The organism is Clavibacter quasicaliforniensis, assembly GCF_051201715.1.
In the GTDB taxonomy this organism is placed as follows: Bacteria; Actinomycetota; Actinomycetes; order Actinomycetales; family Microbacteriaceae; genus Clavibacter; species Clavibacter seminis.
The window spans coordinates 1-904668 of the sequence record NZ_CP139624.1 but is presented as its reverse complement, the minus strand read 5'-3'; the positions used below and the strand labels follow the sequence as shown (position 1 = coordinate 904668).

Annotated in this window: 874 protein-coding genes, 9 tRNA genes and 3 pseudogenes (1 of these 886 only partly in view); 418 read left to right on the top strand and 468 right to left on the bottom strand. The window is 73.6% G+C overall.

Features of this window, described 5'->3' with window-relative positions; genetic code table 11:
• The 19 genes from rplJ to tilS all read right to left on the bottom strand — a co-directional run.
• A protein-coding gene (rplJ, locus tag NL142_RS04430) for a 50S ribosomal protein L10 (RefSeq protein ID WP_012037545.1) crosses the window boundary here: on the bottom strand, positions 1–510 show its 5' portion. Its footprint begins 6 nt before the window's first position; the window shows 510 of its 516 coding nt (coding positions 1–510); it begins with the start codon at positions 508–510; its stop codon lies beyond the left edge, outside the window.
• Positions 511–810: 300 nt separating this feature from the next.
• Positions 811–1788 carry an aldo/keto reductase gene (locus NL142_RS04425; protein ID WP_435081126.1) on the bottom strand — a complete coding sequence of 326 codons (978 nt, stop codon included), beginning with the start codon at positions 1786–1788 and terminating at the stop codon, positions 811–813.
• The gene (locus tag NL142_RS04420) at positions 1785–2672 is read right to left on the bottom strand and encodes an NAD-dependent epimerase/dehydratase family protein (RefSeq protein WP_435081125.1); all 888 of its coding nucleotides are present in this window, start codon (positions 2670–2672) and stop codon (positions 1785–1787) included. Before NL142_RS04420 ends, NL142_RS04425 begins: the two co-directional genes overlap by 4 nt.
• 180 nt (positions 2673–2852) lie before the next feature.
• Positions 2853–5363 (bottom strand): ATP-dependent Clp protease ATP-binding subunit, encoded by a 2511-nt coding sequence (locus NL142_RS04415; RefSeq protein WP_012037542.1) that lies wholly within the window; start codon positions 5361–5363, stop codon positions 2853–2855.
• A gap of 141 nt (positions 5364–5504) precedes the next feature.
• Positions 5505–5687 carry a hypothetical protein gene (locus tag NL142_RS04410; RefSeq protein ID WP_012037541.1) on the bottom strand — a complete coding sequence of 61 codons (183 nt, stop codon included), beginning with the start codon at positions 5685–5687 and terminating at the stop codon, positions 5505–5507.
• A gap of 21 nt (positions 5688–5708) precedes the next feature.
• Entirely contained in the window at positions 5709–5834 is a 126-nt protein-coding gene (locus NL142_RS04405) for a hypothetical protein (protein WP_012037540.1), read from the bottom strand.
• 6 nt (positions 5835–5840) lie between these two features.
• The gene (lysS, locus tag NL142_RS04400; protein WP_435081124.1) at positions 5841–7382 is read right to left on the bottom strand and encodes a lysine--tRNA ligase; all 1542 of its coding nucleotides are present in this window, start codon (positions 7380–7382) and stop codon (positions 5841–5843) included.
• 112 nt (positions 7383–7494) lie between these two features.
• Complete coding sequence (gene panC, locus NL142_RS04395; RefSeq protein WP_435081123.1) at positions 7495–8373, bottom strand: pantoate--beta-alanine ligase; 879 nt, start codon at positions 8371–8373, stop codon at positions 7495–7497.
• Between the two features lie 42 nt (positions 8374–8415).
• Complete coding sequence (locus NL142_RS04390) at positions 8416–9177, bottom strand: Rossmann-like and DUF2520 domain-containing protein (RefSeq protein WP_194683177.1); 762 nt, start codon at positions 9175–9177, stop codon at positions 8416–8418.
• Complete coding sequence (locus NL142_RS04385) at positions 9174–10991, bottom strand: PH domain-containing protein (RefSeq protein ID WP_435081122.1); 1818 nt, start codon at positions 10989–10991, stop codon at positions 9174–9176. The genes NL142_RS04390 and NL142_RS04385 overlap by 4 nt, the downstream gene beginning before the upstream one ends.
• Positions 10988–11476, bottom strand: a complete 489-nt coding sequence (locus NL142_RS04380) for a PH domain-containing protein (RefSeq protein ID WP_012037535.1) — start codon at positions 11474–11476, stop codon at positions 10988–10990. The genes NL142_RS04385 and NL142_RS04380 overlap by 4 nt, the downstream gene beginning before the upstream one ends.
• Before the next feature lie 26 nt (positions 11477–11502).
• Positions 11503–11985 carry a DUF3180 domain-containing protein gene (locus NL142_RS04375; RefSeq protein ID WP_435081121.1) on the bottom strand — a complete coding sequence of 161 codons (483 nt, stop codon included), beginning with the start codon at positions 11983–11985 and terminating at the stop codon, positions 11503–11505.
• Positions 11982–12902: a 2-amino-4-hydroxy-6-hydroxymethyldihydropteridine diphosphokinase gene (gene folK, locus NL142_RS04370; RefSeq protein ID WP_435081120.1), complete on the bottom strand. Its 921-nt coding sequence runs from the start codon at positions 12900–12902 to the stop codon at positions 11982–11984. Before folK ends, NL142_RS04375 begins: the two co-directional genes overlap by 4 nt.
• Positions 12896–13606, bottom strand: a complete 711-nt coding sequence (locus NL142_RS04365; RefSeq protein WP_435081119.1) for a DUF3592 domain-containing protein — start codon at positions 13604–13606, stop codon at positions 12896–12898. Before NL142_RS04365 ends, folK begins: the two co-directional genes overlap by 7 nt.
• A gap of 4 nt (positions 13607–13610) precedes the next feature.
• The gene (folP, locus tag NL142_RS04360; protein ID WP_435081118.1) at positions 13611–14483 is read right to left on the bottom strand and encodes a dihydropteroate synthase; all 873 of its coding nucleotides are present in this window, start codon (positions 14481–14483) and stop codon (positions 13611–13613) included.
• Positions 14480–15064: a GTP cyclohydrolase I gene (gene folE / locus NL142_RS04355; RefSeq protein ID WP_435081117.1), complete on the bottom strand. Its 585-nt coding sequence runs from the start codon at positions 15062–15064 to the stop codon at positions 14480–14482. Before folE ends, folP begins: the two co-directional genes overlap by 4 nt.
• A 4-nt stretch (positions 15065–15068) precedes the next feature.
• A complete protein-coding gene (gene ftsH / locus NL142_RS04350; RefSeq protein ID WP_012037529.1) occupies positions 15069–17069 on the bottom strand; it encodes an ATP-dependent zinc metalloprotease FtsH in 2001 nt (666 codons plus the stop codon).
• Positions 17070–17226: 157 nt separating this feature from the next.
• Positions 17227–17778, bottom strand: a complete 552-nt coding sequence (gene hpt / locus NL142_RS04345; RefSeq protein WP_043588313.1) for a hypoxanthine phosphoribosyltransferase — start codon at positions 17776–17778, stop codon at positions 17227–17229.
• A 1-nt stretch (position 17779) separates the two neighbouring features.
• A complete protein-coding gene (tilS, locus tag NL142_RS04340) occupies positions 17780–18805 on the bottom strand; it encodes a tRNA lysidine(34) synthetase TilS (RefSeq protein WP_435081116.1) in 1026 nt (341 codons plus the stop codon).
• A 54-nt stretch (positions 18806–18859) separates the two neighbouring features.
• Between tilS and NL142_RS04335 the strand changes: the two genes are divergently transcribed.
• Positions 18860–19387 (top strand): inorganic diphosphatase, encoded by a 528-nt coding sequence (locus tag NL142_RS04335; protein WP_194683184.1) that lies wholly within the window; start codon positions 18860–18862, stop codon positions 19385–19387.
• Between the two features lie 123 nt (positions 19388–19510).
• Here the strand turns inward: NL142_RS04335 and NL142_RS04330 are convergent, their stop codons facing one another.
• Complete coding sequence (locus tag NL142_RS04330; protein WP_435081115.1) at positions 19511–20860, bottom strand: C40 family peptidase; 1350 nt, start codon at positions 20858–20860, stop codon at positions 19511–19513.
• Positions 20861–20873: 13 nt separating this feature from the next.
• Complete coding sequence (locus tag NL142_RS04325) at positions 20874–22172, bottom strand: murein hydrolase activator EnvC family protein (RefSeq protein ID WP_435081114.1); 1299 nt, start codon at positions 22170–22172, stop codon at positions 20874–20876.
• 425 nt (positions 22173–22597) lie between these two features.
• Between NL142_RS04325 and NL142_RS04320 the strand changes: the two genes are divergently transcribed.
• The 3 genes from NL142_RS04320 to NL142_RS04310 all read left to right on the top strand — a co-directional run bounded on the left by NL142_RS04320 (position 22598) and on the right by NL142_RS04310 (position 22916).
• Positions 22598–22673: transfer RNA gene (locus NL142_RS04320), tRNA-Glu, on the top strand.
• Positions 22674–22694: 21 nt separating this feature from the next.
• A tRNA-Asp gene (locus NL142_RS04315) sits at positions 22695–22771 on the top strand.
• A gap of 69 nt (positions 22772–22840) precedes the next feature.
• A tRNA-Phe gene (locus NL142_RS04310) sits at positions 22841–22916 on the top strand.
• Positions 22917–22980: 64 nt separating this feature from the next.
• Here NL142_RS04310 and NL142_RS04305 read toward each other — a convergent pair.
• Positions 22981–23514, bottom strand: a complete 534-nt coding sequence (locus NL142_RS04305) for an O-acetyl-ADP-ribose deacetylase (RefSeq protein WP_435081113.1) — start codon at positions 23512–23514, stop codon at positions 22981–22983.
• 238 nt (positions 23515–23752) lie between these two features.
• Between NL142_RS04305 and NL142_RS04300 the strand changes: the two genes are divergently transcribed.
• On the top strand, positions 23753–25588 hold the full coding sequence (locus NL142_RS04300; protein WP_435081111.1) for a glycoside hydrolase family 15 protein: 1836 nt from the start codon (positions 23753–23755) through the stop codon (positions 25586–25588).
• Positions 25589–25619: 31 nt separating this feature from the next.
• On the opposite strand, the gene NL142_RS04295 is transcribed toward NL142_RS04300, so the two are convergent.
• Positions 25620–26360 (bottom strand): YqjF family protein, encoded by a 741-nt coding sequence (locus NL142_RS04295; RefSeq protein ID WP_435081110.1) that lies wholly within the window; start codon positions 26358–26360, stop codon positions 25620–25622.
• Positions 26357–26863 carry a MarR family winged helix-turn-helix transcriptional regulator gene (locus NL142_RS04290; protein WP_435081109.1) on the bottom strand — a complete coding sequence of 169 codons (507 nt, stop codon included), beginning with the start codon at positions 26861–26863 and terminating at the stop codon, positions 26357–26359. The genes NL142_RS04295 and NL142_RS04290 overlap by 4 nt, the downstream gene beginning before the upstream one ends.
• Positions 26864–26943: 80 nt before the next feature.
• Here NL142_RS04290 and NL142_RS04285 point away from each other — a divergent pair, with 80 nt between their 5' ends.
• Positions 26944–27765, top strand: coding sequence for a TspO/MBR family protein (locus NL142_RS04285; protein WP_435081108.1), 822 nt, complete (start codon positions 26944–26946; stop codon positions 27763–27765).
• A 39-nt stretch (positions 27766–27804) separates the two neighbouring features.
• On the opposite strand, the gene NL142_RS04280 is transcribed toward NL142_RS04285, so the two are convergent.
• The 3 genes from NL142_RS04280 to NL142_RS04270 form a co-directional block, all read right to left on the bottom strand.
• Entirely contained in the window at positions 27805–28848 is a 1044-nt protein-coding gene (locus NL142_RS04280) for an NAD-dependent epimerase/dehydratase family protein (protein ID WP_435081107.1), read from the bottom strand.
• A gap of 164 nt (positions 28849–29012) precedes the next feature.
• Entirely contained in the window at positions 29013–30632 is a 1620-nt protein-coding gene (locus NL142_RS04275; RefSeq protein WP_435081106.1) for a lipopolysaccharide biosynthesis protein, read from the bottom strand.
• Between the two features lie 170 nt (positions 30633–30802).
• Complete coding sequence (locus NL142_RS04270; RefSeq protein ID WP_435081105.1) at positions 30803–31852, bottom strand: glycosyltransferase family protein; 1050 nt, start codon at positions 31850–31852, stop codon at positions 30803–30805.
• A gap of 161 nt (positions 31853–32013) precedes the next feature.
• Here NL142_RS04270 and NL142_RS04265 point away from each other — a divergent pair, with 161 nt between their 5' ends.
• The 5 genes from NL142_RS04265 to NL142_RS04245 all read left to right on the top strand — a co-directional run bounded on the left by NL142_RS04265 (position 32014) and on the right by NL142_RS04245 (position 36675).
• Complete coding sequence (locus tag NL142_RS04265) at positions 32014–33945, top strand: glycosyltransferase family 2 protein (RefSeq protein ID WP_435081104.1); 1932 nt, start codon at positions 32014–32016, stop codon at positions 33943–33945.
• A gap of 199 nt (positions 33946–34144) precedes the next feature.
• Positions 34145–34789 carry a hypothetical protein gene (locus tag NL142_RS04260; RefSeq protein WP_435081103.1) on the top strand — a complete coding sequence of 215 codons (645 nt, stop codon included), beginning with the start codon at positions 34145–34147 and terminating at the stop codon, positions 34787–34789.
• A gap of 39 nt (positions 34790–34828) precedes the next feature.
• Entirely contained in the window at positions 34829–35284 is a 456-nt protein-coding gene (locus NL142_RS04255) for a VOC family protein (protein ID WP_435081102.1), read from the top strand.
• Between the two features lie 195 nt (positions 35285–35479).
• Positions 35480–35695: a hypothetical protein gene (locus tag NL142_RS04250; protein ID WP_435081101.1), complete on the top strand. Its 216-nt coding sequence runs from the start codon at positions 35480–35482 to the stop codon at positions 35693–35695.
• A 455-nt stretch (positions 35696–36150) separates the two neighbouring features.
• The gene (locus tag NL142_RS04245; RefSeq protein ID WP_435081100.1) at positions 36151–36675 is read left to right on the top strand and encodes a P-loop nucleotide/nucleoside kinase family protein; all 525 of its coding nucleotides are present in this window, start codon (positions 36151–36153) and stop codon (positions 36673–36675) included.
• Positions 36676–36747: 72 nt separating this feature from the next.
• On the opposite strand, the gene NL142_RS04240 is transcribed toward NL142_RS04245, so the two are convergent.
• Positions 36748–36993, bottom strand: coding sequence for a hypothetical protein (locus NL142_RS04240; RefSeq protein WP_435081099.1), 246 nt, complete (start codon positions 36991–36993; stop codon positions 36748–36750).
• 175 nt (positions 36994–37168) lie between these two features.
• Here NL142_RS04240 and NL142_RS04235 point away from each other — a divergent pair, with 175 nt between their 5' ends.
• Together NL142_RS04235 and NL142_RS04230 are read left to right on the top strand one after the other, a co-directional pair.
• Positions 37169–37564, top strand: coding sequence for a cupin domain-containing protein (locus NL142_RS04235; protein WP_435081098.1), 396 nt, complete (start codon positions 37169–37171; stop codon positions 37562–37564).
• 54 nt (positions 37565–37618) lie between these two features.
• The gene (locus NL142_RS04230) at positions 37619–38167 is read left to right on the top strand and encodes a gamma carbonic anhydrase family protein (RefSeq protein WP_258059353.1); all 549 of its coding nucleotides are present in this window, start codon (positions 37619–37621) and stop codon (positions 38165–38167) included.
• Positions 38168–38217: 50 nt separating this feature from the next.
• On the opposite strand, the gene NL142_RS04225 is transcribed toward NL142_RS04230, so the two are convergent.
• The 5 genes from NL142_RS04225 to NL142_RS04205 form a co-directional block, all read right to left on the bottom strand.
• Positions 38218–38586 (bottom strand): nuclear transport factor 2 family protein, encoded by a 369-nt coding sequence (locus NL142_RS04225; RefSeq protein WP_435081097.1) that lies wholly within the window; start codon positions 38584–38586, stop codon positions 38218–38220.
• 125 nt (positions 38587–38711) lie between these two features.
• Positions 38712–39401 carry an ArsR/SmtB family transcription factor gene (locus NL142_RS04220; RefSeq protein WP_435081096.1) on the bottom strand — a complete coding sequence of 230 codons (690 nt, stop codon included), beginning with the start codon at positions 39399–39401 and terminating at the stop codon, positions 38712–38714.
• Positions 39398–39772, bottom strand: a complete 375-nt coding sequence (locus tag NL142_RS04215; RefSeq protein ID WP_435081095.1) for a hypothetical protein — start codon at positions 39770–39772, stop codon at positions 39398–39400. The genes NL142_RS04220 and NL142_RS04215 overlap by 4 nt, the downstream gene beginning before the upstream one ends.
• Positions 39772–40218, bottom strand: a complete 447-nt coding sequence (locus NL142_RS04210; protein ID WP_435081094.1) for an OsmC family protein — start codon at positions 40216–40218, stop codon at positions 39772–39774. Before NL142_RS04210 ends, NL142_RS04215 begins: the two co-directional genes overlap by 1 nt.
• Positions 40219–40318: 100 nt before the next feature.
• Positions 40319–41161 (bottom strand): NAD-dependent epimerase/dehydratase family protein, encoded by an 843-nt coding sequence (locus tag NL142_RS04205; protein ID WP_435081093.1) that lies wholly within the window; start codon positions 41159–41161, stop codon positions 40319–40321.
• Positions 41162–41372: 211 nt separating this feature from the next.
• On the opposite strand from NL142_RS04205, the gene NL142_RS04200 reads away from it, so the two are divergent.
• The 8 genes from NL142_RS04200 to eno all read left to right on the top strand — a co-directional run bounded on the left by NL142_RS04200 (position 41373) and on the right by eno (position 47105).
• Positions 41373–42308, top strand: a complete 936-nt coding sequence (locus tag NL142_RS04200) for a hypothetical protein (protein WP_119372504.1) — start codon at positions 41373–41375, stop codon at positions 42306–42308.
• Complete coding sequence (locus NL142_RS04195) at positions 42286–42687, top strand: GntR family transcriptional regulator (RefSeq protein WP_435081092.1); 402 nt, start codon at positions 42286–42288, stop codon at positions 42685–42687. Before NL142_RS04200 ends, NL142_RS04195 begins: the two co-directional genes overlap by 23 nt.
• A gap of 310 nt (positions 42688–42997) precedes the next feature.
• Positions 42998–43504 carry a universal stress protein gene (locus NL142_RS04190; RefSeq protein ID WP_435081091.1) on the top strand — a complete coding sequence of 169 codons (507 nt, stop codon included), beginning with the start codon at positions 42998–43000 and terminating at the stop codon, positions 43502–43504.
• On the top strand, positions 43501–44244 hold the full coding sequence (locus NL142_RS04185) for a 2,3-bisphosphoglycerate-dependent phosphoglycerate mutase (protein WP_055950238.1): 744 nt from the start codon (positions 43501–43503) through the stop codon (positions 44242–44244). The genes NL142_RS04190 and NL142_RS04185 overlap by 4 nt, the downstream gene beginning before the upstream one ends.
• Positions 44241–44744, top strand: coding sequence for a fluoride efflux transporter FluC (locus NL142_RS04180; RefSeq protein WP_435081090.1), 504 nt, complete (start codon positions 44241–44243; stop codon positions 44742–44744). The genes NL142_RS04185 and NL142_RS04180 overlap by 4 nt, the downstream gene beginning before the upstream one ends.
• Positions 44741–45112: a fluoride efflux transporter FluC gene (locus NL142_RS04175; protein WP_435081089.1), complete on the top strand. Its 372-nt coding sequence runs from the start codon at positions 44741–44743 to the stop codon at positions 45110–45112. Before NL142_RS04180 ends, NL142_RS04175 begins: the two co-directional genes overlap by 4 nt.
• Positions 45109–45624, top strand: a complete 516-nt coding sequence (locus tag NL142_RS04170) for an inorganic diphosphatase (RefSeq protein WP_435081088.1) — start codon at positions 45109–45111, stop codon at positions 45622–45624. The genes NL142_RS04175 and NL142_RS04170 overlap by 4 nt, the downstream gene beginning before the upstream one ends.
• A gap of 146 nt (positions 45625–45770) precedes the next feature.
• The gene (gene eno, locus NL142_RS04165) at positions 45771–47105 is read left to right on the top strand and encodes a phosphopyruvate hydratase (RefSeq protein ID WP_082473849.1); all 1335 of its coding nucleotides are present in this window, start codon (positions 45771–45773) and stop codon (positions 47103–47105) included.
• On the opposite strand, the gene NL142_RS04160 is transcribed toward eno, so the two are convergent.
• Complete coding sequence (locus NL142_RS04160; protein ID WP_194606735.1) at positions 47090–48016, bottom strand: LysR family transcriptional regulator; 927 nt, start codon at positions 48014–48016, stop codon at positions 47090–47092. The genes eno and NL142_RS04160 overlap by 16 nt on opposite strands.
• A gap of 171 nt (positions 48017–48187) precedes the next feature.
• On the opposite strand from NL142_RS04160, the gene NL142_RS04155 reads away from it, so the two are divergent.
• Both NL142_RS04155 and NL142_RS04150 read left to right on the top strand, forming a co-directional pair.
• On the top strand, positions 48188–49252 hold the full coding sequence (locus NL142_RS04155; RefSeq protein WP_435081087.1) for a TDT family transporter: 1065 nt from the start codon (positions 48188–48190) through the stop codon (positions 49250–49252).
• A gap of 18 nt (positions 49253–49270) precedes the next feature.
• Positions 49271–49840 (top strand): uracil-DNA glycosylase family protein, encoded by a 570-nt coding sequence (locus tag NL142_RS04150; protein WP_243575065.1) that lies wholly within the window; start codon positions 49271–49273, stop codon positions 49838–49840.
• 65 nt (positions 49841–49905) lie between these two features.
• On the opposite strand, the gene NL142_RS04145 is transcribed toward NL142_RS04150, so the two are convergent.
• From NL142_RS04145 to NL142_RS04125, 5 genes are all read right to left on the bottom strand, one after another.
• Positions 49906–50364: an OsmC family protein gene (locus NL142_RS04145; protein ID WP_435081086.1), complete on the bottom strand. Its 459-nt coding sequence runs from the start codon at positions 50362–50364 to the stop codon at positions 49906–49908.
• 70 nt (positions 50365–50434) lie between these two features.
• Complete coding sequence (locus tag NL142_RS04140; RefSeq protein ID WP_435081085.1) at positions 50435–51145, bottom strand: anti-sigma factor family protein; 711 nt, start codon at positions 51143–51145, stop codon at positions 50435–50437.
• The gene (locus NL142_RS04135; RefSeq protein ID WP_435081630.1) at positions 51142–51651 is read right to left on the bottom strand and encodes a sigma-70 family RNA polymerase sigma factor; all 510 of its coding nucleotides are present in this window, start codon (positions 51649–51651) and stop codon (positions 51142–51144) included. The genes NL142_RS04140 and NL142_RS04135 overlap by 4 nt, the downstream gene beginning before the upstream one ends.
• Positions 51652–51794: 143 nt before the next feature.
• Positions 51795–52322, bottom strand: a complete 528-nt coding sequence (locus NL142_RS04130) for a COG4315 family predicted lipoprotein (RefSeq protein ID WP_435081084.1) — start codon at positions 52320–52322, stop codon at positions 51795–51797.
• A 756-nt stretch (positions 52323–53078) separates the two neighbouring features.
• Positions 53079–53429, bottom strand: a complete 351-nt coding sequence (locus NL142_RS04125; protein WP_435081083.1) for a metalloregulator ArsR/SmtB family transcription factor — start codon at positions 53427–53429, stop codon at positions 53079–53081.
• Positions 53430–53532: 103 nt separating this feature from the next.
• Between NL142_RS04125 and arsB the strand changes: the two genes are divergently transcribed.
• The 7 genes from arsB to NL142_RS04090 all read left to right on the top strand — a co-directional run bounded on the left by arsB (position 53533) and on the right by NL142_RS04090 (position 60775).
• On the top strand, positions 53533–54651 hold the full coding sequence (arsB, locus tag NL142_RS04120) for an ACR3 family arsenite efflux transporter (protein WP_435081629.1): 1119 nt from the start codon (positions 53533–53535) through the stop codon (positions 54649–54651).
• Positions 54652–54680: 29 nt separating this feature from the next.
• On the top strand, positions 54681–55100 hold the full coding sequence (locus NL142_RS04115) for an arsenate reductase ArsC (RefSeq protein WP_435081082.1): 420 nt from the start codon (positions 54681–54683) through the stop codon (positions 55098–55100).
• Between the two features lie 28 nt (positions 55101–55128).
• A complete protein-coding gene (locus tag NL142_RS04110) occupies positions 55129–56454 on the top strand; it encodes an FAD-dependent oxidoreductase (RefSeq protein ID WP_435081081.1) in 1326 nt (441 codons plus the stop codon).
• Positions 56451–56966, top strand: a complete 516-nt coding sequence (locus NL142_RS04105; RefSeq protein ID WP_435081080.1) for a GNAT family N-acetyltransferase — start codon at positions 56451–56453, stop codon at positions 56964–56966. Before NL142_RS04110 ends, NL142_RS04105 begins: the two co-directional genes overlap by 4 nt.
• A gap of 1018 nt (positions 56967–57984) precedes the next feature.
• Positions 57985–58578 (top strand): recombinase family protein, encoded by a 594-nt coding sequence (locus NL142_RS04100; protein WP_053775870.1) that lies wholly within the window; start codon positions 57985–57987, stop codon positions 58576–58578.
• Positions 58515–59972: a TnsB C-terminal domain-containing protein gene (locus NL142_RS04095; RefSeq protein ID WP_435081079.1), complete on the top strand. Its 1458-nt coding sequence runs from the start codon at positions 58515–58517 to the stop codon at positions 59970–59972. The genes NL142_RS04100 and NL142_RS04095 overlap by 64 nt, the downstream gene beginning before the upstream one ends.
• On the top strand, positions 59972–60775 hold the full coding sequence (locus NL142_RS04090; RefSeq protein WP_435081078.1) for an AAA family ATPase: 804 nt from the start codon (positions 59972–59974) through the stop codon (positions 60773–60775). The genes NL142_RS04095 and NL142_RS04090 overlap by 1 nt, the downstream gene beginning before the upstream one ends.
• Positions 60776–61118: 343 nt before the next feature.
• Here the strand turns inward: NL142_RS04090 and NL142_RS04085 are convergent, their stop codons facing one another.
• From NL142_RS04085 to NL142_RS04045, 9 genes are all read right to left on the bottom strand, one after another.
• Positions 61119–62507, bottom strand: a complete 1389-nt coding sequence (locus NL142_RS04085; protein ID WP_435081077.1) for a tyrosine-protein kinase domain-containing protein — start codon at positions 62505–62507, stop codon at positions 61119–61121.
• Positions 62504–63874: a hypothetical protein gene (locus tag NL142_RS04080; protein ID WP_435081076.1), complete on the bottom strand. Its 1371-nt coding sequence runs from the start codon at positions 63872–63874 to the stop codon at positions 62504–62506. Before NL142_RS04080 ends, NL142_RS04085 begins: the two co-directional genes overlap by 4 nt.
• Positions 63875–64035: 161 nt before the next feature.
• Entirely contained in the window at positions 64036–69933 is a 5898-nt protein-coding gene (locus NL142_RS04075; RefSeq protein WP_435081075.1) for a LamG domain-containing protein, read from the bottom strand.
• Between the two features lie 49 nt (positions 69934–69982).
• On the bottom strand, positions 69983–71224 hold the full coding sequence (locus NL142_RS04070) for a glycosyltransferase (RefSeq protein ID WP_435081074.1): 1242 nt from the start codon (positions 71222–71224) through the stop codon (positions 69983–69985).
• Entirely contained in the window at positions 71221–72024 is an 804-nt protein-coding gene (locus tag NL142_RS04065) for a CDP-alcohol phosphatidyltransferase family protein (RefSeq protein WP_435081073.1), read from the bottom strand. The genes NL142_RS04070 and NL142_RS04065 overlap by 4 nt, the downstream gene beginning before the upstream one ends.
• On the bottom strand, positions 72021–73253 hold the full coding sequence (locus NL142_RS04060; protein WP_435081072.1) for a DUF1972 domain-containing protein: 1233 nt from the start codon (positions 73251–73253) through the stop codon (positions 72021–72023). The genes NL142_RS04065 and NL142_RS04060 overlap by 4 nt, the downstream gene beginning before the upstream one ends.
• A 1-nt stretch (position 73254) precedes the next feature.
• Positions 73255–74808, bottom strand: coding sequence for a sugar transferase (locus tag NL142_RS04055; protein WP_435081071.1), 1554 nt, complete (start codon positions 74806–74808; stop codon positions 73255–73257).
• Between the two features lie 473 nt (positions 74809–75281).
• Complete coding sequence (locus NL142_RS04050) at positions 75282–77873, bottom strand: right-handed parallel beta-helix repeat-containing protein (protein ID WP_435081070.1); 2592 nt, start codon at positions 77871–77873, stop codon at positions 75282–75284.
• Positions 77874–78165: 292 nt separating this feature from the next.
• Positions 78166–80802, bottom strand: a complete 2637-nt coding sequence (locus NL142_RS04045) for a right-handed parallel beta-helix repeat-containing protein (protein ID WP_435081069.1) — start codon at positions 80800–80802, stop codon at positions 78166–78168.
• Between the two features lie 377 nt (positions 80803–81179).
• Between NL142_RS04045 and NL142_RS04040 the strand changes: the two genes are divergently transcribed.
• On the top strand, positions 81180–81677 hold the full coding sequence (locus NL142_RS04040; protein ID WP_194683209.1) for an FAD synthase family protein: 498 nt from the start codon (positions 81180–81182) through the stop codon (positions 81675–81677).
• Between the two features lie 19 nt (positions 81678–81696).
• Here the strand turns inward: NL142_RS04040 and pip are convergent, their stop codons facing one another.
• A complete protein-coding gene (gene pip / locus NL142_RS04035) occupies positions 81697–82665 on the bottom strand; it encodes a prolyl aminopeptidase (protein WP_435081068.1) in 969 nt (322 codons plus the stop codon).
• 157 nt (positions 82666–82822) lie between these two features.
• Between pip and NL142_RS04030 the strand changes: the two genes are divergently transcribed.
• The 3 genes from NL142_RS04030 (at position 82823) to NL142_RS04020 (ending at position 84270) form a co-directional block, all read left to right on the top strand.
• Positions 82823–83605, top strand: a complete 783-nt coding sequence (locus NL142_RS04030) for a GDSL-type esterase/lipase family protein (protein WP_194683211.1) — start codon at positions 82823–82825, stop codon at positions 83603–83605.
• 72 nt (positions 83606–83677) lie between these two features.
• The gene (locus tag NL142_RS04025) at positions 83678–83929 is read left to right on the top strand and encodes a CopG family transcriptional regulator (RefSeq protein WP_435081067.1); all 252 of its coding nucleotides are present in this window, start codon (positions 83678–83680) and stop codon (positions 83927–83929) included.
• Positions 83923–84270 (top strand): type II toxin-antitoxin system PemK/MazF family toxin, encoded by a 348-nt coding sequence (locus NL142_RS04020; protein WP_435081066.1) that lies wholly within the window; start codon positions 83923–83925, stop codon positions 84268–84270. The genes NL142_RS04025 and NL142_RS04020 overlap by 7 nt, the downstream gene beginning before the upstream one ends.
• A gap of 70 nt (positions 84271–84340) precedes the next feature.
• Here NL142_RS04020 and NL142_RS04015 read toward each other — a convergent pair whose 3' ends face one another.
• From NL142_RS04015 to NL142_RS03925, 19 genes are all read right to left on the bottom strand, one after another.
• Positions 84341–86587, bottom strand: a complete 2247-nt coding sequence (locus NL142_RS04015; protein WP_435081065.1) for an acyl-CoA dehydrogenase family protein — start codon at positions 86585–86587, stop codon at positions 84341–84343.
• Positions 86588–86769: 182 nt separating this feature from the next.
• Positions 86770–88281 (bottom strand): aldehyde dehydrogenase family protein, encoded by a 1512-nt coding sequence (locus tag NL142_RS04010; protein WP_435081064.1) that lies wholly within the window; start codon positions 88279–88281, stop codon positions 86770–86772.
• Between the two features lie 25 nt (positions 88282–88306).
• The gene (locus NL142_RS04005) at positions 88307–89308 is read right to left on the bottom strand and encodes a proline racemase family protein (RefSeq protein WP_194683214.1); all 1002 of its coding nucleotides are present in this window, start codon (positions 89306–89308) and stop codon (positions 88307–88309) included.
• Between the two features lie 7 nt (positions 89309–89315).
• Complete coding sequence (locus tag NL142_RS04000) at positions 89316–90233, bottom strand: dihydrodipicolinate synthase family protein (protein WP_435081063.1); 918 nt, start codon at positions 90231–90233, stop codon at positions 89316–89318.
• Positions 90230–91903 (bottom strand): FAD-dependent oxidoreductase, encoded by a 1674-nt coding sequence (locus tag NL142_RS03995; protein WP_435081062.1) that lies wholly within the window; start codon positions 91901–91903, stop codon positions 90230–90232. Before NL142_RS03995 ends, NL142_RS04000 begins: the two co-directional genes overlap by 4 nt.
• Positions 91900–92238, bottom strand: a complete 339-nt coding sequence (locus tag NL142_RS03990; RefSeq protein WP_012037493.1) for a (2Fe-2S)-binding protein — start codon at positions 92236–92238, stop codon at positions 91900–91902. The genes NL142_RS03995 and NL142_RS03990 overlap by 4 nt, the downstream gene beginning before the upstream one ends.
• On the bottom strand, positions 92235–93449 hold the full coding sequence (locus NL142_RS03985; protein WP_435081061.1) for an NAD(P)/FAD-dependent oxidoreductase: 1215 nt from the start codon (positions 93447–93449) through the stop codon (positions 92235–92237). The genes NL142_RS03990 and NL142_RS03985 overlap by 4 nt, the downstream gene beginning before the upstream one ends.
• Positions 93450–93563: 114 nt before the next feature.
• Positions 93564–94277, bottom strand: a complete 714-nt coding sequence (locus tag NL142_RS03980; RefSeq protein WP_194683219.1) for a GntR family transcriptional regulator — start codon at positions 94275–94277, stop codon at positions 93564–93566.
• Between the two features lie 17 nt (positions 94278–94294).
• On the bottom strand, positions 94295–95767 hold the full coding sequence (locus NL142_RS03975) for an aminopeptidase P family protein (protein ID WP_435081060.1): 1473 nt from the start codon (positions 95765–95767) through the stop codon (positions 94295–94297).
• Positions 95764–97071: an alpha/beta fold hydrolase gene (locus NL142_RS03970; RefSeq protein WP_435081059.1), complete on the bottom strand. Its 1308-nt coding sequence runs from the start codon at positions 97069–97071 to the stop codon at positions 95764–95766. The genes NL142_RS03975 and NL142_RS03970 overlap by 4 nt, the downstream gene beginning before the upstream one ends.
• A complete protein-coding gene (locus tag NL142_RS03965) occupies positions 97068–98006 on the bottom strand; it encodes an ATP-binding cassette domain-containing protein (protein ID WP_435081058.1) in 939 nt (312 codons plus the stop codon). Before NL142_RS03965 ends, NL142_RS03970 begins: the two co-directional genes overlap by 4 nt.
• Positions 98003–98869, bottom strand: a complete 867-nt coding sequence (locus NL142_RS03960) for an ABC transporter ATP-binding protein (protein WP_435081057.1) — start codon at positions 98867–98869, stop codon at positions 98003–98005. The genes NL142_RS03965 and NL142_RS03960 overlap by 4 nt, the downstream gene beginning before the upstream one ends.
• Positions 98866–99858, bottom strand: a complete 993-nt coding sequence (locus NL142_RS03955) for an ABC transporter permease (RefSeq protein ID WP_435081056.1) — start codon at positions 99856–99858, stop codon at positions 98866–98868. The genes NL142_RS03960 and NL142_RS03955 overlap by 4 nt, the downstream gene beginning before the upstream one ends.
• Entirely contained in the window at positions 99855–100817 is a 963-nt protein-coding gene (locus tag NL142_RS03950) for an ABC transporter permease (RefSeq protein ID WP_435081055.1), read from the bottom strand. Before NL142_RS03950 ends, NL142_RS03955 begins: the two co-directional genes overlap by 4 nt.
• Before the next feature lie 3 nt (positions 100818–100820).
• A complete protein-coding gene (locus NL142_RS03945) occupies positions 100821–102503 on the bottom strand; it encodes an ABC transporter substrate-binding protein (protein WP_435081054.1) in 1683 nt (560 codons plus the stop codon).
• Positions 102504–102652: 149 nt separating this feature from the next.
• Positions 102653–104623, bottom strand: a complete 1971-nt coding sequence (locus NL142_RS03940; protein WP_435081053.1) for a glycoside hydrolase family 127 protein — start codon at positions 104621–104623, stop codon at positions 102653–102655.
• Positions 104624–105060: 437 nt separating this feature from the next.
• Entirely contained in the window at positions 105061–106944 is a 1884-nt protein-coding gene (recQ, locus tag NL142_RS03935) for a DNA helicase RecQ (protein ID WP_435081052.1), read from the bottom strand.
• A gap of 111 nt (positions 106945–107055) precedes the next feature.
• Positions 107056–107457, bottom strand: a complete 402-nt coding sequence (trxA, locus tag NL142_RS03930) for a thioredoxin (protein ID WP_012037481.1) — start codon at positions 107455–107457, stop codon at positions 107056–107058.
• Between the two features lie 85 nt (positions 107458–107542).
• Positions 107543–109678: an ExeM/NucH family extracellular endonuclease gene (locus NL142_RS03925; protein WP_435081051.1), complete on the bottom strand. Its 2136-nt coding sequence runs from the start codon at positions 109676–109678 to the stop codon at positions 107543–107545.
• A 306-nt stretch (positions 109679–109984) separates the two neighbouring features.
• On the opposite strand from NL142_RS03925, the gene NL142_RS03920 reads away from it, so the two are divergent.
• From NL142_RS03920 to NL142_RS03875, 10 genes are all read left to right on the top strand, one after another.
• Positions 109985–110902, top strand: a complete 918-nt coding sequence (locus tag NL142_RS03920) for a sugar phosphate isomerase/epimerase family protein (RefSeq protein WP_194683226.1) — start codon at positions 109985–109987, stop codon at positions 110900–110902.
• A 59-nt stretch (positions 110903–110961) separates the two neighbouring features.
• Complete coding sequence (gene iolG / locus NL142_RS03915) at positions 110962–111969, top strand: inositol 2-dehydrogenase (protein WP_435081050.1); 1008 nt, start codon at positions 110962–110964, stop codon at positions 111967–111969.
• A gap of 254 nt (positions 111970–112223) precedes the next feature.
• Positions 112224–113204 carry a sugar ABC transporter substrate-binding protein gene (locus NL142_RS03910; RefSeq protein WP_435081049.1) on the top strand — a complete coding sequence of 327 codons (981 nt, stop codon included), beginning with the start codon at positions 112224–112226 and terminating at the stop codon, positions 113202–113204.
• A 100-nt stretch (positions 113205–113304) separates the two neighbouring features.
• Positions 113305–114348, top strand: coding sequence for an ABC transporter permease (locus tag NL142_RS03905; protein WP_043584937.1), 1044 nt, complete (start codon positions 113305–113307; stop codon positions 114346–114348).
• Positions 114345–115274 carry an ATP-binding cassette domain-containing protein gene (locus NL142_RS03900; RefSeq protein ID WP_435081048.1) on the top strand — a complete coding sequence of 310 codons (930 nt, stop codon included), beginning with the start codon at positions 114345–114347 and terminating at the stop codon, positions 115272–115274. Before NL142_RS03905 ends, NL142_RS03900 begins: the two co-directional genes overlap by 4 nt.
• 53 nt (positions 115275–115327) lie before the next feature.
• The gene (locus NL142_RS03895) at positions 115328–116089 is read left to right on the top strand and encodes a GntR family transcriptional regulator (protein ID WP_435081047.1); all 762 of its coding nucleotides are present in this window, start codon (positions 115328–115330) and stop codon (positions 116087–116089) included.
• Between the two features lie 80 nt (positions 116090–116169).
• Positions 116170–117906 carry a dihydroxyacetone kinase family protein gene (locus NL142_RS03890; RefSeq protein ID WP_435081046.1) on the top strand — a complete coding sequence of 579 codons (1737 nt, stop codon included), beginning with the start codon at positions 116170–116172 and terminating at the stop codon, positions 117904–117906.
• A gap of 59 nt (positions 117907–117965) precedes the next feature.
• Positions 117966–118427, top strand: a complete 462-nt coding sequence (locus NL142_RS03885; RefSeq protein ID WP_435081045.1) for a ribose-5-phosphate isomerase — start codon at positions 117966–117968, stop codon at positions 118425–118427.
• Between the two features lie 4 nt (positions 118428–118431).
• Positions 118432–119241 carry a triose-phosphate isomerase family protein gene (locus NL142_RS03880; protein WP_435081044.1) on the top strand — a complete coding sequence of 270 codons (810 nt, stop codon included), beginning with the start codon at positions 118432–118434 and terminating at the stop codon, positions 119239–119241.
• Between the two features lie 15 nt (positions 119242–119256).
• Positions 119257–119985: a GntR family transcriptional regulator gene (locus NL142_RS03875; protein ID WP_435081043.1), complete on the top strand. Its 729-nt coding sequence runs from the start codon at positions 119257–119259 to the stop codon at positions 119983–119985.
• Positions 119986–119994: 9 nt separating this feature from the next.
• On the opposite strand, the gene NL142_RS03870 is transcribed toward NL142_RS03875, so the two are convergent.
• Positions 119995–120837, bottom strand: coding sequence for a helix-turn-helix transcriptional regulator (locus NL142_RS03870; protein WP_435081042.1), 843 nt, complete (start codon positions 120835–120837; stop codon positions 119995–119997).
• Between the two features lie 133 nt (positions 120838–120970).
• Between NL142_RS03870 and NL142_RS03865 the strand changes: the two genes are divergently transcribed.
• On the top strand, positions 120971–121720 hold the full coding sequence (locus NL142_RS03865) for an SDR family oxidoreductase (protein WP_435081041.1): 750 nt from the start codon (positions 120971–120973) through the stop codon (positions 121718–121720).
• A gap of 35 nt (positions 121721–121755) precedes the next feature.
• Here the strand turns inward: NL142_RS03865 and NL142_RS03860 are convergent, their stop codons facing one another.
• The 9 genes from NL142_RS03860 to NL142_RS03820 all read right to left on the bottom strand — a co-directional run bounded on the left by NL142_RS03860 (position 121756) and on the right by NL142_RS03820 (position 131449).
• Positions 121756–122724: a 3-hydroxyacyl-CoA dehydrogenase family protein gene (locus tag NL142_RS03860; protein ID WP_435081040.1), complete on the bottom strand. Its 969-nt coding sequence runs from the start codon at positions 122722–122724 to the stop codon at positions 121756–121758.
• A 12-nt stretch (positions 122725–122736) separates the two neighbouring features.
• Positions 122737–123699: a sugar phosphate isomerase/epimerase family protein gene (locus NL142_RS03855; protein WP_435081039.1), complete on the bottom strand. Its 963-nt coding sequence runs from the start codon at positions 123697–123699 to the stop codon at positions 122737–122739.
• Positions 123700–123798: 99 nt separating this feature from the next.
• Positions 123799–125715, bottom strand: a complete 1917-nt coding sequence (gene iolD / locus NL142_RS03850) for a 3D-(3,5/4)-trihydroxycyclohexane-1,2-dione acylhydrolase (decyclizing) (RefSeq protein WP_435081038.1) — start codon at positions 125713–125715, stop codon at positions 123799–123801.
• On the bottom strand, positions 125712–126638 hold the full coding sequence (gene iolB, locus NL142_RS03845) for a 5-deoxy-glucuronate isomerase (protein ID WP_435081037.1): 927 nt from the start codon (positions 126636–126638) through the stop codon (positions 125712–125714). The genes iolD and iolB overlap by 4 nt, the downstream gene beginning before the upstream one ends.
• Positions 126639–126700: 62 nt before the next feature.
• The gene (locus NL142_RS03840; protein WP_435081036.1) at positions 126701–128206 is read right to left on the bottom strand and encodes a CoA-acylating methylmalonate-semialdehyde dehydrogenase; all 1506 of its coding nucleotides are present in this window, start codon (positions 128204–128206) and stop codon (positions 126701–126703) included.
• A 52-nt stretch (positions 128207–128258) separates the two neighbouring features.
• Entirely contained in the window at positions 128259–129161 is a 903-nt protein-coding gene (locus NL142_RS03835; protein WP_435081628.1) for a class I fructose-bisphosphate aldolase, read from the bottom strand.
• Between the two features lie 35 nt (positions 129162–129196).
• Positions 129197–130210, bottom strand: coding sequence for a 5-dehydro-2-deoxygluconokinase (iolC, locus tag NL142_RS03830; RefSeq protein WP_435081035.1), 1014 nt, complete (start codon positions 130208–130210; stop codon positions 129197–129199).
• Positions 130211–130320: 110 nt separating this feature from the next.
• Positions 130321–130812, bottom strand: a complete 492-nt coding sequence (locus tag NL142_RS03825; RefSeq protein WP_435081034.1) for a GNAT family N-acetyltransferase — start codon at positions 130810–130812, stop codon at positions 130321–130323.
• 10 nt (positions 130813–130822) lie between these two features.
• Positions 130823–131449: a TetR/AcrR family transcriptional regulator gene (locus NL142_RS03820; RefSeq protein ID WP_435081033.1), complete on the bottom strand. Its 627-nt coding sequence runs from the start codon at positions 131447–131449 to the stop codon at positions 130823–130825.
• A gap of 90 nt (positions 131450–131539) precedes the next feature.
• Here NL142_RS03820 and NL142_RS03815 point away from each other — a divergent pair, with 90 nt between their 5' ends.
• A complete protein-coding gene (locus NL142_RS03815) occupies positions 131540–132262 on the top strand; it encodes an SDR family oxidoreductase (RefSeq protein WP_435081032.1) in 723 nt (240 codons plus the stop codon).
• A 6-nt stretch (positions 132263–132268) separates the two neighbouring features.
• On the opposite strand, the gene NL142_RS03810 is transcribed toward NL142_RS03815, so the two are convergent.
• The 3 genes from NL142_RS03810 to NL142_RS03800 form a co-directional block, all read right to left on the bottom strand.
• The gene (locus tag NL142_RS03810) at positions 132269–132799 is read right to left on the bottom strand and encodes a GNAT family N-acetyltransferase (protein ID WP_435081031.1); all 531 of its coding nucleotides are present in this window, start codon (positions 132797–132799) and stop codon (positions 132269–132271) included.
• Between the two features lie 95 nt (positions 132800–132894).
• Complete coding sequence (locus NL142_RS03805; protein ID WP_435081030.1) at positions 132895–135114, bottom strand: DEAD/DEAH box helicase; 2220 nt, start codon at positions 135112–135114, stop codon at positions 132895–132897.
• A 318-nt stretch (positions 135115–135432) separates the two neighbouring features.
• Complete coding sequence (locus NL142_RS03800) at positions 135433–138699, bottom strand: efflux RND transporter permease subunit (protein ID WP_435081627.1); 3267 nt, start codon at positions 138697–138699, stop codon at positions 135433–135435.
• 188 nt (positions 138700–138887) lie between these two features.
• On the opposite strand from NL142_RS03800, the gene NL142_RS03795 reads away from it, so the two are divergent.
• From NL142_RS03795 to NL142_RS03785, 3 genes are read left to right on the top strand one after another with little or no spacing between them, the layout of a single operon-like run.
• Positions 138888–139286, top strand: coding sequence for a DUF3253 domain-containing protein (locus NL142_RS03795; RefSeq protein ID WP_435081029.1), 399 nt, complete (start codon positions 138888–138890; stop codon positions 139284–139286).
• 17 nt (positions 139287–139303) lie between these two features.
• Positions 139304–139702: a hypothetical protein gene (locus NL142_RS03790; RefSeq protein WP_435081028.1), complete on the top strand. Its 399-nt coding sequence runs from the start codon at positions 139304–139306 to the stop codon at positions 139700–139702.
• 12 nt (positions 139703–139714) lie between these two features.
• On the top strand, positions 139715–140008 hold the full coding sequence (locus tag NL142_RS03785; protein WP_435081027.1) for a hypothetical protein: 294 nt from the start codon (positions 139715–139717) through the stop codon (positions 140006–140008).
• Here the strand turns inward: NL142_RS03785 and NL142_RS03780 are convergent.
• The 4 genes from NL142_RS03780 to NL142_RS03765 form a co-directional block, all read right to left on the bottom strand.
• On the bottom strand, positions 139981–141042 hold the full coding sequence (locus NL142_RS03780) for an FUSC family protein (RefSeq protein WP_435081026.1): 1062 nt from the start codon (positions 141040–141042) through the stop codon (positions 139981–139983). The genes NL142_RS03785 and NL142_RS03780 overlap by 28 nt on opposite strands.
• Before the next feature lie 126 nt (positions 141043–141168).
• Positions 141169–143250, bottom strand: coding sequence for a glycogen debranching protein GlgX (gene glgX / locus NL142_RS03775; RefSeq protein WP_435081025.1), 2082 nt, complete (start codon positions 143248–143250; stop codon positions 141169–141171).
• 112 nt (positions 143251–143362) lie between these two features.
• The gene (locus NL142_RS03770; RefSeq protein ID WP_435081024.1) at positions 143363–144346 is read right to left on the bottom strand and encodes a trypsin-like serine peptidase; all 984 of its coding nucleotides are present in this window, start codon (positions 144344–144346) and stop codon (positions 143363–143365) included.
• Positions 144347–144506: 160 nt separating this feature from the next.
• The gene (locus NL142_RS03765; protein ID WP_435081023.1) at positions 144507–145970 is read right to left on the bottom strand and encodes a MocR-like transcription factor YczR; all 1464 of its coding nucleotides are present in this window, start codon (positions 145968–145970) and stop codon (positions 144507–144509) included.
• 63 nt (positions 145971–146033) lie between these two features.
• On the opposite strand from NL142_RS03765, the gene NL142_RS03760 reads away from it, so the two are divergent.
• The gene (locus NL142_RS03760) at positions 146034–146699 is read left to right on the top strand and encodes a membrane protein YczE (RefSeq protein WP_435081022.1); all 666 of its coding nucleotides are present in this window, start codon (positions 146034–146036) and stop codon (positions 146697–146699) included.
• An 88-nt stretch (positions 146700–146787) separates the two neighbouring features.
• Positions 146788–148848: an APC family permease gene (locus NL142_RS03755; RefSeq protein ID WP_194683255.1), complete on the top strand. Its 2061-nt coding sequence runs from the start codon at positions 146788–146790 to the stop codon at positions 148846–148848.
• Between the two features lie 267 nt (positions 148849–149115).
• On the opposite strand, the gene NL142_RS03750 is transcribed toward NL142_RS03755, so the two are convergent.
• On the bottom strand, positions 149116–150246 hold the full coding sequence (locus NL142_RS03750; protein WP_435081021.1) for an FAD-dependent oxidoreductase: 1131 nt from the start codon (positions 150244–150246) through the stop codon (positions 149116–149118).
• A 209-nt stretch (positions 150247–150455) separates the two neighbouring features.
• Here NL142_RS03750 and NL142_RS03745 point away from each other — a divergent pair, with 209 nt between their 5' ends.
• Complete coding sequence (locus NL142_RS03745; protein WP_012037444.1) at positions 150456–150665, top strand: DUF3073 domain-containing protein; 210 nt, start codon at positions 150456–150458, stop codon at positions 150663–150665.
• A gap of 136 nt (positions 150666–150801) precedes the next feature.
• Here NL142_RS03745 and purM read toward each other — a convergent pair whose 3' ends face one another.
• A complete protein-coding gene (gene purM / locus NL142_RS03740) occupies positions 150802–151911 on the bottom strand; it encodes a phosphoribosylformylglycinamidine cyclo-ligase (RefSeq protein WP_435081020.1) in 1110 nt (369 codons plus the stop codon).
• An 89-nt stretch (positions 151912–152000) separates the two neighbouring features.
• Between purM and purF the strand changes: the two genes are divergently transcribed.
• Positions 152001–153461, top strand: coding sequence for an amidophosphoribosyltransferase (gene purF / locus NL142_RS03735; protein ID WP_435081019.1), 1461 nt, complete (start codon positions 152001–152003; stop codon positions 153459–153461).
• A gap of 24 nt (positions 153462–153485) precedes the next feature.
• On the opposite strand, the gene NL142_RS03730 is transcribed toward purF, so the two are convergent.
• Positions 153486–153794 (bottom strand): hypothetical protein, encoded by a 309-nt coding sequence (locus NL142_RS03730; RefSeq protein WP_086527553.1) that lies wholly within the window; start codon positions 153792–153794, stop codon positions 153486–153488.
• A 59-nt stretch (positions 153795–153853) separates the two neighbouring features.
• A complete protein-coding gene (locus tag NL142_RS03725) occupies positions 153854–154234 on the bottom strand; it encodes a sterol carrier family protein (protein ID WP_435081018.1) in 381 nt (126 codons plus the stop codon).
• Between the two features lie 375 nt (positions 154235–154609).
• Here NL142_RS03725 and purD point away from each other — a divergent pair, with 375 nt between their 5' ends.
• Both purD and NL142_RS03715 read left to right on the top strand, forming a co-directional pair.
• Positions 154610–155860 (top strand): phosphoribosylamine--glycine ligase, encoded by a 1251-nt coding sequence (gene purD, locus NL142_RS03720; RefSeq protein WP_435081017.1) that lies wholly within the window; start codon positions 154610–154612, stop codon positions 155858–155860.
• Complete coding sequence (locus NL142_RS03715) at positions 155857–156777, top strand: phosphoribosylaminoimidazolesuccinocarboxamide synthase (RefSeq protein ID WP_435081016.1); 921 nt, start codon at positions 155857–155859, stop codon at positions 156775–156777. Before purD ends, NL142_RS03715 begins: the two co-directional genes overlap by 4 nt.
• 81 nt (positions 156778–156858) lie before the next feature.
• Here the strand turns inward: NL142_RS03715 and NL142_RS03710 are convergent, their stop codons facing one another.
• Positions 156859–157077, bottom strand: a complete 219-nt coding sequence (locus NL142_RS03710) for a hypothetical protein (RefSeq protein ID WP_435081015.1) — start codon at positions 157075–157077, stop codon at positions 156859–156861.
• Between the two features lie 216 nt (positions 157078–157293).
• Between NL142_RS03710 and NL142_RS03705 the strand changes: the two genes are divergently transcribed.
• Positions 157294–159903 carry a PIG-L family deacetylase gene (locus NL142_RS03705; RefSeq protein WP_435081014.1) on the top strand — a complete coding sequence of 870 codons (2610 nt, stop codon included), beginning with the start codon at positions 157294–157296 and terminating at the stop codon, positions 159901–159903.
• A complete protein-coding gene (locus tag NL142_RS03700) occupies positions 159900–160697 on the top strand; it encodes a glycosyltransferase family 2 protein (protein ID WP_435081013.1) in 798 nt (265 codons plus the stop codon). Before NL142_RS03705 ends, NL142_RS03700 begins: the two co-directional genes overlap by 4 nt.
• Before the next feature lie 15 nt (positions 160698–160712).
• Here the strand turns inward: NL142_RS03700 and NL142_RS03695 are convergent, their stop codons facing one another.
• Positions 160713–161207, bottom strand: a complete 495-nt coding sequence (locus tag NL142_RS03695; RefSeq protein WP_435081012.1) for a MarR family winged helix-turn-helix transcriptional regulator — start codon at positions 161205–161207, stop codon at positions 160713–160715.
• Between the two features lie 109 nt (positions 161208–161316).
• Here NL142_RS03695 and NL142_RS03690 point away from each other — a divergent pair, with 109 nt between their 5' ends.
• The 5 genes from NL142_RS03690 (at position 161317) to NL142_RS03670 (ending at position 167657) form a co-directional block, all read left to right on the top strand.
• Positions 161317–162546: an FAD-dependent monooxygenase gene (locus NL142_RS03690; protein WP_194683264.1), complete on the top strand. Its 1230-nt coding sequence runs from the start codon at positions 161317–161319 to the stop codon at positions 162544–162546.
• Positions 162547–162702: 156 nt separating this feature from the next.
• On the top strand, positions 162703–163644 hold the full coding sequence (locus NL142_RS03685) for a dioxygenase family protein (RefSeq protein WP_435081011.1): 942 nt from the start codon (positions 162703–162705) through the stop codon (positions 163642–163644).
• Positions 163645–163822: 178 nt separating this feature from the next.
• Complete coding sequence (locus NL142_RS03680) at positions 163823–164473, top strand: hypothetical protein (RefSeq protein ID WP_435081010.1); 651 nt, start codon at positions 163823–163825, stop codon at positions 164471–164473.
• A 159-nt stretch (positions 164474–164632) separates the two neighbouring features.
• Positions 164633–166738 (top strand): bifunctional copper resistance protein CopD/cytochrome c oxidase assembly protein, encoded by a 2106-nt coding sequence (locus tag NL142_RS03675; protein ID WP_435081009.1) that lies wholly within the window; start codon positions 164633–164635, stop codon positions 166736–166738.
• 112 nt (positions 166739–166850) lie between these two features.
• Positions 166851–167657 (top strand): DsbA family protein, encoded by an 807-nt coding sequence (locus NL142_RS03670; protein ID WP_435081008.1) that lies wholly within the window; start codon positions 166851–166853, stop codon positions 167655–167657.
• Positions 167658–167681: 24 nt separating this feature from the next.
• Here the strand turns inward: NL142_RS03670 and NL142_RS03665 are convergent, their stop codons facing one another.
• Complete coding sequence (locus NL142_RS03665; RefSeq protein ID WP_435081007.1) at positions 167682–168116, bottom strand: hypothetical protein; 435 nt, start codon at positions 168114–168116, stop codon at positions 167682–167684.
• A 215-nt stretch (positions 168117–168331) separates the two neighbouring features.
• On the opposite strand from NL142_RS03665, the gene NL142_RS03660 reads away from it, so the two are divergent.
• The gene (locus tag NL142_RS03660) at positions 168332–169645 is read left to right on the top strand and encodes a hemolysin family protein (RefSeq protein WP_194683269.1); all 1314 of its coding nucleotides are present in this window, start codon (positions 168332–168334) and stop codon (positions 169643–169645) included.
• Between the two features lie 27 nt (positions 169646–169672).
• On the opposite strand, the gene NL142_RS03655 is transcribed toward NL142_RS03660, so the two are convergent.
• From NL142_RS03655 to NL142_RS03645, 3 genes are read right to left on the bottom strand one after another with little or no spacing between them, the layout of a single operon-like run.
• Positions 169673–170404: a PhzF family phenazine biosynthesis protein gene (locus NL142_RS03655; RefSeq protein ID WP_435081006.1), complete on the bottom strand. Its 732-nt coding sequence runs from the start codon at positions 170402–170404 to the stop codon at positions 169673–169675.
• Entirely contained in the window at positions 170404–171204 is an 801-nt protein-coding gene (locus tag NL142_RS03650) for a DUF1206 domain-containing protein (protein ID WP_435081005.1), read from the bottom strand. Before NL142_RS03650 ends, NL142_RS03655 begins: the two co-directional genes overlap by 1 nt.
• The gene (locus NL142_RS03645) at positions 171201–172355 is read right to left on the bottom strand and encodes an AI-2E family transporter (protein ID WP_435081004.1); all 1155 of its coding nucleotides are present in this window, start codon (positions 172353–172355) and stop codon (positions 171201–171203) included. Before NL142_RS03645 ends, NL142_RS03650 begins: the two co-directional genes overlap by 4 nt.
• Before the next feature lie 98 nt (positions 172356–172453).
• Between NL142_RS03645 and NL142_RS03640 the strand changes: the two genes are divergently transcribed.
• Together NL142_RS03640 and NL142_RS03635 are read left to right on the top strand one after the other, a co-directional pair.
• Complete coding sequence (locus tag NL142_RS03640; RefSeq protein ID WP_435081003.1) at positions 172454–173029, top strand: GNAT family N-acetyltransferase; 576 nt, start codon at positions 172454–172456, stop codon at positions 173027–173029.
• Between the two features lie 5 nt (positions 173030–173034).
• Entirely contained in the window at positions 173035–173547 is a 513-nt protein-coding gene (locus tag NL142_RS03635) for a GNAT family N-acetyltransferase (RefSeq protein WP_234424537.1), read from the top strand.
• Between the two features lie 7 nt (positions 173548–173554).
• On the opposite strand, the gene NL142_RS03630 is transcribed toward NL142_RS03635, so the two are convergent.
• From NL142_RS03630 to NL142_RS03620, 3 genes are all read right to left on the bottom strand, one after another.
• A complete protein-coding gene (locus NL142_RS03630) occupies positions 173555–174187 on the bottom strand; it encodes a hypothetical protein (RefSeq protein WP_435081002.1) in 633 nt (210 codons plus the stop codon).
• A 172-nt stretch (positions 174188–174359) separates the two neighbouring features.
• Positions 174360–175889: a catalase gene (locus tag NL142_RS03625; protein ID WP_435081001.1), complete on the bottom strand. Its 1530-nt coding sequence runs from the start codon at positions 175887–175889 to the stop codon at positions 174360–174362.
• A 77-nt stretch (positions 175890–175966) separates the two neighbouring features.
• Complete coding sequence (locus NL142_RS03620; RefSeq protein WP_435081000.1) at positions 175967–176452, bottom strand: Fur family transcriptional regulator; 486 nt, start codon at positions 176450–176452, stop codon at positions 175967–175969.
• 125 nt (positions 176453–176577) lie between these two features.
• Here NL142_RS03620 and NL142_RS03615 point away from each other — a divergent pair, with 125 nt between their 5' ends.
• Positions 176578–177567, top strand: coding sequence for an aldo/keto reductase (locus tag NL142_RS03615; RefSeq protein WP_435080999.1), 990 nt, complete (start codon positions 176578–176580; stop codon positions 177565–177567).
• Positions 177568–177638: 71 nt separating this feature from the next.
• Here NL142_RS03615 and NL142_RS03610 read toward each other — a convergent pair whose 3' ends face one another.
• Positions 177639–178478, bottom strand: a complete 840-nt coding sequence (locus tag NL142_RS03610) for a carbon-nitrogen hydrolase family protein (RefSeq protein ID WP_194683277.1) — start codon at positions 178476–178478, stop codon at positions 177639–177641.
• Positions 178479–178506: 28 nt separating this feature from the next.
• Here NL142_RS03610 and NL142_RS03605 point away from each other — a divergent pair, with 28 nt between their 5' ends.
• Both NL142_RS03605 and NL142_RS03600 read left to right on the top strand, forming a co-directional pair.
• Entirely contained in the window at positions 178507–179181 is a 675-nt protein-coding gene (locus NL142_RS03605; RefSeq protein ID WP_194683278.1) for a GntR family transcriptional regulator, read from the top strand.
• A 116-nt stretch (positions 179182–179297) separates the two neighbouring features.
• Entirely contained in the window at positions 179298–179507 is a 210-nt protein-coding gene (locus NL142_RS03600; protein WP_435080998.1) for a three-helix bundle dimerization domain-containing protein, read from the top strand.
• A 147-nt stretch (positions 179508–179654) separates the two neighbouring features.
• Here the strand turns inward: NL142_RS03600 and NL142_RS03595 are convergent, their stop codons facing one another.
• Positions 179655–181052, bottom strand: coding sequence for an MFS transporter (locus NL142_RS03595; protein WP_435080997.1), 1398 nt, complete (start codon positions 181050–181052; stop codon positions 179655–179657).
• A gap of 163 nt (positions 181053–181215) precedes the next feature.
• On the opposite strand from NL142_RS03595, the gene NL142_RS03590 reads away from it, so the two are divergent.
• From NL142_RS03590 to NL142_RS03555, 8 genes and pseudogenes are all read left to right on the top strand, one after another.
• Complete coding sequence (locus tag NL142_RS03590; protein ID WP_435080996.1) at positions 181216–181899, top strand: DUF2848 domain-containing protein; 684 nt, start codon at positions 181216–181218, stop codon at positions 181897–181899.
• A gap of 107 nt (positions 181900–182006) precedes the next feature.
• Positions 182007–182246: pseudogene (gene purS, locus NL142_RS03585) on the top strand (phosphoribosylformylglycinamidine synthase subunit PurS); the annotation flags it as partial.
• A gap of 152 nt (positions 182247–182398) precedes the next feature.
• Positions 182399–183094 carry a phosphoribosylformylglycinamidine synthase subunit PurQ gene (gene purQ / locus NL142_RS03580; RefSeq protein ID WP_015489433.1) on the top strand — a complete coding sequence of 232 codons (696 nt, stop codon included), beginning with the start codon at positions 182399–182401 and terminating at the stop codon, positions 183092–183094.
• Complete coding sequence (purL, locus tag NL142_RS03575; RefSeq protein ID WP_435080995.1) at positions 183091–185454, top strand: phosphoribosylformylglycinamidine synthase subunit PurL; 2364 nt, start codon at positions 183091–183093, stop codon at positions 185452–185454. The genes purQ and purL overlap by 4 nt, the downstream gene beginning before the upstream one ends.
• A gap of 2 nt (positions 185455–185456) precedes the next feature.
• Entirely contained in the window at positions 185457–186254 is a 798-nt protein-coding gene (locus tag NL142_RS03570; protein ID WP_435080994.1) for a dienelactone hydrolase family protein, read from the top strand.
• A gap of 250 nt (positions 186255–186504) precedes the next feature.
• Complete coding sequence (locus NL142_RS03565; protein WP_435080993.1) at positions 186505–187557, top strand: endonuclease/exonuclease/phosphatase family protein; 1053 nt, start codon at positions 186505–186507, stop codon at positions 187555–187557.
• Positions 187558–187757: 200 nt separating this feature from the next.
• A complete protein-coding gene (locus tag NL142_RS03560; RefSeq protein ID WP_194683290.1) occupies positions 187758–188468 on the top strand; it encodes an SGNH/GDSL hydrolase family protein in 711 nt (236 codons plus the stop codon).
• A gap of 91 nt (positions 188469–188559) precedes the next feature.
• A complete protein-coding gene (locus tag NL142_RS03555) occupies positions 188560–189597 on the top strand; it encodes an acyltransferase family protein (RefSeq protein WP_194683291.1) in 1038 nt (345 codons plus the stop codon).
• A 305-nt stretch (positions 189598–189902) separates the two neighbouring features.
• Here NL142_RS03555 and NL142_RS03550 read toward each other — a convergent pair whose 3' ends face one another.
• Positions 189903–192185: an acyltransferase family protein gene (locus NL142_RS03550; protein WP_435080992.1), complete on the bottom strand. Its 2283-nt coding sequence runs from the start codon at positions 192183–192185 to the stop codon at positions 189903–189905.
• Positions 192186–192441: 256 nt separating this feature from the next.
• Here NL142_RS03550 and NL142_RS03545 point away from each other — a divergent pair, with 256 nt between their 5' ends.
• The 12 genes from NL142_RS03545 to NL142_RS03490 all read left to right on the top strand — a co-directional run bounded on the left by NL142_RS03545 (position 192442) and on the right by NL142_RS03490 (position 206766).
• Positions 192442–193812: a tyrosine-protein kinase domain-containing protein gene (locus NL142_RS03545; protein ID WP_237583767.1), complete on the top strand. Its 1371-nt coding sequence runs from the start codon at positions 192442–192444 to the stop codon at positions 193810–193812.
• Between the two features lie 9 nt (positions 193813–193821).
• Complete coding sequence (locus NL142_RS03540; RefSeq protein ID WP_194683293.1) at positions 193822–194541, top strand: arsenate reductase/protein-tyrosine-phosphatase family protein; 720 nt, start codon at positions 193822–193824, stop codon at positions 194539–194541.
• Between the two features lie 90 nt (positions 194542–194631).
• Positions 194632–196107 (top strand): sugar transferase, encoded by a 1476-nt coding sequence (locus NL142_RS03535; protein WP_435080991.1) that lies wholly within the window; start codon positions 194632–194634, stop codon positions 196105–196107.
• Positions 196107–197237: a glycosyltransferase gene (locus tag NL142_RS03530; RefSeq protein WP_012037404.1), complete on the top strand. Its 1131-nt coding sequence runs from the start codon at positions 196107–196109 to the stop codon at positions 197235–197237. The genes NL142_RS03535 and NL142_RS03530 overlap by 1 nt, the downstream gene beginning before the upstream one ends.
• Positions 197237–198283: a glycosyltransferase family 4 protein gene (locus NL142_RS03525; RefSeq protein ID WP_435081626.1), complete on the top strand. Its 1047-nt coding sequence runs from the start codon at positions 197237–197239 to the stop codon at positions 198281–198283. The genes NL142_RS03530 and NL142_RS03525 overlap by 1 nt, the downstream gene beginning before the upstream one ends.
• On the top strand, positions 198280–199470 hold the full coding sequence (locus NL142_RS03520) for a polysaccharide transporter (RefSeq protein WP_435080990.1): 1191 nt from the start codon (positions 198280–198282) through the stop codon (positions 199468–199470). The genes NL142_RS03525 and NL142_RS03520 overlap by 4 nt, the downstream gene beginning before the upstream one ends.
• Complete coding sequence (locus NL142_RS03515; protein ID WP_435080989.1) at positions 199467–200516, top strand: polysaccharide pyruvyl transferase family protein; 1050 nt, start codon at positions 199467–199469, stop codon at positions 200514–200516. The genes NL142_RS03520 and NL142_RS03515 overlap by 4 nt, the downstream gene beginning before the upstream one ends.
• The gene (locus NL142_RS03510) at positions 200495–202207 is read left to right on the top strand and encodes an O-antigen polymerase (protein WP_435080988.1); all 1713 of its coding nucleotides are present in this window, start codon (positions 200495–200497) and stop codon (positions 202205–202207) included. Before NL142_RS03515 ends, NL142_RS03510 begins: the two co-directional genes overlap by 22 nt.
• Entirely contained in the window at positions 202204–204078 is a 1875-nt protein-coding gene (locus NL142_RS03505; protein ID WP_435080987.1) for a DUF4012 domain-containing protein, read from the top strand. The genes NL142_RS03510 and NL142_RS03505 overlap by 4 nt, the downstream gene beginning before the upstream one ends.
• A gap of 217 nt (positions 204079–204295) precedes the next feature.
• The gene (locus tag NL142_RS03500; RefSeq protein ID WP_435080986.1) at positions 204296–204823 is read left to right on the top strand and encodes a YdcF family protein; all 528 of its coding nucleotides are present in this window, start codon (positions 204296–204298) and stop codon (positions 204821–204823) included.
• A gap of 67 nt (positions 204824–204890) precedes the next feature.
• Complete coding sequence (locus NL142_RS03495; protein WP_435080985.1) at positions 204891–205712, top strand: endonuclease/exonuclease/phosphatase family protein; 822 nt, start codon at positions 204891–204893, stop codon at positions 205710–205712.
• Between the two features lie 70 nt (positions 205713–205782).
• The gene (locus NL142_RS03490) at positions 205783–206766 is read left to right on the top strand and encodes an ATP-grasp domain-containing protein (RefSeq protein ID WP_435080984.1); all 984 of its coding nucleotides are present in this window, start codon (positions 205783–205785) and stop codon (positions 206764–206766) included.
• 43 nt (positions 206767–206809) lie between these two features.
• On the opposite strand, the gene NL142_RS03485 is transcribed toward NL142_RS03490, so the two are convergent.
• From NL142_RS03485 to NL142_RS03455, 7 genes are all read right to left on the bottom strand, one after another.
• Complete coding sequence (locus NL142_RS03485) at positions 206810–207193, bottom strand: chorismate mutase (RefSeq protein ID WP_435080983.1); 384 nt, start codon at positions 207191–207193, stop codon at positions 206810–206812.
• An 83-nt stretch (positions 207194–207276) separates the two neighbouring features.
• The gene (locus NL142_RS03480; protein WP_011931929.1) at positions 207277–207696 is read right to left on the bottom strand and encodes an organic hydroperoxide resistance protein; all 420 of its coding nucleotides are present in this window, start codon (positions 207694–207696) and stop codon (positions 207277–207279) included.
• Positions 207697–207894: 198 nt separating this feature from the next.
• The gene (locus NL142_RS03475) at positions 207895–208575 is read right to left on the bottom strand and encodes a response regulator transcription factor (protein ID WP_435080982.1); all 681 of its coding nucleotides are present in this window, start codon (positions 208573–208575) and stop codon (positions 207895–207897) included.
• Complete coding sequence (locus NL142_RS03470) at positions 208572–209978, bottom strand: sensor histidine kinase (RefSeq protein WP_435080981.1); 1407 nt, start codon at positions 209976–209978, stop codon at positions 208572–208574. The genes NL142_RS03475 and NL142_RS03470 overlap by 4 nt, the downstream gene beginning before the upstream one ends.
• A gap of 53 nt (positions 209979–210031) precedes the next feature.
• Positions 210032–212095: a serine hydrolase domain-containing protein gene (locus NL142_RS03465; RefSeq protein WP_435080980.1), complete on the bottom strand. Its 2064-nt coding sequence runs from the start codon at positions 212093–212095 to the stop codon at positions 210032–210034.
• A 108-nt stretch (positions 212096–212203) separates the two neighbouring features.
• Complete coding sequence (locus tag NL142_RS03460) at positions 212204–212596, bottom strand: VOC family protein (RefSeq protein ID WP_435080979.1); 393 nt, start codon at positions 212594–212596, stop codon at positions 212204–212206.
• On the bottom strand, positions 212593–212916 hold the full coding sequence (locus tag NL142_RS03455) for a hypothetical protein (RefSeq protein ID WP_435080978.1): 324 nt from the start codon (positions 212914–212916) through the stop codon (positions 212593–212595). Before NL142_RS03455 ends, NL142_RS03460 begins: the two co-directional genes overlap by 4 nt.
• A gap of 273 nt (positions 212917–213189) precedes the next feature.
• Between NL142_RS03455 and NL142_RS03450 the strand changes: the two genes are divergently transcribed.
• Both NL142_RS03450 and NL142_RS03445 read left to right on the top strand, forming a co-directional pair.
• On the top strand, positions 213190–213672 hold the full coding sequence (locus NL142_RS03450; RefSeq protein ID WP_435080977.1) for a hypothetical protein: 483 nt from the start codon (positions 213190–213192) through the stop codon (positions 213670–213672).
• Positions 213673–214038: 366 nt separating this feature from the next.
• Entirely contained in the window at positions 214039–214404 is a 366-nt protein-coding gene (locus tag NL142_RS03445) for a hypothetical protein (protein ID WP_435080976.1), read from the top strand.
• Between the two features lie 24 nt (positions 214405–214428).
• On the opposite strand, the gene NL142_RS03440 is transcribed toward NL142_RS03445, so the two are convergent.
• Positions 214429–215070, bottom strand: coding sequence for a GNAT family N-acetyltransferase (locus NL142_RS03440; protein ID WP_435080975.1), 642 nt, complete (start codon positions 215068–215070; stop codon positions 214429–214431).
• A gap of 71 nt (positions 215071–215141) precedes the next feature.
• On the bottom strand, positions 215142–215831 hold the full coding sequence (locus NL142_RS03435) for a hypothetical protein (protein WP_435080974.1): 690 nt from the start codon (positions 215829–215831) through the stop codon (positions 215142–215144).
• Positions 215832–215978: 147 nt separating this feature from the next.
• Here NL142_RS03435 and NL142_RS03430 point away from each other — a divergent pair, with 147 nt between their 5' ends.
• The 5 genes from NL142_RS03430 to NL142_RS03410 all read left to right on the top strand — a co-directional run bounded on the left by NL142_RS03430 (position 215979) and on the right by NL142_RS03410 (position 220069).
• A complete protein-coding gene (locus tag NL142_RS03430; protein WP_119373824.1) occupies positions 215979–216647 on the top strand; it encodes a response regulator transcription factor in 669 nt (222 codons plus the stop codon).
• A complete protein-coding gene (locus tag NL142_RS03425) occupies positions 216644–218119 on the top strand; it encodes a sensor histidine kinase (protein ID WP_435080973.1) in 1476 nt (491 codons plus the stop codon). The genes NL142_RS03430 and NL142_RS03425 overlap by 4 nt, the downstream gene beginning before the upstream one ends.
• Before the next feature lie 66 nt (positions 218120–218185).
• Positions 218186–218875 carry a hypothetical protein gene (locus NL142_RS03420; protein WP_435080972.1) on the top strand — a complete coding sequence of 230 codons (690 nt, stop codon included), beginning with the start codon at positions 218186–218188 and terminating at the stop codon, positions 218873–218875.
• The gene (locus NL142_RS03415; RefSeq protein WP_435080971.1) at positions 218862–219089 is read left to right on the top strand and encodes a helix-turn-helix domain-containing protein; all 228 of its coding nucleotides are present in this window, start codon (positions 218862–218864) and stop codon (positions 219087–219089) included. The genes NL142_RS03420 and NL142_RS03415 overlap by 14 nt, the downstream gene beginning before the upstream one ends.
• 41 nt (positions 219090–219130) lie before the next feature.
• A complete protein-coding gene (locus tag NL142_RS03410) occupies positions 219131–220069 on the top strand; it encodes an alpha/beta fold hydrolase (RefSeq protein ID WP_435080970.1) in 939 nt (312 codons plus the stop codon).
• Positions 220070–220106: 37 nt separating this feature from the next.
• On the opposite strand, the gene NL142_RS03405 is transcribed toward NL142_RS03410, so the two are convergent.
• Complete coding sequence (locus tag NL142_RS03405) at positions 220107–220691, bottom strand: BLUF domain-containing protein (RefSeq protein WP_435080969.1); 585 nt, start codon at positions 220689–220691, stop codon at positions 220107–220109.
• On the opposite strand from NL142_RS03405, the gene NL142_RS03400 reads away from it, so the two are divergent.
• The gene (locus NL142_RS03400) at positions 220690–221226 is read left to right on the top strand and encodes a P-loop nucleotide/nucleoside kinase family protein (RefSeq protein WP_435080968.1); all 537 of its coding nucleotides are present in this window, start codon (positions 220690–220692) and stop codon (positions 221224–221226) included. The genes NL142_RS03405 and NL142_RS03400 overlap by 2 nt on opposite strands.
• Before the next feature lie 6 nt (positions 221227–221232).
• Here NL142_RS03400 and NL142_RS03395 read toward each other — a convergent pair whose 3' ends face one another.
• Positions 221233–221601, bottom strand: a complete 369-nt coding sequence (locus tag NL142_RS03395; RefSeq protein WP_435080967.1) for a VOC family protein — start codon at positions 221599–221601, stop codon at positions 221233–221235.
• A gap of 61 nt (positions 221602–221662) precedes the next feature.
• Between NL142_RS03395 and NL142_RS03390 the strand changes: the two genes are divergently transcribed.
• The 3 genes and pseudogenes from NL142_RS03390 to NL142_RS03380 all read left to right on the top strand — a co-directional run bounded on the left by NL142_RS03390 (position 221663) and on the right by NL142_RS03380 (position 223000).
• Entirely contained in the window at positions 221663–222109 is a 447-nt protein-coding gene (locus NL142_RS03390) for a MarR family winged helix-turn-helix transcriptional regulator (RefSeq protein ID WP_435080966.1), read from the top strand.
• A gap of 86 nt (positions 222110–222195) precedes the next feature.
• On the top strand, positions 222196–222558 hold the full coding sequence (locus NL142_RS03385) for a hypothetical protein (protein ID WP_194683380.1): 363 nt from the start codon (positions 222196–222198) through the stop codon (positions 222556–222558).
• A pseudogene (locus NL142_RS03380) lies at positions 222524–223000 on the top strand (MarR family winged helix-turn-helix transcriptional regulator). Before NL142_RS03385 ends, NL142_RS03380 begins: the two are co-directional and overlap by 35 nt.
• Before the next feature lie 4 nt (positions 223001–223004).
• On the opposite strand, the gene NL142_RS03375 reads toward NL142_RS03380, so the two are convergent.
• The 5 genes from NL142_RS03375 to NL142_RS03355 form a co-directional block, all read right to left on the bottom strand.
• Positions 223005–223406, bottom strand: coding sequence for a hypothetical protein (locus NL142_RS03375; protein WP_194683381.1), 402 nt, complete (start codon positions 223404–223406; stop codon positions 223005–223007).
• Positions 223403–224017, bottom strand: coding sequence for a hypothetical protein (locus tag NL142_RS03370; RefSeq protein WP_435080965.1), 615 nt, complete (start codon positions 224015–224017; stop codon positions 223403–223405). Before NL142_RS03370 ends, NL142_RS03375 begins: the two co-directional genes overlap by 4 nt.
• Positions 224018–224099: 82 nt before the next feature.
• Positions 224100–224228 carry a hypothetical protein gene (locus NL142_RS03365; RefSeq protein WP_255522714.1) on the bottom strand — a complete coding sequence of 43 codons (129 nt, stop codon included), beginning with the start codon at positions 224226–224228 and terminating at the stop codon, positions 224100–224102.
• A gap of 92 nt (positions 224229–224320) precedes the next feature.
• On the bottom strand, positions 224321–225610 hold the full coding sequence (locus NL142_RS03360) for an adenylosuccinate synthase (protein WP_435080964.1): 1290 nt from the start codon (positions 225608–225610) through the stop codon (positions 224321–224323).
• Positions 225611–225691: 81 nt separating this feature from the next.
• Positions 225692–226168: a DUF3151 domain-containing protein gene (locus tag NL142_RS03355; RefSeq protein WP_435080963.1), complete on the bottom strand. Its 477-nt coding sequence runs from the start codon at positions 226166–226168 to the stop codon at positions 225692–225694.
• 282 nt (positions 226169–226450) lie between these two features.
• Between NL142_RS03355 and NL142_RS03350 the strand changes: the two genes are divergently transcribed.
• The 4 genes from NL142_RS03350 (at position 226451) to NL142_RS03335 (ending at position 235551) form a co-directional block, all read left to right on the top strand.
• Positions 226451–230440 carry a hypothetical protein gene (locus NL142_RS03350; protein ID WP_435080962.1) on the top strand — a complete coding sequence of 1330 codons (3990 nt, stop codon included), beginning with the start codon at positions 226451–226453 and terminating at the stop codon, positions 230438–230440.
• Between the two features lie 343 nt (positions 230441–230783).
• Entirely contained in the window at positions 230784–231269 is a 486-nt protein-coding gene (locus NL142_RS03345; protein WP_156032191.1) for a hypothetical protein, read from the top strand.
• Between the two features lie 68 nt (positions 231270–231337).
• Positions 231338–232504: an exonuclease SbcCD subunit D gene (locus NL142_RS03340; RefSeq protein WP_435080961.1), complete on the top strand. Its 1167-nt coding sequence runs from the start codon at positions 231338–231340 to the stop codon at positions 232502–232504.
• Positions 232504–235551, top strand: a complete 3048-nt coding sequence (locus NL142_RS03335; RefSeq protein WP_435080960.1) for an AAA family ATPase — start codon at positions 232504–232506, stop codon at positions 235549–235551. Before NL142_RS03340 ends, NL142_RS03335 begins: the two co-directional genes overlap by 1 nt.
• Before the next feature lie 42 nt (positions 235552–235593).
• Here the strand turns inward: NL142_RS03335 and NL142_RS03330 are convergent, their stop codons facing one another.
• Positions 235594–235797 (bottom strand): hypothetical protein, encoded by a 204-nt coding sequence (locus NL142_RS03330; protein ID WP_011931895.1) that lies wholly within the window; start codon positions 235795–235797, stop codon positions 235594–235596.
• A 351-nt stretch (positions 235798–236148) separates the two neighbouring features.
• Between NL142_RS03330 and NL142_RS03325 the strand changes: the two genes are divergently transcribed.
• The 5 genes from NL142_RS03325 (at position 236149) to NL142_RS03305 (ending at position 241781) form a co-directional block, all read left to right on the top strand.
• Complete coding sequence (locus NL142_RS03325) at positions 236149–237468, top strand: AraC family transcriptional regulator (RefSeq protein WP_435080959.1); 1320 nt, start codon at positions 236149–236151, stop codon at positions 237466–237468.
• 93 nt (positions 237469–237561) lie between these two features.
• Complete coding sequence (locus NL142_RS03320) at positions 237562–238245, top strand: TetR/AcrR family transcriptional regulator (protein ID WP_435080958.1); 684 nt, start codon at positions 237562–237564, stop codon at positions 238243–238245.
• Positions 238242–238910, top strand: a complete 669-nt coding sequence (locus tag NL142_RS03315) for a hypothetical protein (RefSeq protein ID WP_435080957.1) — start codon at positions 238242–238244, stop codon at positions 238908–238910. The genes NL142_RS03320 and NL142_RS03315 overlap by 4 nt, the downstream gene beginning before the upstream one ends.
• Entirely contained in the window at positions 238907–241012 is a 2106-nt protein-coding gene (locus NL142_RS03310) for a YhgE/Pip family protein (RefSeq protein ID WP_435080956.1), read from the top strand. Before NL142_RS03315 ends, NL142_RS03310 begins: the two co-directional genes overlap by 4 nt.
• 94 nt (positions 241013–241106) lie before the next feature.
• On the top strand, positions 241107–241781 hold the full coding sequence (locus NL142_RS03305; RefSeq protein WP_435080955.1) for a hypothetical protein: 675 nt from the start codon (positions 241107–241109) through the stop codon (positions 241779–241781).
• Here the strand turns inward: NL142_RS03305 and NL142_RS03300 are convergent.
• Complete coding sequence (locus NL142_RS03300; protein ID WP_435080954.1) at positions 241778–242053, bottom strand: hypothetical protein; 276 nt, start codon at positions 242051–242053, stop codon at positions 241778–241780. The genes NL142_RS03305 and NL142_RS03300 overlap by 4 nt on opposite strands.
• Positions 242050–242670, bottom strand: coding sequence for an HD domain-containing protein (locus NL142_RS03295; RefSeq protein ID WP_435080953.1), 621 nt, complete (start codon positions 242668–242670; stop codon positions 242050–242052). Before NL142_RS03295 ends, NL142_RS03300 begins: the two co-directional genes overlap by 4 nt.
• Positions 242671–242728: 58 nt before the next feature.
• Between NL142_RS03295 and NL142_RS03290 the strand changes: the two genes are divergently transcribed.
• A complete protein-coding gene (locus tag NL142_RS03290) occupies positions 242729–243040 on the top strand; it encodes a hypothetical protein (protein ID WP_194683394.1) in 312 nt (103 codons plus the stop codon).
• Positions 243041–243273: 233 nt separating this feature from the next.
• Entirely contained in the window at positions 243274–245199 is a 1926-nt protein-coding gene (locus NL142_RS03285; RefSeq protein WP_435080952.1) for a LamG-like jellyroll fold domain-containing protein, read from the top strand.
• 37 nt (positions 245200–245236) lie between these two features.
• Here the strand turns inward: NL142_RS03285 and NL142_RS03280 are convergent, their stop codons facing one another.
• Positions 245237–245731 (bottom strand): flavin reductase family protein, encoded by a 495-nt coding sequence (locus NL142_RS03280; protein ID WP_194683396.1) that lies wholly within the window; start codon positions 245729–245731, stop codon positions 245237–245239.
• Positions 245728–246054 carry a ferredoxin gene (fdxA, locus tag NL142_RS03275; RefSeq protein WP_011931885.1) on the bottom strand — a complete coding sequence of 109 codons (327 nt, stop codon included), beginning with the start codon at positions 246052–246054 and terminating at the stop codon, positions 245728–245730. The genes NL142_RS03280 and fdxA overlap by 4 nt, the downstream gene beginning before the upstream one ends.
• A 127-nt stretch (positions 246055–246181) precedes the next feature.
• On the opposite strand from fdxA, the gene soxR reads away from it, so the two are divergent.
• Positions 246182–246649 (top strand): redox-sensitive transcriptional activator SoxR, encoded by a 468-nt coding sequence (gene soxR, locus NL142_RS03270; protein WP_435081625.1) that lies wholly within the window; start codon positions 246182–246184, stop codon positions 246647–246649.
• Positions 246650–246679: 30 nt separating this feature from the next.
• Here soxR and NL142_RS03265 read toward each other — a convergent pair whose 3' ends face one another.
• The gene (locus NL142_RS03265) at positions 246680–248065 is read right to left on the bottom strand and encodes a carboxylesterase family protein (protein WP_435080951.1); all 1386 of its coding nucleotides are present in this window, start codon (positions 248063–248065) and stop codon (positions 246680–246682) included.
• 153 nt (positions 248066–248218) lie between these two features.
• Here NL142_RS03265 and NL142_RS03260 point away from each other — a divergent pair, with 153 nt between their 5' ends.
• Positions 248219–249265, top strand: a complete 1047-nt coding sequence (locus tag NL142_RS03260) for an NAD(P)-dependent alcohol dehydrogenase (protein ID WP_435080950.1) — start codon at positions 248219–248221, stop codon at positions 249263–249265.
• A 153-nt stretch (positions 249266–249418) separates the two neighbouring features.
• Here the strand turns inward: NL142_RS03260 and NL142_RS03255 are convergent, their stop codons facing one another.
• The 3 genes and pseudogenes from NL142_RS03255 to NL142_RS03245 all read right to left on the bottom strand — a co-directional run bounded on the left by NL142_RS03255 (position 249419) and on the right by NL142_RS03245 (position 252221).
• Positions 249419–251032: an MFS transporter gene (locus NL142_RS03255; protein ID WP_435080949.1), complete on the bottom strand. Its 1614-nt coding sequence runs from the start codon at positions 251030–251032 to the stop codon at positions 249419–249421.
• Positions 251033–251105: 73 nt separating this feature from the next.
• Positions 251106–251237, bottom strand: a pseudogene (locus NL142_RS03250) (IS256 family transposase); the annotation flags it as partial.
• Between the two features lie 105 nt (positions 251238–251342).
• Complete coding sequence (locus NL142_RS03245; RefSeq protein ID WP_435080948.1) at positions 251343–252221, bottom strand: ATP-grasp domain-containing protein; 879 nt, start codon at positions 252219–252221, stop codon at positions 251343–251345.
• A gap of 139 nt (positions 252222–252360) precedes the next feature.
• Between NL142_RS03245 and NL142_RS03240 the strand changes: the two genes are divergently transcribed.
• Complete coding sequence (locus tag NL142_RS03240) at positions 252361–253197, top strand: alpha/beta hydrolase (RefSeq protein WP_435080947.1); 837 nt, start codon at positions 252361–252363, stop codon at positions 253195–253197.
• Between the two features lie 16 nt (positions 253198–253213).
• Here the strand turns inward: NL142_RS03240 and rraA are convergent, their stop codons facing one another.
• From rraA to NL142_RS03220, 4 genes are read right to left on the bottom strand one after another with little or no spacing between them, the layout of a single operon-like run.
• Positions 253214–253675: a ribonuclease E activity regulator RraA gene (gene rraA / locus NL142_RS03235; RefSeq protein WP_435080946.1), complete on the bottom strand. Its 462-nt coding sequence runs from the start codon at positions 253673–253675 to the stop codon at positions 253214–253216.
• Complete coding sequence (locus tag NL142_RS03230; RefSeq protein ID WP_435080945.1) at positions 253662–255206, bottom strand: tripartite tricarboxylate transporter permease; 1545 nt, start codon at positions 255204–255206, stop codon at positions 253662–253664. The genes rraA and NL142_RS03230 overlap by 14 nt, the downstream gene beginning before the upstream one ends.
• On the bottom strand, positions 255206–255709 hold the full coding sequence (locus tag NL142_RS03225) for a tripartite tricarboxylate transporter TctB family protein (RefSeq protein ID WP_258059331.1): 504 nt from the start codon (positions 255707–255709) through the stop codon (positions 255206–255208). Before NL142_RS03225 ends, NL142_RS03230 begins: the two co-directional genes overlap by 1 nt.
• On the bottom strand, positions 255706–256722 hold the full coding sequence (locus NL142_RS03220; RefSeq protein ID WP_435080944.1) for a Bug family tripartite tricarboxylate transporter substrate binding protein: 1017 nt from the start codon (positions 256720–256722) through the stop codon (positions 255706–255708). Before NL142_RS03220 ends, NL142_RS03225 begins: the two co-directional genes overlap by 4 nt.
• A gap of 188 nt (positions 256723–256910) precedes the next feature.
• Here NL142_RS03220 and NL142_RS03215 point away from each other — a divergent pair, with 188 nt between their 5' ends.
• Both NL142_RS03215 and NL142_RS03210 read left to right on the top strand, forming a co-directional pair.
• Complete coding sequence (locus NL142_RS03215) at positions 256911–258551, top strand: sensor histidine kinase (protein WP_435080943.1); 1641 nt, start codon at positions 256911–256913, stop codon at positions 258549–258551.
• Positions 258548–259303, top strand: coding sequence for a response regulator (locus tag NL142_RS03210; protein WP_435080942.1), 756 nt, complete (start codon positions 258548–258550; stop codon positions 259301–259303). Before NL142_RS03215 ends, NL142_RS03210 begins: the two co-directional genes overlap by 4 nt.
• A gap of 41 nt (positions 259304–259344) precedes the next feature.
• Here the strand turns inward: NL142_RS03210 and NL142_RS03205 are convergent, their stop codons facing one another.
• The gene (locus tag NL142_RS03205) at positions 259345–260547 is read right to left on the bottom strand and encodes an MFS transporter (protein WP_435080941.1); all 1203 of its coding nucleotides are present in this window, start codon (positions 260545–260547) and stop codon (positions 259345–259347) included.
• Between the two features lie 128 nt (positions 260548–260675).
• Here NL142_RS03205 and NL142_RS03200 point away from each other — a divergent pair, with 128 nt between their 5' ends.
• Together NL142_RS03200 and NL142_RS03195 are read left to right on the top strand one after the other, a co-directional pair.
• The gene (locus tag NL142_RS03200) at positions 260676–260816 is read left to right on the top strand and encodes a hypothetical protein (RefSeq protein ID WP_435080940.1); all 141 of its coding nucleotides are present in this window, start codon (positions 260676–260678) and stop codon (positions 260814–260816) included.
• Positions 260813–261157, top strand: a complete 345-nt coding sequence (locus tag NL142_RS03195; protein WP_435080939.1) for a hypothetical protein — start codon at positions 260813–260815, stop codon at positions 261155–261157. The genes NL142_RS03200 and NL142_RS03195 overlap by 4 nt, the downstream gene beginning before the upstream one ends.
• A 21-nt stretch (positions 261158–261178) precedes the next feature.
• Here the strand turns inward: NL142_RS03195 and NL142_RS03190 are convergent, their stop codons facing one another.
• The gene (locus NL142_RS03190; RefSeq protein WP_435080938.1) at positions 261179–262969 is read right to left on the bottom strand and encodes a vWA domain-containing protein; all 1791 of its coding nucleotides are present in this window, start codon (positions 262967–262969) and stop codon (positions 261179–261181) included.
• Positions 262966–264045, bottom strand: a complete 1080-nt coding sequence (locus tag NL142_RS03185; RefSeq protein ID WP_435080937.1) for an ATP-binding protein — start codon at positions 264043–264045, stop codon at positions 262966–262968. The genes NL142_RS03190 and NL142_RS03185 overlap by 4 nt, the downstream gene beginning before the upstream one ends.
• A 71-nt stretch (positions 264046–264116) precedes the next feature.
• On the opposite strand from NL142_RS03185, the gene NL142_RS03180 reads away from it, so the two are divergent.
• Positions 264117–264767 carry a histidine phosphatase family protein gene (locus tag NL142_RS03180; RefSeq protein WP_435080935.1) on the top strand — a complete coding sequence of 217 codons (651 nt, stop codon included), beginning with the start codon at positions 264117–264119 and terminating at the stop codon, positions 264765–264767.
• Here NL142_RS03180 and NL142_RS03175 read toward each other — a convergent pair.
• Both NL142_RS03175 and NL142_RS03170 read right to left on the bottom strand, forming a co-directional pair.
• The gene (locus NL142_RS03175) at positions 264764–265204 is read right to left on the bottom strand and encodes a bleomycin resistance protein (RefSeq protein ID WP_435080934.1); all 441 of its coding nucleotides are present in this window, start codon (positions 265202–265204) and stop codon (positions 264764–264766) included. The two genes, NL142_RS03180 and NL142_RS03175, sit on opposite strands and share 4 nt — an antisense overlap.
• A 47-nt stretch (positions 265205–265251) precedes the next feature.
• Positions 265252–265530, bottom strand: coding sequence for a hypothetical protein (locus NL142_RS03170; RefSeq protein ID WP_435080933.1), 279 nt, complete (start codon positions 265528–265530; stop codon positions 265252–265254).
• A gap of 76 nt (positions 265531–265606) precedes the next feature.
• Here NL142_RS03170 and NL142_RS03165 point away from each other — a divergent pair, with 76 nt between their 5' ends.
• Entirely contained in the window at positions 265607–266608 is a 1002-nt protein-coding gene (locus tag NL142_RS03165) for an adenosine deaminase (protein WP_435080932.1), read from the top strand.
• Positions 266609–266626: 18 nt separating this feature from the next.
• Here NL142_RS03165 and NL142_RS03160 read toward each other — a convergent pair whose 3' ends face one another.
• Positions 266627–267031, bottom strand: coding sequence for a RidA family protein (locus NL142_RS03160; protein WP_435080931.1), 405 nt, complete (start codon positions 267029–267031; stop codon positions 266627–266629).
• A 167-nt stretch (positions 267032–267198) separates the two neighbouring features.
• Here NL142_RS03160 and NL142_RS03155 point away from each other — a divergent pair, with 167 nt between their 5' ends.
• Positions 267199–267600 (top strand): hypothetical protein, encoded by a 402-nt coding sequence (locus NL142_RS03155; protein WP_435080930.1) that lies wholly within the window; start codon positions 267199–267201, stop codon positions 267598–267600.
• Here NL142_RS03155 and NL142_RS03150 read toward each other — a convergent pair.
• The 4 genes from NL142_RS03150 to cysK are packed head-to-tail and all read right to left on the bottom strand — an operon-like array spanning position 267597 to position 270373.
• On the bottom strand, positions 267597–268154 hold the full coding sequence (locus tag NL142_RS03150) for a GrpB family protein (protein ID WP_435081624.1): 558 nt from the start codon (positions 268152–268154) through the stop codon (positions 267597–267599). The genes NL142_RS03155 and NL142_RS03150 overlap by 4 nt on opposite strands.
• Before the next feature lie 34 nt (positions 268155–268188).
• Positions 268189–268848, bottom strand: a complete 660-nt coding sequence (locus tag NL142_RS03145; protein WP_435080929.1) for a TrmH family RNA methyltransferase — start codon at positions 268846–268848, stop codon at positions 268189–268191.
• Positions 268848–269432 carry a serine O-acetyltransferase EpsC gene (gene epsC / locus NL142_RS03140; RefSeq protein WP_079531673.1) on the bottom strand — a complete coding sequence of 195 codons (585 nt, stop codon included), beginning with the start codon at positions 269430–269432 and terminating at the stop codon, positions 268848–268850. Before epsC ends, NL142_RS03145 begins: the two co-directional genes overlap by 1 nt.
• 2 nt (positions 269433–269434) lie before the next feature.
• Entirely contained in the window at positions 269435–270373 is a 939-nt protein-coding gene (gene cysK / locus NL142_RS03135) for a cysteine synthase A (RefSeq protein ID WP_435080928.1), read from the bottom strand.
• 121 nt (positions 270374–270494) lie between these two features.
• On the opposite strand from cysK, the gene NL142_RS03130 reads away from it, so the two are divergent.
• The 3 genes from NL142_RS03130 to NL142_RS03120 all read left to right on the top strand — a co-directional run bounded on the left by NL142_RS03130 (position 270495) and on the right by NL142_RS03120 (position 273655).
• Complete coding sequence (locus tag NL142_RS03130; RefSeq protein WP_435080927.1) at positions 270495–271460, top strand: quinone oxidoreductase family protein; 966 nt, start codon at positions 270495–270497, stop codon at positions 271458–271460.
• A 34-nt stretch (positions 271461–271494) separates the two neighbouring features.
• Positions 271495–272550: an LLM class flavin-dependent oxidoreductase gene (locus tag NL142_RS03125; protein WP_435080926.1), complete on the top strand. Its 1056-nt coding sequence runs from the start codon at positions 271495–271497 to the stop codon at positions 272548–272550.
• A gap of 85 nt (positions 272551–272635) precedes the next feature.
• Positions 272636–273655 (top strand): LLM class flavin-dependent oxidoreductase, encoded by a 1020-nt coding sequence (locus NL142_RS03120; RefSeq protein ID WP_435080925.1) that lies wholly within the window; start codon positions 272636–272638, stop codon positions 273653–273655.
• A gap of 82 nt (positions 273656–273737) precedes the next feature.
• On the opposite strand, the gene NL142_RS03115 is transcribed toward NL142_RS03120, so the two are convergent.
• Positions 273738–275321: an MFS transporter gene (locus tag NL142_RS03115; RefSeq protein ID WP_435080924.1), complete on the bottom strand. Its 1584-nt coding sequence runs from the start codon at positions 275319–275321 to the stop codon at positions 273738–273740.
• 60 nt (positions 275322–275381) lie between these two features.
• Between NL142_RS03115 and NL142_RS03110 the strand changes: the two genes are divergently transcribed.
• From NL142_RS03110 to NL142_RS03095, 4 genes are all read left to right on the top strand, one after another.
• Positions 275382–275981, top strand: a complete 600-nt coding sequence (locus NL142_RS03110; RefSeq protein ID WP_194683418.1) for a TetR/AcrR family transcriptional regulator — start codon at positions 275382–275384, stop codon at positions 275979–275981.
• Positions 275982–276085: 104 nt separating this feature from the next.
• A complete protein-coding gene (locus NL142_RS03105; protein ID WP_435080923.1) occupies positions 276086–276442 on the top strand; it encodes a TIGR02611 family protein in 357 nt (118 codons plus the stop codon).
• Between the two features lie 63 nt (positions 276443–276505).
• Positions 276506–277711 (top strand): sensor histidine kinase, encoded by a 1206-nt coding sequence (locus NL142_RS03100; RefSeq protein ID WP_435080922.1) that lies wholly within the window; start codon positions 276506–276508, stop codon positions 277709–277711.
• The gene (locus NL142_RS03095; protein WP_435080921.1) at positions 277708–278430 is read left to right on the top strand and encodes a response regulator; all 723 of its coding nucleotides are present in this window, start codon (positions 277708–277710) and stop codon (positions 278428–278430) included. The genes NL142_RS03100 and NL142_RS03095 overlap by 4 nt, the downstream gene beginning before the upstream one ends.
• Before the next feature lie 46 nt (positions 278431–278476).
• Here NL142_RS03095 and NL142_RS03090 read toward each other — a convergent pair whose 3' ends face one another.
• The 6 genes from NL142_RS03090 to NL142_RS03065 form a co-directional block, all read right to left on the bottom strand.
• The gene (locus NL142_RS03090; RefSeq protein ID WP_435080920.1) at positions 278477–279550 is read right to left on the bottom strand and encodes an alkene reductase; all 1074 of its coding nucleotides are present in this window, start codon (positions 279548–279550) and stop codon (positions 278477–278479) included.
• 193 nt (positions 279551–279743) lie between these two features.
• Positions 279744–280526 (bottom strand): RDD family protein, encoded by a 783-nt coding sequence (locus NL142_RS03085; RefSeq protein WP_435080919.1) that lies wholly within the window; start codon positions 280524–280526, stop codon positions 279744–279746.
• Positions 280527–280657: 131 nt separating this feature from the next.
• Complete coding sequence (locus NL142_RS03080) at positions 280658–280894, bottom strand: hypothetical protein (RefSeq protein ID WP_011931861.1); 237 nt, start codon at positions 280892–280894, stop codon at positions 280658–280660.
• Positions 280895–280896: 2 nt separating this feature from the next.
• The gene (locus NL142_RS03075) at positions 280897–281352 is read right to left on the bottom strand and encodes an SRPBCC family protein (protein ID WP_011931860.1); all 456 of its coding nucleotides are present in this window, start codon (positions 281350–281352) and stop codon (positions 280897–280899) included.
• Between the two features lie 163 nt (positions 281353–281515).
• Complete coding sequence (locus NL142_RS03070) at positions 281516–282250, bottom strand: SGNH/GDSL hydrolase family protein (RefSeq protein WP_435080918.1); 735 nt, start codon at positions 282248–282250, stop codon at positions 281516–281518.
• 45 nt (positions 282251–282295) lie between these two features.
• Positions 282296–283564, bottom strand: a complete 1269-nt coding sequence (locus tag NL142_RS03065; RefSeq protein ID WP_435080917.1) for a peptidoglycan DD-metalloendopeptidase family protein — start codon at positions 283562–283564, stop codon at positions 282296–282298.
• A 251-nt stretch (positions 283565–283815) separates the two neighbouring features.
• On the opposite strand from NL142_RS03065, the gene NL142_RS03060 reads away from it, so the two are divergent.
• The 5 genes from NL142_RS03060 to NL142_RS03040 all read left to right on the top strand — a co-directional run bounded on the left by NL142_RS03060 (position 283816) and on the right by NL142_RS03040 (position 287937).
• Entirely contained in the window at positions 283816–285051 is a 1236-nt protein-coding gene (locus NL142_RS03060) for a benzoate/H(+) symporter BenE family transporter (RefSeq protein WP_435080916.1), read from the top strand.
• Positions 285048–285464: a hypothetical protein gene (locus NL142_RS03055; protein ID WP_435080915.1), complete on the top strand. Its 417-nt coding sequence runs from the start codon at positions 285048–285050 to the stop codon at positions 285462–285464. Before NL142_RS03060 ends, NL142_RS03055 begins: the two co-directional genes overlap by 4 nt.
• Positions 285461–286345: an NAD-dependent epimerase/dehydratase family protein gene (locus NL142_RS03050; protein ID WP_435080914.1), complete on the top strand. Its 885-nt coding sequence runs from the start codon at positions 285461–285463 to the stop codon at positions 286343–286345. The genes NL142_RS03055 and NL142_RS03050 overlap by 4 nt, the downstream gene beginning before the upstream one ends.
• A gap of 17 nt (positions 286346–286362) precedes the next feature.
• Positions 286363–286863 carry a DUF6226 family protein gene (locus tag NL142_RS03045; protein WP_435080913.1) on the top strand — a complete coding sequence of 167 codons (501 nt, stop codon included), beginning with the start codon at positions 286363–286365 and terminating at the stop codon, positions 286861–286863.
• A 63-nt stretch (positions 286864–286926) separates the two neighbouring features.
• Positions 286927–287937, top strand: a complete 1011-nt coding sequence (locus tag NL142_RS03040) for an EamA family transporter (protein ID WP_435080912.1) — start codon at positions 286927–286929, stop codon at positions 287935–287937.
• 38 nt (positions 287938–287975) lie between these two features.
• On the opposite strand, the gene rocD is transcribed toward NL142_RS03040, so the two are convergent.
• Together rocD and ddaH are read right to left on the bottom strand one after the other, a co-directional pair.
• Positions 287976–289220, bottom strand: coding sequence for an ornithine--oxo-acid transaminase (rocD, locus tag NL142_RS03035; protein ID WP_435080911.1), 1245 nt, complete (start codon positions 289218–289220; stop codon positions 287976–287978).
• A 7-nt stretch (positions 289221–289227) separates the two neighbouring features.
• Positions 289228–290070, bottom strand: coding sequence for a dimethylargininase (gene ddaH / locus NL142_RS03030; protein WP_435080910.1), 843 nt, complete (start codon positions 290068–290070; stop codon positions 289228–289230).
• Positions 290071–290253: 183 nt separating this feature from the next.
• On the opposite strand from ddaH, the gene NL142_RS03025 reads away from it, so the two are divergent.
• On the top strand, positions 290254–290691 hold the full coding sequence (locus NL142_RS03025; protein WP_011931848.1) for an Lrp/AsnC family transcriptional regulator: 438 nt from the start codon (positions 290254–290256) through the stop codon (positions 290689–290691).
• Positions 290692–290700: 9 nt separating this feature from the next.
• Here the strand turns inward: NL142_RS03025 and NL142_RS03020 are convergent, their stop codons facing one another.
• Positions 290701–291072, bottom strand: a complete 372-nt coding sequence (locus tag NL142_RS03020) for a hypothetical protein (protein WP_194683431.1) — start codon at positions 291070–291072, stop codon at positions 290701–290703.
• A 123-nt stretch (positions 291073–291195) separates the two neighbouring features.
• On the opposite strand from NL142_RS03020, the gene NL142_RS03015 reads away from it, so the two are divergent.
• The 3 genes from NL142_RS03015 to NL142_RS03005 all read left to right on the top strand — a co-directional run bounded on the left by NL142_RS03015 (position 291196) and on the right by NL142_RS03005 (position 297142).
• Positions 291196–291564, top strand: a complete 369-nt coding sequence (locus tag NL142_RS03015; RefSeq protein ID WP_435080908.1) for a GntR family transcriptional regulator — start codon at positions 291196–291198, stop codon at positions 291562–291564.
• A gap of 104 nt (positions 291565–291668) precedes the next feature.
• On the top strand, positions 291669–295832 hold the full coding sequence (locus NL142_RS03010) for a Pls/PosA family non-ribosomal peptide synthetase (RefSeq protein ID WP_435080907.1): 4164 nt from the start codon (positions 291669–291671) through the stop codon (positions 295830–295832).
• Entirely contained in the window at positions 295829–297142 is a 1314-nt protein-coding gene (locus tag NL142_RS03005; protein ID WP_194683434.1) for a M1 family metallopeptidase, read from the top strand. Before NL142_RS03010 ends, NL142_RS03005 begins: the two co-directional genes overlap by 4 nt.
• A gap of 4 nt (positions 297143–297146) precedes the next feature.
• Here NL142_RS03005 and NL142_RS03000 read toward each other — a convergent pair whose 3' ends face one another.
• From NL142_RS03000 to NL142_RS02985, 4 genes are all read right to left on the bottom strand, one after another.
• Positions 297147–297728 (bottom strand): 4'-phosphopantetheinyl transferase family protein, encoded by a 582-nt coding sequence (locus NL142_RS03000; protein WP_435080906.1) that lies wholly within the window; start codon positions 297726–297728, stop codon positions 297147–297149.
• A 20-nt stretch (positions 297729–297748) separates the two neighbouring features.
• Positions 297749–298411: a hypothetical protein gene (locus NL142_RS02995; RefSeq protein ID WP_435080905.1), complete on the bottom strand. Its 663-nt coding sequence runs from the start codon at positions 298409–298411 to the stop codon at positions 297749–297751.
• Between the two features lie 90 nt (positions 298412–298501).
• On the bottom strand, positions 298502–299170 hold the full coding sequence (locus NL142_RS02990) for a hypothetical protein (protein ID WP_435080904.1): 669 nt from the start codon (positions 299168–299170) through the stop codon (positions 298502–298504).
• Between the two features lie 186 nt (positions 299171–299356).
• Entirely contained in the window at positions 299357–303025 is a 3669-nt protein-coding gene (locus NL142_RS02985) for a proline dehydrogenase family protein (protein WP_435080903.1), read from the bottom strand.
• 172 nt (positions 303026–303197) lie between these two features.
• On the opposite strand from NL142_RS02985, the gene NL142_RS02980 reads away from it, so the two are divergent.
• Positions 303198–304100 carry a LysR substrate-binding domain-containing protein gene (locus tag NL142_RS02980; protein ID WP_435080902.1) on the top strand — a complete coding sequence of 301 codons (903 nt, stop codon included), beginning with the start codon at positions 303198–303200 and terminating at the stop codon, positions 304098–304100.
• Positions 304101–304174: 74 nt separating this feature from the next.
• On the opposite strand, the gene NL142_RS02975 is transcribed toward NL142_RS02980, so the two are convergent.
• The 4 genes from NL142_RS02975 to NL142_RS02960 form a co-directional block, all read right to left on the bottom strand.
• Complete coding sequence (locus tag NL142_RS02975; RefSeq protein ID WP_435080901.1) at positions 304175–305002, bottom strand: copper resistance CopC family protein; 828 nt, start codon at positions 305000–305002, stop codon at positions 304175–304177.
• Positions 304999–305763: a YcnI family copper-binding membrane protein gene (locus NL142_RS02970; RefSeq protein ID WP_435080900.1), complete on the bottom strand. Its 765-nt coding sequence runs from the start codon at positions 305761–305763 to the stop codon at positions 304999–305001. The genes NL142_RS02975 and NL142_RS02970 overlap by 4 nt, the downstream gene beginning before the upstream one ends.
• 169 nt (positions 305764–305932) lie before the next feature.
• Complete coding sequence (locus NL142_RS02965; RefSeq protein ID WP_435080899.1) at positions 305933–306586, bottom strand: hypothetical protein; 654 nt, start codon at positions 306584–306586, stop codon at positions 305933–305935.
• 73 nt (positions 306587–306659) lie between these two features.
• Positions 306660–308225: a glycoside hydrolase family 68 protein gene (locus tag NL142_RS02960; RefSeq protein WP_435080898.1), complete on the bottom strand. Its 1566-nt coding sequence runs from the start codon at positions 308223–308225 to the stop codon at positions 306660–306662.
• Between the two features lie 267 nt (positions 308226–308492).
• Between NL142_RS02960 and NL142_RS02955 the strand changes: the two genes are divergently transcribed.
• Entirely contained in the window at positions 308493–310133 is a 1641-nt protein-coding gene (locus NL142_RS02955) for a glycoside hydrolase family 32 protein (protein ID WP_435080897.1), read from the top strand.
• 92 nt (positions 310134–310225) lie between these two features.
• Positions 310226–310969, top strand: coding sequence for an alpha-lytic protease prodomain-containing protein (locus NL142_RS02950; RefSeq protein WP_435080896.1), 744 nt, complete (start codon positions 310226–310228; stop codon positions 310967–310969).
• Between the two features lie 21 nt (positions 310970–310990).
• Here the strand turns inward: NL142_RS02950 and NL142_RS02945 are convergent, their stop codons facing one another.
• From NL142_RS02945 to NL142_RS02935, 3 genes are all read right to left on the bottom strand, one after another.
• On the bottom strand, positions 310991–311449 hold the full coding sequence (locus tag NL142_RS02945) for a MarR family winged helix-turn-helix transcriptional regulator (RefSeq protein ID WP_435080895.1): 459 nt from the start codon (positions 311447–311449) through the stop codon (positions 310991–310993).
• A gap of 106 nt (positions 311450–311555) precedes the next feature.
• Entirely contained in the window at positions 311556–312023 is a 468-nt protein-coding gene (locus NL142_RS02940; RefSeq protein ID WP_011931830.1) for a VOC family protein, read from the bottom strand.
• Positions 312024–312120: 97 nt separating this feature from the next.
• Positions 312121–313074, bottom strand: a complete 954-nt coding sequence (locus tag NL142_RS02935; protein WP_435080894.1) for an aldose 1-epimerase family protein — start codon at positions 313072–313074, stop codon at positions 312121–312123.
• A gap of 75 nt (positions 313075–313149) precedes the next feature.
• Between NL142_RS02935 and NL142_RS02930 the strand changes: the two genes are divergently transcribed.
• The gene (locus NL142_RS02930; protein ID WP_435080893.1) at positions 313150–313950 is read left to right on the top strand and encodes a DsbA family protein; all 801 of its coding nucleotides are present in this window, start codon (positions 313150–313152) and stop codon (positions 313948–313950) included.
• A gap of 27 nt (positions 313951–313977) precedes the next feature.
• Here the strand turns inward: NL142_RS02930 and NL142_RS02925 are convergent, their stop codons facing one another.
• Entirely contained in the window at positions 313978–314943 is a 966-nt protein-coding gene (locus NL142_RS02925) for a DNA-3-methyladenine glycosylase family protein (protein WP_435080892.1), read from the bottom strand.
• A gap of 65 nt (positions 314944–315008) precedes the next feature.
• Here NL142_RS02925 and NL142_RS02920 point away from each other — a divergent pair, with 65 nt between their 5' ends.
• On the top strand, positions 315009–315509 hold the full coding sequence (locus NL142_RS02920; protein WP_435080891.1) for a pyridoxamine 5'-phosphate oxidase family protein: 501 nt from the start codon (positions 315009–315011) through the stop codon (positions 315507–315509).
• Between the two features lie 10 nt (positions 315510–315519).
• Here the strand turns inward: NL142_RS02920 and NL142_RS02915 are convergent, their stop codons facing one another.
• On the bottom strand, positions 315520–316227 hold the full coding sequence (locus NL142_RS02915; protein ID WP_435080890.1) for a nucleoside/nucleotide kinase family protein: 708 nt from the start codon (positions 316225–316227) through the stop codon (positions 315520–315522).
• A 38-nt stretch (positions 316228–316265) separates the two neighbouring features.
• Between NL142_RS02915 and NL142_RS02910 the strand changes: the two genes are divergently transcribed.
• From NL142_RS02910 to NL142_RS02890, 5 genes are all read left to right on the top strand, one after another.
• Positions 316266–317291, top strand: a complete 1026-nt coding sequence (locus NL142_RS02910) for a 6-phosphofructokinase (RefSeq protein WP_015489331.1) — start codon at positions 316266–316268, stop codon at positions 317289–317291.
• Positions 317292–317323: 32 nt separating this feature from the next.
• Complete coding sequence (locus tag NL142_RS02905) at positions 317324–318349, top strand: MDR family oxidoreductase (RefSeq protein ID WP_435080889.1); 1026 nt, start codon at positions 317324–317326, stop codon at positions 318347–318349.
• Between the two features lie 84 nt (positions 318350–318433).
• Entirely contained in the window at positions 318434–318826 is a 393-nt protein-coding gene (locus NL142_RS02900) for a DUF1304 domain-containing protein (protein WP_043585237.1), read from the top strand.
• Between the two features lie 93 nt (positions 318827–318919).
• Positions 318920–319579, top strand: a complete 660-nt coding sequence (locus NL142_RS02895) for a biliverdin-producing heme oxygenase (protein ID WP_435080888.1) — start codon at positions 318920–318922, stop codon at positions 319577–319579.
• Positions 319580–319662: 83 nt separating this feature from the next.
• Positions 319663–320484: a DNA/RNA non-specific endonuclease gene (locus NL142_RS02890; RefSeq protein WP_435080886.1), complete on the top strand. Its 822-nt coding sequence runs from the start codon at positions 319663–319665 to the stop codon at positions 320482–320484.
• A gap of 69 nt (positions 320485–320553) precedes the next feature.
• On the opposite strand, the gene hemL is transcribed toward NL142_RS02890, so the two are convergent.
• From hemL to hemE, 13 genes are all read right to left on the bottom strand, one after another.
• The gene (gene hemL / locus NL142_RS02885; protein WP_194683454.1) at positions 320554–321921 is read right to left on the bottom strand and encodes a glutamate-1-semialdehyde 2,1-aminomutase; all 1368 of its coding nucleotides are present in this window, start codon (positions 321919–321921) and stop codon (positions 320554–320556) included.
• Between the two features lie 83 nt (positions 321922–322004).
• Entirely contained in the window at positions 322005–322985 is a 981-nt protein-coding gene (gene hemB, locus NL142_RS02880; RefSeq protein WP_194683455.1) for a porphobilinogen synthase, read from the bottom strand.
• A complete protein-coding gene (locus NL142_RS02875) occupies positions 322982–323821 on the bottom strand; it encodes a uroporphyrinogen-III synthase (RefSeq protein ID WP_435080885.1) in 840 nt (279 codons plus the stop codon). The genes hemB and NL142_RS02875 overlap by 4 nt, the downstream gene beginning before the upstream one ends.
• Complete coding sequence (hemC, locus tag NL142_RS02870) at positions 323818–324804, bottom strand: hydroxymethylbilane synthase (RefSeq protein WP_435080884.1); 987 nt, start codon at positions 324802–324804, stop codon at positions 323818–323820. Before hemC ends, NL142_RS02875 begins: the two co-directional genes overlap by 4 nt.
• Positions 324801–326051 (bottom strand): ferrochelatase, encoded by a 1251-nt coding sequence (locus tag NL142_RS02865; RefSeq protein ID WP_194683458.1) that lies wholly within the window; start codon positions 326049–326051, stop codon positions 324801–324803. Before NL142_RS02865 ends, hemC begins: the two co-directional genes overlap by 4 nt.
• A complete protein-coding gene (hemQ, locus tag NL142_RS02860) occupies positions 326051–326821 on the bottom strand; it encodes a hydrogen peroxide-dependent heme synthase (protein WP_237609854.1) in 771 nt (256 codons plus the stop codon). The genes NL142_RS02865 and hemQ overlap by 1 nt, the downstream gene beginning before the upstream one ends.
• Before the next feature lie 70 nt (positions 326822–326891).
• Positions 326892–327455: a TIGR03086 family metal-binding protein gene (locus tag NL142_RS02855; RefSeq protein ID WP_435080883.1), complete on the bottom strand. Its 564-nt coding sequence runs from the start codon at positions 327453–327455 to the stop codon at positions 326892–326894.
• Between the two features lie 86 nt (positions 327456–327541).
• Entirely contained in the window at positions 327542–329161 is a 1620-nt protein-coding gene (gene mptB, locus NL142_RS02850) for a polyprenol phosphomannose-dependent alpha 1,6 mannosyltransferase MptB (protein WP_435080882.1), read from the bottom strand.
• Positions 329162–329200: 39 nt separating this feature from the next.
• On the bottom strand, positions 329201–329476 hold the full coding sequence (locus NL142_RS02845; protein WP_194683462.1) for a DUF3618 domain-containing protein: 276 nt from the start codon (positions 329474–329476) through the stop codon (positions 329201–329203).
• Entirely contained in the window at positions 329466–329882 is a 417-nt protein-coding gene (locus tag NL142_RS02840; protein ID WP_011931810.1) for a phage holin family protein, read from the bottom strand. Before NL142_RS02840 ends, NL142_RS02845 begins: the two co-directional genes overlap by 11 nt.
• Before the next feature lie 32 nt (positions 329883–329914).
• A complete protein-coding gene (locus NL142_RS02835) occupies positions 329915–330256 on the bottom strand; it encodes a hypothetical protein (protein ID WP_012300075.1) in 342 nt (113 codons plus the stop codon).
• 127 nt (positions 330257–330383) lie between these two features.
• Entirely contained in the window at positions 330384–331823 is a 1440-nt protein-coding gene (hemG, locus tag NL142_RS02830; protein WP_435080881.1) for a protoporphyrinogen oxidase, read from the bottom strand.
• The gene (gene hemE / locus NL142_RS02825) at positions 331816–332943 is read right to left on the bottom strand and encodes a uroporphyrinogen decarboxylase (RefSeq protein WP_194683464.1); all 1128 of its coding nucleotides are present in this window, start codon (positions 332941–332943) and stop codon (positions 331816–331818) included. Before hemE ends, hemG begins: the two co-directional genes overlap by 8 nt.
• A 104-nt stretch (positions 332944–333047) precedes the next feature.
• Between hemE and NL142_RS02820 the strand changes: the two genes are divergently transcribed.
• The 4 genes from NL142_RS02820 to NL142_RS02805 are packed head-to-tail and all read left to right on the top strand — an operon-like array spanning position 333048 to position 336176.
• A complete protein-coding gene (locus NL142_RS02820) occupies positions 333048–334367 on the top strand; it encodes a glutamyl-tRNA reductase (RefSeq protein WP_194683465.1) in 1320 nt (439 codons plus the stop codon).
• Positions 334364–335002: a GNAT family N-acetyltransferase gene (locus NL142_RS02815; protein WP_308726700.1), complete on the top strand. Its 639-nt coding sequence runs from the start codon at positions 334364–334366 to the stop codon at positions 335000–335002. The genes NL142_RS02820 and NL142_RS02815 overlap by 4 nt, the downstream gene beginning before the upstream one ends.
• 13 nt (positions 335003–335015) lie before the next feature.
• Positions 335016–335621, top strand: a complete 606-nt coding sequence (locus NL142_RS02810) for a GNAT family N-acetyltransferase (RefSeq protein ID WP_435080880.1) — start codon at positions 335016–335018, stop codon at positions 335619–335621.
• 9 nt (positions 335622–335630) lie between these two features.
• Entirely contained in the window at positions 335631–336176 is a 546-nt protein-coding gene (locus NL142_RS02805; protein ID WP_308726701.1) for an NUDIX hydrolase, read from the top strand.
• On the opposite strand, the gene NL142_RS02800 is transcribed toward NL142_RS02805, so the two are convergent.
• On the bottom strand, positions 336166–336486 hold the full coding sequence (locus tag NL142_RS02800) for a hypothetical protein (protein ID WP_435080879.1): 321 nt from the start codon (positions 336484–336486) through the stop codon (positions 336166–336168). The genes NL142_RS02805 and NL142_RS02800 overlap by 11 nt on opposite strands.
• Before the next feature lie 132 nt (positions 336487–336618).
• Here NL142_RS02800 and NL142_RS02795 point away from each other — a divergent pair, with 132 nt between their 5' ends.
• Positions 336619–336792, top strand: coding sequence for a CsbD family protein (locus tag NL142_RS02795; protein WP_194683468.1), 174 nt, complete (start codon positions 336619–336621; stop codon positions 336790–336792).
• A 96-nt stretch (positions 336793–336888) separates the two neighbouring features.
• On the opposite strand, the gene NL142_RS02790 is transcribed toward NL142_RS02795, so the two are convergent.
• Both NL142_RS02790 and NL142_RS02785 read right to left on the bottom strand, forming a co-directional pair.
• Positions 336889–338073 (bottom strand): AMP-binding protein, encoded by a 1185-nt coding sequence (locus NL142_RS02790; RefSeq protein WP_435080878.1) that lies wholly within the window; start codon positions 338071–338073, stop codon positions 336889–336891.
• Between the two features lie 19 nt (positions 338074–338092).
• A complete protein-coding gene (locus NL142_RS02785) occupies positions 338093–339004 on the bottom strand; it encodes a 1,4-dihydroxy-2-naphthoyl-CoA synthase (RefSeq protein WP_043585277.1) in 912 nt (303 codons plus the stop codon).
• Between the two features lie 54 nt (positions 339005–339058).
• Here NL142_RS02785 and NL142_RS02780 point away from each other — a divergent pair, with 54 nt between their 5' ends.
• Positions 339059–340042 carry an o-succinylbenzoate synthase gene (locus NL142_RS02780; protein ID WP_435080877.1) on the top strand — a complete coding sequence of 328 codons (984 nt, stop codon included), beginning with the start codon at positions 339059–339061 and terminating at the stop codon, positions 340040–340042.
• A 30-nt stretch (positions 340043–340072) separates the two neighbouring features.
• On the opposite strand, the gene ccsB is transcribed toward NL142_RS02780, so the two are convergent.
• From ccsB to NL142_RS02755, 5 genes are read right to left on the bottom strand one after another with little or no spacing between them, the layout of a single operon-like run.
• Positions 340073–341098, bottom strand: a complete 1026-nt coding sequence (ccsB, locus tag NL142_RS02775; protein WP_435080876.1) for a c-type cytochrome biogenesis protein CcsB — start codon at positions 341096–341098, stop codon at positions 340073–340075.
• Positions 341095–342741 carry a cytochrome c biogenesis protein ResB gene (resB, locus tag NL142_RS02770; protein ID WP_194683471.1) on the bottom strand — a complete coding sequence of 549 codons (1647 nt, stop codon included), beginning with the start codon at positions 342739–342741 and terminating at the stop codon, positions 341095–341097. Before resB ends, ccsB begins: the two co-directional genes overlap by 4 nt.
• Positions 342725–343465 carry a cytochrome c biogenesis CcdA family protein gene (locus NL142_RS02765; RefSeq protein WP_160478296.1) on the bottom strand — a complete coding sequence of 247 codons (741 nt, stop codon included), beginning with the start codon at positions 343463–343465 and terminating at the stop codon, positions 342725–342727. Before NL142_RS02765 ends, resB begins: the two co-directional genes overlap by 17 nt.
• A complete protein-coding gene (locus NL142_RS02760) occupies positions 343466–344074 on the bottom strand; it encodes a TlpA family protein disulfide reductase (protein WP_435080875.1) in 609 nt (202 codons plus the stop codon). It lies immediately after the preceding gene.
• Positions 344074–344718, bottom strand: a complete 645-nt coding sequence (locus NL142_RS02755; RefSeq protein ID WP_435080874.1) for a histidine phosphatase family protein — start codon at positions 344716–344718, stop codon at positions 344074–344076. The genes NL142_RS02760 and NL142_RS02755 overlap by 1 nt, the downstream gene beginning before the upstream one ends.
• A gap of 315 nt (positions 344719–345033) precedes the next feature.
• On the opposite strand from NL142_RS02755, the gene NL142_RS02750 reads away from it, so the two are divergent.
• From NL142_RS02750 to NL142_RS02735, 4 genes are all read left to right on the top strand, one after another.
• The gene (locus NL142_RS02750; protein WP_435080873.1) at positions 345034–346077 is read left to right on the top strand and encodes a sigma-70 family RNA polymerase sigma factor; all 1044 of its coding nucleotides are present in this window, start codon (positions 345034–345036) and stop codon (positions 346075–346077) included.
• Between the two features lie 232 nt (positions 346078–346309).
• Positions 346310–346522, top strand: a complete 213-nt coding sequence (locus NL142_RS02745; protein WP_435080872.1) for a hypothetical protein — start codon at positions 346310–346312, stop codon at positions 346520–346522.
• Between the two features lie 109 nt (positions 346523–346631).
• Positions 346632–349121: an excinuclease ABC subunit UvrA gene (locus NL142_RS02740; RefSeq protein ID WP_435080871.1), complete on the top strand. Its 2490-nt coding sequence runs from the start codon at positions 346632–346634 to the stop codon at positions 349119–349121.
• A gap of 118 nt (positions 349122–349239) precedes the next feature.
• Positions 349240–350109, top strand: a complete 870-nt coding sequence (locus NL142_RS02735; protein WP_435080870.1) for a DUF2510 domain-containing protein — start codon at positions 349240–349242, stop codon at positions 350107–350109.
• Positions 350110–350161: 52 nt separating this feature from the next.
• On the opposite strand, the gene NL142_RS02730 is transcribed toward NL142_RS02735, so the two are convergent.
• From NL142_RS02730 to NL142_RS02720, 3 genes are read right to left on the bottom strand one after another with little or no spacing between them, the layout of a single operon-like run.
• Positions 350162–351079, bottom strand: coding sequence for a 5-oxoprolinase subunit C family protein (locus tag NL142_RS02730; protein ID WP_435080869.1), 918 nt, complete (start codon positions 351077–351079; stop codon positions 350162–350164).
• The gene (locus NL142_RS02725) at positions 351076–351696 is read right to left on the bottom strand and encodes a 5-oxoprolinase subunit B family protein (RefSeq protein WP_435080868.1); all 621 of its coding nucleotides are present in this window, start codon (positions 351694–351696) and stop codon (positions 351076–351078) included. Before NL142_RS02725 ends, NL142_RS02730 begins: the two co-directional genes overlap by 4 nt.
• A complete protein-coding gene (locus NL142_RS02720; protein ID WP_435080867.1) occupies positions 351693–352505 on the bottom strand; it encodes a LamB/YcsF family protein in 813 nt (270 codons plus the stop codon). Before NL142_RS02720 ends, NL142_RS02725 begins: the two co-directional genes overlap by 4 nt.
• A 112-nt stretch (positions 352506–352617) precedes the next feature.
• On the opposite strand from NL142_RS02720, the gene aspS reads away from it, so the two are divergent.
• The 6 genes from aspS (at position 352618) to NL142_RS02690 (ending at position 357310) form a co-directional block, all read left to right on the top strand.
• Entirely contained in the window at positions 352618–353928 is a 1311-nt protein-coding gene (gene aspS / locus NL142_RS02715) for an aspartate--tRNA(Asn) ligase (RefSeq protein ID WP_435080866.1), read from the top strand.
• Between the two features lie 183 nt (positions 353929–354111).
• Complete coding sequence (locus NL142_RS02710; protein ID WP_435080865.1) at positions 354112–355332, top strand: LCP family protein; 1221 nt, start codon at positions 354112–354114, stop codon at positions 355330–355332.
• Positions 355325–355864: an AAA family ATPase gene (locus NL142_RS02705; protein ID WP_435080864.1), complete on the top strand. Its 540-nt coding sequence runs from the start codon at positions 355325–355327 to the stop codon at positions 355862–355864. The genes NL142_RS02710 and NL142_RS02705 overlap by 8 nt, the downstream gene beginning before the upstream one ends.
• A 177-nt stretch (positions 355865–356041) precedes the next feature.
• Complete coding sequence (locus NL142_RS02700; protein ID WP_194683484.1) at positions 356042–356374, top strand: DUF7882 family protein; 333 nt, start codon at positions 356042–356044, stop codon at positions 356372–356374.
• Between the two features lie 73 nt (positions 356375–356447).
• Entirely contained in the window at positions 356448–356663 is a 216-nt protein-coding gene (locus NL142_RS02695) for a hypothetical protein (RefSeq protein ID WP_043585313.1), read from the top strand.
• Positions 356664–356743: 80 nt separating this feature from the next.
• A complete protein-coding gene (locus NL142_RS02690) occupies positions 356744–357310 on the top strand; it encodes a DUF6518 family protein (protein ID WP_435080863.1) in 567 nt (188 codons plus the stop codon).
• Here the strand turns inward: NL142_RS02690 and NL142_RS02685 are convergent.
• The 8 genes from NL142_RS02685 to NL142_RS02650 form a co-directional block, all read right to left on the bottom strand.
• Positions 357307–358833: a hypothetical protein gene (locus tag NL142_RS02685; RefSeq protein ID WP_435080862.1), complete on the bottom strand. Its 1527-nt coding sequence runs from the start codon at positions 358831–358833 to the stop codon at positions 357307–357309. The two genes, NL142_RS02690 and NL142_RS02685, sit on opposite strands and share 4 nt — an antisense overlap.
• Entirely contained in the window at positions 358830–359471 is a 642-nt protein-coding gene (locus NL142_RS02680) for an ABC transporter ATP-binding protein (RefSeq protein ID WP_435080861.1), read from the bottom strand. Before NL142_RS02680 ends, NL142_RS02685 begins: the two co-directional genes overlap by 4 nt.
• A gap of 80 nt (positions 359472–359551) precedes the next feature.
• A complete protein-coding gene (locus NL142_RS02675) occupies positions 359552–360775 on the bottom strand; it encodes a GDSL-type esterase/lipase family protein (RefSeq protein ID WP_435080860.1) in 1224 nt (407 codons plus the stop codon).
• Positions 360772–361617: an alpha/beta hydrolase gene (locus NL142_RS02670; protein ID WP_435080859.1), complete on the bottom strand. Its 846-nt coding sequence runs from the start codon at positions 361615–361617 to the stop codon at positions 360772–360774. Before NL142_RS02670 ends, NL142_RS02675 begins: the two co-directional genes overlap by 4 nt.
• Complete coding sequence (locus NL142_RS02665) at positions 361614–362927, bottom strand: MFS transporter (RefSeq protein WP_435080858.1); 1314 nt, start codon at positions 362925–362927, stop codon at positions 361614–361616. Before NL142_RS02665 ends, NL142_RS02670 begins: the two co-directional genes overlap by 4 nt.
• Positions 362928–363039: 112 nt before the next feature.
• Complete coding sequence (locus tag NL142_RS02660; protein WP_435080857.1) at positions 363040–364071, bottom strand: LacI family DNA-binding transcriptional regulator; 1032 nt, start codon at positions 364069–364071, stop codon at positions 363040–363042.
• A gap of 55 nt (positions 364072–364126) precedes the next feature.
• On the bottom strand, positions 364127–364429 hold the full coding sequence (locus tag NL142_RS02655) for a Dabb family protein (protein ID WP_104235652.1): 303 nt from the start codon (positions 364427–364429) through the stop codon (positions 364127–364129).
• 37 nt (positions 364430–364466) lie between these two features.
• Complete coding sequence (locus NL142_RS02650) at positions 364467–364730, bottom strand: glutaredoxin family protein (RefSeq protein WP_011931770.1); 264 nt, start codon at positions 364728–364730, stop codon at positions 364467–364469.
• Positions 364731–364806: 76 nt separating this feature from the next.
• On the opposite strand from NL142_RS02650, the gene NL142_RS02645 reads away from it, so the two are divergent.
• Entirely contained in the window at positions 364807–365559 is a 753-nt protein-coding gene (locus NL142_RS02645; protein WP_435080856.1) for an HAD family hydrolase, read from the top strand.
• 127 nt (positions 365560–365686) lie between these two features.
• On the opposite strand, the gene NL142_RS02640 is transcribed toward NL142_RS02645, so the two are convergent.
• From NL142_RS02640 to NL142_RS02630, 3 genes are all read right to left on the bottom strand, one after another.
• Entirely contained in the window at positions 365687–365785 is a 99-nt protein-coding gene (locus tag NL142_RS02640; RefSeq protein ID WP_003792170.1) for a 30S ribosomal protein bS22, read from the bottom strand.
• A gap of 72 nt (positions 365786–365857) precedes the next feature.
• The gene (locus NL142_RS02635) at positions 365858–366097 is read right to left on the bottom strand and encodes a helix-turn-helix domain-containing protein (protein ID WP_011931768.1); all 240 of its coding nucleotides are present in this window, start codon (positions 366095–366097) and stop codon (positions 365858–365860) included.
• A 122-nt stretch (positions 366098–366219) separates the two neighbouring features.
• Positions 366220–366765: an ArsR/SmtB family transcription factor gene (locus tag NL142_RS02630; protein ID WP_435080855.1), complete on the bottom strand. Its 546-nt coding sequence runs from the start codon at positions 366763–366765 to the stop codon at positions 366220–366222.
• Between the two features lie 77 nt (positions 366766–366842).
• Between NL142_RS02630 and NL142_RS02625 the strand changes: the two genes are divergently transcribed.
• Both NL142_RS02625 and NL142_RS02620 read left to right on the top strand, forming a co-directional pair.
• Positions 366843–368267 (top strand): TrkH family potassium uptake protein, encoded by a 1425-nt coding sequence (locus NL142_RS02625; protein WP_435080854.1) that lies wholly within the window; start codon positions 366843–366845, stop codon positions 368265–368267.
• Between the two features lie 53 nt (positions 368268–368320).
• Positions 368321–368989, top strand: a complete 669-nt coding sequence (locus NL142_RS02620; RefSeq protein ID WP_011931765.1) for a potassium channel family protein — start codon at positions 368321–368323, stop codon at positions 368987–368989.
• Between the two features lie 40 nt (positions 368990–369029).
• Here NL142_RS02620 and proC read toward each other — a convergent pair whose 3' ends face one another.
• Entirely contained in the window at positions 369030–369905 is an 876-nt protein-coding gene (proC, locus tag NL142_RS02615; RefSeq protein WP_435080853.1) for a pyrroline-5-carboxylate reductase, read from the bottom strand.
• A gap of 131 nt (positions 369906–370036) precedes the next feature.
• On the opposite strand from proC, the gene NL142_RS02610 reads away from it, so the two are divergent.
• Positions 370037–370954, top strand: a complete 918-nt coding sequence (locus tag NL142_RS02610) for a cation diffusion facilitator family transporter (protein WP_435080852.1) — start codon at positions 370037–370039, stop codon at positions 370952–370954.
• A 410-nt stretch (positions 370955–371364) separates the two neighbouring features.
• On the opposite strand, the gene NL142_RS02605 is transcribed toward NL142_RS02610, so the two are convergent.
• On the bottom strand, positions 371365–371805 hold the full coding sequence (locus tag NL142_RS02605; protein WP_435081623.1) for a nucleoside deaminase: 441 nt from the start codon (positions 371803–371805) through the stop codon (positions 371365–371367).
• Between the two features lie 68 nt (positions 371806–371873).
• Here NL142_RS02605 and upp point away from each other — a divergent pair, with 68 nt between their 5' ends.
• The 3 genes from upp (at position 371874) to NL142_RS02590 (ending at position 374464) form a co-directional block, all read left to right on the top strand.
• On the top strand, positions 371874–372512 hold the full coding sequence (upp, locus tag NL142_RS02600) for a uracil phosphoribosyltransferase (protein WP_119381825.1): 639 nt from the start codon (positions 371874–371876) through the stop codon (positions 372510–372512).
• Positions 372513–372904: 392 nt separating this feature from the next.
• Positions 372905–373699, top strand: a complete 795-nt coding sequence (locus tag NL142_RS02595; RefSeq protein WP_435080851.1) for a winged helix-turn-helix domain-containing protein — start codon at positions 372905–372907, stop codon at positions 373697–373699.
• A 297-nt stretch (positions 373700–373996) separates the two neighbouring features.
• On the top strand, positions 373997–374464 hold the full coding sequence (locus NL142_RS02590) for a MarR family winged helix-turn-helix transcriptional regulator (protein ID WP_194683500.1): 468 nt from the start codon (positions 373997–373999) through the stop codon (positions 374462–374464).
• On the opposite strand, the gene NL142_RS02585 is transcribed toward NL142_RS02590, so the two are convergent.
• Positions 374461–375846, bottom strand: coding sequence for a glycosyltransferase (locus NL142_RS02585; protein ID WP_435080850.1), 1386 nt, complete (start codon positions 375844–375846; stop codon positions 374461–374463). The two genes, NL142_RS02590 and NL142_RS02585, sit on opposite strands and share 4 nt — an antisense overlap.
• A gap of 146 nt (positions 375847–375992) precedes the next feature.
• On the opposite strand from NL142_RS02585, the gene NL142_RS02580 reads away from it, so the two are divergent.
• Positions 375993–377519: a cryptochrome/photolyase family protein gene (locus tag NL142_RS02580; RefSeq protein ID WP_435080849.1), complete on the top strand. Its 1527-nt coding sequence runs from the start codon at positions 375993–375995 to the stop codon at positions 377517–377519.
• Between the two features lie 42 nt (positions 377520–377561).
• Here NL142_RS02580 and NL142_RS02575 read toward each other — a convergent pair whose 3' ends face one another.
• On the bottom strand, positions 377562–378650 hold the full coding sequence (locus NL142_RS02575) for a YihY/virulence factor BrkB family protein (RefSeq protein ID WP_435080848.1): 1089 nt from the start codon (positions 378648–378650) through the stop codon (positions 377562–377564).
• A gap of 230 nt (positions 378651–378880) precedes the next feature.
• On the opposite strand from NL142_RS02575, the gene panD reads away from it, so the two are divergent.
• Positions 378881–379297, top strand: a complete 417-nt coding sequence (gene panD / locus NL142_RS02570) for an aspartate 1-decarboxylase (protein ID WP_079533642.1) — start codon at positions 378881–378883, stop codon at positions 379295–379297.
• A gap of 309 nt (positions 379298–379606) precedes the next feature.
• Here panD and NL142_RS02565 read toward each other — a convergent pair whose 3' ends face one another.
• From NL142_RS02565 to NL142_RS02540, 6 genes are all read right to left on the bottom strand, one after another.
• Positions 379607–380374 (bottom strand): lysophospholipid acyltransferase family protein, encoded by a 768-nt coding sequence (locus tag NL142_RS02565; protein ID WP_435080847.1) that lies wholly within the window; start codon positions 380372–380374, stop codon positions 379607–379609.
• Between the two features lie 88 nt (positions 380375–380462).
• Positions 380463–381497, bottom strand: coding sequence for an aldo/keto reductase (locus NL142_RS02560; protein ID WP_435080846.1), 1035 nt, complete (start codon positions 381495–381497; stop codon positions 380463–380465).
• Positions 381498–381514: 17 nt separating this feature from the next.
• Positions 381515–382045: a hydophilic protein gene (locus NL142_RS02555; protein WP_308726706.1), complete on the bottom strand. Its 531-nt coding sequence runs from the start codon at positions 382043–382045 to the stop codon at positions 381515–381517.
• Positions 382046–382169: 124 nt separating this feature from the next.
• Positions 382170–383048 carry a metal-dependent hydrolase gene (locus tag NL142_RS02550; RefSeq protein ID WP_435080845.1) on the bottom strand — a complete coding sequence of 293 codons (879 nt, stop codon included), beginning with the start codon at positions 383046–383048 and terminating at the stop codon, positions 382170–382172.
• 64 nt (positions 383049–383112) lie between these two features.
• Positions 383113–383880, bottom strand: a complete 768-nt coding sequence (locus NL142_RS02545; RefSeq protein WP_435080844.1) for a YidC/Oxa1 family membrane protein insertase — start codon at positions 383878–383880, stop codon at positions 383113–383115.
• Positions 383881–383986: 106 nt separating this feature from the next.
• Positions 383987–384307 carry a DUF6412 domain-containing protein gene (locus NL142_RS02540; protein WP_435080843.1) on the bottom strand — a complete coding sequence of 107 codons (321 nt, stop codon included), beginning with the start codon at positions 384305–384307 and terminating at the stop codon, positions 383987–383989.
• Positions 384308–384450: 143 nt separating this feature from the next.
• Between NL142_RS02540 and NL142_RS02535 the strand changes: the two genes are divergently transcribed.
• Genes NL142_RS02535 through NL142_RS02525 form a run of 3 tightly spaced genes read left to right on the top strand, consistent with a single transcriptional unit; the run spans position 384451 to position 386212 of the window.
• Positions 384451–384867, top strand: a complete 417-nt coding sequence (locus tag NL142_RS02535) for a PadR family transcriptional regulator (protein WP_194683510.1) — start codon at positions 384451–384453, stop codon at positions 384865–384867.
• A complete protein-coding gene (locus NL142_RS02530) occupies positions 384864–385949 on the top strand; it encodes a hypothetical protein (protein ID WP_435080842.1) in 1086 nt (361 codons plus the stop codon). The genes NL142_RS02535 and NL142_RS02530 overlap by 4 nt, the downstream gene beginning before the upstream one ends.
• The gene (locus NL142_RS02525) at positions 385946–386212 is read left to right on the top strand and encodes a response regulator transcription factor (RefSeq protein ID WP_374978585.1); all 267 of its coding nucleotides are present in this window, start codon (positions 385946–385948) and stop codon (positions 386210–386212) included. The genes NL142_RS02530 and NL142_RS02525 overlap by 4 nt, the downstream gene beginning before the upstream one ends.
• 101 nt (positions 386213–386313) lie before the next feature.
• Here NL142_RS02525 and NL142_RS02520 read toward each other — a convergent pair.
• A tRNA-Arg gene (locus tag NL142_RS02520) sits at positions 386314–386386 on the bottom strand.
• A 190-nt stretch (positions 386387–386576) separates the two neighbouring features.
• On the opposite strand from NL142_RS02520, the gene NL142_RS02515 reads away from it, so the two are divergent.
• Positions 386577–387932: an alpha-amylase family protein gene (locus tag NL142_RS02515; protein WP_435080841.1), complete on the top strand. Its 1356-nt coding sequence runs from the start codon at positions 386577–386579 to the stop codon at positions 387930–387932.
• Between the two features lie 39 nt (positions 387933–387971).
• Here the strand turns inward: NL142_RS02515 and NL142_RS02510 are convergent, their stop codons facing one another.
• The 11 genes from NL142_RS02510 to pheA all read right to left on the bottom strand — a co-directional run bounded on the left by NL142_RS02510 (position 387972) and on the right by pheA (position 397305).
• Positions 387972–388337 carry a hypothetical protein gene (locus tag NL142_RS02510; RefSeq protein WP_435080840.1) on the bottom strand — a complete coding sequence of 122 codons (366 nt, stop codon included), beginning with the start codon at positions 388335–388337 and terminating at the stop codon, positions 387972–387974.
• 91 nt (positions 388338–388428) lie between these two features.
• Positions 388429–389505: a Gfo/Idh/MocA family protein gene (locus NL142_RS02505; protein ID WP_435080839.1), complete on the bottom strand. Its 1077-nt coding sequence runs from the start codon at positions 389503–389505 to the stop codon at positions 388429–388431.
• A 17-nt stretch (positions 389506–389522) separates the two neighbouring features.
• A complete protein-coding gene (locus NL142_RS02500) occupies positions 389523–390221 on the bottom strand; it encodes a ThuA domain-containing protein (RefSeq protein WP_043585371.1) in 699 nt (232 codons plus the stop codon).
• Between the two features lie 169 nt (positions 390222–390390).
• Entirely contained in the window at positions 390391–391461 is a 1071-nt protein-coding gene (locus NL142_RS02495; protein ID WP_435080838.1) for a LacI family DNA-binding transcriptional regulator, read from the bottom strand.
• A gap of 61 nt (positions 391462–391522) precedes the next feature.
• The gene (locus tag NL142_RS02490) at positions 391523–392068 is read right to left on the bottom strand and encodes a hypothetical protein (protein ID WP_435080837.1); all 546 of its coding nucleotides are present in this window, start codon (positions 392066–392068) and stop codon (positions 391523–391525) included.
• Positions 392069–392128: 60 nt separating this feature from the next.
• Positions 392129–392220: transfer RNA gene (locus NL142_RS02485), tRNA-Ser, on the bottom strand.
• Between the two features lie 421 nt (positions 392221–392641).
• The gene (locus NL142_RS02480) at positions 392642–393901 is read right to left on the bottom strand and encodes an LCP family protein (protein WP_435080836.1); all 1260 of its coding nucleotides are present in this window, start codon (positions 393899–393901) and stop codon (positions 392642–392644) included.
• Between the two features lie 16 nt (positions 393902–393917).
• Positions 393918–394002 (bottom strand) — tRNA-Ser (locus NL142_RS02475).
• Between the two features lie 171 nt (positions 394003–394173).
• On the bottom strand, positions 394174–394995 hold the full coding sequence (locus tag NL142_RS02470) for an HAD family hydrolase (RefSeq protein WP_435080835.1): 822 nt from the start codon (positions 394993–394995) through the stop codon (positions 394174–394176).
• Complete coding sequence (gene serS / locus NL142_RS02465; RefSeq protein WP_435080834.1) at positions 394992–396272, bottom strand: serine--tRNA ligase; 1281 nt, start codon at positions 396270–396272, stop codon at positions 394992–394994. The genes NL142_RS02470 and serS overlap by 4 nt, the downstream gene beginning before the upstream one ends.
• A gap of 76 nt (positions 396273–396348) precedes the next feature.
• Positions 396349–397305 (bottom strand): prephenate dehydratase, encoded by a 957-nt coding sequence (pheA, locus tag NL142_RS02460; protein ID WP_435080833.1) that lies wholly within the window; start codon positions 397303–397305, stop codon positions 396349–396351.
• A 49-nt stretch (positions 397306–397354) separates the two neighbouring features.
• On the opposite strand from pheA, the gene pgm reads away from it, so the two are divergent.
• Both pgm and NL142_RS02450 read left to right on the top strand, forming a co-directional pair.
• On the top strand, positions 397355–398995 hold the full coding sequence (gene pgm / locus NL142_RS02455) for a phosphoglucomutase (alpha-D-glucose-1,6-bisphosphate-dependent) (RefSeq protein WP_435080832.1): 1641 nt from the start codon (positions 397355–397357) through the stop codon (positions 398993–398995).
• Between the two features lie 64 nt (positions 398996–399059).
• Positions 399060–399557: a ribosomal maturation YjgA family protein gene (locus NL142_RS02450; RefSeq protein WP_435080831.1), complete on the top strand. Its 498-nt coding sequence runs from the start codon at positions 399060–399062 to the stop codon at positions 399555–399557.
• Here the strand turns inward: NL142_RS02450 and NL142_RS02445 are convergent.
• The gene (locus NL142_RS02445) at positions 399554–400450 is read right to left on the bottom strand and encodes an amidase domain-containing protein (protein ID WP_435080830.1); all 897 of its coding nucleotides are present in this window, start codon (positions 400448–400450) and stop codon (positions 399554–399556) included. The genes NL142_RS02450 and NL142_RS02445 overlap by 4 nt on opposite strands.
• A gap of 199 nt (positions 400451–400649) precedes the next feature.
• Between NL142_RS02445 and NL142_RS02440 the strand changes: the two genes are divergently transcribed.
• Positions 400650–401267 (top strand): hypothetical protein, encoded by a 618-nt coding sequence (locus tag NL142_RS02440; RefSeq protein ID WP_194683521.1) that lies wholly within the window; start codon positions 400650–400652, stop codon positions 401265–401267.
• Between the two features lie 65 nt (positions 401268–401332).
• Positions 401333–401617 carry a GNAT family N-acetyltransferase gene (locus NL142_RS02435; protein ID WP_011931728.1) on the top strand — a complete coding sequence of 95 codons (285 nt, stop codon included), beginning with the start codon at positions 401333–401335 and terminating at the stop codon, positions 401615–401617.
• Between the two features lie 257 nt (positions 401618–401874).
• On the opposite strand, the gene NL142_RS02430 is transcribed toward NL142_RS02435, so the two are convergent.
• The gene (locus NL142_RS02430; RefSeq protein WP_435080829.1) at positions 401875–402924 is read right to left on the bottom strand and encodes a lipoate-protein ligase LplAB; all 1050 of its coding nucleotides are present in this window, start codon (positions 402922–402924) and stop codon (positions 401875–401877) included.
• 78 nt (positions 402925–403002) lie between these two features.
• Between NL142_RS02430 and NL142_RS02425 the strand changes: the two genes are divergently transcribed.
• The 4 genes from NL142_RS02425 to NL142_RS02410 all read left to right on the top strand — a co-directional run bounded on the left by NL142_RS02425 (position 403003) and on the right by NL142_RS02410 (position 409329).
• Complete coding sequence (locus NL142_RS02425; protein WP_435080828.1) at positions 403003–403683, top strand: Pr6Pr family membrane protein; 681 nt, start codon at positions 403003–403005, stop codon at positions 403681–403683.
• A gap of 64 nt (positions 403684–403747) precedes the next feature.
• Positions 403748–404380, top strand: a complete 633-nt coding sequence (locus NL142_RS02420; RefSeq protein WP_435080827.1) for an alpha-ketoglutarate-dependent dioxygenase AlkB — start codon at positions 403748–403750, stop codon at positions 404378–404380.
• Between the two features lie 278 nt (positions 404381–404658).
• Positions 404659–406830 carry a phosphocholine-specific phospholipase C gene (locus NL142_RS02415; protein ID WP_435080826.1) on the top strand — a complete coding sequence of 724 codons (2172 nt, stop codon included), beginning with the start codon at positions 404659–404661 and terminating at the stop codon, positions 406828–406830.
• Positions 406831–407154: 324 nt separating this feature from the next.
• Positions 407155–409329 carry a phosphocholine-specific phospholipase C gene (locus NL142_RS02410; RefSeq protein WP_435080825.1) on the top strand — a complete coding sequence of 725 codons (2175 nt, stop codon included), beginning with the start codon at positions 407155–407157 and terminating at the stop codon, positions 409327–409329.
• 70 nt (positions 409330–409399) lie between these two features.
• Here the strand turns inward: NL142_RS02410 and NL142_RS02405 are convergent, their stop codons facing one another.
• Positions 409400–410140, bottom strand: a complete 741-nt coding sequence (locus NL142_RS02405) for a TetR family transcriptional regulator (RefSeq protein ID WP_435080824.1) — start codon at positions 410138–410140, stop codon at positions 409400–409402.
• A 219-nt stretch (positions 410141–410359) separates the two neighbouring features.
• Between NL142_RS02405 and NL142_RS02400 the strand changes: the two genes are divergently transcribed.
• Positions 410360–412387, top strand: coding sequence for a S53 family peptidase (locus NL142_RS02400; protein ID WP_435080823.1), 2028 nt, complete (start codon positions 410360–410362; stop codon positions 412385–412387).
• An 8-nt stretch (positions 412388–412395) separates the two neighbouring features.
• Positions 412396–415167 (top strand): LPXTG cell wall anchor domain-containing protein, encoded by a 2772-nt coding sequence (locus NL142_RS02395; protein WP_435080822.1) that lies wholly within the window; start codon positions 412396–412398, stop codon positions 415165–415167.
• 71 nt (positions 415168–415238) lie between these two features.
• Here NL142_RS02395 and NL142_RS02390 read toward each other — a convergent pair whose 3' ends face one another.
• From NL142_RS02390 to NL142_RS02355, 8 genes are all read right to left on the bottom strand, one after another.
• Entirely contained in the window at positions 415239–415733 is a 495-nt protein-coding gene (locus NL142_RS02390) for a GNAT family N-acetyltransferase (RefSeq protein WP_194683527.1), read from the bottom strand.
• Entirely contained in the window at positions 415730–416647 is a 918-nt protein-coding gene (locus tag NL142_RS02385) for an alpha/beta fold hydrolase (protein WP_435080821.1), read from the bottom strand. The genes NL142_RS02390 and NL142_RS02385 overlap by 4 nt, the downstream gene beginning before the upstream one ends.
• A 55-nt stretch (positions 416648–416702) precedes the next feature.
• Positions 416703–417548: a transglutaminase family protein gene (locus tag NL142_RS02380; RefSeq protein ID WP_435080820.1), complete on the bottom strand. Its 846-nt coding sequence runs from the start codon at positions 417546–417548 to the stop codon at positions 416703–416705.
• Positions 417545–418474 carry an alpha-E domain-containing protein gene (locus NL142_RS02375; protein ID WP_041464281.1) on the bottom strand — a complete coding sequence of 310 codons (930 nt, stop codon included), beginning with the start codon at positions 418472–418474 and terminating at the stop codon, positions 417545–417547. The genes NL142_RS02380 and NL142_RS02375 overlap by 4 nt, the downstream gene beginning before the upstream one ends.
• Positions 418475–418479: 5 nt before the next feature.
• Positions 418480–420171, bottom strand: coding sequence for a circularly permuted type 2 ATP-grasp protein (locus tag NL142_RS02370; RefSeq protein WP_435080819.1), 1692 nt, complete (start codon positions 420169–420171; stop codon positions 418480–418482).
• 66 nt (positions 420172–420237) lie between these two features.
• The gene (locus tag NL142_RS02365) at positions 420238–420411 is read right to left on the bottom strand and encodes a hypothetical protein (RefSeq protein ID WP_012297729.1); all 174 of its coding nucleotides are present in this window, start codon (positions 420409–420411) and stop codon (positions 420238–420240) included.
• A gap of 128 nt (positions 420412–420539) precedes the next feature.
• Positions 420540–421865, bottom strand: coding sequence for a nucleotide disphospho-sugar-binding domain-containing protein (locus tag NL142_RS02360; RefSeq protein WP_435080818.1), 1326 nt, complete (start codon positions 421863–421865; stop codon positions 420540–420542).
• Complete coding sequence (locus NL142_RS02355) at positions 421862–424096, bottom strand: glycosyltransferase (RefSeq protein ID WP_435080817.1); 2235 nt, start codon at positions 424094–424096, stop codon at positions 421862–421864. The genes NL142_RS02360 and NL142_RS02355 overlap by 4 nt, the downstream gene beginning before the upstream one ends.
• Positions 424097–424296: 200 nt before the next feature.
• On the opposite strand from NL142_RS02355, the gene NL142_RS02350 reads away from it, so the two are divergent.
• Positions 424297–425391 carry a Gfo/Idh/MocA family oxidoreductase gene (locus NL142_RS02350; RefSeq protein WP_435080816.1) on the top strand — a complete coding sequence of 365 codons (1095 nt, stop codon included), beginning with the start codon at positions 424297–424299 and terminating at the stop codon, positions 425389–425391.
• A gap of 33 nt (positions 425392–425424) precedes the next feature.
• Here NL142_RS02350 and NL142_RS02345 read toward each other — a convergent pair whose 3' ends face one another.
• The 3 genes from NL142_RS02345 to NL142_RS02335 form a co-directional block, all read right to left on the bottom strand.
• A complete protein-coding gene (locus tag NL142_RS02345; RefSeq protein ID WP_435080815.1) occupies positions 425425–426669 on the bottom strand; it encodes a kynureninase in 1245 nt (414 codons plus the stop codon).
• Positions 426670–426747: 78 nt separating this feature from the next.
• Positions 426748–427647, bottom strand: coding sequence for a DUF4190 domain-containing protein (locus NL142_RS02340; protein WP_435080814.1), 900 nt, complete (start codon positions 427645–427647; stop codon positions 426748–426750).
• A gap of 158 nt (positions 427648–427805) precedes the next feature.
• Positions 427806–429065: a DUF4190 domain-containing protein gene (locus NL142_RS02335; protein WP_435080813.1), complete on the bottom strand. Its 1260-nt coding sequence runs from the start codon at positions 429063–429065 to the stop codon at positions 427806–427808.
• 157 nt (positions 429066–429222) lie between these two features.
• Between NL142_RS02335 and NL142_RS02330 the strand changes: the two genes are divergently transcribed.
• A complete protein-coding gene (locus tag NL142_RS02330; RefSeq protein ID WP_435080812.1) occupies positions 429223–430365 on the top strand; it encodes a DNA-methyltransferase in 1143 nt (380 codons plus the stop codon).
• A gap of 19 nt (positions 430366–430384) precedes the next feature.
• On the opposite strand, the gene NL142_RS02325 is transcribed toward NL142_RS02330, so the two are convergent.
• Together NL142_RS02325 and NL142_RS02320 are read right to left on the bottom strand one after the other, a co-directional pair.
• Entirely contained in the window at positions 430385–432574 is a 2190-nt protein-coding gene (locus NL142_RS02325; protein WP_435080811.1) for a RecQ family ATP-dependent DNA helicase, read from the bottom strand.
• 88 nt (positions 432575–432662) lie between these two features.
• Positions 432663–433082 carry a PLD nuclease N-terminal domain-containing protein gene (locus NL142_RS02320; protein ID WP_435080810.1) on the bottom strand — a complete coding sequence of 140 codons (420 nt, stop codon included), beginning with the start codon at positions 433080–433082 and terminating at the stop codon, positions 432663–432665.
• A gap of 184 nt (positions 433083–433266) precedes the next feature.
• On the opposite strand from NL142_RS02320, the gene NL142_RS02315 reads away from it, so the two are divergent.
• Positions 433267–433437 (top strand): CsbD family protein, encoded by a 171-nt coding sequence (locus NL142_RS02315; RefSeq protein ID WP_043585457.1) that lies wholly within the window; start codon positions 433267–433269, stop codon positions 433435–433437.
• A gap of 118 nt (positions 433438–433555) precedes the next feature.
• On the opposite strand, the gene NL142_RS02310 is transcribed toward NL142_RS02315, so the two are convergent.
• Positions 433556–434461: a metallophosphoesterase gene (locus tag NL142_RS02310; RefSeq protein ID WP_435080809.1), complete on the bottom strand. Its 906-nt coding sequence runs from the start codon at positions 434459–434461 to the stop codon at positions 433556–433558.
• A 129-nt stretch (positions 434462–434590) separates the two neighbouring features.
• Between NL142_RS02310 and NL142_RS02305 the strand changes: the two genes are divergently transcribed.
• Positions 434591–435388 (top strand): HAD-IIA family hydrolase, encoded by a 798-nt coding sequence (locus NL142_RS02305; RefSeq protein ID WP_011931704.1) that lies wholly within the window; start codon positions 434591–434593, stop codon positions 435386–435388.
• On the opposite strand, the gene NL142_RS02300 is transcribed toward NL142_RS02305, so the two are convergent.
• The 5 genes from NL142_RS02300 to NL142_RS02280 all read right to left on the bottom strand — a co-directional run bounded on the left by NL142_RS02300 (position 435389) and on the right by NL142_RS02280 (position 441036).
• On the bottom strand, positions 435389–436657 hold the full coding sequence (locus NL142_RS02300; RefSeq protein WP_435080808.1) for an MFS transporter: 1269 nt from the start codon (positions 436655–436657) through the stop codon (positions 435389–435391). It abuts the gene before it with no gap.
• A 107-nt stretch (positions 436658–436764) separates the two neighbouring features.
• On the bottom strand, positions 436765–438891 hold the full coding sequence (locus NL142_RS02295) for a septum formation family protein (RefSeq protein WP_435080807.1): 2127 nt from the start codon (positions 438889–438891) through the stop codon (positions 436765–436767).
• Positions 438891–439445, bottom strand: coding sequence for an orotate phosphoribosyltransferase (pyrE, locus tag NL142_RS02290; protein ID WP_086505898.1), 555 nt, complete (start codon positions 439443–439445; stop codon positions 438891–438893). The genes NL142_RS02295 and pyrE overlap by 1 nt, the downstream gene beginning before the upstream one ends.
• A gap of 66 nt (positions 439446–439511) precedes the next feature.
• Positions 439512–440447: an NAD(P)-dependent oxidoreductase gene (locus NL142_RS02285; protein WP_435080806.1), complete on the bottom strand. Its 936-nt coding sequence runs from the start codon at positions 440445–440447 to the stop codon at positions 439512–439514.
• A gap of 112 nt (positions 440448–440559) precedes the next feature.
• The gene (locus NL142_RS02280; RefSeq protein ID WP_435080805.1) at positions 440560–441036 is read right to left on the bottom strand and encodes an Asp23/Gls24 family envelope stress response protein; all 477 of its coding nucleotides are present in this window, start codon (positions 441034–441036) and stop codon (positions 440560–440562) included.
• Between the two features lie 133 nt (positions 441037–441169).
• On the opposite strand from NL142_RS02280, the gene NL142_RS02275 reads away from it, so the two are divergent.
• The 6 genes from NL142_RS02275 to NL142_RS02250 all read left to right on the top strand — a co-directional run bounded on the left by NL142_RS02275 (position 441170) and on the right by NL142_RS02250 (position 445354).
• Positions 441170–441724, top strand: a complete 555-nt coding sequence (locus tag NL142_RS02275) for an RNA polymerase sigma factor (RefSeq protein WP_194683540.1) — start codon at positions 441170–441172, stop codon at positions 441722–441724.
• The gene (locus NL142_RS02270) at positions 441721–442371 is read left to right on the top strand and encodes an Asp23/Gls24 family envelope stress response protein (RefSeq protein WP_435080804.1); all 651 of its coding nucleotides are present in this window, start codon (positions 441721–441723) and stop codon (positions 442369–442371) included. Before NL142_RS02275 ends, NL142_RS02270 begins: the two co-directional genes overlap by 4 nt.
• Complete coding sequence (locus NL142_RS02265; protein ID WP_194683542.1) at positions 442355–442747, top strand: hypothetical protein; 393 nt, start codon at positions 442355–442357, stop codon at positions 442745–442747. The genes NL142_RS02270 and NL142_RS02265 overlap by 17 nt, the downstream gene beginning before the upstream one ends.
• 59 nt (positions 442748–442806) lie before the next feature.
• Positions 442807–443643, top strand: coding sequence for an exodeoxyribonuclease III (locus NL142_RS02260; protein ID WP_435080803.1), 837 nt, complete (start codon positions 442807–442809; stop codon positions 443641–443643).
• A gap of 88 nt (positions 443644–443731) precedes the next feature.
• Entirely contained in the window at positions 443732–444367 is a 636-nt protein-coding gene (locus NL142_RS02255) for a hypothetical protein (protein ID WP_194683544.1), read from the top strand.
• A 129-nt stretch (positions 444368–444496) separates the two neighbouring features.
• Entirely contained in the window at positions 444497–445354 is an 858-nt protein-coding gene (locus NL142_RS02250) for a response regulator transcription factor (protein ID WP_435080802.1), read from the top strand.
• 189 nt (positions 445355–445543) lie between these two features.
• Here NL142_RS02250 and NL142_RS02245 read toward each other — a convergent pair whose 3' ends face one another.
• Both NL142_RS02245 and NL142_RS02240 read right to left on the bottom strand, forming a co-directional pair.
• The gene (locus tag NL142_RS02245) at positions 445544–446227 is read right to left on the bottom strand and encodes an Hpt domain-containing protein (RefSeq protein WP_435080801.1); all 684 of its coding nucleotides are present in this window, start codon (positions 446225–446227) and stop codon (positions 445544–445546) included.
• Between the two features lie 233 nt (positions 446228–446460).
• Positions 446461–448122 carry a sensor histidine kinase gene (locus tag NL142_RS02240; RefSeq protein ID WP_435080800.1) on the bottom strand — a complete coding sequence of 554 codons (1662 nt, stop codon included), beginning with the start codon at positions 448120–448122 and terminating at the stop codon, positions 446461–446463.
• 147 nt (positions 448123–448269) lie between these two features.
• On the opposite strand from NL142_RS02240, the gene NL142_RS02235 reads away from it, so the two are divergent.
• Positions 448270–448845, top strand: coding sequence for an MOSC domain-containing protein (locus NL142_RS02235; RefSeq protein WP_435080799.1), 576 nt, complete (start codon positions 448270–448272; stop codon positions 448843–448845).
• 39 nt (positions 448846–448884) lie between these two features.
• Here the strand turns inward: NL142_RS02235 and NL142_RS02230 are convergent, their stop codons facing one another.
• Complete coding sequence (locus tag NL142_RS02230; RefSeq protein WP_435080798.1) at positions 448885–449793, bottom strand: SDR family oxidoreductase; 909 nt, start codon at positions 449791–449793, stop codon at positions 448885–448887.
• A gap of 99 nt (positions 449794–449892) precedes the next feature.
• Here NL142_RS02230 and NL142_RS02225 point away from each other — a divergent pair, with 99 nt between their 5' ends.
• Genes NL142_RS02225 through NL142_RS02215 form a run of 3 tightly spaced genes read left to right on the top strand, consistent with a single transcriptional unit; the run spans position 449893 to position 451983 of the window.
• Positions 449893–450330, top strand: a complete 438-nt coding sequence (locus tag NL142_RS02225; RefSeq protein WP_435080797.1) for an ASCH domain-containing protein — start codon at positions 449893–449895, stop codon at positions 450328–450330.
• 9 nt (positions 450331–450339) lie between these two features.
• A complete protein-coding gene (locus NL142_RS02220) occupies positions 450340–451224 on the top strand; it encodes an endo alpha-1,4 polygalactosaminidase (protein ID WP_435081622.1) in 885 nt (294 codons plus the stop codon).
• Between the two features lie 33 nt (positions 451225–451257).
• On the top strand, positions 451258–451983 hold the full coding sequence (locus tag NL142_RS02215; protein ID WP_435080796.1) for a hypothetical protein: 726 nt from the start codon (positions 451258–451260) through the stop codon (positions 451981–451983).
• A 198-nt stretch (positions 451984–452181) separates the two neighbouring features.
• Here the strand turns inward: NL142_RS02215 and NL142_RS02210 are convergent, their stop codons facing one another.
• Entirely contained in the window at positions 452182–452574 is a 393-nt protein-coding gene (locus tag NL142_RS02210) for a cytidine/deoxycytidylate deaminase family protein (protein ID WP_194683551.1), read from the bottom strand.
• 60 nt (positions 452575–452634) lie between these two features.
• Between NL142_RS02210 and NL142_RS02205 the strand changes: the two genes are divergently transcribed.
• The 3 genes from NL142_RS02205 to NL142_RS02195 all read left to right on the top strand — a co-directional run bounded on the left by NL142_RS02205 (position 452635) and on the right by NL142_RS02195 (position 454458).
• Positions 452635–453594, top strand: coding sequence for an NAD-dependent epimerase/dehydratase family protein (locus tag NL142_RS02205; RefSeq protein WP_435080795.1), 960 nt, complete (start codon positions 452635–452637; stop codon positions 453592–453594).
• A gap of 90 nt (positions 453595–453684) precedes the next feature.
• Positions 453685–454161: a GNAT family N-acetyltransferase gene (locus NL142_RS02200; protein ID WP_435080794.1), complete on the top strand. Its 477-nt coding sequence runs from the start codon at positions 453685–453687 to the stop codon at positions 454159–454161.
• A gap of 138 nt (positions 454162–454299) precedes the next feature.
• The gene (locus tag NL142_RS02195) at positions 454300–454458 is read left to right on the top strand and encodes a hypothetical protein (protein ID WP_167332595.1); all 159 of its coding nucleotides are present in this window, start codon (positions 454300–454302) and stop codon (positions 454456–454458) included.
• 27 nt (positions 454459–454485) lie between these two features.
• Here the strand turns inward: NL142_RS02195 and NL142_RS02190 are convergent, their stop codons facing one another.
• Positions 454486–455415 (bottom strand): AEC family transporter, encoded by a 930-nt coding sequence (locus tag NL142_RS02190; RefSeq protein WP_435080793.1) that lies wholly within the window; start codon positions 455413–455415, stop codon positions 454486–454488.
• 197 nt (positions 455416–455612) lie between these two features.
• On the opposite strand from NL142_RS02190, the gene NL142_RS02185 reads away from it, so the two are divergent.
• On the top strand, positions 455613–457271 hold the full coding sequence (locus NL142_RS02185; protein ID WP_435080792.1) for a histidine-type phosphatase: 1659 nt from the start codon (positions 455613–455615) through the stop codon (positions 457269–457271).
• Here the strand turns inward: NL142_RS02185 and NL142_RS02180 are convergent.
• From NL142_RS02180 to NL142_RS02155, 6 genes are all read right to left on the bottom strand, one after another.
• On the bottom strand, positions 457268–457711 hold the full coding sequence (locus NL142_RS02180; RefSeq protein ID WP_435080791.1) for an SRPBCC family protein: 444 nt from the start codon (positions 457709–457711) through the stop codon (positions 457268–457270). The genes NL142_RS02185 and NL142_RS02180 overlap by 4 nt on opposite strands.
• 150 nt (positions 457712–457861) lie before the next feature.
• Entirely contained in the window at positions 457862–459553 is a 1692-nt protein-coding gene (locus NL142_RS02175; RefSeq protein ID WP_435080790.1) for an MDR family MFS transporter, read from the bottom strand.
• Positions 459550–460167, bottom strand: a complete 618-nt coding sequence (locus NL142_RS02170) for a TetR/AcrR family transcriptional regulator (protein ID WP_435080789.1) — start codon at positions 460165–460167, stop codon at positions 459550–459552. Before NL142_RS02170 ends, NL142_RS02175 begins: the two co-directional genes overlap by 4 nt.
• A 95-nt stretch (positions 460168–460262) precedes the next feature.
• On the bottom strand, positions 460263–460973 hold the full coding sequence (locus NL142_RS02165) for a DUF3349 domain-containing protein (RefSeq protein WP_194683558.1): 711 nt from the start codon (positions 460971–460973) through the stop codon (positions 460263–460265).
• A 2-nt stretch (positions 460974–460975) separates the two neighbouring features.
• Positions 460976–461287 (bottom strand): hypothetical protein, encoded by a 312-nt coding sequence (locus NL142_RS02160; RefSeq protein ID WP_435080788.1) that lies wholly within the window; start codon positions 461285–461287, stop codon positions 460976–460978.
• Between the two features lie 11 nt (positions 461288–461298).
• Positions 461299–462516, bottom strand: a complete 1218-nt coding sequence (locus tag NL142_RS02155) for an inorganic phosphate transporter (RefSeq protein ID WP_435080787.1) — start codon at positions 462514–462516, stop codon at positions 461299–461301.
• 128 nt (positions 462517–462644) lie between these two features.
• Here NL142_RS02155 and NL142_RS02150 point away from each other — a divergent pair, with 128 nt between their 5' ends.
• The 6 genes from NL142_RS02150 (at position 462645) to NL142_RS02125 (ending at position 467240) form a co-directional block, all read left to right on the top strand.
• Positions 462645–463211 (top strand): GNAT family N-acetyltransferase, encoded by a 567-nt coding sequence (locus tag NL142_RS02150; protein WP_435080786.1) that lies wholly within the window; start codon positions 462645–462647, stop codon positions 463209–463211.
• A 137-nt stretch (positions 463212–463348) separates the two neighbouring features.
• On the top strand, positions 463349–464770 hold the full coding sequence (locus NL142_RS02145; RefSeq protein ID WP_435080785.1) for a DUF6421 family protein: 1422 nt from the start codon (positions 463349–463351) through the stop codon (positions 464768–464770).
• Entirely contained in the window at positions 464767–465396 is a 630-nt protein-coding gene (locus tag NL142_RS02140; protein WP_435080784.1) for an SDR family oxidoreductase, read from the top strand. Before NL142_RS02145 ends, NL142_RS02140 begins: the two co-directional genes overlap by 4 nt.
• A gap of 90 nt (positions 465397–465486) precedes the next feature.
• Entirely contained in the window at positions 465487–466389 is a 903-nt protein-coding gene (locus NL142_RS02135) for a phospholipase D-like domain-containing protein (protein ID WP_435080783.1), read from the top strand.
• An 18-nt stretch (positions 466390–466407) separates the two neighbouring features.
• The gene (locus NL142_RS02130) at positions 466408–466914 is read left to right on the top strand and encodes an ATP-binding protein (RefSeq protein WP_435080782.1); all 507 of its coding nucleotides are present in this window, start codon (positions 466408–466410) and stop codon (positions 466912–466914) included.
• A gap of 20 nt (positions 466915–466934) precedes the next feature.
• Positions 466935–467240, top strand: a complete 306-nt coding sequence (locus NL142_RS02125; RefSeq protein WP_194683566.1) for a DUF1905 domain-containing protein — start codon at positions 466935–466937, stop codon at positions 467238–467240.
• Positions 467241–467256: 16 nt separating this feature from the next.
• Here NL142_RS02125 and NL142_RS02120 read toward each other — a convergent pair whose 3' ends face one another.
• Positions 467257–467616, bottom strand: coding sequence for a VOC family protein (locus NL142_RS02120; RefSeq protein WP_194683567.1), 360 nt, complete (start codon positions 467614–467616; stop codon positions 467257–467259).
• Between the two features lie 168 nt (positions 467617–467784).
• Between NL142_RS02120 and NL142_RS02115 the strand changes: the two genes are divergently transcribed.
• Both NL142_RS02115 and NL142_RS02110 read left to right on the top strand, forming a co-directional pair.
• A complete protein-coding gene (locus NL142_RS02115) occupies positions 467785–469542 on the top strand; it encodes a DHA2 family efflux MFS transporter permease subunit (protein WP_435080781.1) in 1758 nt (585 codons plus the stop codon).
• Positions 469539–470141, top strand: coding sequence for a MarR family winged helix-turn-helix transcriptional regulator (locus tag NL142_RS02110; protein WP_435080780.1), 603 nt, complete (start codon positions 469539–469541; stop codon positions 470139–470141). Before NL142_RS02115 ends, NL142_RS02110 begins: the two co-directional genes overlap by 4 nt.
• 104 nt (positions 470142–470245) lie before the next feature.
• Here the strand turns inward: NL142_RS02110 and NL142_RS02105 are convergent, their stop codons facing one another.
• The 3 genes from NL142_RS02105 to NL142_RS02095 form a co-directional block, all read right to left on the bottom strand.
• Positions 470246–470851, bottom strand: coding sequence for a hypothetical protein (locus tag NL142_RS02105; RefSeq protein WP_146079881.1), 606 nt, complete (start codon positions 470849–470851; stop codon positions 470246–470248).
• Between the two features lie 64 nt (positions 470852–470915).
• Complete coding sequence (locus tag NL142_RS02100) at positions 470916–471494, bottom strand: hypothetical protein (protein ID WP_435080779.1); 579 nt, start codon at positions 471492–471494, stop codon at positions 470916–470918.
• Positions 471495–471625: 131 nt separating this feature from the next.
• Positions 471626–472126, bottom strand: a complete 501-nt coding sequence (locus tag NL142_RS02095) for a MarR family winged helix-turn-helix transcriptional regulator (protein WP_435080778.1) — start codon at positions 472124–472126, stop codon at positions 471626–471628.
• Between the two features lie 62 nt (positions 472127–472188).
• Here NL142_RS02095 and NL142_RS02090 point away from each other — a divergent pair, with 62 nt between their 5' ends.
• From NL142_RS02090 to NL142_RS02080, 3 genes are read left to right on the top strand one after another with little or no spacing between them, the layout of a single operon-like run.
• Positions 472189–472719, top strand: a complete 531-nt coding sequence (locus NL142_RS02090) for a phenolic acid decarboxylase (protein ID WP_435080777.1) — start codon at positions 472189–472191, stop codon at positions 472717–472719.
• Positions 472719–473510, top strand: a complete 792-nt coding sequence (locus NL142_RS02085; protein WP_435080776.1) for an alpha/beta hydrolase — start codon at positions 472719–472721, stop codon at positions 473508–473510. The genes NL142_RS02090 and NL142_RS02085 overlap by 1 nt, the downstream gene beginning before the upstream one ends.
• Positions 473511–473542: 32 nt before the next feature.
• Complete coding sequence (locus tag NL142_RS02080; protein ID WP_435080775.1) at positions 473543–474061, top strand: GNAT family N-acetyltransferase; 519 nt, start codon at positions 473543–473545, stop codon at positions 474059–474061.
• A 9-nt stretch (positions 474062–474070) separates the two neighbouring features.
• Here the strand turns inward: NL142_RS02080 and NL142_RS02075 are convergent, their stop codons facing one another.
• The gene (locus NL142_RS02075; protein WP_435080774.1) at positions 474071–475153 is read right to left on the bottom strand and encodes an ABC transporter substrate-binding protein; all 1083 of its coding nucleotides are present in this window, start codon (positions 475151–475153) and stop codon (positions 474071–474073) included.
• A 30-nt stretch (positions 475154–475183) separates the two neighbouring features.
• Here NL142_RS02075 and NL142_RS02070 point away from each other — a divergent pair, with 30 nt between their 5' ends.
• Both NL142_RS02070 and NL142_RS02065 read left to right on the top strand, forming a co-directional pair.
• Complete coding sequence (locus NL142_RS02070; RefSeq protein ID WP_435080773.1) at positions 475184–476191, top strand: FecCD family ABC transporter permease; 1008 nt, start codon at positions 475184–475186, stop codon at positions 476189–476191.
• Positions 476188–477219 (top strand): FecCD family ABC transporter permease, encoded by a 1032-nt coding sequence (locus NL142_RS02065; protein ID WP_435080772.1) that lies wholly within the window; start codon positions 476188–476190, stop codon positions 477217–477219. Before NL142_RS02070 ends, NL142_RS02065 begins: the two co-directional genes overlap by 4 nt.
• Positions 477220–477232: 13 nt before the next feature.
• On the opposite strand, the gene NL142_RS02060 is transcribed toward NL142_RS02065, so the two are convergent.
• A complete protein-coding gene (locus NL142_RS02060; protein ID WP_086505226.1) occupies positions 477233–477895 on the bottom strand; it encodes a pentapeptide repeat-containing protein in 663 nt (220 codons plus the stop codon).
• 185 nt (positions 477896–478080) lie between these two features.
• Between NL142_RS02060 and NL142_RS02055 the strand changes: the two genes are divergently transcribed.
• The 3 genes from NL142_RS02055 (at position 478081) to NL142_RS02045 (ending at position 483153) form a co-directional block, all read left to right on the top strand.
• On the top strand, positions 478081–480342 hold the full coding sequence (locus NL142_RS02055) for a carboxypeptidase regulatory-like domain-containing protein (protein WP_435080771.1): 2262 nt from the start codon (positions 478081–478083) through the stop codon (positions 480340–480342).
• Between the two features lie 166 nt (positions 480343–480508).
• A complete protein-coding gene (locus tag NL142_RS02050; RefSeq protein ID WP_435080770.1) occupies positions 480509–482311 on the top strand; it encodes a carboxypeptidase regulatory-like domain-containing protein in 1803 nt (600 codons plus the stop codon).
• 92 nt (positions 482312–482403) lie between these two features.
• A complete protein-coding gene (locus NL142_RS02045; protein WP_435080769.1) occupies positions 482404–483153 on the top strand; it encodes a carboxypeptidase-like regulatory domain-containing protein in 750 nt (249 codons plus the stop codon).
• Positions 483154–483203: 50 nt separating this feature from the next.
• Here the strand turns inward: NL142_RS02045 and NL142_RS02040 are convergent, their stop codons facing one another.
• Positions 483204–485642, bottom strand: coding sequence for a phosphoketolase family protein (locus tag NL142_RS02040; RefSeq protein ID WP_435080768.1), 2439 nt, complete (start codon positions 485640–485642; stop codon positions 483204–483206).
• Between the two features lie 431 nt (positions 485643–486073).
• On the opposite strand from NL142_RS02040, the gene NL142_RS02035 reads away from it, so the two are divergent.
• Positions 486074–488881: a hypothetical protein gene (locus tag NL142_RS02035; RefSeq protein WP_435080767.1), complete on the top strand. Its 2808-nt coding sequence runs from the start codon at positions 486074–486076 to the stop codon at positions 488879–488881.
• Positions 488882–488936: 55 nt separating this feature from the next.
• Positions 488937–489905 (top strand): hypothetical protein, encoded by a 969-nt coding sequence (locus NL142_RS02030; protein ID WP_435080766.1) that lies wholly within the window; start codon positions 488937–488939, stop codon positions 489903–489905.
• 91 nt (positions 489906–489996) lie between these two features.
• On the opposite strand, the gene NL142_RS02025 is transcribed toward NL142_RS02030, so the two are convergent.
• Positions 489997–490953 (bottom strand): manganese catalase family protein, encoded by a 957-nt coding sequence (locus tag NL142_RS02025; RefSeq protein ID WP_104293501.1) that lies wholly within the window; start codon positions 490951–490953, stop codon positions 489997–489999.
• Positions 490954–491212: 259 nt separating this feature from the next.
• Between NL142_RS02025 and NL142_RS02020 the strand changes: the two genes are divergently transcribed.
• The 7 genes from NL142_RS02020 (at position 491213) to NL142_RS01990 (ending at position 500222) form a co-directional block, all read left to right on the top strand.
• Positions 491213–492235 (top strand): LacI family DNA-binding transcriptional regulator, encoded by a 1023-nt coding sequence (locus tag NL142_RS02020; protein WP_435080765.1) that lies wholly within the window; start codon positions 491213–491215, stop codon positions 492233–492235.
• Between the two features lie 246 nt (positions 492236–492481).
• Positions 492482–494032, top strand: coding sequence for a sugar ABC transporter ATP-binding protein (locus NL142_RS02015; RefSeq protein ID WP_435080764.1), 1551 nt, complete (start codon positions 492482–492484; stop codon positions 494030–494032).
• 152 nt (positions 494033–494184) lie between these two features.
• On the top strand, positions 494185–495189 hold the full coding sequence (locus tag NL142_RS02010) for an ABC transporter substrate-binding protein (RefSeq protein WP_435080763.1): 1005 nt from the start codon (positions 494185–494187) through the stop codon (positions 495187–495189).
• 95 nt (positions 495190–495284) lie between these two features.
• Positions 495285–496895, top strand: a complete 1611-nt coding sequence (locus tag NL142_RS02005) for a sugar ABC transporter ATP-binding protein (RefSeq protein WP_435080762.1) — start codon at positions 495285–495287, stop codon at positions 496893–496895.
• Positions 496892–497977 (top strand): ABC transporter permease, encoded by a 1086-nt coding sequence (locus NL142_RS02000; protein WP_435080761.1) that lies wholly within the window; start codon positions 496892–496894, stop codon positions 497975–497977. The genes NL142_RS02005 and NL142_RS02000 overlap by 4 nt, the downstream gene beginning before the upstream one ends.
• On the top strand, positions 497974–499032 hold the full coding sequence (locus NL142_RS01995) for an ABC transporter permease (protein WP_194683593.1): 1059 nt from the start codon (positions 497974–497976) through the stop codon (positions 499030–499032). Before NL142_RS02000 ends, NL142_RS01995 begins: the two co-directional genes overlap by 4 nt.
• 65 nt (positions 499033–499097) lie before the next feature.
• Positions 499098–500222 carry an epoxide hydrolase family protein gene (locus NL142_RS01990; RefSeq protein WP_435080760.1) on the top strand — a complete coding sequence of 375 codons (1125 nt, stop codon included), beginning with the start codon at positions 499098–499100 and terminating at the stop codon, positions 500220–500222.
• A 15-nt stretch (positions 500223–500237) separates the two neighbouring features.
• Here NL142_RS01990 and NL142_RS01985 read toward each other — a convergent pair whose 3' ends face one another.
• The 4 genes from NL142_RS01985 to NL142_RS01970 form a co-directional block, all read right to left on the bottom strand.
• Positions 500238–500666, bottom strand: coding sequence for a VOC family protein (locus tag NL142_RS01985; RefSeq protein ID WP_435080759.1), 429 nt, complete (start codon positions 500664–500666; stop codon positions 500238–500240).
• Positions 500667–500802: 136 nt separating this feature from the next.
• On the bottom strand, positions 500803–501210 hold the full coding sequence (locus NL142_RS01980) for a DoxX family protein (RefSeq protein WP_194635164.1): 408 nt from the start codon (positions 501208–501210) through the stop codon (positions 500803–500805).
• Positions 501210–501632 carry an organic hydroperoxide resistance protein gene (locus NL142_RS01975; protein WP_119372287.1) on the bottom strand — a complete coding sequence of 141 codons (423 nt, stop codon included), beginning with the start codon at positions 501630–501632 and terminating at the stop codon, positions 501210–501212. The genes NL142_RS01980 and NL142_RS01975 overlap by 1 nt, the downstream gene beginning before the upstream one ends.
• Before the next feature lie 75 nt (positions 501633–501707).
• Positions 501708–502244: a MarR family winged helix-turn-helix transcriptional regulator gene (locus NL142_RS01970; RefSeq protein ID WP_435080758.1), complete on the bottom strand. Its 537-nt coding sequence runs from the start codon at positions 502242–502244 to the stop codon at positions 501708–501710.
• Between the two features lie 89 nt (positions 502245–502333).
• Between NL142_RS01970 and NL142_RS01965 the strand changes: the two genes are divergently transcribed.
• The gene (locus tag NL142_RS01965) at positions 502334–502696 is read left to right on the top strand and encodes a hypothetical protein (protein ID WP_063070407.1); all 363 of its coding nucleotides are present in this window, start codon (positions 502334–502336) and stop codon (positions 502694–502696) included.
• A 59-nt stretch (positions 502697–502755) separates the two neighbouring features.
• Here NL142_RS01965 and NL142_RS01960 read toward each other — a convergent pair whose 3' ends face one another.
• Positions 502756–503787 carry an NAD(P)H-dependent flavin oxidoreductase gene (locus NL142_RS01960; protein WP_435080757.1) on the bottom strand — a complete coding sequence of 344 codons (1032 nt, stop codon included), beginning with the start codon at positions 503785–503787 and terminating at the stop codon, positions 502756–502758.
• Between the two features lie 91 nt (positions 503788–503878).
• Positions 503879–504292: a MerR family transcriptional regulator gene (locus NL142_RS01955; protein ID WP_435080755.1), complete on the bottom strand. Its 414-nt coding sequence runs from the start codon at positions 504290–504292 to the stop codon at positions 503879–503881.
• Between the two features lie 131 nt (positions 504293–504423).
• On the opposite strand from NL142_RS01955, the gene NL142_RS01950 reads away from it, so the two are divergent.
• A complete protein-coding gene (locus NL142_RS01950) occupies positions 504424–505137 on the top strand; it encodes an SDR family oxidoreductase (RefSeq protein ID WP_435080754.1) in 714 nt (237 codons plus the stop codon).
• Positions 505138–505150: 13 nt separating this feature from the next.
• On the opposite strand, the gene NL142_RS01945 is transcribed toward NL142_RS01950, so the two are convergent.
• Positions 505151–505858: a hypothetical protein gene (locus NL142_RS01945; protein ID WP_435080753.1), complete on the bottom strand. Its 708-nt coding sequence runs from the start codon at positions 505856–505858 to the stop codon at positions 505151–505153.
• 87 nt (positions 505859–505945) lie between these two features.
• Between NL142_RS01945 and NL142_RS01940 the strand changes: the two genes are divergently transcribed.
• Positions 505946–506794 (top strand): alpha/beta fold hydrolase, encoded by an 849-nt coding sequence (locus tag NL142_RS01940; RefSeq protein ID WP_435080752.1) that lies wholly within the window; start codon positions 505946–505948, stop codon positions 506792–506794.
• Between the two features lie 85 nt (positions 506795–506879).
• On the opposite strand, the gene NL142_RS01935 is transcribed toward NL142_RS01940, so the two are convergent.
• On the bottom strand, positions 506880–508469 hold the full coding sequence (locus tag NL142_RS01935) for an MFS transporter (RefSeq protein WP_435080751.1): 1590 nt from the start codon (positions 508467–508469) through the stop codon (positions 506880–506882).
• Positions 508470–508777: 308 nt separating this feature from the next.
• On the opposite strand from NL142_RS01935, the gene NL142_RS01930 reads away from it, so the two are divergent.
• From NL142_RS01930 to NL142_RS01920, 3 genes are all read left to right on the top strand, one after another.
• The gene (locus NL142_RS01930; RefSeq protein ID WP_435080750.1) at positions 508778–510202 is read left to right on the top strand and encodes a sensor histidine kinase; all 1425 of its coding nucleotides are present in this window, start codon (positions 508778–508780) and stop codon (positions 510200–510202) included.
• Positions 510199–510930 (top strand): response regulator, encoded by a 732-nt coding sequence (locus tag NL142_RS01925; protein ID WP_435080749.1) that lies wholly within the window; start codon positions 510199–510201, stop codon positions 510928–510930. Before NL142_RS01930 ends, NL142_RS01925 begins: the two co-directional genes overlap by 4 nt.
• Before the next feature lie 62 nt (positions 510931–510992).
• Complete coding sequence (locus NL142_RS01920) at positions 510993–511295, top strand: hypothetical protein (RefSeq protein WP_435080748.1); 303 nt, start codon at positions 510993–510995, stop codon at positions 511293–511295.
• A 30-nt stretch (positions 511296–511325) separates the two neighbouring features.
• On the opposite strand, the gene NL142_RS01915 is transcribed toward NL142_RS01920, so the two are convergent.
• Positions 511326–512108: an SDR family oxidoreductase gene (locus tag NL142_RS01915; RefSeq protein ID WP_435080747.1), complete on the bottom strand. Its 783-nt coding sequence runs from the start codon at positions 512106–512108 to the stop codon at positions 511326–511328.
• 52 nt (positions 512109–512160) lie between these two features.
• Here NL142_RS01915 and NL142_RS01910 point away from each other — a divergent pair, with 52 nt between their 5' ends.
• Both NL142_RS01910 and NL142_RS01905 read left to right on the top strand, forming a co-directional pair.
• Entirely contained in the window at positions 512161–512955 is a 795-nt protein-coding gene (locus tag NL142_RS01910; RefSeq protein WP_435080746.1) for an SDR family NAD(P)-dependent oxidoreductase, read from the top strand.
• Positions 512952–513857, top strand: coding sequence for an SMP-30/gluconolactonase/LRE family protein (locus tag NL142_RS01905; protein ID WP_435080745.1), 906 nt, complete (start codon positions 512952–512954; stop codon positions 513855–513857). Before NL142_RS01910 ends, NL142_RS01905 begins: the two co-directional genes overlap by 4 nt.
• On the opposite strand, the gene NL142_RS01900 is transcribed toward NL142_RS01905, so the two are convergent.
• Positions 513848–514297, bottom strand: a complete 450-nt coding sequence (locus NL142_RS01900; protein ID WP_194683612.1) for a hypothetical protein — start codon at positions 514295–514297, stop codon at positions 513848–513850. The two genes, NL142_RS01905 and NL142_RS01900, sit on opposite strands and share 10 nt — an antisense overlap.
• 202 nt (positions 514298–514499) lie before the next feature.
• Between NL142_RS01900 and NL142_RS01895 the strand changes: the two genes are divergently transcribed.
• From NL142_RS01895 to NL142_RS01875, 5 genes are all read left to right on the top strand, one after another.
• Positions 514500–515381 carry an ABC transporter ATP-binding protein gene (locus tag NL142_RS01895; protein WP_435080744.1) on the top strand — a complete coding sequence of 294 codons (882 nt, stop codon included), beginning with the start codon at positions 514500–514502 and terminating at the stop codon, positions 515379–515381.
• Entirely contained in the window at positions 515378–516511 is a 1134-nt protein-coding gene (locus tag NL142_RS01890) for an ABC transporter permease (RefSeq protein WP_435080743.1), read from the top strand. Before NL142_RS01895 ends, NL142_RS01890 begins: the two co-directional genes overlap by 4 nt.
• Complete coding sequence (locus tag NL142_RS01885; protein ID WP_435080742.1) at positions 516508–516975, top strand: hypothetical protein; 468 nt, start codon at positions 516508–516510, stop codon at positions 516973–516975. The genes NL142_RS01890 and NL142_RS01885 overlap by 4 nt, the downstream gene beginning before the upstream one ends.
• Before the next feature lie 82 nt (positions 516976–517057).
• Positions 517058–517510, top strand: a complete 453-nt coding sequence (locus NL142_RS01880) for a DUF805 domain-containing protein (RefSeq protein WP_194683616.1) — start codon at positions 517058–517060, stop codon at positions 517508–517510.
• A gap of 103 nt (positions 517511–517613) precedes the next feature.
• Positions 517614–518183, top strand: a complete 570-nt coding sequence (locus tag NL142_RS01875; protein ID WP_435080741.1) for a septum formation family protein — start codon at positions 517614–517616, stop codon at positions 518181–518183.
• A gap of 24 nt (positions 518184–518207) precedes the next feature.
• On the opposite strand, the gene NL142_RS01870 is transcribed toward NL142_RS01875, so the two are convergent.
• The 3 genes from NL142_RS01870 to NL142_RS01860 form a co-directional block, all read right to left on the bottom strand.
• Positions 518208–519203, bottom strand: a complete 996-nt coding sequence (locus NL142_RS01870; RefSeq protein ID WP_435080740.1) for an Asp23/Gls24 family envelope stress response protein — start codon at positions 519201–519203, stop codon at positions 518208–518210.
• Positions 519204–519297: 94 nt separating this feature from the next.
• A complete protein-coding gene (gene aqpZ / locus NL142_RS01865; RefSeq protein ID WP_435080739.1) occupies positions 519298–520116 on the bottom strand; it encodes an aquaporin Z in 819 nt (272 codons plus the stop codon).
• 227 nt (positions 520117–520343) lie between these two features.
• Positions 520344–520790, bottom strand: coding sequence for an Asp23/Gls24 family envelope stress response protein (locus NL142_RS01860; protein WP_194683620.1), 447 nt, complete (start codon positions 520788–520790; stop codon positions 520344–520346).
• 324 nt (positions 520791–521114) lie between these two features.
• Here NL142_RS01860 and NL142_RS01855 point away from each other — a divergent pair, with 324 nt between their 5' ends.
• Entirely contained in the window at positions 521115–522383 is a 1269-nt protein-coding gene (locus tag NL142_RS01855; protein WP_435080738.1) for an NAD(P)/FAD-dependent oxidoreductase, read from the top strand.
• Positions 522384–522456: 73 nt separating this feature from the next.
• Positions 522457–523113 carry an NUDIX domain-containing protein gene (locus NL142_RS01850; protein ID WP_435080737.1) on the top strand — a complete coding sequence of 219 codons (657 nt, stop codon included), beginning with the start codon at positions 522457–522459 and terminating at the stop codon, positions 523111–523113.
• A gap of 32 nt (positions 523114–523145) precedes the next feature.
• Here NL142_RS01850 and NL142_RS01845 read toward each other — a convergent pair whose 3' ends face one another.
• On the bottom strand, positions 523146–524474 hold the full coding sequence (locus NL142_RS01845; protein ID WP_435080736.1) for a DUF2254 domain-containing protein: 1329 nt from the start codon (positions 524472–524474) through the stop codon (positions 523146–523148).
• Between the two features lie 57 nt (positions 524475–524531).
• Here NL142_RS01845 and NL142_RS01840 point away from each other — a divergent pair, with 57 nt between their 5' ends.
• Positions 524532–525626 (top strand): threonine aldolase family protein, encoded by a 1095-nt coding sequence (locus NL142_RS01840; protein WP_435080735.1) that lies wholly within the window; start codon positions 524532–524534, stop codon positions 525624–525626.
• A 79-nt stretch (positions 525627–525705) separates the two neighbouring features.
• Here the strand turns inward: NL142_RS01840 and NL142_RS01835 are convergent, their stop codons facing one another.
• Positions 525706–525888 (bottom strand): hypothetical protein, encoded by a 183-nt coding sequence (locus NL142_RS01835; protein WP_194683624.1) that lies wholly within the window; start codon positions 525886–525888, stop codon positions 525706–525708.
• Positions 525889–526046: 158 nt separating this feature from the next.
• Here NL142_RS01835 and NL142_RS01830 point away from each other — a divergent pair, with 158 nt between their 5' ends.
• On the top strand, positions 526047–526271 hold the full coding sequence (locus NL142_RS01830) for a hypothetical protein (RefSeq protein WP_435080734.1): 225 nt from the start codon (positions 526047–526049) through the stop codon (positions 526269–526271).
• Between the two features lie 235 nt (positions 526272–526506).
• Here NL142_RS01830 and NL142_RS01825 read toward each other — a convergent pair whose 3' ends face one another.
• Positions 526507–527556 (bottom strand): amidohydrolase family protein, encoded by a 1050-nt coding sequence (locus tag NL142_RS01825; RefSeq protein WP_081840929.1) that lies wholly within the window; start codon positions 527554–527556, stop codon positions 526507–526509.
• Positions 527557–527661: 105 nt separating this feature from the next.
• Complete coding sequence (locus tag NL142_RS01820) at positions 527662–528852, bottom strand: hypothetical protein (protein WP_194683627.1); 1191 nt, start codon at positions 528850–528852, stop codon at positions 527662–527664.
• Positions 528853–528930: 78 nt separating this feature from the next.
• Between NL142_RS01820 and NL142_RS01815 the strand changes: the two genes are divergently transcribed.
• Complete coding sequence (locus NL142_RS01815; RefSeq protein ID WP_435080733.1) at positions 528931–529557, top strand: TetR/AcrR family transcriptional regulator; 627 nt, start codon at positions 528931–528933, stop codon at positions 529555–529557.
• Between the two features lie 72 nt (positions 529558–529629).
• On the opposite strand, the gene NL142_RS01810 is transcribed toward NL142_RS01815, so the two are convergent.
• Complete coding sequence (locus NL142_RS01810; RefSeq protein ID WP_435080732.1) at positions 529630–530295, bottom strand: SDR family NAD(P)-dependent oxidoreductase; 666 nt, start codon at positions 530293–530295, stop codon at positions 529630–529632.
• A 118-nt stretch (positions 530296–530413) separates the two neighbouring features.
• On the opposite strand from NL142_RS01810, the gene NL142_RS01805 reads away from it, so the two are divergent.
• Positions 530414–530983: a TetR/AcrR family transcriptional regulator gene (locus NL142_RS01805; protein WP_194683629.1), complete on the top strand. Its 570-nt coding sequence runs from the start codon at positions 530414–530416 to the stop codon at positions 530981–530983.
• 201 nt (positions 530984–531184) lie between these two features.
• Here NL142_RS01805 and NL142_RS01800 read toward each other — a convergent pair whose 3' ends face one another.
• The 3 genes from NL142_RS01800 to phnF all read right to left on the bottom strand — a co-directional run bounded on the left by NL142_RS01800 (position 531185) and on the right by phnF (position 536073).
• On the bottom strand, positions 531185–533917 hold the full coding sequence (locus tag NL142_RS01800) for a phosphoenolpyruvate carboxylase (protein WP_435080731.1): 2733 nt from the start codon (positions 533915–533917) through the stop codon (positions 531185–531187).
• 104 nt (positions 533918–534021) lie between these two features.
• A complete protein-coding gene (locus NL142_RS01795) occupies positions 534022–535296 on the bottom strand; it encodes an MFS transporter (protein ID WP_435080730.1) in 1275 nt (424 codons plus the stop codon).
• A gap of 39 nt (positions 535297–535335) precedes the next feature.
• Positions 535336–536073 (bottom strand): phosphonate metabolism transcriptional regulator PhnF, encoded by a 738-nt coding sequence (gene phnF / locus NL142_RS01790; RefSeq protein WP_435080729.1) that lies wholly within the window; start codon positions 536071–536073, stop codon positions 535336–535338.
• Positions 536074–536279: 206 nt separating this feature from the next.
• Between phnF and phnG the strand changes: the two genes are divergently transcribed.
• From phnG to NL142_RS01740, 10 genes are read left to right on the top strand one after another with little or no spacing between them, the layout of a single operon-like run.
• Entirely contained in the window at positions 536280–536771 is a 492-nt protein-coding gene (phnG, locus tag NL142_RS01785; RefSeq protein ID WP_435080728.1) for a phosphonate C-P lyase system protein PhnG, read from the top strand.
• Positions 536768–537406: a phosphonate C-P lyase system protein PhnH gene (gene phnH, locus NL142_RS01780; RefSeq protein WP_435080727.1), complete on the top strand. Its 639-nt coding sequence runs from the start codon at positions 536768–536770 to the stop codon at positions 537404–537406. The genes phnG and phnH overlap by 4 nt, the downstream gene beginning before the upstream one ends.
• A gap of 8 nt (positions 537407–537414) precedes the next feature.
• Positions 537415–538557 carry a carbon-phosphorus lyase complex subunit gene (locus NL142_RS01775; RefSeq protein ID WP_435080726.1) on the top strand — a complete coding sequence of 381 codons (1143 nt, stop codon included), beginning with the start codon at positions 537415–537417 and terminating at the stop codon, positions 538555–538557.
• Positions 538554–539423, top strand: a complete 870-nt coding sequence (locus NL142_RS01770; protein ID WP_435080725.1) for an alpha-D-ribose 1-methylphosphonate 5-phosphate C-P-lyase PhnJ — start codon at positions 538554–538556, stop codon at positions 539421–539423. The genes NL142_RS01775 and NL142_RS01770 overlap by 4 nt, the downstream gene beginning before the upstream one ends.
• A complete protein-coding gene (gene phnK, locus NL142_RS01765; protein ID WP_086505832.1) occupies positions 539420–540199 on the top strand; it encodes a phosphonate C-P lyase system protein PhnK in 780 nt (259 codons plus the stop codon). The genes NL142_RS01770 and phnK overlap by 4 nt, the downstream gene beginning before the upstream one ends.
• Positions 540200–540207: 8 nt before the next feature.
• Positions 540208–540954: a phosphonate C-P lyase system protein PhnL gene (gene phnL / locus NL142_RS01760; RefSeq protein ID WP_435080724.1), complete on the top strand. Its 747-nt coding sequence runs from the start codon at positions 540208–540210 to the stop codon at positions 540952–540954.
• Positions 540951–541697 carry a DUF1045 domain-containing protein gene (locus NL142_RS01755; protein ID WP_435080723.1) on the top strand — a complete coding sequence of 249 codons (747 nt, stop codon included), beginning with the start codon at positions 540951–540953 and terminating at the stop codon, positions 541695–541697. The genes phnL and NL142_RS01755 overlap by 4 nt, the downstream gene beginning before the upstream one ends.
• Positions 541694–542875 carry an alpha-D-ribose 1-methylphosphonate 5-triphosphate diphosphatase gene (locus tag NL142_RS01750; RefSeq protein ID WP_435080722.1) on the top strand — a complete coding sequence of 394 codons (1182 nt, stop codon included), beginning with the start codon at positions 541694–541696 and terminating at the stop codon, positions 542873–542875. The genes NL142_RS01755 and NL142_RS01750 overlap by 4 nt, the downstream gene beginning before the upstream one ends.
• Positions 542872–543540, top strand: coding sequence for a phosphonate metabolism protein/1,5-bisphosphokinase (PRPP-forming) PhnN (phnN, locus tag NL142_RS01745; protein ID WP_435080721.1), 669 nt, complete (start codon positions 542872–542874; stop codon positions 543538–543540). The genes NL142_RS01750 and phnN overlap by 4 nt, the downstream gene beginning before the upstream one ends.
• Positions 543537–544154 carry a DapH/DapD/GlmU-related protein gene (locus NL142_RS01740; RefSeq protein WP_435080720.1) on the top strand — a complete coding sequence of 206 codons (618 nt, stop codon included), beginning with the start codon at positions 543537–543539 and terminating at the stop codon, positions 544152–544154. Before phnN ends, NL142_RS01740 begins: the two co-directional genes overlap by 4 nt.
• Before the next feature lie 21 nt (positions 544155–544175).
• Here NL142_RS01740 and NL142_RS01735 read toward each other — a convergent pair whose 3' ends face one another.
• The 8 genes from NL142_RS01735 to NL142_RS01700 form a co-directional block, all read right to left on the bottom strand.
• Positions 544176–545069 carry an oxidoreductase gene (locus NL142_RS01735; RefSeq protein WP_435080719.1) on the bottom strand — a complete coding sequence of 298 codons (894 nt, stop codon included), beginning with the start codon at positions 545067–545069 and terminating at the stop codon, positions 544176–544178.
• The gene (locus tag NL142_RS01730) at positions 545066–546814 is read right to left on the bottom strand and encodes a PhnE/PtxC family ABC transporter permease (RefSeq protein ID WP_435080718.1); all 1749 of its coding nucleotides are present in this window, start codon (positions 546812–546814) and stop codon (positions 545066–545068) included. The genes NL142_RS01735 and NL142_RS01730 overlap by 4 nt, the downstream gene beginning before the upstream one ends.
• Complete coding sequence (gene phnC, locus NL142_RS01725; protein WP_435080717.1) at positions 546811–547710, bottom strand: phosphonate ABC transporter ATP-binding protein; 900 nt, start codon at positions 547708–547710, stop codon at positions 546811–546813. Before phnC ends, NL142_RS01730 begins: the two co-directional genes overlap by 4 nt.
• A 21-nt stretch (positions 547711–547731) precedes the next feature.
• The gene (locus tag NL142_RS01720; protein WP_435080716.1) at positions 547732–548703 is read right to left on the bottom strand and encodes a phosphate/phosphite/phosphonate ABC transporter substrate-binding protein; all 972 of its coding nucleotides are present in this window, start codon (positions 548701–548703) and stop codon (positions 547732–547734) included.
• A 155-nt stretch (positions 548704–548858) separates the two neighbouring features.
• Complete coding sequence (locus NL142_RS01715; RefSeq protein WP_435080715.1) at positions 548859–549659, bottom strand: NAD-dependent epimerase/dehydratase family protein; 801 nt, start codon at positions 549657–549659, stop codon at positions 548859–548861.
• 100 nt (positions 549660–549759) lie between these two features.
• Positions 549760–551139, bottom strand: coding sequence for an ABC transporter substrate-binding protein (locus tag NL142_RS01710; RefSeq protein ID WP_435080714.1), 1380 nt, complete (start codon positions 551137–551139; stop codon positions 549760–549762).
• A gap of 11 nt (positions 551140–551150) precedes the next feature.
• Positions 551151–552116: a carbohydrate ABC transporter permease gene (locus NL142_RS01705; RefSeq protein ID WP_435080713.1), complete on the bottom strand. Its 966-nt coding sequence runs from the start codon at positions 552114–552116 to the stop codon at positions 551151–551153.
• Positions 552117–552124: 8 nt separating this feature from the next.
• Entirely contained in the window at positions 552125–553099 is a 975-nt protein-coding gene (locus tag NL142_RS01700; RefSeq protein ID WP_194683651.1) for a carbohydrate ABC transporter permease, read from the bottom strand.
• 202 nt (positions 553100–553301) lie between these two features.
• Between NL142_RS01700 and NL142_RS01695 the strand changes: the two genes are divergently transcribed.
• Positions 553302–555536 (top strand): glycoside hydrolase family 36 protein, encoded by a 2235-nt coding sequence (locus NL142_RS01695; RefSeq protein ID WP_435080712.1) that lies wholly within the window; start codon positions 553302–553304, stop codon positions 555534–555536.
• A gap of 31 nt (positions 555537–555567) precedes the next feature.
• Here NL142_RS01695 and NL142_RS01690 read toward each other — a convergent pair whose 3' ends face one another.
• Complete coding sequence (locus NL142_RS01690) at positions 555568–556584, bottom strand: LacI family DNA-binding transcriptional regulator (protein WP_435080711.1); 1017 nt, start codon at positions 556582–556584, stop codon at positions 555568–555570.
• A gap of 109 nt (positions 556585–556693) precedes the next feature.
• Between NL142_RS01690 and NL142_RS01685 the strand changes: the two genes are divergently transcribed.
• From NL142_RS01685 to NL142_RS01675, 3 genes are all read left to right on the top strand, one after another.
• Entirely contained in the window at positions 556694–557962 is a 1269-nt protein-coding gene (locus NL142_RS01685) for a glycoside hydrolase family 27 protein (RefSeq protein ID WP_435080710.1), read from the top strand.
• A 207-nt stretch (positions 557963–558169) separates the two neighbouring features.
• On the top strand, positions 558170–559399 hold the full coding sequence (locus NL142_RS01680; RefSeq protein ID WP_435080709.1) for a Gfo/Idh/MocA family protein: 1230 nt from the start codon (positions 558170–558172) through the stop codon (positions 559397–559399).
• Positions 559400–559572: 173 nt separating this feature from the next.
• Complete coding sequence (locus NL142_RS01675; RefSeq protein WP_435080708.1) at positions 559573–560622, top strand: LacI family DNA-binding transcriptional regulator; 1050 nt, start codon at positions 559573–559575, stop codon at positions 560620–560622.
• Here NL142_RS01675 and NL142_RS01670 read toward each other — a convergent pair.
• From NL142_RS01670 to NL142_RS01635, 8 genes are all read right to left on the bottom strand, one after another.
• Entirely contained in the window at positions 560619–561389 is a 771-nt protein-coding gene (locus tag NL142_RS01670; RefSeq protein ID WP_194683656.1) for an ABC transporter ATP-binding protein, read from the bottom strand. The two genes, NL142_RS01675 and NL142_RS01670, sit on opposite strands and share 4 nt — an antisense overlap.
• Complete coding sequence (locus NL142_RS01665; RefSeq protein ID WP_435080707.1) at positions 561386–562411, bottom strand: FecCD family ABC transporter permease; 1026 nt, start codon at positions 562409–562411, stop codon at positions 561386–561388. The genes NL142_RS01670 and NL142_RS01665 overlap by 4 nt, the downstream gene beginning before the upstream one ends.
• A gap of 65 nt (positions 562412–562476) precedes the next feature.
• The gene (locus NL142_RS01660; RefSeq protein WP_435080706.1) at positions 562477–563526 is read right to left on the bottom strand and encodes an ABC transporter substrate-binding protein; all 1050 of its coding nucleotides are present in this window, start codon (positions 563524–563526) and stop codon (positions 562477–562479) included.
• A 109-nt stretch (positions 563527–563635) separates the two neighbouring features.
• A complete protein-coding gene (locus NL142_RS01655; protein ID WP_435080705.1) occupies positions 563636–563803 on the bottom strand; it encodes a hypothetical protein in 168 nt (55 codons plus the stop codon).
• A 67-nt stretch (positions 563804–563870) separates the two neighbouring features.
• Positions 563871–564878 (bottom strand): LacI family DNA-binding transcriptional regulator, encoded by a 1008-nt coding sequence (locus tag NL142_RS01650; protein WP_435080704.1) that lies wholly within the window; start codon positions 564876–564878, stop codon positions 563871–563873.
• Between the two features lie 108 nt (positions 564879–564986).
• The gene (locus tag NL142_RS01645) at positions 564987–565892 is read right to left on the bottom strand and encodes a carbohydrate ABC transporter permease (RefSeq protein ID WP_435080703.1); all 906 of its coding nucleotides are present in this window, start codon (positions 565890–565892) and stop codon (positions 564987–564989) included.
• The gene (locus tag NL142_RS01640) at positions 565889–566839 is read right to left on the bottom strand and encodes a carbohydrate ABC transporter permease (RefSeq protein WP_435080702.1); all 951 of its coding nucleotides are present in this window, start codon (positions 566837–566839) and stop codon (positions 565889–565891) included. Before NL142_RS01640 ends, NL142_RS01645 begins: the two co-directional genes overlap by 4 nt.
• Positions 566836–568122: an ABC transporter substrate-binding protein gene (locus NL142_RS01635; RefSeq protein ID WP_435080701.1), complete on the bottom strand. Its 1287-nt coding sequence runs from the start codon at positions 568120–568122 to the stop codon at positions 566836–566838. Before NL142_RS01635 ends, NL142_RS01640 begins: the two co-directional genes overlap by 4 nt.
• Before the next feature lie 183 nt (positions 568123–568305).
• Here NL142_RS01635 and NL142_RS01630 point away from each other — a divergent pair, with 183 nt between their 5' ends.
• A complete protein-coding gene (locus NL142_RS01630) occupies positions 568306–570627 on the top strand; it encodes a beta-L-arabinofuranosidase domain-containing protein (protein ID WP_435080700.1) in 2322 nt (773 codons plus the stop codon).
• A gap of 61 nt (positions 570628–570688) precedes the next feature.
• Here NL142_RS01630 and NL142_RS01625 read toward each other — a convergent pair whose 3' ends face one another.
• Positions 570689–571261, bottom strand: coding sequence for an NADPH-dependent FMN reductase (locus NL142_RS01625; RefSeq protein WP_435080699.1), 573 nt, complete (start codon positions 571259–571261; stop codon positions 570689–570691).
• A gap of 255 nt (positions 571262–571516) precedes the next feature.
• On the opposite strand from NL142_RS01625, the gene NL142_RS01620 reads away from it, so the two are divergent.
• Positions 571517–572032 (top strand): thioesterase family protein, encoded by a 516-nt coding sequence (locus tag NL142_RS01620; RefSeq protein ID WP_435080698.1) that lies wholly within the window; start codon positions 571517–571519, stop codon positions 572030–572032.
• 67 nt (positions 572033–572099) lie between these two features.
• Here the strand turns inward: NL142_RS01620 and NL142_RS01615 are convergent, their stop codons facing one another.
• From NL142_RS01615 to NL142_RS01590, 6 genes are all read right to left on the bottom strand, one after another.
• Positions 572100–575090 (bottom strand): glycoside hydrolase family 2 TIM barrel-domain containing protein, encoded by a 2991-nt coding sequence (locus NL142_RS01615; protein ID WP_435080697.1) that lies wholly within the window; start codon positions 575088–575090, stop codon positions 572100–572102.
• Positions 575091–575182: 92 nt separating this feature from the next.
• Positions 575183–575947, bottom strand: a complete 765-nt coding sequence (locus NL142_RS01610; protein ID WP_435080696.1) for a glucosamine-6-phosphate deaminase — start codon at positions 575945–575947, stop codon at positions 575183–575185.
• Entirely contained in the window at positions 575944–576867 is a 924-nt protein-coding gene (locus tag NL142_RS01605) for a carbohydrate ABC transporter permease (protein WP_043585709.1), read from the bottom strand. Before NL142_RS01605 ends, NL142_RS01610 begins: the two co-directional genes overlap by 4 nt.
• Positions 576864–577862, bottom strand: a complete 999-nt coding sequence (locus NL142_RS01600) for a carbohydrate ABC transporter permease (RefSeq protein WP_043585711.1) — start codon at positions 577860–577862, stop codon at positions 576864–576866. Before NL142_RS01600 ends, NL142_RS01605 begins: the two co-directional genes overlap by 4 nt.
• Complete coding sequence (locus tag NL142_RS01595; RefSeq protein ID WP_435080695.1) at positions 577859–579145, bottom strand: ABC transporter substrate-binding protein; 1287 nt, start codon at positions 579143–579145, stop codon at positions 577859–577861. The genes NL142_RS01600 and NL142_RS01595 overlap by 4 nt, the downstream gene beginning before the upstream one ends.
• Before the next feature lie 76 nt (positions 579146–579221).
• Entirely contained in the window at positions 579222–580244 is a 1023-nt protein-coding gene (locus NL142_RS01590; protein WP_435080694.1) for a carbohydrate kinase family protein, read from the bottom strand.
• A 206-nt stretch (positions 580245–580450) separates the two neighbouring features.
• On the opposite strand from NL142_RS01590, the gene NL142_RS01585 reads away from it, so the two are divergent.
• The 16 genes from NL142_RS01585 to NL142_RS01510 all read left to right on the top strand — a co-directional run bounded on the left by NL142_RS01585 (position 580451) and on the right by NL142_RS01510 (position 597248).
• Positions 580451–581197, top strand: a complete 747-nt coding sequence (locus tag NL142_RS01585; protein WP_435080693.1) for a DeoR/GlpR family DNA-binding transcription regulator — start codon at positions 580451–580453, stop codon at positions 581195–581197.
• Positions 581194–582537 carry a 6-phospho-beta-glucosidase gene (locus NL142_RS01580; protein ID WP_435080692.1) on the top strand — a complete coding sequence of 448 codons (1344 nt, stop codon included), beginning with the start codon at positions 581194–581196 and terminating at the stop codon, positions 582535–582537. The genes NL142_RS01585 and NL142_RS01580 overlap by 4 nt, the downstream gene beginning before the upstream one ends.
• Before the next feature lie 67 nt (positions 582538–582604).
• Positions 582605–585802 (top strand): alpha-mannosidase, encoded by a 3198-nt coding sequence (locus NL142_RS01575; protein ID WP_435080691.1) that lies wholly within the window; start codon positions 582605–582607, stop codon positions 585800–585802.
• 220 nt (positions 585803–586022) lie between these two features.
• Positions 586023–586565: a hypothetical protein gene (locus NL142_RS01570; protein WP_194683669.1), complete on the top strand. Its 543-nt coding sequence runs from the start codon at positions 586023–586025 to the stop codon at positions 586563–586565.
• Positions 586566–586791: 226 nt separating this feature from the next.
• The gene (locus NL142_RS01565; protein WP_194683670.1) at positions 586792–587733 is read left to right on the top strand and encodes a ferritin-like domain-containing protein; all 942 of its coding nucleotides are present in this window, start codon (positions 586792–586794) and stop codon (positions 587731–587733) included.
• A gap of 161 nt (positions 587734–587894) precedes the next feature.
• Positions 587895–589088 carry a helix-turn-helix transcriptional regulator gene (locus NL142_RS01560; RefSeq protein WP_435080690.1) on the top strand — a complete coding sequence of 398 codons (1194 nt, stop codon included), beginning with the start codon at positions 587895–587897 and terminating at the stop codon, positions 589086–589088.
• A 208-nt stretch (positions 589089–589296) separates the two neighbouring features.
• Positions 589297–589734, top strand: coding sequence for an Asp23/Gls24 family envelope stress response protein (locus NL142_RS01555; RefSeq protein WP_011931563.1), 438 nt, complete (start codon positions 589297–589299; stop codon positions 589732–589734).
• Entirely contained in the window at positions 589731–589919 is a 189-nt protein-coding gene (locus tag NL142_RS01550) for a DUF2273 domain-containing protein (RefSeq protein ID WP_015489105.1), read from the top strand. The genes NL142_RS01555 and NL142_RS01550 overlap by 4 nt, the downstream gene beginning before the upstream one ends.
• Positions 589916–590290, top strand: a complete 375-nt coding sequence (locus NL142_RS01545) for a hypothetical protein (protein ID WP_194683672.1) — start codon at positions 589916–589918, stop codon at positions 590288–590290. Before NL142_RS01550 ends, NL142_RS01545 begins: the two co-directional genes overlap by 4 nt.
• Entirely contained in the window at positions 590287–590865 is a 579-nt protein-coding gene (locus NL142_RS01540; protein ID WP_435080689.1) for a hypothetical protein, read from the top strand. The genes NL142_RS01545 and NL142_RS01540 overlap by 4 nt, the downstream gene beginning before the upstream one ends.
• Positions 590862–591467, top strand: a complete 606-nt coding sequence (locus NL142_RS01535; protein ID WP_204576505.1) for a hypothetical protein — start codon at positions 590862–590864, stop codon at positions 591465–591467. Before NL142_RS01540 ends, NL142_RS01535 begins: the two co-directional genes overlap by 4 nt.
• Before the next feature lie 89 nt (positions 591468–591556).
• Entirely contained in the window at positions 591557–592018 is a 462-nt protein-coding gene (locus NL142_RS01530; protein WP_435080688.1) for a phage holin family protein, read from the top strand.
• 228 nt (positions 592019–592246) lie between these two features.
• Entirely contained in the window at positions 592247–593491 is a 1245-nt protein-coding gene (locus NL142_RS01525) for a glycoside hydrolase domain-containing protein (protein WP_435080687.1), read from the top strand.
• A gap of 93 nt (positions 593492–593584) precedes the next feature.
• Complete coding sequence (locus NL142_RS01520; protein WP_435080686.1) at positions 593585–595003, top strand: serine hydrolase; 1419 nt, start codon at positions 593585–593587, stop codon at positions 595001–595003.
• A gap of 36 nt (positions 595004–595039) precedes the next feature.
• Positions 595040–595441: a hypothetical protein gene (locus NL142_RS01515; protein ID WP_435080685.1), complete on the top strand. Its 402-nt coding sequence runs from the start codon at positions 595040–595042 to the stop codon at positions 595439–595441.
• A complete protein-coding gene (locus tag NL142_RS01510; RefSeq protein WP_435080684.1) occupies positions 595434–597248 on the top strand; it encodes a DUF2207 domain-containing protein in 1815 nt (604 codons plus the stop codon). The genes NL142_RS01515 and NL142_RS01510 overlap by 8 nt, the downstream gene beginning before the upstream one ends.
• Positions 597249–597260: 12 nt before the next feature.
• On the opposite strand, the gene NL142_RS01505 is transcribed toward NL142_RS01510, so the two are convergent.
• Genes NL142_RS01505 through NL142_RS01495 form a run of 3 tightly spaced genes read right to left on the bottom strand, consistent with a single transcriptional unit; the run spans position 597261 to position 601168 of the window.
• Positions 597261–598727, bottom strand: coding sequence for a salicylate synthase (locus NL142_RS01505; protein ID WP_435080683.1), 1467 nt, complete (start codon positions 598725–598727; stop codon positions 597261–597263).
• A 10-nt stretch (positions 598728–598737) separates the two neighbouring features.
• Positions 598738–599457 carry a 4'-phosphopantetheinyl transferase family protein gene (locus NL142_RS01500; protein WP_435080682.1) on the bottom strand — a complete coding sequence of 240 codons (720 nt, stop codon included), beginning with the start codon at positions 599455–599457 and terminating at the stop codon, positions 598738–598740.
• Positions 599450–601168: a (2,3-dihydroxybenzoyl)adenylate synthase gene (locus NL142_RS01495; protein WP_435080681.1), complete on the bottom strand. Its 1719-nt coding sequence runs from the start codon at positions 601166–601168 to the stop codon at positions 599450–599452. Before NL142_RS01495 ends, NL142_RS01500 begins: the two co-directional genes overlap by 8 nt.
• Positions 601169–601268: 100 nt before the next feature.
• On the opposite strand from NL142_RS01495, the gene NL142_RS01490 reads away from it, so the two are divergent.
• The 8 genes from NL142_RS01490 (at position 601269) to NL142_RS01455 (ending at position 622135) form a co-directional block, all read left to right on the top strand.
• A complete protein-coding gene (locus NL142_RS01490; protein WP_435080680.1) occupies positions 601269–608123 on the top strand; it encodes an amino acid adenylation domain-containing protein in 6855 nt (2284 codons plus the stop codon).
• A complete protein-coding gene (locus NL142_RS01485; protein ID WP_435080679.1) occupies positions 608120–613696 on the top strand; it encodes a non-ribosomal peptide synthetase in 5577 nt (1858 codons plus the stop codon). Before NL142_RS01490 ends, NL142_RS01485 begins: the two co-directional genes overlap by 4 nt.
• Before the next feature lie 102 nt (positions 613697–613798).
• Positions 613799–614944, top strand: a complete 1146-nt coding sequence (locus tag NL142_RS01480; RefSeq protein WP_435080678.1) for a saccharopine dehydrogenase NADP-binding domain-containing protein — start codon at positions 613799–613801, stop codon at positions 614942–614944.
• Complete coding sequence (locus NL142_RS01475) at positions 614941–616881, top strand: Gfo/Idh/MocA family oxidoreductase (RefSeq protein WP_435080677.1); 1941 nt, start codon at positions 614941–614943, stop codon at positions 616879–616881. The genes NL142_RS01480 and NL142_RS01475 overlap by 4 nt, the downstream gene beginning before the upstream one ends.
• Positions 616882–616978: 97 nt before the next feature.
• Positions 616979–617821, top strand: a complete 843-nt coding sequence (locus tag NL142_RS01470; protein ID WP_435080676.1) for a thioesterase II family protein — start codon at positions 616979–616981, stop codon at positions 617819–617821.
• On the top strand, positions 617818–618594 hold the full coding sequence (locus NL142_RS01465) for a class I SAM-dependent methyltransferase (RefSeq protein ID WP_435080675.1): 777 nt from the start codon (positions 617818–617820) through the stop codon (positions 618592–618594). Before NL142_RS01470 ends, NL142_RS01465 begins: the two co-directional genes overlap by 4 nt.
• Positions 618591–620393 carry an ABC transporter ATP-binding protein gene (locus tag NL142_RS01460; RefSeq protein WP_435080674.1) on the top strand — a complete coding sequence of 601 codons (1803 nt, stop codon included), beginning with the start codon at positions 618591–618593 and terminating at the stop codon, positions 620391–620393. Before NL142_RS01465 ends, NL142_RS01460 begins: the two co-directional genes overlap by 4 nt.
• Positions 620393–622135, top strand: a complete 1743-nt coding sequence (locus tag NL142_RS01455; RefSeq protein WP_435080673.1) for an ABC transporter ATP-binding protein — start codon at positions 620393–620395, stop codon at positions 622133–622135. The genes NL142_RS01460 and NL142_RS01455 overlap by 1 nt, the downstream gene beginning before the upstream one ends.
• Here NL142_RS01455 and NL142_RS01450 read toward each other — a convergent pair.
• The 3 genes from NL142_RS01450 to NL142_RS01440 are packed head-to-tail and all read right to left on the bottom strand — an operon-like array spanning position 622069 to position 625155.
• Positions 622069–622938: a GNAT family N-acetyltransferase gene (locus NL142_RS01450; RefSeq protein WP_435080672.1), complete on the bottom strand. Its 870-nt coding sequence runs from the start codon at positions 622936–622938 to the stop codon at positions 622069–622071. The two genes, NL142_RS01455 and NL142_RS01450, sit on opposite strands and share 67 nt — an antisense overlap.
• Complete coding sequence (locus NL142_RS01445) at positions 622935–624143, bottom strand: dipeptidase (RefSeq protein ID WP_435080671.1); 1209 nt, start codon at positions 624141–624143, stop codon at positions 622935–622937. The genes NL142_RS01450 and NL142_RS01445 overlap by 4 nt, the downstream gene beginning before the upstream one ends.
• Before the next feature lie 7 nt (positions 624144–624150).
• On the bottom strand, positions 624151–625155 hold the full coding sequence (locus NL142_RS01440; RefSeq protein WP_435080670.1) for an aldo/keto reductase: 1005 nt from the start codon (positions 625153–625155) through the stop codon (positions 624151–624153).
• Between the two features lie 116 nt (positions 625156–625271).
• Here NL142_RS01440 and NL142_RS01435 point away from each other — a divergent pair, with 116 nt between their 5' ends.
• Positions 625272–625622, top strand: coding sequence for a hypothetical protein (locus NL142_RS01435; protein WP_435080669.1), 351 nt, complete (start codon positions 625272–625274; stop codon positions 625620–625622).
• A gap of 87 nt (positions 625623–625709) precedes the next feature.
• Complete coding sequence (locus NL142_RS01430) at positions 625710–627893, top strand: alpha-galactosidase (protein ID WP_435080668.1); 2184 nt, start codon at positions 625710–625712, stop codon at positions 627891–627893.
• A gap of 69 nt (positions 627894–627962) precedes the next feature.
• Here NL142_RS01430 and NL142_RS01425 read toward each other — a convergent pair whose 3' ends face one another.
• From NL142_RS01425 to NL142_RS01410, 4 genes are all read right to left on the bottom strand, one after another.
• Positions 627963–630155, bottom strand: a complete 2193-nt coding sequence (locus tag NL142_RS01425; protein ID WP_435080666.1) for an ATP-dependent Clp protease ATP-binding subunit — start codon at positions 630153–630155, stop codon at positions 627963–627965.
• A gap of 64 nt (positions 630156–630219) precedes the next feature.
• Positions 630220–631224: an NAD(P)/FAD-dependent oxidoreductase gene (locus tag NL142_RS01420; RefSeq protein WP_435080665.1), complete on the bottom strand. Its 1005-nt coding sequence runs from the start codon at positions 631222–631224 to the stop codon at positions 630220–630222.
• An 86-nt stretch (positions 631225–631310) separates the two neighbouring features.
• On the bottom strand, positions 631311–632498 hold the full coding sequence (locus NL142_RS01415; protein WP_435080664.1) for a glycosyltransferase: 1188 nt from the start codon (positions 632496–632498) through the stop codon (positions 631311–631313).
• Between the two features lie 160 nt (positions 632499–632658).
• Positions 632659–633732 (bottom strand): GTP-binding protein, encoded by a 1074-nt coding sequence (locus NL142_RS01410; RefSeq protein WP_435080663.1) that lies wholly within the window; start codon positions 633730–633732, stop codon positions 632659–632661.
• 101 nt (positions 633733–633833) lie between these two features.
• Between NL142_RS01410 and NL142_RS01405 the strand changes: the two genes are divergently transcribed.
• A complete protein-coding gene (locus NL142_RS01405; RefSeq protein ID WP_194683697.1) occupies positions 633834–634199 on the top strand; it encodes an Lsr2 dimerization domain-containing protein in 366 nt (121 codons plus the stop codon).
• A 68-nt stretch (positions 634200–634267) separates the two neighbouring features.
• Here the strand turns inward: NL142_RS01405 and NL142_RS01400 are convergent, their stop codons facing one another.
• The gene (locus NL142_RS01400; protein ID WP_435080662.1) at positions 634268–635791 is read right to left on the bottom strand and encodes an arabinosylfuranosidase ArfA; all 1524 of its coding nucleotides are present in this window, start codon (positions 635789–635791) and stop codon (positions 634268–634270) included.
• Between the two features lie 172 nt (positions 635792–635963).
• Here NL142_RS01400 and NL142_RS01395 point away from each other — a divergent pair, with 172 nt between their 5' ends.
• Positions 635964–636506 (top strand): DEAD/DEAH box helicase family protein, encoded by a 543-nt coding sequence (locus tag NL142_RS01395; RefSeq protein WP_435080661.1) that lies wholly within the window; start codon positions 635964–635966, stop codon positions 636504–636506.
• Positions 636507–636587: 81 nt separating this feature from the next.
• Here the strand turns inward: NL142_RS01395 and NL142_RS01390 are convergent, their stop codons facing one another.
• Positions 636588–637046 (bottom strand): Lrp/AsnC family transcriptional regulator, encoded by a 459-nt coding sequence (locus tag NL142_RS01390; protein ID WP_435080660.1) that lies wholly within the window; start codon positions 637044–637046, stop codon positions 636588–636590.
• A 94-nt stretch (positions 637047–637140) separates the two neighbouring features.
• On the opposite strand from NL142_RS01390, the gene NL142_RS01385 reads away from it, so the two are divergent.
• Complete coding sequence (locus NL142_RS01385) at positions 637141–637560, top strand: rhodanese-like domain-containing protein (protein ID WP_435080659.1); 420 nt, start codon at positions 637141–637143, stop codon at positions 637558–637560.
• Between the two features lie 22 nt (positions 637561–637582).
• Here the strand turns inward: NL142_RS01385 and NL142_RS01380 are convergent, their stop codons facing one another.
• Positions 637583–638482, bottom strand: coding sequence for a serine hydrolase domain-containing protein (locus NL142_RS01380; RefSeq protein ID WP_435080658.1), 900 nt, complete (start codon positions 638480–638482; stop codon positions 637583–637585).
• Positions 638483–638578: 96 nt separating this feature from the next.
• Between NL142_RS01380 and NL142_RS01375 the strand changes: the two genes are divergently transcribed.
• The gene (locus NL142_RS01375; RefSeq protein WP_435080657.1) at positions 638579–638875 is read left to right on the top strand and encodes a hypothetical protein; all 297 of its coding nucleotides are present in this window, start codon (positions 638579–638581) and stop codon (positions 638873–638875) included.
• On the opposite strand, the gene NL142_RS01370 is transcribed toward NL142_RS01375, so the two are convergent.
• The 3 genes from NL142_RS01370 to NL142_RS01360 all read right to left on the bottom strand — a co-directional run bounded on the left by NL142_RS01370 (position 638841) and on the right by NL142_RS01360 (position 640324).
• The gene (locus NL142_RS01370) at positions 638841–639413 is read right to left on the bottom strand and encodes a GNAT family N-acetyltransferase (protein ID WP_435080656.1); all 573 of its coding nucleotides are present in this window, start codon (positions 639411–639413) and stop codon (positions 638841–638843) included. The genes NL142_RS01375 and NL142_RS01370 overlap by 35 nt on opposite strands.
• A 25-nt stretch (positions 639414–639438) precedes the next feature.
• Entirely contained in the window at positions 639439–639837 is a 399-nt protein-coding gene (locus NL142_RS01365) for an SRPBCC family protein (RefSeq protein WP_435080655.1), read from the bottom strand.
• Positions 639838–639916: 79 nt separating this feature from the next.
• Positions 639917–640324, bottom strand: a complete 408-nt coding sequence (locus tag NL142_RS01360; protein WP_435080654.1) for a winged helix-turn-helix transcriptional regulator — start codon at positions 640322–640324, stop codon at positions 639917–639919.
• 93 nt (positions 640325–640417) lie between these two features.
• On the opposite strand from NL142_RS01360, the gene NL142_RS01355 reads away from it, so the two are divergent.
• On the top strand, positions 640418–640828 hold the full coding sequence (locus NL142_RS01355) for a RidA family protein (RefSeq protein ID WP_435080653.1): 411 nt from the start codon (positions 640418–640420) through the stop codon (positions 640826–640828).
• A 9-nt stretch (positions 640829–640837) separates the two neighbouring features.
• On the opposite strand, the gene NL142_RS01350 is transcribed toward NL142_RS01355, so the two are convergent.
• From NL142_RS01350 to NL142_RS01325, 6 genes are read right to left on the bottom strand one after another with little or no spacing between them, the layout of a single operon-like run.
• The gene (locus NL142_RS01350; RefSeq protein ID WP_435080652.1) at positions 640838–642292 is read right to left on the bottom strand and encodes an AMP-binding protein; all 1455 of its coding nucleotides are present in this window, start codon (positions 642290–642292) and stop codon (positions 640838–640840) included.
• Entirely contained in the window at positions 642249–643415 is a 1167-nt protein-coding gene (locus tag NL142_RS01345) for an MSMEG_0565 family glycosyltransferase (RefSeq protein WP_435080651.1), read from the bottom strand. The genes NL142_RS01350 and NL142_RS01345 overlap by 44 nt, the downstream gene beginning before the upstream one ends.
• Before the next feature lie 55 nt (positions 643416–643470).
• Complete coding sequence (locus NL142_RS01340) at positions 643471–644331, bottom strand: carbon-nitrogen hydrolase family protein (RefSeq protein WP_435080650.1); 861 nt, start codon at positions 644329–644331, stop codon at positions 643471–643473.
• A gap of 9 nt (positions 644332–644340) precedes the next feature.
• The gene (locus NL142_RS01335; RefSeq protein WP_435080649.1) at positions 644341–645633 is read right to left on the bottom strand and encodes an MSMEG_0569 family flavin-dependent oxidoreductase; all 1293 of its coding nucleotides are present in this window, start codon (positions 645631–645633) and stop codon (positions 644341–644343) included.
• Positions 645630–645944 (bottom strand): MSMEG_0570 family nitrogen starvation response protein, encoded by a 315-nt coding sequence (locus NL142_RS01330; protein ID WP_435081621.1) that lies wholly within the window; start codon positions 645942–645944, stop codon positions 645630–645632. The genes NL142_RS01335 and NL142_RS01330 overlap by 4 nt, the downstream gene beginning before the upstream one ends.
• 1 nt (position 645945) lies before the next feature.
• Positions 645946–646833: a carbon-nitrogen hydrolase family protein gene (locus NL142_RS01325; RefSeq protein WP_435080648.1), complete on the bottom strand. Its 888-nt coding sequence runs from the start codon at positions 646831–646833 to the stop codon at positions 645946–645948.
• Positions 646834–647109: 276 nt separating this feature from the next.
• Here NL142_RS01325 and NL142_RS01320 point away from each other — a divergent pair, with 276 nt between their 5' ends.
• The 3 genes from NL142_RS01320 to NL142_RS01310 are packed head-to-tail and all read left to right on the top strand — an operon-like array spanning position 647110 to position 650168.
• Entirely contained in the window at positions 647110–647640 is a 531-nt protein-coding gene (locus NL142_RS01320; protein ID WP_435080647.1) for an MSMEG_0572/Sll0783 family nitrogen starvation response protein, read from the top strand.
• 11 nt (positions 647641–647651) lie between these two features.
• Positions 647652–648767: an MSMEG_0568 family radical SAM protein gene (locus NL142_RS01315; RefSeq protein ID WP_435080645.1), complete on the top strand. Its 1116-nt coding sequence runs from the start codon at positions 647652–647654 to the stop codon at positions 648765–648767.
• A 3-nt stretch (positions 648768–648770) separates the two neighbouring features.
• Positions 648771–650168 (top strand): MSMEG_0567/sll0787 family protein, encoded by a 1398-nt coding sequence (locus tag NL142_RS01310; protein ID WP_435080644.1) that lies wholly within the window; start codon positions 648771–648773, stop codon positions 650166–650168.
• Positions 650169–650187: 19 nt separating this feature from the next.
• Here NL142_RS01310 and NL142_RS01305 read toward each other — a convergent pair whose 3' ends face one another.
• Positions 650188–650868: an SDR family NAD(P)-dependent oxidoreductase gene (locus NL142_RS01305; protein WP_435080643.1), complete on the bottom strand. Its 681-nt coding sequence runs from the start codon at positions 650866–650868 to the stop codon at positions 650188–650190.
• Positions 650869–650969: 101 nt separating this feature from the next.
• On the opposite strand from NL142_RS01305, the gene NL142_RS01300 reads away from it, so the two are divergent.
• Positions 650970–651827: a helix-turn-helix transcriptional regulator gene (locus NL142_RS01300; protein ID WP_435080642.1), complete on the top strand. Its 858-nt coding sequence runs from the start codon at positions 650970–650972 to the stop codon at positions 651825–651827.
• 24 nt (positions 651828–651851) lie between these two features.
• Here the strand turns inward: NL142_RS01300 and NL142_RS01295 are convergent, their stop codons facing one another.
• Positions 651852–652589, bottom strand: a complete 738-nt coding sequence (locus tag NL142_RS01295) for a TetR/AcrR family transcriptional regulator (protein ID WP_435080641.1) — start codon at positions 652587–652589, stop codon at positions 651852–651854.
• A gap of 86 nt (positions 652590–652675) precedes the next feature.
• Here NL142_RS01295 and NL142_RS01290 point away from each other — a divergent pair, with 86 nt between their 5' ends.
• The gene (locus tag NL142_RS01290; protein ID WP_435080640.1) at positions 652676–653524 is read left to right on the top strand and encodes an SDR family oxidoreductase; all 849 of its coding nucleotides are present in this window, start codon (positions 652676–652678) and stop codon (positions 653522–653524) included.
• A gap of 79 nt (positions 653525–653603) precedes the next feature.
• Here the strand turns inward: NL142_RS01290 and NL142_RS01285 are convergent, their stop codons facing one another.
• From NL142_RS01285 to NL142_RS01270, 4 genes are read right to left on the bottom strand one after another with little or no spacing between them, the layout of a single operon-like run.
• Positions 653604–655961 carry a beta-xylosidase/alpha-l-arabinosidase gene (locus tag NL142_RS01285; RefSeq protein WP_435080639.1) on the bottom strand — a complete coding sequence of 786 codons (2358 nt, stop codon included), beginning with the start codon at positions 655959–655961 and terminating at the stop codon, positions 653604–653606.
• Positions 655958–656863 carry a carbohydrate ABC transporter permease gene (locus tag NL142_RS01280; protein ID WP_435080638.1) on the bottom strand — a complete coding sequence of 302 codons (906 nt, stop codon included), beginning with the start codon at positions 656861–656863 and terminating at the stop codon, positions 655958–655960. The genes NL142_RS01285 and NL142_RS01280 overlap by 4 nt, the downstream gene beginning before the upstream one ends.
• Positions 656860–657885 carry a carbohydrate ABC transporter permease gene (locus tag NL142_RS01275; RefSeq protein ID WP_435080637.1) on the bottom strand — a complete coding sequence of 342 codons (1026 nt, stop codon included), beginning with the start codon at positions 657883–657885 and terminating at the stop codon, positions 656860–656862. The genes NL142_RS01280 and NL142_RS01275 overlap by 4 nt, the downstream gene beginning before the upstream one ends.
• A gap of 10 nt (positions 657886–657895) precedes the next feature.
• A complete protein-coding gene (locus NL142_RS01270; RefSeq protein ID WP_435080636.1) occupies positions 657896–659188 on the bottom strand; it encodes an extracellular solute-binding protein in 1293 nt (430 codons plus the stop codon).
• Between the two features lie 229 nt (positions 659189–659417).
• On the opposite strand from NL142_RS01270, the gene NL142_RS01265 reads away from it, so the two are divergent.
• Together NL142_RS01265 and NL142_RS01260 are read left to right on the top strand one after the other, a co-directional pair.
• Entirely contained in the window at positions 659418–660428 is a 1011-nt protein-coding gene (locus NL142_RS01265) for a LacI family DNA-binding transcriptional regulator (protein WP_435080635.1), read from the top strand.
• Between the two features lie 28 nt (positions 660429–660456).
• A complete protein-coding gene (locus tag NL142_RS01260; RefSeq protein ID WP_435080634.1) occupies positions 660457–660960 on the top strand; it encodes a tetratricopeptide repeat protein in 504 nt (167 codons plus the stop codon).
• Here the strand turns inward: NL142_RS01260 and NL142_RS01255 are convergent.
• The 3 genes from NL142_RS01255 to NL142_RS01245 all read right to left on the bottom strand — a co-directional run bounded on the left by NL142_RS01255 (position 660957) and on the right by NL142_RS01245 (position 663694).
• Entirely contained in the window at positions 660957–662324 is a 1368-nt protein-coding gene (locus NL142_RS01255; protein WP_435080633.1) for an MFS transporter, read from the bottom strand. The two genes, NL142_RS01260 and NL142_RS01255, sit on opposite strands and share 4 nt — an antisense overlap.
• 87 nt (positions 662325–662411) lie before the next feature.
• A complete protein-coding gene (locus tag NL142_RS01250) occupies positions 662412–663191 on the bottom strand; it encodes an anti-sigma factor family protein (protein WP_435080632.1) in 780 nt (259 codons plus the stop codon).
• Entirely contained in the window at positions 663188–663694 is a 507-nt protein-coding gene (locus NL142_RS01245) for a sigma-70 family RNA polymerase sigma factor (RefSeq protein ID WP_119382025.1), read from the bottom strand. The genes NL142_RS01250 and NL142_RS01245 overlap by 4 nt, the downstream gene beginning before the upstream one ends.
• 192 nt (positions 663695–663886) lie before the next feature.
• Here NL142_RS01245 and NL142_RS01240 point away from each other — a divergent pair, with 192 nt between their 5' ends.
• Positions 663887–664579 (top strand): YceI family protein, encoded by a 693-nt coding sequence (locus tag NL142_RS01240; RefSeq protein ID WP_194683719.1) that lies wholly within the window; start codon positions 663887–663889, stop codon positions 664577–664579.
• A gap of 85 nt (positions 664580–664664) precedes the next feature.
• Here NL142_RS01240 and NL142_RS01235 read toward each other — a convergent pair whose 3' ends face one another.
• The 4 genes from NL142_RS01235 to NL142_RS01220 all read right to left on the bottom strand — a co-directional run bounded on the left by NL142_RS01235 (position 664665) and on the right by NL142_RS01220 (position 666972).
• Entirely contained in the window at positions 664665–665039 is a 375-nt protein-coding gene (locus NL142_RS01235; protein WP_043583103.1) for a PH domain-containing protein, read from the bottom strand.
• A gap of 71 nt (positions 665040–665110) precedes the next feature.
• Positions 665111–665779: an SDR family NAD(P)-dependent oxidoreductase gene (locus NL142_RS01230; RefSeq protein ID WP_435080631.1), complete on the bottom strand. Its 669-nt coding sequence runs from the start codon at positions 665777–665779 to the stop codon at positions 665111–665113.
• 72 nt (positions 665780–665851) lie between these two features.
• Positions 665852–666349, bottom strand: coding sequence for an HIT family protein (locus NL142_RS01225; RefSeq protein WP_435080630.1), 498 nt, complete (start codon positions 666347–666349; stop codon positions 665852–665854).
• Entirely contained in the window at positions 666346–666972 is a 627-nt protein-coding gene (locus NL142_RS01220) for a TetR/AcrR family transcriptional regulator (protein ID WP_435080629.1), read from the bottom strand. The genes NL142_RS01225 and NL142_RS01220 overlap by 4 nt, the downstream gene beginning before the upstream one ends.
• A gap of 33 nt (positions 666973–667005) precedes the next feature.
• On the opposite strand from NL142_RS01220, the gene NL142_RS01215 reads away from it, so the two are divergent.
• On the top strand, positions 667006–667995 hold the full coding sequence (locus NL142_RS01215; protein ID WP_435080628.1) for a DMT family transporter: 990 nt from the start codon (positions 667006–667008) through the stop codon (positions 667993–667995).
• Between the two features lie 17 nt (positions 667996–668012).
• Positions 668013–668600: a hypothetical protein gene (locus tag NL142_RS01210; RefSeq protein ID WP_094114146.1), complete on the top strand. Its 588-nt coding sequence runs from the start codon at positions 668013–668015 to the stop codon at positions 668598–668600.
• Here the strand turns inward: NL142_RS01210 and NL142_RS01205 are convergent.
• Positions 668567–669157, bottom strand: a complete 591-nt coding sequence (locus tag NL142_RS01205; RefSeq protein WP_435080627.1) for a P-loop NTPase family protein — start codon at positions 669155–669157, stop codon at positions 668567–668569. The two genes, NL142_RS01210 and NL142_RS01205, sit on opposite strands and share 34 nt — an antisense overlap.
• A gap of 38 nt (positions 669158–669195) precedes the next feature.
• On the opposite strand from NL142_RS01205, the gene NL142_RS01200 reads away from it, so the two are divergent.
• The 4 genes from NL142_RS01200 to NL142_RS01185 all read left to right on the top strand — a co-directional run bounded on the left by NL142_RS01200 (position 669196) and on the right by NL142_RS01185 (position 673718).
• Positions 669196–671772: a glycosyl hydrolase family 95 catalytic domain-containing protein gene (locus NL142_RS01200; protein WP_435081620.1), complete on the top strand. Its 2577-nt coding sequence runs from the start codon at positions 669196–669198 to the stop codon at positions 671770–671772.
• A gap of 5 nt (positions 671773–671777) precedes the next feature.
• Positions 671778–672578, top strand: a complete 801-nt coding sequence (locus NL142_RS01195) for a GNAT family N-acetyltransferase (protein WP_435080626.1) — start codon at positions 671778–671780, stop codon at positions 672576–672578.
• Positions 672579–672837: 259 nt separating this feature from the next.
• Positions 672838–673329, top strand: coding sequence for an FBP domain-containing protein (locus tag NL142_RS01190; protein ID WP_435080625.1), 492 nt, complete (start codon positions 672838–672840; stop codon positions 673327–673329).
• Positions 673330–673379: 50 nt separating this feature from the next.
• Positions 673380–673718, top strand: a complete 339-nt coding sequence (locus NL142_RS01185) for a YnfA family protein (RefSeq protein ID WP_435080624.1) — start codon at positions 673380–673382, stop codon at positions 673716–673718.
• Positions 673719–673830: 112 nt separating this feature from the next.
• Here NL142_RS01185 and aroQ read toward each other — a convergent pair whose 3' ends face one another.
• Positions 673831–674421 (bottom strand): gamma subclass chorismate mutase AroQ, encoded by a 591-nt coding sequence (aroQ, locus tag NL142_RS01180; RefSeq protein ID WP_079531058.1) that lies wholly within the window; start codon positions 674419–674421, stop codon positions 673831–673833.
• Between the two features lie 183 nt (positions 674422–674604).
• On the opposite strand from aroQ, the gene NL142_RS01175 reads away from it, so the two are divergent.
• On the top strand, positions 674605–675609 hold the full coding sequence (locus NL142_RS01175; RefSeq protein WP_194683730.1) for a hypothetical protein: 1005 nt from the start codon (positions 674605–674607) through the stop codon (positions 675607–675609).
• Here NL142_RS01175 and NL142_RS01170 read toward each other — a convergent pair.
• From NL142_RS01170 to NL142_RS01115, 12 genes are all read right to left on the bottom strand, one after another.
• Positions 675596–675886, bottom strand: a complete 291-nt coding sequence (locus NL142_RS01170) for a hypothetical protein (protein ID WP_435080623.1) — start codon at positions 675884–675886, stop codon at positions 675596–675598. The genes NL142_RS01175 and NL142_RS01170 overlap by 14 nt on opposite strands.
• On the bottom strand, positions 675883–676143 hold the full coding sequence (locus tag NL142_RS01165; RefSeq protein ID WP_435080622.1) for a hypothetical protein: 261 nt from the start codon (positions 676141–676143) through the stop codon (positions 675883–675885). Before NL142_RS01165 ends, NL142_RS01170 begins: the two co-directional genes overlap by 4 nt.
• Before the next feature lie 114 nt (positions 676144–676257).
• Positions 676258–677571 carry an ROK family protein gene (locus NL142_RS01160; protein ID WP_435080621.1) on the bottom strand — a complete coding sequence of 438 codons (1314 nt, stop codon included), beginning with the start codon at positions 677569–677571 and terminating at the stop codon, positions 676258–676260.
• Between the two features lie 20 nt (positions 677572–677591).
• Positions 677592–678821 carry a Gfo/Idh/MocA family protein gene (locus NL142_RS01155; RefSeq protein WP_435080620.1) on the bottom strand — a complete coding sequence of 410 codons (1230 nt, stop codon included), beginning with the start codon at positions 678819–678821 and terminating at the stop codon, positions 677592–677594.
• Positions 678818–679588: a ThuA domain-containing protein gene (locus NL142_RS01150; protein WP_435080619.1), complete on the bottom strand. Its 771-nt coding sequence runs from the start codon at positions 679586–679588 to the stop codon at positions 678818–678820. Before NL142_RS01150 ends, NL142_RS01155 begins: the two co-directional genes overlap by 4 nt.
• A 79-nt stretch (positions 679589–679667) precedes the next feature.
• Positions 679668–680549 carry a carbohydrate ABC transporter permease gene (locus tag NL142_RS01145; protein ID WP_435080618.1) on the bottom strand — a complete coding sequence of 294 codons (882 nt, stop codon included), beginning with the start codon at positions 680547–680549 and terminating at the stop codon, positions 679668–679670.
• Positions 680542–681531, bottom strand: coding sequence for a carbohydrate ABC transporter permease (locus tag NL142_RS01140; RefSeq protein WP_435080617.1), 990 nt, complete (start codon positions 681529–681531; stop codon positions 680542–680544). The genes NL142_RS01145 and NL142_RS01140 overlap by 8 nt, the downstream gene beginning before the upstream one ends.
• Positions 681531–682769: a sugar ABC transporter substrate-binding protein gene (locus NL142_RS01135; protein ID WP_435080616.1), complete on the bottom strand. Its 1239-nt coding sequence runs from the start codon at positions 682767–682769 to the stop codon at positions 681531–681533. The genes NL142_RS01140 and NL142_RS01135 overlap by 1 nt, the downstream gene beginning before the upstream one ends.
• A gap of 213 nt (positions 682770–682982) precedes the next feature.
• Positions 682983–684563: an aldehyde dehydrogenase family protein gene (locus tag NL142_RS01130; RefSeq protein ID WP_435080615.1), complete on the bottom strand. Its 1581-nt coding sequence runs from the start codon at positions 684561–684563 to the stop codon at positions 682983–682985.
• On the bottom strand, positions 684560–685504 hold the full coding sequence (locus NL142_RS01125) for an NAD(P)-dependent oxidoreductase (protein WP_435080614.1): 945 nt from the start codon (positions 685502–685504) through the stop codon (positions 684560–684562). Before NL142_RS01125 ends, NL142_RS01130 begins: the two co-directional genes overlap by 4 nt.
• 60 nt (positions 685505–685564) lie before the next feature.
• The gene (locus tag NL142_RS01120; RefSeq protein WP_435080613.1) at positions 685565–686422 is read right to left on the bottom strand and encodes a MurR/RpiR family transcriptional regulator; all 858 of its coding nucleotides are present in this window, start codon (positions 686420–686422) and stop codon (positions 685565–685567) included.
• Positions 686419–687762: a DUF3100 domain-containing protein gene (locus NL142_RS01115; protein WP_435080612.1), complete on the bottom strand. Its 1344-nt coding sequence runs from the start codon at positions 687760–687762 to the stop codon at positions 686419–686421. The genes NL142_RS01120 and NL142_RS01115 overlap by 4 nt, the downstream gene beginning before the upstream one ends.
• 262 nt (positions 687763–688024) lie before the next feature.
• Between NL142_RS01115 and NL142_RS01110 the strand changes: the two genes are divergently transcribed.
• The 3 genes from NL142_RS01110 to NL142_RS01100 are packed head-to-tail and all read left to right on the top strand — an operon-like array spanning position 688025 to position 690346.
• Complete coding sequence (locus NL142_RS01110) at positions 688025–688579, top strand: dihydrofolate reductase family protein (protein ID WP_435081619.1); 555 nt, start codon at positions 688025–688027, stop codon at positions 688577–688579.
• A gap of 2 nt (positions 688580–688581) precedes the next feature.
• Positions 688582–689292, top strand: a complete 711-nt coding sequence (locus tag NL142_RS01105) for an alpha/beta hydrolase (protein ID WP_435080611.1) — start codon at positions 688582–688584, stop codon at positions 689290–689292.
• A 46-nt stretch (positions 689293–689338) separates the two neighbouring features.
• Positions 689339–690346: a D-alanine--D-alanine ligase family protein gene (locus NL142_RS01100; RefSeq protein ID WP_435080610.1), complete on the top strand. Its 1008-nt coding sequence runs from the start codon at positions 689339–689341 to the stop codon at positions 690344–690346.
• 9 nt (positions 690347–690355) lie between these two features.
• On the opposite strand, the gene NL142_RS01095 is transcribed toward NL142_RS01100, so the two are convergent.
• From NL142_RS01095 to NL142_RS01075, 5 genes are read right to left on the bottom strand one after another with little or no spacing between them, the layout of a single operon-like run.
• Complete coding sequence (locus NL142_RS01095; RefSeq protein ID WP_435080609.1) at positions 690356–690943, bottom strand: NUDIX hydrolase; 588 nt, start codon at positions 690941–690943, stop codon at positions 690356–690358.
• A 9-nt stretch (positions 690944–690952) separates the two neighbouring features.
• Complete coding sequence (locus NL142_RS01090) at positions 690953–691564, bottom strand: class I SAM-dependent methyltransferase (RefSeq protein WP_435080608.1); 612 nt, start codon at positions 691562–691564, stop codon at positions 690953–690955.
• Complete coding sequence (locus NL142_RS01085) at positions 691561–692043, bottom strand: GNAT family N-acetyltransferase (RefSeq protein WP_435080607.1); 483 nt, start codon at positions 692041–692043, stop codon at positions 691561–691563. The genes NL142_RS01090 and NL142_RS01085 overlap by 4 nt, the downstream gene beginning before the upstream one ends.
• On the bottom strand, positions 692040–692420 hold the full coding sequence (locus NL142_RS01080) for a fluoride efflux transporter FluC (protein WP_079531030.1): 381 nt from the start codon (positions 692418–692420) through the stop codon (positions 692040–692042). The genes NL142_RS01085 and NL142_RS01080 overlap by 4 nt, the downstream gene beginning before the upstream one ends.
• Positions 692417–692941, bottom strand: a complete 525-nt coding sequence (locus NL142_RS01075; protein WP_435080606.1) for a fluoride efflux transporter FluC — start codon at positions 692939–692941, stop codon at positions 692417–692419. The genes NL142_RS01080 and NL142_RS01075 overlap by 4 nt, the downstream gene beginning before the upstream one ends.
• A gap of 178 nt (positions 692942–693119) precedes the next feature.
• Between NL142_RS01075 and NL142_RS01070 the strand changes: the two genes are divergently transcribed.
• The 4 genes from NL142_RS01070 (at position 693120) to NL142_RS01055 (ending at position 695201) form a co-directional block, all read left to right on the top strand.
• On the top strand, positions 693120–693713 hold the full coding sequence (locus NL142_RS01070; protein WP_435080605.1) for a YdcF family protein: 594 nt from the start codon (positions 693120–693122) through the stop codon (positions 693711–693713).
• Between the two features lie 195 nt (positions 693714–693908).
• Complete coding sequence (locus NL142_RS01065) at positions 693909–694556, top strand: MerR family transcriptional regulator (protein WP_435080604.1); 648 nt, start codon at positions 693909–693911, stop codon at positions 694554–694556.
• 10 nt (positions 694557–694566) lie between these two features.
• A complete protein-coding gene (locus NL142_RS01060; RefSeq protein WP_087197184.1) occupies positions 694567–694908 on the top strand; it encodes a hypothetical protein in 342 nt (113 codons plus the stop codon).
• A 128-nt stretch (positions 694909–695036) separates the two neighbouring features.
• Entirely contained in the window at positions 695037–695201 is a 165-nt protein-coding gene (locus NL142_RS01055) for a hypothetical protein (RefSeq protein ID WP_160444565.1), read from the top strand.
• 67 nt (positions 695202–695268) lie between these two features.
• Here NL142_RS01055 and NL142_RS01050 read toward each other — a convergent pair whose 3' ends face one another.
• Together NL142_RS01050 and NL142_RS01045 are read right to left on the bottom strand one after the other, a co-directional pair.
• Positions 695269–695682 carry a hypothetical protein gene (locus NL142_RS01050; protein ID WP_234424819.1) on the bottom strand — a complete coding sequence of 138 codons (414 nt, stop codon included), beginning with the start codon at positions 695680–695682 and terminating at the stop codon, positions 695269–695271.
• A 13-nt stretch (positions 695683–695695) separates the two neighbouring features.
• Positions 695696–697165, bottom strand: coding sequence for a DHA2 family efflux MFS transporter permease subunit (locus tag NL142_RS01045; RefSeq protein WP_435080603.1), 1470 nt, complete (start codon positions 697163–697165; stop codon positions 695696–695698).
• 147 nt (positions 697166–697312) lie between these two features.
• On the opposite strand from NL142_RS01045, the gene NL142_RS01040 reads away from it, so the two are divergent.
• Entirely contained in the window at positions 697313–697564 is a 252-nt protein-coding gene (locus NL142_RS01040) for a DUF4287 domain-containing protein (protein WP_435080602.1), read from the top strand.
• Between the two features lie 17 nt (positions 697565–697581).
• Here NL142_RS01040 and NL142_RS01035 read toward each other — a convergent pair whose 3' ends face one another.
• The 5 genes from NL142_RS01035 to NL142_RS01015 all read right to left on the bottom strand — a co-directional run bounded on the left by NL142_RS01035 (position 697582) and on the right by NL142_RS01015 (position 701545).
• Complete coding sequence (locus NL142_RS01035; protein WP_435080601.1) at positions 697582–698367, bottom strand: NAD(P)-dependent oxidoreductase; 786 nt, start codon at positions 698365–698367, stop codon at positions 697582–697584.
• Positions 698368–698410: 43 nt separating this feature from the next.
• Entirely contained in the window at positions 698411–699190 is a 780-nt protein-coding gene (locus NL142_RS01030; protein ID WP_435080600.1) for an IclR family transcriptional regulator, read from the bottom strand.
• A gap of 27 nt (positions 699191–699217) precedes the next feature.
• Positions 699218–699802: an RraA family protein gene (locus tag NL142_RS01025; protein ID WP_435080599.1), complete on the bottom strand. Its 585-nt coding sequence runs from the start codon at positions 699800–699802 to the stop codon at positions 699218–699220.
• 44 nt (positions 699803–699846) lie between these two features.
• Positions 699847–700125 (bottom strand): hypothetical protein, encoded by a 279-nt coding sequence (locus tag NL142_RS01020; protein WP_119382563.1) that lies wholly within the window; start codon positions 700123–700125, stop codon positions 699847–699849.
• 73 nt (positions 700126–700198) lie between these two features.
• On the bottom strand, positions 700199–701545 hold the full coding sequence (locus NL142_RS01015) for a TRAP transporter large permease subunit (protein ID WP_435080598.1): 1347 nt from the start codon (positions 701543–701545) through the stop codon (positions 700199–700201).
• A gap of 208 nt (positions 701546–701753) precedes the next feature.
• Between NL142_RS01015 and NL142_RS01010 the strand changes: the two genes are divergently transcribed.
• The 3 genes from NL142_RS01010 (at position 701754) to NL142_RS01000 (ending at position 704802) form a co-directional block, all read left to right on the top strand.
• Positions 701754–702953 carry a glycosyltransferase family 4 protein gene (locus tag NL142_RS01010; RefSeq protein WP_435080597.1) on the top strand — a complete coding sequence of 400 codons (1200 nt, stop codon included), beginning with the start codon at positions 701754–701756 and terminating at the stop codon, positions 702951–702953.
• Positions 702950–703726 carry a Pr6Pr family membrane protein gene (locus tag NL142_RS01005; RefSeq protein ID WP_435080596.1) on the top strand — a complete coding sequence of 259 codons (777 nt, stop codon included), beginning with the start codon at positions 702950–702952 and terminating at the stop codon, positions 703724–703726. The genes NL142_RS01010 and NL142_RS01005 overlap by 4 nt, the downstream gene beginning before the upstream one ends.
• A gap of 62 nt (positions 703727–703788) precedes the next feature.
• Positions 703789–704802: a LacI family DNA-binding transcriptional regulator gene (locus tag NL142_RS01000; RefSeq protein ID WP_435080595.1), complete on the top strand. Its 1014-nt coding sequence runs from the start codon at positions 703789–703791 to the stop codon at positions 704800–704802.
• Between the two features lie 27 nt (positions 704803–704829).
• Here the strand turns inward: NL142_RS01000 and NL142_RS00995 are convergent, their stop codons facing one another.
• The 9 genes from NL142_RS00995 to NL142_RS00955 all read right to left on the bottom strand — a co-directional run bounded on the left by NL142_RS00995 (position 704830) and on the right by NL142_RS00955 (position 713880).
• The gene (locus NL142_RS00995; protein WP_435080594.1) at positions 704830–706314 is read right to left on the bottom strand and encodes a PepSY-associated TM helix domain-containing protein; all 1485 of its coding nucleotides are present in this window, start codon (positions 706312–706314) and stop codon (positions 704830–704832) included.
• Positions 706311–707006 (bottom strand): YcnI family protein, encoded by a 696-nt coding sequence (locus NL142_RS00990; protein ID WP_435080593.1) that lies wholly within the window; start codon positions 707004–707006, stop codon positions 706311–706313. The genes NL142_RS00995 and NL142_RS00990 overlap by 4 nt, the downstream gene beginning before the upstream one ends.
• A gap of 180 nt (positions 707007–707186) precedes the next feature.
• Positions 707187–707885 (bottom strand): hypothetical protein, encoded by a 699-nt coding sequence (locus NL142_RS00985; protein WP_435080592.1) that lies wholly within the window; start codon positions 707883–707885, stop codon positions 707187–707189.
• 75 nt (positions 707886–707960) lie between these two features.
• Complete coding sequence (locus NL142_RS00980; RefSeq protein ID WP_435080591.1) at positions 707961–708653, bottom strand: hypothetical protein; 693 nt, start codon at positions 708651–708653, stop codon at positions 707961–707963.
• A gap of 11 nt (positions 708654–708664) precedes the next feature.
• Positions 708665–709228 carry a matrixin family metalloprotease gene (locus tag NL142_RS00975; protein WP_435080590.1) on the bottom strand — a complete coding sequence of 188 codons (564 nt, stop codon included), beginning with the start codon at positions 709226–709228 and terminating at the stop codon, positions 708665–708667.
• A gap of 162 nt (positions 709229–709390) precedes the next feature.
• A complete protein-coding gene (locus tag NL142_RS00970) occupies positions 709391–710605 on the bottom strand; it encodes a Gfo/Idh/MocA family protein (RefSeq protein WP_194683766.1) in 1215 nt (404 codons plus the stop codon).
• 61 nt (positions 710606–710666) lie between these two features.
• Positions 710667–711980, bottom strand: a complete 1314-nt coding sequence (locus tag NL142_RS00965; protein WP_435080589.1) for a metal-dependent hydrolase family protein — start codon at positions 711978–711980, stop codon at positions 710667–710669.
• Positions 711977–712486, bottom strand: a complete 510-nt coding sequence (locus tag NL142_RS00960; RefSeq protein WP_435080588.1) for a GAF domain-containing protein — start codon at positions 712484–712486, stop codon at positions 711977–711979. Before NL142_RS00960 ends, NL142_RS00965 begins: the two co-directional genes overlap by 4 nt.
• Positions 712483–713880 carry an MFS transporter gene (locus NL142_RS00955; RefSeq protein ID WP_194683768.1) on the bottom strand — a complete coding sequence of 466 codons (1398 nt, stop codon included), beginning with the start codon at positions 713878–713880 and terminating at the stop codon, positions 712483–712485. The genes NL142_RS00960 and NL142_RS00955 overlap by 4 nt, the downstream gene beginning before the upstream one ends.
• A gap of 117 nt (positions 713881–713997) precedes the next feature.
• On the opposite strand from NL142_RS00955, the gene NL142_RS00950 reads away from it, so the two are divergent.
• Entirely contained in the window at positions 713998–714873 is an 876-nt protein-coding gene (locus NL142_RS00950) for a MurR/RpiR family transcriptional regulator (RefSeq protein WP_194683769.1), read from the top strand.
• A gap of 103 nt (positions 714874–714976) precedes the next feature.
• Complete coding sequence (locus tag NL142_RS00945; protein ID WP_435080587.1) at positions 714977–715159, top strand: hypothetical protein; 183 nt, start codon at positions 714977–714979, stop codon at positions 715157–715159.
• An 87-nt stretch (positions 715160–715246) separates the two neighbouring features.
• On the opposite strand, the gene NL142_RS00940 is transcribed toward NL142_RS00945, so the two are convergent.
• Both NL142_RS00940 and NL142_RS00935 read right to left on the bottom strand, forming a co-directional pair.
• Positions 715247–716509, bottom strand: a complete 1263-nt coding sequence (locus NL142_RS00940; protein WP_435080586.1) for an LPXTG cell wall anchor domain-containing protein — start codon at positions 716507–716509, stop codon at positions 715247–715249.
• Positions 716510–716783: 274 nt separating this feature from the next.
• Positions 716784–717521: a response regulator transcription factor gene (locus NL142_RS00935; protein ID WP_435080585.1), complete on the bottom strand. Its 738-nt coding sequence runs from the start codon at positions 717519–717521 to the stop codon at positions 716784–716786.
• Positions 717522–717846: 325 nt separating this feature from the next.
• Here NL142_RS00935 and NL142_RS00930 point away from each other — a divergent pair, with 325 nt between their 5' ends.
• From NL142_RS00930 to NL142_RS00915, 4 genes are all read left to right on the top strand, one after another.
• Positions 717847–718389, top strand: coding sequence for an RNA polymerase sigma factor (locus tag NL142_RS00930; protein WP_435081618.1), 543 nt, complete (start codon positions 717847–717849; stop codon positions 718387–718389).
• Entirely contained in the window at positions 718386–719012 is a 627-nt protein-coding gene (locus tag NL142_RS00925) for a methylated-DNA--[protein]-cysteine S-methyltransferase (RefSeq protein WP_194683774.1), read from the top strand. Before NL142_RS00930 ends, NL142_RS00925 begins: the two co-directional genes overlap by 4 nt.
• 56 nt (positions 719013–719068) lie before the next feature.
• Positions 719069–719287: a hypothetical protein gene (locus tag NL142_RS00920; RefSeq protein WP_435080584.1), complete on the top strand. Its 219-nt coding sequence runs from the start codon at positions 719069–719071 to the stop codon at positions 719285–719287.
• Between the two features lie 69 nt (positions 719288–719356).
• Entirely contained in the window at positions 719357–719629 is a 273-nt protein-coding gene (locus NL142_RS00915) for a hypothetical protein (RefSeq protein ID WP_435080582.1), read from the top strand.
• Between the two features lie 32 nt (positions 719630–719661).
• Here the strand turns inward: NL142_RS00915 and NL142_RS00910 are convergent, their stop codons facing one another.
• The gene (locus tag NL142_RS00910; protein WP_435080581.1) at positions 719662–720492 is read right to left on the bottom strand and encodes an oxidoreductase; all 831 of its coding nucleotides are present in this window, start codon (positions 720490–720492) and stop codon (positions 719662–719664) included.
• Positions 720493–720674: 182 nt separating this feature from the next.
• On the bottom strand, positions 720675–720896 hold the full coding sequence (locus NL142_RS00905; RefSeq protein ID WP_435080580.1) for a hypothetical protein: 222 nt from the start codon (positions 720894–720896) through the stop codon (positions 720675–720677).
• Between the two features lie 200 nt (positions 720897–721096).
• On the opposite strand from NL142_RS00905, the gene NL142_RS00900 reads away from it, so the two are divergent.
• The 15 genes from NL142_RS00900 to NL142_RS00830 all read left to right on the top strand — a co-directional run bounded on the left by NL142_RS00900 (position 721097) and on the right by NL142_RS00830 (position 739262).
• The gene (locus NL142_RS00900) at positions 721097–722332 is read left to right on the top strand and encodes a multidrug effflux MFS transporter (RefSeq protein WP_435080579.1); all 1236 of its coding nucleotides are present in this window, start codon (positions 721097–721099) and stop codon (positions 722330–722332) included.
• 110 nt (positions 722333–722442) lie between these two features.
• Positions 722443–723006 carry a uridine kinase family protein gene (locus NL142_RS00895; RefSeq protein WP_435080578.1) on the top strand — a complete coding sequence of 188 codons (564 nt, stop codon included), beginning with the start codon at positions 722443–722445 and terminating at the stop codon, positions 723004–723006.
• A gap of 48 nt (positions 723007–723054) precedes the next feature.
• The gene (locus NL142_RS00890) at positions 723055–724167 is read left to right on the top strand and encodes a LacI family DNA-binding transcriptional regulator (RefSeq protein ID WP_435080577.1); all 1113 of its coding nucleotides are present in this window, start codon (positions 723055–723057) and stop codon (positions 724165–724167) included.
• Between the two features lie 67 nt (positions 724168–724234).
• Complete coding sequence (locus NL142_RS00885; protein ID WP_435080576.1) at positions 724235–725533, top strand: MFS transporter; 1299 nt, start codon at positions 724235–724237, stop codon at positions 725531–725533.
• Positions 725534–725718: 185 nt separating this feature from the next.
• Entirely contained in the window at positions 725719–727707 is a 1989-nt protein-coding gene (locus tag NL142_RS00880; RefSeq protein ID WP_435081617.1) for an APC family permease, read from the top strand.
• Between the two features lie 99 nt (positions 727708–727806).
• On the top strand, positions 727807–728706 hold the full coding sequence (locus tag NL142_RS00875; protein WP_435080575.1) for a hypothetical protein: 900 nt from the start codon (positions 727807–727809) through the stop codon (positions 728704–728706).
• Positions 728703–729302: a hypothetical protein gene (locus tag NL142_RS00870; RefSeq protein WP_234424822.1), complete on the top strand. Its 600-nt coding sequence runs from the start codon at positions 728703–728705 to the stop codon at positions 729300–729302. The genes NL142_RS00875 and NL142_RS00870 overlap by 4 nt, the downstream gene beginning before the upstream one ends.
• Positions 729303–729402: 100 nt before the next feature.
• On the top strand, positions 729403–731058 hold the full coding sequence (locus tag NL142_RS00865) for an ABC transporter substrate-binding protein (RefSeq protein ID WP_435080574.1): 1656 nt from the start codon (positions 729403–729405) through the stop codon (positions 731056–731058).
• On the top strand, positions 731055–732074 hold the full coding sequence (locus NL142_RS00860) for an ABC transporter permease (RefSeq protein ID WP_435080573.1): 1020 nt from the start codon (positions 731055–731057) through the stop codon (positions 732072–732074). Before NL142_RS00865 ends, NL142_RS00860 begins: the two co-directional genes overlap by 4 nt.
• Positions 732071–732952: an ABC transporter permease gene (locus NL142_RS00855; RefSeq protein WP_435080572.1), complete on the top strand. Its 882-nt coding sequence runs from the start codon at positions 732071–732073 to the stop codon at positions 732950–732952. Before NL142_RS00860 ends, NL142_RS00855 begins: the two co-directional genes overlap by 4 nt.
• On the top strand, positions 732949–734682 hold the full coding sequence (locus NL142_RS00850; protein WP_435080571.1) for a dipeptide ABC transporter ATP-binding protein: 1734 nt from the start codon (positions 732949–732951) through the stop codon (positions 734680–734682). Before NL142_RS00855 ends, NL142_RS00850 begins: the two co-directional genes overlap by 4 nt.
• Positions 734679–736745: a CocE/NonD family hydrolase gene (locus tag NL142_RS00845; RefSeq protein WP_435080570.1), complete on the top strand. Its 2067-nt coding sequence runs from the start codon at positions 734679–734681 to the stop codon at positions 736743–736745. Before NL142_RS00850 ends, NL142_RS00845 begins: the two co-directional genes overlap by 4 nt.
• Positions 736742–737410, top strand: a complete 669-nt coding sequence (locus NL142_RS00840) for a TetR/AcrR family transcriptional regulator (RefSeq protein WP_435080569.1) — start codon at positions 736742–736744, stop codon at positions 737408–737410. Before NL142_RS00845 ends, NL142_RS00840 begins: the two co-directional genes overlap by 4 nt.
• Before the next feature lie 80 nt (positions 737411–737490).
• A complete protein-coding gene (locus NL142_RS00835) occupies positions 737491–738450 on the top strand; it encodes an acetylxylan esterase (RefSeq protein ID WP_435080568.1) in 960 nt (319 codons plus the stop codon).
• Between the two features lie 134 nt (positions 738451–738584).
• Positions 738585–739262 carry a coiled-coil domain-containing protein gene (locus tag NL142_RS00830; RefSeq protein WP_435080567.1) on the top strand — a complete coding sequence of 226 codons (678 nt, stop codon included), beginning with the start codon at positions 738585–738587 and terminating at the stop codon, positions 739260–739262.
• Between the two features lie 37 nt (positions 739263–739299).
• Here the strand turns inward: NL142_RS00830 and NL142_RS00825 are convergent, their stop codons facing one another.
• Complete coding sequence (locus NL142_RS00825; protein WP_435080566.1) at positions 739300–740445, bottom strand: FAD-dependent oxidoreductase; 1146 nt, start codon at positions 740443–740445, stop codon at positions 739300–739302.
• Positions 740446–740536: 91 nt separating this feature from the next.
• Complete coding sequence (locus tag NL142_RS00820; RefSeq protein ID WP_104293425.1) at positions 740537–740731, bottom strand: hypothetical protein; 195 nt, start codon at positions 740729–740731, stop codon at positions 740537–740539.
• Positions 740732–740828: 97 nt separating this feature from the next.
• On the opposite strand from NL142_RS00820, the gene NL142_RS00815 reads away from it, so the two are divergent.
• The 4 genes from NL142_RS00815 (at position 740829) to NL142_RS00800 (ending at position 742966) form a co-directional block, all read left to right on the top strand.
• Positions 740829–741488 carry an HAD-IA family hydrolase gene (locus tag NL142_RS00815; RefSeq protein WP_435080565.1) on the top strand — a complete coding sequence of 220 codons (660 nt, stop codon included), beginning with the start codon at positions 740829–740831 and terminating at the stop codon, positions 741486–741488.
• A 138-nt stretch (positions 741489–741626) separates the two neighbouring features.
• Entirely contained in the window at positions 741627–742034 is a 408-nt protein-coding gene (locus NL142_RS00810; RefSeq protein WP_435080564.1) for a DMT family transporter, read from the top strand.
• Complete coding sequence (locus NL142_RS00805) at positions 742034–742348, top strand: DMT family transporter (RefSeq protein ID WP_435080563.1); 315 nt, start codon at positions 742034–742036, stop codon at positions 742346–742348. The genes NL142_RS00810 and NL142_RS00805 overlap by 1 nt, the downstream gene beginning before the upstream one ends.
• A 33-nt stretch (positions 742349–742381) precedes the next feature.
• The gene (locus tag NL142_RS00800; protein ID WP_435080562.1) at positions 742382–742966 is read left to right on the top strand and encodes a GNAT family N-acetyltransferase; all 585 of its coding nucleotides are present in this window, start codon (positions 742382–742384) and stop codon (positions 742964–742966) included.
• A gap of 13 nt (positions 742967–742979) precedes the next feature.
• On the opposite strand, the gene NL142_RS00795 is transcribed toward NL142_RS00800, so the two are convergent.
• From NL142_RS00795 to NL142_RS00780, 4 genes are all read right to left on the bottom strand, one after another.
• Positions 742980–743564, bottom strand: coding sequence for a YdeI/OmpD-associated family protein (locus tag NL142_RS00795; protein WP_435080561.1), 585 nt, complete (start codon positions 743562–743564; stop codon positions 742980–742982).
• 30 nt (positions 743565–743594) lie between these two features.
• Positions 743595–744875: a zinc metalloprotease gene (locus NL142_RS00790; RefSeq protein WP_435080560.1), complete on the bottom strand. Its 1281-nt coding sequence runs from the start codon at positions 744873–744875 to the stop codon at positions 743595–743597.
• 63 nt (positions 744876–744938) lie between these two features.
• Entirely contained in the window at positions 744939–745133 is a 195-nt protein-coding gene (locus NL142_RS00785) for a YdeI/OmpD-associated family protein (RefSeq protein WP_435080559.1), read from the bottom strand.
• Complete coding sequence (locus tag NL142_RS00780) at positions 745130–745822, bottom strand: response regulator (RefSeq protein WP_194683799.1); 693 nt, start codon at positions 745820–745822, stop codon at positions 745130–745132. The genes NL142_RS00785 and NL142_RS00780 overlap by 4 nt, the downstream gene beginning before the upstream one ends.
• Before the next feature lie 286 nt (positions 745823–746108).
• Here NL142_RS00780 and NL142_RS00775 point away from each other — a divergent pair, with 286 nt between their 5' ends.
• Positions 746109–747266, top strand: coding sequence for a sensor histidine kinase (locus NL142_RS00775; protein ID WP_435080558.1), 1158 nt, complete (start codon positions 746109–746111; stop codon positions 747264–747266).
• Positions 747267–747312: 46 nt separating this feature from the next.
• On the opposite strand, the gene NL142_RS00770 is transcribed toward NL142_RS00775, so the two are convergent.
• A complete protein-coding gene (locus tag NL142_RS00770; RefSeq protein WP_435080557.1) occupies positions 747313–748428 on the bottom strand; it encodes a zinc-binding alcohol dehydrogenase family protein in 1116 nt (371 codons plus the stop codon).
• Between the two features lie 98 nt (positions 748429–748526).
• On the opposite strand from NL142_RS00770, the gene NL142_RS00765 reads away from it, so the two are divergent.
• The 4 genes from NL142_RS00765 to NL142_RS00750 all read left to right on the top strand — a co-directional run bounded on the left by NL142_RS00765 (position 748527) and on the right by NL142_RS00750 (position 749909).
• Positions 748527–749102, top strand: a complete 576-nt coding sequence (locus NL142_RS00765) for a TetR/AcrR family transcriptional regulator (protein ID WP_435080556.1) — start codon at positions 748527–748529, stop codon at positions 749100–749102.
• The gene (locus NL142_RS00760; protein ID WP_435081616.1) at positions 749102–749329 is read left to right on the top strand and encodes a DUF2283 domain-containing protein; all 228 of its coding nucleotides are present in this window, start codon (positions 749102–749104) and stop codon (positions 749327–749329) included. The genes NL142_RS00765 and NL142_RS00760 overlap by 1 nt, the downstream gene beginning before the upstream one ends.
• A 71-nt stretch (positions 749330–749400) precedes the next feature.
• On the top strand, positions 749401–749652 hold the full coding sequence (locus NL142_RS00755) for a type II toxin-antitoxin system Phd/YefM family antitoxin (protein WP_435080555.1): 252 nt from the start codon (positions 749401–749403) through the stop codon (positions 749650–749652).
• Positions 749649–749909, top strand: coding sequence for a Txe/YoeB family addiction module toxin (locus NL142_RS00750; RefSeq protein ID WP_435080554.1), 261 nt, complete (start codon positions 749649–749651; stop codon positions 749907–749909). Before NL142_RS00755 ends, NL142_RS00750 begins: the two co-directional genes overlap by 4 nt.
• Positions 749910–749925: 16 nt before the next feature.
• Here NL142_RS00750 and NL142_RS00745 read toward each other — a convergent pair whose 3' ends face one another.
• Positions 749926–750267, bottom strand: coding sequence for a DUF2200 domain-containing protein (locus NL142_RS00745; protein WP_435080553.1), 342 nt, complete (start codon positions 750265–750267; stop codon positions 749926–749928).
• 1038 nt (positions 750268–751305) lie between these two features.
• Positions 751306–752409 (bottom strand): GmrSD restriction endonuclease domain-containing protein, encoded by a 1104-nt coding sequence (locus NL142_RS00740; RefSeq protein WP_435080552.1) that lies wholly within the window; start codon positions 752407–752409, stop codon positions 751306–751308.
• Between the two features lie 215 nt (positions 752410–752624).
• Between NL142_RS00740 and NL142_RS00735 the strand changes: the two genes are divergently transcribed.
• Entirely contained in the window at positions 752625–753674 is a 1050-nt protein-coding gene (locus NL142_RS00735; RefSeq protein ID WP_435080551.1) for an LLM class flavin-dependent oxidoreductase, read from the top strand.
• A 29-nt stretch (positions 753675–753703) separates the two neighbouring features.
• On the opposite strand, the gene arfB is transcribed toward NL142_RS00735, so the two are convergent.
• From arfB to NL142_RS00720, 3 genes are read right to left on the bottom strand one after another with little or no spacing between them, the layout of a single operon-like run.
• Positions 753704–754126, bottom strand: coding sequence for an alternative ribosome rescue aminoacyl-tRNA hydrolase ArfB (gene arfB, locus NL142_RS00730; protein WP_435080550.1), 423 nt, complete (start codon positions 754124–754126; stop codon positions 753704–753706).
• Positions 754127–754165: 39 nt separating this feature from the next.
• Positions 754166–754405, bottom strand: a complete 240-nt coding sequence (locus NL142_RS00725) for a hypothetical protein (protein ID WP_194683808.1) — start codon at positions 754403–754405, stop codon at positions 754166–754168.
• 28 nt (positions 754406–754433) lie between these two features.
• Positions 754434–755291, bottom strand: a complete 858-nt coding sequence (locus NL142_RS00720) for a phosphatase PAP2 family protein (RefSeq protein WP_435080549.1) — start codon at positions 755289–755291, stop codon at positions 754434–754436.
• Positions 755292–755500: 209 nt separating this feature from the next.
• On the opposite strand from NL142_RS00720, the gene NL142_RS00715 reads away from it, so the two are divergent.
• Both NL142_RS00715 and NL142_RS00710 read left to right on the top strand, forming a co-directional pair.
• Positions 755501–756358, top strand: a complete 858-nt coding sequence (locus NL142_RS00715) for a 3-hydroxyacyl-CoA dehydrogenase (protein WP_435080548.1) — start codon at positions 755501–755503, stop codon at positions 756356–756358.
• A 113-nt stretch (positions 756359–756471) separates the two neighbouring features.
• Complete coding sequence (locus tag NL142_RS00710; RefSeq protein WP_435080547.1) at positions 756472–758277, top strand: lipase family protein; 1806 nt, start codon at positions 756472–756474, stop codon at positions 758275–758277.
• Positions 758278–758293: 16 nt separating this feature from the next.
• Here the strand turns inward: NL142_RS00710 and NL142_RS00705 are convergent, their stop codons facing one another.
• Positions 758294–758878, bottom strand: coding sequence for a TetR/AcrR family transcriptional regulator (locus NL142_RS00705; protein ID WP_435080546.1), 585 nt, complete (start codon positions 758876–758878; stop codon positions 758294–758296).
• Between the two features lie 67 nt (positions 758879–758945).
• On the opposite strand from NL142_RS00705, the gene NL142_RS00700 reads away from it, so the two are divergent.
• The 3 genes from NL142_RS00700 to NL142_RS00690 all read left to right on the top strand — a co-directional run bounded on the left by NL142_RS00700 (position 758946) and on the right by NL142_RS00690 (position 764793).
• Positions 758946–761567 carry an MMPL family transporter gene (locus tag NL142_RS00700; protein WP_435080545.1) on the top strand — a complete coding sequence of 874 codons (2622 nt, stop codon included), beginning with the start codon at positions 758946–758948 and terminating at the stop codon, positions 761565–761567.
• Between the two features lie 56 nt (positions 761568–761623).
• A complete protein-coding gene (locus NL142_RS00695) occupies positions 761624–762811 on the top strand; it encodes a Gfo/Idh/MocA family protein (RefSeq protein WP_435080544.1) in 1188 nt (395 codons plus the stop codon).
• A gap of 98 nt (positions 762812–762909) precedes the next feature.
• Positions 762910–764793: a glycoside hydrolase family 2 protein gene (locus NL142_RS00690; RefSeq protein ID WP_435080543.1), complete on the top strand. Its 1884-nt coding sequence runs from the start codon at positions 762910–762912 to the stop codon at positions 764791–764793.
• A gap of 18 nt (positions 764794–764811) precedes the next feature.
• Here the strand turns inward: NL142_RS00690 and NL142_RS00685 are convergent, their stop codons facing one another.
• From NL142_RS00685 to NL142_RS00660, 6 genes are all read right to left on the bottom strand, one after another.
• Positions 764812–765693, bottom strand: a complete 882-nt coding sequence (locus NL142_RS00685) for an O-fucosyltransferase family protein (RefSeq protein ID WP_435080542.1) — start codon at positions 765691–765693, stop codon at positions 764812–764814.
• Between the two features lie 584 nt (positions 765694–766277).
• Complete coding sequence (locus NL142_RS00680) at positions 766278–767159, bottom strand: carbohydrate ABC transporter permease (protein ID WP_194683818.1); 882 nt, start codon at positions 767157–767159, stop codon at positions 766278–766280.
• Entirely contained in the window at positions 767156–768151 is a 996-nt protein-coding gene (locus tag NL142_RS00675; protein ID WP_194683819.1) for a carbohydrate ABC transporter permease, read from the bottom strand. The genes NL142_RS00680 and NL142_RS00675 overlap by 4 nt, the downstream gene beginning before the upstream one ends.
• 42 nt (positions 768152–768193) lie before the next feature.
• The gene (locus NL142_RS00670) at positions 768194–769516 is read right to left on the bottom strand and encodes an ABC transporter substrate-binding protein (protein WP_194683820.1); all 1323 of its coding nucleotides are present in this window, start codon (positions 769514–769516) and stop codon (positions 768194–768196) included.
• 54 nt (positions 769517–769570) lie between these two features.
• Positions 769571–770383 carry a hypothetical protein gene (locus tag NL142_RS00665; RefSeq protein WP_435080541.1) on the bottom strand — a complete coding sequence of 271 codons (813 nt, stop codon included), beginning with the start codon at positions 770381–770383 and terminating at the stop codon, positions 769571–769573.
• Positions 770380–771468: a Gfo/Idh/MocA family protein gene (locus NL142_RS00660; protein WP_435081615.1), complete on the bottom strand. Its 1089-nt coding sequence runs from the start codon at positions 771466–771468 to the stop codon at positions 770380–770382. The genes NL142_RS00665 and NL142_RS00660 overlap by 4 nt, the downstream gene beginning before the upstream one ends.
• 276 nt (positions 771469–771744) lie before the next feature.
• Between NL142_RS00660 and NL142_RS00655 the strand changes: the two genes are divergently transcribed.
• The gene (locus NL142_RS00655; protein WP_435081614.1) at positions 771745–772329 is read left to right on the top strand and encodes a TetR/AcrR family transcriptional regulator; all 585 of its coding nucleotides are present in this window, start codon (positions 771745–771747) and stop codon (positions 772327–772329) included.
• A gap of 10 nt (positions 772330–772339) precedes the next feature.
• Positions 772340–772735: a hypothetical protein gene (locus NL142_RS00650; RefSeq protein ID WP_011931412.1), complete on the top strand. Its 396-nt coding sequence runs from the start codon at positions 772340–772342 to the stop codon at positions 772733–772735.
• Here the strand turns inward: NL142_RS00650 and NL142_RS00645 are convergent.
• The 4 genes from NL142_RS00645 to NL142_RS00630 form a co-directional block, all read right to left on the bottom strand.
• Positions 772732–773139 carry a hypothetical protein gene (locus tag NL142_RS00645; RefSeq protein WP_435080539.1) on the bottom strand — a complete coding sequence of 136 codons (408 nt, stop codon included), beginning with the start codon at positions 773137–773139 and terminating at the stop codon, positions 772732–772734. The two genes, NL142_RS00650 and NL142_RS00645, sit on opposite strands and share 4 nt — an antisense overlap.
• The gene (locus NL142_RS00640; RefSeq protein ID WP_435080538.1) at positions 773136–773720 is read right to left on the bottom strand and encodes a TetR/AcrR family transcriptional regulator; all 585 of its coding nucleotides are present in this window, start codon (positions 773718–773720) and stop codon (positions 773136–773138) included. The genes NL142_RS00645 and NL142_RS00640 overlap by 4 nt, the downstream gene beginning before the upstream one ends.
• Entirely contained in the window at positions 773713–774567 is an 855-nt protein-coding gene (locus NL142_RS00635) for an alpha/beta fold hydrolase (protein ID WP_435080537.1), read from the bottom strand. Before NL142_RS00635 ends, NL142_RS00640 begins: the two co-directional genes overlap by 8 nt.
• Positions 774568–774663: 96 nt before the next feature.
• A complete protein-coding gene (locus tag NL142_RS00630; protein ID WP_435080536.1) occupies positions 774664–776205 on the bottom strand; it encodes a DHA2 family efflux MFS transporter permease subunit in 1542 nt (513 codons plus the stop codon).
• Positions 776206–776348: 143 nt separating this feature from the next.
• Between NL142_RS00630 and NL142_RS00625 the strand changes: the two genes are divergently transcribed.
• Entirely contained in the window at positions 776349–777032 is a 684-nt protein-coding gene (locus tag NL142_RS00625) for a TetR/AcrR family transcriptional regulator (protein ID WP_435080535.1), read from the top strand.
• A 28-nt stretch (positions 777033–777060) separates the two neighbouring features.
• Here NL142_RS00625 and NL142_RS00620 read toward each other — a convergent pair whose 3' ends face one another.
• From NL142_RS00620 to NL142_RS00600, 5 genes are all read right to left on the bottom strand, one after another.
• Positions 777061–778347: a Fic family protein gene (locus NL142_RS00620; RefSeq protein WP_435080534.1), complete on the bottom strand. Its 1287-nt coding sequence runs from the start codon at positions 778345–778347 to the stop codon at positions 777061–777063.
• A gap of 91 nt (positions 778348–778438) precedes the next feature.
• On the bottom strand, positions 778439–779746 hold the full coding sequence (locus NL142_RS00615) for an LLM class flavin-dependent oxidoreductase (protein WP_435081613.1): 1308 nt from the start codon (positions 779744–779746) through the stop codon (positions 778439–778441).
• A gap of 2 nt (positions 779747–779748) precedes the next feature.
• On the bottom strand, positions 779749–781017 hold the full coding sequence (locus NL142_RS00610) for an O-acetylhomoserine aminocarboxypropyltransferase/cysteine synthase family protein (protein ID WP_435081612.1): 1269 nt from the start codon (positions 781015–781017) through the stop codon (positions 779749–779751).
• Positions 781018–781112: 95 nt separating this feature from the next.
• On the bottom strand, positions 781113–782300 hold the full coding sequence (locus NL142_RS00605; protein ID WP_435080533.1) for a cobalamin-independent methionine synthase II family protein: 1188 nt from the start codon (positions 782298–782300) through the stop codon (positions 781113–781115).
• Positions 782297–783502, bottom strand: a complete 1206-nt coding sequence (locus NL142_RS00600; protein WP_435080532.1) for a MalY/PatB family protein — start codon at positions 783500–783502, stop codon at positions 782297–782299. The genes NL142_RS00605 and NL142_RS00600 overlap by 4 nt, the downstream gene beginning before the upstream one ends.
• Positions 783503–783699: 197 nt before the next feature.
• Between NL142_RS00600 and NL142_RS00595 the strand changes: the two genes are divergently transcribed.
• Positions 783700–783876 (top strand): hypothetical protein, encoded by a 177-nt coding sequence (locus tag NL142_RS00595; protein ID WP_435080531.1) that lies wholly within the window; start codon positions 783700–783702, stop codon positions 783874–783876.
• 94 nt (positions 783877–783970) lie between these two features.
• Entirely contained in the window at positions 783971–785311 is a 1341-nt protein-coding gene (locus tag NL142_RS00590) for a glycosyltransferase (protein WP_435080530.1), read from the top strand.
• A gap of 53 nt (positions 785312–785364) precedes the next feature.
• Here NL142_RS00590 and NL142_RS00585 read toward each other — a convergent pair whose 3' ends face one another.
• Both NL142_RS00585 and NL142_RS00580 read right to left on the bottom strand, forming a co-directional pair.
• Positions 785365–785694: a hypothetical protein gene (locus NL142_RS00585; RefSeq protein WP_435080529.1), complete on the bottom strand. Its 330-nt coding sequence runs from the start codon at positions 785692–785694 to the stop codon at positions 785365–785367.
• An 81-nt stretch (positions 785695–785775) separates the two neighbouring features.
• Positions 785776–787155, bottom strand: a complete 1380-nt coding sequence (locus tag NL142_RS00580) for an NAD-dependent succinate-semialdehyde dehydrogenase (protein ID WP_435080528.1) — start codon at positions 787153–787155, stop codon at positions 785776–785778.
• A gap of 113 nt (positions 787156–787268) precedes the next feature.
• On the opposite strand from NL142_RS00580, the gene NL142_RS00575 reads away from it, so the two are divergent.
• From NL142_RS00575 to NL142_RS00565, 3 genes are all read left to right on the top strand, one after another.
• The gene (locus NL142_RS00575) at positions 787269–787460 is read left to right on the top strand and encodes an antitoxin VbhA family protein (RefSeq protein ID WP_435080527.1); all 192 of its coding nucleotides are present in this window, start codon (positions 787269–787271) and stop codon (positions 787458–787460) included.
• A gap of 10 nt (positions 787461–787470) precedes the next feature.
• On the top strand, positions 787471–787635 hold the full coding sequence (locus NL142_RS00570; protein WP_435080526.1) for a hypothetical protein: 165 nt from the start codon (positions 787471–787473) through the stop codon (positions 787633–787635).
• Between the two features lie 122 nt (positions 787636–787757).
• The gene (locus tag NL142_RS00565; RefSeq protein WP_194683834.1) at positions 787758–788630 is read left to right on the top strand and encodes a helix-turn-helix transcriptional regulator; all 873 of its coding nucleotides are present in this window, start codon (positions 787758–787760) and stop codon (positions 788628–788630) included.
• Positions 788631–788663: 33 nt separating this feature from the next.
• Here the strand turns inward: NL142_RS00565 and NL142_RS00560 are convergent, their stop codons facing one another.
• Together NL142_RS00560 and NL142_RS00555 are read right to left on the bottom strand one after the other, a co-directional pair.
• On the bottom strand, positions 788664–789164 hold the full coding sequence (locus NL142_RS00560) for a hypothetical protein (protein ID WP_043582879.1): 501 nt from the start codon (positions 789162–789164) through the stop codon (positions 788664–788666).
• A 179-nt stretch (positions 789165–789343) separates the two neighbouring features.
• Positions 789344–790876 carry a SulP family inorganic anion transporter gene (locus NL142_RS00555; protein ID WP_435080525.1) on the bottom strand — a complete coding sequence of 511 codons (1533 nt, stop codon included), beginning with the start codon at positions 790874–790876 and terminating at the stop codon, positions 789344–789346.
• A 497-nt stretch (positions 790877–791373) separates the two neighbouring features.
• Between NL142_RS00555 and NL142_RS00550 the strand changes: the two genes are divergently transcribed.
• Together NL142_RS00550 and NL142_RS00545 are read left to right on the top strand one after the other, a co-directional pair.
• Complete coding sequence (locus NL142_RS00550; RefSeq protein WP_011931392.1) at positions 791374–793068, top strand: ribonuclease J; 1695 nt, start codon at positions 791374–791376, stop codon at positions 793066–793068.
• Positions 793069–793139: 71 nt separating this feature from the next.
• Positions 793140–793655 (top strand): GNAT family N-acetyltransferase, encoded by a 516-nt coding sequence (locus NL142_RS00545; RefSeq protein WP_435080524.1) that lies wholly within the window; start codon positions 793140–793142, stop codon positions 793653–793655.
• Positions 793656–793669: 14 nt separating this feature from the next.
• Here the strand turns inward: NL142_RS00545 and NL142_RS00540 are convergent, their stop codons facing one another.
• Positions 793670–793900 carry a hypothetical protein gene (locus NL142_RS00540; protein ID WP_435080523.1) on the bottom strand — a complete coding sequence of 77 codons (231 nt, stop codon included), beginning with the start codon at positions 793898–793900 and terminating at the stop codon, positions 793670–793672.
• A gap of 164 nt (positions 793901–794064) precedes the next feature.
• Here NL142_RS00540 and NL142_RS00535 point away from each other — a divergent pair, with 164 nt between their 5' ends.
• From NL142_RS00535 to NL142_RS00525, 3 genes are read left to right on the top strand one after another with little or no spacing between them, the layout of a single operon-like run.
• Positions 794065–794745: a response regulator transcription factor gene (locus NL142_RS00535; RefSeq protein ID WP_435080522.1), complete on the top strand. Its 681-nt coding sequence runs from the start codon at positions 794065–794067 to the stop codon at positions 794743–794745.
• Positions 794742–795899: a sensor histidine kinase gene (locus NL142_RS00530; RefSeq protein ID WP_435080521.1), complete on the top strand. Its 1158-nt coding sequence runs from the start codon at positions 794742–794744 to the stop codon at positions 795897–795899. Before NL142_RS00535 ends, NL142_RS00530 begins: the two co-directional genes overlap by 4 nt.
• The gene (locus NL142_RS00525) at positions 795896–796522 is read left to right on the top strand and encodes a DedA family protein (RefSeq protein ID WP_435080520.1); all 627 of its coding nucleotides are present in this window, start codon (positions 795896–795898) and stop codon (positions 796520–796522) included. Before NL142_RS00530 ends, NL142_RS00525 begins: the two co-directional genes overlap by 4 nt.
• Here the strand turns inward: NL142_RS00525 and NL142_RS00520 are convergent.
• Positions 796479–797282 (bottom strand): COG4705 family protein, encoded by an 804-nt coding sequence (locus NL142_RS00520; protein ID WP_435080519.1) that lies wholly within the window; start codon positions 797280–797282, stop codon positions 796479–796481. The genes NL142_RS00525 and NL142_RS00520 overlap by 44 nt on opposite strands.
• 245 nt (positions 797283–797527) lie before the next feature.
• Here NL142_RS00520 and NL142_RS00515 point away from each other — a divergent pair, with 245 nt between their 5' ends.
• Genes NL142_RS00515 through NL142_RS00505 form a run of 3 tightly spaced genes read left to right on the top strand, consistent with a single transcriptional unit; the run spans position 797528 to position 800210 of the window.
• Positions 797528–798949, top strand: coding sequence for a ferredoxin reductase family protein (locus NL142_RS00515; protein WP_435080518.1), 1422 nt, complete (start codon positions 797528–797530; stop codon positions 798947–798949).
• Entirely contained in the window at positions 798946–799464 is a 519-nt protein-coding gene (locus NL142_RS00510; RefSeq protein WP_435080517.1) for an FMN-binding protein, read from the top strand. Before NL142_RS00515 ends, NL142_RS00510 begins: the two co-directional genes overlap by 4 nt.
• A complete protein-coding gene (locus NL142_RS00505; protein ID WP_435080516.1) occupies positions 799461–800210 on the top strand; it encodes an FAD:protein FMN transferase in 750 nt (249 codons plus the stop codon). The genes NL142_RS00510 and NL142_RS00505 overlap by 4 nt, the downstream gene beginning before the upstream one ends.
• A 13-nt stretch (positions 800211–800223) precedes the next feature.
• Here the strand turns inward: NL142_RS00505 and NL142_RS00500 are convergent, their stop codons facing one another.
• The 9 genes from NL142_RS00500 to NL142_RS00460 form a co-directional block, all read right to left on the bottom strand.
• The gene (locus NL142_RS00500; RefSeq protein ID WP_435080515.1) at positions 800224–800628 is read right to left on the bottom strand and encodes a tautomerase family protein; all 405 of its coding nucleotides are present in this window, start codon (positions 800626–800628) and stop codon (positions 800224–800226) included.
• A 34-nt stretch (positions 800629–800662) separates the two neighbouring features.
• Positions 800663–801394 carry a VIT1/CCC1 transporter family protein gene (locus tag NL142_RS00495; protein ID WP_435080514.1) on the bottom strand — a complete coding sequence of 244 codons (732 nt, stop codon included), beginning with the start codon at positions 801392–801394 and terminating at the stop codon, positions 800663–800665.
• On the bottom strand, positions 801391–801945 hold the full coding sequence (locus NL142_RS00490) for a DUF2231 domain-containing protein (protein ID WP_435080513.1): 555 nt from the start codon (positions 801943–801945) through the stop codon (positions 801391–801393). Before NL142_RS00490 ends, NL142_RS00495 begins: the two co-directional genes overlap by 4 nt.
• Before the next feature lie 199 nt (positions 801946–802144).
• Positions 802145–802807: a response regulator transcription factor gene (locus tag NL142_RS00485; protein WP_435080512.1), complete on the bottom strand. Its 663-nt coding sequence runs from the start codon at positions 802805–802807 to the stop codon at positions 802145–802147.
• A gap of 26 nt (positions 802808–802833) precedes the next feature.
• Positions 802834–804423, bottom strand: a complete 1590-nt coding sequence (locus NL142_RS00480; RefSeq protein ID WP_435080511.1) for a sensor histidine kinase — start codon at positions 804421–804423, stop codon at positions 802834–802836.
• Positions 804424–804513: 90 nt separating this feature from the next.
• A complete protein-coding gene (locus NL142_RS00475) occupies positions 804514–806670 on the bottom strand; it encodes an iron ABC transporter permease (RefSeq protein ID WP_435080510.1) in 2157 nt (718 codons plus the stop codon).
• A gap of 34 nt (positions 806671–806704) precedes the next feature.
• Positions 806705–807694: an iron-siderophore ABC transporter substrate-binding protein gene (locus tag NL142_RS00470; RefSeq protein ID WP_435080509.1), complete on the bottom strand. Its 990-nt coding sequence runs from the start codon at positions 807692–807694 to the stop codon at positions 806705–806707.
• Positions 807691–808611 carry an ABC transporter ATP-binding protein gene (locus NL142_RS00465; RefSeq protein WP_435080508.1) on the bottom strand — a complete coding sequence of 307 codons (921 nt, stop codon included), beginning with the start codon at positions 808609–808611 and terminating at the stop codon, positions 807691–807693. Before NL142_RS00465 ends, NL142_RS00470 begins: the two co-directional genes overlap by 4 nt.
• Before the next feature lie 70 nt (positions 808612–808681).
• Positions 808682–809719 (bottom strand): hydrolase, encoded by a 1038-nt coding sequence (locus NL142_RS00460; protein WP_435080507.1) that lies wholly within the window; start codon positions 809717–809719, stop codon positions 808682–808684.
• 657 nt (positions 809720–810376) lie between these two features.
• On the opposite strand from NL142_RS00460, the gene NL142_RS00455 reads away from it, so the two are divergent.
• From NL142_RS00455 to NL142_RS00435, 5 genes are all read left to right on the top strand, one after another.
• A complete protein-coding gene (locus tag NL142_RS00455) occupies positions 810377–811405 on the top strand; it encodes a LacI family DNA-binding transcriptional regulator (protein ID WP_435080506.1) in 1029 nt (342 codons plus the stop codon).
• Positions 811406–811569: 164 nt separating this feature from the next.
• Positions 811570–812298, top strand: coding sequence for a 2'-5' RNA ligase family protein (locus NL142_RS00450; protein WP_435080505.1), 729 nt, complete (start codon positions 811570–811572; stop codon positions 812296–812298).
• A gap of 416 nt (positions 812299–812714) precedes the next feature.
• Complete coding sequence (locus tag NL142_RS00445; protein ID WP_194683890.1) at positions 812715–813134, top strand: BLUF domain-containing protein; 420 nt, start codon at positions 812715–812717, stop codon at positions 813132–813134.
• An 80-nt stretch (positions 813135–813214) separates the two neighbouring features.
• Positions 813215–813853, top strand: coding sequence for a hypothetical protein (locus NL142_RS00440; RefSeq protein ID WP_435080504.1), 639 nt, complete (start codon positions 813215–813217; stop codon positions 813851–813853).
• Positions 813853–814089, top strand: a complete 237-nt coding sequence (locus NL142_RS00435; protein WP_194683893.1) for a helix-turn-helix domain-containing protein — start codon at positions 813853–813855, stop codon at positions 814087–814089. The genes NL142_RS00440 and NL142_RS00435 overlap by 1 nt, the downstream gene beginning before the upstream one ends.
• Positions 814090–814117: 28 nt before the next feature.
• On the opposite strand, the gene NL142_RS00430 is transcribed toward NL142_RS00435, so the two are convergent.
• The 6 genes from NL142_RS00430 to dnaK all read right to left on the bottom strand — a co-directional run bounded on the left by NL142_RS00430 (position 814118) and on the right by dnaK (position 819982).
• Positions 814118–814558: a DUF1905 domain-containing protein gene (locus tag NL142_RS00430; protein WP_435080503.1), complete on the bottom strand. Its 441-nt coding sequence runs from the start codon at positions 814556–814558 to the stop codon at positions 814118–814120.
• Positions 814559–814610: 52 nt separating this feature from the next.
• Complete coding sequence (locus NL142_RS00425) at positions 814611–815852, bottom strand: class I SAM-dependent methyltransferase (RefSeq protein WP_435080502.1); 1242 nt, start codon at positions 815850–815852, stop codon at positions 814611–814613.
• Positions 815849–816304: a heat shock protein transcriptional repressor HspR gene (locus NL142_RS00420; protein ID WP_435081611.1), complete on the bottom strand. Its 456-nt coding sequence runs from the start codon at positions 816302–816304 to the stop codon at positions 815849–815851. The genes NL142_RS00425 and NL142_RS00420 overlap by 4 nt, the downstream gene beginning before the upstream one ends.
• Positions 816305–816323: 19 nt before the next feature.
• On the bottom strand, positions 816324–817340 hold the full coding sequence (locus NL142_RS00415; protein WP_435080501.1) for a DnaJ C-terminal domain-containing protein: 1017 nt from the start codon (positions 817338–817340) through the stop codon (positions 816324–816326).
• Positions 817341–817460: 120 nt separating this feature from the next.
• Positions 817461–818114 (bottom strand): nucleotide exchange factor GrpE, encoded by a 654-nt coding sequence (locus tag NL142_RS00410; RefSeq protein WP_435080500.1) that lies wholly within the window; start codon positions 818112–818114, stop codon positions 817461–817463.
• Entirely contained in the window at positions 818111–819982 is a 1872-nt protein-coding gene (gene dnaK, locus NL142_RS00405) for a molecular chaperone DnaK (RefSeq protein ID WP_043585963.1), read from the bottom strand. Before dnaK ends, NL142_RS00410 begins: the two co-directional genes overlap by 4 nt.
• Before the next feature lie 405 nt (positions 819983–820387).
• Between dnaK and NL142_RS00400 the strand changes: the two genes are divergently transcribed.
• The 7 genes from NL142_RS00400 (at position 820388) to NL142_RS00370 (ending at position 829015) form a co-directional block, all read left to right on the top strand.
• Positions 820388–823792: a DUF7507 domain-containing protein gene (locus NL142_RS00400; RefSeq protein WP_435080499.1), complete on the top strand. Its 3405-nt coding sequence runs from the start codon at positions 820388–820390 to the stop codon at positions 823790–823792.
• Between the two features lie 146 nt (positions 823793–823938).
• Entirely contained in the window at positions 823939–824637 is a 699-nt protein-coding gene (locus NL142_RS00395) for a TasA family protein (protein ID WP_435080498.1), read from the top strand.
• Positions 824638–824753: 116 nt separating this feature from the next.
• Positions 824754–825557: a sortase gene (locus NL142_RS00390; protein WP_435080497.1), complete on the top strand. Its 804-nt coding sequence runs from the start codon at positions 824754–824756 to the stop codon at positions 825555–825557.
• Positions 825554–826201 (top strand): signal peptidase I, encoded by a 648-nt coding sequence (locus NL142_RS00385; RefSeq protein ID WP_435080496.1) that lies wholly within the window; start codon positions 825554–825556, stop codon positions 826199–826201. The genes NL142_RS00390 and NL142_RS00385 overlap by 4 nt, the downstream gene beginning before the upstream one ends.
• The gene (locus NL142_RS00380) at positions 826201–826845 is read left to right on the top strand and encodes a TasA family protein (protein WP_435080495.1); all 645 of its coding nucleotides are present in this window, start codon (positions 826201–826203) and stop codon (positions 826843–826845) included. Before NL142_RS00385 ends, NL142_RS00380 begins: the two co-directional genes overlap by 1 nt.
• A 125-nt stretch (positions 826846–826970) precedes the next feature.
• Positions 826971–827663: a hypothetical protein gene (locus NL142_RS00375; protein WP_435079809.1), complete on the top strand. Its 693-nt coding sequence runs from the start codon at positions 826971–826973 to the stop codon at positions 827661–827663.
• A 368-nt stretch (positions 827664–828031) separates the two neighbouring features.
• On the top strand, positions 828032–829015 hold the full coding sequence (locus tag NL142_RS00370) for a nuclear transport factor 2 family protein (protein WP_435080494.1): 984 nt from the start codon (positions 828032–828034) through the stop codon (positions 829013–829015).
• Positions 829016–829067: 52 nt separating this feature from the next.
• On the opposite strand, the gene NL142_RS00365 is transcribed toward NL142_RS00370, so the two are convergent.
• The 3 genes from NL142_RS00365 to NL142_RS00355 all read right to left on the bottom strand — a co-directional run bounded on the left by NL142_RS00365 (position 829068) and on the right by NL142_RS00355 (position 831754).
• Positions 829068–829910 carry a LamG domain-containing protein gene (locus tag NL142_RS00365; RefSeq protein ID WP_435080493.1) on the bottom strand — a complete coding sequence of 281 codons (843 nt, stop codon included), beginning with the start codon at positions 829908–829910 and terminating at the stop codon, positions 829068–829070.
• On the bottom strand, positions 829907–831004 hold the full coding sequence (locus tag NL142_RS00360; protein WP_435080492.1) for a S26 family signal peptidase: 1098 nt from the start codon (positions 831002–831004) through the stop codon (positions 829907–829909). The genes NL142_RS00365 and NL142_RS00360 overlap by 4 nt, the downstream gene beginning before the upstream one ends.
• A gap of 81 nt (positions 831005–831085) precedes the next feature.
• Positions 831086–831754: a COG1361 family protein gene (locus NL142_RS00355; protein WP_043583560.1), complete on the bottom strand. Its 669-nt coding sequence runs from the start codon at positions 831752–831754 to the stop codon at positions 831086–831088.
• A 230-nt stretch (positions 831755–831984) separates the two neighbouring features.
• Between NL142_RS00355 and NL142_RS00350 the strand changes: the two genes are divergently transcribed.
• Positions 831985–832479, top strand: a complete 495-nt coding sequence (locus tag NL142_RS00350; RefSeq protein WP_435080491.1) for a MarR family winged helix-turn-helix transcriptional regulator — start codon at positions 831985–831987, stop codon at positions 832477–832479.
• The gene (locus NL142_RS00345; RefSeq protein WP_194683910.1) at positions 832476–832877 is read left to right on the top strand and encodes an NUDIX hydrolase; all 402 of its coding nucleotides are present in this window, start codon (positions 832476–832478) and stop codon (positions 832875–832877) included. The genes NL142_RS00350 and NL142_RS00345 overlap by 4 nt, the downstream gene beginning before the upstream one ends.
• 4 nt (positions 832878–832881) lie before the next feature.
• Here the strand turns inward: NL142_RS00345 and NL142_RS00340 are convergent, their stop codons facing one another.
• A complete protein-coding gene (locus tag NL142_RS00340) occupies positions 832882–833634 on the bottom strand; it encodes a phosphotransferase (protein ID WP_435080490.1) in 753 nt (250 codons plus the stop codon).
• Positions 833635–833706: 72 nt separating this feature from the next.
• Here NL142_RS00340 and NL142_RS00335 point away from each other — a divergent pair, with 72 nt between their 5' ends.
• On the top strand, positions 833707–835095 hold the full coding sequence (locus tag NL142_RS00335; RefSeq protein WP_435080489.1) for an MFS transporter: 1389 nt from the start codon (positions 833707–833709) through the stop codon (positions 835093–835095).
• A gap of 13 nt (positions 835096–835108) precedes the next feature.
• Here NL142_RS00335 and NL142_RS00330 read toward each other — a convergent pair whose 3' ends face one another.
• Positions 835109–836290, bottom strand: coding sequence for an FAD-dependent oxidoreductase (locus NL142_RS00330; protein WP_435080488.1), 1182 nt, complete (start codon positions 836288–836290; stop codon positions 835109–835111).
• Between the two features lie 246 nt (positions 836291–836536).
• Positions 836537–837178: a pyroglutamyl-peptidase I gene (pcp, locus tag NL142_RS00325; protein WP_435080487.1), complete on the bottom strand. Its 642-nt coding sequence runs from the start codon at positions 837176–837178 to the stop codon at positions 836537–836539.
• A 173-nt stretch (positions 837179–837351) separates the two neighbouring features.
• Here pcp and NL142_RS00320 point away from each other — a divergent pair, with 173 nt between their 5' ends.
• From NL142_RS00320 to NL142_RS00305, 4 genes are all read left to right on the top strand, one after another.
• Positions 837352–838608, top strand: coding sequence for a hypothetical protein (locus NL142_RS00320; protein ID WP_435080486.1), 1257 nt, complete (start codon positions 837352–837354; stop codon positions 838606–838608).
• Between the two features lie 107 nt (positions 838609–838715).
• Positions 838716–839984 carry a hypothetical protein gene (locus NL142_RS00315; RefSeq protein WP_435080485.1) on the top strand — a complete coding sequence of 423 codons (1269 nt, stop codon included), beginning with the start codon at positions 838716–838718 and terminating at the stop codon, positions 839982–839984.
• A gap of 117 nt (positions 839985–840101) precedes the next feature.
• Positions 840102–840365 (top strand): hypothetical protein, encoded by a 264-nt coding sequence (locus NL142_RS00310; RefSeq protein ID WP_194683923.1) that lies wholly within the window; start codon positions 840102–840104, stop codon positions 840363–840365.
• Positions 840366–840367: 2 nt separating this feature from the next.
• Positions 840368–840634 (top strand): hypothetical protein, encoded by a 267-nt coding sequence (locus NL142_RS00305; RefSeq protein WP_308726728.1) that lies wholly within the window; start codon positions 840368–840370, stop codon positions 840632–840634.
• Between the two features lie 21 nt (positions 840635–840655).
• Here NL142_RS00305 and NL142_RS00300 read toward each other — a convergent pair whose 3' ends face one another.
• On the bottom strand, positions 840656–841324 hold the full coding sequence (locus tag NL142_RS00300; RefSeq protein WP_435080484.1) for a class F sortase: 669 nt from the start codon (positions 841322–841324) through the stop codon (positions 840656–840658).
• Positions 841325–841329: 5 nt separating this feature from the next.
• The gene (locus NL142_RS00295) at positions 841330–842040 is read right to left on the bottom strand and encodes a CHRD domain-containing protein (protein ID WP_435080483.1); all 711 of its coding nucleotides are present in this window, start codon (positions 842038–842040) and stop codon (positions 841330–841332) included.
• Positions 842041–842307: 267 nt separating this feature from the next.
• On the opposite strand from NL142_RS00295, the gene NL142_RS00290 reads away from it, so the two are divergent.
• From NL142_RS00290 to NL142_RS00240, 11 genes are all read left to right on the top strand, one after another.
• Complete coding sequence (locus NL142_RS00290) at positions 842308–842811, top strand: sigma-70 family RNA polymerase sigma factor (RefSeq protein WP_435080482.1); 504 nt, start codon at positions 842308–842310, stop codon at positions 842809–842811.
• Positions 842808–843596, top strand: coding sequence for a hypothetical protein (locus NL142_RS00285; RefSeq protein ID WP_435080481.1), 789 nt, complete (start codon positions 842808–842810; stop codon positions 843594–843596). The genes NL142_RS00290 and NL142_RS00285 overlap by 4 nt, the downstream gene beginning before the upstream one ends.
• Positions 843597–843846: 250 nt before the next feature.
• Positions 843847–845163 carry an AAA family ATPase gene (locus NL142_RS00280; RefSeq protein ID WP_435080480.1) on the top strand — a complete coding sequence of 439 codons (1317 nt, stop codon included), beginning with the start codon at positions 843847–843849 and terminating at the stop codon, positions 845161–845163.
• Positions 845160–845990 (top strand): DUF4435 domain-containing protein, encoded by an 831-nt coding sequence (locus tag NL142_RS00275; RefSeq protein WP_435080479.1) that lies wholly within the window; start codon positions 845160–845162, stop codon positions 845988–845990. The genes NL142_RS00280 and NL142_RS00275 overlap by 4 nt, the downstream gene beginning before the upstream one ends.
• Positions 845991–846609: 619 nt before the next feature.
• Positions 846610–847215, top strand: a complete 606-nt coding sequence (locus NL142_RS00270) for a 4-phosphopantetheinyl transferase (RefSeq protein ID WP_435080478.1) — start codon at positions 846610–846612, stop codon at positions 847213–847215.
• A gap of 64 nt (positions 847216–847279) precedes the next feature.
• Positions 847280–850690 carry a thioester reductase domain-containing protein gene (locus NL142_RS00265; RefSeq protein ID WP_435080477.1) on the top strand — a complete coding sequence of 1137 codons (3411 nt, stop codon included), beginning with the start codon at positions 847280–847282 and terminating at the stop codon, positions 850688–850690.
• A gap of 255 nt (positions 850691–850945) precedes the next feature.
• A complete protein-coding gene (locus tag NL142_RS00260) occupies positions 850946–852541 on the top strand; it encodes an APC family permease (protein ID WP_435080476.1) in 1596 nt (531 codons plus the stop codon).
• The gene (locus tag NL142_RS00255; RefSeq protein ID WP_435080475.1) at positions 852538–853380 is read left to right on the top strand and encodes an urea amidolyase associated protein UAAP1; all 843 of its coding nucleotides are present in this window, start codon (positions 852538–852540) and stop codon (positions 853378–853380) included. The genes NL142_RS00260 and NL142_RS00255 overlap by 4 nt, the downstream gene beginning before the upstream one ends.
• Positions 853377–854069: an urea amidolyase associated protein UAAP2 gene (locus NL142_RS00250; RefSeq protein ID WP_435080474.1), complete on the top strand. Its 693-nt coding sequence runs from the start codon at positions 853377–853379 to the stop codon at positions 854067–854069. The genes NL142_RS00255 and NL142_RS00250 overlap by 4 nt, the downstream gene beginning before the upstream one ends.
• Complete coding sequence (gene uca, locus NL142_RS00245) at positions 854066–857731, top strand: urea carboxylase (protein ID WP_435080473.1); 3666 nt, start codon at positions 854066–854068, stop codon at positions 857729–857731. The genes NL142_RS00250 and uca overlap by 4 nt, the downstream gene beginning before the upstream one ends.
• Before the next feature lie 23 nt (positions 857732–857754).
• Positions 857755–858450: a TetR/AcrR family transcriptional regulator gene (locus tag NL142_RS00240; protein WP_435080472.1), complete on the top strand. Its 696-nt coding sequence runs from the start codon at positions 857755–857757 to the stop codon at positions 858448–858450.
• Positions 858451–858487: 37 nt separating this feature from the next.
• On the opposite strand, the gene NL142_RS00235 is transcribed toward NL142_RS00240, so the two are convergent.
• Complete coding sequence (locus NL142_RS00235) at positions 858488–859231, bottom strand: TetR/AcrR family transcriptional regulator (RefSeq protein ID WP_435080471.1); 744 nt, start codon at positions 859229–859231, stop codon at positions 858488–858490.
• Between the two features lie 82 nt (positions 859232–859313).
• On the opposite strand from NL142_RS00235, the gene NL142_RS00230 reads away from it, so the two are divergent.
• Entirely contained in the window at positions 859314–860867 is a 1554-nt protein-coding gene (locus NL142_RS00230) for an MFS transporter (protein ID WP_435080470.1), read from the top strand.
• Here NL142_RS00230 and NL142_RS00225 read toward each other — a convergent pair.
• Complete coding sequence (locus NL142_RS00225) at positions 860839–861594, bottom strand: DeoR/GlpR family DNA-binding transcription regulator (protein ID WP_435080469.1); 756 nt, start codon at positions 861592–861594, stop codon at positions 860839–860841. The two genes, NL142_RS00230 and NL142_RS00225, sit on opposite strands and share 29 nt — an antisense overlap.
• A gap of 54 nt (positions 861595–861648) precedes the next feature.
• Here NL142_RS00225 and NL142_RS00220 point away from each other — a divergent pair, with 54 nt between their 5' ends.
• Positions 861649–862017: a DUF4406 domain-containing protein gene (locus tag NL142_RS00220; RefSeq protein WP_435080468.1), complete on the top strand. Its 369-nt coding sequence runs from the start codon at positions 861649–861651 to the stop codon at positions 862015–862017.
• A 31-nt stretch (positions 862018–862048) separates the two neighbouring features.
• A complete protein-coding gene (locus NL142_RS00215; RefSeq protein ID WP_435080467.1) occupies positions 862049–862993 on the top strand; it encodes an alpha/beta fold hydrolase in 945 nt (314 codons plus the stop codon).
• A gap of 25 nt (positions 862994–863018) precedes the next feature.
• On the opposite strand, the gene NL142_RS00210 is transcribed toward NL142_RS00215, so the two are convergent.
• The 6 genes from NL142_RS00210 to NL142_RS00185 all read right to left on the bottom strand — a co-directional run bounded on the left by NL142_RS00210 (position 863019) and on the right by NL142_RS00185 (position 868235).
• On the bottom strand, positions 863019–863609 hold the full coding sequence (locus tag NL142_RS00210) for a dienelactone hydrolase family protein (RefSeq protein ID WP_435080466.1): 591 nt from the start codon (positions 863607–863609) through the stop codon (positions 863019–863021).
• Positions 863610–863742: 133 nt separating this feature from the next.
• Positions 863743–864747, bottom strand: coding sequence for a MerR family transcriptional regulator (locus NL142_RS00205; RefSeq protein ID WP_435080465.1), 1005 nt, complete (start codon positions 864745–864747; stop codon positions 863743–863745).
• Positions 864748–864769: 22 nt separating this feature from the next.
• Positions 864770–865501, bottom strand: a complete 732-nt coding sequence (locus NL142_RS00200; protein ID WP_435080464.1) for a HEAT repeat domain-containing protein — start codon at positions 865499–865501, stop codon at positions 864770–864772.
• Complete coding sequence (locus NL142_RS00195; protein WP_435080463.1) at positions 865498–866229, bottom strand: alpha/beta fold hydrolase; 732 nt, start codon at positions 866227–866229, stop codon at positions 865498–865500. Before NL142_RS00195 ends, NL142_RS00200 begins: the two co-directional genes overlap by 4 nt.
• Before the next feature lie 93 nt (positions 866230–866322).
• Positions 866323–867432, bottom strand: a complete 1110-nt coding sequence (locus tag NL142_RS00190; protein WP_435080462.1) for a Gfo/Idh/MocA family protein — start codon at positions 867430–867432, stop codon at positions 866323–866325.
• Entirely contained in the window at positions 867429–868235 is an 807-nt protein-coding gene (locus NL142_RS00185; RefSeq protein ID WP_435080461.1) for a sugar phosphate isomerase/epimerase family protein, read from the bottom strand. The genes NL142_RS00190 and NL142_RS00185 overlap by 4 nt, the downstream gene beginning before the upstream one ends.
• Positions 868236–868471: 236 nt before the next feature.
• Here NL142_RS00185 and NL142_RS00180 point away from each other — a divergent pair, with 236 nt between their 5' ends.
• Both NL142_RS00180 and NL142_RS00175 read left to right on the top strand, forming a co-directional pair.
• Positions 868472–868861, top strand: a complete 390-nt coding sequence (locus NL142_RS00180; RefSeq protein ID WP_435080460.1) for a VOC family protein — start codon at positions 868472–868474, stop codon at positions 868859–868861.
• A gap of 100 nt (positions 868862–868961) precedes the next feature.
• Positions 868962–869987: an alpha/beta fold hydrolase gene (locus NL142_RS00175; RefSeq protein ID WP_435080459.1), complete on the top strand. Its 1026-nt coding sequence runs from the start codon at positions 868962–868964 to the stop codon at positions 869985–869987.
• Here the strand turns inward: NL142_RS00175 and NL142_RS00170 are convergent.
• The 4 genes from NL142_RS00170 to NL142_RS00155 all read right to left on the bottom strand — a co-directional run bounded on the left by NL142_RS00170 (position 869984) and on the right by NL142_RS00155 (position 873866).
• The gene (locus tag NL142_RS00170) at positions 869984–870391 is read right to left on the bottom strand and encodes a hypothetical protein (protein ID WP_435080458.1); all 408 of its coding nucleotides are present in this window, start codon (positions 870389–870391) and stop codon (positions 869984–869986) included. The two genes, NL142_RS00175 and NL142_RS00170, sit on opposite strands and share 4 nt — an antisense overlap.
• Positions 870392–870595: 204 nt before the next feature.
• On the bottom strand, positions 870596–870811 hold the full coding sequence (locus NL142_RS00165) for a hypothetical protein (protein WP_435080457.1): 216 nt from the start codon (positions 870809–870811) through the stop codon (positions 870596–870598).
• Positions 870812–870837: 26 nt separating this feature from the next.
• Entirely contained in the window at positions 870838–872652 is a 1815-nt protein-coding gene (locus tag NL142_RS00160; protein ID WP_435080456.1) for a RecQ family ATP-dependent DNA helicase, read from the bottom strand.
• A gap of 140 nt (positions 872653–872792) precedes the next feature.
• Positions 872793–873866 carry a GTP-binding protein gene (locus NL142_RS00155; RefSeq protein ID WP_435080455.1) on the bottom strand — a complete coding sequence of 358 codons (1074 nt, stop codon included), beginning with the start codon at positions 873864–873866 and terminating at the stop codon, positions 872793–872795.
• A 44-nt stretch (positions 873867–873910) separates the two neighbouring features.
• Between NL142_RS00155 and ykgO the strand changes: the two genes are divergently transcribed.
• Together ykgO and NL142_RS00145 are read left to right on the top strand one after the other, a co-directional pair.
• Positions 873911–874033 carry a type B 50S ribosomal protein L36 gene (gene ykgO, locus NL142_RS00150; RefSeq protein WP_011931244.1) on the top strand — a complete coding sequence of 41 codons (123 nt, stop codon included), beginning with the start codon at positions 873911–873913 and terminating at the stop codon, positions 874031–874033.
• 94 nt (positions 874034–874127) lie between these two features.
• Complete coding sequence (locus NL142_RS00145; RefSeq protein ID WP_435080454.1) at positions 874128–874709, top strand: hypothetical protein; 582 nt, start codon at positions 874128–874130, stop codon at positions 874707–874709.
• A 30-nt stretch (positions 874710–874739) separates the two neighbouring features.
• Here the strand turns inward: NL142_RS00145 and NL142_RS00140 are convergent, their stop codons facing one another.
• The 4 genes from NL142_RS00140 to NL142_RS00125 form a co-directional block, all read right to left on the bottom strand.
• The gene (locus NL142_RS00140) at positions 874740–875858 is read right to left on the bottom strand and encodes a sensor histidine kinase (protein WP_435080453.1); all 1119 of its coding nucleotides are present in this window, start codon (positions 875856–875858) and stop codon (positions 874740–874742) included.
• A gap of 7 nt (positions 875859–875865) precedes the next feature.
• Positions 875866–876552 (bottom strand): response regulator, encoded by a 687-nt coding sequence (locus NL142_RS00135; RefSeq protein ID WP_435080452.1) that lies wholly within the window; start codon positions 876550–876552, stop codon positions 875866–875868.
• A complete protein-coding gene (locus NL142_RS00130) occupies positions 876549–878807 on the bottom strand; it encodes a bifunctional lysylphosphatidylglycerol flippase/synthetase MprF (protein ID WP_435080451.1) in 2259 nt (752 codons plus the stop codon). The genes NL142_RS00135 and NL142_RS00130 overlap by 4 nt, the downstream gene beginning before the upstream one ends.
• Before the next feature lie 170 nt (positions 878808–878977).
• Positions 878978–879064, bottom strand: a tRNA-Leu gene (locus NL142_RS00125).
• 199 nt (positions 879065–879263) lie between these two features.
• On the opposite strand from NL142_RS00125, the gene NL142_RS00120 reads away from it, so the two are divergent.
• From NL142_RS00120 to pknB, 7 genes are all read left to right on the top strand, one after another.
• On the top strand, positions 879264–879995 hold the full coding sequence (locus NL142_RS00120) for an FHA domain-containing protein (protein WP_011931240.1): 732 nt from the start codon (positions 879264–879266) through the stop codon (positions 879993–879995).
• Positions 879992–880576, top strand: a complete 585-nt coding sequence (locus NL142_RS00115; protein ID WP_043583617.1) for an FHA domain-containing protein FhaB/FipA — start codon at positions 879992–879994, stop codon at positions 880574–880576. Before NL142_RS00120 ends, NL142_RS00115 begins: the two co-directional genes overlap by 4 nt.
• Before the next feature lie 4 nt (positions 880577–880580).
• Entirely contained in the window at positions 880581–881843 is a 1263-nt protein-coding gene (locus NL142_RS00110) for a PP2C family protein-serine/threonine phosphatase (protein ID WP_104235744.1), read from the top strand.
• A gap of 64 nt (positions 881844–881907) precedes the next feature.
• The gene (locus tag NL142_RS00105) at positions 881908–883233 is read left to right on the top strand and encodes an FtsW/RodA/SpoVE family cell cycle protein (protein WP_435080450.1); all 1326 of its coding nucleotides are present in this window, start codon (positions 881908–881910) and stop codon (positions 883231–883233) included.
• A complete protein-coding gene (locus NL142_RS00100; protein WP_194683994.1) occupies positions 883230–884681 on the top strand; it encodes a peptidoglycan D,D-transpeptidase FtsI family protein in 1452 nt (483 codons plus the stop codon). Before NL142_RS00105 ends, NL142_RS00100 begins: the two co-directional genes overlap by 4 nt.
• Complete coding sequence (locus tag NL142_RS00095; RefSeq protein ID WP_435080449.1) at positions 884678–886591, top strand: protein kinase domain-containing protein; 1914 nt, start codon at positions 884678–884680, stop codon at positions 886589–886591. Before NL142_RS00100 ends, NL142_RS00095 begins: the two co-directional genes overlap by 4 nt.
• Positions 886592–886724: 133 nt before the next feature.
• Positions 886725–888473 carry a Stk1 family PASTA domain-containing Ser/Thr kinase gene (gene pknB, locus NL142_RS00090; protein WP_435080448.1) on the top strand — a complete coding sequence of 583 codons (1749 nt, stop codon included), beginning with the start codon at positions 886725–886727 and terminating at the stop codon, positions 888471–888473.
• 130 nt (positions 888474–888603) lie between these two features.
• Here pknB and NL142_RS00085 read toward each other — a convergent pair whose 3' ends face one another.
• From NL142_RS00085 to NL142_RS00075, 3 genes are read right to left on the bottom strand one after another with little or no spacing between them, the layout of a single operon-like run.
• Positions 888604–889242, bottom strand: coding sequence for an anthranilate synthase component II (locus tag NL142_RS00085; RefSeq protein WP_435080447.1), 639 nt, complete (start codon positions 889240–889242; stop codon positions 888604–888606).
• Positions 889239–889397 (bottom strand): hypothetical protein, encoded by a 159-nt coding sequence (locus NL142_RS00080; RefSeq protein WP_043560276.1) that lies wholly within the window; start codon positions 889395–889397, stop codon positions 889239–889241. The genes NL142_RS00085 and NL142_RS00080 overlap by 4 nt, the downstream gene beginning before the upstream one ends.
• A gap of 2 nt (positions 889398–889399) precedes the next feature.
• A complete protein-coding gene (locus tag NL142_RS00075; RefSeq protein WP_435080446.1) occupies positions 889400–890200 on the bottom strand; it encodes a class E sortase in 801 nt (266 codons plus the stop codon).
• Between the two features lie 105 nt (positions 890201–890305).
• Here NL142_RS00075 and NL142_RS00070 point away from each other — a divergent pair, with 105 nt between their 5' ends.
• Complete coding sequence (locus NL142_RS00070) at positions 890306–890545, top strand: cell division protein CrgA (RefSeq protein ID WP_015488825.1); 240 nt, start codon at positions 890306–890308, stop codon at positions 890543–890545.
• Between the two features lie 391 nt (positions 890546–890936).
• Here the strand turns inward: NL142_RS00070 and NL142_RS00065 are convergent, their stop codons facing one another.
• On the bottom strand, positions 890937–891800 hold the full coding sequence (locus tag NL142_RS00065) for a rhomboid family intramembrane serine protease (protein ID WP_435080445.1): 864 nt from the start codon (positions 891798–891800) through the stop codon (positions 890937–890939).
• Positions 891800–892339, bottom strand: a complete 540-nt coding sequence (locus NL142_RS00060) for a peptidylprolyl isomerase (RefSeq protein WP_015488823.1) — start codon at positions 892337–892339, stop codon at positions 891800–891802. The genes NL142_RS00065 and NL142_RS00060 overlap by 1 nt, the downstream gene beginning before the upstream one ends.
• 121 nt (positions 892340–892460) lie before the next feature.
• Between NL142_RS00060 and NL142_RS00055 the strand changes: the two genes are divergently transcribed.
• Positions 892461–893087, top strand: a complete 627-nt coding sequence (locus NL142_RS00055; protein ID WP_234424836.1) for a hypothetical protein — start codon at positions 892461–892463, stop codon at positions 893085–893087.
• A 128-nt stretch (positions 893088–893215) separates the two neighbouring features.
• Here the strand turns inward: NL142_RS00055 and NL142_RS00050 are convergent.
• The 10 genes from NL142_RS00050 to dnaA form a co-directional block, all read right to left on the bottom strand.
• Positions 893216–893288 (bottom strand) — tRNA-Ala (locus NL142_RS00050).
• Positions 893289–893368: 80 nt separating this feature from the next.
• Positions 893369–893445: transfer RNA gene (locus tag NL142_RS00045), tRNA-Ile, on the bottom strand.
• Positions 893446–893493: 48 nt separating this feature from the next.
• Positions 893494–893901 carry a DUF3566 domain-containing protein gene (locus tag NL142_RS00040; protein WP_011931227.1) on the bottom strand — a complete coding sequence of 136 codons (408 nt, stop codon included), beginning with the start codon at positions 893899–893901 and terminating at the stop codon, positions 893494–893496.
• Positions 893894–896581, bottom strand: coding sequence for a DNA gyrase subunit A (gene gyrA, locus NL142_RS00035; protein WP_435080444.1), 2688 nt, complete (start codon positions 896579–896581; stop codon positions 893894–893896). Before gyrA ends, NL142_RS00040 begins: the two co-directional genes overlap by 8 nt.
• 82 nt (positions 896582–896663) lie before the next feature.
• Positions 896664–898709: a DNA topoisomerase (ATP-hydrolyzing) subunit B gene (gene gyrB / locus NL142_RS00030; protein WP_435080443.1), complete on the bottom strand. Its 2046-nt coding sequence runs from the start codon at positions 898707–898709 to the stop codon at positions 896664–896666.
• A 189-nt stretch (positions 898710–898898) separates the two neighbouring features.
• Positions 898899–899411, bottom strand: coding sequence for a DciA family protein (locus NL142_RS00025; protein WP_435080442.1), 513 nt, complete (start codon positions 899409–899411; stop codon positions 898899–898901).
• Positions 899408–900622 carry a DNA replication/repair protein RecF gene (gene recF / locus NL142_RS00020; RefSeq protein ID WP_435080441.1) on the bottom strand — a complete coding sequence of 405 codons (1215 nt, stop codon included), beginning with the start codon at positions 900620–900622 and terminating at the stop codon, positions 899408–899410. Before recF ends, NL142_RS00025 begins: the two co-directional genes overlap by 4 nt.
• Positions 900623–900629: 7 nt before the next feature.
• A complete protein-coding gene (gene gnd / locus NL142_RS00015; RefSeq protein WP_086518419.1) occupies positions 900630–901517 on the bottom strand; it encodes a phosphogluconate dehydrogenase (NAD(+)-dependent, decarboxylating) in 888 nt (295 codons plus the stop codon).
• Positions 901518–901537: 20 nt separating this feature from the next.
• Positions 901538–902689, bottom strand: a complete 1152-nt coding sequence (dnaN, locus tag NL142_RS00010) for a DNA polymerase III subunit beta (RefSeq protein WP_435080440.1) — start codon at positions 902687–902689, stop codon at positions 901538–901540.
• A 545-nt stretch (positions 902690–903234) separates the two neighbouring features.
• Positions 903235–904668 carry a chromosomal replication initiator protein DnaA gene (gene dnaA / locus NL142_RS00005; RefSeq protein ID WP_011931220.1) on the bottom strand — a complete coding sequence of 478 codons (1434 nt, stop codon included), beginning with the start codon at positions 904666–904668 and terminating at the stop codon, positions 903235–903237.

Below are 904668 nucleotides of genomic sequence, written 5' to 3'. Positions count from 1 at the left end.
AGCCGATTCCTGCTTCTCGCGCAGCGCCTCGACGGTGCGTACGGCCTGCGAGAGCGGTGCGTTGAACAGGTACGCCGCGCCGAAGAGCGAGGCCTTGAAGGCGCCGGCGAGCTTGCCCAGCAGCACCTCCCGCGACTCGAGGTCGGCGAGCTTGTTCACCTCGTCCGCCGTCAGGGGGTTGCCGTCGAAGTAACCGCCCTTCACGACGAGAAGAGGGTTGGCCTTGGTGAAGGTGCGCAGCGCCTTCGCGACGGCGACGGTGTCGCCGTGCACGAACGCGATCGCGGACGGGCCGACGAGCTCGTCGTCGAACGACGAGATCCCCGCCTGGTTCGCCGCGATCTTGGTCAGCGTGTTCTTCACCACGGCGTAGGTCGCGTCTGCACTGATGCTCTTCCGCAGCTGCTTGAGCTGGGCAACGGTGAGACCGCGGTACTCGGTGAGCAGTACGGCGTTCGAGCTGCGGAACTTCTCCGCGAGCTCGGCGACCGAGGCTTCCTTGTTCGCCATGGCACTCCTTATCACGTGGTTCCCCGACACCGCGGAAGCGGTGCGAGGTGCTGGCAGCCCCCGGCTCCGCACATGAGAAACGCTCCGGCACAGGAGGCCGGAGCGGGAGTGTCGCGCAGGCCCTCAGGGCATGCGCTGCATCGTGCTTCGATCACCTGCGCGGGCCTTCACATGAGTGAACCTTCGTCCGGCGCATCCCCTCGCGGAGGCACGCCGACGACCAGCGGTCTGTGGCTCCGCTCAGAGTAGGCGACGGAGGACCGCCCGCGCAAGTCGAGGGCGCGGGCGGTCCCGGCGCGACTAGTAGCCGACGACCGCGTGCGGCACGTAGTGCTCCTCGAGCAGGGACACCTCGTCGGCCGTGAGCTCGAGATCCAGCGATGCGACCGCGTCCTCGATGTGCGCGACCTTCGTCCCGCCCACGATGGGCGCGGTGACGACGGGGTTCCGCGACACCCAGGCCAGCGCGACCTGCGCGCGCGGCACCCCGCGGGCCCCGGCCACCTCGGCGACCGCGGCCGCGAGCCGGCGATCCGAGTCCTCCTGGGCCGCGTAGAGCGTCTTCCCGAACTCGTCCGTCTCGCTCCGGTCGGTCGTCGCGTCCCAGTCGCGAGTGAGGCGGCCGCGGGCGAGCGGGCTCCAGGGCAGGGATCCCACGCCCTCGTCGGCGCAGAGGGGCAGCATCTCGCGCTCCTCCTCGCGGTTCACGAGGTTGTAGTGGTCCTGCATCGTGACGAAGCGCGCCCAGCCGTTCGCCCGCTGCAGGTGCAGCGCCTTCGAGAACCGCCACGCGTCCATCGACGAGGCCCCGAGGTAGCGCACCTTGCCGGCGCGCACGAGGTCGTCGAGCGCCTCGAGCGTCTCCTCGAGCGGCGTCGCCGGGTCGAAGCGGTGGATCTGGTACAGGTCCACGTAATCGGTCCCGAGCCGCCGGAGGCTCTCGTCGATCTGCCACATGATGTGCTTCCGCGACAGCCCGCGCGAGTTCGGTCCCTCCCCCATGGCGCCGTGCACCTTGGTGGCGATCACGATCTCCTCGCGCTTCGTCATGGCCTCCAGCGCGCGGCCCGTGATCTCCTCGCTCGAGCCGTCGGAGTACACGTTCGCCGTGTCGAAGAACGTGATCCCGAGCTCGACCGCGCGGCGGATGAGCGGGATCGAGTCATCCTCCGAGAGCGTCCACGCGTGGTTGCCGCGCGTCGGCTCGCCGTAGCTCATGCAGCCGAGCGCGATGGCCGAGACCTCGGTGCCCGTGCTGCCCAGCTTCACGTACCTCACGACGGGTGCCCCGCGACCGGGTCGTCGCCGGTGGTGGCCGGGGCGTGGTCGCGCCAGGTGTGCTCGGGCTCGTAGCCGAGGATCCGGCGGGCCTTCTCGATGGACAGCAGCGTCTCGTGCTCGCCCAGCTCCTTGGTGACCTCGACGCCGGGGAAGACCTCGGCCGCGAGCCCTGCGCTGGAGCGGCTCATCACGGTGTCGGCGTTCGCGACGATGAAGCGGTCGAATCCGGTCCCGTCGTGCTCGAGCGCCTTGCGGACCGCCTGCGCGCCGTCGCGGCCGTCGATGTAGCCCCACAGGTTCCACTTGCGCGCGAGCGCGTCGTCGTCGAAGCCCGGGAACGCCTCGTAGTCGTCGACGTCCATGACGTTGGAGAAGCGGAGCGCGGTGACCTGGAGCTCGGGATCCCACCGGCACAGCTCGATCGCCATCTGCTCCTCGAGGTGCTTGACGAGCGAGTAGGTGCTGTTCGGCTGGGCCGGGTACTCCTCGTCGACCGGGATGTACGGCGGCGGCACGTCGAACGGGAGGCCGAGCACGGTCTCGCTGGACGCGTAGACGATCTTCTTGATGCCCGCCCGCTGCGCGGCCTGGAAGACGTTGAAGCTCGTGAGCATGTTGTTGTGGAACGTGGCCACGTCGCTCAGGATCGCGGGGGCCGGGATCGCGGCGAGGTGCACGACGGCGTCGAACCCGTCGTGCAGGTCCTGGACGCCGAAGAGGGCGTCGATCACCTGCCCGTAGTCGGTGGTGTCGACGCGGACGTAGCCGGATCCGCGCTCCCCCACCTGGTCGACGTTGGTGACTTCGTGTCCGTGGGCGCGCAGGTCGGCCACGACGTGGCGGCCGAGCTTCCCCGAGCCTCCGGTGACGGCAATTCTCATCAGCGAGCATCTCCTTCGTGGGCGGTTCCGCCCGCGTCCCATCCTGGCCCGCAGCCGGGGGAGGCGACAGCCGCATGGAGGACACCCGCAGCCCGCTGGCACGGCGACGGCCCGCCGCCCCCTCTCGGGGACGACGGGCCGTCGTGGTGGTGCTGGCTGCGCGCTACCCGCTCGTACGCGCTACTCGCTCGTGATGGCGAGGTCGGGCGTGCCGGTCCCGGTGCCGATGCCGGCCGCGACCGAGATGCCCTCGCGCTGCGTCGTGACGAACGTGAACTGGCCGTCCACGTAGTCGACGTGCACGTGGTCACCCGCGTTGAGCTCGCCCTGCAGGATCCGCTCGGAGAGGCGGTCCTCGATCTCGTGCTGCACCGCGCGGCGCAGGGGCCGGGCGCCGAGCGACGGGTCGAAGCCGACCTCGATGAGGCGCTCCTTCGCGGCGGTCTCGAGCGTGATCGTGAGGTCGCGGTCCATCATGCGATCCGACAGGCGCTTCACGAACAGGTCGACGATCTGGAGCAGCTCGGGCTTCGACAGCTGCGGGAAGACGATGGTGTCGTCCACGCGGTTGAGGAACTCGGGCTTGAAGTTCTTCTTCAGCTCCTCGCTGACCTTGCCCTTCATGCGCTCGTAGGAGTTCGCGGCGTTGTTCTCGACCTGGAACCCGACCGGGGCACCCGTGATGTCCTTGGTGCCGAGGTTGGTGGTCATGATGATGACCGTGTTCTTGAAGTCGACCACGCGGCCCTGGCCATCCGTCAAGCGTCCCTCCTCCAGGATCTGGAGCAGCGAGTTGAAGATGTCCGGGTGGGCCTTCTCGATCTCGTCGAAGAGCACCACGGAGAACGGCTTGCGGCGCACCTTCTCGGTGAGCTGGCCACCCTCCTCGAAGCCGACGAATCCGGGAGGGGCGCCGAAGAGGCGGCTCACGGTGTGCTTCTCGCCGTACTCGCTCATGTCGAGCGAGATGAGCGCGTCCTCGTCGTCGAAGAGGAACTCCGCCAGGGCCTTCGCGAGCTCCGTCTTGCCGACACCCGTGGGGCCGGCGAAGATGAACGATCCCGAGGGACGACGCGGGTCCTTGAGCCCGGCGCGCGTGCGGCGGATGGTCTTGGACAGGGCCGAGATGGCCTCCTCCTGGCCGATGACCCGCTGGTGCAGGGCCTTCTCCATGAAGACGAGGCGCGAGGACTCCTCCTCCGTGAGCTTGAACACCGGGATGCCCGTGGCCTGCGCCAGCACCTCGGCGATCAGGCCCTCGTCGACCTCTGCGGTGGTGCGGACGTCGCCCGAGCGCCACTGCTTCTCGAGCCGGAGGCGCTCGCCGAGGAGGTTCTTCTCCTCGTCGCGCAGGCTCGCGGCCTTCTCGAAGTCCTGGTCCTCGATGGCGGTCTCCTTGGCCACGCGGACCGTGGAGATGCGCTCGTCGAACTCGCGCAGCTCCGGCGGCGCCGACAGGATCGAGAGGCGCAGGCGGGCGCCGGCCTCGTCGATCAGGTCGATGGCCTTGTCCGGGAGGAACCGGTCGGCGATGTAGCGGTCGGCCAGGTTCGCCGCGGACACGATGGCGCCGTCGGTGATGGACACCTTGTGGAACGCCTCGTAGCGGTCGCGCAGGCCCTTGAGGATGTTGATGGTGTGGGGCAGCGAGGGCTCCTGCACCTGGATGGGCTGGAAGCGGCGCTCGAGGGCCGCGTCCTTCTCGAAGTGCTTGCGGTACTCGTCGAGCGTAGTGGCGCCGATGGTCTGCAGCTCGCCGCGCGCGAGGAGCGGCTTGAGGATGCTCGCCGCGTCGATCGCGCCCTCGGCGGCACCCGCGCCGACGAGCGTGTGGATCTCGTCGATGAAGGTGATGATGTCGCCGCGCGTGCGGATCTCCTTGGTGACCTTCTTGAGGCGCTCCTCGAAGTCGCCGCGGTAGCGGGATCCGGCGATGAGCGAGCCGAGGTCGAGCGTGTAGAGCTGCTTGTCCTTCAGCGTCTCCGGGACGTCGCCCTTGACGATGGCCTGCGCCAGGCCCTCGACGACGGCGGTCTTGCCGACGCCGGGCTCGCCGATGAGGACGGGGTTGTTCTTGGAGCGGCGCGACAGGATCTGCATCACGCGCTCGATCTCCTTCTCGCGCCCGATGACGGGGTCGAGCTTGCCGTCGCGCGCGGCCTGCGTGAGGTTGCGCCCGAACTGGTCGAGGACCGTGGAGCCCGCCTGCTGGCTCTGCTGCGCCTCGCCGCCGACGGCGACCGCCTCCTTGCCCTGGTAGCCGGACAGGAGCTGGATGACCTGCTGGCGCACGCGGTTGAGGTCGGCGCCGAGCTTGACGAGCACCTGCGCGGCGACGCCCTCGCCCTCGCGGATCAGGCCGAGGAGGATGTGCTCGGTGCCGATGTAGTTGTGGCCGAGCTGGAGGGCCTCGCGGAGCGACAGCTCCAGGACCTTCTTCGCGCGCGGCGTGAACGGGATGTGCCCCGTGGGCTGCTGCTGGCCCTGGCCGATGATGTCCTGGACCTGTTCGCGGACGGCATCGAGGGAGATGCCGAGCGACTCCAGGGCCTTGGCGGCCACGCCTTCGCCCTCGTGGATGAGGCCGAGCAGGATGTGCTCGGTCCCGATGTAGTTGTGGTTGAGCATCTTGGCCTCTTCTTGGGCCAGGACGACGACGCGACGAGCGCGGTCGGTGAATCTCTCGAACATCTGTATCTCCCTGGGCACCGGGGCAGGGGGCCGGCGCCGATATGTAGAGAGTAACTACGGGTTCGAGGAGTGCATGCCCCTGTTCGCCGTGGGCGTGACGCGATGCGTAGGGCGGAGGATCCCGGTCGGGAGAGGCGGGCGCTAGCGGTCCGCGTCGGGCGCGGGGACGCCCATGCGGGCGCGCTCCTTCGCCTCGATGGCGGCGTAGGCCTTGCGCTCCTGCTTGTCCGCCTGGATGACCGCTCGCATGATGAACCAGAAGATCAGGCCCACGCCGAGGGTGGGGAGGATCGACCAGATCGCGCTCGCCCAGAAATCATCCATGCGGCAAGGATACGCCGCGCTCTAGGTGAGGATGCCGTAGACGCCCTGGCCGATCATGACGACGGCGATGCCGCCCACGATGATCCAGAGGGCGTAGCGCGCGGTGGTGGGCTTCTTCGGGTTCGAGCCGTCGGGGCCTAATGGCATGGTCGCCTACTTCACTAGGGGGAACAGGATGGTCTCGCGGATGCCGAGACCGGTGATGGCCATGAGGAGCCGGTCGACCCCCATGCCCATGCCGCCCGAGGGCGGCATGCCGTGCTCGAGGGCACGGAGGAACTCCTCGTCGAGCGGCATGGCCTCGTCGTCGCCGCGCGCCGACTGGCGCGCCTGGTCGACGAAGCGCTCGCGCTGCACGACGGGATCCACGAGCTCGGAGTAGCCGGTGGCCAGCTCGAAGCCGCGGATGTAGAGGTCCCACTTCTCGACGACGCCCTCGATGGAGCGGTGCGCGCGCGTGAGCGGGGAGGTCTCGACGGGGAAGTCGAGGACGAAGGTGGGGCGCTCGAGGCCGCCCTTGACGAAGTGCTCCCAGAGCTCCTCGACGAGCTTGCCGTGCGTGCTCAGCGGCACGACGACGCCCTCGCGGTCGGCGATCGCCTGGAGCTCGTCCACGGTGGTGGCGGGCGTGACCTCGACGCCGGCGGCCTCGCTCAGCGAGCCGTACATGGAGATGCGGTCCCACTCGCCGCCGAGGTCGTACTCGGTGCCGTCGGCCCACGTGACCACGTGGCTGCCGGCGACGGCCATCGCCGCGTCCTGCACGAGCGTCTGCGTGAGCTCGGCGATGGACGTGTAGTCGCCGTACGCCTCGTAGGCCTCGAGCATCGCGAACTCGGGGCTGTGCGTGGAGTCGGCGCCCTCGTTGCGGAAGTTGCGGTTGATCTCGAAGACGCGGTCGATGCCGCCGACGACCGCGCGCTTGAGGTACAGCTCGGGCGCGATGCGGAGGTACATCTCGGTGTCGAAGGCGTTGGAGTGCGTGACGAAGGGGCGGGCGGAGGCGCCGCCGTGCATCACCTGCAGCATGGGCGTCTCGACCTCGACGTAGCCGCGCTTCCGGAACGTCTCGCGCATGGAGGCGTTGACCTTCGCGCGGTCGAGGACGTTCTTCCTGGCCTGGTCGCGCACGATGAGGTCGAGGTAGCGGCTGCGGACGCGGGTCTCGTCGGAGAGCTCGGAGTGGAGGTTCGGCAGGGGCAGCAGGGCCTTCGAGGCGATGCGCCACTCGGTGGCCATGATCGACAGCTCGCCCTTGCGGCTCGCGATGACGCGGCCGGCGACGAAGACGTGGTCGCCGAGGTCGACGAGCTCCTTCCACGCGGCCAGCGCCTCCTCGCCGACCTCGGCCAGCGAGATCATGGCCTGGATGCGCGTGCCGTCGCCCGCCTGGAGCGTGGCGAAGCAGAGCTTGCCGGTGTTGCGGAAGTGGACGACGCGGCCGGCGATGCCGACCACGTGGTCGGTCTCCTCGCCGGGCTCGAGGTGGCCGAACTCCGCGCGGACCGCGGGGATCGTCGTCGTGACGGGCACCTGCACGGGATACGCGCCCTCGCCGGGGCCGCCCTGGGCGTTGAGGCGGGCGCGCTTGGCGAGGCGCACGGCCTTCTGCTCGGCGACGTCCTCCGCGGATCCCTCCACGGCGGGAGCGGGGGCGGTCTCGGGCGTCGCGGACGTTCCGGGGCTGTCGGTCATGAGCGGGCGGATCCTCGCGGGTCGTGGGTTCTCGGCGGCCGAGCGGCCTCCCGTCGATTCTCGCAGGTGCGGGCGGGGCCCGGGCACGCCCGCGGATCGGACGCCCGCGGGGTCAGGCGATGACGACGGTCTCGTTGTCGATGAGGCGCGTGCTGCCGACGCGAGCCGCGATGACGGCGAGCGCGACGCCCGTGAAGCCGTCGTCCACGGACTCGAAGGTGGTCGGATCCACGACCTGGAAGTGGTCGAGGGCCACCGCGGGCTCCCCCATCACCACGGACTGGGCGGCGGCGATGACGGCGTCGATCCCGCGGTCCCCGGCGCTCTGCGCGGCCTCGAGCGCGGCGGGGATGACGCGGGCGGCGCGGCGCTCGCGGTCGTCGAGGTAGCGGTTGCGGCTGGAGAGGGCGAGGCCGTCGGGCTCGCGCACCGTCTCGAGGTCCTCGATGCGGACGGGCAGGTCGAGGTCGCGCACCATGCGGCGGACGAGGTGCAGCTGCTGCGCGTCCTTGCGGCCGAAGGTGGCGACGTCGGGCATCACGATGTGGAGGAGCTTCGCCACGACGGTGAGCATGCCGTCGAAGTGGCCGGGGCGGGAGCGGCCCTCGAGCGTGAGGGCGACGGATCCGCCGGTGACGCGCACGCGCGCCGGCCCGTCCGGGTACATCTCGGCCGCGGACGGCGCGAAGACCAGGTCGACGCCGGTCTCCGTGAGCGCGGCCACGTCGGCGTCGAGCGTGCGCGGGTAGGCGTCGAGGTCCTCGCCCGCGCCGAACTGCAGCGGGTTGACGAAGATCGACACGACCACGAGAGATCCGAGCTCGCGGGCGCGGCGGGCGTGCGCCAGGTGGCCCTCGTGCAGCGCGCCCATGGTGGGGACGAGCACGACGACGGGCGCCTCCCCCGCCGCGGTGCGCGCGGCCCGGTGGTCGCGGACGCGGGCGCGCAGCTCGGCGATGCCGGTGACGACGGTGGGCGCGGGGATCGTCATGGCTTCGGGCTCCTCGGTGCTGCGGGACGCGGACGCACAAGGTTAGTGCGCGTCGGGGCCCTCGTCCGTCGGCAGCGGCACGTCACCGGATGTGAGGCGCGCGCCGCCCGCCGGGGAGGAGCGGCGGAGCGCGTCGTCGACGGCCGAGCGGATCAGCGGCCCGAGCACACGGCCGGGCTCCTCCACGCCGATGCCCGCGAGGAGGCCGGCGGCCTGGTCGACGATCGCGGTGGAGAACGTGGTCGCGGTGGCGATGGCCTCGGCGTACGCCGGGCGGTCGCGCTCCTCCACGACGACGGGCTCGCCGCCCATCTCCACGACGAGCACCTGCGCGATGGGGAGGACGGGCGCGGGCGCGGTGACGGCGAACCAGCTGTCGACCATGCGGCTCAGGTCCATGCTCGTGCCGGTGAACGACATCGCCGGGTGGATGGCGAGCGGGATGATGCCGGACGCGAAGGCGGGCGCGAGCACCTGGATGCCGTGCGCCGCCGACGTGTGCACGACGAGCTGGCCGGCCTGCCACGCGCCCGTGGCGGCGAGACCCGCGACGAGGCCGGGGAGCTCGGCGTCGGGGACGGCGAGGATCACGAGCTCGCTCCGCTCGATCAGGTCGGGGATCTCGAGGACCGGGACACCGGGCAGCATCGCCTCCGCGCGCTCGCGGCTGGCGGCCGAGACCGCGGAGATGCCGGTGATCGCGTGGCCGGCGCCCGCGAGGGCGGCGCCGATGACCGGGCCGACGCGACCCGCGCCGACGATGCCGACGCCGAGGCGGCCGGAGCGCTGGGACGGGACGGTCATGCGGGGTCCTCGGGGGCGGAGCGGTGGCGGGGGGCATCGGCGGCCGGCGGCGGCCAGGCGGCGTCGGGGGTGGGGTCGGGTTCGGGCAGCGCGGGTGCTGCGGGTGCGGCGGGGTCGGGGTCGGCGGGTCCGGCGACCGCCGGTGCGGCGGCGGGCGCGGGCGCGGATCCCGGCGCCGGCCAGCTCGCGGCCTCGGCGCCCCAGTGCGCGGACGTGTCCGACCGGGCGGATGCGACGGCCGCCGCGACCAGCCGGGTCGACAGCTCCATGCCCGTGGCGCGGTCGATGGCGCCGAGCCGCGTGTCCACGGGTCCGGCGACGGTGGCGGCGCGCACCGAGACGAGGTCGAGCCGGCGGTCGATCGGGCCCTGCCTGAGGTCGACCCCCTGCGTCCGGGCGTGCGGCACGATCACGAGGCGGCGCCAGATCACGCCGCGGCGGACGAGGAACGCCGACGCGTCGACCGCGAAGCCGGTGCGGCGCCAGGAGAAGGGCTTGAGGATCCAGGCCCGGCGCGGCGACGTGGTGAAGCCGTCGTCGACGCCACCGCGGCCGGTCATGCCCACGGCGACGAGGGCGAGCGCCTGGTCGCCGACGAGGTCGGGCAGGACGAGGCCGAGGACGCGGTCGACGTCCCTGCGGTCGCCCACGGGGAGGATCGACGTGTTCTGCTGTCCGGCGGCGCCCGGCGACGAGGAGTGCGAGGCGCGCGTGATGCGGATCTCCCACCAGCCGGCCGCGCGCCAGAGCAGCGGCTGCACGACCTCGACCGCGTGGATCCGGCCGGGCGGGATGGTGTCGTTGCTCGTGGACAGCAGGCCGAACCCGACGCGGACGCCGTCCGGCGTGCCGGCGACGCTGTAGCGGAGCGAGCGCGTGATCCGGCGCACGAAGAAGCCGGCGGATCCGAGGAGCGTCGGCAGCAGCGGCACGAGCAGGTACCAGGCCTCGAACCGGACGATGAGCGGGATCCCGACCGCGACGAACAGCACCAGCACGACCGTGGGCGCCGACAGCAGCACGGCGCCGACGAGGCGCGGGATGGGGATGCGGACGACCGACTGCGGCGGGGCCGCGTCCGGGTCGAGCTCGGGCGCGAGGAAGTCGTCGACCCGCGAGCCGACGAAGCCGCGCGGGGCGCCTGCGGGAGCGGACGCCGGGGCGGCACCCGCCGCCTCCGCCCGGGCGCCGGAGGCGAGCCGCAGCACGCGCAGGCGGAACGCGTCGGCGTCGCGCGATCGGAGGTACTGCAGCGGCAGGTTGGCGTCGTTGCCGGCGACCTGGATCTCGAGCTTGGCCGCGCCGATGAGCCGCGCGATGAGCGGGCGCACGATGTTGACGCCCTGGATCCGGTCGAGCCGCGCCCGCCGGTTCGTGCGGGAGAGGATGCCGCTGCGCACCTCGACGGTCTCCTCCGTGACGCGGAACGTGTGCATGCGCCACGAGAGGTAGGAGATGCCGACCGCGAGGAGGGTGAACGCGAGGAGGGCGAGGATCACCCAGATGAGGCTGCCGCTCTCCACGAGCATCGGGATGAGGTCCTGCTCGCCGTCCCGCCGCTGGCCGGGCACGAACTGCTCCACGAGCTGCTCGCGCAGGGACGAGACGAGGAAGCCGATCGCGACGATGAAGAGGACCCCGCCGCGGAGCACGGGGGTGGCCGGGTGGAGGCGGTGCCAGTCGCCGTCGGTGAGCTCCTCCGCGATGCGGGCCTCGGCGGCGGGGACGGGCCCGGCTGCCGTCGCGGGCGACGCGCCGTCGGTCGCGGAGTCGCGCGGGCCGGCCGCCGGATCCTCGGGTGTCGGGTCGCTCACAGCCCGGCCCGGCGCGTCTCGGCGAGGGCGACCAGGCGGTCGCGGAGCTCCTCGGCGTCGGCGTTCGTGAGCCCGGGGATCTGGATGCTCGCCGCGGCCGCCGCGGTCACGAGCTTGAGGTCGGCGAGGCCGAGCACGCGTCCGACGGGCCCGCGCGTGATGTCGACGAGCTGCATCCGGCCGTACGGCACGGCGACGACGCGCGTCCACATGATGCCGCGGCGGAAGACGAGGTCGTCCTCGCGCAGCTGGTACCCCATGGCGCGGACGCGGCGCGGGACGATCACGAGCGTGACCACGAGCTCCACGAGCGCGGCGGCGCCCAGCACGATCGGCAGCCAGCCGGGCGCGTCGACCGCGAAGAGGAACGCCGCGATCCCGCCGAGCACGAGGGCGGTGATCACCCCGCCCACCAGCTCGACGCCGACGAGGCGAGGGGAGACGCGGCGCCACGAGACGCCGTGCGGGTCGACGTTCGGGGTCACGGTGCTCCTCCGGGTGGTGTGGGGTCCTACGAGGGCTCGCGCGCCGGATCCCCGGGGCGCGAGTCGTCCCGGTCGTCGGGCGGGACCGTGCACCAGTGCTCGGCGACCAGCCCGGCGACGAGGAGGACGACGGCTCCCACCGTACCGGCCACCGCGAGCCCGACGGAGGACGCGCCGGGCAGCACCGGCCGGGCCAGCACGAAGGCCAGCACCCCGCCGGTGATCCCGGTGAGCAGCGCGCCCGCGAGCGCCGACGCCTTCGCGAGCAGCACGACGCGCGTGGCGCGGAACGGATCGACGCGTCCCGGGGTGCGCCCGAGCGTCGAGCGTCGGATGGGGCGGGCCAGCGCGAGCAGCACGATCCCCACGATCAGGAGGGTCGCGCCGAGCGTGAGCGGCGGGATCAGGAGCGCGCGTCCGCTCATGACGAGCGCGTTCTCGGCGAACCAGCCGACGGCCGCGCCCGCGATGAGCAGGGCGATGAGGGTGGTGGAGCGCGTGCGGGTCATGCGCGGGCCTCCGCGGCAGCGGGTGCGGGCGCGGGTGCGGGCGCGGGTGCGGGTGCGGGCTCGAGCGCGGCGAGCAGCGCGTCGACGCGGCCCAGGCCGGGCAGCTCCGCGTCGGGATCCGCCCGCAGCCAGGGCCCGAGCACGAAGGCGCGCTCGGCGGCGCGCGGGTGGGGCAGCGTGAGGCGCTCGTCGTGGATCCGCGCGTCGCCGTACGCGATGACGTCGAGGTCGATCGTGCGGTCGCCCCAGCGCTCGGCGCGCACGCGGCCGAGGTCGCGCTCGATCCCGGCCAGCGCGTCGAGCAGCGCGTGCGGACCGAGCGCGGAGTCGACCAGCGCGACGCCGTTGAGGTAGCCGGGCTTCGTCGGGTCCTCCCCCTCGGGCGTCACGGCGACGGACTCCACGAGATCCGAGGAGCGCACGACGCGGAGGCCGGGCACCTCGTCGACCAGGGCCAGCGCGCGCTCGATGGTCGCGCGCCGGTCGCCCAGGTTGGATCCCACGGCCACGACCGCGCGCACGGTCTCGCCCGGCGCGGGCCGCGTGGACGCCCGATCGATGACGACGGCCACGTCGTCGAACGGCACCGCGATCGGCGCGTCCGGCTTGTGCACGGTGACGCGCACCCACCGGGCGACGGGATGCGCGAGCACAACGCCCGCGACGCGCTCGGCGAGCGTCTCGATGAGGTCGACGGGATCGCGCTCGGCCGCCGCGGCGACCTCGTCGGCCAGCTCGCCGTAGTGCAGCGTGCGGCCGAGCTCGTCGCTGCCGCCGGCCGGCGCCAGGTCGAGAGCGACCTCGAGGTCGATCACGAACGGCTGGCCGTCGCGGCGCTCCTCGGCGAAGACGCCGTGGTGGGCGTGCACGCGGAGGCCGGTGAGGAGGATGCGGTCGGTCGGGAGCCCGGTCACCATGAGCGGCCCACGACGATGGACGGGAGGTCGCCCGGGGCGGCCGGGTCGTACCAGAGCGGGAGCTTGCCGCCGACGGCCGGGAGCAGGCGGTCGGCCGTGGTGACGGTGCGCGTGACGTGGTGGTCGCGGCCGTCGCCGTCGGTGAACGCGACCGTGAGACGCGCGCGGACGGCGTCGCCGGATCCGTCGAGGCGCTGGACGGCCGTGACGATCGCGGAGGTGCGGCGGCCGGTCTCGGTCACGCGGCGGGCGTTGGCGGCGAGGCGCGCGACACGGCGCTGGACGACGGCGCAGGCGATCGCGGCGGCGATCCCGAGGACCGCGAGCACGGCGGCGACCAGCGCGAGGACGGGGTTCGACGCGTCGCCCTCGGGGGCGACCGGCGCGAAGGCGAGGGCGCACACGATGCCGAGCGGCGTGCCGAGCAGCACCACGGCGGTCGGCCAGAGCAGGGCGCCCACGGTGGTGAGCACGGGAGACATCAGCACGACGGACGCGTAGGCGCTGCCGAGCGAGCCGATCAGCCCCAGCACGATGGCCACGACCTTCGCCACGACGATCGCGGCGCCCGAGTCGGCGGCGACGTCGGCCGGGACGGTCAGGCCGACGCCCAGGATCACGGACGCGACGAGCGCGGCGACCGCGGTGCGGACGAGCACCGCCTGCGGGGCGACGACGACACGGTCCTGGCTCACGGCGCTCATGCTCCTACTCTGACAGACCGGCGACGGCGGACGGCCCGGCGGATCCGGCGTCGAGCGCCTCGGCACGGCCGCGCGACCACGCGGCCTCGACCGCGAGCGCGGCGCGGGTGGACGCGACGTCGTGCACGCGCACGGCCCACGCCCCGGAGCGCGCGGACAGGGCGCTGACGACCGCGGTCGGCACGTCGCGCTCCTCGACGCCCGCGCCCTCCGGGAGCAGCCGGCCGAGGAAGCGCTTGCGGGAGGCGCCCACGAGCACGCGGTGGCCGAGGCCGGTGAACGCGTCGAGGGATCCGAGCAGCTGCCAGTCGTGCGCCGCGTCCTTGGCGAAGCCGAGGCCCGGATCGAGGACGATGCGGGCGGGATCCAGCCCCGCGGCGACGAGAGCGGCGACCCGCGCGTGCAGCTCGTCGCGCACCTCGGAGACCGTGTCGGCGTAGGCCGCGCGCGCGGCCATCGTGTCGCTGTGGCCCCGCCAGTGCATGGCGACGTAGTCGACGTCGACGCCGGCGACGACGACGGCCATCCGCGGATCCGCGAGGCCCCCGGAGACGTCGTTGACGACACGCGCCCCCGCGCCGATGCAGGCCTCCGCGGTCGCGGCGCGCATGGTGTCGACGCTCACGGCGATCCCCTCCGCGGCGAGCTCCCGCACGACGGGCAGCACACGCCGGAGCTCCTCGTCGGCGTCCACGCGGAGGGCGCCCGGGCGGGTGGACTCCCCGCCCACGTCCACGAGGTCGGCGCCCGCGGCGACCATCCGCCGCGCGTGCGCGAGCGCGTCGTCGAGGGCGAGGTGGCGGCCGCCGTCGCTGAAGGAGTCGGGGGTCGCGTTGAGGATCCCCATGACGAGCGTGCGCGGCGCGGCCACGATCACGCCCGGCCGGCCGCGGTGGGGAGCAGCGCGAGGACCTCGGCGCGTGCCGCGGGCTCGGCGAGGGATCCGCGCGCCGCGATGGTGATCGTCGTGCTGCCGGCCTGCCGGGTGCCCCGCGCGGTGACGCAGCCGTGCGTCGCGTCGAGGATCACGGCCACGCCGCGCGCCCCGAGGCCGCGCTCCAGCGCCTCGGCGATCTGCTCGCCCAGCCGCTCCTGCATCTGCGGCCGCGACGCGAGGTCGTCGACCACGCGCGGCAGCCGGCCGAGGCCGACGATCCGCTCCCCCGGCACGTAGGCCAGGTGCGCGACGCCGGTGAACGGCAGCAGGTGGTGCTCGCAGATGGAGCGGAACGCCACCCCGGTCACGATCACGGGCTGCGGCGCCGCGTCCGTCTCCGGCAGCGGGAACGTCTCGCGCAGGTGCCGGAGCGGATCCGTGCCGACCCCCGAGAAGAACTCCGCGTACGCCTCGGCCACCCGCGCCGGGGTGGTCGCGAGGCCCTCCCGGCCCGGATCCTCGCCGATGGCCAGGATCAGCTCGGCCACGGCCGCCTCGATGCGCGCCCGGTCGACGCTCACCGGATCAGGCCGTCGCGGGGCGCGGGAAGGGCGAGCGCTTCGGCTTGCCGGCCGGCGGCTCCGAGTCGACCGCGCCGTCGACGACGCCCTGGTCGATGGGAGCCTTCTGCGGCATGGCCACGGGCGGCAGGTCGGAGAGCGGGCGCTTGTCGCTCGAGAGCCACTGTGGGCGCGGCGGCAGCTTCTTGACGTCCGCGAAGATCGCCGCGAGCTGGTCGTGGTCGAGCGTCTCCTTCTCGAGGAGCTCGGTGGCCAGGCGGTCGAGCACGTCGCGGTTGTCGTTGATGACCTGCCACGCCTCGTCGTGCGCGCCGTCGAGGAGCGCGCGCACCTCGGCGTCGACCGTGAGGGCCATGTCCTCCGAGTAGTCGCGGCTGCCGCCGAGGTCGCGCCCGAGGAACGGCTCACCGGAGCTGGAGCCGAGCTTCACGGATCCGACCTTGGCGCTCATGCCGTACTCGGTGACCATGCGACGCGCGGTCGACGTGGCCTTCTCGATGTCGTTCGACGCGCCAGTGGTCGGGTCGTGGAACACGATCTCCTCCGCGACGCGGCCGCCCATGGCATACGCGAGCTGGTCGAGGAGCTCGTTGCGGGTGACGGAGTACTTGTCCTCGAGCGGGAGCACCATCGTGTAGCCGAGGGCGCGGCCGCGCGGCAGGATCGTGACCTTGGTCACGGGATCCGTGTTGTTCATGGCCGCCGCCGCGAGCGCGTGGCCGCCCTCGTGGTACGCGGTGATGAGCTTCTCGTGGTCGCGCATGATGCGGCTGCGGCGCTGGGGCCCGGCCATGACGCGGTCCACGGCCTCGTCGAGCGCACGGTCGTCGATGAGCTGCGCGTTCGAGCGCGCCGTCAGGAGAGCGGCCTCGTTGAGGACGTTCGCGAGGTCGGCGCCCGTGAACCCCGGGGTCTTCCGCGCGAGGACCTCGAGGTCGACGCCCGCGGCGAGCGGCTTGCCGCGCCCGTGCACCTCGAGGATCTGCTTGCGGCCCTGCAGGTCGGGGGCGTCGACGCCGATCTGGCGGTCGAAGCGGCCCGGGCGCAGCAGCGCGGGGTCGAGCACGTCGGGCCGGTTGGTGGCCGCGATGAGGATGACGTTGGTCTTGACGTCGAAGCCGTCCATCTCCACCAGGAGCTGGTTGAGGGTCTGCTCGCGCTCGTCGTTGCCGCCGCCGACGCCGGCGCCGCGGTGGCGGCCGACCGCATCGATCTCGTCGACGAAGATGATGGCCGGCGCGTTCTGCTTCGCCTGCTCGAACAGGTCGCGCACGCGGCTCGCGCCGACGCCCACGAACATCTCGACGAAGTCGGATCCGGAGATCGAGTAGAAGGGCACGCCGGCCTCGCCCGCGACGGCGCGCGCGAGCAGGGTCTTGCCGGTGCCGGGAGGGCCGTAGAGCAGCACGCCCTTGGGGATGCGGGCGCCGACGGCCTGGAACTTGGCGGGCTCCTTGAGGAAGTCCTTGATCTCCTCGAGCTCCTCGATGGCCTCGTCCGACCCGGCGACGTCCGCGAACGTGACCTTGGGCGAGTCCTTGGAGGCGAGCTTCGCCTTCGACTTGCCGAACTGCATGACGCGGTTCCCGCCGCCCTGCATGCCGGAGAACATGATCCAGATGAAGAAGCCGATGAGCAGCAGCGGCAGCAGGATGCTGAACGCCGACAGCAGCCAGCTCGGCTGCGGCACCTGGTCGTCGAAGCCCTCGGCGGGGTTCGCGGTCGTGATGGCGGAGACGATCTCGCCGCCGCGCTGCGCGACGTAGTTGAACTGCACCATGGTGCCGTTGTCGCCGTCTGCGCTTGCGAGCGTGAGGTCGACCCGCTGCTCGCCGTCGATGATCTTGGCGGAGGCGACCTTGCCGTCCTGGATCAGCTCGAGGCCGTGCTGCGTGGTGATGGTCTTGTAGCCGGATCCGGTGATGAGGCTGAAGCCCACGGACACCACGACGATGGCGAGGACGACGATCAGGATCGGGCTGCGGAGGAGTTTCTTGAAGTTCATGAGCGTAGGGGCGCGGGCCCGACACCTTTCTGCCCGTGCCGCGCCGTACGGCGACGAGATGTCTCGAGGATACAAGCGGCCGTCTGAGCATGGCCGCGGTGTTCGCCGCCAGCCGAACGTGCGCCGGCATGGAGGCGGGTAAGAGGGGCGGAGCGCCTCAGCTGTAGACGTGCGGCGCGAGGATCGCCACGTCGCGGAGGTTGCGGTAGCGCTCGGCGAAGTCGAGGCCGTAGCCGACCACGAAGTCGTCCGGGATCTCGAAGCCCACGTACTTCACGTCGACCGCGATCTTCGCCGCCTCGGGCTTGCGCAGCAGGGCGCACACCTCGACGCTCGCCGCGCCGCGCGAGCGCAGGTTGGCGAGCAGCCAGGAGAGCGTGAGCCCGGAGTCGATGATGTCCTCGACGATGAGCACGCGCCGGCCGGTGAGGTCGGCGTCGAGGTCCTTGAGGATGCGGACGACACCGCTCGACTTGGTGCCGGAGCCGTAGGAGCTGACGGCCATCCAGTCCATGTGGATCGGCAGCTCGAGCTCGCGCGCGAGGTCGGCCATGACCATGACCGCGCCCTTCAGCACGCCCACGAGGAGCAGCTCCTCCCCGGGGTTGTCGCGCTCGATCTCGCGGCACATCTCGGCGATGCGGCCGTGGATCTCCTCCTCGGTGTGGAGGACCTCGGTCAGGTCGTCGGCGATGTCGGTGGATCTCATGTCACTCTTCCGTCGTCCTGGCGCTGAGGACGATGAGCCCGTCCTTGCGTACGACCCTAACGCCCGGCAGGTCGACGGGCCCCTGCCCGTGCCAGTCGGTGACGAGCCGCGCGACCTCCAGGACGTGCGTCCGCGAGAGGTGCGCCGCGAACTCCTCCCGCGCGGCGAGGCGGATCAGCCGGTGCCGCAGCGCGGGCGGCGCAGCCAGGAGCGAGGCCACCTCGAGGGAGATGCCGGCCTCGGCGTGGTCGGCGATCTCCTCGATCATCTCGGCGGCGAAGTGCTCGAGCGCGTCGTCGTCCTCGCGCAGCTGGTCGGCTGTGCGGGCGAGGGCCTCCGCGATCCCGGGGCCGAGCTCGCGCTCGAGCACCGGCAGCACCTCGTGGCGGACGCGCACCCGGGCGTAGGCGGGATCCGCGTTCTGCGGGTCCTGCCAGGGGTCGAGGCCCTGGTCGGCGCACGCGGCGCGGGTGACGGCCGCGCGGATCCCGAGCAGCGGCCGCAGGTACACGGCGTCGGCCGCGCGCGCGGGGGTCGACGCGGCCATGCCGTGCAGGCTCGCGGCGCCGGAGCCGCGGGCGAGCCCGAGCAGGACGGTCTCCGCCTGGTCGTCGAGGGTGTGGGCGAGGAGCAGCGCGCGGGATCCGGTCTCCCGGAGCGCGTCGTCGAACGCGGCGTAGCGGGCGGCCCGGGCGGCGGCCTCGGGGCCGGACGCGCTCCTGTCCACCCGCACGCGCATCACGACGACCGGCGCGAGGCCGATGGCGCGCGCGGCGTCGGCGGCCCGCTCGGCGACCGCCGCGGATCCGTCCTGCAGCCCGTGGTCGACGACGACGGCACCCGCGGCGACGCCCGCGCGGGGACCCTCGAAGGCGGCGGCCGCGGCGAGGGCGAGCGAGTCGGCGCCGCCGGAGAGGGCGACGAGGACGGGTCGGGACGAGGACGGGTCGAGCCGGGCGAGCGCCTCGCGGACCGCCCGCCTGAGGTCCGCGACGGCGGGGGTGAGACGGGGGCGCTCGGAGGGCATCCACTAACGTTATGGCAGCAATCCGCCCACGTCAGAACCACGAGGAGCACGCGCATGGCCAGCTACGACGTCGTCGTCGAAATCCCCAAGGGGTCCCGCAACAAGTACGAGGTCGACCACGAGACGGGTCGCGTGTACCTGGACCGGGTGCTCTTCACGTCGTTCGTCTACCCCACCGACTACGGCTACTTCGAGAACACGCTGGGCCTCGACGGCGACCCCGTCGACGTGCTCGTGCTCCTCGAGTACCCGGTCTTCCCCGGCGTCGGCGTCTCCATCCGCCCGGTCGGCGTGTTCAACATGAGCGACGAGGCCGGCATCGACTCCAAGGTCATCGGCGTGCCCGCCAAGGACCCGCGCTGGGCGCACATCCAGGACATCGACGACGTGCCGCAGCAGACGCGCAACGAGATCGAGCACTTCTTCGAGCACTACAAGGACCTCGAGCCCGGCAAGTGGGTCAAGACGGAGGGGTGGGGCGACGCGGCCGAGGCCGAGCGCATCGTGCAGGCCGGCTTCGAGAAGCTCCAGGCCGAGGGCCACGGCCACGGCCACGGCGGCGAGCCGGACGAGGACGCCTGATCCCCGTCATCCCCTGAGCCCGCGCCGCTGACACGACGACGCCCGCCCCCGCAGCAGATGCGGTGAGGCGGGCGTCGTCGCGTCCGGGCCGGATGAGCCGGGCCGGGATCGGCCGGGCGGGGATCAGCCGGGTCGGCCGACGTACGGCATGATGTCGCTGCCACCCCAGAGGCTCTGGATCTTCACCACGTCGCCGGGCTTCGGCGCCGCGATGATGGTGTTCCCGCCCATCGAGAGGGCGTCGTGGTAGAACCCGCTCCCGTCGTTCCAGAAGATGATGTCGCCGGGCTGACGTTGCGAGAACGGCACGAGACGACCCCGGGCCTGCATGGTGTTGTACTGGCTGCTCACCGAGTGGCTGCCGACGTCGATGCCCGCTGCGCGGTACGCCATCATCACGAGGCCCGAGCAATCCCACACGTTGGGGCCCGCGCCGCCGAGCACGTACGCCTCGCCGAGCTGGGCCTTCGCGAACGCGAGGGCGACCTGCGCGGCGTTGCCCGAGGGCGCGGGGGCAGGAGCGGGAGCCGGGGCGGGCGCGGGCGCCGGGCCGGGCGCGGGACGCGACGGCTGCTGGGTCACGGGGGCGGGAGCGCTGGATCCGCCGCCGGAGGAAGAGCCGCCACCGGACGACGAGCCGCCGCCGCCGGACGAGGATCCGCCGCCCGAGCCGGATCCGCCGGACGACGGCGCGGGCGCTGCCACGGCCGCGGGGATGGGCGGCTGCGTGATGCCCTGGATGTACTGCGCCTCGATCTCCGAGGTGGAGTCCTTGAGGAGCGCCAGCTGCGCGATGAGCTGGTCGCTGTTGCGCGTCTGCTCGGTGACGGCGGCCTGCGCGGTCGCGGCGGCGCTGTTCGCGTCGTCGAGCGCCTTCTGGGCCTCGTCCGCGAGCGAGGCGAGATCGTCCTTGGCCACCTGCGCCTGCTGGCTCAGCGACGCGGCGCTGTTGCGGTCGGCGAGCGCCTGCTGGTACACGGACTGCGTGCTCTCGGACAGCTTCGACATCGTGCCGAGCGAGCGCAGCAGCTCCTCCGCGTCGTCGCCGTCTGAGGCGAAGAGGCTCGCCGTGATGTCCTGGCCGCCCGCCCGCGCGAGGTGGCTCGCGAGGAGCCCGGCGCGCATCCGGCTGGTGAGGGCCGTGGCCTGCGCCTCGTCGGCCTTCTTCTGCAGGCGCGCGAGCTCGTCGGCCTTGGCGTCGCGCGCGGCCTGCGCCTCGGCGTACTTCTCGCCCGCGATCAGCGCGGCCTTGTTCGACTGGTCGGCGGACACCTGCAGCCCCGTCACCAGCTCGGTCACGCGGTCGATGGCCGCCTGGGTGTCGGCCTGGTTCGCCTTCGCCGCCTGGACGTCGGCCCACGAGGGGTAGTCGGTCGCGGCGAACGCCGTCTGGGCGGCGACGCCGCTGGACACCGCGATCACCCCCACGGCGATCGTGGAGATGACGACCGTGGTCGGGCGGAGGTGGTTCATGTCGTTCCTCATGTCAATGCGTGCTGCTGATGGAGACGCCCTGGCCGTGCATGAACGCCACCGGGTCGGTGGGATTCCCGTTGATGCGGATCTCGAAGTGCTCGTGGCAGCCCGTCGAGCCGCCGGTGGTGCCGGTGATCGCGACGGGCTGGCCCGCGACGACGTGCTGGCCGACGTGCACGAGCGTGCCGCCGTTGGTGATGTGGCCGTAGGCGGAGGAGATGCCTCCGCCGTAGTCGATCCGGAGGTAGTTGCCGTAGCCGCCGTTCCAGAACGCCGCCGCCACCGTCCCGTCGTGCACGGCATACTGCGTGGCGCCGCAGGTGTTGGCGCCCAGGACGAGGTCCTCTCCGGCGTGGAAGAGCATGCGGTGCTGGATGGGGTGGAAGCGCGGGCCGTAGAAGCCGCTCGTGTGCGCCCCCGGGAGGGGAGCCGTCCAGCCGGATGCACTGATCGGGGCGGGCGACATGCCGCCGGCGGCGCTGCCCTGGCTGGCGGCCAACGCATCGGCGTCGGCCTGGCGCCTGCGCACGCCGGCCTGGTAGTCGTCCTCCGTCGCCTCGCGGTTCTCCGACATGACCTGGAGCTTCGCGTCGGCGTCGGCCTTCTGCGCGCTCTGGTCCTCGAGCGCCTGCTCCAGGTCGGCCTGCGCCTGCGCGGCGTCGGCGAGGAGCTGCTCGGCCTTGGCCTTCAGCGCGTCGAGCTCGGTGAGGGCGACCTGCGCCTGGTCGCTGAGCGACTTCGCGGCGTTGCGGTCCTGGAGCGCGATCGTGTAGATCTGGTCGGACTTCTCGGCGACCTTGCTCATGGTGCCGAGCTTGTCGAGGAGGTCGTCGGTTCCGTCGCCCTCGCTGAGGAGGAGCGTGCCGGAGAGGTTCTGCCCCCCGGAGCGCATGAGCTGCTTGGCGAGACCCGCCGCCTGCTCCTGCGACTTCGTGGCCTTCGCGTCCGCCGCGTCGACCTTCTGCTGCAGCTCGACGGTCTCCTGGTACTTGTCGTCGGCGTCCTGCTGCGCCTTGTCGTGCTCCTCGCCGCGCTTCGTCACGAGGTCCTGCGCGTCGCTCACGCGCTGCTGGAGCGACGCGATCTCGTCGTCGATGCGCTGCACGAGCGCCTGCTGCGCCTGCTCGTCGCCGCGCGCCTTCTGCACGTCGTCCCACGAGGCGAAGGTGTCGGCGTGGGCGGGAGCGGCGATCGACCCGGTCAGGAGCACGGCGGCGATGGCGACGACGGCCTGGAGGCTGCGGCGGCCGCGCGGGCGCGGTCGACGCGCGCCCGCGGTGCGCGAGCTCCGGAGGAGGTCATGGTGCATGGTGGTCCAAATCATCGTGTCGCCCGGCTGGCCGGCTGTGCCTCCCTGCAGGGCCGGCGGGGAGCGCGGATCACATCCGTCACGCCATCACCGGCTCTCACAGTAGCAACGGGGGTGCGCGGCGCACATCGCGCCGTTGCGGGGATCCACGCAGGGATCCCCTCCCCGGGAGGGTCGACCGAAGGCTAGCCCCGCGGCAGGGTGCCGCCGGGGCAGCGCGCCGGCCGTGTCGCGAACCTGGCAGGAGGCCGTGGAGCGCCCGGACGACGCGGTCGCGGAGCCTCCGAGCGTGGAGCCGACACGCCGCCCGATCCGCATGCCCGCGCGGTCGGGGCCCGTGCGGGCCCGGCCGATTTGAGTCCTCGCCCGGAGTGCGGTTATGCTGACGTGTCGGTTGCTGCGAGACCTGGTCCGCCAGGGCGAGCGGCCCCATCGTTTAGTGGCCTAGGACGGCGCCCTTTCACGGCGTTAACACGGGTTCGAATCCCGTTGGGGTCACCAGGCAATGTGATCGACATGCAAGGCCCTGTAGCGCAGCTGGTTAGCGTGCCGCCCTGTCACGGCGGAGGTCGCGGGTTCAAGTCCCGTCAGGGTCGCCACGGATATGAGCCCTCTCTCACGAGAGGGCTTCTGTCCGATGTGGGCGTCTTCTCGCAAGCCGCCCGCTCGCCTGGGTAGCTCAGTTGGTAGAGCGTTCGACTGAAAATCGAAAGGTCCGCGGATCGACGCCGCGTCCAGGCACCATCCGCCGGTCCCCGTCACAGACGGCAGGGCCGGCGTTCCTCTTCTCTCCCGGCCCAGTCCGGCGTCAGGCGTCGGAGGCGATCGCCGCCACGAAGGCCGCGAGCACCTCGTCGGAGAACAGGACGAAGCGCACCAGCTCGATCCCGTCGCCCGCGCCGTCGGCGAGCGCACCCCGCACAGCGGACACCGCCACGCGCGCCGCGTCGTCGACCGGCCAGCCGTAGACGCCGGCCGAGACCGCGGGGAAGGCGACGCTGCGGATCCCGAGGGTGGCAGCCACCTCGATCGACCGGCGGTAGGCGCTCGCGAGCACCGCGGTGCGGTCGTCGGATGCCGACCAGACCGGGCCGACGGTGTGGATGACCTGGCGCGCGGGCAGGCGGAAGCCGGGCGTCGCGATGGCGTCGCCCGCCGGCAGGCCGTCGGGCAGCTCGTCGGCGCGGATGCGGCGGCAGGCGGCGAGCAGCTCGGGCCCGGCCGCGCGGTGGATCGCGCCGTCCACTCCCCCGCCGCCGAGGAGCGACGAGTTCGCGGCGTTGACGATCGCGTCCACGTCCTGCCGGGTGATGTCGCCGCGCACGGCCTCGAGGAGCGTCATGGATCCAGCCTGGCCCGCATCAGGGCGGGGAGGAGACCCGCGCGGACGACGCTGTCCGACGGGCCGCGACCGGAACCGTTCGGGTGGGCTCCGGGCACATCGGCGGTATTCGGAGCCCGGGGAAGAAGGGATTGGCCGGCCCGCCGTGTCCGCGTCCGGTCGGCGGCCCGGTCGCGCGGAGGCGTCCCGGGGATACTGGAGGGGTCGGTGCCCTCCTGCCGGCGTCGACAGGAGTCTCATGGCCACGTCCGCATCCCGCCCCGCACCCGAGCGCATCGACGGCTACGTCGCGCTCCGCAGCTACGCCGCCATCGGGGACGGGCGCACCGTCGCGCTCATCGCCGAGGACGGGGACATCGACTGGCTGCCGCTGCCGAACCTGCACACGCCGCCCGCGTTCGCCGCGATCCTCGACGCCCCGCACGGCGGCCGGATCACGCTGCGGCCCGACGAGGCGTTCGAGGTGACCCGCGCCTACGTGCCCGGCACCAACGTGCTCACCACCACGTTCACCACGGCGTCCGGCAGCGTGCGCGTGACCGACGCGCTGGTCACGGGCGTCGCCGGTCGGCTGCCGTGGTCGGAGCTCGGGCGGCGGATCGAGGGACTCACGGGCGAGGTGGCCATGAGCTGGCTCGTCGCGCCCGGGACGGCGCTCGGCACGTCGTCGCCGTGGGTGCAGTCGACGCACAACGGGCCCGTCATCCGGGTGGACGGCGTGACGCTCGCGGTCGTCGGCCTCGACCACGGGCCCGCCGAGCCCGGGACGCAGTCGCTGTCCGGCGCGTTCACCGCGAAGGAGGGATCGCGCCACGTCCTCACGATGGTCGGGACCGAGCGGGAGCCCGTGCGGATCCCGAACCCCGAGATCGTGGACGAGGGCATCGACCGCACCATCCGCAACTGGGAGGGCTGGAGCGCCGAGTTCCGCTACGAGGGCGAGTGGGCCGAGGCCGTGCAGCGCAGCGCCCTCGCGCTCAAGCTGCTCGTGCACGCGCCCACCGGATCCATCGCCGCGGCCGCGACGACCTCGCTGCCCGAGCGCATGGGCGGCGGCAAGAACTGGGACTACCGCTTCGCCTGGGTGCGCGACCTCGCGTACACGGTGAACGCGCTCGTGAAGTTCGGGCTCCGGGAGGAGACGCACGCGGCGGTCTCCTGGATGCTCCGCACCATCCGCGACAACGGCCCGGACCTCCACGTCTTCTACTCGCTCGAGGGCGGCGTGCCCGAGGGCAGCTCGAACCCGGAGGTGCCGGGTTGGCGCGGCGTCGGGCCCGTCGTCGACGGCAACGACGCGCAGTCCCAGCTGCAGCTGGGCGTGTTCGGCGACCTGTTCGACGTGGTGCGCACCTACGTCCGCGACGGCAACGTGCTCGACGCCGACACCGGCCGCCTCCTCGCGACCTTCGCCGACCGCACCTGCGACATGTGGCAGAAGCGCGACGCCGGCATGTGGGAGCTCGAGGACGAGCAGCACTACACGACCTCGAAGCTCGGCTGCTGGCAGGCGCTCGACTGCGCCGTCGAGCTCGCCGAGCTCGGCCAGATCCCCGGCGTGCCGGACCGGTGGCGGGCCGAGCGCGACCGGATCCGCACGTGGGTCGAGGAGGAGTGCTGGGACGAGGGTCGCGGCGCCTACGTGATGCACCCGGGCAGCCAGCGGCTCGACGCGAGCATCCTGCTGCACTCGATCTCCGGCTTCGACCGCGGCGAGCGCATGTCCTCCACGCTCGACGCGCTGCGCTCGGAGCTCGGCCGCGGGCCGCTGCTGTACCGCTACTCCGGCATGCCCGAGGAGGAGGGCACGTTCACGGCGTGCGCCTTCTGGCTGGCGGGCGCCTACGCGTGCGTCGGGCGGATGGACGAGGCGCGCGAGCTCATGGACGAGCTGGTCGAGCTCGGCAACGACGTGGGGCTGTACTCCGAGATGATCGACGCCGACGACCACGCGTTCCTCGGGAACCTGCCGCAGGGGCTCAGCCACCTCGCGCTCGTGAGCGCCGCGCTCACGATCGACGAGCTGTCGCACGGGCGGACGCGGTCGACGCGGACGCCGCGCGCGAAGCGGTAGCGCGGGCCGCCCGCGCCGCCCGCGCCGCGGGCTACGCGCGCGGGCGGAGAGGGCCGGCGAACTCCGTGCGGACGCCGCGGGAGAAGAGCACCGAGTCGGGCGCGCGGTCGACGATGCCGGGGAGGCCCGCCGCCGCGACCAGCTCGTCGTCGAGGCCGACCAGCTCGGCGCGCTCCAGGGTCCACGCGTCGTGCGTGTTCGGCCAGTACCGCGTGACGCCGCCGCGGGCCACGTGCATGCCCCAGCGCGCGGTGAGGAAGTCGGCGAGGGGATCCCCCTCCACCTCCTCGCTGAGCGGGCGCACCGAGATGCGCGACGACGGGCGGGTGCCCGTGTGCCGGCGGGACGTGTAGGTGACGACGCCGTCGTGCTCCTCGTGCGTCATCGACGCCCACATGTAGGGCAGGCCGAGGCCCACGCGCGCGCCGATCGTCGGCAGGAGCTTCGCGGCCTCGAGCGAGCGGAAGACCACGCCGCGGCGGCCGTCGTCGCCCACGCTGTAGAGGCGCACGTTGAGCTCGGCGAAGGTCCCGGCCCACGGCACGGCGGGCAGGGGAGGGAAGGCGCTGCGGGACAGGACGAATGGGATGAGGCCGACCCAGCTGGATCCGTCGTGCACGTCGGGGCGCGTGCCCGGCGGGAGGAGCGGGGCGACGAGCGCGGGATCCACGCGCCAGTGCACGAAGGCGAGGTCGCTCCAGACCTGGCGGATGACGGCGCGGCCGGGGAGGTCGGGGGCGGCGGCGGAGACGGGATCCGCGGGGCGGGTCATCGTGCGTGCCCCGGGGTGGAGGCGGGCGCGGCGGTGTCGGCAGGCGACGCGGGCGATGCGTCGGCGGCGGGCGCCGGGCGGCCGGCCGCACGGATCACGTCGATGAGGCCGCGGCGCATCTCCTCCGAGCGGGCGAGCTCGGGGACGACATCCTGCTCGAGCGCCTGCGCGCGCTCCCACGCCTCGGCGCCGGCCTCGGTGCGCGCGACGACGTGGCGGCGGCGGTCGGCGGGATCCGGCGCGCGCGACACGAGCCCCTCCCGCTCCAGCCGCTCCAGCGTGCGCGACATGGTCTGCGTCTCGACGTGCGCGGAGCGGGCGAGCTGGATCTGGCTGAGCGGCCCGTCGCGCAGCAGGTGCAGCGCGATGAGGCCCGCGTGCGTGACCCCGAGGGTCGCGAGCGCCTCCGACCAGGCGTGCTCGACCGCGCGCGCGGCCGTGGACAGCAGCCGACCCGTCGGCCAGCTCGCCAGCTCGTCCTGGGCGGACATCCCTGCTGCCATGCGCGCACCTCCTGCTACAGTGATCGTCAGCAGGCTTACTATCCGCCTGCTGACAATCCCATCGTAGAGGAGCAGGCCGCATGGGCACCGTGAAGGACATCGTCCGGCAGATCGTCGTCATCTCGAGCATGGCGTTCGCCGTCATCGGCTCCGCCTTCGGGTCGGGCGCGTTCAGCGACCAGAGCATCCAGAACGCGTCGAGCGGCGCCCTGAGCGCGAGCTACACGCCCGTCGCGCCGGCCGGTCCCGCGTTCTCGATCTGGAGCGTGATCTACCTCGGCCTCGTCGCGTACACGATCTGGCAGGCGCTCCCCGCGCAGCGCGCCGACGAGCGGCAGCGCCGCGTCGGCTACCCCGTGGCCGTGACCCTCGTGCTCAACGCCGTGTGGATCCTCACGGCGCAGGCCGGGTTCCTCGTGCTCAGCGGCGTCGTGATCGTGGCGCTGCTCGTGACGCTGATGTGGGTCTTCCGCGCGCTCATGGCGACGCGGCCACGGAACGCGGTCGAGGGCGTCGTGCTCGACGGCACGATGGGCCTCTACCTCGGGTGGGTGAGCGTCGCCTCGATCGCGAACATCGCCTCGATCCTCACGGCGTCGGGCTTCCAGCCGGGCACCACCGGGCGCGACGCCTGGGCCATCGTGCTGCTGGCGGTCGCCGGCCTCGTCGGCGCGGTGCTCGCGCTCCGCGACGGCGGGCGGCTCGCGCCCTCCGCGGCGATCGCGTGGGGCCTCGCGTGGGTCGCCGTCGGACGCCTCACGGGCGAGCTGCTGTCGACGCCCGCCGCCGTGGCCGCTGTCGTGGCGGCCGCCGCGGTCGTGGTCGTGACGCTGGTCGCCCGCGCACGTGCCGGGTGGAGCGGGCGGGCCGCCGCTCGTCCCGCGGTCGCCGCCACCCGCTAGCGCCGCGCGCCGGCCGGCCGCGGGTCGGCCGGCGCCCGATCAGCCCGCCGCGGCTGCGCGGTAGGCGGCGTCGGCCGCGTGCTTCGCGTCGACGAGGCGCTGGATCCTGCGGTCGGTGTCCGCGTCCGGCCGCGTGAGCTCGGGGTGCGCGGTCCGCCACGCGACGATGCCGCGGACGGCGAGGTGGAACGGTATGCGCGGCTGGAACGCCGGCACGAGACGGCGGATGCGGGTGGTGTCGAAGACGGCGCTGTGCGACAGGTCGCCGACGACGAGCTCCGACCAGCCCCAGTCTGGCTCGACGACCGGGAACTGCTCGACGGGCACGTGCACCAGCCGCGCCTCGACGCCGAGCGCGTCGGCGACGAGGTGGTGGATCCGGTCCCACGTCATCACGTCGTCGCTCGTGATGTGCAGCGCCTCGCCGACCGCGCGCTCGTCGCCGAGGATGCCGACGAGGCCGACCGCGAAGTCGTCCGCGTGCGTGAGCGTCCAGAGCGACGCGCCGTCGCCGGGGACCACGACCTCGTCGCCGCGCGCGATGCGGTCGACGACCGTCCAGTCGCCCGCGAGCGGCGGGCTCGCCTCGTCGTAGGTGTGCGACGGGCGCACGATCACGACGGGGAAGCCGCTCTCCGCGTGGTGGCGGAGGAAGGCATCCTCCATCGCGATCTTGTCGCGCGCATAGGAGAGGAACGGGTTGGCGCGCAGCGTCGACTCGGTGATGGGCGTCTGGAGCGCGGGCTTGCGGTAGATCGACGCCGAGCTGATGGCGACGAACTGGCGGGTGCGGCCGGCGAAGAGCTCGACGCGGCGGTCGGCGCCCGCGGCGTCGAAGGACAGGAAGTCGACGACCGCGTCGAACGTGCGGTTGCCGATCGCGGCGAGCAGCGCGGCCGGATCCGTCACGTCCGCGACGCGGCTCGTCACCCCCTCGGGCGTGCCGCGGCCCCGGGAGTCGGCGCCGCGGTTGACGACCATGACGTCCATCCCGGCGGCGACGGAGGCCCGGACGCAGGCGGAGCTGATGGTGCCCGTCCCGCCGAGGTAGAGCACGGACAGGGTGGCGGCGCCTGGGGTCACAAGGGTCCTCGTCATCGAAGGGGGCGCCGGTCGGATCCGCGCCCTGCGTGCACGCTACGCCCGCGCCGGGCCCTCCCCACCCGTCGCGGAGGGGGAAAGGTTGCGGGCATCCGGGGCGCGGGTACCGCGACGGGGCGGGGCGGGGCCGCGGCGGCCCTCGGCGGCTAGGAGGGGACGCGGGCGTCGGCGGGCGCCGCGGGCGACTCGGCCGCGAGATCCACGACGGGCGCGGACGCGGGCGCAGCGGGCGCACCAGCGCCCCGGCGGGCCTTCGGCAGCACGCGCGCCAGGTCGAGCACCCCGCGCACGTCGCGGCGCACGGCCGGGACGAGCGCGACCGCGAGCGCGTAGAGCACCGCGGTCGTGCCGACGCCCGCGAGGAGCTGCAGCACGTCGGATCCGGTGTCGACCATGGCGAGGAGCGCGCCGGTCGCGACGCTCACCGAACCCACGACGCCGATGATCCGGAGGGCGCCCATGTAGAGCCGGCGCGTCGGGATCGGGGCCTTGCGCGACAGCCACCACAGCGAGATCGGCCAGCAGATCGCGGGCGCGGCCGCGTACCCGGCGGCGATGCCCACGATGCCGAACGAGGATCCGACGAGGATGCAGCTGACCTTGATCACCGCGCTCAGCAGCGAGAAGCGGAACAGGTCGCCCGTGAGGCCGCGCGACACGTAGACCCAGTAGCCGACGAAGGCGAGGGTGTCGAAGATGCCCGCGATGGCGAGGAGCCGGAGGATCGGCGCGACGCTGTCCCACTGCGGCCCGAGGAAGACCGCGGTGATCGGCACGGCCGTGGCCGCGACGAGGCCGAGGCCCGCGCCGAGCGTGTAGCCGAGGGCGAGCTGGCCGCGCGCGACGTAGTCGGCGAAGCGGCGCTGCTCGTCGGCGAGGCGGGAGAGCACGGGGATGGCGACCGTGGTGAGGGGGCTGCGGATCTGCGCGAGCGGCGTCATCAGCAGCTGGAACGCGCGGTTGTAGATGCCGAGCGACCCGGCGCCGAAGCGGAGGCCGACCAGGAAGGTGTCGATGTTGTTGCTTACGTAGCCGACCATCTGACTTGAGACCATGTTCCAGCCGAAGCGCAGCAGCGGGCCCATCGGCTCCCCGCGGCGCGGGAGGCGCGGGATCCACCGGGCGAAGCCGACCGCGAGCGCCAGCAGCACGAGCGTCTGCGTGAGCTGCTGCGCGACGAGCGCCCAGTAGCCCCAGCCGAGGAGCGCGCCGCCGATCGCGACGAGGAGCGCGACCGCGGGCGCCGTGACGTCGGCCGTCGCGAGCGCGCGGAAGCGGAGGCTGCGGGTGAGGCTCGCGCGGTACTGGGTCGCGAGTCCGTTGAAGACGAAAGTGAGGCTGAGGGCGTGCGCGATGGGGATCAGCTCGTCGTGGCCGAAGACCGCCGCGAGCGGCCAGGCCGCGCAGAAGACGAGGGCGGCGAGCACGAGGCCGATGCCGGCGTTGATCCACCAGAGGTTGTCGCGCTGGGTGCGGCTGAGGTCGCGCGCCTGGATGGCCGCGTTGGAGAGGCCGAAGTCGCGGAAGATCTCGCCGACGCCGATTATCGCGAGCACCATCGCGAGCAGGCCGTAGTCGGTGGGCGTGAGCAGCCGCGCGAGGACGACGACGGACGCGACCTGGATGAGGATCCGCACGAGCTGCGCGCCGATCGTGACGATCGCGCCGCGGGCCGCGCGGGCGCCGAGGCCCTGCGTGGCGGCGGGCGCCGTCTCGGGCGCGGGAGCGGCGGCGGACGCGGGGTCGCCGGGCAGGGCGGAATGCATGGGGCTCCGTCGTCGGGTCGAGGAGGGGTGGCGATCGGGTCGGCCGCGGGTGACGGCCGGATCACCGCGAGCTCGGGTGTCGGGTGGTGGGGTCCGCCGGGTATGCGGGCCCTCGTCGATGTTATCCGCGTGGCCGCGCGGATCCAGCCCCCGAACGCGGGTGGGCCGGCTCAGCCCCGCTCGACGCCGCGGCGGATGCGGAGCGCGCGCCGGTACGCGGACGCGTGCGCCGTGCCCGCCCGGTCCCAGTCGCGGGCGGCGAGGTCGGGCGACGCCGCGCGCGCTCCCGTGCGGACGGCCTCGGTGGCGCGGAGCAGCTCCTCGGGGGTGAGGTCGCCGTCGAACAGGTGGATCCAGCCCGGGCCGACCTCCTCGGCGAGCGCGCGGTTCACGGCGTTGTCGGGGACGAGCACCGGGCGGTCGAGCGAGAGGGCCGCGAGCGCGCCGCCGGAGTTGTGCATGAACCGGTACGGGAGCACGACGAGCTCGGAGGAGGTGACGATGTCGACGAGCTCGGCGTCGGACTGGAAGCGGAGGTCGAGGCGGATCCGGTCGTCGCCGGCGGCGAGCGCGCGGATCGTGCCGGCGAGCTCGTCCGTGGACGGGTTGCCGCCGATGCGCAGCGACAGGTCGGCGCCCGCGTCGCCCGCGCCCCGGAAGGCCGCGACGAGCTGCTCGACGCCCTTGTACCGGCGGACGAGGCCCACGTAGCCGAGGCGGCCGGGCACCGCGTCGGCCCGCGGCTCGTCGCGGAACCAGTCGCGGTAGTGGCCGTGCAGGATCGTGGCGTGCGGCTGGTCCGCGGGGATCTCCGTGATGGGGTTCACGCGCACGCGCAGCGTCGTCATCCGCTCCATGAGCGCGAGCAGCAGCGACTCGCGGCGGCCGATGCCCTGCGGCCGCTCGAGGTTGTGCACGGTGCGGACGATCGGGATCCGCCCGAGCGTCAGCTTCGCGAGGAGCGCGACCGTGAGCGCCTGGCGCACGGCCTTCTTCAGCGGGCTGTGCCCGTCGACGAGGATCTCGGGCCAGTGCACGTGGAACACGTCGTAGCGGCCGAGGAGAGCGGTGCGCCAGCTGAAGTGCAGCGGGCGGACGCCGGGGGTCGCCGCGAGCGCGCGGCCGAGCATCACGATGTACGGGTTCGTCGTGGGGCGCGGCGCCGGCGACGACTGGAGGACGACGAGGTCGCGGCCGGGCGGACGGGAGGGGACGGTCATGGCGCTCCTGGCGGGATGACCGGCGGCGGGACGTCGGGCACGGCCACGGGGTCATCGGTCGAGGAAATAGACTATGCCACCACCCGCCCGCACCCGAGGGCGGCCCCGCCTGCGCTACCCCGCTGGCGCTCCCCGCCGCACGGCCGACCGATGGGACCCGCATGCCCCGCCCCGCCCTCCTCGCCGTCGTGGTCGTCAACTACGGATCCGCCGACCTCGTGCGCGAGAACGTGCTGCCGCTCGTCGAGCGCCTCGACGACGCGGTGCTCGTGGTCGTCGACAACCGCACGACCGACGCGGAGCGGGAGCGCGTGCGGGAGCTCGCGGCGCACCCGTCGACGCGCGTGCACGGCGTCTACCCCGACGGCAACACGGGCTTCGGCACCGGCATGAACATCGGCGTGGACGCGGCCCGCGCGCTCGGCGCGCGCGAGTTCCTGCTGCTCAACCCCGATGCGACCATCGCGCCCGACCAGCTCGTCGTGCTGCGGGGCGTCGTGGCGGCGGATCCGCTCACGCTCGCGGCCCCGACCATCCTCCGGCCGGACGGCAGCACGTGGTTCCGCGGATCCGACCTGTACCTCGCCGACGGCCGGATCCGCTCCGCCGCCCGCCGCGCTCAGCACCCCGGCCAGGCCACCGAGCCGTGGCTCACCGGCGCGTGCCTGCTCGTGACCGACGAGCTGTGGACCCGGGTCGGCGGCTTCTCCGACGACTACTTCCTGTACTGGGAGGACGTGGACCTGTCGCGCAAGGTCGTGGCGGCGGGCGGACGCTTGCGCGTCGTGGAGGAGGCCGTCGCCGTGCACGCGGAGGGCGGCACGCAGAGCGCCGGCCACGAGAGCGCGGGCCAGGCGAAGTCGGGCACGTACTACTACCACAACATCCGGAACCGGCTCCTCTACGGGGCCCGGCACCTCGACGCGGCGGCGCTCCGCCGGTGGCGGCTGCTCACGCCCGTGATCGCGTACGAGGTGCTGCTGCAGGGCGGGCGGCGGCAGTTCGCGCACCCGGTGGCGCCCGTGTCGGCGGCAGTGCGCGGGATCCGCGACGGCTACCGGCTCTCCGGCGGCTGGCGCGCGGTGCCCTCCCCCGCGCCGACGACCGCGACCGCCCGCCCGGTCGCGCCCGCCTCCTCGCTCGTCGTCGCGATCCTCACGTACCGGCGGCCCGACGACATCCGCGCCGTGCTCCCGCTCGTCGCCGCGCAGGCCGCGGAGCTGCGGGAGGCCGCCGCGGCCGACCCCGCGCTCCCCCGAGCCGTGCGGATCGTCGTGGTCGACAACGACCCGGACGGCGGCGCCGGCGCGGCCGTGGAGGACGCGGCCGCGGACTCCCCCGTCCCGATCGCCTACGTGCACGAGCCGACGCCCGGCATCTCCGCCGCCCGCAACCGCGCGCTCGACGCCTCGGCCGACGACGACCTCCTCGTCTTCCTCGACGACGACGAGCGGCCGGATCCGGGCTGGCTCGCGGCCCTGGTCCGCGCCCGGCAGTCCACGGGCAGCGCGGGTGTCGCGGGTCCGGTGCGCAGCGAGTACGAGGTCGAGCCCGACGCATGGGTGCGCGCGGGCGGCTTCTTCGTGCGCCGCCGCCCCGCCACGGGCACGCGCCTCGAGGTCGCCGCGACGAACAACCTCCTGCTCGACCTCCACGCCGTGCGGGCGGCGGACCTGCGCTTCGACGTGGACCTCGGCACGCAGGGCGGCGAGGACACGCTCTTCACCCGGCAGCTCGTCGCGTCCGGCGGGCTCCTCACCTGGTGCGCCGAGGCGGGCGTCGTCGACGTCGTGCCGCGCGCCCGCACCACGCGCCGCTGGGTCGTGCTCCGCGCCTTCAGCAGCGGGAACTCGTGGAGCCTGACCTCGGTCGCGCTCGCGCCCTCCTCCCCGGTCGCGCGCACGCGGATCCGCGCCGGGGCCACCGCGCGCGGGCTCGTGCGGACGCTCGGCGGCACCGGGCGGATCGCCGTGGGCGCCGTCACGGGCAGCGTCGCGCACCGCGCGAAGGGCACCCGCACGCTGGCGCGCGGCGCCGGCATGGTCGCGGGCGCGTTCGGCTGGTCGTACCAGGAGTACGCGCGGCGCGACTGAGCGGATCCGCGCGGCCCGGCCGCCAGCGGCCTCCCCTGGACGGGGGTCTCGTCGGCGCGCGATGCCGGACGTACGATGCGAGGGCAGAAGACCCGGAATCCTGCGTCGGTCGACCACCCATCGCCCGCCCGCCCCGCGCCGCCGACCCGCCCTGGTCGTCGGGCCCGTCTTCCGCCGTACCCGACGAGCGAAGAAGGCCATGCCCGCACCCGAGAGCACCCCGTCCGACCTGCGTCCGCGGCGCGACCGTCGCCGCAGCCGCCGCACCACCGTCGTCGTGATCGGCGCCGCCTCCGTCCTCGCCGTCGCCGCCGTGGTCGGCACGGTCGTCGTGAACGGATCCGGATCCGACGCCCCCGCGGCCGCCGCCGACACGAAGGACTGGTCGGAGGTCGCCCCCACCGCGGGCGCCACCGAGGCCCCGGCCCCGCTCCCCGACGGCGACACCCGGGCGCTCGGCCAGGAGGTGGCGACCACGGTCGGCCTCGACGAGACCGCGACGTTCCCCGGCTCGATCCAGGCCCGCATCGTCTCCGTCACGCCCACGAGCACCGACGGCGGCCGCGTGGGCGAGCTGAGCGGCGACGCGGTCGACGTGCGGCTCGAGCTCGTGAACGTCACGGGCGAGGCGGTCGCGGTCGACTCCGTGGCCGTCAACGTCTTCTACGGCGCCGACCGCACGCCCGCGACGCCCGCCGACTCGGACACCGTGATCCGCGGCTCGCTCGAGCCCGGCGCCTCCACGACCGGGGACTACGTGTTCAGCGTGCCCGCCGCGTCGGCCGACGCGATCAGCGTGGTCGTGGCGCGCGACGCCGGGTCGCCGGTGGTCGTGTTCCAGTAGCGGCGACGCGGCGACGTGTCGGAGCTCGATACTGATGCCATGGCATCACCGCTCGTCTCCGGCATCGCCCACTCCGGTCTCACCGTGGCCGACCTCGACGATGCGTTGGAGCTGTGGTGCTCGGGTCTCGGGTTCGTGCTCGAGCGCACCTTCGCGCTCGACGTGGAGGTCACGGCGGCGACCACCGGCGTCCGTGGCGCCGTGATCCGCGCAGCGACGGTGACGCTCGGCCCCCACCGGGTGGAGCTGCTGCAGTACGACCCGCCCCGGCTGCCCGAGTCCGCCGGCTCGCCCGCGCAGGTCGGCGTGGTGCACATCGCGCTCACGGTCTCCGACCTCGATCGTGTGCTCGAGCTCTGCGCTGGACACGGCTGGCGACCAGTCGGGACACCTCACCGGATGACCGGTGGCGCCCGAGCCGGCACACGCATCATCTACCTCGAAGGTGCCCTCGGTGGATTCCTCGAGCTGATCGCGCCCCCACAGCTCCCGTAGTCCGCGTCGGCCATCGGATCTCGTCTGGTTCTCGATGTCTCGACGACCGATTGCTGCCCGGACGCGTGCCACAGGGGCCCGTACGACGCTCGCTCGCAGCGTCCGGCAAGGGATCCCCCACCGGATGACCGAGGTAGCTCTTGCGCGCGCCACTCTCCATTCAGGGCTTCCGCGAGCCAGCGCTACTGGCAGGGCATGCGACGCGACCAGCCAGATGCCGAATTGCCCTACGGGCTCTTCCTGATCGGAGGGGCCCTCATCGTCCTCCTGTCTCCGTTCATGCTGCTCTCGCAGCACTGGCCGTCGTTCTTCACGGCACCATGGCAGCTCGCGCTGCTGCTCTTCGCCGTCGGAGCGCTACTCGTCGCGTTGGGGCTCGACCTGCGCCACCGAAACGGGCCACCCTTCTAGTCGCCGCCGGACAAGCGTTCGGGGAGGGACCCCCTACCGGTCAGCGCTCACCGGCCGGGCTTCGCGGCCTCGCCGAGCGCCACGGCTCTTCCGAGGAAGCGCTCGGGCTGGTCGGCGTCGGCGTCGGCGTCGGCGTCGGCGAAGCGCACAGGCATCTGGTCAGCAACAGGGATGGAACCCGAGATGCCACGGTCCGTTCGGAACCACACCACGGCCGCTCGCGATCGACCCGCCCCGACGGTGTGCACGGCGACCGCAGCCCGGGCAGGCCACTCAGCCTCTTGGACGGCAGAGACTTCCATCGAAACGCGGGACGAACGCAGCACTGGCATGCCTCATCATGAGCCACGGAGAACAGCGGCCACGTTCCGTTTGAGATGCCTCCCCGGGCACCCTTCGGGCGCGGGCGGTGACCGAGGCGCGGTGCGCCGCTAGGCGTGCACGAGACTGAAGGCATGCTCATCGCGATGGCCGGTCTACCCGGCGCCGGGAAGAGTGCCCTGTCCGGCGAGCTCGCGCGAGTCCTCAGATGTGCGCTGCTGTCCGTCGATCCCGTGGAGGCCGCGATGTGGCGCGCGGGAGTGTCTCGTGAGCAGCCCACCGGGCTCGCTGCGTACGTAGTGGTGGAGGACCTCGCCCGAGAGCAGATGGCGGTCGGGAACGACGTCATCGTCGACGCGGTCAACGACGTGCAGCCAGCACGGCAGCAGTGGCGATCGCTCGCCGATCGACTCGACGTGCCCCTCGCCTTCGTGGAGGTCCTCTGCAGCGACGAGCAAGAACACGAGCGGCGGCTTGCCGCACGCCGACGCGACATCCCCGGCTTCCCCGAGCCCAGCTGGGCCTCCGTCCGCGCGCGCCGTGCCTCATTCGAGGACTGGGAGGAAGCGCGCCTCCGCGTGGATTCCATGCAACCGCGGGCGATCAACCTCGCGATGACGCTCGAGTACCTGACCGACCGTGGTGTGCGCATGCCGTGACCGGCCCGATGTCTTGACCTCGAGCCGCGCATCCATGCGGTGGTCCGGGAAGAGATCCCTCCCCGGAACAGGTCACCCGACTCGCGTAGCGGTCGTGTTCGACTGACCCTTCTGCGACCGCCTGCGTCGTAGAGCGACGGCGACTATCGCGAACAGCGGCGCCATGAGCACGCCGGTCATCATGCCGGCCCACCCATTGAGCGTGGTCGTGTAGTCGATGATCGCGAACACGCCTGCGAGCACCACCCAGACGACAGCCCCGATCGCGAACACTCGGACCTGCTGCGCACGTAAGCGATCGCGATCCTCTGGAGCCATGCTCGACCTTCTCATGAGGACGCAGACAGCCGGAGCGGTCCGGTAGGGCATCCCCCTAGTGGACACGCAGCCAAGGCCATCGTGCGCCTCTCTGCGACCGTGACCACGTCCCCTCACGGCCTCATGAGCCCGGGGTTGTCGTTGCCACGGAACGTGGGATGGTTACGGTGAGCCCATGAGTAACGATGTCCACAACGTACTGGCGGCGTTGTCCACCATCTCGGCTCCATGGCAGCCTCACCGCCTGACGAGCGTCAAGGATTACGACGTGAAGGTCGTCAAGCTCCACGGCGAGTTCGTGTGGCATACGCACCCGGACACGGACGAGCTCTTCCTCGTCCTCAGCGGTGAGCTGACGATTCAGCTCCGCGACCGCGATGTCGTTCTCGGGCCTCAGGACACCTTCGTCGTCCCCAGGGGCGTCGAGCACTGCCCCAAGGCCGTGAACGAGGTCGAGGCGCTGCTGTTCGAGCCGCAGGGAACGGTCAACACCGGCGACGTCGGAGGGGACATGACCTCGGCTCTTCGCGAACTGAGCGGCGATGGCGATGTCGCACGTGCCCGGGCCTGACGGATGCTGATTCGACACCGCGACGAAGAACCGTCGGTTGACCCGGATGCATACGTGGCACCGTCCGCGGTGCTCGTCGGCGACGTCCGGGTATCCGCGGGTGCTCGCGTGCTCCACGGCGCCGTGCTAAGCGGTGAGGACGGCTTCGTGTCCATCGGCGAAGACACCGTGATCATGGAGAACGCCGTCGTGCGCGGTAGAGCCGCTCATCCCGCGGTGGTGGGAACGGCCGTGATGGTTGGACCCCATGCGCACATCAACGGAAGCACCGTCGAGGACGAGGCGTTCATCGCCACTGGCGCATCGCTGTTCCCGGGAAGCTTGATCGGGGCCGGGGCCGAGGTTCGCATCAATGGCGTCGTCCAGGTGAACACCACCGTCGGTCCGGGCATGATCGTTCCGATCGGCTGGGTCGCCGTTGGCTCTCCCGCCCACATCCTGCCGGCGGAACGCCATGACGAGATCTGGGCGATCCAACGGGACCTGGACTTCGGCGGCACCGTGTACGGGGTCGGCAAGGACGTGTCGATGCGTGACCTCATGCGGGGCCAGTCGCGGTTCTACGGGCACCATCGCGAAGACGTCGAGCTCGAGGAGGGCTGAGGGTCACACTCAGCGACGCGCCCGTGGTCCACGCGCATCGAGGTCGACCGTCAGACCTCGTGCCAGGTCTTGGCGACGATCCGGAAGACGCCGTCGACCTTCGCGAGCGTGAGGTGATCCACGAACGTGTGCTCGTGGATCCGCAGCCGCACCTTCGACACCGCCATGTCCGGGGACAGGAAGTCGAGGGAGATCATGCTGTCGTCCCGCGGCTGCCCCACGGATGCAGGCGACTGACGGACGCGGATGACCTCGCGGTACTCGCCCACGGGCATCACGGTCAGAGCTGCGTCCGTGGCGTCGAAGAGGCTCGCCGCCGGGTGGAAGACGCGGTCGAACTTGTCGAGGTCGCATTCGTGCAGCGCCTCGAAGTAGAGCTCCACGGCAGCGGCCACGGCCGGAACGGATGCGAGCGACATCGGGCCTCCTCAATGGACATGGAACGCCCACCCTATCGAGCGGGATGCCCACCCCAGCCAAGGAGCAACGACCACGGAGCCGCAGAGCGGAAACAGTCCGGGAGGGGATCCCTCCCCGGACGGGTTCAGATCCCCTCGACCTCGAGGAGCGCGAGTGCGTCCGCCCCCGTGGACGTGAGCTGGACTGCCCTTCCGGTCGACGGTCGCAGGATCCAGCCCTGTGCCTCCATCGAGCGGAGAACCTGCGTGCCGAGCTGACCGGCGACATGCGCACGGCGACCGGTCCAGTCGAGGCAGCCGCGGACCCAGGGTCGCCGTCCCGATGGCGGGACGATGCCCAACGCCGCGACGACCGGCCCCTGCGGGAACGGGTCCAGGGGGTCAGCCGGCTCACCGATCCGCACGATATCCACGACTCCCGCCCCGACGAGCAGGTCCGTCACCCGCAAGCCGAGATCGCCTGCGAGGTGGTCGTAGCAGGTGCGGCCTGCGCGGAGCTCCCGGGAGACTCGATGCGCGCGGAGCGACTGGATTTCCGTACTCGGCGCGATGCCCTGCAGGGCTTCGACCGCCCGCGACACCTCGCTGCCCGCGAGCCGGTAGAGACGGTTCCGCCCGCGGTGCTCCACATCGACGAGGCGCGCGTCGAGCAGGGTGCGCAGGTGCTCGCTTGCGGTGGACGCCGACACTCCTGCCTCTCGGGCGAGGTCCCCGGCGGGCATGGCCCGGTCCCCGAGCAGAGCCGCGACCATGCGCGCCCGGGCAGGATCGCCGAGCGCCCGCGCGGGTACGGAGATGTCGGGCTCGCCGCTCATGCTCGGGATCCGTCCTCCAGCGCCCTCCGCGCCTTCGCGACGTCGTCGACGACGAGGACCTTGCGGTTGTCGTGGTCACTGTACTGACCGAGGAGCAGCACCCCGGCCTCCGCAAGCAGGTGCATCATCCGCCCGAGCGCGCCCGGCACGTCGGCGCCGAGCTCCGCGACGACCACCTCGCGCACGACGACCGCGTCGACGCCGGCCGCGCCCAGCGCGCTCCGCGCGGCCTCAGCATCCGCCACCAGGTAGTGGGCCACGCCCGACCACATCCCGCCGCCCTCGAGGCCGACACCCGCGTCTCCCAGAACACTCCCGATGAAGGCCAGGGAGGCCGCACCACCAGGTGCGGGCGCCTCGACGTCGAACATCAGACCACCTCGATCACCGGCTCGAGCGTGATCGAGGTGGTCAAGCTGTTCGCGACGTAGCACTGCTCGTGCGCCTTGCGCAGCAGGCGCACGACGCGCGCCGGCGTCGCGCCCGTCACCACGATCCGCGGACGCAGGACGATCGCGGTCAGCCGCATCGGACGCGCGGTGTCGTCCATGACACCGATGGCGTCGTCGCGGTACTCCCGCACCTCCACGCCCCCGAGGGCGGCGACCGCGAGAAACGACAGCAGCTGACACGAGCTCGCCGCCGCGACCAGCAGCTGCTCCGGATTGGGCAGCGCCCCATCGCCATGGAACGCTGCGTCCGCGCTCAATGCGAGGGAGGTCGGGCCCAACGTCATGTCGTGCCGCCGACCGTAGCTGTCGTATCCGGTCGTGCGTCCGGCCCACGTCAGGCCCGTCGCGTACTCGTGTGAGGTCATGCGCCCACGCTAGGAGGGACTCGTTTCGGCCACGGTCGAAGGGTCCTCGGCACAGAGGCAGACTGAGCGTCTCGACAGGGGATCCGTCACCGAATGGCGGCTACAGGGAAGGGAAGCCTGTACGCCAGCTCGGGTAGCGAGGTGTGAAGCCTTGCCGCCGGGCGCGGTCGTTCATGACAGGCCGCCCGGCGTCGCCCGACTGCTGCACAGCGGGTACTGGCGCACCGACAGCGTCAGCGAATACCGGCACCCACTCGGTGCCGGGAGCGGGCTCGTCGTCCACGATGTTCCACACTCCTGCCGGCCAGCCGAGCGCCTCGACTACAGCTGCAGCCGCGTCGTCGACGTGCACGAAGGACGTCACGGTCTCCGTAGCGGGGAGTGCACCAGCTCGAGCAGCTTCAGCGAGCCGGCCCTCTCGCGAGTACCAGGTGCCCGCACCGTAGAGCTGCCCGAAGCGCAGCACCACGCTCTGCGTGATCTCGCGGACGGCGGCTTCGAGTTCCCGCACGGCCTGAACAGTCGCACGACGAGGCCCGGACGCGCCGAGGTCGAGCGGATCGGTCTCGGCCGCCGGGATCCTTGCGGACGGGTAGACCCACGAGATGCTCTGCCCGATAATTCGGGTCACGCCAGCCGCATGCGCCGCGTCGACCAAGTTCCGGGTTCCCTTCGACCGGAGCCGCGCGTTACTCGCTGAGTCTCCCGTGCCGAGGTCGGTCATGAGATGAAGGATCGCCTCGGGCGCAGCGCTCACGACGGCCGCGACCGTCGAGTCACGGTCAAGGGCATCCAGAACTAGGCCTGCTGCTCCAAGCTCCTTAAACAGTCGCGCTTTCTCCGCCGATCGCGAAGTTGCGATGACGTCATGCCCCAGACCGATCAACTTTGGGATGACCGCTCGGCCGAGGACACCAGACCCACCAGCAACCAACACACGCATGGATTCGATCCTCCCAGAACCAACACCCCGCGTCGGCCCACCCCAGCAGAGCCAAGAGGACGCGCCGCGCCCCGCATCCCTGTCCTCTCCAGCAGTCCCGATAGGCGATCCCTACCCGGACGCACCCTCACGGTATCGGCAGGTCTTGTACTACGCACTTGACACACAGATTCTCACCCTTGTACCGTCCAGGTGACACAGGAGGTGGGTCATGGTGGACCTGATAGCACTCGACTTACCGCTGCTCGCGGTCACTCTCATTCTCACGTGCGCGATCGCGGTTTTTGCTGCGTCGGCAAGACGACGGGCGGTGATTGCAGACGTAAATATTGACGCCATGCACATGTCGGCATTACGTAGAGCTCGCCAGAGAGCGGTCGCCGCGATCGGTGCCTCAGTCGTGGTCTTGGTCGTGATGTCGGCGCTGGGCTTGAGCGTCGCCCCGCTCCTGGGCCTTCCGCTCCTGTTAGCAGCACCGGTGTCTGCATCTGTCGGGCTACTGCTTTACAGCCTCATCCCTGCCGTGCGTCATGCCGTCTCGCCTTCCGCGGCGCGAAGCGCCTCACTCACCCCGCGAACTGTGGCGTCGTACCTCAGCGGCTCGCTGTCCCTGCCACCGATCATTGCCCTGATCTGTCTCGTGGCCTTCGTGATCGTCACGGGAGTCACGTCCTCGCCCGATGACCTCGGCCTGTCACGGGCGATCGCGTTCACCTCGCCGGACATCGTGTCTGCGTCCAGCCCGTACGCCGGATGGTTCTACGGTCTGCCCCTTCTGGGTACCTGCGTCGTGCTGATCGTCGTCACGATCTCGACCATGGCTCGCATCAGCGCGACTCCTGCGTTCCCCGACCCCGCTCTCGTGAGTCTGGATACGGCCTGGCGGCGCGAGTCCATGCGCATCGTCTCGGCGATCGCGGTCTTCTCTCTCACGCTGCCCTTCGGCGGCGCCGCAGCCGTTTCGGGACGGGCCCTGCTCTCCGCGGTCCTCCCGACCTCCCACCCAGGATGGACCGCGCTGGGCATCATGTTCGTGGCCATGGGACTAGTCAGCGTCGTTCTCTCTGGCGTCAGTCTCGCCTTCGCGACCCGTCAGGCTCTCGCACTCCCCCGCGCCAGCCTCCGTGCAGCCGGGCCGACTCGATGACGCGCACCACGGAAGGCCGACTGTGATCCGCATCGACCCGAGCAGCGCCCTGCCTCCTTACGAACAGATTCGTGTGCAGATCGCGGACCGCGTTCGGGCGGGCAAGTTACCTGCAAACCAGCGCCTGCCAACCGTCCGTCAGCTCGCAGCGGACCTGCAAGTCGCCCCCGGGACAGTCGGCAAGGCATACGCGCTCCTTGAGTCAGAAGGGCTCCTTGTCACCAACCGCTCGAAAGGCACGCGCGTGGCCGCTGGCCACCACCACGCCGCCACGGTCCAGGAAGCAGCGCAGCGATACGTCGCGACGGTCGCGGGAGTCGATCTAGAGCAAGCGCTCGGCGCGATCCGAGCCGCATGGGCAACACGATCAGATCCATGACCGCGCAAAGGCCTAAGCGCGAGAGACGTCCGACCCGTACTTCCTGTTTCAACAGGGGACCCCTACCCGGACACCCGTTCGGTCACGCCGCTTGGTGTGGGCAGCTTCGCTCCGTGTCGTCGGAATCGCTTCCTTCGGTGTCGGGACGTCGCGGGTGCGCGAGACGGCCCGCGTGACTTGGGGTTCGGGTGCATACTGGTGGTGTCTTCGGACCCGGTAGTGGGGCTTGCCGGACCCAACCTCGACAGTTGTCGACAACAGTCCCTATCTCAGCTGGTCGCGCTTCTGCGCGCCTGAGGTAGGGAGTGTCATGACAGCACCAATCGGTAGCGGACCGGTCGTCGTCGGCGTCCTGCCCGGCCTCGCTCCGGGGGTCATCGAGGTTGCGTCGTCCATCGCGCGCCGCTTCGGTACGACGCTGGTGTGCGTCAGCGTGGATGCATCGCTCATCGATGCCGGTACGCGCTCGGACGGGTCGGTGATGGTGGAACCGATCGACCCTGACACCGCTGACGCGACACCGCAGGGCTTGTCGGACAGTGACGAGGCGGCAGTACGTGCTGCCGCAACGACCTACGGCGTCGACGTCACGTTCGTCCCGGGTGTCGGGGATCCGAGCCGGGCACTGTCGCAGGTGGCCGAAGACCGCGACGCGGCGATGCTGGTCGTCGGGGCCAGGACGGGAGCGGGTCGAATCGCGGAGTTCTTCACGGGGTCGGTCGCGGCACGGCTGACCCATCAGCAGCACCGTTCAGTGCTCGTAGTGCCCGTTGATCCGGTCGGGTTCGATGCCCCACTGCCATGGGACACCCCGTGACCGGCCAGCTTGTTCTGCTCCGCCACGGACAGAGCACTGCGAACGCTGCCGGCACCTTCACCGGCTTGCGAGACGTCGCGCTGACCGAACAGGGCACCGCCGAAGCGAATCGGGCTGGGTTGCTACTTCTGCATGCGGGCATCCGACCGGACCTCGTGCTCACGTCGACGCTCGAGCGGGCGCTCCATACGGCGGAGCTCGTCACCGACGTCCTCGGACGTGATGCGCCGATCGAGTCGACGTGGCGGTTGAACGAGCGGAACTACGGCGCCCTCACCGGCATGTCCAAGCAGAATGCGCAAGCGGCGTTGGGGGCGGAGCAGTTCTTCGCTGTTCGCCGGACCCGCACGGGTCGGCCGCCACGCATGTCGATCCGCGCGTGGCTGGCGCTCCGGCGGACGACGGCGCTTCGTGGACTGCCGTGGGCGGCAGTTCGTCGAACCGAGACACTCTCCGACGTCATCCGCCGGGTCCAACCCGTCCTGTCGGACCGCATCACCCCGGCACTCCGCGACGGGCAGACAGTGCTCGTCGTCGCGCACGGCAACTCACTGCGGGCACTGTGTGCCTGCATGGACGGCCTGACTGACGGTGAGCTCGCGGACCTGAACCTCCCCACGGGCGAACCCCTGATCTACCGGTTCGACGGCGACGGCGGGTTCTGTCCGCGGGGTGGGAAGTACCTGCACCCGGCAGCACGAGCAGCAGCGGCAGCGGTCGCTGCGGAAGGTGGAACATGACCTCCCGAACGGACACGGACCTGCCCGATGGGCAGCTCCCGCCCGACCCGGACATCGACGCCAACGACCCGGAACGTATCGCCCGGCCAGTGCATCTGCGGTGGCGGTACCTCGGTGTCGTCGCACTCGGCGGCGCCATCGGTACCGCCGCACGCGACGGACTCAGCACCGCGTTCCCCGCTCAGCACGGAGTGTCCTGGGCGATCTTCTGGATCAACATCGCCGGCGCGCTCCTACTCGGTGTGCTGCTGGAACACCTCGCGCATCGCGGACCTGACGAGGGTCGCCGCCGGACACTGCGCCTGCTTCTGGGGACTGGTGTCCTCGGCGGGTTCACCACCTACAGCACCCTCGCGACCAGCACCGCGGTGTTATTCCTCGACGGCCGAGGGTTGGCCGGCACCGGGTACGGGCTCCTGACGGTCCTCGCCGGCGCGATCGCCACCGGTAGCGGCCTCGCGATCGCGGGCTTGGTCCGACCGAACGGAGCCACATCATGAGCGCCCTGGCCTTCCTCAGCGTCGCTGTCGCTGGCGGTGTCGGCGCGGCCGCACGGTTCTTCCTGGATGGTGCGATCAACCGGGGTCGGCAGTTCCGGCTCCCGGTCGGGACGCTGACGATCAACATCACCGGCTCGTTCCTGCTGGGCTTGATCACCGGCGCCGCCGGTCACCTCGGCGCTACCCCCGTCGCAGTGGTCGGAACAGGGCTCATGGGTGGCTACACCACGTTCAGCACCGCCAGCTTCGAGACCGTCCGCCTCGCACGCACCGGCCGCACCACCGCGGCTGCCGTGAACGGGCTCGGGATGCTTGTCGTCTCCGTCGCCGCAGCCGCCGGGGGCGTCACCCTCGGCACCCTCACTTGACCATCCGACTCGGAGAAGAACAGCTCATGCACTTCGACATCACGATCGAGATCCCCCGCGGCAGCGGCAACAAGTACGAGGTCGACCACACCACCGGACGGATCCGCCTGGACCGGGCGGTGTTCACCAGCATGGTGTTCCCGCAGGACTACGGCTCGATCGACGACACTCTCGGCGATGACGGCGACCCCCTCGACGCGCTCGTGCTGCTGCCCCGGCCCACGTTCCCCGGCGTCGTCATCGACGTCCGCCCGGTCGGGATGCTCCGCATGGTCGACGAGAACGGCGGCGATGACAAGATCCTCACCGTCCCCGCCGGAGACGTCCGCTTCGACCACGTCCAGGACATCACCGACGTCGCCGAGCCGGTCCTGGTGGAAATCGAGCACTTCTTCGCCCACTACAAGGAGATCGAGCACGGCAAGCACGTCACCACCAACGGGTGGGCGAACCGTGTCGACGCCGAAGCCATCATCCGCGCCGCACAGGAACGGTTCACCCCGCACCCCTGACCGGCACCCGCGCACCCGCGCACCATCCAGTGCGCGCCCTGAACCGCCGCGGGGAGGCAACTGGCGCCCAGTGATCGCCAGGAGGTCGTCCCTCCGCCTCCCCGCGGCCCACACCCGCACGACGAACCCGAAAGGCGACAACCGCCATGAACGACTACATCAGCAACGTCCACCACACCACCCACCATCAGGGCGAGTACGTGACCCACACCAGCCGCCCCGTCACCATCAGCAGCCTGCACGGCTCCCGGATCCTCGACTCCCGCGGCTACCCAACGATCCAGGTGCATCTCGAGCTCGAGGACGGCACCGTCGTCACCGGCGACGCCCCCGCAGGCGCATCCACTGGCGCGCATGAGGCTGTCGAGCTTCGCGACGGCGGCAGCAGCTACGGCGGCCGCGACGTGAGCCAGGCACTGCACCTCATCACGGCGGACGTCGCACCGATGATCACCGGCCAGTCGTGGACCTCAATCGGGCAGGTCGACGCCGCCCTCGCTGCCCTCGACAGCACCCCGAATTACCGCCGGCTCGGCGCGAACAGTGTCGTCGCGACCTCGATCGCGATGGCACGCGCTCTCGCCGCCGCAGCGGAGCTGCCGCTCTGGCGTTGGATCGCAGACGTCACCGGCAGCACGCCTCGCTTGCCCGTCCCGCACTTCAACGTCCTCAACGGCGGAGCGCACGCAGCGAACGCGCTCGACTTCCAGGAGTTCATGATCGCCCCGGTGAACGCCGACACCATGACCGACGCGGTTCGGATCGGGTCAGACGTCTACCACGCACTGGCGGCACTGGTCCGGGAACGGTTCGGCAGTCTCGGTCTCGGCGACGAAGGTGGCTTCGCGCCATCGATCGCCGCGCCCGAGGAGGCCCTCGACCTCCTCGTCGCCGCGATCAGTGCCGCTGGCTACGAGCCCGGCGTCGACACCGTCGCGATCGCACTCGACCCGGCGGCGAACGAGTTCGCGCTCGGTGACGGTAGCTACCGGGTCGTGGACCGCCGGCTCGACCGCGCAGGCATGGTCGACTACTACCGCGACCTCATCAGCCGGTATCCGATCCGGAGCATCGAAGACGGCTTCTCCGAAGATGACCACGGCGGCTGGAAGGCGATGTCGTCCGCGCTCGGCGGCATGCTCCAGATCGTCGGCGATGATCTCTACGTCACCGATCCGCAGCGCATCCGCGACGGCGGGAAGGACGGGCTCTCGAATGCAGCGCTCATCAAGCCGAACCAGATCGGCACCGTCTCCCAGACCCTCGACGCGATCGGCGTCGCACGCTCGCTCGGGATGCGGAGCATGGTGTCGCACCGGTCCGGGGAAACCACCGACACGTTCATCGCGGACCTCGTCGTCGGCAGCGGAACCGGACAGATCAAGTCCGGCGCCCCCGCCCGCGGAGAACGCGTCGCGAAGTACAACCGGCTCACCGAGATCGCGGAGAACAATCCGGAGCTGCCCTACGGGCTGCGCTGACCCCGACCGGCCACCTCGTGGGCGACGCGCAGGAAAGCAGAACCAGCTGGCTGGGGCTCTCCCGACCAGATCGCCCGCAACGGCCGGGCAAGTGGCGGCCCGGCGAGCGGGACCCGCACCAGCGACCCGTCGTTGATGTCGGCGGCGACCGTGCGAAGGCTCATCACCGCCGGTGCGATTCCGGCCTGTGCGTTCGCCCGGATGATGCTCGTGGTCTCCAGCACCGCGGCCGGAACCGACATGCTCAAACCGGCCTCCCTGAGCCATGCGGCGAGGGTCGCGCGAGTCCCGGAACCTTCTTCCCGCAGGAGCAGAGCCGTCGCCGCCAGGACCTCCGCAGTGATCCCGGTCGACCGAGCCCAGGGATGGTCCGGCGCAACGACGACCGCGAGCTCATCGTCCGCGATCACCTGCGCGGACACACCTGCCGCCACCACCGGGGTCTCCGTGAACCCGAGGTCCGCGCCACCCGACTGCACGAGATCCGCCACCGCGGCGGAGTTGCCCGCGATCAGACGCACCCGCATGTCGGGTTCACGGCGGCGGAATTCGAGCAGCCAGCCCGGCAGCAGCAGCTCCGCGATGGTCTGTGACGCCGCGACGACGAGCGAACCCGTCGGAGCCCGCAGCACAGCCACTCCTGCCTCGAGGTGGCGAGACGCGTCGAGGACCGGTCCGGCCAGCCCGACGACGAGCCGGCCGGTCTCGGTCAGCACCGACCCCGTGGTCGAGCGGTGCACCAACAAGTGACCGACCATGCGCTCGGCGACCCGGATCCGAGCAGACACTGCCTGTTGCGTGACGCCGAGCGCTCCAGCGGCAGCGGAGAGCGAGCCGGTCTCGGCGACGCGTGCGAGCACGTCGAGTGTGTCGAGGTCGAGCGTTCGGTCCGTGAGTCGCCGTAGTGTCACAATCAACGATTGTGCCCCGCCAAGAGGTTCCCGGTACCGCCAGAGGCAGGATTCGCGCAGGCTTGGCCCATGACAACGCTCCGCACCGACCCTGCACCCGCGAACGGTAGCCAGCTGCCCCAACGGCCGCAGACGGCGTTGTTCCGCGATCTGGAGCGGCCGGGCCTGATCGTGTCGAATCTCACACCGAACTGGTTCGCGTCGATCATGGGCACGGGCATCGTCGCCGTCGCAGCTGCGTCACTCCCACTGCAGTTCCCGGGACTCCGGTTCGCGGCGACGGTCGTGTGGGCGATCGCCGCGGTGCTCCTCGTCGCCCTCACGATCGCGACGGTGCTGCACTGGATCCGCTACCGGAGCACCGCAGCCGGGCACCACCTCAACCCGGTCATCTCCCACTTCTACGGCGCACCACCGATGGCGTTCCTCACCGTCGGCGCCGGGACACTCCTGCTCGGCAAGGACTGGATCGGCCTGCCCGCCGCCGTGACCATCGACTGGGTCCTGTGGACCATCGGCACCATCGGAGGACTGCTCACAGCAGTCCTCGTGCCGTACCTGGCGTTCACCCGCCACGAGAACAAGCCCGACTCCGCGTTCGGCGGCTGGCTGATGCCCATCGTCCCGCCGATGGTGTCCGCCTCCACCGGCGCCCTGCTGCTGCCGTACACGCCCGCCGGACAGGCGCGGGAGACGCTCCTGTGGTCCTGCTACGGCTTCTTCGGCCTCAGCCTGATCACGTCACTGGTGGTGATCACCCTGATCTGGAACCGGCTCGCGCAGCACAAGGTCGGAGCAGCGGGGATGGTGCCGACGCTGTGGATCGTCCTCGGTCCGGTCGGACAGTCGATCACGGCGGTGAACCTCCTCGCATCGAACGCGCCCACCGTCGTCGACGCCGGCACGGCGCGTGCGCTGGTGGTCGTGGCGCTGGTGTACGGGTTCGCGATGCTCGGCTTCGCGCTGCTCTGGACCGTCATCGCCCTCGCCATCACCGTCCGCACCGCCCGCGAGCACCTGCCGTTCAGCCTGACCTGGTGGTCGTTCACGTTCCCCGTCGGCACCTGCGTCACCGGACTCAACGGGCTCGCCCTGCACTCCGGTCTCACGGTCGTCGCCGGCCTCGCCGTGCTCTACTACGTCGGCCTGGTCGCCGCGTGGATCGTCGTCGCCGCCCGCACCTTCCACGGTTCCGTGATCCGCGGCACCCTGCTCGCACCACCGCGAGCGGCCTGACCGGGATCGACGACCATCGTGGATGTCCGGACCCTGAACGCCCTCGCCGAGACCTGGCGGAGTACCGCGGACGCGACCGGACGCTTCGTTCCGGGCTTCGATCCCCGCTCCGGCGGCACCGCCAGTCGCGTCCTGGTGCTGATGCAGTCGCCCGGCCCTCGGACGATCGCCGCGGGATCCGCTGCCGTCTGCAGCGAGGACAACCTCGGGCCCACCGCCGCCGCGTTCCGGGCGGCCCGCATCGAGTCCGGACTCTCCCGCGACCACTACCTCCGATGGAACCTCATCCCGTGGGAGATCCCTGCTGGCCGCGTCCGCCCCACGGACATCGAGCAGGGCCGGCTCGCGCTCGGTGAGCTGCTGGATCTGCTGCCCGCGCTCGAAGCCGTCGTCACCTACGGGACCGTGGCGCTCGACGGGGTCATGCGCTACCTGACCCTGCACGATGATCCCCGCGTCGTCCCCGTCCTCGGGGCACCGCATCCCTCGCCGGCCAACGGACGTCACCGCGCCGACCAGCATCTCCGCTCCGTGAACGCGCTCCGCCTGGCGGATCGTCTCGGTTCCGGTCGGCGCGTCGCAGACTGACGGCACGGGAGGCGACGTCCGCGGCTCGGCCGGCACCGGTCGTCGTGACCGATGAGGCGCTGATCTCAGACGGTCCCCGTCCTCGGACCGCTGATGGGAACGGCCTGGTCGTCCACGACGTCGACGGTGTACGCCGCGCCGTGCTCGAGCGTGTGGCCGACGGTGCACTGGCGGTCGATGGCCCGGTGGGTGCGTTCGGACAGTGAGGCGATCCGCTCGGGATCGAGCGCCGACAGGTCGGCGCGGATCACGGCGGTGATCGAGTCGTAGCGGTCCTCATCATCGGGCTTGGTCGCGGTGATGTCGGTGGTCGCTTCGAAGTCGGCTCCGAGCCGGCTGGCGAGGATGTGGTCCGAGGAGAGCATGCCGCAGGCGGCGAGGGCGAGGTGCAGCAGCTCGCCGGGCGAGAACACGCCGTCGGCGTCCGACCCGCCGATGCGGACCTCGGCTCCTCGCGCGTTGCGGCCGATGAAGCTCCTCGGGCCCTCGCGAGTGATGTGCAGCGGCGTGGGTTCGGTGCTCATGGTCTGCTCCTGTCCGATGTCCGCGCGGCAGCGCGGACAGTGTCGCTGTCCTCTGAGGGCGGGCGGTGTCTCAGGTGTCGGTGCGGACGAGGGGGGAGTCCGTGCCGCGGACCCTGATGTCGACCCCGGTGATCTCCGACCGGGCGATGCCCGTGGATGCCGCGAGGTCGATGGCGCGCTCCCCGGCCGCCGTCCAGGTGGCGACGGCGGTCGTGCTGCCGTCCGTGCGCGTGATGACAAGTTCGTACTCGGTGCCGGCGGGCGCGTCACCACTGTAGGTGCAGCTCCACTCCAGCCGGGTGCCCCACGGCTTCCCCTCGACCTGGATGTCTGCGGTGAGAGCGGGATCGGCCGCGATCGGGTCCATCGGTTCCAGGGTCGCCTCGCTCGCCACGGGAGCGTCCGCGATGCCCGTGCCGAGCACGACCCCTCCGAAGACGGAGGCGGTCACGGCGGCTGTGACGGCGAGGGACATGACCAGCCGGCGCTGACGTCGGCGCGTCCGGACACGGTGAGCGATGCCGGGCAGCGTCACCAGGGTCGGCGGCGTGTCCTCGCCGTCGTCCGATGCGGTGATGGCGAGAGCGTCCTCGAGGGAGAGGCGACCGACGATGCCGGGCAGTCCTGCCAGCTCTGCCACGGCTGCGCGGCAGGCCGCGCAGCCGCTGAGGTGCTGCTCGTACTCGAGTCGCTGATCCGCGGGGAGAGCGCCGAGGACGTAGGACGCGTCCCAGTCGCGGTACTCGTCCTCCGTCGCGGAGCTTCCGTGGTGGTCGTTCATCGGGTGACGCCCCTTTCCTGCAGAGCCAGTCGCAGTCCGCGCAGTCCGTAGTGCAATCGAGATCTCGCTGTCCCCTCGGGGATGGAGTGCCGGCGGGCGATCTCGGGGGTGGTGTGCCCGAGGAAGTACGCGTCCACCACGATCTGGCGATGCTCCACCGACAGCGATGCGAGAGCGTCCGCGATCAGGATGCTGTCCAGGACCGCGTCGGTGCGATCGGGGGCGGCGCCGCCGCCGTCCTCGTCCTCCGCCGGGACTTCTCGTCGGCTCCGAGCGGAGCGGGCGTCGTCGATGACGAGGTTGCGGGCGACGGTGAACAGCCACGCGCGAGCAGCGTCGGCGTCGCGTTCGAGGATCTGCGGGCGCTGCCAGGCCCGCACCATCGTCTCCTGCACGACGTCCTCCGTCAGCGCCGCGTTCCGAGTGAGGTTCTGCACGAATCGCCGCAACGCCGGGCCGTGACTCTCGTACAACGCCGCCAGGAGCTCATCGACAGGGCGGGGCACAGCACTCACCGCCTCGAAGCGCCACGGTGCGCTCCCTCATCCCTTGCTGCGATCACTGCCGGTCATCCCTTCCGTCCTTGCCTGTCGAGGACCGGCGACCCGTCCGGGCGCTTCGCTGCGCGCGGGGACGGGTCGCCGTCGCATCAGGGCGCCGGGGTGGCGGTGCTCATGGCCGCGGCTTCCTTGTTCATCGTGCCGTCAGGGAGGAGGACGTACCAGGCGTCCTTCACACCCTGTCCATTGACCTGGCCCGGCGCGGTGTCCTTCGCGAACCGGTAGACCGGCCATCCGTCGACGGTCAGCTGGGCCGTCCCGTCGGTGCGCGTGATCGAGCCGACCTCTCCGGTGATCCCGTCCGCGGCGGACGTGCTGGTCGCCGATACCGCCGGCCACAGCGTGGCGCACTCGTCGTAGCAGCTGCTGCTGCCCGAGTCCTGCGTGTCCATCATGAAGGTGTAGACGGTGTAACCGGCCTCGTCCGTGATGATGTCGCCCAGCGGCGAGGACGCCGTCGTGAGAGCCGCCGCCTCAGCCGAGGGGGTTGCGGTAGCGGAGGGGCTGTCGACCGGCGCTTCCGACGAGCCAGCCGAGCCGGCTGCCGTCGAGCATCCGGCGAGAAGGACGGCGGCGAACGCCGCAGTCGTCACAGTGGTCGCGATTCGCTTGAGCATGATGCCTCCTGTAGTGCGGGGACCGAGGTGGTCCCACCGAGGACACGACACAGCAGTCGCGAACGTTCAACGAGGCGAAAAATTTGCTGGCAGAGCATCTGCACGGCAGGCGGCGTCAGCGAGAGCGATGATCCGTTGCGCGCACCTTCGCGTGAGGGCCCGAGACAGCGCGCTGCTCGCCGGCATCCCCGCGCAGACCGAGGCGAACGAGCACACAGACCGCCAGGTAACGGCGCCCGCGGCCGTACTGCTGAGGATCCGGGCCACGTTGTCGAGTGGGATCGTGCATCGCTGCATCGCCACCAGACGGACGCCACTCGGCGCGCACCTGCTAGCGAGCAGCCAGCCTCCCAGTAGAGGCTCGTCCTCTGGCCGACCCACCGCCTCGGCGGCAGGCACCACGAGCAAATGAAATGGACGCCGACCTCGGTCGGCGTTGTGGTGCGCGCTGGGCGCATTTGCCTGGAAGCCTTCGGCAGCGTACGGGCCTCCGGTGTCCACGCAAGCCGCTGCGCGGCCAGCTCCTCCGAGGTGCTCGGCACGCGGTCGCTGCGCTCTAGGTTGTGGGCCGCCCTGACTCTGGCTCGGAAGGTGCCGGCCTGACCTGCAGTGCGTCTCAAGTCATGGGTTGCGAGACGTCTCACGAGCCAAGCTCGGGGCGCTGCTACTTCATAGCGGGGGAGTGTGGTCCACGGCGTTCCGTGGCGGCCGATTTGCGCCGCTCTGTGGCGGCGTCCGGGGTGCTCGAGCGGGGGGTCAGACGGTGGCGATGAGGCCCGCGAGGGAGTCCAGGGCACCCGGCACCAGCCGGTAGTACGCCCAGCTGCCGCGCTTGTCGCGGCTGAGGATGCCGGCATCGACGAGGACCTTGAGGTGGTGCGACACGGTCGACTGGCCGAGACCGAGGGGCTCAGTCAGGTCGCAGACGCAGGCCTCCTGGCCGTCGTGCGCGGCGACCATCGAGATGAGGCGGAGCCGGGCGGGGTCGGCGATGGCGCGCAGTGATCGGGCGAGCTTGTCGGCGTTCTCGGCGCTCATCGCCTCCCGGGTGAGCGGCGCGCAGCACGCGGTCACGTCGGTGAGGGGGAGCATGTCGAGGACGGCCATGGGCTCGATCCTCCCACACATTGACAGCCGTCGATGGGTTGCGTCATGCTCGGGTCATCGACGCACGTCGATGCCCGCTGACCGGAAGACGCGACACCCCTCGATGCCTCCTGCTGCTCCTGCTCCCGCCCGCCTCGGCACCACCGACCGGCTGCTGCCGGTGTGGATCCTCGCCGCGATGGGCGCCGGCCTCCTGCTGGCGGTCTTCGCACCGGCGGTCGGAGAGACGCTGCACGCGTTCAGCGTCGGGTCGGTGAGCGTCCCGATCGCGGTCGGGCTGCTGGTGATGATGTACCCGGTGCTCGCGAAGGTCCGCTACTCCGACGCCCGCCAGGTGGCCGGCGACCGGCGGCTGCTGATCTCCTCGCTCGCCATGAACTGGCTCCTCGGCCCGGCCCTCATGTTCGGCCTCGCCTGGCTGCTGCTGCCGGACCTGCCGGAGTACCGGACGGGCCTCATCATCGTGGGACTCGCGCGCTGCATCGCGATGGTGCTGATCTGGAACGACCTCGCGTGCGGTGACCGGGAGGCGGCGGCATTCCTCGTCGCGGTCAACAGCGTCTTCCAGGTGCTCGCGTTCGGCGCGCTCGGCTGGTTCTACCTGCAGCTCCTGCCGTCCTGGCTGGGACTTCCGACCACGAGCGCGGAGTTCTCGTTCTGGGCCATCACCGCATCCGTGCTGGTGTTCCTGGGGATCCCGCTGCTCGCCGGGTACCTGTCCCGCCGCATCGGCGAGAAGGCCCGCGGTCGCACCTGGTACGAGGACCGGTTCCTGCCGAAGGTGGGGCCGTTCGCCCTCTACGGACTGCTCTTCACGATCGTCATGCTGTTCGCCCTCCAGGGTCAGCAGGTCATCGACCGGCCGCTGGACGTGGTCCGCATCGCGATCCCGCTGGTCATCTACTTCGCCGTCACGTTCCTCGCGGGCTTCCTGCTCGGGAAGGCCGTGCGCCTCGGCTACGAGCGCACCACGACCCTCGCCTTCACCGCCGCAGGCAACAACTTCGAGCTCGCCATCGCCGTCGCGATCGGCACCTTCGGCGCGACCTCCGGGCAGGCCCTCGCCGGCATCGTCGGCCCGCTGATCGAGGTCCCCGCGCTGCTCGCGCTCGTCTACGCCGCGCTGTGGCTCCGACCCCGGCTGTTCGCGGCCCGCACCACGGACACCTCGGCCGGTTCCCCGGCCGCCTCTGCCCTCGACCCGGTCACCGACCGGGCCTGACCCTCACCTCACCCGTCAAGGAGTCATCGATGACCGACACCACCGCTGCCCCGACCGTCCTGTTCGTCTGCATCCACAACGCCGGCCGATCACAGATGGCCGCCGGGTACATGCGCGAGCTCTCCGGCGGCGCCGTCCAGGTCCGCTCCGGCGGATCCGAGCCCGGGGATCAGATCAACCCCGTCGCCATCCAGGCCATGGCCGAGGAGGGCATCGACATCTCCCAGGCCGTCCCGCAGCTCATGACCACCGAGCAGGTCAAGGACTCCGACGTCGTCATCACCATGGGCTGCGGCGACGTCTGCCCGATCTTCCCCGGCAAGCGCTACGAGGACTGGGACCTCACCGACCCCAAGGGCAAGAGCCTCGACGAGGTCCGCCCCATCCGCGACGACATCAAGAACCGCGTGCAGCAGCTCCTCGCTGAACTCCTGCCCGCCACCCGCTGACCGACCCGCCACCCCTGAGGAGCACACGATGTCGATGACCCTGACCGTCCCACCCCGCACCGACGAGCGCCGCCTCACCGGCCTGCCCGTCGCGATCATCGGCGCCGGCCCCGTCGGCCTCGCCGCGGCCGCGCAGCTGCTCGAGCGCAGCATCGACGTCATCGTCTACGAAGCAGGCGACACCGCCGGCGCCGCCGTCCGGCAGTGGGGCCATACCCGCCTGTTCTCCCCATGGGAGTACCTCGTCGACGACGCCGCCGGACGACTCCTGGACGCCGCCGGCTGGGACGCGCCGGCGGCGAAGCGCCTCCCGACCGGACACGACCTCATCGACGCCTACCTCGCCCCGCTGGCCGCGACCCCGGAGCTCGCGCCGCGGATCCGATACGGGACCCGGGTGCAGGCGGTGACCCGGCAGGGCATGGACCGCACCCGCTCCACGAAGCGCGGATCCGCCCCGTTCCTCCTCCGCCTCGACACCACGGCAGGCACCGAGGAGGTCCTCGCCCGGGCCGTCATCGACACCTCCGGCACCTACGCCTCCCCGAACCCCCTCACCTCCAACGGGCTCGCACCCGCAGTCCCGGCCGAGGTCGCGGACAAGATCAGCCACGCCCTGCCCGACGTCCAGGGCGCCGACCGGGCCCGGTTCGCCGGCCGGCACGTGGTCGTGGTCGGTGCCGGCCACTCGGCCGCGAACACCCTCATCAAGCTCGCCGCCCTCGCCCGCGAAGAACCCGGCACCACCATCACCTGGGCCATCCGCTCCACCAGCCCCGTCCGCGTCTACGGATCCGCAGAGGACGAGCTGCCCGAGCGCGGCGCGCTCGGCGGGGTCGTCCACGACCACGTCCGCCAGGGCGCCATCACCCTCATCGACCGGTTCGAGATCGACCAGGTCACCGCCGCCGACGAGGACCGCGTCGCGCTCATCGGGCGACGCCGGAGCGACCCGTACCGGATTGAGGCCGACGTCGTCGTCAACGCGACCGGGTTCCGCCCGAACCTCGACATGCTGCGCGAGATCCGCCTGTCGCTGGACGAGATCGTCGAAGCACCGCGACTGCTCGCACCGCTCATCGACCCGAACCTGCACTCCTGCGGCAGCGTCCCCGCCCACGGGGTCGCCGAGCTCGCCCACCCCGAGCCCGGGTTCTTCATCGCTGGCATGAAGAGCTACGGCCGAGCACCCACGTTCCTGCTCGCCACCGGCTACGAGCAGGTCCGCTCCATCGCCGACGAGCTCACCGGCCGCCACGACGCCGCCCGCCGCGTGCAGCTCGTCCTCCCCGAGACCGGGGTGTGCTCGACCGACATCGGCACAGGCTCCGACGGGTCGAGCTGCTGCGCGTGATCCGCCCCCTCGTCCCGACCGACTGGCAGGCCGTCCGGGACATCCACCAGGAGGGCATCGACACCGGCCACGCCACCTTCCAAGCCGCACCGCCGGCGTCCTGGGACGAGTTCGACGCCGGCAAGCTCGACGTCGGCCGCCTGGCCGCCGTCGACGGCGACCAGGTCCTCGGCTGGGTCGCCATCTCCCCGACTTCCACCCGAGAGGCCTACCGGGGCGTCGTGGAGCACTCCGTCTACGTCGCCGCCGCTGCGCGTGGCCGCGGCATCGGCCGTGCGCTCCTGGATGCGCTCACCGAGGCGACCGACGCCGCAGACATCTGGACGATCCAAGCGAGCCTGTTCCCGGAGAACACCGCGACCCTGGCCCTCCACACGGCGGCCGGCTTCCGACAGGTCGGCACCCGGGAACGCATCGCCCGCATGACATACGGGCCGCTCGCGGGCATCTGGCGCGACACCGTCCTCATCGAACGGCGCCGTGCGCACAACCCTGGCGCCCGTCGCAGTTGACACGGCCACGATGTCACCCCACAACTAGAAGGTAGGGGTCATTGCGGCAGGGCCAGATTGAGCGGCTTCCCCCCTTAGGTTAAGGATGTCGCCGGTTGCAGCGGCCCGACGCAGCACCGCCTTCTTTCTCAGTCACCAGTGCGCCTGGTCCTCTCGCACTGGCCGCCATGGCGCGAAAGCCGTAGAGTGAGCACGTCGGTGGACGAGTGTGTCCGCATCCAAGGCCAGCTTTGTGCTGGCTTTCGTCGTTTCTGGCGCCTCTTCACCTGCTGCTGCTTTGGGAGTGCAGGCCTTGAACACTCTTGTGCACCCGTGACAAACTGGCGCCATAGCATCGGGGTACGTCGTGTGGGCGCTTCAGCCCCCGACGTGCGCGAACGTCAGACTGATCCAGCCAGCCCACGGGCTGGCTTTTTTCATGCGCTCGGCACGCCCAGAGATCAAACTTTTCGGCCGCTCCCACGTCGAGCGGCGTAGTGCTCACAGAGCGAGCAGGTCCATGTCCTGTGGCGCTCTCCTCTCCAGTCGCCGCAGCACGCCTTGCTGCGACCCCCAACTCATCGCGCCATCCGGTGCGATGTCAGATGAGAGCGCTCACGCTCTCAGCCCAGTGGAGGTACGAATGCCGGACCTGCTTCTCGGGTGGCTCATGCAGGATCTCCCCATCGCGGGAGGGCTCCTCTTCGTCGTAACTCGCCTATGGACTCGTGTTGTCGAGACCATCGCGGTGTTCAGCAAGAGCGATAAGCCCAACCAGCGCCTGGTGGATCTGCAGAAGGCGCGCGCCAAGAGCGCCCGCCGACGCCGCTAGCCCGAAAAACGCACATCTCCTCTGGGTAGGGAGAGCTCTGTCTACTGCCGTCTCGGAAATCAATAGCTTTCCGAGACACTGCGGACTGCCCATCGAAGCCGACTCGAGCGAGCCTGTTCGCTGGGCTTCTATCGTCTCGTCAAGTCGTCTCACCGTGAAGTGTCTCGGAGGGCTCCGTCGCGGGTGTTTCTGAGGCAGACTGCTCGGGTGAGGCTTCTGGGATACACGCGGGTGAGCACGACGAGTCAGGATGCGCAGCTCCAGCTCGACGCGCTGGTGAAGGATGGCGTGCAGAAGCGGGACGTGTTCGCCGACGTCACCTCCGGCAGCAGGGCCGCGATCGAGCGGCCGGGGATGAAGAAGCTGCTCGAATACGCCGAGGACGGCGACACCATCGTCGTCTGGCGCATCGACCGCCTGGGCCGCTCCATGCTCGACGTCCTCAGCACCGTCAAGCTCCTGCGCGAGCGTGGCGTGCAGATCCGCTCGATCTCCGACGGCATCGATCCGGCGACCACCTCGGGCCGGCTGATGCTGGGCATGCTCGCGAGCCTGGCCGAGTACGAGCGCGAGCTCATCGTCGAGCGCGTCAACGCCGGCATCGCCGTCGCCCGCGACAACGGGACCCGCTTCGGCCGCCCCCTGTCGGATCCAGCCGTCATCGCCGACAAGCTCCAGATCGCCACCGACGCACGAGCCCGCGGCCGAACCGCGGAGGACGCGGCACGGCTCGTCGGGTGGAGCCGGGCGACGTTGTACCGGCACCAGTCGAACGCTGCGCGCGAGAGCGCCGCGATGTAGGTGACGGTGTGGACGGGCTCGAGCGGTGGCGGATTCTTCGGCTGCATGTCGAAGACCAGATCCCGCTCGCAGCTCTCGCCCGCACCACCGGGATCAGCGCGCGGACCCTGCAACGCTGGCACCACCTCTACCGCAACGGCGGCATCGCCGCCCTCGACCCCCACGCACGAGTCGACGCGGGGCGGCGGCGGACGGCGGCAGCGACGGTCGCGTTCGTCGAGCGGCTCGCGCTGACCAAGCCCCGGCCGAGCATCGCGACGCTGCACCGGCTCGCGGCCACGGACGCGTTGCAGCGCGGGGACCCGGTCCCGAGCTACTCCACGGTGAGGGAGATCGTGCGGGCGCTCGATCCCGCGTTGGTGACGCTGGCCCTGGAGGGGCCGGCGTCGTATCGGGATCGGCACGAGCTCGTGTACCGGCGCCGGGCGGAGCGCCCGAACCAGACGTGGCAGGCCGACCACACCGAGCTCGATGTCCTCATCGTCGGCGCCGGCGGGAAGCCTGACCGGCCTTGGCTGACCGTGATCATGGATGACTACTCCCGCGCGATCTGCGGGTACACCGTCTTCACCGGCGCCCCTTCGGCGATGAACACCGCACTGGCGCTCCGGCAAGCGATCTGGCGCAAGCCCGATCCCAGCTGGGCGATGTGCGGGATCCCCGACATCCTCCACGTCGACCACGGCACCGACTTCACCAGCCGACACCTCGAGCACACGGCCGCGGAGCTGCGGATCCGGATCATCCACTCCACGATCGGCCGGCCCCAGGGGCGCGGGAAGATCGAGCGGTTCTTCGGGACCATCAGCACAGAGCTGCTCCCGCTCCTGCCGGGCCACCTCGGACCCAGGAATCGGCGCCCGGATCCGGTGCTCGACCTGGCCGGCCTCGACGCGGCCATCGGGTCGTTCATCGCCACCTACAACGACCGCCCGCACAAGGAGCTCGGCGTCACACCTCGCGCCGCGTGGGTCGGCGACGGGTGGCTACCGCGGATGCCGGAGAGCCTCGTGGAGCTCGATGGGCTCCTGCTCACTGTGCCGAAGAGCCGCACCGTGCAGCGCGACGGGATCCACTTCCAGGGCCAGCGGTACCTCGCCCCAACGCTTGCCCCGTTCGTCGGCCGAAGCGTGATCATCCGGTACGACCCGCGCGACATCTCCGAGATCCGCGTATACGACCACAACACCTTCATCTGCGTCGCCGTCGACGAAGCCCACCCGAACCTCCGGATGAGTCTCCGCGACGTCGAGACCGCACGCCGGGCCCGCCGCCGGCAGCTGCGCCGAGACCTCAACGACCGCATCCCCACCCCCGCGAGCCGCGCTGAGCTGCCGACGACTCCGGCACCCCCGCGACGGCCGCGGCTGCGTACCTACGAAGAGGACGGATGATGCCCGACGCGTTCATCACCACGAAAGAGCACCGGCGATTCGTCGAGTTCGCGAACGCCGTCCGGAAGGAGCAGACCATCGGGATCTGCCACGGCGACGCCGGAGTCGGGAAGACCAACTCCGCCCGCCGCTACGCGCACTGGGATGCGCTCGAGCCCTACGTCCACGAGTGGGGTCGGCGCGGCGCTGACGACCCCAAGCTCGACGCCGCCGCGAACCGGTCGCGGGCCGTGTTCTACACGCCCGAAGTCCTGCCCCGGCCGAAGGACCTCATGCGCGAGCTCGACCGCTGGACGGTCGACCTCGGCATCAGGATCGAGGACCACCAGCGCACCATCGGGAAGATAACCGGTACCGGCGGCGACGCCCGCCGCTGGGTCGAGCTGCTGATCATCGACGAAGCCGAACGCCTCACACCCACCGCGCTCGAGCTCCTCCGCGATCGGCACGACCGCGAGCACCTCGCGATCATCCTCATCGGCATGCCCGGCATCGACCAGCGCTTCCGCCACTACCCCCAGCTCTACAGCCGCCTCGGCTTCGCCCACCGATACCGCGCTCTCGGGCAGGACGAGCTCCTCTTCGTCCCCGATCGCCACTGGAAGCGACTCGGCCACACACTCAACACCGAGGACTTCACCGACGCTCAGGCCATCGCCGCGATCGAGCGCATCACCCGCGGCAACTTTCGCCTCCTCGAACGGCTCTTCCCGCAGATCCAACGCGTCCTCAAGATCAACCAGCTGGAGATCATCACCGACGACGTCATCGAAGCCGCCGCCAGCATCCTCGTCACCGGGTGACGACACGGAGCGGCGACAGATCACCGTCAGGAAGCGGCGTGATCCACACCGCTTGGAGCCGAAAAGGGGCAGGCGCCCATGCTCACAAGCCAACGGACGCAGAGATGTGCTGGTCAGAAGCCCGTGTCTCAACAGGCTGGTCCGGTGAACATTCCGGCGAAGGGGGGCTACATGAGACACCCTCCGTGTCCTTCCAGCCCCATCGGGACGAACCGCGGTCATGACCTGCCCTTCGGCGCTGGCTCGAAGCCATTCGGGCGACCACTCCCCCGGGACCACGACGCCTGTGACGGTTCGCGTGTCCGGCGACGTTCGCCCCAGGGCTACTGGACGGGGGCGCGCCTCACCCCGCGACGGGCGCCTTCCCCGCCGCGCGCGCCGCACGCCCCGTCTGCTCCGTCTCCGCGCGGTAGTACGCGCGCTTGTCCTTCGTGGGCCGCACCTTGTTGAGCACGACGCCGAGGACGGATCCGCCCGACTTCTCGACCGCGTCGAGCGCCTCGGAGAGCTGGGCGCGGTGCACGCGCGTCTGGTCGGCGACGACGATCGCGCCGTCCGTGATGCGCGCCACGAACGCGGCGTCGGCCACGGCGATGAGCGGCGCGGTGTCGATCACGATGACGTCGTAGGACGCCTTGGCCAGGCCGACCAGGTCCTCCATGCGGGACGACGCGAGCAGCTCGCTCGGGTTCGGCGGGATCTCGCCGCTGGTCAGCACGTGGAGCGTGCCGTCGCCCCAGGGCTGCACGACGTCCTCGAGGAGCGCCTGGCCGACGAGCACGGTCGTGAGGCCCGCGTCGCCCTCGAGCCCGAGGTACTGCGCGACGACCGGACGGCGGAGGTCGGCGTCGACGAGCAGCACCCGGCGCCCGCCCTCGCTGAGCGACATCGCGAGGTTCGCGGCGACCGTGGACTTGCCCTCGCCGGGGATCGACGAGGTCACGACGATGCTCGACGACCGGTCGCCGAGGAGCACGAACCGCAGGTTCGCCTTCAGCTGGCGGAAGCCCTCGGCCGCGGTCGACAGCGGACGGACCGCCATCGCGAGGCCCGTGACGCCGCGCTCGCGCTCGAGCGCCCCGAGCAGGGGCGCGGTCGTGAGATGCGCCACGGCCTCGGCGGAGCGGACGCGCGTGTCGAGCAGGCGCACGAGCGCGAGGCCGAGGAGGCCCGCCAGGAGGCCGAGGAGCAGGCCGGCGAGCGTGTTGGTGCGGCCGTTCGGGGCGGACTGGTTCTCGGGCTCGGGGGCCTCCTGGATCACCCGGACGGAGACGGTCGGCGAGCCCTCGGCGCCCGTCGGCGCGTACGCCTCGGCCGTGTCGCGGAGGCTGGTCGCGACCGCGTTGGCGATCTCCGCCGCGTCGGACGGCGACGGCTCGGTGACGCTGATCTCCATGATCACGGTGTTCTGCGGCGTCGTGACGGTCACGGCCCGCGCGAGCTCCTGCGGCGTCTGGTCGAGGCCGAGGCGCGTGATCACGGGCTCGAGCACCGCGGGCGACTCGGCGAGCTCGCCGAAGGACAGCATCTGGCTCTGCGTGTAGGTGGCGCCCTGGTTGAGGTCGCTCGCGCTGGATCCGCTGCTCAGCGAGAAGTACAGCCGCGACTGCGCGGTGAACACGGGCGTCGCGAGCTGGGACAGGCCGAACGCGACCACCCCGCCCGCGAGCGTCGCGGCGACCACGACGTACCAGAGTCGGCGGAGCAGGGCGGTGAACTCGTGGAGCGTCATCGTGAGGGGGTTCTTCCGGGTAGGAGCGGCGGGGCGGTGGTGCGGGCGGGATCGGGGTGGCCTGCGGCGTCGGCGACGGCAGGTGCGTCGTCGGGGTCGGGCGGTGGCTCTGGCAGGGGCACGGCGTCGCGGCGGAGGATCTGGCTGGTCGCCGCGACCCCCGCGAGGAACCACACGAGCGTCGCGTACTGCGTGATGAGCGCCACCGACGCGAGCGCCGGGATCTGCGCGACGAGCGCGATGGTCGCCGCCGTCGCGTGCCCGCGCAGCACGAGCCAGACGCCGACCGCGAGGGCGACGAGCACGGCGCCCGCGACGAGCAGGCCGAAGGTGAGGCCCGTGAGCACGAGCTGGCTGTCGATGGAGCGGAACGGGCCGTAGAAGACGCGGCCGTCGCTGCCGCGGTGGGCCTCGGGGGTCGTGCCGAGGATCCCCATGCCGGGCACGAGGCTGTAGAGGTCGCCGCGGTAGTCGGAGCTGGCGCTCGCCTCCGTGCCGGCGTCGTCGAACACCGACTGCACGAAGGGGGCGACCGCGGCCGCGACGATCACCACGCCCGCGGTGACGGTCGCGCGCACGCGGAGCGAGATGGCGTCGCGGAGGAACACGATCGAGAGCGCGAGGCCGAGGACGGCCCCGAGCATGCCGACGCGGCTGAAGGTGAGGACCGCCGCGAGCATCATCAGGGCCGTCATGCCGAGGCGCGCCGGGAGGCCGAAGCGGGAGGCGAGCGTGAGCGGGATCGCGATGGCGAGCGCCGAGCCGAGCGCGATCGAGTGCCCGTACGCGCCCTCCGCCCGGACGATCCCGCCGCGCCCCTGCAGCGTCGCCCACGTCTCGCGGAGGCCCGCGTTGCCGGGCAGGAGCACGAACGGGTTCCAGCCGGTGACGAACTCGACGATGGCGAGCGCGGCGACCACCGTGAAGACCACGGCCACGATCCGCTCCAGCGACGCCATGCCGATCCGGTGCGCCGCCATGCGCCCGAGGAGGTACCCCGGCAGCGCGTAGGTGAGGAACGTCACGAGCGTGGACATGCCGATGCCCGCGCCGCCGCCCACGACCACGCCGGCGAACCCGGCCGCGGTCATCAGCACCACGAGCACGTCGAGCGGCGAGACGCGGAAGCCCGGCACGGGCACGATCGCGAGGATCACGAGGACGGCGACCACCGTCGACGGCGGCAGGTAGTAGCCGCCGAGCGGGACCCCCGACCAGACCGGGACGAAGGAGAGCACGACGAGCCAGAGGGCGACGGCCGTGCGCGGCAGGCGCCGCAGGACGAGCAGCAGGAGGGCGCCACCCGCGAGCGCGATGCCGAGGAGGAGCAGGGTCTGGAGGCCGGATCCGGCGAGCAGCCCGCTCATCGCGCGGCCGCCCCGGGGAGCGCGCGCAGGCGTGGACGACGCATGGCTCCCCCTCTCATTCCCCCGGCCGCCGAACGGCCCTGTCGATCATCTCAGTGCGACGCCCCGGCGGGCGGGTCCGCGGGGACCCGCCCGTCGGGGCGTCGTCATCGGCCGTCAGGTCATCGAGCCGTGCCGTCCGTGACCACGAGGTCGTCGAGCGTGAACGCGACGGGCCCGGCGGCCGAGCTCGACAGGTACGTCTGGATCCCGAACGTGCCCGCGGTCTGCAGGGCCGCCAGGGTCCCGGTCGTCGTCGACTGCCACGCGGTCGGCTCGGCCTGGCCGACGGGCCAGACCTTCGCGTTCATCGTGGTGGGCGACGTGCCCGTGACCTGCACGTGGACCCGCAGCTGCTGCCCGGCCGTGTACGTGACGTTCGGGACGACGACCGACTTCAGGTTGGTGCCGTTCTCGGACTGCACGATCATGACCTGGCCGGTCGACCGCACCCAGACCTGCGTCTGGTAGTACGACGTGCCGACCTGGCGCGAGTTGATCCGCACGTACGCGCCGCCGCCCGTGGGCACCTTGTCGAGCGCGAAGGAGACCTGCGCGTCCGATGCGGTGGCGCTCACGGCGTCGAGGCTCGCGGTGCGGGTCTCGCCGGCGGGGCTCGTGACCTGCGCCTTCCCGTCCTGCACCTTGAGGATCGACGCGTTGCCGGTGATGCGCCAGGCGCCGCCGGTCTCCGCCGTGCCCCAGCCGTTCGCGGCGGTGCGGGTGAAGGTGTCCTGCGCGAGGATCCCGGCGGCGGGCGGCGTGACGACCGGCGCGGTCACCGTGACCGTGCCGTCCTTCTTCGCCGACGCGAGGCCCTTGTCGTCCGTCACCGTGAGCGACACCGCGTAGGTGCCGGCCGCGGCGTAGGCGTGGTCGACGGTCTTCCCGGTGCCCGTCGTGCCGTCCCCGAACGCCCAGGCGTAGGAGGCGACCGTGCCGTCGGCGTCGGTCGACGTGGATCCGTCGAACGAGGCCGTCAGGTCCTTGGCCGTCGACGTGAACGCCGCGGTCGGGGCCTGGTTCACCGGCGGGGCGACGACCGGTGCGGTCACCGTGACCGTGCCGTCCTTCTTCGCCGAGGCCAGGCCCTTGTCGTCCGTCACCGTGAGCGACACCGTGTACGTGCCGGCCTTGGCGTAGGCGTGGTCGACCGTCTTGCCCGTGCCCGTCGTGCCGTCCCCGAACGCCCAGGCGTACGAGGCGACCGTGCCGTCGGCGTCGGCGGAGGTGGATCCGTCGAACGACGCCGTCAGGTCCTTGGCCGTCGACGTGAACGCCGCCGTCGGGGCCTGGTTGGCCGGGACCGGCGCGGGCGCCTGGCCGTCGCGGGCGACGACCAGGTCGTCGATCCGCGTGGTGACGGGAGCCGTCGCCGACCCCGAGAGGTAGGTCTGGATCCCGACGGTGCCGGCCGCCTGCAGCGCGGCGGTCGAGCTGGTGACGCTCGTCTGCCACGCGGCGGGCTCGGACTGGCCGGCGACCCACACCTTCGCCTTGACGGTGGTCGGCGAGGTGCCGGTCGTCAGGACGCGGACGCGGAGCTGCTGGCCGGCCTGGTAGGTCGTGCCGGGGAGGATGTACGACCCTACGGTCGTCGCCCCCTCCGACTGCACCAGCTGGATCTGCCCGGTCGCCTTGATCCAGACCTGCGTCTGGTAGAACGCCGAGCCCACCTGCCGGGAGTTGACCCGGGTGTAGGAGCCGCCGCCGGTCGGGACCGCGTCGAGCGAGAAGGTCGCGCTGACGTCCGACGACGTGGTGGAGACCGCGTCGAGGGTCATCGTGCGGGTCTCGCCCTTCGGCGAGACGACCTGGCCGGTTCCGTCCTGCACCTTGACGATGTTGGTGCCGCCCGTGACGCGCCAGGCGCCGCCGAGGTCGGCCGTGCCCCAGCCCGTCGCGACCGTGCGGCCGAACGAGTCCTGCGCGAGCACGTTCGACGCGGGCGCCTGGACGGTCACCGGCGAGGTGGTCGTCGTGGCGAGTCCCTTGTCGTCCGTGACCGTCAGCGACACCGCGAAGGTGCCGGCGGCCGCGTAGGCGTGGGTCGTGGTGCGGCCCGTGCCGGTGGTCCCGTCGCCGAAGGCCCAGGCGTAGGACGCCACGGTGCCGTCGGGGTCGCTCGACGTGGAGGCGTCGAGCGAGGCGACGAGGTTCGCCGCGGTGCTCGTGAACCGGGCGACGGGCGCCTGGTTCACGGGCGGGGCGGTGACCGTGACGCTCGCGGTCGTCCGACCGGTCGCGCCCTTGTCGTCCGTCACCGTGAGCGCGACCTGGTACGTCCCGGCCTTCGCGTACGGGTGGGCGATGGACGCCCCGGTGCCGGTCGTGCCGTCGCCGAACTCCCACGCCCAGGACGCGATGGTGCCGTCCGGGTCGCTGGATGCGCGTCCGTCGAGGTTCGCGACGAAGTCCGCGGTGGTCGACGCGATGACCGCGGTGGGCTCCCGGTTGACCGGGGGCGCCACCACCGTCACCTGCGTGGACGCGGTGCCCGTGAGGCCCTTGTCGTCCGTGACCGTCAGCGCCACCGTGTAGGTGCCGGCCGCGGCGTAGGCGTGCGTCGGGGTCGGGCCGGTGCCCGTGCCGCCGTCGCCGAAGTCCCACGCATAGGAGGCGACGGTGCCGTCGGCGTCCGTGGACGCGGATCCGTCGAGCTTCGCGGTGAGATCGGTCGCGGTGGCCGTCACGACGGCGGTCGGCGCGATGTTGACGGGAGCCGCCTTCACCGTGACGTCCTGCTGCGTGCGGTTCGTCGCGCCGCGGTCGTCCGTCACCGTGAGCGTCACCGGGTAGGTACCGGCCGCCGCGTACGTGTGCGACTGCTGCGCGCCGGACGCCTGGACGCCGTCGCCGAAGTCCCAGGCGTAGCCCGTGATCGTGCCGTCGGCGTCGGTGGATCCGGTCGCGTCGAACGACGCCGTCAGGAAGTCGGCGGTCTGCGCGAACGCGGCCTTCGGGGCCTGGTTCGGCAGGCGACCGCTGGTCCCGAGGGAGTAGTGGGTCGCGACGGTCGAGGGCGTGAGGACGGTCGGGTACACCGCGACCTCGTCCATGCGGCCCTCGAAGGTGCCGCTGGAGGAGTTCCAGGTGTTGTCGCCGCCGATGCGCCAGTAGCCGTCGTAGCCCTGCGCCTGCGTCTGGCCGTTCTGGCCGACGAGGTCGCCGTCCACGTACAGCTTCAGGCCGTCGGATCCCTGCGACGCGACCATGTGGTGCCACTGGCCGTCGTTGTACGCGCGCTCGGATCCCGCCAGGTTGGTCTGGCCGGTCCACGTGCCGAACTGCAGGCGTCCGTCGTCCTGCATGTAGACGTGGCGGTCGTAGCTGCCGGAGAAGTTGAACGGATCCGCGTTGTCGCCGAAGCCGATCAGCTTGCCGCCGCGCGTGGTGGTCGTCTGGAACCACATCTCGAGCGAGTAGGAGGTCGGGTTCGAGACCCGCTGCTGGCTCACCGCGATGCTGTCGGAGAACGCCGCCGCCTGGCCGACCGGACCCGTGAGGGCGCCCGCCTGGCCGAAGCGCACGTTGCGTCCGACGTTCGCACCGACGTCGTTCTGGCCCGCGTCCTTGAGCGTCAACGAGCCGTCGGCGTCGTCGAGGCGCCAGTAGGACGACGGGTCGGCCGCGTACACGGCCTTGCCGTAGGCGTCCGCGGGCGCAGGCGGGATGGGCGAGGTGCGGCCGGACGCGACCAGGTGGTCGACGACGTCGGCGCGCGTGAGGGCGGTCGGGTAGATCGACACCTGCGCGATGTCCCCGGCGAGGTAGGCGCTCCGGGGCTGGTTGGGCCAGCCGCCGAGGTTGTCGCCTCCGACGCGCCAGAAGCCCTTGTAGTCCTGGCCCTGGGTCGTGTCCGCGCGCTGGCCGGCGAGCTTGCCGTCGACGAACAGCTTCATGCCCTCGGCGCCCATGGTGGCGACGATCTGGTGCCACTTCCCGTCGTTGAACCCGGGGGCCGAGGCGAGGGTCTGGGTGGCGCCGGTGTAGACGCCGAAGAGGACCCGGCCGTCGTTGTCGAGGTAGACCATGCGGTCGTAGTTGTTCGACGTGCCCGTGCTGCTGCCGCCGAAGCCGACGACCTTGCCGCCCGAGGTCGAGGTCGTCTTGACCCACGACTCCACGCTGAACGTGTTCGGCGCCTGCACCGCCTGGGGCGTGACCGCGAAGGACCCGTCCTGGCCGGAGAAGGTGGTGGCGGTGGATCCGTCGATCGGGCCCGCTGCGCCGCGCGTGGCGTTGTCGACGCGGAGGTCCTCGAACGCGACGTGGTCGAGGCCGGCGGTGCCGTCCCTCTCGTCGAGCGGGTAGTACGCGGTCGCGCCGTCGTCCTTCACGCTCGTGGCGTAGGCGTCGCTGCCGGACTGGTCGGTGATGGTGACGGGCGCGGCACCGTTGCGGTCGGTGGAGTTCCCGGCCGAGTCGGTCACGACGACCTTGTAGGTGTGCGAGCTGCCGGGTGCGAGGCCCTTGTCGATGAAGCCCATCGACGGACGCTGCCAGAAGGTCGAGTCCTGCGTGACCTGGTAGACGGGCGTCGCGGTCTTGCCGTCGCGGATCACCTTGTAGGTGAGGCGGGAGTTGTCGCGGTCGAAGGTGGCCTGCCAGGAGACGCGGGCCTCGCCCTTCGTGTAGGAGATCGCCTTGGGGACGAGCTGGTCGTTGCCGTTCGGGCCGACCTTGTTCGGGGCGTCCTTCGCCATCGCGTAGCGGACGAGGCCCTGCTGCGCGGTGGTGTTCACGAACGGGAACTCGCCGCCGACGACGATGTAGTCCTCGTTGCCGTTGACGCTCCAGGCCGCCTGGCCCTGGCCGGTGAAGGATCCCGTGACGTACTTCGGGAACCAGTTGAGCAGCGACGGGGAGGGGGTGCCCGCCCAGTTGTGGTAGCCGTACGGGTCGGCCGTGGCCGTGCCCGTCGCGGTCTTGGAGAACGCGAGGCTGTGCTGGAAGGTCCACGGCTCGGTCTGCGGGAAGCCGCCGATGTTGCCGCAGTAGTGCGGGTGGCCCGCGACGTACGCGACCTTGCTCGTGGCGAAGACCGAGTAGGTGTCGCCGTGGCAGTCCTCGACCCAGGTGACGACGCCCGTGTTCGGGTCGGCCGAGAACGCGCCCTCGAGGTTGCCGCCGGCGCCGAACGTGTAGCCGGATCCGTAGACCCGATCGTCGGTCGCGTACAGGCTCGTGATGGAGGACTCCGCGCCGGCGTTCTTGACCTGCTGGTTCGCGGCCCACGGGAGCGTGGCGCCCGAGGCCGGATCCACCGCGCCGAGCCCGTAGGTCGGGGTGCCGCTGAGCTGCGTGAAGCGGCCGCCGACGATGAGCTTGGACGCGTCCTTCGTGAGGGTGAGCGCGTCCACGACGGTGTCCGCATCCGCGACGAAGGCCGTGTTCTGGCCGTTCGTCGCGGACACCGCGGCGAGGTACTTCCGAGCGGCGCCGTTGACGCTCTGGAAGGTGCCGCCGAGGTACACGGTGTCGTTCGAGGCGCTCACCGTGCGGGTCTGGCTGCCCATGATGGGGCGGAAGGTCGGGATGATCTTGCCGGTCGCGGTGCTGAACGCCGCGGCGCGGTAGAAGCCCTGGCCGTCGATGTCGGTGAAGTCGCCGACCACGTAGATCCTGGATCCGTCGGGCGACGCGGTGACCGAGAGCGCCTGCGCGTTGAGCTTCGGCGCGAAGGACGTGATGAGCGCGCCGGTGCGGATGTCGTACGCGAGCAGGTTGCTGCGGGGCGTGAGGTTCGTGCCGGCCGCGGCGCCCGCGGGGCGCGCGTTCTGGAACTTGCCGGCCACGTAGACCGTGTTGCCGACGACGACCTGCGACCAGGCGACGCCGTCGATCTGGGTCGTGGGCAGCGGGTCGGCGGTGACCGTGACGGGCGTCTTCGGGTCGGTCGGGTCGACCGGCGCGGAGTCCGCCATCGCGGGCTGCGCGACGACGACCGCGGACAGGATGACCGCGGCGGCCGCGGTCATCGCGGCCAGGCGACGTCCCGCGGAGGAGAGGATGCTCATTTCGTCCTTGCTTCGGGTGGGTGGAGCGGGTGAGGGAGGGTGCCGGTGGTCAGCGGTCGCTGGCCGGTCGGGGGCTGCCGACGCGCGTCGTGGCGCTGAGCATCGTGCCCACCGACCGCGCGATGCGCTGCCGGTAGAGCTCGGGTCCGTGCCGGTGCTCGGCGCGGAAGCGGTCGCGCGCGGCCCGGGCGCGGTACGCGTCCCAGTCCGTCGCGATGGACTGGAGGGCGTCGGCGAGGGCGGCCGGATCCGCGGGCGGCACCAGCTGCGCCGACTCGTATCCGCCCGCGGCCTCGCGGAGGCCGGAGGTGTCGCTGACCACCACGGGCCGCGCGGCCAGCAGCGCCTCGACGGCGGTGTTGCCGAACGGCTCGTCCACCCGCGAGGGGACGACGCACGCGTCGGCGGCGGCCACGAACGGGGTGACGTCGGCGTGGAAGCCGTGCAGCGTGACGCGGTCCTCGAGGCCCAGCACGCGGATCGTCGTGCGCAGCTGCTCCTCGTAGGACTCGTAGCCGGGGAAGACGGCGCCCACGATGTCGAGCGATGCGTCGGCGCCGCGGTCGCGGAGCTCGACGATCGCGTCGACGGCGACGTCCACGCCCTTGCGGTCGGAGAGACGGCCGACGTAGAGGACCCGGAGGCCCCCGTCGAGCGCGGCGCGCGCGGGCCGGACCGCGGCGGGGCCGGGGACGCCGTTGTATACGACCTGGGCGCGGCGCGCGACCCGCGGCAGGGCGCGGGCGAGCACGTCGACGCTGTAGCGGCTGTTCGCGACCACGCTCGTGGCGAGCGCGAGCGGCAGGGCGAGCGCGGTGCCGACGGCGCGCGACGCGGATCCCTCCGCCTCGTGCACGTGCGCGAGGACGGGGCGGCCGGCGAGGCGGCCGACGAGGATCCAGAGCGGGATCGTGACGGTGTTGACGTACACGACGTCGGGGCGCTCGCGCCGCACGAGGCCGAGACCCGCGGACAGGCCGCGGACGGACTGGCCGACGAGGGTCGCGAAGCCGCGCGGACGGAGCATGCTCTTGCGGAGCACGGGCGTGGGCGCGTGCTGCACGCTGGCGCCGACGCCCGTGAGCGCGGCGACGAGCGGGCCGTCCGACGGCAGGGTCACGACGGTGCGGGCGCCCGCGGCCACGAGGCCCGCGACGCTCTCGAGCAGCACACGGTCGGAGCCGTAGAGCTCGGCGCTCGGGTGCGCGACGAGGATCGTGCGGCCGCGGAGGTCGGCCCCGTCCGCGTCGCCCTGCGCGAGCGCGTGCTCGACGCCGGCGAATGCGGTCACGCGGGCACCCGCGCGGATGCGGCGGACGACGCGGCGGACTCGGCACGGCGCGCGTCGAGCGCTCCCATGTCGCGGAACCACTTCACCGACGCGAGGGCGAGGTGCCCGGCGTTGGCCAGCATCATCAGCGCGTAGACCGCGAGGAAGACGACCGGGGCCCCGAGCAGCGCGAACACGATGCAGAGGAAGCCGTAGTCGGTGGGGATCACGAGCAGCGAGCGCAGGAGCGTCGAGCGGCCGGCGTCGGGGGCCGTGGCGCCCGAGACCTGGTGCACGCGCTTGAGCTGGTCGTTGAGGATCATCGCGAAGAAGCTCGCGGCGGCCACGATCGCGTAGACGACGGGGACGAGGAGCCACGCGTCGGAGTCCGTGGCGGGCCAGCGGAACATCGACACGAGCACCGCGAGGTGCAGGGACGAGATCTTGATGCAGTCGACGACGTGGTCGAGCCACTCGCCCGAGAGCGAGCCGCCGCCGCGGAGGCGCGCGACCTGGCCGTCGGCGGAGTCGAACGCGTAGCCGACGGCCAGCAGCAGCCACACGGCGATGCCGAGCCAGGCGGCGGGCTCCACGAGCGCGACGAGCGCGATCCCCGTGAACGTGAAGGCCGCGCTGATCGCGGTCACCTGGTTCGGGGTCAGCCCGGCACGGAACGCCCACGCGGCGAGCAGACGGCCGGCCGGGCGGTTGACGCGGATCGAGTACGCGGGCGCGCCGCGGGCCGCCTTCTTCTGCGCGGAGGCCAGGCGGCGGACGACGTCGAGGTAGGACTCGGCGCGCGGATCGGCGGCGGCGGTCATCGGCTCTCCTCGAGGAGGAAGGAGGTGCGGCCGGCGTCGCTCGCGCGCAGCTCCGGCTCCCAGCGGGTGGCCGAGCGGATCCCGCGGCTCATGCCGTGCGTCGAGTAGCCGCGGGTCATGCGTGCCGCGAGCTCCTCGTAGCCGTCGGCGATGGCGTCCCAGTCGTACGTCTCCTCGGCGCGCTCCTGCAGGCGGCGGCCGATCGCGACGGCCTCGTCGGCCGCGGCCTCTGCGCCCTCGACGAGCGCGGCGACGCCGGCGGCGTCCGACCAGAAGCGGCCGTCCTCGCCGAGCACGTCGCGGTTGAACACGTTGTCGTTCGCGAGCGTCGCGGTCGCGGCGCCCATGGCGCGCAGCAGGGACGGGTTGGTGCCGCCGACCGAGTGGCCGTGGATGTAGGTGAGCGCGTGGGCGTAGAGCTGGTCGAGCTGCTCCTGGTCCCACACCCCGCCGAGGCGCTGGATGCGCGGGTCGGCGCTGGCGACCTGCTCGATGCGGTCGGTGTACGCGGCGGAGTACGGCGCGGATCCGACGACCACGAGCGGCAGGGTCGCGCCCGACGCCGTGTACCCGTCGACGATGACGTCGACGTGGTTCTCCGGCTCGAAGCGCGCGACGACGAGGTGGTACTGGCCGGGCTCGAGGCCGAGCTCGGCGAGGCGGTCGCTGGCGGGGTCGCGCAGGATGTTGGCGCCGTAGGTGAGCAGCTCCGTGGGGATCCCGAACTCGTGGTCGTAGTAGTCGGCGATGCCCTGGGCGTCCGAGATCAGCGCGTCCGCGTTCTTCACGGCCATCTGCTCGGCCACGCGGTAGTACCTCTTGCCCATGCGGCCCCACTTGCCGCGCTTCCACTCGAGGCCGTCCACGTGCACGGCCGTGGCCGTGCCGCGCGAGCGGATGAGGGGGACGAACGGCGCGTTGGCGGCGTTGAACACGAAGGCCGCGTCCTGGCGCGTGCCGAGGGCCAGGTGGATCGCGGACAGCGCGGTGTGGCTGAGCGTCTCGATCGACTTGGTCTTGAGCGCGGGCAGGTGCACGAGCGTCATGCCGAGGTGGGTGCGCGGGCGCGCGCGGTTGGCGGAACGGCAGTAGACGGTGACGTCGTGGCCGCGGGCGGCGAGGCGCTGCCCGATCTCCTCGATGGCGGTCTCGAATCCGCCGTACGCGGCGGGGACCCCCCGGGTGCCGACCATGGCGATGCGGAGACGACGCGGTTCGATGACAGACATTTCAGTAAGCCCCTACGGGTCGGGTGAGCACCCGGAAGGTGCGCCACATGATCATGACGTCGCCGGTCAGGGACCAGTTCTCGACGTAGTACAGGTCGAGCCGGACGCTCTCGTCCCAGCTCAGGTCGCTCCGGCCGTTCACCTGCCACATGCCCGTGAGGCCGGGCTTGATGAACAGACGGCGGTGCACGTGGCTCTCGTAGCCCTGCACCTCGCGGCGCAGCGGCGGGCGCGGGCCCACCAGGCTCATGTCGCCGACGAGGATGTTCCACAGCTGCGGCAGCTCGTCGAGCGAGTAGCGGCGGAGCACGGTGCCGACGCGGGTCACGCGCGGGTCGCTGCGCATCTTGAACAGCGGCCCGGATCCCTCGTTCGCGGCGGCGAGCGCCTCGAGCTCGGCCTCGGCGGTGACCCGCATCGAGCGGAACTTCAGCATGTGGAACTCGAGGCCGCTCTTGCCGACGCGCTCCTGGCGGAAGATGGCGCCGCCGGGGCTGTCGATGCGGACGACGGCGGCGATGAGGAGCATCACGGGCGCGAGCACGACGAGCGCGAGGCCGGCCACCGCGATGTCGAGGGCCCGCTTCATCACGTGCTTCCCGCCCTCGAACTGCGGGATCTCCACGTGGATGAGCGGGAGGCCCTCGACCGGGCGGAAGTGGATCCTCGGGCCGGCGACGTCCGTGAGGCGCGACGCGAGCACGAGCTCGATCGACGAGCCCTCGAGCTCCCAGCCGAGCGTGCGGACGGCGTTGCTGCCGGCGCGCGGCTGGCTGGCGACGATGACGGCGTCGGCGGCGGTGCGGGCGGCGGCCGCGGCGACGGATCCGAGGTCCGAGACGACGGGGATCGTGCGCCCGGCGACCTCGAGGCCGTCGAGGTGGTCGTCGATCGCGACGCCCACGACCGTGTAGCCGGAGGCGGGACGCAGCAGGATCTGCGCGGCCACGTCCTCGACGTCGGCCCGGGCGCCCACGACCACCACGCGGGAGAGGTGCGCTCCCTGGTCGCGGCGGCGGATGAGCCACTGGCGCCAGGTCCACCGGCTCACCAGCAGCGCGACGACGCCGAGCGGGAACGCGAGCACGACGTAGCCGCGGGCGATGTCGACCTTGAGGAGCAGGAAGCCCACCGCGAGCGCGCCGAACGTGATGGCCGACGCGTTGACGACCCGCTTGTACTCGGAGACCCCCACGCCGACGATGCGGGCGTCGCGGGTGCGGAAGGCGCCGAGCACGGCGATCCAGGCGGCCACGACGATCACCGAGACGATGCCGTAGTCGAGCTGCATCGAGCCGGCGTCGACGGCCGCGTCCCCCGTACCGAAGCGCGTGAGCTGGGCGACGAGGACGGTGGCGACGATGATCGCCCAGTCGCTCGCCATGAGCCGGGTGCGGTAGTCGCGGGCCCAGCGGCGGCCCGAGGGGACGACGGGCACGGCGGGCGCGGCGGTCACGACGCCGGATCCGATGATCGGGCGGTGCGCCGAGCGGCGCTCGGTGCGCAGGCGGGTGCGCTCGCCCCGGGTCGCGGGGCGGTTCCTCGTGGTGCTCATCGCGTGCCGGGCAGCGCGTCGAGCGGTCGGAGGGTGTCGTGGTGTCGGGTGGATGCGGGGAGGCGCGGCCGACGGGCTCGGTCCAGCGCCGATGACGGGTTCATCGGGTGTGTGCCTGCGTTTCGGGTTACAGGTGGGTGATGCGGGGTGCGTCGAGGTCCGGGAAGACCTCGTCATGTCCACGGCTCCGGGATGGACTGGCTGGGTGGGCCTCGTCCGAGAGCGTCCATCGCGGGTACGACGGGTGAACAGCGGGTGGTGACGGTGGCAATGCTAAACGCACCCTGTGCCCCGTCGCCCGTCCCCCTTCGGGGGACGGATGTCCCCCGGACCCGTCGGGTGGCCTCCACGGCTGCGCGCGGCGACGGCGGGACGGACCCCGTCCGCCCCGCCGCCCGCTCCCCCGGGACCCGGTCCCCGACCGTGTCCCCCGTCGCCGGTCCCGCGGTCCCCCGACCGCGGTCCGGCCGTCCTCAGCCGGCCGCCGCGCCGATCACGCGGGCGCCGGTGTCCACCCCGCGCAGCGTCGCGACCGCGGCGGGCACCGCGACGGCGACCGTCGCCTGCTGCGCCTGAATCTCGCTCGCGAGCCGCCAGCCGGATCCGAGCGCCTTCCGCCCCACGACGTCGAGGCTCGTGCGGTCGTTCCCCGTGGCCCCGGTGAACGCCCCGACCGTGTCGTGGACGGCCGGGTCGCCGGGGCCGCGGGCCCACACGATCGCCCACCGCGGGCTCGAGGCGGCGTCGCGCTGGTAGACGTTGCCCGCGGTCGTGATCCCCATCTGCGTGGCGGAGCGCTCGTGCGAGTGGTCCTCCACGGCGAGCAGCGCGTTGCCGGTGCTGCCCTGCATCACGTTGTCCGCGACCTGGATGTCGGTGACGATCCACGTGACCGTGGGGTCCGGCAGCTGCTGCCGCGGGTCGTGGCCCGCCTCCCCGAGGTTCGCCGCGCGCCGGGTGCCCTGCGCGATGTCGACGTCGCGCTTGTTCGCGGAGAAGGTGTTGGCCCAGACCTGCGCGTGGCCGGAGTCGTCGATCCAGAGGCCCGCGGCTCCGTTGCCCGCCGCGACGTTGTCGACGAACGCGAGCTGCGCGGAGAGCTCGAACACGACGCCGTTGCCCGTGTTCGCCAGCACGTCGTTCCCCGCGACCGTCGCGTCGTAGACCGACTCGTCGAACCAGAGGCCGTTGCCGGCGCTGCGGAGGAACGCGCTGTCGACCACGTCCACGTCGCGGCTGCGGGTGATCTTGAACCCGCCCGAGACGGGGGCCCGGTTGAAGCCCTCGGTGTTGTCGTCCGCGACCAGCAGCTGCGAGGCGCGGAGCCGGTCGGCGTAGTTGGCGTGGATCCCGAGCATGCCGTTGCGCGCCGAGGTCACCGCCCGCAGGGTCACGTCCGTGGACTGGACCGAGAGGCCCGTGGTCGCGTTGTCGGTGATCGCGACGTCCGCCAGGGTCACGTTCCGTCCCGTGACGACGACCGCGCCCATGTCGGGCACCGACGGCGCGTAGCGGCGGACGCCGATGCCGCGCACGGTGCTCCCGTCGCCGCGGACGGCGAGGGCGCTGACGCGGTCGCTGGCGCGCACGGTCTGGCTCCCCGGATCCGAGCCGAGGTAGAGGCGGTCGGCGGCCGTGTCGACGAAGAACGTGCCCGCGGTCACCTGCGCGAGCGACGCGACCTGCCGCTGGGCGGCCTGGCCGATCCAGACCTGGTCGGGGTGCGCCGCCATCGGGAAGGCGGGGTCCACGAACGCCCAGCCCTCCCGAGTGCCGTCGGGGGCGCCGCGCGTGTAGGTGGGGCTCGCGTCGAACGTGACGTCCCAGCCGGCGGCGTAGCGGGTGGATCCGGATGCGGTCCACGAGGTGAGCGTGCGGCTCCCGTCGAGCCAGACCGCCTCGCCCGGGTACGACTGCAGCGTGAGCGCCTTGCCGGCGGGCATCACGACGGTCTCGCGGTAGGTGCCGGCGCGGACGACGATCGTGCGCCCCGACGGAGCGGCATCGACGGCCTTCTGGATGCTCGCGTACGGCGACGCCTTCGTGCCCGCGCCCGTGTTCGAGCCGGACGGCGACACGTAGACGCCGTCGGCGGGCGCCGGGTAGGTCGTGGTGCCGACCGCGGCGGCGCCCGATCCGGTCCCGGGGCGCGCGTCGCCGCGCGGCACCGCCTGCTCCGGGTCCGACGAGGTCGGCGCGGGGGCGGTCGGGGTCGGCGTCGGGGTCGGGGTCGGGGTCGGGGTGGGCGTCGGCGTCGGCGTCGGCGTCGGCGATGCCGCCTTCGTCAGCGGACGGACCGTGACGTCGTCGAACGCGACGGCCTGCGTGGGCGACGACGAGGAGAGGTACGACCAGACGCGGGTCGCGGATCCGGAGACGAGACGGGCGGCGCTCGAGTCGACCGCGGCCGCCTGCCAGGCGGGCACGGCGGCGCCCTGCGGCCAGACCCGGGCGTCCACGGCGACCGCGGACGAGCCCGAGACGCGCGACTGGACGTTGAGCACCTTCCCCGGCAGCACGCCGCGCGCCACCACGACGTCGCCCACCACGGTGGTCTGCGCGGCCGTGGATCCGTTCACCCGCACGACGGACAGCCGCGCGTCCCCCGCCGGGTCCACGCGGACGCTCGTCTGGTAGTACGACGAGCCCGTCACCCGCTGCTGCAGCCCGGCGTAGACGCCGCCGCCCGCGGCCGGGATCCGCGGCAGCATCACCTTCATCGTCGCCTCGGCGTCGGCGGAGACCTCGGCCGGCAGCGTGACGGAGACGGAGGCACCGGAACGCGGCAGGTCGACGACGCCCTGCGTGCCGTTGACGCGGAAGGCCGACGGCAGGTCGTACGCGTACGCCGCGGCGCCGGGGGCCGTGCCCCAGCCTCCGGTCGCGCTGCGCGTGAAGGCGTCCGAGAAGACCGGGGCGCCCGCGACCAGGTCCTGGCCGCCCGCCGCGGCGGCGGGACCGGCGGCGACGAGCGCGGCGGGCAGGACGAGCCCGGCGGCGACCGCGAGCGCGATCGCGTGCCGGGGGCGGACGGTGGAGCGGAGGGAGCGCGGCGTGCCGTTCATGGGACGGTCCTTGCGTCGGCGAGACGATGGATGGCGGTGGATCGCCCGTCCGGGGACGGGCTCGTGGGTGCTCGTCCCAGGATCCGTCGCGGCCGCTCGCCGGTCGCGGCGCAGGGGCCAGTAGTCGTACTCATCCCGCCGGATGCCGCACTGGTCGCCGCCCTGGCTCCGCCTCCCGGCCTACCGGCGCCCCTACCGGCGGCAGTACCGGCGCCCCCGTGTGGGGACGCCCGAACACGACAGGACGGGCCGACCCCCGAAGGGATCGGCCCGTCCTGTCACGCGCGCGGGATCAGCCCACGTCGGCCCCGAGCTCGCGCGCCCCGGTCAGCCAGCCGATGAGGCCCGCCACCGCGCCGATGAGCGGCACGGCCACCTGCGTCTCGACGCGGCGCACCTCGTCGGTGAGCCGGAAGCCGGATCCCACGACCGGGCGCCCGTCGATGGCGAGGGCGGTGCGGTCGTTGCCGGTCGCCGCGCTGAACGCCTGCACGGATCCGTACACGGCCGGATCGCCGGCGCCGCGGGACCAGACCACGGCCCAGCCGGGGCGGTTCCCCGCGTCCCGCTGGTACACGTTGCCGGAGGTCGTGATGCCCATCTGGCCGGCCGAGCGCTGGTGCGAGTGGTCCTCGACGGCCAGCAGGGCGTTCCCGGTGGATCCCTGCATCACGTTGTTCGCGATGTCGATGTCGGTTACCACCCACGTGACGGTGGGGTCCGGCAGCTTCTGTCGCGGGTCGTGGCCGGGCGTGGAGAGGTTCGACGCGCGGCGCGTGCCCTGCGAGATGTCGATGTTCCGGTCGTTCGCGACGAACGTGTTGTTCCAGATGTCCACGTGGCCGGTGTCGTCGATCCAGACGCCCTCCTCGCCGTTGCGGGCCACCACGTTGTCGACGATCGCGATGGTCGCCGAGAGCTCGAAGGCGACGCCGGATCCCGAGTTGTCCATCACGTCGTTCCCCGTGACCTTCGCGTCGTACACGGATTCGTCGAACCACAGGCCGTTCCCGGCGTTGCGGAGGATAGCGCTGTCCTCCACGTCCACGTCGCGGCTGCGGGTGATCTTGACGCCGCCGGAGACGGGCGCCCGGTTGAACCGCTCGGTGTTGTTGTCGGCGACGAGCAGCCGCGAGGCGCGCAGCCCGTCGGCGTAGTTCGCGTGCATCCCGAGCATGCCGTTGCGGGCCACGGTGAGCGCGGTCGCCTTCGCGCCGGTCGCCGTGACGGAGATGCCGGTGGTCGCGTTGTCGGTGATCACGAGGTTCTCCACCGTGACGTTCCGGCCCTGCACGACGACCGCGCCGAGGTCGGGCACCGACGGCGCGAAGCGGCGGATGCCGATGCCGCGCACCGTGCTGCCGTCGCCGCGGACGCTGAGCGCCTGCACGAGGTCGCTCGAGCGCACCGGCTGGCTGCCGGGGTCCGAGCCGATGTAGAGGCGGTCCGCCGCGGTGTCCACGTAGAACGTGCCGGCGACGAGCTGGGCGCGCGAGGCGACCTGCTTCTGCGCCTGCTGGCCGATCCAGACCTGGTCCGGGTGGGCGGCCATCGGGTACGACGGGTTGACGAACTGCCAGCCGGTCGCGGTGCCGTCGGGCTTGCCGCGCGTGTAGGTGGGGCTCGCGTCGAACGCGACGGTCCAGCCGCTCGCGTAGCGGGTGGATCCCGAGGCCGTCCAGGAGGAGACCTGGCGGCTGCCGTCGAGCCACACCTTCTCGCCCGGGTACGACTGCAGCGTGAGGGCCTTGCCCTGGGGCATCACCACGGACTCGTGGTACGTGCCGGCGCGGACGACGACGGTGCGCCCGGCGGGGGCGGCGTCGACGGCCTTCTGGATGGTGGCGTAGGGGGACGACTTCGAGCCGGAGCCGCCGTTCGAGCCGTTCGGCGCCACGAAGACCGCGTCGGAGGGGACCGCGTAGGAGGTGGATCCGACGGGCGCGGAGCCGGCGCCCGTGCGGGCGTCGCCGAGGGAGACGCCCTGCTCGGCGTCGGACGAGCCGGTGCCGGACCCGGATCCGGCACCGGGACCGGGGGCGGGAGCCGGCGTCGTCGGGGCGGGCGTGGGCGTGGGCGAGGGTGCCGCGACCGGCGTCGTCAGCGGACGGACCGCCACGTCGTCGAACGCGATCGCCTGCGGCCCGGACGACTTCGAGAGGTACGACCACAGGCGCGTGCCCGTCCCCGAGGCGAGGCGGGAGGCGCTCGTGTCGACGGCGGCGGCCTGCCAGCCGGGGACGGCCTGGCCCTCCACCCACGCACGGGCGTCGACCGCGACCGCGCTGGATCCGGAGACGCGCGACTGGATGACCACCACGCGGCCGGGCGTGACGCCGCGGGCGACGACGGTGTCGCCGACGACGGTGGACTGCGCCGCGGTGGATCCGGTGACGCGCACGACCGAGAGCCGCGCGTCGCCCGCGCTGTCGACCCGCACGCTCGACTGGTAGTAGGAGGAGCCCGTCACGCGCTGCTGGACCCCCGCGTAGACGCCGTTGCCCTCCGCGGGCACGCGCGGGATCAGCACCCGCACGGTGGTCTCGCTGTCGACGGGGGCCGCCACGGGCACGGCGGCCGACGCGGCGATGCCCGCCCGGCTGAGGTCGATGACGCCCTGCGCGCCGTTCGCGCGGAAGGCCGAGACGCCGTCGTAGGAGTACGCCCCGGTGCCCGAGGCGGCGCCCCATCCCCCGGTCGCGCTGCGGGTGAAGGAGTCGGAGAAGACGGGGGTGCCCGCGGTGAGGTCCTGCCCGGTCGCGGCGACCGCGGTCTGCGGGGCGACGAGCGCGGCCGGGACGGCGAGGCCGACGGCGACGGCGAGCGCGATCAGGTGGCGGGCGGGGCGGGGGCGGGATGCGGGTGCGGGTGCGGCGTGCCGGGCGGTTCGGGTGGGGATCGATCGGGTGGGTGGGGTGCGGTGGCGCATGCGGGCGGGTCCTCGCTCGGATCGGTCCGTCAGACAAGCTGATGAAAACCCACCAGACGGGTGGGGTTCGTTGAATGTAACCCAGCAACAGCCTGTTGTGTCCCCCGAACGGAGGTCATGGCCGCCGCGACGGGGGCGCGCCCCCGGGATCAGCGGGATGCCCCCCGTTCGGGTATCCCGCTTCCGCGGCCGGCCGGGTCGCCCGTAAGATCGCCGGAGGTCCACCCGCTCCCCGTCGCCCCCACCCAGGGCGGCCGACGTACCCGCGTCGTGAGGAGCAGGAGGCCCCCGCCCGGCGTACCCGCACCGGGCTGCACCCGATCCCGCATCCGCGCGTACCCGCGCCCGGACGGCGGACGACCCGAGACACGTGTGCCATGACCCGAATCGGCTACGCCGCCGGTGCCTTCGACCTCTTCCACGTCGGACACCTCAACATCCTCAAGCACGCCAAGAGCCGCTGCGACTTCCTCATCGCGGGCGTCGTCTCCGACGAGATGCTCGAGCTCAACAAGGGCATCACGCCCGTGGTGCCGCTCGCCGAGCGCCTCGAGATCGTGAGCCACATCAGCTACGTCGACCAGGCCCGCGCGGAGACGCTGCCGGACAAGGTCGACACCTGGCGCGAGGTCGGCTTCGACGTCTTCTTCAAGGGCGACGACTGGCGCGGCACCGCGAAGGGCGAGCGCCTCGAGGCCGAGTTCGCGGCCGTCGGCGTGGAGGTCGTGTACTTCCCGTACACGATGCACACCTCCAGCACCCGGCTGCGGCGCGCGCTCGACATCCTGAGCGGCGTCGGCGCACCCGCGGCGGCTCCCGCGGCGACGCTGGCCCAGCCCGCCGCGCACGGCTCCCCCGCGCTCGTCGGCCGCTGACGGCCGGGCGGATGCGCGGCTAGCCCGCCAGCCGGTCCGCCGCGCGCTCGGTCGCGTCGATCAGCGCGTCGAGGATCCCCGGCTCGTCGAACGCGTGACCGGCGTCCGGCACCATCGTGAAGCGCGCCTCGGGCAGCGCCCGGTGGAGGTCCCACGCGGTGACGGCCGGGGTGCACATGTCGTAGCGGCCCTGCACGATCTCGGTGGGGATCCCGCGGAGCAGGTGCGCGTCGCGGATCAGCTGGCCGTCCTCCATCCAGCCGCCGTGCATGAAGTAGTGGTTCTCGATGCGCGCGAACGCCAGCGCGTACGACGGCTCGGCGAACCGCGCGACCACGTCGGGCTTCGGCAGCAGCGTGATGCCCGACGCCTCCCACGTGCTCCACGCGACCGCGGCCGGGCCGTGCACCGCGGGGTCGGGATCCGCGAGCAGCGCCGCGTACGCCGCGATGATCCCGCCGCGCTCCACCCCGGGCACGGGCGCCGTGAACGCCTCCCAGCCGTCGGGGTAGACCATGCCGGCCGGGCCCTCGTAGAACCAGTCGAGCTCGGTCGCGCGCAGCGTGAAGATGCCGCGGAGGATGAGGCCGGTCACGCGGGCCGGGTGCGTCTCGGCGTAGGCGAGCGCCAGGGTCGAGCCCCATGATCCGCCGAACACCAGCCAGCGCTCCACGCCCAGGTGCTCGCGCAGCCGCTCGAGGTCGGCGACGAGGTGCCACGTGGTGTTGACGGAGAGGTCCGCCTCCGGGGTCGACACGTGCGGCGTGCTCCGGCCGCAGCCCCGCTGGTCGACGAGCACGATGCGGTACCTGGCCGGGTCGAAGAGGCGCCGGTGGGTCTGGCTCGTGCCGCCGCCGGGCCCGCCGTGCAGGAAGACGACGGGGATCCCGTCCGGGTTCCCCGAGACCTCCCAGTGGAGGAGCTGGCCGTCTCCCACGTCGAGCATGCCGGTGTCGTGCGGGTCGATCTCGGGGAAGAGGCTCTGCATGCGACGAGCCTACGGGCGGGCGACGCGGGGCCCGCCGGGCGACGCTGTCCGCGCACTGCCGACCACCCGTCGATCCGCGGGTCGGGTGGGCGCTGCGGCCCGCTCCGCGTACCCTGCGAGGGAACCCACCGCATCCCCGCCCGGAGACGAGGACCCATTGCCCGCCCTGCCCGTGAGGCGTCCCTCCCCGCGGACCGTCGCCCGTGCCGCGCTGACGCCGCTGGCCCTCGGCGCCGTGGCCGTCGTGGCGCGGCCCACCCTGCGCCTGCACCTCCTCCTCTACATGCGCGAGATGGAGGCCGGCATCTTCCCGCAGCACGACGACGTCTCCACGGCCCCGGGCCCGGATCCCGAGCGCGTCCTCTTCATCGGCGACATCGGCGTCGCCGGGTACGGCGTGCTCCTCGCGGGGATGGCCATGCCCGCGCAGATCGCCGCCCGGCGCGCGGCGCAGACGGGCCGCGGCGTGGAGTGGGAGAGCATCGCGGCGTACGACATGACGGCGCGCAAGGCCGCCGTGGCCGTCGCCGGCCGCACCGCGGCGCCCCTGGATCTCGCGGTGGTGGCCCTCGGCATCCCGGACGTGCTCGTCGCCACGTCGGTCGAGGAGTGGGTCGACCGGCTGACCGGCATCGTCGACAGCATCCGCGCGCAGGCGGGCGACGGGTGCCGGATCGTCGTCACGGGCATCCCGCCCATGGACCGGTTCCAGCCGATCCCGATGGTCGCCCGGAAGCTCCTGCAGGCCCAGGTCTCCCGGCTGAACGGGGCGACGGCGCTCCTCGACGACCCGGAGCGCGGCGTCATCCACGCGCCCTACCCCGACATCTCCGGCACGCGCCTGCACGTCCGCGACCGCTTCTCCTACCGCGTGATGCACGCGCACTGGGCCGAGGCCGTCATGCCGTTCCTCGGCGACCCGCGGCCCGTCGCCCGCTGACAGCGACGCGGGCCCCGAGCACGGCCGAGGGTGAGCCGGACGAGCGGGGTATGACCGGTCATACTCACGGCCATGAAGACCGCCATCTCCGTCCCGGACGTCGACTTCGAGAGATTCGATCGCGTCGCCAAGCGCTTCGGGATGACCCGCTCTGAGTTCTACCGCGTCGCCGGACAGAAGCTCGCCGATGAGCTGGAGGGCGCCGGCAAGGCGGAGCTGACGCGCCTCGCGGACGCTGCCATCGCCGAGGTCGGACAGCCCACCGCCGGCCGGGACTTCCTTCGCGAGTCGGAGCGCATCGCGCGGACCGGTTCGGAGTGGTGATCGCGCGCGGGGACGTCGTGTGGGTCGACTTCGGGGCTCCGAGAGGGTCGGAGCCGGCGAAGATCCGGCCGTCCCTCGTCATCCACGACGACTGGCTCAACGAGAGCGGCGTCGCCACGATCGTGCTGATCCCGTTCACCTCGCAGGTGCGACTCCAGGCCTTCCCGGGGAACGTGTTCATCCCGGCGGCCGCGTCCGGGCTGGACAAGGACGCGGTAGCGGTGGTCCCTCAGATCGGGCCGGTCAGTCGCGAGTCCATCGAGCCCCACCCCGTGGGCCACCTCCCCGGCTACCTCATGGCGGAGGTGTCGGCCGCGGTGCGGCTCCTCCTCGCCGTGTGACCACCGCCTGCCGCGCACGGTCGTCGCGAGCGAGGCGGAGGCGGCGCTCCACGAGTAGGCGAGCTCCGCGCTACCCCTTCTTCTTCTCGCCCTTCTCCATGCGCGGCGCCGAGCCGTCGGCGATCCGGGCGTCGCGGTAGGCGCGGGCCTCGTCCTGGCGGGCCTTCTCCTCCCCGGAGGCGACGGGAGCCCGGACGTGCGCCGGCGTGTAGCCGAAGGAGTCGACGAGGTCCTGCGCGTGCGGGCGGAGGCGGGCGACGAGCCGGTCGACGTAGGCCGTGACGGCGCGGGCGCGCGCGGAGCTGATGCGGCCGTGGATCAGGTACCAGGCCAGGTCGTCCTCGATGAGGCGGAGGCCGAACAGGTCGCGGGTCCAGGTGAGGATGCGGCGCGTGCCGTCGTCCATCGCCCGGCCGGTCTCCGACGCGGGATCCAGCGCCTCGGTGAAGGCCTCCCACTGCAGCAGCTGCGCGTGGGCGCGGGCCGCCTCGATGAGCGCGTGCTGGTGCCGGTTGAACAGCGCCGCGGCCTCGGCCGGCGGCATCTTGCGGGTGGCGCGGAGCGCGGTCGCGATCTCGCCGACCATCGTCTCGACCCGGCCCGTCAGGAGCGCGCGCTGGGTGTCCGGCTCGCGGAGCTGGCCGACGGAGCGGGCGGTGGATCCCCGGTCAGCGAGCGCCTGCCCGAGCGTGCGCAGGCCGGTCGAGCGGAGCGTCCGATCCGCGGCCTGCTCCACGGCGTAGCGCGCGAGCACCCCGAAGTCGGCCTTCGCGAACCGGCGGTTGACGTCGGTGAGCAGGCGCTTGGCGACGAGCTGCAGGAGGACGGTGTTGTCGCCCTCGAAGGTCGCGTAGACGTCGAGGTCGGCGCGGAGCCCGACGAGCCGGTTCTCCGCGAGGAAGCCCTGGCCGCCGCACGCCTCGCGTGCCTCCTGGATCGTGTCGAGCGCGTGCCACGTGCTGAGGGGCTTGAACGCGGCGGCGAGGGTCTCGAGGTCCTGCCGGTCCTGGTCGGTGTCGGTCTTCCCGCTGAACACCGAGTCGAACTGGACGAGGAGCTTCTCGTGCGCGAACGACGCGGCGTAGGTGGTGGCGATCCGCGGGATCAGCCGGCGCTGGTGGCGCTGGTAGTCGAGCAGCACCTCCTCGTCGGTGCCGCCCGCGACGAACTGGCGGCGCTGGTTGCCGTAGGTGATCGCGATCTGCAGCGCGATCTTGGCGGCGCTGGTCGCCGCGCCGTCGAGCGAGACGCGGCCCTGCACGAGCGTGCCGAGCATCGTGAAGAAGCGGCGCCCGGGGCTCGCGATCTCGGACGTGTAGGTGCCGTCCTCGGCGACGTCGCCGTAGCGGTTGAGGAGGTTCGCGCGCGGCACGCGCACGTGGTCGAAGTGGAGCCGGCCGTTGTCGATCCCGTTGAGGCCGCCCTTGAGGCCGTCGTCCTCGCCGCCGACGCCCGGCAGGAACGCGCCGGTCTCGTCGCGGAGCGGAACGAAGAAGCAGTGCACGCCGTGGTTGACGCCCCGGGTCACGAGCTGCGCGAACACCGTCGCAGCACGGCCGTCGACGGCCGCGTTGCCGAGGTAGTCCTTCCACGCCGCACGGAACGGGGTGTGCAGGTCGAACTCGCCCGTCTCGGGGTCGTAGGTCGCGGTCGTGCCGATGCTCGCGACGTCGGATCCGTGGCCGGTCTCGGTCATCGCGAACGCGCCGGGCGTCTCGAGCGTCATGATCCCCGGCAGCAGCTCGCGGTGGTGGCGCTCGGTGCCGAGGTGCATCACCGCGGAGCCGAACAGGCCCCACTGCACGCCGGCCTTGATCTGGAGCGACGGATCCGCCGCCACGAGCTCCTCGAAGCCCGCGATGTTGCCGCCGTGGTCCTCGAGCCCGCCGACGGACACCGGGTAGGCGCGGTGCACCCCGCCGTGCTCGACGAGGATCCTCAGCTGCTCGCTCACGCGCGCCCGGTGCTGGTGCATGTCGAGGCCCTCGACGCGGTGCAGCTCGGGGCGGCTGGTCAGCTCGCGCGATGAGCGGCGGACGTCGGCCCAGCGGCCGAGGAGCACGCGGCCGAGGCCCTCGACGTCGACGCGGGGGCCGGTGTCGGTCCCCGCGTCGCCGTCGGCGCGGTCGAGCTCGCGCGCGACCTCGGCGTCGACGTCGCCCGCGACCGGGACGCCCGCCTCGCGGAGCGCGCCCTCGGGGACCGCGTCGCCGTCGAGCGTCCCCTCCGCGGTCGCGCCGCCGTCTTGCGGGCCCGCGGCGGGGCCTCGTCCCCTCGTGCCGCGGGTGGTGCGTCCTCGTGCCGCCGTGTCGACCATGGATCCTCCGTGCCGTCGCCTGCGCCGGCATCCCTGCCTGCACCGGCCACGCTATGCACGGATCCTCCACCTGCCGAAAAACACGTCGCGGGCCTCCAACGCGCTCCCGCGGCAGGCGGTCGCGGGTTGTGGGAACCCTCAGCGGCGGGCCGCCCCGGCGGCCCGATCGGCGGCGGCGCGGGTCAGGCGCGGGCGCCGCGCGCGCTCACCCGCTGGGGCACGCCCCACGGGTTAGCGGTGCGCAGCGGCTCGGGCAGCAGCGCGTCGGGCACGCCCTGGAACGCGACGCCGCGGAGCAGCCGGTCGAGCGACGCCGTGCCGACGCTCGTGCCGCGGTCGAGCGTGGTCGCGGGCCAGGGTCCGCCGTGCTGCTGCGCGTCGGTGACGGAGACGCCCGTGGGCCAGGCGTCGACGAGCACGCGGCCGGCGCGCGCGGCGAGCACGCGGATCAGCTCGGCAGCCGCCGGGTCGGCCTCCTCGGCGCCGAGGTGGACGCTCGCGGTCAGCTCGCCCGTGAAGGTGCGGGCAGCGAGTCCGGCGAGGTCGGTGCCCGCGGGGTACTCGACGAGGAGCGCGAACGGCCCGAAGACCTCGTGGCGCAGCACGTCCTCCGCGGCCTCGAAGTCGGCGAGCGAGACCGCGGCCACGGTGGGGGTCACGGATCCGTCGTCGCCTGCGGGCGCGCGGCCCTCCGCGACGAGTCGGACGCCGTCGACCGCGATGGCGGCGGCGCGGCCGCCCGCGTAGCCCTCGGCGATCCTCTGGTTGAGCATCCCGTGCGGCGCGACGGCGCCGGCCTCCTCCGCGAGGACGGCGTCGAGGCCGTGGCCCGCGGGGATGAGCACGATGCCGGGCGCGGTGCAGAGCTGCCCGGCGGATCCGGCGGCGCTCGCCACGAGCGCGGATGCGATGTCCTCCCCGCGCTCGGCGGCGGCGCGCTCGGTGATGACGACGGGGTTGACGCTGCCGAGCTCGCCGAAGAACGGGATCGGGTCGGGGCGGGCGGCGGCGACGTCGGCGAGGAAGCGGCCGGCGCGGAGCGATCCCGTGAAGGTGGCGGCGCGGATCCGCGGGTCGCGCAGCATGGCGAGCCCCGCCTCCTCGCCCTCGACGAGCTGGAGCGTGCCCTCGGGCAGCCCCGCCGCGACGAGCGCGGCGGACGCGGCCTCGGCGACCCGGCGCGACAGCTCCGGGTGACCCGGGTGCGCCTTCACGACCACCGGGCAGCCGACCGCGAGCGCCGACGCGGTGTCGCCGCCCGCGACGGAGAACGCGAACGGGAAGTTCGACGCCGCGAAGTTGAGCACGGGGCCCACGGGCACGAGGTAGCGGCGGATGTCGGGGCGCGGGGCGGGTGCCGCGTCGGCGTCCGCGTGGTCGATGCGGGCGTCGAGGTAGCGGCCGTCGCGCACGGCGGCCGCGAGGATCCGCAGCTGCACGGTCGTGCGCGTCAGCTCGCCGGCGAGGCGGCCGGGCGCGAGCGCGGTCTCACGCTCGGCGACGGGCAGCAGCTCGGGGCGGATCGCCTCGAGCGCGTCCGCGACGGCGTCGAGCGCGCGGGCGCGGGCGGCGGGCGCCAGGGCGGCGAGCGGCGCGGCCGCCTCGGCGGCGAGCGCGGCGACGGCGTCGACGGTCGCGGCGACGGCGGGGTCCTGGGCCTGGTCGGTGGTCGTGTCGGTCTCGTGCGGGGTCATGTCTCTCCTCGGTGGGGGCGCCGGCTCAGAACCGGAAGCCGCTCGGGAACGGGTCGGTGGGGTCCAGCAGGTACTGTCCCATGCCGGTGATCCAGGCGCGCCCGGTGATGGCGGGGACGATGGCGGGCCGGCCGGCGACGGTGGTCTCGCGGAGGATCCGGCCGGTGAAGCGGCTGCCGATGAACGACTCGTTGACGAACTCGTCGCCGACCGCCAGCTCGCCGCGCGCCCACAGCTCGGCCATGCGCGCGGACGTGCCGGTGCCGCACGGCGACCGGTCGAACCAGCCGGGGTGGATCGCCATGGCGTGCCGCGAGAGCCTGGCGTCGGATCCGGGCGCGAGGAACTCCACGTGGTGGCAGTGGTCGACCCCGGAGATCTCCGGGTGCGACGGCGCGTCCTGGTCGTTGATGGCGCCCATGATCGCGAGCCCGGCCTGGAGGATCTCCTGCTGCCGCTCCCGGTCGAACGGCAGCCCCAGCGCGTCGAGCTCGACGACCGCGTAGAAGTTGCCGCCGAACGCGAGGCTGTACGGGACCGTGCCGTAGCCGGGCACGTCGATGGAGGCGTCGAGCCGCTCCACGTAGGACGGGACGTTCTCGATCGTGACGGACGCGGCCCGGCCGTCCTCCACGTCGACGCGCGCGATCACGAGCCCGGCCGGGGTGTCGAGCCGGATCGTGGTGACCGGCTCCTGCACCTCCACGAGCCCGGTCTCCACGAGCACGGTCGCGACGCCGATGGTGCCGTGGCCGCACATCGGCAGGCACCCGGACACCTCGATGTAGAGGACGCCCCAGTCGCAGTCGTCGCGCGTGGGCGGCTGCAGGATCGCGCCGCTCATGGCCGCGTGCCCGCGCGGCTCCGTCATGAGCAGGAGCCGCAGGTGATCCAGGTTCTCGATCAGGTGCAGGCGGCGCTCGTTCATGGTCGCGCCGGGGATCACGCCGAAGCCGCTCGTGACGACGCGGGTCGGCATGCCCTCCGTGTGCGAGTCGACGGCGTGGAAGACGCGGGAGGACCTCATCCCTCGATCATCGCCCGGCGAGGTGGTCGAGCGCGCGGCGCGTGTCGCGCGTGACCTGCTCCGCGACGGCGGCGGGCAGCGGCGCGCGCGGCGGACGCGTCGGACCGCCCGTGCTCTCGCCGGCCACGTCGATCGACAGCTTGATGGCCTGCACGAACTCGGTGCGCGAGTCCCAGCGGAACACCGGCACGAGGTGCTTGTACAGCTCCTTCGCCTCCTCGATGCGGCCGCTCGTCGCGAGACCGTACAGCTCGACGGCCTCGCGCGGGAACGCGTTCGGGTAGCCGGCGAACCAGCCGACGGCGCCCATGATGAGCGACTCGAGCAGCAGGTCGTCGGCGCCCGCGATGACGTCGAGGCCCGTGAGGTCCTGGATCTCCGTCACGCGGCGGATGTCGCCCGAGAACTCCTTGATCGCCACGACGTTCTCGAGCGCGTCGAGGCGCTGGAGGAGCTGCGGCGTGAGGTCGACCTTGGTGTCGAACGGGTTGTTGTAGGCCATGATCGGCAGGCCCACCTCGTCGACGCGCGCGTAGTGCTCGACGACCTCGTCGTCGCTCGCCCGGTAGATGGTGGGCGGCAGGAGCAGCACGCCGTCGGCGCCGTCCTCGGCCGCGATCTCGGCCCACTTCTTCGCCTGGTGCCAGCCGACGCCGTGCACGCCGGCCACGACGATCCCGCGGTCGCCGACGGTCTCGACCGCGACCTGCACGACCTTGCGGCGCTCCTCGTCGGTGAGCGAGGAGTACTCGCCGAGCGATCCGTTCGGGCCGACGCCGCGGCAGCCGTTCGACATGAGCCAGTCGCAGTGGGCGGCGTACGCGTCGTAGTCGACGGCGAGGCCGGCGGGGGCCGACGCGTCCTCGCGGAACGGCAGCGTGGTGGCGACGACGACGCCTCCGAGGTCCAGGGCGGGTGCGGTCAAGGGGTGTCCTTCCGGTCGGTGGTGCGGGGAGGTGCTGGGGTGGTCGGGGGCGCGGGTTCGCGCGGCGGGTCGGCGGCGGGTGGCGGATCCGCGACGCCGGCGGGCGGGTCGTCGACGCCGGGCGCGGCCGCGGCGAGGGACGGGGGTCCGGCGTCGCGGCGATCGTAGGCGGCGGCGAGCTCGCCGAGGCGCACGGGCGAGGCGATGGGGCGGCGGTCGGATCCGGGGCCGGGCTCGGGCGGAGCGACCGCGGCGGGCGGGGAGGCGGCGGGCGCGGATCCGCACGCCGGTGCCTCCGCCTCGAGCAGCTGCTCGACGGTCCGCCCGCAGACGCGGCCCTGGCAGATGCCGAGGCCTGCGCGCGTCGCGAGCTTCATGGAGCGGAGGTCGGTGGAGCGCGCGGCGCGGGCGGTCGCGCGGATCCGACCCACGGGCACCTCCTCGCAGCGGCACGCGAGCGTGTCGTCGCGGAGCCAGCCGGTCCAGCCGGGGCGGATCCCGTGCGCGGCCTCGATGCGGCCGGCCACGTCGTGCGCGACGGCCCGACGGCGGACCGCGGGGGCGACGGCGGCGTCGGACGGGGATCCGCCCGCGGCGCAGTGCCCCGCGACCTCGCCCTCCGCGAGCGCCTGGTCCACTCCCCCGATGCCCGTGATCTCGCCCGCCGCGAACACGCCAGCCGGCCCGGAGCCCTGGGACGCGTCGACCTCGACGAAGCGGTCGGCGTCGATGCGGCAGCCCGCGGCGATCGGCAGCTCGAGCCGGGGCGTGAACCCGTGGCCGACGCACACGGCGTCCACCTCGATCCGCCGCTCGGTGCCCGGGATCGGCGCCCACGAGGCGTCGAGTCTCTGCACGGTGACGGCCTCGACGCGGTCGGTGCCGTGCGCCGCGACCACCGCGCTGCCGGTGGTGTAGCCGATGCGCTCGCGCGCCAGCACGGACACGTACCCGGCGAGCTCGGCGGCCTTGTGCGGGGTGCGAGCGAGGCCGAGCGGACTGCGCAGCCAGCCGCGGGCGAGACCGGGCACGCGCGCGGCCTCGTGGATCCCGACGACGCGCGCCCCCGCCTGCACGAGCGACACGGCGACCGGCAGGAGGAACGGGCCGGCGCCCGCGACGATCACGCGGTCGCCGATCGCAACGCGTTCGCCCTTCGCGAGCGCCTGCGCGGCGCCCGCGGTGAAGACGCCCGGCAGGTCCCAGCCGGGGAAGGGCAGCGTGCGGTCGTGCGCGCCGGTCGCGAGCACGAGCGCGTCCGGGCGGAGGGTCAGGGGCTCGCGGCGGGATCCGTCGACCTGGCCGACCAGCACGTGCACGACGGCGGCGGGCGGCGCTGGCGCGTCGGCGTCGGCGACGGCGGGCGCGTCCGCGTCCGGTGCCGGCCGCTCGATCGCCCACACCTGCGCGCCCGTCACGATCTCGCAGCCGTCGTCGGCCGCGAGCCGCCCGCGGAGCGCGGTGAACGCGTCCCAGCCGTGGTGCAGGATCCGCTCGCGCGCGGCGGGCCGTGTCGTCGGCAGGTGCCGCCAGTACTGGCCGCCGAGCTCGTCGGACGCGTCGAGCAGGGTGACGCGCGCGCCGCGACCGCGGGCGGCGACCGCGGCGGCCAGCCCTGCCGGTCCCGCGCCGATCACGACGACGTGCCGCCGGTCGTCCGCGCCGCTCACGACGCCTCCCCCGCGCGCGCGTCGGGCACGGTCGCGCCCGGCCCGGTCTCGACCACGTCGCCCTCGACCGCGCGCCGCTGGCAGGCGCGGACGTCCGGTAGCCCGTTCACGGTCACGGTGCAGTCGAAGCACACGCCGATCCCGCAGAAGACGCCGCGGGGACGGCCTGCGCTCGCGGTCGTCCGCCAGGCGAGCGTGCCGGAGGCGAGCAGCGCGCCCGCGATGGTCTGGCCGCTGACGCCCTCGACGGGATCCCCGTCCACGGTGAAGCGCACGGCCGCAGCCGGCTCCGGGCGGATCGGGTCACGCGCCGGATCCACGCGCCGCGGCGTCATGCGCGCGCTCCGGCCGCATCGGTCGGCAGCGCGACGCCGGGCATCGGCAGCCCGAGCGACGCGCGCGCGACGGAGAAGGGCCGCACGTCGAGCGGGGTCGCGACACCCGTCATCTGCGCGACGATGAGGTCGGCCGTCGCGACCGACAGGCCGATCCCCGCGCCCTCGTGGCCGCTCGCGTGCCAGAGGCCGGGCAGCCGCGGATCCGGCCCGACGACCGGCAGGTGGTCGGGCAGGTACGGGCGGAAGCCGCCGTAGGAGCGCATCGCGTTCGCCTCGACGAGGAAGGGGAAGAGCCGCACGGCCTTCGCGGCGAGCTCCTCCAGCACGGCCACGCGCAGCGACGCGTCGAAGCCCACGCGCTCGCGGCTGGATCCGATGAGCACCGTGCCCGACGGCGTCGACTCCACGACGCCCGAGGTCTGCAGCGCCCCGTCGCCGGATCCGACCGCGCCCACGTAGTCGCCGTCGTAGACCTTGTGCCGGATGCGGTGCGGCATGCGCGTGGTCACGAGGACGACGCCGCGGCGTGGCAGCACGGGCAGCTCGACGCCGAGGGTCCGCGCGACCTCGCCCGACCACGGTCCCGCCGCGATCAGCACGTCGTCCGCGGCGATGTCGCCCGCGCTCGTCCGAACGCCGCGGAGCGCGCCGTCCGCGTCGAGCAGCGGTCCGATGACCTCGACCCCGGTGCGCACGACCGCGCCTGCGCGCCTGGCCGACGCGGCGAGCGCCTCGGTCGCGATCGCGGGCTGCACCTGCGCGTCCTCGGGGTAGTGCACGGCCGCGGTGATCGCGGGGTTCAGCCACGGCTCGAGCTCGAGCGCCCGGCGCCGGTCGACGGGCACGGCGTCGACGCCCGCGGAGCGCTGGGTGGCGGCGAAGGCGAGGAGCGGATCCGCGCCCTCGTCTGTGGTCGTGACGACGAGCCCGCCCTTGGGCTCGTACTCGATGGAGGGCAGCGCGTCGCCCAGCTCGTCCGCGAGCTCCGCGGCCACCTCGAGCCAGCGGCGGGCGGCCAGCTGCGCGAGCTCGAGCTCGGCGCCCGGTCCCTTGTCGGAGACGAGGATGTTGCCCTCGCCCTGCGCGCTCGTGCCGGAGGCGACCGCGGCGCGCTCGACGACCGTGACGCGGATCCCGGCACGGGCGAGCGACCGGGCGCACGCGGCCCCGACGATACCCCCGCCCACGACGACCACGTGACGCGTCATGGTGTCCCTGCTCTCACGGGTGGATGCGCCTCGGGGGAGGCGGGGTGGCGAACGGCGGTGACAGTAATATGTCACACATCGTCCTCCAGGGGAAGCGCCGTGGCGCCGAGCGGATCAGGCGTCGTGATCGGCCCGGGAGGCGTCCGCATCCCCCGCGGCCTCGTCCTCCCCGTGCCCCGCCCACCAGCCGGTGGCGTGCCGGATGTGCCGCACCATCACCTCGTGCGACCCGGGTCCGTCGCCGGCGACCAGCGCCCGCAGCAGCTCGTGGTGCTCGGCCGCCGACGCGTCGAGCATGGAGCTCTCCTTCATCGACGCGAGGCCGACGAGGCGCGTGCGCGAGCGGAGGTCCGCGATGGCCTCCGTGAGCACGGGGTTGCCGAGGATGCGCGTCAGCGAGAGGTGGAACTCCTGGTCGGCCTCGAGGTACGCACGGAGGTCGCCCTCGCGCGCGCCCTGCTCGATGCGGTCGGCGAGCGCCTCGAGGCCGGGCAGCGCGCCCTCGGGCAGGTGCCCGGCGAGCCGCTCCATGGCCGGCGCCTCGAGGAGCTGGCGCACCTGCACCAGGTGGCCGAGCTCCTCGTCGCTCACGGCGGTGACGCGGAAGCCCTTGTTGCGGACCGTCTCCACGAAGCCGCGCTTCTCGAGCTCGAGCACCGCCTCGCGGACGGGCGTGGCCGAGACGTCGAAGCGCACCGCGAGCGTGGGCACGGTGATGAGCGTGCCCGGCTCCAGCTCGCCCGAGACGATGGCCGCGGACAGGGCCTGGTGCACGTGCTCGCGCAGGCTCTCGCGCGGGGGTGCGGGACGCAGTGCGGAGAGGCTCACGCGGGTCCTCCTCTGTGTCAGGACGGGGACCGCTGCTCCCGCATCCAGGACTCCAGGCCCCGTGCGTCGATCGGCAGCGCATCCGACAGCACGTCGGACCCCGTCTGCGTCACCACGATATCGTCTTCGATCCGCACCCCGATGCCCCGCAGCTCCGGCGGTACCATCCCGTCGTCCGGCGCGAAGTAGAGGCCGGGCTCCACGGTAAGCACCATGCCCGGCTCGACCGCGCGGTCGTAGCCCGCGACCCCGGCGCCCGAGCAGTCGTGCACGTCGAGCCCGAGGTGGTGCCCGATCCCGCACACCAGCCAGCGCCGGTGGTGCTGCCCGGCGGGCGAGAGCGCCTCGTCGACCGAGACCGGCAGGATCCCGAGGTCGTGCAGGCCCTGGGCGATGACCTCCATGGACGCGTGGTGGAAGTCGACGAGCGGCCGACCGGGTGCCACGGCCTCGAGGCCCGCGCGGTGGCTGCGCTCCACGATGTCGTGCACGAGCCGCTGCTCGGGCGTGAACGTGCCGTCGACGGGGATCGTGCGGGTGACGTCGGCCGTGTAGAGGCTGCGCGCCTCCACGCCCATGTCGAGCAGCACGAGCTCGCCGTCGCGGAGCGGGCCGTCGCAGCGCACCCAGTGCAGCGTCGTCGCGTGCCCGCCGCCGCCCACGATGGTGGCGTAGCCGGGGCCGTTGCCGACCGTCCGCGCGTGCCGGTCGAACGTGCCCTGCAGCCAGCGCTCCCCGCCGTGCGCGCGCGCCCGCGGGATCGCGCGCACGACCTCGGCGAAGCCCTCGACCGTGTCGTCGACCGCGCGCCGCAGCTCCTCGATCTCCCACGCGTCCTTGATCACGCGCAGCTCGCCGAGCACCGCCACGAGCGCCGCGTCGCGCGGCACGTCGGCGAGCGCGGACGGCACGCCGGTGACGGCGCCCGCGCGGCGGACGTCGCGGACGCCGGCGAGGTCGGGCGCCAAGCGGCCTGGGTCGCGCACGGGGATCCCGAGCACCCGCTGCCAGTCGGCGTGCGCGGGCGCGGGGCCGACCCAGAGCTCGCCGTGGTCGGCGTCGGAGTAGAAGCGCGGATCCCCGGGGTGCGCGGGCGCCGGCACGTGCAGGACGGCGTCGTGGCCGCCCGGCACCGCGTGCATCACGAGCACCGCGCCCTCGATCTGCACGCCGGTGAGCCACACGAAGTCGCTGTCGGCGCGGAACGCGTAGCGGCAGTCGTCGTTGCGCGTGGGCGCGTACCCGCTCACCACCGCGAGGGTGACGCCGGGCATCGCGTCGCTCAACCGGGCGCGGTGCGCGGCGGCCGCCTCGACGGCACCGGGCACGGTGGTCGGCGTGCGGTCGGGCGTGATCCAGCCGCCGGCCATGAGGTCCTGGAACGCGGGTAGCTCCGCGAGGCGCGGCGGGCGGCGCTCCTCGGGGGTGAAGGGGACGCGCGGCGCCCCGGGGTCCGTGGCGGGCGTCGTGTCGTGAGTCGTGTCGGTCATCGGGGCAGGCCTCCTCCATCGCGGGCGATCGTGTCCATCAGCCGCCCGAGCACGCCGGGCGCTCCGAGGCCGTCGTGCTCGTGCTCGTTCGTGATCCACGCGCGGGCGTTCCCCACGCGCGCGACCGTGTCCTGCTGCAGGCCCGCGTCCACGTACATGTCGTCGTGGTAGACCGCGGCGGCGAGCGGCACCTCGTTGGCGGCGAGGCGGGCCGGGTCGTAGAGCTCCGGCCAGTCGTCGCGGCGGGCCATCTCCTCCACGGCGCCGCGGAACGGGCGCAGCAGTCGGATCTCCTCGAACATCCAGGGGTACATCATCTCGCCGGTGAGCAGCAGCGGCCGGGCGGTCGGCGCGAAGGCCGGGTGCCTGCCGCGCTCCCGCTCGGCGGCCCACGCGGTCGCGGGCCGGGTCCCCGACGCGTAGATGCTCTCCTGCATCGCCGCGAACAGCGGGTTCGCCGCGTAGGAGGTGAGGCGCAGCACCTCGGCGAGCAGCACGTCGGTGGGCTCGCCGCGCTCGTCGAGCGCCTCGTCGAGGAGGGCGTGGATCCGCTCGCGCCCGGGCGCCATGCCGAGGTCGATGCCGATCGTCTGCAGGCGCTTCACGGTGAGGACGTCGCCGTCCGGCAGCGTCACGTCGCCGACCTGGAGCCGGTCCGCGAGGCGGGACAGGATCCCCACGTCGCCCGGGTAGCGCGCGTGGTAGCCGGCGTTCTTCCGGACCGTGCGCGGGTAGGTCCGGCGGTAGACCTCCTCGGCGTCGGGGTCGAGCGACGCGAGGCCGCCCGTCACGTAGCAGGCCGACAGCGCCTCCGGCGCGAGCGACAGGTACGTGAGCGTGAGGAACCCGCCGTAGCTCTGGCCGAGCGTCGACCAGCGGCGCCCGCCCTCGAGGTGCTGCCGCAGCGCCTCGGCGTCCTGCACGATCGCGTCGGCGCGGAAGAGAGCGAGGTACCGGGCGGCGGACGCGTGGTCGTCGCCGAACCGGAGCATCGTGCGCGCCGTCACGGGCGTGCTCCGCCCGGTGCCGCGCTGGTCGAGGAGCACGACGCGGTGCGTGCGGAGGGCGTGGCCGATCCACCCGCCGTCGTCGAGCACGCGCGGCGACTTCCCGCCCGGGCCGCCCTGGAGGTAGAGGAGCGCGGGCAGGTCGTCGCCGCGGCGGTCGGGCGCGACGAGCTCGCGGGCGAACACCGTGATCGTCGCGGTGGGCTCGCCGTCGCGCGCCGCGCCCCAGTCGAGCGGGACCTCGATCTCGTGGTCGGTGACGTGGACGCCGGGGACGGTCGCGGATCCGACGATCACGCGGCCGACCCGCCCGCCGTCTCGATGGCCGTCGTGTCGAGCCCGGCCGCCGCGCGCGCCATCTGGCGCTTGCGGTCCCACTCGGGGTCGATGCGCGGCACGGCGTCGAGCAGGGCGCGCGTGTACGGGTGCTGCGGGCGCTCGAACACGTCGTCGCGCGTCCCCTCCTCCACGACCCTGCCCGAGCTCATCACGGCGACGCGGTCGGAGAGCTGCCGCACGACCGCGAGGTCATGCGCGATGAAGACGTAGCTGAGGCCGCGCTCGCGCTGTAGGTCGCGGAGCAGGGCGATGACGCGCGCCTGCACCGTCACGTCGAGCGCGGAGACCGCCTCGTCGCACACGATGAGCCCGGGGCTCACGGCGAGCGCCCGTGCGATGCCGATGCGCTGGCACTGCCCGCCCGAGAACTGCGCCGGGTAGCGCTGCGCGTGATCCGGGTTCAGGCCGACGCGGTCGAGCAGGTCGCGCACGAGCTGCCCGTGGCCGCCGGGAGTCGTGATGCCCTGGTATCGCAGCGGCGCGCTGATGATCTGCTCCACCGTGTGCCGCGGGTTGAGCGACGACGCCGGATCCTGGAACACCACCTGCACCTGCCGCCGGAACTCGCGGAGGGCGGCGCCCTTCGCGTGCGTCATGTCCTCGCCCTTGAGCGCGAACGTGCCGGAGGTCGGGTCGAGCAGGTGCGCGATGATCCGCGCGGTGGTCGACTTGCCGGACCCGGACTCGCCCACGATGGAGAGCGTCTGCCCGGTCGGCACGTCGAGGCTCACGCCGTCGACCGCGAGGAAGCGGCGCACCGGCGGTCGGAGCCCGCGACCGCCGCGCGTCACGTACTCCTTCGTGAGGTCGCGCGCGGACAGGAACGGCTCGGGCGTCGCCGCGGCGGGCGCGGTCGGGGTGGATGCGGGCGCGGAGGCGTCGTGGCGGCTCATGAGGCGGATCCCGTCGTCTGGCGGTCGTATGCGGCGTCGATGCGGGGGATCGCCTCGAGCAGGGCGTGCGTGTACGGATCCTCCGGCGCGGTGAACACGCGCTCGGTGGTGCCGCTCTCGACGCGGTGCCCGCCCTGCATGACGAGCACCTCGTCGGCGAGGGAGGACACGACGGCGAGGTCGTGGGTGATGACGAGCATGCCCATCCCCGTCTCCGCGCGGATGGAGCGCAGCAGGTCGAGGATCTGCGCCTGCACCGTCACGTCGAGCGCGGTGGTCGGCTCGTCGGCGATGAGCAGCTCGGGCTCGAGGCACAGCGCCATCGCGATCATGATGCGCTGCCGCATGCCGCCCGAGAACTGGTGCGGGTAGTGGTCGACGCGCGTCGCGGCCTCCTTGATCCCGACCCGGTCGAGCGCCGCGACCACGGTCGACCGCACGGCCTTCCGGGAGCCGGGGCGATGCGACCGGTAGGCCTCCTCGATCTGCAGCCCCACCGTGTAGTAGGGGTTGAGCGAGGAGAGCGGATCCTGGAAGACCATCGCCATGCGGTCGCCCCGCATGGCCCGCAGCTCCCTGTCGCTCCGGCCGACGAGCTCCTCGCCCGCCAGCTTGATGCTGCCGGTGACCTTCCCGCCGCGCGGCACGAGGCCCATCACGGCGAGCGAGGTCATCGACTTGCCGGATCCGGACTCCCCCACGATGCCGAGGGTGCTGTCCGGCTCCACGCGGAAGGAGAGGTCCTTCACCACCTCCACCGGCCCCCGGGAGGTGGGGAACGCGATGGTGAGGTGCTCGACCTGGAGAAGCGGGGTCCCCGGGACGGCCCGGGCGGGCGGCTGGTACGGTGCGGTGGCGGTCACGAGGTGATCCTCACTCGGGGGTCGAGCACGGTGTACAGCACGTCGACGACCACGTTCCCGACGACCACGAAGGTGGCGGCGAGGAGCGTGACGCCCATGATGACGGGCTGGTCGTTCTTGGCGATGGAGTCGGCGGCGAGCTTGCCGACGCCGTTGAGGCCGAAGACGGACTCGGTGATCACGGCTCCGCCGAGCAGCCCGGCGAAGTCCATGCCGAACAGCGTCACGACGGGCGTGAGCGACGGCCGGAGGGCGTGGCGGCGGATCACGAGCGCCGCCGACAGGCCCTTGGCGCGCGCCGTCCGCAGGTAGTCCTCCTGCAGCGTGTCGATCACGTTCGCCCTCACGATGCGCGCGTAGATCGCCGCGTAGCCGAGCGCGAGCACCAGCCACGGCATGAGGTACGACTCGAACCACAGGACGGGGTCGTCGGAGAACGCGACGGACTGCGGGAACGGCAGGATCTGCAGCTGCACCACGAGCACGTACTGCAGGAGCAGCGCCGCGAAGGTGATCGGCACGCTGATCCCGGTGAGCGCCGCCCCCATCGCGGTCCGGTCCCACACGCTGCCCTGCTTGATCGCGCTGACGAGGCCGCCGGCCACGCCGAACACCACCCAGAGGACGGCCGCACCGACCGCGATGGTGACGCTCACGGGGAGGCGGGACAGCATCAGGTCGAGCACGGGCTGCTGCGTCTGGAAGCTGAAGCCCAGGCACGGCGCGGCGCACTGGATCGCCGTCGAGCCGTCGCCGTATGACCGGCCCGTGAAGATCCCCGTGACGAAGTCGCCGTACTGCGCCCAGAACGGCCGGTCGAGGCCGAGGAGCTGGCGGATGGAGTCGATCTTGTCCGGCGTGCAGGTCTTGCCGCAGATGGTGACGGCGGGGTCCGGTTGGAGCAGGAAGAAGATCATGTAGGTGAACAGGCTGATGAGCGCGAGCACGATCAGCGCGGATCCGGCGCGGCGGAGGAGATAGCCGATCATGCCGCCTCCCCCTGCTCGAGCGCGGTGCGGAGGTGGTCGCCGAAGACCGTGAACGCCAGCACCGTGAGGAAGAGGAACGAACCCGGCACGATGAAGTACGCCGGGTCCACCGTGTACCAGGTAACCGAGTCGGCGATCATCTGGCCCCACGACGGCGTCGGCGGCAGCACGCCCACGCCGAGGAACGACAGGCTCGCCTCGGTGCCGATGTAGCTCGGCACCGCGAGCGTGGCCAGCACGATGACGGTGCCGCGCAGGTTCGGCAGCACCTCCCGGAAGATCACGCCCATCGACGAGGCGCCGGACGCCCGGGCGGCCTCCACGAAGTCGCGCGTGCGGATCGTCATGGTCTGGCCGCGCACGATCCGCGCCGTGTACGGCCAGCCGAAGACGCTGAGCACCAGGACCAGCAGCGCCGGGCGGTTGCCCGCGGGCAGGGCCGACAGGATCGCGATCATGAAGATCAGCGCCGGGAATGCCATGAGGAAGTCCATGACCCGGGACACGACCTGGTCGACGATCCCGCCGAAGTAGCCGGCGACCATGCCCGCGACCACTCCGATCGTCGTGGTGACGACCGTGGCGGAGACCGCGATGAGCAGGGACACCCGGGCGCCGTACGCGATGCGGGCGAACAGGTCACGGCCGTTCTGCGGCTCGACGCCGAACCAGTGCGAGGCGCTGACACCGCCGAACGGGCCGATGGGCAGGCCGCCGAGGACGGGATCCACGGCGTCGGCGTCGAAGGTCGTGGGGCCCCAGCCGGTGATCCCGGACAGGAGCGGCGCGAAGACCGCGAGCACCAGGACGATCACCACGAACGCGGTGCTGAGGATCACGGACGGCTTCGACCGGAGGGCCGCGACCACGCGCTTCGTCGGCGTGACGGCCGGCGGCCGTCCCGTCGGGTAGGCGGGGGCCGAGTCGGGCGCCGAGGCGCCCTGCAGGGTGGCGGTCACCGATTACTTCCCCGTGTGGAGGCCGATGGTGGCGTAGTCGATCCCGCCCGCGAAGACGGGGCTCGAGTAGGCGTTCCGCACGTTCTCGCCCACGACGAGCACCGACTGCGCGAACAGCAGCGGCACGGTCGGAGCGAGCTGCTGGATCTGCTCGTCGAGGTCACCCCACGCGGTCTTCGCCGCGTCGAGGTCGGTCATGGCCGAGACCTCGTCGATCTTCGCGTTGACCGCGGCATCGTCCAGCTGGGAGAGGTCGTTGTTGCCCTTGTCGCTGATCTGGCGTCCGTCGAAGAGCGTCGGGAGCACCGTGCTGGGCGACAGCCAGTCCGGGCACCAGCCGGTGACGGCGGCGTCGTGCTGCTGCGAGGGGGTGCCGATGGTCTCGTAGTACGTCGCCGTGTCGATGATGTTGAACTCGACGGTGATGCCCACCTTCGCGAGCGACTGCTGGAGCGCCTCGGCCTGCTTCTGCGCGGTGGGCAGGTTGCGAACGTCGAGGGTCATCGTGAAGCCATCGGGGACGCCGGCCTCGGCGAGCAGCGCCTTCGCCTTGTCGACGTCACCCGCGCTGTCGGTGCTCGGGTAGAGGTCGAAGTCCTTGTGGCCGGGGATGGAAGGGGTGAGCATCGTGGACGCGGGCTCCGCGATGGAGGGGCCGCCGGCGACGTCCGCGAGGGACTTCTTGTCGATCGCGTAGGAGATCGCCTGCCGGACGCGCACGTCGCTGAGGTGGGGCTTGGTCGTGTTGAGGCCCAGGTACGTAGTGCACGCCTGGTCGCCGGTCACGGTGCGGGCCTTGATCTGCGGGGTCTGGATGCGCGACACGCTGGCGGCGGTGATCGTGTAGGCGATCGCGTTCTTGTCGTCCCCCTGGCCGGCGAGCATGCGCTCGTCGATGGTCGCCTGGTCGAGGCCGACCGTGAACTGCCACTTGTCGGGCTTGGCGGTGCGCACGTCGTCGGTCGCCTGGTCCCACTCGGGGTTGCGCTCGAGGGTGAGGGAGGACCCTGCCGTGCGCGCGGTGACCCGGTACGGACCGGAGGCGATGGGCTGCTGGTCCATGCTCGTGACCGTCACCCTGTCCTTGTCGACCGGGAACGGGGTGAAGGTGCTCTGTGCCGCGACGCTCGCGAACTCCGGCACGGAGCGGTTGAGGTGGAAGACGATGGTCTTCTCGTCCGGCGTCTCGATGGATGACAGGTCGCCGGACTCGTACGGGCCCTTGTAGGAGTCGCCGCCTGCGAGGTAGAGGCGCGTGTACGGGGTGCCGATGGCGAGCGCCGGGTCGAACGAGCGCTCCACGCCGAACTTCACGGACTGGCTCGTGATGGGCGAACCGTCCTCGAACTTGAGGCCGTCCTTCAGCGTGAAGGTCCACGCCGTCGCGTCGGCGTTGGGCGTGCCGGTGTCGGTCGCGAGGTCGGGCGCGATCGTCGCGCCGTCCTTGCCGGACGTGGTGGTGAGCGTCCGGTAGATCAGCCGGTAGAGGTCCTGGACACCGGTGTCGTAGCCCATCTCCGGATCGAGGTGCGAGAAGTCCGTGCTCGCGAGCACCTGCATGGTGCCGCCGGTGTCGGCGGGACCGGTGACGCCGCCAGCTGCGGCGCCGCCGCCTGCGCCGGCGCAGGACGTGAGGGCGAGGCTGGCAGCGACGGCCAGCCCTACTGCGGTGATTCGTCTGTTCATCGGACTCTCGTTTCGTGGATGGCGGCCGGGGCGCGCCGGGTGGGGAGTGACGGACGGGGTCGTGCGATGGGAGGGATGGGGAGGAAGAGGAGGTGCACGCGACCGCCCCGGATCGGGTGGACCCGGGTGGCGTGCGCGCGCGGGACGGCTCAGCCGGTGTCGGCGGCGCGGATCCAGACCCGCATGGCGGCGGGCGACCGGTTGCCCCAGAGGGCGTACGGCACGAGCACGGCGTCGACGGGGTCGGCCGACGCGGCGGGTGCGGTGGTGCCGGGGACGACCTCGGGGTAGAGCTCGTCCGGAGCGGGCAGCGCGCGGCGGAGCCGCACGGCGACCGCGACGCCCGACGCGGGATCGGCGGCGTCCGACGCCGGGCCCCACGGCGCGGCGAGCGGGAGCGGGACGGTCCGTGCCTGCGCCAGTTCGCCCGGGTCGAGGAGCAGGTCGTCGACGGGTGCGCCGGCGTCCTCCTGCTCGATGGCGAACACGATCGGCCCGCGCGCCACCGCGAGGGTCCCGCGGGTGGCGTCGAGGTGCGGGTGGGATCCGAGGGCGCGCACCGGCATGTCCAGCTCGACCAGGAGCGCGTCGCCGGCGGCCCAGGCGCGGGTGGCGCGGATCCACCGGTCGCCGGCCTCCGCGTCGACCTCGACGGTGGACCCGTCGGCGCCCTGCACGACCGCGGTCGCGGAGCGGCACCAGCCCGGGCGGCGGATCACGATGCCGCTCTCCGCGCCGGATGCGCGCAGCACCTCCACGCGCACGGCGCCGTCCCACGGGTAGTCGGTCGTGACGCGCACGTCGAGCGCGTCGGTGCGGATCACGCAGGCGGCCGGGTGGGCGATCACGAGGTCGTCGCCGTCCTGCACCGCGACGTGGTCCTGCAGCTCGCTCATCCAGCGCACGATGTTCGGCGGGCAGCACGGGCAGGTGAACCACGGGCGGCGCATCAGCTCGCCCTCGGTCTCGGCGCCGGACTGCGCGTGGTGGTCGGGCCGGCGCTGGAGCGGGTTGTCGTAGAAGAAGCCCGTGCCGTCGGCGGAGAGCCCCACGGCGTAGGCGTTGAAGAGCACGGTCTCGTGCGTGTCGAGGAAGCGGGGCTCGCCGGTGGCGAGGAAGAGGCGCCAGGCCCACTGCATCACGGCGATGGCCGCGCAGGTCTCGCTGTAGGACCGCTCGCTCGGCAGCTCGTACGCGTCGCCGATGGCCTCGTCGGAGTGGCGGCTGCCGAGCCCGCCCGTCACGTAGAGGCGGGTGCGGACCGCGTCGTCGAACAGGCGGACGGATGCGGCGAGCAGATCCGCGTCGCCGGTCTCCGTCGCCACGTCCGTGGCGCCCGCGGCGAGGTACGCCATGCGGACGGCGTGGCCCGTGACGGCCGGCATCTCGCGGAAGGGGTGCGCGTCCTGGAAGTACTCGGCCGGGAAGATCCGCGTCGCCACCGTGCCGTGCCCGCGCCGGTCGACGAACGCGGAGGCGAGGTCGAGGTAGCAGCGCTCCCCCGTCTCGCGGTGCAGCTCGACGAGCGCCATCTCGACCTCGGGATGGCCGCAGACCTCGGCGCGAGCGCCCGGGCCGAACTCGCGGACCGCGGCGTCGGCGAAGCGGCGGGCCACGGCGAGGAGACGGCCGTCGCCGCCCTGGCGGGAGTCGGCGACCGCGGCCTGGATCAGGTGCCCGAGGTTGTAGAGCTCGTGGCCCCACGCGAGGTCGGACCAGGGCTCGCGGTCGGATCCGGGCCGCTGCACGTACGAGCCGATGTAGCCGTCGGCCGCCTGCACGCGCTCGAGCACATCCGTCGCCTCGTCGACGAAGGCCCGCATCTCCGCTGTCGCGGTGCCCCGGCCGATCTCGTAGGCCACGCCCTCGAGGGTCTTGTAGACGTCGGTGTCGAGGAACGGGTACCGCGGGACGGGCCGCTCGCCCGGCCCGTCGACCGCCGCGCGGAGGTCGTCGAGGTTGCCCGCCGTGGCCATGGAGGCGATGGCGTGGGGGATGGTGCGGGCCCGGTTGCGCTCCTGCCAGGCGGCGAGCAGGCCGCCCTCGAGGGCGACGGCGCCGGTGCCCAGCGGGCGCCGGGATCCGGTGGTGGGGAGGACGGCGGCGCGACGTGCGCCCACGCGGATAGCATCCGCATCTGCTCCGGTCACTGCCATGGCGCTCCCTCGTCCGGCCTCGGGCAGCCGGTGGTAGGTGACATATTACAAATACGCCATACGGTGTTGGCAATCCCGATGAAGCGTTTGCGGCCTCCCGTTACACGCTGTTTACATGCGGCCCCGATGGCGCGGCCGTCGCCGGGCCCGACCGATACCACGCCCCGCCCGCTCCCCACAGCCCGCAGAGGGCGCACGGCCGGACCAGTACGATCGTGGGCAACGGCGACAGCTCTTCGGGTGAGCTGTCCCGCCAGCGCCGGGCCGGTCTTCGGGTAAAAGTCGGCCGTGTGCGCGGCTCGGTCCCGCAGCCCTCGAGGCTCGGGACCGGGTCCCTCTCCCCGGCCGCCGCTCCGGCCGGCCGGCGTCCCGGGGCGCGGACGCCCTGCTCGGAGGGCGCTCTATCCGGCCGCGGCGGATCCGGCGACGACCGCGAGCAGCCCCTCGCCGTAGGTGTCGAGCTTCTTCTGCCCGACGCCCGTGATCCCAGCGAGCTGCCCCAGATCAGCCGGCCGCACGGTCGCGACCTCACGCAGGGTGACGTCGGCGAACACGACGTACGCGGGCACACCCTGCTCCTTCGCCTGCTCCGAGCGCCAGCCCCTGAGCGCCTCGAACAGGTCCTGGGCCTCCTCGGGGAGGTCGACCACCTGGCCGCCCTTCGCCCGGGTCGTGCGGGTGCCGCGTCCGCGCACGATGCGCTCGGGCTCCTGCCGCATGGGCACCTGCCGGGATCCGCTGAGCACGTCGCCGCTGCCCGCGGTGATGACGAGGGTGCCGTATCCGTCGTCGCTCACGCCGAGGAGGCCCTGGGCGAGGAGCTGGCGGACGACGCCGCGCCACTGCACGTCGGTGAGCTCCCCGCCGATGCCGAAGGTGGCGAGCTGGTCGTGCCCCTGCTGGCGGACGCGGTCGGTCTCGTTGCCGAGCAGGATGTCGATGAGGTGCGCGGCCCCGAAGCGCTGGTTCCGCTCGCGCTGCAGCCGGACGATGGTGGACAGCAGCTTCTGCGACGGCACCGTGGCATCCCACGTCTCGACGGGCTCGAGGCACGTGTCGCAGTTGCCGCACGGACCCGTCTCCTCGCCGAAGTAGCGGAGGAGCTGCACGCGGCGGCAGCCGACCGTCTCGCACAGCGCGAGCATCGCGTCGAGGTGCTGCGAGAGCCGACGTCGGTGCTGCGCGTCTCCCTCGGACTGGTCGATCATGCGGCGCTGCTGCACGACGTCCTGCAGGCCGTAGGCGAGCCACGCGGTGGATGGGAGGCCGTCGCGGCCCGCGCGACCCGTCTCCTGGTAGTAGCCCTCGATGGACTTCGGCAGGTCGATGTGGGCGACGAAGCGCACGTCGGGCTTGTCGATGCCCATGCCGAACGCGATGGTGGCGCACATCACGATGCCGTCCTCGCGGAGGAAGCGCGCCTGGTTGCGCTGGCGCACCGCGGCGTCGAGGCCCGCGTGGTACGGCAGCGCGGTGATGCCCTGCTTGTTCAGCGCCTCGGCCGTCTGCTCGACGGTCTTGCGGCTCAGGCAGTAGACGATGCCGGCGTCGCCCGCGTGCTCGTTCTTGATGAGGTCGACCAGCTGCTTGCGCGGCTCGGCCTTCGGGACGATGCGGTAGCGGATGTTCGGCCGGTCGAACGAGGAGACGAAGTGGCGCGCGTCCTGGAGGCCGAGGCGCGCGGTGATGTCAGCGTGCGTGGCCTCGTTGGCCGTCGCGGTGAGCGCGATGCGCGGCACCTGGGGCCAGCGCTCCTGCAGCATCGACAGCGCGAGGTAGTCCTTGCGGAAGTCGTGGCCCCACTGGGAGACGCAGTGGGCCTCGTCGATGGCGAACAGCGCGATGCGCGCCTCGTCGAGGAGGCGGCCCATCCGGTCGAGGATGAGGCGCTCGGGCGCGAGGTAGAGCAGGTCGAGGTCGCCGTCGAGCAGGGCGCGCTCGACCTCGCGGCTGGTCTCGAGGTCCTGCGTGGAGTTGAGGAACGCGGCCCGGACGCCGACGGCGCGCAGGGCGTCGACCTGGTCCTGCATGAGCGCGATGAGCGGCGAGATGACGACGCCCGTGCCCTCGCGCACGAGGCTCGGGATCTGGTAGCAGAGGGACTTGCCGCCGCCCGTGGGCATGAGCACCAGCGCGTCGCCGCCGCCGATGACGTGCTCGACGATCTCCTGCTGGTCGCCGCGGAAGGCGTCGTACCCGAAGACCGTGCCGAGGCGCTCGAGGGCGGGGGCCAGAGCGGTGCCGGACGCGGCTGATCCGGCGGGAGCGGGAGGGGTGGAGGTCATCGGGGCAATCGTATCCGGGGCGTGCTCGGCGGACGGCGGCGGTGCGCGTCGTGGGGACGCGGACGGCCCCTCCCGGATGGGGAGGGGCCGTCGGTGCGGATCAGGCGCGGGTCAGATCGCGGTCGGGTCGGCGCTCGCGCCGGGCGTGGCCTGCGCGGCCTCGGCGGCGGCCTGCTCCTTGAGGGCGGCCACGTCGACGGCGCGCACCTCCTCGATGAGCGACTCGAGCGCCGGGGCGGGCAGCGCGCCCGCCTGGCTGAAGATGAGCGTCTGGTCCTTGAAGATCATCAGCGTCGGGATGGCGGAGATGTTCGCCTGCTGCGCGAGGAACTGCTGCGCCTCGGTGTCGACCTTGCCGTGGACGATGTCGGCGTGCTTCTCGCTCGACTTGTCGAAGACGGGCGCGAACTGCTTGCAGGGGCCGCACCAGTCGGCCCAGAAGTCGACGACGACGATGCCGTTGGAGTCGACGATGCTCTCGAAGTTCTCGGCGGTCAGCTCGGTGGTGGCCATGGTGCGTCCTCTTCTCGTGCTCGGTTCGTGCGGTCTCGGGGTGCAACCGGGCGCGCGGCCCGCGCATTCCGCGTGCGGCGGGCGGCTACCAGACGAGGACGATCGACGGCCAGACGGTGCTCGACCCCTTCGCCTGGCCGTCGCCCGCGTAGCTCGCGGTGATCAGGTGGATCCCGCGGGAGAGCTTCGGCAGCGTGACAGTTGCGCGGCCCGCGTCGGCCGCCGTGACGTCGATGGTGGCGATCGCGCGGCCCCGGTCGAGGATCTGCACGCGGCCGGTCGGAACCGTCGCGCCGGCGGCGAGCTTCACCGTGTAGCGCACCGGCTGCCCGTTGCGGACGAGCAGGCGGTCGGCGTACCCGGTGAGGGTCGACGCGTCGCGGATCGTGTCGAGGCCGACCTTGACGGGATCGTGGTCGCTCGAGCGGAAGGCGCTGGATCCGTCGGTGGCGGCCCCGCCGTACTCGCGCGCCGACCACTCCGGAGCGTTGATGTCCCAGACGCCGACGCCCGTGACCGCGGCCGCGCCGGCGCGGGTCGCGAGCACGTGGTCGAGGGACCCGACCTCGCCGTCGAACGAGTACGTGCGCTCGCCGGGCGCCTTCGCGGCCACGAGGTCGACGAAGCCGGCGTCGCGGAGGACCTGGATCGGGTCCTCCTCCGAGTAGGCGTTGAAGTCGCCGAGGAGGTAGACGAGGTCGGATCCGCTCGACGCCTGCAGCTCGGACGCGAAGCGCGCCACGGCCTTCGCCTGCGCGACCCGGTCGGCGTTGAAGAAGCCCTGGCCGTCGGCGGGCTGCGTGCCGGATCCGGACTTCGACTTGAGGTGGTTCGCGACGACCGTGAAGGTCCGGTCGCCGCCGCGGAAGGACTGCGCGATCGGCTCGCGCGCGTTGCCCCAGACCGTCTCGTCGATCTGCGTGGCCGCCTGGCCCACGGGCGTGACCGCGTCCGTGCGGTAGATGATCGCGTTCTGGATCTCGTCGGTGGGCGTCGACTGCAGCGCGGCGGGGGTGCGCACGTAGTCCCACACGGGCTTGCCCGCTGCGTCATTGAGGCCGCGCACGAGGTCGGCCGTCGCGGTGTCCGCGGGCTCGCCGAAGCGCGTCGAGTTCTCGATCTCCATCAGCGTCACGACCTGCGCGTCGAGCCCGGTGATGGCCGTGACGATCTTCGCGCGCTGCTTCCGGAACTCCTCCGCGGTGACGGCGCCGCGCTCGCCCAGCGTCGTGAAGTAGTTGAGGACGTTGAACCCGGCGATGCGCACGTCGCCGCCCACCTCGGGCGACGAGGCCGGACGCGGGTTCCCGCTCGTGAAGGTCGGCACGCGGCCGGCCGCGTCGAGCGAGGTGACGGGGGTAGTGGGCTGGAGGCGCCAGTCGTCGAAGCCGAAGGCGAGCACGTACGGGGTGGCCGGGAAGACCGGGACGTCGCCGTTGCGGACCACGCGGTCGGCCGAGTAGTAGGGCTGCGTCGCGCCCGCGGGATAGGCCGCGTTCGTGAGCTGGATGTTGTACCCGTCGTCGAGCAGGAGCCGGCGCGCGCGGTTGTCGGCGGCGATCCGGTCGGCCTCGGCACCCGGCCGCACGACGTCGGTGGCCTTGACGGGCAGGTCGGCGCCGGCGCTCAGCCAGAGCGTGCCCAAGGTGTCGAGCTGGTGCGCGGATCCGACGCGGTAGTCGCCCGTGGGCGTCACGAGCATGCTCTCGAGCGACTCGCGGTCGGCGCCGCGGAGCGTGTCGGGGAGCGGGGTCGCGGCGGGCACGCCGACGCCGGCCTGCACGAGGTCGGTCGCCGTCGCGGCGAGCTGGGTCTGGCCCTGGCGCTCGGACGCGGTGCCCGTGACGCGCACGAGGTCGCCGATCGCGACGGCCGGGTCGGCGCTCGCGAGGTAGACGAAGATCCCGTCGGAGCCGCCGGGCGTCTGGTCGGTCGCGCCGCCCGAGCCCGCGGTCTGGATCACGATGCCGGCATACCCGCTCGCCCCGCGGTGGTCGGCGGTGACGACGCCCTCGACCGTGACGACGCGGCCGGCGAACGGGGTAGCGCTGCCGGTGCCCTGGACGTCGGCGATGGCGACGGTCTCGGCCTCGGCGGGCGACGCGACGAGCGCGGACAGGCCGAGCGCCAGGGCGGTCGCGACGGCGAGCGGGCGGGCGATGCGGCGGGCCGGGCCGGATCGGCGCTCCCGGGATGCGGGTGCGGTGTCGGTCTCGGTCATGGCGTCGTCCCCCTCGGCGTCGCGGTTCCCCCGCATGGGGGATCACCCGTCGAGCGTAGGCCGGGCGCGGCCCCGGGCGGAGGGCCGCCACCGGATCGTCACCGGCTCGTCATGCGATCGTCGCGGCGCGCCGGGAGGAGGCGTCGACCACGATGGCGCGGGACCGCTGCCACGTACTATCGTCAGGACAAACATCCGCTCGACGGCCCGAGGAGCAGTGCGACGACGCATGATCCAGACCCGCACCACCCCCGCATCCCGCGCCGCCGCGACGGCCCGCCCGAGCCGGCCCGCGGGATCCGCCGCGTGAGGGCCACCGTCGCCGGCGCGCCCGTGAGCTTCGGCGTGTTCGAGCTGACGCCAGAGGGCGCCGAGGTCGTGACCCCCGACGACATGGTCGAGGCCCTCGCCGAGACGGGGTACGCGGGGATCGACCTCGGGCCCGTCGGCTACCTCGGCCGCGGCCGGGAGCTGCGCGACCGGCTGGCCGGTGCGGGACTCGAGCTCGCGGGCGGCTGGATCCAGCTCCCCCTCTCCGACGACGACGCGTTCGAGTCGTCCCTCCCGGAGCTCCAGGCGTCGCTGCGCGTCTTCCAGGAGGCGGCCGAGGCGGGGCCCGCGCGCCTGCCGCTGCCGACGCTCGCCGACGCCGGATCCGCGACCCGCGCCGCCGCCCCCGGCCGCGGCGCCGAGGCCGACCCGCTCGACGACGCCGCGTGGTCGCGCCTCGTCCGCAACACCGCGCGCGCCGCGGAGATCACGCGCGCCGCGGGCTTCGAGCCGACCTTCCACCACCACGCGGGCACGTTCGTGGAGTCGCCCGCGGAGATCGACCGCTTCCTCGACGAGGTCGACGTGGGGCTCACGCTCGACACCGGCCACCTCGTGATCGCGGGCGGCGACCCGCTCGCGGCGATCTCCCGCTGGGGCGCGCGGATCACCCACCTGCACCTCAAGGACGTCGACGGCGCCGAGCTCCGCCGGGTGCTCGCGGCCGGCGGCGGCATGCGCGAGGTCTGGTCCTCCGGGGCGTTCGCGGCGTTCGGCCGCGGCGACGTCGACCTCGCGAGCGTGATGACCGCGATCGAGGCGCAGGGCTACGACGGCTGGGTGGTCGTGGAGCAGGACGTGCTCAACGCGCCCGACGCCGACATCCGCCGCTTCCGCGCCGAGCGCACGGAGGACCAGCGCGTCAACCGCGAGGCGCTGCGCACCTGGGCCTGACCCGGCACGCGACCCGCCGCGCACCGGCACCACCACCACGACGAACGAGGACCCACGACATGACCACGACCCCCCTGCGCTTCGGACTGATCGGCACCGGCCGCATCGGCCAGGTCCACGCCGCGAACATCGCCGCGGATCCCGACGCCGAGCTCGCGTGGATCTGCGACCCCTTCGTCGACGGCGCCCGCGCCCTCTCCGCCCGCCTCGGCGGCCGCGTCACCGAGGACGCGGCCGAGATGATGGCGTCGGGTGGGATCGACGCGGTCCTCATCGCCTCGCCCACGCCCACGCACGTCGACCTCATCGCCGCCGCGATCGACGCCGGCCTGCCCGTGCTCTGCGAGAAGCCCATCGACCTCGACATCGCGAGGGTGGATGCGCTCCTCCCCCGCGTGGTGTCGTCCGGCGTGCCCGTGGCGCTCGGCTTCAACCGCCGCTTCGACCCGGCGTTCGCGGAGGCGCGCGCCCGCGTGGCCGCGGGCGAGATCGGCGCGCTCGAGCAGCTGTCGATCGTCAGCCGCGACCCGGCCGCGCCGCCCGCCGCGTACGTGGCGGTCTCGGGCGGGATCTTCCGCGACATGACCATCCACGACCTCGACATGGCGCGCGCGTTCCTGCCCGACATCGTCGAGGTGCAGGCGACCGGGTCCACCACCTTCGACCCCGGCGCGCGCGAGCACGGCGACTTCGACACCGCGGTCGTGACGCTCCGGGCCTCCACGGGCGCGCTCGTGGTCATCACCAACTCCCGGCACAGCGCCGTCGGCTACGACCAGCGGATCGAAGCGTTCGGCTCGCGCGGATCCCTGCAGGTCTCGAACGCGCTCACGAGCCTCGTCAGCGTCTCGACCGCCACGAGCGTCGAGGGCAAGCCGCCGTACCAGGACTTCTTCCTCGAGCGCTACGCCGCCGCGTACGTCGCGGAGCTGCGCGCCTTCATCCGCCTGGCCCGCGGCGAGGCCTCCGACAGCCCGACCTTCCAGGACGGCCGCGCGGCGCTCGTGCTCGCGGACGCGGCGCAGCGCTCGGCCGTGGAGCGCGTGGCGGTGCCCGTCTCGCTCTGAGCCCGGCGCACGCACGCGCCCACCCGCCCGACCGCGCCCGCCGCGGTCGGGCGTCCTCGCGCGCGCGGGAGACCAGAGCAGGCGGCACACTGGAGGGTCGGATCGTTCGGATCCGCCGGCAGGACGACGGCGGGTCACGACATGGATCCGTCTTGTCAGCATGTGTTGACAAACAACGTCGGGCGGGACGAAGATCGCCCCGACGACGACGTCCAGGACCCCCGCGCGGGCGTCCGCCCGACAAGGAGCATTCGATGAAGAACAGATTCCTCGCCCCCCTCGGCCTCGCGATCGCGGCGGGGTTCCTCCTCACCTCGTGCGCGGGCACCGGCCAGGAGGCCGCGCCCACCGCGGGCGGAGCGAACGGCGGCGGCGGCGACCTCACCTTCGCGGTGGTCACGCACTCCGGCCCGGGCGACGCCTTCTGGGACCGCGTGAAGTCGGGCGCCGAGACCGCCGGCGGCCAGTACGGCGCCACCGTCACGTACAACGCGGACCCGGATCCCGCCAAGCAGTCCCAGCTCATCGACAACGCCGTCGCGCAGAAGGTCGACGGGATCGTGGTCTCCATGGCGAACCCCGACGGCGTGAAGGACAGCGTCGAGAAGGCCGTGGCCGCGGGCATCCCCGTCGTCACCATCAACTCCGGGATCGAGCGCTCCGCCGAGTTCGGCGCCCTCACCCACATCGGCCAGAGCGAGACCGTCGCGGGCGAGGCCGTCGGCAAGCGCCTCGGCGAGGCGGGCCTGAAGAACGCGCTCTGCGTGATCCAGGAGGCAGGCAACGTCGGCCTCGAGGAGCGCTGCTCCTCCGCGGCGAGCGCGTTCTCCGGCCAGATGGCGAACCTCCAGGTGGACGGCACGAACGACGCCGACGTGAAGGCGACCATCAAGTCCAAGCTTCAGGCGGATCCCTCCATCGACGGCGTGCTCACGCTCGGCGGCCAGTACGCGATCGACGCGGTCGGCGCCGTCGAGGAGTCGGGCAGCAAGGCCCAGATCGGCACGTTCGACCTCTCGGAGGACGTCGTGAGCGCGGTCGAGGCCGACAAGATCCTGTTCGCGGTCGACCAGCAGCCCTACGTGCAGGGCTTCCTCGGGATCACCGCGCTCGACCTCTACGCCACCAACGGCAACGTCATCGGCGGCGGCCAGCCCGTCTACTCCGGACCCGCGTTCGTGACCAAGGACAACGCGGCGCAGGTCGCCGAGTTCGCGAAGAACGGCACCCGCTAGGCGGTCGGGCCGGGCGCGCCCGAAGCGCCCGGCCCGCCGCCTCCCCTCTCCCCCATCCGCACCCCACCGCACCGCCCGACGCCCACCGAAGGAGCCCGCGTTGACCACGACGGACATCGTGACGATCGCCACGAGGCCGCGCCTCGAGAACAGGCCGATCCGCAAGATCCTCGCCCGGCCGGAGATCGGCGCCCTCGTGGCCGCCCTCGCCGTGCTGGTGTTCTTCTCCCTCTACACGCCGCAGTTCCTCACCCTCGCCGGCGCGGGAGTGTGGCTCGAGTCGGCCTCGACCTTCGGGATCATGGCGGTCGCCGTCGCGATGCTCATGATCGGCGGCGAGTTCGACCTCTCCGCCGGCGTGATGACGGGCTTCTCGGCCCTCGTGGTCGGCATCCTCACGTCGCACTACGGGCTCAGCATCTGGGTCGCGGTGCTCGTCTCCCTCGCGGCGGCCCTCGCGGTCGGCGCGCTCAACGGCTTCCTCGTGATGAAGACGGGACTGCCGAGCTTCATCGTCACGCTCGGCACGTTCTTCGCGCTCGCGGGCGTCGACCTCGCGGTCACGAAGCTCATCACCGGCCAGGTGGCGATCCAGGGCATGACGAAGGTGCCGTCGTACGACGCCATACAGCCGATCTTCGGCTCGTCGCTCGAGATCGGCGGCGGCAACTTCTACGTCTCGGTGCTGTGGTGGTTCCTGGTCGCGGCTGTCGCCACCTGGATCCTCCTGCGCACCCGCGCCGGCAACTGGATCTTCGCGGTCGGCGGCGCCAAGGAGTCCGCCCGCCAGGTGGGCGTCCCGGTCTTCAAGACCAAGGTCGGCCTCTTCATGGGCACCGCGGGCGCGGCCTGGCTCGTCGGCATGATCTCCCTGTTCCGCACCTCCACGGTGCAGGCGAACACGGGGGTGGGCCAGGAGTTCATCTACATCATCTGCGCGGTCGTCGGCGGGTGCCTGCTCACGGGGGGCTTCGGCTCGGCCATCGGCGCGGCGCTCGGCGCGCTGATCTACGGCATGGTCTTCCAGGGCATCACGTTCGCCCAATGGGACACGAACTGGCTGCGCACGATCCTCGGCGTGATGCTCCTCGCGGCGGTGCTCCTCAACAACCTGGTGCGGACGCGGGCGGGAGGCGGACGATGACGACCGAGACGAGCGCGAGCGCCGCCTCCGAGCCCCTCGCGGGCGCCGTCCCCAGCGCCGCCGAGGAGGCCGGCGGACGCCCCACTCCCCCGCTGCCGCCTGCCGGCACGACCATCCTCGAGGTCCGCGACATCGGCAAGAGCTACGGCGCCGTCAACGCGCTCACGGGCGTCTCGACCGTGGTCGCCGCGGGCGAGGTCACGTGCGTGCTGGGCGACAACGGCGCGGGCAAGTCGACCTTCATCAAGATGCTCGCGGGCGTGCACGCGCCGAGCGAGGGCACGATGCTGCTCGACGGCGAGCCCGTGACGCTCGGATCCCCGCGCGCCGCGCTCCAGGCCGGCATCGCGACCGTCTACCAGGACCTCGCGGTCGTGCCGCTCATGCCCGTGTGGCGGAACTTCTTCCTCGGCTCCGAGATCACGAAGGGCACGGGGCCGTTCCGCCGACTCGACGTGGCCGCCATGAAGGCCGTCACGCACGAGCAGCTCGCGCAGATGGGCATCGACCTGCGCGACGTCGACCAGCCCATCGGCACGCTCTCCGGCGGCGAGCGCCAGTGCGTCGCCATCGCCCGGGCCGTGCACTTCGGCGCGCGCGTGCTGATCCTCGACGAGCCCACCGCCGCGCTCGGCGTCAAGCAGTCCGGCGTCGTGCTGCGGTACATCGCGCGCTCGCGCGACCGCGGGCTCGGCGTGGTCTTCATCACGCACAACCCGCACCACGCGTTCCCGGTGGGCGACCGGTTCCTGCTGCTGAACCGCGGATCCAGCCTCGGCACGTTCGAGAAGGACGAGATCACGCTGGGCGAGCTCACGAGCCTCATGGCCGGCGGCGCGGAGCTGGACTCGCTGGCGCACGAGCTCGCGCGCGATCCGGGCGCGGACCCTGGCCCGGAGGGAGCCGCGCCGGCGTCCGGCCGCTGAACCGCCGCATGCCAGGATGAGGCGTTGACCTGACCTACGAGGGAGCGATCGACGTGAGCCAACCGGAGCAGATCCTGCCGCCCGACCTGTTCCTCGCGCTCGACCGCTCGGGCCCGGTGCCCCTCTACTACCAGGTGGCGAACCTGCTGGAGACGGCGATCCACGACGGCACGCTCCCCGCGGGCGCCCGGCTCGAGAACGAGATCGCGCTCGGCAACAGGCTCGGCCTCTCGCGCCCGACCATCCGCCGGGCGATCCAGGACCTCGTCGACAAGGGCCTGCTCGTGCGCCGCCGCGGCATCGGCACGCAGGTCGTGCACGGCCGGGTCACCCGCAACGTCGAGCTCACGAGCCTCTACGAGGACCTCGAGCGGCAGGGCCAGACGCCGCGCACGGAGATGCTGTCGTCGTCGCGCGGCGAGGCCGACGAGAAGGTCGCCGAGGCGCTGGGCGTCGAGGTCGGCAGCCCGGTGCTGCACCTCACCCGGCTGCGCACCGCGGACGGCGTGCCGCTCGCGATCCTCGACAACGTGCTCCCCGAGCCGTTCGTCGACCTGGATCCGGACGACCTCGCCACCCACGGGCTCTACCAGCTGCTGCGCGGCCGCGGCGTGATCATGCGGGTCGCCAAGCAGCGCATCGGCGCCCGCGCAGCCACCGCGTCCGAGGCGCGCCTGCTCGACCTGCCGCGCGGCGGCCCCGTGCTCACGATGTCGCGCACGGCGTTCGACAGCTCGGGCCGCGCCGTCGAGTACGGCCAGCACTGCTACCGACCCGACCTGTACTCGTTCGAGATCACGCTCGTCGACCGGTAGCTCGGGCGGCCCGGATAATGCCGATCGGATCCAATATCCTATAGGATCTCCTCACGTGCTCGATGAGGAGGACTCCACGGATGACCCGGCTCTGGAACGACCCCGCTGACTTCGCGGACGACATGACGGACGGCTTCGTCCGCGCCAACGGGCGATGGGTCCGGCGCGTGCACGGCGGGGTCTCCCGCTCGACCCGCTCCGCCGAGGCCGAGGTGGCGGTCGTCATCGGCGGCGGATCCGGCCACTACCCCGCGTTCGGCGGGCTCGTCGGCCCGGGCCTCGCGCACGGCGCCGCGATGGGCAACCTCTTCGCATCTCCGTCCGCGCACCAGGTGGAGTCGGTGATCCGCTCGAGCGAGCAGGGCCGCGGCGCTCTCCTGCTCTACGGCAACTACGCCGGCGACGTGCTGCACTTCGACGACGCGCAGGAGCGCGTGCGGGGTGACGGTATCGACTGCCGCACGGTCGTCGTGACGGACGACATCTTCAGCGCCTCCCCCGAGGAGCAGGCCAAGCGCCGCGGCATCGCGGGCGACCTCACCGTCTTCAAGGCGGCGGGCGCCGCATCCGCCGCGGGCTACGACCTCGACGACACGGAGCGCGTCGCCCGGCTCGCGAACGCGCGCACGCGCTCGATGGGCGTCGCCTTCACCGGCTGCACGCTGCCGGGCGCGGACGAGCCGCTGTTCTCGGTGCCGGAGGGGCGCATGGCGATCGGGCTCGGGATCCACGGCGAGCCCGGCATCGACGAGACCGACGTCCCGTCCGCCGACGGGCTGGCCGAGCTGTTCGTGACGCAGCTGCTCGCCGACGCCGAGATCCCGGACGGCGTGACGGTGCGCGGCGCCCGCGTCGTGCCCGTGCTCAACGGGCTCGGATCGGTGAAGACCGAGGAGCTGTTCGTCGTCTTCACGCGCGTCGCGGACCTGCTCGAGGAGGCCGGCGTCACGCTCGTGGATCCGCAGGTCGGCGAGTTCTGCACCAGCTTCGACATGGCGGGCGCGTCCCTCACGCTGTTCTGGCTCGACGAGGAGCTCGAGCGGCTGTGGACCGCACCCGCGGACACGCCGGCGTTCCGCAGCGGCGCGTTCGACGGATCCGCGCTCCAGCCGGTCGACGCGCGCGAGGACGACGAGGTGGACGCCGCGATCCCGGACGCGAGCGACGCGTCGCGGGAGGCCGCCGGGCGCATCGCCGCCGCGCTCGACGCCGTGCACGCGGTAGTCGCCGAGCACGCCGACGAGCTCGGCCGCCTCGACGCGGTCGCGGGCGACGGCGACCACGGCATCGGCATGCTCCGCGGATCCCGCGCTGCCTCCGAGCGCGCGACCTCCGCGGTGGAGCAGGGCGCCGGCGCGCGCACCGTGCTCCGGCTCGCGGGCGACGCGTGGTCGGACAAGGGCGGCGGCACCTCGGGCGCGCTCTGGGGTCTGATCCTGCAGGCGGTGGGCGACGCGCTCGACGACGAGGACTCGGATCCCGTGACCGCCGAGTCCGTCGCCGCGGGCGTGGGCGCCGCGCGCGACGCCGTCATGGGCCACGGCAAGGCGTCGCTCGGCGACAAGACGATGGTCGACGCGCTCGTGCCCTTCGCCGAGGCGCTCGCCGAGCGGGTCGGATCCGGCGCCCCGCTCGCCGACGCGTGGGCCGCCGCCGGCGACGCCGCGCAGGAGGCCGCCGACGCCACCGCCGCGATGAAGCCCGGCATCGGACGCGCGCGGTCGCACGGCGAGCGCTCCGTCGGCACCGCCGACCCGGGCGCGATCTCGCTCGCGCTCATCGCCGCGGCCGTCGGCCGCGCGCTCGCCGACCGGTGAGACCCGGGGACACCCACCAGCAGCACCAGCACGATCAGCAGCACCATGAGGAGGACCGGATGACCAGGACCTGGCGCATCGTCGTCGGCGCGGACGACGCGGGATACGACCACAAGGAGGCGATCAAGGCCGACCTCGAGGCGAGCGGCCTCGTCGTGTCGGTGGTGGACGTGGGCGTCGACGCCGACGGCCACACCGCCTACCCGACCGTCGCGACGACGGCGGCCGAGATGGTCGCGCGCGGCGAGGCCGACCGGGCCGTGCTGATCTGCGGCACGGGCCTCGGCATGGCGATCGCGGCGAACAAGGTGCCCGGCATCCGCGCCGTCACCGCGCACGACGGCTTCTCGGTGGAGCGGAGCGTGCTGTCCAACGACGCGCAGGTGCTCTGCATGGGGCAGCGCGTGGTCGGCCTGGAGCTGGCGCGGCGGAACGTGCGCGAGTGGCTGACGTACGAGTTCGACACGTCGAGCCCGTCGAACGACAAGGTGGACGAGATCCGCGCGTACGAGGCGAAGTAGGGCCGTGCCCGCGCAGCCGCCCGCGCGGCCGGCGTTCGTCGGCGTGAGCCTGAAGATGTACCTCGGGCACGCCGACACCGTCGCGTGGTGCGAGGCCGTCGCCGACATCGCGCGGGCGCACCCGGCGACGACGGGCGGCGAGGCCGAGCTCGTGGCGCTGCCGTCGTACCTGTCGCTGCCGGCCGCCGTCGGGATCCTCGACGGGCTGGCTGCCGTGGGCGCGCAGGACCTCGCGGCGGAGGACGCCGGCGCCTTCACGGGCGAGGTGTCGGGCGGGCAGATCCGGGAGCTCGGCGGCGCCTTCGTCGAGGTCGGGCACGCCGAGAGGCGGCGGCTGTTCGGCGAGACGGACGAGGTCGTGCGGCGGAAGGCGGACGCGGCGCTGCGATCCGGGCTCGTGCCGATCCTCTGCGTCGGCGAGGAGACGCACGGGGATCCGACCGACGCCGCCCGCGAGTGCATCCGCCAGCTCGACGACGCGCTCGCGGCGGCGCGCGCGGCCGGGCACGGCGGGCGCATCGTGGTCGCGTACGAGCCGCAGTGGGCGATCGGCGCGGCGGAGCCCGCATCGGACGCGCACATCCGCGGGGTCGGCCGCGAGCTGCGCGCGCACGTGCGGGCGCTCGACGCCCACCCGGGATCCGCGGTCGTCTACGGCGGCAGCGCCGGGCCCGGCCTCCTCACGCGGATCGGCGACGACGTCGACGGCCTGTTCCTCGGCCGGTTCGCGCACGACCCGCGCGCGGTCGCGGCGATCCTCGACGAGGTGCACGCGCGCTCCGCGGCCCGCCCGGCGTCCGACGCCGCCAGCTGACGGCAGACTGTCCTGGTGACCACCGGCCTCCCGCTCGACGCGACCTCGATGCCCGCGCGGCAGGGGCTCCGCGACCGCGTCTACGACCTCGTGCTCGACATGCTCATGGGATCCGCGATGGAGCCGGGCTCCCGGCTCGCCATCGACCAGATCGCGCGCGACCTCCACGTCTCCCCCACGCCCGTGCGCGAGGCGCTCGTGCAGCTGGAGCGCACCGGGCTGGTCGCGCGCGAGGCGCACAAGGGCTACCGGGTCGCGCCGCCCATCGCCGGGGAGCAGCTCGAGGCGCTGTTCGACGCGCGGATCGTGCTCGAGGGCGGGGCGACGGCGCTGGCCGCCGCGAATCCGACGCGCCTGGTCCCCGCGCTCGAGGACGCGCTCGCCGCGCACGAGGAGACGACCCGCCGGGTGCGCGCGGCGACCGGCGACGGCGAGATGCCCGTCGGCCTCATCCGCGAGTACTTCGTCGTCGACTGGGACTTCCACCACCGCATCTTCGAGGCGACCGGCAACCCGTTCCTCCTCGACATGTCCGAGGCGATCTCCACGCGCGTCCACCGCATGCGCCAGACGATGCGCACGGGCGTCCACGACGCGGACGACGCCGTGCACGAGCACCGCGCGATCATCGCCGCGATCGCCGAGGGTCCGGAGGCCGCGGCTGCTGCGATGCGGGCGCACATCGAGCGGGTGCGGGAGCGGTCGCGGCGGGACGCGGACGCGGACGACGCGACGACCGCCTAGCCGCAGCGCTCAGGACCGGTCGAACCGCTGCTCCCCCACGACGCCGAGCAGCGCGAGGGCCTCCGCGGCCCCGGATCCCGGCAGCGGCGTCAGCACGAGCAGCACCTGCGACTGGTCCTCCGTGAAGAGGGCCTGGCAGTGCACCTCGATCTCGCCCACCTCGGGATGCACCAGGGTCTTCCGCTCGTCGAACCGGTTGCCGACCTCCTGCAGGTCCCAGTAGCGGCGGAACTCCGCGCTCGTCGCGACGAGGCTCGCGAGCACCTCGGCGGCGAGCGGATCCGGATCCGCCTGCGACGCCGCCACCCGCAGCTGGGCGGCCTGGAGCCGCCCCTGCCGCTCGTGGTCGCGCTCCGGGTACTGCCCGCGCTCCTCGGGGTGGGCGAACCAGCGGTGCACGCCGCTGCGGTCGAGGCCGGTGCGGGTCACGTCGTCGCCGAACAGGGCTGAGGCGAGGCGGTTCTGCGCGAGCGTCTCGCCGAGCTCCGTGATGACGAGGGCGGGGGTGTCGTCGAGGCGGTCGAGCACGCGCATGAGGCCCGGGCTGACGTGCGGGGACAGCCGTGCCCGCCGCGGCGTCCCGTGGCCGGCCAGGCGGAAGAGGTGGTCGCGCTCGTCGAGGCCGAGGCGGAGGCCGCGGGCGATCGCCGTGAGCATCTGGTCGGAGGGCTGCGGACCCCGGCGCTGCTCGAGCCGCGCCCAGTAGTCGGCCGACATGCCGACGACGGCGGCGATCTCCTCGCGGCGGAGGCCCGCGGTGCGGCGGCGGGCGCCCGGGGGCAGGCCCACGTCGGAGGGCCGCAGCGCCTCGCGCCTGGCGCGGAGGAACTCGGCGAGCGCGGGACGGTCCATGGCCCCATCCTCGCCCCTGGTGCGCCGCTCATCCAGGGACCGCCGCTCCCCCGATGCGCGCTCCCTTCCCGGCCGGCCGCGTCCGACGCAGGCTGGACGACGACGGGGCGCACGGCCCCGCAGAGGAGGCACCATGAAGACCAGCGGCAGCACCGTCCTGATCACCGGAGCGACGTCGGGCATCGGCCTCGGCCTCGCCGAGCGCCTGCAGGACCGCGGCGACACCGTCATCGTCGCCGGCCGCCGCCGCGCGCTGCTCGACGAGATCGTGGCCACGCACCCCGGAATGCACGCGGTCGAGCTCGACGTCACGGATCCGGCGTCCATCGCCGCGGCCGCAGAACGCGTGACCCGCGAGCACCCCGACCTCGACGCGGTCGTCACGATGGCCGGCGTCATGCTCCCCGAGGACCTGCGCGACCCGGCGCACCTCGCGGTCGCGGAGTCGACCATCACGACGAACCTGCTCGGCACGATCCGCACGGCCGCGGCCTTCGGGCCCTGGCTCGCGGCGAAGCCCGACGGCGTGCTCATGACCGTGTCCTCGGGGCTCGCCTCCGTGCCCCTGCCCGCGACGCCGACCTACTCGGCGACGAAGGCCGCCGTGCACTCGTTCACGCAGAGCCTGCGCGTGCAGTGGTCCGGCACGCCCCTCCAGGTGATCGAGCTGGTGCCGCCGGCGGTGCGCACGACGCTCATGGGGCAGCAGGACGAGGAGTCGGCGATGCCGCTCGGCGAGTTCCTCGACGAGGTGATGCAGATCCTCGAGCGGCAGAGCGACGTGGAGGAGGTGCTGGTCGAGCGCGTGCGGTTCCTCCGCGACGCCGAGGCCGAGGGGCGCCACGCGGACGTCCTCGCGATGCTCGCGCAGCGGACGCACTGAGGCACGGGCGCTCGCGGGCCGGCACCGCAGGGCAGCTAGCCGATGGGCGCCGGCCCCAGCTCGTCCATCAGCGCCTTGATCGCCACGTACGCCCTGTTCCGGTACGCGACGAGCGCCGCGGTGCGCTCGGCGGGCACGTCGAGGTAGCCGGATCCGGTCTTCGTGCCGTACTCGCCCGCGTCGACGTGCTCCTGGAGCGACGCCGGTGTCGCGAAGCGCTCGGGCCAGCGGGTCTGCAGCGACGCGTAGCAGAACGCGTACACGTCGAGGCCGGCCATGTCGGCGATCGCGAACGGGCCGAAGACCGGCAGGCGGAAGCCGAAGGTCGTGCGGACGATCGTGTCGATGTCCTCGGGGGTCGCGATGCCCTCCTCCACGATCTGCGTCGCCTCGTGGAAGAGCGCGTACTGCAGGCGGTTGAGCACGAAGCCCGTGGAGTCGGTGACGCGCGCGGACTCCTTGCCCGTGGCCGCGACGATCTCCTCGGCCATCGCGGTCGCCCGCTCGTCGGTGCCCGCGTGCGGGATCAGCTCGACGCCCGGGATGAACGGCGCCGGGTTCGAGAAGTGCACGCCGAGGAACCGCTCGGGGTTCGTGACGGCCTCGGCGAGCGAGCCGATGAGGATGGTCGAGGTGTTGGATCCGATGACCGCGTCGGGGCGGGCCGCCGCCGAGATCCGCCGCAGCGTCGCGTGCTTGATCTCGAGCTTCTCGGGCACGGCCTCCTCGATGAAGTCGGCGTCGGCGACGGCCTCCTCGATGGACGCGGCGGGCGTCACGGCGGCGCGGATCCGCTCCACGGCGTCGGCCGGGAACAACCCGTCGGCGACGAACCTGGCCGCCTCCTCCAGCAGGCGCGCGTGGTTCGCGACGGCGATCTCCTCCGAGATGTCGGCGATGCGCACCCGCGCGCCCGCGAGCGCGAGCACCTGCGCGATGCCGCCGCCCATGTACCCGGATCCGACGATGGCGATGCTGCGTGCGGTGCTGTGCTGGTCGGTCATGGTGCCCTCTCCCTATGCGTCGCGCGTCTGCGGCAGCAGCGTGCGGATGTAGTCGCGGTTCTCCGCGCAGACGCCGAGGCTGTCGCCGCCGTACTGCTCGGTGAGGATGATCCCGTCGAAGCCGAGCTCGACCGCGTCGCGGATCACCTGCCGGTAGTCGATGAGGCCGGCCTTCATGGTCGTGGGCACGCTGGTCGCCCAGCTGCCGTCGGCCGCCTCGTCGCGCATGTAGTTCTTCACGTGCCAGTAGTTGGCGTACGGCAGCGTCTTCGCGTACAGCTCGCGCCAGCTCTCGACCGGGCGGTGCAGGCGGATGAGGTTCGCGACGTCGGGGTTGAGCCCCACGTTGTCGAGGCCGATCTCCTCCACGAGCCGCACGGCGCTGTCGGCCGTGCCGAGGTAGGTGTCCTCGTACATCTCGAGCGCCATGCGGAGCCCGAGGTCGGCGGCGTGCCGGCCGAGCTCGCGGAGGCGCGTGACGGCGGCGTCCCACACCTCGGGGTCGTCGGGGTCCTTCGGGCCCTCGGCGGTCCAGAACCACAGCGCCTTCCGCTGCGCCTCGCTGAACGGCTGGTGCAGCCCGGTCGAGAAGACCTCCATGCCCATCTCGGCGATCGCGTCGATGGTGCGGTGCGCGTAGGCGAGGTTCTGCTCCTCGCGGCCCGGCATGATGACGCTCTGCCGCTGCAGGTGCACCGACGGGATCCCGACGCCGTGCGCCCGCGCGATGGAGACGAGCTCGTCGCGGCGGGACGGCTCGAGGTCGGCGGGTCGCACGTGGCTGTCGGCGAGCTCGGCGAGGGTGAAGCCCTCGCGCGCGATGTCGGCGAACATGCGGTCCCAGACCGCGGCGTCCGCGTCGTGGAGGGCGGTGCCGTCGCGGCCGACCGTCGCGAAGCCGTGCAGGCAGGTGGCGATGGGCCAGTCCGCGGCGCGGAACGCCGGCTCGGGTGTCGTCGCGGGTGTGTCCGGCATGCTGCTCCATCGCGGTCGTCGGGTCCCGGATGCCCGGGGTCAAGATCCTATAGGAAATAGCATCCTGATGCCCGGGTCGCTCCGGAGACCGATCCCACGTCAGCCGAGCAGCGGCCGCTGCGCCCTCTTCCGCTCCACGTAGTCGGCGTGCGCCGCCTGCGTGGACGGCATCTCGGAGACGCCGGGGACGGGCACGTCCCACCAGCCCTCGCCGTCGGGGCCGTAGACGAGCGGATCGGACTCGACGTGGATCACGGTGGTGCGGTCGGAGGCCTTCGCCTGCCGCACCGCGTCGCCGAGCGCGGTCGTCGCGTCGGGGCCGGGCGCGACCTCGATCACGTCCACGCCGTAGCTGCGCGCGTTCGCCGCGAGGTCGACGGGCAGCGGCTCGCGGCCCTCGAAGTTGCGCGTCGCGGGATCCAGCTGCCGGTACCGGGTGCCGAAGCGCTCGGTGCCGACCGTCTCGGAGAGGTGGCCGATGGACGCGTAGCCGTGGTTCTGGATCACGACGACGATGATCTTGATGCCCTCGGCCACCGCGGTCACGAGCTCGGTGTGCAGCATGAGGTAGGAGCCGTCGCCGACCATGACGATCACGTCGCGGTCGTCGCCGTACGCCTCCGCCCCGCGCTTCACGCCGAGGCCGCCGGGGATCTCGTAGCCCATGCACGAGAACGCGTACTCCACGTGGTAGCCGAGCGCGTCGCGCACGCGCCAGAGCTTGTGGAGGTCGCCGGGCAGGGATCCGGCCGCCTGCACGACGACGTCGCGCGGGTCGCTCGCGGCCTGGACTGCGCCGATGATCTCGGGCTGGCCGGGCAGCGCGCCGCCGGTGGGCGCGAGCGCGCGGTCGACGGCGGCGTCCCACTCGCGCTTCTCTCGGGCGATGCGGTCGGCGTACGCGGCGTCGACGCGCGTGCCGCCGAGTGCGTCGATCAGCGCCTCGAGGGTCTCGCGCGCGTCGGCCACGACGGGCAGCTGCGTGCCGTGCTTGTAGGCGTCGAACGCGGCGACGTTGACGTTGACGAAGGTCACGTCCGGCCGCTGGAACGCCGTGCGGCTCGCGGTGGTGAAGTCGGAGTAGCGCGTGCCGATGCCGATCACGACGTCGGCCTCGGCGGCGAGGCGGTTCGCGGCGGTGGATCCGGTGGCGCCGACGCCGCCCACGTACTGCGGGTGGTCCCAGGCGAGGGATCCGCCGCCGGCCTGCGTCGTGCCGACCGGGATGCCCGTGGCCTCGGCGAAGCGGAGGAGCGCCTCCTCGGCCGCGGAGTAGATGACGCCGCCGCCCGCGATGATGAGCGGCATGCGCGCGTCGCGGATCGCCTGGACGGCGCGCCCGAGCGGCCCGCGCTCCGGCAGCGGCCGGCGCAGGTGCCACTCGCGCGGCGCGAGGAACGCGAGCGGCACGTCGAGCGCCTCCGCCTGCACGTCCTCGGGCAGCGCGATCGTGACGGCGCCCGTCTCGGCGGGGTCGGTGAGCACGCGCATGGCCGCGAGCGCGATCGAGTACAGCTGCTCCGGCCGCTGCACGCGGTCGAAGAAGCGCGAGAGCGGGCGGAACGCGTCGTTGACGCTGATCCCGGTGTCGTGCGGATGCTCGAGCTGCTGCAGCACCGGATCCGCGACCCTCGTCGCGAAGGTGTCGCTCGGCAGGAGCAGCGCCGGCAGCCGGTTCGCCGTCGCGAGGGCCGCGCCCGTGAGCATGTTCGCGGCGCCCGGCCCGACCGACGCGGCGCTCGCGTAGGTCGCGAGGCGGCGGTGCATGCGGGCGAACCCGACGGACTGGTGCACCATCGCCTGCTCGTTGCGGGCCTGGTGGTACGGCATGAGGTCGGGATCCTGCGCGTTGGCCTGCATGAGCGCTTGGCCGATCCCGGCGACGTTGCCGTGGCCGAAGATCCCGAAGACGCCGGGGATGGTGCGCTCGCGGTGGTCGCCGTCGACCGTCCACTGGTTCGCGAGGAACGCGACGAGCGCCTGGCTGACGGTCATGCGGGTGGTGGGCTCGGTCATGAGGTCGGGGCTTCCTGGTCGGGGGCGAACGGCAGGCGCGGGTCGATCGCCTGCCCGGCCCATGTGCCGCGGATCCAGCCGTGCGCGGGGTGGTCGCTGATGAGCCAGGCACGGTCGGTGCCCGGCCCCGCCATGACGTTGAGGTAGTAGAGGTCGTAGCCGGGCGCCGCGACGGCGGGCCCGTGGTAGCCGTAGGGCACGAGCGCGACGTCGCCCGTGCGCACCACGGCGTCGATGGCTATCTCGCCCGCGGGCGACGACGAGGTGTGGAAGAGGCCGAACGGATCCGCGTCGGCGGGAGCGTCCAGCCCGCGACCGACGGCGGTCTCGAAGTAGTAGATCTCCTCCAGCTCCGACTCCTCCCCCGGCTTCTCCTCGTCGTGCTTGTGCGCGGGGTAGCTCGACCAGTTCTCGGCCGGCGTCAGCACCTCGCAGACGATGAGGCGCTCGGCGTCGAGGGATCCGGGCGTGCCGGGCGTGCCGAAGTTGTGCACCTGGCGGCTCGACCTACCGGCGCCGCGCAGCTCGACGGGCACGTCCTCGCGGGCGATCCGGCGGCTCGGCACGGGCCGGGTGGCGGGCGACTCGGCGACGGCCACGCGGCCGGATCCGGTGAGCACCGCGCTCGCGTCGCACGACAGGTAGAGCACGTCCGTGGGTCCCGCGAAGACCGACGCGCGGCCCTCGAGGTCGGTCGCGCGCTCCTCGCCGTCGGCCTCCCGGTGCCGCACGGCGAAGGATCCCGCGAGCGGCACCACCATGCGCTCGACGTCCGCGGCGGGCAGCGCGAGCTCCTCACCGTCGGCGAGCACGGCGACGCGGAGGCCCGTGTGCTCCCAGTCGGCCAGGGATCCGTCGACCACGGTCTCCCAGCCGTCCCGGCCGATGCTGCCGCGGGGATGCAGCCACTCGTCCGTCGTCATGCGCGTCTCCTTCGTCGTCATCGTCGTCGGGTGCCCGGTCGGCCGGGCGGGGTGGGTGCGGATCAGTTCTGCGGGAAGCCGAGGTCGACGCCGCCGTGCGACGGGTCGAGCCAGCGGCTGGTGATCGCCTTCTGCTGGGTGAAGAACCGCACGCCCTCCGCGCCGTGGGCCTTGGTGTCGCCGAAGAGGCTGGAGCGCCAGCCGCCGAACGAGAACGTGGCGACGGGCACGGGGATGGGGACGTTGATCCCGATCATGCCGACCTGCACCTCGTTCTGGAAGCGCCGCGCGGCCCCGCCGTCGTTCGTGAAGATCGCCGTGCCGTTGCCGAACGCGCCCTGGTTGATGAGCGCGACGCCCTCCTCGTACGAGCGGACGCGGACGACGCCGAGCACGGGTCCGAAGATCTCCTCCGTGTAGGCGCGCGAGCTCGTGGGCAGCTCGTCGATGAGCGTCGGGCCGAGCCAGAAGCCGTCCCGCTCGCCGTCGACCTCGATGCCGCGGCCGTCGACCACGATGCGCGCGCCGTCCTCCTCCGCGATCGCGATGTAGGAGGCGACCTTGTCGCGGTGCGCCTCTGTCACGAGCGGGCCCATGTCGCAGCCGCGGCGGCCGTCGCCGACCCGGAGGGACGACATGCGCGACGTGATCCGCTCGATGAGCGCGTCCGCGACGGGCTCGACCGCGACGACCACGGAGATCGCCATGCAGCGCTCGCCCGCCGAGCCGAAGCCCGCGTTGACGGCCGAGTCGGCGACGAGGTCGAGATCGGCGTCCGGCAGCACGAGCATGTGGTTCTTGGCGCCGCCGAGCGCCTGCACGCGCTTGCCGTGCTTCGTGCCCGTCTCGTAGACGTACTGGGCGATGGGCGTGGATCCGACGAACGAGATCGCGCGCACGTCCGGGTGCGTGAGCAGCCCGTCCACCGCCTCCTTGTCGCCGTTCAGCACCGTGAAGACGCCGTCGGGCAGGCCCGCGCGCTTCCACAGCTCGGCGATCCAGATGGCGGCGCTCGGGTCCTTCTCGCTCGGCTTCAGGATCACCGTGTTGCCGGCCGCGATCGCGATCGGGAAGAACCACATCGGCACCATGGCCGGGAAGTTGAACGGCGAGATGATCCCGACGACGCCGAGCGGCTGCTTCGTGGAGTACACGTCGACGCCCGTGGAGACCTGCTCCGAGTACTCGCCCTTGAGGTGGTGCGCGAGCCCGGTCGCGAACTCCACGACCTCCTGGCCGCGCGTGATCTCGCCGAGCGCGTCGCTCACGACCTTGCCGTGCTCCGACGTGATGATCTCCGCGAGCTCGCCCTTCTCCGCCTCGAGCAGCTCGCGGAAGCGGAACAGGATCGCCTGCCGCTTGGCGAGCGACAGGTCGCGCCAGGCGGGGAACGCGGCGTGGGCCGAGGCGATCGCGCGCTCGATCTCCGTGGCGTCCGCGAGCGCGACCTCCTTCGTGACGACACCGCGCGCCGGGTCGTAGACGGGCGCGGTGCGGCCGGAGGTCGAGGGCGAGCGGGCGCCGTCGATCCAGTGCGGGACGACGGGGAGCGGGGCGGTGTCGGTCATGGTGTCCTCAGGCGGTGGCGGGTGGTGGATCGGGTCGGGTCGGTCTTCGGGGTCAGGGGCGGGCGCGGCCGTGCACGAGGTCGACGGCCTGGTCGACCGCGCGCGCGACGTCGCCGTCGGCGGGGTGGATCAGCGTGCGGCCGACGACGAGGCCGCGGACGCCGGGGAGGCCGAGTGCGTGCTCCCAGCCGGCCCAGGTGTCCTCGCTCGCGCCCTGCGGATCCCCGCCGAGCAGCAGCGTGGGCAGGGTGGTCGCGGCCATGACGCGGGCCATGTCGTCGACGACGGGCAGCTTCATCCACGTGCGCGCGGACGACGAGCCGAGGCCCGACGCGACGGCGATGGAGGTGATGACGGCGTCGGGCGTGAGGTCGTTGACGATCCGGCCCTCCTGCCACGCGCTCATGAACGGCTCGAGCATGATCGGCAGGCCGGCGCGCACCGCGTCGTCGACCGCGCGCGCGTTGGCCTCGAGCGTCGCGGCGGTGCCGGCGTCGCCCAGGGCGATCCGCACGAGCGTCTTCGCGAAGTCGAGGCCGTCGCGCACGATGCCCGCCACGTCGTAGGCCGTGAAGCGGTCGTCCATCTCGAAGACGGCGCCGCGCAGGCCGCCGCGGTTCATGGATCCGACCACGACCTTGTCGTCGAGGAGGCCGAGGAGCGCGAGGTCGTCGACGATGTCCGGGGTGCCGAGCACGCCGTCGACGCCGTCGCGCGTGAGGGCGGTGGCGAGGCCGGCGAGCAGCTCGTCGCGGTCGGCGAGCGCCATGGGGTCGTCGCCGACGCCGAGCGCGCCGCGAGCGGGGTGGTCGGCGGCGACGATGAGCAGGCGTCCGTCGTCGCGGATGAGCGGGCGGCGGACGCGGCCGGCGAGCGCGCGGGCGACGGCGTCGGGATCCGTGGCGCGCAGGTCGCGGAGGGCCTGGAGCGCGCAGGGGAGGTCGCCCGCGCGCAGCGCCTCGGCGGGCGCCCGGGTCGCGTCGACCGCGGTCACCGGATCCCCTCCAGCACCGCGTCCACCTCGGCGGTCGTGGGCATGGCGGTGGAGCACTCGCGGCGGGACGCGACGATGGCGCCCGCGACGTTGGCGAAGCGCAGGATCCGCTCGAGGTCCCACCCGGCGAGCAGCCCGTGCACGAGCGCGCCGCCGAAGCCGTCGCCGGCGCCGAGCCCGTTGACGACCTCGACCGGGTACGGCGGCACCTCCACCGTCTCCTCGCGCGTCTTGGCGAGCACGCCCTTCGGACCCTGCTTGACGATCGCGAGCTCGACACCGCGGTCGAGCAGCGCGTCGGCGGCCCGCAGCGGATCCGTCTCCCCCACGGCGATCTCGCACTCCTCGCGGTTGCCGACGGCGACCGTCACGTGCTCGAGCGCCCGGCCGACCTCGCGGGTCGCGTCCGCGGGCGAGGACCAGAACATCGGCCGGTAGTCGAGGTCGAGCACCGTGAGCGGCCGGCGCGCGCGGGCCGCCCACGCGGCGTGGTGCGCGGATCGGCTCGGCTCCTCGCTGAGGCCCGTGACGGTGGCCCAGTAGACGCGCGCGTCGTGGATCGCGGCCCGGTCGAGCGCCTCGGCCTCGATGCAGAGGTCGGGCGCCTTCGGCCGGCGGTAGAAGTAGAGGGGGAAGTCGTCGGGCGGGAAGATCTCGCAGAAGGTGACGGGCGTCGGCAGGTCGTCGATCGGCATCACGAACTCCGCGGAGACGCCGAGGCGCTCGAGCTCGCGCATGACGTAGCGGCCGAACGGGTCGTCGCCCGTGCGCGAGATCAGGGCGGCGGATCTGCCGTGCCGGGCGGCCGCGACGGCCACGTTGGCCGCGCTCCCGCCGAGGTACTTGCCGAACGTCTCGACGTCCTCGAGGCCCACGCCGTCCTGGAGCGGGTAGAGGTCGACGCCGACGCGGCCGATCGTGATCACGTCGTGGATCGGGGTCGATGCAGGGGCTGCGTCCTCGGCAGGGGCTGCGTCCTCGGCAGGGGCTGCGTTCTCGGCAGGGCTCATGGCGGCGCTGCTTCCTCTCCGGCGGTGGAGGACGGTGGGCGGGTGCTGCTGTCCCTCCAACGTAGCGCATGTTCTGACATAGGCACATAGCGCATCCGCCGGGCTCGGGATCAGTCGAGCGGCAGGTGCATCACGTGCAGGCCGACGAGCCCGTGGTCCGCGTGGTCGAAGGCCGCGGGGACGGTGCCGACGATCCGGAAGCCGAGCGACCGCCACAGGTGCACGGCCGCGTGGTTCGTCTCCACGACCGCGTTGAACTGGATCGCCCGGTAGCCCTCCGCGCGCGCCCACGCGATCACGTGCTCGCCGAGCGCGCGACCCACGCCGCGGCCGCCGTGCGCGGGATCCACGAGGAAGGCGCCGGTGGCGACGTGCGCGCCGCGGCCGGGTCGGTTGGGCCCGACCTTGGCGGATCCAAGCACCGTGCCGTCGTCGTCCACCGCCACGAACGTGCACGCCGGCGCCTCCGCCATCCAGTTCGGCCGCGCCTCCTCGAGCGACTGCCCGGCCGGCAGCGCGTAAGTCCGGCCGGCGTCGACGATCGCCCGGTAGAAGGGGTGGATCAGGGGCCAGTCGGCGTCCGAGGCGGGGCGGATCTGCATGCGGTCGAGGCTATCCGGCGACTCCCGGGACGCCGAGCGCCGGCAGCAGCACCTCGTCGATCACCTGGACGAAGAACGCGCGCCGCACCGGGCCGCGCCCGGCCGCGAGGCGCTGCGTGCTCATCGCCGGGACGACCTCGGCGAGCACGGCGACGGCGGCGTCCGACCGCGTGGGCGCCTCGCCCCGCTCGATCGCGCGGCGCAGCAGGCGGTCGTAGACCTCGACGTACGGATCCGTGACCTCGGAGCGGATCGCGCGCGCCAGGCGCTCGGAGCCGCGCATCGCGGGCGCGAGTCCGGCGAACACGGCCGCGCGCCGGTCGGGTCCGCCGAGCCAGCCCGAGTCGACGACGGCGAGGAGGTCGCCGCGCAGGGATCCGGTGTCGGGCAGGATCTCGGCCTCGGGCGGGCGGCCGACGCTGCGGATCGCGGCGAGCACGAGATCCTCCTTCGTCGCCCAGCGCCGGTAGATCGTGGTCTTCGCGCGGCCGGTGCGCGCGGCGACCTCGTCGAGGGCCATGCCGTCGTAGTCCCGCTCGGCGACGAGGTCGAGGGCGGCGGCGAGGATCGCGGCGTCGCCCGAGCGGTCGACCGGGCGGCCGACGCGGGGTCGGGGTGCGGCGGCCGGCCTGTCCATCCCGACCAGGATAGGCCCGTCACCCCATTTCGCTACTCGGCGGTAGCGTTACTCCTCGCAGGTCGCGTCGCGGCCGCAGGAGGAGGAGCCATGCAGATCCAGGATGCGGTCGTCGTCATCACGGGAGCGTCGTCGGGCATCGGGGCGGCCACGGCACGGGCAGCAGCCGCCGCGGGTGCGCGGGTGGTGCTCGCGGCCCGGCGGGAGGAGCGGATCCGGCAGCTGGCGGCGGAGATCGGCGGCGGCGCGATCGCGGCGCGCTGCGACGTCACCGACGCGTCCGACGTCGCCGCGTTGGCGCAGGCCGCCCTCGACGCCTTCGGTCGCATCGACGTGCTCGTGAACAACGCGGGCCAGGGCCTCCAGTCGTCGATCGAGGCCCTCGCGCTCGACGACCTCCGCGCCGTCCTCGAGCTCAACCTCGTGGCGCCCCTCGCGACGATGCAGGCGGTGATCCCGACCATGCGCGCGCAGGGCGCCGGCGCGATCGTCAACGTCAGCTCGGGCACGACCTTCGCCGACGTGCCGGGGACGGGCGGCTACGTCGCATCCAAGATCGCGCTGGAGCGCCTGTCGGCGATCGCCCGCGCGGAGCTGGACGGCACGGGCATCGTCGTCTCGACGCTCATCCCGTTCGCGACCGAGACCGAGTTCATGGCCTCGATCCGAGCGGGCCGCGCCGAGGCCGAGGCGATGACCGCGAGCGCGTCCTTCGACACCCCGGAGACGGTCGCCGCTGCGGCGCTCGCGCTCATCGCGAGCGGCGACGCGCGCATGGACCTGGTGCCGACGGAGTACGGCGGGTCGCGCTGATCCGGGTCAGACGGCCGGCTCGTCCGCCAGCCGCTGGAACAGCACGTGGTCCTGCCACTCCCCCGCGATGCGCAGGTAGCGCGGAGCGAGCCCGAACCGCGTGAAGCCCGCGCGCGCGAGCACGGCCTGCGACGCGGCGTTGTGCAGGAGCGTGCCGGCCTCCACCCGGTGCAGCCCCAGCTCGCCGAACGCGAGGGCGACCGCGGCGTCGACTGCGGAGGTCGCGAGCCCGCGGCCGGTGCGATCCGCCGCGAGCCAGTACCCCAGCGCGCACGACTCGAACGCGCCGCGGACGATGCCGTTCAGGTTGATCCGGCCGGCCACGGATCCGTCGTCGTCCAGGATCGCGAGCGGCACGCCCTGCCCGCGCGCGTGCTGCGCGAGCACCGCCTCGAGGTCGGCGCGCTGACCGGCGGGGGTGTCGTGGTCCGGATGCCGGATCGGCTCCCACGGCGCGAGGAAGGCGCGGCTCCGCAGACGCAGCTCGGACAGGGCGGGGGCGTCGTCGAGCGTCAGCAGGCGGATCCGTTCGGGCACGGCATCGAGGATGCCAGACCACCGGAGCGCCCATATACGACGACGGCCGCCCCACCCGCTGAGGGGTGGGACGGCCATCGGGTCGTGCGTGGGCGCTAGACGCGCGCCAGGTCCGCGATGACGCGGTCCCCGGCGGCGGCCATGACCGTGGTCGCCTTGATCTCGGCGCGACCCAGGAGGTCGTCCATGCGACGGCGGCGGGCCTTCGTGATCAGCGTCACGACGGTGCCCTGCTTGCCTGCGCGGCCCGTGCGGCCGGCGCGGTGGAGGTAGCTCTTGTACTCGTCGGGCGCGTCGGCCTGGATGACCAGTCCGATGTCGTCCACGTGGATGCCGCGGGCGGCCACGTCGGTCGCCACGAGCACGCGCACCTTGCCGCTCGTGAGGAGCTGCAGGTTGCGCGTGCGGCGCGCCTGGTTGAGGTCGCCGTGCAGCGACGTGGCCGGGATGCCGGCGTCCTCGAGCTGGTCGGCGAGCTGCTCGGCGAACGCGCGGGTGCGGGCGAAGATCAGCGTCTTGCCCTCGCCCGAGCTGAGCTGCTCGATGATCGCGGCCTTGTCGCGCTGCTCGATGAGGAGCACGCGGTGGTCGATGGTCGACGACGCCTGGTCCTCGCCCGCGACCTCGTGGACGCTGGGGTTCGGCAGGAACTCGTTGACGAGCGTCGCGACGCCCTTGTCGAGCGTGGCGGAGAAGAGCAGGCGCTGGCCGTCCTTCTTCACCTGGCGGAGGATCCGCTGCACGGGCTCGAGGAAGCCGAGGTCGCACATGTGGTCGGCCTCGTCGAGGACGGTGACGACGATCTCCGAGAGGTCGAGGCGACCCTGGTCGATGAGGTCCTCGAGGCGGCCGGGGGTCGCGATGAGGATGTCGACGCCGCGCTGCAGCGCACCGACCTGCTTGAACTGCGGCACGCCGCCGAAGATCGTGGTGGTGAACAGGCCGACCGAGCGGGCGATGGGCTGCACCGTGCGGTCGATCTGCATCGCGAGCTCGCGCGTCGGGGCGAGGATCAGCGCGCGGGGCTTGCGGCCCATCTTGCGGTTCTTCGCGCCGTCGTTCTCGAGCAGGCGCTCCACGAGGGGCGCGCCGAACGCGATGGTCTTGCCGGATCCGGTGCGGCCGCGGCCGAGCACGTCGCGACCCGCGAGCACGTCGGGGATCGTGGCGGCCTGGATCGGGAACGGGCTAGCCGCGCCCAGCTCCTCGAGCACGCGGACGATGTTCTGGCCGAGGCCGAGGGCCGCGAAGGTCACGCCGTCGACGTCCTTGGCCGTGGTGGCCTGGGCCTCGAGGCGCTCGAGCACGACGTCCTCGGACGGCGCGTGGCGCGGGGCGCCCTCCTTGCTCGGGTAGAAGTCGCTGTCGCGCTTGGGGCGGGCGTCGTCGTAGGACGGGCGCTCGCTCCGCTGGGGGCGGTCGCCGTAGGAGGGACGCTCGGACCGCTGCGGGCGGTCGCCGTACGACGGACGCTCGGTGCGAGCCGGACGGTCGTTGTAGGCGGGGCGCTCGGACCGCTCGGCGCGGTCACCGTAGGAGGGGCGCTCCGTGCGCGCCGGGCGGGAGTCGTTGTACGACGGGCGCTCGGTGCGAGCCGGACGGTCGTTGTAGGCGGGGCGCTCCGTGCGGGCGGGACGGTCGTTGTACGCGGGGCGCTCGCTGCGAGCGTTGCGGTCGTTGTACGACGGGCGCTCGGCACGGTCGTTGTACGCGGGGCGCTCCGTGCGGGCGTTCCGGTCGTTGTAGGACGGGCGCTCGGCGCGATCGTTGTAGGAGGGACGCTCCGACCGCTGCGGCCGGTCGTTCCCGTACGACGGACGGTCGTTGCGCGGCGCTCGGCCGTTGTAGGAGGGGCGCTCGGAGCGCTCGCCGCCACGGGCGGGACGCTCGTTGCCGTAGGAGGGACGCTCGGAGCGCTGTCCGCGCTCGGCTCCGTACGAGGGACGCTCGCTGCGCTGGCCGCGGTCGTTGCCGCCGCCGTAGGAGGGGCGCTCGCCGCGCTGCGGACGGGCGTCGCCGCCGCGCTCAGGGCGGGCGTTGGCGCGGTTGGGGCGGTCGCCGTACGCGGGACGCTCGCCGCGGCCGGCGGGGCGCTCGGCACGGGGCTCCCAGTTGGGGCGGTCGCCGCCGCGCGCGGGACGGGCCGCGGCGCCGCGCTGGGGGCGGTCGTCCTGGCCGGAGCGCTGCGCGCGCTCGTCGGCGTTCCAGCGCTGCTTCTTGGGCGCGGGATCCGAGTTGTAGCCGCGGTGGTTCGGGCTGCGGGATCCGGCGGGGGCGCGCTTGGCGCCGCGCGGGGAGTCGTTGTTGTAGGGCATGAGGGATTCCTCGTTCTGCTCGAGTGCATGACAATGCTCATTCGAAGCAGCGCGCTACAGGATCAGGGTGCGCAGAGCTGCTCTCAACCCGGGCAGTCGTCGACCGGGGGCCGTGTCATCGCGTGACGTACCCCTCTGCGGAACGAGAGGGGGAAACCGGCCCACCTGACTGACAAATCCATCCGCCCGGATGGATGGTCCGGTAGCGGTGTCAAGAGCCGACTGGAGAACACTACCGGACGCGCGCCCCGGGCACCAGGGCAGCGCTCCGCCCGGGCGCGCCATGCGGCGCCCCCGGGCGGGGTCGTGAGGAGCGGATCAGCCCGCGGTTCCGGCCTCGGTCGAGGCCGCGGATCCGCCGGCCGGCAGCCCGCGCTCGGCCCGCCTCCGCTCGCCGCGCGCCCGGATCCGCAGCGCCGCGCGCTCCACGAGCGAGTACAGCGACGGCAGCACCAGCAGGGTCAGCACGGTCGACGACAGCAGGCCGCCGATCACCACGATCGCGAGCGGCTGCGAGATGAACCCGCCGTGCCCGGTGAGCCCGATCGCGAGCGGCAGCAGCGCGAAGATCGTCGCGAGCGCCGTCATGAGGATGGGGCGGAGCCGTCGCCCTGCACCCTGCAGGATCGCCTCCCGGAGCGCCATGCCGCGCGTCCGGTACTGGTTCACGAGGTCGATGAGCACGATCGCGTTGGTCACCACGATGCCCACGAGCATCAGCAGGCCGATGATCGACGCGACGCCCAGCGGGATCCCCGTCACCACCTGCAGCAGCACCGCGCCGGTCGCCGCGAACGGCACCGAGACGAGCAGCACGAGCGGCTGGATGAGGCTCCGGAACGTCGCCACCATGATGATGTAGACGATCAGGATCGCCGCGAGCACCGCGAGCCCGAGCTGCCCGAACGCGTCGGACTGCTGCGACGCGACACCGCCGAGCGAGGCCTGCGCGCCGGCCGGCAGCTGCACGCCCGCGACGGCCTGCGACACCTCGGACGAGGCGAAGCCCACGTCGTCGCTGCCGGGCGTCGCGCTCACGGTGGCGCTGCGGAAGCCGCCCGTGGTCGTGACGGTCGCGGGTCCGTCCGCGACCTCGACGGTCGCGAGGTCGCTGAGCGGCACGAACCCGCGCGCGGTGGGGATCCGGAAGTCGCGCAGCCCCTGCAGGCTCTGCGCGGCGTCCGGGTCCTGGATGTAGATGGACAGCGTCTTCTCGTCGATCACGACCTGCCCGACCGCGGCAGGCAGCCGGCTCGCCGTGACGATGCCGCCCACGGCCTGCTCGCTGAGCCCGGCCGCGGCGGCCTTGGCCCGGTCCACGGTCACGGCGATGTACGGCTGCGTCTCCGAGAGGTTGCTCGTGGCCTGCTCGATGGACGGGATGTCCTTGACGGCCGCGAGGACCGCATCGGCCGAGGTCTTGAGGTCGTCGGAGTCGTTGGCGGTGATCTCCACGGTGATGTCGCTCGAGGAGAAGCCGCCCGACGCCGCCGCGAGCGACACGTCGCCCACGTCGGTGAGGCCGTCGACCGCGGTGCGCACGCGCTCGCGGATGGCGTCCTGGTCGGCGTCCGCGTCGGTGGTGAGCGCGAACGTGATCCCCCCTCCGCCCCCGAAGGCCGAGGTGAGCGAGGTGCTGTCCGAGCCGATCGAGGTCTGCACGGTGTCGACGCCCTGGACGCCGATGAGCGCCTGCTCCACCTTCGTGGCAGCGGTGTCCTGCGCCTCCAGGCTCGTGTCGCTCGGCAGCTCCTGCGAGACGGTGAGCGTGTTCTGGCCGCTGTCGCCGAGGAAGTTGGTCTTCATGCTCGGGATGAGCGCGACCGTGCCGCCCAGCACGAGGATCGCGAGGACCAGCGTGACGGCCGAGTGCTTGAGCGTCCAGGCGAGGATCGGCCGGTAGCCGCGCTGGAGGCGCGTGGGCGCGCCGATGCCCTCGCTGCCGCTCTGGCCCTCGCCCTGGCCGTCGGCGGCGTGCGATCCGCGAGCGCGCCGGCCCGATCGTCCGCGGTCGTCGACGGATCCGCGGACGGCCGCGTGCGCGCCCGTGCGCGTGGTCTCCGCGGCCGCCGCGGCGGCGGCCTTCCTGCGCGCCCGACGCGACTCGCCCTCCGGCCGCAGGAACCAGTACGCGAGCACCGGGACGATCGTCAGCGAGACGAACAGCGACGCGGCGAGCGCGATGGTCACGGTGAGCGCGAACGGCCGGAACAGCTCGCCCGTGATGTCGCCCACGAGCGCGATCGGCAGGAACACCGCGACGGTCGTGGCGGTCGACGCCGTGACCGCTCCCGCGACCTCGCGCACGGCCGCGCGGATCGCGTCGAGCCGGTCGGGCGTGAAGGAGAGGTGCCGCTTGATGTTCTCGATCACCACGATCGAGTCGTCCACCACGCGCCCGACCGCGATCGTCAGCGCGCCGAGCGTGATGATGTTGAGCGTGTAGCCCGAGGCGAGCATCCCGATGAAGGTGATGAGGACGGATGCCGGGATCGAGATCGCGGTCACGATGGTCGACCGGATCGACATCAGGAACACGAGGATCACGAGCACCGCGAACACGAGTCCGAGCAGCCCCTCGGTGGTCAGGCTCGAGATCGACTGCTCGATGAAGGGCGCCTGGTCGAACACGACCGTGAACTTCGTGTTGCTGCCCAGGTCGTCCGACAGCTGCGGCAGGAGCTGGGTGACGAGGTGCGAGACGTCGACGGTGTTGCCCGCCGGCGTCTTCGTGACGGCGATGGTGAGCGACGGCTGGCCGTCCACGCGCGAGATGCCGGTGGTCGGATCCTGGCCGAGCTCCACGGTGGCGACGTCGCCGATCGTGAGCGCGCGACCGCCCGCCGCGCCCAGCAGCGGCAGCGAGGCGAGGTCCTGGGTGGATCCGAGGCGCGTCCCCGACTGCACCGACAGCGTCGTGCCGTCCTCCGTCACGGAGCCCGCGGGGAGGAGCGAGCCGTTCGCGTCGAGCGCGTCGCGGATCGCCTGGTTCGTGAGGCCGGCGGCCTGCACCTCGGCGGGATCCGGCGTGATGACCACGCGCTGCCCGACCGTCCCCAGCAGGCTCGCGTCGCGCACGCCCGCGAGCTTGCGGATGTCGCCGAGGGTCGAGCGCTCGAGCGCGGCCGTGAGGTCCTGCGGGCTGAGGTCGCTCGTGACGGCGATCTGGATCACCGGCAGGTCGTCGATGCTGCCCGCGATCACGACGGGGTCGATCCCGTCGGGCAGCGTGGTGCGGATCCGGTTGATGGCCTGGTCGATCTTCTGCTCGGCCGTCGCGAGGTCGGTGCCGTAGGTGAACGACGCGGAGATGACGGAGGAGTCGGTGCGCGAGGTCGCGGTGGAGGACTCCAGGCCCGGGACCGCCTGGATCGCGCGCTCGATGGGCGTCGACACGTCGGTGTCCACGACCGCGGGCGACGCGCCCGGGTACGCCGTGACGACCGCGAGCTGCGGGAACGTCACCGACGGGATGAGCTCCTGCTTGAGCGTCGTCAGCGCGATGCCGCCGAACACCCCGATGACGATCGTGATGAGCGCGATCAGTGCCCGGTTGCGGAGGCTGAAGACGGAGAGGAGATGCAGGGGGTGCTCCTTGTGGGACGCGGGCCGCGGGTGCGGCGGTCGCTCGGACCGCTGATCGCCCGCACCGGGAACCCGCCCCGTGGGGGAAGTATCGCACCCGGCGTCGGGAAATCCCCGCTCGCGCCGGGTTTTCAGTAGCGCGTCACCGCATCCAGCCGACGCCCCTCTCCGCGGAGCATGCTGGAGGGATGGCGCACCGGGCATCGAGCACGAAGGAGCGCGTCCCCGAGCCCAAGACCTGCGCCTCGTGCGGCCGCACCATCGAGTGGCGGAGGAAGTGGGAGCGCGACTGGGACGAGGTGCGCTACTGCAGCGACGCGTGCCGTCGCCGCGGTGTCAGCGACGCCGACGAGCGGCTCGAGCGGCGGATCCTCGACCTCCTCGCGCACCGCGCCGGCGGCGCCACCATCTGCCCGTCGGAAGCCGCGCGCGCGGAGTCGCACGACGACTGGCGCGAGCTCATGGAGCCCGCCCGACGCGCGGCCCGGAGGCTCGTCGACGCGGGCGAGGTGGAGATCACCCAGAAGGGCTCGGTCGTCGATCCCTCCACGGCCAAGGGGCCCATCCGGATCCGCCGTCGTCGCTGACGAGGCACACTAGGGGGATGCATCGACCGACCCTCACCGTCCTGGCCGCCGTCGCGAGCGCGGCGCTCCTGTCCGGATGCGGGGCCAGCGCGCAGTTCACGTCGCCCACCACGGAGATCTACGCGACCACCGCGGACGCCCAGACCGCGCTCGGCACGGCGATGCCGACGTGGATCCCGGCGGACGGCACGCTGATCCGCACCAAGTCCGAGGCGAAGGCCGGCAGCATCGTCGCCGTCCAGACCGCGACGCCCGCGCCCGCGCCCGGCGGCTGCACCGACCTGCAGATGACCACCATCCAGGACACCTGGTGGCCGCCGGAGATCGACCCCGCGACGGTCACCTGCGCTGACGGCTGGAACCTCTTCGGCGCGAACGGCCGCATCTACGGCTGGAGCACCACGGTCCTCCCCTAGGCCCGTCGCGCCATGGCCGCCGCATCCGCCCGCCCGGGTCGCTCCCGCGACCGGCTGCTGGTCGCCGGCGCCGTGCTCTGCTCCGCGGTCCTCGTATCCGCCGCGCTGCTGGCCGCCGTCGCGCTGGTCCAGAGCGCCATCCTCATCGACGAGCTGCCCCCGGCCGCCTACGGCATCGCGACCTCTCCCGAGCACGAGGCGCTCGCCCGGCAGGCGCTCCTCTGCGGCACCGTCGCGGCGCTCGCGCTGACGGGCGGCATCCTCTGCGTCGTCCGCCGCTACGCTGTCCCCGCCGCCGGCCGCTGACGCCGCGCCGCGAGCGCCCGCAGCACGAGGATCACGACCACGCCCACCGCGGCGCCGACGACCGTGTCGACCACCCGGTCCGCCACGAGCGGCAGCACGGGCAGCGTGCGGCCGAGGCCGCCCATCACGAGCGCGAGCGGCGTGATGAAGACGAGCGCCAGCCCGTAGTGCTTCCCGACCGCGAGCTCGGCGGCGAACTGGCACGCGACGGCGACGGCGATCACGGCCGGTGCAGGTAGGTGCAGCGCGAGGATCCCCGCGGCCACCACCGAACCGGCCAGCGTCCCGAGCACCCGGTGCGCCACGCGCGTGAACGACAGCGGCCCGCGCACGACGGGCAGCACCGCGACGAGCGTCACGACCGCCCAGTAGTGGTGCCCGAGCCCGAGCGCCACGGCGATCGCGCCCGCCACGAGCGCGCCGACGACGTTCGCGACCACCGCGGTCCACGCGGCGGGGTCGCGGTGCACGGCGGCGTCGCGCACGGGGATCCGCGGGAGCGCGCGGAACCGGTGCGCGTGCGCGTCGGGCGTCCAGCGGCGGAGCAGCCAGCCGGACATGCAGACGCCGGCGGAGAACAGGATCGCCGCGACCGCCGTCACCAGCGCGTCGCGCGCCTGCGCGGCATCGACCGGCACGGCCGCGCACACCACGAGCCCGAACACCGGGAACAGCGGATGCGGCGGCACCAGGCTCATCGCCGTCGACACGAGCGACGCCCCGCCCAGGACGATAGCGAGGCCCACCGCCTCGAGCCCGAGCGGCGCGTCGGCGAGCGAGAGCAGCACGCCCGTCGAGATCGCGACGAGCATCATCGCGGCTCCGGCGCCCACGCTCGCGAGCCGCAGCCGGTAGCGCTCGTTCCGCCCGTAGAGCCCGGTGAAGGCCCCGAACGACGCGTAGAGCGCGAGGTCGAGGCGATCGATCGCGAGCAGCACCACCAGCGGCACGAGGAGGCCGACGCTCGCGCGCATCGCGGCCTCGAGGTCGAGCGTCCGGGTCGACGGCGGCCGCGGGGCGGACGATGAGGTCACACGGGATCCGATCTCCCCGGGAGCGGAAACGGGGCGTCCCCACGGTACGCCCGCCCGGCGCGGACCCCGGACGCGGCGACGCGCCCCCGGTCTCCCGGGGGCGCGTCGGCCGATCTCGCGGTGCGACTAGGAGCGCGCGGCCCGCAGCACGGTGAACGAGCGATCGCGCACGAGGATGCTCGTCGCGTCCTCGTCCGTGTTCTGCTCGGAGTCCGAGGAGATGGCGAGGTGCCACGAGACGCCCAGGCCCTCGGGGAGCTGGAACTCGACCGGACCCTCGGCCGCGTTGAACGCGACGAAGAACGCGTCGCTGTCCTTGCCCTTCATGATCACGCCGATGCTGAAGGCGTTCGGGTCCGTCCAGTCCTCCGGGTTCAGCGTGGCGCCGTCGGCCCGGATGAAGCGCACGGCCTCCTCGGCGCCCTCGACGTCGTCGCCGCGGAACCAGATGGGACGCAGCGCCCGGTTGCCGCGGCGCAGGCGGATCAGCTTCCGCGTGAAGTCCTGCAGCTCGCGGTCCGCGTTCGCCCAGTCGAACCACGAGATCTCGTCGTCCTGGCAGTACGCGTTGTTGTTGCCGCCCTGCGTGCGCGCGATCTCGTCGCCGCCGAGCACCATCGGGACGCCGGACGACAGCAGCAGCGTGCCGAGCATGTTGCGGCGCTGGCGGTCGCGGATCGCGTTGATCTCGGGGTCGTCCGTCGGCCCCTCGACGCCGGCGTTGGAGGAGCGGTTGTCGCTCTCGCCGTCGTTGTTGTCCTCTCCGTTGGCCTCGTTGTGCTTCTCGTCGTACGAGGTGAGGTCGGCGAGGGTGAAGCCGTCGTGCGCCGTGATGAAGTTCACGCTGCACAGCGGCGAGCGGCGGTCGGACTCGTACACGTCCGGGCTGCCGGTGATCCGCTGGGCGAGCGCGCCGAGCACGTTCTGCCCGCTGTGCCAGAAGTCGCGCACGTCGTCGCGGAACTTCCCGTTCCACTCCGACCAGTCCGCGGGGAAGCCGCCGACCTGGTACCCGGCGGTGTCCCACGGCTCGGCGATCATCTTCACGGGCGCGAGCACCGGGTCCTGGTGGATGAGGGTGAGGAACGCGCTGTGGATCTCCGCGTCGCCGTCCTGGCGCGTGAGCGTGGTGGCGAGGTCGAAGCGGAAGCCGTCGACGTGCATCTCCTCGACCCAGTAGCGGAGCGAGTCCATGATCAGGGCGAGAGCGGCCGGGTGGCCGACGTTGAGGCTGTTGCCGGTGCCGGTGGTGTCGAAGTACGACGCCTCGTCGCCCTCCACGAGCCGGTAGTAGGACGCGTTGTCGATGCCCTTGAGCGACAGCGACGGGCCCATGTGGTTGCCCTCGGCCGTGTGGTTGTAGACCACGTCGAGGATGACCTCGAGGCCGGCGGCGTGCAGCGCCTTCACCATCTCCTTGAACTCGGCGACCTGCTGGCCGCCGTCGCCCGCGGAGCTGTAGTCGGAGTACGGCGCGAGGAAGCCGATGGAGTTGTAGCCCCAGTAGTTGCGGAGGCCCTTCTCCTCGAGGTGCGAGTCCTGCATGAAGTGGTGCACGGGCAGGAGCTCGACGCTCGTGACGCCGAGGTCGGTGAGGTACTCGATGGCGCTGGGGTGCGCGAGGCCGGCGTAGGTGCCGCGGATCTCCTCGGGCACCGACTCGAGCTGCTGCGTGAAGCCCTTCACGTGGACCTCGTAGACGACGGTCTCGTCGAGCGGCGTGCGCGGGGCCTCGTCGTCCTCCCAGTCGAAGCGGCGGTCGGCCACGACGGAGCGGGGCATGGATGCGGCGGAGTCGACGTCGTTGATGGCGGACGGATCCGCGAAGGTGTGCGCGAAGACCTCCTCGCCCCAGGTGGGGTGGCCCTCGATCGCGATGGCGTAGGGGTCGAGCAGGAGCTTGGCGGGGTTGTGGCGGAGGCCGCGGGAGGGGTCCCACTCGCCGTGGACGCGGAGGCCGTAGCGGGTGCCGATGCCGGCGCCCTCGACGAGGCCGTGGAACACGTGGCCGGTGCGCTCGGAGAGGCGGGTGCGGGACTCGGTGCCGTCGTGGTCGAAGACGCACACCTCCACCGCCTCGGCGGTCTCGGAGTACACGGCGACGTTCAGGCCGCTGGGCAGCCCTCCGTCGCGGGCGACGACGGTCGCGCCGAGCGGGTAGGGGCGGCTGATGTAGGAACGGCTGACGGGAGGCAGGTCGATGGTCACCGGTTCAGTATGCTCGCGCCCGTCGTACCCGTTCGTGCACGAAGGGGATTCCCCAGGCAGCGGTCCGAGACCGTCGCTCGACGGCTCAGGCGGACCGCCGCCCGGGGATCGGCTACCGCCCCTGGAGCGAGGAGAAGGCGCGCTCGGCGTCCGCGCCCCATGAGGCGAGGAGCACGCCGCGTCCCGCGGAGGGCCGCGCGACGACCGCGTGCTGCTCGCCGGTGAACGTCAGCACCGGGGATCCGGCGGCACCCGTGCCCAGCGTGCACGGCAGCGACGTCTGGCCGCCGGTGTCGTGCTGCGGGCGGCCCTCGCACGCCTCGAGGGACGCGGTGGCGGATCCGGCGGTCGGGTAGCCGAGGACGGCGAGGTCCGGCGCCTGCCCCGTCGCCGGCACGAGCGCGGATCCGAACACGGGCTCGGCGGCACCCACGGAGGCCGCGAGCACCTCGCCGGCGGGGCCGCTCACGCGCGCGAAACCGGCGTCGTCCGAGGCGCGGCCGGTCGCGGTCCACGCGGAGGAGACCGCCGCGACGCGCACCGGCCAGATGCCGTGCGGGGCCGAGGCGCCCTGGGCTCCGGGGATGAACGTGGCGAGCCTGGTCGCGGCGCCCGTGCGACGGTCGGCGAGGCAGTGGGCCGCCGTCGCGATCGTGTCGCCGCTCGGGGTGTCGACGACGCTGGCGGTGCACGCGTGGTTCCGGCCGCCCGAGACGTAGAAGAGGACGCCGACGAACGGCTCGTCGGGGTGCGGGACCGGCGCGCCGGACGCGGCGCTCGCGTCGTCCGACGCGGAGAGGGTCGCGGACCGCGTGGACCCCGAGACGGAGGCCGACCCGGCGACCGACGGCGCATCGGCGGCCAGGGCAGCCGCGCGGGCGGCGGGTGTCCAGTGCGCGGCGGCCGCGGCCTGGTCGGCGGACGCGGACGCGACGACGACGGCCGCGTCCTGCGCGGAGGCCGCGACCGGCACGGCGAGGACGGCGGCCGAGGCCAGGCCGCCGGCGAGCGCCAGCGCGGCGACCGCGCGGCGGGAGCGGGGACGGGGGGCGGATGGGACCGCCGAGGTGGGTGCGGTGGTGGATCGGATGCGCATGTCGTTCCTCCGGATCGATCGGCTCGCGACCCCGGCGGGGACGTCGCTCGCCGACGCGGAGGTCGAGACGGACAGCCCTCGGGGGACGCGCGGACCCCTGGACGGTAGCGGGATGCGCCGCCCGGCCGTCGGCCGCGTCCCCAAGGCCGGGCCGCGATCCTCAGACCAGGACCGACCGGTCCACGACGTCGTGCTCGCGGTCGACGTCCGGCCGTCCGGCCTCGGGCGCGATGCCGCGCCACGCGTCCTCGAGGATGTCCAGCGCCCGGTCGGTGGCGGCCGGCGTCGCCGTGATGGGGATCCTCAGGAACCGCTCGAACGCGCCGTCGTGCCCGAACCGGCTCCCGCCCGTGATCGCCAGCCCGCGCGACCGGGCCGCCAGCGCGAGCTCCGTGCTCACGGGCGCGCCGATCCCGACCCACACCGCGAGCCCGCCGTCGACGTGCGGGACCTCCCAGCCGGGGAACCGCCGCGCGAGCTCCGCCTGGACGTGGTCGCGCGTCTCGCGCAGGCGCGCGCCGCGCTCGGCGAGGATCCCGTCCATCCCGCCCAGCACCTCGGCCACCACCAGCTGCTCGAGCACGGGCGTGCCGAGGTCGCGGGCCGAGCGCGCCCGGGCGAGGTCGCGCAGGAGCGGCCGACCGGCGCGGATCCACCCGACCCGCAGCCCGCCCCACACCGTCTTGCCCACCGACCCGACGAGCACGACCGCGCCCGGCGACCCGTGCACGGCGAGCGGCGGATGCGCCGTCGCCCTGTCGATGTCGAGCTCGGCCGTCGTCTCGTCGGCGATCACGGTGACGCCGTGCGCCTCGGCGAGCGCCACGATCCGCGCGCGCTGGTCCTCGGGCATCGTGCGTCCCGTCGGGTTGTGGAAGTCGGGCATGAGGTAGGCCAGCGCGGGCCGGGTGCGGCGGATCGTCTGCTCGAGCACGTCCTCGTCCCAGCCGTCGGCGCCGACGCCCGCCCCGACGAGCCGCGCGCCGGCGTCGCGCAGCGCCTGGATCGCGTGGGGGTAGCTCGGCTGCTCGACGAGCGCGCGGTCGCCGCGGTGCACGAGCACGGAGGCGAGGAGGCCGATCGCGTGCTGCGCGCCGACGGTGACCATGACGTCGTCGGCCTCGGTCGGCAGGCCGCGCGCGCGGTAGCGGGCCGCGATGGCCTCGCGCAGCTCCGGGAGGCCGTCGACGTCGTAGCCGTGCCCCTCGAGGTGCGCGGGCAGCCGGGCGGCGGCGCGCATCGCGGCGTCGGCGAGCGCGGGCGCCGCGGGCACGGCAGCGCGGCTCATGTCCGCCACCTCGCGGCCGTCGCCCTCCGCGCGGAGCGGGCTCCGGGGGATCCGCGTCACGCTGCCCGAGCCGCGGCGGCTCGCGAGGTGGCCGGTCGCGCGCAGCGCCGCGTAGGCCGCCGCGACCGTGGTGCGGCTGAGGCCGAGCGCGGCCGCGAGCTCCCGCTCGGCGGGCAGCCGGGCCCCCACGGGCACGCGCCCGTCGAGCACGAGGTGCCGGATCCCGTCGGCGAGCGCCTGGTACGCCGGCGCCCCGGGTCGCGCCCACTCGCCCAGCAGCGCCGTGAGGGCGGTCGGGCCGAGCACGGCGGAGGGAGCGGATCCAGCGAGGGTCATGAGGCCACAGCCTGTCGATTGGCCTCTTGTCCCGCAACCCCCGGGCACGATTGGATCTCCCACATGCTCCGTCGCTCAGTCCAGTTCGCCATCGGCATCTTCCTCTACGGCTTCGCCATCGGCATGATGCTCCAGGCCGCCATCGGCGTCTCGCCGTGGGACGTCCTGTCCCAGGGCGTCGCCCTGCAGAGCGGCCTGCCGTTCGGCGTCGTCACCAACATCATCGGCGCGCTCGTGCTGCTGCTCTGGATCCCCATCCGCCAGCGTCCCGGCTGGGGCACCGTGCTCAACGTGCTCTTCGTCGGCTACAGCGCGCAGGTCGGGCTGGCCGTCATCCCCGCGGTCGACAGCCTCTGGATCCGCATCCCGCTCTTCGCCGCCGGCCTCGTGCTCCTCGGGTTCGCGACGGGCCTCTACATCGGCGCGCACTTCGGCCCCGGCCCGCGCGACGGCCTCATGACCGGGATCCACCGCCGCACGGGCTGGCCGGTGTGGCGCGTGCGCGTCGGCATCGAGCTGGTCGTGCTCGCGATCGGCTGGGCGCTCGGCGGGGACGTGGGGGTCGGGACGCTCGCGTTCGCGCTGCTGATCGGCCCCGTCGTCCAGCGCACGCTCCCCCTCTTCGACCTCCCCGTGCCCGCCCGCGCACCCCGCCGCCGCACGCGCGGCGCCACCCCGGAGGACCCCGCCGGCAGCCTCCCCACCGGCCCGGTCGCGACGGTCGGGTAGTCCGCGGGGCGACGGGGATCCAGCGGGGTCACGGGCCGCGCCCAGCGCCGTCGCGTCCCGGGCGCGTCGCCATGTATCGTGGCCGCTCGTGACTCCGGACCCCCAGGCTCCCGAGAGCAGTCCCGCCAAGCGGCTGCTCATAGGCGAGAAGCTCGCCAGCGACAAGCTCGAGGGCCAGCTGCTCCCCAAGCACCTCGCGCTCCCCATTTTCGCGAGCGACCCGCTCAGCTCGGTGGCGTACGCCCCGCAGGAGCTGCTGCTCATCCTCACGCTCGGCGGCCTCGCGTTCCTCAGCTTCGCGCCGTGGGTCGCGGCCTGCGTCGTGATCCTGCTGGTCGTCGTGGTGCTCAGCTACCGCCAGCTCATCAAGGCGTACCCGTCCGGCGGCGGCGACTACGAGGTCGCCCACAAGAACCTCGGCGAGAAGGCCGGCCTCGTCGTCGCGTCCGCGCTCCTCGTCGACTACATCCTCACCGTGGCGGTGTCGGTGGCCTCGGGCGTCGACAACATCATCAGCGCGATCCCGGAGATCGCCCCGTTCCGCGTCGAGATCGCGGTCTTCTTCGTGGCGCTCCTCGCGGCCGTGAACCTCCGCGGCGTGCGCGAGTCGAGCAAGGCCTTCGCGGTGCCCACCTACCTCTTCATCGCGAGCGTCGGCCTCATGATCGTCGTCGGCCTCGTCCGCACGGCCCTCGGCGACCCGCCCGTCGCGGAGTCCGCCGCCTACACGGTCGAGACGCCGAGCCTGTCGCAGGTCGCCTTCATCCTCCTGCTGCTCCGGGCGTTCTCGAGCGGCTGCTCCGCGCTCACGGGCGTCGAGGCCATCTCCAACGGCGTGCCCGCGTTCCGCACGCCCAAGGTCAAGAACGCGCAGGCCACCCTCGTGATCATGGGCGGCACCGCCATCGTGCTGTTCGTGGGCCTCACGACCCTCGCCCTCATCGCCCAGGTGCACTACGGCGAGAAGCCGTGCGACCTCATCGGCTGGGCCGGCTGCGCCACGGAGCCGCAGAAGAGCCTCATGGCCCAGGTCGCGGGCGCCACCTTCGGGAACGGCAGCGTGATGTTCTACCTGCTGCAGGCGACGACCGCCGCGGTGCTGCTGCTCGCGGCCAACACCGCGTTCAACGGGTTCCCGCTCCTCGGCTCCGTGCTCGCGAAGGACGCATACGCGCCCAAGTCGCTGCTCACGCGCGGCGACCGCCTCGTCTACAGCAACGGCATGCTGCTCCTGGCGCTCGGCGCGACGCTCATCCTCGTCGTCTACCAGGCGAACCTCACGCAGCTCATCCAGCTGTACATCATCGGCGTCTTCGTGTCGTTCACGCTCGGGCAGACGGGCATGGTCGTGCACTGGACCCGCATGCTCCGCGAGGGCTGCGCGAACCGGGGCGAGGTGATCCGCGGGCTCGCCATCAACGCGTTCGGCGCGCTGCTCACCGCGCTCGTGCTCATCGTCGTCACCATCACCAAGTTCACGCACGGAGCGTGGCTGGTCTTCGCGATCATGCCGGTGCTGTTCCTCCTCATGCTCGGGGTGAACCGCTACTACCGCGACGTGGAGAAGGAGATCGAGGTCGACCCGGTCACCGTCTTCGGCTCCACGGGCGACCACGCGGTCGTGCTCGTCGGCCGGATGCAGAAGCCCGTGCTCAAGGCCCTCGACTACGCCATCGCCGCGAACCACGACAGCATCGAGGCCGTGCACGTCTCCGTCGACGACGAGGCGACGAAGCTCCTCGAGCGGCAGTGGGTCGAGATGGAGATCGAGATGCCGCTGCGCATCGTCGCCTCGCCGTACCGGGACATCAGCTTCCCGCTCATCAAGTACCTGAAGTCCCGTCGGGCGGAGCACGGCAGCGAGATCATCACGGTCTACACGCCCGTCTACATCGTCGGCCACTGGTGGGAGACGCTGCTGCACAACCACAAGGCCAGGCGGATCCGCCAGAAGCTGCTCCTCGTGCACGGCGTCACGCTCGCGCTCGTGCCGTGGCTGCTCGACTCGTCGGAGCTCATCTACGGCCGGCGGTCCCGGCCGGTGCCCGGGCAGGATCGCCGCGGCGAGCCCGTGCGCCCCGCCGTCCGCCGGTCCGGCCCGCCGCCGACCACGCCCGTCAAGCACACCAGCGGACGCCGCACGCCGTAGGCCACGGCCCGTCATGGGGTGATGTCCTCCAAATGGAGGACATGTCTGTAGACTCGTTGGTGCACGAACTCTTCCCCCGAGAGCTCGTGCAGGTCGACCGGATCGCGGGGTGCCCCAGCGTCGGTGCACCCGGTGCCGGTCGGATCACGTCCGGACCGACCCGTGAGATCCGGACGGACGTGGGGGCCTCGCCGCGAGTTCCCGCGGACGGCGCCGGCCCCCACGACCCCTCCTCGGCGGATGCCCTCCGCGCGGCGACGCCGCGGCTCAGCCGAGGGCCGCGACGACCTGCCTGGCCACGCGACGACCCGCGCGGTTCGCGCCGATGGTGGACGCCTGCGGTCCGTAGCCCGCGAGGAACACCCGCGGATCCCGTGCGGACACCCCGGACTCGACGCGCACGCCGCCCTCCTTCTCCCGGAGGCCGAGCGGCGCCAGGTGCCGGATCTCGGGCCGGAAGCCGGTCGCCCAGATCACGGCGTCCACCTGGTCCCGCTCGCCGTCCGCCCAGACGACGGCGTCCTCCTCGAAGCGCGCGATGGGCCCCCGGCTGTCGAGCACCCCGCGACGGATCCCCGCGACGATGCGCCGCGTGCGCGGCACCCCCGTGCCGCTCACGATGCTCGGCAGCGCCTCCCCGGCGCGCGCGGCCCGGTCCTGGAGGTCCACCGCGCGCACCGCGGCCTCGACGTCGAGCTCGCCCGCCTCGAGGAAGTCGACGGGACGCCGGGTCGACCACATGGTGCGCGCGGCCACCCCCTCCAGCTCGAGGAGGAAGCCGATGGCGGACGTGCCGCCGCCCACCACGAGCACGCGGAGCCCCCGCAGGTCGGCGGCCGCCCGGTAGCCGGACGTGTGCAGCTGCCGCCCGCGGAACGTCGCGAGCCCCGGATACGAGGGGATGAACGGCGCGCCCCACGTGCCCGTGGCGTTGACGACGAACCGCGCGACGCGGTCGCCGCCCGTGGCGCGCACGAGGAGTGGGCGGGCGGAGTCGGAGGGGTGGGCGGCGCGGCGGCGCGACGCGACGGGCGGCGGCACGTCCGCGTCGAGCACCGCCCGCACCTCCACCGGGCGTTCGACCCGCAGGTCGAAGTGCTGCTCGTAGCGGGCGTAGTGGTCGCGCACGACGTCGCGCGCGGGCAGGCGCCGATCGGCCGTCGCGAACGAGATGCCGAGCTCGGACATGCCGGGGAGGTCTGCCACGCGGTGCGCGGATCCCAGGCGGAGGGCCGCCCACCGGTGCTGCCAGGCGCCGCCGGTCGTGGGCCCACGGTCGAGGACGACGGCGTCCTCGCCCATGCGGAGGCCGAGCCGCTGCAGGTGGTACGCGACGGAGAGCCCGGCCTGTCCGGCACCGATGACCACGACCTGGGTCTCTGCCGGCTGGGAGGTCATGGGACGACCAGGCTAGCGCCCGCTCCCCGACGCATGGCCAGCACGGATCGAGGTCGTACGATGCCCGTGCACGCTCCTCGGACGGGGAGGACACGCCCGGGACGACGAGGGCCACATGTTAGGGTAGCCCCTAGGTTTTCTCCAATCCCTGTCCGCTGATTCCAGCGTTGTCACCGCCCGTCGGGGCCTGAGTCGTGAGGGGGTCTCGCATGGGGCGCGGCCGTCAAAAAGCTAAGCACACCAAGATCGCGCGAGAGCTGAAGTCGTTCAGTCCCAATGTGGACTACACGCAGCTGGAGCGCGAGCTGACCACCCACGGGGCGGTCGACGAGCAGTACGCGGCCGAGGCCGCCAAGTGGGACGAGTACGCGGACGAGCCGGACGCCTACGTCCCGGGCGACGAGCAGAAGCGCGCCTGATCCGTCGCCGGCCCCGGTCGGACGAGCATCGGACCCGCCTCCTCGTGAGGCGGGTCTCCTCATGTGCGCCCGCGTCTCACGCGTCCACCCGCGCTCGGCGCCGGGCCGCGGGCTGATGCGCCCGGCGTGACGCGGATCAGTCGCGGTAGCGGCCGGTGAGGCGCACGGCCCCGCCGTCGACGCCCTTGGCGCCCTGCTCGAATCCGGCGCCCGCGGGGGCGTCGCCGATCGTCACGCGGCCGGCCTCCCACGTCGGGATGCCCGCGGCGGTGAGCGCGCGCGCGATCCCGTCCGCAGCCGCGGCGTCGACCACCGCGATCATGCCGATGCCGAGGTTCCAGGTGCCTTCCGCGCTCTCGAGCGTCGAGCCCGCGATGCCGGCGAGCGCGCGGAAGACCGCGGGCGGCGACCAGGTGGAGCGCTCGAGCTCGCTGAAGGATCCGCGGGGCAGCACGCGCGCGAGGTTCGCCGCGATGCCGCCGCCGGTGACGTGGCTGATGGAGTGCACGGCATGGCCGAGCTCCGGCTGCGCGAGGACGTCGAGCAGCGGCGTCGTGTAGAGGCGCGTCGGCTCGAGGAGGACCTCGCCGACCAGGCCGCCGAGCTCGACCGACGTGTCGCCGAACCCGATGCCTGCGACGCTGAGGATGTGACGGACGAGCGAGAAGCCGTTGCTGTGCAGGCCGCTGGAGGCGAGCGCCAGCACCACGTCGCCGTCGCGCACGCGCTCGGATCCGAGCACGGAGTCGGCCTCGACCGCGCCGACCGCGGCGCCCGCGACGTCGTAGTCGTCCGGGCCGAGAAGCCCCGGGTGCTCGGCCGTCTCGCCGCCGACGAGCGCGGTTCCGGTGTCGGAGCAGGCGCGCGCGATGCCGGCGACGATGTCGGCGATGCGCGCGGGCACGACCTTGCCGCAGGCGATGTAGTCGGTCATGAAGAGGGGACGCGCGCCGACCACGACGATGTCGTCGACGACCATGCCCACGAGGTCCTGGCCGATGGTGTCGTGCTTGTCGATGGCCTGCGCGATGGCGACCTTGGTGCCGACGCCGTCCGTGGAGGTCGCGAGGAGCGGGTGGCGGAAGCGGGTGAGGGCGCTCGCGTCGAACAGCCCCGCGAATCCGCCGAACCCGCCGATGACCTCGGGGCCGTGCGTGCGGGAGACGGCCTCCTTCATCAGCTGGACCGCGAGATCGCCGGCCTCCGTGTCGACGCCGGCCTCTGCATACGAGCTCTTGGTGGTCACGCGTACAGGGTAGCGGCCGGGCGCGTCGCTCCCGTGTGGGAGACTGGCCGCTCCCCCACCTCTTCTACTCTTCAGGAGTCAGCCGAAGCATGTGCGGCATCGTCGGCGTCGTATCGTCCGAACCCGTCAACCAACTCGTCTACGACAGCCTCCTGCTCCTGCAGCACCGCGGTCAGGACTCCACCGGCATCGCCACCGCCGAGGGCAACACCTTCCACGTGAAGAAGCTCAGCGGCCAGGTCCGCGAGGCGTTCCGCACGCGCGACATGCGGTCGCTCCTCGGCACGATGGGCCTCGGCCACGTGCGGTACGCGACCCGCGGCAGCGCAGCCGACGAGGACGAGGCGCAGCCGTTCTACGTGAACGCGCCCTACGGCATCGTGCTGGTGCACAACGGCAACCTCACCAACACGCGGGAGCTGGCGCAGGAGCTCTTCCACGTGGATCGCCGCCACACGAACACGAGCTCGGACACCGAGCTGCTCGTCAACGTCCTCGCGCACGAGCTGCAGTCCCAGGTCTCGGGACTGGCGCTGGATCCCGAGCAGGTGTTCACCGCCGTCGAGCGCGTGCACGAGCGCGTGCAGGGCTCGTACGCGTCCATCGCGATGATCGCCGGGCACGGGATGCTCGCCTTCCGCGACCCGTTCGGGATCCGCCCGCTCACGCTCGGGCGCCGCGAGCTCGAAGGCGGCCGGATGGAGTGGGTCGTGGCGAGCGAGTCGCTCGTCATGGAGTCGCTCGGCTACGAGATCGTGCGCGACGTCGCGCCCGGCGAGGCCGTGTTCATCACCATGGACGGCGAGATGCACGCGCGCCAGTGCCACCCGGCGCCGCGCCTCATCCCCTGCGCCTTCGAGTTCGTGTACCTCGCGCGGCCCGACTCGGTCATGTCCGGCATCGGCGTCTACGACGCGCGCCTGCGCATGGGCAACCGGCTCGCGGCGACCATCGCGGAGCACAGCCCCGCGGGCGACATCGACGTGGTCATGCCCATCCCCGACTCGTCCCGGCCGTCGGCCATGCAGGTCGCGCAGACGCTCGGCATCGAGTACCGCGAGGGCTTCTACAAGAACCGCTACGTCGGCCGGACGTTCATCATGCCGGGGCAGGCGCAGCGCAAGAAGTCGGTGCGGCAGAAGCTCAACGCGATGAGCTCGGAGTTCCAGGGCAAGAACATCCTCATCGTCGACGACTCCATCGTCCGCGGGACGACGAGCCGCGAGATCGTTACCATGGCGCGCCAGGCCGGCGCCAACAAGGTGACGTTCACGTCGGCCGCGCCGCCGGTGCGCTACCCGCACGTGTACGGGATCAACATGCCGTCGCGGCAGGAGCTCATCGCCCACGGGCGGAAGATCCCCGAGATCGCGCAGGAGCTCGGTGCCGACCACCTCATCTACCAGGAGGTCGCGGACATGCGCGACGCGATCCTCGAGGGATCCACCGGTGTGGAGGACCTCGAGATGAGCTGCTTCACGGGCGAGTACATCACCGGCAACGTGACGCCGGAGTACCTGTCCTGGCTGGAGCGCACGCAGCTCAGCTGATCCTCGCGGCCGTCGGGTGCCGGATCAGGCGCCCGGCTCGCCCCGCTCGCGCTCGGCGGTGAGGACGCGGGACCGGCGCGAGGCCGCGCGGTCGAGCGCCAGCGCGAGGAGCGCGGCCAGACCGCCGAAGAGGACGACCGCGAACAGCGCCAGGAACGCGAGCACCTGGGCCTCGGAGAACTCCGGGTTCGGCGGGAACGTGAGCGTGAGGACCATCGCCACGATGATCCCGAGCACCGCGCCGACTCCCATGAAGCGGAAGTAGCGGGGGGACCGCCGCACGAGGACCTCGGTGCGGCGCTCGTCGTCGGGCTGGGGTCGGGCGTCGGTCATGCGTCCATCATCCCCCGCGCCGCCGACGCGCGACGAACCGCGGACGCGCCGGCGGGCGCTCAGCGGTCGGCCGGGAGCTCCCACGGCACGGGGAGGAGGCCGCGGAGGTCGGCGCGGAGCCCGGACGCGCGCACGGCGCCCGCCTCGACGCCCGCGTCCCAGGTCGTGCCGCCCGTCGCGAGCGCGATCCACGTGTCGGGGTCGGTCTCGATGACGTTCGGGGGCGTGCCGCGCGTGTGACCGGGGCCCTCGATGCACTGGACGGCGCCGAACGGCGGGACGCGCACCTCGACGGTGCCTCCGGGAGCGAGATCCGCGAGCGACTGCAGAAGGAAGCGGACCGCGGTGGCCCGCGTCTCCCGGTCGGCGTCGGCGCCCTGGGCGAGCGCGGCCCGCACGGCGGGCTGTCCGACGGTGGGGTGGATGCGCGCCTTGGCCATCGTCCCAGGATGCCAGAGCGGCGGGGTCGGGCAGCCCGTCCGGCATCGCCGCGCCCCTCCTAATGGGGCGTCGCCGCGGGTCCGCTCTTTGGGGGACATCCATTACCGTGTATGGAAGTGCCCCGCGGTGACACGACCCGCTCGGCACGGCAGGACGTCCTCCCTCCCGTGGCCTCCCCCGGCCTCGGGAGGGCAGGGACGATGGCCCGCCGGCGGACCCGAAGAACGCCGGAGAGGGCAGGGAGCCGACCCGCGCCGTACCCGCGGCGGGTCGGCCTCCCGCCCTCCGCCCGACCTCCCGGGGCGCGGATGCGGCGCGCCGTCGGCGCCCCCAGGGGCCCGGGCCGGCGGGGTCGGCGTCGATAGGGTGGGGTCGTGAAGATCCTGGTACTCGGTTCCGGTGCGCGCGAGCACGCCATCGTCACGGCCCTGCTCCGGGAGGACGCGGGCCACGAGATCGTCGCGGCGCCCGGCAACGCGGGGATCGCGCGCGTCGTGCCCGTGGTGAAGATGGACATCGACGACCCGGTCGTCGTGGCGGAGCACGCGCTCGCGGAGGGCTTCGAGCTGGTCGTCGTGGGGCCCGAGGCACCTCTCGTCGCCGGGGTCGCGGACGCGCTCCGCACGCGCGGCATCCCGGTCTTCGGGCCGGGCCGCGCCGCCGCCGCGCTCGAGGGATCCAAGACCTTCGCCAAGCGCATCATGGAGGAGGCGGGCGTGCCCACGGGCCGCGCCGCCCAGGCCGGCACCGTCGACGAGGTCGAGGCCGCGCTCGACGAGTACGGCGCCCCCTACGTCATCAAGGCCGACGGCCTCGCGGCCGGGAAGGGCGTGCTGGTCACCGCCGACCGCACGCTCGCCCTCGAGCACGCCCGCCACTACCTCGGCCAGGGCACGGTGCTCGTGGAGGAGTTCCTCGCCGGGCAGGAGGTGTCGCTCTTCCTCCTCTCCGACGGGCACGACGTGGTCCCCCTCTCCCCCGCGCAGGACTACAAGCGCCTGGGCGACGGCGACGCCGGACCGAACACGGGCGGCATGGGCGCGTACTCGCCGCTGCCGTGGCTGCCGGCCGGCTTCGTCGACGAGGTCATCGACACCATCGCGCTGCCCACCGTGCGGAAGCTCGCGGAGGAGCAGACGCCGTTCATCGGGCTGCTCTACTGCGGCCTCATCCTCACCGCGGACGGCATCCGGGTGATCGAGTTCAACGCGCGCTTCGGGGATCCGGAGACGCAGGTCGTGCTGCCGCGACTCGTCACGCCGCTCTCGGAGCTGCTGCTCGCGGCCGCGTCGGGCGAGCTCGGCGGTGTCGCGCGGCCGGAGTTCTCCGACGACGTCGCGGTCACCGTGGTGGTCGCGAGCGAGGGCTACCCGGATGCGCCGCTGACCGGACGCGTCATCGAGGGCGTGGAGGAGGCGGAGCGCGTCGAGGGCGTGAGCATCGCGCACGCCGCCACCACGGAGTCGGAGGCGGGGCTCGTCGCCACGGGTGGGCGCGTGCTCAGCGTGGTCGCGACCGGCGCGTCGTTCGTGGAGGCGCGGTCGCGCGTCTACGAGGCCGTCGGCAGGTTGTCGCTCGACGGGTCGCAGCACCGCACCGACATCGCCGCGCAGGTCATCCGATGAGCGCCGGGACGCCCGCGGGCCACGCCGCCGACTGGGACCTCCCGGGCTGGGAGCACGCGTACTCGGGCAAGGTCCGCGAGCTGTTCAGCCCCGCGATCGACGACACGGAGGACCGCGCGCTCGAGGGCGAGCCGCACGTGCTGGTCGTCGCGACCGACCGCGTGAGCGCATACGACTTCGCGCTCGAGCCCGGGATCCCCGGCAAGGGCGAGCTGCTCACCCAGCTCAGCCTGTGGTGGTTCGACCGGCTCGACGTGCCCAACCACCTCGTCGACGGGGCCACCCTCGACCGCATTGGCATCCCGGAGCAGGTGCGCGGGCGCGCGATGCTCTGCCGGGTGCTCGAGATGCTGCCCATCGAGTGCGTCGTGCGTGGCTACCTCGCGGGATCCGGCTGGGAGGAGTACCGCCAGCACGGCACGGTGTGCGGGATCCCGCTGCCGGCCGGCCTCGCGCAGGGCGACCGCCTCCCCGAGCCGATCTACACGCCCGCGTGGAAGGCGCCGCAGGGCGAGCACGACGAGAACATCACCTTCGTGCGCACCGAGGAGCTCGTGGGGCACGAGGAGGCGGCGCGTCTCCGCGACCTGTCGCTCGAGGTCTACCGCCGCGCGTCGGCCATCGCGGAGGAGCGCGGCGTGATCCTCGCGGACACCAAGTTCGAGTTCGGCATCGACCCGCGCACGGGCATCACCACGCTCGCGGACGAGGTGCTCACGAGCGACTCGTCGAGGTACTGGGACGCGGAGGCGTACGCGACGGGCAACCGCACGGACAGCTTCGACAAGCAGATCGTGCGCGACTGGCTCGCGGCGAACTGGGATCGCACCGGGACGCCGCCCGTGCTGCCGCAGGAGATCGTGGAGCGGACGGCGGAGCGGTACCGGGAGCTCATCGCGCGGCTCACCGGGCGCTAGCGGCGGCTGGCCCCGCCGGCTCGGGCCGGGCAGTGTCCGGGCGCTGCGCGTCGGCGGTGCGCGGGCCCCGTGCGGATCCGGCTACAGGTGCTCGTAGCCGCGGACGACGCGGTCGATGGCGACCTCCGCCACCTCGCGGGCGTCCGCGTCGGGCAGCTCGTCGAGGGCTCCCTCGATGTCCTGGCCGCCCATCCTCAGGACGGCGAGGCGCTCGAACTCCTCGACCGCCTCGGGCGTGGGCTGGTCGGCCTGCCCCGCGGTCGTGTGCTCGTCGGCGTGCGGGTCGGTGTGCTGGTCCATGGTGGATCCCCTCTGTCGTGCGTGGGCGGTGCGGATCGCGCCCCAGCCCTGCCGTCAGGGTCCCACACCCACGTGGCCGGGGGATCCGAGGCGGCCAGGATGCCACACGTGCGCGGTGTCGCGCCGCCCGCCGACAGCCGACCTCGGACGCTTGTAGGTTCGAAGGACGACCGGGCCCCGCCCGGCTCATCCCTCGACGATTCGGCGCCCCACCCCGTGACATCCGGCCCCCAGCCCGCCCACCCCCTCGACGCGGACGCCCCCGCGCGCGTCCGCCTCGCATCCGGCGCGGTGCCGCCGGGCGATGACGGGCAGGGACCCGCCGTCGCGCTCGTGCGCGCGGCGCTCGCGGAGACGCCCCCGGGGCCGGCGTGGACGACGGAGCGGGCGCTGGCGCTCGCGGTCGCGCTCGGCGACGGCGGCGCGCGGCCGGGTGCGGGCGGCACAGCGGACCTCTGGGAGGCGCTCGCGACGCTCGCCGCGGCCGACCTCGGCATCGCGCGCACGGTGGAGCCGCACCTGGATGCGCTCGCGATCCTCGATCAGGAGCGGGACGCCGCGGGCGACGACGGCGCGAGGCGCGACGACCCGTACGCGGGCGACGCCGCGGCGCGCACGTGGGGCGTGTTCGCGGCCGAGGGCGGCGGGGATCCGCTGACTGCCGTGGCGGACGCCGACGGGCCGGACGCGGTGCGGCTGTCCGGCACGAAGCCGTGGTGCTCGCTCGCCGGCTCGCTGACGCACGCGCTCATCACCGCCGCGGTCGACGACGGTTCGCGCGGCCTCTTCGCGGTGGACCTCCGGCAGGACGGCGTCGAGGTCGTGCCCGGCGCGTGGGTCGCCCGCGGGCTCGTGGAGGTGCCGAGCGGGCCGCTGCGCATGCGCGACGTGCCGGCGCGACGAGTGGGCGCGCCCGGCTGGTACCTCGAGCGGCCCGGGTTCCACTGGGGCGGGATCCAGGTCGCGGCGTGCTGGTACGGCGGCGCGGTCGGGCTGGCGCGCACGCTGCTGCGGGCCGCGTCCCGCGAGGGCGCCGACCGACTGCTGCTCATGCACCTGGGCGCGGTCGACGCGGCCCTCGACGGCGCGCGCGCATCCCTGGCCGAGGCCGCCGGGCTGGTCGACCGTGGGCTCGCCTCGGGCGAGGAGGGGCGCCTGCTCGCGAAGCGGGTGCGCGCCGTCGTCGCCCGCGCGGTGGACGAGACCCTGACCCATGTCGCGCATGCGCTCGGACCGGCGCCGCTCGCGCAGGACGCGGATCACGCCAAGCGCGTGGCCGACCTCGGGCTGTACGTGCGGCAGCACCACGCCGAGCGCGACGACGCGTCCCTCGGCGGGGCGCTCGCGGAGGCGGTGCGGCGGCGGGCGTCGGATGCGGACGCGGCGGACCGGGCGACGACCCATCCCACGACCGCGACCGGTACCGGGACCGACGCGATGCCCGCCGCGGGCGTGGCCTTCGACGCGCGCGAGCCCGGCACCGACGCGGGCGCCTGGGACGCGGATCCGCGCTGGGACGCGCTCGCCGCGCCCGACCTCTCCGGGATGGCCGCGCTCCTCGTCGTCTCCGCGCACGCCGACGACGAGTCGATCGGCGCCGCGGGGCTCATGGCGACCGCGGCCGCGCGCGGCGTGCCGGTGACCCTCGTGATCGTGACGGACGGCGCGGCCTCGCACCCCGGATCCCCCACGCGCACGCCGGACGAGCTCGTGGCCGTCCGCCGCGACGAGGCCCGCGCCGCCCTCGACGCGGTCGCGCCCGACGCCCGACTCGTGCTCCTCGGCCACCCCGACGGCGGGATCCGCGAGCGCCGCGACGCCGTGCGCGACGACCTCAGGGTGCTCCTCGACGAGGCTGCGCCCGGCACCTGGGTCGCGGCGCCCTGGCGCGGCGACGGGCACCGGGACCACCGCGTCACGGGCGAGGTCGTCGCCGAGCTGGTGGGCGCGCTGCCCGCCGAGCACGGGACCCGGCTGGTGGAGTACCCGGTGTGGATGTGGCACTGGGCGACGCCCGACGACCCGCGCGTGCCGTGGGCCGCGATGCGCGCCCTGCCGCTCGACGCGCGCACGCGGGAGTCCAAGCGGGCTGCGATCCGGGCGCACGCCAGCCAGGTGGATCCGCTCTCCGACGCCCCCGAGGACGCGGCCGTGCTGCAGCCCGGGTTCCTCCGGCACGCCGACCGCGACCGTGAGGTGCTGATCGTCGGCGACGGCACCGCCGCGTCGCCCTCCGCCGCCGAGCGCTTCGACGCCGCGTACGCCCGGGCCGAGGATCCCTGGCGCGTCACGACCCGCTGGTACGAGCGCCGCAAGCGCCTCGCGACCCTCGCGGCCCTGCCCGACGAGCGGTACGGGCGGGCGCTGGAGATCGGCTGCTCGATCGGCGTCACGACGGTGGGCCTCGCCGAGCGCGTCGACGAGCTGCTGGCCGTGGACGTCGCGCCGACCGCCATCGAGCGGGCCCGCGCGCGCCTCGCCGACGCCCCGCACGTGCGCCTCGAGGTGCGCGACGTGGGCGCCGACTGGCCGGACGGCGCCTTCGACCTCGTCGTGATGAGCGAGGTCGGCTACTACCTCGACGACGCCGCCTTCGACCGCGTGCTCGCCGCCCTGCCGGGCGCCCTCGGCGCCACGGGCACCCTGGTCGCCTGCCACTGGCGGCACCCGGAGGGCGACTTCCGGCGCACGGGCGACGAGGTGCACGCACGGCTCGCCGCCGTCCCCGGGCTGCACGTGCTGATGCGGCACGAGGAGGACGACTTCCTGCTCGAGGTGCTGTCGGCGGATCCGCGCTCGGTCGCCGTGCGCACGGGGCTGAGGTGACGGGCGGGTCGGCCGCGGCGGTCGGGGTCGAGCCGGCCCCGCGGATCCGCGCGGTCACGGTCGTCATCCCGGCGCGCGACGAGGAGGAGCTGGTCGGCCGCTGCCTCGCGTCCGTCGAGGTCGCCGCGGCCCGCGCACGTGCGGACGGGGTGCGCGTGCGCGTGATCCTCGTGGCCGACGACTGCCGGGATCGCACCGCGGAGGTGGCGCGCGCCGCGGGCGTCGAGGTGATCGAGAGCGCCGCCGGGCGCGTGGGCGCCGCGCGCGCCCAGGGGGTCGACTCCGCCCGCGCGGGCTGGGACGGCGACGACGCCGAGCACTGGATCGCGTGCACCGACGCCGACTCCGCGGTGCCGCCCGCGTGGATCACGAGCCAGCTCGAGCTCGCCGACGCGGGGGCCGACGTGGTCGTGGGCACCGTCCGCCCGGAGCTCCACGAGCTCAGCCCCGCGCAGGTCGCGGCCTGGCGCGCCACGCGCGTGCCCGGCCACGCCAACGGGCACGTGCACGGTGCGAACCTCGGCGTGCGCGCCGACGCCTACGTCGCGGCCGGCGGGTTCCCGGCCGTCGCGGAGCACGAGGACGTCGACCTCGTGACACGGCTCCGCGGACTCGACGCGCGGATCACGGCGTCCGCCGCCGGCGAGGTGCTCACGTCGAGCCGCCGCGAAGGGCGCACGCCGGGCGGATACGCGGGATACCTGCACGTGTCGCTGCTGGAGCGGACACGCGAGCGGGAGATCGAGCGCCAGCGCGCCGCGGGCTGCGACAGCCCCTGCGTGCCGGCGGGCTGACCGGGCGGTCGCCCCTCAGCTGCGCGCCGCGCCGTCGCCCGTCATCCCGCGGGTCCCCGCCGCCGTCCCCTCCGCGACCGCACGCACGACGGCGGCCGCCGTGCGGAGCTGCTCGGCGGTGAACCCGTCGAGCGCCCGATCGACCTCGGCCTGCGCACCCTGCAGCACGTCCATCACACGCGCTCGGGACGCCGCGGTCGGCCGCAGCGTGACCACGCGCCGGTCGGCGCTCTCGCGGCTCCGCCCGATGTGCCCGCCGCCCTCGAGCCGGTTGATGAGCGCGGTCGTGGCCCCCGAGGTCAGGTGGAGCCTTTCCGACAGGCGCGCCGGGGAGAGCGCCCGTCCGGCGGTCTCCGCCCAGATCACCTCGGCGAGCGCCGTCGTGTCCGTCGTCGGCAGCCCGACCGCCGCGGCCAGCTGCCGCACCGACTCGTCGAACGCGGTCGTGTAGTCCCTGAGCTGCTCGAGCACCTCGGAGCGGTCGCCGGGGACCGCGATGGTGTGGGACATGTCGTGTTCCTCCGAGTCGAACGGATTGCTTCACCGTGAAGCATCTACGCCATAGAGTCTACTCGTGCCCGGGATCCCGGACCAGCTCGACGACACGAGGAGATCATCCATGGCCGACACCGCCCACCACCGCCCGAGGGTACTCGTGACCGGAGCCAGCATCGCCGGACCGGCGCTCGCCTGGGGCCTCACGCGCGAGGGCTTCGACGTGACCCTGCTCGAGCGCTCGGACGAGCAACGCCAGGCCGGGCAGAACATCGACGTGCGGGGCCTCGGCCGCGACGTCCTCCGGCGCATGGGCATCGAGGACGCCGTCATGGCGAACCTCACCGGCGAGGACGGGACGCGCTTCGTCGACGAGGACGGCCGCGTCGTCGCCACGTTCCCCCGCGCCGTGGGGAAGGACGGGCCGACGGCGGAGGTGGAGATCCTGCGCGGCCGGTTCGCGGGGATCCTCGTCGACCTCGTGCGGGACGACGTCGAGCTCCGCTACGGCGACTTCGTGACGGGCGTGCAGCAGGACGCGACCGGGGTCGACGTCGAGCTCGCGAGCGGATCCCGCGAGCGCTACGACCTCCTGCTCGTCGCCGAAGGCCGCAGCTCCCGCACGCGTCGGCTGGCGTTCGCGGAGGAGACCACGCTCCGCGACCACGGCGTGAGCATCGCCTACGGGACGATCGACCGGATCCCCGGCGACACGGGCTACTGGGACTTCCTCACGGGACGCGGCGCGCGGAACGCCACCATCCGGCCCGACGACGAGGGCACGATCCGCGCGAGCCTGTCGTTCGAGTCGGAGCCGTCCGGCTTCGAGCAGCTGCCGTTCGACGCGCAGATGACCGTGCTGCGCGCGCGCTTCCGCGGCACGGGATGGCAGGTCGAGCGGATCCTCGACGGCTTCCAGGCCCGACCGGACGAGTTCTACACGCAGCGCATGGAGCAGGTGATCGTCTCCACATGGTCGAAGGGACGCATCGCGCTCCTCGGCGACGCGGCCTGGGGATCCGGCCCCACCGGCATGGGCACGACCCTCTCGCTGGTCGCCGCCCACGTGCTCGCGGGCGAGCTGGGACGCGCGCTCGCGGATCCGGCCGACACCTTCGCCGCCGCGTTCGCGCGCTACGAGGGGCAGCTCCGCCGCTACGCCGACAGCGCGCAGGGGCTGCCGCCGGGCGGGGCACGGATCACGCACCCGTCGTCGACTGTCGGGCAGCGGGTGCTGCGTGGCGCCGTGCGGGTGGCCGCGTCCCGGCCCGTCCGCGGGTTCGGCGACCGCTTCCTCCTCACGAGCGCGCGCCATGCGCCGACGCTCGCCGCCTACCCGCGGCTGCGCGGCTGACGGGCGGGGCTCCGGGCGGGCGGGGCTCCGGGCGGTCGGGGCCGGGCGCTGCTCTTGGCCGGCTCATCGGATCGCCATGGCCGGCGCATCGGACCGCCCGGCACGGTGGGCACGTCCCGATCCGCCGGGGCACGACGAGACCGAGATGAGACGACCATGAGCCGCATCCCCGAACCCGACCGCACGCCCGACGGCCCCGCCTACGAGGGCCGGCTCCTCGCCCGCGCCGACGAGGAGGTGGTCGACCAGGGCGCGGGCTTCGACCTCCGCACGCTGCTCAGCCGCCGGGCCGTGCTCGCGTACCTCGGGGCCGGCATCGGATCCGTCGCGCTCGCCGCCTGCACGGCCGGGGCCGCGGGATCCGGCGGCACGGCGAGCGCCGCCGCGTCCACCGGCGAGATCCCCGACGAGACCGCGGGGCCGTACCCGGGCGACGGATCCAACGGGCCGGACGTCCTGGAGCGCTCCGGCATCGTCCGCAGCGACATCCGCTCGAGCCTCGACGGCGGCGCCACCGCGGCGGGCGTGCCCATGGCGCTCACGCTCACGATCCTCGACATGGCCGGCGGTGACGTGCCGTTCGCGGGCGCCGCGGTCTACGTCTGGCACTGCGACGCCGCGGGCGGCTACTCGATGTACTCCGACGGGATCACCGAGGAGACCTACCTGCGCGGCGTGCAGGTCGCGGGCGACGACGGCACGGTGTCCTTCACGTCCGTGTTCCCGGCCTGCTACACGGGCCGCTGGCCGCACATCCACTTCGAGGTCCACCCGACCGTGGACGACATCACCGACGCGACGAAGGCCGTCGCGACCTCGCAGGTGGCCCTGCCCGAGGACGCGTGCACGGCCGTCTACGCGCTCCCCGCGTACGCCGGGTCGAGCGCGAACCTCGCGCAGGTCGCGCTCGACTCCGACGACGTGTTCGGCGACGACGGCGGCGCGCTTCAGCTCGGCCAGGTGACGGGTGACGCGTCGGCCGGCTACCGCGTCGCGCTGACGGCGCGCGTCGACACCGCGACGACGCCGACGGCGGGATCCGCGCCCGGCGGTGGCTCGGGCGGCCCCGGCGGCACACCGCCGGGCCGCGACCGCTAGGGCGCGAGCAATCACCGCGCCCCCGCGCACCCCCGCCGAGACGCTCCTCGTCGACCCGATCGGCTTCGTCCGCCCCGTCACCCGGCCCACGATCGACGTCGCCGTCCGGCACCGGCCCGATGCGGGTCGACCCCGGTCCCCGCGGTCCCGCAGCATGCACCGCGTAGGCTCGACGGCGATGGAGCGCGGGACCGAGGTGATGGGCACGCGCGGCGTGCGCGTGGCGCGGGGCGTCGTCACCTCCGGCGTCGCGATCCTGGTCGCCGCGGTGTCGCACATGGCCGGTGGCGGCGAAGCTCCGGGCGTCGTCGGCGTGGTCATCGCCGCGGCCTTCGCCCTCCCGGTCAGCACGTTCCTCGCCGGGCGCACCATCTCCGTCCTGCGCCTCGCGATCGCCGTCGCGTTCAGCCAGGGGGCGTTCCACCTCCTCTTCTCCGTCGGCGCCGCGACGACCGCGAGCACCCGGGTGGTCGGCGGGCACCACGGCATGGGCGGCCACGTCCTCACGACGGTCGCGGGATCCGCGGAGTCCGCCGCGGGAGGCGCCGCAGCGATGGCCGGCATGCACCACGGCCCCGGCATGTGGGCGGCCCACGTCCTCGCCGCCGCCGTCACCTGCGTCGCCCTGCGCTTCGGCGAGCGCGCCTTCTGGGACCTCGTCGCGCTCGCGCGCACCGCCCTCGTCGTGGTGCTGCACGCGGTGGCGCTCCTCGCCTCACCTGCCGTCGAGCTCCGCCACCGGGTGCCCGCCGCGTGGCACCCGGGTCTGCCGGACACGGGCGTCGCGCTGTCGTCGATGCCGCGCCGCGGTCCGCCCGCCGCCGCCTGATCCGAGCCCGTCCGGGCGCGAGCCCCTCGCGCCCGGCTCTCGCGCGTCCGCCCGAGGCGGCCGCGCGGCTTCCCGTGTCGCCAGACGCGCCTCCGCCGTGCCGCGATCACGCGAACGGCCCCGCCCGCGCCCACCGGCGCGCCTCACGGACGGATCCCCGTGCCCCCGAACTCCCCCCTGCCCACCGCCGCGACTCCGCGGGCCCCCGCGCCCGACGACCTCGACGACATCGCGTTCGAGACGCGGACCGCCCAGCTGCGGTTGCCGCGCGTCTCGGGCCGATCGGCCCTCCTCTGGCTGTGCCTGCCGCTCGCCGTCGCGGTGATGCTCCTCAGCGCCCTGTTCACGGGTGCCACGACGACGACCCTGCTGGTCGACCCCGGCGACGTCGTCAGGTACGGCCTGCCCATCGCGCGCGTGATGCACGACGCCGCCGCCGCCGTCACCATCGGCCTCCTCGTGGTCGCCGCCTTCGCCCTCCCGGGGCAGGCGAAGCGGCCGGGCATGGCGAGCTTCGCGCAGTGGAAGGCCACGCGCTGGGCATCGCGCGCCGCGGCCGTGTGGTTGGCCGCCGGCATCGCCGTGCTCGCCCTCTCGGGCGCGAACGTGATCGGCGTGCCCCTCACGTCGCCCACCTTCCGCGGCCAGTTCGCCTACTTCACGACCCGGCTGGAGCTCGGGCAGACGCTCGTCGCGTCCCTGGCGTGCATCGCGGTGGTGCTCGGCGTCACGATGTGGACCCAGCGCGTCACGGGGATCGGCATCGCCGCGGGCGCGGCCCTGCTGGCGCTCCTCCCGCTCTCGCTCTCCGGCCACGCGGCGGGCACCTACGAGCACGCGAACGCGGTGAACAGCCTCGGCATCCACCTCATCGGCGTCACCGTCTGGGCCGGCGGTCTCGTGGCCGTGATCCTCCTCCAACGGCATGTGCGCGGCGCGCTGCCCGCGGTCGTCCGCCGCTACTCGACGCTCGCCGGATGGGCGTTCGTCGCGGTCGCGCTCTCCGGGATCATCAACGCGTCGCTCCGCCTGGGCGGGCCGCTCGACCTGGTGACCACCCCGTACGGCGTGCTGCTGCTCCTCAAGACGGCGCTGCTCCTGGGGCTCGGCCTCGCGGGATGGGCCCACCGCCGCATCGTGATCCCGGGCCTCGTCCGCGACGCGACCCGCCGCACCGCGTTCCTCCGGCTCGCGGTCGGCGAGGTCGTGGCCATGTCCGTCGCGATGGGCGTGTCCGTGGCGCTCAGCCGGAGCGCGCCGCCGGTGCCGCAGACCTCCGTCGCCGACGTGGATCCGCGCGCCTCGCTCATCGGCTTCACGTTCCCCGACCCGGTGACGACCGGGCGGATGCTGACGTCGTTCCATCCCGACTACCTCTTCCTCGCCGGGGCCGTCGTGCTCGCCGGCCTGTACCTCGTGGCCGTGCGCCGGCTGCGGGTCCGCGGCGACGCGTGGTCGGCCGCCCGCACGGTGCCGTGGCTCGCCGGCTGCGCGCTCCTCGTCTACGCGACCAGCGGCGGGCCAGGTGTCTACGGCGCCGTGCACTTCAGCACGCACATGATCCAGCACATGCTGCTGATGATGTACGTGCCGCCGCTGCTCGTGCTCGGCGCCCCCGTGCTGCTCCTGCTCCGCGCCGTCCCCGCCCGGAGGGACGGCAGCCGCGGCGTCCGCGAGTGGGTGCTCGCCGCCACGCACTCCCGCTACTCGGCGCTCGTGACGCACCCGGTCGTCGCGGCCGTCGTCTTCGCCGGCAGCCTGGTCGCGTTCTACTGGACCGGCTGGTTCGAGTGGTCGCTGCAGACCCACCAGGGGCACCTGCTGATGTGCGTGCACTTCCTCATCAGCGGCTACCTGTTCTTCTTCGTGCTGATCGGGGTCGATCCCGGGCCGCGCCGGCCGCCCTACCCGATCCGGCTCATCATCCTGCTCGCGACCATGGCGTTCCACGCGTTCTTCGGGCTGTCGATCATGTCGGGCACGTCGATCCTCGCGATCGACTTCTGGCACCAGCTCGGCATCCAGACGGACGCGCAGCTGCTCGCGGACCAGGCCGCGGGCGGCGGGATCGCGTGGGGCGCGGGAGAGCTGCCCGTCGTGCTCGTCGCGCTCATGGTGGTGCGGCAGTGGTCGACGTCCGAGACGCGCGCCGCCCGGCGCTACGACCGCGCCGCCCTCCGCGACGACGACGCGGAGCTGCGCGCCTACAACGCGAACCTGCAGGCCATCGATCGGCGCGATCGCGGCGCGGAGCCGACCGCATGAGGCGCGCCCCGCATCCCACGCCATCCCCGGGCGCCTCACCACCGCACCGCACGAGCGGACCCCGCACGACCCGACCCCGCACGACCCCACCCCGCACACGAGAGAAGGACCGATGAGCAAGAAGACCGCAGCCGACCGCGACCGCACCCGTGAGATCCGCGAGAAGGCGAACGCGCAGAAGCGCATCGAGGAGGCCAAGCGCAAGCGCCGGCGCCTGCTGACCCAGCTCGGCGTCGCCGGGGTCGTCGTGATCCTCATCGCGGCGATCGCGGGCGGCGCGATCCTCCTCCGCGACCAGGCGAGCGCCGGAGCCCAGCCGCCCACGGCCGACGCGACCGTCGCCCTCGGCTCGGGCGACCAGGCGCAGGTGACGACGGGACCCGACAGCGTGCGCGTGGGCGCCGCGGACGCTCCCGTCACCCTCGACGTCTACGAGGACTACTCGTGCCCGCACTGCCAGGAGTACGAGGCCGAGAACGGCCCGCTGCTCGACCGGCTCGCGGGCAGCGGCCAGGTGGCCGTGGTGTACCACCCCATGCAGATCGTGACGAACTACGGCCGGGTCGCCGGCAGCGCGGCAGCCTGCGTGCTCGCCCACGATCCGTCGGCGTGGCCCGGCGTGCACTCGGCGCTCTTCGCGAACCACTCCGCCGCCACCGACTCGTGGACGGGGAAGGACTTCTCCACGTGGCTCGAGGGCCGGGGCGTCACGGATCCGGACGCCCTCTCCTGCACGCAGAAGGGCGCGTACGTCGACTGGATAAAGGCCAACACCGACGCCGCGCAGCAGTCGGGCGTGACCGGCACGCCGACCCTCCGCATCGGCGGGGAGACGATCACGACGGTCGGCGGCCAGGACCTCGTCGACGCCGTGACGAAGGCGGGCGCGCAGCTGCCGAGCGGCTTCACGGCGGGCTGAGCCGACGCGGGTCGCGGGCGGCGGTCAGTCCTCCGGGACGGACGCCGCCCGCGACCCGGCCTGCGCCGCCGCCTCCCTCGCCGCCCAGCGCCGGTGCGCGAGGACGTGCAGGACGAGGAAGACGGCCCCGACGAGCGCGAGCGCGGCCGCGAGGACCCACATCCCGGTGTCCCCGCCGATCCCCGCCACCACCGCGCTGGCGACGGCCAGCACGCCCAGTCCGATCGCCACGGCCAGGAGCCCGTTCGTCAGGCCATCCCCGAGCTCCGCGACGGGATGCTCGGGCACCCGTTCCCACGTCACGATGAAGAACGTGGCGATCGGCCCGAGGACGATCGAGACGAGGAACCAGTTCCACCGGGATCGGCCCTTCTGCTCCGCGAGCCCCGCGTTCACGAGGGCGAGCGTGACCCACCCGGAGCTGCCGAGCCACGACCCGTCGATCGCTGTCTGATCCATGCCCCGACCGTAGGGCACGACCGCCGCCGGACGACGGCCCGGCTATTTCCCCACCCGCTCCACTACCCTCGATCCATGCACAGAACCGCGCGGGAGCCCGCTCCCGACAGCCACAGTCCCGGCGCCCGGACGACCCCGGGCACGCCCCGCACCCTCCGCGCCACCCGCCTTGCGGCCGCCCGCTCGACCGGCGCCCGCTCGACCGGCACCCGTTCGTGAACGGCGACCTCGTCCTCAACATCGTCCTCGTGGTGGTGTTCGTCCTCGTCGGCGGCGTGTTCGCCGCCACCGAGATGGCGCTCGTTACCCTCCGCGAGGGCCAGCTCAACGCCCTCGCCGCCCGCGGACGCCGCGGCGAGAAGGTCGCCGCGCTCGCCCGGAACCCCAACACCTTCCTGGCCGCGGTGCAGATCGGCGTGACCGTCGCCGGCTTCGCGTCGGCCGCGTACGGCGCCTCGTCGATCGCGCCGTCGGTCGTCCCGCTGCTCGAGTCGTGGGGCCTGGAGTCCGGCCTCGCGTCCACGATCGCGACGCTCCTGCTCACGCTGATGATCGCCTACCTGTCGCTCGTGCTCGGCGAGCTCGCGCCCAAGCGCCTGGCGATCCAGCGCAACGCGGGCTTCGCGTACGGCGTCGCGCCCGTGCTCAACGGCTTCGCGAACCTCATGCGCCCGGTGATCTGGCTGCTCTCCGCCTCGACGAACGTGGTCGTGCGCCTCCTCGGCGGCGACCCGCACAAGACCGGCGAGGAGATGAGCGAGGAGGAGCTCCGCGACATCGTCTCCAGCCACGAGGGCCTCCCGGACGACGAGCGCCGGATCCTCGACGACGTGCTCTCCCTCCGCCACCGCCAGCTCAGCGAGGTGATGAAGCCGCGGCCCGAGATCGCCGCGCTCGACGGCACCGGCACGGTCCGCGAGGCGGGGATCGACGTGCAGGACCGGCCGTACTCGCGGTACCCGGTGGTCGACAAGACCATCGACGACGTCATCGGGTTCGTGCACGTGCGCGACCTGTACCAGGCGATCGCGGCGGATCCGGAGCGGCCCGTCTCCGAGATCCTCCGCCCGATCCCCTACCTCCCGGCGACCGCGCGCGTGCTGCCGACGCTCACGATGATGCGCGCCGAGGGCCACCAGATCGCCGTGATCGTGGACGAGTACGGCGGCACCGACGGCATCGTCACGCTCGAGGACCTCGTGGAGGAGGTCGTGGGCGAGATCTTCGACGAGTACGACACCGACTCCGCCGCGCGCGACCTCGCGGAGGACGGCGGCACGATCGACGGGCGCCTCAACTTCCAGGACTTCGAGGAGGCGACGGGCGTGAAGCTGCCCGACTCCGCGTCGGACACGGTCGCGGGCTTCGTCATCGAGAACCTCGGCCGGCTCGCGCAGGTGGGCGACACGGTCGAGGTCGACGGCGTGACCCTGCAGGTGACGGCGCTCGACCGACGGCGGATCTCCGAGATCCTCGTCGTGCCGCGCGAGGAGCCGGCGGCGGAGGACGCGGAGGACGCGACCGCGTAGCGCGGAGGGCGGCGGCGGCGGCGCGGGTCAGGGCAGCGGGATCACGCGGTCCGGCACCGTGCGGCCCCCGACCTCGGCGCGGCCGTCGTCGTGGAGGCGCGTCACGAGAACGCTGCCACGGCCCTGCGTGATGCGGAGGTCGCGGCCGAGGCGCGCGGTGAGCCGGAGGGCCGCGGATCCCGTCGCCTCGTCCTCGACGACGCCGAGCGCGGGCGCGAACATGCGCGCCCGCACCTCTCCCGCGGCCTCGTCCGTCCAGGTCCAGGCGTAGAGGTGGTCGACCGCGGGGTCCACGGCGCCGGCATCGAGGGCGCGGAGCGCGTCGGCCGACGGGTGCTCCTGCCACGTGAACCCCGGGCCCCATTCGGGATCGGCGGTGACGCGCAGCTCGTCGCCGGCGGGGGGCACGCGCACGGTCCCGGCGGGCACGCGGAGGTGGTCGACCGGCACGCCGCGCGACGCCAGCCACCAGGCGGTGCCGACGGTCGGGTGCCCGGCGAAGGGCAGCTCGCGCGCGGGGGTGAGGATGCGGATCGACGCCCCTCGCGGATCCGCGCCCGGCGCGTCCACCGCGTCGACGAACACCGTCTCGCTGAAGCCGAGCGCCCGTGCGATCTCCTGCTCCCGGCCGTCGGTCCGCGCGGAGGCGAGCACGATCCCGAGCTCGTTGCCGTGCGCGCCGTCCGCATCCGCGAAGACCCGCACCACGTGCACCTCGTCCGGCCGCACGCCGTCGAGCGCGTCGACCGCACGCTCCATCAGAGCTTCGCGTAGCGCGCGCGGGCGCCGCAGTACAGGCCGTACGCGATGAGGCCGAGCCCCGTGATCGCGAGCACGGCGACGCCCGCGGGCAGCCCCGCGAGCGACTGGAGCGCGCCGTCGAGACCCGTCGCGCGGCTCGGGTCGGCCGTCACCGCTCCGACGACGAACAGCACGCCGACCGCGACGAGCGCGACGCCCTTGGCGACGTAGCCGGCGACCCCGAGCGCCGTGATCCCGCGCCCGAGCGATCCCGACGGCACGGAGATGTCGTCGCGGAACCGCTTCGTCGCCCCCTTGAACCCGAAGTAGGCGCCGACCGCCACGACGGCGAGGCCCACGATCACCAGCAGCACGACGCCGCCGGGCGCCGCGAGGAGCCGGGCGCTGAGCGACTGGCTCTGCTCGGAGGAGTCGCTGGATCCACCGGTCGCGAAGCGCAGCGCGGTGGTCGCGATCGCGAGGTAGGCGATGGCCTTGCCGAGCTCCTTCGCGCGCGCCGCCCAGGTGCGCTTCGCGTCCTCGCCGCGCGCGAGCACGGTCTCGACGAGCTGCCAGAGGCCCAGGCCGAGCAGCCCGACCACGACGACCCACAGCAGCGCGCGGCCGCCGGGCGATCCCGCGATGGAGCCGAGCGCGCCGGACTGGTCGGCCTCGCCCTCGCCGCCGCCGGTCGCGAGGCGGAACGCGATCACGCCGATGAGGAGGTGCAGCAGGCCGTTGACCGCGTGCCCGAGTCGCGCGGCGACGGCGAAGCCGGGCGAGCGCTGGAGGCTGGAGGCGGCGCCGGTCGCGCTCACCGGGAGGACGCCGAGGAGGTGCGGCCGGTGAGCTTCGCGGTGAGCCCGCGCGCGGCCCGCTTCACGGGTTCCACGGGCGACGACGACGCCGGCGGCTCCGGCTCCTCCTCGTCGGGCTCCATGATGATCTTCCACGCGGTCCAGGCGACGGCCGTGAGCGGCACCGAGAGGATCGCGCCGACGATGCCGCCGAGGATCGTGCCGGCGGTCAGCGCCAGCAGCACCACGAGGCCGTGCAGCTTGAGCGCGTTGCCGAGCACGACCGGCTGCAGGAAGTTCCCCTCGAGCTGGTTCACGACGATCACGATGGCGACGACGATGAGGGCGGTCGTGAGGTCGTTGGTGACGAGCGCGACGAGCGCCGCGAGGATGCCGGCGACGGTCGCGCCGACGATCGGCACGAAGGAGCCGATGAACACCACGAGCGCGAGCGGCAGCGCCAACGGCACCTGGAGGATCAGGAGGCCGGCGCCGATGAACACGGTGTCGACGAGCGCGACGGTCGCCGTGCCTCGGATGTAGCCGCCGAGCACCTTGGAGCCCTCGTGGCCGACGCGCACCGCGCGACTGCGGCCGCGGCCGCGGAACGGGCGGATGAGGAAGGCCCAGATGCGCGGCCCGTCCTTGACGAAGTAGAAGAAGACGACGAGCCCCAGCACGCCGCCCGTGACGACCTCGGCCGCGGCGGAGACGCCCGCGATGGCGCCGGATCCGAACTGGCTGCTGGTGAGGAAGTCGACGGCCTGCCCGCGGAGCGAGTCGATCTGCGCGGTGTCGATGGGCAGTCCGCCCTGCTCGACGAAGGACTGCAGCTGGTCGACGCCCTTGCTGGTGGCCTTCACGAGCGTCGGCCACTGGCTCTGCACGCCGAAGACCACGGCCGTGATCGCGACGCCGAAGAGAACGAGGCCCGTGAGGAGCGCGATGACCGCGGCGAGCGCGTCGGGGACGCCGCGGCGCTCCATCCACAGCACCATCGGGCGCACGGCGCACGCGAGGATCAGCGCGATGATCACCGGGATCACGACGAGCTTGAGCGAGATGGCGGCGTACACGATGGCGATGGCGACCACGAGGACCGCCAGGATCTGCACGCAGCGGATGGAGAGGCGGCCGAGCTTGTCCTGCCAGACGGACTGCGGGGTGGTCATGCGCTCCACCCTACGGGCGGGCGGGCCGCGCGACCGGGCCGGGTCCGGGCCCGGCCACCGGCCCGGACCCGCGCGTGACCGGCCGATACCCTCGACCCATGGGACCCCGCCTCACCGTCGTCCGCGAGGGCACGCTCGACGTCGCCGACCACGAGGGGATCGCGGCGCTCCTCACGCTCGCCTTCCCCGACTTCGCGGCGGGCTACACGGGCGCACGCAGCTGGGCGGGCGCGCAGCCCGAGCTGCGGATCCTCGTGCACGACGGCGACGAGCTCGTGGCGCACGCGGGGATCCGGCGCATCTTCGTGGAGGTGGGCGACGGCCAGGGCGACCCGGCGGACGACCTGCTCGTCGGATCCACCGGCATGGTCGCCGTGCACCCCGGCCGGCAGGGGCAGGGCCTCGGCACGCTGCTCGCCGACGGGATCCGCGGCGCCCTCGCGCGCCTCGCCGTCCCCTTCGGCGTCCTCGAGACGGGCGAGTCGACGTCCGGCTACTACGCGCGCCACGGCTGGCTGCCGCTCGACGGCCGCACCGGCCACTACAACGGCTTCACCCTCCTCGGCGCCGCCGGCGTCGTGCACCAGGACCACGGCTGGATGATGCTGCCGGTCACCGCGCCCGCCGACGCGTTCCCCGCGGGCGACCTCCACGTCAACGGGCAGCTGGTCTGACCGCGATGGACGCCGTGATCCACCGCCTCCGCGCCGAGGACTGGCGCGAGTACCGCGCCCTCCGCCTCGAGATGCTCGAGGACACCCCGCTCGCCTACCTCGAGACGCTGGAGAGCGCGCTCGGCCGGCCCGACTCCGACTGGCAGGCGCGGACGCGGCGCGCGAACCAGCCCGGGAGCACCGCGTACGTCGCCGTGGAGCGCGCTACCGGCCGCTGGCTCGGCGCCATGAACGCGTTCGTCGCCGCCGATCCCACGCGCGTGATGCTCGTGAGCGTCTACATCACCCCGGACGCCCGCGGTCGCGCGGCCGGGGCCGCCGACATGCTCCTCGACGCCGTGATCGCCTGGGCTCGCGACCGCCCGAACGCGCAGGCCCTCCGCCTCGAGGTCCACGAGGACAACCCGCGCGCCCGTGCCTACTACGAGCGCCGCGGCTTCGTCCTCACGGGCCGCAGCGTCCCGTACGCGCTCGATCGCTCGCAGAAGGATCTCGAGATGGAGCTGCCGCTGGTCTGAGCGCCCGTCAGGCCTCGGCACCACCGCCGATGGCGGCAGCGAGCGCACGCCGGTACATCTGCGGATCGTGCCGCGTCGTGCGGGAGACCACCAGCGTCGACGCGTGGATGCGCTCGGCGAAGTAGCCCGAGAAGGGCAGCTGCAGGATGCTCTCGAGTCCCCGTCGCCATGCGGCGGCCAGTGCCTCGACGCTGACGCGCTCCGGGGTCTCGGCCAGCGGCACCAGGTGCCGATCGTGCAGGGTCGCGTGCCATCCCTCGAACGCCTCGTGGTCGATGCCTGGTGATGCGATGAGGCGGTCGCCGGCGATCGCCGCCACGAGCTCGGTGTCGTCCAGCTCCCGGAGGAGGCGCGCCGTCTCCGCGTCGGGCTCGCGGATGGTGCGGTCCTCGGGCGCGTGCATCGCCAGACCGCGCGCCCACTGCGTGCGCCACCGGGCGATCACCTCGGGCTCGTCGAACGCATCCGGCCGCACGGATCGGCCGATGTCCGGGACGGAGTCGAGCGCGGGCACGTCGTCGATCGGCAGCCGCCACGCCTCGCGCACGAACAGGAGGGACGTGAGTCGGCGCGGCTCGTCGATTCGGAGCACCATGTCGTGCGGCCACGGGTCGCCGGGGATCGGGTGGGTGCTGCGCATGCGATGTCCTTCGACTCGGGTGGTGCGTCGATCCAGCCACGGTCCCACGTGCGGCGCACCGGCGACGAGGCTCGTAGGCCCTGCGCAGGTGCGGACGGAGACACGACGGCGCCCGCCCCCTCACCGAGGGGACGGGCGTCGTGTCGTTCGATCAGCGGATCACCGCCGCGGCTCAGTGGGCCGCGACGCCGACCTCCTCGGCGTCGCGCGTCGGGCCGGGGGTGGCCTCGGCGACGGGCGCGTCACCGGCGAGGGGCGGCAGGCCCGCGGCGACGGCCGCACCGAGCCAGCCGTCCACGTTCGTCCAGTACTGGATGACGCGGGCGCGGAGCTCGGCCGTGGTGACCTTGCTCACGTGGCCGACGATGTTGCCGACGAGGCGCTCGCGCTGGGCGTCGTCCATCGACTCGTTGACGAGCATCCGGGCCTGGACGAAGTCGTCGTCCTCGGCGTGCAGCGTGGCGGCCGCGCGGACGAGCTCGCCGTCCTGCTCCCACCCGGCGCTCTCCGCGGCGCGAGCCGGGTCGGCGTGCGCGCCGCCATGCGAGTTGGGCGCGTAGACGGGGGTGCCGGCGTCCTGGAACGTGTAGCGACCCTGGCCGTCCTTCGAGTAGCTGTGCACGGGCGACTTCGGCGCGTTCACCGGCAGCTGCGCGTGGTTGGTGCCCACGCGGTAGCGGTGCGCGTCGGCGTAGCTGAAGATGCGCGCGAGGAGCATCTTGTCGGGGCTGGTCTGGATCCCGGGCACGAAGTTCGACGGCGCGAACGCGGCCTGCTCGATCTGCGCGAAGTAGTTCTCCGGGTTGCGGTTCAGGGTCATGGTGCCGACCTCGATGCGCGGGTAGTCCTTCTGCGACCAGACCTTGGTGAGGTCGAACGGGTTGAACCGGTACGACTTGGCGTCCTCGTAGGGCATGATCTGCACCTCGAGCTTCCACTCCGGGTAGTCGCCGCGATCGATGGCCTCGGTGAGGTCGCGGATGTGGAAGTCGGCGTCCTCGCCGGCGATCTGGTCGGCCTGCTCCTGGTTGAGGATCTCGATGCCCTGCTGGGTCTTGAAGTGGTACTTCACCCAGAAGCGCTCGCCGGCAGCGTTGATCCACTGGTAGGTGTGCGAGCCGAAGCCGTCCATGTGGCGCCACGAGCTCGGCAGGCCGCGGTCGCCCATGAGCCACGTGACCTGGTGGGCCGACTCGGGCGAGAGCGTCCAGAAGTCCCACTGCATGTCGTGGTCGCGGAGGTGCGAGCCCGGCAGGCGCTTCTGCGAGCGGATGAAGTCGGGGAACTTGATCCCGTCGCGGATGAAGAAGACGGGGGTGTTGTTGCCGACGAGGTCGTAGTTGCCCTCGTCCGTGTAGAACTTGAGCGCGAATCCGCGGGGGTCGCGCCACGTGTCGGGGCTGCCCTGCTCGCCGGCGACGGTGGAGAAGCGCGCGAGCATCTCGACCTCGGCGCCGGGCTGGAAGAGGGAGGCGCGGGTGTACGCGCTCACGTCGTTGGTGACGCGGAAGGTGCCGAACGCCCCGCCGCCCTTGGCGTGGACGACGCGCTCCGGGATGCGCTCGCGGTTGAACTGCGCGAGCTTCTCGACGAGGTAGTGGTCGTGCAGCGGGATGGCGCCGTCGGGGCCGACGGAGAGCGAGTGCTCGTCGCTGGCGACCGGGGCGCCGGAGTCGGTGGTCGTGAACTTCTGGTCGGTCATGGTGTTTCTCCTGTCAGCGGTGGAACGGGGAGGTGCTGGCTCGGGTGGTCGGCCGAGGGGCGGGCCGGTGGCGACGGCTAGGTCGCGACGGTGGAACCGGGATCCGCGGATGCGGTCCGGCAGGCGGGGCACAGGCCCCAGTACGTCACCTCGGCGCTCGCCACGAGGAACCCCGCCGAGTCGGACGGCGTGAGGCAGGGGGACTCCCCCACCGCGCAATCCACGTCGACGATCGTCCTGCAACCTGTGCAGACGAGGTGATGGTGATTGTCGCCCGTCCGGCGCTCGTAGCGCGCGGATGATCCCGCGGGCTCGATGCGGCGCACGAGCCCCGCAGCCGCGAGCGCGCCGAGCACGCCGTAGACCGCCTGGATGCTCGTGCCGGGCAGCTCGCCCTTCACCGCGCGGAGCACCTCGTCGGCGTCCGAGTGCGGTGCCGCGTCGACGGCCGTGAGGACGGCCACGCGCGGCCGGGTCACGCGCAGGCCGGCCTCCCGCAGCGCGACGCGCAGGGCGTCGGCGTCGAGGGGCGGCACGTGGTGGTGCGCGTGGTCGGTGGGCATGCGCCCGAGTCAAGCACAGTTCCCTTGATCCATTCAAAACAACGCATGAACGCGGCGCGTCGCGGGCAGGAGCGTGCCTAGGCTCGAAGTGCGGCCCATCCGGCCGCAGGAGAACGGAGCACCGCATGAAGCACATCCACACCGGCACGGGCCTCGACGTCGGCCGCATCGGCCTCGGCTGCATGGGCATGAGCGCGTTCTACGACGGCGCCGGCCAGGACGAGGCGGAGTCGATCCGCACCCTGCACCGCGCCGTCGACCAGGGCGTCACGCTCTTCGACACCGCCGAGGCGTACGGGCCGTTCACGAACGAGCGCCTGGTCGGATCCGCCCTCAAGGACCGCCGCGACGACGTCGTGATCGCCACCAAGTTCGGCCTGCTGAAGCACGCGCCGGGCAAGGACGCCGAGGACTACGAGCGCGGCATGGACAGCTCGCCCACGAGCATCCGCATCGCCGTCGAGGCCTCGCTGCAGCGCCTCGGGACCGACCGCATCGACGTCCTCTACCAGCACCGGGTCGACCCGGCCGTGCCGATCGAGGAGACCGTCGGCGCGATGAAGGAGCTCGTCGAGGAGGGCAAGGTCCTGCACCTCGGGCTCTCCGAGGCCGGGCCCGACACCATCCGCCGCGCGCACGCCGTGCACCCGATCTCGGTGCTGCAGAGCGAGTACTCCATCTGGACCCGCGACCCCGAGGGCCCCGTGCTCGAGGTGCTGCGCGAGCTCGGCATCGGCCTGGTCGCGTACTCGCCGCTCGGCCGCGGGTTCCTCACCGGCGCGATCTCGAGCGTCGCCGACCTGTCCGAGGCCGACTACCGCTCGTCGTCGCCGCGCTTCGCGGAGGAGGCGTTCGCGCAGAACATGCGCATCGTCGATGCCGTCAAGGGCGTCGCGGGCGAGCTCGACGCGACGCCCGCGCAGGTCGCGCTCGCGTGGATCCTCGCGCAGGGCGACGACATCGCCGTGATCCCCGGCACCAAGCGCGTGACGCGCCTCGACGAGAACGTGGCCGCGGACGCCGTGACGCTCTCCGCCGACCAGCTCGCGCGCCTGTCCTCGCTGCCGACCCCGGTCGGCGACCGCTACGCGGACATGGGTCCCGTCGGGCGCTGATCCCGTCGCATGAGATGCGGGCCCGGTCGCCTCGGCGGCCGGGCCCGCGTCGTGTCAGCGGTGGATGCGGATCAGACCGCCTGCTCGAGCCCCCGCCGCCGGTTGGCGAGCACGGGCAGCGTGCCGCGCGCGGCCTCGACGACCGACGGGTCGATGTCGACGACGAGCAGCTCCTCCTCGCCGCCGAGGCGGTGCAGCACCTCGCCGAGCGGGGAGACGACGGCGCTGCGGCCGATGCCCGTGGGCGCGCCGCTCGCGGGATCGTGGCCGCGGGATCCGGCGGGCAGCGTCGCGGGGTCGCCCTGGCCGACCGCGACCACGAAGGTCGTGGAGTCGAGCGCGCGGGCGCGGAGCAGGAGGTCCCACTGGTCGGCCTTGCCGGGTCCGGCGCCCCAGCTCGCGCACACGATGCTGACGACGGCGCCGCGGTCGGCGCCCGCGAGGAAGAGCGCCGGGAACCGCACGTCGTAGCAGGTGGCGAGGGAGGCGCGGGTGCCGCCGACCTCGATCACGGCGACGCTCTCGCCCGGGTCGACGGCGTCGGACTCGCGGAAGCCGAACGCGTCGAAGAGGTGGATCTTGTCGTACGAGTCAGGGCCCGCCGCCTCGGCACCCGCAGGCCGGGCGACGAGGAGGGTGTTGCGCACGCGGCCGTCGGCGCCGGGCGTGAACATGCCCGCGACGATCACGACGCCGAGCCGGTCAGCCACCGCCCGCACGCCCGAGGCCCACGGCCCGTCGAGCGGCTCCGCGATCTCGGGCAGCGGGTTCCCGAACGCGCGCTGCGCCGCCTCCGGGAACACCACGAGCTCGGCGCCCTGCCGCGCGGCGTCCTCCGCGAAGGCGGTGATCCGTGCGAGGTTCTCCGCGGGATCCGGCGAGCTGATGATCTGTGCGAGCGCGATCTTCATGGTCCTCCTCGTGATGTATACATAGCGTATGCGAGAACGGGCGGGCGATCCAGGCACTTCGGCGAGCGCCCTCTCCGGCCGCGAGCGGGCCTACGAGTTCCTGCATGCGCACGTCCTCACCGACCCGGACCAGCAGGGCGCGTTCCTCAACGAGCAGGAGCTCGCGGAGCGCATCGGCGTCTCCCGCACGCCTGTCCGCGAGGCCCTGCTGCTGCTCGCCGCCGACGACCTGGTGGAGATGATCCCCAAGCGCGGCGCGCGGATCCCCGTCATCACCGGCCGCCAGATCGCCGAGCTGATGGAGCTGCGCGGCGTGCTCGAGCGGCACGCGGCCACGAGCGCGGTGGAGAACGACCGCACCCCGCTCGACGCGATGCGCGAGGTGCTCGAGCAGCAGCGCGCCATGGTCGCGAAGCCGCCGCGCGAGAGCGGGAGGCAGTTCATCGAGCACGACCGCCGCTTCCACCAGCTGCTCGTCGACGCCGCGGGCAGCGAGCTCATGAGCCGCACGTACGCGAAGCTCCGCGCCCGGCAGATCCTCGTCGGCGTCGAGGCGCTCTACCGCGCCACGGATCGGCAGGACCGGGTGTGCGAGGAGCACGCCGGCATCGTCGACGCGCTGGCCGCGGGCGACGCCGAGGCGGCACGCGATGCGATCGACCGGCACCTCGCCGTCACGCTCGACGTGCTGCTGCGCACCTGACGCGGATCCCTCGGCCAGGGGGCCGCAGGAGCTCGTCGACGCGGTCACGCAGGCGCCCGCTCCTCTCTCGGGCCCCGGGCCACGGGGCGTCCACCCCGGTGGAGGATGATGCGACCATGGCAACCGACGTCGACTACGACCAGATCGTCCGCGACTCCACCGAGCAGCTGCGTGCGAAGTTCCCCGATAGGTCGGAGGAGGAGCTCCGCATGGTGGTGGAGGAGGAGCTGGCGACGCTCCGGGATGCGACCGTGCAGGACTACCTCTCCGTGCTCACCGTCCGCGCTGCGCGGAAGCGCATCAAGGCCCAGCGCAAGGCCGAGTGATCCCGACTCGCGGCCCTGCCTGACGGATCCGGCCCGGTGCGGTGACGCTCGGCCGGGGCCGCCGACCTCGAAGCCCGCCTCCCCCGAACGCGACGACGCCCGGACCCCCGCTGCGGGGATCCGGGCGTCGGCCGGTAGCGGAGGGCGTCAGACGCGCGAGGCAGCCACGCCCTCGGCGCCCGTGCGCACGTACTCCTCGTCCTCGGAGACGTCCGAGTCGCGACCCATCGCGAGGCCCACGAGCGTGAGGACGACCGCGGCGGTGAGGTACAGCGCGATGCCGACCCAGCTGCCGGTCTCCTCGTAGATGATCGTGAACATCAGCGGCGCGATGGCCCCGCCGATCACGCCCGCGATCGTGTACGCGAGCGAGGCGCCCGTGTAGCGGAGCCGCGGCGAGAACTGCTCGATGATGTACGCCGCCTGCGGCCCGTACATGAAGGAGTGGAAGAAGAGTCCCAGCACGATGCCCACGCCGAGCACGAAGATCGACGAGCCGTCGGTGATCGCGAAGAACACGTACGCCCAGACGGCCGCGCCCACCGCGGCGGCCGCGTAGAGCGCCCGCCGGTTGATCCGGTCGCTCACGGCGCCCGCGAACGGGATCGTGAACAGCTGCACGGCGGATCCTACGAGCACCGCCACGAGCACCTGGCTGCGGTCGAAGCCGAGCGAGTTGACGCCGTAGGTGAGGGTGAAGACCGTGAAGAGCGCGTAGAGGACGTCGGGTCCGACGCGGCTGAGGATCGCGGCGACGAGCGGCCGCAGCTGCGTGCGGAACACCTCGGACACGGGCGCGCTCGGCCGGTCGCCGCGCTCCTGCAGCGCCTTGAACACGGGGGTGTCCTCGAGCTTCAGGCGGATCCAGAGGCCGAACGCCACGAGCAGCGCGGAGAGCAGGAAGGCCACGCGCCAGCCCCAGTCGAGGAAGTCCTCCTCGGTGAGCAGCACCGTGAGCAGCGCGAGCGCGCCGTTGGCGAGCAGGTTGCCCGCGGGCGGCCCGACCTGCGCGGCCGACGACCAGAAGCCCCGCTTCCGTGGATCCCCGAACTCGCTCGAGAGCAGCACGGCGCCGCCCCACTCGCCGCCGACGCCCACGCCCTGCGCGAAGCGGAGGAGCACCAGGATGATCGGCGCCGCGAGCCCGATGGTCGCGTAGCCCGGCAGCACGCCGATGAGGAACGTCGCGATGCCGATGAGCAGCAGCGTGAGCACGAGCACGGGCTTGCGGCCGATCTTGTCGCCGAGCCGCCCGAAGACGAACCCGCCGACGGGACGCGAGACGTAGCCGACCGCGTAGGTGGAGAACGCGAGGATCGTCGCGGTGTACGGATCCGAGGACGGGAAGAAGACGACGGGGAACACGACGGCGCTGGCCGCCGAGTAGACGGCGAAGTCGTACCACTCGAGCGAGGTGCCGGTGAGGCTCGCGGTGAACGCCTTCACGAGCTCGCGGCGGGTGGGCTTCTCGGTCGCGGCGGGTGCCGCGTGCGCGCCGGATGCGGGCGCGGTCGCCGTCGGGGAGGCGGTGGGGTCGTCGGCCATGGGGCTCCTCGGGTGAGGGAGCCGGGCGGCGGATCCGGCGATCGGATCCCGCCCGGCGTCCGGTCGGTGTGTTGTATACAGTAGGCATACCGGAGCCCCGGCACCAGGGTCGGGGACCCGGATCCGCATCTCTTCACACGCTCGAAACACCACCGGAGGATCGATGACCACCCTGCGCTTCCAGCTGCCCGACGGATCCACCCCGAGCGTCGAGGTCGTGTCGCTCCTCAACGCCGGCTACGCGGGCCGCGACCAGGCCGAGGTGCAGGCGCACATCGACGAGCTGGCCGAGCTCGGCGTGCCCGGGCCCGACACCACGCCCGCGCTCTACCCCGTCGCCCCGTATCTCGCGTCGCAGGCCGACACGGTGCCCGCGCAGCACGGCCGCACCTCGGGCGAGGCCGAGTGGGCCCTCGTGATCACCGACGACGACGTGCTCCTCACGGTCGCGTGCGACCACACCGACCGCGCGCTCGAGGTGCACGGCGTCGCGTGGAGCAAGAACGCCGGACCCGACGTGCTGGGACGCAAGGCCTGGCGCCTTGCCGACGTGCGCGGCCGCCTCGACGCGATCCGACTGCGCGGCTGGGTGGGCGAGGAGGGCGCGGAGGAGCTCATCCAGGACTCCACGCTCGCCGCGCTCCTCACGCCCGACCACTGGCTCGGGGTGCTCGAGCAGCGGGGGCTCCGCGTCCCCGGCACGGTGCTCATCTCGGGCACGGTCGCGATGGTCCCGGGCGTCGACCAGTTCGCGTCGCGCTGGCGCGTGCAGCTCGAGGATCCCGCCACGGGCGAGACCATCGACGCCGCCTACCGCGTGGAGCTGCTCCCCGAGGCGATCGGCTGATCCGGCCCCGCCCGGCGCGCGCCCGCCCCCTCGGACCCGCCCGGCGGGCCGCGGCCGTCCGGTACGCTGAGCGCATCCACCCGCCTCCAGGAATCCGGAGTCCCATCGTGCCCACGATCGTCGTCGAAGTGATGCCCAAGGCCGAGCTGCTCGACCCTCAGGGGAAGGCCGTCGCCGGCGCCCTGGCCCGCCTCGGCGAGGACCGCTTCACCGGCGTCCGCATCGGGAAGCGCTTCGAGCTCACCGTCGAGGGCGAGGTGGACGACGCGCTGCTCGCCGACGTCCAGACCCTCGCCGCCGACATGCTCTCCAACTCCGTCATCGAGGACGTCATCAGCGTCCACGTCGCCGGGCTCGACGGCTTCGGAATCAGCGCCGAGGCCGACATGGCCACCGGCAACGTCACCGACGACCACACGGTCGCCGAGGGCGGCACGGCGCAGACGAACGCCGCCGCGCACCCGCTCCCCCACGGTTCCGCCGCGGCGGAGCAGCGCTGATGCGCGTCGGGGTCATCACCTTCCCGGGATCCCTCGACGACCGCGACGCGCAGCGCGCCGTCCGCCTCGCGGGCGCCACCCCGGTCGCGCTCTGGCACGGCGACCACGACCTCCAGGGCGTCGACGCGATCGTGCTCCCCGGCGGCTTCAGCTACGGCGACTACCTGCGCGCGGGCGCCATCGCGGCGTTCGCGCCGATCATGCGCGAGGTCGTGGACGCCGCCGAGCGCGGCGTGCCCGTGCTCGGCATCTGCAACGGCTTCCAGATGCTCACCGAGGCGCACCTGCTGCCCGGCGGCCTGATCCGCAACGAGGCCGGCAACTTCGTCTGCCGCGACCAGCGCCTCCGCGTCGAGGCCACCGGCACCGCGTGGACGAACGCGTTCACCGAGGGTGAGGAGATCACCATCCCGCTCAAGAACGGCGAGGGCGGCTTCATCGCCGACGCCGACACGCTCGACCGCCTCGAGGGCGAGGGCCGCGTGGCCTTCCGCTACCTCGGCGGCAACCCGAACGGATCCCTGCGCGACATCGCCGGGATCACCAACGCCCGCGGCAATGTCGTCGGCCTCATGCCCCACCCCGAGCACGCCGTCGAGGAGGGCTTCGGACCGGACACCCCGGCCGCCATGCGCTCCGGTGTCGACGGCCTCCGTCTCTTCACGTCCGTCCTCGAAGGAGTCCTCGCGCAGTGAGCGTCCACCCCGATCCCGCATCCGTCCCCACCGAGACCCCCGCGGGAGAGGGACGCAGCGCACGCCGCCACGTCGCCGACACCGTCGAGATGGCCGAGCGCACCCCGGAGAAGGAGCAGCCGTACGCGGCGCTCGGACTCACGGAGGGCGAGTACCTGAGGATCCGCGAGATCCTCGGCCGCCGCCCCACGAGCGGCGAGCTCGCCATGTACTCGGTCATGTGGAGCGAGCACTGCTCCTACAAGTCCTCGAAGAAGTACCTGCGCCAGTTCGGCCAGAAGGTGTCCGAGTCCATGAAGAAGGACCTCATGGTCGGCATGGGCGAGAACGCCGGCGTCGTCGACGTGGGCGAGGGCTGGGCCGTCACCTTCAAGATCGAGAGCCACAACCACCCCTCCTACATCGAGCCGTTCCAGGGTGCGGCCACGGGCGTCGGCGGCATCGTCCGCGACATCATCTCGATGGGCGCGCGTCCCGTCGCCGTGATGGACGCGCTGCGCTTCGGCGACATCGACGACCCCGACACCGCGCGCGTCGTGCACGGCGTGGTCGCGGGCATCAGCTTCTACGGCAACTGCCTCGGCCTCCCGAACATCGGCGGCGAGACCTACTTCGACCGCGTGTACCAGGGCAACCCGCTCGTCAACGCGCTCGCGGTCGGCGTGCTCCGCCACGAGGACCTCCACCTCGCCAACGCGCGCGGCGTGGGCAACAAGGTCGTGCTGTTCGGCGCGCGCACGGGCGGCGACGGCATCGGCGGCGCGTCCATCCTCGCGAGCGACACCTTCGCCGACGGCGGCCCGACCAAGCGCCCCGCGGTGCAGGTCGGAGACCCGTTCGCCGAGAAGGTGCTCATCGAGTGCTGCCTGGAGCTGTTCGCCAAGGACCTCGTCGAGGGCATCCAGGACCTGGGAGCAGCCGGCATCTCCTGCGCCACGAGCGAGCTCGCCTCCAACGGCGACGGCGGCATGCACATCCGGCTCGAGGAGGTGCTGCTGCGCGACCCGTCGCTCACGGCCGAGGAGATCCTCATGTCCGAGAGCCAGGAGCGCATGATGGCGGTCGTGAAGCCGGAGAAGCTCGAGGGCTTCCTCGAGGTCGTCCGCAAGTGGGACGTCGAGACGAGCGTGCTCGGCGAGGTGACCGACACCGGCCGCCTCGTCATCGACCACCACGGCGAGCGCATCGTCGACGTCGAGCCGCGCACGGTCGCGGTCGACGGCCCCGTCTACGACCGTCCTGTCTCCTACCCCACGTGGATCGACGCCCTCCAGGCCGACTCCGCGTCGCGCCTCGCGCGCCCCACCGCGCCGGACGACATCAAGGACCAGTTCCTCCAGCTCCTCGGCAGCCCGAACCTCGCCGACGCATCGTGGATCACCGATCAGTACGACCGCTACGTCATGGGCAACACGGCCCTGTCGTTCCCCGACGACGCCGGCATGGTCCGCGTCGACGAGGAGAGCGGCCTCGGCTTCTCGGTCGCCACCGACGCGAACGGACGCTTCTGCCAGCTCGACCCGTACCAGGGCGCGCAGCTCGCCCTCGCGGAGGCGTACCGCAACGTCGCCGCGTCGGGCGCCACGCCCGTCGCCGTGAGCGACTGCCTCAACTTCGGCAGCCCCGAGGACCCCGAGGTCATGTGGCAGTTCAGCCGCACGGTCGAGGGCCTCGCGGACGGCTGCCTCGAGCTCGAGATCCCGGTCACGGGCGGCAACGTGTCCCTCTACAACCAGACGGGCACGCAGGCCATCCACCCGACGCCCGTCGTGGGCGTGCTCGGCGTGATCGACGACGTCGCGCGCCGCATCCCCTCCGGCTGGCAGGACGAGGGCGACAACATCTACCTGCTCGGCGTCACGCGCGAGGAGCTCGACGGATCCGCGTGGGCCGGCACCGTGCACGACCACCTCGGCGGCGTCCCGCCCGTGGTCGACCTCGCGGCCGAGAAGGACCTGGCATCGCTCATCGCGGCCGGCGCCACGCAGTCGCTCATCGCGAGCGCGCACGACCTCTCGGACGGCGGCCTCGGCCAGGCGCTCGCGGAGGCCGTGATGCGCTTCGGCGTCGGCGCCCGCGTGTGGCTCGACGGCATCGTCCAGCGCGACGGCGTCGACCAGGCGACCGCGCTCTTCTCGGAGTCCACCGGCCGCATGCTCGTCACGGTGCCCCGCGAGGACGACGTCAAGTTCCAGGGCCTCTGCGAGGGCCGCGGCTACCCGGTGCTCCGCATCGGCGTGACGGACGCGCAGGCACCCGGACTCGAGCTGCAGGGTCTCTTCACCCTTTCCGTGGACGAGCTGCGCGGGATCCACCGCGCCACGCTCCCCGCGCGCTTCGGCACCGCCCTGGAGGCATGAGCATGACCGACCCCGCATCGACCCCCGTCTGGTCGCCGTCCCTCGCCGAGCTGACCGAGCGCGTGCCGCTGCCCGCGGGCGCCGACATCCGGATGGGCCCTGTCCTGTACGACCACGAGGGCACCGAGCTCGAGGGCCTGCTCGCCCGCGACGCCGCGCAGAGCGGACGTCGCCCGGCCGTGCTCGTCATCCACGACTGGTTCGGCGTCGGCGGGCACGTGGCCGCGCGGATCGAGATGCTCGCGCGCCTCGGCTACGTCGCGTTCGCCGCCGACGTCTACGGCCGCGACGTGCGCCCCGGCCCGGAGGAGGCCGGCCAGGTCGCCGGATCCTTCTACGCCGACCTCCCGCTCATGCGCGCCCGCGTGCAGGCCGGCATCGACCGCCTCGCGGCCGAGCCCGACGTCGACCCGTCGCGCATCGCCGTCATGGGCTACTGCTTCGGCGGCAGCGCCTCGCTCGAGGTCGCCCGCGCGGGCGCCGACATCAAGGCCGCGATCTCGCTGCACGGCAACCTGGTGGTGCACGAGCCCGCCGACGTCGCCGACGTGAAGGCCGCGATCCTCGTCCTCACGGGCGCGGACGACCCGATGGTCCCCGACGAGAAGGTCGCCGCGTTCCAGGACGAGATGCGCACGCGTCCCGCGATCGACTGGCAGGTCGTCACCTACAGCGGTGCCATGCACGCGTTCTCCGTGCCGGGCGTCGACTCGCCGGACCACGGCGCGCAGTACCAGGACCGCGCCGAGCGCCGCTCGTGGCGGGCGCTCACGGACTTCCTCGCGGAGCACCTGGGCTGACCGCCTCCTCCTGCGTCGCACCGCGCCCCGTCGGCATCCGCCGGCGGGGCGCGCGTCTGCCAGCGGGCCATGCGCCGGCTGGCGGATCCCTCCGGGCCGGGCCGACACGCCGCCCTCGGGTTGCCATCCCCGCACCCCTCGCGTAGACCTGTCCGTGCAGTTCACGCATCCGCCACGCGCCGTTGGTCCCCTCGGGGGTCACGTCGCGCAGGCTGATCATGCGAGACACGTGCGACCCGAGGAGATCTCCATGATGGCCAGCGGCGGATTCAGCCGACGCGACCTGTTCGACGGTGCCGGATCCTCCGATCCCGGCGTCGGGCGGCCCACCCGCGGTTCCGGCACGGCGCTCCTCGAGCGCCCGCGTGCGGACGAGACCACCACCACGACGGACGGCCCGGACGGCACCGCGGAGGCCGACCCCCCTCCGTCTCGTCAGGCGGCAGCGGCGCAGACCGCTCCCGCCCCGCCCCAGCAGGCGACCATCGGCTCGGCCGAGGGCGACCTCGTGCACGTCATGACCTGCAACATCCGCCTGGCCCGCCCCTCCACCGAGCCCGGCGATCCCGACCACTGGGCCGACCGCGAGCCCGTGCTCGCCCGCTTCCTCCAGCTCGAGCAGCCCACCGTCCTCGGCGTGCAGGAGGCCCTCTCGGCCCAGCTCCCCGCCATCGCCCGGGCGCTCCCCCACCACCGCATGCTCGGCTACGGCCGCGACGGCGGGTCCGGCGGGGAGTACAGCGCGATCTTCTACGACGAGCGCCGCCTCGACGTGGTCGCGTGGGACCAGTTCTGGCTGTCCGACCTGCCTGAGCTCATCGGATCCCGCTCCTGGGGCTGCAGCACCACCCGCATCGCCACGTGGGCGCGCTTCCGCGACCGCCGCAGCGGCGCCGAGTTCGTGCACCTCAACACCCACCTCGACCACGAGTCCGAGCTCGCGCGCGTGAAGAGCGCCGACCTCATCACCGAGCGGCTGCAGGAGGTCGCGTCCGGCGCGCCCGTCGTCGTCACGGGCGACTTCAACGCGCCGGCCGAGGAGTCGGCGGCGTACGACATCCTCACGCGCGACGCCGGCCTCGCCGACACCTGGACCACGGCCGCGCACCACGCGACCCCCGGGATCGGCACGTTCACGGCGTACGGCGACCCGGTCCCCGAGGGCGAGCGCATCGACTGGATCCTCGCGGGCCGCGGCGTCGAGGTGGTCGACTCGGCCATCAACCCGTACACGTTCGAGGGCCGTTCTCCCTCGGATCACGCCGCCGTCCAGGCGCTCGTGCGACTCGCCCGCACCGCCTGACCCGCGCCGATCCGAGGCCTTGCCGCCTGCCGGCCGGGAGCCCGATCACGCCCTCCGGGGATCGGCGGCGCGCCACGCCGCCACCGGGACGATGGAAACCGCATGCCACAATGGTTTCCGAGCGGCCCCGTGATCGCAGCGGCTGACGGGGTCACCGGCTCGCCGCTGCCGCGGACCCCTCCACGATCGGATGAACACCTATGCCCGCACGTCGCATGGCCCGGGGCGCTCTCGGCGCCCTCGCCGCCGTCCTCCTGCTCGCCGGGTGCACCAGCGGCCCGCAGCCCGCCCCCACCGCCACCGACGGCGAGCCCGCCCCCGAGGCGTCCGCCACGACGGCGCCGGAGGACATGACCCGCATCGTCGTCATGGGCGACTCGAACACGAACGGCTTCGTCGGCACGCTGCCCCAGGGCATCGACCAGGGCATGGCCTACGTCGACTACGTCGTGGGCGACCCGCTGACCTTCGCGGGCGGCTGGGGCACCGACGGCGCGACGAGCACCGTGATGGCGGCCAACACGCCCACCGTCGAGGACGTCGACGTGGCGCTCATCATGATCGGCACGAACAACCGCATCGCGGGCGTGCCGGACACGCAGCTCGACGCGGACATCCTGCAGACGGTCGAGAAGCTCGCGCCCAAGGAGACGGTGATCCTCGGGATCCCGCCGCAGAACGCCTCGCCCGAGACGCCGCCCGAGGTCAACGCGCACCTCGAGCAGTTCGCCGACGCGCAGGGGTACCACTTCTTCAACCCGTGGAAGAACCTCACGAACAAGGACATGAAGTGGCGGACCGAGTTCTTCCGCGACGGGATCCACACCAACATGACGGGCTACAAGCTGATGGGCGCCGAGGTGCGCAAGTTCGTGCGCACCGAGGTCCTCGACGAGAGCGCCCAGAAGTAGGGGCATCCCCCCACCTTCCCGCGCGCAGCCCGGCGGTTAGGGTCGAAGCGGTGCCTCGGGAGCGTCGCGCCCGCACCAGAGGAGAGCCCGCGTGACCAGCACCGTGACAGTGAAGAGCGAGACCGGTCGGAAGATCGAGTTCCTCGAGGCGGTCCGCGGCGTCGCGTCCTTCATCGTGGTGCTGCAGCACCTCATCGCCGCGGAGTACCCGGCGTTCGAGGACTTCAGCCGCCAGTGGATCGACGCGGGGCGCGTGGGCGTCGTCGCGTTCTTCCTCGTCAGCGGCTACGTCATCCCCCTCAGCCTCCAGCGCCAGGACACCCGCACCTTCCTCGTGCGTCGCCTCTACCGGCTCTTCCCGCTCTACTGGCTCGTGCTCGGCCTCATGATGCTCTGGATCGGGACCACGGGCGACGGCGAGCTCGGCGGCCCCCTCGTGATCATGGCCAACGTGCTCATGGTGCAGGGCGCCGTGGGCATCTACACGATCGTGCCGACGGCATGGACCCTCGGCATCGAGCTGATCTTCTACGGCCAGTCCCTCGTCGCGAAGCTCATCGGCCGCCTCGACCGCAGCGTGGTCATGGGCTACGTCTGGCTCGCCGGCTTCGTCGCCGCGGCCATCGCCGGCCGGGTGCTCGAGCGCGAGCTGCCCTGGACCCTGCCGCTGCTGCTCTACACGGCGTCGCTCGGGCACGCGATCCACCTGCGCGACCGTGACGGATCCACCGCCTGGCGCGGCCTGCTCGTCGCGGGAGTCGTGGGCGTCCCGCTGTTCACGTACCTCAACGGCGGGCAGGACGCGGCGTGGCCGCCGTTCGACTACGCCGTGTCGTTCCTGCTCGGCCTCGGCCTGTTCTTCGCGTTCTACGCGTCGCGCCGGGCGGCCCACTCGCGCGTGCTGATCTGGCTCGGCGCGATCTCCTACGCCGCGTACCTCCTGCACCCGCTCGCCTACCGCGTTGTGCGCGCCCTCGACGTGCCCGAGGGGATCGTGCGGGTCGCCGCGGCCATCGCCGTCACGCTCGTCGTCTCGTGGCTCGTGCACCGGTTCGTGGAGGTGCCGTTCATCGGCGTCGCACGCCGCCTCACGAGCCGCTCGTCGGCCGCGAAGGCGCCGCGGGGCTGACCCTGCGAGCCGCGCTCCCCGGGGCGCGCTGACCGCGTCCAGAGCGCTGGCGGCGCACGGGCGGCCCCGCAGGCGTGCCCGGAACCGCCCCACGGTGATCCATCGTGCTCAGGGCGTGGTCCACGACCGAACGACGAGCGCCGGACCCGGCGGTGCGCGTCACCTCCGCGCGAGGCAGGTCACGCTCCCGTCGCTCGGCGCCCGTGCACGCCCGCCGCACGGACGCCCGCGCCGCCGGGCGCACGACGACGGGCGCCCCTCCCGGAGGAGGAGCGCCCGTCGTGGCGTGCGGTGGTGCGGGTGGGTCAGCCGGCGGCCGGAGCCGGGGCCGCGCCGATGCCGAGCGGCGACAGGATGTCCGCCATGATCGGCGCGAGGTCCTGCGACTGACGGGCCGTGAGGTGCGACGTGTCGCCGCGCACGGGGATCCCGTTCACGAACGCCGGGCATGTGCCCTGGCTGCAGAACCAGCCCTGCGTGTTGATGAACTGGACCGGCGCGCCGACCTCCGTCGCCGCCGCCTCCATGGTGCGCGCGTGGCTGATGAACGAGGGCGACACCGTGGACTGGCAGTCGTTCGGCGAGCTCGTGGGCGTCTTGCACTCCACGAGGGCCGTGGCTGCCGGCGGGCGGGACAGGACGATCACGTTGGACGCCGCGGTCTTCAGCGAGTTCATCGTGGTGAGCGCGCCGGCCTGCCACTCGCGGTCGGCGGCGCCGCCCGTGGCCTTGCTCGACAGGTAGGAGTTGTCGACGGCCTCGCTCATCAGGATGAGCGCGGGCTTCGTCGCGTTCATCTCGCCGAGCGCCCAGTTGCGGAAGTCCGTGCACTCCGTGTACTCGGAGCCGTCGGTGTCCGTGCTCGTGACGGTGGACGCGGGGCAGCGCGCCATGGTGAGCACGCGCACCTTCCAGTCGTCGCCGAGGCTCGTGCGGAGCATGGGCGCGTAGCTGATCGCCAGCGAGTCGCCGAAGATGACCGCGGTCTTCTCCGGACCCGCGGCGGCGTTGCCGTACACGCAGTGCTCGGTGTTCTTGATCGCGTCCTTCTCCTTGGCCAGGTCGGCACCGAGGCAGCCGTCCTTCGCCCACTCGGTCGCGATGACGTCGCGGCCGAAGTCGCCGAACGCCTCGACGGCGGGATCCAGGGCCGGCCATGCGTCCGTGGCGAGCGCCGCGCTGACCTGCTCCGAGCGGGTCGCGAGGGCGGTGCCGGTGGCCTCGATGGGAGCGTTCGTTCCTCCCGTGCTCGGCGTCCCGCTCCCGAGCTGGCTCTGCCCGCTGGGCTCGTCGCGGACGACGGCCACGGCGACGACGCCCACCACGGCGACCGCGACGACGGAGAGCGCCGCGACGGTCATCTTCAGCTGCGCACCCGAGGACCGGCGGCCGGCCTTCTTCGGGTCGAGCCAGCTGGAGCGGCGGATCGGGTCCTCGACGAGGTGGAACGACGCGATGGCGAGCACGAGCGTCGCGCCGATCGCGGCGCCGTAGTACTCGAGGGTGCCGGTGCCGAGCAGCGAGGCCAGCAGGATGATCGCCGGGAAGTGCCAGAGGTACAGCGAGAACGACAGCCGGCCGATGTAGGTGGTGACCGGGTTCGTGATCGGCACCATGGCCTTCGACACCCCGCCGATGCCCGACGCGATGACGAGCGCGGTCGCGACGACCGGCAGCAGGCCGAACGGCACCGGGAACGCGTTGTCGCCGGAGACGAGGAAGAAGGACGCGATGATGCCCGCGAGGCCGACGTAGCCGAGCACCGGGCGGATCGCGGCGGGCAGCGTGGCCAGCCGCGCAGCGAAGATCGCGAGGAGCGCGCCGATGCCGAGCTCCCACGCGCGGGAGAACGTGGAGAAGTACGCGACGGTCGGGCGGGCCGAGGTCTCGTAGAAGCCCCACGCGAGCGACGCCACGATGAGGACGCCGACCGTGATGCCGATCGTCTGCGTGAAGAGGCGGGCGCGCTTGACGCGGTTCTTGGGGGTGCGGCGGCGCGCGAACGTGATCACCAGGAAGATCAGCACGGGCCAGACGAGGTAGAACTGCTCCTCGACCGAGAGCGACCAGTAGTGGCGGAACGGCGAGATGGGGCCGTCGGACGCGAAGTAGTCGGTGCCGGCGCTCGCGAAGTGCCAGTTGGAGACGAAGAGGGCCGACCAGATCGCGTCCCACAGGCTCGCCTGGGCGCGCACGACGTTGAAGACGAGGAACGAGACCGCCGTCGAGACCACGAGCACGAGCAGCGCGGCCGGCATGATGCGGCGGACGCGGCGCTTGTAGAAGTCGAGGAACGAGATCGTCTTGGTGCGCTCGTACTCCTTGAGCAGCAGGCCCGTGATGAGGAAGCCGCTGATGACGAAGAAGACGTCGACGCCCACGAAGCCGCCGGAGGGCCAGTCGAAGAGGTGGTCGACGATGACGGCGACCACCGCGAGGGCGCGCAGGCCCTCGACGTCCGGGCGGAAGCCGCGGTTCACCGTCGGCGAATCCCCCTCAGTTGGTGGGTTCTTGTCGTCCGGCGCGGAGCGGAGCTCCGACGGATCCGGGAGCGCGGGCGTGCCCCGGCGAAATGTCTGCGAGCTCATGGCCCAGGTCCCTACTCACTCGTGTACCGCCGTGCAGCACTGCTGTCTGAGCGACCCTAACAGGGCGTCACAGGGCCTACCATGCCCCGGACGGGGGCGTTCCGGGCTGCTAGCACCACTCGTGAGCTGTGTGATGATAGACAGCCGAGGCTGTGGATATCCCACGTATGCGGACACTCCGCGCCTGTGTGCTTTTGGGGAAGGGTTCTAAGTTATGGCGCTCCGTGACTTCATTCGGATGCTGCGTAGGGGCGCGGTGCTCATCATCCTGACGCTCCTGGTCGGGGTGGGCGCCGCAGCGGCCTTCTCGCTCCTCCAGACCCCCGAGTACGAGGCGTCCACCAAGATGTACGTCGCCCAGAGCAGCTCCTCCAACGTGCAGGACCTGCAGCAGGGCAACAACTTCATCACGCAGGCGGTGAAGAGCTACGCGGACGTCGTCACGACCCGCGCCGTGCTCCAGCCCGTCATCGACCAGTACGGGCTCGACGTCACGTCGCGCGAGCTGGCCGAGTCGGTCCGCGCCTCCGCGCCGCTCGACACCACGATCATCGACATCACGGTCAAGGACCAGTCCCGCCAGGACGCCGCGACGCTCGCGGACGCCATCGGCGAGAGCCTCAAGACGGTCGTCGGCACGCTCGTCCCCGAGACCATCGAGGGCACGCCGCAGGTGCAGATCACGCAGCTCGAGCAGGCGGAGATCCCCGAGTCGCCGTCGTCGCCGAACCTGCCCGTCAACATCATCGTGGGCGCGCTCATCGGCCTGCTGATCGGCGTGGGCGTCAGCCTCCTCCGCGAGACGCTCGACAACCGCATCCGCGGCGAGCGCGACGTCGAGCTGGTCACGACCAAGCCGATCCTCGGCGGCATCGCGTACGACCCGAAGGCGACCGAGCGTCCCCTCATCGTCCAGGACGACCCGCGGAGCCCCCGCGCCGAGTCCTTCCGCAGCCTCCGCACGAACCTCCAGTTCCTGGAGTTCGGCGGGCGTTCGCGCAGCTTCGTCATCACCTCCTCCATCCAGGGCGAGGGCAAGTCGACCACCAGCTCGAACCTCGCGCTCGCGCTGGCCGACTCCGGCATCAAGGTCGTCCTCATCGACGCCGACCTCCGCCGCCCGCGCCTGGCCTCCTACATGGGCCTCGAGGGCGCCGTGGGCCTCACCGACATCCTCATCGGCCGCGCCGAGATCGAGGACGTCATCCAGCCCTGGGGCTCGGGCATGCTCTCGATCCTCCCCGCCGGCCAGATCCCGCCGAACCCGTCCGAGCTGCTCGGCTCGCAGGGCATGGCGCGACTGCTGCAGGACCTCGAGGCGCGCTACGACGTGGTGCTCATCGACGCCCCGCCGCTGCTCCCCGTCACCGACGCGGCGATCCTGTCCAAGAACGCCGGCGGCGCGATCGTCGTCGTCGCGGCGGGCCGCACGCACCGCACGCAGCTGAAGAGCGCCATCGCCAACCTCACCAACGTGGGCGCGGACGTGCTCGGCCTCGTGATCACCATGCTCCCCACCAAGGGCCCGGACGCGTACGGCTACGGCCACTACGGCTACGGGTACGGGTACACGGAGGACGAGGACGGCAACAAGTCCAAGGCGCCCATCGAGAAGATCAAGGCGTAGCTCCCCTCCATGTCGGAACTCCCCCCCACGAGCCGCAGGGCCGCACGCGCGGCCCTCGGCGACGCATCCTCCGAGGGCGTCGACGACGGCTCGTTCCGCGTCCTGTTCGTCTGCTCGGGCAACATCTGCCGATCCGCCCTCGCCGAGCAGGTCCTCCGGGCCCGGGTGCGGGCGATCTTCGGAGGCCATGCCGCCGAGGCCGACTCGGTCGTGCGCTTCTCCAGCGCCGGCACGATCGCGGCCGAGGGGCAGCGCATGCCGGAGCAGGCGGCCGAGCTGTCCGTCCGCTACGGCGGGGACCCGAGCGAGCACCAGGCGAGGTTCCTCACGCCCGGCATCATCCAGGGCGTCGACCTGGTGCTCACCATGGCGCGCGAGCACCGCAGCGCCGTCGTGCGCGCGGTGCCCCGCGCCAACCGCTTCACGTTCACGATCCGCGAGTTCGCCGCGCTCTTCGAGCACCTCGTCGAGGTGTCCGGGGACGAGAAGCACATCGCCTGCGACGGCGACGTGCCGGAGCAGCTGCGTGCGCTCATCCCGCTCGTGGCGGCGCAGCGGGGAGTCACCCTGCCGCCCGCGAAGGAGGACGACTACGACGTGGTCGACCCCTACCGCCGGTCGCAGGCCACATACGACGCCTCGGGCGAGCAGGCCGGGGGCGCCATCGAGTCGATCCTCGAGTCGGTGCGGGCCGTGACCCGGACCGACGCGCCCCGCCTCCGGGGCTGACCCGACCAGCCCGCCACCGCACACGCGAGCGCTCGCCGCTCGATCACACACCACCGGCTCCCGCGCGGAGCCGCCTGCCCCGGGGGACCAGTGGACACGCAACAGACACGACGCACGGACGAGGCCCAGGAGGGGTCGCGCTGGCGGGTCGTCTACGCCCGGCGCCTGGCGCTGAGCGACGCGATCGTCATCATCCTCACGACCTTCGGCGTCCAGTTCCTGTGGTTCGGCACGACGGCAGGCACGGTCGACCTCGGCGGCAACGCCCGGGGCGTGGCCGTGACCTACACGATGGTCTCGGTCGTGCTGATCCTCGCGTGGCTGTTCGTCCTGACGGTCTACAGCACGCGCGACTACCGCATCGTCGGCACCGGCACGGCGGAGTACAAGCAGGTCGCCGACGCGACGCTGCGGCTCTTCGGGATCATCGCCATCGTCGCCTTCCTCGTGAAGATCGACCTGGCGCGCGGCTACATCGTCACGGGCCTGCCGCTCGGCCTCGTGCTCCTGCTGCTCTCGCGCACGCTCTGGCGCGTGTGGCTGTCGGCCCAGCGTCGCCGCGGCGAGTTCTCCTCGCTGATCCTCCTGGTCGGATCCCTGGAGAGCACCACCCACACCGCCACGACCCTCGCCCGCGCCCCCAAGGCCGGCTACCGCGTGGTGGGCGCGTGCCTCACGGGCGACGCGCGGCCCTCCCGCCTCCCTGGCCTCGACGTGCCCGTGGTCGGCAACGCGGACGATGTGCTCGTGGAGCTGGAGCGCCTCGGCGCCGACACGCTCGTGCTCACCTCGAGCGACGAGCTGCCGCCCGAGCGGATCCGCGAGCTCAGCTGGTCGCTCGAGCCCGGCCGCCACCACCTCGTCATGGCACCCGGCCTCACCGACATCGGCGGCCCGCGCATCCACACGCGCCCCGTCGCCGGCCTCCCCCTCATCCACGTGGAGACGCCGCGCTTCGAGGGGCGCAAGCTGCTCTCCAAGCGCCTGTTCGACATCGTCGTCTCCGGCATCACGCTCATCGTGCTGAGCCCCGTGTTCCTGATCCTCGCGATCCTCATCAAGGCCACGAGCAAGGGCGACGTCTTCTACAAGCAGGAGCGCATCGGCCTCAACGGCGAGCCGTTCCACATGCTCAAGTTCCGCTCGATGCGCATGAACGCCGACGCCGAGCTGTTCGCGCTGCTGGAGCAGCAGGGCACGGCCGACACCCCGCTGTTCAAGGTGACGGACGACCCGCGCATCACGAAGGTGGGCGGCGTCCTCCGCCGCTACTCGCTCGACGAGCTGCCGCAGTTCCTCAACGTGTTGCTCGGATCCATGAGCCTCATCGGCCCGCGCCCGCAGCGCGAGGGCGAGGTCGCGCTCTACGACAGCGCCGCGCGCCGCCGCCTCCTCATCAAGCCCGGCATGTCGGGCCTCTGGCAGGTCTCCGGCCGCTCCTCGCTCTCGTGGGAGGACGCCATCCGCCTCGACCTCTACTACGTGGAGAACTGGTCGCTCACGGGCGACATCATCATCCTGGCGCGCACGTTCAAGGCCGTCTTCGGCGCGGACGGGGCCGTCTGATGGGCGGGCTGCTGGTCCAGGAGTGGATCGAGAAGTCGGGCGGATCCGAGAAGGTGTTCGACGCCTTCGCGCACGCCTTCCCGGACGCCGACCTCTTCACGCTCTGGAACGACGACCCGGGCCGCTTCGGCGACCGCCCGGTGCGGGAGAGCTGGATCGCCCGCACGCCGCTGCGGAAGCGCAAGCCGCTGGCGCTGCCGTTCATGCCGCTCACGTGGAGCTCGCTCGACCTCGACGCGTACGAGTGGACCCTCTCGAGCTCGCACCTGTTCGCGCACCACCTCGGCCACGGGGATCGCGCGACCCGCCAGCACGTCTACGTGCACAGCCCGGCGCGCTACCTCTGGACGCCCGACCTCGACCAGCGCGGTGCCAACCCGCTCGTGAAGGCCGCCGCTCCCCCGCTCCGCGCGCTCGACCGGCGCCGGGCGCAGGCGTCGCATGCCGAGTTCGCCGCGAACAGCGCGTTCGTGCGGGCCCGCATCCGCAAGGCGTGGGACGTGGACGCGCGCGTGATCCACCCGCCCGTCGACGCGACCGCGATCCGCGACACCGCGTCGTGGGAGGGCGAGCTGACCGGGTCCGACGCCGAGCTCGCCGCATCGCTGCCCGACCGCTTCCTCCTGGGCGCCAGCCGCTTCGTGCCGTACAAGCGGCTCGACCTCGTGATCCGCGCGGGCGAGGCCGCCGACGTCCCCGTCGTGCTCGCCGGATCCGGCCCGCTCGCCGAGGAGCTGCGGGCGCAGGCGGACGCCGCGCGCGTGCCCGTCACGATCGTCCCGCGGCCTTCGGACGCCCTGCTCTACACGCTGTACCAGCGCTCGCTCGCGTACGTGTTCCCCGCGGTCGAGGACTTCGGGATCATGCCCGTCGAGGCGATGGCCGCGGGCGCCCGCGTGCTCGTGAGCGACGTGGGCGGCGCGACCGAGAGCGTCGTCGACGGCGTCACGGGAGTGCACGTGCACGACTGGGAGGGCGCCGGCCTCGCCGACGCCGTGGCGCGCGCCGCCGCGCTGGACCCCGCCGACAGCGTCCGCCGCTCCGCCGACTTCGACGCCGCCGTGTTCGAGCGCAGCATCGCCTCGTGGGTCCGCCACGACGGCGCGCGCCTCGACGGAGCGGTCGCGTGATGCGCCGGCTCGTCGTCAACGAGGCGTACGCGGGGCAGCGGGTCACCGGCCAGCAGCGCTACGCGACGGAGATCGCCCGCGCGCTCGAGGGCAAGCACGGCGTGACCCGCGCGACGCCCTCGGAGGGCATCGCGTCGTCCGGCGCGCGCAGCTGGCTCTGGGTGCAGACGACGCTGCCGTGGATCACGCGCCAGGACGTGCTGCTGTCGCTCACGAGCCGCGCGCCGCTCGTGCACCGGCGCCACATCGTGGTCGTGCACGACCTCTTCGTGCTCACGAACCCCGAGTGGTACAGCCGCGAGTACGTCGTGACCCACGTGCCGCTGCTGCGCGCGAACCTGCGCGACGCGCGCGTCATCGTCACCGTGAGCGAGCCCGTCGCCGAGCAGGTGCGCGAGCTCGGGCTGTCCAGCGCGCCCGTCGTGGTCGCGCCCAACGCGCCGAGCCCCGTGTTCGGCGAGCCGCGCGACGCCGAGGAGCGCGCCCGCGTGCTCGAGCGGTTCGGCGTGACCGACGGCGGGTACCTGCTCGCGGTCGGCAGCATGGATCCGCGCAAGAACCTCCAGCGCCTCACCGAGGCCTACCTGGAGCTGCCCGCGGAGACCCGCGCCGCAGCTCCGCTCGTGCTCGTCGGCGCGAAGAGCGCCGTGTTCGGCGACGTCGACATGGCCGAGTCGGACGACATCAAGCTGGCCGGCTACGTGACCGACGACGAGCTCGCCGTGCTCTACGCGGCATCCCGCGGCGTGGTCTTCCCGAGCCTCGCGGAGGGCTTCGGCCTGCCGCTCGTCGAGGCGATGGTCGCGGGCGCTCGGCTCGCCGTCTCCGACATCGACGTCTTCCACTGGATCTGCGGGGACGACGCCACGTACTTCTCGCCCGCCGACACCTCCGCCATCACGCAGGCGCTCGCCCGGCTCGCGGCGGCCGACCCGCTCGAGGAGGAGGAGGCCGCCCGGATCCGCCGCGCCGTCACGTGCCGCTTCGACTGGCGCACCTCCGCGCAGACCGTCCACGACGCCTACCAGAGCATCGGGACGCGATGATCAGGCGGATCGGGCTGCTGCTCCCCACGGGAGCCGCAGGGCTCACGCGCGTGCTCCAGCTGGTGCTGCTCGTGGTCCTCACGCGCCTGTCGGCGGGGTCGGCGCAGAGCGCGCTCGTCACCGGGTTCGCGCTGCTCAGCTCGTTCGCGATCATCACCGACTCGGGCGCCGCGAACTTCCTGCTGTCGCTGCCGCGCACGCGCCTCACCCGGAGCGTGCACGCGCGTGCGGTCGCCTTCCACGCGGGGCTCGGGTCGCTGGGAGCCGCCGTCGCGGTGCTGATCGTGGTCGCCGCAGCCTCGTCCATGCCCGGCGAGGCCGTGCTGCTGCTCGTCGCGCTCGGCGTCAGCCAGGTGCTCGACTCGCTCACCCGCACGATCCGCGCGCCCCTACTCGTCGGCCGCCGCGACGCCTCCTACGCGTTCCCCGACCTCGCGCTCGTGGCGCTGAAGGCCGTGCCGCTCGTGATCGCGCTCGTCGTGCCCGAGATCCTCGTGCTGCTCGCGTTCCCCGTGGTGTCGCTGATCGTCACTGCGGGCACGTGGATCGCCGTCCGCCGCGACCTCGCCACGACCAGCGACGAGCCCGTGCGCGTGTTCCCGCAGATCCTCGAGTTCGGCCTGTCGGGATCCCTCAGCGCGCTCTACTCGCAGGCGCCGCTCGTGCTCGGCACAGCGATCCTCGGGGCCGACGCCGTCGTGCCGCTCGCGCTCGCCTACCGCATCGTGCAGCCGCTCGAGGTCCTGCCCGCGACGCTCTCGCAGCAGCTGATCCCGCGGATCCGCGCCGCCGCCCGCCCCGCGCGCGCCTACTGGTGGCGGTTCGCGCTCGGCGGCCTGGGGCTCGCCGGGATCCTCGCGCTGATCCGCGAGCCCGTCGAGCAGGTCCTCGGCGGCGACGCGTTCGACCAGGCGATCTTCCTCGTGATCCTCCTCTCGGTCGCCCCCAAGTTCGGCAACTACGCGCTCATGGCGTACGCGATGGGATCCGGCCTCGTGCGCGTGCGGCTCACCGCGACCATCGTCACGGGCGTCGTCGCCGTGGTCCTCACGCTCGCCGCCGCGCTCACCGGCGGCCCCGCCCTGCTCGCCGGCGTCACGCTCGTCGCGGAGCTCGTCCTGAGCGCCGCCATCGCCGCGCTCCTCATCCGCCACCGCCACCGCACCGTCAGGAAGGAGGACGCATGAGGACCCTCATCGTCTCCGCCGACCGCACCCTCGCGTCCGGCCACCCGCAGAACCTCGGGGACGCCTTCCTCACCGACGCGCTCTCCGAGCGCCTCCGCCGGGCGGGCCACGAGACCGTGATCGCCGACTTCGGGCAGACCGCGCGCGTCGACTCCACGGAGGAGCGCGCCCGCGTCTCCGGCGTGCGCGCGCTGGCCGACCTCGTGCGCCAGGTGGACGCGGTCGTCGTCGGCGGCGGCACGCTCCTCGCCGACGACCAGCCGGGCCGCCCCTTCGCGGGCCTCCCCCGCCTCATGGCCGTCACCGGGCTCATCGCGCGCACCGGCCGCACGCCGCTCGCGGTGTTCGGCGTGGGCGCGGATCCCGTCACCCGCCGCCGCGCGCGCCTCGCCCTCCGCGCCGGGCTCGACGGCGCCCGCGTCTGGACCCGCGACCCCGACTCCGCCGGCCGCGCCGCCGGGTACTCGAGGCTCCCCGTCGAGGTCGCCGCCGACGTCAGCCTCTTCGCCGCCCCCGAGCTCGCAGCCATGGCCGCGCCCGCCGACCGCCGCCGCGGCGCCGTGGTCGCGCTCAACGCGAAGCACTCCCCCGAGGTCACCCTCGCGCACGTGCAGGCCCTCGAGGAGCGCTTCGGCGAGGTCGTCTTCGTGTCGATGGACCAGGGCGACGACTCCGACGCCGGCGCCCTGTCCCCCGATGTCCGGGCCCGGCTCACGACCGAGCCCGGCGACCACGGCTGGCGCCGCGCGGCCGAGCTCATGGCCGATCGCGAGGTCGTCATCGCCTCTCGCATGCACGCCATGTACCTCGGTACGATGCTGACGACGCCCGTGGTCGCCGTCGGTGGCGCCACCAAGGTCGGGGCTTTCACGAACGAGTTCGGCACGCGCACGGAGCCCGCGTTCGACCGGGCGGTCCGCACCGCCATCGCAGCGCCGGCCGACGCCGACGCCGCATCCACCACCGCGGCGGCTCTTGTCGCCGCCACCGCCCGCCTGGACGCGGCTTTCGAGGAGATGACCACATGGGTCCGACGTACCGCCTAGCGACCCCGGCGGTCTTCGCGGCCGCCGTGGTGCTCACCGTCCTCGCCGCGCTCGGCGGCGTGGCCCTGCTCGGCAACGAGCTGTCCTACCCGTTCATGATCGCGGTGCTCGCGATCCTGCTCGTCGCCGTGCTCGTGAAGGAGACGGTGTCCAACGGGGATCCGATCACCCCCGGCGGCATCGTCGCGTTCACGGGACTGCTCCTGTTCGTGCTGCGCCCGCTCACGGTCGCGAACAGCATGGAGACGAGCCCCGGCGCCATCGCCGACACGCGCTTCTTCTCGCCCACGCTGCAGCTCGCCGCGAGCTCCGCGCTCATCGAGGCGCTGATCTTCTTCTCGGCGTTCTTCGTCGTCTACTACTACTCGGTGGCCCGCGAGGCCCGCCGCATCAGGCGCGGCGGCGAGGACGCGAAGGCCCTGGAGGACAACGCCATCGCCGGCGGCCCCGCCGTCGTCGACCCCGACACGCAGGTGCGCTGGCAGCGCGTGTTCAACACGTCGGTGGCGCAGGCGCTCGTGGGCATCTCCTCGGTCGTGGCCCTCGGGCTCCTCGTGTACCTGGTGCTCTCCTCCGGCGGCATCCAGGCGTACACGACGGGCCTCGCCAACCGGAGCGACTTCCTCTCCGGCAAGTCGTTCATCGGCCTCTCCTACATCCCCGTGCAGATCGCGATCGTCTACAACGTGCTCGCGCGCCGGCAGAAGGGCCTCGAGGGCTGGAACTGGGTCAACCTGGTCGCCGTCCTCGTGCTCGTGGTCTGCGCCGGATCCGCCGGCGGCCGCGGCCCGCTCATCATCGGCGTCTTCCTGCCGTTCCTGATCCTCAAGCAGATCGGCCCGAAGCCCTTCCGCTTCCGCACCATCGCCCTCATCGGCGGTGTCACGGCCGTGGTCGCGATGGTCTACTCGATCGTCATCCGCGAGTCCACGTTCGACAACGGCCGCTCGCTCGACCGCCTCACGCAGGACCCGCTCGGCGTCCTCCTCGACCGCCTCACCAGCGGCATCGAGACGCGGCCGTTCGACGTGCTCATCCGCCTCAACGAGGTCGCGTCGCTGCCGGACTTCGTCTACCAGTGGGGCGCCACGTACGCCGCGGTGCCGGCCTGGTTCGTCCCGCGCGGGCTCTGGGAGGACAAGCCCTTCGGCGGCGGCAACACGTGGTTCACCTCGACGTACGTGCCCCGGTTCTACGGCGTCAACCGCGTCGAGACGAGCCTGTCGGCCATCGGCGAGGCGTTCGCGAACTTCGGGATCCCCGGGGTCGTCGCCGTCGGCGCGCTCCTCGGTCTCGTGGCCGGCCTCTTCATCCGCGCCCGCATGCGCCGCCGCGGGCTCCTCGGCGCGGCCATCGCGGTCGTCGTCACGCCGTACCTCTTCTCCCTGATCCGCGGCGACGCGTACCAGGGCATGTCGACGAGCATCGCGTCGCTCGTGATCCTCCTCGCGTTCTTCTGGATCTCCTCCACCCGCAAGCAGGTCACCGGCCCCGTCAGCGCGCCCGTGCCCCTTCTCGACGAGACCGCGCCCGCGGCCGTCCGCGAGCAGGCGCTCATCGGCGCGGGGGTCGCCGGCCTCGGTGCCGTCGGCGGATCCGCCCCGGCGTCCGCTGACGCCCGTCCCGCGGTCGGCAACGGCCGCGCCTTCCCGGCCGGCAAGCCCGCCGTGAACTGGACGCCCGACCGGTGAGCGGCATCGACGACATCCTGCCCCCGGCCGACGGCTCGGACGAATCCGACGGCTCGACCGGCCGCCGCAGCCGCCGTGCCGACCGCGCGGAGCGCGACGCCACCCGCCGGCCCCTGTGGAAGCGCAAGCGCCTCTGGATCCCGGTCGGCGTGATCGGCGTCCTCGTGATCGGCACCGCGGTCTCGGCCGCGCTGATCCTGCCCCGCGTCGACACCGTCCAGTCCGAGCTCCGCGACGCGCTCCCGCTCTCCGACCAGGTGCAGACCGCTCTGCTCGCGGGCGACATCGACACCGCGAAGACCGGCGCCGCCGAGCTCCGCGACCACACCGCGAAGGCCGCGGAGGCCGCGGACGACGGCGTGCTCGGCGCCTACGACTGGATCCCCTTCGTCGGCCCGAACCTCCACGCCGCCCGCGTGCTGGCCGCCACGAGCGACCGCCTCGCGACCGACGTCGTCACGCCCGCCACCGAGGTCTCCCTCTCGGCGTTCACGCCCGTGCTCGGCCGCATCGACCTCGACGGGATCCGCTCCCTCGGCCAGACCGTGCAGACCGCGAGCGACGGACTGGCCGGCGCCCGCGCCGAGCTCGACACGATCGACCGCGACAGCCTCTGGGCGCAGGTCGCCGACGACGTCGACCTCATGGACGACACCCTCACGAGCACGGAGGACACCGCGAGCACCTTCCGCGAGGTCACCGGGGTCCTCCCCGACCTGCTCGGGGCCGACGGCGCGCGCAACTACCTGCTGATGTTCCAGAACAACGCGGAGGTGCGCTCCACCGGCGGCAACCCGGCCGCGCTCGTGCTGCTGACCGTCGAGGACGGTACCGTGCGGATCGCGAAGCAGGCGTCGAGCAACGACTTCCCGCGGAACGTGCGCCAGGGCGACGTGCCCGACGAGACCGTGCGCCTCATCGAGCCGCGCTCGGACCGGTTCGAGCAGAACATCACGATGTTCCCCGACTTCCCCACGTCGGGCGCCCTCGCCAAGTCGTACTGGGAGGCCAACATCGGCGATCGGGTCGACGGCGTGCTGTCGTTCGACCCCATCGCGCTCAGCTACCTGCTGGAGGCGACCGGGCCGATCACGCTGGCCACGGGCGACGAGCTGAACGCGGAGAACGCGGTGCCCACGCTCCTCGGCGCGGTCTACAGCCAGTACCCCGACTACCTCGCGCAGGACCGCTACTTCGCGAGCGCGGCCAGCACGATCTTCGCGAAGCTCGTCACCGACACCCCGCCCGTCGTCCCGCTGGTCACCGCGATCGACCGGGCCATCGACGAGCGCCGCCTGCTGCTGTGGAGCACGGTCCCCGAGGAGCAGACGCTCATCGAGGGCGGGCCGCTGAGCGGCGCGCTGCCGGACGACAACACCGAGCAGACCGCGATCGGCCTGTACTTCAACGACATCGGCTCGGGATCCAAGATGAGCTACTACCTGCGCTCCGGATCCCGCATCCAGGCGGAGACCTGCGGCGACACCACCACGTACACGGTCTCCGTCGACATGACGAGCATCGCGCCGGCGGACGCCGCGACGAGCCTGCCGCGCTACGTCACGGGCCTCGACGGCAAGGCCAAGGGCCGCCAGTTCGACGACCTGCTCGTGTACGGCCCCGTCGGATCCACGGTCGCCGACTGGAAGACCGACGCCGACCTCACGACGGAGGAGGCGCGCGGCACCGACATGGGGCGCGGCATGATCCGCATCCGCACCGAGCTCGCGCCGCAGGACACGAAGACCGTCGACGTCACGTTCACCGTGCCGACGTCCGACGACCAGGGACCGCTCGAGGTCCGCCACACGCCGCTCGTGCGCCCGCTCGAGTCCGAGATCACGCAGGTCCCCTGCTCCACGGGCGGCTGATCCGCCGCCCGCCGCCACGACGCCGCGCCGCCCGCCCCGGATGGGGGCTTCGCGACCGTCACGCGCTCCCCATAGGCTCGACGAGCCGCCGGGGGATGCCACCGCCCCCGCACGCCCGCACACCGCCCCCGCGGATCCTCCAGGCCGAGAGCACACGTTGACACCCAGCACCACCACCACGACGCCCCGCCGGGCGCACCGCGTCCGTCGCTGGATCGTGCGCACCCTCCTTGCGCTCCTCGTGCTCCTGCTCGCCTGGCTCCTGGCCGGCATCCCGCTCTTCGTCTTCCCCCCGGCGAGCCAACCCGACAAGGCCGACGTGATCTACGTCATCGGCCCGCCCAACCCCACGCGCCGCGACCTCGCGGCGAAGCTGGTGGACGAGGGCTACTCCGACACGGTCGTCTTCTCGGTGCCGCCCACCGGCCCGCAGTCGGCCGCCGAGCTCGCGGCCTGCAACGGCGAGTTCCCCTACGCCGTCACGTGCGACACCCCGTCGCCGTTCACGACGCAGGGCGAGGCGCGCTACCTCAAGGCGAAGTCCGAGGAGAACGGCTGGACGAGCGCCATCGTCATCACCTGGACCCCGCACGTCACGCGCACGCAGCTGATCTTCTCGCGCTGCTTCACGGGCGACCTCATGGTGGTCGAGGACCCGGTGGACTTCAGCCTCCGCCAGTGGGTCTCGCAGTACACGTACCAGACCGGCGCCTTCGTCAAGGCGCTCGTCACGCCGGGCTGCTGACGCCGACTCCCGGCGCGATCGACCCTGCGTGGCCAGGCGGTCAGCCGCACGGGGTTGAATGGTCGTCATGACCCCCGCGATCGGCCCGACGACCGGCGACGACATCCACCTGATCTCGCTCAACGTGCGCATGCCCTGGCACGGAACCCGCGAGGGCGAGGCCGACCACTGGCCCGAGCGCCAGGAGGTGCTCACGCGCTTCCTGCAGCAGGAGCGGCCCACGGTGCTCGGCGTGCAGGAGGCGCTGTGGCCGCAGATCCAGGCGATCGAGAAGGCGCTCCCGCCGTCGTACCGCATGGTCGGCCAGGGCCGCGAGGGCGGCAGCCACGGCGAGCACGGCGCTATCTTCTACCAGGCGTCCCGCCTCACCCTCCTCGAGCACGACGTGATGTGGCTCTCCGACACCCCCGACGTGATCGGCAGCATGACGTGGGGCAACCCCATGCCGCGGATCCTCACCTGGGCGCGCTTCCAGGACGAGGCCACCGGCCACCCGCTCGTCGTGCTCGACACGCACCTCGACCACGACGTCGCCGAGGCCCGCGACCGCGCCGCCGAGGCCATCGCCGAGCTCGTGCGCACGCGCTTCGCGGGGCTGCCGCTCGTGCTCATGGGCGACTTCAACGCGCCCGTCGACTCGTTCCCCTACGACGCCCTCACCCGCCGGGCCGGCCTCCGCGACTCCTGGCTCGACACCGCGCGCCAGGCGACGCCCGCGTTCGGCACGTTCCCCGACTACCGGCCGCCGGTGGTCGACGGCCCGCGCATCGACTGGATCCTCGTGAGCGAGCGCGTGGACGTGCGCGCCGCCGCGGTGAACGACTTCGCCTGGCGCGGCCGCATGATGAGCGACCACCTGCCGGTGCAGGCCCTGGTGCGGTTGAGCTGACGCTGCCGACTGAGCTGAGGCCCGCCGTCACGCGTGCGTCCCCGGCGCCCGCGCCTCGTAGCCTGGGGGGATGACCACCGCACCGAAGGTATTCGCCATCCACGAGAACCCCGAGTGGTTCGGCCCGTTCGCCGCAGCGCTCGACGCGCGCGGCGTGCCGTACGAGGAGTGGCTCCTCACCGACGGCGTGCTCGAGATCGACGAGGCGCCGCCCGAGGGGATCTTCTGGTCGAGGATCAGCGCGTCGGCCCACACGCGCGACCACGCGCTCTCCAAGGACTACACGCGCGCCCTCATGTCGTGGCTGGAGGCGCACGGCCGCCGCACGGTCAACGGCCGCCGGACGATCGAGCTCGAGGTGAGCAAGGTCGACCAGCTCACGGCGTTGCGCGCCGCCGGGATCGAGGTGCCTCGTACTCGCGCCGTGATCGGCAGCCACCGCATCGTCGAGGCGGCGCGCGGACTGCCGACCCCGTTCATCACCAAGCACAACCAGGGCGGCAAGGGCCTCGGCGTCCGGAGGTTCGACAGCGTCGAGGAGCTGGCCGCCTACGTGGAGGGGCCGGACTTCGAGGAGCCGCAGGACGGGATCACGCTGCTGCAGGAGTTCCTCGAGGCGGCGACTCCGCGGGTCACGCGCGTGGAGATCGTCGGCGGGCGCTTCGTCTACGCGATCCAGGCGGACACCGCGCGCGGCGGGTACCAGCTCTGCCCCGCGGACGCCTGCGCGATCGACCCGACCACCGGTGCGCTCGTGATGCCGCCCGGCGCGACCATCGCGCAGCAGCCGGGCGACACGATCTTCTCGCTGCGGGAGGACATCACCGCGGAGCACCCGCTCGTGGAGCGATACGTCGCCTTCCTCGCCGGGCTCGGGATCGAGGTGGCCGGGATCGAGTTCATCGAGACCGCCGACGGGCGGCTCGTGACGTACGACGTGAACACGAACACCAACTACAACGCGGGCGTCGAGGCGGTCGCGCCGGCGTCGGGTCCGGGCGCGGTGGCGGAGCTGCTGGAGCGCGTGCTGCGGGAGACGTATCCGGAGGGCTGACGTCGCGGGCAGCCCGACGCGGCGGGCCGCGTGCTCGGCGGCGTCAGGCCGCCGGGCCGCCGTCCTCGGGCGCGATCGCGGAGGCGGCCGCGCTCTGGTCCTCGGCGATGCGCGTGTGGTGGTGGATGACCTCCGCGACGATGAAGTTCAGGAACTTCTCCGCGAAGGCCGGGTCGAGCCGCGACTCCTCGGCGAGGGCGCGGAGGCGGAGGATCTGGCGGCGCTCGCGCTCGGGATCCGCCGCGGGCAGCCCGTGCGCGGCCTTCAGCCGGCCGACCGACTGCGTGAACTTGAAGCGCTCCGCGAGCATGTGCACGAGGGCGGCATCGATGTTGTCGATGCTCCCGCGGATCTCCCCCAGCTCCTCGAGGGCGGCACGGGCGTCGTCGTCGAGGGGCGCCCCTGCGGGGCCGGTGTTCTCAGGCATGCGATGACCCTACCCATCCGCGCCCGCACGACACGAGGCGGGCGTCCCCGATGGGGACGCCCGCCTCGTGTCGTGCGGGTGGGTCAGTCGACGATGGTGACCTTCACGTCGATGTTGCCGCGCGTGGCGTTGGAGTACGGGCAGACCTGGTGGGCCGCGTCCGCGATCTCCTGGCGGCGCTCGGGCGCCACGTTCGGGAGGTAGACGTCGAGCTCGACCGCGAGGCCGAATCCGCCTTGGCCGTTGTCGCCGATGGAGACGCTGGCGGAGACGCCCGCGTCCTTCGTGTCGACGCCGGCGTTCTTGCCGACGAGGTGGGTGGCGCCGAGGAAGCAGGCGCTGTACCCGGCGGCGAAGAGCTGCTCGGGGTTCGTGCCCTCGCCCGAGCCGCCCATCTCCTTGGGGGGACGGGTGTCGAAGTCGATGCGGTCGTCTTCGCTGCGGACGTGTCCGTCGCGTCCTCCGCCGGAGGCGTGCGCGATAGCGGTGTAGATGGGTTCCATGGATCCATCAGACCACGACGGGCCTGGGAGCGCGCGCCGTCCGCGGTGGACGTTCGCGGCACGGACGGTGGATCGCGGGCGAACGCGGCGGGGCGGGCGCGTGGGGTCCGCGAGCAGCCCGGGCGCGTCGTGGCGGACGCTCTCGCCGACCCGACGGCGAGCCCGCGGCGGCCCGCGGCGGCCCGCGGCGGCCGCAGGTCAGGGCAGCAGGCCCGAGCGGTAGCCCCACACGACGGTCTGCAGGCGGTCGCGGGTGCCGAGCTTGGTCATTATCCGCGTCAGGTGCGACTTCACGGTGCTCGTCTCGATCACGAGCCGGCCGCCGATCTCGTCGTTGGAGAGGCCGTCGCCGAGGAGCCGCACGATGTCCTGCTCGCGCGGCGTGAGCACCTCCGTGCCCGGGTGCACGGCGGACGCGGCCCGGCGGCGGGTGAACTCGGCCATCACGCGGCGGGTGGTGACGCCGTCGAGCGCGGCGCGGCCCTCGGCGAGCGCCCGCACGGCCTGGATGAACTCCTCGGGCTCCGCGTCCTTGAGGACGAAGCCGCGCGCGCCGGCCTCGAGCGCGCCGAAGACGTACTCGTCGAGGTCGAAGGTGGTGGCGACGAGGACGGCGGGCGCCGGCCGGTCGTCGCCGGGCCGGCGGTCGGAGGCGTCCGCGTCCGCTCCCGTGATCGCGCGGGTCGCCTCGATGCCGTCGCCGCCGGGCATGCGCACGTCCATCACCACGACGTCGGGCGCGAGGCGACGCACGAGCTCCACCGCCTCGCGACCGCCCGCGGCCTCGCCGACCACCTCGATCCCGCCTGCCGTCTCGAGCACGACGCGGAAGCCGGCGCGGACGATGGACTGGTCGTCGACCAGCACCACGCGGATCACGCGTCGGCCCTCGTCTCCGACACGTGCTCGACCGGCATCGGCTCGACCGGCATCGGCTCGACCGGCATCGGCTCCACGGGCAGCTCGAGGCGCACGCGCCAGGTGCCGGATCCGGTGGGTCCCGCCTCGAGCCGGCCGCCGACGAGCGCGGCCCGCTCCCGCATCCCGACCAGGCCGTAGCCGGGCGCGGTCGCGGGGGCGGCGACGGGCAGCGCGTTCTCGATGGTGAGGGCGATGCGCGCGGGGCCGGCCTCCGTCGTGAGGGTGACCGCGGATCCGGGCGCGTGCCGCCGGGCGTTGGCGAGCGACTCCTGCACGGTGCGGTACGCGGTGACGTCGGCGAGCGGCGCGAGCGCGGGCGTCTCGCCGGCGGTGCGCTCCTCGACCTCGGTGCCCGACGTGCGGGCGGCGGCCACGAGCCCGGGCAGGTCGGCGAGGCCCGGCACGGGGGCGGTGCCCGCGTCGCCGCCCTCGCCGTCGGATCCCTGGCGGAGGATCCCGACGATGGAGCGCAGCGCGTCGAGCGTCTCGCGGCCCTGGCGGCGGATCCCCCGGAGGGAGTCCTTGGCGCGCTCCGGGTCGAGGTCGACCAGGCGCTCGGCGGCGCCCGCCTGCACGACGAGCGCCGTCAGGTGGTGCGCGGCCACGTCGTGCAGCTCGCGGGCCATGCGCGTGCGCTCGGCGGCGACGGCGGCCCGGCTGAGCGTCGCCTGGTGCTCCAGGCTCTCCGCAGCTCGCGCGAGCACGTCGCGGTCGTGGCGGCGGCGGAGCGCGACCCAGGATCCGACGGCGGCGCCGGCCGCGGCGATGAGCAGGCCGCTGACGAGGATCGACGCGGCCGCGATGACCGTGTCGACGCTGAGCCGCACGTCCACGGTCGTGGGCACGAGCAGCCCGCGTACCTGGCCGGTGGCCGCCAGGTACGCGCCGACGGCCTCGATCCCCACGGCCGCGGCCACGACGCGCACCGCGGACGCCGGCGCGAGCCGCGCCCCGACCGTGTACGCCGCGACGACGGGCGCGGCCGCCCAGAACCCGAAGTGCGGCGGGAGCACCGCGACGAGCGCGCCCTGCAGGAGCGAGACCGCCAGGAGCGTCGACCGCGGGTGCCGGCGGCGGAAGGCGAGGGGCGCGCACTGGACGACCGCGAGGATCCCGATGAGCGCGCCCTGCACCGGCGACATGCTGCGCGAGGTGCCGTCCGCCCAGACGAGCGCGGCGAGCACGCCGAGGAGCAGCAGCGTGAGGACCGCCCAGGCCGCGGCGGCGGCCGCGTCCCGTGCGGCGTCCGTGCGGATGCCGACGCGGGCGAGACCGGCGCGGATCCCGTCGGCGAGCGCCCCGCGCGGACGGGCGGCGACGCGGGCGGTCGCGGCGGCATCGTCGGGCGTCGGGTGGGTCACGCTCCGAGCATGGCAGCCGGGACGGCCGCCGCCCGCGCCCGCGTCGTCGCGCATCAGTAGCTCACGCTCGGCGCGAGCAGGCGGAAGCCGACCGCGAAGGCGGCGACGGCGATCAGCGCGAGGAGGACGAGGATCCGGCCGGCGACGATCCACGCGCCGCGCCGCGTCCGCACGGCCTGCCACGCGGCGAGCGCGGCGGGGATCACCGCGAGGGCGCCGAGGAGCTGGAGCCCCTGCAGGGTGCGGAGCGCGGCGGCGGGGACGTCGACGAACGAGAGGGCCTGGACGGCCGCGGCCGACCAGCCGACGAGCGACACGAGGGTCACGGCCTGCCCGATGCGGGAGAGCAGGTGGGCACGGCTGCGGCGCGGTCGCGGGGCGGCGGGGACGGCGGCGTCGGCGCGGGAGGCGCGACATCGACCGATCCCGGCGATCGCCGTGGCCGGCCACACGATCACGGAGACGAGGAGCACGGCGACGGACGCGAGCAGCAGCGGCATGACCACGGACGCGACCTGCCACGGCTCGGCCCGCAGCATCGTGAAGGACGCGCCCCACGAGATCGCGTCGACCGGTCCGCCGTCGGAGGATGCGCGGGTCGCGAGCACGGCGTCGCCGCCCACCTCGCGCCACAGGTCGTCGCCCGCCTTCTCGTAGACGCCCGTCGTGACGCCGAGCGGCTTCGGGGTGACCGCGATGGTGCCGTCGGCGCGCGGGACGATCTCGGTCTGGCCGCTGAGGTTCAAGAGCGCGCCCGGGTTGGAGAACGGGGAGCGGGAGGAGAGCCAGGTGCCGGCGAGCGCGGCGGCGGCCTCGGGGTCGCCGGTCGGCGCAGCGGCGGATCCGGCTGCATCGTCGTCCGCGCGCAGGTACCGGTCGGCGAACCCCTGCAGCACGGTCGTCCGCAGCTCGAGGGTGTCGACCGCGTCGCGCCCGTTGCCGTTGAAGGTCACGAAGATGCCGGCGTCGCTGTCCGGGAACATGCGCATCGCCGTGTGGAAGACGTTGGTGTCGCCGTCGTGGCCGAACGCGGGGACGCCGGGCGTGCTGTCGTCGAAGAAGGCGAGGTCCATGCGCTGGCCGGCGGCGAGGGTGCCGAGCTGGTCGGCGCCGAGGGCCGGGCGGTGCATCTCGTCGAGGGTGGCGGGATCCAGCAGGGCCTGGTCCTCGGGCAGGTCGCCGAGGTGGCCGAGCATGAACCGGGCCATGTCGGATGCGGTGGCCGAGAGCGCACCGGCGGGCGCCGCGTTGACGACCTCCGTCGGGTAGGAGGGCTGGGCGTCGTCCGGGTAGCCCTTGGCGAGGCGCGCGTCGAGGTCGGCGGGGAGAGGCTGCGCGAAGGACGACGAGGCCATCCCGGCGCGGTCGAGCACCTCCTGCTGCACGAGGTCGACGAACGGCGTCCCGGCCACGCGCTCGGCGACGTACCCGGCGAGGCTCGCGCCGTAGTTCGAGTACGCGGGCGTGGTGCCGGGGACGAAGACCTGCGCGGGCGGATCCGTCCTCATCACGTCGCCGAGGGCGCGCTCGCTGCCGGGCACGCCGATGAGGCCCGTGATGACCTCCTCGAACCCGGACGTGTGGGTGAGGAGGTGCCGCAGCGTGACGGCGCCCTTCGGGGTGTCGAGGTCGAAGTCGAGGTACTGCTGCACGTCGGCGTCGAGGTCGAGGCGTCCCTCCTCGACGAGCTGCATGACGGCGGTGGCGGAGACCACCTTCGAGACGGAGCCGACGCGGAAGAGGGTCTCGTCGGGATCCACCTGACGGGCGGGGCTCCCCTCGGTGCCGGTGTCGGCGAGGCCGTAGCCGCGGGAGGTGAGCACCTGCCCGTCGGCGACGACGGAGACGGCGGCGCCGGGGATCCCCGTGGTCTGCAGTGCGGAGCCGACGACGCCGTCGAGCCAGGTGTCGACGTCGGCCTGCGTGAGGTCGTGGCCGCCGGGCTGGTGCTGCGGCGGGGCAGGGGGCGGCGGATCCGCGGGGGTCGCGGCGGTGGCGGCGCCCGCCGCGAGCGGGATGGCGAGGGCCAGGGCGAGCGCGCCGACGGTCGCGGCGAGGCGCCGGGAGCGGCGGCCGCGGTTCGGGGCGGCGGAAGTGGATCGGTGTGTCGTGTCCATGCCTGCAACGCTCCCGGCTGGGGCGCTCCTGCACAGGGCGCGGGAGTCGGCACCCGGGTTGCGACTCGAGTCGCAGGCGCGGGGCGACGGGCGTCGGCGGCCGGGCGGCTACGCGTCGGCGACGAGCTCGATCTTGAATCGCTCGCCGTCCTCGAGGAACGCGGCGCGGTGGTCGGGCCCGCCCGCGAACGGGTGCCGGTCCGCGTAGAGGCGCGCCCAGCCGTGGTCGGGCGCCTCGGCCCAGAGGCGGTCGACGTCGGCGGCGGATCCCGCGTGGAAGGCGAGGTGGCTGAGGCCCGCCGTGCGTCGGTCGTGCGGGGCGTCGCGCGGAGCCCGGGCGATCATGAGGTACGCGTCGCCGAGGCGGAGGCTCCGGCCGTCGGCCCAGCGGGCGTCCTCGACGTAGCCGAGCGCGCCGAGGATCCAGCCCCAGGAGCGGAGCGCGGCGTCGAGGTCACGCACCTGCAGCTCGACGTGGTGGAGGGATCCGCGGGCCGTCACGCAAGGCGCCGGCGGGCGACGGCGTGCTGCGCGAGGAACATGCCCGACTTCAGCGTCAGCCGCGGCTCCGCCCGACGCAGCAGCCGGGTCGCCGTCACGGGGTCGACCCCGCGCGCCGGGTCGACCTCGGTGAGCGTCCGCTCCGCCCACTCCAGCGCGGCGAGCGGCGGCTGGCCGCTCCGGGCGACCGGCCCGCCGAAGATCGCGTGCAGCCGCGCGCGCGGATCCTCCCGGTCGCCGAGGATCGCGGCCGCCCACCTGCTCTGCATCGTGCGTCTCCCGTCGTCGCGTCGTCCCTCCACGGTACGGAGGAGTGCCACCGGCCGCGTCCGCCGTGCGGGGGACGCGGCCGGGCGGGGCTGCGCGCGGGGACGGGGGCGCTGCCCGCGCGCCCCGCGCCCGGACGCCGTATGGTGAGCCCGTCGCCCCGCATCGCCGGGGCCGAACTACGCGCCGACCCGACGTCCCCTTTCGTCACGTGCGCGAGATGGTCCACGATGCATGCGCCGCCGCCGACACCGGCCCGACGCGCCGCTCCCGCAGGACCGGGCACGGTTTCCCGGCCGGTCCCGACGCTGCGTCCCGACACACCGATGTGCACCGCCCGGAGGCACTCCATCCCCCATGCCCGCTGCTACCCCGCCGTCGACGCCGCGCGCGTCCACGCCAGCGCACCCCCGCCGCCCGAGGACGCGGATCCCGGCAGCCGCAGCTACCTCGACTTCGCCGTCGTCGCCGAGCACGACGGCCCGCACTCCGTCGCCGTCACCTACGACCACTGCGGATCCGCACCGCTGGCCCTCGGCTTCGCCCTGGACCGCGCGCAGACCCGCACCGTGCGCTACCCGCCGCTCGCCGAGGGCGCCACCCGGCGGACGCTGGTGCTCGCCGTGCAGATGCGCCGCGGACCCGGCGTGATCCGCGTGGCCGAGGGGCCCGCAGACGCCCGGCTGAACGTGCACTCGCTCCGCGTCACGCGGATCCACCCCGGCGAGGAGGCGGACGAAGGCGTCCCCACCCCGCCCACGACCGGCACGCTCGTGGCGGAGGACGCCGTGCAGGCGGACGCCGCGTAGACCTCCAGCCCGCGACGCGGGACGACGGGCGCGGGGCCTCGCGCGGTAGCAGCGCCCCCGAAGGGGTCCACCCCTGGTATTCCCTCACCCGAGGGGCTACGTTCGCACCAGTCCCGAATGATTACCCGTCGCTGGGGACGTCGTGTGGCATTGCCGGAACGCGACGGTCCGGCGATGCGACAGCGATCACACCAGGCGCCCGCCCGATCCGGGCACCTGGGAGCAGGGCCCGACGAGCGGTCGCGCGTTCGTCGGGCTCGGGCTCCGTGCCCCTCTCCTCCCCCTACCCCTCGGCCTGCTCGGTGGGGCATCGGATCAGCTCGCGCACGTGCCCGCCCGCCGACGTACGACGATCCAGGAGACGCCATGACCGCGGAGGCCCCCGTCCCGCTCGGCAGCCGCTCGATGCGACGCGAGGACATCGAGCTCATGGTCGCGATCGCCTGGAACGCCGAGGGCCAGCAGCGTGGACTCCGCCCGCTGGCGTGGGAGCTCGGCGACGCGGACTTCGTGCACTTCATCGGCAGCGCCGACGCCTACTCGCGCCCGGCGCGACGGGAGATCATCGAGGACTGGATCGCGGAGCTCGGCCTCGCGGACGTCATCGACTCCACGGCTCCCCCGCTGCACCGCGTCGGCGGCGACATGGTGTGGACCGGCAGCATCGACTCCGTCGGCATGCAGTTCCACTACCCCGTCGACGCCGGCGACGCGGATCCGTCCGCCGACTGACTCGTCCCGCCGGACGGCACCCCCTCAGGCCGCGGGCGTGCGGAACAGGACCGGTCGCCCCTCCTGCGCCGCGATGCGCGCATCGAGGCCGGCGCGGACGGCGGGCCACTCGTCGGCGAGGATCGAGTGGATCGCGGCGTCGCGCCAGGTGCCGTCGGCGCGGAGCTGGTCGCGGCGGCACACGCCCTCGAAGGTCGCGCCGAGCTTGAGGATGGCGGCGCGCGAGTGCGCGTTGCGGGCGTCGGCCTGCAGCTTGACGCGCCCGAAGCCCGCGTCGAACGCGAGGCCGAGCAGGAGGCGCTTGGCCTCCGCGTTGACGACCGTGCCCCAGACGCGCGGGTCGTACGCGGTCCAGCCGAGGTGCGCGCGCTCGCGGCGCGTGTCGAGCTCGGTGAGGCTCGTGGTGCCGACGAGCTCGCCGTCGTGCGGGCCGCCGACGAGGATCACGGCGCACGGCAGGTCGTCCCAGCGGAAGTAGCCGCGGGCCCACGCGTCGAACTCCGCCGGGTCGGCGCGGAGGCCTGCCGACCCGCCGCCGAAGCCGCCCGCGAAGACGGCCGGGTGGGCGATGGCAGCGCGGAGGGCCGGGAGGTGATCCGGTGTGAGCGGGTCGAGCCGGACGTGGGTGCCGATGAGCGGGGCGGGCGCGGGGACGGTGGCGGTCACCCGGCCATGGTGGCAGACGCGCGGCCGGGACCCGCGGTGGTCGGGGGCCCCGGCCGGGCGGTGGATCCGGTCTAGCTCCCTGACGTGGACGTCGGCGCGGGCGTCGTGGCGGGCGTGCCGCCCGACGTCGAGCCCTCGGAGGATCCGGGCGTCGTGGCGGGAGCCGCGGGACCGGCGGGCGGGGTCGGCGCCTTGCCGTCCGCGCCGACGGGCGGGGCGGGCGGCGCGCAGCCGTCGGCAGGCGGCGCGGGCGGCGTCGCCGGGGTCCCGTCCGCGTTCGTCGGCGGGGCAGGCGGCGTCGCGGGCGTGCCGTCCGCGTTCGTGGGCGGGGTCGGCGGCGTCGCGGGCGTGCCGTCCGCGTTCGTCGGGGGCGCAGGCACCGTGGCCGTGGATCCGTCCGCGTTCGTCGGCGGCGTCGGAGGCGTGGGCGGCGTCGCCGGCGTGCCGTCCGCGTTCGTCGGCGGGGCAGGCGGCGTGGATCCGTCGGGCAGCGTCACGGGTGCCGGCGGCGTCGTGCCGTCGGGCAGCGCGGGCGGGGCGGGGCAGGTCGCGGAGGTGCCGCTCCCGGATCCGGTCTGGCCGCTCGTGTCGCCGCCGTTCCCGTCGGCGAACGCCGGCGAGGAGAACAGCGCGACGAGGCCGATCGAGGCTCCCGCGATGCCGACGGCGATGCCCGTGCGGCGCTTCCGCGGCGCCAGGGTCGGCGCACCGGGCTTCCGCGCGCCCGGCCCCTTCTCGAAGACGGTGATGGTGTCGTCCATGGTGGTCCTTCCGTGTCCGCCGCGGCGCGGGGTGCGCCGGCGGTCGTGGATCCAGGTTCGGCAGCGGATCTGAAGTCCTCCTTAAGTTCGGCGCCCCGAGCGGACATGCGGCCGGGAGCGCCCATCCGCGGCTCCTACAGTCGGCACATGCTCCCTCCCGCACGCGTCCTCGTGGTCGAGGACGACGAGGCCATCCGCGCCGCCGTCGTCTCGACCCTCACCGCCGAGCGCTTCGTCGTCCGCGGCCTGGCGTCAGGCGTCGAGCTCGAGGAGGAGGTCAAGGGCTTCCTGCCCGACCTCGTGGTGCTCGACTGGATGCTGCCCGGCCCGAGCGGGATCCAGCTGGCCGAGCGGATCCGCCGCTGGAGCGACGCGAGCGTCATCATGCTCACCGCGCGCGACGCCGTCGAGGACCGCCTGCGCGGCTTCGGCCAGGGCGTCGACGACTACATCGTCAAGCCGTTCGCGCTCGCGGAGCTGGTGGCCCGCGTCGGCGCGGTGCTGCGGCGGCGCGGGCGGCTCGCGAGCGTGGTGGAGATCGGCGACCTGCTCGTGGATCCCGACTCCGGCCTCGCGAGGCGCGGCGGCGAGCAGCTCGAGCTGACCTCGATCGAGTTCCAGCTCCTCGCGTACCTCGCCGCGCACCGCGGCCGCACGCTCTCCAAGACGCAGCTGCTCACGCAGGTGTGGGGGTACGACCAGGCCGACCCGAACCTCGTCGAGGTCCACATCAGCGCGCTGCGCAAGAAGATGGAGGCACGGGGGCCGCGGCTCCTGCACACCGTGCGCGGGCTCGGCTACCGGGTGGAGGCGTGAGCGCGCGCATCCGCGGCCGCGCTCCCGCCGCCGCGCCGGACGGCCCGCTGCGCACCGGATCCCTCCGCACGCGCACGGTCCTCGCGGTGCTCGCGCTCCTCGCGGTGCTGCTCGTGGCGCTCTCGCTCACGGTGCAGGCGATCCTCGGGGCGCAGCTCCGGCAGCAGATCCAGGACCGGCTCGCCGACCGCGCATCGGCCGCCGCCGCGCTCGTGGGCGTGCTCGACGACGACGCGCTGGCCGAGCGGCTCAGCGCGCAGGGCGTGGCCGTGCAGATCACGAGCCCGGACGGCGGCGCGGTCTCGGCGCGGCCCGGCCGGGATCCGCTCGGCGCCACGCTGCCCGGGCCGGATCCGCTCGGCGAGGCGCCCGGGTCCGGGTCGGTCAGCACCCCCGCGACGCCGCGCGCCGACGCCGTCACCGTCGCCTCCAGCTCCGTGAGCTCCTCCGCGGGCGGCATCACCCTCCGCTCCGACCTCAGCGACGGCACCGTGCTCGAGCTCTCGGCGGGCACCGGATCCGTGGACGGCACGCTCGCCTCCCTCAGCGGGATCCTCGCGTTCGCCTCCGTCGGGTTCCTGCTGCTCGCGGCGGTGGCGCTGGTCGTCGTGGTGCGCCGGACGCTGCAGCCGCTGGAGGACATGACGGGCGTCGCCCGCTCCATCGGCCGCGGCGACCGCGGCCGCCGACTCCGCCCCACCCGACCCGCGACGGAGCTCGGCCGCACCGCGACCGCGTTCGACGAGATGCTCGACGACCTCGAGCACGCGGAGCACCAGGCCCTCGCCGCAGAGGCCCGCATGCGCGCGTTCGTGGCGGATGCGGCGCACGAGCTGCGGACGCCCGTCGCCGGGATCCGGGCGTCCGCCGACGCGCTCGTGCGCACGGACCCGAGCGTCGAGGAGCGCGAACGGCTCGCGGTGCACGTGGTGCGCGAGGCGATCCGCGCCGGCCGCCTGGTCGACGACATGCTCATGATGGCGCGGCTCGACGAGGGCCTCTCGGTAGACGGCCGGCCCGTGCGCGTGCCGCCCGTGGTGGAGGCCGCGGTCGCTCAGCAGCAGGCGCGCACGCCCGGCACGCGCGTCGTCGCCGACGTCCGCGGGGCTCCTCCGGCGGTGCGCGCGGATCCCGACCGGCTCGCGCAGATCCTCGACAACCTCCTGCAGAACGCGGCCCGCTACGCCGCGTCCGAGGTGCGCGTCGAGGCGGAGGCGGGCGACGACGGATCCGTGCGCATCACGGTCGTCGACGACGGCCCCGGAGTCCCCGACGCCGATCGCGAGCGGATCTTCGACCGCCTCGTGCGCCTCGACGACGGCCGCGACCGCCAGCACGGCGGCGCCGGCCTCGGCCTCTCCATCGCCCGCGCGCTCGCCCGCGCCCAGGGCGGCGACCTCGTCTGCCTGCCCGCGGCGCCGGGCGCCGGCGCGCGCTTCCTGCTGACGCTGCCGGTGGTGGATGCGGGCTGAGGGCTTGCGCGGTCTCCGGAGATGGTGTTGATTTTCGATAACATCGAGCATCGATAAGGGGACGCCATGACGAGTACGGGGATCATCGAGAGCCGGCCGGTGCGCGAGCGGCCGCGCGTGCTGCGGATCACCCGCTTCGTACTGCTGCTCGTGATGACATGGACGGTGATCGCGGACGCGAGCCGCTCGATCACGACCGCGACCGGCCGGTACCTCTTCGTCGGAGGGGACACGGATCCCCGGCTCCCCCTCGCCGACCTGCCCCAGATCGCCGACGCCGTCCCCGCCGCGGGCGCCGACGGCACGCTGGCCGACGCCGACCTCCTGCTGCGGATCCTCGGGGCGCTGCCGTCCCTCATCCACGGCGTGACCGTGGTGTTCGCGGTCGCATGGCTCCTCCGGGCGCTCCGCGGCATCGCGCAGGGCGAGCCGTTCCACGCGTTCGTCGTCGCCAACTGGCGCCGGCTCGCGATCACGCTGCTCGTGGGCGGCGCGCTGCAGGGGATCGCCGACGTCCTCGCGCAGGCGCACCTCGCGGCGGGGCTCGGGCTCGGCGCCGCCTTCGGCGCCTTGGGGACGTTCTCCGCCGGCCAGCCCGCGGGCTCGGAGTTCCTCGGCGGCGACTACGACTCGATCAGCAGCACCGGCGCGGCCTGGCCGCTGGAACTGCTCCTCGCCGGCCTCGTCGCGCTCGCCCTCACGGCCGCGTTCCGCGCCGGCGCGCGCCTCGCCGAGGACGCCGATGGCGTCGTCTGATCCGCACCGCATCGTCTGCCACCTCGACGCGGTGCTCCGGGCGCGCGAGATGACCCTCACCGAGCTGTCGGCGCGCACGGGGATCACCATGGCCAACCTGTCGATCCTCAAGAACGACCGCGCCAAGGCCATCCGCTTCACCACCCTCACCCTCATCTGCGACGCGACGGGCGCGACCCCGCAGGAGCTGTTCTCGATCCGCCCGGCGCGCTGACGCCGCCGGTCACGACGCCGCCCCCGGCCTACGCTGACGGGATGAGCACCGACGCCCACGCCCCGCGCATCCTGTCCGACCACCGGCCCGAGGACGCGGAGGACCTCACGATCGAGGTCCCGGCGGCGCGACTGTCGGCCGTCCGCGTGCCCGCCCGCACCGGGGATCCGGCGACCGCGCCCCTCGCGCTGCTCGTGCCCGGCTTCACGGGATCCAAGGAGGACTTCTTCCCGCTGCTCGGCCCGCTCGCCGACCGCGGCTTCACGGTCGTGGCGTTCTCGCAGCGCGGGCAGTGGGGATCCACCGGCCCCGGCCAGGCCGAGCCGCCCGTCGACGCGACCGGCTACGAGCTCGAGACCCTCGGCCAGGACGTGCACCACGTGGTGGACGCGCTCGCCGGTCACGGTGGATCCGGCGGCCGTCACGTCGCGACCGACGCGACACCGGCCGCGCCCCTCGGCCCCGTGCACCTCCTCGGCCACAGCTTCGGCGGCGTCGTCAGCATGCAGGCCGTGATCCGCGATCCGGGCCGCTTCGCCAGCTACACGCACTGGAACTCGGGCCCCCTCAGCCGTGGCGAGCGATCGGAGGGCATCGCCGCGATCCGCGCGCACGGCAGCGCCGGGCTCTGGCCGCTGTGGTTCCTGCCCGAGCAGCTCGACGGCGACGACCCCGAGGTGGCATGGTTCCGCACGCGCCTGTTCGGCACGGCGTCGGCGCAGCTGCTCGGAGCGCTCGAGATCATGCAGGCGCAGACCGACCGTGTCGACGAGCTGCGCGCCACCGGGATCCCGGTCCTCGTCTCCCACGGCGACGCCGACGACGCGTGGCCGCAGGACTGGCAGCGCGACATGGCCGAGCGCGCGGGCGCCCGCTACGAAGTGGTCGCGGACGCCGGCCACTCCGCGCAGGTCGACCAGCCGGAGGCGAGCGCGGACCTCCTCGCGGGCTTCTGGCGGAGCGTGGCGCCCACCTCCTGATCGCCCGGGCGGTTCGCGCCCCCCAGGATCGGGCCCGTCAGGACAGCCGGCCCGTGTCCTCCTGGAACCACCGGATCAGCTCGAGGAGCGCGGGCCGGATGGCGTCGTCCGGTCGCTCGCCCTGCAGGTCGTCGAAGGTGTCGCGGTAGCCGGGGATCCGCTCGGCCACGCGGGCGTCGTACTTCGCCATCCCCATCGTCCAGTCGGGGAACTGCCGCTCGGTGATGCGCTCCTCCATCAGCGTGGAGATGCGACCGTGGCGGTCGTCGGCGAGGATCGCGGCCATGCGCTCCCGGACGTCGGCGTCCTCGCCCTCGATCAGCTGGAGGAAGCGGCCCTGCCGGTGGACGAGCAGGCCGGTGAGCCCGTGGGCCTCGTTGGTCGCGCGGCTCTGCGCGAGGAGCTGGGCGAGGTCGATGTCGTCGAAGGACCGCTCGGCGGTGCTGGAGTAGACGATGCAGAGCATGGTGTCCTTCCGCGCGCTCGGGGGCGCGTCCTCGGGCGGGACCGGATCCCGCCGCCCTTCCAGCCTGGTCCTCCGGCGCGGCTGCGACCAGGGCGACCAGGGATCCATCGTCCGGCCGATGCCGTCGGCGCGGCGTCCCGAATAGGTTCCGGCCATGATCATCTGGCTGAACGGCACGCACGGGGTGGGCAAGACGACGACGGCGCGGCTCGTGCAGGAGCGGATCCCCGACAGCCGCGTCCTCGACGCAGAGAAGGTCGGCGAGGTGCTCATGGACATCCGGCCGCCGCTCCCGCAGCTGGACGACTTCCAGCACTGGACGCCGTGGCGCCCGCTCGTCGTCGAGACGGCCCGCCGCGTGCTCGGCTACACGGGCGGCACGCTCGTGATGCCCATGACAGTGCTCACGGAGGCGTACTGGCGCGAGATCAGCGGGGGCCTCGCCGCCCACGGCATCCCCATCCGCCACTTCGTGCTGCACGCGGACACCGCGACGCTCCGGGACCGGATCCAGAACGACGCGGACCTCGGCCCGTCAGCATTCCGCGTCTCCCGCGTCGAGCCCTACGCGGAGGCGGCGCGCACCTGGCTGCACGCGGAGGCGGAGGTGGTCGACACGTCGCGGATCACGCCTGCCGACGCGGCGGATCGGATCGCGGAGGCCGTGCTCGCGGGAGCGCCCGGCGCCTGATCCTCGTCAGGCGCGATCGTGCAGCGTCACGTGGTAGCCGTCCGGGTCCGCGAACGCGAACGTGCGGCCGAACGGGCCGTCGAACGGCGCGGTCACGATGCTGTGCCCGTCGGCCACGAGCGCGTCGTGGATCTCCTGGACGTCGGTCGCGTGCAGCCACACCGCCGTGCCGATCCCGGGCTGCGGGGTGCCCGCGATGTCGGTTCCGGGGACGACATCGCGGAGCGCGAACGCGATGGGCGTCGTGGTGAAGACGACCGCGTGCGGGGGTCCTGCGGGCGAGCGGACGAGGCCGAGGAAGCGCTCGTAGAACGCCTGCGACGCGTCGAGGTCGGTGACCTGGAGCGAGATGAAGTCGGGGCCGGTGACGGGCATGGTGTCTCCTCTATTTGATGTCAGATGCCTGACACCAAGGAGCGTATGTCAGACTGCTGACATGAGTCAAGGCGCCGACGGCATCGACCTCCCGACCTCCCTCGGCTACCTGCTGAAGGAGGCCGCGAGCGCCCTGCGCGCCGCCATGGAGGAGGCGCTCCGGCCCCTCGGCATGACGATCACGCACTACTCCTGCCTGGAGCTCCTCGCCCAGCGCCCCGGATCCTCGAACTCCGACCTCGCCCGCGGCGCCTTCGTGACGCGCCAGTCGATGAACGTGCTGCTGCAGACCCTCGAGCGCGACGGGATCGTCACGCGCCCGGCGGAGGAGGCGATCGGCCGGGTGCAGCCGACTCGGCTCACCGCGGCGGGCCGCCGACAGCTGGCGAAGGCGAGCGCGGCCGTGCGCACGGTCGAGCTGCGGATGCTGGCCGACCTCAGCGACGCCGACCGGGAGGCGGCCACGCGGATCCTGCGCGGCATGGTGCGGTCGTTGCGCGCTCACTAGGGAAGTGGATGCGTTCAGCGTCGAGCCGCACTCCGACCGCTGGTACGCGACGGCCATCTGGACGCGAGCGCGGCTAGCCTCGCAGCATGCGACCCGACTGGATCGAGCACCGGAGATCCGACGACCGCGAGCTCGTGGGGTGGATGGAGCCGGTCGACGAGGGGTTCGTCGCCATCGACCTCCTCGGACGGCACCGGACAGGCGTCGTGGACTGGCTGGTCGCCGAGGAGACCCTCGATGCGCTCGGCCTGGGCTACCTCGCCGACCCGCACGAGCTGAGGCTCGAGGACGGTTCGTGGCTGCGCGTGCGGATCGCCGAGGCGTCGCCCGAGGAGATCAGGGTGACGAAGGACGAGTGGGGCGAGACGACCGCGACGCGGCTGTCGTACACCGTGCCCTTCCCGGTGGACGAGGATCGCCTCCGCCCTGCGGATCCGCTCCAGCGGTAGCGGGCAGCCCTCCGGACCGGAGGCCGCGAGCGCCCTGCGCGCCGCCATGGACGAGGCGTTGCGCCCCCGCGGCATGACGATCACGCACTACTCGTGCCTGGAGCTCCTCGCGTAGCGCCCCGGATCCTCGAACTCCGGCCTCGCCCGCGGCGCCTTCGTGATGCGCCCGTCCATGAACGTGCTGCTGCAGTCCCTCGAGCGCGACGGCATCGTCACGCGCCCCGCCGAGGAGGCGGTCGGCCGCGTGCAACCCACGCGCCTCACCGCGGCCGGCCGCCGGCAGCTGGCGAAGGCGAGCGCGGCCGTGCGCGCGGTCGAGCTGCGGATGCTGGCCGACCTCAGCGACGCCGACCGGGAGGCGATGTCCTCCGCGCTGCGGAAAGTGGTGACGGCCCTGCGGACGGACGAGCAGGGAGCGAGCATCGAGAAGCGTGAGCCGTGAAGCGCTAACCGGCCACGACCGCCGACGCGATCTCCAGCAGCACCTCGTGCGCGCGGCGCGCCCTGGCGACGTCGTCCGAGGAGACGGGGCGATGCGCGTAGCCCGCCTTGGTCTTCATCGCGAGCAGCCTCTCGAGGTGCTTGGCCGCATCCGGATCCGCCCTGCGGAGCATCGCCACCGACTCCTGGTGGTTGCCTGTCGGCGAGTACTCACCGCTGACGACGATCGAGATGACATCGCCGGAAGCGATGCCGGAGTGCACCGCGAGGGTTACGTAGGCATCGCCGAACTCATCGGCGTCGTCGGAGGCAGCGTCCGCGAACAGGTCCGCGGCGTCCGCGAACTGCCTCGCCTTGCGGAATCGACCGTCCGCTTCGGTCCGCCCTGCTTCGCGCACCGGTGTCATGCCGCTCCGATCTCCTTCCGGAAGCGCGCCGCACTCCCCGTCAACACGATCCCCTCATCGGCGATCGACTCCAGGAGCGGCTCTTCCGCGGCCGCCCCTCGGATGTCGTCGAGACCGTAGTCGATGATCCGTGGATCGTTTCCCGTCCACCGATGGATCCGTCGCGTGAGCTCCGAGACGTCGTCCGACCACTCGTCGGAGGCGGCCCGATCTCGCACGAGCAGCAGATCGAGATCGCTGTCGACCTCCATGGAGAGCCGCGCCCCCGAGCCGAAGAGGACGGCGAACCGCGGTGCGACGCGGAACGCCGTGAGGGAGGCCCGGATGCGGTCGTGGAGCTCTCGATCGAGACGCGCGAGCTCGAGGATCGCCGGAGCCGCGAGATGGTCGCGGTTCAGCCGGTGCAGCACGGCCTTTCCGGCCGGTTGCGTGTCGACGACGCCCTGGACGGCCAGCCGGCGCAGGACGCGGCGGATGCCCTCGGGCGACCCCGATCCCGCGAGGCTGCGGATCCGCGCGACCGTGAACCAGGAGTCGGATCGGGCGAGCACGCGGAGGACGTCCCCGTCGAACGTCGGAGTGATCGTGCGGAAAGGATGCTGCAGCTGCATGCCCAGGATCGTAGTCGATCGCCAACTATCCTGGTCGATTCGATCGAGAGGGTCGCAGGTGGGATCCGGTGATCGGCCTGCCCTACCGCTCGACGACGAGCCGCCGCAGCTCCGCCGACGACACGTACCCGAACCGGTGCAGCTCGCGCCACGCCGCCACGTACTGCTCCTGGCCCATGTCCAGATCGGCCTGGAGGCGCGCGCGGTTCATGGTGCGGGCGTCCGCGCGGCTGAGGAAGCGCGCGAGGTCCGACGCGTCCGTGCCGAGGCGGGCGTCGTCGGCCCAGCCGTCGTGGATCAGGGTCAGGCCTCGAGGAGGTCGTGCAGCACGACGACCTGCTCGCGCTCCGGGCCCACGCCGATGGCGGAGATGCGGGCGCCGCTCATGCGCTCGATGGCCGTCACGTAGTCCTGCGCGTTCTTCGGGAGGTCCTCGAAGCGGCGGCAGCCGGTGATGTCCTCCTGCCAGCCCGGGAACTCCTCGTAGATGGGGGTCGCGTGGTGGAAGTCGGACTGCGAGACGGGCACCTCGTCGTGGCGCACGCCGTCGACGTCGTAGGCGACGCACACCGGGATGGTCGCGAGCCCCGAGAGCACGTCGAGCTTGGTGAGCACGAAGTCGGTGACGCCGTTGATGCGGGCCGTGTAGCGCGCGATGGGCGCGTCGTACCAGCCGCAGCGGCGCGGGCGGCCGGTGGTGGTGCCGAACTCGAAGCCCTTGGCGCGCAGGTACTCGCCCGACTCGTCGTGCAGCTCCGTGGGGAACGGGCCGGCGCCGACGCGGGTCGTGTACGCCTTGACGACCGCGATGATCCGCTCGAGGCGGTTCGGCGCGACGCCCGAGCCCGTGGCCGCGCCGCCGGACGTGGCGCTCGACGACGTGACGAACGGGTACGTGCCGTGGTCGATGTCGAGCATGGTGGCCTGGCCGGCCTCGAACAGCACGGTCTTGCCGGCGTCGAGCGCGGCGTTCAGCTCGAGCGACGCGTCGCCGACCATCGGGCGCAGGCGCTCGACGTAGGAGAGGAGGCTCTCGACGATCTCCTCGGCCGAGATGGCGCGGCGGTTGTAGATCTTGACGAGCATGTGGTTCTTGGCGTCGAGGGCCGCCTCCACCTTCTGGCGCAGGATGTTCTCGTCGAAGAGGTCCTGGATCCGGATGCCGACGCGGTTGATCTTGTCGGCGTACGTGGGCCCGATGCCGCGGCCGGTGGTGCCGATCTGGCGCTTGCCGAGGAAGCGCTCCGTGACCTTGTCGATGGTGCGGTGGTAGTGCGTGATGATGTGCGCGTTGGCGCTCACGCGGAGCTTCGAGACGTCGACCCCGCGGGCGGCGAGCGCGTCGAGCTCGTGGAACAGCACCTCGATGTCGACGACGACGCCGTTGCCGATGACGGGCACGACGCCCGGCGTGAGGATGCCCGACGGCAGCAGGTGCAGCGCGTACTTCTCGTCGCCGACGACGACCGTGTGGCCGGCGTTGTTGCCGCCGTTGAACTTGACGACGTAGTCGACGCGGCTGCCGAGGAGGTCGGTCGCGCGTCCCTTGCCCTCGTCACCCCACTGGGCTCCGATGATCACTACTGCGGGCATGGCTCACTCCTCGTCGGGGCGGGTCGGTCGGGGTGGATCGGGTGGCGTGCGGTGGTGCGGGCGATGCGGTGGTGCGGTGGATCAGTCCTGGCCGCGGATGACGATGGCCTCCGTGGACGGGAGCGCCCCGGCCGTCATCGCCTCGATGTGGCCGGCGGCCGTGGGATCCGCGTCGCGCAGGAAGGCGCTGAGGCGCGAGACCTCGTCCTCCTCGCCGATGGCGGCGGCCGCGCGACGGAGCGCGTAGAGGGAGCGGAGGACGCCGCGGTTCGGCTCGTGGCTCCACGGCACGGGGCCCTGGCCCTTCCAGCCGGACTTCCGCAGCGAGTCGAGGCCGCGGTGGTAGCCGACGCGCGCGAACGCGTACGAGGCGATCCGGTCGCCCTGCACGTACGCGGAATCCGCGAGCAGCGCCCAGACGAGCGACGACTGCGGGTGGTCGGCCGCGATGGCGCCGAGGGTGTCGTGGTGGCCGTCGGCACCCTGGATGCGGGCGGCGACCTCGGGCTCGTCGGCCAGGCGCGTCTCGGGCACGCCGAGCAGGTTCTCTCCAGTCACACTCGATCCTACCAAGGCGGTCCCGCGGGCAGGCCGGGTGGGCGGTGCCGGCTGCAGGCCCGGGCGGCGCGATCCGCCGAGCCGACGCGTCGGCTCGCGTGGCCCATCCCGAGCATGTGCATGGATCGCCCGACGTGCGCATACCACCGCCATGCTGACCGAGTCCCGTGAGCGACCTTCCCTCCCCGATCGCGGCTCTTACCGGGACCACGATCCGAGGAGCCCCCGTTGGCGCACGCACTCCGCCCTTCGTCTGCACGCCGACCACGCCGCTGGATCTCCGTGGTGCTCGCCGTCTCGGTCGCCGCCGGACTCCTGACCGGGACGGGCGCCACGGCTTCCGACGCGGCCCCGAGTCCGACGGCAGCGCGCACGGCAGGAGCCCTCCCCGCGGAGGACGATGCCTCCCAGGTCGCGCCGGTCGATCGCGACCGCCTGCTCGGCACCGGGTGGAAGGATTCTCGCGACCGCGCCACGACGGCGATCGGGAACCCGGACGGCTTCACGATCTACGCAGCGGACGCCTCCGCCGGGTACGCCTGGGCGCCTGTGGCGACGCTCTCTGTCCCGGGCGTCGAGACCGATCGCTGGATCGGCAACACCTGCCTCACGCAGGACGGCTCCCGCATGGGCGTGGTCTACGGCACGCGCGCCATGACGAACGACCCGCGGCTCTTCGATGCAGGGGCCTGGGGCGCGATCGTGGACATGGCGAGCGGGCAGGTCACGCAGCTGGGGCGCGGCTTCTCGCTGGCGTACTTCGACCCCGGCTGCGGCACGGGCGACGACGTGGTCATGACCGCCTTCACCGAGGACCCGCAGACGCGGCTGGTGCGCGTGGACGCGTCGGCGCCGGAGAAGCAGTCGATCACGGCGCTCCCGTTCGAGGCGGCCTCCGCGATCCCCGTGGCGTCCGGGATCGTCGCGGGCGCCTCCGGCTCGGTCGTGCACGTGTCACCGGACGGGACGACGACGACGCTCGCCGCGGCCTCAGGAGTCCCCTACGACATGACCACGACGGATGGAGACGATGTCCTGTTCGTCGACAAGCAGGACGCCACCGCGTCGGTCCGGTCGGTTCCCTCCGAGCCCACCGGCGAGGCGAGCCATCCCGCTCCGCTCGCGACCGGTCCCGTCGCCGACCTCGGGATCGAGCGCGACGCGGCCGGGCATGCGTACGTCACGGGCAAGACCCCCACGGTCACAGGCGACCTCCCCACGGGGACATCGTTGCTGCGGTCCCCGACCACGGCCGGCATCTCGTCGACCGGCCAGCTGGTGGTGACGGGCACCACGGACACGAGCGGCGCGACCACCGACACCACGGACCAGATCCCCCCGGTGAAGGTGAACGCGACCTCGGCCGTGACCCAGGAGGACCTCGCCTTCGTCGTCCCGCCCGGGCAGCCCGACTCCGCCGGCTCGCCGGGCGGATCCGCACCCGCCGCAGGAGCGGGACGCGTGCGCACCCAGAGCCTGAGCCAGTCGGCCGCGGCCGTCGTGGGCGACCCGCACAACCCCATCGAGTCCGAGGCCACCTGCGCCATCCCCCGCAACAACCCCGCGGACCAGGCGATGCAGCCGAAGCCGAGGCAGGTCGAGTGGGCGGTCGACCAGGCCGTGACGGGCACCCTCGACAAGCCCCGGACGTCCGCGTACCTCGCCAACGCCGGCCTCAACGGCTCCACACCGCAGGGCATGTTCCCTCGCGTGGCGCTCGCCGGGGGCGGCAACGTCCCCGCCCAGGTGATGCTCGGCATCATCGCGCAGGAGTCGAACCTCTGGCAGGCGTCCCGCTACACCACGCCCGGCGTGACCGGGAATCCCCTCGTCGGCAACTTCTACGGCAACGACGTGAGCTCCGCGAGCTTCAGCTGGACCGCCGACTTCTCCAAGTCCGACTGCGGATACGGCGTCGCGCAGATCACCGACGGGATGCGCAAGGCCGGAACAGGGCAGACCGCTCGTCCTGCCCAGGCGCAGCGCGCGATCGCGCTCGACTACGCCTCCAACGTCGCCGCGGGGCTGCAGATCATCAGCCAGAAGTGGAACGACACCCGCGCGGCCGGACTCGTCGTCAACGACGGGAATCCCGCCTACGTCGAGAACTGGTTCTACGCGATCTGGGCCTACAACTCCGGCTTCCACCCGGAGTCCGAGAAGGCGGCCAACGGCGGGGCATGGGGCGTCGGTTGGTCGAACAACCCGGCGAACCCCAAGTACGCGCAGAACCGCGCCCCGTTCCTCGAGCTCGGTGCCGCCGACGCGTCACGGCCCCAGAACTGGCCCTATCCGGAGAAGGTGCTCGGCTTCGCCGCCTGGTCGCTGCAGCTCTACGAGGACGCCACCAAGGCGGTGACCGGATTCGTGCCGTCCTGGTGGAACACCGAGAAGGCACGGACCGAGGTCAAGCCGCCGGTGGACCTGTTCTGCGTGGCGAGCGTCGACGACTGCGATCCGACGACGAGCCAGAAGCCCACAGCTCCTGGCCTGTCCGGGGAGCCCGCCGGTCCGTGCACCCACGCTGACGCGAATGGCCAGCTCGACCTCCGCTGCTGGATGCACGGTCCGGTGACATGGAAGGGCGACTGCGCGAGCACCTGCGGCCACGGCTCCCTGCGCTTCTCCGCCGGATACGCGGAGCAGGCGGATGGCACCGCCTTCGCGCCGGACTGCGCGGTGCAGGCGCCCCGGGCCGGATCCCCTCAGGTCCGGGACACCCTCCCGAGCTCCGCCCTCGTCGTCGATGACACCACGGTGGCACCCGTCCGTCCCTGCACACGTCAGACGACCCACGGGACCTTCCAGTTCACGTTCGGCGCCGGTGCCGGCGGATACCCGAGCAAGATCGACACGCATCAGCTCGGCGCCGGGTGGAACTCCCACTTCTGGTTCGCGCACACGCGGCGAGCAGGGACGGACAGCGACCTCCACGGCGCCCTCGACGTGACGGGGCGGTGGACGCTCGACCGGTCGCTCGCAGGGAAGTGGACGCGGGTCTTCGTGCACCTCCCCGACCACGGAGCGTGGACGCAACAAGCCTCCTACGCGATCGACCTCGGTGACGGCACAATCAAGAACCGGGTGATCCCTCAACGCACCCAGGCCAACGCCTGGGTCTCGCTCGGCGTGTTCCCGATGAACGGGATCCCCACCGTGTCGCTCTCGAACCTCACGCACGACGGCGACGGCGTCGACGACATCGCCTGGGACGCGGTGGCCTTCCAGCCGCTGGCGGCCAAGCCGGACAACATCGTGGTCGCGATGGGCGACTCCTACTCCTCGGGAGAGGGCAGCTCCGAGAGCGGCGGCGGGAACTTCTACCGGGAGACCGACCTCTATGGCGCCCACTCGACCTCCAGCGCCCCGGCGTACGACAGCGACGTGGCGAACAACCGCTCCAGGAACGCCTGCCACCGCTCCGACCGCGCCTGGTCCCGCGAAGCGACGCTCCCAGGCAACGCCTCGCCTATCGGTGATCTCGCCGACACCTACGACAGCTCGATGGACTACCACCTCATCGCCTGCTCGGGGGCGCTGACGCAGCATGTGCTGCCGTACTACTCCGTGGCGCCTTCCGCAGCTCCGTCGGTCGTCTACAGGAACAACACCCTCAACGGGCAGTTCGGCAAGTACCGCGAGGTGAGTCAATTGGACTCAGGCTTCCTCGACGAGAACACGACCTTGGTCACCATCTCCATCGGAGGGAACGACGCCAGGTTCTCCGAGATCGTGGCCGCATGCGTCAGCCTCCTCACGGACTGCGAGACGCAGTCGCTTCCCGGCGACACGGAGAAGATGCCCCAGGCGACCGCCGAGCGCGCCGCGAAGGACGTGACACCGGCGGTGACGACCGTCCTCTCCCAGATCCACAAGAAGGCCCCGAATGCGAAGGTGCTCGTCATGGGATATCCCAACGTGTTCGGAGGAGATGTCATCGCCTGCATGGGCATCCCTAAGGAGGAGGGCGATTGGCTGAGAGGCGCCTCCCTCGAGGTGAACGAGGCGCTCAAGGACGGCACCTCGGCCGCGAACTCAGCGCTGGGCAGCATCTTCGCGACCTTTCAGGATCCTGTGCCCTACTTCGCCGGCCATGAGGTGTGCACGAGCGACAACTACCTCAACGGCATCAGGACCGACCTCTCTCCCGGAGACGATCCGAACCTCGGCCCCTACCCCTTCCACACCGGGGTCACCTCCGCGCAGAGCGTGCATCCCAATGCACTGGGCCAAGCGGCCTACGCTCGTGCCATGACCGATGCGCTGAAGTGATGTGTGCCGAGCGGCCTGTTCCTCGGACGGAATGACGTTCATGCCACATGCCGCGACCGGTCTACCGGAGCACACTCGCACTCGCCGTCTGCCCGCATGGAGTATCGCCGTCATGCTCGCCGGCGCTCTCAGCATCGCCGGATGCGCACCTTCCGGAGTCGAGGTATCACCTCGCCTCGGAGACGGCAATCTCCCGCATGCCACCGAGCTGGTGACCGCCACCGTCACCCCGCCCGGCCTCACGAGGGCCGGGCTCCGGGTGACGGCCGGCTGCGGGGTGGGCGGTGACGGTCCGGAGGGTCAGATCTTCCCCGATCACCGTCCTCGGGAGTACGGGTGCAGCGTGACCGCGGAGGCCGCCTACGCGCTGCCCGGCCAGGAGACGGCGCGATCGGCCGTCCAGGCCGCGGAGGCCGCGATGACACAGGCGGGTTGCAGCACCAGCGAGCCGGCGTCGGCGACCCTCTCGGAGCAGGACCTAGCCCGATTGGACACCGACCCGACCGCATCGATCGTGCAGGTGGGGTACCTGTGCGATTCCCAACGCGTCGACGTCTACTTCGGCCGGAGCGACTCCGTCGCCATGCAGGAGGACACCGACAGGCTGTCCGAACATGGCGGCGGCACCGCGGTCCGAGAGGATCCTCGCCTCGATCTGTCGTCCCTCTCATCCGCGCTCGAAGCGCGCGAGCACGTGACGAACAGGTTCATGGTCGTCATCTTCTCCGGACGCAGCTACCTGTCGATCCAGGAGTGCGGCATGCGCGCCTGCGACACGCACGGCGAGCCCGTCATCCCCGACACGTCGTTCCCGACGCCGCAGCCGTGAGCCCGGGCCGTGTCGGCGCCCTCCGGTAGCGTGACGGGCACCGCCGGCAGCCCCATGGAAGGACCCGCGTGCGCATCCTCCACACGAGCGACTGGCACCTCGGGCGCACCCTCCACGGGGAGGACCTGCACGCGCATCACGCGGCGTTCCTCGACCACCTCGTCGATGTCGTGCGCGAGCGGGAGGTCGACGTCGTGCTCGTCGCGGGCGACGTCTACGACCGCGCCGTACCTGGTGTGCCGAGCGTGCGGCTGCTCGGGGATGCGCTGGCGCGGCTGAGCGCGCTCGCGACCGTCATCGTCACGCCCGGCAACCACGACTCGGCCGCCCGGCTCGGGTTCGCGTCGGCGCTGCTACGGGACGGGCTCCACATCCTGGCGTCGGCCGAGACGCTGGACCAGCCCGTCGTGGTGGAGCACGCCGACGGGCCGGTCGCGTTCTACGGGGTGCCGTACCTGGATCCGGATGCCGTGCGCGCGACGCTCACCGCCCCCGGCACCCCTCCCCTGCCGCGCTCGCACGAGGCCGTGCTGGGCGCCGCGATGGGTCGGGTGCGCGCGGACGCCGCCGGCCGGCCCGACGCGCGCGTGGTCGTCGTGGCGCATGCGTTCGTCACGGGTGCTGCGCCGAGCGAGAGCGAGCGGGACATCCGCGTGGGCGGGTTCGACCAGGTGCCGGCGTCGGTGTTCCGAGGCGCGGACTACGTGGCGCTCGGGCACCTGCACGGGGCGCAGGAGGTGCGGGCGGGCGGATCCGCGCGGCCGGTCGTCCGCTACTCCGGCTCGCCGCTCGCGTTCTCCTTCGGGGAGCGGATGCAGCGGAAGTCGAGCGCGCTCGTGGAGCTGGCTGCCGACGGATCCAGGACGGTCGAGCTGATCCCGGCGCCGGTGCCGCGACGGCTCGCGGAGGTCACGGGGACGCTCGCGGAGATCGTCGACGGGCGGCACGCCGACCTCGCCGACGCGTGGCTGCGCGTGCACGTGACGGATCCCGTGCACCCGGCCCACCTGGTGGCACGTGTGCGGGAGGCGCTGCCGCACGCGCTCGTCGTGCTGCACGAGCCCGAGGGACGGGTCGAGGGCGTGCGGTCGCGCGTGGTCGACGCGACGACGGATCCGCTCGAGGTCGCCGCCGACTTCGTCGAGTACGCGACCGGCGCGCCGCCCACCGAGGCCGAGGCGCTCGTGCTCCGCCAGGCGTACGAGCTTGCCCTCGCCGCGGACCGGAGCGCCTGATGGACCTGCACCGCCTCACCCTCCAGGCGATCGGGCCGTTCGCCGGCGAGCACGTCATCGACCTCGCGGAGCTCGGGCGGTCGGGGCTGTTCCTGCTGGAGGGGCCGACCGGATCCGGCAAGTCGACGCTCATCGACGCCGTCGTGTTCGCGCTCTACGGGTCGCTCGCGAGCGAGGGCTCGAGCCGCGACCGGCTGCACAGCCACCACGCGGCGCCCGGGGTGGAGCCGTACGTGGAGCTGGTGTTCGAGACGGCCGCGGGGATCCACCGCGTCCGCCGGAGCCCGCAGCACCAGCGCCCGAAGGCCCGCGGCACGGGCACCACGAACCAGAACGCGACGGCCACGCTCGTGCGGCTCTCGTCCCCGGACGCCGACGCGGGCGAGGTGATCGGCACCAGCACGCAGGAGGTGGGCACGGAGATCGCGCGCATCGTCGGCCTCACGCGCGCGCAGTTCGTGCAGACGGTCGTGCTGCCGCAGGGCGAGTTCGCGGAGTTCCTGCGCTCGACGGGCGAGCAGCGGCGGCTCGTGCTGCAGTCGCTGTTCGGCACGGCCGTCTACGAGCGGACCGCCGCGCAGCTCGGCGAGATGCGCAAGGCCGCGAAGGCGCGCACCGACGCCGCCGACGCCAAGGTCGCCGAGGCGCTCACGGGGCTGCGCGAGGCGACGCGGGTGGATGCGCTGGAGATGGCCGACGCCCCCGACACCGTGCGGCTGCTGGCCGAGCTGGCGGACGCGGCGGAGGCGGCGCGCGCGGAGGACGAGGCAGCGCGACAGGATGCGGCGACCGCGCTCGCGGACGCGGAGCGGGTCTCCCGCGCGCTCGAGCGGCGGCGGGCGCTGATCGCGCGCGAGGAGGCCGTGCGCGCGGCGGCCGAGGAGATCGCGGGCCTGGCGCGACGTGCGGAGGAGGCGCGGCGGGCGGCGGCGGTCGCGGGCCAGCTGGCCGCGCGCGACCGGGCGGATGCGGCGAGGACCGCGGCCGAGGTCGCCGACGACGACGCCCGCGCGGCGTGCCGGGCGGAGCGGCCCGCCCTCGCGAGCGCGACCACCCCGGCGCTGGCCGGGCGGCGCGACGCGCTCGTGGCCGAGCTGGCGACGCTGGCCGACGCGGAGGCGCGCGAGCGCGGGCTGCCCCGCCGTCGCGCCGACGTGCGGGCCGCCGAGGACGCGGTCGCGGCACGCGAGGCGGAGGCGGACGCGGCGGAGGCGGCGCTCGCGGGACGGCCGGCCGGGCGGATCCCGCTGGTCGAGGCCCGGGACGCCGCGGCTGCCGCGGCCGGCGGCGTCGACCAGGCGCGCGCGGCGGTCGCCGAGGCGGAGGCGACCCGGCGTCGCGTGGCCGAGCTCGAGGGGCTGGAGGCGCGGATCCGCGCTGCCCGGGATGCCCTCGACGTGCGCTCGGCCGCGGCGACGACTGCCGTGCGCCACGAGGCGGAGCTGCGGCAGCGGAAGATCCGGGGGCTCGCGGGCGAGCTGGCCGCGGAGCTGGAGGACGGCGTCCCGTGCCCGGTGTGCGGCGCGGTCGACCACCCGCATCCCGCGCCGAGCGCGCCGGGGCATCCGGACGACGACGAGATCGAGCGGGCCGCGGAGGCGCGCGCCCGAGCCGAGCGGGCGCAGGGCGATGCGGTCGCGGCGCTGTCGGCGGAGACCGCGCGGCACGAGGTGGCCCAGGCGGCGCTCGACGGGATCACGGCGGAGGCCGCAGACGCCGAGGTCGCCGCCCGGGCCGCGCGTCTCGCGGAGGCCGAGGCGGCCGGCGGTGCGCTCCGGGCCGCGGAGGCCGCGGTCGTCGCGCACGACGCGGAGACCGAGCGGATCCGCACCCGCCGCGACGACGCCCGCGCGGCGCTCTCGGGGCTGCGCGAGCGGGTGATCCGGGCGCGCGAGCTCCTGACGCAGGACGAGGCGGCCGTGCGCGCGGCGCTCGCGGAGCGGGACGCCGACCGGCTCGACGCGGAGACCGACGCCGCCGACGCGAACGGCACCGCGGCCGACGACGCGGCCGTCCCCCGCGTCGCCGCCCTCGTCGCCGACCGCGCCGCGGAGCGCGCCCTCGTCGACCGCCTCATCGCCCTCGGCACCGCGCGCGAGCGCACGGCGGCCGAGGCGTCCGCGCGGGCCGCCGAGCTCGCCCAGGCGCTCGCGGACCGGTCGTTCGCGACCGAGGAGGAGGCGCGCGTCGCCGCCCTCCCGCCGGCCGAGCTCGAGGCGGTCGCCCGGCGGGTCGCCGCCCACGAGCGCGAGCAGGCCGTCGTGGCGGAGGGGCTCGTGGATCCCGAGGTCGCGTCGCTCACGGGCGCCGAGGATCCGGATCCCGACGCCGCCCGCACCGCCCTCGACGCCGCCCAGGCCGCGGCCCGCGCCAGCGCCGAGCGCGCCGCCCGCGCGCGCGACCGGGCCGACCGCAGCGCATCCGCCCTCGCCCGGCATGACGCCGCCCGCCGCGAGAGCGCCCGCGCCGGCGACCAGGCGCGCGCCGCGATCCGCATGGCCGAGGTCGCGAACGCCATCACCCCCGAGAACACGCGCGGCACGACGCTCGGCACCTACGTGCTGCTCCGCCGCTTCGAGGACGTGGTGCAGGCCGCCAACGCGCGCCTCCGGATCATGTCGAGCGGCCGCTACGAGCTGGAGGTGAGCGAGGAGCGGGAGGCCACGAGCAAGTCCCGGAAGACGGGCCTCGCCCTGCAGATCCGCGACCACGTCGTCGACCGCGTGCGCGAGCCCGCGAGCTTCTCCGGCGGCGAGACGTTCTACGCCTCGCTCGCCCTCGCGCTCGGCCTCGCCGACGTCGTGCAGGCGGAGGCGGGCGGGCTCCAGCTCGGCACGCTGTTCGTCGACGAGGGCTTCGGGACGCTGGATCCCGAGACCCTCGACGCCGTCATGTCCGAGCTCGGGCGGCTCTCCTCGGGCGGCCGAACGGTCGGCATCGTCAGCCACGTGGAGGAGCTGAAGCAGCGCGTGGCCGACCGGATCGAGGTGCGGCGCCGGGCGGACGGGTCGTCGACCCTCACCTCGACGGTCGCCGACCCGGCGTGACGGGCCGCGCGCTCGGATCGCGTCAGCTGGACGGCCGGCGCGTCAGCTGAAGGGGTCGCGCCGCTTGGCCGCCAGGTGCCGGCGCCAGTAGAAGGTCGCGCCGCCGCCGAGCCCCGCGGCGAGCACGAACGCGACGACGCCCACGACGCCGAGCCCGCCTCCGGTCTGCACCGTGACGACGCCGAGCGCGACCATCACGAGGCACGAGCGCAGCAGGATGAAGGCCAGGGACCGGTCGCTCGTCATGCGGCGCCTCTCGGGAGTGCGGATGCGGTGGGGAAGCCGGCCGCGACACAAGAGCCTAGGCGGCCCGGCCGTGCGGATCCGGTGCGTGCCCGGGGCGCCCGCGGTGCGCCTCCGGGGCGCCGACGGGGCGCGACCGGAGCGCGCCCGGGGAGCCGGCGACCCGGGTCGTCGCAAGCGCCCGGGGGACGCATCTTCGCTCACCGGATATCCGCGGAGCGACGACCCGCTCTCCGACGGGGCCGCGCCGAAGCAGTGTCACCTCCCGGGTCCCGGGCGGGGCCCTACCGTGAGTGCACGATGCATGATGAGCGGGAGGGCGGAGACGACCGACGCCCAGAGACCGCAGGAACCATGACCACAACGCTGCCCCCCATCGGGACGAGGGATGCCTCGCTCCGCCCCCGCACCCTGCACGCCGACCCCTCGGGGGTCGAGGCAGCGCTCGTCGCATCGCCGACCGCCGCGTCCGACGCCGCGTCGCTCCTCGCGCCGTCGCCGATCGGCGGATCCTCCATCGCGTCCCCCTCCGACGCGACCCCCGACACCGCGTCGCTGGGCACCGGATCCCTCTCGCTCGTCGCCGGGGCCGACGCGGCCGTGATGGGCATGGCCGCCGACGCCCGCGCCTCCGCCGCGACGTCCGCCGAGCCCGCCGAGCCCGCCGCGACGGACGCCGTCGCCGCGCCCGCCGACGCCGCCACCACCCCCGCTCCCGCCGCCGCATCGACCGAGCCGTTCCTCCGCGCCGTCATGGCCGGCGCCGACATCGACGAGGCCACCACGAGCTTCGGCTCGATCCTCGAGGGGATCCGCTTCGCCCCGGACCGCCGCACGAAGACGTTCTCCTACCGCTACGCGATCCTCGGCAGCGAGCGCGTCACCCTCCGCACCTCGCGCATCGCCGGCACGCAGTGGGCCGAGAGCGGGCAGCTCCCGGAGCACGTGGTCACCTGGTTCCTCGAGGGGCAGATCACGGTCGACCGCGGATCCCGCGCAGTCACCTCCCGCGGCCAGCTCCCGTTCCTCCTCCCCACCGGCCGTCCGTTCCAGTACCAGGCGAGCTCGACGCGGCAGAACTGCGTCCACCTCGACGCCGGCTTCCTCGAGCAGACCGCGACCGAATTCCACCACGGCCCCGCGCGCCCGCTGCTCTTCGAGCACCGCAGCGTGCCCAGCGCCGAGACGGCCGCCGTCTGGCGGCAGGCGGTCGCCGCAGCGGCCCCGATCATCACGGATCCGGACGCGTCGCCCCTGATGCGCCTCGAGGCCGACCTGTCCCTCGCCCGCGCGACCCTCCGCCTCTTCCCCTGGGACGACGTGGAGATGCCGGACGAGCTGCGCGCGCCGCGCATGGCCCACATCCGCGTGGCCGTGGAGTACCTGCACCACAACGCGCACCTGCCCATCACGCCCGCCGAGGCCGCGGCAGCCGCCGGCATCTCGACGCGCGTGCTCCAGCTCGCGCTCCGCCGCCACCACGGCCAGACGCCCACCGAGTACCTGCGCGGGATCCGCCTCCGCCGGGTGCGCGCGCAGCTCCTGGACGCGACGCCCAGCACCACGACCGTCCGCAGCGTCGCCGAGGAGTGGGGCTTCGCGCACCTCGGCCGATTCGCGGCGTCGTACGCCGGCGTGTTCGGAGAGCTGCCGAGCGAGACCCTGCGGAGCTGATCCTGGCGGGCGCGCGAACGCGGGACGGGTCGCGAGCTGGGAGCTCGCCGGGCTAAGTTGCACACACGTGTGCAGGATCACTACCCTGGTCGCATGACCTCCCTCGCCTCCGCGCGCGCGCCCCGCAAGGACGCCGCGACGAACCGCCAGGCCCTCGTCGACGCGGCCGTGGTCGCGCTCGACCGCGACCCGGACGCCTCCCTCGAGACCATCGCCACCGCCGCCGGCCTCAGCCGCCGCGCCGTCTACGGGCACTTCGCCACGCGCGACGACCTCGTGCGCGAGGTGCTGCAGCGCGGCGCCCGGCGCGTGGTCGAGGCGCTGGCCGGGATCACGCACGACGACAGCCGGATCCACGTCGCCCTCATCGGCGCCCGGCTCTGGGCCGAGGTCGAGCAGGTGCGCGTGATGGCGCGGGTGGCGGTCCGCGGTCCGCTCGCGCGCGAGGTCGGCGCCGAGCTCGCGCCGCTGCGAGCCGAGCTGCTGCGCGTCGTCGCGCGCGGCATCGCGGCCGGCGAGCTGCGCGGCGACATCCCGGCGGAGACGCTCGCGCGCCTCATCGAGGGCGGCGCGCTCGCGGTGCTCGACGAGGCGACCCGCAGCGACATCGGCCGCGTGGAGGGACACTCGCTCGTGATCCTCACCTCGCTCGCCCTCTGCGGCCTCGACTGGCGCGCCGCCGGCGAGCTCATCGCCGCCACCCCCGAGCTCCGCGAGTGCACGCCCCACGTCGCCGCCGCGCCTGCCACGCCCACCCGCACGGAGGCCGCGTCGTGATCGTCACCCTGACCGACGCGCGCGTCGGCGACGGCCCCGCGCCCGCCCTGCCCGCGATCTCGCTCTCCTACGGCGGCCCGGATCCCGTGATCGCGATCGCCGAGACCGAGCTGCGCCCCACCGTCCTGTCCCTCGTCGCGTCCGGCCGCATGCGCATCGACGGCGGATCCATCGCCCTCGACGGCGACGACTCCGCCGGCGTGGCCCTGCGCATCGCCGAGCGGGTCGCGCTCGTCGACACCCCGCGGATCAACGAGCCCGCCGACGACGTCACGCTCCGCGCGGTCGTCGCCGAGGAGCTCGCGCTCGCCGGGCACCGCTCCGGCCGGCACGAGGTCGGCGTGATCCTCGACGATCAGGGCCTCGCCGACCTCGCCCGCGCGCCCTTCTCGGCCGTCCCCGCGGTCGCGCGGATCCGCCTCCTCACCACGCTCGCCGCCTCGCGCGACGGCGTCGAGGCCGTCGTCGTCACCTCGCCCGAGCGGCACGGCGGCGCGGTGGCCGAGTGGATGCGCGTCCTCCGCGACGTCGCCCGCTCCGGCACCGGCGTCCTCGTCGTCACGAGCGAGGCCGCAGCCGAGGCGATCGCGGCGCTCCCCGCCGACGCCGGATCCGGCGCCGCTCCCGAACCCACTCCCTCGAACGACGGAACGCAGACCCGATGAGACTGATCCCCCTGGTGCGCGCCGAGCTGACGCGCCTCACCGCCACCACCATGTCCAAGATCGCGCTCGTCGCGCTCGTGCTGGTGCCAGTGCTCTACGGCGGGCTGTACCTCTGGGCGAACCAGGATCCGTACAGCGCCCTCGACAAGGTCCCCGCCGCGCTCGTCGTCGCCGACCAGGGCGCGACGGTCGACGGGAAGCCGGTCGACTACGGCACCGACGTCGCGAAGGACGTGCTCGACGACGCCTCGTTCGACTGGCACGAGGTCTCCTCCGCCGAGGCGCGCACGGGCCTCGAGGACGGCACGTACGACTTCACGCTCACGATCCCGTCCGGCTTCTCGGCCGCGCTCTCGTCGTCCTCGGGCACGGATCCGCAGCAGGCCCGCGTGGTCATGGCCACCGACGACGCGAACAGCTACCTCGCCACGACCATCGCGCAGCAGGCCGGCGCACGGATCACGAAGTCGGTCGCCTCGCGCGTCGGCACCGAGGCCGCGGGCAAGCTCCTGCTCGGCCTCGCGGACGTGCGCTCGAGCCTCGGCGACGCGGCCTCCGGCGCGCAGCAGCTCGTCGACGGGACCGCGTCCGCGCGCTCCGGCGCCGACTCGCTGGCCGACGGCAATGCGAAGCTCGCGACGGGCGCGGACACGCTCTCCTCCGGCCTCGGCCAGCTCCGCACGGGGACCGCGCAGCTGCCCGCGCAGACGCAGAAGCTCGCGACCGGCGCCGACCAGGTGGCCGCGGGCGCGTCCACCCTCTCGACCGGCGCGGCGGATCTCTCGACCGGTGCCGCGGCGCTCACGCCGGGCGCGCAGAAGACGGCGGAGGGCGCGCGGAAGGTGGCGGACGGGAACGCGCAGATCGCGGCCCTGGGATCCACCGCCACGGCCGGCGTCGACCGGCTCGCGGGGAGGGTGCCCGCGCTTCGGACCGCCATCCAGGACCGCATGGCGGAGGCGGGCATCCCGCAGGCCGACATCGACGCGACCCTCGCGAAGCTCGACGTGCTCGGCACCGACATCACGGGAGCCGCGTCCGGGGCCGACGGCCTGAACACGCAGTTGCAGCAGCTCGCGACCGGCAGCGAGCAGGTCGCCCAGGGCAGCGACCAGGTCGCCGACGGCGCCGGGAAGCTGCAGACCGGATCCGCCGCGCTCGCGACCGGAGCCGGCACGCTCGCGTCCGGCAGCTCGCAGGTCGCGACGGGCGCCGACGCGCTCGCCCAGGCCTCCCCCGCCCTCGCCGACGGCATCGCGAAGGCCGCCGACGGCAGCGCGACCCTCGCCACCGGCGCGCACTCCGCCGCCGACGGCGCGACCCAGCTCGCGACCGGACTCGGCACGCTGCAGGACGGCACGACGAAGCTGCGCGACGGCCTCGACTCGGGGCTCGACCAGATCCCCGCCTCCACGGACGCGCAGCGGGATGCGCAGGCCGACACCATCGGCGACCCGGTCGCGCTCCGCCAGGACGCGGTGACGCAGGCCGGCGAGTACGGCGCCGGGCTCGCGCCGTTCTTCATCAGCCTCGCGGCGTGGATCGGGATCTACGCCCTGTTCCTCATCGTGAAGCCGCTGTCGCGCCGCGCGATCACGGCCCGCAAGTCGCCGCTGAGGATCACGCTCGCCGGCTGGCTCACGCCCGCGCTCCTCGGCATCGTGCAGATGGCCGGGCTCTACGCGATCGTCGCCGGGGCGCTCGGCTTCCACATCGCCCACCCGCTCGCCATGTACGGGACGATGGTGCTCGCCTCCGTCACGTTCGCGGCCATCATCCTGGCGCTCAACGTGCTGCTCGGCAGCGTCGGCCAGTTCCTCGGGCTGGTGCTCATGGTCGTGCAGCTCGTGACCGCGGGCGGCACGTTCCCCTGGCAGACCCTGCCCGGGCCCCTCGCCGCGCTGCACCACGTGCTGCCGATGAGCTTCGCGGTGGATGCGCTGCGGCAGCTCATGTACGGCGGCGACCTCGGGCAGGCGGCGCAGGACGCCGGCGTGCTCGCGCTGTGGCTGGTCGCGGGGCTCGCGGTGGCGCTGGCCGGGGCGATCCGGATCACGTCGCACCGCACGCTGCGGGACCTGCGGCCGTCACTCATCGGCTGATCGGCTGATCCGCTGATCCCGCGCTCGGCCCGCCGCCCGCCCGCCTGCTAGACAGGTCGGGCGGGCGCGCCGGCCTCCGCGGAGAGGTCGGATCATGTCATTCCTCGAGGACCGGGCGCCCTGGGGATCGCCCGTCGTGCCGGACATCCCGCTGCCGCCCTTCGCCGACGAGGCGGAGCACGCGCGCTACGTGCGCATGCTGCAGACGCACCTCGCGCTCGTCGACGGCGGCGGGCCCGAGCTGCCGACCGTCGCGCTGGCCGTGGCGCTCGAGCGCCCGCGCTTCCCCGCCCCGGGATCCGACCACCGCCGCCTCACGGCGCTCGAGCTCTCGGTGAGCCTCACGTCGTGGTTCCCCGCACCGTGGACGCCCGACGCCCTCGCGGACGCGCTGACCGGCGCGCCCTACGGCAGCCCCCGCCGCTTGCGCGACGGCTGGCGCTGGATGGGCGATCCCGACTTCACGGCGGCCCCCGCTCGCGGCGGCGGCTGGACCGTGACCCGCCACGAGCGCGGCGACGTCGACACGACGCACCTGGCCGACGACCGCGACCTCGTCGTGCTCTGGCTGTCGCACCACCGCGGCCGCTTCGGCTACCCGCTCGCGCACGCCCACGACGAGGCGGATGTCGCCGCGCTCGCCCCTGCATCCCTCGCGGTGATCCGCAGCGACGCGGTCGACGCGGCGTTCCCGTACCGCGCGACGTGGCGCGAGGAGCGCGACCGGGCGCTGGCGGCGGCGCGCGCGGCCGAGGGCGGCAGCCGCTAGCTCGCCTCGGGCGCGCGCCGCTCGCGCCGACCGCCCACGCGGATCCCCGCCCAGAACGCGAGCGCGACGAGGCCCAGGGCCAGCACGCCGGCGGAGACGAGCGCGCCGGTGGAGAGGATGTGCGCACCGGGCGCGAAGACCTCGCCGGACTCCGGCGCGTACGCGAAGAACGTGACCGGCTGCGTCAGCGACCACAGCAGCGCCACCGCCCCGCCCACCACGGCGAGCGCCGCGACCACGAGCAGCGCGGTCATGCGGATCCGGCCGGTCACGCGAACCGCTCCAGCGGGTTCTCGGCGAGCTTCCGCACGAGGCCTCCGTCGACGAGGCGGCGGGCGGCCGTGTCGGGCTTCCGCTCCGCCTGGTCGCGCACGCACGCGCCGAACTCGGCGGCGAGCGCCCCGCGCGGGTGGGCGGCCAGCACCTCGCGGAGGAACTCCTCGGGCAGCGCATCGGGCCGCGCGCCGGAGATGTCGAGGCCGGTCGCGACCTCCAGGAGGTGCCCCTCGACGTCGAGCTCCGGATCCACCGACGGCCAGTTGTGCCGCACGATCGCGTCGAGCACGCGCTGCCGCCGCGCGGCGGGCCAGCCGGCGCCGGCCGTGAGCGCGACGCCGACGTGCCCGCCCGCGTGCTCGTACGAGACGGTGTGGTTGTCGAACTCGGTGACCGTGCCGATGTCGTGCAGCACGGCGGAGACGTAGAGGATCTCGTGGTCCACCTCCGCGAGCCCCTCGACCACGGCGAACGCCTCCGCCCACAGCCACGAGCGGATCCCGTGGGCCGTGATGGCGGCGGACTGGTACGAGGTCGCGAGCTCGATGGCTCCGCGGGCGGCGACCGTGTCGGGCACGGGGAAGTCGGCGATGCGCATGGCCCATGCTGGCATGCCGCCGGCCGGCTCCGGGCCGCGGCGCAGGGTGTTGACGCGCTCCTACGCTGGGGGCATGACCCCCGCCCATCGCGTCCGCGGGCTGCGCGTCGTCGCCGTCGTCGCCCTCGCGGTGGCAGCGTGCGGGGTGCCGGTCGCGTTCCTCCCGGCGTGGGGATCCGCGGGCGGGCGCCTCCTGCCGCTCGCCGCGATCCCGCTCGGCGGCGCCGTGGCGGTCGCGCTCGCGACGCGGCTGCTCGTCGGATCCGCCCGGCGCGACGAGCCGTCCGCCCGGCCGGACATCGCGCTGCTCCTCGCGGGCGCGTTCGCGGCTCTGGGCGCGGTGCCCGCGCTGCTCGCGTCCGTGCTCCTCGTCGCGGGGCCCTGACCGGATCGCGCGCTAGGTCGGCGTCGGCGCGAAGGTGAACAGGCGCACCCCGAACTCGGCCGTGACGGAGTCCGCGGTGGGCGGGGGCGGGAAGTCCATCGGGTCGGCGTCGCGGGACTGCATCTCCTCAGACTGACGCCCGTCACCGCTCCCGGCAACGCCCACGCCCCCGCCGCCACCCGTCCACCGCGGTGCCGCGTCGCGTTCACCCGCCGCGCCTACGGTCGTCCCCCGTGACCCAGGACCCGACGACGCCCCCTCCCTCCGCGCTCTCCCGACGCGGCTTCCTCATCACGAGCGGCGCGGCCGGCGCGCTCGGCGTGGCCGGCCTCGGCGGGGCGCTGCCCGCCGTGGCCGAGACCGCATCCGACGACGCGCTCGGCGGCAGCGCCGTGAAGACGCCCGCCGCGCAGCAGGGATCCGGTGCTCGCTGGAAGCCCGACACCGCGTCGCCCCGCTTCACGATCGCCGTGCTGCCGGACACGCAGTACCTCTTCGACGGGGCGGCGATCCACCCCGAGCCGCTCGAGGCGTCGCTGCGCTACGCGCTCGCCGAGCGCGACCGCCACAACATCGTCTTCCTCGCGCACCTCGGCGACGTGACCCAGAACGGCGCGGAGAAGGAGATCCAGGCGGCCAGCGCGCAGTTCACGCTCCTCGACAAGGCCGGCGCCGCGTGGAGCGTCCTCGCCGGCAACCACGACGTCGACGGATCCACCGACGACCAGCGCGGCCGCACGCCCTACCTCGACGCGTTCGGGCCGAAGCGCTTCCGGAAGTCGCCGAGCTACCGCGGATCCAGCCCCGACGGCTACAACTCGTTCCACACCTTCACGGCGGGCGGCCGCGACTGGCTCGTCCTCGCGCTCGACTGGCGCACGAGCGCCCGCGGCGTCGAGTGGGCGCGCGGCGTGCTGGCGGCGCACCCGACGCTGCCGGTGATCCTCACGGCGCACGACATCGTCGACTCAAAGCCCGACGGATCCGCCGTGCTCGACGACTACGGCCAGAGCCTCTGGGACAGCTTCATCAGCCAGCACGACCAGATCTTCCTCACCCTCAACGGCCACTACTGGAAGCCGGGGCGCACGACCAAGCAGAACCGGGCGGGCCACGACGTGGACCTGCACCTCGTGAACTACCAGGACCGCTACTACGGCGGCGCCGCGATGATCCGGCTGTACCACGTGGACCTCGAGCGCAACGCGATCGACGTCGAGACCCTCTCGCCGTTCATCCTCGGCGGCGGCCTCGGCACCGGCAACGAGCTCGCGGACGAGGAGGCGGCCCTCTCCGGCGACGTCGACCGGTTCACGGTCAGCGTCGACTTCGAGCAGCGCTTCGCGGGCTTCGCGCCCGTCCCGGTGCGGGCCGCCCGGCCGGCCGCGCAGATGCTCGTGCCCGGCACGGTCGCGTACTGGCGGTTCGACGGGCAGGCGGACGGATCCGCGCTCGGCATGACCACGCGCATCCGGGACGCGTCCGGCCGCGGCAACGACCTCGTGGTCGCGAACCGCGCGGGCGCGACCCCCGGATCCCTGCGCTTCGCCGCCGCCCACCACGACGACCAGCCGGGGTTCGGCAGCCTCACCCTCACGGGCGGCAAGAAGAGCGGCGACTACCTGCGCACCGTCGACGGCGCCCCGCTCGACGCCGCGACCTTCCGCCAGGGCTACACGGTCGAGGCGTTCGTCCGCATCCCGGCCGACTTCGACGGCGACGCGGACGGCTTCAGCGCGATCCTCTCGCGCGCCGCCTCAGCCAAGGACGCGGGCAAGACCCCGGGCGACGCGGGCGACCCCGACGAGCCCGCCGCGACGCTCAGCGTCTCCGGCAGCCGCGAGATCCAGTGGTGCGTCTACCCGACGACGCAGCAGGGATCCCTCACGAGCTGGTCGCACGAGCTGCCGGCGGCGCAGTGGTGGCACGTGGCGGTGGTCAACGACAGCCAGCACACGACGATGTACGTCGACGGCTGCCCGGTGGTGCGGAACCCTTCCACTACGAACCGCGGGCTGGCGGCAGCCTCCCCCGCGACCTCGTGGCTCCTCGGCGCGAACCTCTACGGCGGGAAGCTCGACCACGTGCTCCCGGCGTCGATCGGCGACGTGCGCATCGTGGAGCGGGCGCTCAAGCCGTCGGAGTTCATGATCGCGTGACGCGGCGTCTCGTGACGCCCCCGGCGGCCGCCCGCGCTCAGAGCTCCGGGTGGTCGTCCTCGAGCAGGTGGAAGCGGCGGTCGCGGTAGACGAGCGGCGGGGCGGGCTCGCCGAGGATCACGTCGAGGACCTCGGCGACGACCAGCACGGATCCGCCGACCGGCACGGTCTGCAGCGTGCGGCAGCGCAGTGCGGCGCGCGCGTCGGCGAGCAGCGGCTCCCCGGTCGGCAGCTCCTGGAAGCCCTGCTCCTCGGTGAAGCGCGGCGACCCGGAGACGGCGAACGCGCGGGCGAGCGCGGCGTGCTGCCCCGCGAGCAGGTGCACGACGTAGCTGTCGGCGGAGAGGATCGCGCCGGCGGATCCCGTGGCGCGCGTCACCGAGAACGACAGCGCGGGCGGATCCACCGAGAGCGACGCCACGCTCGACGCCGTGAGGCCCGACGGCCCGTCCGCGGTGCGCGCGGTGATCAGCGCGACACCCGCCGGGTGACCGCGGAACGCGGCCTTGAAGAGGTCGGGGTCGGCGCTCACGCCTGCTCGCCCTGGCGCGGGACGGCGGCCACCACCGGGTGATCGTACGCGACGGTGCCGACCTTGACGGCGCCGCCGGGCGATCCCATCTCCGCGAAGAACTCGACGTTCGCGGTGTAGTAGTCCGACCACTTCTCGGGCAGGTCGTCCTCGTAGTAGATCGCCTCGACCGGGCACACCGGCTCGCATGCGCCGCAGTCCACGCACTCGTCCGGGTGGATGTAGAGGGAGCGCTCGCCCTCGTAGATGCAGTCGACGGGGCATTCGTCGATGCAGGCGCGGTCCTTCACGTCGACGCACGGCAGGGCGATCACGTAGGTCACAGGGCGTCTCCACGGGTGGGGGCCGTCGTGACGGCGGGGCGGGTCATGCGCATGGTGTCCACGTTAGAACCTCACGTACCCTTGAGGTCAATCGGGAGGAGACGTCGTGGCGGATGCGCAGGAGCCGATGGTCGTCGCGGCGACGCCACGGCACGTGCCCGGTGAGCTGCTCACGGTCGGCGAGATGACCCGCCGCACGGGCGTGGCCGCATCCGCCCTCCGCTTCTACGAGGACCTCGGCCTCATCGCCGCCGAGCGCACCGCGGGCAACCAGCGCCGGTACGCGCGGCACATGCTGCGCCGGGTGTCGTTGATCACGGTGGCCAAGCGCCTGGGGATCCCGCTCGCCGACGTGCAGTCGACCTTCGACGACGTGCCCCTCGACCGCCCGCCGAGCCACGCCGACTGGCAGCGGGCGTCGCGCCGCTGGAAGCGCCTGCTCGAGGAGCGGCGGCAGGGCATCGAGCGGCTGGAGCGCGAGCTCACGGGCTGCATCGGCTGCGGCTGCCTCTCGATGAAGGCGTGCGGGCTGCTCAACCCGGACGACGCGCTGGGCGACCGCGGGGCGGGGCCGCTGCGGGTGCAGCTCGACTGAGCCGCGGGCCACGGAGCGACGCCGGCGGGATCAGCCCCGGTCGAACCGCATGCCGCACTCACGCGCGTCCGCGTCCGCCGCCACCTCGCCCGTGCGCGCGAAGTCGGCCCACACCTGCCGCACCGCGCGTCCACGCGCGGCGACCTCGGGCCACGCCTGCGGAGGGACCAGGCGCATGCGGGTCCACGCCTCGCGGGTGCCGAGGATCAGCGGCACGTCGGCCGTGTGTCCCGCGCCGATGGGGCTCGACGCCGGCGCCGCGCGGAGGACGTAGCGCACGGCCCGGCCGCCCGCGGCGCGGTGCCGGGCGGCGAACGCGCGGACGGGTCGCGTGTAGACGGCGCGGGTGGTGGGTTGGACGACCGTCCGCATCAGCACGCGGCGGAGCGCCCGACCCACGACCGGCACGCGCAGCAGCGGCGCGATCAGCGGCAGCGCGGGCAGGTACATCCCGGTCTCATCGCGCGTCGTGCCGATGAGGAGGTCGACCTCCGGCGCGACGGCACGCCACGCGGCGTCCCGGTCGGCCTCGGCGGGCAGCGGCGCGTGGCCGTAGCGCGGCCCCCATGGCAGGCCCGCGAGGATCCCCGACGCCCACGACGCGCGCTCGGCCCGCGCCTGCCGCCGCATCACCTCGGCCAGCGACGCATCGTCCGGGAGCGACCGCGTCACGCGCGCCATCGCCCGGAACATGCGCTCGCGCCCGCCCGTGATCCCCACCGGAGGGCTCTGCACGATGGCCCGCCGGAAGAGCCCGCGCGCGCCGTCGCTGATCATGAGGTGCAGGATCGCGTCGCCGCCGGCCGACTGGCCCATGGCCGTGACGGCCGAGGCGTCGCCGCCGAACGCGGCGATCGAGTCGCGGACCCAGCGCAGCGCCTCCAGCTGGTCGAGGAGGCCGAGGTTCGCGGGCGGGGCGCCCGATGCGCCGTGACCGGATCCGCCGCCGCCGAACCCGAGGTACCCCAGCCGCGAGGTCACGGCCACGACGATCACGCGCTGCTCCACGACGAGCGCGTGCGGGTCGTGGATCGCGAGGTCGCCCGCGCCCGTCGTGTAGCCGCCGCCGTGGAACCACACGATCACGGGGAGCGTCTCGTCGGGCGCCCGGTCGGCGGGCAGCGTGATCGAGAGCCGCTGGCAGTCCTCCGAGCGTGCGATCCCGTCGAGGGCGCCCTGCATGAGCGTGTCGAGGATCCGCGACGACGGCTGCGGGCACGCGGGCGCCGGATCCACCGCCGCGAACACGACCGGCGAGCCGTCCGATCCGCGCACGGGCAACGCCGACACGGGCGGGACGCCGCGATCCGCCGTCGCGTAAGGAATGCCGAGGTACCGGATCACATCGCCGTCGCGGACTCCCGTCACGGGCCCGGATCGCGAGGGAGTCGGGCCGGGGACGGAGGACGCGGGCATCACGCCACGCTATCCGGCGACTGCGGCACCGCCCGCCCGGTTTCGGCCAACCGCCCCCGCAGGCGTACCGTCGAGGGGTACCGCATCCGAAGAGGGCGCGGCCGGATCGACCCGATCCCTCCCCTCCCCCACCGGTCAGCACAAGGAGAACCCATGCGCACCGTCAACGCCTACGCGGCCACGTCCGCCACCGATCCCATCACCAAGACCACCATCGAGCGCCGCGACGTCGGCCCGAAGGACGTCTCCATCGACATCGCCTACTCGGGCGTCTGCCACTCCGACATCCACACCGTCCGCGGCGAGTGGGGCCCCATCGCCTACCCGCAGGTCGTCGGCCACGAGATCGTCGGCCGCGTCACCGAGGTCGGCTCCGAGGTCTCCAAGCACAAGGTCGGCGACCTCGTCGGCGTCGGCTGCATGGTCAACTCCTGCAAGGAGTGCGAGCAGTGCAAGGCCGGCCAGGAGCAGTACTGCCTGAAGGGCAACATCCAGACCTACGGCGGCACCGACCCGGCCGACGGCACCATCACGCAGGGCGGCTACTCCGAGGCCGTCGTCGTCGACGAGGACTTCGTGCTCCGCGTCCCCGAGTCCCTGGACATCGAGAAGGTCGCGCCGCTGCTCTGCGCCGGCATCACCACCTACTCGCCGCTCCGCCACTGGAACGCGGGCCCCGGCACGAAGGTCGCCGTGGTCGGCATGGGCGGCCTCGGCCACATGGCCGTGAAGATCGCGCACGCGATGGGCGCCGAGGTCACCGTGCTCTCGCAGACGCTCTCCAAGAAGGAGGACGGCCTGCGCCTCGGCGCCGACCGCTACTTCGCGACGAGCGACGACGCCACCTTCGAGGAGCTCGCCAGCTCGTTCGACCTGATCATCAACACGGTCTCCGCGAAGCTCGACATGAGCAAGTACATCGGCCTGCTCGCGATCGACGGCACGCTCGTCAACGTCGGCGCCCCGTCGGAGCCGCTCGAGATCCCCGCGTTCGCGCTCATCCCCGCGCGCCGCAGCTGGGCCGGATCCATGATCGGCGGCATCGCCGAGACGCAGGAGATGCTCGACTTCTGCGCCGAGCACGACATCGTGCCCGAGACCGAGCTCATCTCGGCCGAGCAGATCAACGAGGCCTACGAGCGCGTCCTCAAGTCGGACGTGCGCTACCGCTTCGTGATCGACGCGAAGACGTTCGCGTAAGCGGCGACGCCACATCGGAAGGCCCCGCGGATCCTCGTGATCCGCGGGGCCTTCCGACGTCCGGGCGCGCGGTCGGCCGGCTGGCCGCCCCGGCGCCCGGGAGCCCCGGCGCCAGTCCCCGCGGACCAGCGCGTGCAGCGGCCGCAGATGCTCTCACAGCGACCCCCGTCGACCATCCCGCGCCATCGCAACGCCGCGGACCACCGCCCATGCCAGATCGAACGACACGACGGCACCCCAGACCATGTTCCCCGTGTAGAGAGCATTGGACAGTGTGTCGGCGTGGGCTTCTCGTCCCCACACGAATCCGCCGGAAGTGAACATGTCGCGATACCAGGACAGATCAGCTGTGATGAGCGGGATCTGCACCAACCCGTAGATGGTGGCGTGGATGAGAGCGCCGGAGGCCGGGGATCTCCGCTCGTCCTTCATCGAAAGCCGTGAGGCGATGGGTGACGGGTCATCGCCCGGGGCCGCCACCTGATGGCCGTCACGATCGAGCTGATCGGAGCGGACGATCTTCTCATCAGCAGCTCTTCGCGAGCCGCTCAGCGACTGCGGCGCGCGCTTCGAACCGACTCGACGGCGATATAGGCCGGGAACGACCGCGACGCACACCAGGCAGACCGTGACCGCAGCCCCCGCGACCCACCCCGGGGAGTTCGAGTCCAAGGCGAACCCGCCGCAGGCAGCCCCCGCCGCGCCGCCTATCAATGTCCAGCTCTCGTAGCGCCCCAGCGCACGTCCGACCGTGCCGGGGTGGATCCTCACGGTCGTCGCCTGCTGGACGGGGTTGAGCCAGCCCCATGACCAGCACATCATCGCCCAGCCCACCGCGAGCGCGATCTCGCGAGCGCTGAGAGTCACGAGCAGGATTCCGCCTGCTGATAGCAGCAGAGCGACCACGACTGCGGACCGTTCCCCGAGCACGCGAATCACGATCTGTCCTGTGAATGGCGCTATCGAGTAGGCGATGAGGCCAGGGAAGTAGACCCATACGATCTGCATGGTGTCCAGCCCGAAAGCGCTTTGGAGCCTCAACAGCAGATAGACCGACGCCGCCGCTTCGACGAACGACACGAGCACCACAACGACCAAGAGGCGCCGTCGCTGTGCAGCGAGACCGCCATCGGGACCATCGTCGCCGGATGCTCGCGCCCGGGGTGTCGGCAGATCGCTCCTGATCCTGCCTGCGCCAGATGCTCTCAGGATGGACAAGGCAGCGACTGTGGCCGCTGCTGCCCCTAGCGCGAGCACTCCTCGGTAATCGAGCACCGGCAGCAGGGACAGCGCGAGGACATAGGCCACCCAGACACCGGCCCCCTCCGCTGACGTGAGTGCCGAGAAGCTCGAGTGACCTTCCCTCTGCGCCGCGACTTGCGCTCGCAGCGGTACCCAGAAGAAAGCGGATCCGGCTCCGAGCAAGATGGCGGACAGCAGGAAGGCATCGAGACCGTGCGCGAATGCCATCGACATGATGCCGCCCGCGTAGAGGGTCGCCCCGCCCGCGGCGAGCAGGGGTCCAGCACCGCGGTCGACTGCGCGGCCCGCCACCGGACGCAATGCGAATGCGACGGCCAGTTCCACAGCCAGAATGATGCCGATAACGGATGGGGAGAGCTCGAGCGCTATACCCGCCCAGAGCGGGAGCAAGAAGTCGATGAGATCTTCCAGCCCACCCATGATTCCGGCGGAGAACAACAACGCGGTGGGCACGAGGCGCTTCGCTTGCGTCGCGGATTTCGGATCTGGCGTCACCACGCTCATGCTACGCAGTGTCGGTCACGTTCCGCGGAGTGATGGATTCTCTCAACACCGGCCGGGTCAGTGGTATATCTTCGGCATTTTCGCGGAGCATCAGCGCCTCGTCGATGACCTGGGTGGGGTCGTCCATGGCGGCCAGCTCGAGCATGGACGCTTGGGAGAAGTAGCGCCGTTCGCCGGCTTCCCACTCGTCGTGCTCTTCCGCGATCGCGAGAAGCTGGTCCGGAAGCCTTCGTTCGCGAACGCGCAGGGGAAGCCTCGGGCGGCGGGGGTGAGCGCTCCGCCCTCCCGCGCAGACGAGGGACCCGGCGGATCAGTCGATCCGCGGGGCCTCTCCGCGTCCGGGCGCGGGCTGCGCAGACACCCGCAGCAGCGCATGCAGCGACCGCGTCATGCTGGCGACGAACGCCTCGCGGGTGGCCTCGTCGACGAGGTCGAGCGAGAGGTACGGATTGAGGTCCTCCAGCTCCACGAGCAGCAGCTCGCCGTCGCGGGTGCGGCAGGCATCGACCCGCTGGATGCCGTGCTCGACGTCGTTCCAGTCGACGAAGCGCTGCGCGAAGTCCCAGTCGGACGGGGTGGCCGCGTAGGGCTCGAGCCGCCACCTCGCGGCCGGATCCGGGGCGTACAGCGCGTACTGCGGCGTCCGGTCGACGAAGCAGAACGAGATCTCGTGCGCGAAGTCGATGCGGGGCTGCAGGAGCCGGCCCCCGAGGTCGACGGTAGCGAGGTCGTCGCGCGTGACGAACTCGAGGCCCAGGGAGTCGGCGCCGAACCGCGGCTTCACCACGAAGGCGTCCACCGCAGGGAGCCGGTCGAGGTGCGCGAGGTCGTCGACGGTGGGGATCACCGGGTATCCCGCGGCGAAGAGGTCGAGCAGGTACTGCTTGCCTACCTGGTCGGCCTTGCCGCGGAGGTCGGTGAAGACCGGGACGCCGCCCTCCCGCGCCGCAGCCCGGAACGCCTCGTATCCGGCCATGTCGTGGATCACCGGCCCGCTGTTGCGGACCACGACGACGTCGAACCGGTCCATGAGGCCCACCGCCGCCGACGGGTGGCAGATCGCGACGTCGAAGTCCGCGCCGAGGCGCGCGGACAGGTCGATGTCCTCGTCGCAGTAGCGGCGGCCCTTCGCCTGGTAGCCCAGGTCGCTGACGTAGAGGAGGCGGGGGCGGGTCGCGTTCGCGGGCATCCCCGCACCGTAGCGTCCGTACGCCCGCCGCGCGCGGCCACCGCTCAGGACGGTCGGCGCAGAATGCTCCCGTGAGGCCCCCTCACCCTGGGCGTCCCGTCGGCGCCCATGGCTGCCGACCCCCGATGGGCGGGACCCCATGGAACACACCTCCACCGTGCACCTCTCCGAGCCGACGCGCTCCTTCGTCGAGCACTACCCGGACCTCGTCTACGCGCAGTACCAGGACGGGCACCTCCTCCCCGGCGGACGGAAGCTGCACTTCGACCTCCTGAAGCCGGTGTCCGCATCCCCCACGCCGCTGGTCGTGTTCATCAAGGGCGGCGGCTTCCGCAACGTCCACCGCGTCCGCTACCTCCCCGCCCTGGTGCGGCTCGCGGAGCGCGGCGTCGCGGTCGCCAGCGTCGACTACCGGACGAGCAACGAGGCGCGCTTCCCCGCGCCGCTCGACGACGTCCGCGATGCCATCCGATACCTCCGCACGCACGCGTCGGAGCTGAACCTCGATCCCGCGGCCGTCGCGCTGTGGGGGAACTCGGCCGGCGCGACGATCGCCACCATCGTCGGCGCCGCCGAGCCCGAGGGGATCTGCGCCGTGGCCAGCTGGTACGGCATGCACGACCCGCTGATCTCCGCCGGTCTCCGCGCCTCGGGCTCGCCGCTCCGGGCCGCGCTCGGCGCACCCGACGAGGAGGGCGGGCGGTGGTTCCGGCCGTCCGACCACATCACCCCCGGCTCGCCGCCGACGTTCCTCCTGCACGGCACGGACGACCGGGTCGTCCCGGTGGAGCAGAGCCTGTCGCTCGCCGCGACCCTCGCGGAGCAGGGCGTGCCGCACGAGCTCGTGCTCGTCGAGGGAGGTCGCCACGACTTCGCCGAGATGAGCACCCGCACCGACGCCCTCGAGCGCACCGCGGACTTCCTGCACGGCCACCTCCTGCGGGCGGCGGGACTCCACGTGACACCTGCGCCCTGATCGAGAGCGCCCCGCCTCAGACCCGTTCGACGAGGATCCCGTCCCCATCGCTCCAGAGCCGGCTGCCTCGTCGGAGCACGGCGCCCTCGACGAGGAGGTCGACGTCCACCTCGCCGACACCGTCCTTGGCGCTCTTGCGTGGGTTGGTGCCGAGCGCCTTGACCCCGAGCGGCAGGCCGTCGATGACCGCGCTGTCGCGGATCGCGCCGAGGATCACCACGCCGGCCCATCCGCCCCGGACCGCCGCCGCCGCTATCAGGTCCCCCATGAGGGCGGTGCGCAGGGAGCCCCCGCCGTCGACGACGAGCACGGCGCCGTCCCCCGGCTGGTTGAGGATCTGCTTGACCAGCGCGTTGTCCTCGAAGCAGCGGATCGTGCGGATGGGGCCATGGAACTCGGGCAGGCCGAAGGACCGGAACTGCGTGTCGAGGGAGACGAGATCCTCGCCGTGCTCGTCGTACAGGTCAGCGGTGGACATGCTGCTCCTCCTCCTTCGATGCGGTGCGGTCCGTCGGGGTCACGGGCGAGCGGCGCCGGCGGAGGAGCCCGACGACGGGCGGGACGACGAGGTAGAGCGCGAGGGCCGCATAGAGGACGACGGCGACCGGCTCGCCCACCAGCGTGCTGGCGTCGCCCGAGCTGATCTGGAGTGAACGCCGCAGCTGACGCTCCATCTCCGGGCCGAGGATCGCCCCGACGATGAGCGGCAGCACCGGCAGGCCGAAGCGGCGCGCCACGAACCCGAGCGCCCCGATGATCAGCAGCAGCACGATGTTGAAGACCTGGAGCCCCGTGGCGTACGCGCCGAGGGTGGCGAAGAACAGGATGCCCGCGTAGAGGTACGGCCGCGGGATCTGCAGCAGCTTCGCCCACACGGGCGCGAGCGGCAGGTTGATGGCGAGGAGGAGCGCGTTGCCGATGAAGAGGCTCGCGATGAGCGTCCAGACGAGCAGCGGCTCCTTGTCGAACAGCAGCGGTCCGGGCTGGATGCCGTACTGGTTGAAGGCCGCGATCATCACCGCAGCCGTCGCGGTGGTGGGCAGCCCGAGGGTGAGCAGCGGCACGAGGGTGCCCGCCGCGGACGCGTTGTTCGCCGCCTCCGGACCGGCCACGCCCTCGATGGCCCCGTGCCCGAACTCCTCGGGATGCTTCGACAGCTTCTTCTCGGCGACGTAGGAGAGGAACGTGGGGATCTCGGCCCCACCCGCCGGCACGGCTCCGAACGGGAAGCCGAGCGCCGTGCCGCGGAGCCACGGGCGCCAACTGCGCTTCCAGTCGGCGGCGCCCATCCAGGGCAGGCCGACGGGGATGGTGGGTGGCACCCCGCCGCGCAGGTGCGCCGCGACCCAGAGCGCCTCGCCCACAGCGAAGAGCCCGACGGCGATGACCACGATGTCGATGCCGTTCGCCAGCAGGGGCAGGCCGAACGTCAGCCGCGGCTCGCCCGAGGTCGGGTCGAGCCCGACGATGCCGATGGTGAGGCCGATGAAGAGGGAGGCGAAGCCGCGGATCCGGGAGGTGCCGAGGACGGCGCTCACGGCGACGAACGCGAAGATCATGAGCGCGAAGTACGACGGAGCGCCGAGGCTGATCGCGAAGTCGGCGATGACCGGCGCGAGGAACACGATGAGCGCCGTGCCGATGGATCCGGCGATGAACGAGCCGATCGCCGCGGTCGCCAGCGCCTGTGCGGCGCGTCCCGCCTTGGCCATCTTGTTGCCCTCGATGGCGGTCACGACCGAGGACGACTCCCCCGGTGTGTTCAAGAGGATCGACGTGGTGGAGCCGCCGTACATGCCGCCGTAGTAGATCCCGGCGAACATGATGAGCGACTCGGTCACCCCGAGCGAGTACGTGAGCGGCAGGAGCAGGGCCACGGTCATCGCCGGCCCGATGCCCGGGAGCACGCCGACGGCGGTGCCGAGGAGCACGCCGATGACGGCGTAGAGGAGGTTGACCGGCGTGAGCGCGTTCGCGAAGCCGTCGAGGAGGAGCGCCAGGTTGTCCATCAGAGGATCCCGCGGAGCACGCCGGCCGGCAGGTTCACGCCCAGCCCGAGCACGAAGCCGTAGAAGGTCCCGACGCTGAGCACGACCGCGATGACGATGTCGCGCACGAAGTGGCGCGAGCCGAGGACGATCGCCGAGCCGTAGAAGAGGAGCGCGCTGGAGATCACGTAGCCGGCCGGCTCGAGCAGCAGGGCCGAGCCGAGCACGAGCGCTCCGAGCATCAGGAGAGTCCTCCAGTCGGTCGGCGCGTCGACGTCGGCGTCCTCGCTCTCCTCCGGCGCTCCGCGTCCGCCGCGGAGCACGTCGACCGCGAGGGCCAGCGCGCAGGCGCCGAGGCCGATCGCGATGATCGTGGGGACCACGCGCGGGCCGAGCCCGGAGACGGGGACCCCGGAGACGCGCTGGCCCGCGGTGTCGATGGCGAGGATCACGGCCATGGCGGCGAGCAGACCCGCCACCCCGAGCTCGGAGAGGTCGCGCGGGCGGGTGCGGACGCCCGTCACAGCAGTCCCAGCTCATCGAGGACCCCGCGGACGCGCTCGTCCTGCTCGGTCAGGAACTGCGCGTACTCGTCACCGGCGAGGAACGCGTCGGTCCAGCCGTTCGTCTCGAGCGCCTGCTGCCACTCGTCGGTCCCCTGCATCTCCGTGACGGCGTCGATCAGGCGCGTGGTCTGCTCGTCCGTGAGCTCGGGCGGCGCGAGCAGGCCCCGCCAGTTCGTGAACTCGAGGTCGATGCCCTGCTCCTGGAGCGTGGGCGCGTCCACGACGGGGACGCGCTCGGCGCTCGTCACGGCAAGGATGCGCAGATCGCCCGACTCGACCTGGTCGAGAAACTCGGGGTAGCCGGATGCGGCGAAGGCGAGCTGCCCGCCGAGCACCGCGGGCAGGAGCTCGCCCCCGCCGGCGTAGGAGACGAAGTTCACCTCGGTGGGGTCGATCCCGACCGCGGCGGCCAGCTGCATGGGGAGGAGGTGGTCGGGGCCGCCGGGCGAGGATCCGCCGCCCACCGGGAACGCGGCCGGGTCGGCCTTCCACGCCGTGACGAGGTCGTCCATGTCCTGGTAGGGCGAGGACGCCGGGACGAAGATCGCGCCGGCCTCCTCGATGAGGCGCGCGATGGGGGTCGCGTCGCCGATGGCGGCGTCCGTCTCGTTCGTGTACGCCGCGCCGACGACGCCGAGCCCCATGACCATGAGGAAGTCGGCGTTGCCCGCCTCGTTGACGGTGCGGGCGAGACCCACGGTGCCTCCTGCCCCGGGCAGGTTGGTGACCTCGGTCGCGCCGACGATCCCCGTCTCGTCCATGATCTGCAGCGCCGTGCGGCCCGTGACGTCGTAGCCGCCCCCCGGGTCGTTCGGCACGAGGAGCTGCAGGTTGGCGATCGAGCCGTCGGATGCGTCGCCCTCACCGCCGGTGACCCCGCAGCCGGTGGTGCCGAACAGCACGGCGACGGCGACGCCGACTCCGAGGACGGTGCGGCGAGTGAGCGCCTGGGAGGCGGGAGTGGGGTTCATGGATGACACCTTCGTCGTCGGATCAGCCTCGTCGCTGATGCTCGGCGAGTCTGCCCGCCGCCCGCCCGCACTCGCGCCTTTCGTCAGTATCGGAGATTGAGTAAATATCGTAGGCAGCCGTCCGGGCCACATCCTCCCCGACGACACCGGAGAATGGGACCGGTGTCAACGTCGATGGGAGGTCGCGCATGCCTCCGCGTCCCCGTCCCCGACGACCGCTCACCCTCACCGGTCAACTGCTCGTGTTCCAGTTCGCGCTCCTCGGCCTCGTGCTCGTGTCGATCACTGTCGTGTCGATCCACCAGTCCTACACGCGCTTCGAGGCGCAGCAGCGGCAGCGGATGCAGACCGTCGCCGAGTACGTCGCGGCGATCCCGCTGGTGCGTTCCAGCTTCTCCGGGCCGGAGGCCTCCTTCGACCTGATCGCCCCGCTCGAGAGCGCGCGCACGAACTCCGACGTCGACCAGATCCTCGCCCTCGACGCCGCGGGGACCGTGATCTCCTCGCCCGCGGACCCTCGGCTCTACCGCACGCGGGCACCACTCGGTGCGGTGGGCGAGGGCCCGCAGCGGGCGTGGACGGGTCCCGCGCAGCTCCTCGGGCAGGACGTCGTCGCGGCGCGCGTCCCCGTCGTGGACGACACCGGGACCACGGTCGGCTCCGTCGTCGCCGCGCGCACGGTGCCCGACCTGGGGACGATGATCGCCAGCTCGGGTCGCGACCTGCTCGCGTTCCTCGGCATCGCGACCGCGCTCGGGATCGCCGGGGCCGTGTGGATGGCCGCTCGGGTCAAGCGGCAGACCCTGGGCCTCGAGCCGATCGACATCGCGACCCTCGCCGAGCATCGCGAGGCCATGCTCCGCAGCATCCGTGAGGGGATCCTCGCCGTCGACGCGGACGGCACCATCACGATGGCCAACGAGAGCGCGCGCCAGCTGCTCGACCTGCCGCACGCAGCGCAGGGGCGCCGCCTCGACGACCTGGGACTGAGCCCGCAGGCGGTGGCGATCCTGCGTGGTCGCGAGCCGACGCCGGCGGACATGGTCATCGCGTCGGGCGCGCGGTTCCTCGTCCTCAACCAGGTGACGATCACGCCTCCCGGTGCCCGGTCGGAGACCGTGACCTCGCTGCGGGACCGGACCGAGCTCCTCGAGCTGCGCCGGACGCTCGAGATGAGCACGTCGGCGGCGAACACGCTGCGGGCGCAGGCGCACGAGTTCCGCAACCGCATGCACACGATCTCGATGCTCGTGCAGCTCGGGGACGGCGAGAGCGCGGTCGCGTACATCGACGCGCTGTCGCGTCAGCACGCGGAGATCGAGGCGCTCGTCGCGGCGCGCATCGCCGTGCCGGCCCTCTCGGCGCTCTACCTCGCGAAGGCGAGCCTCGCCCGCGAACGGGACGTCGAGCTCCGGCTCGCCGAGGACTCCTCGCTCGGCCCGCTCGACGACGAGGTCGCCGTGGACCTCGTCACCGTGATCGGCAACCTGCTCGACAACGCCCTCGACGCCGTGATCGGCGCGGAGCGGCGCGTGGTCGAACTCGGGGTGCGGCAGCTCGACGAGCAGGGAGCCCCGGTCCTGAGGATCAGCGTCTCCGACTCCGGCGCCGGGATCGACGCGCTCACGGCGCCCCGGATCTTCGAGCAGGGCTTCACGTCCAAGGGCGCAGGCGCCGCCGCCGCGCACGGCTTCGGGCTCTCCCTGGTGCAGCTCGTCGTCACGCGACGCGGGGGCAGCATCCGCTACCTGCGGACGGGCACGTCGCGCTTCGAGGTCGTCCTGCCGCTGACGGCCGCGCGGCGCCCCCTCTCCGAGGTCACCACGTGATCCCGGTGCTCATCGTCGACGACGACTTCATGGTCGCCGCCGCGCACCGCCGCGTCGTCGAGGGGACGCCCGGGTTCGAGGTCGTCGGCAGCGCCAGCACCGGGGCCGAGGCCCTGGAGAGGATCGGGCGGCTCCGGCCCCAGCTCGTGCTGCTGGACATCTACCTCCCGGACCTCCCCGGGACGGAGGTCCTGCGCGAGGTCCGCGCGGCGCAGCCGGACGTCGACTTCATCGTCCTCAGCGCCGCGCGCGAACCCGCGACCGTGACCACCGCCCTCCAGGGAGGCGTCGTCTCCTACCTCTCGAAGCCCTTCACGATCGAGGCGCTGCGCACGCGCCTGGAGAGCTACGCGGTGCGCAGCCGCATGCTGGCGCGACGCACCCCGCTCGGCCAGGGCGAGATCGACAGCCTGTTCCCGACCGGCGGCCCGGCGGCGAGCACCGCCACGCTCCCCAAGGGGCTCAGCCAGGAGACCGCGCGGCTCGTCGCGTCCCTCCTCGACGGCGCAGCACCCGACCTCTCCGCCGACGACTGCGCGCAGGCTCTCGGGTTGTCCCGCGTCGCCGTGCGCTCCTACCTGGAGCACTTCGTCGCGCGTGAGCTCGCGGAGGTCCAGCTGCGCTACGGACGCGCGGGCCGTCCCCAGCGTCGCTACCGCTGGAAGGAGCCGCGACATCCCGGGGACGTGCCGCGGCCGAGCCTGGCATCCGACGGCTCGCCGGCGACCGATGGGGCAGCTGACCGTCCGTAGCCGGGGAGCGCGCCTGACGATCGGCGGGGAGATCGCGCCCGCTAGGGCTCCGGCCGTCGTGATCGGCTCGCGAGCGCCGCGGTCGCCACGCAGAGGACCGCGATGACCGGCACCGCCACGAGGACGGCCGTGTCGAGGGTCGTCGCCGTCGCGAGGGCGCCGACGAGGACGGCCGCGCTGCCCTGCGCGAGGTAGGCGACGAGGTACATGGTCGAGAAGGTGCTCGCGCGGCGGCCTTCGTCCGCCGCGGCGGTCACCAGCCCGAGCCCGCCGTACATGAGGAAGCCGTAGCCGACGCCGGAGAGCACCGCGGATGCGAGGAACACGGCGAGCGAGTCCGCGACGCCGGCCGCGATCAGCAGCGCGAGGCCCACGGCGGCGACCAGGCCGCCGATCCGCACGGCCGCGGTCGTCGGGATCCGGCGCGCGAGGAGCGTCGTGGGCACGACGACCAGCGGCCAGGTCGCGAGCGTCGCCGCGGCGAGGAATGCGTCCGCGGTGCCGACGACGTCGCGGATGATCTGCGCGCCCAGGGCGAGGAAGACCGCGCCGGTGACGAACGCCACGGTCACCGCGGCCGTGCCCACGAGGAACGGGCGGCGGCCCTCCCCCGGCACGGCGAGCAGCGCGCGGCGACCGCCCGCCGCGGTCGGCCGCGCGGCCACGGTCCGCGCAGGCTCGGGCAGGAACAGCAGCGCGACGACGAGCGCGAGCACGGCGGCGAGGAGGATCCAGAACGCCAGGTGCGTCGGATCCGCCGTGTCCTGCACGAGCCATCCGCCCACGAGGATCGCCGCGGTCGCCCCGAGCGAGGTCGCGGCCGCGTTCACGGCGCTCGCCCGCGTCGGGTTCCCGGACCGGTCGTACTCGACCAGCGCGGCGCTCGCGGCGCTCATCGCGAACCCCACGCCCGCTCCCTGCACGATCCGGCCGGCGAAGGCCCATGCGGGCCCGTCGGCGAGCGCGAACAGGACGGTCCCCACCGCGACCACCGCGACGCCGGCGAGCATCAGCCGCCGTCGGCCGAACCGGTCGGACAGCCCGCCGCCCGCGACCATGACCACGACCAACGCCACCGGGTAGACCGCGAACAGCGCGGTCGTGACGACGGGCCCCGTGCCCCACAGCGCAGAGAACGCGGGATACAGCATCGCGGGAGCCCCGCTCGCCCCGAGCGAGAGGGCGAGGACGCCGGCCGCCACCCAGAACGACGCCGCGGGCGGGAGGGCGGGGCGTCGCGACACGGGAGGGCCTTCCGGTGGACCGCCCCGAGCGGAGCCGAGCGTGCTGCCAGCGTAGGCGCGCGCCGCCGACGGAGGGTCCGTCGCGCGACGGACGCGACCTCGGCGGGGCCGCCGGAAGCGTCGATGCCATGGACATCCCCTCGATGATCATGGGCGCGGCGATCGCGTCCGTCGCCTGGATCGGCTTCTACCCCTTCGCCGAGCTGAAGCGGCTGCGTGCCAGGGAGGCCGCCGCGGAGGCGGGCGAGGGCCCGGGGACGGTCGCATGACGAGCAGCGGAGGCGGCATGAGCGGCACGGGACGGACCATCGTCAACCCGGGGCCGTGGGACAACCCGCCGCGGAAGTGGGTCGCGGGTGACGAGGACGGGGAGATAAACCTGAGCATCATCGTGGACGGGCTGGGCGCCCGCGAGTCCCTGATGCGGCTGCACCGCGGCGAGCCGCTCGACGACCACGACCTCGCGCTGTTCGGGATCGTGAACTTCCAGGCCTTCCTCATGACCTACGAGCCCGTCGTCGCGCTGCTCCGCGAGCCGAGGCGCCCCCAGCTGCACCCGGCGGTCATCGAGCTCATGCCGGGGCTGGCCGACGATCCCGCGTCGCCGTAGGGACCGGATCCCGGCCCGCGCTCAGGAGAACCGGAACACGGGCCCCTTCGGGCGGAAGGGCAGGCTCGCGCCCGCGGGGATCAGGAACGCGTGGCTGCGGCGGATCCGCAGCACGTCGATCGCGCCGTCCGTGATGATGAGGATCGGGCCGTCCTCGGGGAAGTCGACGGCGTGCTCGAGCGCGTGGACGCCCGGCTGCAGCACCGTGCCGCCGCGACCCCGCACGCGCACGCGGCCCGCGATGTCGTCGACGTCGAGGTAACCCGCGTCGGAGGCCGCCGCGTCGCAGAACACGACCCGGGCGGCGGGCACGTCGTGGGCCCGCGCGTACGACGCGATGGCGCCGAGCGCCTTGCCGAGGAGTCGGGCGTCCATGGATCCCGAGGTGTCGAGGACGACGCCGAAGGTCCGCCGGATGGTCGGCACCTCGGGCGTGAGCCAGCCGGGCCGCGGGATGTCGGGCGTCGCGGCCTGCCTGCGGGAGGGACGGGCGTACGTGCGCACCGGATCCAGCGCGGGGAACATCTCCTCGAACCACCGCGCGAGCTCGACGTCCCAGCGGAGCGGCGGCTGCGCCAGAGCGCGGATCTCCGACACCAGCGCCGACGGCAGGTGGCCGCGACCCTCGCCCAGGTGGAGGTCGAGCCCCGTCCCGAGCGACCGCCGGAGGACCTCGTCGAGGTCGACGGATGCGCCGGCGCGCGGCATCCGCCCGCCGGAGTCGAGGACGTCGGGCTGAGCGCGACCGCGGAGCGTCGACAGCTTGCGGTACCGGCGCGCGTCCGTCGCGATGCGGTCGTAGACCTCCTCGCTCGACTGCCCGGCGAACTGCGGGTCGTGGAGGAGGCCAGCGGGCATCTCCCCCACGCCCATCTCGAGCAGCCAGCCGTTGATGACGAAGTCCGTCGCGATGTTGAAGAGGTAGGGATCCCGACCACCGGTGCGCGTGTGGTGGGCGAGCGCCGCGTGCAGGGACTCGTGCGCGAGCACGAACCGCCACTCCCGCTCCGTGAGCACCGCGAGCGGGTTGACGTACAGCTCCCCGGCCACCGGGTCGACCGCCGCGATCGGGATGTCCCAGCCGCGGGCGAGCTCCGCGTCGGCGACCAGCGTGAGCGCGGACATGGTCGCGCCGAGCAGCGGATAGGCCGACAGGAACCACCGCCTGGCGCGCTCCCACACCGGCAGGGGCGCGGATCGGTCGCTCAGCGAGAGCCGCGCACCGCCGGCCACGTCCATGGCGGCCGACACCGCGTCGGTGAGGCCGTAGGCGAAGAGCTGGCGCCAGTCGGGAGGGCCGCTGTACGAGCGCCGGCCCTGCGTCACGCACGAGGCCGAACCCGCGGTGCCGCACGTCTCGAACCCGGCCGGGACACCCGTGAGCCGCCACTCGGCGACGAGGCGCTCGGGGGATCCGACGGGCCAGATCACGGGCAGCGCGAACGGGCTCCTGCCGAACCTGAGGGACGTGAGGAAGCGGTCCACCTCCACGTCGGCCGCAGTGGCCTCCACCCGGGACGAGGACGGCGGGCGCGGCTCGAGGTGGCCGAATCCGAGGTGCAGCACGAGGTGCGCGAAGACCCAGGCCCACTCCTCCGGGCTGGCCCGACGGACGGGGTCGACGACGATGTCGCACGTCTCGGAGTCCACCTGCGCCCACCCGTCGTCCGGGCGGATCCCGTCGCGCCGGATCACGTCCAGCTCCTCGGCGACGTGGGAGAACATCGGGTGCAGGCGCACGCTGCTCCAGCCGAGCATGACCGCCGCGAGCCCCGGGTCCTTCGGTCCCGTCGCGTTCCTCCGGGGCGTCACGCCGAGCGCTTCTCCGCCAGACGGGGGACGTCCCGCACGAGCTCCACCAGGAACCACGCCGGCAGGACCGGCGCGCCCGTGTCGTCGGGGGCCACCACGATCTGCCCGATCTCCAGCGAGATGTCGGCCAGCTCGATCAGGAGGTCCTTGGCCCGGACCGCGAACTGCCGTCCGGCCGGCGACGCGTGGCGGATGTCGGCGGGCAGCTCCTTCGCGAGCCGGGCGCGCAGGGAGAGGGCGTGGAAGTGCAGGAGGTCGCGGTCGGCGACCTCGGCCGGCCAGCGCAGGTCGCCGCGGATGATGGCGTCGAGGTCGTACGCCCGTTCACGCATCTTGCACCAGGCGGCGAACGAGGCGGCGTGCGAGGCCGAGACGCAGCCCGCGGCCAGCATCGCGACGACGTCCACGTCGGGATCCGCGCCCCAGGACGTCAGCGCGTCGGCGAGCGCGTGCCACGACCGGGGCGTCGAGAACGCCTCCTCGGTCTTCGGCGGCTCGACGTGGAGGTGGTCGGGCCGCTGGGTGATGTACTCCACCACCGTCGGGTGGATCTGCGCGTCGACGGCCCAGGCGAGCCAGTCGTCCACCGACGAGCGCAGGTGCACGTGCACGAACCGGTTGACGAGGGGCGCCGGCATCGGCTTGATCGCCGCCTGGTCGGTCGCCCGGTTGCCCGCCGCGATCACGACGCTGCCCGCGGGGAGCCGGTGATCCCCGACGCGGCCGGTGAGGACCAGCGAGTACAGCGACTTCTGCACCTCGGGCCGCGCGCCGTTCAGCTCGTCGAGGAAGAGCACGAACGGCTCCGTGCGCACGAGCATCTCGGGAGGGGCGAACCGGGAGAAGGTCACGCCGTCCTCGCGCGCGATCAGCTGGGGCACGCCCGCGACGTCCTCGGGCGCGAGCTGCGTCGCCATGAGCGTGACGCAGTCCATGCCGAGGTCCCGCGCGAACGCCTCGACCATGGTCGACTTCCCGATGCCCGGCGCACCCCAGAGGTGGACGGGTCGCGCGAGCGCGACACGGAGCAGGACGTCCGGCAGCTGGGCCGGGGTGATGGGGTGGAGGGCGCGCACGGGCCATCCTCCCGTGTCGGGCGCATGCGACCCGGGCTGAGTGCACATGGGCTCCGCGCTACCGTCGGGGCATGCGCCTGATCCTGATCCGCCACGGCCAGACCAGCTCCAACGTGGCGGCGGTCCTCGACACCCGCATCCCCGGCCCCGGGCTCACGGAGCTCGGGCGCGCGCAGGCGGCGCGGCTGCCGGAGACGCTGCGCGGCGAGGCGATCGGCGCGCTGCACGTCTCGACCATGGTCCGCACCCACGAGACGGCCGCGCCGCTCGCCCGGGCGCTCGGCCTCGCTCCCGTCGAGCGCGCCGGCATCCGCGAGATCGCCGCGGGCGGGCTGGAGATGCGCGGCGACCGGGAGGCGGTCGTGGAGTACCTGGAGACGATGATCCGCTGGGTCGCCGGCGAGGACGACCTGCGCCTGGCGGGCGGGGAGACGGGGCGCGAGTTCGCGGCGCGGTTCGACGCCGTCGTCGCGGAGGCGGAGGACTCGGGCCACGGCACGGTCGCGCTCGTCAGCCACGGCGCCGCCATCCGCTGCTGGGCGGGGATGCGGACCCGCGGCCTCGACGCGGCCTTCGTCGCCGACCACGCCCTCGAGAACACCGGCGTCGTGGTGCTCGAGGGATCGGGCCGCGACTGGACCCTCGAGTCCTGGGAGGGCGAGCCCGCGAGCGGCGTGGGCGACGACGCCCCGTCCGGCCCGACGGGCGAGCCGACGGCCTAGGCGGGCTCGGGCGCCGCCGGCCGCCGCCCGATCGACGACTGGAACCGCACGAGGTACCCGTCGGGATCCTGAACGAGGAACTGGCGCACGCCCGCCTCCTCGTCGCCGATCCGGTACCAGGTGGTCTCCAGCTCGAGGAAGAGCGCCACGCCCGCCGCGGCGAGCGCCTCCGCCACGACGTCGGCGTCCGCGACGGCGATCTGGAAGTTGATCCCCCGCCCGAACGGCCGCTCCAGCGGGCCCGTCACCCAGTTCCGGATGATGCCGGTCTGCTCCAGCATGAGGTGCGCGCCGCCGCGGGCGATGTACGCGAAGCCCTCCGCCGGACGGTCGTAGAGCACGGCGAATCCGCAGAGGTCGCGCCAGAACGCGAGGCTCGCGGCGAGGTCGGTGACCAGCAGCTCGGGGACGAGGTCGGGCTCGGCGTCGGGATCCATGCGGCCATGCTCGCAGACGGGTCGCGGGCCTCGGCCGCCCCTCGACCTCAGCCCGCGTCGCGGAAGCCCGCGTCGCGGAAGCGGGCCGGGACGAAGCCCGGGAAGTCCTCGCCGATCCCGCCCGGCTCGGAGAAGCCCTCCACGAACGCGGTCACCTCAGCCATCAGCTGCTCGGGCGTGCGCGGCGCTCCGCCGACCGTGAACCCGTACGTGCCGTCCGCCGGCCCGTCCAGCCAGTCGAGGTCGTAGGACGGGGTCGCACCCCTGGGCTCGCGCTCGGCGATGCGCCACCGCTCCCCGAGCACCGTGACCTCGAACGTCCCCATCCCCCGAGCCTACGAGCGGCCGCCCGTCCAGCGGCCGACCCGGCGGTCACCCCGCCCCGCCCGTTACCGTGGACGGATGATCTCCACGCTCCCGCCCACCGCCGAGCTGCACCTGCACGTGGAGGGCACCCTCGAACCGGAGATGGTCTTCGAGCTGGCCGAGCGCAACGGCGTCGAGCTGCCGTACCAGGGCATCGAGGACCTCCGCTCGCGCTACGCGTTCACCGACCTGCAGTCGTTCCTCGACCTCTACTACGCGTGCACCGCCGTCCTCCGCACGCGCCGCGACTTCCACGACCTCGCCGCCGCGTACTTGGAGCGGGCCGCGGCCGACGGGATCCGGCATGTGGAGATGTCGTTCGACCCGCAGGCGCACACGACGCGCGGCGTCCCCGTCGACGACGTGGTCGACGGCCTGCTCGACGCCCTCCGCGACGCGCGCGTGCGCCACGGCATCTCGGGCGGCCTGATCCTCAGCTTCCTCCGCGACCGGCCGGTGGACGAGGCGATGGCGACCCTCGAGTCCGTCGCCGGCCGCGCCCACGAGCTGCTCGCCGTCGGACTCGACTCGGCCGAGGTCGGCTACCCGCCGTCCCTGTTCGCCGACGTCTTCGCGCGCGCCCGCGAGCTCGGACTGCACGCGGTCGCCCACGCGGGCGAGGAGGGTCCGCCCGCCTACATCCACGAGGCGCTCGACCTGCTGCGCGTGGAGCGGGTGGACCACGGGGTGCGCTGCCTCGAGGATCCCGCGCTCGTCGACCGGCTCGTCGCCGAGCGGATCCCGCTGACCGTCTGCCCGCTCTCGAACGTGCGCCTCGGCGTCAACGAGTCGCTCGACGAGCACGCGCTGCCCGAGCTCCTCGCGCGCGGCGTGATCGCGACGGTCAACAGCGACGATCCCGCGTACTTCGGCGGCTACCTGGGCGAGAACCTCCGCCAGCTGCGCGTGGCGCACACGTTCGACGACGACGCGCTGGCGCGCCTCGCCCGCAACTCCTTCGAGGCGTCCTTCCTCCCCGACGACCGCCGGGCGGAGCTGCTGGCCGCGGTGGACGCCTGGCGCGCGTCCGCGCTCTGACCCCGGCCCGACCCGCGGTCAGTCGACGACGGCCGCGACGGCCTCGATCTCCACGAGCTGGTCGTCGTAGCCGAGCACGGTGACGCCGAGCAGCGTGCTGGGCGGATCGTGCGGCGCGAGCGCGTCGCGGACGACCTCCCACGCGGTCACGAGGTCGGCCTGCCGGCTCGACACGACGAGCACGCGCGTGCTCACGAGGTCGGCGAGCGTGGCGCCCGCGGCCTCCAGCGCGACGCGCATGTTCTCGACGCACCGCGCGGCCTGCGCGGCGTGGTCGCCGACGCCGACCGTCGCGCCGTCCGCGTCGAGCGGGCAGGATCCCGCGAGGAAGATCAGCCGCGCCTCGGCGGGTGCGGTCGCGGCGTAGGCGTACTCGGCGGCGTCCGCGAGGGCGGCGGAGCGGATCAGGGTCACGGCGGTCATGGGTCTCCCGTCTCGCGCGGGCGGCACCCCGCGGCGCCCCCAGCCTCCCATCCGCGCGCGCCCGCCGGATCTCCGCGGAGCGCGCCCGGATGTCCACCCAGCGCGGCCCCCTATCCACTTCGCCCCCGAGAGGTGGGATCCGCAGCAGCCGTCCCTAGCATCGCCGCGTGCCCGACTACGTCCGCTTCCAGAGCGCCGCGCCCAACCGCCGCGGCACCTTCCCCGGCGTCTTCGCGCTGGCGAACGGGCTGCGCCTGAGCGGCATGCTCTCCGCAGAGGAGGGCGAGTGGATGGACGCCGCCAACGCGCGGGCCGCCGGGGCCTACGCGGATCCGCGCTCCGTCGACCCCGACTGCTACGACCGCGTGCGGAACCCCGGCGCCCGCGCCTGGTTCCTCGCCGACGCCGTCGACCTCCTGTCCTTCACGGCCGACTACCTCACCCTGCTCGACCGGCACGACGTGCCGTGGCAGGAGCTGCGCACCCGGACGCCGGGGCGCATCGTCTACGCCGATCCCGTGCAGGTCATCGCGGTGCCGCACACGGTCGACGACTGGCCCTTCCGCTAGCGCGCCGCCCGCGCCCGGGACAGGATCCCCTGGATCACCTCGGTCTTCGCGTCCGCGTAGGCGTCCATCGACTCCCACCGCCGGGTCATGAGCTCCCGCTTCGTGCGCTCGTAGAGCTCGCGGTCGGCCTCGGCGGAGCGCAGCCGGTCACGGAACAGCAGGTACGCCTCCACGGCGAGATCACCGTGCTCGTAGACGTGCACGTGGACGTCCCGCGCCGGCGTGCGAACCAGGCGGTGCCCGGGCTCCCGGACGCGCAGCTCGTAGCCCGCGGCGACGAGACGCTCGACGTGGTCCTCCTCGGCCGTGATGTCGGCCACCACGAGCACCACGTCGACGATCGGCTTCGCGGCGAGACCCGGCACGGACGTGGATCCGATGTGCTCGACGGCGAGCGCCGCGTCGCCCACGGCCTCGAGGATCCGCCGCCGGTGCACGAGGTACGCCTCCGCCCAGCCGGGGTCGTGCTCCTGCAGCACGACGGTGAGCGGCGGCTGCCCGCCCACCACCTCGACGGTCGTCACATCGGGTCGGCGGCGGTCGCGGTCGTCCATCACCGGGACATCCTGCCAGCCGAGGCGTCGCCCGTCAGCCGAACGACACGTGCTGCATCACCCACGCGTGCATCACGACCGCGGCGGCCGCCGACGCGTTGATGGAGCGGGTGGATCCGAACTGCGAGATCGCGACGGTCATGTCGGCCGCTGCCACCGCCTCCACGCTGAGGCCCGGGCCCTCCTGCCCGAAGACGAGCACGCAGCGCTCCGGGAGGCGGGTGGTCTCGAGCAGCACGGATCCGTCGACGTTGTCGATCGCGATGATCGGCAGGCCCTCGCCTCGCGCCCACTCCACGAGGTCGGCGATGGTCGCGTGGTGCACGACGTGCTGGTACCGGTCGGTGACCATCGCGCCGCGCTTGTTCCAGCGACGCCGACCGACGATGTGCACCGTGTCGGCGGCGAACGCGTTGGCGCTCCGCACGATCGAGCCGATGTTCATGTCGTGCTGCCAGTTCTCGATGGCCACGTGGAACGGGTGCCGGTGCTGGTCGAGGTCGGCGACGATCGCCTCCATGCGCCAGTACCGGTAGCGGTCGATGACGTTGCGGGTGTCGCCGCGCTCCAGCAGCTCGGGATCCAGGTGCGGCTCGTCGGGCCACGCATCGGCGCCACCCGGCCAGGGCCCGACGCCGTGCGTGCTGTGCTCGACGGTCGGTGCCGGCTCGGCGCCCTCGGGTGCGGTCGGCATCAGATGTAGATCCCGGGATCCACGAAGAAGGCGGGATCCACGTGCGCGTCCGGCGCGCGCCCGGCCCGCTTCCCGGTCTCGACCGCGGGGATGCCCGTGAGCACGGATCCCGCGGGCGCGTCCTTCACGACCACCGCGTTCGCGCCGATGACGCTGCCCGCGCCGACCGTGATGGGCCCGAGCAGCTTCGCGCCGGCTCCGATGGTGACGCCGTCGCCCACCGTCGGGTGCCGCTTGCCGTGCACGAGGCTCTTCCCGCCGAGCGTGACGCCGTGGTACATCAGCACGTCGTCGCCGACCTCGGCCGTCGCGCCGATGACGACGCCCATGCCGTGGTCGATGAACAGCCGCCGGCCGATGCGCGCGCCCGGGTGGATCTCCACACCGGTCAGCGCCCGCCCCGCCTGCGCGAGCAGCCGCGCCGCCAAGCGGAGACGGCGCCGCCACAGCGCGTGCGACACCCGGTGCAGCCACACGGCGTGCAGGCCCGGGTAGCCGAGCACCATCTCCAGGTACCCGCGCGCCGCCGGATCGTGGGCACGCGCGGTGCGGAGGTCCTCGACGACCCGGGCGACGATCCCCACGCCTAGTCGCGCAGGTCGTCGAACAGCACGGTCGAGAGGTACCGCTCGCCGTAGTCGCACACGATCGCCACGATGGTCTTGCCCTTGCTCTCCGGCCGCTTCGCGATCTCGAGCGCGGCCCACACGATGGATCCCGACGAGATGCCGCAGAGGATGCCCTCGTCGGTCGCGAGCGCGCGCGAGACGCGGATCGAGTCCTCGAGGGAGACGTCGACGACCTCGTCGTAGATCTCCGTGTCGAGGATCTCGGGCACGAAGTTCGCGCCGATGCCCTGGATCTTGTGCGGCCCGGGCTTCCCGCCGTTGAGGATCGGCGAGTCGAGCGGCTCGACCGCGACGATCTGCACGCCGGGCTTCCGCTCCTTGAGGACCTGGCCGACGCCCGTGATGGTGCCGCCCGTGCCGACGCCCGCGATGAACACGTCGACGCCGCCGTCGGTGTCCGCCCAGACCTCCTCGGCCGTGGTCTCGCGGTGCTTCTGCGGGTTGGCCGCGTTCGCGAACTGCTTCGCCCAGATGGCGTTCGGGGTCTCGTCCACGATCTGCTTGGCCCGGTCGACCGCGCCGCGCATGCCCTCGGGGCCGGGGGTCAGCACGATCTCGGCGCCGTACGCGCGCAGCACCAGCCGGCGCTCGACGCTCATGGTCTCGGGCATCGTGAGGACGACCTTGTACCCCCGTGCCGCGCCGACCATCGCGAGCGCGATGCCCGTGTTGCCGCTCGTGCCCTCGACGATCGTGCCGCCGGGCTTCAGCGCTCCGGCCGCCTCGGCCGCGTCGATGATGGCGACGCCGATGCGATCCTTCACGCTGGACGCGGGGTTGTGCGACTCGAGCTTCACGAGCACGGTCGCGTCGAGCCCTTCGGTGAGACGGTTGAGCCGGACGAGCGGCGTGCCGCCGACCAGCTGGGTGATGTCGTCGTAGACGCGACCTGCCATGGGTTCCACCTTCGTCGTGATCGTGATCGGTGCGGGGCCGGGCCGCGCGCACCTGCTCGACTTCGAGCCTATGGGAGCGCAACCGCGTGTGACGCGGCGGCATTCCGGGCAGGCTGGACCCATGAGCGCGCGCATCGAGGTGGCGGGGCCTGGCGGCCCCGAGGTCATGACCATGACGGACGGGCCGGTGCCGGATCCAGGGCCGGGCGAGGTGCGGATCCGCGTGCACGCCGCGGGCGTCAACTTCATCGACACCTACCGCCGCAGCGGCGTCTACCCGATGGCGCACCCGTACGTGCCGGGATCCGAGGCGGCGGGCGTCATCGAGGCGCTCGGCGACGGCGTGAGCGGCGTGCACGTGGGCGACCGCGTCGCGACCGCCGAGGCGACCGGCACCTACGCCGAGCACGCGCTCGTCCGCGCGGAGACGCTGCTGCCCGTGCCGGACGGCGTCGACATGGAGGTCGCCGCCGCGCTCCCGCTCCAGGGCCTCACCGCCCACTACCTCGCGACGAGCTCGTACCCGGCCGGCCCCGGGGATCACGCGCTCGTGCACGCGGGCGCCGGCGGCGTGGGGCTCCTGCTCACGCAGCTGCTCGTGGATCGCGGCGTCGAGGTGATCACCACGGTCTCGACCGAGGAGAAGGCCGCCCTCTCGCGCACGGCCGGCGCGACGCACGTGCTCGGCTACGACGACGTGCCGATGCGCGTCCGCGAGCTCACCGACGGACGCGGCGTCGACGTCGTCTACGACGGCGTCGGCCGCGACACGTTCGACGGGTCGCTCGCGTCCCTGCGCATCCGCGGGACGCTCGTGCTCTTCGGCGGCGCGAGCGGGCAGGTGCCGCCGTTCGACCTGCAGCGGCTCAACTCCGGCGGATCCCTGTCCGTCACGCGCCCCACGCTCGCCCACTTCCTGCTCGACGCGGAGGAGCGGCGGTGGCGGGCCGGCGAGCTGTTCGCGGCCATGCTCGACGGATCCCTCGACGTGCGCGTCGGCGCGACCTACCCGCTCGCCGACGCCGCCCGCGCCCACGAGGACCTCGAAGCGCGTCGCACGACGGGGTCGATCGTCCTCATCCCCTGAGCCGGCCCGGATCCGCACCGCCTACCCTCGTGCCATGCCCGCACCCGGATCCCCGCTGACGCGCCTCGGCTTCCTCACCACCGGCCCGTTCGACCCGGCCGACCCCGCGACCGGCCTCGAGGACGCGCTCCGGCTCGTCGAGCTCGGCGACGCGCTCGGCCTCGACACCGCCTGGCTCCGGCCCGACCACCTGAGGAACGCGATCTCCTCCCCCGTCGCGATGCTCGCTGCGGCGTCGCAGCGCACGCGCCGCATCGGGCTCGGCACGGCGTCGATCCCCGTCCGCGCGGAGAACCCGCTCCGCCTCGCCGAGGACCTCGCGACCGTCGACCTCCTCTCCGGCGGACGCCTCCGCCCCGGCCTCTCGGTCGGCAGCCCGAAGCGCGTCGCGGCCGTCGACCGGGCGGTGCACCCGCTCACCGCCGAGCTCGAGGAGCCGGGCCGCGAACGGCTGCTGCGCTTCCGCGAGCTGCTGCGCGGCGGCCGGGTGCCGGGAGCGGAGGAGCGCGATGCGGATCCGGACGACGACGAGGCCCTCACCCCCACCGTGCAGCCGGCGTCGCCCGGGCTCGCCGACCGCCTGGGCTACGGCGCGGCGACGCTCCGCACGGCGGCCTGGGCGGGTGAGCACGGATTCCGCCTGCTCGCGTCCGACGTGACCGAGCGCGGATCCCGCGGCGGCGGCTTCGCGGCCGACCAGCGGGACCTCATCGACGCCTACCGCGCCGCGCACCCCGACCCGGCCGCCGCGCACGTCACGCTGGCGCTCGTCGTCGTGCCCACCGACGGCGCCACGGCCGAGCAGCGCGCCAGGTACGCGGCCGACGCCGCGGCGCGCGCGGAGCGGGCCGAGCGGGCCGACCAGTCGGAGGATCCGCGGGCCGCGTCGAGCATGGTCCGCGCGCCCGACCTCGTGGGCCCGTCCGACGACATCGCCGCCGCGCTCCTCGCGGATCCCGCCGTGCAGGCCGCCGACGAGCTCGCGATCGCGCTCCCGGCCGGGCTGCCCGCGGGCGACCTCGCGCGGATCCTCACCGACGTCGCCGAGCGCCTCGGCCCGGCGCTCGGCTGGTCGCCCGCGACCACCTGATCCCCCGCCGCGCGCCGACGACACGACGACCGCCGGCTGCGGACTCCGCTCGCCACCCGCATCGCGGGCCGCCTACCCTCGATCCATGCCCGCATCCGGTACCCCGCTCTCCCGCCTCGGCTTCCTCACCATCGGCACCTTCGATCCGGCGGATCCCGCGGCCGGTCACGAGACCACGCTCCGCGTCATCGAGCGCGGCGAGCAGCTCGGCTTCGACAGCGCGTGGCTCCGGCACCGCCACCTCCAGCACGGGATCTCCTCCCCCGTCGCCGTGATGGCCGCCGCCTCCCAGCGCACGAGCCGCATCCAGCTCGGCACGGCCGTCACGCCCATCGGCGCGGAGAACCCGTTCCGCCTCGCCGAGGACCTCGCGACGGTGGACCTCCTCACCGGCGGCCGCGTGCAGCCGGGCTTCTCGGTGGGCACGCCCATGCGGTTCGAGACCTACCGCGACGCGATCTACCCGGCGACCGCCGAGCTCGAGGACCTCGGCTACGACCGCCTCCTCCGCTTCCGCGACCTCGTACGCGGCGACACGGTCAGCCACGCCGCCGCGCGCGAGGGCCAGGAGGAGTACGCGTCCACCGTGCAGCCGCACGCCGCCGGGCTCGCCGAGCGGATCTGGTACGGGGCCGCGAGCACGCGCTCCGCGGTGTGGGCGGGCGAGAACTGCTTCCACCTGCTCACCTCCAGCGTGATCCAGGGCGAGCTGGGGAACGACTTCGGCGCGAACCAGCGCGCGCAGATCGACGCCTACCGCGCGGCCCATCCGGTAGGCGCCGCGGCACGCGTCTCGCAGGGCCTCGTCGTGATCCCCACCGACCGCGCGACGCCCGAGCAGGTCGCCCGCTACGAGGCGTACGCCGCCTCCCGCGCGCACCGCGTGGGCGTGCCGATGGGCCCGCGGAAGATGCTCTTCGCGGCGGACCTCGTGGGCACGTCCGAGGAGATCGCCGCGACCCTGCACGCCGACCCCGCGTTCCAGGCGGTCGACGAGGTCGCGTTCGCGCTGCCCTTCACCTTCGGGGAGGCCGACCTCGAGCAGATCCTCACCGACATCGCCGAGCGCCTCGGCCCGGCGCTCGGCTGGGCACCGGCCGCCTGACCCGGCGCACGCACGACGGCGCCCCTCCTGCCCGACCATGAGGGTCCGTGCGGGAGGGGCGTCGTCGTGATCCGGGACGGGATCAGTGCATGCTGATGGCCTCGGTCGACGCGCCCTCGCGGAAGCGCGAGAGCGGAACGCGCACCATCGAGAAGGCGATGGGCGACGCGAGCGCCACGCCGATCGCCGCCGCGAGGAACACCACGTGGTACCCGTCGACCTGCTGCTGCAGCGGGTTCGCGACGCCGTCGGTGACCGACGCGGTGACCGCCGAGGCGAACAGGGCGGTGAAGACGGCCGTGCCGATGGATCCGCCGATCTGCTGCGTGCCCGTGAGCGCCGCGCCCGCGACGCCCGCGTCGCGCGGCTCGATGCCGGAGAGCGCGACGTTCTGCATGGGCACGAACACGAACGCGAGCCCGATGCCGAGGAGGATCTGGCCGGGCAGCACCTGCACGACGTACGCGCCGTCGACGGTGATGCGGCTGAACCACAGCAGCCCCGCGGCCGCGAGGAGCGGGCCGATCGTCATGAGGACGCGCGGGCCGACCCGCGGCAGGAGCCGCGCGACCTGAGGCGCCGTGAGCATGATGGTCGCGGCCATCGGCAGCGACGCGAGGCCGGAGATCAGCGGCGACATGCCGAGCACGATCTGGAAGTGCAGCGTGAGGTAGAGCAGCCCGCCGAGGAGCGCCGCGCCCACCATCACCGAGGTGAGGTACGCGCCGCCGCGGGTGCGGTCGGCCACCACGCGGAGCGGCAGCAGCGGGTTCCGCGCCCGCGACTCCCACCACACGAAGGCGACCATGATCCCGACGCCGAGCGCGAGGAAGCCGATGGTGTCGGGCTCGCCCCAGCCGTTCTCCGCGCGGGAGAAGCCGTAGACGATGGATGCGAGGCCGAGGGTGACCAGGAGCGCGCCGGGCACGTCGTAGCTGCGGTCGCCGTCGGCGCGGCTCTCCTTCACGAGCGGGATGCCGGCGACGATCGCGACGATCGCGATGGGCACGTTGACGAGCAGGCACCAGTGCCAGCTGAGGTACTCGGTGAGCACGCCGCCGAGCAGCAGGCCGACGGCCGCGCCGGATCCGGCGATCGTGCCGTAGACCGCGAACGCCTTGACGCGGTCGGGGCCGGACGGGAACGTCACCGACAGCAGCGCGAGCGCGGCGGGCGCGAGGAGCGCCGCGAAGACGCCCTGCAGGCCGCGCGCGATGAGGAGCATCTCGCTCGAGACGGCGAACCCGCCGATCGCGCTGGCCGCCGCGAAGCCGACCATGCCGAGGAGGAAGGATCGCTTGCGGCCCCAGTAGTCGGCGATGCGGCCGCCGAGCAGGAGGAGCGAGCCGAACGCGAGCGCGTAGACGGTGACGACCCAGGTGCGGTCGGCGTCGGTCATGCCGAGGTCGCGCTGGGCGGCGGGCAGGGCGATGTTCACGATGGTGCCGTCGAGCACGACCATCAGCTGGGCGAGGGCGACGACGGCGAGGAGGATCCACTTGCTGCGGGCGGACGGCGCGGCCGGAGCGGCGGGGCCGGCGGGCGCGGCGGGGCCGGCGAGCGAGGCGGAGGACGTGGACGGCGGTGCGTTCTCAGGGGTGCGTGCGTGCGAGATCTGGTGCTCCTGGATGGTCGTGCGGCGCCCGGGCGGGCGAGGACGGTCCAATCTAGGGCGACGTCGTGGACGGAGTCAAACGAACCGGTTCGTTTGACATACGCTGTTCACATGGCAGAGACGACGGGGTCCGCGCGACCGACCGACGAGAAGCAGGACGACGTCCGGCACCGCATCCTCCTGGCCGCGCGCGAGGAGTTCGCCGCCCACGGGCTGGCGGGCGCGCGCGTCGACCGCATCGCCCGCTCGGGACGCGCGAGCAAGGAGCGGCTGTACGCGCACTTCACCGACAAGGAGTCGCTGTTCCACGCGGTGCTGAAGCTCAACGGCGTCGAGTTCTTCTCCGCCGTGACGCTGGATCCCGCCGACCTCCCCGGCTTCGTCGGCCAGCTCTTCGACCACGCCTACGAGCACCCGCAGCACCGCCGCATGCTCGCGTGGGCGCGGCTCGACGGGCTGGAGCTCGACGTGCCGCACAGCGCGACGTCGCCGTCGGCCAAGGTGCAGGCGGTCCGCCGCGGGCAGGAGGAGGGGCACATCGACCCGTCGTGGGATCCGCAGCGCCTCCTCACGATGCTGTTCGCGCTCGCGCAGGCGTGGGTGCAGTCGCCCTACCCGGCGATGCACGCGGACTCGCCCCGGGCGCGCGCCGCGGACCGGGCGGCCGTCGTCGAGGCGGCCCGGCGGATCACGGCGCCGGCCGCGCGCTGACGCTCCGCAGCTGACGACGGCGCCCGGCCCCTGGTCGTCACGCCATCCTGCGGATTCCCCGGATGAGGGAGACGCTTCCCAGGCCCCGCCCGTAGCGTGAACCCATGTCCGACACACTGACCCGCGAGTACGAGGCGGGCTCCAGCCACGCGCATCCGCTCCGTCGGTTCCTGCGCCGATGCCGGGCCTGGATCGAGCTGCACCCCAAGGCCCGCTGGCTCTACCGGATCCTCGTGGGTCTCCTCGGCGTCGCCATCGTCCTCGTCGGCATCGTGCTCATCCCGCTGCCCGGACCCGGCTGGCTCATCGTCTTCCTCGGGATCGCCGCGCTCGGCACCGAGTTCCCCGCGGCCCACCGCGTGAACGTCTTCCTCAAGCGCCAGCTGCACCGCTTCTGGGACGCGTGGCGCCGCTGGCGCACCTCCCGCGCCGAGCGTCGCGCGGCCCGCACCACGCGCTGACCGGCCCCCATCTCCCCCTTCCGGTCGATCCGGCGGGCGCACCGCGCTCCGTAGGGTCGGGGCATGCCCTCCTCCACGCTCGTCCCCCGCATCGGGCCCGCCCGCCGTGCCCGCGCCATCGGACGGGAGGCGGCGCTGGTGCTGCTGTCGCTCGTGGTCGGCACGCTCTCGTTCGGCGCCATGCTGACGCTCGTGGACGAGGCAGGTGCCACCGGGATCCGGATCGAGCTGCTCCTCCTGCTCGACGCGGCCGCCGGGCTGCTCGGCATCGCGATCCTGCCGCTGCGTCGCCGGGCGCCCCTCGCGGTCGCCGTCGCGCTCGGGATCGTCGCGGCCGTGTCGAGCCTCGGGCTCCTCGCCTCGGCCGTCGCCATCGTGTCGCTCGCGATCCGCCGCCGGCCGAAGGAGATCGCCATCGCCGCCGCCGTCTGGATCGCGGCCGTCGGCACGTGGGAGCTCGCCGGCCTCTCCTACCTGCCGGTGACGCCGGAGGAGCTGCCGCTCACGGCCGCGCTGATCCTCGTGGTGCTCGGTCTCCTCATCCTCCTCGGGCTCTACCTCGGCGGCCGCCGCGAGCTGCTGGCGTCGCTCCGGGAGCGCGCCCGGCTCGCGGAGGAGGAGCAGGTCCTCCGATCCGCGCAGGCGGCGGATCACGAGCGCACCCGGATCGCCCGGGAGATGCACGACGTGCTCGCCCACCGGCTCTCACTGGTCGCCCTGCACGCGGGGGCGCTGGAGTACCGCGACGACCTCGACGCGGCCGAGGTCCGGGCCACCGCGGGCGTCGTGCGCGACAACGCCCGCACCGCGCTCACCGAGCTGCGCGGCGTGCTGGGGGTGCTGCGCGATCCGTCGGGAGCGCCCGCCACGGTGCCCCCGCAGCCGACGCTCGCCGACCTCGCGGCGCTCCTCGACGAGGCCCGCGCCCTCGGCGTCGAGGTGCACGCGGACGTCGACCCCGGCACCCGGGACGACCTGCCTCTGCTGTCCGCGACCACCTCCCGGCATGCCTACCGCACCATCCAGGAGTGCCTGACGAACGCGCGGCGGCATGCGCCGGGCGCGCCGGTCGAGGTGTCGCTCGGAGGGCGGGCCGGCGGACGCTTGCGCATCGTCGTGCAGAACCCCGCCCCCGAGGCCCCCGTCCCGCCCGGCGGGCACGGCCTCGCCGGGATCGCCGAGCGCGCCCACGCCGTGGACGGCACGCTCGACGTCTCCCGACGCGACGGCCAGCACGTCGTCGAGGTGGTGCTCCCGTGGACGGCGTGAGCGCCCCGGACCCGCGGGCGGCGGGCACGGATCTGCCGGGCGTCGTGCCCGCGGGCGGCCCGCCGATCCGCGTCGTGATCGTCGACGACGACGCGCTCGTCCGCGCGGGCCTCGCGATGCTGCTGGGCGGCGGGCACGGGCTCGAGGTGGTGGGCGAGGCGGCCGACGGGCTCGCGGCCGGAGCCGTGATCGCGCGCACCGCGCCCGACGTCGTGCTGATGGACATCCGCATGCCGGTCTGCGACGGGATCACCGCGACCGCCCGCGAGGTCGCCCGCCGCCCCGACCTGCCGGTCATCGTCCTCACGACCTTCGACGCCGACGAGCTCGTGCTCGGGGCGCTCCGGGCGGGTGCGCGCGGCTTCCTGCTCAAGGACACGCCGCCGGTGGAGCTCGTCCAGGCGGTGCGGCAGGTGGCTGCGGGCCGCTCGATCCTCTCGCCGTCCGTGCTCGACACCGTGATCGGCGTCGCCGCGCAGCGCGACCGCGCGGACCGCACGGCCGAGCGGGAGCGCTTCGAGACGCTCACGGAGCGCGAGCAGGAGGTGGCGCTCGCCATCGCGCGCGGCTGGTCGAACGCGCGCATCGCCGCCGACCTGTTCCTCGGCGTCGCGACCGTGAAGACCCACGTGGGGCACGTGCTCGACAAGCTCGGCCTCGAGGGCCGCGTGCAGGTCGCCGTGCTCGTGCACGAGGCCGGGCTCGCTCCCTCGGAGTGAGCCCGGCCTCGGGCGATGCCGGCCGCAGCCGGTCAGGCGATGCGGATCAGCTCGCGAGCGCCGGGTAGTCCGTGTAGCCCTCGGCGCCGGGGCCGTAGAACGTGGCCGGGTTCGGCTCGTTCGTCTCGAGCCCCTGCTCCCAGCGCTCGACGAGGTCGGGGTTGGCGATGACCATGCGGCCGACGGCCACGACGTCGGCCGTGCCCTCCTCGACAAGCTGGATCGCCTCGTCGCGCTCGGTCTGCACGCCGAAGCCGCTGTTGATCATGAGCGGGCCGCCGAACGTCTTGCGCAGGCCCTGCACGAGCTCGCCCGCGGGCTCCGCGTGCAGGATGCTCACGTAGGCGAGGCCGAGCGGCGCGATGCCGGACAGCAGCGCCTCGTAGGTGGCGCGCGTCTCGTCGGCGTCCTCCTCGAGCACGTCCTGGATGTTGTGCGACGGCGAGATGCGGATGCCGACGCGCTCGGCGCCGATCTCGCGGGAGACCGCGTGGGCCACGTCGATGCCGAGCTTCGCGCGGTTCTCGGGCGATCCGCCGTACGAATCCGTGCGCACGTTGGAGACGGGCGAGAGGAACTCGTGCAGCAGGTAGCCGTTGGCGGAGTGGATCTCGACTCCGTCGAACCCGGCGTCGACCGCGTTGCGCGCGGCGACCGTCAGCTCGTCGACGATGAGCGGGACCTCGTCGGTCTCCGGCTCGCTCGGCACGGGGTACGGCGCCTTGCCGGTGGGCGTGTGCACCTCGCCCTGGATCGCGATGGCGCTCGGCGCGAGCAGCGGCAGGCCGCCCGTGATCTCCTCGTGCGAGACGCGGCCGCCGTGCATGAGCTGCATGACGATGCGGCCGCCGGCCTCGTGCACCGCGTCGGTGACCCGACGCCAGCCGGCGATCTGCTCGTCCGTGACGATGCCGGGCTGGCCCGGGTACGCCTTGCTGCGCTCGCTCGTGAACACGCCCTCGGAGACGATGAGGCCGGTGGACGCGCGCTGGCGGTAGTACTCGACGACGATGTCGCCGGGCACGCCGTGCTCGTCGGAGCGCATGCGGGTCAGGGGCGCCATGGCGACGCGGTTGGGGAGCTCGAGGGCGCCGAGGGCGACGGGGGAGAACAGCTTCACGTGGTGGATCCTTCGTCTCGCGGGTGGCCGGCGCGCACCGCGACGGATCACGTCGGGGAGGGCGGCGGGGCCAGCGGCCCGTGCGGACCGCGCTGGGGCAACCCGATCCACCGGGGGTCGCATTCCGCGGCCGATCCTTCTCCCAGGCCCTCGTCAGGCTCGAGGCGCCCCGGGCGCGTCCGTCCGCTCCGCGTCAGTACGAGGGGAGCGCCTCCGTGCGGCGAGCGAGCACCACGTCGTCCGCGGCGAGGTCGTGCCAGCCCCGCAGCAGGTGCCGCGAGTCCCAGCCGACGGACGCGTACGGCAGCCAGACCGTGAACAGCCAGCCGAGGACGAACCCGTTCTGCACCACGCCGCGGAGGAGGGCCCGGCCGAAGCCGAGCGTGCCGGGCTCGGAGAAGCGCTGGACGCGGATCCCGACCATCGCCTTGCCGGGCGTCGTGCCCTTCCAGCCGAGCCACCACGTGGCGATGAGCAGGTACGCGACCATGCTGATGAGGAAGCCGAGCATGGCGCCGCCGAAGTAGGAGTCCATCATGTCGTCGGCGGCCTCGCCGAACAGCTGCAGGTCGTCGATCCGCTGCCGCGCCATGCCCTGCAGCGGGACGATGAAGGCCCCAGCCGAGAGCCCGCCGACGAGCCCGAAGACGACCTGGTCGAGGATCCGGCCGGCCGCCCGGCGACCGACGCCCGCGAGGCGCCAGGCGGTATCGATGTGCGGGGGCAGCGGGCGCTGCGCGTGCGGCAGCAGGACCATGCCGTAGCCGGGCGGCGGCACGGCACCCCCATACCCGCCGGGGTACGGGCCGCCGGAGTACGGGCTCCCGGAGTACGGGCTGCCGGGGTAGGAGGCGGGTGAATAGGGCTGGGGCGCGTACGGCCCGGCCGCATACGCCGGCTGCGCCTCCGCGTCGGCCCCTGCCCTCGCCTGCCCGTCGCCCGCGTCCGGCCGGCGGTCGTCGTGCGCGTCGCTCATCGCGTCTCCCCTGGATCGCTGCGCCCCGCGGCGCGGATCCAGCGTATCCAGCAGGTGGGGGAACCACGACCGGGAGGGCCCGGCACCCTCGCGGATGCCGGGCCCTCCCGGTCGTGCTGGTGACGCTGGCGTCAGCCCTGGATCTCCCCGCGGGAGACGGCCTCGGCGTACTTGCGGAGGTCCGGCCCCGGCTCGAAGTCGATGAACCGGCCCTTGAGCTGCTCGAAGAGGCGCTGGTACACGGTCTCCCAGTCCTCGCCCTCGAGCTCCTTCGCCGCGGTGAGCACGGCCTCCTGGAGCACGCGGTCGCTGTCCGTGAGGATCTTGTCGCGCGCCTCCTGGTTCCAGACGATCTCGGAGGTGTCCATGATCAGGCCTGGACGTCCCCGCGCCAGGCGCCGTCCTCGGCGCCGCGCTTCTCGATGAACTCCTTGAAGTTCTTGAGGTCGGCCTTGATGACGTGGTCGTCCACGCCGATCGCCGCGCCGACCTTCTCGACGAGGCCCTTCGCCTCCCAGTCCAGCTGGACGGTGACGCGGGTCTCGGTGTCGCTGAGCTTGTGGAACGTGACGACGCCGGCGTGGTCCTCATCGCCGCCCGTGGAGTTCCAGGCGACGCGCTCGTCGGGGTGCTGCTCGGTGATGTTGGCCTCGAACGTGCGCTCGATGCCGCCGATCTTGACCTTCCACTCGGTGAGCGTGTCGGTGACCTGCGTGATCGACTCCACGTAGCTGAGGAAGTTCGGGAACGACTCGAACTGGGTCCACTGGTTGTAGGCGGTGCTGACGGGGACGTTGACGTCGACGGTCTCGATTACTCGGGGCATTGCTTCTCCTCGTTCGGATTCGGTGCGTGGGGTCGGATCGTCGTGCGATCCGAGAGCCCGGGCGTCGATGTGGACACCGGCGCGGGCACGCCTTCGACGCTACGCCGGGGCCCCACCCGGCATCCGGCACCCGAGGAATGCACAGGGAACGTTCAAGCGCAGGTCACGCCTCGGCGGTGCGCGGCGGCTCGAGCATCCGCTGGACGACGGCGCGCGACCACTCCGCGTAGACGCGGGACGCCTGGGCCGCGTCCGGATCCCCCAGCGCCATGACGCTCTCTCCCGGGAACGGCACGGCGTCCACCGAGGCGCGGGACGCGACGATCTCTGCCGTCACGCGGTTGAGCAGCCGCGCGTGACGGGCGGCGACCGCGCGCCACGGCGAGGGGATCCCGACGCTCGTGTTGAGCGGCGGCACCTCGGGGATGAGCACGCGCGCGCCCTCCGGCAGCCCCCGCGTCAGGTCCTCGATGGCCGCGCACAGCAGCCTCCGCCAGGTGCGCTGCGGCGTGAGGCGGATGCTGTCGCCGACCCCCACCATGAGGAGCACGACGTCGACGCCCGCGAGGAGCGGCCGGTCGCGGACTGTGCCTGCGGCGGTGTGGATCGTGAGGTCCGAGAACGGGCGCGTGGCCCACTCGACGCCGCGGCCCGTGCGACGCGCGAGCTGCCGGGAGAAGTGGCCGGCCATGCCGAGCTCGTGCGACAGGACGCCCATGCCGACGGCCGTGGCCTCCCCGATGACGAGCACGCGGTGCGGGTCCTCGCCCGGCACGACGCCGGACGCCGCGTCACGCGGGAAGACCGTGCCCCGGAGGCCCGTGCGCAGGGCGACGTACTGCGCGAAGATCGCCGGTCGGGCCACGGCCTGCGCGACGCGCCGGATGCGCCCCGTCATGCGTCGCACCCCCCGGTCATCGACGCGCCCCGCGTGGCCGGCGGGTCAGACGCCGCGGTTGCGGAGGAAGGGCATGGGCGAGGTCGCGACGCCGCCCTGACGGATCTCGAAGTGGAGGTGGCAGCCGGTGCTGAGACCCGCGCTGCCGACCGCGCCGATCTGCTGGCCCGCCTGCACGGTCTGGCCCGTGCGGACCATCACGCCGTACGAGTACATGTGGCCGTACACGCTCGTGACGCCGCCGCCGTGGTTCAGGGTGATCGCGTTGCCGAAGCCGCTGGATCCGCCTGCGAACTGCACCGTGCCGGCCGCCGTCGCGTAGATGGGCGTGCCACAGCCCGCGCCGAAGTCGTCGCCCGCGTGCAGGCGCCAGTAGCCGAGGATCGGGTGCAGGCGCATGCCGTAGGACTGGTACGACCCGTAGCTGCGGATGGGCATCGTCCAGCCGGACGACGAGGGCTGGCCGCCCGACGACGGCGGGCGGGGTGCGTTGGCCGGCGGACGCGCGGCGGCGTTCGCGGCGGCGGCGGCAGCTGCGGCCGCGGCACGCGCGTCGGCCTGGCGGCGGGCCTCGGCGGCGGCCTCCTCCTGGCGCTTCCGCTCGCCGATCGCGAAGCCCTCCTCGACGGAGATGCGGGAGTCGCGGAGCGTGGTGAGCTGCGCCTGGAGCTCCGAGCTGCGGGCCTCCTGCTCGGCGAGCGCCTGATCCGCGCGCGCCTGCGCCGCGGACGCCTCCTGCAGCTTGGCCTCGGCGTCGGCGGCGAGGACGGCGAGCGCCTCCTTCGCGACGGACGCCTGCTTGCCGAGCGACGCGGCCGTGCGGGCCGACGTGACGGCGGCGGTGAACGCGGTGTCCTGCCGGTCGGCGAGCTTGGTCGCCGTGCCCATGCGGGCGAGGAGGGCGTCCGCGTCCTCGCCGCCGCTCGTGAAGAGGCGGAGGGAGACGTCGCCGCCACCGCCGCTGCGGGCGAGCTGGGCGACGAGCTGGCCGACCTGGCGCTTCGCCTCGTCCGCGTCGGCCTGCGCCCTCTCGGCCTTGGACTCGAGGGCCTGGAGCTCGCCGGTGGCCTCGTCGAGCGCATCCACCGCGGCGGCGTGCTCGTCGGCGCGCTGGAGGGCGAGGGCCGTGGCGGCCTCGACCTCGGCGGAGAGGCCGGAGATGAGGGAGGTGATGCGCGTGACCTGGTCGGCGGTGGCCTGCTCGCTCGACCGCGCGGCCTGCACCTCGGACCAGGTGGGGTACTCCTCCGCGGCCTGCGCGGACGGGACGCCGAGGCCGAGCAGGAGGGCGGATGCGGCGAGCGTCGCGGCCACTCGGAGGCGCGGCGCGGTCGCGTACCGCGGGCGCCGGTCGGCGGGGCGGGAGGTGCGTGCGGTGCGGGAGATGGCGGGCCTCGTCGAGGTCGGTGGAGCGCGGACCTTTCGACGGTAGCCGAAATAGGGCCGAACATCACCATCCCCTTCTATTTCCGCGGGTGAGGAGATCCGCTGGGCGATGACGGGCCGGCGCGGCGCCGACCCTAGGATCGGGCGGCAGGACGACCGGCGTCCGGTCGGGAGCGCGCATGACGGCCATCGAGGTGCCCGGCGGCCGGGCGCAGGCCCGCGGAGCCGGGGTCGCCACCGCCGTCGTCGGGTTCGCCGGCACGTCGGCCGTCGTGCTCACCGGCCTCACCGCTGTGGGGGCGTCGCCGTCCCAGGCCGCGTCCGGGCTGCTCGCGCTGTGCGTCACGCAGGGGCTCGGCACCGTGCTCCTCGCGCACCGCTTCCGCCGTCCGATCACGCTCTCCTGGTCGACGCCCGGGGCGGCGCTGCTCATCGGATCCGGCGCGGTCGAGGGCGGCTGGGCCGCCGCGGTGGGGGCGTTCCTCGTCTGCGGGATCCTCGTGCTCGCCACCGCGCTCTGGCCGCTGCTCGGCCGGCTCGTGCGCCTGATCCCGGCGAGCGTGGCCGCCGCGATGCTCGCGGGCGTCCTCCTCCCCCTCTGCGTCGCGACCGTGACGGCGGCGGTCGCCTCCCCGCTCGTCGTGCTGCCCGTGATCCTCGCCTGGCTCGCCGCCGCCCGTCTCGCCCCGCGCTGGGCGGCCCCGACCGCGCTGGCCGCCGCGCTCGTCGTGGTCGGGATCTCGCTCGCGGTCGCGGGGCCCGCACCCGGGGCGTCGCTCGACCTCGCGCACCTCGTGCCGCGGATCGAGCTGACGGCGCCCGTCTTCACGGTGGCGGCGGCGGTCGCGCTCGGGATCCCGCTCTTCGTCGTGACGATGGCGTCGCAGAACCTGCCGGGCGTCGCGGTGCTCGCGAGCTTCGGCTACGAGACGCCGTGGCGGGCCGCGATGACGACGACCGCGGCGGCCACGCTCGTGAGCGCGCCGTTCGGCGGGCACGCCGTGAACCTCGCCGCCCTGTCGGCCGCGCTCTCCGCGGCACCTTCCGCGCATCCGGATCCGGACGAGCGGTGGCGCGCCGCCAGCGCGGCCGGGTGGACCAACCTCGCGCTCGGGCTGGCGTCGGCGGCGCTCGCGGCCGTGATCGTCGCGGGTCCGGCGGGCGTCGTGGCGGCCGCCGCCGGGCTCGCGCTCGCGCCGTCGCTCGCGTCGAGCCTCGCGTCCGCGGTGCGGGATCCGGGGGCGCACCTGCCCGCGGTCGCGACGTTCGTGGTGGCGGCGTCCGGGATCACGGTCGGCGGGCTCGGCGCCGCGTTCTGCGCGCTGGTGGCCGGCGTCCTCGTGCACCTCGCGCTCCGGACGCGCGCGATGCCGCGTGACAGACTCGATCGACACGAGGAGCGCGACGCCGCATGAGCCACGACACCACCCCCGCATCGCCCGGAGCCGGAGCCGACGCCGCCGTCGCGCCCCGCGGCCCCGAGCTGCAGAGCACGACCTGGACGCTGGTGCTCGCGCTGAGCGCCGAGCAGGTCTCGGGCGACGGCACGAGATCCGCCCGCCTGGCCGAGGCGCAGGCCGCCTTCGAGCGCCTGCTGCCCGCCGACCACGTCGTCGTCCGCTGGACCCGCGAGGTCGGCCGGATGATGACCGAGGAGGCGCGCCTCTGGACCAGGTGGGAGCTGTTCACGCCGACGGTCGCGACTCCGCTGAAGCTCTGGTCGGAGGGCTACGTCGACGAGACCTGGTTCGCCGAGCGGCTGGAGGACGACCCGTTCGTGCCCGTCGTGATGAAGGCGCCCGAGGGCCAGGCGGGGGTCGGCGCGTGAAGGTCCTCGTCACCGGATCCCGCGGCAAGGTCGGCCGCGCCGCCGTCGAGGCGCTCGTCGCCGCCGGCCACGACGTCACGGGCGTCGACCTCGTCCGTCCCGTCTTCGACGCGGGCGTCGTGGTGCCGGGCCGGTACGTCATGGCCGACCTCACCGACGCCGGATCCGCGTTCGCGCTCGTCGCCGGCATGGACGCCGTCGTGCATGTCGCCGCGATCCCGCAGCCCACCGGCAACCCCGCGCACGTCGTGCTGCAGACCAACCTCATGTCGACCTTCAACATGATCGAGGCCGCCGTCCGCTTCGGCGTGCCGCGCTTCGTGAACATCTCGAGCGAGAGCATCGTCGGCAACTTCTTCCCGGAGCGGCCGTTCCTGCCCGACTACGCGCCCGTCGACGAGGAGCACCCGCTCCGCCCGCAGGATCCGTACGCCCTCTCCAAGGCCTTCGGCGAGCAGCTGATGGACGCGGCCGTGCGCCGCTCCGACATCCGCGTGATCTCGCTCCGCCCGAGCACCGTGCACAACGACGACAACTACGCGTCGAACCTCGGCAAGCAGGTGCGGGACGCGTCCGTGCTGACGGCGAACCTCTGGAGCTACATCGACGCGGACGACCTGGCCGACGCGATCGTGCTGTCGGTCACCTCCGACCTGCCTGGCCACGAGGTGTTCTACATCGCGGCCGCCGACAACGCGGGCGGCCACGACTTCGCCGCCGAGCTGCGCCGCCACTACGGCGACGCCATCGAGCTGCGGGCGATCGAGCGGGTCGACTCCTCGGGCATCTCGACCGCGAAGGCGCGCCGCCTGCTCGGCTGGGAGCCGAAGCGCAGCTGGCGCGACCACCTCGACGCGGAAGGGAACGCGCTGCCGCGCTAGGCGGATCCGCCCGCGCCATGCCCCGCTACGTCCGCCCCGCCATCGACGCGCCGCCCGCGATCGCCGACGACGGCGTGCCCTACGGATCGCGCTGGGACGCCGCCGAGGGCCCGCCCGAGGACGCGTACTCCCGGACCTCGCACCTCGAGCGGTTCGCGCCGCTGCACGCGGTGGCTGATGCGCTCGCCGCGCACCTCGCGGCGACGCACGACGTGACGACGACGGAGGGCGTGGACCCGGCCCTCGCGGATCCGCACCCCGACGCCGTTTGCTCCGTCCGGCTCGCGCCGCACGACGGGACCGGGCGGATCCTCACGCTCGAGTGGACGCCGTTCCCCGGCGTGCTGCTGCACAGCGGCCGGCGGATGGCCGAGGCGTTCCCGCCCTGCGGCTGCGACGCGTGCGACGACCGCTGGGAGGACCTCGCCGACTCCCTGGAGGAGGCGGTCCTCCGGGCCGCGGGCCAGCTGCCGCCGCCGCCGCCGCCGCCCGAGCCGTTCGGCGAGCTCGCCAGCTGATCCGCCGCGCGGCCGCGCGCGACCGACCCGGTCGCCGCTCCCCCGCGTCGGTACGCTCGCGAGGTGACCAGCCCCGGGGACCCCGCCGACCCCGCGGGCGCGCACCCGGGATCCGCCCCCGGCACCACCCCGGCCGGCGTCGAGGGCGCGGTCGTCGGCGCGACGGACGCCCACGGCGCCCGCACCACCGCCGCGGGCGCCGCCCTGCAGGTCGGCACGATCGTGAGCGTCAGCTACGGGTCGTCTCTCGCCGGGCTCGTGATCCCCGTCGTCGGCCCCGTCCTGGTGGTCGCCGCGCGGCAGGTGATGATGGCGGCGCTCGTGCTGCCGGTCGCGCGGCCGCGGATCCACCGCATGACGCGCGCCCAGCTCGTCCCCGCCGTGATGCTCGGCCTCGCGCTCTCGCTGATGAACCTCTCGTACTACGCGGCCGTCGACCGGCTGGGACTCGGCATCGCCGCGACCATCGAGTTCCTCGGGCCGCTGTCGATCGCGCTGCTCGCCTCGCGCCGGCTGCTCGACGCGGCGTGCGCGCTCGTGGCGGCCGCGGGCGTCGTCGTGCTCACGGGACTCGAGGGACGGATCGACCTGTTCGGCCTCGTCTGCGGCGCCACCGCGGCGGTCACCTGGGCCGGCTACATCGTCTTCACGCGCCGGGTCGCCGAGCGGCTGCCGGGCTTCCAGGGGATCGCGGTCGCCAGCATCGTGAGCCTCGTCGTGCTGGTGCCGTGGGCGCTGATCACGCTCGACGTCGCCGCGATCGACGGGCGGATCCTCGGCCTCCTCGTGGCGATCGGCCTGCTGTCGTCCGCCGTGCCGTACTCGCTCGACACCGTGATCCTCCGCCGCATCACCCCGCGCCTGTTCGCCGTGCTCACGAGCCTCAGCCCGGTCGTCGCGGCGATCCTCGGCGTGATCGTGCTGCGGGAGTCGCTGTCGCCGATCCAGCTCGGGGCGATCGTGGTGGTGTGCGTCGCCGCGGGCGTGGCCATCGCGACGCGCGCGCCCGCGGGACCCGCAGCGCCCCGCCGGTCGCGCGGCCCCCGGACGCGATCGCGCCCGGCCGCGTCGTAGGGCGGCCGGGCGCGGATCGGGTCAGCGCGGTGTCGGGGTCAGCGCGCCCCGAGCTCCGTCAGCACCTCGGCGAGCTGGCCGACGGCCCAGACGAGGTCCTCCTCCTCCACCACGATGGGCGGGGCGAGCCGGATCGTCGAGCCGTGCGTGTCCTTCGCGAGCACGCCGCGCTCGGCCAGCCGCTCGCAGACCGCGCGGCCCGTGGCGAGCGTCGGGTCGATGTCGATGCCGGCCCACAGCCCGCGGCCGCGCACCTCGAGGACGCCGTGGCCCACGAGATCCGCCAGCCGGGCGTGCAGCACGGCGCCGAGGCGACGCGCGCGCTCCTGCGGCTCGCCCGTCGCGAGCATGTCGACCACCGCGTGGCCCACGGCCGCGGCGAGCGGGTTGCCGCCGAACGTGGATCCGTGCTGCCCCGGCTGGATGACGCCGAGCACGTCCGCGTCGCCGACCACCGCGGAGACGGGCACGATGCCGCCGCCGAGCGCCTTGCCGAGCAGGTACAGGTCGGGCACCACGTCGGAGTTGTCGCACTCGAAGGTCGCGCCCGTGCGGCCGAGGCCGGACTGGATCTCGTCCGCGATCATCAGCACCCGCTCGCGCGTGCAGATCCGGCGCACGTCGGCGAGGTAGCCCGCGGGCGGCACGACGATGCCGGCCTCGCCCTGGATCGGCTCGACGAGCACCGCGACGGTGTCCGCGTCGATCGCGGCCTCGAGCGCCGCCGCGTCGCCGTACGGCACGGTGACGAAGCCGGGCGTGAACGGCCCGAAGTCGGCGCGCGCCTCCTCGTCGTCGCTGAAGCTCACGATGGTGGTGGTGCGGCCGTGGAAGTTGCCGGCCATCACGATGATCTTCGCGCGGCCCGCGGCCACGCCCTTCACCCGGTAGCCCCAGGCGCGCGCGACCTTGATCCCGGACTCCACGGCCTCCGCGCCCGTGTTCATCGGCAGGACCATGTCCTTGCCCGCGAGCTCGGCGAGCGCCGTGACGAACGGGCCCAGCTTGTCGTTGTGGAACGCGCGGCTGGTGAGCGTGATCCGCCCGAGCTGCTCGGTCGCGACCCGCACGAGGTCGGGGTGCGAGTGCCCGAAGTTCACGGCCGAGTACGCGGCGAGGCAGTCGAGGAGGCGCCGGCCGTCGAGGTCGGTGACCCACGCGCCCTCGCCGGACGCGACCACGACGGGGAGCGGGTGGTAGTTGTGCGCGGCGTGCGCCTCCTCGGCGTGGATCGCGAGGGCGCCGGCGTCGGATGCGGCGGGGCGGTCGATGGTGTCGGTCATGGCGGGCCTACTTCCGCAGCTCGAGCGTGCAGCACTTCACGCCGCCGCCGCCGAGCAGCAGCTCGGACAGGTCGACGCCGATGGGGTTGTAGCCGCGCTCCCGCAGCGACGCCTCGAAGCCGACGGCCTTCTCCGCGATGACCACGTTGTAGCCGTCGCTGTAGGAGTTGAGGCCGAGGATCGAGGCGTCCTGCTCGCTGACCTCGACCGCGTCGGGGAAGCGGCGCTCGATCTCGTCGAGGCTGTCGGCGTCGAACGCGCTCGGCAGGTAGGCGATGTTGGTGTCGTCGAGCACGGCGACCGCGGTGTCCAGGTGGTAGAACGACGGGTTCACGAGGCGGAGGGTCACGACCTCGCGGTCGAAGATCCGGGACACCTCGGCGTGGCTGGTGCTGTCGCTGCGGAAGCCTGTGCCCGCGAGGATCGTGTCGCCGACGAGGAGGATGTCGCCCTCGCCCTCGTTGACCTGCTCGGGCACGCGCACGTCGAAGCCGGCCTCGCGGAACCAGTCCATGTACGCGGGGCCCTCGGGCTGGCGCTCCGCGTGCTGGAAGGCGGCGCCGTAGGCGATGCCGTCGAGCGTGAATCCGCCGTTGGCCGCGTAGACCATGTCGGGCAGCCCGGCGATCCCGTCGATGAGGTCGACCTGGAAGCCGAGGCCCACGTAGGTGTCGTAGAGGGTCTGCCACTGGCGCACCGCGAGCGACGTGTCGGTCGGGACGGCGGGATCCATCCACGGGTTGATCTTGTAGACCACGTCGAAGTGGTCGGGCCGGCACATGAGCACGCGCCTCGAGACGGGCGTGCGGCCGGCGGACGTGTCCGCGGATCGGGAGAGGGTGGAGGGCATGGTGCTCCTGCTTCGTGCGGCGCGCCGGGTGGCGCGGTCGTGGAGGCGGACGATGTCCCAGAGCCCCGAGGGGACGCCTTCCGGACAGCCTGGCAGGCGCATCGCGCCCGTTCGAGAGGGTGCGACGCGGATTCCGCGCGTGGGGGCCCCGTCCCACGCACGATCCCGCCATAGGCTCGGAGCATGGACAACCTGGACCACCGGATCATCGACCTCCTCCGCCAGAACGGGCGGGCCGGCTACGGCGACATCGGCGGGACGGTGGGCCTCTCGGCCAGCGCGGTGAAGCGGCGGGTCGACCGGCTGGTGGCCGACGGCGTGATCCGCGGCTTCACCATCCAGGTCGACCCCGCGGTCGACGGCCTCAGCACCGAGGCCTACGTGGAGCTGTTCTGCCGCGGGACGGTCGCGCCCGACGAGCTGCGCCGGATCCTCCAGGGCGTCCCCGAGGTCGTCGACGCGGGCACCGTCACGGGCGACGCGGACGCCATCGTCCGGATCCGCTCCCGCGACATCCCGAGCCTCGAGGACGCCCTCGAGAAGGTGCGCCTCGCCCCGAACGTCGACCACACGCGCAGCGCGATCGTGCTGTCGCGGCTGGTGAACCGGACGCTCGAGTAGCGGCGGGCGCTAGGAGAACAGCGCCACCAGGATCACGACGTAGATGACGACGAAGAGCGCCGGGATCACGTAGCGGATCAGGTTCGTGAGGCCCTCGGCGGCGATGACCGTGCGGGCCGCGTGCGAGGTCGCGCCCGCGTCGCGGAGGTCGCGGGCGATCGCGATGGCCTGCGAGTTGACGGAGAACTGCACGGCGGATCCGAGCGCTCCCGTCGCGAGGAGGATGAGCGCGGCCGCGAGGCGCGTGCCGAGGTCGGCGTCGGCGAGGCCCGTGCGGAGCAGGACCACCGTGGACGTGAGCAGGAAGATCGGGCCCAGCTGGCTCGTGATCATCTGCTTGCGGGCGCGCGACCACATCGTGATCAGCTCGAGCTCGGACATGCGGATCCTCCCGTCGGCGGCCGATGCGCCGCCCTCCCATCCTCCCCCGCCGCGGGCCTCGGCAGCGCCCGCCGCCGTGCATGTCGCGCCCGCCGGCCTCCCCCGCCTCGATAGCCTCGACGGATGGATCCCGCGCCCGGCTACCGCATCGACACGGGCTCCGGCGTCCCTCCCTTCGAGCAGATCCGCGCGGAGGTCGCGCGCCGGGCGTCCGAGGGCGAGCTGCCGGTCGGCGCGCGGCTGCCGACGGTGCGGGCGCTCGCCGAGCAGACCGGCGTCGCGGTCAACACGGTGGCCCGCGCGTACAAGGAGCTCGAGGCCGACGGCGTGATCGAGACGCGCGGCCGCGCCGGGTCCTTCGTCGCCGCGCAGGACGACGTGCCCTCCGCTCTGCGGGCGGCGGCCGTCGCCTACGCGCAGCTCGCGGGACGGCTCGGCGTCGCCGACCCGGAGGCCCGCCGCCTCGTCGACGAGGCGCTCGCGGCCGGATGACGGATCCGTCGGGCGGGGCGGCGACGCCGGGTCGCGGCGAATCCACCTCCCGTTCACCCGGAGGCCCGACAGTGCACACGCCGCACGATCCGAACGGAGACCACATGCCCGAGTCCTCCCCGGAGGCGGCGACGCCGCACGACGACGCCCAGCCCGCGAGCGCTCCCGCCGTGTCCATCGGCACCGCCCAGGCCCACGCCGACGACGCCCAGCGCGTGCTGGATCGGGCCGACGCCGTCACTCCCCCGCGCACGCTCGTCGACGTGCTCCGCGCGACGGTCGCCGCGCACCCCGACGCGTCCGCCATCGAGGACGGCGACGGCGCGCTCAGCTACCGCGAGCTCATGGCGCGCGTCGTGCAGGTCGCCGCATCGCTGCGGGACGCGGGCGTCGGCAAGGGCGACCGGGTCGGGATCCGCATGCCGTCGGGATCCCGCGACCTCTACGTCACCGTGCTCGGCGTGCTCGCGGCCGGCGCCGCCTACGTGCCGGTGGACGCCGACGACCCCGACGAGCGCGCGCGGCTCGTGTTCGGCGAGGCGCGCGTCGCGGGCGTCGTGACCGGCACGGGCGAGTTCACGCCGCGCGCCGCGGACACCGGGTCGGCGGGCGACGCCGACGCCGACGCCGCGGCCGCCGAAGCCCTCCGCATCCTCCCCGCCGCCGCCGCGCACGCCTCCACTTCCGCGCTCCCCCTCGTCGCGCCGCCCGCGCCGGAGGACGACGCGTGGATCATCTTCACCTCCGGATCCACCGGCACCCCCAAGGGCGTCGCCGTCTCGCACCGCTCGGCCGCGGCCTTCGTCGACGCGGAGGCGCGCCTCTTCCTCCGCGAGGAGCCGATCGGCCCCGGCGACCGCGTGCTCGCCGGCCTCTCGGTCGCGTTCGACGCCAGCTGCGAGGAGATGTGGCTCGCCTGGCGCCACGGCGCGTGCCTCGTGCCGGCGCCGCGCAGCCTGGTGCGCAGCGGCATGGACCTCGGGCCCTGGCTCACGACGCACGGCGTGACGATCGTCTCGACCGTGCCGACGCTCGCGGCGCTGTGGCCCGCGGAGTCGCTCGAGAACGTGCGGCTGCTCATCTTCGGCGGCGAGGCCTGCCCGCCCGAGCTCGGCCAGCGGCTCGCCACCGACGGGCGCGAGGTGTGGAACACGTACGGCCCCACCGAGGCGACCGTCGTCGCGTGCGCCGCCCCGCTCGGCGGCCCCGGTCCCGTGCGCATCGGCCTGCCGCTCGACGGATGGGACCTCGCGGTCGTCGATCCCGAGGGCGCGCGCGTGCCCGAGGGCGGCGTGGGCGAGCTGATCATCGGCGGCGTCGGGCTCGCCCGCTACCTGGATCCCGCCAAGGACGCCGAGAAGTACGCCCCGTTCCCCGCGCTCGGCTGGGACCGCGCCTACCGCTCGGGCGACCTCGTGCGATTCGAGGCCGAGGGGCTCGTCTTCCAGGGCCGCGCCGACGACCAGGTGAAGGTCGGCGGCCGCCGCATCGAGCTGGGCGAGATCGAGGCGGCGCTGCAGGACCTCGACGACGTGCAGGGCGCGGCCGTCGCCGTGCAGACCACGGGCGCGGGCAACCAGGTGCTCGTCGGCTACCTCGTGCCCCGGGATCCCGCCGCCTTCTCCCGCCAGGACGCCGTGCAGCGCCTCCGCGTCGCGCTGCCCGCCGCGCTCGTGCCGCTCATCGGCGTGGTCGAGTCGCTGCCGACGCGCACGTCCGGCAAGGTCGACAAGGCCGCGCTGCCCTGGCCGCTGCCGGGCGCCGCGGGCGACGACGGCGCCGACCTCGACGCCGAGCTGCGCCCGCTCGCCGAGATGTGGTCGGCCGCGCTCGGCACGCCCGTCGCGAGCGCCGACGCCAACTTCTTCGACCTGGGCGGCGGATCCCTGTCGGCCGCGCAGCTCGTGGCCCGGATCCGCACCATCGACCCCGAGTTCACGGTCGCCGACGTCTACGCCCACCCGCGGCTCGGCGCCATGCACGCGGCCATCGTCGGGCGCGTGCCGCGGGCGGAGCGCAGCGGGCCGCAGGTGGACGTGACGCCGACGCCGCGCCGCACGCAGTGGATCCAGACGCTCCTCGGCGCGCCCCTGCTCGCCCTGCAGAGCCTCCGCTGGCTCGCGCTGCTGCTCACCGCGAGCACGCTGCTGCGGCCGCTCGGCGGGTTCGACGCGCTGCCGGACGTCTCGTGGTGGCTCCTCGTCCCCGGCCTCCTGCTCTTCACGACGCCGTTCGGCCGCATGGCGATCTCCGCGGTCGCCGCGCGCCTGCTCCTCCGCGGACTCGAGCCGGGCGACCACCCGCGCGGCGGGAAGTGGCACCTCCGCCTCTGGCTGGCCGAGCAGATCGCGCAGCAGATCGGCGCGGTCGGGCTCGCGGGCGCGCCGTGGATCACCTACTACGCCAGGGCGCTCGGCGCGCGCATCGCCGACGACGTCGACCTGCACACGCTGCCGCCCGTGACGGGCATGCTGCGCATCGGCCGGGGTGCGTCCGTCGAGCCCGAGGTCGATCTCTCCGGGTACTGGATCGACGGCGACACCGTGCGCGTCGGCGCGGTCCGCATCGGCGCCGGATCCACCGTCGGCACGCGCTCGACGCTCCTGCCGGGCACGCGCATCGGCAAGGGCGCGGAGATCGCGCCGGGCTCGGCCGTGTTCGGGCGCGTGCCGTCGGGCCAGCGCTGGGCCGGATCCCCCGCCGCGCGCGAGGGCAAGGCCCGCGTCTGGTGGCCCGACCACCGGCCGCCGCGCAACACGCGCTGGGTCACGGCGTACGGGGCCGCCTCCGTCGCGACCGCCCTCGTGCCGGTGGTCGGCTTCGTCGCGGGCGGCGGGATCCTCGCTGCGGCGATCCGCGGATCCGCCGACCTCGGCGACGTGTGGTGGCGCGGCCTCGGCGCGCTCGTGCCCGCCGTGCTCATGACAGGCCTCGTGCTCGCGCTCCTCGTCGTCGGATCCGTGCGCCTCCTCGGCCTCGGTGTCACGGAGGGCATCCACGCCGTGCGCAGCCGCGTCGGCTGGCAGCTCTGGACCACCGAGCGCCTGCTCGACCTCGCCCGCACCGTGCTCTTCCCGCTCTACGCGGGCCTCTTCACGCCCGTGTGGCTCCGCCTCCTCGGCGCCCGCGTCGGCAAGGACGTCGAGGCGTCGACCGTGCTGCTCATCCCGGCCATGACCACCATCCGCGACGGCGCCTTCCTCGCCGACGACACGCTCGTCGCCGGCTACGAGCTCGGAGGCGGGTGGATGCGCGTCGCGCGCGCCGAGATCGGCCAGCGCGCGTTCCTCGGCAACTCCGGCATGGCGGGGCCCGGCCACAAGGTGCCGAAGGACGGCCTCGTGGCGGTGCTCTCGGCGGCGCCCACGAAGTCGAAGGCCGGGTCCTCGTGGCTCGGCTCCCCGCCCGTCCGGCTCCGGCGAACGGTCGCCGCCGCCGACGACTCCCGCACGTTCCGGCCGCCGACACGGCTGCGCGTGGCCCGCATCCTCTGGGAGCTGCTCCGCGTCGTGCCCGTCTTCGTCACCTGCGCGATCGGCCTGGCCGTCCTCGTGACGCTCGCCGCGCTCACCGAGGCCTGGGGTCCGTTCGTCGCGTTCCTGCTCGGCGGCGTGGTGCTGCTGGTCGCCGGCGCGGTGGCGGCGGGCATCTCGACGGCGGCCAAGTGGATCCTCATCGGCCGCATCCGCGCCGAGGAGCACCCGCTGTGGTCGTCGTTCGTGTGGCGCAGCGAGGTGTCGGACGTCTTCACCGAGATGGTCGCCGCGCCCTGGTTCGCGTCGTCGGCTGCCGGCACGCCCGCGCTCGTCTGGTGGCTGCGGAGCCTCGGCGCGCGCATCGGATCCGGCGTCTGGTGCGACTCGCACTGGCTGCCCGAGGCGGACCTCGTGACGCTCGGCGACGCATCCACGATCAACCGCGGATGTGTCGTCCAGACGCATCTGTTCCATGATCGGATCATGAGCATGGACACCGTCACCCTCGACGCCGGTGCGACCCTCGGGCCGCACAGCGTCATCCTCCCCGCGGCGCGCATCGGCCCGCAGGCGACCGTGGGCCCCGCGAGCCTCGTGATGCGCGGGGAGCTCGTGCCCGAGGCCAGCCGCTGGAGCGGCAACCCGATCGGCCCGTGGCGCGAGGTGAAGACCGGCCGCTACCTGCCCGCGGACGCCGCGGCGGGATCCGCGAGCGCCACCGGGACCGCACCGGCCGACGGTCACACCGACGCCGACTCCGACGCCGCGCACGCGACCGCCGGGCACCGGTGAGGGCCGCGGCAGGTCCGTCCTCCGGCGACGCGTACACCCCCGAGGTCGGATCCACGGCCTTCCAGGTGGAGCGCTACGACCTCGACCTCGACTACCGCGTGGCGCGCAACCGGCTCAAGGCGCGCGCCGTCATCACCGCGGTCGCGCACGAGCCGCTCCCCCGCTTCGAGCTCGACCTCACGGGACTCCGCGCGGGCGACGTGCGCGTCGACGGCCGTCGCGAGACCCGGCACGTGCAGCGCGGCGGACGCCTCGTCGTCACGCCCGCCGCCCCGATCCCGGCGGGCACCGCCTTCACGGTCGACGTCGCGTACTCCGGCGAGCCCGGACCCCGCCGCACCGTGTGGGGCGACCTCGGCTGGGAGGAGCTCGGCGACGGCGTGCTCGTCGCGTCGCAGCCGAGCGGCGCGTCCACCTGGTTCCCCTGCAACGACCGGCCGGACGACCGGGCCGCGTTCCGGATCCGCGTCGCGTGCGAGGTCGACTACACCGTCATCGCGAGCGGCCGGCTCGTCTCCCGCGTCGAGCGCTCGGGCCGGGCGACCTGGACCTACGAGCAGGACGCGCCCACCGCGCCCTACCTCGCGACCGTGCAGATCGGCCGGTACGCCGAGCGGCGCGTGCCCGCCGGATCCACCGAGGCCGTCTTCGCGTACCCCAAGCCCCGCGAGGCCCGCGTGCTGCAGGACCTCGCACTCGTGCCCCGCATGATGGCGTTCTTCGAGACGCTGTTCGGGCCGTACCCGTTCGACGAGTACCGGGTGGTGGTCACGGACGACGAGCTCGAGATCCCCCTCGAGGCGCAGGCGATGGCCGTGCTCGGCTCCAACCACGCGGACGGCACCGGCGGATCCGAGCGGCTCGTCGCCCACGAGCTCGCGCACCAGTGGTTCGGCAACAGCGTGGGCCTCGCGTCGTGGCAGCACATCTGGCTCAACGAGGGCTTCGCCTGCTACGCCGAGTGGCTGTGGTCGGAGGAGTCCGGCGGGCCCACCGCGGACCAGCTCGCGCGCCAGCACCACGCGCGCCTCGACCGCTACGGCACGCAGATGGGCATCGGCGATCCCGGCCCCGAGTCGATGTTCGACGACGTCGTCTACAAGCGCGGCGCCCTCGCGGTGCACGCGCTGCGGCTGACGCTCGGCGACGCGGCGTGGCGGCAGCTGCTGCTGCGCTGGACGGATCCGGCGTGGACGGCCCCGCGCACCACGGCCGACCTCGTGGGCGCGGCCGGCGACGCGGGCGCGCTGCTGCGCGCGTGGCTCGCGGACGCGCCGCTGCCTGCGCTGCCGCGGGTGCGGCGGCGCTGAGGGGTCAGATGTCGGATCCAGGCCCGGCCGGGTCCCGGATCCGCGCATCGAGCTCGCCGAGACCGCGCCGCGCGACCGCGACGACGAGGTCGCTTCCGAGGTCCACGTCGACCAGCCGGTAGCGCGCGGGCTCGCCCTCGATCCCCGCGGTCATCCCGGTCGCGTCGCCCTCGACGCGGACCAGCGACGGATCCACGAGCAGCCCACGCCCGTCGGCCTTCAGCAACGCCTCGATCCGCACCCACTCGGCGAGCGTCGTCCCGGGTGGCGCCTCCCGGCCGCGCGGCTCGGCGTCGATGCCGATCGGCCCGTCGGCGCTCACCGCGACGACGACGAGGCCGCCCGCGTGCGCGACGCTCGCGTGCAGGCCGTCGAGCGCGCGGGATCCGCCGAGCACCGGCCGGCCGTGCTCGCCGCCGCACGTGGCGCAGCGCGCGCGGACCGTCACGTCCGCGGGATCCGCGCCCACGAGCTCCGCGGCGAGCGCCCGCAGCGCGTCCCGGCCGGCGGCGGTGCGGGCGGCGCGGTCGGCGGTCGCGGGCCCCGGCACCACCGCGACGTGCACGAGCGCGGGACCGGGGATCACGTGTCGACCCTAGGCGGCGGTCACACGGCCATGCGCACGAGCGCCACGGCGGCCGCCATCAGGGCCGCCGCGAGCAGCAGCGCCGACGGGCCGATCCACCACCAGCCCCGGCGGGCCCGCGTGCCCTCCACGACCGCGGCCACGGCGAGCAGGACGAGCCCCACCGCGACGCCGCCGCGCGCGGGGGACGTCGCGTCGTCGCCGGTCAGCGCCACGAGCCCCGACATCAGGAGGGCGCCGGCGAGCAGCAGCCAGCCGAGCACGTGGACGGCGTGCGCGATCCGGCTCCGCAGGTCGCACGGTCGCAGCGGCTTCGCGCCGCGCCAGCCGTCGGGGGCGCGCAGTCCGTCCACGATCGCCATGACCTCGTCGAGCTCGGCGGGCCGCTCGCCCGCGGGCAGCGCGAGGAAGCGCCCGAGGCGGTCGTCTGGCACACCGGACGACGCGATCAGGCGCGCCAGCAGCTCGCGCTCGCGCGCGGTGGTCCAGCCGGGCAGGGCGATCCCCCAGCGTCCGGCCTGGTCGGGCGCGCGCACCTCGCGGTACCAGGACGCGAGCAGAAGGCGCGCGACCGCGTCGCCCGGCTCCTTCCGCACGCGCGTCCGCAGCTCGACGATCGCGTCCCGCCGCCTGCCGCCGTCCCACAGCGCGCGGGCGCGGTCGACGGTCTCGGAGCGCTGCATCCGCCCAGGGTCGCGGATCCCCGTGGGCCGCGAGCGGATCATCCCCGGCACCCGAGACTCGGCCGTCGGGCTGGGGGCCCCGGTGTGCAGCTAGGCGATCCGCGCCAGGCCCCAGTAGGCGAAGACCAGCGACACGGCGACGACCAGGGCGATCGCCGTGATCCACCACGGGCCCCGACGCGGTCGCACGCCCACGGTGAGGACGGCGAGCTTCAGCAGGACGAGTGCGACGACCCCCGTCCAGCGCGCGACGCCGACCGTGTCTACGCCGAAGAGGGACAGGATCCCGGCGAGGAGCATCCCCAGGGCGAAGACCACCGCGGCCGCGACGCCCAGCACGATCGCCGACTCCCGGCGAAGGTCGGGCGCCGGGCCTGCCTCGCCGATCGGCGTCCCGATCCGGGCGTACCTCTCCCGATGCCCCGCCACGAGCGGGAGCAGCTCGGCCACGTGGTCCGGGAGCCCGGACCCGGGCAGGTCGAGGAACGTGGCAACGCCCTCGTCGCGGTGCCCGGACGTCGCGATCATGCGCGCCAGCCGGTCGCGCTCGATCGCCGTGGTCCAGCCCGGCGTCGCGATGCCCCAGCGACCCGCCTGGTCCGGCGCCCCGAGCTCCCTGTACCAGCCGGCGAGGACGAGGCGCGCGTCCGTCTCCCGGGCGTGGCTGCGGACGCGGTCCACGAGCGACGCGGTCGCCTCCCGGCGCCGACCCGCGTCCCACATCGCCCGGGCGCGGGCGATGGCCTCTGTCTCGCGCATGCGCTCATCGTGGCAGGTCGGCGAGGCCGACCGGGCTCAGCCGAGGTCGCGCGTAAGCGTCTCGTCTCTCCGTCGCCTCCCGGATGACGCGCACATCGCGCATGCGGAGCCGAGGCCGGGCGGTTTCTCCTGCTCGAGCCGCCCGACCTCCGAGGCCGCGAGCGCGCGGACCTCGATCGCGGTCGCCTAGATGACCGCCTCGCTCCAGTCGTCCGGGTTGCCGAAGCGGTGGGCCGTGATGCTGATGGCCTGCTCGCGCAGGAACGTGAGCATCTCGACGCGGCCGGCCGCGGTGATCTCGTCGGCGAAGACGGCGACGTCGGGCGTGCCGCGGAGCGCGTCGGACAGGGCCCGCGCCTCGACGAGCCGCGAGTCGCGCGCGGCGACGAGGCGCACGCGCTCCGTCGGGATCCCGTCAGCGGCGACGCGGGCGAGCCACGCCTCGTCGGTCTCGATGGTCACGTGCACGCTCGGCAGGTCCTCGAGCACCTGGCCGAGGCCGGCCGGCAGGATCCCCGGCACCGACACGTGCATCTCCGCCCGCGCCAGCCGCCCGGCCGCGAGCACGCGCAGCAGGTCGGCGAGCGCGCCCGACTCCGTGAGCCGCACCGTGACGGGCAGCGGGCGGTAGCGGAACAGGTTCCGCTCGACGCCGAGGCCGCTCGGGTCCTTCACCTGGCCGAACTCGTCGTGCCAGGCGACCGCGTCGCTGAGCGCCGAGCGGCGCACGAGGTCGAAGTCCTCGTAGCGGATGGCGGGCTGCGCCGACTCGATGAGCTCCGTGACCCGAGGCGACAGCCCGCGCAGGTGCAGCGAGCTCGAGTGCCGGCCCGCGTCCGCGACCCAGGAGCCGAGGCCCATGAGGTAGTTCGGGCCGCCGGCCTTGGTGCCGGATCCGACCGAGGAGCGCTTCCAGCCGCCGAACGGCTGGCGCTGCACGATCGCGCCCGTGATCCCGCGGTTGACGTAGAGGTTGCCCGCCTCCACGGTCTCGAGCCACTGCTCGAGCTCGCGCGCGTCGAGGCTGTGCAGGCCCGCCGTGAGGCCGTACGGGATGGCGTTCTGGAAGCGGATGGCCTCCTCGAGCGTGCGCGCGCGCATCACGCCGAGCACGGGGCCGAAGAACTCGGTGAGGTGGAAGTACGACCCGGGCTTCACGCCGTCGCGGACGCCGGGCGACCAGAGGCGCCCGGTCTCGTCCTTGGCCTCCGGCTCCACGAGCCACTTCTCGCCGACGCCGAGCTGCGTGAGCGCGTGCTTGAGCTTGCCGGCGGCGGGCTCGATGATCGGGCCCATCTGCGTGGTCGGATCCGACGGGTAGCCCACGCGCAGCGACGACACCGCGTCGGTGAGCTGCGTGAGGAACCGGCGGGACTTCCCGACCGAGCCCACGAGGATCACCAGGCTCGCCGCCGAGCACTTCTGGCCGGCGTGACCGAAGGCGCTCTTCACGACGTCGGCGGCGGCCAGGTCGAGGTCGGCGCTGGGCGTGACGATGATGGCGTTCTTGCCGCTGGTCTCCGCGAGGAGCGGGAGGTCCGAGCGCCAGGAGCGGAAGACCTCGGCGGTCTCGTAGCCGCCCGTGAGGATCACCCGGTCGACCGCCTTGTGCGAGATGAGGTGCTCGCCGAACTCGGCCTCGCCCGCGTCGACGAGCGCGAGCAGCTCGCGCGGCACGCCGGCCTCGCGGAGCGCCTCGACGAGCACCGCGCCGGATCGTCGGGCCTGGCCGGCGGGCTTGACGACCACGCCGCTGCCGGAGGCGAGGGCCGCGAGCATGCTGCCCGCGGGGATCGCCACGGGGAAGTTCCACGGCGGCGCCACGACGGTGACGCGCGACGGCACGAAGCGGGCGCCCTGCACGCGGTCGAGGTCGCGGGCGCGCTCGGCGTAGTAGTGCGCGAAGTCCACGGCCTCGCTGACCTCGGGGTCGGCCTCGGCGATGGTCTTGCCGGTCTCCGACGCCATCACCTCGATGAGGCGCGCGCGGTTGCGCTCGATCGCGACGCCCACGCGGTGCAGGAGGGCGGCGCGCTGGTCGCCGGGGCGGGCGCCCCAGGAGGCCGCGGCGGTGCGGACGCCGTCGATGATGTCGTCCAGCTGCTCGGTGGAGTCGATGCGTGCGGCCTCGATGGTCGCGACGCCCAGCTGCGAGGCCTCGACGCGCGACAGGATCTCGCGCCCCCAGGCGCGGTTCGTCGGCAGCGCCGGATCCGTGTCGGCCGCGTTGTGGAACGGCGTCGCGGAGGCGTAGGGGTCGACGAGCGCGTCGGGCGTCAGCAGCGATCCGCGGGTGAAGCCCTGCACCACGCTCGTGAGCTGCGGGTCGACCTCCTCCTCGGGCTCATCCGGCGTCTCGGGCTCGGCGAGCGGATCCACGTCGTCGAGCTCCGGCGGGAAGCGGCGGTCCTGCGTGCGGTTCGGTGCGGGGATCGTGTCGTCCACGCCGTCGAGCGACGAGCGGAACCGCTGCTCCTCGCGCGCGAAGAGCGCGCTCGACGTGCTCAGCTCGAACACCGCCGACATGAAGTTCTCCTGGCTCGCGTTCTCCTCCAGGCGGCGGATGAGGTACGAGATGGCCACGTCGAACTCGGTCGGGTGCACCACCGGCGTGTAGAGCAGGAGCCCGCCGACGGTGCGCTTCACGGCCTCGGCCTGGCCGGTCGCCATTCCGAGCAGCATCTCGAACTCGATCCGGTCGGTGACGCCGCGCTCCTCCGCGAGCAGCCACGCGTACGCGACGTCGAAGAGGTTGTGGCCGGCGACGCCGATCTTCACGGCGTCGGCCGCGGCGGGCTGGAGCGCGTGCTCGAGCATGCGCTTGTAGTGCGTGTCGGTCTGCTCCTTGGTGGCCCAGGTGGCGACGGGCCAGTCGTGCATCCGGCCGTCGACCTGCTCCATCGCGAGGTTCGCGCCCTTGACGATGCGGACCTTGATGGGCGCGCCGCCGGCTGCGCGCCGCTCCTGCGCCCACGCGGTGAGCCGCTGCAGGCCGGCGAGCGCGTCGGGGAGGTACGCCTGCAGCACGATCCCCGCCTCGAGGTCCTTCAGCTGCGGCTGATCGAGCACGCGCGTGAACACCTCGATGGTGAGGTCGAGGTCCTTGTACTCCTCCATGTCGAGGTTGATGAACTTGGGGGTCGCGGCCTTCGACGCCAGCTCGTACAGCGGGGTCAGCCGCTCGACGACCTTCTCGACGGCCTCGTCGAACGCCCACATCGACAGCTGCGAGACGACGCTCGACACCTTGATGGAGACGTAGTCCACGTCGTCGCGCGCGAGCAGCTCGCGCGTGCCCGCGAGGCGGCGCGCAGCCTCCTTCTCGCCGAGCACGGCCTCGCCGAGCAGGTTGAGGTTGAGGCGGGATCCGCCCTCGCGCAGCTTCTGGATCGCCGGGCCGAGCTTCTCGCTCGTCGCGTCGACGATGAGGTGGCCGACCATCTCGCGCAGCACGCGGCGCGCGACCGGGACGACGACCTGCGGCAGGACGGGGCCGAGGATGCCGCCCGCGCGGATCGCGCCCTGCATGTACCAGGGCAGGAAGCCGGGGGTCTTGGCGGTGAGCGCCGCGAGGCTGTTGCCGGCGACCGGCAGGTCCTCGGGACGGACGACGCGGTCGACGAAGCCGATGGTGAAGTCGAGGCCGTTCTCGTCCTTGAGGACGCCGGCGAGGCGCTCGGCGGACGGATCCGCGGGGTGCTGGGCCGCCTCGGCGAGCCAGGTGCGCACGAGGGCGACGGACCGGTCGGCGAGCGCCTCGCGGTCGGGTGCTGCGGCGGTGCCCTCGACCGTCGGGATCTGCGCCGTCTCGGAGGCGGGAGCGGTCTCGGGGGCGGATGCGGTCTCGGCGGTCATGCGGGAACCTCTTCGTCTCGGGTCGGGCGATGTGCCCCGGCGTCGGCCGCGCTGCGGGCGCGTCCTCCCAGTGTGCGACCATGCTCTCATCGGATGCGCTGAACGTTTCCGATGATCATCGTGCGGTCCTGCCGATGATTCCACGCTCGCCAGAGATCCCGGGGAGGCGCACGTGCTCGAGATGCGACGGCTGCGGCTCCTGCGCGAGCTCAAGCTCCGCGGCACGATCGGCGCGGTCGCCGACGCGCTGTCGTTCAGCCCGTCGTCGGTGTCGCAGCAGCTCGCGCAGCTGGAGCGCGAGGCCGGCGTCCCGCTCCTGCGCCGAGTCGGCCGGCGGGTGGCGCTCACGCCGCAGGCCGAGATCCTCGTCGAGCACACGACCGCGCTGCTGGAACGGCTCGAGCGCGCCGAGACCGAGGTGAACGCGTCGCTCGCGAACGTGTCCGGCACCATCCGCGTGGCCGCGTTCCAGTCGGCGCTGCTCGCGCTCGTGCCGCCGGCGCTCACGATCCTCCGCGACGACTACCCCGACCTCCGGGTCGAGATCACGATGCGCGAGCCCGAGTCGGGCCTGCACGACGTGTGGGCGCGCGACCACGACCTCGTCATCGCCGAGCAGTACCCGGCGCACGCGGCGCCACGACCCGCCGACCTCGACCGCGAGGAGCTGTGCGTGGATCCGCTCCGCCTCGGCCTCCCGCCCGGCCGCGACGACGTGCGCTCCATCTCCGACGCGCGCCGCCTGCCGTGGGTGATGGAGCCCGGGGGCACGGCGTCCCGCCACTTCGCCGAGCAGGTCTGTCGGGTCGCGGGCTTCGAGCCGGACGTGCGGTACGTGACGGCCGACCTGCAGGCGCACATCGACCTGGTGCGCGGCGGGCACGCCGCCTCCGTGCTGCCGGACCTCGTGTGGGCCGGCCGCGAGCCCGACGTGCGGCTGATCGGCCTGCCCGGCTCGCCCCGGCGCACGGTGTTCACGTCGTCGCGCGTGGGCAGCCTCGACCGGCCGGGGATCCGCGCCTGCCGCGACGCCCTCGCGCGCGCCGTCGAGGTGATGGGGCCAGGCGCGGGCTGACCAGACTCCGCGTGCGGACGACGACGGGCCCGGATCCGCGCGGATCCGGGCCCGTCGTCGCGGAGCTCGTGCGGTCAGGCGGCGGGTGGGCCGCCCTCGCGCGGGGCGTCGCCATCGGCGTCGCCCGTCGCGGCGGACGCGGCCGGCTTCCGCCGCCCGGTCACCACGATGAGCACGACCGCGGCCGCGGCGAGCACGACGATCCCGATGCCCACGCCGACGATGACGCCGAGGTAGGGCGCGACGCCCTGCTCCTGGCCGGCCGCGGTGCCCGGATCGGCGGCGGACGACCCGGCGCCGCCCGACGAGGTCGCGCCGGATCCGGCCGCCCCCTGCTGCGCCGCCGCGCACCCCGGCCCGTCGGGCGTGCCCGCCGACGCCGTCGCGCCCGCGGGCGCCTGGTACGTGAACGCGATCGAGTCGGAGACCGGGTGCCCGTCCGCGGAGACCACGCGCCACGTGACCGTGTACTGCCCGGATCCGCCGAGCGCGACCGGCACCGAGACCGTGCGTCCGGAGTCCGTCGCGCAGCCGGTCTCGAAGTGCGTGCCCTGGCCGTCGGGTCCCGTCACCTGCACCACGGACGAGCCGCCCGATGCGGGCGCGGATCCGGTCGACGCGTCACCGCCGCCCCCGCCCGCCGCGGCGAGGTCGAGGATCACGTCGTTGAAGGTCAGCGTGACCTCCGACGGCGGCGCGTCGATCGTGGATCCGGCCGCGGGCGAGCTCGACACGAGGTAGTTGTGCGCCGACGCCGACAGCGCGCCGTCGGGCCCGCTCCCCTGCGCGAGCCCGGCGAGCGCGAGCGCCCCGGTCGCGAGCGCGGCGCCGGCGACCGCCGCGGCGAGCCGCCGGAGCGGGCGCCTGCCGGTGCGGGCCGGGATCCGGTCTCCGGGCGTCACGCCTGGCCGCCGCCCTCGCGACGCACGCGGGTGAGCGCGAAGACCGCGACCACGAGGGCCACCGCGCCGAGGGCGAGGCCGCCGACGCCGAGGCCGACCGCGACCGCGCTGCTCGTGGCGCTCGTGTCGGACGCCGCCGTCGTGACGGTCGCGTCGGGCGCCGCCGTCGTCGTCATCGCGCTCATGGAGTCGGCCGGCGGGGCGTCGTCCACGTAGAGCGTGGGCGCGGGGTGCTCCGGCTCCTCGCCGGAGGCCGGGGTCGCCTGGTCCCAGTCGACGACGGATCCGTCCGAGTAGCCCTGGTGCGCGGGGAGCATGATGCTGCCGGTGTCGGGCACGGGTCCGACGGAGACCGTGAAGCGCTGGAACTCGCCTGCCTTGATGCCCACGCCGTCGTCGGCGGTCCAGGTGACCTCGACGGGCGCGTCCGTGATGGTCGCGTCGTCCGTCTTCACCGGGGTGTCGAGCTTCTCGGTCGTGACCTTGGCGGTCCAGCCGGGCACGGGCTCGGTGGAGAGGCTCGAGAAGGGGGCGTCCTTCGGCAGGTCGACGGTGACGCTCGTGGTCGTCGCGGTCGCGGACTCCGTCGGGACCTTGAAGGTCAGCGTGCTGTAGCTGCCGGCGGCGGCCTGGTCGGGCGAGACGCGCACGTGCGCGGAGGCCGCGAGCGGCACGGCGACGGCGAGCGCGACGCCGCCGACGAGCGCGGTGGCCGAGCGGAGGATCCGGCGGCGGGGGGCCTGGGTGGATGAGCGGGTCATGGCATGTCCTGTTCCGGGCCGCGCTTGGCGGCCCCGGGAGCGGACGCGGCGGTGCCGGCGTCCGGTGAGGGAGGAGAGGGGGCGGGCGATGCGGGGCATCGCGTCCGCGGCGCGAGCGGGCTCGCGCGGTGGGCTGAGGATCCGCGGGTCGCGGGATCCGGCCGGCGCGTCAGGTTGCGGCGAGGGCGCGCGGGCGCGGCGGGCCGCGGTGACGCAGGCGGCCGAGCCGGGCGCAGAGGTCGCGCAGCGCCAGCGGAGCGCGGACGGCCAGGGCGAGCGCGGTGTCGCGCCGTCCCTCGGGCCGGAGGAACGGGATCGCGAGGGCGCGCACGACGCGCACCGCGGAGGCGTCGACGAGCGCGCGGACGGCCGCCTCGCCGTGCCGCAGCGCGAGCACGGTGACGACGAGGGCCGCGCCGTGCGAGAGCAGCATGCCGGGGTCGAGCGCGCCAGATCCGCCGGCCGCGGCGTCGAGGCCTGGGAGCGCGACCGGCGACGCGCCGTGCCCCATGCCCGCGTGCGGATCCGCCGGAACGGCCTGGCCTGTCGCGTCGCCCGCCGCGGTGAACAGGCCGTGGAAGAGCAGCTGGCTGACGCCCACCGCGGCGACGAGGCGCCACAGCGACGTGCGCGCGCCGGCGAGCGCGATGGCCGCGAGCGACGCGAGCGCGAGCCCGAACGCCACGACGGCCCACGACGGGGCGGCCCCGCCGCCGGCCTCGTGGAAGAGGGCGGCCACGAACGTGGCGGTGGTGGATGCGGCGAGCCCCCGGATCACGCGCTGGACGCGCGGCGGGATCGGGGTCGGGGACGGGGCGGGCATCGACAGCGAGTGTAGATGAGCGGCCAGGGAGGACGCGGCGACGACGGGTTGACCGCCGCCGCCGCGCCTCGCCCTACTGCGGCGGGTGCGCCGGGTCGTAGACCCGGGTCGTCGGGATGTCGGCGTACCCGCCGAGCCCGCCCTCGCCGTAGCCCCGGTCGAGCTTCGAGGTGTCGCCGTCGAACTCCAGCCTCACGGTCGGCCCGAGGGACCCGCCGCGGCGGAAGGACTCCTTCGTGCCGACGGCGTCGATGAACGACTCCACCAACCCGCCCGGCAGGATGTAGCTCGAGTACGCCTGGAACGCGCCCGGCGTCTGGTTGTAGTCGGGGGCGTACGCGGTGCCGCCCGCGTAGTTGAGGTTCGTCGGGTTGACGAGCACCATGCCGGATCCGCCGTTCATGGGCTTGTAGTCGCTCCGCAGGCCGTTCCCCACGAAGCCGTAGACGCCCTCGGGCCCGTCGAGGCCCGTCGCGAAGGTCGACCGGTGGCTGATCGTGAACAGGTAGTGCTTTCCGTTCTCGATCACCACCTCGGGCCGCTCGGTCTGGTCGGTCACGCAGGCGGACTCGAGCAGCGGATCCAGGTAGTGCCACTTCGTGAGGTCCGCGTCGTCCGCGACCGCCAGGCCGATGGACGCCATCTGGTAGTTCGCGCCGCTCGCGGTCACCTCCTTCGGGTCCTCGGCCGCCGGATCGCCCTTCCGGTAGCCGAGGTCGGTGGCGTCGCACTCCTGCTCGCCGCGCTTCCCCGCGACGTTGGCCTCGAACACCATGTACGTCTTGCCGGGGTGCTCCGGATCCGTGAACGTGAACGGGTCGCGGAAGTTGGTGGACCAGTTCTGCTCGTTGGTCTGGTACCTCTGCCCGTCGGGGCGCAGGAGCGGGGTCACCGTCTCGAAGCCGGCGGTCTTGACCGCGCCGTCGACCTTCTCGATGCGTCCCTGGCTGAGCGAGATGACCGGGTCGGCGGGCTTCACGTCCTGGCCCTTCGCGTCGCGGTAGAACGCCACGTCGGTGAAGAAGAGCTTGACCGTGCCGTCGGCCATGATCCGCGCGGATCCCGACCACTCGGCCTGCTGCGTGAACGACTGGTCGGGGAAGATCCCGTCCGTCACGCCGTCCTCGAACACGTTGCCCTGGTAGGTCCAGCCGCCGTTCTCCGGTCGCTGCTCCGACGGGATCCCCGTGGGCCGCGTGAAGTAGCCGATCTTGGCGTACGTGTGCCGGTCGTCGAACGACAGGGTGCGCGGGGCCGTGAGCGCGAAGATCACGTCGTAGCCGTCGACGCTGTAGGTCTGGCCCGACGAGTCCGTGAGCGGCCAGGTGTCCCAGACGTAAGCCTTGTCGGTCATCGTCGGGAAGTCCTGCGGGACCTGGGGCATCGTGAGCGCCTCGGGCATGGAGTTCTGCCGGGGCGCCGCGGTCGGGTCGGACAGCTTCGCGATCTGCTTGGCGTCCGCGCGGGTCCAGTGGGCCGTGAAGTCGTCCTCCGGCGCGTACGCCTTCTGGGTGTGGACGGTGGGCCGGGGCGGCGTCGTGCCCGCGGCCTGGGCGGATCCGCCGGCGAGCAGCGCGGACGCCACCACCAGGGTCGCCGCAGCGGACGCGGACAGCCCGCGCCTGATTCTCTTGGTCACCTGTTCTCACTCTCGTTCTCGTATCGATGAGACCGATCGCGTCGCGCGGTGCACGCTCCCCCGGTCGGGGAGCCTAGGGGGTGACGGGGCGTTCCCGCGCCCCCGGACGGGGTCAGCGCCGGATCCCGGGCGTGTCCCCCGAACGGGGTGGACGCGGCGCGGCTCAACCTGTACGGTCGCCGGATCGGTCGTGCGGCGGTGCATGCTCTCCCGCTCCGCTCCGCCACCCGTCTGCCCCCGATCGCCCACCGCGAGGAGACCGACGACATGACCGCATCCCCGTCGCGACCGCCCGCCGCCGGGCTCGCGCGACGCGTGCGCGACCGGATCCGGCCGCTCGCCCGCCGCCATCGCCGCGCCCTCGTCGTGGCCGTCGCGATCCTCCTGGTCGCCGCGCTCGTCGTCGCCGTGCGCGGCATCACCGGCGCCGACCGCGGGCCCGTCGCGCCCCCGCCGCCCGCGCCCCGCGCCGCCGACGACGGCATCCACATCCGCCCGTCGGGCGAGTTCATGAACGACCCGCAGCGCCCCTTCCTGCTCGACGGCGTCTGGCACGCCTACGCGCTCGTCAACGCCGACCACCCCACGGGCAACGGATCCTCGTGGCGGCACTACACGTCCGCCGACATGGTCACGTGGCACGACGAGGGCATCGCGATCGACAAGTACGACACCCCGCTCGGCGACGCGGAGACCGGCAGCGTCGTGGTCGACACCGGGAACACGTCCGGGCTCGGCGGCGGCACGGTCATCGCGATCCTCACGCAGCAGTCCGAGGGCGTGCAGCGGCAGTCCCTCTACTACTCCACCGACGGCGGCTACCGCTTCCAGCCCTACGCGGGCAACCCCGTCATGGACAACCCGGGCGGCCCCGACTTCCGCGACCCGAAGGTGGTGTGGGACGGCGCACACGGGCGATGGAGCATGGCGCTCGCGGAGGGCAGGCGCGTCGGCTTCTACACGTCGCCCGACCTCATCCACTGGACCTACCGCTCCGACTTCGCGCGCGACGACCTCGGCACGATGGAGACGCCCGACGTGTTCCCCATCGCGAGCGCGGACGATCCCGACCGCGTCCGCTGGGTCCTCGGCGTCGGCGCGGACGGCGCCGCCGAGGGCCGCGGGACGGGGTACGCCTACTGGGTCGGCGACTTCGACGGCGAGCGCTTCACGACCGACGACGACGCCCCGCGCTGGCTCGACCAGGGCGCGGACCTCTACGCGGGGGTCACCTGGGCGGATCCGGCCGACGGCACGGCGCCCACCCGCCGCTACGCGATGGGCTGGACGAGCAGCTGGGCCTACGCGGACCGCCTGCCGCTGCGGGACGGCGGCGCGGGCGGCGGCCAGTCGCTGGTGCGGGAGCTGCGGCTCGTGTCCGACGGCGCCGGCTGGGCCCTGCGCTCGGCTCCCCTCGATGCGCTGGCGGCGCGCGAGGGCGATTCCCGGGCCATCCCGGACGCGCGCATCGCCGCCGCGACCGCGCTCGCGGACGCACCCCGCGGCCCCTCGCGCCTCCGGCTCACGCTCACGCCCGACCCGGCGGATCCCGCGCGCGAGACCCGCGTGCGGCTCGCCTCCCCGGAGGGCGGCACCGTCACGGTCGGCTACGACGCGGCCAGGCGGCAGGCGTTCGTCGTGCGCGACGACGACCCGGACGGGATCATGCCGGACGCCTACGACCGGCCCGCGACCGCGCCGCTCCCCGACACGGCGCCCGGGGATCCGGTCACGCTCGACCTCGTCCTCGACGACCGCACGATCGAGGCCTTCGTCGACGGCGACGCCGCCGTCCTCACGAGCGCGACGGTCGGCACGCTCGACGGCGCCGGCCTCTCCGTGGAGGCCGTGGACGGGACGACGCGCGTGACCGACGCGAGCTGGGCGCCGTTCGACGGCGGCCGCTGAGCGGACAGGCCATCCCGACGCCCTTGCCCGCGGGCACGACCGCGCGGGAGGATCGCCCTGCGGACGCGCACTCCGCGGAGAGGTCGCCCACCATGACCCGCACGCCCACGCGCCGGACCCGTGCCGTCGTCGTCGTCGCGGCCGCCGCCGTCATCGCGACGGGGACCCTCGCCGTCGCCACCGCGATGCGGCCGGAGGGGCGCCCGGCGGCCGGGGAGGCCACCGCCGACGCGCCGACCGCGACCCCCTCCGCCGAGCCCGACGCGATCGACCGGCAGATCGACAAGCGCCGGATCTTCGCCCTGCGCTCCGATCGCGCCTACGTCGAGAAGGTGGCCGCCGCATCCGACACCGTGTCCAGCGACTGGACGGGCCTCCGCCTCACGCCGGCCGAGGCCGCCGAGTTCGCGCGCCAGGAGACGCTGCCGGCGAAGCTCGAGGAGATGCGCGCGATCCTCGCCCCGCTCGGCGCGTCCGGCGGCGTGTGGGTCGAGAACCCAGTCGCCGAGCCGCAGGTGATGGTCGTGGCGATCGTCGGCGAGGTCGGGGCCGAAGTCCGAGGGCGGATCGCGGAGATCGCCGGCGCCGACCCGCTGCGGGTCACGACCGCGGAGCGCACCGAGCAGCAGCTCATGGACATCGGCGCCGCCCTCGACGCGACCCCGGCGGGACGCGCGGGCTGGCTCACGGGATGGGGCGTCGACATCACCCGCGACCGCGTCAGCGTCTCGGTCGATCCCGCCGCCCCGGCCTCGGTGGAGGCCGACCTCGTCGCGTCCTCCGGCGACGTCTTCGGTTTCACCCGCCAGGGCCCGGCGACCGTCGGCACGGGCTGATCCGCGGACGGGAGCAGCGGATCAGGCCGCCCCGCCGTCCGGGAGCGCGCCCGTGAGCCGCCCCACCACGTCGTCGAGCGCGTCGCGGAGCGCCTCGAGCTCGGCGACGGTCATGCCGGTGCGCGCGGCCGCCTGCGCGGGCACGTCCACGGCGCGGCCGCGGAGCTCACGGCCGGCCTCCGTGAGGGAGACCACGACGACGCGCTCGTCCGCGGCGCTCCTGGCCCGGTCGACGAAGCCGGCGGCCTGCAGGCGCTTGAGCAGCGGCGTCAGCGTGGCGGGCTCCAGCTGCAGGGTGGATCCGAGGTCGGACACCGAGCGGTCGTCGCGCTCCCACAGCGCGAGCATCACGAGGTACTGCGTGTGCGTCAGCCCGAGCGGCTCGAGGATCGGCCGGTAGACGGCCACCACGGTGCGGGCGGCGACCACCGCCTGGAAGCAGACCTGGCTCTCGAGCGCCAGGGGGTCCGTCATCGTCATCGCGTCCTCCTCGACCGGGTCGTGCTCTGCTCGGCACTAGGGGAGATGCTACGCACGCGAACGGCGGCGGCACGCTCGTGCGCACCGCCGCCGCCCGGCTCGCGGATCAGCCCGCGACGACGAGCTCCACGTTGATGTCGTCCGGGTCCTGCACGGAGAGGATCGACATGCCCGTGGGGAAGTCGATGACCTCGCCGTGGGCGATGCCGCGCTCCTCGAACAGCGCGGCCGCGCGCACGAGGTCGTCGCGCGACCCGACCTGGAGGCTCACGTGGTCGAGGCCGCGGGTGGCCGGGTCGAACGCGGCGTCGTCGCCCGAGGCGTCACCGTCCGCGATGGGGCGGAGGCCGAGCAGCTGCGAGCCGACGCCGTAGATCACGCCGCCGAAGTACTGGGCGGGATCCTCGCGCACGGCGGGGTCGCTCGCGTCGCCCTCGCTCTCGATGGCGGGGGTGAGGCCCAGCACGCCCTCGTAGAAGGCACGCGAACGGCCGAGGTCGGTGACGGAGAGGCGCACGTGGTGCACGCCGGTGATGGAGTCGAGGGCTGCGGTGGTCGCGCTGGTGTCGGTCATGCTCCGACGCTAGGACGGTCCGCGCCGGACGTCCCGGGTCGCTTCGGTTTCCGACCACGGCTGCCGGCGGGCGGCCGGTCGGGCACCGCCGACGCGGTCAGTCGTGCAGGTCGATGCCCCAGGTGCCCGACCACTCGGATCCGGGCGCGAGCGTGATGAGGCCGTCGCCGGAGTTGAACGCGTCGGCCGGCGCCGTCATCGGCTCCACCGCGACCGCCCACACGTGCCCGTCGGCGACCGGGTACCACGGCGTGACGAAGACCTGCCAGTACGTGAACTCGCCGTCGGCCCAGATCTCGGTGCGTCGGCCGTCGGGCGCCTGCACGCCGTGGCGGCTGACGCCGTCGACCACGCGGGCGTCGGCCCACGCGTCGTCGAGCTGCGCGTCGCGGACGCGCACGCCCTGGCGCAGGTCGTAGCGGGTGCCGTCGACCGGGGCCTGGACGCCCGTGGGGTTGAGGCGCACGGGATCCACCTCGATGTGGGTGGGCGCGTCGATGACGACCTCGAGGTCCTCGGTGGGCACGTCGCCCACGCGGAGGAAGGGGTGCGTGCCGACGGCGACGGGCGCGTCGGCCGAGCCGACGTTGCGGATCAGGTGCGTGACGCGGACGCCGGAGCCCGTGAGCTCATAGCGCACGCTCGTCTCGAGGGCGAACGGGTAGCCGCGCTGCGGGTGGACGTCGGCGGCGAGCGTGACGGAGACCTCGTCGCGCTCCACGAGGCGGTACGGGGAGTGCAGGAGGAGCCCGTGGATCGCGTTCTCGCGGTCGACCTCGGTGATGTCGAGCTGATGGGTGACGCCGTCCTGCTCCCAGATGCCGTCTCGGATCCGGTTGGGCCAGGGCGCGAGCACGATGCCGCTGCAGAAGGGAGGCCGCGCGTGGTCCGGGTAGGACTGCACGAGGTCCGTGCCGTCGACCTGCAGGACGCGGAGCGCGGCGCCGACCTCGGCGATCACGATGCGCTGGGTGCGACCGTCCACCTCCGCGACGAGCTCGTGCTGCTGGCCGGTGGGGAGGCGGGGTACGTACGTCACGTCGTCGGGCACGCGCCGAGCCTATCCATACGCAGCGCTGTGGCGCCTCCCAGGGGCACGGGCATGCGGATCCATAGGATCGTGGCCATGGCCCGGCATGAGAACGAGAAGGTACGCGCGATCCGCGAGAAGGCACGCATCGAGAGGGCCCTCGACGACCGGCGCCGCAAGCGCCGCCGCCTCATCGCCCAGTTCTCCGTCGCGGGCGGCCTCGTCATCGTCATCGCGGCCATCGCCGGCGGCGTCTACCTCATGGGCCAGTCCCAGGCGGCGAGCGCCGCGGGCCCCGTGCAGGACACGACCGCGGCGCTGTCCACGGGCGACCAGGTGCGCGTCGCGACCGAGCCCACCGGCGTCAGCGTGGGCGCGGCCGACGCCCCCGTCACCATGGACGTGTACGAGGACTACTCGTGCCCCCACTGCGCGCAGTACGAGGCCGAGACCGGCCCGCTGCTCGACAAGATCGCCGCCACGGGCCAGGTGCGCATCGTCTACCACCCCATCCAGATCGTCACGAAGTACGGCGTGGTCGCGGGCAGCGCCGCCGCGTGCGTGCTCGCCGAGGAGCCCGACAAGTGGCCGGCCGTGCACTCGGCCCTGTTCGACAACCACTCCACCATCACCGACTCGTGGACCCACGCCGACTTCGTCACCTGGCTCACCACCCAGGGCGTCACGGCGGATGCGGCGCGCACGTGCGTGGCCGAGGGCAAGTACTCGTCGTGGATCACGAGCAACACCTCCGACGCGACCTCGGCGGGCGTCACCGGCACCCCGACGCTGCGCATCCAGGGCGACATCATCACGACGGTCGCCGGTCAGGACCTCGTGGACGCGCTCACGAAGGCGGGCGCGCAGCTGCCCGACGGCATCGCCGCCGACAGCTGATCCGCGGACGCAGGGCCGCCGCGGCGCTCAGTGCGCGCGGTGGTCCTGCACCGTCATGCGCGGGCCGAACCGCGGCTTCCGGAACCCGCTCGCCTCGATGAGCCGCATCACCCGCTGACGCTGGCCGCGCCACGGCTCGAGCAGCTCGAGCATCCCGTCGTCGTCGACCGGGTGGCCGGCGAGCGCCCACCCGACCATGTCGTGCACGTGGTAATCGCCGACGCTCACCGAGTCCGGATCCCCGTGGGCGCGCTGCGTGGTCTCCGCCGCCGTCCAGATCCCCACGCCCGGGATCGAGCGCAGCCGCCGCGTGATCTCCTCGCTCCCCCGCCCGAGCGCGAGCGTGCGCTCGAGGCCCGCCGCCGAGGTCGCGACCGCGATGAGCGTGCGCGACCGCTTCGGGTCCACGCCGGCGCGGTGCCACTCCCACGACGGGATGAGGCGCCAGCGCTCGGGCGACGGCAGCACGCGCATGCCTGCCGGCACCGGCCCGGGCGCGGGATCGCCGTGCGCGAGGATCAGCTGCCGCCACGCCCGCCTGGCCTCGAGCCCGGTGACCTTCTGCTCGAGCACCGCGGAGGCCATCGCCTCGAAGACGTGGTTCGTGCGCATGAGGCGCATAGCGGGCAGCCGGCGGTGCGCGTCGCGGAGCAGCGGATGCGCGGAGACGTCGAGGTCGGACCAGTCGTCGCCCTCGCCGAGGAGCTCGGGCACGCCGGCGATCGCCCACTCGGCGCCGGGGCCCCATGCGCGGGCGTCGACGCCGCCGTCCGCGCGCGGATCCAGCCGGAGCGACGCGTCGCCGAGCGGCGTGCGGGCGGTGCGCCAGACGCCGACGCGGCGGGATCCGGGCGGGGCCGGGTCCCAGCGGCAGGTCGGATCCACGACCCCGCGGAACAGCGGGCGCAGCACGAGCCGGAGGTCGACCTCGCGGTCGGGCAGGTAGGTCGTGCGCGCGTCGGGGGCCGTCACCTCCGCGCCGCCCTGGTCCATCCCCTCAGGGTACGCACGGCCGCCGACCCTCCTCGGCCGTCCACCGCGCGCGTAGCCTCGGCCGCATGACCGACACCACGAACGACCACCAGGACGACCGCGAGCGCGTCGCCGAGCTCGTGAAGAGCGCCCGGATCGCGCTGCTCACCACCGTCAACGCCCACGGGCAGCTCGTGAGCCGCCCGCTCGCCAGCCAGGAGCGCGACTTCGACGGCGACCTCTGGTTCTTCACGCAGGATCCGAGCGACAAGACCGCCGAGATCCGCGCGAACGACCAGGTCAACGTGTCGCTGCAGTCCGGCGACGGGTTCCTCTCCATCGCTGGCACCGCGGAGATCACCCGCGACCGCGCGCGCATCGACGAGCTGTGGTCGGCCGGCGCCGAGGCCTGGTTCGAGGGTGGGAAGGACGACCCGACGGTCGCGCTGATCCGCGTGCACGCCGACGCCGCCGAGTACTGGTACCAGGACACCCCGAAGCCGATCGCGCTGATCAAGTACGCCAAGGCCGCCATCACGGGCGAGCGCCCGAAGGACGTCGGGGAGCACGGGACCGTCGAGCTCTGACCCGCGCGCGCTAGCCGGGGATCGCGCCCGGCACGCCCGCGGCCGTGCCGTCCACCACGAGGTCGGCGCGGCCGCGGGTCGCCTCGATGAGCGCGGCGTTCGCGCCGTCCACCTCGCGGGCCCAGGCCTCGGCCGCGCTCGGCGCGCGTCCGCCGGCCGTGTGCCGGTCCACCAGCCGGGAGAAGCGCTCGTCGCCCGGCGTCGCGCAGAACCACGCCTCGTCGAGCTCCGCGGCGAGCTGCCCCCACGGACCCTCGTCGACGAGCAGGTAGTTGCCCTCGAGCACGACGAGGCGGATGCCGGGATCCACCGCGACGGCGCCCGCGACGCCCTCGTCGACGGACCGGTCGAAGGACGGCGCGTAGACGACGTGGTCGGTCTCCGCGCGGAGGCGCCGCACCAGGGCGAGCACGCCCCAGCCGTCGAACGTGTCGATCGCGCCCTTGCGGTCGTGGCGGCCCAGCCGGTCGAGCGTCGCGTTGGCGAGGTGGAAGCCGTCCATCGGCACGCAGGCCGCGGTGCCGGCGCCCGCCAGCGCGTCGACGCGCGCCACGAGCGCCCGCGCGAGGGTCGTCTTGCCTGCGCCGGGGCTGCCCGCGATGGCGAGGATCGCCCGTCGCCCCTCCTGCACGAGGCCGATGGCGCGGCGCGCGAGGGCGTCGAGGTCGCCCGTCGCGGGCGATGCGGGATGCGGTCGGCGGTCGGGTCCGGAGTCCATCCGGCCAGTCTCGCGGACCGGTGCCCCATGATGGACGTGTGCGCATCGGAATCCTCACCTCAGGCGGAGACTGCCCCGGACTCAACGCGGTCATCCGCGGGGCGGTGCTCAAGGGAACGACCATCCACAAGCAGGAGTTCGTGGGCTTCCGCGACGGCTGGCGGGGCGTCGTCGACGGCGACGTCATGCCGCTCGCGCGCCGCGACATCCAGGGCATCGGCAAGCAGGGCGGCACGATCCTCGGCACCAGCCGCACGAACCCGTTCGAGGGCGACGGCGGCGTGGAGCGGATCCAGGAGAACCTCGACCGCCTCGGCATCGACGCGATCCTCGCCATCGGCGGCGAGGGGACGCTCGCGGCGGCCAAGCGCCTCACCGACGCGGGGCTGAAGATCGTCGGAGTCCCCAAGACCGTCGACAACGACCTCGACGCCACCGACTACACGTTCGGCTTCGACACCGCGGTGCAGATCGCGACCGACGCCATGGACCGCCTCCGCACCACGGGCGACTCGCACAGCCGCTGCATGGTGGCCGAGGTCATGGGCCGGCACGTGGGCTGGATCGCGCTGCACTCCGGCATGGCCGCGGGCGCGCACGCGATCCTCATCCCGGAGCAGAAGACGAGCATGGACGAGATCATCGGCTGGGTCCGCTCGGCCTACGACCGCGGTCGCGCGCCGCTCGTCGTCGTCGCGGAGGGCTTCATCCCCGAGCACGCGTCGGACGCGCACGGCGAGCGCGGGCTCGACGCCTTCGGCCGCCCGCGGCTCGGCGGCATCGGCGAGCAGATCGCGCCCATCATCGAGGAGCGCACGGGCATCGAGACCCGCGCCACGACCCTCGGCCACATCCAGCGCGGCGGCACCCCGTCGTCCTACGACCGCGTGCTCGCCACCCGCCTCGGCCTCGCCGCGGTCGACAGCGTGCGCGACGGCCACTGGGGCCGCATGGTCGCGCTCCGCGGCACCGACATCGTGCACGTGGGGTTCGAGGAGGCGCTCGGCCGCCTCAAGACCGTGCCGCAGCACCGCTACGACGAGGCCGCGATCCTCTTCGGCTAGGTCGCGCCCGACCCCGGGCGTAGCGTGACGGCATGACGTACCGCGCGCTCGTGGCCGAGCAGACCGTCGCCGACGATGGCACCACAGGCATCGAGGTCGCGCTGCGCGACCTCCCCGACGAGCGGGCGACGGGCGGCCCCGACGGCCCCGACGACGGCGAGGTCGCGCTCGACGTCCTCTTCTCCAGCGTCAACTACAAGGACGGCATGCTCCTCGGCGGCCGGCCCGGGATCGCGCGGACCAGCCCGCTCGTCGCCGGCATCGACGCGGTGGGCACGGTCGCCGCGAGCGGATCCGACGCCTTCGACCCCGGCGACCTGGTCGTCCTCAACGGCGCGGGCCTCGGCGAGAGCCGCGACGGCGGGCTGGCCGAGCGCGTGCGGGTGCCGGCCGCGTCGCTCGTGCGCGTGCCCGCCGGGTTCTCCGCCGCGCGCGCCGCCGCCGTCGGCACCGCCGGCTTCACGGCGATGCTCTCGGTGCTCGCGCTCGAGCGCGGCGGCGTGGAGCCCGGATCCGGCGACGTGCTCGTCACGGGCGCGGGCGGCGGGGTCGGATCCGTCGCCGTCGCGCTCCTCGCGCGCCTCGGCCACCGCGTGGTCGCCTCGACCGGCCGCGTGGACGAGCTCGGTGACCGGCTGCGCGCGCTCGGCGCCGCCGACGTGATCGACCGCTCCGAGCTCGGCGAGCCGGGGAAGCCGCTGCAGCGCATCCGCTGGGCGGGCGCGGTCGACAGCGTCGGCAGCGCGACGCTCGTCAACGTGCTCGCGCAGACCCGCTGGGGCGGCGTCGTCACGGCGGCGGGACTGGCGCAGGGCCCCGACCTCCCGGGCACCGTGCTCCCGTTCATCCTCCGGGCCGTCACGCTCGCGGGCATCAACTCCGTCGAGGCGCCGGCCGCGCTGCGCGAGGAGGCGTGGGCGCGGCTCGCGACCGACCTCGACCCCGCGCTCCTCGACACGATCACCACCACCGTGCCGCTCGACGGCGCGATCGCCGCGGGCGAGCGGATCCTCGCGGGCACCTCGAGCGGCCGCGTCGTGGTGGACGTCCGCGCCTAGCACCCGCCGCTCCCGGCGCCGCCGCGGTCCCCGGCCGCGCTACCCTGGGCCCCGTGCGGCACCGAGCCGCCGGAGTGAGGGATCATGACCGCAGTCGCCACCACCGGCACCATCTTCGTCGGACTCGCGGCGCTGCTGCACGTGTTCTTCTTCCTCCTGGAGAGCGTCTGGTTCGAGAAGCCGTTCGCCTGGAAGCGCTTCGGCGTGGCCGACCAGGAGAAGGCCCTCATCATCAAGCCGTGGGCCTACAACCAGGGCTTCTACAACCTCTTCCTGGCGCTCGGCGCCGGCCTCGGGCTGATCCTCTACTTCGTCGGCAACGTGCCCGCCGGCCTCACGCTCGTGCTGTTCACGACCGCGTGCATGGTGCTGGCGTCGATCATCATCGCGAGCACGGGCAAGAAGTACCTCGTGCCCGCCCTGATCCAGGGCGTGCCGCCGCTGCTCGGCCTCGTCTTCTTCGCCGCCGCCTCCTGAGCCGCGGCCGCGCGACCGCGGTCCGGAGCGTCGCGATCCGGCCCGCCGCCCTCTTCCGCGCGAGCCGCAGATGAGGTTAGGCTCACCTACATCATGAACGTCGTCCCCCTCACCGAGGCCCTCCGCGACCGGGCACGACCGCGTGCCGAGGCGCAGGACGCGGACGACTTCATGACCGCGCTCGTCACGGGCCGCGGCTGCCGCGACGACTACGTCGCGCTCGTCGCCCAGCACTACTTCGTCTACCGCGCCATCGAGCAGGCGACCGAGCGCATGGCGGCGGATCCCGTGGCCGCGCGCTTCATCAGCCCTCGCCTCACGCGCCTGCCCGCCATCGAGGCCGACCTCGACTACCTCGTCGGGCCGGACTGGCGCGAGGTCGTGCGGCCGCTCGCGAGCACCGCGGCGTACGTCGAGCGCATCGAGCAGGTGGCCTCGGTCTGGGTCGGCGGCTTCGTCGCGCACCACTACACGCGCTACCTCGGCGACCTCTCCGGCGGGCGACTCCTCCGCTCGCTCCTGCAGCGCCAGTTCGGCTTCGAGACGAACGGCGTGGGCCTGTACCTCTTCGCGGAGATCGCCGAGCCGCGGCGGTTCTGCAGCACCTACCGCGAGGCGCTCGACCAGGCGCCGTGGGACGACGACGAGCGCGCCCGCGTCGTCGCCGAGGTCGAGAACGCGTACCGGCTCACCACGGACGTGTTCGCCGAGCTCGCGCGCGGGCGCGCCACGGCTCCCCTCCGCCTGGCCTGATCCGACCCTCCCGTCGCCCGCCGTCCGCTGCGCGTCCACCCGGCCCCCGGTCGAGCGTCCGAGGCCGGGCATAGGCTCCGGACATGGACGGCTACGACCTCGACTTCCTGCCCATCGCCCTCCCGCTGCCGGAGGCTCCGGCCGACGCCCAGCCCGTGCGGCTCGACTACCTGCACTTCACGGTCCTCATGGACACGGACCGGCGCCTCGCCGCCCTCACGGCCGTGAACATCGACGGCGCGCGCCTCGTGGACGTGGAGCGCTCCGACGACTGGCACCTGGATCCGCGCCTCCCGGCCGACCAGCAGTGCGGCCCCGAGCTGTACGCGCGCAACGACATCGACCGCGGGCACCTCGTGCGGCGGCGGGATCCGGTGTGGGGCGGCATCGCGGAAGCGGCCCGTGCCAGCGCCGACACCTTCGCCTACACGAACGCGGCCCCGCAGGCGGCGGAGTTCAACCAGTCCAAGGAGCTGTGGCTCGGCCTCGAGGACTACGTGCTCGACAACGCCGACCTCGGCGACCGGCGCATGACGGTGTTCACCGGCCCCGTGTTCTCGGACGACGACCCGGTCTACCGCGGCGTGCGGATCCCGCTCATGTTCTGGAAGATCGCGGCCTGGGCCTCCGGGGACGAGCTCGCGGCCACCGCCTACCTCCTCGACCAGGCGCCGGAGCTCGGCGACCTCGACCGGCGGTCGGCGACGGCGGACGCGCCCGAGCTCGGGCCCTACCGCACCTACCAGGTGGCGGTGTCGGAGATCGGCGCGCTGACGGGCTTCGACGTGGCGCAGCTCGCGGCGGCCGACCGGCTCGGCGTGCCCGCGACCGCGCGGCCCGGCACCCCCGCGGACGGCCGCGACGGCTGGGTCGAGCTGGAGCGGTTCGCGGCGATCACGCTCTGACGCGCAGGACCCGGCACGACGACGACGGGCCCGGCCGACCGGCCGGGCCCGTCGTCGTGCACGAGGGGGCTACGCGGGCGGGGTCGCCGCGGCGGCCGCACGGGCGGCGGCCGGGAGGGCGCGGATCACGCGGTCGAGCGACGCCTCGTCCATGGCGGCCGAGACGAACCACGCCTCGAAGACCGACGGCGGCAGGCTCACGCCCTGGTCGAGCATGGAGTGGAAGAAGGCCGGGTAGCGCCAGGTCTCCTGCGCCTGCACCGTGGCGTAGTCGGTGATCCCGTGCTCGGGCGGCGTACCGAACGTGAAGCTGAAGAGGCTGCCCGCGCGCTGCACTGAGTAGGCGAGGCCGGCGCGGTCGAAGGCGAGCTCGACCGCGTAGATCAGGATGTCGGCGGCGATGTCGAGCGCGCGGTACACGCCGTCGTCGGCGAGGCGGAGGGTCGTGAGGCCCGCCGCGACCGCGACCGGGTTCCCCGAGAGCGTACCCGCCTGGTAGACGGGGCCGAGGGGCGCGAGGTGGTCCATCACGTCGGCCCGGCCGCCGAGCGCGGCGACGGGCAGGCCGCCGCCGATGACCTTGCCGTACGTGACGAGGTCGGGGGTCCAGGCGTCGGGGTGGTCGGCCGCCAACCCCGCGTTGTCGAGGCCCCAGTAGCCGGCCGCGTGCACGCGGAAGCCCGTGAGGACCTCGTCGGAGATGAGGAGGGATCCGTTCTCGTGGGCGATGCGCGCGAGCTCGGCGGTGAAGCCCGGCAGCGGCGGCACGACGCCCATGTTGGCGGCGGCGGCCTCGGTGATCACGGCGGCGATGCGCGGGCCGTGCTCGGCGAACACGGCCCGCACGGCGCCGAGGTCGTTGTAGGGCACGACGATGGTCTGCGCGGCGATGGCCTCGGGGATCCCCGCGGAGCCGGGCAGCGCGAGCGTCGCGACGCCCGAGCCCGCCTCGGCGAGGAGGCTGTCGGAGTGGCCGTGGTAGTGGCCGGCGAACTTCACCAGGAGGTCGCGGCCCGTGAACCCGCGGGCGAGGCGGATCGCCGTCATGGTGGCCTCGGTGCCGGTGGACACGAGGCGGAGCTTCTCGATGGGGCGGCGGTCCGGGGATCCGTCGACGCCCGCGACCCTCACGCGCTCGGTGACGAGCTCGGCGAGCTCCGTCTCCGCGGGCGTGGTCGCGCCGAAGCCGAGGCCCAGGGCGGCGGCGTCCTGCACGGCCTTCACGACCTCGGGGCGGGCGTGGCCGAGGATCGCGGGGCCCCACGAGTTGACGAGGTCGACGTACTCGACGCCGTCGGCGTCGGTCACGTAGGGGCCGGCCGCCTTCACCATCATGCGCGGGGTGCCGCCGACGGAGCCGAACGCGCGGACGGGCGAGTTCACTCCCCCGGGGATGACGTCGCGGGCGCGGTCGAAGAGGTCCTGGGAGTGGGTCACGGTGATGTCCTTCGGTGCCGGGCGGGGATCCGCTCGGGATGTGGGCCGGACGCGTCCGGCGAGGAGGAGGGAGGTGGGGCGGCTCAGCGCCGGGCGAGGCGCTCGGCGAGCTCGACGGCCCAGTAGGTGAGGATCGCGTCGGCGCCGGCCCGCTTGATCCCGAGGACGCTCTCCTCGATGGCGCGCTCGCGGTCGATCCAGCCGTTCTGCGCGGCGGCCTCGATCATCGCGTACTCGCCGGAGATCTGGTACGCCCAGACCGGCACGCTGCTGGTCGCGGCGACGTCGGCGAGGATGTCGAGGTAGCTCATGGCGGGCTTCACCATGACGACGTCGGCGCCCTCCTCGATGTCGAGCTCGACCTCGCGCAGCGCCTCGCGGCGGTTGCCGTTGTCCATCTGGTAGGTGCGGCGGTCGCCGACCAGCTGCGAGTCGACGGCCTCGCGGAAGGGGCCGTAGAACGCGGATGCGTACTTGGCGGCGTAGGCGAGGATCGCGACGTCGTGGTGCCCGGCGTCGTCGAGGGCCTCGCGCACGGCGCCGACCTGGCCGTCCATCATGCCGCTGAGGCCGAGCAGGTGGGATCCCGCCTCGGCCTGGGCGAGGCCCATGGCGCGGTAGCGGTCGAGGCTGCGGTCGTTGTCGACCACGCCGTGCGCGTCGAGCACGCCGCAGTGGCCGTGGTCGGTGAACTCGTCGAGGCACAGGTCGGTCTGGACGACGAGCGCGTCGCCGACCTCCTCGACTGCGACGCGCGTGGCGACGTTGAGGATGCCGTCGGGGTCGCTCGCGCCGGAGCCCTCGGCGTCGCGCACCTCGGGGACGCCGAACAGCATGACGCCGCCGATGCCCGCCTCGGCGGCCTCGACGAGCGCGCGGCGCAGGCTGTCGAGCGAGTGCTGGGAGACGCCGGGCATGGACGTGATGGGCGAGGCCTCCGTGAGGCCCTCGCGCACGAACATCGGCAGCACCAGGTCGGCGGCGTGCAGGCGCGTCTCGGCGGTCAGCCGGCGCATCGCCGGCGTGGTGCGGAGGCGGCGCGGGCGGTAGTAGGGGGAGGTCATTCGGTGGTGCTCCGATCGAGGAGGTCGGCGAGGCCGGTGAGCCCCGCCGTGTCGGTACGCGGCTCCTCGTGGCGGGCGATCTCGACCAGGGACTGGATGAGCGACGCGGCCGAGCGCTCGGATGCGACCACGTCGACGCGCACGCCGGAGCGGCGGGCGTCCTTCGCCGTGCGCGGGCCGATGCAGGCGATGAGCACGCCGTCGGGCACGTCGCCCAGCTGCTCGTGCACCTGCTCCGCGACGCTGCCCGAGGTGACGAGGATGGCGCGGACGCGGCCGGAGGAGACGTCCTCGCGGATCCGGTCGCTGACCGGGACGCCGACCGTGCGGTACGCGACGACCGAGCGCACGTCGTGGCCGCGCGCGATGAGGCCGTCGGTGAGCGTCGGCTTCGCGATCTCGGACCGGAGCGTGAGCACGCGGCGGCGGGGGGATCCGGCGGCCATCTCGGTCCACTCCTCCAAGAGGGCGGTGGCCGACGAGTCGATGGAGGGCACGAAGTCGACGGTGTAGCCCGCGGCGACGAGCGCGGCGGCCGTGGTCTCGCCGACGGCCGCGATGCGCGTGCCCTCGGGGACGACGGCGCGGTGCGAGGCGAGCACGTCCACCGTAGTGGCGCTCGTCACGGTGAGCCAGTCGAAGGTTCCCGCGGCCAGGTCGGCGAGGGCCGACTCGAGCGCCTGGGCGTCCTGCGTCGCTGCGAAGTTGATCATGGGCGCGACGACGGGCGTGGCGCCCTGCGCGCGGAGGTCGTACGCGACGCCGTCGCCCCACGGTCCGCCGCGGGGCACGAGGACGCGCCAGCCCTTTAGGGGCTTCTGGTCTGTCGAGGTCATCGGGTCCCTCCCAGCGGCGCGAGATCGGCCGCTCCGGCGTCGAGGAGCTCGCGGGACACGGGCCCCGAGAGCGCGGAGGCGGATGCGCCCAGCTGCGCGAGGTCGAGCCCCGCCGTGTCGAGCTCGTGGCTCGCGGCCATGCGCTGCGTGCCGTCGGGTCGGTAGACCACGGCGGTGAGGGCGAGGCGGGCGCTCGTGACGGTCGCCCAGGCTCCGATGGGCGCCGCGCAGCCGGCCTCGAGCGCGGCGAGCACGCCACGCTCCGCGAGGACGGCGGCGTGCGTGAACGGGTCGTCGACGGCCTCGACGGCGCGACCGACGACCGAGTGCGTCTCGGCGTCCTCCGCGCGGATCTCCAGCGCCAGCGCGCCCTGCCCGGGCGCGGTGGGCCAGCGGTCGAGCTCGAGGTGCTCGGTGGCGGCGTCGATGCGGCCGATGCGCTCGAGGCCGGCCGCCGCGAGCACGACGGCGTCGAGGTCGCCCGCGGTCACGCGGGAGAGACGGGTGTCGATGTTGCCGCGGATGTCGACCACGTCGAGGTCCGGGCGCTCGGCGAGGATCTGCGCGCGGCGGCGCGGGGATCCGGTGCCGACGCGCGCGCCGCGCGGCAGGGTCGCGAGCGTGAGGCCGTCGCGCGCGCAGAGCACGTCGCGCGGATCCTCGCGCGCCGGCACCGACGCGACCGTGAGGCCCGCGTACGGCGCGGTCGGCAGGTCCTTGAGCGAGTGCACCACGAGGTCGCACTCGCCGCGGAGCAGCGACTCGCGGAGCGCGCTGGCGAACACGCCCGTGCCGCCGAGGCTCGACAGGGACTCGCGCGACGTGTCGCCGTGCGTGGTCACGGGCACGAGCTCGACCTCGAGTCCCGACGCGCCGGTGATCTCCGCGGCGATCGCCCGCGTCTGGGCCAGGGCGAGCGCGCTCCCCCTGGTCCCGATGCGGAGCGTCGTCGTCGGAGCCGACGTCGTGGGACCGTCCGTCACGGTGCGAGCCCGGAGACGGCGGGCTTGAAGCCCAGCCGCACGTTCTCGCAGCAGCCGGTGCGGCACACGTCGTACCAGGGTCCGAGGTCGGTCATGTGCGGCCGGTCGGCGGCCTTCATGCCGTCGCGGCGCTCCAGCACGAGGTCGATGAGGCCGTCCACGTACGCGGCGTGCACGCCCGGCGTGGGCACGCGCACCGAGTACAGGCCGTTCTCGGCGGCGGACTCGGTGGCCTCGTTGTCGAGGTCCCACTTGACCTCCATGTGGTCGCTCACGAATCCGAGCGGCACGATCACGACGGCGCGGCGGCCCTGCGCGGGCAGCTCGCCGATGGCGTCGTTCACGTCGGGCTCGAGCCACGGCATCGAGGGCGGGCCGGAGCGCGACTGGTAGACGAGCTGCCACGGCACGTCCTGGTCGATGCCGAGCTCCTTCTTCACCTCGTGCATCACGACCTCGGCGACGGCCAGGTGCTGCGCGGCGTACGCGCCGTCCTCGTCGAATCCGCGCTCGGCGGGTCCGGACTTGGAGGCGTCCGACGACGGGATGGAGTGCGTGGAGAACAGGATCTCGACGTCGGTCGCGAGGTCGACGGGCTTCCCCTCGGCCTCGAAGTGCGCGATGACGTCGCGGATCCCGTCGCGCGTGCCCTCGATGAACGGCGTGACGAAGCCCGGGTGGTCGAAGAACTGGCGCACCTTGTCGATCCGGACGACGCCCTGCAGCTGCGTGTCCTCCAGCGCGTCCGCGAAGTCCTCGCGGTACTGGCGGCACGAGGAGTACGAGCTGTACGCGCTCGTGGCGACGGCGATGAGCTGGCGGTAGCCCTTCTCCTCGGCCTCGCGCAGCGCGTCGTTGAGGTACGGGCCCCAGTTGCGGTTGCCCCACAGCACGGGCAGGTCGATGCCGCGCTCGGCGAGGCGCGCCTCGAGGGCGGCCTTCAGCTCGCGGTTCTGCTCGTTGATGGGGCTGATGCCGCCGAACGCGCGGTAGTGGTGGGCGACCTCCTCGAGGCGCTCCTCCGGGATCCCGCGACCGGCGGTGACGTTGCGGAGGAACGGGATGACGTCGTCCTGACCCTCGGGGCCGCCGAAGGACGCGAGCAGGATCGCGTCGTACGCGACGGGCTCCTCGACGTGGGCGGGGCCCATCTTCGCGGCCTCGCTCGCGGCGGAGACGAGGGCGCCGGGCGCCCGAGGCGCGTCGGTGGCGGGGGCGGGCTTGCGACCCAGGTTGACTGCGGCCATTACTGGAGGACCTCCACGAGCTCGGCGGTGGTGATGCGGCGGCCCGTGTAGAACGGGACCTCCTCGCGCACATGACGGCGCGCGTCCGTGTTGCGCAGGTCGCGCATCATGTCGACCAGGTCGACGAGCTCGTTCGACTCGAGCGGCAGGATCCACTCGTAGTCGCCGAGGCCGAACGAGGAGACCGTGTTGGCGATGACGCTGCGGAAGGCCGCGCCCTGGCGGCCGTGCTGGGCGAGCATGCGCCCGCGCTCCTCGGGCGGCAGCAGGTACCACTCGTAGGAGCGGACGAAGGGGTAGACGCAGAGCCAGTCGCGCGGCTCCTCGCCCCGGAGGAAGCCGGGCACGTGGCTGCGGTTGAACTCGGCGTCGCGGTGGACGCCCGCGGCGCTCCACGACGGGATGAGCGCGCGGATGAGGCGCGCGCGGCGGATCTCGCGGAAGGCCCACTGGAGGGTCTCCATCTGCGGGCCGTGGATCCAGACCATGAGGTCGGCGTCGGCGCGCATGCCCGAGACGTCGTAGAAGCCGCGGACGGTGACGCCCTCCGCCTCCACGATGTGGACGATGCCGTCGAGCTCGTCGACGGCCCCGGGGACCTCGCGGCCGTCGAGGTCGTCTGGGCGGGCGGGATCGCGGCGGAGGACGGCCCAGAGGGCGTAGCCGCTGGGGGATGCCTCGGGGGTGGACCCGTCGTCAGGACGGGCCTCTCCGGGGGACTCGATCGGGGGGACCTGAGATGCCGCCGACTCGGCAGCCGGGATGCTCATGATCTCCATGGTACGTCTCGCGGGGACCCCGCCCCTGCATCGGACGGGCGGCCGTCAGATCATTCGCGGGCTACCGGGCGTCGCGGCCCGTGAGCGCGAGCAGCCGCACCTGCAGCGGCGCGTCCTCGGCGACCGGCACGGGCGAGGCGAACAGCCCGCTGGCCTCGAGCGTGTCCTTCTGCGGGGCGAACACCGTCCACGTGGCGCGCACGAGCTCGTCGTCGATGCGCTCGTCGGCGCCGACCGCGCGCGCGAGGTCCCAGCCGTGGATCACGACGTCGGACAGCTGCTCGCGCAGGTACTCCCGGGCGGGCACGCGGTCGCTCGAGAGCAGGACGGGACGCTCCGGGTCGACGCCCTCCCACGCCGCGAGCGCCTCGCGGGAGTAGCGGCCCCACTCGGCCACGAGGTCGTCGTCGAGGTCGCGGATGAGCGGCCGGCCGGTCTGCACGGTGTGGCCGGCGAGGAGGAGCGGCACCCACTGCTGCTCCTCGATGACGTGCGCCACGAGCTCGCGGACGTCCCACTCGACGTCGGGCGTGGGCGCCGTCCAGTCGGTGACGGCGGCGAGGCGGTCGGCGAAGCGGCCGTGGGCCCGGCGGATCAGGTCGTGCCAGTCGAGGTCGGTGTCCATGGTCGAGCTCCCGTCGGTGGTGTGCTCGGGGAACGTCGGCGGCCCTCGCGCGCATTCCCGCACCCGAGGGCGACCTGGGCCGGGGATCAGACCGGGGGCTGCCTCGCGGCCGAGAAGTGGTGGCGCGGCGCGCGGAGGGCGCGGAACGGATCCGTGCCCGCGAGCCCCTGCAGCCCCGGCGCGAGGATCCCGAGGACCCCCACGACCGCCACGACGACGACCAGCAGGCGCGGCCAGCCGGACGCGACGGAGTGCACGACGGCCATGGGCTCCAGCAGGTTGACGCCGACGAGGAACACGGTGGCCGAGACCGCGAGCGCCATGGCCGCGCCGTCCGCGATGCCGACGACGGCGAGGATCACGAGCACCCACAGGCCGTACCAGGGGTAGACGACGGGCGACATCGCGACGATGCACGCGAACGCCAGCGCGAGGCGGGCCTCGCCGGAGAGCGTGCGGGTCGTGAGGATGCACCAGGCGGCGCCCGCGAAGCCGAGCAGGATGCCCGCGGTCTTGATGCCGCCCTCGACCGCGTCCCCCGGCCCGCCGAGCGCATCGACCAGCGGGCCGAACGCGCCCGCCGCCACGCCGAAGGGCATGAACCACGAGACGACGGAGACGGGGCTCGACAGCGCGGAGATCCAGCCGAGGCCGACGCCGAGCAGCTCCCCGCCGAGCGCGAGGAGGCCCATGGCGGCGAGGCCGGACGCGGTCCACGCCGCCCAGACCCGCGGGTCGCGCGTGGGCGGACGGAGGCCGACGACCCCGCCGGCCGACCCGTCGACGGCCACGCCCTCGGGCGCTCGGTCGTCCACGCGTCGGGCGCGCATCTCCGCGTGCACGATCGCGATGATGGGCAGGGCGAGGAGCGCGATGGGCTTGACCGCCACCGCGCACGTCACGAGCAGGACGCCGAGCACGGGCCGCGAGTCGATGGCGGCGAGGAGGCCGGCGACCAGCAGGCCCATCATCAGCGCGTCGTTGTGCGCGGCCACCACGAAGTTGAAGCTGACGAGCGGGCTGGCGGCGAGGAACCACGCCGTGCGCACGGGGTCGATCCGGCGTCGGCGGGCGATGCGGAGGCCGCACGCGACCATCAGGACGACGCCGAAGACGGCGACGCCGCGCGCCGCGAGGACCGCGACCTCGACGCCGAGGGCGTCGTCGATCGCACCGATGACGCGCTCGATCGCGAGGAACAGCGGGCCGTAGGGCGCGGGAGTGTGCGCCCAGAGCGGGTCGACGCCCGTGCTCCGCCAGTCGGGCAGCACGGCGGGCCCGTGCTCGTAGGGCGAGAGGCCGGCGCCGAGCACGCGGCCCTGGGCGATGTACGAGTAGATGTCGCGGCTGAACAGCGGCGCGCTCACCAGGAGCGGGGCCGTCCAGATGACCGCGAGCCGCAGGGTGGCGCGCAGGCCCGCCTGGCCGAGTCGCGGGAGCAGCGCGCCGAGGAGGAGCCACGCGGACGTGAGCATGAGCCCGCCCACCACGACGGCGACGGACCCGACGCTCGTCCCGAGGGGCGAGACGCGGAGGGCGCCGATCACCGGGGTGCGGGACAGCTCCGACTCGGCCGGCGCGTGGCCGACGACGAACGAGGCCGCGAGGAGGAGCAGCGAGCCGACGAGCCCGACGATCCCGGGCAGCAGCAGCGGATGCGCCCCCAGGGATCCCGGATCACGTGCCTCGCGGCGGCGTGGACGCACGGACTCCCCCTCGGCCATGACGGACGCTCGACCTGCGGGTCAGCGACGCGCGGCGCGGGCCACGGCCCAGACCACGCCGCCGACCACGACGACCGCGCCCACACCGACGGCCACGAGGAGCAGCGGGTCCTCGTCGGCCGTGCGGCGGATGCGGCGGCGCAGGTCGGCGATGCCGTCCTTCGCCCGGCGGCGGACGTTCAGCTTGGCCTCGAGGGCGTCGAGCGTCGCGGAGATCTCCTCGCGCGTGTGCTGGATGTCGAGCCTCAGCTCGGTGCGGGACCGGGGTCCCGTGGGGCGGGGGCGGTCAGTGGTCATACTTGCCGGTCCCCTTCACCGCGTCGACGTCCTCCTTGAGGCTGTCCACCGTCTCCTCGGGCGTCGGCGGGACGCCCTTCTTGATCCAGCGGATGCCGAGCAGCGCCAGCACCACCGTGATGAGGAGGAAGACGCCCGCGACGATGAGCGCGGAGAGCCACGGCGAGAACGCCTCGGACAGGCCGAGGATCGCGGCGGCGACGAGCACCAGGAACGCGATGAACGCGAAGAACAGCGCCACGACGAGGAAGCCGGCACCGATCCCCGCGTGCTTGAGCTTGGAGACGAGCTCGTTCTTGAACGACTCGATCTCGTCCTTGATCAGCTGGACGATGAGCGTCGGCAGGTCGGCGACGAGCCGGACGAGCGAGCGCTTGCTCTTCGGATTGAGATCCTGATCCGTCATGCGGGGTTCCCTCCTGGGGATGGGCGGGCGGGTCAGCGGGAGGTGCCGGAGCCGTTCGGCTCCGGCGATGCGGGGTCCATGGTCGGGTAGTGCGTGCCCGAGGCGCTCGAGGGGGTGGAGCCGCTCGCGGAGTCCTTCTTGCCGCCGGTGACGGTGCCGACGACCTTCTTGGCGCCGCCGACGACCGCGTGCGCGACGTCGGGGGTGTGGTCCTTCACGAAGCCGGCCGCGTTGTCGACCTGGCGCTGGACCTTCGGGTCGTCCCAGACCTTCTTGGCGTTCGTGCGGATCTGCTCGTAGCGCTTGCGACCGGCGCGGGCGCCGAGGACGTAGCCGACACCGGCTCCGGCGACGAAGAGAAGCTTGCCTTTCATGGGAGATCTCCGATCGTTGAGGGGGCACGTGCAGCACACGTCGGTCCAGCGTATCCCTCCGCCGCCGCCGCGTGGTCGGGGGCGACGGGGCGGTCGGCGGCCGGCCAGCCGGGGCCGCGATCGCCCATCAGCGGGCCAGGAGGCGCGCCGCGGCGGCCTGGGCGTCGGCCACCACGGAAGCGAGCCCGGTGCCCGCGACGGCGGACCCGGTGATCTCGAGCCCCGGGTGCTCGGCCGCCTCGTCGCGCACGGCCTGCACGCGCTCGCGATGGCCGGACGCGGCGAACGGGAGGGCGTTGGTCCAGCGCACGCGGGCGGATCCGGTGACGCGGCCGGCGAGGTCGACGCCGAGCAGCGCCGACGCGTCGTGCACGGCGATCGCGGTGAGCTCGTCGTCGGGGACGCCTGCGGTGTCGTCGTCGCCGCCCGCACGCCCGTAGGAGAGGCGGAGCACGTGGCGGTCACCCGCCTGCTCCTTCAGCCACGGCCACTTGGCGGTGGCGTGCGTGAGGGCCTTGGCGCGGATCCCCGGGGCGTCCGCCGCGACGAGCACGCCGGTGCCGCGGGGAGCGGCGTCGAGCTCGGGCGCGCGCACGACGAGCGTGACCAGCTCGACGGAGGACGGCGCGGGCCAGCCCTCCGTGACCGCGTGCGGCGCGAGCCCGGAGAAGAGGTGGATGAGGCCCGCCGCGGGGATCGCCAGGACCACGCCCGCCGCGTCGACGCCCCGGCCGTCGGCGAGCTCGACGTGCCAGTCGTCGAATGCGGCCGCGCCCGCGTGGGAGCGGTGCCGGTGCACGGACTCGACCGCGAGCGACGTGCGGACGTCGACGCCGAGGCGCGCGAGGTCGGCGACCAGAGCGTCGACCAGCAGGTGCACGCCGCCGACGATGCCGCTGACGGCGGATCCCGCGGGGGACGCCGCGCGCATGGACGCGACCGCGCGCCCGAGCGACCTCTGCTCGGCGAGCCCGGCGCGAAGGCCGGGCGCGACGGCGTCGGCGTCGACCTCGTCGGGGTGGGCGCTGTGCACGCCGGAGACGATGGGGGCGACCAGCCGGTCGACGACGCGGTCGCCCATGCGGGCGCGGACGAGGCCGCCGAGCGTGCGCTCCTTCGCGCCGACGGCGGCGGGGAGCAGGAGGTCGGCCTTGGCCCGGGCGACGCCGGCCCGGCCGATCGCGGTCGCGATGGTGGCGTCGAACGGGTGCGCGGGGATCCCGAGCAGGCCCGTGCGCGGCAGCTGGATGGCGCGCTCGGCGAGCTGCACCCACGCGCCGTCCGGGTTCGGCTGCACGATCAGGTCCGCGAGGCCCAGCTCGCCCAGGAACGTGGCGACGGTGCCGCGGCGCGTGGCGAAGCTCTCGGCGCCGCTGTCGAGGCGCAGGCCGTCGACCACGTGGGATCCGACGGTGCCGCCGAGCGCGGGCGACGCCTCCACGAGGATCACGCGCTTCCCGGCGAGGGCGCAGGCGCGGGCGGCGATGAGGCCGCCGACGCCGCCGCCGATCACGACGACGTCGGTCGGGTCGACCTCGCCGGCGGCCTGCCGCGGGTCGCTACTCACGGACGAGCTCCACGATGCGGGTGAGCACGGTCGGGTCGGTCTCGGGCGGCACGCCGTGGCCGAGGTTGAGGACGTGGGCGGGCGCCGCCTTCCCGCGCTCGAGCACGTCGCGGACGTGCGCCTCGAGGATGGGCCACGGGGCCGCGAGGAGTGCCGGGTCGACGTTGCCCTGGACGGGCACGGATCCGCCGAGCCGGCGCGACGCCTCGTCGAGCGGGATGCGCCAGTCGACGCCCACAGCGTCGACGCCCACGTCGTGCATCGCGCCGAGCAGCTCGCCCGTGCCGACGCCGAAGTGGACGAGCGGCACCGTGCGGCCGTCCGCGGCGGTGATCGTGCGCACGTGGTCGAGCGCGAGGGCGGACGCCGGGGCGACGCGCTGCGTGTAGTCGGCGAGCGAGAGGCCGCCGGCCCACGAGTCGAAGAGCTGCGCGGCGGAGGCGCCCGCCATGACCTGCGCGTGCAGGAAGACGCCCGTGATCTCGGCGCACCAGCGCATGAGGGCGTCCCAGGCGTCGGGATCCGCGTGCATGAGGCCGCGCGCCGCGATGTGGTCCTTGCTCGGGCCACCCTCCACGAGGTACGCGGCGAGCGTGAAGGGCGCGCCCGCGAAGCCGATGAGGGGGGTGTCGCCCAGCTCGGCGACCGTCCGCGCGACCGCCTGGCGGATGGGCTCGAGGGCGGCCGGATCCAGCGACGGCAGCGCGGCGACGTCGGCCGCGGTGCGCACGGGCTTCTCCAGCACCGGTCCGCGACCCGCGACGATGTCGACGCCCACGCCCGCGAGCTTCAGCGGGATGACGATGTCGCTGAAGAAGATGCCCGCGTCCACGTGGTGGCGGCGCACCGGCTGCAGCGTGATCTCGCTGGCCATCTCCGGGTCGAGGCACGCGTCGAGCATCCTCGTGCCCACGCGCAGCTCGCGGTACTCGGGCAGCGACCGGCCGGCCTGGCGCATGAACCACACGGGCGCGCGCTCGCCGCGATGGCCGCGGTACGCCTCGACGAGGAGCGACGACGCGGTGCGCGTGTTGAGCGGATGCTCCGCGGGGAGCGGGACGACGGCGGACGAGGGCGCGGAGGCGGCGGAGGAGATGGGCGTGATCACGGAGGAGATCATCGCATCCCCCGCCTGCGCGCCCGCTCGGCTGGGGAGGCTGGCCGCACGTAGTCAGGGTGCCCTCACCGACCCGGAGCACACGGCGGGGAGGTTTACCATGGAGCGTGCTCATATGTCTGACGGCGAGTCATCACAACGCCAGCTTCGAGGTCCTCGAGAAGCTGTCCGTGGCCGCACCCTCCGTCGCCGGCGCGCTCATGGAGCAGAACGACTTCATCGCGGGGGCCGTCGTCCTCGCCACCTGCAACCGCTTCGAGGCCTACCTCGACGTGGAGGAGCCCCTCACCGCGGCCCGCGCGCTGGCCGTGGAGGCCACCGTCGACGTGGTCAGCGGCGCCAGCGGCATCGCCCGGGACGAGGTCCGCGGCAGCGTCGACGTGAAGTGCGGCGACGCGGTCGCCGAGCACCTCTTCGCCGTCTCCTCGGGCCTCGAGTCCGTCGTCGTCGGCGAGGGCGAGATCGCGGGCCAGGTCCGCCGGGCGCTCGAGGGCGCCCGCACCGGCGGCACGACGAGCACCGGCCTCGAGCGCCTCTTCCAGACCGCGTCCAACACGTCGCGCGGCGTCAAGACCCGCACGGGCCTGCAGAGCGCCGGACGGTCCATGGTCCGCCTCGCGCTGGATCTCGCCGAGAGCCGCATCGCCGACTGGTCGGCCACCCGCGTCCTCCTCGTCGGGACGGGCGCGTACGCGGGCGCGAGCCTCGCGGCGCTCCGCGACCGCGGCGTCGCGGACGTGCACGTCTACTCCCCCTCGGGCCGCGCGCAGAAGTTCGCGGGCCCGCACGGGATCCCCGCCGTCGAGGGCCGCGACCTCCTCCGGGCGCTCGCCGCGTCCGACATGGTCGTCACCTGCAGCACCGCGCCCACCGCCGTGCTCGCCGCGCACCACATGCAGGGCGCCGCCGCGGTCTCGGGCGACGGGCGCCGCCGCCTCGTCATCGACCTCGGGCTCCCCCGCAACGTGGATCCGGACGTCGTCACGGTCGAGGGCGTCGAGCTGCTCGACCTCGAGACCATCAGCCTGCACGCGCCGCTGCGCGACCTCACCGCCACGGACGACGCGCGCGAGATCGTCAGCACCGCCGCCGCCGAGTTCCGCGCCGCCAGCGCCGAGGACGAGGTCGCCCCCGCCGTGGTGGCGCTCCGCACCCACATCTTCGACGTGCTCGAGGGCGAGCTGGAGCGCGTGCGCAAGCGCGGCGACTCCTCCGACGCCACCGAGAAGGCGCTCCGGCACCTCGTGAGCGTCCTCGTCCACCAGCCCTCCGTGCGGGCCCGCGAGCTCGCGCGCCAGGGCGAGGGCGCCCGCGTGGTGGACGCCGTCCAGGCGCTCTTCGGCCTCGACGTGGAGATGCCCGCCGCGGTGTCCTCCCCCGTCGCCGTCGCGCTCCCGCGCACGGCCGAGGCGGGCCAGGCGTCGTGAGGCCCCGCATCCTCCGCGGCCCGCGCCTCGACGCGCCGCTCAGGATGACGGAGCCCGTGCGCACCGAGCGCCTGGTGATCCGGCCCTACACGGCCGACGACCTCGACGACTACGCCGACATCCAGCGCCGACCCGACGTGGTCGAGTACATGTTCTGGCCGCTCCGCGACCGCGAGGCGTCGAGGCGCCACCTCGCCGCCCGCCGCCGGAAGACCCGGCTCGAGCAGTCCAACGACTTCCTCGGGCTCGCCGTCGAGCTGCCGGACGAGCCGAGCCTCAATCCGCGCGCGGGATCCGGCCGCGTCGTCGGCGACGTGTCCCTCCTCCTCCGCAACGCGGCCTCGCGCCAGCTCGAGATCGGCTGGGTCATGAACCCGGACTTCGCAGGCCGCGGCTACGCCACCGAGGCCAGCCGCGCGATGCTCGACATCGCCTTCCAGCGCGCGGGCGCCCACCGCGTCCTCGCCCAGCTCGACGCCCGCAACACCTCGTCCGCCCGCATGGCCGAGCGGCTCGGTCTGCGCCGCGAGGGTCACTTCCGCGAGGAGCACCTCGTGAAGGGCGAGTGGGTCGACAGCCTCTACTACGCCGTGCTGGCCGACGAGTGGGCGACGACGACGCCCGCCGCCACCTGACCGGCGGATCCCCGTGGACGGCGACCTGCCCGCGCTCGACCCGGTCGAGGTGCGCGGTCCCGTCCGCACGGCCCGGCTCGTGCTGCGGCCGTTCGCGCCGGACGACGTGGTCGCGATCGAGGCCTACGCGGCGTCCCCGGGCGCGCGGCCGCACCTCGCCGGATCCGCATCCGACCCCGGACGCATGCTCGCCGACCGCCTCGGCTGGACCCGGCTGGCGGAGGTGGGCGACCGGCTCGCCCTCGCGATCGAGCTGCCCGCCCAGGGCCAGCGGTGGGCGCGCGTGGTCGGCGAGGTGCACCTGCTGCTGCGCGATCCCGGAGCACGGCAGGCGGAGCTCGGCGTGGTCCTGCACGAGGACGTGCGGGGCGCCGGCCTCGCGGCGGAGGCGGCGGACCGGATCCTCGAGCTCGCCTTCGCGGAGGTGGGCGTGCACCGCGTCGCGTGCCGGGTCGACGCTGCGGACGCGACCGCGCTCGGGCTGGCCGAGCACCTCGGCATGCGGCGCGAGGGGCTCCTGGTGCACGACCGATGGGTCGGCGGAGCGTGGGCCGATACCGTTGTCGTCGCCCTGCTCGACGTGGAGTGGGCGGCTCGCACGAGCCTCGACGGACTGTAGGAGGACCGCGTGACATCGACCCCCGACCCGGCAGGACGCCCCGTCGTCCCGGTCATCGACGACGACGATGACGACGACCTCGACGAGCTGGACGGGCTCGACTTCGACGGGCCCGGGGACGCGGCCCGGCGTCGCGGCCCCGACGAGCGGCCGCTGCGCGTGGCCGCGCTCGCCCTCATCCGCGACCGCCGCGTGCTGATGGTGCGCGTCGCCGGGCACGACGTGCTCTACCTGCCCGGCGGCAAGATCGAGCCCGGCGAGGGCGCGCGGCAGGCGCTCGTGCGCGAGGCCGCCGAGGAGGTGGGGCTCGACATCGATCCCGCCACGATCGAGGATCTCTTCACCGTCCTGGCCGACGCGCACGGCGTGCACGCGGGACGCCTCGTCAGCATGACCGTCTACCGCGCGGAACCGCGCGAGGGCACGAGCCAGGAGCCGGTGCCGTCGGGCGAGGTGGCCGAGGTCGAGCTCGTGGGATCGGCGGACGCGCACCGCTGCCCGCCCGCCGGCCAGGCCGCGCTGGAGCGCCTGGTGGCGCTCCGGCTCATCGACTGACGGCGTCGTCCCCGGGGGTCGCGGCGTCGGCCGGGGCCACGGCGGCGGCGTCGCCGGGCATGCGGGATCCGGCGGCCAGCTCGGCCGCTCGCGTCGCGCGGACCTTGCGGCGCTGGTCGACGAACGCGACGGCGGCCACCACTGTCGCGATGCCGCCCGCGACGAGCGTGCCGGTCACCTCGCCGACGCCGTCGACATGCACGGCGGCCACGAGGATCGCGACGGTGAAGGCGGCGATGACGAACCCCACCGCGAGGATCAGCCAGGACAGCAGGCCCTTGGCGCGGGCGTCGGGCGTGCGGGTGGCCATGCGCCCATCCTCCCACGGGCGGCGGGAGTTCCCCGGGGGGCGCCCGCCCGTGCGTCCGGTGCGAGGGGGTGACGCCGGACTCGCGCGGGCGTAGCGTCGAAGGCGTCCCATCCACCGAACGAAGGAGCGCATATGAGTGCGGAAGACAAGGCCCAGAACACCGGCGAGAAGCTCGCGGGGAAGGCCGAGGAGGCCTTCGGGAAGCTGACCGGCGACGACAGCAAGGTCGCCGAGGGCGAAGCGAAGCAGGCCGGGGCAAGCGCCAAGCAGGCCGGCGAGAACGTGAAGGACGTCTTCAAGAAGTAGGACTCCTACGAGGGACGTCCGTCCCGAGAGGCGAGGGGCCGGGTGCCGAGCATCCGGCCCTTCGTCATGCCCGGGGGCCGGGCCGGGCGTGGCGGCTCAGGCGATCGGATCCGCGTCGGCCCGCGCCCGCAGCGCCCGGCGGTCGGGCTTGCCGGACGGCAGCGTCGGGACGGCGTCGATGCCGCGGACGACGGCGGATCCCGCGACGCGGCCGAGGCGCGCAGCGAGCTCGCGGCGCACGCGCTCGGCGAGCTGCGGATCCACGGGTCCCGGCACGAAGACGACCGGCCGCTGCCCCCAGCCCGCGTGCTCGCCGGGCACCGCGACGGCCTCGCCGAGGCGCGGCTCCCATGCTGCGAGCGACCGCACCGCCTCCTCCACCGCGGCCAGCCGCAGCTTCTCGCCCCCGGAGATCACGACGTCGTCGAGCCGCCCGGTGATCCGCAGCACGCCGTCGACGAGCTCACCGCCGTCGCCCGTGCGGTACCAGCGGCGGCCGTCGTGCTCGCCGAACGCGGCGTCGGTCGCTCCCGGGTCGCCGAGGTAGCCCTCCGCGAGCATCGGGCCGGCGAGCTCGACCTGGCCGTCGACGACCGCGACCTCGGCCGTCGCGACCGGCACGCCGTCGTACACGCAGCCGCCGGCGGTCTCGCTGGATCCGTAGGTGCGCACCACGCGCCACCCCAGCGCGGCCGCGCGGTCGACCAGGTGCGGCGGCGTCGCCTGGCCGCCGACGAGGATCGCCTCGAGGCGTCGGACCGCGTCGCGGATCTCGCGGGCGTGATCCCCCGCGCCGTCATCCGCTGCCTCCACCAGCCGGTGCAGCTGCGTCGGCACGAGCGAGGTGTACCGGGCGACGCGCGCGTCCATCGACGCGGCCAGCTCCGCGAACGCGCGCGGGTCGAAGCTCCCGGGCGCGAGGACCGCGGGCGTCGTGCCCGCGGCGATCGAGCGCACGAGCACCTGGAGGCCCGCGATGTAGTGGGTGGGGAGCGCGAGGATCCACTGCCCGGGCGCCCCGAGCGCCGCCTGCGAGGCGGCGGCGCTCGCCAGCAGCGCGTCCGACGACAGCGCGACGCGCTTGGGCCGGGAGGTGGTGCCGGACGTCTCGACCACGAGCGCGACGCGGCGCTCGACCTCGGCGGGCGGCGGCGGATCCCCGGCGGCGACGGGAGCGTCCACCGGCCGCGCGATCAGGGCCGGGCCGTCGCCCGCGAGCGCCGCGCGGAGGAGCGGCACCACATCGGCGCCGGACTCGGTCAGCCGTTCGAGGCGCCTCACGGGAGCGGGACCGCGCCGATCAGAACTGCCACGGGAACGGCGACCAGTCGGGCGCCCGCTTCTCGAGGAAGGAGTCGCGCCCCTCGACGGCCTCGTCGGTCCCGTAGGCGAGGCGCGTGGCCTCCCCCGCGAACACCTGCTGGCCGACCATGCCGTCGTCGACCGCGTTGAAGGCGAACTTGAGCATGCGGATCGCGGTGGGCGACTTCCCGAGGATGGTCTCGGCCCAGTCCAGCGCCGTCGCCTCGAGCTCGGCGTGCGGCACGACGCGGTTCACGGCGCCCATCTCGTACATGCGCTGGGCGCTGTGCTCCTCGGCGAGGAAGAAGACCTCGCGCGCGGCCTTCTGGCCGACCTGGCGGGCGAAGTACGCGGATCCGTACCCGCCGTCGAACGAGCCGACGTCGGCGTCGGTCTGCTTGAAGCGGCCGTGCTCGGCGGACGCGATGGTGAGGTCGCACACGACGTGCAGGGAGTGCCCGCCGCCCGCGGCCCAGCCGGGGACGACCGCGATGACGACCTTGGGCATGAAGCGGATGAGGCGCTGCACCTCGAGGATGTGGAGCCGGCCGGCGCGCGCCGGGTCGACGCCCTCCGCGGTCTCGCCCTCCGCGTACTTGTAGCCGTCGCGCCCGCGGATCCGCTGGTCGCCGCCGCTGCAGAACGCCCAGCCGCCGTCCTTCGGGCTCGGGCCGTTGCCGGTGAGGAGCACGACGCCGATGCGCGGATCCTGCCGGGCGTCGTCGAGCGCCTGGTACAGCTCGTCGACCGTGCGCGGGCGGAAGGCGTTGCGCACCTCCGGCCGGTCGAACGCGATGCGCGCGATGCGGCCGGTGAGGTCGTGGTGGTACGTGATGTCGGTGAAGCCCTCCGCGAGGGGGACGTCGCGCCAGCGGGTGGGATCGTGGATGTCGGAGACCTGCTTCACCATGCGTCCAGCCTAGGCGGCGCCCCGGCGGGCGCCCGCGGGTGCGAGGCTGGAGCCATGCTCCCCGCCCTCGACGACCTCCTCGCCACCGCCCGCGTCGTCGCCCTCCCGCTCCGCACGCGCTTCCGCGGCCTCGACGTGCGCGAGGCCGTGCTCATCCAGGGCCCGCTCGGCTGGACGGAGTTCTCGCCGTTCGTCGAGTACGACGACGCCGAGTCCGCGGCCTGGCTCGCGGCCGCGATCGACTTCGGCTGGACGGACCCGCCCGCTCCCTTGCGCGACCACGTGCTCGTGAACGCGACGATCCCGGCGATCGAAGCGTCGCGCGTCGCCGAGGTGCTGGCGCGCTACCCGGGCTGCCGCACCGCGAAGGTCAAGGTCGCCGAGCGCGGCACGACGCTCGCGGACGACATGGCGCGCGTCGCCGAGGTCCGCCGCCTCCTCGGGTCCGAGGGCCGGGTGCGGATCGACGCGAACGCGGCCTGGAACGTGGACGAGGCCGAGCACGCGATCCACGCCGTCGCCGAGCACGACCTCGAGTACGTGGAGCAGCCCTGCGCGACCGTGGAGGAGCTCGCGGAGCTGCGCGAGCGGATCCGCCACCTGGGCGTGCCGATCGCCGCCGACGAGAGCGTGCGCAAGGCCGAGGACCCGCTGCGGGTCGCTCGCGCAGGCGCCGCCGACCTGCTCGTGATCAAGGCGCAACCGCTCGGCGGGATCCACCGCGCGCTGCGGATCACGCAGGAGGCCGGCCTGCCCGTCGTGGTCTCGAGCGCGCTCGACACGAGCGTGGGCATCTCGATGGCCGCGCACCTCGCGGCCGCGATCCCCGAGCTGCCGCACGACTGCGGCCTCGGCACGGTCTCGCTCTTCGTCGAGGACGTCGTGGCCGAGCCTCTGGTGCCCGTCGACGGCCGGATCCCCGTGCGTCGGGTCACGCCCGACGCCCGCCTCCTCGACACGCATGCGGCCGACGCCGACCGCCGCGAGTGGTGGCTCGACCGGATCCGCCGCACGCACGCCGTGCTCGCCCGTGCCTGAGGCCGCGGACGTCAGCAGGCCGAGCGCGGCCTACAGCCCGCTGTAGGTGTGCAGTCCCTTGAAGAACACGTTCACGACGCCGAAGTTGAACATGACGGCCGAGAACCCGATGATGGCCAGCCACGCCGAGCGCGACCCGCGCCAGCCGCGCGTGGCCCGCGCGTGGATGTACCCGGCGTAGAGCACCCAGATGATGAAGGTCCAGACCTCCTTGGTGTCCCACCCCCAGTAGCGTCCCCACGCGCGCTCGGCCCAGATGGCGCCGGCCATGAGCGTGAAGGTCCAGAAGATGAAGCCCACGATGTTGAGGCGGTAGGCCATCGACTCGAGCGTGACGGAGTCGGGCAGCGTCGCGAGGAAGCGCATCTTCGCGGCCCGCGCGTCGGCGGCCAGCGACTCCCGCCGGAACTGCAGCAGCTGCACTCCGGACAGCGCGAAGGCGAGGGCGAAGAAGCCCGTGCCGAGCGCCGCCACGAAGACGTGGATCACGAGCCAGTACGACTGCAGCGACGGCGGCAGCGGCGCCACCTCGACGCGGTACTGCACCACGGCGATGCCCAGGAGGATGAGGATGAGCCCGGTGACGAAGGTGCCGAGGAAGCGCAGGTCGCGGCGCGTGAGCACGATGAGGTAGACGCTGAGGATGAGCAGCGTGCCCGTCATGGCGAACTCGTACATGTTGGCCCACGGCACGCGCGAGGCGGCCAGGCCACGGAGCACGGTGGCGACGGCGTGCGCGACGAACCCGACGACGAGCAGCACCATGGCCACGTTGAGGCTGAGCGAGCGGCCGGCGGCGACGGGCGTGTCCGGACCGGAGGCGACGCCGTCGCGACCCGACGACGCGGGCTCGCGCTCGATGGTGGCGGTGCCGCCACGGCGAGCGGCGGTGGCGCCGACCGCGGAGGGCTGGCGTGCCGCGGCGGTGGCCGCATCCGCCACGAGCGCGGACCGCCGCGCGAGGTCGAGGGCGAACGCGATGAACGCGGCCGCGTAGAGCCCCATCGCGACGAGGAGCGCGATGAGGGAGACGTCGTCGAGCATGGCCGTGTTCACGAGTGGAGCCTAACTTCTGCATCTGACACCGCGCCCGGCGAGAGGCCGGCCACGTGCTTGTCCGCCAGGGCCGCGACGGCGGCCTCCAGCGTGGGGTCCTCGCCGCGGGCGAGCCCCGCGTACTCGAGGGTCGTGGATCCGTCGGCCTGCGGCACCGCCTTGACCCACACGCGCCGGCGCGGCACGAAGAGGGACGTGAGCAGGCCGCCGAGCACGAGGATCGCGAACAGCAGCACCCAGCGCTGCGTCGGGTCGTGGTGCACGTCGAACGAGACGAAGCGCGGCACCGAGTCGAGGCTCACGCTGCCGAGGCCGTCGGGCAGGTCCATCGTCTGGCCGGGGGCGAGCTCGATGGACTGGACGCCCGTCTTGCCGCCGGTGAGCTGCGTGAGGTTCCCCGTGTCGAGCGTGTACACCGAGGTGGGCACGCCGCCGTCGATCCCGAGGTCGCCCGTGTAGACGTTGAGCGTCAGCAGCGGGTTGTCGAGGTCCGGGTAGGAGGAGAAGAACGGCGCCTTCTCCGCGCCCTGCGTCGGGTAGAAGAAGCCGAGCATGCCGACCTGCTCGCGCAGGCCGTCCGGCACCTTGACGACGCCGAGCGAGGTGAGCTTCGCGTCCTGCGGGAGGAACGGCACGTCGGCGCTGTAGACGACCGTGCCCGCGGGATCCCGCACAGTCACGTGCGGCGCGTAGCCGTTGCCGAGCAGGTACATGTCGGTGCCGCCGATGGCGAGCGGGTCGTTGACCTTGACCTCGCGCTCCTGCGGCTGGCCGCCCGGCACGTCGGCCGTCACGTCGGCCGTGAAGTCGAGCGGCTGGCCGATGGCGTTCGGGTTCTGCTGCTCGTACTGCACGTGCAGCGCGTTGAGCTTCACCCGGTAGGGGGTGAGCGACGAGTCGTCGAAGAACCGGCCCGGGTTGAACGAGTCGAAGGTGGAGAGCGTGTTGACGAACGACTGGCCCTCCACGAGCACCTTCTGCCCGGAGTAGCCGAAGCCGCCGCCGATGCCGACCGTGATGAGGATCCCGACGAGCGCGGAGTGGAAGACGAGGTTGCCCGTCTCGCGCAGGTAGCCGCGCTCGGCCGAGACCGAGAGCACGCCGCCCGCGGCCGACGCGTCGTCGACGAGGACCGTCCGGTAGCGCTGGCGCTTGAGCAGCGCGCGGGCCTGGCGGATCGCGTCGACCGGATCAGCGGTGGTGGTCCGCGTCGTGTACCCGGCGAGGCGGGAGAGCCGGGCCGGCGTCTTGGGCGGTGCCTGGCGCAGCGCGTCGAAGTGGTGCTTGGCGCGCGGCACGACGCAGCCGATGAGGCTGATGAACAGCAGCAGGTAGATGGAGGAGAACCACACAGAGCTGTAGGTGTCGAACACCTGGAGCTTGTCGAGGACCGGATAGAGGTCCGGGTTGTCGGCGCGGAACTGCGTGACGCCGTTCGGGTCGGAGCTGCGCTGCGGCACGAGGGATCCGGGGATCGCCGCGAACGCGAGGAGCAGCAGCAGGAACAGCGCCGTGCGCATGCTCGTGAGCTGCCGCCAGAACCAGCGCAGCGTGCCGAGGAAGCCGAGCTTCGGCTGCGCGATGGGCGCCCCCTCGCGCGGCGCCTGCCGCGGGGAGTCGACGTGGTCAGATGGCCGGGACATACGAGGCGATCACCCCCTGGAGCTGGAGCATCCACGCCGACCAGAGCCCGGAGACCATGAGCACGCCGGTGATGACCAGCAGGGCTCCCCCGACGAGGTTGACGGTGCGGATGTGGCGGCGGAGGAACCCGACGGTGCGCGTCATCCACCCGAGGCCGAGGGCCACGAGGAGGAACGGCACGCCGAGCCCGATGCAGTAGGCGACGCCGAGCAGCACGCCGCGGCCCGCGTCGGCCGACGTGAGGCTCATGGAGATGACGACCGCGAGCGTCGGGCCGATGCAGGGCGCCCAGCCGATGCCGAACACGATGCCGAGCAGCGGAGCGCCCGCGAGCCCGGTCGCGGGGCGCCACGAGCTCTTCACCTGCCGCTGCAGGAACCCGAGCCGGCCGGTGAACACGAGGCCCATCACGATGAGGACGACCCCGAGGATCCGCGTGATGACGTCCTGCCAGCGCATCAGCCAGAAGCCGGCCGTGGCGGAGACGAGCGTCGTGATGATGAAGACCGCGGAGAAGCCGAGCACGAACAGCGCCGTCCCGAGGAGCAGCCGGCGACGCGTCGCGGATCCGCCCTTGGCCTCGGCCATGCCGCCGATGTACCCGAGGTAGCCCGGCACGAGCGGCAGCACGCAGGGCGACGCGAACGAGACCAGGCCCGCGAGCAGCGCGAGCGGCACCGCGACGAGGAGCTGGCCGGAGAGGACGCCCTGGATCTGGTCCACCTACCCCGCCGCCTCGGCGACGGTGTCCTTCACCAGCGTGCGGAGCACGCCGGGGTCGATCTGCCCGAGCACGCGGGAGGCAACGCGGCCCTGGCGGTCGAGGATGATGGTGGCGGGCACGGCGTTCGGCGCGATGGTGCCGGCGAAGGCCAGCTGCATGGAGGTGTCCTCGACGTCGAGGACGGACGGGTAGGTGATGCCGTACGTCTTGTCGAAGGAGTCGACGTTCGGGCGTTGGTCGCGGGTGTTGACGCCGAGGAACTTCACGCCGTCCGCCGCGTGCTCCTCGCTCGCGGCCTGCAGGTCCTTGGCCTCGAGGCGGCAGGGCGGGCACTCGGCGTACCAGAAGTTGAGGACCGTCACGGATCCGCGGTAGTCGGCGGAGGTGATCTCCGTGCCGTCCGACAGCGTGCCGGAGAAGTCGACGGGGGCCGCGCGCTCCGCCAGCGGGATCTCGGTGAACGTGCCGTCGCCGGCGATGTACCGCTTGTTGTCGCCGGCCTTGAACTCGGCGGCGAGCGGATCCTCGGTGCAGCCCGAGAGCGCGACGGCACCGAGCACGGCGGAAGCGGCGGCGGCCAGGATGCTGCGACGGCTGACGCCGGGCATCACACCGCCCCCTGGTCGACGGCGTCGGCGGCGAGCCCCGCGGCCGCGTCGATGTAGCCCGTCTCGACGAAGCGGTCGCCGACGCGCTCCACCGTCGTGATGCTCGACAGGGCGCAGCGACGCTGGCGCGGGTCGTGGAAGAGGCGCTCGCCCGCGAGGGAGAGGTGGACCATCCAGATGGGCAGCTGGTGGCTGACGATGACGACGTCGCCGTCCGGCACGGAGCGGTACGCGGCCTTCACGGCCTCCGCCATGCGCACCGCGATGGAGCGGTAGGACTCGCCCCAGCTGGGCTTCACCGGGTCGACGACCAGCGGCCAGAGGCGCGGCGAGCGCGCGATGCGCGCGGGTGAGGGGAACTTGGATCCCTCGAAGCGGTTGGTGGGCTCGATGACGCGCTCGTCGGTGGCGACCTCGAGGGCGAAGCGCTCGGCCCACGGAGCGGCGGACTCCTGCGCCCGCTGCAGCGGGGAGGCGATGACGCGGTTGACGGGAGCGCCCTCCTCCTCGAGCGCGCGCGCCGCGGCGTCCGCCATGCGGTGGCCGAGCTCGGAGAGGCCGTACCCCGGGATCCGTCCGTAGAGGACCCCATGCGGGTTGTGCACCTCGCCGTGACGGACGAGATGGATTCGTGAGGCGACCACCCGTCAAGTGTAGGTGGCGAGGAGATGTACAACCGCCGAGGATCGGACGCAACCCCCTGCGCTAATCATTCGTCCCCAATACGATCGGGTGCACCGGTGGGGGCCGGCCTCTCGGGACCGGTGCCGACCGGATGTTACGTGCGTATACGAACGTTTGGGCCCCAAAGGAATCGCGCGCTAAGTTAGGCGCTCGGGGTCGTGATCCGGTCCCGGGCGAGAGCCCCGTGGAGCACGGGACCTCGCAGAGACCCCCGTCGAACGGACGCGGGCCCGCATGACGATGCCGTCCGCGACGGCATGGAAGGAACGGGCACCATGACGATGACACCGACCCGGCCCACGGCCGCAGACACCACCACCGACACCGCGCTCGACCAGGTCGAGTCCGTCAGCCCCGTCGATCCGTACGCGGATTCCGACCTCCCCGAGCCCTCGCTCGTCACCCCGGGCGCCAGCACCGACGCCGTCAAGGACTACCTCCGCCAGATCGGCCGCGTGCCGCTGCTCACCGCCGAGCTGGAGGTGAGCGTCGCACGTCGCATCGAGGTGGGCGTCCTGTCGCAGGAGGTCCTCGACACCCGCACCGACCTCACGCCCGCCGAGCGCCGCGAGTACCAGACGCTCGCCCAGGACGGGATGCGCGCGAAGCAGCACCTCGTCAACGCCAACCTGCGCCTCGTCGTCAGCATCGCCAAGCGCTACACGGGCCGTGGCCTGCCGTTCCTGGACCTCATCCAGGAGGGGAACATGGGCCTCGTCCGCGCCGTCGAGAAGTTCGACTACCAGGCCGGCTTCAAGTTCTCGACCTACGCGTCGTGGTGGATCAAGCAGTCCATCACCCGCGGCATGGCCGACACGAGCCGCACCATCCGGATCCCCGTGCACACGGTCGAGCACATCAACCGCATCAACGCCGTGCAGCGTGAGCTCGCCGTGGAGCTCGGCCGCGACCCCTCCATGCAGGAGATCGCGCGCGAGTCGGACACGCCCGTCACCAAGGTGCGGTACCTGCTCGACCGCGCGCAGGAGCCCATGTCGCTGCAGGTCCTCGTGGGCGGCAGCGGAGGGGACGGCGACACCGAGATGGCGGACCTCATCGAGGACGCCGACGTCACGCAGCCCATCGACGTGGTGACGCAGCAGCTCATGGCGGCGCACGTCACGCGCCTCATCGACGGGCTCGCGGAGCGCGACGCCGAGGTCGTGCGGATGCGCTTCGGCCTGGCCGGCCTCGAGCCCCGCTCGCTCGCCTTCGTGAGCCAGCAGCTCGGGGTGACCCGCGAGCGCGTGCGCCAGATCGAGAAGAAGGTGCTCGCGAAGCTCCGCATCCCGGAGCTGGAGACGTACATCCGCGGTTGATCCCGCCGCACGAGGAGAGGGCCGTCTGCCGTGCGCGGGCGGCCCTCCGTCGCGTCCGGGCCGCTCCGGGTGTACGGATGTGCGCTGCGATCCTGCGGATGCGCCCGGAAGAACGTCCACTAGTCGTTCGTGCGCATACAGTCGAATTCCACCGAACGACAGGCGCCGGACGCGCATCCCCGTCCCGGCGACAGCACGCGGCTCGACGACGAGCCGCGGAGAAGGAGGAGCGATGGCTCTCACGCAGACCGCACCCGGCCAGACCGACATCCCCGGGATCAGCTGGTCCCCCGTCGCGGCGGGGCTCTGGGTCGCCCGACGCGGCGACGAGTTCGCCGGCATGAGCGAGGAGAGGTGGGGCGCGGGATTCCACGTCACCGACCGCCTCGGCCGCGACGTCGGGGACTTCCCCACGCTCCAGGAGGCGCGCAGCGCGCTGGGCTGATCCGCCCCACGGGCGGGCAGGGCGCCCGCCCGCCCGTGACCCGTAGCACCTCGCGGGTGCGCACGCACCGGATCGACGACGCCGCGTGCGCAGGCCTAGGGTCGAGCAGGTGCCTTCCCCCGAGATCCACCCGCCCGCATCCGACTCCGACGACCGCGCAGATGGCTTCGTCCGGGTGCGCGGGGCGTCCGAGAACACGCTGCGCGACGTGGACGTGGACATCCCGCGCGACCGGATCGTCGCCTTCACGGGCGTCTCCGGATCCGGCAAGTCGTCGCTCGCGTTCGGCACCGTCTACGCCGAGGCGCAGCGCCGGTTCTTCGAGTCGGTCGCGCCCTACGCGCGCCGGCTGATCCGGCAGGAGCAGACGCCGCACGTCGAGAGCATCACCGGGCTGCCGCCCGCCGTCGCGCTGCAGCAGCGCCGCGGTGCGCCGAGCACGCGCTCGACCGTCGGCACCGTGACCACGCTGTCCAACTCGCTGCGGATGCTGATGTCGCGGGCCGGCACCTACCCCGCGGGCCAGGGCCGGCTCGACTCCGACGCGTTCTCCCCCAACACCGCCGCAGGCGCCTGCCCGGTGTGCCACGGGCTCGGCGTCGCGCACACCGTGACCGAGGGCTCGCTCGTGCCGGATCCGTCGCTCACCATCCGCGAGGGCGCCATCGCCGCGTGGCCGGGCGCCTGGCAGGGCAAGAACCTGCGCGACATCGTCATCGCGCTCGGGTACGACGTGGACGTCCCCTGGCGCGAGCTGCCGCGCGAGGCGAGGGACTGGATCCTCTTCACCGAGGAGCAGCCGGTGGTGCAGATCACGCCGCAGCGCGACCGCGTGGCGAAGCCCTACAACGGGCGGTTCTGGAGCGCGCGCTCCTACGTGCTGCACACGCTCGCCGACTCCGCGAGCCCGCGCCTGCGCGAGGCGGCGCTCGCGCACATGGTCTCGGGCACGTGCGAGCGGTGCGGCGGCAGCGGGCTCACGCCCGAGGCGCTGGCCGTGACCTTCGCGGGCCGCAGCATCCAGCAGCTCAACGCGCTGACGCTCGCGGACCTCGCGATGGCCATCGCGCCGACGGACGGCATGGGCGACGTGGCCGTCACCATCACGACGGACCTCGTCGCGCGCCTCGCCGTGCTCGTCGACCTCGGGCTCGGCTACCTCAGCCTCGGGCGGGTCACCACCACGCTCTCCCCGGGCGAGATGCAGCGGCTCCGGCTCGCGACGCAGCTGCGGTCGGGGCTCTTCGGCGTGGTCTACGTGCTCGACGAGCCGTCGGCGGGGCTGCACCCGGCCGACGCCGAGCCGCTGCTCGAGGTGCTCGAGCAGCTGCGCGACTCCGGCAACTCGGTCTTCGTGGTCGAGCACGACATGGACGTCGTGCGGCGGTCCGACTGGATCGTGGACGTGGGGCCCGGCGCGGGGCAGGCGGGCGGATCCGTCGTCTACAGCGGTCCCGTCGACGGGCTCCGCGAGGTGGAGGCCTCGGCGACCCGGCCGCACCTCTTCCCCGACCTCGCGCCCGCCCGGGCGGAGCGCACGCCGCGGACGCCGACCGGGAGCATCCGGGCGACGGGAGTGACGCTGCACAACCTCGTGGACCTCGACGTGGAGATCCCGCTCGGCGTCATGGTCGCGGTGACGGGCGTCTCCGGATCCGGCAAGTCGACGCTCGTGAGCCGCGTGCTGCCGGACCTGCTGCGGGCCTCGCTCGCGCCCGACCGCGTGGTGGTCGAGCAGGCGGACGATGCGGACGAGGTCGACGACGCATCCGGACCGGCCCGCATCGCCCGGGTGGAGGGCGCAGAGGCGGTGGACCGGCTCGTGTCCGTGGACCAGCGCCCCATCGGCCGCACGCCGCGCTCGACGCTCGCCACCTACACGGGGCTCTTCGACGCCGTCCGCCGCACCTACGCGTCCACCGACGAGGCGCGCGCCCGCGGTTACGGCGCCGGGCGGTTCTCCTTCAACGTCGCGGGCGGGCGGTGCGAGACCTGCCAGGGCGAGGGATCCGTGACCGTCGAGCTCCTCTTCCTCCCGGGCTCCTACGGGCCGTGCCCCACGTGCCACGGCGCGAGGTACGAGCCCGGGACGCTCGAGATCGAGTACCACGGGCGCTCGATCGCCGACGTGCTCGCGATGACGGTGGACGAGGCGCACGGCTTCCTCCAGGACGTGCCGCTCGCCGCGCGCGCCCTCGCGACGCTCCGCGACGTGGGGCTCGGGTACCTGCGGCTCGGCCAGCCGGCGACCGAGCTGTCGGGCGGCGAGGCGCAGCGGATCAAGCTGGCCACCGAGCTGCAGCGGGCCCCGCGCGGCCACACCCTCTACCTGCTCGACGAGCCGACCACCGGGCTCCACCCGGCGGACGTCGTGCTCCTCCTCCGCCAGCTGCAGGGGCTCGTGGACGCGGGCAACACGGTCGTCGTGGTGGAGCACGAGATGGACGTGGTGGCGGACGCCGACCGGGTGATCGACCTCGGGCCGTCCGGCGGCGACCAGGGCGGGCGGATCGTGGCGCAGGGCACCCCGCGCGAGGTCGCCGACACCGCCGGCAGCCGCACGGCGCCGTACCTCGCGCGGCGACTCGACGCCTCATGAGGCCGGACGCCCGGGACGGCGCGGGCCCAGCGCGACGTGGGTAGTGTGACGTCCAGCGTCCGCGCCCCGGCGCGTCCGACGCCCATCGGCATCCGGCACCTCTTCCTAGGAGCACCTCGTGACTGACTCGACCGGTACACCCTCCACGCCCGCGGGCTGGTACGCGGACCCCGCGGGATCCGACCGCCTGCGCTGGTGGGACGGCACGCGCTGGACCGACCACCTGACGGACGCGCCCGCGGCGAGCGCCGCGACGACGCCCGCGGGCCAGCAGGGTGACGCGCACGGTGCCGCGGAGCAGCACGCCGCCGCTCCGGCGCCCGGCCACGTCGCCCCGGAGGCCCCCGCGGCCCCCGCCGCGGTGCCGCCCGCGTACGGGCAGCAGGCGCCCGGGCAGCCGTACGGTCAGCAGCAGTACGCGCAGCAGCCGTACGCGCAGCAGCCCTACTCGCAGCAGCCGTACGCGCAGGCCGGGTACGCGCAGCAGCAGTACACCGCCGCGACCCCGCCCCCGCAGGTGCCGGCTACGACACCTCCGTTCACGTGGGCGATCTGGGTCCTCGCCGCGCTGCCGGTCGTCTCGCTCCTCTCGATCCTGGGCCTCGACCTCCGCCAGATGATGACCCCCGTGCAGTACGGCCGCGGCGCGATGCCGCCCGGCCTCGGCCTCGGCTACGTCGTGGCCAACCTCGTGAGCTTCCTCGTCTACGGCGCCAGCGTCGCCGTCGCCTACTTCGACTGGCGCGACCTCGGTCGGCGCGGCATCGTCCGGCCGTTCCACTGGGCGTGGACGTTCCTCGGCTCCGGCGTCTACGTCATCGGGCGGTCGGTCATCGTGCGCCGCCGCATCACGGGCAACCCGGGTCGTGTCCTCGCGCCCCTCTGGCTCTGGGTCGGCGTCACCGTCATCTTCCTGTTCGTCTTCACGGTCAAGTGGGTCGACGCCTTCATGGGGATGATGCAGATGTACGGCACCCGCGGCTTCTGATCCGCAGGCGGCCGGCCCGCCGCACGTCCCGCGCCCCGGTCGGCGCGTCCGCTCACACGAAGCGGATGCGCTGGCCGGGGCGCAGCTGCGCGGCCAGGCGGACGTCGTCGCGCGCGACCACGCCGATCACCGGGTAGCCGCCCGTCATCGGGTGGTCGGCGAGGAACAGGATCGGCCGGCCCGACGGCGGCACCTGGAGCGCTCCTGTGACGACGCCCTCGCTGGGGAGCTCGCCCGGGATCCGCCGCTCGAGCGGTTCGCCGTCGAGGCGCACGCCCACGCGGTCGGCCTCGGCGGTCACCTCCCACGAGCGGTCGAGGAGCGCGGCCCAGGATCCGTCGACGAACCAGTCGAGGCGCGGGCCGGGCGTCGCGCGAAGGACCACCTCGCCCTCCGCGGGCGCGGACACGGCGAGCGAGTCCACGGGCGGCACGGGCCGGGCGGGCGCGGATCCCACGGGCAGCACGTCGCCGACCGCCACGGGCGCGGGTCCCACGCGGGAGAGCAGGTCGGTGGCGCGCGAGCCGAGCACGGGCGCGACGTCGATCCCGCCGCGCACCGCGACGTACCAGCGGATCCCGGCCACGGCCGCGCCGATCTCGAGCGCGTCGCCGGCGTCGAGCAGCACGGCCGCGGCGTACGGCGCGGGTCGCGACCCCCGGCCCGCCGTGCGCACGAGCGGCCCGACCGCGCCCGTCACGGCGACCCACACGGCGGCGGTCGCGCGGAGCAGAGCGCCGCCGAGCACGATCTCGAGGCCCGCCGTGCCCGGGTCGTTGCCGACGAGGAGGTTCGCGTCGGCGAGGGCGCGTGGATCCAGGGCGCCGGACGGCGAGACGCCGATGCCGCCGTGGCCGGGTCGGCCCGCGTCCTGGACGAGCATGAGCGGGCCGGTGCGCTCGACCACTAGGCCGGCCGCGGCGGTCGCCACGGCACGGCGACCGCGGCTAGGGGCGGCCTGGTCGCTCACGCGTCGACCTCGCGGAAGCGCACGGCGGATCCGGGCTGCAGCAGCGCCGCCGGCTCGCGCTCCGGGTCCCACAGCACCGCCCGCGTCGTGCCGATGAGCTGCCAGCCGCCCGGCGAGACGCGCGGGTAGATCCCGCTGAACTCGCCCGCGAGCGCGACGGCGCCGGCCGGGACCCGCGGCCGCGGCGACGTGCGGCGCGGCACCTCGAGACCGGGGACGCCCGCGAGGTAGCCGAAGCCGGGTGCGAAGCCGCCGAACGCGACCGTCCAGGTGCCGGAGGTGTGGCGCTCGACGACCTCGCGGATCCCGATGCCGAGGAGCGCGGCCACGTCGGCGAGGTCCTCGCCGTCGTAGACCACGTCGATCTCGACGGGCGCGCCACCCCGGGCGCCGGCCTCGTCGGCGGGCCGGGCGGCGAGCGCCCATGAGCGGGCGGCGGCGAGCGGGAGCACGCGCGGATCCACCGTGACGAGGATGCTGCGCGCGCCCGGCACGATGTCGACGACGCCGCGGGGCCGGGTCGTGTCGAGCACGGGCTGCAGGCGGAGCACCTCGTCGAGCGAGTCGAGGTCGAGCATCACGGCGGCGTCGCCGCACGGCAGGAGCCGGAGGGTCACAGGGCGCGCCGGTCGCGGGCGGGGAGGACGCGGTGGTCCGACGAGGGAGCCGCATCCGGCACCGGCCTGATCTCCACGCCCGCCGCCTCGAGCGCGTCGTGCACCGCGCGCGCCAGCCCCACGGCGCCGGGGGTGTCGCTGTGCAGGCAGAGGGAGTCGGGGTCGAGCCGCACGACGGATCCGTCGATCGCGACGACCGTGCCCTCCGTCGCCATGCGCACGGAGCGGGCCGCGACCTCGGCCGGGTCGTGGATCACCGCGCCCTCCTGCCGCCGGGACACCAGCGCGCCCTCGGGCGTGTACGCGCGGTCGGTGAACGCCTCGACGCGCGTCGGCAGTCCCGCCGCCGCGGCCAGCCGGAGGATCTCCGATCCCGGCAGCCCGAGCACGGGGAGCGTCGGATCCAGCGCCACGACCGCGTCCACCACGGCCTTCGCCTGCACCGGGTCGTGCGCGATGCGGTTGTAGAGCGCGCCGTGCGGCTTGATGTACGACACGCGCGCGCCGACCGTGCGGGCCATGCCGCTGATCGCCGCCAGCTGGTAGAGCACGTCTCCCGTGAGCTCGGCGGGCGATGCGTCGAGGTCGCGGCGGCCGAAGCCCGCGAGGTCGCGGTACGCGACGTGCGCGCCGACGGCCACGCCGTTCCGGGCCGCCCGCTCGAGCGCGTGCAGCATGACGAGCGGATCCCCCGCGTGGAACCCGCACGCGACGTTGGCGCTCGAGACGACGTCGAGCATCGCGTCGTCGTCGCCGAGGGTCCAGCGGCCGAAGGACTCGGCCAGGTCGCTGTTGAGGTCGATCTGCATGGCGTCTCCCCTGCACCGGGCGCGGCCGCCGCTCGCCGCGGGGTCGTCCCCACCAGGCTAGGCGGCCCGCGGGGCGACCGGCCCGACAGCGGCGCGGATAGACTCGACGACCGTGACCACCCGAACTCTCATCAAGAACCTGGCCGCCCTCGACGACGGGGACGTGGCCGTCTCCGGCTGGGTCGAGACCGTCCGGGATCAGAAGAAGATCCAGTTCGTGATCCTCCGCGACGAGTCGGGCGCGGTGCAGCTCACCTACAAGCGCCAGGGCGACGAGGACGCGACGGCGGACACCATCTCCGGCCTCGCGGCGGGCACCTTCCTCACCGCGACGGGCACGCTCAAGCACGACGAGCGCGTGAAGCTCGGCGGGCTGGAGATCGGCCTGTCCGGCATCGAGGTCGCGGCCGCCGCCATCCCGGAGACGCCCATCGCGGCCGACTCCTCCATCGACAAGCGCCTCGACTGGCGCTTCATCGACCTGCGCGCGCCCCGCAACTCGCTCATCTTCCGCGTGCAGACCACGCTGGTCCACGCGCTGCGCACCTACTGGGTCGAGCACGACTTCATCGAGGTCTTCTCCCCCAAGCTCATGGCCACGCCCTCCGAGTCGAACGCCGAGCTGTTCAAGGTCGACTACTTCGACGGCGTCGCCTACCTCGCGCAGAGCCCCCAGTTCTTCAAGCAGATGGCGCAGTCCGCCGGCTTCGGCAAGATGTTCGAGGTCGGCCCGGCGTTCCGCGCCGACCCGTCGTTCACCTCGCGCCACGCGACCGAGTTCACCTCGGTGGACGCGGAGATCAGCTGGATCGAGAGCCACGAGGACGTCGCCCGCCTCCAGGAGGAGCTCATCGTCGCCGCGCTCACCGCGGTGAAGGAGAAGCACGGCGACGAGATCCGCGAGCTGTTCGACGTGGAGGTGACCGTGCCGAGCATCCCGTTCCCGCGGATCCCGCTGCTCGAGGCCAAGGACATCGTCGCGAAGCGCGGCCACGTGATCGACCGTGCCGACGACGACCTCGACCCCGAGGGCGAGCGCCAGATCGCGGCGCACGTGATGGAGGAGTTCGGCCACGAGTTCGTGTTCCTCACCGACTACCCGTCGACGATCCGGCCGTTCTACCACATGCGGAACGCCGAGGACCCGTCGATCACGAACAGCTACGACCTCATCTGGAACGGCGTCGAGATCACCACGGGAGCGCAGCGCGAGCATCGCGTCGACGTGCTCGAGGCGCAGGCCCGCGAGAAGGGCCTCGACCCCGAGGAGCTCGGCTCCTACCTCGACTTCTTCCGCTACGGCGTGCCCCCGCACGGCGGCTTCGGCATGGGCCTCAACCGCGTGCTCATGCTGCTGCTGCACCAGTCGAACCTGCGCGAGGTCACGTACCTGTTCCGCGGGCCGAACCGGCTCGCCCCGTAGGTCCCGCTCCACCGGACGGCCCGATCCCCTCAGCAGGGGGTCGGGCCGTTCCGCGTCGGCGGCCCCGGTTCGGGGGTGCGGATCTACATCGCTCGGGGGAACCGCTCGCGGCGCCACGTCCGTAGCGTGGCAGGCACCGCCGATCCGACCCGGACGGCCCCTGCCCCACGCCGAGGAGCCCGCATGTCCGACGAGACGCGACCCGACCGGCGCCTCGCGCGCGGCATCGCCCGGCACGGCCGGCTGCGGAGGCCGAGCGGCGTGCGCACCGCGGTGAAGGCCCTGGCGGCGGTGACGGCCGTGGTGATCGCGAGCACCGGATCCGTCGCCGCGTTCGCCGCCTGGGACCTGGCGCGCACGGTGCAGGCGAACTCGGTCGACATCTCGGACGGGAAGGCGCCGCCGCCGTCCATCGGGGGGATCGACGGCGGGGCGAACATCCTGCTGGTCGGCAGCGACAGCCGGAAGGACCAGGGGGACGGATACGGGGACCTGAAGATCGTCGGAGGCGCCGACAACAACGACGTGACGATGCTCCTGCACATCAGCGAGGACCACTCGCGCGCCACCGTCGTGTCGTTCCCCCGCGACATGCTGATCGACCGACCCGCGTGCCCCGCGTCCGGCACCTCGACGGGAGGCGCCGCCGCGAGCGGCGCCCAGATCAACTCGGCGCTGTCGAAGGGCGGTCTGGACTGCGTCGTGCGCACGGTGGAGTCCATCACGGGACTCGACATCCCCTACGGCGGCGTCGTCCAGTTCAACGGCGTCGTCGCCATGTCGAACGCGGTCGGCGGCGTCACCGTCTGCCTGGCGAACCCGATCAAGGACAAGAGGACCGACCTGGACCTGGGTGCGGGTCCGCAGCTGCTCCAGGGCGAGACCGCCGTGCAGTTCCTCCGCACGCGCTACGGCATCGGCGACCACAGCGACATCGACCGGATCAGCAACCAGCAGGTGTTCCTCAGCGCCCTCGTCCGGACGATCACCAGCACCGACACGCTCACGAACCCCGCGAAGCTCTACGGCATCGCCCGCGCGGCCGTCGAGAACATGAGCCTGTCGACGTCCCTCGACGACCCGACCGCGATCGCGTCCCTCGCGCTGACGCTGAAGGGGATCCCGCTCGACAGGTTCGTGTTCGTGCAGTACCCGAGCACCCGGCTCGAGAGCGGCCGCGTGGCTCAGGACGTCGAGGGCGGCACGCGGATGATGCAGCTCATCGCGGACGACGCGGACTTCTCGCTCGCGCCCGACAGCACGGGCGCGGGCGTCGAGGCCCCGCCCGCGGCCGCCGCGCCGGCGGCTCCCGGGACCCCGTCCGCGGATCCGTCGCCCGCGGCCGTGCTGCCCTCGAACGCGACGGGGCAGACGGCATCGGAGGAGACCTGCTCGAATGGCTGACGGGAGCCCACCCGCCCTCCTCCTGAACGGCACGTACGGCGTCGGCAAGAGCGCCGTGCTCGAGCGCGTCGGCGACCTGCTCGCCGAGGCCGAGCGGCCGTTCAGCCTGATGGACGTCGACTGGTTCCACCGGTCGTGGCCGCCCGCGTCGTGGGATCCGGAGAACGTCGTCGTCGAGGCGCGGGCCATGGCCGCCACGTGGGCGCTGTTCCAGGAGGCGGGGCCGCGGCAGCTGGTGGTCAGCGGGGTGGTCGCGGAGCGCGCCGACCTCGACCGGTACCGCGATGCCCTGGGGATCGACGTGCGGTGCGTGCTCCTGACCGCGTCGCCCGCGGTCGTCGAGGCGCGCCTGCGCTCCCGCTACGACGACGACCGGCGTGCCGCGCGCGACTGGCACCTGGCCCGCCACGCGGATCTCGCCGCGCGGCTCGGGGCGTCCGGCCTCGACGGGACGACGATCCCGACCGACGACCGCACCCCGCGTGAGGTCGCGCGCGCAGCGCTCGCCTGGCTCGACGCGGGCGCTCGGTAGGCATCCGCCCGGCGACCGGTCGACCGCCCGGCGGATCCGCGTTTCCTCTGTTGCCGTAATATCTGCATCATCACTCGATGTCCTCACCCGCGGGTCGCCGAGACGTCGACGCTGCGGGATCCGCAGGATCCGCGCCCTCGACGGGGACCCAGGACGGGACACGGAGGAGGGCAGGGCATGGGCCAGCTGATCTTCGACAGCACCACCCGCACCACCATCGACGACCGCGCGCTCGCGCACCTGCAGATCGTGATGCTGAACAAGCTCCGCCGCCGGGAGAGCTTCGCGTTCTCGTGGAAGTACCCGGCGTCGGAGGGCGACGGGCGCAGCACGGTGTGGGTCGCCCCTGAGCTCCCGCTGCACTTCCGGTTCTCGGGCAGCCGGGTCCCCTCCATCAACCCCGCCTGGGTGGACCTGCTCATGGACAGCGCGAACACCGGATCCGGGCTGCACCTGGTGCCGGAGCCGCCCTACGGCTCGGCCGCGCACGCCGAGCCGCCCGCCGACTGACGCCGCCCGCCCGGACGCTCCCCGCGCGTCCGCGCCCCTCCGACCACGCCCGCCCCGCACCCCAAGGACGCCCATGGCCCTCACGAATCTGCCCTACGACGACGACGCGATCATCGCCGCCGCCGAGTCCGCGACCGTCCTCGGCCGGGAGGTGCGCGACGTGCAGGTCGACTTCGCGAGCACCAGCGTCTCCGACGACAGCGTCGCGCGCGTGACGGCGACCATCACGTGGACCGTGCCCGCTGACGAGGCCGTGCGGATCCTCGACGAGGCCCGGCCGCGCGGCTGACGTCATCTGCATCCCCGCGCGTACGCGGATGGGCCGCGGGGCGGACGACCCGGCACCCGCCCGCGGGAGAGGGTGAGGCCATGACCCGACCCGACCCGTCTCCCTTCCGCGCCGCCGCGGTCGTCCTCGTGTTCAGCCTCGTCGTGGGCGGCCTCACCAGCCCCGCGCAGGGAGTCCTCCCGTCGTGGATGAGCCCGCTCGCCAACTCCGCCGGCGGCTGGAGCATGCTCGCCTTCGTCGCCGTGTGGCTCTCCCGCGCACGCCCGCTCCTCGGCGCCGTGCTCGGCGCGGTCTCGTTCGTCGCGATGGTGGAGGCGTACGGCATCGTGAGCCTCTGGCGCGGGTTCTTCCTCGCGGACCCGCTCTCGTCCATGTGGATCCCGATCGGGCTGGTCGCCGGCCCGTTCCTGGGCGTCGCGGCGGCGCTCGTCCGGCACGCGTCGCGCGGGTGGGCGATCGCGGGCGTCGCGGTGCTCAGCGCCGTCCTCCTCGCGGAGGGGGTCTACGGGCTCACGGTCGTCGCGTCCAGCACCAGCCCCGTCTACTGGACCCTCGAGATCGTCCTCGGGGTCGGCTTCCTCGCCGCGGTGGCGCTGCACGGACGGCGTGCGGTCGGCGACGTGCCGGACCCGGCGGTCCGCCGCTAGCCCCGGGTCGCGGCGAGCCGGCCGCGCGCCCGCAGCGCCACGCCCACGCCCAGCGGGACGACGAGCGCGGCCCCCAGCGGACCGACCGCTCCGACCGCGGACACGACGGCCAGCGCGGATCCCCCGGCCAGGAGCAGCGCGTCGGCCTGCCACGCGGCGATCACGAGCGCCGACGCGTCGCCCGCCGGCGTCACCACGGGCGCCATGACGGAGAGCGGCAGCGGGCCCTTCGCCGCGTCGAACGCGCGGATCGCGACGAGCAGCAGCGCGACGGCCGGCGCGAGGACGAGCGCGACGACGCCCGAACCGCCGGCCACGGCGATCCCCGCCCCCGCGACCGCGCACGCGACCCCGGCCACGCCGGGGAGCACGGCGTGGAGGAGCAGCAGGCGCCCGGTCGGGATCCCGTAGAGCTGCGGCGCGGAGGAGACGTCGACGACGTGCCGGAAGCCGTCGGCCCCGACGCCGAGCGCGAGGAACCCGACGACGGCCGCGGCGAGCGCGGGGATCACCCGGCCCGTGCCGGCGCCGTCGAGGGCCACCGCCAGGAGCGCGCCCGACGCCGCGACACCGAGGCACGCTGACGCCGCGCGGACGGGCGTCCGCAGCGCGCCGACGAGGTCGCGTCGCACGACGAGCGCCACCGTCGACCGGCCGCGCACGGCTCCCCAGCCGCGCCCGATGCGCGGCACGGGCCGGAACCCGCCCGCCGCCATCGCGAGGTCGCCCGTGGTCGCCAGGGTGGTGGCCGCCTGCCAGCGCCGCGCTTGCGCGAGCAGCTCGGATCCGCGGAGGCCGCCGAGGAGCGCGGGCGCGGCCACGACGGCCACGACGGCCAGCGCGGCGAGCGCGGCGAGCGCCGTGGCGACGCCGGAGGAGGGCGGCCACTCGCCGGTGCCGGGGAAGAGCGCGCGGACGGCGCTCCCGGGCACGACCGACGTCGGCACGAGCACCGCGAGCGCGGTGGATCCGAGCAGCACGGCTCCCCCGACGGCCCGCCCGCCCGCGCCCAGCCGCTGGCCCGCGAGCCAGCAGCCCGCGAGGATCACGCCGACCAGCGCGCCGCCCGCGGTCCACGCGGCGACCGGTGCCGGATCCGCGTCGCCCGCGACCAGCAGCGCCAGCCCGGGCAGCAGCGCGACGAGCCCGGAGATCGCGGCGAGCCCGAGCCCGGCGCGGACCGCCGGACGTGCGAGCACGGCCGCCCGCGGCAGGCCGCTGCCCGCGAGCGTCGCGGTGAGGAACGGGGACAGGAGCGCCGGGCCGCGCGCGCCGCCGGCCATCAGGAGCGCCGTAGCGGCGAGGCCCGCGACGGCCGCCGCCGCGGTGGGCCCGTGCTCGCGGAGCGACGCGGCCGCGGCCGGCTCGGCGAGCTCCAGCACGATGGCGCGCAGCACGGGGATCCCGACGATCAGCACCGTGAGCACGCCCGCGTACACCGTGTACGCGACGTCCATCGGCGAGGCGTCGCCGCGCTCGAGCCGCAGGGACCGGACCGTGCGGAGGACGCGCCTCGTGCTCACGCGGCGTCGCCGACGAGCGCGATGGACCGCTGCGCCACGGCGTCGCGGAGCGTCGGGCTGTGCGTCGCGAGCACGACCGTGCGGCCGTCGTCGATCTCGGCGCGGAGGATCGCGATCACGAGCTGCAGCCGGTCGGGGTCGAGCCGCTGCTCGGGTTCGTCGAGGAGCAGCACGTCGTAGGGCCGCACGGTGGCCATCGCGAGGGCCACCAGCTGCGACTGGCCGCTGGACAGCTCGTGCGGGAAGCGCCGGGCGAGGGGCGCCAGCCGCCACCGCTCGAGGTGCGCGGCCGCCCGGTCGCGGGCCTCGGGCGCGTCCATCCCCCAGGTCGCGGCGATGACGGCGAGGTGCTCGGCGAGCGTCAGGTCGCGCGCCACGGGCGGGTGCCCGATGGATCCTGACACCGCGCGCCGGAACGCCGGGTCGCGCTCGTCGACCGGCCGGCCGCCGACCCGCGCGGATCCCGTGCTCGGCCGCGTGAGCCCGGCGACCACCCGCAGCAGGGTCGTCTTCCCGGCGCCGTTCGGCCCGGTGACCGCGACGGCCTCGCCCGCCGCGACGGAGAGGTCGGTCGGACGCAGCAGCGGGATCCCGTCGACGACCACCGACACCCGCTCGACCTCGACCACTCCGCCCATCCCGCCATCCTGTCGCACGGGCGGTGGGGCCGCGAGCGAGGGCGGGCCACGCGGCCGGTCAGCCGGAACGACCCGGCGGCTCAGCGCGCGCCGGCGCCGATCCCCGCCCGCGGCACCAGGCCGTCGTCCGCGAAGACGCGCGCGACGAAGCGCCGACCCATCTCCGCGTAGAGCTCCGCATCCGGATGCAGCCCGTCCGGCAGCGCGAACCGCGCCACGTCGTCGGGGCCGTACAGCGCGAGGCCGTCGAGGTGCGCGATCCGCTCGCCCTGCTCCTGACGCACCCGCGCGACGTGCGCCACATGCCGCCGGGACTCCGCGAGAGTGAGCGCTCCGCGCGGCACGTCCGCGGGGTCGCCCGCCGCGAAGCAGCGCACGGATCCGTCGTCGTGGAACTCGACGCCGGGCGGTCCGGGCACGTCCTCGCTGCCCGGCCAGAGGATCGACGACGCGAGCACGATCGGCGTGCCCGGGTGGCCGCGCCGCACGCGGTCGAGGAAGCCGTGCAGCGCGGGCACGAAGGTGCGCTGGTCCATCGACCGGGCGCCCACGATGTTGATGCCGACGCTCAGCGAGATCACGTCGGCCGGCTCCGCCGCGATGGCGTCCGCGACGAACGGGTCGAGCATGCACTGGCCGCCGAAGCCCAGGCCCACGATGTCGAGGCCCGCCTCCCGCGCGGCGACGACGGGCCATGCGCCCGTGGGGTCCGGCGCCTCCACGCAGTGGCTGATGGAGCTGCCGTGGTGGATCCAGCGCGGCAGCCCGAGCGGGTCCGCGGCCCGCACGGGCGCGGCAGCGTCGATCCCCACGAGGTCCACGAGCATGCCCTGCGGCAGCCACACGGTCACGGTCGACGGGCCGCGCCCGAGCCCGGCGAGCACGACCACGGACGCCTCGCCATCGCCCACCGCGGTCTCCTCCGCGGCGTCGCCCGACGGCGAGACCCGGCGCACGACGTCCACGGGCGAGGCGACCGGCGGCAGGTCCGCGCCGCCGACCTCCGCGACGAACGTGTTGCGCGGCCCCGGGAGGTCGTCGAAGTGGATCCGCGTGCAGCGCACCCGCAGCCGCACCTCGTCGGCCGCGGTCGTGAACCGGATCCGCACCCCGGCCGCCGTCGACACCTGCGCGCGCATCAGCTCGCCCGCTGGCGGGAAGTCGCGCCACGCGGACTCGGGCAGCCGGATCGGCCGCACGCCGCCGGGCACCCGTGCCAGCCCGAGGTGACCGTGGACGCGGACGGACCCGCCGTCCAGCTCGACGATCTCGCCGTCACGCCCGGACGTGCCGACGCCGCTCATGCCGTCCCGCCCGACGCGTGCGCGCGCACGAAGGCGACGGTCCGCGCGATCACCTCGTCGCGCTGCGGCAGCTGCGCCCAGCCGTGGTCCGCGCCGTCCACCACCACCAGCTCGGCGCGGTCGCCCAGCACGGCGGGGTCGGTGTACCGCCGGGCGTAGTCGACCGGCACGAAGTCGTCCGTGCCGTGCAGGAGCAGCGCGGGACCCCGGTAGCCGACCGCCCGCGCGTACGGGTCGAAGCCGAGCGCGTCGTCGCGCATCGCCGGCCCCATGCGCATCCCGGCGAAGTCGAACCAGCCGTCCGCGTCGAGGGAGGCGAGCGAGCGGCCCTGGATCGTGCCGGCGCGGATGTCGTCGACGAACACGGCGGCCGTCGACCACATCGCGAGCGACCGGATCCCCGGCCCCGCCGCGCCCCCGGCTGCCGCGCCCTCCTCCGCCGCGAGCACCGAGGCGACGACCGCGCCGAGGCTCATGCCGACGAGGTGCACGTCGTCCGCGTCCACCTCGGGCAGCGCGCGGACGGCGGCGAGGACGTGCCGGGCGTCGGCCACGTCGCCCGTGACCGTCGTGTCGAGGAACTCGCCATCGCTCTCGCCGTGGCCCGCGCGGTCGTAGGCGACGACGCCGATGCCCGCCGCCGCGAGCCGCCGCGCGAGGGCGACGAACACGCCGGTCGTCTCGACGCGCGAGCCGCCGAAGCCGTGCATCAGCACCGCGGTGGGCCGCGGGCCGGCCCCCTCCGCCAGGTGCTGCGCTCCGCGGAGCGTCAGCCCGCGCACGCGCGTCGCGAACGGGCGGATCCGCATCACGCCGCCGCCGCTCCCGCCGGCGCCGCTCACGCCGCCGCCTCGACGGTCCGCACCGACGCGGTCGCGGGCACCTGCTCGTCCTCCACGTCGAACGCCGTGCCGTGCGCCCGGCGGAACCCGACCCAGCCGACCAGGAAGCCCGCTGCGGCGAGCACGGACACCCCGACGTAGACGCCCTGCGGGTTCAACGCCAGGAGCGTGGGCGTCACCGCGTTGAGCCCCGCCGTCGCGAAGCGCGCCACCCCGTACACGGTGCCCTGCGCGGTCGACCGGAGGAGCGTGGGGAACGACTCCTGCGTCCAGACCTTCATGATCGTCTCGAAGCAGAACGCGCCCGCGAAGGTCGAGAGCACGACCGACACCACGAGCGTCGGCAGGCTGAACCCCAGGACGACCGGGATGAGGTTCGACGCGACCACCACCACGGACCCGATCACGAAGTACGGCATGCGGAACCGCGTGTCCGCGACCGACATGAACCACAGCGCCCCGAGGACGGCGGCCGGCATCGCGAGGATCGTCCACGACTGGTACTCGTCGACGGGGATGCCCGCGACGCTCACGGCGACGTACGTGCCGAAGCTCCCCGCCACGCTGATGGCGAGCGAGGCGAGCGTGTAGTAGACGAGCAGCGTCACGAACGGCCGGCGGTAGGCGGGCCGGCCGAGGTCGCGGATCCGCCCGCGCTGCGCCCGCACCGTGCGCGTGCCGTCCGCGCGCTCGGCCCGCGCGACGAGCCACGACGCCGACTCGGGGATGGTCACGCGCATGAGCAGCACGAGGAGGCCGACGACGCCGAACGCGCCGAACATCACGTGCCCGCCGGTGGGGCCGGCCTGGCCGAAGAGGATCCCGATGACGACGGCCAGGAGGATCCCGAACCCGCCGAGCAGGTTGGAGAACACGAGGATCTTGCCGCGGTTCCGATCGGTCGCCGCCTCCGAGATGGTCGCGAGCGCGACAGGCAGGTCCGCGCCGACGCCGAGGCCGATGAGCGCGATCCCCGGGAGCAGCACCGCGGACGAGACGCCGAGGAACGGCGTGGCCGAGCCGATGACGATGAGCGTCATCGTGACGAGGAACACGCGGCGCCGGCCGAACCGGTCGCCCGCCCAGCCGCCGAGGAGGGATCCGGCCGCGACGCCCGCGGTCAGCACGGCCGTGAGGTAGCCGACCTCGGCGCCCGACAGACCGGGCCCTCCCGTGGGCGGCGCCAGGAAGAGCACGAGCGCGATGCCCACGCCCGTCGTCGCGGCGGCGTCGACGAACGTCGCCATCCCGCACACGAACCCCACCCACCAGGCGTTCGGGCCCCTGAGGGCGCCATCGACAGCAGTCATCCCATACTCCTTCGTATGCGTCGTGAGATCGCGACCGGTCGGGTACCGGGCACGCGGACAGGATGCTACAACGATCTAGCTGGAAAGCGCACCACGGGTTCCGGACGCCAGGTCACCGCACCCGGCCGATCGATCCGCCCGGCACGAACGCCATCGGCACGCGGTGCACGGCGGGCTCCGCGGCGCGGTCGAAGAGCAGCTCCACGGCGAGGCGGCCGAGCTCGAGCTGGGGCAGCGCGACGGAGGCGAGCGGCGGATCCAGCGCGCGGCTGATCGCGCTCCCGTCGAACGCGACGACCGAGACGTCCTCCGGCACGCGGAGGCCCGCGCGGTGCAGCGCCTGGTAGGCGCCCGCGGCGACGGCGTCGTTCGCGCAGACCAGCGCGGTCGGGCGGGCGCCGGTCGCGAGCAGCCGGGCGACGGCCTCGCGCCCGTCGTCCGTGTCCCAGTCGCGCGCCACCTCCTGCACGCCGGCCAGCTCGACCCCCGCGGCGGCGAGCGCGCGTCGGACGCCGGCCAGCCGCTCGGTGAGCGCGACCGGCGCCCAGCCGCGCCAGGCGGGTCCGCCGGTGACGCCGTCGGGGAGGCTGCCGACGAACCAGATCCGGTCGAGGTGGCCGAGGTCGAGGAGCGCCCGCGCGGCGTCGGCTCCCGCGGCGTCCTCGTCCGGCACCACCGCGTGCGCGACGCCCTCCTCGGGCACGCAGTTGAGCAGCACGTGCGGCACCTGGTCGAGCAGGGAGGGCGTCCGCACGACCCGCGTGAACATCGACGCGTAGAGGACCCCGTCGATGGTGCGCCCGAGCAGGCTCTCGAGCAGCTGCTCCTCCTGGTGGGCGTCGCCCTGCGTGTCCACGGTGAAGAGGATCGTGTCGCGCTCCCGCAGCGCGTCGAGCGCCCCGCGCACCATCGAGTTGGCGTGCGAGGTGCTGCTGACGAAGTCCGAGACGAGCGCGACGGTGCCCGAGCGGCCGGTGCGCAGGGTCCTGGCCGTCATGTTCGGGCGGTAGCCGAGCTCGTCGGCCGCGTCCCGGATCCGCGCGATCGTCTCCGTCGAGAGCCGCTGGTCCGTCCGCCCGGTGAGCGCGAAGGACACCGCGGAGCGCGAGACCCCGGCGCGCTCCGCCACCTGCGCGAGCGTCACGCGCCGCCGGGGCGCGGATGCGGCTCCGCGGGACGCGCGGTCGTCGCCGCTGACGTCAGACCTCGAAGTCGACCGAAGCCGCGGATCCGACGAGGCTCCGCACGAACGCGGCGACGCGCTGGTGCTCCGGGTGCACGTCGTACGCGTCGAGCGCGGCCCGGTCGTCGAAGTCGGCGATGAGCACGACGTCGTGGCTGCGCGCGGATCCGACCACGTCGCGCCCCAGCTGGAACGAGCGGATGCCGGGCACGAGTCCGGGCAGCGTGCCGAGCGCCTCGGTGATGCGGGCGGCGTCGCGGTCGAGGGCGGCGGGATCGCGGTCGGCGAGCTTCCAGGAGACGACGTGGCGGAGGGTCATGGGACGACCCTATCCGTGGCCCCGGCGACCGCTGGGCTCAGCGCGCGTCGAGCGCGGCGCGGAGCCGGTCGGCGTCGATGCGCCAGTAGTTGTGCACGCGCCCGTCGATGAGGAGCACCGGGATCTCCTCGGCGAACCGGTCGGCGAGCGCCCGGTCGTCGAGGATGCTGCGCTCCTCGAGCGTCACCTCGCCGGCGCGCGCCGCGTCGAGGCCGCCGAGCACCTGCGTCACGACCTCGCGCGCGTCGTCGCAGAGGTGGCAGCCGGGCTTGCCGACGAGGGTGAGGACCGTTGCGCTCATCCGCCCAGCGTAGGCGAGGCCGCGCGCCGCCTGCCCGGGATCCGGCCCCAGGAGCGTCGCCTACGCTGACCCGATCATGGTCGAGCAGGCGGGCACCCCGATCCTCGCGTTCTTCGACGTGGACAACACCCTGATCCACGGCGCGAGCGCGTTCCATCTCGTGCGCGGGCTCCGCGCGGCCGGCCTCCTCACGGTGCGCGACATCGTCGGCTCCGGCTGGAAGCACGCGCGCTTCAAGGCGCGGGGCGAGAACGACCGGCACCTCGCCTCGGCGCGCACCCGCGGCCTCGAGGTCGTGACCGGCGTCACGGTGGCCGACATGGCCGCGCTCGCCGACGAGATCTACGAGCGGCACACCGCGCCCATGGTCTGGCCGGAGACGCTCGGGCTCGCGCAGGAGCACCTCGCGAAGGGCCACCAGGTCTGGTTGGTCACGGCGTCGCCGTCGTTCCTGGCCGACGTGATCGCCCGTCGCCTCGGCCTCACGGGCGCGCTCGGCACCGTGATCGAGGTGCGCGACGGCGCGTACACGGGCCGCCTCGAGGGCGAGTTCCTGCACGGCGCGCACAAGGCCGCCGCGGCACGGGGGCTCCTCGCGCGGACGGGCGCGGACGCCGCCGACTGCTGGGCGTACTCCGACTCGCGCCACGACATCCCGCTGCTCTCGCTGGTCGGGCACCCGGTGGTCGTGAACCCGGACCAGGCGCTCGCGGCCCATGCGCGCGGATCCGGCTGGCCGTCGATGCGGCTCCGGCGCCAGAGCATCCGCGACGCCCGGAGGCGCGTGCGCCGCGAGGCCGCGCAGGCGGACGGACCCGCCGGGAGCTGATCCGTGGGGCGCCCCGGGCCCGACACCTGCAGGCCGGGCACGCCCCCCACGAACGAAGAGGACGCCGCCCCGTCACCGGGTCGGCGTCCTCTCCATCACGTCGTGCGCCCTCGCGGACGCGTGCTCTCTACTTCTTGTTGCGACGCTGGTGGCGCGTCTTGCGAAGCAGCTTGCGGTGCTTCTTCTTGGCCATGCGCTTGCGACGCTTCTTGATCACTGAACCCATAGGGGCACCTCATCTGTTGCCGGACGGAACACGCGGGTTCTGGTGACCCGCGGAAAATAGCCTCAGAGGAGTCTAGCCGACATCCGACATGCCGGAGTGACGCGACGCCTCGCCGGGCTGGCCGGGAAGCGCGTTCGACGGGTCGATCGCGGCGAGCACGGCGGACTCGGGCACGCGGAACGAGCGGCCGAAGCGGATGGCGGGCAGGTCGCCCGAGTGCACGAGGCGGTAGACGGTCATCTTCGAGACGCGCATCATCTCGGCCACCTCGGCCACCGTGAGGAATCGGACGTCGGACAGGTCACGCGACATGGGCGGATCGACTCCTCGTTCTGCGTGACCGGCTCACGGACCTCGTAGCACCCGCGATGCGGGCGCTGGTGCGCGATTCTAGGGGTCCGGATGGACGCGTGTCCATCGTGTCACATCCTGCATCACGCGTCCCGCGAGTTCCCCTGCTTCCGCGCGCGCAGCCGGCCGAGCGACGCCTGGCCCGCCGAGCCGGCGACGCGCGTGGCGTCGTGCACGGCGGCGGCGGCCTGGTAGCGGGTGTCGGCCCAGATCCGGCCGAGGGACGCGGCGAACGGGTGGCCGGCCGGATCGTCGTCGTCCCCGTCGGGATCCACGGACAGGCCGGCGCCGAGCAGCCCCGTGTCCGGATCCGCGTGCCCGTCGTCGGGGGCCGCGTCGCCCCGGCCGTCGTCGACGAAGGGCGCGACCCAGGCATCCAGCGCCTCGAGCGGCGCGGGCTCCAGCCGGTAGTAGCGGTGCTGCCCCTCCTCGCGGACGGAGACGAGGCCGCTGTCGCGCAGGACGCGCAGGTGCTTCGACACCGTCGGCTGGCTGATCCCGAGCGTCTGCACGAGCTCCGAGACGCTGATCTCGCCGGTGGGCGCCTCGGGGACCGCGCGTCGGTCGAGCAGCACGCGGAGGAGGTCGCGTCGCGTCGGATCCGCCACGACGTCGAAGATGTCAGCCATCCCCGAAGGGTATTCCGTCACGCGCTCGCAGTACCATGGCGAACCGGGCCGACAGGCCGCGGAGCGGACAGGGGACCATGCGCGTCAGGCCGGATCACGAACGTCCCCTCCTCGGGCGCATCCGCGACTTCCTCGACTACTTCGCGCACTCCACGCCGGCCCGCTTCGCGATCCTCATCTTCGCGGCGCTCGTCCTCACGCTCACGACGATCCTCATGCTCCCCGGCATGACGTCCACCGGCGACACGGCGCCCTTCGCCGACGCGCTGTTCACGGCCGTCTCCGCCATCTGCGTCACGGGCCTCTCGACCGTCGACATGGCGACGTACTGGACCCCGCTCGGCCACGCCTTCATCGCGCTCGGCGTGCAGATCGGCGGGATCGGCGTGCTGACGCTCGCGTCGATCATGGGGCTCATCGTGTCACGCCGCCTCGGCCTCAAGGCCCGGCTCATGGCGGCGAGCGACAGCAACCCGCTGCGGATCCACCACGGTCCCGTCGCCGAGGGCCAGGCGGTGAAGCTCGGCGAGATCGGCACGCTGCTGCTCACGGTCGCGATCAGCGCCCTCGTCATCGAGCTGTCCATCGCGGCGCTGCTGTTCCCGCGGATCCTGTTGGAGGGGATCCCCGTGGGCCAGGCCGCCCTCGACTCCTTCTACTACTCGCTCATGGCGTTCACCAACACGGGCTTCGTCTTCAGCGAAGCGGGCTTCGAGCTGTACCACCAGGACTACTGGTTCCTCAGCCTGCTCATGATCGGCGTCTTCCTCGGCAGCATCGGCTTCCCCGTCATCTACGCCGTGTACCGCGGCTGGCGGAAGCCGCGGCGCTTCTCCGTGCACGTGAAGCTCACGCTCTGGACGTCGCTCATCCTCATCGTGCTGGGCACGCTCGCGTACGTAGTGCTCGAGTGGGACAACAAGAAGACGTTCGCGCTCATGGATCCCGTGCAGCACGGCTTCCAGGCGCTCTTCCTCTCGGTCATGACGCGCTCCGGCGGCTTCTCCACGTTGAACATGGCCGACTTCGGGAACGCGAGCCTGCTGGTCACGGACATGTTCATGTTCATCGGCGGTGGATCCGCGTCCACGGCCGGCGGCATCAAGGTCACCACCCTCGCGATCCTGTTCCTCGCGGCCTTCGCCGAGGCCCGCGGCAGCGAGTCGATGGAGGTCTTCGAGCGCCGCATCCCGAGCGACGTGCTCCGCCTCGCGGTGAGCATCGTGCTCTGGGGCGCGACCACCGTGGCGCTCAGCAGCATCGTGCTGCTGCAGATCTCCGGCGAGCGCCTCGACTACGTGCTCTTCGACGCCATCAGCGCCTTCGCCACCTCGGGGCTCAGCACGGGCTTCACGGCCGAGGCGTCGGATCCCGCGAAGTACGTGCTCGCGACCACCATGTTCCTGGGGCGCGTCGGCACCGTGACCCTCGCGGCCGCCCTCGCCGCGAGCACCCGCCGGCAGCTCTTCCAGCGCTCCGAGGAGCGGCCGATCGTCGGCTGAGCCGGCGACGCGCACGACCCGACCACCGCGAGACCCGACCAGAGAGGCCCCTCATGGGCGAACGCATCCCCCACAACGCCCCCGTGCTCGTCATCGGGCTCGGCCGCTTCGGCGCCGCGACCGCCGGGCAGCTCGCGCGGCTCGACCGCGAGGTGCTCGCGATCGACGCGAGCGAGGGCCTCGTGCAGAAGTGGTCCGACCGGGTGACCCACGCGGTGCAGGCCGACGCGCGGAACATCGAGGCGCTGCAGCAGCTGGGCGCCAAGGACTTCTCGATCGCGGTCGTCGCGGTGGGGTCGTCCATCGAGGCGAGCGTGCTCATCACGGCGAACCTGGTGGACCTCAAGATCCCGCAGATCTGGGCGAAGGCCATCAGCCAGTCGCACGGCAAGATCCTCGAGCGCATCGGCGCGAACCACGTCATCTACCCGGAGGCGGAGGCCGGCGAGCGCGTCGCGCACCTCGTGTCCGGACGGATGCTCGACTTCATCGAGTTCGACGACGACTTCGTGCTCGCGAAGATGTACCCGCCGAAGCCCATCCGCGGGATGACGCTGCTCGAGTCGGCGGTGCGGAGGAAGCACCGGATCACGGTGGTCGGCGTGAAGACGCCGGGGAAGCCCTTCACGTACGCCACCTCGGAGACGCTGGTGTCGAACCACGACCTCATCATCGTGTCGGGCACCTCGGCCGACATCGAGCGGTTCGCCTCGCTGTCCTGATCCGCGGGCGCGGGCGCGGGCGTGTGCGGCCCCGGAGGGCTCAGCCGGCCGCGAGCTCGCGGGCTCGGGCTAGCGCGGCGTCGGTCGCGCGGTCGAAGAGCCCCGACAGATCCGCCGCCTGCAGCACCTGGACGGCCCGCTCGGTCGTGCCCTTGGGGCTCGTGACCCGGCGGCGCAGCTCCGCGGGCTCGTCGTCCGAGGCGGCGAGCAGCTCGACGGCGCCGCGGAACGTGCCCTGCACGAGCACGCGCGCCTCGTCCGGGCTGAAGCCCTTCGCCTCGGCCGTGCGGGTCAGCTCCTCGATGAGCAGGAAGACGTAGGCGGGACCGGATCCGGAGATCGTGCTGAGCGCGTCGATCCTCTCCTCCGGCACCTCCACGACGTCGCCGACCGTGGCGAACACCGCCCGGGCGAGCGCCAGGTGCTCGGGCGTCGAGCGCGTTCCCGCGGCGAGCCCGGTGACCCCGCGGCCGACGAGCGACGGCGTGTTCGGCATCGAGCGCAGCACGGCCACGCTCTCCGGCAGCAGCGACTCGAAGGTCGCGATCGTCACGCCGGCGGCGACGCTGATCACGAGCGCACCGGGATCCAGGTCGTCGGCGATCTCGCGCAGCAGGTCCGGCACCATGTGCGGCTTCACGCCCACGATCACGACGCGCGCGCCGCGGACCGCGCGCCGGTTCGCGTCGGCGTCCTCCTCGACGCTCGACGCGGTGACGCCGTCCCGCTCGCCGAGCGTCGCCGCGCTGGCGGCCGACCGCGTGGTCACGCGCACGTCGCCGTCGACCTCGACCCCCGGCTGCAGCAGGCCGCCGAGGATTGCGCCGTTCATGGATCCGGTGCCGAGCATCGCGAGCGATGGGAGAAGGACGGCCTCGGCGGGAGCGGACGGGGCGGGGCGGGAGGCGTCGGGCATGCACCGATCCTAGGGACCGGGCGCCGCGCGGTCGGGTGGTCGGCGGCGACGGACGCGTGGCTAGGCTGAGGCGACCGGGGCACGCGCGCCCGGGCGGCCCGAGCCGCCTCGCCGGTCGAGGAGGACAGGCCTTGAGCGAATCCCACGGCAGCAAGGCGATCCTCGCCGCCCTCGCCGCCAACGTCGGCATCGCGATCACGAAGTTCATCGCCGCGTTCTTCTCGGGCTCCTCCTCGATGCTCGCCGAGGGCGTCCACTCGCTCGCGGACTCGGGCAACCAGATCCTGCTGCTCATCGGCGGCAAGCGCGCCAAGCGCGTCGCGGACGAGGAGCACCCCTTCGGCTACGGGCGCGTGCGCTACGTCTACGCCTTCATCGTCTCGATCATCCTGTTCTCGGTCGGCGGCGTGTACTCGCTGTACGAGGGCATCCACAAGATCGAGCACCCGGAGCCGCTCGACGTGCCGTGGCTCCCGATCGTCGTGCTGCTCATCGCGATCGGCCTCGAGTCGTTCTCGCTCCGCACGGCGATCAAGGAGTCGAACCCGCTCCGCGGCACGCAGACGTGGGTGCAGTTCGTGCGCCGCGCGAAGAGCCCCGAGCTCCCCGTCCTGCTGCTCGAGGACACCGCCGCCCTCTCCGGCCTCGTGTTCGCGCTCCTCGGCGTGACCGCGTCGATCGTCACGGGCGACGGCATCTACGACGGCATCGGCACCCTGCTCATCGGCGTGCTGCTGGTGGCGGTCGCCGTGATCCTGGGGGTCGAGATGAGCAGCCTCCTCGTCGGCGAGGGCGCCTCGAAGCCCGACCTCGCCGCCATCCGCGCGGCGATCACCGCGGGCCACGAGGCCGAGTCGATCATCCACATGAAGACGCTCTACCTCGGCCCGGATGAGCTCCTCGTCGCCGCAAAGATCGCCATGCCCGCCACCAGCTCGCTCGGCGACGTGGCCGCGGGCATCGACGCGATCGAGCGCCGCGTGCGCGAGGCCGTGCCGGTCGCCCGCGTCATCTACCTCGAGCCCGACGTGCGGGTCGCGACGCGCTGATCCGGCGTGCGCGGCGGGCGGCGGCTCGACCGCGCGGTGTGCACGGCGCCGACGCCGCCCCGCCTCGGACGGCCACCATCGCCGCCGGACGGGTCACCGAGGCCCGCATGCCGCGGCCCCCGCGGCGCTCCCAGCCGAGCACATCATCGATGATGCACGCCACCAAGACAGCAGCAGCGACGGCACTCGCCCTGGGCCTGGCCCTCGCCACCTCCACCGGCGCGCAGGCGGCGACACCCGGCACGTCGACGAGCCCCTCGGCGACCGGAGCGGCGGTGCACACGGCATCGGTCGATCCAGCGGGTTCCGCGATCCTCGTCCCCCGCTGCATCCCCCACAAGTACTGCGGACGCCACCACCACGGTTGAGGCCCCTCGACGGCTGATCACGCGGGTCGCGGCGACTCCGGCTCAGCCAAGAGCCCGCCGATCCGCGAAGAACGCGTCGAGGAGCCCCGCGCACTCGGCTGCCCGCACGCCGGCGAACACCTCCGCGCGGTGCGGCAGCCGTCGGTCGCGCAGCACGTCGTAGAGGGATCCGGCCGCGCCCGCCTTCTCGTCCCACGCGCCGAAGACCACGCGCGGCACCCGCGCCGCGAGGATCGCGCCCGCGCACATGACGCACGGCTCGAGCGTGACGACGAGCGTCGTGCCCACGAGGTGCCGATCGCCGGTGGTCGCTGCGGCCTCGCGGAGCGCCTCCACCTCCGCGTGCGCGGTGGGATCCTGACGGGCCTCCCGGAGGTTGCGCCCGCGCCCGATGACGATCCCCGCGGCGTCCACGACGATCGCCCCCACGGGCACGTCGCCGGTGGCCGCGCAGGCCCGGGCCTCGTCGAGCGCCACGGCCATCCAGCGATCGACGTCGCCGGGCACGTGGAGGTCCAATCGCGTACCCCCTTGCTGATTGAATGGAGCCTATGCGAGTCCACGTAGCCGACCACCCGCTCATCACGCACAAGCTGACGGCGCTGCGGGACCGTACGACCCCCTCCCCCGTCTTCCGCAGCCTGGCCGACGAGCTCGTCACCCTGCTCGCCTACGAGGCCACGCGCGACGTCCGGGTCGAGACCATCACGGTGCAGACCCCGGTCGCGCCCGCCCAGGGCCTCACCCTCAGCGACCCCAAGCCGCTCGTGGTCCCCATCCTCCGCGCGGGCCTCGGCATGCTCGACGGCCTCATGCGCCTCATGCCCAGCGCCGAGGTCGGCTTCCTCGGCATGGTGCGCAACGAGGAGACGCTGCAGCCGGACATCTACGCCGAGCGCCTCCCCACCGACCTGTCCAACCGGCAGTGCTTCGTGGTGGACCCGATGCTCGCGACGGGCGGATCCCTCATCGCCGCCATCGAGTACCTCTTCGACCGCGGCGCCGTCGACGTCACGTGCATCTGCCTCATCGCCGCGCCCGAGGGCCTCAAGGCCGTCGAGGAGGCGACCGCTGGCCGCGAGGTGACCATCGTGCTGGGCGCGCTCGACGAGAGGCTCGACGAGGTGGGCTACATCATCCCGGGCCTCGGCGACGCGGGCGACCGCCTGTACGGCACCGCCGCCCACTGACCCGCGGCCCTCGCCCCCGCGGCGCCCGTCTCCCCCGGGGACGGGCGCCGCCGTCCGCGCACGCACGATTCCTGCGCGTCCCGCACGATTCCGGCTCCTCCTGTTGACACGGGCGCACGGAACCGTGCAGGCTCTCCCCATGACTCTGAACGCGCACGTCCTGACCTCCTCCGAGGCCTCGGGAGTCGCCGGCATGATGATGCCCGGCCGTGTCGCGATGTGCTGTCGAATGTCGGCCTGACCCGCCGCCTTCGCCTGAGCGGTCCCGCGACGCGTCCGTCGCCGACCCTCCCCGCCGTCACCGGCGCATCCGCCCCTGAGGCGTCTCGCACTCCCCTGAGGTCCCGCGCACTCCAGCTGCGCCGCACCCGCATCATCACAAGGACTCCGCCATGTCGCTCGCGACCATCGACCCCGCCCGCACCTCCCTCCGATCCGCTCCCGCCGCGCCCGTGCTCCGGGCGGCCGCCCCCCTCGCCCCGTCGCTCCGCCGGCCGCAGGCCGTCCCGGCTCCGGCCACGACCTCCACCGCTCCCGCTCCGACCGCCGCACCCGCGCGCCCGGCCCGCCTCCGCGCCGTGCCCGAGGGCACCGAGGCGCGCGGCTTCGCCATCTACGTCGGCCTCGACGAGCTGAAGGCCGCGGCCGCAGGCACCGACCTCGGCACCGTAGTCGCCGCGCTCAAGCGCCTGGCGTCGGAGCTCGCCCCCGGCGTCGAGACCCACGCCGCCGTCGCCCTCGCCCCCGAGGGCGCGGGCGGACGCGACATCGACGTGGTCCGGCTCGCCCTGCAGGATCCCGCTGCCGTCGCCCAGCACCGCGAGCAGCCCGAGGACGACGAGCGCGTCGACGGCGGCGTGACGGTCGACCTGTCCCGCAAGCGCGTCGTCCTCGACGGCGAGACCGCCCCGCTCACCTACAAGGAGTTCGAGCTCCTGCAGTACCTGGTGCTCCGCGAAGGACGCACCATCGAGCGATCCGAGCTCATCGCCTCGCTGTGGTCCGCCGCGGACGGGGACGACGTGCCGAACGAGCGCACCATCGACGTGCACGTCCGCCGGCTGCGCTCCAAGCTCGGCCGCTACGAGGAGATCGTCCGCACGGTGCGGGGCGCCGGGTACCGGTTCGACCGGCACGCGGACGTCGCCGTCCACCACGCCAGCACGCAGTCGCCCGACCTGTTCTGAGGCGACCGCGGGCGCTCAGCCCGTCCTTGCGGAGCTGTCGGCGATCTCCCAGCACATCGGGCCGGTTCTAGGTAGCGGGGCGTTACGGGATCGTTATACAGTCTTCTCGTCCCCACCGTTTGCTGTGGCGGTGGAGACGGAATGTGATTGCAGGACACTCCTGGTGCAAGGGAGAGGGCCGGCCCCATGCCTCTGGGGTCGGCCCTCAGTCATGTCCGGCGCCGTTCCGACGCGGCCGTTCCCCGGGGCGCCGCTCAGTAGACTCGCCACCACAGAGTGCGCCCGACCGTCATCGTGATGCGCACCGGACGAGGAGGCCTGGTGGGCGAGACAGCGGACGCCGTGCGGGCCTGGGAGTCGCTGTTCCGGGCGCAGGTCAGCGTCATGCGCCGCCTCACCGCCGAGTTCCCCAGCCGCGACCTCTCGTTCAACGAGTACGACGTGCTGTTCAACATCTCGCGCCAGCCCGAGGGCCGCCTCCGCCTGCGCGACCTCAACCAGCACGTCCTCCTCACGCAGCCCAGCGTGAGCCGCCTCATCGACCGCCTCGTCGCGCGCGGCCTCGTCGTCAAGTGCGGCGACGAGAGCGACGGGCGGGCCACGATCGTGCGGCTCACCGATGCCGGCGACGCGGCCTTCCGCGCGGTCGCGCGCGTGCACATGGAGTCCATCGCCTCGACCGTCGGCGGCGCGCTCACGCCGGACGAGCTGAACACGCTGCGCGCGCTCACCGACAAGCTGCGCGGGAGCGTCGCCGAGGCCTAGGCCGCGGATCCACCCGCCGCGCTCGGACGGGCGAACGGCCCGCCGTGGGCGACGAGCAGACGCAGCAGCGCCATCACGAGGTCGGCGGCGGTCACGACGCACGCGGCCCAGCCGACCATCGTGGTGAGGCCGGCCGCTGCGGGACCACCGACCTCGGCGACGACGAGCACGCCGACGACGACCAGGGCCACCGCTGCTGCGGCGATGGCGTCCACCCGGGAGAAGGGCGGCACCGTCTCGGCCGCTGCGGGTCCGCGCCGGCGGCCGCGGTGAGCGAGCCGGTGCAGGCCGTCGCGGATGCGGGAGACGCCGTACGCGGCCTCCGCTGCCTCGAGCGGGAGGAACGTCGCGCCGAAGAGGACGTCGGCTGCGGTGCGCTCGCGTATCCGGCGGAGGGTGCGGATGTGCAGGGGGAGCCGCACCACGACGGGGACGGCCCACCACCACGCGGGCTCCAGCATCCCCTGCATCCCCGCGGCGGCCAGGTACAGCGCCACCAGGGCGTAGGCCACGAACCGGAGGACGGGCCCGACCTCGATGCGCAGGGACGCCAGGCGGGCACGACGCCGGTCGCCGACGTCGGCGGGCGAGCCGCCGCGCGCGAGCCGGGCGACGTGCGCTCCCCACCGGTCGCGTCGCTCGCGCATCATCCCCCAGGTGACGGCGGTGTCGACCCGGGCGCGCGCGCCGGGGACGAGGGCCGAGCGGTCGTCCCCGGCCAGGAGACCCGTGAGGATCCCCTCCGGCGAGGCGGCCGACGAGGACGGCGCGTCAGCCGCCGGGAGCCGCAGGAGCGTGGCCGGAGCGAGCGGGACCGGGCCGGTGAGGCCGAGGTCGGTGCCGGTCTCGACGGCGCCCATGGCCCAGTGGCGCTGCAGGAGCTGGAGCGCACCCGCGAGGGGGCCGTGGGATCCGCTCGGGCGCGGATCGAGGCTGGCGGACACGGAGGAGGCGTCCGGATCCCGCTCGAGGGCGGCGGCGAGGAGCTCGAGCACGTCGGGGTTCAGCTCGGCATCGGGCGAGACGAGCAGCACACGCCCCGCGTCGCCGACCAGCCGGAGGGCGAAGCCGTAGACGGACCGGAGCGAGCTCTCGCGCGGGCCGCGGTCGATGACCGTGACCGTCGTGGCAGCGGGACCCGCGCCGGCGAGGAAGTGCGCGTGGCGTCCGTTGAAGGTCCGCGCCACGGCGAAGGTGTCGTCGCGGCTGCCGGCGACCACGACGACCACGCGAGCCGGCGGCAGGGTCTGACCGAGGATCGACGTCAGCGTGGCCGCGATGGTGGATCCCGCGTCGCCCGCCACCACGACCGCCGAGACGGCGTCGCGCGACGACCGCCCGGGGTGCTCGGGCGGGGGCAGGGGCGTGCTCTGGTTGTCCATGGGCCTCTCGACGACGGCGGGTCTCGGGTGGGCGGTCGGACCCGGACGGACGCGCACTGCCATGTGCGATATTACGTGCCGCCGGGCGCCGTGCGCGAAGCGACCTCGCTCCGGTCGCCCACGTGGCGCCGTCCTAGGCTCGATCCATGAGCGACGACGACGCCCCCGACCACGGATCCGCGGACAGGGAGGGCGCCGAGGAGGCGCACGGCCCGAGCATCGTCTGGCTGCGCGACGACCTCCGCGTGGCAGACAATCCCGCGCTGCACGCGGCCGTCGAGCGGGGCGAGCCCGTCGTCGTGCTCTACGTGCTCGACGAGGAGAGCGACGGGATCCGGCCGCTCGGCGGCGCCGCGCGCTGGTGGCTGCACATGAGCCTGTCGCGCCTCGGGGAGTCGCTGCGGGAGCTCGGCTCGCCGCTCGTGCTGCGCCGCGGGAAGGCCGTCGGCGTCGTCGACGACCTCGTGCGGGAGGTCGGCGCAGGCGCGGTGCTGTGGAACCGGCGCTACGGCGGGGCCGAGATCGCGGTCGACACCGCCATCAAGAAGGACCTCGGCGACCGGGGGCTCGACGTCCGCAGCTTCCAGGGATCGCTGCTCGTCGAGCCGTGGACGGTGACGAACAAGCAGGGCGAGCCGTTCCGCGTGTACACCCCGTTCTGGAAGGCCGCGCAGGAGCGGGAGGAGCCGCGGAAGCCGCTGCCCGCGCCGAAGGAACTCGACGCGCCGCGGGAGGCACCCCGCTCGGACGACCTCGACGGCTGGGGGCTGCTGCCGACGAAGCCCGACTGGGCGGCCGGCCTCCGCGAGTCGTGCGATCCCGGCGAGGCAGCCGGCCTGCAGCGCCTCGAGGACTTCGTCCACCACGAGCTCGAGGACTACGCCGCCCAGCGCGACGAGCCCGCGGCGATGACCACGTCGCGACTGTCGGCGTACCTGCGCTGGGGCGAGGTGAGCCCGTTCCAGGTGTGGCACCGGGTCCAGCGCACGCGCGGGAAGAAGGTGGGCGGCGACGAGGTCAACGCCACCAAGTTCCTCTCCGAGCTGGGCTGGCGCGAGTTCAGCTACCACCTGCTCTACCACCAGCCGGATCTCGCGACCCGCAACTTCGTGCCGCGCTTCGACGCGTTCCCGTGGGACGAGCCGACCGACGAGACGCTCGGCGCGTGGCAGCGCGGCGAGACTGGCGTGCCGCTCGTCGACGCCGGCATGCGGGCGCTCTGGAAGGACGGGCACCTGCACAACCGCGTGCGGATGGTCGTGGCGTCGTTCCTCATCAAGAACCTGCTGATCGACTGGCGCCACGGCGAGCAGTGGTTCTGGGACACGCTCGTCGACGCGGACGCGGCGAACAACGCGGCGAGCTGGCAGTGGGTCGCGGGATCCGGCGCCGACGCCGCCCCCTACTTCCGGGTGTTCAACCCGGTGCTGCAGGGGCAGAAGTTCGACCCGTCTGGCGAGTACATCCGCTCGTACGTGCCCGAGCTGGCGCACGCGCCCCGGGACGTCGTGCACGAGCCGTGGAAGGCGATGGGCGACCTCGTCGCGAGCGCGGAGGACGACGCGGCCGACGCGGACGACGGCGGGCTCGCGGCGTACCCGGCGCCGATCGTCGACCTGAAGGAGTCCCGGCAGCGCGCCCTGGCGGCCTACGACGAGATCAAGGACCGGTGACGGGCGGGCCCGCGCGCGCGACGTGCGGGCCCGCCACGCGGATCAGGCGCCGTGGTCCGCGTCCCCGCGTCCGAGGCGCTCGGCGCGCTCGTGGCGCTCGCGGATCCCGCGGCCACGCTTGACGTCCTCGCGCTCCGCCGCGGCCTTCTTGTCGCTCACGGCGGTGTCGCGCGGCGGGAGCTGGAGCGTCTCCTCGGCGGCGATGCCGGCCTGCAGCTGGCGTCCGCGCTCGAGCTCGGCGTCGAACTCGGCGCCGAACAGCAGCGCGAGGTTCGCGATCCACAGCCACAGCAGGAACACCACGACGCCCGCGAGCGCCCCGTAGCTCTTCGCGTAGCTGGAGAACTCGGTGACGTAGAAGGCGAAGCCGACGCTCGCGACGACCAGCACGACGAGCGCGATGGCGGCGCCCACGCTCATCCAGCGGAACTTCGGCTGCTTCGCGTTCGGGGTCGCGTAGTAGAGGATCGCGATGAGCAGCACGATCGCGAAGGCGAGCACGGGCCACTTGGCGATGGACCAGACGATCTGCACGGTCGGGCCGAGGCCGAGCGCGGTGCCGATGGCGTCGGTGACGGGTCCCGAGATCGCGATGATGAGCGCGCACACGAGCAGGATCACGATGCCGATGACCGTGACGGCGAGCTGCATGGGCTTGAGCTTCAGGAACGGACGGCCCTCGGGGATCTCGTAGATGCGGTTCATCGCCCGGGTGAAGGCGCCGACGTAGCCGGAGGCCGACCAGATCGCGAGCACGATGCCGGAGACGAGGGCGAAGCCGGCGGCGGGCGACTCGACGAAGCCGGTGAGGATCGGCTCGATCAGCGCGAGGGCGTCCGCGGGGGCGAAGCCGCGCAGCAGGTCGAGGACCGCCGTCACCGTCTGCTGCCCCTGCCCGAACACCCCGAGCAGCGAGATGATCGCGATGAGCGCCGGGAAGAGCGACAGCACCGCGTAGTACGTGAGCGATGCGGCGATGTCGGTGCACTGGTCGGATCCGAACTCGCGCATGGTCTTCCGGAGGACGTACTTCCAGGAGGGCTTCTCGATGTCGGTCGGGGAGTCGGGCTTGCGCGCGTCGTCCTCGTCGGGTCGGTCCTCGATCGTGTCGGCCGTGTCTCGTCGTGCCACTGGTGCCTCCGTGCGGTCTGCGGGTCGGGTCCCCGTCCCCCCAGAGTGGCCCGCCCCGGCGGGAGCGCATAGCCCGCCTGCGTCTCGTACACTCGCCCGGGGGCCTCGCGCCGAGGATCCGGCACCCGCCGGAACATCCGCGGGCCGCCGCGCGTTGGGCTGTCGTGATCGCCTGCGCGATCGTCGTGCTCCGCCTCCGCGCGCACGGACCCGCCCGCCGAGGAGCACGCATGCTGCGCACCATGATGACCGCGAAGATCCACCGCGCCACGGTGACGCACGCCGACCTGCACTACGTCGGCTCCGTCACGGTCGACCGCGACCTGCTCGACGCCGCGGACATCCTCGTGGGCGAGCGCGTCAGCATCGTCGACGTGACCAACGGCGCCCGGCTCGACACCTACACGATCGCGGGCGAGCGCGGCAGCGGCGTGCTCGGGATCAACGGCGCGGCCGCGCACCTCGTGGACGTCGGCGACGTGGTGATCCTCATCGCGTACGGCCAGATGACGACCGAGGAGGCCCGCGCGCTCGAGCCCCGCGTGGTGCACGTCGACGCCGGCAACCGGATCCGCGCCGTGGACGCCGACCCCACGGCGCCGCCCGCCCCCGGGCTCGAGCGCTCCCCGCTGGCCGAGCCGGTCTGACCCGAGTCGGTCCGACCGACGCCGTCCGGCCGCCCGAGCCTCCGAAGGGGCCCGCAACTGTAGCGGGTCCCCCAAATGACGGACACAAGCGCTTCCCCCCAATACGGGGTACATTCCCGCGCCTGCGGGGAGAACCCCAGCATGCGCGGCTACCGTGTAGTCATCCGGTACGGCTCTTCGGGTGAGCGGTACCGCACCAGCCGGTTCGTCTGCGGGTAACAGACGTTCACGTGCGCAGATCGGCCCGGGCCTCGAAGGCCCGGGCCGATCTCATTCCCCCGGCGGTCCCCCGAGTCGACGGCCCTCGTGTCAGCGCCCCTCCGCGCGACGCCGCGCGTCGCGCTCCGCGTCGGCCGCGGCGGCCTCCTCGGGCGTCGGCGCCGTGCCGCCCAGGTGCCTCGGCTGCCACCATGCGCCGCGACCGTCCACCGGGTAGGCGGACTGCAGCTCGTCGACCAGCTCCTGCAGCTCGACGCGCAGGGCGTCGGTGACCTCGCGCGGATCCGCGTCCGGCGTCACGGGGATCCGCTCGCCCACGCGCAGGTGCACGGGCACCCCGATGCGGTCGCGCATGCGGATGCGGTGGTTCTTCGTGAGGAGGCGGTGCCCGCCCCACACGGCGACGGGCACGATCGGGACGCCGGCCTCCGCCGCGAGCCGGGCCGCGCCGGTCTTCAGCTCCCGTACGCGGAAGGACGCGCTCACGCCGGCCTCCGGGAAGACGCCGATGAGCTCGCCCGCGCGCAGAGCGGCGACGGCGTCGGCGTATGCGGTCGCACCGGCGGTCATGTCGACCTCGATGTGGCGCATGCGGCGCAGGACCCAGCCGACCCCGGGCTGGTCGAACGCGCCCTTCTTCGCCATGAAGCGGATCCGGCGCCGGCCGTGCAGCCAGGTCGCCCACTCGACGAGCGCGAACTCGAGGTAGCCGAAGTGGGTCATGGCGATGACCGCGCCGCCGGTGTCCGGGATGCGGTCGCGGCCGTCGGCGACGAGGCGGAGGCGGAGGGCTCCGAAGAGCGCGCGGCCCATGGCGACGGCGGTCCCGTACACGGGCTCCCGGGTGCGGCGGCTCATGCACCGAGCCTACGGGGAGAGGATCGGCGCCGACCGGGAGCGGGCGCTCCGCGGATCGGCGCCCGCCCCGCCCCGCGTAGCGGCCGGGTCAGCGGCGGCGCTTGGCGGGATCCAGCCAGTAGTTCGCGAAGCCCGTGTCGGCCGGGTTCACGTTGATGCCGGGCGGCACGATCTCGTCGATGCGGTCGAGCGTGGTGGCGTCGAGCTCCAGGTTCGCGGCATCCAGCTGCGACTCGAGCTGCTCCATGGTGCGCGGGCCGATGATCGCGCTGGACACCGCGGGGTGGCGCAGCACGAAGGCGAGCGCGAGGTGCACGAGCGGCACGCCGAGCTCGTCGGCGAGGGCGCCCAGCGCGTCCGCGGCCTCGAACTTCGGGTCGGACGGGTCGTAGCGCGACGGGTCGCGGTCGTTGCGGTGCGTCTTCGGGATGTCCTGGCCCTTGCGGTACTTGCCGGAGAGCCAGCCGCCGGCGAGCGGGCTCCAGACGAGCGTGCCCATTCCGTGGCGCTGGGTGGTGGGGAGCAGGTCGGCCTCGATGCCGCGGGTGAGCATCGAGTACGGCGGCTGCTCCGTGACGAACCTCGCGGTGCCGCGCTCGCGTGCGACCCACTGGGCCTCGACGACCTGGCTCGGCTGGAACGTGGACGAGCCGATGTAGCGCACCTTGCCGGCGCGCACGAGGTCGGTGAGAGCGCCGAGGGTCTCCTCGATGTCCGTGTGCTCGTCCGGCCGGTGCATCTGGTACAGGTCGATGTGGTCGGTGCCGAGGCGGCGCAGGGAATCCTCGACGGCCCGCACGATCCAGCGGCGCGAGCCTCCGCGGAAGTTGGCCTCCGGCTTCATGCCGTTGAAGAACTTCGTGGCGAGGATCAGGTCGTCGCGGCGGCCGGACTGCGCGATCGCCTTGCCGACGATCTCCTCCGACTCGCCGTACGCGTAGATGTCGGCGGTGTCGATGAAGGTGATCCCGGCGTCGATGGCGCGGTGGATCACGCGGATGGACTTCTCGTGGTCGGTCTCGCCCCAGGCGCCGAACATCATGGTGCCGAGGCAGAGGCGCGAGACCTCCACGCCGGTGCGGCCGAGGTACGTGGTGGGCTGGTCGGTGGACTGCTCTGTCATGAGCGCCACGCTACGCGCTAGGCGGAGGGTCGGCCCTCGGCGGCGTCGGCGGTCGCGACGTCGGACTCGGTGGACGCACCGGGCTCGACGGTCGCCTGCGCCTCGTCGTCCATGGTCTCCAGGGTGATTTCGGCCTCGGGGGCCTCCTGTCCGTCGGCGTCGAGCGGCACGATGTAGTCGCCGAGGCGACGGCGGGCCGCCTCCTCGCGCTGCACGCGGATCCGCTCGAGCTTCTCCTCGCGGAGGCGCAGGCGCTCGGTGTCGACCTCGACGCGGCGCACGGTGACGCCGCGCGTGGGGCCGGCGGCCTTGGCCGGCGTGGTCTTGCGGCTGGGCTCGCGCTTGGCGGCGTCGCTCGCGGGCTTCCGCGACGGGGCGGTGCCCGACTTCGCGGCCGCCGAGGCGGGCTTGGTCGACACGGCCGGCGGCTTGCCAGAACCAGGGCAGCGCTCGTGGTTCCGTCCGTGGTCGAGGATGTTGCCCGTGGCCATGCCGACGGGGTTCGCCTTGCCGCAGACCGAGCACTTCGTCGCGGGGGTTGCTGCCACGTTCGATACCACTTTCCATCGCCGCGCCGTCGCCGGACCGAGGATGCCGGTCGGCCGGACGGCGCTTGTCCACGCTACCCGACGTGGGAGGTGCGGGGATACCGGAGTCCCCCGCCCGGGGGTGTCAGGCCGGGACGCAGGTGGTCCGCATCCGCACCACGACGGCGCCGTCGGCCTCCTCGACCTCGAGGCCCGCGAGGTGCGTGCCGCCGCAGGGGATCCGCGCGGTGCCGCCCGGCAGCTCGCACACCCAGGAGCGGCGCGAGGTGAGCAGGTCGCCCTCGCGCTCGATCCGCGCGGCGGCGCCCGAGGCGACCCAGCCGGCGAGCGTGGCGTCGACCGCGTCGCGCACCTCGTCGAGGCGCTCGACGAGGGCGGCAGGCACGAAGCCCTTCTTCCGGAGCGACTTGCCGAGGCGGTACGTGTCGACGGACGACCACGGCCCGATGCGCGAGGTGCCGATCGCGAGCGCGTCGAACCCGGGGGCTCCGAGCGCGTCCGTCGGCACGTCCTTGGTCCAGGCCTCGGCGAGCGCGCGATCGAGGGCCAGCGAGGCGAGGTGGCAGCCCGTGTGGCCGGCGCTCAGGGCGCGACGGTGCGCGGGATCCACCAGGACCTCGACGGCGTCGCCCACGCGGACGTCGGCATCGCCCGGCACGACGTGGACGGCGACGAACGACCAGCCGTCCGCGCCCTTCTTGACCGGGACGTCGGCGCCGACGTGGAGCGTCGCGTACTCCGCGGGATCCGTCGACGCCGCGCCGACGACGCAGTCGAGCACCTCGATCCCGGCGCCGCGCACCCGCAGCACAGCGCGGTCGGCGGGCTGGTCGGGCCAGGCAGCGTCGACGGGGTGGCACGCGGTCGCGTCGAGCACGACGGCGCGCGTGCCGTCGGCGAGGTCGTCTACGCGGAGCACCTGGCCCTCGGAGGCGACGGATCCCGCCGGGTAGGTCACGCGGGTGGGCGGCAGGGCGACGGCGCCCGCGGGGGTGGAGGTCATGGCGGCTCCCGGCTCGGTGTGCCTCGATCCTCGCAGACGGGCTGCGCCGGGACGGTCGGCTGGATCATGCGGCGGCCGTCCCACGGGAGGGCGCACGGCCGAGCAGGCGCCGCAGAGTCGCGCGCTCGAGGAGCGTCCACACGGCGCTCGACAGCAGGTACAGGGCCGCGGCGAGCGGGGCGATCCCGGCGAAGACGACCGTGACGAACGGCAGCACCCGCATCATCGCGGTCATGCCGGCCATGCCGGGGAGCGCCGGGTCGACGGGTGCGGGCGGCCCCTGGAACCGGAGGTCGGCGCGGCGGCGGACCTCGATCACCACGGCGAGCAGCCCGAGCACGACGACCGCGACGACGAGCGGCGTGACGCCCATGGCCGCCGCCGACAGCGCGCTCGACCCCAGCGGGATCCCCGCGAACGGCGCCGCCAGCAGCGCGTTGGCCTCTCCGCCGATCCGCGCGTGGGCGAACAGGGCGTAGACGGCGGCGAGCACGGGCGCCTGCGCGAGCGTCGGCAGGCAGCCGGCGAGCGGCGACGCGCCCTCTCTCGCGTACAGCTCCTGCGTCGCGCGGGCCAGCCGCTCGGGCTTGCCTGCGTGACGGCGACGGAGCTCGGCGAGCGCGGGGGCGATCCGGCGGCGCTGGATCTCGGCGCGCACCTGCGCGACGCCGACCGGCACGAGCAGGGCCCGCACGCCGAGGGTCAGGAGGATGACGGCGACGCCGGTCGCGGAGGCGCCGGCGAGCGGATGGATCAGGTCGGCGAGGCCGACGACGAGCTGGGACAGTCCGTCGAGCACGGCTCGGACGGGGGCGATCGATGTGGGGTCCACGGGGTTCCTTGCGACGAGAGCGGAGGGGGTCCGTCTGGTCGTCGCATGCGGGCGCGCGCTGGATCCGTGCCGCGAGGTGGCGGCGGCGGACCTCTGCTGGCCGCGGTCAGGCGGCCGGGAGCGGCGCAGGCACGACGACCTGCATCCGGCGGCCCGGTGCCCGGGAGCGCTCGTGCCCGTCCGCGTCCGGGTCGCTCGAGGAGACGAGCACCGGGAGGTCGACGTCCTCGTCCGGGCCGAGCGGCGGCGCGGCGGATCCGATGAGCCCGCGCGCGGCGGCGATGCGCACGAGCGCGATCGCGGCGGCCACGGAGGCGGCGCCGAGGAGGGCCGCGAGGAGGATCGCGGGCGTGACGCCCGCGCCGCCCAGCACGACGTCGCCCACGAGGGCGAGCACGCGGCCGAGGACCTCCAGGACGATGGGCATGCCCGACGGTAGCACCGGGCCCGGCGCGAGCACGAGGGTCGGCGCGCCCGCTCATCGCACCCGGCGCAGCGCGCCACCCTGCACGGCACTCCGAGGTACCGCGCACTGCGTGATACTGTGCGACGCATGAGAGAGATCGACTGATGGACACCACGCAGCTCCTCAAGGGCGCGCTCGACACCGCGGTGCTCGCCGTCGTGCAGCACGACGACGGGTACGGCTACGACATCGTCCGGCGCCTGCGCGACGCCGGACTCGGCGACGTGGGCGACGCCTCCGTCTACGGCACGCTCCGCCGCCTCTACGCGGCCGGCGCCCTGTCGAGCTACGTGGTGCCGTCCGAGGGCGGACCGCACCGGAAGTACTACGCGATCAACCCGGAGGGCCGCGAGCTGCTCGCCGGCCAGCGCGCCACCTGGGCGGCGTTCGCGACGGCGATGAGCGGGCTCCTCGGCGAGCCGGCCCCGGCGCCGACCCACCGCAGCAGGAAGGCCGGCGTCACCGGCGAGGGCCCCGTGCCCGCATCCGTGAACGTCCGCACGATCGGAGAGAAGCCGTGAACACCGCAGATCCCACCCTCGACACCCGCATCCGGACCTTCGCGGCCGCCGTGCGCGCCCGGCTCGCCGACCTCGATCCCGAGGACGTCGACGACCTCACGGGCGGCCTCGAGGCCGACCTGCAGGAGGAGGCCGCGGATCACGACGGCATCCTCGAGCTCGGCGACCCCGTGCGCTACGCCGACGAGCTGCGCAGCTCGGCGGGGCTGCCGGAGCGGGCGGTCACGGCCGCCTCGACCTCGCCCCTGGCGCAGCTGAGGGAGACCGTCCGCGAGCGGGGGCGTGAGGTCCACGCGCGGATCCGCGCCAACCGCGAGCTCTCCGCGATCCTCGACCTGCTCATCGTCTTCCGCCCGGTGTGGTGGCTGCTGCGGGCGTGGGCGGGGTACCAGGTGGTGCTGGTGGTGCTCGCAGCGTTCCTCGGCATCTACAGCCGTTTCCTGGTGCTCCCGTACGGATCCATGCGCTGGCTGCTCCTGCTCCTGCTCCTCGTGGTCAGCGTCCAATGGGGTCGTGATCGGTGGGTCCCGACGCGGCCTCTCCGGAGCCTCCGCACGGCCGTGAGCGTCGTCACCGCCCTCGCGCTCGTCGTGCTCATCCCGGTCTCGATCGACCGCTCCGGCGAGAGCACGTACGTCGACTACTCGTCGTCGACGAGCAGCCCCTCCGTGCCCCAGGAGCTCACCCTCGACGGCAAGCGCATCAGCAACGTCTTCGCGTACGACGCCGAGGGGAACCTCCTCGACCGGGTGCAGCTCTTCGACCAGGACGGGGAGCCGCTGACCGTCGTGCCGCCCGCGCTCGCGGAGGTGGACAGCACCACGGGCGAACCGCTCGAGCCGAGCACCGGAGCGTGGAACGCCTTCCCGCTCTCGCTCCGCGACGCCGGGCGGATGGGGCACCTCAGCGTCGAGGACATGGGCTCCGGCAGGCCTCCTTTCGCGAAGGCGCTTCCGCTACCCGCGACGAAGGGCTCGACCTCCACGCCGACCCCGACCCCGTACGCGACCGCGACGCCCGGATCCGCTCAGGAGGAGGAGGGCACGCCGTCACCCTCGCCCACCCCGGAGCCGACCCCGTGAGCGCCCTCGTCGACCACGGCCACGCGGCGCACGGGATGGACGCGGACCTCGCCCGGCTGACGGCACGCGAGCGGGAGATCCTCGTGCTCGTCGCCCGCGGCCTGTCTAACGCGGAGATCGCCGGCCGGCTGTTCCTCGCGCCCACCACCGTGAAGACCCACGTCAGCCGCACGCTCGACAAGCTCGGCGTGCGCGACCGACTGCACGCCACCATCTGGGCGTACGAGAACCGCGTGGTGGAGCCGCTCGCGACGACGCGCTGAGGGGGCCGGATCCGCTCCCTGCCCCGGATACGCGAACGGCCCGCCAGTGGCGGGCCGTTCGGCATTCTGTCTCAACCAGAGAGATGCACCCGGAGGTGCTGTGCGCCCGGAGGGATTCGAACCCCCAACCTTCTGATCCGTAGTCAGATGCTCTATCCGTTGAGCTACGGGCGCAGTCCTGCGGCGATGATCTCCGCGAGCGGCGATCAGGCCGGGAGACAGACTACATGCTGCGGGGCCGCCCCGCGAATCCGCGCCGCCGACCGCCCGCCGCGCCCCTCGCGCTGTCCGACGGAGCCCGGCCGACGGACGCCTCGACCCCCGCTCATTAGGCTTGATCGACCCGAACCGCGAGGAGCGACCCTTGGCATCCTGGACCGACCACGTCGTCTGGTGGCACGTCTACCCGCTCGGCTTCACGGGCGCGCCGCAGACCCGCGACGACCTCGCCGGACCCGACGGCGGATCCCCCGCGCATCCCGATGCGCCGCCCGCCCACCGCATCGACCGCCTCCGCGCGTGGCTCCCGTACCTCGTCGACCTCGGCGCCAACGGCCTGCTGCTCGGCCCGGTCTTCGACTCGGAGACCCACGGCTACGACACCCGCGACCACTTGACGCTCGACCCGCGCCTCGGCGACGACGCCGACCTCGACGCCCTCCTCGCCGACGCCTCCGCGCGCGGCGTGCGCGTGCTCCTCGACGGCGTCTTCAACCACGTCGGCCGCAGCCACCCGCGCTTCGCGCAGGCGCTGTCCGACGGCCCCGGATCCGAGGCCGCGTCCTGGTTCCGCTGGGACGACGCCGGCGAGCCCGTCGGCTTCGAGGGCCACGGCGCGCTCGTCACGCTCGACCACGACTCCGAGGCCGTGCGCGCGCACGTGGCCGAGGTGATGATCCACTGGCTCGACCGCGGCATCTCCGGCTGGCGCCTCGACGCCGCCTACGCCGTCCCCGCGACGTTCTGGGCCGCGGTCCTCCCGCGCGTCCGCGAGCGGCACCCCGACGCGTGGTTCGTCGGCGAGATGATCCACGGCGACTACGTCGGCTACCAGGCGGAGTCGACCATCGACTCGATCACCGCCTACGAGCTGTGGAAGTCCGTCCGCAACTCCATCGCCGAGGGGAACCTGTTCGAGCTCGACTGGACGCTCACCCGGCACGCGGAGCTGCTGCCGTCCTTCACGCCGCAGACCTTCGTCGGCAACCACGACGTGACCCGCATCGCCTCCGCGGTGGATCCCCGCCACCTCGGCCACGCGATCGCCCTCCTCCTGCTGCTCCCCGGCATCCCCTCGATCTACGCGGGCGACGAGCGGGGCCTCACCGGCGTGAAGGAGGACCGCGCGGGCGGCGACGACGCCGTGCGCCCCGAATACCCGGCCTCGCCCGACGACCTGCGCGACGACGAGCACGCCGCCCGGATCCGCAGCCTGCACCAGGAGCTCGTCGGCCTCCGCCGGCGGCACGCCTGGCTGGTCGACGCGCGGATGGAGACATCCGGCCTCACCAACACCGCGCTCACCATCACGCTGCGGCCGTCGGGCACGGGCGCGGCCGGCGGCGTGGCACCCGGCTCGCCGGACGCGCTGCGTCTCGTGCTCAACATCGGGGACGAGCCCGTGGAGATCGTGGGCTCGGCGGACGGTCGCGAGGCGGGCGACGTCGCCGGCGACGGACGCGTCCCCGGGCACTCCTGGGCGGTGCTGGCCGGCGCGTAGCCGGAGCCGGGCCGCGATCCGCGACCGCACCCGGTGGGGTCAGATGGCGCGGTGCGGCCAGCCGTAGACCTCGGCGAGGAGCGCGGCCCGGGCGGCGTGCGCCGCCGCCTCCTCCTGCGCCTCGGCGTCCGGATCCTCGTCCGCGGGAGCGAAGTGGCCGTCCGCGATCTCCGGCTCGTCGTCGTCGAACGGCCGGTGAGTGAGCGGCCACTCGACGGCTGTCAGCCGAGGCCATACCGAGGGGTCGGTGACGTCCGCCTCCCGTTCCCTCGGCTCGTCGTCCGCATCCGCCTCGCGCGCCTCCGCGCCGAGGAGCTGCTCGTCGGACGCATCCGGCTCCACCGCGCGCAGCCCCTCCCCGTCGCCGTACGGCGCGAAGAGGAACTGCGAGAAGTGGCGGGTCACGGCGTCAGGCTAGTAGTCCGCGGCTCCCAGGAACGATCCGATGGCGGGGTTGTGGAAGGCTGCCCACTACCTGTTCGCGGACGCCCTCCGATCAGTCCCCCGAGCGTCCCGGCTGCCCCAGCGGAACGGCCTCCGGACGCCCCACGGTGCTCCGGATCTCGCCCGTCGCGCCGGGGTCGAGGATCGCGTCCATGACCTCGAGCACGTGGAACGCGAGCTCGCCGGACGCCCGGTGCGGGACCCCGCGTCGGATCGCGTCTGCCATCTCCGCGAGGCCGCAGCCGCGGCCCGCGTCGACGAAGCCGGCGCTCGGCTCGACGTCCGCCCACTCACGGTCAGCGGACGTCGCGACCTGCACAGGCCCGGAGAAGTGGTTGGGGTCCGGCACCGAGAGCGTGCCGGCGGTGCCGTACACCTCGATGTTCGGGATCCGCGTGGCCCAGACGTCGAAGCTCATCGTGACGGTCGAGACGGCGCCCGACGCATGCGTGAGCACGGCGCTCACGTGGGTGTCGACGGTCACGGGGATCTCGCGCGACTCCGGGTCGGACGCCGCCGAGCGCACGCGGTCGGAGCGCAGCGACGCCCCCTGCACGCGCGTGATCGGCCCGAGCAGCGTCACGAGGGCCGTGAGGTAGTACGGCCCCATGTCGAAGAGCGGGCCAGCGCCCGGCTGGTAGTAGAAGGCCGGGGCGGGGTGCCAGAGCTCGTGCCCGGGCGCACCCCAGAAGGCGTTCGCGGCGACGGGCTCCCCGATCGTGCCCGCGTCGAGCACGGCGCGGGCCGTCTGGATCCCGGTGCCCAGCACGGTGTCCGGCGCGGATCCCACACGCAGCCCCTTCTCCTCGGCCAAGCGCAGGATCGGCTCGGCCTCCGCGGGGCTGAGCGCGAGCGGCTTCTCGCCGTAGACGTGCTTGCCCGCCTCGAGCACGCGGAGGTCGACCTCGGCGTGGGCGGCCGGGATCGTGAGGTTCAGCACGGTGTCGATCCGCGGGTCGGCGATGAGGTCGTCGACGCTCAGCGCGTCCACGCCCTGCGCCTCGGCGACCGTGCGCGCGCGGTCGAGGTCGAGGTCGGCGACCGCCACGAGCCGCACGCCCGGCAGGCTCTCGAACGCCGCGAAGTACTGCTCGCTGATCTTCCCGACCCCGATGATCCCGAGGGTCATGGCATCCTCGTCGTGCGTCAACGTGCTGCCCACAGGAGGCCCCTCTCGATGATGGTGCGGACGTTCGGGTCCTCGACGACCTCGATGCGGTGGCCGGGGGCGGAGACGAAGATGCGGCCCTCGCCCCACTGGCGGGTCCAGATGGCGGGCGCGGTGACCGGCCGGTGCCACGGATCCCATGGCCTGACGGTCTGGGTGGTGGTGGCGAGCACGTCGTTGTACTCGTCGCTCAGCACCCAGTACTGCTCGGTCACGAGGTCGAAATCGGCGATGCCCTGCGTGATCTCGTGGGTGCGCCCGAGCTCGGTCATCTCGACCGTGTACGGGATGTAGTTGTCGGACTGCTCGCCCGTGCGCTCGGCCGGGTCCTTGCCCGCGTGGTGGGCGAACTGACCGCCGATCATGTGGAGGTAGTCGGCCGTGTTCCGGTACGAGTCGGCGATGCCGCCGTGCCAGCCGGCCATGCCGGTGCCCGCGATGACCGCGGCGCGGAGGCCGGCCATCTCCTCGGGCTCGATCGTGGTCATCGTGTTGGCCTGCACGATCAGGTCGGTCGCGGCCATGACGTCGGCGTCGGCGTAGACGGCCGAGCCCTCCTCGACCCGCACCTCGAAGCCGTTCTCCTCGAGGAACGGGATGAACAGGCCCGTGGTCTCCACGGGCATGTGGCCGTCCCAGCCGCCGCGGACGACGAGCGCCTTCCGGGTGGCGGTCACGCGAGCGCCGTCCGGGTCGGGCGACCGCGGGGCGGGCGGGCATGCGTGCGGGGGATCTGCATCACTGGCGACTCCTTCGTCGGGCGCGGCCGGGCGACCGCCGCGCGCCTCGAACGCTACGCACCGGCGGTCGGGCGGGGCAAGGAGGGCGCCGCCGATCCGAAACGTTTCACTCGGGTGACGACACCGCGTCGGCCGCGGCGGGCGCGGCAGTGCTCGCGCGGACCACGAGCGCCGTCGCGAGGTCGAGCCGGGTGGGCTCCTCGCTCCTGCCCTCGCGGATCCGCAGCACCATGCGCGCCGCGGCCTCCGCCATCTCCCGCACGGGCTGCCGGACGGTGCTCAGCGCGGGCGAGACGATGCGCGCGAACGGGAGGTCGTCGTAGCCGAGCACGGAGAGGTCGTCGGGGATGCGGATCCCCCGCTCGCGCGCCGCCTCGTAGAGCCCGACCGCCTGCTCGTCGTTGCCCGCGAAGATCGCCGTCGGTCGCTCGGCACGGTCGAGCAGCTCGCCGCCCGCGCGGTGCCCGGCGGTCCGTCCGAAGTCGCCCTCGACCTCGACGAGCGACACGTCCGATCCGACTGCCTCGAGCGCGCTGCGGAATCCCGACATGCGCGCCCGGGAGTAGAGCCGGTGCGGCGGGCCGCTGATCGCGCCGATCCGCCGGTGCCCGAGCCCCAGCAGGTGCTCCCCCGCGGCGTGGCCGCCCTCCCAGTTGGTGGATCCGACGGACGGCACGTCCGCGGCCGGCGACCCCGCGGGATCCACCACCACGAACGGGATGCCCCGGCTCCGCAGCTGGCGCTTCTGCGCGGGCGCGAGGTCCGAGAACACGAGGACGAGGCCCATCGGCCTCCGCTGCATGACGCCCGCCATCCAGTCGCCGTCGAGGGCGTTGTCGCGCCCGTGCTCCGTGACGATGACGCTCAGGCCGTTCTCGCGCGCGACGGCCGAGACCCCGCGCAGCAGGTCGACGGAGAAGCCCGTGTCGACGACCTCCAGCACGATCTCTATCAGCGCGCCATGCGGCCGCTCGGCACCGCGCCTGCTGTAGCCGTGCAGCTCCATGAGCTCCTCGACGCGGGCGCGGGTCGCCGGGGAGATGCCCTTCCGCCCGTTCAGGACCTTGCTGACGGTGCCGATGGACACGTTCGCCTCGCGCGCGATGAGGCCGAGGGTGGTGCCGGAGCCGTGCTCGGGGGCCGGCGGCCGCGGCGCATCGGGAAACGTGTCGCTCATGAGGGCGATGCTAGGCCGATGCGCACGCATCGATGCGGGTCAGGCGCGGGGAGCGGCGCCCCTAGGGGACGAGTCCGGGCGCGGCGGCCACCGCGTCGTCCACGGACGGCCTCCTCGGCGGGACGTTGGCCGGATGCACGTCCAGGTCGCTCGCGACCTCGACGGAGACGACGCGCGGGGCGAACGCATCGCCGTGCACGACGATCCAGCTGCCGACGAGGAGGAACGCGTCGTCGCCCGCGGTGAGCGGTCCCGTCACGTGGAACGCACCGTAGGCGGGCTCGTCGAACGTGACGCGCGCCACGGTGCCGTGGTGGAGGTCGGCCACGGAGTCGGGCAGCCCGCCTTGCGGCAGGACGTCGTCGCCCGGGCGGACGGAGAGCGCCTGGATCTCGCCGGCGGCGCCGAGCGCGGTGTCCGCGACGACCATCTGGCCGTTGGACGCGACGCGGACCGACCCGTCGACGGCATAGAGGCCGTATCGCGGGGAACGGATGACGACGCTGACCGGATCACCGGCCGACAGCGCGGACAGCGCGTCGCGGATGGCCTGCACATCGCGCCGAGAACGGCCCGTCGACAGCTGGTCGAGCATCTGGCGGTCCATCCGACGAGCGTACCGGCCCACGATCGCGGTCATGGACGGAGCGGCAGCGTGACGTGAAGATGGCGGAGACGGTGGGATTTGAACCCACGGTACCCATACGGGTACTCCACCTTAGCAGGGTGGTGCACTAGGCCGAACTATGCGACGTCTCCAGACGTACCCGTCCACTGTACCGGACGCGGCGCCCTGGTCACATCCCCGCCCACCGGGACGCGGGCCCGAACGGGGGGTGCGGCGCGGTTGTCCCCCTTTCGACGGACACGTAGTGTCTGTGTCGACGCGTGTGCCGGACCCGACCGGCTTGCCCCCCGCGTGTCGATGTGTCAGCCCAGAGATGTCCCGCTCGCCCACGTGGCCGCGGCCCCGGATCCCCCGAACCGGCGCCGCTCACCCTCACGCACGCGACGACGTCGCGAGCCCCCCGTGGGCGAGAACACGAGATTCTCGTCCGGCGGAGGATTCGGGTCGAAAGCTGAACGAGATAGACGGGTCCTCGCTGCATAGGGTGTGCGGCGGGGACCCGTCGCCCTCCTCGGGCGCGCGGCGCTCACCCGGCCGCCCGCACGATCGGGCTCACCCCTTGAAGCCCTTCGAGCAGGTGACCGTCCCCGCGTCCGTGCCCGTCACGGCCTCGGGCAGCACCGTGGGCGCGGACGTGGCCGGCTGGGATCCGTCTCCCGCAGCGGGAGCGCTCGCCGACGGCGCAGGGGTCGACGCGGCGGGCTGCTCCGTGACCGCGCCGAGTCCCGTGTTGCCGGCCTTCACCTCGAACGGGGCGTCCGTCTTGAGCAGCTGCATCAGCTGGTCGCCGTCCGTCTTCAGCGGCTGGACCTTGCCGGCGTAGACGCCGGTGCCCGCCGTGGTGCCGGGGTACTGCAGGAAGTGCACCTGGTCGAGCGGGATGTCCTTGAGGGCCAGCGCCATGGACGCCATGGTCTGGTAGTCGAGCGAGGTCGAGCGCTGCATGTTGTCCACCGCAGCCTTGGCCAGGCCGTAGACGCGCGTGGGATCCGACAGCGTGCTCGACTGCTTCATGGTGCGCACGAGCGCCGAGAGGAAGACCTGCTGGTTGCTGATGCGGGCCAGGTCGCTGCCGTCGCCGACCGCGTGGCGGGTGCGGAGGAACTGCAGCGCCTGCTTGCCCTGCAACGGCGTCACGCCCGCGGGGAGATCGAGGTCGGTGCGCTTGTCCTTGAGCGGGCTCGCGAGGCAGACGGGCACGCCGCCGACCGCGTTGGACATCTCGATGACGCCGTTGAACTCGATGAGCGCCGCGTAGGGGATGTCGAGGCCGGTGAACTGCGCGACGGTCTTCGCGACGCACGGCAGCCCGCCGTCGGAGAGCGCCGTGTTGAGCGGTGCGGCCGACTGGGCGGGCGCGGTGCCGGATCCGTCGCTGCGCGCGCACGCGGGGATGGGCACGACCATGTCGCGCGGCAGGCTGACGACCGTGGCCTGCGAGTGGTCGGCGGAGACGTGCAGCACCATGTTCACGTCGTTGAGCGCGCCGTCGGTCTTGCCGTAGCCGTCGCCCTGGCCCTGGCGCGTGTCGGATCCCGCGAGGAGCACGTTGAACCCGCCGTCGAGCGCGCCGACGCCGACCGTGGTCTGCTCGGTGCCGTCGCTGATGTCGACGGTGTTCGCCTGGACGGACCTGTTCAGGTCCCACAGCGCGATCGTGCCGACGGAGAGCCCGCTGACGAGCAGGACCGCGACGCCCATGGCGACGCCCTTGAGGACCGTGCGTGCCGCGCTCGGGCGACCTAGCCGGCCGTGCCGGGCGATGACGGGGGCCGTGGCGGTTCGCCGGGGTCGCAGGGGCGCGTCGCTCATGCGGATCCTCTCCGGGCGGAGGGCGTGGGATTCGAACCCACGAGACATCTCTGCCCACCAGTTTTCAAGACTGGCTCCATCGGCCGCTCGGACAGCCCTCCCGATGCGCGCCCTCCCGCTGGGCGGGCGGGGCGATCGTGAAGGATCCTACCGGTGGCCGGTCGGCCCGCGGTGGTGCGGCCGGGTGACCGCGCGGGATGCGCCACTCTCGCATGCAGCGGATCAGAGCGAGCTGAACTCTCCCCAGCTGGGGAATCGGCCGCCGCCGGAGGTCAGAGCCGGGCGAGGACCGCGGCCGCGCCGTTCTCGGTGATGGGACCCGTGACCTCGCTGGCGACGGCGATGACCTCGGCCGGCGCCTGGCCCATCGCGATGCCGCGGCCGTGCTCGCCGGCCCACTCGAGCATCTCGATGTCGTTCCGTCCGTCGCCCATGGCGATGACGTGCGTGCGGGCGATGTCGTGCAGCTCGCGCACGCGCTCCATGGCCGTGGCCTTGTTCACGCCGTCGGGCGCGATGTCGAGCCACGCCGTCCAGCCGATGGAGTAGCTCACCCGGTGCAGGCCCATGCGCTCGACGACGTCCTGGAAGTCCTCCAGGTCGTGGCCGGGCGAGATGACGACGACGCGCGTCGCGGGCACGTGCAGGAGCTCCTCGAACTCGACGTGGCGCCCGTTGGCCTCGAGCGCGCCGTCCGGGAAGTCGCCGCCGGAGTAGAGGTACACGCCCTCCTCGTCCTCGACGGCGTAGCGGCCGCTCGCGAGATGCGGGCGGATCCGCTGCAGCACGTCGGCGGGGTCGAAGGTCTCGACGAAGCGGCGGCTGTACCCGGTGGGGGCGTCCGCGTCGCGCTCGAGCACGATCGCGCCGTTGGAGCACACCATGTAGCGCGGGTGGATCCCCAGGCGGTCGATGATCGGCAGGGTGTCGGCGACCGAGCGGCCGGTGGAGGGCATGACCAGGTGGCCGATCTCCTCCATCCGCCGCACCTCGCGGATGACCGACTCGTCGAGCGAGCCGTCCTCGCCGAGGAGGGTGCCGTCGATGTCGAGGGCGATGAGGAGGCGGTCGGCGTCGGGCACCCGCGGAGTCATCGGGCGGCCTTCGCCGTGGCGGGCTCGAGCACCTCGAGGCCGCCGAGGTAGGGCCGGAGCGCCTCGGGCACGCGCACCGAGCCGTCCGCCTGCTGGTGGGTCTCGAGGATCGCGACGATCCAGCGCGTGGTCGCCAGCGTGCCGTTGAGCGTGGCGACGGGCGAGGTGCGGCCGTCCTCGCCGCGGAAGCGCGTGCCGAGGCGGCGGGCCTGGAACGTGGTGCAGTTCGAGGTGGAGGTGAGCTCGCGGTAGGCGCCCTGGGTGGGGATCCACGCCTCGACGTCGTACTTGCGGGCGGCGCTGGATCCGAGGTCGCCCGCCGCCGTGTCGATGACGCGGTAGGAGAGGCCGAGGTCCTGCATCATGCGCTCCTGCATGGCGAGGAGGCGCTCGTGCTCGGCCTCTGCGTCAGCCGGGTCGACGTACGAGAACATCTCGAGCTTCTGGAACTGGTGCACGCGGATGATGCCGCGGGTGTCCTTGCCGTAGGAGCCCGCCTCCTTGCGGTAGCAGGTCGACCAGCCGGCGTAGCGGATGGGGCCCTGGGCCAGGTCGAGGATCTCGTCGGCGTGGTACCCGGCGAGCGCCACCTCGCTCGTGCCCGTGAGGTAGAGGTCGTCGTCGTCGAGGTGGTAGACCTCGTCGGCGTGGGCGCCGAGGAAGCCGGTGCCGGCCATGATCTCGGGCTTCACGAGCGTGGGCGTGATGAGCGGGACGAGGCCCGCCTCCAGCGCACGGGCGAGGCCGAAGTTCATCAGCGCGATCTCGAGCCGCGCGCCGATGCCCTTGAGGTAGTGGAAGCGGGCGCCGGAGACCTTGGCGCCGCGGCCCATGTCGATGGCGTCGAGGATCTCGCCGATCTCCAGGTGGTCGCGTGGGTCGAAGTCGAACGAGGGCTTCTCGCCGACCTCGCGCACGAGCGCCCAGTCGCCCTCGCCGCCGGCCGGGACCCCGTCGATGACGATGTTCGGGATCCGCCGCATGGCCTCGTCGAGCGCGGCCTCGGCCTCCTGCGCGCGCTCCTGCGCGGCGGTGACGCGGGCCTTCAGCTCCTGCACCTCGGCGATGAGGCGCGGCTTGTCGGCCTTGTCGGCCTTCGCGACGAGCTTGCCGTGCGCGTTCTGCTCGGCGCGGAGCCCCTCGAACTCGGTGATGGCCTGCCGGCGCTCGGAGTCCGCGGCGACCGCCTGGTCGACCACCTCCACGGACGCACCGCGCAGCTCCTGCGAGGCGATGACGAGGTCGGGATGGTCGCGGAGGGTCTGCGGATCGATCACCCCGTCACTCTAACGAAGCGGGTCGGGCGCGTCCGGGCGGGAACCGGCCGTCGGCGACCCGTCAGGCGGCGGTGCGTCAGGCGCCCGCGCCGGGCTCGGCCGAGACGATGCCGCGCAGCCAGTCGCGCGCCTCGAGGAAGACGTCGTCCTCGTACCGGGCGCGGTAGGTGCTGGGCGTGCCGTCGGCCCGGGGGTACGAGCCGAGGAAGGTGACGCGCGGGCTGAAGCGGCGGATCCCGAGCAGGGCGTCGGCCACGCGCTCGTCGCGCACGTGCCCCTCCGCGTCGATGACGAACCTGTAGCGGCCGAGCGCGTCGCCGATGGGCCGCGACTGGATGAGCGTGAGGTTCACCCCGCGGGTCGCGAACTGCTCCAGGAGGTCGAGCAGGGATCCGGCGCGGTCGTCGGGCAGCTCGACGATGAGGCTCGTCTTGTCGGCGCCCGTGCGCGCGGGCAGCGTGGTCGCGCGGCCGACGAGCACGAAGCGCGTGACGGCGTTCGGGTTGTCGCCGATGCCGCGGGCGACGGCCTCGAGCGGCTGGCTCTCCGTGATCTGCGGGGGCGCGATGGCGGCGTCCACGATCCCGTCGTCCAGCAGCGACAGGGCAGCGGCGACGTTCGAGGACGCGGGCACGTGGCCATGCGTGGGCAGCTCGCGCTCCAGGAAGCGGCGGCACTGGCCGTAGGCGACGGGGTGCGCGGCGACCGTGCGCACGTCGGCGAGCGCCGTGCCCGGTCGCACCACGAGGTCGAAGGCCACCGGCACGAGGTGCTCGCTGAGGATCCGCAGGCCCGGGATGTTCGCCAGAGCGTCCTGCGTGGCCGTCACCCCGCCCTCGATCGAGTTCTCGATGGCGATCATGGCGGCGACCGACGTGCCGGACACGACGTCGGCGAGCGCCTCCGAGGCGTTGTTGACCGCGCGCCAGGTGCGGCCGCGAGCGGCCTCCACCTGCTTGAGCGCGGCCTCCGTGAAGGTGCCGGACGGGCCGAGGTAGCTGTAGGTCTCGTCGGGTCGCGGGGTCTCGGCCATGCCTGCACCCTAGATGGGAATCGGCGGGGGCCGGTGCCAGGATGGATCCATGCATGACCGCGCAGGCACCGCCGCCCTCCCGTCCGACCTCACCGACATCGACGAGCTGATCCGGGCGTACCACGAGCTCCACCCCGACGTGGAGGATCCGGAGCAGAAGGTGGCGTTCGGCACGAGCGGGCACCGCGGCAGCTCGCTCAAGACGGCGTTCAACGAGGACCACATCCTCGCGATCACGCAGGCGATCGTGGAGTACCGGGCCGAGCAGGGCATCACCGGCCCCCTCTTCATCGGCCGCGACACCCACGGGCTCTCGAAGCCGGCCGAGGACACCGCGCTCGAGGTGCTGGTCGCCAACGGCGTGCGCGTGCTCGCGGACTCCCGCGACTCCTGGTGCCCGACCCCCGCCCTCTCGCACGCGATCCTCCGCTGGAACCGCGACGAGCAGCACGGCGACGACGACGTGGCCGACGGCATCGTCGTGACCCCCAGCCACAACCCGCCCGCCGACGGCGGCTTCAAGTACAACCCGCCGCACGGAGGCCCGGCCGACTCCGACGCGACCGGCTGGATCGCCTCGCGCGCCAACTCGATCATCGCGGGCGGCCTCGTCGACGTGAAGCGCGTGGCCCTCGACGAGGCACGCGCGCGGGTCGAGGGCTACGACTTCCTCGGCCACTACGTGGACGACCTCGGCTCGATCATCGACATGGAGGCCATCCGGAAGGCGGGCGTCCGCATCGGCGCCGACCCGCTCGGCGGCGCCTCGGTCGAGTACTGGGCCGCGATCGGCGAGCGCTACGGCGTCGACCTCGAGGTCGTGAACCCCGAGGTGGATCCCGCGTGGTCGTTCATGACGCTCGACTGGGACGGCAAGATCCGCATGGACCCGTCCTCCTCCTCGGCGATGGCGAGCGTGCTCGCGCGCAAGGACGACTTCGACATCCTCACGGGCAACGACGCCGACGCCGACCGCCACGGCATCGTCACGCCCGACGCCGGGCTCATGAACCCGAACCACTACCTCGCGGTCGCCATCGACTACCTCTACGCGCACCGCCCGCACTGGCGCGCGGACGCCGCGATCGGCAAGACGCTCGTCTCTTCCAGCGTGATCGACCGGGTCGCCGAGTCGCTCGGCCGCCGCCTCTGGGAGGTGCCGGTGGGCTTCAAGTGGTTCGTGCCCGGCCTCATCGACGGATCCGTGGGCTTCGGCGGCGAGGAGTCCGCCGGCGCGAGCTTCCTCCGCATGGACGGCACGGTCTGGACCACGGACAAGGACGGGATCCTGCTGGCGCTGCTCGCGTCGGAGATCCTCGCGGTCACGGGGAAGACCCCGAGCGTCCTCTACCGCGAGCTCACCGAGCGCTTCGGCGACCCGGTCTACGAGCGCGTCGACGCCGCCGCGACCAAGGCGCAGAAGGCCACGCTCGGCAAGCTCGACGGAGACGCCATCGCGGCCACCGAGGTCGCCGGCGACCCGATCACCGCGAAGCTCAGCACCGCGCCCGGCAATGGCGCTGCGGTCGGCGGCGTCAAGGTCGTCACCGAGAACGCGTGGTTCGCCGCGCGCCCGAGCGGCACCGAGGACGTGTACAAGATCTACGCCGAGTCGTTCGTGGGCATCGACCACCTGCACGCGGTGCAGGCGGAGGCCAGGCGGATCGTCGACGCGGCGCTCGACGCGTAACCGGAGGTCCCCGATCCGGCGCCGCCCTGGGCGCGTTCGCATCCGAGGTGCTTACGCTGGGAGCATGCGCCATTCCGGGGATGTGGACGCGTTCGTCTGGGACGAGCCGTCGATGCACCCCGCCGACGGCCCTCGCGATGCCGTGCCGGTCGTCGACCGGGACGTCCGGCTCCCCGACGGCCACGCGCGCCGCCGCGTCGTGTCGCTCGGGGCGCTCCTCGCCGTGGTCGTCGCCGGCATGGTCGTCACGCACAGCGACGGCCGTGGGCTGTGGCCGGACGTCTTCTACGCCGCGGCGATCCACCTCGCGCTCATCGCCGTGATGCCGCGGGTCGACCCCGTCGTGCACGGGGCCGCCGTGCTCGTGTGGTGCACGGGGGTCGAGCTGCTGCAGATCACCGGCTGGCCCGCGACCTGGGCCGTGCATGTGCCGCTGTGCCGCCTGCTGATCGGCACGGGCTTCGACCCGGTGGACCTCGCGGCCTACGCGGCGGGGGTCCTGCTCGTGCTGCTCGTCGACCGGCTGCTGCGCGCCGGGCGCGGGATCGGCGACGCGGGCTAGGCGACGCTCCAGAAGTGCACCTCTGCGCCCGGGTGCTCCGTGGTGATGGTCGCGTCGAGGTCGCGGTAGTCGTTGTCGAGGTTGTGGCCGACCATCTTCACGACGTTCCCGCCGTCCTTCGGCTCGATGGCCGAGACGATCTGCGTGTGGTCGGGCGAGGAGTTGCGGTTCCAGTCGAAGATGACGATGTCGCCGACCTTCAGCTGGTCGCGGTCGGCGAGCTCGAGGCGCTTCACGCCGAGCGTGGACGCGTTGGCCGCGAGCCACTTGTCGAAGGTGGGCACGTGGATCCACGCGTAGGTCCAGTCGGATCCGCCGCCGTGGTTGTGCCACTCGTTCGTCATCTGCCATCCGCGCTGGATGAGGCTCTGGCTCACGAAGTTGACGCAGTCGCCGCCGGAGGGGTTGAAGTTCCCGTACTCCTCGAGGTTGTAGGCGTCCCAGTGGGCGAGCGCATACTGGAGCTGCTTGTCGACCGGCGTCTGCGCGGCGTACGCGGCGGTCGCCGTGGTCAGCGCGGCGTCGCCGGCCATGACCTGGATGTCGGCGGAGCGGTCCTCGTAGTCGGTCGAGCGGGGCGCCACGACCGTGACGGATCCGTCGCCCGCGACCTGCAGGTCCGTGCCCGCGGTGCCCGCGAACATGACGGCGGTGGCGCCGGAGAGCCCGGCGCCCGTGAGCGTGACGGTCTGCCCGCCCGACACGGAGAGCGACGCCGGCTCGACGGAGGAGACGGCGGGCGAGGATGCGGAGGCGGCTGGCTGCCCGTCGGCCCCGGCGCCGAGGGTCGCGCGCGGCGCCGGCTCCTGACGCGTGCAGGCGGCGAGGACGGCGGTCACGGGGACCGCGAGCGCGGCGGCGAGGATGCTGCGGCGGCGGATGTCGGCGGTCACGTGGTGCTCCGGGGATAGGCGATGCCCGGGTCCCGGGCCTCGTCAGGATACCTCCCGTCCCCGTGCGCGCCCCGGATGCCGCGGTCGGTCGCCGCTCGGGACGGTGCCGCGTCCTCCACGCGGAGGATACCGGGCGTTAATCAGACGTTCGTCTGACGAGATCTCCCGGGGTCGCGCTCGATGTTGCATCCTCGACGCCGTGACGCCCGACGTCACCAGCAGCACCCCCACCATCACCACCATCGAGGAGACATCAATGCCCCGCTTCATCGCCGCAGCATCTCCACGGAGGACGGACGAGCGGCCGCGCCGCAGCGCACGCCAGCAGTTCGCCGTCCTCGCGATCGCCATCACCGCGGCGCTCACCACGGTGATCGGCCACTCCATCCCCGCGGAGGCCGCCGAGCACCCGGTCAGCGTCGCCACCGCCGTGCATGCGGAGGCCGCTGCCGCCGCGCCGACGGACGCCGACACGGCGTCCGCCTCCGCCGCCGGCACCTCGACCACGTACACGCCCTCGGGCGCGGAGGCGAAGGACCCGCACCAGATCGGCGCGAGCGCGAGGTCGTGGGGCTGGAACTGGCACGGCGGCCTCTGGGTCGACATCCCCGCGAGCGCGTGGCCGATCCTCGTCGCGTTCGCGGGCAGCGGCGCCACGTCCTACTTCTGCCGGGTCCCGGAGATCGGCCCGCTCCTCTGCGCGATCGGCGGCGCCGCGACCGCGGCCGTGGTCGAGTGGGTCAAGCACCACCCGCCGTGCCCGAACGGCGGGACGTTCCGGTTCTACACCGGAGACCGGGAGAGCTACTGCCACTGATCCCGTCCCACCGCGATGCGCGCCCCTCCCTGGGAGGGGCGCGCATCCGCGCATAGGCTGGCGTGATGAGCGTCGACGTGACCCACGACCCCGACGGCTCGCGCTACACGCTGTGGCTCGACGGCGAGCGCGCGGGCTTCGCGGACTACCTGATCCAGGGCGACCGCATCGTCTTCACCCACACGGAGGTCGACCCCGCGAAGCGGCGCGGCGGCCTCGGCGGGGAGCTGGTGCGGGCGGCGCTCGACGACGTGCGCGGCGGATCCCGGACGGTCGTGGCCGCCTGCCCGTTCGTCGCGGAGTGGATCGACGAGCATCCCGACTACCGGGAGCTGCTCGAGCGGGGCTGAGCGGGTGCGCTCGCGAGGCGCACGAATGCGCCTCGCGAGTCCGCTCCCCCCGACGGGTCTCCCCGTCGCCCGCGGTCGCGAGCGGAGCCTCCGGGGAGGTTCGATCGGACCGCTGTCGCCGCTCGGCCCCGCGGGGCCGGAAGGACGACGAGGTGACTCTAGGCGCGCGGATCCGGGTGGGAGCTGGGCCCGTCGCCGGGCGGACAGGTCCGACATGGAGCGGACATCCGGGCTTCGTCAGGCGGACAGTCCCCCGTTCAGGGGACGCGCGTGAGCCACTCCGGCGTCGAGAACTTGTCCTCCACGAGCTGGCGGGTCTTCGCCCACTCCTCGGGCGTGACCCGCCCCGGCTTCCCGCCGTAGAGGCCCGTGAACGTGTCCTTCATCCGGTCGATGATGTCGGCGCGGCTCATGCCCGTCTGGCTGCGGAGCGGATCCACGCGCTTGGCGGCGCTGGTGATGCCCTTGTCGCTGATCTTCTCGCGGCCGATGCGGAGCACCTGAACCATCTTCTCGCCGTCCATGTCGTAGCTCATGGTGACGTGGTGCAGCACGGCGCCCGCGCCCAGGCGCTTCTGCGCGGCGCCGCCGATCTTGCCGGTGGGGCTCGTGATGTCGTTGAGCGGCTGGTACGACGCGTCGATGCCCAGCGAGCGGAGCGCGGTGATGACCCACTCGTCGAGGTAGGCGTACGAGTCCGCGAAGGTCATGCCCTGCACGAGGTCGACGGGCGCGTAGATCGAGTACGTGATGACCGCGCCGGCCTCCATGTACATGGCGCCTCCGCCCGAGACGCGACGCACGACGTCGAAGCCGTGGGCCGCGGCCTGCTCGGCGTCGACCTCGTTGCGGAGCGACTGGAAGCTGCCGATCACGACGGCCGGCTGCTCCCACTCCCAGATGCGCAGGGTGGGGTTCCGGCGACCGGCGCCGACCTCCTCGGCGAGCACCTGGTCGAGCGCCATCTGCTCGACGGGCCGGTAGGCGCGGTCGTGGATGACCTCCCACTCGTAGTCGCCCCAGTTCGTGGCGCGCGCGAGCGAGCGTCGGATCGCGACGGCGACGGCCTCGGGCGAGAAGCCGAGGAGCACGGCCTGCGGCGGGAGCGCGCGACGGATGGCGGCGGCGATCTCGTTGGCGTCGCTGTCCTCCGGGAGGCCGTTCACCGCGCCGTCGATGGCCTCGAGCGCGTCGTCCGGCTCGAGGAAGAAGTCGCCCGCCAGGCGGAAGCCGGAGATGCGCCCGTCGGTCACGTCCAGGTCGACCACGACGAGCTTGCCGCCGGGGACCTTGTACTCACCATGCATCCACCCAGCCTAGGCCGCGGCACCGGCCGCGCACGGATCCCGGATCACCACCGCCTGGGCGATGTGGGACGGTGGAGCGTGCGCATCACCTGGGCTGCCATCCGCCTCCTCACCGCCCTGACCGTTCTGGTCGCCGTCGCGAGCCAGTACGTCGTCAGCTCCTCGTACTGGCGGAGCATCGGGGTAGAGGGGATCTGGGGCAAGACGGTCGACTTCCTCATGTACTTCACGATCGAGTCGAACCTGCTGGCGGCCGTCGTGATGGCGGTCGGCGCGGTGAGGCTGCTGCGGCGGGCACCCGCGCCCGGACGCGGCTGGACGACGCTCCGACTGGCGGCCACCACGTACATGGTCACGACCGGCATCGTCTACAACCTGCTGCTGCGCGGCCTGCCGACGATCCCCGGCGGCAACCTCCCGTGGTCGAACGAGGTGCTGCACGTGGCCGTGCCGCTGCTCGTGCTGCTCGACTGGCTGCTCGCGCCCGACCGCCGGGCGCTCGGCTACGGCGCGGTCGGCCGGGTCGTGGTCTTCCCGCTGGTGTGGGTCGCGGTCACGCTCGCGCGCGGGCCGTTCACGGGCAACCAGGTGACGGGAGCGGCCACCTACTACCCGTACCCCTTCCTGGATCCCGCGACGGGCGGCGGCGGATACGGGACGGTCGCGGTCTGGGTGCTCGTCATCGCGGCGCTGATCTGCGGACTGACGCTCCTCCTGACATGGGCCGGCCGTCGCGCGTCCCGCGCTCGGGCGGCGTGATCGGTCTCTCCCCAGCCGACCGTCGTTCGAACATGCGTTCGAACATCCGGGCTATGCTCGCGCCATGAGCATCGCATTTCAGGCCTCCCTCTTCGACGACCTCCAGGCGGATCCCGGCCTCGGCTCGCTCGGCGCGGAGGTCGAGCGGCTCGACCTCGGGCAGGGTGCGTGGCTCGACATCCGGCCCGGCTGGGTCAGCGACTCCGACGCGCTGTTCGAGCGCCTCGTGGAGGACGTGGAGTGGACGGCGGACACGCGGCTCATGCACGGCCGCACCGTGGAGGTGCCGCGCCTCCTGTCGTGGTTCGGCCCGCGCGCACCCCTGCCCGCGCCCGTGCTCGTCGAGGCGCGCGACGCGCTGAACGAGCACTACGGCCGCCCGCCCGGGCAGGTCCTCGAGACCGCGGGGCTGTGCTTCTACCGCACGGGCGACGACAGCGTCGCGTGGCACGGCGACCGCGTGGGGCGCGCCATCGACCGCGACACCATGGTCGCCATCGTCTCGGTGGGCGCGGCGCGCACGCTGTCGCTGCGGCCGAAGGGCGGCGGCGAGGTGCGGCGGTTCCCGCTCGGGCACGGCGATCTGGTCGTCATGGGCGGCAGCGCGCAGCGCACGCACGAGCACGCCATCCTCAAGACCCAGAAGGCCGTCGGGCCGCGCATCAGCATCCAGTTCCGGCCGGTCTGGCCCGCCTGACGCGCGAGGCCCCGCGCCGACCCCACCCCCCGTTCAGGGGGTGTTCCCCGGGCGATCACCGGAGGTGACGCGCCGTTCCCCCTCGGCGCGCATACTCGCCGACGACAGCGACGTCCCGTCGCCGCCCTCCCCGCGACGCATCTCCGCCGCAGCCTCTCCGCACCGCCTCTCTCCGCAGCACCCCTCCCCGTCACGTGCCCGCGATCCGTCGCCCGCACCGTGATCCCGTCCGCGCGCCCGCCGTCGCGCGACCGCGCTTGGAAGAAGGACATCGCCCCGTGAGCACCTCCCACCCCGACCAGCGCCCCGACGACCAGGCCGGGAGCACCGGCATCGACGCCGCACCTCCCCTGGATCCCACCCACCCCTACCGCGGCGGCATCCGCCCCGGCGTGAGCCGCCGCACCCTCCTCATGAGCGGCGCCGCCGCGATCATGGCCGGCGTCGCCGCCGGATCCGCGACGGGCACCGCGAGCGCCACCGCCGCGACGGCCGCCGCGCACCGGAACCTCAGCCGCTCGATCAAGGACGTCGAGCACGTCGTGATCCTCATGCAGGAGAACCGCTCCTTCGACCACTACTACGGCACCTTCCCCGGCGTCCGCGGCTTCAGCGACAAGCAGGCGGTCGAGTACCCCGGCGGCGGCTCGGTGTTCGCCCAGCCCGACGCCACCCGCACGGATGGCGGCCACCTGCTCCCGTTCCCGCTCGACTCCGCGAACCACAACGCGCAAGGAGCAGGCAGCCTCAACCACTCGTGGAAGGGCGGGCACGCTGCCTGGAACGAGGGGGCGTGGGACAACTGGGTCGTCGCCAAGACGCAGCAGACGATGGGCTACTTCACGAAGGACGACGTGCCCTTCCACCACGCCCTCGCCTCGGCGTTCACGATCGCCGACCACTACCACTGCTCGCTCATCGGCCCGACGACCCCGAACCGGCTCTACCAGTGGACCGGCACGATCGACCCGGAGGGGAAGGCGGGCGGGCCGATCATCAGCAATCCGGAGCCCTACGAGCCGGTCTTCCGCTGGACCACCTACCAGGAGCGCCTGACCCAGGCGGGCATCACCTGGAAGACGTACGCGAACGACGAGGTGGGCGACCCGGACAAGGCGCCCTACGTCGGCGACTACGGCTGCAACCCGCTGTGGCAGTTCCAGCAGTACCACGACGCGTTCGCGTCATCGGATCCCGCGGTGCGCCAGCTCGCCATCGACGGCGGCCTGCACGACGGCTGGAAGCCGGACTCGGGAAGGGGCCTCGACGTGTCCTACCTGCTGGAGCAGTTCGGCGCCGACGCGGCCGCGAACACGCTCCCCCAGGTCTCGTACGTCGTGTCGCCCTACGGGTGGAGCGAGCACCCCGAGGCGAGCCCGGACTACGGCGCGCACTACACGAACGCGGTCATCCACGCGCTGATGAGCAACCCCGACACGTGGGCCAGCACCGTCCTGCTCCTCAACTACGACGAGAACGACGGCTACTTCGACCACATGCTCCCGCCGCTCGCCGAGCCCGGCACGCGGGACGAGTACGTCGGCGGCCTGCCGATCGGCTACGGCACGCGCGTGCCCCTCACCGTCGTCTCGCCCTGGAGCCGCGGCGGCTGGGTCGACTCGCAGGTGTTCGACCACACCTCGATCATCCGGTTCCTCGAGACGTGGACCGGCGTCCACGAGCCCAACATCTCCGACTGGCGCCGCACCGTCTCCGGCGACCTCACCTCCTGCTTCGACTTCGCGCGCCCCGACTTCTCGATCCCCACCGCCGACCAGGTCCTGCCGCTCAGCGAGACCCGCATGCTCCTCGCGGCGGCGGACGCGGACCTCGCCAAGCCGCCCGTGCAGGAGCCGGCCGCGGGTGCGCAGGTGATGCCGTCCCAGGATCAGGGCACCATGCGCCGCCGGTCGCTCCCCTACCGCCAGGACGCCGACGTGACGGTGGACCGCGGCACCGGGAAGGTCACGCTGACGATGCGCAACCCGGGCACCCAGGGCGTGTCGCACCAGGTGTTCCCCAACATCGCGCTGCCGTTCACCAGCACGCCGTTCACGCTGCCGCCGAGCGGCTCGGCGACGTACACCTGGGACAGCGCGGCGCACGCGGGCGCCTACGACTTCAGCGTCTACGGGCCCGACCGGTTCCTCCGCCGCTTCGCCGGCACCGTGATCCCCGCGACGACGGGCGACGTGCCCGTGCCCGCCGTCCAGGCCGAGGGCGTCGCGGACGGCAAGCCCTACCTGCGGGTGACGCTCGGGAACGAGGGCTCGCCCTCGGTGGACTACACGATGACGTCGAACGACTTCATCGAGCGCGTGCGGCACGAGACCGTGAAGCCCGGCCGCAGCACGACCGTGAGGTGGCCGCTCGACCGGTGGGGCTACTACGACGTGATCGTCGAGGCGCCCGGCGGCTTCCGCCACCGCTTCGCCGGCCGCGTCGAGTAGCCGCGTCGCCCGCGCTCCGGGGAGCGCGGGCGACGCCCCTGCCTGTTCAGGGATCGTTCCCACCCGCGTCACGCCAGGTGACGCGCTGTTCCGACGGCGGCCGCATACTCGCGCCTGGCACGGCGTCGTCCCCGCGCGATCCGCACCCGGACGTCATCCCCGGTCGTGCCGGCGCCGGGCGGCATCCCCGTCCCCGACGCCCGGGATCCGCACCTCCCCGCTCCACAGCACCCGCATCCCCCTGCCGCGCCCGGACCCTCCCGGGGCGGCCGGATCACCGCCCGCGCGCGACGCCGGGCACGATCAGGAAGAAGGACCGTCACCGTGAGCACCTCCAAGCCCGAAGAGCACGCCCCGGACGTCGACCTCGCGGCCGGCGTCGACGCCGCGCCCCCGCTCGACCCCTCGCGCCCCTACCGCACCGGGATCCGCCCGGGCGTCAGCCGCCGCACCGTCCTGCTCGGCGGCGCCGCCGCGATAATGGCGGGCGTGGCCGCCGGATCCGTCGCCGGCGCACCCGGCGCGGCCACGGCGGCCACGGCCGCCGCCCGCAGGAACCTCACGCGCTCGATCAAGGACGTCGAGCACGTCGTGATCCTCATGCAGGAGAACCGCTCGTTCGACCACTACTTCGGCACGCTGCCGGGCGTCCGCGGCTTCGGCGACAAGCAGGCGGTCGAGTACCCCGGCGGCGGCTCGGTGTTCGCCCAGCCCGACGCGAGCCGCACCGACGGCGGGCACATGCTGCCGTTCCCGCTCGACTCGTCCCGCTTCAACGCGCAGGGCGCCGGCGGCCTCGACCACTCCTGGAAGGGCGGGCACCAGGCCTGGAACAAGGGCGCGTGGGACAACTGGGTGGTCGCCAAGAGCGAGCAGACCATGGGCTACTTCACGAAGGACGACCTCCCCTTCCACCACGCGCTGGCCTCGGCGTTCACGATCGCGGACCACTACCACTGCTCGCTCATCGGCCCGACGACCCCGAACCGCCTCTTCCAGTGGACCGGCACGATCGACCCGCGCGGGAAGGCCGGCGGCCCCGCCATCGACAACCCCGACGACTACGCCCCCGTGTTCGGCTGGACGACCTACCCCGAGCGGCTCCGGCAGGCCGGGATCACGTGGAAGACCTACGCGAACGACGAGGTCGGCGACGACGGCACGCACCCCTACGTGGGCGACTACGGCGACAACCCGCTGTGGCTGTTCCACCAGTACCACGAGGCGCTCGCCTCGAAGGATCCCGCGACGCGTCAGCTCGCGCTCGACGGCGGGCTCCACGACGGGTGGAAGCCCGACTCCGGCAAGGGCCTCGACGTCACGCACCTGCTCGAGGAGTTCGGCAGGGACGCCGCGGCGGGCACGCTGCCCGCGGTGTCGTACGTCGTGGCGCCGTACGGCTGGAGCGAGCACCCGAAGGCCAGCCCCGACTACGGCGCGCACTACACGAACGCCGTGATCCAGGCGCTCATGAGCAACCCGGACACCTGGGCGCGCACGGTGCTCCTCATCAACTACGACGAGAACGACGGCTACTTCGACCACCAGCTGCCGCCGCTCGCCGAGCCCGGCACGCCCGACGAGTACGTGGACGGCCTGCCCGTCGGCTACGGCACGCGCGTGCCGCTCACGGTCGTGTCGCCGTGGAGCCGGGGCGGCTGGGTCGACTCGCAGGTGTTCGACCACACCTCGGTGATCCGGTTCCTCGAGACCTGGACGGGCGTCCACGAGCCGAACATCTCCGACTGGCGGCGTGCGATCTCCGGCGACCTCACCTCGTGCTTCGACTTCGCGCACCCGGACTTCTCCATCCCGTCCGCCGACGAGGTGCTGCCGATGAGCGCGACGCAGGCGCTCGTCGCGGCCGCCGACGCCGACATGGCGAAGCCGCCCGTGCAGGAGCCCGCCGTGGGCGCGCAGCGGATGCCCGAGCAGGAGGCCGGCATCATGCGCCACCGCGCGCTCCCCTACCGGCAGGACGCCGACGTGGCCGTAGACCGCGCGAGCGGCCGGGTCACGCTGACGATGCGCAACCAGGGCAAGCAGGCCGTCTCGCACCAGGTGTTCCCCAACATCGCGCTGCCGTTCGCGTCGACGCCCTTCACCGTGGCGCCGCGCGGGAAGGCGGCCTACACGTGGGAGAGCTCGGCGCACGAGGGCGCGTACGACTTCAGCCTCTACGGGCCCGACCGGTTCCTGCGCCGCTTCGCCGGCACCGTGATCGCGGCGGGGACGACCGACGTGCCCGCCCCGCGGGTCTCGGCCGAGACGATCCCCGGCGGCAAGGGCGTGCTGCGGCTCACGCTCGCGAACGACGGGACGCCCTCCGTGCACTACATGCTGACGGCCAACGACTTCATCACGCGAGAGCGCCACGAGACCGTGAAGCCCGGACGCAGCACGACGGTGAACTGGCCGGTGGACGAGTGGGGCTACTACGACGTGGTGGTCACCGACGGGGCCGGGTTCCGCTACCGCTACGCGGGTCGCGTGGAGTAGCGGCTCCGATCGCACGACGACGCCGGCCGGACCCCCTGGGGTCGGCCGGCGTCGTCGTGCGCGGGGCGGGTCAGGCGCGGGCGCGGGCGCGGCCGTCCTCCGCGTCGGCGTCGACAGCGGCGTCCTTCGGACCGCGCGCCGAGCCGATGTGCGCCTCGGAGGCATCCGGGCGCCCGACCTCCACGAGCTCCAGGTCGAGCGGCCGGGCGGCGCGCACGACGGCGTCGGCGTCGTCGATCCCGAGGCCGATGAGGAGCGGGATCCAGAGGCTGCGCAGGCGCTCCGCGGAGTCGTGCTCGGCCAGCCGCGGTGAGCGGTAGGAGAGCACCCCGAAGGTGGCGCTGAGCAGGACGTCGACGACGGCGTCGAGGTCCCCGGCCCGGATGCCCCGGACCGCGAGCTCCGCCTCCAGGTGCTCCCGGGTGAACCGCCACACGTCGAAGCGCCGCTCGACGGCGAGGCCGAGGCGCGGCATGTCCTGCAGCAACCGGATGGCCCCCGCGGCGACGGGGCAGACCTCCACGGTGCTGGCACCCGTGAGGAGGAAGACGATGAGCTCGTGCAGCGCCCCCGGTCGGTCGAGCGCCGCCTCGATGCGGAGCCAGCGGTCCTCCTGGTCCTCGACCACCGCGCCCGCGAGGCTCTCCTTGGATGCGAAGAGGTGGTACCCGATGGCGGACTTGGGCTTCCCCATCGCCTCGGCCACGCGCGAGAACGACGTGCCCTCGTAGCCGTGCGCCGCGAACTGCGCGCCCGCCGCCTCCATGATCTCGCGCCGTGCCCGGGACACCGCCGCCTGCCGCTGGTTCATGTCGCTCCTGTCCCATCCCCGTCCGGGAGTCGAGGAAGACTACCCGTCCCGATCGACGCGACGGTGGCATCCGCCCGAACGGACGGCGCCGTATCCCGGATCGCAGTCGACCCATCCTCGACCGACCACCCTCCACAGGGGCTGAGAACGCTTCTCGATAGGGGATAGCATCCGCACGCGCCCTCGCGCACTCCCCCCTGAACCGAATACGGATCCCGCATGCCCACACGCCCCTCGTCCCTCCCACCCGTCGAGGCCCGCGGGCCCGCCGAGCGCCCGCCGACCGAGGGGCGGATCCGCGCCCTCGTCCGGCGGCCGCCGTCGTCCCGCGCGCGAACCGTCGCCCTCGGCACGGGCGCCGTCGCGCTCGTGGCCGTCGCGGCGCTCGTCGCGAGCGCGCTCGCGGGCACCGGATCCGAGCCCGCCACCGCCGGCGGCGACCCGGCCTCGGCGCGCATCGCTGCCGGTCTCCGCGCGATCGACGGGTCGGCCCCGTCGTGGCCCGCCGACACCTCGGCCGTCCGGGTCGGCGACGCACCCGCGGACGCGTCGGTCGCGCTCACGGTGCTGCTGGATCCGGCGCGCCCCGACGCCGCGCCGGCCGTCGCCGCCTGGCTGCGCGACCGGGGCCTCGACGTGGGCGACGCGCGCGACGAGGTGTCCGCGCTGCCCGTCTCCGGCACGCTGGCGCTCGCGTCGCGCGCCTTCGACACCGGGTTCGCCCGGTTCCGCGTCGCCGGCCGGGAGGTCGTCGCCCCGGAGCGGACCCTCGCCGTGCCCGCCGCCCTGGACGCCGTGCGCGGCGTCGCCGGCACCGTGCAGGGCGACGTGCTGATGCCGTCGGACGCGGAGTCGGACACGGCGCAGGCGGGCGGCGCGCAGGCCGCCGACGACGCGCAGTCGCCCGACGCCACGGACCCCGTCCCCGCTCCGATCCCCGGGCAGGCGACCGGCGGATCCCCCGCCTCCTCCGCCGACGACGGCACGTGCGCCGCCTGGTGGGGCCAGCGCCTCACCGACGCGTGGCCCGCGTCGGTCGACGTGGCCCACCGCTCGAACTCGCTGTGCGGCTACGGCCCGGCGCAGCTGCGGCGCGTCGACGACGTGCCCGCCGAGGACCGCGGAGCAGGCGCCACCATCGCCATCGTCGCGGCCTACGACGACCCGGACACGAAGGCCGACACCGACACCTACTCCCTGGCGGTCGGCGAGCCCGCCTTCACGGCCGGCCAGTACCGCGACCACCCGTCGGCCTCGCCGCGCACCGGCATCTGCGGCGGACCCACCGCATGGACCGACGAGCAGCACCTCGACGTGCAGGCGGTCCACGCGATGGCGCCCGACGCGGCCGTCTCCTACTGGGGCGCGGACGACTGCACGAGCACGAGCCTCTACACGCGGATCCTCGACGCGGCGGAGGACGGACCCGACGTGATCAGCCTGTCCTTCGGCGCGATGGAGGGCCTCGACACGGCCGACGACCGCGAGCTGCTCAACCGCGTGCTCGTGGAGGCCGCGTCGCGCGACGTGTCGGTCTTCGCGTCCACCGGCAACGACGGCGACTACAGCGGCGTCGGCGACCACGGCGGGAACGCGACCGTGGCGTCGCCCGCGTCGAGCCCGTACGTCACGGCGGTCGGCGCGACGAGCACCGGGCTCGCCGAGGACGGCTCGATCGCCGTCGAGGCGGGCTGGGAGACCGAGACCCGCTTCGCCCGCAACGGCGCGCTGATCCCGCCGGGCTTCGCGTTCGGCGCGGGCGGCGGCCAGTCCGCCGAGTACGCGCGGCCCACCTGGCAGGCCGACCGGCTCGCCGTCGCGGGCACCGGGCGGCTGCTGCCGGACGTGGCGTCGCTCGGGGATCCGGACACGGGCTTCATCACCTACGGCCCGCACAAGGGCCGCACCGAGTACGCGGCGCACGGCGGCACGAGCCTCGCGACGCCGATGGTCGCGTCCATGGTCGCGATCTCCAAGGCCGTCACCGGCCGGCGCTTCGGCCTCGCGAGCCCCGCCCTCTACGCGCTGATGGGCACGGGCGCGCTGCGCGACGTGCAGCCCGCGTCCGCGGCCACGTGGTCGCCGACGGGCCCGTCGGCGGGAGCGCTGTGGCCCGAGACGCTCTTCATGTGGGACACCGGGAGGCAGGGGCTCCGCTCCGCCCCCGGCTGGGACGACGTGACCGGGGCCGGCGTGCCCGCGGGTCGCGCGTTCGTCGAGGGCCTCGGCGCGGAGGCGGGACGATGAGCCGGGCGATGCGCGGATCCTCCTCGCGCCCCTCCCTCGGGCTGCTCGGCGCGACCGGCGCCCTCGCCCTCGCGACGCTCCTCGCGCTCGGCGGGCTCGCGCCCCTCGCGGCGCACGCGGCCGACGTCGTGCTCGCGCGCGCGTCCGGCGTGGAGATCATCGACATCGACGGCGACACGCTCACCGCGCCGACGCCGCTGGCCGAGTGGTCCGCGGGCGCCGCGGTGACGCGCACCGCCGCGTCCACCGGCGACGTGCTGAAGCTGAACACCACGCGGACGACGGACCTCTCCTCCACCGCGGGCCCGACGGGCGCGTCCAGCGCCATCGCGACCGGCGAGCTCACGCTCCGCGACCGGCCCGCGATCGTCTTCTCGGGCCTCGCCGTGTCGTGCACGCCGGGTGGCACGCCCGCCGTGCACGTGGATCGGCTCACCATCGGCGGCGTGGACGTGACCGCAGACGCGAACGCGACGCCGGGCTGGTCGCGCGACCTGCCGGAGTCGGTCTACGGCGCGACCCGCGTCATCGTGGGGTCCACCGCCACGGGCGACGATGGATCCGCCACCACCGTCGGCATCGACGTGGAGGCGGAGGCCGGGGCGTCGGAGATCTGGCGCGTGCGCGCCGGGTCCGTGACGTGCGCGGCGGCCGCCGCCGCGCCGGTGCCGACGCCGTCGGCCTCGCCCTCGCCGACGCCCGCGCCGGACCCGGATCCGACGCCGGCCCCCGGCCCCACCCCCGCGCCGGATCCCGCGCCCGCGCCCGCATCCGGCCGCGTCGCGACGGGCGTCACCGTCACGGCCGCGGACGGCACGCGCGTGATCGACGGGCAGCCGCGCGTCGACGGCCTCGACCGCTCCGCCACCGCCGATTCCCTCGCCGCGTCGGACGGATCCCCGGAGCACGCCGCGTCCGTCCGCGTCGACACCGGCGCGGACGGCACCACCACGGTCGGCGTCGGCTCGTTCGAGCAGCTGCCGGGCGCCGCCGCCGACCCGCTCGCCGAGTACCGGTGGACGGCGTTCCGGGTCTACGGCCTCACCGCCACGATCACGCCCGCGGGCGCCGTCTCGACCGAGTTCGCGGATCCCGGCAGCGCGGTCTTCGTGGACGGCCGCTGGATCGACACGACGACCGACCTCTACACGGGCGTCGACGAGCAGGGCGCGCCCCGCGTCACCGTCGCGTTCGGCGAGCACGAGACGGCGGCCGACGGCACGGTCACCGTGACCGCGGTGCACTACCGCGACCTCACGGGCGCGCACCCGGACGTGCGCCTCGGCACGGTCGTCGTGCCGCCCGCGGCCGGGCAGGTCGTGGGCGCGTACGGCGTCGGGGTCACCGCGGCCGACGGCACGGTGCTCGTCGCGCCGCAGCCGGTCGCGACCGTCGCGGCACCGGATGCCTCGGCGGACGCCGTGACCGGCACGGGGACGGATCCCGACACCGCGTCGGCCGTCGCCGTCGACCTCGGCACGGGCGACGCCGCGGGCACCGCGACCGTCGACGTGGGCGCGTTCCGCCAGGTGCCCGACGCGTCGACGGATCCGCTCGCCGACTACCGCTGGCCCGCCCTCCGGGTCGCCGGCCTGCACGCGGCCGTCTCCGCCGCGGGCGCCATGACCGTGTCGTTCGCGGACGCGGGGAACGCGGTCTTCGTGAACGGCGTGTGGATCGACACCACGACCGACCTCTACACGGGCGTCGACGAGACCGGCACCCCGCGCGTCGAGGTGCGCTTCGGCGAGCGGACGGTCGCATCCGACGGCACGGTGACGCTCACGGCGCTGCACTACCGCGACCTCACCGGCCGCCACCCCGAGGTGCGGCTGGGCGTCGTGACCCTGGCGGCGGGCGGCTCGACGACGCACGCCCCGGATCCGTCGCCGACGCCCGTCCCGATCGTGCCGGACACCGCGCCTGCGGGCTGGTCGGCGTACGGGATCCGCGCGACCGGGCCCAGCGCCGTCGCGGCGACGCCCGTGGCGCGGCCGGACGCGACCGCGACGGGTCTCGCCCCGGACGCCCTCGCGGCGAGCGACGCCGACGCCCCCGCGGCCGGCGACACCGCGGCCGACACCGCCGGCGACGGCGCCGCGGGCCAGATCCGCGCCTCGGGGATCCGGCTCGCGTCCGCCCGTGGGTCCGGCAGCGCCTCCCTCGACGACGTGGACCTCTACCCGGGCAGCCGCATGGCCGTCCGGATCCGCGGCCTGCGCGTCGCGGTCGACGGCGGCACGGCGCGCGTCTCGAGCGACGGCGGCCTCATCGCCGGGCAGGCGCTCGCGGCCGGCGACATCGCCCCGGGCACGCGGTTCGCGCTGCCCGACGGCGGATCCGTGCTGCTCGCGGAGGACGTCACCGCGTCCGCCGCGCGCACCGTGACGGGCCTGCACCTCGTCGACGCCTCCGGGCTCGCCGCGGACGTGGCGGCCGGGGTGGTCACCACGGCCGCGGTGGCGGTCGACCCGTCGGGCGGATCCGCGTCCGGCGGATCCGGGTCCGGCACGGGAACCGGCACCGCTGCAGGCACCTCGGCGGGCGGCGCATCCGTCGCCGGCACCGGTGCGCTCGCGTCCGCAGCGTTGTCGGCGGACGGATCGAGCCCCGCCGGCACCTCCGGCGCGAGCGCCCGCGGATCGCTGCCGCGCACGGGGTCGTCCCCCGCGTCGGCGCTCGCCCTCGCGGCGCTGCTGCTGGTCGTCGGATCCGCGGCCGCGCTCGGATCCCGCCGCCGCCGCCACGCGCACTCGGGACGCCGCAACGCGCGCGCCTGACCTGACGCGGCCGACCGCGCATTACCCGCCGCCCTCCGACCCGCATCCCGCGGGCTGGAGGGCGGCGCGCGTCACCAGCGGAGCAGCAGCACGTCCGATCCACCCTCGCGTCCCACGGCCACGAATCCGAGCGAGTCGTAGAGCGCGCGGGCGCGGTCGTTGCCGTCCTCCACGCTGAGGCTCACGGCCGGGGCGCCGGACGCGCGGACCGCCGCTACGAGCGCCACGAGCAGCGCCCGCCCGAGCCCCCGCCCGCGCGCCGACGGCACGAGCGCCATGCCGAGCTCGGGGATGTCCGGCGCGACGAAGCCGTAGCCGCGGTCGTCATCCGCGTAGAGGCGCGCCCACGCCGCGCCGACCGGATCCCCGTCGGCCTCCGCGACCACGCCGACGTCGCCCGCGCGCGGCCAGCCGGAGACGTAGTGCGCGAGCTCGGGCGTGGCGAGCATGCGCTCGCGGGTCATGGATCCGTCGTCGCGCCAGTCCATCGACGCCAGCAGCATGTCCTCGAGGAACGGCAGGTCGTCGGCGCGCGCGGGGCGGAGGGTCGCGTCGGCTGCGGTCATGCGGGCTCCCCTTCCCCCGGAGCGGCGGGAGCGACCGGAGCGACCGGATCAACCGGCACCACGCGCGACTCCAGCCAGCTGCGCAAGTCCGCGACCACCTCGTCGCGGTTCGTCTCGTTGTAGATCTCGTGGCGCGCGCCCGGGTAGACGATGAGCAGCACGTCGCTGAGGCGCGAGCGCCGGCTGTAGTCGCGGGCGAGCAGCTGCATGCCGCGGCGGCCGCCGAGCGAGTCCTCCTCGCCGCCCTGGATGAGCACGGGCAGGTCGGTCGCGAGCTTCCGCGGCGGCCGGCCCATGATCTGCACGGAGTCGCGCATCCGGTACGGCTTCAGGGCGTTGACGTCGAAGTTCCGGTCGTCGTCGCCGAACGCGCGCTGCGCCTCCGGATCCCGCGAGAGCCACTCGAAGCCGGACGCCGCCGGGTGCCGCCAGCGCTTGTTGAGGTCGCCCGTGTTGATCACGCCGGGCATCGCGAGCGAGGCACCGCTCAGCACGAGCCCCGCGTACAGGTGCGACGCCCGCGCCACGATGCGCTGCGCGAGGAGCGCGCCCCAGCTGTGGCCGAGGAGCACGAGCGGGAGGTCGGGGTGCTCCAGGCGCAGCTGCTCGCTCACCAGCTGGATCCCGTCGAGCGCAGCCAGGTGGCGTCTCGGCCCCAGCACGCCGATGCCGAGGTGGCCGAGCCCGGTGGCGCCGTGCCCGCGGTGGTCGTCGGCCGCGACCGTGAAGCCCGCGGCGTTCAGCTCGCGCGCGAGCCGGATGTAGCGCAGCGCGTGCTCGCCGACGCCGTGCGCGATGTGCACGACGGCCCGCGGGCGCTCGGCCTCCCACACGTAGTAGTGGAGGGTCACGCCCTCCGCGTCCACGATGGTGCGGTGGTCGGCTCCGCCGGTGGAGCGCTCGTCGTCGGGCATGGATCCAGACTAGGGGCGCTCCCGCCCGGCACCCCCGATCGGGAGGCGCGCGGGATCAGGACTCCCGCGTGATCTCCACCCGCACGAACAGCTTCGACCGGAACGGCCCCGCGTAGATGCCGCGCAGGGGCGCGACGTCGCGGTAGTCGCGGCCGCGGCCGACGAGCACGTGCCGGTCGCCGATGTCGATGAGGTTCGTGGGATCCCAGCCGCGCCACTCGCCGCAAAACCACTCGACCCACGCGTGCGACTCGCCCGTGACGGTCTCGCCGACGGCCGCGTTCGGCTTCGGGTGCAGGTAGCCGCTGACGTAGCGCGCGGGGATCCCGACGTGCCGGAGCGCCCCGATGACGATGTGGGTGATGTCCTGGCAGACGCCGCGCCCCTGCTCCCACGCCTCGCGCGCGGTCGACTGCACGCTCGTGACGCCGGCCATGTACTCGACCTTCTCGCCGATCGTGCGGGCGATCTCCGCGGCCGCCTCGCACGGCGTCCCCGCGCCGCCCGCGATCTCCTCCGCGAGGGCGCGGACCTCCTCGTGCGGCTCGGTGCGCACGGTCTGCGCGACCTGCTCGACGTGCTCGGTGGCCCGCTCGACGTCGACCGCGAGGTCGTCCCAGCCGAGCTGGTGCGGCTCGTGCGTGCGCGGCCGCACCTCGACGAGGCTCGTCGCCGTGAGCTCGAGCGAGCGGTGCGGGCTGAGGATCTCGAACGAGGACACCCGCGTGCCGAAGTAGTCGACGTACGTGTGGTGCCCCGGCTTCGGCTGGATGTCGAGGTTCGAGTACAGGACGAACTGGTTCTCGCTCGAGACGGGCAGCATGCGCGCCTCGTTGTACGACGCCGTCACCTCGCCCTCGTAGTGGAAGCCGGTCCGGTGGGTGATGCGCAGGCGGTTCACGAGTTCTCTCCGACCCAGCTGGGTGCCGCGTTGGTGGGGAAGTAGCGCTGGCGGACGGCCTCGCTGGTGGCGGATGTCGCCTCCTGCACGGCGTCCATGAAGCGCGGGAGGTCGTCGAGGATCTCCTGGATGGGCCGGTACTCCAGCTCGCTCCGGATCTGCCCGAGCAGCCGCTGCGCCTGGTCGGACACCCCGAGGCGGTCGGTGCGCGGCTCGATGTCGTGCAGGCACTGCTCGGCCCGGCGGATCGAGTGCGTGATCGACCGCGGGAACAGCCGGTCGAGCAGCAGGAACTCGGCCGCGTTGCGCGCGCTCGGCACGCCGCGGTAGGTGCGGAGGTAGGCCTCGTACGCGCCGCAGGAGCGGAGGATCGTGGTCCACGACGGGCCGCTCGCCTCGGTGAGGGCGCGAGTGGCGAGGAGACGGGCCGTCATGTCGGCGCGCTCGATGGAGCGGCCGAGCGTGAAGAACTGCCACGCCTCGTCGCGGCTCGTCCCCGACTCGACGAGTCCGACCGCGAGCGCCGAGCGCTCGCGCACCCAGCCGAAGAACTCGTGCACGCGGTCGTTCGCGATCTTCCTCGGCATGCGGGCGCGCGTCGTGTTGAGGCACTCCCAGAGCTCCGACGAGACGATCTCGCGGGCGCGGCGGGCGTTCTCCCGCGCGGCGCCGAGCGAGTAGGCGATGGAGGCGGGCTGCGTGCGATCCACCGCGAGGAGCGCGAGCACGTCGTCCCGGCCGAGCACGTCCTCGGAGGGGACGTCGCTGCCCATCACGCTGAGGAGGGAGCGGCAGGCGGTGTCCTCGTCGATCCACGGATCCTCCAGCAGCAGCTGCAGGTGGACGTCGAGGATGCGGGCGGTGCCGTCCGACCGCTCGATGTAGCGGCCGATCCAGAACAGCGACTCGGCGATGCGCGACAGCATGGGCATCAGCGGTCCCCCTCGGTCGTGGCTGTGCGGGCTGCGGCGGGCGCGGCAACCTGCTGCTGCTGCTCGTGCTGGTCGCGGTTGCGCGGCCGGTCGTGCGGCGACTGGTCGGGCGCCTTCTCCCCGTTCTGGATGATCGGGATGGACGTGGTCACCGCGGCCTGGTCGGCCACGAGCGTCTGCACGCTGCGCTCGCGGGTCGCCGCGGGGAAGCCGGAGTCGCCGACGACCCAGGTGTCCTTGGATCCGCCGCCCTGGCTGCTGTTCACCACGAGCTGGCCCTCGGGGAGCGCGACGCGCGTGAGCCCGCCGGGCAGCACCCAGATGTCGCGGCCGTCGTTCACGGCGAACGGGCGGAGGTCGGCGTGCCGCGGGCGCATCCCGTCCTCCACGAGCGTGGGGATGGTGCTCAGCTGCACGACGGGCTGCGCGATCCAGCCGCGCGGGTCCTTGAGGAGCCGCGCGCGCAGCTCGGCCAGCTCGCCCGCGCTAGCGGCGGGGCCGACCACGAGGCCCTTGCCACCGGATCCGTCGACGGGCTTCACGACGAGCTCCGGCAGCCGGTCGAGCACCTCCTCGAGCGAGTCGGGCTCCTCGAGGCGCCAGGTGTCGACGTTCGGGATGATCGCGTCCTCGGCCAGGTAGTAGCGGATGAGGTCGGGCAGGTACGTGTAGACGAGCTTGTCGTCGGCGACGCCGTTGCCCACCGCGTTCGCGATGGTGACGTTGCCGAGGCGCGCGGCGAGCATGAGGCCGGGCGAGCCGAGCATGGAGTCGGCGCGGAACTGCAGCGGATCCAGGAACTCGTCGTCTACGCGGCGGTAGATGACGTCGACGCGCATGGGGCCGCCCGTGGTGCGCATCCAGACGCGGCCGCCGGAGCAGAACAGGTCGCGGCCCTCGACGAGCTCGACGCCCATGAGCCGCGCGAGCAGCGTGTGCTCGAAGTACGCGCTGTTGTAGACGCCGGGCGTGAGGACGACGACGTTCGGGTCCTCGACGCCGTCGGGCGCGCTCGCGCGGAGGGCCTGCAGGAGCTTGTTCGGGTAGTCGCCGACGGGGCGGACGCGCATCGAGACGAAGAGCTCGGGCAGGGTCTGCGCCATGACGCGGCGGTTGGAGATGACGTAGCTGACGCCGGACGGGACGCGCACGTTGTCCTCGAGCACGCGCATCTCGCCGGCCTCGTCGCGCACGAGGTCGATGCCGGAGACCTGGATGCGGACGCCGTTGGCCGGGTCGATGCCGGCGGCCTGGCGGTGGAAGTGGCTGGACGAGCTGATGAGGCGGGCGGGGATCACGCCGTCGCGGATGGCGCGCTGCGGCCCGTACACGTCGGCGAGGAACGCCTCGAGCGCCCGGACGCGCTGCGCGACGCCCTTCTCGAGCCGGCTCCACTCCGCCTGCTCGATGACGCGCGGCACGGCGTCGAGCGGGAACGGCCGCTCCTCGCCCGCGAAGTCGAAGGTGACGCCCTGCGCGAGGTAGCTGGTGGCGAGCGCGTCGGTGCGGTCCTTCAGCTCCTCCTTGGTCATGCGGGAGAGGGCCGCGTGGATCTCGCGGTAGGCCGCCCGCGCGACGGCGGGCTCCCCGGCGACCGGCGGATCCCGGAACATCTCGTCGAACGGCATCGCGCCACCGGAGGCGCGGCGTGCGGCCGCGAGCGTGCCGTATCCCTCGAACAGATCACCCATGCCGGGAGCGTAGCCGGGCCGTGTGTCCGGTTTGTTACCTGGCGCGGCGGGCGGAGGCGACGCGGATCAGGCGTCGGTGCGCTTGAGGATGTGCGCGGGGATGGCGATGGACGCCGAGACGAGCAGGATGCCGGCGAAGAAGCTCAGCAGCTCGAAGCCCTCGATGTAGAACGCGAACGCGAACAGCGCCATGCCGCCCAGGAAGAGGGCGAACGCGATGATGAAAGCGACGATGTTCACGAGGGCACCTGATCCATTTCCGAGACTGTGGGCGACCGTCGCGCCGGGGCGCGGACGCGGTCACCCACGAGTCTACGAGATCGCGGGACGGGCGTCGCCCGGCCGGACGACCGGATCCGGCGACCGGCTCAGCGCGCGGCCTGCTCCGGCCGGATCCCGCCGGCCAGCGCCTGGTACGCGCGCTGCGGCCCGGGCGACCGCGTGAGCGACGCCGCGATGGCGTCGAGGCCGGCGCGCTGCGCACCCGACGGGTTGAGCAGGAGCTTGGCGGCCTGCCGCAGCTCGGTGACGGTCGCGACGTTCGGGGCGAGCGCGATCCCGAGCCCCGCGTCCTCGAGGGCCGCGGCCCCCGCGAACTGGTCGGTCGAGAGCGGCAGCACGAGCATCGGGACGCCCGCGGTCGCCGCCTCGGTGACGGAGTTGTTGCCGCCGTGGGTGACCGCGAGGTCGGCGTGGGCGAGCAGCGTCACCTGCGGGAGGAACGGGCGGACGAGCCAGTCGGACGGGATGTCGCCGAGCTCGGCCCGGTCGGTGGATCCGGTCGCGAGCGCCACGCGCACGTCGAGGTCGCGCAGGGCCGCCGCGATGCGCGCGAGCACGTCGCCGCGCACGGAGAGGAAGCTGCCGAGCGACACGTAGACGATGGGGTCGCCGCCGGCGTCGATCCAGTCCCGCACCTCGGCCTCGGGGGCCTCTCGCCGCACGGCCGACCCGATGAAGGCGTGCGGCGGCAGGAGCTCGGAGCGGTCGGGGTCGTGCAGCTCCTCGGGGTAGTTGAGCAGGAGCACGTCGCCGGCCTCGGCGAACGCGTCGCGGCTCGGGCGCATCGACGGCGCGAGGATCGCGAGGGCGTCGTTCCACTGCGCCGTGAAGCGGTCGCGGACGCGCTCGCACAGCGCGTGGAGCTCGTCGAGGTCCTCCTCCTCCGGCTCGAACGCGGCGGGCCAGGCGGGCGGGAAGCCGTAGACCTCGCCGCCCACGGGCAGCGCGCTCGGGTGGCCGAGCACGACGTCGGCGTGGCGGGTGCCCGAGGCGAGGAGCGCGAGGCGGGCGCTGAAGGCGAGGTGGTCGACGATCACCTGGTCGGGGCGCACCTCGTCGAGGATCCGCTGCACGGCGCGCGCGGTCTCGACCGGCTCCCAGAGCAGGTCGTCGCTCCGGGCCTCGGCCTGGAAGCGCAGGGTCTCGACCATGCCGCGGCGCGTGGCGGCGAAGAAGCCGCGGAGGGCGTCGTCCTCGCCGGTCGGCTGATCCTCGGCCTTGATGGTGCCGGGGTTGGATCCACGGCCGAGGCGGAGGTCGACCCGCTCGAAGCCGGAGGCCTCGACGATGCCGGCGGTCGCGGATCCGGTCGCCACGACCACGCGCTCGCCGGCCTGCTGCCAGGCGGACGCGAGCGTGATGAGGGGGAAGAGGTGGGACGCGTAGTCCGGGCTGATGACGAGCAGGGTCATGAGGCGCTGAGCTCCCAGAGGGTTCGGTCGTCGGCTGCGGCGACGTCGCGGTAGACGCGGGACAGGGTGCCCGCCATGGCCTGGATGGTGAAGGTGCGGGCGACCATGTCGCGGGCGCGGTCGGCGGCAGCATCGGCGTCGGGGCCGGCCGCGATGTCGAGGGCGCGGGCGATCCCGGTGGCGAGGTCCCCGGGATCCGTCGTGTCGACGAGGAGGCCCGTCACGCCGTCCTCCACGTAGGTGGCGGGACCGCCGGACGCGGGCGCGACGACCGGCAGGCCCATCGACATCGCCTCGAGCAGCGCGACGCCGAACTCCTCCTTGATGCTCGCGCACGCGTACGCGCCGCCCGGCGCGGCGAGGCCGGGCCGGCCGTAGCGGACGGCGGCGAGCCAGCGCGTGACGGTGTCGTTGCCGCGGTGGCCGGCGAGGAGGAGGCCGTGGCGGGCGGCGTCGGCGGGGCCGTCCGCGTCGGGCACCGCGTCGAGGATCCGCGCGAGCTGCTCGCGCTCCTCGGGGCTGGGCGCGTCGAGGTCGCCGCCCACGATGAGGAGGTTCGCGCGGGACCGGAGCGCGGGATCCGCCGCCCAGACGTGCGCGAGCTGTGCCATGCCCTTGACGCGGGCGAGGCGGCCGACGCTGATGACGAGCGGCAGGCCGCGGCGCTCCTCGGGGAGGCCGGCGAGCAGGTCGTCGAGCTCGACGAACGCGCGGGCGGGCGCGCCGTCCGCGTCGGCGCCGAGCATGGCGTCGTCGCGGGAGCGCTCGATGGCGGCCACGTCGATCCCCTCGGCGACGACGCTGTGGCGCTCGGGGTGCGCGTCCACGTCGATGCCGACGAGCCGGCGCATGTCGCGCTTCAGCTCGGGGCGCGGGAAGAGGACGGTGTGCGCGGCGTCGGCGGCCAGGCGCTGCACGAGCCGGACGCGGAACCAGTAGTGCTCGCGCTCGTCGACGCCGCCGAAGCGGTCGCGGGTGAGCGCGCCGGACCGGTCGAGCGCGTCGACCACGCCGTGCGGATCCGGCGCGACCGTGAAGACGACGGGGATGCCGAGCTCGCGCGCGACCGTGGAGGCGGCGAGCGTGCCGACGTCGGCCATGCGGAGGTGCACGGCGTCGACGCGGCCGGCGGCGCGGAGCACGCGGCGGATCCCCCGCTCGGCCTCGACGCGGTGCGGCCACGCCTCGGGGAGCGAGCGCGGGCCGCCGAGCATCGGTATGTGCGCGAAGACGTGGCCGTCGTCGCCCGCGGTGACGCGGGCGAGGGAGGCGAGGGCCTGGTCGGGCGTGCCGCGGGAGAGCGTGATGACGCGGTCGACCGGGCGGTCGGGGACCGTCGTCGCGGTCACGTCGTGCGCCGCGGGGGCGTGCCCGGCCGTGCCCCCGGGATCCACGAGCGCGTCGCCGAGGCGCACGAGCAGCGTCGCGATGCCGCCGTTGTCGCCCGCGCCCACGTGCGTGAGGCCGGCGTCGATGTCGGCGTGCAGGAAGAGCTGCACGACCGTGAGGCCCGGGCGCTCCGGCGGTGCCGGGTGGTCGCCGTGCTGCCGCGCGATGTCGAGCACGGCGAGGCGCGCGACCGCGGCCACCTCGTCGTCGCCGCGCGCGATGTCGGCCACGAGGGTCGCGATCGCCTCGCCCGCGGGCCGGTCGCCCAGCGCGGCGACCGCGGCGGACCGGGTGAGCGGGCCCTCGGACGCGGCCGGGGCGATTCGGAGCAGCACGCGCTCCGGGATCCGGCCGGGCACGAGGCCCACGGTCTCGACGAGGCGCGACCGGGGACCGTCGCCCTGCACGCCGAGCAGCGCGTTCTCGAGAGCCAGCGCGACGTGGTCGGGCGTCGACCCCGCCCACTGCTGCAGGGTGCGCTGCGCGAGCATGCCGGGGAAGCCGCCCTCGACGACCATCGCGACGAGGCCGGACACCGCGTCGAAGCGCGGCAGGCGGGTGCCGAAGGCCCAGGCGGCGTGCTCGCGGATCCACCGGGTGTCGTGGTCGAGGAGCGCGACGAGCGCGTGGTCGGCGGCCTCGTCGAAGACCTGGGCGAGCGCGTGGATGGCGGCGACGGCCGTGAGCTGGTCGGCGGGATCCGCGGCGGCCCGTGCGAGAAGGCGCACCGCGCGTCCGCCGCCGTCGCGGCTGGCGGCGACCGTGAGCTCGTCGGCCTCCTGCATCACGTCGAGGATGCGCGCGGCCTCCGCGACCTGGTCGAGGCTCGTCTGGATCCCCATGCTCGTGCCCCTTCTCGGGTCAATACTCCTCGTGCGGAGCCGAGACGCGCCTCACGCGGGAGCGTTCGCTCCCGGGACAGCCACCCGGCCCTCGCGAGTATTCCCCAGTCTGCTGCGAGAACCCAGCCGGGCGCCCGAGACGCCGGCCCGGACGCCGCCCGGCGGGAGGCCCGCGCGACCCCGCGCGTACGCTGGCGGCCATGCCCCACGCCGCGCCGCCCGCCCCGCAGATCCGCTTCGGCATCGTGGGGAGCGGCTGGCGCAGCGCCTTCTTCCTGCGCATCGCGCGCGCCCTCCCGGAGCGCTTCGCCGTCACCGGGCTCGTGACCCGCAGCGCCGAGACGGGACGCGCGTTGGAGGAGGAGTGGGGGATCCGCACCTTCCGCACCGCGGCCGAGCTGCTCGCCGCGGAGGCTCCGTCGTTCGCGGTCGTCTCCGTGCCCAGATCCGCCGCGCCCGACGTGATCGCCGACCTCGTCGACCGCGGCGTGGCCGTGCTCACCGAGACGCCGCCCGGCGAGACCGTCGCGGACCTCGAGCGGCTCGACGCGCTCGTGAGGCAGGGCGCCAGGATCGAGGTGGCCGAGCAGTACCCGCTCTCGCCGCTGCTCGCCGCGCAGCTCGCGATCGGGGCCGGCGGACGGCTCGGGCGGATCAGCCAGGCGACCGTCGCGCAGTGCCACGACTACCACGGCGTCCGTGTGATGCGCCGGGCCCTCGGCATCGGCTTCGAGGACGCGACCATCACAGCCGCCCGCTTCTCGTCCCCGATCGTCGCCGGGCCCGACCGCGACGGGGATCCCGTGCGCGAGGAGGTCGTGACCGCCGAGCAGACCACCGCGCGCTTCGACTTCGGCGACCGCCTCGGCGTCTACGACTTCTCCGACCGGCAGTACTTCTCGTGGATCCGCCGCAACCGCCTCCTCGTCCGCGGCGAGCGCGGCGAGATCGTCGACGAGCACGTGAGCTGGCTGCTCGACGCCACGACGCCGACCTGGGCCGACATCACGCGCGTCGAGACCGGGCAGGGCGGCAACCTCGAGGGCCACCACCTGCGCGGCCTGCTGCTCGGGTCCGAGTGGGTCTACGAGAACCCGTTCGCGCCCGGCCGGCTCTCGGACGACGAGATCGCGATCGCGCAGTGCCTCGTCGAGATGCACGCGCACGCGGCAGGCGGCCCGTCCACGAACTCGCTCGCGGAGGCGTCGCAGGACCACCACCTCGCGCTCCTCATGCACGAGGCCGCGGCAACCGGGAAGCCCGTCCGCAGCACGCGTCGGGCGTGGGCGGACTGACCCGGTCTCCCGGCTCGGGCGGGGTGGGGCACGTCAGCCCGCCAGGTGCCGCCGGATCGCCTCGACGCCGACCTCGACCTCGCGGAACGACGTCGTCAGCGGGCTGAGCCCGAGCCGCAGGCCCGACGGCGCGCGGAAGTCGGGGATCACGCCCTCCGCCCACAGCGCGCCGACGATCTCGCGGAAGAGCGGGTGGTCGACGCTCACGTGGCTGCCGCGGCGGTCCTCGTCGCGCGGGCTCGCGACGCGCGCGCCGAGCGGCACGAGGTCGCGGTCGACGAGATCCAGCGCGAAGCCGGTGAGGGCGAGCGACTTGGCGCGGATCGCGTCCATGCCCGCCTCCTCGATCAGCGCGATCATGTCCTGCATCGCGAGCATGCCGACGATGGGCGGCGTGCCGCTGAGGAAACGGCGGATCCCGTCGGCCGGCACGTACTCCGGCCCCATCGCGAAGACGTCCTGAGCGCCCATCCAGCCCTGGATCGGCTGCCGGAGCTCGGCCTGCAGGTCGCTCCGCACGTAGCCGTGCGCGGGCGCGCCCGGCCCGCCGTCGAGGTACTTGTAGCTGCAGCCGACCGCGAGGTCGACGCCCCACGCGTCGAGCTCGGTGGGGATCACGCCGACGGAGTGGCAGGTGTCCCAGAGCACGAGCGCGCCGGCGTCGTGCACGATGCGCGTGATCCCCGGCACGTCCGCGAGGAACCCGGAGCGGTAGGCGACCTGGCTGAGCACGACGAGCGCGGTCCGCTCCCCCACCGCCTCGGCGACGAGCTCGGGCGTGACCCCGGCGTCGGGCGCGACGTCGATCCACCGGATCGTCATGCCGCACTCCTCGGCGACGCCCTCGAGCACGAAGCGGTCGGTCGGGAAGTTGTCGGTGTCGATCACGAGCTCGTCGCGACCGGGGCGCGCGCGGACGGCGGCGCGGACGAGCTTGTAGAGGATCACCGTGGTCGAGTCGCCGACGAACGTCTGGCCCGGCGCGGCCCCGTACGCGACGCGGCCGAGGTCGTCGCCGATGCGCGTCGGCATCGCGAGCCAGTCCTCGTCCCAGCCGCGGATGAGGCGTCCGCCCCACTGGTCGCGCACGAAGTCGGCGACGCGGTCGACGCTCGCGAGGGTCGGCCGGCCGAGCGAGTTGCCGTCGAGGTAGGCGACCACGTCGTCGGACTGCACGAACAGCTCGCGGAAGCGCGCGAGCGGATCGCGGGCGTCGAGCTCGCCGGCTGACGGGATGGGGCGGGAGGGGGCGTCGGTGCCGCGCGCGTCGGGTGTCACGTCCGCAGCCTACGAGCCCAGCCGAGAGACGGCGCGAGCCGTGGCACCCGGGGGTGCCACGGCTCTCGGGCTCCGTCGCTACTGGGCGGAGAAGTAGTACGGGTCGGCGAGGATGCCGGGCCTGACGGCCCAGGTCCCCGCGGCCGCATCCGCGCTGGGGATGGCGATGACGACGTTGCCCGTGCCCGAAGCCCCGGGGAACAGCTCGTTGATCGAGCTGAACTGCGGCTCGGGGGCGACGGCGAAGGAGTCGGACGTGGTGTGCGTCGTGCCTGCCGCGGAGACGTACTCGACGCCGATCTCGAACATCGGGCTGGCCGACTCGGTACCCACGTACTTCACCGTGACGGGCACCATGGCGTACTGCGTGCCCGCGGGGGCGGGGTCGTTGAACATGTTCTCGGACGTGACCGCCGCGTTGGCATCGAGGACGGGAGCGCCGAGCGTGACCTCCCACTGCGCGGATCCGCCGGAGAGACCCGTCACGACCGTGCCGATGGGGGCGGGGTTCTCTCGTGTACCGACGGCCGGCCCGGCCTCCTCCTCGGTCTCGTCCAGCGGCGCCGCGGACGACCCGGAACCGCCCTCGCTCCGGGGAAGGCTCTCCGAGACCGCGGCCGCGAATCCGAGCGTGTAGACGACCGCGAGGATGATGCTGAGGACCAGCGCGAGGACGCCCACGATGAGCCCTCCCAGAGCGAGCGGCTTCCCCGCCTTGTGCCGCGCCAGCGCCACGATGGCGAGGACGATGGCGACGATCGCGGGGATGAAGACCACGTAGTTGAGGAACGGGACGAAGGCCCCGAGGAAGGCGACGATCGCGACGATGAGGGACGCGATGGCGAGGCCCTTCCCGCCGGAGGGGACCGCCGGCGCGGCAGGCGCGTAGGGAGTCGCGTACCCGCCCTCGGGTGCGGGAGGGGGCGCGGGGTAGGAGTGCTGTTCGGGAGTCGAGTTCGGGTCTCGTGCGTCGGTCATGGGCACTTCTTACTAGAGCCACGGCGGCCGACAGCGCCGAAAGGGCCTCCTGCACCGCGAACTGGGGCCACCGATCCCGCGCTTCGCACCCGGTAGGCGGCCGGTCGGCACCAGATGCGCGCGAGGACGCCCCGCGAGCGGCTTCCCCGGACTAGGTGTCAGCCGGCCCGGAAGTAGTACGCGTCCGCGATCATCCCCGGCGCCGTGGCCCAGAGGCCGTCGGCGGCGCCGTCGATGGGGATCTCGACGACGACGTTCCCGCTCGCGGTGCCCTGCGGCTCGAGCATCTCGTAGGCGTCCGTGAACGCGGGCGCCGGTGCCTGCACGAAGCTGTCGGCGGCCGAGTACTGCGTGCCGTCGGGGGCGAGGAACCCCAGTGCCAGCTCGGAGAGCGGATCCCCCGTGCCCGACCCGAGGTACGTCGCGGTGACCGGGACGACCGCGTACTGCATGCCCTCCGCGGGCGGCCCGTTCGTCGGATCCGCCGCGAGCACGGCCGCGGTCGCGTCGAGGATGGGCGTGCCCAGCGTGACCTGCCACTCGGGCCCGTCGACGCCCTCGCCCGTGACCGGGGTGCCGATCGGCAGCGGGTCGTCGGGGCTCGTGCCGGGCTGGGCCGTCGCGTCGTCGCCGCCGTCGCCGGAGGTCGGCTCGGGGCTGGCGAAGCCGGGGTCGGATCCGGGGCCCGCGGTCTCCAACGCCTCGGTGACCGAGCCCACGAACGCGAACGTGTAGACGAGCGCCAGCACGATGCTGAGGACGAAGCCGACGGCGCCGAGGATGAGGCCCGTCAGCGCCAGCGGCTTGCCGTCCATCCGCCGGGCGAGCGAGACGATGCCGAGCACCACCGCGACCAGCGCCGGGATGGCCGTGACGTAGTTGAGGAACGGGATGAACGCGCCCAGGACCCCGGCGATGCCCACGACCAGCGCCGCGATGGCGAGGCCCTTGCCGCCGCGGGGGCGGGGAGGCGGGCCGGAGACGTAGGGCGGCGCGGGGGCGGCGGGCGGGGCGCCGACCGGCGGCGCGTAGGAGGGGCCGGGCGCTGCGAACCCCGGGCCGGCGCCGGAGCCGGCGGATCCCGCGCCGGCGTCGTATCCGACCGGCGGCAGGGGCGGCGCCGGATGGGCGGGCGCGTCGGCGGGCTCGGGCACAGCGGCGGGCTCGGGCATGGGCTCAAGCTCGGCCGCGGCGACGGCAGGCTCGGCCGCGTCGGCGGGCTCGGCCGCGGCCGGGACGGCGGGCGGACCGTAGGGGCTGACGGGATCCGCCGCGGCACCCACCGCGGATGCGTCCCCCCGGGCCGGGCCGTCGGTGGCCGAGCCGTCAGTGGCCGAGCTGCCGGCTGCCGGATCCTCGCCCCGCGGCTCGTCGGGGTGGGGTCCGTCGGTCCGGCCGGGGTCGCGGTCATCGCTCATGTGACGTTCATAGCGGAGGGTGCCACCCGCGCGGCAGGGCCGTGCGCGAACCGCCCCGTATTGGGGGCGTCGTGCACCGCGGGCGCAGCCGTCCGCACGACGTCCCTCCCGTCCCGGCGCGCGCCGCGCGTCCGCGGAGGTCCGTTAACCTCGGGGCGTGCCCCAGCCCGCGTGGACCCCCGACGGCCCCGACCTCGTGATCCACGCGGAGAATCTCGAGGCCGTCCGCGCGCTCCCCGACGGCGCCTTCCAGCTCATCTACCTGGATCCGCCGTTCAACACCGGCCGCACGCAGGAGCGGCAGAACCTCACCGTGACCCGCACGCCGGATCCGGCCGCCGATCCCGAGGCGGACGCCGAGTCCGAGGCCGATCCAGCCACGGACGCCGAGGCCGAGGTCGTTCCGGCAACCGCGTTCGACGCCGCCGTGGCACACGCACCCGACGCCGCACCCGGCACCTCATTCGACCCCGCACCCGGCACCGCCCCCAGCGCGGCTGCGGAGCCCACCACCCCCGTCGCCCTCGCCCCCGCGAGCACCGCGACGCCCGAGCCGGTCCGCCCGCCGGGGGCGCGCCTCGGGTTCCACGGCCGCAGCTACGACTCCGTCAAGGGAATGCTCTACGGATTCGACGACTCGTTCGCCGACTACTGGGACTTCCTCGAGCCGCGCCTCATCGAGGCGTGGCGCCTCCTGGATCCCACGGGCACCCTCTACCTCCACCTCGACTACCGCGAGGTGCACTACGCGAAGGTCGTGCTCGACGCGCTCTTCGGCCGCCGCTCGTTCCTCAACGAGATCGTGTGGGCGTACGACTACGGCGCGAAGTCGCGCCGCCGCTGGCCGGCGAAGCACGACACGATCCTCGTCTACGTGAAGGATCCGATCCACTACCTGTTCGACTCCGAGGGCGTGGACCGCGAGCCGTACATGGCGCCGGGCCTCGTGACCCCGGAGAAGCGCGAGCGCGGCAAGCTGCCGACGGACGTCTGGTGGCACACGATCGTCTCCCCCACCGGCCGCGAGAAGACGGGCTACGCGACGCAGAAGCCGCTAGGCGTGCTGCGCCGCATCGTGCAGGCGTCGAGCCGGCCCGGCGACTGGGTGCTCGACTTCTTCGCGGGATCCGGCACCACGGGCGCCGCGGCCCGTGAGCTCGGCCGCCGCTTCGTGCTGGTGGACGAGAACCCGCAGGCCATCGAGGTGATGCGCGCGCGTCTCGCGGGCGGCGGCACCGTCTTCGTCGAGCCGGAGACGGAGCCGGATCCGGATCCGGATCCGGATCCGGTCGCCGGCTGATCCGCGATCGCCCGCCCGGCTACCCCTGCTGCGCGAGCGCGAACGGCAGCACGCGCGTCGCGCCCGCCTTCCGCAGCAGACGGCCGGCGACCGTGAGCGTCCACCGCGTGTCGACCAGGTCGTCCACGAGGAGGACGGGACGCGGATCCGCGGCGAGGTCGTCCGCGATGTGCGCAGGCACCTGGAACCGCGGGTGCACCCGCCCCAGCCGGTAGACGCTGTTGCCGCGCGCGGCGCCGGGCGCCCCGGGATCCACGAGGTCGAGCGACCCGAGGAACGGCAGCCGCCCGACCTCGGCGATGCGCTGGGCGAGGCTCCCGACGAGCTGCGGTCGGCTCGCGGACGGAACGTGGACGACGGCACGCGGCCGCTCCGCCCAGCCCCACTCGGCGAGCACCCGCACACAGGCGGCGACGAGCGCGTCGTCGACCGGCGCGTCCTCGGCTCCGGCCGCGAAGACCGTGCGGAGACGTCCTCCCCAGCCGAGGTCGGTGAGGCGCGCGAGGGCGCGTCCCTCGTCGACCTGCTCGCCCGCCGCGATGGCGCCGCTGAGCGGCACGCCGACGGTCGAAGCGCCCGTGGGCCAGCGCAGCCGCGGCTCGATCGGCAGCCCGACCCTGTCGAGCGCCTGCGATGCCGTGGCCGACGCCTGCTGATCGAGCGACGACGGGTACCACGCGCCCGCGCACCGGTCGCAGCGGCCGCACGGGGCCGCGGTGTCGTCGTCGAGCTGGCGCTGCAGGAACTCCATCCGGCAGCCGAGCGTGGTCTCGTAGTCGAGCATCGCCTGCTGCTCGCGCACGCGCGCCGCGGCGACCTGCTCGTACCTGGCGCGGTCGTAGACCCACGGGACGCCCGTGGCCGACCAGCCCGAGGTGTCCCGCCGCACGGCCCCGTCGACGTCGAGCACCTTGAGCAGGAGGTCGAGCCGGCTGCGCGAGAGGCTGACCCGCGACTCGAGCGCGGGCACGGACAGCGGCCGGTCGCTCTCGCCGAGCGCCTGGATGACGGCGGCGGCCTGCTGCTCGTCCGGCATGGACGCGGTGGCGAAGTACTGCCAGATGTCGGGATCCTCGCGGCCGGGCAGCAGCAGCACGTCGGCGTCGGCGGACCCGCGCCCGGCGCGGCCGACCTGCTGGTAGTAGGAGACGGGCGACGACGGGGCCCCGAGGTGCACGACGAAGCCGAGGTCGGGCTTGTCGAAGCCCATGCCGAGCGCGCTGGTGGCGACGAGCGCCTTGACCTCGTTGCGCTGCAGCTCGCCCTCCGCCTGCTCGCGGTCGGCCGGGTCGTCGCGCCCCGTGTACGCCTTGACCGCGTGGCCGGCGTCGCGCAGCAGCCGCGCGGTGTCCTGCGCGGCGGAGACGGTGAGCGCGTAGATGATGCCGCTGCCGGGCAGCTCGTCGAGGTGGCTGAGGAGCCAGCCGAGCCGGTCGCGGCTGTTCTCGAGCCGCAGCACGCCGAGCCGGAGCGACCGCCGGGCGAGCGGCCCGCGGATGGTGACCACGGGCACGCGGTCGGTCTCGACGACGCCCGCGCCCGCGGATCCGACGCTCAGCTGCTCCTCGACGTCGGCCACCACACGGGAGTTGGCCGTCGCCGTGGTGGCGAGCACGGGCACGCGCTCGTCGACGGAGGAGATGAGGTCGCGCAGGCGCCGGTAGTCGGGCCGGAAGTCATGGCCCCAGTCGGAGATGCAGTGCGCCTCGTCGACCACGAGCAGGCCGAGCCGGGCCCGGAGCGCGGGCAGCTGCTCGTCGCGGAAGCGCGGGTTGTTGAGGCGCTCGGGCGACACGAGGAGCAGGTCGACCTCGTCGGCGTCGAGCGCGCGCAGCAGGTCGTCCCACTCGTGGGCGTTGCTCGAGTTCATGGCGACCGCGCGAACGCCGGCGCGCCGGGCCGCGGCGACCTGGTCGCGCATGAGCGCGAGGAGCGGGGAGACGAGGAGCGTGGGGCCGAGCCCCTGCTGGCGGAGGAGCAGGGTGGCGACGAAGTAGACGGCCGACTTGCCCCATCCGGTGCGCTGCACGACGAGGGCGCGGGAGCGGTCCTGCACGAGGGCCTCGATGGCCTCGAACTGCCCGTCGTGGAAGTCGGCGCCCGCGACGCCGACGAGCCGGGAGAGGTGCTCCCGGGCGGCGGACCGGAGGTCGGAGGGCGCAGCGGAGGAGGACGCAGCGGAGGAGGGTGGCGTCGCGGTGTCGGGCATGCGGCCATGCTCCCATCCGCCCCCGACCCCGCCGTCCCGCGGCGACCCCGCGGAGGGAGGGCGCGGCGGCCCACGACCTGGGGAGGGACTACCGCTCGGGGGTGGATCCCGGCTCGATGGCCCGCGGCGCCCGTGCCGGTCCCGCGGCCCGGGCGGCCTGCACCGCCTGCTCGGCCTGGAGCTGCCGCATCCGCGCGATCCGCGCGTAGTGCCGCTCCTCCTCCTCGAGGTCGGCGAGCTGCTGCTCGGTGCTCCGCACGCGCAGGTCGACCGCGGCTGCCGCGCGCTCGTAGGCCGCGCTCCGGTCCGGCGGGCCGACGGGCTCGCGCCGCGCGTCCCAGTCGTGGCCGACGCAGAACCACACGATGCTGCCGATGAGCGGCAGGAAGACGATGAGCAGGATCCAGACGAGCTTCGGCAGGTGCTTCACCTGGCCGTCCGGGCGCGTGATGACGTCGACGAGCGCGCACACGGCCACGAGGAGGGGGAGCAGCCCGAAGAGGATCACGGTCAGGGAGCCTAGGGGCGGCGCGGGGCCTGGCGGAAGGCCCTTGCACGGACGTCGCGGAGGGTGCAGGGCGGCGGCGTTTCGCTCAGTGGACACGCACCTCCCATCTGTCAGGCGTTCAGGAGCGCTCCGTCCTACAGTCCAGTCGTGGGCTGCACCAGGTGGCCTCAGTGAGGAGGAGATCATGGGTCTCGACGACAAGATCAAGAACGCTGCTCAGGACATCGCGGGCAAGGCCAAGGAGGCGCTCGGCGACCACAAGGGCGACGAGAGCCTCAAGGCCGAGGGCCAGAAGGACCAGGCCGCGGCGTCCGCCAAGAAGGCCGGCGAGGACGTCAAGGACGTCTTCAAGTAGAGCCAGACCAGCAGCGCCAGGAGAGGCGGGGGGGGGGGGGGGGGGGGGGGGGGGCCGCGGGCGGGGGGCGCGCGGGGGGGGGGGGGGGGCGGGGGGGCCTCTCCTCATGCCCGGGCGGTCACGGCGCGGCGGGAGCGCCGGAGTCCGCGATGATCCGCTGCACCAGCTCCGCGTCGAGCAGCGCGACCTCGTCGCCGTCGTCCTCCGCGTGCGCCCGCACCACGACCGACGTGACTCCTCCCGCCGGGTCGACGTCGACCACGAGGAAGCCGGATCCGCGCACGATGCGCTCCGTGCCGGGCTCCGCCGCCACGTCCGTCTCGTTCGCGACGCCGGGCGCGACCAGCACGGGCACGCCCGCCAGCGACCCGACGATGTGGTGGTGGTAGTGCCCCGAGAGGATCACCCGCACGTCGCTGCCGCGGACGATCTCGGCCAGCCACTCCGGGCCCTGCAGCGCGAGCGACTCGTGCAGCGTCGTGGGCGCGGGAACGGGCGGGTGGTGCAGCACGAGCACGGTGCCGTGCCCGGCCGGGGTCGCGAGCAGCTCGCGGAGCCCGTCGAGCTGCTGCTCGCGGAGCGCGCCGTAGCCCTTGCCGGGCACGGAGGTGTCGAGGGTCGCGATGCGCCAGCCGTCCACGATGGTGACGCCGTCGATGGGCGGGACGGCCGCGGGATCGCGTCCGTCGTCGGTGCCGGCAGCGCCGTGTCCGTCGCCGAGCACGAGCCGGAAGGCGGAGCGCACGTCGTGGTTGCCGGGCGTGAGCACGAGCGCGGCGCCGCGCGACGAGGTCCACGGCACGAGGCGCTCGCGCAGGAGCGCGTACGACTCGGGGGTGCCGTCCTCCGACAGGTCGCCCGAGCCGACGAGGAGCCGGACGTGCGGGACGCGGTCGGCCTCGACGAGGACGCGCTCGAGGGCGGCGCCCGTGTCGACGACGCCCTGGTGCAGGCCGCCGTCGCGGAGGAGGTGGGTGTCGCTGAGGTGGACGAGGCGCAGGGATCCGGGAGGCAGTGCGTGCATGCGCCGACCCTACGGGGGCCGGCCGACACCGCGGAGGACGGCGGGCGGACATCGGGTGACGCCGTCGCCGGTGCCCGGCGGCCGCGCATCCCCCGGCGGTAGCCTCGTGCCACGACGAGAGGGAACCCCATGGCGACGCGCGACGAGATGGACTGCTGGCTCACCGACATGGACGGCGTGCTGGTGCACGAGAACCAGGCCCTGCCCGGCGCGGCGGCCCTCATCCAGCAGTGGCAGGACCAGGGCAAGCCCTTCCTCGTGCTCACCAACAACAGCATCTTCACGCCGCGCGACCTCTCCGCCCGGCTCCGCGCGTCCGGCCTGCACGTGCCCGAGGAGTCGATCTGGACCAGCGCGCTCGCGACCGCGGCGTTCCTCGAGCAGCAGATGCCCGGCGGATCCGCGTTCGTCATCGGCGAGGCCGGCCTCACGACCGCGCTGCACGAGGCGGGCTTCATCATGACCGACACGAAGCCCGACTTCGTGGTCATCGGCGAGACGCGCAACTACTCGTTCGAGGCGATCACGCGGGCGATCCGCCTCATCAACGGCGGCGCGCGCTACATCGCGACGAACCCCGACGCGACCGGCCCGAGCGCCGAGGGCGTGCTCCCCGCGACAGGCGCGGTGCTCGCGCTCATCTCCAAGGCCACGGGCAAGGAGCCCTACATCGTCGGCAAGCCGAACCCGATGATGTTCCGCTCGGCGCTCAACAAGATCGGCGCGCACTCCGAGAGCACCGGCATGATCGGCGACCGCATGGACACCGACATCATCGCGGGCATCGAGGCGGGCCTGCACACGGTGCTCGTGCTCACCGGGATCAGCGACCGGGCGGAGATCGAGCGCTACCCGTTCCGGCCGGACGAGGTGCTGTCGGGCGTCACCGAGCTGCTGGACCCGGAGCCGGTCGAGTCCGAGCTCTGATCAGCGGCCGGCCCGTTCGGCGGGCGCGGCCGGGGCGAGCAGCGCCCGGATCCCGCGCGAGCGCAGCATCGCGACGCCGACGAGCGCCTCGCCCAGCCCGCCCGCGATGATCACGATGCGGAGCGCGGTCTCCTGCCCGAGCGGGTGCAGCGCCACCGTGAGCGCCCCGCCGAGGAGCACGGCCGGCGGGTAGAACCCCTGGCCGAGCAGCTTCTTCGCGCCGAGGATCGCGCCCTGCCGCTCCGGCGGCGTGCGCTCCTGCCACACCGCGGTGAGCGGCGCGCCCTGCGCCTGGAGCGCGACGTTGCGGACCACGGCCGCGAGGATCCACACCGCCAGGAGCGCGCTCGCCCCCAGCGCGACGCGACCCACCAGGCCGAGGACGACGGCGGCGCCCGCGATGGCGACGAGCCGCGGGATCCGGTCCCCGCGGGCGGCGACGAACGCGGCGCCGGCGAGGAGCCCGACGGATCCGGCGACGCTGAACGCCGCGAGGCTCGCACCCGGGCCGATGCCGCGCGTGCCGAGCAGCAGCACATACGCGGTCGTGGCGGACGCGGCGATGCCGTTCGCGAGGTTCAGCGCGGCGAAGCCCGCCTGCAGCCGGCGGAGCCCGGGGTGGCGGAGGATCCACGCGATGCCGTCGCGGGCGCCGCGGAACGGGTTCGCGATGCGGCGGTCCGGCGGCGCGTCCCAGCGCACGACGAGGAGCGCGGCGACGCAGCCGAGCGAGGTGACCCCGTCGACGACGAAGACGGCGGCGGGCGCGACGACGGCCGACAGGGCGGCACCGAGCACGGGCGCGAGCAGGGTCGGCCCGTCCTGCAGGAGCGAGGTGACGCCGTTGATCCGCGTGAGGTCGGCCTCCCGGCGCATCCGGCGGACGCTCGCCGTGAGGGTGAGCGCGAGGGTCGACGCCGCCAGGGCCGACACCAGGGTCAGCGGATAGACCACGGCGAGCAGGCGCCCCGGGCCGAGGGCGGACACGACGGCCATCCCGCCCGACACGAGGGCGAGGACCGCGTTGCTCGCGAGCGCGGCGCGGCGGTGACCCAGGCGATCCGCGGCCCAGCCGGTGAACGGCGCGAGGTAGATGGACGCGACGGTGGACACCAACGTGAGCGCCGACAGCGCCAGCGCGCTGCCCGTCTCGCCGAAGACCTGCAGCGTGAGCGCGAACGAGGCCGCGCTCGCGCCGAGGGAGGAGACGGCCTGCGCGCCCCACAGGAGGAGGAACGCGCGGTCGTCGGGTCGGGCGCGTGAGGTCACCGATCCCCCGTCCCCTGGATCCGCGCGCAGGTTCCGCGCACGGGGTGTCGAGGGTAGGGCGGGGGCGGGGATCCGCGGGGTCGGGATCCCCAGGCGGGCGGTGGCGGCTAGGGGACGACGGGCGGCTGCGGGACGCCGATGCTGCTCGTGAAGGTGCCGCCGCCGGCGCGCGAGACGAAGCAGTAGGCGTCGCGGTCGCCTGCGGCCCACTCGTCCTGGCTGATGGGGTACGCCGACTGGTACTGCACGTCGGAGTAGGCGCGGGCCGCCGCGTAGTCGATCACGGTGTCGGCGATGCAGAGCTCGTCGGCGGAGTCGCGCACGGCCTCCTCGCCGGGGAACGTGTCTCCGGTCTGCGGCAGGGCGACGCGGGCGACCATCTGCGCGTGGTGCTCGGAGCCGCAGTCGACGACCGTGAACTCCTCCTCCCACGGCGTCGTGTACGGGTCGATGCACTCGCCGCCGAGGAGCGCGTCCCACGCCTGGACGCCGGCCGCGGCCGGGCCCTGCACGGGATCGGTCGGGGTGGGCGACGGGGTCGGCGTGGCCTCGGCCGTCGGCGTGGCGACGGGGGCCGCATCGGGCGCGGCGGCGGATCCGAGCCGCTGACCCAGGTAGAAGAGGCCGACGAGGAGCAGGACCAGGAGGATCGCGCCGCCGACCCAGAGGCCGGTGCGACGCGGGCCGCGGGGTCCGCGCGGGGGCCCGGCGGCGGGAGGCGCGGGGATCCGTGCCGTGTCGAGGACGGGGGCGCGCGGCGCCGGCGCCCGGGGTGCGGGCGGGGCCGCGTACGGCGGGGGGACCGGCAGGGGACGCGGGGCCGGATCCGGAGGCGGGGAGGCGGCCGGGACGGCGACGGTGGGGGCGTCGCGGTCGGGGCGCGGGGCGGCAGCGGCGGGAGGCGCAGCGGCAGAGGCGGCTGCCGGGAGGATCCGCGTGCGGTCGTCGGCGTCTTCGGAGGCGGTGGGCCGGTCCTCCGCGTCGGCGTCGGCGGGCTCACGCTCGGGATCCGCCGCGACGTCGCCGAAGAGCAGGGAGATCGCGTCGGCGGGGTCGGCGGCGGCGGCCTCCGGCGGCGCGAAGGAGCTGGGGGCGGGAGCGGTCGGCTCGACCTCGTCCCGTGGCTCGGCACCGTGCTCGGGTGCGCGGTCGGCGTCCGACGGCTCGACGACCGGCGAGGACAGGACGGCCGTCTCCGGCTGGGGCACGGCCTCCGGCTCGGTCGCGGCCTCCGGGCGATCGGCGGTCGGCGCGGCGTCCGCCCGCTCGGCGGGCGCGGCCTCAACGGGCACGGCGGCAGGCGCGGCAGCGGCGGCAGGCGCAGCAGCCGGCGCGGATCCGGAGGCCCACGCCATCGCGGCGGCACGTGCAGCGGCGGCCGCGGGGGCGAGCGGCGCGGGAGCCGCGTCCTCGTCGTCGCGCTCGGCACCGGCGGAGGCACCGGCGGACGCCTCCACGTCGACGTCCCCGCCGAGCGGCTGCGGCTCGACCTCGTCCGCTACGCGTCCCGCGGGATCGTCGACGACCTCCGCGTCCTCGTCCATCCGGTCGTCCCGGAGCGGCGTCAGCTGGACCGAGTCGTCGTCGTCGGGGACCGCCGGCGCGGCGGGATCCTCGACGAGCTCGGCGTCGACCACCGGCGCGTCCGCGGGGACGACCGGCAGGGCCGCGCCATCCTGCGCGTCGTCGACCGGCTCGAGCACCAGCTCGGCGGGCGCGTCGTCGGCCGCCGCGGGATCCGTCTCGACCTCGCCGGACAGCACCTCGCCCGTGCCGTCGGCCGCGGGGGCGGGCACGTACCCGGGGTCCGGCTCGCCGGGGAACTCCACCTCGCCCGCGTCGATCGGGGCGTCCGCGATGCCGGGCTCGGGCGCCGGCGCCGGCGCCGGCGCGTCGAGGTCGGCGTCGAGATCATGGGCGTCCTGGTCGGCATCCACCTGGTCGAGCGGGGCGACGCGCTCGTCGTCCACGGTCGGGTCGAGTGGGACGATGCCCGCGAGGATGTCGGCGCCCGAGGGCTGCGGCGCATCGGCGGGGGCGGGATCCACGCCGGCGGCGTCCTGCTGCGCGGCGTCCTGCTCCGCGGGCACGGGCTCCCGGCCGGCCGGGCGACCCCAGCCGATGGGCGCGAGCGGCTGCGCGGGCCGCTCGCGGTCGGCGTCGGTGGCGGGACGGACCGCGAACGGGTCGTCGTCGTGACCGTGACCGGATCCGCCGCCGGGCGCCCCGCTCACTAGGCCAGCCCCAGGTCCTCGAGGCCGATCGCGTACAGGTAGCGGTGCCCCGCGGCCTCGATCACCTCGCGGGCGTCGGTAGAGCGGTCGACGACCACGGCGACCGCGGCGATCTCCGCGCCCACCTTCTCGAGCGCCTCGATGGCCTTCAGCGGGGATCCGCCGGTGGTGGAGGTGTCCTCGACGACGATGACGCGCTTCCCCTTCAGGTCCGGGCCCTCGACCTGGCGGCCGCGGCCGTGGTCCTTGGGCTCCTTGCGCACGACGAAGGCGTCGTAGCCGCGTCCAACCGCGGCGCCTTGGTGCAGGATCGCGGCGGCGATGGGATCCGCGCCCATCGTCAGCCCGCCGACCGCGGCGACGTCGGGCACGTCCGCGATGAGGTCGAGCATGACCTGGCCGATGAGCGGGGCGACGCGGTGGTCGAGGCTCACGCGGCGGAGGTCGACGTAGTAGGTGGCCTTCTTGCCGCTCGTCAGGGTGAAGTCGCCGTGGAAGACGGCGTCCTCCTTGATGTGGGCGATGAGCTGCTGGCGGGCGTCGGAGGTCGTCACGCAGCCGATCCTACGGGCGGGGAACGGCGTGGGCCGGTGCGACGGGCGGGCGGGACGCCGACCGGGTCAGGCGTCGGGCCCGGTCGGCAGCCCGAACACCGTGCCGACCGCGGCCACGTCGTCGCCGCCGTGGCCGGCCGCCGACGCCTCCGCGTACGTCTCGCGGAGCGCCTCGAGCATCGCCGTGTCGAAGTCGTGCGCGTCGGCGCCGTCGAGGGCGGCGAGCATCAGCGTCACGTCCTTGAGCAGGCCGTCGAGCGCGAACGACGGCGCGAGCTCGCCGGACAGCATCGAGCCGCCCTTGAGGTGCGCGTACGGGGTGTCGGCCGCGCCGCCCGCGATCGCGTCGAGGAAGAGGCGCGGCTCGACGCCGAGCAGGCGCGCGAGGCCGAGCGACTGGCCGGTGGCCGCGGTGATGGAGGCGATCCACGCGTTGCACGCGAGCTTGAGGGCGGATCCCGGTCCCGCGTCCGACCCGGCGACCACGGTGCGCGAGCCGGTCGCCTCGAGGACGGGGCGGGCGACGGCGATGTCGGCCTCGGATCCCGAGACGAGGTGCACGAGGAGGCCCTGCTCGGCCGGACCGCGCGTGCCGAGGACGGGCGCGTCCACGAAGCGGACGCCGTGCTCCGCGGCGAGCGCGGCGATCCGCCTGGTGCCCTCGACGCCGACGGTGGAGGACTGGAGGACGACGGCGTCGGGGCGGAGCGCGGGCGCGACCTCCGCGAGGACCTCGAGCACGGCGTCCGCGTCGAACAGCATCACGACCACGACGTCGGCGTCGCGCACCGCGTCGGCGGCGGTCACCGCGACGGTCGCGCCGGCGTCGGCGAGGGGCGAGGCCTTGTCAGCGCTGCGGTTCCAGACCGTGAGCGGCAGGCCCGCGCGGAGGATCGAGCGGCTCATGCCGGAGCCCATGACGCCGGTGCCGAGGAGCGCCACGCGGGGCTGCCCGTCGGATGCGGGGGTGGATGCGGGCGCGGCAGCGGTGTCGTCGGTCATCCCCCGACGGTACGCCCGCGATCTGCGAGGTCAGCGGACGCGGCGCCGCCCGGACACGGCGACGGGCCGCCCGTCGCGAGGACAGGCGGCCCGTCGGGCGGTGCGGGATGGATCAGACGGCGGGCGCCGCGGACGCGTCGTCGTCGTCGGATCCCTCGCCGGGCAGCACGATGTCGGCGACCGTGACGTCGACGCGCGTCACGCGACGGCCGACGAGCTCCGTCACCGCGTCGGAGATGGCCGCGCGCACGCCGGCCGCGATGTCCTGGAGCGGCACGCCGTACTCGGCGACGAGGGTCACCTCGAACGCGACGCCCGCCTCCTGGGCGTCGACGGCGATCCCCTGCGTGAGGTCGGTCTGGCCGATGCGGTCGCGGAGCTGGCCGATGACGCGGGCCGCGCCGCCGCCGAGAGCGTGCACGCCCGGGATGTCGCGGACGGCGAGGCCCGCGACCTTGGCGATGACGGCGTCGGTGACGGTGGTGTCGCCCTCGGCGAGGACGCTCCCCGTGATCCCGGTGCTGGTGCCGGTGCTCGCGGGCGAGACGCGTGCGACGTCGGCGGGAGTGCTGGTGTTCTGGTCGCTCATGCGGTTCCTCCTCGTGGATGCCCGGTCGCCCGGGCGCTGCTGTGGTAGTCATGGGTGGGACGCACGGACGGCGTGGTCCGTCACGGATCGCTCCCGGATCCGTCTCGTCTCCCAGCGCACACGGAGGTACGGCATGGCCCTCTCCTCCTCGTTGCAGGACGCGGGCGACGGCATCCTGGCCGAGCGCGCGGCCGACGGGGACGCCCGGGCGTTCGAGGTGCTGGTCCGCCGGCACGCCCCCTACATGCGCGCGTTCGCGATCCGGCTCACCGGATCACGCGCCGACGCCGACGACGCCGTGCAGGAGGCCCTCATCACCGCGTGGGACCGCCTGCCCACGCTCGAGAAGCCCGACCGGGTGAAGAGCTGGCTGCTGCAGATCGTCAGCCGGAAGTCCATCGACCGGATCCGCGCCCGCCGCCCCGCCGACGACATCGACGACCACGAGATCGCCGACCGGCTCACGTCCCCCGAGCGCGACGCGGAGACGTCGTCGCAGATGCGCGCCCTGGCGACGGTGCTCGACGCGCTGCCGCGCGAGCAGCGCGAGGTGTGGATGCTGCGCGAGGTGGGAGGCTTCTCGTACGAGGAGATCGCCGAGAGGCTGGGCTCGACGCCCTCGACCGTGCGCGGCCGGCTGTCCCGGGCGCGCACCACCGTGATGACGAGCATGGAGGAATGGCGATGAGCGGCACCGGACCGGGCGATCCCGGGGAGCGCCTGCCCGTGGATCCCGCACCCGCGCTCGACGCCGACGGCGCGCCCCTCGACATGGCCGCCCTCGCGGACTACCTCGACCGCGGGCGCACGCCGCGCATCGCCGCCTACGAGGACGACCCCGAGACCCGCAACGCGCTCCGCGCCCTCGAGCACATGCGCGACCTCGGCCGCGAGCTCGTGCAGGTCGAGGCCGAGGAGCAGGAGGCGCCCGGCGACGACTTCTTCCGCGGCGTGCTCGCCCACATCAGCCGCGAGTCGCGCGCCGGCCGCGACATCCCGCTCTCCCACCCGGATCCGGCCGTGAGCCTCGCGCTCACCGAGGGCGCCGTGCGCACCCTGGTGCGGCAGGCCGGCGACGAGGTGCCCGGCGTCCTCGTCGGCCGGTGCACGCTCGACGGCGACGTCACGCGCGCAGGCGAGCCCGTGCGGGTGGCGCTCACCCTGAGCGTCGTGTGGGGGGAGCCGCTGCCCGAGCTCGCGCAGCGCGTGCGCGAGCGGGTGCACGCCGCCCTGCTCCGGCACACCGAGCTGCGCGTCGAGGCGATCGACGTGACCGTGGTGGACGTGCAGGCGCGTCCCGTGCAGGAGGAGGCCGGAGATGACCCTCGACGATGACGCATCGGCCGCCGCGCCCGTCCCCGTGCCGCTCCCCGCGCCCGCCGATCTGTCGCGCGACCTGACCGCCGTCCTCCGCGGCGTCGCGGGCGTGGCCGACGTCTACGCGCCGCGCTCGCCGATCCTGCTGGCCGCCCAGCAGGTGGTCGAGGGCGTCGTGGCCGGATCCTCCACGGCCGTCGAGCAGCTCGTCACCGTCGAGACCGGCGAGGGCACCGTGCTCGTGGAGGCGTCCATCGCGGTGGACGCGTCGGGCCGCGCGAGCGACACCGCGCGCGCCGCGGTCGACGCCATCCGCGCCCGGCTCGCCGAGTCGATGGGCGCCGAGGCCGCCGAGCGGGCCGCCGTCACGGTGCGCATCGGCAGCATCGGCTGAGCCGCCCCGACCCGGCACCCGCGCCCGGCGGCGCCCCGCCCGCCCGGTACCGTGGACGCATGCGCGTCGCCACCTGGAACGTCAACTCCATCCGCACCCGCGTGGGCCGCGTCGTCGACTGGCTCGTGCGCGAGGACGTCGACGTGCTGGCCATGCAGGAGATCAAGTGCAAGCCCGAGCAGTTCCCCATGGCGGCGTTTGAGGAGGCCGGCTACGAGGTCGCCGTGCACGGCCTCAGCCAGTGGAACGGCGTCGCGATCGCGAGCCGCCTGCCGCTCGAGGACGTCGTGACGACCTTTGAGGGCATGCCCCGCTTCGGCAAGCCCGACGCCTCCGGGCAGTCGCCGCTCGAGGCGCGCGCGATGGGCGCGACCGTGGCGGGGGTCCGCCTCTGGAGCCTCTACGTGCCCAACGGCCGCGGCCTCGACGACCCGCACTACTCCTACAAGCTTGAGTGGCTCCAGGCGCTGGCCGCCGACACGCGCGCCTGGCTCGCCGCGGATCCCGCCACCCCGCTCGCGCTCATGGGCGACTGGAACGTCGCGCCGCTCGACACCGACGTCTGGGACCCCGCGCTCTTCGAGGGCAAGACGCACACCTCGGAGCCCGAGCGCGCCGCGTTCGCCGCCTTCCTCGACGCCGGGCTCGCGGACGTCGTGCGGCCGTCGATCCCCGAGGGCTACACGTACTGGGACTACCAGCAGCTGCGGTTCCCGCGGAACGAGGGCATGCGGATCGACTTCATCCTCGGGAACCACCGGTTCGCCGAGCTCGTGGATGCGCCCCGGATCCACCGCGACGAGCGCAAGGGCGACGGCCCGAGCGACCACGTGCCGGTGGCCGTGGACCTCGACGTCGAGACCGAGCTCGACGACGACCGGCCGATGATCTTCTGACCATCCGCCCCGCGCCGCCATGGCCGCTCGCGCTCCCGCCGACCCCGCCGATTCCGGCCCGGCGGGACGCGCCCCGTAGTCTCGTGCCGTGACCCCCGACGACGACGCGACCCCGGAGCGCGGCCGCCGCGCCTCCCGCGGGCGACGCTCCGCCGGCCCGCCCGCCCGCAGCCGACGCCTGCCGCAGCTGCCGAAGGTCACGCTGCCGACCATCCCGCGCCGGTCGTCTCGGGACCCCGACGCGACCGAGGTCATCCGCCGCCCGTCGGAGCGGAGCGTCGCGCGCGATGCCTCCGCCGCCCGCCGGGACGACGCCCGAGGGCGCCCGGACGAGGACCTGCCCGGCCCCGACTGGGTGCCGCGCTGGATCCGCCGGATCGACCGCCGGATCCTCGTCACCACGCTCATCTCGATGCTCGTCGCGGCGGTCGTGGGCGGCAGCATCGCCGCCATGGGCCTCGGCCTCATCTTCGTCACCGACGCGTGCGACGTGGACGCCTACGTCTGCCGCGACTCGCTCTTCACGATCGGCTACGGGATCGCCGTCGCGGGCCCGCTGTTCCTCACGGGGATCGCCGTCATCGTCGCGCTCGTCGGCATGATCCGCGGGCGCACGCGGCCCTGGCTGGTGCTCCTCATCGGCGTGGGCGCGTCGCTCGCGGCGTACATCCTCGGCGCCGTGCTCGTGCTCGTCGCGGTGCCCGGCTCCTCCCCCATCACCTGATCCCGCGCGTCGGCCCGGCGGCCCGCCGCCGCGGAGGCGGGGGTCCAGCGGTCCGCTAGCGTGGGAGATCCGGCGCGCCTGACGCGGATCCGGGGTACGGCCGCGCATGCGGCATGCGAGGGGGCGGTAGTGGACAGCGGACGTGTGGCTCTGGTCATCGAGGACGACGGCGACATCCGCCAGCTGCTCGAGGTGGTCCTGCGCCAGGGCGGCTTCGAGGTGCACTCCGCCGGCACCGCGACCGATGGCGTGCGGCTGGCCGAGGAGGTCTCCCCCGACGTCATCACGCTCGACGTGGGCCTGCCCGACTTCGACGGCTTCGAGGCCGCGCGCCGCATACGCCTCGTGAGCGACGCCTACATCGTGATGCTCACGGCGCAGGGCGAGGAGGTCGACACCCTGCTCGGGCTCGAGGCCGGCGCCGACGACTACATCGTGAAGCCGTTCCGCCCGCGCGAGCTCCGCGCCCGCATCTCGGCGATGATGCGCCGACCGCGCGGCGGCGGGGACGCGACGACGACCCCTGCCGCGGGTATCCCGGCCGCGGCCGACGCCCCGGGCACGGCCGCAGACGCGGACGAGCCGGTGCAGCCCGCCGCCGTCGCCACCACGACCGTGGTCTCGCCCGCGATGCCGGCCGAGGCCGCGCCGGACGACGCCGACGTCCTCCGCCACAACGGCCTCGAGCTCGACGAGGGCACCCGCCACGTCACGGTCGACGGCGAGCCGGTCGACCTCACGCGCACCGAGTTCGACCTGCTCGCGTCCATCCTCGCGAGCGGCGGACGCGTGCGCACCAAGGGCGACCTCGTGCGCGACATCCGCAGCGGGTCCTACGCCGTCGCCTCGTCCACCGAGCCGGAGGAGCGCGCGGTCGAGGTGCACCTCGGCAACCTGCGCCGCAAGCTGCACGACGACCCGCGCGAGGCGCGGTGGATCCAGACGGTGCGCGGCGTCGGCTACCGGCTCGCGCCGCCGCGGGGCTGAGGCGCCGGGCACAGCTCGCCGCTCGCCGGCGGGCGCGAGGGGGCTGCCGCGGGACCCGTGGGTCCCGCGGCAGCTGCGCCGTGGATCGGGGTCCCCTCGGGTGGGATCCCGCTCCGTTCCTCCGACCGGCCTGTCGCGGGAGCCGGTCGGGCGTGCGCGTCGGCCGTCGAGGCGGCCTCGCGCACGGGTCTAGTCGGGCGGGTGTCCCGCCTCCGCGCGGATCCACGAGCGCATCGCGTCCATGCTCCGCTCGCCCACCTCGCCGAGCTCCGGCAGCATGGCCGCGGCACGGGCGTGGTCGGCCGCGCGGATGGCCCGCTCCAGGTGCGCCGCGACGTCGCTGAGCAGGAGCGCTCCCACCATCGCCGCCGAGCTCTTCACGCTCAGGCACGCGTCGAGCGCGGCCGGGCGGTCGGCGGCGCGCACGGCGGCGTCGAGGCGATCCCAGCGACTCGGCCACAGGTCGACGAAGAAGCGCAGGAAGTCGACGCAGGCGTGCTGCCCGTCGGTGAGCGCTCCGGGGCACGTCGGCTCGGAGGCGGCGGGGGCGGAGGTGAGGGCGCCGACCGGACGGGGGGATCCGGCCGGCGCCTGCCCGCGACCGGGTGCGGGGGCACCACGGGTCGCGAGGCGGTCGTCCGGATGGGGGGATCCGGACGACGGGGTCCCGCGGCGCGGCTCGGGGTGGCCGCGCGGCGGGGTCACGCCGCCCGGCGCGGGAACGCCGAGGGGCGGAGCGGGGGTGCCCGTCGCGGGGACGACGGACAGGCGGGCGGGGCCGGGCTCGTCCGACAGCTCGACCAGCAGCTGCTCCAGGACGCGGACGTCGAGGAGCGGGGGGAGCTGCGGGACACGGGCGGCTCGGGCGCTCACGCCCGGCCGCCGACGAGACGATCGGAAGGACCGGGGAGGCCGCCGTCGGGTACCGGCCGCGCATCCGTGGACCCGGCACGGCACCCGGTGCGCGCGGCTCGGGTGCCGCTCGCGGGGTGGTCGTGGGGGATCATCCGGTCCTTCGATCGCTCGTGTCGGACGGGTGGCCCCGTCGTTGCTCGAGCCTGACACCGCCGGATGCCGGATCGGATCAAGGTGGGGACAAGATCAGCTCAAGTCGGCCGCGATGTGGCACGCCCGATGCGGAGGGGCAGCCGCACCCGCATCGTGGTGCCCGTCCCGACGGCGCTCTCCACCTCGATGGAGCCGTCGTGCGCCTCCACGATCGAGCGCGTGATGCTGAGGCCGAGCCCCACGCCCGCGACCGTGCTCGCGCGCGCGGAGTTGGTGCGGAAGAAGCGCGTGAACAGCTGCGACGTGTCCTCCGCCGACATTCCCACGCCGTCGTCGGTCACGCACAGGCGGATGTGGTCGCCGTCGACCCCCACCTCGGTGATGACCGTGCCGCCCTCCGGCGTGTACTTCACCGCGTTGCTGAGCAGGTTGTCGAGCACCTGGCCGATGCGCACGGCGTCGACCTCCGCGACCAGCTCCTCGTAGTCCGGCTCGATCAGGGTCACGCCGCTCGCCTGCGCGTGGGGGCGGATCACGTCGAGCGCGTTCTCGACGATCTCGCCCACGTCGACGAGGTTGCGGTTGACGGCGAGCTTGTGCTGCGCCGCCGTGAGGAGGTCGCCGATGAGGCCGAGGAGGCGCTGCGCGTTGCGCTCCACGATCGCGAGGCGGGCGGCGGTGATCCGGTCGTCGAGGTCGTCCTCCTCGAGGTCGTCGGCGATCAGCTCGACGTAGCCGAGGATGGAGGTGAGCGGCGTCTTCAGCTCGTGCGAGACGCTCGCGACGAAGTCCTCGCGCTCGGTGACCGCGAGCGCGAGCGCCGTGACGTCCGTGCTGACGACGACCGTGCCGAACATGCGCCCGGAGGCGTCCACGAGCGGGGACAGCGACGAGAGCACGGCCTTCTGCGCCCCGCCGTCGCCGATCCAGTGCACCTCCCGCCCGACGATCTCACCGGCGCGGGCCCGGGCCACGAGCTGGCGCTCGGGCGGCACGACCGTCACGCGGTCCTCCTCGTAGACGAGGCGGCCGAGCGTCGGGTCGTCCGGATCCACGGGGCCGGCGAGCGCCATGAGCTCGCGGGCTGCGCGGTTGCGCAGCATGATGCGGCCCGTCGCGTCGAGCACGATGACGGTGTCGTCGATCGCGTCGAGCACGCCGTCGATGATCGAGTTGCGCTCCTGCAGGTCGACGAGCGTGCCCGTCAGCTCGCGCTGCATCTCCTCCAGGCGCGCGTGCTGGCGGATCAGCTGCTGCGCGAGCAGGTTCACGGCGACGGCCACGAGGAGCATCACGACGGGCAGCACGACGAGGTGCGACCAGCCGGTCGTGCCCTCCGGGACGGTGCCCGTTCGGAAGTAGGGCAGCGCCAGCACCGACGCCGTGCCGATGGCGCCGAGCCACAGGACGTGCAGGGCGAAGGCGTACGCCAGCCAGATCACCGGGAACACGATGAGGAACGCGGTCGACGGCACCTGGTCGCCGATCGCGTCGTGGCAGAGGGCGAGCGCCACGAAGTCGAGCATCGGCAGCACGGCGACCCAGTCGGAGTCGATGCGCTCCCAGGGGACGACGGCCGCCACGATGGTGACGATGGCGGCGACGACCGTGCCCGCGACGAATCCGGGACGGGCCACGGAGTCGAGGTCGCCCGCGCCCGCGACGACGCCGACGACGACGAGGCTCAGGATGAAGGGCAGCTGCGCGTGCAGCGGCTTCGAGAGCGTCATGCTCCGCAGCACCGCCTGCGCGCGGGACACCGGATCCCGCCGCACGTCGGAGGGAGCAAGCTCGCCCACGTGACCCCCCGGATGCGGTCACACCGTCCCGCTCATCGATGATAGCCACGAGTGGAGCGACCGCCCCTGGCCGACGTACCCCGTGGTATGAGCCCGTACGATTCCCGGATGGCCGACCTCCCGCACGAGCACCGCGTGGAGATCGCGTTCCTCGTCGCGTCGCCGGTGCACCGGCTGGAGGGACGCCCGTCCGACGGCCCGCGGGACGAGCCGGGCGAGCCGCCGTCGCGGGTCTCGGTGCGCGTGCGCGCCGGGCTCGGGATCGTCGGCGACCGCTACTTCGGCCAGCGCGCGCACCGCACGGCGGCGGTCACGGTGATGGCCGTCGAGTCCGTGGAGCGCGTGGCGCGGGAGCTCCGCGTGGAGGCGGGCCTCGATCCCGTCGACACGCGCCGCAACGTCCTGCTGCGCGGCGCGGACGTCGACCGGCTGCGCGGCATGCGCTTCAGCCTCGACTCGGGTCAGGGGCCGGTCGAGTTCCAGGGCCACCGCCCGGCGAACCCGTGCGCCTGGATGGACGTGATGCTCGCGCCAGGCGCCTTCCGCGCGCTCCGCGGCCGCGGCGGGGTGCGCTGCGAGCCGCTCGGCGACGGGATCCTCACGGTCGGACCGGCCGTGCTCCGCACCGAGCGCCCGCTCGGCGAGGAGGACGAGGCCGGCGCCGACGGGGCGCGCCTGTTCTGACGCGCCCCGCCGCCTCGGCCACGGCCCTCGCGCCTCCGGTCAGTGGACGGGCGTGCCGCCCGTCACCGCGATCGTCTCGCCGCTCGTGAAGCTCGACTCCTGGCTCGCGAGGAACACGTAGGTCGCCGCGATCTCCGCGGGCTGGCCCGGGCGGCCGTAGACCGACTGGGATCCGAACTCCTCCACGTCCGACGCCGACTGGCCGACGGGCTGCAGCACGGTCCAGAACGGGCCGGGCGCGACCGAGTTGACGCGGATCCCCTTCGGCGCGAGCTGCTGCGCGAGCCCCTGCGTGAAGTTCCGGATCGCGCCCTTGGAGACCGCGTAGTCGATCTTGTCCGGGCTCGGCTGGTACGCCTGCGACGAGCTCGTCGTGATGATGCTGCCGCCCTTCGGCAGGTGCGGGATCACGGCCTTGCTCAGCCAGAACAGCGAGTAGACGTTGGTCTTCATCGTGCGGTCGAGCTGCTCGGAGTCGAGGTCGAGGATGTCGTCCTCGTTGCGCTGGTAGCCGGCGACCATCACGAGGCAGTCGATGCCGCCGAGCGCCGCCACGGACGCCTGCACGATGTCCTGGCACGCGGTCTCGTCGGAGATGTCGCCGGGCACGAGCGCGGCGGTGCGCCCGTCGGCCTCGATGGTGGATGCGGTGTCACGCGCGTCCTCGAGCTCCTCGTCGAGGAAGTTGAGCGCGATGTCGGCGCCCTCGCGCGCGAAAGCGATCGCGACGGCCTTGCCGATGCCGGAGTCGGCGCCCGTGATGAGCACCTTGCGGCCCTTCAGGCGGCCGAAGCCGACGTAGCTGTCCTGGCCGTGGTCGGGCGTCGGCTCGAAGCGCTTCTCGTCGCCGGGCCCGGTCTGCTCCTGCTGCGGGAACGGCGGCGACGGGTACTGCGCGATCGGGTCCTGGATCTCGTACTGGTTGCCGGAGTTGCGGATCTCGCTCATGCGCTGCGCCTTCGTTCGGGGGTCGTGGGGCCGTGGGGTCGCATCCAGCCTGGCCCGGCGGGCGCGCGGCGTCCGGGGTGCGGCTCCTACGATCGAGGCATGACGACGACGCCCGAGCCCGACCTCCCTCCCGTCGAGTTCGCGTTCCCGGGGTCGCTGCGGGACCAGCTCGTCGCCGCGATCGTCTCGGGCGAGAAGACCTCGACGAGCTCGCTGCTGATCCAGTACGACGCCGACGACGAGGAGCTGCCGGTCGTCGGGTCCCGCGGCGCGGTCATCGACTCGGAAGGGCGGCCGGTGCTCGTGATCGAGACGACGGCCGTGGAGATCGCGCGCCTCGCGGACGTGCCGCTCGCGCACGCGCGGGACGAGGGCGAGGGATTCACGACGGTCGCCGAGTGGCGCGCCGGGCACGAGGGGTTCTGGGGATCCGCCGAGGTGCTCGCGGAGCTGCCCGACGGGTTCCTGCTCGACGACGACACGGAGATCGTGCTGGAGCGCTTCCGGGTGGTGGGCACCGCGGATCGACCCGCCTAGGGTCGCATGATGCGCCCCCTCCTCTCCGCCGCCCTCGCGACCGCCGCCCTCGTCGCCCTCTCCGGCTGCGCGGCGGCGGATCCGCGTCCGGCGTCCGCGCCGACCAGCGCGTCCGCCGACGCGGCCGACACGGCGACGACCGGCCTGCTCGCGGCGGACACGAGCGCGGCCGTCGCCCTGCCGCCGACCGCCACCGGCTTCGACTACCAGCTCGGCGGCGCCTCGCCGGTGCCGGCGGGCGTCGGGATCGTGGTCCGCGACAGCACCGACGAGCCCGCGGCGGGGGCGTACGGCATCTGCTACGTCAACGGGTTCCAGACCCAGCCCGGCGAGACCTGGCCCGACGACCTTCTGGTGCAGGGCGACGACGGACCGCTCGTGGATCCGAACTGGGACGACGAGTTCATCCTCGACACCTCGACCGCGGCGAAGCGCACGGCCATCGCGGCGCGACAGGCGACGACCGTCGACCGCTGCGCCGACGCCGGCTACCAGGCCGTCGAGTTCGACAACCTCGACTCGTGGAACCGGTCCGAGGGCGCCCTGGACGCGGATGACGCGCTGGCCCTCGCGACGCTGCTCGTGGATCACGCGCACAGCCGTGGCCTCGCCGTCGCGCAGAAGAACACCACCGACATCGGCTCCCGCGGACGCGACGAGGCCGGCTTCGACTTCGCCGTCGCCGAGGAGTGCGACCGCTGGAAGGAGTGCGCCGACTACACGGCGGTCTACGGGCCGCACGTGCTCGACGTCGAGTACACCGACGACCTGCGCGGCACGGCCGACGAGGTGTGCGCGCGGATCCTGGCGCTGGATCCCGCGCCCCGGGCCATCGTGCGCGACCGCGACCTCGTGCCCGCGAGCGCGGACGGATACGCGTACGCGGCCTGCTGAGCGGGATCGCCCGCCCCGTGACACGATGCGGGGATGGACGACGACGACCGGCGCGCGGAGATCGCGGAGCTGCGCCGGCGCGTGTTCGGGCCCGATCGCGACCCGCGCGACGCCGCCTCGCTCGCGCGGCTGCGCGAGCTCGAGGGGCGGGACACGGTGCGCCCGGGCGTCGCTGCGGCGGACCCGCGGGACGACGGCTCGGTCGGCCCGTCGGCGGCCGGAGCCCCGCCCAGCGGTGATGCGCGCGACGACCGACCCGCGGCACGGCGGACCCGGGCGCGCACCCGCCTCCGCCCGCGTCTCGCCGCCGCCTGGGCTGCCTCCCTCGTGATCGTCGCGGTCGCCGCCGCGGGTGGCACCGCCTGGTGGCTGGGCGACGAGCGCGGCACCGTCGCGATGCTCGCGCTCGAGCCGCCGCCGGTGCCGGACAACGCGACCTACCTCTCGGTGGACACGGGATCCATCGCGCCGGGATCGCTCTTCGCGCCGTTCCACGGCATCTCGGTCGGGCGTGTTCCGAGGGTCGAGTCGAGGACAGGTGCGGAGGTGGTCTGCCTGGTGGCCGGCGCCGCGAAGCAGGACGGCTCGGTCGAGGGCCCCGAGGGCTGCGCCACCGGCGCCGTCCCCGCGCGCACCGCGCTCGTCGTCACGGCCGACCAGCCCCAGGAGCTCCGCGACGCGTTCCCGCTCGGCACCACGCTGACGTTCGAGCTGGAGGACGATGGCGAGACGGTCCGGGTGCGGACCGTCGGCGGCTGACGCCCCCTCCCCACCCGCGTCACGAGGTCGGCGTCCCGAGCGCGACGGCCGACGTGCGGCAGCCCAGGCGGATCCGCTAGGTTGTGATCCGTTCGGGGAGCGCACCTATCGGGGTGCCTCGTCTGGTTCGATTTCCGGAGCTCTCCACCATTCGCCGCCATCGCGGCACGCGTGCGCACCGCACGCGCTCCCGGTCGACTACTCGTCGGGTCGCGCGTACGAGACCGGCATCAGCTCGCCGATCGCGACCATCTCCGGTCCGTCCGCACCGGGCACGGCCACGCGGATGCCGGGCTGGAGGTCCAGCATCACCTGGCGGCACCGGCCGCACGGCGGGGCGATCCCGCGACCCCCGTCGCCCACCGCCGCCATCGCCACGAGCGGTCCCGCGTGCGCTGCAGCCGCGGCACCCAGCGCGACGAGCTCCGCGCACGGGCCGCCCGTGAAGTGGAAGACGTTGACGCCGACGTGGATCCGACCGGCTGCATCGAGGGTCGCGGCCGCCATGGTGTGGTCCGGGTCCGCGCCGAGCGTCCGCGCGAGCGCCTCGGCCGCTGCGATCAGCCGGACCTCGGAGTCGTGGAGGGGCATGCGCTCATCCTGCCGGACGTGTTCCCCGCTGCGTCTCGCGCGCCCCTAGGCTCGACGACCGTGCCCTCCTCCCCCTCGCGTCGCGCCCTCATCCTCGGCGGCACCGGAGCCATCGGCGGCGCGACCGCCGAGCGGCTGGCCCGCGACGGGTGGTCGGTCGACGTGACGGGCCGCGATCCCGACCTCATGCCCGCCGAGCTCCGGGACCTCGGCGTGCGCTTCCACGCGCTCGACCGTGCCGACTCCCGCGCGATTGAGCGGCTGGCCGGCGACGGCGTCGACCTCCTCGTCGACCTCGTCGCGTTCACGGCCGCCGACGTCGACGCGCTCGTCCCCGCGATGCGGGCGAGCGGATCCGTCGTCGTCGCCTCCTCGCGCGCCGTGTACGTCGACGACGCCGGACGCCACATCAACGGCGACGAGCCGCCGCGCTTCCCCATCCCGATCCCCGAGGACAACGCGACCCTGCCGCCCGCCGCCGACGGCACCGATCCGTTCACGCGCGAGGGCTACGCGCCCTCGAAGGTCGCCGTGGAGCGGGCGGCGCTCGACAGCGGACTGCCCGTCACCGTGATCCGCCCGTCCAAGGTGCACGGCCGGTGGGCGAGGAACGCCCGCACGCGCGCCATCGCCGAGCGGATGCTCGCGGGCGCGGAGACGATCGAGCTCGCCGACCGCGGCGCGTCCGTCGACCACCTCACCGCGGCGGTGAACGCGGCGGCGCTCATCGCGCGGGTCGCGGACGTGCCGGGCGCGCGGATCCTCAACGCCGCCGACCCGGATCCGCTGACGGCCGCCGAGATCGTCGCCGTCATCGCCGACGAGCTGGGCTGGCGCGGGCGCATCGTCCCGCTCGAGCCGGGCGTCGACGGCGGCGCGCACCCGTGGGCGGCTGCGCACCCCATCGTGCTCGACACGCGCGCGTCCCTCGAGCTCGACCACGCCCCCGTCGGCCCGGGCGCCGAGCTGCTGCGCGCCGAGGTCGCGTGGATCCGCGACGGGGAGCGCCCGCGCGGCTGACGCGCCCCCCGGCTCCCGGGGCCTGCCGCCGCGGCGACCGACGTGGACAGCCCGGCCGCGGGCGCGCCCGCCCCTGCGACCATGCGCTGCATGCCCTCCGTGACCGTGCGCCCCATGACCCCGTCCGAGTTCGCCGAGATGATGGCAGCCGCCGACGAGGACTACGCGGCCCGCCAGTTCGAGGCAGGCCTCTGGCCGGCGGAAGGCGCGCGCGCGCGGTCGGCGGCGGAGACCGCGAAGTGGCTCCCCGACGGGATCCGGACGCCGCGCACCCTGCTCCTGCGCGGCGTCGACGAGCACGGCGTCGGGGTCGGCAGCGCCTGGGTCGCGCTCGACGATCCGAACGGCAGGCCCGACACGGCGTTCCTGTTCGAGCTCATGGTGGATCCTTCGCGCCGCGGATCCGGGTACGGCCGGGCCCTGCTCGCCGCGGTGGAGGAGGCGACGCGCACGGCCGGGGCCCCCGCGCTGGCGCTCAACGTCTTCGGCGCCAACCACGTTGCGATCGCGCTGTACGCGTCGGCGGGATACGACGTGACGGCGCAGCAGATGCGCAAGGCCCTCTGAGGCGGGCCGGGCCCTGACCGCTGCGCCCGCCTGGCCGTTCCCCGCCGCATCCGCTCCCGACCCGGTCGCGCGCCGCCGGACCTGGCAGGGTCGATGAGCGGGCATCCACCGATCCGCGCAGATCCCCCGAGGAGCACCATGCCGCTGATCCGTTTCCTGTTCGTCGCCGTCCCCGTGATCCGGAAGTTCCTGCGCAGCCGCCAGGGCAAGGCCGCGATGGCCAAGGGCAAGGCCCAGATGGCGAAGCGCTCGCAGAAGCGCGCCGCCCAGCGCGCGACGCCGACCCGCCGCCGCTAGGTCGTAGCCCGCTGGATCTGGCGCCCGCTAGGTCCCGGGCGCGAGCAGCGCCGCGATCACCAGCAGCACCGGGATCGACGCGACCGTCGTGATCAGCACGGTGTCGCGCGCCAGAACGACGCCGCGCTCGTAGCGCGACGCGAAGTTGAAGATGTTCTGCGCCGTCGGCAGGCCCGCGATCACGGTCGCGGCGAAGGTCTGCGGCGCGTCGAGGTGGAAGGCGAAGCGCGCGAGCAGGAACGCCGCGAGCGGCATGACCACGGTCTTGATCACCGAGGCCACGACGATCTCGCCGCGACCGGATCCGGGCGCGAGCGGCTTCCGCCCCACGAGCGACATGCCGAACGCCATCAGCACGATGGGGATCGCCGCGCCGCCGATCAGCCGGAAGGGCTCGTAGATCGCGTCGGGGACCTGGAGCCCGGTGATCGCGATGAGGATGCCGAGCATCGACGCGATGATCATCGGGTTGCGCAGCGGCTGGGTGAGGATCCCGACCACCGACGCGGATCCGCGGCTCGAGATGTCGAGGACCGTCAGCGTGGTCGGCGCGAGCACCAGCAGCTGGAGGAGCAGCACGGGCGCGACGAGCTGCGCGTCGCCGAGCACGTAGATCGCGACCGGCAGGCCGATGTTGTTGGCGTTGACGTAGCTGGCGGATGCCGCGCCGATGGTGGTCTCCGCGACCGGCCGGCGGAAGAGGATCCGCGCCACGATCAGGTAGAGGATCGCCGCCACGGCCACCGCGCTCGCCGACGTGAGCAGGAACGCCGAGAAGACGACGTGCAGGTCGGCCTTCGCGAGCACCGTGAACAGCAGCGCGGGTGTCGCGACGAAGAACGCGACCCGGTTGAGGGAGTGCTGGGCGCCGGGACCCGCGATCCCGGAGCGGCCGACGCCGTAGCCCACGGCGATGATGAAGCCGATGATGGCGAAGCCGGTCAGCACCCCGATCATCCGATTCCCCTCGCCCGCGTCCTCCCACCCTACGGGCGGCGCCGGGCCCGTCCCGACGCCGGCAGCCGCCCCGCCCGTTCAGCGCCGGGACACCGCCGCGTCACGCGATCCGCCTAGCGTCGGCCGCGTCGCGCCCGCGACCCACCCGCACCCGCCGCCGCGCTCACCCCGCGCCGCGCCCGCTCCACCAGGAACCCATGCGCCTCCGCACCCTCCGCCGCCTGTCCGCCTCCGTCGCGCTCGCGCTGGCCCTCGGGATCGCCGCAGGCGGATCCGCCCTCCCGGCCCTCGCGGCGACCGGCACGGGCGCCGGATCCGCCGACCGCACGTACTACAGCAGCAAGACCCCCTACGCCCCGCAGGGCACCGCGGCCGACCTCGCGCCCGCGCCCGCCGGCTTCGCGCCCGTCTACACGGAGTCGGTCGCCCGTCACGGATCCCGCGCCCTGTCGAGCTTCAAGTACGACTCCCTCACCACGCAGGTGTGGGAGCAGGCCCGCTCCGAGGGCGCGCTCACGACGCTCGGCCAGACGCTCGGCCCGGAGGTCGCCAAGCTCACCGCCGCGAACAAGAAGCTCGGCTACGGCAACCTCACCGGCCAGGGCGCAGACCAGCACCGCGGCATCGGCGCGCGCGTCGTCGAGCGGCTGCCGTCGCTGTTCGCAGGGATCGACGCGGGGTCCGACACCGTCGCGCTCGAGAGCTCAGGCGAGGCGCGCGCCACCGCGTCGGGCAAGGCGTTCGCGGAGGGGCTGAAGCGCGCGGATCCGCTCCTCGCCTCGCACCTGCCGAAGGACATCGCCAAGGACCCCGACACGCTCTACTTCCACAAGTCCGCCGCGAACGCCGACTACCAGGCCTACGAGGACGGCCCCGCCGTGACCGCCGCGGTGGCTGCGATCTACGCCCAGCCCCGCAGCCACGAGGCCGCGCGCCGCCTGCTCGAGCGCATCTACACGCCCGCCTTCGTCGACCGCCTCGCGGCCGGCCAGTACCACTTCGTCGACGGCGGCGACGGCGGCACCCACGTCGACGACGAGCTCGATGCCGCGATGATGCTCTACAACCTCTACATCATCGCGCCCGACATGACGGAGGAGGTCAGCGTCGACTTCGACCGCTACTTCGCCGGCGACGACGCGGACACCGAGTGGTTCGCCTACCTGCTCGACGCGGAGGACTTCTACTCGAAGGGCCCGGCGTTCCATGGCAGCGACATCACGTACGAGATGGCCACGCCGCTGCTCGACGACTTCCTCGACTCGATGGACGCGCGCCTCGCCGGATCCTCCACCGCCGCGACGTTCCGCTTCGCGCACGCCGAGACGATCATCCCGTTCGCGGCGCTCCTCGGCCTGCCGGGCTCGACGCAGCCGGTGACGCCCGAGGCCCCGTACACGTACGCGACCAACGCATGGCGCGGCGAGACGGTCACGCCCATGGCCGCCAACGTGCAGTGGGACGTCTACCGGGATGCGAGCGGCCGCGCCATCGTGCGCATGCTCTACGACGAGAAGGCGATCCCGTTCCGCGCCGGCTGCACGCCCATCGCGCCCGGGTCGCTGTTCTACGACACGGCCGAGGTGCGCCGCTGCCTCACGGGCGCTGCCGCGGTGGGTCCCGGGACGACCTCGCCCGGGGCGTCCGACCCCGGTCAGCTCCCGGGCTCGCCCGCCGAACTCGCCGCCGCCGACGCCTCCGCGGCCCGGGGCGACACGCTCGCCGCCACGGGCATGTCGGCTGACGAGCTGCCGTTCCTGGCCGTCCTCGCGTTCGCGCTCGGCGCGGCGGGGATCACCGCGGTCGGCGTGGTGCGGCGGCCGCGACAGGACCGGCCCGCCGGCCGCACGCGCTAGGCGACCGGCGCGACCAGCCCCTCCATCACGTCGAAGAAGGCGCTCCAGCCCTGGATCGTCATCTCGCGCTGCTCGTCGGAGAACTCGCCCGCGCGCTGCGTCATGGTCATGCGCGTCGCGCCGCCGGCGACCTCCTCGAGGTCGACCGTGAGCGGCTCGCCCGCGGGCTCGTCGGGCCGGTCGGTCATGGTCATCGCGATGCGCGCCGGCCGATCGAGCTCGACGTACTCACCCGCCCAGTCGATGGCGTTGCCGTCAGGGAGGCGCATCACGGCCGTCCACGCGCCGCCGACGCGCACGTCCATCCGCAGGGTGTCGAGGGGCACGTCGACCGCGGCGGTGCCGAACCAGGCGGCGAAGTCGGCCGGGGTGATCCACGCGTCGAACACGCGCTCCCGGGAGGCCGCGAACGTGCGGGTGATGACGATGGGCTCGCTCACGGCGACCTCCGGCGGGGCTGATGCACGGGATCCGCGGCGGGGACCGACGCGGAAGGGCCGCCGCCTCCGCGTGGAGACGGCGGCCCTTCCGCGATTCGACCAGCCGGGGAGCGCGTCGTCAACGGGTCGTGCGCCGACCGGATGCCCGGGTCAGCTCCCGGATCCGTCGCTCGACGGCACCGCGATCCGCGACGCGTCGTCGGCCGCGTCCGGTCCGGTCGCCTCCGCGGGGCGCGTGCCGGCGCGGACGCCCGCGCGCTGCTCCGCCTCGAGCCGCTCGGCCTCCTCGCCGCCCACCGCCTCGCCGCGGGCGACGAGCCCGGCGACGTCCGACAGCGGGATCTGCTTGAGCACGAGCGAGAGCACGAAGGCGATCGCGATGAACGGCACGAGGTACCAGAACACGGGCGCCAGGGCGTCGGCGTACGCGTCCACGATCCCGTCGCGCACCGCGGGCGGCAGGGCGTTCAGCGTCTGCGGGTCGATGCTGCTGGCCGAGGCCGCCGCATCACCCGGAGCAGCTCCCGCCCCGGCGAACACGGTGGTGAGGTTCTCGGTGAGGCGCGTCGTGAACAGCGTGCCGAACACGGCCGTGCCGAGCGCGGCGCCCACCTCGCGGAAGTAGTTGTTCGTGCTGGTCGCGGTGCCGATCTGCGCGGCGGGCACCGCGTTCTGCACCACGAGCACCACCACCTGCATGATCAGGCCGAGGCCCAGCCCGAAGACGAAGAGGAACACGCAGATCAGCCACACGGGCGTCTGGGCGGTGAGCGAGGTCATCAGCACGAGCGCGAGCATCGTGAGGAGCGTGCCGACGATGGGGAAGATCCGGTACTTCCCGGTGCGGGTGATGAGGATGCCCGAGGTGATCGACATCCCGATGAGGCCCACCATCATCGGCAGGAGCAGCAGCCCCGAGACCGCGGCGGAGGTGCCGGTGGACATCTGCAGGAACGTCGGCACGAATCCGATGGCTGCGAACATCCCGATGCCGAGCGCGAGGCCGATGGCGGTGGCGTTCACGAAGACGGGGTTCCGGAAGAGGCTCAGCGGGATCACCGGGTCGTCCGCGCGCGACTCCGTGAACACGAACAGCGACGCCGCGACCACGAGCCCGAGGCCCCACGCCCAGGTGAGGAGCGATCCCCAGCCGTACGCCTTGTCGCCGCCGAAGTCGGTGAAGAAGATGAGGCACGTCGTCGCGATGGAGAGCAGCACGACGCCCGCCACGTCGATCCGCTTCGTGGCCTTCTTGCTCGGCAGCGTGAGCGTGATGAACGCCACGACGAAGGCCGCGATCCCGATGGGGATGTTGATGTAGAACGCCCACTGCCAGGTGAGGTGGTCGACGAAGAAGCCGCCGAGGAGCGGGCCGCCGACGGCCGAGAGGCCGAAGATGCCGCCGAGCGGGCCGAGGTACTTGCCGCGCTGGTTGGCCGGCACGATGTCGGCGATGATCGACTGCGACAGGATCATGAGCCCGCCGCCGCCGAGGCCCTGCGCCGCGCGGAACACGACGAACGACCAGAAGTCGCCCGCGAACGCGCAGCCGACGGAGGCGAGCGTGAAGATCGCGATGGCCGCGAGGAAGAGGTTCCGCCGGCCGAGCACGTCGCCGAACTTGCCGTAGATGGGCATGACGATCGTGGTGGCCAGCAGGTAGGCCGTGGTGATCCAGACCTGGTGGTCGACGCCGCCGAGCTCGCCGACGATGGTCGGCATCGCGGTGGAGACGATGGTCTGGTCGAGGCTCGACAGGAGCATGCCGGCGATGAGGGCCGAGAAGATGATCCAGATGCGCCGCTGCGTGAGCAGGAGGGGCGCGGGGGCGGTGGCGGTCATGGGGTCCGTTCGTGCTGGCGGGTGGTCGCGGTGGTGGTGGGATGGGCGATCTCGCGGAGGGCGTCGAGGCGCCTCCGCAGGATGAGCTGCATGGGGTCGGCGTTGCCGGGGACGAGGAACTCGCGCGCGCTCGCCCGGCCGAGGGCGCCCATGGTCTGGACGACGACGGCCGCGCGGAGGTCGCCGGCGGGCAGCCCCTCGCGGCGCTCGACGAGGAGCACGTCCTTCGCCTCGTCCTCCATGGCGGCCTCGAGGGCGCGCACGAGGAGGTCGGGCTCGCGGCGGAAGGCCGCGTGCATGTCCTGCATCGAGGTGCCGTCGGTGTCCAGGCGCGCCCAGCGCTCGAGGCACAGGTCCGCGAAGTCGTCGAGCAGCGAGGGCGAGAGCGCCGGATCCCGGGGGTCGCCGGCCGCGACGAACGCGTCCTCGACGTCCTGGGTCTCGACGCGGGCGGAACGCCCGAAGAGCGCGTCCTCCTTGGAGGCGAAGTAGTTGAAGAAGGTGCGGCGGGAGACGCCGGCCTCGTCGCAGACCTCCTCGACGGTGAAGCCGGAGAGGCCCCGTTCCGCGGTGAGGCGTCGGGCGAGCGTCGTGAGCTTCGCCGAGGTCTCCACCCGGCGACGCTCACGCAGTCCCGTTGCACTTGTCGTCACGAAGTGCATGTTTGCACCTTTGGGCAGTCAGTGCAAGTGCGGTATGCCCGCCCGCGTCAGATGCGGAAGCCCTCCGGCCAGCCGTGGGCCTCGAGGTACGCGCGCACGCGCTCGATGTCGGCGTCCGACGGCATCTCGGAGGTGACGCCCGCGATGGCCGAGGCGACGTCGAGGCGGCTGGCGGGCAGCCCACCCTCGGATGCGAGCCGCGCGCTCACCTCCTGCACCTCCTCGTCGCTGAGACGGCGACGCAGCAGCGCGAGCAGCGGGACGAAGTCCTGCTCGGGCAGGCCGGCCGGGTAGCCGGCGCGCAGCCATGCGACGATGCGGGAGACGAGGCCCGTGCGCTCGGTCGCGCGCGCGTCGGCGGCGTCCGGCTCGTGCAGGTCCTCCGGGGATCCGAGCGGCCAGCCCGCCGCCGCCAGCCGCGCCGACACGCGCACCAGGTCCTCGGGCATGGCCGGGCCGAGCAGCATCGCCTCGACGCGCTCGCGGAGTTGGCTCCTGCCCATCTCCTCGCCGGCGGCCTCGGCCGCGACCGCGTCGTCGACGAGCTGGTCGACCACCTGCTCGAGCTCCTCGGCGGTGAGGCTGCGGCGGAGGATCCCGAGCAGCGGCACGTAGTCCTGGTCCGGCACGCCGGACGGGTAGCCCGCACGCAGCCAGCCGACGACGCGCTGGACGATGCCACGGTCGGAACGGCCGGGGACGACGACGCCGGTCGTGCCGTCGCCGGGCCCGCCGGCCTCGGATGCGCTGTCGGTCATGGTCAGCCCTTCGAGGTGAAGGTCGGGATGACGTGCTCGAAGCTCACCGTCTGGCCGAGGCCCGTCGCGATGATGAGCGTGAGGCCCGCGATCACGGCGAGGACGACGACCGCGTAGCAGAGGGCGCCGGCCACCTGGAGGACGACGGGCGGCGTGCGACGCGCGGAGTCGGATCCGGCGACGCGGCCGCTGGTGTCGGGGCTGGCGAGCGCGAAGGACCGCACCCCGAGCGCGAAGAGGGCGGGCAGGCCCGCGCCGAGGACGAGGGCGACGAGGGCGACCTGGCCGACCGCGGAGAGGAAGAGGGGGAGCATGGCGGGATCCTTCAGGCGTCGGCGGGCTGGGCTGCGGGGCGGGCGGTCTTCTCGTCGGACCACTCGTCGTTGACGTTGTGCGCGCCGACGTCGTCCTTGCGCGAGCGGACGTAGACGGTGATCGCGACGGCGACGAGCACGAGCGTCATCGCGATGCCGCCGGCCGCGCCGCCGATGAGGTGGCCGAGCCACCACATGACCGCGCCGACGAGGGCGGCGGCCGGGAGGGTGATGATCCACGCCACGACCATGCGCAGCGCCACGCGCCAGCGCACCTGCGCGCCGGGGCGGCCGACGCCGGAGCCGAGGATGGAGCCGGTGGCGACGTGCGTGGTGGAGAGCGCGAAGCCGAGGTGGCTGGAGGCGAGGATGACCGCGGCCGACGAGCTCTCGGCCGCCATGCCCTGGTGCGTGTCGATCTCGACGAGGCCCTTGCCGACCGTGCGGATGATGCGCCAGCCGCCGATGTAGGTGCCGAGGGAGATGGCGAGCGCGCAGCTGATCTTGACCCAGAACGGCACGGACTCGGTGTCGGTCCAGCCGCCCGCCGCGATGAGCGCGAGCGTGATGACTCCCATGGTCTTCTGCGCGTCGTTCGTGCCGTGCGCGAGCGAGACGAGGGAGGCGCTGCCGATCTGGCCGATGCGGAAGGTGCGGTCGAGGCCGCGCCCGGCGAGGTTCCCGATGATCCGGAACACCAGCCAGGTGCCGACGGCGGCCACCGCCCCGGCGAGGATCGGCGACATGAGCGCCGGCAGGATCACCTTGCCCACGACGCCGTCGAGCTTGGATCCGTCACCCGCCCAGTTCACGCCGTTCAGCCCGAGGCCCGCGAGCGTCGAGCCGATGAGGCCGCCGAACAGCGCGTGCGAGGAGCTCGACGGGAGGCCGAGCAGCCAGGTGAGCAGGTTCCAGACGATGCCGCCGATGAGGCCCGCGAGCACGATGAGCAGCAGCGCAGATCCGCCGCCCTGCAGCAGAGCCGGGTCGGGGGCGCCCGACTTGTCCTGGATCTTCACGACCGCGTTCGTGACCGTGAGCGCGACCTCGATGCTGAGGAACGCGCCGACCAGGTTGAGCACCGCGGAGAGCGTGACGGCCACCTTCGGCTTCAGCGCGCCGGTGGCGATGGAGGTCGCCATGGCGTTCGCCGTGTCATGGAAGCCGTTGGTGAAGTCGAAGGCGAGCGCCGTGATGACGACGAGCACGAGGAGAATGAATGGATCCACGGCGATGATCCTGCGCCCTGCTCGCATGTCCCCTCTACGGGGGACCGTCGGGTTCACCCGCTGTTCACCCGCGCCTGTGGAGAAGCCGGCCCCCGCTGCCGTCGCTCGAACCGACCCGGAGGACCCCCATGCCCGAGACCCCGCCCGCATCCCCGGCCGCCGCGCTCGTCCCCGTCGACGTCGAGCGCGACCGCGACGCGCTCCGGGAGTTCCTGACCTCGAACGCGTTCCCGTTCCACGTCCGGCCCCGGCCGACGGCCGCGGACGTCGACGCGCGCATCGCCGACGGCGACTTCTCCGGGCCCGAGCACGCGGCCCTGTGGGTCGAGGTCGCGGGATCCGGCCGCGTGGGCCTCGTCGTGCTCGACGACCTCGAGGATCCGGGCGTGCTGTTCGACCTGCGGCTCGCGGAGGCCGCGCGCGGTCGCGGGCTCGGCGCGCCGGTGGTGCGCGCGCTGACCGCTCACGTGTTCGGCTCGTACCCGCACGTGACGCGCTTCGAGGCGCAGACGCGCGACGACAACCGCGCGATGCGCCGCGTGCTCGTGCGCGCGGGCTTCGTGAAGGAGGCGCACTACCGCGACGGCTGGCCCGTCGTGGGCGGCGAGCCGCGTGCGTCCGTCGGCTACGCGATCCTCCGGCGCGACCACGAGACGGGGACGACGACGCCCGTGCCGGCCGACGACGAGGCGTAGCCCTCGCCGCTCGCGCACGGATGCTGCGTCGCCGATCTGATCCACGCGCGGATCCGGCACGCGGGACACGATCCGGCGCCGATCCCGCGGATACGGTGGAGGCACCGCACGCCACCCGCACGATCGGAGGTCGATCCATGTCCAGCGCCGCACCCACCGCAGCCGTCATCGGCGAGCCCGAGGTCGTCGAGGACGTCGCGACCGTCGCCTCCTCCCCCGCCTGGCTCGCCCTCAAGGACGCCGCCGTCGCGCTCCAGCCCATGCAGGTCAAGGACGGCTCGGTCCCCGACGCCGCGCACCACGCGGAGGCCGCGCGGCTGATCCAGTCCATCCGCGACTCCGTCCGCGCGCTCGCCCCGCTCTTCCCGCACGACGCCGCCTACCTCGCGGCGCTCGACGTGGACTTCGCGCGCTGGGTCGACGCCGGCCTCGGCGTGCCCGACTTCCTGGACTCCCTGAACGCGTTCCAGCCGCAGCGCGACCGCGTGGACGGGATCCGGCACCTCGTCGTCTTCCCGATGACCACGCAGAACGGCAGCGCGTCCAGGCTCGTCGAGGCCGTGCTCATCGAGGTCGTCTGGCCCGAGTTCGTGGAGGAGCTCGAGGCGGGCGACTACGGCAACGCGCTGTTCGTCCCCATCCGCTTCGTCGACTTCACGCCCGGGTACGACACCAACTCCGCGGTGCTGTTCCCCGAGACCGTCGCGATGCGCGAGATCCCGACCTTCACCTGGGGCGCGATCTTCGCCGACCGCGAGGCCGCCCGCTTCCGCCGCGTGGTGCGCCACGCCGCCGAGGTCACGAAGCTCGAGCTGCCGGACGACGCCCGGCGCCTGCTGGAGGACCAGCGGCTCGCGGAGGAGACCTTCGTGATGTGGGACCTCATCCACGACCGCACGCACATGCGCGGCGACCTGCCGTTCGACCCGTTCATGATCAAGCAGCGGATGCCGTTCTTCCTCTACTCGATCGAGGAGCTGCGCTGCGACCTCACGGCGTTCCGGGAGGCCGTCGCGATCCAGCGCCGGCTCGCCGCGATGGACCCCGCCGAGCGCACCGACGCCGACGACGCGCTGCTCGAGCGCGCCGGCATGGTTCAGCACGCGGTGATCTTCGACCGCATCTTCCGCTTCGCCATCACCGGATCCCGCGTGCGCAACTACGACGGCCTCGGCGGCCAGCTCCTGTTCGCGTGGCTGCACCAGCACCACGTGCTGCACTGGACCGACACGCGCCTCACGATCGACTGGGACGACGTCGCCGACGTGGTGATCGCCCTCGCCGACCGCGTGAACGACCTCTACTGGCGCTCCATCGACCGGCCGAAGACCGCGCACTGGCTGGCCGCGTACGCGATGGTCACCGAGACGGTCACGCCGCACCCCGCGTCCACCTGGGCGAAGGGACCGGATGCGCTGCCGCTCGACGGACCGCCGAAGGGCCTCACCGACCTCGTGCTCGACGACGAGTTCCCGCTCAGCATGTTCTTCGAGGCGCTGGAGAAGAAGATGCGCGACGTCATCGGATCCACCGCCGGGATCACGGGGCAGGCCGCGTGAGCGTCGACGGCCGCGTGGTGGTGGTCGCGGGCGCGTCGAGCGCCGCCGGGCGGGCGGTCGCGGCGGAGCTCACGGCAGCCGGCGCGCGCGTGGTCGCCGTCGGCACGGACGCCGGACGGCTCGCGGAGGTCGACGCCGAGCGCCGCGAGGTGTGCGACCTCGCCGACCACGCGGCCGTCGTGGAGCTGGCCGACCGGATCCGCGCCGAGCTCGGCGGCGTCGACGGCCTGATCCACCTGGTCGGCGGCTGGCGCGGCGGCAACGGCCTCGAGGGCCAGACCGACGACGACTGGGACTTCCTGCACGAGCGGCTCGTCACCACGCTGCGCAACACCACGCGCGCCTTCGACGCCGACCTGCAGGCATCCGACGCCGGTCGTCTCGCCATCGTCTCGTCCACGGCCGTGCAGCGCCCGTACCCGGGCGGCGCGAACTACTCGACCGCGAAGATCGCGGCGGAGACGTGGGTGCGCGCGGTCGACCGCGGGTTCTCGAAGGCCGGCTCCCCCGCCCGCACGACGATCTTCGTGGTCAAGGCGCTCGGCGGCCTCGAGCGGGCGCTCGCCCGGCGGGTCGTGAAGCTGTGGACGGCCGTGCCGCCCGAGCGCGACCTGATCGAGGGCTGACGCGGCCGTTGCTCTAGCACACGGGGATCGCCCCGGATTGGGCACGTCCCGACCTCCCGTGGGCGCCGACGCGCGGTATACGTTCACGTGGTGACACCAGCCGCCAGAACAGCCGAGCACGACGCCTTCGGCCCGTGGATCGACACCGTCCGCACCCTCGACGAGGTCCCCCGCCTGTACCGCCCGCACGGCGTCGACCCGTTCGCCGCCCGCCTGGTGCTCAAGGTCCCGCGCGACATCCCGCGCCGCGACACCGACCCGACGATGGACCTGTACGACCACCTGCTCGTCGTCGGCGACCGCGACCTGGAGGTGCTCTCGCGCGACGGATCCGCGTTCACCGCCCGGCGCATCCCCTTCGCCGACCTCGTGGCCGTGCGCGACCGCGTCGACCTGCTCGACGGCCTGCTCACGGTGCACACGGCCGATGGCCTGGCCCTGCGGATCCCGTTCAACGGCGCGTCCGCCGACGTGGTCGTGGAGCTGACCGAGCTGCTGATGACGCTCGCGGCCGAGTCCGCCGGGGTGCCCGGCTCCTGCCCGACGCGGACGCCGCAGGCGACCCCGCGCATCGACGTCGGACAGGACGAGGCCGGCGTCGCCGCGGCGTACTGGGACCTGGCGGGGCGCGATCCGCAGCTCCGCTACCTCTCGTCGCGCCCGCGCACGCCGCTCGTGCCCACCGCCGACGGCCTCATGGGCGCGCTGCAGCGGCTCCGGCCGATGAGCCTCGCGGGTGCGGTGGCGGCGTGCTCGCCGCGCGAGCTGCTGATCCTCACGCGCCGCGACCAGATCCTCCGCCGCCGCACCGCGACGCTCTCCATCGACCGGCTCCGGATCCTCCGCCACGCCATCTCCAGCACCACCGCCGAGCCGCACCCGCGCTGGGTCGGCATGTCGACGGTGACGATCCGCGCGGGCGCCGCGTCCTTCGAGATCGTCGCCGCGTCCGCGGACGAGCTCGAGTGCGACCTCGTCACGGGCGGCAGCTGAGATGCGACGACGGACGCCGTGATCCTCACCGGCACCGTCGGCGCGGGCAAGACCACGACGATGCACGCGCTCGGCGCGGTGCTCACCGCGCGCGGGGTGCCGCACGCGCTGGTCGACATGGACGCCGTGAGCCTGCTCCGCCCGGCGCCGCGTACGGATCCGTTCCAGCAGGAGCTGGCGCTCCGCAACCTCGGCGACCTCGCCCGCAACTACCGGGAGGCCGGAGCGCGCGTGGTGGTGGTCGCGGCCGTCGTCGAGCACGCCCGCGACCTGCCCAGCTACGCCGCCGCGCTCGGCTCCCACGACCCGATGCTGGTCCGCCTGACGGTCGACGCCGACGCGGTGCGTGCACGGCTCGACGCCCGCCACGGCGACGACGCCGCGGCCCTCGCCTGGCACCGCGATCGCGCCCCCGAGCTCGCCGCGATCATCGGCGCCGCGGGCCTCGGCGGCCACGCCATCGACACCACGTCCCGCACCCCCGCCGAGGTCGCCGAGCTCATCGCCGACCGCGCCGGCTGGTGAGCGCGCCCTAGGGTCGAAGGGTGACCGACGACCTCCCCCTCGACTTCACCGCGCCGCTCTGGGCCTGGGAGGCACGGCGCGCGCTCTGGACCTTCGTGAGCCTGCCCACCGACCTCGGCCCGATGCTCCGCGAACTGGGCGAGGCGGGCCGCCGCGGCTGGGGATCCGTCCCCGTCCGCGTCCGCGTCGGCACCACGACCTGGCGCACGTCCGTCTTCCCGCAGGGCGACGGCTCGTGGGTGCTGCCGATCAAGCGCGCGATCCGCGACGCCCACGGCCTGGAGGTCGGCGACGACGTGCACGTCGACCTCGAGCCGCTGCCGTGAGCGACGCGCTGCGCGACTAGCCGCCCGCGGGCGGCGTGTACAGCTGGAGGTCGTTGCCCTCGCTGTCCTGGAACGGGAGGATGCGGCCCCACTCGTGGTCGCTGATCTCGCCCGTGATGTCGGCGCCGCGCGCCCGGATCCGCTCGAGCTCGTCCTCGATGGAGCCGTCGGGCGTGAAGGAGATGACCGCCCCGCCGCTCGACGAGCCGCCCGCCTCCTCGCGCGCGTTGAGCCCGATCATCAGGCCGTCCGCGTCGATCTCGCTCCAGTCCGCGTCCTCGCTCGTGATCGTGAGACCGAGCGTGTCGCGGTAGAACGCCACCGCGCGCGTCATGTCCTTGACGGGCAGCCAGACCGTCGCCACCGAATCGACCATGGGGTTCCTCCTCGCATCGAGGCCGGTCGGTCGACCGGCTCTCCCTCCCGGTCTACTCCCGCCCGCGCGCCGCCTCCGGCCCGGGGAGCGGATCCACGGCCAGCCGAGATGGTTGACAACGATCCACCATCGGCATATGGTTGCTTGCAGTCAACTACCCGGAGGATCATGTCCCAGCACCACCCGGCCACCGCGTCACCCGCGAAGGCCCCTCGCCGCACCGTCTCGGCCGACGGATCCATGTCGAAGCGCCAGGTCCTCGAGTCCCTGTCGGGCCTCCTGCTCGGCATGTTCGTCTCGATCCTCGCCGGCACCGTCGTCTCGACCTCGCTGCCGATCATCATCAGCGACCTCAAGGGCGACCAGTCCGGCTACACCTGGGTCGTCACCGCGACCCTGCTCGCCACCACCGTGAGCACGCCGCTCTGGGGCAAGTTCGCCGACCTCTTCAACCGCAAGCTGCTCATCCAGCTCGCCCTCGGCACCTTCGTGCTGGGATCCGCGCTCGCCGGCTTCTCGCAGAACACCGAGACGCTCATCGTCTTCCGCGTGCTGCAGGGCCTCGGCGCCGGCGGCCTCGCGGCGCTGAGCCAGATCATCATGGCCGACATCATCAGCCCGCGTGACCGCGGCCGCTACGCCGGGCTCTTCGGCGCCGTCATGGCCGTCGGCACCGTCGGCGGCCCGCTCCTCGGCGGCGTCGTGACGGACGCGTTCGGCTGGCGCTGGAACTTCTTCATCGCGCTGCCGATCGCGATCATCGCGATCATCCTGCTGCAGGTCACCCTCCACCTCCCCGCGCACCCGAAGCGCAAGGTGCACGTCGACTACCTCGGCGCGGTCTTCATCGCGAGCGGCGTCTCGCTCCTGCTCATCTGGGTCTCGCAGGCCGGCAAGCAGTTCGAGTGGGCCTCGGGCACCTCGTACCTGATGGCGGGCGGCGCGGTCGTGCTGCTGATCGCCGCGGTCGTCACCGAGCTCAAGGTCGCCGAGCCGATCATCCCGCTCACCATGTTCCGCAACCGCACCTTCACGCTCTCCGTTCTCGCGAGCCTCGCGGTCGGCATCTCGCTGTTCGGCACGTCGGTCTTCCTCGCGCAGTACATGCAGCTGTCGCGCGGCGCCACGCCGACCCAGTCGGGCCTGCTGACGATCCCGCTCATGGCGGGCCTGCTCATCTCCTCGACCGTGTTCGGCAACCTGATCAGCCGCCGCGGCAAGTGGAAGGCGATCATGATCACGGGCGCCGTGCTCATCGTCGCCGGCACATCGCTGCTGTCCACGCTCCGCTACGACACCGACTTCGTGCTCGTCGGCATCTACATGTTCGTGCTCGGCGCGGGCCTCGGCATGCTCATGCAGAACCTCGTCCTCGTCGTGCAGAACGCCATCGAGGTCAAGAACCTCGGCGTCGCCACCAGCGCGGTCACCTTCTTCCGCAGCCTCGGCGGCACCGTCGGCGTCTCGGTCCTCGGCTCGATCCTCGGCACGATCATCGCGTCGGAGATCACCGCGGGGATCATCAAGCTCGCTCCGACCGACCAGGCCGCGGCCGCGCAGGCCCTCGGCTCCGGCGTCATCCCGCAGGTCTCGCAGCTCAGCCCCGCGGTCCGCACCGTGGTCGAGAGCGCGTACGGCGTCGGCATCGGCGACGTGTTCCTCTACAGCGTGCCGCTCGCGATCGTGTCGCTCATCGCGGTGATCTTCCTGCCCAACGCGCAGCTCGGCAGCAAGAACGCCGTGCAGCTGAAGAGCGACAAGGCCGCGTCGTCCGACGCCCGTGGGGTGCACCGCACCGACGCCGAGGACGCGCTCATCGGCGCATCCGCCGGAGCCGTCGCCCTCACCCCCGCCGGCGAGGCGAACCCGACCGGATCGATCCGACTGCCCGAGGCCGAGGACGCCGGGGTCGACGCCCGCCGATGAGCGACGTCGACCGCTCCCCCGTGGGCGACACCGCGGGTGACTCCCCCGGCGTCGCCGACGGGCTCGTCGACGGGATGGCCGATGGGGTGGCCGCGGGCATCGCCGAGGTGGAGGAGCAGATGACCGCCCTCGCCGCGCGCATCCGGGCCACCACCCGGGAGGCCGCCGCGCGGATCCACCCGGAGCTGCCGCCCATCGGCTACAAGATGCTCCGCGTGATCCGCCGCTGCGGCGCGGCCCACGCGAGCGCGGTCGCCGACCAGCTCGGGGTCGACCGCAGCGTGGTCAGCCGACAGCTGCGCCAGCTCCAGGAGCTGGGGCTCGTGGAGGTCGGCGCCGACGCGCAGGACGGCCGGGTGCGCGTGCTCGCGCTCACCCCGGCGGGCCGCGCGGGGATCGAGGCGGACGACGCCCAGGGTGGCAGCCGCCTGATCCGCGGCCTCGGCGAGTGGACACGCGACGACCTCGACGCGTTCGCCGGGTACCTCGCGCGGCTCAACGCCGTCGCCGGTCCGGACATCGCGACCGACCCGACCCGCTGCGTGCCCGACGACGACGAGGCCGCCCAGGTGCCGGGCGCTCCCGTTCACGCGGCCTGAGGCCAGGCGGGATCGCTCAGAGGATCACGACGCGCCGTCGGACGGGGATGCGCTCCCCGACCGGCGGCGCGTCGTCGCGTCCGGCCGCGCTTCTGGGCGTTCCCCTACTCGGCCACTCCGCGAGCGAACCCATCCAGCGCCTGCATCCGCTGCCTCTCGTCCGAGTAGACACCCCATGAGAGAAGCAGGCAGTCGTCCCCGATCTGCGACGCGTGCGGTTCACGCAATGGAAGGACGACCATGACGACGAGGCCGCGTCTCGCTGCTGCCGTCGCGGCCACCCGCGAGGATTCGCTTTCAGGCGGTACGAGGCCGTGAGGTGCCGCTGGGAGAGCCAAGAACCACTCCGTGTAGCGATCGAGGTCAAGGAGGGCCGCGACGTCCCGATCCCACGGGGGAGGGATCACGTCACGGACGGACGCGACGTCTCCCGTATCCGCGGCGACCAAGGTCGCTTGCCTTCTAGCTCCTCCTCCCGCATGCCAGGTGATCGCCTCCAGCCAGTGACGTCGCACGTGCTCTCCGGCCTCGGGGATCGCATCGCCATCGAGTCGGGCAGTGGGCGTGGCGGGCCAGCGCGACGGCGGGATGCCGGTGTCCGCGAGGGCATGCAAGTCCCGGATATGCATGAGCTTCATCAAGCCGTCATCATTGATGAGGGTCGACGGTTTCGATGCATGCGCGGACGAGGACGCTTCTTCCTTCAGCACGACGCACTCCCCTCCAGGCGGGGAGTGCCTACCGTCGGGTCTCCAACGAAGGCGGCATGGGTACTCATCCGAACGCCGCGGTCGGGCCGGCCGAGTAGCAGACCGTTCCGTCATCACCCACGACGTGCGCGGTGAGCGGGACGACGGCGACACCTGGACCCACGAGCGTCGCAGCGGCCTGAGCAGACCAGGCGCCGGCGCTCGGTCCATCCCACGGGAATGTATGAGATGAGAACACCGACACGGCATTGACCCGCCAGGTCTTCTCCGCCATCGGGAACGGGACGTCGTATCCGGTATTGACGGCCAGCGTGTCGTTGGACAGCTTGGCCGCGGTCACGAAGGACGAGCCGCAGTCGCCGGGAAGGGCGTCGTCAAGCACGACCTCGCTCTTGGCTTCCGCGGACACCGGCACGCTCGTCTGACGTCCATGCGCGTCGGTCACGATGCGATAGCCGTGCGCCTCGGCCACAGACGTGTCGTAGCCTCGGAAGGACATCGGAGCAGATGAGCTGGTGACGACCGCAGCTGGGGCAGCGTCTTCGGTGGCGGCGTGGGCGGGGAGTGCGATGGACGTCGATGCGACGATCGCGCCCAGCGCCATCACGACGGCGGCGGTGCGCGGACGGGATTGCATGTGCACGTTGATCTCCTTTGATCAAGTTGCGGGAAGGCCGCCATCATCTGCCTCCACGCGCACATGATGGCGATCCACCCACAGGGGCCATGAGCGACCAGGACTCGACGTCCCGAGCAGGGGCCCGGACCCAGAGGTCATGGGTGGGGCTTGTCGGCAGCCTCGGTGCGCCGGGGCTCGCCCCCTATCGCCGCGTGCAGGGCCTCGAGGGCCGGGAGCGCGCGGGCGATGGCGTGGCGCTCGTCGGGCGTGAGACGGCGGAGGGCGCCCACGAGCACGCCCTCGGCCGAGCGGTCGAAGGTGCGCAGCAGATCCCGCGCGCGATCCGTGAGGCCCACCTCGGTGCTGCGACCGTCGCCCTTCGCGAGGCGCCGGTCGACGAGCCCGTCGCGCTCCATGGCGAGGATGAGGTTGCTGACGGTGGAGCGCGCGAGCCCGAGAGCGCGACCGAGCCCGGTGGGCGTCGCCCAGCCGGTCGTCTCGAGGCGGCGGAGCACCTCGACCTGCGCGTCCGGCAGGTCGGGCAGGTCGGCCGCACTCCGCGACGCGTTCATCAGGCGTCGCCGGAAGGGCCCCAGATCCGCGCCGAGCCGCCGCGCGACGACCCGCAGCTCGGCGTCGGACGGGTCGGAGGGCATGCACCGAGGATACCCAGGAAGATGCGCTTGTGACAAACGCATTCCGGTGTCAGGATGCCCGCATGACAACGATCACCACGAGCGTCGAGCACCCCGTGCCCGCTCAGGACCTCAGCCCCCTCGTCGGACACCGTCTCATCTACACGTACGCCAACGGCTGGCAGTACGAGATGTACGTGAAGAACGCCACGACCATCGACTACCGCATCCACTCGGGCATGGTCGGCGGCCGCTGGGTCAAGGACCAGACGGTCGACCTCGTCGCCCTCGCCGACGGCGTCTTCAAGGTGTCGTGGAACGAGCCCACGGGCACCAGCGTCGTCGTCAACATCATCCCGGCCGCGCGCGTGCTGCACGGCACGATCTTCTTCCCGCGCTGGGTGGAGGAGGACGGGTCCAAGACCGTGCTCTTCCAGAACGACCACCTCGACGAGATGCGCGCCCACCGCGACGCCGGGCCCACGTACCCGATCTACGTGGTGCCGGAGTTCGCCCACATCACCCTCGACGAGTTCGTGGGCGCCGACGACGAGACCGTCGTCGACACGGCGCCCGGCGACCTCCCGGCCGGCTTCGCCGACCGGAGCAACTGATGGACCGGGCCGCCGCGGCCCGGGTCGCCCCGCTCGAGCTCGACCACGGCGGGCGCACCCTCCGCGGCTGGGAGCACGGCACCGTGCGACCCGGCGCCCCCGCTGCGCTCCTCGTGCACGGCTTCGGCGACTCGGGCACCGGCGGCCACGGCCTGTGGGTGCCGGTCGCCCGGGCGCTGGCCGCGTCCGGCACGGCGGCGCGCGCCTACGACCGGCTCGGGCACGGCGTGAGCGACGGCGACTTCGCCGACGTGCGCCTGCTCGACGAGGTCGACCAGGTGACCGCGATGATCCGCGCCCTCGCCCGGGACGCGGGCGGACCCGTGCACGTGGTCGCCCACAGCCTCGGCGGCGTCGAGTCGGCGCTGGCCGCCGCGCGCGCGCCCGAGCTCGTGGCGAGCCTCACGCTGTGGTCGCCGGCCGGCGTGGTGGTCGACGACATCACGGAGCACGGCCGCGTGATGAGCGTGCCGCTCGCGCCGTCCCGGGAGCGCGGCGTCGTCGACGTCGCCGGCATGGGCCTCGGCCTGGGCTTCCCGGACGAGGTGCTCGCGGGCGTCGACGTCTACGGGCCGGTCGCGGGATACGCGGGCCCGGTCGACGTGCTGCACGGCACGGCCGACGAGGTCGTGCCGGTCTCCTACGGCGCGCGCTACGGCGAGCTGATGCCAGGCGCGACATTCACGGCCGTCGAGGGCGCGGATCACGGCTGGTCGTCGGTGGGTCTGCGCCGGATGCTCGTGGAGCGGCTGCTCGCGCACGTGGCACGGGCGTCGGGCGGGGCTGCGTAGCCGACGCCACGCCCGGCGGGGAGGATGGGGACGTGCTCGCCGAACTCGTCCTCCCCGTCCCGCTCACCGCCCGCGTCGACGGCGTGATCCTCCGCCGCGCGACCGCGGCCGACCTCGCGCCTCTCATGGGCCTGCTCGCCGACGACCCGGTGAGCGCAGGGCGCGGCGACCGGGCGGATCCGGATGACGCCGACCTCTACCGCGACGCTCTCGCGCGCATCCTCGCCGACCCCGCGAACGACCTGCTCGTCGCGACCGACGCGGACGGCGCGGTGGTCGGCACGTTGCAGCTCACGGTGATCCCCGGCATGGCCCGGCGCGGCAGCTCCCGCCTCCAGGTGGAGGCCGTGCGCGTGCGGAGCGACCTGCGCTCGGCCGGCATCGGCGGCGCCATGATGCGCTGGGTCGCCGACGCCGCCGCGCCCGCCCTCGGGACGCCCCTCGTGCAGCTCACCTCGGACGCCGCGCGCGTCGACGCGCACCGCTTCTACGAGCGGCTCGGGTACGCGCGCTCGCACGTGGGGTTCAAGCTGCGCATCCCCGAGGCGTAGCGGCGCGGGTCAGCCGAGCGCCGACCGCATCGCCTCGAGCACCGCGCGCGCCGCCGTCGGACCGGTGTTGAGGTAGAACACGTCGTCGTCCACGAAGGTGACCGCGTCGTCCTCCACCGCCTGGAGCGTCGGCCAGAGCGGGAGGCCGGTGAGCGCCTTCTCGTCGCCGCCCTGCACGCCCGCGAACACGTGGTCGCCCTCGGCCAGGTCGATCTGCTCCTCGCTGATGTCGCGCGAGGTCGCATCCGTGAAGTCCTGCTCCTCCGGGCGCGGGAGGCCCGCGTCCTCGGCCACGGATCCGGCGAAGGACGCCACGCCGAAGACGCGGATGCGGTCGGCGGAGGAGCGGAGGAACGAGACGGTCGGACGCTCGGAGAGGCCCGCGCCGAACGCGGCCGCGTCGGACTGGTAGGAGTCGAGCCAGGAGGCGGCCTGCTGTGTGCGGCCGACGGCGTCGGCGAGGAGCAGGAGGTCCTGCTTCCAGTAGAGGCCCGTGCCCTGCGTCGCGACGGTGGGCGCGATGGCGGAGAGGCTCGCGTAGAGCGAGGCCGCGTCCTTGCCCGTGACGTTCATGAGGATCAGGTCGGGCTTCGCGGCGGCGACGCTCTCGATGTCGGGCGAGATGCGGTCGCCGAGGGGCTCGACGGCGGCGAGCGCGTCGGCGTCCTCGGGGAACGCGCGGGTGAGGTAGTCGGGGACGACGGCCGCGCCGTCCGCCGCCGTGGAGGCGACGGGGACGATCCCGAGGGTGAGCAGCGAGTCGGCCTGGCCGGTCGAGATGACGGCGACGCGCTGGGGCGCCGCGGGGATGGTGGTCGTGCCCGCGAAGTGGACGAGCGTGCGCGGGAAGACGCCGTCGGGCTGGCCGCTGCCCTTGCCGTCGGGCATGGTGCGGGGTGTGGTGTAGCCGGCGCCGGCGGGGTCGGCCGCGGCGCCGGTGCCCGAGGTGCCGGCGCCGGTGGATGCGGCCGGCGCGGCGCAAGCGGCGAGCGCGACGAGGACGGTGGCGGCGAGCGCGACGCCCGCGAGGCGGCGGCGGGTGGGACGGCGGTCGGGTCGGGTGTCGGGACGGGGTGGGGAGGCGATGATCACCGAGGCAGCTTAGGGTAGCCTTACCCGGCCATGCCGCCGACCCGATCCGCGCCCGCCGCCGCAGCCGCGGTCGTGGCCCTCGCCGCGCTCGTCGCGCTGTGCGCCGTGAGCCTCGCGACGGGATCCCGGGACATCGCCCTCGATTCCGTGTGGCGTGCGATCCAGCATCCGGACGACGGCAGCCGCGACGCGATCATCGTCTGGCAGCTGCGGGCGCCGCGCACGCTCCTCGCGGTGGCCGTCGGCGTGCTGCTCGCGGTCGCGGGCGTCGTGATGCAGGCCATGACCCGGAACCCGCTCGCGGAGCCCGGCCTCCTCGGCGTCAACGCGGGCGCGTCGCTCGCCGTGGTGCTCAGCGTCGCGGTCTTCGGCGTCGGATCCGCCGCCGGGTACGCCGTGCCCGCGTTCGCCGGCGCCGCCCTCGCCGCCGTGGTCGTGGTGCTCGTCGGCATGCGGGCGGGGCCGCGCGCGGATCCCACGCGCCTGCTCCTCGCGGGCACCGCGCTGACCGCGAGCCTCGCCTCCGTGACGGGCGTCGTCACGCTCTCCGACCCGCGGACCTTCGGCGACTACCGCTCCTGGGTGGTGGGATCGGTGGCCTCGCGCGACCCCGCCGACCTCGTCTGGCTCCTCCCGCTCACGGTCGTGGTGGTCGTCGGGGCGCTCCTGCTCGTGCGCCCGCTCGCGGTGCTCGCGCTCGGCGACGACACCGCGACCGCGCTCGGCAGCTCGGTCGGGCGCGTGCGGCTGGCGGGATTCGTCCTCGTGACGCTCGCGTGCGGGGCCGCGACCGCGGTCGCCGGGCCGATCTCGTTCGTCGGGCTCGTCGTGCCGCACGCCGTGCGCCTGGTCGTCGGGCGGCGCGAGCGGCCGGTGCTGCTCGGATCCGTGGCGGCCGGGCCGATGCTCGTGCTCGGCGCCGACGTCCTCGGCCGGATCGTCGCGCGGCCCGGCGAGCTGGAGGCCGGCATCGTCACCGCGTTCGTCGGCGCGCCCGTTCTGCTCGCCCTGGTGCTCCGGCGGACGGGCGCGCGGTGAGGCCGCGCATCCCGCTGCGGGACCGGGTCGTCCTCGGGATCCTCGTGCTCGCGATCCTCGGCGCCGCTGCCGTCGGCCTCGGCACTGGCGCCTACCCGCTGTCCCCGGCGCAGGCGCTCGACGCCCTGCTCGGCGGCGGCGATGCGCAGGCCCGCTTCATCGTCGCCGACCAGCGGCTGCCGCGCGTGGTGTGCGCGATCGCGGTCGGGGCCGCGCTCGGCCTCAGCGGGATGGTGTTCCAGAGCGTCTCGCGCAACCCGCTCGGCAGCCCGGACGTCATCGGGTTCAGCACGGGCGCGGCCACCGGCGGGCTCGTCGCGATCCTGGTCACCGGATCCACCGCCGCCGCCCCCTCCTCGGCCGGATCCATCGCCCTCGGCACGGTGGTCGGCGGCTTCGCGACCGCGTTCGCCGTGCACCTGATGAGCTCCCGCACCGCGACCACGGGCGAGCGGCTCGTGCTGGTGGGCATCGCGGTCGGCGCGATGCTGGCGTCGGTGAACGACTTCCTCATCACCCGCAGCGACCTCGAGCTGGCGCAGGCGGCCGCGACCTGGCGCTTCGGCACGCTCAACGGCATCTCCTGGCCGCAGGTCGCGCCCGCCGTGCTGGTGCTGGCGGTGATCGTGCCGCTCGCGTTCCTCGGCGAGCCGCCGCTGCGCATGCTCGAGATGGGCGACGACACCGCCCGCGCGCTCGGCCTCGACGTGGGCAGGTGGCGGACCGTGATGCTCGCGGCTGGCGTCGCGCTGGCCGCGGTCGGCGTCGCGGCCGTGGGCCCGGTCGGGTTCGTCGCGCTCGCCGCGCCGCACCTCGCCCGCCGCATGATGCCCGGCAGCCGGGGCCGCATGCTGCCCGCGCTCGTGGTGGGGGCGCTGCTGCTGAGCGTCGCCGACCTCGTGGCCGGCCGCCTGCTCAGCCCGTTCCAGATCCCCGTCGGGCTCGCCACCTCCGCGATCGGCGGCCTCTACCTGCTGTGGTTGCTCGCGTCGCCGGACACCTCGCGTCGGGCGGCGTCGCGCGGCTGACCCGCGGGACCCCTCAGTCCTCGACGCGCACGCGGAAGTGCCGCGCGAAGACCGGGCCGAGCGCCATGAGCTGGGTCGAGTCGAGGACGGCGCCGCGGAGGCCGTCGGGGGTGTCGAGGTCCATGATCTCGGCGCCGCGGAGATCCAGGTGCGTGAGGCTCGAGTCGGCGAGGTCGAGCGTGCCGATGGTGGTGCGGGCGAACGCGATGCGCATGCCGGCGGTTCCCCGGAGGTCCAGCTCCTCGATGGCGCAGTCGGTGATGAGAAGGTCGGTGATCTTCGAGCCGCGCAGGTTCACGAAGCCGAGCCGGCAGTCGGTGATGTGCACGGAGGAGAGCGACGCGTCGTAGAGCTCGGCGGATCCCACGCGCGAGCCCTCGAGGCGCACGTCGCGCATCCGGATCCGCGGCGCCTTCAGCACGGGCGCGTCGAGGCGGGAGGCGAGCACGTCCACGAGGCTCGCGGCGGTGAGGTCGGCCTCGTGCAGGCGGATCCGCTCCAGCGCGCACTCCTCGAACCCGATGTCGACGAGGTCGGCGTCCGTCAGGTCGGCGTCGGCGAAGCGCAGCCGCTCGAAGGACGCGTGCGCGTCGAGGTCGGACGGGTCGCCGTCCGCCAGGCCCTCGAGCCGCGGGTCGCTGATCCGGGGCGGGAGGATGCGGGTGGATGCGGCCATGCGGAGCCTCCGGGGCGGGTGCGGGTGCGGGTCGGTGCGGATGCGGCCGCCCGTCGGGCGGCGCTCCCACGGTACGGGAGACCCCCGCGCTCCGGCCGCGGCCCGAACTGGGTACGGCGCCGGACGGCGAGCGCGCGATAGGACTGGGGCAGGCCGCACGGACGCGGTCGGAATCCGGGAGAGTCATGTCATCTGCACGTCGTCGGGCCGTCGTCGGCCTCGTCTCGTTGGCGCTCGTCGCCTCCGCGCAGGTGGGGATCGCCTCCGGCGCATCCGCCGCCGACGCGCCCACGCCCGCCGCATCCGCGGCCCCCGACGCCGCACGCGGATCCGCCCCCGCCGCCGCGAAGGCAGCCGCCTTCACCGCGTCGCCGAGTCCCACCATCACCGGCACCGCGCAGGTCGGCTCGCCGCTCACCGCGGTCACGGGCACGTGGACCCCCGCGCCCGACTCCTTCTCCTACCGCTGGTGGCGCGACGGGGTGGCGATCTCGGGCGCGACCGCCGCGCGCTACGTGCCGGTCGCCGCCGACCAGGGGAAGAGGATCACCGTCACGGTCACCGCGGCGAAGAGCGGCTACACGTCGCTCGCCCGCTCGAGCGGCCCGACCGCGGCCGTGACGGCCGCCCCCGCCGCGCTGCCGTTCACCGCGGCGCCCGTCCCGACCATCACGGGCACCGCGACCATCGGCAGCCCGCTGACCGCCGTCCCGGGCACCTGGACCCCGTCGCCGCGCTTCGCCTACCAGTGGTTCGTCGGCGACAAGCCGATCTTCGGCGCCACCGCGTCCACCTACACGCCGACCTACTCCGACCTCGGTCGCGCCCTGTCGGTGTCGGTCGCGGGGTACCGCGACGGCTACGCGACCACCGTGCGCATGAGCGCGCCGACGCCGGCCACCGTGGGCCGCGGCACGCTCACCACCGCCGTGCCCACCATCACCGGATCGGCCGTCGTCGGCTCCGCGCTGCGCGCCGTGCCGAACGCCTGGAGCCCCGACCCGACCTTCGAGTTCCGCTGGTTCGCCGACGACGAAGCGATCTCCAACGCCACGGGCGAGTACTACACGCCCGTCGCCGCGGACATCGGCAAGCGCATCACCGTCACGGTCACCGGCAGCGCGGCCGGCTACAACCCGGCGGCCCGGACGAGCGCCCGCACGGCCGCGGTCGTCGCCGCCACCACCCCGCCGCCCGTACCGGCGACCGGCACGATCGTCGGCCGCGTGTACCTCGACTCCGTCGCCCCCGGCAACCTGATCTCCTCCGGCGAGGTCACCCCGTTCCGCGTCGGAGCGGCCGAGGCCACGTCGTCGCCCATCGTCGACGGCGCCTTCCGCGCCGAGGGCCTCCTGCCGGGTGACTACCGGCTGGCCGCGAACGTCACGGTCGGCGGGCAGCGCCTGTACCAGTACTACGGCGAGGCGGACGGCGTCACGGACGGCCGCACCTTCACCGTGCAGGCCGACGGCACCGTGCGGCTCGACGTCGTGCTCAAGCGCTACGCGACCATCAGCGGCACCGCGACCCTGGCCGACGGCAGCCCGGCGGTCGGATCCCAGGTCGAGGTCTTCCAGGTGCGCGGAGGCGAGGTCTCCGGCGCGACCACGGATGCGTCCGGTCGCTTCGTGGCCGACGGGCTGACCCCCGGCCAGTACGAGGTGCACTTCACCGCCCCGTTCACGAACCCGGACGGCGTCATCGGCGAGTGGTACAGCGACACCGACGACCGCAACGCGGCCACGCGCTTCACGGTCGGCTGGGGCCAGGCCGTGACGGGCGTCGACCCGACGCTGGACGCCGGGTCCCGGCTCTCAGGCATCGTCCGCGCACCGGACGGATCGCCGTACGCGGGCGCGCGCGTCTACGTCGTCCCCGAGGCGGCGGCCCTGCTGGGCGCCGACCCGCGGACGGTGGGCGGCGCGCCGACCGACGCGACCGGCCGGTTCCGCATCACCGGGATCCTGCCCGGCCGGTACTACGTGTTCGTCGCGGCCGACCGCTCCGAGGCTCCCTCGTACGCGTCCCAGTGGCTGGGCGGCAGCGGATCGCTCGCCTCGGCGACGGTCTACACCGCGACGCGCCGCGCCGACCTCCCCTCCGTCGACGCGCGCTTCGTCGTCAGCTCCTCGGTGACCGCCACGATCTCGGGCACGCCGGCGGCCGGCTGGTCCGACCACGCCCAGGTCACCCTGTTCCAGGGCGGCACCGCTAAGAGGACCACGTTCGTCGACCCGGGCATGGACGCGTTCCTCGACTCCGTGCCCGCCGGCACCTACCGCGTGCAGGTGACGTACTTCCGCGACTACGTGCCGTCGTCCCGCTGGTGGGACGGCGGGACCGGCGCCGACCGCTCGGAGCTGGTCGTGCCCGCGGGGAAGGACGTGGCCCTCGCGATCCGCTCGGCCCCGGCGGTGGTCACCACGGGGACGCCGGTCGCCCGCTAGCCGCGCGACGCCGACCGACGACGCCGCCGCGACCCACCGGGTCGTGGCCGCGTCGTCGTGCGCGGTCCGCCGCGCCCCCGTTCCGCGCGACACGTCGACAGCCGACGGCTCCGCGCGGTAGGCATGCAGCGGGCACCGCGGTCGGCGGCGCCGGACCGGGGGATCCATGCACGCACCACGTCGACGCGCCCTGATCGGGCTGCTGTCGCTCTCGCTCGTCCTGTCCGCGCAGGCCGGCATCGCGGGATCCGCCACGGCCGCCGACGCGCCCGCCGGCGCCGCCGCGAGCGCGACCCGCGCCGCGTCGGCCTTCACCGCGTCACCCAAGCCGACCATCGCCGGCACCCTGCGCGTCGGCTCCACGCTCACCGCGGTCACGGGCGACTGGGCACCGAAGCCGACGACCTTCGGCTACCGCTGGTGGCGCGACGGCGTGGCCGTCGCGGGCGCGACCGGATCCACGCTGAAGCTCACCGCGAAGGACGCCGGCGCGCGCATCGACCTCACCGTCACGGGACGCCGAGGCGGTTACGCCTCCCTCGCGCGATCGAGCGGCCCGACCGCCGCCGTCGCGCCCGCCACCACGACGCCGACGCCGCCCGCGCCGACGCCCGCGCCCACGGCTCCGACGCCGGACCCGACGCCGGCACCGACGCCGGAACCCACCCCCGACCCCACGCCTCCCGTAGCCACGGTCCCCTTCACCGAGGCCTCCGACCCGGTCATCACCGGCGACGTGCAGGTCGGCCGCCCGCTGCGCGCCGTCGCGGGCGTGTGGACCCCGCGCCCGACCTCCTTCGCCTACGCCTGGCAGGTGGACGGCGTCGCCGTCGCGGGCGCGACGTCCATCTCCTACACGCCCGTCGACGCGGACGCCGGGAAGCGGATCACCGCGACGGTCACCGGCACGGCCCCCGGGATCACACCCACCACCCGCACCAGCGCGGCGACGCCGCCGGTCGCGGCCGCGGGCGTCGACCTCCCCGAGCAGCCGTCGACCGGGAAGGTGGTCGGGAACATCTACCTCGACTCCGTGGATCCGGCGAACCTCGTGTCCTCCGGCGAGATCTACCTCGAGCCCGCGCCCTACGAGTTCAGCGACGGCCTCGTCTCCGGCGTCGTCGGCGGCGCGTTCTCCTTCTCGGGCGTGCGCCCGGGCGAGTACCGGCTGCACGCCTTCTTCAACGTCGGCGGGAAGTACCTCTACCAGTACTACGGGCAGACGAACGACGTAAAGCGGGCGCAGACGTTCGCGGTGCAGGCCGACGGGACAGTCCGCGTGGACGTGGTCCTCAAGCGGTACGCCACCATCCAGGGCACGGTCACGACGACGGGCGGGGTCCCCGCGAAGGGCCTCTCGGTCGCCGCCTACCGCACGTACGACGGCCAGCTCCTCGACTCCACGACGACGGACGCGCAGGGCGGGTACACCCTCTCGAGCGCGGAGCCCGGCGACTACCTGATCAAGGTCGGGACGCCCGTCGGCGACTCCCGCGGCATCATCGGCGAGTGGTACTCGGACGCCTACGACAGGGAGAGCGCGACGCCGGTCACGGTCGCGCAGTGGGGCACGCCGGTCACCGGGATCGACGTGGAGCTCAACCGCGGCGCGAGCGCGAAGGGCCAGATCTACCGGTCAGACGGGGTGGGGACCCCCGCGGCGTCCGTGCGCTTCGTCCCCGTGGCCGCGGCCGCGGAGGGCGTCGCCCCGACCACCGGCCTCGTCGCGTTCGTCGACCAGTACGGCCGATTCAGCATCAACGGGATCACGCCCGGCGAGTACGTCGTGTACGTCGCCGCGGCCGGCGAGACCCCGCGGCAGCTCCCGCGGTGGGCGGGAGGCACGGGCAGCCTCGCCACCGCGACGCGCTACACGGCGGCGCTCGACACGCAGCTGCCGGCGATCTACGTGCAGCTCGCGCGGGATCCGGCGGCCGGGGCCTCCCGCGCCGCGCCGACCGCGCGCTGACCGCCCCCATCGGGGGTCGTGACCTCGGCGCGGCGGAGGAGTAGACCGGTCTCCCGACCGGCAACCGCGCCGGTCCGAGCATCGGAGCGCCCATGCCATCCGTCCGCCGACGCGGTCTCGTCGGCCTCATCGCCCTGGCCCTGATCACCGCAGCTCAGGCCGGCCCCGCCTCCCCCGCATCCGCGGATCCCGCCGCACCCGCGGCCGGTGCCGCCGACAGCGCCACCACCGCCACCGTCGTCGGCCGCGTCTACCTCGACCGCGTGGACCCCCGGAACCTCGTCCGCACGGGCGAGGTCTCCCTCGAGCTCGCCGACATCCCGTTCGGCGACAGCGTCGACATCGTCGACGGCGCGTTCCGCTTCGAGGGGATGCGCACCACGCGGTACACGCTGCGCGCCTGGGTCGCGTTGGGCGGCACGCCCGCATCGCAGTACCTCGGGCAGGTCAACGAATGGCGGGACGCGCGGTTCTTCACCGCGCCCGCCGGCCGCGAGACCCGCGTAGACATCGTGATCCGCACTCCCGCGGGCATCGGCGGCACGGTCACGCTCCCGGGCGGCGCACCCGCCGCGGCCGCTCCCGTCGACGTGATGCGCGCGACCGGCGACGGGCGCCTGGAGGCGTCCGGCTTCACGGACGCGTCCGGCCGCTACGCGCTCGGCAACCTCGAGCCCGGCTTCTACGTGGTGCGCTTCGGCACGCCGTCGTCGGATCCGCGCGCCTACCTCCCCGAGTGGTCCGGCGACCGCACCCAGCGCGCGCTCGCCACGCGCATCGCCGTCTCGCGCTGGGGTCAGGTGGTCACGGGCGTCGACGCGACGCTCGCGCCCGCCCGGTGACGGCCGCGCCCTGGGTCGGCTGATGTCGCGCGCCCCGCCGCGAACCTCGGCTACGCGTTGTCGTCGCCGGTGTCGATCGCCGTCTGCCGGTTCGGATCAGCGAACGGCAGCCCCTCCGCGCCCGAGACGTCGGCCATGTCCTCGCCGAACTGCCGAGTGTGCACGCGGTGCGCGATGCGCTCGTCGTCCATGCGCTGCGAGAGGCCCGCGTAGGTGGTCTCGAGGTGCGGCACGCGGCGGATCACGTCCATCACGAGCCGGAACCGGTCGAGGTCGTTGAGCATCAGCATGTCGAACGGCGTGGTCGTGCCGCCCTGCTCCACGAAGCCGCGCACGTGCATGTTCTCGTGGTTGTGCCGCTTGTACGTGAGGCGGTGGATGAGCGACGGGTAGCCGTGGAACGCGAAGACCACGGGCTTGTCACGCGTGAACAGCGCGTCGAAGGATCCGTCGTCGAGGCCGTGCGGGTGCTGCGTCGAGTCCTGCAGCCGCATCAGGTCGACCACGTTGACGAACCGCACGCGCAGCTGCGGGATCTCCCGCTTGAGGATCTGCACCGCCGCCATCGCCTCGACCGTCGGGATGTCGCCCGCGCACGCCACCACCACGTCGGGCTCGAGCCCCGGCACCTCGGTGCCCGCCCACTCCCACACCCCTACTCCGCGCGCGCCGTGCGCCCGCGCCTCCTCGAGCGACAGCAGGCTCGCGGTCGGCTGCTTGCCGGCGATCACGACGTTGATCAGGTCCGCGCCTCGGAGGCAGTGGTCCATCGTCACGAGCAGCGAGTTCGCGTCGAACGGCAGGTAGACGCGCACGATCTCGGCGCGCTTGTTCACGACGTGGTCGAGGAACCCGGGGTCCTGGTGCGAGAAGCCGTTGTGGTCCTGCCGCCACACGTGCGACGACAGCAGATAGGTGAACGACGCGACCGGACGCCGCCACTCCACCTTCGAGCTCGACTCGAGCCACTTCGCGTACTGGTTGAACATCGAGTCGACGACGTGGATGAACGCCTCATACGAGGTGAAGAGCCCGTGCCGCCCGGTGAGCAGGTACGCCTCGAGCAGTCCCTGCGTGATGTTCTCGTTGAGGATCTCGATGACCCGGCCCTCGTGCGCGAGGTGCTCGTCGACCGGCAGCACCTCGCCCTGCCAGGCCTTGGCCGTGACCTCGTACACGTCGTCGAGGCGGTTGCTGGCGGTCTCGTCGGGGCCGAAGATCCGGAAGTCGAGCGGGTTGCGGGCGATCACGTCGCGCAGCCAGCCGCCGAGCACGCGGGTCGGCTCGGCGATGACGCCGCGGCCGTCGCTGAGGTCGATCGCGTTCACCTCGAGCGGCGGGAGGCGGAGGTCGCGGCGCAGCAGGCCGCCGTTCGCGTGCGGGTTCGCGCTCATCCGCCGGTCGCCCTCGGGACGGTTCGGCTGGAGCGCGGGGGTCAGGCGCCCGTCGCGGTCGAACAGCTCGTGCGGGCGGTAGCTCTCGAGCCACTCCTGGAGCTGGCGGAGGTGGTCCGGGTCGTCGCGCACGCCGGAGAGCGGCACCTGGTGCGCGCGCCACGTGCCCTCGACCTGCTTGCCGTCGACCTCCTTCGGGCCTGTCCAGCCCTTGGGCGTGCGGAGGATCAGCATCGGCCACGCCGGGCGCTCCTCGCTGCCGCCCGTGCGGGCCGCGAGCTGGATCCGGCTGATGTCGTCGAGCGCCTCGCCCAGCGCCAGCGCGAACCGCTCGTGCACGGCCGCGTGGTCCTCGCCGTCGAAGCCACCCGAGACGATCCGCGGGGAGTAGCCGTAACCGGTGAAGAGCGCGAGCAGCTCCTCCTCCGGGATGCGCGCGAGCACGGTGGGGTTCGCGATCTTCCAGCCGTTGAGGTTGAGGATCGGCAGCACGGCGCCGTCGGTCTCCGGGTCGAGGAACTTGTCCAGGTGCCAGCTGGAGGCGAGCGTCGCGGTCTCCGCCTCGCCGTCGCCGATGACGCACGCGACCACGAGGTCGGGGTTGTCGAGCGCGGCGCCGAAGGCGTGCACGAGCGAGTAGCCGAGCTCGCCGCCCTCGTTGATGGATCCGGGCGTCTCCGGCGCCGCGTGCGAGGGCACGCCGCCGGGGAACGAGAACTGGCGGAAGAGGTGCCGCAGGCCGTCGCGGTCGGGCGTCGCCGCCGAGAACAGCTCCGAGTACGTGCCATCGAGGTAGGCGTTCGCGACCATGCCCGGGCCACCGTGCCCGGGGCCGGCGATGTAGATCATGTCGAGGTCGCGCTCGATGATCGCCCGGTTGAGATGCGCGTAGACGAAGTTCAGCAGCGGGGTCGTGCCCCAGTGCCCGAGCAGGCGCGGCTTGATGTCGTCGCGCGTGAGCGGTCGCTCGAGCAGCGGGTCGTCGAGCAGGTAGATCTGGCCGACGGAGAGGTAGTTGGCGGCCCGCCACCAGCCGTCGACGACGTCGAGGTAGAGGGGCGCTGCGGGGTCTCGGGGTGCGGTGTCGGAGGCCATGAGTCAGCCTACGGCGGCGGGTTCGCGGTGTCCCGGGTGGGCGGCATCCGATCAGTCAGCGCACAGGGGCGGCGCTTGCGTGGGTCTCCCGATCGCGCGATCCAGTCGCAGCCCACAGAGGAGCGGCTGCCGCTCCCTTAACCCCTTCGACCATTTCCACAAGCCCTGCATTCAATCGCGTGCGTGAATTCCCGCCCTCGGGGAACTCAGCCCGTTCGGGGGGTGGCGAGGCCATTCCGCCGCCCTTACGTTGAGCTTGCTTTGAAGACCGGGTCACCGATAGGTCCCCGAATGATCGCGTGGAGAGCATGAGGACCCCGCTCAGCGTCGGGAAAGCCGGCGCTGGCGACCCGATGCCATTTCCCGCTGAGCGGCGTCGATAGACGCCGAGGAATGAGTGCAGGACGATGGCGTCAAACGGTACGGGGATCATGAGCCAGATGTACGGCCAGTTGAACGACTTGCTCGGAGGCACCAACCCCGGTCAGTTCATGGTGATGAACGTGCCCGGCACCGTGCTGGACCCGGCGGAGTACACCTACGACACCACCGGCAACAAGCCGGCCGTGGTGGCAGCCAACGAGTCGCGCCTCGTCGACCAGCTGCGCGATGTGGAAACGATCGTCAGCGGGCCGAACGGCCAGCGCGTCTCGTCCCAGTACATGCGGGCGCTGAGCGTGCTGATACCCAAATTCGATCCCATGATGCCCGCGATCAAGAAGAGGATGCGCGAGTACCTCAACTCCCCCGCCCCGGCCGACGCGAAGCTCGGCACGGAAACCTTCTCCGGCAGTGTCCAGGCATACTACTTCGCCCTCTACGAGAGGTGGCTAGCCAAGAAGTCCGAATGGGAGACGCTGGTCATCGGGATGCGTGACCAGAAGGGCCCCGAGGAATTCTTGAAGTGGTACGAGGAGAACGCGGAAGTGGGACTGGCGCGCATTGATGCCGAGGAGGGCCGGCTGCTGTCGGTGTTCTCCCCCACCGACATGAACGCGATCCTCGGCGCCCTCGCCGCCGGACCGGGCGGGGACGTCCAGGCGGCGACGCAGACGGTCATGGACCTGCGGTTGCCCTCCCCCGACGGCGGCTTCATCTACCCCGTCGAGCTGACGCCGGACGATTGGTTCCTCGATCTCGCCAGCGATCTGAATCCGGTGGACCTCCTGAAGGACCCCGCCTTCATCGCGATCAACCTGTCCGCACGTCGAGACGCACTGAACGCGACCATCAGCCAGATGCAGAGCCTCTTGAGCGGCATGCCCACCAGCGCTGCTCTCGCGGCCGCGGTCACGCAGTTCTCGACCGCGCAGGCGGCCTATTCCTCCGCGCAGTCCTCGCTGCAGAACGCGTACACGGCGAACACGGTGACGGCGGCCACGATGGTGATGTCGGCGGAGACGGGCGGCGCCGACGAAGCGGCGCTCGACGACGCCGTCGCGTCGGTCAGCAAGGCGGCCGGGGTCGACTCCACGAGCGTCGCCGCCGGCACCGCGGCACTGGCCGACGGGAGCGCCTTCGGCCCCGACGACCTGGACAAGCTCGCCAAGGGCATGACCGCGGTGGATTCCGCGCAGGACCTCCTCCTCAGCAGCGCCAGCGCACTCGCGGGGGCGGGACTCACCCTCGCCTCCGATCAGGCCGCGACCTTCTCCGCCGCGCCCTCGCTCCTCGCTCGCGCGCAGCAGCAGCTCGCGGACATCCAGACGATGCAGGCGCAGCTGCAGACCCCGCGTCCTCCCGCCGCCGCACTCCCGCAGCAGACCACGCCGGATGCCGACACGATGACCGCGATGAACAAGGTGCCGGCACTCGGCGACGGCTACTACGGCACGCTGGACGACTGGATGTCGAAGATCAAGGCCGCTGACGACACCAAGACGCCGGGAAAGCTGGAACCCGTCCAGCTCGCCGCGTTCCGCGGGTTCACCGCGGCGGTCGCCGACGACATCCGCACCGCGGTGGACTCGTTCGATAGCGCGGTCGCCTCTGTGGTCCAGGGGGCCGACCAGAAGCGCAGGACGACCGATGCGACGGGCCAGGAGGTCCAGGCGCAGGCGAAGACGCTGTTCGCGACGCTGCAAACGGATACCCGGACAGCCCTGGCGACATTCGCGTCGTCATTCCAGGATGCTTCTGGCAATCTGCTCACTCAGCCGACCGATGCGAACGAGGCGTACGACCAGATCAAGGTGGCGGCGGACGTGGCCGTCGGCACGGCGAACCCCTGGGTCGACACAGCGGAGGCCTTCGCCGAGTCCCTGCACGCGAACGGCTACGTATTCGATGCGACCAAAGCCACGGCGGCAGCGGCCACGGCGGGCTCCACCCCTTCGGGCGTCGACGTGACGACGGGAATCAATAAGTTCTTCTCGGATGCGATGACGGCGAGCACGACATCGCAGACCTCGATCCAGCGCTCGGTCACCGCCGGCGTGGCCGTGGCCAAGTCGTACACCCTCGCGGCGGCCTCGGGGGCCGCATCCACCGCGAAGCCCGCCGGCACCTCCGACAGTTGGATGGACCTGCAGTTCAGCACCACGGTCGCCGACGCCACGGACCAGTCGGACGATTCCTCCTCGTCTTCCCAGACCTCGTGGAAGGTGGATCTGTTCTTCGGCAGCGCCAGCGGCAGCAGCAGCAACAGCAGCGCCAGCGCAGCCAAGAGTTCCTTCGCGGCGACGGACACGATCCAGATCGGCATGAAGGCCACGCGGGTGGAGATCGATCGGGAGTGGCTGGATCCGGGTGTGTTCAAGCTCAGCCAGGGAATGAGTCGCATCACCGCGACGAGGATCTCCAACGGACCAGCGGATATGACGAATAAGGACTCGAAAAAGGCGGCGAACGGCACGATCTTCCCGTCGTTCCCCGTCGGGCTCCTGATCGTCAAGGACGTGACGCTGACGTTCCAGTCCAGTGAGTCGAGCCTGCAGGCGCTGCAGACGGTGGCGGACAGCAGATCGGCGACGGGAGGGGGGTTCCTGTGCTTCAGCGCGTCGAGCTCGTCAGCGAGCCACAACGACTCCGCGTCGTTGACCACGCACTCCACCGAGTCCGCGATGACCATCACCATCCCCGGCCCCCAGGTCCTGGGCTGGTTCCACGAGTTCGTGCCGGTGGACAATGCCACGGCGATGGACGATGCGGCCCCGAACGACCCGGAGCTCAACATCATCGAGTTCGTCGCCCGCCTCCGCGAGGCACTGCCTGCCCCGGCCCCGGCTCCGGCGGCCTGACGGTGCCGCGCCATCGCTCGACGCGCGGCGCGCCCGGTCCCGGGGCGGCATCGGCATGACCCGCGACGTCAAGCTGTTCGCCCTGGAACTCGAGACGCACGACGCGGAGCCGATGCTCCAGCTGCTGACCGCGCGAGGCGACAGCCCCCTGGAGCTCACGGAGAGGCAGCTGCTGGAGCGGCAGATCATCCTCCAGGCGGAGAGGATCCGGACCGTCGTCGCCCCGAACACCCCGCGCGGCGTGCTGCCCGTAGTCGTCGGTCCCGAGTTCTTCTTCACCGGCCTCGGGAACCGGCCGTACAACTACGGGACGTTCTCCGCGTCGCTCCCTCACCTGGAGCAGGTCAGCCGGAGCTATCCGGACGTGCTCTGGTGCCCGGGCACCGTCTGGTGGAAGGAGAAGCTCGTCGACAAGCGCGGTCCCGAGTCCCGGGTCCACAACACCGCGCTGGTATTCCAGGGCGGCAGGCTCATCGGGAGCCACCAGAAGACGCGGGTGTCCGACCTCGATCCGCAGCACCCGACGCACCCCTTGCAGTGGGACGAGGACGAGACCATATTCGCCCGGATCGCCCAGGAGACCCAGTTCCCGTTCTTCGACGCCGAGATGCCCGGCGGGGGCGAGGCTGTCCGCATCGGTCTGGAGGTCGGCATGGACCATGTGCGCAGCTGGGACAGCGCAGAAGGTCGGCCGTCGCCGTTCGGGGACCTGCGCTCTCGCTACCTGGAGGCGTCGACACGGCGGGCAGGCGGTCGCGGCGTCGACCTGCACCTGCTCACGACTGCCGGGACGCCGATCCACGAGGCGGACGTCGTTGCCCGAGACGGCGGTGCCGTGTTCTCCTCCGACGGTGGGGTCGATGCGAACCCGAGGTCACGGTCGGGCTACGTCACACGGTCGGGCGTGGACCGCGCGACGTCGCTTCGGGAGTGGCGGCCGTCGATCCGGTACTCCACGCCGCGCTTCCACACGGAACCGGGACGGGTCCGAGTGGCCGAGCATCCGTCGATCGCCCTGGGCTGATGAGCACGACGGCCGCATGGCGCGGTCCTCGCCCTCGACGGCGCCGCCTCCAGCAGGAGACGGCGCCGTCGACACGACGCGGACGGCCGGATCAGGCCTTCGCGGTCGGCCCGTAGAACGCCTCGACCTCGGCGAGCTCGCGCTCGGCCGTCTCCTGGATGAGGGCGAGCAGGTCCTTGTCGAGGCCAGGGGCGAACTCCTCGAGCCGCTCGGGCGCGATGGTCGACGGGACGCCGACGGGCGCCTGCTCGGTCGCGGTGAGGTCGGTGCCGTCCTTCGAGGGCGACGTGCCCTGGAAGATCCGGCCGGCCTCGCTCTTGCCGTCGAGGTCGAAGCTGTACTGCTTGCTCTGGAGGCCGAGGTCGACGAGCTTCTTGACCTCGGGGAACTGCTCCGCGTTGGTCTTCGGGATCGGCAGGAGCTTGCCCCAGTCGACGCCGAGCGTCTCGAGCGCCTTCGCGTACGCGTTCTCGTGCGCCTGGTCGCGCACGATGAGGTACGCGACGGTCGCGCGGGCGACGGGGTTGTCGGTCATCTCGTAGATGCGGCACTTCTGCAGGCGGCCGGTCGACTCGAGCATGACGTTGTAGAGCAGGTCGAGCGGGAGGTTGCCCGAGTTGTAGACGTAGCTGCCGCTCCACGGGTTGCCCGCGGCGTCGACGGGCAGCGCGCCCTGGGCGCCCACGAGATGGTGGTGGATGTTGCCGTGGTCGAGCGCGATGCTCAGCGGCGTCGCGCCGCCCTTGCCCGGGGTGTCGAGCGGGTCGGTGAGCTTGCCGGTGTACTCGGGCGAGCCGTCGAGCAGGCGCGAGATGGTCGTGCCGATGAGCTCGACGTGGCTGATCTCCTCGGTGCCGACGCCCTGGATCAGGTCGCGGTACGGCTTGGCCGCGGCGCCGCGGAAGTTCATGGCCTGGAAGAGGTACTGCATCATCGTGCGCATCTCGCCGAACTGGCCGCCGAGACCCTCCTGCAGCGCGTTGGCGGCGGCGGGGTCGGGCTCGCCGTCGGCGATCTCGTTGATCCAGGTCTGTGCGTGGAAGTACATAGGGGCTCCTATTTCTCCGTGCGGCGAAACCCCCGCCTCTCCAACCTGCTCCGGGCGCCGAGCGGCGTGTGGCATGCGCAGGGGGCTTGCCAGGGCCGGGCCGATCGGTTACTGGCGCGCGGCTGTCCGGCCGTCCACCGCTCCCGGGCCCGCGCGGATCCGCCCCGGTAGGGTGTGCGCAGCTACAGGAGATCCGACCGGCCCGACCCGGCGGGCGCGACGTCCGTCGCCGCCTCGGAGGATGCCGGATGGAGTGCGGGTGAGCGTCAGGAGCGGCGGCGAGCGGCTCGGCCTCCGCGAGGTCGCAGAACGCGCGGGCGTCTCGCACATGACCGTCTCGCGCGTGCTCAACGGGCACCCGCAGGTGAAGGAGTCGACCCGGCAGCGCGTGCTCGAGGTCGTCGCCGAGCTCGACTTCCGGCCGAACAGCGCGGCCCGGCAGCTCGTCACGCAGCAGGCGCTGCGCATCGGCGTGCTCATCGAGAGCGCGGTCGAGTTCGGGCCGTCGAGCATCCTGCGGGCCATCGAGCGCTCCGCGCGCGACGGCGGCTACTCGGTCGCGTCGTTCGCGCTGCGCGACGAGGAGGATGCGACGCCCGAGGAGGCCGTGCGCCACCTCACCGGCCAGGGCATCGACGCGCTGTGCGTGGTCGCGCCGCGCTCCTCGTCGGTCGCCGTGCTGCGCACCATCACGACCGGGCTGCCGACGCTCGTGGTGAAGGCCGAGAAGGATCCGGCGTTCCTCACGGTCTCGGTCGACCAGTCCGCGGGCACGCGGCTCGTGGTCGACCACCTCGCGAGCCTCGGCCACCGCGACGTGCTGCACGTCTCCGGCCCGCTCGACTGGCTCGACGCACGTGCACGCGAGCGCGCCTTCCACGCGCGCACCCGGGCGTGGGGCATGCGCGAGCGGCCCATCGTCATCGGCGACTGGTCGAGCGACTTCGGCTACGACTTCGCGAAGGGGCTCAGCGCGGTACCCGAGTACACGGCCGTGTTCGTGGCGAACGACGAGATGGCGCTCGGCGTGATCCACGGGCTGCACGACCGCGGGATCCGCGTGCCGGAGGACCTCAGCGTCGTCGGCTTCGACGACCTGCCCGTCTCCCGCCACTTCCTCCCGCCGCTCACGACCGTGAAGCAGGACTTCCCGGCGCTCGGCACGCTCGTCGTGGACGTGCTCATCGCCGCGATCGAGGGGCGCGAGATCCCGCAGGCCAGCCGGATCCCGGCCGAGCTCGTGGTGCGCGACTCGAGCGCCGCCGCCCGCCGCGTCGACTGAATCCGGCACCCGGGGGATCCGCGCCCGCCACCCCTCGCCCGCGCCGCCGACCGGCGGCTACAGTCGAGCACACCGGGCCCGCCCGGCACGCGGCCGCCACCCGGCCCGGAACCCGAGGAGCACCAGGTGCGTCACGCACGGGGATCGACGACGATCCGCCCGACCGGCCCGACGGCCGCCGCCGCCGCTCAGGCGAGCGTGCCCGGGAGCGCTCGCCCCGCGCGTCCCAGCGCTCCCACCGTGCGGATGCAGGGCATCACCGTCGCCTTCCCGAACGGCGTCGCGCTCGACGGCGTCGACCTCGACCTGCACCCCGGCGAGGTGCACGCGCTCCTCGGCGAGAACGGCGCGGGGAAGTCCACGCTCATCAAGGCGCTGCTCGGCGTGCACCGGATCGAGGCGGGCGAGATCCTCGTCGACGGCGAGCCCGTGCGGCTCGGCGGGCCGGCGGATGCGCGCGCCCTCGGCATCCAGGCCGCGTTCCAGGAGTCGCACCTGGTCGAGAACCTGAGCGTCGGCGAGAACGTGATGCTCGGCCACGAGGTGCGCGGCCGCCTCGGCATCTCGTGGCGCGCCACCCACGCGCGCGCCGCCGCCATGCTCGCGGAGCTGGGCCTGGCCGACCTGGATCCCCGGGACCGCCTCGCCGACCTCTCCCCCGCCAGCCGCCAGCTCGTCTCCATCGCCCGCGCCATGGTCGACCGCCCCCGCGTGCTGGTGCTCGACGAGCCCACCTCCAGCCTCGACGCCGACGACGTGGCGCGCCTGTTCCAGGTGATCCGCCGCCTCCGCGACCAGGGCGTCGCGATCCTATTCGTCTCCCACTTCCTCGAGCAGGTGCTGGCCTTGAGCGACCGGATGACGATCCTCCGCGGCGGCGTGAAGGAGGGCGACCACCTGCCCCACGAGCTCGACCGGGCCGAGCTCGTCGCGCGCATGATCGGGCAGGACGTGGCGCACCTCAAGCGCATCGGCTCGGAGCGGCGGGCGCACCGGGTGGATCCGGTCGGACCGCCGCTCTACCGGGCAGCGGGCGTGGGCCGGCGCGGGATGCTGCGGCCGGTGGACCTCGAGCTGCACCCGGGCGAGGTCGTGGGCATCGCGGGGCTCCGCGGATCCGGCCGCACCGAGCTCGCGCGCCTGCTCGCGGGCGCCGACCGGGCCGACGGCGGCGTCGTGACGCTCGGCGGGCGTGACGTCGTGATCGACCGGCCGGCCGACGCGCTGCGGAACCGCGTCGCGCTCTCGGCGGAGGACCGCGGCGCCGAGGGACTCATCGGCGAGCTGAGCGTGCGGGAGAACATCGTGCTCGCGCTGCAGGCGCTGCGCGGCTGGGCGCATCCGCTCGCGAAGGCCGAGCGCGAGGACCTCGTCGAGCGGCACATCGAGCACTTCGGCATCACGCCGGCGGATCCCGCGACGCCCGCCGGCCAGCTCTCCGGCGGCAACCAGCAGAAGGTGCTGCTCGCGCGCTGGCTGGCGATCCGGCCGCGCGTGCTGATCCTCGACGAGCCGACCCGCGGCGTCGACATCCGCGCGAAGGTCGACATCCAGGCGCACATCGCGCAGCTCGCGCTCGAGGGCGTCGCCGTCGTCTTCATCTCCAGCGCGTTCGACGAGCTCGTGCGCGTGAGCGACCGGATCGTCGTGCTCAAGGACCGGGAGAAGATCGGCGAGCTGGCCAACGGGCCGGGCGTGACGGTCGACACGCTCGTCGAGCTGATCGCGGCGCCCGCCGACGAGGACGACGAGGACGACTTCCCGCTGCCTGAGCTGCCCGTCCCGCCCCGGCGCTGATCGCCTGTTCCCGGTAACAGACCCCTTGTGCCGCTCGGACTGTTACCGGTAACATCCCGAGCACGCGGCAGCACCCCGCGCCACCGCAGCACCACCGGTCACAGAGGACCGTGAGGGACATCGACGTCCCGACATCTCAAGGAGGAGATCCCATGTCCACGAAGAGGCGCATCGCCACCATCGCCGCAGCCGGGGCCATCGCCCTGAGCCTCGCGGCCTGCAACAGCAACTCCGGCACCGGATCCACGGCGGGCGGCGCCGCGGACAGCGGCGGCCAGACGGCCACCGTCGGCTTCGTCGCGGTCGGCCCCGAGGGCGCCTGGCGCCAGGCCAACGAGAAGGACATCCAGGACACCTTCACGAAGGAGGCCGGGTTCGACCTCAAGTACGCGCCCGCCACGAACAACGACCAGAAGTCGCAGATCGACGCGTTCACGTCGTTCGTCGACGAGGGCGTCGACGTGATCCTGCTCTCGGCCACCGAGGGATCCGGCTGGGAGGACTCGCTCGAGCGCGCCAAGGAGGCCGAGATCCCCGTGGTCCTCATCGACCGCGGCATCGAGCCCGACGACGACTCGCTCTACGCGACCCGCATCGCGCCCGACAACATCGCCGTGAGCTCATCGGTCGCCGAGTGGGCGAAGACCGCGCTGCCCGAGGGCGGCAAGTACTTCACCCTCGAGGGCCCGGCCGGCGTCTCGGTCGTCAACGAGCGCAACGAGGGATGGGACGAGGTCATCGGCGCAGAGAGCACCTTCACGAAGGTCGGCGCGCAGACCGCGAACTGGTCGACCGAGGAGGCCAAGAGCGTCTTCGAGACCGTGCTCAAGTCGAACGCGAACGACGTGCAGATGGTCTTCGCGCAGAACGACGAGATGGGCCTCGGCGCCGTCCAGGCCGTCGAGGAGGCGGGCCTCACGCCCGGCCAGGACGTGAAGATCGCGACCATCGACGGCACGAAGAACGCGCTGCAGGCGCTGGCCGACGGCAAGCTCAGCTTCGTCGCCGAGTACAACCCGCTGTTCGGCGGCACCGCGCTCGAGGCCGTGCAGAAGCTGCTCGACGGCGAGAGCGTCGAGTCGTCGATCGTCGTCCCGTCCGACGTGTTCGACTCCGCCGAGAAGGCCGCCACCGCGCTGCCCGACCGGAAGTTCTAGCCCGCCCGCACGGACACCTGCGGCGGGGCGGATCCATCCGCCCCGCCGCCCCATCCGACCGGCACCGACGCCGGCGGAGGAACGGAGCACGCGCCATGCAGGCACCCAGCCCCATCGTCGAGATGCGGGGCATCACCATCTCCTTCCCGGGCGTCAAGGCGCTCGACGGGGTGGACCTCCGGCTCTTCCCCGGCGAGGTCCACACGCTCATGGGCGAGAACGGCGCCGGCAAGTCGACGCTGATCAAGGCGCTCACGGGCGTCTACGGGATCGACTCCGGTCGCGTCGTCGTCGACGGCGCCGAGCGGCGCCTCTCCGGCACCGCCGACGCGCAGGCCGCCGGGATCTCCACGGTCTACCAGGAGGTCAACCTCTGCGGGAACCTCACCATCGGCGAGAACGTCATGCTCGGCCACGAGAGGCGCGGCCGCTTCGGCATCGACTGGAGGGGCACGCACGCCGCCGCCTCCGAGGTGCTGGCGCGCGTGGGGCTCGGCCACCTGGATCCGCGCACCCCGCTCTCCACCATCAGCCTCGCGCTGCAGCAGCTCGTGGCCATCAGCCGGGCGACCGTGCTCGACTCGAAGGTGCTGATCCTCGACGAGCCGACCTCCAGCCTCGACGCCGACGAGGTCGAGGGCCTCTTCCGCGTGATGCGCCGCCTCCGCGACGAGGGCGTCGCCATCCTCTTCGTCTCGCACTTCCTCGACCAGGTCTTCGCGATCAGCGACCGGCTCACGGTGCTACGCAACGGCAGGCTCGTGGGCGAGCACCTCACCCGCGACATCGACCGGGCCGGGCTCATCGCCGAGATGATCGGCAAGGACCTGCAGACCCTGCGCTCCCTCGACCGCGAGCGCGCGTCGCGGCAGGTGGCCGCGGGCGAGCCCGTGTACCGGGCCACCGGGATCGGCCGGAAGGGCTCGCTCGACGCGACCGACGTCGAGCTCCGCCGCGGCGAGGTCGTGGGCCTCGCCGGGCTCCTCGGCTCGGGCCGCACCGAGCTCGCGCGCCTCCTCTACGGCGTCGACCGGCCGGACACCGGATCCGTGACCATGGACGGCCGGCCCGTCGCCATCTCCTCCCCCGCCAAGGCGCTGAAGCACCGCATCGCGTTCTCGAGCGAGAACCGGCGCGACGAGGGGATCATCCGCGACCTCAGCGTGCGCGAGAACCTCGTGCTCGCCGTGCAGGCGAAGCGCGGTTGGGCACGTCCCCTGCCGCGCAAGGAGAAGGACCGGATCGTCGCGAAGTACCTCACCGAGCTCAACGTGCGGCCCGCGGATCCCGACCGGCCCATCCGGAACCTGTCCGGCGGCAACCAGCAGAAGGTGCTGCTCGGCAGGTGGCTCGCGACCGAGCCCGAGCTGCTGATCCTCGACGAGCCGACCCGCGGGATCGACGTGGGCGCGAAGGCCGAGATCCAGGAGCAGGTCGCGGCCCTCGCCGACACCGGCGTCGCCGTCGTCTTCATCTCCTCGGAGCTCGAGGAGGTGGTGCGGCTCAGCGACCGGATCGTCGTGCTCAAGGACCACCGCAAGATCGCCGAGCTGGAGGCGGGACCCGACGTGACGGCCCAGTCGATCGTCGCCGCCATCGCGGAGGAGGGCGTCTCCGACATCGCGCTCGAGACCGTGCCCGACGGCGCATCCGGCATCGCGACCGGCACCGCGCCCCGCACCGCGCCCGAGGAGGCAGCCCGATGAGCGAGACGACCACCACCGCCAAGCGGAGCGCGCGCGGCCTCGCCGACGTGCTGCACCGGCCCTGGTTCTGGGGCACGGTCGCGATCGTCCTGCTGCTCGCCATCAATGTGGCGAAGGATCCCGGCTACCTCGCGCTGTCGGTGAACCCGGACACGGGGAACCTCGTCGGCAACCTCGTCGACATCCTCCGTGCCGCAGCGCCCGTGCTCATGATCGCCGTCGGCATGTGCCTCGTGGTCGCCACCGGCGGCATCGACCTCAGCGTCGGCTCGATCATGGTGGTCGCCGGCGCCGTCTCCATGGAGTTCCTGAAGGCGGCGGGATCCGACTCGCTCGGCGTCGCGCTCGGCGCGATGGGCCTCGCGCTCCTCATCGCCGGGATCCTCGGCGCGGTCAACGGCATGCTCGTCTCCGTCGTGGGGTTGCAGCCGTTCATCAGCACGCTCGTGATCATGCTCGCCGGCCGCGGCCTCGCGAAGGTCATCACGGCCGGGCAGAACACGGCCGCCTCCAACGAGCCGTTCCGCTGGGTCGCGAACGGCTACCTCGTGGGGCTGCCGGTGGTGTTCCTGCTGGCCGTGCTGATCACGATCGGCGTCGCGGTGCTCGTGCGGCGCAGCGCGCTCGGGCTCATGATCGAGGCGATCGGCATGGATCCGCAGGCCGCGCGCCTCGCGGGCCTCGATCGCCGCGCGCTCCTGTTCACCGCGTACATCGCGAGCGGCCTGCTCGCGGGCGTCGCCGGGATCTTCGCGACCGCGAGCGTCATGACGGTCGACGTCTCCCGCACCGGCTACCAGCTGGAGCTCGACGCGATCCTCGCGGTCGTCATCGGCGGCACCTCGCTCGCGGGCGGCAAGTTCCACCTGCTCGGGGCCGCCGTGGGCGCGCTCCTCATCGCGACCCTCGACAAGACGGTCGTGTTCCTCGGCATCTCCTCCTCGGCGACGCCCGCCTTCAAGGCCATCGTGATCGTCGCGATCGTGCTCCTGCAGTCCCGGCGCGTCCGCGCGCTGTTCACGAGGCGCCGCCCGCCGGCGCCCGCCCCCGTGCCGACCGAGAAGGAGGCCGTGCCCGCATGAGCGCCACGACGATCCAGCCGCCCCTGACCCCGACGCCCGCGCCAGCACCCGGCACCGCGCCCCGGCCGCCCCGCCGCCGCATGCGCCTCCGCCTCGACTCGCTGCCGACGGTCGCCGCCCTGGTGATCCTGCTCGCGATGCTGGCCTACGGCGAGATCGCGTACGGCCGCATCCTGCAGGCCGCGACGCTGTCGAACCTGCTGATCAACAACGCGCACGTCATCGTGCTCGCGGTGGGGCTCACGTTCGTGATCCTCACGGGCGGCATCGACCTGTCCGTCGGCGCGATCGTCGCCGTCAGCAGCGTCGCGGGCGTGCTGCTCGCGAACGCCGGCTGGAACCCGTGGGCGGTGATGGTGCTGATGATCCTCATCGGCACGGCCTCCGGCGTCGTCTCGGGCGTGCTGATCCAGTTCTTCGACGTGCAGCCGTTCATCGCGACGCTCGCGATGATGTTCCTCGGCCGCGGGCTCGCCTCCATCCTCAGCACCGTGCCCGAGCGCCTCGACGACGAGTCGCCCCTGCGCTCGCTCGCCACGAACATGAAGGTCGTCGACGGCCCGAAGGTGAACGACGTCGTCACGACACCCGGCGTGCTCATCGCGCTCGTCGTGGTGGCCGTGGCGTTCTTCGTGCTGCACCGCACGCGCCTCGGCCGCACCGTGTACGCGACCGGCGGATCCGAGCAGTCGGCCGCGCTCATGGGTCTGCCCGTGCGACGCACCAAGCTCGCCGTCTACGTGATCAGCGGCACGCTCGCCGGCCTCGCCTCCGTGATCTACACGGCCCGGCTCGGCAGCGCGCAGAACATCACCGGCATCGGCTGGGAGCTCGACGCGATCGCCGCGACCGTGATCGGCGGCACCCTCCTCACGGGCGGCGTCGGCTTCGTGCTCGGCTCGGTCGTCGGCGCGCTCGTGCTGGGCCTGATGAACGTGCTCATCACGCGCGACGGCGGCATCCCGCCCGAGGCGACCACGATCATCACGGGCGGGATCCTGCTGGTCTTCGTGCTGCTGCAGCGCGCGGTGATGGCGAGGCGGCGGCGGACGTAGCCGCCCCGTCGGCGACGCGGGACCATGAGGGGACCGCGCCCGCCGGTCTCGAAGTCAGGATCCGCATGACCCACCCGCTCCCCCTGCACGTCACCGACGCCGACCTCGACGACCTGCGCGACCGGATCCGTCGCACGCGCTGGGCGCCCGCCTGGCCGGTCGACGCGTGGGAGGCCGGCACCGACCAGGCGACGCTCCGCCGCCTCGCAGCCGTGTGGGCCGACGGGTTCGACTGGCGGGCGCGCGAGCGGGAGATCCGCGCGCTGCCGTGGGCGGTCGCCGACCTCGACGGCACGCCGGTCTCCTACCTGCGCTTCGAGGCGGAGCGCGCCGGCAGCCTGCCGATCGTGCTCACGAACGGCTGGCCGAGCTCCGCGCTGGAGATGGTGCCGCTCGCCGAGCGCCTGTCGCAGCCGTCGCGCTTCGGCGGCGACCCGGGAGACGCCGTCACCGTGATCGTCCCCGCGCTCCCCGGCTTCCCGCTCTCGCCGCAGCGGCCGCGCATCGACGAGCGGACGCACGAGCTCTGGCACCGGCTGATGACCGCGGAGCTGGGCTTCGCGCGGTACGCGGCGCACGGCGGCGACCTCGGCGCGGGGATCACGTCGCGGCTGGCGGAGGCCCACCCGGACGCCGTGGTGGGGATCCACCTGATGGCGGTCCATGCGCCGCGGGACCTCGACGAGGCGACGCTCACCGCCGAGGAGCGCGTTCACGTGGAGGAGGTGCACGCATGGGAGGCGGCCGAGGGCGGCTACGAGCACCAGCAGCAGACGCGTCCGCTGACGCTCGCGCCCGCGCTGCAGGACTCGCCCGTGGGCCTGCTGTCGTGGATCCTCGAGAAGCACCGCGCATGGAGCGACTGCGACGGCGACGTCTCCCGGGCCTTCAGCGACGACCACCTGCTGACGCTCGCGTCGCTCTACTGGTTCACGGGATCCATCGGCACCTCGCTCCGCCCGTACTTCGCCTACGGCTCCGGACGCACCGCGCCGGTGGAGCGCGTGCGCGTGCCGACAGCGGTCGCCGTCTTCCCGCACGACCTGGTGCACCCGCCGCGGAGCTGGGCCGAGCGCACCTACGACGTCGTCCGCCACACGACCATGCCGCGCGGCGGACACTTCGCGCCGCACGAGGAGCCGGGGCTGCTGGCGGACGACATCACGGCGTTCCTGCGGACGCTGCGGTAGCGGGACGCGCCGGGCTCAGCTGGCGGGCGTGTCCGGACGGCCGCCCCACGCGAACGCCGGATCCATGTGCCCGACCTCGATGACGTTGCCGTCGGGATCCGTGAGCTGCCGCTGGTACACGAACCCGTGGTCCGTGGGCGGGCGCGCCTCCGTGCCGCCTGCCGCGAGGCCGGCCTCGGCCGCCGCGTCCACCGCAGCGCGGCTGGGCAGGTCGACCGCGGTGATCGCGGACACGGTGCGGGCGGGATCGCCGAGCGGCTGGTCGGTGAACGACTGGAAGAAGTCGCGCACGAGGAGCATGAACGCGCTGTGGTCCTCCTCGATCGTGAGGCACGCGGCGTCCTCCCCGGTGAAGCCGGGGTTCACGGTGAAGCCCAGGGCCTCGTAGAACGCGATCGCGCGGGGCAGGTCGGTGACGGGCAGGTTGACGAAGGTCATGGCCATCGGTCTCTCCTTCGAGACGCAGGGACCGCGGGTGCCGCGGGTGCGCCCATGCTGACGACGCACGCCCACGCCCGTCAAGACCGACGGCCACCGGTTCCCTGAGGGATCCGGTGGCCGTCGTCGTGCGTGCGGCGGGTCAGCGCTTCTTGAGCGCCCCCGTCGACCAGAGCGCCAGCGCGATGAGCACCGGCTGGAAGAACAGGCGGCGGAAGCGCTTGGCGTCGGTGTCGAGGCCGAACGCGTCGCGCTTGTGGACGTACTGCGCGATGTTGCCCGGGAAGATCGCCGTGAAGAACGCGGCGGCCGCCCAGCCCGCGAGGCCGCGGCGCGAGCGCGCGAACAGCAGGGCCGAGCCGAGCGTGATCTCCGCCACGCCGGATCCGATGACGGTCACGTCCTCGGGCACCGGCAGCGACTTCGGGACCTGCGCGCGGAACTCCTCGCGCGCCACCGTGAGGTGCGAGACCCCGGCGAACGCGAGGAACGAGCCGAGCACCACGCGGGCGGCGGTGCGCGGCAAGGACGTGCGGGTGACGCCGGCCATCAGTCGTCCGAGACCGTGACGGTGACCTCGATGTTGCCGCGGGTCGCGTTCGAGTAGGGGCAGACCTGGTGGGCCTGGTCGGCGAGCTCCTGCGCGAGGTCGTGCTCGACCCCGGGGATGACGACCTCGAGGTGCACGGCGAGCTGGTAGCCGCCCTGGCCGTTGGATCCGATGCTCACGCGGCTGCCCACGCTGGAGTCGGCGATCTTCACCTTGCGCGCGCGGGCGACGCCCTGCAGAGCGGAGTGGAAGCACGCGGCGTAGCCGGCGGCGAAGAGCTGCTCGGGGTTCGCGCCCTCGCCCGATCCGCCCATCTCCTTGGGGATGGAGAGGTCGAGCGCGAGGTCGCTGTCGCTGACGGCGACGCGGCCGTCGCGGCCGGCTCCCGTGGCGAGGGCCTCGGCGGTGTAGAGGGCGTCCATGTGGTTCCTTCCGTTCGTGGCCGCTCGTGGCGGCCGGTTCGCCGCGGCGGATGCGCGGCCGGTGGGTGGTGCGGATCAGGGGGTGCGGGTGCGCGCCGACGCCTCGGCCGGCCGGGTCGCGGGGTGCGCGAGCGCCTCGGCCGTGGCGTCCTGCATCCCCGCGGTCAGCAGGTGCAGGGTGGCGAGCAGCTGGCGCGCGCGGTCGAGGTCGAGGCCCATGCCGCGGATGATCGCCGCGGGCACGTGCGCGAGCTCGGCCCGCACGGTGCGCCCGCGCTCGGCGAGCGAGACGGTGACGACGCGCTGGTCGGCGGAGATCCGACGGCGGGTGATGAAGCCGGCCTCCTCCATCCGCGCGAGCAGCGGCGACAGCGTGCCCGAGTCGAGGTCGAGCTGCTGCCCGAGCTCGGTGACCGTGCGATCGTCGCCCGACCACAGCAGCACCAGCACGAGGTACTGCGGGTAGGTGAGGCCCCACGGCGCGAGGAGCGCGCGGTACGCCTGGGTCGTGGATCGCGACGCCGTGTAGAGCGAGAAGCAGACCAGCTCGTCGGCGATGCGCGCGGGCGGCGCGGTCTCGTCGGTGGGCGGGCAGCTCTCGGTTCCGGTCATGCTCCGACCCTGCCACGGAACAAGGTTGTGTGCAATCCAGTTCGGCCGATGCTCAGCGGACGAACGCCGCCCAAGTACCCTGGACCGACATGATCACGAGACGAGAGGCCGCGCTGCGGCTGGGCATCCCGCTGGAGATGGCCACGCGCCACGGCATCCCGGGGCGCGTCCCGGAGTCCGAGATCGCCGCCATGGACCAGGACCCGCCCGCCTGGCTCGCGCAGTCCCGCGCGAACGCGACCGGCAAGCGTCCTGTCTGGGTGCAGCTCACGTGCGAGGTATGCGGCTTCACCGAGGCCGTGCGCCCGAAGAAGTGGTGGCCCGAGTTCTCCTACCTGTCCTGCGAGCGGCACTCCCCCGACGAGCTGCCCGAGCCCGCGCTCGGCCTGGCGCGCCGCGAGGTCGACGGCATCGGCAGCCGGTTCGTGGGCGTGGTGGACGAGCGGCCGTAGGGGCACGGACGCGGAACCGACGGGCCGGGGGACATCACGGGACGCCTCGCCCCGCCCGATCAGACCTCGCGGGCGAGGGAGGCGAGCACCTCGCCGGCGGGACGGTCATCCGCGAGCCGCCAACCGGTGCCGGCCCAGAGATGCACCGCGCTCGCGTCGCCGAGCGCGGCGGCCGCGGAACGGATCGGCCTGGTGAGGTGGTGGACGGCGGGGTATGCCGCCGGGGCGTCGGAGTCGTGATCCTCGACGAAGCGGTTGACCAGTGCGCGCGCGAGACGGCCCGTGAAGGCCCGCGTCAGGGCCGTGCGATCGAACACCGGATCGATCAGCGCGTCCTTGTGCACGCGCGACGCTCCGCTCTCCGGCGAGCGCAGCAGCACGGTGCCCACCGCGACCGCCGCCGCGCCCGCTCGGAGGGCCGGCGGGACCGCGTCCGGCGACGCCATGCCGCCCGCGCCGATCACGGGCAGCCCCGAGGATCGACGGACCTGCTCCACGAGATCCGGCAGGGACAGCGCGGACGGCGCTCCCCGCGGGTCGATGACCCCGGAGTGCCCTCCCGCGTCGGCGGCCTGCACGACGAGCACGTCGACGCCGAGGTCCTCCGCTGCGCGCGCCTCCGCCGCGGACGTGATGGTCTGCACCGTGAGGGAGCCGCGAGCACGGAGGCTCCGGATGAGGTCCGGGGACGGGAGACCGAACGTGAAGCTGACGAGCGGGACGGGGTCCGAGAGGAGGAGCTGGACCTTCTCCTCCCAGCGGTCGTCGTCCTCGTGGAGGTCGGGGAGCTCGAGCACCCCCAGCCGCTCGGCCGTCGGTCGCAGCGCCGCACGGTACCGATCGTGCTCGCGCACCGAGGCCCGGGAGGCGTGGGGCACGAACAGGTTCACGCCGAACACGGCCGTCCGCTCCCGGACCGCGTCGATCTGCGTCCTCAGCGCCTCGGGGGTGAGGTAGCCCGCGGCGAGCTGCCCGAAGTGCCCGGCCGTCGCGGCCGCGATCACGAGCTCGGGGGTCGAGGCCCCGCCTGCCATGGGCGCGGCGAAGACCGGCGCGCGGTCCGCGAGGAGGCGAGGCAGGGGCACGGTCACGGTCACCGCCTCCTCCGCACGACGGGGCGCGCCCCCAGCGTGACGTGGACGCGCGGATCGGATCCGGCCGCGCCCCCGGTAGCGGGGCCGGTCACGCGGCGACCGTCGCGGCGCCCGCGTACGCCGGCCCGCCCTCGCGCAGCGCCGGGCAGTGCTCCGGCGTCGGGTGCAGGCAGATGTCGATGACCCGGTTCAGCTCCTCGCGGGCGCGCTCGAGCTCGGCGATGGCCGCGGTGATGCGGTCGCGCTCGGAGCGGAGCAGCGCGAGCGACTCGGGCGCGGCGACGCCGCTGTCGACGCTCGGCAGAAGCTGGCGGATCGTGCGGCTCGGGAGTCCTGCGGCGAACAGCTGCTGGATCAGCTGCACGCGCTCGACGGCGGCCTCCGGGTAGACGCGCTGGCCGCTCGTGGTGCGCTCGGCCGGCAGCAGGCCCTGCTCCTCGTAGTACCGGAGCGCCCGCGTGCTCACGCCCGCTCGCCCCGCCACGTCGCCGATCCGCAGCATGCCGCCTTCTTCCCTGTCTGAGTTGATGCGTCGATCCGCCGGGCGGACTTGCCCTTCACGTCGACGTCAACTCCTAGCGTAGGCCGCGCCGCACTCCGCGAACGACGCGGGCGGCAGGAGGAAGAGCACGCATGGACATCCAGGATCAGGTCGCCCTCGTCACCGGCGCGAATCGCGGCATCGGCCGCACCTTCGTCGAGGAGCTGCTCGCGCGCGGCGCCCGCAAGGTCTACGCGACCGCCCGCCGGCCCGAGGCGATCGACATCCCCGGCGTCGAGGTGCTGCGCCTCGACCTCGCCGACCCGGCATCCGTGGACGCCGCCGCCGCGGCCGCGCAGGACGTGACGCTCGTCGTCAACAACGCGGGCATCTCGACGGGCGCCGCGCTCATCACGGGCGACATGGCGGAGATCCGCCGCGAGATGGACACCCACTTCTACGGCACGCTCGGCGTGATCCGCGCGTTCGCGCCCGTGCTCGCGGCCAACGGCGGCGGCGGGATCGTGAACATCCTCTCGGCGCTGTCGTGGTTCTCGACCTCGGGCAACGGCGGCTACGCGGCGGCGAAGGCGGCCGAGTGGAACATGACGAACGCCGTGCGGCTGGAGCTCGCCGGGCAGGGGACGCTCGTGCAGGGCGTGCACCTCGGGGCGGCGGACACCGACATCATGGCCGGCTACGACGGCCCGATGATCGCCCCGCGCGACGTGCCGCGGGCGTCGCTCGACGGCCTGGTCGCCGGATCCGTCGAGGTCGTCGTCGACGACTGGAGCCGCATGGTGAAGGACTCGCTGGCCGGCGACCCCGCGCCGTTCTACGAGAAGATGCGCGCGATCCTCGGATGATCCCGGAGCGCTCCTAGCCCGCGGTGACGCGCACGGATCCGCCCTCGAGCACGAACTCGAGCGCCGTGCCCTCGGGGAACTCGTCGCGGAGCTCGGCCGGCATGTCGCCCGTGACCGTGAGCACGCCGCGGGCCGGGAACGATCCGGCCGCGCATCCGCCGACGGGGTTCGTGCCGCGGGCGAACTGCGGGGCGACGACCGTGACGCACGCGGCGTCGTCCTCGGGGTTCTCGAGGCCGATCACCGTGAGGCCGTGGAACTCGCCGACTCCCGTCGCGACGTCCTGGTACCAGTCGTCCCAGCGGTCGGGGACGGGACGATCGGGATCCAGCGCGACGGTGCCGACGTCGCGGCCCGTCATCGACGCGAGGCCCGAGGTCAGCGCGACGGTCGCTCCCACGGCGACGAGGACGGACGCGGCCCAGAGGATCGGGGTGCGGCGGCGGGATGCGGGCGCGCGGGATGCCGGGGCGTCGTCATCTCCGGCGTCGCGCTCGTCGAGGGCGGGAGCCACGGGGGCAGGAGCCACGGGGTGGGCCGCGGGCGGAGCGACAGGCGTGGCAGCGCCGGCCGAGTGCGACGCCGACGCCGCGCCGGCCGCACCGCCCTGCCGCGCCTCGAGCTCCTGCAGCCGGTCGAGCTCGGCGCCGTCGAGATCGGGTGCGGGTCCGTATGCGCGACGGCGGAGCTCGCGGAGCTCGCTGCGCTGCGGCTCGTCCATGTGTCGATCCTGCCACCGTGCGACGTGCGCGTCCCGAGTCGCGCGGCTGCCCTGTCCGCCGGCCGCACGCGCGCCTACGCTCGGCCCATGCTCACCGAGACGGACCTGCGGCTCCCCGACGGCCGCGCGCTGCACTGCTACGACACGGGACCCGGCGACGGCGCCGACCTCGTGGTCGTCTATCACCACGGAACCCCGAACGTCGGGCCGCCGCCCGCGCCGCTGGTCGAGGCGCCGGCGGGCCGCGGCATCCGGTGGATCTCGTACGACCGGCCGGGGTACGGCGGATCCACCCGGCAACCGGGCCGCACCGTCGCGACCACAGCGGCCGACGACGCGGCCGTCGCGGACGCGCTCGGCGTCGACCGGTTCGCCGTGCTCGGGCACTCGAGCGGCGCGGTGCTCGCGCTGGCCGCAGCTGCTGCCCTCCCGGACCGCGTGCTCGGCGCGCTCTGCGGCGCAGCCCTCGCGCCGATCCGCGCCGAGGGCCTCGACTGGTTCGCGGGCATGCACGCGGGCGGCGAGCGCGAGCTGCGGGCCGCGGTGGCGGGGCGAGAGGCGCTCGAGGAGGAGCTGGCCGCGTCGACGTTCGACCCGGCGATGTTCACCGACGGCGACCTCCGTGCGCTGGAGACCGACTGGGCGTGGCTGGACGAGGTGGCCGGCCGCGGGCTCGATGCGGGAATCGGCGGCATGGTCGACGACGACCTCGCGCTCGTCGCCGACTGGGGCGTCGACCTGGCGGCGGTCCGCGCGCCGGTGATCCTGCTGCACGGAGACGCCGACCGGATCGCACCGGTCGCCCACGCGCGCTGGCTCGCCGACCGCGTGCCGGGCGCGGAGCTCGTGATCCGACCGGACGACGGCCACATCTCCGTGCTGCACGGCGCGGCGGACGCGCTCGCCCGGCTGCGGGAGCGGATCGCCGCCTCATAGAAGAGGAACGCACCCGCGGAAATGGCTCTCGCCGACCCGGACGGTTCCGGATCGGCGAGAGGTGGAGCTGGAGGAGCCGCGCGTGTCAGTGCCCGCGCGACACCCGCCGTGGCAGGGCGAACACGAGCGCGAAGGCGACGACCGCGAAGATCGCGCTGACGCCCATGGCCGACGCCGACGCGTCGGTGAACGCCTGCGGCACCATCTGCGGCCCGCGGATCCCGGCGCCCGCGACGCCCGCGAACAGCACGCTGCCGATGACCGCGATGCCGACCGCCGAGCCGACGCGCTGCACGGTGCCGATGACGCCGGACGCGGCGCCCGCCTCGGCGGGGTCGACCGTCGCGACGATGAACTGCGCGTTCGGGGCGATGAAGAGGCCGTTGCCGATGCCCGCGAGCAGCAGCGGGACGAGGAGCATCCAGCTGTTCAGGTCCGCGGCGGCGGTGTTCAGCAGCACGAGCCACAGCCAGATGAGGCCGACGCTCACGAGCGCGGTGCCGATCACGAGCACGGTGCGGCCGAGGCGGTTGGTGAGGCGGTTGCTCTGCGAGGAGCCGACGATGCTGCCGATCGCGAACGGGATCGAGACGAGGCCGGACTCGAGCGCCGAGTTGCCGAGGCCCGACTGCCACAGGATCGAGATGGTGAAGAAGATGCTCGTGAAGGCCGCGAAGTAGACCATCGCGAGGATCACGCCGCCCGTGAACGCCGGGTGCGTGAACAGGTGCGGCGGCACGAGGACGCCCTTCGAACGGCGCGTCTGCATGACCTCCCACGCGCCGAAGAGCGCGAGGAGCACGACGCCACCGGCGAGCGAGAGGTAGGTCCAGAGCGGCCAGCCCTGGTCCTGGCCGTCGATGAGCGGCACGAGCAGGGCCACGAGGCCGGCGCTCACGAGGAGGATGCCGACGAGGTCGACGCCCGAGGCGGCGGGGGCCGAGGGCTTCGCCGGCGCGCCGGATCCGCGTCCGGCCTGCTGGGACTGCGCGCGCACGTCGCCCGCGACCTCCTCGGCCACCTGGCGGCTGGGGAGCAGGAAGATCGCGGCGATGACGGTCGCGAGGCCCACGGGCAGGTTCACGAAGAAGACCAGGCGCCAGCCCGACTCCTCCCCAGCGGCCTGGATGATCAGGCCTCCCACGATCGGGCCGAGCGCGGACGAGACCCCGATGACGGCGCCCATGATGGCGAACGCCTTGCCGCGCGCCTGCGGCGGGAACAGCAGCTGGATGAAGGCGGTCACCGCGGGCACGAACAGGCCGCCGGCGAGACCCTGCACCACGCGCGCGATCACGAGCTGGAGGTCGTCCTGAGCCACACCGCACGCGAGGCTGGCGAGCGTGAAGAGCGCGATGCCGGTCACGAACACCCACTTGTGCCCGTAGCGGTCGCCGAGGCGGCCCGCGGGGATCAGCGCGAGGCCGAACGCGAGCGCGTAGCCGGAGATGATCCAGCTCAGCGTCGACTCGGAGGCGTCGAGGCTCGTGCGGATGGTGGGCAGCGCCACGTTCACGATGGTCGTGTCCAGCAGCGCGATGAACATGCCGGCGAGCAGCACGATGAGCGCCTGCCAGGCGCGGCGGGAGACGACGGGGGCGGCGGGCCGGCTTGCGTCGCCGAGCGCGCCGGCGCTGCCGGGCGCCGGGCGGGCGGATGCGGTGGTGTCGGACATGGGGTCCTTTCGTGCCGGCGCGGGCGTCGGCGGTGGTGCGAGCGGATCGGGTCGGTGAGCGCACGAGCGGGCGACGAGGGCGCGGGACGGGATGTCGAGCGCACCTCGTGCGGGCGGGAGGGCGGCGCACGGAGGAGGATCCGCGGCGGTGCGGGAGAGACGGCCGGGCGGATGCGCCCGTGCCGCCAGTCTGGCACCGGTTGACCCGTGCGGCCTATCCCGGTGTCCGGCCACAGGCTCCCGTCATCGGGCGGCGTTCCGTCATCCGGCGGATGCGGTGCGCCCGACCGCGTCGATACCGTGGGCGGATGAGCGCCGCACCCGCCCCCGACAGCGTCGACCGCTTCTGGGTGCGCCCGCGTCCCGATCGCGCGGGGCTGCGCTTCGACGTGATCCTCGCGCTCGTCATGCTCGTACTCACCACGTTCAGCGTGATGCAGTACTACGCGCTCGGCATGTACCCATCACGGCCCGCCATGTGGGTCATCGTCGCCTGGATCGTGCTCATGACGCTCCCGCTGGCACTCCGCCGCGTGCAGCCCGAAGCCGTGACGCTGGTGATCGCCACGGTCTTCATCGTCGGCGCCTACCAGTTCGTGCCGGAGGTGCTGTTCTCCAACATCGCCATGTTCATCGCCATGTACTCGCTGGGCGCGTGGGGGCGGAGCCGCCTACGGGCGAACATCACGCGCGGGATCGTCGTCGTCGGCATGTTCGCGTGGCTGTTCAGCGCGCTGCTGCAGACCTCGGGCTTCTACTCGATCAACGCCTCCGTCTTCAAGAACGCCCCGGCGGACTCGTGGATCCCCGCGCCGGTCGCGTCCGGCCTCATCACGATCATCACGAACCTCCTCTACTTCGGCGGCGCCTGGTACTTCGGTGACCGCGCGTGGGCGTCGGCGCGCGACCGGTGCGCGCTCGAGACGCGCACGGCCGAGCTGGCCACCGAGCGCGAACGCGTGGCCGAGCAGGCGGTCACGCTCGAGCGGGTGCGCATCGCGCGCGAGCTGCACGACGTCGTCGCGCACCACGTCTCGGTCATGGGCGTGCACGCGGGTGCCGCCCGGCGGGTGCTCGCCCGCGACGCCGACAAGGCCGCTGCCTCGCTCGGCATCGTGGAGGACAACGCGCGCAGCGCCATCGAGGAGCTCCACCGCATGCTCGTCGCGCTCCGCCAGGACGAGGACGGCGCAGGATCCACCGGCCGCGACGCCGTCGACGACCCCACCCGCACCGCGTCCACCCGCGGCGTCGACCAGCTGCACGAGCTCGTGGCCGACGCGTGCGGCGCAGGTCTCACGGTCGCCTACGACGTCATCGGCACCCCGCGGCCGCTGACGCCCACGGTCGACCTCATCGTCTACCGGGTCGCGCAGGAGTCGCTCACGAACGTCCGGAAGCACGCGGGCACGGGTGCGCGCGTCGACCTCCGGCTGCGGTACCTGGCGGACCGCGTCGAGGTGGAGGTGAGCGACGGCGGGCCGGCGGGTGCTGCGGCGGCCGCGGCCCAGGGATCCGTGCGGAACGGGCCGGGCGGCCTCGGCCAACGTGGCATGCGGGAGCGCGTGGCGGCGGTCGGCGGATCCATCGAGATCGGCCCGAAGGCGCGCGGCGGCTACCTCGTGCGCGCCTCGGTGCCGACGGGGCGGGCGCCGGTCGTGCCGCCTGCGCCGATGCCCGTCCCGGTCGACGCGTCGATCCCCGCCCCGACCCCCGAGGAGACCCGCGCATGAGCGCCGAGCCGACCGACCCGACCGGACCCGCCGCGCCCGCATCCATCCGCGTCCTCCTCGTCGACGACCAGGCGCTCGTGCGCGCCGGCATCCGCGTGATCCTCGAGAGCGAGGACGGCATCGAGGTGGTCGGCGAGGCCGCGGACGGCGAGGAGGGCGTGCGCCTGGCAGCCGCGCTCGCGCCCGACGTGATCTGCATGGACGTGCAGATGCCGCGCGTCGACGGGCTCGAGGCCACGCGCCGCATCGTGGCGGATCCCTCCATCGGCGCCGCCGTCCTGATGCTCACGACCTTCGACCGCGAGGACTACCTCTTCACCGCGCTGGATGCGGGCGCGAGCGGGTTCGTGCTGAAGAGCGCATCGCCGGAGTCGCTCGTGGAGGCCGTGCACGTGATCGCGCGCGGCGACGCGCTGCTCTCGCCCGACGTCACGCGCCGGGTCATCGAGCGCTTCGGCCGCGGATCCGCCGACGCCGCCTCCACCGCGCCGATCCCCACGATCCCGACCGACCCGCGCGTCGCCACCCTCACCGACCGCGAGCTGGAGGTGCTGCGCCTCCTCGCCGAGGGGCTGGCGAACGCCGAGATCGCGGAGCGCCTCTACCTCGGCGAGGCCACCGTGAAGACGCACGTCTCGCGCCTGCTGCTCAAGCTCGGCGTGCGCGACCGCGTGCAGGCCGTGGTGTTCGCGTACGAGCGTGGGATCGTGGTGCCGGGCGCGAGCTGAGCGTGGCGGCGGATCCGCGCCCGGCCCTGCTCCCGCTGCCGGGTCGCCCGTAGGGTGTGGCCATGGATGGCTCCACGTACGCGATCGGCCTCGTCCTCTTCACCATCTTCGTCTGCGTGTTCGGCGCCGTCGACGGACGACGCGCTCGGCGCCGCGGGATCGGCGGCCGCAGATCCGGCCGGGGCGGGTCACGCAGGGGCGGCGACGGCGACGGGATGTACGTCGCCGGCGACGCGTGGAGCGGGCACATGTCCGACGGGCACAGCGGTGGTCATGGTGACGGCGGGCACAGCGGTGACGGCGGTGGCCACGGCGGCGGAGGCGACAGCGGTGGCGGAGATGGTGGCGGCGGCGGCGGCGACTGACCGCCACCGCCCCTCGCAGGTCGGGCCGGGCTAGAACCCGCCGCGCTGCGACATCGGGGACAGCACCAGCTCGTCGATCCGCACGTGCGGCGGCGAGGCGAGCACGAACATCGCGGCGCGCGCCACGTCGTCCGGCGTGAGCATCGCGGCGCGCTCCGCGGCGTCGGGGACGGTCGGCCGGAGCGCGAGGAAGTCGCTGTCGATCGTGCCGGGGCAGAGATGCGTGGCGCGGATCCCCCTGCCCGCCTCCTGCGCGTTGAGGTCGCGCACCAGGGTCCCGAGCGCCGTCTTCGAGGCGCTGTAGGCGACGCCCGCGCCCGGCGAGTGCGTCCACGCCGCGTACGAGGAGACGAGCACGACCGTGCCGCCGGATGCGCGCAGCAACGGGAGCGCGGCGGCGACCTGGTGCGCGGGTCCGGTGAGGTTGGTCGCGACGATGCGGTCGAAGTCGGCGATCTCCTGCTCGGCCCACGAGCGCCGCGGGGCGTTGAGGCCGGCCGCGACGACTATCCCGTCGAGGCGGTCGAGGCCCGCGACCACGGCGTCGAGCGCGGCGTCGTCGGTCACGTCGAGCGGGGCGACGACCGCGGTGGATCCGAGGTCGTCGACGAGCGCGCGCGTCTCCTCGAGCGCCTCCCGGCGGCGCCCCGAGAGCACGAGGCGCCAGCCGTCGCGGGCCGCGGCCACCGCGGTGGCCCGGCCGACGCCGGATCCCGCGCCGCTGATCCACAGCGTCCGCGGGCTCGCCGATCCCTCCCCAGGCGCGTCGTCGTCGTGGTCGTGGTGCTGGTCGTGCGTCCGTGCTCCGGACATGGCGGTCTCCCCTACGTTGAGGGAAACGCTATTAGGACTGTGGGGAACTCGCATGCTCATCGACCTCAACGACAGGGTCGTCGTCGTCTCCGGTGCCGCCCAGGGCATCGGCCGCGCCATCGCCGAGCGCTTCCTGGAGGAGGGGTGCCGGGTCTTCGGGCTCGACCTCCGCTTCCGCGACGCGCTGCCGGAGGGGATCACCGCGATCGTCGCCGACGTCACCGACCAGGCATCCGTGCAGGCGGCGATCGCGCAGGTGGTCGAGGCTGCCGGCCGGGTCGACGTGCTCGTGAACAACGCGGGCATCAACGTGGAGGGGTCCGTCGAGACGCTCGAGCCCGCGCGCTTCCAGGCCGCGTTCGACGTGAACGTGGGCGGGGTGTTCCTGCTCTCGCAGGCCGTCATCCCGGCCATGAAGGCGGCGGGAGGTGGGCGCATCATCAACGCGGCGTCGTTCGCGGCCGTCATCCCGAGCGTCGGGGCGGCCGCGTACGGCGCGTCGAAGGCGGCCGTCGTGCAGTTCACGCGCGTCCTCGCGAGCGAGCTCGGGCCGTGGGGCATCACCGTGAACGCGTACGCGCCCGGCATGATCCCCACCGCCATGAACGGCTTCGCCGAGATGCCGGAGCCCGCGCAGGACCGGCTGCTCGACACCCTCAGCATCCGCCGATGGGAGCGGCCCGACGACGTGGCCGACCTCCTCGTGTTCCTCGCGAGCGACCGCGCCGGGTACATCACGGGCACGCTCGTCGACGTCAGCGGCGGCAAGCTCGCGACGCAGATGCCGCAGCGCGCCTACGAGGGCGAGGGCGCGCCGGAGCGCGGGCCGCGGGACGGCGCGCGATGAGCGTCGCCGTCTGGGACGCCGTGCCGCTCGCGACCGTCCGTTCCGAGCACGCCGAGGCGCCGCTGTGGGACACCGCGCGCGGCACCCTCCTCTGGGCCGACCAGTACGTCGGCATCGTGCGCGAGGCCACGTTCGATCCCGTCACGCTCGCGGTGGGGCCGGTGCGCGAGACGCACGTCGGCGGGCCCGTCGGCGCGGTCGTCCGGCACGCGGACGGCGGCCACGTGCTCGCCGCGCGCGACGGCTTCGTCCGCCTCACGGCGGAGGGCGAGCTGATCCCGATGGTCGACGTGCTGCCGGCCGACGGCGTCCGGCGCCGCATGAACGACGGCGAGGTGGACCCGCGCGGCCGGCTCTGGGCGGGATCCATGGCCTTCGACAAGACGCACGGCGCCGGCGCGCTCTACCTCCTCGACCGCGGCCGTGCGATCACGGTCCTCGAGGGCGTCACCATCTCCAACGGCACCGCGTTCTCCGCCGACGGCTCCGAGATGCTGTACATCGACACGACCACGCAGCAGGTGCGCCGCTTCCGGGTCACCGACGACGACGGCAGCGGCCGGCCGGGGCTGGCGGATCCCGAGGTGGTGGTCGAGATCGACCCCGCCGACGGCCACCCCGACGGCATGTGCGTCGACGACGAGGGGTTCCTGTGGGTCGCGCTGTGGGGCGGGAGCGAGGTGCGCCGATACTCCCCGACCGGCGAGCACGTGGGATCCGTGCGGGTCGACGCGCCCCAGGTCTCGAGCTGCGCGTTCGTCGGCCCCGACCGCGACATCCTCCTGATCACGACCTCGCAGGAGGGCTACTCGCCCGAGGACTCGGCCCGCCATCCGCGCGCGGGCATGCTGTTCGCGGTGCGGCCGGGCGTCACGGGTCCGGCAGCGAGCGCCTACGCGTAGGCGGTGATGGCCGCGGAGTCGACGAAGCCCGTGCCGCTGTCGACGCCGGATCCGCGCCCGGCGCGACGGGCGGCCCCTCCCGCGAGCGCGACCGAGGTGACGCCCACGACGACGCCGACGATCGCCGAGGTCGCGACCGCCCCGACGGACGAGTGCGCGAGCACCAGCCCCGCGACGAAGGCGAGGCACTGCACGATCCAGAGGGCGTGGATCCACCGGCGCCACGCGCCGCGAGCACCGCGACCCCGGCCGACGAGCGTGAGCCGGCGCCGCGCCCACACGATCGCGACGATGCGCACGATCGCCGACAGGCCCAGCAGCGCGAGCCCGCCGATCGCGAGCGGCGCGGTGCCGATGCCCGTGACGATGAGCGAGAAGAGCACGCATCCCGCCGCGGAGGCTCCGTCGGCGACGGCCTGGACGAGGGTGGGGAAGCGCATGCCCCGACCCTAGGAGGAACCGGGCCGCGGATCACCGCCGGCCGCGCCCCCATCCGCCGCGCCCGCGCCCCCGTCCGCGCCCCGTCGCCGCGGCGCACGCCCCCATCCCCCACCCGGTTCCCCCTCATGGCGGACTCCCCCGCGCACCCCCGCACCTAGCGTGAGCACCACGGATCACCCACGCCCATCGAGGAGGCCATTCGTGCTCGAAGTCCAGAACGTCACGCGATCGTTCGGGGACCGCAAGGTCCTCGACGACGTGTCCTTCACCGTGCGGCCGGGGAGGCTGACCGGCTTCGTCGGCGGCAATGGCGCCGGCAAGACCACCACCATGCGGATCATGCTCGGCGTGCTCACCGCCGACTCCGGCACGGTCTCGCTGAACGGGAGCGACCTCGGCACCTCGAGCCGCCGCACCTTCGGCTACATGCCCGAGGAGCGCGGCCTCTACCCGAAGATGAAGCTGCAGGAGCAGATCGTCTACCTCGGCCGTCTGCACGGCATGAGCGCCGCCGACGCGACCACCAACACCGAGCGGCTGCTCGAGCGGCTCAGCCTCGGCGAGCGCCGCAACGACCCCATCGAGTCGCTGTCGCTCGGCAACCAGCAGCGGGCGCAGATCGCCGCGAGCCTCGTGCACGACCCCGAGGTGCTCGTGCTCGACGAGCCGTTCTCGGGCCTCGACCCGATCGCCGTCGAGACCGTGCTCGGCGTCCTCACCGAGCGGGCCGCGCAGGGCGTGCCCGTGCTCTTCTCCTCGCACCAGCTCGACATCGTGGAGCGCCTCTGCGACGACGTCGTCGTCATCGCCGAGGGCCGGATCCGCGCATCGGGCGACCGCGAGGAGCTGCGCGACCAGCACAGCCGCCCCCTCACGGAGCTGCAGATCGACGGCGACGGCGGCTGGGTGCGCGACGTGCCCGGCGTCGAGGTCGTCGAGTTCGACGGCGGCTACGTGCTCTTCGAGGCCGACGACGAGGCGCGCCAGCGCGTGCTCGCCGAGGCCGTCTCCCGCGGATCCGTCACGGGCTTCACCCGTCGCCGCCCCACCCTCAGCGAGATCTTCCAGGAGGTCGTCCAGTGAGCACCACCAGCACCACCCGACGGGGCACGGCCCCGACGTTCGCCCAGTCCACGATGCTCGTGACGGGCCGCGAGGTGCGCATGCGCCTGCGCAGCAAGTCGTTCCTCATCAGCACGGGGATCCTGCTCGTCGGGATCCTCGCCTCCATCATCGTCAGCGGCTTCCTCACCGCGAACGGCGGCCTCGGCGGCAGCGGCGACCCCACGCGCGTGGCCGTGGTCGGCTCCGCCCAGCAGGCCGTCTCCTCCGCCGAATCGCTCGAGGGCGTGCCCGCCGACAGCGTCGAGGACGCGCAGGCGATGGTCCGCGACGGCGACGTGGAGGCGGCGGTCGTCCCCGACACGCAGGCCGACTCCGACGGCGCCGTGCTCGTGATCGGCGACACCTCCGCACCCGACGGCGTCGTGAGCGCGCTCACGGACACCCCGCGCGTCGAGCTCCTGGAGGAGCCGACCACGAACCCCGCCATCGCCTACATCGTGGCGATCGCGTTCGGCCTCGTGTTCTTCATCTCGGCCCTGACGTTCGGGCAGATCATCGCCCAGAGCGTGGTCGAGGAGAAGCAGACCCGCGTGGTCGAGCTGCTCATGTCGACCATCCCCGTGCGGGCGCTGCTCGCCGGCAAGGTGCTCGGCAACAGCATCCTGGCGTTCACGCAGATCGCGCTCATCGCCCTGATGACGGGCGTCGGACTCCTCGTGACCGAGCAGACCGCGCTCCTCGCGATCGTCGGCCCCGCGGTGATCTGGTTCGTCGTGTTCTTCCTGTTCGGGTTCGTGCTGCTCGCGTCGCTCTTCGCCGCCGCGGCCTCGCTCGTCTCCCGCCAGGAGGACGTGGGAGCCGTCACGGCCCCGGTCACGTACCTCGTGATGATCCCGTACTTCGCGGTCATCTTCTTCAACGACAACCCCGTGGTGATGGCGATCATGTCGTACGTGCCGTTCTCGGCCCCGGTCGGGATGCCGATGCGGCTGTTCCTCGGCGAGGCCCAGTGGTGGGAGCCGCTCGTGTCGCTCGCCGTGCTCATCGCGACGACCGCCGTGGTGGTGGCGCTCGGATCCCGCATCTACAGCAACTCGCTGCTCCGCACCGGATCCCGCGTGAAGCTGCGAGAGGCGCTGAAGGCATGATCGACGCGCTGCAGGACTTCACGAACGGGCTGCCGGAGCTGCTCCGCTGGTTCGGGGTCATGGTCACCGCGATGATCCCGTTCCTCGAGGTCGAGTTCGCGGCCGTGGTCGGCGTGATCAGCGGCCAGCACGTGGCGGTCGCGGTGCTCGCGGCCGTCGTGGGCAACATCGCGATCGTCGCGCTGATCGTGCTGGTCGCGTCGCGCACGCGCAACCGGATCACGCGCGACAGCACGAAGGAGGAGACGCCGAGGCGTGCCAAGATCCGCCGCACGTTCGACCGCTACGGCGTGCCGGGCGTCAGCCTCCTCGGCCCGCTCCTGGTGCCGACGCACTTCACATCGGCGGCGATGGTCTCCTTCGGGGCGCGCCCGCGGGCGGTGCTGATCTGGGAGACGATCGCCATCGCCGTCTGGGGCGTCGCCTTCGGGGCGCTCGCGGTGCTGGGGCTCACGGTGGTGTGATCCCGCCCCGACCCTGCCCCCTCGACCGCCCGGCCGCATCCGCTCCCCCGCGGATGCGGCCGGGCCCGCGTACGGTCGACGCATGACCGACGCGACGCCGCCCGGATCCCGCACGCACCTCGAGCTGCCGCTGTACGGCGCGTCCTGGCAGGAGGCGATGCGGAGGTTCTTCCTCAAGTACGCGACGTTCCGCGGGCGCGCCAGCCGGAGCGAGTTCTGGTGGTGGATCCTCACGAGCGTCGTCGGCACCTCCGCCCTCCAGACCCTGAGCAGCGTGAACGCCGACCGCCGGGAGCCGCTCGGGGGCCTCGGATTCCTCCACGAGCTGACCATCGTCGACTCCTGGAGCGCCGTGCTCGCCGTGCTGCAGCTGGCCGTCTTCATCCCGTCGCTGGCCGTCTCCTGGCGGCGGCTGCACGACGTCGACCGCAGCGGCACGTGGACGTTCATCACCTTCATCCCGGTCCTCGGGCTGATCGTCTACGTGGTCATGACCGCGGGGCGGTCGCGGCCGGGCGGCGCGCGGTTCGACTGACGCCGCGGATCCGCCGCGCCGGTCCCCGGCGCGGAACTCGTGCGCGCAGGCGAGCAGCGACGCTACGGTGAGCGCGATCCGCTCGCCGAACCCGAGGACCCCCATGGCCGTCGCCGCCCGCCGCATCCTGCCCTCCGCGTTCGCGGCCGTCCTCCTCGCCGCCGCGCTCAGCGGGTGCTCGCTGCAGCAGCTGGCCGACCTCGTGCCGCACGCCGAGACGCGCGACGACGACGGATCCATCACGGCCGGGGGCACGACCGACGTCTTCACGCTGCGCCAGGGCGACTGCCTCGACGACGCGGCGTCGGCCGCCGTGGACGAGCAGGACGCTGCCGATGCGCACCCCGCGAGCGACGACGACACGCGAGACCGACAGGTGGGCGACGTGAGCACGGTGCCGTGCTCCGAGCCGCACGACTTCGAGGTGTACGCGGCGCCCACACTGACGGGCGACGACTTCCCCGGCGACGACGCGGTGGACGCGCAGGCCGACGACCTGTGCGGCTCGGCGTTCGGGCCCTTCGTGGGCTTCGACTACCAGGACTCGATCTACGACTACCAGGGGTACAAGCCGACGAAGGACAGCTGGAGCACGGGCGACCGCACCGTGGACTGCATCATCGGGGATCCCGCGGGCAAGACCGTCGGCTCCCTCGCGGGCATCGGTCGGTAGCGGCGCGGGGCGGCCCGCCGACCGCTAGGAGCGGTCGGCGGCCTCGTCGTCGGTGCGGGGCGCGGCGGCTCCGTCGACCTCGACGCGGTCGCCCTGGACCTCCACCGTGGCGGGGCCGTCGACCTCCACGCGCGTGGTGCCGTCGCCGTGCCCGTCGACGATCACGGTGACCTCGGGGGCGGATCCGGCATGCGTCGCGTAGGTGTCGAAGTCGGCAGCGTCGGCCGCGTCGTCAGCGGAGTCAGCGGACGCGCGCTCGTCGCGCTCCTCGGCCGCATCCCGAGTCTCCTCGACGTCCGCCTTCGCGGAGTCGGCGAGCACGGCGCCCGCGGCCTTCGCGCGGTCGGCGGCCTCCGCGCCGATCTCCTTCGCGGCGTCGGCGGCGCGCGACCCGGCGTCCTGCGCGCGGTCGGCGGCGTCGGCGGACGCGTCCTGGATCCGGTCGCCGGCCTCGCGGGCACGGTCGGCCGCCTCGGACCCGGCGGCCTTCGCCTTCTCGAGCCCCTCGGATCCGGCCGCCCTCGCCTTGTCCAGCGCGTCCGATCCGGCGTCCTTGGCCTTCTCGAGCGCGTCGGATCCGGCGTCCTTCGCCTTCTCGAGCGCGGCGCCCGCGGGCGACTGCTCGTCGTCGAACGGGCCGTGCACGTCGGTCACGCGGATGTTCACGCGCACGGAGCCTGCCGCGATCTGCCGGGCGGCGCGGGCCACCTGCTCTCGCGTCTCGTCCACGACGTCCTGCACGGGCGTCGGGTACTCGACCACGAGGTCGATGTCGATCACGGTGCCGCCGGCCTCCTCGGAGACGGTGACGCCGGGGCCGGTGCTCGTGCCGCGGATCGCCCGGGACGCCGCGTCGAGCGCCCGCGCGGCCGTGCCGCCGAGGTGGTGGACGCCCGTGACGCCCGCGGCGGTCTCGGCCGCGGCGACGCCCACGCGGTGCGCGGTCGTCTCCCCCTCCGGGTGCGCGGCGTCGATGCCGGTCAGGTCGATGGGACGGATGGCGGGTGCGGCGTCGTTCACGGCGGTGCTCCTTCGGTCGTGCTGTGCGGTGCGGGATGGGGTCAGGTGCCCCGCTGCCGCGCCCGTCGGGACGCGGCGGCAGGGCGGGGGCGGATCAGGCCGGGATGTCGGCGGCGCGGGTCAGCGCGCGGTGCGCGAGCCCGGCGATCGCGGCGCCGACCAGCGGCGCGACGATGAACGCCCACACCTGGCCGAGCGCGACGGGCCCGCCGTAGATCGCGGCCGCGATGGAGCGGGCCGGGTTCACGGACGTGTTGCTGACCGGGATGCTGATGAGGTGGATCAGGGTGAGCGTGAGCCCGATGACGATGGGCGCGACGGCCGCGTAGGCCTTCTGGCCGGTGACGGCGAGGATCACGGTCACGAAGACGGCGGTGAGGATCACCTCGACGAGCAGCACGGCCCCGAGGCCGAAGCCGCCGGGCGATGCGTCGCCGAAGCCGTTGGACGCGAAGCCCGCGTCCTGCTTCGACGCGAGGTAGCCGGCGGGACCGTTGGCGGCGATGAGCGCGAGGGCGCTGGATCCGAGGATCCCGCCGACGAGCTGCGCGACCACGTAGCCGGGCACCTCGCGCCAGCCGATGCGGCCCGCGAACGCGAGTCCGACGCTGACGGCGGGGTTGAAGTGGCCGCCGGAGATGCCGCCGACCGCGGCGACGCCCGCCATGACCGTGAGGCCGAACGCGAGCGCGACGCCGAGGAACCCGACGCCCGTGGCGTTGCCGTCGTCCGGGAACGCGGACGCGTAGAGCGCGGTGCCGACGCCGCCGAACACGAGGAGGAACGTGCCGAACGCCTCGGCGCCCCAGCGGGCGGCGGTGGACGGGCGGTCGCCGGCGGATGCGGCCTTCTGGCCGCGGCCCTGGGCCGGGGTGTCGCGGGGTGCCTTCGTCGTGGCGGTGGACTTGCTCATCGGTTCGTGTCCTCTGTCTGGAGCGTGGATCGTGCGTGGATGCGCGGTGGGAGCGTCGGATGGCGCTCCCGTCGGTGCGGGGGGGGATGCTCCGGAGGGTGCTGCGTGCTCGGTGCTGGGCGCCTCGTGCTGCGTTCTGCGTGCGGTGCGGGTGGGGCGGGCCGCCTCGGGTGCGGCCCGCACGCGGCGACGGGACCGGGCGAGCCCGGTCCCGTCAGCGGGCGGTGCTACTGGACGCGGCTCTTGGAGTCGTCGTCGTCCTTGTCGTCCGACGGGATGTGCACGTCGGAGACGGTGACGTTCACCTCGGTGACGTCCATGCCGACGACCTGCGAGATGGCGTCGGTGACGGACTCGCGGATCCGGTCGGCGAGGTCCTGCAGCGCGACGGGGTACTCGGCGACGACGACGATGTCCGCGGCGACCTGCTTCTCGCCGACCTCGACGGAGATGCCCTGGCCGCGGTCCTGCTGGCCGATGACGTTGCGGATCGCGCCGACGGCACGGGCCGCGCCGTTGCCGAGGTCGTGCACGCCGGGGACCTGGCGGGCCGCGATGCCGGCGACCTTCTCGACGACGCCGTCGGCGATCGTGTTCTTGCCGGAGGCGGAGTCGGCGGGCGTGTGCTTCGCGGCGGCGCGGCTGGATGCGGTGGCGGGGGTGACGTCGGTCATGTGCTGCTCCTGATGCTCATCGGCGCGCTCCCGGTGCGGGAGCGCGGTGCCGGCTGGATGCCCGGCACGTCAAGGAGACGGCGGAGGCGCCCCGCTCGTCCCGGACGTCCAGCGTTCCTTCAGGCGGGAGCGGCCCGGCTTCGCTGGGCGGCCACCTGGCGGCGTCCGGCGTGCGCTTACCGGCCAGGGCACGAGCCCGGCCAGGGGCGAGCCCGGCCAGGGCGCGAGACCGGCCAGGGCACGAGCCCGGCCAGGGCGCGGTTCCCGCGGCGCGCGTCACCGGGCAGCCGGACGCATGCCGCGCACCCGGCCTAGGTTGAGCCCATGACCGATGCCCCCGGCACGACCCCGCACCACGACGTCCTCGTCATCGGCGGGGGGAACGCCGGCCTCTCGGTCGCGGGCCGGCTCCGGCGGTACGGCGTCGACGACGTCGCGGTCATCGAGCCGCGCGACACGCACTACTACCAGCCGATGTTCTCGCACGTGGCGGGCGGCACCGCGCGGGCGTCGCGGGCCACCCGGCCGCAGGGATCCGTCACGCCGAGGGGCGTCACGTGGATCCGGGACCGCGCCGCCGGCATCGACCCGGTCGCGAAGACCGTCGCGCTCGAATCCGGCACGCGCGTCTCCTACGGCGACCTCATCGTGTGCCCCGGCATCCAGAAGGACTGGGACCGCGTGCCCGGCCTCGCCGAGGCGATGGACTCGCCCGTCGGCATCTCCAACTACGAGCACCACTACGCACGCAAGGCCTCGCAGGTGCTGCGCGACGTGCGCTCCGGCACGGTCGTCTTCACGCAGCCCGACGGCCCCGGCACGTGCTCGGGGGCGGCGCAGAAGCCCATGTACCTCGCGTGCGACCACTGGCGGGCCATCGGCGTGCTCGACGACATCCGCGTGGTGCTCGTCGTCCCGACGCCCACGATGTTCGGCATGCCGCTCATCGACGCGGAGCTCGAGCGCAAGGTCGCCGAGTACGGCATCGAGGTGCGGTACGGGCGCGAGCTCGTTGCGGTGGATCCCGTCGCCCGCACCGTCGAGATCGCCGGCATCGACCGCTCCCGCGCGCTCCTCGGGCCCGACCACGCGGCGCAGCAGGGCCTCGACGACGCGGATCGCGAGACGCTCCCCTACGACGTGCTGCACGCGGTCCCGCCGCAGTCCGCGCCCGACTGGCTCGCGGACACCGGCCTCGCCGCCCCCGGCGACGCGGGCGGCTTCGTCGAGGTGGATCCGCTGACCCTCCGCCACCCGCGCTTCCCCGACGTGTGGGCGCTCGGCGACGCGGCCGCGACCACCAACTCGAAGTCCGGCGGCGCGCTCCGCAACCAGACCACCGCGGTCGCCAAGAACCTCGTCGCCGCCCGGAAGGGGAAGCCGCTGCCGCAGACGTACGACGGCTACTCGGTGTGCCCGTTCGTCGTCTCCCGCTCGACCGTGGTGTTCGCCGAGTTCGACGACCGCTACCGCCCGAAGCCCACGATCCCGGGATGGAAGGGCCTCGCCAAGGAGCGCCGCATCACGTTCCTCGCCGACCGCTACGTGCTCCCGTGGGTGTACTGGAACCTGATCCTGCAGGGCCGCGCCTGATCCATCCCGTCCGCCGCGCGGATCCGCCGTCGGGCGGACGCGCCGCCGCCTCGCGCCCCGCGAGGATGGCACCATGACGCGCCCCGGTGAGACCGCCCCCGACTCCCGGGGCCGCACCGGCCTCCACCTCCGCGGGACGGACCTCGACCGCAACCCCGACGTGGTCGTGAAGCGCGTCGAGGTCACCTCCGACGGATGGCACGTGCTCCGCCGGACGACGCTCGATCTCCGGCTGCGCGACGGATCCTGGCAGGAGCAGCAGCGCGAGACGTACGACCGGGGCGATGGCGCGACCGTGCTCCTCTACGCGGCCGACACGCACCGGATCCTCCTCACCCGCCAGTTCCGCTACCCCGCCTACGTCAACGGCCACCCCGACGGCGTGCTCGTCGAGGCCGCGGCCGGGCTCCTCGACGAGGACTCGCCGGATGACGCGATCCGCCGCGAGGCCCGCGAGGAGCTCGGCGTCGAGATCGTCGCGCTCACGCACCTGTTCGACCTCTTCATGAGCCCCGGATCCGTGACCGAGCGCGTGCACCACTACCTCGCGTCGTACACGCCGGCTGACGTCGTGGGCGCGGGCGGCGGCGTGGCCGAGGAGGGCGAGGACATCGAGCGGATCGAGGTCACGCTCGACGAGGCGCTCGCGATGGTCGCCGACGGCCGCATCGCCGACGGCAAGACGGTGATCCTGCTCCAGCACGTGGCGCTGCACGGGTTCCCGGCGTAGCGGACGGATGCAGCACGGCGCTCCGGCGCTGGTCAGCCGCGCGCGACCGCCAGGCGCGCCTCGAGCTCGGCGAGCCGCCCCCGCAGCGGATCCGCATCCACCGGCTCCGGGTCCGTCCGCTCGTAGGAATCCGCGAGCGCCCGCACCTCGCGCTGCAGGGTCGCGCGCACCTCGTCGTCGGCGACCGCGGCCAGGCGATCGGCCAGCCGCAGCGTCGCGCGCATCACGAGCACCTGCCCCACGCCGTAGGCGCGGATCGCGAGGAACGCCTCCGACACGAGCTCGGCGGGCCTCGGCCAGCGGATCTCCACGCGCGGCGCCCCGTCCGCGTCGCGCCGCACGTCGACCTCGGGCGTCGGCCGCAGGCACAGCGTGCGGAGCGCGCCGGACAGGGCGTCGAGCGCGCCGACCGCCGTGTACGGGTCGTTCGTGCCGGAGGCGAGGCCGCGCACGCCGATCTCCACCATCTGCTGCACGGCGTAGTCGATGTCCTGGTGCGGGGTGCGCGCCGGCTGCAGGTCGAACGCCGTCCGGGCCACGGCGTCGAGCGCGTCGCCAGTCCCGTCGCGGTCGTCGCCGCCGACGACCTCGACGAGCGGGTCCCCGTCCACGACGTGCGTCCCCGGCGGCGCGACCACCCGGTGCCGCGCGCCGTGCCGGGCAGCGTCCGCCACGAGCGCCGCGAGGTCGACGCCGGCGACGTATCCGGAGGACGTCGCGCGGACGACCCTCACCGGGCCATCGGGCGCCGCCTCACGCGTCCCGTCCGTCGGGGCGGCATCCGCTCCGTCGCCCCGGGCCGGCCGCGTCTCGTCGATCACGCGCTCGAGGTCGGCGAGCACGCGCGTCTGCAGCGTCGTCACCTGCACCGACATCGCGATGTGGTGGATGAAGTAGACGAGCACCGCGACGTCCGCCACGGCGAGCAGCACGGCGGCGCTCACGGCGAGCACCGGCACGAAGCCGACCGCGCCGTCCTCCTCGGTGTGGATGGAGCGCAGCACGATGAGCGCGTACAGGAACGTGGAGGTGAGCACCGCCAGCACGACCTGGTTGCCGCGGTCGGCCATGAAGTTGCGCACCAGGCGCGGGCCGTACGCCGAGGACGTGGTCGCGAGCACCGAGATCGTGATCGAGAACGAGGTCGCCGCGACGCCGAGCATCGTGCCGCCGATGGCCGACAGGATCGCCCGGCCGCCGGTCGCCGAGAGGTCCTCCACGAGCGGGATGTCGTCGATCCCGTGGGCGACGAGCAGGCGGTCGACCTCCACGAGACCGAGCGCGAGGAGCACGGCGCCGAGGCCGAGCAGCGCGGGCAGGAGCCAGAAGGACTCGCGGGCGTGGAGGAGCCGGGATCGCATGGTCGAAGGCTAGGCGGACGCGCACGGGCGGGACGGCCCGTAGGCGAGGATGGACAGGTGACCGACGCCACCTCCCCCGTCTCCCCTCTCCGCCTCCACGACACCGCCGCCCGCGGGTTCGCCTCCGACAACTACTCCGGGATCCACCCCGAGGTGCTCGAGGCCATCGCCGCCGCGAACGGCGGGCACCAGGTCGCGTACGGCGGCGACGCCTACACGGCCCGCCTGCAGGAGGTCGTCGGCGAGCACTTCGGCCGCGGCGCCGAGGCGTTCCCCGTCTTCAACGGCACGGGCGCGAACGTCACGGGCCTCCTCTCGATGCTGCCGCGCTGGGGCGCCGTGATCTGCGCCACCACCGCGCACATCAACACCGACGAGGGCGGCGCCCCCGAGCGCGTCGCCGGCATCAAGCTGCTGCAGGTGCCCACCGAGGACGGCAAGCTCACGCCCGAGCTCATCGACCGCGAGGCGTGGGGCTGGGGCGACGAGCACCGCGCGCAGCCGCTGGCCGTGAGCATCACGCAGACCACCGAGCTCGGCACCGTCTACACGCCGGCCGAGGTGCGGGCGATCGCCGACCACGCGCACGAGCGCGGCATGCGCCTGCACATGGACGGCGCGCGTCTCTCCAACGCGGCCGCCACGCTGGACGCGCCTTTCCGCGCCTTCACCTCGGATGCGGGCGTCGACGTCGTCAGCTTCGGCGGCACGAAGAACGGCCTGCTCTACGGCGAGGCGATCGTGGTGCTCGACCCCGAGGCGTCCGAGGGCCTCACCTACCTCCGCAAGCTCAACATGCAGCTCGCGTCGAAGATGCGGTTCGTGAGCGCGCAGCTGCTGGCGCTCCTCGGATCCGAGGTCGACGGCGTGCCGCTCTACCTCCGCTCCGCCCGCCACGCGAACGGCATGGCGGCGCGCCTCCGCTCCGCGCTCGACGGCGTGGACGGCGTCGAGTTCACGCAGGAGACGCAGGCGAACGGCCTGTTCGCGATCCTCCCCGAGGGCGTCGCGGACCGCCTCCGCTCCGAGTTCCGCTTCTACGACTGGGACCCGGCCCGCCGCGAGGTGCGCTGGATGTGCTCCTTCGACACCACCGAGGACGACATCGACCGCTTCGCCGCGGCGATCCGCCGGGAGGTCGGGGCGGCGTAGGGCGCCCCCCGTTCCCCGACGCACGACGGCGGCCGGCCCCGCGAGGGACTGGCCGCCGCCGCGTTCGTACGAGCGCGGATCACCTCGTGTTCTGCAGCCCCGCCGCGATGCCGTCGACCGTGAGGAGCAGGAGCCGGTGGTCAGGATCCGTCGGGTCGGCCTGGCCGGGCGCGGCCTGGCCTGCCGCGTCGGAAGCCGGCGTGCGCCACGCCCGCAGCCAGCAGCCAGCAGCCAGCGGGCGTCGACTCGAGACGGTCTGCACGTCGAGTCCAACGCCCAGCCGACTACCCGTGATGTGGACAGCCCACTCGTGTCCTCTGCCCCGGGTCCTACCGTGTGCGGCGCCGGCTCCGGCGCTCTCGGCGAGGAACGCGCGACTCCCCTCAGAGCATGCAGCGCACAGAACAGAACGGGACACACATGATGAACCGCACATCCCGCGTCACGGCGACACGAGCCCTCCTCCTCCTCGGCGCCATGAGCGCGGCCATGGTCCTCACGCCCATGTCGGCGCAGGCCTCGACCCGCGGGCTCGAGACCGACGGCGTCCGGCACCACCACCCTCAGGTCCGTCCCGACCCGTGCTACTCCGGGACCCCGACCTTCGAGTGGCCCCCGCGCGTCCACTGCGGATCCGACGACTAGGCACCCCCACGGCGCCGTCTTCACCCACGTGGAGGCGGCGCCGTAGCGCGTCGGCGACGAATGCGCCGCTCCCGGAGAGCAGCGCGGGTCGGACCCGCGTCACGTCTCGCGCGATGGATCCTGCGACGCATCCAGTCCGACTGAGGCGCGTCAGGAGCTCATCCGACCGTCACATGGACCCGTGCCACCTATCGCACGACCATCGCTGCGCCTGCGATCCGGAGCGGCCGCTGCGCTATCCCGCGAGGCGCGGGAACAGCGCTTCGGCGGCGGAGCGGTCGACCTCGCCGAGCCGCTCCGCCCCGGGGCCGTCATAGATGTCCAGCTCGTGGTCGAAGCGCGCGCTCCATTCCGGGTCGGCGTACGGGAAGTCGCTCCCGTAGAGGATGTGACCCGGCTCCGCGAACGCGAGGAGCGACGGCAGGGACGTGGGCGACGCGGACAACGCGGTGTCGAAGTAGAACTTGCGCAGTCCCGCCTGGATGCTCTCCGGCGTGGTGCCGGGGTTGAACATCGCGGCGGCGCTGAAGCGGCTGGCGGCGTAGGGCAGGAACCCGCCCGCGTGCGAGAGGATCACGCGCAGGTCCGGGTGCCGGTCGAACACGCCGTGGGCGACGAGGTCCACGGCGGTGCGCGTGGTGTCGAACGGGAAGTCCAGCAGCGCCGTCGGCATCCCCGGCAGCTGGGCGATCGGCGGCGACGTGGGGTGCACGAAGACCACGGCCGAGCGCGCCGCGAGCTCCACCCACAGCGGCTCGTAGGCGGGATCGCCGAGGTAGCGCCCGTTCGCGTTCGACAGCAGGAGCACACCGTCGGCGTGGAGCTCGTCGAGCGCCCGGACGGCCTCGGCGACCGCGCCGTCGAAGTCCGGCAGCGGCAGCACGGCGAAGTGCCCGAACCGGTCCGGCCGTGATCGGACCAGCTCAGCCTGGTAGTCGTTCAGCTCGCGCGCGAGCGCGCGGGCGGCCGCATCGTCACCGAAGTGGACACCGGGTGCGCTCATCGACAGGATCCCGGTCTGGATTCCGGCCTCGTCCATCATCGCGATGGCCGCGTCGGGGTCCCATTCCGGCATCTGCCAGCCGCCGATCGTGCGCGGACCCTGTCGCGGTCCCGTGTCGCCGTTCGGCGCCCACGGATTCCACTGCGCGGACCCGCCCGACACGGCTGGGGCGCCCCCGGCCGACCCGGCCCCGCTCCCCATGGCCCGTTCTCCTGCCGCCTTCAGCGCCTCGAAGTAGAGGGGCGGGAGCAGGTGCTGGTGGACGTCGATCTTTCCTGGCATGTCAAGAACCTCCGATTGCGTTGGTGGATGTCACGTGCGTGTGGTGCGGGTCATCGTCGTGATGGCCGCCGGTCAGGTGGAACCGTGCTGCTGATCGCGTCGCGGTCAGGGTGACGGCGTGAGCGGAAGGTATTCCGAGCTGGTGGTGACGGCGGCGTGCGGGGCGTGGGCGGGCGAGGGCGCGGCCGCCGCGCGGGTCCCCGGCTCGGGACGCCGCGCCTCCATCGCGCGGGCCGCGGCTTCCCGACGGGTGCGGATGAGCATGGCCGTCAGGGTCAGCAAGATGCCCGCGACCGCCCAGATCCCCAGCCGGATGATCGGAGCGGTCACGGCCGCGCCGTCGAAGTACTGGACCGACCGCAGGAGGTCGAGCGCGTCCCCCTGGGGGAAGACGTAGTAGAGGGTCTGGAAGAAGTCGTTGAGGACGTGGATCCCGAGCGGCCCACCGGAGGACGTGTTGCCCAAGATCACCAGGGCCAGCGTCATGGCCAGCGCGGCGATGGTGCCGCCGAGGGCCGCGACTCCCGTCACCGCTCCTCCGATCGCGACTCCCGTCAGCCAGAGGACCCCGAACACGCCCCATGGGCCGACGGTCACGGCATCCAGCGCGGAGTCGATCCAGAGCGTGATCAGGCCGGCGAGCAGGCCGGAGTAGATGACGAGGACGACACTGCGCTCGACGAACTTCGGCGCCGTGTCGACCGTGCCGAGGATGCGCCCGAACACCGTCGCGCCGAGAGCCGCGCCCAACCCCGCGAAGAGGATCGCGTAGAACTCGATCGATCCGACCGGGTCCTCCTCCGGCAGAGGGGCGAGGTCGGTGGTCTGGTTCGTGGACTGCGCCTTCGCCGCGATCGAGGCGCCGATGCCGGAGACCGCCTGGGCGACGGCGCGGCCTCCGCCGCTGGCGGTGTAGGTGGAGACCGTGCCGCCGGTACCCGGTGCGGGCAGGACGACAGCGCCGTCCACGTCACGGTCGAGCACGGCGGCCCGGGCCTCCTCGGCGGACGACACCACGGTGAGCTCCAGCGACCCCTGCTGTTCGAGCGCGACGATCGTGTCGGCGTCGCCGGTCACCGCGAGGTGGATGTGGTTCGGCGTCGGGTCGCCGAACGCGGTCGAGTAGCTGACCAGCATCGCCATGGCGAGGAGCAGGATCGCGACCCCGCCGAGGATCAGGTTCCGGTAGCGATGGATGGAGCCCGGCCCCTCCGACGTGAGCGCGCCCCCCGCGACCGCCGCCTCGAAGTCGGGGTGCTGCGGGGAGTCTCCGCGGTGATGTGCCGTCTCGGTCACGTGGGTCATCATGTCCTTTACAGTTGTCCAATAGATGACGACTGTACACAAGGCCTCGGCCTCTGGCAAGATGGATGCATGACGGATCGGAGTGGCGCGGTACCGGACGGCGCGTCCCGTGTCGACCCGCGGGTCGTCCGCACCCGCTCCGCCCTGATCCAGGCGCTCACAGCGCTGGTGTCCGAGGCGCCGAAGGGCGAGGCGATCTCGATGAGCGCGGTGGCGCAGCGGGCGGGCTTCAGCAGGCAGGCACTGCACAACCACTACGACAACGTCGGCGACCTCGCGACGGATGCCTGGATCAGCCGGCTCCTCCAGGACTGCCCACCCGCCGCCGACGGCGCGGCGAACCTCGCACAGGCGCTCACCGACGCCGTCCGGGAGCACGGGGTCGAACCGCTGCTGGCCGCCGGGCGAGCGGATCGCGAGTTCTTCGACAAGCTCCGGGCCATCCCGCGCGGGGAGCGGGTCGCCGAGGTCATCGCGGCGGTGGTGAGCACCTGGTTGATGGAGTCGCATCACGACGACGCCCGACCGGGGATCGCCCTCAGCGACGACGCACGGACCTTCGCGATCGGCGGGATGGTCGCGCTCGTGTCGACCTGGCAGATGGCCGACGCGCCGCCGAGCACAGCCCAGCAGGTCGCGACGCTCCGCGCGTTCGCCGCCGCGACCACCACCGCGACCGCGGCCTCGTCCGACTAGACGGCGCGGTCACCAGGGCCCGGGAGCCGCACGCCGACCCGCCCGAGCCGCGGAGCCCGGGCGGGAGGAGCGTCAGGCGTCGTAGGCGACGTAGTGCAGCTCGGCGTCCCGTCGCTCGTCGTGGAGCCTGACGTACGCCTGCGCGATGACGTCGGGCTCGGCATCCGGGCGGCCGCTGCCGATCAGCGCGGTGATGGCGACGAACGCCACGTAGACCCCGCGCTCCGCGAGGGCGGCATGGAGGTTCAGCGTCCAGTTCCGCAGTCCCGCCGCGGCGATGTTGATGTTGCCGCGGGCCGGCGTGGGCGCGAGCGAGCCACCGCCCGTGGTCACGATGACCGTCCCGGAACCCGCGGCGATCATGTCCGGCAGCACGGCGCCGATCGCCGCCACGGCACCGCCCAGGTAGAAGTCGATCTGCGGCTGCAGGTTCTCCATCGTCACATCCAGCGCGTCGACCGACTCCAGAGCGCGATCCGCCGGGGAGAACTCGAGCACGTCGATCGGACCGAGCTCGTCGCGGATCGAGCGGAGCGCGTCCCTGATCGTGTCGGGCCGGGTGACGTCGGCCGTGAAGCCCCGAGCGGTGATGCCATCTGCGCCGAGCGTGCGCTCCAAGCCGTCCAGCTTCGACCGGTCACGCGCCACGAGGGCGACGTCGAAGCCCTTCCGCCCGAAGGCCCGCGCGATCTCGAGGCCGAGTCCCGGCCCCGCTCCGATGATGGTGATGAGGGGCATGATGCGTCCTTCCCGTGGCGCGCTGCCGAGCCACGTGTCCTGATGCGATAAGTTGAGTAGGTCCTCAAGTGCGCCCGAGCCTATGTTGAGGATGCCCTCAAGATCAAGTGGAGCCCCCATGAGTCCTGCACCCGGCCTGCGCCGAGACGCTCAGGCGAACGTCGAGAAGCTGCGCGCTGCCGCCGTGGCGGTGTTCACCGCACGAGGGCTGTCCGCTCCGCTGGAGGACATCGCCCGAGAAGCCGGCGTGAGCATCGGGACGCTCTACAACCGCATCGGCTCACGGGACCAGCTCATCGACGCCGTCGTGCCGGACATCGCCGGCGCGAAGCTCGCGACGCTCCGGGACCGGACCTTGGCCGAGGGCTCCCCGCGCGCGCAGCTGGAGACCTTCATCGCCGAGATGATCGATCTGCAGCGCAGCGATCCCGCCATGAACGACGCGATGCTCCGCCGCTATCCCGACGCGGTGCTCCTCATCAACGCGTGCGAACGATCCATGGCGCTCGGGGCGGAGCTCATCGACAACGCCCACGACGCCGGCGTGCTCTCGCCGGACTTCACACCGGATGACCTCATGAGCGTGCTGTGGATGGCCGGGATGGCCAGCCACGACCCCACCGCGCCGGACGGATGGCGTCGGGTCGTCGACCGCAGCATCGCCGCGGCCTGGACCGCCGGGGGCTGACGCCGGCCTCCGCGAGCACCCGCCCGTCGACCCGGAGAGGACCACAGCGACGAGCTCACCGCCCGCTGCGGCGTTGCGCTCCTCGGCTCCCACCGATTTCTGGCCTGCACCGCCCCTCTGAGCTCGTCATCCCCTCGCGCGGAACGGCGGCGGCCGGCCCCCTCGGGCGCCGGCCGCCGCCGTTCGTCGCACGGGCAGCGATCAGCCCGTGTTCTGCAGCCCTGCCGCGATGCCGTTGACCGTGAGGAGCAGGAGCCGGTGGTCCGGATCCGTCGGGTCGGCCTGGCCGGGAGCGCCCTGGCCCGCCGCGTCGGACGCCGACGTGCGCAGCGCCCGGAGGGCCCGCAGCTGCAGGAGCGACAGCGCGTCGACGTACGGGCTGCGGAGGCGCACCGCGCGGCGCAGCACCGGCCGGCCCTCGAGGATCTCGTCGCGGCCGGTCGCCTTCCGCACCCACTCGCGCGTGAGCTCCATCTCCTCGGTGACGAGCGCCGCGAGATCCGGCCTGTCGCCGAGGGCGAGGTAGCGCTCCGCGAGGCGGCCGTCGGTCTTGGCGAGAGACATCTCGACGTTGTCGATCATCGACGTGAACAGCGGCCACTCGTCGTAGGCCTTGCGGAGCACCGCCTCGTCGCCGACGGCGGCCAGCGCGGAACCGAGGCCGAACCAGCCCGTGAGGTTGATGCGGGCCTGCGTCCACGCGAACACCCACGGGATCGCCCGCAGGTCCTCGAGCGACTCGACGGAGAGGCCGCGGCGGGCGGGACGGGATCCGAGCGCCAGCAGCCCGATCTCCTCCATGGGCGTGACCTGCGCGAACCACGGCGCGAAGCCGGGCGCCTTCACGAGCTCGAAGAAGCGGGCGCGCGAGGCCTCGTCCATCGTGCGGACCATCTCGGCGGATCCCTGCGCGGCCACCGCGTTGCGCTCCTCGTTCGAGGGCGCGGAGGCCAGCAAGGTCGCGGCGGCCATCTGCTCGATGTGGCGGGCGGCGATGCGCTTGTCGCCGTAGTGGGCGAAGATCACCTCGCCCTGCTCGGTGAGCTTGAAGCGGCCGTCGACGGATCCCGGCGGCTGGGCCCGCACGGCGCGGTCGGCAGGCCCGCCGCCTCGGCCGAGCGCGCCGCCGCGGCCGTGGAAGAGAGTGAGCTCGATGTCGTTCTCGCGGGCCCACGCAGCGATGCGGGCCTGCGCGTCGAAGAGCGCGAACGTCGCCGAGACGGGGCCGACGTCCTTCGACGAGTCGGAGTAGCCGAGCATGACCTCGAGCTTCCGGCCCGTGTGGGCGAGGCGCGCCGCGACCTGGGGCAGCCGGATCATGCCGTCGAGGATCTCGGTGCTCGCGTCGAGGTCCGCGAACGTCTCGAACAGCGGGATCACGTCGAGGACGGGCGCCTCCTCCGCGGAGCCGAGCGCGAGCGCGGCCAGCTCGTGCACGGTGCGGATGTCGTCGGCCGACTGGGTGAACGAGACGATGAAGCGGGAGAACGGCGCGACGCCGTGACGCTCCTGCAGGCGGGCGAGCGTGCGGAACACGTCGAGCACCTCGACCGTCATGGGCGCGAGCTCGGGAGCCGCGTCGCCCGACGCATCGGCCGCGGCGACGGCCAGCACCTCCCGGAGCGCCTCGCGGTGCACCTGCGAGTGCTGGCGCACCTCCATCTCGGCGAGGTGGAAGCCGAAGGTCTCCGCCTGCCAGACGAGGCCCTGCAGCTCGCCGCCTGCGATGCGGTGGGCACCGGCACTCCGGAGCGAGGCCTGCAGCACGCGCAGGTCGGCGAGCAGCTCGGCGGCCGACGGGTAGGCGATGGGGTCGTCGTGGCGCTCGCGCGTGGCGGAGAGGCGGCCGGCGATCACGAGGAGCACGCGGCGGTGCAGCTCGGCCGGCGCGCGCGTGCCGATGCGCGCGGTGAGGTGCGGCGCGAGCGCGTCCTGCGCGGCGGCCAGCTCGCGGAGCTCGGGGCTCGGCGGAGTGTCGGCATCGCCGAGGGTGAGCGAGCGGCCGACGCGGAGAGCGACGCGCTCGAGACCCAGCAGGATGTGCTCGCTGGCGATGCCCGCGGCCTCCTCGGTGACCGCCGCGGTGACGTACGGGTTGCCGTCGCGATCCGCCGCGATCCAGTTGCCGAGCCGGAAGAACGCGGGCGCCACGGCGTCGCGCACGCCCGCGTCCTCGCCGAGCAGCCAGTCGTCGAGCAGGCGGTAGACGCGCGGCACGACCTCGAACAGCGTCTGGTCGAAGACGCCCATGGCCGTGCGGACCTCGTCGAGCGGGGTGGGCCGCGTGGTGCGCAGCGGCGACGTGCGCCACAGGCCGTCGATCTCCTCGAGCAGCCGCCGGTCGACGTCCTGGCCCGTGAGCGTGCCGGCCATCGCGCCGTCGCGCTCGGTGAGCAGGTCGCCGATGCGGCGGATCCCCGTGGCCACCGCCCGCCGACGCGCCTCGGTGGGGTGCGCCGTGAGCACGGGGTGGAAGCGCATCTCGCCGAGGCGGCGCATGGCCTCCTCGCGGCCGAGCTCCTCGGTGAGCTTGCCGACGGCGTCCGGGATGGAGTCGGGCACGAAGCCGGACGCCGCCTCGCGCTCGCGGAGGACGCGCACGCGGTGGTGCTCCTCGGCGAGGTTCGCGAGGTGGAAGTAGCAGGTGAACGCGCGGGCGACCTGCTCGGCGCGCTCGGGCGTGAACGTGGCGACGAGCTCCTCCGCGTCGTCGATGGACGCGTCGCGCGCGCTCTCGTACGCGTCGATGACGAGCTCGCGCAGGCGCTCGACGTCGTCCAGAAGGTCCTGGCCGCCGGACTCGCGGAGCACCTGGCCGAGGAGGCCGCCGAGATGGCTGACGTCGGAGCGGAGCGCCGGCTCGACGGCGTCGCGGGTGCCGTCGCGGGTGGAGTCGTGCTCGAGGGGAAGCGGCTTCTTCGGGGGAGTCGTCACGGTGTCGAGGATACGGAAGCCGGGCGGCGGATCCTGCGCATGACGTCCGAGGACGGACGCCCCGGCCGCGGATCCGGCTGTGGAGCGCGGGCCGGGCGACCGGATCAGCTCGCGGCGGGTGCTGCCACGCGCTCGTCCCGCGGCATCCGCAGCAGCGCGTACGCCGATGCGGCGAGCAGCAGCACGGCGCCTGTCGCGAAGGCGACCGGGTACGAGAACGCGTCCGCGAGGAAGCCGGCGACGAGCGGGCCGACGATGGCGCCGAGGTCCGACACCATCGAGAACACCGCGACGGGCCGGCCGCTGCGGGCACCCGCGGCGTCGCCGACCGCGGCCGCCGGGGCCGTCCCCATGAACGAGGCCGCCGCGCCGTAGACGCAGAGCAGCACGGTGAGCACGACCATGTCCTGCGCGAACGGGATCGCGATCATCAGCAAGCCGGCGACCCCGTACGCGCCGACGATCGCGGGCCGGCGACCGACCGTGTCCACGAAGCGCGCGGCCGGCGCGAGCGCGAGAGCCTGCACCACGGCGGCGCACGCGAACGCGATGCCGGTGGCCGAGGGATCCGCGCCGATCACGGCCACGACGAGCAGCGGGATCAGCGCGCTGCGGACGCCCATCGACGCCCACCCGTTGCCGAGGTTCGCGAGGAGCGCGGCCCGGTAGCGGGGGTCGCGCAGCACGCGGCCGAACGGGATCACGACCTCGTCGGCACCGGTCGCGGCGACGTCGCGCGTGCGCGGCCGGAGGAGCAGCAGCCCGATGACGCTGGCGACCGCGAGCGTGGCCGCGTAGAAGAAGAAGGGAGCGGTGAGCGAGATCTGCGCGAGCAGGGCGCCGAGCGCGGGCCCGGCCATGCCGCCGATGAGGAAGCCGCCCTGGTAGAAGCCGATCGCGCGGGCGCGGCGGGTCGGATCCGTGGAGCCGAGCAGCAGCGTCATCGCCGCCACCGAGAACATCGCCGACCCGATGCCGCCGGCGCCGCGGAGGAGGAGGAGCTGCACGTAGTCCTGCGCCAGGCCCGCGAGGCCGGAGGAGACGGCGACGATCCCGATGCCGACCGCGAGCACCGTGCGCTCCCCGCTCCAGTCGATGAGGCGGGCGACGAACGGGCTCATCACGAAGCGCATCAGCGCGAAGGCGGAGATCACCGCGCCGACCTCGAAGCTGCCGACCCCGAAGCTCTCGGCGTAGACGGGCAGCACGGGCACGACCACGCCGAAGCCGACCATCACGAAGAAGGCGATGACGCCGAGGACGAGCACGTCGCGCGGCAGCTTCGCGCGCGGTGCCCGGGCGGGGCCGCGGGCGTCGGGCATCGAGCCGTCGCCCGGCCCGGGGGTGCTCGCGGATCCCCCACGTCGGAATCCGCGCATGCGTTCAGATTACGCGGTGCGCGGCGCCCGTCCCGCCGCCTAGGCCCTGCTGTGCTCCACGTCGAGCTCGACGCGGTCGGCCGCGAACCGCGTGACGTTGATGAGGAGCGGCGTGCCGTCGGGCAGCGCGTTGAGGGCGCGGACCACGAGCACGACCGCACCCGACGGCAGCTGCAGCTCCGCGGACTCGGCGGCTGTCGCGAGGCGGCCGGTGACGGTGGTGGCGGAGCGCAGGTAGTCGTCGACGCCGACCGCGCGCAGGGCGTTCGTCATCGACCCGTCGGGTCCGTAGCGGTCGACGATGCCGGGCACGAGCTCGTCCACGAGCCACGACGTGCCGCGCACCACGGGCCGGCCGTCGACGAGCCGCAGCGTCTCGAGGCGCAGGGCCGGGCGGCCGGCGAGGGCGAGGCGCTCGGCGACGTCGGCGGGCGGGTCCTCGACGGCCCACTCGAGCAGCTCGCCCGTGGACGCGGATCCGCGCCCGGCGAGGCTGTCGCTGAGCCGCGTGCGCAGGCCGATGCGGTGGACGATGACGTCGTGCGCGGTCACGAACGTGCCGCTGCCGCGCCGCGAGACGACGAGCCCGTCCGTCGCGAGCGCCGCGACGGCCTGGCGCACGGTGTGGCGGTGGACGTCGAAGCGCTCGGCGAGCTCGCTCTCCGACGAGAGCTTCGCCCCGGCCGGCACGGTGCCCTGCAGGATCTCGGCGCGCAGCTCCTCCGCGATGAGCCGCCAGGCGGAGTACCCGCTCGTGGATCTGCTCTGCGTCGCCATGTCCCGTCGACCCTACCGGGCGGTCGCGCGCCGGATCCGGTCGCGGTCGCGGATCCGCCGGCCGCCGCCCGCTCGGTCGCCGCCCGCGTTCCCCACCTGTTCACCTGCTCGCGTTCGACTCGTCGCGCGCGGGCGGGTTCCGTCGAGCCGTCGGCCGCTAGGTTCGACTTATCTAGATCAGCAGACAACTTGGAGGGATCGCGGCCATGACGACGACCACGACCAGCAGCACCGGACGGGGGGACGTCGCCGCCCGGCAGCGCTGGATGCGCGTCCTCTCCGCCGCCGACGTCGGCGCGCTCGACGCCGCGTGGACCGCGTGGGAGCCCAAGCCCGAGGTGCAGCACATCCGGGGCCCGGAGGCCGGGCTCGTCATGGTGCGCGGCCGCGTCGACGCCGGCGGCGCGCGCTTCAACCTCGGCGAGGCCACCGTCACCCGCGCCACCCTCCGCCTGCACGGGCCGGCCATGGCGGCGGACGCCCTCGGCAGCTCGTACGTCCTCGGATCCGACCTCGAGCACGCGCGCCTCGCCGCCCTGTTCGACGGGATGCTCCTCGACGCGGGCCTGCACGACCGCGTGCTCGCCGAGGTCGTCGCGCCGCTGGAGCGCGCACGCGCCGAGGCCGACGACGTCCGCGCCGCCGAGGCCCGCAGCACGCTCGTGGACTTCTTCACGGTCGCCCGGGAGAACGGGTGACCGCGGCGACGGGCCGCGCCCCCGGCATCCCCGCGCCCGGCATCCCCGCTCCGGGGTTCGGCGACGCGACCCGCGGCGCGCAGGCCGCGTTCCGTGCGCTCCTCGACGCGCTCGCGCACCCGACGCGGATCCAGCCGCTCGCGGGCCCCGCCGAGGCGCCCGCCGGTCTCGGCCCGGGGCTCGGCGCCGTCGCCCTCACCGTGCTCGACGAGGAGTCGGCGCTGTGGCTCGACCCTCGTCGCGCGGCCGACGCCGAGGTGACCTCCTGGCTCACCTTCCACACGGGCGTGCGCCTCGTCACCGCGGCCGCCGACGCGGACTTCGTGCTCGCCGACCCGGCGTCGCTGCCCCCGCTCGCGGAGCTCGCCGCCGGCACCGACGAGGAGCCGCACCGCTCGGCGACCGCGCTCCTCGACGTCCGCGACGCCGCCGGCACCCTGCGGATCCTGGCCGAGGGCCCCGGCATCGACGGGCACGCGATCGCCGACGCGCCCTGGGCCGACGACGCCCTCCTCGACGCCTGGCGCGCCAACGGCGAGCGCTTCCCGCGCGGCGTCGACCTCCTGCTCGTCGACGCGGGATCCGTCTCCGCCCTGCCCCGCACCACCCGCCTCCGGGCGGCCGACCCCCGATAGGAGGCCTGATGTACGTCGCCGTCAAGGGCGGGGAGAAGGCGATCGCCGCCGCGCACGCCCTGCTCGCCGCCGAGGGCCGGGGCGCCCCCGGATCCGCGCGGATCGAGGCCGGCCAGGTCGCCGGCCAGCTCGGCGTCCTCGTCTCCCGCGTGATGACGGAGGGCTCGCTGCACGACCCGGAGCTCGCCGCGCGCGCCCTCATCCAGGCGCAGGGCGACGTGCTCGAGGCCGTGACCCTGCTGCGCTCCTACCGCACGACCCTCCCGCGCTTCGGGTACACGCTGCCGGTCGACACCGCCGGGCTCCCGCCGCAGCGCCGCGTCTCGGCGACGTTCAAGGACCTGCCGGGCGGCCAGCAGCTCGGCGCGACCTTCGACTACACGCACCGCCTCTTCACCGACGCCGAGCCGGCCGCGGTGACGTCGCGCGCGGCCGACGCGGGCGCCACCATGCCGCGCGTGGCCGACCTCCTCGGCCAGAGCGCGCTCATCGAGCCCGACTCGCACCCCGGCCAGGACGACGAGGAGCCCGCCGACATCACGCGCGAGCCCACCGTGTACCCGATGACGCGCGCCGAGCGCCTGCAGGCCCTCGCCCGCGGCGACGAGGGCTTCCTCCTCGGCCTCGGGTACTCCACGCAGCGCGGCTTCGGCACGACGCACCCGTTCGCGGGCGAGATCCGCGTCGGCGAGGTCGAGGTCGAGATCGACGCCCCCGAGCTCGGCTTCGCGGTGCCGCTCGGGCGGATCGAGGTCACCGAGTGCCAGATGGTCAACCAGTTCACGGGCAGCGCCGACCGGCCGGCCCAGTTCACCCGCGGCTACGGCCTCGCCTTCGGGCGCAGCGAGCGCAAGGCGATGTCGATGGCGCTCGTCGACCGGGCCCTCCGCGCCGACGAGCTCGGCGAGCGCGTGACCGCCCCCGCCCAGGACGAGGAGTTCGTGATCAGCCACTGCGACAACGTGCAGGCGACCGGGTTCGTCGAGCACCTCAAGCTCCCGCACTACGTGGACTTCCAGGCCGAGCTCGTGCTCGTGCGTCGGCTGGCCCGCGAGTGGCGCGAGCGGCAGGAGGCGCCGGAGGCGTCGCCGGACGACGCGACCGCCGCCGCGCCCACCGCCGTCCCGGCCGGAGCGGGGGCCCGCGCATGAGCGCCTCCCTCATCGGCTACAACCTCGGCTACCTCGACGAGCAGACCAAGCGCATGATCCGCCGCGCGCTCCTCAAGGCCGTCGCCATCCCCGGATTCCAGGTGCCGTTCGCGAGCCGCGAGGTGCCCATGCCGCGCGGCTGGGGCACGGGCGGCGTGCAGGTCACGGCGGCCGTGATCGGCGAGGACGACGTGCTGAAGGTCATCGACCAGGGCGCGGACGACACCACGAACGCCGTCTCCATCCGGCAGTTCTTCGCCTCCGTCGCCGGCGTCGCGACCACCACGCGCACCGACGAGGCCACCGTGATCCAGACCCGGCACCGGATCCCCGAGACGCCGCTCGCCGAGGGCCAGGTCGTCGTCTACCAGGTGCCCATGCCGGAGCCGCTGCGCTTCCTCGAGCCCCGCGAGACGGAGACCAGGCGCCTGCACGCGCTCGAGGAGTACGGGCTGATGTACGTGAAGCTCTACGAGGACATCGCGCGCTACGGGCACGTCGCCAAGACGTACGACTACCCCGTGATGGTCGCCGGCCGGTACCTCATGGCGCCGTCCCCCGTCCCGAGCTTCGACAACCCGAAGATGCACATGAGCCCGGCGCTGCAGCTGTTCGGCGCCGGCCGCGAGAAGCGGATCTACGCGGTGCCGCCGTACACGAGCGTCGAGAGCCTCGGCTTCGAGGACCACCCGTTCGAGCCGCAGTCCTTCGAGGACCCGTGCGCGATCTGCGGATCCACGGGCGTGTACCTCGACGAGGTCATCACCGACGACCGGGGCGCGTCCATGCACGTCTGCTCCGACACCGACCACTGCGAGCGCACGGTCGAGGCCGCCCGCGCCCACTACGAGGAGGCGCGCGCATGAGCGACGACCGACCGCTGCTCGAGGTCCGCGGGGCCGCCCACCGCTACGGCGACCGCTATGGCTGCCGCGACGTCGACCTCGACCTCCACCCGGGCGAGGTGCTCGCGGTGGTGGGCGAGTCGGGATCCGGCAAGTCGACCCTGCTCGGCACCCTGTCCCAGCGGCTCGCCCTCAGCGAGGGCAGCATCCGCTACCGGCTGGCCGACGGCGAGGTCGTGGAGCTCGCCGACCTGTCCGAGAGCGCGGTGCGCCGGCTGTGGCGGAGCGAGTGGGGCTTCGTGCACCAGGATCCGGCCGACGGCCTGCGCATGCACGTGAGCGCGGGCGGCAACGTGGGCGAGCCGCTCATGACGAACGGGTGGCGGCACTACGGGCGGATCCGCGAGACGGCGGCCGAGTGGCTGCGGCACGTGGAGATCCCCGTCGACCGCATCGACGACCACCCGACGACGTTCTCCGGCGGCATGCGGCAGCGCCTCCAGATCGCCCGGAACCTCGTCGTCTCGCCGCGGCTCGTCTTCATGGACGAGCCCACGAGCGGCCTCGACGTCTCCGTGCAGGCGCGCCTGCTCGACCTCATCCGCGGCCTCGTGGCGGAGCTCGGCCTCGCGGTCGTGATCGTCACCCACGACCTCGCCGTCGCCCGCCTCATCTCGCACCGCACGCTCGTGATGAAGGACGGCCGCGTCATCGAGTCCGGCCTCACCGACCGGGTCCTCGACGACCCGCAGGCCGCCTACACCCAGCTGCTCGTCTCCTCGATCCTGCAAGGATGATCCGCCCCATGACCGGAAGCACCCCCGGACCCGTGCCCGCGACCGCCCCGATCCTCACCGTCGACGACGTCGCCAAGACCTTCACGATGCACCTGCAGGGCGGCCAGCGGCTCGCCGTGCTCGACGGCCTCTCCTTCGTCGTCGGCCGCGCCGAGGCCGTCGTCCTCGGCGGCGCCTCCGGGGCCGGGAAGTCCACCGTCCTGAAGCTCGTCTACGGCAACTACCTCGCCGACCGCGGCCGCATCGTGGTGCACGCTCCGGGCGGCGACGTCGACATGGCGACCGCCCCGCCGCGCGCCGTGCTCGCCGCCCGCCGCGACGCGGTCGGCTACGTGAGCCAGTTCCTCCGCTGCGTCCCGCGCGTCGACACGCTCGACGTGGTGGCCGAGCCGCTCGTCGAGCGCGGGGTCGACGCGGAGGACGCGCGCGACCGGGCCGCGCGCATCCTCACGCGGCTGTCGATCCCGGAGCGCCTGTGGTCGCTGCCGCCCGCGACCTTCTCGGGCGGCGAGCAGCAGCGCGTGAACGTGGCGCGCGGGTTCCTGCCGGAGCTGCCCCTCCTCCTCCTCGACGAGCCGACCGCGTCGCTCGACGCCAGGAACCGCGACGTGGTGGTCGAGCTGATCGCCGAGAAGCGCACCGCCGGCGTCGGCATGCTCGGGATCTTCCACGACGCCGAGGTGCGGGCCGCGGTCGCCGACCGGGCCGTGGACGTGGAGGCGTTCGTGCCGGCCGTCGCGGTGGCAGCCCGATGAGCCGCGTCGCGGTCTACGCCATCCCCGGCGTCGGCTCGGACGACCCCGTCGGGATCCTGCTGCGGGAACGCGCCGAGGCGTGGCTCGGGCGGTCCGTCGTCGGCGGATCCGCGGCACCGGCCCCCGGCGCGCCCGTCGGCTGGACGCGCGCCGAGGTCGACGCGATCACGGTCGACGCCCGGCGCTACGGCTTCCACGGGACGCTCAAGGCGCCCTTCCGCCTCGCCGACGGGCGCGACCTCGCCGGGCTCGAGGCCGCGGTCGCCGAGCTCGCGGGCTCCCGCGACCCCGTCGCGCTGCCCGGCCTCCGGGTCGCCTCGCTCGGCGGCTTCCTCGCGCTCGTGCCGACGGGGCCGGTCCCGGCGCTGGACGCGCTCGCCGCCGACGTCGTCATGCGGCTCGACGGGTTCCGCGCTCCCCCGACGGCGGCGGAGACGGCCCGCCGGGATCCCGCCTCCCTCAGCCCGCGGCAGCGCGAGCTCCTCGAGACCTGGGGCTACCCGCACGTGCTCGACCGGTTCCGCTTCCACCTGACCCTCACCGACCGGATCCCCACCGCCGCGCGCCCCCGCGCCGAGGCCGCCCTGCTCGCCTGGTTCGCGGACGCCACGGACCGGCCGGTCGCCGTCGACGCCCTCGCCGTCGTGGTCGAGGACGTGCCCGGCGCCCCCTTCCGCCTCCACTCCGCCCACCCGCTCCACCTCCGCGCCACCCCGGCGCCCGACCCCGAAGGACCCCGATGAGCCGCGAGACCGTCCTCCGCAACGCCCGCATCGTCCTCGACGACGAGGTGCTGCACGGATCCGTCCTGATCCGCGACGGCCTCGTCGCCGACATCTCCCCCGGCACCGCGGGCGAGGTCGGCGGCACCGGAGACGACCTCGACGGCGACCTCCTGATCCCCGGCCTCGTCGAGCTGCACACCGACCACCTCGAGTCGCACGCGCAGCCCCGCCCGGGCACGCGCTGGGATCCGATCCCCGCCGTCCTCGCGCACGACGCCCAGCTGAGCGGCGCCGGCGTCACCACGGTCTTCGACGCGATCCGCATCGGCACCCTCGAGGGCAGGGACGACGCCACCACGCTGTCCCTCTCGCTCGCGGAGGCCGTCGAGCACGCCGTGGCCGCCGGGCTGCTGCGCGCGGAGCACCTCATCCACCTGCGCTGCGAGGTCGCGGCGCCGGACACGGCCGCCGAGTTCCGCGAGTTCGACCGCATCGCGTCCGTCCGCCTGGCCTCGCTCATGGACCACACGCCCGGGCAGCGCCAGTACGCGGACGTCGAGGCGTTCTCGCGCTACATGGTGGGCCGCGGACGCGTGTCCCAGGCGGGGATCGGCGCCCTCATGGAGGAGCTGCAGGCCGTCGCCGCGGAGCACTCGACGCCCAACCGCGTCGCCATCGCCGAGCTCGCCACCGCGCGCGGGGTGACGCTCGCGGCCCACGACGACGCCACCGTCGCGCACGTCGAGGAGTCCGCGGCGCTCGGGGTGCGCATCTCCGAGTTCCCGACGACCGAGGTCGCCGCGCGCGCCGCCCGCGAGCACGGGCAGCTGATCGTCATGGGCGCGCCGAACATCGTGCGCGGCGGCAGCCAGTCGGGCAACGTCGCGGCCGCGGAGCTGCTCGCGCTCGGCCTCCTCGACGTGCTCTCCTCCGACTACGTCCCCGCGAGCCCGCTGCAGGCGATCGTGCAGCTCGACGCCGACGGGATCCTGCCCCTCACGCGCGGGGTGCGGCTCGTCAGCGGCGACCCGGCGCGGGCCGTCGGGCTCGACGACCGCGGGTCGATCCGCGTGGGCGCGCGCGCGGACCTCGTGCGCGTGCACCGCCACGTCGTGCCCGCGAGCGAGCGGCACCCCGGCGGCCGCACCGTGCCCGTCGTCCGCGGCGTGCACCTCCGGGGAGCGCGGGTGTCGTGAGCGACGCCGCCTCTCCCGCCGCTCCCGCTCCCGTCCCCCTCGGCCCCGGCCCGTTCGTCGCGGTCGTCGGCGCGAGCGGGGTCGGCAAGGACGCGCTGCTCGGCGCCGCCCGCGCGCGCAGCGGACCGGACGCGCACTTCCCCCGCCGCGCCATCACCCGGCCGCCCGGGCCCGGCGAGGACTTCGACGCCGTCGGCGACGAGGAGTTCGCCGCGGCGGCCGCGCGCGGCGACTACGCCGTGACCTGGCGCGCGCACGGCCTCTCGTACGGGATCCCCGCCACGGCCGACGACGCCGTCCGCGCCGGCGCGGCCGTGGTCGCGAACGTCTCCCGCAGCATGCTCGACGTGCTCGCCGCTCGCTACGCGCGGCTGGTCGTGGTGCGGATCACGGTGGCCGAGGACGTGCGGGCCGCCCGGCTCCGCGAGCGGGGCCGCGAGGCCGCCGACGACATCGCCCGGCGGCTCGCCCGCCAGGATCCCGCGCCCGACCGGGTGGCCGACCACGAGGTGCGGAACCACGGCACGGTCGCCGAGGGCGGCGAGGCCCTGCTCCGCGCCATCCGGGCGGCCCGCGCGTCGGCACCGACCGGATCGGCACCGGCCGCCTCCCCGCTCCCCCACCCCATCGACCCCGCGCCCCGCGGACGGACGGAGACCCCATGACCACGAAGCTCACCGAGGAGCCCCTGATCGGCCCCGACGTCGTGATGCCCGGCAGCGAGCTCGGCCGCTGGACGCAGATCGGCGCGAGCACGCGCCTGCTCGACACCGTGATCGGCGACTACAGCTACTGCGACCGCCTCTGCGACTTCGCGCACACCGACGTGGGCCGCTTCTCGAACATCGCGAGCGCCGTGCGCGTCGGCGCCACCGACCACCCGCTCGACCGGGCGACGCTGCACCACTTCATGTACCGCAGCACCATGTACTGGGACGACGTCGAGGACGACGCGGAGTTCTTCGAGCACCGCCGCTCCCGCCGCACCTCCATCGGGCACGACACGTGGATCGGGCACGGCGCCATGATCAAGCCGGGCGTGCGCGTCGGGGACGGCGCGGTCGTCGCGTCGGGCGCCGTCGTCACGCGCGACGTGCCCGACTACGCGATCGTCGCGGGCGTCCCCGCCACGGTGATCCGCTTCCGCCAGCCGCCCGAGATCGCCGAGCGCCTGCGCCTGCTCGCCTGGTGGGACTGGGATCACGCGACCCTCCGCGCGCGCCTGGACGACTTCCGCGCGCTGCCGACCGAGGCGTTCCTGGAGCGGTACGAGGGCTGACGCGTCGCGACGGGCTCGGGCTCAGCCGGGGCCGTCGCCCGCCGCCGCCAGCAGCGGCACGAGGACGTCGCCGATCGGCGTGGGCAGGCCGTGCGCCCGGGCACGGCGCAGGATCACGCCGTTGCGCGCCTCCCACTCGAGCGGTCGGCCTGCCTCCCGGTCGGCGAGGATCGAGGTGCCCTGGTCGGCGGGGGCCGCGGCGAAGTCGTCCACGATCCGGTCGGCCACCCCGTCGTCGAGGACGGCGCCCTCTGCGCGGGCGACCTCGAGGCACTCGCGCGCGTAGGCCCGGGCGAGCCCCGCCACGTCGTCCCGCCGGAACACGCCGGCCCGCCGGCCGGTGGCGGCCATGATCCCGGCCACCGCGTTCTGCACGAGCTTCCGCCAGGCGACCGTCCGGAAGTCGGCCGCGAGCTCGACCCGGCACCGCCCGCCGGCGAGCGCGTCCACGGCGACGCGCGACGCCGGCACGTCGGGCAGCGTGATGCGCGGGTCGCCGCGGAGGAGCACCGATCCGTCGGCCCGCGCCTCCGCGGGGAACCACACCACAGCGGGCACGACCGGGCAGCCCGGGACGTGCGGCGCGACGTCACTGACCTGCTCGATCCCGTTCTGCAGGACCACGACCACCGTGCCCGCGTGGCACAGGGCGGCGAGCCACGGTGCCGCGGCCTCGACCTGCGTGGCCTTCACCGCGAGGAGCACGAGGTCGACGGGCGAGCTGATCCCCGCCGGATCCGTGCGCACGGGCCCCGGGACCACGACGGTCGCGTCGTCGGCGACCAGCACGAGCCGGTCGCGCGGCGTGCGCCCGCAGAGGACGACGGGCACCCCCGCCTCGTGCAGCGCGGCGGCGACGGACGTGCCGATCGCGCCCGGCCCGACGACGGCGACGGCGGGTCGGTCCGCCGTCACCGGAACACGCGGCGCAGCCAGGCGGCGAGCGCCTCGACCGCGAGCACGCTCACGAAGACCATCGCGACGAGCGTGGTGACCTGCCCGTGCAGCGTCATCACGGAGGAGGCGTTCGTCAGGTGGAACCCGATCCCGCTGCCGCCGACGATGCCGAGGATCGTGGCCGCCCGGATGTTCGTGTCCACGAGGTAGAGCGAGTTGCCGACGAGCGACGGCAGCCCCTGCGGCCAGGTGGCCGACAGGAAGCGCTGCCCGCGGGTCGCGCCGACCGCGGTGAGGGCGCGCTCGGGTCCTGCGCCCACCTCCTCGAAGGAGTCGGCGATGAGCTTGCCGAGGAGCCCGACGCCGCCGAACGCGAGCGCCACGACGCCCGCCTGGTTGCCGAGCCCGGTGATCATGATCAGCAGGATCGCGAGCACCAGCTCGGGCACCCCGCGGAACACGACGAGCACGGTGCGCGCGGCGTTGCGCACGGCGGGACTCGGCGCGACGTTGCGCGCGGCGAGGGATCCGACGACGAGCGCGAGCACGACCGACAGCAGCGCCGCGGCGAACGCCACCTGGATCGTCACCAGCAGCGCCTCGGCGAACTCGCCGAACGTGTGCGACCCGGTGCTCGGCGGCCAGAAGCTCTGGAAGGTGGGGCCGACGTACTCCCACGTGATCTGGCCGAGGTCGATGTCGGCCATGAGGTAGCCGCCCACGACGACGACCACGGCGAGCGCCGACCACGCGACGGTGCGCACCCGGTCGGGCGTCCACGGCCGCCGCTGCATCGACTCGACGGTCACGGCCCGCGCGGTGCCGGCGCTCCCGGCCCGCTCGGGCAGGGCGCGGTCCCGCGTGAGGCGCCGCACGATCCGGTCGCCCAGGCCGCGTCCGGCCGGTCGCACCCCGAGCGCGCTGCGGCGGATGGACGACGACACGACCTCCAGCAGCACGCACAGCGCGAAGATCACGATCGCGATGCCGATCCCGCGGCCGTAGCCCTCCGGGAACTGGCCGAACGCGACCTTCATCGCGTAGCCGAGCCCGCCCACGCCGGCGTAGCCGAGGATCGCGGATCCGCGGAGGTTGATGTCGAAGCGGTGCAGCACCGTGGCGATCCACGACGGCAGCACCTGCGGGAACACGCCCGCCCAGAACTCCTGCGCGCGCGTGCCGCCCGTGGTGCGGATCGCGCGCTGCGGGCCCTCGTCCACCTGCTCGATGGCGTCGGCGAAGAGCTTCGAGATCATGCCGATCGAGTGGATCCCGATGGCGAGGATGCCGGGCAGCGGGCTGCCGAGGGCGAAGGCGAGCGCGAACGCGAGGGCGAGCACCACGTCGGGGACCGCGCGCGTCACGACGCCGATCGTGCGGCCGAGGCCGCGCAGCCACGGCGCAGGGGTGGTGTTGCGCGCCGACGCGTAGGCGACGGGCGCGGAGACGAGCGCGGCCGCGAGCGTGCCGAGCACGACGATCCCGAGCGTCAGCCCGATGAGGTACGCGAGGTCGCCGGGCGCCGGGAAGCTGATCGGGTCCATGCGCGAGAACACCTTCGCCGCGTTGCCGACGCTGCGGAGGACGTTCGACCAGGTGAAGTCGAGCGTCGTCAGCGCGTGGACCGCGAAGGCGACCATGGCGAGGACCACGACCAGCGCGAGCGCCTTCTGCCGGTCGGGCCGCCGGCGCGGTGCGCGCTCGTCGACGCCGGGGCGGACGCCGGGCGGGGCCTCGCCGGGGCGCTCGGCGACAGCGGTCACCGGGTGCCGTCCGCGCGCCGGCCATGGGCGAGGCCCTGGTCGCCGACCGCGCCGACGGAGCGCACCCCGACGGGCTCGTCGAGCGGCAGCACGTCGCCGAGCTCGGTCGCGATGGCGGCGAGCGCGGAGGTCGTCGACGCCACGCGCCCGTAGATCTCCATCACCTCGGCCTTGCCGATGCCCGCGGTGGGGGTGTCGAGCACGACCTCGCCGTGCCGGAGCCCGACGATGCGGTCGCCCCAGCCGAGCGCGAGGTCCACCTGGTGCAGGCTGCACACCACCGTGAGGCCGTCGTCGGCGGCGATCTCGCGGATGAGGCGCATCACCTGCTCGCTGGACTCGGGGTCGAGGCTCGCGACGGGCTCGTCGGCGAGCAGGATCTCGGGCCGCTGCATGAGCGCCCGCGCGATGGCGACGCGCTGCTGCTGGCCGCCGGAGAGCTGGTCCGCCCGCTCGTAGGCCTTCTCGAGCAGGCCCACGCGGTCGAGGTGGCCGAGCGCCTCGGTGCGCGCGGCGCGGGGGTAGGTCCAGATGCCGAGGCGCGGGCCGCGGAGGCGGCCGAGCGCGCCCGTGAGCACGTTCTCGAGCACGGTCAGCGAGGGCACGAGCTCGAACTGCTGGAAGATCATCGCCACCCGGCCGCGCAGGGCGCGGAGGTCCTGCTGGCCGAGGGATGCGACGTCCTGGTCGAAGACGCGGACGCTGCCCGAGGTCGGCAGCTCGAGGCCGTCCAGGTGCCGCAGCAGGGTCGACTTGCCCGAGCCGGACAGGCCGAGGAGCACCACGACCTCCCCGCGCTCGACGCTCAGGTCGACGTCGTGGAGCGCCCGCGTGCCGCCGAAGTCCTTGGTGACGCCGGAGACGGAGACGAGCGGGGAGGTCGTGGTGCCGGTCATGGTCGGATCAGTCCGTCCGGGTCACTTCGCGCACTTGGCGGCGGCGATGGAGTCGCAGAGGTCCGCGATGCCCTTGTAGTACGAGACGTCCTCCGGCTGGGCGCCGAAGTAGCCCTTCGTGAAGCCGTCGGTCAGCGGGACGCCGGAGGCCTTGATCGCGTCGAGCGTCGCGCCCTGGAGCGCCGTCGTGAGCTTCGCCTTGACGTCGGCGGGCAGCGCCGAGGAGATGGAGAGCGGGCCGCCGGGCACGTACTCCTTGCCGATCGAGGTGAGCTGGCCGGCCGCCACGGCGGGCTCGACGATCGAGTCCTCGGCGAACCCGACGTCGCACTGGCCCGACGCGACGGCCTGCGCCGACTTGTCGTGCGCGCCCGCGAAGTAGGGCGTGAAGTCCGCGAACTGCGGGTTGCCGTTGGCGTCGGAGCCCGTGCTCGTGACGTCGATGCCGGCCTTCTGCAGCTGGTAAAGGCCGAAGAGGAAGCCGGAGGTCGAGTTCGGGTCGACGAAGCAGACGGTCTTGCCCTTGGCGCCCGCGAGGTCGGTGATCGAGGACCCCTTCGGCACGATCGCCTCGGAGTAGTAGCCGGGGTCGGTGACGTCCTTCGAGGTGAGGGCCGCGGCGACCGGCTCGATCTCGGCGCCCTTGTTCGAGGCCATGACGTACTGCAGGGCGCCCGAGCTCATCAGGTCGATCTTGCCGGCGACGGCGGCCGCGATGAGCGCGGTGTAGTCGGCCGTGGGGTAGTACTCGACCTTGAGCCCGGTCTCCTTCGCGATGTAGTCCTCGAGCGGCTTGTTGTTCGAGTCGGAGCCGGCCTGGTCGGGCGTGGCGCCGAAGACGAGGGTGCCCTCGGACTTGGCCCAGGTGCCCGAGGTGTCGGCGGATGCGGCCGACGCGTCGGAGCCGCCGGCGGAGCAGCCGGAGAGCGCGAGGGCGGCGACGAGCGCGGAGGCCGCGAGGGCTCCGATGCGGGTGCGGGGGGACAGGGACATGGACGTGCCTCTCGAGTCGGTACCCGCGAGCGGTGAGGGGGATGCGCGGGTCGATCTCGAAGCTAGGAACGCGGGATGGAACCGCCGTGGTGGTCAGGTGGCGGATCCGTGAACTTGTCCGGAAGAGCAGACATCTCCATCCTCGGCAGCCGCCCTCAGCCCATGTCGGAGCCCAGCTCGACCTCCGTGAAGATCGAGCCGAGCAGCACGCCCGCGGGCGGCGACGTGTCCGCGCCGAGCTCCGGGAAGCGGTGCGCGAACACCTCGGCGTCGTCCTCGGGGTGGTAGCCGATCGCCTCGCCCGCGGCGAGCGACACCCAGCGGCGCGTGTTGCGGGAGACGCCCCACACGATGCGGTGGCCGGGCTCGTCCCACCGCAGGACGGCCTCGACGAGCCGCGCCGCGTCGCCCGCCGAGAGCCAGGTCGAGACGCTGCGGGCCTGCGACGGCTCGGGCTCGGCCGTCATGATCCGCACGCTCACCACGACGTGCCCGTGCCGGTCGGCGTAGAGGCTGCCGAGCCCCTCGAGCAGCACCTTGCTCAGGCCGTAGAAGGTGTCGGGGCGGGGCGCCGGCACGTCGTCACGCGCGGCCTCGGTCGCGGGCAGGAAGCCGACCGCGTGGATGGAGCTGGCCGCGAGGATCCGCGGCACCCCCGCCCGCACGACCGCCTCGTGCACCGCGTGCGCGCCGTCGTTGTTGACGGCCTGGATCGCCTCCCACGGCCGCTCGGCCGCGTGCGCCGCGAGGTGCACCACGAGGTCGGATCCGCGGAACGCCTCCGTGCACGCGTCGACGTCGGTCGTGTCGACGATGGCCGAGGTCTCCCCCGGCTCGAGCGGCGTCGGCGGCGCCACCACATCGAGCAGCCGCAGCTCGTGCCCGGCGGCGAGGAGCAGGGGGCGGATGCTCGTGGCGATGCGCCCGGATCCTCCCGTGATCGTGATCGTGGCCATGTCGGGTCCCCTCGTCGTCGAAGCGCGGCGAGGCGAGGCGCGGCCGCCATCCCATCCTGCCGGGAGGGCGGCCGCACGGGGAGGGGCGACCGCCCCCGCGTCACCGGAACAGGCGGTTGACCTTCTCGTTCACCTGATCGAGCGAGTCCACCGGTTCGCTGCCGATGTAGATGCCGTCCATCACGGGCTTCATGATCGCGAGGATCTCCGCGGCGTTCTTCGTCACCGGGAAGAGGATCGTGTCGCCGTCGTCCACGAGGTCCGTGAACGGCTTCACGTCGAAGCCCTTGTCGGCGAAGGCCTGGATGGCCGCCTCGGTGCCCGCGGGCCGCGCCGGGAAGATCACGCCCTCCTTGCCGACGATGGTCTGGCACTCGTCCGAGCCGAGGAACGCGACCCAGCGGGCCGACTCCTCGGGCGCGTCCGTCTGCGCGCTGATGGAGTCGCCGAGCCCGTTGTACATGGAGACCGGATGCCCGATCGGCCCGATCGGCACGCTCGCGATCCCGAGGTCGACGCCCTGGAGCCGCGCGTAGCTGGAGATGGTCCACGAGCCGTCGGCCACCAGCGCCGCCTGACCGGATCCGAGCTGCTGCACGGGGTTCGGCGCCGTGCCGACGCGCTCGTACGACGGCATGAAGCCCTTGCCGACGAGGCCGAACAGCCACGCGATGGAGTCCTTGAACCGCGGGTCGTCGTAGTTGTACTCGTCGCCCCACACGGGCGCGTTGGTGAACTGCCATCCGGTGGCGCCCGCGAGCCACGCCCACTGCGTCTGCCCGTTGGTGTCGCCGGCGCCGTTGGATCCGAGCCCGTACGTCACGACGTTCGTCGGGTCGAAGCCCGCCTCGTCCCCGCGTACGCCGTTCGCGTCGACCGTGAGGTGCGCGATGACCTTCTCGAAGGTCCCGCCGTCCTCGGGGTTCCAGGTGAGGCCCTGCAGGTCGGCCGGCGTCATGCCGGCCTTCGCGAGCATGTCCTTGTCGTAGAAGAGGGCGATGGTGTCGAAGTCCTTCGGCGATCCGTACTGCTTCCCGTCCTGGCCCTTCCAGAGGTCGGCGAGGCCCGCCTGGTAGTCCGCGGGGTCGAGGCCCGCGGTCGCCGGGAAGTCGTCGAGCGGCAGGATCACGCCGCGGCTGACGAACTCGGGGTACTTCGTGAGGTGGTCGGTGAAGACGTCGGGCCCGGCGCCCGCGACGAGCCCCGCGGTGAGCTTCTGCCAGTAGTCCGCCCAGCCGTACTGCGTGATCCGGATGTCGATGTCCGGGTTCTCGGCCTCGAACGCCGTCGCGCACTTCTGGTAGCCGGGCAGCTGCAGGGACTCCCACAGCCAGTAGTCCACGGTGACCTTGCCCGAGCCCGCCCCCGGCGCGGAGGCGCAGCCGGAGAGCGCGGCGAAGGCGATGGCCGCGATCGCGCCGGCCGCCAGCCGCCTTGGACCGCGACGGGGCCGGGTGGTGCGTGATGTCGTCGTCGACATGGTCGTCGTCCTCACTTGATGCCGTTGAAGCCGATGTTGTTGACGATGCGCTTGGCGAAGACCCCGAACAGCAGGATCATCGGCAGCGCCGCCACGAGCGTCGCGGCCATGAGGCCCGACCAGTCGGGCCCGCCCTGCGGGCTCTGCGACTTGAACGCCCCGAGCGCCACCGTGAGCACGCGCGAGTCGTCGGTGTAGCTGACCATCAGCGGCCAGAAGTAGTCGTTCCAGCTGCTCATGTAGGTGAGGATGCTCACGGTCGCGATGGGCGCCGCCGACATCGGGATGATCACCTTGAAGAAGATGGCGAGCTTGCTCGCCCCGTCCACGAGCGCCGCCTCCTCCACCTCCTTGGGCACGTTCATGAAGAACTGCCGGAGGAAGAAGATCGCGAACGGCGTCATGAACAGCGACGGCAGCATGATCCCCAGGAGGCTGTCGATGAGCCCCAGCTGCTTCACCAGCAGGAAGTTCGGCAGCAGCGTGAAGATCACCGGGACCATGAGCGACAGCAGGAAGAACCCGAACACGAAGTCCCGTCCGCGCCACACCAGCCGCGAGAACGCGTACGCGGCCATGGCGGAGAAGAAGACCTGGCACACGGTCACGGTCGTGGAGACGACCACCGAGTTGCCGAGGTAGCGCCAGAAGTCGAGTTTGGCGCCGGATCCGCCGTCCGCGATCGCGTCGTCGACCGACTGCAGCCCGAACACGCGGAGGAAGCCGTTCCAGGTGAAGTCCACGGGCAGCAGCGAGGTGGCGTTGCCGTAGAGCGCGCCATTGCTCGAGAGCGCCGTGCGGAGGATCCAGTAGAAGGGGAACACCGTCACGACGACGATGAGCGACATGACCACCCAGGCCGCGACGCGGCCCCAGCGGATGGGACGGCGCGGACGCGCGGGACGGGACGGGCGGGGCGGCTCCTCGGAACCGGCCTCGCGAGGCGGCGCGACGGGCGCGTTCTGCAGCTGGGTCATGACGGCTCCTAGTTCAGGTCGGACTGGCCGGCGCGCGTGATGCGGTACTGGAAGTAGGTGACGATCACCAGGATGACGAGCATCGCGACGCTCAGCGTCGACGCGTATCCGAAGTCGAACTGCGCGAACGCCTTGTCGTAGATGTAGACCTGCAGCAGCCGCGACGAGTCGACCGGGCCGCCGCCCGTGGTCACCGAGACGGTGTCGAACACCTGGAACGAGCCGATCACCGAGATGATCAGCACGAGGCCGAGCACGGGGCGCAGCAGCGGCATCGTGATCCCGCGGAACATCCGGAACTCGGACGCGCCGTCGACCCGCGCGGCCTCGTAGTAGTTGGCCGGGATGGCCTGCAGGCCCGCGAAGATCAGCAGGGCCGTGTAGCCCATGTGCCGCCAGACGTTGACGGCGGCGATGGTGGGGATGACCCAGGTCTCCGTGGTGAAGAACCCGATGCGGTCGAGGCCCATCCACTCCAGGAGCTGGTTGCCGATGCCGAGCTGGAAGTCGAGGATCCAGAGGAAGACGAGGGCGGCGACCACGTTCGAGACGAGATAGGGCGCGAGGATCACGCCGCGCAGCAGCGTCGACTGCGTCAGCCGCTGCATGAGGACGGCGATGCCGAGCGCGATGACCGTCTGGAACCCGATGTTGAGGACGACGTAGTAGAGGGTGACGCGGGCGGCGTTCCAGAAGATCGGATCCGCCAGCATGCGCTGGTAGTTCTCGATGCCGATGAAGCGGGCCGGGGACAGCAGGTCCCACGAGGTGAAGCTCAGCCAGATGCCGCGCAGGAGCGGCCAGAAGTAGAAGACCACGAGGCCGATGGAGGCCGGGATGAGGAACATCGCGGCGAGGCGGGTGTCGTCCTTGCGCCGGGTCCGGGGAGGCGGCGCGCCGCCTCCGGCATGCCGGGCGCCGGGTGACGCGGGGACCGTTGCCGACGCGGTGCGCGCGTCGGCGGCGTTCACGGAGAGTGCCATTCAGACTCCTTCGTCCTTCCCGCTCCATCGCGGGCGACGGTGCCGGTGAGGGCCTCCGCCGCCCTCAGTGTGGCTCCGGGTCCATGTCCGCACAATGGCGGAAGGTAACGGGATGGTAACGAATGTAAACGCTTTCATTTCGCCGTCGGGCCGGACTAGGGTCGCTCTCGACACCCTCCCGACGAAGCGCAACGGAGCCCTCGTGACCGTCATCGACACCCCTGCGACCACCTCGATCCGATGGGAGGCGGGCGGGTTGCTGCTCGTGTTCGAGCACGATGAGGAGGGGCCGGTCCGCCTCGTCGAGGTGGGCGGCGCGGCGGACGACGAGGCCGCCGACAGCGCGGCGACCGGGCGCCCGTCGCCGCGTCAGCCGCTGGTCGAGGTGCTGTCGCCGGCGTGGGGGCGGATCGCCAACAGCTACCGCTACGACGGCACCGCGCTCGGCGCCGGGCTCCGGTTCGTCGACGCGAGCGCTACCTCGCGCGACGGCCTCGACCGGCTGGAGATCGTGCAGCGCCACCCGGCGTCCGGCCTCGTCGCGACCACCGTGCTCGAGGCCCGACCCGGCGTCCCCGCCGTCCGCACCACCACCACGCTCGCGCTGGATCCCGGCAGCGCTCCGTTGCCCGTCTGGGCAGTGACGAGCCTCGCGACCGGCGCCGTCGTCTCCGACGCGCCCAACGACGTCGACCTGTGGTGGGCCGACAGCGGCTGGTGCTCGGAGAACCGCTGGACCTCCCGCCCGCTGCGCTCCCCCGGCCTCGTCGACATCGATCGCACGGCCCGCGGCGAGACGAGCAGGAACCGCCTCGCGGTGTCGAGCCTCAGCTCGTGGTCGTCCGGCGTCGCGAACCCGGCGGGGGCGGCGCGCGACCGGAGGACGGGGCGCACGCTGGCGTGGCAGGTCGAGCACAACGGCGCGTGGTCCTTCGAGCTCGGGGAGGATCCCGACTGGGGCCTCGGCGGCGTCCCCCTCGAGGACCGCCTGTTCAGCGAGACCCCGTTCGGCCCTCCGCGCGCCGACCGGTCCCGCGACGGCGCGTACGTCGCCGTCCTCGGCCCGACCGACACGCTGCACCAGTGGTCGATCGTGCTCGACGCCGCGACGACGTTCACGACCGTGCCCGTCTCCTTCACGGTGGCCGGATCCCTGGAGGACGCCTTCGGGCGCCTCGCCGCGCAGCGCCGGTCCTCGAAGCGCCCCCACGCCGCCGGCGACGCCCTCCCCGTGGTGTTCAACGACTACATGAACACGCTCGAGGGCGATCCCACGGAGGGCAAGCTCCTCCCGCTCATCGACGCCGCCGCGCGCGTCGGCGCCGAGGTCTTCTGCATCGACGCCGGCTGGTACGACGACACCGCCGGGTGGTGGGCGAGCGTCGGCGACTGGCAGCCGTCGACCGCGCGGTTCCCGTCCGGCCTGTCGTCGGTCCTCGACAGGATCCGCGCGCACGGGATGGTCGCGGGCCTCTGGCTCGAGCCCGAGGTCGTGGGCGTCGACAGCCTCGCGGCCCGGACGCTCCCCGACTCGGCGTTCCTGCAGCGCGGCGGCGTGCGCATCGTCGAGAACGCGAGGCACCTGCTCGACCTGCGCTCGCCCGTGGCGCGCGCGCACCTCGACGAGGCCGTCGACCGGCTCGTCGGCGACCTCGGGGTCGGCTTCTTCAAGCTGGACTACAACGTCACGCCGGGCGCAGGGACGGACCTCGACGCCCCGTCGGTCGGCGCGGGCCTGCTCGACCACAACCGCGCGCTGCTCGCCTGGCTGGCGGACGTGCTCGACCGGCACCCCGACCTGATCCTCGAGAACTGCGGCTCCGGCGCGATGCGCTCCGACGCGGCCATGCTCCGCGTGCTGCAGATGCAGTCGACCTCCGACCAGCAGGACCCGCTGCTGTACCCGATGATCGCGGTGGGCGCCCTCGCGCACATCCTCCCCGAGCAGGCCGGCAACTGGGCCTACCCGCAGCCGGACATGGACGACGAGATGCTCGTCTTCACCCAGTGCACGGGTCTCGCCGGGCGGCTCTACCAGGCCGGCGTGCTGAGCGGCATGGGCGACCACGGCCTCGACCTCGTCGCCGACGCCGTGCGGGTCCACAAGGAGACACGGCACCAGCTCGCCGCGTCGACGCCGCGCTTCCCGACCGGGCTGCCGTCGTGGGACGACGCCTGGACGACGGTCGCGTTCGACGTCGCCGACTCGCCGGACACCTACGTGATCGCCTGGCGCCAGGCCCACGCCGAGCGGCACGTCGACCTCGCCCTGCCGCACCTGGGCGCGCGGGACGCGGTCGTCGAGCAGGTCTACCCGGCCGCGGGCGTCGGCGCCGCGTGGACCGCGGCGCGCACCTCGGGCGGCCTCCGGCTCGACTCGGGCGAGGCGGGCACGGGCGCCGCGGGCGCGCGCATGTTCCGCGTGCGCGTCGGCTGAGCCGGTGACCGCACGGCACGGGGCGGATCCGTCACCGCGGCGCCGCGGTGCTCTCGCGCACGATGAGCTCGGGCGGCAGGTCGACGTCCTCGGGGGCGGCCTGGTCCTCGATCCGGGCGACCAGCTGCTCGAGCACCGCCCGCCCGAGACCGCGGAAGTCCATCCGCACGCTCGTGAGGGCGGGCGACGTCACCTGCGAGAAGGTCGCGTCGTCGAAGCCCACCAGGCTCACGTCGTCGGGGACCCGGCGGCCGAGCTCCGTCAGCGCGCGCAGCGCCCCCAGCGCGATCTCGTCGTTGAAGCAGAACAGCGCGGTGACGCCGTCGTCCAGGGCGCGCGCCGTCGCGTCGTGGGCCTGGAGCGGGTGCCACCCCGTCATGATCACCTCAGGGGCGGGAGCGCCCCGCCGCGCGAGCGTCTCCAGGTACGCCCGGGTGCGCCCGCGGCCCGACTCGGACGGGTGGTCGACGCTCAGGTGGTGCACCGTGCGGTGACCGAGGTCGAGCAGGTGCTCGGTCGCGAGCCGGGCGCCGACCTCGTCGTCGATGTGCGCGTGCGGCACGCCGGAGAGGTGCGTGCCCATGAGCGTCGCGGAGGCGACGGGCAGGTCGCTGGGCAGCATCTCGAGCGCGCGGCTGACCGGGCTGTCGAACTCGATGCCCACCACGCCCGCGAGCGGCAGCCGGAGCAGGAGGTCGACCGCCTGGCGGGCGTCGTCGGCGTGCCCGGTGCGCACCACGGCGACCGTCACCAGGAGCCCGTGCGCGATGGCCGCCTCCTGGATCCCCTGAATGGTGGAGGCGAAGCCGTACCGCGTCGTGTCCTCCGCGAGGACGCCCACGAGCCGGTTCCTGCCGCTGACCAGCGCGCGCGCCGCCTCGTTCGGCCGGTAGCCCAGCTCGTCGACCGCGCGCGCGACCGCGGCGCGGCGCCGGGCGCTCACCTGCGAGCTGCCGTTCAGCACCCGCGACACGGTCGCGTTCGAGACGCCGGCCAGACGGGCGACGTCCGCCAGGCCCGGCAGCTTGGCGCGGCGCGGCTCGCTCATCCCTCGACAGTAGCCCCGCGGTGATCCTGTCGACGGGTGCCCGTCGGACTCCGCGCCCCACCGCCGCACCCCCCGCACACCGCCCTGCACGGCCGACGGAAGGACCCCGATGACCGCCCTCACTCCCCCCATGGGATGGAACAGCTGGGACAGCTACGGCACGGCCGTGACGGAGGAGGAGGTGATGGCCAACGCGCGCTTCATGGCCGAGCACCTGCTGCCGTTCGGCTGGGACACCGTCGTCGTCGACATCCAGTGGTACGAGCCCACCGCGCGCGCCGGCGGCTACAACGAGGATCCGCCGGTCGAGCTCGACGCCTTCGGGCGCCAGATGCCCGCCGTCAACCGCTTCCCCTCCGCCGCCGGCGGCGCCGGGTTCGGGCCGCTCGCGCGGGCGGTGCACGACCTCGGGCTCCGCTTCGGGATCCACGTCATGCGCGGGATCCCGCGGCTGGCGGTCGCGCGCGACCTCCCGGTGAAGGGCACGGACACGACCGCCGCGCGCGTCGCCGACACCTCGTCCACCTGCGCGTGGAACCCCGACAACTTCGGCCTCGACCACGACGTCCCGGGCGCGCAGGCGTACTACGACGCGCAGCTGGAGCAGTTCGCGGCCTGGGGCGTCGACCTCGTCAAGGCGGACGACATGCTCAGCCCGTACCACGACCGCGAGATCCAGGCGTATCACCGGGCGATCGAGCGGAGCGGGCGCGACATCGTCCTCAGCCTCTCCCCCGGCACGCACCTCTCCACCGCGCACCTCGACCACCTGCGGGAGAACGCCGCCATGTGGCGCGTGTCCGACGACCTCTGGGACAGGTGGGACGACGTGCTCGACCAGTTCTCCCGCATGGCCAGGTGGGCGCCGTTCCAGCGGCCGGGCGCGTGGGCGGACGCCGACATGCTCCCGCTCGGCCGCATCGGGATCCGGGCGGAGCGCGGCGAGGACCGCGACAGCCGCCTCGCGCTCGAGGAGCAGCGCACGCTCATGAGCCTCTGGATCATGTCCCGCTCGCCGCTCATGTACGGCGGCGACCTCCCCCGGAGCCGGCCGGAGACGGTCGCGCTGCTCACCGTGCCCGCGATGATCCGCATCCTCCAGCGCTCCCGGGACAACCGCGAGGTGATCCGCGAGGACGACCTGGTGGTCTGGACGGCCGTGGCCACCGACGCCGAGGCGTCCTACGCCGCGGTCTTCCACCTCGGCGACGCGGGCGCGACGCACCGCGTGCCGCTCGCCTCGGTCGGGATCCGCCCGGGCGCCGCGGGCACGGCGACGGACGCCTGGACCGGCGCCCGCGTCGAGCTGGACGGCGACGCGCTCGTGCTCGACGTGCCGGCGCACGGCTCTCGCGTGGTGCGCTTCGACGTGGCATGACGGACGGATCTACGCGAATAGCTCCGAGGTCGGCGTCGAGCCGCTCACCTCCGCACCGGCGGCGCTGACGATGATGCCGACAGGGGTTTACACGCGTAGAACCCATGCCGCAGAATCGACCCACGCGCTGCCGCAGACGCCCGTCCTCGACACGGCGGGGCGTCCCCCCTTCCCTGAGCGACGACGCTCACCATCGAAAGGCCGCACATGCTCTCCCTCGGGATCGTCGGCGCCGGGCAGTTCGCCGGCCAGTTCGCCACCCTCTTCAAGATCCACCCCGACGTCGACCGGGTCCTCGTCACCGACCTGCTCCCCGAGCGCGCCGAGGAGCTCGTCGCGCGCGAGCATCTCGACGGCGCCGTCGAGTCGTTCGACGCGCTCCTCGAGACCGACGTCGACGCGGTCGCGCTGTTCACGCAGCGCTGGACCCACGGTCCGCTCGTCGTCCGCGCACTCCGCGCCGGCAAGCACGTCTACTCGGCCGTGCCCATGGCCGTCTCCGAGGAGGAGATCGCCGAGATCATCGACGCGGTCCGCGAGACCGGCCTCACCTACATGATGGGCGAGACCAGCTACTACAACCCCGCCACGGTCTTCGCGCGGAAGAAGGTGGCGGAGGGCGCGTTCGGCCGGATCTTCTACGCCGAGGGCGACTACGTCCACGACATGGACCTCGGCTTCTACGCCGCGTACCAGTACAGCGGCGGCGAGGACTGGAAGCGCACCGCCAGCTACCCGCCCATGCACTACCCGACGCACTCCATCGGCGGCGTCCTCGGGGCGATCCCCGGCCACGCCGTGAGCGTCAGCTGCATCGGCGTGCGCGACGACCGCGGCGACGGCGTCTTCGACCGCGAGGTCAGCCAGTTCGACAACGACTTCTCGAACGCGACCGCCCTGTTCGAGCTCGACAACGGCGGCGTGATGCGGATCAACGAGATGCGCCGCGTCGGCTACCCGTCGCAGATCCGCGAGTCGCGCTTCCGCTACTTCGGCACGGAGGCGAGCCTCGAGCAGATCGCCACAGTGAGCGTCTGGCAGGACAAGCACGACGTGACCGACATCTCGCACGAGCTCACGACGCAGCCGAGCATGTCGCTCGACGACCCGTCGCTCGCGCACGTCGCGCCGGAGCTCCGCGAGGCGTTCGTCTCCGGATACGCGCCCGTGCACGACGAGGACCGCCTGCCGGAGGTGTTCCACGGCGTCCCGAGCGGCCACGAGGGCAGCCACCACTTCCTCGTGGACGACTTCGTGCGCGCGGTCGTCGACCGCACCCTGCCGCCCGTGAACGCGTGGGTCGCCGCGCGGTACACGATGCCCGGCATCGTCGCCCACCGCTCGGCGCTGCAGGGCGGGGAGCGGCTCGACGTGCGCGACTTCGGCGACGCCCCGGCCGACCTGCCGACGCGGGCGACGGCCGACGCCGCGGAATAGGATCCCCCACAGGATCCCGCCGACCGGCAGAGGATCCCGCTGGCCGACGGGGATCCCGCCGACCGGCAGAGGATCCCGCTGGCCGACGGGGATCCCGCCGACCGGCGGGGATCCCGCCGACCGGCGCGGCGCCGGACCGCCGGTGCCCGGCCGGGCAGACAGGAGCGAGGCGCATGGCCACCTCGGCTCCCCGCCCCCGCGGCCAGGTCACGCGGGCCGACGTCGCCCGGTACGCCGGGGTGTCGACCGCGGTGGTCAGCTACGTCGTCAACGCGGGGCCGCGGCCCGTCGCCGAGGCCACGGCCGCGCGGGTGCGCGACGCGATCCGCGTGCTCGGCTACCGCCCGAACGCCAGCGCCCGCGCGCTCCGCACCGGCAGCACGCAGATGATCGGCCTCGTCGTGCCGGAGATCGGCAACCCGCTGTTCGCCGAGATGGCCGTGGCCGTCGAGCGGTCCGCCGCCCGCCGCGGCCACGCGCTGCTCCTCGTGAACAGCGACGGGGATCCGCGGGCCGAGCGCACGCTCATCCGCACGCTCACGGCCCGCCAGGTCGACGGGGTCATCGTCAGCACCATGCAGCACGGCAGCGGGGCCGCCGACCTCGCGACGCTCGGCGTGCGCGTGGTGCTCGTGAACACGTTCGCCGCGCACGACGGGGTCGACACCGTGGGCGTCGACGCTCGCGCGGGCGCGCGCGTCGGCGTGGAGCACCTCATCGAGCACGGCCACGCGCGCATCGGCCTCATCATCGGCGGCGCCGAGACCGAGGCGCGCGAGCGCGGCTGGCAGGACGCGACGCGCGCGGCCGGCCTCGCCGACGGGCCGATCGCCCGTGGGCCCTTCACCCGCGAGGGCGGCTACCGCGGTGCGCTGCGCCTCTTCGGCGGATCCGACCGGCCGACCGCGCTCTTCGCGAGCTCCGACATGCAGGCGATCGGCGCCCTCCGCGCGATCGGCGAGCTCGGCCTGCGGGTCCCCGAGGACGTCGCCGTCGTGTCCTTCGACGGCACCGACGAGGCCGAGTACGCGACCCCCCGCCTCACGGCCGTCCGCCAGCCGGTCGACGAGATGGCGGAGGAGGCCGTGACGCGCCTCATCGCCGCGGATCCCGAGCGGGCGCCGCACCACGCGTCGTTCACGCCGACGCTCGTGATCGGCCGGTCGTGCGGATGCCCGGCTCCGCCGGCGCCCGCCCCCGCCCCCGCCCCCGCCCCCGCCTAGAGCGGCGCCACGTCGAAGAGGACGCGCGCGCAACCCGCCGCCTCATCGTGCGTGATCCGCGCACGGACCCCGTAGACGTCGGCGATGAGCTCCGGCGTGAGCACCTCGCGCGGATGCCCGCCCGCCACCACGCGCCCCTCGCGCAGCACGAGCACGCTGTCGCAGAACATCGCGGCGAGGTTGAGGTCGTGCAGCGCGATCACCGTGGTGACCGGCAGGTCGCGCACGAGCGCGAGCAGCTCCAGCTGGTGGCGGATGTCGAGGTGGTTGGTCGGCTCGTCGAGCAGCAGCTCGCGCGGCTCCTGCGCGAGGGCGCGCGCGATGTGCGCCCGCTGCCGCTCCCCGCCGGAGAGCGTGCGCCAGGCGCGATCGGCTTTCGCCTCGAGGCCCACGTGCGCGATGGCGCGGTCGACGGCCGCGCGGTCCTCCGCGGTGTCGCCGCCGAGCAGCGTGCGGTACGGCGTGCGGCCGAGGCGCACGACGTCGCGCACCACGATGTCGACCTCGGTCTCACCGTGCTGGGTGACCGTCGCGACCCGGCGGGCGACGTCGCGGCGGCGCATCCCCGCGAGGTCGGCGCCGTCGAGCGTCACGCGGCCGGAGTCCGGCGACGCCGCGCCCTGCAGCAGCTTGAGGAGCGACGACTTGCCCGAGCCGTTCGGCCCGAGCAGCCCCACGGTGGATCCGGGGGCCGGCTGGAGCGTGACGCCGTCGACCACCAGCCGTCCGCCGCGCGACCAGCTGACGCCCCGCGCCTCGAGCGTCATGCGCGACCCCGGTTCCGCATCAGCAGCAGCATGAAGACGGGCACGCCCACGAGCGCCGTGCCCACGCCCACCGGCAGCGGCGTCGGCGCGAACGCGAGCCGCGAGAACGCGTCGACCCCGACCATGAACACGGCGCCGAGCACGATCGTCGCCGGCACCACCCGCGCGTGACGCTGGCCGAAGACGAGCCGCGCGGCATGCGGCAGCACCAGGCCGACGAATCCGATGGCGCCCGCGATGCTCACGAGCGTCGCCGTGAGGAGCGCGGTGACGACCAGGAGGATCGTGCGGGTGCGGCCCACGTGGATCCCGAGCGACGACGCCACCTCCTCCCCGAACGCGAAGGCGTCGAGCGAGCGGGCGTAGGCGAGGCAGACGACCGCGCCGACGAGGACGACCGAGACGCTGAGCCCCACCTCGTCCCAGCGCATGCCCTCGAGCGATCCGAGGAGCCAGAACGTGATGCCGCGCGTCTCGTCGGAGTCGGCGAAGGCGAACACCACGAGCGAGGTGAGCGCGGAGAAGAGCTGCGTGCTGGCGACGCCCGCGAGGATCACGCCCGCCGTGCCGCCCGACGAGAACCGCGCGAGCAGCAGCACGAACCCGAAGGCCACGAGCGCGCCGATGAAGGCGCCGCCGGACATGCCGATCGCGCCGCCGCCGAGGCCCAGCACGCCGATGAGCACGGCCCCGGTGGACGCGCCCGAGGAGACCCCGAGCACGAACGGGTCGGCGAGGGGGTTCCGCAGCAGCGACTGGAGCACCACGCCGCAGAGGCCGAGGCCCGCGCCGCAGGCGGCCGCGACGAGCGCGCGCGGGAGCCGCTCCTGCCAGACGATGGCGTCCTCGGAGACGCGCACCGGGATCCGCGCCAACCCCGCGTGGTTGAGCAGGATGTCGCGCACGTTCACGAGCGACACGTCCGCGGGGCCGAGCGTGACGGCGACGCCCACCGAGAGAGCGACCGCGACGATCCCGAGCACCACGAGCACCGCCACGCGCAGGGCGTGCGGCAGCAGCATGACCCGGCGGGCGATCCCCGCGAGAGGCGCGCGCGACGCCCGGGGCGCTCCCGGTGCCGCGGCGCTCAGAGCCTCGCCCCGCGCGCGTCCCACCAGGCCCGGATCTTCTCGAGCCCGTCGACGAAGCGGATGGACGGGTTCATCTCGGCGCCGTGCAGCGCCACCATGCGGTCCTCCTTCACGGCCGTGAGGTCGCGCGTGAGCGGGTCGCTCTTCAGGAAGTCGATCTTGTCCTGCAGCCTGTCGCCGGGGAACCGGTCCCGCTGGAGGTCGCCGAGCACGAGGATGTCCGGGTCCCGGTCGACGACGCTCTCCCACCCCGTCGCGATGAAGTCGTCGCGCGCCTCGGGGAAGGCGTCCGTGAGTCCGAGCTGCCGGGACAGGAGCGCGGTCGCCCCGAATCCGCCGCCCATGTACGGCGTCTTGGTGTCGGCGAACCAGTACATGACCTTCGCGCCGCCCATGTCCATGCCGTCGGTGGCCGCCGCCGCGCGCTGCTGGAGCGAGGAGACGAGCGCCTCGCCGCGGTCCTGCACGTCGAACACCTCGGCCATCTCGCGGATCTCCTGGTACAGCGCGTCGACCGTGAGCGGCGTGGTGCGCTGCCCGCCGCCGTTGATGCTGATGTCGGAGTCGCAGTCGGTGGGAGAGAGGTACGAGGGGATCCCCGTCTCGGCGAGCCGGTCGCGCGTGACGACGCCGCCCGTGCCGTAGTGGCGGCCGAAGGAGGCGGTGACGAAGTCGGGATCCGCGTCCAGGAGCACCTCGTAGGTGGGCGCGTTGTCGGCGAGGCGCGGCACCTGCGCGTTCGCGTCGGCCAGCGAGTCGAGCACCGGATCCGTCCACGACGCCGTGCCGACCATGCGGTCCTGCAGCCCGAGCGACAGCAGGATCTCGGTGGAGTCCTGGTCGAGCGACACCACGCGCTGCGGCGCCTGGTCGATCGTCTCGTCGTGGCCGCAGTTCGACAGCGTCAGCGGGTAGGTCGTCGTCCCCTGGCCGGTCTCGGCGACCGACGCGGCCGGCACCTCCTCGGAGGCGCCGCAGCCGGTGAGGGCCACGAGCACGAGGCCCGTCACGGCGGTGGCGGTGAGGCGGGCGAGGGCGCGGGGCATGGGTCTCCTGGGGTCGAGGCCGGCGTCGACCCGGAAGGGAGCCCGGGCCGCCGGTAAGCATAGCCTTACCTCACCGACCGGCTCGACCCGTCTCCCCGACCGGGTCGACCTACCGCCGCGGTCGCCGGGCCACGACGCGGTAGACGAGCGCGAGGCCGATGACGAAGACGGCGTAGAGCACGAGCGACCACGCGGGTCGGACGAGGGAGAAGCAGATCACGCCGAGGACGAGCAGCGCCATCACCGCGACCCCGAGGGGGATGGGCTTCCGATGCATGGCGACGACCATACCGAGACGTCGGCGCCGGCACGTTCCCCGTGAGCAGCGGGCGTCGACGGCCGGATCAGCGCCCGCGCGCCACCGTCGAGCCGCGCACGAGCAGCTCGAAGCCCATCGTCTCGGTGCGGAAAGCGCCCGCGTCGGCGCCCCGCTCGATCCGCTCGGCCAGCATCTCGACCGCCCGCCGCGCGATGGCCCGGCGGCCGGGCGACACGGTGGTGAGCGGGGGCTGCGCGAAGCGGGAGTCGGCCGTGTCGTCGAGACCCGCGACGGCCACGTCCTCGGGCACGCGGAGGCCGCGCTCCTGGAGCATCCACTGGGCGCCGAGCGCGAGCGAGTCGTTGAAGCCGAAGACGGCGTCCAGCTCGACCCCGTCGTCGAGGAGGCGGGCCATCGCGGCGGCGCCGGACTCGCGGCGCCAGGGGCCGGGATCCACCTGCAGGCGCGGGTCGACGGGGATGCCGGCCGCGGCGAGCGCCTCCTCCGCGCCGCGCTGCCGGAGCGCGGATCCGGACGGCTCGTCGGCGTCGCGCACGCCGATGAGCGCGATGCGCCGGCGGCCGGTCTCGACGAGGTGCGCGACCGCGGCGTGCGCGGCGTCGCGGTCGGCGATGAGCACCTGGTCGGCGAGGCCCTCGAGGAAGCGCTGGCCGATCATCACGAGCGGCACGTTGAGGTCGATGACGCCCGCGTCCTCCTGGTGGAGCGCGAGCGGCTCGTAGATCACGCCGTCGAGCACCTGCCGGTGCAGGCCCGAGAGCGCGCCGATCTCACGGTCGCGCCGCCCCGCCGTGGTCTCGACGAGCACGCTGAGGCCGAGCTCGTCGGCGGCGTCGATGACGTCCTGCGCGAGCGGCGCGAGGTAGGCGCTGTCGAGCTCGGGGATCACGAGCGCGATCATGCGCGACCGGCCCGAGCGGAGATTCCGGGCGGACACGTTCATCCGGTAGCCGAGCTCGGCGACGGCGGCCTCGATCCGCGACCGCGTCTCGTCGCGCATGTAGGGGTAGCCGTTGAAGAAGTTGCTGACGGTCTTGATGGAGACGCCGGCGGCCCGCGCGACGTCGCTCATCGTGGCCGCCATCCGCTCTCCCCTCGTCCGGGCGCCCGCCGCGGATCCTCGTCCGGCCGCGGCGTGCGCCGCCCCAGCCTGCCATGCGGGGCGGGGCGGGTGGCGCCCCTACTTCACTGCGCCGCTGATGAGGCCGGCCACGTAGTAGCGCTGCAGCAGCAGGTAGAGCACGACGCACGGGAGCACCGTCACGGCGACGCCCGTCTGCATCAGCCCCCAGTCGACCGCGTTGTTCTGGCCGGCCGAGAGGATGTTGAGACTCACGGGCAGCGTGTACAGGCTCTGGTCGGTGATGAGGATCAGCGTCGCGAAGAAGTCGTTCCACGCCGAGAAGAAGGTGAGGAGCGCCGTCGACACGATGCCGGGGATCGCGATGGGCAGCATGACGCGGCGCATGGCCTGCAGCGGCGTGTTCCCGTCGATGAGAGCGGCCTCCTCGAGGCTGGCGGGCACGGCGGCGAAGGAGTTGCGCATGAGGAAGATCCCGAACGGCAGGTTGAAGGTGGCGAGCACGAGCGCGAGGCCCACGAGGCTGTTGTCGAGGTCGAGCTCGATGAGCGTCAGGAACAGCGGCGTGATGATCGCCTGGAACGGGATCATGAACGTGATCAGCACGACGAAGAACACGACGTCGCTCCCCCGGAACGGCAGCCGCGCGAACGCGTAGCCGGCCAGCGTCGAGACCACGACCGTGATGGCGGTCACCAGCAGCGACACGAACACGCTGTTGCGGAGGCTCGTCAGGAGGTCGAGACCGCCGGTCGGCGTGAGGAGCCGCTGCACGTTGCCGAGCCCGACCGACCCGTCCTGCGCCGTGAGCGCCGTGCCGAGCATGATCCCCAGCGGGTAGAGGAAGAGGAGCGCGACGCAGCCGCACGCGACGTACCAGGCGAGGCGCGGCATGGAGGCGCGGACGGCGCCGAGGCCGCGGGCGTCGCGTCCCCGGAGCTCCCGGGCTGGCGCGCCGTCGGCGGGGACGGAGGAGGCGGGGCGGGTGGGGGCCTGGGTGCTCATGCGTGGTCCGAGTTCCGGAGGAGCAGCATCTGGGCTGCGCTGACGAGGCCGAGGACGACCATGAGGATGATGGAGAGCGCGGCCCCGTAGCCGAGGTCGAGCCGGATGAACGAGGAGCGGTAGATCTCGTAGACCGCCGTGATGGTGCCGTTGTCCGGCCCGCCCGCGGTCATGATGTAGAACTGGTCGAACGCCAGCAGCGATCCGGCCACGCTGAACACCAGCACGAGCGCGAGCGTCGGCCGCAGCAGCGGCAGCGTGATGTAGACGAACCGCTGCCACCGGCTGGATCCGTCGATGTCCGCCGCCTCGTTCACCTCCTGCGGGATCGACTGGAAGCCCGAGAGCAGGAGCAGCATCTGGAGCCCTGCGGACTTCCACGCGACCATGCTCACGACCACGAGGAACGCGGTCACGGATCCGCCGAACATGTTCGTCGACACGTCCACGAGCCCGACACCTGCGAGCGCCTTCATCGTCGGCCCGATCACCGGCTGCCACATGAAGAGGAAGAGGTAGCTCGCGGAGGCGAGGCCGACGACCACGGGCAGGAAGAAGATCGACTGGAAGATCCGGGCGGTGCGCGTGCGGCGCTGGATGAGGAGCACCAGCACGAGGCCGATCACGAGGAGCACCGGGGTGACGATCGCCGTGTAGACGAGCGTGAAGCCGACGGCCTTGAGGAACGCGGCGTCCTGGAACGCCTCGACGTAGTTGGCGAGCCCGGTGAAGGCGCGGTTGCCCAGCAACGGCCAGGTGTACGTGCTCATCGCGATGGTGCGCATGAGCGGCCAGATGAAGAACGTCACGAGCATCACGAGCGCGGGCAGCACCAGCAGGATCCCGGTGCGGCGCCGCCTCCTCGCCATGCCGCCACGGTCGCGCACCGCGTTGCGGGCCGGGGACGCGACGGCGCCCTCCAGCCGGGTGATCACGGGTGCGGTCACTTCTCGCCCTCCTCGACGTAGACGACGGAGTCGAGGATGCGCTGCGCCTCGGCCTGGGCCTCGCGCTGCGCCTCCGGGATCGCGCCGCCGAACACGGACTGCGAGATCAGGTTGACCCAGACCCCGTTGTTGTCGTTGAACAGCTCGTTCTCGACCGGGCTGAACGGCACGTGGCCGACCCGGAGCGCGTCCGCGAAGACGGCGTAGCGCGGATCCTGCGGCACGTACACGTCGTCGAGCAGGTCGGTGCGGATGGGCACCACGGACTGCTCGGCCAGGATGGTCTGCGCCTCCTCGCCCGTCGCCCACTCGACGAACTCCCACGCTGCGTCGACGTGCTGCGAGCCCTCGAGGATGGCGAGGGTGTCGCCGCCGCCGAACGACGCGGATCCGCCGTCCTTCCCGGGCAGCGGGGTGACGCCGAAGTCGACCGTCCCGCCCGCGACGAGCGAGCCCATGGTGGCGGTGCCGTCGGCGATCATGCCGACCGTCCCCTGCTGGAACGCGGTCGCGGTGTTCGGGCCGGCGTCGGTGCGGGCGAGGGACGGCATGCTGCCGTCGGTCCACATCCCGCGGAGGAGCTCCAAGCCCTCGGTCACCTCCGGGCTGTCGAGGGTCGCGGTGCGGCCGTCGGCGGAGAGCACGTCGCCGCCGCCGCCCCAGATGAGCGGGGTGAAGCCGAAGATGAGGCAGCCGCCGCACGCGCCGGGGATCGAGTACCCGTAGGTGCTGTCGCCGAGCGCGGTGATGGCCTTCGCGGCGGCGCGGATCTCGGCGTGCGTCGTCGGCGGCTCCTCCGGGTCGAGACCCGCCTCGGCGAAGAGCGTCTTGTTGTAGAAGAGCACCGAGACGTCGCCGGTGAACGGCACCGCATAGGTGCGGTCGTCGAACGACGAGACGGACGCGTGCGCGGGACTGAAGTCGTCGGCGTAGCCGAGCGCGTCGACCCGGTCGGTGATGTCGACGAGCGCGCCGGCCTGCGCGAAGTACGGCGTGAAGACCAGGTCGAGCGCGGCCACGTCCGGCGGGTCGCCGCCCGCGATGGAGGTCGCGAGCTTCTGCACGTAGCTGGGCGACGGCACGAGCGTGATCTCGACCTGCGTCTCGTGCGTGGCGTTGTACGCCTCCGCGAGCGGCTCGACGAGCGCCTTCTCGTAGTCGCGGATCCAGAGCGTGACGGTGCCGTCGTCGGCGTCGCCCGCTCCCGCGGAGCATCCGGTGAGCGCGAGGCCCGTGATCATGAGGGTCGCCGCGGCGCCCAGCCTCGTCGTGGTCCGCTTCATCGCGCTCCTCGTGTCCGTGACGTGTCGGCCCCGAGAGGCTCGGCCGCAGGGCCGCACGCGCCGCCATGGCGCCTTCTACATCGTTGTACTAGATTATGTGCATCGATGTACTGCTCGTCAAGGGCGAGTCGACGAGGGCCCGGCACCGCCGCCGCGCCCGCACCCCGAGAGCCGAGGATCCCGATGACCGCAAACCCCTCCGCCGCACGTCCCGCCGTGATCGGCGCCGTCCAGGGCTTCCCGCTCTCCGCCGTGCGCCTCTGCGACGGACCGCTCCGGCACGCGCAGGTCACCGACGTCGAGTACGTGCTGCGCCTCGATCCCGACCGGCTGCTCGCGCCCTACCTCCGGGAGGCGGACCTCGACTCCACCGCGCCGAGCTACGGCAGCTGGGAGGCGATCGGCCTCGACGGGCACATCGGCGGCCACTTCCTGTCGGCTCTCGCGCAGCTGCACGCCGCCACCGGCGACCCGCGTCTCCTGCCGCGGCTCGAGCACATGCTCGACGTGCTCGAGCGCTGCCAGGAGGCGGCGGGCGACGGGTGGCTCGGCGGCGTGCCCGACGGGCGCGCGTTCGGCCGCGCCATCGCGCAGGGCCGCATCGAGGCGGACACCTTCGACCTCGAGGGCAGATGGGTGCCCCTCTACAACCTGCACAAGACGCTCCGCGGGTTGCTGCACGCGCACGAGCACACGGGATCCGCGCGAGCCCTCCGCATGGCCGCCGGGCTGGCCGACTGGTGGCTGGGCGTCTCGTCGCACCTCGACGGCGACGCGTTCGAGGGGATGCTCGCGACCGAGCACGGCGGCATGTGCGACGCGTTCGCGACGCTCGCGGGGATCACCGGCCGCGACGACCTGCTCGCCGAGGCGCGGCGGTTCGCGCAGCGCGCCCTCGTGGATCCGCTCGCCGCCGGCCAGGACGAGCTCGACGGGCTGCACGCGAACACGCAGATCCCGAAGGTCATCGGCCTCGAGCGCCTCGGCCGGATGACCGGCGACCCGCGTCTCCTGGCCGCATCGGACGCCTTCTGGGACTCGGTCGTGCACCGCCGCAGCGTCGTGATCGGCGGCAACAGCGTGCGCGAGCACTTCCACCCGTCGCGCGACTTCGCGCCCATGGTGCTCGACGAGCAGGGGCCGGAGACCTGCAACAGCTACAACATGCTCGAGCTCGCGCGGCTGCGGTTCGAGCGCACGGGGGATCCGGCGATCCTCGACCAGGTCGAGCGCACGACGCTCGGCCACGTCCTCTCCACGCAGCATCCCGAGCACGGCGGGCTCGTCTACTTCACGTCACTCCGGCCGGCGCACCACCGCGTCTACTCGGTGGCGGAGGAGTCGATGTGGTGCTGCGTGGGCACCGGCATGGAGAACCACGCGCGCTACGGCGAGCAGGTGTTCGCGCACGCGGGCGACGACGCGCTGCTGGTCGACCTGTACGTGCCGGCCGAGCTGGACTGGGACGCGCGCGGGATCCGGGCGCGCATCGAGGGCGACGTGGTGCGCACCGGCGAGGTGACCGTGACCCTCTCCGCGGACGCGCCCGCCGACCTGGAGCTGAGGCTGCGGCGGCCGGGGTGGGCGACGTCGATGGAGGTGCGCGTGGACGGGTCCGCCCAGGTGGTCTCGCCCGTCCCCGGCGCCGGCTCCGCGCGCATCCGCCGCACGTGGTCGGGCGAGACGGTCGTGACCGTGCATCTCGGGATGGAGGTGCGGGCCGAGCGGCTGCCCGACGGGTCCGCGTGGACCTCGTTCCGTTACGGGCCCGTGGCGCTGGCCTCGCGCGACGGCGTCGCCGGGATCGCGGGATCGCTCGCGGAGGACTCGCGCATGGGCCATGTGTCGCCCGCGCCGAAGGTGCCGCTCGAGCGGACGCCCGTCATCACCGCCGAAGATCCCGCCGACGCCGTCACCCTCGTCGACCGCGCGTCGCTCGCGTTCCGGCTCGACGCCTGGCGGGATGGTGGGCCGGTCACCGTCCCGCTCGAGCCGTTCGCGGGGATCCACGACGAGCGGTACACGCTGGTCTGGCCGACGGGCGCGGATCCCGCGACGCGCGCCGCCGAGCTGCGCACGATGGACGCCGCGGGCACCGACACGGACGTGGTCGACGAGGTGGTCGCGGGTGAGCAGCAGCCCGAGGTGGATCACGGCTTCCGGGGCGAGGGCACGCGGGCCGGAGGCGCCGAAGGCGTGCACTGGCGGAGCGCGACCGGCTGGTTCTCCTACGAGCTGCGCGACCCGGACGGCACGGCGACCGCGGTGCGCGTACGACTGCGACGGGGTGACGACGTCGGCGGCGGTCAGTCGGTCCGCGTCGGCGACGTCGAGGCGGACGCGGTCCCGCGCGAGCTCGGTGGCGAGGCCGACGACGACGCGCTCGACGTGCGGATCACCGACCGGATGCGCGCCGGGTCCCCCGCCGGGGCGGTCACGGTGTCGGTGCACGCGGTGCCGGGCGGTCGCACGCGGGACGTGCTCGGGATCCAGCTGCGACGCTGACCGCCCCATGACGAGGGGCCCGGACGATCCTGCCCGGGCCCCTCGCGTCGCGCGTCGCCGACTACGCGGAGACGGACGCCAGGTTCTTCTCGATGTGCGCGTGGAACGCCTGCAGCCAGCCGACGAGGAACTCCTCCGTGCCGGCGTTCGAGATCGCGCCCTCGGGCGAGATGAGGCCCTCGGTGGTCTGGATGTACGCCTCGGGCTGCGAGAGCTCGGGCGACGCGAGGAACGACAGGATGCTGCGCAGGTGCTGTTGCGCGACGGCCGTGCCGACCGCGCCGATGGACGTGCCGATGACCGCGCTGGGCTTGCCCTGGAACGCGTTCTCGCCGTAGGGGCGGCTCGCGAAGTCGAGCGCGTTCTTCAGCACGCCGGGCACCGAGCGGTTGTACTCGGGCGTGACGATCATGACGGCGTCGACGTCGGCGATCTGCGCCTTGAACGCGTTCGCGACCTCGGGGTAGTCGCCGTCCATGTCCGCGCTGTAGAAGGGCAGCGGCGCGATGGGGATCTCGGTGAGCTCGAGGTCGGCCTGGGCGCCGAGGCGCTCCAGCGCGAGCGACAGGGCCCGGTTGATGGAGGTGGACGACAGGCTGCCGACGAGGTAGCCGACGCGGTAGGTGGTGCTCATGGGGTGCTCCTTCTCGCACGGATCAGTTCCATGCGCGCGCATGGAGCCTAGCGCCGGCGGGTGGGCGGATCCCGGAGTCGTCGCGGAACGGATCCATCGACGCCGCGACCGCGCACGAGCGCACCCGGAGCGGGACGCCTCCCACGCCATGTGGACCGCCGACGCGCTCGGCCGACCGGATCCGTAGCGTCGCGCCCAGCGCCCGGACCCGCCCCGACGGAGGGCGGCGGCGGCCCTCCCCGCGATCGGAGAACCGTGAACCTCTATCTGCGCCTGCTGCTCATGCGCCTCACCGCCCGCCGCCGGGGACGCCTGGGCATCTGGGACACCGCGCGGACGGCCTTCCGCGTGCTCCCCAACGACCTCGACCTGTTCGGCCACATGAACAACGGGCGGTACCTCACGATCATGGACGTCGCCCGCCTGGACCTCCTCGTGCGCTCCGGCCTGTGGTCCCGGGTCCGCGCGCGCGGCTGGTACCCGGTCGTCGCGGGGCAGACCATCACCTACCGCCGCTCCCTCACCCTCGGGCAGCGGTTCGTCGTCGAGAGCCGGGTCCTCGGCACGCACGACAGGTGGTCGTACGTGGAGCAGACCTTCCTCGTCGGGGATCAGGTCGCCGCGCGCGCCGTGGTCCGCAACCGCTTCCTGCAGGAGGACGGCGGGACGGTGTCGGCGGCGGAGCTGGACGAGCTCGTCGGCCCGGCCCCCGACGACACGCGGATGCCGGACTGGGTCGCCGACTGGACGAGCTCCACGCGCACGATCTGACGCGGCACGCAGCCCTCGACGAGGATGCCGCATCCGTCGGCGTCCCCGGACGCGTACGCCCGCGGTGCTACCCCAGCAGCACCTCCCACGTGCGCAGCGACGGCCAGAGCGCATGGCGCGGGAGGACGTCGGGGCCGCACGCGCGGGATCCGAGGCCGTGCTGGGCGTCGTCGAGGAAGAGGTGCAGGCCGTCCGAGGCGGGCAGCTCGTGCGGGTGGCCGACGTCGGTCATCTGCTGCGGCGTCCAGCGCGAGAGCTGGAAGCCCGCGCGGTGTCCGGATCCGTCGGGCACGGTCGTCACGGTGAGTGGGGTCGTGCATCCGTCGCCGACCACGAGCGAGCGCAGCTCCGGCCGGTGGCCCGTCTCCTGCGGGCGGGCGTAGGCGACCGCCAGGCCGTCCACGCTCGACGCGAAGCGGCCGACGCGCGCGGCCGTGCGGCTGTCGGCGTACGACTCCCCCGGCCCCGTGCCGTGCCAGGCGACCGGGTGCTCGGCGAGCGCGGCCGGCAGGTCGATGCGGACGCCGACCCGGGGCCACGTGCAGTCCCACGCGCCGAAGGGCACGACCTCGGTGGCGAGCAGGAGGCCGCGGTCGGTCGCGGTCCAGCGAAACGCGACGTCGACGCCCGCGCCCGAGTGCGCGGCCTGCACGCGCATCCGCGTCTCGAGGCCGCCGTCGGTGCGGCTCGTGCCGAGGAGACGGTGGGTCAGCCGGTGCAGGCCGCGCTCGCGCCAGCGGTCGGCCGACGGCGGGGTCTCCTCGGCGCCGCGGCCGCGGGTGAGCTCGGGCTCGGCCAGCTCGTAGGATCCCTGGCCGGCCCCGCGGTCGTTCTCGGTGGGAGCGCGCCACAGCTCCAGCCGCGGGCCGCGCACGGGCACCCCGTTCCACGCGACGAGGTCGCCGCGCGCGTCGAAGGTGCCGACGCCGAGGGAGTCGCCGCGCCAGCGCCCGGCGGGTCGCGGCCGGGGCGCGGGCCGGTCGCGCACGAGCGCCTGGTGCGACGACACGACGTGCCCCGCCTCGGCCCAGGGCGCGTCCCGGCGGGTGACCACCTGCACGGTCACGTGCGCCTCCTCCGCGTGGCCGGCGGCGCGCGCCTCCACGGGCAGCGGGATCGTCGCCGCGTCGCCTGCCGCGAGGGGCGCGTGCTCGAGGATCCCGCGGGCGACGGGCCTGCCGTCGTGGGCGAGGATCCAGACCAGGTCGACGTCGTCGGTGGATGCGCTGTGCCGCCGGTTCTCGACCCGCACGCCGGATCCGTCGGCGGCGACCCGCACGCGCACGGGCGCGATGACCGCCGCGAGCTCCGCGAGGCCCGGCGTGGGCGTGCCGTCGGAGAGCAGCAGGCCGTCCATCACGAAGGGGCCGTCGTGCACGGGCTCGCCGAAGTCGCCGCCGTACGCGTGGAAGGGCCTGCCGTCGGCGGTGCGCGCGAGCAGGCCGTGGTCGCGCCACTCCCACACGAAGCCGCCGTGCAGGCGCGGCCAGCGGTCGATCGCGTCCTCGTAGTCGGCGAGGGATCCGGGCCCGTTGCCCATCGCGTGCCCGTACTCGCACAGGATGAACGGCTTCGCGCGCTGCTTCGCGCCCGTCGCGCCCGTGGTCTCGTGGATGCTCGCGACGGGCGTGCCGCACACCGAGTCGATCTCCTCCAGCGTCGGGTACATGCGCGAGTACACGTCGGTGTGCTCGCCCGTCAGGTCGCCCTCGTAGTGGACGGGCCGGGCGGGATCCGCGCGCCGCACCCACGCCGACATGGCCGCGATGTTGCGCCCGGTGCCGGACTCGTTGCCGAGCGACCACATCACGATCGACGGGTGGTTGCGGTCGCGGCCCACCGTGCGCGCGATGCGGTCGAGGTAGGCGTCGCGCCAGCGCGGGTCGTCGGAGGGGTTGTCCCGCCACTCGACGTCCCAGAAGCCGTGCGTCTCGAGGTCGCACTCGAGCACGACCCAGAAGCCGAGCTCGTCGGCGATGTCGAGGAGGCGCGGGTGCGGCGGGTAGTGGGAGGTGCGGATCGCGTTCACGCCGTTCCGCTTCATCAGCTCGAGGTCGGCGCGCGCCTCGGCCTCGTCGAACACGCGCCCGCGCTCGGGGTGCGACTCGTGCCGGTTGACGCCGCGGAAGGTGAGGCGGCGGCCGTCGACGAGGAGCGCGTCGCCGTCGATGCGCACCGTGCGGAAGCCGATCCGCAGGTTCGCCGTCTCCCCGGGAGACGACACGGTCGCCTCGTAGAGGCGCGGCCGCTCGGCGCTCCAGGCGTCGACCGCGGGGATCGCGACGGGCGCGACGTCGGCCGCGGTCTCCCAGGTCGCGTGGATCCCCAGCTCGGGCACGCGCACCACCACGGGGAACGCGCCGTCCACCTGCACGTCGAGGCGGCCGGATCCGTCGGCCGGGTCGCGGTCGGCCCGCACGCGCACGTCGTCGAGCGCGCCGGCGGGCCGCGCGAGCAGCTCGACCGGGCGGAAGACGCCGGGCAGCCACCACTGGTCCTGGTCCTCCAGGTAGGAGGCGGCGGACCACTGGTGCACGCGGATCCCGAGCACGTTCTCGCCCGGCACGAGCAGCTCCGTCACGTCGATCTCGGTCGCGAGGCGGCTGCCGGTGGTCCAGCCCGCCTCGACGCCGTTGACCCAGAAGGTGGCGAGCCCCTCGATCCCGTCGGTGCGCAGCAGCACGCGCTCGGCGTCCGCGAACGACTCCGGCAGCTCGAACGCGCGCCGGTGCTCGCCGGTCGGGTTCGCGTCGGGCACGTGCGGCGGGTCTATGGGGAACGGGTACTGCAGGTTCGTGTACGCGGGCGATCCGTGGCCGTGCAGCACCCAGTGCGACGGGACGGGCAGCGTGGTCCAGCCGGCCGCGTCGAGCGCGGCGTCGTCGAGCGCCGGATCCGCGACCTCGGGTGCGCGGCCGGCGGCGTCGATCGGCGCCTCAGGCAGCAGGCGGAACCGCCAGTCGCCGTCGAGGGAGTGGACGGGCGCGTCGGTCGCGAACCGGGCGCGCGGCTCGAGCCTCGAGGCGGATCCGGGGGCGACGTCGTCGAGGTGGGACATGCGGTCTCCCGTGCAGGTCGGTGCGCCGAGGCGCGAGGGGCGGCGGGTGCGGATCGGCCGGTGCGGTGCGTTGCGGTGCGGTGCGGTGCGGGTCAGGCGAGCGCCACGAGCCCCGCGAGCGCGGCTCGGTCGGCGACGACGGTCACGCGCGGGTGTCGCTGCAGGATCGAGGCGGGCACGTCCTCCGTGACCGGCCCGACGAGCGCCGCCGCGAGCGCGTCGGCCTTCCGCGCGCCCGAGGCGACCAGCAGGATCCGCCCGGCCGTCATGATCGTCGCGATGCCCTGCGTGACGGCGTGCGTCGGCACGCGGCGGGGATCCCCGCCGAAGTAACGCGCGTTGTCGCGTCGCGTGCCCTCCGCGAGGCGCACCACGCGGCTGACCCCGTCGAACGGCGAGCCCGGCTCGTTGAAGCCCAGGTGCCCGTTGGCGCCGATGCCCACGATCTGCAGGCCCGCGCCGCCGAGACGCCGGATCCGCCGCTCGTGCTCGAGCGCCGCCTCGCGCGGGTCGTCCGCCGTGCCGTCGGGCACGATCACGCGCGCGCTCGGCACGCCGAGCGGCTCGGCGATGCGCGCGAGCACGAAGGCGAGGTACGTCTGCGGGTGCCCGGCCGGGAGCCCCACGTACTCGTCGAGCGCCACGAGCGAGAGGCCGTCGGTGACGAGGCCGCGCTCCCGGTGCCGCCGGGCGAGCTCGGCGTAGAGCGGCTCGGGGCTGGATCCGGTCGCGACCCCCAGCACGCCGGCGGGGTCCTCGCCGAGGAACGCCTGCACCACGTCGGCCGCGGCGTCGCCGAGGGCTGCCTGGTCGTCCGCGGCCACGATCCGCGGCGGCCGCGTCGACGCCGCCGTCACTTCAGCGCGCCCTTCGCGATGTCGCCGATGAACTGCTTCGCGCCGATGAGGAACACGACGATGAGCGGGATCACCGCGAGCAGCGCGCCCGCCATGACCATGCCGTAGTCCTTGCCGTGCGCGCTGTTCAACTGGCTCATGGCCACCTGCAGCGTCAGCGTGCCCGGGTCGTTCAGCACGATGAGCGGCCAGAGGTAGTCGTTCCACGCCGCGATGAACGTGAAGATCCCGAGGAACCCGAGGCCGGGCCGGATGAGCGGCAGGCACACCGTGAGGTACTGCCGGAAGAACCCGGCGCCGTCGATGCGGGCCGCGTCGATGAGCTCGTCCGGCACGCTCGAGATGATGAACTGCCGCAGCCAGAAGATGCCGAACGCGTTCGCCGCCGCCGGCACGATGAGCGCCTGCAGCTGGCCGACCCAGCCGAGGTTGATCATCGTGACGAACTGCGGGATCACCGACAGCTGCGCCGGGAGCATGAACGTCACGAGCAGCAGCGCGAACAGCGCACGGCGGCCCGGGAACTCGTACTTCGCGAACGTGAACGCGGCGATCGAGTCGAAGAACAGCACGAGCACCGTGACGGACACGGCCACGATCACCGTGTTCATGAGCGATCCGCCGAAGTCGATCGTGCGGAACACGGCCTGGATGTTGTCCCACAGGTACGGCCCCGGCACGAGCACCGGCGGCGACTTGTAGATGTCGCTCGTGGTGTTGCTCGCCATCACGACGAGCCAGTACAGCGGGAAGAGGCTGACGATGGATCCGGCGAACAGGATCCCGTGCAGGATCACCCGGCCGGGCGGCAGCTGGCGCCGACCCGCTGGCCTGCCGGTGCGCTCGGCGCGCGGACGCCCGGATGCCTGGTCGGCGACCCGGGCCGCGGCGGATCCCGCGGCGTGGACGGTGGCGCTCATGCGCGGTGCCCCTTCCTCGTGCCGGGCGCGCGCACGACCTTCTCCTTCTTCTCCGACCCGAGCCGGAAGCTGATGATGGAGAAGATCACCACGAGCAGGAAGACGCCCCACGCGATGGCGGCGCCGTAGCCGAAGCGGTTGTAGTTGAAGGCCTGCTGGTAGAAGTACAGGACGGTCGTGAGGCCGGCCTGGCCCGCGCCGCCCGAGTTCGGGTTCGTCGTGCTGGACGAGGCCGTGAGCACCTGCGCCTCGGTGAAGCTCTGCAGGCCCGTGATGGTCGAGACCACGAGCACGAAGAGGATCGTGGGGCGCAGAAGCGGCAGCGTCACCGACCAGAAGGTGCGGATGGCGCCCGCGCCGTCGAGCTTGGCGGCCTCGTAGACCTCGGTGCCGATGGCCTGCATGCCCGCGAGGAAGATGATCGCGTTGTAGCCGGTCCACTGGTACGTGATGAGGATCGCGATGGTCACCTGGATCGCCCACGGCGTCGAGAGCCACGCCACCCCGTCGAGGCCGATCGCGCGGAGCCCCGCGTTCACGAGCCCGAAGCTGTCGCCGAAGATGGATCCGAAGAGCACCGCCATCGCCACCACGCTCGTGACGTTCGGCACGAAGTAGCTGATCTTGTAGAAGGTGCTGAGCCGCTTCGCCGAGTTGAGCATGGCCGCGACGACCACGGCGATCGCCATCATCGGGAACGTCGACAGCGCGAAGATGATGAGCGTGTTCTTGATCGACAGCCAGAACGTGGCGTCGGCCGCGAGGGCCTGGAAGTTCGCCAGGCCCACCCACTTGGCCGTGCCGAGCCCGTTCCAGTCCTGGAACGAGAGCACGAGCGAGTAGAGCGCCGGGAACAGGCCGAAGATCGCGAACAGCACGAAGAACGGCGCGATGGCGACGTAGTACGGCCACGTGCGGCGGAGCCCGCGGGTGCCCGCGCCCGCCCGGGAGGGCGCGGGTGGACGCCCTCCCGGGCGGACGGCGACGGGGATCACTGCTTCGCGGTCTTCAGGGCGGCCTCGCCGGCGGCGACGGCGTCGGTCCAGGCCTGGTCGGGGTCCTTGCCGAGCGAGGTCACGTTCTGCAGCTCGGTGACGAACGCGGCCTGCACCTGGTTGTCGTAGGGGCTCGTGTAGGCGGTGGGCATCTTGGCGGCGGCGTCGGCGAAGATCCCGACGGTCGACTGGCCGCCGAAGAAGTCGTCGCCCTTCTGCAGCTCCGGGGAGTCGTAAGCGGCGGTGGCCGACGGGAAGATCCCCTTGTCGGCGTACGCGGTGACCTGGTTGTCCTCGCTCAGCACGTCCTTGATCACGGCGAAGGCCGCCTGCGGGTCCTTGGTGCCGGACGGGATGGAGAGGAAGGAGCCGCCGATGTTGGCCGGGCCGCCGGGCATGGGCGCCACGCGCCAGTCGCCCGAGGTGTCCGCGGTCGCGCTCTTGAGGTCGGCCTGGTACCAGGACGCGCCGAGGAGCGCGGGGAGGGATCCGTTGCTGATGGCCGACGCCCAGTCCGGGCTGCCGTCGGTGACGTTCGCGGTCAGGCCGTCCTTCCAGGCGAGCACCGCGCGGTCCCACGCGGTCTTGACGGTGTCGCTGTCGCCCGTGAAGTTCCCGTCCTCGTCGACGAAGCGGGTGGTGCCCTGGCCGAGCGACTTGGTGAACACGTCGGACGCGTCCACGAAGATCGCGCCGCCGGTGGCCGCCTTGAGCTTCTTGCCGAACGCGAAGTAGTCGTCCCACGTGGCGGTCGCCGCGGCGACGTCGGCCGGCTCGCTCGGCAGGCCGGCCTTCTTGAACACGTCCGCGCGGTAGTAGAGCGCGGTGGGGCCGATGTCGATGGGGAGGCCGATGAGCTGGCCGTCCTTCGTTGTCGCCTCCTTGAGCTTCCACGCGGGGTACTGGTCGGTCACGTCCTTCGCGCCGAGCTGGTCGAGGTCCTCGAAGAGGCCGTCCTCGCTGAGGAAGTACGGCATGTCCTCGCCCTTGACGCCCGTGACGGACGGGAGGCCCGAGCGGCCCGTGAACGTGGTGACGAGCTTCTGCTTGAAGTCGCCGCCGATGGTGGAGACGTTGAGCGTGGTGCCCGGCACCTCCGTCGGCACCTTGTCGAGCACCGTCTGGCTGAGGCCGTCCGGCCAGATCCACAGGTCGAGCTGGCCGCCCGCCGAGGACCCCGACGTGGACGAGCAGGAGGCGAGGACCGGCGCGAGGAGCGCGAGGGTCGCGACGCCGACGACGATGCGCCGGGCGCGGGAGCGGCGGACGGGAGGGAGGGACATGGTGGTTCTCGATTCGGTGGGGATGAGGGTGTCGGGAGCGGGTGTCGGAGGGGTGGGCCGCGCTCGGCGGCCCGTGTCAGGCGAGGAGGCGGGCGCCGTCGGGATGGTCGAGGGCGTCGGCGAGGTAGTCGTAGCGGCCGGGCTCGGCGGCCTCGGGATGCGCGCGCAGCCAGGGCACGAGCTCGTCGAGCCGCGGGGCACCGGACGCGCCGCCCGGGCGCGTGACCGTGATCCCCGCGACGAGGCAGGCGAAGTCGACGCGCTGGGTCAGCGTCCACGGCGCCCGGGCCGACGCGGCGAGCGCGGCGCCGAACACGTCGCCCGCGCCGGTCGCGTCGATCGCGCGGACGGCGAGCGGGGGCCGCACGACCTCTTCACCGCGGGCCGCGTCGACGGCGACGACGCCGCGGGATCCGGACGTCACGACGCTGAGCGGCACGCGGGCGGCGAGCGCCCGGGCGGCCTGCACGGCCGAGCCGGTGCCCGTGTACGCGGCGGCCTCGAGCTCGTTGGGGATGAAGGCGTGGCAGTCGTCGAGCTGGTCGAGGATGGCGGGGTCCCAGCGCTCGGACGGGTCCCAGCCGACGTCAGCGTAGACGTCGGTGCCCGCGGCGGCGGCACGCCCGATCCAGGAGCTGCGGTGCGGATCCAGGTGCACGAGCGCCGCGGCGGCGGCCGGCACCTCCCCGGGCACCAGCTCGTCGGAGTCGAGCGGGCAGGGCACGCCGCCCGTGACGAGCGCGCGGTCGTCGTCGTAGCTCAGCGACGCGGTGACGGGCAGCGCCCAGTCGTCGAGGGTCACGAGGTGGTCGAGCGACACGCCCTCGGCGGCGAGCGCGGCGCGCACGAGGAGGGAGAAGGGATCCGTGCCCACGGCCGCGGCGATGGCGGTCGGCACCCCGAGGCGCGCGCCGGCGACCGCGAAGTTCGCGATGCCGCCGGGGCCGTGCCCGAAGGACGACGTCCAGATCTCGTGGCCCGGCCGCGGTCCGCCCGGCAGCTCGCCGAACACGACGTCCGCGAAGAGCTGTCCGACGACGAGCAGCCCGGCGGGGGTCCGGTCGGCGGGAGCCTGCTCGGTACGCGTGGCTGCGGGCACGAGGACCTCATTCCTTCGGGTGGGCCGCGACGCTGCCTCGGCGGCGAGCGGTGCGGGTCCGCCGACGGCGACGCTGCCAGCGGGACGAGGTCGACGGGTGCCCGCCGACCGGTAGTGACGTTTCTAGCCCATGTGAGCACATGGATGGAAGACCTTGTTCATTACGAGATTGTTTCTGACTGATCCTGCGCGCTAATGTTCACTTCATGAGAGACGCCCGAGAGTTCGTGATCCTCGACCGGTTGCGCGCCACCCGCAGCGCCACGGTCGCCGAGCTCGCCGAGGCCGCCGGCACGAGCGACGCGACCATCCGCCGCGACCTGGCCCGCCTCGACGAGCAGGGCGCGCTCCGACGCACCCACGGCGGCGCCGTGCTCGTCGAGGTCGACGCGCCCTTCGCCGAGGTGGAGCAGGTCAACCGCGAGGCCAAGGAGCGCATCGCGCGGACCGCCGCGGCGCAGATCCAGGACGGCCAGTCGGTCGTGCTCGACATCGGCACCACCACGCTGCACCTCGCCGAGCAGCTGCGCGGCCGGACCCTCACCGTGATCACCGCGAACGTCGCCGCGTTCGACGTGCTGCGCGACGACCGGTCGGTGCGGCTCATCCTGCTGCCGGGCGACTGGGATCCGGTCTACCGCTCGGTGTCCGGCCCGCTCACCGCCGAGAGCCTGCGGATGCTGCACGCCGACCACGCGTTCGTGGGCGTGAGCGGCATCGCCGACAACGGCGACCTGCGCGACACGACGATGGCCCAGGTGCCCATCAAGCGCGCGATGGCCGAGATGAGCGACCGGGTCACGGTGCTCGCCGACTCCTCCAAGTTCCCGGGCACCGGCGCCGGCCGTGTCGCCCCCACCGCGTCGCTGACGCAGCTGATCACCGAGGCCGCCCCGCACGAGCGGGTGTCGCAGGGCCTCGCGGACAAGGGAGTGTCGGTGACCGTCGCATGAGGCTCACGATCCTGGGCGGGGGCGGCTTCCGCGTCCCGCTCGTCTACTCGGCGCTGCTGCGCGACCACGAGGCCGGTCGCGTCGACCACGTGGCCCTCTACGACACCGACGAGGTGCGCCTGACGGCCGTCGCGCGCGTGCTCGCCGAGCAGGCGGCGGCCTACGCGGACGCCCCCGTGATCACGCTGCACACCGACCTCGACGAGGCGCTCGCGGGCGCCGCGTTCGTGTTCTCGGCGATCCGCGTGGGCGGCATGGCCGGGCGCTCGTGCGACGAGCGGCTCGGCATGGCGCACGGCGTCATCGGGCAGGAGACCGTCGGATACGGCGGCATCTCCTACGCGCTGCGGACGCTGCCGGTCGTCATGGACCTGGCCGAGCGGATCCGCGTGCAGGCCCCCGACGCCTGGGTCATCAACTTCACGAACCCGGCGGGCGTCGTCACCGAGGCCATGTCGCGCGTGCTCGGCGACCGCGTCATCGGGATCTGCGACTCGCCCATCGGCCTCGCCCGCCGCGTGCTCGGGGCGCTCGGCGTGCAGGGCGACGACGTGGTCATCGACTACGCGGGCCTCAACCACCTCGGCTGGCTGCGCGGCCTCCGCGTCGACGGCCGCGACGTGCTGCCGGATCTCATGGCCCGCCCCGACCTCATCGGCACGTTCGAGGAGGGCCGGCTCTTCGGCGCCGAGTGGGTCACCGAGCTCGGCGCCGTGCCCAACGAGTACCTGCACTACTACTACTTCAAGCGGGAGGTGCGGCACGCCGACCAGCTCGCCGCGCAGACCCGCGGCGCGTTCCTCGTGGAGCAGCAGGGCCGGTTCTACGAGCAGCTCGAGCACCGGCACGACGTGTCCGCGCTCGCGCTGTGGGAGCGCACGCGGCTCGACCGCGAGACCACCTACATGGCCACGAACCGGCAGTCGGCCGGCATGGGCGACCGCGACGAGGACGACCTCGTCTCGGGCGGCTACGAGGACGTCGCGATCGCGCTCATGCGCGGCATCGCCTACGACCAGAGCGCCCGGCTGATCCTCAACGTGCGCAACCGCGGCACGCTCGCGGCGCTCGACGCGGACGCCGTGGTCGAGGTGCCGTGCGTCGTCGACGCCTCGGGCGCGCATCCGGTCGCCGGCACCGAGCTGCCCGACTTCGGCGTGGGCCTCGTCACGAACGCGAAGTACGTGGAGCGGCAGACCATCGAGGCCGGCGTCGGCGGATCCCGCGCCGCGGCCGTCCGCGCGCTCGCGCACCACCCGCTCGTCGACTCCGTCACGGTCGCGCGCTCCCTGCTGGAGGACGCGATGCACGCGTTCCCGGCGCTCTCCTACCTCCGCTGACGCGCGGCCCTCCCGGCCCGGCGCGACCGCCCGACTGCCTGCATCCCGACCTCCCGAAGGACACCCCATGCACCAGAACCAGAAGCTCGTCCAGGAGCGGATCCTCCGCGCGCTCGACGAGCGGATCACGCCCGCCGTCTACTCGGCGAAGACGCCCGTGACCCTCCGCGCCTGGATGGCGCCCGACGAGCCCGTGCCCGTCGCCGAGGCGATGCGGCAGGAGTACGCGCCCTTCGCGCTCGGCGAGCCGTGGGGCCGCGCGTGGTCGACGTGGTGGTTCGAGGTGACCGGCGAGGTCCCCGCCGAGTGGGCCGGTCGCACGGTCGAGCTGCTCATCGACCCCGGCTTCATCGGCGACTGGCCGGGCAACCAGGCCGAGTGCCTCGTGCACACCATGGACGGCGTGCCGGTCAAGGGGATCCACCCGCGCAACACCTACGTGCGCCTCGCCGACGAGGCCGCGGGCGGCGAGCAGGTGCGCTTCCTCGTGGAGGCGGCCGGCAACCCGGACATCCTCGTCAACGAGTTCGTGCCGACCCCGTACGGCGACAAGGCCACCGCGCCCGCCGAGCCCATCTACCGCTTCCGCCAGGCCGAGCTCGCGGTGTTCGAGCCCGAGGTGTGGGCGCTGCGCTTCGACGTCGAGGTGCTGTACCAGCTGCTGATGGAGCTGCCCGAGACCGAGCCGCGCCGCCACGAGGTGCTGCGCGCGATCGAGCGCGCGCTCGACGTGCTCGCGATGGACGACATCGTCGGCACCGCCGCGGCCGCCCGCGCCGAGCTCGCCGACGTGCTCTCGCGCCCCGCCGTGCCGAGCGCGCACACGCTGAGCGGCGTCGGCCACGCCCACATCGACAGCGCGTGGCTCTGGCCCATCCGCGAGACCAAGCGCAAGACCGCGCGCACCTTCTCCAACGTGCTGCGGCTCGCCGAGCAGTACCCCGACTTCCGCTTCGCGTGCTCGCAGGCGCAGCAGTACGTCTGGGTGAAGGAGAACTACCCGACGGTGTTCGAGGGCATCAAGCAGGCCATCGCGGACGGCACCTGGTACCCGGTCGGATCCATGTGGATCGAGCCCGACGGCAACCTGCCGGGCGGCGAGGCGATGATCCGCCAGCTCACCCACGGCGTGCGCTTCTTCCAGGAGGAGCTCGGCGTCGAGACCCACGGCGTGTGGCTGCCCGACTCGTTCGGCTACACGGCGTCGTTCCCGCAGATCGCGAAGCTCGCCGGGCTCGACTGGTTCCTCACGCAGAAGCTCTCCTGGAACCAGACCAACACGTTCCCGCACCACACCTTCTTCTGGGAGGGCATCGACGGGTCGCGGATCTTCACGCACTTCCCGCCCATCGACACCTACAACTCCACGCTCGAGGCAGAGGAGACACACCACGCCGTGCGGCAGTTCCGGGAGAAGGGCCGCGCCACGATGTCGCTCGCGCCCTTCGGCTACGGCGACGGCGGCGGCGGGCCCACGCGCGACATGATGGAGCGCCAGCGCCGCACGGCCGACCTCGAGGGGTCGCCGAAGGTCATCGTCGAGCACCCGGACGAGTTCTTCCGCAAGGCCGAGGCCGAGTACCCGGACGCGCCCGTCTGGGTCGGCGAGCTGTACCTCGAGCTGCACCGCGGCACGTTCACCTCGCACGCCCGCGAGAAGCGCGGCAACCGCCAGGCCGAGCACCGCCTCCGCGAGGCCGAGCTGTGGTGGACCATCGCGACCGTCCGCACGGGCGCCGACTACCCGTACGAGGCGCTCGACCGGCTCTGGAAGCAGACGCTGCTGCAGCAGTTCCACGACATCCTCCCCGGCTCGTCGATCACGTGGGTGCACCGGGAGAACGAGGAGGACTACGCCCGCAGCCTCGCCGAGCTCGACGCGCTCGTGGCCGACGCCATCGCGCGCGTGACGGCGCAGGCGGTCGCGGACGGCGAGGGCGACGGATCCGGCGCGTTCGCGGTGAACTCGACCGGCCACGCGCGCACCGCGCTCGTGGAGGCGGCAGACGGATCCGCGCTCGCGCTCGTCGCGGTGCCGGGCAGCGGGATCGCGCCGCTCGTCGCGGTGGAGCCCGTCGCGCCGGTCGTCGCCACGCGCGCCGACGGCGGCACCGTCCTCGACAACGGCCTGCTGCGCGTCACGCTCGACGCGCGCGGCCTCATCACCTCGATCGTCGACCTGCGGCACGCCGACCGCGAGCTCGTGCCCGAAGGCCGCACCGCGAACCTGCTCCAGCTGCACGAGGACATCCCCACCGCGTGGGACGCCTGGGACGTCGACGCGCACTACCGCGCGAGCCGCACCGACCTCGTCGAGGCGGCGTCGGTCGAGCTCGTCGAGGAGTCGCCGCTCCGCGCGACCGTCGAGGTGGTCCGCCAGTTCGGGCGGTCGCGCGTCGTGCAGCGGGTGTCGCTGCACGCCGACGACGCGCGGATCCACGCCACGGCCGACCTCGACTGGCTCGAGGACGAGAAGCTCCTCAAGGTGACCTTCCCGCTCACGATCCACGCGCAGCACCACAGCGCGGAGATCCAGTTCGGGCACGTCCGCCGCCCCACGCACACGAACACGTCGTGGGACGAGGCGCGCTTCGAGGTCATGGCGCACCGCTTCGTGCACGTGGAGGAGCCCGGCTACGGCGTCGCGCTCACCAACGCGGGCAGCTACGGGCACGACATCACGCGCTCGGTGGGCGCGACGGGCGAGGTCGAGACGGAGCTGCGGATCAGCCTGGTCCGGGCGGCGCGCTCCCCCGACCCCGTGCAGGACATCGGCCACCACCGGTTCGAGTACGCGCTCGTGCCGGGCGTCGGCATCGAGGGCGCGGTGGACGCGGGGCTCGAGCAGAACCTGCCCGTGCGCGTCGTGCGGCCCGGCGACGCGACCGAGGTGGCACCCGCCGCCGTCGGATCCGCTCCCGCGTCCGCGCCCGCATCCGCCGAGGTCGTCCCGTCCTCGCTGCCGACCGCCGCGGGCCTCGTCTCGGTGCACGGCGGCACGGTCCGGATCGAGGCGCTCAAGCTCGCGGACGACGGCTCGGGCGACGTGATCGTGCGGCTCTACGAGTCCACGGGCGCGCGCGCCGCCACCCGGCTCGAGGCGCACCTCGCCGCCGACCGCTTCACCGAGGTCGACGTGCTCGAGCGCCCGCTCGGCGAGGGCTTCCCGCGGTCGATCGCGTTCGAGCCCGAGGCCGACGGCCGCGGCGTGCGGCTCGTGCTGCGGGCATTCCAGGTGATCACGGTGCGGATCCACCGGGCCTGACGCGCGATCCGCTCACGCGACGAGGGCGCGATCCGGCAGGTGCCGGGTCGCGCCCTCGTCGTCGTCAGGGGCGGCTCGAGGTCCTCCTGGCGAAGCATCGCGCCCCCTCCGGCTGGGCATCCGCCGTCCGCGGACACACTGCGCGATCCCCGGCGTAGCGTCCGACGGACAGGACATCGGACGGCCAGGAGCCGACCTCGACACGACTCGGAGAAGCACCATGTCAGAACGCAACACCGTCATCAGGAGCATGCACGACCTCGGCCTCGCGGCCTGGTTCGGCGGATCCCTCATGGGCGCCGTCGGCCTCAACGGCGCGGCCGCGAAGGCGAAGCAGCCGCAGGAGCGCGTGCGCCTGGCGTCCATCGGCTGGGCCCGCTGGGCGCCCGTGCAGCTCGCCGCCCTCGGCGCGCACGCCATCGGCGGGCTCGGCCTCATCGCCGCCAACAAGGACCGCCTGAAGTTCCAGGGCGAGGCCCGCACCAACACGAAGGTCAAGACCGTGCTGACGCTCGGCGCAGCCGGCGTGACTCTGTACTCCGCGCTCGTCGGCGCGCGCATGGCGAAGCACGCCGACGAGGGCGCCGCGGGCACGACCGAGCCCGGCGCCGGCACCTCGGATGAGCTGGCCAGCGCGCAGAAGCAGCAGAAGGCGCTGCAGTGGGCGATCCCCGCGCTCACGGCGGTGCTCGTGATCCTCGCCGCTCAGCAGGGCGAGCAGCAGCGCCCGATCGCCGGCTGGGTCGACCGCTTCCGCAGCTAGTCGCGACACCGGACGACGGCGGGGTGCCCACGGGCGCCCCGCCGTCGTGCTGCCGGGGCGCCACCCCCGGACGCGGGGCCTGGCCCCGCATACCGGTAGCCCGGGATCGGATCCCAGCAGGATGCGGGGGCTAAGGCATTGCGCACGAGAAGATTCGGGCGGATCGTGAGCCACACGGATGCCCATGGACGAGCCATGCGCACCGCCGACCTCCTCGGAGCGTGCCATGTTCGACAGGAAGTTCATCAGCCAGGCCATCGACCGGAGCGCGCAGTCGCCCCTGGATCGTCGTCGTTTCTTCAGCGCCGCGGGCGTCGCGGGTCTCGGCGTCGGCGCCGCGGCCCTCATCCCCGCGACCGGAGCCCAGGCGGCCGACGCCCAGGCCGAGGCCGACGCGGGAGCGGTGACGGACGCCGCCGTCCTCAACTTCGCGCTCAACCTCGAGTACCTCGAGGCCGAGTTCTACCTCCGCGCCGTGACCGGCAACGGCCTCGTCCCGAACGACACCACGGGCGTCGGCACCCTGGGCGCCGTGACCGGCGGCCGCGCGGTCCAGTTCCAGGACTACGCGATCCGCCAGTACGCGTACGAGATCGCGCAGGACGAGAAGGCGCACGTCAAGTTCCTGCGCGCCGCCCTCGGCTCCGCGCGGGTCGCGCGTCCCGCGATCAACCTGGACGCCGCGTTCACGGCCGCGGCCCGCGCCGCCGGCCTCATCAGCGGCACCCAGACCTTCGACGCGTTCGCCAACCAGGAGAACTTCCTGCTGGCCTCCTTCATCTTCGAGGACGTCGGAGTGACCGCGTACAAGGGCGCCGCGCCGCTCATCACGAACAAGACCTACCTCGAGGCCGCCGCCGGCATCCTCGCGGTCGAGGCCTACCACGCGGGCATCATCCGCTCGCAGCTGTTCGCCCGCGGCCTGGCGGCACCCGCCAACGCCATCTCGAACGCGCGCGACTCGCTCGACGGGCGCACCGACCTCGACCAGGGCATCACGGTCTCGGGCGGCGCGAACCTCGTGCCCACGGACGCGAACAGCATCGCCTTCAGCCGCACGACCGGCCAGGTGCTCAACATCGTGTACCTGAACAGCAAGGCCGTGAACCGCGGCGGGTTCTACCCGGCCGGCATCAACGGCAGCATCACCACCAGCGCCGCGAACTAGCGGCAGCGCGCCGGTCGGGACGCCATCAGCGCGTCCCGACCGGTCGCGTCCGGTCCGACCGGTGGACGCGGGACCACCCCGAGAAGCGTGACGAACGCGCCGCCGGGAACGTCCACTCCATGACACGCGATCGGATCCCGGTCGCGCAGGACGGAGGATCCATGAGCACCGCCACCGCGCCCGACGGGCGCCACCGCCCCGCGTCCCCCCTGCACGCGCTGCGCGCGCTGCCCTCGTCGGACGACGAGGGGGCCGGCGACGACGCCGAGCACGCCACGCCGGGACGTCCCGGACGCCAGGTGCGCCCGCAGGACGGCCAGGCGACCGTCGACACCATCGCGCCCCACGAGGGCGGCGCGCGCTCCGACGAGCGGACCGCCGACCTCGCCGACTGGGCCGCCGAGGCCCCCGCGCCCGCGCTCCGCCGCGGCCACATGGCCGGCACGGACATCGACGAGGCCGTCGCGCGCTACGGCGCCCTCTTCCCCGGCACGGAGTTCCGCGCCGCGAAGGGACCGGGCGACTTCTCGTACCGGTACTCGTTCGTCGGCGACGAGAACGTGACGCTCCGCTCGTCGGTGTTCCCGGCCGAGCACTGGGGGCGACTGCCCGTGCTGCCCGACTACGTCGTCGCCTGGTGGCGCGAGGGGTCGGGCGCGGTCGACGTGGGCTCGCACGAGGTGCGCTCAAGCGGATCCCGTCCCTTCCTCCTGCCCTCCGGCCGGTCGTCCACCTTCCGCTGCACGCCCAGCGTGCAGAACCTCGTGCACATCGACGCGACCTTCCTCGAGGAGACCGCCGCGGAGCAGCACGAGGGCCGCTCGCGCCCCCTCGTCTTCGACCACACCCGTCCGCCGTCGCCCGAGCAGACCTCCGCCTGGCGCCGCGCGGTCGGCGAGGCGAGCCCCGTTCTGCAGGACGCCACGTCGAGCCCGCTGCTGCGGATGCAGGCCGGCCTCCTCGTCGCGCGCTCCACGCTCCAGCTGTTCCCGTGGCACGACGTGCCGTTCAGCGCCGAGATGCGGGCGCCGCGCATGAGCGCCGTCCGCGCCGCCATCGAGTACCTGCACCACCACGCCGACCGGCCGATCACGCCGGCGGACGCGGCCCGGGCCGCGGGGATCAGCACGCGCGTGCTCCAGCTCGCCGTGCGGCGCCACGAGGACACGACCCCGAGCGCGCTGCTCCGCGGGATCCGGCTCGACCGCGTGCACGCCGAGCTGCGCGACGCGTCGCCCAGCACGACGACCGTGCGGGCGGTCGCCGAGCAGTGGGGCTTCGGCCACCTCGGCCGGTTCGCCGCCTCCTACTCGGAGCGCTTCGGCGAGCTGCCGAGCGCGACGCTCCGCGGCTGACGGGTGCCCGGGCGGTGTCCGCCCACGCCCCGCCAGGTGTCCGGCAGACGAAGCGGTGATCACCCTCCCTGGGAGTCGCCTGAACCGCGTGCCGAACCGCCCGGTCCATGCGTCTGAATGACGAGGCGGGATCACGAGGCACCCTCGGATCCGCGCCACGCAGCAGCACCACCATCACCGTCCGACCACCACGAGAGAGAGAGACACCATGTCGAGCATCACCCCTACGTCCGCGTCCACCGGCGTCACCGGCACCGGGACCACCGGCGGCAAGAACACCATCGCCGACGGCGTCATCGAGAAGGTCGCCGGCATCGCGGCCCGCCAGGTGGCCGGCGTGCACGACCTCGGCAACGGCGCGGCCCGTGCCGTCGGCGCGATCCGCAACGTCATCGGCCAGCAGGACCGCGGCCAGGGCATCTCCGTCGAGGTCGGCGAGACCCAGGTCGCCGTCGACGTCACGCTCATCGCCGAGTACCCGGTCGACCTGCAGCAGGTCGCCGACGACGTGCGCTCCGCCATCACCGACGCCATCGACCAGGTCGTCGGCATGGAGGTCACCGAGGTCAACGTCACGATCACCGACGTGAACCTCCCGTCCGACAAGTCGTCCGACGACGACGCGGCCGAGAAGCGCGTCCAGTGACCCCCACCGTCACGGGCCTCCTCGTCGGCGCGGTCCTCGCGCTCTCCGGGCTCGCCTTCGGCTTCGGCGGCTTCCTCCTCGTCCTGATCTTCATGGCCGTCGGCTTCGGCGTCGGCCGCGTCCTCGAGGGCAAGCTGGACGTCCGCGGCCTCGCCGACGCCCTCCGCGGGCGCCGGTCGTCGTGAGCTCCGCGATCGCGGCCCCCGGGACGCCCGGCACCGCGACGCAGGCGACCCGCGGCCGCACCACGATCACGTCGCGCGCCGTGCGCCGCGTGGTCTCCGCCGTCACCGCGGACGCCCTCGAGGTGCCCGCGTCGGACGTCAGCGTCACGCTGACGGACGCCGGCGGCAAGCTCACCGTCGAGGCGCGCACCCCCATCCGCGTCCCCGCGCTCTCGGACCGCCCGGTCCGCGAGGGGTCGCTGGTGGAGCGCCTCACCGCGGCGCAGACCCAGGTCCGCGAGCGCGTGCTCGGCCTCACGGGATCCACCGTGGGCCGCGTCGACCTCCGGATCACGGGCGCGCGCATCCAGGAACGCAGGAGGGTCTCATGAGCACCGACAGCACCTACCGCCGCCTCGTGCGGCGGGAGACGCACTCGTCGCGCGCCGGGATCGCCGTCACGCTCGCCGTGCTGCTGATCCTCGTGCTCGCCTGGCTCGGCACCGAGTCGGTCCTCGCGGCCATCGGCACCGCGCCGCTGCTGCTCGCGCCCGCCGACCTCGCGTCGGCGACCCTCGACGCCGCATCGGCCCCGGCCGGCGCGCTCGTCGCGATCGGCGTCGTCGTCGCGATCGTCGGGCTGATCCTCGTCATCGTGGGGATCAAGCCCGGCAGCCGCGGACGCCGCGGCGGCAGCGTGGGACGCACGGCGGCCGTCGTCGACGACCGCGTCATCGCCCGCTCGGTCGCCCTCACCGCGAGCTACGCGGGCGAGGTGTCGCCCGACCAGGTCGACGTCTCCGTCTCGAAGCGCCAGGTGCTCGTCCGGCTCACGCCCTCGTCGGGATACACGCCGGACAAGGCCACCATCGAGCAGGCCGTCCGCGCCGAGCTCGACGGGTACGACTACACGCCGAAGCTCACCGCCAAGGTGACGCTCGCGAAGGACGGGAAGGTGGGCTCATGACCAGCACGAACAGGGCGCTCAACCGCCTCCTCGTCATCGTGGTCGGGCTCGTCCTGATCGCCGCGGGCGTCGCTCTCGGCGCGGGCAGCCTGCTGCCCGACGTGCAGTCGACGGTCTCCGGCGCAGCGTCCGACGCGAAGCAGCCCGTGGCCGACGCGCTCTCCGGCGGGCAGCCGTGGATCCTCTGGGTCGTCGCCCTCGTGGCGCTCGTCCTCATCGTGGTCCTCGCGTGGTTCGCGCTCCGCCAGGGGCACGGCCGCACCGGGACGCTCGTCCGGCTCGAGGGCGGGCGCGATGCGTCCACCCCCACCGGCGGATCCGTCGTCATCGACGCGAAGGTCGCCGAGCAGCTGCTCGGGGACGCGCTGCGCGACGACTCCGCGATCGTCTCCGTCGACGTCACCGCGTTCGAGGTGGCGCACGCCACCACGCTGCGGGTCACCGCGGTCGCCCGCCGCGGCGTCTCGCCCGTAGCGGTCCGCCGCACGGTCGACGAGGCCGTGACCCGGCTCGACGCGGTGCTCGGCACCGAGGTGCCGGTCGTCATCCAGATCACCGGCGGCCTCCGCTCGAGCATGTCGAGCGAGACCCGCCTGGCCTGATCCATCCCGCGGCCGCCCCGGCACGGATCCTCCGCGATCCGCACCGGGGCGGTCGCATGCCACCCCATGCACGAGAGAAGAGACGCACCATGACCGACGACGACAGCTCCTCCCGCGGCGGCTGGCTGGGCGGATCCTTCGCCCAGAAGGCCATCGACCCCCTGCTCCGCGCGGTGCGCGCCGAGATCGACTCCGCGAAGCGCGAGATCGGCGAGCGCGCCCGATCCGCCCGCTCGGGCGCCATCATGCTCGGCGCGGGCGTCGCGCTCGCGCTCGTCTCGCTGGGGCTCCTCGCCGCGGTGATCGTGGCGCTCCTGCTGCTCGCGCTGCCGCTGTGGGCGGCGACGCTCATCACGCTGGCGCTGTTCGCGATCGCGACCGCGGTCGTCGTCCGGGTCGGCATCGCGCGGCTGTCGCGCGGCGTGCCGCCCGTGCCGTCGGACACGCTGCACCACGCGCGCGACCGCATGCGCCCAGGCGACCGGGGCGCGGGCGACAGCGGATCCGACGGGCCGACCGGCCCCGCGGGACCCGTGCCCGCCGACCGCTGACGCCCGCTGCGTCGCACCGCGTCGCGCCACCCGCCGCCCGGCTCCCCCTGTGGACGCCGGGCGGCCTCGCGCACCGGCCTCGCGTACGGTGGCCGTTCACGCCCGCTCGGCCCGGCGGCACCACGCGTCGCCATCAGGCCGTCGGACAATCGCAGACCGCCGTCCCCCCGGACTCGTCGCCCGCCACGCGGGCGGTCTGATCGGTGGTCCGGCATGGGAGGCACACCGATGAACCAGTCCCGACGCTCCGTCCTTTCCCGACGCGCCGTCCTGGGCGGCGCACTCGCCGCCGTCCCCGTCGCCCTGGTCGCCGCGGGTCCCGCGCACGCCGACGAGGCCACCACCCCCGCGACCCCGATCCCCGAGGTCCCGCTCGCGTCGAACGGCCGCCCGGTCGTCCGCGACATCCAGAAGCAGCTCGTCGCGCGCTACGGCGCCCGCACCGGCTTCCCCGCCGTCACCACCGACGGCGTCTGGACGGGCGACTCCCACAAGGCCCTCATCCACGCGCTCCAGCTGGAGATGGGCATCGACGAGGCCACCGCCAACGGCGTGATGGGCCCGCTCACCCGCACGACGCTGCAGAAGCAGGCGACCCTCACCGTGGGATCCGCCGACACCACCGGCTACCTCGTGCACCTCCTCCAGGCGTCGCTCGTGGTCATGAGCACGTGGGACGGGCCGGTCGACGGCACCTTCTCCGCCGAGCAGGGCGTGCGCATCTCCCAGTTCCAGCGCACGGTGGCGCTCCCCGAGACGGGTCGCGGCGACTACCGCACGTGGTCGGCGCTCCTCGCGAGCAACGGCGACCCGACGCGACCGGGCAACGCGGCCGACGGCATCACCGTCATCACCGCCGAGCGCGCCAAGACCCTGAAGGACGCCGGCTACACGATCGTCGGCCGCTACCTCACCGACTCCGACCGGCCGGACGCGCTGGCGAAGCGCATCGTGGACGGCGAGCTCGACGCGATCTTCGCGGGCGGCCTCAAGGTGTTCCCGATCTTCCAGGAGGGCGGCACCGACACCACGTACTTCTCGTACGACCTCGGGGTGCGCGCGGCCGGTCGAGCCGACGACGCGGCCCGCCGCCTCGGCTTCCTGCCGGGCACGCCCATCTACTACGCGGTCGACTTCGACGCGACGGGCGACGAGGTCGAGACGTACCTCGAGCCGTACTTCCGCGGGATCCACGCGGAGCTGAAGCGCCGCGGCAGCGCCTACCGCGTGGGCGTGTACGGCGGACGCCGCGTCTGCTGCACCCTCGCTGCCGCGCACCTCACCGAGCTCAGCTACGTGGCCGACATGCCCACCGGCTGGGGCGCGAACCTCGGGGTCAAGATCCCGGAGAACTGGGCCTTCGACCAGATCCTCGAGCACACCATCGGCACGGGCGACGGGGCGATCGACATCGACACCAACGTCGTCTCCGGCCGCGACGCCGGCCAGAACCGGGTCGAGCCGCGGGGCTGATCAGACCCGGGTACGACGCGACCCACGGGGCCGCCCGGACGATTCCCCCTCCTGGGGGACGCCCGGGCGGCCCCGTTCCTGTCGGATGGACGCATGCCTGCGTCCCCGCTCCGACCGACCCGTCCATCCCGTCGCACGCGCACCGCGATCGCCCTCGCGATCGTCGCCGTGACAGCGCTGGCCAGCGCGTGCTCGGCGTCGCCCGCGGATCCCGCGACCCCCGCGCCCGTCGCCGAGCCGGTGGTGCTGCCGTCGTCGGCCGTCGGCCAGCAGGCGCAGTGGCTGCTCGACACGGTGAACGCCGACGACGCCGTGCCCGTGCAGGAGACCGGCGAGCGCCTCGCGCAGGTGATGCTCGACGCGGCGTCGGCGGAGGAGCTCGCCGCCGTGCTCGAGCAGGTGCGCGCGGGCCGGCCCTGGACCGCGACCGCGCACGAGGAGCAGGGCGGGCAGTCCGTCACCACCATCGCGAGCGCGGAGGCCGGCACCTTCGACATGCAGGTCTCCGTCGATGACGCGGGCCTCATCGAGGGCCTGTTCTTCGGCGAGCCGGAGGGCGACCGGGAGCCCGCGACCAGCTGGGCGGAGCTCGAGGAGCAGGCCGCGGCGCTCGGCGGCGACGTGTCGCTCACGGTCACCCGCGCATCCGGCGGGGAGCTGGGCGAGCGGATCCTCGAGGTGCTGCCCGACGGCGTCGCCGTGACCGACGCGCGGCCCATCGGATCCATCGCGAAGCTCTACGTGCTCGGCGCGCTCGTGCAGGCGGTCGAGGAGGGCCGCGTCGGCTGGGACGACCCGCTCACCGTGACCGACGACGTGCGCAGCCTGCCCTCCGGCGAGCTGCAGGACGCCCCCACCGGCACGGTCGTCAGCGTGCGCGAGACCGCCGAGAAGATGATCGCGATCAGCGACAACACGGCCACCGACATGCTCATCCAGGCCGTCGGGCGGGAGGCCGTCGAGGCGGCGCTGGTGGACCTCGGCCACTCGGATCCGCCGCGGAACGTGCCGCTCATGAGCACGCGCGACCTGTTCCGCATCGGCTGGCAGGACGACGGCGCGCTCCGCGACGACTGGGCGGATGGCGACGCGGCCGAGCGGCGCGCGCTCCTCGACGCTCTGCCCGGCGGCGTCGTCGACGTGCCGGTCACCGCGGTCACGGACGTCGTGTGGACCGAGGGCGCCGACTGGTTCGCGACGCCCGACGACATCGCCCGCGCGCACGTGCGCCTCGCCGAGCTGGCGGCGACGCCAGCCGGGGAGCCCGTGCGCGGGATCCTCGCGGCGAACCCGGGCCTGCCCGAGCCGGAGCGCTTCGACCACGTGGCGTTCAAGGGCGGCAGCTCGGTGGGCACTCTCGCGCTCTCCTACCTCGTCGATGACGGGGACGACACGTGGACCGTCGTGGTGCAGGCCGCGGCGCGCGAGGCGTCGGGGCTCGAGCGGCAGTCGGCCTACGCGGGTCTGGCCGCCGACGCCGCGGCCCTGCTGGCGGCCGGATCCCGTGGTTGACTCCGAGTGCGGCGGGGGCCGCGCGAGGGGAGCACGATGACGAGCGCTGACGCATCCGGCACGGGGGACGAGGGTGTCCGGGACGAGGCCGTCGCCGCCGAGGTCCTGGAGGCGCTGCTGGACGCCGGGCCGCGCCGTCCCGTGCGGCGGGCGGTGCGCGCGATCGGCGCCGTCGCGCTCACGGCCGTGGGCCTGGGCGGGGACCTCGCCGGCCTCGGCCGGGAGGCGCAGCTCGTCGTCCGCCGGATCGACACGCGCCGGGAGGTCATGCGCACGGACGCCGGCGACCTCGACGAGGCGGACCGGCTGCTGCAGCGCGTGCGGCTCGACCTCGAGACCCGGAGCGTCCGCGAGTTCGTCGCCGAGTGGCGGCTGGTCGACGCGGGGCCCGGATCCGCGCCCGGCACGGGCACGGGCACGGGGGCGACCGGTGCCTGAGCGCGCGGGCGACCGACCGGGCCGCGCCACCCGCATCCGCCTCGCCGTCGTCGCCGCGCTGCTCACCGCGCTCGCGATCCCGCTCGGGCTCGCCGCCCCGGCGCACGCCGACGTCGACGACTTCTCCTTCCGCTCGTTCGACGCCGTCTACCGGCTGTCGGCGGACGCGGACGGCCGCTCGGTGCTCCGCACCACCGAGACGCTCGTGGCCGAGTTCCCCGACCGGGACCAGAACCGCGGGATCCGCCGCGAGCTCGTGCGCGACTACGACGGCCACCCGACCGGGCTCCGCGTGCTGTCCGTGACCGACGGCGGCGGGGATCCGCGCGCCTACGAGTCCGAGACGGACGACGGCGCGCTCGTGCTGACCATCGCCGACGACGACGCGTACGTGCGCGGCGAGCAGACCTACGTCATCGAGTACGAGCAGCACGACGTGACCCGCGCGTACGCGGACACGGCGGCCGACGAGTTCTACTGGGACGTCAACGGGCTCGGCTGGGCGCAGCCGTTCGGGCGGGTGACGGCGACCGTCGAGATCGCGCCGGAGCTCCTCCCGCGGTTGACCGGCGGGGCGGACGCGGCGGCCGGCCCGGCGGGCGCTGACGGACCGGCGGACATGCAGCGCACGGACGCCGGCTTCACGGCCGTCGCGGATGGCCTCGGCCCGCGCGAGAACCTCAGCTTCAGCATCGGGTTCGAGCCCGGGACGTTCACGCCGCGCGACTCGTCGTTCCTCGCCGCGCCCTGGCCCGGCCTGTCGCTGGCGGGCGCGCTGCTGGCGCTGGCCGCCGCCGCTGGCGCCCTCGTGCTGCGACGCCGCCGCCTGTCCGACGCGCCCGGCCGCGACACGATCGTCGCCCAGTACGACCCGCCGGAGGGCGTCGGCGTGCTGGTCTCCTCCGTGATCTCGGGGAACGCGGCGCGCGCGACCACCGCGCTCCTGCTCGACCTCGCGGTGCGCGGGGCGGTGCGGATCCTGGAGCGGGACGGCGGCCGGAAGAAGCCGACGTTCTCGCTGGAGCTCGTGGATCCGTCGCGCGTCATCGACCCCGACGAGCGGGCGTTCCTCGACGCGGTCTTCGGCGACGGCGCGGGCGCGGGCGCCGTGAAGGACCTGGCGCGCACCGACGCGAAGGCGACCGCGCGGATCCGGAAGCTGATGGCCGCCGTGACGAAGCGCACGGTCGCCGACGGTCTGCGGAAGCCGCTGCCGGTGGGCACGATCGCGCTGCTGCTGGTCGCCGCGTCGCTCGGCATGGTCGCCGCGATCGTCTTCGCGGTGCTGTCGCTGGTGGAGGCGTACGGCGGGCCGGTCGTGATCGCGTTCCTCGTCGCGGGCGTGCTCGCGACGGCGGTGACGATCCTCGCGCTGGTGAAGCACCCGCTCACCGAGCGCGGCGTGGCGCTGCGCGACCACCTCGCGGGGCTCCGCGAGTTCATCCGGCTGGCCGAGGCCGACCGGATCCGCATGCTGCAGTCGCCCGAGGGCGCCGAGCGGCGGGACCTCCCCCGCGACGACCGCGACGTGCTGCGCCTCACCGAGGAGCTGCTGCCGTACGCGGCCGTGTTCGGCCAGGAGCGCGAGTGGGCCGACGAGCTCGGCCGCCGCTACGAGCACGCGCGGGACCGGCCGGGCTGGTACTCGGGGCAGACGCCGTTCGCGCCCGCCGTGTTCGCCTCGAGCCTCGGGTCGGTGTCGTCGAGCATGCATGGCACGTACTCCGGCTCGAGCTCGAGCGGCGGATCCACGGGAAGCACGACCTCCGGCGGCGGCGGTGGAGGAGGCGGGGGCGGCGGGGTGTGAGCCGCGGCGCCGTCACCGGCCGGCGGCGGCTCCGCGCGGGGCGCGCGCGCTGACGCCGGGCTCTCCCGCACTCGCGCCCTCATCCACCGACGCCGACGCATGCGCCGCGGGGCCGGGTTCGCGAGCGCGGACCACGTGGTCCGCGATGCTCGCCAGCTTCTCGCGCGTCTCCTCGAGCTCGCGCGCCGGAGTCGAGGCCCCCACGACGCCCGCGCCCGCCTGCAGCCACGTGGAGTCGCCGCGCCGGAACAGCGTCCGCAGCACCAGGGCCGCGTCGAGCGCTCCGTCCGGTTCGATCCGGAGGACCGCGCCGGCGTAGAGGCCGCGGTCGTGCCCCTCCAGCCGGCGGATGAGGTCGAACGCGGCGCGCTTGGGGACGCCCGACGCGGTGACGGCCGGGAACAGCGCGGCCAGCGCGTCCCAGCAGGTGAGGCCGTCGGCGAGCTCGCCCGCCACCCGGGAGCCCAGGTGCTGCACCGTGCCACGCTCCTCCACCACCATGAACTCCTCGACGCGCACGCTGCCCGGGCGGCACACGGGTGCCATCTCCTCGACCGCGAGCTTCACCGAGATGGCGTGCTCGTGGATCTCCTTCGCGTCCGACAGGAGCTCCTCGCGCAGCCGCCGCGACTCGATCGGGTCGGCGACGAGCGCCCGCGTGCCGGCGAGCGGCTGGGTGCGCACGGTGCCCCGCGCGTCCACCGCGACGACGATCTCGGGGCTGAAGCCCACCGCCTCGATCCCGCCGAGGCCGAGCAGGTAGGAGCGGGCGGGCGTGTTGGCCCGGCGTCCGCGCACGAAGGTGGCGGGCAGATCCACCTCGCCCGTGACGGGCACCCGGCGCGACACGACGACCTTCTGCAGCTCCCCCGCGTGGATGGCGGCGACGCCCGACGCGACCGCGGCGAGGTAGCGCGCACGGCCCTCCTCGGGATCGACGACGCCGGGGCGGTCGGGCGCGGGGCAGGGGTGGGGCTCGGGCGACGGCGACGGCGACGGCGCGGGCTCGGCCGCGCCCAGGATCCGCGCGACCTCCGCCGCCTCCCGCGCGTCCCCCGAGCGGACGGTCGCGAGGCCGTCGGCGATGACCACCTCCGTGCGCGGCAGGATCACGTGCAGGAGCTCCCCCGCCTCCGCGGCCACCGGCATGCCGGCGTGCGCGCACGCCAGCTCGAAGCACGCGGTGCCGTAGGCGCGCCCGCGGTCGGGGCCGAGGCCCGCGAGCAGGCGGTCGACCACGCGCAGGGGCCGATCCCGCCACGGCACGACCACCTCCGCCTCGCCCCGGACGCGCAGGCGGACGACCCGCCGGTCGACCACGACCTCGGCCCACGCGCCGATCGCGCAGGAGAACCGCCCCGCCTCCTCGAGGATCACGTGCGGCTCGTCGCGGAAGGCCCGCGCGAGGTCGGCGACGGCGCCGAGCGGGTCGCGGGCGATCCGGAGCTCGGCTACACGGGTCACGGGGGCTGCGGGCATGGGGTCTCCTTCAGGCGGGGCGGGCGACGGCGGACGGGATGCGGGGTACGGCGAGCCACGCGCACGTGAGGACGAGGCCCTCGGTGACGCACCATCCGCCGCGGTAGGCGGGGAACGGGATGGGTCCGGGCGCGGACCGGCGCGCCGTGAAGGCGCCGTCGGGGTGGAGCGTCACGTGGAGGTCCGCGAAGCCGAGCCACTCGCGGTAGCGGGCGAAGTGCGCCTTGCCCACGGACTCCTTGGCGCTGAAGAGCACGCAGTCCGCGTGGACGCCGGCGTCGAGCGGCGGATGCGGATGCAGCTCGCCCGCGAGGCCGACGATGTCCCGGGCCTCCCGGGGCAGGGGCGCGTGCGGCTCGGCGTCGATCCCGATGGTGCGCAGCGCGTCGACGCCCGCGACGACGGCGGCCCGGTAGCCCGCGCAGTGCGTGAGGCTGCCGACCACGCCGCGCGGCCAGACGGGATCGCCGCCCCGGCCCTTCAGGATCGCGACGGGCGACGAGCCGGGGGCGTCGGCCGCGGCCCGGGAGGGGCCGCCTCCGCGCGCGGCCTCCGCGGCGAGGGCGGCGAGGGCCGTGCGCGCGCAGGCCCGGGTCGCGGCGAACTCGCGCCGACGCGACGGCACCGCGCGGGCCACGGCGCCCTCCTCGGCCGGGTGCATCGCGTGCTCGCCGGCGGGACCGCGCTCCTCCGCCAGGACGGCCCCGGCGGGGAGGATCGCGTCAAGCACGGGTCTTCCCGTCGGCCTCGTGGTGCGCGCCCGCGGCCAGCAGCGCCGCGACCTCGCCCTTGTCGATCTTGCCCACGGCGGTGAGCGGCAGCTCGGGCAGCACGACCACGCGATCCGGGTGCTTGTAGGCCGCGACCCCCAGAGAGCGGAGGTGCGCGACGACCGCGCGGCGATCGGGAGCGGGCCCCGCGCAGGCGATGACCGCGACGGCGCGTTCGCCGAGGTCGGGATCCGGCACCGGCACCACGGCCGCCGCGCGCACGGACGGCAGCGCCAGCAGGTAGCGCTCGACCTCCGCCGCCGCGTACTTCTCGCCGCCGCGGTTCACCTGGTCCTTCGCGCGTCCCGTGACGACGAGGTGCCCCGACGGGAGCCGCCGCACGACGTCGCCGGTGCGGTAGAAGCCGTCGGGCGTGAAGGCCGTCGCGTCCGCGTCGGGGGCCGCGTGGTAGCCACGGAGGGTGCACGGCCCGCGGGTCTCCAGCTCGCCCGCCTCGCCGTCGGCCGCGAGGGAGCCGTCGGCGGCGCGCAGGCGGACCAGGTCGTCGGGGCTGATCGGGCGTCCCTGCGTGCTCCAGCGCAGCTCCGGCGGATCGTCGAGGCCGGTCATGCAGACGAGCCCCTCGGCCATCCCGTAGACCTGCTGGAGCGTCGCCCCGAGCGCGGGCTCCAGGGCGCGCGCCGTGACGTCGTCGAGCCGGGCGCCGCCGACCTGGACGACGCGGAGGCTCGAGAGGTCCGCGGTCGCGTGCGCGGCCTCGTCGATCCACGCCCGCGCCAGCGTGGGGGTCAGGGCGACGTGGGTCACGCGCTCGCGGGCGACGAGCGCGAAGGCCGTCGCGGCATCGGGGTCGGGTGCGATCACGACGGTGCCGCCCGCGTCGAGGACGCCGAGCGCGCCGGGGCACGCGAGCGTGAAGTTGAAGGCCACGGGCAGCACGGCGAGCAGCACCGCGTCGGGACCGACGCCGGACGCCCGCGCCGCCGCCCACGCGTTGTAGGAGTACTCCGCGTGGTGGCGCGGGATGAGCTTGGGCAGGCCCGTGGTGCCGCCCGAGTGCAGGAGGAGCCCGAGCCGGGGCGCGCCGTCGGGCGCGATCGGGTCGAGCCGCGATCCGGGTGCGGCGACGGCGCCCTCCGGCGTGCGCCCCCGGTCGCGGATCTCCTCCCAGGTCAGCGCGCCGTCCACGCGGCGGGACCCGTGCAGGATCACGAGGTCGAGCCCGGGGCAGGCCGCGCGCACCCCGGCCGCGAGGTCACGGCCGTCGTCGCGGCCGACGCGCTCCGCGAGGACCAGGCCGCGCGCGCCGCTGCCGGCCGCGAGGTGCGCGAGCTCCATGAGCCGGTGGCCCGGCATGGCGTGCACGGGCACGGCTCCCGCGCGCACGAGCGCGCACCACGCGATGAGGAAGGCGGCGCCGTCGGCGAGCTGCAGGAGGATCCGGTCGCCCGGGAGGACGCCGGATGCGGCGAGGCCGCGCGCGACGACGTCGACCTCGGCGTCGAGCTCGGCGTGGGTCCAGCGTCCGCCGACCCCGACCAGGGCCGTGCGGTCGGGCACGCGCGCGGCGCTCCGCCGCAGGATGCCGTCGAGCCGCGCGTCCGGCTCCTGCCCCGCCGCCCGGGCATCGTCGGCCATCCCGTCGGCCCAGTCGGCGTATCCGCGACCGGGCCCCGGGCCCTGGCGCCCCGCGTGCTCGCGCTCGTGCATCTGTCGGCGTCCTCCTCATGCCGTGGACGGATCTCGTCGCGGCTCGTCAGCGAGCCATATGATAACGGTTCTCAACAACCCGAGCCCGAGGAGCGTGCACATGACCGAGCGGATCCCCTCCGTCCCCGCCCCCGCGCTGCTCCGCGAGCAGGTCGCGCGCGCCCTGCGCCTCGACCCCGCCGACGTGGGGCTCGACGACGACCTCGTGGACCTCGGCCTCGAGTCCACGGCGCTGATCCGCCTCGCGGGACGCTGGCGGCGCGACGGCCTCGCGGCCGACTTCTCGCGGCTCGCGGCAGATCCCACGATCCGGGCGTGGGCGCGCATGCTGGGCGAGGCCGCCGCGGACGGCGACGGCGCTGGCGTCGGCGTCGGCGCGGATCCCGTCCCCCGCCCCGCCGCTCCCGCCCTCGACCCCGCGTCGCCGTCGCCGCTCACGCCACTGCAGCACGCGTACTGGCTCGGCCGGCAGCCCGGGCAGCCGTCCGGGTCGGTCGCCGCGCACTTCTACGTCGAGCTCGACGGCGCGGACCTGGATCCCGAGCGGCTGCGCGCGGCCCTCGCCGCCCTGGTCGCCCGGCACGCGTCGCTGCGGGTGCGATTCCGGGACGACGGCACGCAGCAGCCGCTGCTCGCCGACGAGGAGCCGCCCGCCGCCCGGCTGCGCGTCCACGACCTCCGCGCGGAGGACGCCGACGCGGTGGACGCGCGCCTCGAGCGGATGCGCCACCGCGGCACGCACCGTCGCATGGCCGTCGAGCGCGGCGAGGTGCTCCGCGTCGACCTGACGCTCCTGCCGTTCGGCCGCAGCCGCCTGCACGTCGACCTCGACATGCTCGCGGGCGACGCCATCAGCCTCCGCGTGCTCCTCGCCGACCTCCGCGACCTGGTCGAGGAGCCCGGGCGGCAGCTGCCCGCGATCCACCGCGACGTGCGCGCGGAGCTGGCCGCCCGGGCCGCGCGCGCCGACGCGTCCCGGACCTCGGCGGACGCGCGCTGGTGGCGCGAGCGCGTCCCCGACCTGCCCGCGGGCCCGGCGCTGCCCATCCGCGACGACGCAGAACGCGCTGACGCCGAGCCGCGCTCCCGCCGCCTGCACCACCGGATCGGGCGGGAGGAGCTGCGCCTGCTCGAGGCCGCCGCGCGCGCCCGCGGGCTGACGGTGGCCGCCGTGCTCGCGACGGCGTTCGCCGAGGTCGTGGCCGCCTGGTCGGCCGAGGGCCGCTTCCTCCTCAACCTCCCCGTGCTCGACCGCGGCGACGAGGAGGGGCTGGAGCTCCTCGTCGGCGAGTTCAGCACCTCGATCCTCCTCGACGTCGACCTGCGGGAGGAGCGGTCGTTCCAGGATGACGCGCGGCGGATCCAGCAGGGCGTGCGCGAGGCCGTCGCCCACGCGGGCTACGGCGGCGTCGACGTGCTGCGCGACCTCGCGCGCCGCGACGGCGGGAGCCCCGTGCTGGCGCCGGTCGTGTACACGAGCGCCATCGGACTGGGCGAGCTGTACGACGCGTCCATCCGCCGCGCGCTCGGGGAGCCGGTCTGGATCATCTCCCAGGGCCCGCAGGTCTGGCTCGACGCGCAGGTCACCGAGCTCGACGGCGGGCTGCTGCTGAACTGGGACGTGCGGGTCGACATCCTCGAGGAACGGGCGATGGAGGCCGCGTTCGCCGCGTACCGGCAGCTCGTCGACGGCCTCGCGCATGAGCGTCCCGGCGCCTGGGAGATGCCGGCGCTCGCGGTCCCCGCCCCGGAGGACGCGCAGGCACGCCGCGAGCTCGAGCGGCCGGCACCCGGCGCCGGGCCGCTCGTGCAGGAGGCCCCCGACACGGACGGCGGCCTCCTCCACTCCGCGTTCCTCGCCCGGGCGGCGGGGGATCCCGGCCGGCCGGCGGTCATCGGATCCGACGGCCGCGTGGTCGCCTACGGTGAGCTGGCCGAGGACGCGCGCCGGGTCGCCGGGCTGCTGCGCGCTCGCGGCGTCCGCCCCGGCGCGACCGTGGCGATCACCGCGCCGGCCGGGCCGGACCGCGTGGCCGCCGTGCTCGGCGTGCTGCTCGCGGGCGCCTGCTACGCGCCCGTCGGCCCGGACCAGCCGCCCGCGCGACGTGCGATGGTGCTCGGGCGGGGGATCGACTGCGTCCTCGCCGACGACGGCCTGGTCGACGCCATCGCGGCGAGCCTGCCCCCTGGCGGCCCGCCCGTGGTGCCGCTGGGCGCCGCCCGGCACGCCGCGCCGCTCGCGGATCGCGTCGCCGTCGCCCCCGACGACCCGGCCTACCTGCTGTTCACGTCGGGATCCACGGGCCGGCCGAAGGGCGTGGAGGTCGCCCACCGGGCCGCCGTCGCCACCATCCGGTCGCTCACGCGCGTCGCGCCCGTCGGCCCGGACGACCGCGCCATCGCGCTCTCCGCGCTCGACTTCGACCTCTCCGTCTACGACCTGTTCGCGGTGCTCTCGGTGGGCGGCGCGGTCGTCGTGCCCGCCGAGCACGAGCGCCGCGACGCCGACCGCTGGCGGGATCTCGTGCGCGCGCACGGCGTGACGGTCTGGAACACCGTGCCCGCGCTCCTCGACATGCTGCTCACCGCGACCGGCGACGGGCCGCTGCCCCTCCGGCTCGTGCTGCTCGGCGGCGACGTCGTCGGGCCGGATCTGCCGGCGCGCCTCTCCGCGTGCGCGCCCGCCGCCCGGCTGCTCGCGCTCGGCGGGATGACGGAGGCGACCATCCACTCGACCGTGCACGAGGCGCGCGTCGGTGCCCCCGTGGATCCGGCGTCTCCCGCGCGCGGCCTCCCTTGGGGCGAGCCGCTGCCCGGCGTGCGCGTCCGGGTCGTCGACGAGCGCGGTCGCGACCGACCCGACGGCGTGCCCGGCGAGCTGCTCGTGGGCGGGCACGCGCTGGCCCGTGGCTACCGCGGCGAGCCCGAGCTGACCGCGCAGCGCTTCCCTGTGCTCGACGGCGCGCGCTGGTACCGCTCGGGCGACCGCGCCCGCTACCGGCGCGACGACGCGGGGCGGCCGGTGCTCGAGTTCCTCGGGCGCGCGGATCACCAGCTGAAGATCCGCGGGCACCGCGTGGAACCCGGCGAGGTCGAGGCCGCGCTCGCCTCCGCCCCGGGCGTGCAGCGCGCGGTCGTCGTCGCGGTCGCGGGCGCGCTCGCCGCGATGGTGGTGCCCGAGCCCGGCGCGGTCGTCGCGCCCGACGACGTCGCTGCCCACGCGGCATCGCTGCTGCCGCCGTCCATGGCGTGCGCGCGCGTGGTCGTGCGGGCCGGGCTGCCGCTCACGGCCAACGGGAAGGTCGACCGGGCGCGGATCGTCGCGGAGCTCGCCGAGCGGCCCGCCCCCGCCCTGCGACCGGACGACGACGCCCCGCGCACGCCCGAGGAGCGGTTGGTCGAGCGCGTGTGGAGCGAGCTGCTCGGCGTCCCCTGCGGTCGCGGGCGCTCCTTCTTCGCCGCGGGCGGCGACTCCCTCCAGGCGACCCGCAGCGTCGCCGCCCTGCGCGCCGCGGGCGCGGCCGACGCGAGCGTGGCCGCGCTCTTCCGGCACCCGGTGCTGGCCGACTTCGCGGCGACGCTGCACCTCACGGCCCCGGAGCCGGCGGACGCGCGCGCCCGCATCGTGCCGGATCCCGCGCACCGCCACGACCCGTTCCCGCTCACCGACGTGCAGCGCGCGTACGCGGTCGGCCGCGACCCGCGCATCCCGCTCGGCGGCGTCGGCACCTACCACCACACCGAGTTCGACGGCCAGGGCCAGGACCTCGACCTGCTCGCCGCCGCGTTCGACGAGCTCGTGCGGCGGCACCCGACGCTGCGCACCGTGATCGACACCGACGGGACCCAGCGCGTGCTCGAGGAGGTGCCGCCCGTGCGCGTCGACGTGCGCGACGTGCCGGCCGACGCGGATCCGGACGCGGTGCGCGGCGCGCTCGAGGCGTTCCGGGATCGCACGTCGCACCGCTTCCACGACCTCGCCGTGTGGCCGCTGTTCGACGTCGACGCGCTGCGCTACCCGGACGGCCGGGGCGGGATCCGCACGCGCATCGCGATCGGCATCGACTACGCCGTCGTCGACGCGCTCTCGATCATGATCCTGTACACCGAGCTCGACCTCCTCGTGCGCGGGCTCCCGCTCGCGCCCGCCCCCGCCGAGCTGACCTTCCGCGACTGCGTCATCCAGACGCGGCCGGACCCGGAGCGCCGGCGCGTCGACGAGGAGCACTGGCGCGCGCGGCTCGCCGACATGCCCGACGCCCCGCGGCTGTCGCTCGCGAACGCGGATCCAGCCCCGCGCTTCACCCGCCGCGCGCACCGCTTCGACGCCGACTGGTGGACCGCCTTCCGCGACCGCTGCCGCGCGGCCGGGCTCACGCCGACGAGCATGCTGGCGACCGCGTACGGCCACGTGCTCTCCCGCTGGACCGGGCAGCGCGACCTCACCATGACGCTCACGCTCTTCGACCGGCGCGACGTGCACCCCGAGATGTCGCGGCTCGTCGGCGACTTCACGGCCCTGACCCTGCTCGACCACCGCGCCGCGGACTCCGCCGCGGAGGCGGCCCGCGGGCTCCAGGAGCGCCTCGCCGCCGACCTCGACCACCGCGAGGCGCCCGCGTCGTGGATCCTCCGGGAGCGGGCGCGCCTCCAGGGCACGGCCGTGGCGCCGGTGCCCGTCGTGTTCACGAGCGCGATCGGCGTCGGCGACGGGGCCGGCGTCGATGGCGTCTCGGCGGATGTGTCGGGGTCGTTCGGCGAGCGGATCCACGGCGTCTCCCAGTCGCCCCAGGTGCTCATCGACGTCCAGGTGCTGGAGGACCACGGCGGGCTGCGGGTCGACGCGGACGCCCGCGACGACGCGTTCCCGCCCGGCCTCGTCGACGCGCTGTTCGCGGCTTACGTGGCCACGCTCGAGCACCTCGCCACGGCCGACTGGGACGCGCCGCTCCCCGTGGATCCCCCCGCCGACCAGGCCAGCGCCCGGGTCGCGGAGCCCGCCGCCACCGCGACCCGGCGACCCGGCCGGCTCCTGCACGACCGCGTGCACGCGGCCGCGCGGCGGACCCCCGACGCGCCCGCGCTCATCACGGGAACGGGCGCGGCGACGCGCGTCGTGACGCACGGCGAGCTCGCCGACCGCGCCCTGCGGATCGCCGGCGCGCTCCAGCGGCGCGGCATCGGCCCGGGCGACCTCGTCGGCGTCACGCTGCCGCGCGGCGCGGACCAGGCGGCGGCCGTCCTCGGCGTCCTCAGCGCGGGCGCCGCGTACGCGCCCATCGGGATCGGGCAGCCACCCGCGCGGCGGCGGGCGATCCTTCGTGCGGCGGGGATCCGGCTGGTCATCGCCGACGACCCGGCCGCGGCGGGCGGCGACGCCCCCGACGCGCCCGCCCTCCTCCGACCGGCCGACGCGATCGGGGAGGAGCCGCTCGCCGCGCCCGTGCGCCCGCCCGTGTCCGCGCTCGCCTACGTCATCCACACCTCCGGCTCCACGGGCGAGCCCAAGGGCGTCGAGATCACGCACGACGCGGCGTGGTCCACGGTCGACGCGGTGTCCCGGATGCTGGAGATCGGCCCGGGCGACCGGATCCTCGCCCTCTCCGCGCTCGACTTCGACCTCTCCGTGTTCGACGTGCTCGGCGTGCTGGCTGCGGGCGGCGCGCTCGTGATCCCCGAGGAGGGCGAGGAGCGCGACGCCCCGCGCTGGCTCGACCTGGTGCACGAGCACGGGGTCACGCTGTGGGACACGGTGCCGATGCTGCTCGACATGCTCCTCGTCGCGGCCGACGACCGGCCGGGGAGGCTCGGCTCGCTGCGGGCGGCGCTCGTCTCCGGCGACCGCGTGGGCACCGACCTGCACGGGCGCCTGATCCGGGCGGCCGGGCCGGGCACGCGGCTCGTCGCGCTGGGCGGCGCCACCGAGGCGGCCATCTGGTCGAACGCGTGGGAGGTGGACGGCCCGCTCGACGGCTGGGCGTCCGCGCCCTACGGCCGGCCGCTGCCCGACCAGGCGTTCCGCGTCCTCGACGCCTCCGGTCGGGCCTGCCCCGACTGGGTCCCGGGCGAGCTCGTCATCGGCGGCCGCGGACTCGCCCGCGGCTACCGGGGCGATCCTGCCCGCACGGCGGCCGCGTTCGTCGAGCTCGACGGCGGCCGCTGGTACCGCACGGGCGACACCGGCAGGTACCGGCCGGGCGGGATCCTCGAGTTCCTCGGCCGGGCGGACCGGCAGGTGAAGCTCGGCGGGCACCGGATGGAGCTCGGCGAGATCGAGGCCGGCCACGCGGCCGCCCCCGGGGTGCGCCGCGCGATCGCGCTCGTGGTCGACGCAGCCTCGGGACGGCGCAACCTGCACGTGGCGGTCGAGCCGGACGACGGGCACGACGGGCCGGCCGTGCTCGCCGCGGCGACCGCGACGGCCGCCGACCGGCTCCCCGCGTACGCGATGCCGCACCGCATCCACCTCGTGGAGGCGTGGCCGCTCACCGCGAACGGCAAGGTCGACGTCCGGGCGCTCGAGCGCGCGCTCGCGGAGGCGGACGCCAGGGCGGATCCCGCGCGGCCCGACGCCAGCGCCGCGACCGACGCCGACGCTGACCGACCCACCGCGCCCGCCACGCCTACCGAGGCCGCCCTCGCCGAGCTGTGGGCCGGGATCCTCGGCGTCCCGCCCGCGCCCGGCACCGGCTTCTTCGCGGCGGGCGGCGACAGCCTCGCCATGCTCCGGCTCGTGACCGCCGCCCAGCGCCGGTTCGGCGTCGACGCGGGCGTCCGCCGCTTCCTCGAGGAGCCGACCGTGCGGGCGTACGCCGCCTGCATCGACCGGCTCGTCACCACGAACGCGACCACCACCGCCGCGACCACCACCCCCGCGTCCGTACCCACCGCGGACGCGCCCGCCCGACCGCCGGCCACGACCGGCGCCGACCACTTCGAAAGCGGAGACCTGTGAACGCTGAACAGCTCATCGACGACCTCGACGCCCGCGGCGTCCGGCTCTGGGAGGAGGACGGGCGGATCCGGTTCCGCGGGCCGCGCGGCGTGATCGACGACGACCGGCGCGAGCTCATCCGCCGGCACCGCGACGAGGTGCTCGCGATCCTGGGGCGGCGGGACGCTTCGGGCACCGACGCCGCGGATCCGGGCGCCGCCGATCACGCCGCCGCGCACGACCCCTTCCCGCTCACCCCCGTGCAGACCGCCTACCTCCTCGGCCGCACCGACGCGTACCCCTACGGCGGCGTCGCGTGCAGCGCCGACCTCGACCTGTCGTGGCCGGCGTCCACGGATCCCGCGCGCATCGTCGACGCGTGGATCCGCCTGGTCGCGCACCACGGCATGCTGCGCGCCGAGGTCCACCCCGACGGCTCGCAGCGCGTGCTCGCCGACCCCGGTCCCGTCGAGGTGCCGGTCGACGACCTGCGCGGCCTCGGCCCCGCGTCCATCGGCCACCGCATCGACGCCGTGCGCGCGGACCTCGCGCAGGGCACCGGCCGCGACCCGGGCTGGCCGCGCGTCCGGGCCGTCGTCACCCGCGCCGACGACGCCGTGCGCCTGCACCTCGCGGTCGACCTGCTCGTGCTCGACCACGCCAGCCTGCAGCTCGTGCTCGACCAGCTGCGCGCGCTCGTCGAGGATCCGGCCGCAGCGCTGCCCGGATCGCCCGACGGCCCCGGCTTCCGCGACCGCGTGCTGGCCCGGCGCGCCCTCACGGCGTCCGCCGCGTACGAGCGCGACCGCTCCTACTGGTGGCGGCGGCTCGACGATCTGCCGCCCGCGCCGGAGCTGCCGCTCGCGGACCACGACCCGATGGCGGCACCCGCCCGGTTCCGCCGCCTGTCCGCCGTGCTCGACCCGGCCTCGGCCGCGCGCCTCGACCGCGCCGCCGCCGACGCCGGCGTGACCCCGACGAGCGCCCTGCTCGCCGCCTACGCCGAGACCGTGGGCCGCTGGAGCCGCAGCCCGCGCTTCGTGGTCAACGTGCCCGTCTCGGATCGCCGCGGCCTGCCCGAGGCCGCCGAGCAGGTGGTGGGCGACTTCACGTCCGTGGAGCTGCTCGAGGTCGACCTCACCGAGGACGTGCCCGCCGTGGAGCGGATGCGCGCCCTCTCCGCACGCCTCCTCGAGGACCTCGCCCACCCGCTCTGCGGCGGCACCGAGCTCCTCGCCGAGCTCACCCGCAGGCGCGGCGGCGACGCGCGCGACGTGGCGCTCGCGCCCGTCGTCTTCACGAGCGCGCTCGCCGGGGAGGCGGCGAGCGCGCCCACGGGCGACGGCGGGCGGATCACCGCGGCCGTCACGCGCACGCCGCAGGTGTGGATCGACTGCCAGGCCCTGCGCGTGCCCGACGGCCTCCAGCTCAGCTGGGACGTGCGGGAGGGGATCCTCGCCGACGGCGTGGCCGACGCCGCGTTCGGCGCCTACATCGGGGCCGTGCGCGCCCTCGCCGACGACCCGGACGCCTGGCAGCTGCCGTGCGCCGTCGACCTGCCCGCCGACCAGCGCGAGCGGCGGATCCGGGTGGGCGAGACCGGGGATCCGGTCGCGCCCGCGCTCGTGCACGAGCCGCTCCTCGCGGCAGCGGAGGCCGCGCCCGACGCGCCCGCCGTCATCGCCCCCGACCGCACGCTGACCCACGACGAGCTCGTGCGGCGCGCGGCCGCCGTGGCCGCGCGGCTCCGCTCCACCGGCATGCGCCGGGGCGACCGCGTGGCGATCGTCGCCGCGCGCGGCTGGGAGCAGGTCGTCGCCGTCGTCGGCGTGCTCCTCGCGGGCGGCGCCTACGTGCCCGTGGACGTGGCCCAGCCGCGGATCCGCCGCGACACCGTGCTGGCCGACGCCGGCATCCGGCAGGTCCTCACGCAGGAGGCCCTCGTCGGCGCGCCCGACGACTGGCCGACGGGGATCGAACGGATCGCGGTCGACGCGCTCGAGCCCGCCGCCAGCCGGCCGACGCCGGACGCGGATCGCGACGGCGTCGACCCGGCGGACCCCGCCTACGTCATCTACACGTCCGGGTCCACGGGCACCCCCAAGGGCGCGATCCTCTCCCACCACGCCGCGCACAACACGCTCGTGGACATCCGCGAGCGCTTCGCCGTCGGCCCCGACGACCGCGTGCTCGCCCTCGCCGGCCTCGGCTTCGACCTGTCGGTCTTCGACGTGCTGGGCGTGCTCGGCGCGGGCGGCGCGATGGTGCTGCCGGACCCCCGCCGACGCGACGACCCCTCGCACTGGGCCGCGCTCATCGCCCGCCACGACGTCACGCTCTGGAACTCCGTGCCCGCGCAGGCCCGCATGCTCCAGGACTACCGCGACGCGGTCGCCGCGACCGGGGGCTCGACCGGCGGCGCGGCGGACGGCGACGCCCCGAGCACGCTGCGGCTCGCGCTCCTCTCGGGCGACTGGATCCCCGTGACCCTGCCCGACGCCATGCGCGCCGGCCACCCCGAGCTCACCGTCGTGAGCCTCGGCGGCGCGACCGAGGCGGCCATCTGGTCGGTGCACCACGTGATCGGCGAGGTCGACCGGCTGCTGCCGAGCATCCCGTACGGCACGCCCTTGCGCGGCCAGCGGCTGGCCGTGGTCGACCACCTCGGGCGCGACCGGCCCGAGGGCGTGCCCGGCGAGATCCTCATCCACGGCGCGGGCGTGGCGCTCGGGTACCTCGGCGACGCCGAGCGCACGCGCGAGCGGTTCGGCGTGGATCCCGCGACGGGCGACCGCGAGTACCGCACGGGCGACATCGGCCGCTACCTGCCCGACGGGAGCATCGAGCTCCTCGGACGCGAGGACGCGCAGGTCAAGATCCGCGGCTACCGCATCGAGCTGGCCGAGATCCAGGCCGCCGTGCTCGCCCACCCGGGCGTCGCCGACTGCGCGGTGCAGGTGGCCGAGGGGACCGCGGGCCGGCACCTCGTCGGGATCGTGCAGCCCGAGCGGATCGCGCCCGGCGACGCCCCGGAGGACCACGCTCCCGGCGACGCCGCCCGCGCCGCGCTCCAGGTCGCCGCCGCCGACGTGGACACGGACGCCCTCGGCGCGTTCCTCACGCAGTTCGACGAGCACGCACTCCGCGTGATCGAGCGGACCCTCGCCGCGGCGGGCGCGCTCGTCGACCGGGGGTCGCCCGTCACGGCGGACGAGGTCGCCGCCCTCCTGCGCGCGAGCGACGCCCACCGCGTGGTCGTGCGCCGCTGGCTGCGCGCGCTCGAGCGGCGCGGGCGCATCGCGCGCGACGCCGACGGGCGCTACCGCGGCGCGCTCTCCCCGGATCCGGAGCGGGTCGCCCGCGCCTGGGCCCGGGTGGAGGAGGCCGAGCGGGAGATCCGCTGGAGCGCCGAGCTGCTCCGCCACGTGCAGGCGTCGAGCCTCGCGCTCGCGGACCTCGTGAGCGGCGACCTCGACATCGCCGAGCTGCTCTACCCGGGCGCCCCGAGCGACGCGATCGGCGCGGCCTACCGCGACAACCTCGGCGTGCGGCTTCTCACGGCCGCGCTCACGGCCGCGGTCGTCGCGCTCGCCGACCGGCACGACGCCCGGGGGCACGGCGCGGACGAGCCGCTGCGGATCCTCGAGGTGCGCGGCGGCGTGGGCGGCGCAGCCGACCAGCTGATCCCCGCGCTCGCGGGCCGCGCCGTCGAGTACGTGTTCACCGACCCCTCGATGTTCCACGTCGGCGAGGCGCGCGAACGCCACCCCGACCGCCCGGGCGTGCGGTTCCAGGCCTTCGATCCCGCCGCCGACCCGTTCGCGCAGGGCGAGCGCCCGAGCTCCTACGACGTCGTGATCTGCTCCAACGGCCTGCACGGCGTGCCCGACGTGCCGGCCGCGCTGCGCCACCTGCAGGGGCTCCTCGCCCCGCACGGCCACCTCGCCGTGATCGAGAGCACCCGCGAGGACAACCCGCCGCTCATGATCGCCACCGACTTCATGGAGGTGCGCGCCGGCGGACCCGCGGACGCCCGGCTCGCCGACGACGCCCTGCTCTTCGCGGCCGACGAGTGGCGGGCGATGCTCGGCGACCTCGGCGCCCGGGGGATCCAGCAGGTGCCGGCGGACGGGGATCCGCTCTCCGGCCTCGGCCAGCACCTCCTGCTCGCGCAGGTGAAGGCCGACCGCGCGCCGCTCAGGCCCGCATCGCTCCGCCGCCACACCGCCGAACGCCTGCCTGACTACATGGTGCCGCGCCGCTGGCAGGTGCTCGACGCGCTGCCGGTCACCGCGAACGGCAAGGTCGACCGGGCCGCGCTCGCGCGGCTCGCGGAGGACCGGGCGCCGGCGGCCGCCGTGGCCGCGGGATCCGACGCCCCGCGCGACGACGTCGAGCGCCGCCTCCAGGAGCTGTGGGCGGAGCTGCTGGGCCGCCCGGGGATCGGCCGCGACGACGACTTCTTCGCGCTCGGCGGCGACTCGCTGCTCGTGGCGCGCCTCGTCGGCCGGATGCGCGAGCAGCTCCCCGAGGTCGTCGACCTGGAGTGGGACGTCGTGCTGCGCCACATGCTGCGCCGACCGACCATCGCCGGGCTCGCCGGCTACGTGCGCCAGGCCGGCCAGGGCAGCGCGGGCGACCGGGACGCTCCCGCGACGCCCGCCGTCAGCCTGCTGTCCGGATCCGGCCGCGGCCCGGCGACCGTGCTCGTCCACGCCGGGATCGGCACGATCATGCCGTACCGCGCGCTCATGACCGAGATCCGCCGCCGATCCCGCGGCACCGGCTCGCTGTACGGCGTGGAGGTGCCCGACCTCGACGCCTTCCTCGACGCCGACCCGCACGGGCTCATCGACCGGATCGCCGCCGAGTACGCCCGCGAGCTCCTCGCGACCGGGATCCGCACCTTCCACGTCGTCGGCTACTGCCTCGGCGGCCTGGTGGCCACCGAGGTGGCGCGCGCGCTCACGGAGGCGGGCGCGGACGTCGCGTCGTTCACCGCGATCAGCAGCCACAGCCCCGCGTTCCGGCTCGACGACGAGATGGTGTCCGAGTACTCCTTCGCGATGATGATCGGCATCGACCCCGTCGACCTCGGCTTCCCGGCCGACCCGTGGCGCATCGCCGCGGCGGGCGCGCGCATCCTCGAGAGGACCCCCGGGGTCATGCCCGCGGACGGCTACGCGTCGCTCGACGGCGAGTTCGCCGACATCGGCCGGGCCTTCCTCGACCTGTCGCGGATCCCGCGCCGGGCCCGCATCGCCCGGATGTGCGAGGTCGTGCCGCCGGCGTCCGGCAGCTACACGCCGGAGCAGATGACGCGCTTCTTCCGCACCTTCCGGCAGAGCGTGTTCGCGATCACGCGCTACCGGCCGGATCCGTACGCGGGCGACATCACGTTCCTCCGGCACAGCGGCGCGTACCCCTTCCCGGGCAGCAGGGAGGCGGTGACCGACTACTGGGAGGAGCTCGCGCTCGGCGAGCTCGACATCGTCGACATCCCGGGCGACCACTACGACTGCCTGTCGGTGGAGCACGCGCCGCGCGTGCTGTCGATCCTCACGCGCGTCACCGGCGGGGCGGTGATCGCGTGATCGCGGTGCCATCGATCCTCCCGGGCGTCACGCGCCAGGCGGTGATCGCGTGATCGCGGTGCCATCGATCCTCCCGGGCGTCACGCGCCAGGCGGTGATCGCGTGATCGCGGTGATCGGGGCGTCCGGTGCTGTCGGGCGTCCCGCGGTGCTCGCCCTCCGCGCCGCGTCCGACGAGCCGCTCCGGCTCGGCGGCCGTCGCGAGGCCCCGCTCCGCGAGCTCGCCGAGGAGGCGGGCGGCCGGGTCGAGACCGTGACCGTCGACCTCATGGACGACGACGCGCTCGCGCGCTTCTGCCACGGGGCAGACGTGGTGGTGCACTGCGCCGCGCCGGCCTTCGCGTTCGGCGACCGGATCGCGGCCGCCGCCCTCGAGGCGGGCGCCGACTACGTGGACGTCTGCGGCGAGGAGCCCGTGCGCGCGGGCCTCGTCGCGCGCGGTCTCGCCGCGGACGCCGCGCGCGACGGCCACCGCGCGGTCGTGTCGACGGGCGTGGTCCCTGGCCTCTCGGGCCTCCTGCCGCGGCTCGTCGCCGAGGGGCTGCGCGGTCCGCTCCGACTGCGCGGCTGGGTGGGCGGCGTCGAGGCGTGCTCCCCCGGGGTCGCGCTCGACGTGCCGCTGTCGCTCGCGGCCGGCGGCCCCGGATCCACCGCGTACGGCACGCCGCTCGCCGCGTGGTCCGGCGGCCGACGCGTCGAGCGCGCGCTGCGCGCGGAGGAGGACGCGACGGCGCCCTTCTTCGCGGGCCGGGTCGCGCTGCAGCCGTACCTGTCGGCGGAGACGGAGCGGATCGCGCGCGGGCGCGGGTTCGCGGATGCCCGGTGGTGGAACGTGCACCCGGGGCCCGCCGTGCGCGACGCCCTCAATCGGCTGCCCGCGCTGCTCGCGGGAGAGGACGGCGCAGCAGCGGCCGCCGACGCCCTCATCCGCGCGGGCGACCTCGACCTGCTCGGGAACCGGCCGTTCCACGTGCTCGCCGTCTCCGTCGACGGCACGGACGACGAGGGCGCTCCGGTCGAGCGCGCGATCGTGCTGCACAGCGACGACAGCTATGTGCTCGCTGGACGGCTCGCGGCCATCACCGTGCAGGAGATCCGCGCGGGCGCCGTGCCGCCGGGCGTCGGCTTCGCGCACGACGTGCTGGATCCGCAGCGCGTCCTCGACCTCGTCGTCGCCTCGGGCGCGAGCACCGTCACCCGCATCGACGACGCCGGCGACGCGGGCGAGATGGTGGAGGAGGACCTGTGACGGACGACGCCGCCGACCGCCCGCTGCGCGTCGTCGTCTGCGGCACGGGCTTCGGCCGCATCCACCTCCGCGCGGTCGGGCTCGTCCCCGGCCTGAGGCTCGCCGGCATCCTCGCGCGCGGCGGCGACGCCTCCCGCGCCCTCGCGGCCGAGCACGGCGTGCCGCTCTGGACCGACGTCGCCGACCTGCCCGCCCACGTCGACCTGGCCTCCGTCGCCGTGGGGTCTGCCGTGCAGGGCGGGCCCGGATCCGAGCTCGTGCTGGCGCTCCTCGCCCGCGGGATCCACGTGCTGCAGGAGCACCCGGCCCACCCCGACGAGATCACCGCGGCCGCCCGGGCGGCCCGGACGGCCGGCGTGCGCTACCGCCTCTCGACGCACTACCGGCACGTCCGCGCGACCCGCGGCTTCCTCGCGTCGGCAGAGCGGCTGCGGGCCAGGAGCCCGATCGTGCACGTGGACGCGGCGGGTCCCGTCCACCTGCTGCAGCCGCTCGTCGACATCCTCGGCCTGGCGGTCGGCGGGCTCCGGCCGTGGGCGTTCGCGGATCCCGTGGAGCGCCCGCGCGAGCTGACCGCGCTGGAGGCGCGCGCGTCGCCGCTCACCGCCGTCGAGGGCGTGGTCGGCGGCATCCCGCTCTCGCTGCGCGTGCACGACGAGCTGCACCCCGCCGACCGCGACAACCACGCGCTGCTCTGGCCGCGCATCGCGCTCGCGTCGGAGGCGGGCGTGCTGACGCTCGCCGACGTGCACGGGCCCGTCACCTGGAGCCCCGCGCTGCACACCCGGCGCGACGCGGCCGGCCGACTCGACCTCGACGGGGATCCCGCCCGGCGCGCCCTGCCGCGCCTCTCCGCGTGGCCGGACGCGCCCGCCCCGACCGCGGGCGACCTCTTCGACGACGTGTGGCCGGACGCGGTGGCGCACGCGCTCAGGCAGCTCGTGGCGGAGATCCGCTCGGGTGACGGCGACGCCCTCCGCGCGGCGCAGGCGGACATCACGATGGCGCGCGCGTGGGTCGACCTCACACGCAGGCTCGGTCCGCCGCGCAGCATCCGGCCGGGCGAGCCGCCGCGCGTGACGGCCGCGGCGATCCTGCCCGCGGCGGAGGCGGCACCCGCGGGCGGGCACGGGGCGTCCGGCCCAGCCGCCGACGCGGGCCCGGGTCCGGGCCCGGGCGATCCGGCGCACGCCGACCCCTACGGCCCCGCGGCCGAGCTCTTCGACCTCGCCGCCGCCGAGCACGCCGAGCTCACGGCGGCCGCGGTCTGCCGCCTCCTCGACGGCCGGGACCTGTCCGCGGCGCCCGTGCTCGACATCGGGGCGGGCACGGGCGTCATCGCGCGGGCCGTCGCCCGCGCGCATCCCGAGGCGCTCGTGGTGGCGGCCGAGCCGTCCGAGCCGCTGCGCGCGGTGCTGACCGCGAGGATCCTCGACGCCCCCGGCCTCCAGGAGCGCGTCACCGTGACCGCCGGATCCGCGCCCGACCTCGACCTGCCCGACCGCATCGCCGCGGTGCTGCTCTGCGGGGTGCTCGGCCACCTCGATGCCGGGCAGCGCGCCCGGCTCTGGGAGCGCATCGCGGAGCGGCTGCTGCCGGACGGGGTCGTCATCGTCGAGACGATGGGGCTCGAGCCCGGGGCGCGCGTGCCCGAGTCGCGGCTGGCCCGCACGCGCGTGGGCGACGACGAGGTCGAGTGGTGGTTCCGGGCGGATCCCGCACCCGGCGGCATGCTCGACCTGCGCACGCGCTGGCTCAGCCGCGAGCCCGGGGGCCGGGAGCGCGAGGTGCACGACGCGTTCTCCTGGGATCCGGTGGGCCTCGAGGAGCTCGCCCGCGAGGCCGGCATGGACCTCGTGCGCCTGCCCGCCGCGGCCGGCGCGTCGCTGCCGCTCGGCGCGCTCGTGCCGCGGCCGGCGGATCCGCCCGCCGGGTGACGCGCCTCCCTCCACACCGCGCGGCGCCCTTGTCGCGAATGATTCTCAACAAGGGCTACGCTCCTTCCCGACCCACCCCGCAGCGAGGAGCCGCACCATGATCGAGACCCCGCGCGACGAGGGCGGCTGGCTGCGGCGCATCGCGGCGGCGCCTGACGCCCGCATCCGCCTCGTGTGCCTGCCGCACGCGGGCGGCGCGGCGTCCGCATACCGCGGCTGGGCGCCGTTCGCGCCGCGGGGCGTCGAGGTCCTCGCGGTGCAGTACCCGGGCCGCGGCGACCGCTACGGCGATCCCCTGAGCCCCGATCTCGACACGCTCGCCGCCGACGTCGCGGCGGCCGTCGACGCGCTGCCCGAGCGCCTGCCCGTCGTGCTCTTCGGCCACAGCATGGGCGCGCTGGTCGCCTACGAGACCGCGCGCGTCCTCGCCGCGCGTGGCCGCCCCGCCGCCCGGCTCGTCGTGTCGGGACGCCGCGCTCCGACCGTGCGGTGGGGCGGCACCCTGCACCGGCAGGACGACGCCGCGCTCCTCGCCGACCTCGAGCGCCACTCCGGGACCGCGCCCGAGATCCTCGCCGACGACGACATGCGCCGCACCGTGCTCGCCTGCCTCCGCGACGACTACCGGCTCGTGGAGACGCACCGCACCGCCCCCGGCCCGGGACCAGGCTGCCCGGTGAGCGTGTTCAGCGGCGACGCGGATCCCGAGCTGCGGCCCGCGGAGGCCGAGGCGTGGCACCTGCTCGGCGGCGGCGGCGACGACGGCTCCGGCTCCGAGGGCGGTGACGCGGACGGCTCCGACGGCGGCGACGCCCTCCGCGTGTTCCGCGGCGGCCACTTCTACCTGGCCGAGCGGCCCGCGGAGGTGGTGGAGGCGATCGTCTCGCTGCTGGATCCGGCGCTCGCCTTCCCCGCCGACGCGCAGGCGATGTTCCCGTGACGCTCGAGCTCCAGGACTACTCCCCCGGCGCGGAGTTCTACGACCTCGTCGCCCGGCGCCACACGGAGGCGCTCGCGGGCGTGCTCGCCGAGGCGCTGGCGGTCGTCCCGGCGGGTGCGGACGCCGCGGCCGCCGCGCACGGCGAGGCCGAGGCCGACCCCGGCACCGTCGTGGAGCTCGGCGCGGGCACCGGCCGCGTCACGCGCCTGCTCGCCCGTCTCGTGCCCCGCGCGCCGATCCTCGCCGCGGAGCCCTCCCCCGTCATGCGCGCCGTGCTGCGCAGCCGCGTGCACGAGGATCCCGCCCTCCGCCGCCGGGTCACCATCCGCCCCGAGACGGCGCAGGAGCTCGTGCTGCCCGACCGGATCCGCGCGGTCGTGCTCATCGGCGTGGCCGGCCACCTCGGGAGCGACGACCGGGCCGACCTGTGGCGCCGCTGCCTCGAGCGCCTGGTCCCCGGCGGCGTGATCGTGGTCGACCTCATGGGGACGAGCGCGCGCTCCCTGCCGCCGACGCGCCTCCTGCGGGAGCGCATCGGCACACAGGCCTACGAGTGGTGGACCACGGCCGAGCCCGGTCGCGACGGCGCCACCCGCTTCACCACGCGCTGGCTCGTGCTCGACGGCGCGAGGACGGTACGCGAGGTCCGAGGAGGATACGAATGGCACAGCCTGGACCAGGCGACGCTCGCCCGGGAGGCGGGCCGGTCGTGGACCGTGCTCCGCGGCGGGGCCGAGGAGGCGGCGACCGAGGTCGCGGTGCTCGGCCGATGACGGACGCGGCCGACACCCCGGACGCGGCCGACGCGACGGATCCCCCCGCGACCGTGGCCGGGGCCGTCCGGGCGGTCCGCGGCCGGCTGGCGGCGGCCGTGCTGCTGCAGGCGGCGGCCTCCGCGAGCGGGCTCGTCGCCGTCGTCGCGGTCGCCGAGATCGGCCGGGCCGCGGTCGCCGACCCCGGAGGTCCCCCGGCGTGGGGCGGCGTGGTCCTCGCCGCCGTCGCCGGCATCGCGGGCCTCCTGCTGGCCGCGTCCGCCGACACGCTCACGCACCTCGCCGACGCCGACCTCCAGCTCGACCTCCGGCGCCTCGTGGTCGCGCGACTCGGCCTGGTCCCGCTCGCCTGGTTCGACGACCACGACGCCGGCAAGGTGCGCCAGGCCGTGCAGCAGGACGTGGCGGCGCTGCACGCGCTCGTCGCGCACACGCTCCTCGACGTCACGCGGCTCGTCGTCGTCACCATCGCGTCGCTCGTCTACCTGCTCGCGCTCGACGTGCCGCTCGCGCTCGTGTGCCTCCTGCCGCTCGTCGCCGGCGTCGTGCTCTTCGCGCGGGCGATGGCGGGAGCGATGTCGTCCATGGCGGAGTACGGGCGCGCGTCGGCCGAGATCGCGGGCAGCGTGGTGGAGTTCGCCGACGGGATCCAGGTGGTGCGCTCCTTCGGCCGGCCCGGCCGCGCCCACGCGCGCTACCTGCGCGCGGTCGACGCGTTCGCCGCGTTCTTCGGCGCATGGGTCGCGCGCACCACGGCGGCCACGACCGCGTCCTGGCTGACCGTCTCGCCCATCGGCGTTCTCGCCCTCGTCGTGCCCGTCGGCGGCGCGATGGTCGCGTCCGGCGCGCTGCCCGCCGCGGACCTCGCCCCCTTCCTCCTGCTCGCGCCGGCGATGGCGGCGCCCGTCGGCGTCATCGGCCCGCGTGCGCAGGCCATCCGGGGCGCGGTCGACGCGGCGAGGGCCGTCGACGAGGTGCTGCGCGCGCCCGTCGAGCCGGACGTGGCCGAGCCCCGCGAGCCCGACGCCCGCCATGGCGCCGGCCTCGTGCTCCGCGGCGTCTGCTTCTCCTACGACGGCGAGCGCGACGCGCTCCGGGACGTCGACCTCGAGCTGCCCCCGGGATCCGTGACCGCGGTCGTCGGCCCGTCCGGCTCCGGCAAGTCCACGCTCGCCGCCCTCGTGGCCCGCCTGCGCCTGCCCACCCGCGGCGCCCTCGAGCTCGGCGGCGTCGACGTGCGCGACGCGACCCCGTCGGCCTGGCACGCGCAGGTCGGCTGCGTGCTGCAGGACACGGTGCTGCTGCGCGACACGGCGCTCGAGAACCTCCGGCTGGGACGCCCCGACGCGTCGCTCGACGAGGTGCGCGCCGCCGCGCGGATCGCGCAGGTCGACGACGTCATCGACGAGCTGCCCGACGGGTACGGCACCGTGCTTGATCCGCGCGGCGGCCTCTCCGGCGGCGAGGCCCAGCGCGTCGCCCTGGCTCGCGCGCTCGTGGCCGACTGCCCGGTGCTGGTGCTCGACGAGCCGATGGCGCACGCCGACCCGAGCACGGCCGCGCGCATGCAACGCGCGCTCGCCTCCGCGACCCGGGGCCGGACCGTGCTGGTCGTCGCGCACCGGCTGGAGACGGTGGAGCACGCCGACCGCATCGTCGTGATGGAGGCCGGCCGCGTCGCGGAGCAGGGCACGCACGCGGAGCTCCTGGCCCGGGACGGCCTGTACGCGCGGCTCCTGCGCTCCGGCGCGACCGCGCCCGGACCCGCGCCCGGCGCGACCCATGAGGAGGTGCGCTGATGCGCGCGATCGACGATGCCCGGCGCACCCTGGGGCCCGAGGGCGAGCGGGAGCTGCGCCCGGTCGTGGCGCGGATGGCGGCGGCGTCCGTGCTGCACGGCGCGGCGGTCGTGGCCCTCGTGCCGGTGCTGGAGCGCCTCTTCGGCCCGGATCCGGCGTCCGCGTGGCCGTGGATCGCCCTCTTCCTGCTCCTCGCCGCCGCGCACCTCGCCGTGCAGGCCCGAGCGCAGTCGGCCGCGTTCGGGGCGGGCGTCCGGGCGGCGAACGCGCTGCACCACCGCATCGGCGACCACGTGGTGCGCCTGCCGCTCGCCTGGTTCGACGCCACCCACCGCGCGGAGCTCGCGGCCGCGGCGGGCGGCAGCGTGCTCGCGTCGATGGGCGTGCCCGCCTACCTGCTGCGGCCGCTCATCACCGCGACCGTCGTGCCCGCGGTCATCGCGGCGTCCCTCCTGGTGCTGGATCCCCCGCTCGGCGTCGCCCTCCTCGTGCTCGCGCCCGTCCTGGTGCTGGCCCTCCGCGTCGGCGGCCGGATCGTGGCGCGCGCCGACGCCGAGCGCGCCGACGCCGACTCGGGGATCGGCGAGCGCGTCGTCGAGTTCGCCCAGGCGCAGCACGTGCTGCGGGCGCACGGGCGCACCGGGCGCGACGCGGGCCTCGTCGACGCGATCCTCGTGCGGCACCGCGCCGCGTCGCGCGCGCTCATCGGCCGCACCGTCGCGGGGCTGGTCGCGTTCGGCGCCGTCATGCGCGTCGTCCTCGTCGCGGCGCTCGCCATCGCGGCGACCCGCGTGCTCGGCGGCCCCGTCGACCCGGGGCGCACGGTCGCGACGCTCGTGCTCGTCTTCCACGCCGCCGACCTCGTGGGCCAGGCGGCTGAGCTGGCGGTCGGCGTGCGCGCCGCGCGGCGCGACCTCGGGGCCGTGGCCCGGATCCTCGACGCCGCCCCCATCCCCGAGCCGCAGCCCGGCATGACGCGCGTGCCCGACGGTGCCGACGTGGAGCTCGACGGCGTGTCCTTCTCCTACCCGGGATCCGCGACCGAGGCCGTCTCGGGCCTCGACGCCGCGCTGCCCGCCGGCCGCATGACCGCGCTCGTGGGGCCGTCCGGATCCGGCAAGACGACGGTCGCGCGGCTCATCGCCCGCGCCGCCGACGTGACGGGCGGGGCCGTGCGGATCGGCGGCGTCGACGTCCGCGACATGGCGCTGGCCGACGTGGCCGCGCACGTGTCCACCGTCTTCCAGGACGTCCATCTGCTCGCGGGGACGCTCGGCGACAACGTGCGCATCGCGGATCCGGACGCGGGCGACGCGGCCGTGGCCGATGCGCTCCGCCGCGCGGGCCTGCCGCTCGGCGACGGCCTCGACCTCGACACGCCCGTGGGCGAGGGCGGCCGCCAGCTGTCGGGCGGCCAGCGCCAGCGCGTCTCGATCGCACGCGTGCTCGTGAAGGACGCTCCCGTGGTCGTGCTCGACGAGGCCACGGCGGCGCTCGACGCGGAGAGCGCGGCGGCCGTGGCCGAGGCGATCCGGCTCCTGCGCGGGCGCAGGACCCTGCTCGTGATCGCGCACCGGCTCGACACCGTGCGGAGCGCCGACGAGATCCTCGTGCTCGACGGCGGCCGCCTCGTGCAGCGCGGCACGCACGACGAGCTGGCCGGGCAGCCGGGCGTCTACGCGGGGTTCCTCGCCGACGTCGTCGCGGCGGACGGCTGGCGGGTGCGGGCCCAGTACTCGTAGCGCGACGCGGTCTGGAAGCCGAGGCCGTCGTAGAGCGCGCGAGCGCCGTCGTTCTCCGCGACGACCTGCAGCCAGAGGTCGGTGATCCCGCGCTCGACGCCGGCCCGGACCGCCGCGCCCATGACGGCCCGCGACAGCCCGCGGCGTCGGGCCTCGGGGCGCGTCGCTACGGCGAAGAGCCCGCCCCAGCCGCCCACGAGCGCGAGCCGCGCGGTGGCGAGCACGCGGTCGCCGTCGCGGTCGCCGTCGCGCACGGCCGCGTACACGGACGGGCCGCGCTCGAGGATCCCGCGGGCGACGGCGAGCTCCGCGGATCCGCCGCGCCCGTCGACGCTCCACCACGCGTCGAGCCAGGCGTCGTCGGGAGCGTCGGCGACCGTGACGGCGAGCGCGGGATCCGCGTTTCGCGCGCCCGCCAGCCGCTCCGCCACCGCGGCGGCGTCGGCGACCTGCACGAGCGTGCGCGCCTCGGCGACGTAGCCGCGGGCGGCGAGCCGGGACGCGAGGTCCGCGGGCTCGGACGCGGGCGACACCTGCACGCAGGCGTCGATGCCGTGGTCGCGCGCGAAGGCCTCGACCGCGTCGAGCGCGGCGTCCGGATCGGCGACGGGGCCGGCCGGGAGCGCCGAGTTCGCGCGCTTCGTCACTCCCCCGGCCGCGCGCAGGATCCACCCGCCGTGCCGCTCGCGGTGCTCCGCCGGCCAGCCGCGTTCGGCGAGGTCGTCCAGCAGGGCGGCCGCGGCGCGCGGGTCCATGGCGGCGACGGCGGCGGCGCCTGCTCCGGATCCGGCGTCGACGCTCACGCCAGCGCCCCCGCGTCCGCCGCGCCCCGCGACACCTCGTCGTCCGCGTCCGCCGCCCGCAGCACGCGCAGCGCGTTGCCGCCGGCGAGCGCGCGGAGGTCGTCGTCCGACCAGCCGCGCTCGGCGAGCGCCGCGATCAGCGCCGAGTAGCGCGACACGTCCTCGAGCCCGTCGGGCGTGCGGTCGACGCCGTCGTAGTCGCCGCCGAGGCCCACGTGCCGGGGGCCGGCGACCTCGCGGATCCGCTCCACGTGCCGCACGACGTCGGCCAGCGTCGCGCGCGGCCGCTCCCCGGGCCGGCGGGCGGCGACGGCCTGCACGCCCTCGTGGTCGCGCGGATCCACGCCCTCCGCCACCGCGAGCGCCAGCGTCTCGTCGTGCCACTCCGCGACCGCGGGCGACACGAACTGCGGCACGAACGTCGCCATGCAGACGCCGCCGTTCTCCGGCAGCGCGGCGAGCACGTCGTCGGGCACGTTCCGCGGCACGTCGCACTCGGCGCGCGCCCCCGAGTGCGAGAACAGCACGGGCCGGCGGGCGATCCGCAGCGCGTGCCGCATCACGTCGGCCGACACGTGCGAGAGGTCGACGAGCATGCCGATCCGCTCCATCTCGGCCACGACGCGCTCGCCCGCCGGGCTCAGCCCGTGGTGCACGGGCGCGTCGGTGGCGGAGTCGGCCCACGCCACGTTCGCGTTGTGCGTGAGCGTCATGTAGCGGACGCCGAGCGCGCGCATGGTCCGCAGCGCGCCGAGGGATCCGCCGATCGAGTGGCCGCCCTCCATGCCCATCAGCGACGCGATGCGTCCGGACGCGACGACGCGCTCGACGTCGTCCGCGGTCACGGCGAGCGCGAGCCGGTCCGGGTGCGCGGCGACGAGGCGGCGCACCACGTCGATCTGCTCGATGGTCGAGCGCACGGGGTCGATGCCCGGCAGGTCAGGCACCCACACCGACCAGAACTGCGCCGCCACCCGGCCGCGCGCCAGGCGCGGCAGGTCGGTGTGCAGGCCGGGCACAGCATCCTCGACGGCGAGGCGCGCGATCACGTCGTCGGCGACGGACGCGCTCGGCCCGCCCTCCCGCACCGCGCGCTCGCGGAGCGCCCAGGCGAGGTCGTCGTGGCCGTCGACGATCCCCTGCGCGTCGAGCAGGCGCGCGACGCGGTCGGCGAGCGCGGGCGAGGGGGCGGGTGCGTCCGTCATCCGCGGATCAGCGCCCGGTGCCGTCGACCGCGAACGGCTCGATGGCCGCGAGCTCGTCGTGCGTCAGCGCCGGGGCGCCGGCCGCGGCCACGTTCTGCTCCAGCTGCTCCACGCTCGACGCGCCGATGAGCGCGCTCGTGATCCCCGGGTGCCGCAGCACCCACGACAGCGCGAGCTGCGCGAGCGTCTGCCCGCGCCCCTCGGCCACCGCCTGCAGGCCGCGCGCCCGCTCGAGGTAGACGGACGAGACCGCGGACTCGTCGAGGAACCCGCTGGTCGCGGCGCGCGAGTCGGCGGGGATGGATCCCGACAGGTACCGGTCGGTGAGCAGCCCCTGCGCGAGCGGCGAGAACACGATGCAGCCGGATCCCGCCTCCTCGAGCACGGGCAGCAGCCCGCCCTCGACGTGCCGGTTGAACATGGAGTAGCTCGGCTGGTGGATGGTCAGCGGCACCTTGTGCTCGGCGAGCGCCGCCACGGCGCGCTCGGTCTGCTCGGGCGAGTAGTTGCTGATCCCGGCGTAGAGCGCCTTGCCCTGGTGCACCGCGGTCGCGAGCGCGCCCATGGTCTCCTCGATGGGCGTCTCGGGATCCGGGCGGTGCGAGTAGAAGACGTCGACGTACTCGAGGCCCATGCGCCCGAGGCTCTGGTCGAGGGACGCGAGCATGGACTTGCGGGATCCCCACTCGCCGTAGGGGCCGTCCCACATGAGGTAGCCGGCCTTGGAGGAGATGACGATCTCGTCGCGGTACGGGCGGAGGTCCTCGGCGAGGATCCGGCCGAACGCGGTCTCGGCGCTGCCGGGAGGCGGGCCGTAGTTGTTGGCGAGGTCGAAGTGCGTGATGCCGAGGTCGAACGCGCGACGGACGATGGCGCGCTGGGTGTCGATCGGGCGGGCGGTGCCGAAGTTGTGCCAGAGGCCCAGCGACAGCTCGGGGAGCTTGAGGCCCGAGCGGCCGGAGCGGCGGTACGGCATGGACGAGTAGCGATCGGGATGAGCGACGTAGGTCATCCGCCGAGCGTACCGATGGCCGCTCGCCTGGCCCGCGCGCGCGGCGGACCCTCCACCCGGTGGCCGCCCGCGGCAACCCCCTAGGCGGGCGGCGGCGGAGGGCCTTCACTGAGAGCGTGCACACCATCCGCTACGCCGACGGGCGCTACCTGACGGGCGACGACATCGCCCGTGCCGTCGTCGAGTGCGCGCGGGCGCTCGCGCGCGAGGGGACGGCCGCGGAGAGCGTGACGGTGCCCGTGTGGCTGCCCGAGGGCGGCGTCGGCTCGGTCGCGATCCTCATCGGACCGGCCAGCCAGATCGTGGTGGAGCCGGCCGGCCCCTCGGAGGACGAGCTGCGCGACCCGGAGGCCGTCGACCGGATCCGCGCGCTCACCGTCCGCGCCCGCCAATCGCAGTCGAGCACCAGCGTGAGCGCCGACCAGCAGGACGGCGCGGTCGTCCCGGGGCTCGAGGACCTGGACTGACGGCACGCGCGCCTCCTCGGCGCGCGCACCCGCGTCGGCACGGGAGGATGGATCCCGTCCCCACCCGCATCGACGCGAGGAGCCCCCATGCCCGACACCGCCGTCCCCTCCGCCCTCCTCCACCTCCGGGCGTCCGGCGTCTCGCTGGTCCTCGACCTCACGGAGGGCCGCCTGCCGGCCGTCGTGCACTGGGGCGCGGATCTCGGCGACACCACCGCGGCCGACCTCGCGACGCTCGCGCTCGCGGCCGTCGAGCCCATCGCGGGCAGCGTCGCCGACGACCCCATCCGCCTCGCGATCCTCCCCGAGGCGCACACCTCCTGGACCGGCAAGCCCGGCCTCGAGGGCCACCGCGACGGCGCGGACTGGTCGCCGCTGTTCCGCGTCACCTCGGCCACCGTCGACGGCTCCCCTCTCCCGTCGGGCGTCGACGGACGGCCCGGATCCACATCCACCGGCCCCGCCCTCGTGCACGTCGACGCGGTCGACGAGGTCGCGGGCCTCGCCCTCGCGCTCGACGTCGAGCTGCTCGCGTCCGGCCTCGTCCGCACGCGCGCCGAGGTCACGAACCTGGCCGCGGGGACCTACTCCGTCGGCGGCGTCACGCTCGCGCTGCCCCTGCCGGCCGAGGCCCGCGAGATCCTCGACTTCGCGGGGCGCTGGGGCCTCGAGCGCACTCCGCAGCGCCGCGAGCTCGTGGTCGGGATCCACGAGCGCGAGGGCCGCAAGGGCCGCACCGGACCCGACGCCGCGACCCTCCTCTCCGTCGGCACGCCGGGCTTCGGCTTCCGGCAGGGCGAGGTCCGCGGGGTCCACGTCGCGTTCAGCGGCAACCACCGCCACTACGCCGAGCGGCTCTCCACCGGCCGCCAGGTGATCGGCGGCGGCGAGCTGCTGCTGCCCGGCGAGGTGCGCCTGGCACAGGGCGAGGCGTACGCGAGCCCGTGGGTCTACGCCGCGTACGGCGACGGCCTCGACGACCAGGCCGCCCGCTTCCATCGCCACCTGCGCGCCCGCGACACGCACCCGCGCCGCGACCGGCCCATGACGATCAACGTGTGGGAGGCGGTCTACTTCGACCACGACCTCGCGCGCCTGACGGACCTCGCGGATCGCGCCGCCGCGCTCGGCGTCGAGCGCTACGTGCTCGACGACGGCTGGTTCCGCCACCGCCGCGACGACCACGCCGGCCTCGGCGACTGGTACGTCGACGAGGGCGTCTGGCCGGACGGGCTGGGCCCGATCATCGACCACGTCACGAGCCTCGGCATGGAGTTCGGCATCTGGTTCGAGCCCGAGATGGTCAACGAGGACTCCGACCTCGCGCGCGCCCACCCCGAGTGGATCATGGCCACGGGCGGCCGCCTCCCCGTGCGCGCCCGGGACCAGCAGGTGCTCGACCTCGCGATCCCCGAGGCCTACGACCACGTGCTCGATCGGATGACCGCGATCCTGAGCGAGAACGACATCGCCTACATCAAGTGGGACCACAACCGCGACCTGGTGGATGCCGGCATCTCCCCGCGCGGCGAGGCCGGCGTGCACCTGCAGACGCTCGCCGCCTACCGCCTCATGGACGAGCTGAAGGCGCGCTTCCCCGGGCTCGAGATCGAGTCGTGCTCGTCGGGCGGATCCCGCGTCGACCTCGGCGTGCTCGAGCGCACCGACCGCGTCTGGGTCTCCGACTGCATCGACCCGCTCGACCGCCAGACGATGATGCGCTGGACCATGCAGCTCCTGCCGCCGGAGCTGATGGGCTCCCACATCGCGTCGGGCGTGAGCCACACCACCGGCCGCGCCCACCGGCTCGCGTTCCGCGCGGGCTCGGCGCTCTACGGCCACCTCGGCATCGAGTGGGACCTCGCGCAGGCCACCGACGAGGAGAACGCGGACCTGGCGGCGTGGATCGCCCTCTACAAGGAGGAGCGCGCGCTGATGCACACGGGCACGGTCGTCCGCGCGGACGAGAGCGACCCGACCCTGCTGGTCTACGGCGCCGTCGCGCCGTCGGCCGACTCCGCGCTCTTCTTCCTGGCGTCGATCGGCCGCTCCGAGGTCTCCCCGCGCGGCCGCTTCCTGCTGCCTGGGCTGGATCCCGAGCGCCGCTACCGCGTGGAGCCGGTGCGCGTCGGCACCCCCGAGCCGGGCTTCGCGGCGCCGGCCTGGTGGGACGGCGTCGAGCTGACGGGCCGCGCGCTGGCCGCCTCGGGCCTGCACGCGCCGCTGATGCTGCCCGAGTCGATCGCGATCCTGCGGGTGACGGCGGTCTGATCCCGGCCAGACGCGACGACGGCCCGCAGCGCGCACCCGCCAGGGAGCGCGCTGCGGGCCGCACGGGGTTCAGGCGCCGGGCGCCGCATCCTCCGGCTCGTCGCTCCACGCGCGGCTGACCGTGAGGCCGTCGCCGTCGGGCGCGAGGTCGACCCGCACCGCGTCGCCGTCGCGGATGTCGCCCGCGAGCAGCTCGCGCGCGAGGCGGTCGTCGATCTCGCGCTGCATGAGCCGGCGCAGCGGCCGGGCGCCGTACAGCGGATCGTGGCCGCGCTCGGCGAGCCAGCGGCGCGCGTCGGGCGTGACGCCGAGCGAGAGCCGGCGGTCGGAGAGCCGCACGCCGAGCCGGTCGATGTAGAGCTCCACGATCTGCGCGAGGTCGTCCATCGACAGCGTCTGGAACACCACGATGTCGTCGAGCCGGTTCACGAACTCCGGCTTGAACGTCTGGCGCACGAGCTGCTGCACGGCCTGCTCGCGCTGGTCGAGCGGGAGCGTGGCGTCGCTGATGAGCTGCGAGCCGAGGTTGCTGGTGAGCACGAGGATCACGTTGCGGAAGTCGACCGTGCGGCCCTGGCCGTCGGTGAGCCGCCCGTCGTCGAGCACCTGGAGCAGCACGTCGAACACCTCCGGGTGCGCCTTCTCGACCTCGTCGAGCAGCACCACCGAGTACGGGCGGCGCCGCACGGCCTCGGTGAGCTGGCCGCCCTGCTCGTAGCCGACGTACCCGGGAGGCGCGCCCACCAGGCGCGAGACGGCGAACTTCTCGCCGTACTCGCTCATGTCGATGCGCACCATCGCCTTCTCGTCGTCGAACAGGAACTCGGCGAGCGCCTTCGCGAGCTCCGTCTTGCCGACGCCCGTGGGGCCGAGGAAGAGGAAGGAGCCGGTGGGCCGGTCGGGATCCGAGATGCCGGCCCGCGTGCGCCGCACCGCGTCGGCGACGGCCCGCACGGCCTGCTTCTGGCCGATGAGCCGCTTGCCGAGCTCCTGCTCGAGGTGCAGCAGCTTCTCGGTCTCGCCCTGGAGCAGCCGGCCGACGGGGATCCCCGTCCACGCCGCGACGACCGCCGCCACGTCCTCGGCGGTCACCTGCTCGTTCACCATGCGGTCCTCGGCCGACGGCACCGACTCGGCGGCCTCCGCCTGCGCGACCTCCCGCTCGATCACGGGGATCTCGCCGTAGAGCAGGCGCGACGCCTTCTCCAGGTTCCCCTCGCGCTGGGCCCGCTCGGCGCGGATCCGCAGCTCGTTCAGCTCGTCCTTCAGCTTGCCGACGCGGTTGACGCTCGCGCGCTCCGCCTCCCAGCGCCGCTGCAGCTCGCCGAGGGTCTGCTCGCGCGCCGCGACGTCCTCGCGCAGCTTCGCGAGCCGCGCCTTCGACGCCTCGTCCTTCTCGCGCTTGAGGGCGAGCTCCTCGAGCCGCATGCGGTCGACCGCGCGCCGCAGCTCGTCGATCTCCACGGGCGACGAGTCGATCTCCATCCGCAGCCGCGAGGCCGCCTCGTCGATGAGGTCGATGGCCTTGTCCGGCAGCTGGCGGGCGGGGATGTAGCGGTTGGAGAGGGACGCGGCCGCGACGAGGGCCGCGTCCGTGATGGGCACCTGGTGGTGCGCCTCGTACCGGCCCTTGAGCCCGCGGAGGATCGCGACCGTGTCCTCGACGCTCGGCTCGCCGACGTACACCTGCTGGAAGCGGCGCTCGAGCGCGGCGTCCTTCTCGATGTACTGCCGGTACTCGTCGAGCGTGGTCGCGCCGATGAGTCGGAGCTCGCCGCGCGCGAGCATGGGCTTGAGCATGTTGGACGCCGCGACGGATCCCTCGCCGCCGCCCGCGCCCATGAGCGTGTGCAGCTCGTCGACGAACGTGATGATCTCGCCGTCGGCGTCGTCGATCTCCTTGAGCACCGCCTTCAGCCGCTCCTCGAACTCGCCGCGGTACTTCGCGCCGGCGACGAGCGCCGCGAGATCCAGCGACACGAGCTGCTTGCCCTTGAGAGAGTCGGCCACGTCGCCCGCGACGATGCGCTGGGCGAGGCCCTCGACCACGGCGGTCTTGCCGACGCCGGGCTCGCCGATGAGCACCGGGTTGTTCTTGGTGCGCCGCGTGAGCACCTGGCTGATGCGCCGGATCTCCGCGTCGCGTCCGATGACCGGGTCGAGCTTGCCGCTCTTCGCGATCTCGGTCAGGTTCACCCCGTACTGCTCGAGCGCGGTCTTCGCGTTCTCGTCGGTGGCGGGTGCGCCCTGCATGTTGGCCACTGCGTTCCCTTCGGTCGTACTTGAGTCGTGCAGGCTCAAGTTTACTTCCGGATCCGACTCACCGCTACCGGGCGACGGCCACCGATGGCGCCCCCGCCACCGCGATCGCCACGTCCTCCGTCACCAGGTCGGCGTTCGCCATCGCGCCCGCCATGGTGCCGGCGGCCATCGCCACCGGCACGTTCGCCGACGCGCTGGCCGCGTTGCCCGCCACGAGGAGGCCGGGGACGCTCGTGCGGCCCATCGGATCCACCGCGACGAACGAACCCCAGGGCGTGTCCTCCGTCGCGGCGCCCAGCGCCCGGGCCATGCCGTCGCGGGGCGCGACGCCCGGCATGGCGAAGAGCGAGTCGAGCGGGAGGATCCGGCCGTCGGCGAGCTCCACGCCCTCGAGCGCACCCCGCTCCCCGAGCACGCGCACGACCGCGGCCTCCTCGACGCGGATCCCGCGGGCGTCGATCCCGGCGCGTGTGGCGGCGTCGATCGCGAGGGGCACGCCGTCCGCCGTGCCGCCCGCCACGAGGAAAGTGATGTCGGCGGACCACTGGCGGAGCATCTGCACGTGGTGGAGGCTGGCGGCCCCGGTCGCGAGCACGCCGATGCGGCGGTCGCGCACCTCGTAGCCGTCGCAGTACGGGCAGACGACGACGCCCGCGCCCCAGTGCGCGGCGAGGCCGGGGATCTCGGGCAGGACGTCGGCGAGACCGGTCGCGAGGATCACGCGGCGGGCCGCGACCTCGGCCCCGCCGTCGAGCGTCACGCGGAAGCGCGGGCCCGACGGGTCATCGACGGCCGCGATCCCCTCCACCCGCCCGTCGACCACGACGCCGCCGTAGCCCTCGACCTCGCGGCGCCCCTCCGCGACGAGCTGCCGCGGCGGCTTCCCGTCGTGACCGAGCACTCCGTGCATGTGCGCCGCGACCGCGTTGCGGGGCTGGCCCGCGTCCACGACGAGCACGCTCCGACGGGCACGCGCCAGCATGAGCGCCGCGCTCGATCCCGCGACGCCGCCGCCGATGACGACCGCGTCCCACTCGTGCCGTCCGTCGGATCCCTGTGTGATGTCCATGGTCCGAGCCTGACGCGTCCCGTCGTCCGGCGCACGACTCCTTGCGGGAACGGCAAGGCGAGACCGGTCGTACCGCGGTGGGGACGTCAGCCGGGGAGCGCCTCGATGCGCCGCATCACGTCGGCGGGCGACGGCAGCGCGCGCATCTCCCCCGCCACGGCGGCGGCGCCCGCGCGCACGGACGCGTCGCCGAGCAGGTCCCGGATCCGCGTCGCGAGCTCGGCCGTCGTGGCGCGCGCGTCGAGCATCGCGCCCGCGCCGAGGTCCCGGACGCGCTCGCCGTTCGGCAGGTGGTCGGCGCCGAGCGGGAGCACGAGCAGGGGCACGCCGCGCGAGAGCGCCTGCGTCATGGTGCCGGATCCCCCGTGCGTCACGACGAGGTCGGCCACGGCCAGCGCCCCGTCCTGCGGCACGTACCGCTCGACGCGGACGCGCGGGCTGCGCGTCGGGAACCCAGCCGGGTCGATCTCCGGCCCGGTGGTCACCAGCGCGCGCACCGGGAGCGAATCGAGCGCCGCGATGATCCGCGGCAGCAGGTCGCCGGACGCCCGGTTGAAGACGGTGCCGAGCGTCGCGTAGACGCGGTGCTCCTCGTCGCCCGCCGCGAGCCAGGCGACGGCGGGGTGGTCGCTCTCGGGCTCCGGCGCCTCGGGGCGCATGCGCGTCATCGGGCCTCGCGGAGCGCGATCACCGCGGAGCGCGGGCGGGAACGGCACCACCGTGAGCGCGCCGTGCACCCCGCGCAGCTCGGGATCCGGCGCGAGCCCGACCTCCGCCCGGAACGCCTGCATCGGCTCGCGGAGCCGCTCGAGCCACGCGTCGGGCGCGGTCGCGAACACCTCGACCACGACGCATGGGAGCCCGGAGAGCTCCGCCGCGACCATCGCCCCGAAGTCCTGCCCGTCGCAGATCACGACGTCCGCCGCCCAGGAGGTGGCGATCCCGGCGACGGCCGCGCGCGCCTCGCGGGCGCTGTCGCCGAGGAAGTACGGCGCGACGTTCGCCAGCAGGCCGGATGAGGTGACGGGCGTGAGGATCCCGGTGCCCCCTTCCCGCCAGGTGGCGTCGGCCGTCGACGGCATCGTCGACACCTCGCGCGGGTGGAGGTGGTCGAACCCGGTCTGGTCGAGCACGACCGACCGCGCGCCGCAGAGGGCGGTCTCGTGACCGGCCGCCGCGGCCGCGTGCGCGAGCGGCAGCATCGGGCCGAGGTGGCCCCGACCGCGGGCGAAGGAGAAGAGGATGCGCAGGGGCGCCTCGGTCGCGGGCTTCATGGCGTCGGCGCTCCTTCGGAGGTGGGCGGAGCGGGCGGGTCCGCGGGAGTCGACGGACGGCCGCCGAGCAGGAGCGTCGACCATCGCATGCGCCACCCGCAGGCGGGCGCGACCCTCCCCAGGTGCCGCGTTCGCCGCCGGCCGCCGCGTGCCCGCCTGCTCAGTGCCGGTGCTCGGTGTCCCAGACGGGGAACGGATCCGCGTAGCCGTGCCACTCGGCAGGCCCCGCGACCAGCTCGGCCGCGTCGAGGAGGCAGGCGCCGAGGATCCCGTCGAGCAGGGCGCCGTCGAGGTGCTCGCCCACGAACGCGATCTCCTGCCCGGCCGGCGAGTCGGCGTCCCAGCTGCGCATGGAGGTCGGGTCGAGGCTCAGCACGTCGCCTGCGGTGGCCCACGCGCCGACGGTCGCGGGCCGGGTCGCGAGGCGCACGAGCCCGCGCGAGCGGACGATCCGGCCGACCGGGCCCGCCACGAGGTCGTGCGCGACGGCCTGGTGCAGACGGCCGGGGTGGAACGGGCGCGGGTCGCGGAAGACGTGCACGCCCATCCCGTCGGCGGAGGTCGGCGCGGCCTCGCCCGCGAGCGCGACCTGCCACCCCATGCCCGCGGCGAGCCCACGAGCACGCCCCCGGCCGATGCGCAGGGGCGCAGGCGCGAGCGATGCGCGGTCGACCGTGGCGACGATGCGGGCATCCGGGGCCAGGTGCGCGAGCAGGGCGACGGCGCGGCGCGCGTCGGGGGTGGGGCGATCGGGATCCAGGTCGGGGAGCACCACGACGCTCGCGCACTCGAGCCGCCCGGCCAGCCGCTCGGCCGCGTCGAACGGCGTCATGTCGGCGTCGCTCGGGTCGAGCAGCAGCTCGCGGATCTCGGCGACGGAGGACACCGCGACCACGTCGAGGATCCCGATGGGCGTGGATCCGGGATGCCGCGCCTCGACGACGTGCTCCAGCACGAGCGCGACCTCGAGCGGATCCGCCGCCGGCTCGAGCGCGACGACCGCGAGCCCGCGGCGCCCGTCGTCGACGTCCGCGATGAGGCCGTCCGCGAGGTCCGCGCCGAGGTCGCCGCTGTCGCCGCCCGGCGCCTCGACCACGGCGGGCCGGTCCGACGCGGGTGCGCCGACCGCGGCCGCGGCGACGCGCGAGGCGGCCTCGAGGTCGCTCGCCGAGACGAGGGTGACGGCCAGGCCGCCGCGGGTGACGGACGGGCGGGCATCGCGGTGGGGATCCATCCGCCCAGCCTAGAAGAGAATGGTTCTCATCTGCGCCGCGGGCGATGTCGCCGCGTCGACCTAGGCTTCCGAGAGGGGGATCGAGAGCCCGAGGAGACGGCATGACCGACGATGTGGATCCGCGCGACGACGACGAGCGCGGCGACGCGACGGGCGGCGCGACCGGCGGCGCGACCGAGCCGGTGCGCTTCGGCCTCGACGGCATCGTCCACGAGATCGACCTCGACCCCGCCGGTGCACGCGCCCTCCGCACCGCGCTCGCGCCGTACGTCGAGGCCGGGCGGCGCACGACCGTGACCATCACGCCGATCCGCGACGAGCCCGCGCGCCCCGCAACCGGCCCCGCCCCGACCGGCGAGCGCGCCGCCGCACGCGCCTGGCTCGAGGCGAACGGCCACAAGCTCGGCCCGGGCGGCCGCATCTCCGCGACGCTGATGACCCTCTACCGCAGCCGCGACGGGCGCTGACAGCGGACAGCACGACGCCCGCCGACCGCGGGTGCGGCACGACGGGCGCGTGATCGAGCGGGGCGCGACTAGCCGAGCGACACGGCCGTCCACGACACGGGCGGCAGCGTGATCGTGAGGGTGCCGTCGACGATCGTCGCCGACGTGTTCTCCGTCAGGCCCACGCGCTCGCGGTCCTCGAAGGTGTTCTTCGCGTAGACGTCCTCGTCGTGGATCCCGACGGCCTCGAGCACCTCGGAGACGGCGAGGCCGGCGACGTCGACCTCGATGGCGAGCGCGTCGGACAGGCTGCGGTTCACGAGGAAGACCGCGGCGCGGCCGGTGGCCTCGTCGAAGGTCGCGACCGAGTCGACGAGGGGCGCGGTGCCGTGGACCTCGGTCTCGTACGTGCCCACGTCGATCCGCGGACGCAGCACCTCGCCCTGCGCGAGCCGGCTCGTGACCGAGAACGGGAAGAACGTGGTCTGGCGCCAGGCGCCGCCGCCGGTCTCCGTCATGATCGGCGCGATCACGTTCACGAGCTGCGCGAGGCTGGCCGACGTGACGCGGTCGCTGTGCTTGAGCAGCGTGATCATGAGGTTGCCGAGCACGACCGCATCCGCCACCGAGTAGACGTCCTCGAGCAGGTGCGGCGCGTAGGGCCAGCCCTCGGTGATGACGCCGGACTCCTGGTGCTCGTCGAGGTACCAGACGTTCCACTCGTCGAAGGAGATGTTGATGGTCTTGTCGCTCTTGCGGCGGTACTTGACCTGGTCGGCCGACGCGACGACCGTGCGGATGAAGTACTCCATGTCGAGCGACGAGGCGAGGAAGCTGCCGAGGTCGCCCTTGCGCTCCTGGTAGTAGGCGTGGGCCGAGATGAAGTCGACGTTGTCGTAGGCGTGCTCGAGCACGGTGCGCTCCCACTCGCCGAAGGTCGGCATGCCGGATCCGCTGCTGCCGCACGCGACGAGCTCGAGCGTGGGATCCACCATCTTCATGGCGCCGGCGGTGCGGTTCGCGAGCTTGCCGTAGTCGTCGGCGGTCATGTGGCCGACCTGCCACGGGCCGTCCATCTCGTTGCCGAGGCACCACATCTTCACGTTGTGGGGCTCGGGGGATCCGTTGGCGATGCGCTGGTCGGAGAGGGCGGTGCCGCCAGGGTGGTTGGAGTACTCGAGGATGTCGAGGGCCTCGAGCACGCCGCGCGTGCCGAGGTTGACGGCCATCATCAGCTCGCTGCCGGTGAGCTCGCACCAGCGGGCGAACTCGTCGAGGCCGACCTCGTTGGTCTCGAGCGAGTGCCAGGCGAGGTCGAGGCGCTTCGGGCGCTCAGCGCGCGGTCCGACGCCGTCCTCCCAGCGGTAGCCGGAGACGAAGTTGCCGCCGGGATAGCGGATGGTGCTCGTGCCGAGCTCCTTGACGAGGTCGACGACGTCGCCGCGGAAGCCGTCCGCGGTCGCGGTGGGGTGGCCGGGCTCGTAGATGCCGTCGTAGACGCAGCGGCCGAGGTGCTCGACGAACGAGCCGAAGGTGCGGCGGTTGACGGGGGCCACGACGGCGGTGCGGTCGATGGCGATCCGGGCGTCGGGTGCGGGGCGGGCGTCGGTCATGGAGTGGTCCTTCACTTCATCGGGAGCGGGGCCGATCGACGCCGGCGGTGCCGGGTGGATCCGAGCCGTTACAACGTTGTAAGAACAACGTCCCCTCATTGTCCCGGGGGCGCGGGGGACGTGTCAACGCGGGCGACGGCGCGTCCGTCCCGGCCCGTGCGACGCTGGCGGGATGGACTCGGGATCCCCTACGCAGGCGCTCTTCCTCGGCGGGCGCTCGGGCGTCGGCAAGACGACGGTGGCGGCGGAGGTGTCGCGGATCCTCACAGCGGCCGACGTCGCCCACGCGCTCATCGAGGGCGACGGGCTCGACCAGGCCCACCCGGAGCCGTGGCGGCACGGGATCCCCCTGGCCGAGCGGAATCTGGCGGCCATGTGGCGGAACTACCGCGACGCGGGCTGGACGCGCGTGATCTACACCAACACGGTCAGCGTGCTCGAACTGCACGCGCTGACGGCTGCGCTCGGCGGCGAGGTCGAGGCGGTGGGCGTGCTGCTCACCGCCTCGGATGCCACGGCCGCGGGGCGGCTGGCCGGCCGCGAGATCGGGTCGGGGCTGGCCGAGGCGATCGCGCGGAGCGCGGCGGCGGCGCCGCGGCTGGAGGCGGGGGCGGGCGGCTCGGTGCACCGCGTCGCGACCGACGGGCGGACCGTCGCGGAGATCGCGGCGGAGGTGGTGGCGCTCAGCGGGTGGATCCCCGTGGAAAGTCGGTGACTTCATCGAGCAGGTGGGCTGCTGATGATCTTGTCGAGCTCGTCTCAGGAGCTGAGGAACAGGCCCGATCGACTGCCGCGTCTAGGCCGGTCCCACGTGCCGTCCCGGCACCGGGCTCGAGTACACGACGTGGGTCGTGATCCCGCCGAGGGCGGCGAGGCGGCCCGTGATGCGCTCGAGGTCGCGCATCGAGCGGGCGTGGACCTTGATGATGAAGCAGTCGGCGCCCGTCACGTGGTGCGCCTCGACGATCTCCGGCACCTCGGCGACCAGCGCGTGGAACGGCCGGTAGTCGCCCGACGGGTACGCGAGGCGCACGAAGGCGGTGACGGCCCAGCCGAGGGCCTCGGGATCCACCGTGATCGAGTAGCCGGTGATGATGCCCGCCTCGGTGAGGCGGCGGACGCGCTCGGCGGTCGCGCTGGCCGAGAGCGAGACCGCGCGGCCGAGCTGCGCGACGCTCATCCGACCGTCGCCCTGGAGCTCGGCGATGATCGCGTGGTCGGTGGCATCGAGGGTCAGCGGCGGATTCGTCGGCATGGGGCCGAACTTACCGGGCGATCCGCGGCGCGACGGCCCCGATGCCGCGCGACGGCCCTTCCCCGCCCCGGTGCCCGGCCGCTTCGATGGAGGCATGGACACGAGCCTCTCCGCGACCGACTTCTTCGCCGCCAAGCTGACCTACGAGACCGACCCCGCCGACCTCGCCGCCGACCGCGCGAGCGGCGCCGCGCCGCTCGTGGTCGACGTGCGCTCGGACGCCTCGTGGGCGCAGGGGCGGATCCCGGGTGCCGTCCACATCGCGGGCGCGGAGCTCGCGGCGCGCGCCGCCGCCGAGCTGCCCGACCGCGACGCGCGCATCGTCGTCTACTGCTGGGGCCCCGGCTGCAACGGCAGCACGCGCGCGGCCCTCACCCTCGCGACGCTCGGCTACACGCGCGTGCAGGAGCTGATCGGCGGGTTCGAGTACTGGGCGCGCGAGGGCTTCGCGGTGGTCGGCGACGCGGGGCGGACGCGGAGGGAGCCGGATCCGCTGACGGCGCCGGTGGGGTGAGGCTGCAGCGGCGGCCAGCTGCTCAGCCGACGACGGGAGCGATCTCCGCGACCGCCGCCGCGGCCAGCTCGGCGAGCCGGTGGTCGCGCTCCTCCTCGTGGGCCGTGATGGTGACGACCGCGTCGCGGGATCCGTCGACCAGCACGTACTGGCCGTAGCGGCCGTCGAGGCGCCAGGCGTCGCCGGGGCCGTCCCAGGTCGCGAGGCCGTAGCGGGCGAAGGGCGCGGCGGGATCGGCGCCGGTGTCGACCCAGGATCCGTGCATCCGGTCGACCCACTCGGCGCTCACGAGCTGCCGGCCCTCCCACGCGCCGCGGTCGCGCAGCAGGCGGCCGATGCGCGCGAGCTCGCCGGTGCGGAGCTCGAGGCCGCTGCCGCCCACGATGAAGCCGAGCGGGCAGCGGTGCCACTGCGGGTCGTCGATGCCGAGCGGTTCGAAGAGGCGCGGGAGGAGCCAGTCGCGCGCGTCGCCGACGGCGGCGGCGAGCATCCGCATGGCGACGTAGGGGCTGGCGTCGCTGTACCGGAACGCGGTCCCGGCACCGCGGGTCGGGAGCCCGAGCATCGCCTGCGCGAGGTCGGGGCCGGGCACGGGCTCGTCGCCGAACCAGGCGAAGTCGATGCCGCTGGTCATGGTGAGGAGGTGCTCGACGGTGACCTCGTCGACGCCCGCGCCGAGGTCGAGGTCGGGCAGGAGCTCGGGGACGCGGGTGTCGAGCGAGAGGATCCCCTCGTCCACCGCGATGCCGACCGCCAGCGCGCACACGCCCTTGGACACCGAGTACAGGTTCTCTCGGTCGTCGCTGCGCCAGCGGTGCGCGGCCTCGTCGTCGCCGATCCGCACGACCGCGCCGTACGTGCCCAACCGCTCGCGGTCGATGCCCTCGACGAGGCGGGCGAGGGCGGCGGCGGCGGTGCTCATGGATCCAGTGTGGCGCGCGGCCCGGCGGGGGCACGCCCCTTCCCCGACCGAGGGAACCGTGCGAGGGTGGCGGGTCGGCACACGGCAGGGGACGGCATGAGGCTGGCGACGCGCATCACCATCGGGGTCCTGGCGGTCGAGTTCGTCGCCCTCGCGGTGCTGCTGGTGATCGCCGACCGGTCCGAGGACATGGGCTGGCCCGCGCTCGGCATGGACCACTGGGTCATCGGCCTCGGCTTCGCACTGCCGCCGCTGATCGTGGTGACCGCGGTCGCGCTGGTGCTGCTGGCGGCGACGCGGATCCTCGTGGCGGAGGTCGGGGCGTGGCGGGCCCGTCGCGCGCCGGTCGCGGACGGGATCAGCGCATCGTCGCGTCCCGCTGCGCGTCGGTGAGGGCGCGGTCGGCGTAGACGAGGCGCATGACGCTGGGGTCGGGGTTGCCTGGATCCGGCCCGCGGTGCACGAGCGTCAGGCCGGCCTTCTCCGCCACGGCCGCCGACGCGCGGTTGTGGGCGACGAGGTACGCGACGACGGGCAGCTCGGGGCGGAGGATGCGCGCCCGCGCGATCGCCCGCTCCGCCATCTCGGTCGCGTACCCGCGGCCGTGCACGGTCGGCGAGAAGCGGTAGCCGAGGTTCCAGAACGCGTCGTGCGCCATGTTGCAGCCGCCGAACCCCACGACCGCATGGGCGTCCCGCTCGCGCACGATCCACGTGCCGAGGCCGTCGCGCTCCCAGCCCTCGACGCGCGTGCGGAGGAAGCGGTCGGTCTGCGCGGGATCCGTCACGCGCAGCGATGGGTAGTGGGTCCAGACGGCGGGGTCGGAGAGGATCTCGTGCACCCCGGCGGCGTCGTCGGGTGACGGGCGGTGGAGGTCGAGCCGGGAGGTGCAGTCCTCGGGGGCGGGTTCGGCGCGGCGGTCGGACGGCATGCGTCGACGGTAGCGGCCGCGCGGATCAGCCGCGGGCGACCAGCGCCGCCAGCCGGTCGAGGTCCGTCGCGACGAGAGCCGCGTCCTCCGCGAAGGACACGTCGGTCATGCCCGGGCGACGGAAGAGCGTGAAGACGACCTCGCTGCCGTCGTCGTTGGGGAGGACGCGCAGCGGATTGCGGACGACGGTGCCGTCGGGGAGCGTCACGTCGTGGTCGAGGATCCCGAGCTCCCGCGGGCCCGTGAACGCGATCTCGATCGCGCCCATCGGCGAGTCCGACAGCCAGCGCCCGCCCTCGAGCCGGATGCCCGCGCTGACGCCCGCCGCCCACTCGGGCAGCCGCGCCGGATCCCCCGCCACCGCCACCACGGACGCCACGTCGGCGTCGACGGAGCGGGTGATGTGCAGCGCGGGCCAGGTCACGGTCCGACGCTACCCGGCAGCGCGACCGCGGGAGGCGGATCGGTCGCGCGCACCCGGGGCCGGAGGATCGCGTCGCCCATCACACGGGCCCGTCGGTCGCGTCGTCGAAGCGGTCGCGGGCGGCCTCGATCGCGGGCATGTGCTGGGACGCCCAGGCGAGGAGCACGTCGACGGGCGCGCGCATCGTCTTGCCGAGCGGCGTGATGCGGTACTCGACCGCCAGCGGCCGGGTGCCGAGCACGACCCGCTCGACGATGCCGTTGCGCTCGAGCCGGCGGAGCGTCGTCGTCAGGGACTTCTGCGTGACCGCGGGGATCACGCGGCGCAACTCGGCGAAGCGGGTCGGCCGCTCGCACAGCCGGTCGAGCACGGCCAGCGACCACCTGTCGAGGACCTGGTCGAGCAGCTCGCGGTGCGGCGCGCTGATCGCGAGCCGGTCGGCGGGGTCGTGGGCCGGGTGGGCGGCGTGGGTCGCGGTATCCGTCACGACACCCAGTCTCGTGGAAGCGACCGCCGGGTACCGGGTATCCAGGTGATACCGGCCCGATCCGCGGCCGCGCAGATCCCTCGAAGGAGCCCCGTGCCCGTCCATCTCTCCTCCCCCGCCGGCCTCATGCAGCCGGTCCCGTACCACCACGTCGCCGTCGCGACGGGATCCCGCCAGGTGCACGTCGCCGGGCAGATCGCGCGCACGGCCGACGGATCCGCCGTGTCGCCCGACGACCTCGCGGGCCAGGTCGCGCAGGCCCTCCGCAACGCGCACGCCGGGCTCGCGAGCGCAGGCGCCGGATTCGGCGACGTCGTGCGGCTCACGTTCTACGTCGCGCGCTGGTCGCCCGACCGGATGGGCGCGTTCCTCGCGGGCGTCGAGTCGGTGGCGGAGGAGCTGGGGCTGCCGAGCCCGATGCCGCCCGCGTCGCTCATCGGCGTGGAGATCCTGTTCGAGCCCGACGTGCTCGTGGAGGTGGAGGCGACGGCGGTGCTCGACTGACGTGGCACCTCAGTCGCGCGCGTCGATCGCCGCCCGCGCGTACGCCCGCCGCCGGGTCTTGCCGGCGTCGTCCCGCACGGGCGTCCGGGTGAGGCGGACGGCGGCAGGGCGGCGCTCCGCGTCGAGCCGGGCACGGGACCACGCGAGCAGCTCGGCCGCGTCGACCTGCGCGTCCGCGACGTCGACCACGGCCTCGACGCGCTGGCCGAGGTCGTCGTCGGGCACGCCGAACGCGACCGCGCCGCGGACACCCGGGTGCTGCTCGAGCACGCGTTCGACCTCGGCGGGATGCACGTTGACGCCTCCCCGCAGGATCACGTCGTCGGCGCGGTCGAGCACGAAGACGTACCCGTCGGCGTCCACGCGCCCGAGGTCGCCGAGCGTGTCCCAGCCGTCGGCCGTGCGGGCGGATCCGGCGCCGACGTAGGCGTAGGCCGGCCCGCCGTCACGGCGCATCCAGATCCGGCCCACCTCGCCCGAGGGCAGCTCCCGGCCCTCGGCCGAGCGGATGGACACGGCCGTGCCCGCCGCGGGCCGGCCGACGCTGCCCGGGTGCCGCAGCCACTCGTCGCCGCCGATGGCGAGGATCCCGTTCGACTCGCTCCCCGCGTAGACCTCCACGAGCCGCTCGGGCCCGATCCAGTCCATGAACTCCCGCTTCACGCCGGGCGGGCAGGGCGCGCCCAGGTGCAGCACGGTGCGGAGGCTCGACAGGTCGGCTGCCCGCCGCTCCGCCTCGGGGAGGCGGAGCAGGCGATGCATCATCGTCGGCACGAGCAGCGTCCACGTGATCCGGTGCTCGGCGATCGCGGCCAGCACCCGCCGCTCGTCGAAGCGCGGCAGGAGCACGAGCGCGTGGCCCGTCATGAGGCCGCGGAACGCGTAGGTGAAGGCGGCCGAGTGGGTGAGCGGCGCCGCGACCAGCTGCACCTGGTCGAGCGGGAGGTACGGCGCCACGGGGAGCGTCGGATCCAGCAGCGCGGGGGCCGTCGTCGCGACGACCTTGGGACGCCCGGTGGATCCCGACGAGGTCGGCGCCTTCCAGCTGCGCGCCCACGCATCGGGGAGCGGTCCGTCGTCGAGTCCCGGCGGCGGCGACCAGCCGGCGGGCACGGACGGGACGCCCGGGCGCGTGGATGCCGCGCCGACCACGAGCGCCGGCCGGGCGAGCTCCTCCACGTGCGCGCGCTCCTCGGCCGAGAGCACGGTGGACATCGGCTGCGGCGTCGCGCCGGCCTTCCAGACGGCGGCGCAGACGACGACCATCTCGCGGGTGTTCGGCAGCGCGATCGCGACCCGGTCGTCCTGCCCGACGCCGAGCGCCAGGTACGCGCGCGCCAGCCGGTTCGACGCGCGGTCGAGCTCGCGCGCGCTCAGCGTCCCGGCGTCGTCGCGCACCACGACGCGGTCGGGAACCGCGTCAGCGAGCCCCGAGATGATCCGCGAGATCGACTGCCTGGCCACGGTCGCCCTCCGTCCTGGTCGCCGCGTAGAACCGCTCGTGCTGGCGGGCGACGTCGTCCCAGTCGTGGGACGCGGCGAGCGCGCGGCCTCCGGCGGGGTCGGGGCCGCGCCCGTCGAGGGCCGCGCCGAGGGCGTCGGCCGCGCCCGCGGGGTCCGTCGCGAACAGCACGGACGTGCCGAACACCTCGCGCAGCACCGGCAGGTCGCGCGCGACCACGGGCACCCCCGCGGCGAGCGCCTCCATCGCGGCGAGGCCGAAGCCCTCCTTCGTGGAGAGGAACGCGAGCGCGCCCGCCGCGGCGACGAGCGGCGGGACGTCCGGGTCGTCGACGACCCCGAGGATCACCGGGCGCACGTCGAGCTCCGCCGCGCGTGCGTCGAACGCGTCGCGGTACGCGCGGTAGTCGAACAGCGTCTCGCCGCCACCGAACACGAGCCGGAGACCGGGCCGCGCCTCCCGCAGCAGCGCGAACGCCTCGAGCAGGTCGATGCTTCCCTTCCGCGGCTCGATGCCGCCGAGCGCGAGCACGTAGTCGCCCTCCACCCCGTGCTCGCGCAGCACGGCCCGGATCCGCTCCCGTCCCGCCGCGCCCGCCGGCCCCGCAGCCACCCGGAAGCGCGCACCGTCGACGCCGTTCGGGATCACCGTGGGCACGAGCCCCCAGCCCTCCTCCACCTCCGCGGCGACCGCGGCGGAGACGCACAGCCGCGCGATGGGCTCCCGCACCGCCGCGTCGTGGCAGCGCACGAGCTCCGGCGTCGTGAACTCGTCGAGGTGGTGGATGGTCCGGATGCAGGGCCCGGCCGCGTTCGCCGAGATGCAGTCCTGCGCGTGCACGACGTCGTATCCGTCTTCCTCGCGCGCGGCGGCGAACGCCTCGCGCATGTTCGCGATGGAGCGGACGATGCGCTCGCCCACCGTCTCGTCGTCGCGCGCGGCGAACGGCACCACGCGGATCCGCACGGCCGGGTCGACCTCGCGGAAGAACGCGCGGTCGCCGCCGCGCCCCAGCGTCCAGACGACGACGTCGTGCCCGCGCCGGGCGAGCGCCTCCGCGAGGGCGAGCGTGTGCACCACCCCGCCGCGCGGCTTGGTGGAGTAGGTCAGCAGGGCGATCCGCACGGGGCGCTCCTCGGGTGGGTCGGCGGGCGGCGGGTCGGGGTCGTGCGACGGCGGGTCAGCCGGCGGCGGGCGCGGGCGTCGGCGCGTAGGCGGCCGGCACCCGGTCGCGGAGGTGGTGCATCGTGCGGCGGGCCCGCGCGACGCCCGCCGCCACGTCCGCGGTCGCGACGGCCAGGCCGCCCTTCGCCCACGTCTTCGCGACGATCTCGCCGGCGGGATCCACCACCTTCGCCTGCCCCAGGAACCGCAGGCCCCCGAGCACCCCGGTCTGGTTCGACGACACGAGGTAGAGCTGGTTCTCGGCCGCGCGCGAGCAGTCGTAGAGGTCGAACAGGTGCGCCTGCCGGTCGTTGCGGAGCCGGTCGGAGCGGTCGGTGACGCTCGCCGGCCACGCGCTCAGGCACGCGAGGATCTCGGCGCCGTCGAGCGCGAGCGTGCGCGCCGACTCCGGGAAGGTCTTGTCGAAGTCGATCATCATGCCGACGCGCCCCACGGGGGTGTCGAACGCCGCGAACGCGGATCCGGCCCGGTACGCCTCCGACTCGCCGAGCGGCAGGTGCACCTTCCGGTGCGTGCCGAGCACCCGGCCGCCCTGCACGCAGACGGCGCTGTTGTACCGGATCTCCTCGCCGCCCTCGAGCGCGCGCTCGGCCACGCCGAAGCACACGGTCATGTCGCCGGCCATCTCCGTCACGGCCTTGACCTCCGGGCCGTCGAGCTCGACGGCGGGCGGGAGCGCATCCGGCCCCGGATGCTCCATGTCGAGCAGGTAGCCGCCGATGGTCGCGTCCGGGAGCACCAGCAGGTCGACGCCGCGCTCGCGCGCCTGCTCGATCATGCCGGGGAGCTTGGCGAGCGTCCGCTCGACGTCGCGTCCGAAGTGCGCCGCGACCGCCCCCATCGTGATCTCGGCCATGGCGACAGGCTAGCCGGACCAGGCCGCCCCCACCCCCGCGGGCGTCCGGTCCGCCGCCCGCTCCTCGATGCGGTCCGCGAGGTGCTCGGCGTCGCGCGCGATGGCGGCGAACCGCCCCGAGCCCCACGTGTGCAGCCACGGCAGGCCGAGGAGGTGCAGGCCGGCGACGGCGGTGGATCCGCGCTGGTGCATCGGGTGCCCGGATCCGTCGAACGCGCCCACCTGCACCCACGAGTAGTCGGACCGGTAGCCGGCCGCCCACACGATGCTCGTGATGCCGGCCTCGGCGAGGTCGAGCCCGGTCTCCTCGCGCTCCGGGCGCCAGACGGGCACGTACCGCGGCTCGGTCGGCGCGTCGATGCCGGCGCGCGCGATGTGCCGGTCGATGTCGTCCTTGATCGACTCCATCACCGAGTCGGCGTGGTCGAGCGACGCCTCGACGGTGGGCGTGAAGGAGAGCCGCGTGCCGTCCGCGCCGGCGAGGCGCCCGTGCAGGCGCATGCCGTCGCGGGCGAAGGCACGGAGGTCGATGTCGCGCCCGCCGCCCCGCCCGGTCATGTAGTGGTTGGTCGACTCGCGCTTGGTGAGCCCGCCGACATGCGCGGTCACGGGCACGTCGTACACGCCCATGTCCTCGAGCCAGGCGATGCAGTCGCGGCCGCGGTAGAAGCGGGCGCAGCGGGGCGCGGATCCGAGGGCGAGGTGCACGCGGCGGCCCGCGAGGTGGAGGTCCTCGGCGATCTGCGCGCCCGACTGGCCGGATCCCACAATGAGCACGGCCCCCTCGGGGAGCGCGTCGGGCGAGCGGTAGTCGGCGGAGTGCACCTGCGCGACGGAGTCGGGGATCCGCGCCGCCGCCGCCGGGAGCACGGGCCGGTGGTAGCCGCCCGTCGCGATGACGACCTGCTCCGCGACGATCGTGCCCTGGTCGGTGACGACCTCGAAGCCGCCCGCGGCCGCCTCGCGCAACCGGGTCACCAGCACGCCCTCGACCACGGGCGCGTCGAAGGAGTCGGCGTAGCCGCGGATCCAGGCGAGCACCTCGTCGCGCGTCATGAATCCGTCGGGGTCGTCGCCCGCATAGGGATACCCGGGGAGCCGGCACTGCCAGTTGGGCGTGACGAGGGTGAAGGCGTCCCAGCGCCGATCGGCCCAGTCATGCGCGACGCGGTCGCGCTCCAGCACGACGTGCTCGATGCCGCGCCGGGTGAGGTGCCAGCTGATCGAGAGCCCGGCCTGGCCGCCGCCCACCACCGCCACGGGGACGCGCGCGCCGTCGACGACGCGGGTCGCGCCGCTCACGCGCGCGCTCCCGTGGGGGTCGCGGGCGGCTCGACCGGCAGCGGCGGCTCCATGCGCAGCACCGCCACGGTCCCGCCGTCGAAGCCCGCCGCCGCCCGGAGGATCTCCTCCTCCTGCTGCATCGCGGACGTGCACGCGAAGCCGTACCTCGCCCGGACCCGTTCGCTCGCGACGCGCAGCGCCTCGGTGGAGCGGCGCACGAAGTCGTCGAGCGGGTACTCGCACCCGGTGGCGAGGTGGTCGTACATCACGAGGCTCGGCGAGTAGCAGTCGGCCTCGGATCCGTCGGGCCAGCGCACGCGGAAGGTCATCTCAGGCACGGGCCAGCGCCTCCTCGGCGGGGACGCCCTCGCCGGTCCGGTAGGCGTCCGGACGGCGGTCGCGCAGGTGGAACATGCCGCCGCGCATCGCCCGGAACGTGCCCTCCACGTCGATCTCCGCGATGGCGAGCCCCGCCTCGAGCAGGGTCGTCGCGAGCACGTTGCCGCCGGGATCCACCACCTTGGCGTTGCCCACGTAGCGCAGCGAGCCGAAGGACCCGGCCTGGTTCGACGCGATCCAGAACACCTGGTTGTCGAGCGCCCGCGCGGAGTCGAAGAGGTTGAACCGGTACGTCCACCTGTCCTGCTGGAGGTCCTCGGCCGTCGCCGTGCGCGCCACCGGCCAGGCCGACATGCTCACGATGATCTCGGCGCCGTCCATCGCGAGCGAGCGGGCTGCCTCCGGGAACGCCTTGTCGTAGCAGATCTGGAGCCCCACCCGGCCGACGGGGGTGTCGAACGCCTCGTAGACGTCGCCCGCTGAGTACGACATGGCCTCGCCGAGCGGCTGGTGCACCTTGCGGTACGAGCCGTAGATGCGAGATCCGTCGAGGCAGACGGCCGCGTTGTACCGGGTCTCGCCGTCGGCGTCGAGCTCGCAGAAGCCGATGCAGACGACCATGTCGCCGGCGAGCTCCTGCACGCGCCGGATCTCCGGCCCGTCGAGGCGGATCGCCGGCGGCAGGGATCGCGTCGTGGTCCTCAGCGTGTCCCCGTGGTTGCCGAGCGAGGAGAGGTAGCCGCCGATCGCGGCCTCCGGGAACGCGATCAGCTGGACGCCGCTCTCCCGGGCCTCGGCGATCAGGCTCGCGATGAGCGCGTGGTTCTGGTCGAGGTCCCGGGTGAAGTTCGCCGAGACGGCGGCGACGGTCGTCGACATCGTGCCTCCTGAGGGGGTCGGTGCGGGGAGCGCAGGATCCTGCGCGTGAGGCCCAGTCAAGGCCACGGTGTGTTTCGGCTTGGTTTCGCTCGGAACAAGATCGTGTTTCGCGCGCGCCATGCGATCACGCCGAATCCGGGGATGACCGGGCCGATCGCTCTCACGGGCGGGTGCGGGGAAACAAAAGGAATTCTCGCTGTAATCCGCCCGCAACAGCGCGGCCGAAGACTCGTGCCACACCCCGACCCGCCCCATCCATCTGCCAAGGAGAGCACCATGACCGACGCCGACATCGACCAGCAGATCCTCGACAACATCGAGAAGTCCCGCGAGGAGATCACGCACCCCTCGCTCCCGAAGGGCAGCAGCCTCTACGGGTCGACGAAGATCTTCCCCGACTACACCGCCACGAAGGACGACCACTACTTCCAGCTCGTGCACGGCATCGCGCACGAGTCGTCGGTGAGCTTCGTCGCCGTCCTCCAGGCCACGCGCGCGCTCCGCAAGGGATTCACGAGCGTCCTGTACTTCTACGGACCCGGATCCCTCAACGCCATCGCCAACCGCGGCTTCCCCACGACGGGCGCCGACGGGTTCCCCGGCGAGAACAACATCAACAACGCCCTCGAGACCTTCATCGCCGAGGGCGGCACCGTCTTCTGCTGCCGCTTCGGGCTCGCCCTGCACGGTGCGCGCGAGGAGGACCTCATCGCAGGCGTCATCCCGGCGCACCCGCTCGACGTGCAGGACGCGGTGATCCACTACGCCCGCAAGGGAGCCATCATCAACAGCACGTACATGGTCTGACCGGTGCGCCCATGACCATCACGAGAGGGACCACGACGCCGAGCCGCGCACGGAGAGCGGACCCGGAGGCGGATGCGCTCACGACGCGCGTCGACATCGCCATCCGCGGGATCCGCGTCGCCGCGCCCGTGCACCGCGAGGGCGGCGCCGGGCCGAGCGACGACGGGCACGTGATGTTCCGCGGTCTCCAGTCCGCGGTGCCGGCGAACCCGGAGAGCCCGTACCTCGTCGACGACGGCAAGCTGCTGCTCGACGGCGAGGACACGGGATACGAGGTGAGCGCGGTCGACCGGCCGCGGTTCTACGACCTCCAGACCGCGGACGGCGTCTCCTACGAGAAGATCGCGCGCCTGCACGGCGCCAAGGTGCTGGCCACCACGGTGGTGCAGACCTGCGTGCGGTACGACGAGTCGGAGCGCTGCCGGTTCTGCTCAATCGAGGAGAGCCTCGCCTCGGGCAGCACCATCGCCGTCAAGACCCCCGCGATGCTCGCCGAGGTGGCGGAGGCGGCCTGGCGGCTCGACGGCGTCGAGCAGATGGTCATGACCACGGGCACGAGCAACGGACGCGACCGCGGCGCGACGCACCTCGCACGATGCGTCCGCGCCATCAAGGAGGTCGTGCCGGACCTGATGATCCAGGTGCAGTGCGAGCCGCCCGCGCAGCTCTCGACCATCACCGACCTGTACGAGGCGGGCGCGCGGTCCATCGGGATCCATGTGGAGTCGATGGACGACGACGTGCGCCGCCGGTGGATGCCGGGCAAGTCCCGCGTGTCCCTCGACGAGTACCGCGCCGCGTGGCGGGAGGCGGTCCGCGTCTTCGGCCGCAACCAGGTCTCCACCTACCTTCTGGTGGGGATGGGCGAGGATCCCGACGAGATGGTCGCCGGGGCCCAGGAGCTCATCGACATGGGCGTCTACCCCTTCATCGTGCCGTTCCGGCCGCTCAAGGGGACGCTCGCGACGGACGTCGACCACGTGCCAGCGCCCGAGGGATCCGTGCTCCGCGACGTGACGTTCCGCGTCTCGCGCGCGCTGCAGGCCGCCGGGATGCGCGGTGCCGACCAGAAGGCGGGCTGCGCGGCGTGCGGCGCCTGCTCCGCCCTGCAGACCGCGGGAGGCTGATCCGTGCTCCTCGACGTCCCCGCCCTCATGGGCCCGCCGGTCGTCCGGGCGACGCCGTCGTTCCTCGTGTCCGTGGCCGACCGGCTGGACCTCGACGCGTACCGGCGCCTGCGGCACGACGCGTTCGTCGAGGAGCAGGGGATCTTCGCGGGCACCGACCTGGATGCGCTCGATGAGGATCCGCGGACGGTGGTGCTCGTCGCGCGCGTCGAGGGACGGGTCGTCGGCGGCGTGCGGCTCGCGCCCGTCGGCGCGCGGGACATCGGCTGGTGGACCGGGTCGCGCCTCGTGGTGGCGCCGGGTGCCCGGGGGATCCGCGGCGTCGGCTCCGCGCTCGTGCAGGCCGCCGCGGTGCACGCCGAGCAGGCCGGCGTGCTGCGGTTCGACGCGACCGTGCAGGCGCGCAGCGCCGTGCTCTTCCGGCGGCTGGGCTGGATCCCCACCGGCACCGCGGTCGTCGGCGGCGTGGACCACGTGACCATGCGCTGGCCGATCGGTCGGATCCAGCGGCTCGTCGACCAGACCAAGGCGCACCTCGCCGCGGTGCTCGAGCCCGACGGATCCGGCGCGCTCGGCGGCCCCGGCTGGGTGGGCGACGACGGCGCCCCCGTGCCCGGCACCGACGTCATCGCCGCATGCGACGCGATCCTCCCGTCGATGGTGGAGCGGGATCCCGAGTGGGCCGGCTGGTGCGGCGTGCTCGTCAACGTGAACGACCTCAGCGCCATGGGCGCGCGTCCCGTCGGCCTCCTCGACTCCGTGGCGGGACGCGACGCCGCGTCCGTCCGCCGCGTGATGGCCGGGGTCCGCCGCGGCGCCGCGGCCTGGGGCGTCCCGATCCTCGGCGGGCACACGCAGCTCGGCGTGCCCGCCGCCCTCAGCGTCACCGCCCTCGGCAGGACCGCCGATCCGGTCCCCGGGGGCGGTGGCTCCGCCGGCCAGGCCCTGAGCCTCACGGTCGACCTGTCCGGATCCTGGCGGTCCGGCCACCGCGGAGCGCAGTGGAACTCGACCGAGGGACGCTCCCCCGCGGAGCTCCGCGACCTCGCCGCGACCGTCGCGCGCGCCCGCCCGGCCGCCGCGAAGGACGTGAGCATGGCGGGGATCGTCGGCACCGCGGGCATGCTCGCGGAGGCGAGCGGCACGGGCGCCGTGATCGACGTCGCGGACGTGCCCATGCCCGGATCCGTCGACGTCACGATGGGCGACTGGCTCACGTGCTTCCCCGGCTTCGGGATGCTGACGGCGGATGCGCCGGGCGCCTCCCGCATGACCTCGCCGTACGCGACGACCGCCGGGATCGGACGGCTGACCGCCGAGCCCGGGGTGACGCTCCGCTGGCCGGACGGCGTCGTGACGCCCGCGGTCACCGCCGGCGTCACGGGACTCGGCGCGGCCTGAGCCGGGCGGTGCCTGCGCCTCAGTACTCGATCCGCCCGTGCCGGCTGTGGAACTCCCCCGTCGGCCCGTCCGGCCCCACGAGCGCCATCGCGACGGTCGCGTCGGTGCCCTCGGTCACGGTCTGGTGGCCGCTGTTGCCGTTGAAGTCGGTCGCGGTGTAGCCGGGGTCGGTGGCGTTGATCCGGAAGCCCGGCAGGTTCTTGGCGTACTGCACGGTCGCGGTGATGAGGGCCGCCTTCGAGGTCGCGTACGGCACGGTCAGCACGTGGCGCTCGTCGGTGTCCTCGCCGCGGAGGGCGCGCGGCCATCCGACGCCCGACGCCACGTTGACGATCACGGGAGCCGCGGATGCGCGCAGCAGCGGGAGCGCCGCCTGCGTCACCCGCACCACGGCGACGACGTTCGTCTGCAGCACGGCGGCCATCGCCTCCGGGGTCAGGTCGTCGACGCCCTGCGCGCTGCCGAGGATCCCGGCGTTGTTGACGAGCACGTCCAGCCCCGGCAGCGAGGCGACGGCGCGGTCGACGCTCGCCTGGTCGTCGACGTCGAGCTGCACGGGGTGGGCGCCCACGGCGCGGGCGGCATCGCCGTCTGCGGTGTCGCGCATGCCGGCGTGGACGGTGTGGCCGGCTTCGACGAGGCGGCGGGCGGTCTCGAGGCCGAGGCCCCGGTTGGATCCGGTGATCAGTGTCGTGGTCATGGGTCGAGCCTGCGCCCCGGCAGCCGCATCGCCCAGGCACCGGTCGACGGGAGGACCGGCGGTACCAGGCTGATCCGCCCGCCGACGCGGAGGATGGGGGCATGACCGAATTCGCGAGCGTCCTCCGCTCCTGGCGCGAGCGCGTGCAGCCGGCCGACGTGGGCCTGCCCGCCGGATCCCACCGCCGCACCGCGGGCCTCCGTCGCGAGGAGCTGGCCGCGCTCGCGGGCGTGAGCGTCGACTACGTCGTGCGGCTCGAGCAGGGCCGGTCGGTGAACCCGTCGCCGCAGATGCTCGGCGCGCTCGCCCGCGCGCTCCGCCTCACCGAGGACGAGCGCGACCACCTGCACCGGGTCGCGGGCGTCGCCCCGCCCGGACGCGGGGAGGTGCCGCGGCACATCACCCCGGGCGTGCACCGGATCGTCGACCGGCTCGGCGACGTGCCCATCGCGGTGTTCACGGCGACGCACGACATGCTCCTCTGGAACCCGCTGTGGGCGGCGCTGAACGGCGATCCGTCCACGCGCACCGGCTGGGACCGCAACCTCGTCTGGACCTACTTCACGCGAGGTCACGCGGGCACCGACTTCGACGCCGTGCACGAGGAGGAGTTCGCGCGCGACCTCGCGGCCGATCTGCGCACCGCGGTCGGCCGCTACCCCGCGGATCGCGCGCTCGCCCGGCTCGTAGCCCGCCTGCGTGCCGAGGTGCCGGAGTTCGAACGCCGCTGGAGCGAGGCGCGCGTCGCCGAGCACCGGTCGAGCCGCAAGACCGTCACGCGCACCGCGGTCGGCCCCATCACGATCGACTGCGACACCCTCTCCGTGCCGGGAAGCGACCTCCGCATCGTCGTCTACACGGCGGAGCCGGGCAGCACGGACGAGGCGCGGCTCGATCTGCTGCGGGTCACGGGGCTGCAGGCGCTGACGACGGCGCCCGTGGAGGTCGCGGGGGCCTGAGGGCGCCGGTCGGGTGGATCCGGGTCAGCGCGCCGCGGCGATCCGGTCCAGCCACTCCGCGAGCAGCGACCGCTCGCCCGCGCTGAGGCGGTCCGCGTCGGCCACGTGGGCGCGCAGCGCGACGGCGCGCTCGACGAGGCCGGGCTCGTGCCGGATGCGGCCGCGCGCCGGGGGCGTGAGGATCCGCTCCTGCACCGCCTCCCAGATGGCATCGACGAGCGCACGGTCGCGCTGTGCGGCCGGACGGCGGATCGTCGAGAGGAGCGCGCCCGTGGCGGCCGCGTGGATCAGCTCGACCGCGAGCGGCTCGGCGACGCGCAGGCGCCCGGCGAGCGCGACGCGGTGCACGCGCTCCTCGAGCAGCGCGACGCCGGCGCGCACGGCGGGCGAGCCCTCCCCGCGGGCGGGGTCGCTCATGAGTGCGTACAGCTCGGGGTTGTCGAGCGCGAAGGCGATGGTCGCGTCCCAGCCCGCCCGGAGGTCGTCCACCGCGTCCACGGCGCCCTCGGCGGCGGCGCGGATCACGACGGCCTTGGTCGCGGCGAATCGCGTCATCTCCGTCTCGGCGACGGCATCGAGGAGGCCGTCCTTGTCACCGAAGAGGCGGTAGATCGTGGGCGCCTGCACGCCGGCGGCCTCGGCGACGGCGCGTGTCGTGACGGCGACGCGGCCCCCGGTGCGGAGCAGCTCCGCGGCCACGTCGACGAGGCGGTCACGGGTCCCGGCGCGCGGGTCGGCCGGGGCGGAGGTCTCGACGGTCATGGATCGACGATAACGGACACGTGTTATCGAACTGCTTCCCGTGCTACCGTGCATTTGTTATCAGCGATATCACGAGAGGCAGATCAATGATCACCATCACCGGAGCCACCGGCGCGCTCAACGGCGCCACCGCCGAGCACCTGCTCGAGCGGATCCCCGCCACGGAGCTCGTCGTCGTCACCCGCGATCCCGAGAGCGCACGACCGTTCGCCGACCGCGGCGTCGAGGTCCGCCGCGGCGACTACGCCGACGCCGCCTCGCTGCCCGCGGCCTTCGGGGGCGCCGACCAGCTCCTGCTCGTCTCCTCCAGCGACCCGCACGCCGACGCCGTGGCGCTGCACCGCGCGGCGATCGAGGCCGCGGTCGAGGCGGGCGTCGGCCGGATCCTCTACACGAGCCACCAGGGCGCCGTCGACGACTCGCCCTTCGGCCCCGCCCGGGACCACATCGCGACCGAGCGGATCCTCGCGGAATCCGGCGTCCCGTGGACCGCGCTCCGCAACGGCTTCTACCTGCACAGCGTCGACCTGCTGCTCGGGGCGTGGCGCGAGACCGGGGTGATCCGCGTGCCCGCCGACGGCCCGGTCTCCTGGACCTCGCGTGCCGACGCCGCCGAGGGTGCCGCGCGGATCCTGCTCGCGGACGCCCCGATCGACGGCCCCGTGACCCTCACCGCGGGCGAGGCGCCCACCATGGCCGAGGTCGCCGAGCAGGCGTCGGAGGTGCTCGGCCGCGAGGTGCGCCTCGAGCTCGTGGACCCCGAGGACTGGATCGCCGGGCTCGTCCAGGCGGGCACGCCCGAGACCGTCGCGCGCTTCCTGATCACCCTGCCGCTGGCGGCGGCCGGCGGCTTCTTCGCGGGCACGGATCCGCTGCTCGCCGAGCTCCTGGGCCGCGAGCCGGAGACCGTGCGCGACCACCTGGCGCGCGCCTGACCCGCGGGTGCCGCCAACGACGGAGCCCCGGCCGCCGCGTCTCGAGGACGCGGCGGCCGGGGCTCCGTCGTGAGGGGGATCAGCTGGTGGCGAGCACCCGCTCGGCCACTCCGACGCGGTCGACCGACGTGCCGACGTACCGCTCGTCCGCGATCGTGACGTGGTGCGCGGATCCGGTGACCGCGATCGCCGCCTCCGTCTCCTTCACGGCGCTCGACGGACCGACCCAGAGCTCCACCGCGCCCGGCTCGACCACGCGGCGGTACCGCAGGTCGGTGAGGGCGAGGCGGGTGGTGGGCACCTGGAACGTGACGCGCGCGGACTCGCCGGCCGCCAGATCCAGCCGCAGGTAGCCGAGCAGCTGCGCGACGGGCCGCGTGACGCTGCCCTGCACGTCGCGCGCGTAGAGCTGCACGACGTCGGTGCCGTCGCGGTCGCCCGTGTTGCGGACCTCGACGGTCGCGATGAACGCCTCCCCCGACGCCACCTCGGCCGACGCCACGGAGAGGTCGCTGCGCGCGAACGTCGTGTACGACAGGCCGTGCCCGAACGGGAGGACGGGCGTGGGATCCGCGCTCGTCACCTCGCTCGGCCCCCCGAGGATCGGGTGCAGGTACGAGAACGGCTGCGCGCCCGCGGAGCGCGGGAGCGACACCGGCAGGCGGCCCGACGGCGACACCCGGCCGGAGAGGACGCCCGCGATCGCGGATCCGCCCTCCTCGCCCGGGAAGAACGCCTGCAGCACGGCCGCCGGAGCCGCATCGCCCTCGACCGCCCACGCCACCGCGTACGGCCGGCCGGTGAGCAGCACCACGACCACGGGGGTCCCGGTGGCGCGCACGGCCTCGACCAGCTCGCGCTGCACGCCCGGCAGCTCGAGGCTCTCGACGTCGTTGCCCTCGCCGACCGTGCCGCGGCCGAACAGGCCCGCCCGGTCGCCGACGACCACGACCGCGAGGTCGGATCCGCGTGCCGCCTCGACCGCGGCGCCGAAGCCGGAGCGGTCGTCGCCCTCGACCTCGGCGCCCGCCACGAGCACCACCTCCGCGTCGGGCAGCTCCGCCCGGAGCGCCTCCGCGACCGTCGGGATCGCGAACCCGAGCGGCGTGCCCGGGTGGTGCGCGAGCACGTGGTTCGCGAACGAGTAGCAGCCCATGAGCGCCTCGGCGCTGTCGGCGTTGGGGCCGATGAGCGCGATCCGGGCGGGCGCCGTGCGGCCGTCGCCCGCGAGCGGCAGCGTGCCGTCGTTCGCGAGCAGCACGATCGACTCCTCCGCGAGCCGGCGCGCGACGTCCCGGTGGGCGGGGGTGTCGAGGTCGATCTCGGTGGGCGGATCCTCGAACGTCGCGTCGAGCAGCCCCAGCTCCTCCTTCTCGGCGAGCACGCGGAGCACCGCGCGGTCGACGAGCGACTCGTCGGCGAGCCCGGCGCGGATCCGCTCGGCCAGCGGCGCGAGGTACGCGTCGCCGGTGGGCAGCTCCACGTCGATGCCCGCGGCGAGCGCCAGCTCGGCCGCCTCGCCGCGGTCGCCCGCGACGGCGTGCATCACCTGGAGGAACGCGACCGAGAAGTAGTCGGAGACCACGACGCCGTCGAAGCCCCAGCGGCCGCGGAGCACGTCGGTCAGGTACTCGGGGGTGGCGCCGACGGGCGCGCCGTCGATCTCCGCGTACGAGTTCATGACCGAGCGCACCCCGCCGTCGAGCACCGCCATCTCGAAGGGCGGCAGCAGCACGTCCTCCACGAAGCGCGGGCCCACGTGCGCGGGCGCGTGGTTGCGGCCGGACTGCGAGACCGAGTAGCCGACGAAGTGCTTGAGCGTCGCGTGGATCCCGGCCGACTGCAGCCCGCGGACGTACGCCGTGCCGATGGTGCCGACCACGTACGGGTCCTCGGCGATGCACTCGTCGACGCGGCCCCAGCGGGCGTCGCGGATCACGTCGAGCACGGGCGCGAGGCCCTGGTGCACGCCGAGCTCCCGCATGGATCCGCCGATGAGCGCGGCCATCTCCTCCACGAGACCCGGGTCGAAGGACGCGCCCCACGCAAGCGGCGTGGGGAAGGTCGCGGCCTGCCACGCGGCGAGCCCGGTGAGGCACTCCTCGTGCACGAGCGCCGGGATCCCGAGCCGCGTCTCCTTCTGGAGCCGCCGCTGCTCGGCCCACAGCCAGGACGCGCGCTCGACGGGATCCACCGGGCGCGTACCGTACACGCGGGTGAGGTGCCCGAGGCCGTGCTCGGTCGCCTCCTCGTAGCGGCCGGTCGTGGCCATCTCGCCCTGCATGGGCGCGACGACCTCGCCGCCCTGGTCGACCCAGTAGCCGACGATCTGCGCGAGCTTCTCCTCGAGGCTCATGCGCGCGTGCAGCTCGCGCACGCGCTCCGAGACCTCGGGGAGCGCGACGGCGCCGGGCGCCGGGCTCTCCGCGCCGGTCACCCCTTCACCGCGCCCGTGAGGCCGCCGACGATGCGGCGCTCGAAGATCGAGAAGAAGATCAGCGCCGGGATCATCGACAGCGACGTGAACGCGAGCACCTTGGCCGTGTCCACCGAGTACTGCGACGAGAACGACTGCACGCCGAGCGGCAGCGTGTAGATCGACGCGTCGCTCAGGAGGAACAGCGGCAGCAGGTAGCTGTTCCAGCTGCCGATGAACGCGAGGATGCCCACCGTGATGACGCCCGGCATGGACAGCCGCACGACCATGCGGAAGAAGAACCCGATGCGGCTGCACCCGTCGATGAACGCGGCCTCCTGGATCTCGTCCGGGATGGCCCGCAGGAACGGCACCAGGATGATGATCGTCGTCGGGAGCGCGAACGCGATCTGCGGGAGGATGATCCCCGGCAGCGAGTTCGTGAGGCCGAGCGAGCGGATCACGATGTAGAGCGGCGTGATCGCCACGGTGATCGGGAACATGAGCCCCGACGCGAACAGCGCGTAGAGCGCCCCCCGGCCGAAGAACGTGTACCGGGCCAGCACGTAGCTCGCCATGAGGCCGAGCACGACCGCGCCGACCGTGGTCCCGATGGCCGCGATGAGCGAGTTGCCCACCTGCCGCCAGAACATCGAGCCGCCGAGCACGTCGAGGTAGTTCTGGATCTGGAACGGCGACGGGAAGCCCGCCGGATCGGTCGTGATCTGCGCGTTCGTGCGGAACCCGCCCAGGATGATGTACGCCACCGGCGTCAGCATCAGGGCGATGAGCACGACCGCGACGAGGTACGGGATGGGGTTGTTGCCCTGGCCGGGCGTCTTCACCCGCTTGGGCTTCGGCGTCTTCGCCGAGTAGGTGGGATCCAGGTCCGCGTTGCGCGGAGCCGCGGTGACGGCGGTCACTTCTTCTTCCTTCCCGCACCCGTGAGGGCGCCGGCGGTGTCGCGGTTGAGGACGAACCGCTGGTAGATCAGCGCGACGACCAGGGAGATGAGGAACAGCACCACGGCGACGGCGTTGCCGTACCCGTAGTTGCCGGATCCGCGCCCGTTGGCCACGAGGTACGTGGCCATGGTCGAGGTGCCCGCGGTGGCCGAGATGTACTGGCCCCAGATGATGTAGACGAGGTCGAACAGCTGCAGCGAGCCGATGATCGACAGGAACGCCCAGATGCGCAGCGTCGGCGCGAGCAGCGGCAGCGTGATGCGCCGCTGGATCTGCCAGTACGACGCGCCGTCGATGGCGGCCGCCTCGCTGAGCTCCTCGGGGATGCCCTGGAGGCCGGCGAGGAAGAGGATCACCGCGAAGCCGATGTACTTCCACGTGATGATCGTCATGAGCGACCAGATCGCGATGTCGGGGTTGGCGAGCCAGTCCTGCTGGAGGTCGGCCAGGCCGATGTTCGCGAGGAAGCCGTTGAGCGCGCCGGAGCCCTGGAGCATGAGGCTCCAGCCGGTGCCGACGACGACCTCGGAGATCACGTACGGCACGAAGATCAGCACGCGGATGACCGACTGGCCGCGCAGCTTCCGGTTGAGCAGGAGCGCCACGAGGATCGCGACCGGGCCCTGGAGCACGAGCGACAGGATCACGATGACGGCGTTGTGCATCAGCGCCTCGTGGAACGTGGGGTCCTGGAGGATCGTGATGTAGTTCCGGAAGCCCACGAACACCGTGGGCGGGCCGAAGCCCTGCCAGCTGAAGAAGCCGTAGTAGGCCGCCATCACCACGGGGTAGATGACGAAGCCCAGGAAGAAGAGGAGGGCCGGGCCGACGAGGATCAGGACCTCGAGGCGACCGGACCAGCCGAGGCCGCGGCGTCGCGCACGGACCGCCGAGGGCGGCGTCGTCACGACGCCGCCCTCGGGGTGTGCAGGATCAGCCGCGGGACGCTGCTCGTCGAGCGAGCTCTCGCGGATAGCCATGTCGGTGCGCCTAGGCCTTCTTGGCCGCGTCGCCGACGGTCTGGATGAGCTTCTCCGGGCTGCCGTCGCCCGCCATGAGGTCGACCACGCCGACGTTCATCGCGTTGCCGACGTTCAGGCCGTAGACCGTGTCGAGCCACTGGGAGACGTAGGGCGCGTCGTTGTACGCCGCGATGATCTCCTTCAGGTACGGCTCGGTGACCGCGGTCTGCGCCTCGGTGTTCACGGGCGGGGCGTTGAAGGCCGCGTAGTACTCCTTCTGCACGTCGGCGGTGCCGATGTAGTTGAGGAAGTCGACGCACGCCTTCGGGGCCTGCGCGGAGCAGGAGTACCCGTCGATGCCGCCCATGATGGAGCCGGGCTCACCCGCGCCGCCGGAGATCTCCGGGAAGGGGAACCAGGACAGGTCGGCCAGCGGCTTCGTGTCCGGGGTCAGACCCGCGATGACTCCCGGGTCCCAAGCGCCCATGAGCTCCATGGCCGCCTTCTTGTTGGCGATGAGGCCGGCCGAGGAGCCGGCGCCCTGCTGCGCCGCGGTGGTGAGGAAGCCGTCGTTGAAGGGGTTCGTGCCCACGAGGTCCTCGACGTCCTGGCCCGCCTTGATCCAGCAGTCGTCGCTGAAGTCCTTGTCCGCGGCGGCCTTCTCGAGCGTGGCGGAGCTGCACTCGCGGAGCGCGAAGTTGAAGTACCAGTGCGCGGCGGGCCACGCGTCCTTCGCGCCGAGCGCGATGGGGGCGACGCCCGTGGCCTTGAGCTTCTCGACGTCCGCGTCCAGCTCGTCCATCGTCTTCGGCGTCTCCGTGATGCCGGCCGCCGTGAAGAGGTCCTGGCTGTAGAAGATGCCGCTGGGGAGGACGGCGACGGGCATGGCGTACGCCTTGCCGTCGATCGAGTTCGCGTCGAACGCGCTCTGCGCGATCTGGCCCTTCACGTCGGCGGAGATGCCGTCCGTGATGTCCATGACCTGTCCCGCCGCGACCGTGGCGGCGAGCTTGCCGCCGCCGCGCTGCAGGAAGATGTCGGGCGCGTCGCCCGAGTTGAGCGCGGTCTGGAGCTTGCCGTCGAGGTCCTCGTTCTGGACCGACGTGGGCGTGACCGTCACGCCGGGGTGGGACGCGTTGAAGTCGGCCGTGGTCTTGTCCCAGAACGCCTTGCCCGGGCCGGTGGTGGAGTTGTGCCACAGCGTCATCTCGACGGGACCGCCGTCGTCGCCGTTGCCGGAACCGCTGCCGCTGCAGCCGGTGAGGGCGAGGGCCCCCACGAGCAGGGCCGCGGATCCCGTGAGGATCTTCCGTGCCTTCATGTCGTTCTACCTGTCTCTTCATTGAGCGCACCCTGGCGGGTGTCGGGGGGGGGGGACGTGCACGAGCCGCGTGCCTGGTGCTGTGGGGGTGCGACTCGGTCCGGGCCCTCTGTCGCGTCGTCGCGTCGTCGCTTCGTCGTGACGGGGGCCGGTCGGGCCAGTCTCGGTTGCGCTCCGATCTTCGTCAAACGTTTTCGAAATCCTTTTCTCCGGGCGTAGGGTCCAGTCCATGTCCCGCCGCGCCACCATCCACGACGTCGCCGCTGCCGCAGGCGTCTCGGTGTCCACCGTGTCCAAGGCGGTGAACGGGCGCTACGGGATCTCGGCCGAGACGTCGCGCCGCGTGATGGAGGTCGTCGAGCGCCTCGGCTACGAGTCGAGCCTCGTCGCGAGCAGCATGCGGTCCCACCGCACCGGCGTGATCGGCGTGCTGGTGGCGGGGTTCGAGCCGTTCAGCGCCGAGATCCTGAAGGGCGTGGGCGCGGCGCTCCGGAGCTCGCGCTACGACCTCCTGGCCTACAGCGGCTCCCGGCAGGTGGACAACACGGGCTGGGAGCGCCGGTCGCTCAGCCGGCTGAGCGGCACCCTCATCGACGGCGCGATCATGGTGACGCCCACGGTCGTGACGGCGCAGACCGACATCCCCGTCGTCTCCATCGACCCGCACACCGGGCCCGCCGACCTGCCGAGCGTCGAGTCCGACAGCCTCGGCGGCGCGCTCCAGGCGACGCGGCACCTGCTCGAGCTCGGGCACCGGCGGATCGGGTTCCTGGCTGGCCGCCCGGACCTCCGCTCCGCGAGCCTGCGCGAAGCCGGCTACCGCCGCGCGCTGCAGGACGCCGGCATCGCGTTCGACCCGGCGCTCGTGCGCGCGGGCCTGTTCCTCACCGCGGCCGCGCGGGAGCCGGCGCGCGCCCTGCTCTCGATGCCGGACCGGCCGACCGCGATCTTCGCCGCCAACGACCTGTCGGGCATCGCGATCCTGCAGGTGGCGGCCGAGCTCGGGATCCGCGTGCCCGAGGACCTCTCCGTCATCGGCTTCGACGACATCCCCGAGGCGTCGCAGATGACGCCGGCGCTCACCACGATCCGCCAGCCGATGCAGCGCCTCGGCACGACCGCGGTCGATCTCCTCATGTCGCTCATGGGCGGCACCGGTCCCGAGGCGATGCACGTGCAGCTGCCGACGCGGCTCGTGCGCCGTGCGACCACGGGTCCGCCGCCGGCGCGCAGCCGCTGACCGGCCCGGCGCCTGACAGGCTGGGCGGATGGATCACGACGACTGGGACGTCCGGGTCGCCGCCTTCTGGGCGAGCGCCGACGACGAGCGGGCGGAGGAGACCGTCGCCGGGATGCGCGCGCTGGTCGCCGAGCGTCCGGCCGACGATCCGCGGGCGCTCTACGAGCTGGCCAGCGCGCACGACTTCGTGGGCCGCGAGGCCGAGGCCGTGCCGCTGTACCGCGCGGCCATCGACGGCGGACTGGATCCGGAGCACGGGCCGCTCGCGGTGATCCAGCTGGCGAGCTCCCTGCGGAACGTGGGCGAGGCCGCCGAGGCGGTCGCGCTGCTCGAGGCGATGCCCGACGACGCGCACGCACCCGGCCGCGACGCGTTCCTGGCGCTCGCGCTGCACGACGCGGGTCGTCCGACCGAGGCGCTGGCCGTGGCGCTGCGCCGGCTCGCGCCGACGCTGCCGGAGTACCGCCGTGCCGTCGCGGCGTACGCGGAGGATCTGACGGCGCGCGGCGGGACGGATCCGGCGGCGGGCTAGGAGCCGGGCGTCACGCGCGCCTGGTCGATCGGAGTCGCGCCGGATCCGGCATCCGGCCCAGCATCCGCGTCCCCCGCATCCGCCTCCGCCTTCTTCTCCCGGGCGATCCGGATCGCGGCACGGCCCGACGGGAGCGAGATGGCGACCGTGATCACGACGACCGTGATGATCCCCGCCGCGACCAGCAGCGTCTGCACGCTGAACACGTCGGCGAGCGGACCGAACGCGACCGCGCCGATCGGGGTCGCGAGGGCCATGACGATCCCGACGTAGCTGAAGACGCGGCCGTGCATCTCGGGCGCGACGGTCTCCTGCACGAGCGTCATGAACGGCGCCGAGAACAGCGGCACGAACAGGCCGATCGCGAACATGAAGCCGTAGAACACCCAGAGGTTGGGGCTGAGGCCCAGGCCCGCGGTGAAGACCGCGAAGCCGAAGCAGCTGACGAGGATCAGCGTCATGCGGTCGGACTTCGCGAACAGCGTCGACACGAGCGCGCCGCCGCCCAGCATGCCGACGCTGAAGGCGATCTCCAGCACCGTCACCATCCACACCTCGGTGCCGTAGGTGCGGGCCACGAGCAGCGGCGTGATGAACGACGGCGCGACCGTGAGCAGGAAGATGATCGCGAAGACCACCAGCAGCCAGCGGACGACCGGGTTGCCGCCGATGTAGCGGATCCCCTCGACGAGGTCCTCGCGGTACGTCGACGTCTTGTCGGCGATGGACGCGAGCGTCGGCACGGCCACCGAGAGCAGGAACGCGATGCCGATCGCGGCCGTGATCGCGTCGACGAAGAAGAGGGGCACGAGGCCGTAGGCGGCGAAGATCGCGCCCGCGGCGGCCGGCGCGAGCAGGGCCATCGCCGACTGGATGGTGCCGAAGATCCCGTTGATCCGCAGCAGCTGCTCGGGCGGCACGATCTGCGGGATCATCGCCTGCACCGCGGGCGTCTGGAACCCGGCGCCGACGGAGCGCACGGCCACCGCGAGCAGGATGATCCAGAGGTCGGTGACGCCGTTCATCATGAGCAGGGCGAGGGCGAGCGTGACGATCGCGATGGTGCTGTCGGACGCGATGACGAGCACGCGGCGGTTCATGCGGTCGGCGAGGGTGCCGCCGAAGATCGAGACGATGCCCTGCGGCAGGAACGCGCAGACCGCGTAGAGCGCGACCGCGAGGCCCGAGCGGGTCTCGAAGGTGACGTACCACATGACCGCGTACTGGACGAGCATCGAGCCGAACAGCGAGACCGTCTGGCCGCTGAGGAAGAGGGTCGCGTTGCGCTTCCAGCGGGCGGCGACGACGGCCGCGTCGGCGTCGCTCATCGCGGGCACGTCGGCCTGCGCTGCCGGGTCGCTCATCGGATCCTCGCCGCTCGCTTTTCCTCAGGTGTGGGACGCCAGGTTACGGGGCGGCGCGGGCGGCGCGCCAGGGTTGGGACGGTCGGGTCAGAGGTCCCGGCTCGCCAGCACCACGTCGGAGTCGGAGGGCGTGATCTGCACCGTGCGGATCCGATCCATCGGGAGGCTCGAGGTGGCGGCGAGCAGCCGCGACTCCGCCTGGCCCGCGCCCCAGGTGGCGACGACCGTGCGCGTGCCGTCGTCCTCGATCGCGACGAGGTCGTAGGCGCCCTGGCCGACGCCGCCGCCCGCGTACTCGCAGCTCCAGTCGAAGCGCGTGCCCCACGGCTGCGAGGTGAGGGCGAGCTTCGCGGTGACGCCCTCGTCGAGATCGGAGCGCATGCTCACGGCGTCGGCGGGCAGGCCCTCGGACAGGTCCCCGGCGGCCGAGGAAGAGGCCGGGGACGGATCCGCGACGGGCCCGCTCACGCCGGCGCGGAGCGCGGAGCCGAGGCCCGCGCCGCCGACGAGGAGCACGACGGCGGCGGCCGCGAGGATCCACCCGCCGGTGCGACGAGACAGCGGCCGGCGCGCGGCACCCGAGAGGGGACGCCGGCCCCGGCGCGGCACCCGGTGGCCGGGCGCGTCCTGCGCCGGCGCGACCGGCTGCGGCACGGCGGGGGCCTCGGGCTCGTCCATCAGCGCGATCGCCTCCTCGACGGGCAGCATCCGCAGCACGCCGGGCAGGCCGGAGAGCTCGGCGAGGGAGCGCATGCACGCGTCGCAGCCCTCGAGGTGGGACTCGAAGAGCGCACGGTCGGTGGCGCTCAGGCTGCCGAGCACGTACGCGGCATCCCACTCGTGGATGTCGTCGGCGCGGTCGTTCATCGGGTGACTCCTCGTTCCTGCAGGGCGAGCCGGAGCGCCTTGAGCGCGTAGTGGAGGCGGGACTTGATGGTGCCGGGCGGGACGCCCTCGCGTTCCGCGGTCTCCACGACCGTGCGGCCCAGGTGGTAGCAGCTGACGACCGCACGGCGGTGCTCGGCGGAGAGCGAGGCGAGCGCCTCGGCCACGAGCAGGCGGTCGATGATGGCGTCGGAGGCGTCGGCGACGGGATCCTCGGGCAGCGTGTCCGTCGGCGTCTCGCGGCCGCGCCAGGCGCTGCGCCTGTCATCGATCACGAGGTTGCGCACGACGGTGAAGAGCCAGCGTCGGGCGGACTCGTCGTCCTCCGCGAGGATCGCGGGCGAGCGCCAGGCCCGCAGCAGCGCCTCCTGGACGACGTCCTCGGCGAGCGCCGGATCCCCCGTGAGCCGCAGCGCGTACCGCTGCAGCGCAGGTGCGTGCGCATCGTGCAGCGCCCGCATGCGGGCCGTGCTCTCCGTGGTCATCCGTGCCTCCTCCCTCCACGACGAGATGGACGGCCGGATGGTTCACCGCTCGCGGGAATCATCTCAGGCGGATCCGCGAACCTGGCAGGACCCTGAGCCCGTGAACGATCTCCGCGGCTGGTCCGTCGTCCCTGATGTCGGCGCAGCCTCTCGCGGCGATCAGATGAGCACCATCCGGATCAGGAGACCCCCATGCAGAAGAAGACCAAGATCATCCTCGGCACGAGCGCGGCCGTGGTGGTCGTGCTCGGTGTCAGCGCCGCCGCGTTCGGCCCCGCCTTCTACCGTGACGTGATCGTCGGCGCCCCCGCGGCCGCCCCGTCCGTCTCGGCCGCCCCCGCCGACTCCACGCTCGACACGAGCGACCTGTCCGGCGAGTGGCAGATCGGCACCGGCAGCACCGCCGGGTACCGCGTCGCCGAGGTGCTCAACGGCACCGACGTGACCGTCGTCGGCAAGACCGAGGACGTGACCGGATCCATCACTGTCGACGGATCCACCCTCTCGGCCGCCACCGTGAAGGTCGACGTCGCGAGCATCGCCACCGACGCGGCCCCCCGCGACGAGTACTTCCGCGGCACCGCCATGGAGGTCTCCAAGTACCCGGACGCGACCTTCACGCTGACCCAGCCCGTCGACGCGGCCGTGCCCGCCGACGGTCAGGTCGCGACGGTCCAGGCGACCGGCGAGCTGACCATGCACGGCGTGACGCAGACCGTCACCGTGCCGCTGCAGGCCGCGCTCTCGGGCGACGGCGTGCAGGTGAGCGGATCCATCCCCGTCACCTTCTCGGACTACGGCGTCCAGGCCCCGAGCCTCGGCTTCGTCAGCGTCGAGAACCAGGGCACGGTCGAGTTCCTGGTGAAGGCCACGCCGACGAAGTAGCCGTCGGCACGGCCCTCGGGGCCGCACGGCCGAGGGGAGGGGGAGCGCATCCGGGTCGCTCCCCCTCCCCTTCGTCGTGCCCGGGTCAGTGCGCGTGCAGCACGGCCCAGGCGATGAGGCCGTCGATGCGCCGGATGTCCGCGCCCTTGCCGAGCTTCACCTTGATGTGGCCGGCCCGCGTCCAGAGCTCCAGCTCCGCGTTGAGGTCGAAGGTGCCGGCGTTCTCGGTCGACCACATGTTGATCGCGCTGTAGGGAAGCGAGTACAGCTCCACCTTCTTGCCCGTGATGCCCTGGGCGTCGCGCACGATGAGGCGCTTCGTCGTGAAGGTGGCCGAGTCGCGGAACGTGCGGAACGACGCGACGGCCTGCTCCCCCTCCACGAGCAGCTCATGCACGTCGGCGGGGACGGGGATCTCGGCGGCGAGGGTCCAGGTCAGGAGAGGTGCGGTGGCGTCCATCCTTCGAGCATCCCAGGCAAGGAGCGGTCGCGCAGGCCCCCGTCAGGGCGGCTCACGCGACCGGTCGCTATCTACTCGTCGTCCATGTCGGCGGCGAAGCGGCGGAAGTCGCCGCGCTCCTCGTGCATGGACCAGAGCGTGTCCGCGAGGGCCTGCGGGTCCTTCGTCGGGTGGCCCGGCGTGATGGCGCCGGGGATGATCAGCTGGCCCACGTGGATCCCGTCGCCCGCCAGCGCCTCGTGGATCATCTGCCCGTAGGCGCTCTCGCCCGCGAAGGCGATGGAGGTGCCGGCGTACTTCGGCAGCGGCTGCACGGCGGTGCCGCCGTTGATGAACAGGACGGTCCCGCGTCCGAGCACGCGCATGCCCTGCAGCACCTGGTGCACCGCGGCGACGGGCGCCTGGATGGAGAACTCGAACGCGCCGACGAGGTCGCCGGGCGTGGTCTCGAGCACCGGGCGCAGGAACTCCTTCTGCGGCAGAGGGCTGTACTGGAGCACCTCGACCGGCCCGAGCTCCTGCGCAGCCCGGTCGAGCGCGGCGGCGAGCGCCACGTGGTCGCGGACGTTCGCGACGTACCCGCGGGCGGTGATCCCCTCGTCGGCGAGCGTGCGCGCGAGCTCGTCGACGCGCTCCTGGCTGCGCGAGATGAGCGCGACGGCGAATCCCTCGGCTCCGAAGCGGCGGGCGACGGCGGCGCCGAGTCCGGCACCGGCCCCCACGATGGCGATGGTGGTCATGGTTCTCCTCCTGCGGATCGGACGGATGGCAGGGCCGGGCGTCGGGTGCGCGCTCGGCCCGTGCCTCCGACGCTAGGCCGGGTCAGGCCGCGGCGTCCGGGTCGCAGGATCTCTCCGCCGACGAGCGGACAGCCCCTCGCGCAGCAGGCGCGCGAACGGCAGGCGCTCCTCGGGCGACGCGAAGCCGGGCAGCGGCGCGGATCCGTACAGGTCGTCACCCTCCGCACGCGGGAAGACGTGGACGTGCAGGTGCCACACGTCCTGTCCGCCCGCGGACTCGTTGTGCTGCCGGATCGAGATGCCCGCGCAGCCGTACGCCGCGCGCATCGCGACGGCGACCTCCTGCACGAGGTCCATCACGGCATGGAGGTCGGTGGGCGTCACGGAGTAGAGGTCGCGGACGTGGATCCGCGGGATCACCAGGGCGTGCCCGCGGTTGCGCGGCCACCAGCGCGGCGCGATGACGGCGACCGCGCGATCGCGCTCGGCGACGACGTCCTGCGGCAGGGGCGCGACCAACGGCTCGTCGCGGAGCAGCGCGCAGAACGGGCAGGGCGCCTCCTCGCTCACCGTCCCGCTCCCGTCGACGACGACGCCTCGAGTAGCGCGCGCGCCGCATCGCGCGCGACCGCCATAGGGTGCGCGAAGGTGCCCATGCCGAGCGTCACGAGGCCGCCCTCGTAGACGAGCATCAGCGTGCGGGCGGCGGTCGCCGCATCCGGTATGGCGGCCTCGCGGCACAGGTCCCGCAGCAGCTCGTGCAGCCACGCCTTCTGCCGCATGACCTCGGGCAGCACGTCGTGGCCGTCGTCCTCGTCGCCCAGGTCGCCAGCGCCCAGCTCCGCGCGCGCGTTGATCGCGCTGCAGCCCTTGGGCGTATTGACGTCGGCCCACGTGACGGCCGCGTCGAACACCGCGAGCACACGCTCGATCCCGGGCTCCGGCGTGCGGGCGAGCCGCGCCGCGAGGTGCTCGCGCCACCGGGCGTCGCGGTGCTGCAGGTACGCGACCACCAGCCGCTCCTTGGAGCCGAAGCGGTCGTAGATCGTCTTCTTCGTGACGCCGGCGGCCGCGGCGATCGCGTCGACGCCGACCACGTGGATCCCCCGCGCGTAGAAGAGGTCGGACGCCGCGTCGAGCACGCGGCGGGCTCCGGGCGTGAGCGGGCCGAGGTCGGGGAGGGGGGTCTTCACACACCGACTATACCGGTCTGTATAGTCGGGCCCATGCACAGTAGACAGACCGGTGTACCTCGACCGCTGGTGACCGTCATGGCCGCCGTCGGGTTCGTGCTCGCGTGGAGCTCGGGGTTCCTCATCGCGGCCGTCGGCACGGTCGAGGTGCCCGCGACGACGCTGCTCGCCTGGCGGTTCGCGCCGCTCGCCGTTGTGCTCGTGGGGCTGGTCGTCGCGACCGGCGCGGCCCGCGGGATCGCGCCGCGGATGCTCGGGCGGCAGGCGCTCATCGGTGCGTTCGCGCAGCTCGGTTACTGCGCGTTCGTGTACGCGGCGATCGGCGCGGGCATCGCGACCGGCACGACCGCGCTCATCGACGCGGTGCAGCCGCTCGTGGTCGCGACGCTCGTCGGCCCGCTGCTCGGGCTGCGCGTGCGCGGCGCGCAGTGGGCCGGGCTCGCGCTCGGCGCCGTCGGCGTGGTGCTCGTGGTGCGGTCGCAGGCGGGGGCGGCGGACGCGGATCCGGTCGCCTACCTGCTGCCCGCGGCGGCGATGGCGTGCCTGGTCGCGGGGACGTTCCTCGAGCGCCGGTCGTCCGGCCGGCCGCCGGTGCTCGTGACGCTGACCGTGCACGTCGTCGTGACCTCGGTCGCGCTCGTGGTCGCCGCGGTCGCGACCGGGACGCTGGTGCCGCCGACGGATCCGGCGTTCTGGATCACCACGGTGGTAGCCGCGCTCGTGCCGACCCTCGCCGCCTACGGGCTGTACTGGTGGCTGCTCGAGCGGGTGGGGATCACGGCGCTCAACGCGCTGCTGTTCCTCGTCGCGCCGACGACCGCGGCGGCAGGTGCGCTGCTGCTCGGGGAGCGGATCACGCCGGTGACGCTCGCGGGCTTCGTGCTGTGCGGCGCGGGCGTCGCGGCGGTGCTGGTGACGGAGGCGCGGCGTGCGGGCGCGGTGCGCGACGAGGACAGCTCGTCCGCCGCGGACCACCCCAGTCCGGGTGCGGACCACCGCGAGCCGGCCACCCGGGCCGCGTGACCCCCTAGCGTCGGGGCATGAGCGCTCCGCGGATCACCGTCGCCTGGGCGGGGCTCTGCGCCGCCGCCGTCCTCACGATGAGCGGGTGCGCGACGCCCGGCGGGGCGGACGGGCTCGCGGCGGAGGATCCGCCCGTCGTGCTGCCGACCGCCGATCCCACGCCCACGCCGACGCCCACGCCCGACAGCGCGGCCGGCGGCGGATACGCCGAGTGCGACGACGCCTCCCCCGCGGCGCTCGCAGCCGTGAACGCGAGCATCGCGGCGCACGACGGGCCGTTCCCCGGGTTGCGGCTCGACGGGCTCGAGACCCGGTGGGACGACGAGCAGCAGGTCTGGACCCTCGCCGGGACGATCGGGCCCGTCGGCGACGACCCTGACGGCGGGCCGGTGTCCGACGATCGCGTGGCGCTGTGGGCCACGGATCAGGATCCGACGCGCGAGGACTTCGCGGGCACGCTCTGGTCCGCCGTGAACGGCGCCGACATGGTGTCCGACGCGCCGCAGCTCGGCTCGTTCCCGCAGTTGACGATGGACGGCCCGGTCCCGGCCGGGATGTGGTGCAGCGACCTCTACCCCGCGGCGGCCGGCGGCACCGGCGGCTGACCCACGGCCGGCAGCCCCCGCAGCCAGACGTCGACCTCGCGGGTCGACCGCAGCCGCACGATCCGGAGATGAGGGTGCTCGACGGCCGCGAGCACGACGCGCTTCCGTACCTTGGCGCGCCCCCGCCATCCCCACCGCACGATGTGGTCGGGGTCGGTGAGGACGGTGCGCATGGGCGGCTCGACGTTGCCGTGCCACAGCGGCTCGCGGCGCCAGCGGCGGACGACCGTGCGGCGGATCAGGCGCCCCATCTGCACCGCCACGGGCAGGTCGAGCCAGACGAGGGTGTCGGCGCGCGACGGCACGAGGTCCCCGAGCTGGGTCGTGTACTGCCACTCGGTGACCCAGGCGTCGCGCGAGGAGAAGGCCTCGACGTCGTCGCGGAAGGTGGGCAGCTCGGTCCACGCGGGACCGTGGAAGAGGGAGTCCATCTCGGTGTGGGGCGTGCCCGTGCGCTCCTGGATCCGCCGCGCCAGCGTGGTCTTGCCGGCTCCCGCCGGCGCGCCGATGAGGATGCGCCGGGCGGGGGGATCCAGGCGCTGGAGAGGTCCGAGCATCCCGCGATCCTAGGGCGGACGGGCAGGGCGCCGTCGGGATCCGCCCCCGCCTCCCGCCCGGGACGGCCCGCCCGCCGCCGAGGCGCCGCTCGCTACCGTGGTACCGCCCACGACGCACGGCCGACCGACCGTCCGACCGGAAGGACCCGATCATCCGATCGCCCTCGCGCGACGACGCGCGCCCCGCCCCTGTCTTCACGAACGCGACCGCGGCGCCGACCTGGGAGGAGGGGATCGTCGTCGGCAGCGGACGCCTCGGCGCCGTCGCGCACGGGCCGGCCGACGCGATCACCGTCTCGCTCGCGCACGAGCGCTGGTTCCCGCCGGTGAACCCGCGGCCGCACGCGCCCGACCTCCGGCCCCGCCTCGACGCGATCCGCCGCGCCCTCCTCGCCGGCGACCCCGACACGGCGACCGCCGAGCTGATGGCGGGCGCGCGGGACAGCGGCTACGGCGACGACCTCGTCTGGACGGATCCGCTGGGCATCTGCGCGACCCTCGTGATCCGCACCGCGGGTGGCGTCGCCCGCATGCGTCGCACCATGGACCCGGCCGGCGGCGAGTCCGCGATCTCGTGGACGGATCTCGCGGGCGGCCGGCACGCGCTGCGCCTCGTCGCGCCGCGCGACGGATCCGCCTGCTGGCTGGCGCTCGAGTCCGACCGGGACTCCGTGACGGTCGTCGAGCTCGGCCTCGGCGCGGGCGACACGACGGCGCTGTACACGGGCGGGCCCGACGCGTCCGCGGCGGTGCGCGCGTCCGTCGCGGGCGGTGCGCGCGGGACCCTCACGGCCGAGGCCGGCGCGGGCGACGACGCGCTGCGGTCGGTCACGGCGGTCGACGCGCCGGGCGCGGGCGACGCGGGCGGCGCGAGCGACGCGGGCAGCGCGTGGGACGTCGACGGCGGATCCGCGCGCACGACCGTCCGCACCGGCCCGTCCGCGACGGCGCTGCTGCGTCTCGCCGTGGCCGTGGGACCCGCATCCGCGGCACCGACGCCCGACGGCCCTCCGCCGACGACGCCCGCATGGGACGACCTGCGCGCCGCCCAGCGCGCGACGCACGGCCGGCTCGTCGCCGCATCCGCACTCGACCTCCACGGCCAGGCGCCCGCGCGCGACGCCGACGCCGACCCCCACCCCACCACCGAGGACATCTGGGCCGCCGCCCGCGCGGGCGACCCCGCGGCCCGCCGCCGCGTCGTCGAGATCGCCTACCTCAGCGGTCGCGCGGCGATCATCTCCTCCACCGGCGAGCTGCCGGCAACGCTGCAGGGCGTGTGGCAGGGCACCTGGCGACCCGCGTGGTCGGCGGACTACACGCTCAACGGCAACGTGCAGAACGGCGGGATCGCGAGCCTGATCCCGACCGGCACCCCCGAGCTCGCGCGCACGCTGCTCGAGCTGGTGCTCCCCCACCTCGACGACTTCCGCGAGAACGCCCGCCGCGTGTACGGCGCCGAGGGGATGCTGCTGCCCGCGCGCATGTCCACGCACGGCCGGGCGGACCACTTCGACGCCGAGTACCCGATGCCGTTCTGGCAGGGCTGCGGCGGCTGGATCCTCCGCGTCGCCGCCGACGCCGTCGCCACCACGGGCGACCGCGGCATCGTCGACGACCGGCTGTGGGAGCTGGTGGAGGGCGTGCTCCGCTTCGCCGAGACAGCCACCGTGCTGGTCGACGGGGTGCGCCGCCTCGTCCCCTCCTACTCGCCCGAGAACACGCCCGCCGGCGAGCGCGTCCCGGCCGCGACCGACGCGACGATGGACGTCGCGATCCTCCGCGACGCCGCCCGCGCCACGGCCCTGCTCGGCCAGGCCCGCGGCGACGGCTCGCTCGACGCGCGCTGGGCCGCCGTGGTCCGCGACCTGCCGCCCTACCGGGTGGCCGACGACGGCACGCTCGCCGAGTGGCTGGATCCGCGCTGGCCGGAGCGGATCGCGCACCGCCACGCGTCGCAGCTCCACCCGCTCTGGGACGAGATCGATCCGGCGTTCGTCGGCGACGGGGACGAGGCCGCCCGGCTCCGCGCCGCGGCCGCCGCCACCGTCGCCGCGAAGATCGCCTGGCGCGCCGAGGACCCGACCGCCCCGCCCGGCCGGATGGGGATGGCGTTCGGCCTCGTGCAGGTGGGCCTCGCGGCGGCGGCCCTCGGCGACGCGGAGTCCGCGCTCACGTGCGTGGAGTGGCTCGCCGTCGACCACTGGAGCCCCGCCCTCACGAGCCGGCACGACGCCGGCCGCATCTTCAACCTCGACGCGAGTGGCGGCCTGCCCGCGCTCGTCGCGGCGATGCTGCTCGGATCCGGCGCGGGGTCGCTCGCGGTCCTCCCGGCGCTGCCCGGAGCGTGGGCGCGCGGATCCGTGACCGGGCTCCGCGCGCGCGGCGGCCTGGTCGTCGACCAGCTCGACTGGGAGCCGGAGGGCGCGTCGCTCGTCGTGCGGCGCGTGCCGGGCGCGGACTGGCTGGCGCCCGCGGACGGGACTGCCCTGCGGCTGCCGCGGGCGGCCTCGGCGCGCGTGGACGGGCGCGAGCACGACGCGGGCGAGCGCATCGCGTTCGGCGAGGACGCCGTGCGCGTCGACCTCGCGTGGCTGCCGGAGCCCGTAGCTTGAACCGCGTGACCCCCGCCGCCGGATCCGCCGCCGCCCTCCTCGCCGCCTACGACGCCCAGCTCCGCACCGACGCCGAGACGCCGAGCGCGCTCGACGTGCGGGTGCTCGGCCCGCTGCGCCTCGTCGTCTTCCCCGGCGGGCGCGGCTTCGTCACGTACGCCGACCTCGGCGGCCTCGACGAGGCCGGCCTGCGCGAGCTCGTCCCCGCGGCGCTCGCGCGCTACCGCGACGACCCCGCGATCACGACCGTGGAGTGGAAGACCCGCGGCCATGATCACGCTCCCGGGCTCGACGGGATCCTCCGCGCGAACGGGTTCGTGCCGGAGGAGCGCGAGTCGATCATGCTGGGCGAGGCCCGGGCGCTCGCGGTCGACGTGCCGCTGCCCGCGGGCGTGACGCTCCGGCGCATCACCGCGGAGGCCGACGTGCGGGCGATGAGCGCCATGCAGGCCGCGGTCTTCGGGGACATGGACTCCACCGTCCAGGCCGACGCGATGATCCGCCGTCTCGCGCTCGACGACGGCATGGAGATGTGGGTCGCGGAGGCCGACGGGCGGATCGTGTCGGCGGGCCGGCTCGAGCCCGTCGCGGGATCCGACTTCGCCGGCCTCTGGGGCGGCGCGACCCTGCCGGAGTGGCGCGGCCGCGGCATCTACCGCGCGCTCACCGCGGCCCGCGCGCGCTCGGCCCTCGCGGCCGGCCGCACCCTGATGCACAGCGACTCGACCGACTTCTCCCGCCCGATCCTCGAGCGCTCCGGCCTCATCGCCTGCTCGACGACCACGCCGTACGCCTGGTCGCGCTGACGCTCGGCGAGCCGGCGCGTGAGCGATTCCCCCAGGCGGGGGTACCGTTGCCGCGTGAGCATCACGAGCAGCGCGGCGCCCTCGGGGCGTGGGGAGGTCGTCGGCGGCACGTCCGTCGGCACCAGGTAGCCACCGGATCCGTCGCCGCGCCCCGCGAGGGCCGGCCGCACCATGCGCGCCGTCGATCCACGAGGATCCGGCCGCCATACCCGACACACGTTCCCGCGGCACCGCCGCGACCCCGCACGAAGGGCACCACATGCTCCCCCTGACCGAATCCGACATCCGCGCCTCCCTCGTCAACGCCTCGCAGCGCGAGCGGCGCGACATCCACCTCCCCGATGGCTTCGCCGACCTCGCCTGGGACCGCCTCGACTTCCTCGGCTGGCGCGACCCCAAGTCGCCGCAGCGCGGCATCGTCGTCGCCCCCGTCGGCGACGAGCTGATCGGCGTGCTGCTGCAGCAGTCGGCCACCGCACCGCGATCCCGGGCCCAGTGCACGTGGTGCCAGGACGTGCGCCTGCCGAACCCGGTCGTGTTCTACGGCGCGCGCCGGGCGGGAGCGGCCGGCCGCAACGGCAACACCGTCGGCACGCTCGTCTGCACCGACTTCGAGTGCAACGCGAACGTGCGGAAGCCCCGGCCGATCCCGTACCTCGGCTTCGACCCCGCGGCGGCGACGGCCCAGCTCATCGACGACCTGCGGAACCGGGTGGCGGCGTTCGCGGCCGACATCGCCTCGACCGCGTGACGGTGGCCTGATCCGCTGATCCGCGCGTCCGCGTGCGCCATGCTCGGAGCATGCTGCTGCGCACCGTGATCCTGTTCGCCCTCGCCGCGGTCGCCGAGATCGGCGGCGCCTGGCTCGTCTGGCAGGCGGTGCGCGAGGGGAAGCCGTGGTGGTGGGCCGGGCTCGGCGTCATGGCGCTCGGCGCGTACGGCTTCATCGCGACGCTGCAGGCGGACGCGTCGTTCGGGCGGATCCTCGCGGCCTACGGCGGCGTGTTCGTCGCGGGCTCGCTCGTGTGGGGCGCCGTCGTGGACGGCTACCGGCCCGACAGGTGGGACGTGATCGGCGCCGTCGTCTGCCTGCTCGGCGTCGCCGTGATCATGTTCGGGCCGCGCGGGCAGGGCGCCTGACGCGGACGACGTGCAGCCGCGCGCGTCCACCCCGGAGGGCGGACGCGCGCGGGATTGGGTCGGCCGGGTCAGCGCATCGGGGCAGCTGGCCCGACCGGGTCGATGGGCCGGCTCAGGACTCCGGCGTGCAGACGGTCGCGAGGGCCGTGCGGAAGGCCTTGCGGTGCGCGTCGTCGAGGCCCTGGCCGAGCTGGCCGCGGGCGTCCTTCACGAGGTGGCCGCACGCCGGGTCGGCGAGGGCGGCGGACGCGGCGCCGATGGCCGGGACGAGGCGCGCATCCACCGCGTTGATGCGCGGGCGGACGCTCGTGGTGAGATCGGGCGCGGTCGTCGGCGCCTGCGCGGGGTTCGCGTGCCAGAAGGCGATGAGCGCGTACTGCACCTGCTTGCTCGCCGTGATCTGCGCGCGGATGATGCGCTCGGCGGCGACCGGGTCGACCCCGTCGGCCTTCGCGGCGGCGATGGTGGCGTCGACGACGGCCTGCTCGCGCGCGGGATCCGCCACGGCCTTGCCCGACAGGTACTTCGACGCGGCCACGTCGTCGGCGATCTCGAGGCGGTCGAGCGCGGCGGACGCGACGGCGGTGACCGCCTGCTGCTCCGCCGGGTCGCGCGGGCACGCCTGGGCGGGTGCTGCGGCGCCGAGGAGCGCGGCGAGGGTGACGGCGAACGCGGACGTGGTGAGGAGGGCGCGGCGGGGCATGGCGGATCCGTTCTTCAGGAGCGGGCGGATGGGGTCGGGCGCGGCGATCGGGTCGGGCGATCGGGTCGGTCGGTCGGGTGCCGCGAGCATAGGCAGACGACGCGCCCGGGCGGACGCCGGAGTGCACAGGCCGGCCCGATCGGGGGCGCGCGCCCGCGACGACCGCGTCGCTAGCGTGGGCGGATGACGACGCCCGACACCGCTCCCGCGCCCGGCACGACCCTCGACCGGCCAGCGGATCGTGCGATCCGCGGCGTCCGCGGCGCGCTCCTCGCGCTGGCCGTGGGCGTCGCCGCCGCGGTGCTCGGGCTGCTGCCGTGGATCCTCGCGGGCCTGCGGCTCCCGCTGCAGAACCTGTGGGCGGATGACGTGACGTCCGCCGCCGAGATGCCCATCGCGCTGCTGCCCTTCAACCAGTACACGGCTGGCCTGCTGGCCGCGGTGATCCTCGTGGGCGGCGGCATCGCGGGCGCCGCGGCACGCGCGCTGCGGTCGCGGCTCCCCCGGCACGGGTCATGGCTCGTGGTCGCGGGGCTGCTCCTCGTGCAGGTCGTCGCGCTCGTGCAGACCGCGACGGTGACGGCCGACGGGCTCGGCATGGACGACGTCTCCGGCGCGGGCGACCGCACGGGCGCCTCGATCAGCGAGGCGCAGGTCTACCTCGTGGCGTTCGTGGGTGGCACCGCGGCGATGGTCCTGCTCGCAGGCGTCGTCGCCGCGCTCGTCGCCCGTGCGCCCGCCGGCCTCGCCGTCGTCGCGACCGCCTTCCCCGTCGTGCTGCTCGGCGAGTGGTTGGGCGGGCTCGTGTCCCCCGGCGAGGACGGGCTGCTGAGCGACACGGCGTACGCGATCCTGCCCATGATCTCGTGGGTGCCGCCCGTCGTGCTCGGCGTCGCCATCGCGCTCACCGGCCTGCGCTCGGTCGGCCGCGTGATCGGGTCGGTCGTCGCCGTGCTGCTGCTCTGGCTCGGCACGGCCATCGTGGTCGGCGTCACCTACGCCCTCGGCAACCGCGTGCTCCTGCGCTACCCGCTCGAGCTCCTCGACGCGGGCGGCATGGTCGGCGGCGCGGTGCTCCGCGGCGAGGGCGGCGTGCTCGGGCGGCTCGCGGTGGCGGTGGTGGTCGGGATCCTCGGCGCGCTCGTCGTGCGCGCGGTGCGGCGGCGCCGGGTGGTCAGCGCGGGGTGACCGGATCCTCGTCGGCCGGCCGGTCGGAGCCTGCGGCCGCACCACCGCGAGTGACGCCCCGCCGGGCCGCGCGGCGGAGGCACAGCACCGCGGCGGAAGCGCAGACCACGGCCGTGAGGATCGCGCCCGGACAGCCGAGGGCCGGCTCGGACGCGCACTCCCCCGGGAAGGCCGCGTAGTCGACGCACGTGCCCGACCAGACGCCGATCGCGAGCGCGCCCACGACGAGCAGCACCGCCGCGGCGGCGCTCCACCGGGCGCGCGAGGCGGGCGTCATCCCCGCACGCGATGTGGTCCGTCGCCGCGCGTGCCGCCGTCGCGCCCGGCCGCCCGACGCTCGACGAGGTGGGCCACGAGGTAGCAGATCGCTCCGAGGCCGAACAGGCCGGCGACGACCCAGCTCGCGCCCGCTGTCCCGTCGATGGCCGCCCGCACGGCGTTCGCCACGGCGATGAACGCGAACACGCCGGCGAGGAGGAGGAGCGAGATGCGGCGCCGGCGCTTCGGCGCGGGCCCCGGGGTCGGGGTGGTCATGGATCCAGCGTAGGCGCGGGCGCGCCCGACCCGCCTAGGCCGCGAGCCCGCGCAGCAGTCGCGGCAGGACGAGCACGCCGTCGCAGTCGAGGATCACGAGATCCACCGGCGCGCTCACGCCGTGGTGCGCTCCGCGTCGGCGGCGGCGCGCATCACGGCGGACGGATCCACGAGCACGCGCGCGAAGGCCAGCTCGGCCGCGCCGATCATCAGCCGGTCGGGGCCGAGGGCCGCGCGGCGGATCCGCAGGGCCTCGCGCGCGCCGGGGAGCGCCTGGGCGGTGGCGCGGGCGAGGATCCGGTCGGGATCCGCCGCGTGCAGCGACCCGAGGAACCCGCCGAGCACCACGAGCGACGGGTTGAAGATGTTGACCACGTTGCGGAGCGCGACCGCCAGGTTGTCGATCTGCCGCTCGACCTCGGCGGTGACGGCCGGATCCCCCGCCGCGAGCGCCGCCGCGAGCACCTCGCCCAGCTCGTCGGCGCGGGCTCGCTCGAGGCCCGTGACCTCGAGCAGCGCGTCCTGGCCGACCGTCGTCTCGAGGCAGCCGACCGCGCCGCAGTGGCAGAGCTCGCCGCCGGAGTCGACGAGCGTGTGGCCGAGCTCGCCGCCGTAGCCCTCCGCGCCGCCGAACGGGCGTCGGCCGATGAGCACGCCGCCGCCGACGCCCGACGCACCGCCGTTGAGGTAGACGAGGTCGTCGACGTCGCGGCCGGATCCGAACCGCCCCTCGGCCACGGCAGCGAGGCTCGCGTCGTTGGCGGCGAGCGCCGGGAGGCCGGTCGCCTCGGCGAGGAGCGCCGCGAACGGCTCGTCGACCCAGCCGAGGTGCGGCGCGAGGCGCACGAGCCCGCCGTCGAAGCGGACGAGGCCGGGGACCGCGACGCCGATGCCGAGCACGCGCGCGTCGGGGCGGGTGGCGCGGAGGTCGGCCCGCAGCTCGGCGATGATCGTGCTCGCGAGGTCGGCGGCCTGCGCGGCGGTGGGCACGCCGTCGGTGTCGCGGCGCACGCGCTCCTGCACCACGCCGTCGAGGCCGACGAGGCCGACCGTGACGGCGTCGATCTCGGGGTTCACGGCGAAGACGACCACGCGCGGATCCGCGGAGACGATGGGGCTCGGCCGACCGACGCGGTTCGTGCCGGGAGGCTCCGACTCGACCACGAGGCCGAGCTCCTGAAGCTCGCCCACGAGCGCGGCGATGGTGGAGCGGTTGAGGCCGGTCTCGCGGGTCAGCTCGGAGCGCGACGCGGGTCCGGTCTCGTGCACGATCTGGAGGACGGTCGCGAGATTGGAGCGGCGGACGTGGTCGGGCGTGGTGCCGCGGGAGCGGGGATCCGGCGCGAGCGGGACCGACCGGGCGGGATCCACGACCGACGCGAGCGGCGCGGGCGCGCGCGCCGCGTCGCCCGCCTCGTGCCCGGTCACTGGATCCCCACCCGACGAGGCTACCCGGCGGCGGCCGGGCGGGCGACGGCGGCGACGCCCTCGGGGCCCGCGCGGCCAGCGGTCGCCGGCGGCCCCTGGAGCGCATCCCGCACGCCCCGCTCGCGCCACGCCTCGAGCCGGGCGCGCACGTCGTCGCGCCGCTCGTCGGCGAGCGCGGTCGCGTACGCGCGCTCGAGCACGTCGTCGATCGCGAGCCGCCGGCCCGTGCCCTTGGACTCGATCGCGGCCTCGACCATCGCGAGGCTCATCACGTTGCCGTGCACCTCGCCGTGCGGTCGCTCGCCCGTCCGCAGCGCGCGCACGAACGCGCGCAGCGACCCGGCGATCTCCACGCCCACCGACTCCTCGGAGGCGGGCTCCGCGGGCGGGCCGCCGGGCGCCTCCGGGATCTCGCTCGTCGGGTCGTGGTCGCCGTCCCAGAGCGCGGTGCCGTGCGCGCCGCTCAGCCGCCAGGATCCGTTCCACGACGTCTCCGCGCCCGGGCTGCACCAGCTGCCCGTGTAGACGTACCGCACGCCGCCCTCGAACGCGAAGACCGCGGTGGCGCCCGCGTCGCCGCGGTACCAGCTCCACGCGGGGTTGTACGACTCGCAGTAGACGCTCACGGGATCCGCCTCGAGCAGGTACCGCACGGCGTCGAACTGGTGCACGGCCATGTCGAGCAGCAGAACGTCGTCCATCTCCTCGCGGAACCCGCCGAAGCGCGGCGCCTTGAAGAACTCCGTCGTGACGATGCCGACGCCGCCGAGGTCGGCCGCCCGCCGCTTGAGCGCGACGAGGTGGTCGTTGTACCGGCGCGACTGGCTGACCATGAACAGCTCGCCCGTGATCTCCGCGGCCGCCGCGAGCGACAGCCCCTCGGCGACCGTGAGCGCGACGGGCTTCTCGCCGAGCACGGGGATCCCCGCGAACAGCGCCTGCGTGGTGACGGGGTGGTGCGCGCGCGGGATCGTGACGTCGATCACCGCATCCGGCCGCACGCGCGCGATCAGCTCGCCGAGGTCGGTGGACGCCTCGGCCGTCGCCCCGTGCGCGGATGCGCCCGCCCGCGCCGCCTCCTCGTCGAGGTCGACGACGCCCACGAGCTCGACGTCGGGATCCTCCGCGATGGTCTGCAGCCACTGCTGTCCCATGCCGCCCGCGCCGACCTGCACGACCCGCAGGCGCGCTCCGTCGGCGGGCGCGACGATCCGGTGCGCCGGGCTCGTGCGCTCGTCCCCGGCCGTCATCGCTCGAGCGCCCCGGCGTAGTCGATGCCGTCGTAGTACTCGCCGAGCTCGTAGCGCAGCAGCGTGGGCGTCTCGCGGCGGTCGGGCCGCGCCCACTCGCACGCGTTGGCGATCACGCGGCGGACGTCCGTGTGGTGGTACACGGGGAAGTCCTGGTCGCCGGGCGAGAAGAAGAAGATCCGGCCGAAGCCGCGGCGGTAGGTCATGCCGCTGCGGAACACCTCGCCGCCGGTGAATCCCGAGATGAAGACGAGCTCGTCGGGCGTGGGCACGTCGAAGTACTCGCCGTACATCTCCTGCTCGTCGATGACGATCGGGTTCGGCACGCCGCGCGTGATGGGGTGCTGCGGGTTCACGGTCCACACCAGCTCGCGGTCGTGCTCGCTGCGCCAGCGGAGGGTGCACGTGGTGCCCATCAGCTTCGTGAAGATCTTCGACCAGTGCCCGGAGTGCAGCACGATGAGGCCCATCCCGTCGAGCACGTGGCGGTGCACGCGCGCGACGATCTCGTCGTCCACCTCGGCGTGGGCCGCATGGCCCCACCAGGTGAGGACGTCGGTGCGGGCGAGCAGCTCCTCGGTGAGGCCGTGCTCGGGCTGGTCCATGGTCGCGACCTCGACGTGCGCGTCGGGCAGGTTCTCCTGCACCCCCTCGGCGACGGCGCCGTGCATCCCGGTCGGGTAGCGGTCGCGGACGTGCTGCTCGATCTGCTCGTGGCGGTTCTCGCCCCAGACGGTGACGCGGAGCGGGGATGCGGTGTCGGTCATGGTCTTCCTTCTGATGGGGTGGTGCGGGTGTCGGAGGCGGCGGGAGGGCCGTCGGGCGAGCGGGCGAGCGGCAGCCGGATCACTTGACCGCGCCGCCCGTCGCGCCCGCCGCGATGAAGCGCTGCGCCGCGAGGAGCAGCACGATCGCGGGGAGCGACGCGAGCACGGCCGTCGCCATCACCGTGCTCCAGTCCGCGGTGTACGTGCCGATGTACTGGTAGATCCCGAGGGTGATGGGGCGCACGTCGTCGGTGGTCGTGAGCGTCAGCGCGAACAGGAAGTCGCTCCAGGTGAAGAGGAATGTGAAGAGCCCGGCCGTGATCACCGCGTTGAGGCTCACGGGCAGCACGATCGAGCGGAAGGCCCGGAAGTTCCCGGCGCCGTCCACCTTCGCGGCCTCGATGATCGACGGCGGAATGCCCGCCATGAACGCCCGCATGATGAGGATCGCGAAAGGGATGCCGGCGGTGGAGTCCGCGAGGATCAGGCCCGGGATGGAGTTCAGCAGCCCGAGGTCGTTGTACGCGGCGTAGAGCGCGTTCGCGACGACGATGCCGGGGATCATCTGCGAGATGAGGATCCCGAACAGCACCACGTTGATCCACCGGAAGTTGAACTGCGCCAGCGCGTACGCCGCCGGGGTCGCGACGGCGAGGCTGAGCACGACGCTGCCGAGCGCGATCACGAGGCTCGTGCCGAGCGCCCGCCCCTGCTCGCTGAGCGCGGTCGCGTAGCCGTTGAACTGCGCCTCGAACGGGAACCACGCGGCCTGGATCGCGGGGCCCGCGGGCTGCAGCGAGATGTTGACCATCCAGTAGACGGGGAACAGCATCACGGCGAGCAGCAGGATCCCGACGACCGTGCCGATCCAGCTGCGGTCCGTGCGTGGTCGGCGGGAGCCCGACGGCACCCGGCGGGCCGGGGCGGGGACGGGGACGAGGCGCTCGGCGGTGTCAGTCATCGACGGCCTTCCTGTTCGCGCGGAGGTAGACCACCGCGAACACCGCCGAGATGGCGATGAGGATGTTGCTGAGGGCGGCGCCCGACCCGAAGTCGAACTGCTGGAACGACAGCGTGTACGACTGCGTCGCGATGGTCTGCGTCGAGTTCGCGGGCCCGCCGTTCGTGAGGCCGAGGATGATGTCGAGCACCTTGATCGTGTAGACGACGCCGAGCACGAGCACCACGCCCACCACGGGACGCAGCAGCGGCCAGGTGATGTGCCGGAACCCGCGCCAGCCGGTGGCGCCGTCGAGGGATCCGGCCTCGTACAGCTCCGGCGGGATGTCCTGCAGGCCGCCGTAGAGGATCGTCGTGTTGAACGGGATCCCGATCCACACGTTCACCGCGATCACCGTGATCAGCGCGAAGGCCGGGCTCGTCAGCCACGGCACCGGGTCCTGCACCAGGCCCGAGCCGAGGAGCGCCTGGTTGAGCACGCCCGAGTCCTGGTCGAGGATCCACTTCCACACCGCGCTCGACACGATGAGCGGCAGCAGCCAGGGCAGGAGCAGCAGCGCCCGCAGCAGGCCGTTGAGCGGGAAGGACCGGCGGAAGAACAGCGCGAGCACGAGGCCGATCACGAACTGCCCGGCGATCGAGCCCGCCGTGAACAGGAACGTGTTGAGGAGCGCCGTGGAGAAGATCCCCGACGAGAGCACGGACGCGTAGTTCGCGAACCCGACCCACGGCGCCTCGCCCGTGTAGAAGGTGGTCGTCGTGTACTCCTGGAAGCTCATGACGATGTTCTTCACGACGGGGAAGCCGAAGAAGAGCACGAGGTACACGACCGCCGGCACCAGGAACATCACCTGGAAGAAGCGCTCCCACCGGAAGCGGGGACGGCGGCGCGCGGGACCCCGCGCGACGGCGGCGTCCCCGGCGCCCCGGGCCCGCCCGGCCGCCTGCGCGGTCGGGCGGGCGGGGACGGCGGTCGTCGCCATCAGCCCTGCTCGGCGTTCTTCAGCGCGTCCTCCGGCGACGACTGGCCGGTGAGCGCCGACTGCACGGCCGTGTAGATCTTCGTGGCGGCCTTCGGCCAGTCGGCCCCGAGCTCGCCGGTGCGGGCGCGGGCGTCGGCGACGAGGTCGACGAACACCTGCTCCGCGGGCACCTGCTGGCCGAACGCGGTCGCGACGGCCGTCTTCGACGGGATCGTGAAGCGCTTCGTGGCCATCTCGAGCTGGTTCTCGTCGGAGTTGAGGCACTCGACGACCTTCGCGGCCGTGGCCTGCTTCGCCTTGTCGCCCGTCTGCGGCACGGTCCACACCTCGCCGCCGAGCGGGGCGACGGCGGTGCCGCCGGCCTCGGGCGCGGGGAGCTTGGCGATTCCGTAGTCGACGCCCGACTCGGTGAGCGCGGGGATCTGCCACGGGCCGTTGATCATCATCGCCGTCTTGCCGGCCATGAACTGGTCGTTGACGTCGGACTGGGTCCAGTTGACGACGCTCTGCGACGCCGAGCCGTCCTTCACGAGGTCGGTCCAGAGCTGCAGCGCCTCCGCGGTCTCGGGGGTGGCGATGTCCTTCTCGTCACCGCCGTTCGACCACATGAAGGGCAGGAACTGCCAGGTGCCCTCGTAGGTGGCGTTGGCGTCCATCGCGATGCCGTATCGGTCGCCGTCCTTGAGCGCCGCGGCGGCGGTCTTCAGCTCGTCCCACGTGGTGGGCGGCTGGATCCCCGCGTCGGCCAGCATCGCCTTGTTGTAGAACAGCGCGATCGTGTTCACGGTGGGCGCGAGGCCGTACGTCTTGCCCTCGTAGGTGCCGGCGTCGACGACGCCCTTCGCGTAGCCGTCGGTCGAGATGCCGAAGTCCTCGAGCGGGGCGAGCGCGCCGGTGGCGGCGATCTGCTGCAGGTCGGGGTTGTCGAGCATCAGCACGTCGGGCAGCGTCTTGGACGACGCCTGCTGCAGCACCTTCTGGATGAGGCTCGAGCCCGGGATCGACGTGCGCTTGATGGTGACGCCGAGCGACTCGCCGCACTTGGTGAGGGTGTCGCCGATGACCGTGTTGTCGTTGCCCTCGTTGTAGTAGTCGGTGACGTTGATCGTCGTCGGATCACCGCCGGACGAGGATCCGCCTCCCCCGCCGCCGGAGCAGCCGGCGAGCACGAGGGGGACGGTGGCCGCGAGGGCGGCGGCGCCGACGAGGCGGCGGCGGGCGGTGGATCGAGGGGACATCGCGTGTTCTCTTCCTTGAGGTGGCGGTGGATCCGGGCCCCGACGACACCGTGATCCGCAGCTCGCACGCATCCGGGTGGCGTCGTCGCTGACCCGATGGCGGCGACGCTAACACCGCGCGACCGTGCCTGTAAAGCGGTTAACCTGCAACGCGTCCGTCAGCGGAGCGGCCCGTCCCCTCGGGCGGGCCGCTCCGGGAGCGCGCGCCGCCGGCTAGCCGCGCATCGACGGGAAGGGCGCGGCCGGTGCCGTCGTCGGCACCCACACGGCCTTCTGCTGCGTGTACTCGTCGAGCACGCCCGGGCCCGACGAGCGCCCGTGCCCGGACTCCCCGAAGCCGCCGAACGGCACGGCCACGTGGATGGACTTGTAGGCGTTGATCCAGAACGTCCCGGCGTCCACGGCCGCGGCCACGCGGTGCGCGCGCGACACGTCGGAGGTCCAGACGGCGCCCGCGAGGCCGAAGCCCGTGGCGTTCGCGCGCGCGACCACCTCCTCCTCCGTGTCGAAGACGGAGACGCCGAGGACGGGGCCGAAGACCTCGGTCGTCTCCAGCCGGTGGCCGGGCTCGACGCCGTCGAGGATCGTGGGCATGATCCAGCTGCCGTCCGCGAGCGCGCCGTCGGCGACCGCGGCCGCCGGGGTCGCGCCGGAGAGGCGGCGCGCGCCGTCCTCCTGGCCCGCCCGGATGAGCGAGCGGATGACGCCGACCTGGCGGCGGGAGATGATCGGGCCGATCTCGGTGTCGGGGTCGAGCGGGTCGCCGAGCCGGAGCGCGTCGACGTGGGCGACGATGCGCGCCACGAGCTCGTCGTGCACGCCGCGCTCCACCAGCAGGCGGGATCCGGCCACGCACGACTGACCGGCGCCCGAGAACACGGCGCTCACTGCGCCGCGCGCGGCCTGGTCGAGGTCCGCGTCGGCGAACACGATGTTGGCGCTCTTGCCGCCGAGCTCGAGCACGACGGGGATCCCGGCGCCCGCCGCCGCCTGCGCGACCGTGCGGCCGACGGGCACGGATCCGATGAAGCTCAGCTTCCCCACGCGGCGGTCCGTGCTGAGCGCGGCGCCGACCGTCGTGCCTGCGCCGACCGCGACCGAGAGCACGCCCGCGGGCAGGCCGGCCTCCTCGGCGAGCTGCGCCAGGCGGATCGTGCTGAGCGGCGTGTGCTCGCTGGGCTTGAGGATCACGGCGTTGCCGGCGGCGAGCGGAGCGGACGAGTTCCATCCGGCGGTGAACAGCGGCGAGTTCCACGGCGTGACCGCGACCACGACGCCCCAGGGCACGCGCGTCGTGTAGGTGAGCCAGTCGCCGGGGACGGGGATGGTCTGACCGGTGACCTTGTCGGCCCAGCCGGCGTAGTAGCCGAACATCTGCGCCACGCGGCCGGCCTCGACGCGGGCGTCGCGGATCGGCTTGCCGGTCGTCACCGTCTCGAGCACGGCGAGCTCCTCCTGGTGCTCGCCGATGGCGCGCGCGACGTCGCGGAGGATCGCGGCCCGGTCGTAGGGATCCATCGCGCCCCACGTGCGCGCCCCGCGGGTCGCGGCGGCGAGGGCGGTCTCGGCGCCCTCGGCCCCCGGATCCGCGTAGCTCGTGACGAGATCGCCCGTCGCGGCGTCGACGAGGTCGATGGCCGGGCCGTCGCCCGGGTGCACGCGCCCGTCGGCCCACGTGCCGATGCCATCCGGGAACGCGTGCGCGATGAGGGCGCGGGCCCGCTCGGCGGGGTGCGCAGCAGGGTCGACGGCGTCGAGGAGCGGCGTGCGGGAGGTCGGGGCGGTGGCGGTCATGAGGCGGTGTCGTCCTTCCGGGAGGGGAGCTGCGCGGGATCCAGGGCGCTGGTCGCCGTGGTGAATGTGGAGGTGGCGGCGACGAAGTCGGCCTGCGGGCCGAGGGCGGCGAGCGCCTGCTGCCAGCGCGCGTCCGTCTCGGCGAAGAGGCCGGGGGTGGCGCCGGTCGCGCGGGCCACGTCGTGCGCGAGCGCCACGTCGCGGGCCATGAGGCCCAGCGCGAAGCCGGAGCCGAAGCGGCCGTTGAGGATCTGGTCCGGGAACATCCGCTGGCTGACCGTGCTCGCGCCGGTGGCCGTGTTGAGCGCGGCAACCGCGGTGTCGAGGTCGATCCCGTGGGCCGCCGCGACGTCCATCGCCTCCGCGACCGCGAGCAGGTTGACCGAGACGAGCATGTTGTTGAGGAGCTTGACGACGTTCCCGGATCCGGCGGGGCCGACGTGGCGCCACCCGCCGGAGGTGAGCGCGTCGAGGACGGGGCGGGCGGCGTCGACGGCCTCCACGGATCCGCCGACGAAGGACGCCAGCGTGCCCGCGGCCGCGCCCGTGTTGCCGCCGGAGACCGGGGCGTCGACGAACGCGGCGCCGTGCGCGGCCGCGAGCGCGGCCATGGCGGCGCTCGTGCCGGGCTCGGAGGTGGTGGTGTCGACGACGGCCACGGTGCCGGGCACGGCGAGGAGCGCGGGCACCGTCGCCTCGACCACGCGCGCGGACGGCAGCGAGAGCACGACGTACGGGATCCCGGCGAGGGCGGACACGCCGGCGACCGTGGCGAGGCCGCGCGCCTCCGCCGCCTCGCGCGCCGCCGCGGACGGGTCGCAGCCGACGACGTCCCAGCCGCGGCCGGCGAGGGACGCCGCCATGGCGCCGCCCATGGATCCGAGCCCGACGACGCCGATGCGCCGCGGGTTGGTGGGGTCGAGCGGGTCGGTGGGGCTCATGGGTCCTTCCGGTGCCGCGAGGTGCGGCGGGTCGAAGCGGGTGGGATGCGGACGGGCGCGTCAGCCCGTGAAGGTGCCGAGCTGCTGCCACAGCTCCTGCGTGCGGCGGAGGGCTGCTCGGCTGCGGTCGGGGTGCGCCGACTCCATGCCGCTGAGCAGGCCGTAGACGACCGACGTGGTCGCGGTCGTGGACTGCAGGAACGAGACGCCCTCGCTGGGCACGACGAGCACGTGGTCGGCGGTGGCGGCGAGGCGGCCGCTGCGCATGTCGGTGATGGCGACGACGGTCGTGCCCGCCGCGCCGGCCGCGGTCGCCGCGGCGACCACGTCGCGCATCGGACGCCACAGGCTCACGACCACGAGCACGTCGTCCGCGCCGAGCCCGGTCATGGCGGCCGCGAGGTGGGCGCCGCCCCGGCCCTCGAAGGAGATGGGGTAGCCCATCACGGATCCGAGGTGCGCGAGGATCGACGCCGGCGCGCCGAACGAGCCCATGCCGACCACGAGGATCCGCCCAGCCGAGGCCAGCGCCCGGACGGCCGCGTCGCCCTCCGACGGGTCGATGGACTCGAGCGCCCGATGGAGGTTCGCGACGTCGCGCTGGATGGACGCGTGCACGGCCCCCACCGCCTCGGCCGGGTGCTCGCGCAGGGTCTCCTCCGACGTGAGCGTGGCGAGGTACCGCATCCGCAGCTCCTGCTGCAGCTCGGGCCAGCCGCGGAAGCCGAGGGCCTGCGCGAACCGCACCACGGTGCTGGCGTTGACCTCGGCCCGCTGGGCGATCTCGGCGATCTCGGAGTACGACGCGAGCTGCTGGTTCTCGAGGAGCACGCGCGCGATGCGGGCGTGCGAGGGCGTGTGCCCCTTCGTCGGCTCGAGCTCGTCGAGCCAGTCGGCGAGCGGATCCGCGGCGCTCACGCCCAGAACCCGAGCGCGAACTCGGCGATGACGGCCGAGAGCAGGAACGACGCCGTGATGGCGACGAGCCCGACGGGCACGATGCGCCAGCCGACCGTCTTCAGCAGCGCCGCGTCCTTGCCGAGGCTGAGGCCCGCGAACGTGAGGGTGGCGCACGCGATCGAGAGGAAGTCGATGGAGGTGACGACGGAGGTCAGCTCGGCGCCGATGGGCGAGTACGGGCTGGAGGCGAGCGCCCCGATGGTGGTGACGAAGACGATCGCGGACACCTTGCGCGTCACCTTCGCCAGCAGCTGGCTCACCAGCAGCAGGGCGATGAGGATCGCGTAGCCGCCGACGATGGACCAGCTCACGCCGCCCGCGAAGATCGACGCGGTGCCGATGCCCACGACGGCGAGGATCGGGATCGTGATCCACGGCCGGATGTCCACGGGCGCCGCCGCCTCGGCGACGCGCTCCCGGAAGGCGCGGTTCGACTCCTCGGTAGCGGCGGAGACCGGCGCGGGACCGGACGCGGCCTCGGCCGCCGCCTGCTTCCGCGTGAGGAACCGGTAGAACCGGTCGGCGAGCGGCAGCGCCACGTAGATGCCTACGTACACGCCGAGGACCGTGGTGATGAGGTTCGAGACCGCCGCGATGCCGAGGATCGCGTCCTGCTGGCCGGGGTACGCGGCGATGATGCTGGCGGTCGACGCGGCCATCATCGACCCGGATCCGACGCCCGCGCCCATCGCGAGCGCCAGCGGGTCGAACACGTCGGCCGACGCCACGAGCGAGGTCAGCAGCGTGATGTAGACCGCGCCGAACAGCGTGCCGAACACGTACATGGCGAGCACGCCGCGGTACTGGTCGGAGTCCGGCCCGTACTTCTCGCTCACCATCGCGAAGGCGGGCTCGCGGTCGAGCGAGAAGGTCGCGCCGATGGTGGCCTTGCCCATCCGCAGCAGCACGGCGAGCGGTAGCGCGAGCGCGACCGTGCCGAGCAGGTGGCCGATCTCCTGCAGCAGCAGCGCGGGTCCGGCCTGGAGCAGCGTGGGGATGTTCGGCCCGATGTTGAAGGCGAGCCGCGCGACGAGGAACAGCACGGCGACGCCCACGAACGCGTTCGCGATGCGCTGGAAGCCGAGGCCGACCGGTCGGATCCGCTGGAAGGACAGGGCGGCGGCGACGAGGAGGCCCCACACCATCGGGAAGAAGACGATGGAGGCGGATCCGAGCGGCAGGGTCCGTGACCCGATCACCTGGGCGACGAGCGCGATCACGAGGGCGGCGACGGCCACCGGCGCGACGCCGCGGAGGCCGACGACGGACCTCGTCCTCTCTCCGACGGTCGTGGTCATGGGCGGTCCCTTCGCGAGGTGCGCCGGCGGGAGGCCGGCGCGGCGGATCGATGCGGAACGGTTCCTGCAATCCCCGTCGCGGAGGACGAGCCCTGCAATCGCCGTTGCACACGACACTAGGCAGCACGCGTTTCCGCGGCGATGCGCCCGTGTTGCGGCCGTGTGAACGCGAGCCGGAGAAGCCCCCGTGCGCGCGCCCCTTTACGCGGGGCCACGCGGCGCGGATCATGGCGACCACACCCGCAAGCTCGAGGAGGAGCCCGTGCGACGACTCACCGCAGGACTGTTCGCGTCCGTGGACGGCGTCGTGGAGGCGCCGAACCTGTTCCAGTTCGACAGCTTCGACGCCGAGCTCGGAGCCGGGATGACCCGCCTCATGGAGACGGTGACCACCGCCGTGCTCGGGCGGCACGGCTACGAGGAGTGGTCCTCGTACTGGCCGGCAGCGCCCGCGGACGACCCGTTCGGCGCCTTCATCAACCCGATCGAGAAGCTCGTCGCGTCACGGACGCTCGCCGGCGGGCTCGGCTGGAACGCGACCCTCATCGAGGGCGACGTCGTGCAGGCGCTCGCGGACCTGAAGCGCACGGACGGCGGCGACGTCGGCGTCTTCGCGAGCATCTCCCTGGTACGCCAGCTGCTGTTCGCGGGGGTGCTCGACGAGCTGACCCTGATGATCCACCCGGTCGTCGCGGGCGCCGGCCGTCGCCTGTTCGAGCCGAGCGATCCGGTGACGCGGCTGGAGCTGCGGCGCTCCGAGATCACGAGCGCGGGCAACGCCCTGCTCACCTACGCGCTGCGCGACGAGGGGAGCTGACGATGGAGCTGGTCTTCGTGCACGGCGCCCTGGTGCGCGACGGCGCCTGGTGGTGGGGAGCGACGGCGGAGCTGCTGCGCGAGCGGACCGGGATCCGCAGCCGCGCGCTGGCGCTGCCGTCCTGCGGCGAGACGACCGCGGGCGAGATGGCGGGCGGCCTCGTCGCGGACGCGGCGGCGCTGCGGCGCGCGCTCGACGGGATCGACGACGGCCAGGCGATCGTCGTCGGCCACTCCTACGGCGGCACCGTGATCGCGGAGGCGGGCCCGCACGCGGCCGTCGCGCACCTCGTGCTCATCTCCTCCTACCTGCCCGACGTGGGGCAGGCGCAGGCGGTGATCCTGGGCGGCGAGGCGGACCCCGTCACCCTCGAGGACGGGGGCGACGGGGCGCTCCGGGTGGCCGGGCTCGACGTCGCGTCGTTCGGCGCGCGCTTCCTGCAGGACGCGGATCCCGCCACCCAGCGGGAGGCCTGGGCGCGCGTGACGCGGCAGGCGGCGGGGGCGTTCGTCACGCCGACCACGGCGGCCGGCTGGCGGGGCGTCGACTCCACGTACCTGGTGTGCGCGGACGACCGCAGCACCTCCGTCGAGCTGCAGCGGGCGCACGCCGCCCGCGCGACGCGTGCCGTGGAGCTGCCGACGGGCCACCACCCGTTCCTCACGCGGCCCGACCTCGTGGTCGACGCGATCGCGGCGCTCCCGCGCGGCTGAGCGCGGCGCGACGCTCCGCCGCGCGGCCCGCCGATAGGGTCGCCGGATGCGGATCTCTGTGCTCTTCGGCGGCGAGAGCGAGGAGCGCGACGTCTCCATCGCCAGCGCCGCGCAGGTCGTCCCGGCCCTCCGGGAGCTCGGGCACGAGGTGGTCGCGGTCGACACCGCGCGCGGGGCGCTGGACGCCGCCGCGGAGGCGGGGATCCTCACGCCCGACGTCGGCCTCCGCCCGCCGACGTCCGCGGAGCTGGCCACCGCGAGCGCGGGCGGATCCGGCGCCGTGCTGCGCCTGCCGGCCGACCTCCGCGACAGCGACCTGGTGTTCCTCGCGCTGCACGGCGGATCCGGCGAGGACGGCCGCCTGCAGGCCCTCCTCGAGCTCGCGGGCATCCCGTTCACGGGATCCGGCTCCCTCGGCAGCGCGCTCGCGATGGACAAGGACGTCGCCAAGACGCTGCTGCGCGCCGGCGGCGTGCGGACGCCCGACTGGCTGATCGACCCGGAGCCGGATGCGGTCGAGCCGGCCCTCGGGTTCCCGGTGGTCGTGAAGCCGACCGGGCAGGGATCCACCGTCGGGCTCTCCGTGGTGCGCGCCGCCGCGGAGCTGCCCGCCGCGCTCGAGCTCGCCCGGCTGCACGGGACCGTCATGGTCGAGCGGTTCGTGCGCGGCCGCGAGCTGACGGCCGGCGTGCTCGACGGCGAGGCGCTCGCGGTGGGCGAGATCGGCGTGCCCGTGGACGAGGCGTTCACCTACGCCGCGAAGTACCAGGCGGGCGCGATAGCGGAGACGTTCCCGGCCGACCTGCCCGACGCGGTCGCGGAGGAGGCGCGCGCGGCGGCGTTGGCCGCCCACCGGATCCTCCGGCTCGCCGGGTACAGCCGCTCCGACTTCCGCCTCGACGACGCGGGCGCCCTCTGGATCATCGAGGCCAACAGCCTGCCCGGCCTCACCGCGACGAGCCTCCTGCCGCAGTCGGCGGCGGCCGTCGGCATCGGGTACGCGGAGCTGTGCGAGCGGATCGCGCGGGTAGCCCTGGGTGGGCGCGCGGGCTGACCGGTCCGGCTACCGCGCCGGCGCCACGGGCGGCAGCAGCCCCTGCTCGGCGGCGGCCGCGCGGGCGATCAGCAGGGTCGGGTCCTCGATGCCGCCCGCCGCGATGAGCGCGTCGAGCTCCGCGACGGGCATGCGGACGAGGCGCACCTGCTCGGACGGGTCGGAGCGGTCGGCGACGCCCGCCGCGGTCGGGGCCGTGCAGGCGAAGACGTGCACGGGCCAGGACGCGCGGCCGGGGTTCACGGCGTAGGTCCGCAGCGGGATGAGGTCGGGCGCGACCAGGCCGAGCTCCTCCTCGAGCTCGCGGCGGGCGGCGTCGGCGGGCTGCTCGGAGGCGTCGCCCGCGCCGCCGGGGAGGTCGAGGATCCACCGGCCGAGCGGGTGCCGGTACTGGCGCGAGAGGATCACGGCGTCGCCGTCGATCACGAGCGTCGCGACCGCGAACGGCACGCTCTCGTCGACCTCGTAGCGCGACGCGGACCCGCCGGGCAGCAGCACGTCGTGCTCGACGAGGACGACGCGGCCGCGGTGCAGGTCGCGGCGGCCGGTGGTGGCCCAGACGAGCTCGGGGTCGGGATGGGGTTCCGCACTGCTCATCCGGCGAGCCTAGGCGGGGGAGTCCGCGGGGCGGCGCGCGACGACCGCGAGGTGCGGCCGCTGCGCCGACGACGTGCGCGTGTGCAGCTCGTCCACCTCGAAGCCCGCGGCGCCGATCCGCGCGGCCAGCTCATCCGGCTCCCAGCGCCACGCGCGCGTCACGGCGTGGTCGAACGGCTCGGTGGCCGTGCCGGCGAACGCCCCGAGGAGCAGGCCGCCGCCCGGCCGGACGACCCGCGCGAGCCCGGCGAGCGGCACGGCGACGCGGTCGGGCGCGTGGTGGACGAGCGAGTACCAGGCCAGCGCGCCGCCGAACGCGGCGTCACGGGCGTCGAGCGCATCCAGGTCGCCGACCCCGAACGGGATGCCCGGATGCGCGGCGCGGGCATGCGCGACGAAGGCGGGCACGAGGTCCACGCCGCGCGCATCGAGGCCGCGGGAGGCGAGGTGCGCGGTCCAGTGGCCGGGTCCGCAGCCGGCGTCGAGCACCGGGCCCGCGATCCCGTCGGCCCACGTCGTGACGAGCGCGAGGTCAGCGGGGTGCACCGCGTCGAGGGTGCCGAGGTGCTCCGCGTACTCGGCGGCGCGCGCGGCGTAGGCGTCGCCGACCTGGCCCGTCACGCTCGGCGCTCCGGATCCTCAGCCGCCCGGAGCGGCCGCGACCACGCGACCTCGCGCGCCAGCTGACCGCTCGCGCGGAACGCGACGACCTGGCGGGCGTCGGGCAGCGCGGCGGCGAGCGCGTCGCGATCGGCCTCCTGGAAGCCGAGGCCCCGCCAGAACGGACCGGACCTCCGCGAGAACAGCCATGCGCGCTCGGCGCCGGCGGCCGCAGCCTCGGCGAGCGCGTGCCGGGCGAGCGTGGAGCCGAGGCCCGCGGACCGCAGTCCCGCCGCGACCGCGACGCTGCGGATCAGCACGTGCCGCCGGTCCGCGCTGAGCTCGAACCCGGTGCTGCCGGTGATGCGGCCGTCGGCGTCGCGCTGGATCCAGAGCCGCACGCCCGGGTCGTCGAGCCCGGTGACCGTGAGGTCCGCCGCCGCGAGGAACGCGTGCAGCGCCTCGACCTCCGCGGCGCCCACGGGCGCGAGGGCCGTCACAGCGCCCCGCCCACCGCGATCCCGAGGCCCGCCGCCGCGACGCAGACGACGAGCATCCCGACGCCGTTCGCGAGCGCCGCGCCGACCCGGCCGGCCTGGGCGAGCCGCACCGTCTCGAGGCTCGCGGTGCTGAAGGTCGTGTATCCGCCCATGAGGCCGCCGCCGAGGATGAGGAGGAGGTCATGCGGGAGGCCCGCCTGCGCGGCGGCGCCCGTGAGGAGGCCGAGCCCGAGGGATCCGGTGACGTTGATGACCGTGGTGCCCCACGGGTACGCGGCGCCGAGGCGGCCGCGGATGGCGCCGTCGAGGAGCAGACGGAGGGCGGAGCCGATGCCGCCGGCCACGCAGATCAGCGCGAACACGAGGGGGCCGGTCACGACGCCGCCCCCGTCGCGCGGCCGGCCGCGGTGCGGCGGTGGATCGCGGCGCCCGCGGCGATCCCCGCGACGGACGCCGCGGCGCCCACCACGAGCGAGAGCCCCGCGTACGCGAGCGCGACGCCGAGCGCGGATCCCGTGAGCGACGCCGCGTCGGTCGCGAGCGAGCTGTAGGTGGTGAAGCCGCCGAGCACGCCCGTGCCCACCAGGAGGCGGATCGCGCGGCGCCTGCCCTCGTCGGGCCCGCGGCGGGCGAGCGACTCCAGCAGCGCACCGAGCACGAAGGCACCGACCACGTTGATCAGGAGGATCGTCACGGGTATGCCCCCGGCCGGCGCGGGCCAGGTGAGAGCGAGCGCCTCGCGGATCCCCGTGCCGACGGCGCCGCCGAGCGCCACGAGGCCGAGGGACGACCAGCGGAGGTGGACCGGGCGACCCGGATCGTCGTCCACCTCGACGTCGCTGTCGAGGGGCACGCTGTCGAGGGGCACGCCGTCGAGGTGCTGCGGGTGGTCGGTCATGGGGTCTCCCATCTCGGATGGCATGGCTAGCCAAGAGACAGGGACTGTCGTCGACGAGGGTGTCGAGGTTCGGGTACGGCGAGCCCCACCGCCGTGCCTCCCGCGGGAGGCCCCTCCCGCAGGAGGCGGGACCATTGAACCACGGGGGCCGGGCGGATCCCGCGCGTAGCCTGGGCGGATGCGGACCCGCCCCCTGCTCGTCGCCGCCGGAGCCTCCGCCGCGGTCGCCTTCGTCGCCAGCGAGGTCGCGCACCGCCTGGCCAGCACGCGCGGGCTCGACCCCCGCCGGCCGGGCACCGAGACCGGCCGCGAGGCGATCGTGGTGCTGGGCTACGGCAACCGCGGTCCGCGCGCCAACGCCATCAACCGGTACCGGGTCCGGGCGGGCCTGCGCTCGATGGATCCGCGCGCCACCTCGAGCACCCTCATCCTCTGCGGCGGATCGGTGATGGGCACCGAGCCCGAGGCGCGGATCCTCGCCAGGTACGCCCGCGACGAGCTCGGCTACCGGGGCCCGCTCGTCCTCGAGGACAGGAGCACCAGCACCCGCGAGAACATCGCCAACGCGATCCCGTTCCTCGAGGACGCCGACACCATCCGCATCGTCTCCGACTCCGTGCACGCCGCGAAGGCCCGCCCCTACCTCCGGGAGCTGCGGCCGGACCTCGCCGAACGCCTCGCGCGCGCCGAGGAGTACCGCGTGGGCGAGGTGCCGTGGATGAAGCCGACCGTGCTCGTCGTGCTCCTGCTGAAGCGCTGGGGCTGGGCATAGCGGAACGGCGGGATATCCACGCGCCGCTCGGAACACGCAGGAGTGTTGGGATTTTCCACAGGGACGACGCGGGATGCGGTGCGCGCATTCCCGCAACCTGCGGAAACAGGCCGGGAATGGCCGGCGACGCACGTCCGTGATGTCCGCGTGACGTCCTCTCGGGCGCCCTGTAGATAGTTTCCCTATCATTCGAGGATGACCGCCCTGCCCATATCCGAGCTCGCCGAACGATCCGGCTGCTCCGTCGCCACCATCAAGTACTACCTGCGCGAGGGGCTGCTCCACCCGGGCGTCAAGGTCAACGCCCGCCGCACCGCGTTCGACGAGACCCACCTGGCCCGGCTGCGCCTCGTCCGCGGCCTCATCCACGTGGTCGGCGTCACCATCGAGCAGGCGGGGACGATCCTCGACCTCGTCGCGGATCCCGACCAGAGCGTGGTGGGCGCGATGCGGAAGGCCACGGCCGCGCTCCCCACCGGGGACCGCTCGAGCTCCGCCGCCGGGGAGGCCGCCCCGGCGCGCTCCACCGCGGCGACCGAGGCCCTGCTGGACCGCCTGGGCGTGCAGCACACCGCCGACTCCGTGCCCGTCGCGCAGCTCGATCGCGCCCTGGAGCTCGCGGAGGAGGCGGGGATCCCGCTCGACGAGTCGCAGATCCGCACCTACGTCGACGCGGTGCGGGACATCGCGGACGCCGACTTCTCGCGCGTCCCGTGGTCGGACCCGCAGGGCGCCGTGGAGTTCGCGGTGCTGGGCACGGCGCTCTACGAGCCCGTGCTGCTCGCCCTCCGCCGCGTCGCGCACCACGAGAAGGGCCTCACCATGGAGCGCGGCGAGGCCTGACCGGCTCGGCATGCGCCCCGCCGGCTTCGCGCAGGCCGTCGAGCGCTCCCGCCGCGGGGTCCGGCCGGTCAATGTGCTCGAGCGCGCGATCCGCGCCGGCCCGCACCTCCTCTACACGCCCCGGATCTGCTGCGGCGCCCTCGAGGATCACGTCGCCGCCGGCCGCGTCGCCCGCGCGCTCGTGACGCGCGACGCCGTGGTCGCCACGGCCGTCCGCGGCGGGCACGTCGGCTACGCGCTCACCGTCACCACGGCGGCGGGCGACGCCGAGGGCGCGGACGGGCCCGTGCCGTACGTGGCCTGGTACCTCAACAAGCTGCAGGGCTTCGAGTCGGCGGCGACTACGTCGTGACCCTCGACTAGGCGGGCGAGATCGCGCCCGAGCACGTCATCGCCGACCACCGGGTCCAGCACCCGATCATCGACCTGCCGCTCCGGCAGCTGCAGAGGGGGGTCCACCGGCTCACCACGAGCGACCGCGTGGCGCTCGCGGGCTCGTACTTCCACTCGTCCGACCTCGGCTGGGACGTCATCGGATCCCACGAGGCCGGCTTCACGTCCGGCACGCGCGCGGCCCGCACCCTCCTCGCGGCGCGGGCGGCGGCGGCCCCGGCGGCGGCTCCCTCGGACGCCGTGCCCGCCTGATCCGCGAACGCACGGGAGAGGGGCGGCGAGCCGATGCCCGCCGCCCCTCTCCCGTGCCCGTCGCGCGCTACCGCTCCGCGAGCCGCGCGTGCACGCGCGTGCGCGCCTCCGGCCACTCGGCGGGGAGCGATGCCTTCGGCGCCTCCCAGAAGACGAACACGCTCGACCTCATGCTCGCCGTCTGGCTCCGCTGCGCCGTGGCGTGCGGCTCCTGGCGCGCGTAGGCGTAGATCGCCTCCTTCGACTCCCACGCGGACAGCGTCCAGAACTCCCGCTTGAGCGGCAGGGCCTGGAGCGCGACCCCGACGTTGCCCGCCGCGCGACGCGCCTGGAGCCACGCCTTGATGGAGTGGACGAAGAACGCCGGCACCGCGCGCACGGTCGTCAGCTCGAACCGCGACGCCATGATCACGACCTCTGCGGAGGCGGACGCGGACGCGGTGCGGGATGCGGGCCCGGAGGTCCAGGGGATCATCGGCATGGTCGTTCCTCCATCACACGGTGGCGCCCGCGCGTGCGGGCCGGGCCGGGTCGGCGACGGCGTCGCCTCCGGTGCTGCTCGGGGTCGGTGCGGCCGCGGACCTGGCGGTGCGCGGCAGGGCGAACATCGCGATGGCGCCCACGCCCGTGATGATCCCGCACGTGATGAGCGCGGGGCGCATCCCGTCCACGAAGGGCTGGCCGGGCAGGTAGTCGCCGTTGCCGACGAAGATCGCGGTGGCCAGGGCGATGCCGACGGCCATGCCGAGCTGGCGGAGCGTGCTGTTCACGCTCGACGCGATCCCGTGCTCGGAGTCCCGGCGCCCCACGAGCACCGCGTTGGCGAGCGGCGCGAGGGTGAGCCCCATGCCGACGCCCGCGACGACCATCGGGACCACGACGGTGCCGTACTCGGTCTGCGCCTCCACCAGGGAGGCGATGACGAGGATCGCGCCCGCCTGCAACGCCAGCCCCGTGATGAGCACGGGCTTCACGCCGAACCGCTGCACGATGAAGCCGCTGAGCGGCGCGACGACCATGGGCGCGAGCGTCCACGGCGCCGCGCGGAGGCCGGCCTCGAGCGCGCCGTAGCCCATCGACACCTGCAGGAACTGGCTGAGCAGGAAGATCGCGCCGAAGACGCCGGCGCTGAACAGGAGCCCGCCCACGTTGGCGAGCGCGAACGCCCGCTCGCGGAAGAAGCGCAGCGGGAGGAACGCCCGCGGGCTCCGGTGCTCGTGCCAGATGAAGGCGGCGAGACCCGCGCCGGAGACGGCGAACGCGCCGATGATCTCCGGGGCCGACCAGCCGCGCTCCTCCCCCTCGACGACCGCCCAGATGAGCGGGAGCGTGAACACGATGCCGAGGACGGATCCGGCGCCGTCGAACCCGAGGCCGGTGCCCTTCGACTCCCGCAGCGCGAGCGCCACGAGCGCGATGGTCACGACGCCGATGGGCACGTTGAGCCAGAAGATGCCGGGCCAGGTGAAGCCCTCCACGACGGCGCCGCCGATGATGGGCCCCGCCGCGATGCCGAGGCCGTTGACGCCGCCCCACACGCCGATCGCGATCGGCCGGACCTTCGGCGTGGTGGATGCGGAGACGAGCGCGAGCGAGAGCGGGACGATCCCCGCGGCCCCGAGGCCCTGCAGCGCGCGCATGGCGATGAGCATGTCGGAGCTCGTGGAGAGCGCCGCGCCCATCGACGCGAGCGTGAAGAGCGCGACGCCGGCGAGGAACACCCGGCGGCGGCCGATCCGGTCGCCGAGCGCAGCGACGGGGAGCATGAACGCGGTGAACACCACGCTGTACGAGTTGACGAACCACTGCAGCTGCTCGACGGTCGCGTCGAGGTCCTGCTTGATGATCGGCAGCGCGAAGGTCATGACCAGGCTGTCGAGGGCTGCCATGAACATCGGCAGGGAGGCGGCGGTGACGGCGAGGACCACTCCGCGGGGCGGTCGCTCTGCAAGGTCGCGAGACATCGGTTTCCCATCGATGAGGTGGTGGACGAGGTGGTGGTCGAACAGCTGGATAGTAGCACTTCCTAGTGAAGGCCGACAGGGTCGGATCACGTGCAGGACCGGACACCCGCCCTGGCCGCGACGGCACGCCGCCGGTACCGTCGCAGCATGAGCCCGCACGGCATCGTCGCCCCGCCCCCGCCGCCCGACGGGCAGAAGGCGAAGGGGCCCGCCTCCTACTTCCCGAGCATCGAGACGACGTACGGGCAGCCTGTCCAGCACTGGATCGACCTCGCCGACGTGCGCCTCGACGCCGAGCCGCACATGCAGGTGGTCGCCTGGCTGAAGGCCGAGCACGGCCTCGGGCACGGGCACGCCAACGCGGTCGTCGCGTTCGTCAAGGCGGCGCGCTCCGCCTGACGCGCACCGCGGTCGGGCTAGGCCCGTCCGGCCTCCCGCTCCTCGGCGGCGAGCCGCCCCAGGAACCGCACCGACGCCGCCGACATCTCGGCGGGCACCCCGAGCGCGCCGAGGTGCTCGACCACCGACTCCATCTCGTGCCCGCGCCGCACGGCGTGCTTGCGGCTGCCGGTCTCGTATCGCTCGATCTTCGCGGCCACGTCGCCCGAGAGCTGGCCCGCGATCTGGTCGCGCACCCAGTCCTCGCATCCGGCCGCGCGCCCCGCCGTGACCGCCTCGACCACGACGGCCGCGAGGCTCTTCATCAACACGCTGCGGAGGAGCTTGCGGCTGGTCGCCTCGCCCGCCGGCCCGTCGATCCGCTCGACCTCCGCGCCGAGGGAGACGAGGTACGCCTCGACGTCCCGGGCGGCGGATCCGCTGACGATCGTCTCGGTCCGCGCGCCCTTGGTCGGCACCGGCCCGAGGATCGCGACGTCGGCGAAGCGCGCGCCGGCGCCCTGCACCACCTGCTCGACGCGCGCCATGACCTGCGGCGACGCCGTCGTGAAGTCCGCGTAGACGGCGTCGGCGCCGAGGTGGGGTGCGGCGTCGGCGGCGATGCGCTCGCTGAGGGCCGCGCCCGTGAGCACGACCACGAGGTCGGCACCCGCGACGGCCTCGGCCAGCGTGGCGGACCGCTCGACGCCCTCCGGCGTGGTGGGGGCGGCCGGGTCGAAGCCGGCGACATCGTCGCCGTGGGCCGCGGCCGCTGCCGCGTAGATCGCTCCGGCCTCGCCGAGTCCGATGAACGCTGTCCTCATCGTGCGTCTCCTCCTCTGCCGGCCGCGCGTCGCGACCCGGCGTCTACCGCTCCACGGCCGCTGCCGCTCGGCGCAGTTCCGGCACGCGCGCCTCGAGGCGCGCGCGCGTGATGCTCTCGGACGGCCCGGAGGTCGAGATCGCCGCGACGACCTCCCCGCTCCGGTCGTGGATCGGGACGCTCACCGCCGCGACGCCCGTCTCCCGCTCGTCGATCGAGACGTGGAAGCCGTCCCGACGCACGACCTCGAGCTGCGTCCTCAGCTCGTCGACCGAGACGCTCGCGCCGCCGGCCGTGTCGGTGCTCCCGATCCGGGCGAGCACCCGCTCGCGCTCGGCCTCCGGGAAGGCCGCGAGGATGTTCTTCCCCGCCCCCACGTGCAGCGGGAGCCGCCGCCCGAGCGGCAGCTGGTACCGCAGCGGGTCCTCGCCGTCGACGCGCACCGTGAGGATCCGCTCCTCGCCGATCCGCACGTACAGCGACGCCGTCAGCCGCGTGCTGTCCGCGAGCTGCTGCAGCACGGGTCGGGCGCGACCGCTCAGCCGGTCGGTCGTGAGGAACCCGTTCGCGATCCCCAGGGCCGCCGGCCCCACGCGGTACTCGCCGTGCTCGACCGTCACCCAGCCGCGGCGCTGCAGCGACCCGAGGATCCGCAGCACGGTCGCGTTCTGCAGGCCCGATCCGCGGCTCAGCTCGACGAGCCGCAGCGGCCCGTCGCCGCGCTCGAGCAGCTCGAGCAGGTCCAGCGCCCGGTCGACGCTCCGGACGGTCGACGACGACGTCTCCGCGGCGGTCGAGGGGGTGTCCGATGGGGTGTCTGGCATGTGCCCCATCGTCCCAGGCGGCGGGTGTCATCGCGCGGCGATGATCGACGCCCGGGTCGCGGACTCGTCGGCGTGCTTGACCTCGGCCCGGTCGGCGACCGCGTCGGCCTCGGCGGCGGGCACGATCGCGAGCCCGTCGGCGTCGCCGAGCACGATGTCGCCCGGCATCACCACCACGGTCCCGATGGCGACCGGGACCTGGATCCGGAACGGCCCGTTGCGATACGGGCCGGCGGGTGTGACGGCCCGGGCGAAGGCGGGGAAGCCCATCTCCTCCAGGTCGTCGACGTCGCGGAGGGCCCCGTCGATCACGATGCCCGCGCAGCCGGCGGAGCGCAGCCGCTCGCCGATGAGCTCGCCGACGAGCGCGCGGTCGCGCAGGCCGTGGCCGTTGACGACGAGCACGTCGCCGGGGCGCAGCCGCCCCAGCGCCTCGTGGATCCCCGCGTTGTCGCCGCCCGCGACCTCGACCGTGAAGGCGGGGCCGGCGACGCGCGCGCCGCGCCAGACCGCGTGGATCCCGGCGTCGACCACGCCGAGCCTGTCCATGGAGTCGCCCACGTTGGCGACGGGGAGGGCGGCGAGCCGCCCGAGGGTCGATGCGTCCGACATGACGTTCCTCTTCTTCCTGTGGTGATGCGGGTGGGCCGGGCCGCCTAGTCGGCGGGCTTCCAGCCGTGGACGTAGGAGAGCAGGAGGGTCCAGATCCCGAGCACCCCGGCGACGCCGAAGGTCCAGGGGCTGAGCGCGGCGGATGCGCCCGTGATCAGGCCGCCGTCGACGACCACGAGGCCGACGACCTGCAGGAGCACGAGCACCGTGCCGAGCACGAGCATCAGCACGAGCAGGGCGACGAAGACGGCGGTCATCACGCGGATGGCGCGCAGGCGGGCCGGGCCGTGGGTGGTCTCGGCGGGGGGCTTCTCTTCGCTCATCAGCTCCTCCTCGGGGCGGTCGTGCGGGCGGGGACGGGACGGGGATGCGCGGCCGAGCCGCGGGCAGCGCGCATCAGTGCGGCACCGGGAGCCAGCCGGGCCCGATGAGGGCCGCGATGGCGAGGATCGGCAGCACGTACAGCACGATGAGCGGCACGAACGTCTTCACCGGGTTCACCTGAGCGATGCCGGTGGCGATGTAGATCGCCGACGCCCCGGGCGGGGACGCGCCCTCGGTCGAGGCGGCGACGAGCACGACGCAGGCGGCGAGCACGGGATCCACCCCGGAGGCCACGAGCACGCTGAACCCGATGCCGCCGATGGTCGCGATGGTGGCCGTCGAGCTGAGCGGCCCGGCGACGAGCACCACCATGACGGCGACGATGATCGACATCGCGACGGGCGACGCGTCCAGGCCGTTGAGCACGCTGGACAGCTGCTCCGCGAGGCCGAGCTCCGTGAGCACGGCGCCGCCGGCGAAGGCGAACACGAGGGTCGCGCCGATGTCGCGGTAGCGGGGCGCGGTCTTCGCGACGAAGCCGTACCACTCGCGGCCGGACCTGGGCAGGCGGCGCCAGCCGAGCGCGGCGGCGAAGAGGCCGAGGAGCACGGGGATCCAGACGATGATGCTGATGGACTCCATCACCTCCTCGCCGAGCACGCCCGTGAGCGACTCGCCGGTCGGCCCGAGGGTGACGAGCACCGGGATCACGATCCCGAGGAACACCAGGAGCGACGACCAGCCCTGTCTGAAGCTGCGGCCGAACGGCAGGATGTCGGCGGCTGACACCCGGCCGATCTTGTATTTGCGCACGAAGTAGAAGACGACGACCAGCCGCCAGAGGATGCACCAGGCCGCGGCCGCGAACATCGCGAGCAGCAGCTCGTCGATGGAGACGTAGGGCGCGACCGTCGCGGTGCCGATGAGGATGAAGAACGACGCGCTCGGCGGGATGACCGTGCCGTTGCCCGCGTTGCCGGCGACGAGCGTGGCGGCGACGTGCGGCGGCCAGTTCGAGCGCTTCATCCACGGGATCGCGACGGAGCCCATGGTCGCGGCGTTGGCGGATCCCGAGTGCGCGACCGCGCCGAACAGCGCCGACCCGACCGTGGCCACGTACCCTGCCCCGCCGCGGAGGCGGCCGAGCAGCGAGTTGAGGAGGTCCACCTGCCGGTCGATCACGCCGGTCGAGGCGAGCAGGAAGCCGATGAACGTGAAGGCGAGCGCCGCGAAGACGATCTCCTGGTCGAAGGCCGCCTGCATGCCCGCGAGCACGAGGCGGGGGAACTCCCCGCCGCCGAACGCGCAGACGACGAGGAACCCGACGACCATCGCCTCGCCGATGCCGCGCTTCAGCGCGACGCTCCAGACGACGATGATCCCGATGTACGAGATGAGGGCCCAGACAGCCAACCCCATGTGTATCTCCGCTCTCCATTGAGTGGTGCAGTTCGCTGTGCGGACTGAAAGTTCGTTTTGACGAGCATGCGGGCAGGCGGGCGGGATGTCAAGGACGGCGCGCGCCGCCCTACCGGATCCGCCGCCCGCGCGCGCGGATCATCCCGACCCGGCCGGGTCTCCCCAGGCGTCCGCCGCTTCTCCTCGCGGGCGGTTAGCGTCAGCCGCGATGAACACCCTCCGACCCCTCCTCGTGATGGACTACGCCTTCTCCTACCTCGGTGGGGCCCAGACGGCCGTCGTCCAGCAGGCGCTCGCGCTCGCGCGCGCGGGCCACGCGGTCACCGTCGCGGCACCCGACGCGACCTCCGTCCGCGAGCTGCACGGGACGGGCGTCGCCCTCTACGACGTCGCGCCCACCCTGCCCGTGCCCCTCCTCGGCCTGCCGGTGATCCGCGCCGACGCCGCCACCCGCCGCGACCTCGGCGCGCTGATGGACCGGTCCGGCACCGACCTCGTCCTCACGCACTCCGAGCACGGGCTCGCGGCGACCGCCCTGCGGCTCGGGCGCGAGCGGGGGATCCCGACGCTGCACACCGTCCACACCTTCTTCCTGCGCGGCCCGGCCTGGGGCGGGTTCCTCGCACCCGCCGTCACGGCCGTCCACCGCGCGATGACCGGGCTGCCGGGTCCCCAGGTGCAGCTCGCCCCGCGCCGCCTCGACAGCGCCCTCCGCGGCATGACCCTCGCCGTCTGCCGCGAGGCCGACCTCGTGCTGTCGCCCTCCGCGCACCAGGCCGTCGCGCTGCGCCGCGCGGGCCTGCCCGCCGTCGAGGTGCTCTCGAACACGAGCTGCACCGCGCGCGGGGCGTCCGCCGAGCTCCCCGCGAGCGGCGCGCTGCGGCTCGTCTGGGCGGCGCGGTTCGCGCCCGAGAAGCGGCTCGACGTGATGCTCGAGGCGATGGGGCTGGTCGCCGAGCTGTCCGGGCCGGACGCCGTGCACCTCGATCTCGCCGGCGGCCGGCCGCGCGGCGCCGTCCCACCCGGCGTCACGGTGCACGGCCGCGTGTCGACCGCCACGGTGACCGCGCTCCTCCGCGGGGCGCACGCGGCCGTGATCACCTCGCTCGGCTTCGACAACCAGCCGATGATCGCCATGGAGGCCTTCGCGGAGGGGCGCCCGGCGCTCGTCAGCGACCCCGTCCTCGCCGCGGAGTTCGGCGGGGCGGCGCTGCTCGCCGACGACACGGACGCGGAGGGGCTGGCCGCGTCGATCCTCCGCCTGGCCGCCGACCGGCGCCCGCTCGACGGGCCCGCCCGCGAGGCCAGGCACCTCGCGGCCGAGGTCGCCCCCGCCGCGCACGCCCGCGGCGTCGAGGAGGCCTGCCGTCGCGTGGCCGGCGCCCGACGCGGATCGGCCCCGGCGTGAGCCGCACGACCGCGCGACCGGGGGCGCCCGTCGGCGGCGGGGGCGAGATCGTGGGAACCTCATCCGTGCGCATCCTCTTCTCCGTCGTCCGCATCGCCACCGCGATCGCCGCCGTCATCGGCGTCGTCGCCCAATACCACGTCAACTACGCCTACTGGCAGGACCTCGGCATCACCGGCTTCGCCGGGAAGTCGCTCGACTTCGCCCTGTTCTTCACCGTCGACGCGAACCTGCTCGGCGCGGTCGTGCTGGTCGTCGGCGGCGTGCGGCTGGCGCGGGGCCGCGCGGCGGATCCGGGGGTCGGCTGGGTCACGCTGCGGCTCGCGTCCACCGTCTACCTCGTCATCACCGGCATCGTCTGGAACCTGCTGCTGCGCGGCCAGCCCCAGCCGGAGCCGCTGAAGCTCGACTGGGCCGACCAGATCGTGCACGTCGCCGTGCCCCTGATCGTGCTGCTCGACTGGATCCTCGCGCCCGACCGCCGTCCGCTCCGCGCGGGCGCCATCGGCCGCGTCATCGCGTTCCCCCTCGCGTGGATCCTCGTCACGCTCGCCCGCGGCCCGTTCACCGGCGACGAGGTCTTCCAGACCGCCACCTACTACCCGTACGGGTTCCTGAACCCGGACTCGTCGCCCGGCGGGTACGGCACGGTCGCCGCGTACGTGGTCGGCCTCACGATCGCCGTCTGCGCGATCACGGGCGCGCTCATCCTCGTCTCGCGGTTCCGCGCCCCGACCGACCCGCACCGCCGCGCGACGCCCGCTATACGCTGAGCACGCGCCCGGCCGATCGCCCGCCCGGCGCCGCCCGAACCCGAGGAGCCGCCATCCCGACCATGCGAGAGGTCGCCGCGCGCGCGGGGGTCTCGATCGCCACGGTCTCCTTCGTCGTCAACGGCACCAAGGCCGTCTCCGAGCCCACGCGCCGCGCCGTCACCGAGGCGATGCAGGAGCTCGGCTACCGCAACAACGTCGTGGCCCGCGCGCTCGCCAGCAAGCGCACCCGGATCGTCGCGCTGCTGTTCCCCGCCGACGTGCAGCGCCTCAGCCGCATCGCCCTCGAGATCTTCATGAGCGCCGCCACGCGCGCGTCCGAGCTCGGGTACCACCTCGTGCTCTGGCCCACGGGCACGTCGCCCGACGACGTGTCCGACCTCGTGAGCGGCCGTCTGGTCGACGGCGCCATCGTGATGGAGGTGCGCATGGACGACTCGCGCATCAGCGAGCTCGCGGCGCTCGACGTGCCGTTCGTCTCCATCGGGCGCACCGCGGACACGCACGACCTGCCCTTCGTCGACATGGACTTCGAGCGGACCGTCGCCGACGGGATCGACCACCTGCAGGCCCTCGGCCACCGCAGGTTCGGGCTCATGGTGGAGGACCTCGAGCGCGGGCCGCTGCGGGGGTACGGGCCGACGACGCGCACCGAGCGGGCGTTCCTGCAGGAGACGGCGGCCCGCGGGCTCGGCGGCGCGGTCGCCAGGTGCGCGCCGACGCCGGTGGGCGGGCGTGCGGCGGCGGGCGAGCTGCTGGCGGCGGATCCGGGGATCACGGCGGTCATGCTGCTCAACGACCAGGCGGCGCGCGGCCTCATCTCGGGACTCGACGCGGCGGGGCGGCGGGTGCCGGACGACGTCTCGATCCTGTCGCTCGCGTCGTCCACCGAGGTGGGCGCGCTCGTCGAGCCGGCCCTCAGCACCATGGACGCGCCGGGCCCGGAGCTCGGCCGGCTCGCCGTCGAGATGCTGCTCGCGCGGCTCGACGGCACGGCGACGGAGCTGCCGCACGCGCTCCTGCCGTGCCTGCTGCACGTGGCGGCGTCGACCGGGCCGGCGCCGGCCGCCCGCTGAGTCGTGGGCGACCGGCACCGACTGCGCTCAGATGGGAGCTCCCGCCCGGTGCACGCGCGCGGCGGTGATCAGCGCGTCGAGCAGCACGAAGCCGACCAGCGGGATCCCGACGAGCGGCAGGAACAGCCCCACGCCGACGCCGACCGCGACGACCGCCGCGATCCCCCACCACGGTGCCCGCACGAGCGCGCCCGCGGGAGCCGGACGGCCCGGTCGCGCGACGCCCGGGCGACGCTTCCACCACATCAGGTAGCCGAAGACGACCATCGCGGCGATGCCGAGCGCGGTCACCGCGAGGAGCAGCTGGTTCGGGAGCCCGAACATGGATCCCTGGTGCGTGTCGATCCCCCAGCGCGCGAGCTTCGCGGGCAGCGGGTAGTCGGCGAAGTCGGTGCGGCCCACGACCTGGAGCGTGCTGCCGTCGACGGCCACCTGGTCGACCTCGGTCGGGAAGCTGCGCTGGATCTCGCTCACCGTCCAGGCTGTGCTCGCGTCCTTCGGCGGCGTGATCTCCACCAGGCCCGTGTTCACGTTGACGCCGCGAGCGACGCGCAGGACCTCGTCGAAGGTCGCGGGATCCACGGCGGGCGTCGTCGAGGGCGCGGCGGACGCGTGGTGGCCGGCGTGCGGATCCGCCGCGGAGACCGCGCCCGCACCCGCCCCCGGGAGCGCGGTCGTGAGGGTCGGCGTCTGCCAGCTGAGGGCGGCGCGGAGGTCGGTCACGTTCTGCCCGCCGAACTGCGACCACGTGATGCCCGTGGCCGACAGGAACATCGCGCCCGCGACCAGCCACACGCCCGTCGACGCGTGCCAGGAGAGGATCCGCCGGTAGCCGGTGGCCTTCCCGTCGGGTCGCACGAGGTCGCGCTTCCGTGGCGACCGGCGCCAGCGCGCGATCCACAGGCCGAGGCCCGCGAGCGTCACGATGCCGAGCCAGCTGGCGGCGAGCTCGCTGTAGAGCCGGCCGGCATCGCCGAGCCCGAGCCTGCGGTGGAAGTCGCTGATCGCGGTGCGCAGCGGCAGGGCGCCGCTCGTGCCGTAGACGGGGAGGTCGCCGCGGATGGACGCGTCGGCCGGATCCACGAAGATCGCCCGGGTCTGGCTCGGGATGAGGCCGTCGCCCGTGAACATGACGCGCGTCGTGTCGCCCGGAGCGGGGGCGGGGCGGACGGCGACGAGCGTGCCGGATCCGCCGACCACGGCCTCCGCGGCCTCGACCTGCTGCGCGAGCGGCACGGTGGATCCCGTCGCGGGCGCGTGCAGCTCGTGGGCGTAGACGACCTGCTCGGCGGTCGGCGCGAGGGCGTAGGCCGCGCCGCTCAGGGCCGCGGTGAGGATGAACGGGCCCACGAGGATCCCCGCGAGGAAGTGCAGGCGCAGCAGCAGCGGGAGGAACCAGCCGCGCTGCGGGCGGGTGATCGCGGGGGTCGCGGCGGAGGCGTCCGTCGCGGCGGGCGCGTCGGCGGACCCGGCGGGACCGGCGGCGTCCGCGCGGTCGTGCACGGCGGTCATCGACGGCCGCCCTGCTGCGGGCGGCGCATGCCGATGGTGAGGAGCATCACGGCGACGACGCCCACCACGAGGGCGCCGAGGCCGAGGAGGCGGGCGACCTGGTCGACCGGCGCGGCGGCGGGAGCGGCGGCCTGGGCCTCCGCGCCCGTCGCCGAGGAGCCCATGCCGGCCATGCCGCTGCCGGTCGCGCTCGCGGCGTCGGTCAGCGTGATCGCCGGCGCCGGGTGGTCGGGCTCGGTGCCCGCGGCGGGCGTCTCGGCCCAGTCGGTGGATCCGGCGACGCAGGTCTGCAGCGTCGGGAACGTCACGACGTCCCCGGCCGCGCCGTCGACGGGCAGCAGCGCCTCGACCTGCACGGTCGCGCGCAGGGCATCGGGCAGCGGGGTGTCGGCCGTGTAGGTGACGGTCGTGCCGTCGGCCGCCTCCTGCTCGGCGACCGACCAGCCGGGCGCGAGGGTCGGCTTGACGGCCTGCACGTCAGCGGGGAAGCGGATCGCGAGCGACGTGGTGGCGGATCCCTCGCAACCGTGGCCGACCGCGAAGGTCAGGACGCTGAGCGTGGCGGGGGCGGTGGAGGAGGCGTCGAGCTCGACGTGCGCGGACGCGGCGAGCGGTGCCGACAGGGCGAGCGCGAGGCCGACGGCGGCGCCGGCGACGACGCGGCGCGAGGTGGATGTGGTGCGGGAGGGCATGGCTGTCCTTCGGTGGAGGCACGGGTGTCCGTGCGCTGTCCGGGCGTGCGGGAGGCGCGCGGCGGCGCGACGACGACCCCCACGACCACCGCCGCGGGGTGCGCGGCAGGCGGGAGGGACGGGTCGGCGCGACGGCGCGGGACCGCGCCCGGGCTCCGAGGGAGCGGCGGCGGGCGCGGATCAGGCGGCGAGCGCGGCGAGCGGCGGGCCGCGGCGGCCCTGGATCCGCGCGGCGAGGAGCGCGACCGGGCGCGCGGGACGGAGGTCGATCTCGAGCCGGCGCGGCCGGGGTGCGGCGGCCGGCTCGGCGAGCGCGGCGGCCAGCGCGACCGCCGCTCCGACGAGCGCGCCGAGGGCTCCGGTGAGCGCGCCACCGACCCGCAGGGCGAGGGCGCGCACGACCCGGCGGAGCGCGTCGGCGCCCGCGCGGAGCGAGCAGACGCTGACGAGACCGGCGATCACGTGGGCGACAAGCATGGCGCCGTCGTGGTCCGCGGGCATCCCGGCCATCGCGGAGGACCCGGCGAGGGCGCGCGCGGCATCGGCGGCGGCGTGCGCGTGGGAGTGCCCGGCGGACGCGGACGCCGCGCCGCCCATGTCCATGCCGGATCCCGGGCCGGACCCGATCGCCGATCCGCCGAACGTGAACGCCGCGTGCAGCACGCCCTGGGTCGCGCCGATCGCGAGCACGAGGTGCGCGAGCGTTACCCGGCGGCCGCCGAGCGCGAAGCACAGCGCGACGCCGAGCACGAGGGCGAGCGCCAGGACGAGCGGATGCGGGATCCCGCCGCCGGCCGCCGCGTGCAGCGTCGCCGTGACGAGCGTGCAGACGAAGGCGGACAGCGTGGCGCGCAGCGTCCGCTCCTGCCGTGCCTGCACCCGTCCCCCTCCGGTCGTCCGGTCCAGGGTACGCGAGCGCCCGGATGGCGCCGCGCCGGGACCCGACGGCGGCGCTCAGCCGAGCGCGTGATCCGCGGCGACCCGCTCGGGCAGGACGTCGCCCTGCTCGTGGTCGATCCGCGCGAACGTCGCCGACGGCCCCGACGCGCCGTCCGTCCCCGCGTCCGAGTCCGGAGCCGCGAAGATGCCGGCGGTGCCGCCCGTCACGAACCACTGGGACGCCGCGTCGCCCGGCAGGCGCGAGGGCCGCAGGTAGAGGAGGTACGCGGATCCCGCCTGCAGCATCGTCGCGGGACCGGGCTGCGCGGCCGTGCCGATCTGCCGCACCTCGACCGTCCCCCCGACCGCGACGCCGTGGGCGGCCTTCGCGACCTTCGCGATCCGCACCGTCGAGACCGTGGCCGGAGCGCTCGGCCCGAGGTCTGCCACCTCGCGCTGCGCGACGACGGTGCCCGCGACGATCCCGACGCTGTCGTCCGCGAGCGCGGCGAGCGAGCCGTAGAGGGTGTGGCGGGATCCGTGGGTGTGCGACCCCGGCCCCGCCTGCATGGGCGTCGACATGTCCATGCCGGGGTCCGTCGGCGCCGCCGAGGAGGCGTCATCCGCGGGAGCGGCAGGGGAGGCATCCGTGGGCGCTGCCGCGCAGCCGGCCAGCAGGAGCACGCCGGCTCCCAGGGCGAGGGCGGCGACGCGGATCGTCGGCGCGGTCGTGCTCGTGCTCGTGCTCGTGCTCGTGCTCGTGCTCATGTGCGTGCCCATCAGTAGAGGGAGTCGATCCCGGCGACCTCGTCGTCGGTGAGGCCGTCCACGCCGTCCTCGTAGGCGTCGGATGCCCGGTAGTACATGACGTGGTCGATGCCGGGGACGTGCGCGAGCCCGAGCACGTGGCCCGTCTCGTGCTCCCACACGACCTTCAGGCGCGTGGTCGGCATCGAGTCGTCGAGGTACTCGGTGTTGAGGTGCATGGACGCCGTGTACGTGTGGTCGTCCCCGTCGTAGCTCCAGGTCGAGTAGCCCTCGTAGCCGTCGTCTCCCGCGTCGATGACCTGGGCGCTCCAGGGCGAGCCCGTCGCGTCCACGGTGCTCACCGACGCGTGGGTGCGCGCGGTGTACTCGGCGGCCGCGTCGGCGAGGGCGTCGTGGAACGTACCCGCGGGCACCGCGGTCGTGTCCACGGTCAGCTTCGCGGTGGGCCAGTGCGGGCCCTCGCGGTTGAAGGCCTGGGCCGGTGCGGCGACGGCCAGGGCGGCCAGCGATGCCAGGCCCGCGGTGGCGAGCAGGGCGACGCGACCGCGTCGGCGGGCAGGGGCGGGTGATCTCATGGGACCTCCGGGAGCGATGGAGCGGGTGCATCCCGACGTCCCCGCCCGTGCCTCCCCGCGGGCCGAAGTTAGGACCTGCCCGCCCTCCCGCGCGCGGATCGCTCCCAGGCGATCGTCTGACGAGGCCGGCAGGCGGGGAGCCGGCCGACCCCGCGCGCCGGATCAGCCTCGGGTGGCGTCCACCTGCACCCACGCGCTGCCGTCGGCCGAGCTGCGCTCCACGGCGTCGAGCACGCGTTGCACGCGGAGTCCGTCGGCGAACGAGGGCTGCGGCTCGCGGCCCGCGGCGATGTCGTGCACGAGGTCGCGCACCTGGTGGGTGAACGCGTGCTCGTAGCCGAGGCCGTGGCCGGTGGGCCACCACGCGGCCGTGTAGGGGTGCTCGGGCTCGGTGACGAGGATCCGGCGGAAGCCCAGCCGGTCGGCGGGCGCGGTCGCGTCGTACAGCTCGATCTCGTTGAGGCGCTCGAGGTCGAAGGAGATGGCGCCGTCGGATCCGCTGAACTCCAGCCGCAGCGCGTTCTTGCGGCCGGTGGCCATGCGGGTCGCCTCGAAGCTGGCGAGCGCGCCGCCGGCGAGCTTGCCGGTGAAGTAGGCGGCGTCGTCGACGGTGACCTGGCCGCGCTCGCTGGACGCGACGCCGCCGAGGCCGCGCGTCTCGGCGAGCAGCGGGCGCTCCTCGACGAACGTGCGGAGCAGGCCGCTGACCGCGTCGAGCCGCTCGCCCGTGATGAACTGCACCGCGTCGACGATGTGCGCGCCGATGTCGCCGAGCGCGCCGGATCCCGCCGCCTCCTTGTCGAGGCGCCAGGTCATCGGGCCCTCAGCGTCGGTCAGCCAGTCCTGCAGGTAGAGCGCGCGCACCTGGCGGAGCTCGCCGATCGCGCCCTGGGCCACGAGGTCGCGCGCGAACGTGATGGCGGGCACGCGGCGGTAGCTGAAGCCGACCATCGCGCGGATCCCCTTGGCCGCCGCCTTCTCCGCGGCGGCCGCCATGATCTCGGCCTCCTCGACCGTGTTGGCGAGCGGCTTCTCGCACAGCACGTGCTTGCCGGCCTCGAGGGCGGCGACCGCGATCTCCACGTGCGTGCTGCCGGGCGAGCAGATGTCGACGACGTCGATGTCGTCGCGCTCGATGGCCGCGCGCCAGTCGGTCTCGGCGCGATCCCAGCCCCAGCGGTCCGCGGACTCCTGCGTGCGCGCCTGGTCGCGGCCGACGACCGACACCATGCGTGGCGCGAGCGGCAGGTCGAAGAACGCAGGGGCGACGCGCCACGCCTGCGAGTGGGCGGCGCCCATGAAGCCGTGGCCGATCATCGCGACGCCGAGGGCGCCTCCGGTCTCCGTGGGCGTCGCTGCGGGCTGCGTGTCGGACATGGGACTCCTTCGTCTCATACGGGGTGCGGATCCGCGTGCGGGTGATTCGTTGCGGGTCGCGTCAAATGTACGGGGGCGCCGCGGGGCCTGACAAGGCAGCGGCGCCCGCCGTCACGCGCGGTCGCGTCCCGCGCCCCCCCCGGTGGACCACCCGGCCGCCCTGCACGACCGCGACGAGGTGCTCGTCGATGTCCGCGAGCACCGCGATGTCGACGGTCGGATCCGCGTCGACGATGAGCAGGTCCGCGAGCGCCCCCTCGGCGACGACCCCGAGCTCGCCGACGCGCCCCAGGAGCTCCGCGGCGGTCACGGTCGCCGCGCGGATGGCGTCGATGGCCGGCTGCACCTGGCCGAGGAGACGGAACTCCTCATTCTGGTGGCGCTGCATCCCGCCGAGCAGGTCGGAGCCGTACACGAGGCGCACCCCCGCGACGTGGGCGCGGCGGATCGCCTCGAGCCCGGTCTCCAGGACGGTGTCGACCTTCTGCCACATGCCCTCGGTCAGGCCGTGCTCGCGGCCCTCCTCCTTCAGCGCCCAGTAGGTCACGAGGGTGGGCACCAGGAACGCGTCGCGCTCGAGGAAGAGCGCGAGGCTCTCGTCGTCGAGGAGGTTGCCGTGCTCGATGGATCGCACACCGGCCCGCAGCGCGCGGTTGATGGCCCGGGCCGTGTAGGCGTGCGCGGCGACGTAGCGGTTCGCGGCCTCGGCCTCGGCGACGGCGGCCTCCATCTCCTCGATGGAGTACTGCGTGGAGTCGATCCGGTCGGTCGGCGAGGAGACGCCGCCCGACGCCATGATCTTGATGTGGTGCGCGCCCTTGCGGATCTCGTCCCGGGCGGCGGCCCGCACCGCGTCCACGCCGTCCGCCACGACCCCGATCCCGCAGCAGCCCCGCGACCCGGGTGCGTGATCCTCGCCCGGCAGGCGCATGTCCCCGTGCCCGCCGGTCTGGCTGAGAGCATGACCGCAGTAGTGGATGCGCGGTCCGGGGAGGAGGCCCTCCTCCTGCGCGCGCGCCAGGCCGTGATCGGCCCCCGAGAGGTCGCGGACGGTGGTGAACCCGCGGCCGAGCGTCTCCCGCATGATCCGGGCGCTCTGCGCGAAGACGTACGAGGGGGCGTTGCGCTCGAGCTCGCGGAAGTCGGCGCTGAACGCCGTGAGGTGCACGTGCCCGTCGATGAGGCCCGGCATCACGACCCGGCCGATTGCATCGATGCGCTCGGCGCCGCGCGGATCCAGATCCACGCCGATCTCGGTGATCCTGCCGCCCGAGGTGCGGACGTCGGCGGTGCGCGTCGTGCCGGCGACGACGTCGAGCACGGCGCCTCCCGTGATCACGGCGTCGGCGGCGGGAGTGGACGGGGCGATGCTCATGCGGATTCCTCTGCGGTGGGGGTCGGGGCCGTGAAGGGGGTCGGGGTCGCGGCCGGCAGGTCCGCGCCGAGGGCGGCCCCGAGCTCGGCGGACAGGTCGGCGGCGTGCCGCTCGACGGTCGCGACGGCTGCCGCGTCGTACGCGCCGTCGGCGTCGAGGATCGCGAGGACGCCGACCACGCGGTCGTCCGACACGATCGGGGCGTTGATGACGGAGCCGCAGCCGAGCGAGCGGATGAGCTCGACGTCGGCGAACACGGCGGCGACGTCCGCGTCGTGGGCGCCGAGGAAGGTCCGGCGGTCGCGGATGACGGCGTCGAGCCAGCCGCCGGAGACCTCCAGGGACTTCTCCGCGCCGAGCGGGTACTCGGCGGGGCGGTTGCTCGCGACGCGGCGCAGCGTGCGGATCGCGGGGATCCACTGCAGCACCGTGAACAGCCGGACCCCGGGGTCGCGGGCGATGCGCCGCTCGACCTCGGCGAAGACGTCCTCAGGGGAGACGCTCATCGCGCGGACCCCGCTCCGCCGACGCGGTCGTCGACCCGGACCACGTCCTCGATGTCCTCGAGCGAGCGGCCCGACGTGCGCACGCCGAACACCACCACCGTGATCACGCCGACCACGAGGACCGCCGTCGTCATCGCGAACACGCCGCCGAAGCCGAGCGACGCGGCGGAGACCCCGATGATCGTCGGGGCGAGGATGCTGCCGATGCGGCCGACGGCGCTGGCGAAGCCGCTGCCCGTGGCGCGCATCCACGTGGGGAAGAGCTCCGGCGTGTAGGCGTAGACGCCGGCGTACGTGCCATTGAGGAAGAAGGAGAGGACGGCCGCCGCGAGCACGATCATGCCGGCGTCGTTCGACTGGCTCAGCCAGAACGCGCTCAGCGCCGACCCCGCGAGGTACAGCGCGATGGTGTTCTTGCGCTCGATCCGGTCGTTGAGGAAGGCCGCGGAGAAGTAGCCGGGGATCTGGGCGAGGTAGATGACGATCGAGTACTCGAAGCTCGTCGTCACGCTGATGCCGCGGCCGATGAGCAGGGTCGGGATCCACGAGAAGAAGCCGTAGTACGAGAACGTGATCACGAACCAGACGACCCAGATCACGGCCGTCCTGCGCCGCATCGGGCCGCTCCACATCACCCGGAGGGCGTTCCAGATGGTGACCTTCCCCTGACGCGCCTCGATCTCGGGACCATCGTCCTCGACGGGCGGAAGCTCTGCCCGCGTCGCGGTGCGGACCCGCTCCTCGAGCCGCGCGACGACGACCTCGGCCTCCTCCACCCGCCCCCGGCTGAGCAGGTACCGGGGCGACTCGGGCAGGCTGCGGCGCCACCACAGCAGGAGCAGGATCGGCACGGCCGTGATGACCTGCGCCCATCGCCAGCCGTCCTCCCCTACGGGGACGACGAAGCGCCCGATGAGCGCGGCGAACACGAAGCCGAACGAGAAGAAGCCGGCGAGGCTGCCGATGAACCAGCCGCGGCGCTTGGGCGGGATGAACTCGGAGATGAAGGGCGCGATGATCACGCTCTCCGCTCCGGCGCCGAGGCCGGCGAGGACGCGCGCCACCAGGAAGACGCCGAAGCTCGGGGCGACGGCCGCCACGACCGACATCACGGCGTAGAACGCGAGCGCCCAGAGCATCACCTTCTTCCGCCCGAAGCGGTCGCCGAGCCAGCCGGAGAGGATCGCGCCGAAGAAGAAGCCGAGCGGCGCCGCCGAGCCGACCAGCCCGAGCTGCGCGTTGGAGAGCCCCCAGACCTCCTGCACGCTCGGCAGGAGGAAGGCCACGACCGCGCCGTCCATCCCGTCGAACGTGTAGCCGAGGCCGCCGATCAGGAGCAGGCCGAAGTGCGGCCGGCTGAGCGGCAGCCGATCCAGTCGCGCCGTGATGGACATCGGGACCTCGTCTCCTCGACCGGGCATGCTGCCCGGATTTGTGCAGAAATGCGCTTCTGCACGAGATGGTGCAGGCATGAGGCGACACTAGGGTGGTCGACGACGAGGGCTCAAGGGATGAAACAGGGAATTAACACGGGCGACGTGGCCGCCTGGCTGGCCGCACGGCTCGGCGAGCGGAGGCTCCCACCGCGCCAGGAGCAGGTGCTCGCCGTGCTGCGGTCCCGCCCGCGGTTGGCCTCCTACTCGTCCGTCGCCGAGGTCGCCCGCGCTGCCGGGTCGAACGCGTCGACCGTCACCCGCACCGCCCAGGCCCTCGGCTACGAGGGCTGGTCCGAGTTCCAGGTGGAGCTCCGCTCGCGCTACCTCTCCTCGCTGAGCGCCGTGGAGGTGGCAGCGGAGCACGAGACCGCCGCCCAGGATCCGTGCCGCCTCGCCATCGCGACAGACCAGTCGAACCTCGGGCACCTCGCCCGGACGGCGGACGCGTCACGCATCCACCACGTCGCCGCGGCCATCGCCGGAGCGCGCCGCACCTGGGTGATCGCCGGCGGCAGCTACTCCGTGCCCGGCCGCGCCCTGGAGCACAACGTCGGGATCGCGGGCTACGACATCGCTCTGCTCGACGCGGACGTCGCGGCCCTGGCCAACGCCGTCGCGCGACTGACCTCCGACGACGTCGTCGTGGTCTTCAGCCTCTGGCGCGTCTACGACAGCACCGTCCGCGCGACCGCCCGGGCCGCGGCGGCGGGGGCGGAGGTGATCGTCGTGACCGACGACGAGACGTCCGAGGTCACGGAGCACGCGTCGACCGTGATCGTGGTGCCGTCGGAGGGCGCGGGCTTCTTCCCGTCGCTCGTCCCGAGCCTGGCCGTCGCCCAGGCGATCGCGGTCGAGGTCGCCTCCGTCGACACCGCGCGCTCCCGGGCGAGCGTCGCCGCGTCGGAGGCGAGCTGGGACGCGATGCGGATCATGCGGGCTCGACGGGGCTGATCCCCGCCGGCGCCCAGGCCCTCCGGCGACGGGACGCGGAGCGCGGCGGCGCGGCGGTCAGCACCACCGCCTTCATGACCACCCGGCCGACGAGTCGCGCGGCATGCGCGCCGCCACGGTCTTCGTCCGGCCGGACCGCGATCGCCTCGCGCAGCTGGCGGCGCTCGTCGACGGGGGCGAGCTCACGGTGGAGGTGACCCGACGGATCTCGGCGGACGAGCTCCCCGCGCCGCACACGGAGGCCGAAACGGGATGGGTCGCCGAGAAGGTGATCGTCCTTCCGTGATCCCGCGTCCGAGCCCAGACGCGACGACGGCCGGACCCCCGCGGGGATCCGGCCGTCGTCGCGCGTGGTGCGGGTGGTGCCGCGCCGCTACTCCGCGGAGCGCATGCGGCGGCGGGCGACGAGCGTGCCGGCGCCGGCCAGCGCCAGGAGCGCCCCGAGGCCGCCGAGGCCGAGGGCCGCCGCGCCGTCGGTGCCCGTGACGGGCAGGGTGTCGTCGTGGTGCGCGGCCGGCTTCGTGATCGGCTTGGGGGCCGTGCCCGCGGGGTCGATCGACGGCGTGGTCGGCGTCGGGGTGGGGACGCCCGGGATGACCGGTCCTCCCGCGTCCTCGCCAGTCAGCTCGACGGTGCCGCCCTGCGTGAGGCCCGACTCGAGGCCGGCGACGGACACCTGGTAGGTGCCCGGCTGGATGTCGCCGAACAGGATGATCGGCTGGGCGAACGTGCCGTCGACGTCGGCGCGCACCAGGTCCTTGAGCGAGCGGGTGCCGACTCCGACGCCGCCGTTCTCGTCGCTGAGCTGGATCACGCGGCCGTCGGGCGCCGTGACCGTGACCTCGACGGCCTCGTAGCGGAGGTAGCCGGTCGCGTTGACCTTCAGGCCGCCGAGGATGCTCGTGGCCTGGGCGACGGAGATCGGCGAGATGGTCGAGAACGACGCCTCGGCGCGCACGAACGGGCCGACGGGCGCCTCGGCGAAGCGCACGAGGCCGCGGATCTCGCCCTTGACTGTGAGGTCGAGTCCGACCTGCGTCAACGTGACGCTCGCGGTCTTCGAGTCCTGCAGCAGCTCGGTGAAGCTCGCGGGGAACGCGTACGTGCCGTCCTCGCCGACGATGCCGATGCCGGCGATCGACTTGACGCCCACGGCATTGAAGTAGCTCGCGGTGACGATGCTGCCCGCGGTGCCGGTGCCGGCGAACGGCACGGCCTCGTTGATCGGGAGGGCGACGCCGCGGTCGGGCGTGGTCCAGGTGAAGGGCAGCTCGACGACGGGCACGGTCGGCTCGAGCGTCGGGAGGCCGGTCGTCGGCGCGCCGGGGGTGGTCGGGACAGCCGGCGTCGGCGTGGTCTCGACGGGGGCGTCGGCGACGGGGGCCGTCTCGTCGGCGGTCTCGGTGGGCGCGGGGGTCGGCGTCGCGTCGGCGGCGGGCGTCGGCGTCACGGCGGGGGTCGGCGTGGCGGCCGGCGTCTCGACGGCGACGGGCGCGGATCCGACCGGGACGGTCTCGGCGTGGGCGGCGGGCGCCATCGCGAGGGGCAGGATCACGAGCGACGCCGAGAGGCAGGCGCCGGCGGCCGCACGGCGGAACGACCTGCCGCGACCTGCGGCTGGGGTGGGACGGGTCATGACAGCTCCAGTGGTGCAGGACCGCCCGGGCGCGCCATTGCTGTGCCGCGATCGTGCGGTGGAGGGGACGCGCTCGGGGGTCTCGAGGACGCGTCGGGGAGGTTCGGCTCCCCGGTCCCGACTGTAGGGACATCCGCTACTCACCTGGGGAAATTATTTGCGCAGTGTGACGCGTGTGACTCGTGATCCCCGGAGTTACGCGGGTGACTCGCCGCATCGGCCCCCGGATTGGGGTGACCGTGGACCGGCCGTACGGGCGCCGCGGCGTCGGGCGTCAGACGGCGGGCGCGAGCACGAGGTCGTCGCCCGCCACGGCGAGCAGCGCGACCTGGTCGCGGCCCGCCCGGCGGCCGGTCACGGACGGCAGGTCGAGGAGCGCGCGCGGGGCGACGAGGTCCCAGCCGGCGTCCGTCAGCCGATGCACGAGCTCGCGGCGGGAGAGCCGACGCGTCGGCTCCTCGGCGAGCGCCTGCACGACGACGAGGTCCATCGGATCCAATTCCAGCGGCACGCCCGCGAGCCACGCCTCGCCCGTGGCCGGGTCGAGCACGAGGTCGCCCGCGGTGATCGTCGCCGGGGCGAGGCCGCGACGGCGGAAGAGCACGCGCAGGGTCTCGACGACCTCCTCGAGGCCGAACGGCTTGGTCACGTAGTCGTCGGCGCCCGCGCCGAAGGCCGCGAGCCGGTCCTCGAGCGAGTCGCGGCCGGTGAGGAACAGCACGGGCGTCGCGACGCCCGCGCGCCGCAGCTCGCCGACCACCTCGACGCCCGAGACGTCGGGCAGCGTCATGTCGAGCAGGATCGCGTCGGGCGCGGCCTCCACGGCGGCGTCGATCGCGGCGCGGCCGGTGGCGAAGACGCGCACGTCCCAGCCCTCCATCCGCAGCGCGAGCGACAGCAGCTGCGTGATGGGCGCCTCCTCGTCGACCACGAAGACGCGGAGCACGCGGGGTGCGTCACCGGGCACCGCCTGCTCGTCGTCGCGTGCGGCGGAGCTCAGCGTGCTGCCCATGCGGATCCTCTTCCGTCGTGTGCGCCGCCGGCCCGGGGGGACGGGCCGGCGGCGGATGCTCCTCGCGGAGCGCGCGGCCGGGGGTGGGCCGCGCATCCATCCTCGCGACCGGCGGCCTCGAGGTCGTCATCCCCGGGGACCGTCACGGGTAGTCCCTACGGCGCGCACGGGCGGAGCATCGGAGACCGGGAGGAGGCGCACGGCGCGTCCGCAGGCAGACGGTGCGCCGCGGTGGGCTGTCGCGCCGCCCGCGGGATCCGCGAGACTGATCCGCACGCCGACCTCACGGATCACCCCGCCCCGGCGTCTACCCGGTGTGGAGATGATGCAGCCGTTCGACAGGGTCGTGACCGAGCACGGCGCCGTGGTGCTCCGCGTGTGCAGGGCCGTGCTCGGCGGGCACGCGGACGCCGAGGACGCGTGGTCGGAGACGTTCCTGTCGGCGCTGGTCGCGTACCCGCGGCTCGGGCCGCGCGCCGACGTGCGGGCCTGGCTCGTCACCATCGCGCACCGCAAGGCCCTCGACGCGATCCGCGCCCGCGGCCGCCGCGCCATCCCCGTCGACGAGGTGCCGGCGCGGATCTCCGACCTCGGCGTGCCCGGCTCCGGCGAGCCCGACCTGTGGCGCGCGGTCGCCGCCCTGCCCGAGCGGCAGCGGCTCGCGGTCGCGTACCGGTACCTCGGCGGGCTGCCGTACGCGGAGGTGGCGGCGATCGTCGGCGGGACGCCAGAGGCCGTGCGGCGCGCGGCCGCGGACGGGGTGGCGAGCCTCCGGCGGACGATGGGGGCGGATCCGCCCTCGTCCCCGCGCGAGCCATCACCCGCCACCGCATCCGAGCCCGCATCCGCCCGAGGAGGACGACCGTGACCGATCCCGACGACACCGCCCCCTTCCTCCACGCCGACGCGCTCGAGGCCGCCGACCCGACCGCGCCCGCCCTCGACGCCCTCCGCCTCCGCCTCGCCGACGCCGCCGAGGCCGAGGGCGCGCTCGACATCGGCTTCACCACGATCGACTCCCCCGTCGGCCCGCTCCTCCTCGCCGCCACCGAGCGCGGCCTGATCCGCGTCGCCTACTCCCGCGAGGACCACGACACCGTCCTCGGCGACCTCGCGCGGCGGCTCGGCCCGCGGATCCTCCGCGCCCCGAAGCGCCTCGATGCGGCCGCGCGCGAGCTCGACGAGTACTTCGCCGGCCGCCGTCGCTCATTCGACCTCCCGCTCGACCGCCGCCTGTCGACCGGCTTCCGCGACCGGGTGCAGCGGCTGCTCCCGGAGATCCCGTACGGATCCACCCGCACCTACCGCGAGGTCGCCGAGACCGCGGGCAGCCCGGCAGCCACCCGCGCGGTCGGCACGGCGTGCTCGACGAACCCGCTGCCCGTGGTGATCCCCTGCCACCGCGTCCTCCGCTCCGACGGCACGCTCGGCGGCTACATCGGCGGCCTCGCGGCGAAGACGACGCTGCTGGAGCTGGAGGGGCGGATCTGACCGGCATCCCCCATCCGGCGGACGCGACGGCGCGGGCCCGCGCCTAGCGTGAGGGCATGGACGATGCGACGGGACCCGGCGACCGCGCGACGACGGCCGGAGGCGCCGGCCGGCTGCACGATACCGGGCTCGCCGTCCTCTTCGCGATCGGCGTCGTGATGGCGCTCACCCGCGACGAGCTGCGGCCCCTCGGCCTGCTCCTGATGATCGTGAGCGCCGTCGCGTTCCTGGCGGCCTCGGCCGTCCGCTGGCATCGCCGGGGCGCGTCGCGCTGACCGTCGCTCGCTACCGAGTCCCCCATCCGACGGACGCGGGCGCGACGCCCGGCTCCCTAGCGTGTACGCATGAGCGAACCGACGACACCCGCGGATCCCGCCGACCCGCCCGCCGAGGGGGAGGACTCCTCGAGCACGAACGCCTCGCTGGGCATCACGTTCGCGATGCTCGGCCTCGTTCTCATGCTGACGCTCGACGACACCCGCGTCGCCGGGCTGCCGTTCATCATCCTCGGCATCACCTTCTTCGTAATGAGCGTGCGCCCCAAGAAGGCGAGGACACGTCCCGCTGCGACCGGCTCGGACGCCCCGCCGCAGCCCCCGGAGGCCGACGACCGCTAGAGCCGCACCGCGCGGCTCGACCGTCGAGACGATCAGCTCGCGTCGTAGGCGGTCGACCGGCTGCGCTCGGCCCACGCGTCGACGTCGGCGCGCAGGTCGTCGAGGGCGCCCGTGACAATCTCGACCGCGTCGCCGCCGAGCAGCAGGTAGAAGGGAGCGCCCTGCTCGACCGCGTCCACGAGCACCTTCGCGCCGAGCGCCGGGTCGTTGGGCTGCGTGCCGTCGGTGGTGTCGTTCTCCTTGCGGCGCTTGCCTGCGGTCTCGGCGTAGTCGTCGATCACGGTGGACGACTGCGTGAGCGAGCGGCCGGAGAAGTCGGTGCGGAAGGATCCGGGCGCCACGACCGTCGCGACGATCCCGAGCGGCTCGAGCTCGGTGCGCAGCGCCATGGTCATCTGCTCGATCGCGGCCTTCACGGCGCCGTAGTACCCGGATCCGGCGCCGGTGCGCGCGGCGCCGATGGACGAGAGGTTCACGATGGTGCCGCTGCGGCGCTCGCGCATGCCGGGCAGCACCGCCTTGATCATGCGGACGCTGCCGTGGAACTGGGTGTCGAACAGGCGCGCGACGTCCTCGTCGTCGCCCTCCTCGACGGCCGCGCGGTAGCCGTAGCCCGCGTTGTTGACGAGCACGTCGACGCCGCCGAACCGCGCCGTCGCCTCGTCGACCGCGAGCGCGATCTGAGCGGGGTCGGTCACGTCGAGGTCGAGCGCGAGGGCGTGCTTGGGGAAGCGGTCGGCGAGGTCCTGCACGTTCGCGGCGTCGCGCGCCGTGACGACGACGTCGTGCCCGCGCTCCAGCGCCTCGACGGCGAAGGCGCGCCCGAGTCCGGTGGAGCATCCCGTGATCAGCCAGGTCGTCATGCGCGTTCCTCTTCCTCGTGGATGCGGGTGGGGCGGCCCGTGCGGCGCGCCCTCATCGAGGCTAGGCGCATCGCGCGGCGGCAGCACCGCGAGCTGCGGGCGGCCGTCGACGGGCACGGCACCCGGGATCGGGATGCCGCCCGCACCCACCTCAGGGGCGTGCAGACGGCAGCCCGGACCGATCAGTGGTGGATGTCGTGGCAGAAGAAGTACTTGCTCGGGTCGTTCTTGGGCACGCAGACGTCCACGCCCTTGGGGTGGAAGACGTACGCAGCCGCGCCCTGCACGACAGGTGCGGCCTGCGCAGCGGTCGCGGCCAGCGGGGTGAGCGCGAGCGCACCGGCGAGGGCGCCGACTGCCAGCGCTGAGCGCGCGGTGATGGAGCGGGTACGGCGGATGGGCATGGTGATACTGCTTTCTCGAGGGGGGTGGCCGTCCGGGTCACGCGGGTACCCGAGGACGGATCCGCCACCGAGTCGCGGACGCGGAAGGATGCCCGTGGAATCTAGGGCCCCGCCTCGGCCAGTCATGCTCCCGCTGCACAGGACGACGGGGACGCCCGTGGAGGAGCCGCTCGGCGGCGACCGGTCTACTGTCGGGACGGATGAGCGACGACGCCCGAGACCCGGCCCCCGACCCCGATCCCGACCCGCGCACGTCGTGGACCGCGCGCCGCGGACCGCTCCTCACGGTCGCCCTCATCGTCGGCATCTCGCCGTTCGCGACCGACCTCTACATCCCCGGCCTGCCTGCCATCGCCACCGACCTCGACGCCTCCACGGCCTCGGTGCAGCTGACGTTGACCGCCTTCCTCGTCGCGTTCGCCGTCGGGCAGCTCGTCATCGGGCCGATCAGCGACGGCGCGGGCCGCCGCCGCATCCTGCTCGCCGGGACCGCGCTCTTCACCCTCGCCAGCGTCGTCTGCGCGATCTCGCCCGACGTGACCACGCTGATCCTCGCCCGCGTCGTGCAGGGCCTGGGCGGTGCGGCCGCCGCGGTCTCGGCACGCGCCATGGTGGGCGACGCCTCCACCGGCGCGCTCCGCAGCCGCCTCTTCGCGACGCTCGCGGTCGTCAACTCGGTCGGCCCGGTCGTCGCTCCGCTCGTCGGCGGCGTCGTGCTGACGGTCTGGTCGTGGCGCGCCGCATTCGTCGTCCTGGCGGTGCTCGGCATGGCCCTCACGATCGCCGCGGCTCGCCTGCTCCCCGAGACCCTCGTGCGCACCGGCGCGGGCGGCACCTCTCCACGCGCCGTCCTCGGCCGCATGGCGGAGCTGCTGCGCATCCCCCGCTTCCGCTGGTACCTGATCACCGGCTGCGCCGCGACCATCGGCTTCTTCTCCTACATCGCCACCTCGTCCTTCGTGTTCCAGGAGCAGTACGGCTTCGGCGAGGGCCTCTACACGCTGGTGTTCGCCTCCAACGCGTCCTGCATGATCGCGTCGACCCTGGTCTTCCGACGCCTCATCGGGCGCTTCGACGAGGACCGCCTCTTCACCATCGGCCTCGCCACCTGCGCGCTCGGCTCGGCCCTCGTGCTGTTCGGCGCGCTCTCGGGCACGGGCCCCGCGCTGGTCTGGCCGGCCCTCGCCCTCGTCACCGCCGGCTGGGGCTGGGTGATCCCGGGATCCATCACCCTCACGCAGGCGCTCGGCCATCGCCACCCCGGCACGGCCTCGGCGCTCGTCGGCGGCCTGCAGTTCGGCCTCGGTGGATTGGCGACGCCGCTCGCGGGCGCCCTCGGCGGCACCGCGACCGCCATGGGCGCGCTGATGTGCGGCTTCATCGTGGTGGGGCTCGCCGCGCAGCTGTGGGCGTCCCGGGCGCGGCGCGGCGGCTGATCACAGCGGTCGAGGACATGGGTCGCCGGCCTCGCCCCCGACAGACGGTGCCCTAGCCTCTCGATGGGCGGATCGCGACGCGTCCACCGCAGCGAGAGGGACGCCTGGACATGACCGCACCGGATCCGGCCCTCCTCGAGTCCGTGGCGCAGCACGCGCTGGCTGCATCCGTCCCCGGCGTCCGCATCATCGGGGTCGACGGGCCGTCCGGATCCGGGAAGAGCACCCTCGCGCGCCCCCTGGCCGCACGGCTGGGCGCTCCCGTCATCGAGGTCGACGACTTCGTGTCCTGGGTCGACTTCTCCGGGTGGTGGCCCCGCTTCGAGGAGCAGGTGCTCGCGCCCCTCCTCGCCGGCGAGGACGCCGTGTACCAGCGCCGCGACTGGGCCGGCGACGAGTTCGGGGCCGGGCTCGGCGAGTGGAGGACGGTTCCGTGGGCGCCTGTCGTCGTCATCGAGGGCGTCACCTGCACCCGCGCCGCGGCCGCCGACCGCCTCGCGTGCCGCATCTGGGTGGAGGCCCCGGCCGACGTAAGGCTCCGCCGCGGCCTCGAACGCGACGGCCACGGCGCGACGCACCGCGGCCGCTGGAAGACGTGGATGCAGCAGGAGGACACGTTCTTCCCCGCGGACGGCGCGCGCGACCGGGCCGACTTCCTCGTCACCACCGGCTGACGGGATCCGCGCGGGGTCGCCACCCCGTTCCTGCACCATGCTGGGCACATGATCCGGACGGCACGCGCGACCCTGCGCGACGTGGCGCAGGCCGCCGGCGTCTCGACCCAGACGGTGTCGCGCGTCCTCACGAGCCCCGACCGCGTCGCGGCGGCGACCCGGTCCCGCGTGCAGGACGCCATCGACGATCTCGGGTACGTGCCCCACGAGGCCGCGCGTCGGCTCCAGTCGGCCCGGCACGCGGGGACCGGGCGCGGCGGGACGATCGGCGTGCTCGCGCATCAGCTGACCGCCACCGGGCCGGCAGGGATCACGACTGCCGCGATGCGCGAGCTCCAGCGGTCGGGATACTCCCTCGACGTCGTCTACCTCCCCGACGACGACGTCGACGCGATCACGTCCGTCCTGCGCCGGTTCGCGACCTCGACGGTCGGCGTCCTGGCGATGGCGCAGACCGCGGACGCCCGGCGTGCCGTCCTGGCGGTGGACCTGCCCGTCCCGCTCTTCGTCGACGAGGGGCTCGATCGCGGCACCGCCGACCGCCCGGGCAACGAGGAGCGCATCGGCGTGGCGGCGGCCGAGCACCTGCACCGTCGCGGACACCGCTCGGTGCTGCACATCCCGGGACCCCGCGGTTCGCTCTCGGCGGCGGACCGACAGGGCGCGTTCCGCGACGCGTGCGCGACGCGGGGCGTGGAGGTCCGGTGCACGCCGGCCGGCGACTGGACCGAGCGGTCGGGCGCGACGGCGATCGAACGGACGGAGCTCCACGGCGCGACCGCGGTCTTCGCCGCGAACGACGCCATGGCGATCGGCGCGCTCGACGCGCTCGCGCGATCCGGGCTCCGCGTCCCCGAGGACGTCGCCGTCCTCGGCACCGACGACATCCCCGCCGCCGCGTTCGTCACCCCGTCCCTGAGCTCGGTCGCGCACGACCTCGATGAGCAGGGGCGTCACGCGGCGCGGACGCTGCTCACGGCGCTCGGCGACGACGCCGGGGCCGTCGCCGACCCGACCTTTGGCGTCGCGATCCGGGAGCGCGCGACGACCGCGAGCGCGGCGGATCCCCGGCCGGCCCCGCCCACGGAGGCACCGGCCGCCGCCGCTCCTACCCCGGGTCGCAGGGCCACCGCTCCCCGAACGCCGCGCGGACCTTCGTGAGCGCCGCGTCGGGACCGACCGTCGTCCTCCCGCGCTCTCCCCTGCCGCGGTCTGCCATCGTCACCGCATGGGCGACCACGTGACGACGCTGCGTCGGGTGCCCGGGTTCCGGCCGTACTGGGCCGCCGCGACCGTCTCCTCGTTCGGATCGGCGGTGAGCGCGGTGGCCGTCCCCGTCCTCGTGGTGACGGTGCTGCACGCGACCCCGCTCGAGGTCGGCCTCGTGAACGCCGCCCAGTTCCTCCCGTACGCGCTGTTCGGCCTGATCGTGGGCGCCTACGTCGACCGCTTCCCGCGGAAGCCGCTGCTGATCGCCGCGAGCATCGGTCGCGCCCTGTGCCTCGGCGTGATCCCCGTCCTGTGGCTGACGGGATCCCTGACCCTCTGGGCGACCGCGCTGGCGCTCTTCGCGTTCGGCGCCCTGTCCGTCGTCGGCTTCGCCGCGACGCAGTCGCTCCTGCCGAGCATCGTGCCGCGGCCCCTGCTCCTGGCCGCGAACGCGCGGGTGGACCAGAGCGAGGCCGCCGCCCAGACGGCGGGCCCGGCCCTCGGCGGGATCCTCGTCGGTATCGTGACCGCGCCCGTCGCGATCGCCCTCGACGCGGTGAGCTACCTCGTCGACGCCGTCCTCATCGCCCGCGTCCGCGTCGTCGAGCGGATGCCGGCCCGTCCCGCGGGGGCGCGGCTGCGCCGGGACATCGCCGAAGGCCTGAGATGGACGTACGGGCACCCCGCCCTCGCACCGCTCGCGGTCTCCACCCACCTGTGGTTCCTCGCCAACGCCGCCGCCTTCACGGTGTTCGCGACCCTCGCGCTCCGCACCCTCGCGCTCCAGGCGGTCGTCTACGGCGCGATCCTCGCCGTCAGCGGCGTCGCGATGCTCGCCGGCGCGACGGCCGCGCCGCGCCTCGGCACGCGATTCGGAGCGGGCCGGACGATCATCGCCGCCCGCACCGCCTACCCGATCGCGTGGGCGGCGATCGCGGTCGCCACCATCGGCGTCGGGACGCCGGCTCCGCCCGCCAAGGTGATCACCCTGTTCGTCGCGTTCGCGGTCCAGGGCGCGGCGGCGGGGATCGAGAACGCGAACGAGATGAGCCTCCGCCAGACCCTCACGCCCGACGGGCTCCTCGGCCGCATGAACGCGACGATGCGCAGCGCGAACCGCACGCTCGCCGCGGCGGGAGCCGTGGGCGGCGGCGCGCTGATGTCCGCCGTCGGAGCCGGACCCGCGCTGCTCGCCGTGACCCTCCTCTTCATCGCCGCGGTCGTCGTCGCCGCGTGCTCACCCCTGCGGGCCCGCGCGATCGGGGAGGGATGCGGCCCCGACGGCTGCGGACCATCCGCCGAGCACCCGCCCGCATGACCGCACCCTCCACGCGCACCCGCCTCCCGCCCGGAAGTGGCACGATGGGCCGACGATGATGCCGGGCCCGACCGTCGCATCCGCGAGACGGGGTCCCGGCGCCGCCTCAGGAGGATCTCCGTGCACTGCCCGGATCACGGTCAGATGACGTGCCCGCTGCGCTGCGCCACCACGGCGGCCCGGTCGTGAGCGCGCCGAAGCTGCTGCGCGTGCCCGAGCAGCGCCGCGCCCGCGACGGGATCACCGCGTGGCTCCTCGACGGCCTGCCCGGCGCGTCCGGCGCGCACCCCGGCCCGCACGCCGAGACCGTCGAGAAGACGCACTCCTGGTGGCGCGTCATGTGCCTCACGGGCGTCGACTACTTCTCCACGCTCGGCTACCAGCCGGCCATCGCGGCGGTCGCGGCGGGGCTGCTGTCACCGCTCGCGACGCTCGTCCTCATCCTCCTGACGCTCCTCGGCGCGCTCCCCGTCTACCGGCGGGTGGCGCGCGAGAGCCCCCGCGGCGAGGGATCCATCGCGATGCTCGAGCGCCTCCTTCCCTGGTGGGGCGGCAAGCTCTTCGTGCTCGTGCTGCTCGGGTTCGCGGCGACGGACTTCCTCATCACCATCACGCTCTCGGCCGCGGACGCGACCGCGCACGCCGTCGAGAACCCGTTCGCGCCGGACTGGTTCCAGGGCAACGAGGTGCTGCTGACGCTCGTGCTGCTGGCCGCGCTCGCGTTCGTGTTCCTGCGCGGGTTCAAGGAGGCGATCTCGATCGCGGTCGTGCTGGTGGGCGTCTTCCTCACGCTCAACGCCGTCGTGATCGTCGTCTCCCTCTTCCACGTCGCCGGGAACCTCGTCGTCATCGACGACTGGTGGGCGGCGCTCACGGCGCAGCACGGCAACCCGCTCGTGATGGTGGGCATCGCGCTCATCGTGTTCCCGAAGCTCGCGCTCGGCCTCTCCGGGTTCGAGACGGGTGTCGCGGTGATGCCGCAGGTGCGCGGCGAGGACGACGCCGACGGGGTGCCGCGGGCGCGGATCCACGGCACGAAGCGGCTGCTCGCGACGGCGGCGCTCATCATGAGCGCGTTCCTCATCACGTCGAGCTTCGTGACGACCCTGCTGATCCCGCAGGCCGAGTTCCAGGACGGCGGCAAGGCCAGCGGCCGCGCGCTCGCATACCTGGCGCACCAGTTCCTCGGCGACGGCTTCGGCACGCTCTACGACATCAGCACGATCTGCATCCTCTGGTTCGCGGGTGCCTCCGCGATGGCCGGGCTCCTCAACATCGTGCCGCGCTACCTGCCGCGCTACGGCATGGCGCCGCACTGGGCCGCGGCCGTGCGTCCGCTCGTGCTCGTCTTCACGGCCATCGCCGTGATCGTGACCCTCGTCTTCCAGGCCGACGTGGATGCGCAGGCCGGCGCCTACGCGACCGGCGTGCTCGTGCTCATCACCTCCGCCTCGGTCGCGGTGACGCTGTCCGCGAAGAAGGCCGGGCAGCGCAAGCGCACGGTCGGGTTCGCGGTCATCGCGGCGGTGTTCGCGTACACGACGGTCGTGAACGTGATCGAGCGGCCGGACGGCGTGCGGATCGCGGCGCTGTTCATCCTCGGGATCCTCGTGGTCTCGATCGTGAGCCGCGTGCAGCGCTCGTTCCAGCTGCGCGCGACCTCGCTCACGATGGACGAGCGGGCGCGCGCCTTCGTGACGGAGGACGCCGAGGACTACGGCGCGGTGAGCATCATCGCCCACGAGCCGGACGAGCCCGGCGAGGGCCTCACCGAGGAGCAGCACGACGCCGAGTACCGGCGGAAGGCGAGCGAGGAGCGGCGCGACAGCGGCATCCCGGCGCGCGCGCCCGTGATCTTCCTCGAGGTGACCCCGGGCGACTCCTCCGAGTTCGAGGAGGACCTCCTGGTGCAGGGCGTCGTGCGGCACGGCTTCCGCGTGCTGCGGGTCTCGAGCGGGAACGTGCCCAACACGATCGCGGCCGTGCTGCTCGCCGTGCGCGACCTCACGGGAGTGAAGCCCAGCGTCTACTTCGAGTGGACGGAGGGATCGCCCGTCGGCAACCTCCTCCGCTTCCTCGTGACGGGCACGGGCGAGGTCGCCCCGGTCACGCGCGAGGTGCTGCGACGGGCGGAGCCGGTGCGGGCCCGGCGGCCGGACGTGCATGTGAGCTGAGGCAGGCGCGCTCCCTGTGGAGCGATCTTCCGTGACCCGATCTTCTGTGTCCTATCATGCGGGCGATGCCGATGTGCATCCCCGACGAACGGACAACCCATGCCCATCCGCCCTTGGAGCGCCATCGCGCTCCTCGCCCTCACTATCGCTGTCGCCGCGAACGGCCTCACCGCGGAGGCCGCCTCGGCGGCGGACACCGCAGGGGACACCTCGACCCAGGCGCTCGTCGACCGTGCGCTCGACGCCGTCGGCCAGGGCGCGGAATCGACCGCCGACTGGAAGGCACCCGATGCCGTGGATCCATCCGCGCTCCCGCAGACGGCCGGCGGCGACGTCGGCGTGACTCCCGCGGACACCGACGACTCCCTCGTCCGGGTCGCGCCGGGAGAGACGCAGGCGGTCACCGTCCTCCGGGACGGGGCAGACGTCACGTCGTTCGACCTCGACCTCCCGGACGGCTTCCGCGCCGTGCCCCGCGGTGCGGGCTTCGACATCGTCGCCGCGCTCGGATCCAGCCCGGGCAGCATCACGGCGGGGCGCATCGCGGATCCGTGGGCGGTGGACGCGGACGGCCACCCGATCCCGACGCGTTTCGCCCTCGAGGGCGACACCCTGGTCCAGACCATCGACGCAGAGGGCGCCGCATACCCTGTCGTCGTGGATCCGCTCGTCACCTTCGGCCTGGCCAACGCACCCCAGGGAGTCGGGCCCTACGTGAACCTGCTCGGCTCCCAGATGCGGGAGATCGCCGCCGTGGCGGCCCTCCTCCTGAGCGCGGGATACTTCGGCATCTGCAAGGCCGCCGGTCGTCTCGCAGCTCCCGCGGCGAAGCTCATCGGGTGGCTCTGCGCGGCCATCGGATCTCCCAACGTGTTCTCGATCGTCGACCTCGTCCACCGCATCTACCAGTCGAACAGGTTCGGCTTCTACGCCTGCTACCAGACGCGGATCGGCAGCGGTCGCGCGTTCGTGTGGACGGAGCACGCGAATTGCGCATGAGGGCGGAGCCATCCCGGATCCTCTACTACCTGACGCTCGCGACGACGGCGCCGCTGGGCCTCGTCATGTCCGAGAGGGTGTCCCGGGTCATGGCGCTCGGTGCGTGCTGGGCTCTCGCGTCCTTCCTCCTCGACGCGCGAGAACGCCGACGAGGGCAGGGCGCCACGACGTCAGGGTCGGGAAGGTCCACCGTCTACCTCGAGCTGCACCCGCTGATGCTCGCCGCCGCGGGTGTGATCGCCTTCGTACGTCGCGACGACGTGGCAGTGGTGCTGATCACCACGGGGATCGCAGCGGGCCTGTCGACCGTCCTCGACATGCTCGAAGGACGCGCGTCGGCGGGAGCGCGATCTCATGGACGAGAGCGGCACCTCGACGGCTTCCGCCATGCCCGGCGATCCCCCCTCGTCCTCGCGGCCGTATTCCTCATGGCGATGGGAGGTCTCTGCGTCAGCATCCCCGACGACCCCGGCGCGGTCACGGCGGCGGCCAGCGGAGGGTTCGCTGCGCTGCTCCTCCTGACAGCGCTCGTGGTCCGTGATCGACGGCACCGCCTCGCGACGACGGGCACGGGCGCGGGCGTCGGCGAGGGCTGACAGGAGCGGAGCGCGGGGCTCCCGCCGCGCCCCCGCATTCGCCACGGGCTGACATCTCGCCTATCGTTCACCTGAACGATAACGAGGAGGGCCCGTCCCGATGCCATCGATCGTCACCACCCGCACCGCATTCGCGGACGCGAGCTCGCGCACCATCCGCATCGCCGACCGTGCCGCGCGACCCGGCCACCCGAGCACCCCCAGCCGCCGCGCCGTCCTCGCGGGCACCGCCGGGATCGCCGGGCTCGGCCTGCTGGCCCTCACCGGGTGCAGCACCGGCGCGAGCAGCACGACCATCCCCGAGGCCGCCGCGACCGGCACCCCCGTGCAGGGCGGCCGCCTCCGCGTCGCGCGGCCGGCCGCATCCGCCGCCGAGACCCTCGACTCCGCGAGCTCGCTCTCGGCGTACGAGTACCTCGGCGCCCTCTACAACCGGCTCGTCAAGCTGGACGAGCAGGGCGAGACGATCCCCGACCTCGCCGAGGAGTGGTCGGCGAGCGCCGACGGCATCACCTGGACCTTCCGCCTCCGCCGCGACGTGCGCTTCCACGACGGCACGCGCTTCACGGCGGCCGACGCGATCGCCTCCATCCAGCACGTCATCGATCCCGCGACGGCCTCCCCGCAGGGCGGCGTGCTCGGCGACATGCTCGATCCGGGCAGCATGTCGGCGCCGGATCCGCACACCCTCGTCTTCCAGCTGAAGACCCCGAACGCCGAGTTCCCGTCGCTGCTCACGGCGTACCAGTGCTACATCGTGCCGGCCGACGCGATCGCGACCATCGGGAGCACGGGCATCGGCACGGGGCCGTTCCGCCTCTCGTCCTTCCACCCCGCGGGATCCGGGAGCGTCGAGGCCTTCGAGGACCACTTCGCGGGCCGGCCGGTGCTCGACGGCATCGACTTCTCCTCCATCCAGGACACGACCGCCCGCGTGAACGCGCTGCTCGCCGGGCAGATCGACCTCATCTCGCAGACCAACCTCGACTTCGCGACCGCCCGCGTCGTCTCCGCGTCGAACCGCGCCACGGTCGCGCGGGTCGAGAACGCGCAGTGGTACACGATCCCGATGCTCGCCACGAGCGCCGAGTTCCAGGATCCGCTCGTGCGCCAGGCGATGAAGCTCGCGTACGACCCCGAGCAGATCCTCGCGACCGCGCTGCAGGGCACGGGCACGGCCGGCTGGGACAACCCGGTGCCGCCGTCGCTCGCCGCGTTCGTCGACGTCGACCGCGCCTACGACCCCGACCAGGCCAAGGCGCTCCTCGCGAAGGCGGGCGTGCCGGGGCTGCGCACGACGATCCACACCTCGAGCTACGAGTCGGTGTTCACGCCCATGGCGGTCGCCTACCGCGACCAGGTGAAGGCCGCGGGCATCGACCTCACGGTCACGAACGCGTCCTCCGACTCCTACTACACGGAGATCTGGATGCAGAAGCCCCTCATGGTGAGCTACTGGTTCACCGGCCGGCCCATCGACCAGCTGCTCAACCAGATCTTCCGCACCGGCTCCTCCTACAACGAGAGCGCGTGGTCGAACCCGACCTTCGACGCGCTCCTCGACGACGCCCGCGCCACGATGGACGACGCGAAGCGGCTGATGCTCTACCAGGACGCCCAGCGGATCGTCGTGGAGGACAGCGCCGACATGACGCCCATGTTCGGCGACCGGCTCGTGGGCATCTCGCGCGACGTCGTGAACTACCGCGAGTTCGGCTTCGAGTTCGACCACCTCACGATCGGATTCCGCCGATGAACGTCTCCGCGCAGGTCGCCCGCCGCCTGGGCACCGCGATCCTCACGATCGTGCTGGCCTCGCTGTTCGTGTTCCTCGCGATCCAGCTGCTGCCCGGCGACGTGGCCCAGCAGCTCCTCGGCCAGGACGCCACGCCCGAGGCCGTCGCGACCCTGCGCGAGTCGCTCGGGCTCGACCGGAACGTGTGGCTGCGCTACGGCGACTGGCTGCTCGGCGCCGCGCGCGGCGACTTCGGCACCTCGCTCGTGAGCGGGGATCCGGTCGCGCCGGCCCTCCTCGTCGCCTTCCGCAACAGCATGCTCATCGCGGTGCCGGCGATGCTCGTCGGCGTGACGCTGTCGCTCACCCTCGGCGTGATCGCGGGCGTGCGTCGCGGACGCACGAGCGACTCGGTCATCAGCATCGTGAGCCTCGTGGTGATGAGCGTCCCCGAGTTCATGGTCGCCACCGTGCTCGTGCTGCTGTTCGCCATCACGATCCCCGTCTTCCCCGCCGTGGTCCTCCGCGGCAGCGACGCGACGGTCGCCGAGCTGCTGCCCTCGGTGGCGCTGCCGGTGATCGTGCTGACGCTCGCGATGGCCGCCTACATCGTGCGCACCATGCGCTCCTCGACCATCGACGTGATGGCCTCCGAGTTCGTCACGACGGCCGAGCTCAAGGGCCTCACGACGCGGCAGGTGGTGTGGCGGCACGCGGTGCCGAGCGCGCTGCTGCCGACGCTCAACGTCGTGGCGCTCAACGTCGCGTGGCTGCTCGGCGGCGTGGTCGTGGTGGAGAACGTCTTCAACTACCCGGGCATGGGGAAGCTCATGCTCGAGTCGGTCTTCACGCGCGACCTGCCGACCATCCAGGCCATCGCGCTGCTGAGCGCCGCCGTGTACGTGGTCTGCAACCTCGCGGCCGACCTCGTCGCCCTCGCGCTGGATCCGCGGCTCCGCACGAGGCAGAGCACGCGCCGCACCCGGCCCGCGCGATCCGCCGCCCGACCCAGCCCCCGACGGAAGGCCCGCGCATGACCGCGACGCCCCTGCCCACCCGCCGAGGCGGCCGCCTGCGCGGGTGGATGACACCGCTCCGGGCGTCGACGGCGCTGTCCGTCGGGCTCGCGATCATCGCGATCCACGTCGTGCTCGCGGTGCTCGCGCCGTGGATCGCCGGGCACGATCCCGTCGCGACCGACTCGACCGACGTGCTCTCCGGCACGACGTGGGCGCACTGGCTCGGCACCGACCAGTACGGCCGCGACGTACTCTCCCGCACGCTCAACGGCGGCCGGTACGCGCTCGTCGTCACCTTCCTCGCGACCACCATCGCCGTCGCGGTCGGCACGGTCGTCGGCTGCGTCACCGCTTACGCGGAGGGCTGGCTCGACGAGGTCGTGATGCGGATCGTGGACGCGCTGCTGAGCGTGCCGTCGATCCTGGCGCTGCTCGTGGTGGTGACGGTGTTCGGATCCGGCCTCTGGGTGATCGTGCTCGCGGTGACCGTCGTCTACGCGCCCGCCGTCACGCGCGTGGTGCGCGGCGCCGCGCGGACAGTGATCACGCAGGACTACGTCACGGCCGCGCGCGCCCGCGGCGAGCGCCCGCTGAGCATCGTGTTCCGCGAGATCCTCCCGAACGTGCTCGACGTCGTGCTCGTGGAGTACGCGATGCGCGCCTCGTGGATCGTGCTGCTGATCTCCTCGCTCTCCTTCCTCGGCTTCGGCGCGAACCCGCCGACGCCCGACTGGGGGCTCATGGTGCAGGAGAACCGCACCGCCCTCACGGTCGTGCCGCTCGGCACGCTCGCGCCGATCGTGGCGCTCGCGACGCTCGTGGTCGGCCTCAACCTCAGCGCCGACGGGCTCAGCAAGTCGCTCGGCGTGGACCGCGCGCAGAGGGGGATCGCATGATGCCCGGCAACGTCGAGGACACCCTCACCGGCCAGGTGCGGCTCGGCACCGTCGTCCGCGTCGCCGACCTCGCGATCTCGTACGCGGCCGGTCGCACCGACGTGCCCGTCGTCCGCGGCGTGAGCTTCGAGATCCGCGCCGGTCGCGCGCTCGGGCTCGTCGGGGAGTCGGGCAGCGGCAAGTCGACGGTCGCGCGAACGCTGCTCGCGCACCTGCGCCGCGGATCCCGCATCGTGGGCGGATCCGTCGAGGTCGCCGGCGACGACGTGTTCGCCCTCTCGCCCGCCGCGACGCGCGAGCTGCGTGGCGGCACCGCGGCGGTCGTCGCGCAGAACGCCGGCCAGGCGCTCACGCCCTCGATGCGCGTGGGCCGCCAGCTCCGCGAGGCGCTCGAGAGCCACGGCCTGCCGAGCGAGGACGAGCGTGTCGAGGAGCTGATCCGGCTCGTGCGCCTGCCCGACCCCGCGACCATCGTGCGGCGCTACCCGCACCAGCTCTCCGGCGGGCAGCAGCAGCGCATCGCGATCGCCATGGCCGTCGCCGCGCGCCCCCGGGTGCTCGTGCTGGACGAGCCGACGACCGCGCTCGACGTGGTGACGCAGGCGGCGGTGCTGACCCTGATCCGCGACCTCGCCCGCGAGCTCGGCATGGCGGTGCTGCTCGTCAGCCACGACCTCGGCGTCGTCTCGACGATGGTCGACGAGATCGCGGTGATGCGCGACGGCGTCATCGTGGAGCACCGGCCGACCGCGGAGCTGTTCGCGTCGCCGGAGCACGCGTACACGCGGGAGCTGCTGGCCGCGATCCCCGGCGGTGCCGCACCGGCCGCCCCTGCTGCCGCCGACGACGCCGTGGCCCCGATGGTCGTCGCCGACGGCCTCGTCGTCCGGTACGCGCGCGGCCTGCCGCCCGCGGTGTCCGACGTGTCGTTCACCATCGCGCCGCGCGAGACCCTGGCGGTGGTCGGCGAGTCCGGCAGCGGCAAGACCACGCTCGCGACGGCCCTCGCGGGTCTGGTGCCCACCGAATCCGGCACGTTCCGCTTCCAGGGCGACGGGGTCGAGGGCGACCTGACCTCCGCGGTCGCCGGCCGCTCGCCCGCGCTCCGGCGCGCGGTGCAGCTCGTGTTCCAGAACGCGGACACCTCGCTCAACCCGCGGCGGACCGTCGGCGCGGCGATCGCGCGGCCGCTCAAGCTCTTCACGGGACGGGCGTCGGCCGAGCGCGTGGGCGAGATCCTCACCGAGGTCGGGCTGTCGCCGGACTTCGCGGCGCGGCTCCCGAACCAGCTCTCGGGCGGGCAGCGGCAGCGCGTCGGGATCGCCCGGGCGCTGGCCGCGGATCCGCAGCTCGTGATCGCGGACGAGATCACGACCGCGCTCGACGTGCGCGTGCAAGCCGAGATCCTGGATCTCCTCGCGGGCCTGCAGCGCGACAAGGGCCTCAGCTGCCTCTTCATCAGCCACGACCTCGCCGTCGTGCGCGGCGTCGCGGACCGCGTGGCCGTGATGACCGGCGGGCGGATCGTGGAGATCGGCCCGACCGAGCGCGTGTTCGGCGGGCCGAACCACCCGTACACGCGGCAGCTGCTCGCCGCGACGCTCGAGCCCGGCGCCACCGACCTGCCGGCGGTCGAGGACGTGACGGCCACCTGGCGCGACGCGGCGGGCGGAGGGTGGCGGGAGCTCGGTGACGGGCACCGGATCCGGGACTGGGAGGACGCACGATGACCGACGCAGCACACGAGACGACCGCGAACGCGACCGAGGCCGAAGCCGAGGCCGGCGACGGCGTGACGCACCGCGACGTCTGGATCCCGATGCCCGACGGCACCCCGCTCCACGCCCGCGTCTGGGCGCCCGCGACCGACGAGCCCGTCCCGGCGCTCCTCGAGTACCTCCCCTACCGGCTCGACGACTGGACCGCCCCGCGCGACAGCGAGCGGCACCCCTGGTACGCGGCGCACGGCTACGCATCCATCCGCGTCGACATCCGCGGCACCGGATCCTCCGACGGCCTGTTCGTCGACGAGTACTCCGCGCAGGAGCTCGACGACGGCGTCGCGGTGATCGAGTGGATCGCCGCGCAGGCCTGGTGCACCGGCGCCGTCGGCATCTTCGGGATCTCGTGGGGCGGCTTCAACGGCCTCCAGCTGGCGGCCCGCGCGCCCGAGGCCCTGAAGGCGGTCGTCACGGTGTGCTCCACCGACGACCGGTTCGACAACGACGTGCACTACATGGGCGGCGCGGTGCTCGGCATCGACATGGCCGCGTGGGGCGCGACGATGTTCGCGTTCAACTCCCGGCCGCCCCGGCCCGAGGTGGTGGGCGACGGCTGGGTCGAGCGCTGGCGCGAACGGCTCGAGTCGAACGTGCCGATGACGCCGACCTGGCTCGCGCACCAGGAGCGCGACGACTACTGGCGGCACGGCAGCGTGTGCGAGGACTACTCCTCGATCGACGCGGCCGTGCTCGCGGTAGGCGGCTGGGCGGATCCGTACCGCGACGCCGTGCTGCGCCTGGTCGAGAACCTGCCCGGGCCCGCGAAGGGCATCGTCGGCCCGTGGTCGCACCAGTACCCGGATCGCGGCCTCACGCCCGGGCCGTCGATCGGCTTCCTGCAGGAGACGCTGCGCTGGTGGGACCGCTGGCTGAAGGGCGTCGACACCGGCGTGGAGGCGGATCCCGCGCTCCGCGCCTTCCTCAGCGACTCCGAGCCGCCCGCCACGAGCTACCCCGAGCGCACCGGGCGCTGGGTCGCCGCCGAGTCGTGGCCGCCGCCCGCGTCGGTCGCCGCGCAGCCCCTGCTGCCGCTCTCCGCGTTCCACGGGCCGGCCACCACGGGCGACGCCGTCGTGGTCCGCTCGCCGCAGCACACGGGCCTCGACGCGGGCCGCTTCTTCCCGTTCGGCAACCCGACCGACCTGCCGCCCGACCAGCGCGCCGAGGACGGCCTCTCCGTCTGCTTCGACCTGCTGCTCGACGAGCCGCTCGACGTGCTCGGCAACGTGCTCGTCGACCTCGCGGTCACGAGCGACCTGCCCGACGCGAACATCGTGGTGCGGCTCTGCGACGTGGCGCCCGACGGGTCATCCACACTCGTGACGCGCGGCGCGCTCAACCTCAACACGCGGATCGACCGCGCCCGGATCGACCCGATGGTGCCGGGCGAGGAGGAGACCGTGCGCGTGCCGCTCGTCTCCACCGGCCACGCGTTCCCGGCCGGGCACCGGCTGCGGATCGCGGTGTCGTCGGCGTACTGGCCGTGGATCTGGCCGCACGCCCGAGAGGCGACCCTCGTCGTCGCGCCCTCCCGCAGCGCCGTGACCCTGCCCGTCTGGACGCGCAGGGAGGACGACGGCGTGCGCTTCGAGGAGGCCGAGCAGTCGACGCCGATCGCGATCGAGCGGATCCCCGACGACTCCGGCCTGCCCGAGCGCAGCGTCACCCACGACGTCGCGACGGGCGAGTGGACGCTCGACGTCGACCCCGGCTACGGCGGATCCCGGATCTACCCCGACGGCCTCGTCTTCACCGAGTCGAGCCGCGAGACGTACCGGATCACCGACGGCGACCCGACCTCGGCCGTCGCCGAGTCGCGCTGGGCGATCGGCCTCGAGCAGCCGACCTGGCGCGCGCGCCTGGAGACGACCTCGCGCGTGACCGCCGACGCCGACGCCTTCCGCGTCGTCAACACGCTCCGGGCGTGGGCGCGCGACGGCGGCCCGGACGCGCCCGAGGTGCTCGTCGCCGACCGCGTGTTCGACGACCTCGTGCCGCGGACGTCCGCATGAGCGCGGGAACGGGGACGACCGCGACCGCGACCACCGTCCGCCGCGGCGGCAAGCGGGAGAAGCCCGAGGTGCGGCGCGCGATGATCGTCGAGGCCGCCCGCGCCGTGATCCTCCGCCAGGGCCTCACCGCCACCGGGCTCCGCGACATCGCGGCCGAGGGCGGCGTCTCGGTCGGCACCGTGACCTACCACTTCGCGAGCGTGGCGGAGATCCTCGACGAGGTCGTCGTGCTCGAGACCGACCGCTTCTACGCCTCGATCGTCGAGGAGGTGGACGCCGAACCGGATCCCGTGCGCGGCATCCGCCTGCTTGTCGAGCCGCTCTTCACGGGCGCCGAGGAGGCCGAGGCGCACTGGCGCCTCTGGTCGGACTACTGGACCGCCGTCGCCCGCCAGCCCGGCCTCACCGCCGACCGGCTGGAGCGCATCCGCGTGTGGGAGGCGTGCCTCGTCCGCACCATCCGCCGCGGCGTCGAGGGCGGCGTCTTCCGGAAGGTGGACGCGGCCGAGGTGGCGCTCAAGCTCGCGGCCTACAGCGACGGGATCGCGACGCAGCTCTCGCAGAAGGTGCCCGGCCTCGACCACGCGCGGGCGCTCGAGTGGATCTGGACCTTCCTCGACCACGAGCTCGCCGATCCCGCCGCCGGGGAGCCGCTCTTCCGCTGACCGGGGCATGATGAGCGAGGCGACGCGGCCCGACGGCACGCGGACGCCGACCCGCCCACCGCCGAACGCCCGGAGGACCCATGCTCATCGAACCCGTCGACGCCGCCCGCGCGCACGTCAGCAGCCACGTCGACCCGGACGACTTCGACGCCTTCTGGGCCGACACCCTCGCCGAGGCCGCGCAGCACGACCTCGACGTGCGGCTCGCGCCGGTCGAGACCGACCTCGCGCTCGTCGACGTGCAGGACGTGACCTTCGCGGGATCCGGCGGCACCGACGTGCGCGCCTGGCTCCGCACCCCCGCGGGCGCGACCGGCCCGCTGCCCACGGTGGTCTCGTACGTCGGCTACGGCGGCGGTCGCGGACGCGCCGAGGAGACGCTGATCTACGCGGCTGCCGGCTTCGCGCACCTGCAGATGGACACCCGCGGCCAGGGCTCGTACTGGAGCGCGGGCGACACGGCTGACCACGGCGAGGCCGGACCCGCGATCCCCGGCTTCATGACCCGCGGCATCGCGTCCCGCGACACCTACTACTACCGCCGCCTCTTCACCGACGCGGTGCGCGCGGTCGACGTGGCGCGGTCGCTCGACGTCGTGGATCCGTCGCGCATCGCCGTGCAGGGCGGCAGCCAGGGCGGCGGCATGGCCCTCGCGGTCGCCGGGCTGCGCGACGACGTCGCCGCGGTCTCCGCCTACGTGCCGTTCCTCTGCGACATCGAGCGCGCCACCCACATCACCGACGCGTACCCGTACCACGAGGTCGTGGACTACCTGAAGACGCACCGGGGCCGCGGCGAGGACGTGCACGCCGTGCTGCGGTACTTCGACGGCGTCGCGTTCTCGCGCCGTGCCACCGCGCCGGCCCGCTTCTCGGTCGGGCTCATGGACGCGACCTGCCCGCCCTCCACCGTCTACGGCGCCTTCAACTCCTACGCCGGCGAGAAGGAGATCGTCGAGTGGGAGTACAACGGCCACGACGGGGGCGGCATCGACGACGAGCTCGGCACGCTCGCGTTCCTGCGGCGCACGATGGGCTGAGACCGGCTCGGCGGCGACCACTGGTGATGGCCCCGGAGCGGCACGGGGATGGGGGCGCCACCCGCCCCGACGTCGGCCGTTCCGCGTAACCTGGGAGCACCTCGCCTGTGGAGCGAGCGGACCGGGAGGACGTCATGCCCCGGCCCCGCCTCCGCCCCGCGAAGTCCTCCAAGCCCGGCGCCCCGCCGCCGTCCGTGGCCGCCCGCGTCGCCGCGGATCCGGCGCAGAGGGAGGTGCTCGTCGAGGAGGCGCTGCTGCTCGTGGGCGTCGCGCTCCGGATCCAGATGGTCAACCTGATCATCCTGCGCACGCTCCGGGAGCGCCGCCCCTACGACGAGGAGTCGCTCATCGAGGCGCTCCGCGGCGAGCTGGCCGAGCTCATCGGCGAGAAGCGCGGCGAGGCCGAGCGGCTGCGCATGGCCCGCGACCGCGCGGCGCTGCGCGACGGCAAGGGACGCCGGCCCGACGACTACCGCGAGGGCGACGTACCCGGTCTCCGGCTGCGCGCCGAGATCGCGGAGGAGATCGTCGAGCGGCTCGGCGCCCTGTCGCGCGACCCGGAGGCGCTCCGCGAGGTGCTGGTCATCGCGCGCGACTCGGCGCTCGAGCAGATCGTGCGCGCGCGGCTCACCCCGCAGCTGCTGCCGGGCGCGTTCCCCGAGGAGGGGCGTGACGACCGGGTCGGCGAGCTGCGCGCCGAGCTGGCGCGGCTGGCGGCGGATCGGGAGCGGGCGGCCGAGCGCACGGCACCGCGGGAGCCGGGCCGGACCCGCGTGCGCACCGGTGGCCGCGGGCGAGCGCAGAAGGTCTGACGCTCACCGCGCGGGCGGCCATCGGAGGCTCAGCCCCTCAGGGCGCGAGCGCGAACCGCGGCTCCACGCGCTCGCCGGTCGCCGCGTCCGCCGCGAGGCTGCCGATGAGCGGCGCGAACTTGGCGCCGTGGCCGGAGCAGGGCGAGACGATCGTGATCCCGTCGACCCGGTCGATCACGAAGTCCTCGGTGGGCGTGCTCGTGAACAGGCAGGTCGCCTCCGCGTACGGCACGGGCTCGACGCCCGGCAGGTTCCGGCGCACCCAGTCGACGACGCGGGCGCGGTTGGCCGGATCCACGACGCCGTCCTGGTGCGCGGCCGACGGGATCACGCGCCCGCCGTCGAACTCGGCGACCTTGTGGCCGCGGTGGTCGGCGTCGCGGCCGCCGGGGAGCGCGTAGACCTGCATGCGCTCGTCCATGTGGATGGAGGTCGGCACGGATCGGGCGGGCGGGCCGTCCATGTAGGCGAAGTGGAACACCTGCTCCTGCCGCACGCGCAGCGGCGGGATGCGGTCGAGCGCGGCACGCGGCAGCGGCAGCGCGCCACCGAGCAGCTCGGGCAGCCAGGCGCCTGCGCCCACGATCACGCTGTCGCCCTCGACCCGGCGGCCGTCGTCGGAGGTCACGGCGAAGCCCGCGCCGACCCGCTCGACGGACGCGACCTCCCAGCCCTCGTGCACGACGGCGCCCTGCGCGACGGCGAGGTCGAGCATCGTGCGCACCGCGGTCTCGGCGTCGACGACGCCCGCGGCAGGGTGGAACAGCACGTCGGAGTCGAAGGACATCTCGGGCCAGCGCCCCTCGGCCTCGCGCGCGGTCATCAGCTCGTGCTCGATGCCGACGCGCTCCAGCACGCGCGCGAGCTCGGCGGGGCGGCGCACGAGGCCGGAGTCGACGGATCCGGTCGGGGTCACGAGCCGCGCGTCCGTCGTGCGCTCGAGGCGGTCCCAGAGCACGCGGGCGTCGCGCATCAGCCGCACATAGAAGGGGTCGTCGTAGGCGTAGCGGAGGATGCGCGCGGATCCGTGAGAGCTGCCGAGCATGCCCGCCGGCCGGTCGCGCTCCAGCACCGTGACCTCGTGCCCGCGGCTCGCGAGCTGCCAGGCGGTGGCCGCCCCCGCGAGCCCCGCGCCGATGACGACATGGTGCGATGCGCGCCCGCGCCCGGTGGATCCCGCCATGCCCCCAGGCTACGGGCGGCCCGCGGCGGTCGGCCGGGCCCGGCGGGAGCCGTAACCGGTGCGGGCGGGGAGGGGACAGCGGAGCTCGACCCTAGAAGACGGCGAGGCGGATCAGCATGGCGCCCCAGCCCACCACGGCGCACGTGAAGCCGGTCACGAGCATGGACCGCGTCGGCCGGCGGTTGTCGACCATCCCGTGCGCCGCCATGCGGATGAAGCTGATCATCAAGCCGACGAGGCCGACGACGCTCACGACGGCAAGCGCCTTCTCGATCGCATCACCCATGGTCCGCCTCCGTCCGTCCCGCGTCGGATCGCGGCCTCCCCTCCATCGTGGCCGACGCGGCATCGCCCGGCCGCCGCCCGTCCGGGAGACTGGTCGCATGTCCTCCCCCGTCCCGCTCACCGCCCGCGCGCTCCTCCTCGACATGGACGGGACGCTCGTCGACTCGACCGCGCTCGTCGAGGAGATCTGGACGACGCTCGCCGTGCGCTTCGGCCACGATCCGGCGGATCTCCTGCGGCGGATCCACGGCGTGCGCGCCGCCGACAGCATCGCCCGGTTCGCGCCCGAGGGCAGCGACGTGCCCGCCCTGCTCGCCGAGCTCGACCGGCTCGAGCTCGACGGCAGCCCCGCGACCGTCGAGATCCCCGGCGCCTGCGACCTCGTCGCCGCGCTGCCGGCCGGATCCCACGCCCTCGTCACGAGCGCCGGCCGCGAGCTCGCGCGCGCCCGCCTCACCGGTGCCGGCGTCCGCGTGCCCGACCTGCTCGTCACCGCCGAGGACGTCGCGAACGGCAAGCCGCATCCGGACGGCTACTTGCTCGCGGCAGAGCGCCTGGGCGTCGACCCCGCGGACGCGATCGTCTACGAGGACGCCGAGGCCGGGATCCGCGCGGGCCTCGCCGCGGGCATGCGCGTGGTCGTCGTCGGCGACCACGCGAGCGACGCGACCGTCGGGCTCCCGCGCGTGCGCGACCACCGCGGCACGACGGTCGAGGTGCGCGACGGGATCCTGACGCTCACGCTGCCGGGCGCCTGACACCGACGCCGGGCCCGCCCCTGCGCATCGGCTCGGAGCGACCTGCGCGGAGCCTCCGATTGGGCCGCCTGGCCGAATCTAGCGATACCGTCTCCCCATGACCTCTCGCCCCCGCATCCGCTCCCGCAGGGCCGCCTCGTGAGGTGGCTCCTCCTCGGCGCCGCCATCGTCTCCGAGGTGGCCGCCGCCCTCGCCCTGCAGGCCGCGGTCGACGTGCCCGGCTGGTACGCGCTCGTCGTCGCCGGGTACCTCACCGCGTTCTGGTTCCTCACCCGCGTGCTGAAGGCCGGCATGGCCGTCGGCGTCGCCTACGGGATCTGGGGCGCGTCCGGCGTCGCGCTCACCGCGGTCGGCGCGACGGCGCTGTTCGGGCAACCCCTCACCGGCTTGATGATCCTCGGCCTCGTGCTCATCGTCGGGGGTGTCCTGCTCGTCGAGCTCGGCTCGCAGCGCGCGCACGCGGCCCGCGCGGCCGCCGCCGCCAGCGCGACCGCCGCCGAGGCAGCCGCGCCCGCCCACGTGACCCCGACCGGCGAGGCCCGCTGATGGCCTGGCTGCTGCTCGCGATCGCCATCGTCACCGAGGTCGCCGCGACCATCTCCCTCAAGCTCGCGACCGACGGCCGGAAGCGCTGGTACACGGTGGTCGCGGTCGGCTACGTGACCGCGTTCTCGATGCTCGCCGGCGCGCTCTCGCTAGGCCTCCCCATCGGCGTCGCCTACGGGATCTGGGCTGCCACGGGTGTGGCCCTCACGGCGATCCTCGGCCGCGTTCTCTTCCGGGACCCGCTGACGCGCACGATGCTCGCGGGCATCGCCCTCATCATCGGCGGCGTGCTGCTCATCGAGCTCGGGCACTGACGGCGGCGCGACCTGCCCTGGCACCATGGCCGCATGACATGGACGGACTCAGGCGACCCGCAGCGGTACGGCGCGGGGATCCTGCAGGGGGAGCGCATTCGCCTGCGCGCGCTCGAGGACGCCGACCTCCCCGACCTGGTCCGCTGGTGGCGGGATCCGGAATGGGCGGTGCTCCAGCAGCTCACGGTGCGGCCGCGACCCGAGGGCGACGTCGCCGAGATGTTCCGCAAGTGGAGCGGCAGCGAGCCGGCGGGCGACGTCGGCTTCTGCGTCACCGACCGGATCTCCGGCCGCCTCGTCGGCCACGTGACGCTCTTCGGCGCGAAGCTCCTCACGCGCGCGGCCACGCTCACCGTGATGATCGGATCCGAGCACACGGGCTCCGGCTACGGCACCGACGCCGTGCGCACCCTCGTCGACTACGGATTCCGCGAGATGGGGCTGAACCGGATCCAGCTGCACGTCTTCGCCTACAACGCCCGGGCCCGCGCGACCTACCGGAAGGTCGGCTTCGTCGAGGAGGGCGTGCTCCGCGAGACGGTCTTCCACGACGGGACGTTCCACGACGAGGTCGTCATGTCGGTGCTCGCGCGCGACTGGTTCGCCGCCCGCTCCTGATCCGTCGCCGCGCTCACTGCGGGTGCGGCGTCTCCCCGCGCTCGAGCATCGCGACGAGCTTCGCGAGCCGGTTCCCGCGGACGGTCGCGTTCGGCGCCGTCGACACCCGGTGGATCACGGCGTAGCGGTTGACCTTGGACAGCGTCGCGAAGGCGTCCGCCGCGGCGGGCGACGCGGCGAGCGCGGCCAGCAGGTCCTCGGGCTCGGCCGCCGACGCCTGGCCGGCGTAGGCGCGCTCCCAGCGGCCGTCGGCCTGCGCGCGCTCCACCTCGCGGATCCCGGCCGGACGCATCCGCCCCTCCGCGGTGAGCGTCGCCACCAGTCCGATGTTGCGCTCCGACCACAGCGACGCCTTCCGCCGCGGGGTGAAGCGGCGCCGGAAGATCCGATCGTCGATGCTCGCGGTCTGCCCGTCGATCCACCCGCTGCACAGCGCCTCGTCGAGCGCCTCCGCGTAGGTGAGCGAGGTCGGATCCGTCGTGCCCTTCTTCGCGAGCACCAGCCACACGCCGTCGGACGCCTCCTCGTGCCGGTCGAGCCAGGCACGCCACGCGGCCCGGTCGGGGATGGTGAGGAAGTCGTGCGCGGCGGCGGGCATGGATCCGATGCTACGGACGGACCCCGTGGTCTACCGCGTGGGCATCTCCATCATGCCGCCGGCGGTCATCGTCATGGCGCCGTCGCCCACCATCACCATCGGGCCATCGGCCGTCATCTGCATCGCGGCAGCCCCTGCCATCGGGGCCATCTGGCCGAGAGCGGATGGCACGGCGGAGGTCGCCTCCCCCTGTCGCGCGGCGCAGGGCACCGTGACGTCGACGCTGGCGGTGTGCGCGGTCTCGTCCATCGCGGCCACCGAGACGGACATGCCGTCGGCGAGCGCCACCTTCTCGCCGGGCCGCACGAGCTCGTCGCTCACGCTCGTGTCCCCGGGGCGGATGAGGATCGACCCCGCGTCCGCAACGGTCGGATCGGTGCGCAGGATCTGCACGCCGGACGGTCGCGCGACCTTGAAGGGGGAGCTCCACAGCGTGTCGTACTCGGACTGGTCGACCACGTCGGCGTACTGCACGTAGTACCGGACCGACGGGCGCATCGGATCCGTCCACGAGATGACGCGCTGCGCGTCGAAGCCCGCGCTCATGGTCTGGATGGGGATGCGTCGCGTCGCGCCGCAGGTGGGGACGGCGCGACGCGAGAGCTGCCCGAGCCGGTCGAGCGAGGGGGCGGACGCCGGGTAGTAGGAGTACGAGGAGCCCATCAGGTCCGTGGTGTTCCCGTACTCGTCGCGGCTGCAGGAGGACGGCAGCCCGTTCGAGGCGTCGAAGTCCCAGCCGGTGGTGCACCGCACCCCGGAGGCGTGGTGCAGGGACAGGTTGTGCCCGAGCTCGTGGGTCAGGGCAGCCGGAGCGATGTCCGTGAGGTACGCCGTCCCGCCGGCGTCGATGTCGACTCCCTGGTCGCCGGCGGAGAAGTCCCCGCATTGGAACCCGCCGGGGACGAACACGACGAGGTCCTTGTCGGGGCCCGGCTTCCAGCCCGACTGCGCGAGCGCGTAGGTGACGACGGCGACAGGGTCGTCGCAGCGGATGCTCGGGTCGTCCGGCTGGATCCAGTCGGTCACCGAGGCCGCGTCGAACCGCACGAAGCCGTTCGTCTCGTGCGACCAGTACGCGGACGCGTCCTGGATCGTGGTGATCGCGTCGTCCCGGGAGAAGTCCCGCGTGATCCCGGCCGGGGCGATGAGGACCGCCGTGATCTCGTGCACGGCCTTCGCCCCCGCGGGCGACGACCGGACGACCGTGTACGGAGCCGTCGCCGCCAGCGCCGAGTCGGCCGGGACGGCGGACGTGACGGCCCCCATGAGGAGCAAGCCGGGAAGGACGAGCAGGGTCAGCGGTCTCCGCATGGCGATGCCTCACTCCCCGCGGGCGGGGGATCACGCCGCAGGAACTCAACGACGTGGAGGAAGCTAGCGGACCGCGGCGATCGCGCGGGGCTCCAGCGCACATTCGTCGCGAAGGACGGACGCAGGACTGCGCCCGCTCTTCGCGAGCACCAGCCACACGCCGTCCGACGCCTCCTCGTTGGCGTCGAGCCAGGCGCGCCACGCGGCCCGGTCGGGGACGGTGAGGAGGTCGCCGGGCTTCCCACCGGCCGGGGTCATCTGGCTCGGCCCGACGGCTCGGGCTCGTAGTGGGAGAGGTCGACGACGCCATGGCGCACGGCGTGGATGAGCACCTGCACGCGATCCCGCACGTCCCACTTGCCCATCACCCGGCTGAGGTTGGCCTTGATGGTCGGCTCGGAGAGGTGCAGCTCGCGGGCGATCTCGGCGTTCGACATGCCCCGTCCGATGAGGCGGACGATCGTGTGCTCCCGCGTCGTCAACGGCGCATCGGCCGAAGCCGCCGCCTGGCCGGCCTCCGGGTCGTCCCGGAGGGAGAGGAGCAGGTCGCGCGTGATCCGCGGCGACATGACGGACCGACCCGCCCGCACCTCGCGGATGGCGTGCAGGATGTCATCCGGTTCGCTGTCCTTCACGAGGTAGCCGGATGCGCCAGCGCGGAGCGCGGGCACCACGTGGCGCTCCGAGGAGAACGTGGTCACGGCGAGCACGCGCGTGTCGGGCAGCGCCGCCGTGATCCGCCGGGTCGCCTCCATCCCGCCCATGCGCGGCATCTGCAGGTCCATCAGGACCACGTCCGGCCGCAGCTCCTCCGCGGCACGCACCGCGAGGACACCGTCTCCGGCCTCGCCGACGACCGTCATGCCCGGATCCGAGGCGACGAAGATCCGGAGCGCATGGCGCACAAGAGCCTCGTCATCGGCGATGAGGACGCGGATGGGTTCCATGTCGCGAGCCTACGGGTCGACCCGCGGCCGATGACCATACGGAAGTCGCGCCGAACGCGACGTTCGGATGCATCGCCGACGGGGTCCGCGCCGCGAGTGTTCTCCTGACCCATGGACATGCGCACGAACGAGAGGACGAAGATGCAGGCACTGCTCACGCTGATGGGGTTCATCCGACCGTCGAACTTCTGGGACGAGGCGTGCAAGGTCCTCAAGATCTGCAAGTGAGGCGACGTCGACCCCTCATGATGGACGGGTGACGAGAGCCGGACGCCTCCGCCGATGGATGACCGCGCTCCCCCAGACATGGCACGGGCGCGACGCCGGCTTCTCGAGCATGCCCCCGCGTGCGCGCATCGCGCTCCTGGTGCTGATCGCGCTCGTGCTGGTCTTCGACCTCGTGGGCTTCGTCGCGGATCCGGCGTCGTCCTGGCGGGAGCTCGTGGCGCAGGAGGCGCCGACGGCGGCCCTGGCCCTCTTCGCGTGGTCCCCGTCCGCCGCCGCCGTCTCCCTGCTCCTGGCAGCGCTGCTGGAGACCGCGGGGGGCCAGGGCGGCGGGCTCTCCGTCTACCTCGTCGTCGCGGCGGGGCTGGTCGTCTACACGAGCCCCCTCTGGTTCGTCGCGTTCTACGCGGCGGCCGCGACGGGCGTCGTCGTGCTCCACTGGTCGACCGCCGAGGACCTCACACCCTCCGCGGTACCCGTCGTGCTCCTCATCGGCGCGCTGGCGGCGCTCGTGGGATGGAGCCTGCGGTCCTCGCTCCGGCGCGAGCGGGGACTCGCGGTCGACCTCGTGGACCTCGAGCGGGCGCGCGACGCGGAGCTCGAGTCCGAGCGGCAGCGCATCGCCGACGAGCTGCACGACATCATCGCCCACGACGTGACCCTCGTGGCCATGCACGTGCGCGTGCTGGAGCGGGTCGACGACCCCGCGCTCCGGGCGCAGTCCATCGTCGCCATCCGGGACAGCGCCGACCAGGCGCTCGCGGACATCCGGCGCGTGCTGCGGATCGTGCGGGACGATCGGAGCACGACGATCGGCGACCGGGACGGAGACGAGGACACCATCGTCGGAGCCGTCGACACCATCCGCCGCGACCTCGAGGCCCTCGGAGCGCGCGTCACCGTCGGGCCGCTCGACGGCGTGGACGTGTCGAGCGCCATCGAGCGGACGATCGTCCGCCTGCTCCGAGAGGCGGCCACCAACATCGCCAAGCACGCGGCGTCCCGCCCGGAGGTGTTCGTGGGCTTCGCCTCGGGCCAGGACGACGTGACGGTGACGGTCTCCAGCACGATGCCGTCGGCCTCCACCGTGAGCCCCATCCCGTCGTCCGGGTACGGGGTGCATCGGATGCGCGAGCGCGTCACCCTCCTGGGCGGCAGCCTCAGGGCTGAGGAGGTCGAGGGATCCTGGGTGCTGAGCGCCCTCCTGCCGCGGCAATGACACCGACCGCGGCTTCGGGCTCACGGTCCGCTCCCCTCGAGGCGGCCTAGAGCGCGACCACGAGCTTCCGCGCCGAGACGCCCTGGCGCAGCCGGTCCATCGCGGGCTGGATCGCCTCGAGCCCGGATCCGACGACCTCGGCCGCCGGCGCCGCGACGTAGCGGCCCTCGGCGAGCGCGGCCGGCAGGAAGCGCTCCCAGAGCATCGGGCCGACCTCGTCGTGCATGAGGGCGCTGCCCCAGATGAAGGTCGCGCGGATGCCCCTGGCGCGCGCGCGGATCATCAGGGCCGGGGTCGCGGTGCCCATGCGGATCCCGAGGCGCACGAGCGGCAGGCCGATCCGGCCACCGCGCGGCAGGGTCTCGAACGACACCGGCGGGCTCGCCATGCTGACCCGCGTCGCGCCCGTCGCGATGGCGATGTCGACGGCCGGGCCGCCGGATCCCGTGCCGATGGCGAGCACGCCCGCCACGCGTCGGCCGGCCAGGTGCTGCGTGATGTCCCGCACCGCCGTCGGGCTCCGGTAGTCGAACGCGCGGCTCGCGCCGAGCGAGCGCACGAGCTCGTGGTTGCGCGGTGAGGCGGTCGTGACGACGTCGTACCCGGCCGCGACCGCGAGCTGGATCGCGTTCATGCCGACGCTCGTGGATCCGCCCCACACCACCACGGTCTCCCCGGTCGGCGGCGTGGTCGCGTCGGGCATGCGGAGACCGAGCTGGCCGGCGCCGAACAGACCGGAGGCGGCGGTGGAGATGCCGAGCGGGAGGACGGCGGCGTCCTCGAAGCGCATCGCGTCGGGCATCGGCGCCGCCAGGTCGGTGCGCACGATCGCCCGCGTCTGGAACCCGCCCTCGGGCGCATGCCGCCGCCCCTTCTCCATGCCGACCGCGTACGCGACGACCCGGTCGCCGACGGCGAAGCGCGTGATGCCGGGCCCCACCTCCTCGACGACGCCCGCGACGTCCTCGCCGAGCACCGCGGGGTGCGGGAGCCAGCGGTACATGAGGTCGCCCATGTGCTGCTTCATGGTGTCGAGCGGGTTGATCGCGACGGCGCGCACGCGGATGGCGACCTCGCCCTCGCGGGGTGCGGTGCGCGGCGCGGATCCGACGGTGAGGTCGGCGGCGGACGAGGCGAGCCAGGCGGCGGTCTCGGTGGTCATGGCGGATCTCCGATCGAGGGGTGCGCTCCGCCTGATGACATCGCGTGTCATCACCATACACACCGATGACACGTCGTGTCATCACCTAGGATCGACGCATGAGCAGATGGCAGCCGGACACGCGCGAGCGCCTGGCCGCCGCCGCCCTCGAGCTGTTCGGCGAGCAGGGCTTCGCGGAGACGACCGTGCCCGAGATCACCGCCCGCGCCGGCCTCACGACCCGCACCTTCTTCCGCCACTTCGCCGACAAGCGCGAGGTGCTGTTCGCGGAGGAGGACGAGCTGCCCGCGCTCGTCACGCGCATCATCCGCGAGGCGCCCGCCGACCGCTCGCCGCTGCAGGTCGTCGAGGACGGCTTCCCGGAGGTCGTCGCCTCGCAGTTCGCGGAGGGGCGCGACACCCTGCTCGCCCGCAAGCGCATCATCGGCGACGACGCCGGGCTGCAGGAGCGCGAGATGCGCAAGGTCCAGGCGATGCAGGAGGCCGTGCGCGCGGGCTTCGTGGAGCGTGGGTCGGATCCGCTCACCGCCGTGCTCGTCGCCCACGCCACCGCGACCGTGTTCGGCGTCTCCATCGGCCGGTGGCTCGCCGACGGCGGCGGAACGACCGACCTCGCCGAGGTGCTGCGCGAGACCCTCGACGCGTTCCGCCGGGTGATGGCGGAGCGCGCGTGATGCGCGTGACCTACGACGCGGTCGCGGACGCCGCGTACATCGCGCTCGCCGGGCCGATCGGCGACGGCGAGGCGACCACGACCATCCCCGCGATCGCGACGCCCGGAGACCGCGGCGATGTCGCCCTCGACTTCGACGCCGATGGTCGTCTGCTCGGGATCGAGGTGCTGCACGCGAGCGCGGTGCTGCCGGCCGCGGCGCTCGCGGACGCTGTGCGGATCGACTAGCCGCCCAGTCACTTCCTCCTGAGCCGACGCCCGAGTGGTACGCTTTCTGGTACCACCCCAAGGAGTCCAGTATGTCCGCCATCACCGCGTCCGATGCCCGTCGGAACCTGTTCGGCCTCATCCAGCAGGTCAATGATGACCACTCCCCGGTCGAGGTCGTCTCCAAGCACGGCAACGCCGTCCTGATCTCGAAGGACGACTTCGACGCCATGACGGAGACGGCCTACCTGCTCCGGAACGCCAAGGGAGCGCAGCGACTGCTCGGCGCCCTCGAGCGGGCACGGCGTGGCGAGTTCGAGACGCGCGAGCTGATCGAGGATTGAGCCGCCAGCTCGCCTTCGATGCCGACGGCTGGGAGGACTACACGTACTGGCAGAGCCAGGATCGCAAGACCCTCAAGCGGATCAACGCGCTCATCCGCGATGTGATGCGCGACCCGTTCACCGGACCGGGCAAACCGGAGCCCCTCAAGCACATCCTCTCGGGGGCGTGGTCGCGGCGGATCGACGAAGCGAATCGCCTCGTGTACCTGGTCACCGATGCGCACATCGTGATCTTGCAAGCGCGCGACCATTACTGATCACGCGCCAACGTCATCAGCTGCGCAGCACCTTCGCCATCGGCCGACCGCGAGCGACCTCGTCGACGAGCCGGTCGAGGATGCGGATCTGCTTCATCAGCGGGTCCTCGATCTCCTCGATGCGGACGCCGCAGATCACGCCGCGCACCTGGACGGCGAGCGGGTTGAGGCGGGCGGCGGCGAAGAAGCCCTCGAAGGTGGTCTCCGCGTCGAGGTGCCGCTGGAGCTCGGCCTGGTCGAAGCCGGTGAGCCAGGTGATCACCTGGTCGACCTCCGCCTGCGTGTGCCCCTTGCGCTCGACCTTCTTCACGTAGAGCGGGTACACCGCGGCGAACGGCGTCGTGAAGATGCGGTGCATGCCCGGAGCGTAGGCCGAAACCGCCACCTTGCCTAGGCTTTCGGCACGGGTACCGCACGGTATTCCCTGAATACTACTTGAAGCTACGCGCCTCCGGACGGGGCCACGGAAAGTGCTCCTCACATCAGCGTGTGGCGAGTCGTTCAACCGATTTGCGCAAGCACCATGTATAGCGATATTAGATAAAACAGCCCGATGAAAGCCCTACGCGACGCGACGCCATGTTGACTGAAGCTTCTCCCGAGTGCCGCAGTGCGGGCACCTCACCGGATGAGGGCACTCCCTGCACGTCCCCAACTGTCCGTATTCACTGGCGGCCTTCGTATGAGTAAAGCGTGTACATTCATACTGACCCGGCGGCGCCAACGCCGCTGCACTATACGGATCTTCTGATGAAAGATACGCGGAGGATCCTTGCTCCGTCGGCTCAGCAAGTCCCCTCGCAATAGACTCTATCTTGACGATAGCCAATAGAATCTCCGAGTCGGCACCGCGGATACTCGTAAGATAATCCGCCGCCCGAGAAGTTGGATAGCCCTTACTCCGAGCCAACTCTTCATACAATCCACGTGCAACCGGACTATCGTGCGCTACTCTATTTCTAATAGTCGTGAGGCTTTTTAACTCGTTTCGCTCTGACTCGCGATTAGAGAGTCGACCAAAAGGCTGCATATTTGTAAGCAACCGCTTGGCCCTAGGAATACCTTTATCCTTGAACGGCATCCACGAGATATAACGCGTGCCATCAGAGCCATCGACGCCTGCAATTAGTAAGATGGCCTCTTCTTCCGTCCGCGCCTTAACTCGAGGGCTAACTTCCGGTCCTAATTGCGACAGTAACGCCAACACGAAGAGCGATCCGATGTATTCCTCAAAAAGCCCCATGGCACGAACCAGCGCCAGTTCGACAACGTCGTCTCGCGTAGAGGCTTTAAGGTTTTTTGCCAAGAATGCCGCCTCCGCGTCAATGACAGATTCTTTGAGCGGCGCGAGTGCGTCCGAAAGGCTCTCAGCTAGGGCCAGCCCGGCAGTCATAATTTACAAAACCGACCGAATCAGGCGGATCCTCTGAAGCCTGCTTGCCTTGTGCGTCGTCTGTCGACGCAAGCCTTCTGATAAGTCGTCGGGAAGCGCACCCTTGGTGGAAACAAGTCGGTTAACCTCAACAAGAGCCTCTGCGATTTCACTCGAGGTAACCCTTCTAACGGCATCACGCGTCGGCGGCAGCCCGCCCGAATAATCATTCCGGGGATCAGCACCTTCATCGGGCAAGTTTGCAGCTATGGCAAAGAGTGCGTAGAACCACGAGGTTGAACGGAATCGCGGAGGTAGTGGCTCCCCGAGCCGGTCCTCATACACGGGCGCCAGGAGCTCAAAAGCCTGCCGGAAATCAGCTGCCACTCGATCGCGCTCTTCAAAGCTGTCGTCAAAATCTCGGTACAGGGCAGTTATCTGCGTCGAGGACCGACCAGCGACGCCTCTCAACAAGGCTCCCATGAGCTCGCTTGCAAACTCCACTTCAGACATTTGACCGACGTCCTGCCTTTCGAACAGGCCCCAGCGCGTCCACCGTTGACTTTGTTCGTATGCAAGAGCATACGCGGAGTCTTTGAACTCGCCAAAGAAGGTTCCGTTCCGGACTTCCTGGTCCTTAAGGCGCAGCCCGGTGGTGTTCATGCGTTGAAAAATCTGAAGGATAGTAACATCAGGAATGTCCGTGGGAAGCACGTTTACGGAGAGACTAGTTTGCAAGATTGTTTCCTGCGCCTCGTCCGGCAAATCTGCAAATGACATGCCGGCGAAATCGCGATTATGAGAGCGGAGAATGCGAAAATCGTCCCACTCGTCAAAGTCGTCGATTGAGTCAGGGTCAATAAAGGAAAGAATAGTACGCAACCTCTGTTGCCCGTCGACAACCTGCCGGATATTACTGGCAGATGCAATGTCGAGGCGCCGATGAAGAAAAATCAAAGGTAACGGATATCCTTTGAGAATAGAATCCATGAGTAGACTTTTGACCCGAGGGTTCCAAACCGACCTTCGCTGATAAAAGGGTCGAAGGTTTAGTGTCCCTTGCCGTTGCCACTCAAGGAAATCGAGCACTGAATAGGCCGTCTTGGCGACTTGTAAGGGCTGAGTCATAGCTTGATAGTAGGGGCTTACGCGTAGCATCGATACCCAGGTGTCCACTGCGTTTGGCCAAGCGGCTGTGGTTGAGCCGACTTGTGGCCACTCTGAAACACACGAGGAGGCACTGTGCCCTCTTATTGGGAATAGGGGACCGCCCCGCCGCGGTTCGACTCCATGCAGACGCATCCACCCGGATGCCGCCGCCGTCGAGCACCGAGGAGCGCCCCATGGCCACCAAGATCGGCTTCCTGTCGTTCAACCACTGGCAGGACGTGCGCGGATCCCGCGTGCGCACCGCCCAGGACTCGCTGCTCCAGTCGATCGACCTCGCGGTCGCGGCCGAGGAGATCGGCATCGACGGCGCGTACTTCCGCGTGCACCACTTCGCGCCGCAGCAGGCGTCGCCGTTCCCGCTGCTGGCCGCCATCGCGAGCCGCACCAGCCGGATCGAGATCGGCACCGGCGTCGTCGACATGCGCTACGAGAACCCCCTCTACATGGCGGAGGAGGCGGCCATGACCGACCTCATCTCCAACCGCCGGGTGCAGCTCGGCATCAGCCGCGGATCGCCCGAGCAGGTCGAGGCCGGCTACGAGTCGTTCGGCTACGTGCCGCGCGACGGCGAGACCGACGCCGACATGGCCCGCCGTCACACCGGCCTCTTCCTCCGCGCGCTCGAGGGCGAGGAGTTCGCGACCGCGGCCCCGCAGCGCGGCATGATCGCCGGCGGCGTCGCGATCACGCCGCAGTCGCCGGGCCTCCGCGAGCGGATCTGGTGGGGCGCCGGCACGCGCGCCACCGGCCAGTGGGCGGCCGAGCAGGGCATGAACCTCATGTCGTCGACGCTCCTCTCGGAGGACACCGGCGTGCCGCTCGACGTGCTCCAGGCCGAGCAGATCCAGCTGTTCCGCGACGGCTGGGCCGCCGCCGGGCACGCGTGGGAGCCGCGCGTGAGCGTCAGCCGCAGCATCATCCCGATCGTGGACGACGAGTCGGAGATGTACTTCGGCGTCCGCTCGCAGATCGAGGGCAAGGACCAGGTCGGCGAGGTCGGCGGCGAGAAGTGGCGCTTCGGCCGCTCCTACATCGGCAGCCCGGAGCGCCTCATCGAGGAGCTGGGCGCCGACCAGGCGATCGCCGCGGCCGACACCCTCCTCGTCACGATCCCCAACCAGCTCGGCGTGGACTTCAACCTGCGCTCGCTCGCGGCGATCAAGCAGATCGGCGAGGCGCTGGGGTGGGACCGGGCGAATGCGGCTGTGGGGGCGTCCGCTTGATCCGCTGACGCCTGTCGGCCGGCGCGCGCTCAGTCGCCCGTCGGCCGCTTGCGCTGCTGCTTCGTGGCGGAGCGCTGGGTCTTGGCCGCGAGGCGGCGGCGCTGCGAGCCCTTCGTGGGACGGGTCGGTCGACGCGGCGCCGCGTCCGGCGCGAGCGCATCCGCCACGGTCTCGCGGAGCGCGTCGAGCGCGGCCACCCGGTTCCGGAGCTGCGACCGCTGCTCGGACACCGTCACCGTGATCGCGCCGGCGACCAGGCGTCGGCCGAGCCGCTCGAGGATCCGCTCCCTCTGATGATCGCTCAGCACCAGCGACTCGGCCGGGCTCCACGTGAGCTGCACCCGGCTGTCGGACGTGTTGACGTGCTGCCCGCCGGGCCCGGACGACCGCGAGAAGCGCCACCGCAGCTCGGCGGCGGGGATGGTCAGCGCGGCGCCGACCTCGAGATCCATGCGGCAAGGGTCGCACGGAGCGACCCTGGCGCGTGCGGGCTAGCGGTTCCGGCGGAGGTTGCTGCGGCGGATGACGACCCGGCCGATCAGCATGAGCACCAGCATCACGACGACCATCAGGACGATCCGCGTGACGAAATCGAGCTCGACGAATGCGAGGGCGGACGCGGACATGAACGCGGTCACCGCGATCAGCACGAGGATCTGACGAGCCGACGGCTCACCCGTCAGACGCTGGTGTGCCGCGGAGTCGTGCTCGAAGCTGCGCCTGTCGTCCATCTGCCCACCGTGACACACCCGGGACGGATCAGCCGACCGGCCCCGCCTCCACCGCCCCCGGCCGCCGCGCCGTCAGATACAGCCGATGCGCCGTGATCACGAGCGCCAGCCACGCGCCGCCGAGGAAGAAGGCGGCCAGCACGTCCGTGAACCAGTGGTGGCCGAGGTAGACGCGGGTGGCGGCGATGGTCACGGCGAAGACCACGGCCACCGCGACCGAGAGCACGCGGGTCGCGCGGCGGTGCTGGCGGAGGAGGAGCAGGTAGGCGAGCATCCCGGCGATCACGACCGCGTTGAGCGTGTGGCCGCTCGGGAACGACGGCGAGGTCTCGTACGGCGGCACCGCGTCGGCGAGGTCGGGGCGGGCGCGGTCGATGAGGTCCTTGCCCGCGATGGTGAGCAGCAGGGATCCGCCGCCGGCCGCGAGCACGAGGATGACCGGGGTCCATGAACGGCGGCGCACAGCCAGGAACAGCATCGTGACCACGGCGATGATCGGCATGCCGACGACGCCCGCGACGTCCGTGTACGCGGTCGCCGCGTCGTTCAGCCACGGCGTGCGGACGCCGATCATGAAGGCGAGGAGCGGCCGGTCGAGGCCGGCGACCCCGTCGGCGTCGGTCACGTTGTCGTAGACCTGCCCGGCGATCGCCGACAGTCCCACGGCGAGCGCGAGGCCCACCAGCAGCGTGATCACGAGGGCCCCGTACGGGCCGAGCGCCCGCACGATCCGCTGCACGAGCCGCACCAGCGCGCGGCCGACCGGGGTGGCCCAGCGCGTGAGGTCGCGGTCGCCGAGGAAGCGGTCGCGGCGCAGCTCGCCCTCGACGCCCTGGTCGGCGGGGTCGAGGGGCTCGAGGGGGTTCCGCCTCGGGGTCTCGCTCATGGGGTCCTCCTGCTCGGCGGAGGGATCCGCTCCTCGACGCTACCGAGTGCCGGCCGGGGATGAGCCGGGCGGGCGGCCGCGGGATGTCCGCTGGCCGCACGCGCGGTCCGACCGACGCCGCCCGGTGATTCGCTGGAGCGGACGCCGCACGCGGGACCCGCCCGCGCCGCACCACACCGCACCGCGCGTCCGCCGACGAAGGAGTCCGCATGCCCGACATCACGAAGGTCACAGTCCTCGGGGCCGGCGTGCTCGGCGCGCAGATCGCGTTCCAGGCCGCGAACCACGGCAAGACCGTGACCAGCTACGACGTGGACGACGCCGCGCTCGAGGCCGCGCGCGGACGGCTCGACGCGATCGTCGCGCAGTTCGTGTCCGAGTCCGGCGAGGAGACCAGGGAGTCCGCGACCGCCGCGACCGCCGGCATCGTGCTCACGAGCGATCTGTCCGCATCCGTCGCCGACGCCGACCTCGTGATCGAGGCGGTCCCCGAGAGCCTCGAGCTCAAGCAGGACGTCTACCGCCGCATCGCCGAGGCCGCCCCCGAGCGCACGGTCTTCGCCACCAACTCCTCGACGCTGCTCCCGAGCGACATCGCCGACTCCACCGGCCGCCCCGACCGCTTCCTCGCCCTGCACTTCGCGAACCACGTGTGGGTGCAGAACACGGCCGAGATCATGGGCACCGAGCGCACGTCGCCCGAGGTGTTCGACCGGGTCGTCGCGTTCGCGGAGGAGATCGGCATGGTCCCGATCCCGCTGAAGAAGGAGCAGCCCGGCTACGTGCTCAACTCGCTCCTCGTGCCGCTGCTCGGGGCTGCCTCGGGCCTCGTCCTCACGGGAGTGGCCGACCCGAAGACGATCGACACCACCTGGCGCATCGCGACCGGCGCTCCCCTTGGCCCGTTCCAGATCTTCGACCTCATCGGCCTGCGCACGGCGTACGCGGTCTCCGCCGCGAGCGACGACCCGGGCGCGCAGGCGTGGGCGGCGCACCTGAAGAGCGAGTACCTCGACAAGGGCAAGCTCGGCAGGGAGTCGGGCGAGGGGTTCTATTCGTACGGGTGAGCCCCCCGAAAGGGCACAGCGCGCTGAGCCCAGCGACCCGATCAGCTGGATAGGTTCGAAAGGCATCCCCGAGCACTCGGCCGTCTGGGACGCAGACGAATGGAGTCGCTCTCATGGCGAACGCACCTGTCCTGCTATTCCTGCACGGCGTCGGAGATGGCGACATGGAGGACACCTGGCGGGCGCACCTCGCGCGCGGTCTCCGGGAGCTCGGATATCCGGACCTCGACGGCGTCGAGGTCATCGCCCCCAAGTACGCGCATGCACTGCGCGGGTGGGACGAGAAGCAGGGCCTGCCCGGCCTCACCGCCAAGCAACCGGTCCGCGAGGCAGCACGCACGAACCGTCGTGAGTTCGAGCAGCGAATGGGGGCCATCGAGTTCCGTCTGGGACGCGAGGACGCGGGTTCAGGGCTGCCATTCGCCGAGGCGGCATTCGACGTCGTCTTGCGGAACAGCAGATTCGCGCAGGCGCACAACTACGCGACCGACGCCCAGATCCGCGCGCAGGTGCTGAACCTGATCCTCGCCCGCATCCCTTCTGACCGGGACATCGTTCTCGTCGGACACAGCCTCGGCTCCGTGATCGCCGCAGACCTCCTCCGCCGGCTCCCTGCCGAGGTGCGCGTGACGGGCTTCATCACCATCGGCAGTCCGCTCGCGCACGGGAGCGTCAACGTCGACAAGCTGCGCGATGTCCTGCAGGAGCCGCCCGCGAACCTCGGCTGGTGGGTCAACTTCTGGAACTTCGGAGACCCGGTGTCCTCCCATCGGGGCTTGTCGTCCGTCTTCCCCTGGATGATCGACTTCCGGATCGACACGCGGCAGGTCGGCATCCCTGCGCATGCGGCCGCGGCCTACCTGGCCCATGAGAGAGTCGCCACCGCGATCGGCTACGCCCTCTTCGGCTCACTATCTCGCGAGGTGGCCCGAGTGGAGCGCGGCGTAGACGTGCCTCTAGACGCCAGTGAGGGGCTCACCCTCCTCGCCCTCCGATACGGCCACTTGACGGCACACCAGCTCGAAGGCTCCGATCGCGACCGCTTCATGGGGGCCCTGCGCCTCGTGCAGGCAGCAGCCGTCGACCAGATGAAGCGGCGGAACGAGAGCGACGGCCGCCCCTTGGCCTCCCGCATCGCGCAACTGGACTTCGACGTCGCCGACGCTCAGGCCATCGCTCCCGAGCCAAGCCCGAGCCAGCACCTCTCGAAAGAGGACGCGGTCGTGGTGATGACGGTGCTGGCCACCGAGAACGTCATCCGACCATTCGAGATCTCCGTCGCGAAGGACAAGCGGCAGCGGGCGATGGAGGACCTCACGGCCGAGATGGGGCTATCGAGCCGCTACGGCACCGACGTGTTCGAGGCGGCCAAGGAAGCTCAGGACGCCCTGACCGCCAGCCGCAACGTCAACTGGCTCAAGTGGGGAGCCGTCGGAGCAGGTGCAGCGGCGATCGTCGTCGCGACGGGCGGGCTCGCTCTCGCTGCTGGAGCCGGCCTCGCCGGAGCCGCGGCGCTCACCAGCGCCCTCGCCGCATTCGGGCCAGGCGGGATGATCGGCGGGCTGCTGACCGCCGGGACGCTCGTGTCCGCTGGCGGAGGTGGGATCGCGTTCGGTCTCGCCAGCTCAGGGACGGCCGCGGAGACGCTCGAGTCGGTCGTCCAGACCCGGCTCGCTGCGACGATCCTCCGGAAGCGACAGCGACTCGAGCCCGACCGCGCCGTGTGGGATCTCCTCGTCCAGACGGAGATCGCCGTCCGTCGCGAGCATGAGCGGCTCGACGAGTTCAGCGACGAGTCCTCGCCTGCCCTCAAGGAGCTGAAGCGCAAGATCGTCACCATCGAGCGCGCGCTGAAGTACCTGGCAGACAACGGGATGGAGCCCGAGATCTCGGAGCACCCGGGCGGCGACGGGGCCTGAGGCCTCCCGGCTGCGGTCAGCCCCTCGCCCCACCCGCCCCCAGCACGAACCGCACCAGCCGCCTCACGCTCTCCGCGTGGTCGCCCTGCCGGCCGAGCACGCGCAGCACGATGACGCCGAGGATCGCCTGGCCGAGCTCCTCCACGGGCGCGTCGGCGGGGAGCTGGCCCGCGCGGATCCCCGAGGCCAGGCGCTCGGACAGGTCGCGGTCGACGCCGAGGCTCGAGCTCAGGCTGTCGCCCACGGCCGCGTCCTCGGCGGCGGCGGCCACGAGCGAGCGCACGAGCGGACCGCCGGTGGGCGCGTCGATCTCGGCGAGCACGTCGGTGAGCCAGCCCTCGATGTCGGCGAGGAGATCGCCCGTGTCGGGCACGGCGAACTCGACCGGCATCAGGCGGCCCTCGGTCATGCACTCGGCGATGAGCGCGCCGCGCGACGGCCACCACCGGTAGATCGTCTGCTTGCCGACGCCGGCCTCCTTGGCGACGCCCTCGATCGTGAGGTGGTCGTAGCCGACGGCGTGGATGAGGCGCACGGTCGCGCCGAGGATCGCCTCGCGGGCTGCTTCGCTGCGGACCCGTCCGGTTCGGTGCTCGTTCACCTGCACAGGGTAGCCGCAGAAACTAGACGAGACGTAGCGTATCGTCGAAGCGTCTGAGGGAGATGACATGGCGTCAGTGCTGTACCGGCTCGGTTCGATGGCCGCGCGTCGCGCGTGGCTCGTGATCGTCTCGTGGGTGGTGATCCTCGGGATCGGCGTCGGCTCGTTCCTCGCGTTCGCCGGCACCCTCGGCAACAGCTTCGACATCCCGGGCACCGCATCCGGCGCCGTGACCGACGAGCTCGCGCAGACGCTGCCCGACACCGCGGGCGGCACGGGCACGGTCGTCTACCGCACCACCGACGGCTCGGCCTTCACCGCGGCGCAAGAGCAGGCGATCTCCGCACTCGCGGCGAGCGCGGGCGACCTGCCGGGCGTCGCGCGCGTCGTGGATCCGTTCGCGGTCACCCAGCAGCGCGCCGACCAGGCCGCGCAGCTCACCAGCGGCGACGCGCAGATCACCGCGGGCCGCACGCAGCTCGACGCCGCGCAGCAGCAGCTCGACGCCGGGAAGGCGCAGCTCGACGCGGGCCAGCAGCAGCTCACCGCCGCGCGCCAGCAGGCCGTGGCCGCAGGCGCGCCGGCCGCGCAGATCGCCGCGCTCGACGCGCAGCAGGCCCAGCTCGACCAGCAGACCCAGGCCCTCCAGCAGCAGCAGACGACCGTCGACTCCAACCGCACGCAGCTCGAGTCCGGCGCCGAGCAGGCCGAGCTCGGCCGCACGCTCCTCGGCCTCACGGACGGCATCGGCGTCGTCTCCGCGGACGGCTCGACGGCCATCGTCAACGTCTCCTTCACGGATCCGCGCCTCGAGCTCTCCGAGGAGACCAAGGAGTCCGCGATCGCGCACTTCCAGGACTCCCCCGTCGACGGCACGAGCGTCGACTTCGCGACCGACCTCGCGCAGGGCGTGCCCGAGATCTTCGGCATCGGCGAGGTCGTCGGCCTCGTCTTCGCGGCCATCGTGCTCATCGTGATGCTCGGCACGGTCATCGCCGCGTCGCTCCCCATCGTCACCGCGGTGGTCGGCGTGGGCGTCGGCGTCACGGCCTCGCTCGCGTTCTCGGGGATCGTCGACATGGCGTCGGTGACCCCGGTGCTGGGCGTGATGCTCGGCCTCGCGGTCGGCATCGACTACTCCCTCTTCATCGTCAACCGGCACCGCAAGCAGATGCTCGCGGGCACGGGCGTGCGCGAGTCGATCGGGCTCGCCAACGGCACATCGGGCACGGCGGTCGTGTTCGCCGGATCCACGGTGATCGTCGCGCTCCTCGCGCTCAACATCACGGGCGTGCCGTTCCTCGCGCTGATGGGCACGGTCGGCGCTGTCTGCGTGCTCGTCGCGGTGCTCGTCGCCATCACGCTCACGCCCGCGGTGCTCGGCCTCGCCGGGACGCGCGTGCTGCGGAAGCGCGATCGCGCCCGCGCGTCGGCCGCCGACCCGGCCCGCCCGCAGGAGGCCGCGAAGACCCTGAAGCCCATGTCGAACGCACGAGCCGTGCTCACGGTGCTCGGCACGGTCGTCGCCCTGCTCGTGATCGCGATCCCGAGCCTGTCGATGCGGCTCGGGCTGCCCGACGGATCCAGCGAGCCCGCCGGATCCACCAGCGAGCGCGCGTTCACGACGGTCGCCGACGAGTTCGGCGAGGGCGCCAACGGCCCGCTTCTCGTGGTCGCCGACGTGCCCGCGGGCGTCGCCGACGGCGACCTCCTCGCGACCCAGGTCGAGGTCGCGCAGGCGCTGCACGACCTCGACGACGTAGTCGCCGTCGCCCCGGTCGCGAACACCGACGACGGCACCGTGCTCGCGTTCCAGGTGCTCCCGGAGGAGGGCCCGAACAGCGCATCCACCGAGGAGCTCGTGCAGGACATCCGCGCGCTGCCCGAGCTCGAGGGCGGGATCTCGCTCGGCGTCGCCGGCCAGGCCGCCACCAACATCGACATCTCCGAGGCGCTGGCCGCGGTGCTGCCGCTCTACCTGCTCGTGGTCGTGGGCCTGTCGCTGCTGATCCTGATCGTGGTGTTCCGCTCGATCCTCCTGCCGCTCATCGCGACCGGCGGGTTCGTGCTGTCGCTGTTCGCGACCTACGGCCTCATCGTCGCGGTGTTCCAGTTCGGCTGGGGCGCGAGCCTCATCGGGCTGGAGAGCAGCGGCCCGATCCTGAGCTTCCTGCCGGTGATCCTCGTCGGGATCCTGTTCGGGCTCGCCATGGACTACCAGCTGTTCCTCGCGAGCGGCATGCGCGAGGCGTACGTGCACGGCGCCGAGGCACGGCTCGCGGTGGTGCAGGGGTTCCGAGCCGGGCGCGCGGTCGTCACGGCGGCCGCGCTGATCATGGTGTCGGTGTTCGGCGGGTTCGTCTTCTCGGAGTCGACCATCATCCGGTCCATCGGGTTCGGCCTCGCGTTCGGCGTGCTGCTGGATGCGTTCGTGGTGCGGATGCTGCTGATGCCCGCGCTCATGCACCTGCTCGGCCGCTCGGCGTGGTGGCTGCCGCGCTGGCTCGACCGGATCCTGCCGGACGTCGACATCGAGGGCGCCGCGCTCGAGCGCACGCACCCGCACGCGTCGGCGTCGGCGCCGGATCTCCCAGCCGGCCTCCCGGCGGACGGCGGGCACGGCGCGCACGCGGCCCCGCCCACCGCGTCCACCATCGAGGCCGAGACGGCGGCCGCCCCGCGCGACTGAGCGCACGCCCGGTATCGTCGGAGCGGGCTCGCCGTCGTGCCCGGGAGGCGAGCACCATGACCACGTCCGATCGCCGACCGGGGGCCGCTGACGCACCCGCATCCGACCGCCTGCCCGTCGTCGTGGTGGGTGCCGGCGTCATGGGCGCGCTGTGGATCCGCATGCTCGCCGACTCCCCGCACGCCGCGCTCGTGGGCGTGGTCGACCTCGACGTGCCGCTCGCGGAGTCCGCCGTGCTCGCCGCGGGGCTCGACGGGATCGTCGTGGGCGCGTCCGTCGCCGAGGTCGCCGCGCGCTCCGGCGCCCGGGCCGTGGTGAACGTCACCGTCCCGCAGGCGCACCGCGTCGTGAACGAGCAGGCGCTCCGGGCGGGCCTGCCGGTGCTGTGCGAGAAGCCGCTCGCGCCGACCGTCGCGGAGGCGCTCCGCCAGGTCGCGCTCGCCGACATCACGGGCGGGCTCCTCATGGTCAGCCAGTCGCGCCGGTACTTCACGCACCTCACCGCGTTCCGCGAGGCGGTCGCGCAGGTCGGGCCGCTCGCGGTCGTGCACGCGCAGTTCCTGCACGAGGATCACGAGCCCGGCTTCCGCGAGCAGATGGCGCACCCGCTGCTCGTCGACATGTCCATCCACCACTTCGACCAGCTGCGGTACGCGACGGGCGAGGAGCCCGTGGCCGTGCGCTGCAGCTCGTGGAACCCGCCGTGGAGCTGGTTCGCCGGCGACGCCGCCGCGACCGCGGACTTCGAGCTCGCGTCTGGCGCCCGGTTCGCCTACGTCGGCAGCCGCTGCACGCCCGGCATGCCCACCTCGTGGAACGCCGACTGGCGTGCGTACGGCGAGCGCGGCGCCGCGCACTGGGACGGCGACGACGTCGTCGGGCTCGACGTCCCGGGCGGCCGGTTCGACGTGCCCGAGCACCCCGAGGGCATCGCCGCGTCGCTCGAGGAGTTCGTCGGATCCCTCCGCGCCGGCACCACCCCGCCGACGGAGGTGCGGCACAACGTGCTCAGCCTCGCGATGGTGGAGGGCGCGATCCGCAGCAGCGAGCGGGGCGGCGAGCGCGTCGTCATCGCCGACCTGCTGGAGGACGCGCTCGCCCAGGCCATCGCCGACGAGCGCAGCGCCGACGTCGCCGACCTGCTGCGCTCGTGGACGAGCGCGGCCGACGGCATCCGCACGCCTGCTTGGGGATCCGCGACCGCCGCCACCCCGCCCGCCACAGCCGCGCGCGACGCCCGCTGACCGACGCGCCCGCCTCCCGTGCGGCGCCGTCCCATCCCGCCGCGGCAGGCTGGCATCGACCGCACCTCCCCTCCGTCTCGACAGAAGGAAGCCCGATCATGACCGACAGCACCGCGACCGCTACCGCCACCGCGACTCCCGCCATCCCCAAGCCCGAGCACCCGCGCCCGCAGTCCACGCGCCCCGACTGGCTGAACCTCAACGGCCCGTGGCAGTTCGAGCGCGACCGCGGCGACAGCGGCCTCGAGCGCGGGCTGCTCGAGCGGGATCTCGCGGAGGAGATCCTCGTGCCGTTCGCGCCGGAGTCCATGGCCTCGGGCATCGGCGACGTCGACTTCCTCACGGCGGTCTGGTACCGCCGCACCGTCCGGATCCCCGCGGGTTGGAGCGGCCGCCGCGTCCTCCTCCACTTCGGCGCGGTCGACCACGACGCGACCGTGTGGGTGGGCGGCGAGGAGGTCGCCCGGCACCGCGGCGGCTTCACGTCGTTCACGGCGGATCTCGGCGTGCGGGCAGACGAGGAGGAGCTGACCGTCGTGGTCCGCGCCCGCGACACCCGCGACGAACCCCAGGCCCGCGGCAAGCAGGCGACCTGGTTCGAGAACACGTCCTGCTTCTACACGCGCACGACCGGGATCTGGCAGACGGTGTGGCTGGAGCCCGTGCCCGAGGCGCACATCCGCTCGGTGCACATCGAGCCGCAGCGCGCGGACTCCTCCTTCACCGTCACGCCCGAGCTCTCGCACCGCACGGCCGGCCTCGCGTTCGAGGCCGTGCTCGCGGACGCTGACGGCGAGATCACGCGGTCGCGGATCCCCGCGGGCGACATGGGAGCGCGCGTCACGCTCCGCATCCCCGAGGATCGCGTGCGCGAGTGGTCGCCCGAGGACCCGCACCTCTACGACATCACGCTGCGCCTGGTCGACGCCTCGGGCGCCGACGACCGCGTGGTCGACGAGGTCGCCTCCTACGGCGGCCTCCGCTCCATCGCGATCGACGGCCGCGACGTGCTCCTCAACGGCCGCCGCGTCTTCCAGCGGCTCGTGCTCGACCAGGGCTACTGGCCGGACACCCTCATGACGTCGCCCGACGACGCCGCGCTCGTCCGCGACATCGAGCTGTCGATGGCCGCGGGCTTCAACGGCGCGCGCCTGCACCAGAAGGTGTTCGAGGAGCGGTTCCTCTTCCACGCCGACCGCCTCGGCTACCTCGTGTGGGGCGAGTTCGGCGACTGGGGCGCGGGCGGCGGCCTCGGCAAGGACGCGCAGCAGCCGACGGCGTCGTTCATCACCCAGTGGATCGAGGCGGTCACGCGCGACCGCTCGCATCCGTCGATCGTCGGCTGGTGCCCGCTGAACGAGACGTACCAGCCGATCCACGACCGCATCACGCAGCTCGATGACGTGACCGCCGGCATGTACCTCGCCACGAAGGCGGCGGATCCGAGCCGTCCCGTCCTCGACGCCTCCGGCTACTCGCACCGGGTGCGCGCCGCCGACGTCTACGACTCGCACTCCTACGAGCAGGACCCGGACGCCTTCCGCCGCGAGCAGGCCGGCCTCGCCGACGGCCGCCCGTTCGTCAACGACCTCGACGGCCGCGCGATCTCCGTGCCCTACGCCGGGCAGCCCTTCTTCGTCTCGGAGTACGGCGGCATCTGGTGGAACCCGGACGAGATCGACCGCCCGCAGGCCGACGCGAGCGACCCGGCGCGCGCGGTCTCCTGGGGCTACGGCGAGCGGGTCGCGAGCGTCGAGGAGTGGCACGCGCGCTTCCGCGGCCTCACCGAGGTGCTGCTCGAGGATCCGCTCATGTTCGGCTACTGCTTCACGCAGCTGACCGACACGTTCCAGGAGCAGAACGGCATCTACGACTTCCACCGCCGCCCGAAGTTCGACATCGCCCGGATCCGCGAGGTGCAGGAGCGGCGGGCGGCGTACGAGGAGCGGGACGGCGACCGCTCCTCCGCGGGCGGGCTCTGAGGCCCGCCCGCCGCGCGCTCAGCGGAGGTCGAGGGCGAGCCGTGCCGACGGGCGGAGCGGATCCTCGACCTCTCCCAGCGACAGGTCGACGAGTCCGTCGAGCGGCTGGGTCGGCCGCTCGAAGGGCACGATCCCGCCGTTCAGGAACATCGCCATCTCGACGAAGCTGGAGTGGGAGGCGCCCACGAGGTGCTGCGCCGCGGCCAGGAGGTAGAGGTCCACGATCGAGGAGCGCACCCCCTCGACCGTGTTGTACCCGCCCTTCTGGTCGAGCGCGACGGACCCGGGGAACTCCCGCATCAGGCGGCCCTGCGCCTCGGCGGTGTCGCAGGAGAGGAAGAAGCGCGTGTCCGGCTGCTCCGCCCGGATCTCGTGCATGCGCGCCGCGAACCACTCGACGGGCGAGGACCGGGTCGTCTTGGCGTGGGACACGGCGTGGGTGCGGACCTGGACGCCGACGTACGGCCGGCCCCGCAGCTCCGCCTCGAACACCGAGCGGATGCGGTCGGCGATCTCCGGCACCGGCTCCAGGGCGCGGAACGCCTCGTGCCACCGCGGCACCGCGTCGGGCGTGCCGATCTCCAGCCCGTGCGAGCGGACATGCCACAGGCGCGCGGCCCGGTCCTCGTCGGTGATCACCGAGAAGTCGGTCCCGCGGTAAGGGACGAACGCGCTGAGCGCGCGTGCGGCGGATCGCGGGACCCGCCGTGCGGCGCCGAATTCCCAGAGCTGGTCCATGCGCGGCCCGAAATGCCGATCCGCGCTCCACACGTAATGCAGATCGCGGTCCTCCTCCTGCGCGAGGACCTGCGCCGACAGCAGCGCGCGCACGCGGTTGCCCAGGCCGTCCTTCCGGCCGGTGTACATGAGGATGGCTCGGCGACCGGTGAGGAGTGCCATGCGCGGGATTTCCTGTCTCTCGGTGACGCGGACCGGTCGGCGCGGCTCCGCCCGCACGCGGGGCGACCGACGCGACGTGCGGCGTCGATCGCCTTGCATCCCCGACAGCGCGCGGATCCGCGGGCGCGTCGACTACCTCGACGAGCCGGATCCGTCGCACGCCGGAGACCCGCGCGAGCTCTCGGGTGCTCGCGCGTGGAGGAGGGGAGGGACGTCCGGGGGAATCGGACGCGATCGCCGTTCGGGTGGTGGGTGGGTGATCCCAGTGAATCGGACGTGAGCCCATTCGAATAAGTCCCACAATGGGGGTGGGAATCAGCCCGCGACGCCCTCCGGAATTCACAGGGCGCCCTCCGGGAGCGATTCGGATCGCTCATTCGACGAATCCACCCCCATTCGACGCATTCCGTTCACATCCTCGGTGTCGACATCCTCTCCTCGCATTCGAGAATGCGCCACGGGCAGCGCCCGCACCGGATCGCCCCGCGCACGACGAGAGCCCGCCCCCGAATCCATGCGGATCCCGGAGCGGGCTCTCGTCTCGGGCGCAGCCTCACCCGCACCGCGGCCGCCGCGCGGCCGCCTCACCTCCCGGCGAGCGACCCGCCGATCCCGCCGACGCTGAAGTACTTGTTCAGCAGGGCGAAGATCAGCACGGGCGGCAGCATCATGATGACCGCGACCGCCATCACCGAGCCCCAGTCGGCCGCGTTCTGCTGGAAGAACGTGTTGAGGCCGATGGGGAGGGTGTACTTCGTGAAGTCCTGCAGGAACAGGAGCGCGATCAGGTAGTCGTTCCAGGCCAGCAGGAACGAGAAGATCGCGGTCGAGAGGATGCCCGGCAGGGAGTTCCGCAGCACCACGTGGATGAACCCGCTGAACACGCTCGCGCCGTCCATCCAGGCCGCCTCCTCGAGGGTGATGGGGATGGAGTCGATGTAGGCCGCCATCATCCAGATCGCGACCGACATGGTCGACCCGATGTAGATGATCGCCACGCCCTGCAGCGTGTTGATGAGGCCCATGGCCGAGAACGTGATGAACAGCGGGATCGCCGCGGTCACCACCGGCAGGGCCTGCACCACGAACAGCACGAGCGAGTACCCGGAGACGAGCTTCGACCGCGAGCGGCTGAGCACGTACCCGGCCGGCGCCGCGATCACGACCGAGACGAGCACGGTCACGAGCGCGACGATCAGGCTGTTGCCGAGCCAGATCATCACGTCGGTGCCGCCGAGCACGCGCTGGAAGTTCTCCAGCGTGAATCCGGTGGCCGTCGAGTTCTGCCCCGGCTGGGTGGAGAGGAACAGCACCGCGAGGATGGGCGTGATCACCACGAGCGTGATGACCGCGATGAGCAGGAAGCGCCACCACTGGCCCTTCTGCTCGCGCTGCTTCGCGGAGGTCCGCTTGACGTCCCCGAGGGTCGCCGAGGTGGCGCCGCCGACGGCGAGTGCCTGGCTCATTCGATGTCCGCCTTCTTGATCTGCCGGTACAGCAGCGTCGACACGATGACGAGCACAGCCGTCATCATGAAGGCCACCGCGGTCGCCGGGCCGGTCTGCAGGTTCTGGAACGCCTGCTGATATGCCAGCACGATCAGCGACGTCGTCGCGTTCACGGGACCGCCCTGCGTGAGCAGGAAGATCGTCGGGAAGTCGTTGACGCAGAAGATCGTCATCAGCACCCAGCTGATGTACGTGGTGCGGGAGATGATCGGGAGGGTCACGCCGCGGAACGCCTGCCAGGCGCTCGCGCCGTCCATCTTCGCCGCCTCGTAGACGTTGGTGTCCACCGACGCGAGCGCCGAGGACATCATCATCAGCATGAACGGGAAGCTGATCCAGACCTTGAAGACGCAGACCACGACCTGCGCGAGGACCGGATCGCCGAGGAAGTTCGCGTCGGGGAATCCCAGCCTCTCCAGGATGATCGGCACCGGGCTCTGCGGCGTCGCCACGAGCCAGTTCCACGAGGTCGCCGAGACGACCACCGGGACGATCCATGGCAGGAGCAGCAGCACCTTGAAGAACCCGTTGGCGGGGATCCGGGTGCGCAGCAGCAGGGCGAGCGCGAGCCCCACGATCCACGACCCGAACACGCCCACGACCGTGAAGACGATCGTGAACGTGGTCGCGTTGCGGAACGACTCCGAGGTGAGCACGTTCGCGTAGTTCTCGAACCCGACGAACGGCGTCTGCCACGGCAGCGTCGACGGCGTGCCCTGCTGGAGGGACTGCAGGAACGAGTACACGACCGGGTAGACGTTGAGCAACACGAGCAGGAGGAGGGACGGCAGCGCGAACAGCGCCAGCGTCTTCCCCGCACGGCCGAGCGGCGTCTTCCCGCGGCCCTTCCGCGGCGCGCTCGGCGGCCGACCGGGGCCGGCCACGCCGACGCCGCGGCGGGCCAGCCCGATCTTGTCCGCGACGCGGGTGTCGCGGGTGTCGACGGCCATCAGATCATCCCGTCCACGTCACGGCCCGGGGGACGACGCGGGTCACGCGCCGGCCTCCAGCTCCTTCTGCAGGGTCTCGAGGGAGGCCTTCGCGGTGACCGTGCCACCGAGGACCGCCTGCGCGAACGAGATCGTCGGCTGCGTGCCGTCGACCTTGGTCACGTTCTGGAACACCGTGTTCGAGCCCGGAGCACCCCAGGTCTTCGAGATGGGCTGCCAGTCGTTGAGGATCTTCGTGGTGTTCGGGTCGTCGGCGTAGGCCTCGTCGGCGATGGACTTCAGCGGCGGAAGGCCGATGCCCGTCTGCTTCGTCCAGAGCGACTTCATGTTCTGGTAGTAGTACGTGAGGAACGCCTCGCTGTTCTCCTGGCTGGGCGTCGACTTGTACATCATGATGTTGTTCGGGAAGTAGAGCGCGCCCTTCTCGCCGCCGGGGCCCACGAGCGGGTCGCCCACCACCATCTGCGCCGCCGTCTCGGGCGTCACGTTGGCCGTGGCCCCCGCGCCGTCCCAGAACATGCCGAAGGTGCCGGCATCCATCTGCTGGTACGCGTTGTCGGAGGTGTAGGTGGCGCTGCGGGGATCCACGTAGCCGTTCTTCACCATGCCGAGCACCCACTCGACGGCCTCGATGTTCTTGTCCGTGACGACGTCCGGGTTTTGGTCGGCGTCGAAGAGGCCGCCGCCGTTGTTGATCATGTGGGCGACGATCTGGTGGAAGCCGGTGAACGCGCCGGCGCCCGAGCGGGTGCCGTATCCGTAGACGCCGATCTTCTTGAGGGCGGCGCACGCGGCCTCGTAGCTGTCCCAGTCGGTCGGCACGTCGGCGCCGGCCTTCTCGAGCAGGTCCTTGCGGTACCAGTACATGCGCATGTCGAGGTTGTACGGGACGGCCGCGTAGCCGTTGGCCGTCTTCAGGGTGTCGACGAGGCCGGGGAGGAAGTCGTCGTAGATCCCGTTGCCCTTCCACGTCTCGATGAGGTCGTCGGCGTACGCGATCTTGCCCTGCGACTCGAAGAGGAACGCCGTCGTGCCACCGCCCGAGCTCACGGCGGGGCCGTTGTTGGCGGCGACCGCGGTCGAGAAGGTCTGTGTGAAGTTGGCCCACTGGACCTGCTGGTAGCTGACCTTGCCGAACCCGCTCGCGGGCTTGTAGGCGGCGGAGATCACCTTGTCCTCGGTGAGGAACGCGGGCGCTCCCCAGGGCATGTTCCAGAACTTGAGGTCGCCGGCGGCGCCGCTCGCGCCTCCGCCGCCGCCGCTGCAGGCGGCGAGGAGGCCGACCGCCGCGGCGCCGACGCCCGCGCTCAGGAGGGATCGTCGGGTGAGGCCGTTGCCGAAGGCGCTGGATGACTGCTGTGGCATTTCTGACTCCGTTGTCCGGTGGTGCTGTGTGTGGTGGAAGGGAAGGGGCTGGGTCTAGGGGCGCGCGTCGGCGGCGAGCGCGGGCGCTGCGGAGAGGAGCGAGCGGAGGTCGGCGACGTCGTCGGGCACCTGCCGGCCGTGGGCGCCGTCGCGGGCGAGGCGCATCGCGGTGCGGTGGCCGGACTCGAAGACGACGGGGAGGTCCTCGCGGCCGGCGGCGTCCGTGACGCTCGCGCGCCCGGGTGCTGCCGTGCCGGGTGCGGGGAGGGTGACGTGCGCGGCGCGGTCGCCGACGACGAGCCGGAAGGTCGCGCACGCGTGGGCGTGGGCGGTGACGACCGCGCTGACGATCACGTGCACGCCCGAGGCGGTCTGGCCCGAGAGCATGTAGTGGTCGGGCGTCTCCGCGAGGGGCGCAAGCTCGGTGAGCGGGGATCCGACGAGCACCTGCGCGGTGAGGGCCAGCGCGCGGGCGGAGCCTGCGAGGTCGTCGGTCGACGCGACGGTGGCGCGCGCCTCGAACAGGGCGCCGGGGGCGGCGAGGCGGTGGATCCGCGGGGCGACCCTCCGCACGGCCTCGTCGTGCCGCCACGGCACGTCGAGAACCACCGGGACGCCGGCTTCGGCCAGATCCGCGAGCTCGGCGTCGGATGCGGGACCGGGGTCGAGCACGAGCAGGGCGCGGGCGCCGGATCGGGCGGCTGCCGTCGCGCGGACGGCCCAGCCCGCGCCGCCGGCGACCACGACCACGTCTCCCGCGTCGTCGGTGCGTCGGAAGGACTCGGGCAGGGAGGCGAGGGTGGCGACGGCCGCGTGCGCGTGGGTCGCCGAGCCGCCGGCGTCGATGCGGAGGGTGAGGGCGCTCATGCCGCGACCTCCGTCCGGGGTGCGTCGACGGTCGTCGCCGCGGGGACGGCGCCGCCCGAGCGGATGATCGCCGCGCTCTGCTCCGCGATGTCGGTCGCGAGGTCGAGGTCGGCGAGCTGCGCCTCCATCGGCACCGGCGCCGCCCGGTCCGTGATCACGTCGTGCACGTGCTCCCACTCGCCGACGTAGCCGTTGTCCGGGTAGGGGCCCCAGCCGGTGGTGCCGCGGGTGTCCGTGAGGGTGGCGGTGCTGGATCCGGCGTGCACGTAGGAGAGCGAGAAGTCGAGGTGCAGGGAGCGGTCGCGCGCGACGGCGTCGAGCGTCCACTCGGGATCCCACGATGCACCGCCGATGCCGTGGATCTCGAGCACGCTCTCGCCCACCATCGCGACGATCTCGTAGCCCCACGGCCGGAGGGCGCGCGCGCTGAGCACGCGCGGGCGAGCGTCGGGCAGGAGGCGGCGCGCGAGCGGGAGGTCGTGGATCGCGAGGCCGAGCACGCCGCCGGTGACCGCGAGCGCCTGCGCCTCGAGGTCCGGCTCGCCCGCGACGCGGGGCGCCGGGCGGCCGACGATCTCGGTGGCGGAGTCCTCGGAGTCGGGGTTCGGCGGGATGACGGCCGAGATGCGGACGGTGTGGGGCGCGCGGCCGGAGGCGTCCCAGGCGTCGGCCGCGGCGATCCACGCGGGGTCGAAGGCGTGCATGGTGCCGACGATGACGGGCACGCCGTGCTCGGCGGACGCGTGGGCGATGGCCCGGCCCTCCGCGGCGGAGACGGCGAGCGGCTTCTCGCAGAGCACGGCGCGCTTGCCGGCGCGGCACGCGGCGATCACCTGCTCGGCGTGGAAGCGGTTCGGGCTGCCGATGACGACGACGTCGACGGCCGGATCCTGGATGAGCGCGTCCGCGTCGGTCGAGTGCCGGGCACCGGCCCGTGCGGCGACCCGCTCCGCGACGTCCGCGTCGACGTCCATCACGTGGACGACGCGGAACCGGTCCGCCATACGCGCCAGGGTCGGCAGGTGGATGGCCTGCCCGACCGGCCCGGCCCCGACAAGGCCCACACCGAACACCTCTTCGCCCACGACGCCCTCGTCCCTAGCAATGATCACCGCGGAACGAATACTGACGCTTCGTTTACGGTTGAGTCACTGTACGTCCGGGCCCATGGACGCACAAGAGGGAGGATGTGCATCGTGACCGAGTCGAGGAGCGCCGCCCCGCGACGCCGCGCATCCTCGGTCACGACGGAAAACTTTCCGCGCACTGGTGCGGATCCGAGCACGGATTCGGGCCCGGGCGAGCCCCCGGGATCGACGGCTCGCGGCCTCTACTCCACGGGCGTCCGCCGGCGCGCGGAGATCGTCGCCGCAGCTGTACGCGTGTTCGGTGTTCGCGGCTACGGTGCCGCCACCATCAAGGAGATCGCCGACGAGGTGGGAGTATCGCCCGCGGCCGTGCTCCGCTACTTCCGCAAGGAGGAGCTGCTGACGGAGGTGCTGCGGCAGTGGGACCGGCAGCAGCCGTTCGTCTCCGAGGCCGCCCCGGGCCTCCCCGCGCTCCGCGCCTTCGTCGACCTGATGCGGTACCACGTGGAGCACCGCGGCTTCCTCGAGCTGTACCTGACCTTCGCGACCGAGACCAGCGACGCGACGCATCCGGCGCACGCGTACATGCGCGGCCGCTATGCGCGCACGATCGCGCAGATCCGCCGCCGCATCGGCGAGGCCGTCACCCTCGGGCAGGTGCCGGCGATGGACGACGCGACGCTCGACTACGAGGCCGCGTGCTTCCTGGCGATCCTCGACGGGCTCGAGATCCAGTGGATCCACAACCCGAGCCTCGACCTGCCCGCCCTCGTCGGCGAGTACGTGGAGCAGTCGATCGCGCGCTGGCGCGGGGGCACCCGGGCCGCGGTCCCGCCGGGCTCCGCGAGCTGGGGCTGAGGTGGGCGACGTGCGCCGCCGCGATCCCGAGCGCGGGCCGCGGATCGTCCGGATCCTCTGGATCGCGGGCTTCGGCATCGGCACCACCACCCACGTCCTCGACATCGTGATCGGCGGGGCGGACGTCTACGCCGGCTTCCCGCTCGCGCTCCGCGCCTTCTGGCTGTCGCTCACGGTGCTGGATCCGCTCGTCATCGCCCTGCTGGCCCGACGGCGCCGCACCGGGGTCGCGCTCGGCATCGCCGTGATCGTCGCCGACATCGCGGTCAACTGGACGGTGTTCGCGACGATCGGCGGCCTCTCGGTGTGGGGCGTGGTGGACCAGACCCTGTTCGCGATCCTCGTGCTGACCACGGCGCCGACGCTGCTCCGGTGGTGGCGTCGCCCGGAGGCCGCGGCCCGCTAGCTCCGTCGCGTCAGCGCCCGCCAGCGCGGCTGCTCGGTGATCACCACCGCGACGCACAGCGCCGTCACGGCCACGGCGATCCACGTCGGCCAGATCGCCCACGCCGCCAGCGACGCCGCGACCAGCTGCAGCAGCACGAGCAGGATCGTCACGATGCCGGGCGCCGGGACCGGGCCGTCGCCGCCTGGCCGGTCGCCGGGGGTGCTGAAGATGGCCGGCAGGGCGATCAGCAGGACGACGGCGCCGACGGCCAGCGGGATCGAGTGCGGCCACAGCGCCCATGGGGTCGCGACCCACGCGATCAGCTCGGCGAGGAACCGCAGGCCGCCGGCGAGAGGGTCGTGCCCGGGCGGCCGCGTGCCGGGCCGCGCCGCCGTCCGCGTCCCTGGTCGCACGCCGCTCACGACGCGCGCCCGCCGCCGGCCGTCGCCCGGAGGCCGCCGTCGAGGAACGCGACGATCCACCCGAAGCTCACGTCGATGTCGGTCGCCATCTGGAAGTCGTCGGCGACCTCCAGGGTCGCGAAGCCGTGCAGCACGCTCCGCAGCATCCGCAGCGCGTGGATCCGATCGGCCTCGCCGAGCCGGTAGCCGTGCAGCACGGCGGACAGGGCATCGAGGGCTCGGGCGCGCGCCGGGTCGAGCGGATCCCCGTCGCCTGTCGACCGCGCGCCGACCGTCGCCGCGTAGCGCCCCGGGTGCGCGGTCACGTAGTCGCGCAGCGCGTGCGCGGCGCCGGTCAGCGCCTCCTGGCCGGATCGGCCCTGGGTCGCGTCGCGCATCGCGTCGCCCGCCTCGGCGGTGGCGAGCACGGCGATCCGGTGCTGGAGGTCGGCGAGGGAGGCGACGTGCTTGTAGAGCGACGGCGTCTTCACGCCCAGCCGCTCGGCGACCGCGCCCATGCTGAGGCCCGCGAGGCCGATCTCGTCGGCGAGCGCGGCGCCCGCCTCGGTGACCGTCGCGGCGTCGAGCCCGGCCCTAGGCACGGGCGCCCGGGGTCGTCGCGGCGAGCGTGCGGCCGAGGAACGGCAGCACGAGGGCCAGCACCTGATCCGGAGTCTCGGCGTGCGGGTAGTGCCCGGCGCCGTCGATCACCGCGAGCTCGCCGAGGCCGTCGGGGAGGTCGGCGAGGATCCGCTCGCCCTCGGCCCGAGGGTCGGCCCAGTCGGGATCCGCGCCGCCCTCGATCACGAGCACGGGGCACCGGACGTCGGCGAGCCGCGCGCCCGCGTCCGCCGGGCTCGTCTTAGCCATCGCCCGCAGCACGGCCATGCGCTCCGGTCGCTCGAGGGCCGTGCGGATGCGTCCGCTCTCGGCGGCCCAGTCGGCGGGCTTGGTGGGGAACGCGAGGTCGAGGTACTTCATCCAGCCGGCGAGGCTGCCGGCGAGGAGGACGCGGGCGAGCTGCACGGTCGCCGCCCGGTGGGCCTTCGCGCGCAGGAGGCCGCCGAGGTCCGCCGACTGCGCGCGCGTGAACGGCGCGAGCTCGACGACGCCGGAGATGACGTCGGGGGCGTCGGCCGCCGCGATGGTGGCCGCGCCGCCGCTGATGGACTGGCCCACGACGACGGCCGGGCCGCCGAGGTGCCGCACCAGCGCGACGAGGTCGCCCGCGATGTCGGTGCGGCTGTAGCCGGCCCAGCCGGTGCTCGACTCCCCGCAGCCGCGGATGTCGACGTTCGCCACCCGGTAGCCGGCGGCCACGAGCCCCGGCACGAGGAAGCGGTGCGAGCGGCGGCTGTCGCCCATGCCGTGGGCGAGCACGACGAGCGGGCCGTCGCCGCTCAGGTCGTAGGCGAGGGTCTCCGCGCCGATCTTCAGGGTCTCGCTCATGGTGTCCTCCCGGGCAGCTAATCGTCTTAGCTATAAGCTAACGTGCTTAGCCGCCGGAGGGAAGGCTGCCGCCGGAACCTTCCCCCGACTCCCGCCTCAGTGCGCCGCGACGCCCTCCGGCAGCGGCTCAGCCGGCCGCCGCACGAACAACGACGCGACGATCGCGGCGAGCGAGATGAAGCCGCCGATCATGAAGGCCGCCTGCACGCCGGCCGCGGTGGCCGTGACCTCCGACTGGCCGTCGGCGAGGCCCGCGACCGTCGTGGTGGTGAGCACCGTGACGAACAGCGCGGTGCCCGCCGCACCCGCGAGCTGCTGCATCGTCGAGACCGTCGCGCTGCCGTGCGAGTAGAGCCGCGGCGGCAGGGATCCGAGCGCCGAGGTGAGCAGCGGCGTGAACATGAACGCGAGCCCGGCGTTGAGCACCAGGTGCACCGCGATGACCCAGCCGATCGACGTGCCCTCGTGCAGCATCGTGGTCATGCCCCAGAGGGCGACGCTCACGATGATGGCCCCGGGGATCACGAGCGGGCGCGGGCCGACGCGGTCGAACAGGCGGCCGACGATGGGCGACAGGATCGCCATGAGCGCGCCGCCCGGGAGCAGCAGCAGCCCGGTCTCGAGCGTGCCGAGCTGCAGCACGTTCTGCAGGTAGAGCGGCAGGACGATGAGGCTGCCGAACAGCGCCATCATGCTGACGCTCACCATGATGATCGCGACCACGAACGGGCGGCTGCGGAAGGTGCGCAGGTCCATGAGGGCGCGGTCCTCGCGCTGCAGCGCGATCTGGCGGGTGATGAACGCGGCGAGCGCGAGCACGCCGACGGTGATGGGGATCCACAGCGGCAGGGGCGCGTCGCCCTCGGCCGACTCGCCCAGGCTCGAGAGGCCGAAGATCAGGCCGCCGAACGCGAGCGTGGAGAGCACCACGGAGAGGATGTCGAACGGCAGCTTCCGCGGGGTCGTGAGGTTCGTGATCTTCCAGAGGCCGAGCGTGAGCGCCACGAGCGCGATGGGCAGCACGATCCAGAACATCCAGCGCCACGACAGCGAGCTGAGGATGAGGCCGGAGACCGTCGGGCCGATCGCCGGGGCGACCGCGATCACGATGGAGATGACGCCCATGAGGCGGCCACGACGCGCGGCGGGCACGAGGTTGAGGACGGTCGTGAACAGCAGCGGCATCATGATCGCCGTGCCGCTGGCCTGCACGATGCGGCCCACGAGCAGGATCCCGAAGCCGGGCGCGATCGCGGCGATGAGCGTGCCGATCGAGAACAGCGTCATGGCGGCGCCGAACACCTGGCGCGTGGAGAAGCGCTGCAGGATGAAGCCGGTCGCGGGGATCACGACGGCCATCGTCAGCATGAAGCCGGTGGTGAGCCACTGCGCGGTGGCGGTGGTGATGTCGAGGTCGGCCATGAGGCTCGGCAGCGCGACGCTCATGATCGTCTCGTTGAGGATCACGACGAACGCCGCGACGACCAGCAGGCCGATGACGAGCGGGGCGCCGTGCGGCAGGCGCTCGTCCTCGGGGGCGACGGCGCGGTCGGACGCGGCGCGGGCCGCGCTGGGGACGGTCGCCTCGGCGGGCGGGGTGGCGTCGCGCCGGGTGTCGGCGGTGGGCGGCGTGGTCATGGGGTGTCTCCGGGGAGTGGATGGCGGGGCGCACGCGACGCTGCGGGGCGGGGACGATCCAGATGTCAGACTCGGACCATGTGGCAGTCTATGACACGAACGGCGGATCCGGCAGGTCGGATCCGCGGGAGGAGGATGACGGCATGGGCACGGTGAGCGAGACGGCGGACGCCGAGGGCGCAGGCGCAGGCGCGAGCGGCGCGGCGGGCGGCGCGACCGGCCTCCGCGAGCGGCGGCGCATGGCGACGACCACCGAGATCAGCGAGGCGGCGCTCGCGCTCTTCGAGCAGCGCGGCATGGCGGCCACGACGATCCACGACATCGCGCAGGCCGCGGGCGTCTCCGACCGCACGTGCTTCCGCTACTTCCCGAGCAAGGAGGAGTCGGTCCTGACGCTGCACCCCGTGTTCGACTCGCCGCTCGACGCATGGCTCGCCGACGTCGACCGCGGATCCGCGCCCCTCCCCCAGCTCGAGGCCGTCTATCAGCAGGTGCTCGCGACCCTCGACGGCGACCTCTCCGCCATCGCCCACCAGCAGCTCCGCGTGCGCCGCCTTATGGCCGCCGAGCCGCAGCTGCGGTCGACCGCGGTCTCCCTCGACGCGACGCGCTCCTGGGAGCTGGCCGAGCGGATCACGACGGCGTTCGGCGGCCGCATCACGGCGCAGGAGGCCCGCCTCGTGACGGAGCTCGCCGGTGTCGCGGTGCGCGCGGCCTTCGACGAGTGGGCGGATGCGCGCACGGCCGGCCTCGACGCGACCCTCGTCGCCTCCCACGCCGCGGTGCGCCGCAGGCTGCGCGACATCGCGGGCACGGGCGCGGCCTGAGGGGCGGGCTGCCGCCGCGGGGCAGTCCTCAGACGTCCGCGGACTCGGGCCCCCGGACCCGTCCGAGCACCGAGATCTCGGGAGCAGGCGGCCCCTGTCGAGGACGCCGCGCCGCTGTGTCTCCGCCCCCGACCCTGTTGCTCCGCTCGCTGAGGGCGACGAGCGCGAGATGGCGATCCGCTGTCCAGCAGACGAGGCGCCCCTTCTGGTCCTTGTTCCGCGCGAGGACACCCGCGTCCGCCAGTTGGGTGAGCGCCCGGTGCGCGGCAACTCGTGACACCCCATGAGTGCGTGCGGCGCTCTCCTCCGTGAGGACCGGGTCGGTGGCCAGCCGACCGAGGATGCGCAGGACGACCGCGTCCGCTCGAGGACGCGCAGGAGCCCGGCCCTCCTGGCGCCGATGCTCCACGAGTCGCTCCACGCTCTCCTGGTCGAGGCGCGCGACGTCCTCCGCCAGGCGCACCGCCGTGCCGGCGGCCAGCTCCGCAGCCTCGGCGAAGGCACGCACCCACTCGTCGACGCGGCCCGCCCGGAAGGCGGTGAGCCCCGCGATGTAGGCGTCCGCGTCCGCGGAGAGGACCGTCGAGATCGGGATCAGGATGTCGCGCACCGCGTCGCCCCGCCGCAGGACCGTGTGGATGAGGGCGCGACCCGTGCGGCCGTTCCCGTCGATGAAGGGGTGGATCGTCTCGAACTGGGCGTGCGCGATGGCCGCACGCACGACCGGGTTCCCCTCCGTGGCCGTGCAGAAGCGGGCGAGGTCCTCGAGGAGCCGACGGACCTCGCCCTCCGGCGGCGGCACGAAGTCCGCCCGGAGCGGGGACCAGCCCGATCCCCCGACCCAGTTCTGCTCCGTCCGGATACCCTCGGCGAGCGAGGGTTCGATGACGTGCTGGAGCGCCTCGAAGTCAGGGACGGCGATCCTGCGCTGTCGATCCGCGAGGGCGGCGATCGCGTCCTCGGTGGCCCGCACGTTGGCGATGACGTCGAGGGCGACCCGAGTGCCCTGCTGCAGGAGCTCGGCGATCGCCAGGCGCTTCGGTGTGACGCGGTTGCCCTCGATCCACGACGAGGAGATGCTCTCCGACCGGATGAGCAGGTGGTTGAGATAGCCGGCTCGGCGACCGATCCGCTCGTCGGCTCTCGCCAGCACCGCGAGGGCGTCGGTCGCGGCATCCTCCGCTTCGCGCCCGAGCTGCGGGAGGGAAGTGGGGAGCTCCTCGGGCACGAACGCCCGATAGACGCCCCGCGCGCGATCACGGCGGCTGAGATGGGCCGAGTCCTGCGGATCCCAGACGAGCTCGACGTACGACACCTGCGGCCCCCTTCCGTCTCCCCCTCGTTGCAATTATTAACTTTAGTACTAATAGAAGTATCAATGTCCGACGCGACGCACGCCTACCGGCTCACCCGAACAGGTTCGCTCGCAGGCCGCCCGGCGCCAGCTCGGCGCGGAGGATCCCGCGGCGGCGGAGCACGGGCACCAGGTCGTCGAGCATGCGGTGCAGCGTGACCGGGTGCAGGTCGCCCGAGAGGAGCAGGCCGTCGTTGTCGGCGTCGTCGCCCAGCTCCTCGACGAAGTCGGCGAACGCCTCGGCCGTGCCCACGAACCCGGCCCGCTCGGACACGAGGCCCTTGCGCGCCTTCCGCGTCAGCAGCTCGCGCAGCGGTGCATCCTCGGTGCCGCCGTAGAGGCCCGCGATGGTGCCGTGCGAGACGTGCTCGCCGAAGACGCCGCGGTCCACCGGTCGGTCGAGGTCGAGGCCCGTGAGGTCGGTCTCCAGGTCGCTGGACCAGCCGAGCGCGATCGCCCGCAGCTGCTCGTCGGTCGGGTGGCGCGACGCGTCGACGACGCGGCGGGCCTCCTCCTCGCTCGGCACGATGTCGGGCTTCACGACGAACAGGATCCGGATGTCGCCCGGCCCGCGACCGTGCGCGGCCGCCGCGTCGAGCACCTTCGCGCGGTAGGCGAGGAGCTTCGCCGGCTCGAGGGGCGCGAGGCCGAGCTGCACGTCGGACTGGGTGCCGGCGAAGGACAGGCCGCGCGGGGATCCGCCGGGCGAGACGATCACGGGGTCGCCGAACGCGGAGGGCAGGGCGTTGAGCGGCCCGTCGACGGAGAAGTGGGTGCCGCGGTGCTGGAACGCGTCGAGCAGGGATCCGTCGGCGAAGCGGTCGGTGGCCGGATCCTCGACGAGCGCGCCGCCGTCCCAGCTGCGCCAGAGGCGGCGGACCACCTCCATCCACTCGTCGGCGCGGTCGTACGCGCCGTCGTGCGAGAGCGGCGGGAGGCCCACGTGCCGGGCGCTGCCGACGTCGGTGACGAGGTTGATCCCGAAGCGGCCCGCGCTCAGGTGCTGCAGCGTCTGCGCCTGCCTGGCCGCGAGGTACGGCGGCGTGATCCCGGCGTTGATCGTCGGCACGAGACCGATGCGCGAGGTCGCCGCGAAGAGCCACGGCGCGAGCAGCAGCGGGTCGTGCTTGGGGCCGCCGTACGCGCCGCGGACCCGGAGGTCGAGCGTCTCGGGCGAGCCGAGGGAGACGGCGTCCTCCATCACGATGAGCTCGAAGCCGGCCTGCTCCAGCTCGCGCGCGGACTGCTGGTAGAGGTCGGGCCGGGTCCAGTCGTGGTTCCACTCGCGGTACGGGTGGCCCCAGCCCTGCGGGCCGAATCCGCGGGACAGGAACCAGCCGAGGTGCTGGCGGCGGGCCATCCTCATGGTCCGATCGCGCTCGCGGCGTCGAGGCCGCGCTCGAGGTCGCGCAGGATGTCGGCGATGTCCTCGATGCCGATGGACACGCGCAGGAGCCCCGGCCAGATCCCCGCGGCATCGCGCTCCTCGGGCGTGCGGCCGGCGTGCGTGGTGGACGCCGGGTGCAGCACGAGCGAGCGCACGTCGCCGAGGTGGGTCATGCGGCTGAACAGCCGCACCGCGTCCGTGAACGCCTCGGCCGCCGGCTCGCCGCCCGCGAGCGTGAACGAGAACACGGATCCCTGGCCGTCGGGCAGGTACTTCAGCGCCAGGTCGTGCGACGGGCTCGACTCCAGCCCCGCGTAGTCCACCGACGACACCTCGGGCCGCGCCTCCAGGAACCGCGCCACCGCGAGCGCGTTGGCGGAGTGGCGCTCGACCCGCAGGGACAGCGTCTCGATCCCCTGCCGCAGCAGGAACGAGCTGAACGGCGCGGGCGTCGGGCCGAAGCGTGAGGCCACGACCTCGCGGGCGTACGCGAGGAGCGCGCCACGACCGAAGCGGTCGGCCCAGCTCGCGCCGCCGAAGGAGCGCTCGGGCTGGTTCAGATGGGGGAAGAGGTCGGGACGGGCGGCCCAGTCGAAGGATCCGCCGTCGACCACCACGCCGCCGAGCACCGAGCCGTGGCCCGCGAGGAACTTGCTCGTGGAGTGCACGACGACGTCGGCGCCGTGCTCGATGGGACGCAGCAGGTACGGGGTCGCGAGCGTGTCGTCGACCACGAACGGCAGGCCGTGGCGGTGCGCGACGTCGGCGACACCTGAGAGGTCGAGCAGGTCGTTCTTGGGGTTCGGGATGGGCTCGCCGAACAGCACGCGCGTCTCCGGGGTGATCCGGCTGGCCCACTCGTCGAGGTCGCGGTGGTCGTCCACGAAGTCGACCCCGATGCCGAGCCGGCCGAGGTTCTGGCGGAAGAGGCCGCGGTTGCCCTCGTAGATGCTGCCCGAGGAGAGGATCCGGTCGCCGGCCTGCAGGATCGCCAGCAGCGCCGTCGTGGTCGCCGCCTGGCCGCTCGCCAGGAGGATCGCCTCGGTCCCGCCCTCGAGCTCGGCGAGGCGTCGCTCGACCTCGTCGGTGGTCGGGTTGCCGTTGCGCGTGTAGAGGTAGCCCTCGTCGACCCCGGCGAACCGGTCGCGGGCCTCGGCGAAGCTGTCGAAGACGAAGCCGGCGCTGAGGTGCACGGGCGAGACGCGGGCGCCGTGGTCGCCGTCGATCGCGGATCCGGCGTGCACCTGGCGCGTGGTGAAGCCGGCGGTCGCCGGGGCCCCTGCGCCCGACCCGGAGGCGGAGGCGACCGTCGCGGCGGCGCGGATCCCGTCGAGCACGCTCACGCGCCGAACGCCCGACGCGAGGCGATGGCCGCGCCCTCGACGAGCGCGCCGAGCTTCGCCCACGCCACGTCGGTGGCGACGAACTCGTAGCTCGCGAAGGTCGAGAGGCCGCAGTCGGTGCCGGCGATCACGCGGGTCGGGTCGCCCACGGCGTCGACGACCTCGAGGATCCGGTTGGCGATCACCTGCGGGTGCTCCAGGTAGTTGGTGGTCACGTCCACCACGCCCGGGATGAGCACGGCGCCCTCCGGCAGCGGGTGCGCGCGGAACGACGGCGCCTCGTGCTGGTGCGCGGGGTTGCCGAGCGGGATGCTGAACGCGCCCACGTTCGCCCGGTACAGATGCGGGAGCAGCACGTCGACGGGCACGTCGTCCTGGTGCGGGCCCTGCCAGTTGCCCCAGCACACGTGCAGGCGCACCCGCTCGCGCGGGATGTCGCGGATCGCGTGGTTGAGCGCGTCCACGTGCAGGTCGACCGCCGCGAGGAACTCCTCGAGCGTGGCGTCGCCGAACTGGATCACCCGCTCCATCGCGAGGTCGGGCGCGTCGAGCTGCAGGGTGTGGCCGCGCGCGACGATCGCGTCGTACTCGAGCTTCAGCTGGTCGGCGAGCGCGAAGACGTACGCGCGGTCGTCGCCGTAGTGCGGGTTCGCGGCGTCGAGCAGCAGCGTCGTCGACACGATCCCCGGGGTCGCCGCGGAGAAGAACGTGCCGGCGGGGCGAAGGCCGCGGTCCGCCTGCGCCGCGAGCTCGCGGTCGAAGCCGTCGAGGTCCTCCGTGATCCCGACGAGCGCGGGATCGTACTCGAGCAGGCCCTGGGCGACCGGCGGATCCCAGACCCGCGCCACGTCAGCGCCCTCCTCGATCTGCTTCGCCTGGAACGCGGCGTACTCGGGGAACTTGATCGAGTCGAGCGTGGGCTTCCGGTGCCCGGCGCCGCCGAACCCGTCGATGCGCTCGAGCACGTAGGTCGAGAAGCCGACGCGCGGCACCTCGCCGTCGTTGACGATGTCGAGGCCGGTCTCGAGCTGGCGGCGCACGGTGTCGGCGACCGACGACGCGGTGACCTCCGCCAGCTCGTCCTGGTCGAACGCGCGCCGCTGGTCGCGGGCGACGAGCAGGCGGGTCAGCTCCGGCGTGCGCGGGAGGCTGCCGGCGTGCGTGGTCAGGATGCGGTCGGTCATGCGGGTGCTCCTCGGTGGATGACGGCGTGGGTGGGGGTCCGGGCGGATGCGTCGGATCCGACGGCGGCCGCGATCCGCCGCACGGCCTCCCGCAGCACGTCGGGATCGCAGGCGAGGTTGAGGCGGGCGTGGCCGGCGCCCCCGGTGCCGTAGCAATGGCCGGCGTTGAGGGCGACTCGAGCCCGCTCGAGCAGCACCGCGGCGGGATCCGCGCCGAGGCCGAGCGGGCGGAGGTCGAGCCAGGCGAGGTAGCCGGCTGAGGGGCGGTGGTGGACGACGCCGGGAAGGTGCTCGGCGAGGAGGGAGGCGAGGAGCTGGTCGTTCGCGACGATTCGGGCGATGGCATCGTCGAGCCAGTCGGTACAGGAGAACGCGACGACGTTGGCGTGCAGCCCGAGGATGCTCGTGCGACAGGCGACCTCCTCGACGAGGCCGTCGAGGAGGGCGTGGGTGCGCGGATCCCCCGCGACGACGAGCGAGCACTTGGCGCCCGCGAGGTTCCAGCCCTTGCTCGCCGAGGTGACGCACACGGAACTCGCGCCGAGCGACTCGGCCAGCGGCGCGAACGGCGTGAAGGTCGCGCCCGGCAGGGTGAGCGGCGCGTGCACCTCGTCGCTGATGACGAGCACGTCGTGGCGGGCGGCGAGCCGCGCGACGGCCGCGAGGGTCGAGGCATCGTGCACGAGCCCCATGGGGTTGTGCGGGTTGCAGAGGAGGAACGCGTCGACCCCGGACGCGAACGCGCGCTCGAGCCCCGCGAGGTCGAGCGACGCGCGGCCGTCGGACACCAGGAGCGGCACCTCCTCGACGCGCGCGCCCGCCTCCTCGACCAGCTCGAAGAACGGCGGGTACACGGGCGGCGTGACGACCACGCGTCCGCCGCGCGGCACGGCGAGCCGCAGGGTCTCGACGATGCCGACGCTCACGTCGGTGGCGATGCGCACGCGCGACTCGTCGACGACCCAGCCCCAGCGGTCGCGGGCGAACCGCGCGAAGGCGGGCGCGAGCGGGCCGGGCCCGTCGAGGTAGCCGACGTCGGACGCGCGCACGCGGCGCACCAGCTCCTCGACCACGGGCTCGGCGATCGCGTAGTCCATCTCGGCCACGAACAGGGGCAGCACGTCCGCGGGGAACCGCGTCCACTTGATGCTCGTGCGCTGGCCGCGGATCTGCTCGATCGGCGCCGTCGTGACCTCCACCATGGCGGCCATGGTGACGCCCGCGGGGCAGCGGCCGCGAGCGGGCGCGTCACACGGCGACACGCGCAGCCGCCGGCGCCGCCTCCCGGTCACGCCGCGGTGCCCTTCGTGTGGACAGATCCGCTGACCTCCAGGGACCGCTCGCTACGGTGCACCACCTGGCCGCGGTCTCCCCGCGCACCCGATCGAGGAGTCCGAGCATGCGTCATCCCCTGCACCGCGGGCTGCCCCTCGTCTGCGCAGCTGCTGCCCTCGGTGCCGGGTGCGTGGCCGCCCTCGTCGTCAGCACGTCCCTCGTGTCGGGCACGGTCGGGCTGCATCGGCTCCTCCTCGCGGATCCGGTCGAGCCCGAGCCCGTCCTCGCCGCCTGCACCTGAGCCGCGGTCCCGCCCACCTCCACCTCCCCCTCCCCCGCCACGCCTCGGCGACGTGTCCGACCGGCGCGCGCCGCCTTCGAACGGAAGCCCCGACATGCCCTCCTACCTGCTCTGCGCCCCGCCCATCTACGGCCATCTGGCGCCGCTCGTCGCCGTCGGCCGGGGCCTCGTCGCCCGCGGGGCCGAGGTCACCCTGCTGACGGGCGCGAAGTACCGCGAGCTGGTCACCGACGCCGGGCTGACCTTCGCCCCGCTGCCGGCCGACGTCGACTTCGACGACGCGCAGCTCGAGGGCCGGCTCGCGGAGGCCTCGGCCGCGCGGGGCGTCGCGGCGATCCGGGAGGGCATGCTGGCGATGTTCGTCCGGGTCATCCCCGGGCAGCACCGCGCGCTCCGCGCCCTCCTTGATGGGGGCCGCTTCGACGCGGTGCTCAGCGAGTCGGCCTTCACCGGGCTCTCTCCCTACCTGGCCCTGCCGCGGGCCGAGCGCCTCCCCGTCCTGGGGCTGGCGACCACCCCCGTGACGCTCACGAGCGTCGACGCGGCGCCGTTCGGCGCGGCCCTCCCGCCTGGCCGCGGCCCGCTCGGTCACCTGCGCGATCGGGCGCTCAACGCCGCGGTCCGCCCGGGCCTCACGCGCCCGCTCCGGCGCGCGGTGGACGCCGTGCTGGCGGAGCTCGGCGCCCCGCCGTCGCGGGCAGACACCTTCGACTACGCCTACCTCTGCTTCGACGAGCTCTTCCAGCTGAGCGTCGCCGACCTCGAGTACCCGCGCCGCGAGCTGCCCGACACGGTGCGCTTCGTCGGGCCGCTGCGGGATGCGACGGGCAGCGCGCCCGACACCGCACTGCCGGACTGGTGGTCCGACCTCGTCGACGATCGCCCCGTCGTCCACGTCACGCAGGGCACCATCGACAACGTCGACCCCGGCCGCCTCATCGCGCCGACCCTGCGCGCCCTCGCCGACGAGGACGTGCTCGTGGTCGCGGCCACGGGCGGTCGGCCGGTCGAGGAGGTCGAGCGCGCGTTCGGCGGCCCGCTCCCCGCGAACGCGCGCGTGGCGGAGTTCCTCCCCTACGACCTGCTGCTGCCCCTGTGCGACGCGGTCGTGACGAACGGCGGATTCGGCGGCGTGCAGCGGGTGCTCGCGCACGGCCTGCCGCTCGTGGTCGCGGGATCCACGGAGGACAAGCCCGAGGTCGCGGCACGCGTCGCCTGGGCCGGCTGCGGCAGGGACCTGCGCACGGGGAAGCCGCGCCCGAGCGCCATCCGGAGCGCGGTGCGCGACGTCCTGACCACGCCGTCCTATCGCGCGCGCAGCCGCGAGCTCGCCAGCGTGATCTGCGCGCTCCCGGATCCGGTGGACGTCATCGCGGCCGGGCTCGACGCGGCCGTATCGGCGCGGCGGGGCCCGTCGGCGACGCACGACGCCTGAGCGCGCCGGGCACGGCGGCTAGCTAGCTAGTACGGGCGGTACTGCGAGAGCTCTCAGAGGATCCCACTGACAACGAGCATCACGGCACCGGACGCGAGCAGCCCGACGGAGGACACCGCGATGCCGCTCCCGATGAGGCGCGGCCGCTCCGCCGGATGCTGGCGCGCCTCGCCGATCCCCCGCCGGACGCCCACGATCCCGACCACGAACGTGGCGATCGACACGGCGGCGAACAGCACCGCCCCGGTCAGGAGCTGCGCTCGGGGGACCAGGAAGGCGCCCGAGATCGACGCGGCGACCCCCGCCGGCCCGATGAGGCTGAGCCAGCCGAGCCGCCAGGCGCGGGATCGCGGGCGGCGGGCGGCGTCGTGAGGATCCGGCATGGGTGCAGGGTATTCGCCGGCCGCGCCTCAGCGACGGCTGCGCGCCCCGTCGCGACCCGTGCGCCGACGCCCACCCGCGCCTCACGCGATGCGGATCAGCTTCCGGTTCGCGAACTCGTCGACCGCGTGGCGGCCGAGCTCGCGGCCCGAGCCCGAGCGCTTCACGCCGCCGAAGGGCAGCTCGGCCGCGTCGCCCAGCACGAGGTTGACCCAGACCATGCCCGCGTCGATGCCGTCGGCGACCCGCAGGGCCTGCTCCGGATCCGTCGTGTAGACGTACGAACCGAGGCCGAAGGGGGTGTCGTTGGCGAGCGCGACCGCCTCCTCCTCGGAGCGCACGCGGTAGAGCGCGGCGACCGGGCCGAAGAACTCCTCGCGGTAGGCGTCCATCTCAGGGGTCACGTCGGCGAGCACGGCAGGCGGGAAGAGGTTGCCGACGGGCTCGCCGCTCGCGAGGACGGTCGCGCCCTGGTCCACCGCGCGGGACAGCTGCTCCGTGAGGCGCTCGGTCGCGGCGCGCGAGGAGAGCGGGCCGAGCAGGGTGCCGTCGGCCATCGGATCCGCGGGCTGGGCCGCCGTGAGCTCGGCCGTGAAGCGGGCGGCGAAGTCGTCGTAGAGGTGGTCGATCACGAGGAAGCGCTTGGCGCCGTTGCAGGACTGGCCGTTGTTGTCGAGGCGGGCGTTGACGGCGTCGGTGACGGCCGCGTCGAGGTCGTCGGTCGACAGCAGGATGAAGGGATCGGATCCGCCGAGCTCCAGCACGACCTTCTTGAGGTGCCGGCCGGCGATCTCCGCGACGGCGGCGCCCGCCCGCTCGGATCCCGTGACGGAGACGCCCTGCACGCGCGGGTCGGCGATGACCCGCTCGATCTGCGCATTCGACGCGAGCACGCTCACGTACACGCCCGCGTCGGCGCCGAGCTCCGCGGCCGCGTCGCGGTACATGCGCTGGATCGCCTCGGCCGACTCCGGGCACTGCGGCGCGTGCTTGAGCAGGATCGCGTTGCCGGTCACGATCGCCGGTCCGACGAACCGGGCCACCTGGTAGTAGGGGAAGTTCCACGGCATGATCCCCAGCAGCACGCCGAGGCCCGAGCGGCGCACGAACGCGGATCCGGTGCCGTCGGCGAGCTCGATGGCCTCGTCGGCGAGGAACTCCTCCGCGTTGCGCGCGTAGTAGCCGAGGATGTCGGCGGCGAAGTCGACCTCGCCGAGCGCCTGGTCGAGCGGCTTGCCCATCTCGCGCACGATGATCCGGGCGAGCTCGTCGCGCCGCTCCACGTGCAGCTCGGCGACGCGCGCGACGAGGGCGGCGCGCTCGGCGATCGAGGTGCGGCGCGACCAGCCGCGGTACGCGCCCTCGGCGGCGGCGATGGCCTCCTGCAGCTCCTGGTCGGTGATCTCGGGATGCTCGGCGACGGTCTCGCCGGTGGTCGGATCGGTGACGGCGTAGCTGCTCATGGGGCTCCTCCTGGGACGCCGCGCGGGTCACGCGGATGGGCCCACGATATCGAGCGGCCCCGGTTCCGCCGGGGTCACGCCGGTACGATCGGACATCGAGGATCGGAGTTCGGATGCCGGAGGATCGGGATGGCGCCGGGCGCGAGGAGCGCCGCCGCCGCGTCGAGGACGCCGCGCACAGCGGCGAGATGGAGGGGCTGCGCCTCACCCCCGCCACGTCGGAGGACGCCGGCGAGTACGTCGCGGGGCGCATCGACGCGGCGGCGCTGCGCGAGCGCGTCCGCGCCCGATACGGCATCGACTGAGCCACGCGCGATGGACGGCTTCGTCGATCCGTACGTGGACCCGGCGACGGGGATCCTCCGCAACCGCGTGGGCGCGCGCACGCGCGCCGAGCTCGACCAGGCGGAGGGCGACCTCTCCTTCGCCGCGATGATCGAGCTGCTGACCCGACCGCGGGCGCTGACCCGAGTGCGTTAACGGGGAACCCCCACCGCCCCGTTCACGTCCGTGCCCTTGAGCCGGGGCCCGGACTGTGGGACGTTCGTGATCGGGGGAGGACGCATCGTCGTCACCTCGCGCGCATTCCTGGGGGGGATCCGATGAGCGACGTCCGGGGTGCCGAGCAGACGAGGGCGATGCGCCCGGGACAGCCGCTGGGGCTCCGGCTCGACGCCCGCGTCGACGAGTTCCACGCGCTGCTGCTGCAGTGCCCGCTCGACGAGGTCCGGCCCGCCGGCCGTGACTGGCTGCGGCTGCGATACGAGGAGATCGTGCCGCTGGTGCTCGGATCCGCGCTCTCGTCCGTCGAGCACGGCCGCCCGCTCCCCGCCTCCTGCCTCGAGGACCTGCGGGGCGTCGCCCGGCGCAGCGCCGCCGAGCCGGACGTGGACCTCTCCGTCGCGCTCCGCGGTGCCCTGCCCGCGCTGCGTGTCTTCGCGCTGGTGATGCAGGCGGCCGTCGCCGAGCGGAACGGGATGCTCATCGTCGCGATGGCACGGGCGTCGCACGTGGCGCACGAGCTCGGCACCTGCTGGGTGGAGGCGTGGGCGCAGCACCGCGCGGAGGACGCCGCCCGGCCCGCGGTGCCGGCCGCCGTGCCCGTCGTCGTGACCGTGCCCGGGTCCGCCGTCGCGGATCCGGCGGCGGAGCCCCAGCAGGAGCCCGAGCTCGACCTCGTGGCCCGCGCCCCCGACCTCGACGACGTGGAGGAGCGGATGCTCGCGCTCACCGCGTACGGCATGTCGAACGACGAGATCGCGCGCGCCACCTCGTACAGCAGGCAGGCCGTCGCCTGGCACCTCGGCCGGCTGATGCGCAGCTGGAACGCGCCGAACCGCACGGCGCTGGTGTCGGTCGCGTTCGTGCGCGGGGTGATCCGGTCGCGGCGCGTGCGGCGACCCCGCGGCGCGGCGGCGCAGCCCCGGGCCATCACGGGCACGACGGACGACCGCCCCGCCATCCCAGGAGGATGACGGGGCGGTCGCGGTGCAGCGCTCTCGAGGGGATCAGCCGCCGTTGATGCTGATGACGTTGTCCGTCTTCACCTGGTTGCCGAGCACGCCCCAGTTCAGGAAGCCGCCGTCGCCGTTGTTGGTGACGCGACCGGGCCCGTCGAACCAGTAGATGACGTAGCTGCCGCCCTTGATGTCGATGGGCTGCGCATCGACGATCGCGCCGGTGACGTCGATCGGCTGGTTCTTGTTGACGACCGCGACCGTGAGGCGGTCGGGGTTGCCCGCGTTGTAGTACCCCACGTCGAGCGCGGCGAGCACGGCGCCGTTGCGGTCGCCCTGGTCGTTCACCGCGGCGCTGACCGCGGCGATGATGGCGACGGGATCGAGGTTGACGCTGCCCGTGATGGGGCTGTTCACCTCGCTCGATGCGGCGGGCGCCGGCTCTGCGGCCTGGGCGGGGGCCGCGGCGAATCCGCTGAGCCCGGCGATCAGGGCGCCGCTCAGGGTGGCCGCGGCGATGGTCTTCGTGGTCTTCGACTTCAGCTTGCTCATGATTTCGTCCTCTTCCATAGGGGTTCGGATTGATCTGTCGTGTTGTCGAAACGGTGTTGCCGACGAGGAAGAGACTGCGGCAGCGGATGCGCGGGCGCACGCGTCCGGGGCGGTCGTTGGTCGGTCGTCCAACGTCCGGCCGGACCGGGCCCGGCCGGGTGTATCGGGGCCAGCCGGGGTCAGTGCCCCGCGCCGAGCTCCCCCGCGAGGCGGCCGTGCATCGCGGCGGATGAGGCGTTCATCCCGCTGATGACGGCTCGCTTGCCATGGCGCTCGTACTTGTACGTGATGGCGTCGAGGGCGGCGACGGTCGAGGCGTCCCAGACGTGGGATCCGGTCATGTCGATGACCACGCGCTCGGGGTCGCCCGCGTAGTCGAACTGGGTGGTCAGGTCGTTGCTGGAGGCGAAGAACAGCTCGCCGATCACGGCGTAGTGCGCGACGGGGGCGCCGTCCTCGTCGGTGCGCTCCGTGCGCTCGACCGTGGCGAAGTGGGCGACGCGGCGGGCGAAGACGATCATCGCGGCGATCACGCCGACGATGACGCCGATCGCGAGGTTGTCGGTGAGGACCACGACGATCACCGTCAGCACCATCACGAGCGTCTCGCCGACGGGCATGCGGCGCAGCGTCGACGGCCGGATGCTGTGCCAGTCGAACGTGCCGACCGAGACCATGATCATCACGGCCACGAGCGCGGCCATCGGGATGATCGCGACGACGTCGCCGAGGCCGACCACGAGGATCAGCAGGAAGACGCCAGCGAGGAACGTGGAGATGCGGGTGCGGGCGCCGGAGGCCTTCACGTTGATCATCGTCTGGCCGATCATCGCGCAGCCGCCCATGCCGCCGAAGAGGCCCGAGAGGATGTTGGCGCCGCCCTGGCCGAGGGTCTCGCGGGTCTTCCGCGACGGGGTGTCGGTGATGTCGTCGACGAGCTTGGCGGTCATCAGCGACTCGAGGATCCCGACGAGGGCCAGGGCGAGCGCGTACGGCGCGATGATGCGCAGCGTGTCGAACGTGAGCGGCACGTCCGGGATGAAGAGGGTCGGCAGGCTGTCGGGCAGCGCGCCCTGGTCGCCGACCGTCGGCACGGCGAGCGCGGTGACGACCACGGCGACGGTGATCACGACGATGGCGACGAGCGGCGCCGGGATGACCTTCGTGATCCGCGGCATCAGCACGATGATCGCGATGCCCCCGGCCACCAGCGGGTAGACGAGCCACGGCACGCCCACGAGGTTCGGGATCTGCGCGGAGAAGATGAGGATCGCGAGCGCGTTGACGAAGCCGACCATCACGCTGCGCGGGATGAAGCGCATGAGCTTCGCGACGCCGAGGAGGCCGAGCACGATCTGCAGGATCCCGCCGAGGATGACGGTGGCGATGAGGTAGTCGAGGCCGTGGTCGCGGACGACCGGCGCGACGACGAGCGCGATGGCGCCCGTGGCCGCGGTGATCATGGCGGGCCGGCCGCCGAGGAACGCGATCGAGACGGCCATCACGAACGACGAGAAGAGGCCCACGCGCGGATCCACGCCCGCGATGATCGAGAACGAGATCGCCTCGGGGATGAGCGCGAGCGCGACGACGAGGCCGGCGAGCACCTCGCGGCTGAGGAGGCGCGGACTCCGCAACGCCTGGAGGACGGTGGGGCTGGGATGCCGCACGGGCGGCGCGGGGACGGTGGGGATGGCTGTTCCTGAGGCCATGGAGGGCTCCGTTCTGTGGCGGGCATCGCGCCCGCTCCGATGAGGTTCGAGGGCGCGTCGTCGCGCGGGTGATGGGCGGCCGGTCGGGCAGCCGGAGGGGGAAGGGGATCGGAGCGAGGCTCCTGCGACCAACCCTAACGTGAAGGGAGGGTTGGCGTCACCTCGGCTCCCGGAGGCGGCCCGGAGCGGGCTCGCGGAGCGCCCCGGCGGACTCCCCGCCCCGGGCATGGGAGACTCGACCCTGACCGCGCATCGCGCGCCGCCGCTCACCACCGCGACACGGACCTCAGCCCACACCGGCTGGTCCCTGATCCGACCGGGCGCGATACGGCACCCGCACGACGCGCATCGCCCCCGTCGCCCGCGACCCGGCGCCGCACCACCCGTCCTCGCGGACGGCCCCAGACATCACCGGAGGCACCGTCTCCACGCACGAACCGCGCGAGCACGACCCGCGCACCTCGGCATCACCCGCACGACCTGACCAGAAAGGCACCATGCCTCCCACCTCCCACGCCCACGCCCTCGACATCGCCAAGCCCGGGCGCCTGCCCCGCGGCGGCCTGCGGGTCACGCCCCTCGGCGGCCTCGGCGACGTCGGCCGCAACATGACGCTGTTCGAGTACGAGGGCGAGCTGCTCATCGTCGACTGCGGCGTGCTCTTCCCCGAGGAGAGCCAGCCCGGCATCAACGTGATCCTCCCCGACTTCAGCACCCTGCGCGGGCGCCTCGACAAGATCACGGGCATCGTCCTCACGCACGGCCACGAGGACCACATCGGCGGCGTCCCCTACCTCCTGCAGGAGCGGCCCGACATCCCCGTCATCGGATCCCGCCTCACGCTCGCGTTCATCAGCGCGAAGCTCGAGGAGCACAAGATCAAGCCCGTCACCCGCCAGGTGAAGGAGGGCGACCGCATCACCGCGGGCAAGTTCGACCTCGAGTTCGTCGCCGTGAACCACTCCATCCCCGACGGCCTCGCCGTCGCGATCCGCACCGGCGCCGGCATGGTCCTGCACACGGGCGACTTCAAGATGGACCAGTTCCCGATGGACCGCCGCCTCACCGACCTCGGCGCGTTCGCGCGCCTCGGCGAGGAGGGCGTGGACCTCTTCCTCACCGACTCGACCAACGCGGAGGTCCCCGGCTTCACGACCGCCGAGAAGGACCTCACGCCCGCCATCGAGAAGGTGTTCCGCACGGCGCCCAAGCGCATCGTCGTGTCCAGCTTCGCGAGCCACGTCCACCGGATCCAGCAGGTGCTCGACTCCGCCGAGCAGTACGGCCGCAAGGTCTCGTTCGTGGGCCGCTCGATGGTGCGGAACATGAAGATCGCCTCCGACCTCGGCTACCTGCGCATCCCCAAGGGCCTCGTGATCGACCTCAAGGCGCTGAACAAGCTGCCGGACGACAAGGTCACGCTCATCTGCACGGGATCGCAGGGCGAGCCGATGGCGGCGCTCAGCCGCATGGCGCGCCGCGAGCACATCATCGAGGTGGGCGAGGGCGACACGATCCTCCTGGCCAGCTCGCTCATCCCCGGCAACGAGAATGCCATCTACGGCGTGATCAACGGCCTGATCCGCTGGGGCGCGGACGTCGTGCACAAGGGCAACGCGAAGGTGCACGTCTCCGGCCACGCCAGCGCCGGCGAGCTCGTGTACTGCTACAACCTCGTGAAGCCCCGCAACGTGCTGCCCGTGCACGGCGAGTGGCGCCACCTCGTCGCCAACGCCGCGCTCGCCGAGAGCACGGGCGTGAAGAACGCGCTCGTCATCGAGGACGGCGTGAGCGTCGACCTCGTCAACGGCCGCGCCACCATCTCTGGCCGGGTTCCCGCGCCCTACGTCTTCGTCGACGGCATGACCATCGGCGTCGCGACCGAGGAGGCCCTCGAGGAGCGCCGCACGCTCGCCGCCGAGGGGCAGATCACCGTGCTCGGCATCTTCGACGAGAAGGAGCAGAAGCTCATCCACCCGGCCGAGCTCATCACGCGCGGCTTCGTCGAGCACGACGGCTGGATCCCCGAGGCCGAGGCCGCCATCAGCACCGCCCTGAAGAACGCGGCCGCCAAGCGCCACCTCGACGGCGTCGCCGCCGAGCGCGCCATGAGCGACGGCCTGCAGCGCTGGCTCCAGCGCCGCCACCGCCGCACGCCGGTGGTCACGGTCATCGTGGTGGACGCCGACTAGCGCCACCAGCGGAGACGCGACGGGGCGCGTGCGGGGGTGAGCCCCGCACGCGCCCCTCGTACGATGCTGCGGTGCCCACCCGGATCCGGCTCGCCGCCGCCCATGACCTCGACGCGCTGCAGCGGATCGAGGACGACGCCGACCGCCTGCTCGTCGACCTGCTGCGACCCGAGGACTGGCCGCCGGCGTCGACCGGGGCGGCGCGCGCCGCGGAGCCCGGGTTCCTGCTGGTCGCGGAGGACGCGGCCGACGGATCCGGGGCCACGCTCGTCGGCTTCGCGCACGTCATGGAGATCGACGGCCTCGCGCACCTCGAGCAGGTCTCGGTGCCTCCCGAGCACGGCCGCCGCGGCCACGGGCGCGCCCTCGTCGAGGCGGCGGCGGAAGAGGCCCGGCGGCGCGGCCACCGGCGCATCACGCTGCGCACCTTCGCGGACGTGCCGTGGAACGCGCCCGCCTACGCCCGTACCGGGTTCGCCGAGGAGCCGCCCGCGACGCCGTTCCACCGGGGCCTCGTGCGGACGGAGGCGCGGCTCGGCCTCGACCGGCTCGGGCGGCGGATCCAGATGGGGCGCGAGCTGGGCTGAGCGGATCAGCGCGGCTACCGCGAGCGCCGCAGGGCGACCGCGAACAGGATCGACATGGTGGCGGACACGGCCGCTCCGACGAGCATCACCATGCCCATCATCCGGATGTCGTCGGAGCCGTCCGTCACGGTGACGGCCAGGACGCCGACCACAGCCTGGCCCACCGCGAGGAGGGCGAAGGCCACGACGAGGACCCGGCGGGTCGTGCGGATGCGGGCGGCGGGGTCACCCGCGGATCGGATCATGCCTCGACCGTACGGGAGCGTTCGGCGTGCACCGCGCGGCATCGCGGTGGCCGGGCGCTGGTCGACGCCTCCGGATCCACCCCACGACGCTGAGATCCCGCACATCGACACCCCCGGATGGCCGCCGCCGCAGGCGCGGGTGCCACCATGGCGGAGGAGGTCGCATGCGCGAGTCGGTGATGGTCGTCGAGGACGACGTCGAGATGGGCGCGCTCCTCGTGCGCGGCCTCACGGGCGACGGCTACGACGTGGACCTCTTCACGAACGGCCTCGACGCGCTGACCGCGTCCCGCGAGCGCGAGCACTCCGCCGCGATCCTCGACGTCATGCTGCCCGGCATGAGCGGCTTCGAGCTCTGCCGGCACCTCCGCGCCGCGGGGCTCGCGCTCCCCGTGATCATGCTCACCGCCCGCGACGCCCTCGAGGACCGCGTCTTCGGCCTCGACGCCGGGGCCGACGACTACCTCGCGAAGCCGTTCCACTTCGAGGAGCTGTCGGCCCGGCTGCGGGCGATGGTGCGCCGCGAGCGCGCCGCCCAGCGTGCGCCGATCCTGGTGGGCGACCTGCGGGTCGACGTCCCGGCGCGCACGGCGACGGTCGGCACGACGGCGCTCGCCCTCAGCCCGAAGGAGTTCGGGGTGCTGCGGGTGCTCGCGACGAGCGCCGGACGGTTCGTGTCGCGGGACGAGATCCTCCGCGAGGTGTGGGGCTCGACGGACTTCGTCGCGCACAACATCGCCGAGCAGTACGTGAGCTACGTGCGCCGCAAGCTTCTCGCCAGCGGGGCGACGGCCGAGATCGTCACGCGACGCGGCGTCGGGTACCGGCTGGGGCCGACTACGTGAGGTGGCGGCGGCTCGGGGTCCGCGTCCGGATCACCCTCGGGAGCCTCGCCATCGCGGTGGCGTTCTTCGGCGTCGTCGCGGTCGTGGTGCGCACGCAGCTCGATCACGTCCTCGACGCTTCCACCCTGGAGCTCGTCCGCCGCGGGGCGTCGACGACGGCGATCGAGGAGAGCCGGGCCACGGAGGAGCAGGTCGTCCACGGCATCAGCGCGACGCTCCTGGTCGCGATGGTCGTGCTCGTGGTCGGCTTCGCCGCGACGTCCTGGGTGCTCGTGGGCCTGGCGCTGCGACCGGTGGGGCGGATGCGCGCCACGGCCGACCGGCTGCGGCGCGGGCGATCGTCGGAGCTGCTGCCCGTGAGCCCCGCGGACGACGAGCTGTCCGGCCTCGCCTCCACCCTCAACGCGCTCATCGCCGACCTGCGCGAGTCCGCCGAGCGCGAGCGTCAGCTTGTAGCGGACGCCAGCCACGAGCTCCGCACCCCGCTGGCGGCGCTCCGCACGCGGCTCGAGCTGAGCGACCGGGTGCGCGGCGACCCGGATGCGCTGCACGCCGACATCGTGGACGCCCGCCGCTCCGTCGACCGGCTCCAGGAGCTCACCGACGGCCTGCTGCTCCTCTCGCGGATCGACGCGGGGGCGTCGGTGGGCAGCGCCGACGCCGACGCCCTGCGGGAGGAGCTCGCCGACGCCGTCGACCGGGCGCGCATGGTCGCCCGGTCGCGCGACCTCGCCATCGAGTTCCAGGTCCCGCCGACCGCCGACCGGGTCTCCGGCGCGACCCCGGCGCGCTACGGGATCGCCTCGGCCGACCTCGGCAGGATCCTCGACAACCTCCTCGGCAACGCCGTGCGGGCCACCCCGGACGGCGGCGCGATCGTCGCGACGCTCGCCGAGGACGCCGACGGCCTGCACGTCTCGGTCGTCGACGACGGCCCGGGCATGCCGGAGGGGTTCCACCAGGTGGCCACCCAGCGGTTCACCCGCCCGGACGCCGCGCGCAGCGGCTCGGGCGGCGCCGGGCTCGGCCTCGCCATCGTCGACGGCCTCACCCGCGCCGCCGGCGGCACCCTGCGCCTCCGCGACCTGTCCCCGCACGGCCTCGCCGCGGAGATCCACCTGCCCCCGACCCGACCCCGTGAGGACCGCCCATGATCGACCCCCAGGCTCTGCTCGACGGTGCCGGCCCCTGGGCCGTCGCGCTCGTCTGCCTCATCGCGTTCGTGGAGACGGGCCTGCTCATCGGGTTCTTCCTGCCCGGCGACACGCTCCTGTTCTTCGTGGGCGTGTTCGTCGCGACCGGCGTCATCGCGCTGCCCGTGCCGGTGGTGATCCTCCTCGTGGCCGCCGCGGCGTTCCTCGGCGACCAGCTGGGCTTCGTCATCGGTCGCAGCACCGGGCCGCGGATCTTCGAGCGGAAGGACAGTGGCCTCTTCAGCCGCGCCAGCGTGGCCCGCACGCAGGGGTTCTTCGACCGGTTCGGCGGGTGGGCCGTCACCATCGCCCGGTTCGTGCCGGTGGTCCGCACGTTCGCGCCCGTCGCCGCGGGCGTCGGGAAGATGCGCTACGCGCACTTCGTCGGGTTCAACGCGCTCGGTGCGGCCGTCTGGTCGACGGCGATCATCCTGCTCGGATTATTTCTCGGCCGGATCCCGGGCGTCGCCGATTTCGTGGGGAAGTACATCGACATCGTGCTCATCGGGATCGTGGTGATCAGCGTGGGCGGCATCGCCCTCACGTACTGGCGACAGCGGCGGCGCGCGGCACGCGACGCCTGACCGCGGCGACCGACACCAGGACGAGGAACGGCGCCAGCGCGACCAGCGTCACGGGCCCCGTGCCGAGCCCGAGGCCGCGGGCGGCGACGGGATCGGCGAGCCAGTCGCAGATCGAGGCGCCGAGCGGGCGCGTGATCACGTAGGCCGCCCAGAACGCCGCGACCGCGCCCATCCGCCCGCGTCGGAATGCCACTGCGGGGACGGCGATGAGGACGGCGGGCGGCAGGTAGCCGAGCCCGAGGGTGGAGGCGGTGAGATCGCCCGCCGCCGTGCCGAGCGCGAAGGTGCCCGAGACGGCCAGCCAGTAGAAGAGGGCGCGCCGGGGCGTCGTGATCGCGTGGATCGACAGGGTGCCCTCCACCCGCCACCAGACGACGAAGACCGCGGACAGGGCGAGCGCGAACGCCGCCGTCGAAAGGGCGTACGGCACCCCGACGACGACGTGCAGCACGTCGGCCACCATCGTCCCGAAGACGCTCACCATCAGCACGGCGAGCCAGTACACGGCCGGGATGAAGCGGCGCACGCGGAACTGCAGCGCGAGGGCGGCGAGGAACGCGAGCCCCGCGAGGCCGACCACGAGCACGGGGTCGAACGACGTCGCGAGGAAGTCCGACGCGGTCTCGCCCATCCCGGTCGTGAGCACCTTGAGGATCCAGAACAGGCCGGTGGCCGCGGGAACGGTCGAGGCGGCGTAGCGGCGGGGCGACCGGTGCGCGGGGGTCGAGCGCGGGGTGCGGGCGAGGTCGGGGGTCGTCATCCTCCGATGGTCCGGCAGCGCGACGCGTCGGCGGCTGGGTCTGCCGTGCGGGTGGTTGAGGGTCCACACATCCTCCGCGGCGGAGACGGCCGCACCCGGACCTGTGGATCCTCGAAGGCGGGACGCAGCGGATCACGGCCGGAGGGGCGTCCATCCATAGGCGGCTCCAAGACGCAGCCGCGACCGTGATTCCACGCCGATGAAATGTCTGCGGCGCACCGGACCACCCGACGAGAGACACGACCGTGACCGCCACCCACCGGATCCCCGCACCGCCCGCGGCGGCCGCGCCCGCTCCGCCGCCCGTCGACCGCGGCCGCGTGCGTCGACGGCGCCTCCGTGCCGCCGACCTGCTCGTCACCGCCTGCTGGGCGTCGGTCGCGGCGGCCGTCGCGCTGTACCTCTCCGCGGGCGGTCCGGCGCAGGTCACCGACGTCGCCTCCGCCGTCACCGCGGCCGGCATCGTCGCGGGCCTCGTCGGCACCGACCTGATCCTGCTGATGATCGTGCTCGCCGCGCGGATCCCGTGGATCGACCGCACCTTCGGCCTCGACACCGCGATGGCCCTGCACCGGCGCCTCGGCAAGCCGGCGCTGTACCTGATCCTCGCCCACGGCGCCCTGCTAACCGTCGGCTACGCCCTCGCCGACGGCGTCACCCTCTGGCAGGAGTCGCTCTCGGTGTACTCCGGCGGCGACATGCTGCTCGCGCTCCTCGGCAGCGCGCTGCTCGTGCTCGTCGTGATGACCTCGCTGGTCGCCGTGCGGCGCCGCTTCCCCTACGAGGCGTGGCACCTGATCCACCTGCTGAGCTACGCGGCCGTGCTCGTCGCCGTGCCGCACCAGCTCTCCGCCGGGCAGGTGCTCGCCGAGAGCACCCCGCAGCGCGCCTACTGGATCGCCCTCTACGCGCTGGCCTTCGGCGCCGTCGCATGGTTCCGGATCCTCGTCCCCGTCGTCGCGACGCTGCGCCACCGCCTCCGGGTCGACGCCGTCGAGGTCATCGCCCCCGGGGTCTTCTCCCTCCACCTCCGCGGCCGCGACCTCGCGCGCCTCGGCGTCGTCGGCGGGCAGTACGCGATCTGGCGGTTCTGGAGCCGCGGCACCTGGTGGCACGCGCACCCGATCTCCTTCTCGGCCGTGCCCACCGACACGACGGCGCGCATCACCGTCCGCGCGCTGGGATCCGGGACCGCGGGGCTCGCGCGCCTCCGGCCCGGGACGGCGGTGTCGCTCGAGGGCCCGTACGGGATCTTCACGGACGTCGTCCGCACCGCTCCCCGTCTCGCGATCGTCGCGGCCGGCATCGGCGTGACCCCTGCGCGGGCGCTGCTGGAGCACGGCGGGCTGCGACCCGGCGAGGCGACCGTGCTCCTGCGCGCGACGGATGCGTCGCAGACGTACCTCTGGGAGGAGACCGACGCGCTCGTGCGGCGCGGCGGCGGCCTGCTGCTCGGCATGGTCGGCCCGCGCCCGCCGGGCGCCGCCACGTGGATATCGGCGGAGTCCGCCGCCCGCGGGGTCACCATCTCCACGGCGCTGCCGCACCTGCTCGAGTCTGACCTGTACGTCTGCGGGCCGACCGCGTGGGCCGACCTCGTCGCCCGCGACGCCCGGGCCGCGGGCCTGCCCGAGCACCGGATCCACGTGGAGAGGTTCGACTGGTGAGGGCACGAGCAGCGGCCGCGAGCGTCCTCGCCTCCACCGCCGTGCTGGTCGCCGGCTGGCAGATCGGGACGGCCGGCGTCACCACGACGCCGACCGCATCCGACGCCGCCGGCGGCACGTCCGCCGGGACCTCCGCCGCGGGCACCGCGACGGGCGACACGACGGGATCCGCGGGCGCCGCCGCGTCGGCGACCCCGTCGACCGGCGCGACCCCGTCCGCCTCCGCGACGGCCACGGCCGGCGGCATCTTCACCGGCGCCGCCGCGACGACCCGGTACGGCCAGGTCCAGGTGCGGATCACCGTCGCCGACGGGCACATCACCGAGGTGGAGGCCCTGCACCTCACCGACCACGACGGACGCTCGGTCGCGATCTCGAACCGGGCCGCGCCGATCCTCCGGCAGGAGGTGCTGGCCGCGCAGTCCGCCGACGTCCAGTCCGTCAGCGGAGCGACCTACACGAGCGAGGGGTACCTGACCTCCCTGCAGTCCGCGGTCGACCAGGCCGGGCTGTGAGCGGCCGGGCCGGGCGAACCGTCGTCCGCGCCTTCGACGTGATGGGCACCACCGTCAGCGTCCGCGCGGCGCCCGACGCGCCGATCGCCGCCGTGCAGGCGGTGTTCGCCGACGCGGACGCCCTGTTCAGCCTCTACCGCTCCGACTCGGAGGCCTCTCGCATCGCCCGCGGCGAGCTTGCCCTCACCGCGTCCAGCCCGCGGATGCGCGACGCGTACGCCGACGCGCTGGGCTGGCGCGCGGCCACCGACGGCGCCTTCACGCCTCACCGCCCCGACGGCGTCGTCGACCTGTCCGGCACGGTCAAGGCGCACGCAATGGCCGAGGCGGCGGATCTGCTCGGCGACGGCGACTGGCTGCTCGCGGTCGGCGGCGACGTCCTCGGATCCGGGACGGACGACGCCGGCGGCGCCTGGCGGATCGGCGTCGTCGACCCGGCGGACCGCCGCGCGCTGCTCTGCGCGCTGCCCCTCGCGGGAGGGCGCCACGCCGTCGCCACGTCGGGCACGGCGGAGCGCGGCGAGCACGTCTGGCGCCGGCCGCCGATGCCGGGCGAGGCGGCCTTCGCGCAGGTGACCGTCGTGGCCGACGACATAGTCACGGCGGACGTACTCGCAACGGCGATCCTCGCAGGCGGCCGTGCCGGCCTCGACGCGGCCGTCGCGCGCTTCGACATGGACGCCATCACGGTGGACGTCGACGGCGCGCTCCTTGTGACCGACCGAATCCGACCGCTGATCAGCTGACAGCCAGGCGGGATCAGCTGCCGGGCTTCTGCAGCTCCCCGGTGACGTACTGGGCGCGGCCGAAGCCGAAGGACCAGTCGGCCGCGGTGTTCTCCACAACGCCGACGACGAGGTCCGCGCCGGCGACGCCGACCTCGGCGAGGGAGGCGGCGAGGACGCGGAAGAACTCCTGCTTCTCCTCGGTGCTGCGGCCGGCCTGCGTGAAGATCTGGATGATCACGACCTGCTCCGAGCGGTCGATGCCGAGCCCGACGTCGAGGGCGGTGAGCCGACCCGGCGCGTGCTCGGTGACGATCTGGAAGCGGTCGCGCTCCGGCAGGCCGTAGACGTCCACGAGGGTGCGCATGAGGACGTCGCCGATCGCGGTGATCTGCGCGTCGGGTCGGCCCTCGACGAGGTCGATGCGGATGAGGGGCATGAGAGTCCGTCCGTTCTGCGATGCGGGGAAGAGGTTAGGCGATGCCACCGGTGCCGAGCAGGCTCCCGATGGCGAAGGTGGCGGCGAGGGCGACGGCGCCGCCGACGACCACACGGACGGTGGCGCGGCCGACCGGTCCACCACCGAGCCGGGCGCCGAGCGCGCCCGTGAGGGCCAGCGCGATCAGCACGACCGCGAAGGTGACGGGCACGCGGATCCCGGCGGGCGGCAGGAGGATCGCGAGCAACGGGAGAATCGCGCCGGCGAGGAACGCGAGCGCGGAGGACAGGGCGGCCTGCCAGGGACTCGCGACCTCATCTTCGTCGATGTGCAGCTCGGCGGAGAGGTGGGCGGCGAGGGGATCGCGGGCAGTGAGCTCCTCCGCCACGCGCGCCGCGGTCTCGTCGGAGAGGCCCTGCGCGCGCCACAGCGCCGTGAGCTCTGCGAGCTCGGCCTCGGGATCCGCAGCCAGCTCGGCGCGCTCCTTCGCGATGAGCGCGCGCTGGCTGTCGCTCTGGCTGCTGACGGAGACGTACTCGCCGAGCGCCATGGAGATCGCGCCGCCAACGAGGCCCGCGATGCCCGCGGTGGCGATCGCGCCGGTCGATGACGTCGCGCCGGCCACGCCGACGACGATCGCCGCGACGGAGACGATGCCGTCGTTCGCGCCGAGCACGCCGGCGCGCAGCCAGTTCAGGCGGCCGGCGATGCCGCCGACGTGGGGCTCGTCGGGGTGGGTGGGGAGCGGGGTCGCGTCGGGGCTCACCCGTCGTCGCCGTCCCCGCCGGTGTCGCCGCTACCGCCGGTGTCGCCGCCGTCGCTGCCGGCGCCGGAGTCCGACCAGACCGCGCGGGCGCCCGACTCGCCGATCCGCACCGTCGTGATGATGGCGCCGACCGAGGACACGGCCACGGCGACGGCCAGCACGGCCGTGATCGCGACGCGGCGGGAGCGGGGGATGTGGCGCCCGGCGCGGCCGGATCCGTGGGCGGCGACGCGGCGGATCCACAGCCACTGCGCCACCGCGACGACGAAGACCGCCACCGCCCAGGGCAGGAGCGTGTCGCCGAGCTCGGTGTGCGCCTCCAGGACGGCGCTCACGCCGACCTTCCCCTCGAGGTCCTCGCCGGACGAGGTCGCGAGCGGCACCGCGATCAGGGAGGCGAGGGCCACGAGCGGGGTGATGATCCCGAGCCGTCGCGCGAAGGCCGGCCAGATCGCCGACACGAGGATGAGGAGGGCCGCCGTGGGGAACGCGACGACCACGAAGTGGACGATGAGGGGGTGGAGCGGCAACCCGTTGATCTGCCATGTCATGCGGTGGTCTCCTTCGCGTGATCCCCGGATCGGGGCGGCGCGCGCGGCGCGGCCCGACGCGCCCGAGCCGGTCGCTGCCCATCGTGGCCCGGGGCCGCGGGCTCGGGTGCTCGCTGAGAGCAATCACAGCGTGCGCCGGCCGTTCCCCAGCGGTCGCCGGGCGAGGTCACGCTCCGCGGCGGCCAGGATCGCCCGGGCGTCACCCCAGGTAGGCGAGCACCGCGAGGACCCGCCGGTGGTCCTCGCCCGTGTCCTCCAGGCCGAGCTTCGAGAAGATGCTCGTCACGTGCTTCTCGATCGCGCCCGTGCCGATGACCAGCGCCCGCGCGATCGCCGCGTTGGTGCGGCCCTCGGCCATGAGACCGAGCACCTCGCGCTCGCGCGGCGTGAGCGCGCTGAGCGGGTCGCGTCGTCGGGCCATGAGCTGCGTCACCACCTCCGGGTCGAGCACGGTGCCGCCGGACGCGATGCGGCGCACGGCGTCGTCGATCTCCTCGAGCCGGGTCACCCGGTCCTTGAGCAGGTAGCCGATCCCGGCCGTCCCGCTCCGGAAGACCTCCTCGGCGTAGGCGGCCTCGACGTACTGGGAGAGCAGCAGCACGCCGATCCCCGGCACGCGCCGCCTCGCCTCGACCGTGGCGCGGATCCCCTCGTCGGAGAACGTCGGCGGCATGCGAACGTCCATCACGACGACGTCGGGGGCGTCGGCGGCGAGCGCCGCGAGGAAGCTGGCGGCGTCCGCGTGCTGGGCGACGACGTCGATGCCGGCCTCGACGAGCACGCGCGCGAGCCCCTCGCGGAGGAGCACGGCGTCGTCGACCACGACGGCCCGGATGCGCGCTGCATCCCGGCCGTCGTCCATGGTCCCGAGCGTAGCGAGCGGGATGCTCACGCGGCGGGGTCGGGCGAGGAGGCGAACGGGCCGCCCGCCTCGGCGCCGGTGCCCGTGCCGGTGCCGGATCCGTCGGTCGGGACGCCGTTGAGCGTGAGCAGGGGCACGCGCGCGGTGATCCGGGTCGGCCCGCCCTGCGGGCTGGAGATGCTCACGTCCCCGTCGAGCGCGCCGATCCGTCCGACGAGCCCCTCGAGGCCGTGGCCCTCCTGCACGGACGCGCCGCCCCGGCCGTCGTCGGTCACGCGGGCGACGAGGATCCGCGCGCCGTCGAAGTCGCGCATCAGCACCAGCGTGACGTCCGCACGGGTCGCCTCGGAGTGCTTCGCGACGTTGGTGAGGAGCTCGCTGACGGTGAAGTAGACGTTGCGCTCGACCTCGGTCGGGAGCACCAGGGTCTCGGGCAGGTGGACGTCGAGCGCGACGGGGACGGTCGCCCGGGACGCGAGGGCCTCCAGCGCGGCGACGAGCCCGCGGTCGAGGAGGATCGGCGGGGCGAATCCGCGGGACAGCGCGCGCAGCTCCTCGAGGGTGTCGTGCGCGTGCTCGGAGGCCTCGGCGATGAGCGTCCTGGCCCGCTCCGGATCCGTGTCCAGCGCGCGCTCGGCGGCTGCGAGGTCCATGCGGAGCCGCACCAGGCGCTGCTGCGGTCCGTCGTGCAGGTCGCGCTCGATCTGGCGGAGCGTCTGGCCCTCGGCCGTCACGGCTCCGGCGCGGGACTGCTCGAGCCCCTGGACGCGGCGCTCGAGGGCGTCGGACTTGAAGCCGCCGAGCAGGGCGTGGTCGACCCAGTAGTGGGCGAGCACGGCGCCGCGCGCCCAGAGCGGGAGCAGCACGACCGACAGGATCATGGCCACCACGCCGATCGCGACCGCGAGGGCCTCGGTGCGCCCCGTGTCGAAGCCGCGCTCCGTGAGGTAGGGGTCGATGCGCCAGTCGAGCGCCATCAGGGCGAAGACGCCCGCGATGGGCCCGAGGAACCCGGCGAGCAGGACGGCGCCCGCGCCGAGCGTGACGAGGGCCACGAGCGGGTAGACGACGACCGCGTGCAGCAGGTGCAGCCAGTAGTGCGGGTTGGCGACCGCGGACAGGAAGCGCATGGCCCGGTTCTGCGTCCACCGCGGCGTCCAGTCGACCGGGCGGATCGGCCGGGGCTCGGCCCACCCGATGCGGATCCGCTCGAGGGCGCCGAGCCCGCGCGCCGCGAACAGCGATCCGAAGAGCACGAGGGAGAGCGCGAGAGCCGCGAACAGGCCGGTCGCCGACCAGAGGAGCTGGCTGATCAGGCCGAAGACGATGTTGGGGAGCGCGAGGTAGACCGTGGCGCAGAGCGCCGCGGTCAGGAGCAGGTATCCGATGTCGCGGGGGAAGCGCCGCCAGGCGGAGGAGTAGAAGGAGCGGCGGCGCTCGCGGGGGGCGGGGGCGTCGTCCGGACCCACGTCCTCGCTCCCGCCCGCGGCATCGGACGGAGGGCCGCCGGCGTCGGACGCGTCGGACGCGTCGGACGCGTCGGCTGCTTCCGGGAAGAGCTCTTCGGGTGGCACGGGCGTCGATTCGGCCTCGGTGGCGGATGGTGTGGTGTTCATGTTCCCAGCCTCGCGAGCGCCGGGCACGTCGCCCATCCTGCTCGCTCCCGGATCGGGGTGGGGTCAGCCCCACCCCCGCGGCACGTGCCCCTACCGCCCGCGCGCCGCCCGCCCGCGCCACAGCAGCCACACGAAGTACGGCGTGCCGACGAGCGCGGTCACGAGGCCGGCGCCGAGCTGGCCCGGGGCGATCACGGTGCGGCCGAGCAGGTCGGCGAGGGTCACGAGGGCGGCGCCCAGCAGGATCGCGACGGGGACGACGCGCGCGTGGCGGGATCCGACGAGCGCGCGGGCCGCGTGCGGCGCGACCAGGCCGACGAAGCCGATCACGCCTACGGCCGCGACCGCCGTCGCCGTGAGCACCACCGCGATCGAGAGGGCCAGCAGTCGCGAGCGTCCGAGCGAGACGCCGAGGAGGCGCGGGGTGTCGTCGTCGAGGGCGACGAGATCCAGCGTCCGGTGCCGCGGCGCCGCGACCGCCACGGCCAGCACGAGGGCGGCGAGCACCGGCAGGGCGTCGTCGAAGCCGCGGCCGTAGGTCGATCCCGACAGCCAGGTGAGCGCCTTCGCGCCGTTGAACGGGTCGGTGAGCACGATGATCATGCTGATGGCCGCCGCCGTGCCGGCCGAGACGCCGACGCCGATGAGCACCAGCCGGTTCTGCGGGAAGCCGCCGCGCGCCGCGAGCCCGAAGACGACGGCCGCCGCGGCGAGCGCGCCCAGCCCGGCCGCGCCCGCGATGCCCCACCCGGAGGCGAGCGGCGCGGTGGTCACGAACAGCACGGCGCCGAGGCCCGCGCCGCCCGAGACGCCGAGGATCGCGGGATCCGCGAGCGGGTTGCGGGTCACGGCCTGCACGAGCACGCCCGCGAGGGCGAGCGCCGCACCCGCGAGCACGGCGGCGAGCACGCGGGGCACGCGGGTGTCGAGCACGTAGCTGACGACGGGGCCGGCGGTGCCGCGGATCCCGTTGACGAGGTCGCCGAGGAGCAGCTTCGCGTCGCCGAGGAGCACGGACGCGAGGAGCAGGCCGACGAGCACCGCGACCAGCGCGCCGACCACGAGCGCGGCGCGACGGCGGGTGATCACGCCGTGGCGCTCGGTGGGCGCGGGCGTCGCGCTGTCGCGGGTGCGCACGGCCAGCACCACGAGCACGATCGCGCCGATGAGGGAGGTGACGAGCCCGGTCGGCACCGCGACCGACGCCTCGGCGCCGACGACCGCGCGCAGCAGCACGTCGGCGAGCAGCACGACCGCCGCGCCCATGAGCCCGGCGACCGGGATGAAGACCCACGAGCGGCGGACGCCCGGCACGAGCCGGCGCAGCGGCCGCACGAACGCGGGCGCGTACAGGCCGACGAATCCGATGGGCCCGGCGACCGTCACGGCAGCCGCCGCGAGCAGGACCGAGGCGAGCACGGCGATCACGCGGGTCGCCCGCACGTGGACGCCGAGGCTGCGGGCGGCGTCGTCGCCGAGTCCGAGCGCGTCGAGCCGGCGGGTGATGAGGAGCAGGATCCCGAGCGCGACGACCACGACGGGCGCCATCTGCGCGACCGCGTCGAAGCCGTTCTGGCCGATGCCGCCCTGGCCCCAGCGGTAGAGGCCGCTGGTCTGCTGCGGGAAGAGGAGGAGGAGCGCGCTGGTGACGGATCCGAGGCCGAGCGCGAGCGCGCTGCCCGCGAGCACGAGGCGCACGGTGCCGGATCCGAGGCCCGAGACCGCGAGCACGATCGCCGCCGCGACGAGACCGCCCACGAAGGCGACGCCCGCGCCCGCGAGCACCGGCAGCGTGAGCCCGGTGACCGCCGCGACCGCGAGCGCCGCGTACGCGCCCGCGTTCACGGCGAGCGTGTCGGGCGAGGCGAGCACGTTGCGGCTCACCGTCTGCAGGGCGGCGCCGGCCGCGCCGAGGGCGAGGCCCACGAGGATCCCCGCGACCATGCGCGGCAGCCGCGACGCGACCACGACGGACGCGTCGCCCGGCGTCGCCCGCCCGGTGAGCGCCTCCCACACCTCGCGCGGGCCGACGGCGGCGGTGCCCTGGGTGACGTCGATCACCGCGAGCACCGCCACCACCAGCGCGAGGAGGGCGACGACCGCGACCGCCCGCACCGGGATCCGGCCGGCCCCGTCGGCGCGGGCGACCGCGGCCAGCGACAGGGCGGGATCCGGGATCGCCGCCGCCGCGGCGGACGCGGGAGGCGCGTCGGCCGACGGGGGCGCGGTGCGGACGGGAGCGGTCATCGGATCAGCGGGATGCGGGTCGGCCGGGAGCCGGTCAGCCGGCCAGCAGGTCGGTGACGGCCTTCGCGTACGCCGTCATCGACGCCGGGCCGCCGAACGCCCAGATGCCGTCGGGCATGCGGTGCACGTCGCCCGCGGTCACGAACGGGAGCGACTGCCACACGGCGTTGCCGGCGAGCGTCGAGGCGAACGGGTCGTCGCCCTGCGTGGAGTTCGAGTTGTAGAGGAACTGCACGTCGCCGACGGTCGTGAGGCCCTCCACGTCGGTGGATCCGAGGCCGTACGCGGGGTCGACCTCGCCCGTCCACGCGTTCTCGAGGCCGAGCTCGGTGGTGACGTCGCCGATGAGCGAGCCCGTCCCGAACGGGCGGATGGTGACCGCGCCGGCGTCCACGTACGCGTCGGCGAACAGGAACTTCGAGCCCGCGAGCCCGGCCGCGTCGAGCTTCGCCTTCGCGTCCGTGACGGCCTGGTCGTATGCGCCGATGACCTCGGTCGCCTTGTCCTCGGTGCCCGTCGCCTTCGCGATGAGCTCGAGGTTGTCCTCGCTCTGCTGGATCTGCTTGCTGCCGTCGGCCGAGTTCACCTGCAGCACGGGCGCGATGGCCTTCAGCTGCGTGATCGCGTCGGCCGGCAGGTCGGTGGTCGCGACGATGAGGTCGGGCGCGAGCGACGCGATGGTCTCCACGCTCGGCTCGCCCCGCGTGCCGATGTCGGCGGGCTCGTTCACGAGCGGCACGGCGGACGACCAGGCGCTGTAGCCGGCCACGTCCGCGACGCCCACGGGATCCACGCCCAGCGACACGAGGTTCTCCACGACGTTCCACTCGGTGCCGACGACCTTCGTCGCGGGCCCGTCGAGCGTGACCTCCGCGCCGGTGCCGTCGGTGAGGGTGATCGACTGCCCGGCCGGCTTCGCGCCGGCGTCCGTGGATGCCTCCTCGGTGGTGCCGCATGCGGTCAGCGTGAGCGCTGTCGCGGCGGCGAGGGCGGTCATCGCCAGGGTTCGTCGTCTCGTGATCACGGGTGGAGCCTCTCGTTCCTGTGGTGGTGGCGGGCGACCGCGCGGGTGCGCAGGCTGCCCGTCGTCGGGTCCGCGTGGACCTCGACGGGGATGCCGTAGACCTCGGTGAGGAGGTCGGGGGTCAGCACCTCGGATGGGGTGCCGGTCTTGACGATCCGGCCGTCGGAGAGCAGCGCGACGGTGTCGGCGAGCGCGGCGGCCTGATCGAGGTCGTGGAGGACGACGCCGACGGCGATCGATGCGTCGTCGGCGAGGTCGCGCACCAGGTCGAGGAGCTCGACCTGGTAGCGGAGGTCGAGGTACGTGGTCGGCTCGTCGAGGAGGAGCACGCCCGTCTCCTGGGCGAGGCAGCTCGCGAGCCACACGCGCTGGAGCTGGCCGCCGGAGAGCTGGTCGACGCCCCGGTCGGCGAGGGCGACGAGGCCGGTGAGGTCGAGCGCGCGATCCACGGCCGCTCGGCCCTCGGGATCCGCCCCGCCGAAGCGCCCGCGGTGCGGGTAGCGGCCGAACTCGACGACGTCGCGGACGCTGAGGCCACCGGGCGTCGGGCGGCCCTGCGTGAGGAGCGCGACGCGGCGGGCGAAGCGGCGGAGGGAGAGGTCGAGGGCGTCGGACTCGCCCGCCTCAGCGCCTTCCTCGCGCAGGACGAGCGACCCGGAGCGCGCCGCCTGGAGGCGCGCCATCGTGCGCAGCAGCGTCGACTTCCCGCTGCCATTCGGGCCGACGAGCGCGGTGACGCAGCCCGGCCGGATCTCGAGCCCTGCACCGTGCACGACCTCCGTGTCGCCGTACGCGACCGTGATGTCGCGGGCCTCGAGGGCGCATGCGGCGGATGCGGCGGGTGACGCCGGTGACGCCGGCGTCGGATCCGGGTCCGCGGCGCGCGCGATCGGGGCGGTCGAGGCGGGGGAGGTCACGATAGGTGAGGTTAGCCTAACCTCACGTCGGGGGACAACCCGTGGTCGGCGGAAGGGTACGGTCGGCCGCTCATGCCCGCCGCGGCAGGTCCCCCGCGCCCAGCCGGTGCGCCCCGCGCAGCCACGCCACCAGCTCACCGGCGGTGGTGGCGGCGGACGACGGCAGCGGATCCGCGCTCGCCAGCGCGTGCGCGATGACGCCGGGCGCGCTGCCCAGCACGGCGTCGAGCAGCGCCGGACCCCGCAGCCCGACCTCGCCGAGCAGCTCGACCTCCCGCGCGTTCAGGCCCGCGGGGAGGTAGCCGTTGCCGAGGTCGGTGCCGTACGCGATCCGGCCGCCGAGCGCGACGTAGCGCCGGGCGTTCTCGAGGGCAGTCGCGAGGTCGGCGCCGTCGTGGATCGCCAGGGTCGAGATCCAGAGCACGTCCCGCGTCGCGGACTCGCACAGCGTGGCGTCGTCGAGCCGCTCGGTCCACGGCACGTGCACGAGCACGTCTGCGCCCGCCCGGATCGCGCGCGCCGCCTGTCCCGCGCCCTCCGCGTGCATGGCGGCCGGCAGCCCGGCGTCGTGCGCGGCGTCGACGAGCGCGGCCAGCACGTCGTCGGCGAGGAGCGGTCCGCCGTCGTGCAGCACGATCTTCACCGCGCCGGATCCGCCCGCCCTGGCCTCCGCGACGGCCGCCGCCGCGTCCTCGGCGCGCGCCACCTCGCGCACCGCGGCCGCGGGCGCCCACGCGCGATCCGAGGGGTAACCGCCCAGGGCGGTGTGGAACGGACCCGCGTAGCGGACGTCCACCCCCTCGGGCGGGCGAGCGGCGATGCGGGCGATCTCGGCGGGATCCCACCCGAGGTCGACCACGGCCGTGACGGGCGATCCGGCGAGCGCCGCGCGATCCACGAGCCCGAGGTGCACGTGCCGGTCGACCACGCCGTCGCTGATCGCCAGGTCGAGCCGCCCGAGCACCTCCTCGGCGGGGTCGGCGAGCGTCACGCGACCGCCGGCGATCCGCACGGCGACATCCACGTGGATCCGGTCGAGCCGCAGCTCACGCACGCGCCACACGCCGCCGCGGGCGTCGCGCGCGCCATCGACGGCGTCGTGGTCCATGCGCCTCCCCGGGTCCCGCCGAACCTAGCGCGACGCGGCATGTGCAGGAGCCGCGCCGCCGGATCCGCGCGGCCCGTAGCCTCGTGCCCCTCCCGTCCGAGCCGCAGCACGAGGTCCCATGCCGCACGCCCCGCACCCGCGCACCCCGCCAGGCGTCCGCCCGGCGCACCCCGGCCGTCGGCGCCGCACGCCCCCGGGAGCCCGCGCGTGCTGAGCAGCCCCGACCGCGACGACGACCTCCTGCAGGAGCGGCTCCGCGCGCTGCACGACGTATGGCCCGGGGATCCGGCCGACGACGACCCGCTCCGCGCGATCCGACGCGCGACAACCGCCGGGGATGCCGGCGGGCCTCACGCGCCGCGACCGCCCGGCCCACTCCGACTGGCGTGCCGCGCGATCCTCCGCCGCCTCGGCGCCAGCGCGGCCGGCCTGCCCCTTCCGCCCGTCCAGGAGCCCGCGGCAGAAGCGGATCCCGCGCCCGTCGCCGATCCGCCGCCCGCCATCGGTCCCTCGCCGTCCCACCCCTGACCTGCCACCCGCGGTGCCCCCGCATCGCTACCGTGGACCCGTGCCCCCCGCCGCCGCCGCCCCGCACCCCGCGCCGATCCCCGTCCCCGACGCCGCGCTCCCCGCGCCGCTCGCCCCGCGGATCCGCGCATGAGCCGCCCCGGCGCAGCCCCCACCATCCACGACGTCGCCGCGCGTGCGGGGGTCTCCAAGTCCGTCGTCTCGCGCGCGCTCTCCGGCGCGCCGGGCGTCGCCCCCGCCACGCAGCAGACGGTCCGCGACGCCGCGGCCGCGCTCGGCTACGTCGCCAACGCCCACGCGCGCGGGATGTCGGCGCACCGCACCCACACGCTCGGCGTCCTGGTCCGGGACGCGTCCACGCCCTTCTACGGGCACCTGCTCACGGCGCTGCAGCAGCGGGCGTCGGAGCGCGGGTACCGGGTCGTCACGGCGACGGGCTTCGGCGCGTTCGACGTGGTGGAGGAGCGCAAGGCCCTCGAGACGCTCGTCTCGCTGCAGGTTGAGGGGCTCATCGTCTGCAGCGGCGCCCTCCCGGTCGCGGACATCCTGCCGTCCGCGCGCCGGATCCCCACGGTCGTCGCGGGCCGCCCCGAGGTGGACGCGTCGCTCAGCAGCGTCTACTGCGACGAGACGGCGGGCGGCCGTGGGCTCGCCGACCACGTGGCGTCGCTCGGCCACCGCCGCGTCGCCGTCCTCACGCTCCCGCCCGCCATCTCCCTCACGATGTCCGCCCGCACCCTCGCGATGCTCGACCGCCTCCGCGAGCTCGGCCTCGACGCCGTGCACGTGCGCGGGGAGGAGCACCGGGGCGGGCACATCGAGGGGGCGGACGGCATCGCGCAGGCGATCGTCGACGCGGGCGGCGTCACCGCGATCATGGCGCCGAGCGACGGGTGGGCCCTCGCGATCCTCGACGGCCTGGGCCGCCGCGGCATCACCGCCCCCGACGGCGTCTCCATCACCGGCTACGACGGCCTGCCGCCCTTCACGAGCGCGCTCCTCGACTTCACGACCTGGCGCCAGCCGATCCCCGTCATCGGCGCCCTCGCCGTCGACGCCGTGGTCGACCGCATCGACGGCACCGTCACGGGCACGTGCCACACCGCGGTCGACGGCGCGCTGATCCCGGGCCGCACGGCCGCGCGCCTCCGCGCCTGACGCACGTCGCGCGGGCGCCGCGCAGGCACCGCCCCCGCGCCCGCGCACCGCGCGTCCACCCGCCGTTCACCCCGCGGCCGCCCTCGCCGATCCACGATGTGGAACCATCGACGTCGCCACGTAGGGAACGTTCCCTGCGCTCGCTCGACGCCTGGAGGATCCCCATGGACCACGACGACCCCACCGCATACGCGCTCGCCGCCCCCGACACCGCGCCCGCGTCGGCCAGCCGGGTCGAGATGCGTCCGTCGCTGCTCCCCCGCGACGACAGCGACCCCTACCGCTACGGGATCTTCCTCCGCCCCGACGCGCGCACCTGCCGGGCCGTGACCGTCGTCACCGACCAGATCCGCGCGCAGTACGGCCTCGTGTCCGCCGGCGCCTTCCCCCCGCACGCGACGCTCATCGGGAGCCAGCCGTTCGGGCACGACGAGACGCGGGTGATCGAGGCGGTCACCGAGCTCCTCGCCGACCGTCCCGCGTTCCCCGTGCACAACGCGGGCGTCCGCGAGCACGGCTTCGGATTCGTCTACGACGTCGACGGCCTGCCGGACGGCAGCAAGAACGACGCGCTGCTCGCCCTCGCGGCGGACATCGACCGCGTCGCGGCCCCGTTCCGCCGACCCATGGACTCCCCCGAGCACCACTCGTTCGACCCCGCGCGCTTCCGGGCGCACCTCTCGCTCGCGTCGCACGACCTCCTCGTCCGCCCCGACCTGCACGACGAGGTCGGCGCCTTCATCCGCGAGCTCGACGAGCCCGTGCCGACCGGCTTCGTCGGCGACACGGTCGTCATGTACCGCACCGCGAGCCCGGACTGGTCCGGCCGCTGGTGGAACACCCTCACCTGGGAGCACGTGCGCACCTGGACGCTCGGCGGCGGCTCGCGCTGACCCCGGATCCGCGGCGGGCGGGCCCTCTCACCCTCCCCTCACCCTCGGATCACCCGCGATTCGTGCACGACTTGTCCCCCAAAGCGAGGACAGGCGACGTAGAGTCCTCTCAGTACAGCGGATTCCCCCCGATGCCGCCGTGCGAATGGATACCCGAGGAGCGCCCGCCGCGTCCCCCCGCCGAGCGGGGCAGCTCATCAGATCCCTCCGCGAACCGACCCGAACGGACGCGGCAGCAGCAGGAGCCCGGCGCGCGCCGTACCCGTGGACGCGCCGGGCTCTTGTCATCCGTCCGGACGGCCGGACCCCGGCGGATCCCCGGCCGCCGCGATGTCCGCCCCGCGCCGCGCACGCATCCGGTGCACGGTGCACGCCCGCGACGCGCGAGGATGGGGGGAACAGCACCAGGGGGCACCATGCGGACGACCGTCTACACGAGCACGGCCACACGGCACATGACCGACGACGACCTGGCCGAGCTCCTCGGCCAGTGCATCCGCAACAACGAGCAGACCGGCCTCACGGGCCTGCTGCTGCACCGCGACGGCAGGTTCATGCAGGTGCTCGAGGGCCCGCACGACGCCGTCGAGTCGGTCTTCGCGGCCATCGAGGCCGACGAGCGCCACACCGACGTGCGGCTGCTGCTCGACGAGGAGATCCCCGCCCGGCAGTTCCCCGCCTGGTCGATGGGCTTCCGCACGGTCGACGACGCGACCCTCCGCCAGCTCCGCGGCTACGACGACTTCCTCGACCGCCCGGCGTCCGCCGCCGCGCGTCCAGACGCGCCGTCCCGCGCCCGCTGGCTGCTGGAGTGGTTCCGCACGCACCCGGCGTGATCCCCGCGGGCCTCGACAGCGGGCCCGACCGCGTGCCACCATATCGACATTCGTTGTAACGATGATCGATAGGACGCCCCATGGCACGCACACCCCTCGCCGGCACCGGGTCCGCCGCGCGCGTCACGCGCGGCGTCCTGTGGGCGGCCCTCGCGATCGCCGTGCTCGTACTGCTGGCGGTGACCGCGGCGGCCGTGGTGAGCGCGGTCGAGACCGTGCGGACCGGCGTGGTGCACACGTCGCTCGAGATGCGCGGATCCCTTCCCGCCGAGGCCGACGCCGGTCCCGCCGACCTGCGCTCGGGCGCCCACCGCACCGCCGAGGTCGCGGTGGGCCAGCTGTCCGGCGGCATCGTCGCGCTGCACGTCGTCCGCATCGCGCTCGACGCCGCCGTCGGCATCGCGCTCGCGGGGACGGTCGCGATCCTCGCCCGCCGGCTGCTCCGGCCGGATCCGCTCGCCCGCCGCCTCAGCCTCGTGGTCACGCTCGCGGGCGGCACCGTGATGATCGCGGCGCTGCTGTCGCTCGCCGCGCGCACGGGCGTGGCCTGGATGGTCGGCGACGCGCTCAACGACCCCGCCGACGGGCTCGACGGCTTCTGGCCCGTGGTCGCGGAGGTCGACGCGTCGACCATCGCGCTCGGATTCGCCCTGATGATCGTCGGCCTGGTGGTCGAGCACGGCGAGACCCTGCAGCGCGACACCCGCGGCCTCGTCTGATGGGCGCAGACGACGAGGGCCCCACCGGCGTCCACTGCCGCCTCGACGAGCTGCTCGCGGCGCGCGGCATGACGCTGACGCGGCTGAGCGCGATCGTGGGCGTGAGCCAGGTCAACCTGTCGGTGCTGAAGAACGACCGGGCCCGGGCGATCCGCTACTCGACCCTCGTCGCGGTCTGCCGCGCGCTCGAGTGCGAGATCGGCGACCTGCTGGTGCTGGATCCGCCCGCGTCCTGAGGCGCGCGACCCGCGCATGCGGTCGGGGTCAGCCGCGCAGCGCGGCGAGCGCCTTCTCGACGCGACGCGCGCGGGTCTCGTCCGTCTTCGCCTCGGCGATCGGATCCACGAGGGCGCGCTGCCGGCTCGATGACAGCGCGCGGAACGCGTCGGCCAGGGCGGGCTCCGCGGCGAAGGCGGCGGCGATCTCATCCGGGATCGCGGCCTCGCGCGGCTGCTCGTCGAGCTCGATGGTCACCTCTACCTCGTCGTCGGCGGCCACGCCCGACGCGGCGCGGTGCGCGGCGCTCAGCGGGATGAGGTGCTGGCCGCCCATCGCGCCGACGCTCGTGCGGTACGTGTATCCCGCGACGGTGACGACGACCGCGGGCCGCTTCCCGGCACCCAGCTCGTCGAGCGCCTCCGGCGGCACGGGCAGCCCGGTCGCGTTGACGCGGGCCTGCATGACGCGGGTGCGGAAGGTGGGCATGCGGGCTCCTCGGCGAGCGGGCGCGGCTCGGGCGGCCGCGGTGGATCCGAGGCTAGGCCCGCGACTCGGGCTTCGTCGAGACGGCGACCGTGAACTTCGCGTTCCGACCCGCCTCGCGCGTGGGGCCGACGATGCGCGTCAGCTGCGGCCGGTAGCCGAGCGGGCTGTTGTAGACCGTCCAGAGCTCGCCACCCGGGCGGAGCATGCGCGCGGCGGCGGCGAAGAGGCGCGGCGCGAGGCCCGCGTGCACGGTGGCGCCCGTGTGGAAGGGCGGGTTCAGGAGCACGAGGTCGGCGGATCCGTCGGGGACGGTGGATCCGGCGTCGTCGCGCACCACGGTCACCCGGTCGGCGAGCCCGTTCGCGGCGACGGTCGCGCGCGCCGAGTCGACGGCGGCCCACGACTGGTCGGTCGCGATCACGCGCAGGTCCGGCCGGGCGAGCGCGACGGCCGACGCGATGGCGCCCGTGCCGCAGCCGAGGTCGACGGCGACGCGGGCGTCGGCGGGCAGATCGGCGAGGAAGGAGAGGAGGAAGCGCGTGCCGATGTCGATGCGGGCGCCCGCGAAGGCGGCGCCGTGCGCGCGCACCTCGAGGCCGAGGTCGGGGTGCGACTCGCGGCGGGGGTAGGCGGCGGCGGCACCGCCGGCGGTCGCGCGCACGGGCTCGCGCGCGACGAGGATCCGCGACTTCTGTCGCGCGAGGGTGGCGTGCACCTCGCCGAAGCGGCGGCGGAGCACGTCGGTCATCGCGGGGGTCATGTGCTTGACGCGGCCGCCGGCGAGCACGGTCACGTCGTCGGCGGCGGCACGCGCGACCACGCCGGCCCACTCGTCGAGGGCGTCGAGGCTGCGGGGCAGGCGCGCGATCACGACGCGGGCGCCCGCCACGAGCGCGTCGTCCAGCCCGTGGTGGGCGATCTCCGCGGTCTCGCCGATCAGCTCCGCGTTGAGGCGGAGCGCGGTCTCGGAGGCGAGGGCGTCCTGGTGCACGCGGATGCGCACGGGATCCGGCGTCCCCGCTCGACGCAGCGCGGCAGCGGCGCCCAGTGCGAGGGCGCCGTACTGGTCGCCGATCACGACGAGCTCCTCGGGCCGCACCGGGCGGCCCGCGTCGGCCGCGGCGGCGAGCAGAGCGACCAGCTCGTCGAGGAGCAGCCGGTCGGCGGCGTCCACGGCGAAGAGGTTCTCGGCCTCGACGTCGGGCCGGCGGCGGAGCGCGCCGAGGTCGAGCAGGTCGTCGGCGGCGGATGCGGCAGCGGCGTCGGCAGCAGCGGCGTCGGGAGCGTCGCTCACCGCGCGTCGCGCCCGGAGCCGTCGCGGTCGTCGCCGGGCATGGTGAGCGCCGCCCGGTACAGCACGACCTCGGTGGGCCGGGACGGACGCACACCCGCGCGCAGCGACACCACGTCGCCGTCGCCGCGGGCCGCGAACACGCGGCGGCCGGGCCGCGACAGCAGCTCGTCGGCGAGCGCCGACTCCAGCTGGCGCACGCGCCCGCGGAGCTCGGTCACCTGGTTCTCGAGCTCGAGGATCCGCGCGATGCCCTCCAGGCTCACGCCCTCCGCGCCGAGCCGGGCGACCTCCCGCAGCTGCACGATGTCGCGCATCGAGTAGCGGCGGCTTCGCCCGGCCGTGCGGGTGGGCGACACGAGGCCGAGGCGGTCGTACTGCCGGAGCGTCTGCGGGTGCATGCCCGACAGCTCGGCCGCCACGGAGATCACGAAGACGGGGGCGTCCTCGTCCATCGTGTCGCGGGGATCCACGTCAGCTCCTGGCCCGCTCGATGAGCTCCCGGCGCGGGTCCTCGCCGGGTCCGGAGCTGGCGAACGCGTCGAGCGCCACGCGCTGGGCGTCGGTGAGGCGCGCCGGCACCGCGACCTCGATGCGCGCGAGCAGGTCGCCCGTGCCCTTCGGGGTCGTGACGCCGCGTCCCTTGACGCGCAGCACCTTGCCGCTGGACGTGCCGGGCGCGACCTTCAGCCGCACCGGGTCGCCGCCGAGCGTGGGCACCTCGATGGTCGCGCCGAGCGCGGCCTCGGGGAACGTGACGGGCACGTTCACCCGGAGGTTGAGCCCGTCTCGCTCGAACACGGGATGCGGTCGGACGTGCACCGTGAGGATGATGTCGCCCGACGCGCCGCCGTCGCCCGACGGCTCGCCCTTGCCGGCGAGCCGGATCTTCTGCCCGTCGGAGACCCCGGCCGGCACGCGCACCGTGAGGGGCCGGCCGTCGGAGTCCTGCAGGCGCACGACGTCGCCCTGCACCGCGGTGAGGAAGTCGATCGTGGTGGTCGCCGTGACGTCGCGGCCCTTGGTGGGCGCGCCGTAGCCCCGGTAGCCGCCGGACGACTGGCCGAAGCCGCCGTTGCCGAACATGCCGCCGAGGATGTCCTCGAACCCGCCCTGGCTGTACTGCGGCTGGCCGGAACCGAACCCGGCCGTGCGCCGCCCGCGGCCGCCGGCCTGCTGGCCGAACATGCCGCCGAACACGTCCTCGAACCCGCCCGCCTGTCCGCCGCCGGCCCCGGGGGCGCTGAAGCGCGCGCCCGACCCCATGGCGCGGATCTGGTCGTACTCCTTGCGCTGCTCCTTGTCGGCGAGCACGGCGTGCGCCTCGCTGATCTCCTTGAAGCGCGACTCGGCCGACGGATCCGGGTTGCTGTCCGGGTGGTACTGCCGCGCGAGCTTGCGATAGGCCTTCTTCAGGTCGGCCTCCGAGACGTCCTTGGACACTCCGAGGACCTTGTAGAAGTCCTTGTCGAACCAGTCCTGGCTGGCCATCAGACGCCTCCCTTCTCTGTCGTCTCGTGGTGGGGGCCGCACGGCCCGGTCCGGGCGCCCGCGCGTGCGGACGCCCGGACCGGGGTGGGTGCAGCCGGATCGATGCTGCGGTTGATGGCGCTACTCCGGCTTGTCGACGACGACCTTCGCGGCCCGCAGCAGCGTCTCGCCGATGTAGTAGCCACTCTCGACGACGTCCGCCACGGTGTCCACCTGGACCTCGGGGTTCGGCTTCTGGAAGATCGCCTCGTGCACCTGCGGGTCGAAGGCGTCGCCCACGGCGCCGACCTTGACCAGCCCGATGCGCTCCACGTTCGTCCGCAGCTTGGCGACGATCGCGGTGAGCGGTCCGCCCTCCGCGAGGTCCCCGTGCTTCTCGGCGCGGTCGAGGTCGTCGAGCACCGGGAGGATGCCCTTGACCACGTCGCCGACCGCGCGCTGGCGCTCGATCTCGCGGTTGGCCTCGGTGCGCTTGCGGTAGTTGGCGTACTCGGCGGTGACGCGCTTCAGGTCCGCGAGGTGCTCGGAGTCGCCCTCGACGGGCTCGTTCCGGGTCTGCTCGATGAGGTCCTGGAGTTCCTCGTCCATGGCGTCGGTCGTCTCGACGTCGGGGCCCTCGGCCTCGACGAACGCGCCGTCGGCGCCGGGGACGGAGGCCTGGTCGGCCGCCGCATCCGCCGTGGCGTCAGGCCCGGCCGGGGACGCGGGGGCCGACTGCTCGGCTCCCTCGTCCTCGGGTCCGCGGCCCTCGCCGTTCGCGGTGTCCTCGGTCATCGGTCGGTCTTCTTGTCCTCGTCGTCCTCGTCCACGACCTCGGCGTCGACGATGTCCTCGTCGTCCTTCTTCGCCTCGGACGCGCCCTCGGGGGTCTCGCCCGCGGCCTGCTCCTGCTGGCCCTGCGCGTAGATGGCCTCGCCGAGCTTGGTCTGGCTCGCGGACAGCTTGTCGAAGGCGGTCTTCACGGCCGTCTCGTCGTCGCCGGCGAGGGCGCTCTTCAGGCCGTCGACGTCGCCCTGGACCTCGGACTTGACGTCCTCGGGCAGCTTGTCGTCGTTCTCCTTGATGAGCTTGTCGATCGAGTAGGCGAGCTGCTCCGCGTTGTTGCGGACCTCGGCCTGCTCGCGGCGCGTCTTGTCCTCCGCCGCGTGCTCCTCGGCCTCGCGCACCATGCGCTCGATGTCCTCCTTGCCGAGCGAGGATCCGCCCGTGATGGTCATCGACTGCTCCTTGCCGGTGCCCTTGTCCTTGGCGGACACGTGCACGATGCCGTTGGCGTCGATGTCGAAGGTGACCTCGACCTGCGGGATCCCGCGGGGCGCCGGCGCGATGCCGGTGAGCTCGAAGGTGCCCAGGTTCTTGTTGTCGCGGGTGAACTCGCGCTCGCCCTGGAAGACCTGGATCGCGACGGACGGCTGGTTGTCGTCGGCCGTGGTGAAGGTCTCGCTCCGCTTGGTCGGGATGGCCGTGTTGCGCTCGATGAGCTTGGTCATGATGCCGCCCTTGGTCTCGATGCCGAGGCTCAGGGGGGTGACGTCGATGAGCAGGACGTCCTTGCGCTCGCCCTTCAGCACGCCGGCCTGGAGCGCGGCGCCGACGGCGACGACCTCGTCCGGGTTGACGCCCTTGTTGGGCTCCTTGCCGCCGGTGAGCTTCTTCACGAGGTCGACCACGGCGGGCATGCGGGTGGATCCGCCGACGAGGACCACGTGGGCCACGTCGCCGACCGAGACGCCGGCCTCGCGGATGACGTCCTCGAAGGGCTTGCGGGTGCGCTCGAGCAGGTCGTTCGTGAGCTCCTCGAACTTGGCGCGGGTGAGCGTCTCGTCGAGGTTGGCCGGGCCGTTCTCCGTGAGGGAGAGGTACGGGAGCTGGATCGAGGTGCTGGTGGAGGAGCTGAGCTCCTTCTTCGCCTGCTCCGCGGCCTCCTTGAGGCGCTGCTTGGCGATCTTGTCGTTCGAGACGTCGACGCCCGTCGACTCCTTGAAGCGCTTGACGAGGTGGTCGACGATGCGCTGGTCCCAGTCGTCGCCGCCGAGGCGGTTGTCGCCCGCGGTGGAGCGGACCTGGATGGTGCTGAAGTCGTCGTCCTTGCCCACCTCGAGGAGGGAGACGTCGAACGTGCCGCCGCCGAGGTCGAAGACGAGGATGAGCTCGTCCTCCTTGCCCCGGTCGAGGCCGTAGGCGAGGGCGGCCGCGGTGGGCTCGTTGATGATGCGGAGCACGTTGAGGCCCGCGATCTCGCCGGCCTCCTTCGTGGCCTGGCGCTCGGCGTCGTTGAAGTACGCGGGGACGGTGATGACCGCGTCGGTCACCGAGTCGCCCAGGTACTGCTCGGCGTCGCGCTTGAGCTTGCCGAGGATGCGGGCGGACAGCTCCTGCGACGTGTACTTCTTGTCGTCGATGCCGACGGTCCAGTCGGTGCCCATGTGGCGCTTGACGGACGAGATGGTGCGGTCGACGTTGGTGACGTTCTGGCGCTTGGCGGTCTCGCCGACCAGCACCTCGCCGTCCTTGGTGAACGCGACGACGGACGGCGTGGTCCGCGCGCCCTCGGCGTTGGCGATGACGGTGGGCTCCCCGCCCTCCAGGACCGAGACCACCGAGTTGGTGGTACCCAGGTCGATTCCTACTGCACGAGCCATGGGGTGTTCTCCTTCTGTTGCCGCGGCGCCCGGATCACGGGGGTCGCTTCGTGTGGTGATGCGGGTGTCCCGCGGAGTCTGTCTCGCGGTGCCGCTTCGTCAGCGGCGTGCTACTTGAGCCGCGATGACTCAACTCTACCCAGACCTCGCCGAGCGTCAAGTCGCGGCAGCAGGAGTTGAGCGATGTCGGCTCAACTCACAGGATCCACGGGTCGCGGACCACCCTCGCGGAGGCGATGTGCCCCGGCCGGGGGGCCGGAGGGCCGAGACGGGGGCTACTGGTTCACCTAGATCGCTACTGGGTCCCTTTTCCGGGGTCGACCTGCTGATTTAGCGTTGCCGACGCGAGGCCGGGGGGCCTCGGGACGCCCTTGACGAGGACGTGGTCTGCAGGGGGTGGTCGAAGTGGTGGGTACGCGTGCGCGCCATGCCGCCGGACCGGATCCGGACGCCTCCGGCGCGCGCTCCCGCCCCGGGATCCGCCGCCTGGCCGCGCTCGCCGCCGCCGCCGTCGCCGCCGCGCTCCTCGTGACCCTGCCCGCGCAGACCGCGACAGCGGCATCGCAGCTGGTCGCCGAGTCGTTCAGCGGGACGAGCGTGGCCGACGCCGCGTGGAAGCCGCTCGGCAGCGCGTGCCTGACCCGCGCCACCTCCGCCCCGACGAGCGGGTCGACCATCGGCGTGTGCTCGAGCAGGAACCAGTCGCTGCCCGCGAGCGCGAACCCGGGTGCCCTCCAGCTCACCGACAACCGCGCCAGCGCGGTCGGCGGCGTCGTCTACGACAACGCGATCCCCGCCACCGGCGGCCTCGACGTCAAGTTCGACCAGTACCAGTACGGCACCTCGTCCGGCGGCGCCGACGGCATCGGGTTCTTCCTCACCGACGGATCCGTGCCCCTGACCGCCGCGGGCCCGTCCGGCGGAGGCCTCGGCTACGCCCAGACCACGACCGCGGCGGGCGTGGCGGGCGGCTACCTCGGCATCGGACTCGACGCGTTCGGCAACTTCTCGAGCCCCACCGAGGGCCGGGGCACGGGCTGCACCACCCCGAGCGCCGGCGTCGGACAGCGCCCGAACGCGATCGCGCTGCGCGGACCCGGCACGGGCCTCGCGGGCTACTGCTACCTGACGGGCGCATCGCCCGCGACGAGCCTGCGCGCGACCACCGACCTGAGCACGCCGACCACCAGCCTCGGCCGCACGATCCGCATCACGGTCTCGTCGGCGCGGCTCCCCGTCGTCACCGTCTACATGGGCGCGGCGGCCGGCGCATCCACCGCCTCCCTCACGCAGGTCCTGCAGTACACGATGACGACCCCCGCCCCCTCCTCCTACAAGCTCGGCTACCTCGCATCCACGGGCACCTTCACGGACACGCACCTGATCCGCGAGGTGAGCGTCTCGAGCCTCGACAACCTCACGACCCTCACCCTCGTGAAGCAGATCGACCGGTCGACCGCGCAGCCGGCGGCCTACGCCGAGGGGCAGCAGATCCCGTACCAGTTCGTGATGAGCAACACCGGCGGGCTCACGCTCTCGAACCTGGCCGTGAACGATCCCCTGGTCTCGTCGGTCTCCTGCCCGGGCGGCCTGCTCGGGCTGGGCCTGTTCCTCGGCGGCAGAACCATCACCTGCACGGGGATCCACGTCGTGACGCCCGCGGAGGCCGTGAACGCCACGCTCACGAACACCGCGACCGCGACCGGCGTCAACACGCTGCTCGCGGGCGTGACGAGCAACACGAGCTCCGTCACGGTGCCGATCGTGGCGCCCGCCCCCGCGCTCGCGCTCACGAAGACCGGCGCGCTCACCGACTCCAACGGCAACGGCAAGGCGGACGTCGGCGAGCGGATCGCCTACTCGTTCGTCGCGCGCAACGCCGGGAACGTGTCGCTGCGGCAGGTGGCGGTCGCGGATCCGCGCGTCACCGGGATCAGCCCCGCCTCCGTGACCCTCGCGCCCGGGATCTCGCAGACCTTCACCTCCGCGGCGTACACCGTGACCCAGGCCGACGTGGACGCCGCGACGCCGATCGTGAACACCGCCACCGTCTCCGGCCAGACCTTCGCCAACGTGGCCGCGCCGACCGCGAGCTCGTCGACGAGCACGCCCGTCAACGCATCCGCGGCCCTCACGCTCACCAAGGGCGCGACGCTCACGGGCGGATCCAAGGCCGGCTCCACGGTCGCGTACGCCTTCTCCATCACGAACACCGGCACGGTGCCGCTGACCGGGGTGGCGCTCACGGACCCGCTGCCCGGGCTGTCAGCCGTGACGTACACGTGGCCGGGCACCGCCGGGACCCTCGCCGCGGGCGCCACCGCCACGGCGACGGCGAGCTACACGGTGCGGCAGGCCGACGTCGACGCGGGGCAGATCGCGAACACCGCGACCGTGCGCGGCGCGACCTCGGGCGGCACCCAGGCGCAGGCCACCGCGACGCGCACGCTGACCCTCGACCGCACGGCGACCCTCGCCTTCACGAAGACCGCGACGCCCGGCAACGTGCCCGCGGCGGGCGGCGTCGTGACGTACGCGTTCCGGCTGCAGAACACCGGGTCGACGACGCTCACGAGCGTCTCCATCGCGGATCCGCGCACCGGCGTCTCCGCGCTCGCCTACACGTGGCCCGGCACCGCGGGCACCCTCGCGCCCGGCCAGGTCGTCACGGCCACCGCCACGTACACGGCCACGACCGCGGACGTGGCGGCCGGATCCATCGTCAACACCGCGACGGCCACCGCGACCGCGCCGACCGGGCAGGTCAGCGGCACCGCGACCGCGACGGTGCTCGCCGTCGCCGACCCGCTGCCCGACGCCGCGACGACGCCGCAGGGCGTGCCCGTGGTGATCGACGTGCTCGCCAACGACGGACGCGCCGCGACGGGCGCGACCCTCAGCCGCGCTCAGCTCTCGGCGACGCCCGCGCTCGTGGGCGGCGCCGCGGGTCCCGTGCCCGCGTCGCCGACCGCCGGCAGCGCCACGTGCGTCGCGAGCGGCACGGATCGGGGCAAGTGCACCTACCGGTCCGCCGAGGGCTTCACGGGCGTCGACGTCTTCGACTACGCGCTGCAGAGCGGCGCGGGCACGTGGAACGTGCGGGTCACGATCACGGTCACGGCCGTCAACAGCGCGGCCGTCGCCCGGCCCGACCGGCTGGTCGCGACGATCGGCGGGCCGGCCGTGACGATCGATCCGCGCGCGAACGACACCGACGTCGACGGCGACTCCCTCGCCATCACGGGCGCCACCCCGCCCGCCGCGCTGCCCGGGTCCTTCGGCTGCACCGCCGTCCTGTGCACCTACCAGCCGCCGGCCACGGGGACGCCGGGATCCTCCGTCGTCGCCTACGCGATCACCGACCGGCCCGCGGCGCCCGGCACCGGGATCGCCGCGTCCTCCACCATCACGGTGTACCTGGATCCCGCCCCGCTCGTGCCCCGCGGCTTCACGCACCGGGACGACGCCAGCCTCGGCGCCTCCACCGGCACCTGGACGAGCACGACGACCGTCACCGGCGCGACCGCGAGCTGCGTCGCCGGTCGCCCGGTCACGGCGCTCGCCTGGGCCGCCGTCCCTGGCGCCACCGACCAGCTCGTCGAGCGGCGCGTCGCGGGCACGACGCCCGGCGCCTGGATCACAGTCGCCCGCCTCGCGGGCACCGTGACGTCGTTCTCGGACGACCGGCTCGGCGAGTCCCGCTCCTACCAGTGGCGCGTCCGGCCCGACCTGCAGCGCTGGGTCGGCATCCCGAGCGCGCCCTCCCTCGCCGTCGCCCAACCGGCGACCGTCTCCGCGGTGGGCTGCTGATGCCCGCCCCGCGACCGCCCAGGCCGCATCCGCCCCCGGATGCGGCGACCCGCCTCGACCGACACGCCGATCACCGCACCAGCAGGAACAGCACCCGCACGACCCGCGCGCACCGCGCACCGCGAGACCCATCGAGAGGAAACACCATGAGCACCACCACAGCACCCCAGCGTCGTCGCCCCTGGAAGAAGATCGTCGCCACCGGCGCGGTCGTCGCCGTGGGCACGATCATCACCGGCGGCGCGTTCGCCATCTTCACCGACTCGGACACGGCGACCCTCCAGGCCGATGCGGGTCAGCTGGACATCGAGCTGGCGACCGGCGACTACACGATCACGGACATCGCGCCGGGCGACACCGTCCAGCGCCCGATCGTGCTCTCGCTGCCGAACGCGACCAACGACGGGAACCTCGTCGAGTCGGTCACGTTCGCGTACGAGGTGACCGGCGAGACGCTCGGCACCGAGGACCCGGCGGTCCCCGGCCCGAGCGAGTCGCTGGTGACGGGCACGGAGGGGCTGCAGTACACCCTGCAGACCTGCTCCACGGCGTGGACGCCCTCGGCCGCGGACCCCGCGGGCCCGTACACGTGCAGCGGGACCGCGACCACCACGGGCACCGGCACCCTCGCGTCGCTCACGGGCGCGGGGACGACGTTCACGCCGGCGAACTTCGGCGTGGTGCCGTCGGCCGACGGCACCTTCCCGAGCGACACCGCCGACGTGACGCTCAACACCCTGATGGTCCTGCAGCTGCCCGACACCGCGGACAACGACTACGAGAACGCGGCCGCGACGCTGACGTTCACGGCGTCGGCGATCCAGCGCGACGGCCTGCAGCGCTGATCGCCTCCGATCGGGTCCCGGCATGCGCCGGGGCCCGGTCGACCGGCGTCGCGCCCGCGCGTCGCCCCGCTCCACCGCACCACCCCTCATCCGTCCCGCCCCCGGAGGACACGACCATGCGCGCACACCACGGCACCGGCAGCATCGCCGCCGCCGCGCTGTGCCTGACGCTGGTCGCCTCCGGCGCGGCGGCCCCCGCTCGTGCCGACGCGCGCCCCACCGCCATCGACTCCCCCTCGCTAGAGGTCCGCGAGCTCACCGGCCCCGACATCCCGCTCGACGACCTGGCCCCCGGCGACACCGTCGACTGGGCGGCCGACGTCACCAACGTCTCCGGCGACTCCTCGCCGCTCTCCGTCCGCCTCGACGCCATGCGCTCGATGGCCCTCACCGGCGACGCGCTGGGCGGGATCCAGCTGTCCGTCCGGCTCTGCGAGGACGGCTTCGAGACCCTCACGGCACCCATGCGCTGCCGCGGGCCCGTCGAGCCCCTCGGATCCGGCCCCGCCGCCACCCTCGACAGCGTCGTCACGCGCACCCCGCTCCGCGCGGGCGAGACCGTGGGCGTCGCCGTGCAGGTGCGCTTCCCGTCCGGCGCCGACAACGGGATGGAGTCCACCGCCGGCATGGTGCGCATCGGGTTCGCCCTGGTGGACGACGGCGGCACCGGCACGGATCCGTCCACCGGCGGCGGCACAGGCGGCGGCACCGGGAACGGCTCGGGCTCGGGCACCGGCACCGGCTCGGTCACCTCGCCCGCCGGATCCGCCCCGGCCGCCGACGCCCCGCGCGACCTGCTCCCCGTCACGGGCCGCGACATCGCGTCCGCCCTCGCCGGCGCCCTCCTCGCGCTCCTCGGCGGCGGGATCCTGCTGCTCGCTGGCCGCCGACGCCGCCGCACCGCCGAGGCCGCCTCGTGATCCGCGACCGCGCCGCGCGCACCGCCGACCCCGCCGTCGCCGCCCCCGCCGAGGACGACGCCGCCCCGCCCGCAGCACCGACCCACCGCAGCCCGGCCCGCCGCGCCCTCGGCGTCCTCGGCGGGCTCCTCACCGCCGCCGTCGGGCTGGCCGTCATCGCGGTCGTCGCCCTCTCCGCGCTCGGCGTCACGCGCTTCGTCCCCGTCCTCTCGAACTCGATGGCGCCCGGCATGCCGGTCGGCTCCCTCGCGATCACCGCCCCGACGCCCCGCGGGGAGGTGGCGGAAGGCGACGTCGTCGTCTTCACGGCCCCCAGCGGCCCGCGCGTGCGGGTGATCCACCGCGTCACGCACGTCTTCGGCCCGGAGGACGCGGAGCGCCTCGACGGCTGGTCCGCCGACCGCCTCGCCATCCAGACCAAGGGCGACAACAACCCCTCGGGCGATCCGTGGATCGTCACCATCGGCGACGACGCCGTGTGGGAGCGCACGTCCGTCGTCCCGTTCCTCGGCTGGCCGTTCGTCTGGCTCGGCGACCCCATCACGCGCGCGATCGCGTTCGCGGTCGTCGGCGCGACGGGCACCATCTGGTTGCTGACCGTGATCTGGCGCCGTCCGCCGCGCACCACCGGCGGGCCGGCCTGATGCCCCGCCATCGCGCCGCACCCGACGCTCCCGCCCGCCCCGTGCCGCACGGCCGCCGCGCCGCCCGACGCCCGGTCCGCCGCGCCCGCACCCTGCTCGTCACCGCGATCGCGGTGACCCTCGCCCTCGCGGGCGCCGGCACCGCGTACGCCGTGTTCGTCGACCGCGCCACGTCGCGGGTCACCGTGCGCGCGGGCGCCGTGGAGCTCGACTGGGGCGGAGGCGGAGCGGATCAGCTCGCCGTCCCGATCACCGGGCTGCGGCCGGGCGACACCCAGGTGCGGCTCGTGGACCTCGCGAACACCGGCACCGTCCGGGCGTCGGAGCTCATGGTCACGCTCGGCGGCACAACCGTGGCGAGCGCGTCCGACGGCCTCCAGGTGGCGTTCGACCGCTGCACGGTCGCGTGGACCGGCGCGCCCGGCACGGCGGTCTGCTCGGGCACGATCACCCCGGTGGTGGCCGACCGCCCCGCCGTCGGACGCGTCGCGCTATCCGGATCCCCCGCCCGCGCGGTCGGCGGCCGGGACCACCTGCGCCTCACGGTGCGGCTGGCGGCGTCCGCACCCACGACAGCCCAGGGCGCGACCGGATCCGTGACCCTCCGCGTCGACGGCAACCAGCGGCCGGGGCTGCAGCGGTGACCCCGATCGGGACGCCCAGGGTCACGAAAGCATCACGGGACCCATCGGCCCGGCGACGGGCACCGAAGCACCATCCGACTCCAACCGGCGACCACGTCGGCCGCCCTGAGAACAAAGGATCCATCATGCGCAACCTCACCAAGTCCGTCTTCGGCCTCGCCACCGCGGGCTTCCTCGTCGTCGGCCTCGCGGCCTGCTCGACCCCCGCCGAGACCCCGTCGTCCTCCAGCGCCTCCAAGCCCGCCGCGACCGCGACGACCGAGGCCAACCCCACGCCGCTCGCGACGATCCCGACCCTGACCGGCGTCGACACCAAGGTCACCCTCGACTCCGGCTTCACCGGCGCCCTCACGACCCTGGGCCTGACCCCCGGCGTCATCGGCACCGCGACCCTCGACGGATCCACCGGCACCCTCGCGTTCCCCATCACCGGCGGCAACGTGAAGTACTTCGACCCCGAGCAGTCCTACCGCCCCTACGTCCAGGGCGAGATCGACCACTCCGGCTCCGGCATCAGCCTCACCGCCGGCTCCACCGTCGTGAAGCTCACCGACTTCGTCATCGACCCCGGCACCAGCCGCCTCACGGGCTCGGTCCAGGTCGGCGACGGCGAGGTCATGAAGGACGTCTACATCTTCAACCTCGACGGCACGACCCTGAAGCCCCTCCAGATGGAGGGCGACAACGCCGTCCTCGAGGGCACCACGGTCAAGGTCAGCCCCGACGCCGCGTCGCTCCTGAACAGCACGTTCGGCACGACCGCGGTCACCGACCAGCTCGTCGTCGGCATCGCCAAGATCACCGTCAACACCAAGTAGCACCCACCCGGGCTCGACCCCGGGACAGCACCACCACGAACGGCCCGGCCCACGACGCCGGGCCGTTCGTCGTGCGCCCGCCGGTCGACGGCGGGGTCGGCGATGGCGCCGCGCGAGACGACGTGCACGCGGGAGGATCCCGGCCCCGGACGCAGGGAAGCCCCCTCGCATGCGCAACGAGGAGGCCCCTGCCAGGTGACTCGGACCCGGCGCATGGGCTTCGGAACGGAGGGACGATCGGGCGGGCGGGCAGCCCCGCATGGTCGTGACCGGATGACGCACCCTGCACGTGACCTAGCAGGAGAAGCGCGCGAGCACCGCATCCATGCACATCGGAGGCTCCCAGCCGCGGGTCGCATCGTACGTGCATGAGCGTTCAACGAATCCCCGTCTCCCTGCTCGCCCGCGGCACCGCCGCCCTCGCCGGCGTGGTCGTCCTGGCCGGATGCTCCACTCCCGGCGCGGCCTCGGCCGCCTCCGACACCACCCCCGACGCGACCACCGCCGTCGCCACCACCGCCCCCAGCTCGGCGGGCGACGGCGGCACCACGGCCGACCGCACCGACTCCGACACGGAGGACCGGAACGCGACGATCATCTCGACGCTGTTCACCGCCGCGTTCCCGGATCCCGCCTCCGCCGGCGCGCAGGCCGCCGTGCTGGCGGCCGTCGCCCCCGACTCGACCGCGAACGGCGTCGGGGCGAAGGCCGGCCCGAGCGGCGTGCTCGACGAGTTCGCCACGGCGCACCAGCGGGTGTCCGGCGCGCACGCCGTGATCAAGCACATCGCCGCCGACGGCGACCTCGTGGCCGTGCACTGGCAGGTCGCGTCGAACCCCGACGACGAGCGCACCGGCGAGGCCGCGGTCGACCTCTTCCGCCTCGCGGACGGCAAGGTCACCGCGCGCTGGACGTTCGACCAGCCGATCCCGCAGGGCAAGCCCGCGAGCGGCAACACGAACACGATGTTCAGCGACCTCTACCAGGGCAAGGCCGACGCGCCCGAGCTGACCGAGCATCAGGAGGAGGCGAACCGGCAGCTGGCCGTGGGCGCCTACGACACGCTCTTCCGGGATCACGACGCGAGCGTGCTCGACCGCTCCTTCGACCCGGCGTACCTGCAGCACAACACGGTCGCCGCGAACGGCACGGCGGCGCTCAAGGCCTTCTTCTCCGGGGGCGCGCAGTTCCCGGCGCAGCAGTCGGTGATCTCCATCGCCGACGACGACCTCGTCTGGACCTTCTCGCAGCCGGTCGGCGCGAAGGCCGACGACCCGTTCCTCGCCGCCGACATCTTCCGGGTCGACGGCGGCCTCATCCGCGAGCACTGGGACGTGGTGCCCGCGAGCTGATCCACCGCACGCACGGACGACGGGACGGTCACGCGACCGTCCCGTCGTCGCGTCAGCGGCCGGCGGCGTAGTGGTTCTGGACCTGCGCCGCGGTGAGCGCCGTCTTGTACACGGCCGCGAACCGCATGCTGCCGACGAAGTAGGCGGATCCCGCGTTCGGCCAGCCCGACACGTTGTCGTAGCCGATGCGCCAGTAGCCGCTGTTGCTCTCCGGCGCGGTGAAGCCCGTGTTCTGCGCGACGCGGGCGCCGTCGAGGTACAGGATCATGCCCGTGCCGGGCGACATCGTGGCCACCACGTGGTGCCACGCGCCGTCGGCCACGTTGGCCGAGCTCGTGATCGTCTGATACCCGCTGTTGTAGGTGCCGAAGGCCAGCTGACCCGTCGTGGAGACGTAGGTGTGGCGGTCGTAGGCGGAGGAGGAGCCGGCCTGCGAGTTGCCGAAGCCGATGAGCTTGCCGCCCTTGACGGTCGTCTTGAACCACACCTCGGTGCTGAACGTCGCCGGGCCCTGTGTCTGCAGCGCGTTGGTCACGGAGTCGGAGCCGTCGAGCACGTATGCACCGCCGGTGTCGCGGGCGCAGGCGCGCGCGCTGGTCGTGTCGCTCATCATCGCGCCCCGGTAGGTGCCGGGGTACGCGCCGCTCGCGGCGTCGACGGCCCGGGTGGATCCGCTCGCCTCGTTGAGCGGGTACGCGAACAGCGCATTGGCCTTGTCGGCCGCGAAGGCGCTCGAGCAAGTGAAGAAGGCGGCGGACGACGCGGCCGTGTTGTTCGTGTTCGTGATGGCGGCGGTGTACGCGCCGCTCGTCCCGGGCGCGAGGAGGAGGACGGCGCCGAGGGCGACCGCGGAGACGGACGCGGCGATCCCGGCGAGACGGGCGGCGACGGTCACGCGCGGCGCTCCTCGCGCTCGGCGGGGAGGCCGACCGCGAGGGTCCAGAGGAGGGGGAGCGCGCAGAGGCCGAAGAAGAGGATCCAGCCCCAGAGCGGCAGGTCGAGCGTGGACGTCACGTCGTGGAAGCGGCCCGCCTCGGCCGCGGGCGCGGTGATCGTGCCGACCTGGCCCGCGGCGAGCGTCGTGTGGGTGCCGCCCTCGGCCGCGATGCGGATGGGGAGCATGCCGGTCGAGACGACCGTCGCCTCCACGTCGCTGCCGCGGGTCGCCGCGTCGAGCACGACGAGGCCGACGAAGGGCTTGAGCAGGAAGACCGTGAGCGCGGCGACGAGCGCGCCGCCGAGCATGCGCAGGGAGGCGCGGTGCGTCGGCGAGCCGATGGGGCGGGTGAGCACCAGGACGATGACGAAGCCGGCGAGCAGCAGCGGCACGCCCTTCGCGAGCCAGCCGAAGCCGGGGAGGATCGTCGTGGCCTCGCCGACGAGGTGCGCCTGGTCGGTCTTCCACGGATCCACGGCGCCGTTGATGTCGCCCCGGGTGGTGATCCCGTCGGCGTCGACCGCGATGACGCGGTGCGTGTAGGTCTCGTCCGGCGTGGTGGAGGGGTGGAAGCTGACGACGTCGCCGACCTGCAGGTCCTCGAGGAGGACGGGGGTCGTGAGCAGCAGCGTGCCGACGGGGGCCGTGGTGCCCATCGACGGGGTCTGCACGACGAACCAGCGGCCGCCGGACGCCTGGAAGAGGAGCGTCACCGCGACGAGGGCGGTGAGGAGGACGGTGGCCGCCCACATCAGGACGGTGCGGCGGCGGATCGTGCGGGAGGTGCGCGCGGCGCGTCGGGTCGCGCCGCGCACGGGGAGGGCGGGGGCGGGGGCGGCCGCCGCCGCCGGGAGGACGGAGGCGGTGAGGCCGGAGTCCGGGAGCACCGGGGCGGCCGGGTCGAGGAGGAGCTCCTCGGCGAGGAGGTCCAGCTCGAGGTCCAGCTCCAGGTCGAGGGGGAGGTCGAGGGCGAGGTCCGCCTCCAGCTCGAGGGCGTCGATCGGAGCGGTGCCGGCCGTGGGGGCGGGCGAGCGGTCCTGGATGTCGGTCATGGGCACCTCCCGGGTCGAGGGGTGCGGGGCCGCCTCTCGGCGGCCCCGCGGGGGATCCAGCTGGGGGGCTGGCGGATCGGGCTAGGCGGCGAAGGTCCAGGTGAGGGGCAGCGAGGCGCCGAGGCCCTGGTACGTGTTGCCGGCGGACGCGTCGAGCGTGACGGCGAAGGTGAAGTCCGTGCTGCCGTTGGCGGCGAGGGCGGTCAGCGTCTTGGCGGAGGAGCCGGCGAGGGCCGCCGCGGTGCCCGAGTAGACGGGGGTGGCGCTGCCGGCCGCGGTGATGACGACGTTGAGCTTGGCGCAGAAGTCGGTGGCCGAGCCGTTGACGGTGCCGTTCTTGGTCTGCGTGCAGGCCGCGCCGGGGGTCAGCGTGAAGGTCGAGGCCTTGGAGGTGCCGACGTTCTTGATGTTCACGACGCTCGTGACCGTCTGGCCGGGGGTCATCGTGGTCGAGCCGCCGAACTTGTTGATCGTGGAGCAGGTGGCGGCGTTGGAGTCGACGCCGGACGTCGCGCTCGTGCTGAGGCAGGTGACGGTCGGGGCGCCGGTGGCGCCGGCCTGCGACTCCTGCATGACGAGCGAGCCGGAGGCCGCCGTGTTGGTGTCGTTGGTGATCGAGGCGACGAAGCCCGACAGCGTGCCGGACATCGAGACGGAGAGGAGGACGGCGGCGGCGACGCCGCCGGCGATGGCGAGCGGGGCGAAGCGGACGCGCTTGGTCTTGGCGGCGGCGGCGATGTGGTGCGACATGGTCTGACTCCGGGTCTGTAGGGGGAGGGAGGGGCTGGGTGAGCCCCTGGGGAAGGAAGCTCGGTGACTCGCTGTGCGAGTAACTCGAATGTACAGCTACTCGTATTCCGCGCAATCCCCCCACTGCGGGGGGCACCGCGTTCGCCGAGGGGATCGCGGCCGTCATGGCGCGTTACAGTCGCTGGACCGCCCCCGGATCCGCAGGATCCACCGACGCAGGGACACCCGAGATGAGCCCGGAGAGAACCGCACGCCGCCGCGACGACGCCGCGGCCGTGGACGCCCTCGCCAACGCGCTGCACATGATCGAGACCGCGCAGCGACACCTGCGCACGCGCATCGCGCAAGACATCGGCGTGAACGTCACCGACCTGACCGTGATCAGCGTGGTGGGCGACCTCCACCGCATGACCCCCAAGCACCTGGCCTCCGAGATCTCCATGGGCACGGGCGCGGTGACCGCCGTGATCGACCGGCTGGTCGGCGCCGGGCACCTCGACCGCGTGCCGAACCCGCGGGACCGCCGCAGCGTCTTCCTCGAGCTGACCCCCGCCGGCCGGAAGACGCTCGCCCGGATGGAGGCCGACTACCGCGAGGCGGCCGCCGTGGCGCTCCGGGCCTCCCCCGCGCTCGGCACCGAGGAGACGGCGGAGGACATCGCGCGCGCCGCGATCGCCATGACCGCGCACACCATCGACGGCCCGGACGCGGGCGCATCCGCGTGAGCGAGGGCTGCCAGGTCGTGCTGGTGGACGCGGCCCGGCGGATCCTGCTGCAGCTGCGCGACGACATCCCGACGATCCCCTTCCCCGGCATGTGGGCGATCCCCGGCGGCATGCTCGAGCCGGGCGAGACGCCGCTCGCGTGCATCGTGCGGGAGGTCGAGGAGGAGCTGGGCGCGCGGATCCCGCCGGCAGAGGTCGCGCATCTCATGACGCGCACGCGCTCCTACGGGATCGAGCACACGTTCACCGCGCGGCTCGACGTGGCGGCGGAGGACATCCGGCTCACCGAGGGGCAGCGGGTCGCGTGGTTCCCGGTGGCCGACGCGGTCGGGATGGAGCTGGCCTACGAGGACGCGGACGTGCTGCGGGAGGTCGCGGGGCGGATCGCGCGCGGCTGATGCCTCAGGCGGGGCCGGGGTGCGCGCGCTCGGCGTCGAGGATCCCTTGGAGGAACGCCGCGTCGGCCGAGTAGTAGGCGGCCTCGTCGCGGAGGTGCGGCTTGCCGAGCTCGTCGGCCTTCGCGAGCGAGATCCCGGCGAGGTCGTGCAGGCGGAGGATCGCGATGCGGAGGACGTCGGCCCAGGCGGCGTCGGATCCGTAGGCGTCGAGGAGCAGGGCGACGCGGCGGCGGGCGTCGTCCATGCCGGGCGCGCCGTCCTGCGCGGAGCCGGAGAGCGGCACCGCGCGCGTCGCGAGGTACGCGAGGTCCCAGATGCGCGGGCCGGGCGAGGCCATGTCCATGTCGATCACGCCCGTGAGGCGACCGTCGGAGAAGACGAGGTTGTGCGGCGCGAAGTCGTTGTGGCAGATCACCTCGCTCGGCACCTTGGCGACCGACTGCCAGACCGAGCCGTCGAGCGCGAAGCCGACGCTCGCGTCGTGCAGCTCGCGGAGGCGGCGGCCGGCCTGCACGAGCACGTCGTCGGCCCAGATCCAGCGCGGCAGCGGGTAGACGGGCACGTCGCCGTGCATGAACGCCAGCCGCTCGCGGCCGCCCTCTATGCCGAGCGGTTGCGGGATCCCGTCGACGCCCGCGAGCGCGAGATGCCGGAGCCAGCGGTGCACGGTCGGGGTCCACGGGCCTGCGTCGCGGGTGACGGTGTCGCCCTCGCGCTCGACGCGGTTCATGTTGCCGCCTTCGAGGGGTCCGTCCATCGGGCCAGCGTAGGGGCGGGCTCCACGGCCGCGCGACCCTGCCGCGACACGTCCACCGACTAGGTTGCGACCATGAGCACCGCCGCGCCCGGACGCATCGACGAGCCCGCCGCCCCTCCCCGCCGACGGGTCGCCGCGTGGGCGCTGTGGGACTGGGGATCGGCGGCCTTCAACGCCGTGGTCACCACCTTCGTCTTCAGCACGTACCTCGCCAGCAGCCTGTTCGTGGATCCCGCCATCGTCGCGGCCGCCGGCGACGACGCGCGGAACCCGGCGCTCGTCGCCGCGAAGGCCGACACCTCCGGCGTGATCTCGCTCGCGCTCACGATCGCCGGCCTCCTCATCGCGGTGCTCGCGCCCGTGCTCGGGCAGCGCTCCGACGGATCCGGCCGCCGCCGCCTCTGGCTCGGGATCAACACCGGGATCGTCGTGCTCGCGATGCTCGGCATGGTGTTCGTCGAGCCCGTGCCCTCCTACCTGTGGCTCGGCGCCGTGCTGCTCGCGACCGGCAACGTGTTCTTCGAGTTCGCGAGCGTGAACTACAACGCGATGCTCGTGCAGGTGAGCACGCCGCGCACGGTCGGCCGCGTGTCCGGCCTCGGCTGGGGCATGGGCTACGTGGGCGGGATCGTGCTGCTGGCGCTGCTGCTCGGCCTCTTCCTCTTCGACTTCGGGACGCCGGGCGCATCCGGGCTCCTCGGCCTGCCGTCGGGAGCCGAGGGCGGCGCGCTCGACGTGCGCATCGCGATCCTCGTGGCCGCGATCTGGTGCGCCGTGTTCTCGATCCCCGTGCTGGTGGGCGTGCCCGAGATCCCGGCGGCGCCGGGGCGGAAGCGGCAGGGCATCCTCGCGTCGTACGGCACGCTGTTCCGCCGGATCGCGGAGCTCTACCGGGAGTCGCCGCGCGTCATCGTGTTCCTCGTCGCGAGCGCCGTGTTCCGCGACGGGCTCGCTGCGGTGTTCACGTTCGGGGCGATCATCGCGGCCCAGGTCTTCGGGTTCACGACCACCGAGGTGCTGCTGTTCGGGGTCGCGGCCAACGTGGTCGCCGGCATCGGCACGTTCGCGGCCGGCTGGTTCGACGACCGGTTCGGCGCGAAGCCGGTGATCCTCGTCTCGCTCGTCTGCCTCATCCTCGGCGGATCCGCGGTGCTCGCGGTCGGCGACGCCAAGGCCGGGTTCTGGGCGACGGGCCTGTTCCTCTGCCTGTTCGTGGGTCCGGTGCAGTCGTCGAGCCGGACGTTCCTCGCGCGGATCTCGCCGGCCGGCCGCGAGGGCGAGATGTTCGGGCTCTACACGACCACGGGCCGCGCGGTCTCGTTCCTGGCGCCGGGCCTCTTCGGCATCGCGGTGGCCATCACCGGGGACACGCGCTTCGGGATCATCGGAATCGTGATCGTGCTGCTCGCCGGACTGCTGCTGATGCTGAGGGTGCGCGGGGCGGACGCGCGGGTGGCGTGACGCGCTCCTGCCGTCAGGCCAGCACGAAGTCGTAGAGCTCGGATCCGGCCCCGGCGCCGCCTCGCGCGGCCTGGCGGTCGGCGAGCGGCATGATGACGCGGTCCCGCAACGCGGCGCCCACCGGGCCGAGGAGCTTGATCCGGTCGAGCCACCGCCCCTGCTCGATGACGTACGCCACCCTCTCCTGGCGCCGCCGGGCGAGCTGCGCCACCAGGTCGGCGGGGTCCGTGCCCCCGACGAGGAGGCGCCCGAGCACGGCGGCGTCCTCGAGCGCGAGCGACGCGCCCTGGCCGGACGACGGGGAGATGGCGTGCGCGGCGTCGCCGACCAGGACCACCCGGCGCGCGCCCCACGCGGGAGGTGCCTCCCGGCGCGGGAGGCGGGAGTCGAGGTCCGGCGTGGCGGGGATCAGCTGCTCGAGCGGCAGCGCGTCCCGGGCGCCGAGCCGCAGCAGCAGGCGCGCCCAGCCCTCCGACGTGAGCGGCGCGCCCGGGGCGGACCCGCGCCGGGGGACGGGGACGCGGGGGTTCGCGAACCACCCGGTGGTGCCGTCCTCGAGGATCGCGTACGCCAGGAAGCAGTCGCGCCCGAAGCGGAACTGCAGGGTGCCGGCAGCCGAGGCGGGCAGTGCGCCCGCCCGGGCCGTGCCGCCGACGTAGACGAGGCCGGTGACGCGCTCCGCGGGGCCGGCCGCCTGCGCGCCCAGACCCGCCCGGACCGCCGAGCCCACCCCGTCCGCGCCGATGACGAGGTCCCCCGCGTGCCGTTCCCCGTACTCCGTCACGAGGGTCGCTCCCCGCTCGTCCTGCGCGACGGAGGTCACGCGGGCCGCGTGCACCGTGCGCGCCCCGACGCGCGTCGCCTCCTCCCGCAGCAGCGTGTGCAGCTCCGCCCGACGCAGCGAGCGGGTGACGAGGCCCTCGCCCGGCTGCGGGCCGAGGGGCAGGTCCGCCGTCCGGCGCCCGTCGGCCGCGGCGATGCGGACGCGCGGGGTCGCCTCACCGAGGGAGCTCGCCGCGTCGCCGAGTCCGATTGCGTCGAGCGCGACCATCCCGTTGCTCGCGACCTGCAGCCAGGATCCCGTGACCTCCGCGGTGCTCCGGCGCTCGAGGACGGTCGCCTCATGCCCCGCACGACGGACGGCGATCGCCGTGGCGAGACCGGCGATGCCGCCGCCGGCGATCACGACGTGCATGCGGGTGTCCTCGGGTCGATCATGCGGAGCCTCTCATCCGCCCCGGGATGCGTGGTCGGCGCGAGCACCGCGATGCGCGACACCCGCGTCACGGGATGGGGTGGTCGAGGCCGGACGGCCGCGACCCGCGTGACCGACTGCCAGGGGATGCCCGCGAGGGTAGGCGGCGCTCCCGGGGAGCCGCCGCGCCGATCCCCAGGCGCGGGCGTGACGGAGACCGGGGCCCCGGCGTGGTCGAGCTGCGGATCAGTCGAGCGACCCGCCGCCCACCTTCACGTCGGTCGCGTTCGCGAGCGTCGCGCGCACGACGGCCGTGAGAGCCGTCGCGAGCTGATCCATGCGCATGTAGGGGCGGTCGGTGCCGATCGCCTCCTCCGTCGAGTACGGGATGTGGACGAAGCCGCCGCGCGTGCCCGGGCGGTCGCGCAGCTCGTGCATCAGCAGGTAGAAGACGTGGTTGCAGGTGTAGGTGCCGGCGGTCTGCGAGACGACCGCGGGGATCCCCTTCGTGCGCACGGCCGCGACCGCCGCCTTGATCGGCAGGGTGCTGAAGTAGGCCGCGGGACCGCCTGCGACGACCGGCTCGTCGATGGGCTGGAAGCCCGTGTTGTCGGGGATGCGCGCGTCGTCGACGTTGATCGCGACGCGCTCCACCTCGAGCGTCTCGATGCCGCCGGCGAGGCCCACGGAGATCACGACGTCGGGATCCACCTCGGCGAGCGCCGCCCGCAGCGCGTCGTCGACCCTCGCGAAGTCGACGGGCAGCTGCCGCACCTGGATCTCGGCGTCGCCGTCCCAGCGGTCGCGCACCTCCTGCACGGCGGTCCACGACGGGTTGCTGGTGTCGCCGTCGAAGGGCTCGAATCCGGTGAGGAGGACGGTGGGCATGCGGGGGCTCCTGGGGGGATCGGGTCGGTGGGGGGAGACGGCCGCGCGAGGCGTCTCGCGACAACGCTACGCCCCGGGCGAGGGCCGCCAGGACTGGGGTGGTGCGCCGCCTCGTGGTCCGGAGAAGGATGCGCCGTGAGGGTCATCGGGGCCCCGGGACGGAGCGCACCACCATGATCCGCACGACAGGGAGACGACGTCTCCCCCTCACCGCGCTGGCCATCGCGCTCGTCGCCGGCACGGCCCTCGCGGGGGCGGTGCCCGCGCAGGCGGCCGATGCTGCCGCGAGCAGCAGGACGCCCGGCGCGTCCGCCTCGGCGGCGGCCGCGAACCTACCCGCGCCTCTCGTGACCTACCCGTCGCTCAGCGAGATCGACGAGCCATCCATCACAGTGTCCCTCGCCCGGGCACCCGGCACGTCGGACACGACGGGACTGGACTTCCAGTACCAGCTCGACGGGGGGCCGTGGCAGGTCCTAGCCGAGGCGAGCACCGACGCGGAGGATCTCCGCATCCTCGCCCCGGCGGGGAAGCACCTCATCAGCTTCCGCATCGCGGGGAAGATCGACGGGGTCTTCACCGCCGGCACCGGGACGACGCCCCAGGACATCGACTTCTACGGCTACCCGAAGCCGTACGAACCCGTGGTCGTGGTGGACGGGCCGCGCATCACCGTGAGCTGGGATGTGCGGGACGCGAACAACGGGTGGCCCGGTGCGGTCACGTACTACGTGGTGGATGACGAGTACACGTACGTGGACGAGGTGGGCTCGGTGACGTTCGAGCCGGGCTACGACTCGAGCCTCGACCTCCTCTTCGTCTACGGTCCGAACACCGACGCACCGAGGTTCTTCCGCGAGGTCTTCTACACGGGCAGCGCGCCGGGCGGCGCGTCGCTCACCTCGGTGCCCACCCCGGCCATCGTCGGCCGGCCGATCGTCGGCACGACGCTCTCCGTGCGCACGGGACTCTGGCAGCCGGCGCCCGTCGACCTCTCGTACCAGTGGTACAGCGACGGCGAGCAGATCTTCGGGGCGACCGGCCCCACCTACGAGGTCAGCAGCTCCGAGTCCCGCACGCGGATCACCGTGGCGGTGCGCGGGACGCGAGCGGGGTACGCGTCCCAGACGCGCATGTCCGCGCCCACGCCGCGCGTGCCCGTGCCCGTCGTCACCGCCGGGCGGCCGACGATCCGAGGGAAGGCCGTCGTGGGCGGCACCCTGACCGTGAACCCCGGCTCGTGGAAGCCGGCGTTCCTGGAGCTCACGTACGAGTGGTTCCGCGACGGGGAGAGGATCGACGGAGCGACCGGCACCACCTACCAGCCGACCGCGGCTGATCGCGGCCACGACATCACCGTGCTGGTCTCCTCGGACGACCTCTACTACAACCGGCAGACGGCGGTGAGCGCGGCCCGACGCGTCGCCTGACCCAGCACCCCCGTCCGGCGAGCGCGACCCGGACGGGGGGATGCGCGGCGTCCACCTCGGCGAGAACCATGGACACGGGCGACCCGGCCCGCAAGGAAGGAACGCACATGACCCGCACCACCGGGGGACGACGACTCCCCCTCACCGCCCTGGCCGTCGTGGTCGCCGCCGGCACCGCGTTCGCGGGGGTCGCGCCCGCGCAGGCGGCCGACGCACCCGCGCCCGCCGCCGACTCGTCGACCGCCGCCGCGGTCCGCATCCCCGCCCCCACCGTGCGCGGCTACGGCTACGACTACAGCGCCCAGGCGAACTTCCACGGCGTGATCTCGGTGGACCTCGGCGGCATCGTCGACAACTCCGGCCTCCGCTACGAGTACCAGCTCGACGGCGCCGGGCCCTGGCTCTCGGAGGGGACCGGCAGCGTCTCCGGCGACGAGGACGAAGTCTACATCCCGGCCTCCCCCGGCGAGCACCTCATCAGCGTGCGCGTCGCCGGGACCGTGGACGGCGTCGCCGTCACCGGCACGGCATCCGCGCCCACGACGGTCCGGTCGGTCGGCGGCCCCGACGAGTACACGCCCGAGGTGGTCGTGGACGGCCCGTCCGTCACGTTCCGCTGGGACGTGCGCGCGGCCCTCAACGGCTTCACGCCCGAGGAGAGCGACATCTTCTACCAGATCGACGGCGGCGCGCTCGTGGACGCCGGCGGCACCGGATCCGTCACCGTCACCCCGGGCTACGGCAAGCGCGTGGCCTTCGACCTGACCTTCGGCCCGATCCCGGACGCCTGGCGCTACGTGCACGTCGAGGGCGACACGGCGAGCGCGCCGGGCGCGCAGGCCCTCACGTCCGCCCCGCAGCCCCAGATCCTGGGGACGGTCGAGTACGGATCCACCCTCACCGTGCGCACCGGCCTCTGGCAGCCCGCGCCCGTGACGCTCGAGTACCAGTGGTTCCGCGACGGCGAGCGGATCCCCGGAGCGACCGGCGCCACCCGCACGGTCGACGCATACGACGCCGGGCACCGCCTCACGGTGTCCGTGCGCGGATCCCGCGACGGCTACGTCCCCGTGACCCGCACGTCGGGGCAGACGAAGAAGGTCGCCGCGCCCGTCATCACCGCGGGCACGCCGCGCATCACGGGCAACCCGGCCGTCGGCCGCACGCTGAGCGCGCAGCCCGGCATCTGGAAGCCCGCGTCGCTCGAGCTCGGCTACCAGTGGAAGCGCGACGGGAAGGTCATCACCGGAGCGACCGCGAAGACCTACACGCTGACGGAGGCGGACCGCGGGCACACCGTGACCGTCGTGGTCAGCGGCGTCATCTACCTGTACGACAACCAGGCGCGCGCGAGCGCGGGCGTGAAGGTGCGCTGACCCGCGCATCCAGCGCCCGACGGGCCCGGCTCCTCCACGGGGCCGGGCCCGTCGGCGTCCGCCCCGGTGCGGGTGGCTCCCTCGTGCGGGAGCGCTCCCGGCCGATAGCTTCGGGGGATGATCTCCGACTCCGGCGCCAGCATCGGCATCGCCCTCTACATCCTCGTGATCCTCGCGCTCGTGGCCCTCTCGGTCGTCGCGACCGTGGTGCTCATCCGGCTCGCGATCGTCGCGCGGCGCACGCTGCTCGTCACGACCGAGCTGCAGGAGGCGCGCCTCGAGCTGATCCGCGAGCAGACCGCCCGGCTGCAGGCCGACGACGAGGACGCGGCGAGCGGGCCCTACGCCCCGGGCGCCGGTCCCGTGGGACCGGCGGCCTGAGCGTGGGCGGCACCACCGACAGCATCCTGCTGCCCACCGCCTACGACATCGGCTGGTCGATCGCCCTGGTCGTCGCCGTCGCGCTGGTGGCGCTCGGCGCGGTCCTGCTCGTCGTCCTGGTGCGGGTCGCGCTCGGCGGTCGCCGCACGCTCGCCGCATCCGCCGCGCTCGACGAGGCCCGGCTCGAGCTGGTGCGCGAGCGCACGGCGCGGCTGCGCGCGGGGTTGCCGGAGGCCGGCGGCGTGGATCCCGAGGATCCGGCCGCCTGACGCGCGCACGCGCCGCGCGGATCAGCCCACGGGCTCCGCGAACACGACGCGGTTGTCCTCGTAGTGGCCGACGCTGCGGTCGAAGATCCCGCCGCAGGTGATGAGGCGGAGTTGGTCGGTGGGCTGCGCGCCGAACACGCGCGCGGTCGGGAAGTCGGCCTTGGCGAAGTCGGCGACCTCGGTCACGGCGTAGCGCGTGGATCCGCCGTCGACGTCCTGCACGGAGACCTCGTCACCCACGCCGAGCTCGGCGAGCCGGCCGAACGCGGCGGGTCCCACGCGCGAGTCGACGTGCGCGGCGATCACCGTGGGCCCGCGACCGCCGGGACGACCGCCGCCCGTGAACCAGCCGACGTCGTCGAAGTCGACGGGCACCTCCATGCGGCCGTCGGATGCGATCCCCAGGTCGATGAGCGGCTGGTCGAGGTCGATGGCGGGGATGGCGACGCGGGTGGGGACCGCGCCGAGGCCCTGCACGACCGTGGGGGAGGTCGTGGGACGGGCGCTCGGCGCGGCGGTCGGTGGCGCGGACGGCTCGGCGGAGACGGCCGCGGGTGGGACGGCCGGAGCCGCCTCGGGCTCCGCGGGCGCGCAGCCCGCGAGCGCGGCCAGCGGGATCAGCGCGGCCGCGAGCACCACGGCCCGGCGGGCGCGCCGCGCGGGCCACGCGCCAGCCGGGCTGCGGTGCACGGGGATCAGGACTCCTGCGCCAGGTGGCGGCGCATCAGCACGACGCCGGCCGCGGCGAGCGCGACGGCACCGCCGCCCGCGACGAGCGGGAGGGCCGAGGTCGTGGTCGCGGATCCGCCGGCGCCCGTGTCGACGCCGCCGACCGGCACCTGGGTCAGCTGGCCGCGCACGGCACCTGCCGTGAACGACGCGGTGTGGGTGTCGGCCGCGAACGAGGCCGGGTCGGCCTCGATCTGCGCGACCGTGAAGCCCGTGCCCGTGTCCTGGTTCTGCGCGTTCATGATCCCGGTGGTGAAGGGGCCCTGCATGCAGCCGGAGCTCGTGCGCGTGCCGTCGCCGGCGTCCACCGGGTTGGGGAACGCGATGCGGGGCGGGCCGGCCTTGCCGACGGCGGCCTGGTGGATGTGCGTGGCCGTCTTCGCGGGGCTCTGGTACTCGCCGGTCACGCCCGTGAGGGTGATGTCGTAGCAGATGGTGTTCGACGCGGAGTCGAGGCGGAGGTCGAAGCGGCCGGTCGCGCCGGGCTCGCCGGGGGTCGCGACGCCGTCGGCGTTGAGCACCTGGTCGGGCGTCGCCATCACGGTGAACGCGCTCGTGAAGCGGTCTGGCTCGGGGACGGTGGTCTCGGCGGACGCAGGCGTCGCGGCGAGGAGGGTGAGGGCGGCCGCGGCGGCGCCCCCGATGGTCATGTTCCGGACGAGTCTCGTGTGCGTCATCGCGTGCAGCCTCTCGTGGTGGGGCACCCGGACGGGCACCGCTTCTGACAGGGCATACGCACGGCGGGCGGCGGGCGTTCATCGGTCGCCGAGATCGACCGGGGACACGTGTCGCGGCGATCCTCGGTCCCTCCCCATCCGACGGATGAACGCCGGGCCCCCCGCCGACGTATCCCCCGGTGAGGGCGCGCACCCGCCGCCTAGGCTGAGGGGATCACGATGGCGCTCGTCCTGACGCGTCCGGCCCCTGCACCCGAGCGGAGCACGATGAGCGCGTCCCCGCCCGGCTTCGACGTGCGCGAGGCGTTCGCGGAGCACGGCGGTGCGATGCTCGGCTTCGCGGTCAACGCCCTGCAGGATCGCCAGCTCGCCGAGGACTGCGTGCAGGAGACGTTCCTCCGCGCCTGGCGCGCCCGCGACTCCTTCGACGGCGAGCGCGGCAGCGCGCGCACCTGGCTGTTCGCGATCGAGCGGCGGGTGATCCTCGACGTGCACCGCGCCCGGGCCCGCACGCCGCGCATCGTGGCCGAGGACGAGGCGCCCGAGCAGGCGACGCGGGAGGCGGATCCGCTCGACCGCCTCGGGATCGTCGAGGGGCTCGCGCGACTCAGCGACGCGCACCGCGAAGCCGTCGTCGCGGTGCACCTCACCGGGCTCAGCTACCAGGAGCTCTCCACGGCCACGGGCGTGCCCGTCGCCACCCTGCGCACGCGCGTCTTCCACGCGCTCCGCGCCCTCCGCACGCATCTCGACGAAGTGGATCCCGCATGACCGACGACCGCACCCCCGAGCAGCACGGTCGCGAGCCCGACGACCGCCGCGGCGAGCTCATCGCGGCGGCCCTCGCCGACGACCTCTCCCCCGCCGAGACCGCGGAGCTGGATGCGATGCGCGCGGCCGACCCCACGATCGACGAGGAGATCACGCTGCTCGGCGGGCTGCCGGCGGCGCTCGGCGGGCTCGGCTCGTGGCAGGAGGCGGAGCCGAGCGACGAGCTCGCGCGCCGGATCGGCCTGATCGCGGACGGGCGCCGCGAGGTGGAGCCCCTGGCGGCGACCACGGCGACGGCCGCCGCGGATGGGCCCGCCGACCTCGACGCGCACCGCGCGCGCCGCGGATCCGGCCCCCGCCGCACCGCGCTCCTGATCGCCGGCGCGGCAGCCTGCCTCGCCGTCGGCGCCGCGGGAGGCGCGTTCCTCGCGACCCCACGCGCCGACGTCGCGACCGGCCCGGCCGGCACGCTCGGCGCCGTCGAGGACGTCACCTTCGCGGGCGCGCCCGCGGGCGTCGACGTCACGGGCGACGTCGTCGCGCACACCTGGGGCACGGAGACGCTGCTCACGGTCGACGGCCTGACGGTCGGCGACAGCTACTCCGTGGTCGTCGTCGACGCCGCGGGCGGGGAGCACTCCTCCGGCACGATGCTCGGATCCGCCGTGCGCATCGACTGCCGCCTCAACGCCGACGTGCTGCGCCAGGATGCCGCGTCCGTCGAGATCCGCGACGCCGCGGGCGACCGCGTCGCCGTGGCGGAGCTGCCGCCCGTCGACGCCTAATGCCACTGCCCCAAAGTCGAGGAAGCCCAGAACAGCCATTCTGGCCACAAAAGGCGAACGCGTAGCAGTGACAGTAACTATTTGATATCCCCCCTTTTTGGGGCAACAGCGCCCGGTCATTTCGCGCCCTAGCGAACTTGCTGATTAGCAACAGATTCGCTGGAGCAGATCCACCCATGCCCATCGCCTTTAAGCAGCTCAGTAATGAAAGCCCCCTGACAAGACCGCATCCGTGCCCTAGCGTTTGCACATGCCCGTACATAGGTTCGTCGTTGAAAAGCTATTTGGATCGCTTCGACATGAAGTGGAGATGCACACTGAGGGTCTTACGTTTCTTTTCGGCCTTAATGGCTCCGGCAAGACAACGACCTTGAATTTGCTCGATGCCATCTTCAGTCGCCAATTCGATACCGCGCTTCGCACCCCCTTCGGCTCACTTCATATCACGCTTGTGAACGGAAAACAAATCACGGTGGAGCGCGACGGCATCGTAAACGACCGCGGCCATGATGATTACATATTAAGATTTCTAATGGACGGGATGCCTACTTGGCAGTACCACCGATCCCGCCCTGGCCGAAACTCGCCAGCGCAATACATTTTGCGCAATTACCCGAACCTTCGACGTATCGGGCCTCGCGTCTGGAGCGATCGACTCACAGGGCGACGACTTACGCTTGACGACATATCGGAAGAATATCCCGATTTCCCTGCAGAACTACTAGGACTCGAAAGCATTCCGGGCTGGCTGCTCGAATTCATAGAGGAGGAATCTACTTACTTTATTCGCGCAGACAGACTTCACGGCAATAGTCCGAATGGCGATCCGCAGGCTGACTCGACTTCACCAGGGGATGATATCCCGCAGACTGTGGAAAGTTTTGCCGAAGATCTCGCCAAGAAACTGAATGAATCGCTCGCCAACTACGGCGACTTTTCTCAGGCCAAAGAAAGTAGCTTTCCGCAACGCTTCCTAGAGGAACATCGAAGCGGCAGTGCTGTGGAGCTCCGGGAAACTGTTCAGACTCGACATGCTCAGCAAACCGCCCTACGCTCCCGCTATGTGGCCGCCGGACTCCTCGAACCCGGCCAAGACTTTGCCTTACCTGCAGAATTCGATGCAGATAAGGTACAGTTTCTTTCGGCTTATCTAGATGACGTTGACGCAAAGCTGTTTCAGCTGGCTGGCATTGCCGCCAAGCTTGAGCTATTTCTCGATATCATCAATTCTAAGCTGCGGCGTAAGCGCATAGTTGTCGATCGCCGGTTGGGGTTCAGGATTGACGCAGATGGGTCCAATTTGCCGCTCAACGCCCTGAGCTCAGGCGAGCAGCAGGAAATTGTCTTGACCTATGGGCTGCTCTTTAGGGAAACGCCCGGAACTTTAGTACTTATCGACGAGCCGGAGCTGTCCCTGCATGTCGCTTGGCAATTTCAGTTAGTACCCGATTTTGTGAAGATTGCCCAACTAGCAAAACTCACGTTTTTGGTGGCGACACACAGTCCTCAAGTCGTCAACGGTAGAGATGACATAACAATATACCTAAACGACGGTGCTAAATCATGACCCCCGTTACTCCCGGCTCACTGGCTACTACCGTTAGGGGCCTTCGCCAAGCTGATGCCGTCAAGCCAGTCGTCCTGCTTGAGGGCCGAAGTGACTATTTTATGTACGCGAAGCATTTCGGCCACGCCGAAACCTATCAACACATTGTATGTTACGGAAAAGGCAACTTACTCGAAGCCCACGCCCTTCTTGAGGCCTCTCGCGTCGAACGTGTCCTATCCATTTGCGACGCGGATTATGACCGTGTCCTGAACGACAAATTACCAGCTGGCATTGTTATGACCGATCTCCACGACTCTGAGATGTTCGCGTTTGCGTCCAATGCCTACGGACGGGTCGTTGAGGAGTTACTCAGCGCAGTAGACGTTCACTCAAGTGAAGAGCGGCAAAAGGTAAGTGACGCTGCATTCGCGGCCGCTCAAGCCATAGGACGTCTCAGAATATATAATCATCAACGAAGTGCACAGCTAAATTTCAAGGGGTGTCCACCCGGTCAACTTGTCGGCAGCGATGGATCATGGAACTCGAACGACTATATCCAGCAGCTACTTGCCGCGAGTCCACGATCCAATGTCTCATCGGATCAGGCACTTCGAATCATGGGCGAGGATGTCGGGGTGGAGTTGGTCGACCTTGTTAATGGGCACGATCTGGCAAGTCTGACGGGTGCACTTGTATGCGTTCCATATGGGGCCGTTGCGAAAACCAGAGATGACATCGAGATGTTGCTTAGGGTGGCACTGTGGCCAGAGGAATTTCAAGCTACAAACATGTATGTGCAAATCGCCTACTGGGAGCAGCGAACTGACGCCGACATTCTTGCTTAACTGGGTGGTGTGACCAATTCGTCGCCTACTGAATTAGACCCGATACCCATGCGATGGTCAGGCAAACTTTCAAGTAGAGGGTCGGACGCGAGAAGACGCTGACTACAGATTCCCGCGTCCCCACGATAGACGGGATAGCCGCGCGCGTGCCTTTGAAGACGCCGGGGAGGTAGGAGTCAACGACGCGGTGCCGCTCGCCGTTGCTGATGGCTCCGGTGGGTCGCCTTGGCAAGTGCCGGCGTCGTCTGTGAGCGTGATGAGAGGCCGCGTGCCTCGAGCCCGGTATCGACCGCGCAGGTGGCGTCGGCCGAGACCGCCGCGTCTACGACGTGCGCTCCGGTTCGCGGGGACGGCCGCGCAGTCCCAGCGAGACATGCGGACTGCCGTTCGAAGTAATCGGCCCCCACCCCCCCCCCGGGCACCTCCGTCAATGACCCATGACACAATTCCGGCGCGACTAGAGCGGCGCGCCGCCGACCCCTTGCCCCTGAGCACCCGGCCGCGCAGTGTAGTGCGCCGCCCGGGACCCGGGAACCATGGAGGAAGCGGGGGTTTAGTTGTTTCAGTGCAACTACTATCGCGGGTTTCCTGGGAGGCCCTCCTCCCGGATTCCGTGGTCGTGGCGGCTGCCGACCACGACGTGGACGGAGGCCTGGCCGACGACGAGAGCGACGCCGTCGCGACCGCGCTCCCGGGCCGTCGCGCGGAGTTCGTGACCGGTCGCGCGCTCGCCCGGCAGGCGCTCGCGGCCATGGGCATCCGACCCGGACCGATCCCGGTCGCGCGGAGCGGAGCGCCCGTGTGGCCGGCCGGGGTCGTCGGCAGCATCACGCACTGCGCCGGGCTCCGCGCGTGCGCCGTCGGGAGACGTGACGAGCACGCCGGGATCGGCATCGACGCGACACCCGCACGCCCCCTCCCGGGAGGCGTGCTGGCGCGCGTGGCGGATCTCGGCAGCGCACCCGTCGCCGCGGGCCTCGACGCGCTCCGGGCAGCCGGGGTCGGGAGTCCCGACAGCGTGCTCTTCGCCGCGGCCGAGGCCGTCGCGAAGGCGCGGACCTCGGCGCACGGCGGCTGGCACGGCATCGACGGCGCGGAGATCGCGCTCGACCCGGACGGCTCATTCGCCGTCCGCGCACGCCGGGGACCGGCGTTCGCCGGGACCGGGAGGTGGGCGGTGGCCGGGGGGCTGGCGCTGGCGGGCATCGCGCTCGACGAGCACTGAAGCCGGCGCGCAGGGGCGCGCCGGGACGAACGACGAGAGGACGAACACATTGGGGACCGAGCACATGAGCACTGAGCAGATGGGGACCGAGCAGATGGGGAGCCAGCACGACGACACCTCGATCGAGGCGATCTTCGGGCAGCACGCCGAGCGGACGGCGCTGCGGCAGCGGTCCGGGCCTGAGGTCACGGACATGAGCTTCGGGGAGCTGTGGGACCGGGCGAGCGCGCTGGCCGCGGCGCTCGGTGAGACGGTATCGGCCGGCGACCGCATCGCGGTGCTCGGCACCGCGACCGCGGACGCCGTCACGCTCGACCTCGCCACGTGGATCCTCGGCGCGGTGAGCGTGCCACTCCAGGCGAGCGCGCCCGTCGGGACCCTGCAGCGGATCGTCGAGGAGACGACGCCGGTGTGGATCGCGGCCACCGCCGAGCAGGCCGCGATGGCCCGGGCGGTCGCCGAGGCAGCGGAGGACGACATCCGGACGATGCTGCTCGACACCGGCACCGACGGCGACACGGACACCGGCACCGCCCTGACGCTCGACACGCTCGTCGCCCGCGGGGCCGTCCTGCCGCGCCGGAGCCCGTGGCACCCCGCGCCCGGCGACGACCCGCTCGCGCTCCTGCTCTACACGTCGGGCAGCACCGGGACGCCGAAGGGCGCGATGTACACGCGCTCCATGGTCGAGCGGATGTGGCACGCCATGCGGACCTACCCGGCCATCGGCCCGGACGCATCCACGACCGCGGACGATGGATCCGATGACGCAGCCGACGCCATCGTCGGGTACGCGTACCTCCCGATGAGCCACCTCACCGGCCGCTCCTCCCTCCTCGCCACGCTCGGCCGCGGCGGCACGGTCGCGCTCGCCACCTCGACCGACCTGTCGACGCTCTTCGACGACCTGCGGACCTTCGCCCCGACCGAGTTCGTCTTCGTGCCGCGCGTCGCGGAGATGGTCCGGCAGGAGGGCGACCGCGAGGAGCAGCGCCGGCTCGCCGCCGGCAGCGCGGACACGGACGCGGTCCGCGCCGATGTCCAGGCCGACCTGCGCGTCCGGGCGTTCGGAGGCCGGATCCGCCGGGCGATCTGCACCAGCGCCCCGCTGACGCCCGAGCTCCGCGCGTACGTCGAGGCCTGCCTCGGGATCACGCTGCACGACCTGTACGGGTCGACCGAGGCCGGCGGCATCCTCCACGACGGGGTCATCCAGCAGCCTCCCGTCACCGAGCACAAGCTCGTCGACGTCCCCGAGCTCGGGTACCGCACCACGGATCTCCCGCACCCGCGGGGTGAGCTGCTCGTCAAGAGCGCGTCCGTGATCGCCGGGTACTTCCGCCGGCCGGACGTCACCGCCGCGGTGTTCGACGAGGACGGCTTCTACCGGACCGGCGACGTCATGGCGCAGACCGGACCCGGCACCTACGAGTACGTCGACCGTCGGAACAACGTGATCAAGCTGTCGCAGGGCGAGTTCGTCGCGGTCGCCTCGCTCGAGGCGACGTACGGCGGGACGCCCGAGGTGCATCAGATCGCCCTGCACGGCGACAGCCGGCACGCGTTCCTCGTCGCGGTCGTCGTCCCGGCAGAGGCCGGGGCCTCGGAGCGCGACATCCTCGGCGCCCTCCAGCGCACCGCCCGCGAGCACGGCCTCGCGCCCTACGAGGTGCCGCGCGGCGTGATCGTCGAATCCGAGCCGTTCACGGTCGACGGCGGCATGCTCTCCGACGCCGGCAAGCTGCTGCGCCTGCGCCTCACGCAGCGGTACGGCGAGCAATTCGCCGCCCTCTACGACACGCTCGAGGAGCAGCAGACCGGCACCCTCGTGGCCGCCCTCCGCGACCGCGCCGACGACGAGCCGACGGTCGACACGGTGGTGCGCGCCGCCCTCCAGCTCCTCGGGGCCGAGGTGTCCCCCGCGACCGCCGCCGCGGCCCGGTTCTCCGACCTCGGCGGGGACTCGCTGTCCGCGCTGACGTTCTCCGGGATCCTCGAGGACGTGTTCGGCACCGAGGTGCCCGTCGGCGTCCTCACCGACCCGACCAACGACCTCGCGGCCGTCGCCGCCTACGTGGAGCGCTCCGCCTCCGACGACCGGCCGACCGTGACCCGCGTGCACGGCGCCGGCGCATCCACCCTCCGCGTGGGCGACCTCCGCCTCGACCGGATGCTCGGAGGCATCCCGACGCCGGTCCCGCGCGCCTCGACCACCCCGGCCGGAGCCCGGACCGTCCTGCTCACCGGCGCGAACGGCTACCTCGGCCGCTTCATGGCCATCGACTGGCTCGAGCGCCTCGCCACGGAGGGCGGCACGCTGGTGTGCGTCGTGCGCGGCGCCGACGACGCCGACGCCCGGCGCCGTCTCGAGGCCGCGTTCGCCGCGGATCCCGCGTTCGCCCGGCGCTTCGCCGAGCTGTCGGGCTCGCTCGAGGTGCTGGCCGGCGACGTCAGCGAGCACCGCCTCGGCCTCGACGAGGAGCGGTGGATCGAGCTGGCCGCGCGAGTCGACCTCGTCGCGCACGCGGCGGCGCTCGTGAACCACGTGCTGCCATACCAGGCGCTGTTCGGCCCGAACGTCGTCGGAACCGCCGAGGCGATCCGGCTGGCGATCGCCGCCGGCAGCGTGCCCGTCACCTTCGTGTCGAGCGTCGCCGTCGCGGGCGGTGCGCGGCCGGGCGCGGCAGCGGACGCCGAACCGGCAGCGCCCGCCGCGCTCGACGAGCACGCCGACATCCGCGTCATGATCCCCGAGTGGGCCGTCGGCGACGAGTACGCGAACGGGTACGGCGCGAGCAAGTGGGCGAGCGAGGTGCTGCTCCGCGAGGCGCACGAGCACCACGGCGTCCCCGTGGCCGTGTTCCGCTCCGACATGATCCTGGCGCACCCGCGCTGGCGCGGCCAGGTGAACCTCCCCGACGTCTTCACCCGGCTGATCTGGAGCGTGCTCACCACCGGCCTCGCGCCGGCCTCGTTCGTGAGGCGCGGCCCCGACGGCGAGCGCCAGCGCTCCCACTACGACGGCCTGCCGGCGGACTTCACGGCGGCGGCGATCGACGGGATCGGCGCGGCGCTCACCGAGGGGCACCGCACCTTCAACGTCGTGAACCCGCACGACGACGGCGTCTCGCTCGACACCTTCGTCGACTGGCTCCGCGAGGACGGCCACGACATCGAGCGCGTGGAGGACCACGCGGAGTGGGTCGACCGCTTCCGCGCCGCGCTCGGAGCGCTCCCGGACGCGGACCGCGCCCGGTCGGTCCTGCCGCTGATGCACGCGTTCGCCGCACCCGAGGAACCGCACGCCGGCTCGGCGATCCCGGCGGACGCGTTCGCCGCGGCCGTCCGCGCGGTGCGCCCGCTCGGGTCGCCGGACATCCCGTCGCTCGACCGCGCGCTCATCACCAAGGTGGCCGACGACCTCGCGTTCCTGGCGCTGCTCGCGCCTGCGCCGGCGCAGGCGGCAGCCGCGTGATGCCCGCGCACGAGGAGTGAACCCGAGGGGCCGGCAGCCATCAGCTGCCGGCCCCTCCGCACGCGTGGGCGGCGCGCGACGGCGACCGGATCCGTCGCGGCGGAGAAGATACACGCCGGTAACACGAGGGAAACGGCCGCGATACCGGGCAGAACCACACTGGACGGAAATACCTATCGCTCGATAGATACTCCGACCGGGCAACCGGATCTCCGGCGCACCTGCTCCACCGCGCCCTCGTGAGAGGCCAGAACATTGAGCACCCCGAACCTCCCCACGCCGGCCGCGGCACCCACCACGGCCCCCGCCCCCGTCATCCCGCCCGGCTACGCCCAGGAACTCCACCGTGGCGTCGGCCCGTTCTCCTCCTTCGCGGCCGGGTTCTCCTTCGTCTCGATCCTGACGACCGTGTTCCAGCTCTTCGGCCTCGGCTTCGGGCTGGGCGGCGCGGCCTTCTTCTGGGCCTGGCCGATCGTGTTCGTGGGCCAGCTGCTCGTGGCGCTGAACTTCGCGCAGCTCGCCGCGTCGTGGCCGATCTCGGGCGCGATCTTCCAGTGGTCGAGCAGGTTGGCGGGCACGACGTTCGGCTGGTTCACCGGCTGGACCATGATCGTCGGCCAGATCCTCACGGTCGCCGTCGCGGCCATCGCCGTGCAGGCCGTGCTGCCGTCCATCTGGGCCGGGTTCCAGATCGTGGGCGGGCCGGACGCGGATCCGTCGGTCGCCTCCCCCACGGGCTCCGCGAACGCGGTCCTGCTCGGGATCATCATGCTGGCCATCACGACGGTCGTGAACATCCTCAGCGTGCGGCTCATGGCGCGGGTCACGACCGCGGGCGTCGCCATCGAGATGGTCGGCGTCGTCGCGCTCGTCGCCGTGCTGTTCCTGCTGCCGAAGCGCGGGCCCGAGGTGGTCTTCACCACCGCGGGATCCGCCAGCGAGGAGCCGTACGTGTGGGCGTTCCTCGCCTCGTCCCTCATGGCCGCCTACGTGATGGTCGGCTTCGACTCCGCGGGCGAGCTCGCCGAGGAGACCCACAGCCCCCGGAAGACCACGCCGAGGACGATCATCCGCGCGCTCACGGTCTCCGGGCTCGGCGGGGCGCTCCTCATCGTGGGCGCGCTCGTCGCGGCGCCCAGCCTCACCGACGGCCAGCTCGCCACGCAGGGCCTCGCCTGGGTGATCACCTCGGTCGCCGGCGAGGTGGGCGGCCGGCTCCTGCTCTGCGCGGTCGCGGTGGCGGTGTTCGCGTGCACGCTCGCCGTGCAGACCTCGGGCACCCGCATGATCTACTCGATGGCCCGCGAGAAGGCGCTGCCGTTCCACCGCCAGCTCGCCAAGGTGTCGCCGCGCACGGGCACGCCCGTGCTCACCTCCGTCGTCGTCGGCGTCGGCGCGGTGCTCGCCCTCGCGGTCAACGCCGGGCAGTCCGCCATCTTCACGGCGCTCTCGAGCCTCTGCATCGCGATGCTGTACCTCGCCTACCTCGGCGTCACCGGCCCGCTGCTGGTCGCCCGGATCCGCGGGCGCTTCCCGGCCGGCGGCGTCGACGAGGACGGCAAGCCGCTCTTCACGCTCGGCCGATGGGGGATCCCGGTCAACGCCGTCGCGGTGCTCTTCCAGGCGGCCATGGCCGTGAACCTGATCTGGCCGCGCCCCGAGATCTACGACCTCACGGGCGAGTCGTGGTGGCTGCAGTACAGCGCGCTCCTCTTCATCAGCGCCACCCTGCTCGTGGGCTGGGGCTACCACGCGTGGCGGCACCGCTCCGACGGGCCCATCCAGCTCACGGAGGTGCCGACCACGGCGACGATCCCGGTGGTCGAGCCGGCGGGGGCGTCCATCCGATGAGGGACCTGCGAACCACCGACAGCGTCACCGCGTCCCGCGCCGACGCCCGCGCGCAGGCCGACCGCCGGAGCGAGTGGATGCCGTACGTGCCCGCGTCCTCGTCCCCGTTCCGACCCGAGGGCGTCGCGGCGGACGGGCTCACCTGGGCCGAGACCGTGGCGCCGGGCGGGTACGCGCACCGGGTGTTGGCGCGCGGATCCCGCCTCCGCCTCGACGACCCCACGGGCGAGGCGTGCGCGCACCTCGTGCTCTACGACGCGGAGGCACCGTGGGAACGGCTGAACGTCGCCGACACCGTGAAGATCCCGTGGCAGGCGTACCTCGGCGAGGGCTCCCCGCTGCTGAGCGGCGACGGGCGGATCCTCGCGAGCATCGTCGAGGACACCTCGGGCCACCACGACGCACTCTGCGGCACCTCCACCGACGCGCTCAACGACCGGCGCTACGGCGGATCCGCGCCCGAGGGCCCCACGCCCAGCGGCCGGTCGCTGCTCGTGAAGGCCGCCGCGAAGCACGGGCTCACGCGACGCGACCTGCCGCCCGGCGTCTCCCTCTTCCAGGGCGTGCGGGTGGAGGCCGACGGCGCGCTGCGACCAACGGGATCCGCGGGGCCGGGCACGCACGTGACCCTCGTGGCCGAGATGCCGCTCATCGTGCTGCTCGCGAACGTGCCGCACCCGCTGGATCCCCGGCCCGACCACGTGGTGGGCCCGCTGCGGATCCACGCCTGGCGCGGATCCCCCACCGGCCCGGGCGACGCGCGCTTCCACGCGACCCCCGAGCTCACGCGCGCCTACCTGAACTCGATCGACCACTGCGAAGCGAGAGGAACCCGATGACCCGCACCGTGGCATCCCCCGTCCCGACCGGCGCCGTCCACGCGCCCGACGCCGTGCTCGACTGGGCCGCGTCGCTCGTCGACGGCACCGTCGTGCGCGACGACCGCGTGGCGCCCCTCGCGCCCTGGTCGGCCGTCGTGCGCGCCGGCGAGGTGCTCACGATCGTGGACGTGGGCGGCAACCAGTCCGCCGACTGCCTCATCTACGACGCCGCCGACACCGCCGAGCGCTACAGCGTGCCCGACACCCTCGTCGCGCAGGGCAACGCGTACATCCGCACCGGCACGGTGCTCATGTCGAGCGAGGGCCGGCCGCTGATGACCGTGGTGGGCAACGAGATCGACCGGCAGGACACCCTCGGCGGCGCCTGCTCGAAGGAGTCGAACACGCTCCGCTACGGCCACCACACCGCGTACCAGCACGGCTGCCGCGAGAACTTCCTCACGGAGGCGTCGCGGCACGGGTTGGGCGCACGCGACATCGTGTCGAACATCAACTGGTTCATGAACGTGCCCGTCGAGGAGGACGGATCCCTCGGCATCGTCGACGGCCTCAGCGCGCCCGGGAAGCGGGTCGCCCTGCGCGCCGAACGGGACGTGCTGGTGATCGTGTCCAACTGCCCGCAGATGAACAACCCCTGCAACGACTTCAGCTGCACGCCGTTGCGGATGATCGTGGTGCAGCCGTGAGCGCGCTCGTGAGCGGCGCAGCCGGCGAGCGCCGCGCGCTCGACCTCGACACCGTCCTCGTCGCGAACCGCGGCGAGATCGCGTGCCGCGTGATCCGCACCGCGAAGGCCATGGGGATGCGCACGGTCGCGGTCTTCTCCGACGCCGACCGCGCGGCGCCCCACGTGCGCGAGGCCGACGAGGCCGTGCGGCTCGGGCCCGCCGCACCGCGCGAGTCGTACCTGCGCATCGATGCGATCATCGAGGCGGCGCGCGCGACGGGCGCCGGCCTCATCCACCCCGGCTACGGGTTCCTCAGCGAGAACCTGGAGTTCGCGTCGGCCTGCGAGGAGGCGGGGATCCGCTTCGTCGGGCCGACCGCCGACCAGATCCTCGCGTTCGGCGCCAAGCACACCGCGCGCGAGCTGGCCGAGGCCGCCAGGGTGCCGCTGCTCGCCGGGACCGGGCTCCTCGCTGACGCCGACGAGGCGGTCGCGGAGGCCGACCGCATCGGCCTGCCCGTGATGCTCAAGGCCACGGGCGGCGGGGGCGGCATCGGGATGCAGGCGTGCGCGACCGCGGCCGAGGTGCGCGAGGCGTTCGGGCGGGTGACGCGGCTCGCGGAGTCGGCGTTCGGATCCACCGGCATCTTCCTCGAGCGGCTCGTGCGCCCGGCCCGGCACGTGGAGGTGCAGCTCGTGGGCGACGGCACCGGCCGAGTGGCCGTGATCGGCGACCGCGACTGCTCACTGCAGCGCCGCAACCAGAAGGTGATCGAGGAGGCGCCCGCGCCCGCGCTGCCCGACCGAGTGCGCGCGCAGCTGCACGACTCGGCCCGCGCGCTCGCGGAGTCGGTCTCGTACCGCAGCGCCGGCACGGTCGAGTTCGTCTACGACCCGGTGCGCGAGGAGGCCGCGTTCCTCGAGGTGAACACGCGCCTGCAGGTCGAGCACCCCGTCACGGAGGAGGTGCACGGCGTCGACCTCGTGGAGCTCATGCTGCGGCTCGCGCGCGACGGCGCCGCCGGGCTCCCCGACGACCTCTTCACGCGCGACTGGATCCCGGAGGGCCACGCCGTCGAGGCCCGCGTCTACGCGGAGGACCCGGCGAAGGGATCCCTGCCGTCGAGCGGCCTCGTGACGCAGGCCGTGCTGCCCGCGGGCCCGGGGATCCGCGTCGACGGCTGGATCGAGACCGGCCTCGAGGTCTCCGCCTCCTACGACCCGCTGCTCGCCAAGGTCATCGCCACGGGCGAGACCCGCGACGACGCGCTCGACCTCCTCGGCGAGGCGCTCGACGGCTCCAGGATCGACGGCATCGTCACGAACATCGGCCTGCTGCGGGCGCTCACCGACGACATCGAGCTGCGCACGGCCACGCACTCCACGTCCACGCTCGACGAGACGGACGACCCGGCGCCGCGGATCGATGTCCTCTCCCCCGGCACCATGACCACGGTGCAGGACCTCCCCGGCCGGCTCGGGTACTGGCAGGTGGGCGTGCCGCCGAGCGGCCCGTTCGATCCCGTCTCGCTCGCGGAGGCGAACCTCGCCGTCGGCAACCCGGAGGGCGCGCCCGGCCTCGAGATCACGGCCGACGGACCCGTGCTGCGCTTCTCGACCGCGTCCGTGGTCGCGGTGACGGGCGCGCCCGCGCCGGTCACGATCGACGGCGAGGCAGCGGCGATGTGGGAGCCGCTCGAGGTCGCCGCCGGGCAGATGCTCGCGATCGGCCGCGCCGACGGGCCCGGGCTCCGCCTGTTCCTGGCCGTGCGCGGCGGGATCGACGTGCCCGCGTACCTCGGGTCGGCGTCCACCTTCACGCTCGGCCGCTTCGGCGGGCACGCGGGCCGGGCGCTGCTCGCCGGCGACGTGCTGCGGCCCGGATCCCCCGACTCCGACGCCGACCACCCCGCGTTCCCCGCGGGCGCGCGCCTCGGGATCATCGGCGGCCCGACGCCGGCGCACCGCCGGCCCGCGCTCACCTCGACGTGGGAGATCGGCGTCACCGAGGGCCCGCACGCGGCGCCCGACTTCTTCACGCGCGCCGACATCGACGTGCTCTACGCCACCGACTACGGCGTGCACCACAACTCGGCGCGCACCGGGATCCGGCTCATCGGCCCGCGGCCCGGCTGGGCGCGCGAGGACGGCGGCGAGGCGGGGCTGCACCCGTCGAACATCCACGACACCCCGTACGCGGTCGGCGCGATCGACTTCACGGGCGACACCCCGATCATCCTCGGGCCCGACGGCCCGTCCCTCGGAGGCTTCGTCTGCCCGGCGGTCGTGGCGAGCGGCGAGCTGTGGAAGCTCGGCCAGCTGCGGCCCGGCGACACCGTGCGGTTCGTGCCCGTCACCGAGGCCGCGGCCGCGTCGCTCGTGGACGCGCGCGCCTCGCTCCAGGTGATCCGCGCGGGCGGCGACGGCGACGACGGCGTGATCGGCCGGCTCGAGCCGACGGATGCGCGCCCGGGTGTCGCGTACCGCCGCGACGGCGACGACAACGTGCTCGTCGAGTACGGCGACATGACCCTCGACATCGCGCTGCGCATGCGCGTGCACGCGCTGATGACCCGGCTGCAGGAGCACATGCCGCCCGGCGTGCTCGAGGTGACGCCGGGGATCCGCTCGCTCCAGGTCCGCACGGACGCGCGTGTGCTCAAGGCCACGGCCGTCACGCGGCTGCTGCAGGAGCTGGAGGACGAGATCCCGCCGACCGGGCAGCTCGTCGTGCCGTCGCGGAAGGTCCGGCTGCCGCTGTCGTGGGACGACCCGGCGACGCGCCTCGCGATCGAGCGCTACATGGCCGGCGTCCGCGACGACGCGCCGTGGACGCCGTGGAACATCGAGTTCATCCGCCGGATCAACGGCCTCGACTCGGTCGACGACGTCTTCCGCACGGTCTTCGACGCGAGCTACCTCGTGCTCGGCCTCGGCGACGTGTACCTCGGGGCGCCCGTGGCCACGCCGCTGGATCCGCGCCACCGCCTGGTGACCACGAAGTACAACCCGGCGCGCACCTGGACCGCCGAGAACTCCGTCGGCATCGGCGGCGCGTACCTCTGCATCTACGGGATGGAGGGGCCGGGCGGGTACCAGTTCGTCGGCCGCACCGTGCAGATCTGGAACCGCTTCCGCCGCGGCGGCCTCTTCCAGGAGGACCCGTGGGCGCTGCGGTTCTTCGACCGCATCGAGTGGTACCCGGTCGGCGCGGAGGAGCTGCTGGAGCTGCGCGCCGAGACGGACGCCGGCCGCGGGCGCTACGAGACGGAGGACGGCGAGTTCTCCATCGCCGACCACCACGCGTTCCTCGCCGCGAACGACGCGTCGATCCGCGACTTCCGCGACACGCAGACGCGCGCGTTCGAGGAGGAGAAGGCGCGCTGGCGCCTCTCGGGCGAGTTCGACGTGCGCGACGAGCCGCCCGTCGTCGAGGCCGCGACCGTGCCGATCCCTCCGGGCGCCACCGCCGTGACGGCGCCGTTCACCTCGACGGTCTGGCGCGTGGACGTGCGCCCGGGCGATCTCCTCGGCGTCGGCGACGCCGTGCTCGCGGTGGAGGCCATGAAGATGGAGTCCGTCGTGGGCGCGCCGGTCGCGGGGCGCGTGCTCGACGTCCACATCCGCCCCGGGGAGCAGGTCGCGCCCGGGCAGGTGCTCGCGGTGATCGGCGCCGCGTGAACCCCACCTGCGAGGATGGCCGGATGGCCAAGGACGACAAGCCGGCCCGCGTCGGCCGCCCCCGCGCGGTACCCGACGCCGGATCCCCGCTGAGCCCGCGCGAGCAGATCCTCGACGCCGCCGCCGCGCTCTTCGCCGAGCACGGGCTGAGCGGCACGTCCACGCGGGCGATCGCCGAACGGGTCGGGATCCGGCAGGCCTCCCTCTACTACCACTTCGCCGGCAAGGACGACCTGCTCGTCGAGCTGCTCACGCGCTCCGTGCGCCCCAGCCTCGACGTGGTGCGCGGCATCGAGGACCTCGTGCCCGACCGCGCCACCGCGGCGGCCGCCCTGCACGCGCTCGTGATGGTCGACTTCCGCACGCTCGCCGACACCCCGCACAACATCGGCACGCTCTACCTGCTGCCGGAGGTGCAGGGCGAGCGCTACGACGGCTTCCGCGTGCAGCGCCGGGAGCTGCAGGACGCGTACGGCCGGATCGGCACGGCCGCGGCGAGCGCCGACGTCCGCGCGACCATCGAGCCGGATGCGCTGGGGGCCGTGCTGATCCAGCTGGCCGAGCTCGTGATCCAGCTGCGTCGCCGCGGCGAGCCAGGGGACGCCGACCGCGACGGCATCGCGGCCACGTGCCTGCGGGCGTGCGGGCTGGGGACGGCGGAGATCGCGGAGGCGCGTCGCGACGCGGAGGAGCTGCTGGCGGCGGCGCCCGCGCTCTAGCCCACGCCCTCGGCGACGCCGGTCACGACGACCCGGGTCACGACGCCGGCGGCAGCCCCGCCTGCTGACGGACACCCGCCAGCAGCAGGTCGAGCCCGGAGCGGAACACGTCGAGGTCGTCGTGCGTCGCCATCTCGCCCGCGGCGTCGTGGGCGAACGGGTACTCCTCGGGGTCGAGCTCCCGCCAGCGGTCGGCGAGCGTGCCCAGGAAGCCCTCCCGATCCAGCCCGCTCTCCAGGAACTCCTGCGGCGGCGGCTCCGCGAGGTCGGCCGCGACGCCCACGACGTAGCTGACGATGGACGACACCGCGTGGAACCGCTGCCGCGACGTGAGGTCGAGCCCGAGCAGCTGCTGCCCGATCCGCTCGTACATCATCATCGAGTTCGGCTGCAGCCCGTTGTTCCGGAGCATGTACTGCCCGAACCACGGTCGGCGCACGAGCTCGTCGAAGAGCGCGAGGGCGACGGCGCGCACGTTGTCGACCGGGTCGGATCCGTGGGTCAGCGGCTCCGTCTCCGTCAGGACCCGGCCCATCACCTCCTCGGTCACCTTCTCGAGCAGCTCGTCGCGGCTCGCGACGTACCAGTAGATGCTCGCCACGCCGCCGCCGAGCCGTGCCGCGAGGGCCCGGAAGGTCAATGCCCTCTCCCCCGACTCGTCGAGGATCGCGATGGCCTCCGCCAGCACGGTGTCGAGCGAGTGCGACGCGCGCTGCCGGCCTCGCGCGCGGGCGGGCGGCGTGCGGGTGCTCTCCGTCTTCGGGGATCCATTCGCGGCCATGCCTTGCATCCTACCGAACGTCGTTCCATACTATCGAACGTCGTCCGATACTCGTACGGCGTTCGATAGAATGAGGACCCCGATGAGCACCCCCACGACCACCACCACCCCACCCCGCGGCTACGCGTCCCTCCGGGCCGCGGCCATCCCGCTCGCCGCGCTCTGCCTGGCCTTCTTCGTCGAGATGGTCGACAACACGCTGCTGTCGATCGCGCTGCCGACGATCGGGCGGGCGCTCGACAGCGGCACGACGGGGCTGCAGTGGGTGACGGGCGCCTACTCGCTCACCTTCGGCGGCCTGCTCCTCACAGCGGGCTCGGCCGCCGACCGGTTCGGCCGCCGTCGCGTCCTGCTGATCGGCCTCGCGGCCTTCGGCCTCATCAGCGTCGCCGTCGTCCTCGTCACCGACATCGGCCAGCTCATCGCCCTGCGCGCGGCGCTCGGGGCCGCCGCTGCCGCGATGGCGCCGGTCACGATGTCGCTGATCTTCCGCCTCTTCGAGGACGACAGGCTGCGCATGCGCTCGATCACGATCGTGATGATCGTGGGCATGTCCGGGTTCGTCCTCGGTCCGCTCCTCGGCGGGTCGATCCTCGGTGCCGTGAGCTGGCAGTGGCTGCTCGTCGTCAACGCGCCCCTGGCGCTGCTCGTCTGGATCGGGGTCCGCCTCGGGGTCCCGGCCGACCGCCGTGAGGACCTCACCTCCGAGCGGCTCGACCTGCCCGGCACCGTGCTCACCGTCGCCGCGATCGGGCTCGGCTGCTACACGCTCACGAGCGGCGTGGAGCGCGGCTGGCTCGCGCCCCTCACGCTCGCCTGCGCGCTCGGCGCCGTCGCCGCGGTCGCGGGCTTCGTCCTCCGCGAGCGCCGCGCGGCCGCGCCGATGATCGACCTCGCGATCTTCCGCGCGGGGCCCGTCCGCGGCGCCGCGCTCACGCAGCTGGGGGCGTCGGTCGCGTTCGCGAGCATCCTGTTCGGGCTGATCCTGCACTTCCAGTACGCGTACGGCTGGAGCCCGATGCGGGCCGGCCTCGCGAACCTGCCCATCATCGTCACGATGATCGCCGCGAGCCCGATCGCCGAGCGGCTCGCCACGCGCCTCGGCCACCGCATGGCCTGCCTCGTCGGCACCGGCTTCCTGGTGGGCGGGCTGCTCGGCCTGGCCTGGGCCGTCGAGCACGGCTACCTCGCCATCATGGCGACGATGATCGTGTTCACCGTCGGGCTGCGGACGATCATGACCATCTGCGCGGTCGCCCTGGTCGAGTCGATGCCCGCGAACCGCACCTCCATCGGCGCGGCCCTCAACGACACCGCGCAGGAGCTCGGCACGAGCCTCGGCACCGCGGTCGTCGGGACGCTCATCGCGGCGCTCGTCACGACCGCGCTCCCGGTGGGTGCGTGGAGCGCCGAACTGGTCCACTCCTTCTTCGCAGGCGAGCGGACCGCCTACCTCGTCGTCGCCGTGCTCACCGGCGTGATCGCGACGGTGGGCGCGCTGTCGCTCACGGACTCGCGCACGACGGAGGAGCCGGCCACGGCCGACGAGCCCGAGCCGTCCGATGCGTCCGAGCCGTCGACCGTCGACCGCGCCGCGGCCCTCGAGGTCAGCGCAGCCGCGCCCCGGCCCGAGTGAGCGCCGCCGCGACGTCCGCGTCGAGGGGCGCGTCGGGATCCAGCACGAGACCCGTCACCTCGGCGAGGTCGAGCACGGGGAACGCGGAGGCGGCGCCGACCTTCTCGGCGCTCGCCAGCACGAAGGTCTCGGTGGACCGCTCGGCCATCGCGCGCTTGGTCGCGGCATCGTCGAGCGAGCCCGTGGTGAGGCCCGCGTCCGGGTGCACCCCGGTCACGCCGAGGAAGCAGACGTCGGCCCGCACGCGACGGAGCGCCTCCGCGGCCAGCGATCCGCTCGCGACCATCGAGTGCCGGGACAGGGTGCCGCCGACGAGCACGATCTCGACGAGCGGGTGGTCCGCGAGCGCGACCGCCACGAGGGGACCGGGCGTCACCACCGTGAGCCGCAGGTCGGCCGGGATCGCGTGGGCCACCTCGAGGGCCGTCGTGCCCGCATCGAGGAGCAGCGTGGATCCCGGCCGCAGCAGCCGCACCGCCGCCCGGGCGACCCGCTGCTTGCTGTCCACCGCGATCGCCGCCCGCTCGGCGTGGTCCCGGATCGCCGGCGACACCGGGAGCGCGCCGCCGTACACGCGCTGGAGCCGACCCGCCTCGGCGAGCGTCCGCAGGTCGCGCCGCACGCTGTCCTCCGTCACGCCCAGCCGCGCGGCCGCGTCCTTGGCGACGAGCCGGCCGTCGCGCGCGAGCTCGGTCAGCATCCACTCGTGCCGCTCCGCAGCGAGCATTCGCGTTCCTCCTCGGTTTTGCGCGCTCGTGCGCGTTTCGTCTAGCGTACTCGGGTGACCGACCCGCAGCTGATCCTCATCGCCGGCCCCTACCGCTCCGGCTCGGGAGGCGATCCCGAGCTCATCGCCCAGAACCTCGCCCGGCTCGAGCAGGCGGCCTGGCCCGTCTTCCAGCTCGGGCACGTGCCCATGATCGGCGAGTGGGCGGCGCTGCCGATCCTGCGCGTGGCCGCGGAGGCGGGCGTCGACACGGAGGCCGGGCCCGACGTCATGTACGAGACCGCGTCGCGCCTCCTCGCGCACTGCGACGCCGTGCTCCGGCTCCCCGGGGAGTCGTCCGGCGCCGACGCGGACGTCGCGATCGCCCGCCGCCTCGGCCTCCCGGTCTACGCGGACGTGTCCGAGATCCCCGCCCGTGGCTGAGGCCGCCACCACGCCCCGGCCGCGGAAGCGCATGCGACGACCCCTGCGGATCACCCTCCGGATCGTCGCCGTGCTGGTGGCGCTGCCCGTCCTGGCGCTGGCGACCACCTCGATCGTGAACGCCGTCGCGACGCCGGCGGACCTCGCCGCCATCGAGCCCTACGGCGAGCGCGTGCCCGTCGACGGCAAGGAGATGAACGTGGTCGTCAGCGGTACCGCCGCGGAGACCATCGTGCTGCTGCCCGGCCTCGGCACCGCCGCCCCCGCCCTCGACTTCCAGCCGCTCATCTCCGAGCTCGACGACACGCACCGGGTGATCGCCGTCGAGCCGTTCGGCACCGGGCTCAGCGACCAGACCGACACCCCGCGCACGGCCGCGGCCATCGCCGGCGAGGTCCACGCGGCGCTGCAGCACCTGGGGGTCGACCGCTACGTGCTCATGGGCCACTCGATCTCCGGCGTCTACGCCCTCGAGTACGCCGAGCGCTACGGCGACGAGCTCACGGCCTTCGTGGGCATCGACAGCAGCGTGCCCGATCAGCCCGGGTGGGACGCCCCCGCGGCGACGGACGGGCTCACGGCGCTCCGCGACCTCGGGATCCTCCGCGTGCTCTCCGCGGTGGGTGGCGACGCGTACGCGGGGCTCCCCTACGACGACGCCACGAAGGAGCAGATGCGCCTCCTCGCGACCCGGAACGCGACGGCCCCGACGCTCCTCGACGAGATGGAGCGCATGCCCGAGACCTTCGCCTCCACCAGCGGGGAGACGTTCCCGGCGGATCTGCCCGTCCTGCTCTTCGTCGTGCCGGACGCCGCGGGCGGGGACGGCTGGGTCGCGCTGCACGAGGCCCAGGCGGCGAGCGTGGAGCGCGGCGAGGTGGTCCCGCTCACGGGCGACCACTACCTGTATCACACGAGGTCGCCCGAGATCGCGGGCGCCACGGACGCGTTCCTCGCGTCGCTCCCGGCCCGCTGACGGCGGCGGCCGGCGCGATCCGGCGTCAGCCGATCCGCGCCAGCAGCTCCAGCGACCGCTCCACCACGAGCGCGGTGGCGACCGGATCCGACGACGGCAGCGACGCGTCCGTGAACAGGTGCGCGTCTCCGTCGTAGACGAAGACCTCGGCGAGCTCCGGGCCGACCTCCGCGACCAGCTCGCGGGCCGCGTCGAGGTCGCCCTCGCCCGCGAAGAACGGATCCCGCGCCATGCCGTGCACCTGCACCGGAAGCCCCGACGGCCACGGCCCGAAGGACCACTCCGCCGAGAGCGACACGAACGACTCGTAGAGGAGCGCGCCGCGGGCACCCGGGCGGGTCTGCGCGAGGCGCTGGGCGATGGATCCGCCCCACGAGAACCCGGCGTAGACGAGCTCCGCGGGCAGACCGTCGAGGGCCCGCGCGGTGCGCTCGGCGACGACGTGGTCGGCGAGGCCCGCCATCAGCGCGAGACCCGCCTCGATGGACCCGGGCAGCGCGCCGTCGAACATGTCGGGCACGTGCACGGTGTGCCCGCCGTCGCGCAGCGCGTCGGCGAAGGCGTGGGCCCCGGGGGTCGCGCCCTGCACGTGGTGGAACAGCACGATCTCGGCCATGGCGCGCCTCTCGTCGTCCGCGCACGGACGCGGATCCGGGCGCTCCCGTCGCGGGGCGCCGTGCCGCGAACCTACTCCGCGGCTCCGCGGCTCGATCGGCCCGGAGGCTGGGATCCGCGACGCCAACGCCCGCTCACGGCGCGGGCGGCCCCCACACCACGAAGTCCATGGCCAGCTCCATGGACCGGAGGCGGGCCGGGGAGAAGTCGTAGGGCATCTTCGCGAAGGCGTCCATCGTGCTCAGGGACCGGGCGGGCCGGCCGGAGCCGCCGCGGGCCTCCTCCTCGTCGCCATCGCCGTCGGGGTGCAGCTCGTCCCAGGCGGCGACCAGCTCATCGTCCTGCCGCGGGAGGTCGGACGCCTCGATCGCCGCCTGCAGCGCCTCCTCGAACGCGCGCCGCTCGGCCGCGACCTCCGCCACGCGCGGGTCGTCGACGGAGACCGTGTCGTCGAGCGCCTCCTCGGCGGCGTCGACCCGGTCCGACGCCTCGCGCAGGCCCGGCAGCGTGGCGACGGCGATGTACCGGGTCGCGTTGAGGGCCGCGACGAGCGTGCCGAGGCTGCGCTCCATGACCAGCAGGGCGTCGAGGTCGGCCTGGCGGAGGGATCCCTCGGGCAGGCCCTCGAGGCGGCGGGCGACGAGGTCGGAGAGGAGGCCGAGCCTGCTGCCCCGGGCGCGCAGCCGACGCACGGCGTCCCGCTGCCGTCGCAGCTCCGCCTCCTGGGCCGCGAGGGTCGCCTCGAGTCGGCCGAGGACGTCGGCGACGTCGTCGTCCCCGGCGGTGGCCGGGGCGGCGGGAGCGGCGGCATCCGCGGCAGCAGCGGCGCCCTCCTCCGCCTCCGGGTCGGCGAAGGCGGCGCGGATGTCCTCGAGGGCGATCCCGGCGTCGGCCATGCGCCGGATCCACATCAGCCGCACCATGTCGGCGTACCCGTAGCGACGGCGGTCGTCGGTGCCGCGCTCGGGCTCGGGGATCAGGCCGATCTGGTGGTAGTGGCGGATGGTCCGCGGCGTGACGCCGACGAACGCGGCGGCGTCGCCGATGCGGACCCGGCGGGGCGGGGTCGGCATGGGGATCGGGGAAGTGGTCACGACGGGGTCGCCCTCGGTCGGGTGGGTCTCGGCGGGGTGGGTCATGGGACCACCCGATCACATGACGCTACGGGAGGTGCAAGCCCGGCCGCCGGGCGAGGTGCGCGCCGAAGGAGGTGCGGCGGGCCTCGTCCATCGCGTCGTCGAAGCGGAGCTCCGGGTCGGCGAGCTGCGCGATCACGGCGAGCGCGTGGATCCGCACCCGGGCGTCCGCCGCGCGCCGCGACCGCTCGAGCACCGGCAGCGCCGCCCGACCCACGCTCGCGAAGGCCCGCGCGAGGCTCGCCTGGGTGTCGCGCCCGCCGCGGCCGAGCTGCGACGCGAGCTGCTGCGACAGCCAGCGCGCGCCGGACGGATCCCGGTCGCCGTCGACGAGGCCGGAGGCCGTGCGCCAGGCGGTGCGCGCGACGTGGTCGTCGGGATCCCGCAGCAGCGCCGGCGTGATGGCGGGCAGCGCGCGCCGGTCGCCGATCTTGGAGAGCGTGTGCAGCGCCTGGCTGCGGGCCTGCGGGATGGGCGACGTCAGCTCGGCGATGAGCGGCGGGATCGTCAGCTCGGGGTCGTGGCGGATCAGCGCCCACGTGAGCATCTCGCGCACGTTGAGGTCGGGCTCGACGCGGCAGCGGTGGATGAGGCCCTCGACGAGCGCGGGATCCGGCCGGGTGCCCGCGGTGAGCGCGGCCTGCAGCCGGGCGGACGCGTCGGGCGCGCGGAGGGCGGCGGCCAGCCGGGCGGCGATCTCGGCGTCGGCGGGGCGGTCCGGGCGCTCCGGCCCGTCGTCGCGCGGCGCGTCCGTCACAGCACGTCCTCGATCGCGGCGAGCACCCGGTCGGGGTCCTCGAGCTGCATGTCGTGGTGGATCCCCGGCAGCCGGCGCACGTCCCACCCGTGCCGTTCGAGATCCGCCGCGCAGGCGTCGGGCAGCACCGAGGGCGCGTCGTCGGAGAGCACGATCGTGGACGGCACGGCGGGCGCGCTCACCGCGAGCGGGTGGAAGGCCACGTCGCGGAAGACGCCGACCGCCATGCCGCGGTCGAAGCGCGCCTGCGCGGCGTCGAGCGAGGCGCGGACGGCGGCCGGGTAGGCGGCGCGCACGCGGACGGCGGCCCGAGCCCGCGGGATCTGCGCGGCGGCGAGCCCCACGAGCGGCGCCGCCCAGAACAGGCGGCCGCGGATCCCCGTGGTCGGCAGCGCGAGCCGGAACCCGGGGTCGAAGTAGATGGCGCGCGCGGGCTCGAGGCGGGCCACGGCGCGCACCAGCACGGATCCGCCGAGCGAGTGCCCGACGACCGCGTCGAGCCCGCGCGGCAGCGACGCGACGACGTCGTCGGCCATCTCCTCGATGCCGTAGGAGCCGGCCCGGTCGCTCTCCCCGTGCCCGCGGAGGTCGACCGTGGCGACGGTGAACCGACCGGTCGCCACGAGCCGCTCGACGACGGGTGCCCAGGTCGCGCCGTCCGCGCCGAGGCCGTGCACGAGGCCGACGTGGCGCGCGCCGGATCCGGTGGTGACGCGGTGCAGCTGCATGGGTCCAGTCTCCTCCGGGTGCCGCCAGGTGCCGAGCGCGAGACGGCCCCGCATCCGTCACCGGATGCGGGGCCGTCGCGAGCGGGTGCCGCGCTACAGCGTCGCCGCCGCCGGATCCCAGTCCTCCGCGAGCGGCGTCGGCTTCGCGACGCTCGACGCGACCTGCACGACCTCGCGACTGTCGGCCGCGTCGCGGATCGCGAGCAGCACGTCGAGCACGTGCGCCGCGACCTCGCCGGATGCGCGCACCGGGTCGCCGCCGCGGATGCTGCGCGCGAGGTCCAGCACGCCGGATCCGCGGCCGTACGTGGATCCCGCGGCCGTCAGCGTCTCCGGCCCCTCCTGCCCGAAGCGCCACAGCTGGCTGTCGCCCTCGAACGTGTTCGGGTCGGGGAGCACGATGGTGCCCTCGCTGCCCGAGATCTCCACGAAGCCCATGCGCGGCAGCGCGTTCTGGAAGCTGAAGGTCGACTGCGCCGACTGCCCGCCCGCGAACGAGATGAGCGCCGCGTGGTGCGTCGGCACCTCCACCGGGAAGTCGGTGCCCGCGCGGGGTCCGCTGCCGATGGTGCGCGTGGTGCGCGAGGTCGAGGAGACCGCGCTCACCGTCTCGGCCGCGCCGAAGGCGTGCACGAGCGTGGTGACGTAGTACGGGCCCATGTCGAACAGGGGTCCGGCGCCCTTCGCGAACAGGAACTCGGGGTTCGGGTGCCAGGCGTCGGGGCCGGGCACGTGGAACAGCGTCGTCGCGGTGAGCGGTTCGCCGATGTCGCCGCGGGCGATGGCGCGCATGGCCGACTGGATCCCGGCGCCGAGCACGGTGTCGGGCGCGCACGCGACCTGCACGCCGGCCGCGCGGGCCGCCTCGAGCAGGTCCTGGCCGGACTCGTGATCCAGCGCCAGCGGCTTCTCGCTCCACACGTGCTTGCCGGCCGCGACGATTCGCCGCCCGACCTCCGCGTGCGTGGCGGGCAGCGTGAGGTTCACGACGATCTCGATCTCGTCCATCGCGAGCAGCTCGTCGACGGTGCCGTGGTGCGGCACGCCGTGCTCCTCGGCGCGCGAGCGGGCGCGGTCGATGTCGATGTCGGCGACGAACAGGACCTCGAGGTCCGGCATCGCCGTCATGTTCTCGAGATACGTGCCCGAGATGACGCCCGCGCCGATGACGCCGACGCCGACGCGGCCGGTGCCGCCGGTCACTTGTCGTTCTCCTGCAGCCAGGCGAGCGACGCCGCGATGCCGTCGAACACGTCGCCGGCGTAGTCGTCGAACTCGACGACGCGGAGCGCGTGCGGGGCGGCGGCGAGCACGGCGGCGACGTCGACGTCGCCCTGGCCCGCGGGCTCCTGCATCTTGAAGGCCTGCGCGAGCTCCGGCGGCACGACGAGCGCGGACTCGGCGCTCGGCAGCACCTTGGCGATGGCGTCGGAGATCTTGCCGTCCTTCACGTGCAGGAACTGGACGCGGTCACCGAGCTGCTCCAGGAGGGCGGGCGTGTCCATGCCGCCGACGGTCGACCAGAACGCGTCGAGCTCGAGCACGACGTCGGCGTTGAGGCGCTCGACGAAGAGCTCGTAGATCGGCCGGCCGTCCACCTTGTTCGCGAACTCCCACTGGTGGTTGTGGTACCCGAAGGCGAGCCCGCGCGCGGCGGCCTGGACCTGCAGCTCGTTGACGCGGTCGGCGATCTTGTGCGCGTCGTCGGCGGTCTGCCAGCGCTCGGAGGGGATGAAGGGGTCGATGACCGTCTGGATCCCGAGCTTCGCGGCGGCGTCGAAGGTGCGGGAGGCCTGGTCGTCGTCGCCGTCGATGACGGGCGCGTGGCCGGAGGGGGCGGTGACGCCGGACGCGGCGAACGCGGCGGCGAACTCGTCGGCGCGCTCGACGAACGCGTACGGCTCGACCTGCGTGTAGCCGATCTCGGCGACGCGGGCGACGGCGCCCTGCAGGTCCGCGGAGACAGCGTCGCGGACCGTGTAGAGCTGGACGGAGGGGGCGGTCATGGTCGCTCCTTTCAGGAGGTGACTGGTGGCCCTGTGGCCACCGCACGCTCCCGCCGTCGCGTACGACGGCTGAGCCACGATGCCCGCAGGGTGTTCCGGCGCGAGACGCGCCGTGTCGTCAAACCTACCGGTGGTCGGGGTCCGGATCCCAGGGGGGCGGGCGGCGGATCCTGGTCGGTGTCGGACGCCGGTGCCAGGCTGGCAGCACCCGCTCGACGACGAGAGAAGGACCGCGCATGAGGATCCGGCAGACGATCGTGGTGCTCGACGCACCTGACCTGGCCGCGGAGAGCGCCTTCTGGGCCGGGCTCCTCGAGGGCGAGGTGCACGCGGAGGACGACTGGCACAGCGTCCGCGTCGACGGCGAGTGGCGGATCGGGATCCAGCTCGCCCCCGACTTCGTGCCGCCCGTGTGGCCGGGCGAGGGCCCGCGGCAGCAGCAGCAGATCCACCTGGACTTCTACGTCGACGACCTCGACGCGGGCCGCGAGCGCGTGCTCGCCCTCGGCGGCCGTCTGCTCCAGCCCGCGGCCGACCCGACCGCGGTCGACCGCTTCGACGTGTACGCGGATCCGGCGGGGCACCCGTTCTGCCTGTGCGTGTCGGGCGGGGACGCGGGGGCCTAGCCGCGGGCCGGGCCGGGCCGGCTGGCGCGCAGGCGCCGTGCCCTAGCGTGGACGCCTCGCGGATCGCACCCGACGACCCGTCCGCCGCAGGAGGCACCGCATGACCGAGCACGGCCGCCCCGCCACGACCGTCCGCGTCACGCGCCTCGTGCACCGCGGCCTCACCGTGCGGATCAGCACCCTCGGGAGCCCCGACGGCCGGGCGTTCGTGCTCGTGCCCGGCATCGGCGTGAGCTCCGACTACTTCGAGCGCCTCGCGCCGCGCCTCGACGGGCACGGCACCGTTCACGCCCTCGACCTGCCGGGGTTCGCGGGCGTGCGCCACCCCGGGCGGGCGCTCGCGATCCGCGAGTACGCCGACCTCGTCGGCGCCGCGATCGACGAGCTCGGCCTCGACGACCCGGTGCTCGTCGGCCACTCCATGGGCACGCAGATGGTGTCGGATCTCGCGGCCAGGCGCCCCGGGATCACCACGCTCGTCATGATCAGCCCGGTGGTGGATCCGGCGGCGCGCTCCGTGCCGGTGGCCGCCGTGCGGTTCCTGCGGTCGTCGCTGCACGAGCCCCGCCGGATCCAGGTGCTCGCCATCCGCGCCTACCTCGTGTGCGGCGTGCGCTGGTTCCTCCGCGTGCTGCCGCGCATGATGTCGTTCCCGATCGAGGCGCGCCTGCCCGGCATCCGCGCGAGCGCCCTCGTGATCCGCGGGGAGCACGACGCCGTCGTCCCGCGCGCGTGGGTGGAGGAGATGGGACGGCTGCTGCCGCGGGCGCGGCTGTGGGAGATCCCCGGCGCCGCGCACTCGGTGATGCACGACCACGCCGACGAGGTCGCCCGCCTCTGCCTCGCCCACCTCGAGCGTCCGCCGGCCGAGGGCTCGTCGACCGAGGACGCGTCCGCCCAGCTGCGGCGGTACCCCGAGGGCGAGGAGGAGCGCGACGAGGAGCACGCGGACTTCGCGCCCACGTTCCGCGACTCGATCCGGGCACTGCGCGCACAGGTGGCCGAGGGCATCGCGATCCGCCGCGACGACGACGCCGCGATCGGCCGCGCCAAGACCGGGCACGCGGAGGCCATGGCGGATGCGGCGGAGCGGGCCCGGCGGCGCGGCGAGCGCTCCCGCGGCTAGCGCCGCGTCGTGTCCGGACGGGCGTCCGCCGCCCCGCGGCCGGCCGTCGACGCATCGCGCGACGAACGCTCCAGCGCATCCAGCCGCTTCTCGATGCGCTCCGTCGCCCGTCGAGTGCGCACGACCGACACCGCGATGACGATGCCGAGCACGACGGCCGCGAGCGGGAGCAGCAGCGATACCAGGCCGCCGAGCACGAGCCCGACCAGCGGGCCGCCGGGGCCGCCCGGGCCGCCGAAGTCCTCCATCGTGGGTGCGTCGAAGGTCGGGAGGGCGATGAGCGCGAGTGCGGTGATGGGGTCCTCCAGGGTCGACGGGCGCGTCCGGGCGACGCTACCCGCGCACGGGCGCGGCCGGAAGGGGTCGACGGGAGCGCGCGGTCCGTGCGAGCGGATCGCGGCCACGGCGCCTGCCGCGACCGCGACCTCGCGGAAGAGGGTGTGGCCCGGCCTCCGTGCACGGAGGGCCGGGCGGTCGGACCCTCTCCCCCGAGAGGCCGACGCTGCGCGAGGACGTCCCACCCGAAGGGCTCGTCCCGCTGATTGACAACGTAGGCCAACGGAGAACTGCATGCATCTGCATCGACGTTCCGCGGCTAGTCCACCCGGTCAGCCGATGGTGTCGCGCGGATCCGTGCCGGCCTCCGGCGCCCGCCGCGCGTCCCGGGAGACGAGCCGCTGGAACAGCGCGGCGAGCACGGCCATCCCGACCGGGATCCACCCTCGCGGGTTCCCGACCACCAGCCCGGCGACGCCCGCGAGCCCGATGGCGATCGCGGCGCCGTAGGTGATCCAGCGGCTGCGGTGCAGGAAGGAGAGGTGCATGGGGCCACCCTCGCAGACGCCCCCGCTCACGCCTGCTGCAGCAGCGACCCCTCCTCCACGAGCTTCCGCGACAGCACGCGGTACCCCTCGCTCTCGAAGAAGACGGTGATCCGGTCCTCCTCCGTGCTCATCACCGTGCCCGGCCCCCACTCGGCGTGGGTGACCCGCGACTGCGCGGGGAACGCCTCGTCCGAGGCGGCGGCAGCGGCGGGATCGGCAGCGCCCGTCCCCATCGCCTCGTCGTGCGCGTCCTCCGCACCGAGCCGGTCGCACGCGTCGCAGTTCCCGCAGCGCTCCGGCGACTCCTCGCCGAAGTAGCCGAGCAGGTACTGGCGGCGGCACTGCGGCGTCTCGGCGTAGCCGCGCATCATGTCGAGCCGCGAGACCTCGATGCGCTCGCGCTCCTGCGCGACGTGCTTGCCGCGGGCGGCGGCCTCGCGCGGATCCAGCTCCTCGCGCACGAACGCGCCGTCGCGGTCGGATCCCAGCACGCCGGCGTCCACGAGCAGGTTCAGCACGCCGCCCACGGTGCGCGCCGACATGCCCGCGCGCTCGGCGACCGCGGCCGGCCGCACCGGACCATCGACGCCCGCCACCGCGACCGCCGCGTACACGTCGCGGAGGCTCGCCGGCCGGGGCGTGCGCGCCGTGAAGAAGCGGCGGAGGCCGAGGTCCTCGGCGCGGTAGTGCAGGATCCCCACGGCCGGCTCCCCGTCGCGGCCCGCGCGCCCGACCTCCTGGTAGTACGCGTCCACCGACTCGGGCGGCGCCGCGTGGATCACGTACCGCACGGTCGGCTTGTCGATGCCCATGCCGAACGCGCTCGTGGCGACGACGACGTCCACGTCGTCCTCGTGGAACGCGGTCTGCACGCGCTCGCGCTCGGTGGGCGGCAGGCCCGCGTGGTACGCGTCGACGCGGAGGCCGGCCGCGCGGATCTCGTCCGCGTAGTCCTCGGCGTCCTTGCGCGTCGCCACGTAGACGAGGCCCGGCTGCGTCTGCTCGACGACGTGCGCGACGATCGCGCGCCGCTTCTCGGCCTCCTCGGTGTGCCGCCGCACCTCGAGCCGGATGTTCGGCCGGTCGAAGCCGCTGGAGAGCACGAACGGGTCGCGCAGCCCCAGCCGCTCCTCGACCTCCGTGCGGATGGGCGTGGATCCGGTCGCGGTCATCGCGACGGTCGGCGGGTGCCCGAGCGCGTCGATCACGCCGCCGAGCCCCAGGTAGTCGGGCCGGAAGTCGTGGCCCCACGACGCCACGCAGTGCGCCTCGTCGATCACCACGAGCGACACCCCGCGCGCCACCAACCGCGCGACGACCTCGTCGCGCGCCAGCTGCTCGGGCGTGAGGAACACGATCCGGGCGCCCGGCTCCTCGACGGTCGCCCACGCCTCCTCGAGCGCCGCCCCGCGGATCGTGCTGTTGATCACGCGCGCGGGCGGCGCCGCGGGCGCGTCCTCGAGGTTCTGCACCTGGTCCGCCTGCAGCGCGATGAGCGGCGAGACGACCACGGTGAGGCCCTCCATCAGCACGGTCGCGACCTGGTAGATCGCGGACTTGCCGTAGCCCGTGGGCATCACGACGAGCGCGTCGCGGCCGCGGACGAGCGGACCGATCGTGCGCACCTGTCCGTCGTGCAGCGCGTCCCAGCCGAAGGACTCGCGGGCGACGCGGAGCGCATCCTCGGGCTCCGGGCCCGGCGCGGGCTCCGGGACGATGGCCGGATCCTCGGCGGCGGGCCGGTCGTCGGCGGTGCGGTCGTCAGCGGTGCGGTCCTTCGCGGTGCGGTTCGTCGTGCGGGTCGTGCGGGTCGTACCCGCCGCGGTGCGGTTCTGCTTCACCTCCCCACTGAACGCCGGGCGCCGAGCAGTGACCAGGCGCCCGCATCCGCTCTCGGCTGACCGTCACGGTCGCGGGACTCCGGGCGCGCCGCACGTGGGCCGGCGCCGCCGCGGGAGCAGACGCCGCCCGGGCGGCGCCGTCAGCCCGTGTCCACCCGCGGGAACGGATCCGCGTACCCGACCCACGCCGCCGGCCCCGCCGCGAGCTCCTCCCCCGTCAGCACGGCCCGCCCGATCGCCCGCCGCAGCACGGCCGGCCGCAGCCCCACGCCGAAGAACGCGATCTCAGTACCGTGCGGCGCGCCCTCCTGCCACGGGTCGATCCCGGTCGGCTGGAGCGTCAGCATGGATCCCACGCTCGACCACCCGCCCACCTCGCCGGGCCGCGACGCCAGCGACACGAAGCCCTTGGATCGCAGCACGAGGCCCGCGCGGTCGGGCCGCAGCTCCTCCTCCACGGCGAGCGCGAGCCGCTCGGGGTGCAGCGGCCGCGGGTCGCTCACGACGACGGATCCCACGGGCCCCTCCAGCCGGTCGATGTCGGCGGGACGCGACGCGACGCCCGCCGCGGTGAGCTCGCGCATCCAGCCCGCCGAGGCCGCGAGCCCCGCCACGTCGCCCCAGCGCGGCAGCCGGTCGAGCGCGAGGGGACGGCGCGCGTCGAGCACGGCCGCGCGCGGCGCGAGCCGGCGCACGAGCGCGAGCAGCGTGCCGCGCGACTCCAGCGGCACGCGCGCCATGCCGGTCAGCACCACCACGGTCGCGTACTCGACGAGGTCGGCGAGCGTCTCCGCCTCGTCGAACGCGTCCTCCACCCGGCCGAAGGCGATGGCGTGGAGCCGATCGGCGGGCACGACCGAGACGACGTGGCGGAGCCCGAAGCCGGATCCCGCCCCGCCGAACGCCCGCTGCAGCTCGTGCTCGCGGCGCAGCAGCAGGTCGAGCTGCATGCCGGTCGCGCGCGCGTCGGCGGTCGCGGGGATCCCCACCACGGCCTCGACGCCCGGCCCGCGCCCCGCGAGGTCGTCGAGGAACCGCGCGATGGGCTCGACCGGATCCGCCTCCTCCGGCGGCAGCACGAGCAGCGTCCCGGCGATGTCGTCGACGGCGTCCCGCAGCACGGAGCGCAGGCCGGATCCCTCGCCCACCACGAGGACGACGCCCGACGGCGGCTGCGGGTACACGGGGAGCGGGAGGTGGTCGCGAGCGGGCATGGCGCTAGTCTATTGAGAATCGTTCTCGTGAAAGGACCATCCCCATGAAGGTGCGCAACTCGATCAAGGCCCTGAAGAAGCTCCCCGGCGCGCAGGTCGTGCGCCGCCGCGGCCGCGTCTTCGTCATCAACAAGCAGAACCCGCGGAACAAGGCGCGGCAGGGCTGATCCGCCGCTCGGCCGGCGCCCCGCATCTGGGGCGTCGCCGCCGGGCGCCGCGTCGATACGGTGGAGACCAGCCGAGCGCCGGGGGGGTCGCCGCATGATCGTCGCCGTCATCATCGCCTGCGAGATCGGCTTCTGGGCCGTGCTCGCCGCCGGCCTCGCCGTCCGCTACGTGCTCCGCCGCCCGCGCCTCGGCGCCGCGCTCCTCGCGTGCGTGCCCGTCGTGGATCTCGTGCTGCTCGTCGCCGTCACCGTCGACCTCCGCGGCGGGGCCACCGCCGACTGGACCCACGGCGTCGCCGCCGCCTACCTCGGCGGATCCGTCGCGTTCGGCCACTCGATGGTCCGCTGGCTCGACGTGCGCTTCGCCCACCGCTTCGCCGGCGGCCCCGCGCCCGTGCGTCCGCCCGCCACCGGCCGCGCCAAGGTGCGCCACGAGTGGCGGCTCTGGATCCTCACCGTGGTCGCCTACGCGATCGCCTGCGCCCTGCTGCTCGCCGCCATCGCGTTCGTCGGCGACGCCGCGCGCACCCAGGCGCTCGAGGACTGGATCGCCCGCCTCACGGTCCTCCTCGGCATCTGCACGCTCTGGGCGATCGCGTGGACCATCTGGCCCGGCCCGGAGCCCGCGACCGACGCCGAGCCCGCCGCGGTCGCCTCCTCGACAGCCGGCCGCTGACCCGCGCGGGCGCCGACCCGCCGACCCGCCTCAGAGCGGGAATCGCAGCCGCAGCAGGTGGGATCCGTCGGGCCGCGTCTCGGCCTCGAGGCTCCCGCCGAGCAGCTGGGCGCGCTCGCGCAGGCCGGTGAGCCCGTGACGCCCGCTCGGCAGGTCGAGCAGCGGGAGCGTCGCGCGGCCCGCCTCCACCTCGAGCAGCACGTGGCCCGCGTCCAGCCGCCCGGTGATCCGGACGGCCGCGCCGGTCGCGTGCTTCCGTGCGTTGGTGAGGCCCTCCTGCACCGTGCGGTACACGGCGCGCTGGGCGGCCGCGGGCAGGTCCGCGGGGAGGTCGATGTCGGTCGTCGCGCGGATCCCGCTGGCCGCCACGAGCGTCGGCACGTCCGCGAGCGTCGGCTGCGGCGCGAGCTCCCGCCGCTCGCCACCCGCCGCGCGGAGCACCTCGACCATGCCGCGCAGCTCCTCGAGCGTCACCGTGCTGAGCCCGCGGATCGTGCGCGCGGCCTCCCGCGAGCGCTCGTCGGCCGCGCCCACCTGCAGGGCGCCGGCCTGCACGGCGATGAGGCTGACCTGGTGCGACACCACGTCGTGCATCTCGCGGGCCAGCACGGCGCGCTCCCGGGCGAGCGCGACCTCGGCGGCCTGCCGCTGCCCGAGCGTCTGCGCCTCCCGCAGCTCGCGCAGCTGCGCCGCCGCCGTCCGCCGCTCCCGGAGGAACGCGCCGAGCAGCGCGGGTCCGACCGTGTAGAGGGTCGCATCCACGAGCGGCTCGACCACCGACTGCAGGTCCTCGGGCGGCGTGATGGGCAGCAGGTACGCGAGGACGGACACGCCGCTCGCGACGCCCACCCGCCAGCGCGCGGCGCGCGAGAGGCCGAGGTCGAAGAGGGCGACCACGAGCGGCACGTACGCGATCCCGATGTAGAAGGCCGGCATGGCGGCGAGGAAGCTGAGCCACGGCCAGCGCCGGCGCAGCAGCAGCCCGAGGCACGCGACGACGCCGGCGACCGCGTCCCACGGCGACTCCGCGTGGGCGAGGAACGTGTACGAGGCCGCGGTGGCGATGCCGGCCACGAGGAGGTCGACGAGCGCCGCGCGGATCCGGTCGGCGCCGGCCCCGGTCACCGCGTCGGCCCCGCTCACGCGCATCGCCCGCTCACCCGCGGGGCACGAGGCCGGCGCGGTCGGCGACGACGGCCGCCTCCACGCGCGTGCCGACGCCGAGCGCCTGGACGATCGAGCTGACCGTCTCCTTCACCGTGCCGAGCGTGAGCCCGCACTCCGCGACGATCTCCGCGTTGGACAGGCCGCGCGCGAGCGCCTTCAGCACCATCGTCTCGCGGTCCCCGAGCCGGGCGACGCGCGCCCGGGCCGCGTCGTCCTCGAGCGAGCGGAAGAGCCGGCCGGGCCGGAGGCCGGGCGCGAGCACGATGCCGCCGGACGCGAGCGTGAGCACGTGCCGGGCGAGCTGCTCGGGATCCGTGTCCTTGAGCAGGAAGCCCGACGCCCCGCGGTGCAGGGCCTCGAGCACCTGGTCGTCGGTGTCGAAGGTCGTGAGCATGGCGACGGCGGGCGGCCGGGGCTCGCCCATGAGCTCGGCGAGGATCGCGAGCCCGTCGGGCGCGGGCATCCGGATGTCGAGGAGCACCACGTCGGGCGCGTGCTCCCGCACTGTCGCGACGGCCGTGTCGCTCGAGACGGCCGCGCGGACGGCGATGCGCGGGCTGGCGCCGAGCACCATCGCGATGCCGGAGCGCACGAGCGACTCGTCGTCGACCACGACCACGCTCACGACGGGTCCCGCCTCGGGGGTGCCGTCCCCCGCGCCAGGTCCCTCGATCACGCGCCCCGCCTCCCGCCGGTGGATCCGCCGCCGCCGCCTGTCGCGGCGCCGCGGTCCCCCGCGTGGCCGAGGCTAGCGTCCCGTGCCGCGCGCCTGGCCGTCCGGCGCAGGCGACGCCCGGCACGGGCCGCGTCCCGTGCCGCCCGCAGCGCGCCCGCGAGCTGGCGGATCCGCAGGGTCGGCACGTACGCCGCCGTCAGCGCGCGACCGATCGGCGCGAGGTCCGCCGCCGTGGGGCAGGCGAGCCAGAGCGTCTCGTAGCGCGGATCGAACTTGGCCTTGAAGCGCAGCAGCGAGGTGAAGCCGTAGGACGGCTCGAGCACGCGGCCGGTCGCCTGGAGCAGGCGCGCCACGACCCGATCCACCGCGCCAGCCGGCCGTGTCGCGCCGACGCCCGCGAGCGGCGTGCCGGAGAGGCTGAGCGTCTCGAGCCCCTCCTCCTGGAAGGCGCGCGCGGCGGTCACGATGAGGAACTCCATCACGCCGGGCATGGGGTCGGCGCCGCGGCGCATCACGTCGAGCGTGCGGCCGACGAGGCGTCCGTCGCGGAAGACCGGCAGCCAGCTGGTGACGCCGTGCACGCGGCCGGCGGCGTCGACCGCGAGCAGCATCCGGACCTCGGGGTCGTCGAGCTCGCGCAGTCCGCCGAGCGTGAAGCCCATCTCGGGCAGCGCCTTCGCGTCGGCCCAGTCGCCGCTCAGCGCGTCGACGGCGGCGCGGAGGTCGTCGGGCAGGCCGCGATAGGTCCCCCACAGCGCGTCGATCCCGTCACGCGCGGCGCGGTTGGTCGCCGTCCGGAGGTCCTGGCGGCGCTTGCCCGAGGTGGAGAAGCCGGGGAGGTCGATCACGGCCTCCTCCGCGACAGGTGTCACGCTCCAGCCGAGCTCGGCGAAGACCGGCAGGTGGCGCGAGTGGATGCTGTAGAAGGCCGGCACGAGGCCTCGGGCCGAGCAGTGCCGGGCGAAGGCGCGGATCGTCGCGGGCGCGTCGTCCGCCGAGGCGAGTGGATCCGAGACCGTCAGCGCCACACCGTGGGCCGAGCGGTAGGCGACGGCGCCGCGGACGGCCGGGTCGCCGTCGTCGCCGGCGAACCAGTGGCTGCTGCCCGTCCACGTGCCCATGAAGCCGAGGGATCCGGCGTCCGAGCGCATCAGCTGCGCGAGGACGCGGTCGCGCCCCGCCGAGCGCCCGTCGGCGACCGCGCGTGCTGCGAACGAGCGCCGCCGCACCACGAGCACGACGAGCGCCGCCGCAGGCACGAGCCAGGTGGTCAGCACCAGCAGGGGCAGCTCGACGTCGCCCCAGGAGTCGATCGGGAACGCGAACCAGTCCTCGGCGAGCGGGATGACCGTGTAGTACCAGCCGAGCAGCCCGGTGACGAGCAGCAGCGCGGCGATCCCGAGCACGAGGCCGAGCCGACGGCCGCGCAGGAGGAGCGCGACGGCGACGATGAGCACGCACAGCACCGCGACCGTGGGGCCGGGATCGAGCAGCGAGCCCATGGCGCTCAGCACGCCGATCGCGTCGCCCGAGACGGCGGCGATCCACCAGCTCAGCGTGACCGTGCCGAGCACGGTGGCGGCGACCACGCGGGCGCTCGACGCCGCCCGGTCGTGCCAGGCAGGACGAGCGGAGAGCGGCACGAGGATCCGCCCGAGCCCGAGCCCGATGAGGAGCGCCACGCCGCGCGTGAGGTCGACGCCGTGGCCCCCCGCGAGCAGCCCCGCGAGGACGGCCGCGAGGACAGCTGCGCGGAGGCCGTCGCGATGGGCCGGCGCGAGCCCGCGGCTGGCGGCGGCGGCCACCGCGACGAGCACGACGGACGGCGCCCACAGCCGGTCGGCCGCGTCGAGCTGCGAGTAGAGGTCGCCGAGCGCGACGCCCGCGGCGAGGAGGAGGGAGGCGACGGCGACGGGCGCCAGCGAGCCGAGCGCGGCGACGAGCGCGGTGCGGAGGATCCCGATGCGGCTCTCGGACCAGGCCAGCACCATCACGGTGACGGCGATGCCGATCGCGGTGGCAGCCGGATGCGCGAGCTCGCCGAGGCCCGCCATGAGCCCGATCCACGCGCTGCCGCCGAGCACCGCGGCGATCGCGAGCGGGTGGCGGCCCACGGCGCGGCCGACGGCGCGGAGCGCACCGCGAGCACCCGGTGCGGTGGCGTCGGCGGGCCCGGAGGCGCCGTGCGTCGGCGGTCGATCGGCGGGGTCGGCGTGGAGCGGTCGGGCGGCGGGGGCGAGCGTCGGGTGCGTCACGTCCCCAGTGTGCGGAGCGCGGGTGCGCCGGAGCATCCGCCTGGGGATCCGATCGGTCCGCCCATCGGCTGAGAGCACCCGCCGATCGGCTGGGCCCGGAGGACCGCTCCCGTCGACGCCGCGACGGAGACGCGAAGAGGCCCCCGGGTGATCCCGGGGGCCTCTCGTGCTGGTGCGCGAGGGGGGACTTGAACCCCCACGTCCTCACGGACACACGGACCTGAACCGTGCGCGTCTACCAATTCCGCCACTCGCGCCAACCGGACGACATTATCACGCCCCGAGGCCGATCCCGCGCCGCGGCGAGGCCGGACGGGCGACTCCCCGGCCCGCCGGACGGCCCCGCGAGCGGCCGTCGCGCACCCGCCACGTGGCCGGTGTCCAGGGCGGCGCCTCGCGAGTTGGCTACGATCTCCCTATTCATCCGCGGAAGGACCGCGCGAGGACGGATCACACGTGGGAATCCTGGACAACTTCGAGAAGGGCCTCGAGCGCGCCGTCAACGGCGCCTTCGTGAAGACCTTCAAGTCCGGCCTGCAGCCCGTCGAGATCGCCGCGCAGCTCCGCCGCGAGCTCGACACCCACGCCGCGGTCGTCGACCGCGACCTCATCCTCGTGCCCAACTCCTTCACCCTCCGGGTCTCCCGGGCCGACGCGGAGCGCATGGCGAGCATCGGCACCGCGCTCACCGACCAGCTGCGCCAGGCGGTCGAGAAGCACGCGTCGTCGCAGGGCTACCAGTTCGCCGGCGTCGTGCAGGTGGGCTTCCGCGAGGACGACGCCGTCTCCGAGGGCGTGCTCGAGATCGACAGCCGCACGGCCGAGGGCAGCGTCACGTGGATGCCCGTGGTCGACGTCGCCGGCACCCGCCACCCGCTCCCCGTGGGCCGCACCGTCATCGGCCGCGGCAGCGATGCCGACATCACGGTCGACGATCCCGGCACCTCGCGCCGCCACGTCGAGATCGCGTGGGACGGATCGCGCGCCCAGGTCCGCGACCTCGGCTCCACGAACGGCTCCGAGCTGAACGGCGCGCCCGTCACCAAGGCGCCGCTCCCGCCCGAGTCCGTCATACGCATCGGCCGCACCGCCATCACCTTCCGCGTCGTGCCGCAGGCCACCGAGGAGCGCGGCGGACGCGGAACCCGGGGCCAGCGCCACGACGACGGGTTCTGGGGAGCGTCGTGACCGAGCTGACCCTCCTCGTCCTCCGCCTCGCGTTCCTCGCGGTGCTGTGGCTCTTCATCTTCGGCATCGTCTACGCGCTGCGCTCCGACCTGTTCGGCCAGCGCGTGCGGAAGCTCCGTGAGGAGACGGGCTCGGCCGGCGGATCCCCGTTCCCGCAGTCCCCGTACGCCTCGGCCGCCGCCGCACCGCCGAGGTCCCCGCAGCCCGGGGTGCAGCCGCCGCCCATCTCGTCGATGCCGTCCGGCGCCAACTCCGGCGCCGTCCCGTCCCGCGCGAAGGCCACCACATCCACCGCCCGCCACCTCGTCATCACGTCGGGCGCCAAGGCCGGCACCGAGATCCCGCTCGGCACCGAGCCGCTCACCATCGGCCGCTCGAGCGAGTCGGGCCTCGTGATCCGCGACGACTACACGTCCACCCACCACGCGCGCCTGCTGCTCTGGAACGACGAGTGGATGATCCAGGACCTCGACTCGACCAACGGCACCTTCCTCGACGGCAAGCGCGTGAGCGTGCCGACGCAGGTGCCGCTCGACACGCCGATCCGCATCGGCGCGACCAGCTTCGAGCTCAGGCGGTAGCGGCGTGGCGACAGTGACGCAGGCCGCTGCCGTCTCCCACGTGGGCAAGGTCCGGTCGAACAACCAGGACTCGGGCTACGCGGGGCGGGACCTCTTCGTCGTCGCCGACGGCATGGGCGGGCACGCGGGCGGCGACGTCGCCTCCGCGGTCGCCCTCACGCGGATCATCGAGGCCGACAAGCCGTACGCGTCCGCGCACGACGCCGAGTTCGCGCTGCAGGCCGGCCTCGTCGCGGCCAACCAGCTCCTCGCCGAGACCGTGTTCGAGCACTCCGAGCTCACCGGGATGGGCACCACCGTCAGCGCGCTCGCCCGCGTCGGCCGGCACGTCGCCATCGCCCACATCGGCGACTCGCGCATCTACCTCTTCCGCCGCGGCGAGCTCAGCCAGATCTCCGCCGACCACACCTTCGTGCAGCGCCTCGTCGACAGCGGCCGCATCACGCCGGAGGAGGCGCTCGTCCACCCCCGCCGCTCCGTCCTGATGCGCGTGCTCGGCGACGTCGACGCGGCGCCCGAGGTCGACACCCAGGTGCTCGACACGCACACGGGCGACCGCTGGCTGCTCTGCTCGGACGGCCTCAGCAGCTACGTGTCCGAGGAGCGGATCACCGAGATCCTCGCGACCGCGGGCACGCCCGACACCGTCGCCGACGCGCTCGTCAAGGAGTCGCTCGACCACGGCGCCCCCGACAACGTCACGGTCGTGGTGGTCGACGTGCTCGACGAGGACGACGAGACCGCCGCATCCCGCCCCGCGCCGGAGCCGGTCGTCGTGGGATCCGCGTCGCAGCCCCTCGCGTTCGGCGACGAGCCCGCGAAGCGCGCCGTCCGCATCCCGTCGCTGCTGCTGCACCCGCTGCGCGCCACCACGGCCGCGCGCGACGCGCAGTTCGAGCCGGAGTCGGACCAGTACCTCGAGGCCCTCATCGCGGAGGACAAGCGCCGCGCCCTCCGCCGCCGCGTCACGTGGCTGGTGGGCGTCGCGCTGATCCTCGCGGGCCTCGTCCTCGCGTGCGTCCTCGGCTACCGCTGGACCCAGTCCCGCTACTACGTGGGCGAGTCCGACGGCGTCGTCGCGGTCTACAACGGCGTGCAGCAGACCATCGGCCCGATCGAGCTCTCGCACGTCTACGCGCGCACCGAGGTGCAGGTCGACGACCTCCAGCCCTTCTACCGCCAGCAGGTGGAGCAGACCATCAACGCCGACTCGCTCGCGGGCGCCGAGGAGATCGTCAACCGGCTGCAGGAGGCCGCCGGTGGCTAGCGCGGGCGTAGCGGACGCGCCGGCGCGCCCCCGCGAGCGCGCGCCCAAGGTGCCGCGGATCCACGTGCCCCGACGCCTCAGGAACCTCGAGCTCGCACTGGTCGTGCTCGCCTCCGTCATCAACGGCGGCGCCCTGTACCTCGTGCAGCTCGGCGTGCTCGGCGCGTTCGACCAGAGCTTCTTCATCCCCGCCACCGGCCTCGCGGTCCTCGTGCTCGGCATGCACGTGGCGCTGCGCTGGCTGGCGCCCGACGCGGATCCGTTCATCCTCCCCATCGCGACCGTGCTCAACGGCCTCGGGATCGCCGCCATCTACCGTCTCGACCTCGCCGCGGGGCTCTCCGGCTGGGACAGCGTGGCCGTGCGGCAGATCGTCTGGTCGGGCCTCGCCATCGTGTGCGGTCTCGCGGTCATCGTGCTGCTCAAGAACCACCGCGTGCTGCAGCGCTACCGCTACATCGCCATGTTCGTCGGCCTGATCCTGCTGCTCCTGCCGATGCTCCCGGTCCTCGGCCAGAACATCAACGGCGCCCGCGTCTGGATCCACATCGGCGGCTTCTCGTTCCAGCCCGGTGAGATCGCGAAGATCTGCCTGGCGATCTTCTTCGCGGGCTACCTCGTCACCGCCCGGGACAGCCTGTCGATGGTGGGCGTCAAGGTCCTCGGGATGCGCTTCCCGCGCATCCGCGACCTCGGCCCGATCCTGCTCGTCTGGGCCGTGTCGATGAGCGTGCTCGTCTTCCAGCGCGACCTCGGCACCTCGCTGCTCTACTTCGGCCTGTTCATCGTCATGACCTACGTGAGCACGGGCCGCATCGGCTGGGTCGTGCTCGGCCTCGTCCTGTTCCTCGGCGGCGCGTACGGCGCGAGCACCCTCGGCTACGTCGGCGGCCGAGTCGATGCGTGGCTGAACCCGTTCGACCCGGCCGTGTACGACGCGAACGGCGGCAGCTACCAGCTCGTCACCGGCCTGTTCGGCATGGCGGACGGCGGCCTGTTCGGGCGCGGGCTCGGCGAGGGGATGCCCAACCTCACGCCCCTCGCCAACAGCGACTTCATCCTCGCGAGCCTCGGCGAGGAGCTCGGGCTCACGGGCGTCTTCGCGATCCTCGCCCTCTACCTGCTGCTCGTCTCCCGCGGCTTCCGCATCGGCTTCGCGGGCCAGGACGACTTCGGCAAGCTGCTCGGCATCGGCCTCTCCTTCGTCATCGCGCTGCAGGTCTTCATCGTCATCGGCGGCGTCACCCGCGTCATCCCGCTCACGGGACTGACGACGCCGTTCATGGCGGCGGGCGGATCCTCGCTGCTGGCCAACTGGATCATCGCGGCCCTGCTCCTCCGCCTCTCCGACACCGTCCGCAACCAGCCCCGATTGGTGGTCGAGTCGTGAACCGCGAGCTCAAGCGGGTCTCCGTGTTCGTCCTGGCCATGTTCGTGGCCCTGTTCGTCGCGGCGTCGGTCATCCAGGTCATCTCGGCGCCCACGCTGCAGGCGGATCCGCGCAACAGCCGCACGATCATCGCCAGCTACTCGGCCGAGCGCGGCTCGATCCTCGTCGACGGCACGCCCATCGCCTCCTCCGTCCCGGTCGACGACCGCTACAAGTTCCTCCGCACCTACACGCAGCCCGACCTCTACAGCGCGGTCACCGGCTACTACACGCTCGGCCAGGGATCCACCGGGCTCGAGGACTCCATGAACGACGTCCTCAGCGGCACGAGCGGCACGCAGTTCTTCGACAGCCTCACGCGCACCTTCACCGGGCAGGACCCGAAGGGCGCGTCGGTCGAGCTCACCATCGACCCGAAGGTGCAGCAGGCGGCGTACGACGCGCTCGGGTCGCTGCAGGGATCCGTGGTCGCGATCGAGCCGAAGACCGGCCGCATCCTCGCGATGGTGTCGAAGCCCGGCTACGACCCGAACACGCTGGCGTCGCACGATCGCGCGGCCGTGCAGCAGAGCTACTCGTCGCTCCTCGCGGACAAGTCCAACCCGCTCATCAACCGCGCGGTGAACAGCCTCAACCCGCCCGGATCCACGTTCAAGCTCATCACCGCCGCCGCCGCCATCGAGTCCGGCCAGTACACGCCCGACTCGCTGCTGCCCAACCCGCCGACGTTCACGCTCCCCGGCACCGGCACGGTCATCACCAACGCCGGCGAGGGCGCGTGCGGCCCCGAGGCCGAGGTCAGCATCGCGACCGCGCTGCGCCTCAGCTGCAACATCCCGTTCGCGCAGCTCGGCATCGCGCTCGGCTCCGAGCGGATCGCGAAGATGGCCGAGGCGTTCGGCTACGGCAAGTCGATCGACGTGCCCATGGCGAGCGCCAAGAGCGTCTTCTCCCCCGACCTCGACGACGCCCAGACCGCGCAGTCCGCGTTCGGGCAGCTCGACGTGCGCGCGACCCCACTGCAGACCGCCATGGTCACCGCCGGGATCGCGAACGGCGGCGAGGTCATGAAGCCGTCCGTCGTCGACAGCGTCCTCAACCCCGACCTGAGCGAGCTCTCCGGCTTCTCCCCCAGCCGCTTCGCCGACCCGATCTCGAAGGAGACCGCCGACACCATGACCCGGATGATGATCGACGACGTCCAGAGCGGCGTCGCGTCGAATGCGAGAATCAGTGGCGTCGACGTGGCCGGCAAGACGGGCACCGCCCAGAACGGCAGCGACGACCCGTACACGCTGTGGTTCACCGGCTTCGCGCCGGCGGCGGACCCGCAGGTGGCGGTCGCGGTCCTGGTCGAGGACGGCGGCGGACGAGGACGATCGGGCTCGGGGAACACCCTCGCCGCCCCCGTGGCGAAGAAAGTGATTGAGGCGGTGCTGGACAGATGAGACCCACGAGCGGACTGACCTTCGGAGGGCGTTACCAGCTGGGCGATCGCATCGCCATCGGCGGGATGGGCGAGGTGTGGGAGGCCACCGACCTCGTCATCGGGCGCAAGGTCGCGATCAAGATCCTCAAGGACGAGTACCTCGGTGACCCCGGGTTCCTCGAGCGCTTCCGCGCCGAGGCCCGCCACGCCGCGCTCGTCAACCACGAGGGCATCGCCAACGTCTTCGACTACGGCGAGGAGGACGGCAGCGCCTTCCTCGTGATGGAGCTGGTGCCCGGCGAGGCGCTCTCCACCATCCTCGAGCGCGAGCGCGTGCTGTCCACCGACAAGGTGCTCGACATCATCGCCCAGACCGCGCTGGCGCTCCACGCCGCGCACCAGGCCGGGCTCGTCCACCGCGACATCAAGCCGGGCAACCTGCTCATCACCCCCGACGGCCGCGTGAAGATCACCGACTTCGGCATCGCGCGCATCGCCGACCAGGTGCCGCTCACCGCCACGGGCCAGGTCATGGGCACCGTGCAGTACCTCTCCCCCGAGCAGGCGAGCGGGCACCCGGCGTCGCCGTCGACCGACGTCTACTCGATGGGCATCGTCGCGTACGAGTGCCTGGCGGGCCGCCGTCCCTTCACGGGCGAGTCGCAGGTCGCCATCGCCATGGCGCAGATCAACGAGCTGCCGCCCGAGCTGCCGGTCACCGTCGCGGAGCCCGTGCGCAACCTCGTGATGTCGTGCATCGCCAAGAAGCCGGCCGACCGTCCGCAGAGCGCCGCGCACCTCGCGCGCGCCGCGCAGGCGCTCCGCCGCGGCGACGTCGCCACCGCCACCATCGCGGTCGCGGCCGTCGCGGGTGCCCCCGCCCTGGCGGATCCGGGCGCGCCCACGCAGGCCACGCAGCTCATGCCGTCCGGCCGCCGCGCCGCCGACACGGGCGCGACCACGGTCCTGTCATCGTCCGGGCCGCGCGCCGGCGCAGCCGACCCCTTCCTCCTGGAGGACGCGGACGACGAGGAGCCCGAGGAGCCGCGCGCCCGCAAGCGCGCCATCTGGATCTTCGTCGTCGTCGCGATCCTCGTGATCGGCGCCATCGTGGCGGGGGCCATCGCCCTCACGGCGGGTCAGCGCAAGGACGATGCGATGCCGGGGCCGGTCGAGACCACCGCCACGCCGAGCGCGAGCCCCTCCCCGAGCCCGTCCCCCACCCCGTCACCCACGGCGAGCACGGTGGACGTGAACCGCGACGACTACATCGGCCGCGACCAGAAGACGGTCACGGCCGAGCTCACCGCCCTCGGCCTCAAGGTCACCGTCGTCACGGGCAGCGCCGCGCCGTCCGGCGAGGAGGAGGGTCGCGTCACCGCGATCACCCCCACCGGCACCGTCGCGAAGGGCGCCACGATCCAGATCACGGCATACGGACCGCCCACGCTGCCCACCGCGGCACCCGGCACGCCCACGGTCACCCCGACGGACGTGCGCGCCGGCCAGACGGTGGACATCTCCTGGCCCGCCTACTCCTGCCCCGCCGGCCAGACGCTCAACGGGTACCAGGTCCAGGCGGACTCCGTCTCGCAGGGCGCCACCGGCACCTGGGGCGGCAGCACGAACCCGACGAACGCGCAGACCACGTCGGGTGAGATCAAGGTGGGCACCAACCCGGGCACGTTCACCGTCAAGTACCTCGCCATCTGCGGCACCAACGAGTCGCCGTACAGCAGCACCGTGACCGTCACCGTCGAGGCCGCCCCCGGCGGCACCGGCACGGGCGGGGGCGGCACAGGCGGTGGGACCGGCGGTACGGGCGGCACGGGCGGCGGCAACGGCGGCACCACCGGCATGGCGCCGACGCCCGCACCGGGTCGCACGGACGAGCGCTCGCTCGTCTCCAGCTCCCACAGGAACCCCTGACCGGCCCTGTCCGAGGGGGCGGACGGCGGCGGTCGCCCGCCCCCGTCCGTGCATCGCGGTGCCGCCCGGATCCCCAGCGGACCCCCGGTAAGCTCATCCCCGTTCGATTCCCGATCCCGACGAGAGGCAGTCCGTGACCGACACGCGTGTGCTGGGCGGCCGCTACGAGGTCGGGGCGCTGCTGGGTCGCGGGGGCATGGCCGACGTCTTCGAGGGCGTCGACTCCCGTCTCGGTCGCCGTGTCGCCGTGAAGGTGCTCCGCCGCGGCCTCGCCGAGGATCCCGCCTTCCGCAGCCGCTTCCGCCAGGAGGCCCAGGCGGCCGCGCGCATGTCGCACCCCACCATCGTGCGGGTCTTCGACGCGGGCGAGGACGTCGTCACCGACCAGGACGGCGCGTCGCACACGGTCCCCTTCATCGTCATGGAGCGGGTCGAGGGACGCCTCCTCAAGGACGTCATCACCGACGGCCCGCTCGATCCGGACGAGGCCGTCCGCGTCATGGGCCAGGTGCTCACCGCCCTTGAGTACTCGCACCGCGCGGGCGTCGTCCACCGCGACATCAAGCCCGGCAACATCATGGTCACGCCCACGGGCCAGGTGAAGGTCATGGACTTCGGAATCGCGCGAGCGGTGTCCGACACCTCGGCCACCATCGCGCAGACCACGGCCATCCTCGGCACCGCCCGCTACTTCTCCCCCGAGCAGGCCAAGGGCGAGTCGGTGGACGCGCGCACCGACCTCTACTCCGCCGGCGTCGTCCTCTTCGAGATGCTCACCGGCCAGGCGCCCTTCCGCGCCGACACGGCCGTCGCCGTCGCGTACCAGCACGTCAGCGAGACGCCCGTCGCGCCGAGCACCGTGCAGGACGCCGTCTCCCCCCCGCTCGACCAGGTCGTCCTGCACGCCATGGCGAAGGACCGCTACGCGCGGTTCCAGACGGCGGGCGACTTCCGCACCGACCTCGATCGCGCCGCGGCGGGCACGCTCGCTCCCCGCGAGGCGCCGACCAACGACGTGGGTGCCACGCTCTTCGGAGCCCCCGCCGGCCCCTCCTCCTCCCAGCAGGCGCTCCGTCAGCTCGGCGTCGACGACGACCGCACCGTCCGAACCCAGAGCCGCCCGCCGGTCCCGTGGATCTGGGCCGGCGTCACCGTGGTCGTCGTGATCCTCATCGCCGTCGTCATCTGGGTCACCAGCCTCAGCAACATCGCGCCGCCCGACATCAGCCCCACCGTCCCCGACGTCGCGGGTTCGACCTACGCGAGCGCGGCCGCGGCCCTCGAGGAGGCCGACCTCGTCCCCCTCGAACGCGAGGAGGCCAGCACATCGGTGGCCGAGGGCATCGTGCTGCGCACCAACCCGGACCCGGGCGAGAACGTCGCCGCCAAGACCGAGATCGACGTCTTCGTCTCCTCCGGCCCGCCGGAGGTCCAGGTCCCGAACGTCATGAACCTCGACGAGGGCGCCGCCACCGCCAGCCTCGAGGCGGCGGGGCTCAAGGTGGGCGAGGTGGTCCGCCAGTCGTCGCCGACGGTCCCCGACGGCGTGGTCATGCAGACGGAGCCGGCTTCCTCCCAGCAGGTCGACCAGGGCTCCGCGGTCAAGCTCATCCTGTCCAACGGCAAGGTCGCCCTGCCCGACGTGCTCGGCCAGCCGCTCGTGGACGCGCAGAAGCTCCTCGAGGCGTCGGATCTCGTCGTCACCACCCGTCGCGACCCGTCCTGCAGCCGAGCAGACGGATCCCCGGTGAGCCAGCAGTCGGTCGCTCCCGGAGACGTCGCCCAGCGCTCGACGGTGGCCCTCACGTTCTGCACGGGCGCGGTCCGCAGCACACCGGCGCCCACCACGGGCACGCCGAGCCCGGATCCCGCGCGCGGCTGACCCGCGCACTCGACACACCGCGCATGACGGCGCCCGACCTCGGTCGAGGACGGCTCGGTCGACGAGAGAACGTCGTCCACGAGCGCGGGCACCCGGCGTCAGCCGCTGAGCGGCGTCCCCGCGGGACGGCTCAGGCCACGCGGACGAGCGGCGACAGCCGCGAGGCGGTGTCGCGAGCCCCGACGAGCCCGGCGCCCTCCAGCCAGTTGCCGAGCATGCGGTAGCCGCCCTCTGTCAGGACCGACTCCGGGTGGAACTGCACGCCGACGATGGGCGCAGCCTCGTGACGCAGGCCCATGATCACCCCGCCCTCGGTCCGCGATGTGACCACCAGGTCGGACGGGACGGTGCCGTCGACGACCGCGAGCGAGTGGTAGCGCGTGGCCGTGAACGGCTGCGGCACGCCGAGGTAGAACTCCCCGTCGTCGTGCGTCACGAGCGAGGTCTTGCCGTGCATGAGCTCCTCGGCGTTGGTCACGGTGGCGCCGAACGCCTCCGCGATCGCCTGGTGCCCGAGACAGACCCCGAGCAGCGGAGTGCCGGATGACAGCGCCGCCGTCACCGTGGGGATCGAGACGCCGGCCTCGGAGGGCTTCCCCGGCCCCGGCGACACGAGCACCGCGTCGTACTCGGAGATGACCCCTGCCATGTCGGCATCGGCGTGGTCGTCGTTGCGCATCACCACGGTCTCAGCACCCAGCTGCTGCAGGTACCCGTTGAGCGTGTAGACGAAGCTGTCGTAGTTGTCGATGACGAGGACGCGTGTCACTGATGCACCGTGACTTCCTGGGTGTTGACGATGGAGTCGACCCAGGGGAAGACCCAGGTGACGAGGGAGAAGAGGACGGCCGCGAGCAGCACGAGGACGATGAGCAGTCGGACCCACACCGGGCCGGGCAGGACGCGCCAGAACGCCGCGTACACGCTCAGCCCGCCTTCGCGAACGACGTGCCGGCCAGTGCCGCGGGCGTGGCCGCATCCGAGCGCGGCTGCCAGGACTCGAAGACGCTGTACGCGACCACGCGCTCCGCGGCCGAGAAGAGCGGGTTGCAGCTCGTCATCGTGAGGATCCGGTCCCCGGGCTGCGCGTCGGGTGCCTGGGGCACCTCGTCGAGCACGTCGACTCCGGTGGGCTTCACGTACTCGAGTGTACGGAAGCGGTAGGTGTACCAGCCGTCCTGCGTCTCGACGACGATGGCATCCCCCACCCGCAGATCCGTGATCTGGTTGAAGGGCTTGCCGTAGGTGGTGCGGTGCGCGGCGACGGCGAAGTTGCCCACCTGGCCGGGCATCTGCGTCTCGCGGTAGTGCCCGATCTTGCCGAGGTTCAGCACGTTGCCGAGCCCGACGCCCGTCGCGACCGGCACCACGTAGTCGGCTCCGAAGCGCGGGATGTAGATGTTGCCGAAGTCGGTGGCGTCCGACGTGGGCGCGGTGGTGATGACAGGATCCCCCGGTGCCGCGGGCGTGGCGGCCGGGTCGGGAGAGGCCGCCGCGTCTGGCGCGGCCGTGGCCCAGCTCCGGCTGTTCTCCAGCGCCTGGTCGCGCTGGCCGCTGCTGACGACGATGTCGTTGAACCAGAGCTGCCATCCGAGGAACAGCATGATGAGCACGCCGGCCGTGAGGAGGAGCTCGCCGAGGACGCCGACCGTGCCGAGGAGCGCATCGCTCCGCCGGCCGCGTCGCCGCGTCGCGCGGCGAGAGGGGGCGGGTTCCTGAGCGCTCATGTGCCGATTGTAGGTGGCCTGGATGTGCGGGACGCCGCCACCGGCGCCCCGTGGAGCCGGGCATCCTCCCGGCCCGGTGGAGGAGGGTACGGCTAGAATCTCCGCATGGCCCGCGACAAGACGACGAGACCCTCCCGCCAGGAACGCGTGCGCGACGAGGACGCCCCGAACCCCGTGTGGTTCAAGCCCATCATGTTCGGCTTCATGCTCGTCGGGCTCGCGTGGCTCATCGTGTACTACGTCAGCCTCAACGCCTTCCCCATCCCCGACCTCGGCGTCGGCAACATCCTCATCGGCTTCGGCCTCATCCTGGTCGGCTTCCTCATGACCACCAGGTGGCGCTGACCCCAGCGCGATCACGAGAGCCCGTCACCATCCGCTGGTGACGGGCTCTTCTGCATCCGGCGCCGGGTGCCCTGGGCCCCACGTTGTCCACAGAGGTCCTGTGCACAACCGTCCACACATGTGGACAACTGCGCCGGGCGCTCCACAGGATCCCGCCGGCACGACGGGTTACCCGTGGAAGCCCACGGGCGTAGCGATCCGGTCGGACTCGACATCGCACGGTGCCGTCGGAGACCGGCCCCCCTCGGCCGCTAATCACACGCGTGTAACTATCCCCACTGTGGACTGGCCTGTGGATAACCCGGCTGCTGCCCGCGGGCATGAGGATCTGCTGGCGGCGGCAACGACGAACGCGCCGCCCCATCCAGGGCGGCGCGCACGACGGGATCGATCAGACGGCGACGGGGAACACGGCGGCCGCGACGACGATGGCCACCGCGAGGCCCGCGAGGGAGCCGATCTGAGCACCCCGCTGGCGGGCATCCCGCGTCCGCAGGAGCACGAGCGCCACGAGCGCTCCCGTCACCAGGCCGCCGACGTGGGCCTGCCAGGAGACGCCCTGCACGACGAAGCCGAGCAGCAGGTTGATCACGATGACGCCGAGCAGAGGGCCCACGTTGCCGCCCAGCTTGCGGGCGAGCACGAAGTAGCCGCCCATGAGCCCGAAGATCGCGCCGGAGGCGCCGACGACGGCTTGCAGCGGCTCGCCCATGGCGGAGCCGATGACCTCGACGGCCAGGGATCCGCCGAGCGCCGAGATCAGGAAGAGGGCGAGGAAGCGGGCACGGCCGAGCATGGGCTCGAGGACGCGGCCGAAGACGAAGACCGACAGCATGTTGAAGACGATGTGGAGGATGCTGTCGGGCGAGTGCGTGAAGGCGCTCGTGAGCATGCGCCACGGTTCGTAGGCGCCGGAGGCGACGCTGCCGTAGACAGGGGCGAACCACAGCGACGTGGTCACGTACGCGCCGACGACGGGCAGCACCTGCAGGATCCAGACGACGGCGCAGACCGCCATGATCCCGTACGTCACGACGGGCGCGGAGCTCCGCGTCATCCGCGTGACGAAGGACGCCCGGGAACGGGGAGCGGTGCGACGCTGCTCCTTCATGTCCTCGGGGCAGATCACCCCGACGGCGGCCGGCGTCTGGCACTCGGGGCAGATGGTCCGCCCGCATCGCTGGCACAGCACGAAGCTCTGCCGGTCGGGGTGCCGGTAGCAGCGGTCGGCCGCCGTACGGGGTGAGTCGGTCATCAGACCTTCTCGACGGTGACGCTCTCGATCACGACGTCCTCGCGGGGGCGGTCGCGGCCGTCGGTCGGGACCGCGTTGAGCGCGTCGACGACCTTCTTCGACGCGTCGTCGGCGACCTCGCCGAAGATCGTGTGCTTGCCCTGGAGCCAGGTGGTGGGCGCCGTGGTGATGAAGAACTGCGAGCCGTTCGTGCCGCGACCGCCCTGCGTGCCGGCGTTGGCCATGGCGAGGATGTAGGGCTTGGAGAAGTCGAGGTCGCGGCTGATCTCATCGTCGAACTGGTAGCCCGGTCCGCCGGTGCCCTGGCCGAGCGGGTCGCCGCCCTGGAGCATGAAGTCCTTGATGATGCGGTGGAAGACGACGCCGTCGTAGAGCGGGTCGGTCGACTTCTTGCCGGTCTGGGGGTGGGTCCACTCCTTCTCGCCCGTGGCGAGGCCGACGAAGTTCTCGACGGTCTGGGGCGCGTGGGACCCGAAGAGGTTGAGGACGATGGTGCCGTGGTTGGTCGTCATGGTGGCGACGTGAGTGTGCGCAGACATGGAGCAATGGTCTCATGGCGGAGCTGGGACTCGGCGGACGCACAGGGTCCGTCGTGTTTGCCCGCAGAGGCACCCGTGCCAGACTGAAGATCCTGGCGAAATCACACCGATGGAGGTCCCCTTGGGTCTGTCACGCAAGAACAAGAAGGAGTTGGCGAAGCTCCGCACCCACGCGGCCGCCGTCCTCAAGGAGCAGCGCGAGGTCCTCGACCGGGCCAACGTCGTCGTGGCCGAGGCCGCGCACACCGCCCGCAAGCTCTCCGACCAGCACGTCGTCCCCGCCGTAAAGCGCGGCGTCGACGACCACATCCGTCCCGGCTACGAGGCTGGCGCCGAGCGCGTGCGCACCGCGGCCGACTCCGCCTACAAGGGCTTCACCCACACGGTCCTCCCGGCCGTCGCAGGTGCAGCCGGATCCGCGGTCGCCGCGACCGAGGGCATCCGCAACAGCAAGCAGGTGAAGGACGCGGTCAAGAAGGCCGGCAAGGTCTCCTCCAAGGCGCAGGAGTTCGGCAAGCACTACGTCGACAACGGGCGCTCCTACGTGGGCCGCTACGTGCCGCAGGTGGCGCCCGCGAAGAAGGGCCTCGGCTTCGGCGGAGTCGCCCTCATCGCGCTCGGCGTCGTCGTGGTCGGCGGCGTCGGCTACGCGCTGTACCAGACGTTCCGCGCGGACGACGACCTGTGGATCGCCGACGACGAGCCCGAGGCCGTCGACGCGACCGCGAAGGACCAGCCCGCGAGCTGATCCCCGTTCCGCGATCGCAGGTGCGATCCGCTGGAGGCCCGGACACCGAGAGGTGCCCGGGCCTTCGTCGTCCGGCCGGGCTCGAGCCGAGCGCCATGAGTGGAAGGCACCCGATGACGGGCGAGATGTGGAGTCACGGGGAATCGAACCCCGGACCTCCTGCTTGCAAAGCAGGCGCTCTACCAATTGAGCTATGACCCCGATCGGCGAGCCTCGGATCGCCGTGCGATCTACCGACTCGCTTCCCGCCATGCCCCCGGATCATGCGGATCCGGGGGTGTTGGTGGGGATACCAGGATTTGAACCTGGGACCTCTTCATTATCAGTGAAGCGCTCTAACCAACTGAGCTATATCCCCATCGGGCAGGTACACGTTACCGTACGCCTGCCCGTTTCTCCCAATCGGCTACGCGTTGGTGAAGCCGACGAGGACGCCGCCCGTGATGCGCACGCTCAGGTTGTAGAGCAGCGCGGCCACGGCGCCGAGCACGGTGCCGACGACGATGTTGAGCACGGCCACGACGATCGCGAAGCCGAGCACCTGGCCCAGGCCGAAGACGTCCTGGAGGGAGAAGTCCGCGGATCCGGACACCTCCTGGAACAGCTGGTCGACCGTGCCGAACACGTTCGTGGTCTGCAGCACGACGTAGATGAGGAACGTCGCGACGACGGTGATGATGCCGAGCACCACGGAGAAGAGGAACGCGAGCTTCAGCGCCGACCAGAAGTCGACGTACACGAGCTTGAGACGCACCTGCTTGGTGGTGGTGGCACGCGACGACTTCTTCGCGAGCTTCTCGGCGACACTACTCATCAGGTGTTCCCTTTCCAGCAGCGGTACCGTCGGACGCGTCGGGCGCAGCTTCGGGGACCACCAGGTTGCGTTCGGAGTTCTTGGCCAGTGAGATGATCCTGTCGTCGTCCGCGAACCGGGCGAACACGACACCCATGGTGTCGCGGCCCTTAGCCGGGACCTCGGCCACGACAGACCGTACCACCTTGCCGCTGGCGAGCACGACGAGGATCTCGTCCTCCTCGCCCACGATGAGCGCGCCGGCCAGGTCGCCTCGCGCGTCCTGCAGCTTGGCCACCTTGATGCCCATGCCGCCGCGGTTCTGCACGCGGTACTGGTCCGCGGCGGTGCGCTTCGCGAAGCCACCCTCGGTGACGACGAACACGTATCCCTGCTCGCCGACCACGGATGCGCTGAGCAGCGTGTCGTCCCCGCGGAACGTCATGCCCTTCACGCCGGAGGTGGAGCGGCCCATCGGACGGAGCGCGGAGTTGTCGGCGGAGAACCGCAGCGACATGCCCTTGCGCGAGACGAGGAGCAGGTCGTCGTCCTCGTCCACCAGGAGCGCGGACACGAGCGCGTCGCCGTCGCGGAGGTTGATCGCGATGATGCCGCCGGTGCGGTTCGTGTCGTACTCCGTGAGGGCCGTCTTCTTCATCAGGCCGTCGCGGGTGGCGAGCACGAGGTACTGCGCCACCTGGTAGTCGCGGATGTCGAGGACCTGCTGGATCTCCTCATCCGGCTGCATGGCGAGCAGGTTGGCGACGTGCTGGCCCTTGGCGTCGCGGCCGGCCTCCTGCAGCTCGTAGGCCTTGGCGCGGTAGACGCGGCCCTTGTCCGTGAGGAAGAGGAGCCAGTGGTGCGTGGTCGTGACGAAGAAGTGCTCGACCACGTCGTCCGCCCGGAGCTGGGCGCCGCGCACGCCCTTCCCGCCGCGGTGCTGGCTGCGGTAGTTGTCGATGCGCGTGCGCTTGATGTACCCGCCGCGCGTGACCGTGACCACCATCTCCTCCTCGGGGATGAGGTCCTCCATGCTCATGTCGCCGTCGAAGCCGAGCATGATCTCCGTGCGCCGGTCGTCGCCGTACTTGTCGGTGATCTCCTGCAGCTCGGTGCTGATGATCTCGCGCTGCACGGTGGGCGTCGCCAGGATGTGCTTGTACTCGGCGATGCGCTGCTCGAGCTCGGCCGCCTGGTCCTGGATCTTCTGGCGCTCGAGCGCGGCGAGGCGTCGGAGCTGCATCTCGAGGATCGCGTTGGCCTGCAGCTCGTCGATGTCGAGCAGCTTCATCAGCCCGCTGCGCGCGACCTCGACCGTCTCCGATCGGCGGATGAGCGCGATGACGTCGTCGAGCGCGTCCAGCGCCTTCAGGTATCCGCGCAGGATGTGGGCACGTGCCTCGGCCTCGTTGAGCCGGTACTGCGTGCGGCGGACGATGACGTCGATCTGGTGGTCGACCCACGCGGAGATGAAGCCGTCGAGCGCGAGCGTGCGGGGGATCCCGTCGACGATCGCCAGCATGTTCGCGCCGAAGTTCTCCTGCAGCTGCGTGTGCTTGTAGAGGTTGTTCAGCACGACCTTCGCGACCGCGTCGCGCTTGAGCACGATGACGAGGCGCTGGCCGGTACGTCCTGAGGTCTCGTCGCGGATGTCGGCGACTCCGCCGAGCTTGCCGTCCTTCACGAGCTCGGCGATCTTGATCGCGAGGTTGTCGGGGTTCACCTGGTAGGGCAGCTCGGTGACCACGAGGCAGACACGGCCCTGGATCTCCTCGACCGCGACGACCGCGCGCATCGTGATGGATCCGCGGCCGGTGCGGTACGCCTCGAGGATGCCCTTGGTGCCGAGCACCTGCGCGCCCGTCGGGAAGTCGGGGCCCTTGATGCGCTCGAGGAGCGCCTCGAGGAGCTCCTCCCGGTTCGCGTCGGGGTGGGCGAGCAGCCACTGCGCGCCGGACGCGACCTCGCGGAGGTTGTGCGGCGGGATGTTGGTGGCCATGCCGACCGCGATGCCGACGGATCCGTTGACCAGCAGGTTCGGGAAGCGCGACGGGAGGATCTTCGGCTCGAGCGTGCGGCCGTCGTAGTTGTCCTGGAAGTCCACCGTGTCCTCGGTGATGTCCCGGACCATCTCCATGGCGAGCGGCGCCATCTTGGTCTCGGTGTACCGCGGGGCGGCGGCGCCGTCGTTGCCGGCGGAACCGAAGTTGCCCTGACCGAGCGCGAGCGGGTAGCGCAGGCTCCACGGCTGGACCAGACGCACCAGCGCGTCGTAGATGGACGAGTCGCCGTGCGGGTGGAACTGGCCCATGACCTCGCCGACCACGCGGGCCGACTTGAAGAAGGAGCGGTCGGGGCGGTAGCCGCCGTCGTACATCGCGTAGATGACACGACGGTGCACGGGCTTGAGGCCGTCGCGCACCTCGGGCAGCGCGCGCTGCACGATGACGCTCATCGCGTAGTCGAGGAACGAGCGCTGCATCTCGAGCTGGAGGTCGACCTGCTCGATGCGGTCGTGCGTGACGACCACGGTGGCGTCGGGGTCGACGATCGCGCCGGGCAGCGAGTCGGACGCCGCGGCGGCGGAGGACGCCGGCGTCACGCCCTCCTGGGGCAGCGCGTCGTCGGTCGTCGAGGCCTGCTCGTCGTCCGGGGTCGCGCCCGTGCCCTGCTCGTCGTCCGGAGTGTTGTCGTCGGCCATGGAGGTCCCGTTCAGAGGTCGGTGGATCGTGGGGTCGGCATGGGGCGGCGGTCGGCATCGAGCCGCGCCGCCGCCCGGTCGATCAGATGTCGAGGAACCTGACGTCCTTGGCGTTGCGCTGGATGAAGCTCCGGCGGGACTCGACGTCCTCGCCCATCAGCGTCGAGAACACCTCGTCGGCACCCGCGGCGTCGTCGAGCGTGACCTGCATGAGCGTGCGGGTGGCCGGATCCATGGTGGTCTCCCACAGCTCCTTGTAGTCCATCTCGCCGAGGCCCTTGTAGCGCTGGATGCCGTTGTCCTTCGGCATCTTCTTGCCGTTGGCCTGCCCGTGCACCAGCAGGGCATCGCGCTCGGCATCCGTGTAGACGTACTGGTGCTCGGCGTTCGACCACTTGAGCCGGTACAGCGGCGGCTGCGCCAGGTAGACGTAGCCGAGCTCGATGAGGGGCCGCATGTAGCGGAACAGCAGGGTGAGCAGGAGGGTCGTGATGTGCTGGCCGTCGACGTCCGCGTCGGCCATGAGCACGATCTTGTGGTACCTGACCTTCTCGGCGTTGAAGTCCTCGCCGATGCCCGCGCCGAACGCGGTGATCATCGACTGCACCTCGTTGTTCTGCAGCGCGCGGTCGAGCCGGGCCTTCTCGACGTTGAGGATCTTGCCCCGCAGCGGCAGGATCGCCTGCGTCGTGGGGTTGCGCCCCTGCACCGCGGACCCCCCGGCCGAGTCGCCCTCGACGAGGAACACCTCGCTGAGCGCCGGGTCCTTGCTCTGGCAGTCCTTGAGCTTGCCGGGCATGCCGCCCGACTCGAGCAGGCCCTTGCGTCGGGTCTGCTCGCGCGCCTTGCGGGCGGCGAGACGCGCCTGCGAGGCCTGCATCCCCTTGCGGATGATGTCCTTCGCCTGCGCGGGGTTCTTCTCGAGCCAGTCCCCCAGCTGCTGTCCGACGATGCGCTGGACGTAGGCCTTGGCCTCGGTGTTGCCGAGCTTGGTCTTGGTCTGGCCCTCGAACTGCGGCTCGCCGAGCTTCACCGAGATGACGGCGGTGAGGCCCTCGCGGACGTCGTCGCCCGTGAGGTTCTCGTCCTTCTCGCGGAGCAGCTTGTTCTCGCGCGCGTAGCGGTTGACGAGCGTGGTGAGCGCCGCGCGGAACCCCTCCTCGTGCGTGCCGCCCTCGTGCGTGTTGATGGTGTTCGCGTAGGTGTGGACGCTCTCCGTGTAGGAGGTGGTCCACTGCATCGCGACCTCGAGGCTGATCTTCTTGACCGTGTCCTCGGACTCGAAGGCGATGACGTCGGCGTTGACGACCTCGGTCTTCTTCGCCTTGACGAGGTGCTCCACGTAGTCGACGAGGCCCCGCTCGTAGAGGAACTTCTCGGTGCGGTGCTCCGCGGCGTCGCCCGAGCGCTCGTCGTGCAGCGTCAATGCCAGGCCCTTGTTGAGGAAGGCCATCTGCTGGAAGCGCGCGCGGAGCGTGTCGTAGTCGAACTCGACGGTCTCGAAGATCTCGCGGCTCGGCCAGAAGGTGATCGTGGTGCCGGTCTCGGTGGATCCCTCGCCCTTCTGGAGCGGTGCGTCCGGCACGCCGATGGTGAAGCTCTGGCGCCACACGGCGCCCTGGCGGCGGACCTCGACGTCGAGGCGCTCGGACAGCGCGTTCACGACCGAGCTGCCGACGCCGTGCAGGCCGCCGGACACCGCGTAGCCGCCGCCGCCGAACTTGCCGCCGGCGTGGAGCTTGGTGAGGACGAGCTCGACCGTGGAGATCCCCTCGACGGGGTGGATGTCGACCGGGATGCCGCGACCGTCGTCGACGACGCGGATCCCTCCGTCCTTGCGCATGGTGATCTGGATGTCGCTGGCGAACCCGGCGAGGGCCTCGTCGACGGAGTTGTCGACGATCTCGCTCACGAGATGGTGCAGACCGCGCGGGCCGGTGGATCCGATGTACATGCCGGGGCGCTTGCGCACTGCCTCGAGGCCCTCGAGCACCTGGATCTCGTTGGCGCCGTAGTCGTTGCTCACCTGCTGGCGGGTGATGTGGTCGGAGTCGTTGTGCGTCTCCTCGACCTCCACCTCGTCGGGGGTGGAGTCGTCGGGGAGGTCCTGTGTGGCATCCGATGTCATGAAGTGGTGGCTCCTGCCGCGTCGACGCGCCCCTGCCCGACGGCGGACGCGCGCGGATCACGAGATGATCCGGGGACCGTCGTCCCTGGACTGCGGGCGACCCCTCATTCTATCGCAGTAGTAGGCTCCGCACCTCTCTATCCGGCCCGCTGAGGCGCTTTCGCGACGGGGGTGACCTGATTCGCCTCCCTAGCCGTAGGTATCGCGCGGGCCCCGCCCTGGGATCGACCTGGGACCCTTTTTCCAGGACGGGGCGTTCGGCCCCTGGAAGCGGATCGACCGGATGCCCGCGTCCGGGAAGCGCTCGGCGATGCGCGTCGTGATCTCCACGCGCATCAATCGCAGCTGCGTCGCCCACGCCGTCGACTCGCACTCGACGGTGAGGAGGCCGTCCTCGATGCCGACCGGGGACGAGTGCACGGCCGTCTCCTCGCCGGCGATGGTCGTCCACGCGGCCATGAGCTCGGCCTGCGACAGCGAGGACGTCCAGCCCATCCGCGAGGTGAGCGAGTCCATCACGTTCCCGAGCGAGTCGGGATCCCGTCCGGGTTGGAACGGCGAGCTGCCGGCCTTCTGCTCGCGGCGCTTCCGCGCCGACGGCGAGCGTACGGACGCGTCGCCGAACACCTTGCGGAACCGGCGGTAGACAGCCACCGCCTCCGACTCGGGCACAGGACCGCCGTCGGGTGCGCGAGGGATCACGCCGCTCCCCCGTCCTCGGCGTCGGATGCCGATGCAGGCGCCGGAGCGTCCACGATCTCGCCGGCCCGGATGTGCACGGCGTTCGCCGCCAGGTGCGCGGGCACGTCCTCGAACACGGCCGCGGTGATCAGCACCTGCTCGAAGCCGGTGACGGCTTCCGCGAGGCGCCCGCGCCTTGCCTGGTCGAGCTCGGCGAACACGTCGTCGAGGATCAGCACGGGATCCCCCGTCTGCGAGTCGCGTCGCAGCAGCTCCGCTGAGGCGAGCTTCACCGCGAGGGCGAACGACCACGACTCCCCGTGGCTGGCGTAGCCCTTCGCGGGTAACCCGTTGAGCCGGAACAGCACGTCGTCGCGGTGCGGGCCGACCAGGGTCAGGCCCCGCTCGAGCTCGCGTGGTCGCATCCGCGCGATGGCCGCGGAGAAGACCGGCACGACGTCCTCGGTCCGCGTGAAGCGGCCGCCGTCGCGCGCGCCCGTCTCGTCCGCGACGTCGTCCTCACCCGGGTCGTCCGCGAGGATGCTCAGCTCGGGACGCGCGGAGGGCCCGTGGTCGGCTCCCGCCACCGCCAGGTACGCGCGCGCGAGCTCCGGCTGCAGCGCCTCGACCAGGGCGCCGCGCGCTGCGATGATCTGGGATCCGATCGCGACGAGCCGCTCGTCCCAGATGTCGAGCGTCCCCAGCTGGTCGGCCTTCATCCCGCGCGCCCGCGCCGACTTCAGCAGGGTGTTGCGCTGCTTCAGCGCCCGGTCGTAGTCCGACAGCACGCCAGCGAGCCGCGGCGTGCGCAGCACGAGCAGCTGGTCGAGCAGCCGGCGACGCCCCGACGGATCCCCGCGCACGAGGGCCAGGTCCTCGGGCGCGAACAGCACGCTCGAGAAGTACCGCGGCAGCTCGCGCGGCTTGGTCGGCGTGCTGTTGACCTGCGCGCGATTGGCCGAGGACCGGTTGATCTGCACCTCGACCCTGAGCTCCCGGCCCGCATGCTGCAGCAGCGCTCGGATCACCGCGGATTCGGCGCCCTGCCGGATGAGCGCCTGGTCGGTGGAGACGCGGTGCGACCCGAGCGTGCTCAGGAAGCCCAGCGCCTCCACCAGGTTCGTCTTGCCCTGCCCGTTGCTCCCCACGAAGAGGGTGGCACCGGGCAGGAGCGCGACGTCCGCGCGGGTGTAGTTGCGGAAGTCACCCAGGGAGAGGTGACGGACGATCATCCGGTGGTCAGGACTTCTTCTGCACCGAGTGGCCGCCGAACTGGTTGCGCAGCGCGGCGACGGCCTTCATGGCCGGGGAGTCCTCCTGGCGGGAGGAGAAGCGCGCGAAGATCGACGCGCTGATGGCGGGCATCGGGACGGCGTTGTCGAGCGCCTCCTCGATGGTCCACCGGCCCTCGCCCGAGTCCTGCACGAAGCCCTCGATGTCCTCGAAGCCCGGGTCCTCCTTGAGCGCCTTGACCAGGAGCTCGAGCAGCCAGGAGCGGACGACCGTGCCCCGCTGCCACGCCTCGAACGTGCCGGTGACGTCCTTGATGATGTCCTTGCGCGCCGCGAGGAGCTCGTAGCCCTCCGCGAACGACTGCATCATCGCGTACTCGATGCCGTTGTGGACCATCTTCGCGTAGTGCCCCGCGCCGGAGTCGCCGACGTGGACGAAGCCCTCCTCGCGGGGTCCCTCGGGGCGGAGCGCGTCGAAGACGGGCATCGCCCGCTGGACCTGCTCGACCGGGCCGCCGACCATGAGGCCGTATCCGTTCTCGAGGCCCCAGACGCCACCCGAGACTCCGGCGTCGACGAAGTCGATGCCCTTCTCCTTGAGCAGTCCCGCGTGCGCGAAGTCGTCGGTGAACTTGGAGTTGCCGCCGTCGATCACGAGGTCGCCCGGCTCCAGGATGCGGGCGAGGTCGCCCACGACGTTCTGCGTGACCTTGCCGGCCGGGACCATGACCCAGACGAGGCGCGGGGTGGGCAGCGCGGCGGCGAGGTCGTCGAGCGTGGCCACGTCGGAGACGTCGGGGTTGGTGTCGTAGCCGGTCACCTCGATGCCGTTCGCCTCGAGGCGCGCACGCATGCGGGCGCCCATCTTGCCGAGTCCGACGAGTCCGATGTGCATGTTCTCTCCTTGATCGCGGTCTAGCGCAGCAGCAGGTTCGGCTGCAGCAGGTACCGGTAGTTGTCAGCGCCGGCCTGGTCCTTGGAGGACTGGCTCGTGATGAGCACGGGGCCGGGCTTGTTGGGGTTGTCCGTCTTCGTGAACGAGAGCCGGACGAACTCGGAGTGGACGGCGCCGAGGCCGTCCAGCAGGAACTGGGGCTTCAGCGACACCACGGTGTCGACGCCCGTCAGGAGGGCGTCGATGCTCTCCGATGCCTGCGCATGCTCGGATCCGATGGCCTCGAGGGTGAGTCCGTCGATCGTGAAGGTGAACCGGAGGGCCGCCTCGCGCTCCAGCACGAGCTGGACGCGCCGCGTCGCCTCGATGAGGTCGGCCGTGTTGATGACCGCGTAGTTGTCGACCGTCTCGGGGAAGAGGCGCTTGACCGGCGGGAAGTTGCCGCGGATCAGCAGCGACGTCACGGTCTTCCTGTCTGCGCTGAACGCGATGAGCTGGCGGTCGTCGGTGTCCGTGATGGCGACCGAGATGGTGCCGCTGTGACCGAAGGTCTTGCCGATCTCCTGCAGGGTGCGGGCGGGCACCAGGGCGGTGCGGCTGGTGCCGTCGGTCGTGGCGTCGCCGCCGTCCCAGTCGATCTCGCGCACGGCGACGCGGTAGCGGTCCGTGGCGATCAGGCCGAGGCTCGTCTCCCCCACCTCGAGCTGGACGCCGGTGATCACGGGCGTCACGTCGTCACGTGACGCCGCGACGGCGACCTGCGAGACCGCGGCGGCGAACTGCTCTGCCGGCAGGAGGCCGGACTGCTCCGAGATCTGCGGCAGGGTCGGGTACTCCTCGACGGGCATGCTCAGCAGCGTGAAGTGCGCCGATCCGCAGGAGACCGTGATCTTCGAGTCCTCGGTGGTGAACCGCACGGGGGCGTTCGGGAGGCGGTTCGCGATGTCGGCGAGCAGACGGCCGGAGACCAGCACGCGGCCGGGCTCCTCGATGTCCGCCTGGATCTGCGTGCGGGCGGAGACCTCGTAGTCGAACGACGACAGCGTCAGTCCGTCCTCGGTCGCCTCGATGAGCACCCCGCTCAGGATCGGGAGGGTCGTGCGCTGCGGCAGGAGCTTGACGGCGAAGGACACCGCCTCGCTGAAGACGTCCCTGTTGACTTGGAACTTCACGTTGTGGACCCCTCGATGAGCGGAAGATTTGTCGGTCAATGCTAGCCGTGCCGACGGGGGACCCCACGACCGTCGATCCCTCCACACCCTGAGGTTCTTGGGCGACATCCAATGAAGGGTTTAAGGATCAATAGTCTTAACCGCTGTGGAATCTGTGGACAACTCCCGGAGTCCCCGTCATCGAGCGGGAACTACACGTCTGGAAGTTGTGGGACGGGTGTGGAGCGGCCTGGGGACTCGGCGGGATGCCGCCGGCGCGACGACGTCGGTTCCACAGGCCGGGTCCGCGAACCCACATCGGCTCCGGCGGTTCTCCACAGTTATCCACACTCTGTGCACACTGTGGGGAACGGCGGATCCAGCCCCTCTGAGGCTCTGCCCGTTCCACGAAGCCGTGCTCCAGAGCGTGCCAGCCGTCGTCGCCGGGCCGGTCGGCGTCGGGCTGCTGCTGTCGCCCGGACGCGCAGAAGGGGCCGGACCCCGTGGTCCGACCCCTTCTCCTGCCTCGTCTACCGCACGCGCCGCTGGGGCGCGTGCAGACGGCGTCACATCTTGCCGTAGCGGTGGTTCTGCTTGATCCGGCTCGTGAGCTCCGTCACCTGGTTGTAGATGGAGCGGCGCTCCTTCATGAGCTCGGTGATCTTCTTGTTGGCGTACATGACGGTCGTGTGGTCCCGGTTGCCGAACAGCTGGCCGATCTTGGGCAGCGAGAGGTTGGTCAGCTCGCGGCACAGGTACATGGCGATCTGGCGTGCCGTGGCCACGGCCTGGGACCGGGACGAGCCGTAGAGGTCGTCGACGGTGAGCTTGAAGTAGGCAGCGGTGTGGTTGATGATGTCGACCGGCGCGATGACGTTGTCCTCGTCCAGGGTGATGAGGTCCTTCAGGACCGTCTGCACGAGCGCGAGGTCGACGGGCGTCTTGTTGAGGCTCGCGAACGCCGTCACGCGGATCAGAGTGCCCTCGAGCTCGCGGATGTTCGACGTGACCTTGGTGGCCATGTACTCGAGGATGTCGTCGGGCACCTGCAGCTTCTCGCTCTGCGCCTTCTTCCGGAGGATCGCGATGCGCGTCTCGAGGTCGGGCGCCTGCACGTCGGTTATGAGGCCCCACTCGAAGCGCGAGCGCATGCGGTCCTCGAAGCCCGTGAGGTGCTTCGGCGGCAGGTCGCTCGTGATGACCACCTGCTTGTTGTGGTCGTGCAGCGTGTTGAAGGTGTGGAAGAAGGCCTCCTGCGTGGAGTCCTTGCCCTGGAGGAACTGGATGTCGTCGATCAGCAGGATGTCGTTGTCGCGGTAGCGCGACTGGAACAGCGAGGACCGGTTGTTCGCGATCGAGTTGATGAAGTCGTTGGTGAACTCCTCCGAGCTCACGTACCGCACGCGGATGCCGGGGTAGAGGCTGATGGCGTAGTGGCCGATCGCGTGCAGCAGGTGGGTCTTGCCGAGCCCTGAGTCGCCGTAGATGAAGAGAGGGTTGTATGCCTTGGCCGGCGCCTCGGCGACGGCGACTGCCGCGGCGTGGGCGAACCGGTTGGACCCGCCGATGACGAAGGTGTCGAAGCCGTATTTCGGGTTGAGACGCGAGTCGCCGCGGGAGGGCGAGGCAGGCAGCCCCGGGTTGTCCGTGGGCGCCGTGATGGTCGGCGTCTCGATGTACGGCTGCTCGGCGGCCGGCTCGGGATGCTGGGCGAAGGCGTCCTGCGCGATCTCGGGGTTGACCACGATGGCGAAGTTGCTGACGCCCGCGGCCTCGTCGAGAGAGCCGATGGCATTCAGGAGCGGGACGCGGATGCGCTGCTCGAGCATCCCGCGGGTGAGGTCGTTGGGGACCTCGAGGTACAGGGTGCCGGTCATGACGCCCTTGGGCTCCACCAGGCTGATGAAGCCGTGCAGCTGCGGGGTGATCCGATCGTCCGCGGTGAGGGCGGCGAGCACCTTCTGCCAGATCGCGTGCGTCGGGTCGGAGCGGTCGGACAT

Bases quoted from the DNA above. Each gene is read 5' to 3' on its own strand.
- NL142_RS03180 (WP_435080935.1), top strand. From the start codon at position 264,117: ATGCGCCTGATCCTGATCCGCCACGGCCAGACCAGCTCCAACGTGGCG.
- NL142_RS01275 (WP_435080637.1), bottom strand. From the start codon at position 657,885: ATGGCTATCCGCGAGAGCTCGCTCGACGAGCAGCGTCCCGCGGCTGAT.
- NL142_RS01980 (WP_194635164.1), bottom strand. From the start codon at position 501,210: ATGGCCGGCGTCACCCGCACGTCCTTGCCGCGCACCGCCGCCCGCGTG.
- NL142_RS01040 (WP_435080602.1), top strand. From the start codon at position 697,313: ATGAGCCCGCACGGCATCGTCGCCCCGCCCCCGCCGCCCGACGGGCAG.
- NL142_RS03715 (WP_435081016.1), top strand. From the start codon at position 155,857: ATGAGCGCCGGGACGCCCGCGGGCCACGCCGCCGACTGGGACCTCCCG.
- NL142_RS03445 (WP_435080976.1), top strand. From the start codon at position 214,039: ATGACCGCGGAGGCCCCCGTCCCGCTCGGCAGCCGCTCGATGCGACGC.
- NL142_RS03390 (WP_435080966.1), top strand. From the start codon at position 221,663: ATGAGTCAAGGCGCCGACGGCATCGACCTCCCGACCTCCCTCGGCTAC.
- NL142_RS02095 (WP_435080778.1), bottom strand. From the start codon at position 472,126: ATGCCCTCCGACCCGTCCGACGCCGAGCTGCGGGTCGTCGCGCGGCGG.
- NL142_RS03860 (WP_435081040.1), bottom strand. From the start codon at position 122,724: ATGACCGACCAGCACAGCACCGCACGCAGCATCGCCATCGTCGGATCC.
- NL142_RS03790 (WP_435081028.1), top strand. From the start codon at position 139,304: ATGCATCGACCGACCCTCACCGTCCTGGCCGCCGTCGCGAGCGCGGCG.
- NL142_RS02060 (WP_086505226.1), bottom strand. From the start codon at position 477,895: ATGGCCGCATCCACCCGCATCCTCCCGCCCCGGATCAGCGACCCGCGG.
- NL142_RS03220 (WP_435080944.1), bottom strand. From the start codon at position 256,722: ATGAACCCCACTCCCGCCTCCCAGGCGCTCACTCGCCGCACCGTCCTC.
- NL142_RS03820 (WP_435081033.1), bottom strand. From the start codon at position 131,449: ATGGACAGGCCGGCCGCCGCACCCCGACCCCGCGTCGGCCGCCCGGTC.
- NL142_RS02990 (WP_435080904.1), bottom strand. From the start codon at position 299,170: ATGCGCGAGACAGAGGCCATCGCCCGCGCCCGGGCGATGTGGGACGCG.
- NL142_RS03925 (WP_435081051.1), bottom strand. From the start codon at position 109,678: ATGACCGAGACCGACACCGCACCCGCATCCCGGGAGCGCCGATCCGGC.
- NL142_RS00215 (WP_435080467.1), top strand. From the start codon at position 862,049: ATGCGACGACCCCTGCGGATCACCCTCCGGATCGTCGCCGTGCTGGTG.
- NL142_RS02145 (WP_435080785.1), top strand. From the start codon at position 463,349: ATGTCCAGCGCCGCACCCACCGCAGCCGTCATCGGCGAGCCCGAGGTC.
- NL142_RS03890 (WP_435081046.1), top strand. From the start codon at position 116,170: ATGACCCGGCTCTGGAACGACCCCGCTGACTTCGCGGACGACATGACG.
- NL142_RS01010 (WP_435080597.1), top strand. From the start codon at position 701,754: ATGAACACCCTCCGACCCCTCCTCGTGATGGACTACGCCTTCTCCTAC.
- NL142_RS01025 (WP_435080599.1), bottom strand. From the start codon at position 699,802: ATGTCGGACGCATCGACCCTCGGGCGGCTCGCCGCCCTCCCCGTCGCC.
- NL142_RS00600 (WP_435080532.1), bottom strand. From the start codon at position 783,502: ATGGTGGAGGTCACGACGGCGCCGATCGAGCAGATCCGCGGCCAGCGC.
- NL142_RS02940 (WP_011931830.1), bottom strand. From the start codon at position 312,023: ATGACCGACACCAGCGCGACCACCGCAGCCCTCGACTCCATCACCGGC.
- NL142_RS02470 (WP_435080835.1), bottom strand. From the start codon at position 394,995: ATGACTCCGCGGGTGCCCGACGCCGACCGCCTCCTCATCGCCCTCGAC.
- NL142_RS04015 (WP_435081065.1), bottom strand. From the start codon at position 86,587: ATGGTCGACACGGCGGCACGAGGACGCACCACCCGCGGCACGAGGGGA.
- NL142_RS03015 (WP_435080908.1), top strand. From the start codon at position 291,196: ATGGATCCCGCGCCCGGCTACCGCATCGACACGGGCTCCGGCGTCCCT.
- NL142_RS01810 (WP_435080732.1), bottom strand. From the start codon at position 530,295: ATGCCCCTCATCACCATCATCGGAGCGGGGCCGGGACTCGGCCTCGAG.
- NL142_RS01655 (WP_435080705.1), bottom strand. From the start codon at position 563,803: ATGCATCGGAAGCCCATCCCCCTCGGGGTCGCGGTGATGGCGCTGCTC.
- NL142_RS00845 (WP_435080570.1), top strand. From the start codon at position 734,679: ATGACCGACGCAGCACACGAGACGACCGCGAACGCGACCGAGGCCGAA.
- NL142_RS02900 (WP_043585237.1), top strand. From the start codon at position 318,434: ATGACCGCAGTCGCCACCACCGGCACCATCTTCGTCGGACTCGCGGCG.
- NL142_RS04050 (WP_435081070.1), bottom strand. From the start codon at position 77,873: ATGAACGGCACGCCGCGCTCCCTCCGCTCCACCGTCCGCCCCCGGCAC.
- NL142_RS03240 (WP_435080947.1), top strand. From the start codon at position 252,361: ATGGAACACACCTCCACCGTGCACCTCTCCGAGCCGACGCGCTCCTTC.
- NL142_RS01650 (WP_435080704.1), bottom strand. From the start codon at position 564,878: ATGAGCGACGTCGCGCGGGCCGCCGGCGTCTCCATCAAGACCGTCAGC.
- NL142_RS03195 (WP_435080939.1), top strand. From the start codon at position 260,813: ATGACGAGCAGCGGAGGCGGCATGAGCGGCACGGGACGGACCATCGTC.
- NL142_RS00370 (WP_435080494.1), top strand. From the start codon at position 828,032: ATGAGCGTTCAACGAATCCCCGTCTCCCTGCTCGCCCGCGGCACCGCC.
- NL142_RS00295 (WP_435080483.1), bottom strand. From the start codon at position 842,040: ATGACGCACACGAGACTCGTCCGGAACATGACCATCGGGGGCGCCGCC.
- NL142_RS03430 (WP_119373824.1), top strand. From the start codon at position 215,979: ATGCTCCCTCCCGCACGCGTCCTCGTGGTCGAGGACGACGAGGCCATC.
- NL142_RS02675 (WP_435080860.1), bottom strand. From the start codon at position 360,775: ATGAGCGGCGTCGGCACGTCCGGGCGTGACGGCGAGATCGTCGAGCTG.
- NL142_RS03360 (WP_435080964.1), bottom strand. From the start codon at position 225,610: ATGCCCGCAGTAGTGATCATCGGAGCCCAGTGGGGTGACGAGGGCAAG.
- NL142_RS02930 (WP_435080893.1), top strand. From the start codon at position 313,150: ATGGCCCGGCATGAGAACGAGAAGGTACGCGCGATCCGCGAGAAGGCA.
- NL142_RS01855 (WP_435080738.1), top strand. From the start codon at position 521,115: ATGACCGATGCCCCCGGCACGACCCCGCACCACGACGTCCTCGTCATC.
- NL142_RS01950 (WP_435080754.1), top strand. From the start codon at position 504,424: ATGGACATCCAGGATCAGGTCGCCCTCGTCACCGGCGCGAATCGCGGC.
- NL142_RS02665 (WP_435080858.1), bottom strand. From the start codon at position 362,927: ATGACTGCTGTCGATGGCGCCCTCAGGGGCCCGAACGCCTGGTGGGTG.
- NL142_RS01490 (WP_435080680.1), top strand. From the start codon at position 601,269: ATGACCGAGCGGATCCCCTCCGTCCCCGCCCCCGCGCTGCTCCGCGAG.
- NL142_RS00825 (WP_435080566.1), bottom strand. From the start codon at position 740,445: ATGGCGGGATCCACCGGGCGCGGGCGCGCATCGCACCATGTCGTCATC.
- NL142_RS02200 (WP_435080794.1), top strand. From the start codon at position 453,685: ATGCCCTCCGTGACCGTGCGCCCCATGACCCCGTCCGAGTTCGCCGAG.
- NL142_RS00735 (WP_435080551.1), top strand. From the start codon at position 752,625: ATGGCCACCAAGATCGGCTTCCTGTCGTTCAACCACTGGCAGGACGTG.
- tilS (WP_435081116.1), bottom strand. From the start codon at position 18,805: ATGCCCTCCGAGCGCCCCCGTCTCACCCCCGCCGTCGCGGACCTCAGG.
- NL142_RS03480 (WP_011931929.1), bottom strand. From the start codon at position 207,696: ATGGAACCCATCTACACCGCTATCGCGCACGCCTCCGGCGGAGGACGC.
- NL142_RS01690 (WP_435080711.1), bottom strand. From the start codon at position 556,584: ATGAGCGAGCCGCGCCGCGCCAAGCTGCCGGGCCTGGCGGACGTCGCC.
- NL142_RS03310 (WP_435080956.1), top strand. From the start codon at position 238,907: ATGAGACTGATCCCCCTGGTGCGCGCCGAGCTGACGCGCCTCACCGCC.
- NL142_RS01905 (WP_435080745.1), top strand. From the start codon at position 512,952: ATGAGCGTCGCCGTCTGGGACGCCGTGCCGCTCGCGACCGTCCGTTCC.
- NL142_RS00285 (WP_435080481.1), top strand. From the start codon at position 842,808: ATGACCGACGACCGCACCCCCGAGCAGCACGGTCGCGAGCCCGACGAC.
- NL142_RS00360 (WP_435080492.1), bottom strand. From the start codon at position 831,004: ATGACCGACATCCAGGACCGCTCGCCCGCCCCCACGGCCGGCACCGCT.
- NL142_RS02055 (WP_435080771.1), top strand. From the start codon at position 478,081: ATGTCATCTGCACGTCGTCGGGCCGTCGTCGGCCTCGTCTCGTTGGCG.
- NL142_RS02225 (WP_435080797.1), top strand. From the start codon at position 449,893: ATGACGACGACGCCCGAGCCCGACCTCCCTCCCGTCGAGTTCGCGTTC.
- NL142_RS04045 (WP_435081069.1), bottom strand. From the start codon at position 80,802: ATGCGCCACCGCACCCCACCCACCCGATCGATCCCCACCCGAACCGCC.
- NL142_RS00960 (WP_435080588.1), bottom strand. From the start codon at position 712,486: ATGAGCGTCTCCCCTGAGGACGTCTTCGCCGAGGTCGAGCGGCGCATC.
- NL142_RS00935 (WP_435080585.1), bottom strand. From the start codon at position 717,521: ATGGGCAGCACGCTGAGCTCCGCCGCACGCGACGACGAGCAGGCGGTG.
- NL142_RS00355 (WP_043583560.1), bottom strand. From the start codon at position 831,754: ATGTCGCACCACATCGCCGCCGCCGCCAAGACCAAGCGCGTCCGCTTC.
- NL142_RS02750 (WP_435080873.1), top strand. From the start codon at position 345,034: ATGACGATGACACCGACCCGGCCCACGGCCGCAGACACCACCACCGAC.
- NL142_RS01750 (WP_435080722.1), top strand. From the start codon at position 541,694: ATGAGCCGCGAGACCGTCCTCCGCAACGCCCGCATCGTCCTCGACGAC.
- NL142_RS03510 (WP_435080988.1), top strand. From the start codon at position 200,495: ATGGGTCCGACGTACCGCCTAGCGACCCCGGCGGTCTTCGCGGCCGCC.
- NL142_RS02025 (WP_104293501.1), bottom strand. From the start codon at position 490,953: ATGTACTTCCACGCACAGACCTGGATCAACGAGATCGCCGACGGCGAG.
- NL142_RS03530 (WP_012037404.1), top strand. From the start codon at position 196,107: ATGGGCGGGCTGCTGGTCCAGGAGTGGATCGAGAAGTCGGGCGGATCC.
- NL142_RS02405 (WP_435080824.1), bottom strand. From the start codon at position 410,140: ATGAACCAGCGGCAGGCGGCGGTGTCCCGGGCACGGCGCGAGATCATG.
- NL142_RS00835 (WP_435080568.1), top strand. From the start codon at position 737,491: ATGCTCATCGAACCCGTCGACGCCGCCCGCGCGCACGTCAGCAGCCAC.
- NL142_RS03955 (WP_435081056.1), bottom strand. From the start codon at position 99,858: ATGATCGGCTATCTCCTCCGCCGCGCCGGATCCGCGCTGATCGTGCTC.
- NL142_RS01710 (WP_435080714.1), bottom strand. From the start codon at position 551,139: ATGTCGACGACGACATCACGCACCACCCGGCCCCGTCGCGGTCCAAGG.
- NL142_RS03670 (WP_435081008.1), top strand. From the start codon at position 166,851: ATGAGCAAGAAGACCGCAGCCGACCGCGACCGCACCCGTGAGATCCGC.
- NL142_RS03295 (WP_435080953.1), bottom strand. From the start codon at position 242,670: ATGCCAGCATGGGCCATGCGCATCGCCGACTTCCCCGTGCCCGACACG.
- NL142_RS01020 (WP_119382563.1), bottom strand. From the start codon at position 700,125: ATGAGCGAAGAGAAGCCCCCCGCCGAGACCACCCACGGCCCGGCCCGC.
- NL142_RS01330 (WP_435081621.1), bottom strand. From the start codon at position 645,944: ATGACCTTCCGCGTGCGCTGGCCCGACGGATCCGAGGCCGACTGCTAC.
- NL142_RS02995 (WP_435080905.1), bottom strand. From the start codon at position 298,411: ATGCAGCGCTCCGAGACCGTCGACCGCGCCCGCGCGCTGTGGGACGGC.
- NL142_RS01520 (WP_435080686.1), top strand. From the start codon at position 593,585: ATGCCTGCGTCCCCGCTCCGACCGACCCGTCCATCCCGTCGCACGCGC.
- NL142_RS01965 (WP_063070407.1), top strand. From the start codon at position 502,334: ATGATCACGAGACGAGAGGCCGCGCTGCGGCTGGGCATCCCGCTGGAG.
- NL142_RS00350 (WP_435080491.1), top strand. From the start codon at position 831,985: ATGAGCCCGGAGAGAACCGCACGCCGCCGCGACGACGCCGCGGCCGTG.
- NL142_RS03825 (WP_435081034.1), bottom strand. From the start codon at position 130,812: ATGCAGATCCGCCCCGCCTCGGACGCCGACTGGCCCCTGATCCACCCC.
- NL142_RS00455 (WP_435080506.1), top strand. From the start codon at position 810,377: ATGAGCCGCCCCGGCGCAGCCCCCACCATCCACGACGTCGCCGCGCGT.
- NL142_RS01645 (WP_435080703.1), bottom strand. From the start codon at position 565,892: ATGAGCACCCAGGCCCCCACCCGCCCCGCCTCCTCCGTCCCCGCCGAC.
- NL142_RS01175 (WP_194683730.1), top strand. From the start codon at position 674,605: ATGACGACGCCCGACACCGCTCCCGCGCCCGGCACGACCCTCGACCGG.
- rocD (WP_435080911.1), bottom strand. From the start codon at position 289,220: ATGACCGACACCATCGACCGCCCCGCCGCATCCGACGCCGGCGCCCTC.
- NL142_RS00205 (WP_435080465.1), bottom strand. From the start codon at position 864,747: ATGACCCACCCCGCCGAGACCCACCCGACCGAGGGCGACCCCGTCGTG.
- NL142_RS02220 (WP_435081622.1), top strand. From the start codon at position 450,340: ATGCGCCCCCTCCTCTCCGCCGCCCTCGCGACCGCCGCCCTCGTCGCC.
- rraA (WP_435080946.1), bottom strand. From the start codon at position 253,675: ATGTCCACCGCTGACCTGTACGACGAGCACGGCGAGGATCTCGTCTCC.
- NL142_RS02565 (WP_435080847.1), bottom strand. From the start codon at position 380,374: ATGAGCCGCCGCACCCGGGAGCCCGTGTACGGGACCGCCGTCGCCATG.
- NL142_RS01140 (WP_435080617.1), bottom strand. From the start codon at position 681,531: ATGGCGACGACCGCCGTCCCCGCCCGCCCGACCGCGCAGGCGGCCGGG.
- NL142_RS02370 (WP_435080819.1), bottom strand. From the start codon at position 420,171: ATGGGTGATCTGTTCGAGGGATACGGCACGCTCGCGGCCGCACGCCGC.
- NL142_RS00335 (WP_435080489.1), top strand. From the start codon at position 833,707: ATGAGCACCGCCGCGCCCGGACGCATCGACGAGCCCGCCGCCCCTCCC.
- NL142_RS01525 (WP_435080687.1), top strand. From the start codon at position 592,247: ATGAACCAGTCCCGACGCTCCGTCCTTTCCCGACGCGCCGTCCTGGGC.
- NL142_RS03395 (WP_435080967.1), bottom strand. From the start codon at position 221,601: ATGCCCGTCACCGGCCCCGACTTCATCTCGCTCCAGGTCACCGACCTC.
- NL142_RS04205 (WP_435081093.1), bottom strand. From the start codon at position 41,161: ATGCGTGTGTTGGTTGCTGGTGGGTCTGGTGTCCTCGGCCGAGCGGTC.
- NL142_RS02360 (WP_435080818.1), bottom strand. From the start codon at position 421,865: ATGACCCTGCTCGTCATCAGCCCGGACTACGCGTCCCACCTCTTCCCC.
- NL142_RS01015 (WP_435080598.1), bottom strand. From the start codon at position 701,545: ATGGGGTTGGCTGTCTGGGCCCTCATCTCGTACATCGGGATCATCGTC.
- NL142_RS01530 (WP_435080688.1), top strand. From the start codon at position 591,557: ATGACCGACGACGACAGCTCCTCCCGCGGCGGCTGGCTGGGCGGATCC.
- NL142_RS01290 (WP_435080640.1), top strand. From the start codon at position 652,676: ATGATCACCATCACCGGAGCCACCGGCGCGCTCAACGGCGCCACCGCC.
- NL142_RS00965 (WP_435080589.1), bottom strand. From the start codon at position 711,980: ATGAGCATCGCCCCGTCCACTCCCGCCGCCGACGCCGTGATCACGGGA.
- NL142_RS03105 (WP_435080923.1), top strand. From the start codon at position 276,086: ATGTCCGACACACTGACCCGCGAGTACGAGGCGGGCTCCAGCCACGCG.
- NL142_RS00390 (WP_435080497.1), top strand. From the start codon at position 824,754: ATGCGCGCACACCACGGCACCGGCAGCATCGCCGCCGCCGCGCTGTGC.
- purQ (WP_015489433.1), top strand. From the start codon at position 182,399: ATGCGCGTCGGGGTCATCACCTTCCCGGGATCCCTCGACGACCGCGAC.
- NL142_RS04215 (WP_435081095.1), bottom strand. From the start codon at position 39,772: ATGTTCGACGTCGAGGCGCCCGCACCTGGTGGTGCGGCCTCCCTGGCC.
- NL142_RS00590 (WP_435080530.1), top strand. From the start codon at position 783,971: ATGCCCTCCTACCTGCTCTGCGCCCCGCCCATCTACGGCCATCTGGCG.
- NL142_RS00290 (WP_435080482.1), top strand. From the start codon at position 842,308: ATGAGCGCGTCCCCGCCCGGCTTCGACGTGCGCGAGGCGTTCGCGGAG.
- NL142_RS01405 (WP_194683697.1), top strand. From the start codon at position 633,834: ATGACCGACGATGTGGATCCGCGCGACGACGACGAGCGCGGCGACGCG.
- NL142_RS00380 (WP_435080495.1), top strand. From the start codon at position 826,201: ATGCCCCGCCATCGCGCCGCACCCGACGCTCCCGCCCGCCCCGTGCCG.
- NL142_RS03805 (WP_435081030.1), bottom strand. From the start codon at position 135,114: ATGCCCTACAACAACGACTCCCCGCGCGGCGCCAAGCGCGCCCCCGCC.
- NL142_RS02985 (WP_435080903.1), bottom strand. From the start codon at position 303,025: ATGACCGCCGAGACCGCATCCGCCCCCGAGACCGCTCCCGCCTCCGAG.
- NL142_RS01035 (WP_435080601.1), bottom strand. From the start codon at position 698,367: ATGAGGACAGCGTTCATCGGACTCGGCGAGGCCGGAGCGATCTACGCG.
- NL142_RS03365 (WP_255522714.1), bottom strand. From the start codon at position 224,228: ATGAACCGCGCGCGCCTCCAGGCCGATCTGGACATGGGCCAGGAGCAG.
- NL142_RS02325 (WP_435080811.1), bottom strand. From the start codon at position 432,574: ATGCCCGACACCGCGACGCCACCCTCCTCCGCTGCGTCCTCCTCCGCT.
- ddaH (WP_435080910.1), bottom strand. From the start codon at position 290,070: ATGCCCTCCACCCTCTCCCGATCCGCGGACACGTCCGCCGGCCGCACG.
- NL142_RS01100 (WP_435080610.1), top strand. From the start codon at position 689,339: ATGCGGATCTCTGTGCTCTTCGGCGGCGAGAGCGAGGAGCGCGACGTC.
- NL142_RS01575 (WP_435080691.1), top strand. From the start codon at position 582,605: ATGCACCAGAACCAGAAGCTCGTCCAGGAGCGGATCCTCCGCGCGCTC.
- NL142_RS03130 (WP_435080927.1), top strand. From the start codon at position 270,495: ATGAGCGCGCGCATCGAGGTGGCGGGGCCTGGCGGCCCCGAGGTCATG.
- NL142_RS02190 (WP_435080793.1), bottom strand. From the start codon at position 455,415: ATGATCGGGGTGCTGACCGGCTTCGCCATCATCGGCTTCATCATCGCC.
- NL142_RS01375 (WP_435080657.1), top strand. From the start codon at position 638,579: ATGAGGCTGGCGACGCGCATCACCATCGGGGTCCTGGCGGTCGAGTTC.
- NL142_RS00500 (WP_435080515.1), bottom strand. From the start codon at position 800,628: ATGCCCCTCATCCGCATCGACCTCGTCGAGGGCCGACCCGACGCGCAG.
- NL142_RS04010 (WP_435081064.1), bottom strand. From the start codon at position 88,281: ATGACCCCGCACGAGACCGACACGACCACCGACCAGGCCCAGGACCCC.
- NL142_RS01075 (WP_435080606.1), bottom strand. From the start codon at position 692,941: ATGACCGACCACCCGCAGCACCTCGACGGCGTGCCCCTCGACAGCGTG.
- NL142_RS03910 (WP_435081049.1), top strand. From the start codon at position 112,224: ATGAAGAACAGATTCCTCGCCCCCCTCGGCCTCGCGATCGCGGCGGGG.
- NL142_RS00820 (WP_104293425.1), bottom strand. From the start codon at position 740,731: ATGGGTGATGCGATCGAGAAGGCGCTTGCCGTCGTGAGCGTCGTCGGC.
- NL142_RS02845 (WP_194683462.1), bottom strand. From the start codon at position 329,476: ATGACCACTGACCGCCCCCGCCCCACGGGACCCCGGTCCCGCACCGAG.
- NL142_RS01670 (WP_194683656.1), bottom strand. From the start codon at position 561,389: ATGACGCTCGAGGCGCGGGGCGTCAGCTGGTCGCGCGGCGGACGGCTG.
- NL142_RS02120 (WP_194683567.1), bottom strand. From the start codon at position 467,616: ATGGTCGATTCGGTGGCGACGGTCTGGCTGCCCGTCAAGGACATGACG.
- NL142_RS04200 (WP_119372504.1), top strand. From the start codon at position 41,373: ATGGTGGACCTGATAGCACTCGACTTACCGCTGCTCGCGGTCACTCTC.
- NL142_RS01190 (WP_435080625.1), top strand. From the start codon at position 672,838: ATGCTCCCCCTGACCGAATCCGACATCCGCGCCTCCCTCGTCAACGCC.
- NL142_RS03945 (WP_435081054.1), bottom strand. From the start codon at position 102,503: ATGAACAGACGAATCACCGCAGTAGGGCTGGCCGTCGCTGCCAGCCTC.
- NL142_RS01900 (WP_194683612.1), bottom strand. From the start codon at position 514,297: ATGCGCTTCCCCACCCTCGTCCAGGCCGTCGCCGACGGAGCCTCCGCG.
- NL142_RS02495 (WP_435080838.1), bottom strand. From the start codon at position 391,461: ATGAGCGACACGTTTCCCGATGCGCCGCGGCCGCCGGCCCCCGAGCAC.
- NL142_RS02620 (WP_011931765.1), top strand. From the start codon at position 368,321: ATGGGCGAACGCATCCCCCACAACGCCCCCGTGCTCGTCATCGGGCTC.
- NL142_RS03815 (WP_435081032.1), top strand. From the start codon at position 131,540: ATGCAGATCCAGGATGCGGTCGTCGTCATCACGGGAGCGTCGTCGGGC.
- NL142_RS01605 (WP_043585709.1), bottom strand. From the start codon at position 576,867: ATGAGCGCCACCGTCCACGCCGCGGGATCCGCCGCGGCCCGGGTCGCC.
- NL142_RS00075 (WP_435080446.1), bottom strand. From the start codon at position 890,200: ATGAGCGCTCAGGAACCCGCCCCCTCTCGCCGCGCGACGCGGCGACGC.
- NL142_RS02875 (WP_435080885.1), bottom strand. From the start codon at position 323,821: ATGACCTCGACAGACCAGAAGCCCCTAAAGGGCTGGCGCGTCCTCGTG.
- NL142_RS02040 (WP_435080768.1), bottom strand. From the start codon at position 485,642: ATGGCCTCCGACACCGCACCCCGAGACCCCGCAGCGCCCCTCTACCTC.
- NL142_RS01925 (WP_435080749.1), top strand. From the start codon at position 510,199: ATGAGCGCCGAGCCGACCGACCCGACCGGACCCGCCGCGCCCGCATCC.
- NL142_RS00565 (WP_194683834.1), top strand. From the start codon at position 787,758: ATGAGCGACGTCCGGGGTGCCGAGCAGACGAGGGCGATGCGCCCGGGA.
- NL142_RS03375 (WP_194683381.1), bottom strand. From the start codon at position 223,406: ATGACACCGGTGCGCGAAGCAGGGCGGACCGAAGCGGACGGTCGATTC.
- NL142_RS00795 (WP_435080561.1), bottom strand. From the start codon at position 743,564: ATGCCCGCCGCCGCGCACGACTTCCTCACCATCCCCGACCGGGCCGCG.
- NL142_RS02450 (WP_435080831.1), top strand. From the start codon at position 399,060: ATGCGCCATTCCGGGGATGTGGACGCGTTCGTCTGGGACGAGCCGTCG.
- NL142_RS00605 (WP_435080533.1), bottom strand. From the start codon at position 782,300: ATGACCGACCGCATCCTGACCACGCACGCCGGCAGCCTCCCGCGCACG.
- NL142_RS01445 (WP_435080671.1), bottom strand. From the start codon at position 624,143: ATGACGGACGCACCCGCCCCCTCGCCCGCGCTCGCCGACCGCGTCGCG.
- NL142_RS00240 (WP_435080472.1), top strand. From the start codon at position 857,755: ATGGCCAAGGACGACAAGCCGGCCCGCGTCGGCCGCCCCCGCGCGGTA.
- NL142_RS04090 (WP_435081078.1), top strand. From the start codon at position 59,972: ATGCCCGACGCGTTCATCACCACGAAAGAGCACCGGCGATTCGTCGAG.
- NL142_RS04060 (WP_435081072.1), bottom strand. From the start codon at position 73,253: ATGTCTGTCATCGAACCGCGTCGTCTCCGCATCGCCATGGTCGGCACC.
- phnF (WP_435080729.1), bottom strand. From the start codon at position 536,073: ATGGCGACGCAGAGCAGATCCACGAGCGGGTACTCCGCCTGGCGGCTC.
- NL142_RS02235 (WP_435080799.1), top strand. From the start codon at position 448,270: ATGGCCGACCTCCCGCACGAGCACCGCGTGGAGATCGCGTTCCTCGTC.
- NL142_RS01770 (WP_435080725.1), top strand. From the start codon at position 538,554: ATGAGCGCCTCCCTCATCGGCTACAACCTCGGCTACCTCGACGAGCAG.
- NL142_RS02285 (WP_435080806.1), bottom strand. From the start codon at position 440,447: ATGACCGACGACACCGCTGCCGCGCCCGCATCCACCCCCGCATCCGAC.
- NL142_RS00430 (WP_435080503.1), bottom strand. From the start codon at position 814,558: ATGCCCACCTTCCGCACCCGCGTCATGCAGGCCCGCGTCAACGCGACC.
- NL142_RS04290 (WP_435081109.1), bottom strand. From the start codon at position 26,863: ATGGCAGCAGGGATGTCCGCCCAGGACGAGCTGGCGAGCTGGCCGACG.
- NL142_RS00060 (WP_015488823.1), bottom strand. From the start codon at position 892,339: ATGTCTGCGCACACTCACGTCGCCACCATGACGACCAACCACGGCACC.
- NL142_RS03600 (WP_435080998.1), top strand. From the start codon at position 179,298: ATGGCAACCGACGTCGACTACGACCAGATCGTCCGCGACTCCACCGAG.
- NL142_RS00860 (WP_435080573.1), top strand. From the start codon at position 731,055: ATGAACGTCTCCGCGCAGGTCGCCCGCCGCCTGGGCACCGCGATCCTC.
- NL142_RS04255 (WP_435081102.1), top strand. From the start codon at position 34,829: ATGGCATCACCGCTCGTCTCCGGCATCGCCCACTCCGGTCTCACCGTG.
- NL142_RS02260 (WP_435080803.1), top strand. From the start codon at position 442,807: ATGCGCGTCGCCACCTGGAACGTCAACTCCATCCGCACCCGCGTGGGC.
- NL142_RS03485 (WP_435080983.1), bottom strand. From the start codon at position 207,193: ATGCCTGAGAACACCGGCCCCGCAGGGGCGCCCCTCGACGACGACGCC.
- resB (WP_194683471.1), bottom strand. From the start codon at position 342,741: ATGTCCCGGCCATCTGACCACGTCGACTCCCCGCGGCAGGCGCCGCGC.
- NL142_RS00680 (WP_194683818.1), bottom strand. From the start codon at position 767,159: ATGAGCCAGGCACTCGCCGTCGGCGGCGCCACCTCGGCGACCCTCGGG.
- NL142_RS00855 (WP_435080572.1), top strand. From the start codon at position 732,071: ATGACCGCGACGCCCCTGCCCACCCGCCGAGGCGGCCGCCTGCGCGGG.
- NL142_RS03490 (WP_435080984.1), top strand. From the start codon at position 205,783: ATGACCACCGCACCGAAGGTATTCGCCATCCACGAGAACCCCGAGTGG.
- NL142_RS00770 (WP_435080557.1), bottom strand. From the start codon at position 748,428: ATGACCACCGAGACCGCCGCCTGGCTCGCCTCGTCCGCCGCCGACCTC.
- NL142_RS02855 (WP_435080883.1), bottom strand. From the start codon at position 327,455: ATGGACACCGACCTCGACTGGCACGACCTGATCCGCCGGGCCCACGGC.
- NL142_RS00095 (WP_435080449.1), top strand. From the start codon at position 884,678: ATGAGACCCACGAGCGGACTGACCTTCGGAGGGCGTTACCAGCTGGGC.
- NL142_RS01625 (WP_435080699.1), bottom strand. From the start codon at position 571,261: ATGAGCACCACCTACCGCGTCGGCTACCTCGTCGGCAGCCTGTCGTCC.
- NL142_RS04325 (WP_435081114.1), bottom strand. From the start codon at position 22,172: ATGCACCATGACCTCCTCCGGAGCTCGCGCACCGCGGGCGCGCGTCGA.
- NL142_RS02925 (WP_435080892.1), bottom strand. From the start codon at position 314,943: ATGGACCAGGGCGGCGCGGAGGTGACGGCCCCCGACGCGCGCACGACC.
- NL142_RS00460 (WP_435080507.1), bottom strand. From the start codon at position 809,719: ATGGACCACGACGCCGTCGATGGCGCGCGCGACGCCCGCGGCGGCGTG.
- NL142_RS01675 (WP_435080708.1), top strand. From the start codon at position 559,573: ATGGCCACCTCGGCTCCCCGCCCCCGCGGCCAGGTCACGCGGGCCGAC.
- NL142_RS00395 (WP_435080498.1), top strand. From the start codon at position 823,939: ATGAGCACCACCACAGCACCCCAGCGTCGTCGCCCCTGGAAGAAGATC.
- NL142_RS00895 (WP_435080578.1), top strand. From the start codon at position 722,443: ATGACCGCACCGGATCCGGCCCTCCTCGAGTCCGTGGCGCAGCACGCG.
- NL142_RS03695 (WP_435081012.1), bottom strand. From the start codon at position 161,207: ATGTCCCACACCATCGCGGTCCCCGGCGACCGCTCCGAGGTGCTCGAG.
- NL142_RS00625 (WP_435080535.1), top strand. From the start codon at position 776,349: ATGGGCACGGTGAGCGAGACGGCGGACGCCGAGGGCGCAGGCGCAGGC.
- NL142_RS03255 (WP_435080949.1), bottom strand. From the start codon at position 251,032: ATGAGCGTGGTGACGCCAGATCCGAAATCCGCGACGCAAGCGAAGCGC.
- NL142_RS01740 (WP_435080720.1), top strand. From the start codon at position 543,537: ATGACCACGAAGCTCACCGAGGAGCCCCTGATCGGCCCCGACGTCGTG.
- NL142_RS04125 (WP_435081083.1), bottom strand. From the start codon at position 53,429: ATGGCCGTCCTCGACATGCTCCCCCTCACCGACGTGACCGCGTGCTGC.
- NL142_RS02030 (WP_435080766.1), top strand. From the start codon at position 488,937: ATGACCCGCGACGTCAAGCTGTTCGCCCTGGAACTCGAGACGCACGAC.
- NL142_RS02840 (WP_011931810.1), bottom strand. From the start codon at position 329,882: ATGACGGATCAGGATCTCAATCCGAAGAGCAAGCGCTCGCTCGTCCGG.
- NL142_RS01685 (WP_435080710.1), top strand. From the start codon at position 556,694: ATGACCGCCCTCACTCCCCCCATGGGATGGAACAGCTGGGACAGCTAC.
- recF (WP_435080441.1), bottom strand. From the start codon at position 900,622: ATGATCGTCCGTCACCTCTCCCTGGGTGACTTCCGCAACTACACCCGC.
- NL142_RS01070 (WP_435080605.1), top strand. From the start codon at position 693,120: ATGCGGACCCGCCCCCTGCTCGTCGCCGCCGGAGCCTCCGCCGCGGTC.
- NL142_RS00915 (WP_435080582.1), top strand. From the start codon at position 719,357: ATGAGCGAACCGACGACACCCGCGGATCCCGCCGACCCGCCCGCCGAG.
- NL142_RS02070 (WP_435080773.1), top strand. From the start codon at position 475,184: ATGCCGCCGACCCGATCCGCGCCCGCCGCCGCAGCCGCGGTCGTGGCC.
- NL142_RS01050 (WP_234424819.1), bottom strand. From the start codon at position 695,682: ATGCCGATGATCCCCTGGACCTCCGGGCCCGCATCCCGCACCGCGTCC.
- NL142_RS03245 (WP_435080948.1), bottom strand. From the start codon at position 252,221: ATGCCCGCGAACGCGACCCGCCCCCGCCTCCTCTACGTCAGCGACCTG.
- NL142_RS00940 (WP_435080586.1), bottom strand. From the start codon at position 716,509: ATGACCCGTCCCACCCCAGCCGCAGGTCGCGGCAGGTCGTTCCGCCGT.
- NL142_RS01255 (WP_435080633.1), bottom strand. From the start codon at position 662,324: ATGAGCGACCCGGCAGCGCAGGCCGACGTGCCCGCGATGAGCGACGCC.
- aqpZ (WP_435080739.1), bottom strand. From the start codon at position 520,116: ATGAGCAAGTCCACCGCCACGACGAAGGCACCCCGCGACACCCCGGCC.
- NL142_RS03745 (WP_012037444.1), top strand. From the start codon at position 150,456: ATGGGGCGCGGCCGTCAAAAAGCTAAGCACACCAAGATCGCGCGAGAG.
- NL142_RS00950 (WP_194683769.1), top strand. From the start codon at position 713,998: ATGAAACAGGGAATTAACACGGGCGACGTGGCCGCCTGGCTGGCCGCA.
- NL142_RS01415 (WP_435080664.1), bottom strand. From the start codon at position 632,498: ATGAAGCCCGCGACCGAGGCGCCCCTGCGCATCCTCTTCTCCTTCGCC.
- NL142_RS02215 (WP_435080796.1), top strand. From the start codon at position 451,258: ATGGACGACGACGACCGGCGCGCGGAGATCGCGGAGCTGCGCCGGCGC.
- NL142_RS02045 (WP_435080769.1), top strand. From the start codon at position 482,404: ATGCCATCCGTCCGCCGACGCGGTCTCGTCGGCCTCATCGCCCTGGCC.
- NL142_RS01250 (WP_435080632.1), bottom strand. From the start codon at position 663,191: ATGAACGACCGCGCCGACGACATCCACGAGTGGGATGCCGCGTACGTG.
- NL142_RS03230 (WP_435080945.1), bottom strand. From the start codon at position 255,206: ATGGACAACCTGGCGCTCCTCCTCGACGGCTTCGCGAACGCGCTCACG.
- NL142_RS01030 (WP_435080600.1), bottom strand. From the start codon at position 699,190: ATGCCAGACACCCCATCGGACACCCCCTCGACCGCCGCGGAGACGTCG.
- NL142_RS03590 (WP_435080996.1), top strand. From the start codon at position 181,216: ATGACCACCCTGCGCTTCCAGCTGCCCGACGGATCCACCCCGAGCGTC.
- NL142_RS03665 (WP_435081007.1), bottom strand. From the start codon at position 168,116: ATGGATCAGACAGCGATCGACGGGTCGTGGCTCGGCAGCTCCGGGTGG.
- arsB (WP_435081629.1), top strand. From the start codon at position 53,533: ATGCCTCCTGCTGCTCCTGCTCCCGCCCGCCTCGGCACCACCGACCGG.
- NL142_RS01915 (WP_435080747.1), bottom strand. From the start codon at position 512,108: ATGTCCGGAGCACGGACGCACGACCAGCACCACGACCACGACGACGAC.
- NL142_RS04065 (WP_435081073.1), bottom strand. From the start codon at position 72,024: ATGACCGCCGCCGCCGATCCGCGCGCCGAGTCCTACCTCGACGTCGTC.
- NL142_RS03010 (WP_435080907.1), top strand. From the start codon at position 291,669: ATGCCCGAGTCCTCCCCGGAGGCGGCGACGCCGCACGACGACGCCCAG.
- NL142_RS01145 (WP_435080618.1), bottom strand. From the start codon at position 680,549: ATGACTGACACCGCCGAGCGCCTCGTCCCCGTCCCCGCCCCGGCCCGC.
- NL142_RS01560 (WP_435080690.1), top strand. From the start codon at position 587,895: ATGAGCACCGCCACCGCGCCCGACGGGCGCCACCGCCCCGCGTCCCCC.
- NL142_RS00760 (WP_435081616.1), top strand. From the start codon at position 749,102: ATGCGCGTGACCTACGACGCGGTCGCGGACGCCGCGTACATCGCGCTC.
- NL142_RS00420 (WP_435081611.1), bottom strand. From the start codon at position 816,304: ATGGACGAGGACGCCCCCGTCTTCGTGATCTCCGTGGCGGCCGAGCTG.
- NL142_RS03750 (WP_435081021.1), bottom strand. From the start codon at position 150,246: ATGACCTCCCAGCCGGCAGAGACCCAGGTCGTGGTCATCGGTGCCGGA.
- NL142_RS00375 (WP_435079809.1), top strand. From the start codon at position 826,971: ATGCGCAACCTCACCAAGTCCGTCTTCGGCCTCGCCACCGCGGGCTTC.
- NL142_RS03495 (WP_435080985.1), top strand. From the start codon at position 204,891: ATGACCCCCGCGATCGGCCCGACGACCGGCGACGACATCCACCTGATC.
- NL142_RS00555 (WP_435080525.1), bottom strand. From the start codon at position 790,876: ATGGCCTCAGGAACAGCCATCCCCACCGTCCCCGCGCCGCCCGTGCGG.
- NL142_RS00670 (WP_194683820.1), bottom strand. From the start codon at position 769,516: ATGCCACAGCAGTCATCCAGCGCCTTCGGCAACGGCCTCACCCGACGA.
- NL142_RS02695 (WP_043585313.1), top strand. From the start codon at position 356,448: ATGGCCCTCACGAATCTGCCCTACGACGACGACGCGATCATCGCCGCC.
- NL142_RS00865 (WP_435080574.1), top strand. From the start codon at position 729,403: ATGCCATCGATCGTCACCACCCGCACCGCATTCGCGGACGCGAGCTCG.
- NL142_RS01395 (WP_435080661.1), top strand. From the start codon at position 635,964: ATGGACTCGGGATCCCCTACGCAGGCGCTCTTCCTCGGCGGGCGCTCG.
- NL142_RS04145 (WP_435081086.1), bottom strand. From the start codon at position 50,364: ATGAGCACCGAACCCACGCCGCTGCACATCACTCGCGAGGGCCCGAGG.
- NL142_RS03725 (WP_435081018.1), bottom strand. From the start codon at position 154,234: ATGGCCAAGGCGCGCATCCACCCCACCGTCGGACAGCCCGCCGTGCGG.
- NL142_RS03265 (WP_435080951.1), bottom strand. From the start codon at position 248,065: ATGCCCGCGTCCTCCGTCCCCGGCCCGACTCCCTCGCGATCCGGGCCC.
- NL142_RS03405 (WP_435080969.1), bottom strand. From the start codon at position 220,691: ATGGCCGGAACCTATTCGGGACGCCGCGCCGACGGCATCGGCCGGACG.
- NL142_RS00580 (WP_435080528.1), bottom strand. From the start codon at position 787,155: ATGAGCAGCTACGCCGTCACCGATCCGACCACCGGCGAGACCGTCGCC.
- NL142_RS00535 (WP_435080522.1), top strand. From the start codon at position 794,065: ATGCGCGAGTCGGTGATGGTCGTCGAGGACGACGTCGAGATGGGCGCG.
- hemE (WP_194683464.1), bottom strand. From the start codon at position 332,943: ATGATCTCCTCCGTGATCACGCCCATCTCCTCCGCCGCCTCCGCGCCC.
- NL142_RS03570 (WP_435080994.1), top strand. From the start codon at position 185,457: ATGACCGACCCCGCATCGACCCCCGTCTGGTCGCCGTCCCTCGCCGAG.
- NL142_RS01630 (WP_435080700.1), top strand. From the start codon at position 568,306: ATGACCGCAAACCCCTCCGCCGCACGTCCCGCCGTGATCGGCGCCGTC.
- NL142_RS00720 (WP_435080549.1), bottom strand. From the start codon at position 755,291: ATGAGCGAGACCCCGAGGCGGAACCCCCTCGAGCCCCTCGACCCCGCC.
- NL142_RS00480 (WP_435080511.1), bottom strand. From the start codon at position 804,423: ATGAACACCACACCATCCGCCACCGAGGCCGAATCGACGCCCGTGCCA.
- NL142_RS02195 (WP_167332595.1), top strand. From the start codon at position 454,300: ATGCCGCTGATCCGTTTCCTGTTCGTCGCCGTCCCCGTGATCCGGAAG.
- NL142_RS00635 (WP_435080537.1), bottom strand. From the start codon at position 774,567: ATGAGCGAGACCCTGAAGATCGGCGCGGAGACCCTCGCCTACGACCTG.
- NL142_RS00550 (WP_011931392.1), top strand. From the start codon at position 791,374: ATGCCTCCCACCTCCCACGCCCACGCCCTCGACATCGCCAAGCCCGGG.
- NL142_RS03290 (WP_194683394.1), top strand. From the start codon at position 242,729: ATGACCCCCGCCCATCGCGTCCGCGGGCTGCGCGTCGTCGCCGTCGTC.
- NL142_RS01265 (WP_435080635.1), top strand. From the start codon at position 659,418: ATGTCCCGCCGCGCCACCATCCACGACGTCGCCGCTGCCGCAGGCGTC.
- NL142_RS01995 (WP_194683593.1), top strand. From the start codon at position 497,974: ATGAGCGCCACGACGATCCAGCCGCCCCTGACCCCGACGCCCGCGCCA.
- NL142_RS01585 (WP_435080693.1), top strand. From the start codon at position 580,451: ATGAGAGACGCCCGAGAGTTCGTGATCCTCGACCGGTTGCGCGCCACC.
- NL142_RS03025 (WP_011931848.1), top strand. From the start codon at position 290,254: ATGGACAACCTGGACCACCGGATCATCGACCTCCTCCGCCAGAACGGG.
- NL142_RS03160 (WP_435080931.1), bottom strand. From the start codon at position 267,031: ATGACCGCCGTGACCCTGATCCGCTCCGCCGCCCTCGCGGACGCCGCC.
- NL142_RS04055 (WP_435081071.1), bottom strand. From the start codon at position 74,808: ATGAGCACCACGAGGAACCGCCCCGCGACCCGGGGCGAGCGCACCCGC.
- NL142_RS02785 (WP_043585277.1), bottom strand. From the start codon at position 339,004: ATGGTGAAGCAGGTCTCCGACATCCACGATCCCACCCGCTGGCGCGAC.
- NL142_RS02535 (WP_194683510.1), top strand. From the start codon at position 384,451: ATGGACACCACGCAGCTCCTCAAGGGCGCGCTCGACACCGCGGTGCTC.
- NL142_RS02400 (WP_435080823.1), top strand. From the start codon at position 410,360: ATGCCCACACGCCCCTCGTCCCTCCCACCCGTCGAGGCCCGCGGGCCC.
- NL142_RS00175 (WP_435080459.1), top strand. From the start codon at position 868,962: ATGACCGAGCACGGCCGCCCCGCCACGACCGTCCGCGTCACGCGCCTC.
- NL142_RS00800 (WP_435080562.1), top strand. From the start codon at position 742,382: ATGACATGGACGGACTCAGGCGACCCGCAGCGGTACGGCGCGGGGATC.
- NL142_RS02745 (WP_435080872.1), top strand. From the start codon at position 346,310: ATGGCTCTCACGCAGACCGCACCCGGCCAGACCGACATCCCCGGGATC.
- NL142_RS03170 (WP_435080933.1), bottom strand. From the start codon at position 265,530: ATGGGGACGTTCGAGGTCACGGTGCTCGGGGAGCGGTGGCGCATCGCC.
- NL142_RS01065 (WP_435080604.1), top strand. From the start codon at position 693,909: ATGACCGCCCTGCCCATATCCGAGCTCGCCGAACGATCCGGCTGCTCC.
- NL142_RS04330 (WP_435081115.1), bottom strand. From the start codon at position 20,860: ATGAACCACCTCCGCCCGACCACGGTCGTCATCTCCACGATCGCCGTG.
- NL142_RS03620 (WP_435081000.1), bottom strand. From the start codon at position 176,452: ATGCCCACCGACCACGCGCACCACCACGTGCCGCCCCTCGACGCCGAC.
- NL142_RS04130 (WP_435081084.1), bottom strand. From the start codon at position 52,322: ATGCTCAAGCGAATCGCGACCACTGTGACGACTGCGGCGTTCGCCGCC.
- NL142_RS02315 (WP_043585457.1), top strand. From the start codon at position 433,267: ATGGGTCTCGACGACAAGATCAAGAACGCTGCTCAGGACATCGCGGGC.
- NL142_RS01945 (WP_435080753.1), bottom strand. From the start codon at position 505,858: ATGGACGAGCCGCAGCGCAGCGAGCTCCGCGAGCTCCGCCGTCGCGCA.
- panC (WP_435081123.1), bottom strand. From the start codon at position 8,373: ATGACGATCCCCGCGCCCACCGTCGTCACCGGCATCGCCGAGCTGCGC.
- NL142_RS02350 (WP_435080816.1), top strand. From the start codon at position 424,297: ATGCCCCACGCCGCGCCGCCCGCCCCGCAGATCCGCTTCGGCATCGTG.
- NL142_RS03125 (WP_435080926.1), top strand. From the start codon at position 271,495: ATGCCCGCACCCGGATCCCCGCTGACGCGCCTCGGCTTCCTCACCACC.
- NL142_RS01380 (WP_435080658.1), bottom strand. From the start codon at position 638,482: ATGAGCACCGCCGCCGCCGCCCTCGCCCGCCTCGTCGAGGGCATCGAC.
- NL142_RS00775 (WP_435080558.1), top strand. From the start codon at position 746,109: ATGACCGCGCTCCCCCAGACATGGCACGGGCGCGACGCCGGCTTCTCG.
- ftsH (WP_012037529.1), bottom strand. From the start codon at position 17,069: ATGAACTTCAAGAAACTCCTCCGCAGCCCGATCCTGATCGTCGTCCTC.
- NL142_RS03150 (WP_435081624.1), bottom strand. From the start codon at position 268,154: ATGGACGACCGCGACCGCCGCCGACCCGATGTGACGACCGTCGAGGTG.
- NL142_RS02585 (WP_435080850.1), bottom strand. From the start codon at position 375,846: ATGGACAACCAGAGCACGCCCCTGCCCCCGCCCGAGCACCCCGGGCGG.
- NL142_RS01795 (WP_435080730.1), bottom strand. From the start codon at position 535,296: ATGCGCGGATTCCGACGTGGGGGATCCGCGAGCACCCCCGGGCCGGGC.
- NL142_RS02355 (WP_435080817.1), bottom strand. From the start codon at position 424,096: ATGGGGATCCAGACGAGCCTCGACCAGGTCGCGGAGGCCGCGCGCATC.
- NL142_RS03640 (WP_435081003.1), top strand. From the start codon at position 172,454: ATGGGACCCCGCCTCACCGTCGTCCGCGAGGGCACGCTCGACGTCGCC.
- NL142_RS01420 (WP_435080665.1), bottom strand. From the start codon at position 631,224: ATGGACATCACACAGGGATCCGACGGACGGCACGAGTGGGACGCGGTC.
- NL142_RS02230 (WP_435080798.1), bottom strand. From the start codon at position 449,793: ATGAGCGAGATCCGCAACTCCGGCAACCAGTACGAGATCCAGGACCCG.
- NL142_RS03730 (WP_086527553.1), bottom strand. From the start codon at position 153,794: ATGACCGACGCCCGACCCCAGCCCGACGACGAGCGCCGCACCGAGGTC.
- NL142_RS04220 (WP_435081096.1), bottom strand. From the start codon at position 39,401: ATGAGCGGCGAGCCCGACATCTCCGTACCCGCGCGGGCGCTCGGCGAT.
- hpt (WP_043588313.1), bottom strand. From the start codon at position 17,778: ATGAGATCCACCGACATCGCCGACGACCTGACCGAGGTCCTCCACACC.
- recQ (WP_435081052.1), bottom strand. From the start codon at position 106,944: ATGACCTCCACCCCTCCCGCTCCCGCCGGATCAGCCGCGTCCGGCACC.
- NL142_RS01540 (WP_435080689.1), top strand. From the start codon at position 590,287: ATGAGCACCGACAGCACCTACCGCCGCCTCGTGCGGCGGGAGACGCAC.
- NL142_RS03610 (WP_194683277.1), bottom strand. From the start codon at position 178,478: ATGAAGATCGCGCTCGCACAGATCATCAGCTCGCCGGATCCCGCGGAG.
- NL142_RS02185 (WP_435080792.1), top strand. From the start codon at position 455,613: ATGCGCCTCCGCACCCTCCGCCGCCTGTCCGCCTCCGTCGCGCTCGCG.
- NL142_RS00320 (WP_435080486.1), top strand. From the start codon at position 837,352: ATGATCCGCACGACAGGGAGACGACGTCTCCCCCTCACCGCGCTGGCC.
- NL142_RS00830 (WP_435080567.1), top strand. From the start codon at position 738,585: ATGCCCCGGCCCCGCCTCCGCCCCGCGAAGTCCTCCAAGCCCGGCGCC.
- NL142_RS01705 (WP_435080713.1), bottom strand. From the start codon at position 552,116: ATGACCCAGCTGCAGAACGCGCCCGTCGCGCCGCCTCGCGAGGCCGGT.
- gyrB (WP_435080443.1), bottom strand. From the start codon at position 898,709: ATGACATCGGATGCCACACAGGACCTCCCCGACGACTCCACCCCCGAC.
- NL142_RS01930 (WP_435080750.1), top strand. From the start codon at position 508,778: ATGAGCGCCGCACCCGCCCCCGACAGCGTCGACCGCTTCTGGGTGCGC.
- NL142_RS02915 (WP_435080890.1), bottom strand. From the start codon at position 316,227: ATGGACTCCGGACCCGACCGCCGACCGCATCCCGCATCGCCCGCGACG.
- NL142_RS01985 (WP_435080759.1), bottom strand. From the start codon at position 500,666: ATGGCCATGACCTTCGTCAACCTGCCCGTCACCGACCTGCCCCGCGCG.
- NL142_RS02210 (WP_194683551.1), bottom strand. From the start codon at position 452,574: ATGCCCCTCCACGACTCCGAGGTCCGGCTGATCGCAGCGGCCGAGGCG.
- NL142_RS00560 (WP_043582879.1), bottom strand. From the start codon at position 789,164: ATGAGCAAGCTGAAGTCGAAGACCACGAAGACCATCGCCGCGGCCACC.
- NL142_RS02270 (WP_435080804.1), top strand. From the start codon at position 441,721: ATGAGCGGCACCGGACCGGGCGATCCCGGGGAGCGCCTGCCCGTGGAT.
- NL142_RS04275 (WP_435081106.1), bottom strand. From the start codon at position 30,632: ATGCATTCCGCCCTGCCCGGCGACCCCGCGTCCGCCGCCGCTCCCGCG.
- NL142_RS01315 (WP_435080645.1), top strand. From the start codon at position 647,652: ATGACCATCACGAGAGGGACCACGACGCCGAGCCGCGCACGGAGAGCG.
- NL142_RS01505 (WP_435080683.1), bottom strand. From the start codon at position 598,727: ATGCCCGCAGCCCCCGTGACCCGTGTAGCCGAGCTCCGGATCGCCCGC.
- NL142_RS02150 (WP_435080786.1), top strand. From the start codon at position 462,645: ATGCCCGAGACCCCGCCCGCATCCCCGGCCGCCGCGCTCGTCCCCGTC.
- eno (WP_082473849.1), top strand. From the start codon at position 45,771: ATGAACGACTACATCAGCAACGTCCACCACACCACCCACCATCAGGGC.
- NL142_RS00995 (WP_435080594.1), bottom strand. From the start codon at position 706,314: ATGACCGCCGTGCACGACCGCGCGGACGCCGCCGGTCCCGCCGGGTCC.
- NL142_RS04415 (WP_012037542.1), bottom strand. From the start codon at position 5,363: ATGTTCGAGAGATTCACCGACCGCGCTCGTCGCGTCGTCGTCCTGGCC.
- NL142_RS01305 (WP_435080643.1), bottom strand. From the start codon at position 650,868: ATGACCACGACACTGATCACCGGATCCAACCGGGGCCTCGGCCTCGAG.
- NL142_RS03855 (WP_435081039.1), bottom strand. From the start codon at position 123,699: ATGCCGGACACACCCGCGACGACACCCGAGCCGGCGTTCCGCGCCGCG.
- NL142_RS02085 (WP_435080776.1), top strand. From the start codon at position 472,719: ATGGACCGGGCCGCCGCGGCCCGGGTCGCCCCGCTCGAGCTCGACCAC.
- NL142_RS03335 (WP_435080960.1), top strand. From the start codon at position 232,504: ATGGACCTGCACCGCCTCACCCTCCAGGCGATCGGGCCGTTCGCCGGC.
- NL142_RS03565 (WP_435080993.1), top strand. From the start codon at position 186,505: ATGATGGCCAGCGGCGGATTCAGCCGACGCGACCTGTTCGACGGTGCC.
- NL142_RS00140 (WP_435080453.1), bottom strand. From the start codon at position 875,858: ATGCGCGTGAGCGGGGCCGACGCGGTGACCGGGGCCGGCGCCGACCGG.
- NL142_RS02110 (WP_435080780.1), top strand. From the start codon at position 469,539: ATGAGCGACGTCGACCGCTCCCCCGTGGGCGACACCGCGGGTGACTCC.
- NL142_RS02010 (WP_435080763.1), top strand. From the start codon at position 494,185: ATGTCCACGAAGAGGCGCATCGCCACCATCGCCGCAGCCGGGGCCATC.
- NL142_RS02340 (WP_435080814.1), bottom strand. From the start codon at position 427,647: ATGACCGACGCACGAGACCCGAACTCGACTCCCGAACAGCACTCCTAC.
- NL142_RS03785 (WP_435081027.1), top strand. From the start codon at position 139,715: ATGGCCGCCGCATCCGCCCGCCCGGGTCGCTCCCGCGACCGGCTGCTG.
- NL142_RS02430 (WP_435080829.1), bottom strand. From the start codon at position 402,924: ATGCATGGTGAGTACAAGGTCCCCGGCGGCAAGCTCGTCGTGGTCGAC.
- NL142_RS04190 (WP_435081091.1), top strand. From the start codon at position 42,998: ATGACAGCACCAATCGGTAGCGGACCGGTCGTCGTCGGCGTCCTGCCC.
- NL142_RS00155 (WP_435080455.1), bottom strand. From the start codon at position 873,866: ATGCCCGCTCGCGACCACCTCCCGCTCCCCGTGTACCCGCAGCCGCCG.
- NL142_RS02160 (WP_435080788.1), bottom strand. From the start codon at position 461,287: ATGCTCCCCCTCTTCCTCTCCGCGGTCGGCCAGGTCGCCCTCGTCGCC.
- upp (WP_119381825.1), top strand. From the start codon at position 371,874: ATGCGAGTCCACGTAGCCGACCACCCGCTCATCACGCACAAGCTGACG.
- NL142_RS01875 (WP_435080741.1), top strand. From the start codon at position 517,614: ATGGCCGTCGCCGCCCGCCGCATCCTGCCCTCCGCGTTCGCGGCCGTC.
- NL142_RS02550 (WP_435080845.1), bottom strand. From the start codon at position 383,048: ATGACCTCCACCCCCGCGGGCGCCGTCGCCCTGCCGCCCACCCGCGTG.
- arfB (WP_435080550.1), bottom strand. From the start codon at position 754,126: ATGGATCTCGAGGTCGGCGCCGCGCTGACCATCCCCGCCGCCGAGCTG.
- pcp (WP_435080487.1), bottom strand. From the start codon at position 837,178: ATGCCCACCGTCCTCCTCACCGGATTCGAGCCCTTCGACGGCGACACC.
- NL142_RS01105 (WP_435080611.1), top strand. From the start codon at position 688,582: ATGGAGCTGGTCTTCGTGCACGGCGCCCTGGTGCGCGACGGCGCCTGG.
- NL142_RS04040 (WP_194683209.1), top strand. From the start codon at position 81,180: ATGACCCGAATCGGCTACGCCGCCGGTGCCTTCGACCTCTTCCACGTC.
- NL142_RS00230 (WP_435080470.1), top strand. From the start codon at position 859,314: ATGAGCACCCCCACGACCACCACCACCCCACCCCGCGGCTACGCGTCC.
- NL142_RS00695 (WP_435080544.1), top strand. From the start codon at position 761,624: ATGACCACGTCCGATCGCCGACCGGGGGCCGCTGACGCACCCGCATCC.
- iolB (WP_435081037.1), bottom strand. From the start codon at position 126,638: ATGACGACGGACGAGTGGCTGCATCCCCGCGGCAGCATCGGCCGGGAC.
- NL142_RS03765 (WP_435081023.1), bottom strand. From the start codon at position 145,970: ATGACCCTCGCTGGATCCGCTCCCTCCGCCGTGCTCGGCCCGACCGCC.
- NL142_RS00210 (WP_435080466.1), bottom strand. From the start codon at position 863,609: ATGGCCGAGATCGTGCTGTTCCACCACGTGCAGGGCGCGACCCCCGGG.
- NL142_RS02800 (WP_435080879.1), bottom strand. From the start codon at position 336,486: ATGGCCACCCGCACGCCCGACGCCCGCGCCAAGGGCCTGCTGTCCTGG.
- phnK (WP_086505832.1), top strand. From the start codon at position 539,420: ATGAGCGACGACCGACCGCTGCTCGAGGTCCGCGGGGCCGCCCACCGC.
- pgm (WP_435080832.1), top strand. From the start codon at position 397,355: ATGCATGACCGCGCAGGCACCGCCGCCCTCCCGTCCGACCTCACCGAC.
- folK (WP_435081120.1), bottom strand. From the start codon at position 12,902: ATGGTGACCGGGCTCCCGACCGACCGCATCCTCCTCACCGGCCTCCGC.
- dnaK (WP_043585963.1), bottom strand. From the start codon at position 819,982: ATGGCTCGTGCAGTAGGAATCGACCTGGGTACCACCAACTCGGTGGTC.
- NL142_RS01210 (WP_094114146.1), top strand. From the start codon at position 668,013: ATGAGCGCTCCGCGGATCACCGTCGCCTGGGCGGGGCTCTGCGCCGCC.
- NL142_RS00710 (WP_435080547.1), top strand. From the start codon at position 756,472: ATGGCGAACGCACCTGTCCTGCTATTCCTGCACGGCGTCGGAGATGGC.
- NL142_RS00520 (WP_435080519.1), bottom strand. From the start codon at position 797,282: ATGACGACCCCCGACCTCGCCCGCACCCCGCGCTCGACCCCCGCGCAC.
- NL142_RS04405 (WP_012037540.1), bottom strand. From the start codon at position 5,834: ATGCCATTAGGCCCCGACGGCTCGAACCCGAAGAAGCCCACCACCGCG.
- NL142_RS02385 (WP_435080821.1), bottom strand. From the start codon at position 416,647: ATGCCCGACGACGAGCGCTCCACCGGCGGAGCCGACCACCGCACCATC.
- NL142_RS00890 (WP_435080577.1), top strand. From the start codon at position 723,055: ATGATCCGGACGGCACGCGCGACCCTGCGCGACGTGGCGCAGGCCGCC.
- NL142_RS03760 (WP_435081022.1), top strand. From the start codon at position 146,034: ATGCTCCGTCGCTCAGTCCAGTTCGCCATCGGCATCTTCCTCTACGGC.
- NL142_RS03165 (WP_435080932.1), top strand. From the start codon at position 265,607: ATGATCTCCACGCTCCCGCCCACCGCCGAGCTGCACCTGCACGTGGAG.
- NL142_RS01825 (WP_081840929.1), bottom strand. From the start codon at position 527,556: ATGCCAGGAAAGATCGACGTCCACCAGCACCTGCTCCCGCCCCTCTAC.
- NL142_RS00725 (WP_194683808.1), bottom strand. From the start codon at position 754,405: ATGGACGACAGGCGCAGCTTCGAGCACGACTCCGCGGCACACCAGCGT.
- NL142_RS01125 (WP_435080614.1), bottom strand. From the start codon at position 685,504: ATGAGCCCCACCGACCCGCTCGACCCCACCAACCCGCGGCGCATCGGC.
- NL142_RS03515 (WP_435080989.1), top strand. From the start codon at position 199,467: ATGAGGACCCTCATCGTCTCCGCCGACCGCACCCTCGCGTCCGGCCAC.
- NL142_RS03840 (WP_435081036.1), bottom strand. From the start codon at position 128,206: ATGACCGACACCGCCCCGCTCCCCGTCGTCCCGCACTGGATCGACGGC.
- NL142_RS01440 (WP_435080670.1), bottom strand. From the start codon at position 625,155: ATGACCTACGTCGCTCATCCCGATCGCTACTCGTCCATGCCGTACCGC.
- NL142_RS02645 (WP_435080856.1), top strand. From the start codon at position 364,807: ATGGTCGAGCAGGCGGGCACCCCGATCCTCGCGTTCTTCGACGTGGAC.
- NL142_RS01300 (WP_435080642.1), top strand. From the start codon at position 650,970: ATGACCGAATTCGCGAGCGTCCTCCGCTCCTGGCGCGAGCGCGTGCAG.
- NL142_RS01755 (WP_435080723.1), top strand. From the start codon at position 540,951: ATGAGCCGCGTCGCGGTCTACGCCATCCCCGGCGTCGGCTCGGACGAC.
- NL142_RS01370 (WP_435080656.1), bottom strand. From the start codon at position 639,413: ATGCCGTCCGACCGCCGCGCCGAACCCGCCCCCGAGGACTGCACCTCC.
- NL142_RS03085 (WP_435080919.1), bottom strand. From the start codon at position 280,526: ATGAGCGACGCGCACGACGACCGCCGGCCGGACGCGGGCGACGGGCAG.
- NL142_RS00435 (WP_194683893.1), top strand. From the start codon at position 813,853: ATGGGCGCAGACGACGAGGGCCCCACCGGCGTCCACTGCCGCCTCGAC.
- NL142_RS02015 (WP_435080764.1), top strand. From the start codon at position 492,482: ATGCAGGGCATCACCGTCGCCTTCCCGAACGGCGTCGCGCTCGACGGC.
- NL142_RS03320 (WP_435080958.1), top strand. From the start codon at position 237,562: ATGACCTCCCTCGCCTCCGCGCGCGCGCCCCGCAAGGACGCCGCGACG.
- NL142_RS00450 (WP_435080505.1), top strand. From the start codon at position 811,570: ATGGACCACGACGACCCCACCGCATACGCGCTCGCCGCCCCCGACACC.
- NL142_RS03795 (WP_435081029.1), top strand. From the start codon at position 138,888: ATGGCGCACCGGGCATCGAGCACGAAGGAGCGCGTCCCCGAGCCCAAG.
- NL142_RS00790 (WP_435080560.1), bottom strand. From the start codon at position 744,875: ATGCGGAGACCGCTGACCCTGCTCGTCCTTCCCGGCTTGCTCCTCATG.
- NL142_RS03520 (WP_435080990.1), top strand. From the start codon at position 198,280: ATGATCAGGCGGATCGGGCTGCTGCTCCCCACGGGAGCCGCAGGGCTC.
- NL142_RS01975 (WP_119372287.1), bottom strand. From the start codon at position 501,632: ATGGACGCCCTCTACACCGCCGAGGCCCTCGCCACGGGAGCCGGCCGC.
- NL142_RS04245 (WP_435081100.1), top strand. From the start codon at position 36,151: ATGCTCATCGCGATGGCCGGTCTACCCGGCGCCGGGAAGAGTGCCCTG.
- NL142_RS01410 (WP_435080663.1), bottom strand. From the start codon at position 633,732: ATGGATCCCCACCGCGATGCCCGCCCGTCCGTCACCCGCGGCGGCCTG.
- NL142_RS00570 (WP_435080526.1), top strand. From the start codon at position 787,471: ATGGACGGCTTCGTCGATCCGTACGTGGACCCGGCGACGGGGATCCTC.
- NL142_RS02635 (WP_011931768.1), bottom strand. From the start codon at position 366,097: ATGTCGCGTGACCTGTCCGACGTCCGATTCCTCACGGTGGCCGAGGTG.
- NL142_RS00975 (WP_435080590.1), bottom strand. From the start codon at position 709,228: ATGAGATCACCCGCCCCTGCCCGCCGACGCGGTCGCGTCGCCCTGCTC.
- NL142_RS04305 (WP_435081113.1), bottom strand. From the start codon at position 23,514: ATGACGCTCCTCGAGGCCGTGCGCGGCGACATCACCCGGCAGGACGTG.
- NL142_RS00250 (WP_435080474.1), top strand. From the start codon at position 853,377: ATGACCCGCACCGTGGCATCCCCCGTCCCGACCGGCGCCGTCCACGCG.
- NL142_RS01555 (WP_011931563.1), top strand. From the start codon at position 589,297: ATGTCGAGCATCACCCCTACGTCCGCGTCCACCGGCGTCACCGGCACC.
- NL142_RS03400 (WP_435080968.1), top strand. From the start codon at position 220,690: ATGATCATCTGGCTGAACGGCACGCACGGGGTGGGCAAGACGACGACG.
- NL142_RS03655 (WP_435081006.1), bottom strand. From the start codon at position 170,404: ATGGAGCGTGCGGTCGACGCGCTCGACGGCGTGCGGCCGGACGAGGTG.
- NL142_RS00745 (WP_435080553.1), bottom strand. From the start codon at position 750,267: ATGCACCGCATCTTCACGACGCCGTTCGCCGCGGTGTACCCGCTCTAC.
- NL142_RS04240 (WP_435081099.1), bottom strand. From the start codon at position 36,993: ATGGCTCCAGAGGATCGCGATCGCTTACGTGCGCAGCAGGTCCGAGTG.
- NL142_RS01920 (WP_435080748.1), top strand. From the start codon at position 510,993: ATGGATGGCTCCACGTACGCGATCGGCCTCGTCCTCTTCACCATCTTC.
- NL142_RS03080 (WP_011931861.1), bottom strand. From the start codon at position 280,894: ATGGACACCTCCGAGATCGTCTGGAACCAGGAGGCGCGCGACAAGATC.
- gyrA (WP_435080444.1), bottom strand. From the start codon at position 896,581: ATGGCCGACGACAACACTCCGGACGACGAGCAGGGCACGGGCGCGACC.
- NL142_RS02710 (WP_435080865.1), top strand. From the start codon at position 354,112: ATGTCCGACGAGACGCGACCCGACCGGCGCCTCGCGCGCGGCATCGCC.
- NL142_RS00955 (WP_194683768.1), bottom strand. From the start codon at position 713,880: ATGTCCATCACGGCGCGACTGGATCGGCTGCCGCTCAGCCGGCCGCAC.
- NL142_RS00900 (WP_435080579.1), top strand. From the start codon at position 721,097: ATGAGCGACGACGCCCGAGACCCGGCCCCCGACCCCGATCCCGACCCG.
- NL142_RS00575 (WP_435080527.1), top strand. From the start codon at position 787,269: ATGCCGGAGGATCGGGATGGCGCCGGGCGCGAGGAGCGCCGCCGCCGC.
- NL142_RS02395 (WP_435080822.1), top strand. From the start codon at position 412,396: ATGCGCGGATCCTCCTCGCGCCCCTCCCTCGGGCTGCTCGGCGCGACC.
- NL142_RS01580 (WP_435080692.1), top strand. From the start codon at position 581,194: ATGAGGCTCACGATCCTGGGCGGGGGCGGCTTCCGCGTCCCGCTCGTC.
- NL142_RS04075 (WP_435081075.1), bottom strand. From the start codon at position 69,933: ATGAGCATCCTCTCCTCCGCGGGACGTCGCCTGGCCGCGATGACCGCG.
- NL142_RS03770 (WP_435081024.1), bottom strand. From the start codon at position 144,346: ATGCGCATCCGATCCACCACCGCACCCACCTCGGCGGTCCCATCCGCC.
- NL142_RS01680 (WP_435080709.1), top strand. From the start codon at position 558,170: ATGCTCTCCCTCGGGATCGTCGGCGCCGGGCAGTTCGCCGGCCAGTTC.
- dnaA (WP_011931220.1), bottom strand. From the start codon at position 904,668: ATGTCCGACCGCTCCGACCCGACGCACGCGATCTGGCAGAAGGTGCTC.
- NL142_RS00755 (WP_435080555.1), top strand. From the start codon at position 749,401: ATGTCCGCCATCACCGCGTCCGATGCCCGTCGGAACCTGTTCGGCCTC.
- NL142_RS01955 (WP_435080755.1), bottom strand. From the start codon at position 504,292: ATGCTGCGGATCGGCGACGTGGCGGGGCGAGCGGGCGTGAGCACGCGG.
- purF (WP_435081019.1), top strand. From the start codon at position 152,001: ATGTGCGGCATCGTCGGCGTCGTATCGTCCGAACCCGTCAACCAACTC.
- NL142_RS02680 (WP_435080861.1), bottom strand. From the start codon at position 359,471: ATGGGCGGAGTGGTCGAGGTCGAGCGGGTGTCGGTGGTCGTCGACGGG.
- NL142_RS02375 (WP_041464281.1), bottom strand. From the start codon at position 418,474: ATGCTGTCGCGCATCGCCGAGTCGCTGTTCTGGATCGGCCGCTACATC.
- NL142_RS01165 (WP_435080622.1), bottom strand. From the start codon at position 676,143: ATGACCACCCCGACCCCGGGGCCCGCGCCGAAGCGCCGGCGCCGCATC.
- NL142_RS01470 (WP_435080676.1), top strand. From the start codon at position 616,979: ATGATCGAGACCCCGCGCGACGAGGGCGGCTGGCTGCGGCGCATCGCG.
- NL142_RS01205 (WP_435080627.1), bottom strand. From the start codon at position 669,157: ATGCTCGGACCTCTCCAGCGCCTGGATCCCCCCGCCCGGCGCATCCTC.
- NL142_RS04295 (WP_435081110.1), bottom strand. From the start codon at position 26,360: ATGACCCGCCCCGCGGATCCCGTCTCCGCCGCCGCCCCCGACCTCCCC.
- NL142_RS02920 (WP_435080891.1), top strand. From the start codon at position 315,009: ATGACCGACACCACGAACGACCACCAGGACGACCGCGAGCGCGTCGCC.
- NL142_RS01260 (WP_435080634.1), top strand. From the start codon at position 660,457: ATGGATCACGACGACTGGGACGTCCGGGTCGCCGCCTTCTGGGCGAGC.
- NL142_RS04180 (WP_435081090.1), top strand. From the start codon at position 44,241: ATGACCTCCCGAACGGACACGGACCTGCCCGATGGGCAGCTCCCGCCC.
- NL142_RS03070 (WP_435080918.1), bottom strand. From the start codon at position 282,250: ATGACGGGGCGCATCCGGCGCGTCGCGCAGGCCGTGGCCCGACCGGCG.
- hemQ (WP_237609854.1), bottom strand. From the start codon at position 326,821: ATGAGCATCCCGGCTGCCGAGTCGGCGGCATCTCAGGTCCCCCCGATC.
- NL142_RS02965 (WP_435080899.1), bottom strand. From the start codon at position 306,586: ATGCCCGCCCCGTCCCCGACCCCGATCCCGCCGCGCGTCCAGCGCGTG.
- iolD (WP_435081038.1), bottom strand. From the start codon at position 125,715: ATGACCGAGCCCACCACCCGCATGACCGTCAGCCAGGCGCTCGTCGCG.
- NL142_RS00070 (WP_015488825.1), top strand. From the start codon at position 890,306: ATGGCCCGCGACAAGACGACGAGACCCTCCCGCCAGGAACGCGTGCGC.
- NL142_RS02480 (WP_435080836.1), bottom strand. From the start codon at position 393,901: ATGAGCGACGCGCCCCTGCGACCCCGGCGAACCGCCACGGCCCCCGTC.
- NL142_RS00235 (WP_435080471.1), bottom strand. From the start codon at position 859,231: ATGGCCGCGAATGGATCCCCGAAGACGGAGAGCACCCGCACGCCGCCC.
- NL142_RS00475 (WP_435080510.1), bottom strand. From the start codon at position 806,670: ATGACCGCTCCCGTCCGCACCGCGCCCCCGTCGGCCGACGCGCCTCCC.
- NL142_RS01775 (WP_435080726.1), top strand. From the start codon at position 537,415: ATGTACGTCGCCGTCAAGGGCGGGGAGAAGGCGATCGCCGCCGCGCAC.
- NL142_RS01805 (WP_194683629.1), top strand. From the start codon at position 530,414: ATGAGTCCTGCACCCGGCCTGCGCCGAGACGCTCAGGCGAACGTCGAG.
- NL142_RS01595 (WP_435080695.1), bottom strand. From the start codon at position 579,145: ATGTCCCTCCCTCCCGTCCGCCGCTCCCGCGCCCGGCGCATCGTCGTC.
- NL142_RS00740 (WP_435080552.1), bottom strand. From the start codon at position 752,409: ATGACTCAGCCCTTACAAGTCGCCAAGACGGCCTATTCAGTGCTCGAT.
- NL142_RS00780 (WP_194683799.1), bottom strand. From the start codon at position 745,822: ATGGAACCCATCCGCGTCCTCATCGCCGATGACGAGGCTCTTGTGCGC.
- NL142_RS03865 (WP_435081041.1), top strand. From the start codon at position 120,971: ATGAAGACCAGCGGCAGCACCGTCCTGATCACCGGAGCGACGTCGGGC.
- NL142_RS00540 (WP_435080523.1), bottom strand. From the start codon at position 793,900: ATGATCCGATCCGCGGGTGACCCCGCCGCCCGCATCCGCACGACCCGC.
- phnC (WP_435080717.1), bottom strand. From the start codon at position 547,710: ATGACCGGCACCACGACCTCCCCGCTCGTCTCCGTCTCCGGCGTCACC.
- NL142_RS01430 (WP_435080668.1), top strand. From the start codon at position 625,710: ATGCCCGACACCGCCGTCCCCTCCGCCCTCCTCCACCTCCGGGCGTCC.
- NL142_RS00315 (WP_435080485.1), top strand. From the start codon at position 838,716: ATGACCCGCACCACCGGGGGACGACGACTCCCCCTCACCGCCCTGGCC.
- NL142_RS04175 (WP_435081089.1), top strand. From the start codon at position 44,741: ATGAGCGCCCTGGCCTTCCTCAGCGTCGCTGTCGCTGGCGGTGTCGGC.
- NL142_RS02420 (WP_435080827.1), top strand. From the start codon at position 403,748: ATGAGCATCGCATTTCAGGCCTCCCTCTTCGACGACCTCCAGGCGGAT.
- NL142_RS01295 (WP_435080641.1), bottom strand. From the start codon at position 652,589: ATGACCGTCGAGACCTCCGCCCCGGCCGACCCGCGCGCCGGGACCCGT.
- pheA (WP_435080833.1), bottom strand. From the start codon at position 397,305: ATGGCCGAGACCCCGCGACCCGACGAGACCTACAGCTACCTCGGCCCG.
- NL142_RS03020 (WP_194683431.1), bottom strand. From the start codon at position 291,072: ATGTCCGAGCTCGAGCTGATCACGATGTGGTCGCGCGCCCGCAAGCAG.
- NL142_RS02720 (WP_435080867.1), bottom strand. From the start codon at position 352,505: ATGCAGATCGACCTCAACAGCGACCTGGCCGAGTCCTTCGGCCGCTGG.
- NL142_RS02005 (WP_435080762.1), top strand. From the start codon at position 495,285: ATGCAGGCACCCAGCCCCATCGTCGAGATGCGGGGCATCACCATCTCC.
- NL142_RS03870 (WP_435081042.1), bottom strand. From the start codon at position 120,837: ATGGACCGTCCCGCGCTCGCCGAGTTCCTCCGCGCCAGGCGCGAGGCG.
- NL142_RS02955 (WP_435080897.1), top strand. From the start codon at position 308,493: ATGACCGCATCCCCGTCGCGACCGCCCGCCGCCGGGCTCGCGCGACGC.
- NL142_RS02835 (WP_012300075.1), bottom strand. From the start codon at position 330,256: ATGAAAGGCAAGCTTCTCTTCGTCGCCGGAGCCGGTGTCGGCTACGTC.
- NL142_RS04115 (WP_435081082.1), top strand. From the start codon at position 54,681: ATGACCGACACCACCGCTGCCCCGACCGTCCTGTTCGTCTGCATCCAC.
- NL142_RS01940 (WP_435080752.1), top strand. From the start codon at position 505,946: ATGCTCACCGAGACGGACCTGCGGCTCCCCGACGGCCGCGCGCTGCAC.
- NL142_RS02640 (WP_003792170.1), bottom strand. From the start codon at position 365,785: ATGGGTTCAGTGATCAAGAAGCGTCGCAAGCGCATGGCCAAGAAGAAG.
- NL142_RS00165 (WP_435080457.1), bottom strand. From the start codon at position 870,811: ATGCACCTCTCCTTCCTGCACCGCAGCCGCTGGATCACCTACGGCGCC.
- NL142_RS03710 (WP_435081015.1), bottom strand. From the start codon at position 157,077: ATGGACCAGCACACCGACCCGCACGCCGACGAGCACACGACCGCGGGG.
- NL142_RS00615 (WP_435081613.1), bottom strand. From the start codon at position 779,746: ATGGCCCGCCGCCAGCACCTCGGCTGGTTCCTGTCCCGCGGATTCGGC.
- NL142_RS00905 (WP_435080580.1), bottom strand. From the start codon at position 720,896: ATGCCCATCCGCCGTACCCGCTCCATCACCGCGCGCTCAGCGCTGGCA.
- phnG (WP_435080728.1), top strand. From the start codon at position 536,280: ATGACGACGACCACGACCAGCAGCACCGGACGGGGGGACGTCGCCGCC.
- NL142_RS01860 (WP_194683620.1), bottom strand. From the start codon at position 520,790: ATGACCGACGTCACCCCCGCCACCGCATCCAGCCGCGCCGCCGCGAAG.
- NL142_RS03045 (WP_435080913.1), top strand. From the start codon at position 286,363: ATGCCCCGCTACGTCCGCCCCGCCATCGACGCGCCGCCCGCGATCGCC.
- NL142_RS00490 (WP_435080513.1), bottom strand. From the start codon at position 801,945: ATGACATGGCAGATCAACGGGTTGCCGCTCCACCCCCTCATCGTCCAC.
- NL142_RS02505 (WP_435080839.1), bottom strand. From the start codon at position 389,505: ATGACCCTCGGGATCATCGGGGTCGGGAAGATCAGCGAGCAGTACTTC.
- NL142_RS02595 (WP_435080851.1), top strand. From the start codon at position 372,905: ATGTCGCTCGCGACCATCGACCCCGCCCGCACCTCCCTCCGATCCGCT.
- NL142_RS02605 (WP_435081623.1), bottom strand. From the start codon at position 371,805: ATGGCCGTGGCGCTCGACGAGGCCCGGGCCTGCGCGGCCACCGGCGAC.
- NL142_RS01495 (WP_435080681.1), bottom strand. From the start codon at position 601,168: ATGCACGAGCGCGAGCACGCGGGGCGCCAGGGCCCGGGGCCCGGTCGC.
- NL142_RS02310 (WP_435080809.1), bottom strand. From the start codon at position 434,461: ATGCACGCACTGCCTCCCGGATCCCTGCGCCTCGTCCACCTCAGCGAC.
- NL142_RS00630 (WP_435080536.1), bottom strand. From the start codon at position 776,205: ATGACCACGCCGCCCACCGCCGACACCCGGCGCGACGCCACCCCGCCC.
- NL142_RS02540 (WP_435080843.1), bottom strand. From the start codon at position 384,307: ATGCCCATCGTCCTGGAGGTCCTCGGCCGCGTGCTCGCCCTCGTGGGC.
- NL142_RS04375 (WP_435081121.1), bottom strand. From the start codon at position 11,985: ATGACCCGCACGCGCTCCACCACCCTCATCGCCCTGCTCATCGCGGGC.
- NL142_RS04420 (WP_435081125.1), bottom strand. From the start codon at position 2,672: ATGAGAATTGCCGTCACCGGAGGCTCGGGGAAGCTCGGCCGCCACGTC.
- NL142_RS00040 (WP_011931227.1), bottom strand. From the start codon at position 893,901: ATGAGTAGTGTCGCCGAGAAGCTCGCGAAGAAGTCGTCGCGTGCCACC.
- NL142_RS03325 (WP_435080959.1), top strand. From the start codon at position 236,149: ATGACCACAACGCTGCCCCCCATCGGGACGAGGGATGCCTCGCTCCGC.
- NL142_RS01135 (WP_435080616.1), bottom strand. From the start codon at position 682,769: ATGTCCCCTCGATCCACCGCCCGCCGCCGCCTCGTCGGCGCCGCCGCC.
- NL142_RS04335 (WP_194683184.1), top strand. From the start codon at position 18,860: ATGGCCAGCTACGACGTCGTCGTCGAAATCCCCAAGGGGTCCCGCAAC.
- hemB (WP_194683455.1), bottom strand. From the start codon at position 322,985: ATGACCTCCCCCTACTACCGCCCGCGCCGCCTCCGCACCACGCCGGCG.
- NL142_RS00280 (WP_435080480.1), top strand. From the start codon at position 843,847: ATGCCCGTACATAGGTTCGTCGTTGAAAAGCTATTTGGATCGCTTCGA.
- NL142_RS02280 (WP_435080805.1), bottom strand. From the start codon at position 441,036: ATGAGCGACCAGAACACCAGCACTCCCGCCGACGTCGCACGCGTCTCG.
- NL142_RS02655 (WP_104235652.1), bottom strand. From the start codon at position 364,429: ATGACCCTCCGCCACGTCGTCTCCTGGAAGCTCGCCGACCGCGATCCC.
- NL142_RS04250 (WP_435081101.1), top strand. From the start codon at position 35,480: ATGCGACGCGACCAGCCAGATGCCGAATTGCCCTACGGGCTCTTCCTG.
- NL142_RS03550 (WP_435080992.1), bottom strand. From the start codon at position 192,185: ATGAGCTCGCAGACATTTCGCCGGGGCACGCCCGCGCTCCCGGATCCG.
- NL142_RS00225 (WP_435080469.1), bottom strand. From the start codon at position 861,594: ATGCTCGCTGCGGAGCGGCACGAGTGGATGCTGACCGAGCTCGCGCGC.
- NL142_RS04235 (WP_435081098.1), top strand. From the start codon at position 37,169: ATGAGTAACGATGTCCACAACGTACTGGCGGCGTTGTCCACCATCTCG.
- NL142_RS00330 (WP_435080488.1), bottom strand. From the start codon at position 836,290: ATGCACGTCGTGATCGCCGGCGGCGGCATCGCCGGTCTCGCCACGGCG.
- NL142_RS00275 (WP_435080479.1), top strand. From the start codon at position 845,160: ATGACCCCCGTTACTCCCGGCTCACTGGCTACTACCGTTAGGGGCCTT.
- NL142_RS00875 (WP_435080575.1), top strand. From the start codon at position 727,807: ATGCCCATCCGCCCTTGGAGCGCCATCGCGCTCCTCGCCCTCACTATC.
- NL142_RS01715 (WP_435080715.1), bottom strand. From the start codon at position 549,659: ATGGCCACGATCACGATCACGGGAGGATCCGGGCGCATCGCCACGAGC.
- NL142_RS02950 (WP_435080896.1), top strand. From the start codon at position 310,226: ATGACCCGCACGCCCACGCGCCGGACCCGTGCCGTCGTCGTCGTCGCG.
- NL142_RS03685 (WP_435081011.1), top strand. From the start codon at position 162,703: ATGAGCCGCATCCCCGAACCCGACCGCACGCCCGACGGCCCCGCCTAC.
- NL142_RS01635 (WP_435080701.1), bottom strand. From the start codon at position 568,122: ATGAAGCGGACCACGACGAGGCTGGGCGCCGCGGCGACCCTCATGATC.
- NL142_RS03420 (WP_435080972.1), top strand. From the start codon at position 218,186: ATGACGAGTACGGGGATCATCGAGAGCCGGCCGGTGCGCGAGCGGCCG.
- NL142_RS03060 (WP_435080916.1), top strand. From the start codon at position 283,816: ATGACGGCCATCGAGGTGCCCGGCGGCCGGGCGCAGGCCCGCGGAGCC.
- NL142_RS03075 (WP_011931860.1), bottom strand. From the start codon at position 281,352: ATGCCCCGAGTAATCGAGACCGTCGACGTCAACGTCCCCGTCAGCACC.
- NL142_RS01340 (WP_435080650.1), bottom strand. From the start codon at position 644,331: ATGGCCGAGATCACGATGGGGGCGGTCGCGGCGCACTTCGGACGCGAC.
- NL142_RS03635 (WP_234424537.1), top strand. From the start codon at position 173,035: ATGGACGCCGTGATCCACCGCCTCCGCGCCGAGGACTGGCGCGAGTAC.
- NL142_RS01565 (WP_194683670.1), top strand. From the start codon at position 586,792: ATGTTCGACAGGAAGTTCATCAGCCAGGCCATCGACCGGAGCGCGCAG.
- NL142_RS03985 (WP_435081061.1), bottom strand. From the start codon at position 93,449: ATGACGCGTCACGTGGTCGTCGTGGGCGGGGGTATCGTCGGGGCCGCG.
- NL142_RS02625 (WP_435080854.1), top strand. From the start codon at position 366,843: ATGCGCGTCAGGCCGGATCACGAACGTCCCCTCCTCGGGCGCATCCGC.
- NL142_RS01270 (WP_435080636.1), bottom strand. From the start codon at position 659,188: ATGAAGGCACGGAAGATCCTCACGGGATCCGCGGCCCTGCTCGTGGGG.
- NL142_RS01660 (WP_435080706.1), bottom strand. From the start codon at position 563,526: ATGCCCCGCGCCCTCGCCCGCCTCACCGCCACCGCCGTGACGGGCCTC.
- NL142_RS01460 (WP_435080674.1), top strand. From the start codon at position 618,591: ATGACGGACGCGGCCGACACCCCGGACGCGGCCGACGCGACGGATCCC.
- iolG (WP_435081050.1), top strand. From the start codon at position 110,962: ATGACCACGACCCCCCTGCGCTTCGGACTGATCGGCACCGGCCGCATC.
- NL142_RS03560 (WP_194683290.1), top strand. From the start codon at position 187,758: ATGCCCGCACGTCGCATGGCCCGGGGCGCTCTCGGCGCCCTCGCCGCC.
- NL142_RS01240 (WP_194683719.1), top strand. From the start codon at position 663,887: ATGCAGAAGAAGACCAAGATCATCCTCGGCACGAGCGCGGCCGTGGTG.
- NL142_RS02000 (WP_435080761.1), top strand. From the start codon at position 496,892: ATGAGCGAGACGACCACCACCGCCAAGCGGAGCGCGCGCGGCCTCGCC.
- NL142_RS03055 (WP_435080915.1), top strand. From the start codon at position 285,048: ATGAGCCACGACACCACCCCCGCATCGCCCGGAGCCGGAGCCGACGCC.
- NL142_RS03465 (WP_435080980.1), bottom strand. From the start codon at position 212,095: ATGGACACGACACACCGATCCACTTCCGCCGCCCCGAACCGCGGCCGC.
- NL142_RS02700 (WP_194683484.1), top strand. From the start codon at position 356,042: ATGGGCCAGCTGATCTTCGACAGCACCACCCGCACCACCATCGACGAC.
- NL142_RS02305 (WP_011931704.1), top strand. From the start codon at position 434,591: ATGGCGACGCGCGACGAGATGGACTGCTGGCTCACCGACATGGACGGC.
- NL142_RS02690 (WP_435080863.1), top strand. From the start codon at position 356,744: ATGACCCGACCCGACCCGTCTCCCTTCCGCGCCGCCGCGGTCGTCCTC.
- NL142_RS00815 (WP_435080565.1), top strand. From the start codon at position 740,829: ATGTCCTCCCCCGTCCCGCTCACCGCCCGCGCGCTCCTCCTCGACATG.
- NL142_RS03690 (WP_194683264.1), top strand. From the start codon at position 161,317: ATGGCCGACACCGCCCACCACCGCCCGAGGGTACTCGTGACCGGAGCC.
- NL142_RS04210 (WP_435081094.1), bottom strand. From the start codon at position 40,218: ATGACCTCACACGAGTACGCGACGGGCCTGACGTGGGCCGGACGCACG.
- NL142_RS00440 (WP_435080504.1), top strand. From the start codon at position 813,215: ATGGCACGCACACCCCTCGCCGGCACCGGGTCCGCCGCGCGCGTCACG.
- NL142_RS03625 (WP_435081001.1), bottom strand. From the start codon at position 175,889: ATGACCGACCAGAAGTTCACGACCACCGACTCCGGCGCCCCGGTCGCC.
- NL142_RS02590 (WP_194683500.1), top strand. From the start codon at position 373,997: ATGCGCACCGGACGAGGAGGCCTGGTGGGCGAGACAGCGGACGCCGTG.
- NL142_RS03175 (WP_435080934.1), bottom strand. From the start codon at position 265,204: ATGGATCCCGACGCCGAGCCCGACCTCGTCCCCGAGCTGCTGGTCACC.
- phnL (WP_435080724.1), top strand. From the start codon at position 540,208: ATGACCGGAAGCACCCCCGGACCCGTGCCCGCGACCGCCCCGATCCTC.
- NL142_RS00930 (WP_435081618.1), top strand. From the start codon at position 717,847: ATGCAGCCGTTCGACAGGGTCGTGACCGAGCACGGCGCCGTGGTGCTC.
- NL142_RS02795 (WP_194683468.1), top strand. From the start codon at position 336,619: ATGAGTGCGGAAGACAAGGCCCAGAACACCGGCGAGAAGCTCGCGGGG.
- gnd (WP_086518419.1), bottom strand. From the start codon at position 901,517: ATGCACATCGGACTCGTCGGACTCGGCAAGATGGGCGCCCGCATGCGT.
- NL142_RS02580 (WP_435080849.1), top strand. From the start codon at position 375,993: ATGAGCGACGACGACGCCCCCGACCACGGATCCGCGGACAGGGAGGGC.
- NL142_RS03435 (WP_435080974.1), bottom strand. From the start codon at position 215,831: ATGGACGACACCATCACCGTCTTCGAGAAGGGGCCGGGCGCGCGGAAG.
- aroQ (WP_079531058.1), bottom strand. From the start codon at position 674,421: ATGCCCCGCCGCGCCCTCCTCACCACGTCCGCGTTCGCCGTCACCCTC.
- NL142_RS00785 (WP_435080559.1), bottom strand. From the start codon at position 745,133: ATGACCCCGGCCGGTGGGAAGCCCGGCGACCTCCTCACCGTCCCCGAC.
- NL142_RS01815 (WP_435080733.1), top strand. From the start codon at position 528,931: ATGACGGATCGGAGTGGCGCGGTACCGGACGGCGCGTCCCGTGTCGAC.
- NL142_RS02050 (WP_435080770.1), top strand. From the start codon at position 480,509: ATGCACGCACCACGTCGACGCGCCCTGATCGGGCTGCTGTCGCTCTCG.
- NL142_RS03595 (WP_435080997.1), bottom strand. From the start codon at position 181,052: ATGGCCGACGACCCCACCGCCTCCCCGACGGCGACCGCGCCCGCATCC.
- NL142_RS00265 (WP_435080477.1), top strand. From the start codon at position 847,280: ATGAGCACTGAGCAGATGGGGACCGAGCAGATGGGGAGCCAGCACGAC.
- NL142_RS02265 (WP_194683542.1), top strand. From the start codon at position 442,355: ATGACCCTCGACGATGACGCATCGGCCGCCGCGCCCGTCCCCGTGCCG.
- NL142_RS00850 (WP_435080571.1), top strand. From the start codon at position 732,949: ATGATGCCCGGCAACGTCGAGGACACCCTCACCGGCCAGGTGCGGCTC.
- NL142_RS00715 (WP_435080548.1), top strand. From the start codon at position 755,501: ATGCCCGACATCACGAAGGTCACAGTCCTCGGGGCCGGCGTGCTCGGC.
- NL142_RS01515 (WP_435080685.1), top strand. From the start codon at position 595,040: ATGACGAGCGCTGACGCATCCGGCACGGGGGACGAGGGTGTCCGGGAC.
- NL142_RS04390 (WP_194683177.1), bottom strand. From the start codon at position 9,177: ATGACCGTCCCGTCCCAGCGCTCCGGCCGCCTCGGCGTCGGCATCGTC.
- NL142_RS03525 (WP_435081626.1), top strand. From the start codon at position 197,237: ATGCGCCGGCTCGTCGTCAACGAGGCGTACGCGGGGCAGCGGGTCACC.
- NL142_RS03145 (WP_435080929.1), bottom strand. From the start codon at position 268,848: ATGCCGACCGCACCCGAGGGCGCCGAGCCGGCACCGACCGTCGAGCAC.
- NL142_RS01115 (WP_435080612.1), bottom strand. From the start codon at position 687,762: ATGACCACGACCGTCGGAGAGAGGACGAGGTCCGTCGTCGGCCTCCGC.
- NL142_RS03615 (WP_435080999.1), top strand. From the start codon at position 176,578: ATGAAGCACATCCACACCGGCACGGGCCTCGACGTCGGCCGCATCGGC.
- NL142_RS02905 (WP_435080889.1), top strand. From the start codon at position 317,324: ATGACGTACCGCGCGCTCGTGGCCGAGCAGACCGTCGCCGACGATGGC.
- NL142_RS01215 (WP_435080628.1), top strand. From the start codon at position 667,006: ATGCACAGTAGACAGACCGGTGTACCTCGACCGCTGGTGACCGTCATG.
- NL142_RS00840 (WP_435080569.1), top strand. From the start codon at position 736,742: ATGAGCGCGGGAACGGGGACGACCGCGACCGCGACCACCGTCCGCCGC.
- NL142_RS04300 (WP_435081111.1), top strand. From the start codon at position 23,753: ATGGCCACGTCCGCATCCCGCCCCGCACCCGAGCGCATCGACGGCTAC.
- NL142_RS02390 (WP_194683527.1), bottom strand. From the start codon at position 415,733: ATGACCGCAGCCGACGCGACCCTCCGCCCCGCGCGCGCCGACGACCTG.
- NL142_RS00910 (WP_435080581.1), bottom strand. From the start codon at position 720,492: ATGACGACCTGGCTGATCACGGGATGCTCCACCGGACTCGGGCGCGCC.
- proC (WP_435080853.1), bottom strand. From the start codon at position 369,905: ATGCCCGACGCCTCCCGCCCCGCCCCGTCCGCTCCCGCCGAGGCCGTC.
- NL142_RS02335 (WP_435080813.1), bottom strand. From the start codon at position 429,065: ATGAGCGATGACCGCGACCCCGGCCGGACCGACGGACCCCACCCCGAC.
- NL142_RS00945 (WP_435080587.1), top strand. From the start codon at position 714,977: ATGCGCGCCGCCACGGTCTTCGTCCGGCCGGACCGCGATCGCCTCGCG.
- NL142_RS03630 (WP_435081002.1), bottom strand. From the start codon at position 174,187: ATGCGCAGCACCCACCCGATCCCCGGCGACCCGTGGCCGCACGACATG.
- NL142_RS01045 (WP_435080603.1), bottom strand. From the start codon at position 697,165: ATGTCTCGCGACCTTGCAGAGCGACCGCCCCGCGGAGTGGTCCTCGCC.
- NL142_RS01850 (WP_435080737.1), top strand. From the start codon at position 522,457: ATGACGCGCCCCGGTGAGACCGCCCCCGACTCCCGGGGCCGCACCGGC.
- NL142_RS00980 (WP_435080591.1), bottom strand. From the start codon at position 708,653: ATGAGCACGAGCACGAGCACGAGCACGAGCACGAGCACGACCGCGCCG.
- NL142_RS02435 (WP_011931728.1), top strand. From the start codon at position 401,333: ATGAGCGTCGACGTGACCCACGACCCCGACGGCTCGCGCTACACGCTG.
- NL142_RS02175 (WP_435080790.1), bottom strand. From the start codon at position 459,553: ATGACCGCCACCGCCCCCGCGCCCCTCCTGCTCACGCAGCGGCGCATC.
- NL142_RS03260 (WP_435080950.1), top strand. From the start codon at position 248,219: ATGCGCACCGTCAACGCCTACGCGGCCACGTCCGCCACCGATCCCATC.
- NL142_RS03990 (WP_012037493.1), bottom strand. From the start codon at position 92,238: ATGACGCCGCGGCGCGTGGATCCGGCGCGTGACCCGATCCGCCCGGAG.
- NL142_RS02895 (WP_435080888.1), top strand. From the start codon at position 318,920: ATGAACGTCGTCCCCCTCACCGAGGCCCTCCGCGACCGGGCACGACCG.
- NL142_RS01700 (WP_194683651.1), bottom strand. From the start codon at position 553,099: ATGGCACTCTCCGTGAACGCCGCCGACGCGCGCACCGCGTCGGCAACG.
- NL142_RS03645 (WP_435081004.1), bottom strand. From the start codon at position 172,355: ATGACCACCCCGCAGTCCGTCTGGCAGGACAAGCTCGGCCGCCTCTCC.
- NL142_RS00340 (WP_435080490.1), bottom strand. From the start codon at position 833,634: ATGGACGGACCCCTCGAAGGCGGCAACATGAACCGCGTCGAGCGCGAG.
- NL142_RS00415 (WP_435080501.1), bottom strand. From the start codon at position 817,340: ATGGCCAGCCAGGACTGGTTCGACAAGGACTTCTACAAGGTCCTCGGA.
- NL142_RS02970 (WP_435080900.1), bottom strand. From the start codon at position 305,763: ATGACCCGCTCATCCACCCAGGCCCCCCGCCGCCGGATCCTCCGCTCG.
- NL142_RS00870 (WP_234424822.1), top strand. From the start codon at position 728,703: ATGAGGGCGGAGCCATCCCGGATCCTCTACTACCTGACGCTCGCGACG.
- NL142_RS03410 (WP_435080970.1), top strand. From the start codon at position 219,131: ATGAGCACCGACGCCCACGCCCCGCGCATCCTGTCCGACCACCGGCCC.
- ykgO (WP_011931244.1), top strand. From the start codon at position 873,911: ATGAAGGTGCGCAACTCGATCAAGGCCCTGAAGAAGCTCCCCGGCGCG.
- NL142_RS00765 (WP_435080556.1), top strand. From the start codon at position 748,527: ATGAGCAGATGGCAGCCGGACACGCGCGAGCGCCTGGCCGCCGCCGCC.
- NL142_RS03605 (WP_194683278.1), top strand. From the start codon at position 178,507: ATGCGAGAACGGGCGGGCGATCCAGGCACTTCGGCGAGCGCCCTCTCC.
- NL142_RS04140 (WP_435081085.1), bottom strand. From the start codon at position 51,145: ATGAACGACCACCACGGAAGCTCCGCGACGGAGGACGAGTACCGCGAC.
- NL142_RS04365 (WP_435081119.1), bottom strand. From the start codon at position 13,606: ATGAGCGCCGTGAGCCAGGACCGTGTCGTCGTCGCCCCGCAGGCGGTG.
- NL142_RS04410 (WP_012037541.1), bottom strand. From the start codon at position 5,687: ATGGATGATTTCTGGGCGAGCGCGATCTGGTCGATCCTCCCCACCCTC.
- NL142_RS01720 (WP_435080716.1), bottom strand. From the start codon at position 548,703: ATGTCCCTGTCCCCCCGCACCCGCATCGGAGCCCTCGCGGCCTCCGCG.
- NL142_RS00700 (WP_435080545.1), top strand. From the start codon at position 758,946: ATGGCGTCAGTGCTGTACCGGCTCGGTTCGATGGCCGCGCGTCGCGCG.
- NL142_RS01935 (WP_435080751.1), bottom strand. From the start codon at position 508,469: ATGTCCGACACCACCGCATCCGCCCGCCCGGCGCCCGGCAGCGCCGGC.
- NL142_RS01885 (WP_435080742.1), top strand. From the start codon at position 516,508: ATGATCGACGCGCTGCAGGACTTCACGAACGGGCTGCCGGAGCTGCTC.
- NL142_RS00885 (WP_435080576.1), top strand. From the start codon at position 724,235: ATGGGCGACCACGTGACGACGCTGCGTCGGGTGCCCGGGTTCCGGCCG.
- soxR (WP_435081625.1), top strand. From the start codon at position 246,182: ATGGTCGTCGCGGCGACGCCACGGCACGTGCCCGGTGAGCTGCTCACG.
- NL142_RS02090 (WP_435080777.1), top strand. From the start codon at position 472,189: ATGACAACGATCACCACGAGCGTCGAGCACCCCGTGCCCGCTCAGGAC.
- NL142_RS03965 (WP_435081058.1), bottom strand. From the start codon at position 98,006: ATGAGCCGCCACGACGCCTCCGCGCCCGCATCCACCCCGACCGCGCCC.
- NL142_RS01385 (WP_435080659.1), top strand. From the start codon at position 637,141: ATGGACACGAGCCTCTCCGCGACCGACTTCTTCGCCGCCAAGCTGACC.
- NL142_RS00525 (WP_435080520.1), top strand. From the start codon at position 795,896: ATGATCGACCCCCAGGCTCTGCTCGACGGTGCCGGCCCCTGGGCCGTC.
- NL142_RS03200 (WP_435080940.1), top strand. From the start codon at position 260,676: ATGGACATCCCCTCGATGATCATGGGCGCGGCGATCGCGTCCGTCGCC.
- NL142_RS01320 (WP_435080647.1), top strand. From the start codon at position 647,110: ATGACCGACGCCGACATCGACCAGCAGATCCTCGACAACATCGAGAAG.
- NL142_RS00665 (WP_435080541.1), bottom strand. From the start codon at position 770,383: ATGAGCGCCCTCACCCTCCGCATCGACGCCGGCGGCTCGGCGACCCAC.
- NL142_RS04110 (WP_435081081.1), top strand. From the start codon at position 55,129: ATGTCGATGACCCTGACCGTCCCACCCCGCACCGACGAGCGCCGCCTC.
- pip (WP_435081068.1), bottom strand. From the start codon at position 82,665: ATGCAGAGCCTCTTCCCCGAGATCGACCCGCACGACACCGGCATGCTC.
- NL142_RS03975 (WP_435081060.1), bottom strand. From the start codon at position 95,767: ATGACCGACACGACTCACGACACGACGCCCGCCACGGACCCCGGGGCG.
- NL142_RS01990 (WP_435080760.1), top strand. From the start codon at position 499,098: ATGACCCACCCGCTCCCCCTGCACGTCACCGACGCCGACCTCGACGAC.
- cysK (WP_435080928.1), bottom strand. From the start codon at position 270,373: ATGGCAGGTCGCGTCTACGACGACATCACCCAGCTGGTCGGCGGCACG.
- NL142_RS03330 (WP_011931895.1), bottom strand. From the start codon at position 235,797: ATGACGAGCGACCGGTCCCTGGCCTTCATCCTGCTGCGCTCGTGCCTC.
- NL142_RS02760 (WP_435080875.1), bottom strand. From the start codon at position 344,074: ATGCCCGGCGTCAGCCGTCGCAGCATCCTGGCCGCCGCCGCTTCCGCC.
- NL142_RS00595 (WP_435080531.1), top strand. From the start codon at position 783,700: ATGCGTCATCCCCTGCACCGCGGGCTGCCCCTCGTCTGCGCAGCTGCT.
- NL142_RS03415 (WP_435080971.1), top strand. From the start codon at position 218,862: ATGGCGTCGTCTGATCCGCACCGCATCGTCTGCCACCTCGACGCGGTG.
- NL142_RS02705 (WP_435080864.1), top strand. From the start codon at position 355,325: ATGGCTGACGGGAGCCCACCCGCCCTCCTCCTGAACGGCACGTACGGC.
- NL142_RS04270 (WP_435081105.1), bottom strand. From the start codon at position 31,852: ATGACCGTCCCCTCCCGTCCGCCCGGCCGCGACCTCGTCGTCCTCCAG.
- NL142_RS04005 (WP_194683214.1), bottom strand. From the start codon at position 89,308: ATGAGGTCCTCCCGCGTCTTCCACGCCGTCGACTCGCACACGGAGGGC.
- NL142_RS00805 (WP_435080563.1), top strand. From the start codon at position 742,034: ATGGCCTGGCTGCTGCTCGCGATCGCCATCGTCACCGAGGTCGCCGCG.
- lysS (WP_435081124.1), bottom strand. From the start codon at position 7,382: ATGACCGACAGCCCCGGAACGTCCGCGACGCCCGAGACCGCCCCCGCT.
- NL142_RS02945 (WP_435080895.1), bottom strand. From the start codon at position 311,449: ATGACGATGACGGACCCCCTGGCGCTCGAGAGCCAGGTCTGCTTCCAG.
- NL142_RS00180 (WP_435080460.1), top strand. From the start codon at position 868,472: ATGAGGATCCGGCAGACGATCGTGGTGCTCGACGCACCTGACCTGGCC.
- NL142_RS03450 (WP_435080977.1), top strand. From the start codon at position 213,190: ATGTGCACCGCCCGGAGGCACTCCATCCCCCATGCCCGCTGCTACCCC.
- NL142_RS01230 (WP_435080631.1), bottom strand. From the start codon at position 665,779: ATGACCACCATCGCCATCGTGGGGGCCGGTGCCGGACTCGGCGCCGCC.
- NL142_RS02630 (WP_435080855.1), bottom strand. From the start codon at position 366,765: ATGGCTGACATCTTCGACGTCGTGGCGGATCCGACGCGACGCGACCTC.
- NL142_RS01155 (WP_435080620.1), bottom strand. From the start codon at position 678,821: ATGACGGCCGGGGACGAGCGCACGAGCCCGGCGCACCGGATCGTCGCG.
- NL142_RS02865 (WP_194683458.1), bottom strand. From the start codon at position 326,051: ATGGCCGCAGTCAACCTGGGTCGCAAGCCCGCCCCCGCCACCGACGCG.
- NL142_RS01615 (WP_435080697.1), bottom strand. From the start codon at position 575,090: ATGTCCCACCTCGACGACGTCGCCCCCGGATCCGCCTCGAGGCTCGAG.
- NL142_RS04260 (WP_435081103.1), top strand. From the start codon at position 34,145: ATGCCCGCACCCGAGAGCACCCCGTCCGACCTGCGTCCGCGGCGCGAC.
- NL142_RS01095 (WP_435080609.1), bottom strand. From the start codon at position 690,943: ATGAGCAGTGCGGAACCCCATCCCGACCCCGAGCTCGTCTGGGCCACC.
- NL142_RS00310 (WP_194683923.1), top strand. From the start codon at position 840,102: ATGATCTCCGACTCCGGCGCCAGCATCGGCATCGCCCTCTACATCCTC.
- NL142_RS01325 (WP_435080648.1), bottom strand. From the start codon at position 646,833: ATGTCGACGACCGTCGCCGCCGTCTCGGCGAACTTCACCCGGGACCTC.
- NL142_RS00920 (WP_435080584.1), top strand. From the start codon at position 719,069: ATGGACGATGCGACGGGACCCGGCGACCGCGCGACGACGGCCGGAGGC.
- NL142_RS00445 (WP_194683890.1), top strand. From the start codon at position 812,715: ATGCGGACGACCGTCTACACGAGCACGGCCACACGGCACATGACCGAC.
- NL142_RS03900 (WP_435081048.1), top strand. From the start codon at position 114,345: ATGACGACCGAGACGAGCGCGAGCGCCGCCTCCGAGCCCCTCGCGGGC.
- NL142_RS02780 (WP_435080877.1), top strand. From the start codon at position 339,059: ATGCTCCCCGCCCTCGACGACCTCCTCGCCACCGCCCGCGTCGTCGCC.
- NL142_RS01830 (WP_435080734.1), top strand. From the start codon at position 526,047: ATGATGAACCGCACATCCCGCGTCACGGCGACACGAGCCCTCCTCCTC.
- NL142_RS00145 (WP_435080454.1), top strand. From the start codon at position 874,128: ATGATCGTCGCCGTCATCATCGCCTGCGAGATCGGCTTCTGGGCCGTG.
- NL142_RS03385 (WP_194683380.1), top strand. From the start codon at position 222,196: ATGCGACCCGACTGGATCGAGCACCGGAGATCCGACGACCGCGAGCTC.
- NL142_RS01185 (WP_435080624.1), top strand. From the start codon at position 673,380: ATGCTGCTGCGCACCGTGATCCTGTTCGCCCTCGCCGCGGTCGCCGAG.
- NL142_RS01000 (WP_435080595.1), top strand. From the start codon at position 703,789: ATGCGAGAGGTCGCCGCGCGCGCGGGGGTCTCGATCGCCACGGTCTCC.
- NL142_RS02560 (WP_435080846.1), bottom strand. From the start codon at position 381,497: ATGACAGAGCAGTCCACCGACCAGCCCACCACGTACCTCGGCCGCACC.
- NL142_RS03540 (WP_194683293.1), top strand. From the start codon at position 193,822: ATGTCGGAACTCCCCCCCACGAGCCGCAGGGCCGCACGCGCGGCCCTC.
- trxA (WP_012037481.1), bottom strand. From the start codon at position 107,457: ATGGCCACCACCGAGCTGACCGCCGAGAACTTCGAGAGCATCGTCGAC.
- NL142_RS01400 (WP_435080662.1), bottom strand. From the start codon at position 635,791: ATGACCGACGCCCGCCCCGCACCCGACGCCCGGATCGCCATCGACCGC.
- NL142_RS01570 (WP_194683669.1), top strand. From the start codon at position 586,023: ATGTCAGAACGCAACACCGTCATCAGGAGCATGCACGACCTCGGCCTC.
- NL142_RS01665 (WP_435080707.1), bottom strand. From the start codon at position 562,411: ATGCTGCTGCCGCACGCCCTGCGCGTGGCGGTGCTCGTGGTGCTCGGG.
- NL142_RS00685 (WP_435080542.1), bottom strand. From the start codon at position 765,693: ATGGCACTCCTCACCGGTCGCCGAGCCATCCTCATGTACACCGGCCGG.
- NL142_RS01130 (WP_435080615.1), bottom strand. From the start codon at position 684,563: ATGACCGCCACCGCCCCGACCTCCCGCACGCCGCTCCTCGACGCCGTC.
- NL142_RS01235 (WP_043583103.1), bottom strand. From the start codon at position 665,039: ATGGACGCCACCGCACCTCTCCTGACCTGGACCCTCGCCGCCGAGATC.
- panD (WP_079533642.1), top strand. From the start codon at position 378,881: ATGCTGCGCACCATGATGACCGCGAAGATCCACCGCGCCACGGTGACG.
- NL142_RS03110 (WP_194683418.1), top strand. From the start codon at position 275,382: ATGGCAGAGACGACGGGGTCCGCGCGACCGACCGACGAGAAGCAGGAC.
- NL142_RS02890 (WP_435080886.1), top strand. From the start codon at position 319,663: ATGGACGGCTACGACCTCGACTTCCTGCCCATCGCCCTCCCGCTGCCG.
- NL142_RS01845 (WP_435080736.1), bottom strand. From the start codon at position 524,474: ATGCGATCCCGGCTCCTCCACGCCCGCGAGTCCTTCTGGCTCCTGCCC.
- NL142_RS00585 (WP_435080529.1), bottom strand. From the start codon at position 785,694: ATGCCGGATCCTCACGACGCCGCCCGCCGCCCGCGATCCCGCGCCTGG.
- NL142_RS01245 (WP_119382025.1), bottom strand. From the start codon at position 663,694: ATGACCACGGAGAGCACGGCCCGCATGCGGGCGCTGCACGATGCGCAC.
- NL142_RS02650 (WP_011931770.1), bottom strand. From the start codon at position 364,730: ATGAGCGCAACGGTCCTCACCCTCGTCGGCAAGCCCGGCTGCCACCTC.
- NL142_RS02165 (WP_194683558.1), bottom strand. From the start codon at position 460,973: ATGACCGACAGCGCATCCGAGGCCGGCGGGCCCGGCGACGGCACGACC.
- NL142_RS00675 (WP_194683819.1), bottom strand. From the start codon at position 768,151: ATGGCCGTCGACACCCGCGACACCCGCGTCGCGGACAAGATCGGGCTG.
- NL142_RS00255 (WP_435080475.1), top strand. From the start codon at position 852,538: ATGAGGGACCTGCGAACCACCGACAGCGTCACCGCGTCCCGCGCCGAC.
- NL142_RS03370 (WP_435080965.1), bottom strand. From the start codon at position 224,017: ATGCAGCTGCAGCATCCTTTCCGCACGATCACTCCGACGTTCGACGGG.
- NL142_RS03885 (WP_435081045.1), top strand. From the start codon at position 117,966: ATGACCAGGACCTGGCGCATCGTCGTCGGCGCGGACGACGCGGGATAC.
- NL142_RS02275 (WP_194683540.1), top strand. From the start codon at position 441,170: ATGGCCCTCTCCTCCTCGTTGCAGGACGCGGGCGACGGCATCCTGGCC.
- NL142_RS01880 (WP_194683616.1), top strand. From the start codon at position 517,058: ATGACCGACGCGACGCCGCCCGGATCCCGCACGCACCTCGAGCTGCCG.
- NL142_RS04025 (WP_435081067.1), top strand. From the start codon at position 83,678: ATGAAGACCGCCATCTCCGTCCCGGACGTCGACTTCGAGAGATTCGAT.
- NL142_RS00065 (WP_435080445.1), bottom strand. From the start codon at position 891,800: ATGACCGACTCACCCCGTACGGCGGCCGACCGCTGCTACCGGCACCCC.
- NL142_RS04285 (WP_435081108.1), top strand. From the start codon at position 26,944: ATGGGCACCGTGAAGGACATCGTCCGGCAGATCGTCGTCATCTCGAGC.
- NL142_RS04085 (WP_435081077.1), bottom strand. From the start codon at position 62,507: ATGACGCTCCACGAGTTCACCGCCCTGCTCCGCCGACTCTGGTACGTC.
- NL142_RS01455 (WP_435080673.1), top strand. From the start codon at position 620,393: ATGCGCGCGATCGACGATGCCCGGCGCACCCTGGGGCCCGAGGGCGAG.
- NL142_RS04265 (WP_435081104.1), top strand. From the start codon at position 32,014: ATGCCCCGCCCCGCCCTCCTCGCCGTCGTGGTCGTCAACTACGGATCC.
- iolC (WP_435081035.1), bottom strand. From the start codon at position 130,210: ATGAGCCCTGCCGAGAACGCAGCCCCTGCCGAGGACGCAGCCCCTGCC.
- NL142_RS00970 (WP_194683766.1), bottom strand. From the start codon at position 710,605: ATGTCCGACACGCAGCCCGCAGCGACGCCCACGGAGACCGGAGGCGCC.
- NL142_RS01390 (WP_435080660.1), bottom strand. From the start codon at position 637,046: ATGCCGACGAATCCGCCGCTGACCCTCGATGCCACCGACCACGCGATC.
- NL142_RS03680 (WP_435081010.1), top strand. From the start codon at position 163,823: ATGGAGCGCGGGACCGAGGTGATGGGCACGCGCGGCGTGCGCGTGGCG.
- NL142_RS00195 (WP_435080463.1), bottom strand. From the start codon at position 866,229: ATGCAGCTGCACCGCGTCACCACCGGATCCGGCGCGCGCCACGTCGGC.
- NL142_RS01170 (WP_435080623.1), bottom strand. From the start codon at position 675,886: ATGACGCCCGCCTCGCGCGCCCGGTGGAGCGCCGCCGCGGCGGTGCTG.
- NL142_RS02115 (WP_435080781.1), top strand. From the start codon at position 467,785: ATGTCCCAGCACCACCCGGCCACCGCGTCACCCGCGAAGGCCCCTCGC.
- NL142_RS00990 (WP_435080593.1), bottom strand. From the start codon at position 707,006: ATGCCCTCCCGCACCACATCCACCTCGCGCCGCGTCGTCGCCGGCGCC.
- NL142_RS00485 (WP_435080512.1), bottom strand. From the start codon at position 802,807: ATGGACGACGGCCGGGATGCAGCGCGCATCCGGGCCGTCGTGGTCGAC.
- NL142_RS03100 (WP_435080922.1), top strand. From the start codon at position 276,506: ATGCCCTCCTCCACGCTCGTCCCCCGCATCGGGCCCGCCCGCCGTGCC.
- NL142_RS03305 (WP_435080955.1), top strand. From the start codon at position 241,107: ATGTCATTCCTCGAGGACCGGGCGCCCTGGGGATCGCCCGTCGTGCCG.
- NL142_RS01910 (WP_435080746.1), top strand. From the start codon at position 512,161: ATGCTCATCGACCTCAACGACAGGGTCGTCGTCGTCTCCGGTGCCGCC.
- NL142_RS04080 (WP_435081076.1), bottom strand. From the start codon at position 63,874: ATGAGCGGGCTGCTCGCCGGATCCGGCCTCCAGACCCTGCTCCTCCTC.
- NL142_RS00410 (WP_435080500.1), bottom strand. From the start codon at position 818,114: ATGACCGAGGACACCGCGAACGGCGAGGGCCGCGGACCCGAGGACGAG.
- NL142_RS04225 (WP_435081097.1), bottom strand. From the start codon at position 38,586: ATGTCGCTCGCATCCGTTCCGGCCGTGGCCGCTGCCGTGGAGCTCTAC.
- NL142_RS02035 (WP_435080767.1), top strand. From the start codon at position 486,074: ATGAGCCAGATGTACGGCCAGTTGAACGACTTGCTCGGAGGCACCAAC.
- NL142_RS02490 (WP_435080837.1), bottom strand. From the start codon at position 392,068: ATGGACCGCCAGATGCTCGACCAGCTGTCGACGGGCCGTTCTCGGCGC.
- NL142_RS00690 (WP_435080543.1), top strand. From the start codon at position 762,910: ATGACCGACAGCACCGCGACCGCTACCGCCACCGCGACTCCCGCCATC.
- NL142_RS01970 (WP_435080758.1), bottom strand. From the start codon at position 502,244: ATGACCGGAACCGAGAGCTGCCCGCCCACCGACGAGACCGCGCCGCCC.
- NL142_RS01535 (WP_204576505.1), top strand. From the start codon at position 590,862: ATGACCAGCACGAACAGGGCGCTCAACCGCCTCCTCGTCATCGTGGTC.
- NL142_RS01150 (WP_435080619.1), bottom strand. From the start codon at position 679,588: ATGACCGACACCGCATCCCCGCTCCGCGTCACCGTCTGGGGCGAGAAC.
- NL142_RS03120 (WP_435080925.1), top strand. From the start codon at position 272,636: ATGCCCGCATCCGGTACCCCGCTCTCCCGCCTCGGCTTCCTCACCATC.
- NL142_RS01060 (WP_087197184.1), top strand. From the start codon at position 694,567: ATGCGCCCCGCCGGCTTCGCGCAGGCCGTCGAGCGCTCCCGCCGCGGG.
- NL142_RS03215 (WP_435080943.1), top strand. From the start codon at position 256,911: ATGCCTCCGCGTCCCCGTCCCCGACGACCGCTCACCCTCACCGGTCAA.
- NL142_RS00185 (WP_435080461.1), bottom strand. From the start codon at position 868,235: ATGACCGCCCCCTCCGTCCAGCTCTACACGGTCCGCGACGCTGTCTCC.